This is a genomic window from Bradyrhizobium sp. WU425 (genome assembly GCF_021052305.1).
GTDB lineage: Bacteria > Pseudomonadota > Alphaproteobacteria > Rhizobiales > Xanthobacteraceae > Bradyrhizobium > Bradyrhizobium canariense_D.
Genome location: NZ_CP088089.1, coordinates 57,672 through 958,955, shown reverse-complemented (window position 1 = coordinate 958,955; position 901,284 = coordinate 57,672). Strand labels below are relative to the sequence as shown.

Below are 901,284 nucleotides of genomic sequence, written 5' to 3'. Positions count from 1 at the left end.
CGCTCGTCGGGGCCCAGTTCGACACGCGCGACGTCGCGCAGCAGCACCGGCGTCCCGTTGTTCGTCTTCAGCACGATGTCGCCGAGGTCGTTGATCGACTTGATGTAGCCCTTGCCGCGGATGACGTACTCGAACTCGGACAGTTCGACGGTCCGCCCCCCGACGTCGGCGTTGCTGGCGCGGATGGCATCGCGCATCTTCTGCATGGTGATGCCGCGGTCGCGCATGCGTTGCGGATCGAGGATCACGTTGTACTGCTTGACGAAGCCGCCGACGCTCGCAACCTCGGCGACACCCTCGGCCTTCGCCAGTGCGAACTTCAGATTCCAGTCCTGGATGGTGCGGGTATCGGCGAGGTTCAGTTCCTTCGATATGATCGCGTACTGGTAGACCCAGCCGACGCCGGTCGCGTCGGGGCCGATCGTGGGGCTCACGCCGGCAGGCAGGCGCGCGCTGGCGCCGTTGAGGAATTCCAGCACGCGCGAGCGCGCCCAGTAGATGTCGGTGCCGTCCTCGAAGATGACGTAGACGAAGGAGACGCCGAAGAAAGAGAAGCCGCGCACGACCTTCGATTTCGGCACGGTCAGCATCGCCGTCGTCAACGGATAGGTGACCTGGTCCTCGATCACCTGCGGCGCCTGGCCGGGGTACTCCGTGTAGACGATGACCTGGGTGTCCGAGAGATCCGGGATGGCATCGAGCGGCAGATGCAGCAGCGCGTACAGCCCCGCTGCGGCGGCGAAGCCGGTCCCGAACAGCACCAGCAGCAGGTTGCGGGCGGACCAGGCGATGAGACGCGCGATCATTGCTGCGCCCCCTCGGCAAAGCCCTTAAGCGCGGCCTTCAGGTTGCTTTCGGCATCGATCAGGAAGTTCGCCGAGACCACCACGGCGTCGCCGTCCGAGAGGCCCTGCCGAATTTCCACGAACCCGCCGCCCCGGTGGCCGAGCTGGACCTCGCGCGGCTCCAGCCGGCCCTGCCCCTTGTCGACGAAAACGGCCTGCCGGGCGCCGGTGTCCATCACGGCGCTGTCGGGCACCGTGAGGACCGCCTGCCCGCTGCCGGTGTCGATGTCGGCGTCGACGTACATGTCGTGCAGCAGGATCAGATCCGGATTCTGCAGCTCGATGCGCACCCGCGCCGTCCGGGTCTCCTTGTTGATGTCCGGGTAGATGACCTCGACCTTCCCCGTGAACTCCCGTCCTGGATAGCTTCGCGCCTTGACAGTGACCGGCTGGCCTTTGGCAATCATGCCGAGGTCGCGTTCGGCGACGTCGATCAGGGCCCACATGACCGAGTGGTCGGCGATCCGGAACAGGACGCCGCCAGGCTCCACGCGCATGCCCTCGATGGCGTTGCGCTCCAGCACGATGCCGTCGCGCGGCGAAGTCCATCCGATCGACGTCGGCACGGTCCGGCCCTTCTCGATGGCCGAGATCGCAGCATCCGGCACGTCCAGGTTTATCAGGCGCTGGCGCGATCCACGGCCATACTGGACGTCGCCTCTGGTCGTCTTCGAGGTGATGGTGGTGAGGTACTCGGCGGCGGCAGAGGACACGGATGGGCTATAGACCTCCATCAGCGGCTGCCCCCTGATCACGTGAGATCCGGTCGTGACGTCGGCCACCTTCAGGATGAAGCTTTCCGCCCGCATGGCGACGACAGAGATCCGCCGTTCGTCCAACGCGATCGTGCCCGGTGCCCTGACGACGGTCCGGACCACGCGCATCGCGGCGGGCTCCGACTTGACGCCGGTCCGCTGGATCTTGCCGGGCGAGAGTTTGATCGACCCGTCGTCGCTGTCGTCGCCCTCATAGACGGGGATGTAGTCCATCCCCATCGAATCCTTCTTCGGCGTCGGCGATGTGTCCGGCAGGCCCATGGGATTGCGGTAGTATTTGATCTTGCGCTCTCCGGAGCCGCCGGCCGCCGTTGTCGCCGGCGGCGGGGTTTCCGCCTGGTCATCGTCGAAGCTGATGTCGGCGCCTGCGGGCACCGGGCGGAAATCCCGGCCATCTGGGGTCTTTCTCGGCACCAGCGAGTACGACGGCTTGCCGTCCGGATCCTGGTAGTAGATCGGGGCGCCGCTCTCCTCGGCCGCAGCGGGGCCGATCACGGCGGCGGTTCGCGCCGTCGGCCACTGCGGGCCGGCGACGACGAACGCGATGCCCGCCGCCGCGATCAACGCGGCTGCCAGGCTTACTGCGATGGGGCGGGTCACTTCTGCGCCGTGATGACGAGCTTGTTCTCGACGGTGCCGGTCTCGCCCTGGACCTTGGCTCCGAGCGAAAGCTGCCATCGCCCCGCCATGCCGAAGGTCGCCTTGAAGCGGTACGTGCCCGGCTCCGTGCCCGGCATGGCCGTGACCTTGGTCGCCATCTCCTGCATGCCGTCCGGAGCCATGTCCAAACGGCTGGCGAAGATCACCGCATCCGGCACCGGTTTGCCGGTTTTGATGTTCACGAGCCGGACCGTGACGACCTTGTCGGGCCCGGCCTGGACCGACTGGTCGACGAGCTCGAACTTGTAGTCCTTGATGTCGGCCAATACGGCCGTGCTTGTGCCGCCGATGGCCGCAGCGATCAACGCGGCCTGGACGGCGCGCGCGAAGGTAGACGTCTTCATGTTGTATCCTCGATGTCCTGAATTTCGCCGCGGAGGCGGCGCGCGTCATCCGCGCGCGCGAGGCGCACGGACGCGATCGGCGTCAAGCGCCGTTCAGGCCAGGATTCGAGGGGGTTGGTCGGGAGGTGGACGGACCAAACCGTCGCCGACCGCGTCGTCCGCCACCGAGTGGCTGGTCCGGATCGCGTGTCGCAGCGGCAAAGCGAAGGCCTCGGAGGGTCCCGCCTGGGTCGTCTTCAGGACGCACATCGCAACCAGCGGGCAGTCCTGGCAGTCCTTGCTCTTGTGGTCGTCGGGGCAGCAGGGCATGTCGGCCGACATCGACATGTCGCTCATGCCGTCGAGACGAGCTTGCGCAGCGGTCGCCGGCGCCGCCAAGGGCGCCAACGTCAAACCGACGGTCACCGAGACCGCGAACGCAATTCTGAGCAATCGCCGCAGATTCATGGCCCGAACATCCCACGGGGGGCGGAACTTTGGAAGTCGGCGGCCTTCACATGTTCGCCACCCGGGATCCGCACCGACATAGCTGAGCCGGTCGTTTTGGCCTCGCCGGTGAGGATTCGATGCCCTGGATGGCCCCGGTACCGCATCTTGGCTCCAAGGCGCTCCTGGCCCGTTCAGACCGGGGCGGCCGCAGGGCCCCTGCCGCCGCAGGACAGGCACTTCGTCATTCAGCGGGCCTCGTCGCTGGCGCCTGGCCTGCACGGGCCCACATCAGCGCCAGCGGCTCCATCGAGATTCCGACCGCAAGGACCATGAACACCAGCAGCCATCCTGCCGGACTTTGTGGGCCGCCGGCAGAATCGAGAGCGACCCCGGTGCCCCAGGCGCCGGCGGCCGACAGTCCGAAGCGGACGGTGGAGTGAAGCGCGAGCGTCGCGCCGCGGTGTTCGCGCGTGGCCGCCGCCGACATTCCGGACGTCAGAGCGCCGGAATCGGCGCGAACGGTGAGACCATAGACGAGGAGCAGGACCGCGAGCGCCCATGCAGGTGCGCTCACGTTCAAGCCGATGATCACCGCCACCGCCGCCGAGGCGATCATCGCGGTTGTGATGACCCGATGGCGTGGGTCGCTGCGAGCCTCGGCGCCATCGTGGGAACCACGTTCGGCGTCTCGGGACTTCCGCGATGATCCTCAAGGCCCTGCGTAAAACATGGCGGGTTCAGCGCGCGGCAACCCGATGCTACACTGTTTTCGTGCGACCGTTTGGCCACGTGCCGAGCGGTCTAACCGGGTCTAGTCTACTGCCGCTATAATAGTTTCTTGAAGCGAGCTTAGGGGAATGTTGATGTCGCAAACGACTCCGGTCGACTCGAACAGCAATCGAGCCTCCCCTTTAAGCTGACCGGGCAAAGCCGTCTGAATAAAGCGGCTGCCAAAATTCTTTTTGGTTGGTTCAACAACCCGCGGTCCACCGCGTTCGCGCCATTCAAGATGAAAGCGTTGGTTTTCCGCGTCAATCGACCAAGTGATGGCGACCCGTCCCTCAGCAACTGAGAGCGCGCCATATTTCAACGCATTGGTGCTTAGCTCGTGAATTATCATAGACAACGCGACCGCAGGTCCGGAAGATACGGCGACGTTATTCCCCTCAATAGTGAATTGCTCGAAGCCTTTGGTCTGAAATGCTTTGATCGCGTTCTCGATCAGCGTTCGGCAACCCGCCCCAGTCCAGCTTTCTTGAATCAAGAGATCATGAGATACGCCGAGCGCGCTCATCCGCTCGGCGATGGTCTTGGCCGCCGCGTCAATAGATGAAGCGTCCCGTAAGCTTTGAGCCGCAATTGCGGATGCAATCGCGAGCATGTTCTTTACGCGATGGTGGAGTTCCCCGATGAGAACGGCCTGTAGTTTTGCCGCAGCCACTTGGGCGTTCGCTTCAACGCCTGCTTTCAAGAGGAGGTCGCGGAGCACGTCGTTTTCGTTCTCAACATCTCGCATGCGCTGATCGGCCTCGCTCAAAGCATTCATTTCATGTCACTCCAGCGAACGGTACTTGGACAACAGTATCCGACAACGTTCAACAAATCCAAGTTCGGTAGATATGGTCGGGAGGCGACGGAACCCTTCCATCATCAAGCGGTTAGGATGCATCATCGCATCATTGCAGGCATCCCGGTGATTGGAGCCCTCTAGAGGCTCACGCCATGGGAGGGGACATGCAGTCACGGCTCGTGGTGCTGGTAGTCGAAGACGAGCCATTGTTGATGATGGTGGCTGTTGAAATGATTGCCGAGTTGGGCTTCGAGGTCATCGAGGCGAGGCATGCTGACGAAGCAATCGCCGTTATGGAAAAGCGCCAGGACGTCCACGTTGTGTTTTCCGACGTTCACATGCCCGGTTCGATGGATGGTCTGAAGTTAGCGCATTACGTTCGCCACCGCTGGCCACCGACCAAAATCCTTACCACCTCGGGGAAGGCGCGGCTTGCCGTGGCCGAACTGCCAAGCGGTGGGCGGTTCATACAAAAACCCTACACCGCGACTGACCTTGGAATCGCTCTGCATGCAATCATCGCAGCGTAGCGGAACCACGTACCAACACAGCCGGTAGCCTCTCCTGGGGCGTGACATCGCCTCGAAAAACGTGAACTCCGACACACTCCACTCGTCGCGTATGCCGCCCCGTGTTTACTTGATATCGCGCCGCAATATTCAGGGACCTGAGAACGGTCGCGCCAGGCTGCCGGGTGTAGCTCCAACCATCCTTTCTCGATAGCTCTCCACGATTTCGAGCGGAAGGCTAAGTGGACCGGCGTTTCAAGCCGTCAAACACAAACGCCCGAGCGTCTTCGATTTCGGTCGGTGGCCTCTTTATGGGAATATGCAGCCGTTGTGGCCAGCTCGTTCTGTGATCGGGAACGATCGTCGATATCGACGCCCGTTTCTTCGTTCTGCCCTGAGGGCGATTGTTTTCTCTTCATGCGAAACAACGTGTGAACCGTGCTGCCGACATTGATGTAGTTTCCCCGCATGTTTGCCAGAATGATCACTGCGTCGCTCAACATCTTGATACTCCCCGTCAATGTTCCTTCACAGACAAGGAGATTCAAAAGGTATCGTTCCGACTTACCCTTCGCGATGGTTCAGGACGAGTTAACTCCCCGGTATGGGCCGTCCACCCTAGTGACTGGCACACGGCAATCAACACACCTGCGCGGATGTGCTCGCCAGGAGCCGCGCCGCGTTTAACAAGACTTCTCTTTTAGAGCTCTGCCTTGCTGCGATCAGCGGTTCTGCTACGCCATCCCCCTGGCTCCCTGACGCTATGAACTTGTAGCGCGCAATGCGCAGATCGATCTCGCCACAACTGTCACACGTAGCTCAGCGCGACTATTGAGCGCGGGAGGGTGCAGCGCTATTCAAAATCACCATCCATGGCCATTCGTCAACTGTATGCTCTTATTCTTCGGCAGACATAATCATGATTGTCGTTCATTAACTGGATCGGCGGAACAAGTGCAGCAGATCGAAACTAATGACCCTATCGAGGCACGGCGTAGCCGCTACGCCCAGTATCGAGGACTAGTCGCCACCCTGACCTTTGGTCGCGAGACGGTGGAAGGCATGGTGAGATCGGTCAAGGAAGACAGCTCCTGTACCCCAGTTCGATGGCTGATCACTATCGCCCCGAGATAGCAGCGGGCAATTCGCAAGGGTAATCGGCGTCCAACCGGACGGATATTCCACGCTTGATGGCCAGCTCATCATACTCGCGAAGTCCGCTGGGCTGCCGATCTCGTCTACGCCGGAAAGCTCGACCATGGATTAGAAAGAGCTCGACGAAGGAGCTTCGCACGGTGGGAGCCGCTCGTCGGAGGTCGCAGCCCTAGGCCAAGCGGATCTCTCACAGGGGATGGGTCGAGCCGAAGCTGCTCGCGGAGATGGAGTACCGGGCAAGTCTGCCGAACGTCCGACACTGTTCTTCAAGGGACTTCAAGACGACCTTCGATCGCGTGCCGGTTTCAGGTCAGGACGGTTGCGATCGGTCCGGATGCGAGATGATCGGCAGATCAATCAGGAAGCGACTTCCCTTCCAACCTTTGGCGATGGTCAGATGGCCCTGAAGCTGCCGCACCATGCCGGTGATTACCTTGAACCCCAAGCTGGCGCGCGGCTCATCGATGTCGAATCCTTCAGGCAGGCCCTTACCCTGATCCGACACCTCAACGCGAAGGTTTCCTTCGATCCCCCGTGCCGAGACCTCGATGACTCCTCTGCTGTCTGGATATGCATACTTTATGGCATTCGAAACGAGTTCGTTGATGAGCAAACCTAGCGGAACGACATGGTCGGCGGAGAGCAACAATGGGTCCGCTTGGCAATTTAGGGTATGTTTCCCGACGTTTCCCCTGAGCTTCTTGCAGAGTTCCGTCATGAAGTCCCGCAGCTCAATGAAGCCAACATGCGAACTCCGCCACAGGTGGTCGTGAACGTCAGCAATGGTGGACACTCGTAGACTTGCATCTTCCAGGGCGCTTTTGACGTCCTGAGACAGGGTGTTGCGCGCTTGGACCCGGAGCAACCCCACGACCGATGCGAGGCTGTTCTTGACGCGGTGGCTCATTTCGCGGGTCAGGAGCGCCTGGTGTTTGAGCGCCTCCTGAAGCTTGGCGTCGGCCTGTTGGCGTTCAATCGCAATGCCGAGCAGACCGGCGAAACCTGTGAGAAAATCGGCATCGGCCTGGTCGAACTGACCGGCGTCGGCGCTGTCGACTTCGAGAACGCCGAAGTAGGCCTCGTCTTCCGCGCCCTTTTCGATGAGCACGTTGATCGCACGCCTGACGCCATGATCCGTCAGGAGCTGCGGCGTACGGAAACGTGTTTCCGCCTCCAGGTGGTTCGATATGACCGATTCCCCGGTACGGTAGGCATAGCCCGCCGGAGATCCCACGTCGGCGGCAAGCGAGACGACGTCAATGGTATTCTCCTTCCAGCCTACACCGGCACGGACCATCAGACGTTCTTCGTCGGGCTCATACTCCAGAACCTTTGCGAACTGCGCCCGCAGTCCGATGGCGCAGAGTTCGGTCGCTTTCTGAAGGATCATCCGGAGATCCCGGGTCTGCATGGCGGCGCGGCCGAATTCTCCCAACAACGATTGCTGCCGGAGCCGGTAACCAAGTTCGTCCCGCCCCGTTGAATCTGTTGATGAAGCTGCAGGGCCATCGGCTGTATTGAAGGCCGTCATCGTGAACTTTTCCCCTAGCCCGCGACCGGCGGTTTCCTGCCCATCCGGGCGCCCGGCCCGGAAGATCATGAGAGGGGTATAGCAGTAATCGCCTCGTTGGCGTCCGCCGAAGCGAGCGGGCTCCGGTAAGAACCGTGCCCCCCCCGCGAGGAGGGAGTGCCTTGAGCCCGCTGCGGTGAGTCTGATAGGGGATTTCAGAGCGAAAGCGCCGGCCGGCCTCCCCGAAGCGGTGGCACCGATCGTGGCGGCGATCAGCCGGCGGTATCGATCACCATTTCGACCAGCTTGGCCATCTTTTCGCGCGTCAGGTCGCCCGAGTTGGAAATGTACGGCTCCACGTCCGGCCCGTACACGAACGGAACTCCTTTCGATGTGCCGCTATCGCCGATCCTCGTCACGACGATGTTTCCGAACGCCGTGGTGATCGTCGTGGGCGCGCCATCCCCGATCTTGAAGGATACGCCGACCGGGCGGTGGTCGTTCAGTTCGATCTGCGGCGCGAACGAGAATTGATTGTCGGCGAAGTGCTCTTTCAACTCCGCCAGAAAAGGCAGCACATGGCGCTCCATGGCGACCTTGCAATGCTCGACATCCGCGGTGCGTTTTTCCGAGTTGGTGGCAGCGATTTCGGTCTGCCGGTTCTTCTCCGCCGCTGCGACCGCGGTCTTTGCGCTGAACTTGGCTGCGAGTTCCTGGGCGTTCATTTTTGTTTGTTCCTTGGGATCTTCATGACCCGAGCAACAGGTACGCCGCGAGTGTGTTTTCTTGGCGGCTCTTTGCGAGATCGCAGAATGAAGTGGCTGAAGCGAAGTCCCGATAGTCGAGGCGATTATGCTATGTTCCCGATCATCCGCCGTGATGCGTCAAGCGTCGAAGCGTCGCCACGACCTCCGGGCCGCGATATGGCTTTGCCATAAACTCGCTCCCCGAAGGTAGATCGCCCGGCCCCACTCTCACGAAGCCGGACGTGGCGAGTATCTTGATGGGTGGCCACCGGTCCCGGACGAAGCTGGCGAGCTTCAGCCCATCCATCGAACCCGGCATCTGGACATCGGTGAAGACGACGTGGATATCGGAACGAGCCTCCAGGATCGCGATCGCCTGGTCGGCGTTGCCCGCCTGGACGACTTCAAAGCCTGCCTGCTCGATCATGTCGGCGGCATCCATCCGGAGCAGATATTCGTCTTCGACGATCAGGATCACGGGAACTAGATGCGCCATCTGAAAGCCTCCGGCCCATTCCTGCAGCCGAGCAGAAATTCGTTCGGTCCCCTTTATGCCCGAAAGCTTGTCGCGCCGTAATGCTCATGACGCGGCCGTTGCCAGCGGCATCTTGAAAGCGAACCTGGTCTCTTCCGCCGTGGACGTGACATCGATCCGGCCGCCGTGGGCCCGCGCTATCTGGGAGGCGATGTGAAGTCCAAGTCCGAGACCCTGCCGGCTGTCGCGGACGTCGCCCCGAAAGAACGGTTCGAACAGTCTTTCCATCGCGCTGGCCGGGATCGGTTCGCCGGCATTCGCGACCCAGAGGCTTAACTCACTGCGTCTCCGCTCCGACCCGGACTGGCCGATCCTTTCTTGATTGGATGTTCATTGATGATCACCGATTCCTGCTGGCGCGTTGACGCGACCCTCTAGGCATGGGGATCGGAAAAGGCAACAACCCTTGTTGCGAACTGTTCCAATGCCACAACCTGAATTTGTGAGTGCCGTCAGATTTGGTGCGGCACGGCACGTGAGCGCGCCTTGAAGCTAAACCGGATCAGAAGCCCTGACGCTACGTCTGCCGAGCACTTGTCAAAATCGGCGGGATCGAATCGCTTCCATGGGCGTCCGTAATGTGCACCCGCCAGTCCTTACCTGTGCAGGGCGCGTTGGCGGCCGTTGTGGTGGAGCTTACCGATGACAGACGTTTCGAAGATCAAGGAACACATGGACGTCATTTCGTCCGACAGGAAGATGGTCGGAAAAGTCGATCATCTGGACGGAACCGACAGGATCAAGCTGACCAAGCAGAGTTCGCCCGACGGTCAGCATCATCACTTCGTTCCGCTCTCATGGGTCGATCACGTCGATCAGCACGTGCATCTCAACAAGACCGGGGCCGACATCACCTCACACTGGCAGCACGCTCGAAACTGACAAAACGGCTGGTCAACTCCTGCATCGCTGCGGCAAAAGGTGTCCAGTTACGTACGTTGCCTTACCCTGGAGCGGTCCCGCCGCCCGCACGTTTCGACCGAAGCGAAGGAACAACAAACGGCGGATAAGGTGGCGCTGTGGTCTCGTTAGGAGCGGTCCTTGTGAAACCGTGGGTGCTGATACCATCCGGCTCTCTTTCCTCCTTGGCAGCGCTCTAGACGAAAGTACATGCTCGGGACCCCCTGAACGCGGAACTGGAGGGCGCAGCTTCCATTGACCATCAAGGTGTCCTGATGGCCCGGATCGAAGATTACGCGCTTATTGGCGATTGCGAGACCGGCGCACTGGTCGGGCGCGATGGCTCAATCGATTGGCTTTGTTTTCCGCGCTTCGATTCCGATAGCTGCTTCGGGAGTCTCCTGGGAGACGAGAAAAACGGCTACTGGAGCCTTCGCCCGGTCGAAGGATATACGACCGAGCGTCGCTACCGAAAAGGCACGCTGATCCTGGAGACCGTCTTCACCACGGAGAGAGGTCGTGCACGTCTCATCGACTTCATGCCGCCGAAGACGGGAGTCTCGAAGGTCGTCAGGATCGTTGAGGGCCTCGAGGGGTCCGTCGAGATGCGGAGCGAGCTGGTGGCACGGTTCGACTATGGGGTCAGTGTACCCTGGGTGAGCCGCCTGGGGGATGGTGCGGTCAGCTTGGTCGCGGGAGCGTCCATGCTGGTGCTAAGAACGGGGGTGCCGCTGCACGGGAAATCGATGAAGACAGTCGGCGCGTTCTCCGTCCAATCGGGCCAACGCGTTGCCTTTGTTCTCTCCTACCAAACATCATTTGAAGATCCAGCTTCTCCTGACGATCCATCGCTTCTCCTCGATCGTACAGAGAGTTTCTGGCGCGATTGGTCCAGCCGCTGTGAAGCGGCCGGGCCATATTCGGACCAGGTTCTGAGATCTCTCATAACTCTCAAGGCCCTGACGTTCGGACCAAGCGGCGGCATCGTCGCTGCGGCCACGACCTCACTTCCGGAGCAGATTGGCGGCTCTCGCAATTGGGATTATCGCTTCTGCTGGGTCCGCGATGCCACGCTAACCCTGTTGGCCCTTATGGGGGCCGGCTACTACGACGAGGCGCGCGCCTGGCGAGACTGGCTCATCCGGGCCGTGGCGGGAAGCCCGAACCAGTTGCAGATCATGTACGCCGTCACAGGCGAGCGCAGGCTAACCGAGTGGGAGGTGCCCTGGCTGTCGGGATACGAAAACTCAAAACCGGTGCGTATCGGCAACGCGGCGCACAACCAGCTCCAGCTTGATGTCTATGGCGAGCTGATGGACGCCTTATACCAGGCCCGTCGAGGCGGCCTCCCCGAGAACAAGCGAGCATGGGCGATCCAATGTGCCCTCCTCGATCATCTCAAAGGAATTTGGACAGAGCCTGATGAAGGTATTTGGGAAGTGCGAGGCGGCGCCAAGCATTTCACCTACTCGAAAATCATGGCATGGGTCGCTTTCGATCGGGCCATCAAATCGGCCGACGAGTTCGGGATGGATGGTCCGGTGGATGATTGGAAAGCGCAGCGCGCCGCCATTCAGAAAGATGTCTGCCAGAGCGGCTACGATGAACAGCGAAAGACATTCGTTCAGGTCTACGGCGAATCCCAACTCGACGCATCCCTGCTGCTGATCCCGGCGGTAGGTTTCTTGCCGCCCGAAGATCCGCGGGTGATATCGACCATCGAAGCTATCGAACGCGAGTTGCTCAAGGACGGCTTTGTGCAGCGATACGATACGAAGGCGACCAAGGACGGCCTGCCCCCTGGCGAAGGCATGTTTCTGGCCTGCAGCTTCTGGCTGGCAGATGCCTATCACTTGATCGGCCGCGATGCCGACGCCAAGGCATTGTTCGAGCGTCTTCTTGCTCTGCGCAATGACGTCGGTCTGCTGTCGGAAGAGTACGACACCGGGCGAAGTCGGTTGGTCGGCAACTTTCCCCAGGCCTTTTCTCACATCGCCCTGGTGAACACCGCTCACAATCTCACCCACCGCCAAAAGCCATCGGAGCATCGCGGCAGCAAGAAAGCGCTCCCGAGCAAGGCGCAGGAAAGTAAGGGCACCACGAGGAGACACGTATGACAGAGAGGCCGATCGATGCTGCTGCCTTAGCGGGTCCGGAGGCGCGACCTCAACGGCCGGTTCGCTTTCCCACCATACTGGAAGGGCAACCAGCGCTGGTGACGGGGGCAAACTCGGGAATCGGGCGCGCAGTGGCCCTTGGACTCGGGGCCTCTGGCGCTGACGTGGTCGTCAATTACGTAGTTGACCCAGAAGCGGCAGACGACGTGGCCCATCAAATCGAGGCACTTGGCCGGAAGGCGATCACGATCAAGGCCGACGTCAGCAATGAGCAGGACGTCCAGTCGATGTTCTCCAGCGCTATAGGTCGTTTTGGAACTCTGCACATCGTGGTGAACAATGCCGGATTGCAGCGTGATGCGCCGTTTCATGAGATGACGCTCGAACAGTGGAACAAAGTCATCGGCGTCAACCTCACCGGCCAATTTCTCTGCGCCAGAGAAGCGATCCGTGAGTTCAAGAGACGAGGTGTAGTGAAGAATGTCTCGGCGGCAGCAGGCAAGCTCGTCTGCATGAGCTCCGTCCATCAAGAGATCCCCTGGGCGGGTCATGCGAACTATGCGGCCTCAAAAGGCGGCGTCATGCAGATGATGCGAAGCTTGGCGCAAGAAGTTGCTCCGTTGGCGATCCGGGTCAATGGCGTGGCGCCTGGAGCGATCCGTACACCGATCAACCGACCCGCCTGGGAGACCAAGGAAGCTTACGACAGCCTGATGACACTGGTCCCCTATCGGCGCATCGGTGAGCCAAACGATATTGCGCAAGCGGTCGCTTGGCTGGTTTCAGATGCGGCCGACTACGTGGTTGGCACCACCTTGTTCATCGACGGGGGCATGATGCTTTTCCCGGGCTTTGCAAGCGGGGGATAGACGCAGTCGCACAACACCATCGCAACGAAAGTGTAAGCGGCCCATCGGAACGACTAAAGCATGCGGGTGTTGCGGCATGGGATCGTTCGGCAAGAGGAGGAGTGAGAATTGCCAAATGGCGCACGCGCAATGGGCGCAGGCAAGATCGCTCGCACGGTAGCGAGAGCTCTGGCGTCCGCTCTGAAGCGCCATTCCGTCATCTTTCCGAAGAAGGGCCATAGAAAAGAGGAAAAATCACCTCGCCAGACCTCGCCCTCGCTGCGCCCCGAAAAGTAGCGGTAGCTCACATGCCCATCTGGCTTACTGCGGGTCTTTGGGGGCTGCTTGGGGCGTCATCGTTGCTCCTGGGAGCAGCGGTCGCATTCGTCTTCAGGATGCCTCGCTACGTTACTGCAGGGATCATGTCTTTCGGCTGCGGCGTGCTGATTTCGGCAGTGGCCTATGACCTTCTGGAGGATGGATACCAGGAGGGCGGCATCTGGCCCATCGTTGCGGGTGCGATCGCAGGCTCTGCCGCCTATGCTCTTGCCGATTGGGCGGTCTCTCGAGAAGGCGCGCGCTCGCGCAAGCGGTCCGGGGACCAGCAGGTCAACGCCGGCGAAGGCGGAGGGCTGGCGATTGCCGTCGGCTCACTTCTAGACGGTATTCCGGAGAGCATTGTCCTGGGTCTGGGACTGTTGAGCGGAAAGGGGATCAGCATCGCGATGCTCGCCGCTATTTTTCTGTCCAATTTCCCGGAAGGGCTTTCGAGTGCGCTTGGCATGCGAGCCGCTGGGCGTTCCGCGACCTACATCTTTGGCCTTTGGACCGCGATCACCGTCCTTTCGGGAGTTGCCTCGGCCTTAGGAGCAGCTTTCCTGGGCGGTGCTGCTCCTCAGGTCGTTGCTACCGTGGGTGCCGTAGCTGCGGGCGCTCTTCTCACGATGGTAGTGAACACCATGTTTCCGGAAGCCGTGGAGGGCGAACAGAAGCTGGCCGGCGTGCTTGTTGTTGTCGGCTTGCTCGCCGCTTTCGCGCTTTCTAACGTCGGCGAAACGTGAAGGGGTTACGCGCCTCTCATTCCATGAGGTATTGTCGGCCAAACCAACGAAAAGAACGGCGCCTCGACTGTACGTGGGCGAGTGCGCTCGCATCTGGCCATCTCTCGTTCGATATTTCGGCGCCAGGGCCCCGACCAGTTGCAGGCGCATGATCTGCTCGCGCCTCTCTGCGGCTGGTTCACAGAAGGAATGAAGACCGGGGCGGTCGAGGACGCGAAACTGGTGCTCGCCGAGCTTCGCTGATGCTCGTCGCGACCTCCCGCTATCGAACGGGCAAGGCAACTGCCGACAACGATTGGCATGGTCCAACTCCATAGGGGGGTGCAGCGGGCCAATGTGCTCGTCCGAAGGCGATGACGGATGGGACTCGTCGTCAAGCGAGGCGCCGCTCGCCGGGCTGCCTAGACCGGACTGGGGCTGCCGCTCGGAACCAAATGGATGGTCAAGGATTGCATGTTCGACCAAATTCCGACGGGCCTCGGCTCGCTTGACGACCGGGGCAATCATGGGGACCTACTTGGAGACGGCGATATTTCCGGTGGGCAGCCGGATCGGGGCTCTTCTCAGCGACCTCGATTGGCAAGGATCGCCCTTGGGCAAGCCGCAGAATTGGTCCGCCCATCTCAAGACGACCGTGTCCCTGCTGCTTGGGGCAGAAGCCCAGATCGTGCTGTTCTGGGGTCCGGAGTTCGTGGCCCTGTACAATGATGCCTATGCTCCCACGATCGGCGACAAGCACCCTGGCGCTCTCGGTCGTCCGGCAAAGGAGAGTTGGAGCGAGCTGTGGGACGATCTGGAGCCACTGTTGCGCGGCGTACGGGAGACCGGACGGACATTTTCGGCCAAGGATCGGCCGTTCTACATCGAGCGGCACGGCTTCGGCGAGACCGTCTATTTCGACGTCTCCTACTCGGCCGTTCCGGACGCTGAGGGTCGGGTCGGCGGCGTTCTCTGCATCGTCTCGGAGACGACCGAGCGCGTGCGGGCCGAAGCGGCGCTGCGGGAAAGCGAAGCTCGCCTGCGCCAGCTGAACGAGACGCTCGAGCAGCGGATCCTGGAGCGGACCCGCGAACTGGAGTGCGCCCATGTCGCGTTGCGCCAGGCCCAGAAGATGGAGGCCGTCGGCCGATTGACCGGCGGGATAGCACACGACTTCAACAACCTTCTTCAAGGTATCACCGGTAGCCTCGATCTGATCCGGCGCAAGCCTGACGATGCAGGCCGTGTGAGCAGATGGGCGGAGGCGGGGCTGAAGTCGGCCGACCGCGGCGCGCGCCTCGCCGGACAGCTTCTCGCGTTCTCCCGTACTCAGAAAATGGATATCTCGTCGATCGACGTCTCGAGCGCGCTCACCGGCTTCGCCGATATGCTGCGCAGGACCATCGGACCGTCTATCGACCTGCGCATGGACCTCGACACGGACGGCGTCTTCGCCGAGGGGGATCGGACGCAGCTCGAACTGGCCGTGCTCAATCTCGCCCTGAACGCGCGTGATGCCATGCCGGGTGGAGGCGAACTCGTGGTCGCCGCCCGCCCCTGCCGCCTCACGGGAGATCCCGAACTCCAGGATGGCGATTACGTGGAGCTGTCGGTGAAGGATTCGGGGACCGGCATGACTGCAGACGTCGCGGAGCATGCCTTCGAACCGTTCTTCACGACGAAGGACGTCGGCAAAGGCACCGGCCTCGGCCTCAGTCAGGTCTACGGCACGCTTCATCAATCGGGAGGCGCAGTCAGGATCGAGAGTGCGCCAGGTATCGGAACGACCGTGCGGCTCTACCTGCGCAGGACGGAGGTCCAGCCGCGGCGAACCAAGGAGCATTCGGCCGAGGCCGAGCGCGCGCCTGCGGCCACGGTGCTGATCGTCGATGACGATCCAGACGTGCGTGCCTTCCTGACGGATTCGCTCGAGACCCTGGGGTACTCGTCCCTGGTCGCGGAGGACGGTGTCTCGGCGCTGAAGGCTCTCCAAAGAGCCGCTCCTGCAGCCATGATATTGGATTTCGCGATGCCCGGCATGAACGGTGCGGAAGTGGCGAAGCGGGCAAGACAGAGTCGTCCCGATCTGCCGATCATCTTCGCCAGCGGCTACTCGGAAACCGCAGCGCTCACTCCTGTGCAGGAAAGCGAACATTCGCGCATGCTGCACAAGCCATTCAAGGTAGGCGAACTACAATCTGCTTTGGCCGAATTGCTCGCCGGACCGGATTGAGCAAGTGGAGCCCAAACAGTGAGAGAGATGTCGAGGGGAACCCGAGACATCTTGCCACTGCTCGGCCAAATTAGGCATCTCCCCTGCACCCTTGGCACTCGCGTTTCTGCAGCGAGCATGGCTAAGGTCCGAAATCCCAAAACGGGTCAGGAGTGCCGATGGCAGGCGTGATCGAGCGCAACAACGTACACGTCCGGGGTTCCGGGGATCGGGCGATGATCTTCGCCCACGGCTTCGGTTGCGACCAGAACATGTGGCGCTCCGTGGCCCCGGCCTTCGAGAAGGACTTCAGGACGGTCTTGTTCGATCACGTCGGCGCCGGGGGCTCGGATCTTTCCGCGTACGATCGCACCAAGTATTCGAGCCTGGCGGGCTATGCCGAGGACGTGGTCGAAATCGGCCGGGAACTGGAGCTGAAGGATGCAGTGTTCGTAGGGCACTCGGTCAGCAGCATGATCGGTGTGCTCGCCGAGCGAAAGTCGGAGGGCATGTTCGGAAAGCTGGTGCTCATCGGCCCTTCGGCCCGTTACATCGATGACGACGGCTACGTGGGCGGCTTCAGCGCCAAGCAGATCGAGGAACTGCTGCAGTTCCTAGAATCCAACCACATGGGCTGGTCCACGCAGATGGCGCCCGCGATCATGGGCAATCCGGATCGGCCGGAGCTTGGCGAGGAGCTGACCAACAGCTTCTGCCGAACGGGTCCCGAGATCGCAAAGGCGTTCGCTCGCGTGACCTTCACCTCCGACGACCGCAAGGATCTCCCGGGTGTCGGCGTCCCGACCTTGGTCCTGCAGTGCAGCGAGGACATTATCGCGTCGCAGGAGGTCGGGGACTACGTCAACCGCAACATTACCAAGAGCCGGATGATCGTCCTGAAGGCGACCGGCCACTGTCCCAACCTCAGCGCGCCCGATGAAGTGGTCGAGGCGATGCGGACGTTCGTCTAGTGGACGTCTCCCGCCCCGATTTCGAGGACCTGGTCGAGAACGCACCGTGCGGGTACATCACCCTGCAAGCGAACGGCCGCGTCGATCAGGTGAACCGGACCGTCCTGTACTGGAGCGGACGTTCGGCGGAGCAGATGATCGGCAAGCGCTTCAGCGACTTCCTGACCATGCCGGGCCGCATCTACTACGAGACCCACGTCGCGCCCCTTTTACGTATGCAGGGCTTCTTTCAGGAGTTTGCCATCGACATGCTGGCGGCGGACGATACGCCGCTGCAGATGATCGCTAACGCGAATGAGCGCCGGGATGCTGATGGCAAGCTGCTGCTGATACGGCTCGCACTGATCAAGGCGACGGATCGGCGGCGGTACGAGCAGGAGCTGCTCGCGGCGCGCGAGCTGGCCAAAGCGGCCGAGAAAGCGATCGAGGAGCGGCTTCAGCGCGAGAACCAGGCCTCCGAGCTGCGCGAGCAGTTCATCGCGGTTCTCGGCCACGACCTTCGCAATCCCCTCGCCTCCATCAGCGCCGGCGCCCGCATCCTGGACCGCACCGTCCAGAGCGAGAAGGAGCGCCAGATCATCGCGATGATGCAGACGACCGTGATGCGGATGTCCGCGCTGATCGACGACGTGCTCGACTTCGCGCGCGGCCGGCTTGGCGGCGGAATATCTCTCGACCGCAACAAGAGCGAACCGCTGGAGCGCACTCTCGCCCAGGTAGTCGACGAGCTCAGGCTGGCCACGCCCGGCCGGGTGATCGAAGCTGAATTCGGGATCGATCGACCCGTGAATTGCGATCGCACCAGGATAGGTCAGCTTCTATCCAACCTGGTGGGCAATGCGCTGACGCACGGGTCCTCCAACAAACCGGTCGTGGTCCATGCCGAGACGAGCGCGACCACGTTCGAACTTTGGGTCTCCAATGCGGGGGATGCCATTCCGCCGGAGGCCATGGACAAGCTGTTCGAGCCGTTCTTTCGCGGAAAGGCCCGCGCCAGCCGTCAGGGTCTGGGACTGGGTCTCTATATCGCGTCCCAGATCGCAGAAGCTCACAAAGGAACGCTGACGGTGACGTCGACTCCGGAGGAGACCCGGTTCACGTTCTCGATGCCGCTGGACGCGTCTAACTGAGTTCGCGCCAGTTGATTATGAGCCCGCGTCTTCAGCCCACGCATTCACTTTGCCGCGCAAGATTCCGAGCAGGCTACGCACCCGCCGGAGGGGTTCGGCTGGTGCGACTGCTCGGCTCTGACGACGTTCAACCGAATGGCTGCTTGGGTACCGCCCCCGGAGCACGGTCCCACCTGGGACAAAATGGGGGATAGCGTGGGACCGTGCGGGACCAGCAATCGGGGCGGAAGGCTGGCCCGCCGATTCAATCAACACGTGGAGCGCACGTTCCTCTGTTTCGCTGCGCTAAAACTTTGAGCAGCAGAATTAACAATTCGATTCACTCATGATGCTGAACGATGTCCCACGTTGATGCAGATCGGCAGCAGCAGACAAGAGGGCGCGTCATGGACAGGGTTGAATATGGATTCGCGATCGCGACGGTGACTGGGTTTGTCGTCCTGATCGCTGGCATGTCTTTGCTGATGCTGTGACGCAGCCTCGTCACCTGGTTCTCGCGTGTCAGCCGCGCCACCGTCCGAGGGCCCTCCCGAGGTGAACTAACGAATTCGCGGTCCCTTGCGCTGACGCTGGCTCGCCGCGGCAAGACCGTCGCTAGGCGGACTTCCGTTGCCTCGCCGAAGGCTTCTTTGCCGCCGCTTCCTTCGCCGGCTTCTTGCCGGCGATCGGCATGAGCATCTCCTTTTGTCCGGCCGCAGCTTTCCGCGGCTTCTTGGCCGGCTTGCCGGCCTTCGCGGGCGCGGCCTCCTGACCCACGCTCCGGCGCAGCGCCTCCATCAAGTTGACCACGTTCGTCGCCGCCGGCTTGTCCTTGGGCGTGATCGGCTTGCCGGCCCGCTTCTGGTTGATTAGCTCGATCAGGGCCGTCTCGTAGTGGTCCTCGAACTTCTCCGGTTCGAAGCTGCCCGCTTTCTGGTTCACGATGTGCCTGGCGAGGTCGAGCATGTCCTTCGTGACCTTCACATCCTGGATCTCATCGAAATACTCCTGCTCGCTGCGCACCTCGTAGGGATAGCGCAGCAGCGTGCCGACGAGCCCCTTGTCCATGGGCTCGAGCGCGATGATGTGCTCGCGGTTGCTCAGCACGACACGCCCGATCGCGATCTTGTCCATCTCGCGGATGGTCTCCCGGATCACGGCGAAGGCGTCGTGGCCGACCTTGCCGTCGGGTCGGATGTAGTAGGGGCGGATCAGGTAGCGCGGGTCGATGTCGGACTTGTCGACGAACTCGTCGATCTCGATGGTGCGGGTGGATTCCAGCGCGATCTCCTCGAGCTCCTCCTTGGAGACCTCGATGTACTGGCCCTTCTCGAGCTCGTAGCCCTTGACGATGTCCTCGTTGGGCACCTCGTCGCCGGTATCGGCGTCGACCTTCAGGTACTTGATGCGATGGCCGGTCTGCCGGTTCAGCTGGTTGAACGAGATCTTCTCGCTCTCTGAGGTCGCCGGGTAGAGCGCCACCGGGCACGTCACCAGCGAGAGACGCAAAAAGCCTTTCCAGTTCGCTCGAGGGGCCATGGGTACGCAACGCTCCAGGTACGTGGACTCGGACTCAAGACGAACGGCGGGGCCCGGTTCCGACAACGAGCCGATCGCCCGCATCATTTCCCCGCTTTCCGACTTTGGGCGGACTCGACTCTGATGTTCTTGATATGTTCTAATGGCCCATGGCCGACCGAGCCCCGAGCTGGCGCATGCCGACACTCAAGCAGATGGAAAAGATGGCAGCTGCGGTCGGCAGAAAGGCCCCGCCCGCACGTGCGTTGGCCCCGAACGAGGATCTGCCGCCGGAATACTGGCAGGCTCTGCTGGAGGACCCTCGCGCCGAAGCGGTCAGGCCCGGCCCGGGCCCTTCCGGACGCCTGCTGCAGCTGAGGCAGATACCCGGCCACCTTCTTAGGGTCGGCTGCCGGCGCTGCGGCCGGATCGTCGAGATCCAGAAGGCGGACGCCACCCGGCTCTACGGTCCGGAGGCGGTCTGGAGGGATGTCGGTCAGCGGCTGCTCGACAATACCTGCAGCATCCGGACCGGGCGCCATGAGGAAGACGGCTGCTGGCCCACCTTCGACCTGGCCTAGGCGCCGCTCGATGGCGCCTAAGTATCACCCGACGCCCCTTTCCGGAGGCGACCGCAAGGCCCTCAAGAAAGAGCTCGGCAAGTCGCGGGCGATGGCCAACATCCTGGCTGCGCAGTCGACCGAGATGCGGGCCAAGGCCGAGATCATGCTGCAGCAGGCCGACAAGTTGCTGTGCGAAAGCTGGAACGAGCGGATGTGGTCGGACGGCGAGCCGATCGATCCCTCACCTACGATCGACCAAGCCATCAATGCGGGCTTTCCGTGGCTGGAAATCCGTTGCCCGCGATGCAAGACGCCGAGCGATGTCGATTTGGCCGCTATGAAGCACGTGCCGACCACGTTCATCCACGATCTGGCCAGTCGGCTGCGCTGCCGCAAATGCGCAACGGCGGGACGGCGGCCCGCAGCGACTCTGCTACAACTGGCCACCCAGCCGCGTCATTCCGGAACCGATCCCTGAACAATGTGCAACCTCTACTCGATCACGACCAACCAGGCCGCCATCAGCGAGCTGTTCCGGGTGGTCAACCGCTACGTCGGCAACCTGGCGCCGATGCCAGGCGTCTTTCCGGACTACAGGGCGCCGATCGTCCGAACGGGCGCCGAGGGGCGCGAACTCACGACCGCGCGCTGGGGCATGCCCTCGTCGTCAAAGGCTCTCATGGACGCCACCAAGAAGCGCGCCGAGAAACTGCAAGCCAAAGGAAAGAGCGTCGACTTCAAGGAATTGCTCCGGATGGAGCCGGACTCCGGCACGACCAACATCCGTAACGTGAAGAGCAAGCACTGGACCCGATGGCTCGGGGTCGAGAACCGTTGCGTGGTGCCGTTCAACTCGTTCAGCGAGTTCAACAAGGCCGAAGGCGGCGACATCTGGTTCGCGCTCGACGAGACCCGTCCGCTCGCATGCTTCGCCGGCATTTGGGCCAACTGGACCTCCGTCCGGAAGGTCAAGGAAGGCGAGATCACCAACGACCTCTACGCGTTCCTCACGACCGAGCCGAACGCCGAGGTCGGCGCCATCCACCCGAAGGCGATGCCCGTGATCCTGACGACGCCGGAAGAGGTCGAGACCTGGATGACCGCGCCTCTGGACGCGGCGCTGAAGCTGCAACGGCCGCTGCCGGACGGGGCGCTCAGAATCGTCGCCCGCGGCGTCAAGGAAGACCCGGCGCCAGCCGCAAAGTAGGTTCTGCACAGGCCCACGTCCGCTTTTCGCGCCGCAACGCCACTCGGCAAACTCCACGCAACGAACACGGGGCTTCGAGTCATTTGAGCCGGAATCGTTCCTCCGCAAGCCTGTGGCGCCGGTGGGAATGAATGGCGCGATGTGCAAGTCTACCTTGACAGTGTGTGGGTGACCCGAAACCCGTAGGTTAGTTGCACATTGTGAGAGGTTACGATGAACGATACACGAAAAGAGACAGCGCTTGTGACCGGGGCATCTTCCGGCATGGGCAAGGAAATCGCAAAGCGCCTGATCAAGGATGGCTTTTACGTATTTGTCGCGGCGCGACATATCGACAAAATGAACGATCTCGTCCAGCTCGGCGCCCGCGCCTTGCGCATGGATATTTCCAACAGGCTGAGATCAAGACGATGGTCGACACCATCCTGAATGAGGCTGGCGGCGTTGACGTGCTCGTCAACAATGCCGGGTTTGGACTCTATGGTCCCGTCGAGGAAGTCGGAATCGAGGAAGCGCGCTACCAGTTCGAAGTGAATCTGTTCTGCGCGGCGCGGTTGACGCAGCTCCTGCTCCCCGGCATGCGGGCCAAGCGTACCGGCACCATCGTCAACATCACCTCGATGGGCGGCAAGATTTATACGCCGCTGGGGGCCTGGTATCACGCGACCAAGCATGCACTCGAAGGATGGTCCGATTGTCTTCGACTCGAACTCGCTCCCTTCGGCATCAAGGTCGTGATCGTCGAGCCCGGCCTGATCGAGACGGGTTTCGGTAACGTGGTGGCCAATGGCCTTCTGAAACGTTCGGGCTCGGGACCGTATGCCAAGCAGATCGAAGCCGTCGCGAAATCGAACGCCGATGCCTATGGTCAGGGCCGCGGCACTGACCCCAGCGTCATCGCCGATGTCGTGTCCAGGGCCGTGAAGGCGCGCAAGCCCCGCACGCGTTATGCCGCCGGAAAATATGCCAAGCCCATGATTGCTATCCGCGCATGGTTCGGCGATCGCATGTTCGATCGCGTGATCATGAGTCAGATGCGTTAGGACGAACCATGAGCGCAGCGGCGGCTGATCGGTGCAGGGTGCCAAAAGCTTTCTGGCAGACCGTCGAGCGTATCGGCGTGGCTCCAGCCGCGCTGCTCAGGCAAGCGCGCCTTCCAGCCACCTTGCACTTGAACGAACACGCACAGGTAACTACGGCGCAATACTTTGCGCTGTGGCGGGCGCTGGAGGAACTGAAGCCGGAGCCGGGTCTTGGCCTCACGCTCGTCCAGCGAACGGATACGGCCGTACATCCGCCTTCAAGCCTAGCTGCGTTCTACGCACGAGACTACCGAGACGGGCTCCTCCGCATCGCGCGCTTCAAGCGTCTCTGCTCGCCCGAACTGGTCCGTGTGGCGCAGGGCAAGGAGGAATGCGCCGTCACGGTCGCATGGCCTTACGCGACAGCGCCCGAGCCCCCGATCTCCACGGACGTGACCTTTGCTTCACTCGTGGAACTTGGACGCCGGGGCACCGGGCAGCCTCTCGCTCCCTTGCGTGTCGAACTCGCCCGTGAGCGTCCCAAGAACGGCGTCTATCAGAAGTATTTCGATTGCCCGGTTCGCTTCGGCGCAGCGCAAAATCGCCTCATCCTAAAGCCATCCGACCTTGATCGCCCGTTTCCCGGACATAATCAGGAACTCCTCGAAATCCTCACTCCGGCGCTGGCTTCAGCGCTTGGCGAGCTGCAAGCGCGCAGCTCGATCAAGGAACAGGTCAAGGTTGTGCTCAAGAGAAGCCTTGCGAGCGGACGGCCGGAGCTGGCAGACGTGGCGCGCGATCTCGGCTTGAGCGAACGCACGCTGCAACGAAGGATCACCCAAGAAGGCGCGAGCTTCCGCGAGCTTCTTGCCGAAGCGCGGCAAGAACTCGGGCGGCAGCTTCTGTTAGACCCTTCCGCTGAGATCGACGAGGTGGCCTGTCTTCTGGGCTACCAAGATACGAGCTCTTTCTATCGCGCGTTCCGGGATCGGGAAGGCGTGACGCCCAGCCGCTGGCGGGAATTGAGGAGCGACAAACTCCACTAACTACAGGAAACGGCGCGTTGACCCGCCCGCTCCTCTGCTTCGCCGGCATCTGGACCAACTGGACGTCGGTCCGGAAGGTCAAGGAAGGCGAGACCACCAACGTTCCTCTACGCATTCCTGACCACGGAGCCGAACGCCGAGGTCGGCGCCATCCACCCGAAGGCGATGCCCGTGATCCTGACCACGCCCGACGAGGTCGAGACCTGGATGACCGCGCCTACCGAGGAAGCCCTGAAGCTGCAGCGGCCGCTTCCGGACGGAGCGCTCCGGATCGTGGCCCGGGGCGTCAAGGAAGATCCGGCGGGGCGAGCGATGTGAACGTTCGCAGCCCGACCCCGGTTAGGTGGCCGGAGTAGATCTGCGGCCGAACGCGCGTCGCGGGCCAGAAGTTTTAGGCCCGCAGATGCCGCCTACGCGTTCTCGAGCGCCGCCGTGCGATCACTTCTGGTCCGGTCGCTTGGCGGGCGGACCATTCTTGTTTCCAGGCAGGCCCTTGATATTCGAGGTGTCCTGCTGCTGCACCGTCGGATTTTGCTGGTTCATCGTCGAGCTGGAGCCGACAGTGTCGCCGGGCTTGACCGCCGGGCCGTTCTTGTTTCCGGGCTGTCCTGCTATGCCCGCGCCGGAATTCTGGGCGCTCGGTGCCGCCGATACGTCTGGCTTCGTCTGGGCGAGAGCCGCGGGAGCCGTTGCAGCCAGCGCAAGCGCGGCCAAGCTCAGAATCCATTTCATGAGACATCCCTCCTTGGGATCAGATTGCGCCGGAAAGGGCAATCGATCACCGCGAACGTGTGCCCGACACGCACGTTCCTCATGGAAGGGCAATAAAGGTAGCGGCGCCACGGATGGCTCAGGCGAGGGCGCGGTCTAACAAGCGTAGCCCCGCCTTGGGGGGCTTTTGGGGGGCTGAGGCGGAGCCACGCAGGCCTTCGGTTGGCCGAGGCCCACCAATTCAACCGGGTCTGGCCAAGCTCGTTCCCACAGCGCAGCGAGCTCGCAAGTGCCCGCGCGGGCTCGCGTTACTTCTCTGGTGGGCGGAGCGGGCCCTCCGCCCACTTGCGTGCGGTCGGGTCGCGCAGCGGGTCGCCGTCGCATTTGGCGCAGACGTAGCGTAGCCGCCCCTTCCGAGCTTCGTCCGGAAGAGCCGTCATCGGCCTGCCGCACTCCGGGCACGCCTTGAGCAGCGCCATCTGATTTTTCCCTGCAATCGCTAGTGTTAGGTCCCCGGACAAAACGGACTCAAGCAGGTCGCGGAAAGTTGTCCGGGCACGCCGGCGCTTCTTGACTCCGCGGTCGCATGCCATTCAACTCACGGCAGTGATGTTGCGGGGTGCGTCATGGAGCAGGAATTCTATCAGGGGCTCGCCCAACGGGTCCGGACCATCGCCGAGAAGGCCGACCCGTTCACCAGGCGGCGCCTGCTGGATCTAGCCAAACGATACGACGCCAAAGGCGGCTCGCGCCCCGCGCACTCGGTCGAGCGCCCGATTCCGCTGCCGCGCACGACATCGCCGGCGCCGATCCTCTCCGGACCTGGCGAGGCCTGACGCCCAGCTAATTCTGGCTATATCGCCCTCACAGCACGGACAGAGCCGGCCGCCCCCCAACGCCACATGCGCTGGAGACGTGGCGGCCTCAACGCGGCCGAATTGAAGTCGCTACGCCCGAAAACACCGTGAATTCCCTGTCTTCCCGGTACCGTGTGGGCCGGGATTGTGCAAAATCGGTACCCGGGACACTTCTTGAGAGCCGATGTTTCAAGACACCATCAGCCTGGCCGCCATGGCGGAGGCGTTGAGCCAGTCGGCGGACTACCGGGTGTTGCGGCGCCTGGTCCCTCGAGAGCCGTGCGACGCGACTGTCGGACAGGGGGCAAGGACTGGCATCCTGTTGGACACCGAGACCACCGGCCTCGATCACGCCAGAGACGAGATCATCGAACTGGGCATGGTCAAGTTCGACTACACGCCCGACGGCCGCATCATCGGCGTCCGGGACACGTTCTCCGCGTTCAACCACCCCTCCGCGCCGATCCCACCCGAGGTGACGGCGCTCACCGGCATCACGGACGACATGGTGGCTGGCCACAAGATCGAAGAGGCCGCGGTGAACGCCTTCGTCGACGGCGCGGTGATCTCGATCGCGCATAACGCGGGCTTCGATCGCAAATTCGCCGAGCGGTACTGGCCGGTGTTCGAAGGCATGGCCTGGGGTTGCAGCGCGACCGAGGTCGATTGGCGAAAGCACGGTTTCGCAGGTGCGCAACTCGCGTATCTTCTAAACGGCGCCGGATTTTTCCACCAGGCCCACCGGGCGGTGGACGATTGCCACGCTCTGCTGGAGATCTTGGACTTCACGCTTGCAATGACCGGAGCGCCGGCGCTCGCGCTCCTGCTGGAGACAGCCCGCAAGCCAACCGTGCGCGTCTGGGCCGAGCAGTCGCCGTTCGAGCTCAAGGATTCGCTGAAAAAACGCGGGTACCGATGGAACGACGGCAGCGATGGTCGTCCCAAGTCCTGGCACATCGACGTCTGCGAAACGGCGCTCGACGACGAGATCACGTTCCTGAGGTCCGAGATCTACCTACGGGACGTCGAGCCGCGTCTGCAGACGCTGACCGCCTTCACCCGCTTCTCGTGCAGGGTCTGAGCGCCGCAGGCCGTCAGCGGCCGAGGCGCTTCTCGACCTTCTTGCGCGAGTTGCCGACTTTCTTCGCGGCCTTCTTGACCGAGGCGGCGGAGCGGCCGGTCTTCTTCGCCTCATAGCCGACCTCGTACTTCTGCCCGCCTGCGACGCGCGCCCGGTCCTGCTTGCGTCCTCGCGCGGTCTTCTTCTTCGCGGCTGCCATCGCGCACCTCTTTCTGCGAATCTTGGCGGTGCAACGCCCCAAGGATTCCGGAGGTTCCCCAAGCTCCTCGCAGTTGCCATAAGCCCTCAGACCGTGAGCGACGCACCCGTCTCTGCTTCATCTTCAAACAGCGAGAGGCTATGCGATCTCTCCGCGAACGTTTGGCATCGCGCCCACGCACTAGGTTCCTAATGGACCAGCCGAACCGGCCTCCAGTCCCGACCGACCGAACCATCGGCCGTGGCCTGCGTTTACCGAGATCATGTCTGACGCGTTCGATTACTTCCGCGCCTGCGCCGTCCGGGCTCTTTGCAGAGCCCGATCGATGCCGCGCGGCAGAATGAAGCATCTGCAGCTGGTTGCTGGGCGAATTTACAATCTCCTCAAGAAGGAGGGCGCTTATAGCCCGAACACGCAGCACCTTGAGGACTTCCGGGCAGCGCAAAAACTTGAGGCATCTCTCGATCCCCGGCGCGATGACGGCTCACCCACTAAGGGAGCCTTTGCTCCGGTGAGGCGAGGCGCGGAACGGGAGGCTCGTTGAGTGGCCTCCGTGGACGTTCGCACGATCGTCAGTCTCCTGCGAGAATACGCACAGCGGACAGCGTTGCGTGGCGGCAATCCCTACAGGGCTAAAGCCTACACGCGGGCCGCAGACAGCTTGGCGGCCCTTGCCGTCCCTCTGGACGTGTTCATCGCCGAAGACCGACTGACCGAAATCCCCGGCGTCGGCGAGGCGATCGCCGACATTATCGCCAAGCTTCACAAGACGGGCTCTCATCCGACCCTGGAAAAGCTCCGGAAGGAGATACCCGAGGGCGTGCTCGAGATGCTTTCTGTGCCCGGTCTCCGCCCCGAGAAGGTGCTGCGGCTTTACAAGGATCTCGGTATCACCTCGCTCGCCGAGTTGGAGGCCGCCGCCAAGGACGATCGCATCAAGAAGGCCAAGGGACTGGGCGCCGCGCTGCAGACCAAGATCCTCCAGAACCTGGCCATCGCGAAAAGCGGAGAAGGTCGGCTCCACCTGCACCGTGCCGCCGTCCTGCTGGCACATGCCAAGGATTCGATCAGAAAGTCCCAGCCCGAGCTCAAGCGCGTCACGATCGCCGGCGACTTCCGTCGCGGCTGCGAACTCGTCGGCGATCTCACCATCGTTGCGGAAGCACCGGAGGCCGCCAAGGAACCGAAGCCGTCGGCGGCGGACGGACTGCAAATCCGCTTGTCCGACCGCAATCGCTTCGGCGCCGCCCTTCTTTTCGGCACCGGCTCAGCCGCTCACATCGAGAGGCTCCAGGCTTTGGCCGCGGAGAAAGGAATGCGGCTGGAGAGCGACGGGCTGCACAAGGGTCGCACCCTGATCGCCGGCGACGAGGCCCAGATCTATAGTGCCCTCGGCCTGCCGTTCATCGATCCTGAACTCCGTGAGGGCCGCGGCGAGGTCGAGCTGGCGCTGAAGGGCAAGTTGCCGAAGCTCGTCACTGACAAGGACCTGCGCGGAATCCTTCACTGCCACACCGATGCCTCCGACGGCACGGAGACCTTGGAGACGATGGCCAAGGCGACGCGCCAGCGCGGCTTCGAGTATTTCGGGGTCGCCGACCACTCCAAGTCCGCGCACTACGCAGGCGGTCTCTCGGAGGAAGAGATCGCGCAGCAGCACCGGGACGCGGACCGGTTGAACAAGCGCTTCGGCAAGGATTTCCGGATCCTGAAAGGCATCGAGTCCGACATTCTGGCCGACGGCTCGCTGGACTATGCGGACGAAGTGCTGCAGCGCTTCGACTTCGTGGTCGCGAGCATCCACGGCCGTTTCAAACTCGACCGCAAGGCGCAGACGCAGCGCCTGCTTCGGGCCATCTCCGATCCTCACACCACCATCATCGGCCACATGACCGGGCGCCAGCTGCAGCGGCGGCCAGGCTACGAGATCGATGTCGACAAGGTGCTGCGCGCCTGTGCCAAGCATGACGTCGTGGTGGAGATCAACGCCCATCCATGGCGCCTCGACCTGGATTGGCGCTGGCACCAGGCCGCCCTTGAGTTCGGCTGCTTGATGAGCATCAATCCGGACGCGCACTCGATCCCCGAGCTCGACCACATGCACTGGGGCGTCGAGATCGCTCGGAAGGGCGGTGTCCCCGCCGACCGGGTCCTGAACGCGATGGCTCTTCCGGAGATCACGCGCTACCTCCGCCAGAAGCGGCGCTCGTTCGCCCGGGCGGCCTGATGCAGCAAGGGCACGGCTTCTCGCTGGAGGGCACCGTAGTCGCAGTTGCCGCCGATCGCGATCACCACTTCAGCAAACCGCCGCAGGACCGGATCATGCTGGTGGAAGGCCATGGCGTCGAAGGCGACGCCCACGCCGGCGCGTTCGTCAAGCACCGGTATCTCGCCCGCCGGCAGCCGCGCCTACCCAATCTCCGGCAGGTGCACCTCATCCCGGCCGAGCTCTTTGCATCCCTTTCGGATGCCGGCTTCACGGTCGCAGCGGGGGACCTGGGCGAGAATATCACCACTGCCGGTCTGGACCTTGAGCGGATGCCTCTCCGGACGCTCATCGAGCTTGGACCAACGGCGATCGTGGAGCTGACCGGCCTCCGGACGCCTTGCGTTCTGATCGACCGCTTCCAGCCCGGCCTTAAGCAACAGGTGCTCTCGTCGGCGGAAACGGGCCCTCCGTTCAAAGCTGGGGTGCTGGGCGTGGTACGGGCCGGCGGGATGGTCGCGGCTGGTGATACCGCGCGGGCTCGCCCTCCGTCCTCCTCGTTTCGGCCTCTGCCGGCCGTGTAGAAAGAGCCTACCATGGCCCGCAAATCGACCCTGCCTTATCGCCTGCAGCCCATGTTGGCCACGCTCACGGATGCGCCGTTCGACGATCCCGATTGGGTCTTCGAGGACAAATTCGATGGTTTCCGCATGGTCGCGGAAATCCGGCGTGGTCGGGTCGCGCTCTACAGCCGCAACGGGAAGATCATCAGCCACTCCTATGTCGAGGTCGCGAAAGCACTTGAGGGAGTGAAGGCGGACGCCGTGATCGATGGCGAGCTCGTTGCGATCGGGAAGGACGGCGTATCCCATTTCCAGTTGCTTCAAAACGCCCTGCGTCACGAGGCCAAGCTTTTGTACTGCGCGTTCGACCTCATGTTCGCAGCCGGCGAGGACCTGCGTGCGCTGCCGCTTCTCGAGCGCAAGAAGCGGCTCAAGGCCCTCTTGCCGCGCCACAAGCTCATCGCGTTCAGCAACCACCGCAAAGGCAGCGGCACAAAGTTCTTTGCACAAGCCGAGCTGAGACATCTCGAAGGCATCATGGCCAAGCGCGCCGACAGCCCGTACGCGTCCGGACGCCGGACCGCCGATTGGCTGAAGGTGAAGACCGCGCAGCGGCAGGAGGTAGTGATCGCCGGCTTCACCGCGCCGAGGCGAACCCGGCCCTTCTTCGGCGCCCTCGTGCTGGCGGTACGCGACGACGATGCATGGCGGTACATCGGCCACGTCGGCACCGGCTTCAGCCACCAAGTTCTCGAAGAGCTCCACGGCAAGCTCGTGAGGCTCAAGACCGCCAAGTCGCCCTTCTCTGGCAAAGTGAAGGATGAGCGGGTTACGACTTGGGTGCGTCCTTCGTTGGTCGCGGAAGTGAAGTTCGCGGAGTGGACTAGCAAGGGCGAGCTGCGCCAGCCGGTCTATCTCGGCCTGCGGTCCGACAAAAACGCCAAGGACGTCGTTCGCGAAAAGAAATGGCCGCGAAAATAGTACGCCGAGACGAAACGTGGACCCAGGAGTTCAACCAGCGGTGCGCTCGGATGCCGAAGGCCACGGCGGCAGGGGCGGCAGTCCGAGGGCCTTGCGTACAGGTCCGAACGACCTCCGGTGAGCTGCGCATGCACCAAGCCTGGCGAGCGCCTCATAATGAGCCGGCACCGGGTAGCCCTTGTGATCCGCGAATCCGTAGCCGGGGTGACGCACGTCGAGCGTCCGCATGACCATATCGCGCTCGACTTTCGCGAGGATGGAGGCGGCCGCAATGCTGGCGGACTTGGCGTCACCTTTAATGATGGCCTGCTGAGGGATCTCGATTTCCTTCAACCGCCTCGCATCGATCAGCAAGTGCTGCGGTGTCAATCCTAGGCCCCGGACCGCGCGCTGCATCGCCTGGATGCCTGCCCAATAGATGTTGATTTCGTCGATCTCCTCGACCTCGACGAATGCTACACACCAACTCTCTGCCTTTTCCTTGATTTCCGTCGCGAGTTCTTCGCGAGCGGCGGCGTCGAGTTTTTTCGAGTCGTCAATTCCGATTATCCGCGTGCCGGGCTTCAGGATAACGGCGCCAGCAGAGACTGGCCCGGCGAGAGGGCTCATTCCCGCCTCGTCCACGCCTGCGACGGCATGATGGCCGCTTTCCCAGAGAGAGCTCTCGTAGCGGAGCATCTTTCGAAGGCGCTGCCCCTCGGACCTATTTTCGGAGCGCCGTTTATCGATTGACGCAAGGATGGCACGGGCTCCCGGGCGGGCGTCGGCCCGCAAGATCTGCTCGATGCTGGCCCCAAGTGGTCTTTTCTCGACGACATAGCGCTGACGCAATACGTTTAGTGAATACTGGGACATAGCGGCCATCGTGAATTGACTGTGGGGAGGTGTCGGCGAAATTTGTGGCGATTGTCTGAAGTTAGACCATGCCGTCATCGACTGCGCGCGCCTTATCAAAAGGAACCGGCCCGGCTCTCCATCTGAGGTCCCGCTGTTCTGAGGCCACTGATCCACACCTCGCGTCCACCGACCTCCGAGCGGAACCAACCGGTGTGTTCATCCCTTTAGAAAGAGTGGAGCCTCGATCCCAGGGTGCTTCCGAGGGGACCGGCCCATGCTCCGACAAACCAGCAACGAAGAAGAGGTTCTGGACCGCACCGCCGAGGTCGCGGCCACCATCGCGGAAGAAGGCCTCCGGTATGTCAGCGACTCCGCGCCGGGGTACACGCGCAAGCGGACTGGAACCACTTTCAGCTACTACGACAAGGACGGCAAGCGCATCACCGATGCCGCCGTCATCCGACGCATCAAATCAATCGGCATCCCGCCGGCCTACGAATCCGTGTGGATCTGCCCGTCTTCGAACGGCCACATCCAGGCAACCGGGCTCGATGCGCGGGGCCGCAAGCAGTACCGCTACCACGCAAAATGGCGCGAGTTGCGCGACCAGAACAAGTACGAGCACATCATCCAGTTCGCGGCCGCGCTGCCAGCGCTGCGGGAGCGGGTCGCCGCCGACATGAAGCGGGACGGACTGCCCCGCGAGAAGGTGCTGGCCACGATCGTCAGTCTTCTGGAGAAGACATTGATCCGGGTCGGCAACGCCGAGTATGCCGAGAAAAACAAGTCCTACGGGCTCACGACCATGCGCCGCAAGCACGTCGAGGTCGGGCGCGGCGTCCTTCGTTTCGACTTCACGGGCAAGTCGGGCAAACAGTGGAAGCTTCGCGTCGAGGACAAGCGGATAGCCGCGATCGTGAAGCGCTGCGCGGAGATCCCGGGACATGAGCTCTTCAAGTACCTGGACGACGACGGACAGCCCCGCACGATCGATTCCGGCGACGTCAACGCCTACATCAAGGACATCACGGACGAGGACTTCAGCGCCAAGGATTTTCGAACTTGGGCGGGAACCGTTCTGGCGGCGTTGGCGCTTGCCGAATTCAAGAAGTACGATAGCCAGGCCGAGGCGAAGCGCAACATCGTCGCCGCGATCGAAAGCGTCTCGAAGCAGCTCGGCAACACACCGGCCATCTGCCGCAAGTGCTACGTGCATCCGGAAGTCCTGAACGCCTACATGTCTGGTGACCTCGTGAAGATGATAGATGCCAAGATCGCGCAGAAGTTCAAGCGCCAGTACGCCAAGCTCACTCCCGACGAGATCGTGGTGCTGGCATTTCTCCGCAAGCGTCTCAATTCTCTGAAGGCGCCCGCCTAGCCTCGCGTACCAGTCTCCGAACGCCCGCGTCCTCCTCGATGCCTGCGCGCACGCCTCGGCAGGTGCTCTCGTCGGCAGAGCGGGAAGTGGCGTTTTGCGGGGCGCAGCGATCCGAGTTATATGCAACGCTGCGTGAACGGCGGAAAGGCGCTCGCATTCCGCACTCCAACAAGAGCGCACCTGCGGGTGCGCTCCTCCCTGCGACCAAGCGATTGCAACACCACTATCAGTGTGCAACCAGCGGACAGGCGGAGTCGGACAACTTCCCGAATGCTTCTTCGCCCGACATAGTGTGAACCAGTTTGTAGTAGTCCCAAGGCTGTTTGGATTCCTCGGGTTTCTTGACCTGCATGATATACATCTCATGCTCCATCAGGCCGTCGGCACGGATCTTGCCGTTGCTGGTGAACATGTCGTCGATCTTCATCTTCTTGAGCTCGGCCATCACCTTATCTGAATTGGTGGAGCCGACAGCCTTGACCGCGTTGAGATAGGTCATGGTCGCCGAATAATAGCCCGCCTGATTCATAGTGGGCTCGCGCTTCGTCTTCGCATAGTAGCGCTTGGCAAAGGTGCGGGTCTTGTCGTTGAGATCCCAATACCAGCCCGTGGTGAGGTAGAGGCCCTGTGCGGTCTTGAGACCGAGGCTGTGAATGTCGCTGATGAAGGCGAGCAATGCGGCGGGCTTCATTGTCCTGGCGATGCCGAACTCGTCGGCAGCCTTGATTGAGTTAGTGAAGTCGTTGCCGGCATTGGCCAGTCCAAGCACCTGCGCACCCGCGTTTTGCGCCTGTAGCAGATAGCTCGAGAAATCCGACGTGGAGAGCGGAACGCGCACGGCGCCAGTGACCTTGCCGCCATTGGCCTCGACGACCTTCGAGGCGGACTCCTGCAACTGGGTGCCAAAGGCGTAGTCGGCGGTGAGGAAGAACCAGGTTTTACCGCCCTGCTTCACTATGGTTTTGGCCGTACCGTTGCCGAGTGCCGTCGTGTCGTAGACGTAGTGCACCGTATAGGGTGTGCAGTCCTTGCCGGTCAGTGATGCGCCGGCTGCGCCGATAGCGATGAACGGAATTTTCTTCTCCTTGGCCACATTGTTCATCGCCAGGCTAACTCCCGTGTTCGATCCGCCGAGAATCATCGTAACGCCGTCGCGATCGGCCCATTCGCGAAATTTTTGCGCTCCGACGTCGGGCTTGTTCTGGTGATCGGAGACCATGATCTCGATCTTGTTACCTAGCACGCTGCCGCCAAAATCCTCGATCGCCATCTTGGCCGCCTCGACGCCGCCGGGGCCGATCACGTCGGCATAGAGGCCGGACATGTCGTCTATATCGCCGATCACAACCTTGTTTTCGGCCGCGTGTGCAGTCGTCACCGCCATTGACGCTGCAAGCAATAATTCAAACGTTCTTACCGCAATGTATTTCATTTTACGTTCCTCCTTTTTTGATTTCAGCGCGAGGTCTTAAGACTTCGCATCGTGGGGCGGTGCTCGGTGAAATCAACCAGACCATCGGACCGAATTCCGGCTCAACACTACTTGCCGAACGTGTCTACCTCCGCGAAGCGGCCTTTTGCGTTGGGCGCTGAAGCTGCTTTTGGGGCCTGTTCAATACAAAGAACAACCCGAGGGCGGCCCCTCCAAGTACCGTCGCAGCGTAGGGCACCCACCGACTGAGGGAGCCAGGTGCCAGAAGAGCCGTGGTCCCGGATTCCGCGCTGAAGCTGCCGCGCGTGCGGTGAAGCGAGTGCACGGGCTGGTAGAGATTGTCTATTCGGTCGGGACCGATCGGGTGCTCAGTCTGCTGTCCTCCGATGCAAACCTTCGCGAGATAGCTGTCCAGGAACTTGGGCATGATCATGTTACCCAAGATGAGCTTGAGGGTGCTCAAGCCTATCCAATATTCCCGCGCCGGCTTGTTCGCAGCCCCGAATACGACGTCCGCTATCAGTTCGGGCTCGACGACGGGAGCCACCGGCCGCGGCGACCGGCGCATATGGGCCCTAGCCCAGTCAAACTGCGGCGTGTTGACGGCCGGCAACTGCAGCATGGTCAAATTGATGGCGCTCCGATCATGGATAAGCTCGGCTCGCAGGGAATCGGTGAAGCCTCTGATGGCGTGCTTGGCTCCGCAATAGGCCGACTGCAGCGGAATGCCGCGATAGGCCAATGCCGAGCCGATCTGGATGATCGATCCTCGATTTGCCCGTCGCATGTGGCGAAGTGCGGCCATCGTGCCGTGCACGAATCCGAGATAGGTCACCTCGGTGACGCGGCGGAATTCATCAGGTGTCATTTCCCACGACGGCGAAAAGACGGTGACCATTGCGTCGTTCACCCATACATCGATGTGTCCGAAGGTTGCTGCGACGCGGTCAGCGGCCGCAAATACCGCCTCGGCATCCGCGACATCGAGAGGGAGAACGATGGCTCGGCCTCCCAGCTTTTCCACCTCGTCCCGAACTTCCTGGAGAGCTGTTCCATCCCGCGCAATGAGCCCGATCGAGAAACCCGCCTGCGCGAACCGATGGGCCGCCGCACGACCCACCCCTGCAGACGCACCGGTGATGACGACCACCTGACTTGGCTTGACTGGCAGATAATTCACGGCTTGGCTCCTGATGTTCATTGCACTGAAGCGAATGCACGCCTGGCTAGTTCGCCGGAAAGGCGACCGTGGTCAGCAAAGCCATTGCCGGCTGCCGCGAATCAAGCCTTGTATGCTGAACCACAATCGGTGCACTCGCCTCGATGAGCGAGGCGTAGCTGGTGTCACGTGGCACGGGCGCGGGGTCGGCAAGATCATTGAAGCGCATGTGCAGCGTTCGCCTGGCAGGTACGGTCAGGACGTAGGGACCGACGGGGTCGCGGTTTTCGAAGAACAACGTGATCCTGACCTCGGCATCGCGGTCTCCCGCGTTCAGGAAGCAAGCTGTTTCGTGCGAGACGAGATCGTGGGCCTCGCTAACGCCACCGCTTGGAATATACCCCTCCGGGATCGCCCAAATGGTGCAGCCGAGCTCTCGCATGTCAATCCTCCAACCTGATCAGCGCCAAGCCGGTTTCAGCATCCTTTCTCTTGCGCAAATGTGTCGGGCTCTCCGTAACGACGACCTCGAGTGTGGGACGGACCATCCCCGATCCCAAATGCCCGGCCAGCGCCGCCCCGTCGCGCTTGCCCACCACCAAATGAACGTGGATCGACGGCTCGCCCGAGGGCGCCAGAGCGACGTCGCCGACCAGAGATGCCACTTCCACCTGCTCGTTGAGGGGGTTCTCCAAATACTCCTTCTTTTCCCAATCGAAGTATTTCAGAACGACCTCGCTGAAGGCGCCGATCCCAGTTATTTGTGCAGCCGAGATACGTTGCTCCTTCGCCAGTGCAGCCAAGCAATGCATTGCTTCTTCACCCGTCTCCAGCACCACCGCGAAGGTTCGCTGGCCTGCGTTCTTGCTGAGAATTTTGTGCTTCATCGGGTTTCACCTATTTTTTGTTAAATACTCTCGTTCGCTCAGATTCTGATCTCTCCCTGACGCGCGAGAGTGCGAATGCGGTCGGCGGTACGGCACGCGATCGCTTGAATGGTCAAGGACGGATTGGCTCCCCCAACCGTCGGAAATACAGAACCGTCGCAGATCCACAGATTCTGGATGTCCCAGCTTCGGCAATCCGCGTTCACCACACTGGTTCCAGGATCGGTGCCCATTCGCGCAGTGCCATTCAAGTGGCAGGTATCATCCTCCTGGATCCAGATATCCTTGGCATCGACGGCTCGAAGTGCCTGGCTCATGAACCGGAGCGAATGATCGATCAAACGCTTGTCGTTTTCGCACCATGAGTAGGTCACGCGCGGAATTCGCAAACCGTATTGGTCGACCTCCTCGGTCAGGGTGACGCAGTTTCTTTCCTGGGGCAGCATTTCACCGACGATCTTCAGACCGACGACATGGTTGTAGTTCTTCATTTCGGCGATGAGCCTGGGCCCCCACAGGCCGTGCGCGCTCGCCTGCGTATTCGCCCAGAGTTGCGGCAGTGGCCCTTGGCTCATGTAGGCGTAACCGCCAAAAAAATCCTTGCCCCTATCCTCGTAGTTCCAGTGCTCGGTGATCGCGAGCGAGGGCGGCCCCTTGTAGGATCGTACTTCGTCGGCCATCACGCCCCACACTGCCTGATTGGACTGCGCCATCAGGTTCTTCCCGAGCAGACCCGAGCTGTTGGCAAGCCCCTCGGGAAACTTGTCCGTCGCGGAATTGAACAAGAGTCTCGGCGTTTCGATCGCATACCCGGCGACGACGACGTTGTGCGCACGCTGGAAATGCCAGCTGCCGTCACGATGATAGTGCACGCCCGAGGCGAGACCGGTCCTGCCCACCTCGACAAGGCCGACCATGGCAAGGTCCCTGATTTCCGCGCCTGACGCGAGCGCCCGCGGGATCCACGTCACCAGTGCGCTCTGCTTCGCGTTCGTCGAGCACCCCGCGACGCAGAAGCCGCGATAGACGCAAGGGTGCGCCAGACCTCGGGGAGCGGAAAGAGTGGCAAGTGGTGTTTCGGTCCACTTGATCCCCATCGCGTCGCAACCCTTGGCGAGTGCACGCGCGGCCGCGTTGAGCGGATGGGCTCGATAGGGGTACCGCGGTCGCGGCGGCCCCCAGGGATAGTTGATCGGTCCGGATATCTTCAGTGCCTGCTCGACCTCGGTGTAATAGTCCCACATCTCGCGCCAATCCAATGGCCAGTCGGCCCCGTAGCCAAGTAGCGTGCGCGCCTTGAACCACTCGGGTCGGAAGCGAAGCGACACCATGGCAAAATGCACCGTCGAGCCTCCGACGGCCTTGCCACAGTTATTGCTGCCCAGCTGCAGCGGATTAGCCCCGTCCACGATGCGATCGTCGGTCCAATAAAGCTTGGTTTGCTCGGACTCATCGGAGGCAAAGTCTTCGAGTGGCCGAAAATATGGCCCGGCATCGAGCGCAACGACCGAGAAGCCGTATTCGGCGAGCTTACACGCGAGCGTGCCGCCGCCCGCCCCCGTTCCCACGATGGCGAAGTCTACAACCTCGTTCTCGCGGTACTGCTTCATCGGCACCCAAGCGCCGGGTCGGAAGACATCCGGGGCGCGGCCGTTCCGGGCACGCGGACTTTGCAGGGGGTCATCGGACATGGCGATTGATCCTCGCTGCCTTGTCCTCAGCGCCCGGCTTTGCTTCAGCTGCCTCCCAGGGATCGCGCTCGTTGAAATCAAGACGCACATAGCCGCGCGGACTTGCCGGTCCACCCCAACCGATCTCGCTCCAGGCGGTCGGGTGTGCGTAATAAACAAGCACGATGTCGCGTAATAATCTGCGTTTGAAAAAGTCCGCAGAGCGCATCGTGCCCCACTCCGAGTCGGTGAGCGCACCAGCTTCAGCACGACGAAACAATTCATCTTGCTCCGCTTCGGTGATCTCGTTGAAACGTCGCTGGTAGGCCAGTTGCGCTTCGGCATCGATGGCCTTCAGCCCCTGCCGCCACGCTTCCCGGTCTCGCGGCATTCCGGCAACGCGATAGCCGTCGCAAGTACCTTCCTGCAGCTTGCTGTCGAGGAGCGCGGCAACTGGAACTCCCGGCCGATCGGCCGGCTGCGGGAGGATACGGGCGGCGATTGCCGAAACGGTCTCGAACTCGGGGACTGTGAAGAACCGCGGCTCCGATGCAATCGCCAAACGGCGCGCCACGACCGCCCGGGTCTGGTCATTCCATGATGGTCCGCTACACTTGTTCAGAACGTCGTAGTCGGGATAAGGCTCGCTTGAGGTAACAGGGCGCGTCCTGTCATGCATCAGGGTACTCCCTCATCAGATCGAGCGCCGCAAGACCGGCAACGGCGAGCCCGGCAAAGCTCGGCGGCGCCGGCAGCGGTGGCCCGCTGAGAAGATTCTGGCTCCAATTGCGCCAGCCACCCATATTCCGCGATACGCCATAGGCGTGAAAACCGACCCCTGCCACGCCCATCCCTACAAGCAGTCGCATCCACCAGCGCGCGAGCCGATGTGGGCGTCGTGCGCCGGCTGATGCCGCCAGAAGCAACCCGGCTCCGATCGGCGGCAGGGTGACCGGAACGGCCATCACCGGATTGTGGAATGCCCCACGGAAATGCAGCAATCCCACTTCCCCCGTCGTCCCCAGCAACCCAGCTGCGGTCACCGCCGCGATCGTCCGACCGGCTGGCAACGAGAGGACCTTGGGCCTTGTTTGTGACTTGCTCTCGCGCACGCGCTCCGAACAATATCCCAAAAGGCCAGAGAGCAGGATCGCCATAGGAGCGCCGACAGGCGCGCCATAAAATAGGTTCTGCCAGCTGAAGCCACCGACCTTCTTCGTCACGTTGTACAAATGAAAGCCGGTCCCAATCAGACCGGTCGCGGCGGCCAATAGATAAGTTGTATCACGCGCTCCATGAGCGAGCGGGCGCGTGTCCGCAGTGCCGTGGGCACTCATCGCAAGCGTCACGGCCGACACGACGAGCGGCACGAACATGGCCTTGTTCTTGAAGGAGCCGCGGTAGTGCTCGACCGCGCTATCGGCGAGCACCGAGGCTGCCAGGCCCCCGGCCGCGCGGTTCAATCGGCGCGCCGCGACTACGGACTTCTTCTGCGTCGATTTGTTCGGTCGCGAGAGAACTGCTGATCCTGTCGGGCTTGCCGGCCGGTGGGCCAGCGAACGCGAGACATCCGCAGCATACTGGAAAGCTGACTGTGTTGTTCGTGTCATGTGGTTTACTCAAACAGCATAATGCGCGGCATCCGCCTCTTTGAAGGCCAGCCCGTTTCCCGGTCGCGACAGATCGGGACGGATGACTCCGTTCTTCGGGACGGGAGCGCCTTCGAACAGCAAGTGTTCGATCCGGACATGGTCATGGAACCATTCCAGGTGACGCAAGCGCGGCGCAGCGCAGGCTGCGTGCAGATGCAGCGAAGGCGCACAATGGGCGGACAAATCGACGTGAAATGCGTCACACACGGCAGCGATCTGGAGGAAACCGGTGATCCCGCCACAGCGCGTCATATCCGCCTGCTGCACATCGACCGCACGCGCAGCGAGCATCCTCCGCACGTAGTCCACCGTGTAGGCGTATTCGCCCGCCGCGACCTCCATTCCAGCCGGGACGCGCGCGCGAACCGCTTGCAAACCATCGAGATCATCCGACGAGACGGGCTCCTCGAACCAGCTCACGCTTTCCTGGACGAAGGCGTTTGCAAGCTCGAGCGCTTGCTTGGGTGTATATGCTCCATTTGCATCGACAAAGAGACTGGCGCGTTCTCCAATCGCTTGCTTGGCGAGCCTCACTCGCTCGGGGTCGCGTTTCGGCTGCGAGCCGACCTTCATCTTGACGTAGGCGCACCCCTGTTCGGCGACCCAAGCTCCGAGCTGCTCTTGAAGTTCATCATCGGAATATGTGGTGAAGCCTCCGCTCCCGTAGATTGGGACGCGAAGCCGGTAGCTGCCCAGCATGCCGACTAATGGCATCTCCAGGAGCCGGGCCTTGAGGTCATAAAGCGCCGCATCCACCGCAGATATAGCGGTCGCCGCGAGTCCTTCTCGACCCAGATTGCGCACTGCACGGTGCATGGATGACCACGAGCTCTGAGGAGCCATCGAGTCCTGACCTTTGATCGACGGATACAATTCGGCGTCGATCAGGCCGACGATAGACGCACTCGAATAGGTGTAGCCTAGGCCTTTCTTGTTGCCGGCCCACGCCTCGACGACGACAAGAGTCGTCGAATCCCAGCTGAAGGTCCCATCTGCTTCCGGCCGATCGGTCGGAACGGAAAACGCTCGCGCGCGCAGGCGGTCGATGGGAATGTCGGGCTTCATCTATTCCTTCCCAGGCACGATACTGGTCAGCAGCTCCTTTGCGCTGTTCTTGAGCACGCTTCCGAGCTCAGGCTCTGACGGAATCATGCTGATGAAGTTCTTCGCGTCCTTCAGCGTGATGTGCGGTGGCAAGGGCGGCACGTTCGGATCGGTGTAGGCCTCCAGCACCACGGGACGGTCGGCTGCGAGGGCCTCATCCCAGGCGGCCCCGACCCTGTCCGGATTGTCGACAAATATTCCCTTCAGCCCGAGCAGCTCGGCGTACCGATGATATGGAAAATCCGGGATGCTCTGCGTGGATTCCGTCTTGCCGGAGCCGAGCTGGATGCGCTCTTCCCACGTGACTTGATTGAGATCGCGGTTGTTTAGCACGAGAACGATGAGTCGGGGATTCGACCATTCCTTCCAGTATTTGGAGATGGTGATCAGCACGTTGAGCCCGTTCATCTGCATGGCTCCATCCCCCATGCACGCGATCACGGTCCGGTCCGGATAGGCCATCTTGGCCGCAAGCGCGTAAGGAGTGCCCGCGCCTAGTGAAGCCAATCCGCCCGAGAGCGAGGCTTTCATGCCGCGGCGGATCTTCAGATCCCGAGCATACCAGTTCGCCACGGACCCGGAGTCGGCCGTGATGATCGCATCATCCGGAAGCCGCGGTGACAACTCCCAGAACACGCGCTGTGGATTGAGCGGATCGGCAGAGTTCATGGCACGTCGTTCCAACGTGCCCCACCATTCGCGCACACCGCTTTCGATGTCCCGCCGCCAAGCCGAGCCCTGCTTTCGGTCAAGAAGGGGGAGCAGCGCGTTCAATGTTGCCGCGCTGTCGCCAACGATGTTGACCTCCATGGGATAGCGGAGGCTGAGCCGCGAGCCGTCGATATCGATTTGCACGCCAGGCGCGTCTCCCGGCTTGGGCAGGAACTCGCTGTAGGGGAATGCGGACCCCACCATGAGGAATGTGTCGCAGTTCTTCATCAGATCCCAACTGGGCTTGGTTCCGAGTAAGCCGATAGAGCCGGTCACGAATGGCAGATCGTCGGGCAACGCGGCCTTTCCGAGCAGAGCCTTCGCGACGCCCGCTTGGAGACGCTCGGCCACAGCGATGACCTCGTCCGTTGCTTCGAGCGCGCCTGCGCCGACCAGGATGGCCACCTTGTCGCCCCTGTTGAGCACGTCAGCAGCGGCACGGAGCAAGGCCTCGCTTGGTATCTTGGCGGGCCCCGCATAGCCGAGCCCGGTGTGGGTCGCGCCATGTGCGAGCGGCGGATCGCTGTAGTCGAGCTCCTGCACGTCCTTCGGCAAGATCACGCACGTAACGGCGCGTCTGAAGTGCGCGATCCGAACAGCCCGGTCGATCAGGTGGCGAACCTGGTCGGGGACGCTCGCTTGCGCGACGTACTCCGTGACGTCCTGGAAGAGTGTTTGGAGATCGACCTCCTGCTGATAGCTGGCTCCGATCGCGCTTCGCGCCTGCTGCCCGACCAAAGCGACCACAGGAACATGGTCCATCTTGGCGTCATACAGGCCATTCAACAGGTGGATTGCACCCGGTCCGGACGTCGCGTAGCAAAGTCCCACCTGACCGGTGAACTTCGCGTGCGCCGAGGCCATGAAGGCGGCCATCTCTTCATGCCGGACCTGCACGTACTCCATTTTGTCCTTGGCGCCTTCTAAAGCGACGTCCAGACCTCCGACGCCGTCTCCGGGGTACCCATAAACCCGGCTCAAGCCCCATTCGGACAGCCGATGCCAAACAAAATCGCTAACGTTCATTGGAATTGCCTTCGGGGTGGCGCCGCCACAAGCGGACGATGTAAAGACCAACGTGAAAAACAGACTAACGTTTCGGTCTGCTGGTCACGGGCGCTACGCTGTCTGTACGGTCACGTACCGCTAAGCGTCGACGAAGTCCCCTAACGAGCTAAATCGGATTCGACAGGCGGGTTTTCGGACGTAGAGCCAACGAGGTGACGTCCTGCATATCTCGTCTCGCTTCTGTCACGTAAGGAAGCGCTGCGCTTGGCCCTTCACAAGATCGACTCCAGACTTGAGATCAGTGGCAGCTCAATGACAAATCGGGCGACAGGATCTGCCGACAGTCCTCCAAATTCACCTGCGACAAGCGATCCACCAGTCAAGGCGGCAGCGCCGCAGCCCGGGACAAGCCACGAACTCGGTACGGGAACGCACATTGGGTGTTCAAGTGCGAGCAGCACAGACGTAGAAGCAATGGTCGATATTGATCCGGCACCGGTAGTGCAAGCTGGCGGCGGTCTGTGACGCGATGGCTGACGAGGCGAGCTTCCGCTCTACATCTAGTGATCCAGATGGCGGATGGCAGTTTGCGAGCTCGCTCCGTCACCTGCGAGCTAAAAGGCCGTCATAGGGATGGGGGTCATTGTGTTGGCCTGCATCTGTTTATGCAGTCACCACCACTGCATCTAAGGTCTACCAACGTAGATACGAACCTTCAATCGACCAACGCATTCATGGGACAGGGCCCAGCCCTTGAACGAAACGAGGTGCTGGGAAGGAGCCCTTCATGGCAACGCTCGATATCGACGTCCTCTCTCCCGCAAAAGCCGAACGTGAAGTTCAGTGTCGCCGAAACCTGGTTACTTCCAGCCTTGGGAGTGCGACCGGATGGCATGATTGCTTCGATGCCCTCGGCACCCCCGCAGATTACTTCGTCGCCCGTCTAGCCGATGTAGCCATACTATGTAGCTGGGAGCGGCGCGTGGACGGTAGGGCAGCTCTGATCCCTACCCGCCCACCGACGGCATTCGCCACCTTAGCGAGAGCGCTGATACCCAAGCGTGAGAGCATCGGCATTGTGGTCCCAAAGCCGGTGCTCATGCTAGGCGGCGGCCCGAGGCACCTCACCCCACCGACAATCAACAGAGGAGGCACCGACGATGGACACAGGACGCAGATCGCGCGTCACGAGACGCCGTTTCGTGCAGCAGGCCGGCCTTGCGGTTGCTGCTGCCCCACTCATTTCCGCGCCATTCGTGACGCGGGCGTTAGCCGATACCAAGACGCTGACAATCGTGCAGTGGAGCCACTTCGTCCCCGAGTACGATAAATGGTTCGACGCATTTGCTAAAGATTGGGGCGACAAGAACAACGTTTCGGTCGCCGTCGACCACATTCCGGTGGGGAATATTGCGGCACGCGCAGCTGCCGAAGCCTCCGCTGGATCGGGTCACGACATCTTCGGATGGAACGGCTCCGGGGGAGCGCATCTATATCGTAAATTCCTCGTCGATCTGACAGGCCTCGTCGAGGCAACCGAGAAGAAGTACGGCAAGATTTCCACGATCGGCCGCCAGATCGGCTACAACCAGGACGACAAGACCTGGTCCGCCTTTCCCGATTTCTACATCAGCTTTCCCTCGATGTATCGCAAGAGCATGTGGGACGAGATCGGTATAACGCCGGACACTTGGGACAATGTGCGCAAAGGCGGGGCGAAGCTGAAGGCCAAAGGTCACCCGGTGGGCATTTCGCTCGGCCATAGTAACGACCCCAATACGACTTGGCGCGGGCTATTGTGGGCCTTCGGTGGCGCGCTTCAGGACGAAGCTGGCAAGAATGTCGTGCTCGATAAGAAGGAGACGGTCGAAGCCGTCAAGTTCGCAGCGGCACTCTATAACGATGCTATGACGCCCGAAGTGCTGTCGTGGGACGATTCCAGCAATAACCGCTACCTCGCCTCCGGTATCGGCTCGATGATCATCAACCCGATCTCGGCGTACCGGACATTCCAGAAAACTAATCCGAAAGGAGCCGACGACACGTTCGTGATGATGCCGCCAAAGGGACCGGCGCGCCAGATCATGGGCGGCTCGGCGGAGTACTACGGCATCTGGAATTTCGCCAAGAACCGGGAGGGCGCGATCGATTTTCTCAAGTACTACGCGGACCATTGGCCGGAGGCATTCAAGGCGAGCGAAGGCTACAACAATCCTTGCTTCGCCAACCTCGTGCCGAAGCCAATGCCTATCCTGTCGAGCGACCCGACCTCTACGCCAAACGACAAACTGATGGTGCTACAGGGCTCGGATGCCTGGTCGGCAGCTCCTGGCTATCCCGGGCCGTCGTGGCCTGCTGTGGACGAGGTCTATAACGACTTCGTCATCTGCGACATGATGGCGAAGGCGGCCGTTGGCCAGATGTCTGCCGAGGAATCGGTCAAATGGGCCGCCAAGCAAGCCGAAGCCGTCTTCAAAAAATGGCAGGGCAGCTAGGCTCGGCCGCGGATAGCGTGTGTGCGAGGTCGGAAACGAGAGGACGGACGAGGCTCAAGCCGAAGTCCGGATGTGCAATGGCCGCAGTACTTGCCAAAAACATTGTCAAATCGTTTGGGGGCGATGTACCTGCCGTCAATGGAATCAGTCTGACGGTCCCCGATGGGGAGTTCATGGTGCTGCTAGGCCCATCAGGCTGTGGCAAGACGACGCTCTTGCGGATCATCTGCGGCCTCGAAAGACAGACCAGCGGCGATCTTTTGATCGACGGCCGCATCGTAAACGAGATACCCCCACGCGCCCGTGGCGTGGCGATGATGTTCCAAAGCTATGGTCTCTATCCTCACTACACAGTGCGGAATAACATCTCGTTCCCGCTACGCACGCAGCGGGTCTCGAGGGCCGCAATCGGCAAGAAGGTCGAGTGGGCCTCTCAACTGCTCGGCATTGGCCATCTACTCGACCGGCGACCGCGCCAGTTGTCGGGGGGAGAACGTCAGCGTGTCGCGCTGGCGCGCGCGCTGGTGCGAGAACCGACCGCGCTGCTGCTCGATGAGCCGCTTTCCAACCTTGACGCCAAATTGCGCACGTCGGCCCGTCAGGAGATCAGGCAATTTCAGCAGCGCGTCGGCCTCACCACCATCTACGTGACCCATGACCAAGTTGAGGCCATGGGGATGGGCGACCGAATCGCCGTCATTGATAAGGGAAAGATTCGCCAGGTGGGGACACCGGTCGAAATCTATAACAACCCCGCCGACCTCTTCGTCGCAACCTTTGTCGGCGCACCACCCATGAACATCGTAACCCAAAATGGCGGCGAATACCTCGGCTTCCGCCCCGAGAACTTCCTACCCAAGGCCATGGTCGAAGATGAAAGTGCAGCCGAGTTTTCGTTCCGGGTTGATCGATCGGAATATCTCGGCTCGGAGCGGATCGTATACGGGGTGCTAGAAGGCTTTAGTTCGGAACAACTGATCACGGCAAAACTGCCTGGCGCGCACGTAGCCGAGGCAAGTATCCGCACCGGCGAGTGGCATGCGTTCGCGGTGAAGAGGAGCTCTCTTCGGCACTTCGACAGCAGCGGCAACCGAATGGCCCAACACTGAACGGAGCCGTACGCTATGGTCGTTGTCGCTGAAACACTCCCCAGACCGGCAACACGATTTCAATTTCTGCTCGATCGGCGCGATGCGCTGGAAGCGGTCCTGATTGCACCGGCCATCCTCTACGTCCTTTTGCTCGTCGGGTTGCCGCTGCTGCTGGCGATCTACTACTCGGTCAGCGCCTACACTCTCTACAATCCCACGTGGCACTTTGTCGGGCTGGCGAACTTCGAGCAGATCATCCAAGACCCGACCTTCACCCACACTTTGGCCAACACCTTCATCTTCACTTTTGGATCCCAGCTGCTTGGGCTGGTGCTCGGAAAGTTCGGAGCCTTCCTGTTGCTACGGCCATTTCCCGGACGCAAAATCGTCAGAGCGCTAATCATCCTGCCGTTCGCCGTGCCCGTTGCGCTCGCCACGATTGCCTGGCGGTGGATGTTCGATTCGCTCTACAGCGTCATCACGTGGACGTTGATCGCCATGGGGCTCGTGGAACGCGTAAACGCGCCGAACTGGCTTGGCGATCCCCATCTGGCAATGCTGTGCGTGATCATCATCAATGCCTGGCGTTTCTTTCCGTTTGCCATCGTGATTTTTCTCGCCGGGATTACCGCGGTTCCGCAGGACGTACTTGATGCGGCAACGATCGACGGCGCCGGCTTCTGGCGGCGCAACTACCAGATCATCCTGCCCATGATTTTGCCAATCGTGGCGATCGGATTGATTTTCGGCATCGTGTTCACGTTTACGGATCTATCCATTGTATTTCTGCTGACCCAGGGCGGCCCGGTGGGGGCGACCTCCGTGCTGGGTTTTGCGGGCTTCCAGACCGGCATCGTCTCAGGCGACATTTCGCATGGCGCGGCCATCTCTCTGTTCATGCTGCCGGTGCTCCTGGTCGTCGTTATATTCATGCTCCGTTTCATTCGGCGGCGGGAGATCTGAAATGCCCCGCACGATCACCCGCTCGCTCGGCCAGGTCGCGTTCTTTGTCGCCTTGGCGTTTTTCGTAATCCTTGCGACCTTCCCGTTCTACTGGATGGTGATCACCGCATTCAAGCCGAACAGCGACCTCTATAATCTCGGCAACAACCCGTTCTGGTTCAACCAACGACCGACGCTCGACCATGTGATCTACCTCTTCGATCAGACATTGTTCGCGCGCTGGCTATTGAACTCGCTGATCATCGGCCTCTGCGTCGTCATAATAACGGTCATTACTGCCGTGCCTGCAGGCTATGCCATGGCCCGCATGACGAGTCGAAAGGGAGAAGCGCTAGGCATCGCGATTTTCCTGACTTATCTCGTCCCGCCGACTCTGCTGTTTCTGCCGCTGTCCCGAATCATTGCCGAACTTGGCCTTCAAAATTCGATGTGGTCGTTGGTGCTGGTCTATCCGACGTTCACAATCCCGTTCTGCTCGTGGCTGCTGATGGGGTTCTTCAAGGCGCTTCCAATCGAAATCGAGGAAGCAGCGATCGTCGACGGCTGTAGCCTGTTTGGCGCGTTCATCAAGATGGCAGTCCCCCTGTCAGTCCCAGCAATCCTGACGGTGGTGATATTCACTTTCACCTTGACCCTGCAGGAGTTCGTCTACGCGTTGACCTTCATCTCGTCGTCTGACCAGAAGCCGATCACGCTGGGCGTGTCGACGGACCTCATTCGCGGCGATGTGTTTTTCTGGGGCGAGATCATGGCGGGTGCGCTGATCGCCGCCGCTCCGGTGGCGATCGCCTACAATCTGTTCCTAGATCGCTTCATTTCTGGCATCACCGGCGGCGCCGTCAAATAGTAACGGCCGCGACGAACATCTCGATCCCGGAGGATCGAGGAGTACAGGAGGCCAGAATTGCGCCTGCAAACGGGTGACGCGCCGCTGCTGCTGTGTCGGTCGTCGCGACCTCGCCTGCGTGCCCTCATAACGGGCAGGTGTCAGGTATTGTACGGTGGCGGACCGAGATCATCCGCCTACGTATCCTGGCGGGCCGCTGAGCAACAGCGCACCTGCGACCCTCTGACGCTTGGATCCCCAAAGGCTCATCGGAACGCAAGCTCGCGAGACATCGTTGCATTCGTACACAACCCAGCCACGAAGGCATGGATGAACTTGCGAAGTTTTCTTCTCGTCCTCACTACTGCTGGCGCGATTTCCTTTAACTCGACCTCTGCCTTGCTCGCGGCGCCGATGGTTGGAGCGACGGCATCCGTTCAGCCGGTGCAGTACCGGCCTTGGCATCGTGGCCTGAATCGGCCGCACTGGCGCGGACATTACGCACCCGGTGCCGCCATGGTCGGCGGCCTCGCCGCCGGAGCTCTGATCGGCAGCGCGATTAGCGATGCGAGAGCCGATGCCAATGACCTAGTGCGTGCAGCGCTATCAATCCTATGATCCCGCATCCGGCACATACCTCGGTTACGATGGCGTCCGGCATCCGTGCCCCTAACCGTTCGGGTAGACCGCTGCAGCGGGCTATTCCGATCTCAAGCCGGCCCGCCCCCGAAATGTGGCCTGCTCAAGGAACATACTGAATGGACTCGGGCGAGTTCACCAAACGCGTCGCGATCGCGGTGACGATCGCGACCGTTCCGTTCCTGCTCTGGTATCTCCGGTCGGTGCTGCTGGTGGCCCTTGGCGCGACGCTCCTCTCCGTCGTCCTGGACCTTCTGTCCCGGCCGCTGCGCTGGTGCCGAATCCCGAGAGCCGGTTCAGTTGGGCTTGCCGTGCTTCTTCTGTTCGGATCGCTCGGTGCCACCGCCTATATGTTCGGCACCACGCTATCGAGCGAGATGGAAGACGTGCTGAAGCGCGCGGATATCGCAGCCAAAACAATCGCCGACGCCTTGCAGAATTCCGCGTGGGGGGTCTCGCTCCTGCAGCACGTGGATGCCAGCCAGCTCTCGCTCACAAGTTGGGCCGGCAACATCGCCAGCGTGAGCAGCAGCGTCTTCGCGTCCTTGGTGGTCATGATCGCAATGGGCGCGTACATGGCGGCTCAGCCAGGGGTATATCGAAAGGAAGTCCGCAAGCTGCTTCCTCGCAGATGGGCAAGCCCGCTAGAAGCGGCAGCCAAGCACGTCGTCCACTCACTACAGCTCTGGAGTATCGGGCAGGCCATCCAGATGGTACTCGTGGGAGTGCTCACGACAGCGGCAGTCTGGCTTATCGGCCTGCCATCTCCGCTCGCTCTGGGTGTCATCGCCGCGCTTGCCGAATTCATCCCGTACGTCGGCCCCTTCATTGCCGCGGTGCCTGCGCTGCTCGTCGCGACCGCGCAGGGTTGGTCCACGCTGCTTTGGACCCTGCTGGCCTACATTGCCATTCAGCAAATCGAGGGAAACGTGCTGCTCCCGATCATCCAACGGCGGCTCATCGCCGTTCCGCCGGCTATGATCTTGTTCAGCATCTTGGCCGTAAGCAGCTTTTTCGGGATGGCGGGCGTAATTTTCGCCGCGCCTATCAGCGTCATGATCTATGCCGCGCTGGAGACAATGGCTCCAAAGGAGAGAACTGCGCACGCTGGTTCAGGGCAAACGCAAGCCACTTCTCGTCATCAAGCGCGGGACCATTTCTAGTGCGGGGGAAGATACACACCAGGAACTGCGCTGGCGGGCCATCGAGGGTGCTCCTCCTGCTGATGGCTGTGATCCCACTCTCACTCGGCACTGCCTACATGGCCGCGCCGCCGGCGCTGCGGTTTGTGACCAGCGCCGCGGCGATTGCTGTTCTGGCGGAGTGGATCCGACGCGGGACGGAGCAGCTCGCGCGGCACGCAGGACCTACCATCGGCGGCCTGATCATGGTTACGTTCGGCAGCGTCGCGGAACTGGTGTTGGCTCTATTCATACTTGCGAGCGGCGAAACGGCCGTCGTTCAGGCCCAGATCACCGGCTCGATCATCGGCACGAGCCTTTTTGGCTTGGGGATTGCGATCCTGATAGGCGGCCTGTCGCGGCAGCGGCAGACATTTAACCCAGCCAAGGCCGGGCTGCTTTCGACGTTGCTGATTCTATCAGTTATCGCACTGCTTTTGCCGGCGGTGTTCGACTATACGGGTCGGCAGGATCACTTGCACAACATCGGACTTACCGATGAGGAGCTGAGCCTAGGTGCATCGTTAGTCTTGCTTCTGCTCTATGCAGGAAACATCGCCTACACACTGATCACTCATCGAGACGCCTTCGCCGACGAAGAAGCTGAGGGCGATCCTGCGTGGGGTCTGGCATTATCGATCGGCATCATAGTTGGCTGCACCGCGATAATCGCGATCGAAGCCGAAATCCTCTCTGACGTGCTGACCCAGACGGCCACAGCGCTCAGCATCTCGCCGACTTTCCTTGGCGTGATCGTACTGGCCCTCGTCGGGACAAGCGCCGACATCTTCGCGGCGAGTTGGTTCGCTCACCGCGATAACATGACGGCCGCGTTGAACATCTGCGTTGGATCCGCCATCCAACTCGTGCTGGTGGTCGCGCCGCTGTTGGTCCTTATCTCGGCGTTCATGGCAAAGCCCATGAGCCTGGTGTTCGGCAATCCGCTCTATCTGTTTGCAATCGCGAGCACGGCATTCATCGTGAACGCGATCGCACGCGACGGCGAGACCACCTGGTTCGAGGGCCTGCTTCTGGTGGGCGTGTATTTGCTATTCGGGCTCGGTTTCTTCTTCATTGGTCCAGGGTGACCGCCCCTGCTGACGCCGAGAGGGAGAGGAGAAGGAGAGAAGGAGGAGGGGATCGGACCTCAAACCGAGCCCGGACGCGCGGTGCCTTGCACGCCTTCACCGTTGTGCGCTGCTCGGAGGCGCCGCAGACCGAAGCGCTCGGGAGCCCTGCGCTGCCTGGCTGACCCGAAGTTGCGCGGTCGCCGGCGAATCGACGCTGGCGGTCCTTCCGTCTCGACATGGTCGAGACAGTCCGTCCCGTCGTGGTCTCATCGGGTGAGGATATCACCATCGCGCCATCCGCGGTCATTGAGCGGGCAAGCTGGCAGATCTCTGGCGGCGAAACGCCTCCTTGGAAGTTAGTCGGCGAACAGGTCCGGGTGCGCCGGCGGGTCGGCCGGGTACACCAAAAGGCGGGTATCCTGCGGCCGAGCCGCCTCGGTAATGATCGCTCGTTCGATCTTTGCCGCTGAGAGGATATGAAACACCTGCTCACCGGCGGCGAGCAGGTAGTCGGTGATGATCCGCCGGTGGCACCGCCACCACACCGTTTCGGCGCACATTATGGCGCAGCGCTGGGTTGCGCCCAGCCGGCGCAAATGATCAAGCGCGCCACGGAAGCGCTCGCTCATGGCATAGTCGGCATAGTTGTGAAGACTCTTGTTCGTCCAAAACGCGTTCACCTCCGGCGCTACCTCGCGCACGCGACTGCGCAGCCCCCCGAGCGGGGCCATGTGCTCATATTGTATGCCATGCGGCCGCAGGGAATCCGGGAGTAGCTCCCGGTTGTACTGCGGGTTAGTGCTGGAACGCGGCATCGTGCGCACATCGCCAAGCAGAGTCACCTCGACGCTTCGCAGCAGGCCGACGAATTCATCGAGCGGCCGCGTGCCGTGACCGATAGTGTAGAAGGGGTGTGCCATTCCGAATCTTCCTCTCCACCTAGAATCCAATTTGGGGCTTGATCCGCCGCACGCCAGCGCCTCGGCGTCGGATTCGAGCGGAATGTCAGCAGCGGCCGATCCCTCCTTCGAGAGGAGGCTGATGAACCGAGAATTGGAACTTTGCGGCGGCATGATGGGTCCAATGCGCCGATCAGGATTCAAGGCTCTCCGGAATCCTTCAGTGCCGTCGCAGCGACTCGACGGTCGGCTTCATTGGTTCGCCCGGGAACGCCAAGCCCGTGATTGCCAGAAGAGCGCGGCCACGCTGGGGCCACCGGATAGGCGTACATGATCCCCGGGTCCACGGGAATCGAGAGCCGACGATCCCGCGAATAGCATCCACGTCTACCGCCGCGCTCCGGACGATGTCTGGAGAACGAAGCGTAGGGGAACCCGGGTCCCCGCCCAGTCCGTTGCCAGCTATGCAAGCGATTGTGCATCGCTTGCTGAACAGGCGATCGGATCTCCCGATCTGGCTCAGGTAGTTCTTACCCTATGGCTGGTCGCCATCGCTTTTTTCGCCAGGCTGCGCTCGGCGCGAACCTCGCAGGCAGCGTCCATCGGGCTCATCGTCGACGAACTCGTCACCGATGGCTTCAAATGCGTCTTTCCAGCGGTCGCTCCGTGCCGGTCAAGGTCGACGTGCCCGCCAAGGAGGATCGGACCCTGGTCTGCGTCCCGGCCGACGGCGTCGCTGCTCAAGCGAGGTGAAGAGCGGACCAGGAACTCGGTTTATCAAGCTGCTGACCACGCACATGGGAACGATGACGTGCGATCGACGCCTAGCCCGAACCGCACTTCGATTTTTCAGGGCCGGTGCAACCGAAATCCGGCATCGACGTAGAAGGACTCGGAGCTACTTGCATGACCTTCGAGAAAAAACAGAAGACAGTTGAAGAGCTGACCCGCCTCCGGGAGATGCGGGCCGGCACCACCGATCCCCTGGCGACGCGGCTGCTGCAGGACATCATTATGGAGCTCGAAATCGGCCTCGAGCTTGCATCACAGACGGGAGCATCGGATCAGGCGAGGCCAGCTCCTCCCGAGCCGCCACCTAAGTAGTCCGCTTTCACATCCGACCGGCCCGTCGAGCATCGTCGCAGACGCAGCGACAATTCGGCCGCACAATAGGCTTCAACGTCGGGAACGCTGCCGCGAGGGCTCTCGGCTTGCGAGCGACATCCTAATATAGCCGGCCCAAAAGGGCTCGGGGCCCTTCAGCCCGGGCGGTTAATCTATTGACGCGATAGGCTTCACTCCCAAGGCTCGAGGCAATGCTGGGAGCGAGGTACGCGGATTGCCGATCGTTCCCGGCACCATGCCGCAGGCCAAACGTGCAGCCTCATGAGTTCGACGTGCCTGTATTTCCTGGGGGCCGTCACACTCAAATGCAAAGGCCCCGAAAAACGACATTGCGCCGCGCTAGTGGCGGCAAACAAAAAGGAGCCCCGCCGAAGCGGGACCCCTCATTGGCCCTGCTCCAGGCGATCACTTCTTGCTCGTACCTGAGCCCGACGAACCAGGAGAGCTGCTCTCGTTCGCGCTCGGCTGGTTTGCGCTCGGCTGGTTGGCCGTCGACGAGCTTCCGCTTTGCGATGGCGACTGACCCGTCGTACCCGACGGACTGGGTGAGCTCTGCCCCGTCGTCGAAGACGGCTGGTTCTGCGCCTGACCCGAGTTCTGGCTCGGCGTCTGACCGGTCGCGTTCTGCTGGTTCGACGGCTGGCTGGTCTGGCCCTGAGCGGTACCGGTGCCGCTCTGGCCCTGACCTGTCGAGGTCTGAGTGCCCGTCAGAGTCTGGGTGCCGGTCGAGGTCTGAGCCCCGGTCGACGACTGCGACTGGATGCTCTGGCTCGCCTGCTGGCTCAGCCGGCCGGAGACGCCGAGCGACGACACAGTGCGCATGTCGATGCTGCCGGTCACCGCGATACCCTGCTGACGCTGATACACCGTGATTGCCTCACGGGTTTCCGGACCCCAGATGCCGTCGGCTTCACCATGCAGGATACCGCGCTCGATCAACACGCGCTGGATGACGCGGATGTCGTCCGGCGGAAGATCGACCACCGCCATCGTGCTGCCGCCGCTGCTCGCGCCGCCGCCGCCGTGACCGGCGCCGGCGAAGCGCGCCCGCGGACCGACCTGGACTACGTCAACGATGCGGCGATCACGGTCAACGATCACGACTTCGTCCTCCACGACGAAAAAGCTATCGTCGCGATAGGCGGGGAAGACGTCGATCAGCGCCGGATAAGTCGAGACAGACGCGATGGTCACGCTCGGCGGGACCGCGATGCCGGCACGAACCTGGAAGTTGATCGAGCTCGCGTTAACGCGCGGAGCGTTGCTGGCCTGCAGAACCGATTGCTGCAGTGTCGTGCGCTGCTGCGCCGACACGGTCTTGCCGCTCTCGGTCTGGATCTGGCTGTTGGCAGTGGTCTGGCTCTGGGTCTGACCCAGCGTGTTGGTGTGGCCCTGGGCGGCGTTCTGGTTGGTGCCGGAGTTCGGATCCCGCTCCTGCGCGCTCTGGCCGGATCCGCTCTGCGGGCTGGACTTGTTGTCAGCCTTGTTGGCCGCCTTTGCGTCGGCCTTGCCCTTGTCCTGCGAGCGGTCCTCCGTCCGCTGCGTGTTGTCGCGCTCGGACTTGTTCTGACCGGCCGCCTGATCCTTGTCCTTCTGGCCGTGCTGCTGCGCGCGCTCCTTGTTGCTGTCGCGCTGCTCCTTGCTGGAGTCCTGCGAGTGGCGCGCATTGTCACGCTCAGACTCTCGCCCTTGGCCCGCCGTCGGATCCTTGCTGCTGTCGCGCTGACCTCCGGCGTGGCCACGCTCCTGCGTGCCGGATTCATCGCGTTGCGCCCGGCTGGACTCGCCGCCTGGCGCGGATGGTCCTTCGGCTCGGCCGCTGTCGCGAGATTCGGACCCGCGGCCCTGCGATACTCCGTCGTTGTGGGAAGTACCTTCGCGGCTGGATGCGCCGCTGCCCATCCCGCCGCCGGAATGACCGCCCGCCGACATTCCCTTTTCGGTCGCCGCGCCGCCGGCGCTGCCCGCGCCACCGCCCACGCCTTGCGCAGACGCGAAGCCCACGCTCGCAAGCAGTACCGCCGTCGTGACCAGCAACCTACTCTTCACTCTCTTCAACATCAAAAACTCCTCCTCGATCGTGCGTATGTTCTCAGATGAAACAGGACACAACCGACGCCCTTTCGACGCGGGTGTCCGTCGCGGGCAACCGGGAGGAGATGCAATCGTTCCTTGGATCTCCTTGCACCTCGGTTACGTCCGGCGATCCAACCACGGAGTAGCCCAAGACCAGTGGCACGTTGCGGGACGATGCGCCTCGAGAAGCTCGGCTCGGCGCATGTGCGCTCGGAGCCGAGCCAAGGCTTTGAGGAGCCGTGATCACCAGTGGTGGCGATGCCAGCGATGGTGGTGGACGACGCGGCGCGCATAGGGACCATCGTAATAGGCGAACGCGGGCCGAATGACACGACGATAGCGAGGCCCGTAGTAAGCCGGCGCGTACCCGCTGCTGTAGTAGGCGGTGGTGTAGCCGCCCCACGGATAGGGATCGTATCCCCCATAGCAGGCCGCCGGCGTATAGCCTCCGTAATATCTATAGGCCGGATAGCCGTAGCCATAACCATAGCCTGGCCCGTAGCCGTACGCCGAAGAGGCAATGCCGCCGATCACTGCGCCGGCGATCAGTCCTCCGGCGATGCCGGGTCCGAACCCGCCACCACGCCAGCGGGCCTCGGCGCGACTCGGTGCGGCCACGGCGCTGACGCCGAGCACGGCGGCTGTTGACAGAACAAGTAGGTTTTCTTCACCTCAAGCTCCTCCTCAATTGAGTTCAATGAAGCTGTAACGAAAGCGCTTTTGGAAGGTTGCAGGCGTCAAACCAAAGAACAAGAACGCCGATGAACAGACATTTATCTAGATGAATAACCCTCATACCTCACTCACGGCCGGCCACGAATTCCACGGGCGTGCCTTTCGAAACACTCGCCGCCACACGTTCGGCGTCCCAATTCGTGAGCCGCACGCAGCCGTGCGATTCCGCGTTCGAGACCTTGCTTGGCTCGGGCGTGCCGTGGATCCCGTATCCTTCCGCCGACAGGCTGATCCATGTGGTGCCGACTGGATCGTTGGAGCCAGGCTTGATCGTGAACGGCTTGTCGGAGCGCACGCCCTTGAAGTGGTAGTTCGGATTGTAGCGGTAGGTCGGATTGCGGCTGACCTCGGTCACCTTCAGCGTGCCTGACGGCGACGGCTTCTCTTCGCTTCCGACGGTGGCCGGATAGAAGCCGATCAGTGTGTTCGATTTATCGAAGAGCTTGACGGTCTGCCGGGTCTTGTCCACCTCGACCCTGTCTGCCTTGGAGGCCTCGCCGTCCGTGCCGCCCGTGTCCACCACGACGATGGCTTCGCCCGCGCGTTCGAACTTCTTTCCGGAATTCAGGGCTGTCAGAAGCTGCTCGCTCATGTGAAACTTCTCGGCAATCGCCTCGCGGGGGCTGGTATAGCTCAGTTTCGGAATATCCTTCATGCCCTCCATCGTCGATGGAAGCTTCTCGAGGAATGGACCGGCCACCTCCTTCTCGGTGATCATGTAATCGGAAGTAATCGGCCGACTATCAACGCGCAGCGCCTTCAAGACATCGTCGGTCGGTTCATCGGCGCTCGGCAGTTGCTGGGCTTCAGCGTACCCACGCAAGGCCTTGCTCGCATTCTGTCCGAACTTGCCGTCGATCTCGCCCGGCGAAAAGTGTGCCCTGTCAAGCAGGACCTGCAATCGGACACCGGCGGGCCTCGCCTTGTCCCTGGACAGCGATTTCTTCGAAGGCTCAGCCGAATTGATCGCTTCGGGGCTCAGTTCGGCGCTCCAGGCCGGGCTCGCAGCGAGCATCAAGACCAACACCAGGATCGGGTATCCTCTCCGAGACCACATGCTGTGCCCTTTCATTGGTCCCGCCTTCTACCCGGCCTCTACGAAGAACGCTCGCACGACCCAGACAACGGCACCCGACATCAGATAGGACATCGCCAGGAGGGTCCATTCTGGAAACGCGTACGGGCGGCGAGTCGCTCCGCCAATCTCATCAGCGGCCTCAGCATTCGCCTTCAGGAAGACGCGCGAGGTACGCAAGTCCGAAGCTCGCGAGCTCCTCCATGTCCTCTCTGCGCGTTTCGCATCTCCTTTGGAGATGTCGCCCGGGCAAGCACCGGCGGCGGTCGGCGGCATCGACGCCGTCGTGGGTCGCGCAAAAGATCGACCAAGCCGTTTCTACGGCCGTGCGGACGCCCACGGCGTCGACCATTCTCAAGCTCCAAAGCGGAGATGTTAGTGTTGATCAACGTCCTCCGAGGTCAAAAAGTTTCCGCTTTTTCCCGATGGCGTCCGAGCATGCTGAGTTGAACTTTTGACGTAAGTGGAGCAAGTGCCGTTCGGCTAAATTAGGGCCATGCAGCAGGAAGCGAGACTCGAGAAGGAGAGTAGCCGTGTTGCGCGATCCGATAGATACCGAGGGTCGGCCCATTCGCACTTGAGATGCGTCAAGGCGAACATCGCCGCACCGGCGTAGAGATGATTGAACTCAGACTCCTACGCACTCCGGGCTCCGCGCCTCAATCCCGCTATATGGGGCCGGCTCGGAGAGCGGCTCCGCCGATCATGATCGGCGTTGCATTGCGGCCACTGCCGCCCGGCCGGTTACGTCCTGGGATCCAAGCGTAGCTTCCCACCGCGCCGCCTCAGTTCCAGTAAGCGGGACAAATCTCGCTACGTTGAGCCTAATCATTTGCGCAGCACTCGGTTTCTTCTTCATTCTTCCGGCTTGAGGACCCCCCGGTAAGTCTCGCAGCGCAGTCAACATAGCGCCATGAACCTGCGGAGGCACCGCCAGACCGGAGTGTTTGGAGAACCTTGAAAGCTGCTAACGAGAGGAAGTTGCGTGGCGGTCATGGTGCTCCCGTTTTTCCCGCTCGCTCCGAAGGATGTGCCGGGTGATTTTTCGATCACGCTTGAAGGCGCCTTTTGTAGCGTGGTATGCGGCCATTCCTGGCGTCTCCTTGGATTTGTCTCGCCCAGCGTAAGCCGGAGCTACCAGCACGAGCGTGAGGGCGCAGATCAGTACGCCGAACCAGTTCTTGGACTTCATGGGTTTTCTCCTCCGGAAGCAGAATACCTATCGGCCACTGAGCTCCTGGGGAGTTGAACGACGCAACTCTCCCACTTGGGATGCGGCTACTTGAGTTGCTGAATTGCCCCAAGCGTTCCTGACGTAAGTAGCGAGGTCTGCAATCTGCTGGTCCGAAAGCTTCCAGTCGAAGGCCGGCATCGATACCTGCGTCGGCCGGGCATCAGTCGTCGCCGCGTGCGCACCATTCAGGATCAACCTGATGATAGTGGTCGGGTCCCGGTCCTGTACGGCGCTGCTTCCCTGAAGCCGCGGAAACATAGCCGGCACGCCCTGGCCTTCGGCCTGGTGGCATCCCGAACAATTGTCGACATAGAGCGCTCCGCCGGCGGCCATAGCTTTCGGATCTGGCTCAGCAACCTTGTTGTCCTCGGTAGCTGCTGGAATATCCTTGAGGTAAGTCGCCATAGCCTTGAGATCGTCATCGTTCAGCTTCGAGGTCGAGAAGGTGATCACCTCCGACATGGGACCGTAAGCGACGGTTCGGTCGTTCCGGCCTGTCTTGAGAAACGTGACGATCTCGTCGATGCTCCATTGCCCCAACCCCGACCGAACGTCGGCCGTCAAATTCGGGGCGTACCAATCCTGCAGCTTGCCGCCGCGCAAGGCGGACTGCTTCTCTGCGGAGCCCAGAACATTGGTGGGCGTGTGGCAGGCGCCACAATGTCCCAAGCCTTCGACCAGATATGCTCCGCGATTCCATTCGGGCGACTTTTGGTCGTCCGGCTTGAATGTTCCTGCCCGGAAGAACAGCTCGTTCCACCCCCTCATGACGAACCGGTCATTCAGCGGCCAAATAAGATCGTTCGGCGGAAGGGACTTTGATGCCGGCTCAAGCGAGCTCAAGAAGGCGTGGAGCGCATCTGAATCCTCGCGCGTCACCTTGGTGTACCAGGGATATGGGAACGCGGGGTAGAGATAGCTTCCATCCGCAGCAATTCCCTGATGTAGCGCCCGATAGAACTGATCATCGGACCAAGTGCCGATCCCGGTCTTTCGGTCCGGCGTGATGTTCGCCGAGTAGATCGTGCCGAACGGGGTCGGAATCGCGCGGCCGCCCGCAAATGGCTTGCCTCCGGGTGCCGTGTGGCAGGCCTCGCAGTCTCCGGCCGCGGCCAGATAGCGTCCTCTTTCTACTTGGCCGAAGGACAACTGCTCGCAGCGAGCGGGCGAAGCGAAACAAGCAAAGGCGCAGGAAGAAGCAAGCAATACGAGTTTCAGAGCACTGGATGACATCTTCCCGATCTCCTTACGCCTGAACCAACGGGCCGGGATTCTTGAGGTACTGCGTTCTGATGGCCTGCGCGGACCACAGCGCCAGCGCGGCAACAGTACCTGTCGGATTGTAGCCGGGGTTCTGCGGGAAAGCGGACGACCCCATCACAAAAAGATTCGAAACGTCCCAATGTTGCAGGTAGCGGTTGAGAACGCTGTCCCGCGGGTTCGAACCCATGATCGCACCGCCGGTGTTGTGCGTCGTCTGGTATGGCGTGATGTCGTAATGTCCCTTACGGGGATTGCTCCTGATCTCCCGCGGCTTCATGGCCCGGGCGATCTGCTCTGCCTTGCCGGTCAGAAAATTCGACATTCTGTGCTCGTTGTCGGTGTAGTCGAAGGTCATCCGCATCAACGGCCTGCCCAGGAAATCGCGGTATGTCGGGTCGAGATCGAGGTAGTTTCCTCGATGGCTCATGACGGCGCCATGCGTGGCGACGGACATCGACCTGAGGTAGTCCCGGACGACCGCCCTCTTCCATTTGGCGCCCCATTTCGGCGTCCCGTCAGGCACCAAATGGGTCTCGATCGGCCGCCCGTTCGTGTTCCAGCAGGCGATATAGCCGCCTCCTAAAAACCCGAGATTGGAATGATCGAAGTTGTCTCCGTTGAATTCGTCAACGACCATTCCCAGCGCCCCGGCCCCGATGAACGGGTTCAGTATCTTGTCATCGTAGAATACGTCGACACTGGACACGATCTGGTAGGCGTAGTTCTTGCCGAGCGTACCTGCTCCAGTGCTCGGGTCGTACGGTGTGCCGATCCCCGATAGCAGCAGCAGATGCACGTTGTGCAGAACGAACGCGCTGAGAACGATCAGATCAGCTGGCTGCTCGTACTCTTCACCTTGGGTATCGACATATGTGACGCTGACCGCCCGTTTCCTGTCGCTGTCGAGGTTGATCTTGATGACCTCGCACTCCGTCTTGAGCGCAAAGTTCTTCTTGCGAAGCAGAACCGGCAGAATCGTCGTTTGCGGGCTTGCCTTGGAGTAATTCCCGCAGCCGAACTTCTCGCAGAACCCGCAATAGGTGCATGGGCCGAGTTGCACCCCGAGTGGATTGGTATAAGCGCGAGACATGTTGGCGGAGGGAGCCGGGAACGGCTTTAGGCCGATGTCATTCGCGGCCTGCGCGAAGAGTGTCGGGCCGTACGTCATCTCCATGGGAGGATTGGGATACTCTCTGGTCCGCGGGCCTTCGAACGGGTTTCCGCCGGGCTGGATTTGACCTTTGATGTTTCCGGCTTTGCCCGAGATGCCGCAGAGGTACTCCCATTTGTCGAAGTACGGCTCCAGGTCGTCATACGTGACGCCCCAATCCTGGATAGTCATGTCCTGTGGTATTGCTGCCGCGCCGTAGCGATCCGTGTTGTGGCTCCGGGCGAGGAAATCGCTCGGCAGGAAACGCCAGTTCTGTCCATTCCAATGAATTCCCGCCCCACCCACGCCCGTCCCTGGGAGAAAGGAGCCGAGTTGGCGCATTGGTAGAGCGGTCTCGCTCCTCGAGTTTCGGAAGCTCAGCGTCTCACGCGCAGGCTCTTGGAAGAGTGCATGGCGATAGTAATAGCGGAGCTCGTCTTGAATGAACGTTGTGGCAAAGTCGGTCGTTGTATCCCGCCAGCCACCGCGCTCAAGTGCCAAGACGTTCAGCCCGGCATCACTCAGTTCCTGGCCGAGCAGCGCGCCGGTCCAGCCGAACCCAACGAGGAGCGCATCCACGGGAGGGAGCTTGGTAGCCATCTTGAGGTCTCCCTATCCTTTTGGAGTCCAATCGGGACGGCCATAGAGTGACACCGGCGGTAATGGGTAGCGCTGGCCGTGCTTACTGACGAAGTCACGGTAATCGTATCGCGCGCCCGGAAAGCCGATCATCTTCCAGGCTGCCATGTTCTTGTTTCCGCCGTACAAGGGATCTGCGAAGAATCCTTCCTGGGTATTGAGGAGGAGCTGCTTGAAAAATGCCTTCGCATCGACCTGCTCGAGCTTTGCTTTTCCCTCTTCGAGGTCTCCGAGCACCTTGTCCTGCTGCTCCGCGCCAAGGTCCACGAAAGCCTTTCCGCCTAACTCGGTTCGACAATAGCCATCGACTGCTTTGATTGCGGCTCGATACAGCTGGGCTGGCGCCATCCGTGATTGATAACCCTGAGTTTCCGTGCCCTTTGCCCAAGGGCCCCCCATGTACCAGCGCTCGGCTCGGCCGTACGCTCCTGCAAGCTGCCGGTCGATAAAGACCGTGACGCCAATCTCCCGCGCGCCCGGTCCTAGCTCGTCCTTGGGGATCAATCGGGAAACAACTGCATCCACCCAGGCAACTTCGTCTTGAGTGAAAAACTGATAGCCGCCGGTGGCAACTGGCGCCGGGCTGTTGGCTTCGCCCGGCGCCCAGGGGACCTGCTGCGAGATGGTGTCGGCCTCCGCCGTCCGGGAAGAAATCGCCAGGGAGGATCCAGCGACAATTCCGGCGGTGAGTAGCTCGCGGCGGTTGACGCCAGGACTCGCCGATCGTTCAGTCGTCGCCATCGCGCGCCCCCTTTACTTTTGTGAAGGCATCAACAACTTACGAGAAGCCACCAACGGATTACGATAACCGCGGGTTCGCACCGTAGGCGGCGGCTTGACCGAAGGTTGGTACGGTCCCGCACCATCTGGTAAGCTCAAGATTGCCTTTGCAGCAAACGTACGAACGCCAACACGTTCTCCGCCTGAGCTGCCTTGAGACGACAGCTCTCCCGTTCGTCGCCGGGAGGCAGTTCAGCAGCCTCCCGTTTTGCGCGGTCCGCTAGTTGCTTCAACCGCTCCGGAAGCGAGGCGAGCTGTACGTCGCGACCGCGACGCCGGCGTTTTCCCGGACTATTTCGGACAGTTTGCCTCGCCAACCGCTGCATGTCGTGTTCCTTCCGACCGCGCACTCCGGCGTCTCGCCTCTATTTGGAAGTGCCCTGCCGGGACGAATTCGAGCCTGTGGTCCCTTGAGATGAGCTGCCCGACTTGGAATCGGGCGGATTCACGTTCATGGCTTCGAAAACCGACATTCCATGCGGGCCGATTGTCATCAGCACCGGATTGCCGTCCTTGCTTTTGGCCTGCACGACGAAGGATTCGGCTACGACCTTGACGTCGGTGAAGCCGGCCTTCTGCAGATCCTGCTGGATCTTTTGCGCCGCGGCAAGATTCTGGTTCGAGTTACTGGAAGGTTGTGATGAGGCCTGAGATCCGTTCGTGGCGTTCTGTGCGGCGGCGGGGTTCGCCAGCGCCATCAGCGCGACGGCCGACCCCGCAATGAGCATCCTGTTCATGTGATGACCTTTCCAACTTGGAGGATTTAACATCCATATAGCTAACGCGCGGCTACTACGTTCCGAGACTTAGGGCCGACGCCGAATAAAGGTCGGTACGTCAGCGAACACAGATGGTACGACCTCGCGCTCCCGACCCATGAGGCGGTTTGTACTCTGGCGCACAACCGTCCTGAGCGCCTCCCATCCGGGGAGGTGGGAGCTGCGATCAGACGCAGAGTATGGCTTCTTGTCGAGGGCACCTCTCTTGACGATTTTCGAGGGCCACCGAGTTTCGTCATGGAGCACGCTGCTGCGCGTGGGCCGAAGATAATCGCTTTTAGCAGCATGCCCCGGTGAATTAAGGGTCAGCTGACGTTGATACCCCAGCGGCCTCGGCTAGGCCACTACCGATGCCGCACTCACAGTCGGAGCCTTCACCCGCCGGCCGCACGTTCTTACTGACGAGGGAAAGCGCGATCAGATTGAACGTGATCAGGCGCGGGTTGAAAGTAGACGGATGCGCACGCGGCGCCACGCAGCAAAACTCTGGACGCGTCGATCACAAACACAGTGGCAAAGAACGGATACAAAGTGTCGCCCGTTTTAGCACGCTCGGGAGTTTCGTTTGGTTGGGAGCTGCGCTCTCGCGCAAAACCTATCCCCTAGGGCGGCTGCGCATCCTTTGACGAAGCAGCGCAGTTCTCACGGAAGGGTCGCATATGATGAACTCGAGCATAGCGAGAATGTCGTCCCTGGTACCATTGCAGCAAGGGCTCTCGTAAGCCGCAAGAAGCCTTTGTGCCTCTTCCAAGGCCCCAACCAGCACCTCGATATCGGTTCGGACTTTGATTTCTTGCGATGACATTTCCGTCTCTACGATCTCCTTCGCTCGGCAGCAGCGGCAATGCTGATGTTCCATGTCAATTCCCGATTCTAGACCGCAACAATGATTGCCTGTACGATGGGACGGATCGAGCGATGCTGGGAGTCGGGGCGTCCGTTAGTCCTGTCGGGAAAAACCTGACGCAGAAAACATCGAGGAAGTGCCAGCACGTGGGCGTTTTGCTGTCTTTGATACCCACCCGCAAGGAGGCCCCCACCTCAATCTCCCGGCGCGCAGCCCGCCGCCCCTTGATCCTCGTCTTCATCGCGGCAGCGATGCCTCTTGCGCTTTTTGCGGGTTGGGTCGTTTTCCTGAACGCGCAGCAGCAGCGCAGGGGCTCTCAGGCTGCCGCCGTGGAGACGCTCGATAGCGTCGTCAACCGGCTTGCCTCCGAGATCAGCCTCCAGCTCGAGATCGCCGAGACCGTCGCGGCTTCCGCAACACTCGACAAGCCGGACCTTGACGCGTTCTATCGCGAAGCGACGCGTGTCAACGAAGCACGTCCTCTTTGGCAGACGATTCAGCTCGTCGATCCCGACGGAAATCAGGTTCTGGATGTTAGCCGTCCGCTCGGAGATGGGATGCGCGCCACCGCCGACCGAGAGAACTTCGAACAAATTCTGAAAACGAGAAAGCCAGCAATCGGCGGAATTGGGCCACGTGGTCCCATCACCGGCAAACGCGTGGTGGCCGTCAGAGCCCCTGTAGAGCGCGATGAGCAATTGAAGTTTGTACTCACGGTGGCCCTGGTGCCTGATGCAATAAGCCAGATTTTGAAGAGCGCAGGAGCCCCGGCCGGCTGGGTGGGTTTCGTGGTCGATGCCAAGGGGAACATCGTCGCCCGCACCTTCGGTGAACAATCCGAACTGGGACAATCTGCCAGCGCTACGGTCCGCCAGGCGATAGCCTCAGCGCCAGAAGGAAGCTACGTCAAAACCACGCCTGCCGGCGAACAAGTCGACTCGATCTACAAAGTCATCCCCGGAACCAGCGGATGGTCGGTCCATTTCGGAATACCGACGCAGGAACTTAATGGTCCCGTCCAGCGCTCAGCCATTTTCCTTGCCGGGGGTGGGGTATTGAGCTTCGTCTTGGCTCTGACTTTGGCCTGGTACACCATACGCGACATTTCGCTTCGCCGGCGCGAGCAAGAGGCGCAGGCAGCATTGGCACTCAGCGCAAGTGAAGAGCGACGGAGGCTGACGATCGATGCCGCAGATCTCGGCGTGTTCAGCTGTGATTTCGCGAGCAGAGAAGCGATCGTGTCGCCCCGCGCCCGGGAGATGCTCCGGATAGACGGTTCGCGCTCCGAAGGAGATACGATCCTTCCGATGGATCGGATACTGAGCTGTATTGATCCCGCCGACCAGCGGAACTTTGAGGCTTCCTTGCTGAGTTGCCGTTCGGGAAACGTGGCGATTGCCGATTTCCGGACCGCCCCGCCTCAGAGCCGGTGGCTGCGGGCCAGCGGGCGGCTGTCTCGCATCGATGATAAGAACTTGGACGTCGTATATGGCGTCATTCTGGATATCGACGAGACCAAGCGAGCCGAGCTGGAGCGACAGCAACTGCTTCGACGTCTTTCCGAAGCGGAAGAAAATGAACGCCGTAGAATCGCAAGAGAGCTTCACGATCAGATCGGCCAGACGGTCACAGGTCTACTTCTCGGTCTGAAGAACCTGGAGCCGCTTCTCGGCACGAGCCCCAAACGCAAGCTCGGATTGGAGAGGCTCAATTGGTTGCAAGGACTCGCGAGAGGGATTGGGCGCGATATCCATCAAATCGCCTCTGACCTGCGCCCGACCGCCCTTGATGACCTGGGACTTTACAAGGCGCTGGAGGCATTCTGCGCGGAGATCCGGCGCCGGTTCGGGATCACCGTTGATTTTCAGCCTCTGGGAAGAAGAGATCGTCTCGGCCAGGACGTCGAAATCGCGGTTTACCGCGCCGTCCAGGAGGCCGTGAACAACGTGATCAAACACGCGCAAGCTCGAAACGTCAGCGTGGTTGTCGACCGACGCACAGCTGAGCTTAGGATCGTCGTCGAAGACGACGGGAACGGCTTCGACTTTCAGGAATTCTCGCAGGGTGCGAGCCGCCACGCAAAATTGGGCCTGTCCGTCATCGAGGAGCGCCTCACGCTGCTCGGTGGATCTTTGGCGATTGAATCTGAACCCGGGCACGGCACCTCTCTTTTCATGAGAATACCGGTGCCAATAGAGGAGATGGGCTATGTGCCCGATCCGGATCACGTTGACTGACGATCATCCGCTTGTTCTGGCCGGAATGAAGGCGTTGCTTCAGGACGTGCATGACATCGAGATCGTCGGGGAAGCAACGGATGGACAGGCAGCCCTAGACATCATTCGCCAGGCCACACCGGACATTGCCATCCTGGACATTTCACTTCCCGGTATCAGTGGCCTCGAAGTTGCTCGTACCCTAGCGACGCAGCTTCCTCAAGTTCGTCTTCTGGCGCTGACCGTGCACGAGGATCACGCCTACGTTCAGCCGATGCTGCAAGCGGGAGCTCGCGGCTATCTGCTGAAGCGCTCTGCGGCCGACGAACTCGAGCGCGCAGTTCGCGCGATCGCTGGAGGTGGTTTGTATCTGGATCCAGCAATAGCGGAGAAGGCACTTCCATCCGCGCAGGGCGCCCACTCGTCTTCCGGCGCTTCCACAGCCGGCGAGCTGACACCGCGCGAGAGTGAGGTCCTCAGGTTCATCGCACAAGGATTCAGCAACAAGGAAATTGCCACTCAGCTAAGCATCAGCATCAAGACCGTCGAAACTTACAAGGCCAGGGCGGTCGAAAAGCTCGGACTGTTCACGCGTGCCGACATAGTGCGCTACGGCGTGGCCCTTGGCTGGTTGAGCCATTCGGGAAAGAGTGCGGATCAAGTTTGAGCGGGAAGTAGGTGGGCCAAACGGCCGCGCGTGGCGTGCGGACGTCAGGATTATCCCGACAAGCCCCGCTCATCTCCTGACTGCCCCATAGGACGCCGTCCACTATCTTGCGTGAAGCGGACGAGAGAACCAACGCGGATCGCCGACCGGAACACCGTTCTTTCCGGCTTCTGCGCTCCGCACCTTGTTGGATCGGATCAGGTTTGTGTGGAGGTACACATGAGAAATGTACTTTTTCGAGGACGTGCCGGCCGCCAGCTCTTTGCACAGTATGAGAAACTGCCCGGGCTCGCCACTCGAACGAGCTCGCGGCTAGATGCCCGCACGGCGAGAACCGCTGGCATTTGCCTCGCTTGCATCTATCTCACCTGCCTTCTGTTCTCGGCATACGCGATTGCTTGACGGCAATAGGCGTGTGGCAACCGACATCGAGGAATGACGAAGTCAGATTCGTCGCCCCGATCCTTTGCAGGAACTCGCTCGATCATGGATACAGTCGTGGTGCTCCTGGTCCTCGGTATGTTGTTCACGGCTCTTTGTATCGCGGCGCTGGAGATCGCGGCACGTCGATTTTCCCGGACTCTTGAGCGTCAGCTTCCGATGTAACGTGCGGCGCACCCATCTCACTGCGCAAAGATTGCTCTTATGCAAGGTGAGGGCCGCCTCGATCGACGGCCCTCCAAGTTTGCGTTTATCGGCAGACACGCACGTGCTTGACGATACGCCGACCATGATAGCCGCGGGTGACTACGGTCCGCACGGTGCAGACCCTCCGATGATGATGATAGTGATAGCCAGCCTGCATCGTCTCGGATGTTGCCGCGGCGCCGACCGGTGGCGCCATCATCGCATTGGCAGGAACCAAGAACTGAGTGCCCGCAAGCATAGCAGCGGCCGCAAATCCATAGGCGATTTTCTTCATAGTTTTTCCTTGTCGTACGCCCCCTCCGCACTTCTAGGTCGGTCCAATGAATGCGGAGTGAACGACGATACTGACAATCGTCGTCGCGATCTTTCGCCGCAGATGCAGAATCGACGGCTGACTCGGTCGCGGAGACGGGTTGGGATTGAGGCGCATCCTAGTCCGCTTACATGTCCCGCAGGAACTGCGGAAGTTGCTTTTGATTATTAACGTTTCAAAAGTCGCCATCTCGAACGCACTGCCCTCAATGAGTAGAGCGAACAGCGGCCTTAATGGAAGGGAGTGAACAGGCACTCTCGCCAGAGCACAAGGGAGCCTGTCGTGCTTTCGCTGATGGATATCGCTGCCGTTCTGCTTACATTGTGTGCCGTCTTCGGCTGGCTCAATCACAAGTTCCTGCCGCTCTCCCGCAGCGTAGGTCTTCTCGTGATGAGCGTCCTGACGTCACTGCTCCTGATCGGCTTGGATGCGGCGTTTCCGACGATTCAACTACTAGACCAGCTTGCCAATGGGCTCCGGCAGATCGACTTTGCCGAAGTCGTGGTGAATGGGATGCTTGCATTTCTGCTGTTCGCCGGCGCGTTGCACGTAGATCTGGACACACTCAGAAGCCGCGCCATTCCGGTATTTATTCTGGCCGTCCTAGGCACCTCAATCTCAACCGTCCTCGTAGGCCTGATGTTCTGGTTCATCTGCGGCCTTTTGAACCTACCCGTATCGTTGGCTTGGGCATTCGTGTTCGGCGCACTGATCAGCCCGACTGACCCCGTTGCCGTCCTGAGTACGCTTCGCAACACCAAAGTGCCCAAAGAACTGCAGATCGAGACGGAAGGCGAGGCATTGTTCAACGACGGCGTCGGGATTGTTCTGTTCACGATCATGCTTCGCTTTGCGCGCACCGGAGACGGCGGTCAGGTTTCGGCCGCCGATGTCGCTGAGTTACTCGTTCGCGAAGCTGGTGGAGGAATAATGTTGGGCTTGTTGACTGGCTATGTTGCGTATCGCGCGATGCGGCTCATCGACGACTACGCCATCGAGGTGCTGATCTCGCTTGCCCTCGTCACTGGGACCTACGCACTTGCGCTGCATCTGCACGTCAGTGGCCCGCTCTCCATGGTCGCCGCGGGCCTACTCATCGGCGACCGAGGACCTCGATACGCAATGAGCGAGCGGACACAAGGATATCTGTTCGCGCTCTGGACTCTCGTCGACGAAATTCTCAACTCGGTCCTTTTTCTGCTCATCGGGCTCGAGACGTTGATACTGCGCTTCGATCCTCGCAGCCTCGGTCTGGCAGCAGCGACGGTGCCAATCGTTCTCTTCGCCCGCTTTGTTTCTGTTTCGGTTCAACCATTTCTGTTCGGATGGACTCGGCTGCTCTCCTTGCGCAACGCGCCTTTTCTCACCTGGGCCGGCGTCCGAGGCGGAATTTCAGTTGCACTCGCCCTGTCCATGCCGGATAACCCGGCCAAGGCCGCAATGCTCGCCTCAACCTATGGGGTGGTCCTGTTCAGCATCATCATCCAAGGCTCGACTCTAGGCTGGGTGGCAAAGCGGACGGTCGGACAATAAGTCTCGTCTCGAACTGTCGTTAAAGCGCGGGGCTAGACGCGCTCGCTCTACCCGGTTCAATCCTCGCAGCTGTCGATGCCAGCATCTGCGACCGCGCGTTTGGTTAGGACGCCGACTATATCGTTCAGGCGGGGCGAGGCAGAGCGGACCGCCATTGCCGCGCCGGCCCGATGGCGCTTCACCTGAAAACGGCGTGGCGACCTCGCGGCCGCGAAGTTGATGGAGAGCTCCGTGGCTACGCTTAAGCTCTGGTTTCTCGGACAACTGTCGACATGCTGATCGTGCGGCCTGCTCCTGGATGGGTCCTCCTCATCGGCTTGCCCCTGCCACTATCTGCGGCCCTGCTGAACTTGCATCGGGGCACTTGCAGGCGCGCAGCGCCGGCGATCCTTGTGGCTCTGGCACAGTCTCCAGCCCTTGCCGCTTGGATCGCTCTCTTGCTTTGACGATCTAGCTGTTGGATGAAAATGTCATCGCACGATGGATTCAGAAACCAACGGTCTCGCTGCCGCCCGCACTTAGGATACTCTCCCAAACCGGTTTGAGCACTCTCTTGATTGGGTTGATCGTTGCCGGGCCATGATCGGTGTCCTCTCAGTTGGTACGGTGTCGTACACTCGCGACTCTGGCCGGGCACTCGGCGCGACAAAGTGTCCTAAACTCTTGACGCGAGAAACCAAGATAGCAGGCTCAAGTTGAGACCGCATTCTGAAGCTACAGGAGCCACAGATGCGGAGATTTACAATTGCGCTTTCTCTCACCGGCCTCGTCGCGATTTCTCCGGTGGGCAGTAGCCAGGCTGCACCCTTGACCGCGCTCTCGGCTGCCGCGAGCCCGACGCAGCACACGTCCACAGTGCAGGATAATCTCACGCAGATTCGCTGGCGTGGCGGCTGGGGGATCGGCGCGGGACTACTTGCAGGAGCGTTGATAGGCTCCGCCATCGCGGCTCCCTACTATTATGAACCGCCGTACTACGGCTTCCGGTACAAGTACAGTTACGGTGGGTATTATCCAGCATACGCCTATACGCCTTACTGGGGAGGCTATGGCTGGGGACCGCGACCGTACGCTTGGGGGCCTCGGCCTTGGCGCTATAGCTACGGCTGGTCCGCGCCGCGGCCGTGGGGATATACCGTCCGGCACGCACACGCTTGGCGTCATAGCTACGGTTGGGCGCCAAGGTACCACCGGCATCATCATCATCACGGGGTCATCCGCGCGTATCATCGTTGGTGATGCACCGCGCTTCTAGCGAAGTGCCCGCACATTCACTCATCGGAGGAACGCGCCGGACAGGCACTTTGCTGGGAAGCTACTGTACGGCTAAATTTGCCTGTTGCTGGCACGCGCTCATCCGCGCTGCAATGGTCGCTGCGCTCTCGTGTTTGGTACTAATCATCCCGATCCGCGTCGTGGGTCAGGGCGCCCTGTGACGCCACCCTACCCGCAACGCAACGATGCGGATCTGGCGTGCTAAGAAGCAGGCGGGGCCCCTGGGCGAGCATCTGCCGAGATCCGCAAAGTTGGCATTCCAACGACGTCGTAGGTCGCAGAAGCCACGGAAATTCCTTCGCCATCGAGGCCCGACAAGATGTCCCGGCTGATCGCGTCCTTCAGCTCGCGAACACCGTGGATTGGAGCGAGAAAGCGAAGCGTCAACTCGAGCCAATTGTCGGTCAATCGCCAGTAAACGCGGGGATCAAAATCCGACATTGTGTGACCGTAGACGCGCTTCATTTCGTCCGAGAACTCTTCGGCCGTCGACTTAAAACCCGCGGTATGCGCCCGCGCGGCGTCGACCAGCAACTCCTCGACCCTTGATCGGTCATCCTGGTACCGTACCGGTATCTTAATCTCATCCCATATAAACGGGAATTCTCTGGTGTAGTTGTAGACCGGCTCGTCGAACACCTTGCTGTTCGACACAGTCACGATGCGTCCCGTATATTGACGGCTTCTAATCCACATTGCAGGCGAATCCGACTGAACGGGTGGAGGTTGCCCCATCTCAAGAATGGTAGTCTGCATGAAACTCAGCGCGATCACGTCTCCGCGGACGCCTCCCATCCATCACGATGCGATCACCGAGGTTGAATGTTCGGCCCCTTAGGATCACGAAGTATCCTGCCGTTGCTGTCATGACCTTCTGCAAAGCAAAAGCGAGCCCCGCCGACAGAAGGCCAGCGGCGGTACCGAGCCGCGCTGGATCATCAAACCAGATCGAGAGCACACCGAGGACGAGGGTCACAGCGAGCAGAAGGTTTATCGCCTGCCGCACCCAAAACAGGACTCTGTGCCAACTGACCAGTCTTTGCCCGGCGCGACGACTCTGCGCAGCCCCCACCCGAGCGCAAGCACGCATCCTAAGGCCGATCGTCAAGAGAAGCTTATGTGCGTTTTCGGGCGTCGCGCCGATCAGAGGGACACCGAAAAGCTTGAACCCGGGTGCGTGTGAGGGTTCCACCTCTGCTCTCATGCTGAATCAAAGATGCTGTGACGACGCCGCGGAGGCCACGGGGTTCCACTCGCCGCCACGCAACGATGCCGAGAAGACCGCTTCCCTGGCTCAGGCGGTGGCTCCGGCCACCCTATCCGTCCGGGACGTTCGCGCCCGAGGACCTGGACGCCTTCCTGGTCCGCCTGCTCGATGGCGCCATGCCCGTCGCGGCCGCCGGGCCCACCCAGGCTGTCCCGAGCGCCGCAGGCTGGCCTGGCTGCGGCTCGGTCGAGGTCACGCGGGCGGTCCTCGACAGCCGCCCGACGCGGATGGCCGGGTTCGCCTGCCAGCGCGGCTACATGGCCCTTCTTGCCGACCTGGAGGAGGTCCGTCCTCGTCCGCGGCGCCGACATCGGCGGCTCACCACCGAGGGGTGGGCAGACAGGCTGCGCGTCGCCGACAAGGTCACCCGCAAGCTGATCGCAGGCGGTCACCTGCGCGCCGTCACCGTGATCAACCCCGTGAGCCGCTGCCCGGTCACGATCGTCCCGACGGAGGATATCGAGCGGTTCAACGCCGAATTCGTCACCTGTTCGCGCTCGCTCGCCAGCAAGGCCGGCATCACATGGCGTCAAGAAGGAGCTCGAGGCCGCCGGCGTGAAGCCAGCGATGGATCCGGAGGAGACCGGGGCAACAATCTACCGCCGCCGTGATCACGAGTTCTGAAACTCCTTCATGTCGAGGCGCAGACCGGCTTTGTTTGCTTGATCTGCCGTGACGTAAGGCAGGCCGTAATAGCTTAGTGTCGGGCTCCAGTGCCCCGTCTGGCCCGGGTACGGGAAGGCATAGGTGCCTCCACCGGCAGACGCTTCCCGAGATATTACAATTGCCGCAAGCTTTCCGGCCCTATCGAATACTAAATCGGAGACATAGCCGTAACCCTGGCCTGCCTGCAAACGCGCGTAGTCTCCAATTATTTTCGAGATCGAGAACTCGTGTGACTCTTCTTGCGCCCGACCGGGATCAAAAAAGAGCCCATATTCTCGGGACCTCAAGTCGGAGAAGTCCGCCACGATAGCGCCTTCATGAAGCGGCCGTAGTACCCGCTTGAACGGAATTCGAGAGATGAACTCCGGTTCGTCTTTGGTTCTAAATCCCTCAACGACCAAGGAAACGATCTGCCCGTCGTCTGCAACAATCACGTTTCGGACGCTCCCCAAATACTCACCTTTCAGCGAAAACACCGCACTCCCGAGCAAGCGGGAGGCACGGTAGCCGCTATAAACCGTGTTTGCGAACTGCTGGGATTGGGCCGGCTGTTCCATCCCAACCGGCTTCGCCGTCTCGGCTCGTCCGATACCGGAAAGAGCTGAGTTTGCAATTGCACCAAGAAGAAGTGCGAGGGCGATCCTGCTCTTACCACGCATTCCAATACTCCTGCGACCTGAGATGCGACCGTTGCTCCTTACTCACAATCGCTTGCGGCGCTTCTAGTTCTACGCATCACCCAACAGATGGTCCGCTGCCGTGCCAAGCACAGGGAGCCCGCGTCCAACGATGAGCCCTCCCTGGAAAGCGCAGATGCGCCCACGAGCCAGCGAAGCGTTCAGCATGCTTTCGCTCACGATCCGTTTCGTTCCCGGTGCTTGAGCGCCTCAGGTAGACGAAGTCGCAAAGCCTGTGGGTCAGGTCCTGCTGATTGTCAGGTTTCTCCTGACCCACCTTCACTTCAGCCTGACTGTGACACGGAGAGCACCCTCCCCACATCTGGACAAACGGTTTTCGCACGGAGGCGATCATGTTGAGGGAAGAACTCGAAAGCGGGCTTGCGCCGTCAAGTCAGACGCGATCGCTCAAACCGGCACAGGAAGCGCCGCCTGCCCGCCGATCAAGCAACGATCTGATCCGTCGGCTATCATCTTCATCACGCAGCCTGCTGATTGAACGTTGCAGCGAGGTACGCCTGACCCCGAGACAAATGTTGCAAGAGCGGAATCTCCCGCTAAAGTATGCCTACTTCCTCGAAGACGGCGCAGCCTCCTTGACCGCCAGGGCCGGAGATTGCCTTCCAGTTGAAATCCAGACCATCGGAGCCAAGGACTTCATCGGCATTGCTTTGATCCTTGGAATGCGTGTCTCCTCTCACCGGTGCATCGTTCAGGTTCCGGGCAGAGCGCTGCAAATAGAAGCTGATGCACTGATTGAACTGGTGAGGACACGCACCGAAATCGAAAAATTGCTGTTGCGCTATGTTCAGGCTACTCTGATCCAAAGCTCGCAACTTGCAGCGTGCAACTCACGACACAGCTTGCAACAGCGGCTGGCTCGGTGGCTGTTGGTTGCACAGGACAAGTTAGCCTCTGACGAAATCCCGCTCACGCATCGATGCATGGCGCAGGCACTCGGAGTACGGCGCGCTGGCATCACAGCAACCATGGGCGAAATGGAAGGGCGAGGCATCGTCATGCAACGCCGTGCTCACATCGAGGTTGTGGATAAGGCGCGCCTGAAGGAGATGTCCTGCAACTGCTATCGTGTGATCTTGTCTGCCCATGAGAACTCCCTAAGTGCGACCGATACGCGAGAGATTTGTTCGTAATTGCAAGCTGGTCACACTGCGGCGGCGGCACTCCAGAGCGAATCTGTCTCCGGTGCCTTGACCGAAGCAGCCAAGCCGTCAGTGTGGATGCCTGTCACCTCAAAGCAGTTCTCTGAATCAAGCTGTGTTCGAAGTCACGAGTTCAGCTGAGCCATGGGTACATCGATCGTCACTTTTAGCCCGCTATTCCCCCAACTGCGTGTCAGGGATCCCCTCAAGGCAATGATGCTTTTCGCTGCGAGATGAGATCCGAAACCGCTGGTCTTTGGTTCACCCGTAAGCAGCGGGCCGCCACTCTCTTTCCACGTCAGGCGAACGCGATCACCTTCCTGCCAAACGACGTCGAGCCTTCCCCCGGGCAATGAGAACGCGCCGTATTTGGCGGCATTTGTGGCGAGTTCATGGAAGATGAGTGCGAGCACGTTGGCTGCGTTCGGGCCGATCGGGATGTCAGCACCTTCCAGCCAACTCGTGTGTCCTGAGTACGGTAGGAGTATAGTCTTAAGAAGACCCTTTAGAGTTGAGCGCGGCGCGTTTCGTTCATCCGAAGGAGTGCGCATTGTGTCATGCGCCGCTGAAAGCGCCTGCAACGTGCCGGCCATGGCTTGCGCTAACTCTTGAGCCGTACTTTCGCGATGCGCCGCCATATTTAGCAGCGACTGAACAACGGATAGTACGTTCTTCATTCGGTGCGACATTTCCCTAACAAGCATTTCCTGACGCTCGAGCGCCGCCGCCAATTTTCGGTCGTGGTCAGCCAGCCGGAGTGCCAAGCCTGCAAACGACGCCATCTCGGTTGCGATCTGGGCATGGTTAGCGTCGAAATGACCTTCATCTTTAGAGACAAGCCACAAGGTTCCAAGCGGCTCCTCTGCACCCCTGTAGAGAGGAACGAGCAGACATTCAGGCAAGGAGACGTTCGCGTCCTGAAGCCACTGGTAGACGCGCTCGGGCCTCTGCACCAAAATGGGCTTCCTCTGATCAAGGGTAACGCCACAGGGGCTGTAGAACCTTGGCGTCACCGCGCCATTGAACTGCTGCAGGTCCCCGCGAAGGTGATGCCATCTGAAAATGCCAGGTGCAGGCTCAGTCTCATAAAGGCTCATGCCGCCAGACACCGCTTCGCACTGATCCATAGCCGTATCAACGAGAACGGGGAGCAGTTGCTGCGGATTGTCAATCATAGCGCGGGCGAGATCCCGCATGGGCAGCCGCTCCTGAAGAAGTCGCGGACGCACCGCACCCCTGAGGGCAAGCTGATCAGTGATGAAAACGGATGCGACTTCGGGCTGCATTGCCTTGTACCCCGCTAAGCGTCTACCAACCGATCACTGAAGACAGCCTACTATTTTGATAACCAGAAACATCAGTCCGGAAAAATACGGAAAAAGGGATCAAAGGGAAACATCGTCGCCTCTCCGGCTAGGGCTCGTAGAACGTAGAGCATAGAACGAGCACAGCCTCTTGGCACGTTTCCTCAGGAGGAGCTATCGTGTCGGGCAAGCTGGCCCACGCCGCGGGTCTCGGCTTTGTCATGCGACGGGTCCCTCTTGCTCGGCGATTCGGTCAAACGGCACGGTGAGCAATACCCGTTGCCGCCCGTTCCTTGGCCATTGTCCACTTGGATGGTCCTGTCAGGATCTGCACCATGATGGTCCCGTCGTCCGGCTTCGCTTCGCGGGCGACCAGGACACCGCCCTGGCCTGAAGCAGGACAGGGCCCGTGTGGCTGCGGGGCAAGACTACGAATGTTGCGGGTGTACTTCTGATCATCGTCGGGCTGCTGGTCGCAACCGGCCGTACTTGTTCGCGCTTCGGCAGCAGCCAGATGGCCGACTCTTCCGCCAAGACACTGGTCGGCCCATCCTACTTGGCTTGGAGGTTCTCGTTGCCGCTGACATCATTAGAACAGTCGCAGTCACTCCGACGCCAACGAGTGTGGCCGTACTTGCTGGCGTTATGCTGATTAGAACCTTCCTGAGCTTCAGTTTGGAGGTCGCACCTGAAGCCCCCTTCCGTGGCAGGAAAGGACCGAGAGGGGCGCGCGCCAAGCACCAGCCGGGCCCTCCGCCGCCGGGAGGGCTAACACAGCCGCGTCGCAAAGGTCAGTTAATCGCCGCCAGCGGATAGCCGGACGCGAGGCGTGGCACTTTCTTGCAGAAACTTGAACTCGATTCGTCGCCGCACAAGCGGTTAGCTGCGGCGCCAACCTGCACTATACTGCGGAGCCGCTAATACCCTATAGTCGTGACTAACACGTCAGTTCTAGGTTCTAACCCAAAGCAAGGAAGCGAGAATACCAAGGCTCATCAAAACCGAAAATCCGATAAGCCACCATGCACTACCGAGGCCAGACCTGCGCTGTCGCTCCGCGCCAGGCCAAGCCCTCACCTCTTGCGCAGCAGCTAGGCGAACCTGAGCTGCACTATCCGGCGATCCGCCTGCTTCGTCGTCTGTCCCGAGCGGAGCCGCCGCAGGATCCGTGGCGTCGACCTTCTCCCGGCTCCCCCCCTGATCAATCGCGATACGCAACTGGTCGGTCGTCTCAATAGGTACATTCGCGTCGAGCACAGAACGGCGTGGTGGTGACGCAGCGGATGCATGGTTACTATGGACACTCGAAGCCATCAATGGGCCTTCCTTCGCCGCATGAATCTCACGTTTCCGTTGGCTCACCGTATGCCCGACAATCTCTGTTAAACTCTGATGCGTCATTCGAGCCAGCGTCTACTCGGGCTCGAGCGACTCGTCGGACTGGATCACTGGCTTTGGCTTTGGAGTTCGCTTCCGGAAAGGGGGGACCTAGCTGATCCGCTTCTTGCCGGCGGCGCTCGACTTGCCCGCTCACGTTCTCGTTGAGCCTGGCGATCCTATCTGCTCGCGTCATCTGCTTCGCCTTTTTCTGTTGCGGGGTTGTTTGTTTCGTCGCCATTTCAAAGAACTCGCCAACGCTGTCGTTTCACGGCAACCCGCCTTCGCTCTCTCCTCCCAAAACGCCTCCCGTCGGGAAAGGTTCGAGTGACGGAGTAGCGGGTTCGATACGGTCTTGTGCCTTCCGCTTATGGGCACGGTCTCCAAAGCAGCATCGCGTTGATCTCGGTTGCCGCAGCCCGCCGCCTTAGCTCCTGTTTTTCAGCCCGGCAAAGCGAAAGAGACCACCTGATCACTCACCTTCGGCAAAAGGATCGAATTGCCGCCCACCACAAATGTTACGTATTCTTTCCCGTTGTAGTTATAGATGGCCGGCATGGCGACAGCCGGCGCATCGACCAGGTTACTCCACAATTCCGTACCCGATTTCAGGTCCAAAGCGCGCACCCGCGAATCCATCGATGCGCCTATGAAGATCAGGCCTGATTGGGTAATCGCGGGTGCTCCGATCGTCACCGAGCCCCAGGATTTCGGCATGTAGAACCCGTATTTCTGCACTTGCCCAAAAGGCTCATTCCACAGACGCTTACCCGATTTCAGATCATAAGCTGCGATCATGCCATAAGGCGGATTCCAGCACGGCATACCGGCCCAGTTGAGGAAGGTCTCCAGTTTGAAGCCGTATGGAGACCCCTCCTGAGCGTAGTAGCCTGAGCTTTCGCCATTTTGCGCCTGTTGCTTGAAATCTTCGCGCTTGATCAGCCGATAGATCTGCACGACGCTGCTGGAGTTCACGACGAACACGCCCGTGCGCGGATCGATGGCGCCGCCGCCCCATTCGGTCCCGCCCGTTGTCGGAGGATATGTGATCGTGCCCTGCAGACTGGGAGGCGTAAAGCGACCGTCGTAACGCAGCTTCTTGGCTTCCCGGCTGCAACTGCCGAAGCCGATCCAGTCGGCGAGCGGAAACACGCCCGGCCATTTGTCGGGTATCGTGGGAGCTGGCGTCGCCACATACGGCTGTGTTGGCGAAGCCTCTTCGCCCGGGACGTCAGATTTCGGCGCCGGTCGTTCTTCGATAGGATAGATCGGCTCCCCGGTCTCGCGATTGAGGACGAACAGGAAGCCTTGCTTTGTCGTCTGCACTAGCGCAGGGACCTTCTTTCCGTCCTTCTCCAGGTCGACCAAGGTGGGCGCTGCGTTGGTATCGAGGTCCCAAATGTCGTGGTGCACGAGCTGCCGGCTCCAGACCATCTTGCCTGTCTCCGCATCGAGTGCCGTTACGGAGGTTGCCAGCGGGATCTTCTCCTTCCGATCCCCTCCGTAGAAGTTGGGGCTCGGGGAGCTCACCGGGATGTAAAGGAGTCCCCTTTCGGCGTCGATCGAGATTGATGCCCAGACGTTTGAGGTCCCACTGTGCTGAGCAATGGTGGGGTCGAGCGCGTGAAAGGTCCATTTCAATTTTCCGGTGCGGGCGTCGAGCGCAAATACGGTACCCGGGGGAGCCTGCTCGTCAGCCCAGTCCTTGCCTGCCCAGCCGAGATAGAGTGTGTCATGATAAACGGTCGGCGGCTGCAGAAGCGATAGCGGCCATTTCGCATTCACGGTGTTCCACTGGTTGACATCGACCATGCCATGCTGACCGAAATCGCTGCAAGACTTGCCGGTGTCGGCGTCGACGGCGTAGAGCTTGGCGTCCATCGTGCCGATGTAGACAATCTTCTGGCACTCCATTCCACCTTGCACATTCTCGGCCTGCCAGTAGGCTACGCCGCGGTTCTTCAGGTCCGGCTGCGTCAGCGCTTTGAGCACCGCGTGGGGGTCGAACTTCCATTTCTCTTTTCCGGTACCCGGATCGAGCGCTACGATCCGGTAGAACGGAGTGCCGACATACAGGGTTTTGTTGACAAACAGCGGCGTCGCGGACCAAACGCTCATTGGCTTCTCGCCAGTACCATCAGAGACGTCGCCCGTGTGGTATTCCCAGGCCTTCCGTAAGCCCTTAACGTTCTCGGGCGTGATCTGGTCGGCCGTCGAAAACTTCTGTGCGTTGAGGTCACCGTTGAATGTCGCCCACGTGTTCCGCGCGTTCATCCACTTGTCAGGTCCCTTGCGTGAGGGCTGTACCTGAGCAGTCGCCTCGGAGGAGCCTTCCTCTCCTCTCGGCAGTCGGTTGGCAGAGCCATTTGTTGCAACTCCATCCTGGCCGACAGACAATGGTTCGCCTGCAGTCTGCGCCGGGCCCTTTGATTGTCCGAATGCGAGGGAGGGGGCCGCAAGGAGCAGGAGGCACGCTGCCAAAGAGAACGAAATTCCGTGGGTTGTACTCATCTGTTGCTCCTTGAAGAGGCGAGTAAAAAATTATTCTGGCTCGGATTTGAGAGAATGTAGACAATCCATCCGACGAGCCCGAGTGCCATGGATCCGACGAGGATTGGCGTCTCCAGGAAGTAGGCGGCAAATGCGGTGCCGAGGAGATCGAACAAGACGAGGACGGCAAGAACGACCCTTAGCCATTTGCGTTTGTGTTGATAAAGCGCGAGGAACAGAGACGCCGCGGCGAGAAGGAGGGTGGTGACCAGCACGAGATAGGCTCCGCCGGAATGGGCGATTCCATTGCCCTGATCAAAAGTGGCGATCCCTGCCACGATGCAGCCAGCTAGAGAACTAGAGAGCAGCACCCAAAGCCCATAACTCGTGGGCCGAGCCGATGTTCTAACCATTCGTTTCCTCACGTTTCTCTTCTGTGGTCGCAGCCGGCCGAGGACGGAAGCGTCCAGTTTCAAATCGGCATTCGGTAGCCGTAGAATTCATGATCCTCGTTGTAACCGCCCTGTCCGGCGCCGAGATCGCTAAACTCGCGTACGAACTCTATGGCTTCGATCCATTTGACCATCTTGAAGCCCAGTTCGTTCTCACACCGGAGCCGCAGCGGCGCGCCGTGCAGCACACTGAGCGCATGACCGTTCATTTCGTAGGCCAGGATTGTCAGGCGGTGACGCATGTTGAACATCTCGTGGACGTCGTAGTAGCGGCCTCCGTCAGAGCCGTCCGCGAGCGAGTAGAAGACGGCGTAGCGAGCCTCTGGAAAGGGCTTCACCGCATCAAGGATATCGCTCATGCGCACGCCGCCCCACTCGGCCACGCCCGACCATCCTTGGATGCAGAAATGGGTGGTGATCTGTTTCTGCTTCGGCATCCGCTTGAGATCGGCCAGCGAGAATTCCCGGCTAGTCTCCACTAGCCCGCCGACCCGCAAGCGATAGTCGCGAAACTTGCCTTCGAGCAGACGTTCGTATTCGGCGGAGTTGGGCATAGTGCCGTTCGGCCAGAAATGCGGCGATATGTCAGATTTGCGCAACTCCGCGGTCGGTGCCCACCACTCCGCGACGGCCTTTATCCAGCCGACCATTAGACGCCCTGTCTTTTGCACCAGACGGGCGTGCTTGACCGTGAACGGCGAAGCGGCCCACCAAGCCAAGCCCACCAAAATGAGCGCCAGCAGGAACAGCGGAAATCCGACCCAGTGCTGGCTCTTCACCCCAGCGAACATGTGGTTGGTATTTTCCCGCAACCCAGTGATAAAAACCATTATCCCGTGCGCGAGGATGAAGAAGACAAACCAGGTGAATGAGATAAAATGTATCGAGCGGGCGACCTGCCGGTTGAGCACGGTCCCGAGCAAGCCTAGACGGTTGGAAATCGCAGGAGCCTGCAGGAGTCCTGTCGCAATGGAAACCGGCGCCGCTATGAAGACCGTCACGAAGTAGCTGAGCTGCTGCAGACCATTATAGCGGGTCCAGCTGGATTCCGTCGGAAAGTTCAGGGAGGCGTACTGGATGGCGGTCGAGAGGGCGTTCGGGAAGACGTCCCACGTCAGGGGCACAAGTCTCAGCCACTGATCCGTGGAGAACAGCATGATGTAGAAGACGACGCCGTTCAGCACCCAAAGAAGATCAACAGAGAAGTGCCACCACCTGGCGAGGCCAATGGTGTGGCGCAGCCCGGGAATGCCGAGCCAGCCCAGAAGGCTCACCGCATCGTCCTTTGCGGTCCAGATACGATCCTTGGGTACGGGGTGCTGAAACCGGAACCACTCTGTACCTGGCGTACAATCCCTGTTCCAATACAGGCGAGGATGATCGGCCAGTATCTGGATGCCCGCCCTCATGATCAACATCATGAAGAGCATGTTCAAGAAATGCTGGAGCTGGAGCCACCATGGAAAACCAGTATCGACGGAGGGTGCGTTTTGCGCGATTCCTGGATACCGTCTGATGAAGTCTTGGACGGTTGAGAGCTCTCGAAGATTTTGCGCCAAGGCTATCAGGAGGACTAATGCTGCAGCGCCGAGTGGGATGACCCACAAAACGTTGAACCATCGATTCCCGAGCCGGATGTGCGGAACGATGCCCTCACGGGGTGGCGTCCATTTCGAAAGCACGATCCGATCATCCGCCGAGCTCAACGTGTCGTTGATTGCTCCATCCCGCGCATGTTTGATTTCGACAGAGTCGTGCATTCTGCCTCTCGTCGCTCTGACGGCCCGCTCTGCGGATCTCGAACGCGAAGTGTTCTAGGGAGCTGCGTGCGTGGGAGCTCGCACCACAGTTTCGCGGCAGCGACAACAACGGTACCTAACAACATGAACGCAGGATCTTGCGTTCCGACTTATCGCTGTGCATTGTGCGGTAACGGACCAACCAAAGACTGCCGCCGGGGTTCAGCTCAGAACCCTTCTCTCTGGCTATCGTCTTAGCTCCTGCCGCCGCGCTTTGGCCTCTCTGGACCCGCACAGGCTGCTCGGCACCCTTTGCTGCGTCTTCAAGCATGGCGATTTAACCACAGTGCGGTCGTGCCCGTTTAGGGTGGGTCGCTGCGCGAGGGCTAGTAACAGGCACTCGATCGCATACGCCAACGCTCATCAGTCGGGTACCACGACAACAGCTTCACTCGGCTATCCGGGCGTAGATTTTCTTTGCGATCACCTTCAGGGCGCGCCTCTTTTGCTCCTCCGACAACGCCGCATTGTTTTTGATTAATGGACAGAACAAGCCGATCATGAAGTTTGTCAGCGCAGCGTCGGTCGCGTGAGGATAGCGGCTCTTCAGCCCATAAAGGATGGTAGGTATTGCTCGCCCCCCCTGCGCGGCAATGAGCTTAGAATAAGATCTGATCTCCGTTTGGGTTTGAGGTATTGCCAACTCCGAGTGGTTCGGATGAGGTGTGGGGCACTCCAGGGCTTTGGCTCGTTCCGAGCTCACTAACACAACGGACGCAGCAATTATCCCGGCCGCTACATTTCCGATTCGCTTAGTGGACACGGCATCTTCTCCAACGACGACTTATGAGCTCTCAACGAAGAGCCGCGTGCGAGCCTGCCAGAGTTCCGCACTGACAGACTCCTGAAACGCCACGTCTCTCGCACGTATCGCTATCGAGCCCCTCGGTTTGAACGTGTTCGTCGAACCTACGGATCGGCTTCGCCCGCCGTGGCGCTCCCTGACGAGAGCTAGAGAAGCACCTCACCTGCCGCGAAGGCTAAGACCAGGAATATCAAGAAAACCGCGACGGCCGCGAAAAATAGCCACTTGGCGATCGCAGATGCGCCAGCGGCGATTCCACTGAAGCCCAAGAATCCGGCCACAATTGACACTAGAAAAAATATCAACGCCCACTTCAGCATGCCACGCTCCTACTGGCTTCGTCACAGACAGGTATGCCAATTCCGTGACTGATAGATCGAGGCCGACGGTTCGCAAAGCGCTGTCGGCCTACCCCGCGACAATCGCCATGAGTTTTTGGCGTTCCGATCAAAACGCCTGCCACGGTACACGGTGGGTGCGCTAACGTACTCCTGACTAGCACTGCATTTGAGCAATTGCCTGGCCGAGAACTCCGCGCCACAATGAGATATGCCTTGGCCTCACGTTGGTGCAGGACTGTCACTGGTCGTCGCGGTGATCGAGCCGCGGCCGAGTCGTTTGCGCAAAGTTTGTCCGCTTCCGCAACGGCCGGGAGCTCGCTTCGTAGCTGAAGCTCGTTTTGCAGCTCAAGAGCTGCACTCAGCCGCCACCAGCGACTGCAGCCAGCACTGAGGTACACATCCGTACCGAGTGTCTCTGCAACGGCACCGCCGCTCGCGCATTTCCGTTGATGGAATGCAGCAAGGAGCAGAGCGCATGAAGACTTGTTATCACTCGAATAAATGGTGCGGCGCGGCCGCCGTGTTGGCTCTGGCGGTCCCGATTGGAGCCGCGCAGGCAGCGCCGATGCAGGCAGCGCCGATGCAGGCAGCGCCGATGATAACGGCGAGTGGAGCAGCCAAAAACGATGCCAATCTGGTGAAGGTTCAATGGAGGCATGACCGCCGCCATGGTTTGCACCATTGGCGGGACGGATACCGGCACCGCTATGGTCGGGGCTGGGGTCCAGCCGTAGGCGGCTTTGTGGCAGGTGCGGCGATTGGAAGCGCCCTCGCCAATAGCCGGGCGCAAGCCGCTGAGAACAACACGTATTGTTCCCAGCGGTACAAATCGTACGACCCGAGCTCCGGGACCTACATGGGCTACGACGGCATCAGGCACCCGTGTCCCTAGGCCGGAGGTGTCCCGCGGCACCCGGCCGTCCGGCATGTCAAAGATCCGAAACTGAGCAAAAGGAGATCTACCTATGAAGGCAACCTCATTCTTGGCTGCGGCATTTCTTGTTGGCGTATCATCCGTTGCAGTGGCGCAAAACGCACCGCGAGCTGCCGGCTCTGCGGATCATGGCGCTGTGCAGAACTCGCCTCCCAACCAGTCGGTGGACCACCGCGCCGATGGTGGCACCACCAACAACAAGGGAACAAACAAGGCCGACGCGATCCAGTCCGACAGCAGTGAGGCGGGCGTTCGGCAGCAGATGGTCAACGACTTGCAGCAGGCCGGTTTCTCCGACGTAAAGGTACGGCCGCAGTCATTCCTGGTGGAGGCTAGAGATCGGTCAGGAAATCCGGTGACGATGTTCGTTGGCCCCAACACTTTCGCCGAGGTGAAAACGATCGGGGCGAATGCGCAGAAGAACTCCTCAAACGCAAACTCATCCAGCGGCAGCGCCAACGCGACTTCGGATCGCCCGGGCGGAGCCTTCACGTCGGTGCCTCCCAAGGACGGCCTGAGCTCGCAGTTGATGGGTCTGCAGGTGTACAACAACTCGAAACAGGACATTGGCACGATCAAGGATGTTGCGCTGAATGAAAACGGCATCGACGGCTATATTCTTTCCGTGGGAGGGTTCCTGGGCATCGGTGACCACTACGTTGCAGTGCGACCTTCGGCGATCAATTTGAAGTTCGATCATGCGGCCAAGAAGTGGACCGCTACGATGGACACGACGGCCGACCAGTTGAAGTCGGCGCCTGAGTTCAAGTACCCAAGCAACGGGTAATTGTGTGAGGTGGAGCGGTTCAGCGGAACCGCTCCACCTTCCGGCTGTTGCTTCCAAGTGGATTCGGTCTTGCCGGCTCGATTATGCTTGCCCGCGCTGAACAATTGCTGGCTGATCTGGGCGAGACATTCTGGCTGCTGCCCATGCTCCTGGTGCTTCGCAGCCTGAGCGGCGCCTTCGCTCTCGTTCACATCGACCGGAGCAATGTCTCGCTCGCAGATCTGCAGGGTTGGCTGTACGATGGCGGCGCGACGGGCGCGCGTACCCTGCTCGGCACAGTCGCCGGCGCGACGATCGGCGTCGCGGGAACGGTGTTCTCTATTACCATCGCCGCCTTGTCTCTCGCTGCTGGTCAGATGGGGCCGCGGCTCCTGCGCAATCTCATCCGCGATCGCGGCAATCAAGCCACGCTCGGGATGCTGCTCGGCACATTCTGCTATACCCTCGTGGTGCTGAGAAGCATCCGGACGGAGGCCGAGGGCGGCTTCGTCCCTCATCTATCAATGAGCGTTCGAATTCTGCTCGCTTTGGCTTGTGTGGCGATGCTCGTGTATTTCGTCGGTCACGTTGCCGGCCGGATCAACGTGGAAACTGTCATCGAACTCGTCAGTGAAGACCTCGGCGGCGCTATGCGCCAGCTAACCGTCAAGGATCCGCAGCCGAAACCTCCTCCGGGCGAGTACTGGACCGGCTCCCTGCCCCTGAAGGACTCGCGGCGCGGTTATCTGCAACATCTTGACGAAGAGGGCCTCGCCACCTGGGCGGCCAAGCATAGAGTTACCATTCGGCTGTTGATCGGCCCCGGCGACTATGTTTTCCCGGGGGCGACCGTCGCTCTGGTTAACCCTCCCGTCGACGGTGCCGAAGCGGCTATCCGGGATGCGACGGCGCTCGGCGCAACAAGCAGCATTGCTTCCGATCTGCGCTTTGCCGTTCGCCAACTTGTCGAAGTCGCGGTGAGGGCTCTTTCCCCCGGCATCAATGATCCGCACACCGCCCTCTCGGTCCTGGATCGACTGGGCGCGGCGTTGTGCGATCTTGTGCCCCTGCATCTGCCATCAGGAGTGTCGATCCGAGGAAGTCAGCCGGTCCTGGTGGTGCCGCATGTGCAATACGATCAATTGCTCGGGACGATGTTCCATATGATCCGGCAAAGCGCAGGCGCACAACCTGCAGTGTCGATCCGGATGATCGAGGTGATGACCCAGGTCGCAAGCTGCGAGCGCGATCCCGCCCGGCTATCGGCGCTCTCCAGCCACGCCGACCTTGTCCTTGCGGACGCTCATCGCCTGATTGACGCTCGCAGCGATAGGGAGGATGTCGAAGGCCGATATCAGCTGTTTACTCTGATGGTCCGGGCAGGTCCGATGGGGCGATTCACCGAAGAGATCTTGCCTCTGCCGGATGATGATGCGCCAAAGCTTAACGCTGAGTCAGCCGCCTTCCGATCTCGGCGTTGAGCTCGGCGCCCGCCAGGATGAAGTAGGCTGCGACCCAGAGCCATGTCGTCAACACGGCAACTGCGCCGAGCGATCCGTAAGTCTTTTGGTAGGCTGCGAACGTGTTCACGTACGTTGAGAATGCATAAGAACCGGCAATCAATCCGGTAGTAGCGAGGAGCCCGCCGGCCGAAGCAAGGTCCCATGTCGGCTTCGACCTGTTGGGTGCGCAGCGGTAGAGCAGAGCGACAATCGCGATGATCATGCACACGAGCAGCGGCCAGCGTATCAACATTGCCGTAGTCCGCCACCCGGCTGGAATTGGGAGGTAGCTGAGCAGGAGGGGAATCAACGCTATTCGGATCACGGCGCCGCCTGCGAGGATGAAAAACGCCACGGTCAGCGGCAGAGCGACGGCATTGAAGACAACAAGCCCACGCTCCTCGGAAACCGCGTAAGTCACGTTCAAGGCGGTCATGAGCGTCCCGGTGGCGTAACGCGCACTCCAGATCGAGATCCCTACACTGACCATCAGCCCGAGGCCGAAGGGAGGATGCGTGCCTTGCTCGAGCACTTTCAATCATTCTGAAATGAGCGCAGTCGCCTCACCTGGCAGGATGATCTGGAGCGCATTGAGCTTTCGCACGATATCGTTGGGGTCGGCAAGGAGACCGTAGAATGACACCAGCGCGGCAATGGCGGGGAAAATCGAGAGAAAGGAATAGAAGGCGACGGCGGCAGACAAGATCGAAATGTTGTGATCGTCCAGCCTGGCCCAAACGGCGGCCGCGACGGAGATGAGCCTGCGCACAAGTCCGGGGCCACCGGCGCTTACCACCTCGACGTTGCAATTTGCCTTTCCGTTCAGGTTGATCCCGTAGCCAGCTTTCACGAAAGCACACAAAACCCCTCAGCTGCTGCTGGCGTTCCACGCCATCGTCGAGAGATGAATGGCCATCTCAACGGGCGCTGAGGGCCGCTCGAGGAAATGAATTTGCCGGGCCAAGAGAGCACCGCCACCGAAAGCGTACCCGCAAGTTTGGGAACCACAGCCTCGGACGCACTTTGGATCTGGAGCAACGCATTAAAGTCTCTACCCCGAATGGCCGAGCTTCCTCCGATCCGGATTCTCGTCTCCCCGCTTCCGGCCGACAGCCCGGGGAGGATGCGCCTGGCGCTCCGGTTGGACAGGACCCATTTGGGAGTCAACGTCGAGCATCTGAGCCGGTGCGGACGCAGCAGAACCTTCGACGGCTGGGCGCATCGAACCTCCGGCAGGCTGCAGAACCTTGCGAACGCCGCTGCTGCGGCTGCGCTTGCGGTCATTCTGCCAAAAGCGGTACTCCGCGCGGCGTCGCCCCGACCATCCACGAGCACGTAGGCACCTGGTACCTAGAAGCTCTGCGCCCAATTGCGAAGCGGTGGCAATAGCTAGGGGCCGTTCGCCCGCGATCTGGCGATGTACTCGGGATGTGTCATCGGAAGCAGCCGGGCAAGTTTCCGAATGGGCCGCGCCCGCGAACTCCGTTTGTACGCTACCGCGCAAAGATTCTGAGCGCCTCGCATTCCCCGGAGGCACAGAGCTGCGGTCAAATCGTTGAGCAGTCGCTTCGGCCGCAGGCCGCCGCAGGCTGAAGCGCGTTCGGGGGCCGGCTCATGCTGGAAGATGGATCCATCACACCTTTTCTTCGGCCACCTTGCGTACCGACAGTAAGCGCGCTCACGAACGCTCACGGCGACGTAAGCAGGCCGAGCGCAGAGTTCGGCACCAGCAGCCCTAAACCGAGATTGACCAATGAACGGGATTGGCGATGAGAAGCCGCCGACAGAGCCAGGTGCATGCAGATTTTCCGCCCAGGCGCTGACACGATCGCGAAGGTCCTCCTGGCCTCGTGCGGCGCCGCCCCGATCCTTTTGGTCGGGTTAGCCTACGGTGTCATGAGCTCGCCTTACGCGACTGGACAAGATGTGACGCGCAACCAGCCCATTCCGTTCAGCCATCAGCATCACGTCGGCGGCTTGGGGCTTGATTGCCGCTACTGTCACACCTCGGTCGAAAAGGCGCGCTTCGCCGGGCTGCCACCGACCGAGACGTGCATGACCTGCCACTCCCAGCTTTGGACAAACGCAGGCATGCTCGCCCCGGTGCGTGCGAGCCTGGCGAAGGATGAGCCAATCGCCTGGCAGCGGGTGAACAAACTCCCCGACTACGTCTACTTCGACCATTCAATACATGTCGCGAAAGGGGTTGGATGCACAACCTGCCACGGCGCGGTTGATCAGATGCCACTGATGCGCCAAGCGGCGCCCCTGACCATGCAATGGTGCATCGATTGCCACCGAGCGCCCGAGAAAGCACTGCGCCCGCGCGAGGCGGTGTTCGACACCGGATGGTCACCAGCAAAGAATCAGGAACAGCTCGGCCGCGAGCTGATGGCGAAGTACCACATTCGTGTTGATCATCTGACGGATTGCTCGGTATGTCACAGGTAGATGAGTTGCCCGTCAAACGGGTCTCACGCGTAGCCCGCCCCGAGCTGGACCGCCGGCAGGCATTGAGCTTCCTCGCAGCTGGCGTCGCGTCGGGACTGGCCGCTTGTAGCCGTCCGGACGAACAGATAATTCCTTACGTGAGAATGCCGGACCGCCTTGTGCCGGGCGAGCCCTTGAAATTTGCGACCACTCTGGCGCTCTCGGGCTACGGGCGTGGAGTGCTCGTTAGTTCCGTCGACGGGCGCCCGATCAAGCTCGAAGGCAACCCTAAGCATCCTGCGAGCCTCGGTGCGACCGACGTGTTCATGGAGGCCGCCGTTTTGTCCCTCTACGATCCGGACCGCTCGCGGACAACGCTTCACGAAGGGGCCATCGCTCCGGCTGAGGCATTCCGCGCAGCTGTGCTTGGCCAGAACCGACTGCTCAAGCAACGCAGTGGCGAGGGGCTACGACTTGTCACAGGTCGGGTGAGTTCGCCCACCCTGCTACGACAGATCGACGATCTGCTAGGGCAATTTCCGAAAGCCGCGTGGCATGCCTATGATCCCGCCGACGATGGCAGTGCCCGCGCCGGCGCAATGTTGGCCTACGGACGAGAGATCGAGACAGTGCCACACCTCGCGCGCGCGCGCGTGGTAATCGCGCTTGGTGCCGACCCGCTGGGCCATGGTCCGGATCAACTCCGAAGCGCAAGGGGATTTGCCGAGCGCCGTCAGCCGCAGAACGAGGGCTTCTCGCGTTTTTACTGCCTTGAGGCGGCCCCGACGCTAACCGGGGCGAAAGCTGATCATCGGCTCGCCCTCCGGCCGGCGATCATCGGCGAAGTGGCGCTCGCGATTGCCAAGTCGCTTGGCGCAGCTGTCCGGGACGCCGCGGTGCCCGATCATTTGAAAGAACTCGTGCGGAAAATTAGCTCCGATCTGAACTCCAGTCCCGGCAGCGCCATCGTTCTCGCGGGCCGAACGCTTTCCGCCGAAGCCCACGCGGTCGTGCACTGGATCAACGCTCGCCTCAATGCGCCAGTGGACCTCATTGATCCAGTGGGCCGCACACCTGCCGGGCGCCAGCCCCAAGCGCTCGATGAACTGGTTCGCGATCTGAAAGGGGGCGGCGTCGATCAGCTCGTCACGCTCGGCGTCAACCCTGCGTACGACGCTCCTGCCGATCTCAATTTCCCCGACGCTTCCAGAAAAGCGCCGTTTCGACTGCACGCGGGCTGCTATGCGGACGAGACCGCAGAGCTTTCAAACTGGCACGTTCCCCTGAGCCATCCACTCGAGGCCTGGTCTGATCTGCGTAGCATCGACGGGACAGCCAGTCTGGTTCAGCCGCTGATCCGACCGCTGTATCGCAGCCATACGGAGCACGAATACATTGCGCTTCTCACGAACGGCGATATGGCCTCGCCGCGCGATCTCGTTCGACGGACTTGGCAGGCGCAGGCCGGAGCTGACTTCGAGACCTGGTGGACACGCGCGCTTCACGATGGTGTCATCGCCGGCAGTGCGGCGGAGCCGTTGCGACCTGCAGAGCCCAAACTACCGCAGATGCCGGAACCTCGTGCCGCGTCCGAATTCCAGGTGGTGCTGCAGCCCGATCCAGGTCTCTGGGACGGCTCGTTCGCAAACAACGCCTGGCTGCAAGAATGTCCGAAGCCCCTGACGAAACAGGTCTGGGGAAACGCTCTCGCGCTCAACCCTGAAGACGCTCGGCAGCTCGGTGTCTCTGTCGGCGAGGTGATCTCGATCCGATCAGGCGGGGCCACGATCGAGGCCCCCGTGCTTGTAGAGCCGGGTGCTGCCCTGGGTGTCGGTAGTCTGACGCTCGGCTATGGCCGCAATCGCGCCGGCGCTATCGGAAATGGCATCGGATGCGATGCAAATCGGCTTCGGAACACAAAAAACCCATGGACCATCGCGGAAGCCGTCATCACAAGGACCGGCCGAAATCAAGAACCGCTCACAACCCAGAATATCGTCCGCGCTTCGGACTATGTTTCCGAGCTCTACCCGGTGCGCAAAGTCGCCGATGCTGCAAGGACGCTCACTGCTCCGGAAGCGGAGCGCCCCCCCAGTTTGCTGCCGGAAGCACCGCCTCGCAGCGGCGATGGAAACGCTTGGGCCATGGTCATCGACACCTCGCTGTGCATCGGCTGCAATGCATGCGTCGTCGCGTGTCAAGCCGAGAACAATGTGCCCGTGGTCGGCCCAGAAGAGGTCGCCCGTGGGCGAGACATGCATTGGTTGCGGGTTGACGCCTACGATCATGGAACAGCGGCCAGTCCGGTGCTCGGTTTCCAGCCGGTGCCGTGCATGCATTGCGAGCACGCCCCGTGCGAGCCCGTGTGCCCTGTCGCCGCTTCGGTTCACGATAGCGAAGGGCTCAACGCACAAGTCTACAACCGGTGCATCGGCACGCGGTTCTGCGAAGCCAATTGCCCCTACAAGGTACGTCGGTTCAATTTCCGGGGCTACGCCGACGGCCAGGAGTACGCCAACCTCGGCTTCGAATCCTATCTCGCTCAAAAGAATCCGGAGGTCACGGTGCGCGCTCGCGGCGTGATGGAGAAGTGTACTTACTGCGTCCAGCGGATCAGTTCGGCACGACGAGCGGCAGAGCGCGGTGATCGGACGATTGGCACGGACGAAGTCCGGACCGCGTGCCAGAACGCATGTCCCACCAGCGCGATCGTGTTTGGCGATCTCAATCAGGATGGATCCAGCGTCAATCGGCGCAAGTCTGATCCTCGACACTACGCCCTGCTTGGGCATCTGGACACGCGTCCCCGCACGACCTACCTCGCCGACGTCCGCAATCCTCCAGCCGAGGGGGACGGCACATGAGCGATGTCCTCGAACCGAATGCGGCCGCGCCGGCGCCTTGGGTTTCTGCGTACCGGGCCAGCGATGTCGAGATCACGCAAGCTGTGACGGCGCCTCTGTTCGCAAGCCCGGGAAAGTTCTGGTGGATTGCTCTCCTGGTCAGCGCGCCTTTCGTCGCGTGGCTTCTGGCAGCAGTCGTCTGGGTGTTTTACGAGGGCATCGGTGTCTGGGGCGTCAATTCCACCGTCGTGTGGGGCGTTGCGATTGCCGACTACGTGTGGTGGATCGGCATCGGCAATGCAGGCACGCTGATCTCGGCAATGCTGTTGCTGACGCGGCAGCGATGGCGCGCCTCGATCAACCGGTTCGCAGAGGCCATGACGCTGTTCGCGGTCGCCATTGCGGGGCTCATGCCTATCGTGCATCTCGGACGACCGATCTACGCCTACTGGTTGGCCCCCTACCCCAACACGATGTCGCTGTGGCCGCAGTGGCGGAGCGCGCTCGTTTGGGATTTTTGGGCGATCATCAGCTATTTGCTGTTCTCGATCCTGTTCTGGTACGTCAGCCTCATTCCGGATCTCGCAACCATGCGAGATCGGACGAGGTCGCGCACGGGTCAGCTGCTCTACGGGGCCTTTGCACTCGGGTGGAGCGGCTCGCTGCGACACTGGCGTGCCCTGAGGATCCTTCATACGACGATGGCAGCACTCGGGGTACCGCTGGTGTGCTCGGTCCATTCCATCGTCGGGCTGGATTTCGCCGCAAGCCTGATGCCGGGCTGGCAGGAGAGCATTTTTCCGCCCTACTTCGTTGTTGGCGCGATGTACTCGGGGTTCGCCATGGTCGTTGTGCTTGCCTTGGCGATCCGCTGGGGCTTCGGACTTCAGGCCATCATTACGCGCAAGCACTTTGACGTCATCGGTCGTGTCTTGCTGATGTCCTCGATTGTGATGGGCTATTCCTACGCAACGGAGTGGTTCATGAGCTGGTATGGCGGCGCGCGCAGCGAACGCAGTCTCGTGGCTTTCGAGTTTACCGGGGTCTATGCACCCCTGTTCTGGGCTTTACTGAGCTGCAACGTCATCCTGCCCCAGGCGCTCTGGTTTCCTCGCGTGCGAAGGTCCTTTGCTGCCCTATTTGCGATTGCGATCGCCATCAACATCGGGATGTGGCTTGAACGCATTTTGATCGTCTGGAACACACTCTCTCATGGATACATGCCGAGCCTTTGGCGGGTCTTTCACTTCACCATCTGGGACTTGGCGTTCGTCATTGCACCGCTGGGCTTCTTTGCGTTTCTGTTCCTGATCTTCGTACGCCTGATCCCTGCCGTTTCGATGTTCGACATGCGCGAACTCGCCCACCGGGAGAACGTGGCATGACTGGGCCTCTCCTGGCAGAATTTCCGGATCCCGCTACTCTGATCGCTGCCGCTCGGAGCCTCAAGGTCCGCTCGGAATTCAGCCTCCTGGATGCTTTCACCCCCTTCCCCGTCGAGGAGCTCGAGCAGATCATCCCCGCCAGGCGCTCCGGTATTCGGGCGACGATGCTCTTGGCCGGGTTCTCCACCGCAGCGTTTGCCTTTGCCCTGCAATGGTACAGCGCGGTCGTCGACTATCCTATCAACAGCGGCGGACGCCCCCTGAACTCATGGCCGGTGTTCCTCCTCGTGCCCTTTGAAGTTGGGGTCTTCGCAGCCGCCCTCGCCGGATTCATCGTTCTGCTGTGGTCTACGGGGCTCCCGCAGCTGCACAATCCATTGTTCGACATTACCGGCTTCGAGCGGGCTTCGCAGGACCATTATTTCCTGCTCGCGTGCGGAGAGAACGACGAGACCACGCGCGAGCTCCGCCACCTGCTTCGGACGACCGGCGCAACGAGAGTCACCGAAGTGCGTGCACCATGATCGGCCGCCTGGCAATCCCCCTGACCCTGGCCTTGCTGCTTTCCGGCTGCAACGACATCTCGATGACGCAGCAGCGGCGATATGGAACGTTTTCGCGCGCGGCCCTGTTCGAAGACCAGACCGAAGCACAGCCACTGCCGGAGGGCAGCGTGGCGCAAGGAGACATCGAACGTCAAAGGCAAACGCAGCAGCGCCCGCCGATCGACGCGAGGCTGCTCGCGCGTGGCCGCCAGCGCTACGACATCTATTGTTCTCCGTGCCACGGGCTGTCGGGAACAGGCAAGGGAATGATCGTGCAGCGCGGGTTTCCGGCGCCGCCGTCCTACCACGGTAGCCGGCTGCGGGCCGCGCCCGCCGAGCACTTCTTCGACGTGATCACCAACGGCTACGGGGTGATGTACTCGTACGCCGCCCGGGTCGATCCAAACGACCGGTGGGCGATCGTGGCCTACATACGGGCGCTCCAGGAATCTCAGGGCGCGAACGTAGCGGATGCTCCCGAGCTACGGAGCAGGTTGCCATGAGCTCCGATGCGACAATCGTTCGCTTCCATAATCTTCGCCGGTTTCGAGCGGTTTCCGGAATTCTGCTGCTGAGTGTCGCTGTGATTGTGACAGCGGGATACAGGACACCAGCCCTCTCTCAGGGGTGGCTGCTCGCGTTCGCCATTTTGAGCTGCGTGCCGATCGGCAGCATGATCTTGTTGCTGATCCATTCGCTAACCGGCGGCCGATGGGGCACTGCAACGGCCTCAGTGTTGAGACCGTCGGCCGCGCTCACCGCGGCGGTGGCCATCGCCTTCCTTCCAATACTGGCCACCTCCGGCCAACTCTATCCCTGGTCACAGGACGGCTCGCAGGTCGCCCAAGACGTTGGACGCTGGTACCTGAACTGGGGTTCGTTTGTTTTGCGCGCTGCCCTTGCCCTCGGCGGATGGAGCGTCCTCGGGATCACGTTTGCTTTGGGCAAGGGCGGTCGTCTGCTCGCGGGGCTGGGGCTTGCCTTCTACGGCGCCACCATCAGCCTCGTTGCGGTGGACTGGTTTCTCTCTGTCGAGCCGCACTACGTCGCGACTGCCTTTCCGGCGATGATTGCGATTCAGCAGCTCGCAGCGACGCTGGCCTTTGTTGCGTTCCTGACCGCACCCACCCTGGATGAGTCTGCGGCATCCGATGTCGGCGCGCTGCTGCTCGCGGTCTTGCTGGGCGTCGTCTACCTGGAATTCATGACCTATCTTGTCGCGTGGTACGGCGATCTGCCCGACAAGGCCGCATGGTACCTCAAGCGAAGCTCTCCAGGCTGGGCCATAACGATCGTGCTTGCGTTTGCCTTGGGCGCTGCTCTGCCATTCTGCATCTTGATCGTACGCAGGTGTCGGCGGAGCCGCTACGGCCTGCAATCGGCTGGGATATTGGTGCTGCTCGGCACCGTTCTCCACTTTTGCTGGCTGATCGTTCCTGTCTTTGATCAGCAAGACGCAGTGCTCACCTGTGGCATGGGTGCGCTGGTCGCCTTGGGCCTGAGTTCGTTTCTGATTGGAGCTGCCCTCAGTCCCGCTTTGGAGGCTCAGCATGCCGAATGAAGAGATGGAGCGCCGGGCGCTGCCGCAATCACCCGACGTTGCCACGAGCAAAATCCTCATTGCCGTCAGCGGCTACCTCGGTTTCGTCGGTCTGGCCATGGTGGCGATCTTTTTTTACGTTAAGGCAGATGCACCCGCCGCCTTCAAGCTGCCTATCGAACGACAATTCCCGCAGCCCGGCCTCCAAACTGCCCCGGACCAGGACCTCGCCAATGCATTGCAGAGCGAACGAAGTGCTCTGTCTCGGTACAGCTGGATCGACCGAGGCAGAGCTGTCGCAAGAATACCCATTGAGAAGGCCGTCGAGATCGTCATTGCCAGAGGCGACCGCGGTTACGATCCTCTCGACAAGTCAAAACCCCCGGAGGTCGAGAACATCAAGGGAGCGCAGCAATGAGAGTGCTTGCGCTAACGGTACTCATGGCCGTCTGGTCCTCGAGCGCCTTGTCGGCTTTGACGGAACAGCAGCTCAAAGATGTTGCACTGGCGCCACCTGAAGGAGCCAGGGCGCCGGCGACACTTGAGTTTCGGGACATGGATGGCAATGAAACGACCCTTGGCCACGCAATCGACGGCAGGCCGACCTTGCTGCTGCCGGCGGACTTCACGTGTACCCAAATCTGCGGCCCGGCGCTCACTATCGTTGCAAGCGCGCTACAGCAGACGGGATTGGTGGCCGGGCGCGACTACAGCCTCGTGGTGTTCGGGATCGATGCAGGGGATGATGCCGCCGCGGCTCGCAGATTCGCCGGCGGACAAGTCGGCGGCCCCGGGGTATCGGTTCTAGTCGGTAGCCAGGCAAGCATTGACCATCTCACCACGGCCATCGGTTATCGCCTCCAAACCGATGGCCAAAATAGCGCGGTCGCTCACCCAGCGGCGTTCGTCACGCTCACGCCTGACGGTCACGTTTCCCGCGCGTTTTCCAGCCTGGGTTTGCAACCATTCGATCTCAAACTCGGGATCCTGGAAGCCGGGCGGGGCAGTGTGGGCGGACTGAGGAGCCGTATCGCCCTCCTCTGCTACGGATTTGATCCGGTTCACGGCATCTACACCCGGCGGGTCGACTCCGCGCTGAAGCTCGGCTGCGCATTGACCGTCGCACTTCTTGGGTTTGCGATAGTCATCATGTGCCGTCGGTCGCGACGCACCGGGGTGATGACATGACCACCGTTTTTACCCTGCCGGAGGCAAGCACACACGCCGCTCGTGTCGATGGGATATTTGCCATTCTGGTGATCGTGTCGGCGCTCACGCTTGCGCTCGTGTTCGGCTTGCTCGTCACGTTCGCCATCCGGTATCGCCGGGGCTCCAACGCCAAGCGCGGCCGCTTGCCAGAGATCGTGAACCGCGAATTCGAGGTGAGCTGGACGGCCGCGACCGGGTTCCTGTTCGCATTTCTGTTCTGGTGGGCCGCCTCGGCGGATGTGGGCGCGCTCACCGCTCCGACGAACGCGCTGGAGGTGCACGTGCTCGCCAAACAATGGATGTGGAAAACACAGCACTCGAACGGAGCTCGTGAAATCGACGAGCTCCATGTTCCGCTCGGAAAGCCGGTTCGGCTGGTCATGACGTCCCAGGACGCCATTCACTCGTTCTTCGTGCCCGCGTTTCGCATCAAGCAGGACGTGCTGCCGGGGCGCAACACGGAGACCTGGTTCAAGGCGACCAAGCTTGGAGTTTTCCCGCTGCTGTGCGCCGAGTATTGCGGCACGGACCATTCAGCGATGCGCGGCCGGATCACGGTCATGGGTGAGGACGACTACGCTCGGTGGTTGAGCAGACAACCCGAAGGCGACGACCTCGCTCACCTCGGCGCCAAACTCTTCGTATCTCAAGGCTGCTCCGGGTGCCACGCAGCTTCTTCCAGCGTGCATGCCCCCAAGCTCAACGGCCTTTACGGCCGGACCGTTCAGTTGTCGGACGGTCGGCAACTGAAAGCAGACGATGCCTATCTCCGGGATTCGATCCTCCAGCCAAAGCGCGACATCGTCGCGGGGTTCGAACCACTCATGCCGAGCTTTGCGGGGCTGCTCGACGACGGGGAGGTACAAAGTCTGATCGCCTACATTCGCTCTCTCGGACAGGAGCAAGATCATGAGTGACGTGGTGCTCGCGGGCGAACTGCCGTTTCCGGCGCGTCCGGACTATCTGCGAGCGGGGAGCACGCTCGCATCTTGGCTCACCACCACCGATCACAAGCGCATCGCCATACTCTATGCGCTCACGATCACGGTCTTCTTCTTCATGGGCGGCGCAGCGATCACGGCGGTCCGCCTCGAGCTGTTCGTGCCGAACGGCTGGTTTCTGAGCTCCGATACCTACAATCGGCTGTTCTCGTTCCACGGCATCATCATGGTCTGGTTCTTCCTGGTGCCGTCGATCCCGAACACGTTCGGCAACTTCCTGATGCCGCTGATGATCGGAGCGCCCGATGTGGCCTTTCCGCGCCTCAACCTGTTCAGCTGGTACCTGACGCTGGTCGGCGGGGTGTTCGCGGTCTACACCCTGATAGCGGGAGGCGTCGATACTGGTTGGACCTTCTACACCCCGTTCTCGACGATGTTCTCCAACACGCACGTCCTCACGGCCGCTGCCGCCGTGTTCGTCGTGGGTTTCGCCAGCATCGCGACCGGGGTGAATTTCATCGCGACAACGCACATGTTGCGCGCGCCGGGAATGACCTGGTTCAGACTGCCGCTGTTCGTCTGGTCGATCTACGCCACCTCGATCGTCATGGTGCTCTCGACTCCCGTGCTCGCGATCTCGTTGATGCTGGTCGTCGCAGAGCGCTGGTTGGGGCTGCCGATCTTCGATCCGGCACGCGGCGGCGATCCCATTCTCTTCCAGCACCTGTTCTGGTTCTACTCGCATCCCGCGGTCTACATCATGGTCCTCCCGGCCATGGGAGTGGTTTCCGAGATCATTCCTTGCTTCGCCCGACGCCGCCTCTTCGGATACGACTTCATGGTCTATGCCATCATTGCCATCGCGGGGATCGGCTTCTTCGTTTGGGGACACCACATGTTCGTGTCCGGACAATCGCCCTATGCGAGCCTCATCTTCTCGTTCCTTTCCTTCGTCATCGCCGTACCTTCGGCAATCAAGGTCTTCAATTGGACCGCAACGCTCTATCGAGGACAGATCAGCTTCAACTCGCCAATGCTCTATGCCCTCGGATTCGTTGGATTGTTCACGACCGGCGGGTTGTCGGGGCTGTTTTTGGCGTCGATCCCGGTCGACGTGCACGTAACCGACACCTACTTCGTCGTAGCGCATTTCCACTACATCATGGTCGGCGGTTCGGTGTCCGCCTTCTTCGGTGCGCTGCACTTCTGGTGGCCAAAGATCACGGGGAAAATGTACCCGGAGTCCTGGGCGCAGTTTGCCGCCATCACGATGTATTTCGGCTTCAACATGACTTTCCTGCCGCAATTTTTCGCCGGGTACCTCGGAATGCCGCGGCGCTATCACACCTACCCGGCAGAGTTTCAAGTCTACAACGTCATGTCATCCGCTGGCGCGGCCGTTTTGGCCGCCGCTTATCTGCTTCCGCTGATGTACCTGACCTGGTCCCTTCTTCACGGCAAACGCGCCCCGAACAATCCTTGGGGCGCTACCGGGCTGGAGTGGACGACGACGTCGCCGCCGCCGCCGAACAACTTCGATATCCAGCCGCTTGTGGATCGTGGCCCTTACCAGTATCACGCCGAACGCGAGTCGGCCGGGACCGATGCCCCCGAAGTTCAGAACGCCAGGTCGCTACGATGACCGACGCAACCGCACTGCTTCGAGAACCGTGGGAGCGCTTCGAGCGCCAGCAACGAGCGGGAAAGTTCGGGATCTGGATCTTTCTTGCAAGCGAGACCCTGTTCTTCGGAGCACTTATGCTCACCTATGCCGTCTGCCGGGTCGAGCACCCGGACGCATTTGCGGCAGCTGGTCGCGCCACAAACATCTGGTTCGGCACGACCAACACCGCCATCCTGCTTACGAGCAGTCTCACCATTGCGGTCGCCTCCCAAGCTGCGGCCCAGAGCGAACGCTCCCGCACTCTCGTCCTCACCTGCCTAGGCCTGACTGCGGCGCTCGGATTCGCGTTCATCGTCGTGAAGGGCTTTGAATACAAGGAGGATATCGACAAACATCTGGTCCCCGGAGCCGGCTTTGCACTGTCAGAGGCGGCTGCGCAGCTTTTCTATGGTCTGTATTGGCTGGTTACCGGGGTGCATGCGATCCATCTCACGATCGGCATCGTGCTTGTCGTCAGGCTGATCGTGCTTGGAGCAACCAGGCGAATTCGCCTGCGCGAGAATCCCGAAATAGAAGTCACCGCGCTCTATTGGCATCTCGTCGATATCGTCTGGATCTTTCTGTATCCGCTCATTTATTTGCCAGGGAGAGCCTCATGACTGGAAATCGATCGCATCCAAGCAGTTCGTCAGCTCTGTGGGTCAAGAACGGGATCATCTGGGTCGCACTTCTCGCTTTGCTCTTATTGAGCATGTTCCTGGCTTACATTCCTATGGGCCCTGTCACCGTCGCGTCGGGAGTTATCGTTGCCGTCATCAAGTCGAGCTTGGTCGTGGTCTTTTTCATGGAGCTCATCCAAGCTCGCGCATTGGTCAGGCTTGCCGCCGTCTCCGGCTTGATCTTTCTCGCGGCCATGTTCTTGCTTACTTTTGCAGATGTGCTGACCAGGACAGGGAAGATCTAGCCCCACCAATCAAAGCCGGTGCTCCAGCGTACCATTCTGACGAACGGCTGGCCGCCGACCGCGTTTTATCTTGCCGAAGGCGAGCAGCGTTGATTCTCCGCCATGCAGCGCTATTTTTTCGATCAGTGCGAAGGGCTCAAGGTGAGATTGGATCGGGTGGGCATGGTACTCCCGAATGAGGATGCGGCCCGGAAGGAGGCCCTGTGTGAGCTGGCCGAGGCGTTCCGCGAGGCCGCCCTGACCGACACGGGGACCCGTCCCGCAATCCGCATCAGAAACGAGCAACGCGTTGTGGAAACGGTGACTAGCCTTCTCCAAAGGGGCTGAGCTTGACACCTGGGGGACGTCGTCTCCCCCGCTCTGGGGGGTAGTCCGGCTCCATTCGGCGGCCATGCGGAACTCCTCTGGTTGGACCGAAGCTAACGGCGACGAATGAATCGCCGTCGGAGGACCCAAGCAACCAGAACCGGCCGATGCGGCTGGGCATTCAGCTTCCGGCAGGCGGTTCAGGTCTGTGAACGCCTTTGCTCCCGCTACAGCGCTCCTAGCCACCACCCGCCTAGATCACCAGCTTGAGGCTGGGCCGACACAAAGAAAGCTTGCGCCGTCGGGCATCAGCTAGGCCAGCGGACCGACGCTTGTGAGCTGACGGGCGTACTCGCGATGAATCATTTGGAAGCAAGCACATGAGATCTGCCGAAGAAGGTCAGGATTAGTGATCTCGATGTGCCCGCGATGAGTGCTGATCACGCCCTGATCCTCGAGGTCGCTCAGGCATTCAGTCACGCTTGCGCGCCTCACGCCAAGTAACCTGCTGAGGACATCGTGGGTGAGCGGCAGGTTGTGATCATCCAAGCTTTGGCAGGCCACCAGCAGCCAGCGAGCCAGTCGCTGCTTGAGCGAATGGACTGCATTGCATACCCCAGATTGGGACGTCTGCACCACAACCACCGCAAGGTACCGGTGAAGGACCTGACGGAACGTGGGAAGACGGTTCGCCAACTCCAGGAAGTCGGGTGCGGAGAGCCGCAATGCCGAACCGCCCACCTGCACGATCCGCCGGTGCGGTGGAGCGTGAGCTTGGCCTGTCAGGAGAAGAAGCGCACCGACAGCGCCTTCGCTGCCAATGAGCCAAGCCTCCACATAGTCGTTCTCACCGACCTTCGCACTCACGGATACCAGCCCGTCCGTAATAAAATAGACATGTTCCAACGAGGAACGCCAGTGATGAAGGATTTGGCGAGGCCGAAGCCGCACTTCTTCTGCCCTGGACTTGATTGATTGGAATTCCTCTTTTGGAAGCAACCTGAGTAGCCGATTCCGTGAAACCGGCGCCGTCGCCTCGCTCCCCGTTGCTATATCGTTCAAGGCCGGGCTCCAGCACAACCGGGGGACTTTCCGGGATATGATTCCTCACATCAAACCCGAGCGCAAGCGGCGAAATTCCGCGCCGAACGGACACCTGGCTGGTATCGTTCAGCTTCTTGCGATCGTCGCTCTCCGTAGCCGAGCCTTGTTTGCATGGCAGTATTTGCTCTCCTAATGCACTACTTGGGACAGGAGCAGAGAGATAACTGATGGCAGGCGAGTTTCGCAAACCTTTGAGCGTCTCGGTCGATGCACAGCGGCTGCCGCTTGGAACGAAAGCTGCTACATCTCCCAACGACGGCGCCCTCGAACACCTCCCTGTATCCACTCTGCCAGACACGCCCGTGCAACATCCCATTGCTCCTGCGACACGTTGTATGCGCGGTGTCGTACCAAACTCGCACGAGCAGGCAGGACTTAGCTCCGCTTTCGGAAGTAACTTGTCGTCCAAACGAAGGGCAGCTGGCGGCGACCAGCCCTGCTGAATAGCGGACCGGGTTCACAGGGTCCAAAGCGAGGCCACGATGTTGATCGACACCCAAATGGCCAACCAGATGCAGGACGCAATAGATGAACCGTTTCGAACTCTGCCTGAGATCTATAAGACCGACGAAGTAAAGCTGGAGATCGCGCGCGCCGTTGCGTTCAGCACGTTTCCATACCAGGCGGCCGCACGACGGGCCATTATTCAGATGTTCGCGACGCTCGATCGCGCGGTGAGAAATCGCAGGAAGCTGGCCAACCATCGAAACTAGTTCGACGGTCATAGCCGACACGACCAGAGTGCCGGTCGAGGGTACAACATGTAGCGCGCGAACTGTGGTTCCGGCGAAGTATCGCTCGGTATTGTAGATCCCAAGCGCCTATCGAGAGGTGCCTTGATGCGACCCGCTGAACTAGCACACGCACGGGCTATTTTGGACGTGATCAGGCGAGCTCCAAAGAGGCGCGCTGCTTTTGTTGCCGCGGCGCCGCAATGCGCGCAGCGCACCGCGCAATTCAGGACACCGCGCAATTCAGGATCAGCTCAGGCGTGCAGTGTCGATGCTGATCTCAAACAGCGGGCCACGAGGGCCGCGCACGGAAAGGCGCCACTGCTGCCCAGGGTCCAGATTGCTTTCGAGCGTCTTCAGGGTCCGCAGCGCCTCGCGCCACGCTGCGTTATCGTCCGGCAGCTCTTCTCCATCGCGGTCGCTGAAGGATCTGTGATTGTGGATGTGGAAGAAGTATCGCGGCACTACGATGATCCTCGTCGGCGCATCGGCAGATATCATAGCTACAGATCCTGCTCCCGCAGAGGTTCAATGGCTCGATTTTCGGTACGCTTGCGCACAAAGCCGTGGGGCTCCCTCTGCTATTCGTTCCGCCCACGTCAATGGGCGCCATGGGCGGTGAAAATTTGTTACTCACGGGTACGATGGCTCGTGGAGCGCACGAGTTCTAACGAACGACTGGCGCCCCGCGGCGTTGTAGGTGCAACACCCACTTCCGCTCCCTCCTGTGCGAAAGTACCCGCATGAACGCGCGCACAACAAACGGCTCTCAATCGCGAAATGGCTCGCTCTGGAATCTTGCGGCCCTAGGCCAACTCCGAGGCGCGCTTACTGTTGACGACATTCGCAAGTCGCTTCCGATCGATCGGATGAGCGATGAAGACGTCGCGGCAACGATGGCCTATCTTGAAGAAAAAGGCGTTGAGGTCCGAGTGGACCCGAGCACGGCCAGACTCTCTCGCAGCCCTACATTGTGGCGCTGATGACTGAAGCGGCCGAACTGAAGCCCGCCCACAAGGTGCTCGAAGTTGGAACGGGCTCCGGCTATGCCGCGGCGGTGGCCTCACGCCTCGCCAGAACTGTTCACACCATCGAGCGGCATGGCCATTTGGCCAAGGTCGCGGCAGACCGTCTTTCGGCGCTCGGATACACAAACTGTATTGTCCATACGGCGGATGGCACACGAGGCCTGCCCGATGAGGCGCCATTCGATGCGATCCTGGTCGCTGCCGGCGGACCCACGCTACCGGAGCCGCTCAAGAAGCAGTTGGCAATCGGCGGGCGCCTCGTCATTCCCATCGGCGATTTCGAACATGAGCAATCATTGCTGCGGCTCACCCGCCGCAGCGACTTCAAGTACGAGGAAGAAACCTTCGGAGCAGTCCGTTTCGTGCCACTGATCGGGGAGCATGGATGGGCCGAGGATGGGACGCGCTCTGCCAGCAACCACGTCCCCGGACACACCCATTTCCGTTCGCTCCCTGATATGATCCGGTCCGCCCTCGAACCCTTGCCAGCTTTCGACGATTCGCATTCGGTGCGCTGTTCGATCGCTTCGCATCCTCTCGTGTCGTCCTGCTCGGCGAAGCCAGCCACGGCACGTCTGAATTCTACCAGGCGCGAGCCGCGATCACGCGTCACCTGATTGAGAAGAACGGCTTTACGGCCGTTGCGGTCGAAGCGGATTGGCCTGACGCCGCCGCGATCGACCGATACGTTCGTCAGCGAGCCTCCCGCAGCTCGGGCGGGAAGCCGTTCGAGCGCTTCCCGACTTGGATGTGGCGAAATACTGATGTCGCGGGTTTCGTCGAGTGGATGCGCGAACACAACGACAGCAAGCCTGCAGGCGAGCGCGCTGCATTCTTCGGCCTCGACATATACAACATGCGAAGCTCGATCGCGGCTGTCCTCGCCTATCTCGATAAGGTAGATCCTGCGGCAACGGCAATTGCGCGCGAGCGTTATGGGTGCCTGACCCCTTGGCAGCGCGAGCCATCGACCTATGGCCGCGCCGTCCTCACCGAAGGCTATCGGAAATGCGAGGCGGAGGTGGTCCGGCAGTGCCAGGACATCCTGGGAAAGGAACTCGATTACGCCACGAACGACGCGGACAGCTTCCTGGACGCCGCGCAGAATGCGCGTCTTGTCGCCTCCGCCGAGCGCTACTACCGAATCATGTATTACCGAGGCGCCGAATCCTGGAATCTGCGCGATACGCACATGTTCGAAACGTTGCAGCACATCCTCGAGGCCCAAGGTGCCGGATCAAAGGCGGTGGTCTGGGCGCACAATTCTCATATCGGCGATGCCCGCTTCACGGAGGTGGGCGTCGCCCGCGAGGAGCTCAACATCGGCCAGCTTTGTCGAGACAAGTTCGCAGGCGCAGCGAGCCTGGTTGGATTTGGCACCCATACCGGCACCGTGGCCGCCGCATCGGACTGGGACGGCAAGATGGAAGTGATGCAGGTGCGGGCCTCTCGGCCGGACAGCTACGAGCGCCAGTTTCATGAGGCGGGTGTGGCGCGCGGCCTGCTCGAGTTTCGCCGCGACGAAAGCCTTCGCCGTCGGCTGCTCGAGCCACGCCTCGAACGCTTTATCGGCGTCATCTACCGCCCGGACACCGAACTGCAAAGCCATTATGCGGAAGCCTCGTTGCCTCAGCAGTTTGATGCGTTCTTGTGGCTTGACGAGACTCACGCCGTGCGGCCGCTGGGACCGGAACATCGCCGTTCCGGCGTCCCCGACACCTACCCTTTCGGCCTGTGATGCGACGCCGCGGGCGGGCCATATCGAAGCTCCAGACGTTGTCCTGCTATACCGCGACGTTTGCGAGATAGCCTAGGGCGCGCGATCACAAGAAAGCCGCTATAGCGCAGCGGGACATCCCGGCCGTATCCAGCCATATTCGAACGCCCTCCCCGCCATCTGCGGCCGCGCGGCATTGACCGACAGCGCATCGGCAATTGCCGTCGTAGGAGCAAGAGCGGCCGCCTGAACCAGCGCGACGAGCAGCAACAGCAGGAATGTATCCGCCCGGAGCAAGGCAGCGGCGGCTGCAGCCGCCACGATCGCACAGCCTGCGAGCACAAGGCGCAACGATCCGAGCAGGTCGGCCAAGGCTGCGACCAATGGCAAGGAGACGAGACGCATCAGCATCGCAGCGGTGAGCAGCCAGCCAATCTGCTGAGCAGTCAGGCCCTTGGTTTCGAAGAACTTTGGCCAGAACGGTGATGCGACGCCGAATGCTGCGTAAAGCGCAACATACAACGCGACATAGGCTCCCGGTCCAGCTACGCGCACCGCTCGATCCCGTCCTCTTAATGGCATGGCCGGCGTGAGGCGGTGAGGTCAGTTACGCACGCCACTTGCGGCCAATAATTCGAACATTCTCGAACCGCTCGCCGGTATCCGCAATGGCTGGATTCGGCCTCGTCGATTCAAGACGCGAACCAGCATCTCGCGACCTCGTTATTCCGGCACCTGAGCAAACCGGCGAACGCCGGTCTTCGAAGCGGAACAGCCAGCATGCCGAACAATGAGGAACAGAGCTACCTGGAGTCGCTCGTCCGCGAGGAATTCGAGCGTTGCCATCCCGACGATACGTTCGAGGATCTCAAGCGGCGAGCGGCCTTTTGTAAGGAAGACAAGGGGCTGCTGCGGGACTGGATGGCCGTCGCGAGGGCCCGTGCCGCAGCGGAACGCGCCAAGCTGACGGCTATGGACCCGGCCGCATGAGCCAGGAGACCCGAGGCTACTCGGCGCCGGCACGAAACATGGCGCGCGCGACATCGAGCTCGCTGATTGCCCGGCGCAGTGCCTTGCGCGCAGCTGCTTTGTCGCCCTGGGCGGAGGCGTTACACACCTCGTCAAGATGGCGCATCGCTGCCTTGGCGTGCAGGACCAACTCTCCGGCACCTGCAAAGCCAGTTCGGCGTTTGGGGTCCTTCATCGAATCCGCTCCACCGCTGGTGCTGCGCTTGGGGCCAGCACTCTGCTCCGGCTCGCCCGACCTTGCGCCAAAAAAATGCCGCTGTGCGCCCATGCGGCCCTTTGAGCAGATGAGCTAGGAGTGCGCCTTCACGTTTCAAGGCTGCTACACGTGGCGGCCGAGCAGCGCCGGGCCGCTATGGGCTTGCCAGGCCTGGCAGTTCACTTCGAATGCCCGTCATAATAAAATTTACGCCGATCGCGGCGACGATGAGGGCCATCACGCGGGTCATGACACTGATGCCGGTACGACCCAGCACCCGCTGGATCGCCGCAGCCATCCATAACGTCAGCCCGATCAGGAAAGTAGCCAGGAGCGCGGCGGCCGCGAGGAATGCCTTTGCAAGCCACGCCGGATTGTCATTGGAAAGGGCGATCATGATGCCCATTTCGGCGGGTCCGACCAGCAGCGGAAAGGCAAAAGGGGTAATGGCGAGCCCGTGCACATCGAACTCGCTGCGGCTCGCCTCGTCTGAGCGTGGGATCAGCTTGCCATATTGCGCCTGAAACATTTCAAACGCGATGACCAGCGCGAGCAGCCCGCCCGCAATGCGGAAATAGTCCAGTCCGACATTGAAGAACTTCAGGATCTCCTTGCCAAGGAGCACCGAGCCGACGAAGAAGGTACCTACCGCTGTGCAGGCCAGGAGTATCACCCGATGGCTCATTCCGGCGCCCGCGTGTCGAGTGAGCGCCAAGAAAATCGGAATGGCGCCAACAGGGTTGCTCAGTGCGTACAGGAGCATGGTAATTCCGATAAATTGATTCCAGGCCATGGCTTGTCCCCACATGCCTTCTGCAATGACCGCAGCTACCGATTTTCCCTATATGGATGCAGGAGATCGGAATTTCAGCGATAAGCACCTGAGGACTCCTCTGCTACCGCGGGGCCTGCCGGGCACCGCCGGCCGCGGGCCTGACCCAATGATGCTCTTTCGCGAGGCCTTTCTGCATCAGACCGAGAAGACGGTCGCCGAACATGGCTCTCGGCTAATAGATGCCGATCGCCGCTCCATCGAGAACGCGATGGCCGATCTGCGGGAGGCGTTAAAGGGCAATAATGCACCAACGATAATCTCCAAAACTGCGACGTTGGAGCAAGCGTCGGCGAAGATCGGCGAGGCTATCTATTCCCGGCAGCAAGGAGAGGCCCAAAGAGCCGGCGATCGATCGACAACTGATGAAAACGTGGTGGATGCGGAATTCACTGAGATCGATGATGACGGACCCCACAAGAAATCGGCATAGACGAGATAACACTCGTGGGCGACTGCAAGGGAGTGGGTGAGACCGCAAGCGGTGCGGTGTAAAACCTGTACGGACCAACTGACGAACGGATCACCTTCGAAAGAAGCGTGGCCGCATGGCCGCAACCAAGGTAACTGCGATACGGTTACGGCTGGGGAAGGACTCAACACAAACCAGGAATTCCAGCCACGCGGCGATGTAGGCGGCTTCTTTTTTCGCGCAGAGGTGCACGAATTCTTCTCTCTAAACAAGGAGTTCGGCAAGGCTCGCGGTCATAACCAACATCCTGGCTGCGCAGTCGCTGGAGACCAGGACGGAAGGCGAAGTGTTGACTGGCGGCAAGACAATTGCTCTTCGCATGCTGAAACGAGCAGATGTGGGTGGAAGGCGATCCGATCGATCTGTCGCCGACGATCGAGCAAGCCATAAACGGGACGGCCGCTACCGCAGCGTGAGATCCTTCGCACGGCAACTGTCATGGCACCGACAAGGCTTCCGGTGGACGGTACATCACCGCGAGAAAACCGTCGGTCGCAATCCTGCGACCGTCGATATTCAAGCTCCGGCGCTGCATGCAATGCTCTCCCAAGTTTTATGGTCGCGCAAAGACGATCTCGCGTGGGCTCTCTTGGAAGAGGGCGGCTTCAATTGGACGAAAGCGCAACCTTAGTTGCGCACTACTTCGTGCTGCCGTTCAGGGGGCGGCTTCAACCGCTCGATCGAGCTGAAGTGCCCGGCTTGGCTTCCGATTCCGCAGAACTTGTGCTTATCTCGCAACGAACCCGAATTGAGGATCTCGACGACGCGATTCGGGAAAGGGTGGTCAATGACTGATCAGGCGCGAGAAGGTCTCGAGCTGCTGCTCAAGAACCGTCAATCGGACAATCGGCAATCCTATCTCGTACGCGGTCGCCGGTACGAACAACTCTCGGCCAAGGATCTTTGCAAGCTCTGGGCGGAGCAGATGAACCGCTGGGCCGACGACTCGATCGCGTTCGACCAGAGAGCGCTCAACGATCTTGGGGTCGAGATGGGATTGCGGGAGATCGCACCGCCCCTCGAGCAGATCGCGGAAGCGAGGCAGAAGATTCTCGCGAAATCGGGAAAAGCGTTGGCGACAGTTCTTGCAGACCATCCGGACACAGAATAGCGGTCGTCAACGGTCGCGTGAACGAGGCCCTCTAGCCAACAAGGTATCGTCAGCCCCTCTTTTCACATCCATAGAAATGCGACGCCGTCCCTGACGTGCATTGGCATAGGTGAGCCGGCTCCCTAATCTGAAATTAACAACGGAGGTCGGGATGAACGAGACGCTGCTGTTCTCACCACTACGTATCCGGGACGTCGAATTCAAAAACCGGATCGTGGTCCCGCCCATGCTTCAATACGTTGCGGACCGTGGCTTTCCGACGCCCTGGCACATTACCAACGCCGGCAAGTTCGCCGCAGGTGGCGCCGGTCTCGTGATCGTGGAGTCGACCAAGGTCGAACGCCGTGGCTGCGGGACAGTCGGAGACCTCGGTATCTGGGAAGACAAGTTCGTCGCCCCGCTTCGTGACATCGCGAGCTTCATCAGGTCGAACGGCGCAACCGCCGGCATCCAGCTCGGACATACCGGCCGGAAGGGCAAGGCCCGCCGTCCGTGGGAGGGAGACGGGACCCTCTCCGATCATGAGCTTGCGGCCGTCGACGACGTTGACGGCTGGGACCTGATCGGTCCGAGCGCACTTGCGTTCGGCAACGGCTATTTTACGCCCCGCGCGCTGGAACGCAGCGAGATTCCCGATGCGATCGACGCCTGGGGCAAAGCGGCGGCGCGCGCCGACCAGGCTGGCTTCGACGTCGTCGAGCTGCATGCCGCCCATGGCTATCTGATCCATTCGTTCCTGTCGCCTGAGGCGAACCAGCGAACGGACGACTATGGCGGCAGCGAAGCCAACCGGATGAGATTTGCCATCGAGGTAGCCGAGTCCGTGCGCGCCAACTGGCCGGGGTCAAAGCCGCTGTTCGTCCGTCTTTCGATCGAAGACGAGGCGGGCTGGGGTCCGGCGGAGAACGCCAGGCTGGTTCGCATCCTCAAGACGAAGGGCGTCGACGTCATCGACTGCAGCACCGGCGGCCTCAACAGCAAGGCCCCCAACTTCTTCCGCCTCAACGAGTACGGCTATCAGGTCCAGTTTGCGGACTATATCCGCCGCGAGGCAGACATCATGACCATGGCGGTCGGCCTCATCATTCACGGCGACCAGGCCGAAGCGATCCTTCAGGACAAGAAAGCCGATCTCGTCGCTGTCGGCCGAGAGTTCATCCACAACCCGAACTGGGCGATGGACGCGGCGCAGAAGCTCGGCGTCGATCCGACCTTCAGCGCGGTCCCGCCCCAAATGGGCTACTGGCTCGAAAAGCGGGCCCGCCGCGGCTTTGGCGGAAATCCCTCCACGTGGCAAAAGGGCATCGCGTCGGATAGCTGATCTCCGCCGGGCGCTGTTGTGTAGCGACATTGCCTGTGCTGATTGTTTGCGAGGCGTGCTGCGGCTCGCCTCGTGAACATCCAGCAATTGCGGGCGATCACCAGACATGTCGTACGAAGACTTTATCAAGCAGACCGAGGCGCGACGGCCGGCGGCGTGGGAGTTGCTCGGCGTCGGCGCCGTTTCCTACGATCAGACACGCGATCGTGTCGTGATCGAATGGCATGCCGAGCCTCGGCATTGCCATTCCACCGAAGGGCATCCCAAGGGCGGCATCGTACAGGGTGGAATCGTGACGGGCTGGCTCGATGCGGCTATGGCGACCGCGAGCCTGCTGCGCGGCGAATACCTGATTACAGTCGCGAGCCTCGAGATCAAGGTCGCATTCCTGCTGGCCGCACACCCGGGCCTGTATCGGGCTTACGGCAAGGTCGTCCGGCAAGGACGCAGCGTCGGCTTCCTGGAAGCCGAGCTGCGGGATTCAAACGACGTGCTCATCGCAACGGCGAGTTCGACGGCGGCTCTACGGTCCAAGACTCCCGCCGGGACCAGCCCGGCGTAATCCTTTCGCAGCTCTCGGGTCTCAGAAGCCGTAGAGTGTGGCCGGATTGTCGATCAGGATCTTTCTGCGGACGGCCTGGTCGGGCACGCAGCGCCTGAACAGATCCATCAGCACGGACTCCTTCGGGACGGCGTCGTCGGCGTGCCCTACATGCGGCCAGTCACTGCCCCAGACCAGCCGGTCGGGGTTGGCCGCGACCAGCGCCTTCATGAAGTCCTCGGTGTCCTTGTACGGGCTGCCGACTCGCGTGTTGCGATCCGCACCGGACAGCTTGCACCAATAGCGGCCGCTCTTGAGGCCGCGGTCGCAGAACCACTGGTAGCCACCGTAATTGACGGTCTTGTCTGCCATGGTGCGACCCTGATGGTCGATGACGAAGTCGAGCGGGAGCTTCTCGATTTCGGGCGCCAGTTGTTGCAAATCGCCGGTCTCGATCCAGAGCTGCGCGTGCCAACCGCGCTCGGCGATGCGCGGCGCCAAGGCCTTCAGGTCGTCCAGATTCATGCCGCCGCCCGACAACACGGGCTTGCCGTCCTGATACAGCAGATTGATACGAACACCCTTGAAGCCGGCATCGGTCAACTCGTCCAGCCGCTTGTCGGTGACGTCCTGATTGAGGATCGCGACCGCGCGCAGCAGGTCCGGAAAACGCTTCAAGGCTTCGAGCGTGACCTCATTGTCCGAGCCGGCATTGCCGGCATGGACGATGACGCCGCGCGAAATGCCGATCGACTTCCACACGTCGAACAGCATCTCGACCGGGAATTCCTGCTTTGGAGCGAATTTTCCGGAATAGTCGACCGGGAAGCGATTGAACGGCCCGTAGATATGGACGTGGCAATCAGTGCTGCCGTCCGGGAATTTTTCGAGCTTCTCCGTCATATTATCCCTCACTTACCGGTGAAATTGGCGGATCGGCGCTCCGCCGTGGATTTGACGCCTTCACGGAAATCGTCTGTCACGCGCAGACGGTTCTGCTCGGCGAGTTCATGGTCCGTCGCCTTCTCGACGCGGTTCGCCAGTCCGCCACGCATGGTTGCGCGGGTCGACAGCAGCCCGAGCGGCGAGCATTCGGCAATCTCCTGCGCGAGCGACAAGGCCGCCGCGCGGACCTGGTCCTGAGGGACCAAGACGCTCGCCAATCCCATCGCAAGTGCCTGCTCACCAGTGACGCGCCGGCTGGTATAGAACATCAGCTCGGCGTTTGACTTGCCGATGGCCTCCGGCAGCGTGACAGTCAGTCCGAAGCCGGGATGGAAGCCCAGGCGCGTGAAGTTCGCGGCAAACCGGGCCTCGGGACACGTCACGCGGAAATCCGCCGACATCGCCAGACCAAAGCCGCCGCCGATTGCGGCGCCCTGCACCGCTGCGACGATCGGCTTCTTGTTCCGGAAGATGCGCACGGCCTCGATATAGAGGTGACCCCCGTCTTGCCGATCATTGTTGGCCTGCGCGTCCCGGGCCGGCGTATTGAAATTCGCGCCGGCGCAAAACGCCTTGCCCTGCGCGGCAAGGACGACGGCGCGGATCTCGCCGTTCGCATCGATCTTCTCGAGTGCGTCGGCGATGTCCCGAATGAGCTGGAGATCGAAATAATTCAGCGGCGGCCGCTGGATCTCGATCATTGCAACGTGGCCTTGCGTGGTAACCGCGATATCAGTGCTCATGTAATGTCAGATACCTTTTTTCCTGATCAGCGAAGTCCAAGTCCGCGCGCGATGATGCCGCGCAGGACTTCCGTGGTGCCGCCCTGGATCGTGAGCTTCGGTGCGATCTTGAGCTCGAAATCCAGCTTGTTGCGGAAGCTGTCCTCTTCGTCGTCCTTTAGGTCGAGCAGCGAAGCGAGCTCGCGCACCCGGTGCGGCAGCGCCTGTTCCCAGACCGTGCCGAGATCCTTGACGATTGCGGCCTCGACGACGGGTTCGCGACCGGCCTCGAGCATGCCCGCCACTGAGACCGACATGCGGCGTAGCGTGTGCAATTGCGCGACCAGCTTCCCGATGCCGACCGTCACCCGGACGTCTGGCTTCGCGCCTGCCGCGTTGGTGAGCGCGAGCAGTGCGTCGTAGGTTTCGAGAAACCGCTCTGGCCCGGAGCGCTCATAGGCCAGCTCGCTCGTGGCCTGCTTCCAGGCGCCATCGACCTCGCCGATGACGTGATCGTCCGGAATGAAAGCGTCCTGGAACACGACCTCGTTGAAGTCGCGCTGGCCGCTCATCTGCCCGATCGGCCGGCAGGTGATTCCGGGCGTCTTCATGTCGACCAGGAACGAGGTCAGACCGTGCCGCCGGTTTTCCCTGGTCGAGCCGGAGGTTCGGAACAGGCCGATCATGTAGTCGGCAATGTGCGCGCTGCTGGTCCAGACTTTCGTTCCGTTGACCCGCCAGCCGCCGTCCGTCTTCGTCGCTTTGGTGCTCGCTGCGAACAGGTCCGAGCCTGAATTGGGCTCGCTCATGCCGATGCAGAAGAACAGCTCGCCGCGGATAATGCGCGGAAGCACGTCCTGCTTGATCTTCTCATGGGCGTAACGAATGAGGGTCGGGCCACTCTGCCGGTCCGCAACGAAGAAACGGCGCACGGGCGCATTGGCGACCCGCATCTCCTCGGTTACGACGTAGCGCTCGAGGAAGCTGCGCTCCTGACCACCATATTTCTTTGGCCAGGTCATGCCGATCCAGCCCTTCGCGCCAACGCGACGGGAGAATTCATCGGCATTCTTCGCGCCGACCTCGGGCCTATCGGGATCGAACGTTCCTGCGGCAATCTCGCTCTCCAGGAACGCCCGGACCTCCTTGCGCAGCTCCTGGCAATGAGCCGGCAGGCGCATGGCGTCGAAATGAATGAGGGACATCGTGGCTCCTTTCAGCGAGAGGCCAGCAGGGGCCAGAGCTCCCGGGGGCCTCTGGCGGTGATGAACTCGCCGAGCTTGAGGCTCCAGAACGTTTCGTCCCCGAACTCATCACGCCACGACAGCAGACGCAGCGTGAAGCGGTGCAGGATGTGCTCGTCGGTGAAGCCGATCGCGCCGTGCACCTGATGAGCAATTCCGGTTCCGACCTCAGCGGCTTCGCTGCAGCGAATCTTGGCCGCAGCAACCTCCAGCAGCGCGGCGGCGTCATCGAAGCCGGTGTTGGCGATGGCATCGGCAGCGGACGCCGCAGCGGATGCTGCAGCAGCGACTTCGCCGCCGAGCCGCGCGAGGCTATGCTGAATCGCCTGGAACTTCGAGATCGGCTTCTCGAACGCGACACGCTGCTGCGAGTAAAGAACCGAGAGTTCGAGAATCCTGTCCAGAGCGCCTGCAATCTGCTGCGCTCGCGCCGCTGCGCCCATCAGCAGGAGAGCGTCCTTGTCACGTGCTTCCGGATCCTCCAAGCGCGCACTGTGAACCGGCAGAACGTTCGCGAACTCCACGGTGTCGCGCGCGTCCCCCGCGAGGCTCTTGCCGGGCTTCAGCTTGCAATCGGCGGTTCGGACCAGAGCGACCAGCGGCCCCTCGTCCCCAGTTGCCAGCACGACGAGATGCTCGACATCGCTCGCGAAGGGCACCATGCGGGCCCGGCCGTTGACGCGGCCGGTCTTGTCGAGTGTGAGGTGATCTTTCGGCCGAACCGGCGCCACCGTCATCGGCCCGCCCGGCGCGGTCAGGCCCGCCCGGTCCAGCAGCCACCCGGCCAGAAGCGTTTCCGCGAGCGGCACTCCCAAGGCCGCGCGGCCGCCCTCGCGAATGATGCCGAAGCCATCGCCAAGCGACGCCCCTGCCCCACCGGCGGTCTCGGAAGCCCAGGCGAGGTCCAGTCCGATCTCCTGAAGCGACGACCAGAGCGGTGCCTTCCAGGCATCGTCGCGCTTCTGGACAATGGTCTGCGGATCGGCCAGATCCGCAAGGACACGCGCGGCTGTTTCGACGACGAGGGTTTCGGAAGCTGACATCGTCATTCTCTCACTATGTGGATAGGGGGCGCGGGCCGATCACGCCCTCGCTCCGCAGCGTAGCGATCTCGGGCTCTGACATGTCGAGCATCGACGACAGCACCTCATCGGTGTTCGCGCCCAATCTGGAGGAGACCGCGGCCGGCAGCCTGTCCGCGCCGTGAATGCGGATCGGGCTGTCCGGAATGACGATCCGCCCGAACTGCGGATGCTCGATCCATTCCAGCATGCCGCGTGAATGCATGTGCCGGTCGTTGCACACCTCTTCCAGGTCGCGGACCGGTGCGGACGGCACCTTGAATTTCGCCAGTGCGGCGCAGGCCTCCTCGCGGGTGATCTTCGAACTCCAGTCCGCGATCAACTGATCGGTTTCGTCCATGTTGCGAACGCGCGCGACCTTGTCGCGGAACCGCGGATCGTCCGCGAGTTCCGGGCGCCCGATAGCCTGAAGCAGGTTGCTCCAATGCTTGTCGTTGGTTGCGATGATCGCGATGTAGCCATCGCTCGCCGGATAGACGTTGTATGGCGCCGCGGAGAGCCCGCCGTGTCTATTGCCGGTGCGCGGCGGTGCCCTGCCGATGTCGTACATGTAGGCCAGGTTCGAGGCGAGCGCGGGAAACACGGCCTCCTGCATCGCCACTTCCACCAGCCGGCCGACGCCCGTCATCTGCCGCTCGTACAACGCCGTCATCACCCCGGCATAGAGGTGAATTCCGCTCATGAAATCGACCAGCGCCGGGCCGGCCTTGACGGGCGGGCTATCCGGAAAGCCGGTGACGCTCATCAGTCCCGACGCGGCCTGCACGGTCACGTCCATGGCCAGATTGTCCTTATCCGGGCCCGACAGCCCATAACCGGATCCCGACGCATAGACCAGCCGGGGATTGAGCTCGTGCAGCACGGACCAGCCGATCCCGAGCCGATCCATCACGCCCGGCGCGTAGTTTTCCAGCAGGACATCGGCGTCCGTGACCAGGCGCTTGAGGATCTCCTTGCCCTTCGCGGATTTCAGATCCAGCGTGATGCACTTCTTGTGACCGTTCAGCATCGCGAACGGTGCGCCCGACCCGCGACTGACGCTGTCGCGCTGACGAACCGGTTCTCCGGCAAGCGGCTCGATCTTGATCACCTGGGCCCCGGCCTTGGCCATCAGATAAGTTGCGTAAGGGCCCTGATAGACCTGACCAAGATCGATGACCGTAAGGCCATCGAGCGGAAGATTGCGTCGACCCTGCATGTGTCTGTCTCAAATCCCTTGCAACGAGCTATGTCCGCTAAGCGCCGAGATAGGCTTCCTGGATGTCGGGGGCATCAGCGATTTCGCCGGCCGTTCCTTCGCGCACGATCGAGCCCACTCTGAGCACATAGGCCCGGTCGGCAATCTTGAGCGCCGCGCGCATGTTCTGTTCGACCAGAAGCGCCGAGAGGCCCTTGGCCCGCAGCGCTCCGATCGCGCCGAGCACGAATTTGGAGAAGAACGGCGACAGACCGAGTGACGGCTCATCGAACAGGATGAGCCGCGGACGCGCCATCAAGCCGCGGCCGATCGCCAGCATCTGCTGCTCACCCCCGCTGAGATTTCCGGCGGCCTGTCCGAAGCGCTCGCGCAGGCGCGGAAACATGTTGAGCACGTCATCGACCGTAAACACGGGCCCGCTGCCGAATGCGTCGACGATCTTCAAATTCGCCTCGACCGTCATCGACGGAAATATCTCGCGCCCTTCGGGGACGTGGCTGATGCCGGCCCGGCTGAGCGTCCAGGGCTTGCGCCCGTCGATGCGCTGATCCGCGAACTCGATGCGGCCCGCAGTGATCGGCAGGACGCCGGAGATCGCGTTCAACAACGTGGTTTTACCCGCGCCGTTGGCGCCGAGGATGGCGACGATCTCGCCCCGGTTGACGGAGAGCGAGACGCCGCGGAGCGCGACGACCTTGCCGTAAGCCGCCGACACGTCCTTGACAGCAAGCAGCGTGCCATCACTCGTCATCGTCGGCCCCCAGATAAGCGGTCACGACTTCAGGATGACTGAGAACGTGATGCGGCGCGTCGACCACGACAGGCTTGCCGTCGACGACGACGAGCGCGCGGCCGCAGAGCTGCCGGATGACGGCCATGTCGTGCTCGACGATCAGGATGGTCCGCCCCGGTGCGATCGCACGGATCAGCGCGATGAAGTCGGCGGTCTCGCGCCCGTTCATGCCGGCCGCGGGCTCGTCGAGGAACATGATCTTCGGATCGGACATCAATGCGATTCCGACGGCCAGCCGGCGCTGCACGCCATATGCCAGCACACCGGCCTTCCGGTGCCGCTCTCCGTCGAGGCCGATCAGCGCAAGAACCTCCTCGACGCGGGCCTGGAAGGCCTGCTGATCCCGGACATAGGACTTGCTGCCGATAATGCGGCCAAGGACGCTGTGGTCAAAGCTCGCATGGCGCCCGAACAGGAGATTTTCCAGCACCGTGCTTTCGGCGAACACCGCAGTTCTCTGAAAGGTTCGGGCGAGGCCTGAGCGCGCGATGAGATGCGGCGGCATCCCCGAGATCTCGCTTCCCATGATGCGGATCGATCCGCTGGTCGGCACGGTGATGCCGCAGAGGATGTCGAACAGCGTCGACTTGCCCGCACCATTGGGGCCGATAATGCCAAAGATTTCGCCTTCCTCGACATCGAGGCTGACGCCGTTCAAGGCCGTCACGCCGCCATATCGTTTGACGATGTCCCGGGCCGAGACGACTGGACGCTCAGCGGCTGCGATCGTCATCTGTCCTCCTTCCGAGCCGGTCACGCAGAGCAACCCCCAGTTGATGCAGTCCGCCGGGGGCAAACATCATGATCAGGATGATGATCGTCGAGAACACCAGGATCCTCACGTTCGGATCGAGGTTCATAGCCTGCGGTATCAGCGTGAACATCGCAGCGCCGATCACCGGTCCGACCACCAGCTGCGCGCCGCCCAGCAGGACCATCAGGAGCCCGTCCACCGTGTTCGCGACGCTGAAGACCTCGGGCGTGACAATCTGCGTGTAGGGAACGGCGAGCGCACCAGCCAGCGCGGCAAACGGCGCGCTCAGCATGAAAGCCTTCAGCCGGACGCGCGCCACATCGACGCCGACCGAGCGCGCGAGATGAGGATTCTGCCGGACACTGTCCATGGCTGCGCCGAACGGAGACCGGCGCAGGGCCACCAGGAAGACGATCGCAAGCAGAAGAATGGTGGCGGTGACCGCGAAGTAGGTCTGCGGATCCGACAGCTGTAGCGAACCGATCTCGATCGGCGGAAAGCCGAAGAGGCCGAGCGGTCCCCCGGTGATCTCCTCGAGATTCGTCGCTGCGACCATGGCGACGCCGGTCAGGCCCCAGGACACGATTGAGAAATAGGCGCCGGTCAGACGCAGCGTGATGACGCCGATGATGGAGGCCAGCACCACGGAAAGCACGAGCGCGATCAGCACCGCGACCTCGAACGGCAGCCCAAGCTTGCCCATTCCGATCGCCGCGCCGTAAGCGCCGACGCCGAAAAACAGACATTGGCCGAGCGGCACCTCGCCGACACCGCCGAGGATGATGTTGATGCTCAGAGCAAACAGGGCGAACGCACAGGTGTAGCCGGCGAGGGTCACCACGAACGGATCGGTGAACGCGAAGGCGAACGCCGCGATGGTCACGACGGCGCAGGCGACGTAAATGGCCTCTCGCACGGCGCGCGCAGCCCTGTTGCCGTCCATGGCGCCGGCCTGCTTCCTGTCCATCATCGTGCCGAAATCCTGGATCGCCATCTCAGTGCCGATGCTGCTGGACTTGGCCAAGCAGTCCTTGCGGTCGGAACAGTAGCGTGGCGATGACGAGGCCCCAGCCCAGCGCGGGCGTCCACGAGACAGAGACGTAAGTTTCGCACAGCGCGTTAGCAACACCGATCAAAAGCGCACCCAGCATCGCGCCCGGAATACTGCCCATTCCGCCCAGGATGACGACCGTGAAGCCGACGATCAGGGCGCTGTATCCCATGGTCGGATAGATCGTCGAGATCGGCGCCAACAGCGCGCCTGCAAGACCAGCGGCGGCGACGCCTAGCACGAAGGCCAGCGCGCGGATCCAGGGAACATCGATGCCGGAATAGAGCGCGCCACGCGCGTTCTGGGCGACGGCCACGACCTGCTGGCCCTTTATGCTCAGACGGAGCCACAGACCGAGCGCACCGAGCACGAGAACTGAACAGACGAAGATGAACGCGCGTTGCGACGTCACGAAGATACCGAGAAATCGCATCGTGCTTTGTCCGAGCGGCGATGTCACCGGGAGCGGGTCCGGCCCGAAGATCAGGATCAATGCGGCCACCGCCGCCTGACCGAGCGCGAACGTGACGATCAGTGAGCCGTGATGTGAATCGCCATAGAGGCTGCGACGGATGACCACCCATTCTGTGGCGGCGCCGATGGCCACGACGATCAGCACCGACAGCGGAACAGCGGTGAAATAGTTCACGCCTCGCGACGTCAGCAGGTAGCAGGCATAGCCGCCCATGGCGAAGAACGCGCCATGGGCAAAGTTTGCAATGCCCACAATTCCGAAGATCAGCGTCAGGCCGACGGCGATGACGGCATAACCGGCGCCCAGCACCAATCCGTTGACGAGGGTTTGAACTAGAAGTTCCAAAGCCGTACGTGCCTTCTAAATTTGATCCGCGCGATGCTCAGTTCGACCTGACGCGCTCGACCTGGACGACAGCCCCGTTCTCGACTCGCTGGATGTAGAAGTACGGCGCTCGTGCCCTGCCCTTCTCGTCGAACTTGAGCAATCCCCTCGGGCTCGGCCAGGAGTTTTCGCGGATGACTTTCGAGATCTTGTCGTAGTCGCTGTCGGTACCGGCTTTGTCCATCGCGGCGGTGATAAGATTGATCGCCTCGAAGATCACAAGCTCACCTTTTCCCGGAAAGGAGTTGAACTTCTTCTGATAGTTCTCGACGAACTCCTTGCCTTCGGCGCCGGGATCTGATGCCATGAAGATCTCTCCCGTAATGACGCCGTTCATGGCGCCCTCCGATGGCTTGATCATGCCCGGCGTCACCACGCCTGGCGACATCACCTCGATCTTGAAGCCGCCGAGCTGGCGCACCTGCTTCCACAGTTGTGCGGCGCGCGCCGGATAGGCGTCGGCGACGTAGATCATGTCCGGATTGATCGCCTTGATCTTGGTGAGAATGGACGTGAAATCGTTAGTCTCGGCGTCATAAGTAGAGGTGCTCACCAGCTCAATGCCTGCGGACTGGAGGCTCGCCTTGAGCTTCTCGAGAACCGTCTTGTTGAACTCGGAATTCTCGCCCATGTAGGCGACCGTCTTCGGCTTTAGCGTCTTGACGATGTAGGCATTGAACGATTCGGAATTGAGCGACACCGTGTTGTTGACTTGAAACAGCCAGGGACTGCCCTGATCGGTGATCGCATCAGCCTGCGCGCCCGCGTTTACTTGCAGGATACGCTTCTTAGTGACCGAAGACTCGGCAAGCACGACCGAGCTGTTCGTCCCCCCGGTTATCGCTTTCACGCGTCCCACCGACATCAGCTTCTGGACCGCGGCGACGCCGCCTTGTGGCGTACCCTTCTCATCCTCGAAGACCAGTTCGATCTTCCGGCCGCCGAGAATGCCGCCGCGCTGGTTGACGAGGTCGGCTGCATATTCAGCGCCGCGCTGCAATTCCTGCCCATAAGTCGCCGCTGCGCCGCTCAGAGGCAGCGCAAGGCCGATCTTGACCGGGTCAGCCGCCATCGCGCCGGGCGCGTAAGCGAGCTGCACAGTCGCCGCCACGATGGCCCCCAAAGACAACATTACATTTCGGCGATCCGCACGCTTCATCGTTCTTCCCCTATGATTTGTCTCGCCAGCCCGCGGCAACGCGGCGGCTCCTTTGATTTCTGATGGACTCAGCGTCCGAGCTCAATTCAGATTGCGCTGAAAGAGATCGAACAGGCGCTCCCAATGCCGCTCGGTGCTGACCTTGTGGTAGAGGCGCCGGGTCGGAAAGGCGAAGCCGTGCTCGGCTTCCGGATAGTATTCCATCCGCCCGTTGATGCCGGTCGTCTTGATCGCCCGCGATACCTGCTCGAGCATCTCGGGAGGCGCGTAGTGATCATGCTCGGCCAGCGCAAAGTAGATCTCGCCCTCGATCTTCTCGGTGACGAGATGCGCGGAGTCCGGCTGGTCAGTGACGAGGCGCGCGCCGTAGACGGAGGCGCCGGCGGCCATGCGATCGGGAAACACGCCCATCGCGCGATAGACGTAGCGGCCGCTCATGCAATAGCCGACACATCCGGTCTTGCCCTGCCGCGCGGCCGGATCATTCGCGAGGAACTCGAATATGGCCTGGGTGTCTTCCATCACCATGGTGTTGGTGAGGTGGCGGTTGAGCTTCCACATGAACTCCAGCTTGTCCGCGCAGGCGGGGTCCCACAGCCGGTTCGCGTCGAGATCGACGCAGCGCACCATGCGGTAGTACATGTTGGGCATGATGACGTAATAGCCGACTGTCGCCAGACGACGGCACATGTCGGACAGCTCCTCGCGGACGCCGACCGAGTCCATATAGAAGATGACGACAGGGAATGGTCCTGGACGGTCCGGGTGAAACACGTACGTGTTCATCACCCCGTCCTTGGTTTTCAGATCGACGACCTTCTCCTGCACGACTCCACCCTTCTAACCATTTTGTACCCCCCGCGCGTTCGAGGCGTGGAGTGAGCGGAAGAATGTGCCGGGACGTAGCTGAAAGCCAGAGCATTACAGATATGCGTGCGTATTTACAGATATGTGAAAATGGATCTGTTCAGTTGCGGGCTTTTGTCGCGGATGCGCGATCCTCCCGCGTAACGAATTTGTCGATGCCTTCGCGCAGCGATCTCAGGATCTGCGTTCGCTTGGAGACCAGTCGTTCGACCGGACCGCCGACGCCGATCGCCAGGATGCGGCCGTGGCGCCGCTCGGGCAACAACATACCGATGACGCCCGCTCCGGCCGTTACAGTGTGAAGGGAGATAACGTAACCATCCTTGCGTATCTTGCGAAGCTTCTGCATCAACTCCTTCAGGTCGACCTTCTTCTTTCGGTCTTCCTCCTCGAAATTGATGCGGCGCACGAGCTTCTCGATGGTCTCGTCCGAACGCGCGCTCAGCAGCATCCATCCGAGGCCCGAACGCGCGAGCGGCCGGATCGTCCCCGGCTTGATCGAGAACTGGATCGTGCGCGGCGAAGGTTGGACATGGATATATTGCATGTACAGGTCGCTCTGGGTTGCGATGCTGACGGTCTCTTCGGTTTCCTTGTTGAGGTGGTTCACCAGCGCCGAAATTCCACGCTCGCCAAAAAGCGCACCCTGCACCCAGTGCCCTAGCTGCACGATCCGCATCGTCGGCATGTAGGTCCGCGAATAGCGGTCGAAGTCGACATAACCGAGCACCACCATGCTCTTGAGGACCGCGGACGCGCTTGAGACGGGGTAGCCGAAGCGCAGCGCGACCTCCGTGAGACTCAAGGGCCGCTGCACTTCATCGAAATATTCCAGGATCTCGAACAGCCGCTTAGCCGTCTTGATGACCTCTTTGGACATGCTTCCTCGCTTGGCTTTTCACATAGATAGAAAAGTTTTCCCACAGACGAAAGCCATTTCGCGGATTTCCAGCGTTTGCTAGAAGGCTTGCCAACGGAGGTCACCATGGTTTCTGCCGAGCAAATGAAGTTCGAAGTGTCCGATGGCGTCGCGACGATCACGTTCGACCGGCCGGACAAGATGAACGCCTGGACGCCGGTCATGGAGAGCGAGCTGCGCCGCCTGATGGCGATTGCGTCCGAGGACGACGGCGTGCGCGCGATCGTGATCACCGGCGCGGGCCGGGGCTTCTGCGCCGGCGCTGACATGGGCCGCCTCTCCGACGCGTCTTCGGGAAACGCAACCGTCGCAGCACCCGTCGTTCCCATAAGCGACGACGATCTGGCGCAGCGCTACAGCTACCTTCTCGCCGTTCCAAAACCGATCATTGCGGGCATCAATGGCGCGATCGCGGGCGTCGGTCTTTGCATCGCGCTGTATTGCGATCTCCGCTTCATGGCAGCTGGCGCAAAGCTGACCACGTCGTTTGCCCGGCGCGGCCTGATCGCAGAGCACGGCAGCGCCTGGATGTTGCGTCAGCTCATCGGACCGATGAACGCGGCGGACCTTCTTCTTTCGGGGCGCGTGGTCGAGACGGCGGAAGCCGAGCGGCTCGGCTTGGTCAGAATGCTGCCCGCGGATACTTTTCGCGAGACCGTGCAACAGACGGCCTCGGACTTCGCCAAACTCTGCTCCCCCCGCTCGATGCGGATCATCAAGCAGCAACTGACCGCGGCTCCCCGGCAAACACTGGCCGAAGCCACGCAGCTCGCGAACAGCGAAGTCGCGATCTGCCGTGGGACGGAAGACTTCAAAGAGGGCGTTGCTCATTTCGTCGAGAAGCGGGCGCCGCGCTTTACCGGCAGGTGAGAGCGAGGGCGCACGCGTCGTTCAACGAAACTGCGGTACGGGCCGAGTGCTTGCCCCCGTGATCGGGACGGCCGGGCCTGGCGCGGGCGCAATTTCGCGATGGACCGCGGCGGGCCGCTCGAAGATGACGAGAAAGCTGCGGCCTTCCTCGGTGATGCTCCAAGCCCGGTTCGCGCACCACCAGCTTGTGGCCGAAGATATCAAGATCCGGCGCACGTTCGGCGAACCGCTTCATCCGTCCGGTCCATCCCTGGCCACTCGTATAGAGGATGGCAAGGTGCTGCTTGATGACCTCGAGGCCGGCGCGTTGCCCGACATCGAGGCCGAGGGCGACCCGTGCTTGATCGGCAGGGTGCCGAGGCCGACCGGTTTCGCAGCGATGGGCCGTCCGGTATTGGGTCAAACGCATCGACTTTGCGTTGCAAACTCTCTCAATTCGGTCAGCGCGTTTATCTCTCGATTGAATTCCTTAACGTCGCCAATTCGAGGAACTCGTCTGCTTGCCGTCTCAGCTCTTCGGATGCCATCGCCGGTGTGGTCTGTACACTTGACACGACCGTGACTCTGACCCCCAAACGCTGAACCGCTTCGACGAGGGCACGAAAATCGCCGTCGCCAGAGAAAAGGAACAGTTCATCCAGTTGCGGAGCGATCTCGAGCGCATCAATGGCGAGGTCTATACCAATGCTGCGCCTCGACCTCCTACCCTCATCCTCATGGCGCCTGATCAACTTCGTACGAACGGTGAACCGATTGACCTCGAGCCAGTCAGTGAGACGCTGAACGTCGCCGGCCGCGCTTTCTCTTATCGCCAGGTAGAAGTAAGAACGGACAATGCTCCCGGATTTTTCGAATTCCAGCAACAATCTTTTGTAGTCGATCTCGAAGCCAAGGTTTCTGGCCGTCCGATCCAGATTGGCTCCATCGATGAAGAGCGCTCTTCGTCCTGTCATGCCTCTTGCTTCCGCGGCGATCTGAGCCGCCTGCTTCTTCGCGCCAACGTGCGCAGGGTCCCTAATGATCTCCCGAAATCCGAGGCAATACTTGGAATTGGTGGAACGGCGGCGGAGACGAAAGCGTCCACTCTAGCGTAGTCGCGCCGGGTCCCCACGGGTTGCTCGCTGCCCTCCCTTTCCGGACGAAGGCATACACCATGGTTACGAAGAACGTGATCAGACCGGCGGCGGAGAGATAGGATCCGATGGAGGCAATCTGATTCATGCCGCCGAATGCGTCCGGATAGTCTGCTATTCGTCGCGGCATTCCTGACAATCCGAGAAAATGCATAGGGAAAAACGCAATGTTGACGCCGACAAACGTCAGCCAGAAGTGCAGTTTGCTGAGGGTTTCCGAAAACATGTATCCGGTCATCTTCGGAAACCAATAATACCAGCCTGCAAAAATTGCGAACAAGGCGCCAAGCGACAGGACGTAATGGAAATGCGCAACGACGTAGTAGGTGTCCTGCAGTGATCGGTCGATGCCTGGATTGGCAAGGACAACGCCGGTAACTCCTCCGATCGTGAACACAAAGATGAATCCGATTGCCCACAGCATGGGCGTCCTAAAGGTTATCGATCCACCCCACATCGTCGCTATCCAGGAAAAGATCTTAATGCCCGTCGGCACAGCGATAACCATGCTGGCCAAGGCGAAATACGCCTGCGCGCTGCTGGACATGCCGACGGTGTACATATGATGGGCCCAGACGAGGAATCCGATGACCCCAATCGCAAGCAGCGCATAGACCATCCCGAGATAGCCGAAGATCGGCTTGCGGCTGAACGTGGAAACAACATGGCTCACGATGCCAAAACCCGGCAGGATCATGATGTAGACCTCGGGATGACCGAAGAACCAGAACAAATGCTGATACAGGATCGGGTCTCCGCCGCCTTCGGGTGCAAAGAACGTCGTTCTGAAATTACGGTCGGTGAGAAGCATGGTGATGGCGCCCGCCAGTACAGGAAGAGACAGCAGCAGCAGGAAGGCCGTAATGAGGACCGACCAGACGAACAGCGGCATCTTATGCATTGTCATGCCGGGCGCTCGCATATTGAAGATCGTCGTGATGAAGTTGATCGAGCCGAGAATCGACGACGCACCCGCGAGATGCATCGACAGGATCACGAAATCGACTGCCGGTCCCGGATGACCGGCGGTCGACAACGGGGCGTAGAGCGTCCACCCGGTGCCGGCGCCGTCTGATCCAGGCGCGCCCTCGACGAACATCGAAATGATGAGCAGAAAAAACGACACCGGCAGCAACCAGAATGAAATGTTGTTCATACGCGGAAACGCCATGTCCGGCGCTCCGATCATGAGCGGCACCATCCAGTTGCCGAATCCGCCCATCATCGCAGGCATGAGCGTGAAGAAGATCATGATTAGGCCGTGGCCTGTCACGAATACGTTGTAGATATGGGGGTCTGTGAAAATCTGCAGGCCGGGAAGCTGCAATTCCATCCGAATCAAAACCGAAAAGGTTCCGCCGATAAAACCGGCACATATGGCGAGCACGAAGTACATCGTGCCGATATCCTTGTGGTTAGTCGAATAAAGATAGCGACGCCAGCCGCCTGGGTGTCCCTGCCCCCCATCGTGCGCGTCACCGACTGTCGACATGGTTGTCATCGCCAATTCCGATCAAGCTTGGAACGCTAGACCTGCTTGCCTCACGACCTTCAAAGCAAGTGGTTGCATCTATCTTCCGTCAGAGCGCCCGAGCGGCAATCGATTTTAATTGCAGCTTAAATGCATGATTCTTGATCGTTGAAATTCGCGTCCTTCTTACAGGCCGACATCAGAGACGTTGCGGTCCACGCTCCATTTGGATGGCGCGATGTCACATGTGGCTCTCTGGCGATTGAAGACTTGGGCCAAAGGAGCGGGACCAGCCTCTTCGCCGGCACCGGAGCGCCATGTCCGCTTCAGACCAAGCGAGCCTTTGCGCCCGCTGCCCGCGTCATTCGCCTAAGATCGCCAGGAAGGCCTCGAGTATCTGGGAACCACCACCGGATACATCTCGCGGACCTTCCGAAATTCGCGTGCGATCTCTTCGTAGCCGACTGCGTCGAGGAAGTCGCAGATCACCGTTTCGGCGCTACCGTGCACGTTGCAGCCGTCGTTGCTCCGTTGCAGCGATTTCAGTTTAGCGATCGTGTCATGCTTGATGACAGTGTGCTCGAATTGCGGTTTGGGCAAAACCGGCATTTCAACGTACTCCCCTTTCCGGCACGGCACGAAACTGTCTTTCCACCACGCCTTCACGTCGAAAACGACGTCCCTCGATACGGTCGTTCCGTCGCAGGACGGGGTCTCAAAGCCCGAGATAAGCACGTCGGACTTCTGGATCTTCGATGAGCTGCTTGGCGGACCCGCTGCGAGCGATATGTCCGCTTTCCATGACATAACCTCGGTCGGCAACCGACAGAGCCAGATTGACGTCCTGTTCGACCAGCAGAACTGTCACGCCCTCGCTGCGGATCGCCACCAGCGCATCGATCAACTGCTCCACAACTACGGGTGCCAATCCCAAGCTCATCTCGTCGATCATCAAGAGGATCGGAGCGGCCATCAATCCGCGGGCCATCGCGCACATTTGCTGTTCGCCTCCCGACAAGCTGCCGGCAAGCTGACGCCGGCGCTCCGCCAGGCGCGGAAATAGAGAGTACATTCTGTTCAGGTCTCGGCTTATTCCAGTCTTGTCCGCGCGTACGAACGCGCCCATCAACAGATTGTCCCGTACGCTCATGCGGTCGAAGAGCTGACGACCTTCAGGAACCTGCACGAGGCCGGCTCTAAAGGCACCGTCGGACGTCATCGGCAAGAGATCCCGGGAATTCAAGGTCATGCTGCCCTGGCAGGGAAGCACGCGCGACAGCGCGCGCAGCAGAGTGGTCTTGCCCGCCCCGTTGCTGCCGACCAGCGCCACGACCTCGGCCGCGTAGATCTTCAGGGTTACGTCCTGCAAGACCGGCATTCCGCCGTAGCCCGCACTTACTCCGCGCACGTCAAGCAGCGGGACCACTTTGGCTGCCGGGTCCGGTTTCATGCCCGCCTCTTGCCGAGATAGGCCTCGACGACCGTTTGGTTTGACAGGACGCGGCCCGGATCGCCCTCGGCGATCTTCACGCCATGATTCAGCACCAGCAGCCGATCCGACAGACTCCTGATGGCCTTGATGACGTGCTCGATAACGAGGATGCTGATCCCCTCATTGCGAACCTTGCGGATCACTTCGATCACGTCTTCAATCTCGACCTGATTGAGACCCGCCATGACCTCATCGCACAGAAGAACCTTCGGCTTCATTGCCAACGCCTTCGCCAGTTCGAGCCGCTTGCGGCCGGCCCCCCCCAATTCGTCGGCGCGCTGATCGATATTTCTGGCCAGTCCGACGAACTCCAGCTGAGCGCGGGCCTGCTCGCGGGCTTTCGCCATTTGGGCCTGTCCGCCTCCCCGTCCGAACAGTGCGCCCACGGCGACGTTGTCCAGGACCGATAAACCGGGAAAGGGACGCATGATCTGGAAGGTGCGGCCTATGCCCAGTCTCGCACGGCGATATGCAGGCAAGTGGACAATGGACCTTCCTTCGAAGAGGATGTCGCCGGAGCTGGGAGCCAGCGTTCCGCTTATCAGGCTGACCAGCGTTGATTTGCCTGCACCGTTCGGACCGATCAGGCCGAAGATCTCGCCACGCAGCAGCATGAAGCTGACGTCGTCGACGGCGACCAGCCCCTCAAAGCGCCGGGTGACGTGGCTGATTTCGAGCATCGCCGTCATAGCTGATGGCTCCGAATATTTTCGGCGAAGTAACGCCAGCCCATGCTGCGAAAGCGCCGCAGCACGTCGGCCAGGCCGCGCGGCATCACGACGACCGCAACGACAACGACAACGCCGAAGAACAGGCCCGCGAGACTGGTGATCTCGCTCGACAGAAGCTCGGAGACCGCCGAAAGCGAAAGCGCCCCGACGACGGGGCCGAAAACCGTCCCGGGTCCGCCAAATACCGCCATGATGATCATCTTGACGTTCAAGCCGATATCGAATGCGCTTTCCGGGTCGATGAACGTAACCCAGTAGGCGTGAATGCCGCCCGCCAGCGCGCTGAATACGCCCGAGATGGCAAAAGCCACGGTTTTGTAGAGGGTCGTATTGACGCCCATCACCGCCGCGCCTTCCTCATTTTCGCGGATGGCGATCAATCCAAAGCCGAAGCGGCTGCGCGTCAGCCAGTAGACGGTCAGGGTCGCGAGCACGAGCAGCAGCAGCGACAACTCGTAAAACAGCGGGTCGTTGTTGAGGGGCGGCAAGACGAGTCCGATGTTCCGCCCGGCCAGTTTCACGTTGGAGACGATCGCGGCCATGACCTGGGCGAGCGCCAGCGTCGCGATCGCGAAGTAGTGCCCCCGCAGCCGCAGCACCGGTATCCCGATGAGCACGGCAAACACGGCCGCAAGCGCCGCGCCGAACAGGAGGCCGACCCCGAAAGGCAATTGCCACTGCACCATCGCGATGGCCACGCCGTAGCTACCGAGCCCGTAAAAAACCGAATTTCCGAAGGAGGCATAGCCCGCATAGCCCCCAATGACGTTCCAGCCTTGCGCCAGAACGGCCAGAAGCAGGGCATTGATGCCAAATTGGATGAGCACGTCCGAACCAAACCACGGTACCGCTGCCAGGACGGCAATCGCGGCCAGAAGTAGCATGGTGCGTGCCGCCTTCATGCCGCTTTCCCGAGCAGACCGTTGGGGCGAACGATCAGCACCAACACCAGCACGCCGAAGCTTGCCACGTCGGAGAAGGTCGATCCGATATAGAGTGCTGTCAGGGACTCCAGGATTCCCAGGAATAAGCCGCCGACGATCACACCGAGCGGATTGTCCAATCCGCCGATGATCGAGATGGCAAAGGATTTGGCCGTCAGCGCCGCGCCGATATAGGGATTGATTTGCGACACCGTTCCGTAGAGGCCTCCGGCGGCGCCAGCCAGCGCAATCCCGATTCCAAACGTCATGGCGTAGAGGGGCCGGGGCTCGACGCCGTACAGCCGGGCCGCGACCAGATTTTGCGCGGTGGCGCGGATCGCACGTCCGAGCCGTGTGCGCAGCAAGAATAGCCACATGCTGACCGTCAGCACGATTGCAATGCCGAACGCCAGAAGACGCGACACCGGCAGTACCACCGTTCCCAAGGCGATGCTGTCGCCGACATAGGACGGGTTGATGGTGCGAAAGTCGGCTGAAAACGCCAACTGAGCCAGGTAGGTGAGCACGACCTCGATCCCGAAGGTCACCAGCAGAGTGTTGAACATCGGGGCCCTGACGATCAGGTTCAAAAGGCCTCGCTGCACGCCGTATCCCACCGCAAACATCACCACGGCAGTCAGCGGCAGCCCCAGAAAAGGGTCGATGCCGACATAGGTGTAGAGGTACCAGGACACATAGCCGCCGAGCATGATGAACGCGCCATGCGCAAGGTTGACGATATTGAGGACGCCCCAGACCAGGGCGAGACCGAGCGCCATCACGGCGTACAGACCGCCGAGGAGCATTCCGTTGACAAGAACTTGCGCGAGCAGGTCCACATCTTCCTCTTCTCAGCCGAAGGCCCGTTCGCAGTCTGCCTAGCGCACGTCCCAGGCCGGCATGGGATATTTCGGCGGCGCGATCTTGCCCTTGCCGCCGAAAATCGCGACCAAGCGGTCACCCTGAACCTGAATGACCGTCTGGGGCAGATCGATCTGGCCGTTCTCATTGAATGCAACCAAACCATAAAGGCTGTCGAACTTCACTTTCGAGAGCGCGTCGCGGACCTTCGCGGGATCCGTCGAGCCTGCCATTTCCGCGGCCTGCACAAGAGCTTCCACGTCGGCGACGCCGGAAGCGGCATGGTAATCGGGATCGTAGCCGAACTTCGCCTTGTAGGCGGCCGCGAACTGCGCGGCATCGCCAAACCAGCGGTCCTTCAGGTCTGCCGAAGGCAGCCAGGCCGTCATGCCGAAGGCGTAATCGGCATCCTTGCCCAATGCCTTGCGGAAATCCTCGCTGGGAACACCCACAGTGAAGGAATACATCTTCGGAGCGACCGCCAGGCTCTTCGCCTGTCGCACGAAATTCAGGATCTCGGTTTCATGACCGGCGACCAGGACCGCATCAATGTTCTTGCTTTTGATCCGCGACAGAAGCGAACTGAAGTCCGTGGCGTTCGTGCTGTATCGCTCGTCCATGACCAAGGTCAGACCCGCCTTCTTCAATTTTGGTCGAGTCCCCTCCGCCACCGAAACGTCGAAGGCATCGTCCGCGTACAGCAGCGCGACCGATTTTGGCGCAGGATCGAGCCCCTTCAACATCTCGACCGTCGAGCCAAAATAGTTGCTGGCCGGCGCCAGCGTCCCGAAGATAAACTTGAAGCCACGCGAGAAGATCTGGTCTGACGCGCCGCCCCCCTGCACCATGGGAATTCTGTACTTTTCGGACACGGCCGAATCCGCCAGCGCGAAATTGCTCGCAAACGGCCCCAGCAGGAAATCGACCTTGTCCTGCGATACCAACTGCGTGTACTGACGCACACTCAAGTTCACATCGGACTGATTGTCGTAGAGCTTGAGCGCGAGCTTGTACGTTTCATTGCCGATCTTGACGCCGCCCGCGGCATTAACGCGATCGACCGCGAGTTGGTAAGCGTCGCGATAGTAGCGGCCGGTATTGGCGACCGGACCCGTCAGCTGTACCGACGCTCCTAAGACAATCTCCTTTGCAAGGACCTCGCCTGACGGCATTGAGACGGCTGCGGCAAACAACAGGAGAACCGACAGGCGGGAGATTCTGAACACGAAGTTCATGCTTTCCTCCTCGCCTTTGCTTGCTGCATCGGCGTGACGCTGCTCGCCGCCCGCTGGGGCTTTATGGCGATCAGAACGCTGCAGGGCGGCTGGTGTAAGATCGACTCGCCGACCGATCCGTTCAGCCACCGAGCAAGGGCCCCTTGATCGCGATGGCCCACGACAATCAACCTGGCGCCCATTTCCCGGGCACACAGCACTATCTGTTCGGCCGGCCTTCCATACCGGATCTCGCTGGTCGCGACGCATCCGGCGCGCTGAAAGCGCTTGACGCCCTCCTCGAGCACTCTCTGCATCACAAACTGCTGATTTTCGGGGATATAAGCCATCGCTTCCCCGATGAGCATGCTTTCGGCAGCATCGACGACCGCCAGAAGATGAACCGTCGCACCGCACCTTGATGCCAATGTCTCGGCCTGCGCCAGCGCCTCGCGGCCATCGGGCGACCCGTCGAAAGCCAACAAGATTTTCTTGTACATGTAGGGCTTCCTCTCCGTACCTCTGTGCGCGACCAGAACACCCCGGGCCGCCAACGCATCTGGCAATCTACGGCGAGAGCGGCAGGCTCCTTCATCGACACGTTCAAGATACCCATCGAGCCTTCAGGACAGTCTCTGCCCCACTGACCATTGAAGACCCGTCGAGGCGTTTTGAAAGACCACTTTCTGAAGTTCGCGTCATCTCAGCATTCCTCTGCAGCACGCGCTCGGCGCCAACGATCTTCACGATCAACCCGCCATCAACGTATGTCTGGGATCACGTTTGACAAACGAAAAGTATGAACACTTGATATCGGTTTTGTTGCTGCGAAGTATCGCATGGCAACACCGCACAATCCGAGAGTGCTTCAAGACGTGACAGGTTGACGAAGCGACAAGAGAGTCGACACTATCCGTTTGAACGGCGACCTGCATCGAACTTCCATTAAATCGGCAACGAATTTTCGTCTGCCTCGTTCAACCACGGATGAAGCCAGTTCTCTCAAGCACGCAATAACGCGGCGCAGGTCCGCCCAAGGAGGTTTCGATGCCGCGAGACGTAGTACGCCCGCTTGCCCATCGTCGTGAGCTTCTCACCGGCGGCGCCGCTATCGCCGGTCTTCTGCCTCTCTCCAACAGCGCGCTCGCGGCCGTCAGTCGCTCGCGCCTCAACAAGGGGAAGACCCGGACCGGCAAGACTTCCGAGACGGCGGCCACGCTTCGCGATTGTTGGATCGGACACATTTTCTGGGTAAGAGCCGTCTCGCTCGCGACCATCGAAAAGCAAGGAGCGATCGCAAACACGGCAGAACGACAAGCCGTTGCCAACGCTCAATCCATCGCGGCGACCATCGAGCCATTCTATGGCGCAACGGCCAAGGACGCCTTCTTCAAGCTCCTTGCAAGGCACTATGGTGCCGTAAACGCCTATCTTACAGCGACGGTCGCTGGCGACGCCACCAGGCACGGCGCGGCAACTCAGTCTCTGACTTCAAACGCAGAAGAGATTGCAGACTTTCTGAGCAAGGCAAACCCATATCTGCAGAAGGATGCAGTGAACGGCCTGCTCCAGGCCCACGGTAGTCATCACATCCAGCAGATCCAGCAAATGACCGATCACCAGTACGACGCCGAGGCTCAAACCTGGGAAGAGATGAAGAATCACATCTATCAGATCGCAGATGCCACCCCGACGCTCTGGCAAAGCAATTCGCCGACAAGTTCTCCTGACCTTCGACGCAGACAACGAGCACGGAGAAACGCTGCTCGCACACGACCCATTCTTGCCGGCACGAGGGGCAATGATATCAGAACTGGCAAAAAACACGGGCCGAGCCCCGCGAGCTCGGCCCGAACGAAACGACGTTCAATCGGATGTGAAGCGCGACCTCGACAGCACGGACGTCATGCGCGGCCATGCGACGCTGCAATTGTGTCGCACGGAACCGAACCCTTCATGAACGGGACTGACTGCGCGATACATGCCGATCGGCACGGGCTGGCGATCTTGCCGAACTCGCTGTCGACCGGAGGACAGTCACGCAGCATGGCTCGCCGCTTGCTGAACACCAGTCGACCGAGTGGCCTTCCGACAATCCTATCAAGGCTGCTCCCAGGGGACTCAACACCGAAACCGCGTTCGGTTGTATCGACGTTTCGTCGGGCATGACGAGGACGACCTGCCTTGTCGTGCCGGTAACATTATCGCGCACGTCCACATGCGAGTTGACTGCTACGACGTTCTTTGGAAGCTCGTCATCAGGGACGATTTTCGCCCGAGATATCTCCCGTAGTACGTTCGACGCGGACGACGCCATACGGCTGTTCGTCAGCGCGGAAATGGCGATGGCGTACAGCCTGTCCCGGTCCGCCTCAGAAAGCATGACTGGGGGAAGTGCAATCGGATCGTCGGGCGTATTCATTGCGGACTCCTGGCGGGTCGAACGTTGCTATTTTCGCTCACGGCTCGCTCAACACAAGCGAAAAACATTGCGCGTCACGATCAAGAAAATTGATCTATCCTCATGAATCTGACGCTTAAGCGTCGCCTCGATGTGTTCAACGTTTCAAGCGCCGCCACCGTGAACTCCGGCGCCCGGCGAGAGTTGACGACCGACCGCCCGATCAGGTCCTTCACCAGAGGTCCCCATGGAAAACGAACTGTTGTCTGAGAAAATTCTCGATCAAATTGCCGATGCCGTCATCTACGCAGACCGATCCGGTGACATCGCGCGATGGAATCGCGCTTCGGTGGCCATGTTCGGCTTCTCCTCGGAAGAGGCGCTCGGACAACGTCTCGATCTGATCATTCCAGAGCATCTGCGCGCTCCGCACTGGCGGGGCTTCGACGCAGCTATGTCAAGCGGCGTAATGAAGCTGCAAGGTCGTCCGACTTTGACCCGAGCCCTACATAAGAGCGGACGCAAGCTTTACGTCGAGATGACCTTTGCCCTCGTGAAGGGCGACGACGACGACGTGCTTGGCTCGGTGGCCATGGCCCGCGACGTCACCGAACGCATCGAGCGAGAGCGTTCTGCAGCACGCACGACCTGACTTCGGCCGTCGTAGCCGATCGCATCTTCGCTTCACAAGGTCAGGAATGAGCGACATGCGCTTGGTGCGAGCGCACCCTCGTGCACACACAAGCCAACAAGATTCTTGATGCAAACTTGCAATACTTTTCGCTTGTAGAACTCGGTCGAATGTCCGGTACTGATGTGCGGCAGCTCCCAGACATCGATGGCCCAATGAGCCAAGGACTGCAGACCCTTCTCGTTCTCGCAGGGAAACGACATCATGCGAAAAGCCCGGTTACCCCAACAGACAAACACAGACGTCACGATCCGGCAGTTTGCGCCCTCTTCTCTCAAGGCGAAAGCGCTCGACTCCAGCTACTTTGGCTATTGGTCCAAAGAGGAGATACTGAGCTTTCTCAAGCAGCTGCTTAGTGGAGAACACATCGGCCTGACCGCATACGCGGCGATCGGTCGTGCGGCCTGCACCGATCTTGCAGACCTGGCCTTGGAGGCCGAAATGGGCCGGGGAGCGATTTGCATCCTGCTCAGAAAGGAGATTGCCGCGAGAGGTGGGACCGGCATGCTTCGCGCAAAAGCGGCGGACTCCATTCCCGGTATCGATTGCAGCCTCCGAAGCCGGATAAGATTCGCAAGCCGCAATCAGGCCATGCTGGCCGACATGATCGAGGATGCCGTCGTGGACATCTTCGATTCCAAACTGAATGCGAAGCTCATCTACTTGCTGCTGCTACACCGCAAGCAAGTCGAGCAGCTTGAACGCATAGCCGCATAGCCCGCGTGGGGCCAGCAGTCCTTTCGTGTCGCGCGACACATGCAGAAACAAAGGGAGATTGTCGTGACCGCCAGAGAGTCTTTTGCACAGCGGGAGAAGAAAGAGATCGACCGTCAACTGAATCGGGAGCTGGAGGATACATTTCCGGCAAGCGATCCCCCCAAGATTACCCGCTATTGCGCGAACTCGCATGTCGCCACGGGCGATACATGGCGGGGCGCCCGTGTGCCCAAGTTGCGACTGAAGCACCGATCAATATTGTGATGCTCAATCAAATGCCGCCGACGGCGCGCAGGACGCCGCGGCGCCGATGAAGCAATGAGGTCATGGGAGGGTATCATGGCCGGACTATGCGGGCTCAACTCTCAATACGATGCGTTCCTGTTTGCCTCGATATGCGAGACAGACCAGAACAACTTGAGCGTCTTGTCACTACTCGCACGCCATGACGTCGATCCCTGGCAGGAGGCGGCTCGCCTAACCAACCTTTCAAAGGCTCAGGCGATACAAAGCTTTGCCGCGACGATTTCACAATCGAAGAGCGAGCAATGGTCTCCGTCGGAGGCACTCGTGCTGGCTGGTCGCCTGATCGATCTATTGCCGTCGCATGGCCCTCCCTCATCGGCCGCGCCCTGGGCAGAGGATGGGATCGGTGGATTGACGGTGTGGGTGGTCGTCGGGGCGCTATTCATCTCGATCGCCGTTTCGGGAAACAACGTGCGGAATTCGACCAGTGAACCCGGCGAGCCGATCAACGTCGTCAGCAAGACCGCACCGGCGAGTACGGTCGCACGATCATCGAGTAGAATCGGAACAGATTAGATCGTCGCTCGGAATCGAACGGACCGGTCGAGAAAAGGGAGAGGCATCGATGGGAAGCAGGATTGTCGCGGAGAACATCAAGTTGAAGCGCGCATACGATATTGTTCACTCCGGTGACGGCACGCGAATTCTGGTAGACCGTCTTTGGCCCCGCGGTGTCACGAAAGTGGACGCGGCGATCGACCTGTGGGCCAAGGATATTGCGCCTAGCACCGGGCTGCGGAAGTGGTTCGGGCACAATCCCGATCGTTGGCCCGAGTTCCGCCGCCGTTACTCGGAAGAGATGCGCCGGCACCGCGAGCGGCTTGACGAGCTACGCGCCCTTGCCCAACGCGGGCGTATTACGCTCGTTTTCGCAGCGCGTGATGCTGCTCACAACGATGCCGTCGTTCTTAGGGAGTTCTTGCTCGGCCGGAGCACCTCCGGAGCGTCTTAGTCTCGCTCGCATTCAAACGCCAACCGAGCGCGATGCGAGACTTGACTATCTCCTGATTAGGAAGGTTTTCTCGCGATCTCGATGGGTCAAAGCCGAGTTCGCGCGGGGGATATTTAGAAACACCGAATCGCAGGGCCCGCGCGCCTGGATCGGTGCGTTCAGTAGTCTCCGACGATCAAGAACCGCTATGACTGCGCCGTCCTCATGGCCCAGCGCCGCCGCCGGCAGTGGGAATTCAAAGAAGCCCGCTACAGTGATCCGCCGGGCGAGCCGCTTCCGAGTGGGACGCCCGTGGTGATGCGCGCGCGCCAATGCTGCCGCATAGTCACACCTTGTCACATCGGCCGGCGATTTGCTTTTCGCCGGAGCGCTGATTGTTCACCACATCGTCGGAAGCTAAAGCCTCGGCCGCGTGCTCGCATCCGGCGCCACGATCCGTTCGCACACGCTTCACAGACACGATACCGATCACATTCATCATCCTCGTTGGCGCCAGCCGCCTAGGCGGAGAGAATAGGGAAAGACCGTCAGGGCGCCAATGATCCGCGGCCGCGGAAGCGACATGGGCCGGACCGTTCTGCCCTACCTGCTTCCCCTAGCTGGAGCAGGGCGCGTGATTTTCGGCGGATCGCTCGCGGGGAATGTTTGTTCCAGCTGCCTGTCCAATTCCTCATCCAGTTCCCGCCACTCGCGCTGTTCTCGGGTCTCGATTTCTCTTGTCACGACTACTCTCTCCTATTTCGGCGGGCATCGAAGCCCGCTGACCTATTCTCCGCGACCGCGCTGATGCGCGGCTTGGGAATGGATACCTGCGGCTACCCTCTGCGAGGCAGCGTCCGATCAGCGTGCGGCGGGAAGGACCGCGAGGATGTCCACCTTGAGCGAACGCTGGGCCGCTCCTGTCACGCTGGCGACCAACGCCCGAGACTATCCGGACCGGTTGTTGGTCCCCATCACCAGCAGGTCCGACGTATGCGAGACGACGCTGCCGATCACTGCATGGGCAAGCCCTCGGTCCGCAGAGACCAGCGGCTGCTCCCGAGGTCGCGCGACACGATGCTCATCGGGTGGCGATCGACGAGTGTATCAAGGGCGAGAACGAAAGGGCGCTCGCCCGGCTTGTGCGAGCATGCCCGCCTGCCGCAAGGCACGACTCGAGCTGGTGAAGAGTTTGCCGCAACAACAATATTCATTTCAACATCCTCGGGGGCTGTAACCGCAAGACGAGGCCCTGCCTCACTGCGGAACCAGATTGGGGGCTTCGGACATCCGGGCGCGAGCAGGCGCACGCCGGTTCACGAGCGGATTTGTCGATACCCCCTAGCTGCGGGGAGAATGATTGGAAACTCGATCAAACATGATTGCTCTCATGTATGCTCTAAAGACGCGATCCCAAGGCAGCTGCGGACTTTTGCCGCACAGTCAAATTGCTGCGAACTCGATTCAGGCGAGCATCATCAGTCGGCGCCAGACCAGGAAGGGTTGGTGGTGCACCGGGGTTCGACAAAAGGAAAGACTGAGGCTGCGCGCTCGGTAGCCACGTTTGAGCCTCATGGGCGTTAAGCTGCTTGCGTGCTCTCAGACTTCGCCACTACAAGCACGCTGCATGGCAGTTGAGGCAAGGTCGATCCATCTGCCGGGCCATTCAAGTAGCTGGCGAGCGCTCCTTGATCTCGGCGACCGACGATAATCAGATCCGCGCCCATCTCAACGGCGGCGAGAATTATCTGTTCTGCCGGCTTCCCATAGTTCAGCTTGCCTGTTGCCGCGCATCCGGTGCCCGCGAGCTGCCTCACAGCCTCGTCGAGCAGTGCCCGCGTTTCAACTCCCTGATCCACGAAAAAAGATGCCCCTCCTTCGACGGTGAGCATTGGCTCGGGCGAGTCAACGATCGAAACGAGATGAACTGTCGAACCGCACGCGGCTGCCACATTCTGGGCATGAACGAGTGCGTCGCGGCCATCCGGTGATCCATCAAAAGCCAGGAGAATCCTTTTGTACATCAGAGTCCTTGGTTTGACATACGTTGAAGCTCGGAACATCGGCGGCCACGCAATGGTTCCTCGGGTGCATGGTCTGTCGGCATTTTTGCCGCTCCTGACGCGCGGACCACGTTGAGATCAACCTACACGTCGATCAACATTTGACAAACGAAAACCATCATCGGCTGATGCCGATTGGCCCAATGAAAATGGCAGGAGAATTCTTCAGTCTAACGACCATACGCGCACGGCTTGCCGGCTGTTGCACCCAGCATTCTTATCGATGAGAACTCGCAGCATTTTTCGTTTGCAAGACTCGCACAATGGACGACAACTCAGGAGGCCCCATGGGGACGCCGAACGCGGACGATCGCAACGGATGCAATGCCTCTGCCGCTCGAACATTTCGCTAAGCATGCGATCGGCATCCCCGCGCTCACAGCGCCCCAACTGACATTGCTCCTTTTGGCAATTATTGTCTGCCTGGGCATTGCCCTGGTGTGGACCCTTTGGGAGATCGAGCACGATGCGACTCCGCGACACAATCGACATCGGTCGGATTAGATATAGCAATTGCAACCCAGCAATGAGCTGATTGGATCAAAGTGGACGCGATGGCATCCATCGCGCCCACTTTCTCCCTTCGGCGCCCGGCTAGTCTTCGCGGCCGACCTTGAGCACGGTGAGCTCGCGCCTTTTGCCGGTTCTGGTACGGAACGAAATCGTCTGATTGACCGAAAGTCCTAGAAGTGCGGCGCCGACCGGCGTCAGCACGGACACAGTCGGCGTGCAATATCGGCATCAAGCGGATACACAAGAACTATTTCTTGAACCTTTCCGGTCTGTTCATCCCGAAATTTCACTTTACTGCCGAAACTGACGATATCGGGACGCAATTTATCTGCCGGGAGGACATGCGCCCGCTCGAGTTCCTCCCGAAGATATTCGCACACCTCGGCCATCGGCCCGCTTGCAATCGACGAGAGCGCCGATAGTCTAGCGAAATGATCAGCATCGATGGCAATTGGCGGTCTCATCTCAGCTACTTTGTCGCGCTCCATTTCCCAATCCTGAAATCTTATCGAGCTATCCAGCTCTGTGCCAACACAACCGCTCCTAAGCCGCCTGAGGGCCGTCGTCATCGGGCCCCGGAGAGTTAGTGGAAGTCCGACGGGCGCTGCGACGGGATTGTACCGGAAACAACACGGGTGCTCCCGCTGGTGCCAGGACGCTTTCGACAATCACGGAATGAAGCCCGCCCTCCAGACTGAAGAACTTCATGCGCTGCCCAACGCTCATTCCGAGAAGGGCGGCACCAAGCGGTGAGAGGACCGATAGTTCCATCAGCCCGTTTCTAAGATCGTGCGGGCACACCAGGATTTTGCTTTCGGGCTGCCGACCACCATCGACCCTGTAGGTCACCCGCTCGTTGAGACGCACAGTACCATCCGGTACCTGGTGCGTATCGAATACGACGGCCCGGCGAATCTCTGACATCAGGAATTTGCCTACCGGATGACGTTCTTTCACGGCATCATCGGCTAACCGTTCAAGCCGCGCATGGTCTTGTCGCGCTATGACGATCGAGGGCAATTGCTCGGTGGAATCGAATCGGATGTTTGACATCGCGCAATACTCCTCAGTTTTCACAAGCTAGTAGGACGCCTTCGTCCGCCTCTTGGCGTTCAGGGGGGGCTAGACATATGCTTTGCATCCTCCGGGTTAGGTCGATCAGATTGTTCGCGTGCTGCCCAGCCCATCTAGCTGATTTCGATAATACGCGTCTGAAACCTCGATAGCTTCCATTCCAGTTTTGGCGCCTGCAAGTCGGGCAAGATATGCAAATGACTGCAACGTGTTGTTACCGGCCAGTTGCACGGTTTTGCGACTATGGTCTGCAATGGTCGCAACTACATCGCTCGCGGCGTTCATGTACGATCGCCCGATCTCTCTCGCCTCTGTCATCGTTTGACTCCTTCGGTGTTAGCTCGATAGTGCGGCAAGTCGCCGGTCGCCAAATGACCGAGCTTCGTATCGCGCCGCACCCTTGCCGACAGGCTCATGTCATACGAGCGCAGCGCTTCTACGCACCTCGTGACAGAGCAGGAAAGATTATTGTAAAAATAGTTATCCCGGACAGCCATTAAGGCGATCCGGGTCACCTGCCAATTTGCAGGTGGCCCTCGACGCAATATTGTTGATCGATCGCAATGATAATCATGCCAACATACTTGGCGCGACGGTCAGCGAAATCAAGATACTCCGTTGGTCCGCGCCGTTTTGTCGCGAACTGCCCGCACGGTCGTGCGGTCAGGTTGGCCCTGTGGCAATTGCACAGCGCGGTTTGTAACTCTTCTCTGACTTTTGCCACGCTGCCGCATTGGATCTGTGTCGCTCAACCCAGCGTCTTCATTGCATTGAACTGTCAAATAAAATCGTTTGTCGTCGAGGGCGGCCGATGGGAAGGGTATGCTCTCCGGGACAAGAGTACCATGACCAACGCTGAACAGAGACGTCCTGACCGACCGTGCATAGTTCTAACGAGAATGGACCGACAAAAGCTGCTCAGGCTGCTTCAAGACTTTCCGACGAGGAGCGTCGATACCGATTGCCTTCTTCGAGAGGAGATTGATCGCGCCGATATGATTTCAGACACCACCGCATGGAGTTCGGCCGTCAGACTCGGGTGCGAGGTGAAGTTCGTCGAGATTGGAACCTCACATCTTCGTCGCGGTCGTCTCGTTCTTCCGGACGAAACCAGAACCGCTAACTGCATCTCGGTTCTAAGTCCGATTGGCACCGCCCTCCTTGGACTTGGACCTGGGCAGTCAATTCGTTGGACCGAGCGCGGTAGGGAACGAAGCCTCGCGGTACTTGAAGTGCGAGCGAGCGGAGTTTCACCACAGACCTAATCGGACCGTCGCCATTAGCGCTTCGCCAATGCTGACGCGATTGCACGTGTTCTTGAACGAGTCGCCACGCTTTCCTGTCGAGCTACTTCCCGACGCCTGCAGCCTTGCGCAGCGCGACGAGTGCCGCCTCCAAAGCTGCGGCATCAACATTTGTCGCGTGTGTGGCATAAACGGGGAATGAGAAGCGAGGCGCGCCAGGAACCAGGTGAAGTGCGCCCTCGGCAAGATATGACTGAACCGCGTGCATTCGGAAGTATCCGGAACCTCCCTCCATGAGGATATAGCTCAGCGCAAGCGGACCGAGATTTGTTACAAGGCTCGGCACCGCTTCCGGAAAGCTCACCGCATGACGAAGAGCGAACTCTGAACCCCATTCGACGTGAACATATCGAGGATCATTCTCGTGATACTTTGCGAGATCGGTTGTCACCAGAACGAGTTCTTCCTCCATGACCAGATCGACCTCCAACCCTGGTCGATGTTGGGGAGCGTACATGATCGCGATATCTACAAGCCCGGCAGCAACGTGCGTAACCAGATCCTGAGGAACGTCGACGTGAACGCGAAGTGCAATGTCCGGGTGTGATCGCCTCATCGCCCTCACCCACTCGATCAAAAGCGGTCGCCATAAGCTAACTTCGCTTCCAATCGTCAAGACAGCGCTGTGTCCTTCCGGCACTGCGACTTGCTGTTTTGCGCGCTGCCACAATTGCACGAAAGTCGGCGCGAAACGAAGGAACTGTTCACCAGCCGGGGTGAGGCTCGCACCGCCCTTGTTTCTAACGAACAGCGGCCGCCCGAGCTGCTGCTCAAGGAGGCGCACACGCGCGCTGACCGTAGTCTGCGCGACATGCAAGCGGTCGGCAGCTTTGATGAAACTACCGGTTGACACGATCTCGATGAACGTTCTGGCGAGTTCGATATCCATTGTCCCATAGCATAGTTGATGCAGCAAAATGTCAAACTGAATTCGTTTTTTTGCTTGTTCGTGCGATGACGGGGATTGACCTCCGGTCAGGCCGTCATTCCTCATGGCTTGCCCCGCCGACACAACGCAACGGGGAGACGACTGAGTTGGCGCGGCGGCGAATTGGCCAACGTTCCACAAGCGCGGCCCGCAGGGAAAGTTTCCGCCATCCCGATCCCAAGCAGATCAAGATCGAGTCCGACCGCATCTTCTTGCGCAAGACCGGCTGATCCCAATCGCGATTCATCGGCGGATCGCAAGATGAAGAACGTCACGTGTCGACCATCGCCGGCGCATGGTTCGTGTCGGCGCAAACGACGTTGGAGGCGATCATTCCGGCCACTCGGGCTTGCGGTCGGGATCGGCATCGGAGGCCCCCAGCCGGCCGTTCTCGCCGACGGGGCAGCGTTCGACATCCCGCGGCCTGCGCCAACCGAACCGCGCCTGCTGGAAGCGCCCCTCGGACCGTCCACCGCGCCAAGAACCACGGGTGATCGTCAACGAGGACGTGAACGAGCAGATGGCGAAGGCAGATCGCCGCAGAAGCTCCGGGATCGAGCCAGACGATCGGCCGGAAGCAGAAACGTCGGTTCACGTCGAAATCTCTGCAGGTAATCGAGGTAGTTTGCGCAAACAAAGGCGGTCGGTTCAGTTGTGGCGGAACGGCCCGGTTGTACTCCAGCCGTCTCATCGGGAGATGGCGAAGGGAAGCTCGATGGACGGGACGCTTCATGAAAATCAGCAAGTGGGCCGCAGCACCTCATCATCGGTTCGAACCCTCCTCCTCATCGTTACGCGAGCGACAGTCCACCGCACAACCCTGCAATCGCGTTGCATTGAAACGTCAACACAATTCGTTTGTGTGCTCTGAGCTTTCAGCGGATACATAACGCGATATGGTGACAGCGTTCGCGCGAGATCCCTCGATCGGTGGAGCAAGATTGCGATGAGCAGATCGCACAGAAGTATCGGGTTGCGGAGGCCGGCAGCAGGAATGTTGAAATTCTTCAGCCAGTCGAACCGCGATCGCTATCGCAAATTGGCAAGCGGTGCGATCAGTCACGATGAGCAACATCAGCTTTTGAACGATCTCGCGAAGGAAATGGACGAGTTTAAGCGTGAGGCGCGCTGCTGCCTATCGCCGACAGGCGAGAATGGCAGCACGGTCCGCGGCTCTCCTGACCGGACTTGACCGTCAGTAATTCTACCCCGCACCCCCCTTCATCGTGCTGCGCAGCCATCTTGCCCGGAGTACGACAAATCGTTCGGTACGTTCGCTGCGATGGCCTCGCTTGTCGTGCGGTCGACGGCTTCCCGGGCTGCTCGTTTTTGCGAGGCGGTTTTGCTCGTTGCCGATCTCAACGTCCTGATCGGGCGAAACGGCCGCGATTGCCGCTCGCGGACGCCTGCGTACCGAATGTCCAGAAGTACGGTAAGGTGGCTCTCGTCCCGTGTAAGACTGGGGCATCAAGGAGCGTGAGGGTACATTACCGGGTTCAGGACGAACTGCATGGATGGTGCCGATCATGCATTCCGCGCGCATGCTGAGGGTCGCGTCCCGATGAGGTGAACCGGCTACCTACTTTCTTGTTGCAGATTGTTGCAGCTCCATGAGCGCGGAACGTCGCATTGGTCAGCCCTGTGAATCAGATCTCAGGACTACGGTCGACTCGACGGGATGGGTTTGAATTCGTACGCTGCTCCTGCGCGGTAGACATCGCGAAAGGCCGAATCTTCGCTTTAGCTCGGACTCCTCTTGCGCACACCCTCACCCGACGTATCGGTGGAAAAGATGAACTCGATTCCTTTTCGTTCGAAGACGTCCCTTATCGCCTTGAGGGCGTCGCGCCTTCGCTTGTTCTTGACGTACAGTTCGTCTTCGCCTTCCAGCCTGGAAGTGGTGTTTTGCTTCAGCCTACCAATCGGCTTGCAAATTTGACTCATCATCGGCGTCCAATTTTGTCCCTTTTGCGCGGCGGGGTGGCTGGTAGCGCTCGTCTCGTTGGAGCTGGCCGGGATAGCGGAGGCGAGACGAGCGCGGGTGGCGTGATCGTCGTCTCGGCTTTTGAACCGCCAGCTATCGTTGCCGGTCTCGACGATGTCGCAGTGATGAGTCAACCGGTCGAGCAGCGCGGTCGTCATCTTGGCCTCGCCGAACACGGTTGGCCATTCGCCGAATGCGAGATTGGTGGTTACGATGACGGAGGCGCGCTCATAGAGCTGACGAGGTTGGAAGAGAAGCTGGCCCCGGACTGGGCGAAGAAGGGCAAGTAGCCGAGTTCATCCAGCACGATGAAGTCCATCCGGGTCAGATGCTCGGCGAGCCGACCTTGCCGTCCATTGCTGGTCTCGGTCTCGAGACCATTGCCGAGGTCGACTACGTTGAAGAAGAGGCCGCGGGCACCGGATCTGATGCAGCTTCTGGCGATGGCAATGGCCAAGTGGGGTTTGCCCGTGCCGGTGCCGCCAACCAGCACGACGTTGCGTTGTTGGGCGATGAAACCGCCGCCAGCGAGAGCATTGACGAGAGTCTGATTGATCCGCGTGCCGTCGAACTGGAAGTCAGCGATGTCCTTGGCGAGCGGCAGCTTGGCAATGGGTGAGCTGGTATTTGATCGACCTGGCTTGCCTCTCGTTGATCTCGGCGTTGAGCAGGTCGCCGACAATGCGCTGAGCTTCGTGCTGGCGCTTGACTGCAGTCGCCGTGATCTCGTCGAAGGCAACCTTCGTGCCGTAGAGCTTGAGTTCGCCCATGAGGTCGAACATTTGGGTTCGTTCCATCAGATGGTCGTCCGGAGGTCGTCTTAGCGCGCACATCGGCGGTCGGTGCATGATGGAGCGTCAGTGCGGCCGGCGTCATGATGTTGGCCGGTGGGCGGGTTCACGTTGACGGGCCAGAATGTTGAGAACGACAGCGCGGCGGAATGGACGCTGTGACTGAGCACTTCGGCACAGTCCGACCGCGAAGCATTCTTCACCAAACGTTAACCATAGCATCCGGAATCCACGTCGATTGAGCGAAGCCTATTGCGGGACCGTCGGTAATATGTGACATATCACAATGTGATTTATCCCTTAGAACGAAGGAGCGACCGTGAACTTCTACCGGAAGCACATCACCAGCTCGAAGTGGCGCCACGGCGCCGCGCGACTGGGTGAACTGCAAGCGTCGGGTCATCAGTGCCGGCTCTGCCCGAAGGAGGCGACGCCGGACGATCCCCTCGAAGTCCATCACCGCACCTACGCGAACCTCGGTGATGAGCGTGCCGAGGACCTGACGGCGCTCTGCCACGAATGCCATCGCGAAGTGACGAACTTCCTGCGCGCCCGCCAGTACGCCGAGATCGAGCCCAAGCGCGCCGACGTCGTCCGGCTCCGCGATCCGCGCTGTTGGGCGTCCGCAACCGGCAAGGTGGCGTGATGAATACGGAGAGCATCAAGCTCGGCATCACCGGCACGAAGCGCCTGCTGATGCACTCCGGCAGGCTCGCCGACCCGCTGGATCCGATCTCGCGGGACCTCGCGAGGCTCACCTCCAAGCGGCCGAAGACGGAAGCTGACCACCGCATGATCGCGAAGACCGAATGGTACGGCGGCCTGTGGCTGAGCGGTGGGGTGCCTTGCATCCCGTCGGAGGCGCTCATGGCGGTCTTCCGGCGGGCCGCCAAGACCGTGCGCCGGGGCCAGCTCGCCTCCGCCGGTCTCGTCGTCGAGGAGGACGCGCCGCTGATCTACGACGGTCCCCGGGACGTGGACGAACTCTGGGCCAGCGGCAAGTACGCCTTCCGCGCGGCGGTCAGGGTGGGCTCGAACAAGACCATGCGCACACGCCCCTGCTTCGATAGCTGGCGCATCGAGTTCGTCGCCCGCTTCCTTCCGACAGTGCTCGATCTGGATCAGGTGCTCGAGGTGTTCTCGATCGGCGGCGTGCTGCGCGGTCTCGGAGACTGGGTGCCCGAGAACGGCACCTTCTCAGTCGAGCGCCTGGAATAGAGGGTTTGTGGTGGGCTGTGGTCCGGTGAGTTAGGGCGTGGTCCGGTGTGGTTAGGGGGGAGGCGACCGGCTAGGCGCCGGCGTCTCCCAGCATTCAAGCAAATAGGCAGAGTTCGCACGTGGAGCTTCTCCGCGGAGGGCGGAGCATTGCCTGAGAGGAGAGCGAGCATGACGAAGAAGAACACGGCGGCACGCAGCTCGCGTGCCGATCGGGAGGGCAGGCCGCAGGCGGCACCGGGCGTCACCTGGTGGCGCACGAAGCCGGCGGAAGCCTTCGACGAATCCACCGCGCAACAGCTCCGCCGGACGCTGTCGACCATCGCCATCCTGGAGGTGCCGACGTGGCGCGCCGCTGCGGGCGGCGACGGCGCGGCCGCCGTCGGCCTCGCGCTGCGGCTGGATCCGCAGCGCGTGACGATCAACGGTCTCGACCTGGTCATGACGGCGCTGGCGGCCTGCGCAGCGGAAGGCGATGCGGCCGCGTGCCTGACGATGTCGCACTGCATGCGCCGGTTCTTCCCGACCAGCAAGCGCGAAGCGCGCCTGGCGACGAGCTGGCTGGTGCGTACCTTCGCCATGGCGATCAAGCGCGCCAAGCCGCGGAAGGGAGGTGTGTCGTGAGGCTCCAGATCATGTCCGATCTGCACCTCGACCCGAGCCGCGGCGTGCCGCCCCTGGCCGACGGCGTCGACGTCGTGGCCGTGGCCGGCGACACCTGCGAAGGGTTGGTCAAGGCGATCGATGCCCTGCGCCGCGCGTTCCCCGATCCGGTTCAGGTGGTCATGGTGGCCGGCAACCACGAATACTACGGCACCGCGCTCGGGGCCGAGTTGGCGGCGGGCCGCGCCCGGGCACGTGAAATCGGCGTCCACCTGCTCGAGAACGGCGTGGCCCGGTTCGGCTCCTTGCGCGTCCTCGGTGCCACGCTCTGGACCGACTACATGCTGTTCGGCCCGACATTGCGCACCGCCGCGATGCGCGCCGCCGGCGACCAGATGCGTGACCACAAGAAGATCAAGTGGTCCAGCGACCCGTGGCGCCGGTTCAGGCCGGAGGAGGCGCTGTCGCTGCACAACGACTCCAGGCGCTTCTTCGAAGCCGAGCTCGCCAACCAGCACTCCGGGCCGACGATGCTGCTGGCCCACCACGGAATGACATTCGAGGCCGTCGCCCCCCCGCACGAGCGCTCCCTGATCTCAGCGGCCTACACGTCCGAGCTGAGCTTTCTGGACCAGTTCGGCCCCGACTACGTCGTCACCGGGCACACGCACCGTCGGATGGATTTCCGGCGCGGCCGCACCCGCTTCATCAGCAACCCCCGCGGCTACGCCGACGAGGGCGTCGCGTTCGATCCCACGTTCGTCCTGGAGGTGCCCGATGCCTGATCTGCGCCAGCTCATCGCCAGAATTGCGTTCGGAAAGGTGCATCCGCCCTAGCTGCCGACTGAGACGAAAAACCCAGAGACGAGACCATGAACATGACGACGTCCATCACGACTCCGAGCTGCCATACCATCACTGTCTCCGGCGGCGGCGATCCGCCCCAAGTCGGCTCGTTGTCCAGCATGGGGCCTTTCGAGCTCGGGTATTATCGGCGCGGGTGGCGGGATTCCGTCCGCTTCCGGCTCCGTACCGAGCGGGCCGCCGCCGAAAGGGCGGTGCGGGCCGCAGCGACCGCACCGAGGGTGGGCTTCGCTTCGTTGCGCGCAGCGGCCGCGGAAGCGCAGCTCGAGGAGGATGATCGGCCCACCCCTCCCCGCAGCCTGCGTCCGGCCTACCCCGGCGCGCATGCCGTCGACCCGCTCCGCGTCGCGGCTGCGCTGAATTTCGCGCGCTTGTTCGACCAGACCCCCGGCCTGTTCCAGGCAATGCGGTCGCGCGCGCCCGTGGTGGTCGTCGACGTCCCCGACCCGCATATCATGCAGTACGTCTGCTCGGTCTGGCACCAGGCCCTGTCGATGGATCCGGACCGGCTGCTCGCGATCGACGGCGACCGGCACCGCCGGCGCGAGCAGCTCGACGCGCTCTACGTCGTCGTGAAGGAGCCGCCGAAAGGCTCCTCCAAGACCAGCATCGAGAAGGCTGCGTTCGGCGCTCTCGCTCTCGCGCTGCCATTGGTGGCGATCTCGCCGATGGCGAACACCCACTTGCCCGCGGTCCTGATCGCCGCGGCGACCGAGCGCGTCGAATTTCCGGCGCTCGACGCCTCGACCATCGCGAGCACGATCAGGATCGTGACCGGCCGCCGACTCCGAGATGAGCTCGAACCGGAACTGGTGGAGCGCGTCACCCCGACCGATCTCGCGATCGCCGTCCGCTTCGACCGCACGCCGGCGGATTGTATCCAGGAGCTGCGGCGCCAGATCGCCACCAGGACAGCGCAACCGCAGGGCGGCGATCTGCGCCTCCGCGATCTCCATGGCTTGGGCGAGGCCCGTACTTGGGCCGAATCGGCTATCGCCGACATCAAGGCCTGGAAGGCCGGCTCGATTCACTGGTCGGCGGTGGGGTCGGCCGTCGCCCTGAATGGCCCACCCGGCTGTGGCAAGACCACCTTCGCCGGCGCCTTCGCGCGCGAGGCAGGCTTGCACATCGTGTCGGCGACGTTGGCGCAATGGCAGTCGTCCGGCGACGGGCACCTCGGCCATCTGCTGCGTGCCATGCGCAGGGACTTCGAGGAGGCGCGCGCGAAGGCGCCCTCCTGCATCTTCATCGACGAGGTCGATTCGTTCCCGGTGCGGGCCGAACTCACTCACGCTCATCGGGACTATGTCGTGGAAGTCGTGAACGCGCTTCTGGCGGAGATCGACGGAATCAAGGGACGCGAGGGCGTCGTCGTGATCGGAGCCAGCAACGACGTCCGGCGCTGCGATCCGGCGCTGCTTCGCGCCGGCCGATTGGAGAAGATCGTCAACATCGGCCTGCCCGACCTCGACGAGCTCGAACGCATGTTCCGCGTGAGGCTGAAGCACGATCTGCTGGACCAGGACATCAGGCGTCTCGCCGAGTCGGCGCTCGGCATGGTCGGCGCCGACGTCGAGCGCGTCGTCAAGGACGCCTATCGGGCGGCACGCCAGGATGGGGGGCGCCCGATCACCGTTGACGACCTGAGCAAGGTCTTGGGCGGCGCCGACGGGCGCTCCGACGAGGAGCTCTGGAGGACCTGCGCGCACGAGGCCGGCCACATCCTTACGGATGTGCTCCACTTCGGATCGAAAGACGTGTTCGCCTCCGTCACCATGGCGGGGCGGCGCGGCGGCATCAGCTTCCGGACCGACATCAGTAATTTCAAGGGCACGCCTGAAGACTATCGTCGACGTCTGGAGGTCATACTCGCCGGGCGCGAAGGCGAGGAGATGCTCCTGGGCAACGTTTCGCACGGCGCCGGCGGAGAGGCCGGCTCGGACCTGGAGGCGGCGACGGCGCTGGCAGCCGCAATGATCGGATCGCTCGGTCTGACGGGCCGGTCGCGGTTGCTCTACCTCGGTTCGAAGCGCAACGCGCGAGAGTTCCTCCATTTCGCGGAGATCCGCAAGGAGGTCGCGGACGAGCTCGCGGCGGCGGCGGCAGCCAGCCGCGCGCTGCTCGAAGGCCACCGCGAGGCGCTTGAGGCGACGGCGCGCAAGCTCTACGAGAACGGGCGCATCGACGGCGCCGAAGTGGCCCACATCCTTACGGGATCTCGCGTCGCCTGCTTGCGTAACGCACCGTGAATGCCGGGACAATCGCTCTGACGAAGCCGCGGCTCAGGCCACGGCACCGTCTCCGGCATGATGGTGGCCGTCGGCGGGTCCTATGATCAAGGCGCGTCGGCCGGCCTAAGATTTCTGTGCTGGCGTTGCACTGGTAAGAAATTCGCCCCAGCCGTTCTCCTGGTGTCGTAACACGCGCGGACAATCCCTGCCGGGCCAATCGTGGTGCTGGTACACGCCGCTCTGAACGTGGATCCCAAGCCGGTAGGCCAACCACGCCGGAAGCGAGGCCGCCCGATCGTAGCAGGCCTTGACACTCCCGAGATCCATGGAGCGCATCGACACGCTGGTCGTCGACAAAGACGGGCACCCTCACCGAGTGTAAGCCGAAGGTCGTGGCGGTCGCGCCCATCGCCGGCTACTCGGAATCCGAGGTGCTGCGGCTGGCTGCGAGCGTCGAACGCTGGCTCTGATAGGGATCCACCTGGCTGCCGCGCTGGCGCACATCTTCGTTTACCGAGACCGCGTGATGCAGCGGATGTTTTCAGGGTGAGATGGAGCGACCCGCGAGGAAAGCCGCCCAGACGGCGAGTTTGAAGCCGAGCTCAGCAGATTTTCGCGTGCGGGGGACGACGAGGCGGGTCCTGTACGGCGGCTCGATCTGGACTGCGGGCCTGCCCGGAGTGTTCCGGTTTAGGAACAAATTGCCGTTCTTGTTGTTCCTTGCCGGCCTAATCGCCGGCGTTCGCAAGGAGGAAGATATGAAGCTCAGGCCGTTTGCTGCCGCAGGTCTCGTTTTAGCTTTCGTCGCTCCGGCCCTAGCGGCCAACGAATTCTACATCGCTCAGGATGTGAAGACGAAGAGGTGCACGATCATCGACAAGAAGCCGACCGATACCTCCATGACCGTCGTCAGCCCGTCTGACAACGTCTACAGGACACGCGCGGAAGCGGACACCGGCATGACGACGGTCAGGGTCTGTTCATCGTACTGATGGACCATCGTCCGGGCAGTCAGACCGGTACTGAATATCGACCGCCGGCTCCCGTGCCGCCGCCGACGCGGCTCGGGCTGATCGAGATTATCCAGACCCTGAGAAGGAACCCTCTCGAATGCTGGAGCGCCGAGTTCTTCCGTGAACCGATCGCGAAGATCAGACTGCCCTTAGCCCGGGCATTTCTGGTTCACGACCCGGCCGCGATCAAGCGCGTTCTTCTCGACAACGCGGACAATTATCGCAAGGACCCGATCCAGCGCCGCATCCTATCCTCCGGTCTCGCCGACGGCCTATTGAGCGTGGAAGGAAGCCGCTGGGAGGTGCAGCGCCGGACTTTGGCACCGCTATTCGCAAAGCGGACCGTCGCCTCCTTTAGCGAGGCGGTGCTAACCGCGGCTCACGAGCTCGCGGACAAATGGAGCCGCCTCGGTTACGGTACCGTGGTCGACGCTGCCGCCGAGATGACGTTGCTCACGCTCAAGGTCCTGGCCCTGACCATCTTCTCCGATGGGATAGGCGGAGACTTTGAAGAATTTCGCCTAGCCATGAACGCCTATTTCGGGGTCATCGGACGCATCGGCGCGCTCGATCTATTCGGCGTTCCGGAATTCGTGCCGCGCCCGGGGCGGGCGAGGCTGCGCCGGACAATGAGCTACTTCGAGCGCGTAATCGACGAGATCATCGAAGCGCGGCGCCGTCGACTTGCCTGCTCGGCCGGCAAGGACGATCCGAACGACATCCTGACACTGCTGCTCCGCGCGCTCGATCCTTCGACGGGACAGCCGATGAGCCTCGCCGAGGTGAGGTCGAACATCCTCACGTTCCTCTCCGCCGGCCATGAGACGACGGCCAATTCGCTGGCGTGGTCGATCTTTCTGCTCTCGCAGGCGCCTGCGTGGCGGACACGCGTTCGAGAGGAAGCGGTGCGCGAATTGAGCGGCCCGACGGCCGGGCTGGCCGATCGGCTCCTGGTGACGCGGGCGGTCGTGGAAGAGGCGCTGCGGCTCTATCCGCCGATCGCCGCGCTCAGCCGAATGTCCGAACGGCCGGACAATCTGGGATCTCATGAGGTCGGCGCCCGGTCCCTGATCGTTATCGCACCCTACGTGCTGCATCGGCACGAGCGCCTATGGGACCGCGGGGATATGTTTGACCCGTCGCGCTTCCTGCCACCGGCAAGAAGCGAAGTGCCTCGTTTCGCCTACCTGCCTTTCGGCGCAGGTCCCCGCACCTGCATCGGATCATCCTTTGCGCTGCAGGAGGCGACGATCGTGTTGGCGGTGCTTATGCGACGCTTCGATCTGGACCTTCTGCCGGACACCAAGGTCTGGCCGCTGCAGGGGATCACGTTAAGGCCAACGAACGCCCTACCTATGCGCCTCCGGAAGTGTCCGTGATGTAGAGTCGACGAGGAGCGCACTCCGTCGCCGCTCTGGACCGGCAGAACCGTAACCCTCGTCACGTTTGCTCATTTGCTTGCGACTTAATGAGCAAATCATCTCACGCTCGAACCCGATCCGGGAAGGCGGCCTCCACCGGAGGCTGACGGCGCTTTATTAGCTAACCGTACTCCAACGGCAGCGAATAGAAATGCGATGGTCGAATGCAGAGTGCCGAGGGCGGAAGTGACCAGCTGCTCGGCGCAATCAGGTTGCTGATCAAGCCAATCATGATAGAACGCCACTCCAGTTAATAGGAATCGACATGGCCAAAAAACCAAAGAAGACAGTCAGGCGGGAATACACCAAGGAAGACGTGAAGGAGTTGCGGGCTCATTCGAAAGCAAGAACGCCCGTGACTAGGATTTCAAAGCTGACGAAGAGGTCCGTAGGTTCCTTGCGCCAGAAAGCATTGAAGCTTGGTATCGGATTAGGCCATCAACGCTAGTAGCGCGCACTTTTCCTGTGAGACTTCGAACTGCGGCCTTCCTGAAAACAAAAGCTCGTGGATCCAGCTAACTCTCTTGAACCGCCGCAGGTGTAGCTATTGCGCTGGACCGCTTAACCCGCACCACCAACATGAGTGCGTTGATTAGGATCGAGAACATCGAGAGAAGCGCCAGCATAACCCACCAGAAGATGCTGTAACCCCTCATCCAGTTATCAAACACCGTAATGAGCAGCGTTCCTAAGCCGACCGACATGCCAATAACATTCAAAAGAAACCAGCGCATCTGAGATATTCCACTTTTGCGCGAATAGAAGTATTCAGGTCGGGGCACGTTCGGAACGTGTGGTGAGCCGATTGCGAATCAATCGGCTCACTCCTGAACAATATCAGGCATCCGGGTAACCATTCGCCCTGTTGCAAGCGCGACGATCGCGGTTGCAGGCGATCACACCGGCCGTATGACCGTAGAGCTGCGTAATTACCTGGCCGTGGCTGTAAGCCTGTTGCACGCAGGCAACATAGGGTTTGTTGCTCATCCAATCATATGGTCCTGCACTTGCAGTAGAGACCGAGCCTACGGTCGAAACGATTACGGCCGCAGCTGCGATAGCGAAGAGCCCTGTGCGAAAGCCTGTCATGTTCGTGGTCCCAAGTCAGACCGCACTATTGCGTGTCTGTGCCGTTACAATGGGAGCTCACCGAGTTCTTGTATCTTCACGACCGGCCAACTCTCCCGGTGGTCAGGATCGGGCCGGCCTATGCAGCGCCTGGCCGATAATCATTAGGGGAACGGCCAACAAGATAAAAAAGATGGACATCATAACGAGCTGGTCGTGGAAATTAGTGTTAGGCGACGTTCTCAGCAAGTTGGTGATGATGAACCCCAGCCCGGTCAAAGAGGATAGTATGCTGCTGGCTTTGGCAATCAGCCCAAGCCGACGCCATTCGATGTCCCGAGCCTTGGTTCCAGCAGCGTGAGCATCCAGCTCCGAACGCAGTGCGCGCAGCTCGGTTTCTATTTCAGACTGCATCATTTCTGTTTCTTTGCTTTCTGGTGAGCTGACTGTCCGTCAATTGTGACAGCACTCGACATCTCGGCTGTTCGGCCGATGATTCCCTCGGAGATGCTTTTGAGGTCCGGCCGCTCCGCTTGCGTGTTCGATCGGCAGGCGGAGCGGCCTTGGAGTGTGATCAGGAACCTCGCGCACCGCTCATGATCGGCCCGAACCTCTCCCAGCTTTCTCCCTTAAATCGCATCATCTGGAGCTGCTCGATCGGGGCGAAATCGTCAGGGCCTGTTTTGATGCGTGTGCCCGTAATGTAAATTCCAATCTCAAAATCGAGGTTGGCCGCCTGCTTCATTACATTCTCACGGGTCAGCGTGTCACCGCACTGACGGAGGACTTGCTCCAGGCCCTTAGCCACACCGTAGCCAAAGACAGTCGCAGAGTCGTCGAGATCACCTTCAGGGTACCACTTCGTCATGAAAGATCGCCACTCGTTCATCGATGCGTCGTTCTTCCACTCTGAATCCTTTGGGTCCTTGAGGTATGCGGTAGACAGGATGCCCTGGCTGGCATCAAAGCCCGCAGGTTTGATGACTCCGCCTATAGAACCAGAGACGTTGGTCAAGAACTGAACGGGATGCCAGCCCAGCTCGGCAACTTTCTTGATCGCCTGAGCGGCAAACTTGGGGGTTGCAATATTGACGAAGATGTCCGGGTTTGCTCCCTTGATTTGCACCACCTGAGAATCGACGGTAGGCGAGCTCGTCTCATACGCTGCCTCAACAACGATAAGCTTGCTCGCTTGTTCACCGAGGCCATCCTTCAAACCCGTGACGTAATCTTTGCCAAAGTCGTCGTTCTGATAAAGTATACCGACGGTCTTGCCCGGGTAATTCTGCAGGATGTACTTGCCGTAGATGCGAGCTTCGACCTGGTAGCTGGGCTGCCATCCCATAGTCCACGGAAAGTTCTTCGGGTCGTTCCATTTGGCTGCTCCCGTGGAGACGAAAAGTTGGGGCACCTTTTTGGAGTTCATGTACTTCTGGATTGCGGTGTTGCCAGGCGTACCCAACGGGTTGAAGATCAGCAGCACTTCATCGCTCTCTACCAGCTTGCGGGCTTGCTCGACGGTCTTTGGCGGGCTGTACGTATCATCATAGGAGACGAAGTTGATCTTGCGGCCGTTGATGCCACCTTCGGAGTTAATCTTGTTGAAGTAGGCCGCTTCGGTCTTTCCGATCGTTGCATATGCGGACGCGGGACCAGAGTACGGCATGATGTTGCCGACCTTGATTTCGGTGTCCGTCGCACCGGGATCGTATTTCTTTTGAGCACTTGCACTTGACGAGATCGCCGCGACAAGCACCGCTGTGATTGCAGTCGAATAGACAAAGTTGACGTAAGAACCACGCATCGTTGTCCTCCTTGAAGCACAAACTGTTTCAGCCATTCTGGTGAGCTGTTCAGCCGCGCATCAGTGAGTATGCATGATAAGCGTCTGCGGCAGCAACGAAACCTGCCTGCCATTTCACTTCAGCAGTCAGAAATCCAACCTTGGACGCAGCGCACAATTCCTTCCGCAGGAATTAGCGGGAGCAGGCGCGCTGCAAGTTGAGCTTGCGCAAAATTGAGCTTACGCCATCTGCCCGGCAGTCTTGCGCATCAGCCAACTTGGTGGCGGAGACGTTTCGGGAGGTGCTTTTTGTAGACTCCGCCTTTGGCTTCCTGGCGGTGACTCGGGTGTCATTAGGATCGTGCCAGTGGCGAGGAGTGAACCCCGGCGCGCTCGCCTTAGCTACTTCTTTTGGCTGAGGCTGAGCTGGTAGTCTCGGCTCGGAAGGTGGCGTGTAAGCGAGGGCAACCTGCTCCACCGTCGGCTGAATGCCTTGGAGGCTGATCAGCGATAGCCGATCAGCCTTGTTGCCGGTTACAGCAGGATAGGCAATTGAAGGTGTCGGCACCGGAGCAGACTTGGAGGTGGCCGCAGCAATAGCTCCGGCCCCACCAACACAAACTAATCCAACTACGATGACCTTGATCACAGCGATGCCCCACACCGAGGCGCCGAGCCTAGATGACATTTGGCCCGGATTAAGGCGACTTGATTTTTTGGTTAATTCTGCCGCGCAAGCAAAGCTGGCATGGTCCGGGCCAAGCGGTAACAGAGCGCAGTATCGTTATCTGGATGCGTGCCCAGGAACCAGCCCGTATGCAAGAAGGTGCGGATGCCTTTTCCTGGCGCAAAGGCTACAGCATCGATACGATTCGGCGGCGCGTTTAGCCGCTCCAACGCGTTTTTCGGTCTTCGCTGATGACGGGCCACTTTCAATTCGAGCAATGCTTTCCGGCGAGCCACTGCGATCGCCCGGGCCTGAACGCTTGTTTTCTGCCAATGAGCGCCACCGGCGCCGAGATGCAGGCCACGACCTGCCTGCCAACGTCAAGGTGAAAGTTGTCGATCACAAGCTTGGCGGATGTCATGACGCGCACCTTTCTGAATCGATCGGAACGAAATCGGCCATGTCCCTCCGGAGAGGGTCCGCTTGGTCGGGTTGAACGGCCCTTGTTCAACCGGCGTCAAACGACAGGTGCTCTCGTCCGCGAACGCGATCACCCGCAAGCCAGGAAACCTGTCGCCAACCATCGTGCCTGATTGATCTCTGATATTCAGGCGATCGACTTTACCGCACCTCTGACCGGCATTCCGTCCTGCGCGCCCTCGTTAAGGCACTTCAAAGCGGCAGCCTCGCACCCAATTTCCAAAGACTTTTGCAACGGCACTATCTCACTTACCATAGACGCGAACGCGCCTACGAAGGCATCGCCGGCTCCTGTGGTATCGATGGGGGTGATGCAGGGAGCAGGCGCGCGAAGACGGTTGCCATCGGCGGTGAAGCCGATTGCGCCTTGCGCCCCAGCGGTTACGATGCAGTTAAGGTTGCCGGCCTTGGCAAGTTCGGCGGCTGCGGCGTCGTAGTCGGGCGGCAGGGCGAAGCCGATGGCCCTGGCGGCATCCAGAGCCTCATGCTCGTTGACGAGGAGATAATCGGTCACGGAGAGAAGCTCGACCACCATCTCGCGGCTCATCAACTCCGGCACCGGTGCGAGATTCCAGATGACGGTACCGGAGGCGGATTTCGTCCTGCGTGCGGCCTCCAGCGCTTCCGCGAAAGGCACTTCCATCTGAAGCACCAGGATTGTGTCACGGCTGAATAGTGCGATGGGGAGGTCATCGGCGCTCGCGGTCATGTTGGCGCCGCTTGCCACCGTGATTGCATTCTCACCAGTCTGATCGACCGTGATGAAGGCACAGCCGGTCGGCTGGTCCGATCTGACGACGAGATCCGAATCGACGCCGTTTGCTCGGAGATTCTCTACCGCTCTGTCGCCGAATTCGTCGCGTCCGACACGGCCCGCCATTCGGACGCGTCCTGGCCTGGCAATGCGCGCGGCAGCCACGGCTTGATTGGCGCCCTTGCCGCCGAAATGGGTCCGATAAGAGGGCGCGAGCACGGTGCGGCCGGGGCCCGGAATGACCGGGACATGGGCGACCAGATCGATGTTAAGCGATCCGAACACTAGGATCATGGCGGAGAAACCGTCACCCTTGCTCGTCCATGACTCGCAGTTTCTCGACGCGGCGGCGGAAATCCTCGTCGGTGGAGAACTCGGCGGAGAGATAGGACGAGACGAGATCGACGGCAAGCCACGCGCCGACGATCTGCGCGCCGATGCACATCACGTTGACGTCGTCATGCTCAACGCTCTGATGGGCTGAATGGATGTCATGGCAGACCGCGGCCCGAATGCCCTTCATCTTGTTGGCGGCAATCGAGGCGCCGACGCCGGTGCCGCAGACCATGATGCCACGCGCGGCTTCGCCCGAGGTCACCTTCCGAGCCACGGCGCGGGCGATGTCGGGGAAATCCACCGGCTTGTCGTCATAGGAGCCGACATCGACGACGTCATGCCCGAGGCTGCGGATGTGGTCGATGACGGTTTGCTTGAGCGGCCAGCCGGCGTGGTCGGATCCGATGACGAGACGCATGTGATGCCCTTCTTGATTTTGCATGGGTCGTGGCAGCCGCGTGCGGCTGCCACGATTGTTTCCGGTCTTAGCTACGCATATCCGGCGGCAGCTCGACACCGTGGAATTTTTTGTAGATCGCATTGAGCTTGCCGTTCTTGACGTTCTCGGTGATCCAGGCGTTGAGCTTGTCCATCAGGCGCGGCTCACCCTTCTTCAGTCCGATGGCGAGGTCGAAGGTCGCCAACGGTATCCGTGACTCGAACACGCGCGAGGGGTTCTTCACGCCGATCTGGTTGATGATGGTCGCGGACGAGGCGACGCAGTCGACCTGACCGGACACGGCCGCCGTCACCATGGTGGCGTCATCATCGTAACGGGATATCTTGAGGTCCTTGTCCTTCATGTTGGATAGGGTCGTGTCCTGCGTGGTACCGCGCGAGACGCCGATCGACTTGTCCTTGAGGTCGGGCCAGTCCTTGACCGTCGACGATTTGAGGCAGCCAACGTCGGATTGCAATGTCGCATAACGCTTGGTGAAATCGATCACCTTGGCGCGATCCGGCGTCACCGAGAGCGTCGAAATGATGATGTCGGCCTTGCCGGTCAGGACGTTCGGGATACGGGTTGCCCCCGTGGTCTGGATGAACTCGAGCTCGAGTCCCCAGTCCTTGGCGAGCAGCTGCGCGACTTCGACGTCGGAGCCGGTCGGCTTCATGCTCGAGTCCATCATGCCCGAAGGCGGGATGGCGAGGTCGGTCGAGATGCGGATCTTCTTGGCCTGCGTGATATCGTCGAGCAAGTCGGCCGATGCCGGCGTCGCCGCCATCATGACGAGGCCACACAGCGCGGCGGCAGCTCCCAGCAATGTCTTGTTGGTCATTCCTAGTTCCTCCCTGTTATGATTTTAAGTTTCCCGTGCCCACGAATTGCGTGAGTTCGGGTGTCGTCGGCGACGTCAGGATCGAGGCAGGTCCGGTTTCGTGAACCTTGCCGCGATGCATGAAGACGATCCGGTCGGCGATGCCTTTGGCAAAGCCCATCTCGTGGGTGACCATCACCATGGTCATGCCATCAGCCGCCAGCTGCTCGATTACCTTCAGCACTTCGCCGGTGAGCTCCGGATCGAGCGCGGACGTGACCTCGTCGAACAGCATCACTTTCGGCTGCATGGCGAGCGAGCGGGCGATTGCGGCGCGCTGCTGCTGGCCCCCGGAAAGCTGCTCCGGGTAGGCGTGAAGCTTCTCCTCGAGCCCGACCTGCGCCAGCACTTTTCGCGCAAGGTCTTTGGCCTGCGACGCTGTCATGCCCTTCACGGCACAGGGCGCCAGCGTGATGTTCTGCTCGATCGTGAGATGCGGAAACAAATTGTAGCTCTGGAACACGATGCCGACGTCCTGGCGCAGCGCGCGCAGGTCGACGTCGGGACGGTCAACCCGATGTCCGCAGACGACGATCTCGCCGCCGTCGACTTTCTCGAAGCGGTCGATGCAGCGCAGCGCCGTGCTCTTGCCGGAGCCGGAGCGGCCGATCAGCGCCAGCACCTCGCCGCGCTCGACGGCAAAACTGACACCATCGAGCACCCGCAGCGAGCCAAAGCTCTTCTGCACGTCGCGGAGCAACACAATCGGTTCGGAGGCGGAGGCGTTCTGCTGCATGTTCAGGCCGGTGCAAGGTGAAACTTGCCACGCCCCATGCGACGTTCCAGCTTCTGGCTGAACAACGACAGGGGATAGCACATGGTGAAATAGGCGACGGCGATGATGGCGTAGATGACGAAAGGCTCAAAAAGCGAGTTGTTGACGATCTGGCCCGAGCGCATCAGCTCGACAAAGCCGACGACGGAAGCGAGCGAGGTGTTCTTGATGATCTGCACCATGAAGCCGACGGTGGGCGGCGTCGCGATGCGGATCGCCTGCGGCAGGATCACCTTCATCATGCGCTGAGTCCGGCTCAGCGCCAGGCCTTCGGCAGCCTCCCATTGCGGCTTCGGCACGGACTCAATGCAGCCACGCCAGATCTCGCCGAGATAAGCGGCGACATAGAGTGTCAGCGAGGCGCCGGCGGCCGTGAGCGAGGAGACCTTGAGGCCGATTGCGGCGAGGCCGAAGTAGCCCAGGAAAAGGATGACCAGCAGCGGTGTGCCCTGGATGAGCTGGACATAGACGCCGCTGGCGATCCGCACCGATTTGAGCGGCGAGATGCGTGCCAGCGCAATCACGAAGCCCACGATGCTGCCGCCGATCAGCGCGATCACGGATAGACCAATGGTCCACAGCGCGCCCTGGCCGAGGAACATCAAATGGTTAATGTTGAGATGTCCGCCCATGGTCATATCACAACGGTGTGCCGAGCCGGCGACGGCGCGGGAACAGCACGAGGCCGAGGCCCCAGAAGCCCGCTCGCATCACCAGCGACAGGATGATGTAGAGCACGGCGACAATGATGTAGGTCTCGAATGCGCGATAGGTGTCCGATTGGATGTAGTTGGCGACGGCGGTGAGCTCTTCGGCCGAGATCTGCGAGCAGACCGAAGAGGCCAGCATCAACAGCACGAACTGGCTGGTCAGCGCCGGATAGACCTTCTCGATCGCCGGCAGCAGGATGATGTGCCAGTAGATCTGGAGGCGTGACAGCGCCAGCCCTTCGGCGGCCTCGATTTGTCCGCGTGGAATCGCCTCGAATCCGGCGCGCATGATCTCGGCGGTATAGGCGCCGACATTGATGGTCAGCGCGGCTACCGCCACGGTAAAGGCCGAGAGTTTCAGTCCCAGGCTGGCGAGGCCGAAATAGACCAGGAAGATCTGCACCAGCAGGGGCGTGTTGCGGATCGATTCGACGTAGACCTTGCAGGCGCCGGCGATCAGCGCGCTGTGCGAGCCGCGGCCGACGGCTGCAAGCGTGCCGAACAGGGCGCCGAGCACGGTCGCGAAAACCGCCAACTCCAGCGTCAGCGCGGCGCCGGCGAGAAAGCTCGGCCAACGCTCCAGCACTGCGGGGAAGTCGAGTTGCACGCTCATTGTGTCAGGTTCAGCCGGTGGTCTGGTTGGTCATGCGGTCATAGACGCGGAATAGCGCCTGGTTGCCGTTGTTGCCTTCGCCATGCGCGCGCGCGTCCACATATTGGCTGGTGACGAGCGCCGTGCCCGGCAGCGGCACGCTCAGCGCCTGCGCGTGCTCCTGCACCAGCCGAAGGTCCTTGAGCTGCAGATCGATCCGGAAGCCGGCGGAAACGTCACCCGCGATCATCGCGGGGCCAAGCTTGTCGAGCATCCAGGAGGCTGCGGAGCCTCCGAGCAGCACCCGGCGCAGCAAATTAAGATCGAGGCCGGAAGCGCGCCCGAGCGCGAGGGCCTCGCAGATGGCCTGGATGTTGATGCCGCAGATCAGCTGATTGCAGAGTTTGACGGTCTGCCCGGCGCCGGACGCGCCGACATGCGTGATGGTGGTGCCCATCGCGCGGAAGATCGGCTCGGCCTGCGCGAAGGCTTTCGCATCGCCGCCGGCCATGATCGAGAGGGCGGCGTTCTTGGCGCCCACCGGGCCACCCGAGACCGGCGCGTCGATGAAGCTGACGCCAATTTGTTGCAGGTCGGCATGGATGCGGCGGACCGCGACCGGCGAGATCGTGCTCATGTCGACGATCAGCTTGCCGGGTGGCGGCGACTTCAGCAGCCCGTGCTCGCCGTAAACAGTCGCCTCGACATGGGGCGTGTCGGGCAGCATGGTGACGACGATGTCGGCGCCTTGCGCAGCATCGGCCGGGTTCTTGGCCCGGGTCGCGCCTTCCTTGACGATATCGGCTACGGCGACCTCGTTGAGATCGAACGCGTGCACCGCGTGCCCCGCCTTCAGAAGGTTGCGCACCATCTCGAGGCCCATCGTCCCGATGCCGATGAAGCCGACGCTGCCCTTATCGTTCCGTCCCATGTCATTCGTCCGTTTCTTGGTTAGTCCGCGATCAGCGTGAGGCGCTGGTCTTGTCGATGTCGCCGACGACGGCCCTCCTGCGGTATTCGTCGCCAATGGCAAAATGCTTGCGCAGCGTCGCATCCGCTCGCTCAGGGTCGCGCGCGATGATCGCGTCGAAGATGCGCCGGTGGTCGTCGATGAGGTACGTCTTCATCGACGGGAAGGCCTGCACCTGCATGCGGCGGCTGCGATGCGAATGCGTCAGCAGACCCGCCAGCGACCCGTGCAGTACGGTCAACGTCTCCGAATGCGCGGCCACGACGATGGTACGATGGAATTCGAAGTCGGCCATGCCGCCGGCGTCGGGCTCGTCGATGGTGTCCCCAATTTTCGCCAATGCACGCTGCAGCCGTTCGAAATCGGCAATGTTGGCGCGCTCGCAGGCGAGGCGGATCGCCTGGCATTCGATGGCGACGCGCGCCTGCATGACGTCGTCAAGCATGTCCGCCTGGTGAGCGAGGGCGAAGGTGAAGAAGTCGTTCAGTACCGAAACGTCCGGCCGGGTCACCACAGTACCGATGCGGTCGCGGATCTCGACGATGCCCAGCACCATCAGGGCACGCAGCGCCTCGCGGACAATCGGCCGGCTAACGCCGAGCAGGGCGGCGAGTTCGCGTTCCGAGACCAGGCGGTCGCCCGGCCTGAGCGAGCCCGCGAGCAGGCGTTCGCGCAGGAAGGCAAACACCTTCTCAAACCCTTTTTCGCCTTCCGACGCGCGCTTGAGCTCCATCCCGATCTCGTTTGGTCTGATCTTGGTCAGACCAGTATGACGACAGGCTCACCTCGTCAACTTTTTTGATGTGGGGCCATTATCCGTGGGATTCCGGTTTAGCTGGCGCCGTATAGCGCGCGGCCCCCGATCAGGCCTGCGTCTTGGAAACAGCGCCTCCTTGCGACTGTGCTGGACGGCTGAGACCGGGGAGCGTTCATCCAAACTCTTTCGATGGCCGTTGCTCCGCGGCATCGAGGCAAGGCCACGTGACAGCGGCGGGCCGCGTCGCCCGTAACCTCGATGGCAGCGTCTTTCCACTGAAAGGACGTCCGCCGGAAAGCCCCTCCATACAAGTGCAGGTGCTGAACGTGCTCAGGGCCGGCGGAGCGGTCGCGCCTATCGACAGGGCGCGGGTTCGGCTCCCGTCTCGTGCCTTGCCGGCTCTGTAGGACACTTTAGGAGACGTTCGTTCTCGCTAGGAGACGTTCGCTCTCGCTCGTTCGCGCGCCTCGCGCCGGCGTTCGCGGCGTTCGCGCCGCCGCTTGGCCCGGTCAGCGGGCTGCCGCAGCGGAGCAACCTGTGGCGCGGCGACTATCGCAGCGGGAGCTTCCTCGACCAAAGGCGCCTGGATCGGTTCGGGCGCAGCAGGGCGGGCTTCCATGAGCTCGAGCACCGCTCGTCCTTTGGACGTGATCTTCCACCCGCCGCCGATGCGTTCGACCAGCCTGTGCGAAAAGATGTCGAGGTCCGGCACCCGGGCGGCGAGGCGCTTGGTCCGATCCGCCCATTCCGGGCCACTGGTCGCTAGGATCGCCATGTCGCGTTTGAGGTCCTCCATGACGGCGAAACCGTCCGGATAGCTCACCAGGATCTTGAGGACCGTCACCTGGAAGTTCACGCCCCCTCCGGATCAATCAGCGCCACATCGTCGGCGCGCGCGAAAGGGCGTTGCGCCCAACCTGCCTGAGCCCTTCCGGAGAGACCTCGCCTTTAGTCGCAGCTTCCAGGATTTTCGATGCGACGTGAGTACGTGCACCGATCTCGCGGTGCGAGACACTTTCGCAGACTTCATCGAGGACCGAGCGCAAAAGCGCGGTCGTAGCAGGATCGAACATGGGAGACCCCATCGGAAAATTGGCTCACGACGTCAAATCAAGAGTGCTGTGAAATCCCGCGAATTCTTACCTTCCAGCCAACGCTTGGCAAGAGGGAGAGTGCGGCTCGGCAGCATTCGGCCGCGACGATGCGCCGTCCCATCCGTCGCCTGCCTTCGTTGACCGCGCAGGTCGCTTTCGGCAGAAGCCGCAAGACCGCCAGGCGGCCTTGGCCGTAGGATCCCGGAATCCAAGTTTCGGCTCGCTTGTGCTTAGAAGGGGAACTATCGAGCAGGAGCATTTCAGCAGCTACTCTTTTTCAGAAGTGATTAGAAGTGGGCCGCGGCTCCAGGTGGGCTGCGGCCTTTCCGATTCCGCTCGGGCGTCGCCTGGTCCGGCCACGACTGCATCACCGCCAGTCTGTCGTGCGAGGAGCTCGCACTGTGCTCCGATCGCGGGGTGCGCACGGCCGCGCCGAGACCGGCGAGCGCGCCAAGCGCTGCGCGAATTGGACCTGCTGGACAGGCTGAGTTCCTTCGCCAGTTCGCCTTGATCGGCGTTGGTGGCGGTAGCTTCCGACCCACGACCATGAACTGTCCTGTCGCGGCAGCCGTCGGGGCGCCCTGCGCACAGGCGCAATCGGCTGGTCATGTCGGGGCAGACGCCCCTGGCGAAGCGCGAAGAGCGCGTAGGCCGCGCAGGCTGCGGTGTCACCTGGCCGAGCGGCTGGGCCGCCGGCTGGACCGGCCCCTGTCGGGGGTACTCTCCGACAAAGGCACCGCGAACAGCAGCGCCTCGAACAGTGCCCGATTGGCCCGATATCTGGCTGTAGAGCGCTTGCCTTCCGTCCCGTGCCTAAGCCGCCGGCCGTCGGCCGTGCACAAGAACCACCACCACGTGCGGCCGCGCTTTCTCAGGTGGGTTTCGAAAACAGCGAATCGCATCGCACCGCCAACCCGCCAGGGGGACTTCCCCATTGTCCTTTGTCTGACTCATGCTGCCGCAGGTTCAACTCCTGGGGCTCCCAACTTGCTCACGGCGATCGGGGAATAGTCCTTCGTCGAAAGAAAAATGCTTTGAGGCGGGAAACATTGCGCGTAGCCTCCGACGTGTCGGAGCTCGGATTCCGCCGTAGAATGCGGGTGAGCAGAAGCGAGACCCTGCGACCCGACCTTACCTAAGCTTTTTGCCTCACTGACCTGGGGTCCGGATGGAAGCTCCTGTTTCCGTCCTGGACATCGATTTCCGGCAGCGTCCAAATGTCCGCACCGAGCAGGATCGCGCTCTTCATCGATGGCGCCAATCTCCACGCCACCGCAAGGACCTTGGGATTCGACATCGACTACAAGCGCCTGCTGAAGGCGTTCGAGGGCCGCGGCGTCCTGGTTCGCGCCTACTACTACACGGCCGTGATCGAGGAGCAGGAGTATTCGTCGATCCGCCCGCTGGTCGACTGGCTCGACTACAACGGCTACACCGTCGTCACCAAGCCGACCAAGGAGTTCGTCGACGCCGGCGGCCGCCGCAAGGTCAAGGGCAACATGGACATCGAGCTTGCGGTCCACGCGATGGAGCTCGCCGGACAGCTCGACCAGATGGTGCTGTTTTCCGGTGACGGCGACTTCCGCTCGCTGGTTGAGGCCGTGCAGCGCCGCGGCGTCCGGGTCACGGCGGTCTCCACCATGGCCAGCCGGCCACCGATGATCGCCGACGAACTCCGCCGCCAAGCCCACGTCTTCACCGACTTGGCCGAGCTGCAGTCCACGGTCGGCAGAGATCCCTCCGAGCGCGGCGAGATGCGCCAGAACGGCGCCCCGGCCAGGCGCGGCGGCTCAGGGCGCGGCGATTCGATCGCCGTCACGCGCGACCCCGGCGCCGGGCCGAGCGACGACTAGCCTGTGCACCCGCGAAGTCGATTACGTCACGCGTCGCATCGCATTGCGCGCCCGACGAGGCCAGCGACGTAACACTCGCGGCCACTTCGAGACGCTGTGGGAGTCCGCAGCCGGTAGCTCCCCTCCGCGATGAAACGTGAAGGAAAATCAGCCGGACAAGCCCCGCGGTACAGAGCCACCCTCCTAAGCGCGCGCAAGAGCAAGGAGACGTGTCGGAGGACGCCGGCCCCAGACACCTCTCCCACGAGAAATGCGATGTTAAGATCGTTCCGCTAGGAAAGATCGCGGTCAAGAGCGACCGCACTGGAATAGAGATGACCCGCCGACGCCCAGGCCGGCGGGTTTTTCTTGCAAGACCGACGGCTCACATTCCGCCGGAGTCGAAGGCGGCGTACCAAGGCGAGGCGTCGAGGAAATCGGCAGACAATCCTGAAGCGAGCGTCGCGGCCCCAAGTCCCCCAATCCGCCAGTTCGGTTTTCGGGTCCTTTCCGTCCGCTCCGCACCCGCGGTCTGCTCGCGGACGGCGCTGTACGTGCGTGGTGCGCTGGCGGTCGATTCACATGAATCCCGGATTCCGAGGCAGGTACTGGGCCCAACTGCCGAAATCGCGGGACGACATCAGCAGCATCGGAAACTTGATCCGCATGCGGTGCTCGAACGCCGTCGTCAGGGCGGCTTCGCTCGCGCCCGGCAAAAATGCCGATACTTGGGGTGCTCCACTCTCGACAGCCAAGCCTAGCGCCGTCCTGAAGGCTGTGGTTACGGCGCTGGACCGCAGGATCGCGAGCGGACCGATATGGCCGCGGTCGTCGACGTAAACATAGCCGGCCCAATCATCTGCGTCATACAGGCTGAAGCCCCGCGTCCGGCTGTCGTTGATGAGATAATGATGGTGCTTTTCACGGGATACACCAAGCACCCGCTCGTCCGCCTGCGCGAGGCGAGCCATGGTGGAAGCGGTTTCGTCGAGAGGAGCGCATTTGAATTGCGGGCCGTTCAGGCCGCCGATCAAATGCTCTCGGGGCACGCTGAGGGTATAGATCGGAAACCGCGGAAACAGTCCATGTCGGATGTAGAGCCCCTGCGAGACGGCGTTGAAGGCAAAGGTGATCAGAACCCTGGTGGAAGCGCCGGATTTCTTCGCGTGATCCAGGGTCCGTTCGATCAGCTCGTTGCCGACGCTCCCACCCTGGCGGTCAGGCGTTACGAAGAGTTGTGCCAGAAACCAGATGTCTCCGCAGACCCAACTCCACGCGAAGCCGAGGATCCGACCCTCGTCTTCCGCGACCCAGAGACCGTCGGGATCGTCCGCCAGAGAGAACGACTGAAAATTCGGGGGACTCGCTGCGGCCATGGCCCCAAAGCCATGACGGAGCGTGAGATCGTTGATGCTGGCGACGACAAGCGCATCGGCAAGCTCCAGGTCCTCCGCGCGCGCGGGCCGGCAAACCACTGTCATCGAACGGCTCCACGATCACACGGAAGCATCACTTTCCACGGCGTTAGAGTCGAGGAAACCGCACCCGAGGGGCCCGTCTCGCCTACGCCAATTGCCGGACGCCGCACTAAGCGCCTCGCCGGCAGTCAAGCCAGACGCGGCCAGACGCTAAGTCGAAGCGCTCAGCTCAGAACCATTCACCCGGCGTGTATTTGTCGACGATCAGAACGGAGAGGGACAGCAGCAGGCCCAAACCACTGAACATCGCCATCGAGAGCGCGGTGTCGATTTCGGCGATCGATTTCGCGGACGCGCGGGGCAGCAACCATGTAATCGCAGCATTCATGTCACTCTCCATTGAGGAAGGCGGGACCCGACGCCGACCACAACAGCAGGCGTTCGTTTCAGAATGACTTCGCGGGATTAACGAAACGGCTTCTCGACATGGCGAAAACGCGTCTCTTCCGTGCGGACGCTCCGCGTCCTGTTCTATTGCCTGACGAGGCCGCGCCAGGCTTTCCGTGTGTAGGGGCCGATGAAAATTCCGGCCTTCATGCAGGCCTGCCCCGCAGCGGCACACTTCGAATCCGCGTCCGAATGATTGGATCCGTCTTGTTTGCAATGCGCGATGGCTTCTGAGCACGTCGCTGCGGAGGCCGGCGAGGTGAACAGGCAGGCGACGAAAACAGAGGCTGTCAGTATTCGCATGGGAGCAAATCCCGGCTGGGGCACGATCGGCGCAAGACCGCCGGGGTCGCGGGCAAATCTCTTATTTCGCCGGCGGGCGCAGCGGGCCGTCGGCCCACCTGCGGGCGGCCGGGTCCTGCAGTGGGTCGTCGCCACAAGCGGTGCAGACGTACCGCAGCTTTCCGTTGACGATTTCGTGGCGCATAGCCTTCATCGGCCTGCCGCACGCCGGGCACGCCTTCAGGACTGGATAGGACACTGGCATCTGATTTCCCCTGCGACCGCCAGTCTACGTCCGGCGCCATAGCGATCTCAAGACGGTCGCGGAAAGTTGCAAGCGCGTGTCGACGCTTCTTGACTCAACGACTGTGGACCACTCAACTCGGGGCAGTGATGTTGTGGGGTGCCTCATGGAGCAGGAATTCTACCACGGTCTCGCTCAGCGGGTCCGAATTATCGCCGATAGGGCCGACCCGTTTACTCGCCGCCGTCTGCTGGATCTCGCCAAGCGATACGACGCCAAGGGCGATCCGGCCTCGCGACCGGGAGCGACCGAACGGCCGCTGCCGGCGCCGCGCATCACGCCGCCGAGTTCGATCTTCTCCGGACCGGCGAGGCCTGACCCGGAGGCAGTGGTTCTCGATGGTGCCCTAGCGCTTCCCGACCGAACCTAGCCGTCCTCCCTGCAGGGGCCTGCTGCCCGCCAGAAGCAAGCCCGCATATCCCAGCCGGTGCTCCGGGCCTCACCAGCGAGGATTTGATGCCATATACGGGTGCAGGACTGCGTTTCGCCCTGAAGGCCATCCCGGCGCCTTCTACTTCGACGGAGAAGAGATATTAGCCTGCAAACAGGCTGGCGTTGCAGTCACCTTGTCCAAGCCCATGACGTCGAACGCCAAGGCGGAGGGCCGGTTCGGCAAACAGGAATTCGCTTACCTGCCTGATGAGGACGTCTATCGCTCCCCATCCGGCGAGCTGCTGCCCTATCGCTACACCAACATCGAGCACGGAATGACGCTGCGCCGTTACTGGTCAACAGCAGCGTGCCAAGGCTGCACGATCAAGAGCCAATGCACGCCGTCAAAGGAGCGCCGCATAACGCGCTGGGAGCACGAGCATGTGGTCGAGGAGCTCCAGAGACGGCTCCATTGCAATCCCGACGCCATGCGGACGCGGCGCGAGACGGTCGAGCATCCCTTCGGCACGATCAAAGCCCATATGGGTGCGACACACTTCCTGATGAAGCGCCTACGGAATGTAGCCGCCAAGATGGCCTTGCACGTCCTGGCCTATAACCTCACCCGGGTGATGAACATCGTCGGCAAATCGAGCCTGATTTCAGCTATCCCACCCACCTGAAGGCGGGAAGTGCGTCCAAAAGCGACGCCGCGCTCGCAATAACCACCTTGGCCGGCTACGCAGTCGATCCGACGCGAAAACATCGGCGGCCTGCAACGATTGTCGACCACGGCCGCCTTTGAGCTATCCGTTTCCACACAACCAAGACCCACAGCGGACATATTGAGCTTTCCATAGCCGCATCGGTCGCTCATACTTTGCTTATCGGTTGTACTTTTGGCTTCGCGTGCTCCATTCTTTTGACGGCACGACCATTGTCGATTTCTGAGTTTTCCACGCCCTTAGTATCGCGCCATCGGAGCCGTGCAGAGCAATTTCATAGCGGAGGCTTTCATGAAACGTCGTGAATTTCTGGCGCGATCCGCAACGGCCGCATGCGCGAGTTTCCTTCTGGGAAACGGCTCCGACGGTTCTCGCCTCATTGGATCAGCGATTGCCGCTGACCAGGGGGACCGGCAGAAAGCGACGCTTGAGCAGAAATTTGCCGAATTCGCACTTTCGATTAAGTATGAAGCTCTGCCCGCCGATGTTATCGCTTCGGCCAAGCGCGTCCTTCTGGACACCCTCGGATGCGCATTCGGATCCGTGGGATCCGAGCCTTCGAATATTGCTGAAACTACAATTCGCCAGACTTTCGGACACGGCCAGACAGCCACAGTGATCGGCTATCCGCGGTCTGCTACCGTAGAAGGCGCGATATTCGTCAATGGCGTCCTCGTTCGATCCCTCGATCTGAACGATACCTATATTGGCACCGAACCACTTCATCCGAGCGAGGTGCTGCCGACGGCGATTGCTCTGTGCGAGGAGAATGGACGATCTGGCCGCGAGCTCATCGAAGCGATAGTCGTGGGCTATGAGGCCAGCATACGCGTTAATGACGCCATCTCCTTCATTGAGCGCGGCTTCCACCCCCTTTGCGCGGCCTCCTATGGCATCCCCCTGATTGCGGGCAAGATCTGGGGGCTTCCCAAAGGGGCCATCGCCAACGCGGTTGGAATTTCCGCCGCCCGCGGCTTCACGAGCTTCGTCGTCAATAGCGGCGCGATCAGCATGATGAAAGCCATGGGACTTGCCGCGACAGCCGCAGACGGCGTTTTCGCAACGCGCCTCGCTGCCCAAGGCTTCACCGGGCCTTCCGGCACGCTGGAATGGCTGGCGTCGAAGATGAAGCCGGTCAAGGAGGGGGTTGCCGTCGACCTCGAGCTCGCGCGATACCGGCTGCCGCAGGTGGCCTTCAAACGCTTTCCCATTCAAATCGAGCTACAGGCCGTAGCGGAGGCCGGCGCATCGCTTTCCACGAAGGTCAGGGATCGCATACAAGATATCCTAGCGATCAATGTTGAGACCTATCCCGGTATCATCGAGCGCGTCGCCGACCCTGCGAAGTTCAAGCCGCAGACAAAGGGCACCGCCGATCACAGCCTTCCAGTCTGCCTTGCCATGGCACTGCTCGATGGCGATGTGACGGTGACTCAATTCGAAAAGGACCGCTGGCGGGGCCGGGACGTGACGGCGTTGGTGGAAAAGACCACGGTTAAGCCTGGGGAAGCACTGATCGCCAAACTTCCCAAAGGACGCGGCACAAGCATCGAGATTGTATTCGCCGATGGCGCGTCCTTGCATGAAACCGTGGAAGTTCCTGAGGGCGACTCGAAACGCCCACTCTCTCGAGCGTCGCTTGAACACAAATTCATGAACTTCGCAGTTCCTGTCGTTGGCAAGGCAGGCGCAGAGCGGGTCATGTCGCTCGTCGATGGTCTCGACGAATTAAGGGATGTCCGAGAGTTGACCCGAAGCCTCAAGGGGACCGGAAAACAAAATCCAGCGTGAGCCTGAACTCGTTGTCCCCGCAACGGAAGGTTGATGTCGGCTGTTGAGCCCCTAACCGAACAGCGGTTCAACCGCCCCAATGTCGGTGGTCGCTGGTAAACCGGACGCCGAGCTGCACTTGCCTCGCCAGCCGCTTTTGTCCGAAGCCGCCAGCCGACGCGAAGTGGATTTCTGAACATCGGCTGGCCCAATCCATCAACCTTTCGGGCAGCCGGCAACTTAAAAGAACGCGAATGAGGTCATAGGCCCTGACCCAACCTGAAGTCGTGCAATTCTGCTATGGTAATTATTCGGGCGTATGGCCCCGTGCGGGAGGCAGCCGTGACAAATTGGGGGATGTCCAACGATCCATCTGGCAAGCCGCCATCCGATAATGGGCAGCCGGACAAAGCAGGATCCGATGAGCAGCGATCGGGGAAGCCGCCATCTGATCGCAGTTTAAGGATACGCTTGCGGGCACGATTGCAGTTGATGGGCGGCGCGCTCGCCTCGATTGCGGCGGTGGGTGCAATCGCGGGCGGCCTCGTCGGCTACTGGACTGTTTGGAAGACGCTGCGCACAGACGTGTTTCCGGAGAGCCAGAAAACGCAGAAAGAGGCTACGGCCCGGCCCGACATTGCTCCCCGTTTGTCTCTCGTTGTTCTGCCATTCGCAAACCTCAACAACGATGCAGAGCAGGACTATTTCGCCGACGGGATTACGACCGATCTGACGACCGACCTCGCGCAAATGCCCGATACATTCGTGATCGGACGCGGGACGGCTTTCACCTATAGGAATAAGCAGGTCGATCTCAAGACGCTCGGCAAGGACCTTGGTATCCGATGGGCGGTGCAGGGCGCCGTGCAACGGGCTGGAGATCGGGTTCGGATGAACGTGTCGCTTGCAGACCTTTCCACAGGTCGTGACGTCTGGTCGGATCGTTTTGATGGCGACCGGATGAATCTCGCCAGATTGCAGGACCAAGTCACGGCGCGGCTTGCCCGCTCTCTCAACGTTGAACTCATTCAGGCCGAAAGTCGGCGCAGTCTGATGGACCAGCCCGCGAATCCGGATGCCGTGGATTTCACCATGCGCGGGTGGGCAAAAGTCTATGGACCTCAGAGCAAGGTAACGATCACCGAGGCAAAGGACTTGTTTGAGGCCGCGCTGCATCTCGATCCGGACCACATTGATGCAATGCTCGGTAAAGCGTGGTGCATAGCCAGCGGCATACTCAGCGGGTGGTCAACGTCCGTGACGGAAGACAAAAAGATCGCCACCAGCTTAATTGATCAAGTTCTTTCAAAGCGGCCGACGAGCGCGAATGCGCACATAACCAAAGGAAACGTTTTACTCTATGGCGATCCCGAGGGAGCGTTACCTGAATTCGACGCCGCTTTAGAAGCCGACCCAAATTCGCCGCTTGCATACGCAACAAAGGGAATTGCACTTGTCACAGCGGGACGCGCGCGCGAATCCTTCGACCCCGTTCAGATTGCTTTACGCCTAAGCCCCAAAGATCCGGCGCGTAGCACCTGGCATTTCTTCCTGTGCCATGCTCACGTCCATGTGCAGCAATTTAACGAAGCCATTGAGGAATGCAGGCGCTCTATCAATCTGAACAAATTATACTGGATGCCGTATGTGGATCTGGTTTCAGCTTATGGAGCCACTGGCCAACTCGAAATGATCCCGCAAATGACGGCCGAATTGGATGCAATCCTGCCGGATTTCACGGTCCAATGGTTCCGTCAAATAGGCTACGCACGTTCGAGCAATGCGCAGTTTCGCCGTGAGTACGACAGCATCCTTGATGGACTTAGAAAGGCTGGCGTCCGCGAACAGTGAGAGTGGCCAGAATCTTCGTTGCTTGCTTACCAGCAGAGTGTTCTCTGGCCTGAGCCGAAAAGCACTGGAGCCGCGGTGACGTCCGCTGTCGCTGGTGAGTCAGACGCCGAGCAGCCTTAGCTCAACAAGCGCCTGTCCCCAAAACCGACACAGTGCCGCGCTCGACGGCATTCACCAATACCTTTTCCCCACTCGCGCCAGGGCTATGTGCAAGCTGGCGGGGGGCTGTCCGAGTGTGGTGCTTGCTCGCCGATAGCGTTCCCACATTGCCTTTCCGTCTAGATCTTCAACCAGCTCAAGTCCAACACAGGCGAGATCGTTGACGATGTCATCCGGATAGAATCCCGAAATCCAAGGCTCGCCGGTCTGCGCTACCAGGTTGGCATTCTCGTTGTGTGGTGATTGCGATGTGTTCTGGGCCAACTCGGCTTGATCCATATAGGTGAATACAAGTTCGCTTCCCCGAGCACCGCAAGTTGCCACTGCACGCAAGGTTGCCAGATTGGCTTGGCGTGTCAGGTACACCGAAACGCCGAGCCACGAGAAGAATGCTTTCTTATCTTTCCGGAAGCAAGAGCAAGCCAAAGCAGACACCAAATCCTCGTTTGCGAGGTCGGCAGCGATGAAATGCACCGACGGCGGAAGCGATATGCCGCATTCTTTAATACGCTGGATTTTCATCGTTTGGGTCGCCGGATGATCTATCTCGAAGATCGTCAGGGCATCCGAAAAAGCGGGGCGGCGAAGCACGAAGCTATCCAAGCCGGCACCGATAAGAACATACTGGCTTATGCCCCTGATTGTCGCCTCGCGCAGCGCGTCTTCCGCATAGCGAGAGCGGATTACCACTCCTGGGAGCGCGGTATTGGTCAGGAGGAAGTCGTCCAACACTGAAGCGGGTCCCTGCAGAGCACGGGCACGCGCGTCCTTATCCATGCGGGCCAATACCCGCTCAGTCATCCTTTCGCGTTCAGCTTCGGGAACGAGTCGATCGCCCCAGGGATCGTCAAAAAGGGGAGACGGTTCGAACCGCGAATGCAGCGCTCTCATGAGCGACGTCGCCAGTGCGGTGCGGCTGGGCAATGACTCCATCATCCCGATCCGTCTTGGGACGGCTTGTCTCGCTGAGTTAGGGCGATCTATCTCGTACGAACGATAGACTAGAATTGGCGATCATTAAAGCTGCCCATGAAAGGAGGCAACAACTTGCGCAGCAGCCGCACTGACACAAGGCTTCGGAAGGAAAGACGATTTAGAGCGCAGCATGAGTTGGGGAATGGTTCGTTTCGGACAAGGCTGGGCCGGTTCGATTATCTCCGCTGTTCGGGGTGGACCGGAAGTGACGGGTACCCGCGGCGCTTCCGGATCGCGCGGATGTCGCGCTGGTTAGCGAGGGTAGCCTCGACCCAAGCGCGCTCCGGTTCGGCTGCCCAGGTCAGAAGCAACTCTCGCGGGACGCCTCGAAATCGGCCGAGATTGATGGCCGAATCGGTCGAACAGGTGGTACACAGCGGTGGTCACAAAACTCGGCCGGACCTTTTTGGAATGCTCGTTTTCCGCGGGTTTTCGCGCATTCTCGGCATGGGGGAGAGATTCCCACTCTCCTAGGCTCTCGGCGGCTCAGTTAGTGACTTGGACCAGCGCTTCGCCTGCTCAGCGAGCGTTTGCGCGCAAGCGGGCAACGTCAGCTATGAGGCCGAATGAATGAGAGATGGCACCCTCGGCTTGGATCGACTTCCGACTGCCGCATCACGTTGCGGGCGCCCGATTAGGTAGCCTTGCATCTCATCGCAGCCCTCCTCGATGAGGAGCGACATCTGCACCATTGTTTCGATCCCTTCCGCAAGGACCGGGACGCCAAGACCGTGCGCGAGCCCGATGATCGCGCGAACGATGGCCAATGATCGCTCGCTTTGTCCTAGCGAGGCAACGAAAGACCGGTCGATCTTAATCCTGTCGAGAGGGAAAGCCTCGACATAGGACAAAGAAGAGTATCCCGTCCCGAAGTCATCGAGCGCAATCAGGATGCCGAGGCTTTTGAGCGATTGCATCGCCTTCTTGGCGCGCGAGACGTCCTCGATCAGGACGCCTTCCGTGATTTCGAGCTCCAGTCGCGAAGGCTCAAGGCCAGTTTCACGCAGTGCCATACGGACCTGTGCATCGAGGTTCTCCCTGCGGAATTGCGCGGCCGAGACATTGACGGCGATCCTGAAGGGCCGGTCCCACGAGGCGGCCTCCCGGCACGCCTCCACCAGCACCCAGTCATCGATCTGAGCAATCGAGCCACTCCGCTCTGCGACCGGGATGAACTCTCCGGGAGGGACGATTCCGCGGTCGGGATGGCGCCAACGGACCAGCGCCTCGTAGCCAATGATGCGGCCATCGCGGTGCTGCTGCGGCTGATAATCGAGATAGAGTTCCTCGCGCTCGACTGCGAACCGCAGATCGTGTTCGAGCGCGCGGCGCTCGCGGAGCTGCTGGTCCATGGCACTCGTGAACAGGCGGATCGCGCCTCTGCCCTCGTGCTTGGCCCGGTAGAGCGCCGCATCGGCGTTCGCGAGCAGAGAGGTGATCTTGTCCGCATCTCTGGGAAACAGCGCCGCGCCGACGCAGAGGTCCAGCTTGAGAGCATGACCGTCGACCTTGATCGGATCCTCGAATGCTGCCCGCATCTTGGTCGCCAGGAGTTCCGCGCTTGCCGACAGAGGCACCTGGTCCGTGACGCCGATGAACTCGTCGCCGCCCACCCGTGCCACGTAGCAGCCCTCCGCTGCTTCTTGAAGACGGCGGGAGGTTTCGCGCAGCACGGCATCCCCGACCGCATGCCCGAACAGGTCGTTGATCTCCTTGAAGTGGTCAAGGTCGATGCAGAGCACGGCAAACCCGGAGCCGGTGATCTCGGCCCGCTCAACGGCCGCCGAGAGGTGCTGATCCAAGGCGGTGCGGTTGGGCAGCTCGGTTAGAACATCGTGGGAGGCCAGATAGCTGATCCTCTCCTGGGCGCGATTGCGTTCGGTGATGTCGAACGCCACGCAAACTTGCGCTGCGCGCCCTTCGTAATGAAGCGGACGCGACTCGATCACGACCTGGATGGCATCCCCGCAAGCGGTTCTGTGCAGCTCGAACTCGGCGGTGCGATCCGATCCTTCGCACTCGAGCTGCGGCTCGCACATCAGAAGAAGGTCCTCGCGGCGGTAGCCGTAATGTCGGCACATCGCTGCGTTCGCGGCGAGCAATTGCCGCGTTGATGAATCGACCACCCACATCGGCAGCGGATTCTCTTCAAATAGGAGACGGAACGAGGCCTCCCGACGCTTCAGGTCGGTGATATCGATCCGGACCCCGATGCTGCCTCCATCGGCGGTGCGCCGCTCCTCCACTCGGATCCAGCGATCGTCGGGCAGATGCTGTTCGTGCGAATATCTTGGCAGAGCATGGCGTGCCAAGCGTTCCGCGAGCCATTCATCCTCCTGCCCAATCGCCTCCGGATATTGCAGCCGCGCCAATCCGGCCCGCAGGATGCTTTCGAACGGTGTTCCCGCCGCCAGGGTGTCCCGGCTGGCGGCATAGAAGTCCGCGTACTGCCTGTTCCAAAGGACCAGCCGATCATCCTTGTCGAATAGGGCCAGGCCTTCAGGAACGACCTCGAGCGCCTCGGTGAGATGGGTGTGAGCAGCGCGGGCGGCGGCTTCGGCCTGTTCAGCTGCCGTCTTGGTCTTGGCAAGGGTCATCTCGGTCCGATGACGCTCGGTGATGTCCTCGTGCGTGGCAACCCAGCCTCTGCCCTCCATGGGACGGTGCCGGATGCGCACGACACGTCCATTCGTCAATTCGACGGTTGTATCCGAACTTTTGGCGATCACGGCCGCGCTATTGCGCCAAGCCAGATAGTCCTGCTTCGACATCTTCGGCGCGCTGCCGGCTGAATACCGAAGATCGACGATGTCGTTCAGCTTCATGCCGGGCCGGACGACGTCCGGATCGAGATCGTAGATCTCCAGGTAGGTCCGATTGCAGACAATCAGGCGCTGATCCTCGTCGAAGAAGCAGAGGCCCTGGGACATGTTGTTGAGGGCCAGATCGAACCGCTCGGCGACGGCGGTCGCGGTCTGCTCCGCGGCCCTGGCGCGCTCCCCTTCTTGGGTCAAGCTGCTATGGGCCTGAATCAGTTGGACGAACGAACGAAAGTTGGTGTTGATCATCCGGCCGAGCAGCACGAGCAGCAACAGCAGATTGATCCCGAGCGAGATCATGATTCCGTCGCCAGAGAAGAGCAGTACAGTCCCGATCGGGGTCCCCGCAATCAGCATCGTCAGCAAGGATGCCGGCGGGAAGCTTCCGAGGCAGTAGGCCGTGCCGATGCACCCCATGAAGACGAGCAATGCGATCGGTGCGCGCAAACCGGGATCCACGGCTGCGAACAGCGCCAAAATCCAGAACACAAACCCTGCGTTGAGTACCACCGCGACGCCGCGCGTTCTCCTGAGCTCACGTTGCGCCTGCTCCGGCGTGACATCGACCGCTTTCAAGCGGATCCACTGAGTCAACCGAAGGAGGCAGAGGGCGAGGAGAGCGCCCGGCAGACCGAATCTGAGCCATGCGGATACTGTGAGCGGGAGGACCAGCGCCACACTGATGCTGTCGACCAGTAGCACGGCGTAGAGAACCGGAACCTGCTTGCGAAGAATTCGGAATTGCTCGATGACCAACGAGCGACCGAGCGGATCGGCGGTATCGCCCACCGCAAAAGCTGCACTTACTCGCGCGAACAAGTCCATCGAGATTGCCCCACCCTCTTCATAAAGTAGGATGGAGAGGCGAAGGACAGGTAAAGGCGGTTGGTATCCTGAGGCTTAACAGCCTTGCTGCAATCGTGGAGTTGCCGCAGCACCGCTCCCGGGTTAGCCGGGGCGCCGAACCGCGCGCCGCGAGCCGGCGCGTGCGCGTCCGACGGTTGTGTCCGACCAGTTTTCCTGCCGAGTTCTCGATCGATGCAGCAAAGAGCATGCTCGATACAGCACAGAAGCATCGGCTGCTCTTCCGGCGTTTGTCCTTCTAAGAAGGTGCTGCACGCTCGTGACGGTACGTGAGCACCTTAAGGCGGTCGATCGACGCATTGTATGTTGTGGCGCGACGGGCCGCACGACGAAACGCGGATACGTAGTTGCGCCTTAGCCACTGCGATCTGCTGAGCGTGACACCTGCCGGATCATCCATGCTGTGCCCGCTCAAGCGCTCAATCGACCTGAAGGCGCGCGGTTCGTCGTGAGCCTGATCAGACGATCGACCGCGTTCAGAACGGCCCGCTCGTCGATCAACCGCTCTTCGGCTTGCGACAGACCGATTCGTCCTTCGTCGCGTTCGGCGAATGTTTCTCCCGATTCCGCCTGTTCGGCGAAGGCAGCGACGCTCCTTTCGGTCTCAGCGATCTCGGTTCTCATCTCTTCGACGACACGTGGACCATCTGCCGCCATGCGCTTGATCCGGTCGATCTGTTCGGCTGTTTGAGCCTGCACTTCATCGGAGAGCAAGTGAGGGGGCAGCAGCGCGCATAGCTTCTCGAACTCGTTACTTTCGCTCTGAAGCACGATTGAGGAATAATCAGAGAATACTATGAGGGCCGCGACCATCTCGTCCGTCTCGTCGCCGCCGAAGCGGTAGTCCAGAAACGCCGCGCCGAGAGCGTTCTGGCGTCCGGTGAGAATCGCCGCGCCGATGCCGGTCAGGGCCGTCCGTCCCAGGGTACGCCCGACGCGCAGCTTCGTTTCAGCGGCGATTTTCGTGACGCATCTGATCTGGGTGGCAGCGTTGTAGCGCACCGAATCGGAGCCGGACGAGGCGGCACCGTTCCGCCAGATGCCGATGACCGGATTTTTGAAGAAGACCTTGATGGATTCCGCCGATTCCACCGGGGCTCCATCGCCCTCGAACGAGAATATCTCCGCCTGCAGCACCGGCACCTTCCATCCGGAGCGCAGGTCGTAGTCCGACATCGTCAGAGCGGGATCGCCGACGGAACTTTTCGCCAGGCCCAACGCCGAATGCTGCGGCATGGAGTCCAATGCCGACTTCCGCGGACCGATGAGCGCCCACACGAAGAAGCCGAGCCACCCGAGCACCGTGAATCCAAAGACGACGTTCAGGATCGCCAGCGCCCAGGCGTAGTGGTGCCGAACTTTGAAGGCGATGATGGTCGGCAGAAGGTACGCAGCGAGCGCCAGCGGTACTATTCCGACCGGTCCGATGGCCAGGCTCATGAATGCGGAGATCGCGACGAGCGCCGCGAGAAGTCCTATTCCAAAATGCCGGTGCTCCGTGAGGTTCAACGAGCGCCTGATCTCGCTCCCTTGCAGGGCGGGGGCAAGCGCGTTCGCGGACGCGTCCCAAGTCTCTTCCATCGCTGCCGCCACGGGCAGCGCCATCGGAAGCAATGTCGGCTCGCTCATCGTCGGCGGGGCGCGCTCAGGGTCGCCTTGCAGAGCTTTGTCCTCGGAAGGCGCAATGGACGGCGGCTCTACCGTCTCGACGTCCTTCGGGACCGGCACCGGTGCGGGTGCGAGGCTGGAGGTCGGCTTAATCTTCTTGCGCCGGTCGAAAAGAAGAAAACCGACCGCCGCCATGAGACCGAGGACGGCCGCGACAAGCGCCCACTGGAGGTAGTTCGTTTCTGACGTCTTCGCCGCGGCCTGGATCGCGATCGGCGGGCCCACCACGCGAGGTTCGACGGGTTCGCTCGCAGAGGGCGTCGGGGGAGCTTTCGAGGCGGGATCCGCCGGTGGCGCGACCGCCGGAGGGGTGACCGCCGCCGGGCGGACAGCGTCGGCTACGATGGGTTGCGGGATGGGGGAGACCTGAGCGCGGGCAGTCGGCGGGGCAGGAGCTGGCTCGGCAGGTTTCGCGGAGGTCTCGGATTTCGAGCTCTCAGGCGGCGCGAGGTGCTCCGGAGCTGCTGGCGGTGACACGGCTACGGTCGGCGGAAGCGACGGCTGGGAGGCCGGCTGCGCGGCCGGCGGACTTGCGGCTGACGGACTTGCGACGGGCGCCGGGCCTGCATTCGAGGATTCGGCCGTGGTCGGCAAGAGCTGCGGAGGAGCCGGATTGGCTGCGACCTCCTGCGCGCCCCCGAGGGCGCCGGGAGCAAGCCTGGACGGGTCGATCGTCAGAAACCGGAGGGTGCCACGGCCAGCCGGATCCCAACTCGCTGCCCAGACGTATCCGGCCCCCCCTGTCACTCGATAGACCGGCAGGCCGATGGAGGCGGAGCGCTGGTAGTTGCCGATGTGGTCGACCAGGATGCCGGCCCTGACGTCGCGGCCGGCTGCCAAATCCGCCAAACGAGCTCGATCGAGCGGCTGGAGGGAAACGTCGCCCCACGTGGCCATCAGCGTACGTGGCCCGACTGCGCTCGCCGGCGTTGCGATGAAGCGGGGCTCTCCGTATTTCATTGAGAGCCGGCGTACGTCGTCCATCGCCTCAGTGCCGGCGAAGAAGGCCGGCTCGAGGAAGCGATTCACGTAGAGAGCGGTCCCGTCTTCCGAATGGAGGATAGTCGTGCTCGATACGTATGCTCCCCGGGGAGAGGACTCCTGGCGCCGCCTTTGGCACCAGGTCAGACCTGCGAATTGGTCGCTCGGATTGCAGCGATACTCCAAGTATGACGGGCTGCCGACCGAAACGCGGCCGCCGAGGTGCAGACCATCGACCACGTATATGGATTCCGCCATCGCCGATCGCGCGACAGGAGCTGCGAGGAGGGTATCCACGTCTCCGATGGAGGCGCCCCGCTGCTGAAATTGCCTGATCGCGGAAAGCTGGGCGTTCCTGATGCAGCTCGCGTCGGCTCCGCAAGCGCGACGGTCAGCCAACAGCGGCGACGCAACGGCGCGCGCGATTCCTTCCCCGGATTGTGCAAGCAGATCTTGGTAGGCTCGAGCAATGAGACGATCGAGCCTTGCGAGCTCGGCATCTCCGCAGATAATGATTTCGTCGGCATATCTTGCCTTGTCGCAGTTGAAGCTGGGTCCCGAGGCGTTGGTCTGCCCGCGGCACTGGCTGCGAAACTGCGATATTCGTGGATCCGACGGCGACACGCCTTGCCGTATCATCGCGTTCACGGAAGAGCCGCCTTGGCGCAGGACGCCGTCGAGACATGCGACTTCCGATCCCGGCAAGCCTTCCCAGGCGCTCCGAGTAGCTGCAGCCACCCCGGACCTGATGATCCCGTCGAAGAGATCGAGGATCTCACGTTGTTGTCCGAAGGCCGTCTGGGGAAGACCGACGATCAAAACGAACAAAATGAATCGTACGAAACGGAACAAGCGACATCCCCCTGCGATCGAGCTCCGATTGTAACAACCAGCGATGCGTCCGGCAGGATAAAAACGAAATAGCGAACACGATTTTGCAGCTATCGTTACTCGCCCGTATTCCTCTCGCGCTGTCCAGATTCGTGAGCCACGAAATTGCTCCCGGCGCGACCACCCGCGCTGCGAGCGCTCCTCGCCGAAGAGAGCTTCGGCGCCCGAACCGCATTGACGACTGCGCCGCGCCGCCGGGGTTGGCATCGTGTCGGTCTAGCTCCGATATGATGATGAGGTCGAGGGCTTCGCGCACCCGGAATTTGCCTTTAGTCTCCCGACCGGATCCGGCAGTGCGAATTGAAGTGCGGGCACATAGCCAAGCGCGGCTACCTACGGGCGCGCTCCGGATGACTTTCCAACAGATCGACCAGACGTACTCCGAAGGTGCCCGCAAGCGACTCGAGCATGAGCACAGTCGGGTTAGAACGACCGTTCTCGATGAGGCTGATGGCGGCTTGATCGATGCCCGTTTGCGCGGACAGTTGTTGCTGGGTCAAGCCACGCTCCCGACGCAGGCGTTTCAGATTGGCCGCAAGTGCTTGAATCGCGTTCGAGTCCCTTAGTGGAAATCGTTCTTCGAAGCTGGATGACGTCATCTGATCATGATTGGTCGCTGGTAGAAACGTCGTCAAGCCGCCGCCGCGGCCGCCTTTCCCGGACCTTGGACTCTTCCACAGTTTGAGCGGGGCAGCGGACTTAATGGGCCCACCGACACGGGAATTGTTGACGATCCAATCAGGAACTGAGCGGGTGATTCGATCGCCAGCCCCGCCTCATGCACGTTGACGAATGCCAGTGGACTAACGTGATCGCCACAGCCCGCAATACCTCAGAAGAACGCGGTAGCGCCGTGGTTCAGGCCGCCGAAAACTTCGAGGCCGCGATCGCCAGACCGGCCCTGCTCTACAGGGTTGTCGATCGCGTCGAAACGTCGCTGACGCGTGCATCGGCGGACGGCCGGTGACGGCGCCGTCCGCCGATGGCCATCAACACCGCCGTCCCGTCGAACGACAGCGCGGCCGCGGTGTCCCGCAGCTGGCAGGGCACGACGTCGGCCTCGACCAGGTCGTCCAGGGAACACGAGACCGACTCGGGGATCAATAGAGACGCGCCGCGATTTCGCCGCGGAGCATGTCCGAACCGAAAAGGTGTCATCTCGCTTCCCAGTGACCGGTCCACGTTGTTTCCTCCTTCCGGCAAGCGATTGGAATGGGCGTTTGTGACGAGAAAAGGCGACCGTCACGGCCTACCACATTTACCTGAATCTTCGTGTTCGGCGGCTTTGGAGGGTGGCGGACCGCCGTCGTCGTCTGTCGCAATTAGCGACAATCGCGAAGATTCTACCGACTGTCCCTTTTGTGACAGTGGCTTATGATCGAGGACAGAAGAGATTCGCGGGGGCTACATGGAGGAGGACAGGCTACCGACGCCCCGGATGATCAGAGCCGCCCGCGGCCTGGTCGACCTGGACCAGGCCACGCTCGGTGAATTGGTCTCGGTCGACCGAAGGACCATCGTCCGCCTAGAGGCGGAGACCGTCGCTCCCACCAACCCGCGCCGCATCGCGGTCATCGTCGCCATCCGCGACCTGCTCGAAAGCAAATACGGCGTCCGGTTCATCTACGCGGACCGCAACACCGGCGAAGGCGTCGTTATGGAGCGCGGTCGCTGACCGGCCGCCCGGCGCACAGACCGGCTGCTACCTCCCGTGCCGATCCCCCTTCCCGCCCACCTGCGCCCGAGGCAAGGCCGGCTGGCGGCGTCGGGCGCCCCCTTAACGGTCCCACCCCGACTAGTAACGGTACGCCTGGCCAAGCCCTTCCGGCCGAACCGCCCAGCCTCCCTGCCCCTCCGCGTCCCGGATCCCGGGAGAGGTCGCCGGCGCCGCCGACCTTCCGGCGCATCCGTCCTCGGCGCGTGCGCCAGGTCGCCCCCGGCGGCGCCCCGCCACGACACGCTGCGCCGACGAGGACGATGCCCACGGCGAGGTATCGCGACCGGCGATGTCCGGTGGCCGCGCCCTTCTGCACCCGGCCGCCGCATTCCGCCGTTCCATCCCACGCCGCATCACCCGAAGCACCGGCCGGCGGACCAACGCGCCCCGAGAACCGCGCGGCTCCGTTAGCGACGGCTTCGACGGTCTTGCCCGGCGGCATTGGCAACCCGGACCCGCCGAGGGATCGTCGAGGTTCGGGAAGCCTACCGGGGATCATGAGTCCTCACCTAGCTCGGCCAGCCGGGCCGAAGCCCGAGTCCGTGCTCCGGGGTACGCGCCGGCCGCCGGGTGCTGAATATCGAGTCCTTGAAAACTCGAGACGCGAACAGGTGCCGCGCCTGCGCGCGCGGGAGATCCGCCAAGCGCGGGGCCATGCGGACGAATCCTTGAGAAAAAACAAGGTCCGCGCCGCGCGACCGAGCGCGGAGCGGAGGGAACGCGCGGCGCCAGAGCGGTCCGCGGATCTGCCGGACTACGGGACTCAAATTACCGTAACGTACCGTCTAGTGGCGTTTGTTCCCGATCTAGTCCTTTGCGGACGGGCGCCGGGGTATGTCCAACTCATTGCGCCGAAAGCCTATTTTCACAGAGCAAGGTTCGTCTGAACAAAGACGAACTCGTACTGGACTAGCACTCGCCCAAATGTCAGCAAGCTATTGATTTTCGTACTCAATTGCCTCACGAAAATCTCAACTACGGGATGTCTACGGGATACTCATCCCGTAGACACAACCAGAGCGGACAATTACGGAAAATACACCTCGTCGCTTAGGACGTCAAAAACGTTTCGCGCGCTATAGGGGTGCATCGTTCCGCATCGAGGGCTGGGGGAAGATTTCACCATGCGCAAATTACCGCCGACGGCCGCGAACGTGGCTTTCGTGGCGAACCAACTCGCGGGAAGCGGAGCCCGCCGGCTGGTGTCGCTCGCCGACATCCGCGGACTCATCGAAGGCACCGCGGAGGAGATATCGGACCTGCGCGATCTGTGGATCGATCGCCGCGACGACGGAGCGCCGACGGCCTCGCCGGCAAACTCGCGGGGCCAAATCGTCGAGGACCTCCAAGCTCAGATCGCGGCCCTGCGAGCCGCAGCCGCCGCCGGCCGTTCGTCCCGCTCTGAGGATCCGCCACAGCGCAATGCCGATGCCGACGAGCTCGACGCCGTGATGCGGGCCGGTCGGTCGGACGCGGAGCCCGACCGCCCGAAGTCCTTCATTAGGGACGTGTGGGAGGCCCGGACGCTGGCCGGACACGGGTCGCACACCCTGCCGGAAGGGGTCGCGCGAAGCACTGAGCGAAATCTCGCAGCCAAGCTCGCGGCCGAAGCCAAGGGAGAGCTCGTCACGCCGGAACCGAAGACCCGGCGGGTCGCCGCGCGGGATTGGAAAGGCGCGAGGAACGAGTTTCTCGCCCGCCACGTGGCCACGGTGCTGCGCCGTGCCGGGCGCCCGATGAACGCGACCGACATCAACCGTGCGGTCGCCGAACGGGACGGACCGACGTTGCTCAAGCCCGGCCTCGCCCTCGGGCCGCAGCTCGTCGGCGGGCGCATCGTGCCAATCGGGAAGCGTGGGCTCTACTGGTTCGAAGGAGAGAACCCGCCGATGCCTCTGCGGCGGTATCAGCGATCGGACAGTCCTAGAGCATTGTCGCGCATATCCGGCGCCAAACTGTTCGACCGTATCGTCGAGATTCTCCGCGCGGCGGCGCCGCGCGCAATCGCCTTCGCGGAGCTCAAGAAACTGCTCGGCAGGGAGATCGAAGACATGCATCCCGAGTGGTTAAGTGAGCGGCTATCGGACAGCGTCAACTCCGGCAGATTGGGCATCCGCAGGATGAAAGGTGGCTTCGCGTGGTTCGGTCCGGGGCCAGAAAGGGCATGAACTGCCCTCGAAAGAAAGGCTCCATTAACTATATAATGTCTCTTTTAGTGACATTCATAGTGTTCTGTGGCAGTGTCCCTGAGGCCGGCGATCGGCGCCAGCAACCGGAAGGAAGCGACCATGAGCGATGAATCTATCGGGGACGGCGACATCCGCGCCGGATTGCAGGCCCGCCTCGCGGGTCGCGCCACTGTCCGCATCGCGGAAGCCGCGAAACTCCTGAACATGACCGAGAAGACCCTCCGCCGCCACGTCGCCGATGGCGCCATCGCCTTCCGCGCGACCGGCACCGGCAGCGTCCGGGTAAGGCGTGAGTTCGCCCTTTCCGACCTGGTCGGCTTCTACGACGGCCGCCGCATGGTCGGGGTCGGCGACCAGGCGATCAGGGGTCGACCAGTCATACGGGCCGGCACCGGCATGATCGGGTTTCTGGCCGCAACCGCGGGCGACGACAAGCTGGCGTCCCGCGCCCGCAAGAGGATCTGACGATGTCGGTCTACAGCAGGACAAGCACGAAGTATCTCCAAATCGACTTCCGGATCGATGGCGTTCGCTATGCCTTCTCTTCCGGGACCGAAAGCCGGGCGAAAGCCGAGCAGATCGAGAGACGCGCGATGGCCGAAGCTCGCCGGCGCGCGCCCTCCAGCGGCAGACGCGACTGCACGGTGGACGAGGCCGCTTTCCTGTACTGGGACCTTCAGGCGTCGGGGTCACGCAGCGCAGACGAGCTTAAGCGCTGGATCCGTCGCGTGGTCCTCATGGCCGGCCCCGACACCATGTGCTCGACGATCGACCTGGAGAAGATGCTCGGCTATCGGCGCAGCTTGCGTAACGGCCTGCACGACGTGCCGGCCTTGCGAGGCGGGCCGAAGACGAAAGAGGAAGGCAAGTATAGCGCCGCCACCATCAATCGCTATCTGAGGCTCCTCTTCACGATCCTGCGTCATGCCGAACAGGTCCTGAAGACCAAATTCCCGGACCTTCCGAAACCGTCCGAGAGGGACGACGAGGACCAGCGCGTTTTGGAAGTCGTTCATCCGCGCAAGCGCTATCTCCGACCGGAGGAAGAGGATCGGCTCGAGGCAGCCAGCGAACCGGACTTGCTCGACATGTGGAAGTTCGATCTCGAGACCGGGCTGCGCGAGTCGAACCTGTGCGAACTGCGATGGAGCGAGGTAAGCCGCAGCCAGCGGAAGATCACGGTCAACCTGAAGGCACAAGGCAGCGATGAGTATTGGCATGAAGTCGACCTGTCCGACAAAGCCTTGGAGATCCTGAGGCGGCGCGAGGGCATCCATCCCGAGTTCGTATTCACCCTCCCGTGTCGGGTCGACTGCTGGTTCGAAGGAAACATGCGGAAGGCAGGCGAGCACATCCCGGTTTTGCGCGGGTTCTTCTACAAACGAATGTCCGAGGCATGGAAGAAGGCGAAGATCAAAAATCTGATCGTCCACGACTTCCGCAGGACGGCAGCAAGACGCAAGTGGCTCGAAAAGGACATTTACGCCGCTCAGCTCTTGCTGGGACATCGCGAATTGCAGACCACCGCGAATTACATCGGTCTCACGGCTGCGGAGATGGGACAGGCCCTTCGCGCAGCAAGGGGACGTGCGGCCTGAACTGCCGCATCGTCCTCCTCAAAAGGTGCCCGATCATCGAAGGATTCATCTGAAATCGGCGCCCAGATGATAAGCCTCGGCAACTCTCGTTTCCTTTTGCTTCCGGAGGCCCTTGAGGGATCAATCAGTTCGATCACGGTCCGCACCCTCATGCAACGCCAGTTCGTGTTCGGAAACGATTTCGGCTCGAAGGATGTCTACGAAATGCTCAACGACGAGCACGTGCGGCCGTTCGCGGAAAAGCTGTTTGAGGTATTCGGCTGGCGTTTGCAGTTCGAGACGTCGGGAAGCACCAAGATGGTCTGTCTGATGCCACCTCTTGCGGAATCCTCGGAAGTCCCGCGCGACAAGAGAGAGAGGCCCATCAGGCGCCTACATTGCGCGTCGATGAGGCAATCGCCATCCTCCTGCTGCGGGCCTTTTATGAAGGCCATACACGGTGCCGGCCTGATCGACGGGAATGCCGAATGTCATACCGACAGTCTCTTCGATTTCTGGAAGAAGGAGACGAAGAAGGAGCCTTCGCCCAAGGCCGCTCGGCCGGGAATACCTGCCGCTTCTCGATCGGCCGGAGGCGGATGCGCTGGAGCAGCTCAAGAAGCGCTTCGGCAAGGGAAGCGGCCTCTCGATGATCCGCAACAACTACGCCTCCGACGACGATTGCCGAACACACCGCGTTCCAGCTTACTGACGGAAACAGCCGGGTGTGCTTGATGCTGATCGCGGCCGTTGCCGCACCCGCGGTAGCACGGGATCAGCCGAAGTCTCTCAAGGTAAGAATACGCGAGCCACCCGGATCGACCAACCACTACATGATCGACGAAGACGGCACGGTGCGGATCGATTTGGCACGCCGTCGAGACGCTCGTGGCGTCGAACGCGGGTCGTACAGTCCTGCCCATCGAACAGTTGATGCTGGCGATCAGGGACGGCACCTTGAAGCCTGCGGGATAACGCGCCCAAAAGCCTCGGAACTGTCACATATCCCGGCGAGCCCAGCGGAGAGTAGGCCACATTCGGTGACCGGGGTGACGGGCGCTGATGTCGAACACCGGTCTCTGCGTTGGCGCGACGTGATCGGCTCTCCAAGCGGCGTTAACGTACGAGTTGCCAAGACACTTGTTTTCTCGTCTAGGGTAGAATGACTGATTCGCGGATTTCGCACTCGAGCACGATCACCGGGCGACGCGCGTCCTCCGGCATCACCTCAAAACCTTCCGGTTACGACAGGGAGCCCAGCATGAACGGGGAGCAACAGTCGCACGACGCGCAGAAGACGCTCACCGACTTGAGGGACCACCTGGCGCGGCACGACAAGCCGATAGCATTCTTTTTTGGTGCGGGCACCTCGTGCTCAGTCAGGGTGCCCACCGGCGACGGCGCACCAGCGCCGCCGCTGATACCCGCGGTCCCTGGCCTCACGGCTGCATGCAAGAAGGATGGTGCCGACCTGGGCGAAAAATACGCAAAGGCGTGGGCCTTGATGGAGGTCCAGTGCGTCGAAGCCAAGCAGGACCCGCACGTTGAGAACATTCTTTCGCGCTTGAGGATGATGCTCAACGCGATCGGTAAGAACGATACGCTGTCCGGCCTGAAGACAGATGAGCTGGAGAAGCTTGAGGAATCAGTGCGAAAAACGATCGCGAGGCTCGTCACGCCCGATCTAAAGGGGCTTCCCACAGACTTTCCGCATCGGAAATTCGCGCGGTGGCTTGCGAAGACGTCTCGCAAAGCCTGTGTCGAGATCTTTACCGTGAATTACGACGTTCTCATCGAGCACGGCCTCGAGTCCGAGCGTGTTCCCGTCTTCGACGGTTTCGTCGGAAGTTATCAGCCCTTCTTTCTCGCAGACAGCTTGCGCCGAGCCGAAACGGCACCAGGACCACATTGGACCCGCCTGTGGAAGATGCACGGCTCGGTCACGTGGCGACGCATCGAGCAGGATGGGCGCATCCGCGTCGTCCGCGGCGATCCCGACCTCGCCGGCGAAATGATCCTGCCCTCATCCCAGAAATACGACGAATCACGGCAGCAGCCGTATGCCGCTTTCGTGGACAGATTGACCCGCTTTCTCGAACAAGACGATGCGCTGCTGATCGTGGCTGGATTCAGCTTTGGCGACGAACACATTAACAACCTGATTTTCGGCGCCTTGGAAAATAGACCACGCACCCACGTCTATGCCTTGCAGTTCGAGGAGCTTTCGGAAGACAGCGTCCTGATTAAGCGCGCCTATCAGCGCTCGAACTTGATTGTGGTCGGGCCGAAAACCGGCGTGATCGGGGGACGCCGCGCGAAGTGGGCTCCCTCCGACACGCCCGCATTCATGGATGGCGTATTCGAACTCCAGGAGACACCCGCCGCCGCCGGAGTTCCGGAAACGCCTAAGACAGGGCTGATGAAAATAGGCGACTTCGCTCGCTTCTGTAACTTCCTCGATTCAATGGCGGGTTGACGACCTATGCCGCTCGGCGATCCCACGTACATCGGTCAGATCGCGTCCGTGACGGGCGCGATCATCCGTGTGCGCCTACGCGAGGACATGCCGTCGACTCTCGTCATGATCGGCGGCGAGTCGTATCGCGTCGGGCAAATCGGCGGGTTTTTCAGGGTGCCCCTGGGGTACACAAACCTTTATGCTGTATGTACGCAGATCGGTGCCGATGCCGCCCCGCCAGGCAGTGGGGAGAAAGCGTTCGGTGCCGCGCTCGAAGATGACAGGCAGCTTCATCTCTCCGGTTATCGCTGGATGACGATCGTGCTGTTCGGCGAAGCCCTCGGCGGCGAATTTGAACGTGGTGTGGGTCAATACCCGACTGTCGGAGATGAAGTGCACTTGGTGACCAACGATGACCTGAAGGTCATTTATGGCTGGGCTAAGGGCAAGAAAGGCACGATTTCGGTTGGGCGCATCGCGGCGGCGTCGGGAATATCGGCCGACATCAGCGTTGCCGGCCTTGTAAGCCGCCATAGCGCCATCGTCGGCTCAACCGGCGCCGGAAAATCCAATCTCGTCACCGTTCTCCTGGAGACCGTTTCTGACGGAAGTCTGCCGAATGCGCGCGCGATCGTCATCGATCCGCACGGCGAATATGCCACCGCGCTCGGCGATCGTGCGCGAGTGTTTCGCATTCGGCCGAATGAGGCGGCGGGTGAAAGGGCTCTTTGGGTGCCGTTCTGGGCACTTCCATTTGTCGAGCTTCAGCAATTGACACTGGGCGGCCTTCAGCCCAACCACGAGGCCACGATTCGCGACGAGGTGCTGGATATGAAGGTGGCCGCGGCCGCGCATCTCGCGGTGCCGCCGCCGCCCGAAACACTGACAGCGGACACCCCGGTGCCGTTCAGCATCAAGAAGCTGTGGTACGAACTAGACAGGTTCGAAAGGATGACGTTCCCCGTCAGCGCTAACCAGACCGACGCCAACGTTCATCCTCCGGAGCAAGTCGGAGACGCAATGTTGCTCCAGTCGGACCGGTATCCGGCAGCCAGTCCATACAATCAGGCGCCCTACAAGAATCAGAAAAAGCGCAACCTTGAGCGGCAACTCGACCTCATGCGAAGTCGCCTCAAGGACGCCCGTTTTTCTTTCCTTTTCTCGCCCGGCGGAGGCTACGAGCCCGACTTGAATGGAAAGGTCGCGAACGACCTCAACACACTTGTCAGGGACTGGGTCGGACACGACAAGCCGATAACGTTATTCGACGTCTCGGGACTACCGTCGGAGGTTCTTCCAACCATCGTCGGCACAATGCTCCGGATCGTCTACGACATGCTGTTTTGGGCGCAGGACCTCCCTATCGGCGGGCGACTGCAGCCGCTTCTTGTGGTGCTCGATGAGGCGCATCGCTTCGTTCCGGAAGGCGTTGACACGCCCGCCCATCGCACGTTGTCGATGATCGCAAAAGAAGGCCGGAAATACGGGACTGGCCTCATGCTGGTCACGCAGCGCCCATCCGAGATCGACAGCGCAATTCTAAGTCAATGTGGCTCCATGATTGCGCTGCGGCTTACCAATTCGGCGGACCGCGCCAAGGTCTCAGCAGCGGTCCCTGACGACCTGGGTGGACTGGTGGACCAGTTGCCTTCGCTGCGGACGGGCGAGGGGGTCTTCCTGGGCGAGGTGATGCCCATCCCGTCGCGCGTCAGAGTGCGCAAGGCCAAGCAGAAACCCGTCGGCGACGATCCAAAGCTACCCGACGTATGGCAAGTACCGGATCGTCCAGACGGCGACCTGTATACGCAAGCGCTGGCGAATTGGCGTGCTCAGTCAACATCTGTTGAAGTTGAGAATGACCAGGACGAAGATGGGGAGGGGCAGGCAAATGCCTGAAATGATTTTTATCGACTCCACTAACATCGAAGCATTTGGTTACGCCGTTGAGACACAGGAACTTCACGTGCGGTTTCTAAAGTCCGGTGAGACGTACGCATATTACGCTGTCGAAGAGTGGAGATATCAAGAGTTCCAGCACGCAGACTCAAAGGGCCAATACTTGAATGCCAATATTAAGCCCAATTATCAGTGCGCAAAACTTTGACGCTACGCCGACCGTTCTACACGCTCGCTGGGCGCCCTACCATGTCGCGAGGTCTATCTCGTTGTACCGAGGAGAAGTCGAATTCTAAGACGGCTGAAGGCGGACTGACCGATGGCCATCCGAAATGAGCCGTACAGGTACTGCATCGTCGAGAGCTACTACCCGGCCGACACCTCCGGACTGCACGGGCCGATGCACGTTCACCCTATCGCCAACCAGCCGTTTGCGACGCAGCTCCACGTGGAGTGCAACAAGGCTCTCTCGAATCCCGCCCTGTATAAGGTCGGTACGCTGTTCAGGATCAGAGCGAAATTGATCGATCGGCAAGGCAGGGGAGAATTTCTGTATTCGTATTTCGGAAGGCCCCTGGATGTCGTTGGTCCCGATGAGGTCTGATGCGCAAGATACTCGACCATCTGGATCGAATCGTTCGCCCGGCGCTGCGCGACTACGCCGCGTCCGAGCGAGCCTTGAACGCCGCACATGAATCGGGAGACCAGGCGGCGGTCGACGCTGAGCGCGATGACGTCATCCGCAAGGCGCGGTCTGCGGCGAACGAACTCCACCATCTGACGGACTCGTCCTCAACAACCCCGCGCCAGGCATGCCGTCATACCTGGACGTTGGACCCGTCCGGCTGCTGCTGCATCCGCACTGCGCCTTTCTCAGGAGGACCACATCGATCGAGGACGTGCAACTGCAGAGGGCGGTGTCGGAGGCGTTCAAGCATTTCCACCTCGATCGGCCGAGCGCCACGTCTTTGCCTGTCGAATATGATGGACGTACAACCACGTTTATGCCGCCACCTCTAAATTCCGCTTAGATAAATAAGCAGAGCGATAGCAACAAGGAAGCCGTCAGGGCCCCGGAAGGTTAATCGTGCGATCGAGGCTGCGAGGACACGAAGTCCGTCGTTGCTGCCTAATCCAAGCGTAGCGCAGTGCAGCGTCCATGCCGCCCGCAAAACTTGCCCTCACCAGGTCGCGCAAGTCCCGCTCCTTGCGGGGCTTGCCGAGCTGACCGACGGCGTTGGCACAAGCCGTACGCACTCGGAAGAGTCCCGTAGAGCCGTGAGACGGTCTGCATTGCGGACCATTGTTCTTGATCGGTTCCGATGAGTCAAATCCGAAGCTTAAGTTCGATTCCACACCGAAATCCGACAAGCCGAAACCATCCAGGCGGCGGCCACGTCTACCGGGAAGAAGCCGTACTTCTCGCCTTCCATCTTGAACGAGTGGCCCTGGATGTACAGGCGCACTTCGCGATCCATCGATATTCGGCGGCACTCGGTCCTGAAACGATGCCGCCACCCCTCTCGCTGGACTATGCCATCACCCTCCACAAGGCCTAGGGCTCGAGCTTCCGGAACGTCGTCATCCCGATTCAGAAGACCCGGCTGCTGGACCGGTCCCAGGTCTACACCGCGATCACGCGGGCCACCGACCTGGCCGTGATCTTCGGCGGCAGCGAGGTGCTGCGGCAGGCGATGGAGCGGGAAGCCCATGCCGAACGGCGGGAGACGGCGCTAGGCTTCTTGCTGGAGGCCAGGGCCCGTTCTTTAGGAGTGTTGCCCTTTTCCGCCGATAGCAGTCTTCTGGAGGAAACGGCGGAGACGAAGACTATGAAGGAAAGATACAAGGTAGAAGTCGGGTAGGCGCTCCTTAGCGGTGGCCGCCGCGAACAAAGACGGTCTGGAGTCGGTAAAGAACGAGCTTGCCGCGCTACGCGAGCCGGCACTACAGCAACGACCGGATCACGTCACGTACGTGGACAGCCCAGACAAGCACCGACGACCGGCTGGGCCGTAGTCGCGTGTCAAAGTTGACAAAACGACTCGCCGTGTCGGGTAAACGCCCAAAGTCAATGACTAACACACACAATTTGCCGTTCTAACGCTGGGATCGCCGGTGCGGCGTACGAGTGCGACGCTCAGCCGGACCGACCGCAAAGCCCTGCGCTTGCGCCACGTCTTCCCTGATCGCCTGATCCGCCAGGAGGCGCAGCACCTGAGCCGGCAGCCGCGGCGAACGCGCGAGATCGTCCCTCCCGTTGGCGAAGCCGTGCCTGTAGGACTGTGACCTGTTCGTTGAGGGCTCCGGGCTATCCGCCTTGAAGCCGTCCATGTAGCCCTCCACCATCTCGGCGGAAAACAGCTCCTCGAGTGGCCGATCCGTCTCGTTCACCATTTCATCATTCCTTCGATCTTGAGCACATCCTCGGAGGTCTCGAGCGTCAGCGCGCGAAATCCGAGGTCGGCCTCGTTTGCCGTCCGCCAGTACGGCTCGCAGATAGGGTCGACGATGTGCTCGAGATCGACGGTGTAGTCCTGGACGAGATCGAAGCCGTTCTCGCCGAAGATGAGGCGCAGCCAACCGCGCGAGTTTTCCTTGTGGACGTTCATCTCGACCCATTCGACCTGCAACATGTATTCGAGGATGCCGTAACGGTCGATGGACCTGACGAACTCGGGCTCCAGGTCCTGCAGGTCGCAGGTGATGGTGTAGCCATCCGCGATCAGGGCATCCACGAGCTTGGTCGCGATTTCCCTGTCGATGCGCCGGACCTCGCGCTTCTTCGCGATCCGCGCGAGCCGCCTGTCGTACTCCGCGTCGGCCACGACCCTGCCGGCCCAGTACGGCGTCTGACGCCGGAGGAATTGCGCCGCGATCATATCCAGCGCCGCCAGCCTTTCCAGCTCCGGCTGGCCGGCTCGGACGACGGTCGCCTGAAGAGACAGGGTCCAGGCGCGGCCCGCGTCCGCCGTCTTCGGATGCATGGTCCAGGTGTAGAGCACGAACGAGCCGAAATCGTCTTCGATCAGATGGGTGCTCCAGCGGTCCTGGTACCCCAAGGCGATCTTCATCGCCTCGACGGGCGAGAGCCGCCGCGCGATGACCAGATCGTCATCGTCCAGACTGTCTGCGGGAATGTACGCGGTGTGGGTCTCGTTCATTTTTTTCACCTGAGAGGATGATCGCGGAGATTGGTCGGGCTCGGTCAGCGCGGCGAAAGCGGGGGTGCCGACGCGAGGCCGGCCGCACTCTCCGCCGCGTCCCTCTTCGCACCCCGCAGCGCCCAAGCAGCTCGTCGCAGCGTCGTCCAGTCGATGGAATCGGCGAAAGCGAGGCCGGCCCGGCGTCGGGCGATCAGCCTGGGCGCCGCCGCGGCGATGTCGAGGAATTCCCCGAGCAGCTTGCCGAGGACCGAAGCATCGAGCCGCCGCAAGCCGTCCGCGGCGGCGTCGGTCGGGACGTCGCCCGGCACATGGTAGATCAGCGCTTCTTGGTCCTTCGGCGAAAGTCCGTCAGGGGTGCCGCCCCGCGTGGTTGCCCGGTATTCGAGGATCCAACGGACCGAATCAAGCGGCATGCTCGCCACGATCCGGTCGGCCTCGCCCTCGTACCGCACGAAGCAGAGGCCATGCGGGATGCCCAGCTTTTGCGCGAGCTTGATGGCGAACATATCGACGTAGACCCGGGCGATCTCCGAGCGCTGCGCGATGTGGTCGCCGAGCTCCTCGAACAGCTGCATGTAGTCGTCCTCGTCCAGCCAAGACCCTTCGGGCCGCATTTCGGAGTATTGGCGCGCTGCGCGGAGGCGCGGCTGCAACAGGAGCGCCTCCCATTCCGGAGAGGCAAATCCGGAGAAACCCGGCACGAAGACTTCGAGCTCGATCATGCTTAGACCCTTTCGCGGTTCGCCGGACGCCGGCGCGCCGCCCTTGGGGTACGGCGGTGGGCGAGCTTGGCATCGTTCTTCTTCCGGTTGACGGCGCCCTCGGACCCGGACATTGCGGCGCCGCCGGCGATCTCAGCGTAGATCTCGTCGTCGATATCGGGGTCGGTGAAGGCCTCGAGCAGGAGGCACAACTCGTTCTTGTCCCACCTATCGAGCCGCGTGCTGCCGGCCCAGGCGTGGATGAGCTTGCTGTGGTGCGGCATCGGCGTGAACCAATTCCGGAGCAATTTGGACAGACCGCGGTGGTCCTCCTGTTCACTCAGCTCGAACAGCCTCTGGGCCGTGCCGATCGGCACCGTGGCCACGATCCGGTCGGTCGTGAAGATGTAATCGCCGGGCTCGATCCTCTCGAACTTGAGCCTCGGCGCAAAACCCAGGCTCTCCGTTATCTTCCGTTCGAAGCACACGCACCAAGCCCTCGCGATCGAGGCGCGGTGTTTGGAAACGTCGTTGAACTGCGAGAGCATCTCCAGACCGTCCCCTCCGTCCCGGTCGGCGCCGTCCATGCGGGCGTAGAGCTGCTGCGACTTGTCGAGCAACCGCTCCCACTTGGTTTTGTGGAATCCGCCGAAACCTGGCAGGAACATTTGGCGTCGCTTCGTTACGCCCCGTTCGCCGTTCGCCTTGCGGATCGACCCCGAATTGAGAATGTTCTTCATGCTTCCTCGCTGTCTCCGAGCGGAGTGTTCAGATATGCCTGGGCCTCCCTGTGCTGAGCGGCTTCCGCCTCGAACGCGGCCCAGTCGACCGCGCTCGAAAAAGCCTCGCGGAGCTCGCCGTCCTTGGTCATTTCAGCGAACAGCAGCAGGTCGATATGAGCGGCGACGAACGCGTCCAGAAGGACGCAGAGACGGTTCTTGTCCCAGCCCTCGACCGGATCCTGCAGCCATTCGCGCAGTTCGCCGCCGTAGTCCGTTGCGCGGCGGCCCAGCGTCAGAATCCGATTGCCGACGGCCCTCTCGAGGCCAACGTGCTTCCGTAGCGCGCTCGCTTCGAACAGCGTGCGGACATCTTCCGCGGGCAAGGAGGCGACGATGCGGTCGTTCTCGGCCGGGTAATCGGCCGGTCGCTCGAGGCGCGTGAATTTCAGCCCGATCGCCAGCCCTCGGGTCACGTATAGATGCCTCTTGAAATGTCGGCAGAAACTTCGTGCGACGGCGACGCTGAAGGCCTTCTCATCGCACGTGAGCGTCGCGATCTGCCTGAAATGCGCGGCCTTCAGCGGCCCTCCTTCTTCCCTATGGTTCTGAGCGCAGAGCTCCTTCTGCACGCTGATCGCCTCCTCCCAGGAGGTCTGGAACGAGCCGCCGAACCTCGGCAGATATGTTTCGAGCTGTGTGATGGTGCTCCGGATCACGTTGCGGCTCCGATTACTTTGTTGCGGTTCGCACCGGGCGATTCCGGACCAGGCGTCCGTCGAAGAACACGCGCGTATCGTGCTCCATGATGTCCTCGAAAAGTTCGAGCGCGCGGACATGATCGGTCGCGACGTCGGCGGTGCGCGGAACCGCGCCCCGCAGGACGGGCTCGAACACGTCGGTGTCCCAGCGGCAGCGACCGATGACGTATTCGCGGAGGTCGCCCCGGTCGCGATAGAACATCGCCGCGCCGTGTTCCTTGCGATACTCCAGCGCAATGATGAGGGCCTGGGCTATCGTCGCGTGGGGCGCGATGATCTCTTCGCCCCCGTTGCGCTTCACGATCATCGCGAACCTCTTGCCGTCCAGGCTTCGTGGCGCTCGAATGTAGACCGAACGCCACGGCTGGCGGGCCGGCGGAACGCGATCGGCCGTCGGTGTCTCGTTCATGAGCTCGCTCCGTACGCGTGGTCAGGGCGGGCCAACGCGCGCGCTTCGATGGCGCGCTCGCCCCGGCCAGACGTCGGCGGCGCCCAGGCGGGCGACGAAAGGCCCGAGAAGTCGAGCAGGTAGGGAACGAGCAGCGTCTCTTGCGGCATCTTGCTTCTCCTCGTCGCCTTACGGTCGGGGTTGCGCCGGCATCCCGGCCACGACCGGCATCGGCGGCCTCCGGCGCGCGGCGGCGAGATCCGCGAACCGGGTCCAGTCGACGGAGTGCTCGAACGCCTCGCGGACGTCGCGGCCGGCCGTCATTTCGGCGTACAGCCGCTCGTCGATCTCGGGATCGACGAAGCCGGCGAGCAGATCGCAGAGCGCGGCCCGGCCCCAACGTTCGATCGGTGCGGCGAGCCACTGCTCGACCGCCTCGTCAGGATCGGGAACGACTACCTGCATCGCTCGGCCCGCGCCGAGATGCCCTCCAAAATTCTGGAGAGGGGCGATATCGCCGTGGACGATGGTGGCCCTGCTCCTGGCGTCGTCTTCCAGCGCCTGGACGAGTGCGCGCGGCAGCTTCACGCCGCGCGTCACGACATCGTCGGCGGCCGGACCGGCGGCCTTCGCGATGAATATGGTGTAGACGACTTTCGACATCGCGTTTCCTTCAAAACACGTAGCTTGGCAGCAACGATTGGTGTCCTGATTGCACTTGCTCACTCCCGCCCCTGCCGGTCGACTAGGCCAGCTTGCCATGGCGTGACGACTGCCTCGCCTTTTGGACCCGAGCGGAAATCTCGGGGGCACCGCGCATGTAGATTTTGCGCGTCGTCGTCTTGGTTGCGTGCGCGCCCGAACCTGCCAGATCGTCGTGCGACGCGCCGGCGCCGGCGGCTTCGGTGATCCCTCCCGCCTTAGAATCCATATTCCAGACCGACTTCGGGACGCCGGCCGCATCAGCGTACTCGCGCCAGAGCTTGCCGAAATCCATGTGCGTGGGCCAAGGAGAGCCGTCCTTTCGTCGGGCGACCGGCATCTCGGGATCCACGGGTCCAAGCAATTTGAGGCAGCGCGCCACGAGTTCGCATTTGTCGAGGTCGTGCACTACGTATTGACCGGTCTTCGACGTGCGCACGCGAAGGATCTTGTTGTCGGTGAGGATCATGCTCATGGTCATCCCCGACCAGACCTTCGCGCCGTGGTGCACTTCACCCGGGTTTGCGACGTAGCTGCCTTTGACCGTCCGCCATTTGCCGACAATATCGATCTGACGCAGGAAGCATTCGAATTGCAGCGCCTGGACCAGCGCCGAGGAAATGTCACCGGCTTCCAGTGCCCAGGTCACGATCGCGCTCGCATGCTCGTAGGTCAGCACCGAATCCCGGGGAGGATTCTTCGCGAACCTCATCTTCGAAAGGCCACTGAGAAGGCGCTCGCAATGGGTGTAGAAGAGGTTGGCCTGCATGCCGTAACCGAGCAGGATCTTGACCATCTGGATGCAGCCATAGGCTCGCCTCACGCGATGTTCTTCGCCTGGCGAGATCGGCTCTTTCCAGTGGCGGTAGCAGGTCCTGAAATACTTTGCGGTGAGCGCATCGATACGACGCGGGCCGATCGTCCCGCGGACGATCTTCAGCCAGTCGCGGTACGAGCTTTGGGTATTTTGCTGGACGTCAGCAAACCCGCTCTCGGGATCGGATTCGTACATGAGGCAGAGGCTCCCCATGGTGCCGTTGAACTTCGGCCTCAGGCGCTCCTTATCGTCGTTGCCCTTCTCGAGCCAGCGCATGAGACAATCGTGTTCGCGCTGGCAAACTTGCTCGATCGTTTCTTTCGACACCGGATCCGAGAGATCAACATGGATGCGAACGGTCGCGGGACGATAGTCAGCACACTCAGGGGTTTCATCCTTCGCCCAGTAGAGCTGGATTTTGCCCCTTCGCCGGACTTGCTTGAGGCCCGGCGCGTGGAGTTCCATGACCTCGCCGGCGATCCGCACCTTGGCGGCTCGATTGCGTTTGGTCATGGGCCGAACCTATCCGGACCATCTTCTGGATAGTCGGCTTCCAGACTGCCGGTGCCCTCGCGGTTATCGATGAATTTCAGTACGGCGGGCACATAATAGAGGTGCCGAATGGAAGGGCGCGCCGACGGCATACCGTCCCGTTCGAGCACGCGGCGGACTTCCCGCCAGTGGTCTGCGTACTCACCCAGCACGACATGCGCCATGAGCTGATCGTCGGCATAGAGCGGCGTCGGAATGATCACCCCTCGCCGTCCGATCGCGCGATATTCCAAGCCTTTCGCCATCATCCTCTCCAGTGGACCAAATATGGCACTGAAAATTCACTGGCACAATAGGTCCACAGAAGTTATAAGCTGTCGGTTAACGACCGATTCGGGGGGCTCCGTGGTCAGCTCAAGGGAACTGGCGGATGTCGTCGGGGACGCTCTCGGCATCTCCCGAGCGAGCGCCCAACTGCACCTGAAGACGATCCGAGCAGGCGGCCAAATCCTGTTCGCGGGATATGGACGTGCTGCCGCCGAAATGACTTCGCTCGAAGCGGCTCGATTGGTCTTGGCTTGTGCCGGAAGCACCTTCGCCAAAGATTCGATGGAGGTCCTGAAACGTTTCGCTCACTTAAGACCAGCGGGCACCAAAAAGTCTTCGATTGGTCTGGAGCAGTTTCTGTCCGCGAGGATCGCGGAACTTCCGATGTACGTGCAGCCGGAACAGCGGGAGCGCGGCCTCGGAAGATCGTTCGGCTCGCGTCGGCTCGCTCAGACTGCACTGCAGCTATACGAGCCGATCGGAGAAAAGGTGGAAGAACTGCCGCGCTTTGCGGTGGTAAGGTGGCTCGAGGAGAAGGGGCACTCCAAATTGAAAATTTTCGGACCCGCGATGCGCCTGGTCGCGCGAGGACGACATTCCGCAAATGCACCTGCAGATGAAGACGACCTGTCTGGAGCGGGCGAATTTCACCACGTACTCGGTCAATATTCCGACCATCGTCTTTTTCAGGTGCGGGCGGTCGGAAGGACCGCCCTGATCGAGATCGGCGCGGCGCTTAAAGGAGCGACGGCCGATTACGGTAACGGCACTGGGTAACACTCGGTAACGCCTTTGGGGCGCACCGGGAAAAATCAATGAAAACAGAGGTAAATGGCGCGCCCGGAACGATTCGAACGTCCGACCCTCAGATTCGTAGTCTGATGCTCTATCCAGCTGAGCTACGGGCGCGTTTTTCGCTGACATTGCGGGCGTGGCCCGCAGGCAGCCCCCGGCGACGCCGGAGGGGTGCGAAAGAGCGCCCTGACTAACCGCTCTTGCCCCAATTGGCAAGGTCCGGATTGAGGTGATTTTGCTGGGAAATGACGGTTTCCGCACTCAGCCGCCGGCCGACCTACGCCCGCGCCCGCTCGTTGCGGACGGAGAGCAGTTCCACGGGGCGGTCGGGGATGACGATCCGGAAGGTGGCACCGATGGTGCCTTCGACCAGATGGATGTCGCCGCCATGGGCGCGGACCAGCTCGGCGGCGATGGCAAGGCCGAGGCCGCTGCCGCCGGGGCGGCCGGAGGTCTGGAACGCCTCGAACAGGTGTTCGCGAGTCTTCTGCGGCACGCCAGGGCCGGTATCGGAGACCTCGAGGATGGCGACCGCGCCCTCGCGTTTTCCCGTGATCCGGATCTGCTGCGCGCCGCCCTCGGCGGACGCATGGCTTTCCAGCGCCTGGGCGGCGTTGCGGACGAGGTTGAGCAGCACGCGGAAGAGCTGGTCGGGATCGGCATCGACCGCGAGCCCGCGCTCGATTGCGGCGACCCAGGAGATCGAGGCGTCGGAGGCAAGGCCAGCGGTCTCGCGCACCTCAAGCACCACCGGCTCGATCATGATCATGCGCCGGTCGGGCGCGGCTTCCTGGGCGCGGCCGTAAGACAAGGTCGACTGACAGAAGGCGATGGCGCGCTCGAGCGAGCGGACGAGTTTTGGCGCAAAGCGCTGCACCCGCGGATCCGGCACGCTGGCGAGCTGGTCCGACAGGAGTTGTGCCGAGGCCAGCAGATTGCGCAGGTCGTGATTGATCTTGGAGACGGCGAGGCCGAGGGCGGCGAGCCGGCTCTTCTGATGCAGCATCGACATCAGGTCGCGCTGCATGTCCGATAATTCGCGCTCAGCAACGCCGATCTCGTCGCTGCGATGGCTCGGCACGATGATCCCCGCTGAACTCTCGGGATTTTCGTGGAAGCCGACCAGGCTCGCGGTCAGCCGCCGCATCGGGCGCACGAAGAGATAATGCATGGCGAGATAGACGAGGCCGGCGGTCAGCACCGCGATGATCAGCGCGACCACCACGACGTTGCGGGAGAATCGGTACATCGACTGCCGCAGCGGCAGCTCGTCGGTGACGATCTCCATGAACTGGGCGTTGCCGACGCCGGGCCCGACGATCCGGATGGCCTGGTTGCCGGTCTCCAGCATCATCCGGAACGAGCCGGTGATCGCCTCCCACGCCGTCATGTCGCGCAGGTCGATATCGTGCTCGATGGCGGCGGGCAGATTGTCGCTGGCGAGCAGGCGACGCTGCTGGCCCATCTTGATGGCGACGGCGCGCGCATTGATGCTTTTCAGGATCTCGCGCGAGAGCGAATCGGGGACCATGCCGAGCGGCGCCGCATCGAGCACCAGCGCTGCCGTGTTGGCCGCGGCGACGCGGTCGTTGAGCCGGTTGACCCAGAAGTTGGCGATGGCCGGCACGTAGAGCAGGATGGCCGCGATCATCACCAGGGGGACGGTGAGCAGCAGCAGCTTGCCGGACAGCCCAAGTCCGCGCGTCCCACGCGGCAGCCCCGCCGGCGGGTCCCGCTGATCCCCATCCTGGATCGGCTGGAGGTCTGTCGCTGCCACGAAATTCGCCCTCGCTGCCTTTACCGGGTTGAAGATTTGGCTGGTGAAGGGTTTGGCGCGTACGAAGATGCGGCCCGCCCCCAGCGCGGTCAAATTACAGATCGTCAATCTGCCAAGGTCGGATGTAAGCGCAGATTTGGCGAGTCGCTACCTCAAGGGTTAAAAACCCCGCACAAACAGCGATATTCGCCGGAATTGAGCTCTTGTGCGGCGTTGACGAAAAGAAGGCGCTCGCTTATAAGCCGCGCAATTGTCCGCGATGACCCGGTGTGACCGCCGGGAGCGGCTCTCTTGGGGCCGAAAAAGGCTCGTTTTGGGCAGCATCTTCCGGACTTTATCATCAATTCTACAGGCAAATTGCCCGGTCAGCGGAGAAAAACCCGTGAAGCGGACTTATCAACCCAGCAAACTGGTGCGCAAGCGCCGTCACGGCTTCCGTGCCCGTCTCGCCACGGCCGGCGGCCGAAAGGTGCTCGCCGCCCGCCGCGCTCGCGGCCGCAAGCGTCTGAGCGCCTGAGCCGGACCCCCTTTTTGGGATTTCATCATGGATCGGCTGAGGCAGCGAGCGGATTTCCTCGCCGTTGCCAATGGCGCGCGGGTGAATAGCCCCGCGTTCGTCCTGCAAAGCCGCGGTCGCGACGATAGCGGCCCGATCCGGATCGGCTTCACCGTCAGCAAAAAGAACGGCAACGCCCCCGAGCGCAATCGCATCCGGCGCCGGCTTCGCGAACTGGTGAAGCGGCTCGATCCGGTGTCGATGCAGCCCCATCATGATTATGTGCTGGTCGGCCGAAGGGACGCGCTCTCGCGCGGCTTCGCCACCATGCTCGACGATCTGCGCATAGCGTTCGCGAAGCCCGCGCGGCATACGCACAAGGGACGCGGCTCAAAAAGCAGCCCAACAACCGACGGCTTAAAGCCCGGCCCCGCTCCTGCGACCAGCCGCAAACCGGATTGATGACGAGAGAATGATGACCGACAACCGCAATACCATCCTCGCCGTCATTCTGTCGGGCTTCGTGCTGATCGCCTGGCAATATTTCTACAACATGCCGGCGATGGAGAAGCAGCGCGCCCAGCAACAGGCGCAGGCCGAGCTGCAGAAGACCACGCCGCAGCCGACGGCTTCCGCGACGCCGGGCGCCACGCCGCAGGCCGGCAGCACGGCCCAGCCGTCGACGCCGAGCGCGAACCAGCAAGCCCAGCCGGTTCAAAGCCGTGACACCGCCATTGCTGCCAGCCCGCGCGTGAAGATCGAGACGCCGCGGATCGCCGGCAGCATCTCGCTGAAGGGCGGACGCATCGACGATGTCGCGCTGGTGCAATTCCGCGAAACGGTCGATCCGAAGTCACCGCCGATTATTCTGTATTCGCCCTCGGGGACCGCGGAGCCGTATTACGCCGAGTTCGGCTGGGTACCGGCGACGGGCGTGACGGCGAAACTGCCGGACGCGCAGACCGTCTGGCAGCAGGACGGCAGCGGCAGCCTGACGCCGACGACCCCGGTGCTGCTGAAATGGGACAATGGCGAGGGCCTCAACTTCCGTCGCACCATCTCGGTCGACGACCACTACCTCTTCACCGTCAAGGACGAGGTGAGCAATGTCGGCAACGCGCCGGTCACGCTCTATCCGTTCGCACTGATCTCGCGCCACGGCACGCCGCAGGTCTCCGGCTACTACATCCTGCATGAAGGCCTGATCGGCTATCTCGATGGCTTGCAGGAATACGCCTACAAGAAAATCGACGAAGCCAGGACGGTGAACTTCAAGGCCACCAATGGCTGGCTCGGCATGACGGACAAATACTGGGCCTCGGCGCTGCTGCCGGACACCAGTGCGCAGATTCAGGCGCGCTTCTCGTCGAACCCGAGTGGCAACGTCCACACCTACCAGACCGATTATCTGCTCGATCCCGTCACCGTCGCGATCGGCGGCTCCGCGACCGCGAACGCGCGGCTGTTCGCCGGCGCCAAGGAAGCCAGCGTTGTCGGCATCAATTTCCCGCTCGCCGGCCATGGCGGCTACAACAAGGAACTCGGCCTCAACCATTTCGATCTGTTGATCGACTGGGGCTGGTTCTACTTCATCACCAAGCCGATGTTCCTCGGCCTCGACTTCTTCTACCGCTTCTTCGGCAATTTCGGCATCTCGATCCTGCTCGTGACCGTGATCGTGAAGCTCCTGTTCTTCCCGCTGGCGAACAAGTCCTACGCCTCGATGGCGAAGATGAAGTCGGTCCAACCGCAGCTTCAGGCGCTGAAGGAGCGCTACCCTGACGACAAGGTGAAGCAGCAGCAGGAGATGATGGAGATCTACCGCAAGGAGAAGATCAATCCGGTCGCCGGCTGTCTTCCCGTGGTGATCCAGATCCCGGTGTTCTTCTCGCTGTACAAGGTGCTGTTCGTCACCATCGAGATGCGGCACGCGCCGTTCTTCGGCTGGATCAAGGATCTTTCCGCGCCGGACCCGACCAACCTGTTCACTCTGTTCGGATTGATCCCGTTCGATCCGACCACTATCCCGGTGTTCGGCCACTACCTGGCGCTCGGCATCTGGCCGATCATCATGGGCATCACGATGTGGTTCCAGATGAAGCTGAATCCGACGCCGCCGGATCCGACGCAGCAGATGATCTTCAACTGGATGCCGCTGATCTTCACCTTCATGCTGGCGGGCTTCCCGGCGGGCCTTGTGATCTACTGGGCCTGGAACAACACGCTCTCGGTGCTCCAGCAGAGCTACATCATGCGCCGCAACGGCGTGAAGGTGGAGCTGTTCGACAACATTCGAAACTCCTTCAAAAAAAAACTGACGACTGAGGCGACGTAGCCGTCATTGCGAGGAGCGAAGCGACGAAGCAATCCAGAGTCCCTTCGCGGATGCATTTCTGGATTGCTTCGCTTCGCTCGCAATGACGCGGACAACAGAAAGCCTTCGCATGAATGACGACAAAGATGCGAAGCTGATCGAGGTCGGGCGAAAGCTGTTCACGCGCGATTGGCAGTTCATCTGGGCCTCGCCCTCGACTGAAACGCTGCCGCCGATGGCGGGGCTGGAGATCGCCTTTGCCGGCCGCTCCAATGTCGGCAAGTCCAGCCTGATCAACGCGCTGACCGGCCGCAACGCGCTCGCGCGCACCTCGCATACGCCGGGCCGCACCCAGGAGCTGATCTTCTTCGAGGTCCCCGGGAAAAGTGACCTGCGCCTGGTCGACATGCCCGGCTATGGCTATGCCAAGGCACCGAAGAGCCAGGTCGCGTCCTGGACCGAGCTGATCCACAAATTCCTGCTCGGACGCGCGAGCCTCGCGCGCGTCTACGTGCTGGTCGACGCGCGGCACGGCCTCAAGGACGTCGATCTCGAAGTCCTGAAGACACTCGATCGCTCCGCGGTCAGCTACCAGCTGGTTCTGACCAAGGCCGACCAGATCAAGGCCGCCGAGCTTCAATCGCGCATCGTCGAGACCGAGGCCGCGCTCGCCAAGCGTCCGGCCGCGTTCCCGAACGTGCTCGCGACCTCGTCGCGGAGCGCAACCGGGATGGCCGAGCTGCGCGCCGCGATCGCCAAGCTGCTGGAAGAGCGCACCTCGTAATGGCGGCGTTCCGCCTGTTGATCGGGCTTGCCGGTATGATGGGCGCCGCCGGCGTCGCGCTGGCCGCCGCTTCCGCGCATGGCGGCGATGCGAGCCGGCTCGCCGCCGCAAGCGCCATGCTGCTGTTTCATGCAACCGCCATACTCGCGACCGTCGCCCTGCTCGGGCGCGGCCTTCTGCACGGCGGAATTGGCATCATCGCCGCGTCCGGCTTCGCAGCCGGCGCCGCGCTGTTCGCGGGCGACCTCACCTTGCGGCAATATGCCGGCCATTCGCTGTTTCCATATGCGGCGCCGACGGGTGGATCGGTGATGATCTTGAGCTGGCTGGCAGTGACGCTCGCGGCGGTGGTGGGAAAGAAATAGTGGCTCTTTGTTCCTTCTCCCCTTGCGGGAGAAGGTGGCGCGAAGCGCCGGATGAGGGGTTCTCTCCACGAACTCACTATTGCGCGCGCGGAGAGAACCCCTCACCCGTCTCGCCGCTATCGCGGCGATCCACCCTCTCCCGCAAGGGGAGAGGGGAAGAACATCACTTTGCGCCCCGCCCGCCAATCGGATAGAACGCGGCCCGAGTATCCCGCCAGCGAGATCCGCCTCATGACCGAAATCTCCCCGCTCGACCAGGCCCGCATCCTGTCCGAAGCGCTGCCGCACATGCAGCAGTATGACGAGGAAACCATCGTCATCAAGTATGGCGGCCATGCCATGGGCGACGAGGAGACCGCGAAGAATTTTGCCCGCGACATCGTGCTGCTCGAGCAGACCGCGATCAATCCGGTGGTGGTGCATGGCGGCGGCCCGCAGATCGCGACCATGCTCAAGCGCCTCGGCATCGTCTCGGAATTCGCAGCCGGCCTGCGCATCACCGATGCCGCCACCATCGAGATCGTCGAGATGGTGCTCGCCGGCTCCGTCAACAAGCAGATCGTCGGCTACATCAACGAGGCCGGCGGCAAGGCCGTGGGCCTGTCCGGCAAGGACGCCAATATGGTGAAGGCGTCCAAGACGACGCGCACCATCATGGATCCGGACTCGCACATCGAGAAGGCGGTCGATCTCGGCTTCGTCGGCGATCCCGAGAAAGTCGATCTCACGCTGCTCAACCAGCTGATCGGCTACGAGCTGATCCCCGTGCTCGCGCCGCTCGCGACCTCGAAAGAGGGGCAGACGCTGAACGTCAACGCCGACACTTTCGCAGGTGCCGTGGCCGGCGCGCTTAAGGCAAAGCGGCTGCTGCTGCTCACCGACGTGCCGGGCGTGCTCGACAAGTCCAAGAAGCTGATCCCGCAGCTCTCGGTCAAGGACGCGCGAAAGCTGATCGCGGACGGCACCATATCGGGCGGCATGATCCCGAAGGTCGAGACCTGCATCTACGCGCTCGAACAGGGCGTGGAGGGCGTCGTCATCATCGACGGCAAGATGCAGCACGCGGTGCTGCTCGAGCTCTTCACCAACACCGGCACGGGCACGCTGATCCACAAGTGAGAGAAGAGCGGACAGGAACAGTGCTGGGAGAGCGGCGGCCTCGCCGCTCCGTCCTGACGCGCTTCCTGATGACGCTCCCTGCCGCGGCCATCTCGTTCGTGTTCTCCTCCGCACCGGCCTTCGCCGACCTGAAAATCTGCAACCGCATGTCCTATGTCGTCGAGGCCGCGATCGGCATCGACGACAAGGCGGCGACCGCGACGCGCGGCTGGTTCAGGATCGACCCCGCCACCTGCCGCGTGGTGGTGCAGGGCACGCTCTCCGCCGACCGCATCCTGCTCAACGCCCGCGCACTCGGCGTCTACGGCGCATCCCCGATCCCGCAGAACGGCAGCGACACGCTGTGCGTCGCGCAGGACAATTTCGTCATCGCGGCCGCGCGGCAGTGCCGCAGCGGCCAGACGCAGGCCGCCTTCACCCAGATCACCCCGACCCAAGGCGCGGACGGCAATTTCGTCGCCTATCTCGCCGAGGACTCCGAGTATGACGACGAGCAGGCCCGCCTGGCCGGCATCCAGCGGCTTTTGGTGATCGCAGGTTACGACGCCGCGCCGATCGACGGCGTCGACGGGCCGAAGACGCAAGGCGCGCTGGCCGCTTTCCTGAAGAGCCGCGGATTGTCGTCCGACATCCTGTCGTCGCCGAACTTCTTCAAGACCATGGTCGATGCCGTGCAGACGCCGTCTGCGACAGGCCTCACCTGGTGCAACGACACCGCGCACAAGGTGATGGCGGCGGTCGCCACCGACGACGGCAAATCGGTGACGAGCCGCGGCTGGTATCGCATCGACCCCAAGACCTGCCTGCACCCTGATGTGAGCGGCCAGCCGAAGCAGATCTTCAGCTTCGCGGAAGCCATCGACGCCGATAACCGAATCGTCAAGCTGAAGGACAAGCCGCTGAACTGGGGCGGCGACAAGCAGCTTTGCACGCGCGAGACCAAGTTCGAGACCAACGAGCAGACCGACTGCGGCGCGCGCGGTTTCGCGGCTACGGGCTTTAGCGCGGTGGACATGTCGAGCGGCGGCAAGACGCTGCGGTTTGCAATGCCGTGACGGGTGGTGTTGTGATGGTACCGGTGCCACGCACGCCGCTGTCGTCCTGGCGAAAGCCAGGACCCAGGATTGGGTTTGGCGAAGAACGACGACCGCAGTGCCCCAATGATCGGTCACGGCGTATGGGTCCTGGCTTTCGCCAGGACGACGATTGAGGGTGGGGCGCCGCCGCGGTCAACGGATAGAGAGTGAAAATGACCTCCTCCCGCGCCTTTGCCCATATCGACACCTGGGTGTTCGACCTCGACAACACGCTCTATCCGCACCACGTCAATCTGTGGCAGCAGGTCGATGCGCGGATCACCGAGTTCGTTTGCAACTGGCTCAATTTGACACCGGTGGAAGCGCGCAAGATCCAGAAGGATTATTACCAGCGCTTCGGCACCACCATGCGTGGCATGATGACCCTGCATGGTGTACGCGCCGACGACTATCTCGCCTATGTCCACAAGATCGACCATTCCCCGCTGGAGCCGAACCCGGCGCTGGGCGAGGCCATTGCAAAACTGCCGGGACGAAAGCTGATCCTGACCAACGGCTCGGTCGATCATGTCGATGCGGTGCTGGCGCGGCTCGGCTTTGCCACGCATTTCGACGGCGTGTTCGACATCATCGCCGCCGAATTCGAGCCGAAGCCGGCGCCGCAGACCTACCGGAAGTTTCTCGCCGACCATTCGGTCGATCCGACCCGCGCAGCGATGTTCGAGGACCTCGCCCGCAACCTCACCGTTCCGCACGAACTCGGCATGACCACGATACTCGTGGTGCCGGACGGCACCAAGCAAGTGGTGCGTGAAGATTGGGAACTGGCGGGCCGTGATGCGGCCCATGTCGACCACGTCACCGACGATCTGACTGGGTTTCTGCAGTCGCTCGCGATCGGCTGACCCCCGCAGCAACGCAGGAGCGACCGTGCCTCAGAAGCCGACAGACTTGGCTGCGATCGAATGGGAAGACCTGCGCTACTTCCTGCACCTGGCTCGCGAAAAAAGCCTCTCGGGTGCCGCACGAAAGCTGGGCACCACGCAACCGACAATGAGCCGGCGCCTCGAACTGTTCGAAAGCAAGCTCGGTGCGATCCTGTTCGACCGCCTTCCGTCCGGCCTTCGGCTCTCCGACACCGGACGGCAGATTCTCGATTATGCCGAGAGGATGGAGGACGCAGCACTGGCGGCGCAGCGGATCGCAGTCGGCAGCAGCGCTGGACTGACCGGAACGGTGCGCGTGACCTCGCCCGAATGGCTCGGGGCACGGATCCTCTCGCCTTTGCTGGCGAAGTTCTGCGCGGCGCATCCGACCGTCACCGTCGAGCTGGTTACTGACGCCGAGGCCCTGAGCCTCACGCGGCGGGAGATAGATGTCGCCCTGCGCTTCGGGCGCTTCCAGCAGGACGGACTGATGCAGCGGAAGATCGGCAGCATTCCGTTCGAGCTTTATGCTGCTGCTGCCTATCTCAAGGCAAAGGGACCGCCCGATTTTTCGGACGGTGGCGCCGACGCTGCGCTCATTACGATGAACGCGGCGCTCGCCGAAAGTGTTGCGGAGACGAAGTGGCTGCGTCGCTATTTGCCGCAGGCACATGTTGGATTCTGCAGCAATAGCCGCGATGGTCAGGCCGCTGCGGCCGCCGCCGGCGCGGGGCTGGTTTGCTTGCCGACTCGGCTGGCCTCGGCCTATCCCGCGCTTCGTTCGATCAAGACGCCGGCGCCCGTCCCGAGCCGCGAGCTGTGGCTGGGATTTCATCGCGACACCGGCAAGGTCCGGCGGGTTCGCGCCGTGGTGGACTTCATCGCGGGAGAATTCCGTCAATTCGCCTGACGCTTCGGCAAGCTGTATAGCGGCCATACGCCCATAGCTGATGGCTCCCGCGAGACCGCACGTCTATCTCTCGAGCTCGGCAACAACCCGCCGTTCGAGGAGAGAGACAATGATGATGGATTGGAGCGCCTATCGGAGCGACTTGCTGGCGCGGATCGGCGACATTGGTGCCCTAAGCCCGGCGACGCTGAAGGGCTATCGCGAACTTGGCGCGGCTGGCCCCCAGACAGGAAAGCTGGACGGAAAGACGCGCGAGTTGATCGCGCTGGCGGCGGCCGTGACCGCCCGCTGCGACGGGTGTATTGCGGTTCACGCCGCCGCCGCCGCACGTTTCGGCGCGAGCCGTGAGGAGCTCGCCGAGGCCCTCGGCGTGGCGATTGCGATCGGTGCGGGGGCGTCGTTGGTCTACTCGGCACGGACGCTCGAAGCGTTCGATGCGAGCCGGGCACCGAAGCCGGGCGAAGGCTGATCCGATGACGCAAACACCGCAACCTGTGGCCTTCTCCGGATGCGGTTCGGCCGCAAGCTCGTTTCAACGGTCGGTCACCTCTTCGTTGACCGTCGAAGAGGTGGTCACCCGCTTGAAGCAGGGAATCATTGCGGCAGACCTCTGGATCCTGCACGAGATCGACCCGCAAATGCTGCTCAGTCGTGGCGGCTTCGCCATCGGCCCCGCGCGTCAGGTCCTGTTTTTCCACCCACGCCTGATGTCGCGGCTGCTGACCGCCGATAGCGCGGCGCTGCTCGAGGCCCCCCTGAAGTTCGCCGTGATCGGCTTTCCAGACGGTCAAGCCGAACTGCGATGGCTTGATCCGGCTATGGCCTTCGCGCGCTACCGTTCACCGGCATTGACCGAACTCGGAAATGAGCTCGCCGGCCTCTGCGAGGGTATCGTGAACGGCATCGATCTCGCGGGCACATCAAAATAGCCGCCGGCCATGTCCCGGGCGCGTCCGAACGCGCCGGGACATGGCCGACTGCGTTCTTGACTCTCTCGCTCCAAGTCCCGAAAAAGCGATCCAAATTCCCCGCAAATGCTGCTCAAGGATCGCCAAATGTCCCTGTCCGTCCTCGAATCCACCATCAACGGCGCCTTCGAGGCGCGCGACGGCGTCTCGACCTCGACCAGGGGCGAGGTCCGCGAGGCCGTGGATCACGCGCTGGAGATTCTGGACAAGGGTGAGGCCCGCGTTGCCGAGCGCGGGGCCGACGGCAAGTGGAAGGTCAATCAATGGCTGAAGAAGGCGGTGCTGCTCTCGTTCCGCCTCAACGACATGGGCGCCATTTCCGGCGGCCCCGGCAAGGCGGCCTGGTGGGACAAGGTGCCCTCGAAGTTCGACGGCTGGGGCGAGAACCGCTTTCGCGATGCCGGTTTCCGTGCCGTCCCCGGCTCCATCGTGCGCCGCTCCGCCTTCATCGCCCGCAACGTCGTGCTGATGCCGTCCTTCGTCAATCTCGGCGCCTACGTCGATGAATCCACCATGATCGACACCTGGTCGACCGTCGGCTCCTGCGCGCAGATCGGCAAGCGCGTGCACATCTCCGGCGGCGTCGGCATCGGCGGCGTGCTCGAGCCGCTGCAGGCCGAGCCCGTGATCATCGAGGACGATTGCTTTATCGGCGCGCGCTCCGAGGTCGCCGAGGGCGTGATCGTGCGCAAGGGCGCGGTGCTGTCGATGGGCGTGTTCCTGGGGGCGTCGACCAAGATCGTCGATCGCGAGACCGGCGAGATCTTCATCGGCGAGGTGCCGGAATATTCGGTCGTCGTTCCCGGCGCGCTGCCCGGCAAGCCCATGAAGAACGGCCAGATCGGCCCGAGCACCGCCTGCGCCGTCATCGTCAAGCGCGTCGACGAGCGCACGCGCTCCAAAACCAGCATCAACGAGCTGCTGCGGGATTGATTCGCGGCACCAGCTGCCGTACGACACCGAGGGTCCATCGAACCCGCCCTCCCCCCATCGCGACCAACATCCGGGCGACCTTTCCCGCCCGGAGCCTTTGGCATGGACTGGATCTGGTATCTCTTCCGCTTCGACGGCCGCATCAACCGCGCGCTGCTGTGGCAGGCGCTGCTGATCGTCATGATGCTGGCCTGCATGCTCGGGATGATCGACCAGGCCCTCAAGGTGCTGAACGGGGCGGCAACTTTCGCCTTCAACTTCAATGTCGACTTCGATTTCGGTGTCGACGACATCTTCAACGTGGTCGATCCCAGGGCCTATCGTCAGCTGGCTACGGCCGATCGCGCGACCCTCATCCTCAAAGTGTTCGGCACTTTGCTATTCCTGTGGATCTATCTCGCAACCGCGACCAAGCGGCTGCACGATCGCGACCGGAGCGGCTGGTGGCTGGTTCCGTTCTTCGTCGTGCCTGCGTTGTTCGACCAGTTCTCGGACCTGCTGCCCACCAATTCAAACTGGGTTCTTGCCGTCGCCTGGACCGTGCACATTCCGTGGTTTTGGGGCCTCGTGGAAATATTCATTGTGCCCGGCACCTCGGGCGACAACCGGTTCGGCCCCGATCCACTGGCCGTCCTTGAAGATGGCTCCGCGCCCGCACCTTCGACGAAAAGCTGGGACCAGCAGAGCGAGATCGAATTTGTCCCGCCCAGTGCTAGCCCACCCGGCGGCATGCATGTTAAGCGGGGCGCATGACCGATGCTCTCTCGATTGCCCGCGATCTCATCCGCTGCCCCTCGGTAACCCCGGCCGATGCCGGTGCGCTGGGCGTGCTCGAACAGGCCCTCAATGCGGCAGGCTTCACATGCCACCGCGTGACCTTCAGCGAGCCCGGCACCGCCGACGTCGACAATCTCTATGCGCGGATCGGCACTGACGGGCCGCACATCACCTTTGCCGGCCACACCGACGTGGTGCCGCCTGGCGACGAGAGCGCCTGGAGCGTCGGCGCGTTCTCCGGCGAGGTGAAGGACGGCTTTCTGCACGGCCGCGGCGCGGTCGACATGAAGGGCGGCATCGCCTGCTCGGTCGCCGCGGTGCTGGAGCATCTTGCCGCGAACGACGGCAAGCCGCGCAGCGACGGCAAAGGTTCGATCTCCTTCCTGATCACCGGCGACGAGGAAGACGTCTCCATCAATGGCACCATCAAGCTGTTGAAGTGGGCGGCCGAGCGCGGCGAAAAATTCGACCATTGCGTGCTCGGCGAGCCCTCCAATGTCGAGACCCTCGGCGACACCATCAAGGTCGGCCGCCGCGGCTCGCAATCCGGCACGCTGTATGTCGACGGCGTGCAGGGCCATGTCGCCTATCCGCACCGCGCCGCCAATCCGGTGCCTGATATCGCGCGGCTGATCGTGGCCATCTCGGACGAGCCGCTCGACCATGGTAGCGCGCAGTTCCAGGCCTCCAACCTCGAATTCACCTCGGTCGACGTCGGCAACACCGCCAACAACGTCATCCCGGGCCAGGCCCGCGCAAAATTCAACATCCGCTACAACGACAACCACACCCAGGCGAGCCTGCGCGAGCTGGTCGAGACGCGGCTGACAAAAGCCTGCGGCAACCGCATTCGCGCCCGCATCGTCTGGGAGCCCTCGAACTCGAACGTGTTCGTGACCAAGCCCGGCCCGTTCACCGAACTCGCGGTGTCCGCGATCGAGGAAGTGACGGGCCGCAAGCCAGAGCTGTCGACCTCAGGCGGCACCTCGGATGCGCGCTTCATCTCAAGCTATTGCCCGGTGATCGAATTCGGCCTGGTCGGCCAGACCATGCACCAAATCGACGAACGCGTGCCAGTTCAGGATCTGGAGCGGTTGACCAAGGTGTATCGCGGGATTTTGGCGAGGTATTTTGGGTAGGCTCTTCCGCCTGCCCACTCCGCTGTCATCGCCCGACTTGATCGGGCGATCCAGTATTCCAGAGACGACAGTGACTGAGCCGAGAGGCCACGGCGTACTGGATGCCCCGGTCAAGCCGGGGCATGACAGTGGGGGATGTAGCGAGAGTACGCGCCCTCACCCCATCAGTAATCCACCTGCATCAGATACAGCCCGTCCGGCGGGGCGACGATGCCGCAGGCGGCGCGGTTGCGTGCGGCGAGCGCTGCGGAGAGATCATCGGCGGTCCAGCGGCCTTCGCCGACCCACATCAGCGACCCCACCATCGAACGCACCTGGCTGTGCAGGAATGAGCGCGCCGAGGTGACTATGGTGATCTCGCGCCCGTCGCGCAGCACGTCGAGCTGATCGAGCGTCTTCTCCGGCGACCTGGCCTGGCACTCGGTGTCGCGGAAGGTGGTGAAATCGTGCTTGCCGAGCAGGCGTTGTGCCGCCGCATGCATCGCATCGGCGTCGAGCCGGCGCGGCACGCGCCAGGCGTGGCCGGCATCGAGTGCGAGATTGGCGCGAGTGTTGACGATACGGTAGCGGTAGTGGCGCTTGATGGCCGAAAAGCGCGCCTCGAAACTATCAGGCACGATATCCGCTTCGAGCACCGCGACAGGATGCGGGCGCAGATGCGCATTCAAGCCGTCGCGAAAACGGCCTGGCGGAAACTGCTTCGCGACATCGACATGCGCGACCTGGCCGCGCGCATGCACGCCGGCATCGGTGCGCCCGGCGCCGTGCACGCGCGCATCCGCGCCGGTCATCGCCTTGACGGCAGCCTCCAGCGCCCCTTGCACCGAGGGCAGCGTCTCCTGCACCTGCCAGCCGAAGAACGGCGCGCCGTCATATTCGATGGTGAGCTTGTAGCGGGGCATCTTGTCCAGTTTCGCTGTCATCGCCCGGCTCGACCGGGCGATCCAGTACTCCGCAGCCTATCCGTTCGACCGAGACGCCTCGGCGTACTGGATACCCCGCCTTCGCGGGGTATGACAGCGTCAGGTGAATTTGGCGCCGGTCTTCAACGGCACGCCGCGCAGGAAGTCCGCGGCCTGCATGCGTGCCTTGCCTTCGCGCTGGAGCTCGATCAGACGGATTGCGCCCTCGCCGCAGGCGATGGTGAGGTGATCGTCGAGCACCTCACCGGGTGCGCCCGTGCCTTTCGCCAGCTCGCAGCGCAGGATCTTGACCCGCGCATTCTCAAGTTCGGCCCAGGCGCCGGGAAACGGCGACAGGCCGTGGATATGGCGCAGCACCTCGCGAGCGGGCCTGGTCCAGTCGATCCGCGCTTCGGCCTTGTCGATCTTGGCGGCATAGGTGACGCCGTCCTCGCTCTGCTGCTCGAGCTGGAGCCCGCCGCGCGCCAGCGCGGCCATGGCGCGCACCATCAGATCGGCACCGAGCCGCGACAGACGATCGTGCAGATCGAGCGCGGTCATGTTGTCCGTGATCGCGAGCCGTTCCGCCATGGCGACGTCGCCGGTGTCGAGGCCAACATCCATCTTCATCACCATCACGCCGCTCTCGGCATCGCCGGCCATGATGGCGCGGTTGATGGGAGCGGCACCGCGCCAGCGTGGCAGCAGCGAGGCGTGCAGGTTGTAGCAGCCGAGCTTCGGCGCATCGAGGATCGCCTGCGGCAGGATCATGCCATAGGCGACGACGACGGCCGCATCGGCGTCAAAGGCGCGAAATTCTTCCAGCGCCTCCGGCGTTTTCAAAGTCTTCGGCGTCAGCACGGGCACACCGAGCTTTCGCGCAGCCTCTTCCACCGGGGTCGGCTGCAATTGCAGCCCGCGCCGTCCGCCGGGCTTCGGCGCGCGCGTGTACACGGCCGCGATCTCGTGGCCATGCGCGACGAGCTCGAGCAGCGTCGGCACGGAGAAATCGGGCGTGCCCATGAAGATCAGGCGGAGGGGCATCGACAGAGAACCTCACTCCGCGCGCTTGGCGGCTTTCTCGAACTTCTTCAGCACGCGGTCGCGCTTAAGCTTTGACAGATAGTCGACGAACAGCACGCCGTTGAGATGGTCGATCTCGTGCTGGATGCAGGTGGCGTAGAGGCCTTCGGCGTCCTCCTCGTGCACCTTTCCATCGAGATCGGTATAGCGCACCCGCACCTTCGCAGGGCGCTCGACCTCCTCGTAATATTCGGGGATCGACAGGCAGCCTTCCTCGTAGACCGACAGGTCCTCCGAAGAGGCGATGATTTCCGGATTGATGAAGACGCGCGGCTCGGGCTTGGTCTCGCCGTCCTGGTCGGGCTTGGCGAGGTCCATGGTGATCAGCCGCAACGGCTGCGCGATCTGGATCGCCGCGAGCCCGATGCCGGGCGCGTCGTACATGGTCTCGAACATGTCGTCGGCAAGCTTGCGGATCTCCGGCGTGACCTTCTCGATCGGCTTGGAGACCAGACGCAGCTGCTTGTCGGGCAGGATGATGATTTCTCTGAGGGCCATGGCCGCGATTTAAGCCGCGCGTTCGATGCGGTCAATGCGGCCGGGAACCCCGTTAACCCTCCGCTAACCATAAAACTTCAGGTTTCGTTAACCATAAAAATTAACAGAGCATTTACCATAAATGTTCGCTATTCGTTCGTGTCTCGAAGCGAATCGGCTAGAAGCAGGGGCATGAACGAGGTCATTTTCATGCTTGGCGACTGGCCGGTGCGCACCGTGGACGCGCTGATCGGCTTCGGCGCCCTGGTCCTTATCCTGCTGCTCGTGATTGCCGTCGTGATCGCGCGGTCAGGGCGGCGCGGCGCGGAACTCGCGATGGCCAACGCCATCCGCGCCGACGAGCTCGAGGAGCGCATCAGCCAGATGCTGCACGCCCAGAGCGAGGCTGCGGGGCGAGTCGACGCCATGACCCAGACGCTGGCCGGCCGCCAGGCCGACATGGCGCGCGCGGTCAACGAGCGGCTGGATTCGGTGACCCACCGCGTCGGCCAGTCCATGGAGCACTCGACCCGCAACACCATGGAGAGCCTGCACGCGCTGCACGAGCGGCTCGGCATCATCGACAGCGCGCACAAGAACCTCACCGACCTCACCACGCAGGTGACGACCCTGCGCGACGTGCTCGCCAACAAGCAGTCGCGCGGCGCCTTCGGTCAGGCGCGGATGGAAGCGATCGTCCAGGACGGTCTGCCGAAGGGCGCCTACGAGTTCCAGTTCACGCTCTCGACCGGCAAGCGTCCGGACTGCGTCGTGTTCCTGCCCGACCAGCGTCCGCTCTGCATCGACGCGAAATTTCCGCTGGAGGCGATGACCGCGCTGCATGATGCGCGCACCGACGAGGAAAAGCGCATCGCCACGCAGCGGCTGCGCGGTGACGTGATGAAGCATGTCAGCGACATCGCCGAAAAATATCTCGTCGCCGGCGAGACCCAGGAAATGGCGTTGATGTTCGTGCCGTCGGAATCGGTCTACGCCGAGATCCACGACGGTTTCGACGACGTGATCCAGAAGGCGTATCGCGCCCGCGTCGTGCTGGTGTCGCCGTCGCTTTTGATGCTCGCAATCCAGGTGATGCAGCAGATCATGAAGGACGCGCGCATGCGCGATGCCGCCGACCAGATCCAGACCGAGGTGATCAAGCTCGGCGACGACCTCGGCCGCCTGCGCGATCGCGTGCTGAAATTGCAGAAGCACTTTGCCGACGCGAACGAAGACGTCCGCCAGATCCTGATCTCCGCCGACAAGATCGAGAAGCGCGCGGGGCGGATCGAAGAGCTCGATTTCAGCAAGAGCGATGCGCCCGAAGCCCCGCATCTCGTGGCCACCGGCGCTGCCGAGTTGTTCCCGAGGAAGCTCCAGGCGGGGGAGTAGAATATAGAACACACTGTCGTCGCCCGGCTTGACCGGGCGACCCAGTATCCCAGAGACGGCAGATGGGCGGGCGCTGCTACTACGTGTACATTCTCGCCAGCAAGATGGGCGACACGCTCTACATTGGCGTAACGAACGATCTCATCCGCCGCGTGGCCGAACACAAATTGTAGTTAGTCGAGAGCTTCACGAAGGAATAGGGCGTTGTGAAGCTAGTCTATTTCGAGCAATTCGATGATCCCGAGAATGCGATAAAACGCGAGAAGCGCCTGAAAAATGGACGCGCGCCTGGAAGATTGCGCTGATCGAGAAGGATAATCCCGATTGGAACGATCTCTATGCGGAGATCGCGGGCCCTCCATAACTCCGGCCTCTGGAATACTGGGTCGCCCGGTCAAGCCGGGCGACGACACCTCACTTGTGGCTCTCAGAATCTGCTAACACCCTGCCATGACCGCACCCGACGCGACCTCCCCTGCCGGCCCCGGCACGGCCCCCACCTCCTGGCGTGACAGCCTTGCCGTTTACCTGCAGCCGCGGGTGCTGATCGTGCTGTTCCTCGGTTTCTCGTCCGGGCTGCCGCTGGCGCTGTCGGGCTCGACGCTGCTGGTGTGGATGCGGGAATCCGGCGTCGATCTCAAGACCATCGGGCTGTTTGCGCTGGTCGGCACGCCCTACACGCTGAAATTCCTGTGGGCGCCGCTGGTCGATGCGATGCATGTGCCGCTGTTCACGCGCGCGTTCGGGCGGCGCCGCGGCTGGCTGCTGTTCTCGCAATTGCTGCTGATCGCAGCGATCCTGCTGCTGGCGCTGACCGATCCCGCGCGCTCGCCGTTCTACGTCGCGCTCGGCGCATTGCTGGTGGCGACGGCCTCGTCGACGCAGGACATCGTGGTCGACGCCTTCCGCGTCGAGAGCCTGCCGGAGAGCGAGCAGGCCGCCGGCATGGCGTCCTATGTCGCGGCCTATCGCATCGGCATGCTGGTCTCGACCGCCGGCGCGCTGTTCATCGTCTCCGGCTTCGAGAGCACCGGCATCACCCGCACGTCCGCCTGGATGTGGGGCTATGTGGTGATGGCGGCGATGGTGCTGATCGGGACGATGACGGCGCTGGTCGCGACCGAGCCCGAGCAGTCATTGCGGGCGGAAGCCGCGACGCAGACGCAGACCGCGCTCGCGCGCGTGCTGCACGCGGCAATCGGCGCCTTCTCGGAATTCCTGACGCGCAAGGACGCGCTTGCGGCACTCGCCTTCGTCGTGCTGTTCAAGTTCACCGACGCCTTCTCCGGCACGATGACCGCGCCGTTCGTGATCGACCTCGGCTTCTCCCGCAACGACTATGCGGCGATCGTGAAGGGCGTGGGCCTTGCTGCGACTCTGATCGGCGGCTTTGCCGGCGGCTTCGTCGCGCGGCGCTATTCGCTCGCGACCAGCCTCTGGATCGGCGGCGTGGTGCAGGCGCTCGCGAACCTCTCCTTCTCCTGGCTGGCCTTCGTCGGCACCAGCCAATGGGCGCTCGCCTTCGCCATCACCTGTGAGAACTTCACCAGCGCCATCGGCACGGTGATCTTCGTCGCCTATCTTTCGGCGCTCTGCCAGAACCCGCTGCACACGGCGACGCAATATGCGCTGCTCACCGCGCTTGCCGCGGTGGGGCGGACCTATCTCTCGTCAGGCGCCGGCTTCGTGGCTGATACCACCGGCTGGCCGCTGTTCTTCGTGATCTGCATGCTGGTGGCGATCCCGAGCCTGGTGCTGCTGGCCTGGTTGCAGAAGCGCGGGCATTTTGATGCGCTGGGGCCGGTGCGGGTTTAACGCAACGTCGTCATGGCCGGGCTTGTCCCGGCCATCCACGCCTTGCTACGCGGCGCCAAGAACGTGGATGCCCGGGACGAGCCCGGGCATGACGAAAAACAGATGCGCTTATATGTGTGGCGGGCAAACGGGGCGCCCCCTACTGCTTCTTGATCAGGCTCCATTTCGTGATCACGGCCTCGCTCATCTGGCCGGGATCGCTGGCGCAGGCGATCTCGTCGACCTTGACCGAGATCTCCTTGCCGGCGAACGTCTTCAGCTGTGCGGCCTGCGCATCGCCGCTGGGAACGAGCTGGAAGGTTTCGGGTCCGGTCTCGAGATTGCACAGCCCGCTCGGCGGCGGCAGCCGGCGCGGCTCGGAGGTGATCTGGTAGGTCGCAACCCGCTTGCCGACGTTCTTGACGTCGCGCACTTTCATCGTGTTCAGCTCGCCCGACAGCACCTCCCCGGCATTGATCGGCTTGCCGGGCTTCGACGGCGGCGGAGCCCCGTCGTCCTGTTGCGCGGAGATGGCCGGCGTCGCCAGCATCGTCAGCGTCGCGACCAAAGCCCATCGTGTGGCGAAAAGTTTCGTCATGTCGTCCGTTCCGTAAGTCTGGATGGCTAGAACAGGGTGCGCTGCCGCATCGCGGCCGATAGCGTACCTTCATCGAGATAATCAAGCTCGCCGCCGACCGGCACACCATGGGCGAGCCGGGTTACTTTTACGTTGGCGTCCTGAAGCAGGTCGGTGATGTAGTGTGCCGTGGTCTGGCCGTCGACGGTGGCATTCAGCGCCAGGATGACCTCATGCACCTGCGCCTCATGCGCGCGCGCGACCAGCGCCTCGATGGTGAGGTCCTGCGGGCCCACGCCGTCGAGCGGCGACAATGTCGCGCCCAGCACGTGATAGCGCCCTTGAGTGGCATTGGCCCGCTCCAGCGCCCAGAGATCGGCAACGTCGGCGACGACGACGATGATCGAGGGGTCGCGCCTCGGATCGGTGCAGACCGTGCAGGGACTTTGCGTGTCGATGTTGCCGCAGGTCTTACAGACCTGGACCTTCTCGAGTGCGACCTGCATGGCCGAGGACAGCGGTATCATCAGCGCTTCGCGCTTCTTGATCAGATGCAACGCGGCGCGCCGCGCCGAGCGCGGACCGAGGCCCGGCAGCCGCGCGAGAAGCTGGACCAGCCGCTCGATTTCAGGACCCGCAACAGCGCCCATCCTACTGGCCGAACAGCCCCGACAGCCCCGGCGGCAGGCCGAGCCCGCCGGTGAGCGACTGCATCTTCTCCTGCATGGCGGCTTCCGCCTTGCGGCGGGCCTCGCCGAACGCGGTGACGAGCAGATCCTCGAGCACCTCGCGCTCTTCCGCCTTCATCAGCGAAGGATCGATCTTGACGCCCTTGACGTCCATCTTCGCGGTCATGCGCACGGCGACGAGACCGCCGCCGGAGATGCCCTCGACCTCGACGTTGGCGAGCTGGTCCTGCATCTCCTGCATCTTGGATTGCAGCTGCTGCGCCTGCTTCATCATGCCGAAAATATCGACCATCGGTGTTGTCCTTGGAAAATTGGCTCTAGAGATCGTCGCCGTCGGAACCGTCGGGCGGATCGTCACTGCCATAGTCGGCGTTAATATCGGATTCCGGCGCCTCGGGGGCAAGCCTGCGGACCTCGACGACCTTCGCACCCGGAAACCGCGACAGCACCTCGCGCACGCGCGGATCGGCCTCGGCGGTGCGCGCACGTTCCTGCTTGGCCGCCTGGCTCACCGAGCGCAGCGTCGGCTGGCCCGGCTCGTTGGAGACGATCACGGTCCAGCGGCGCCCGGTCCAGAGCTCGAATTTTCGCGCGAGATCGGAAATCATGGTCTTGGAGGCGTTTGGCTCGAGCGCGACTTCCAGCCGGCCCTCCTCGAAACGAACGAGGCGCATGTCGCCTTCGAGCGCGCCCTTGGTCAGGAGGTCGCGCTTCTGCCCGGCCAGGGCAACGAGCTGGGTGAAGCTCGTGACGCGCAACACGGGCGCGGCAGCTTGCGGATCCGGCGCGGGCGTTGCCATCTGCGGACGGGCACCACCGCCGCCGAACGAGGACGGTGACGAATTCGGCATGCGAACGGGAGCCGCGGACGCCACCGGCCCGGCCGGCGCGTTGTGCGCGGCACTGCCGCCGCTCAGGACCGACGAGCCGACGCCGCCGTTCTGCTCCAGCATCTTGATCGCTTCGTCCGGCGTCGGCAGGTCGGCGACATAGGCGATGCGCACCAGCACCATCTCGGCGGCTGCGGCGGGCCGCGTCGCGGCCTGCACCTCGGTGATGCCCTTGAGCAGCATCTGCCACATCCGCGACAGCACGCGCATCGAGATCTTCGAGGCGAAATCGCGCGCGCGCACGCGCTCGGTCTCGCCATAGGCGACGTTGTCGGCGGTCGCCGGCACGATCTTCACGCGGGTGACGAAATTGACGAATTCGGCGAGATCCGAGAGCACGACGATCGGATCGGCGCCGACGTCGTACTGGTCGCGGAACTCCCTAAACGCGGACGCGATGTCGCCGCGCGCCAGAGAATCGAAAAGATCGATGACACGGGTGCGGTCGGCGAGCCCCAGCATCTGCCTGACGGCATCGGCCTTCACGGTGCCTGCCGCATGCGCGATCGCCTGATCGAGCAGCGAGAGCGAATCGCGCACCGAGCCTTCCGCGGCGCGCGCGATGATACCGAGTGCTTCGGGCTCGATCTCGACGTTTTCCTTGGCCGCGATATTGGCGAGATGCTTCATCAGCACGTCGGCCTCGACGCGGCGCAGGTCAAAACGCTGGCAGCGCGACAGCACCGTGACCGGAACCTTGCGGATCTCAGTCGTTGCGAACACGAACTTGGCGTGCTCCGGCGGTTCCTCCAGCGTCTTCAGGAAGGCGTTGAACGCCGCCGTCGACAGCATGTGGACTTCGTCGATGATGTAGACCTTGTAGCGGGCGCTGGCCGGCGCGTAGCGGACGCTGTCATTGATCTGACGGACGTCGTCGACGCCGGTGTGCGAGGCCGCGTCCATCTCCAGCACGTCCATGTGCCGGCTTTCCATGATGGCCTGGCAATGCACGCCGAGCGTCGGCATCTGGACCGTCGGGCCCTTCACCGAGCCATCCGGCATCTCGTAGTTGAGCGCGCGGGCAAGGATGCGCGCAGTGGTGGTCTTGCCGACCCCGCGGACGCCGGTGAGGATCCAGGCCTGCGGAATGCGACCGGTCTCGAATGCATTTGAGACGGTGCGGACCACGGCTTCCTGGCCGATCAGATCGTCGAATGAGGAAGGACGGTATTTCCGCGCCAGCACCCGGTAGGGCGTGCTGGCCCGGCCGGCGCTTTCAGGGTTGGGAGGGGCGCCAGCGTCGGTCATCGGTCGATCCGCAATGAAGTGTCTTTCGGCCGGCTTTGCGGAAAGGAGCGCGCTGGCGGCCCGAGCCGCCGGCGCAATTCGCTCGGAAAAAACAGGTAGGAGACTGACGAGCGACCCGATCCGGACCTCGTTAGGGCTGCTTCCTTCCGGACCTGACCCGGTTGGCGAGTGGCTCGTCCACCGCCAATCTCCCGGCCCCTATTTGGGGCCAAAAGGACCGGAAAGCAAGCGGGTATCGGCTTGAACAGGCGCGGCTTCATGGTGGCTTGCCCAGCATCCGGGCAATTCCTGGTCTGCCCAGCCGATAGGCTGTGCTTTCACTGCCGGAGGCGCCTTGGTAAGAACGCTGCCGGAACTTCTTCCAACAGAAAAGCGATTGATCCCAATGGTTACACGTCGTGATGTTGCATCGATTGTCGGACTTGGCGCGATTGGCGCGGCGACGCTGGCCTCCCCTGCCGTGGCGCAGACCGCCGATACCAACGAATCGACCTTCGCCCGCATCCGCCGCACCAAGAAGATGCGGATCGGCGCGGTCGGCGGCGGCGCGCCCTATTACATGAAGGATCTTTCGACCGGCCAGTGGAAAGGCTTTTACGTCGACATCGCCAAGGCGCTCGCCGAGGACATGGAGGCCGAGCTCGAGATCACCGAGACCACCTGGGGCAATTCGGTGCTCGACCTCCAGTCCAACAAGATCGACATCTTCTTCGGCCTCAACCCGACCCCGAAGCGCGCGCTGGTGGTCGACTTCTCGGTGCCGGTCTTCAACAACGCCTTCGGCATCCTCTGCAAGAAGGACTTCAAGCCGAAGAGCTGGGCCGAGCTGAACTCGCCCGACGTCAAGATCGCGGTCGACCAGGGCTCCTCGCACGACCAGGTCGTGAGCCGCCTGACGCCGAAGGCGCAGATCTCGCGGCTGAAGACCGCCGACGACGCCACCGCCGCGCTCCAGACCGGCCGCGTCGACGCGCAGTGCCTGATCACCATGCTGTCGCTCACGGTGCTGAAGAAAAATCCCTCGCTGGGCCAGTTCGTGCTGCCGACGCCGATCTTTGCTACCACGTCGAACGCCGGCTTCCGCCGCGAGACCGACAAGACCTGGCGCGACTACGTCAACACCTGGATCGACTTCAACAAAGGCCTCGGCTTCATTCGCAACGCCATCATCACCAACATGGAGCTGGTGGGCGTGACCGAGGCGGACATTCCGCCGGGCGTTTCGCTGTAGTCTTCCACTGTCATTCCGGGGCGCCCAAAGGGCGAACCCGGAATCTCGAGATTCCGGGCTCGATGCTTCGCATCGCTCCGGACGACAATGCCGGCGGTCAAGGCGTTCGACGAGTAACACACGCATGTATCAGTGGGACTTCGGCATCCTCTGGAGCTATCGCTGGCTCTTTCTCAACGGGCTCGGCGTCACCGTAGGCTTCACCGTGGTCATCGTCGTGCTTGGCCTCGTCTTCGGCCTGTTCGGCGCGTTCGGCACCCTGTCGCGCTTTCGCGCGGTGCGCCTGCTCGCGCTCACCTTCATCGAGGCGTTCCGCTGCACGCCGATCCTGGTGCAGCTGATCTGGTTCTATTACGCGCTGCCGATCCTGGCGGGTGTCGAGATGACCCCAATCACGGCGTCGGCGCTGGCGCTGTCGCTCTATGGCGGCTCGTTCTATTCGGAGATCATCCGCGGCGGCATCATCTCGATCGACCGCGGCCAGTCCGAAGCCGGTGCCGCGCTCGGTATGACCCCGGGACAGAGCATGCGGCGCATCGTGCTGCCGCAGGCGATCAAGCGCATGATCCCGGCGCTGATGAACCAGTCGATCATCCAGTTCAAGAACACCTCGCTGGTCTCGGTGCTGGCGGTGCCTGATCTGGTCTATCAGAGCCAGGTCGCCGCCCATGACAGCTACCGTCCGCTGGAAACCTACACCGCCGTCGCGGTCGCCTATGCGGCGATCCTGATCCCCCTGACCATCATGGTCCGGCGCGGCGAGAAGCGACTGGCGGTCGGCGAATGAGCGACACCTCTTCCAAGATCGAGATCCGGGCGCTGCGCAAAAGCTTTGGCAGCAACGAGGTTTTGAAGAGCATCAGCCTGGATGTCGCGAGGGGCGGCGTCGTGGCGCTGATCGGCCCGTCCGGCTCCGGCAAGTCGACGCTGCTCCGCTGCATCAACCTCCTGGTGACGCCCGACGGCGGCAGCGTTCGCGTCGGCGACACCCGCTTTTCGTTCGGCGAGGGTACGAAGCTCCCCGATGTGAAGACGCTGGCCAAATTCCGTACCACCACCGGCATGGTGTTCCAGCATTTCAATCTGTTCCCGCACATGACGACGCTGCAGAACGTGATGGAGGGACCGGTCACGGTGCGGCGCATGGCCAAAGCGGACGCCGAGAAGCTGGCGCGGGCCCAACTCACGAAGGTGGGCCTTGCAGAGAAGGCCGACCAATATCCGGCAACGCTCTCCGGCGGACAGAAGCAGCGCGTCGCGATTGCGCGGGCGCTCGCCATGGAGCCGGACGTGATGCTGTTCGACGAGGTCACCTCCGCGCTCGATCCCGAGCTTGTCGGCGAGGTCTTGAACGTCATGCAGCAGCTGGCGTCGGAGGGCATGACCATGGTGATCGTCACCCACGAGATCGCCTTTGCCCGCGAAGTCGCCGACCGTCTGATCTTCATGCGCGACGGCGTCGTGGTCGAGGAAGGCCCGGCGCGACAGGTGATCGACAATCCGCAGGAAGGAGCGACGCGCGCGTTCCTCAGCCATTTCCACCGCACCGGCGCGCTGCCGCCGGTTACAACGGCATCGTGATGTCCGAAATCGATCGCGTCTATCTTGTCACCGGCGCCGCCAGCGGCATCGGCCGCGCCACCGCAAAACTGCTCGCGGGGCCCGGCACTGCGCTGCTGCTGCACACGCGCTCCAACGCAGCCGGCCTCGACGCCACGGCGGCGGAAGCCGAAGCGCAAGGCGCGATCGTCGCAAAATGCCTCGGCGATCTCGCCGAGGAGACCGCGGCCACCGACACCGTCGCCGCTACGCAACGTGCCTTCGGCCGGCTCGACGGATTGATCCTGATCGGCGGCCATGCCCGGCGCGGCAGCGCCATCGGTACGCCGGCGGATCAGTTCCGCAAGGCAATGGACGAGTCGGCGCTGGCGTTCACACGGTTGGTGGACGCCGCGCTGCCGCTGCTGCGTGCAGGGCGAGATTCGCGGATCGTGGCGGTGTCGTCGTTCGTCGCTCACGCGATCCGGCCGGAGTTCGCGCCCTTTGCAGCGACGGCCGCGAGCCGCTCCGCGCTCGAAGCGCTGGTGCGGCTCACCGCAGTCGAGCTCGCCAGGGAGGGCATCACCGTCAACGCCGTCGCGCCGGGCCTGATCGTCAAGGACAAGCCCAGCGAAAGCCGGCTTACACCCGAGCAGATCGCCGCGACCGAGACGCTGATCCCGATGGGCCGCCGCGGGCGACCGGAGGAAGTCGCCGAGATCATCGCCTTCCTGGCATCCCCAAAAGCATCCTACGTCACCGGCCAGGTCTGGCACGTCAATGGAGGCCTGACATGACCGAAGCCACCATCGAACGTCTCAGGCTGTTCCTGATCGAGAGCCCGATCAAGATGGCGCGCCTCCAGGGCGTCGGCAACGTCAAGGGCACGGTGAAGCGCGTGCTGCTCGAGCTGACGTCGAACGATGGTGTGATCGGCTGGGGCGAGGCGGCACCGTGGGAAGTGTTCACGGGAACGCCGGAAGCGGCTTTCTCCGCGCTCGACATCTATTTGCGGCCAGTCGTGCTCGGCAAGCCGGTGCGGCGCATCCGCGCGCTGATGGCCGAGCTGGATCGCGCGCTGGTCGGGCATGCCGAAGCCAAGGTCGCGATCGAAATGGCGTTGCTCGACATCGTCGGCAAGTCGTCGGGGCTTTCGGTCGCCGACCTGCTCGGCGGCCGCGTACGCGACACGATCCCGCTGTCGTTCTCGATCGCCGATCCGGATTTCGCCGCCGACCTCGAACGCATGCGGAAGATGGTTCCGGACGGCAATTTGATCTACAAGATCAAGACCGGAGTGAAGCCGCATCGCGACGATCTCGATCATCTCGCGGCGATCCGCAAAGAATTCGGGGACAAGGTCGATCTACGCGTCGATTACAACCAGGCGCTGGCGCCGTTCGGCGCCATCAAGATCCTGCGCGACGTCGAGCAGTTCGCGCCGACCTTCATCGAACAGCCGGTGCCGCGCAAATATCTCGACGTGATGGCGCAGCTCACCGCAGCGCTGGAAACGCCGGTGCTGGCCGACGAAAGCTGCTTCGACCGCCGCGACATGATGGAGGTGGTGCGCCGCGAGGCGGCAGATGCCGTCTCGATCAAGCTGATGAAGGCCGGCGGCCTGTTCGAGGCGCAGGCGATCATGGCTATCGCCGACATCGCGGGCCTGCCCGGCTATGGCGGCACGCTGTGGGAGGGCGGCATCGGGCTTGCCGCCGGCACGCAGCTGATCGCCGCGACGCTGGGCATCTCGCTCGGTTGCGAATTCTACATGCCGCACCACGTGCTGACCGAGGACGTGCTGGAAGAGCGCGTCGCCAATCGCGGCGGCCACGTCGTCGTGCCCGACGGCCCCGGCCTCGGCATCCGCGTCAGCGAAGCCTCGGTCCGCGCCAATGCGCGGGTGCTTGCGGAGGGGTAGCCTCATAGTCGTCCTGGCGAAGGCCAGGACCTATTACCCCAAAGAGAAGTTGCGGCACGAAGTCGGTAACCCCGAATCTTCGCCAAACCCAATCCGATGGTAATGGGTCCTGGATCGGCGCTGCGCTTGTCCAGGACGACGATCGCGTATGCCGCCTCTGCGGAGCGCCATCCTTCCCCAATCAGATTCCGTATCGTATGGTCGCAGCAAATATTCAGGGGTTCCGCCCCGCCATGCCCGATCCCGTCGGGCCATCCGGAAACCTTCATGTCCGAACCCGCCTGGTCGCTGCACTCCCGCCTGAAAGAGGACACTATCGACATCGGCGATTTGCCGCTGTGCAAGGTCTTGGTCATCAAGGACGCGCATTATCCCTGGCTGCTGCTGGTGCCGCGACGCGCCGATGCAGTGGAGATCATCGACCTCGACGAGGTGCAGCAGGCGCAGTTGATGACCGAGATCTCCCGCGTCTCGCGCGCGCTGAAGGAGATCACCCAATGCGACAAGCTCAACATCGCGGCACTCGGCAACCTCGTGCCGCAGCTTCACGTCCACATCATCGCGCGCCGCACCAGTGACGCCGCCTGGCCGCGGCCGGTCTGGGGCGTGATGCAGCCCTTGGCGCACGACGCCACAGAGGTGCAGAGTTTCATCAGCGCGCTTCGCCGCAAGATCTGGTTGGGTTGAAAGAACAAGAAATGTCAGCATTCGACTCGTTTCCACTGGGACAACCCGCCTTCGTCACCAACATTCTCGACCGCGCCGCGCATCTGCGCCGCGACGACGAAAAGCTGTTCGCGATGGAGCAGAAGCCGTCGTCGCGCGCCTATGTGGTCTATCGCGACTCACTGCTGGTGAAGCGCGAGGGCGACACAGTGCGCGCGCTGCTCGGAATCGACGAGGCGCTGAAATGCGGCGCCAATCCCGGCACGATCTTCTTAGGCTTGCGCGACGGCGCCGCGATGTTCGGAATGGGCCTGTCGCAGGCCGCGTCCGAGAAGCTGATCGGGCGCGAAGACTACGCCCTCAGCGAGCTGCGCGGCATGGCGATGCAGGGCGCGGTGCCGCCGGAGGAGCTGTCGGCGATCGCGATGGCGAAGTCGATGGTGAGCTGGCATCAGCGCCACGGCTATTGCGCCAATTGCGGCACGCGTACCGCGATGAAGGAAGGCGGCTGGAAGCGGGAGTGCCCGAGTTGCAAGGCCGAGCATTTCCCGCGCACCGACCCTGTCGTGATCATGCACGTCGCCGCCGGCGACAAATGCCTGCTCGGCCGCCAGAAGCAGTTTCCGCCGGGCATGTATTCCTGCCTCGCCGGCTTCGTCGAGGCCGCCGAAACCATCGAGGACGCGGTACGCCGCGAGATTTTCGAAGAATCCGGGATTCGCTGCACCGAGGTGCAATATTACATGACCCAGCCCTGGCCCTATCCGTCGTCGCTGATGATCGGGTGCAGCGCGCGGGCGGTGAGCGAGGACATCGTCGTCGATCACTCCGAGTTGGAGGATGCGCGCTGGTTCACGCGCGAGGAGGCGGCCTTGATGCTGACGCGGACGCATCCTGACGGGCTCGCCGGCCCGCATCCGTTTGCGATTGCGCATCACCTGCTCGGCCGCTGGGTGCACGACAAGAGCTGAGACGGAGATGGCTGCACCAGGGATCGCGCCGCGCATCCTCTGCATCGGCATTCCCGTGCGCGACCTGACCTTTCGTGTCGAAACCGTGCCCGCGCGCGGCAGCAAGGCGAATGCCAGCCATCTCGCGGAGATTTGCGGCGGCAACGCACTCAATGCCGCGATCGCTATCGCTCGGCTTGGTGGCCGCGTCGCGTTCGCAGGTCCGATGGGCGATGCGCAGGAGACGTCGAGCGGCTTCATTCTCGACCGCATGACATCCGAAAATATCGACACAAGCCATATCGTGCGCATACCTGATGCGAGCACGCCCGTCTCTGCCATCATCATTGACGCGATGGGCGAGCGAACGCTCACGATCTATCGCGATCCGGCCCTGTGGACAGTCGAGCTGCCCGACGCCGACAAGCTGCTCGCCGATTGCCGGGCGGTTCTCGTCGAAAGCCGCTGCGCCGCGTTCGCAACTTCGCTCTGCACTGAGGCACGCCGGCGCGGCATTGCCGTCATCGTCGGCGTCGATCGCGCGATGGCGTTGCAGGACAGCCTGCTCACGACCGCGTCGCATCTGCTGTTCGCCAGTGACCAGGTGCAGGAGACAGCCGGCATCCCCGATGACGGCGCGGCATTGAAGCGCCTGGCCACGCTCACGCCCGCCTTCCTCGCCGCCACCCGCGGTCCGTATGGCACGATCTGGCTGAACGAGACCGGCGCATTGGAGCAGACGCCGGCCTTCCCGGTTCAGGCCGTCGATACGCTCGGCGCCGGCGACGTCTTCCATGGCGCCTTCACGCTTCGCTTCGCCGAAGGTGGCGGCGTGCGGCAGGCGCTGCGATTCGCCGCGGCCGCCGCGGCGCTGAAATGCACCCGTCATGGTGGCGGCCTGGCCGCCCCGCAACGCGTTGAAGTTGAAGAGCTTTTGAGCATGTCGCCGGCGGCGACGTTGGAGCGGGCGCCAAGATTATAGACTTGCTATAGAAAGATTTTCTCTATATCAGGGAAAACGTCCCTTGAAATGGAACAAAGTTCTTCAAATGACCGATCTCGCCGTCCCACTCCCCGAGACCAGCCGCCGCCTCGACGCCATCGACCGCAAGATTCTGATGGTGCTGCAGGACGATGCCTCCCTCTCCGTCGCCGAGATTGGCGACCGCGTCGGCCTGTCCTCGACCCCCTGCTGGAAGCGCATCCAGCGCTTGGAGGCCGACGGCGTGATTACCAAGCGGGTGGCACTGGTCGACCAGAACAAGATCGGGCTCGGCATCTCCGTGTTCGTGTCGGTCGAGAGCTCCGACCATTCCGACGCCTGGCTCAAGAGGTTCGCCGACGCCGTCAGCGCCATGCCTGAGGTGATGGAGTTCTATCGCATGGCCGGCGACGTCGATTACATGCTGCGCGTCGTCGTCGCGGACATGCAGGCCTATGACGTGTTCTACAAGAAACTGATCAGCGCCGTGCCGCTGAAGAACGTCACCTCGCGCTTCGCGATGGAGAAGATCAAGTCGGTCACCGCGCTGCCGATCCCGGCTGTGGTTGCGGCTTAAGGCTCACCACACGCAAACTGTCGTCGCCCGGCTTGACCGGGCGATCCAGTATTCCAGAGACGATGATGGGGTACGGATAAGCCGCGGCGTACTGGATGCCCCGGTCAAGCCGGGCATGACAGCAGGTGAGACTAGCCTCGCGCCTCAAATCTTCTGATTGTACTCGCCGACTTCGGGATGGGTGCGCAGCACGCTGTTCACCATCTCGAACATGTCGTGCATGCGCTGCTCGGAGACCGGGCTCTCGACCACGACAACGAGCTCGGGCTTGTTGGAGGAGGCCCGCACCAGGCCCCAGCTGCCGTCCTCGACCGTGACGCGGACGCCGTTGACGGTGACGAGATCGCGGATCGACTGGCCGCCGATCTTGGCGCCATTGGCCTGCAAGGCCTCGAAGTGCTTTACCACCTTGTCGATGACGCCGTATTTGGTCTCGTCGGCGCAATGCGGCGACATCGTCGGCGACGACCAGGTCTTCGGCAGCGCGTTCTTGAGATCGGCCATCGACTTGCCGGGGGCGCGGTCAAGCATATCGCAGATCGCCAGCGCCGAGACGAGACCGTCGTCATAGCCGCGTCCATAAGGCTTGTTGAAGAAGAAGTGGCCGGACTTCTCGAAGCCGGCGAGCGCACCCGTCTCATGGGTGCGGCGCTTCATGTAGGAATGGCCGGTCTTCCAGTAGGTGGTTTTTGCACCCTGCTTCTGCAGCACCGGATCGGTGATGAACAGGCCGGTCGACTTCACGTCGACGATGAACTGCGCGTCCTTGTGGATCGCGGACATGTCGCGCGCCAGCATCACGCCGACCTTGTCGGCAAAGATCTCCTCGCCGGTGTTGTCGACGACGCCGCAGCGATCGCCGTCGCCATCGAAGCCGAGACCCACATCGGCCTTGTGCTGCAGCACCGCGTCGCGGATCGCGTGCAGCATCTCCATGTCTTCGGGGTTCGGATTGTATTTCGGGAAGGTGTGGTCGAGCTCGGTGTCGAGCGGGATCACCTCGCAGCCGATCGCCTCCAGCACCTGCGGCGCGAATGCGCCGGCGGTACCGTTGCCGCAGGCCGCGACGACCTTGAGCTTGCGCTTGAGCTTCGGGCGGCTGGTGAGATCGGCGATGTAGCGCGCCGGATAATTCTCGTGGAATTGATAGGAGCCGCCGGCCTTGTTCTTGAACTCGGCGCCCAGCACGATCTCCTTCAGCCGCGTCATCTCGTCGGGACCGAAGGTCAGCGGGCGGTTGGCGCCCATCTTCACGCCGGTCCAGCCATTGTCGTTGTGTGAGGCCGTGACCATGGCGCAGCAGGGCACGTCGAGGTCGAACTGCGCGAAATAGGCCATCGGCGTCACCGCGAGCCCAATGTCGTGCACCTTGCAGCCTGCTGCCATCAGGCCGGAGATCAGCGCATATTTGATCGAGGCCGAATAGCCGCGGAAATCATGACCGGTGACGATCTCCTGGCTGACGCCGAGTTCTGCGATCAGCGCGCCCAGCCCCATGCCGAGCGCCTGGATTCCCATCAGGTTGATTTCCTTCTGGAACAGCCAGCGCGCGTCGTATTCGCGAAAGCCCGTGGCCTTCACCATCGGCTCGGATTCGAAGGCATAGGTGTTGGGCAGCAACACGGATTTCGGCTTGGGGAACATTGAGACGGTCTCGTGAAAAAGAGCCAGGATTTGATGCAGCCTTAGCGAATGCCGGGCTGCAGCGGAAGGCGGGAATGGCAGCTTATGGATGATAATTGCGGCAGTTTGGTAACGGGGAAATCTGTCCGCGAGAGCGATCGAAATAGAGATTTTCTTGAAATATGTGTCGCCGTCGCCTTTGGGAGGACCTTTACTGCTCCAGCACCATCTGACCGTTGGCGTATTCGAAGCGCCTGAGGCGGGAGAGGAAGGAGAGACCGAGCAGGTTCTCGGACAGTGCTTCGTCGGGCAGCACCATGGCATCGACGTCGCGCACGATTAGGCCGCCGACATCGAGCATGGCGATGCGAGTGCGCGCGGCCTTGATGGTGCCGTTGGCGGTGGAGACGGTGGCGTTGTAATCGCTGCGCGAGGGACGCAGGCCGAAGCGGGCGGCCGAGGTCTCGTTCAGCGCGACCACGGAGGCGCCGGTGTCGACCATGAAGCCGATGCGCTGGCCTTCGATCCGGCCCTCGGTTTGGAAGTGGCCGCGGCCGTCGCGGGGGATGTTGAGGCTGCGGCCGCCGGCCGGCGCGGTGGACGCGACTGCGACCGTACGCGGCACCGACGTCGCCGAGGCGGAGCTCATCCTGTCCGCCATCTGCGCCATGAAGGTGCCGAGGCCGATCATGATCGCCGCGAAGATCATTATGTTACGCATCACACCACTCGAAGCCGAAGCTCGATTTCACCACGCGGAAGGCCGCTCCGCGAGCGACGCTGCGGCCAGAGCGGTGCTATTTTGACGAAAAGGATGAGCGGACGGTTAATGCGCCGGTGTCGCGGATACGACATATCCTCATCCTGAGGTGCCCGCGAAGCGCGGGTCTCGAAGGGCCCGGCCACCAGCGGGGCCGTCATCCTTCGAGACGCTTGCTACGCAAGCTCGTCAGGATGAGGAATTGGCAACGGCGCCTGGGACTAGAACGGGCTCACCGAGAAATACCGCAGCCACAGATCGGTGTAGCGGCCCTTCTCCCAGACGCGGAACATCGCCCAGTTCAGGGCATGGCGCAGCACGTCGTTGCCCTTGCGTACGGCGATGCCAATGCCCTCGCCGAAGAAACGGCTCTCGACGAAGGGGCCGCCGGAGAAGGCGCAGCAATCGCCGGAATCCGTGCCGTTGATCCAGAACGCGAGCGCGATGGCGTCGCCGAAGATGAAATCGACCTCGCCCTTGCGCAAGGCGCCGCGCATAGCGTCGTCGTTGGGATAAGGGTGCAACTCGGCGTCGGTGAACAGGGCCTTGAGATAGGCCTCATGCGCGGAGCCGGCGATGACGCCGACCTTCTTGCCTTCGAGATATTCGGGCCGGATCTCCGGCATCACCGCGTCCTTGCGCGAAGCAAAGCGCGCAGGCACGCGGTAATAGGGATCGGTGAAGTCGACCCGGGCGCGGAGCTGCGGACTCACCGCCATCGAGGCGATGATGGCATCGCCCCGGTTGGAGGCGAGCGCATCGACCAGCGTCTCGAAGCGCCGCATCTGCACCGTGCAAGTGACCTTGATCTCCTCGCACAGCGCGCGCGCGAAGTCGACGTTGAAGCCGGCCGGATTACCGTCGGCGCCGGTGTAGTTGAACGGCGGATAGTCGGTCTCGGTCAGGAAACGGATCACGGTCAGGCGCGACAGGTCCGGCCGCTCCGGCCGCCGCCGCGGGTCCCAGAAACCCGGCACCGCCTGCGGGGCGGCTTGCGGCGCGACCTGAGGTGAGGCTTGCGGCGCCGTTGGGGGCTGCTTGGCCGGGGCCTGCGCCTGCGCGGACGGCGCAGCAGCGAGCGCGCAGACGCCGACGATCAGCCCGGTCAGCAAGCCACGGGCGGATTTGGACGATTTCGCCTGTTGCGATGGAGCCATCGGCTGAAATGAACGATTTTCGTTGGGATCGGAGGGCCTTATAGCCCATCCGGCCGGGAACGCGAGCGCGGATTGCGGTCAATAGGGGAGCCTACAGATACCGCTTCAACTCCCCTGCGGCTTCTTCCGGCGTGCGCTTCAGGTTGAACGGCGAGACGAAGCGGCCGTCGCGATCCATCAGATAGATCAGCGCCGTGTGGTCCATGGTGTAGTCGCCGTCCTTGGTCGGGACCTTCTTGGCATAGACCCGGTAGGAGGTGATCACCTTGGCGGTCTCGGCAGGATCGCCGCTCAGCCCTTCGAGGTGCGGGTCGAAGCTCGACAGATAATCCTTCATCGCGGCCGGCGTATCGCGCTCGGGATCGACCGAGATGAAGACGGCATTGACCTTGTCGGCGTCCTTGCCCATCGCGCGCAGCACTTCCGAGATCTCGAACAGCGAGGTTGGGCAGACGTCGGGACAATGGGTGTAGCCGAAGAAGATCAGGGTCGGCTTGCCCTTGAGGTTCTTGTCGGTGACGGTCTTGCCGTTCTGGTCGGTGAGCAGGAACGGGCCGCCGATCGCGGCCGGCTGCGCCACCTTGCCGACCCCGCCCATGGCCCAGAATACGATCAGCAGCCCGAGGACGAGGCTTGCGGCGAAGGCGGTCGCGATCACCAGCGGACGGGCGGTAGGGCTCATGAGCGGAAAACTTCCTGTCGCGTGTCAGAAGCAGGCGGCAAGACCGGTCCTGATCATTTCGAAGAACACCTGGCTGCCGTAGTGGAACCAGAGCGCGAGCGCGCCGAGCACGACCAGGCCGCCGACGCCAGCACCTGCCAACAGCAGCACGACCGGCGTCCGGCCGGCAGTGGGCGAATTGTCCGATACAGGATGGGTAGGGTGCAGTGGTTGAGCCATGACAACGATCGGGGTGAAGGGTTCCCTGCCTTTCAAATAGGCGCTGGGACGGGGCCGGGCAAGCGCGGCGGGGGGCTGGAGAACTTGTGATACGGAGGTTCTCCGTCATGCCCGGGCTTGCGCGGCCGAAGCCGCTTCCGCGAGGCGAAGGCCCGGGCATCCACGTGATTTCTCGCCCGGGCCAAAAACGTGGATGGCCGGGACATAGGCGAGCGAAAGCGACGCCCGGCTATGACGAGAATTCAGGGTTGAACGGAAGCAACGACGGCGCGGCCTACCGCGACGATGGCTTGTTGGCCGAGGCCTGCGCGTCGAGGTAGCAAGGCTTGTACATAGCCTGGAGCTGCCGGCCCTTCAGGAAGAGCATATGCGGGGTGAGGCCGCCGCGCTGATTGATCCAGCGCTTCACCTGCGAGGGATACATCGCATAGAGCATCTGGGTCGCTTCGGTATTGGTGACGGCGCGGCCGTTGCTGCCGAAATCCCACGCGGCGTGGAAGCCCAGTGTGGCGTGCGACGTCACGCAGATGCGGTCAGGCGGGATGGCGCCGAGGACGATGGTGCAGGCAGAGGCGCAGAGACCGTCGATGATGACGGTATCGCCCGACTGTCGCAGGTCCTGGTATTTGTCGACGTAGGTTCCGATCCGGCCGCCGCGGTCATCCGCGATCCGAACCACCGCGTGAGAAGCGCCCATGCTCGCGATCAGGAGAACCGCCGCAAGCAACCCCGTCAGAAACTTCATTGGCCCCCGCCCCAGTCGAATTCGAATCTGTGTGTCAGGTGGTGATGCCCTGCTAGGGTCCGTCGTAACCGCGGTTTTGTCTAGGCATGCCGGCTCGCTCAAAACAAATTCAAATCCAGTGTTGCGCCGGCGCTGCACTCAGCCGGTCTTTTTCCCGAAGTGGAACAAGTTAACGATGTCTTACGCGCCGTCCTCTTGATCTCAGTTGCAACCGCCGGCTTCAATCCGGGCAACTACAGGGAGGAACCTGTGGAGGGCGAAACACATGGAGGGGGAAACATATGGCCGAACAGATGGCTGAAGAGACTGACGTCATCGTTGTCGGCGCAGGACTGTCGGGCCTGGTGGCCGCAACCGAGATCGCGGACGCCGGCAAGCGCGTAATCGTGGTCGACCAGGAGGGCGAGCAGTCGCTCGGCGGCCAGGCGTTCTGGTCGTTCGGCGGATTGTTCCTGGTCGATTCGCCGGAGCAGCGCCGGCTCGGCATCAAGGACTCCTTCGACCTCGCGATGCAGGACTGGCTCGGCACCGCCGGCTTCGACCGCGACGAGGATTTCTGGCCGCGGCAATGGGCCGAGGCCTATGTGGCGTTCGCGGCCGGCGAGAAGCGTGCATGGCTGCGAGCGATGGGCCATCGCATTTTCCCCGTGGTCGGATGGGCCGAGCGCGGTGGTTATGACGCGATGGGCCACGGCAATTCGGTGCCGCGCTTTCATGTCACCTGGGGCACCGGGCCCGGCATCGTCGAGCCGTTCGAGCGCCGGGCGCGCGAGGCGGTCAGAAGCGGCCGGCTGAGCTTTCGGTTCCGCCATCGCGTCGATGCGCTCTCGATCACCAACGGTACGGTGGATGGCGTCGGCGGCGCCATTCTCGCCCCCGACAATGTCGAGCGCGGCAAGAGTTCGTCGCGCAATGTTGTCGGCGAGTTTGCGTTGAAGGCCCAAGCCGTGATCGTGGCGTCCGGCGGCATCGGCGGCAATCACGAGCTGGTGCGGCAGAACTGGCCGAAGCGACTCGGCGCGCCGCCGAAATTCATGATCTCCGGCGTGCCCGAGCATGTCGACGGCCGCATGATCGGCATCACCGAGAAAGCAGGCGCGCGGCTGATCAACCGCGACCGCATGTGGCATTATGTCGAAGGCATCCAGAACTGGTCACCGATCTGGCCGCGCCACGGCATCCGCATCCTGCCCGGCCCCTCCTCGATGTGGTTCGACGCCACCGGCACGCGCCTGCCGGCGCCGTTGTTTCCCGGCTCCGACACGCTCGGCCAGCTCCAATACATCATGTCCACCGGCTACGATTATTCCTGGTTCATCCTGACCCAGAGCATCATCAAGAAGGAGTTTGCGCTGTCGGGCTCGGAGCAGAATCCCGACCTCACCGGCAAGAGCTGGCGTATGACCATCAAGCGCGCCACCAACAAGGGCGCGCCGGCGCCGGTGGAAGCGTTCAAAAGCCATGGTGTCGACTTCATCGTGCGCGACAAGATCGAGGATCTCGTTGCGGCCATGAACAAGCTGGCCGGCAGCGACCTCCTCAAGCTCGAGCACATCAGGATGCAGATCGAGGCGCGCGACCGAGAGATCGCCAACCCTTACGTCAAGGATGCGCAGGTGATGAACATTCACAATGCGCGGCGCTATATCGGCGACAGACTGATCCGCACCGCCTCCCCTCACCGCATCCTCGATCCCGCGCAAGGGCCGCTGATCGCGGTCAAGCTCAACATCCTCACCCGCAAGACGCTCGGCGGTTTCGAGACCGACCTCTCTTCGCGCGTGTTCGGCGAGGAGGGCAGCGTCATCCCCGGCCTCTATGCAGCCGGCGAAGCCGCCGGCTTCGGCGGCGGCGGCGTGCACGGCTATCGTTCGCTGGAAGGCACGTTCCTCGGCGGCTGCCTGTTCTCGGGCCGCAATGCGGGCCGGGCCGCGGCGAAGGCCGTGGGCTAGATGATGCGGCCGCGGCTGCGCATCGGGGCGTTTGTTGCGGCATTAGCCGCTGCCTCGGCTGCGTCCGCGGATACGATCGATATTGACGGTGTGAAGCGGTCCTACACTGTGCAACTGCCGTCGAAGCGGCTCGTGCCGCTCGTCGTCGTGCTGCACGGCAAGACGCAGCGCGGAGCCGACATGATGACGCGGACGGCGTGGCCGCAGGTCGCAAAGCGCGAAGGGTTTGCGGTGGTCTTTCCTGATGGCCTCAACCACGCATGGGCCGATGCGAGGACCAAGGCGGGACCGGCGCTCCGTGGCCCGCCCGCGGGTACCGACGACGTCGCCTTCATCGCAAAGCTCGTCGAGAAGCTGGTGGCGAACGGCACCGCCGATCCTCGCCGCGTCTATGTCACCGGCATCTCCAATGGCGGCGCCATGGCAATGACGCTGGTCTGCGCCCGCGCCGATCTGTTTGCTGCCGGCGCGAGCGTGAGCATGAACCTCACTGATGAGACCGCTGTCACGTGCCATCCGTCGCGGCCGTTGCCGATGCTGCTGATGAACGGCACCGCCGATCCGCTGGTCCCCTACGAAGGCGGCCGCGGATCGAGCTATTATGCCGCAGACAGTTTTTGGTCCACCGACGAGACGCTTGCGTTCTGGCGCAAGCTCAACGGCTGCGAGACCGATAATGCCGACATGACCGATTTGCCCGACAGGGCGCCAGCAGACCAGTCCACGGTGACGCGGATCTCCTCGCGCTGTCCTGAAGGGCACGACGTCGTGCTTTATCGCATCAATCAAGGCGGTCATCGCATGCCCGGATTTTCTCCGGATGCCCGCTTCCCGAAGGTCGCCGCCAGCTTGCTCGGGTCGCAGAACGGCGACATCGACGCAGCCGAAACGATCTGGACGTTCTTCGGCCAGTTTCCCTGAAGTGCAACTCAGGCATCGCCGATGACGCATGCGTGCCTGGCAACGCATGCGTGCCCGGCAACGCATGCGTGCCTGGGGTGGCACAGGGCAAGCCGCTGCGCTAGACAGGGCCGCCATTCAAAGGAGACCCCCAATGAGCATTCAGCGTCTTGAAACCGGCCCGCGCATGAGCCAGGTCGTCGTGCACGGTAACACAGTCTATCTCGCCGGTGTCGTCGCCAACAACGCCGCCGGCGAAAGCGTGACGAAGCAGACCCAGGACATTCTGGCGACTATCGACAGCCATCTCGCCAAGGCCGGCACCGACAAGTCCAAACTTCTTTCGGCCACGATCTACATCACCGACATGAAGACGTTTGGCGAGATGAACGCGGTGTGGGACGCCTGGGTCTCGCCCGGCAACACGCCGGCACGCGCCACCGTCGAAGCCAAGCTCGCGGCGGCACAATACACCGTCGAAATCATGGTCACGGCGGCCAAGTAAGTTCGCGACAAACATTTGCGCGCGCTTGTCGGCGCATGATCCGATCGGGAAACCGCTTCACACTTTCCCGCATCATGCGCATGACCTCCGAGGTAATCGATCAGCGCGCGCAAACCTTCGATAATCATGTCAGCCGAACGACACGGCGCCATCGAAGGAGACGACAATGACCGATCCCATCACCATCGCCCGCCGCTACATCGATCTCTGGAACGAACGTGCAGCTGACCGCCGGCGCGAACTGCTGAGCCAGAACTGGACGGCGGATGCGAGCTATGTCGACCCCCTGATGAAGGGCGACGGCCATGACGGCGTCGATGCGCTGATCGCAGGCGTGCAGCAGCGCTTCCCCGATTTCAAGTTCAAGCTGATCGGCGAGCCCAACGGCTACGGCGACCATGTCCGCTTCAGTTGGGGCCTTGGTCCTGATGGCATCGACAGCCCGATCAAGGGGACGGATTTCGCCGTGCTGAAGGACGGCCGTATCAGGAGCATCACGGGATTTCTGGACCAGGTGCCCGCCGGCACGTGAGCGCGCGCTGCTCGTTGCTGCGCCCTCTCCCCCGGTAAGGGAGAGGCACACTTTCGTTCGTCGCACAGGCGCTAGTTATTCGCGCTCGCGGAATCGTCCATCGCCTTGAAGGCTTCCTCCAGCTGCAGCGAGATCGGCACGTTCAGCCGTTCGCCGGTCGGAAGCCGTGCGGTGAACCATTTGTTGTAGAGCGGGACGAGGTCGTGGTTGGAGCCGAGCTTGCGGAAAGTGCGATCGACCACCGCCGCCAGTTGCGGTTCGCCCTTGCGGAACATGATGCCGTAGGGGTCGTAGGACAGGTAATCGCCGGTGACGCGGAACTTGTCCTGCGCCTTGTGACGCACGATCAGGCTGGACAGCAGGATGTCGTCGGTCGCGAACGCATCGGCCTTGCCGTCGACGAGCATCTGGTATGACTGTTCGTGATCGGCACCGACAACGATGGTCAGTCCCAACGATGACTTCTTGTCGGCCGCCTGGATCGCCTGCTCGTTGGTGGTGCCCTTCGTCACCACGACGGTCTTGCCCTTCAGATCAGTCAGTGACTGGACGCTGGACGCCTTCGGCACCATCAGCTTGGTGCCGGCGACGAACATCAGCGGCGAGAAGGCGACGCGCTTGCCGCGCTCGGCATTGGCCGTGGTCGAGCCGCATTCCAGGTCGATCTTGTTCTGGAGCACGGCGTCGATGCGGTCATCGGAGGTGACCTTGACGTAGGCGATCTTCAGATTGGGATCGTCGACCTCGACGCCGATCTCCTCGACAATAGCCTCGCAAAGCTCGAGGCTGTAGCCGATCGGCCGGTTGGCCTGGTCGAGGAAGGAGAACGGCGGCGAGCTCTCGCGATAGCCGAGGCGCACGGTGTGCGCGGTCTTGATCGCCGACAGCGTCGGGCTAAGCCCTTCGCTGCCACCGGTCTGGGCGGAGGCACCCGTGGCCAGCAGGCACGCTGCCAGCAACAGGCCGCCCGATATCGCCATTGAAAGGCGCATGATGCACTCCGATCAATGGCCGGCCATCGCAGGCACTTCGCCGGGGATCATGTCCCCCGGCACGGCATCGCCAGGTTCAAGCTCGTGCTCGGGCCCGAGCTCGCCTTCCCACTTGGCCACGACCGAGGTCGCGAGCGTGTTGCCGATCACGTTGGTGGCGCTGCGGCCCATGTCGAGGAAGGTGTCGATGCCCATGATCATCAACAGCCCCGCCTCGGGGATGCCGAACTGCGAGAGCGTCGAGGCGATCACCACGAGGGAGGCGCGCGGCACGCCGGCCACGCCCTTCGAGGTGATCATCAGCGTTGCCAGCATCGCGAGCTGGGTGCCGAGCGGCATGTCGATGTGATAGCTCTGCGCGATGAAGACGCTCGCGAAGGTGCAGTACATCATCGTGCCATCGAGATTGAAGGAATAGCCGAGCGGCAGCACGAAGCTCGATATCCGCGACGAGGCGCCGAACTTGTTCAACCCCTCCAGAGTTTTCGGATACGCCGCTTCCGAGCTCGCGGTGGAGAACGCGATCATCAGCGGCTCGCGGATCAGCTTCAGCAGATGGGCGTAGCGCGGCCCGATCACGATGAAGCCCACGACCACGAGGATGCCCCACAGGAGCGCGAGCGAGAGATAGAAGCCACCCATGAAGACGATGAGCTTCCAGAGCACCAGCAGGCCGTTCTTGGCCACCGTCGCGGTGATGGCGGCCCAGACCGCGAACGGCGCGAACAGCATCACATAGCCCGTCACCTTGAGCATGATGTGGCCGATGTCGTCGATCAGCGCCAGGATCGGCTTGGAGCGCTCGGGCATCGAGCCCATCGCCACCGAGAAGAACACGGCGAAGATCACGATCTGCAGGATCTCGTTCTGCGCCATCGCATCCGCGATCGAGGTCGGGATCAGATGGGTCAGGAATTTTTCGATCGAGAAGGCGGAAACCGGCAGGCCGGTCGACTGCGCCTTGTCAGGCAGCGTACCCGGGAAATTCGCGCCGGGCTGGAGCAGATTGACCATCACGAGGCCGAGCATCAGCGAGACGAAAGAGGCGCTGACGAACCAGCCCATGGTCTTGGCGAAGATGCGGCCGAGCTTGGAGCCCGAGCCCATATGAGCAATGCCGCCGACCAGGGTCGCAAATACCAGCGGCGCGATGATCATCTTGATCAGGCGCAGGAAAATCACGGCGATCAGGTTGATGGACGAGGCCCAGTCGCCCCGCGTGTCGGGCAGGAAATTGTAGATCGCCGCGCCCATGATGATGCCGAGCACCATCGCCACCAGAATGAATTGCGTAAACCTGTTCGACATTGAACACCCCCGCTACACCGACCGCTTCATGATGTCGCAGATATGACGACTGCGCAACACGCTTGGCGTGCGATCGTCGGGCGGATGTTCCCGTTGCGAAACTGGCGCCCGCGATCTAGCCTTCATGCAGCGCACAACGAAAGCGGCTTGCACGTTTTTCTTGCGGCCGCTGCATCAATAATCGTCAAACGACCGAGGGGAAACATCATGAGCGGCAGCATCAATCGTCAGATTCTTTTGGTGGAAAAGCCCAGCGGCAAGCTCGGTCCCGAGCACTTCAAGCTGGTCGAAGGTGCGGTGCCCGAGCCGAAGGACGGCGAGGCCTTGCTGCGCGTGCGTTACATCTCGCTCGACGCCGCCAACCGCGCCTGGATGCACGGCGCGACCTATCGTTCAGCGGTGGAGGCCAACAGCGTGATGGCCGGCGGCGCCATCGCCGAGGTCATCAGCTCGAGGGCGCCGGAGCTTGCGCCGGGCGACATCGTGTTCGGCGACACCGGCTGGCAGGAGTTGGCGACAGTGCCCGCCAAGCATCTCACCAAGATGCCGAAGCTCGAGCCGATGACGCATCTGCTCAGCGTGTTCGGCATTGCCGGCCTCACCGCCTATTTCGGCCTGCTGGAGATCGGCAAGCCCAGAGAGGGCGAGACGGTCGTGGTCTCCGCGGCCGCGGGCTCGGTCGGCTCGATCGTCGGGCAAATCGCGAAGATCAAGGGATGCCGGGTCATCGGCATCGCCGGCGGCGCCGACAAGTGCAGCTGGCTGACCTCCGAACTCGGCTTCGATGCCGCCGTCGACTACAAGGACGGCGCGGTGTTCAAGGCGTTGCGCGCGGCGGCTCCGAAGGGCATCGATGTCTATTTCGACAATGTCGGCGGCGACATTCTCGAAGCCTGCCTGCCGCAGATGAACAATTACGGCCGCATCGCCTGCTGCGGTGCGATCTCGCAATATGACGGCGCGCCCTCGGCACACGGCCCGCGCGGTGTGCCCGGCCTGATCGTGGTGAAGCGGCTCGTCATGCAAGGCTTCATCGTGATGGACTACATGAAAGAGAGTCAGCGAGCGCTCGCCGACCTCCAGGCCTGGGTCACATCCGGCAAGCTGAAGGTGCAGGAGGACATCATCGACGGCCTCGAGAACACGCCGAAGGCGCTGATCGGATTGCTGGCGGGCGAGAACCGCGGCAAGCGGATGATCAAGCTCTGACGACGTAGTTACGTCGCAATTGCAAAGCCAATATCTACTTGCGGTAGAGGTCGCGGCGGCCAATGATGTCGCGCGCGGCATCACCCGCGACGATTGTTTGCATCACATTTGAAAAAATTGTCGGCGTTGCCGACAGGGCAGGAATTACTCGGATGTTCAACACGTTGAAACAGGCGTCGGCACGCGGGGCGTTGCTGGCGGCGGCTCTCTTCGCAACTGCAGCAGGCGCATTCGCACAAGCGCCGACCGAGGCGCAGAAGAGCGCGATCCGCTCCGCATGCCGCTCGGATTTCATGGCGCACTGCGCGAGCGTCACGCCCGGCGGCGTGGAAGCCTATCAATGCCTGCAGAAGAGCATGTCCAGCCTGTCCTCGGGATGCCAAACCGCGGTTCGCGCCGTCGAGCCTGCTGCGGCGCCGAAGACCGAGGCTGCACCCAAAGAGGCTCCACCCAAGGCGGAGGCCGCGCCTGCCGCGCCGAAGGCTGAAACCGCCCCCGCCGCAAAGCCGGCATCTGGAGCAGCGCCGAAGGCCGCGGCAGCCAAACAGCCGAGCAGCGCGCAGGTCGCTGCTGTCAAGAGCGCGTGCCGCGCCGATTATCCCAAGGTGTGCGCCAGCGTGCCGCCAGGCGGCGCGCCTGCGCTCGAATGCCTCGAGAAGAACAAGGCAAAGGTTTCGCCGGCCTGCGAGAAGGCCGTGAGCGCCGCGGCCGGCGGCGGTGGCACGGCAGCAACGGCGGCACCTCCGGGCGCGGCTCCCGCGGCGGCGGCAGCACCGGCAGCCGCGCCCGCCGTGATCGCGTTGCGCCCGCTGCGGCCGCGCGAAGAGCTGTTCATCGTCCGCTCCGCCTGCGGTGCCGACATCCGCACGCTGTGCGCCGGCGTAGCGCCTGGCGGCGGCCGCATCGTGCAGTGCATCGCCAGCAACGCCGCGTCGCTGTCACCTGCCTGCAAGGACGTGCTGGCGCCGTTCGCGGCACGCTAGAGAAGCGTGCCATCCGGCGGTCCGCTGCACCACCGTGCTCGTGGGCGGCGTACGGGTGAAGCGCTGCGTCTGACGGGGCGGATGGCCAAGCCGCCACGGTTTGGCTATGCTTCGCAAGGTCACTGCTTCGGACACGCGCCAAACGCGCGTCCGGACGTGAGCTGTGGTGTGCCGCGCGGCTTGCCGATAATTCCGCTGGCGCGGGTGGCCGGAGCACATTAGTCTACCCCTAGATAGTAAGTATACTGTCAATTAGGGAGGCAGACGTTGCGGATCGCCGTGATTGGCGGGGGGCCCGGTGGGCTCTACTTCGCCTATCTCTGGAAGAAGCGTCACCCCGAGGATCAAGTCGACCTGTTCGAACAGAACCCGGCCGACGCGACCTGGGGCTTTGGCGTGGTGTTTTCTGATCAGGCCCTGGAATTCCTGCGCGCCGACGACCCCGAGACGGTCGACGCGATCTCGCCGCACATGGAGAGCTGGGAGAACATCACGCTGAACCTGAGCGGCGACAGCGTGGCCATCGACGGCGTCGGCTTCTCCTCGATCGGCCGGCTCGAGCTCTTGCGATTCCTGCAGCAGCGCGCGATCAATGCCGGCGTCACCCCGCGCTTCGACACGCCGATTCATGCGATCGATCAGCTCAACGGGCACGATCTGATCGTCGCTGCCGACGGGCTGAACTCGCTGGTACGCCGCGCCTTCGAGGGCGATTTCGGCACCTCGCTGTCCTACTCCTCGAACAAGTTCGTCTGGTACGGCACCTCGAAGCGCTTCGAGACGCTGTCGCAGACCTTCGTCAAGACCGACCGCGGTGCCTTCAACGCCCATCACTACCGCTACTCGCCGACCATGAGCACCTTCCTGGTCGAATGCGACCATGCGACGTGGCAGGCCTACGGTTTCGCCTACAAGGACGTGGAGCAGTCCAAAGGTGTCTGCGAGGAGGTGTTCGCCGACACGCTCGGCGGCCGCTCGCTGGTCTCCAACAAATCGGTCTGGCGCAACTTCCCCTGGGTCTGGAACGAGCACTGGTCGTTCAAGAACATGGTGCTGCTCGGTGACGCCCTGCACTCGGCGCATTTTTCGATCGGCTCCGGCACGCGGCTTGCGATCGAGGACGCCATTGCACTGGTCAAGGCGCTGGAATCGGACGCCCATCTCTCGACCGCCCTGCATCGCTACCAGGCCGCGCGAAAGCCGGTGGTGCAGAAGCTCGTCAATGCCGCGCGGACCAGCGCTTTCTGGTACGAGCACTTTGCTCAGCACATGCAGCAGGGCCTGATGGACTTTGCCTATAGCTACATCACCCGCTCCGGCCGCATCGACGACTCCCGCCTGCGCGCGATGTCGCCGGCCTTCATGGCGCGCTACGAAGCCGCCAAGAACGGTGGGGACGAGGCATGAGCCGGCAGATTCACGACCAGGTGCCCGCCGACTGCGCGGGCGCGCGCGAGATCGGCTTTTCCTTTCCGCAGGTCTACAATGCCAGCCGCGTGCTGTTCGACAATGTCGGCAAAGGCCACGGTGACAAGCTCGCGCTCATTGGCCCCGCGGGCACGCGCACCTACGCGGAGCTCTGCGCGGAAGCCGGGCGCTGGGGCAACGGCTTTGCCTCGCTCGGCCTCAAGCGCGGCGATCGCGTGCTGTTGTTCCTCGATGACACTCCGGCCTACCCGGCCGCGTTCTTCGGCGCGGTGCGCGCCGGCTTCGTGCCATTGCTGATCAACACGCTGACACCGCCGGATCTGCTGCAATTCTATCTCGCCGATTCCGGCGCGACTGTTGCGGTGGCGGACGCCGAGTTCTGTGCGCGTTTCAACGCCGAGGCCTGCAAGGACACGAGCCTGCATACGCTGGTCGTCGTCAATGGCGCGGTGAGCGATCAGGCCGCACCGAACGCCGTTTCCGCCGCCGGCTGGCTCTTGCAATTTCCGACTGAGCTCGCGGAAGCCGACACGCATCGCAACGAGATGGCGTTCTGGATGTATTCGTCCGGGTCGACCGGTCGGCCCAAGGGCATCGTGCATCTCCAGCACGACATGGCCTATACCGAGCTCGCCTTCGCCCGGAACGTGCTGAAGCTGGCGCCCGGCGACATCTGCTTCTCGGTGCCAAAAATCTTCTTTGCCTATGGCTTTGGCAACGCGATCACCTTCCCGTTCTCGGCGGGCGCGACGACACTGCTGTTGCCCGGCCAGCCGAAGCCCGCGGCAATCTTTTCGGCGATCGAGCAGTACAGGCCGACGGTCTTCTTCGGCCTGCCGACGCTTTATACATCGCTGACCAAGGCCGAGGGTGCGAACAAGACCGACTTCTCCTCACTGCGCATGGCGCTCTCGGCCGCCGAGGTGCTCTCGGCCGACGTCTTCAACGGCTGGAAGACGCTCACCGGTCTCGAGATCGTGGAAGGCCTCGGCTCGACCGAGGTGCTGCACATCTATCTCTCCAACCGCCCCGAGCGGAAGAAGCTCGGCGCCGCCGGTCTGCGCGTGCCCGGCTATGAGGTCGCGCTGCGCGACAAGGACGGCCGCGATGTCGCCGACGACGAGGAAGGCATCTTGTGGGTGCGCGGCGATTCCAACACGCCGCTGTACTGGAACCGGCCGGACAAATCCGCCGAGACCATCCGCGAAGGCGGCTGGATCTACACCGCCGACCGCTTCGTCCGCGATGGCGATGGCTTTCACTTCTTCCGCGGCCGCGCCGACGATCTCATCAAGATCTCCGGCCAATGGGTCTACCCGCTCGAGGTTGAGCTTTGCCTCGCCGACCACCCGGACATCCGCGAATGCGCGGTGTTCGCCGCCGAGTTGCCGGACCGGCGCATGACGCTTAAGGCAGTGGTGGTGATGAACACCCGCGCGGCGGATCAAAGCGAAACGACCCGGCGGCTGCAGGATTACGTGAAGGGCAAACTGCTTCCTTACAAATATCCGCGCGAGGTGATCTTCATCGACGAGCTGCCGAAGACCGGCACGGGGAAGATCGACCGGCAGGCGTTGTTGCGGATGTGAACCTCCGCTGTCATCCAGGATTAAGGCGCCTTCCCCATATGCTCCAGCGCGTCCTCCGCCCGCAGCGGCACTCGTGACGCCTCGTTGTTGAGATCGACGAGCTGCGCCAGGAGCCCCATAAGCGCCTTGCGGTCCGCTGGCTTGAGCGGCTCGAGCATCCGCGCCTGGGCGCGTTCGACGGCGGGAATGATGTCGCGCAGGATCGCCGCGCCTGATTTGGTCAAATAGAGCAGCTTGATCCGCTTGTCTTCCGCCGCCGGCCTGCGCTCGACGAAATCCTTGGCCTGAAGCCGCTCGATCACGCTGCCGAGCGTGGAGCGATCGAAGGCGATCACCGCGGACAGCCGCGTCGCGTCGATGCCGGGGTGGGTGTGGATCGCGATCAGCGCCGCGTATTGCACCGGCGTGAGGTCGAACGCCTTGCACTCCTCCATGAAGATCGAGACCGCGATCTGCTGCATGCGCCGGAACAGATAGCCCGGCGCCGCATAGACCGCGTCTATCGTGATTGGAGGGGCAGGCTTACTCGGCATCGGGCTGCTTCTCCGGCGCGGCGTTGACGAACGCCGGCAGGGCCTTGGCCGCAGCTTCCGCTTCAAGCAGGCGCGGATAGGCGGAGACGTCGACGCCGAAGCGGCGCGCATTGGCGAGCTGCGGCACAAGACAGAGATCGGCGAGCGTCGGCACATCCCCGAAGCAGAACGGGCCCGGCTCGTTTCTGATCAGCGTCTCGCACGCCGCGAGCCCCTCGCGGTTGACCCAGGCCGCCCAGTCCTGAACCTTCTCCTCGGCAAGGCCGAGCTCGCGCAGCCGCGCCAGCACCTTCAAGTTCTGCACGGGGTGAGTGTCGCAGGCGATCGCCAGCGCGAACGCCCTCACCTTGGCGCGCTGCAACGCATCCCTCGGCAACAGGGGCGGGTTGGGATGGGTCTCGTCGAGCCATTCGATGATGGCGACCGATTGGGTCAGCACTGCGCCCGCATCGTTCTCCAGCGCCGGCACCAGGCCTTGCGGATTGATGGCGAGATAGGCTGGCGCACATTGCTCGCCCTTGCGAAGATGATGCGGCAGGTGCTCGGCACCGCGGCCTTTGAGGTTCAGCGCGATGCGTACCCGGTAGGCGGCGCTGGAGCGGAAATAGCCGTGCAGCTTCATCGGAACCCTCCCGTTTCGTTCTTGTTCGCACGTTGACGCTACCCAGATCGTAAGTATACTGTCAATCAACAAAGCGACGGGAGCCGCACCATGGAAGCCGTGACCAAGACGCCGGAACGCGAGGCGTTCTACAAGAAGATCGACGGCGAGAATCTCACCGCGCTCTGGACGGTCATGAGCGATTTGATCACGCCGGAGCCGAAGAGCGCCTGCCGGCCGCATCTGTGGAAGTTCGACATCATCCGCGACTACATGACCGAAGCCGGCAAGCTGATCACGGCGAAAGAGGCCGAGCGGCGCGTGCTGGTTCTGGAAAACCCCGGCCTGCGCGGACAGTCGAAAATCACCACGTCGCTCTATGCCGGCGTGCAGATGGTGGTGCCCGGCGACGTCGCGCCCGCGCACCGGCACAGCCAATCGGCACTGCGCTTCGTGCTCGAAGGCAAGGGCGCCCACACCGCCGTGGACGGCGAGCGCACCGCGATGGAGCCCGGCGACTTCATCATCACGCCGTCGATGACCTGGCACGATCATTCCAACGAGACCGACCAGCCGATGTTCTGGCTCGACGGTCTCGACATTCCGCTGGTGCAGTTCTTCGACTGCTCTTTCGCGGAAGGCTCCAACGAGGATCAGCAGAAGATTACAAGGCCGGCCGGCGACAGCTTTGCACGCTACGGCCACAATCTGCTGCCGGTCGACGTGAAGCGGAGCTCGAAGACTTCCCCGATCTTCAGCTATCCCTATGCCTACACGCGCGAGGCACTGGAGAAGGCTCGCGCGAGCCAGGAGTGGGATGCCTGTCACGGGCTGAAGCTGAAATTCAGCAACCCCGAGACCGGCGACTTCGCGATGCCGACCATCGGCACGTTCATCCAGCTGCTGCCGAAGGGCTTCAAGACCGCGCGCTATCGCGCGACGGACGCGACGGTGTTCTGTCCGATCGAGGGCCACGGCCGTACCCGCATCGGGGATGCGACGTTCGAATGGGGCCCGCGCGATTTGTTCGTGGTGCCGAGCTGGCAATGGGTCACGCACGAGGCTGATATGGATGCGGTGCTGTTCAGCTTCTCGGATCGCCCCGTGCAGCAGAAGCTGGATTTGTTCCGGGAGGATCGCGGGAATGCGTGAGGTACGCTGCTGGTAGCATCGTCATTGCGAGCGCAGCGAAGCAATCCAGAATCTTTCCGCGGCGACAGTCTGGATTGCTTCGCTGCGCTCGCAATGACGGAGTAAACCTCACCGCCAGTGCAACAGCCGCGTCTCCAGCCAGTTGATCACCCTCCCCACCATCAACCCAAACACCGACAAAATCACCACGCCCGCGAGCAGCTGATCCGTCTGCATCAAATTGCCAGCCTGCAGCACGAACGCGCCGATGCCGTACTGCGCGCCGATCATCTCGGCGCTCACGACGAGCAGCAGCGCCACCGACGAGGTGATGCGGAAGCCGGCGAGGATCGCGGGCAGCGCGCCCGGCCAGACCACCTTGCGCACGATGGTGGCGAACGGAACGTTGAAGCTCTGCGCCATGCGGATGAGGTTGCGCGGCACCGCGTCGACGCCGCTATAGACCGAGATCGCGGTCGAGAAGAACACCCCGAGCGCAATGGTCGCGATCTTCGGCTCTTCACCGATGCCGAGCCAGAGGATCAACAGCGGCAGCAGCGCGATCTTCGGGATCGGGAACAGCGCCGAGATGAAGGTGATGCCGACGCTGCGCGCCAGACGCGACAGGCCGATGGCAAAGCCAACCGCGACACCGGCCGCCGTGCCGAGCAGCCAGCCGACACCGATGCGCAGGAGCGACGCGGAAAGGTGCTGCCACAGCGCACCCGAGATCGCGAGCTGGTAGATCGCCCGCGCGATCGCCGATGGCGGTGGCAGGAATAGCGGATTGACCAGGCCGGTGCTGCCGGCGGCCTGCCAGATCGCAATGACCAGCGCGAGCGCGATCCAGCCGCCGAAACGGCTGCTCGCCGGCACGAAGCCGGCGCCGCGAAAGCGGACGCGCCGGACCGCTTCATCCTTCGTCGATGTTCCCGCCGGAGCGCGATCAAGCATGCTGGACCTCGCGCTCGGCATCGATCGCCTCGTTGCGGATCAGCGACCAGATCTGGTTCTGCAGCGCGAGCAGCTTTTCACGGGCTGCAATGTCACCGCGCTCGGTGCGCGTCATCGGCACGCTCACGACCTCGCGAATGCGGCCAGGGCGCCGCGACAGCACCACGATGCGGTCGGCAAGCCGCGCCGCCTCTTCGAGATTATGCGTGACATACACGGCGCCCATGCCGCCATCGGCGAGCAGCCGGACGAAATCCTCCATCAGCAGTTCGCGGGTCTGCGAATCCAACGCCGACAATGGCTCGTCCATCAGGAGAATGGCCGGCCTGACCGCGAGCGCGCGCGAAATGCCGACGCGCTGGCGCATGCCGCCGGAAAGCTGCTTTGGATAGGTTTTGCGAAAATCGGTCAGGCCGGTGCGGCGCAAGGCGTCCTCGACCAGCGCGCGGCGCTGCACGGCCGAGAGCTGGGTGTGCAGCAGCGGGAATTCGACGTTCTCCTCCACATTCGCCCAGGGCAGCAGCGCAAAGTCCTGGAACAGGAAGGTGAGCGGATTGAGGCTGTCCGCCGGCGGCGATCCACGCAGCTCGGGCGCGCCGGAGGTCGGCAGCAACAGCCCGCCGAGGATCGACAGCAACGTGCTCTTGCCGCAGCCCGACGGCCCCACGATCGCCACCACCTCGCCCGCGCTGACGGTGAACGAGACGTCGTCGAGCACGGCGAGATCGCCGAAGCGATGGGTGATGTGGTTGGCGATCAGGTCCATGGACTGCGTTCTACTCTCAATCCGCCTTCACGAACTCCTTGGCGATGATCGCATTCGCGTCGAAGCCCTTGTCGGCAAAACCCTGCTCCTGGAGCCATTTGATCTGGTTGTCGACGTTCTTCACATCCAGCTTGCCGTCGGGATCGATATAGGCGCAGTTGCCGACCACCTGCTCGACCGGGAGGTTCGTATATTTGGCGATGATCTCCAGCAGCGGCTTTGTCTTGTCATTGATCGGCGCGACACCGTCCTTCATCGCGGCGAGGATGACGTCGTGATATTCGCGGTCGGCCTTTGCCAAGGCGCCGAGCAGCTTCGTCACCAGCACCTTGTTGGTCAGCGTCTTCGGTGAGGCGAACACCGCGCCCAATTGCCAGGGTGTCTCGTCGCCGACCCAGCCGAGAAACTTCGCACCACCGTCGTCCATCAGCTTTCGCGCGGTGGAGATCGGCAGCAGCGCTGCATCCACGGTCTCGCCCTTCAGCGCGGCCGCCGCATTCGACAGCGATTGCAGCGGCACAATCTTCACGTCGGCGAGCTTGAAACCGTATTTGTCGGCAAGCAGGCCGAGCGAATAGTGAAAGGAGGAGCCAACCTGCGTCATCGCCACGCGCTTGCCCGCGAGGTCCTTCGGCGTCTTCAGGCCGCTCGCATAGGCGTTGTTGCTGGCGAAATAGCCGATCAGGGGATAGCCGGCCTTCTCGCGGCTCATGCCGCCGATCACCTTGAGCACGCCCTTGCCGGCGAGATTGTAAAGACCTGCGGTGAAGGCGGTCACGCCGAAATCGATGTCGCCGGAGGTGGTGGCCACCGCGATCGGCTGCGCCGCATCAAAGAATTTCAGCTCGACGTCGAGGCCGGCCTCGCGGAAATAGCCCTTGTCCTGCGCGATGAACACCGGCGCGGAGGAGGATAGCCTGAGCACGCCGATCCTGGCCTTCAGCGCGCCCTCGGCTCGGGCCGTGCCCATCGCTGTGATCGCCATCAGGCCAGCTAGCGCGAGCCGCACAATCCCGATCATTTCGTTTCCTCCGCCGTCGATATCTTGCAGTCGGTTACAGGCCTTCAGGCACGGGCTGGTCCCGTCCGATAAAGGCGCCCTGTTGTTTCAACGTTTCCTGCAGCTTTTCAACGGGGATGTCACGCGGGATCCGGTTTCCGGAGAGCGCCAGCGCTGCCGCGGAACCGGCCGCCTCCCCCATCACGAAACAGGCACCGGAGACCCGGGCCGCCGATTGGCCCTCATGGGTCATCGAGGCGCAGCGGCCGGCGACCAGCAGATTATCGACGCCTTCGGGCACCAGCATGCGGTAAGGCAGCTCGTTATAGCCGCGCGATTCCGGGATCGGCGGGAAGGTGAAGACGACGTCGCCGGGGACATGGGCCTCGATCGGCCAGCCATTGACCCCGATGGAATCCTCGAACGAAGCGCAGCCGAGCACGTCCTCGCCGCTGAGCTGATAGCCGCCCGTGATGCGGCGGGTTTCGCGGATGCCGAGCTGCGGCGGCAGGTCGACGATGTAGGATTTTTCAAAGCCCGGCACGGTGCGCAGGAATTCGAACGCAGCCAGCGCCTGCTTGCGGCCCTCGATCTCGCCGCGGGTGAGATCATCAGGCTCGATGCCGTTGATGGCATGGCCGTCCTCGCGCGCCACTTGCGTAAAATTCACCCGCCATTCGATCCCGGACTTCTGCGGCCGCACGATCGCGCTCTTGCGCGGGAATGTGTGGGTGCCGGCGGCGGTGGCCTGCTCCATCAATTGCGGAATGGTCCGCCAGGCTTCGCCTGCCCTCTCCGGGTCGATGTTGTTGAGACGGAGCATCATCGAGGGATACATCGGATGACCGTGCTCGTCGCCGAATTCGAACGGCGCGCCGGCCCAAACCGCGAGATCGCCGTCGCCGGAGCAATCGATGAAGATCTCCGATCGCACCGCCTGCCGGCCGGCCTTGGTCTCGACCATCAGCGCATCGATGCGGCGGTTATCGCCCATCACCACACCGGCACCAAGCGCGTGGAAAAGGATGTGCACCTTGTGACTGGCGAGCAGTTGGTCGGCCGCGATCTTGTAGGCGGCGGTGTCGTAGGCCTGGGCGAAGACCTTGCCGAGAATCAGATGCGGCGCGTTGAGGCCGTTCAAGCGATCGATCCGCGCCAGCAACTCCGACGCCATGCCCTGCACCAGCCGGTGGGCCTCGCCGTGGACATTGCCGTGCAGGCCGCAGAAATTGGTGACGCCTGCGGCGGTGCCCATGCCGCCAAGGAAGCCGTACCGCTCGATCAGCAGCGTCTTCCGTCCCGCGCGTGCGCTTGAGGCCGCCGCCACGATGCCGGCCGGACCGCCGCCGAGGACGACGACTTCATATTCGCCGTAAAGCGGCACCTGGCGCGCCGGTTCTTCGATCGTCATGGCCTGCATGGCGCGTCCTGTCCCTGAAATCCTTTGCTTGGGCCGGACTATGAATTAACCCGGATCGAGCTACAATCCGCCAAAATAGGCGATCACCTTTCTCGAATCGCGAAAGGCCGAAGATGGACATCCTGGTAAACCTTCAGGCGTTCCTCGCGACCGCCGACGCCACCGGCTTCTCCGCGGCCGCGCGAAAACTCGGCGTCTCGACGTCGGTGGTCGCCAAGCGCGTCACGCAGCTGGAGGCGCGGATCGGCACGCCACTGTTTCATCGCTCGACCCGGCAATTGCGGCTGACCGAGGCCGGCCAGCGCTACGTGCATCGCGCCCGCGGCGTCGTCACCGACGCCGCCGATCTGCTGTCGCGCATGGGCGAGAAGGGCCACGATCTCGTCGATCATCTGCGCATCAAGGCCCCGACCTCGCTGACGGTCGCGCGGCTTGCGGACGTCTTCACCGCCTTCCAGACCCAGAACCCGCGGCTCAAGCTCGAGATCGTGCTGTTCGACCGTCCGGTCGATCCCGTCACCGAAGGCTTTGACATCGCCATCGGCGCCTTCCCGCATTCCTTTGGCGGTGTCGTCGACGAACCCTTGTGCCCGCTGAAGCGGCTGCTCTGCGCCTCGCCTGCCTATTTGAAGAAACACGGCACGCCAAAACATCCGCGTGATCTGGTCGATCATCGCTGCCTCAGCTTTCTACCGACCGGCCCCGAATGGATCTTTGACGGGCCGCGCGGCCGCATCAGCGTCCAGGTCAGCCCGCTGCTGTCCTGCAACGAGGGCCAAGTGCTGGCGCGCAGCGCCATCGCCGGCAACGGCATTGTGTTGATATCGGACTATCTCGTCGCGAGCGCCTTGCGCGACGGCGCGCTCAAGCCGGTGCTGCGCGAGTTTCCGATTCCGGAATTGTGGGTGAAGGCTGCGATCCCTGAACGGCGGCGCAATGCCGCCGCGGTACAGGCGCTGCTCACTTTGCTGAAAAGGTCACTCGCGACGTCGCTGTAAAAGCCCGTAGCCCGGATGGAGCGAAGCGTAATCCGGGCTACTCGCGTTCAGCTTTTAGCACCTGCCCAATTCGCGGCGCGCTTTTCCGCGAACGACGCCAGCCCCTCCGCGGCTTCCGCGCTCTGTCGCTTCAGCGAATGCAGATGCACGAGCCGCTTGTAGGCGGCATCGTCCACCGCCATGCCGCCGAACGAACTTTCCAGCGCGAGCCGCTTGGTCTCGGCCATCGCCTCCGATCCGTTGGCAAGCAACTGCTCGACCACCTTGGCGCCGGCGGCGTCGAGATCGGCGAGCGGCACCACCTCGTGGACGAGGCCGATACGACGGGCGTCCTCGGCGCCGAAACGTTCACCTGTCAGCGCGTAGCGGCGGACTTGCCGTACACCAATGGCATCGCAGAGCTGCGGGATGATGATGGCCGCGGTCAGGCCCCAGCGCACTTCGGTGATCGAGAACAGCGCGTTGTCCGCCGCGATCACGACGTCGCAGGCCGCGATCACGCCGGTGCCGCCGCCAAAGCAGCCGCCCTGGACCAGCGCGACCGTCGGGATCGGCAGCGTGTTGAGCCGCTGCACAGCCTCGAACGTCGCACGCGACGCCGCCTCGTTCGCCTCGCTCGATTGCGGCCGCACGCCGTTGATCCATTTGAGGTCGGCGCCAGCCTGGAAATGCTTGCCATTGCCCTTGAGCACGACGACGCGAAGGTTGGGCTTGCTGCCGAGATCGTCCATGGCCGCGAGCACGCCTGCGATCAACGCGCCGTCATAGGCATTGTTAACCTCCGGCCGGTTCAACGTGACGGTCGCAACCCCACGCCCATCCAGGGTCCACAGGACGGGGCTGTCGGTCATCGGTGTTCCTCCGCTCGTTTGTTTGGCGCGCACTATGACCGAGGCTCCGCGCCCTGATCCATATCTTTCGAGCGTAGGGCAGCCGCGTCCATCGCATGGCGGCTTGTGTCATGCTGCCGCGGGGCGGCATCAAGGGATCAGGGACGGACATCACATGCGCATCTGCATTTTCGGCGCGGGCGCCGTCGGCAGCCATCTTGCAGTTCGGTTGGCCCGCGCCGGCCACGAGGTCTCGTGCGTGATGCGGGGCGCGCACCTGGAGGCGGTCCGGGCCAACGGCCTCAAGCTGCGCGTCGGCGATTCCGAGGTCTCCGCCAAGGTGAACGCCTCCGGCGATCCGGCCCAGCTCGGCCCGCAGGACGTCGTGATCAGCACCTTGAAGGCGACCGCGTTGACCGGGCTGGTCTCCAGTCTCAAGCCGCTGCTGCAGGACAACACCGCGATCGTGTTCGCGCAGAACGGCATTCCCTGGTGGTACCGGATCGGCCTGCCGCCGCGGCACCCGACCCCGCCGGACATTTCCTTCCTCGACCCGGGCGGACGCCTGCGCGCCTGCATTCCGAAAGAGCGGATCGTCGGCGGCGTAGTCTTCTCCTCCAACGAGGTGATCGCGCCCGGCGTGGTGCAGAACCTGACGCCGGACCGCAACCGCCTGCTGATCGGCGAATGTGACGACCGCAATTGCGAGCGCATCACGACGCTCCGCGGTGTCTTCAGCGACGCACGGCTGGAATCGCCGCCGGTCGCCGAGATCCGCGAGGCGATCTGGTCAAAGCTGCTGACCAACATGTCACTGTCGGTGCTGTGCCTGCTCACCGGCCAGACCGCGCGCGGCGTGCGCGATGACCCCGCCTTTGCGGATGTCATTCCGCGGATGCTGAACGAGGCCAACGAGATCGCTCAGCATTTTATCCCCGAGGTCAAGCGCGTATCACGCAGCGGCCCCGCCCCCAACCACAAGCCGTCGCTGCTGCAGGATTACGAGCTCGGCCGCGCCATGGAGATCGACGTCCTGGTAAAGGCGCCCCAAGCCTTCGCGCGCACCGCCGGCCTGTCGACGCCGACGCTCGACTTGATCGCCGCGCTCGCGATCCAGAAGGCGCGCGACAAGGGGCTATATTCGGCGTGAGATTTCAGGCGAGGCTGTCGATCCAGGCCGCGAGCGTATCAAGCACCTCTGTCAGCGCCTCTTCATTGGTGCGGCCGGACTTTTTCAGCACCGCGAAGGAGTGATCGCCGCCTTCGATCTCATGCAGCGTCGCCTTCGGGGCAAGAGCGGCGATGACCGGCTTGAGGAGGCCGAGATCGGCGAGCCCGTCGCGGGTGCCTTGCAGGAACAGCATCGGGATCTCGACATGGGCGAGATGCTCGGCGCGCTCCGTCGACGGCTTCTTGTCGGCGTGCAGGGGAAAACCGAGGAAGGCGAGCCCTTTGACATCAGGCAGCGGAGCCTTGGACTGCGCCTGCGAGGTCATGCGCCCGCCGAAGGATTTTCCACCCGCAACGAGCATCACACCCGGGCAGAGCCGCGCGGCTTCCTCGACTGCCACGCGGATCGTGGCGTGGGCGACCGCAGGCTGGTCGGGACGGCCCTGCTTGTTTTCCATGTAAGGAAAATTGAAGCGGAAGGTCGCGATGTCGCGAGCAGCGAGCCCCTCCGCAATCTTGTCCATCGATGCATGCCGCATCCCTGCACCGGCACCATGCGCCAGGACGTAGCAGGCGCGCGCCTTGTCCGGCTGCGTCAGGATCGCGGAGACCGTGCCGATGCGCGCGATGTCGAGCTTGAGCTCTTTGGTTTTGACGGTTTGGATTTTGACAGCCACAATCAACCATCCCGATAGACGCTGCTCCGGCCGCCTTGGTAGCGTCACCGGCACAGCCTGAAAACACAATAATTGCCGCCAAAGGCTGGCCTAACCAGGCCGGCAAGCCGCATTGACCGAGGTGACCATGTCCTACCGCTCCTCCTGGATGACCGAAGAGCTCGAAATCTTCCGCGACCAGTTCCGGAAGTATCTTGCCAAGGATCTGGCCCCGCATGCCGAAAAATGGCGCGAGCAGAAGATGGTCGACCGCTTTGCCTGGCGCGGGCTCGGCGAGATGGGCGCGCTGCTGGCAAGCGTGCCGGAGGAATATGGCGGCCTGGGCGCCACCTTCGCCTATGATGCCGCCGTGCTCGACGACCTCGAAAGCACGGTGCCGGAGCTGACGACCGGCGTCTCCGTGCACAGCGCCATCGTCGCGCACTACATCCTCAATTACGGCTCGGAGGAGCAGAAGAAGCGCTGGCTGCCGAAGATGGCTTCAGGCGAGATGGTCGGCGCCATCGCCATGACCGAGCCCGGCACCGGCTCGGATTTGCAGGCCGTCAAGACCACCGCCAGGAAGCAGGGCAATTCCTACGTCATCAACGGACAGAAGACCTTCATCACCAACGGCCAGGCTGCCGACCTCGTCATCGTGGTTGCGCGCACCGGCGATGTCGGCGCCAAGGGCATTTCGCTGATCGTGGTCGAAACCTCAAGCGCGGATGGATAAAAGCGCGGGCGCAACCTCGACAAGATCGGCCTGCATGCCTCCGACACGTCTGAGCTGTTCTTCGACAACGTCGCGGTGCCGCCGGACAATTTGCTCGGCGGCGAGGAAGGCCAGGGCTTCGTGCAGCTGATGCAGCAATTGCCGCAGGAGCGCCTCGCGCTCGCGGTCGGCGCGGTCGCGGCTATGGAGCGCGCGATAAAACTCACCGTCGACTACACCAAGGAGCGCAAGGCCTTCGGCAAGCCGCTGATGGATTTCCAGAACACCGCCTTCAAGCTCGCCGAGCGCAAGACCGAAGCGATGATCGCGCGCGTCTTCGTCGACTGGTGCATCGAGCGGCTGGTCGCAAAGGACCTCGACACCGTCACGGCGTCGATGGCGAAATATTGGTGCTCGGAGAAGCAGGTCGAGACCGCCGACGAATGCCTGCAGCTGTTCGGCGGCTACGGCTATATGCAGGAATATCCGATCTCGCGCATCTTCATCGATTCCCGCATCCAGAAGATCTATGGCGGGACGAACGAGATCATGAAGCTGTTGATCGCGAGGTCGTTGTAATCAAGCCGGCGTGAACGGCCTGCCGCTCAATTCGGATGCCACCACCGGCCGCCGATCACGACGCCTTCGGAGACGATCTTGCGGTCGCCGATCAGGTGCTCGCCGACGACGTCCTCATAGTCGAACTGGCCTTCCCTCACCGAGATCAGCGTGGCGTCGCCGACGCTGCCCGGCTTGAGGCTGCCGAGCTCGGGGCGCCGCAGCGCCATCGCGGCGTTGACGGTCGAGGTTGCGATGACGTCGGACAGCGGCATGCCCATGCACAGGAATTTCGACAGGGTCGTCACCTGATCGAAGGCCGGGCCGTCGATGCAGAGCTGATGAATGTCGGACGAGATGGTGTCGGGATAGAAGCCGTTGGCGAGCATCGCACGCGCGGTCTTGAATGCGAACGAGCCCTTGCCGTGGCCGATGTCGAACAGCACGCCGCGCTCGCGGGCGTCGAGCACCGCCCGCTTCACCGTGCCCTGCGCGGTCGCAGGCGTGTTGGGGAAGGGACGGAACGCATGGGTGAGCACGTCGCCGGGGCGCAGGCGCGCCAGCACCTCCTCGTAGCTCGGCGGCGGATGATCGATATGCGCCATCAGGGGCATGCCGACCTCGTTCGCGACCTCGAGCGCGATGTCGAGCGGCACGACGCCCGACGTGCCCGAGGAATGCAGCCCCACGCGCACCTTGATGCCGACGATGAGATCGCGGTTGGCGTCGGCCACCTTGGCCGCCTCGATCGGATTCATCAGCCGCAGCTCCTCGCTCTCGCCGACCATGATCCGGTGCGAGAAGCCGAAAATGCCGGCATGCGAGACATGCAGATAAGCGAGGATACGAACCTGGCTCGGCTCGATCACATGCTTGCGGAAGCCCGCGAAATTGCCCGGCCCCGCACTGCCGGTATCGACCGCGGTGGTGACGCCGGAAAGACGGCAGAACTCCTCGGCGTCGATGCCGAGCGACGTGCCGCCCCAATAGACATGGGTGTGGAGATCGATCAGTCCCGGCGTCACGATGTAGCGAGAGACGTCGCGCACCTCGGTGCCCGGATCCGCCTTGAGCCCACTGCCGATCGCCGCGACCTTGCCGCCGGAAAAGGCGACATCGGTCACGGCGTCGAGCTTCTGGGACGGGTCGACCACACGGCCGCCGCGCAGGATCAAATCGAAAGGCATTGTCGTCTCCGGATATGGCAGCGAGGCGGGGCGGCAGTCAGCCCGGGCCAGGAGGAAGCTTCGCGCTTCTAGCAATTTTTGCGCCGACGAGCGTATCAAACGCGACGATTGCTCACTGAAAAACTGGCGATCCCGGGAAGACTCGAACTTCCGACCTACGGTTTAGGAAACCGTCGCTCTATCCGGCTGAGCTACGGGACCGCGGAACCCGCAGAGCGGGTTACCGGGGCTTCATATCAAAGCGGAAGGGGGATCGGAAGCCCTCCGCGTTGCTCAATGCGGAGGGCTGCCGGTCATCTCATGCCCGGATATTGTTGTCCTTGACCACCTTGCCCCAAATGGCGACCTGCTTGTCGAAGAAGGTCTTGAAGGCGGGAGCGTCCTCGAGCAGCAGCGTCATCTGCTGCGTTTCCTTGAGCTGGGCGGCGGTCGCGGGCTCGCTCAGGATCTCCTTGGACGCCGTCGCGAGGCCTGCGACGATGTCCGGCGGCGTGCCGGTGGGCGCGAAGATGCCCCACCAGGCCAGCGTCTCGAAATCCGGAAAGCCCGCCTCGATCGCGGTCGGCGTATCCGGCAGGCCCGGCAGCCGCTCGCGGCCGAGCTGCAGGATCGGACGCAGCATGTTGGTGCCGAGCTGGGCTGCGACCAGCGCCGCAGATCCCGCGATCAGGTCGACATGGCCGCCGAGCACGTCGTTCATTGCGGGGCCTCCGCCGCGATAGGGCACGTGCATGATCTCGACGCCGGCCTTGTTGCCGAGCACGGTCATGGCGAGATGGCCGAGCGTGCCGATGCCGACGGAGGCATATTTCACCGCGCCGGGCGTCGCCTTGCAGGCCGCCACCACGTCGGCAAAGCTCTTGTAGGGGCGGCCTGCACCGGCAGCGATCACGTAAGGCGCGGTGCCGACCAGCAACACCGGCATTAGCTCGCGCTCGACATCGACGGGCGGCTTGTCGAGGATGGAGGGGATCACCGCATGGGAATCGAAGGTGACCAGGAACGTCGAGCCGTCAGGCGGGCTCTTGGCGACCTGCGCCGCGCCGAGCGCGCCTGCCGCGCCCGACTTGTTCTCGACAATGACGATGCGGTTGAGCTTGGTTTGCAGATGGCTCTGGAGCAGCCGCGCCATCGCATCGGTGGATCCGCCCGGCGGAAACGGCACCACCAGTGTGATTTTTGAAGCCTGCGCCAACGCCGGCGTCATCGCGAGAATAGCCGGCGCTGCCAGCAGCGTCCGTCGTGTGATCGTCATGGTATCCCTCCCCTGTTTTCTCGCGCCCGGCTTTTGCTCTTTGGCGCTTTAAGTGGTCCCGAAACCGGATCCCGCTTTTCTGTATTCTGGCCGCGGCGGACTGAAGATGTCCAGCACGCGGGCGCCGTCGGGGCCGGCGCGCATGGTGTGCGGCACATTACCCGGCGTGCGCCAGAAGTCGCCTTTCTTCACGGCAATCTCCTCATCACCCTGGACGCGGATGGCGGAGCCGTCGAGCAGCACGCCCCACTGCTCCTCGGGATGATGGTGCAGCGTGCCTTGCGCATGCGGCGCCAGCGTCACCACCGACAGCATCGCCTGCTCGCCGGAGAAGATGCGCGTGGTCACCCCTGCCGCGAGCTCGCGAAACAACCCGTCGCCGTTATCGTCGAGATTGTGGAATTCGTCCTGCTGGCTCACGCCGCCCTCCTCTTCATTCTCGCTGATCAGGATTTGCCATACGAGCCTTGATAACGGCCCTCGCGGATCGCCTTCAGCGTCTCCTCCTCGCGCGCGACCTGGGCTCGCACGGCGTCGAGCAGCGCCGCGGCACCGGCGGCGGCAAACGACACCACGCCGTCCTCGTCTCCGACGACGATGTCGCCGGGCGAGATCACGCTGCCGCCGATCGAAACAGGCACGTTGATCTCGCCGGGGCCGTTCTTGTAAGGGCCGCGGTGGATCACCGCGCGGGCATAGCAGGGAAAGTCATCGGCAGCGAACGCCGCGACGTCGCGGATCGCGCCGTCGATGACGTAGCCTTCGGCTTTGCGCCATTGCGCGATGTTCTTCATGATCTCACCGACCAGCGCGCGGGTCTCGTCGCCGCCGCCATCGACCACGATGACGTCGCCGGGGCCCACCAGCTCGAGCGCGCGGTGGATGGCGAGATTGTCACCGGGACGGGTGCGGACCGTGAAGGCCGTGCCCACCAGCTTGGCACCGCGATGATAGGGTTTGAGCCCCACGGCGCCCGGCAGCCGGCCGAGATTGTCCGAAATGACCGGGGTCGGCGCACCGCGAAAGCCCTCGATGATCGCGGCCGGCGGCTTCGGCACAGCGTTCGCGGCGATGGTGATGGTCATAATCTCGGTCCTTCCCATGAATTCTCTTAATCGGCGTCCGCCCGCGCCTTCGCCGGCCAAATCCGGAACGCGCGCCCCTCCTTCATCCACGCCGCGCGCTCGTCGCGCAACAGCGTGCGGCGAACTTTACCGGAATCGTCGCGTGGTGGGACGGTGACGATCTCGAAGCTCTCCGGGTGCTTGTAGCGGCTGAGCCTGTCTTTGAGGAAATCCGCCATTCCGTCGGCGATGGCTTGGCCGTCCGCATCGCTCTCCGGCTCGATGATGGCGTGCACGCGCTGGCCGAGTTCAGGATCGGGCAATCCCACCACAACGCAGGAGCGCACGCCAGGGCTCTCGGAGACGGCGGCTTCGACCTCGGCGGGATAGATGTTGGCGCCGCCGCGCAGCACCATGTCGGCGAGGCGGTCACCGAGATAAAGGTAGCCTTCCGCATCCAGCCTGCCGATATCGCCCAGCGATTCCCAGCCGTCGGCGCGGCGCTTCGGCTCGGCGCCGAGATAGTGATAGGTGGCGTCATTGCCGTCATTGTTGAGGAAGTAAATCTCGCCGGTCTCACCCGGCGCAACGTCGTTGCCGTCCTCGCCGATGATGCGCAAGCGCGCCGTCTCGCCGATCTTGCCGACCGAGCCCTGGTGCGTCAGCCATTCCTTGCCGGAGATGATGTAGGAGCCCTGTCGCTCGGTGCCGCCATAGAGCTCCCAGATCCGCTCAGGCCCGAGCCAGGCGATCCAGTTCTCCTTCAGCCAGGGTGGCATCGGAGCGGCCATGTGAAAGACGGTTTGCAGGCTCGACACATCGTAGGCGTTGCGCACGTGCTCCGGCAGCGCCCAGATCCGGTGCATCATGGTCGGCACGAAATTGACCCATTGCACGCGCTCGCGCGCGATTTGCCGCAGCGCCTCCTCGGCGTCGAACTTGACGAGGCCGGTGAGCTGGGCGCCGGTGAACAGCGCCTGGTGCGACACGATGAACGGCGCATTGTGGTAGAGCGGACCGGGATTGAGCAGCGAGACCCCGAAGGGGATGTTGAGCGGCGGCGTGGCGACCGTGTCGGTCACCGCCGGCTGGTGATCGAGGATCACCTTCGGGCGGCCGGTCGATCCGCCGCTGGTCATGGCTTTCCAATAGCGCGCCACCGGTGCGGTGAGCGGCTCGTCCGAAAATCCTTCCGGCTCGAAATCCGCTGGCAGACGGTTCGGCGCGTTCCAGTCGGCTTCGCCGCCCACCACCAGCGCCGGCTTCAGGATGTCGAGCACCGCGGCGGCTTCGCCGCGCGGCAGCCGCCATGACAGCGAGGTCGGCGTCGCTCCGCATTTCCACACCGCAAACGAGGTCTCGAAGAACGCATTGCCGTTCGGCAATCCGATAGCCACGAAGTCGCCGGGCTTGACGCCCTTGGCCATGAACGCCCGCGCGCGCCGGTTGGCGCCGCGTTCGAGCGCGTCCCATGTCAGCGTATCCCGCCCGTGACGAACGGCGATCGTGCCTTGCGGTTTGCGCTCGGCGTACCAGCGCGGCACGTCGGACAGGGGCAGCAGCATCAGGCGTTTCCACTTCGTTTTCTTGGCGTCGCCGATGAGGCGAGCGCAGGATGAAGTGACGCTGTGACTCATGCGCCACGTCAAGCAAAAAATGTCAGCATCGCAGCCATGAAATTCCCGGGTTCCATGGGTGACAAGCAGGCCATAAAGGGGCAAAAATCAGCCCGACTCAGTTCGGGTTGAGTTTTGCAAGGAATGCTCTCGTAGAATGTCGGACGTAGTTGCATCGCATCGTGCGGCGCTGGTCGTTGCCGCAGCAGGATTTTTCCTGCTGGCGCCGTCGCATGCCCAGGCACAATGGTGGAAGCGCGCGCCTGTTGACTTCGAGGCCTGCGCCGACGCCGCCGAGAAAGCTACGACCAAATCCGAGAAGACGGCTGCGCTTGCCGACTGCAACGCCAAATTCGCCGGCCGGCGCAAGGCGGGCGGCGGCTATTCCTATTACGATTTCCTCCAGGACCGCAGCTTCGACATCGCCGGGCCCAATCCGACGCCGGAGGAGCAGAAGAAGATCGACGAATCCTACACCGCCTATCTCGCCAATCAGCGCCGCAGCAATGAAGCCGCGCAGGCCACCGCGCGCCAGCAGCGCGAGCAGCAGGAACAACAGGTGCAGCAGCTCCAGCGGGTCGCGTTGCGAACCGAGGTCGAGCGCGTGCCCGTGCCGGTCGAGCGGCCGAAAGTCCAGCAGGCCGCCATCGGCGACGCGCGGCCGCGGCCGAAGGGCACACCCTGCACCAAGGGCTCGTTCTCCTGCGAATGGCCGCGGCTGTCGGATGGATTGAACGACATCAAGAAGCTGTTCAGCCCGACGCCGAGCAAGCCCGCGAAGAAGGGCTGAGCTGCGCCGCCGTCATTGCGAGCGCAGCGAAGCAATCCAGCATCTCTCCGCGGAGGCAGTCTGGATTGCTTCGCTACGCTCGCAATGACGAACTGGGCGGGGATCCGTCTCCTAGCCTCAGTTCGTGTGCTTCTTCTTGCTGCGCTTCGGTTGAGCAACCGGCGCATTCACCGGCGCCGTTGTTGTCGGTGAACTACCCAACTGCGAACGACTCTCCTTCAGGCGCGCGTCATAGCCGGGCGAATTCGTGACGGTCGGCGGCCTTGCCTGAGCAAACGTGGAAGCTGCACATAAGGCGGCGAGCACGACCCCGACCGTCAAACAACGTTTCATCGCACGTCTCCCGTCAGCCGGCGTGAACTCATGCAGCGCCGCGAACCTGCTGCGGCGTCAGCCGCGGCGGACCCTTGCCCGCGGCCTCAGCCTCGTTGATCAGCGCAACAATGCGGCGCGACAGCGGCACGTCGACACTGTTCTGTTCGGCGAGGGCGATGATCGCGCCCTGGAGATAGTCGATCTCGGTCTTGCGGCCCTGCTTCAAATCCTGCCACATCGAGGAACGCGCCTCGGGATCGATCTTCATGGTCCTTCCCAGGATCAGGTCGAAAATCGGATCAGGCAGTCTCAGCAAGGCGGGCGTCCAGGACGACGGGATCGGCGTCGCCGACACCGGTGTGATGCCGGCGGCCCTCATCGCAGCCAGCCCCTCCACCATCTGATCGGCGAACAGCCTTCGCCATTCGCGGTTCGCCAATTGCGCAGCGAGCGGCATATCGGACAAGGCGCTGAGCGCGTTGTTCAAATTGATGATCAGCTTGCCCCATTGCACGCCGGTGATGTCGCGGCTCGCGCGCATCGTGAGCCCCGGCACCGACAGCGCTGCGGCCGTGTTCGTATCATCTTGGCCAACATGAATGTCGCCGGAGGTCGAGCGGTGGAAGCGGCCCTCGCCCATCCCGACCACGTTGAAAGGCACCATGCCGGCGAGCACGCGGCGATCGCCGAGGCGCTCGCGCAACACCGCGACATTGCCGACACCGTTTTGCAGCGAGACGATGACAGCGTCCTGCGGCGCATGCTGCGCGATGTGCTCGGCGACAGCGGCCGTGTCGGCGCTCTTCACCGTGACCAGCACGATGCCGGCGCTGTGCAAGATCGCGGGATCTTCCGATAGCGCGAGTTGGCCCGGATCGAGCTTCTTCTCGGAGCCGTCGAAATCGGTCAGAAGCAGACCGAACCGCTCGATCTCGGCCTTCACCCGCGGTCGCACCAGGAACGCGACGCGGCGACCGGCAGCCGCCAGGGTGCCGCCGACGAAACATCCGATGGCGCCCGCGCCGGCCACCACGATCGGTCGATCCGTCATCATCTTGGCTTGCCCCCTCAACGATCCGCCCTCGATAGCAGAGGCTGTGTCTGCTGCCCATTCCCGGAGTTGCGGCGCAATCGCCTTGTAACCGTCATGACGGCCTCATATGTTTTCGAACGGGGCTTGTTACCGGCAACAAAGCGCCAAGGGAGAACGCCATGGGTTTGCTCGACGTCCTCAACGGCATGCAGAACGGCCCGCGCGGGCCAAGCACGCCGAGTTCACAATCCTCATCCAGCGGCGGCATGTCGCCCATGACCATGGCGCTGCTTGGCCTGCTCGCCTGGAAGGCATTCAAGCATATGAGCGGCAACCAGAGCGGCAGCGCGCCGCAGCCGTCCCCCGCACCGACGCCGACGCATCTCCCCCCGCCGGTGAATGCGGGCGCTGGCGGTGGCCTCGGCGACCTGTTGAAGGGCGACCTTGGCGGCCTGCTCGCGGGCGGCGCGGCCGGCAGCGTGCTCAGCGGCGGGCTCGGCGATCTCCTCAACCAGCTTCAGCAGAGCGGTCATGGCGATACTGCCAATACTTGGGTCGGCAAGGGCGAGAACAAGGCGATCGCTCCAGGCGATCTCGCCAATGCGCTCGGCGCCGACCAGATCGAGAGCCTGTCCGCCCAAAGCGGCCTGTCGCGTGACGAGTTGCTCTCGGGCCTCAGCCAATATCTGCCGCAGGTGGTCGACCATCTGACGCCGGACGGACGGCTGCCGACCGAGCAAGAGATCGCGGGCAGAGTCTGATTGGTTTAGTCAAACGAGGGGAGCACGGACATGAGCATGGGTGGCTTGTTGTGGATCATCGTCGTCGGCTTCGTCGCCGGCCTCATCGCGCGTTGGCTGGCGCCGGGACCGAACAATCCGAGCGGCTTCATCCTCACCACCATCCTCGGCATCGCCGGCGCGTTTCTCGCGACCTTCATCGGCCAGGCCATCGGTCATTACGGCCCCGACCAGGGTGCAGGATTCATCATGGCCACCATCGGCGCCGTGGTGGTGCTGTTCATCTGGCACCGGCTGGTGGCGAGCGGCGTGATCAAGGGGTGACGCTTCAAAACGCGGAAAGCGGCACACCGCCACCTCATCGTCATGCCCGGGCTTGACCCGGGCATCCACGTTTTTTGATCCGCGCGGCGACACGTGGATGGCCGGGTCAAGCCCGGCCATGACGTGGAGAGAGCGGAGGCCGGGTCAAGCCCGGCGACGACGTGGAGAGAATGTGCCGCGCGATCACGTCACCAAATGCATCCCCGCATCCATGCGCACGACTTCGCCGGTCATGTTGCTGGAGGCCGGCATCGCCAGGAAACAGACGAGCTGCGCGATGTGTTCCGCCGATGACGCGACCTTCAGCGGCACCTTCGCCACGACGCTGTCGCGCACCTGCTTGGCGCCCGCCTCGCCGCGGCCCTTGGTGAACCAGGGTGTATCGATATAGCCCGGGCATACCGTGTTGACGCGGATCAGCGGCGCCAGCGCGCGCGACAGCGACAGCGTCATGGTGTTGAGCGCGCCCTTGCTCGCGGCGTATGCGATCGACGATCCGACGCCGCTGATGCCGGCGACCGAGGAGATGTTGACCACGGCGGACGGCCGCCCAGAAGCTTTGGCGCCGGCCTCGAGCAGGCTGCGCGCCGCGCGCACCATCTGGAACGGGCCGATGGTGTTGACGCCGTACAGGCGCTGGAAATCTTCCGCCGACAATCCGTCGAGATCGGCATGGACGACATGCTTGGTGGTGCCGGCATTGTTGACGAGCACGTCGAGCCGGCCCCAGCCGCCAGCTGCCGCGACGATCTTGCGGCAATCGTCATCCTTCGAGACGTCGCCCTGCGCGACCAGAACTTCCGGTGAGCCCGCCTTGCGGCAATGCTCCGCGGTCGCCTCCGCTTCCTTCTGGCTCGAGGAATAGTTGATGACGAGCCGCGCCCCGCTCCGTGCGAGAATTTCCGCGGTCGCAGCACCCAGGCCGGAGGCGGACCCCGTCACGATTGCGCACAAACTGTCCTTTGCCATCCGGATTTCCTTCCCCTTGATTGAGTATCGACGTTCTGTTTAGCGAGTTTGCCGCGCCCTGCAAATCGAGCAAACTCCGCTAAGCGGAATTAGCTCATCGCCCATGCCCGCGCCGCAGGTTGACCTGCGATCAGCGCTTGTCAGGGCCATGGCTTTTTTGGATCATCGGGCGCAAGAAGAACCTGCGCGCCCGCCCCACTGGGGCCGGATGCGCCAATGGCAAAACACGGGGAACGCTGTGGCGGAGAGTGACAATATCGTCGTCGAGACCGCGGAGAAAATCTTCGCCGATCTCGCCGATCCGCAGACCGTCAACAACGACAAGAAGGATTCGTGGCAGGCGCCGCTGTGGCAGGCGCTGAGCGAGGCCGGCCTGCCGCTGGCCTGGGTGCCCGACGATCTCGGCGGCTCCGGCGCGAGTCTGGCCGACGGCTTTGCGCTGCTGAACGCGGCCGGCCGTTTCGCAGTCGCGGTTCCCCTGGCCGAGACCATGCTGGCCGGCTGGCTGCTGGCGCAGGCGAAGATCGCTTCCCCGGAGGGGGAGATGACGGTGCTGCCGGCGTCGCCCAAGGATCGCATCACCCGCGATGCCGATGGTGCGCTCTCCGGCCGCGCCCGCGGCGTGCCCTTCGCAAAGGCGGCAAAGCACTTCGCACTGCTGGCCCACGGCAAGGACGGCGTCGCGGTCGCGCTGGTCGATGCGAGCAAGGGTCGGATCGAGACCGGACTCAATGTCGGCTACGACCACAGCGACACCGTCACGCTCGACAAGGTCCAGCCCGTCACCATCAAGCCCGCCCCGAGCGGCTTTGACCAGACCACAATGATGCTGATGGGCGGCGTCGCGCGTAGCCTTCAGATCGCGGGCGCGCTGGAATCGATGCTCGACATCTCCGTGCGCTATTCCAACGAGCGCGTCGCCTTCGAGAAGAAAATCTCCAAATTCCAGGCGGTGCAGCACAATCTCGCCCGCCTCGCCGGCGAGTCGGCTGCTGCGCTTGCGGCTGCGACTTCCGCGGCCGACGCCATCGCCAACGCCAACGCAAAGTCGTTCGATGACGCGGTCTATCTCGAAGCCGCCTCCGCAAAGATCCGCTGCGCGGAAGCTGCGGAAAAGGGCGGCGCCATTGCGCACCAGGTCCATGGCGCGATCGGCTTCACCCTGGAGCACATCCTGCACCGCTATTCGCTGCGGGCGCTTGCCTGGCGCGACGATTTCGGTTCGGAAAGCCACTGGGCCGTCGAGCTCGGCAAGCTCATTGCCAACCGCGGCGCCGACGAATTGTGGCCGCTCGTGGCTTCGCGCTGATCAGGGACGAGACAACAATGACCGCTGCCCTCCGTTTCGATCCGATCCGCCTGCCCGAGAAATGCGAGCAATTGCGCAAGGAAGTACGCGCCTTCCTCGCGGAGGAAATCGCCGCCGGTACCTTCGATCCGCACAAGCCCAACCGCGAAGACACCGACGCGCCGGAATTCTCCCGCCGGGTCGGCGCCAAGGGTTGGCTCGGCATGACATGGCCGAAAAAATATGGCGGCCAGGAGCGCTCGTTCCTCGAACGTTACGTGGTGACGGAGGAGATGCGCGTCGCCAACGCGCCGACGCGGCGCTTCTTCGTCGCCGATCGCCAGAGCGGGCCGGTGCTGCTGAAATACGCCCCAGAGCACATCAAGATGGACATCCTGCCGCGCATCTGCCGCGGCGAGATCTGCTTCGCGATCGGCATGAGCGAACCGAACTCCGGCTCGGACCTGTTTGCCGCGAAGACCCGCGCGACCAAGACCGACGGCGGCTATCTCATCAATGGCACCAAGATCTGGACCTCGTCGGCGCATATCGCCGACTACATGATCGCGATCTTCCGGACGTCGCAGCCGACCAAGGAAAACCGACGTCACGGCCTGACCCAGTTTCTGGTCAAGATGAAGCAGCCGGGCATCCAGGTGAACCCGATCGGCCAGATCACCGGCCAGTACGAGTTCAACGAGGTCGTGTTCACCGACTTCTTCGTGCCCGACGATCACGTGCTCGGCGAAGTCGACGGCGCCTGGAAGCAGGCGACGAGCGAGCTTGCCTACGAGCGTTCGGGCCCCGAGCGCTTTCTGGAGACCTATTACGTGCTGACCGAGCTGGTTCGCGCCGTTGGTCCCAATCCGGATACGCGCAGTGCCGAAGGGATCGGCCGGCTGGTGGCGCAGCTCCACACCATGCGGCGCATGTCGGTCTCGGTCGCGGGCATGCTGCAAGCCGGCAAGGAGCCCGTCGTCGAAGCCTCCATCGTCAAGGACATCGGCACGGTGTGGGAGCAGCAGCTGCCGCACCGCGTGCGCGATCTCGCCGCCTTCGTCGAGGAGACCGCGACCAACCGCGAGACGCTGGAGCGGCAGCTCGACTTCGCCATCAAGACCGCACCGAAACTCACCATCCAGGGCGGCACCACCGAGGTGCTGCGCGGCATCATCGCCCGCGGGCTTGGCTTGCGCTAATCATTCGAGGACATCATGAGCACCTATAAAGATATCGGCGTCGAAACAGTTGGTCACGTCGGCACCATCGAGATCCGCCGCCCGCCGCTCAACTTCTTCGACATTTCGCTGATCAACCAGATCGCGGACGCACTCGACGAGTTCGATCGCGACATCGAGATTCGCGCCTCGGTGCTATCGGCCCAGGGCAAGGCGTTTTGCGCCGGCGCCAATTTCCAGGACCCGGCACGACAGGCGCAAGAGGCGCGCGAAGCCGATAAGACGGCCAAGGGCGATCCGGCCGACAGCCTCGGGGCGATCAATCATCTCTACATCCAGGCCGTGCGCATCTTCCGCGCCAAGAAGCCGATCGTCGCGGCCGTGCAGGGCGCCGCCATCGGCGGCGGACTGGGCCTCGCGGTCTCGGCGGACTTCCGGGTCACCTGCCCCGAAGCGCGCTTCTCCGCGAACTTTACAAAGCTCGGCTTTCATCCCGGCTTCGGCCTGACTGTGACGCTGCCCGAGCTGATCGGAAAGAACAACGCCGAGCTGATGTTCTACACCAGCCGCCGCGTCACCGGTGAAGAGGCCTTCAAATGGGGCCTCGCCAACGAGCTGGTGCCGCAGGACCAGGTCAAGGCGGCCGCACTGAAGCTCGCCGGTGAAATCGCCGAATGCTCCCCGCTCGGCCTCGTCTCCACCCGCGCCACGATGCGCGCTGGCCTCGCCGATCGCGTGATGGCCGCGACCAATCACGAGCTCGAGGAGCAGACCCGACTGCGCGCCACGGAAGACTTCAAGGAAGGCGTGAAGGCCACGGAAGAGCGGCGGGTCGCGAATTTCAGGGGGCGGTAGGTCCTTTCTTCCTTCTCCCCTTATGGGAGAAGGTGGCGCGAAGCGCCGGATGAGGGGTTGTCTCCGCAAGCCATTCTCTTGCGCTTGTGGAGAGAGACCCCTCACCCGTCTCGCCGCTTCGCGGCGAGCCACCCTCTCCCACAAGGGGAGAGGGATGATCTCCGCCCCACCACCAGCGCGTCCACGATCGTCACGCCCTGCCCTTCCGCGTGCACCAGCACCGGGTTGAGCTCGATCTCCGCGATCTCCTCTGCATGTTGCGCGGCAAGCACGGAAATGTCCGCGATCAACTGCGACACCGCCGCAACATCCGCCATCGCCGCCCCGCGAAATCCCGTCAGCAGCGGCGCGGCTTTCAAGCGCGCCAGCATCGTGCCGGCTTCTTCTGCGCTGACCGGCGCCGGGCGGTAGACGACGTCGCGGAACAATTCGGTCGTGATGCCGCCAAGGCCCACCATCACCATCGGCCCGAACGTCGCGTCTGTCATGGTGCCGACGATGATCTCGACACCCTGCTTCGCCATCGGGCAGACCAGCACGCCCTGAATGGCCGCCTCAGGCCTGTGCTGGCGCACATTGTTGAGCAGCGCCTCGAACGCCAGAAACGCTTCGCCCTTTGTGGTGATATTGACGCGCACGCCGCCGACCTCGCTCTTGTGCGCGATGTCCGGCGACTGGATCTTCAGCACCACCGGAAAGCCGACGCGGGCGACGGCATCATCGAGCTCGCCCTTGTCCTTCACCAGCACTTCATCCGGCAGCGCGATGCCGGCGGCGCGGAGCAATGTCTTGCTGTCGGCTTCCGAGAGCGCAGGCGATTTCAGCTGTGCTGAGATGTCCCGCGCGGGGACTTGCGCCCCGTCCGCGGGCCTCTGCAGCTCGAAGGTGGCATAATCGACGAGCTGCCGCATCGCGACGCCGACATAAGTGAGGCCGGAGAGCACCACGACGCCGGATTTGGCAAGCTCGCGCCGCGCGAAATCGGACGGTACCGTGTAGGAATAGAACACCACCGGCTTGTGCTGCGCGGCCAGCACCGGCGTCAGCTCGGCTTCCTTGAAGGGCTTCCGGACGTCGCTCGACAGCGACAGCACGATCAGGATTGCGTCGATCTCGTCCGACGCGGTGAGCACATCGACGCTCTTTTGCAAGCCGCCCGAGGTCACGCCCTGCGCCGTGACGTCGATCGGGTTGCGCGCGGTGCCGTAGGACGGCATCAGCGCGCTGATCTCCGCCTGGACTTTTTCGGAGAGCTCCGGCACCTGCAAGCCTTGCAGCGCCACGGCATCGGCGCCCCAGATGCCGGCGCCGCCGGAGACGGTGACCACGGCGACGCGATCGCCTTTCGGCAACGGATTGCTCGCAAGCACAGCTGCGATCGTCAGCGCCTCGTCGAGATCGTTGGAGACGATGAAGCCATATTTGGCGAACACCGCGTCGTAGGCCGCCGACCATCCGGCCATGCTCGCGGTGTGCGAGGCGGCCGCGCGCATCCCGGCGCCGGAGCGGCCGACCTTCGTGACGATGACAGGCTTTTTCAGTTCGGCGGCGCGCCGCGCTGCCGCGAGAAACTTGTCGACGTCGCGAATGCCTTCGATGAACAGCAGGATCACGTCCGTTGAAGCGTCCTGCACCATGTAATCCAGAAACTCGCCGGCCCCGAGATCGGATTCGTTGCCGGCACTGACGACATAGCTCACGGCAATGCCGAGCGCACTGGCGCGGTGATAATACGCAAAGCCGATGCCGCCGCTCTGCGCCACGATGCCGATCCGCTTCGTCGTGGCGACCAGCGGCACCACGCTCGGCTTGACGTCCACGGCGGGACTGAACGTCGCCGCCACGCGCTGCTTCTGGCTGAAAAAGCCTTCGGCATTCGGACCGGAAATCCGCATGCCGGTGCGCCTCGCCAGCCCCGCGATCGCGTCCTGCATCGCCGCGCTCTCCCCGCCCTCCTCGGCGAAGCCGGAGGAGATGATAACAGCGTTCTTCACGCCGGCGGCGGCGCATTGTTCGAGCGCGGCGAGCACCGCGCGGGCGGGGATGAGGATGATTGCGAGATCGACCGGCGCGCCGATGTCGGTGATCGATTTGTAGCAAATGAGGCCGTCGATCTCGGCGTAGTTCGGGTTCACCGGATAGATTTTTCCGGGATACTCGTTCTTGCGCAACATCGACAGCAGGCGCCCCGGAATCTTCTCGTGATCGCGCGAAGCACCGATCAGCGCGATGCTGGCGGGTGCAAAGAAGCTGTCGAGCGGATGCGGCATGTGCAGATTCCAATTGTCGGTCTGGCGCTACCCCCGTCATGGCCGGGCCTGTCTCGCCTGCGCGGCCGAAGCCGCTTCGGCCGCGCAGGCGGGACAGGCCTGGCCATGACGACACAACGAGAACTAGCGCAAGTGGTCAAGCAGCGAGCCGAAATGTCACGCCGCTCAGCAGAAACTCATTGCCCGCCACCGCGAGCCCCTTGGCCTTGGCGGCATGCAGCACCTGGGCCACATCTGTCACCTGAAACTCCAGCGCGCTCATGATTTCGCTGGCGCCCTTCACGAACCGGAAGGTCGCGTTGGTCAGCTTCAGTTCGACATCGCCACTCGGCGCCACGCCGATGAGCTTGCCCCAATGCTCGGCCAGCCCTTGCGGGTCCGGGCTCTGTATTTCCACGCTCGTCAACGCCTGCGTCACGTCCTTGCGGATGAATTTATGCCAGTCTGGCCCCGCTGGCGGATAAGGCCCCAAAATGTCGTCGCTGCCTTCGGTGTGGTTGAACTCGATGAAGGCGGCGCGACAGTCGCGGGGATGGAGCTGCACGCCGTGATAGGGCGCGTGGTCGATCACGTTGGCGGTGCGCACGCCCAGAGCGTTGGCGTTACGGCCGCGCTCGTCGGGATCGTTGCAGCAGAAGATCGCCATGTAGCCGCCGCGGCCGCCGCTCTTCTCGATGAAGCGGCCGGCCGTGGTGCCCTCCTTGAACGGCGCGACCACCTCCAGCAGGATCGTGTCGACCGGCAGCAGCGCGTTCTCCAGGCCGTATTTCGCGACGTTGCCGTCGCGGTAGCAGACAGCGAGGCCCATGATGTCAGCGATATCCGCGATCACGGGCGCGAGCTGCGGCGCGACCAGGCAGATCTGCCGCAACCGCATATAGGGCGCCATCGTCATGCGCCCTTGAAGGTCGGCTTGCGCTTCTCGACGAACGCCTTTGCGGCCTCCTTGTGATCCTCGGTATCGCTGCAGCGGGTGTGATGGATCGCCTCGCCGTCGAAGCAATCCTCCAGCGCGAGATGCTCGGCATTGTTGATGTTGCGCTTGATGAAGCCAAGCGCGATCGACGGGCCCTGCGCCAGCGACAGTGCGAGCTCGTGCGCGGCCGTATCGATCTCGGCGTCGGGAACAACCTTGGTCACCATGCCGATCGCATGTGCTTCCTTCGCGGTCAGCACCGGCGAGGTCAGATAGAGCTCGCGCGCCCGCGCACTGCCGAGCAGCTGGGTGAGGAAATAGGTGCCGCCGTAATCGCCGGAGAAGCCGACTTTTGCGAAGGCGGTGGTGATCTTGCAGGATTCGGAAGCGACGCGGAGGTCACACGACAGCGCCATCGACAGACCCGCGCCGGCGGCAGCTCCATCGAGCTGTGCCACCACGGGCTTTGGCATCTGGTGCAGGATACGCGACACTTCCATGCCGCGGCGCAGGTTCGCCATTTTCACTTCGAACGGCAGCGGCGCCCGGCCCTCCGCCATCGACTTGACGTCGCCGCCGACGCAGAAGGAGCCGCCCGCGCCCTTGAACAAGACCGCGCGCACCTCCGGATCATCCGCCGCGCGCCGTGCCGCCACGACCAGCCCGGCCACCATGTCCGGGTTGAGCGCGTTCTTGCGCTCGGGCCGGTTCATGGTGATGGTGAGCAGCCCGCCTTCGAGCTTCTGCAGGACCATGTCGTTGCTCATGGGACGTCTCCCTTGTTGTTGTTTGCTTCGGTCTATCGACGCTCGTCATTGCGAGCGAAGCGAAGCAATCCAGAGATGTTTCCGCGGAGACAGTCTGGATTGCTTCGTCGCTTCGTTCCTCGCAATGACGGTGTTTATTTCTTCACCAACGGGCAGCGCGACTGCTCCAGCGACTGGAACGCCTCGCTGCCGGGCACGGTGGCGAGCAGCTTGTAGTCGTCCCAGCGGCCCTTGGATTCCGACGGCTTCTTGACCTCGAACAGGTACATGTCGTGCAGCATGCGGCCGTCCTCGCGGATCTTGCCGTTCTTGGCGAAGAAGTCGTTGATCGGCGTCTCCTTCATCACTTTCATCACCGTCGCAGCGTCGGTCGTGCCGGCTGCCTTCACCGCTTTCAGATAGTGAGTCACGGACGAATAGACACCAGCTTGCGCCGAGGTCGGCGGCCGCTTCATACGCTCCTGGAAGCGCTTCGAGAACGCGCGGGTGTCATCGTTGAGATCCCAGTAGAAGGCTTCCGCCAGCAACAGGCCCTGCGCGGTCTCGAGTCCGATGGAGTCGATATCGGTCACGAAGGCGAGCAGCGGCGAGACCTTCTGGCCGCCCTTGGTGATGCCGAACTCGGCCGCCTGCTTGATGGCGTTGACGGTGTCGCCGCCGGCATTCGCAAGCCCGATCACCTTGGCTTTCGAGGCTTGGGCCTGGAGCAGGAACGACGAGAAATCCGACGTGTTGAGCGGATGGCGCACGCTGCCGAGCACCTTGCCGCCGGTCTTGGTCACGACGGCGCTGGTGTCCTTTTCCAGATCCTGGCCGAAGGCGTAGTCGGCGGTGAGGAAGTACCAAGTGTCGAGGCCCGACTTCACGGCCGCAAGGCCGGTCACATTGGCCTGACCGTAGGTGTCGAACACGTAGTGAATGGTATAGGGACCGCAGGCCTCGTTGGTGAGGCGGATCGAGCCCGGGCCGTTGAACATGATGATCTTGTTGCGCGCTTTCGCGATCTCGCCGGCGGCGAGCGCGGTCGCGGAGGCCGCGACGTCATAGATCATTTCGACGCCCTGATTGTCGAGCATGTCGCGGGCGATATTGGCGGAGAGATCGGCCTTGTTCTGATGGTCGGCAGCCAGCACCTGGATCTTGCGGCCGAGCACCTCACCGCCAAAGTCCTCCACGGCCATCTTGGCCGCGGTCTCGCTGCCGGGGCCGGTGATGTCGGCATAAAGGCTCGACATGTCGAGGATGCCGCCGATCTTCAGTGGCGGCTTGTCCTGGGCCTGCACGGCGCTCGCGCTCAGCGCCAACGCAGCGGCAAAAATGCCCGACAAAACATGCTTCATCGAAAAGACCTCCCTTATCGCGCCGTACTCTGATGGCGGCTTGGTTATTGCTGTTACCGCAATCATGCCGCATGCGCGACAGCGCAGCAAGCGCACGGGACGATGCAGATGAACGATCAACACGCGCTTTCCGCAAAGCGGAATGACGAGATGCGGAAGAGTGCCTCCGCCGTCATTGCGAGCGCAGCGAAGCAATCCAGGATCTTTCCTCGGAGGGACTCTGGATTGCTTCCCTGCGCTCGCAATGACGGAGTATGAACAAACAGTCTTCGCGCCCCACCGCGCTTGAGTTATGGTTGGAGCGCAACGCAACCTTTCCGGGCAACGTGACGCGACTGCTTCATCTCATCGTCGCATGTCTTCTGGTCGCGGCTCGCGGTGCGTCCGCCACGCCGTGCCAGTTCGAGTCCCAGGGCGAAGGCCGCGTCACCGCGATCGATGCGCGCAGTCTGCGTCTCGATGACGGCCGGGAAATCCGCTTGACCGGCATCGAGCCGACCGCAACCACGAAGCAGGCGCTGACGACGCTGCTCGTCGGTCGCGACGTTATTTTGCGCAGCGCCGACGACACGCCCGACCGCTATGGCCGCCAGGGCGCGCTGGTCTTTGTCGGCGAGAGCGACATCTCCGTGCAGGCGACGCTCCTCGCCGAGGGCGACGCCATCGTCTCCGCCGAGATCGCCGATAAGGACTGCGCGGCCGCCCTGATGGCGGCGGAGGCCGAGGCAAGGCGCCAAAAAAAGGGCAGCTGGGCTGACCTGTCGGCCATAAAAAACGCGGAAAGTCCGGACGATATTTTGGCGGGGATCGGGCGTTTTGTGGTGGTCGAGGGCAAAGTCCTGTCGGTCCGGCAAGCTGGGGCAATGACCTACCTCAACTTCGGACGAAACTGGACACGCGGCTTCGCCGTGACTATTTCAAAGCGCATGATACCCGCGTTCGAAAGCGCCGGGATCGCCCTTAAGTCTCTGGAAAATAAGCGTATTCGTGTCAGGGGCTGGGCTGAGGGGAATACGGGGCCGCGTATCGATGTACGCCTCGTGGGACAAATCGAGTTGCTGGGCGCAAACGAGCCGACAGGGGTAAGGCCCTAAAAAGGGCCAGGCACGGGTTAAGCGACGTGAATGGGGTGCTAGGACGGCACGGACGAGGTGAACGCCGCCGCCTGCGGGCAGCGCCGGCTGCGCTATGCCTCGTGCTGGGTTCAGCCCTCGCCGGTTGCGGCGATATGGGCCGGTTCCAGACCGCGGCGGCGCCCCCGACCGTCGCAATGCCCAAGCCGAAGCCGGCCGTCGCGCAGACCCCCGCCACCGAAAAGGAGCACGAGCGCATCCTGGCGAGCTACGGCGGCACATATGACGACCCCAGGCTCGAATCGCTCGTCACCAAGACCGTCGACCGCCTGGTCGCAGCGTCCGACCGCCCCGATCAGGGTTACAGGGTCACGATCCTCAATTCCGGCGCGGTGAACGCCTTCGCGCTGCCGAACGGCCAGCTCTATGTCACGCGCGGTCTTCTTGCGCTGGCGAGCGATACGTCGGAATTGTCCTCCGTGCTCAGCCACGAGATGGCGCATGTGCTGTCCAAGCACGCCGCGATGCGCGAGGACCAGGCCCGCCAGGCCGCGATCGTCACCCGCGTCGTCACCGACATGAGCAACGATCCCGATCTCACCGCGCTGGCGCTCGCCAAGACCAAGCTGACCATGGCGAGCTTTTCGCGCAATCAGGAGTTCGAGGCCGACGGCGTCGGCGTCGGCATCTCCGCCAAGGCCCATTTCGATCCTTATGGTGCTGCACGCTTTCTCTCGGCGATGGAGCGCAATGCCGAGCTGAAGGTCGGCAAGACCTCGCTCGATCCGCGGGCGCAGGATTTCACCTCGTCGCATCCGGCAACGCCCGAGCGCGTGCAGAACGCGCAGACCATCGCGCGGCAATACGCAGCGCCAGAGGGCGGCGAACGCGACCGCGAGACCTATCTCGCCGCGATCGACAATCTCGTCTACGGCGAAGACCCCAGCGAAGGTTTTGTCCGTGGCCGGCGCTTCCTGCATCCGAAGCTCGGTTTCACCTTCCAGGCGCCGGACAATTTTACGCTCGACAACACCGCGCAGGCCGTGATCGGCGTGCGCGACGGCGGCTCGCAGGCGATGCGCTTCGACGTCGTGCGGGTGCCGGCCGAACAGTCGCTGGGCGATTACCTGAATTCCGGCTGGATGGAGGGCGTCGAGAAGGCCTCCACCGAGGACATCACCATCAACGGTTTTCCGGCTGCGTCCGCCACCGCCAAGGGCGACCAGTGGCAGTTCAAGGTCTATGCGCTGCGCTTCGGCAGCGACGTCTACCGCTTCATCTTCGCGGCACGGCAGAAGTCGACCGAGAGCGAGCGCAATGCGCGCGAGACCGTCGGTTCATTCCGCCGCCTGACGCTCGACGAGATCCAGGCCGCGCGCCCGCTGCGCATCAAGGTCATCACCGTACAGCCTGGCGACACCGTGGAATCGCTCTCCCACCGCATGGCCGGCGTCGACCACCCGGCCGAGCGTTTTCGCGTGCTCAACGGGCTCGATCGCAACGCGCAGGTGAAGGTGCGCGATCGTGTGAAGGTCGTGGCGGATTGACGCGCGGTGGTTCCGCAAACTCCGCTGTCGTCCCGGCGTCGGCCGGGACCCATAACCCCAGGGAGCAATTTGGCGGGCGCTGGTCGTTCGGGATTAAGAACACCCGCGTTCGATAGATCACGCGGTATGGGTCCCGGCCCCCGTGCGCAATTGCGCACTAGGCCGGGACGACATTCGCTTGTAGCTGCAGCTCACGCCCTAACCGCCCGCGTCCATATCGCCGGCCTCGCGCTGGCCGCTGAGCCAGAGCGCGAGCAAGGTCCAGAACGCGCCTGACAGCAGGTACGCACCCGAGGCGATGACGCCGAGATTGGTCGCCAGCAACAGAGCGACCAGCGGTGCAAAGCCTGCGCCGAACAGCCAGGCCATGTCGGAGGTCAGCGCCGAGGCCGTGTAGCGATACGCCTGCTTGAAGTTCGAGGCGATCGCACCCGAGGACTGGCCGAACGAGAGGCCGAGCAGGATGAAGCCGATCACCATGTAGATGGTCTCGCCGAACGCGCCGGCATCGAGCAGCTGCGGGGCAAAGCCGCTGTAGATCGCGATCGCGATCGCCGATCCCATCAGCAGCGACTTGCGGCCGACGCGATCGGCGATGACGCCGGAGAGCACGATCGCGCCGACGCCGAACACGGCGGCGACGATCTCGATGATCAGGAAGCGCACCGGGCTTTCGCGGGTGAACAGGAACACCCAGGACAGCGGAAACACCGTGACCATGTGGAACAGCGCGAAGCTCGCCAGCGGCGCAAACGCACCGAGCATGATGTTCTGGCCTTCGCGCGCCACGGTCTCGGAGATGCGCGAGGGTTGCAATTCGCGGGTCTCGAACAGCGAGGCATATTCTTCCGTCGTCACCATGCGCAGGCGCGCGAACAGCGCCACGACGTTGATGGCGAAGGCGACGAAGAACGGATAGCGCCAGCCCCAATCGAAGAAATCGTCGGCCGACAGATTCCCGGCGAAATAGGCGAACAGCCCGCTCGCCACGATCAGACCAAGCGGCGCACCAAGCTGCGGCACCATCGCGTACCAGCCGCGCTTTGAAGGCGGCGCGTTCAGCGCCAGCAGCGAGGCCATGCCGTCCCAGGCGCCGCCCCAGGCCAGACCCTGTGCGATGCGCGCCAGCGCCAGCAGCCAGATCGCGGCAGCGCCGATCTCGTGATAGCCGGGCAGGAACGCGATCGCGACGGTGGCGGTGCCGAGCAGGAACAGCGCCGAGATCAGCTTGGCCGTCTTGCCGTACTCGCGGTCGACCGTCATGAAAATGACGGTGCCGATCGGCCGCGCCATGAAGGCCAGCGCGAAGATCATGAAAGAATAGAGGGTGCCGGTCAGTTCGCTCGTGAACGGGAAGACCAGGCGCGGGAACACGATCACCGAGGCGATCGCGAAAACGAAGAAGTCGAAGAATTCCGAGGTGCGGCCGATGATGACGCCGATGGCGATCTCGCCGGGACTGGCCTGGTCGTGGCCGTGCTCGCCCGAGTGGTCTGCCATTGCGGGGGTCTGTGCCATCGCCATTCGCGCGCCCTTAACGTTCTGAAACCAAAGCCGACTGCCCGGCGAGGCGCCAGGCAATCGAATCCTGTCTGGCGCAACATCCCGCACTGCAACATTGGACAAATTGTCCAATGTTGGGATTGCTGCGCCGCAGCTACCCCTTGGCCCCGCAAAAGAAACTCATTCTCATAAGGCTCGGCCCGTGTCCCGTTTCAAGATCCTGGCGATGCTACCCTTGGCGGTTATGCTAAGTGGCTGCAACTACGTCGTGCTGGCGCCGGCCGGCGATATCGCGGCGCAGCAGCGCGACCTTGTCATCATCTCCACCGTCCTGATGCTCCTGATTGTCGTCCCCGTGATGGCCCTGACGGTGCTGTTCGCCTGGCGCTACCGGCAGTCCAACACCGACGCCCGCTACGAGCCGGAATGGGACCACTCGACCAGCCTCGAGCTGGTGATCTGGTCGGCGCCGCTTCTGATCATTGTTTGCCTTGGCGCGCTGACCTGGATGGGCACGCACCTGCTCGACCCCTATCGCACGCTCGGCCGCATCCATGCCGACCGCGCAGTCGACCAGTCCAAGGCCCCGCTCGAGGTCGACGTCGTCGCGCTCGACTGGAAGTGGCTCTTTATCTATCCGGATTACGGCATCGCCACCGTCAACGATCTGGCAGCTCCCGTCGATCGTCCGATCAACTTCCGCATCACCGCGTCCTCGGTGATGAACTCGTTCTACATCCCCGCGCTGGCCGGCCAGATCTACGCAATGCCGGGCATGGAGACCAAGCTCCACGCCGTCGTGAACCACGCCGGCAGCTATCGGGGCTTTTCGGCGAACTACAGCGGGGCCGGCTTCTCCGGCATGCACTTCAACTTCCAGGGTCTCGACGACAAGGGCTTTGACGCCTGGATCGCCAGCGCCAAGTCCGGCGGCGGCTCGCTCGGCCGCGCCGAATATCTCCAGCTCGAAAAGCCCAGCCAGAACGAGCCGGTGCGGCGCTACGGTACCGTGGATTCCGATCTCTACCGCCTGATCCTCAACATGTGCGTCGAGACCGGCAAGATGTGCCAGAGCGAGATGATGGCGATCGACGCCAAGGGCGGCCTCGGCCATGAGGGCCTGAACAACACCCTGCCGCTGGCCTACGACAAGTACGCCCGCCGCGGCACCGCGCTTGGGCCGGAGCCGACTTTCGTCGCCGGCACCTGCACGCCCGATGCGCCGCAGGGCAGGACCACCGCTTCCATCACGGCACCTGTCGACACCGCGCCGCTGCTCGGCGCCGGCCTGAAGCGGCCGAGTTTCACGCCGCTGAAGTCCTCGTCCTTCTTCCTCGGACAACGTCCGAAGTCAGATTCGTAAAGAGATCCCGCATGTCTCCTGATCTTCTCAAGCTCATCTTCGGCCGGCTCACCTTCGAATCGCTGCCGCTGCACGAGCCGATCGTCGTCGGCACGTTTGCCGTGGTGGCGACCGGCGGCCTCATCATGCTCGCCGGCCTGACCTATTTCCGCGTCTGGGGTTATCTCTGGAGCGAGTGGTTCACCAGCGTCGACCACAAGCGCATCGGCATCATGTACATGATCCTCGGCATCGTGATGCTGCTGCGCGGCTTCGCCGACGCGCTGATGATGCGGTTGCAGCAGGCGCTCGCCTTCGGCGGCTCGGAGGGCTATCTCAACGCCCATCACTACGACCAGGTCTTCACCGCCCACGGCGTGATCATGATCTTCTTCGTGGCGATGCCGCTGGTCACCGGCCTGATGAACTTCGTCGTGCCGCTCCAGATCGGCGCGCGCGACGTGTCGTTCCCGTTCCTGAACAATTTCAGCTTCTGGATGACGGTCGGCGGCGCGGTGCTGGTGATGGCCTCGCTGTTCATCGGCGAATTCGCCCGCACCGGCTGGCTCGCTTATCCGCCGCTGTCGAACATCGGCTACAGTCCGGATGTCGGCGTCGACTATTACATATGGGGGCTACAGGTCGCGGGCGTCGGAACGACACTGTCCGGCATCAACCTGATCTGCACCATCGTCAAGCTGCGGTGCCCCGGCATGACCATGATGCGGATGCCGGTGTTCACCTGGACCGCGCTCTGCACCAACGTGCTGATCGTCGCTTCCTTCCCGGTTCTGACCGTCGTGCTCGCGCTGCTCTCGCTCGATCGCTACGTCGGCACCAACTTCTTCACGAACGATTTCGGCGGCAGCCCGATGATGTACGTGAACCTGATCTGGATCTGGGGTCATCCCGAGGTCTACATCCTGGTTCTCCCCGCCTTCGGCATCTTCTCGGAAGTGACCTCGACCTTCTCGGGCAAGCGGCTGTTCGGCTACACCTCGATGGTCTACGCCACGGTGGTCATCACCATCCTGTCGTACCTGGTCTGGCTGCACCACTTCTTCACGATGGGGTCGGGCGCCAGCGTCAACTCCTTCTTCGGCATCACCACGATGATCATCTCGATCCCGACGGGCGCGAAGATGTTCAACTGGCTATTCACGATGTATCGCGGCCGCATCCGCTTCGAGCTGCCGATGATGTGGACGATCGCGTTCATGCTGACCTTCGTGCTCGGCGGCATGACCGGCGTGCTGCTCGCGGTGCCGCCGGCCGACTTCGTCCTGCACAACAGCCTGTTCCTGATCGCGCACTTCCACAACGTAATCATCGGCGGCGTCGTGTTCGGCGCGTTCGCCGGTATCGGCTACTGGTTCCCGAAGGCGTTCGGCTTCAAGCTCGACCCGTTCTGGGGCAAGCTGTCGTTCTGGTTCTGGGTCACGGGCTTCTACCTCGCTTTCATGCCGCTCTATGTGCTCGGACTGATGGGCGTGACCCGCCGGCTCCGTGTGTTCGACGACCCGAGCCTGCAGATCTGGTTCATCGTCGCCGGCATTGGCGCCTTCCTGGTCTTCCTTGGCATCCTCTCGATGCTGATGCAGTTCGCCGTCAGCTTCCTCAGGCGCGAGCAGCTCAAGGACGTCACCGGCGATCCCTGGGACGCGCGCACGCTGGAATGGGCGACCTCCTCGCCGCCGCCGGCCTACAACTTCGCCTTCACCCCCGTCGCTCACGACAACGACGCGTGGTGGGACATGAAGAAGCGCGGTTATCAGCGCCCGCTCACCGGGTTCAAGCCGATCCACATGCCGAGCAGCACCGGCACCGGCATCATCCTCGCCGGCTTCGCCACCGCGATGGGATTCGGCCTGATCTGGTACATCTGGTGGCTGGCGGCCGCGAGCTTCATCGCGATGCTCGCCGTCGGCATCGGTCACACCTTCAACTATCACCGCGATTTCGATATTCCGGCCGAGGACGTCATCCGGGCCGAAGACGCGCGCACCAAGCTGCTCGCCGGAGCCAAGTAAATGACTGTCGCTGTCAATCCCACGCAAACCGGCGAGCCGGTCTTCTACCTCGCCGACGAACACCCGCATCCGGAAGGCTACAGCACCTCGCTCGGCTTCTGGATCTATCTGATGAGCGACTGTCTCATCTTCGCGATCCTGTTCGCCACTTTCGGCGTGCTCGGCGGCAATTACGCCGCCGGCCCGGCGCCGAAGGATCTGTTCGAGCTGCCGCTGGTCGCGGTCAACACCTCGATGCTACTGCTGTCGTCGATCACGTATGGTTTTGCCATGCTGACGATGCAGCAGAACAAGATCGCGCAGACCCAGATCTGGCTGGCGATCACCGGCCTGTTCGGAGCCGCATTCATCGGCATCGAGCTGTCCGAGTTCGCCCACATGATCCATGAGGGCGCGACGCCGCAGCGTAGTGCTTTCCTGTCCGCCTTCTTCACCCTGGTCGGCACCCATGGCCTGCACGTCAGCTGTGGCCTGATCTGGCTGGTGACCCTGATGGTGCAGGTCTGGAAGTTCGGCCTGATCGACGCCAATCGCCGCCGCCTGATGTGCCTGTCGATGTTCTGGCACTTCCTGGACGTGGTCTGGATCGGCGTCTTCACCTTCGTCTATCTCCTGGGAGTTCTGCGATGAACACCGATACTCACGCCGCCCACGCGGACGATCATCATCACGGCGACAGCCACGCCAATGCCCACGGCTCGTTCTCGACCTATATGCTCGGCTTCGTGCTCTCGGTCGTGCTCACCGCGATCCCGTTCTGGCTGGTGATGAGCGGCGCGCTTCCGAGCAAGCAGATCACCGCGCTGGTGATCATGGCCTTCGCGGTCGTGCAGATCGTCGTGCACATGATCTACTTCCTGCACATGAACACGACGTCAGAGAACGGCTGGAGCATGATGGCGCTGATCTTCACCATCGTCATGGTGGTGATCGCCCTGTCGGGTTCGCTGTGGGTGATGAACCACCTCAACAGCAACATGATGCCGATCCACCAGATGTCCGGAATGAAATGACAGAGACCGGGACCGTGGCCAGCAAGGCAACCGGGCGCGACGCTGCGCACCCGCCCTCATGGCTCGCGGTCCTCTCGCTCACGGCCATTGCACTTCTGATCGCGCTCGGCGGCTGGCAGATCGAGCGCCGCGCCTGGAAGCTGGCGCTGATCGATCGCGTCGAGCAGCGCGTTCATGCCCCGGCCCAGCCGATCCCCTCCCCGGCGGCATGGCCGACCGTCTCCGCCGCAAACGACGAATACAGACACGTCAGCGTCTCCGGCCGGTTCCTGCATGACCGCGAGACCCTGGCTCAGGCCGTCACCGAAGAAGGCCCGGGCTATTGGGTGCTGACACCGCTCAGGCGCGACGACGGCACGCTGGTCCTGGTCAACCGCGGCTTCGTGCCGTCCGACCGGCGCGATGCGTCGACGCGCTGGGACGGCAACCCGCAAGGCCAGGTCGAGATCACCGGCCTGTTGCGCGTGACGGAGCCAAAAGGCGGATTCCTCAGAAATAACGTGCCGGAGCACAATCGCTGGTACTCGCGGGATGTCGCAGCGATTGCGACGGCACGCGGCCTCGACCACGTCGCGCCCTTTTTCATCGATGCCGACGCTCGATCACAATCCGGCAGCGGCCCAATCGGCGGATTGACCGTGATCAGCTTTCCCAATAACCACCTGATCTACGCGCTGACGTGGTTTGCTCTGGCGTTCATGCTGGCCGGCAAACTTTTCGTCACATTCGGCGGCGGGCTGTTCCGCCGCAAGGAGCCCTGGAGCGGCTTCGCCCACGAAGCGGCCGGCGGCCTCGATGCTGTCGCCCGCAGGACGGGATCAGATGCTGGAACGATCGGCGAGCCCACCTGACAACGGAAGAACGCATGGCGCCGTCACGCTGCAATCGCAGGCGGACGCGCGCAGCGAGCTGATCGGCACAGCGCCAACCGACGACGAGACCAACCGCAAGAACATGGCGCTGCTGATCCAGCTACGCTGGACCGCAGTGGTCGGCCAGATCGTGACCATCGGCGGCGTGCATGTGTGGCTCGGCATTCCCCTGCCCCTCACCCGCATGGGCGCGGTAATCGGCGCCCTGATATTTCTCAACATCTCCAGCCTGGTCTGGGTGCGCCATCGCGCCGCGATCACCAACAATGAGTTGCTGGTCGCCCTGATGCTGGACGTCGCCGCGCTGACCGCGCAGCTTTACCTCAGCGGCGGCGCCACCAATCCCTTCACCTCGCTGTTCCTGCTCCAGGTGACGCTGGGCGCGGTGCTGCTCGATGGCCGCTCGACCTGGTCGCTGGTCGCCTTGACCTGCGCGAGCTTCGTCTGGCTGACCGTCGCCTACCGACCGCTCGATCTGCCGCCGAACCCGCTGAGCGAGACCTACACCCTCACGGTTGCCGGCATGCTGCTGGGCTTCGTGCTCAACGCCGTGCTGCTGGTGGTGTTCGTCACCCGCATCAACAGGAATTTGCGCGAGCGCGACGCGCATCTGGCGGCGCTGCGCCAGCATGCCGCCGAGCAGGATCATATCGTGCGCATGGGCCTGCTCGCCTCCGGCGCGGCTCACGAGCTCGGCACGCCGCTCGCCTCGCTCTCGGTCATCCTCGGCGACTGGCGCCGCATGCCCGACCTCGCCGCCGATCAGGAGCTGGCCGAGGACCTCGAGGAGATGGAGACCTCGCTGCAACGCTGCAAGTCGATCGTGACAGGCATTCTGGTGTCGGCGGGCGAAGCCCGCGGCGAGGGATCGTCGCCGACGACGGTGGCGGCTTTCGTCACCGCGCTCGTGGAAGAGTGGCGCGACGCGCGCTCGGCGCGCACGTTGTATTTCGTCAACACTTTCGGCGAAGACGTCGCAATCGTCTCGGACGTCGCGCTGAAGCAGGTGATCTTCAACGTGCTCGACAACGCCTACGAGGTCTCGCGCGACTGGGTCGAGCTCGTTGCCGGGCGCGAGGGCGATCATCTCGTGCTGTCGATCAGCGATCGCGGCCCCGGCTTTGCGCCGGAGATGCTGGCACAGCTCGGAAAGCCCTATCAATCGAGCAAGGGCCGCGCCGGCGGCGGGCTCGGCCTGTTCCTGGTGGTGAACGTGGTGCGCAAGTTAGGGGGCAGCGTGACCGCCGAGAACCACAGGAAGCGCGGCGCTACGGTCCGCCTCACGCTGCCGCTCGCAACGCTCGCGATCGGAGGCAGCTTTGACGCCTGATCGTTCGCTCGTGGTCGTCGAGGACGATGCCGGCTTCGCCCGCACCCTGAAGCGTTCGTTCGAGCGCCGCGACTACGAGGTCGTGCTCGCCGCCTCGATCGAGGACGTGCGGAAAGTCCTGGAGGAGCGATCGTTTGGCTATGCCGTCGTCGACCTCAAGCTCGGCGGCGCCTCGGGACTGGCCTGCGTGGAGCTCTTGCACACGCACGATCCAGAGATGCTGATCGTGGTGCTGACGGGCTTTGCCAGCATCTCCACCGCCGTCGAGGCCATCAAGCTCGGCGCATGCCACTATCTGGCAAAGCCGTCGAACACCGACGACATCGAGGCCGCCTTCAACAAGGCCGCAGGCAATGCCGAGGTCGCGCTCGACGCCCGGCCGACATCGATTAAGACGCTGGAGTGGGAACGCATCCACCAGACCCTGATCGAAACCGATTTCAACATCTCGGAAGCCGCAAGGCGGCTCGGGATGCATCGGCGGACGCTGGCGCGGAAGCTCGAGAAGCGGCCGGTGAAGTGAGGAGGAGCGGATCGAAGCCGCTCCTCCTCTCCACTGGTTAAGCTTGCTTGCCATATCGCGCGATGACGTCGGCCAGGGCGGTGTGGCCTGCGCAGGATCCTGTTCCCGGATCATTGCTGCCGCTCTCCACGGCGGTGGCGTAGATGACCCCGGGATCGGCCTCGAGTTGTTGGCGCAGCGCGGCCAGCTTTGGCCAGCGGCTCCTGTCCGCGACAGCGTGGAAGTCGAGCCAGCGCGCCACACCTGCCAGCAAGGCGTCCGCGAGGGTCGGCCGGTCGGCGAGCAGGAACCTTGCCGGCTCGATCATGCCTTCGAGCTTGTCGTGGCGTTCGATCACCTTTCTCCTTCCGAACTCCCGCAAGGCCGAACGCATGGCGTCGTCCATCGCCACGCCTTCCATTGCGACCCAAAGCGGCGCGAAGGCGCCGGTAAAGCCGGTATTCACGAACGCCATCAGCTGGTGCATGCGATCGGCTTGCGGCGACAACGGATCAAAGCTGATGCGCCGTTCGGTATCCCTGGCTTCGAGCCAAGCCGCGATCGCCATGGTTTCCGTCAGCACATCGCCCTGGTCCGTTATAAGTGCAGGCGTCTCGTGTCGCGGATTGATCCTGGCGTATGACGGGCTCAGCATCTCGCCCAGCATGTCGACGCGACACAGGCGATATGGCCTGCCAAGCCATTCAAGAGCTGCAACGAGTCCCATGGAGCTTCCCATCGGGAAGCCGTAGAGTAGGATTGGATCCATCGATCTATTCTCCGTGATTTCTGATGATCACGCTGCGCAGCGGTCCCGAACCCTAGTCGCTCGCTCCATCAAGTAAATTGCGAACATTTTTGTAACCTGGAGTCCGCCGATGAAAGACCTCGTTTCGAGATGTCCCATCGAGGAAGTGATGCAGATCCTGAGCGGCCGGTGGCCTACGCTTCTGATCTACTATTTGAAACAGGGCACCAAACGGTTCAGCGACTTGCGTCGGGACAATCCGACCATCTCGCACAGGATGCTCGCCCTCGAGCTTCGCAAGCTGGAGGACGCCGGTATCGTGAACCGCACGGAATTCGACGGATACCCGTTGAGGGTCGAGTACGATCTGACCGCCGCCGGCCACACCTTGGTGCCGTTGATCGATGCGTTGGGCGCCTGGTGGTCGACGGTTGCGACTGACGCGCGCGGAGACGACCGCGAGACCGGGCGCGGCGCTTCGGGAAGCGCATCGCGGGTTTAATCCTGTTCAGGACCGCATAGGCTCAAAGCAATTCCGCCCGCTGACGTCCCCGAACCGGGACGGTCAGCGTCTCCAAAACAAGAAGCCCGGCCGTAAGGCCGGGCTTTGATCTGTTGCGTTCGACGCGCGAGACGCTTACGCGGCCTCGTCGGCGACCGTGGCGCCGCCCTCGGTCTCGTCGCTATCGCCCTCGGCGTCCGCATCGGCCTCGCCTTCGGCGGCTTCGGACTTGGCGCCAGTGCGGCGCGGGCTCTTGGCGAGCTGGGCCTCGATCTCCTTGACCGCTTCGGTCTCGGTCGAGTGCTGCACCACCGCGATCTCGCGGGAGAGACGGTCGAGCGCTGCTTCATAGAGCTGGCGTTCGCTGTAGGACTGCTCCGGCTGCGACTCGGAGCGATAGAGGTCGCGCACGACTTCCGCGATCGCGACGATGTCGCCCGAATTGATCTTCGCTTCGTATTCCTGGGCGCGGCGCGACCACATGGTGCGCTTGACGCGGGCACGGCCCTTGAGGGTCTCGAGCGCACGCTTCACCAGCGCGGGGTCGGAGAGCTTGCGCATGCCGACATTGGCGACCTTGGCGGTCGGCACGCGCAGCGTCATCTTGTCCTTGATGAAGTTGATGACGAACAGCTCGAGCTTCGCGCCGGCAATCTCCTGCTCCTCGATGGCCAGAATTTGGCCGACGCCGTGAGCGGGATAGACGACGAATTCGTTGGCCTTGAAGCCCTGACGCTGGGTCACAACCTTCTTTTCCTCGACCTTCGGCGCAACAGCCGCGGGCTTCACGGCCGGCTTGGCGGCAGCAACAGGGGCCTTGGCAGGAGCAGCAGCAACAGGAGCCTTTGCGGCGGGCTTGGCAGCGGGAGCCTTGGCAACAGCGGGCTTGGCGGCAGGCTTGGCGGCAACAGGCTTGGCAACGGTCGCTTTCGCGGCCGGCTTGGCAGTCTTGTTAGGCATTGCGCTTCTTTTGTTCTTCGAGGACTTTGCAGCCGGCGCCTTCGTCGCGGTCCGACCCTTGGATGCGCTACGGCTGGCCGCGGCGACTTTCTTGGCGTCCTTATGGGAAGCCTTCGCTGAAGTACTCTTTTTACGCGTTTTCTGTGACACAGCCTGCGCGCGGAAACTGCCACGCCCCTGTTCGACATTTGGTTTCACGGGAACCCAACGGGGCCGACGGGGCTAACCAGGGTTCGGCTCAATGTGCCCAATATAGCACATTTCCCGCAAAAATCAATGATTTAGGGGTGTTAAGGCCTAGTTTTCGGCGGTAAGGCCGCTAATAGGGTTAAGTTTGGCCCGAATTAGTCGCCGGAGCCGGGGTTCGGCGAGAAATACTTGTCGAACTTGCCCTCCATGCCGTCGAAATCCTTGGCGTCGTCGGGTGATTCTTTCTTCTGGGTGATGTTCGGCCAGCTCTTGGCGTAGTCGGCGTTGACCGTGAGCCACTTTTCCAGGCCCGGTTCCGTGTCCGGCTTGATGGCATCGGCGGGGCATTCCGGCTCGCACACGCCGCAGTCGATGCACTCGTCAGGATGGATGACGAGCATGTTCTCGCCCTCGTAGAAACAGTCGACCGGGCAGACCTCGACGCAGTCGGTGTACTTGCACTTGATGCACGCTTCAGTGACGACGTAAGTCATCCAACGCTCCGAAAAGCTCTTTTAAAAGTCGCGGCTTGCGTAGCGCGGATGGCCCGGCGCCGCAAGCTCAGGAACGGCCGATCATGACGGCTTTATGCGCTTGATCGACCAAGAAATGAATTCGAAGCGCAATTAATTGCGCTGAGAACTTGGCGGGCCTTCACCGAGCTCTTCGTAGAGCACACGGGCCGAGGCGGCATCGCCACGGCGCTCGTTGAAGGCGATGACTTTCAAGACGCGCACGGTGCGATCGAGCGCGATGGTGAGCACGTCGCCGATCTTGATCGCATGCCCCGGCGATTTCTCGCGTGCGCCGTTGACGCGAACATGGCCGGACTCGACAAGCGCGGCCGCGGAGGTGCGCGCCTTCACCACCCGCGCGTGCCACAGCCATTTGTCGATGCGCTGCCGCTCGGTCGTGGGCTCACTCCTTACGCCCGGACAGCTGCTCCTTCAGCGCAGCGAGCTTCGCGAACGGCGAGTTCGGATCGACCGGACGATCGCGCTCGCGCGGGGTGGCGCTCGATGCGTAGGGGCGCAGCGACGGTCCGCCCTGGCGGTCGCGGCCCTTGTCGCGGTCACGGCCACGGTTATCGCGGCCCTTGTCGCGATCGCCGCCGAACTTGCCCTTGTTGCGGTCCTTGTTGTCGCGGTCCTTGCTGCCGCCATTCTTGCCCTCGAAGCGGCGGTTCTTGTCGTCGCGGCCCTCGGGACGCGGCGCAGCTTCGGCGCCACCTTCTCGCGGCTTGCGGAAGTCCCTGCCACCATCTCGACGATGACCGCCGCCATGGCGATGGCGCTCACCGCGCTTCTCGCCGTCGGCGGCAGGCTGGGCTTCGCCTTCGGCAGGCGCAGCGCCGGCTTCAGCGCCCGCCTGTGGACGCGGCTGGTGATGACGCTGGTTGCGATGGCGCTCGTGGCGCGGCTTGCGATCATCGTGACGGCCCGCGGGACGCCAGACCTCGATGAGCTCGGGCTCGGCAGGCGTCGCCGCGGCTTCCACGGGCGCTGCCGCATCGGCCGACGCAGCGGCTTCAGTTGCAGCGGTCTCTGCAGGCGCGGTTTCGGCAGGTGCGGTTTCGACAGCTTCAGCGGGGGCAACAGGCTCTTCCGCAGGTGGCGCGATGCCGGGAGCGTCTTCCGGCGTGACGGAAGCTTCGAGCGCCGGCTCGTCATGCGCGGGCTCGTCGTGCTGCTCCATCCCGGGCGCGTCTTCGACGGTCACAGGCTCGGCAGCGGCTTCGATCGCGGCATCCGCAGGGGTTGCGGCGTCCTCGACCGGCGTTTCGGTTGCGGGCGTCTCTTCGCTGGAGGCTTCAGCAACAGGCGCCTCAGCAATAGGCGTCTCGACAACAGCCGCGGCGGGCTTCGCCGGCAGCGGCGGGCGCTTGTCCATGCGATAGCCGAGCGCACGCAGCACGGAGGCAAAGTCTTCGCCGGCGGAGCCGGTGAGCGAGGTCATCGCCTGCGTCACCACAAAGCTGCGGCCGTCGAATGCCCCGGCGGGCTTTTCGCCAGACGCGTTCTCGCGCCAGGCCAGCGCCGGACGGATCAGATCGGCCAGGCGCTCGAGGATATCGACGCGCACGGCGCGCTCGCCGGCCTGCTTGTAGCCGAGCACGCGATAGGCATCGCGCGGCAGCTGCTTGTCGACCGGGAACGAGGTGCGGCCCGAGCTTGCCAGATGCTGCGCGCCAGACAGCGCGGAGGGATCGACATTGTCCTGCTTCAGCGCCCAGAGCAGCGCGGCCAGCGCACGCCCGGCCGGCTTGAGCAGGCCGGGGAAATAGAGGTGATAGGCGCCGAAGCGGACGCCGTATTTGCGCAAGGTCGCGCGCGAGGGCTGGTCGAGATCCTTCAGCTCGTTGGCGATCTTCGGGCGCTCCAGCACGCCGAGCGCCTCGACGAGCTGATAGGCGATGCCGCGGGCGATGCCGGTGACGTCCTCGGCCTTGCTGAGCTCGAACAGCGGCCCGAGCAGCTTTTCGATATGCGTCTTGAGCCAGAGCTCAAGCCGCGCCTGCACCTTGTCGCGGGGGGCGCCCGTGAGGCGTTCGTCGGAGATGATGCGGATGCGCGGATGCAGCGCTTCCTCTGCGGCAGACAGCCGCGCCACGGCGTCGCCGGTCCAGCGGATGATGCCTTCCGAGGTCAGCACGAACTGCTCGTCCGGCGCATTGCCCAGTTTTTCGGCGCGCGCGTTGATCTCGCCGGCGAGCACGGCCTGCGCTGCAGCCTGCAACGCTTTCGCATCGGAGCCGGCTTCCGCCGCATCCGGTGCAAAGGTGAAGCCATCGAGGCGGCCGATGACATGGCCTTCGACGATGACTTCGCCGGTCTTGCCGATTTCCGTATTCAAGCTCGTGTTCTCCCGCAGGCGGCGCATCAATACACTGGTCCGGCGATCAACGAAACGCTCAGTCAAGCGTTCATGGAGCGCATCCGATAATTTATTTTCGACCTCGCGGGCGATCCCCTGCCAGCGTTCGGGGTCTTTCAGCCAGTCGGGGCGGTTGGCGACGAAGGTCCAGGTGCGAATCTGCGCGATCCGGGCCGACAGCGTGTCGATATCGCCGTCAACGCGGTCGGCCTGGTCGATCTGGGTCCTGAACCAGGCGTCGGGGATGCATCCCTTCCGCATCAGGAAGCCGTACAGCGTCGTCACCAGCTCGGCATGGGCGGCCGGCGACAGCTTTCGATAATCCGGGACCTGGCAGGCCTCCCACAGCCGTTCCACCGCATCCTTGCCATGCGCGACATCGCGCACTTCGGCGTCGCGCGCGGCGTGGTCGAGCACGCGCATGTCCTCGGCGATCGGCGCACGCGTCAGCGCGTCGTGGCCGGGGGCCAGGTTCAGCGACACCTGGAGCGCGCCGAGGGACGCAAAATCCAGCTTCGAATTGCGCCATTGCAAAACCTTCACGGGATCGAAGGTGTGGTTCTGCAGCGCATTGACGAGCTCGGGCTCGAACGGCGCGCAGCGGCCGGTGGTGCCGAAGGTGCCGTTGCGGGTGGCGCGGCCGGCGCGGCCGGCGATCTGGGCGAATTCGGACGGCGTCAGGCGACGGAACTGGTAGCCGTCGTACTTGCGGTCGGAGGCAAAGGCGACGTGGTCGACGTCGAGATTGAGGCCCATGCCGACGGCGTCGGTGGCGACGAGGTAATCGACCTCGCCGTTCTGGAACATCGCGACCTGCGCGTTGCGGGTGCGCGGCGACAGCGAACCCAGCACCACGGCGGCGCCGCCATGCTGGCGGCGGATCAGCTCGGCGATGGCGTAGACCTCGTCGGCCGAGAAGGCGACGATGGCGGTGCGGCGCGGCTGCCGCGTGATCTTGCGATCGCCGGCGAATTCCAGCTGCGACAAACGCGGCCGCGTGATCATGGAGACGCCCGGCAGCAGCCGCTCGATGATCGGGCGCATGGTCGCAGCGCCGAGCAGCAGCGTCTCGTCGCGGCCGCGGCGATTGAGGATGCGATCGGTGAAGACGTGGCCGCGTTCGAGATCAGACGCGATCTGCACCTCGTCGACGGCAAGGAACGAGACGTCGAGATCCCGCGGCATCGCCTCGACGGTCGAGACCCAATAGCGCGGCGCTTTCGGCTTGATCTTCTCCTCGCCGGTCACGAGCGCGACGGCGTCGGGGCCGACCCTTGCTGCGATCTTGTTGTAGACCTCGCGCGCGAGCAGGCGCAGCGGCAGCCCGATCATGCCGGAGGGATGCGCGAGCATCCGCTCGATGGCGAGATGGGTCTTGCCGGTGTTGGTGGGCCCAAGCACCGCAGTGACGCCGGCGCCGGGAAGCCGCTCGGAAGCGAAGGGGGAGGAGGAAAAAGGCATCTGGGGGATTAGGTAATGGCGATTGGGGCGAATGTCAGTGCTGTTTTGGGGCGGGGGCGCGAAGGGCCGGCTCACACGCTGGTGTCATCGCCCGGCTCGACCGGGCGATCCAGTATTCCAGAGGCGGCGCAGATCAAACCGAGAGGGCGCGGCGTACTGGATGCCCCGGTCAAGCCGGGGCATGACGGCGGAGAATGCGGCGCCCCTTCCCAGATCCCGCGCAACTGTCTCACTTTGCGACGCTTTTCCCGTTGGCTTTAAGCTTCGGAACGAGTTGAGAACGAATCGCGGCCGAATCGCTGACTCCCCCTTGAGTCCTGTTCCGTTCACGCAAGATGTCGCGGGAGGCTTATTGGGTTCGCACTAGATGGAGTTTTGGCCCGCCGCACAAGCGACGTTTCGATGGCGGATTCGTTAAAGCTGGGGACGGCGCGGAGTCGAATCAGAATCGGGGAGGAGTCAAATGGATTCCTCCGCCCGACCCGCCCAAACAAAAAGCGCGAAAACAACCCCATGCACAGTAGGCATGTCGTTGAAATCGCTCGCATTTATTTTCACCAAAAAGGGGGATCAGCGCAGGGACGGCAGCCCTACTGCGTCTTCGCGACCTTGGGCGGCTGGGCGCTGGTGATGAAGGAGGTTGCTTCCAGCATGGCCGGCCCGAGCGGGGTCGGCACTTTCAGCCAGAACGGGACCAGGATGCGCGTGCCGGCGATCGGCGCGAACGCGACCTCGATGTTGCGCTGGGCGGCGAGATATTTGATCACCGGACGGTCGGGGATGTAGCCGGCGATGGGCACGAAATACAGCGAGCAGACCACGACCTGGCCGTGATAGCCCTTCTCCGCCTTGACGTTCTCCATGCGCTTGAAATCGAGCTTGAGCTCATAGCGCATGCGGCCGTCGAACACGGCGGCGCTGCCGTGGCAGGCGTCCGCCGACAGCACCTCGCCGCTGCCGGATACGCGCACCAGCGAGGCCGTCATCGGGTCCCAGACGCCGCGGCGATGCGCATCGGTGACGACGATGCGGTCGGGATCGACCGGCGGCTCCGGCACGATGGCAAAATCCTTCACATTGCCCTTGTCGAGCGTGATGCGGATCTCTTCAGTCTTCTTCGAGGTGGTGGTGGAGGCCTGGTAGCCGGTCGCGACCAGCGCGCCGTTGACCACGCGGCCCTGCGAGGCACCGGTGCCCGACCCGCCCGCGAACGATTTTAGAAGCCCCGAGGTGCCGCCGGAGGCCGCGGCCGCGAACACATCATCCTGGATGTCGATGTTCCAGGCGCCCTTGCCGACGGGAATGCCCGCCAGCGTCGCCTCATATTGCGCCTCGAGCTTGCCCTGCGCCGCCGCGGGCTCCGCCGCCCACGCCAACACCAGCCCGCCAAGGGCCGCCATGACCCAGCGGCCGGCAGCGCGCGGATGGCTTACGCGCGGATTCCTTGCGCGCCGCTCCGCTGAGCGCAGGCAGGGCGCAAGATGAGGCGTTGTGAGCACGAAATAATCCAATCGGGGCGCGAACGGTTGTTACTTAAGCCAAATACCGCGCCAAGCAATGCGTCCGGGCCCATTGGCGTCCGGAACTCCACCGGACTTTTCGGGCGCGAATACGCCGTTTATGTGATGGTAAGGCGTGATAATCATTGCCGTTTTGGTGATCGGGGTGGGACTGAAAAGCGCACCTCACCCCGCCACCTCCACCGGCGTCATGCCCCGGCTTGACCGGGGCATCCAGTACGCCGCGGCTCCTCTGGTCAGCCGTACCGGCGCGGAGTACTGGATCGCCCGGTCCCGGCTCCGCCAAGGCTACGTCGAGGCCCACACCGGTGCTCGGCCCGCCGAAGCTTCAGCGAAGGCGGCGAGCCGGGCGATGACGGCTACCTTGGAGCACGAAACCCGCCCCAAAACCTTGACGTCCCGCCGCTTCCCCCCTATACGTCCGCCCGCTCCCTGCAAGGACAGAGATTTGCCCGTGGCGCCCCGAATGGCGGCCGCACATCGTTGGGAAAGATTGAGGATTTTGCCATGTCTCGCCGCTGCGAATTGACGGCCAAGGGCCCCCAGGTCGGCCACACGGTCAGCCACTCCAACATCAAGACCAAGCGCCGCTTCCTGCCGAACCTGGTCAACGTGACCTTCATCAGCGAAGCGCTGGGCCGCAACGTGCGCCTGCGCGTCTCCACCAACGCGATCAAGAGCGTCGACCACAATGGCGGCCTCGACCCCTTCCTGCTCAAGGCCAAGGCCGCCGTGCTGTCGCCCCGCGCCCTCGAGCTGAAGCGCGCCATCCAGAAGAAGGTCGGCCCGACCCCCGCGCCGGAGAAGAAGGCGAGCTAAGAATTTTCGGATTGGGCGAGGGCTTGCGTCGCGAGGCGTAGGCTTAGCCGGATGGAGTTTAGCATTGCGGCCGGATCGGAAGATCCGGCCGTTTTTGTTTGTGAAAAGAGCGATGTCTCTTTGTGGTAGAGTTGTTGAGTCTTGGTGTCCGGCGGACTCATGCTCGAGATTAGCTCCGAAGATATAGCACAGCTGTCCGATGAGGATCTGCGCGCGCTCGTCGGTCGCCTTGCTGAATCCGAGCTCCGACACCTTGGTCTCCCTGCAAGCGCTGTGACATACGGAGGAAATCAGAACGCTCCGGATGGCGGCATCGACGTACGCGTAAGTCTTCCGCACACAGCCCAACTGGGCGATTTCCTGCCCTGCAGCGAAGTTGGATTTCAGGTCAAAAAGTCTCCGATCTTGCCATCTGACATCTCTCCGGAGATGTGCCCCGACGGCGGTTTGCGCCCCTCAATCTCCGGTCTCGCGCAGAATGCGGGCGCTTACATCATCGTCAGCGCAGGGACAGACGCTTCAGACACTGCACTCGAAGATAGACGGCGAGCGATGCGGGCCGCTGCGGCTCGCGATAGAAAGGCCGAAAAGTTATCTCTACATTTCTATGATCGATCGCGCATCGCAACGTGGCTCCGCAACCATCCGGCGCTAGTGCCATGGGTTAGACAACGAATTGGCCGCACGATTCAAGGTTGGCAATCTCACGGCGCTTGGTCCTATTCATCTTCCAAATCTGACGATCAGTATCTCAAAGATAGTACACTTCGCTTTCGAGAAGTTCGACAGAAAGGCGGCAGCATTTCGATCGATGACGGTATCCGATCGTTGCGCAACACCCTTGGAAGGACGGGAGGTGTTGCACGTCTTGCCGGACTATCAGGCGTCGGAAAGACGCGCCTAGCCCAGGCGCTCTTTGATGAAAGCGTCGGCGATGCAAGCCTCGACCCAAGCCAAGCGATTTATTGCGATCTCGGAGACGCCCCTAATCCACCGCCGATCCATATGGCGGAAAATCTGTCTGTCGGGAAACAGCGCATCATTCTTGTGGTGGACAATTGTCCAGGCGACCTCCATCGCCGTTTAACTACGGTTTGCCAACGACCGGGAAGTCCTCTGAGCCTCCTTACGATCGAGTATGACATCCAAGAGGACGAACCCGACAGCACCGACGTCTTCAAGCTAGAGCCGTCGTCGGACGACCTCATTGAGCATCTCATTCAACGGCGCTATCCTGCACTCTCACAAATAGACATCGCCAGTATCGCGCGATTCTCTGGAGGCAACGCACGTGCTGCCCTCGTTGTTGCAAACACCGTCGAACGCAACGAAACGGTCGCCAGCCTCTCTGATGATGAATTGTTGCAGCGCCTTTTTTATCAACGCAGAGGACCAGACGAGCGCTTAATGAAGGCCGCACAGGTCTGTGCGCTCGTTTATTCGTTCGAAGGTGAGAGCCTTTCCGGCCCCTCAGCTGAGCTCCCGCGTTTAGCTCAGCTGATTGGCATGCAGCCAGAAGAACTGTTTGGTTATGTGAACTCGCTCAAAGCTCGTGGCTTAATTCAGCAGCGGAGTGTCTGGCGCGCGCTTCTGCCTCATACGATCGCAAACAACGTTGCCAAATTGGCACTTCGAACATTCCCGCTTTCTATGATCGAGAATGCGGTAAGCACCAATCGCCTAAAGCGATCCTTTGCTCGCCGCCTCGGGTTTCTCCACGACAGCAGCGAAGCCAGAGAGATCGTGGGCCGATGGTTATCTCCAAAGGGCGAGCTTTCATCAGCCAGCGCATATGACGGACTGAACGATCAAATCCTTCAATATGTCGCGCCTGTGGATCCAAAAGCTACGCTAGGATGTCTTGAGCGGCTGATAGGAGCCGACAGCGACAATATTTCTGTTGAACGGTGGCGGCACTCTCAAATTGCTCGACTGCTTCGATCGATTGCATACGACCCCGAACATTTCGAGCGCTGCATCAATTTACTTCTCGTCCTTGCTGAAGCGGAAGATCGTCGTGATACACGCCCCCATCAGACCATAATTGACATTATCGAACGTCTTTTTCAGATTAGATTTTCCGGCACCCTTAGTCCCATTGGCCTCAGAATTGAGATAGCCAAGCGGCTGCTTCGCTCGGAGAAAGATCTGCATAGACAGTGCGGGGTAAGGGCGGTCGAGGCACTGTTACGGACCGGAAATTTTCGTCACGGCGACTCTTTCGAGTTTGGGGCACGCGCGCGCGGATATGGTCTTTGGCTCAAGAGCCGAGCGGATCTGGCCCATTGGTTCCGAACCAGCCTTGCACTCGCACAGGAGTTTGCATGCTCGGAAGAGTTTACTGCTTCGCAGCTGCGTTCCGTAATCGCTAGGTCGTTAGGGGGACTTTGGACCTGGGCTGGCGTTAATGACGAGTTGGAACGGCTTATACACGATCTCAAACCTTACGGATGGCACGAAGGGTGGATTGCACTCAATAAATTGCTGAAGAGTATTCGATCTGCGGAACGCGGCGAAGACTATAATCGGCTAATTCGCCTTGAGCGACTTTTGCGGCCGACTGATCTGCTCTCCCGGACACGAGCGGTGGTTCTTACCGAACCATGGGACCAAGTGGACTATGCCGAAACTGAAATTACGGAGGATGAGAATAGCGAAATTACTTCGTTCCACCGCGCAATGGATCTCGCAGAGGAGCTAGGCCAGGCAGTGGGCGCAGACGATGCAGCGCTTCGCACCTTGCTGCCCGACATCATTTCCGCGAGAGTTGGTCGCTTGACGCGGTTCGGGGTAGGCTTGGCCAAATCAGGCGGCAACCTAACGAGTCGATGGAATATCTTGATAGATGCCTTCCACTCCAATCCCAGCGAGCAACGAAATTACGGCGCGCTGTGCGGATTTCTTATGGGCGTACACGAGAGCAACGCCGACCTAGCGGATCGCCTCCTTGACGACCTAGTTGACGACGCGAACATCGCGCCGGCACTACCTGCATTGCAAACTGTGATACCCTTAACTGTCAAAGGCCTTGATCGCCTTAAACGGTTACTCGACTTAGACGTCGCACCGATCGAAAACTATCGTAGCTTGGCGACCGGCCGTTATATCGATGACATGGCCGCCAATGATCTTGCACTTCTGATCAACGTGATTCAGCAGAAAACTTGCGGATTTGCGGTCGCGTGTGAGATCTTATCCATGCGGCTTCATGGAAACCAAAGCGACCAACATCAGCCAGCACTAGCCGAAGCGGGACGATCGCTTCTCGCTGACGTTACATTCAGCAGAGACGATGGCATGATGGACTACCGCCTAGAGCAGATTGTTAAATATTCTCTTAGAGATCATGAAGGCGCTGAAGCGGCTTTTGCCGTATGCAAGAGACTCCGCATTGCGCTGGAGAATGGTGATATCTACCGCTTCAATGCAGAACGCTTTCTTTCCGCTATTTTTGCAACTCAGCCGGATGCGGCTTTGGACGCTTTCTTTGGGGACTACTCCGCCGTGGAGGAATTTGGACAACACTTCAATCGAAGCCTAGCTTCTAGTGACAGGAATCCGCTGGATAGTGCCCCTGATGACGCGGTCATTAGATGGTGTGAACGAGATCCGACAATTCGCTATCCTTTGATGTCGAGCGTCATTTCATATAGTTGCAATTCTGGTGAACTACCGCTGCAACAGTGGACACCGCTAGCGCTTCGCCTCCTGAGACACGCCCCGGACAAGTCCGCAGCATTATTACATTTCATTGAACGATTCTGTCCAACAAGCTGGGAGGGGTCTCGTGCTGCATATATCGAAAATCGATTACCACTACTTACGGATCCAAACCTCCACTTGGAGCGGTCTGATTTGGAACTGGCCCGTAGAAAGGTGACCGAACTACAAAGAGAAGTCGAAGACTGTCGTGCTAGTGAGGCGCAACACGAGCGTAGCAGGGGAGAAAGCTTCGAATAGCAACTGAGCGCATTTTCTTCCGGTATAGCCGATTTGCTATCTCGTCCGGGAGGAATTCAGCTATACTCATCCATACAGTGGAGCACTGGCACAACAGCGATCATAAATCGGAGTCTTAAGCTTCGTCGTTTGCTGTGACAGCCTCTCTGAGAGCCCCCTAACCCCGAAAATCAATGCTCCGCAGCACGATCCCCGGCGGCGTGCCTTCGAACTCCGTCGCCTGGTATTTGCGTCCGGTGCAGGCTTCGATGCGTTCGCGCAGGCGCGTGAACTGCTCTTCGCGCTCGCTGGGCCTGGCGCGCGGGCCGCGCTCGAGGTCGTCCATGGCGGAGGTCGAGATCGCGCAGGCGATCTCCTTTGCGCCGTCCTGCATCGAGAACTGGACGATGCCGCGGTCCTGGTCATGGGCGATGAAGCGGCTGGTGGTGAGCGTCATGGGGTACTCCTTTTGCGTCCGCGTCGTGCCGGACTTGCGCAATTGCGCACTGGGGGCGGCGCCGGTCAGCGTTATCGAAGCAGGCTGTGGCACGAGGGTGCACAACAACTGACTTCGGTGGTTATGGGTCCCGGCTCCGTGCGCAATTGCGCACTCGGCCGGGACGACGCCGGTGGTTGCGCGCGTTGCCTCGCCGTCAGCCGTCGCCGTTGAGCCTTGCGAAATCGTCGAACAGCGCGGCCACCAGCGCGCGGTGGCGGGTGTCCTCGGTGGGCAGGCTCGCAGCATAGAGGTTGAGCAGATGGCGGGCCTTCACGGCGGCCTCCGGCCAGGAGGTGGCGGGCACCGACATCATGCGGTTTTCGAGCTCGGCCTCGCGCTCGCGCAGCTCCCTGACCTGGGCCTCGACATCGGCCAGCGCGCGGCGCAGATCGGTTGCCTTCTGGGCGGCCATGCCGCGGTGGCTGTCGAGATCGACCGGAATTTCAGTCATTGGCGGCACTCGCGTCGATACGTTGGGCATCCGCCAGGTCGACCGAGCCGATCGACAGCATCTCCGTCGCACCGCGCACGCCTTCGGAGGGCACCGTGATCATGGTGGCGACGCGGCGATAGGACGCGAACGACAGGCCCTCGATCATCTCCTCGTCGGTGACGACCTCATAGGCGCCGGCCGGCAATTCGCGCTCGAGACCGCGGATGTGGAATGGATGCTTGAAGGTGATGGTTTCTCGCCGCGAGCGGATGGTCATGCGCGCCTGCCTTTCGCAAAGAAGGGGCCCCAACCGACACCAGCTAAGGCGAACCATGCGCTTGTTACCCGGCAATAGCCAGCATTATGTCAGCGTGGGCCGGGACTTAAGGCGCAAGCGCGGTGCTCGCACGCGGCGTTTTAGTCCTCGCAATCGGCAGGGCGCGGGCGTACGCTCGACCACGTCAGCGCAGCTCACGCAATTGCCGCGCGTCGATGTTGCGCTGCATCTTTCGCGCCTCGTGTGCGCAGCGGCGATCTTCATTGGTTCGGGCGGGTGCATCTCAGAGCCCTGCCCAGCGACCATTGCAACGCCGATCTCGCACGCGGACGAACTCGAAACCCAGGAGGAGACGACGTCATGGCCAAGGGACAGCAACGCAGCAACCGCGAGACCAAGAAGCCGAAAAAGGACAAGATCAAGACCAGCGCCGCAGCGCCGAGCCGCAAGGACGCGGCGTGGCAGCCGGAGATCGGCCAGAAGAAGAAGTAGAGGTGCGGGCGCTGTTTTCCCTTCTCCCCTTGTGGGAGAAGGTGGCATAGGCGGCCTTCGGCCGCCGTTCTTGAAAACGCCGATGCTTCGCATCGGCTATGGCGCCGGATGAGGGGTCTGTCTCCGGGAGTTCTGACGCGAGAGATTCGCACGCGGAGAGAGACCCCTCACCCGGCTCGCCGCTTCGCGGCGATCCACCCTCTCCCACAAGGGGAGAGGGGAAGAAGCGCCATCTCCCTCTCCCCACGCTTTTCCGCTATACTCGCCCGGGTAGCATCAGCGGGAGGGGCATCCTGTGGATCACGAGCGCAACGCCGAGCATACATCCGAGCCGAAGAACCTCGTCATCTGCTGTGACGGCACCGGCAACGAGATCTCGGAGAACATCTCCAACGTCCTGAAGCTCTATCGCTGCCTGCGCAAGACCGACAAGACGCGGCCGCGGCAGCTGGTGTTCTACGATCCCGGGGTCGGCACGGTGACGGAGCCGTCGACGTGGCACCGCTGGAAAGCCAACGTCAATCTGGTGCTGGGGCTCGCCACCGGCTACGGGCTCGATGACAACACGCTGTCGGCCTATTGCTTCCTGGTCCAGCACTACGCGCCCGGCGACAGGATCTATCTGTTCGGTTTTTCGCGCGGTGCCTACACGGTTCGCGTGCTGGCGGGGCTGATCCACAAGATCGGCCTGATCTCGCCGGAGCAGGCCAACCTCGCAGGCAGTGGCCTCGTCGCCTACAAGCAATATTCCGGCACCGGGCGCGGCAACGATGTCAGCGACCTCATCGATGAGGGGTTTGACGACAGCGGGCCGCTGCCGAAAAACAAGTTCGATCTCGCCGCGCAGTTCGCACGCATCACCTCGTCGCGCTGGCCGACCATCCACTTCATCGGCGTCTGGGACACGGTGGCGAGCGTGATCGTGCCGCGCGCCGACCGGGGCTATTTGCCGAGCTTCGAGGAGCTCGCCTTCACGCTGCGCAATCCCAGCGTCAACATCTTCCGCCAGGCGATCGCCATGGACGAGCGGCGCTGCATGTTCCGCCTCAAGGCGTATGAGGAGCCGCAGGAGTACTGGCGCAACCGCTTCGTGCCCGACGACAAGAAGGAGCCGCAGGACATTTTGCAGGTGTGGTTCGCCGGCGTGCATTGCGACGTCGGTGGCGGCTATCCGGAAATCGAGAGCGGCGAGTCCAAATATCCGCTGCTCTGGATGATCGAGGAGGCGACGAAGGCCGGGCTGAACTTCAACCCGCGCACGGTGAACCAGCTCGCCTGGGGCATCCAGCGCAAGAACTCGCCGTTCCAATACGTGCCGCCGGCTTACACCGGCAAGACCGGCGAGCTGCATGATTCGATGACGGCGCCCTGGCGCGTGCTGGAGTATCTGCCGAAGAGCGCGACCTACAAGGAATGGCCGGCGCGGAAGGTGTTTCTCGGGCTCTACATCCCCGATTGCGAGCCGCGCCTCATCCCCGAAGGCGCGCATGTGCATGAGAGCGTGGTGAAGCGGATGGCGGTGGAGCCGGGCTATCGGCCGGTGAATTTGCCGAAGGACTATGTGACGGTGCCGATGCCGCTGCCGCCGGGTGTGGGCATGGTGGCGGAGTCGGGGGAGATCGTGGTGGGGTGAGGGCCTTCCCTTCTCCCCCTGTGGGAGAAGGTGGCATAGGCGGTCTTCGGCCGCCGTTCTTGAAAACGCCGATGCTTCGCATCGGCTATGGCGCCGGATGAGGGGTTGTCGCCGCGAACGCGAAAGCTTCGTATGCCGTGCGAGACCCCTCACCCGTCTCGCCACTTCGTGGCGATCCACCCTCTCCCACAAGGGGAGAGGGGGAAGCCTTCCCACCCCGCTACCGCCGCTTTCTCCATTCGCCGACACTTTTCATTAAAATTCTCCAGCCCGCCTTAGCCGGATCGAATCAACTCCTTGGCATCATCTCCCGACCACCCGCGCCATCCGCGGAAATTGGAGGAGAGTGCCAATGCATCCGCGACGACACGCCCGCGTCAAACCCGCGGGCCTCGTGTCCCGCCAGGCCAAGATCATCACCGACCCGCGCGCGCCGGTGATCCCCTGCACGCTGATCGACTATTCGCCGGGCGGCGCCTGCGTCGATCTCGGCGGCCAGGTGAAGATTCCCGATCGCTTCGAGCTGCTGCATGTGAACACGAAAAAACGCTGCCGCGTGGCGTGGAAGCGCGGCACGAAGGTGGGCGTGGTGTTTTGACTCCTTCCAGCTGCTGAACAAGGCCGCGCTCCACACTCCGCTCGGCTCCCTCCCCCTTGTGGGGGAGGGTTGGGGAGAGGGGTGGCCCAGCAAAAGGTGTTAGTTACGTGCGAAGCGATGGCAACAGAGTGTCGCTTCATTCGACAGAGCACGCCGTGTGGCTACCCCTCTCCCTAGCCCTCCCCCACAAGGGGGGAGGGAACGCAGTGTACTTGCGGCGCGATCTCTCCCAACACAACAAATTCACGGCTTCCGCATCCGCGCCTTTGCGCCCGCGACGATCTGCATCGCGACGCCGGCGATCCAGCCGAACAGAGCGAACCAACTCCAGGCGATGTGCGGATCGAGGCGGAGCACGATGATGGCGACGGAGGCGAGCGCGGTGAGCGTGGCGCAGAGCGTGCCGGCGGCGCTCAACAGTTCCGCTGCATCGATGTCGCCGTGGGCCTCGTCGAACGGCAATTGCGGTGTGTCGATGCCGAGATAGAAGCCGACGAAGCCCAGCACCATCATCAGCAGCAGGAAGCCCTCGGTGGTGAGCGCGGGGATCGCGGATCCCACGTAAGCGCCGACGAACAGCCCGCACGCCGCGCCCGCCATCGCAAGCCCCACGCGCTCGATGACGTGGGCAGCTTTTCGAACACGAAATCGCATGGCGGGCCTCCGCGAGGCGTTGGACGCGCGCGAGGTTAGGCCAGATTTGGCGGAGGTGGAAGCTGAGAGGGTTTACGGATGCGTGAGGCGGGACGGCACGGGACCAAAAGGTACGCGGAGCAACGACCTTGGCGTGTGTCGCATGGCTGCCTCCCCATCCTCATGGCGAGCGCAGCGAAGCAATCCAGGCTCTTTCCGCGGACACAGCCTGGATTGCTTCGTCGCAAGGGCTCCTCGCAATGACGAGTTTGCGGCGCGGTCCTCGCGCCAGACTCGGCCCCTCACCGCGCCCCGAACGTGGTCTTGCCGAACAGCGCCTTCTGGGTCGAGGGCTGCGAGCGCCAGTATTGCGGCGGGGCTTCGACCTCGCCGCCGAGTTCGGCTGCGGCGTGCCAGGCCCAGCGCGGGTCGTAGAGCAAGCCGCGGGCGAGCGCGACCATGTCTGCCTTGCCGGAGGCGACGATCTCTTCGGCCTGCTTCGGCTCGGTGATCAGGCCGACCGCGATGGTGGGCAAACCCGTCTCGCGCTTGATGGCCTCTGCAAACTGCACCTGATAGCCGGGGCCGAGTGCGATCTTCTGCAGCGGCGAGACGCCGCCGGAGGAGGCATCGATCCAGTCGACGCCGCGCGCCTTCAGCGCGTTTGCGAATGCGATGGTCTGCGTCAGGTCCCAGCCGCCCTCGACCCAGTCGGTCGACGACACCCGCATGCCGACCGGCTTGTCGTGCGGGAATACGGCGCGGACCGCGTCGTAGACCTCCAGCGGGAAGCGCATGCGGTTCTCGAGCGAGCCGCCATATTCGTCGGTGCGCCTGTTCGAGATCGGCGACAGGAATTGATGCAGGAGATAGCCGTGCGCGCCGTGCAGCTCGATCGCGTCAATGCCGATGCGATCGGCGCGCTTGGCGGCATCGACGAAGGCCTCGCGGATGCGCTTGAGGCCCGCGGCATCGAGCGCCAGCGGCGCGGCCTCGCCCTCCTTGTGCGGCAGCGCCGACGGCGCCACGGTTTGCCAGCCGCCCGCGTCCTGCGGAATCAGCTGGCCGCCGTCCCAGGGCCGCGCGCTGCTGGCTTTCCGGCCGGCATGCGCGAGCTGCATCGCCACCGCGGTCGAGGAATGTTTCCGCACCGCGGTGAGGATCTGCTTCAGCGCGGCCTCGGCGGCATCGCTGTAGAGCCCGAGGCAGCCCGGCGTGATGCGGCCGATCGCCTCGACATGGGTCGCCTCGATGCAGAACATCGCGGCGCCCGACAGGCTGAGATTGTTGATGTGGGTGAAGTGCCAGTCGGTGGGGACGCCGTCCTCGGCCGAATATTGGCACATCGGCGACACCACGACGCGGTTCTTCAAAGTCAGGCCGCGCAGCTTGATCGGGGAAAACAGGGCGCTCATGCGGGGGAGTTCCGAAGGGATAGAGGGCGATGCAGGGGAGTGTAGTGGGCGATGCGCCGATTGCCAGCCGCGCGGGGGGCATGGCGGCTCGCGGGGGATGCATTGCGGCCGCGCCGCCCTACTCCACCAACGCGAACTGCAGCAGCAGGGTGCGCTGGAGCATCGAGAAATTGTCGTCCGACACCAGCGTCAGCACGGTCTCGCCGTCAGCCGTGACGTGGGCGTCGATGCCTTCCATGTTGTCGATCTCGTGGCCGAGATCGGCCTTGAACAGCACGGGGCCGTCGACCAATGCGCCGGGCGCGATCGATTTCAGGGGGATGGCGCGGATGCGGATATCGACGCCGGTGAACCAGGAGAATTTGCGTTCGAGGATCAGGAGATCGCCCGAGGGCAGCAGCACGGCGTCGCTGATGAGCTGCTGGTCGGTGCGGCGAATGCTGAACTGGCCCGGTGTGGGACCGCCGAGCAAAAATCCGATCAGATTGCCGTCGGCATCGAAGCCGCCTTCCGACAGCGCGATCAAGGTGCCCGCGAGCGGCTGCCCCTTCGGAACGAACACCAGCGCCTCGAGCCCCTTGTTGTAGGGCAGTTTGCGCACCGCCGGCGGGGTCGGCAGCACCTCGCCGCGCGCGCGTGTGCCGCCCTTCGCAAAATCGAACCGCATGATCTGGTTGACGCGCTCGAGCCCGACATAGACGAGGTCGCCGTCACGCGCGAGCGACTCAGTGTCGTACCACAGCCGCTTCTCCGTGATCGGCCGCCCCTCCGCATTGAGCACGGGCGCGGCCTCGACGTCGTCGAGACCCGTCATGCTCCGCCCGGAATAACGGATGCGACCGGTGAACCAGGTGCCCTGGTCGGAGATCGCGAGGAAGCGCTCGCCTTTGCTGTCGAGAAAGCGGAAGCCGGACAGGCCGCCGAAGCCGCGATGCGGCGAGGTCAGCACCAGGCCGCCGCGATAGTCCAGCGAACCGAACCGCGTGCGCGCGCGGTCGCGCGGCTCGAAATTGGGGATCGGCCGCGCGTTGACCTCGATGCCAACGGGCGCTGCGACGGCGTGCTCGATCAGCGCCGGCTTCGGCGCCGGCTGCGCCCGCGCCAGGCGAGACAGTGCGAAAGTGGAAAATCCCGCCGCCGCGTGGCCGATGAAGCTGCGGCGGGATCGATGGTTGCTCACGAATGCAGTTTGCGTCGCGGGCGGTTGGCCGGCTGCGTGGGCGCGGTGTTGGTCTCGCTGAACAGTTCGGCGAGTTTTTCGGTGATGGCGCCGCCGAGCTCTTCGGCGTCCACGATCGTCACCGCGCGGCGATAATAGCGCGTCACGTCATGGCCGATGCCGATCGCGATCAGCTCGACCGGCGAGCGGGTCTCGATCTCCTCGATGATGTGGCGCAGGTGCCGCTCGAGATAGTTGCCGGGATTGACCGACAGCGTGGAATCGTCGACCGGCGCGCCGTCCGAGATCATCATCAGGATCTTGCGCTGTTCGGGCCGGCCGAGCAGGCGCTTGTGCGCCCAGTCGAGCGCCTCGCCGTCGATGTTCTCCTTCAACAGCCCTTCGCGCATCATCAGGCCGAGGTTTTTCCGCGCACGACGCCAGGGGGCGTCCGCCGACTTGTAGATGATGTGGCGGAGATCGTTGAGGCGGCCGGGGCTGGCCGGCTTGCCGGCGGCAAGCCACGCCTCGCGCGATTGCCCGCCCTTCCAGGCGCGCGTGGTGAAGCCGAGAATCTCGACCTTGACGCCGCAACGCTCCAGCGTGCGGGCGAGGATGTCGGCGCAGGTCGCCGCGACCGTGATCGGCCGCCCGCGCATCGAGCCGGAATTGTCGAGCAGCAGCGTCACCACGGTATCGCGGAACGTCGCCTCCTTCTCGTGCATGAAGGACAGCGGGTGATAGGGATCCGTCACCACGCGCGACAGCCGCGCGGGGTCGAGAATGCCCTCTTCGAGATCGAACTCCCAGGCGCGGTTCTGCTGCGCCATCAAGCGCCTCTGCAGCCGGTTGGCGAGACGGGCGACGATGCCCTGCAGATGCGCGAGCTGCTTGTCGAGATAGGCGCGCAGCCGCTCCAGCTCGTCATGGTCGCAGAGGTCTTCGGCGGCGATGACCTCGTCGAACTTCGGCGCGAAGGCGTGATATTCCGGCCCGCGCGGCTCGTTCTTGCCGTGCGAATTCGGCCGCGTCGCCTCGCCCGGCGTCTCGTCGTCGCCGAGCTCGCCGTCGTCGAAGGTGTCGGAGGTCGAGGCCTGCGCGCTTTCCATCGCGCTCTCGCTCATCTCCTCGCTCGACGCCTGGGCCTGATCGGCGCTCATCTCCTGCGCGGCGTCGGAATCGGGCGAGCCCTCGGCGCCGGACTGATCGTTGTCGCCGTCCTGGTTCTCGTCGTTCTCGTCATTGTCTTCGCTGTCGGCGCTGCGCTCGTCGCCGATCTCGAGCGCCGTCAGCAGATCATGCACGGCATCGCCGAACCTGGTCTGGTCCTCGACCACGGTATCGAGCCGGTCGAGCCGCCTGCCGATCTTGTCTTCGAGAATAGGGCGCCAGAGATCGACCATCTTCTTGGCGGCCGTCGGCGGCGCCATGCCGGTCAGGCGCTCGCGCACCAGCATCGCCAGCGCGTCGGCGAGCGGCGCGTCGGCGCGATCGGTGATCTCGTCGAACTTGCCGCGATGGAAATGGTCGTCGAGCATCGCGGTGAGGTTTTTCGCAACGCCCGCCATGCGCCGCGCGCCGATCGCCTCGACACGGGCCTGCTCCACCGCCTCGAACACGCCGCGCGCCTGCGGATTGCCCGGCATCAGCTTGCGATGCACCTTCGGATCGTGACAGGCGAGCTTGAGCGCGATGGAATCGGCGTGGCCGCGCACGATGGCGGCATCACGCCTGGTCATCTTTCGCGCGGGCTCGGGCAGCCGCGCCTTGCCCGGCGCGAGCCCGGGACGCTCGGCGGCGAAGCTGACGTCGAGCTCGGGCGCCTTGGCGATCGCCTTCAGGCAGGAGGCCACCGAGCGCTTGAACGGCTCGGTCGGGGCTTCCTTGGTGTTGCGGAATTTGGAGTTGGAGGTGGTGCTCATCTCGCCCTTACCCGTCGTCCCCGGCGAAGGCCGGGACCCATAACCACCGGCAATCATTGCGTCAGGAGAAATTAGCAGCGTCGCTTCACCGTGAGACCTCGCGGTATGGGTCCCGGCTTTCGTCGGGACGACATATCGCAAGAGAGATCAGCTGAGCGCCACGTTCACCGACGATTCCGGCAGCTCCGCGTTGAAGCAGCGCTGGTAGAACTCGGCAACGAGAGGACGTTCGAGCTCGTCGCACTTGTTGAGGAAGGTGACCCGGAACGCAAAGCCGATGTCGCTGAAGATGTCGGCGTTCTCCGCCCAGGTGATCACCGTGCGCGGGCTCATCACCGTCGACAGATCGCCATTGGCGAAAGCGTTGCGGGTGAGGTCGGCAAGGCGAACCATCTTGTTGACGATGTCGCGGCCTTCCGTGGTGCGATAGTGCTTGGCCTTGGCCAGCACGATCTCCACTTCCTCGTCATGGCTGAGATAGTTCAACGTGGTGACGATCGACCAGCGGTCCATCTGACCCTGGTTGATCTGCTGGGTGCCGTGATAGAGGCCCGAGGTGTCGCCGAGGCCGACGGTGTTGGCGGTCGAGAACATGCGGAATGCCGGATGCGGCTTGATCACCTTGTTCTGGTCGAGCAGCGTCAGGCGGCCGGAGACTTCCAGCACGCGCTGGATCACGAACATCACGTCCGGGCGGCCGGCGTCGTATTCGTCGAACACCAGCGCGACGTTATGCTGGAGCGCCCAGGGCAGGATGCCGTCGCGGAATTCGGTGACCTGCTTGCCGTCGCGGACCACGATCGAGTCCTTGCCGACGAGGTCGATACGGCTGATGTGGCTGTCGAGGTTGACGCGCACGCAGGGCCAGTTCAGTCGCGCGGCGACCTGCTCGATATGGGTGGATTTGCCGGTGCCGTGATAGCCCGTGACCATGACGCGGCGGTTGTGGGCGAAGCCGGCGAGAATGGCGAGCGTGGTGGCACGATCGAAGCGGTAATCGGAATCGACTTCGGGGACGTGAGGATCGACTTCGGAATAAGCGGGGACTTCGAGATCGCTGTCGATCCCGAACACCTGGCGCACCGACACCTTCATGTCGGGCAAACCGGAAACTTCCTCAACTTTGGACATCGCGGCGGTCGTCATCAATCCTCCGAGGTCCCGGGCGATCCCGAGACCAGTTATTGCACGTTGGCTGCGGCTGGGTGCGATCGCGAACCTATCAGAGACAACGGGCGGGCAGAAGCCCGCCCCCCGATCAAAGTTCCGTTGTCTTTTCATCTAGATAGGCAAGGAACGCGATTTTTGGAAGGCTGCCCTGCGAATCACGCCTGAATTTCGTGCCGAAGGCACCGTCCTTGCTCCCGCGGGTGGCACTTTTACCGCCGCTCGTTACTTATGTAGGGTCTGGATATAGGGTTCGAACCCCAAGGCCCAATCCCACCACAGAGACGATGTGACGTCCTTTCTCGATCCCCTCATTTCATTCGTCTCGGCCCATGCGTGGCTGGCCTATCTGACCCTGTTCCTGGCGGCCCTGCTCGAGGCGGTTCCGGTGGTGGGGTCGGTCATCCCCGGCTCGACGATCATCCTGGCGCTGAGCGCCCTAGTCCCAGGCGGCGAGCTCAAGCTGCAATGGGTGTTGCTGGCGGCGGCGCTCGGCGCAGTGCTCGGCGATGGTTCGGCCTACTGGATCGGACACCGGCAACAACGGGAGATCCTCAACACCTGGCCGCTGACCAAGTATCCGCGTGTGGTCGAACAGAGCGAGAATTTCTTCCACCGCTTCGGCATCTGGGCGGTGTTCTTCGCCCGCTTCGTGCCGCCGATCCGTGCCTTCGTCCCGGTCACGGCGGGCGCGCTCGGCATGCCCCCGGCCCGCTTCTACGCCATCAACATCCCGGCGATCCTGGTCTGGGCGCCGGCGCATGTGCTGCCGGGCGTTTTGGCGGTGTCGGCCCTGCACGAATATGCCGGGCTGCCGCACCATGGGCATCCGTATAAGCATATGTGGATTTTGACCGTGGTCGGCGTGGCAATCGTCGTAGGCTTGGCGGTTTGGATCTATCGCCGCCGGAACGGCGGCGGCGTGGCGGTGGCGAAGCCGCGAGGGTGATAGCGTCGAGCGGCGCACTGCGGTTTGGGGACTTCGCAACGTGGCGGCCCTTGCCTCTAAGCCGTAACGCGTTACATTGTAACGCGTTACGTGGGATCGTTTCCAATGACTGCACCCGCTGAAAGAATGAAAATGATGCGCCAGCGGAGGCGGCTGCGGGGCTTGCGCGAACTGCGCCTGGTCGTAGCTGATGCTCGCTCGCGGTCAGTTCGACGACGGGTGGCGAAGCAAGTTGCCAGCCTCGACCCCGATCGCGAGCGCAACGCGCTGCAGTGGATCGAGTCGGTCTCCGAGTTTGATGCAGATGCAACGCGGTGACGTCGTGACCGTCGCTGCAACGGGCGACTATGGCAAACCCCGCCCGGCGGTCATCGTGCAGAGCGACGCTTTCCCTGAAACTCATGCCTCCGTCGTGATCTGCCAGTTGACTTCCGAACTGGCGCACGCCCCGGATTTTCGGGTGACTATCGAGCCAACCCGCGAAAATGGATTACGACTGAGATCGCAGGCGATGGCCGACAAGCCGATCACCGTGAGACGCGAACGGATCGGACAGAAGATCGGGCGCCTCGGCAGCCAGGATATTGCGCGGATCGGGATTGCTTTGGCGTTCGTGTTAGGGCTTGCGGATTGATCAGGTACCCGAGCACGGGCTTCCGCCAAGACGACCGCAGCAGCGATCCTAGCTAGCAGCGCCTCCCCTCCGCCCCGGCGCCGGTCCCACATACCTCGCCCGTGGCCTGATCAGCTTGCCGAACTGCAACTGCTCGCTCGCATGCGCGATCCAGCCGACGCTGCGGGCCATCGCGAACAGGGCGAGCTCGCTGCCGCCAGGCAGGCGCAGCGCGTGCACGAGCACCGCAAGCGCGTAGTCGATATTGACGAGTTCGCCGGTCGCCTCCGCGATCCGCTCGGGCACCTCCTTGGTGAATTTACGCGGTGCGCCTGCGCGAGAGAGCGCGTTGAGCAGCGATTGCGCGCGCCGATCGCCCCGCTTGTAGACGCCGTGACCGAAGCCGGCAAAGCGTTCGCCGAGCGCGACACGCTCGCGGACCATTGGCTCGACGTCACGATCGACCAGCGCCTTGACGAGCTGCGAGGCGAGCACGCCGGCACCGCCGTGCTTCGGTCCCTTCAGCGCGGCGAGGCCGGCGATGACGGAATCATAAAGATTAAGACCGGTCGAGGCTGCGCAACGCGCGGTGAAGGTGGACGCGTTCAACTCATGCTCGGCGAGCAGAACCAGCGCGCGGCGTATGAGATCGGCCGCGTGCTTGTTGTCGGGAGCCCAGGCACTGGCGATCTGCTGGTGCAGCGGCTCGGCGGACGGCTCCGTATTGAGCATGGTCGCGACCAGGAGCCGGACGATGCGCGCACCGACCATCGCACGTCCATCATGCGCGCGGGTGAAGGCGCGGGGATCGGCGCTCGATGCGAGCGCCAGCACGGCAATGGCGCGATCGATCGGCGCGGCGCGCCGCGCGGCCTGCGCGATCAGGCGCATCTCATCGGACACCGCGGGAAAATTGTCCGGCGCAAAGGGATCGACGCCGGAGACGTCCCACAGAAGCGTCGCCGTGTGCTCCAGCGTGTCGTTCTCCGCGAGATCGACGCAATTGACGCCGCGATAGATCGCGCCCTCCTCGGTGATGGTGGAGATCTCCGTGTCCATGACCGGCAGATCGGCATCGAAGCTGCGCAGGCCGCGCGGCTCCGGCGACGGCACCCGACGCTCCTTCAGCGCCCGGACGTCCTCGGCGCGATAGCGGTTCTTGCGCGAGTCGGGCGTCGGCTCGGAGCGGACCAGGCCGCGGCTGACATAGGCGTAGAGCGTGGCCGGCGAGATCGCGAGCTCGGCGGCGGCTTCCCGGGCGGAGAGGTAGAGACCTTCCGAATTTTTCATATTGATTGATGTAATCAAGATTGATCAATCTGTCGAGAGGCCTGATCTTTGGCTGGTGCAAAGGAGATTTGGGCCATGAACATCCACCTCACCAAGAGCCAGATCGGGCTGGACGGCGTTCCCGCGGCCGAAACCGTGCTGAGCCATGTCGACGGCGAGCGCGGCGAGTTGATCATCGCCGGCGAGCATGTTGGCCGACTGGCGAGCCAGTCGAGCTTTGAGGGCGTCACCGCCCGGCTCTGGAACGGCGCCAGCACGACCACGCTGAGCGAAGCCGATGTGCGCGCGAGCCTGGGCGCCGCACGCGAGCGCGCCTTCGCGCGGCTGGATGAGCTGCTGCCGGCAACGCGCGGCATGGGCATCATCGACGGATTTCGCGCGGCGGTCGCGGGAGTTCGCGCCGAGCACGGGCTCGCCCATGAGGCGACGATCGTCGGCGCATTCCCGGTGATTGCGGGCGCGCTCGTCCGCCGGGCTAGGGGTCTCGATCCCGTGGCGCCCGATCCGAACGTGAGCCAGGCTGCCGATACGCTTCGCATGCTGCACGGGCGCGCGCCCGAACCACGCGAGGTCAGGGCGCTGGACGCCTATCTCGTCACCGCCAGCGACCACGGCATGAACGCCTCGACCTTCACCGCGCGCGTGGTGGCCTCAACGCACGCAGATCTGTTTGCCGCCGTCACCGCCGGCTATTGCGCGCTGACGGGTCCGCTGCATGGCGGCGCGCCGGAACCGGTGCTGGAAATGCTCGACGCGATCGGCTCGCGCGAGCGCATCCAGCCCTGGGTGGACGCGGCACTCGCGCGCGGCGAGCGGATGATGGGTTTTGGTCACCGCGTCTATCGCGTGCGCGATCCGCGCGCCGACGTGCTCAAGACCGCGATCGAGGCGCTGGCTTCGGACGGCGCCGCCCTGCCCTTTGCCGGCGAGGTCGAGGCCTACATCCGCAGCGCGCTGCGCAAGAAGAATCCGGACCGGCCGCTGGAGACCAATGTGGAGTTCTTCACCGCGATCCTGCTCGATGCGCTGGCGATTCCGAGGCAGGCCTTCACGCCGATCTTCGCGGTGGCGCGCGCAGCCGGCTGGACGGCGCATGCGCGCGAGCAGCAGCGGACCGGGCGGCTGATCCGGCCGAGCTCATCATATGTGGGCGCGATGCCGAAGGCGTAGGGAATGCGTAGCCCGGAGCGCGTGCTTCCCCTCTCCCCTTGCGGGAGAGGGTGGCTCGCCGCAAAGCGGCGAGACGGGTGAGGGGTTGTCTCGACACCCTCATATCTTGCAGTTGAATTCGCCGAGAGAAACCCCTCATCCGGCGCTTCGCGCCACCTTCTCCCACAAGGGGAGAAGGGAAGACAGTGGCGCGGCCTCAGGCCTCGCGCACCACGGTCTTCAGATAATTATACGCCTTGATGATTTCGATCAGGCGATCCTCGGTGGAGCGGTCGCCACCGTTGGCATCGGGGTGGTGCTGCTTCACCAGCGCCTTGTACTTGGACTTGACGTCGGCGAGCGTGGACTCGGGGCCGAGGCCCATCACCTGGAGCGCCTTGCGCTCGGCGTTCATGATCTTGCGCGTCTCGGCCTTGGGCGCGGCCTGCGGCCCGGCGCGCCAGCCGGTACGGCCGTTCAGCTCCTGGAACATGCTGAACGGATCGAAGGCGCCGTCGATCTCGGCCTCGGCGCCCTTCTTGACGCCGCCATTGGCGCCCATCTTCCAGGTCGGACGATGACCGGTCAGCGCATCTTTCTGATAGCGCGCGACAGCGTCGGCATTCATGCCGGAGAAAAAATTGTAGTTCTGGTTGTACTCGCGCACGTGGTTCAGGCAGAAGTGCCAGTACTCACGCTGATTGTCGCGACCCTTGGGCGCACGATGCGCGCCCTTGTTCTGACACCCGGTCCATTCGCAATTGACCACGGCGTCGCGCGGCTTCACCTCCGGCTGCTTGCCTTTCGGCTTGATCCGGATGGAGTCGAAGAACTTTGATGAATCGATCGGCATGGCTGACTTTGACTACGCAATGCAAAAACCTTCAAGTCTTGACATTGCAATTAGCTGGAAAGCATAGCCGAAACTATGCTGAGGCGTCCTTGAACGGCCGCTAGAGGCGGCCTATGCAATACGGAGAGCGATCTCGCACCGTAATGACCCAGATGGCCATCAGAGACACTATCAGCAACAAGTTGCAGGAAGCTTTCACGCCGGAAAGCCTGCAAGTCGTCGACGAGTCACATTTACATGAGGGCCACGCCGGCCATCGGCCGAGCGGCGAGACGCACTTTCGGGTTTATATTGTGTCTTCCGCCTTCAAAGGGAAGAGCCGGGTCGATCGCCACCGCATGATAAATTCGGCGCTGGCCGCGGAACTCTCCGGCAGCGTGCACGCGCTGGCGATCCACGCGCAAGCGCCGGGAGAAGGCGGCAGCTAGCTCGCCGATGCGGCTGTCATGCCCGCGAAGGCGGGCATCCAGTACTCCGAGGCGGCGCGGCTAGAATCGAGCCGCTGCGGCTTACTGGGTCGTCCGCCCCAGTGCGCAAGCGCGCACAAGGCGGACGATGACAGCTACCGCTTCAAAACGACGTCCCCGCCCGCCGCCGCTTGGCTTCCTCCATTTCCGTCTCGCGCGGCACCGGTGAAATACGGAGCGCGGTGATGCGGTTGCGTTCGCGGCGGAGGACGCGGAAGCGGAAGCCGTGAAAGGTGAAACTCTGGCCGCGGTCGGGGATCGAGCGCGCCTCGTGAATGACGAGGCCGGCGACCGTCGTTGCCTCTTCGTCGGGCAGGTGCCAGTCCATGGCGCGGTTGAGATCGCGGATCGGGACCGAGCCGTCGACGACGACCGAGCCGTCCGGCTGGGCGCGCACGCCCGCGACCACGACGTCATGCTCGTCGGAGATGTCGCCGACGATCTCTTCCAGAATGTCTTCCAGCGTCACGAGACCTTCAACTTCGCCGTACTCGTCGACGACCAGGGCGAAATGAGTCTTGCGGCGGCGGAACGCCTTGAGCTGCTCGGAGACGGGCCGCATTTCCGGCACGAACCAGGGCGGCAGCGCGATGGTCGAGACGTCGATGCGCGAGGTATCGCCGTCGGACGCGCGGATCGCGCGCAGCAGATCCTTGGCGTGGAGCACGCCGATGATGTTTTCCGGTTTCTCCCGCCACAGCGGGATGCGGGTGTATTCGGCCGCCAGCACCTCGCGCACCAGATCCTCCGGCGGCAGGTCGGCGTTGATCATCGTCATCTCGGTGCGATGGATCATGACGTCGGAGACCTGGAGCTCGCGCAGATCGAGCAGCCCGCCGAGCATGTCGCGGTCGTGCTTCTCAAACTTGCCTTCATGATGCAGCAGGTCGACCGCGCCGCGGAGGCGCTCGGTCGGCGACAGGATCGCCTGGTGCTCGCCGGCAAGGCCAAACAGGCGCATCAACAGCCGCACGATGACTTCCACGATCCGCAGCAGCGGCCCCAGCACGTACATCGTCAGCCGCATCGGGCGCGCGACCGCGAGCGCCATACGGTCGGGCGCGTTGATCGCGATGGTCTTGGGCAGCACCTCGGCGAAGATCACGACCAGTGCGGTCATCAAGCCGGTGGCATAGAGCACGCCGACGTCGCCGAACCAGGCCGTGAAAATGCTGGTGGCCAGGGCGGATGCACTGATATTGGCGATGTTGTTGCCGAGCAGCAGGGCGCCGATCAGGCGCTCGCGCATGTCGAGCAGCTGCGAAACCACGTCGGCGTCGCGATTACCCTGCTTGGAGAGCCGCAGCATGCTGGCGCGCGAGGCGCCCGTCAGTGCGGTCTCGCTCGCGGCGAAGAAGCCGGAGACCAGCAGGCAGAGAATGACGATGGTGAATCCGAGCCAATCCATGAACCACTCTGGTTTCTTGTTTTGACGCGTTTCTTACGCGAACCGGTACCCACTTCGCGCGAAAACGCTGTAGCGCCGTTCAGCCTCGCGTCATGCCTTTTGCGCGAGCTTGTCCTTCAGGAAGTCGCGCACCGGAGCCGGCTCGACGTTCTTCACGGCGACGGCCCGCCCCACGGCCTCCAGCAGGATGAAGGTGAGCCTGCCGCGCTCGACCTTCTTGTCCTGCGCCATCAGCGTCATCAGCGCGTCGGCATCGGCAAGCCCCTCCTGCGCGAAGCCCGCGATGTCCTGCAAGCGCGTCGGCAAGCCGGCGTCAATGAGGTGACGCTCGACTCGCATCGCATCGGCTTCGCCGATCATGCCGAGCTTCGCGGAAAACTGCGCCGCCAGCGTCATGCCGATCGAAACGCCCTCGCCGTGAAACAGGCGGTCGGAGAAGCCGGTCGCGGCTTCCAACGCATGGCCGAACGTATGGCCGAGATTGAGCAGCGCACGCTCGCCGGTCTCGCGCTCGTCGCGCGAGACCACGCCGGCCTTGGCGCGGCAGGAGGTCGCGATCGCATGCTCGCGCGCCGAACCGCCTTTGGAGATGTCGGAATGGTTGTTCTCGAGCCAGGCGAAGAAGGCCTCGTCGCCGAGCACGCCGTATTTGGCGACCTCGGCGTAGCCGGCGCGGAATTGCCGAGCGGACAACGTGTCAAGCACGGCGGTGTCGGCGATCACCAGCACCGGCTGGTGGAAGGCGCCGAGCAGATTCTTGCCCTGCGGCGAGTTGATGCCGGTCTTGCCGCCGACGGAGGAATCGACCTGCGCCAGCAGCGAGGTTGGCACCTGCACGAAATCGACGCCGCGGCGCAGGATCGCCGCCGCAAAGCCGGCGAGATCGCCGACCACGCCGCCGCCAAGCGCGATGACGAGATCGTTGCGTTCGATTTTCGCGGCGATCAGGGCTTCGCTGACCTTTTCGAGACCGGCATAGGTCTTGGAGATCTCGCCTTCCTCGACGACGATGCGCGATGTCGGAATGCCCGCGGCTGCGAGCGAGGCCTCGGCGGGTTCGAACCAGTATTTCGCGACGGTGCGATCCGTCACGATCGCGGTGCGCACGCCGGGGCGCAGGCGCGCGACGCGTTCGCCGAGCGAGGCCAGCACGCCGCGGCCGATGACGATGTCATAGGCGCGATTCCCCAGCGCGACTTCGACATTGACAGGATCTGAATGTTTCAAAGGCGCGGTCATCGTGCGGCACTCGCGACGTCGGCTGGTGGCGGGGACGCCCGTTCGCCGCAAAGATGCGCGCGCAGCGTCTCTATCGTCTCATCGACGATCTTGTCGTGCGGCACGTCGCGCGAGGCGATGGTGAGGTCGGCATGGCCGTAGACCGGCTCGCGCTCGGTGAGCAGGCGCGTCACGGTTCCTTCGGGATCGGCGGTCTGGAGCAGCGGACGGTCGGCGCGCCGGCGCACGCGGCGCATGATGACATCATGATCGGCCTTGAGCCAGATCGATATCGCCTTCGCCGCGATCCGGGTCCGCGTCTCCTCGCGCATGAAGGCGCCGCCGCCGGTCGCCAGCACGATGGGACCGCCGTCAAGCAGACGCGCGATCACGCGGGCCTCGCCGTCGCGGAAATGCGGCTCGCCATGACGCTCGAAGATTTCCGGTATGGTCATGCCGGCCGCCGCCTCGATCTCGGTGTCGGCATCGACGAAGGGCAGCTTGAGCCGGAGAGCCATGCGGCGGCCGATGGTGGATTTGCCCACCCCCATCATGCCGACGAGCACGATCGAGCGCGTCCCCAGCGCCGACAGGATGTCGGCCTCGGGCGAGGCTTGGATCGGCAACGCGGCGTCGGGCATTTGTCTCGCTCGAATGGGTCTCGCTCGATCTGCCGCCAAAGGCGGCATCCTTTGGCCACCTATACGACCCCGCAGGGGCCCTCGCCAGAGGACTCTTGCCACGAAACGGCGAACGTGTTGGATGATTTCATTGGTTAATTTGCCCGCCAAGCCCCTGACCGAGACCCTCTCCGAGATCCTGCCGATGCCCAGCCTGTTCCGCTTCCTGACGGTCGTCGCCGTGATCGCCGGCATCGTCTATGGCGTGGTCTTCGCGCTGGCGAACTTCGTCAATCCCAAGCCGCGGGAAATGACGGTGACGATCCCGCCGGATAAGTTTCTCAAGAAATAGCAGCTAGGCTGCCGGCATGCGTGCCAGATCTTCCGATAACAAGTCCTCAGACGCCAAGCTCACCGGCCTGTTCCTCGACATGCTCGCGGCGGAACAGGGCGCCGGCCCCAATACGCTCGACGCCTATCGCCGCGACCTCACCGACTTCTCCGAGTTTCTTGGTCGCGCCGGCCATGCATTCGCGGACGCGGAAACACAGACGCTGCGCGACTATCTCGCCGATCTCGATACGCGGGGCTTCAAGTCCACCAGCGTCGCGCGACGGCTGTCGGCGATGCGGCATCTCTATCGCTTCCTCCTGAACGAACGCATCAGAACCGACGATCCCGCGGCGATCCTGTCCGGCCCCAAGCGCGGCCGCGGCCTGCCGAAGGTGCTGTCGATTGCGGATGTCGACCGCATGCTCCGCCGCGCCAAGGAATTGAGCGAGGCGGAGGATGCTTCGCTCTCGAAACGGCTGCGCGCCCTGAGACTCTATTGCCTGCTCGAGGTGCTCTACGCCACCGGCCTGCGCGTCTCCGAACTGGTGGCGCTGCCACGTACGGCCGCGAAGCGCGACGCCCGCATGATCGTGGTGCGCGGCAAGGGCAACAAGGAACGGCTGGTGCCGCTCAACGACGCCTCGCGCCAGGCGATGGCCGATTATCTCGCGGCGACCGAGGCGGCCAAGGACAACAACAAGACCGACAAGAAGAACAGCGTGGCGGCCTCGAAATGGTTGTTCCCCTCGTTCGGCGAGAGCGGACATCTGACGCGGCAGCATTTTGCCCGCGATTTGAAGGAGCTCGCGGTCACTTCGGGCCTCCAGGCCCGGCTGGTCTCCCCCCACGTGCTGCGCCACGCCTTCGCCAGCCACCTGCTGCACAACGGGGCCGATTTGCGCATCGTGCAGACGCTGCTCGGCCACACCGACATCTCGACGACCCAGATCTACACCCACGTGGTCGAGGAGCGGCTGAAGAGCCTGGTCCGCGACCTGCACCCGCTGGCGGAGAAATAGTTGCTGCCGTAGCTGCAGTAGCCCGGATGAGCGAAGCGACATCCGGGATTGACGATCGGGCGACCTGCCCCGGATATCGCTTCGCTCATCCGGGCTACGGTACTGGAACGATGAAACCGCCTTGACTTCGGCCACATCTCCGCAGAAAGAGCCGGGGCCTCACGATGATTTGGCCTGCGCTCGTTGCGAGCACACAAGCCAACTCATTGACGAACCTACACTTCTTTCCGCGACATCGAATCCGCTTCGCCGCCTCGCCCCGTCCTCCCTATATTGAGTTGATGCCAGACCAGATGCGCAGCTATCTCGATTTCGAAAAGCCCGTCGCCGAGCTCGATTCCAAGCTCGATGAATTGCGGACGCTTGCGGCCTCCGGCAGCGACATCGCCGAGGAGATCGGGCGGATCGAGGACAAGGCGGCGCAGGCGATGGCCGACCTCTATCTGAACCTGACGCCGTGGCAGAAAACGCTGGTCGCGCGGCATCCGCAGCGGCCGCATTTCAACGACTTCATCAAGGGCCTGATCACCGAGTTCACCCCGCTCGCCGGCGATCGCAAGTTCGGCGAGGACGAGGCGCTGGTGGCCGGCTTCGGCCGCTTCCGCGGCGAGGCCATCTGCGTGATGGGCCAGGAAAAGGGCGATTCCACCGAGAGCCGCATCAAGCATAATTTCGGCATGGCGCGGCCCGAGGGCTATCGCAAATGCGTGCGGCTGATGGAGATGGCGGAGCGGTTCGGCCTGCCGGTGCTGTCGCTCGCCGATTCCGCCGGCGCCTATCCCGGCATCGGCGCGGAAGAGCGCGGCCAGGCCGAGGCGATCGCGCGTTCGACTGATGCCTGCATGGCGCTGACCGTGCCGAACGTCGCCATCATCACCGGCGAGGGCATGTCGGGCGGCGCCATCGCCATCACCACCGCCAACAAGGTCCTGATGCTGGAGCACGCGATCTACAGCGTGATCTCGCCCGAGGCGGCGTCCTCGATCCTCTGGCGCGACGGCTCCAAGGCGCAGGAAGCCGCCAACAACATGAAGATCACGGCCCAGGACATGCTCCGCTTCGGCGTGATCGACAGCATCCTGAAGGAGCCGGTCGGCGGCGCCCATCGCGACCCCGCCGCCATGATCGCCACCACGGGCGACGCCATTGCCAAGGCCTTTGACGAACTCCGGGGTCTGGACGGGGACGCCATCCGCAAGCATCGGCGGCAGAAATTCCTCGATATTGGCCGGAAACTGGGCTGATTCGGGCGGGCTTTGGGGCCCGTTGGACGCGTCCCCCTCCGCCGTCGTCCTGGCTTTCGCCGAGACGACGCTGAATTTGAGGCCGGCCAAACCGTCCCGGAGGCCCCCGGTAACCCCGCGTTAACCCTTTTTTTGCCCAAATCAGCGATCTCAGTGCTGGTTTGGCCGAAAGGCCCAAGTTTCAGCCCAGTTTAAGTCTTCGTTGACCACGCCTTTGGGCCAACGGGCTCGTGATCCCCGTGCGGGTTGCGACCACATGACCCAGAGGTTAGAATTTTAATCAATGGCTTCAGGGCATAAGCGCTGGAGCGTGATTGCGAAAAAGCCCGTCGCGACGGGTCCCGGTCTCCGGTCGGATCATGCTTCAAGATTGGGGTTTGCGCGCGATGCCTTGGACGGTGTGGGGTCCATCTTGATTTCTCGTTCGCTTGCTCGCGCGTTTCTGGTTTCGGTGGCGCTTGCCGCCAGCTTCGTGCTGGCCGGCTGCGACACCGACCAGGTTTCGCTTGCGACCAATGCCAAGGCCAACCAGCCGGTGCCGCCAAAGCTTCTCGCCGCGATGGTCGAGAAGAACATGGATCTGCAATCACCGATCCTGGTGCGCCTGTTCAAGCAGGAGGCCGAGCTCGAGGTCTGGAAGCAGACCCGCAACGGCCAGTTCGCGCTGCTCAAGACCTATCCGATCTGTCGCTGGTCGGGCGATCTCGGCCCGAAGGTGCGCGAAGGCGATCGTCAGGCGCCGGAAGGATTCTACTCGATCAATCCGGGCCAGATGAATCCGCAATCGGCGTACTATTTGTCGTTCAACACGGGCTATCCGAACGCGTTCGACAAGGCTTTGGGCCGCAGCGGGTCGCAGCTGATGGTGCATGGCGATTGTTCGTCGCGCGGCTGCTACGCGATGACGGACGAGCAGATCGCCGAGATCTATTCGCTCGGGCGCGAGTCCTTCTTCGGCGGCCAGAAGGCGTTCCAGTTGCAGGCCTATCCGTTCAAGATGACGCCGGTGAACATGGCCAAGCACCGGAACAATCCGAACATGCCGTTCTGGAAGATGATCAAGGAAGGCTATGATCATTTCGAGGTGACGCGGCAGGAGCCGAAGGTCGATTTCTGCGAGAAGAAGTACGTGTTCGACGCGGCGAAGCCGCCCGACGCCAAGCGCGATCCGGTGTTCGACGCGTCCGCTAAGTGCCCGGCCTATGTGATCCCCGAGGAGATCGCCAGCGCCGTGCGCGAGAAGGATGCGCGCGACCAGGCGGAGTACAACAAGCTGGTTTCGCGCGGCACGCCCGTTGCGCGCATGAACACCGGCATCGACGGCGGCATGAACAAGATCTTTGCCGCGAAGATTCCGGAAGGCTCGACCGGCCTGTCGGAGGGCGCCGAAGGCACCACGCTCCAGATGTTGGCGATGGCGAAGGCGCCGGGCACCATCCCTGGACACGTCAATCCGCCGAAGCCGAATCTCGATGCAGCCGCGCCCTCGCCGCAGGAAGAGCCGGTCGTCGCCGTCAGCGCGCCCGCCGCCAGCGCCCGCGTCGCCACCGCAGCTCCGCCCGAGAAATCCGGCTTCTTCTCCAATCTCGGCCGCAAGATGGGTGTGGGCAATGCCGACGCCACGGCGACCACGCCGCCGCCGCAGGCCACGGCATCCGTCGCTCCGGCTGCAACGACGACCACGACGCCGCCCACCGCAGCGTCCCGGCTGAAGGCCGCGGTGACCCGGTTCGTACCGGGCCGCGACACGTCCAAGGACGCAGCGAAGGATGCACCGAAGCCGGCTGTTGCCGCTGCCAAACCCGCCGAAGCTGCGAAGCCCGACACCCGCCTCGCCGCAACCCGCCCGACGCTGAAGCCGTCGGTGTCGGATGGCGCGGGTGAAGCGACCCAGATCATGGGCGCCGCGCCGGTGGTGCAATCGAACTCGTTCGACAGCCGGTTTGGGGCGGTGAAGTAAAGCGGGCGCTCCGCTTAATCTCTTCGATCCATCCCAGCCTGACGCCGTCATTCCCCGCGAAGGCGGGGAATCCAGTATTCCAGAGGCACCCCTTATCGATCGAGAAGCTGCGGCGTACTGGATGCCCCGCCTTCGCGGGGCATGACAGCCGAGTTCGGTGTGAGAGCGACGCGCTTCACGCGCGCCCTACGGCGCCAGATACCGCAGCAGCTCCGGATTGCCCCTCACCTCGCCCGCTTCGCCTTGCAGCGCGACGCGGCCGCGGTCCAGCACGTAGGCGTAATCGGCGACGCGGAGCGCGAGGTCGAGGTGCTGCTCGACGATGATGACGGCGATGGTTTTCGCAAGCTCGATCAGGCGCTCGGTGATCTCCTCGATTACGCCGATCCAGACGCCTTCGGTCGGCTCGTCGAGCAGAAGAAGTTTTGGATCGCCCAGCATGGCGCGGCCGATGGCGAGCATCTTGCGCTCGCCGCCGGAAAGCGTGCCGGCGGGCTGGTCGAGGCGCTGGCCGAGCTTTGGGAAGATGGTCAGCACGTGCTCGACCGCGTCGGCTTTCCTGCTCGCGAGCGACCCGACCGCGAGATTGTCGCGCACCGACAGGCGCGCGAACACCGAATGCTCCTGCGGCACGTAGCCGATGCCGGCGCGCACCCGCTCCTGGGTCGCGCGGCGGCTGATGTCGCGGCCATCGAAGGCGACCTCGCCCTTCCACGCCGGCAGTTCGCCGACGATGGTCTTCATCAGCGTGGTCTTGCCGGCGCCGTTGCGGCCCAGCACGGCGACACCGCCGCGCCAGGGAATGCCGAGGTTGACGTCGAACAGGACCTGGCTGCGACCATAGCCGGCGTCGAGATGCTTGATGTCCAAAAATTCAGGCACGGCGCAAATAAATCTCCTGGACGGCCTTGTTGGCCTGGATCTCCGACACCGTGCCGGACGCCAGCACCTTGCCCTGGTCGAGCACGGTGAGACGATCGCAGATGTCGCGGATGAAATCGAGATCGTGCTCGACGATGACCAGCGAGCAATGCTTTTTGATCGGCTGCAGCAATTCACCGGTGACGCGGCGCTCCTCCAGGCTCATGCCGCCGGTCGGCTCGTCCAGCAGCAGAAGCTTCGGCTTGCAGGCCAGCGCCATCGCGATCTCCAGCCATTGCTGCTGGCCGTGCGACAGCGCCGCCGCCGCGTCGAAAGCGCGGTTGGCGAGGCGAAATTGCGTCAGCATGGTCATGACCTGATCGTGCAAGAGCCCGCGCGTGCGCGAGAACACGAGATCGAACAGCGAGGATTGCGCCTGCAGCGCGAGCAGAATGTTGTCGTAGAGCGTCAGCGTCGGCAGCACGGATGTGATCTGAAATTTCAAGCTCATACCGGCGCGGGCACGCTCGGTCGGCGTGAACGCGGTGATATCGGCGTTGACGAAGGAGACCTTGCCCTGTGTCGGCACCTCGGCGCCGGCGATGCACTTCATCAGCGTGCTCTTGCCGGAGCCGTTCGGGCCGATCAGGCCGTGAAACTCGTTCTCGCCGACGGTCAGCGCGGCGCCGTCGAGCGCGGTGAGCTTCCCGAAGATCTTCTTGACGCCGCTGGCTTCAAGGAGCGGCATCGCGCTTCTCCTTCCCGGTCTTCCTGGATTTGCCACCAAAGCTGCCGACCCGCTCGCGCTCGCCGAGCACGAAGCTGATCAGGCCGAGCGGCCGGAACAGAATCACCAGCAGGAGCAGCACGCCAAGGATGATCGGCCAGACCTCGCGGTAATTGTCCGAGAGCCAGAAGCTGACGCCCTCAACGATGACGGCACCGATGACGGCGCCGATCAGCGTGCCGGAGCCGCCGAACAGCACATAGAGCACCACTTGCGTCGAGACCACGACGCCGACCATGTTGGGCCAGACGAAACCTTCGTGGAAGGCATAGAGGCTGCCGGCGAGGCCGGCCACTGCGCCTCCGATCGCAAAAATGATCGCCTTCAGATGCTGCGCCTTGTAGCCGAAAAAGGCGATGCGCTGCTCGTTCTCGCGCAATCCCGCGAGCGCCAACCCGAACTGCGAGCGCACCAGAAAGCGGCAGAGGAGATAGACCACGACGAGCAGGCCAAGCACGAGATAATAGAACGGCGGCCCTTCCGAGAACTCGTAACTGCCGAGCGTCATCGAGGAGATCGAGGGGATGCCGTTCTGGCCACCGAGATAGTACCAGCCGCGCGCAAGCCGATCGGCGGCGTAGGATCCGGTCAGCGTGCCCAGCGAGACGAAGATCACGCTGGAGGGATGCCGTCCAAGCAGCAGGAAGCCGCCCAGCAGTAGCGCAAAGGTGAGCCCGATCATGGTGCCCGCGGGCAGCACCAGGAAGATGTTGGTAATGTTGAGATCGCGCGCGAGCAGCGCCACGCCATAGCCGGCCGAGCCGAAAAACAGCGCCTGGCCGAAGCTCATGATGCCGGCATAGCCCCACACCAGGTCGAATGACAGTGCGAACAGCGCGAGGATGATCACGCGCGTCGCGAACACCGTGAGGTAGTCCTGCAGCACCAGCGGGGCGAGCAGCGCCACGACGAGCACGACGCCCTCCACGATCGGCAGGATTTTCCGCACCGAACCGGCTTGCCCTGCTGATCCGTGTTCAACCATGGCAACGTTCTGCTCCCCGCCGATCTCGGCGGGGACTGCCTGCTTCGCTGCGCCCATCGCTTTCGGCATTCGACTCTAGCATTCCTTGGGATCGACGAGTCCGTCGCTGCGTCCGACGATCTCGTAGTTCCCGCCTTTGGCGACAGCGGTGTACATCTTCATCTTGCAGTGGCGCTTGCCCGGCACCATCTCGGCAGGTCCGCCGGGACCTTCGGCGATCTTGGCATGATCGAGCGCAGCGGCGACCGAGTCGCGATCGACCTTGCCGGCTTCCTTGACGGCGGCTTCCCACAGTTTCAGGCCGCGATAGGTGCCGGTGGCGGCGCTGCCGGCAGCGAACAGGAAGTTGCCCGGGAAATCCTTCTCGTAGGCCGCCTGGATTTTTGCGTCGAACGGGTTCTCCTTGGTGAGCACCTTGAAATAATCGAGACAGCTGGCGAGACCCTCGATCTCGGCCGCCTGATTGATGTTGAGCGTGTTCTCGTCATAGTAGACGCAGGCCAGCCGTCCGCCATTCTTGAGAAAGCCGGCCTCGTAGAGCTGCTTGAAGAACGGACCGACGCCGGGCGGGATGACGGTGTTGAAGACGACGTCGACTTTGTTGGAGATGATGCGGTTGACGGTCGAGGAGAAGTCGACCTGGTCAAGCGGATAGTATTCCTCGAACACGACCTCGCCGCCGTTGGCCTCGATCACCTTGCGGGCGTAGACGTTGAGTGTGTGCGGCCAGACATAGTTGGCGCTCGGCAGCGCGAACTTCTTGCCGCCGTTCTTGATCAGCCAGGGAATGAACTCGTCACACTGCTGCGCCGGCGTCGGCCCGGTACAGAACAGATAAGGCGTGCACTCCTTGCCTTCGTAGAGCTGCGGATAGATGTAGAGCGTCTTGCCGCGCGCGACGATCGGGTCCTTGATGGCGTTGCGCATCGACGAGGTGATGCCGCCCAATACCATGTCGACCTTGTCGCGCTGGATCAGCTTGCGGACGTTGCCGACCGCGACGGATTCGTTCGAGGCGGTGTCCTCGACAAAGAGCTCGAGCGGGCGGCCGAGCAGACCGCCGCCGGCGTTGATCTCCTTGATCACCATCTTGGCGACGTTGGCGTCGGCATTGCCGGCGTAGGCAATCGGCCCGGTGAGGTCGGTGGCGATGCCGACCTTGATCGGGGCTTCGGCCGCATTGGCCCAGGGCGCCGGGATCACCCAACTGCCGACGCCGGTTGCGACTGCACCGGAGGCAAAGGCGAGATTCGAAAGGAACCGGCGACGGGAGAGCTGAGAACGATCGGACATGTGACTAAACCCCTTTTCCAGCAATGAGGCCCTGCGGCCGGAATTTGATGAAGACGATGGCGAGAACGAAGACGAGGACATCGGCCACGACGGGCGCCATCACCCAGGGCAGCGCGGCGCTGAGCGTGCCGATGACGCCGGCGCCCGCGACCGGCCCGATGAAGGAGCCGACGCCGCCGACCATGACCGCGACAAAGCCCTGGATCAGGAAGCGCAGGCCGAGATCGGCGAACAGGCTGAACACCGGCACGATCAGTGCGCCGGCAAGGCCAGCAAGCGCCGCGCCGAACGCAAAGGTGGCGCCGTAGATCAGCGGCGTGGAGATTCCGGAGGCGCGGGCCAGCGAAGGATTTTCCAGGGTAGCGCGCACGCGCAGGCCGAAGCTGGTGCGCGCCAGCAGCAGATAGCAGCCGCCCATCACCAGCGCCGTGATGATGATGATGGTGAAGCGCCAGGCCGAGATGTGCATGGCACCGATATCGATCGAGCCGCCGATCGGCTCCGGCACGGTGAGATAGAAGCCGCCGATCAAGCCGCGCACGGATTCGCGGATGATCAGGCCGAGCGCATAGGTGCCGAGCATGGCGACGATGGGGGCTGCGTAGAAGCGTCGGATGATCAGCGCCTCCAGCACGAAGCCGAGCGCGCCGACAATGAATGGTGCGGCGACCATGCCGGCCCAGATCGGCAGGCCATTGGCGTAGGCAAGATAGGTGATGTAGGCCCCGAGCAGGACGAACTCGCCCTGCGCGAAGTTGAAGATGCCCATCATGCTGGCGATGATCCCGAGCCCCAGCACGATCAGGACGATGATCGCACCAAAGCTCAGGATCTCGAACGCCGCGACGAACGCGTTAGCCATGCGCCGGAGCCTTTCCCGTTCCGAAGGAATCGGAACGGGGCTCCGGCTTGATGTCTTGACGCGTCCGAAAACGCTTCCCTGTTACGTCCGTCTGCATGAGTCCCTCGCTCACATCTTCTTCCAGTCGCCGATCTGCTCGAAGGCGTGGGCGGCGCGGTAGATGGTGGATTCCTCGAACATGCGGCCGACCAGCATCAGGCCGACGGGCAGGCCGTCGACCATGCCGCAGGGCAGCGACATCGCCGGATGATGGGTGATGTCGAACGGCGCGGTGTTGGAGATCATCTCCAGCGCACGCGCGACATAGTCTTCGCGGCTGGCCGTGGGCTCCGGCAGCTTCGTCGCCTTCATCGGCGTCGTCGGCAGCAGCAGCAAATCGTAGTCTTTGAAGGCCTTGTCGTAAGCCGCGGTCAGGCGTCGGGAGATGTTGAGAGCCTTGCCGTAATAGCGCGGACCGAAGGTGTTGTTGATGTAGGTGCCGAGCAGCAGGAACAGCTTTGTGGTCTCGGACAGAGAATCCGCCTGCCGCCGCCAGCCGCGATGGAAGTCCATCAGCGTGGTCGAGTAGAGATCGGAGCGGGACAGACCATAGCCGTCGCCATACATCATGGTCTGGGTCATGCCCTCGGTGCCGATCGGCGTCCAGATCGCGGGACCCATGAGATGCATCGGGATCGAAACGGTCTCGACCGTGGCGCCCAAATCCTTGAATCGCTTTGCGGCCTCGCGCACGCTCTCGTTCACGGCGGCTTCGGCCGTCGCCTGCTCAAAGCCTTCCTTGAGGATGCCGATCCTCATGCCCTTGACGCCCTGGCCGAGCGCCTTGGTGTACTCCTCGACCTTGGGCGCCTTGATGCGGGGGTCGTAGCCGTCGTCGCCGGCCAGCACCTCCAGCAGCAGCGCGTTGTCGGCGACGGTCGCCGTCATCGGGCCGGTGTGGTCGACGAACACCTCGATCGGCATGATGCCGGTGTAGGGCACGAGGCCCCAGGTCGGCTTCATGCCATAGGTGCCGCAGAACGAGGACGGCATGCGGATCGAACCGCCCTGGTCGCCGCCGATCGCCATGTCGACTTCGCCGAGCGCGACGACGACGCCGCTGCCTGACGACGAGCCGCCGGCCGAATAGCCCATCTTGTGCGGATTGTGGACGGCGCCGACCGCATTGGTGTGGCTGCCGCCGGACATGCAGAAGGATTCGCAATGGACTTTTCCGGCGATCTCGGCGCCCGCATCGAGCATGCGGGTGACGATGGTGGCGTCGAAATCGGGCACGTAGCCTTCGAGCGTCGCCGAGCCGTTCATCATGGGAACACCGGCGAGCATGATGTTGTCTTTCAGGGCGACCGTCTTGCCCTTGAGCTTGCCACTCGCCGCCCCCTTCACGGTCGACTTGCGATACCAGGCGTTGCGCGGGTTCTCTTCCGGCGAGGGCCGATAGCCCGGCGTGCGCGGATATTTGACCTCCGGCACCTCGTCCGGCATGGCTCCGACGAGATTGTAGGCCTCGATCGAGCCCTGCATCAGACCGCGGAACGAGGCGACATCGTCGTCGGTCAGCGAAAGGCCGCACTGGTCGGCGACACTGCGCAATTGGGCTGGCGTGGGAAGGACAACTGTCACGGCGCTCTCCTCAAAGGCTTCTTGATCCCTGGAATTGGAATCCCTGGCATTGGAGCCTCATTGGCGCGCGTGTGCGGGCGCGCCCATCGGCTCTACCTTGATATTACAGACGGAAATATTTTCCTTTTCAAGTATTATTTTGGATTCGGGCGTTTGCAGATGGGGCGCCGGCGTCAGATCGGTTTGATCAGCTTGAAATCGAGGCCATCCGCGCCGGCGAGATACATTTGCATCCGGGTATGACCGTTCCTGACGGTGACGGGGCCGCGCGCGCCGCCATAGACGATGTTGCGGCCGGCCGCGAGCATGGGCCCCATCGCCAACGTGCCCGCCTTGTTTGCCACGGCCTCAAGGAAGCGCAGTCCCTCATAGCTGGATTGACCGAGCGAGCCGATCGGGGGGCCGTTCGGTCCGAACATCGCGCGATAGCGGCTCTGGAAGTCGTCGTTGGCCCGCGATCCGATGCCCGGGAAATAGCCGGAGGCACAGAACAGATTTTCGCTGTTGTCGGCGCCGATTCCGAGCAGCACGGTCTCGTCCATCGCCCCGGCCAGCCGCAGCGTCGTGGCGCCGAGGCCGCATTCGCCGAACGCGCGATTGAACGTGATGCTGTCGGTGCCGATCAACGAGATCAGGACGACGTCAGGCCTCGCGGCACGGATGCGCTCCAGATGCGGCTCGTGGTTGTCTTCGCCGAGGGGAACGAACTCTTCGCCGACGACATGGCCGCCGGCCTCCTTGATGTAGCGCTTCACCGCGCGGTGCGACTGCCAGGGCCAGACATAATCGCTGCCGATCAGGTACCAGCGCGCCGCCTTCTTGACGTCGGCAAGCCAGTGGATGGAGGGGCGGCTCTGCCAGCGCGGCGTCTCGCCGATCGCCATGACACCCGGCGTCTGCTCGCCGCCCTCGTAGACGGGCGTATAGATGTAGGGGATACGGTGGCGGGTCGTGACCTTGCGCAGCGCCACACGCACCGCGCTGGTATGCAGTCCCACGATGAGGTCGATCTCATCGGAAGCGATCGCCTGCTCGGCGCGGCTCAGAATCCCGTCGAGCGGCCCGCCGGCATCGTAGATCGAAAGCTCGATCTCGCGCCCGAGAATGCCGCCGCGCTTGTTGATCTCGGCGACCGCGAGCTGCGCGCTGCTTGTCGCGCACGGGCCCCAGACACCGGGCGAGCCGGTGCAGCAAATGAAGCCCCCGATGCGGAGCTTGTTGTGTGCGCCGCGGCGCTTCATGAAATGCGCATCAGCCGGCGACAGGTCGAAATCCGCTGCCGCGGGCGACAGATTCCTGAACAGCAAGGACGGCGGTAACGCCGGACCGCCGTGAGCCGGGAAGTTTACCGTCGCGCGCACGCCAACTCCTGTCTGATACCAGACTTGAAAGCTCATTCAGCAGGCGGCCGCGGCACCCGCCCTATTGTTGGGCAATATCCTATTTTGAAAATATTGAATATTCAAGAATTGAAGTGCATATAGATGCAGCATCGATTGCAAGACATTCACTCATTTGGGTCAAGACAAAGTCTTAGCCGTGGCAAAACCGAACACCCCGATCACCGAACACCTCGCGTACCTGCTCGCGCAAGCCAACCGGGAGATCAACCGGCAGCTCGAACTGCGGTTGAGCAAGGAAGGCGTGCCCGTCGAGCAGTGGCGCATTCTGAAAGTCCTGTCGGATGGCAACGGCCATTCGATGGGAGAGCTCGCGGATGCCGTGCTGCTCAACCATCCGACGCTGACCAAGATGATCGATCGCATGGTCTCGGACACGCTGGTCTACCGCGTGCAGGACCCGAACGACCGCCGCAAGGTCCTGATGTTCATCTCCGATCGCGGCAAGGTGCTGAGCAAGAAGCTCAACTCGCTCGCGGTCGACCAGGAAGAGCACATCCTCGAGAGCTACGGCGACAAATCGACGAGCGAATTGAAGCGGCTGCTGGAGAGCTTGATCGACAGCTCGAATTGAGCTGGCGTGTTTAGCAAGCTCTCTCCACACGGTCGTCCCGGCGAAGGAGATGGAGCCGCGCGCCCCATACTCGATGTCATCGCCCGATTTAATCGGGCGATCCAGTATTCCAGAGACTGACGTGATTGAACCGAGAAGCCGTGGCGTACTGGGTCGCCCGGCTAAACCGGGCGACGACAGTGGAATGTGAGGCGCCGACGTCGCACCTCACACCTGATCGCTAAGCGTACCGCCCGTGGCAGTGCTTGTACTTCTTGCCTGAGCCGCAGGGGCAATCCTCGTTGCGGCCGATCTTGCCCCAGCTTGCCGGGTTCTTGGGATCGCGCAACGCCGCGTCGGTGGCCTGCGCTCCGAGCGTGACGCTCGCGAGCGCCATTTCGTCCTCGCCGGTGTTCGGGTCGAACTTGTGCGCTTCCATCGGCGGCAGCACCGGGGCTTCCTGCTCCGGCGGCACGATCTCGACCCGCATCAGCTGCGCCGTGACGGCCTCGCGCAGATGCGCGCTCATCTCCTGGAAGAGGTTGAACGCCTCGGTCTTGTACTCCTGCAGCGGATCGCGCTGGCCGTAGCCGCGCAGGCCGATGACCTGGCGCAGATGGTCGAGCATGATCAGATGCTCGCGCCAGAGATGGTCGAGCGTCTGCAGCAGGATGGTCTTCTCGACGTAACGCATCACGTCGGGACCCCATTGCGCGACCTTTGCGGCCATGTGCTCGTCGGCGCGGGTCTCGATGCGCGTGAGCAGCTCCTCGTCGGCGATGCCCTCTTCCTTGGCCCAGTCCTCGACCGGCAGGTCGAGATCGAGCACGCGCTTGAGCTCTTCCTTCAGGCCCGCGACGTCCCACTGCTCGGCATAGGCATGCTCGGGCACGTGCTTGGCGACGAGGTCGTCGATGAAGGCGTGGCGCATGTCGGCGACGGTCTCGGCGACGCTGTCGTCCTTCATCAGGTCGACGCGCTGGTCGAAGATCACCTTGCGCTGGTCGTTCTGGACGTTGTCGAACTTGAGCAAGTTCTTGCGGATATCGAAGTTGCGCGCCTCGACCTTCTGCTGCGCCTTTTCGAGCGCCTTGTTGATCCAGGGATGGATGATGGCCTCGCCCTCCTGCAGGCCGAGACGCTGCAACATGCTGTCGAGGCGATCCGAGCCGAAGATGCGCATCAGATCGTCTTCCAGCGACAGGAAGAATTTCGAGCGGCCGGGATCGCCCTGACGGCCGGAGCGGCCGCGGAGCTGGTTGTCGATGCGGCGGGATTCGTGGCGCTCGGAGCCCATGATGTAGAGGCCGCCGGGCTTCTTCACGGTCTTGGCGGGCTTCGAACCCTTCGCGGGCTCGATCTCGACCTCTTCCTCGGCCTTCAGCACGATGTCGCGGAAGTGCTCGATGTCGGCCTTGATCTGCTCGATCTTCAAGGCCTTCTCGGCTTCGTCCTCGATCGAAGCGGCCTCCTGCTGGATGCGCATTTCCAGCGAGCCGCCGAGCTTGATGTCGGTGCCGCGGCCGGCCATGTTGGTCGCGATCGTGATCGCGCCGGGGACGCCGGCTTCCGCGACGATGTAGGCTTCCTGCTCGTGGAAGCGCGCGTTGAGCACCGCGAACAGCTTTGCCGGTTTGCCGGCGCGGGCCGCCGCGTACAGCTTCTGCATCGAATTTTCGTTACCGAAATCGATCTGCCGATAGCCGTGCTTCTTGAGATATTCGGCGATCACTTCCGATTTTTCGATCGAGGCGGTGCCGACCAGCACCGGCTGCAGCCGCGCATTGGCGCGCTCGATCTCGGCCAGAATCGCGGCGTATTTCTCGTTCTGGGTGCGATAGACCTCGTCGTCTTCGTCGAGACGGGCGACCGGCAAATTGGTCGGGATCTCCACGACCTCGAGCTTGTAGATGTCGAACAATTCGTCGGCTTCGGTCAGCGCCGTGCCGGTCATGCCCGCGAGCTTTTCGTACATCCGGAAATAGTTCTGGAAGGTGATCGAGGCCAGCGTCTGGTTTTCCGGCTGGACCTGCACGTGCTCCTTGGCTTCCAGGGCCTGATGCAGGCCTTCCGAATAGCGGCGGCCCTGCATCATGCGACCGGTGAACTCGTCGATGATGACGACCTCGTCGTCGCGGACGATGTAGTCCTTGTCGCGCGTGAACAGCGTGTGGGCGCGCAGCGCCTGATTGATGTGGTGCACGACGGAAACGTTCTCGACGTCGTAGAGCGATTCACCCTTGAGCTGGCCGGCATCGCGCAGCAGCGTCTCGATCTTCTCCATGCCGGCTTCGGTCAGCGTCACCGTGCGCTGCTTCTCGTCGACGTCGTAGTCGGACTTGTCGAGCTTGGGCAGGAAGCCGTCGATGGTGTTGTAGAAGTCGGAGCGGTCGTCGAGCGGGCCGGAGATGATCAGCGGCGTGCGCGCTTCGTCGATCAGGATGGAGTCGACTTCGTCGACGATCGCGTAGAAGTGCGGCCGCTGGACCATGTCCTCGAGCCGGTACTTCATGTTGTCGCGCAGATAGTCGAAGCCGTATTCGTTGTTGGTGCCGTAGGTGATGTCGCAGGCATAGGCCGTCTTGCGCTCGGAATCGTCGAGGCCGTGCACGATCACGCCGGTGGTCAGGCCGAGGAAGCCGTAGATCTGGCCCATCCAGGCGGAGTCGCGGCGGGCGAGGTAGTCGTTGACCGTGACGACGTGGACGCCCTTGCCGGCGAGCGCGTTGAGGTAGACCGCGAGCGTTGCGACCAGGGTCTTGCCTTCGCCGGTCTTCATCTCGGCGATGTCGCCCTCGTGCAGCACCATGCCGCCGATCAGCTGGACATCGAAATGGCGCTGGCCGAGCGTCCGCTTGGCGGCTTCACGGACCGTGGCGAAAGCGGGGACCAGCAGGTCGTCAAGGGTCTTGCCCTCGGCGAGCTGCTTCCTGAACTCGACGGTGCGGGCCTTGAGGGCCTCGTCGGAGAGTTTCGAGACCTCGGGCTCCAGCGCGTTGATCGCGTTGACGCGGGACTGATATCCCTTCACCCGCCGGTCGTTGGCGGAGCCGAAAAACTTGCGGGCGAGCGCGCCGATCATGCTTAGTTCCTGTGTTCGCGATTCAACCGCGTTCGCGTTGCAGCCAAGAGGTTGTCACCCGCCTGCCTATCAACTCACCGTGACGCCTGCTGGGCGCCAGAGCCCCGTCTGCGGGGGGTCCATCCGCCATATGGGTGGGAGTTGGGCAAGTCTGGGTTCAACGGCCAAAAACGCAGCAAAATAAACGCCATCGCATGGACGCGACCGGGCAGAGATATGGCCCGGTCAGGGCCTTGTCAACGGCGGGTGCATTGCGGCTAATTCATCATTTTGACAGACTTTTCGCGTTGCCAAGGCCCCCTGAATTGGGCGAGTGTCCGCCCCGCTCGAGCAGCCCCCTGCTTCAACAAAAGGATTTTCCATGACCACCTCGTTCCCGGTAACCAGAACCGGCCTGCGCTTCGGCCTCGCCACCGCCCTCGTGGGCTGCCTTGCGCTGGCGCTGATCGCGGGTCCCGGCCGGGCTGCCGACGATCCGGTGCTGGCGAAGGTCAATGGCGCGGAAATCAAGAAGAGCGACGTCGCCATGGCCGAAGAGGAACTCGGGCCGAGCCTCGCCCAGATGGACCCGGCGACCAAGGACGAGAACGTCCTGTCCTTCCTGATCGACATGAAGATCGTCGGCAAGGCCGCCGAGGACAAGAAGCTCGCCGAGGGCGAGGAGTTCAAGAAGCGGCTCGCGTTCGCCCGCAACCGCCTGCTGATGGACAGCCTGCTCGCCGGCGAGGGCAAGGCCGCCACCACCCCGGATGCCATGAAGAAGGTCTATGAGGAGGCCTCCAAGCAGATCACCGGCGAGCAGGAAGTGCACGCCCGCCACATCCTGGTCGAGACCGAGGACGAGGCCAAGGCGGTGAAGGCCGAACTCGACAAGGGCGCCGATTTCGCCGAACTCGCCAAGAAGAAGTCCAAGGATCCGGGCTCGGCCGACGGCGGCGACCTCGGCTTCTTCACCAAGGAGCAGATGGTGCCGGAATTCTCGGCGGTCGCCTTCGCGCTCGAGCCGGGCAAGATCTCCGACCCCGTGAAGTCGCAGTTCGGCTGGCACGTCATCAAGGTCGAGGAAAAGCGCAGCCGCAAGGCGCCGGACTTCGAGCAGGTCAAGGCGCAGATCGAGCAGTATGTCACCCGCAAGGCCCAGGCCGATTACGTCGCCAAGCTGCGCGCGGAAGCCAAGGTCGAGCGGCTGGACCAGCCGGCGGATGCGGCAAAGGACGCCAAGCCGGCCGATGCGGCCAAGCCGGCTGACGCCAAGCCGTCCGACAGCAAGATGGCGCCCCCGGCGAAGAAGTAAGAATTCGCTGTCACTTCGGTGACGTGAAGAGTATCTAAGCCTTTGTGATGCCCGGCCCCCGCGCCGGGCATCTGCATGTCCAGATCCCACCAAGGCGCCCCGATGTCCTCCTCCGTTTCCCCCCTCGCCCCGAAACACGTTCCCGACATGCCCGTGATCGCGGGGGTCCGTCTCGCGACGGCCGAAGCCGGCATTCGCTACAAGAACCGCACCGACGTGCTGCTGGCGGTGATGGACAAGGGCACCGCGGTCGCAGGCGTCTTCACCAAGTCGAAATGTCCCTCCGCGCCGGTGGAATGGTGCCGCGCCAAGCTGAAAGGCGGCAAGGCCCGCGCGTTGGTGGTCAATTCCGGCAACGCCAATGCCTTCACCGGCAAGACCGGCCGCAGCTCCACGGCACTGACCGCGAAGATCGCGGCCAAGGCCGTCGGATGCACCGAGGGTGAGATCTTCCTGGCCTCGACCGGCGTGATCGGCGAGCCGCTGGATGCGAGCAAGTTCGATGGCGTGCTCGGTCGGCTCGCGGAAACCGCCGAGGCCGGCGATTATCTGGCGGCCGCCAAGGCGATCATGACCACTGACACCTTCCCGAAGGTCGCGACCGCGACCGTGAAGCTCGGCAAAGCCAAGGTCACCATCAATGGCATGGCCAAGGGTGCCGGCATGATCGCGCCCGATATGGCGACGATGCTGTCCTTCATCTTCACCGACGCACCGATCGCGCCTGCCGCGCTGCAGGCGCTGCTCAAAAGCGGCGTCGAGGACACCTTCAACGCGGTCACGATCGACGGCGACACCTCGACCTCGGACACGCTGCTGGCCTTTGCCACCGGTGCTGCTGCGGAACACGGCGCGCCGAAGATCAGTCGCGCCACCGACCCGCGCCTGAAAGCCTTCGTCAAGGCCTTCAACCAGGTGCTCGCCAATCTTTCCGAGCAAGTGGCCCGCGACGGCGAAGGCGCGCGCAAGCTGGTCGAGATCACCGTCGAGGGCGCCAAGACCAAGGCCTCGGCGCGCAAGATCGCGATGTCGATCGCGAACTCGCCGCTGGTGAAGACCGCAATCGCCGGCGAGGACGCCAATTGGGGCCGCGTGGTGATGGCGGTCGGCAAGGCCGGCGAGCCGGCTGACCGCGACAAGCTCTCGATCTCCTTCAACGGCATCCGCGTCGCCAGGAGCGGCGCGCGAGATCCGTCCTATGACGAGGCGCAGGTGTCGGAAGCGATGAAGGCGCCGGAGATCGCGATCAAGGTCTCGCTCGGCCTCGGCAAGGGCCGCGACCGCGTGCTGACCTGCGACCTCACCAAGGAGTATGTCGCGATCAACGGGGATTACAGGTCGTAGCCGGACTCGCGGTGAGTCCGCTTGACCCGCAAGCGGGCGGGGTGATCAAAATCACCCCGAGATCCGCGCATCCGCGAGTGCCTTCTTGAACAGCGCGTTCATCGCTTCCGAAATGCCCTGGGTGGGGCTGACCTCGAAATAGAATCCCGGCGAAGCGCAGCTCTGCATGTTCTGCGCGATCTTGCTGTTCGGAGACGGCCCCCACGGCCCGGGGTTAAAGGGCGAGATCCAGGTGGTGTACCAGGTGTCGGTAGGTGGTTGATACGTCGTGTACAGCACCGCGATCTTGATACCGCGGTCCTTGATGGCCGTGCAGAGCGCCGGATTGATCGGCGACTGACAGCGATTCGATGACGCGAGAGGATACGAAGAAGACGAGACACTACACATCGTCGTGCCTGAGTTGGTTTCGTCAGCGACCCCATCGGATACAAAAAACAGATATTTCAGCGGTGACGCGGATGTGCCGGCTCCCGGCGAGGCGATTGCGCTATTGATCGCGGGAAAAATCGTGGTGAAGGGAGTATCTTTGTCTTTAGTATACGAGTCATTCTGACCGGCGACCGCCATCAGGTCGATGTTTCCCGCCGCAGTCTTGGCGGAGCTCAGGCTCGACGACAGCGCGAACAGATTTCTCAATCCGATCGTCGCTGACGAAGCGCCGAAATCGTAGATCGCCATTCTGAACTGGTTCGAATAGGTCTGCGTGTTCTGGGCTGTGTCCATCAGGTTCGCGCTCGCCTGGCGCACCACGTCAATTCGGGTCGTGATGCCGTTTGCTTTGGCGATGTCGTAGTTGCTTGTGCCGGCGGCCTTGGTGGTGTCGTGACACGCGAATGCACATCCACCCGTCTTTCCCTGCAATTTCGTTATGTCGGTCGGTGTCGCTGCGACGCCCATCGACGGAGAATTGTCCAGCAGGAGATAGAAGTCGACATAGAGCGGCATATTGGCCGTCGACGACGACGTGCCGCTCATGGTCAGTGTGGTCTTGCCGATCAGGCCGAGAAACATGGTGTTGATGGTGGCGGTGAAAGAGACGGTCGAGTTGATGGTCGAGCCGGTCTTGACGACGGTCGGGGTGACGCTGTCGAGCGTATAGCCGGTCAGGTTGGCGCGATTGGCATCGAAGATTTTCTGGGCGTCGTCGACGCCGGCCGTGATCGTGCCGTCCGTGGTCATCGAGCCCGCGGCGGCAAACCCCGGCGATGCCTTGGCGAGCGCACCGACGCTGGCCGCGTCAGCCGCGCCCTGAAGCTTGGCCCGGACCTGCGTCGCGCGGGAGTAGTCGATCGCGGTGCCGATGAACGTGATCAGGGGGACGCAGCAGATTGCGAAGATCACCGCGACATTGCCGCGCCGGTCGCGAAGGAACCGACGGAAGATGGTACGACACTCAGCGCGCATGGATCTGGCCCGAAATGGTTTCAGCGTTTCCACTCTAGGAACCGTGGATTAAATATGACTTATGGAGACCTCGGAAACACGGGCCGTAACAGGGTTAACGAACCGTTGCGGATGATCCTTCAGCGAGCGGAATTCCAGGCATGGCTGATCTCAAACTGACGCTCGTGGTGGCTTGCGCGCTGGTCGACGCCGACAAGCGCGTCCTGATCGCGCAGCGCCCCGAGGGCAAGACGCTGGCCGGCCTTTGGGAATTTCCCGGCGGCAAGTGCGAGCCCGGCGAGCGGCCGGAACAGAGCCTGATCCGCGAACTCCACGAGGAGCTCGGCATCACCGTCGCCGAACCCTGTCTGGCGCCGCTGACGTTCGCGAGCTACGGCTACGAGACCTTCCACCTCCTGATGCCGCTCTTCATTTGCCGGCGCTGGGAGGGACAGGTCACGCCGCGCGAAGGCCAGGCCCTGGCCTGGGTTCGCGCCAACAAGCTGCGCGACTATCCCATGCCGCCCGCGGACATTCCGCTGATCCCGCATTTGATTGATTTGTTGATGTGAATTCGAAGCGGGCACCACACTCTCGGCGTCATGCCCGGGCTTGTCCCGGGCATCCACGATCTTCGTGCTGAACCGAGAGGCGTGGATGGCCGGGACATAGGCGAGCGGAAGCGACGCCGTCCTTCGGACGGCATGCCGGCCATGACGGCGGAGAGAGCTTACGTCCCTCCGGCCTTCTTCACCGCTTCCGCCAGGCTCGCCTTCGCTGATCCAGGCTTGAGCGGCTGCTGCTGGCTCGCATGCGGCGCCCAGCCGGAAAGCCAGATGATGTCGAATGTCGCACGGATGCGGCCGTCGGCGTCGGCAAAGCGTTCCGCGTAGATTTCAGCCATCCGCAGCAGCGTCGATCGCCGGCTCGGCGTGCGTCGCCGCTCGATCAGCACATTGGCGGCGCCCATGCGCCTGATATCCTGCATCAGCGCGAACGCGTTGGCGTAGCGCACCACGACGCGGTCGACATCGGTGACCGGCAGCGCAAACCCCGCCCGCTGCAACAGCGCGCCAACGTCGCGCAGATCGGCGAACGGTGCGACTCGCGGCGATACGCCGCCCTCGCATTCGGCCTCCGCGGCGGCAAAGGCCTGGCGCAGCTCGGTCAGGCTGTCGCCGCCGATCATCGCCGCCAGCAGCAGCCCGTCCGGCCTCAGCGCGCGACGGATCTGCGCGAGCACACCCGGCAGATCGTTGGCGAATTGCAGCGCCAGCGCCGAGACCACGAGATCGAGGCTCTCCGGTACAAAGGGCAGCTTCTCCGCACCCGACGCATCGAGCTCAATGCGCTCGATCGAGGGCAATCGCGCGCGCAGCACCGCGAGACCCTCGCCGGGCGTCCAGAGATCGGCCGCTGTGTGAAACTCTCGCATCACCGCGGCCAGCCGGTCGGAGATGTCCTCGGCGACCCGATCCAGCAGGAAGCTCGCGGCACCTTGCGCCTGCGCGCGGCGCTGTCGCGCGCGCAGCAAAGCACGATCGAACAAAGCGGGCGGGGTTTGTGGGTCTTGAGCCATGCCGCTGGTTACGCCGATCATGCTGGTTCTGGCAATCCACTGCGCGCGGCGCTAGCCTTGCCTCATGGAGCCGACACCGGCCCCCGTGTTCCAAACTAGCAATCCGCACCAGGCCCGCGGCGCCGGAGCGTCAAACGATGATCACCTGTTATCTGCGATACGAGATCCCCCCGGACAAGCTCGCCGAATTCGAAGCCTATGGCAGGATGTGGCTGGAACTAGTGCCAAGATTCGGCGGCATCCACCACGGGTACTTCCTGCCATCGGAAGGCGCCAGCGACGTCGCCCTCGCGATGTTCAGCTTCCCGAGCTTCGCGGCGTACGAACAATATCGGAAGGACAGCGCCGAAGATCCGGACGTCCAGAAAGCGATCGAGTTCGCAAGGCAAACGCGCTGCTTTCGCCGTTATGAGCGATCGTTCTTCCGGCCCGTGCTGCCGAAAGAGCCGTAGGCCGGGCGCGGACGAGAACAGCCCATTGACTTGAGCGTGGCGCAGGACGGCGCTAGCCTTGCCCAATGGACGCCGAGGCATCACCACCACGCTCCATTTCCAGCCATTTGCGCGGCGCGCTTCAGGCCTGCCGAGGTGTGATGGCGCATCTGCCAAGGCTTGCACTCAACATCGCGCTGCCGACGCTGTGCGTGTCCTGCCGCGAGCCGGTCGACGGCGAGGGCGTGTGCGCGGCGTGCTGGGCGCGGCTGTCGTTCATCGAACGGCCCTACTGCCCGCGGCTCGGCATTCCTTTTGTGTACGATCCCGGGCCCGACATGCTGTCGATGGAGGCGATCGCGAGCCCGCCGGCCTACCAGCGGGCGCGCGCCGCGGTGCGTTATGACGACGTCGCGCGCACCCTGGTGCATGCGCTGAAATACCAGGATCGCACGGATTTGGCGCCCGCCATGGGCCGCTGGATGGCGCGCGCGGGCGGCGAACTGCTCACCGAGGCTGACATGCTGGTGCCCGTTCCCCTGCATTGGCGAAGGGCCTGGCGCCGCCGTTACAACCAGTCCGGGGCGCTGGCGCGGATCATCGAGCGGCAGAGCGGAGTGAAAGTGAAGGCTGAGGTGCTGCGCCGGGTACGCGCGACCGAGCAGCAGATCGGCCTGTCGCGGGCCCAGCGCGCCACCAATGTGCAGGGCGCATTCCAGGTATCCCCCGACCGCCAGGCGGACGTCCAGGGTCGGCGCATTGTCCTCATCGACGACGTCCTGACGTCGGGCGCGACGCTGGATGCGTGTGCGCGGGCCCTGCTCCGGGCCAAAGCGGCGCAAGTGGACGTGCTGGTGTTTGCCCGGGTTGTCGAGAGCCGGTGAAGTCCCATATAATTCAATGAATTCATGACATGAGAGCGCCAGACAAGATGACCGCTGCTGTCGAGATCTACACGAGGCCGGGCTGCGGCTATTGTTCCGCCGCCAAGTCGCTGCTGACCCGCAAGAAGGCGACGTTCACGGAGTTCGATATCGCCAAGAACCCGTCCTGGCGCCAGGAGATGTACGATCGCGCCGGCGAGGGCTCGACCTTCCCTCAGATCTGGATCGGCGGAGCCCATGTCGGGGGCTGCGACGAGCTCTACGCGCTCGATCGCGAAGGCAAGCTCGACGGCATGCTCGAAAGCGTCAAGGCGGAGTCATGAGCGACAACAGGACCTTCACGGCGGCTATGGTGCAGATGCGCACCGGCCTGATGCCCGAGCCCAGCCTCGCGCAGGCCACCAGGCTGATCCGCCAGGCTGTAGCCAATGGCGCCGACTACGTGCAGACGCCCGAAGTCAGCAACATGATGCAGCTCAACCGCAAGGCCCTGTTCGAGCACCTCCAGAGCCAAGACGACGACAGCTCGCTGAGGGCGTACCGGGCGCTCGCGGCGGAACTGAAGATCCACATCCATGTCGGCTCGCTGGCGCTGCGCTTTTCGGACGAGAAAGCGGTCAACCGCTCGTTCCTGATCGGGCCCGAGGGCAATGTGCTCGCGAGCTACGACAAGATCCACATGTTCGATATCGAGCTGCCTGACGGCGAGAGCTATCGCGAATCCGCCAATTACCAGCCGGGCGAGACGGCCGTGATCTCCGACCTGCCCTGGGGCCGCGTCGGCCTGACGATCTGTTATGACGTGCGCTTCCCCGCGCTCTACCGCGCGCTGGCCGAAAGCGGCGCGTACTTCATCACGGTGCCCTCGGCCTTTACCCGCAAGACCGGCGAGGCGCATTGGCACGTGCTGTTGCGTGCGCGCGCGATCGAGACCGGTTGCTTCATCTTCGCCGCGGCACAGGCAGGCCTGCACGAGAACAAGCGCGAGACTTATGGCCATTCGCTGATCATCGATCCCTGGGGCGAGATCCTCGCCGAAGGCGATGTCGAGCCCGGCATCATCATGGCAAAAATCGATCCGGCCAAGGTCGAGACCGCGCGCCGCGCGATACCCTCACTCCAGCACGGCCGCCGCTTCGGCGTCGCCGACCCCAAGGCGGGGCCGGATCATCTGCACCTGGTGCGGGGATCGGCATGATCCGCTACGCGCTCCGCTGCGACCGGAGCCACGACTTCGAGAGTTGGTTCCAGAGCTCGGCCGCGTACGACCAGCAGGTGAAGCGCAAGCTCGTGACCTGTCCGATTTGCGGCTCGGCCAAGGTCGACAAGGCGATCATGGCGCCGCGCATCGTCGGCAAGAAGGGCCGCGGACGCGCCACGCCCCCGCCTGAGCCCACCGCCACGATGACCGCGCCCGAAGCTGCGCAATCCGCACCGACCTCGCTGCTGATGGCGCAGGAGCGCGAGCTGCGCGCCAAGCTCAAAGAGCTGCGCGATCACATCGTGAAGAACGCCGACAATGTCGGCGAGCGATTCGCCACCGAAGCCCGCGCGATGCATTACGGCGACAAGGAGCACCGTCCGATCTATGGCGAGGCCTCGCCCGACGAGGCCAAGTCGCTGATCGACGAAGGCATCGAGGTGTCGCCGCTGCCGACGCTGCCGGAAGATCGGAATTAGACTCCCACCAACACCGCCACGCCGACCACGATCAGCACGATGCCAATAATCTCGCGCGGCGCGATCGGCTGCTTGAACGAATAGTACGCCACGCCTTGCGCGAACAGCACCTCGATCAAAGCGAGGGTGCGGACATTGGCGGCGGCCGTCAGCGCGAACGCCAGGAACCAGAACTGCGAGGCGAAGGCGCCCATGAAGCCGGCGAGCAGCGATGGCTTCCAAAGCCTCAGGATCGACTGAAGCACTTTTGGCGCCCGCCAGAGCAGATAGACCGTCAGGATCAGCGTCTGCACGAACAGGCCGAGCACCAGCGTGAACGATGCCGCAGTCACGAACGAGACATCAGGCACGTTGATGATGGCGCCGCGGAAGCCGACCGCAGAGAGCGCGAAGGCCGCGGCCGCGACGAGGCCGGTGATGGTCGGCTTCAATTCGGCAAAGCTCTTCTCGCCGCCGGGCCGCAGCGCGGTGATGACGACGCCGATTGTCGCGATCACGATCGCAAGCACCTTCAGCCATGTCAGATGATCGCCGAGGAAGACGAAGCCGAAGATGGCGGTCTGGATCGCCTCGGTTTTCAAATAGGCCGTCGTCACCACGAAGGAGCGGTCGTTCATGGCGAGCAGCATCAGGCCGGTCGCGACGATCTGGCTGAGCGCGCCGAGCAGGAGCCACGGCCAGAACACACCGGGCGGCATATCGAGATGATCGCCGGTGGCGACCAGCACCACCGCCAGGAAAAGCAGCGAGAACGGAAAGCCGAACAGGAAGCGGATATTGGTTGCGCCCCAGGTCCCCAGCGGCTTCGTCAGCGACCGCTGCATCGCATTGCGCGCGACCTGGCCGAGCGCGGCAATGACGGTGAAGGGAATCCAGAGGCTGGCGATGGTCAACATGGGTGGGACTGCGCTGGGAGCGAGAGGACGTTGAGTCAACGTGCCGCTCGCGCTCAAGCAGGTCAATCACGCGGATGTCATGGGTGCGATGCTTGCCTGACGAATTCGGTGTCGTCCTGGACAAGCGAAGCGCAGATCCAGGACCCATTACCCCAGGGAGTGGTTTGGCGAAGACTCGTAATTATCAGTTTTCGCCTAACTAAACCCTGGCTTTCGCCAGGACGACGCCGAATGTTTGGAAGCGGCAACGCCTCACACCATGCCTTCCGCCACCACCATGTAGTTCACGTCCATGTCTGACGAGAGGGTCCATTTGTCGGCGAAGGGGCTGTAGACGACGCCGGTCTGCTCGGTGATGACCAGGCGGTTGTCGAGCAGGTATTTCGTCAGCTCGTCGGGGGTGACGAACTTGTTCCACTCGTGGGTGCCGCGCGGCAGCCAGCGCAGGACATATTCAGCGCCGACGATGGCAAGCGCAAAGCTCTTCCAGTTCCTGTTCAGCGTCGAGACCACCATCAGGCCGTTCGGCTTCAGCATCGCGGCGCAGCGCTTCAGGAAAACGCCGACGTCGACGACGTGCTCGACCACCTCCATCGCCAGAACGATGTCGAAGCGCTCGCGCGGGTCGATCTCCTCAACCGTGGTGCAGCGATAGTCGATCGCGAGGTGCGCCTTGTCGGCATGCAGCTTGGCGGCCGCGATGTTGCTGACCGACGGATCGACGCCGATGACCTGCGCACCCAGGCGCGACAACGGCTCGCAGAGCAGGCCGGCGCCACAGCCGATGTCGAGCACGCGCAGACCGCCGAGGCAGTTGAGGCTGCGCGCGTTGCGCTCGAACTTGCGGCAGGCGGCATCGCGGATATACCCGAGCCGCAGCGGGTTGATCCGGTGCAGCGGTGCCATCTTGCCGTTGGGATCCCACCACTCGACCGAGAGCTTTGAGAATTTCGCGATCTCGGCGGCATCGACGGTCGAGCCCGGCGAGGTGCTTGCGGTTACGGGAGTATCTTGCTGCATGCTCATGGTTACGCGCGGTCCTACCGCGTGGTGATCGAACTACGGAAGGCGAGCGGCGAGGCGATGGTCTTGATCGTCTCGATCCCCTCGCCGACGCCGCGAATCGTCACGTCGCCGTAGTTGAGAATTCGTCCAAGAATGGTCTGATCGACATCGACGCTCTCGACCTTGTCCAGCGCCATCTCGAAGGTGCGGCGCTTGATGAAGCCGGTCTTGTGCACGACCCGCAAATTGGTCACGTCGGTCTCGGTGGTAAAGCGATGGAACCAGCCCTTCACAGTCCAGTACAGCGCCGCCAGAGCGACCAGGCCGGCCGCAACCAGACAGAGCATGACGAGCCCCTCGACGGTGGTTTGCCGGGACAGGACGAACAGGACCAGCGCCACGATCCAGGCCAGGATCGCCGGAAAATAGAAGATCCAGTGCGCATTGGTCGAATACAGCACCTTCTCGCCAGGCTGCAGGATCTCGTCGATATAGCGCGCCATGATCTCGGTTAACCCACTACCCCGCACCCTGCCCCGCAGGAACCCGCTTGCCCCCGGCCCCGCCGCTATGTATACGCGCGGTCGGTGTCCGCGAGGCCCGTCCAGTGCGGGCCACCATACTGATCCTTATGAAGGAATGCACGCGTCGTCATGAGCCGCCTCGTGATGAAATTCGGCGGCACGTCCGTCGCCAACATCGAACGTATCCGCAACGTCGCACGCCATGTGAAGCGTGAGGTCGACGCCGGCCATGAAGTGGCCGTGGTCGTCTCGGCGATGTCCGGTAAAACCAACGAGCTGGTGGCCTGGTGCACCGAGGCCTCGCCGATGCACGACGCGCGCGAATACGACGCCGTGGTCGCCTCGGGCGAACAGGTGACGTCCGGCCTGCTTGCCATCGTGCTTCAGGGCATGGGTATCCAGGCCCGCTCCTGGCAGGGCTGGCAGATCCCGATCACGACCAGCGACGCCCATGCTTCGGCCCGGATCGAGGGCATCGACGGCAGCGAGATCATCAAGCGCTTCAGGGAGCGCAAGGAAGTCGCCGTGATCGCCGGCTTCCAGGGCATCAACCCCGAGACTAACCGCATCACCACGCTCGGCCGCGGCGGCTCCGATACCTCGGCCGTGGCGATCGCCGCCGCCGTGAAGGCGGACCGCTGCGACATCTACACCGACGTCGACGGTGTCTACACCACCGATCCGCGAATCGTGCCGAAGGCGCGCCGGCTCGACAAGATCGCATTTGAAGACATGCTGGAGCTGGCCTCCCAGGGCGCCAAGGTGCTCCAGGTCCGCTCGGTGGAACTCGGCATGGTCCACAACATGCCAATTTTCGTCCGCTCGAGCTTCGAAAAGCCCGAGGATATCGACCCGCATGCCAACCAGCCGCCCGGCACGCTGATCTGCAGCGAGGAGGAGATCATGGAAAGCCACGTCGTCACCGGCATCGCCTTTTCGAAGGACGAGGCCCAGATCTCGGTACGCCAGATCGAGGACAAGCCCGGCGTGGCGGCGTCGATCTTCGGCCCGCTCGCCAATGCCAACATCAACGTCGACATGATCGTGCAGAACGTCTCCGAGGACGGGAAGACCACCGACCTCACCTTCACGGTCCCGGCCGCCGACTACACCAGGGCCAAGGAGACGATTACCGCGGCCAAGGGCCAGATCAATTATGCCCGGCTCGACACGGCTACCGATGTCGCCAAGATCTCGGTGATCGGCAGCGGCATGCGCAGCCATGCCGGCGTTGCCGCCCAGGCGTTCTCGGCCCTCGCAGGACGGAATATCAACATCCGGGCCATTACAACCTCCGAGATCAAATTCTCGGTTCTGATCGACACCGCCTATACCGAGCTTGCGGTGCGCACCCTGCACACGCTCTACGGTCTCGATCAGGCTTAGGCTAATTTTCTCTTAGCGGTCGCAGCAAACGCGAAGGTGTCCACACTTTCGCGTTTGGCAGGCGTTTTGCTTGGCAAAACAAGCCCCAATTCGCTATACGGCGAACTGGGTGGGCTGCCAGAAACTGTGCCCCAGTTGAGGCGGTGCTGATTCGGCCCAGGCAACCGCCGGGGCTGGCGCCGGACGAGCAAATTTGTTGTTTTTCTGGATTTCTGGGCGAGCCGCCGCGGGTCCTTTCGGCCCCGGCAGACGGAGGAGATTGACGGTTCATGCGGAGCGCGTCGGGAGGTCCCCGCGTCTTGTTGAGACGGCTCCGCGAAACCATGGCGGAGCAGGTCTCGGCCCAGGAGCGGCTGGACAAGATCGTGGTGCTGATCGCCGCCAACATGGTGGCCGAGGTGTGCTCGGTCTATGTGCTGCGCGTCGACAACACGCTCGAGCTCTATGCCACCGAAGGCCTCAACCGCGAGGCGGTGCACCACACCGTGCTCAGCGCCCATGAGGGCCTTGTCGGCCTGGTCGCGAGCGAGGCAACGCCTCTCAACCTGAGCGATGCGCAGAGCCATCCGGCCTTCTCGTTCCGCCCGGAGACCGGCGAAGAGATCTACCACTCCTTCCTCGGCGTGCCGATCCTGCGCGCCGGCAACACGCTCGGCGTGCTGGTGGTGCAGAACCGCGCCAAGCGCAACTATGTCGAGGAGGAGCTCGAGGCGCTTCAGACCACCGCGATGGTGCTGGCGGAGCTGATCGCCTCCGGCGAGCTGTCTGCGCTGGCCCAGCCGGGCCATGAGCCCGCGGCGCGCCATTCGGCGCAGAAGGTCGGCGCCATCCTGTCGGAAGGCATCGCACTCGGCCATGTCGTGCTGCACGAGCCGCGGGTGGTCATCAAGGACTACATCGCCGAGGACCTGCCGAAGGAGATCAAGCGGCTCGACACCGCGCTCGCCAAGCTGCGCGCCGATCTCGACCGCATGCTGGAGCGCGGCGACGTCGCCGAGGGCGGCGAGCATCGCGAGGTGCTGGAAGCCTACCGCATGTTCGCCAACGACCAGGGCTGGTCGCACAAGCTGCACGAGGCGGTCGCCACCGGCCTCACGGCGGAAGCCGCCGTCGAGCGTGTGCAATCCGACACCCGCGCGCGCATGCTGCGCTCGACAGATCCCTATTTGCGCGACCGGCTGCATGATCTCGAGGATCTCGGCTATCGCCTGATGCGACAGCTGGTCGGCCAGGATCACGCGCCGTCACGCGAACAATTGCCCGACAACGCCATCGTCATCGCGCGCGCGATGGGCCCGGCGGCGCTGCTCGACTATGACCGCAAGCGCCTGCGCGGCATCATATTGGAGGAAGGCACCGCCAATTCCCACGTCTCGATCGTGGCGCGCGCGCTCGGCATTCCCGCGGTCGGCGAAGTCCCGAACGCGCCTGGTATCGCCGATCCCGGCGACGCCGTCATCGTCGACGGCACCTCCGGCATGATCTATGTGCGCCCATCGCAGGAGGTCGAAGCGGCCTTCGCCGAGCGCGTGCGCTTCCGGGCCCGCCGCCAGGCGCAGTATCTGGCGCTGCGCGACCGGCCCTGCGTCACCAAGGACGGCCAGAAGGTCGAGCTGATGATCAATGCGGGTCTCGCGATCGACTTGCCGCACATCGAAGACACCGGCAGCGCCGGCATCGGCCTGTTCCGCACCGAGCTGCAATTCATGGTCGGCCAGAGCCTGCCGCGCACCAGCGACCAGCTCGCGCTCTATCGCACCGTGCTGGATGCCGCCGGCACCAAGCCCGTCACCTTCCGCACCCTCGACATCGGCGGCGACAAGGCGCTGCCTTATATGGAGGCGGTAATCGAGGAGAACCCCGCGCTCGGATGGCGCGCGATCCGGCTCGGGCTCGACCGTCCCGGCCTGTTGCGCGGCCAGATCCGCGCACTGCTGCGCGCCGGCGGCGGCCGCGCGCTGCGCATCATGTTCCCGATGATCTCGGAGGTGGGTGAATTCGATTCTGCGAAGGCGCTTGTCGAACGCGAACTGACCTATCTGCGCCAGCACGGCCACACGCTGCCGGAGCGGATCGACATCGGCACCATGGTCGAGGTGCCGGCGCTGCTTTATCAGCTCGACGAGCTCCTGAAGAAGGTCGACTTCATCTCGGTCGGCTCCAACGATCTGTTCCAGTTCCTGTTCGCGGTCGACCGCGGCAACGCGAAAGTCTCGGAGCGCTTCGACACCATGTCGGCGCCGATCCTGCGCGCGCTTCGCGACATCGCACGCAAGACGCAAGCCGCGAACAAATCGCTGTCGCTCTGCGGCGAGATGGCGTCGAAACCGATCGGCGCGCTGGCGCTGATCGGGATGGGCTATCGCTCGCTGTCGCTCTCGGCCACCGCGCTCGGCCCGGTCAAGGCCATGGTGCTCGATCTCGACGCCAAGAAGGCCGAGGCGATGCTCGGGCCGTTGCTGGACGCGCCCGCCGGCAGCGTCTCGATCCGGCAGAAGCTGACGGAATTTGCCGAGGCCGAAGGCCTGGCCTTGTAGCGGGCCTGTCGCCCCCTCCTGCCGCCTCGCCCTTTTCCGCATTTGAGACCGAACCGATGTCGTCACTCCCCGAAGCCAAACTGGACGTCCTGCTCGCGCATCACGCCTCACTCGAGGCCGAATCGCTCGGTCAGCTCGCCTCCGAACGCTATGTGCAGATCACGCGTGAGCTCGCCGAGCTCACGCCATTGATCGAAGCGGTCAAGACCTATCGTTCGGCCCTCAAGGAGCTCGCCGACACCGAGGCGCTGATCGCCGATCCCGCGACCGATGCCGAGATGCGCGCCATGGCGGAAGCCGAGCGCGGCGAGCTGACGCCGAAGATCGAGGAGTTGGTCCAGAAGATCCGCGTCGCGCTGCTGCCGAAGGACGCCATGGACGATCGCAACGTGGTGCTGGAAATCCGCGCCGGCACCGGCGGCGACGAGGCTTCGCTGTTTGCCGGCGACCTGTTCCGGATGTACGAGCGCTTCGCGGCCCTGCAGGGCTGGAAGGTCGAGGTGATCTCGGCCAGCGAAGGCAGCGTCGGCGGCTACAAGGAAATCATCGCCGAGGTGCAGGGCCGCGGCGCGTTCTCTAAGCTGAAGTTCGAGTCCGGCGTGCACCGGGTGCAGCGCGTGCCGGACACCGAGACGCAGGGGCGCATCCACACATCTGCCGCCACCGTCGCCGTGATGCCCGAGGTGGAGGAGGTCGACGTCGAGATCCGGAACGATGATTTGCGTATCGAGACGATGCGCGCCGGAGGCGCCGGCGGCCAGCACGTCAACAAGACCGAATCGGCGATCCGCATCACCCACATCCCGACCGGCATCGTGGTGATGATGCAGGATAGCCGCTCGCAGCACAAGAATCGCGCTTCCGCCATGAACATCCTGCGCTCGCGCATCTACGACGCCGAGCAGCAACGCCTCGACGCGGCGCGCTCGGCCGAGCGCAAGGAGAAGGTCGGCTCCGGCGACCGCAGCGAGCGCATCCGCACTTATAGTTTCCCGCAAGGACGCGTCACCGATCACCGCATCAATTTGACGCTCTATAAGCTGCCGCAGGTGATGGCGGGCGAAGCGCTGGGCGAACTGACCGACGCGCTGACCACCGAGCACCAGGCCGCGCAGCTCGCCGCTCAGGGCGCGGCGGCGTAGAGCTCGCGGCTTCGCGCTTTCTTCAGCGTGTCCTCAGCATCTCTTGGCTCGAAACGCTCGCAGGATCTTGCCCAAACCGGGCGCGGCGGCGCTGAGCTCGTCCAGATGGATGCGCGAGAGGGATCGCAGCTTCCGCTCGCCCTTCGCTGTCAGCTTGACCAGGACGCGCCGCGCATCATCGGGGTCGGCTTCCCGGCCAATCAGCTTCAGTTTCGCCATGCGATCCACCAGCTCCACCGCGGTGTGGTGCCGGATCAGCAGGAAGCGCGCGATGTCGCCGACGCTGGCGCCGTCAGGGGCGGCCAATCCCTTGATCGCCAGCAGCGCCTGGTGCTGCTGCGGCGTCAAGCCGGCGCTCTGGGCCGCGGCTTCGCTGAAGGCCAGGAAAGTTCGGAGCTGATAGCGAAACTGCGCAAGCGCCCCGTAGTCGGCCTCGCGCATCGCGCCACCCTTTGTGGGCACAGCACGCGCCGGGCGTGTCGTCTTCCGCTTCGATGGGGCCATTCCCTGCCTGCGACGTCGAGCCAGCCGGTGCAACGGGCGGCCTCACCGAGACTAGCAAGGAAGGCCAAGCCGAACCAACCGACCGGCGCCCCGGACACACAAATATCGCCACCTATTCGAAGCTGGACAGCAGGATCTTCACCAGGATGACCTGGAACGCGATCGGGATACGGACGCTCTTTCGCCGGATCGAGCGCTGCAGCGCGCCGGCAATCTCGGCGCTGGTCAAGGCACCCGCGGATGCATTGCTAATCAACTCGGCCCACATCTGCGACAGCGAGCCGCCGGGCGGGATCACCGGCTTGATCGTCACGCCACAGCCCTGCGCCCAGTCGATGATTTCCCTCATCGTGTGAGGACCGCAATTGCGCGCGGTCGCGAGGCGTTCGGCCGTCAGCGCAAGCAGCAATTCGCGCGAGGGCGACCAATTCCCCTTCGGCGGTTGCTCGGCAGTGAGCTCGACCGCGAGTTCCTTGAGGACGTTCTGGGCGCGCACGCTCAGCTTCTGCATCGGACCGGGCGCGCGCTTCGCCTGAACGGGGCCGACGGCGGGCCCGCGCCGGCCGGCCGGCCCGTTGCGCGGATCGGGCATGCGCGAGGCATCGCCGGACTGCGGTGTCGCCCGCTGCCCGCTCACCTCTTCCGGCCACGCCGCCTCCTGCCGCTCCGCACCTTGCGGCCACGACCGTCGCTTTCGGGTACCCGCCACTGTCGTCTGCCGCGCCATTTCTCTCGCCGAACCCGCCAGCCTCGTACTCACAAAGGCTAATATATATCGTGATGCGATATGTTTTCACGAGATAATTTTCGGCGTTCGACCAAAGACGAAATTGACAGAAGGCGTTCACAAGCAATGCTTGCGCCCAAGAGCTACACGCGGATGTGACGTGCCCGGCGCGGACAGGCCTTCGAGGCCGGCTGCCGTCGGACAGGTCGTGCTTTGCCTGCAAACAAGAACGACGTTAGGAGGAAACGATCATGACTGACAATCTCATCCGCCGCGGCCTTTCGCGCCGTGGCCTGCTTCAGACCACCGCGGGCCTCATCGGTGGCGCGGTTCTGCCGGGGATGCCGGCGTTTGCCGAGGACAAGCCGGCGATCGGCTCCTACCCCGCAGGGGTCTCGGGCTCCACCGCCTTCATCGGCATCTCGGTGCCGCGCACCGGCACCTATGCCGTGCAGGGTGAAGACGAGCTCAAGGGCTACCAGCTCGCGATCGAGCACATCAATGAAGGCCACGAGCTGATCAAGAAGATCTCGCCCAAGACCAGCAAGGGCGTGCTCGGCAAGGAGCTGAAGTTCGGCGTCGCCGATTCCGCGGCCAAGCCGAACGAGGCAGTGCAGGCGCAGCAGCGCTTCATCAGCGAGAACAAGGCGATCATGATCACCGGCGGCACGTCGAGCGCCGTTGCGGTGGCGCTGAACAAGCTCGCCCAGCGCGAACATGTGATTTTCGTATGCGGCATTTCCGGCTCGAACGACACCACCGGCAAGGATTGCGTCCGCTACGGCTTTCGCCAGAACTTCTACGGCCAGACTGCGGCCGCAGCGATCGGCCCGGTGATGGTACGTGAGTTCGGCAAGGGCAAGAAGGCGGCGTATCTGACGCCCGACTACACCTACGGCCACACCGTTACCAAATCGATGCAGGACTTCCTGGCGACCGCCGGCTGGACCACCGTGACCAACCAGGTCGCCCCGCTCGGCGCCCCCGACTATTCCTCATACCTGCTGAACGTCGCCAACTCCGGCGCCGACGTGCTGATCAACGTCAATTGGGGCCACGACGCGGTACTGTCGACACAACAGGCCAAGCAGTTTGGCGTGCTCGACAAGATGAAGCTGGTCGTGCCGTACCAGGTGCCTTTCATCGCGCGCGAGACCGGGGGCCTGATGCAGGGCGTCTACGCCGCCACCGACTATTGGTGGACCATCGAGGACAAGTTCCCGCTGGCGAAAATGTTCAACGAAGCGTTCGAGAAGAAGTACGGCTACAAGCCCGAATGGGGCGCCGAGAACGCCTATGTCAGCTTCGCGCATTGGGCGCACATGTGCGAGCAGGCCGGCAGCTTCAGTCCGCCTGACGTGATCAAGACCTACGAGAAGGGCGAGACGATCCCCTCCCTGGTCGGCGACGTCCATTACCGCCCGGAGGATCACCAATGCGTCCGCCCGGTGATCATCGTCAAGGGCAAGCAGCAGAAGGACATGAAGAACAAGGAAGACTGGTACGACGTCGTCGAGATCGTCCCGGGTGAAGGCCTGATGCAGAAGCCCGACGCCTTCGGCTGCCATCTCGGCGACTACAGCTGAGACCTCGCCAACCCCTGTGACGCCGCGGACTGCACTCCGGTCCCGCGGCGTCGCCTTTTTCTGACGCGCAACATCGCGCGCCACAACAGCGATTGTCGCATGATAAGTTGGCCCAACCTCGTTTCACAGCTTTTCAACGGGCTCGCGCTCGGCGCCCTGCTCGCGCTGATCAGCTCCGGCCTGACCATCATCTACGGCACGCTCGGCGTGCTCAACCTCGCACACGGCGCGATGTTCATGATCGGCGGCTATGCCGGCTTCGTCGCCTATCAGTACACGGAGTCGTTCATCCTTGCCGTGATCGCGGGCTCCCTGTTCGTGATGCTGCTCGGCGTTCTCATGGAACGCGTCATCATCCGTCATTTCTATCATCGTCCGCACGAGGATCAGCTGCTCGTGACCTTCGGGCTCGGCATCTGTTTCGTCGAGCTCGTGCGCCTGATCTTCTCGAGCCAGTCGCAGCTGGTGCCGCCGCCGGCGCTATTCCAGGGCATCACCAATCTCGGCTTCATGTTCTATCCGACCTACCGCCTCGCCGTCGTCGGCATCGTCGCGATCGCCCTCGGCGCATTGTTCATCGTGCTCTACCGGACCCGGCTGGGCATGATTGTGCGCGCCGGCATCGAGGATTCGATGATGGTGGATTCGCTTGGCATCAATGTCTATCGCGTCTTCATGGTGGTCTTCGGCATCGGCGCAATGGCCGCCGGCTTTGCCGGCATCGTCAACGCGCCGGTGGTGTCGCTGACACCGGGCATCGGTGACGACATCCTGGTCCAGACTTTCGTGGTGGTGGTGATCGGTGGCGTCGGTTCGTTCCCCGGCGCAATTCTCGGCGGCCTGATCGCCGGCGAGATCATCAGCGTCACCTCCATGTTCAACCCCGGCTATGCCTATGTGATGCTGTTTGCGGCGATGACGCTCGTACTCGTGGTACGACCGCATGGCCTGCTCGGCGTCCAGGGCCGCGAGTAAGCGATCACCTGATGCTCAAGCAACGCCCCTTCCTGATCGAAGCCCTGACTGCGATCGGCTTGATCGCAGCCCCCTTCGTGCTGCCTCATCTCGGCTTCGCGCCGAACACCGTGAACAGGATCCTGGTCTGGGGCCTGTTCGGGCTCGGCTTCGACATCCTGTTCGGCTTCACCGGCCTGCTCTCGTTCGGCCAGTCCGCCTTCTACGGCACCGGCGGCTTCGTCGCCGCCTACCTGCTGACCCGCGCGGGCTTCGGCAACGTGCTGGGCGCGCTGATCATCGGCATGATCGCGGCCGCAGCGACCGGCTACCTGATCGGCCTGATCGCATTGCGCCGCACCGGCATCTATTTCGCGATGATCACCGTGGCAATCGCGGAAGTGTTCTTCTTCGTCGAATTCAATCCACTTTCCGATTTCACCGGCGGCGAAAACGGCCTGCCCGGCGTGCCGACGCCGAGCTTCAATCTCGGCTTCACCTCCATCCACTTCACCAATGGCTGGTCGCTCTATCAGTTCATCGCGCTGTGCTATTTCGTCGGCGTCGTCATCGCCCTCAGGATCGTGCGCTCGCCGGTCGGCGCGGTTCTGAGTGCGATCCGCGACAATCCGCTGCGCGCCACGGCGGTCGGCCACAACATCCATGGCTACAAGCTGACCGCCTTCGTGATCGCAGCCGCTTACGCGGGCTTCGCCGGCGGACTGCTCGGCGTGCTCCAGGCCTTCATGCCGCCCGACGCCTTCACCTTCGACACCTCGGGCCAGCTCGTGATGCAGACGGCCATCGGCGGCAGGGGCACGCTGTTCGGACCGCTGGTCGGCGCAACCGTTTGGCTGTTCCTTCAGGACTTCCTGCAGTCCGCACTGGGCCTCGGCGCAGCCTGGAAGTTGGTGCTGGGTGTCGTGTTCGTGCTGCTGGTCTGCTTCCTGCGCGGCGGCATCATCGGCGGCCTTGCCGATCTCTACCGCCTCGTCTCGGGAAAGCGAAAGCAGGCGGATGCGGAGATGGAGCAGGACGCCGCTGACACCGAGACCAGGCTGCAACCTCCACCGGCGCCGATGCAGGCCAAGGAGGTCGAGCACCCCGCCTATTCCGGGCCGATCCTGAAAGCCACCGGCCTGACCAAGCGCTATGGCGGCCTCGTTGCCAACAGCGACATCGATTTCAGCGTCAATCGGGGCGAGCTGCGCGGGATCATCGGCCCCAACGGCGCCGGCAAATCAACCTTTTTCAAGATGCTGACCTGCGAGATCGCGCCGAGCTCCGGCCAGATCGTGTTCGAGGGCCGCGACATCACGGGATTGAAGGTCACCGAGGTTTGCCAGCTCGGACTGACCAAAAGCTACCAGGTCAACCAGCTCTTCACCGGGTTGACGGTGCGGGAGAACCTGACGATCGCAGCCCTTGCCGAACTGCGCGGAAAATTCCGGCTCGACCTGTTCCGCACGCTCGGCGGCGTCAAGGGCCTGACGGAGCAGGTGGCGCACACGCTCGCTTTGGTGAACCTGACCCGTCGTGCCGACACGCCCGTGTCCGAGCTCGCCTATGGCGAGAAGCGCAGGCTGGAAATCGGGCTTGCGCTCGCCACGTCGCCGCGCCTGTTGCTGCTTGACGAGCCGCTCGCCGGCATGAGCCCGCGAGAGCGTCTCGAGACCGTCAAGCTGCTCAAGTCGATCGCGCGCGGCCGTACCATGATCATCATCGACCACGACATGGATTCGCTGTTTGAGTTGGTCGAGCGCGTCACCGTGCTCCAGGAAGGCCGGGTGCTGGTCTCCGGCACGCCGGAGGAAATCAAGGCCAACGCCGCCGTCCAGGAAGCCTATCTCGGTGGCGTGCACGGAGAGATCGCGGCATGAGCCTGATCGAGGTCAACGGCCTGAACAGCTATTACGGGGACTCCCACATCCTGTTCGACGTCGCCATGCATGTCGAGCGTCACGAGGTGGTGGCGCTGCTCGGACGCAACGGCGCCGGCAAGAGCACCACGCTGAAGAGCCTTATGGGCGTCGTGACGCCGCGTAGCGGCAGCGTGAAATTCGACGGCATCGATATCGCCGGGCGCAAGAGCCACAGAATCGCGCAGGCCGGCATGCAGCTCGTGCACGAGGAACGCCGCATTTTCGGCAGCCTGTCGGTGGAGGAAAACATCGTCCTCGCCGGCATCACCGCGCCGAAACGCTGGCCGCTCGATCGCATCTACGAGATGTTTCCGCGGCTGAAGCAGCGGCGCAACAACCGCGGCACCGAGCTATCCGGGGGCGAACAGCAGATGCTCGCGATCGCACGGGCGCTCGTGCGTGATCCCAAGATCGTGCTGCTGGACGAGCCGTTCGAGGGACTCGCGCCCGTCATCGTCCACGATCTGGTCAAGGCCTGCCGCGAGCTCGCCGCCGCCGGCCAGACCATCGTGCTGGTCGAGCAGAACCTGGCGGCGACGCTGGCGCTGGCGACACGGATCTACATCATCAACAACGGACATATCGTGCACGAAGGGCCGGCGCGGGAGCTCAAGGCCCAGCCGGAGCTGCTCCAGCGCTATCTCGGCGTCTAGAGAGCGGCGATCATTCGCCTGGCGTGAGCGGCGAGCACCGCCGTGTCCTCCTTGCGCGTCTGCGCCGGCAGCAGCTCGATTCCGGCCCTGACCGGCATGACGTGCATGTGCAGGTGAAAGACCACCTGGCCGCTGGCCGGCTCGCTGAACTGCTGAAGGATGATGCCCTCGGCGTCGAACGCCTTCATCGCGGCAATCGCGATCCGCTTGGCGGTTCGGGCGACCGCGGCGAGGTCGTCATCCGCGATGTCGAGGATGCCGCGTGCCGGCGCCCGGGGAACGACCAGCGTGTGCCCGGGCGAACGCGGCATGATGTCGAGGAAGGCGAGGCTACGGTCGTCCCTGAAAACCTCGAAACAGGGGATCTCGCCACGCAGGATCTTTGTGAAGACGTTCTGATCGTCGTAGGGCGTCATGGACCCTCCTTGGTTGCGAGGCGCGATCTGACGCGCTCCTTTTCATTGACGCAAGCAAGCCAGCCGATCTATCCACGATGCTAGGCAGGATGGTTCCATTGGCGACAGATTTCGATCCCGGACACAGCATCGAGAGTGCGCGGCGCGTGCTTGCGGCACGGCTGCAATCGGCCGGCATCGAGCAGCCCGCCCTCGATGCGCGCCTGCTCGTCGGAGCTGCGCTGAGGCTTGATCTGACCGGGATGGTGACGCAGGCGGGCCGACAACTCGCGCCTGAAGAGGCTGCGCGGCTGGAAGCGTATGCGCAGCGCCGGCTCGCGCATGAGCCCGTCGCCCGCATTCTCGGCGCTCGGGAATTCTGGGGCCTGCCGTTCCAGCTATCCGAGGCGACGCTGGTCCCGCGGCCGGATACCGAGACCGTGGTCGAACTGGCGCTCGAGATCTTTCATGGGCTTACGAATTCGGGACGGCGCCCGTGCATCGCCGATATCGGCACCGGATCCGGCGCCATCCTGCTCGCGCTGCTGCACGAAATTCCCGGCGCCGTCGGCGTCGGCACCGATCTCAGTCTGACCGCGCTCAAGACCGCCAGAGACAACGCCGCGGCTCTTGGCCTCGCCGACCGCGCCAGCTTCGTCGGCTGCTCCTACGCAGCGGCGCTCCGCGGCCCGTTCGACCTCGTCGTGTCGAATCCGCCCTATATCCCGTCGGCCGAAATTCCGAAATTGAGCATCGAGGTGCGCGAGCACGATCCGCACCTGGCGCTCGACGGCGGCAATGACGGTTACGACGCCTATCGCGCCCTGATCCCGCAGGCGACTGAACGTCTCGCTCCCGGCGGAGCACTGATCGTCGAGGCCGGACAGGGCCAGGCCCGAAATATTGAAACCTTGATGACGGCTGCCGCGTTGGTCGTGGACAGGCCGCCCAAGGCCGATCTGGCGGGCATCCCACGGGCGGTTTCGGCCCGGAAAATGCCCCCATAAAAGCCGGATTGGGCTGCAAAAAACCTCTTGGAATATCCCTTGGGAACGACTACCTTCCTATCAACACATCGGTGCCGGCCCCGTAGACCTACGGGCGAAAGCCGGGCTCTCGGGCGAGAGCTTACTGATAATGGTTCCAAGCCGCAGGTCCTGTTGAGCGCGATGGCCATTTGAGCTGCGCTGCTTACCGACCGCAACGTGAACGAAAGCCTGATATTGCGCTTGAAGACTTACGCAACAAAGCAGGGCTTGTTTCGGCAGGCGATATGAATGGGTTCGCTGGCGATGGATGCTGGCGGTGGGGAACGCGTCTTTTGTTGAACGCGACGGTCGACGAACATCGGCAGGGATCAATCCGCTCTTGCGTGCGGTTGCGCGCAAGCGATGTGAACCGCTGTCATCAGGTCACTCTCGGCAATCAGTAATGCGTGCAACCTTTAGGGCTGGAATTAAAGGCAGGACATGAGAAACGGTCAGAACAAGCAGCGGATGCGCAACCGCAACAATAATAATAACAATAACAACAATAATAACCGGCGCGGCCAGAACCCGATGACCCGGGTCTACGAGTCCAACGGACCTGACATCAAGATCCGCGGCACGGCTTCGCATATTGCTGAAAAGTATCTCCAGCTCGCGCGCGACGCGCGCTCATCCGGAGACCCCGTTGCGGCCGAGAACTACTACCAGCATGCCGAGCATTATTTTCGTCTGATCGCGACGGCTCAGGAACAGTTCCGGCAGAACCAGCAACCGCGCGGCGACGAGCCCATCAGCAACAACAGCGGTGACGACGGCGAGGACGACGGCGAGAATTTCTCGAATTTCGGCCAGGAACCGGGTTTTGTCCCACAGCCGCCACCGCCGCCCTTCACCCGCGACCGCGACGGCCCGCGCGATCATCAGCCGCGTGATCATCAGCCCCGCGACAACCATGCTTATCAGCGCGACAACCAGCAGCCGCGCGAGCATCGCGAACGCGACCATCGTCCGCAGCCGCAATATCAGCCCCAGCCGCAACCGCTACCGCTGAACCAGCCTCAGCCCGTCGTCGCCGACGCCGTCAGCGTCGATCGTTTGCCTTCCTTCATCACCGGCCCGCAGCCGCAGGTGAGCGGTGGCGCGCCCGGCCAGGCCGGCTTCGAAGGTGGTGGTGGCGAGCGCTTTCCGCGGCGGCGCCGCCGCCCGAATGGCCCGCGCCCCGAGCGCGAAGCCGCTCCGGCCGCCTCAAGCGACGAAGTGGCTCCCGGCGAGTAAGCCTTTCGCCGGACATCTTGCCAGATGTCCTGACCCGAATCGTCCCGGCATGTCCGGGACGATTTGTTTTTAGCCGCGCGTCGCCGTCGTCGAGGATGGTACCAGCACCGGCTTCGCCAGTGATGGAATGAGCCGCGCCCGCTCGCGCTTGGCGGGGATCGCGCGGTAGACCTGCTTGGTCGCCTCGACGATGTGCACGCCGGCGAAGGGCAGCGACAGCGCCGCGCCGGCCCGCTCCCACATCTGTGCGGATTTCAGCACCCAGCCCCCGGCATAGGGCGGCATGAACAGCGCCTCGCCCCAGGCGGTCGGGGTGAACCAGGTCTGGCGCAACAGGTCCGTGATCTGCGAACGCGAATAGGGCCGGCCGTGACCGAACGGCGTGCTGTCGGTGCGGGTCCACACCCCGCGCCGGTTCGGGATGACCGCAATCACGCGACCGGACGGCGACAGCACGCGCCATGCCTCGCGCAGCAGCGCGGCCGGATCGTCCGACATTTCCAGTGCGTGGACCAGCAGGATGCGATCGACCGCGGCGTCGGGAAGCGGCAGCGAGAACTCGTCCACCAGCGAGGCAAGCGCCGGCCGTCCGGTGGGCCATTTCAGGACGCCCTGGGCCGAGGGCATGAAGGCGATGCAGCGCTCCGCGTCCTCGCGGAACAACCCGAGATAGGGCGTGGGATAGCCGAAGCCGAGCACCCGCTGGCCATCGACGCGCGGCCAGCGCTCCCGAATGCCGCGATTGATCATTTGCCGCGCCACAATCCCGAGGCGACGGGAGTAGAACTCGCGGAGGTCGACGACATCAATGGTCATGATCGCAATGTAACATGCACGAGGCGGCCCCCGTGCGCGGAATATTGCATTGCCTGCGCAACGTTAACGCCATATTTGTCTGACGGAGCTGAGCGCGATCGGAGATGACATGGCCGCCGAAATTCGTACTTTCACCTGTTTAAACGACAATTTCGGTTACCTCATCCACGATGTGGAAACCAAGGCGACGGCGTCGATCGACGCGCCGGAGGCCGGCCCCATCGTGAGGGCGCTCGAGCGCGAGGGGTGGCAGCTCACCGACATTCTGATCACCCATCATCATGGCGATCATGTCGGCGGGGTCGCCGAACTCAAGCAGAGATACAATTGCCGCGTCGTCGCGCCGCATGACAAGACGACGGAGATCGCAGACGTCGACCTGCGCGTCGCCAATGCCGAAATCGTCAGGGTCGGCAGCTTGCTGGGGCGCGTACTGGAGACGCCCGGCCACACGCTCGACCACATCTCCTATGTGTTCGACACCGACAAAGCGCTGTTCGCCGGCGACACGCTGTTCTCGATCGGCTGCGGCCGCGTGTTCGAGGGCACCTATCCGATGATGTGGGATTCGCTTCTGAAGCTGCGTGCCCTGCCCGACGACTTCAAGCTCTATTGCGGCCATGAATACACGGCCTCCAACGTCAAGTTCGCGCTGACCGTCGACCCCGACAATGCGGCGCTGCAGGCGCGCGCGGCGGAGGTGGCGAGGCTGCGGGCCGAGAACAAGCCGACCATTCCCGCGCTGCTTGGTGACGAGAAGCGGACAAACGTGTTCCTGCGCGCCGACGAACCCTCGATCGCAGCCAGGCTGCACATGAAGGGCGCGGATGCCACCGCGGTGTTCGGCGAGCTGCGCGAGCGCAAGAACAAGTCTTGAAGAACAGATCCTGACGGGAATCGATGCCGACCGCAGCCGAGATCATCGCGCGCCTCGAACTCCGCCCGCATCCCGAAGGCGGGCATTACCGAGAGACGTTTCGCGACCAGACCACCGACGCCAACGGCCGCGCGCGCTCGACCCTGATCTATTTTCTGCTGGCGCGCGGCGAGCGTTCGCACTGGCATCGCATCGATGCTGTCGAGAGCTGGCACTATTACGCCGGCAGCCCGCTGACCCTGCGGATAGCGCACGAAGGCTGCTCCCAGCACGAGGTACGGCTCGGTACGGACCTGTTGAACGGCGAGCGGCCACAGGCGATCGTGCCGGCCGATGCGTGGCAGACGGCAGAGACCACCGGCGAGTGGACCCTGGTCGGCTGCACCGTGGCGCCCGCCTTCGAGTTCGCGAAGTTCGAGCTCGCGCCGAAGGGCTGGGAGCCCTAAGGCCCTGTCGCTTCGGCTTGCGCCGGCAATGATGCTACCGCTTCCGCAGCAACATGTCCTTCGCCGCAATCAGGCCGCCGCCGGCGATCAGGATCGCGGCGATGGTGATGTTGGCGCTGGCATTGGCAAAGCCAGCGGCGAGGAGGAAGCCGGTCGAGAGCAGCGGCGTCGCATAGGAGGCGGCGCCGAGCACGCGGATGTCGCCACGCTTCATGCCGATGTCCCAGGCGTAGAACGCAGCACCGACGGGGCCGATGCCGAGCGCGATGACGGAGAGCCATTGCAGCGTCGTGTCCGGCCACACCGTGGTTTCAAGCAGTCCATGCATCAGCGCGGCGAGCACCGCGGTGGCGAGGCAGAATCCCGCGACCGCATCGGTCGGCACCGCCTTCAGTCGCCGCGACAACACCGAATAGATCGCCCACACGAACGCTGCGATGAAGGCCGCGGCCAAACCCGGCAATTGTCCCTGCGTGAAGCCCGAGGTGTTACCGGCGAACAGCAGCACGGTGCCGACGAGGCCGAGCAGGGCGCCAACGACGTGATGCACGGCAAGCCGCTCGCCCGGCAGAAACGACGAGAACAGCACGATCAGGAGCGGCCACAGATAATTCAGCAGGCCGGCTTCAGCCGGTGGCGCAAAGCGCAGCGCGAGGAAATACAGCGCGTGATAGCCGAACAGTCCGCCGACACCGACGATCCACACGACCAGCGGCTGACGCAGGCTTTTGGCCGCTGCGCCGCGGCCGATCCAGGTGAGCAGGCCGACGAGCCCGCCGATCGCGAACGTCATCGCGGCCAGCTGGAATGCCGGGATCTTTCCGGTCGCCACCGTCATCACTGACAGCAGCGACCACATCAGGATCGCGGTCAATCCGATCAGCGTTGCGGTGCGGGGAGTCATCGATCAAAGGCTCGGAGGACGTTTATGCCCGGCACAAGGCCGGGCATTTTCGTCTTCACTATCGCCTTGTCGCGACTGAAGCTACATATTTTGCCTCAGCGACGTTGCGCCAAGAGAATGGGCGCCATCAGGCCTGATATTGGCCGCCATTGATGGTCAGCGTCGAGCCGGTCATGAAGCCGGCCTCGTCCGCCGCCAGGAACACGACCGCACGTGCGATCTCTTCCGGTTCGCCGAGCCGGTTAACCGGGATCTGCGGGATCACGTTCTTTTCCAGGACGTCCTTTGGCACGGCCTGCACCATTTCGGTGTTGATGTAGCCGGGGCAGATCGCGTTGACGGTGATGCCGCCCTTGGCGTTCTCGAGCGCGAGTGCCTTGGTGAAGCCGATGTCACCGGCCTTCGCCGCGGAATAGTTGACCTGGCCAAACTGTCCCTTTTGACCGTTGATCGACGAGATCGAAATGATGCGGCCGAACTTGCGCGCACGCATGCCTTCAATGATGGGACGCGTCATGTTGAACAGCGAACCGAGATTGGTATTGATGACGGCGTTCCACTGATCGAGCGTCATCTTGTGGAAGGCGGTGTCGCGGGTGATGCCGGCATTGTTGACGAGCACGTCGATCGGGCCGACCTCGGCCTCGACCTTCTTCACACCCTCGGCGCAGGCATCGAAACTGCTGACGTCCCATTTGTAGACGGCGATGCCGGTCTCGGCCTTGAACTTCTCTGCCGCCGCGTCGTTGCCGGCATAGCTCGCCGCAACCTTGTAGCCGGCCGCCTTCAGCGCCTTGCTGATCGCAGCTCCGATGCCCCGCGTACCACCCGTCACCAATGCAACACGTGCCATATCGTATTTCCTTCCCTTGGACTCTTCGGACGTTTCTGAGTGATCGTTTTTAAGTGCGGATTATGGGGGACGTTTGACGGACATCAAGAACAAAACGCCCGGCATCGAGCCGGGCGTTTCTCTTTAGTCGAGGCTTGTACGGTTGCGAAGAATAATTGATTTGCAACCGCTGCCTTTTTAATCGCGTGCAACGCACTCAGTCACGTGTGCAGCGCACGCGCAAATGACGCGTCAACTATCTCAGTCGCGCGCCACACACATCGCGATACCCATGCCGCCACCGATGCACAGCGTGGCGAGGCCCTTCTTCGAATCGCGCTTCTGCATCTCGTGGAGCAGCGTCACCAGCACGCGGGCGCCGGAGGCACCGACCGGATGGCCGATCGCGATCGCGCCGCCGTTGACGTTGACCTTGGAGGTATCCCAGCCGAGGTCCTTGTTGACGGCACAGGCTTGCGCAGCGAAGGCTTCGTTGGCCTCGATCAGGTCGAGATCGCCGACGTTCCAGCCGGCCTTCTTCAGCGCGGCACGCGAGGCCGGGATCGGGCCCGAGCCCATGATCTTCGGATCGACGCCCGCCTGCGCCCAGGACACGATGCGCGCGAGCGGCTTCTTGCCTTCCTTGGCGGCCTGCTTGGCGGTCATCAGCACCACGGCAGCAGCGCCGTCGTTGATGCCGGACGCCGACCCCGCGGTGACCGTGCCGTCCTTCTCGAAGGCGGGACGAAGCTTCGCCATCGCGTCGACCGTTGCGCCATGGCGCGGATATTCGTCGGCGCTGACGACGACATCGCCCTTGCGTCCCTTGATGGTGACCGGAACGATTTCGTCGTTGAATTTACCGGCCTTCTGCGCGGCTTCGGCCTTCTGCTGCGAGGCGACCGCGAACTCGTCCTGCTGGGCGCGGGTGATCTGCCACTGCCGCGCGACGTTCTCGGCGGTGTTGCCCATGTGATAGCCGTTGAAGGCGTCCCACAGTCCGTCCTTGATCATGGTGTCGATGAATTCGACTGCACCCATCTTGACGCCGCCACGCAGGTACTGGGCGTGCGGAGCCATGCTCATGGATTCCTGGCCGCCGGCGACCACGATCTCGGAATCGCCGTTGAGCAGCGCCTGATAGCCGAGCGCAACGGTGCGCAGGCCCGAGCCGCAGAGCTGGTTGACACCCCAGGCCGGGCTCTCGACCGGAATGCCGGCATTGATCGAAGCCTGACGGGCCGGGTTCTGGCCCTGGGCGGCGGTCAGGATCTGGCCCATGATGACTTCGGAGACCCGGCCGGGCTCGATGCCGCCGCGCTCCAGCGCGGCCTTGATGGCAATGGCGCCGAGATCATGGGCGGGAAGGGTTGCGAACGCTCCGTTGAAGCTTCCGACCGGGGTGCGGGCGGCGCTGACGATGACGACATCGTCTGACATGGGCATCTCCTGGGTTGAATGGGGGCAGACGGGGCTGGGGAAACGGCTCGCCAGTCTCGGACGGCATCCTGTTAACGTCGTTGAGGCATGTCAATCGGCCGGCGGCCGAATTCATCCCGCAGCGCATTCAAAATAGCGTTCTTGGCGCTTTCGCAAGCACGTTTTTGCTGCCCGATTAACCGTGGCGCACAAAACGGTAGCGTGACCCCTTTGAAAATGCTTATTTTGTTGCGTTGCGTACTCTTCCCGCCCTGCGGCATAGCCCGTCAGGTTCCCGTTCTCCGCGTCTTGCAAGTGAGAGCCCATGGCGAAATCAGACCAACCCACCACCATCAAGAAATACGCGAACCGCCGGCTCTATAACACCGGGACGAGCACTTACGTGACGCTGGAAGACCTCGCCGCCATGGTCAAGGACGGCGAAGATTTCCTAGTTTACGACGCCAAGACCGGCGACGACATCACCCGCTCCGTGCTTGCCCAGATCATCTTCGAGCAGGAGAACAAGGCCGGCCAGAACCTGCTCCCGACCACCTTCCTGCGCCAGCTCATCCGCTTCTACGGCGACAGCATGCAGATGGTGGTGCCGAAATATCTGGAGCAGGCCATCGCCTCGCTCACGCAGGAGCAGGAGAAGTTCCGCAAGCAGATCGCCACCTCGCTGTCCGGAACCCCGTTTGCGCCGCTGGAGGAACAGGTCCGCCGCAACATGGAGCTGTTCCAGCAGACCTTCTCGATGTTCAAGCCTTTCGCGCCCGGCGCAGCCCGCCCCGCGGGCTCCGCGGAGCCGGCGCCCGAGCCGGCCGCCGAAGCCCCGAAGGACAGCAATATCGACGATCTGCGCCAGCAGATGAAGGATATGCAGGAACGCCTCGAGCGGATGTCGAAGAAGGACGAGTAGGGTTCCTGCCACGCGCTAACGCGCCTTGCTGCCACAACTCCGCCGTCGTACCGGCGAAGGTGGGGAAGCTACGCCGCCAGCTTCACTGCGTGGGCAAAGTCCCAATAGAGCTTGCGCGCGCGCGTGTAGAGCGGGCCCGGCTGCAGCTCGCGATCGTCGATGCGGATCACCGGCGCGACTTTTGCGAAATTGCCGGTCGAAAAGATCTCGTCGGCGGCGAGGAAGTCGGCGTAACGCAGCGTCTTCTCGACCACGTTGACGCCGTCGGCGCGAAGCAGGCTGATGACGCGCTGGCGGGTGATGCCGTTGAGGAAGGTGCCGTTCGGCACCGGCGTGTAGACCACGCCGTCCTTGGCCATGAACACGTTGGAATTGCCGAACTCCGCGACGTTGCCGAGCATGTCGAGCATCAGCGCGTTCTGGAAGCCGCGCGAGGCGGCCTCGGCAAGCGCGCGCGAATTGTTCGGATAGAGACAGGCGGCCTTGGCCTCAACCGGGGCGCATTCGGCGGTGGGCCTGCGGAACGGCGACAGCGTGATCGCGTTGCCGACCGGCTTTGGCATCGGCGCCTCGTAGATGCACAGGCACCAATCGGTGGTCTCGGGGTCGAACAGCACGCCGCCGCCCGCGCCGTTCCGCGCCCAGTACATCGGACGAACGTAGAGCTCGGCATTCGGCGCGAAGCGTGCGATGCCCTCGTTTGCGAGTGTCATCCAGGTTCCGGTATCGACCACCGGCTTCAGGCCAAAGTTGATCGCGGATTGATTGGCGCGGGCGACGTGGCGGTCGAGATCAGGCGCGACGCCTTCGAACGCCCGCGCGCCGTCAAACACGACCGAGCCGAGCCAGGCCGCATGCGTGCGCGGACCCATGATCGGCACATTGCCGTCGTGCCATTTGCCCTCGAAGAAGGTCCAGCTCGGCGAATATTCGATGGGCTTTTTGATCTCGGCCATGACCGGCCTCTCCCTTGGCGTGGTGCCGCATTATAGCGCCACTATTGGGCGCAATTTCTAAATGATTCCCTGCGGGAAAATGGTGAGTTACCCTCCCGTGAGGGGAAAGGAAGCACCATGCCGCTCGATCCGCTCGCAAAGCGCTTGTTGACCATGATGGCTGCGGCTGCGCCGCAGGCACGGAGCCGGCCGAGCGTGGAAGCACGGCGGCAATCATTGGCAAAGCTGATGCAGTTTGCGCGCGCCGATGCGCCTGACGTGACGACGTCCGACGGCGTGCTGCCTGGTCCCGGCGGCGCGCTGCCCTATCGTCTCTATTCACCCGCAGGCGCCGATGATCGCGCGCCCGGCTTCGTGTTCTTTCACGGCGGCGGGCTCGTTGCCGGCAGCATCGCCACGCATGACCGCATCGCGGCGGCGTTGGCACATGCGACCGGTTGCCGCCTCGTCTCGGTCGATTACCGGCTGGCGCCAGAGCACAAATTCCCCGCCGCCGTGGACGATGCGATTGCTGCCACCGAATGGGTGGCGCGCGAGGCCGCATCGCTCGGCATCGACGCCGGGCGTCTGGTGCTCGGCGGCGATTCCGCCGGTGCAACGCTCGCTGCGATCGTGTGTCAGGAGGCGGCGCAGACAGCTGGTCTTTCCATCGTCGCGCAATGCCTGATCTGCCCGGTGCTGGATTTCGAGGAGGCCTCGCCTTCGCGCGAGGCGTTCGCCGAGGGCCACCTGATCGACCGCGTCACGATCGAAGCCGATCTCGCCGACTATCTGCCCGAAGCCTTGGACGCTGCCGATCCCCGCATCTCGCCCTTGCGCGCGACACGGCTTGCGGGCTTGCCGACCGCCATCATTCACACCGCGGAGTTCGACCCGATGCGCGACGAGGGCAATGCCTATGCCCGCAAGCTGCTCGCTGCGGGCGTCACGGTCGAGCACGTCTGCCACGAGGGCATGGTCCACAATTTCCAAGCCATGGGCGCAATTCTGCCGCAGGCGCAGCTCGTGCTGTCGCAGATCGGTGAGCAGGTCAGGCGGGCGGTGGGGACGTGAAGCACCTCGTCTTGCCGTCTCCCGCAACGGGAGAGGAAAGAGAATGCCTCACGCTCTTGCCCCGATGACGGAACGCGCCGCCGCGACGTAGTTTGGCCAATGCGCATCCGCATAACGCTCGGCCTGTCGCGCGCAGGTGATTTCGGGCGCATGCGCAGCTGCGATCATGCGCGCAAAGCGCTCTTCGGCGACCGTCACATCATCGGCCGCGGTCGAGGGCGCGGCTCCAGCGGCGGTCGGCGCAACGGCGAGTCCCGCCAGTCCGGCGAGCAGGATGCGGCGTAACGTGTCCATGGCTGTCGTTCCCTCTTCATTGCACTTCGATCGTGACCGGCGAATGCATCGCCATGGCGGCGGCAGGGTACCGTGACGCTTCCGTCCAGTCCAGCAGCTGGGGCAGTGTGGTCAGTCCGGCACCGGCACGTCGAACGTGTTCAGCGTGACCGACACCATGCAGTAAATGCCGACGAGATAGGACAGTTCGGCCGCGCCGTGCTCGCCGAATTCCTTGACCGCGGCCCGATAAGTCAGTTCAGGCAGCACGCCGCCGCTGACCAATGCGGACGCCACGTCGTAGGCGACGGCCTCCTGCTTGGTGAGATCGACCGGCCGCTGCCCGGCGACGATGATCGCGAGCTTCTCGTCGGAGAGGCCGCGCTGCTCGGCGACCAGCACATGCGCATAGAGCTCGTAGCCGGAGCGGAAATGCGAACCGGTGACGAGGATCGCGACCTCACGCACCGGAGCCGGCAGCAGCGGGTTCGCCGCGATCGCCTTGACCAGCTCCCACACAGGCTTGCCGAAGCGCGGCTCGCGGATCCATGGATTCCAGGGCCCGAGCAGCGCGCCGTCGTCGCGCATGTTCACAAAGCCCTTGAAGTGGTCCTTGATGCCCGCTCGCATGTCGTCATAGAGCGGCTTCTGTTCGGCACTCAGGTCTTTCGGATCGAGAATGGGAAGGCGCACGGCAGGTCTCCTCGTTAAGAAGCCGCGAAGCTCGCCCGCACGCACGCGCAAGGCAAGTGAAGTTGCCGTGACATTCGGTTTGGGGCGAGCCGATGGCGTCGGTTACGATGCTTCCGGCCGCACCAGCGGCTCGCCCAGCGTATGCATCAGCCGGTTGGCCCAGCCGAAGATCGCGGCCGACAGCACCAGGTCGAGCTGCTCAAGCTCGCTCAGCCCGGCCTCGCCAAGTGCGTGCGCATCGTCTGCGCTCGCTTCGATCGGAGTCGTCGAGAGTTTTGTAGCGAAATTGAACAATGCCTGCTGGCGCGTCTCCAGCGTGGCATCGCGCTCGTCGGCAAAGATCTCCTCGACGACCTCTTTGCGCCCGGAGTAATTGATGAAGCGTGAGGCGTGCACGGCGGCGCAATAGATGCAGCGGTTGACGACCGAGGCACTCAGCGCGCCGAGCTCGCGCTCCGCCGGGGACAGGCCGTCCTTGCCATACATAATGAGGTTGAACAGCGGCGAGCGCACCGCGAGCGACTCCGGGTCATGCGCCAGCGTCAGCACGTAAGGCGAGACGCCCTTGTTGGAGGGGGTGACCTTCATCGCCGCGAGCTGCTCGGGCGTTGCCGAGGCGAGCTCGACTGGCGTGACATAAGGCGACCAGGTCGGGACCGTGGTGGTGAAGCTATGGACGACCTCGCTCATCAGGCTTCGACCTCTTTCAGGAGCCTGAGGCCGGCCAGGACCCGCAGCTGGTAGTTCACGAAGGCGCCAAGCTCGGACAGCCGCACGATATCGGCCTCGCTGACGCCGGCCACCTTCAGCGCCGCAATGTCCTGTCGCGTCGCCTCGCGCGGCGAAAGCGTCAGCAGATCGACGTGGCGGGCCATGGCATCGTGAAGGGGATCGCCGCACACACCGCCGGGCCGGGTGAGCACGGCCAAATCAAGATCGCTCGAATGCGCCAGGTAGGATTCGTAATGCGCGATCAGCGCCCCGTCGCCGACATGACGGCACATCCGCGCCGCGAGTGCCGCCCGCAAGCCGTGGCTCAGACCGCCGGGCTCGCGCGGCAGCAGCACCGCGTCATGGGCCGCTTCGCTGAGGCGCAAAATCTCGGTGCGGGCGTTCAGAGCGTGGCCGAGCCGCGACGCCGCGGGCACGCCGACAATGGTTTCGATCAGCGTGGTCAAGCATTGCTCCGCAAGCTCTGTGGATTGGCGACGTCCTCGACGGCGAGCGCCGGCGGCTGCGCCATATCGAGAAACGCCGACAGGGCAGCCTCGATCGGCATCGGATCAAGGCCGCGAGCTTTCAGCCACGTGGGATCATAATAGGTCTGCCGGTAGCGCTCGCCGGAATCGCAGATCAGCGTGACCAGCGATCCGGTTTGACCGGCGCTGCTCATCTCCGAGGCAATGCGGCACAGCGCCAGGAAATTGGTGCCGGTCGAGCCGCCGACTGGCCGGCGGAGCCGGCGCGACAGCACGTTCATCGCTGCGATCGTTGCGACATCCGGGATCTTCATCATGCGATCGACGACGCCCGGCACGAAGGAGGGTTCGCAGCGGGGCCGACCGACGCCTTCGATCAGCGAAGGCCGCTCGCAAACATGGGAGCGGTCCTGCGAGCGGAAGCAGTCGAAGAAGGCGGAATGCTCGACATCGGCAACGCAGAGCCGCGTCGGGTACTGGCGATAGCGCAAATAGCGTCCGAGCGTGGCCGAGGTGCCACCGGTGCCCGCCCCCATCACGATCCAGTCCGGCAACGGACGCGTCTCGCCCTTCAATTGCGTGAAGATCGATTCGGCGATGTTGTTGTTGCCGCGCCAGTCGGTGGCGCGCTCGGCGAAAGTGAACTGGTCCATATAGTGGCCGTTCAGGCGGGCGGCGAGCGCCGCCGCTTCCGCATAGAGTGCACGACCGTCATCGATCAGATGGCAGTTGCCGCCATAATGCTCGATCGCGGCGATCTTCTCCGCCGATGTCGTGCGCGGCATCACGGCATAGAAGGGCACGCCGATCATCTGTGCGAAATAGGCTTCCGACACCGCGGTCGATCCCGACGAGGCTTCCACCACGGGCGTGCCTTCGCGGATGTGGCCGTTGCAGAGCGCGTAGAGGAAGAGCGAGCGCGCGAGCCGGTGCTTCAGGCTGCCGGTCGGATGCGTGGACTCGTCCTTCAGATAGATGTCGATGCCTGATAGCGCCGGCACGATCAGCCGGATCAGATGCGTGTCGGCGGTGCGGCACTGGTCGGCCTCGATCGCCGCCACGGCCTCATCGACCCAGCCGCGCCGATAGGCCGGTCCGGCCGGATTGTGGTGGCGAAAGGGGTTCGGCTCCATCGACATGACCTCAACTTCTCATAATGCCTATTGCACATCAAGAAATATTGTTCATTCTATATTCGCATAATGCGGGCACCAGACCATGAACCAGGACGTTATCGACATTCGCCTTCTCGAGGCCTTTGCCGCCGTGATGTCGGCCGGCAGCATCACGGGTGCGGCACGGTTGCTCGGCCGTTCGCAGCCGGTCACGACGCGTCAGATCCAGGATCTCGAGGCTGACGTCGGCTATCTCCTGTTCACCCGGAATGGCCCGCGCATCAGCCCGACGCCGAAAGGCGTCTTGTTTCATGCCGAGGTCGAGCGGCTTCTGATGGGCCTGAAGCACATCCGCCAGCGCGCCAACGCGATCGGCGCGGGTGCGCTTCCCGTGCTCAGCCTGGCGGCGATCCCGGCGCTGGCGGCCGGCTTCGTCCCGGCTGCGCTCGCAGCGCTCGAACGCGAGTTGCTACCAAGCCAGATCCACGTGCAGGCGCTCTCGGCCGAGAATGTGGTGCAATCGGTGCTGTCGCAGTCGATCGATTTCGGTCTTGCGAGCCTGCCGATCCAGCATCCCGGGCTCGACGTGCAGTGGGTCTGCGAGGTGCCGTGCGTTGCGTGCCTCGCGTTGGATCACCCGCTGGCGAAGAAGAAGGTCATTCGCCTGAAGGACCTTGGTGGCGTCCGGCTGCTGACGATGGCCAACCCCTACCGGCTTCGCCGCCGCGTGGAGGAGGCGCTGGAGCGTGAAGGTGTCGTGCCCGCTGGGGTCATCGATACCAACGCTTCCCTGACGGCGATTGCCATGGCCAAGCAGTCGCTCGGCATCGCCGTGGTCGAGCCGGTGCTGACGTCCAGCCTGCCGGTTGAAGGCGTCGTCACCCGGCCGTTGGACGTGTCCATTTCGTTCCTGTTCGCCGCGATTGCGCCGACCGGGCGCGAGCCGACGCCAACGGTTGCCGCACTCAACGGCGCACTGCGCGCCGCGGTCGCGCTGATGCCGGGCGCAAGGCTGCATAGCGGCGCCACCGCGCTAGCCGAGGCCGGCGACGAAACCAGTCAATTCGAGAAAGCTTCCTCATGACGATGACACCTGGTGCGGCGGGCCTCGGGGCACTTGAAGCGCGCCTGAAGCAGGATCTGGCCTGGCTCGAACTGCCCGCCAAGTCATGGGTGCCCCGCCGCGTCGTCGATGGCGAGGGTGTCTTCGACGTCGTCATCGTCGGTGCCGGCATGGCCGGCCTTGTCGCCTCCGCCATGCTCAAGCGTCTCGGCGTCGACAACCAGCTCGTGCTCGACCGCGCGTGCGCAGGCGAGGAAGGTCCCTGGGTCACGTTCGCGCGGATGCGGACGCTGCGCTCGCCCAAGGAATTGACCGGCCCCGCGATGGGCATGCCGGCGCTGACCTTCCGCGCCTTCTACGAAGCGCAATATGGCGAGCAGGCGTGGCAGGCGCTCGACCGCGCGCCGCGCACGGTATGGATGGATTACTTGATATGGTACCGCAAAGTGCTGGGCCTGCCGGTCCGCAACGGGGTCTCGGTTGCGCGTATCCACGCGCGCCCCGATGAATTGTTCGCGCTCGACATCAGCGAGAGCGGCACGTCGCGACACATTCTCGCCCGGCATGTCGTGCTGGCGACGGGGCGCGACGGCCTCGGCGGCGCTTACGTGCCGCCGCTCGCCGACGGCATCGACCGGCGCTTCTGGGCGCATTCCGCCGATCCTATCGACTTCGAAAAGCTCCGCGGCAAGCGCGTCGCCGTCGTCGGCGCGGGCGCATCCGCGATGGACAACGCGGCGATGGCGCTGGAGTCGGGCGCCGCGCGCCTCGACCTCTTCATCCGGCGCGCGGACATCCCGCGCGTCAACAAGTTCACCGGTATCGGCAGCCAAGGGGTCGTGCACGGCTTTGCCGGCCTGACGGACGACTGGAAATGGCGCTTCCTCGATCACACGCTGAAAGCGCAGACGCCGCCGCCGCGGCAGAGCGTGCTGCGCGTCTCCGCCTATCCGCAGGCGCATTTCCATCTCGCAAGTCCGATCGATGATCTCGTCGTCAAAGAGGATCATCTCATGGTGACGACGCCGAAGGGCCGCTATGCGACCGACTTCATCATCTTCGGAACCGGCTTCAAGGTCGACCTCGCGTTGCGCGACGAGCTTGCCGCGTTTGCGCCGCATATCCGCTTCTGGAGCGACCGCTTCCCGACGCCTGACGGCATGGACAATGCGGAGCTGGAAAACTCGCCCGACCTCGGCGACAGCTTTCAGTTCCTGGAGAAGCAGTCAGGCGCCTGCCCGATGCTGGCACGGCTGCACTGTTTCAACTATCCGGCGACGCTGAGCCACGGAAAGCTTTCCGGCGATATTCCCGCGATCAGCGAGGGCGCCGACCGGCTCGCGCGTGGCATCGTCCGCCGCCTCTTCGTCGAGGATCGCGAGATTCATTTCGCCAACCTCAAGGCCTTCGCAACGCCGGAACTCGTTGGCGACGAATGGCAGGATGCCGACGCCACCCATCAACTCGCCGAATAGGCGCAACCGGACAGGCAAGCGAGAGATGCAGACGAACAGGAAAGCCATCGTGGCCGCGGTCGCCGGCAACGCAATGGAGTGGTACGACTTCACCGTGTTCGCGCTGATGACACCGGTCATCAAGAACCTGTTCTTTCCGGTCGACCCGAAAATTCCGGGCAGTGAGATCAACGCGCTACTGCTGACGACCGCGCTGTTCGGCACCGGCTTCTTCATGCGACCGATCGGCGGCCTCGTGCTCGGCTATTTCGGCGATCGCAAGGGGCGGAAAGCGGCGATGACGCTGGCATGGGCATCATGGCGCTGTCGGTCGCGCTGTTGGCATTGACGCCGACCTACGCCACGGCCGGCATTGGGGCACCCCTGATCGTGCTGCTGGCGCGGCTGTTACAGGGCTTTTCGGTCGGCGGCGAGTTCGGTACCTCGACCGCCTATCTGATCGAAGCGGCGCCTCCCGGCCGCACCGGCTTCTATGGCTCGTGGCAGATCGCCGGCCAGCTCATGGCCAACGTGCTCGGCGCAGTGCTGGGCGCCGCCCTGACGCTGACCTTCACGCAGGAGCAGCTTGCCGCCGGCGCCTGGCGTATTCCCTTCTTCGTCGGCCTCGTGATCGTTCCGATCCTGCTCTATATGCGCGCCAGCGTCATCGAGCCCGAAGCGTCCCGGCGCAGCATGGCGACGGTGCACAAGGAGGATTTCATCGCCGCGCTGAAGAATCCCGGCCGCAATTTCCTGATCGGCATGGGCATGGTGGTGGCGAGCGCCGTGTCGTTCTACGTCACCTTCGGCTACACCGTGACGTACGCCAAGGAGGTGCTGAAGCTGCCGCTGATGCAGAGCTTCCTGGTTCAGATGATCGCGGCGATCGTGATGGTGATCGTCGTCCCCATTGCCCGGCGCCATCTCCGACCGCTACCCGCGCAAGCCGCTGCTGCTGGTCTCGCTCATCGGCTATTTCGTCTCGCTCTATCCGCTCTATAGCTGGGTGATCTCCGAGCCGTCGATCGCAAAGCTCCTGGTCGCCCAGGTCGTCATCGGCTGCTTCAGCGCCTTCTTCCTCGGCGTCTACTGCACCACGCTGGTCGAGCTGTTCCCGATCCGGGTCCGCTCGACCGCGCTTGCCATCGTCAACAATGTCGCGGTGCTGGTATTCGGCGGCTTTGCCCAGTTCTTCGTGACATGGCTGATCGCGCTCACCGGCTCCCCGTTGGCGCCGATCTTCTATGTGATGATCGGCGTCGGCCTCGGGCTGATTGCGGTGATCGCGATGCGGCCGGAGGACGCCGGCCGGGAGCAGGTCGCGGACGGCATCGTCGAACAAGCGTTGTGAGGCCGCTCAAAACTCCAGCGGCGCGTTGTCGACGACTTCCTTCATCACGAAGAAGGTGCGGGTCTGGCGCACGCCGGGCAGCGCGATCAGTTGCTCGCCGTGGATACGGTTGAAGTCCTCCATGTCGCCGACGCGGATCTTGAGGAAATAGTCGAAGTCGCCGGCGACGAGGTGACAGTCGAGCACGAATTTCAGCCTGGTGATCGCCTGCTCGAAGATCGCAAAGCTCTCCGGCGTCGAACGGTCGAGCACGACCCCGACCATCACCAGCGTACCCTTTGCCACCTTCTTCGGCGCGACGATGGCGCGGACGGCGGCGATGAAGCCGTGCTCGAACAGGCGCTGGGTGCGGCGATGGCAGGTGGCGGGACTGATGGCGACGGTTTCGGCCAGCTCGGCGTTGCTGAGCCGGCCGTTATTTTGCAGCAATCGCAACATCTTAAGGTCGACACGATCAAGACGAGCGGACATGGAAGAAGCTTCCGTTCTTAGTACCTAGTCCGAAAGGAATACCACACATCTCGTCCATTATCGCAAGATCATCCGCAATAGAGGCGCACTATTTGAAAGCACCTTTTTGCAGAGCGATGCTAGCATTTTTGGAGACATTAACGCCAATCGGGATGACCTGACGATGCTCGAAAAATTCGCGCGCTATCCGCTGACCTTTGGTCCGACGCCCATCGAGAAGCTGGAGCGGCTGTCAAAGCATCTCGGCGGCAATGTCGAGGTCTATGCCAAGCGCGAGGACTGCAATTCCGGCCTCGCTTATGGCGGCAACAAGCTGCGCAAGCTCGAATACATCATCCCCGACGCGATCGCCTCGAACGCCGACACGCTGGTCTCGATCGGTGGCGTGCAGTCCAACCACACCCGCATGATCGCGGCCGTCGCGGCCAAGATCGGCATGAAGTGCCGCCTGGTGCAGGAGGCCTGGGTGCCGCACGAGGACGCCGTCTATGACCGCGTCGGCAACATCATGCTGTCGCGCATCATGGGCGCCGACGTGCGCCTGGTCGACGACGGCTTCGACATCGGCATCCGCAAGAGCTGGGAGGACGCGATCGAGGAGGTGAAGGCGGCGGGCGGCAAGCCCTATGCGATTCCCGCCGGCGCCTCCGTGCACAAATTCGGCGGCCTCGGCTATGTCGGCTTCGCCGAGGAAGTGCGCAAGCAGGAAGCCGAACTCGGCTTCAAGTTCGACTACATCGTGGTCTGCACCGTCACCGGCTCGACCCATGCCGGCATGCTGGTCGGCTTCGCCGCCGATGGCCGCGCGCGAAAGGTGATCGGCATCGACGCCTCCTTCACCCCGGCGCAGACCAAGGCGCAGGTGCTCTCGATCGCACAGAACACGGCCAAGCTCGTCGAGCTCGGCAAGGATCTCGTCGCCGACGACGTCGTGCTGATCGAGGATTATGCTTATCCCGCCTACGGCGTGCCGTCGGAAGAAACCAAGGAGGCAATCCGCCTCACCGCGCGTCTCGAAGCCATGATCACCGACCCCGTCTACGAGGGCAAGTCGATGCAGGGCCTGATCGATCTCACGCAGAAGGGCTATTTCGAGAAGGGCGCAAAGATCCTCTACGCCCATCTCGGCGGCGCGCCGGCGCTGAACGGCTATGGATATGCGTTCCGGAACGGCTAGCGCGTCGGTGATGTGAGGCGGCGCGCACCTCCCGACGAGTGTCGTCCTGGCGAAAGCCAGGACCGATTACCCCGACTGCCAATTGTTGAAACACGCTGAGGCAGTCAGCGTGCCTTTTCCTACGGCCCGTGGCTATGGATCCCGGATCGGCGCTCCGCTTCGCTGCGCTTGTCCGGGATGACGGCGGAGGTGTGCCCGCGCCCTACCGCGTCCTGACGATCTGCAGCAGCTCGTCGCCGTAATGCTCGAGCTTCTTGTCTCCGATGCCGGGCACATTGCGCAGTTCGTCCAGCGTGGTCGGCCATGCGCGAACGATGCCGTCGATGGTGGCGTCATGCAGCACGACGTAGGCCGGCACGCCACGTGCGCGGGCAATGTCCGAGCGCCACGCTCGTAGCCGCGCGCGCAATTCAGGATCGACATCGCCCTGCGGCGCGTCGGCTGCCGGGGCCAGATCACCGCGGCGGGACTTGGCGCGGCTCGAACGGATCCGGACGCCGGGCGCCTCTTCGCGCAGCCACACTTCCGTTTCGCCCCGCAGCACGCCGCGCGACGAATCCGTCAGCTTCAGCGCGCCGAACGATTCGCTGTCACTCAGCAAATGTCCCATCGCCACGAGCTGCCGCAGCACCGTACGCCACTGCTTCTCGTTGAGCTCGCGTCCGATGCCGAAAACGGTGAGCTTGTCGTGACCGAACTGCGTCACCTTCTCGGTCAGGCGTCCGATCAGCACGTCGATGAGGTGCATCGCGCCGAAACGCTGCCCGGTGCGATAGGCACAGGATAGCAGTTTTTGCGCCAGCACCCTGCCGTCGCGCATTTTCGGCGGCGTCAGGCAATTGTCGCAATTGCCGCAGCCCTCGCCCATCACGATCTCGCCGAAATAGGCGAGCAGCCGCCGGCGCCGGCAGTGCGGCGTTTCGGCGAGGCCAACGAGCGCATCGAGCTTGCCAATCGAGACCCGCTTGAATTCGTCGGAGCCGCTCGACTCGTCGATCATGCGGCGCTGCTGCACGATGTCCGAGAGACCGTAGGCCATCCAGGCCGCCGACGGCTTGCCGTCGCGGCCGGCGCGTCCTGTCTCCTGGTAATAGGCCTCGATGCTCTTGGGTAGATCGAGATGCGCGACGAAGCGCACGTCCGGCTTGTCGATGCCCATGCCGAAGGCAATGGTCGCGACGATGACGATGCCGTCCTCGTTGAGGAAGCGGTCCTGGTTGCGCGAGCGCACGCTGCTGTCGAGCCCGGCGTGATAGGGCAATGCGGCAATGCCGGCGTCGTCGAGCGCCGCGGCGACCTCCTCGACCCGTTTGCGGGAGAGACAATAAACGACGCCCGCATCACCTGCGTGACGCCCCCGGATGAAATCCTTGAGCTGCGACACCGCGTTGCGCTTGTCGACGATCTCATAACGGATGTTGGGACGATCGAAGCTGGAGACGAAGTGCGGACTGTCTGCAAGCTGAAGCCGCTCGACGATCTCCTTGCGGGTCAATTCGTCGGCAGTCGCGGTCAGCGCGATGCGCGGCACGTCGGGAAAGCGCTCGGCGATGATCGACAGGCCGACATATTCGGGGCGGAAATCATGGCCCCATTGCGAGACGCAATGCGCCTCGTCGATCGCGAACAGCGCCACCTTCGCCCGCGCCAGCAGCGCCAGGCAGCGCGGCGTCAGCAGCCGTTCCGGCGCGACATAGAGCAGGTCGAGATCACCCACGATCAGGCGCCGCTCGATGTCGGAGGCTTCCTGCGGGGTCAGCGACGAGTTCAGCGCGGCCGCGTTGACCCCGGCTTCGAGCATGGCGGCGACCTGGTCGCGCATCAGCGCAATCAAGGGCGACACCACGACACCGCAGCCTTCGCGCAGCAGCGCCGGCAATTGATAGCACAGCGACTTGCCGCCGCCGGTCGGCATCAACACCAGGCAATTGCCGCCGCCGGTGACGTGCCGGATGATCTCGCCCTGCGCGCCGCGGAACCCGGGCAGGCCGAACACCGAACGCAGCACCGACAGCGCATCGCGGCCCTGGGCCGGCGCAGGCAGCGGAGCGGTGGAAGGAGAGGACATGGGCATGTCGGGGTGAGGCCGTGAGATTCGTCACAAGGCCAGTCGCATGACCGCGCAGGCGTGGCAAGGCTGTTTGCTCCGCAGGACGCCGCCTTCCACCCTTCGTGGGAAGAAAACTTTCTTACGCCCCGATCCTCCGCAGCGCTTCCGCGACCGTCACGATCGGCATGTCGCGCCTCGCGGCGGCCTGCAGCGCATGGCGCATCAGGTCCGGCGTGCAGCCATACGGGCTCGGCGCGTTGGCGACGTCATGACCGTAGAAGATCAGCCATCCGCCGCTCTCGACCGCCTCGTCGAAATAGCCATCGACACCCGTCGTATTGATCTCGCGATCGACCAGGGGCGAGGCCCGCAGGAACTGGAGATCGATGACGTCGCGATTGACGCCGGGAAGGATGCCGCGCGCCGAGCGGAAGGTCTTGGCGAGCTGCGGCTTGCGCCACACCGACGCGATGCCATAGGGGTAAGCAAAATTTTCGAGCGTGATCGAGGAATCGATGCCGCGAAAATGGCTGCGGTTTCGCTCGATCTCGCGGGCCATGGCGGTCTCGTCGAGATTGACCGCACTCTGGTGCGAGAAGGTGTGGCACGCAATCTCGTGCCCCGCCCGGTGAAGCCGCACGATCGCGTCGTTCGACAGGCCGTGCCAATGGTCCGAGGGACGATCGACCAGGCTGCCCGCGAGATAGAAGGTACCGCGGCCGCCATGCTGCTCCAGAAGCTCGGCGCCCTCGCCTGCGGCGCTATCGGGGGCATCGTCGAAGGTGAAGCTCACCATGGGCGCATGCGCGGGCAGACGGTGCGGCGCGGCACGAAAGTGCCGGGCCAGCCGATTGCTCACGCGTCCCTGGAGTGCCGACCACACGACTCGCATTTCCTGTCTGCCCCGCCGTTACTGAAGCATTCGTGCGCCGCTCGAGGCAAGCTACACACTTCGTTAGTCCTAACGTCGATGCCGTCGTCCCGACCTAACGTGCAAGCACCGACGCGTCGGTCCCCGCGCCGAGATATTGCAGCCAGTTCCGGAACAATGCCGCCGCGGCGCTGCCCGCGGCAATATCGGCACGCAAATTCAGCGCGGGCAGCTCGTTGCTGAGCGCGGGGTGGCGCTGGTGCCTTGCCTGTTTCTCGAAGCGGACCAGCTTCTCTTCGGTCGAAGCGTCAAAATAGCTCACGGGCAGATGCGGATAATTGTCGCGCTCACGCGCGAGATAACGGCCGATGTCGCGCAGATATTCACGCTGAAGCGACAGCGCGTCATATTCCGGATGGCCCTGGAAGAACACGAATCGGCTGGCATATTGGCGGACGAAGGTATCGACGCCGGCCTTTGCCGAACGCGTCAGCACCTGGTAGCCGGCCTCAACGAGGTCGCTCTCGGCGATCTCGTTGAGACGCGAATGCGACACCTTGAGTGGAGCGGGCGCGGCCCGCGTCAGCGGATCCCTGGTCACGGCTTCGCAGTCGAAAATGCCGTGACATTTGGCCGGCAGCGGCCGCCGTTCGATGCGGTCGAGATGCAGCACCGCGGCATGCGCAGCGAGGCACGACCAGATCGTCGAGCGCGTGTTGACCTTGGCCCAGTCGATCAGCTCGGTGAGATCGCGCCAATACGGTTCCTGATCGAGCTCAGGCGCGATCGGCTCGGCGCCGGTCACGATCAGGCCGTCGAACCTGTGGCGTCTGAGCTCGGTGAGTTCCGAGTATTCGCTCTCGACATGCCATCTCGCTTCCGGCGAGCGCTTCACCGAAGGCAGCGAGAAGCAGTGAAAGCGGATGCGGCGCGGACCTGCTGCGGCTTGCAGCAGCTTCATGAATTGCCGCTCGGTCGCCTTCAGCGCCGGATCCGGCATGTTGTTGATCAACCCGATCGTGAGCTCGGTGCCGCCGGGCTCGCGCGCCAGATCGCCCGCTCCCGGCACCAGTGCCGGGCTCGATATAGCTTGATCCCTGTCGATCAGGATCGTCATCGGCGCAGCCGCCTACTCCGCGGCCTGGAGGCGCGCGGACGGGCAGGCCCTTTCCAGTGCCTGATCGAGGTCCTCGATGATGTCCTGGCAATGCTCGATGCCGATCGACAAGCGGATCGTTTCCGGCAAAACGCCGGCGACCCGCTGCTGCTCCGCCGACATCTGCCGGTGCGTGGTCGAGGCCGGATGGCAGGCCAGCGACTTGGCATCGCCGATATTGACGAGGCGCGTGATCAGCTTCAGCGCATCGTAGAAGGACTTGCCGGCTTCCATGCCGCCCTTGATGCCGAAGGTGAACAGCGACGAGGCGTTGCCGTCGAGATATTTCTGCACCAGCGGATAGTAGGGACTGTCCGGGAAGCCGGTGTAGTTGACCCAGGCCACGCGCGGATCCTTGCGCAGGAATTCGGCGACCTTGCGGGCGTTTTCGCAGTGGCGCTCCATGCGCAGCGCGACGGTTTCGATGCCCTGGAGCAGCAGGAAGGCGTTGAACGGCGACAGCACCGAACCCATGGTGCGCTGATAGATGCTGCGCGCGCGCTCGATATAGGCTGTGCGGCCGAAGCGCTCGGCATAAACGAGGCCGTGATAGGAGGCATCCGGCTTGTTGTAACCGGGGAAGCGGTCGGCGTGCTTGGCCCAGGGGAAATTTCCGGAGTCGACGATGGCGCCGCCGAGCGTGGTGCCGTGACCGCCCAGAAACTTGGTCAGCGAATGCACGGCGATGTCGGCGCCGTAATCGAACGGCTTGAGCAGGATGGGCGTTGCAACGGTATTGTCGACGATCAGCGGCACGCCGTGGGCGTGGGCGACCTTCGCCAGTGCTTCGATGTCGCAGACATTGCCGGCGGGATTGCCGATGGTTTCGGCGAACACGGCGCGGGTGTTCTCGTCGATCAGCCTTTCGATTGCCTCGGGCTTGTCGCTCTCGGCGAAGCGGCCGGTGATGCCCTGCCGCGGCAGGATGTGCGAGAGCAGCGTATGCGTGGTGCCATAGAGCTGCGGCACGGAAACGATGTTGCCGCCGTGATCGGCGACGTTGACGAAGGCGAAATGCAGCGCGGCCTGCCCGGTCGCGACCGCAAGCGCGCCGACGCCGCCCTCGAGCTCCGCGATACGCTTTTCCAGCACCGCGCTGGTCGGATTGGCGATGCGGCTGTAGCGATAGCCTTCGGTCTCGAGATTGAAGAGCGCCGCGCCGTGATCGGCGCTGTCGAAGGCGTAGGCCGCGGTCTGGTAGATCGGCACGGCAACCGCGTGCGTGGTGGCTTCGGGCTCGTAGCCGGCGTGAATAGCGATCGTCTCGTTGCGCATCGTGCCACCTCCGCGTGGAGCGGGCCGCACTTATTGGCCTGTATGAGGCATGTGCGTTGTCCGCCGTCCCTCTGTTAGAGGCGGGTGGTAAAGCGGACAATAATTCGTCTAGAGATCGAGGAAGTAACCCTAACGGTTGTTGGGGAATTGGCTAAAATTCAAGTCAAATTGGATTAATGAAGTTTTGCGGTTGGCGGCAGCGAACACGCTGCACTCCCTTCTCCCCTTGTGGGAGAAGGTGGCGCGAAGCGCCGGATGAGGGGTCTCTATCCATACGGCCAAGCTTGCGTTAGCGGGGAGAGACCCCTCACCCGTCTCGCCGCTGCGCGGCGAGCCACCCTCTCCCACAAGGGGAGAGGGAAACAACTTCGCTGCCCTATCAGTCCATCTGTTCCCACAGCCGATGGGCGAGCACGCCGGCGCGCTTCTCGATCGCGGCCGCTGCATCGAGCGCGAGATCCTCGCGATAGCGCCCGGCAATGAGCTGCACGCCGATCGGCTGGCCATCGTGCAGCGTCACCGGCACCACGGCGCCCGGCAGGCCCAGCACGTTGATCGCGGAGATGAAGCGGATCTCGCCCCAGAAAATCTCGCGCACGCGCTCGGGGCTGACAGTGTCCTCGCGCGGGCTAGGCGTCGGCTTCACCGTGGTCGGTGCCAGCACCACCGGATACTCCTCGAAGAACAATTGCCAGGCGCGAATGTGGCCGTTGCGCGCGGCGGTCGCCTGCATCCAGGCCTTGAGGTCGAGCACGTTGGCCTTGGCTTTCATGCCGCCCCACGCCTTGTGGAAGTCTTCCGACGTCACCTTCAGCATGCCGGCCTCCTGCATCACCATCGTCTCGTTGGTGATGATGTCGCACCAGGTCTGCCAGACGCCGTCGATGTCGGGCACATCGACCTCGCTGACGCGATAGCCGGAACGCTCCAGGTGATCGGCGGCCTGACGCAACGCCGCCGCGACGTGCGGATCGACGTCCATGTCTTCAGGAATCCTGGCGAGCGCGACCTTGATCGGCCCCTTCGGCTTCGGCCCGACCAGCGGCGCCGGTACCCACCAGGGATCGCGCGGATCGCGCTGGCTCATCACCTCCAGCGCGAGCCTGACGTCGGCGACGTGGCGGGCGAGCGGCCCCTGCGCCGACATCAGATGCGCCAGCATCGGCCGCTCGGCGGTTGCGCTTGCGTTGAAGGCCGGAATACGTCCCTGCGTCGGCTTGATGGTCGCAACGCCGTTGCAATGCGCCGGCCAGCGCAGCGAGCCGCCGATGTCGTTGCCGTGCGCGATGGTGCCTATGCCGGCGGCGACCGCCGAACCCGCACCGCCCGAGGAGCCGCCGCAGGTGATATTGGGATCCCAGGGATTGAGCGTCAGCCCGTGCAGGGGATTGTCGGTGAAGCCGCGGAAGGAGAATTCCGGCGTGTTGGTGAGGCCGATGATGATCGCGCCAGCCTTCTTCAGGTTGCGCACCACCGGCGAATCCGACGGCGCGATGAGGTCCTTGTTGGCGGGGACGCCATTGAAGTTCGGACGGCCCTCGTAGTCGACGTTCTCCTTGATCGTGATCGGTACGCCGTGCAGAAGGCCGAGCTCGCCGCCCTTCGCGCGCCGCTTGTCGGCCGCATGCGCCGCGGCCAGCGCCTCCTCAGAGAGATCGACGACAACCGCGTTCAGTCGCGGATTGACGGCCCGCATCCGCTCGAGATGCGCCTCGACGGTCTCGACCGCCGAGATGGCGCCGGAGCGGATTGCGGCTGCGGTCTCGACCGCCGACCATTGCCAGGCCGGGCCCTTGGGGCGGCGCGGTGCGGACAATTTTCGCGCGGCGGCCTTCTTGACCGGCTTGGTTGCAGCCTTCGCGACCTTGCCCTTGCGAACGGCGCTTGTCTTGCTGGAGGTCTTCGCTGCTTTCTTCGCAGCAGATTTCTTCCTGGTCGCCGTCTTCTTCGCCACGTCGCATCTCCTCACATTGCGCCGCGGAAGTTATGGAGGTCACGCCACCGTGTACAGGCGCGTTTCTGCATGGCGCGACTTCACGACGCGTTGTGGCGGCCGAAGGCGCGCGAGAGACGCTCATGAGCCTTGGGTCTTCTCTCATGACGCATGTACTGGTTGAATGATGGGATAAACTACCGCCGGATTGCCGCATCGCGACCGGGTTTTTTGATGCCGCCATTTGCCTGCAGCCGCCTGGCATCCGATGTCGTGGCGATCGGCGATGGAAGAGTGTCGTGGGCGGGCGCGACGGGACGGGACGAATGGGTTGGCCGGACAGTTGGGAGGGCACCGAGGCGCGGTTGTCCCGCGCAGCACGGAAGGCCGGGCGCGATGCTTAGACCGCACGCGCCAACCGTAGAGCGGAGGACCTCGCGGACATCATTCGCGACCTTGCGCGAACTGGAGTGGCATCTCTCAGCGGAGTGGCACGGGCCCTTACGCAGCGCCGCATTCCAACGCCCCGCGGCGGAAGGGAGTGGACGGCCACGCAAGTTGCTCGGGTGGCCGCGCGACTCAGGGTATAAGCCTCTCTCACGGTCCATCAGTGTTTTTGCAAGTCCAAAAAGCGCACCATCCACACAATGTGGGGATACGCCTTGGGACATAGCCACATCATCTTGTGGTTTGGAACCGACTCACCTATAAGGCGAACATCTTGTCCACTCGCTTCTGGGGGCCGGGCTCGATCTGAGCGTCGGTTGTTCCGGGGGTGAGGTCCGGGTGGCAGTTGCTACTTCGGATCAGGTCGCACCCGAGGGATGCACACTGCGCCTTCGGAGCCTTGGGGATCGGACTTCGCTCTCGGCGGGTTGGAAGCTGACCGTAGCCCTCACTGTTACGGGGACCTATCGGACGGTTGGCAGCTTTTCTTTCTCCGCCGGCGTGGAGGGTCGCGGGCAGTTCTTGACAGGCACCGCCAAAAAGGTAGGCGGACCCCGAAGGAGCGCGTCGAATGACCAGGACATGCAAAAAGGTGCCAAGCGATTGGCGCCGGCTATCGCTGCGATCTGCTCCGCAGCAACGATCCACTCGCTTCTGGGGGCCGGGCTCGATCTGAGCGTCGGTTGTTCAGGGGGTGAGGTCCGGGTGGCAGTTGCTACTTCGGATCAGGTCGCACCCGAGGGATGCACACTGCGCCTTCGGAGCCTTGGGGATCGGACTTGATCTTGGCCGAGGGCGGGCGAACCGATAGGGCCTCACACCACTGGCGCTTAGATGGTCAATGATCTCTGCAAAAGGCTCAGGTCGCGGGAGGTGCTTCATCGATCTTGGGCGGCAGTGAAGCAGAGCGGCCTTTTGTCCCCTAGCGAAACGACTGTTAGTGCCATCAAGAGTTACGACGAGAATTGGCTCAACAACGTCGAACAGATCAGCAAGCGCCTTCGCAACAGCACGTTCGCCTTCGATGGGGAAAAAGGGATCACCATCCCCAAGGGGAAGGGAAAGGGCTTTCGTCCATTAGTGATGGCCCCCATCGACAATCGCATCGTGCGTCGAGCGATCCTTGAAGTACTGCAAGGTTTTGGCTCTGATACGTCGCCGGCTCGAAAAAGATGGCCCGGCGTGCCCGCCGTGAAACAGGTCATGGAAACAAGAACGAGCGTGGGTGGTGTCAAGAGCCGCGGCGTGCCTCATGGACTGTCGTTGATCGACCATGCCGTTCGTAGCGGCAAGTCGTGGTTTGTGAGATCAGACATCAAAGACTTCTTCACTCGCATACCCCTGGCACGGGTGAATGAGTTCGTGTCCCATGCGGTTGCGGATGAAGAATTCACAGAACTCTTCAAGATCGCGCTTGCGACGAACCTGAGCAACAAGGCTGAGCTGGAGGAGCGCGATCAATTCGTCCTTTTTCCCGATGCAGACCTTGGTGTGGCCCAAGGCTCTGCCTTATCCGCACTCGCCGCAAACATCGCGCTCCGGGATTTTGACGAGCAGATGAACGGCCGAGGCATCGTATGCGTCCGGTACATCGACGACTTCATCATTCTGGGACCCACGAGAGCAAAGGTCATGGCTGCTTTTGCTTCGGCGCGGGATCGATTGGCCTTGATTGGTATGGATGTCTACGACGAAAACGACCGCGCCGCTCGACAGTCCGGCAAGTTCGATGAGGGCAACATCCATGACGGAACTGACGTGCTCGGCTACAGGGTTTCGGGGACCTCACGACAGCCCTCATCAGCCGCAACCACCGCTTTCTTGAGGAAGTGCGACGCACTAGTTGCCCAGGCGAAGAAGGAGATGAGGCTAGCGGCGTCGGGACAGTCAACATCGCACGTGCTGCGCTATCATCAGGCAATGGTGTTGCTGCACAAGACTGTCAGGGGCTGGTCACAAGCGTTCCGCCATACCACCGCAACCCATGTCTTCACGAACCTCGACGGAGAGATCGACCGCCGCATCCAAGAGCTGAGGAGGTTCGCCTACTCCCTTACACAGGGGGCTACTGAGGAAGTGCGACGGCGAGTGATGGGAGTGCACGTTCTGTCCGATACTTCGACCCTGCCTCTACCAGCGATGTAGAAGGCACTTGGGGGACAGATTGGGGGCCAGAATGGAGACACAAAGCCCCACCACCCTTGCAACGCACTGATTTGCTATGACAATGTGGCCACCAGCTGGGTGGCGGAGGGAGAGGCGCTGGGCTCGAACCTTCTCCGCCCATTGGGCAGATTATCGCTGGTACCGGCTGCTTTTGACCATGATGGCTAGGCGGCGCGGCCGGTCTGTCTTGTCTCGATCCTGCGCTGCAATTCCCTGGAGCCGGCCTCGAGCTTGTGCGAGCCAAGCTCGCGCGCCACGAGCTGAGCTGCATGAACTTCGGCCGCGGCGCCGCGAACGTCGTCGCATTCGAGCTGCATCGTCGCGATCCGCAGTCGCAGCCTCACGGCCTGGACCCGTCCCTCGATGCTCGACCAGAGCTGCCGGGCGAGGTGCAGGTGACGCAAGGCGGCCTCGAGGTCGCCACCGGCATGCGCGAGCACCGATTGCGCTTCGTTGGTGAGCGCACGGATTGACGGCATAGGCCAGCGGTCGGCACTGCCCGCGAGTTCCTCGATCAATTCCAGCGCCTGGTCGCGACGGCCGGTATGCGCGGCGACCAGCGCCAGATGCGCGAACAGGATGCCGCGCCGCTGCAGCGTCCACCAAGTCTTGCCAATCAGGCTGCGCTCGAGGCTCGCATGGGCCGCTTCCGCCTCGCCTCGCTCCAGCAGCAGCATGGCGCGACCTGGTTCCGGGCACCAGCCGAGTGAATATGCCCGATCATAGGCTTCGAGTGCAGGGTCGTCGTTGCCGATGGCGGACTGAATGTCGCCAAGGACGCGATTGGCATCGCCGATCGACCATGGCGCGTCGCTGTTGAGGCGCGAGTCCTCGATGCGGATGAGGGCCTCGCCGAGCGATCCCCTGACGCCGAGGACTTCGGAACGGTGGAGCTGGCACGAGCCGGTCAGTTCGACCCCGCTTTCGGAGCAGAAATTCTGGTAGCCTAGCGTCCACTGGTCGGCGCGAGCCCAGTCGCCAAACATCCGCGAGGCCCACAAGATGTTGCAGTAGAGGATTCCGCCCATGACGGGGTCGAGTTGGTTACTGGAGAGCGCCAGGGTCGCCGCATGATCCTGGTCGGCCAGACCGGCGCGCGTATCTCCAAGGCATAGCCGATAGAAGCCGCGATAGACGAGGCTCAGCGCCTCGATGCCGACGGCGTCCTTGTGGCGCACGACGCCATAGGCCTCATCGGCCAGCGAGAGCGCCAGATCCGGCTCGCCATCGAAGGCTGCGACCTTCGATTTCATCCAAAGGACCAGCGCCGCCGTCGCGGCATCCTCGACCTCGGCGGCCCAGTCTTCGGCACGGGCGAGCCAGCCCTTGGCGATCGCGGCCTGGCCGCGCTCGAAGTAAAGGCCCGACAGGGTGATTGCATCGAGGACGGCCGGCGGCACATTGCCGGCTTCGGTATGCGCCGCGACGGCACGAACCAGAACCGGCATGGCCGCATCGCTCCTGCCGGTGCATTGGAGAGCGAGGGCCCATTGATGCAAATCCGCGCCATCCAAAATCCCGGCTGCATCGGCCGCTTCGAACAAGGCCGCGGCTTTGGTCCACAGCTGTGCGGACGCTGCGCGCTGTGCCCCTGTCCGCACGCCCTGGGCCTGCTCGCCCGTCGTCGCGGGGATGTGAGGCTGTACCTCCGCCTCATCGTCGATGCAGAAACGATAGCCCTTGCTCGGGATGTTGCGAATGGCACCATCCATGCCGCCCTCGCGCAGGACCGTGCGGAGCAAGCTCACGGCGCGCTGCAGCGAATTGTCAGTGACAGTCACGTGCGGCCAGATCGCGTCCAGCAGCACGTCCTTTCCGATCACCCGCCCGCGGTTGCGCACCAGATAGGCCAGTAGATCGAACACCCTCGGCTGCAAGGCGACCTCGCGCCCAGCGCACAGAACGACGCGGCTCGCTTCGTCGAGCTCGAAGGGTCCGAACCTGAGGATCATCTCGGTGTGTCCGGGCAGGACGAGAAAGGTTCAGCCAGGCATCAGGAAATGATCAGGCCCCGGTAAGGACGGTCAGCGCCGCCTGCGCCTATAGCTCCCATGCGGTCGTTCGCCGCTGCTCTGTCAAACAACCCTGAGGAGATCTGACATGGAACTCTACGTCATTCGCCGCCCGAGCGCCTGGGCCAACCTCGCCGAGCTTGAGGCTGCAGGCGCGAAATCGGCCCGAATCGGAAACGAGCAGATGCCGGACCGCGTGCGCTGGGTCCGGAGCTACGTGGTGCACGAGGCTGACGGCCGTATCGGCACGTTCTGCATCTATGAGGCGGGCGACGGTGAGTCCATCCGTGAGCATGCGCGTCGGGTCGGCATGCCGGGCGAGGAATTCTACAAGGTCGCCGCCACCGTCGTCGTGCGCGCAGATCCCGTACAGCCGTCGGCTGCAGCGGAATAGCCTTCGGCGAGCGTCCACCAGTCAGGACAACCAACCCATCAATAAGGAGCAATACATGAACAAGTCCTTCTGGAAATCTCTCGTGCTGATCGCTGGTCTAGTGGCCGGCTCGGTTCTGAGTTCGGCCGGAACGGCCGATGCAGCCAAGATGAGCTGCATTCAGAAATACAGGCTCTGCAACCAGCGTTGCGCGGGCGCCGCAGGCAGGGGCGACTGGACTGCCTGCATCAATTGGACCTGCAACAGGCAATACGACAACTGCGCGTCCAGTTACTGACTGCAGCGCGGGCGCCGTCATTCTGCATTCATCGAAAGGAAATCTCATGTCCACGCTCTATCAGGCGCCCGCGCTGAGAACGTCGCACCGATACCTTGCTGCCGTGCTCCTGCGGCTACGCCGGTTCGTCAACCGGGCGGTTGCGGACATGCTGGCCAAGCGCGAACAGGCGGCCACGCAATTCCTGATTAACAAGCTCGGCGACCGGCAGAGCGACAATGCCCGCTGCCGCAGCGCACCCGGCGTCCGCGCCGCGATGCTCGTTCTCATCGTTGCCGGCTCACTTTCGCCCGCTGCCGCCAAGGCGGAGTATCCGGTCGTGCGCAATCATCGCGGCGGCCAGGCCAACCAGGCGCAGAGGACATTCTGCGACCCGCGCAACCACACCCACACGTCCGATGGCGGCTGCGTCACGGCGAGGGCGGAACCAAAGCTTCGCGACCATCGCACGCGCTGAGCGTAGCGCGTCTTCAACGATCCATGGCCGGCGCCGTCAGCGTCGTGCCTCACCAACTCCGACGACGAAGGCAGATCGGCGTTCGCCGTCCGAGTACGCACGTCCCTGCAACAACGCTTCCAACGTAGGAGAAAGCCATGAACTCGCCCTTCAAGTCCAAGCATTCATTCAACAGCAATGTCCTCAAGAATGCCGTTAAGACGACAGTCGCGCTGACGATCGGAATGGCTGGTGTGGTGATGACGCTCACCACGGCTTCCGCCGCGACGAATGTCCGCGACCATCGCGACAAGCCGGTGGTGCGTGACCATCGTGAGGGACAACCGGAGGTCCGGGATCATCGCAGCGCGGGGGGCGGAGGCGTGACCGTCCGCGACAGCCCGGCCAAGCGGAAGGCGGTCGACTGCCTCGGCAGCCTGTGCAACGTCAAGAAGGTCTGCATCGGGCTCACCTGCATCTGAGTCCACCGACGGCCACGGCGGTGGATCGGACTTCGCCGTGGCCCTCATCCCAATCAATCGCACATCAGGAGATCAGCAACATGTCCATCACCCTGCAGAACGGGCCGGTCCCGGCCCAGAGCTCGCTTGCCGCACGCAGCCTTGTGCTTAGCTACGGCGTACTCTCTTATTTCGTCTTCTTCGGCACATTTCTGTATGCCATCGGCTTTATCTCACGGCTCATCGTTCCGAAGACGATCGACAGCGGTGCGGCGCCTTCGTTCGCGTATGCACTCGTCGTCAATCTCGCGCTGATGTCGCTGTTCGCGGTCCAGCATAGCGGCATGGCGCGACAGGGCTTCAAGCGGCTGTTCGCCAGCGTCGCATCGCCGGCGCTCGAGCGCAGCACCTATGTGCTGTTGGCGAGCCTAAGCCTGATCCTGCTGTTCTGGCAGTGGCAGCCTATGCCGGCGGAGATCTGGTCGATCGAGACGCCGTCGCTCGGGTATGCCGCCGTCGCAGGCCACTTCATTGGTTGGCTCATCGTGCTCTACAGCACGTTCCTCATCAGCCATTTCGAGCTGTTCGGCCTGACGCAGGTTGTCTCGCATTTCCTAGGGCGGCTGGCCGCGCCCATAAAGTTCAGGACGCCCGGACTCTATGGCCTTATCCGGCATCCCATCTATCTGGGCTTCATCATCGCATTCTGGACGACGCCCACCATGACCGTCGGTCACCTGCTCTTCGCATCCGTGACGACCGCCTACATCTTTTTCGGCATCTGGCTCGAGGAACGCGATCTCGTGGCGCTGTTCGGCGATCAATACCGTCACTACAGGGAAAAGGTCGCGATGTTGATCCCGGGCGTGTTCTGACGTGCAGTCGGGCATCCGCAACGAAGCCGCGGGCATCTACTCGTCTCCGTCGCATTTTTGGACGATCCGGTGTCGCGCCGTCACAACACCGGATCGCTGAACGCGGGGCGGCGGTCATGCGTGCGTGCGGTGGCCTCCGACGGAGCAGGCGTGCTCTGCGGCGGGATACTGGGCAGCCTCCAGCGCAATTCCAATTGTCCTTCTACGTTCCCCTTCGGTCCTCTATGACCCCCATCGCACAGTCCCTGGTGTCAGAGCGCTAGTCGCCTCCAACGAGCTCGATAACAATTTCGAAAGAACCGAAATATGTCTTGCTCCGTCGGGCAAAACAGTGGTTCATAGGGTGCTGGTAGTCGATATAGGAGCCAGCATCGTGGCCGACGGATACGAAACGTCTTCGGAGCTATTCAAGATCGCCAAGCTCAACGGAGACTTTAGAAGGAACTACGGAACACTGCTCGGAGCGTTTCTCTATCTGCAATCCATCAACGCCGCGCGCGGCCGTTCTTGGTTTTGGGCCGGCTTGATTTCACTCGTTTGTTCGTTGGGATTGTCGTGGCTAACGCGGCGCGGCTGGCTGCCATTCTCTTTCTGACGGCATCGATAAGCTCGTCAAACCTCTCGAACCGCAGCGCGTGGAGGCGGGCTAAAGCCATATCCGAGACCCTGAGATAATGGCCGTCGCACCTTTTAGTGAGAGGAAGCAGCACATAGTCTCGAATGGCTCGATTGGCGCTGTCCAACCGCAGCACCACCAACAATCCGAGAGGAACCGGCCAGGTGTAGACTCTCCAGTGATCCACGTACTCCGGCCTGGGCTTCGCGCCCTGTCGAGCAACAAGAAAGGACAGGCTGAGACCGTTTATCTTCAGTCCGACCCCGGCCCCATTGGAGCTGATGCATATTCCGTCGTTGCCTTTGAGCGCCTCGGTCGCCCGGTCCTTGTGTTGCTCCAGAACTCCGGACCAGAGATCACGGCAATCAATCCAGTCGCAATCGCGCGACGCGGAATAGCCGATGAGCGCATAGGCCTTCCGAAGCGAGCCGAAGTGATCAACGTAAGAATCTGAGCAAGGAAGCCCGGGCGCGGAGTTGATAATCCGCGTGGTCAGCCGTCCCTTGCGCACAAGTGTCGTGCGCAACCGTTTCAACATCTCGTCTCCGGAGATTGTAATGTAGCGATCGGCCATGATGCGCTGGGCGCGTGCAAACTGTTCCTCATCAACGATGGGCTTTAAACCTCCGGCACTGCGGACCCACTGGTCGGGAGGGTTACGCTTTAGCTTTTGCCCGAGCTGCTTCGAGGTGCGGTTATAGACGACTTTCCCGATGTAATTCTCGTTCTTCAGAATGGTATGCACCATCCGGTAGCTCCACGGTCGCCCGTGCTGGTTCCCGACCCGCGCACGATTGAGGCCTCGGGCGATCGCCGCATCCGACTTTCCTTCAACCGCACACTGACGAAAGATCAATCGTACAATCTCGGCTTCTTCGTCGGACCCGGCTCGGACGCGCACCCGGTCGGTTTTGAGGGATTTGTATTCTCCCTTGCCCAGTCGCCCTTTCGATCGATGACTTTCGTCAATCAGCTCTCTCCGAAGACCGTAGGTGATAGGCGCCCCCGCGCGATATCCAAGGCTGGTCAACCTGCATAGCCCGGCATGGACCTTGACCGAGAGCTCTCGGCTGTACTCGGCCGCCATCACTCGCTTTATGTTTTTGACAATGCTCGACAGAAGGCTCCCGTTGTTGTCAAATTGCTCTGCGCAATAGGCGATCTGGACACCTTTCTGCTTGCAGACAAACTCGTAGTGCGCGCTTTCGTCGACATCCTGAAAACGGCCCCACCGGCTGACGTCGTAAACGAGGATGTGATCGAAATCCGCGTCCCCAGATTCGATGTCCTTAATCAGTTCGATAAGACCCGCCCGGCCTTTGATTCTTAAGCCGCTACGACCTTCGTCGATATAGTCACGAACAATCGTGAGGTTTTGTTGCTGGGCATACGCGGCTATGGCAGCAGCCTGGTTCTGCAGAGAATAGCGTTGAAGTTCGGTCGACATTCGCAGGTATTGCGCCGCGCGAAGGGCTCGGCTGCGCTTCTCTGGGTTTGTTCCCTTGCGTATGACGAGCGAGTTAGCCATCAGCGGGCGTCCCCGGGCCTGCATTTTAGCAGATCTATTTGGCTTAGTCGCCATCAGCGACCGCAAACACCTCGTAGAATTGTCCCGGGGTCGTTTGGGTGAACAATATTTCGAGCGCGACAATGTCAGCATAGCCGCTGCTAGCACGGCCGACGTTTATTAGGTCAACGACGGTCAAACCGTTGCCGTTGCCGGTGTCGAAGTTCGATGCTGGGGCACCCGGAATTCGGATCAGGCCCTGCATGCTAAGGCCCTTAGTGCGGATGGCGACTTTGATCTGTGCTGCGTTTGGCCGGGGCTGTCCCGAGGAGCGGAAATCGATCCGTTGCCACTGATCACGGTCGCCGGAGGCACGGCCCACATGCAGGGAGTCGGCCATGTGCTCGATTGCCGCAGTGGCTGGCGTGACGAGCGCAAACAGAGCGATGAGAACGAACCGCGATGTGGAACGCATACAGCGACCATCAGCCTGTCATCGAGTAGGGCAGCGAAGACACCAGCCTCTACTGCTTCATTCCAAGTTGCTCTGCACAAACGCTGCCAAGCTGGACGCCAGTAGGAATGGGTCCGTAATAAAGACTATTGTCCTTGTCTTCAGTGTCGAGACTTTTGATCGTGCCGCTCGGCGATGCAACGACGTTGACCTTGCAAGCGTATCCCTGCGAACTTCCCGATGCGCTGTCTCGACCGTCACGAGAGACCGAAAATGAGCTCCCACTCGCCAGCTGCCAGCTATGGGCGATTTCGCCGCTGTTCATTTTGAAACTACTGACGGGTGGACCCCAACGAACGACAAGAGCATCTACATTTTTTCCCACGTAGTCTTGGCCCAGTTTGGCACGAACATCTGCGCCTGTTGCGTAACATCCTCCAAGTCCCACACAGAGCAAAGCAATTCCCAGCGACCGCATTTCTTTCTCCCCCAAGCGGTCTATCCAAACGCAACTCTTGCGCGAGATCAAGGGCTGGCGCTAGTTTCCAAGAATGACCTTCAAGGGTTTTCGGCTCTCGCTGCCCGAGACAACGCGCCCTCCCAAGGGCTGGGAGTAAATGAGGGTGCGGCAGTTCACGAATAGCCCACTGCACGAAACGCGCCCATCTGAACTGGGGAGATCAATCACCTGATATTCTGAGCAGCTGACGCGGGCGTGACAGCCTAGGTCGCCCGGCAATCCGGGCAGGTGTCACCTATTGAGTCCAGGACTTCCCGGATCTGCACCACGGCTTGGTCTGGAGACAGGCCGGTGGGCGGATCTTCTCTCGCCATTTCCAGTGCTCGGTCGCGAGCGTGCGGGTCGGCACGTTCTTGCATCCACCCATGCTCCTCGCACTCCCGGATGGCGCCGGCCTCCTGTAGAAGCAAGGTTGCCCAGCCGCGCAGCGTCCGGATCGCCGGGCGTCTTTCCTTAGTGATCAGCATAAGAGATTGCTCCTGCCCGGACGAATCCCTCCGTCCCGCCGGCGTTCCGTGCGGTTAGCACGTAGCAGGGATTCCGAATCATCATGGCGAGGCCTTGTCCACCTGTTCCGCAGGCCTGTGCAGAACCTACGTGCTGGGCGTTGGGTCTTCCTTCTCTCCGGTGGCAACGATCTTGAGCGCCTCGTCCGGAAGCGGCCGCTGCAGCACCTTAGCCTCGTCCCAGGGGGCACGGAGCCAGACGCCGTATTCCTCAGTAGTCGTCAGGATGACGGGCATTGCTTTTGGGTGGACGCGTTTCACCTCGGCATTCGGCTCACAGGTCAGGAAACCGAAAACATCGGCGTTTACTTCGCCTTCCTTGACCTTCCGCACCGATGTCCAGCTCGTCCAGATGCCCGCGAAAGCGATAAGGGGCCGAGACTCGTCGAGGGCGAACCACACCGGCACCTTCTTGCCTTCAATCGTGTCGTACTCGGAAAACGACGTCAGAGGGACTAGGCAGCGATTGTCTGCTCCGAGCCACCGCTTCCAATGCGCGCTAGTTGCATTCCGGATGTTAGTTGTGCCGCTGTCCGGCTCCATGCGGAGCAAGTCCTTGAAATCCACCGTCTTGCCCTTGGCTTCCAGTTTCTCCGCGCGCTTCTTCGTCGCGTCCAGGAGTGCCTTTTGCGACGATGGCATTCCCCAGCGAGCCATGACGATCTCTCGTCCACCCGAAGCATTGCGGACGATAGGGGCCGGGTAGTCCGGGAAGATGCCCGGCATGCTGGGCAAGTTTCCGACGCTGCTGTTGAGCACTCCAAACAGGTGACGAATCGCGTCCACGTTCTTCGTCATGGAGTAGAGATTGCACATGTTCAGGTCTCCGGAGATGCCTGGCCAGGACCGGGTCTCAGTTGCAGGAGCGTGGCGGCCGGACGTCGGCCGGCCTTAGCACAGTTGCTGCAGCGAAGCCGGCTCGCAAGGTCGTGGACCAATGTGGTGGGCGGATGCCGCAGCGCGGCTAGGTCGACATCCCTCTTGGTCTTGCAGCGCGAGCATTGGATCTCAAGCGATGAGTAGCCGCCATTCACGGCTTGGTCGATCGTGGGGGACGGATCGATCGGTCCCCCATCTGCCCACAACTTCTCGTTCCAAGATTCGCACAGCAGCTTGTCGGCCCTACGGATGAGAGCTTCGCCCTTGGCACGGGCTTCAGCCGACTGCGCTCCCAGAATCGTGGTCATCGCGCGGGCTTTGCTGAGCTCTTTGCCGAGCGCCTTTCGATCGGTCCCGGAGAGGGGTGTCGGATGGTACTTCGGCGCCATCGACGGGCTTAGTCGAACGTCGGCCAGCAGCCATCCTCTTCGTAACGGCCAGTCCGCTGCGTGCAGGTGTTATCTAACAGACGCTGGCCGACCTCCTTCCAGACCGCATCCGCGCCGTAAAGGCGCGTGGCGTCGACCTTCTGGATTTCGACCAGCCTACCGCACCGGCTACAGCTAAGCCGCAGGATATGGTGCGAGATTTGGGATAGCCGCAAAGCCCCGGCGGAATGCCCAGGCTTCGTCTCCGCACGACTGTCGTCGAGAAGCGCCTGCCAGTATTCAGGCGGCAGGTCGTCGTCTGGAGCCAATCCAGGCGCGGGCGGCATGGTTCGGCGGACGGCACCAATCATCTTTTCCATCTGCTTCGGGGTCGGCATGCGCCAGCTCGCGGGTCGGTCGGTCATGCCCGATTAGAACATATCAGGAACAATGGAGTCGATCCCCCGTTAGAAAAAATCATCCTGTGGGCCCATTCGGGCGGTCGGAACCGGGCGCAATCGTTCGTCTTGACTCTGTGGGTCCCGAAACAGGAGTTCTGCGTAAATGGCACCGCGCGCCAACTGGAAAGGCTTCCTGCGATTGTCTCTGGTTACCTGCCCGGTGGCGCTTTACCCGGCCACATCTGAGGGCGAAAAGATCTCCTTCAACCAGCTCAACCGGCAGACCGGCCATCGCATCAAGTACTTGAAGGTGGACGCAGACACCGGCGACGAGGTGCCGAACGAGGACATCGTCAAGGGCTATGAGCTTGAGAAGGGCCAGTACATCGAGGTCTCGAAGGAGGAGCTCGAGGAGATCGCGTTGGAGTCTACGCGGACCATCGAGATCGATGAGTTCGTCGATCGTACCGACATTGACCCGCGCTACCTGATTCGTCCCTACTACATCCGTCCGGACGGCAAGGTTGGGCACGACGCTTTCGCGGTAATCCGTGAGACCATCCGCGAGATGGACAAGGTCGCAATCGGACGGGTGGTCCTGACGAACCGCGAGCACATTATCGCGCTCGAGCCGATGGATAAGGGTCTCGTCGGCACGCTGCTTCGCTACCCGTACGAGGTGCGCAGCGAGCAGGAGTACTTCGATGAGATTCAGGATGTAAAAGTCACGAAGGATATGCTGGATTTGGCCAGGCACATCGTCAATCAGAAGGCGGGGCGCTTCGAACCGGAGAAGTTCGAAGATCAATACGAAAGCGCTCTCATCGAGCTGATCAATCAAAAGCGAGCTGGCAAGACAATCACGCCGAAGGAACGCCCACGCGGTGAGAACGTGGTCGACCTGATGGAGGCGCTGCGTCGAAGCGTCTCCGGAGCTGCGTCAGAATCCAAAGCTACGAAGAAGTCGGCCAAGAAGCCGCCAAAAGCGGCGGCGGGTCAAAAGGAAATGCTAATGTCAATCCAAGGCAAAAAGCCTCCGAAGGCAACCGCGCCAAAAAAGCCGGCCAAATCGCAACGTAAGTCGGCGTGAGGCCTGTGCACTGGCGGGTCGGTACGTCGTCGTCCACTGCGCTCGGCGCGATCGGAGGAGCCGCTCTCGCGACTGCGAAGTACTTCACTTGTGCAGGTCGAATATAGAGTTCCGATGCTCGCCACTCCGGCGCAATTTGTCCCATTCAACGGCCAGCCGCAACAAGCGCTCATTGTCGTGTCTACTCAAGGCTCGTTCTGCTATAGAGCGGCATTTGCTCAGCGTGCGCCTGAAACGTTCCGCCTTCTGATGCAGCCACCGCACTTCCTCCGTCTTGCGACCTAGAACCAACGCAAGTCTACCGGCAACGCGCCAAGCAGCATCGGTAAGTTCGGAGGGAATTCTCCATGGAGACGAAGTGAGACCCTTTGCTGAGCGAACTGCAGCTCCCTGCCGCCCCAAGCTTCCGGCGATCGATTTGGGGTCTAGCTGTCCTGCATTTCGATAACTTCCGAGAGAAGATCAGCGGCAAACCCGTAGGCTGTTTCGTACTTTCTCAAGCCTTTGATTTGACGCCAATGGCAGGCCGCTGCGATGGCCTCAAGACGAACTCGAACCATCGACCCGAGTTGTGCATGAACCTCGCGCAACGCTCATCAGTGGGCAGGCTTCCTAATTAAACCCTACGAAATTGGGGCCGCGATGGCTGGAATCCCTGGGTCGTTTGCTGCTAGCCTGATCGTACAGCTGCAAGTTTGCATAGCTTCGGGGGAGCGGTAAGCGTGGCAGAAATCGACAATTCAAGCTCGCATCTGATCGTTACCGTTCACGGAATACAGACATTTGGTCAATGGCAAGAGCGGCTTGAGCAGCTTGTTTGCGGAAATCCGCCGGCGCAAGACGTTGAATTTATAAACTACAAATACGGCGTCTTCTCAATCATTGGCTTTGTCATTCCCTTCTTTAGATGGCTTGTCGTTCGACAGTTTCGCCGAGAGCTGATTAGACTTTGCAGCAGGAAGGCTTGGTCTCGGATCGATCTGGTTGGGCATAGCTTTGGAACACACATCATCGGCTGGAGCATTGCGGGGTTACCGCGCGAGGATCAAACCAGATTTCACACCATCATCTTGGCGGGAAGTGTGTTGAAAGCTGGATTTGCTTGGCGGGATCTAATCGGGTCCAGAGTGAAGCGCGTAGTCAATGACTGCGGAACAAAGGATTCGGTACTCCTGTTAAGCCAATTCTTTGTGCTCTTCACAGGCATGGCTGGAAGGATCGGATTCAGCGGTTCGACAAGCGCTGCATTCAGGAACCGATACTCTGAATTTGGTCATAGCGGCTATTTTCAAGATAGTCTTAAGAAACCCAACGACGCCTATATGCAGAGATGGTGGCTACCTGTCTTATCGGAAGACGCGCGCATCGCGGAGTTTGATAGCCGAGTACCCAAGCCGTTCGATGCCATATTGTCTATTCTTGCCAACAATGCAGAACCGATCAAACTGACAGTCTACGCTGCGCCACTCGTGATGGCCATTCTCTGGGTATCCGGCCTCTATTTGACTGCCGATCGCGAGCGTAGGATCGCGGAAGAGCAGCGCAACAAAGCGCTGACGACACAGTCTAGATACCTTGCAGACGTCTCCCGGCAAAATCTGGCTTCCGATCCGGTCACAGCGGCGCTCATTGCCATCGAGGCGCTGCCGAGCAAAACTGAAGAAGTCGAGCGGCCACTGGTACGCGAAGCTCAGCAGAGGTTGTTCGATGCGCTTGAGATGCAAAATGAAGCCGCTTTGTTCTCTCGTGCAGGCCCAGCTTCGCTAGTCCAATGGCTTGGGGACGGCAATAAGGTACTTATAATCTCAAAAGATAACTCCCTGGCCATCTGGGATTTTTCCAATGGGGGGCGCTCATTACTGCAAAGCGAGCTGGGGCAAGCCAGAAAGGTCGGTGTCAACAAGTCTCGAGATAGGATTGTAGCCGTTGCTTCCGCAGGCGTAGCTCGGATTTGGGATCGCGAAGGAGCCCGGATTGCTGAGATCCCCGATGTGGCGGAGGACAGTTCGATTTTGATTTCCGGAGACGGGAGGCGATTGGCCCTGACACTCAAATCCCATGTGGGGGAGATATGGGATCTCGCAACAGGAATCCGTCTTGCAAGCCTCGAAGGAGGTTCAATCCAAATCGGCAATATGGCCTTCAATCAAGACGGAAGCCTCATAACTGCATTGGATGTCGAGGGGCATGCGAGCCTTTGGAACGCGCAGAACGGCAAAAAGATATCTACATTAAGTTCTACTAGCGCCAACGCTGAACCACCCATAGTTGTCAGCGCTCGAAAGCAAATACTTGTCCGGGGCGAACAGGGTTTCGGAGTATGGGACGGTAGAACAAAAATCACGAAACTGGACCACGCACTATTCGACCGGATTGTGGGCGTTAGCGACGATGGGTCAAGGTTCATAGTCCAAGAAACTACGCACGCCAGCCGAGCGCATTATGCTGGCAGTTATTCCTTGTTCAGCGCGCTCAACCTTCATCAAATATCGACTCTCCATGAATTTGACGAGGTGCCTTCTACCCGGACATCCGACCTTGGTGATGTTCAGTTTGCGCCAGTGCAAAAGAGAATCGTTGCGTCTCTCGATCAATCGGGGGTCGCCCTCTATGACTGGGACGGAAAGCAGTTAAAGCGATATCAGGGGCGCAAGCCGATACTCAGCAGTAACAAAGAATGGATGGCTAGCATATCGCCTGACAACCATATCGAAATTCGTCGGATCGATGACGGTGAGTTGGCATTTTCCATCCCGACTGGGGAAGCGCCTGTTGAATGTTTCGACGTGGACGAAAACGCAGAGCAAGTCTTTACGGCGGGAGCCGACGGCACCGTACGAATGTGGAGCCGCTTCAATTTGAAAGCCCGCTCTACCTTAGACACTTCTCAATTCTTTGAATCGCACAGCGACGATCTTCCAGGCCCGCTTACAGGCATGAAAATCAGTCCCGATGGCCGCTACTTGGTGACGGCCAGCCCTCCCCGATACTCGATGCCGCCTGCCTACATGCGGGATGGTGTAGTTCGCATTTGGGATTTGGACTCCGGGAAACGGCTTGCCTTTCGGGCACGTTCGCCGAGGCCTGACGACTCAGAAGATGACATCGTGACGCCAACGTTTAGCGCAAATGGCAGTTGGGTGCGGATCGAAACCGCCCACGATCCCGTGATATTTTGGAATTGGCGAGAAAAACCTTCGGAATCATTCACGACAACTGAGTCGCAAGCGATCGACAGTGAGATTTCGCGTGCCGGGGACTTTCCGCCCGCGCCACGTACTGATTGGAAGGTTGAGGTTCAAGACGGTGGGATTTCGGCGGTGGCTGGCCGCGGCTTTAGATATTATTTCGGCACATGGAAGCCCACCGACAACATGAACCTCGTCGACGTTTCTTCCAAGGCAGACCGTCTGGTAGTGGCAGACACTGGCAGCGGAGTTCGGGTATTCACGGTCTTCGAAGACCACGAGGCTCTTCTTTTAGCCGCAAAGTCGAAGATGACGCGCTGCATGACACCGGGCCAACGCAAGCGTTTATTTCTCGAACCCATTCCACCGCGTTGGTGCATTACTGGCGTCGGGCGCGAGCAATCCCCGCCCGCCGCATGGATGGGCGTTTGGCCGTATGACGCCCCGCGCTTCAAGGCCTGGTTATCCGATGCCAACGCAGCTAAGACATCCGGACTAAAGCCCCCCGATTTTCCGCAATAGTCGGTGTTTGCTCCGCCGAGAATATTCATAGTATGTAGCTGGTTTGGCGCCGTTCCGTTGAAAACCAAGAGCCGGCTGACCATTGCTCGCGGTCTGGTACTCGCCCGCAGCCAAGAAGGTCTGTGCATCTGCGGATCACGACTCGCGTATGCGTTGTTATGTAAGAAAACCGCGTGATCGGAGAGCCACGCGCGCTGCCGCTCGCATACTAGACCTTATGAAAACCGGGGCTTATTTCTTTGCCACTGAACATTTTAAACAGATAGCGTTGATTTGGGATTTCGGAACGCCACGTTTTCAACCTCTGTGTGCGCTAGTTAGTGCGTTGCTCTCCATCTGCGACCACATCGCGTATTCTCGGGCGCAGGACGTTTACAAAGGTGTTCACCCGCTCCGCCAACCAATCAAAGGCTTCCTTTCGAATGGCGGCATCGCTCAAATCTCCTACTGACCTCGAGTCAATGATCCGCTTGCGGCTGTACGGGTCATCCGTGAGGCGAGCAGTACCGTTCAAAGCGAGTTTGATTTCGTCCCAATCGGCGACGATTTCGTTCATCGCTGTTTCACCGGGGCTGTTCTGACTAGCGGAAAGGAAGACGCCGACCTCCCCTTTGTGCAGGTCTCGGTAGACGGTGAGCCAGCTGCTGCCCTGAGGCGCTGGCAGCATGAATGCGAGATAGCCCTGACGTGCGGGTTTGGGAACGGCCTGGCTACGATCGTCCAGGCGCAAATAGGAGTCCAAAAACTCCTTCCAGAACGCCTGTTGCGCGGTGGCCAAGGCGGCGCGGTCGGGATCGACCCCTGCGTCTTCTTCAGCCGCGGCTTGGTTCGGATCCTGCAAGACAAAGCCTTCAGGTGCGGCCACGACATTTCGCAAAATGGTCGTTGTGCGGGCAAGGACGCGGGGAACGACTAAACGCTCACCACTGGGCAGACGGTAGATTGGAAACTCGACGAGACCAAAGGTGAAGTGCAATCCCGCATGGATCTGCAGATAACTTGCGATCGCCTCGACATCTTCGCGTACCCCATCACCGAGGATCAGCAACAAAAAGCGGCCGCGGCGCAGGTTGGCCGTGACAGCGTCCGTGAATTGGACCTCATTAACACTAGGGGCGAAGGCACGGACACGTTTTAGAAGAGCGTCCGGTCCCATGCCGGTGCGGCGCCCCACTTCTCGCTGAAGGTCGGAGAAAGACCATCGACTGAGCACCTTGGCATAGTCGAGGATCTGGCCGATCACCTCGCGCCGCGCTTCGGGATTGCGCCACAGCTTACATTCGACCAACACCGGCAGCCCGGAGGGGGTGATGAGGAAATTGTCGACACGCCCCGCCCGGTCGAGCGCCATCTCCCGACAAACGCTAATTGCACCGACAAACATCGGATCAATTTCGGCAATCGGCAGAGCCGCCGGGTGAGAATGGACCAACTCCTGTATTTCAGCCTCAAGCAAAGCGGCCGCGGGCCCTTGCTGCGGGAGAGGCTCAAGAGCAACCGAGGGTCCCTCTGCGGTGAGAAGAATAGGCGTGCTATGTTGTCGATCCAAAGTGTGCTCCGCGAAACAGCTCAAGCGCAGACAGTCTCCGAGCAAAGTACAAAATGCGCTCAAGGACTCTCGATCTGATCATGTGTCAATTCTGGTGAACCAATAGCAGAAATCATCTATCCTGATTTGTCGTCACATATTCGCTGTCATCGGACAAGTCGTCCAGCGGCTGAGCATTCCGGCCGTCTGACAGGAGCCTGCGCAAGACCCATTGCAATTCACAGATCAATCACCTCGATCAACTGCTCGTTCACCGAGCGCGCGAGATCGACTACGTGGCGGTGATGAGTGAACAAGATGATCTGTTGCTGCTGTCCAGCAGCCACTAGGAGCCGCAGCATTGCTGACGTGCGTTTCTCGTCGAAACTTGACAGTAGATCGTCGCCGATGAACGGGATCGGCTCTGAGGTACGGCGCTCCAGCAGCGCAAGGCGCAGCGCCAAGAACAATTGGTCGCGGGTACCTTCGCTAAGGCCGGCCACCGATACCTGTTCGCCAGTATGCCGTTTCGCGACCAGAACCGGCCGATCATCGTCGCCATAGTCGATCACGAGACCGGCAAAGGCCTCGTTGGTCGCCATGCTGAATAAAACGCTGGCGCGCGCGATCAACGGATCCTGCACCATGGCGCGATGCCTCTCGATCGCACGCAAAGCAAGCCGTGACGCCGCGGCTCGTACCAACCAGCGCTCGGCGACTGACTGCAATTCGGCGCCCGCCTCGGCTCGCTCGGCTGCCAAAGCCGGCGCATTGCGACCCTTTAGCAGCAACTCAAGCCGGTTCTTCCTTTCGTGATGGTTGGCGGATGCTTCAGCGATATCACGCAACAGCTGTGTTTGCCGCACTTCCTCGCGGGCGATGTTACCGGGAAGCAAATCGAGATCGATGCCCTCGCGCTCCTGCCGCAGCGTAGCTTCAGTGCGACCATCGGCGATCTCGTCCAGATCGCGTTCTAGGATCACGCGCTCGCCTTCGAGCAGGTGCCGGGCGGCCGTAAGTGCAATCGAAGCGGACAAGTCATCGCGACCGACGCCAATCGCCCTGCAGGCTTCGTCGAGCAAAGTACCCGCCGCCTGTCGCTGCGCGATTAGCGTATTGCGTATCGCCGCACGTTGACTCGCATTGCGCTGCAACCGCCGGTACGATTCACTGGCAGTGCGTGCCTCCGCCAATGCCGCCGACAGCCGAGCCAACGACTCTTGGGCGGACGTGCTCTTGTGACGCGGCGCGACGAGATCAATCATCCCAAACACATCGGCGTCGAAGGCCTTCAGATCGGCTTCAATCGTCTCAACGCGATGGCTTTCGCTCTCGTGGTTGGCTTTGGGCAGAGCTACCGATTGCCACACCGCAAGTGCAGCCTCAGCTTCCGGCGCGCCTGCCGTATCAGGAAGTCCGATACCATCCATGGCTGCAGGCCAGGCCTGACGCTGTGCTGTCAGCGTTGCATGTGCTTTGCCAACCGCCGCATCAGCTTCGGACAACTCGCGTGCGACACGCTGCAGGGCAGCAGCGTGAGCTTTGGCCTCGGCCCACACTGCCTGCAATTCCTCAACACGTGCTTTGGCTTCCCGAAACAGGTTGTCAATGGGCAGGCTGGCATCGGGGATCCGGCCAACGCTACCGAGAAAGGTCATGCAAGCGGCTTTGCCGGATTCGAGGCTGGCGGCCAGCGCGTCGAGATTCGTCCTCTGGGACTCCATCTTGCCGAGCCTGGCAAGAATATCCTCCACTTTACCCCGCCACAGTAACATCTCCGCGGGACTACGCGGAGCAAGGCCAGCAGGGGCCCAGAGCGCAGTCCAAGCGGTCGTGACTTCCGCCAGCCGCGCCTGCAACCCTTGCAACTTCCCAGCGTCACGGTCGCGCGTCGTGCGAAGTGCGGCGAGACGCTGCAGCGCATCCTCATGCCGCGTGGCTCGTTCGGTATCGGCAAGCAAGAGATCGGTGATGCCGTCGATCGCTTTTGAGGACTGTGAGACCTCGGAAAATCGCAGAAGCCGCCCCCGAGCATCGCTGTCCAGCACCGCGCCTAAAGCGCCAAGTTGGGCGTCGCGCTGCTGGCGTGCCTTGATTAGATCGGCCCGATTCGGAACCTCGCCTTCCCCGCGTAGGCGCGCAAGTTCGACTTCGGTGGACCCTAGTAATTCATCGGTCGTGGCCAGTGCGTCGCCGAGACGCTTGATCTCATTGTCACCGACATCGATGGCCTGGACGAATTTTGCAATTATGACGTGTTCGGGTAGCGGCAGCACGCGCAACTGATCCAGGGAAGCGAGTGCGGGATCAATTGCCGCCAGAGCCGACTCCAATCCCTGGGTGTCGGATTTTAATGCCGCCATGTCACGCCGGTGACGATCTGCCTGGGCGGGAATGTCGCCTAGCGCTTCAAAGCGCTGCTTTATGTATTGGACGTCGCCTATGGCTTGATGCCCGCCCTCCTCGACGGCCAACTCGTCATGTTCGCTTTGGGCTCGTGCCTGCCGTGTTTCAGCTTCCGCCAACGCTTGTGCCGCGCGATTGAGCTGGCCGATACAGTCGCGCACCCGGGCCAGCGCGGCATCGGTGGGAAGTCGCTCCAATAGGATGTCGTGCGAGCCCATTCCCAGTCTTCGTGCCGCATCTTCGAGCGATCGCACCGCGTCATCGCGCGATTGGCGGCGGCGCGGCAGATCGTCGATTGCCTTGCGCACTGCACCTAGTCGCTCGCGCAAAGCGTCGATCGCGATTGCTTCCGCCAGCACGCCATCATCGACCTTCATGGCCGCGATCTCCGCGGCCTCCAACGCGTCCGCAGAGTCGAGGGCCGTTATATCCTGCATCAGTCCGGCATCTGTATCGAGCGTGGCACGCCAATCCGCAAGGGTCTGCGGTGGAACCGCGGGCAGATCGGCGAGGTCGGCAAGTTCTGCCGCGATCCCGTCAAGCCGCGCTAGCTTTGAGCGCACGCGCAGCGTCCGCTGCCAGCGCGCCAATGTACTGCCGCTGTGGGCGTGCTCGGCATTGAGCGCCTCGAGATTGGCGCGCGCCTCCTCCACCGCTGTTTCAAGATCCTGTACCGACTCGCGGGTAACGATGGCATCGCGCAATGCCCTATCGGCACTGTCGCGGCGATCGGCTACCTGATAAAATAGCTTGCCTGCTGATTTCCGTGGCGTGAAAAGATCCTCGGCCTCACTCTGCAGCCTCTCCCTGACTCGCGACAAGGCGGTCATGCCTGCCGAACTGGCTGCGAGGGTCTCGGCGAGGCGCCCACCGGCGTTGAGCAGGTCTGCGCCGCCGTCCCGAAGCGCCTGAGCTGTCAGGCCGAACTCGCAACTGAAGGCATCGCGCGATAGATTCCCGAGCAAAGGCACTAGCGTGTCATCCGGCAATGCCTGATCGTCGTCGCCAATTAGCGTGTTCTTGTTACCCTTGCGACGTCGCGTCACGATCAGCCTGCCGTCGGAATGGCGGAAGGCGCCGCCGATCCGCAAGCTCTTGCTTTCGTGCCGGAAATCATAATCCGTGCGGGCGCTGAAGCCGAACAGCAGGTCGCCGATCGCCGACAGCGCCGAGGTCTTGCCGCCCTCGTTGGGGCCGAGCACCACGTGCAAAGCCGCCTCTGGACGGAATGCCAGGCTGCGGTCAGTAAAAATGCCATAACGTTCGAGATGGAGACGCTCGATTCTCACGATAACGCTCCGGTAAGCAGCGCACGAGCTTCGCTCGGCAGCGACTTAAGCAAATCCGCAGCCAGCAAGTCATCGTGCAGCTCTATCGGCAATCTGGCTTTGATCGTTTCGATCAGGTCGGCCAGCAATAGCGAAAATTCAGGATCTTCCGTCGCAGTGGCTAGCAACTGGTCGAGATCAAGGCTTTCAATCGATGATAATGCAGCGGCCGGCCGCGGCGGAGGAGCGGTCTTGATCTTGAGTTGCTCGATCCAGCAATCGTCGGCAAATTGAAGAGCACGAGCGCGAATATCGTCCTCGAGTGTTTCGCGTCGCGCAACTAGTTGATTGTGTAGCTGCGTGGCGCCGATCAATGTCACCCGCACCGCCAATGGACGGCCTTCGGCCTGATGATGCGCGCCGGCAAGCGTGGTTGTGATGCGCGCTACAACGTCTTCCTCGCGACCGGCGTCAGATATGTCGATCGCCAAGTGCGCCCAGCGCGCACCGTCCAGCGCAAATGGGCTGACATCGACAATACGGCCATCGTCAACGGTGACCCGCATCGCTCCCTTAGCACCGGTTTCGCGCACGTTGCGTCCCTGCAAATTGCCAGGAAATACAATCCATGGATCGCGGCTGATAATCTCCGCGGCATGGACGTGTCCTAACGCCCAATAGTCGTAACCAAAACGCCTAAGATCATCGATGGTACATGGTGCATATCCGTCGTGACCGCGAGTGCCGTCGAGCGACGTATGCAGCACGCCAACGTTTAACCAGCCGTCGTGCCGGGCGGGATAAGTCTCGACGAATTCCCCGGTAAGGCGATTTGGAAAGCTGCGACCATGCAACGCCACGCGATACGCATCTAGCGTCGCGCTCGTTGCCCTGTCGGACGGAAAGACATTCACCGAGTCGGGATAAGGGAGATCGCGCGACATCAGGCTATCAGCATCGTGATTGCCCTTAGCAATAAAGGTGGGAATACCCGCGCGATGCAAGGCGCTGATGGCGCGCACGAAAAACAATCCTGTAGTAACGTCTTTCCAGTCTCCGTCGAAAACGTCTCCAGCAATTATGAGAAAAGCCGCCTTGCTGGTGACCGCCTCCTCGACCAGGGCCAGGACCGCCCTGCGGCCAGCATCCGCGAAGCGTCGAGCGACGTCCTTATCCTTTAGTCGCAGACCTGCGAACGGGCTGTCGATGTGAAGATCGGCCGCGTGGATGAACGTGAAACGCATGGCTTAATTGCTCTGAAGACCTTATCAGCGGCCAGCGAATCCGATTTGTCACGCGGCGTGTGGTCGTTTCGCAAATACTTAAAGTAGAACGGCTCTTGCGAGCAAGGCCGCAATATCGGAATAACTGAGTTAGCAACCTTAATTTTGGACCGGGAAATGAGCGAGATCCAATCAGCAGACGAAGCCTCGCGGGCGCCGCACGACGGAAACGTCACCTTCGCCGTTGATCTTGCCTCTACATTCACCTTCGCATCGCACCAGAACTCCATTCCGGTGATCCGCTCCCTTCGAGTGGAGAACTCGACGGCAGTCTCACTCGAAAACGCGCGGTTAGAGCTTACCTCCAGCCCAGCTTTTCTAAGATCGAAGACGTGGGCCTTCGACCGCATTCTAGCGGGAGAGAGCCTCACCCTGTCTGATCGTCGCATCGACCTCGACGCCGCTTACCTTGCCGGACTGGACGAGGCAGAACGCGGTGACATTAAGCTGCGCCTTCTAAGGGGAAACGACGTCCTCGCCGAGACAACAGTGCCGGTCCGACTGTTGGCCCGGGATGAATGGGGCGGAGTGTCGGACATGGCCCAGTTGCTACCGGCCTTCGTCATGCCCAATGAGCCCGCAATCTACCGGATATTGCGCTCCGCCGCCGAGCGCCTATCCGAACACGGTCACTCATCGGCCCTTGACGGTTATCAGAGCAACAATCCTAAGCGGGCCTACATGCTGGCCGCCGCCGTTTATTCTGCCGTTGCTGGGCTCGGCCTTCACTACGCGCAGCCGCCTGCAAGCTTTGAAGCTCGTGGTCAGAAGATCCGCGGACCGAGCAAGATCCTCCAAGATTGCATTGCGACCTGCCTGGATACCACCCTACTTTTCGCGGCCGCACTGGAAGCGGCCGGCCTGAACGCGGTCGCCGTCCTTCTCGATGGCCATGCCTTGGCTGGCGTCTGGCTTTTAAAGCGGACGCTTCCAAAGACGGTTGAGACCGACATCATTGAAATCCGCAAGGCGATCGCCGCGCGCGAGCTGATTGTGTTCGAAACCACCAGCGTTACGCATCGACCGGCAATGCTGTTCGAGCAGGCAAAACAGGCGGCCGAGGCGAAGCTCGAGGAAAACGCCGCAGACCGTTTCGTTTCTGCAATAGATATCGCGCGCTCGCGGTCGTCAGGTATCACACCACTAGCCTCACATGAAGCTGCTGAAGCGGGCATCGATGCCAATGATGACGAGCCCACCGGCATCCCTCTGCCGGCCGAGCCGGATTTTCGAATGCCGGCCGATCACGTCGGTCAAAAGCCGAGCACGGCAGCCGGCCGCATAGAACGTTGGCAGACCCGGCTGCTCGACCTATCGCTGCGCAACCGGCTTTTGAACTTTTCGGACAGCAAGCGGGCCGTATCGTTCCTCTGCCCGGACGTCGCCTTTTTGGAAGATCGGCTTGCTGAAAACGCCGCGATCAAACTGATTTCGTTGCCCGAGCAAAATCCTCTGGGCGAGCGAGACGCAGAGCTTCACCGCGACCGGCGCGGGCAAGATCTGCAGCGCAGCTTTGCGGCAGAAGCCTTGCTTCGCGACGAACTCTCCTCGATGCTTGAGCCTAAGGAGCTTTTCGCACGCCTGACCGACCTATTTCGGCAAGCCAAAAGCGACATCACCGAAGGTGGAACCAATACGCTATACCTGGCCGTTGGCTCACTAAGATGGAAAAAATTGCCCACGGATGAGCGTGTCTATCGCGCGCCGATCTTGCTGCTGCCTGTCAAGCTCGAGCGGTCTGGTGTCTCCGATCGGTTTCGGCTTAGATTCCACGAGGACGAACCTAGGCTCAACGCGACGCTCCTACAGTTCGTAAAGCGCGAGTTCGATCTAAACCTACCGGATTTCCGGGAAGGTCTGCCAGTAGACGGCAAGGGTATCGACGTTCTGCAGGTGATGGAGTTGATGCGTCGTTCGGTGCGCGATGTACCCGGCTTTGAGGTTGCCGACGACCTCGCCCTATCGACGTTCTCCTTTGCCAAATATTTGATGTGGAAGGACCTGACGGACCGGACGGACAGCCTACGACGCAACCGAGTTGTCAAGCACCTGATCGATAGTCCGGAAAAGGCATTCGAAGGCGCAGACGAACCCTTCCCGGATGAAAACGACATCGACCGGAACTATGCCTCCGCAGATATAATTATGCCTTTACCAGCCGATTCCTCGCAGATCGCTGCCAGCCTAGCCGCAGTGCAAGGCCGCGATTTTGTCATCGTCGGACCACCCGGAACCGGCAAAAGCCAGACCATCGCTAACATGATCGCTACCTGCCTCGCAGCCAACAAGACCGTTTTGTTCGTTGCGGAAAAGACTGCGGCCCTAGACGTGGTGTACCGCCGCCTGCGTGAGCATGGCCTCGGCGACCATTGCCTGGAGCTTCATTCAAGCAAAGCGGATCGCAAGCACTTCTTTGGCCAACTGAAGCGCTCGTGGGAAACTCGTGCAAACCTTGGTGCGTCGCAATGGGCCAAGTTGAACGAGCGGCTGGAAATCCGCCGCGATGAGCTGAACGCCTATGTCGCGGCTCTGCATCACCCAGCACCTAACGGATTAACGCCCTATGTCGCTATGGGTATCGCGATGCAGGGCCACAACGAACACGCGCCTTTGCTGGCCTGGTCTCGACAAGACGAACACGACGCAGGTGGCTACGCTAACCTACAGCAACTCGCCGCGAAACTGGGCATGACTTATGCGGCGGTCAAGGTTCGCCCAGTACTGCGGCTCGTTCATGTGGAGGAGTGGTCCAGTGCTTGGCAGGAGAAACTGCTGGGCGCGGCACGCTCGCTCGGCCAAGCTGCTTCAGCCACGCAGATCGCACTTTCCGCCGTCAGTAGCCGGCTTGGTCTGGCCGGCGTGCAAGACTCGCGATGGGATGGATTGGGCTACTTTGCTGATCTGGCGCGGGATGTCGTCGCGACGTCTGGTTCGGACCATACGATTATTCTGCACAGAAATTTCGCAACGCTAACGCGCGCCGTGGCCGATTTAGAAACGGCTATCAGTGGCTACCGCCAAAGCGAAGCCGACCTCTCGGTGGCCTATCCGCCCGATGTCGTGCCGAGGATTCCACTCGATGACCTTGAGCACAAATGGCGCGAAGCTAATGCGGCGATATGGCCCAGATCATGGTTCGCGACGCGCCGGGTACGCCGGCTGCTCGGCTCATATGCCAATGCCAAGACCGCCGATCCAGCAACCGATCTGACCTTGTTGCGCAAGCTGCAGACAGCTTATAGCGCCATCGAGCACAATCCGATTGCGGCTGCGCCGCTTAGATTCCAAGGGCTCGATACCGATTGTCAGCAACTGTCCCAGCACCTGCAAACTGCGGAACGTTTGCGGACATCGTTAGTTCAGCTCGGCGAATTCGCCGGTAACGTACAAGCCGTCGCTGCCAGTATCGCAGTTGGCCTGAAGGGGCAGGTTAACCAACCCCAACTGGTAGCGGCAAAAGCTTATCTTGAGAAGCATCAGGCCTTGCAGTCCGCTATTGGCGCGTTTGAACAACTTGCAGGTCATTCGCTTGACAACCGGGAGGACGACAATTTTCTATCGTGCATTTCTCAGCAAATGGATGAACTTGAACACTCTCGCAACCTTTTTCGTGACTGGTCAACGTGGTGTGCGGTCCGCTCCCGCGCGATTGCCAAGGGTCTCGGTCCCCTCGTCACTGACTTGGAGGACGGCGCGGTGCCGCCCGAAAATTCTGCTCGCGCCTTTCTTCTTGGCTACGCTCGATGGTGGCTGCCGCTAGCGATCGATGCAACCCGCGAACTCCGCGACTTCCGGCGCTTCGAACACGAGCACGCAATATTGGACTTTAGGGAAGCCGACGATCTTGTTCGCGCTCATGCGACGAACAAGGTGATCGGCTCGCTTCTCCATGATTTGCCGCCGTCGGCATCGGTGCCCAGGCAATCCGAACTCGGTCTGCTGCGGCACCAGATGGGTCTGCAGCGACCAAGTCGTTCGATACGTGACATGATCGGCGCGATGCCCGAGAGCTTTGGTAAGCTTGCTCCGTGCGTGTTGATGTCTCCGCTTTCGATTGCGCAGTATCTGCCAACGAATCAGGCGCTATTCGATGTTGTGATCTTCGACGAGGCGTCGCAGATCGCGACTTGGGACGCGGTCGGCGCCATCGCCAGGGGACGCCAGACCATCATTGTCGGCGATCCGAAGCAATTGCCGCCAACGAATTTCTTCGGCCGCAATGACGTCGACGAAGACGATGTACCCGAATTCGATCGCGATCTAGAAAGCATTCTCGATGAGGCGAAGGCCTCTGGTATGCCGACGCGGCATCTGCGCTGGCACTATCGCAGCCGCCATGAATCGCTGATCGCGTTTTCGAATTGGCACTACTACGAAAATAACCTGATCACCTTCCCAAGTCCTGTGACGCAGGACCAGGCGGTCTCCCTCACTTTTGTGCCGACCGGCATCTATGATCGCGGCAAGAGCCGCACCAACAGAGAGGAAGCTCGCGCCATTGCCGCCGACATCCGCGGCAAACTAGAAACTTGGCTGGTGCTGCCAGAGTCACAAAGGCCGACCATTGGCGTGATTACCTTCAACGTCCAACAACAGACGCTGATCCAGGATCTTCTCGACGACGCGAGGCGCGCCAATCCGAGGCTCGAATGGTTCTTCTCGGACGATCGAACCGAGCCTGTGATCGTCAAGAATCTGGAGAACATTCAGGGCGACGAGCGGGATTTAATTTACTTCTCGATCACCTTCTGCCGCGACGCCGCCGGCAAGCTGCCGATGACGTTCGGCGCAATAAACAGGGACGGCGGCGAGCGACGCCTCAACGTCGCCGTGACTCGCGCACGCAGCGAACTAAAGGTATTCGCAGGCATCCGAGCTGAAGACATCAATCTCGATCGCACTAAGGCAGCAGGTGTTCGCCATCTCAAGGCATTCCTCGATTATGCGGTGCGCGGTGCTATTGCGCTCCCGGCGCAGAGCTCCGGCTCTCAAGGGGAGATGGAATCGCCATTCGAGGAGGCTGTCGCCGCACATTTGGAGAAGCGCGGATGGGAGGTCGTCCCCCAGGTCGGCGTGTCTGGCTACCGCGTAGATCTCGGAATCCGCCACCCGGACAAGGCCGGTCTGTATCTCGCGGGAGTTGAATGTGACGGCGCGACGTATCATAGTTCGGCCACCGCTCGAGATCGCGATAAAGTCCGCGAGCAGGTGCTGCGTGGGCTTGGTTGGAACATCTTACGAGTATGGTCGACGGACTGGTGGTTTGATGCCGAAGGGGCAATCGAGCGACTTCATCTATCTCTGAATGAGGCATTGACAGCGAGTCGAACCTCTATTGCAGGAGCGCGTGCGCCGGTCGAGGCGTTCGCGGCGGACGGAGAGAGATTCGCGGTCACGGAGCGTGATCGAATTCCAAGCGACGATGGCGTAGTTGACTCTGAATCTCCCGGGTTCCCAAAGGAGGATGGTGAGACCGGCGAGATCGAAACGCTAACGGTGGATGGGATTGACGAGGAACTGGCTCCTTTAGCCGGGGCGGTCACTAAAGTCGGTCGCCCACGGTTCGCGATGGCAAACCTTTCCGCGATCAAGGCCGACCCTGATTGCTTCTTTGAATTCTCTTATCGGCCTACACTACAGGCTATGGTCGACGCCGTAATGGAGGCAGAGGCGCCATTGCGCGAAGACGTTTTGTCCCAACGTATAGCAAGGGCGCACGGCTGGCTTCGCACAGGTGCACGGATACGCGAGCAAATCGGACTGCACCTGCGTGCGCTGGATCGAACGGAAGAGAGCTCCGGCGTATTCCTTTGGACGCCTGGCACAATTGCAAAGCGCGTGCCATTTCGCGAGCCGCAAAGCCAAGAGCACCGTCGAGGTTTGGCTGAAATCTCGATCGCTGAGTTAGCAGACTTTATTGCATCTCATCGAACGGCGCTTAGTGAAGACGACCCTCCCCTCGTGTATGCTCGATTGTTGCAGGTCGAGCGACTGACTTCCCCTTCGCGCGAGCGCTTGCGAGAGGCAATAATCTGCGCCGAGGAGCACACCCCTTAGCATCGTTCATATAACCATTATCGAACTTGTGCACGCGCAGCCTCGTGCCTTTGACCATGTTTTGAGCAGGTGCTCACGGTTATGATCCAAGCTCAAAGCGTGTCGGTGATTTTATTGATGTTTGAAGAATGGCCCGTGCAGCTCAAAAACATCGTGCTTCCGGAGCGCGCTTTCGGCGCGGCCTATCAGTTGTTGTGGAACAAGTGGGTCAAAGGGCCGAAGCTCTCAGTCATTTACTTTTGAGAAAGCAAATAACTAGCGGCATCCTTAAGTGAGATGATCCGTCCGGAGTGATCACCTTTAGCTTGCTTCCACAGTTGGTCGCCTACTGCCCTTATCACAGCCCTTTCCTTGGCCCCGAGGGTGTACGGGAATGCTTGCCTCGCGGGGCGAGCCAGCGTCACCCGATCGACCTCGCCATCATCAGACGGAACAATCCATGTCTTGTGTGTGTCAAAGGTTTTAAAGACTCGGGATGCCCGCCATCCTCTACGCGACGATTCAACATCTATCAGAAAAGCATCCGGGGGCAGGCCAGGCCAATTGAAATAGTATTCCAATCCTCGAAAGTCCGAATCTGAAATCTTAAGGGTCTCCGCAATCGTCTCTTTATTTTTGCGCACGACGGCCTTTGCTCTTGCGAGCTCTCGGGCGGTCAGCGGATCGTTGAAGAACGCAAAAAAGATTCTCTGCTGGTCAAATTCCAATCTGCCTCCGTCCCTCATTGCCTGGAATAACGGCTGCTTTCCCTTACGTGCGCCGATTTTCCCCTGACCATCCCAGATCCGCTTCTTGCGCGCGACCCGAGCGGCTTCAAGGTCTTGCTTCTTGATCGACCGAGCGCGGCGATAGCACCCGTCTATCCAGTCACCGATCGCTGTCAGTTCGTTACGATCATAAATCAATACACCAGCTTCGATCAGGCCGTTAGACGACGCTTCTTCCTCAGGCAGCCCATTCGACGATGCATTCGCGGAACTAACTATCGCGCCAGTACTCGTCCAAACAATTTTGGCATGCAATCTGTCGTCTTGCTTTGCGCGTCGGCCAAACTTCTTGATAACGTCTGGGTCCGACTTTCCGCCTGCGAGACAGCAGACGATCTTCAAATGCTTTCGTCTCGGATTGAGACCTAACAGGTCCAAGCCGGCAGACCCCCAATACGCTACTGCTATTTTCAGTTCGCCGTCTTTTCTGACTAGGCTTCTAAGCGCCTTCGTGAGCAGGTGCCCTTCCAAGAATCGCATTGTTGCCTCCCCAAAAACGATAAGAATTTTCACCGGCTTCCCCCGCCGACCTTTGACGGCTAAGAGCTAAAACTATTGATAGATGCGAGGAAAATTGCAACTTTCTGGTGGATTCCGCATAATGGGCGAGTTTTGCGCAGCGATTAGCCAAAAAGGCGCTGCTCAGGATCTCTAGGGGGAGACGTATATGGAAGCCAACAACCGGCTATTGCCACTTTGGTTTGTGCGAATTGAAACCGGCCAATTGAAATTACCGCGCTTCCAAAGGTTCGAAGCCTGGGGCGCGAAAGAGGTAAGAGACCTACTTCAAGCCATGTTCCGAAGCCTTCCAGCCGGCGCGCTACTCACGCTGGCCGTAGGCGACATAGAAAAGTTCGTCAGTCGTCCAATGCAAGGAGCCCCCGCCCCCGCCGAGAAAGTCAACGAGCATCTTCTGGATGGCCAACAGCGTCTAACAGCGCTTTGGAAGAGTCTGCAGGACCTATATGACGATCACACGTACTTTGTCAGATGGGAGACTGACGAAGAAGGACATCGCGTCCCAAATGTTATTGGTCAGGCGCGGTGGATGAAGAACGGCGTCCGCTACCCCCTCTGGGTTGATTCCCCGCTAGATCTGTATTCTCGCGGCCTTATTCCCCTGCACCTTTTGAGACCGACAGCGACTGGCCAGGAGATCAACCAATGGTGCTTGGCGGCAACTGAAGGTGATTATCAAAAGGGAATGACTCTCGCTCAGGACGTAAATGAGTTGAGGCAGAGGGTCGCCACGTACAACATTCCCTTCCTTGCGTTGCCTGTTACCACCCCGAAGGACGTGGCACTCGACGTATTCATCAAGTTGAACACCTCGGCAGTAAAGCTCACGACTTTTGATATCGTAGTTGCTCAGGTGGAGGAGGCGACTGGCGAGTCACTCCACGATATAATCCAAAAGGTCCGAGCAACCGCCCCTGGCGTGGACCGCTACATAGCGCCCGAAGACCTCCTTTTGTCCGTTGCGGCCCTCCGCGAAGATCGTTCGCCGAGCCAGGCAAGCTACCAGAAGCTTGATTTTAGCTTGTTGGCGAGGCAATGGAATGCGATAGCCGATGGCATTGCGTTCATGATTTCAGTGCTCGAGGAGGAGCATGTCTTTGATGATGCTCGCCTTCCGACTGTTGCCGTCCTTCCGGTCTTAGCGGCACTACACAGTGATATGCCGAAGTCGGGTGACGCTAAAGGAAACGCGAGAGCTCTTGTCAGGGCCTACTTATGGCGCGCGTTCTTCACCGACAGATATACAAACGCTGCTGCGACAGCGGCACTCAAGGACTTTCGCGGCCTGCGTTCCGCCCTACGGGATGGCGTCGACAGAACAAAGATTGAGATTTTCAACACAACCGAATTTCCGCTGCCGACAGCTGACGAACTTGTCCGCGCTCGATGGCCAAAATCAAAAGATATCCTTGCGAGGGGCATCCTCGCGGCCTCATTGAGAGCCGGCGCCTTCGACCTCGCGGATGGCGTTCCCGTTTCCATTGCTCACATAAAGCTTCGGGAGTATCACCACTTGTTTCCAGACTTTCTCCTCACCCAGGATGGGAGAATGGAAGAAAACGAAAGCTACCGAGCTCTCAATTGCGCGCTAGTTACCTGGAACACTAACAGAACAATCTCGGCTAAGGAGCCGCTCAAGTATCTGCGTGAGCGAAGTGAGCGTGGCACACTAGGGGAAGATTTCGTTCGTACCCGACTCCGTTCGCACCTTATTCCTTACAATGCAATAAATGTTGGGGGTTATGCGACGATTTCTAATCTCGATGCGCGAGAGGCAAGGGTGCGAAATGATTTTGGATTTTTTCTGGCCCAGCGCGCCGCTCGACTTTTGCCAGTCGTCCACGCGCTCTGCGATGGCCACGAGGATGCATCCAGTCAATTCAGTGATGTTTAGGTGGCACCACTAAGCCGCACCGTGTGTTAACCCATCGCTACTCGACAGGAAGCGTCGCATGCATGTCGATTTTCGCGAAGAGTTGTTATTGAAGAAGTGAGCGATTGACCGATTGCCGAAAAGGCTGCACGCCACAGTCGACCAGGTAATCAGCCAGCCGGTCCATCTCGAACGGCGATCTGGTCGGATCTTCCTCATCTCCTAGAGGCACCCAAATCACCATCCCCTCACGCGCCCTGGTCAGAAGAACACGATACTTGTTGATCGTGTACTCACGCTCTCTCGTCCGCCTCACGTTAGTCCAGTTGGTCCCGCGGAACGTCCTCGGCAGGAGTTCACCGTCGCCGACTGTTAGATCCCACCCCCAACAAACGGCCACCCTGTCCAACTCAAGGCCCTGGCACTCGAATTCCGTTGCCGCAGTCTCCAAAGCAAATGACGATCGCAAATCACCTCGCGGCGCGGTGAACCATTCAGCGTAGTCCAATTCCTTCCTGAACCCGGTCGAAACTTCGAGCCCATATGGCCTCAAGCGGGAACAGCCGGAACTTGCGACCAAGCCGAAGCGCCTGGAGCCCAGGGTCGTCTTGCGTAACCACGTCCTGGCATCATCCAGGCGCCTGACGAGGGCTATCGGGAAACCGGTATAATCTATGTGTCGGCGCGCATCTTTGGGTCGCCCCGTCAGTACAGCATCAACCCAGTCGGCATGCTCCAACGCACGATGACTGCGGATTGAGCTACTCAGATGCATACTTGGCCACACCTCCGCATTCACGCCTGCGCCGTCGACACCCGCTCGCTCGATTGCGGAAGGGCTACAAATGAGCCGCCAGTTGGCATAGGACTGATTTCGAGCGGCAATCCATTCTCCAACACCAGCTTCCCCATCATGAATCTCTTGCCCGCTTCCGCAGAGAGCCACGACCATGACGCCGCCCGCATGGCGGTTCATTACTTCCAGGATTTGAGCCGGTTCGGAAGTTGCCGCAACAGGTGAGGCCAATTCGGACACAGCACCGAAGCTACGCTGTCGCGCCGCCATCTTTTGCATCTTGGCTGCATCCCAGGCGCGCTGCGCTTCATCAAAAATTACAATGCTCTCTGACGGTGGCGACTGGGTCTTTTGCGCTTCGGCAAGGTATGCATGCACGCTATGAAGCAGTGATTCGGCGTGTCGCTGCGCGATAGCTTTAGTGCAGCCTTGATGATCTTTATAGTCTGCTGCCAAAGCGGCCTTTAAGACTTTCAACAGCGGACCGTTTCCAGACAGGAAGACGCTCCGCCACCCCGCCTGCAGAAAGGCCGGGCTATGCGCGACACGAAGTCCCGTCAGCGTCTTACCGGCACCAGGAACCCCTGTGAGAAGGCACAAGGTCTTTTGGCCCCGCTCCCGAGAATCTCGCGCGATAGCCTCGATGGCCTGCATGGAGCGATCGATCGTATCGCGGTCGGCCAGCGCGGCGTTGATATCGTCCGAGCCGTGCCTGTTAAACAAACTCACCGTAGTCTCGATGACTCCAGGAATCGGACGATAGGAACTCGAGCACCACCGTTCGTGCGAAATACCGTCCGAACTCCCCTTCCCGTCGTCGTTCGCGATGCGAATTAGCAGCGCGGCGAAATCGGCTTCACCGACGCACTGTGTGTCCTCGATTAACGTCGCATCGGATGTGGGCACCACATGGCTGGACTGGGCCTCCGTTGAGCACACGATGGGAACGATCTTCCGCCCTTGGCTTTCCGCGTGATAGTAGGCCAGATCGAGACAATAGTCGGCGACTTGAGCCAAAGCGTCGCTCGTCGCTGTGGAGCTCCCTGCTTTGAACTCGACAACGGCGATTGTTTCGCGAAACAGGAAAGCAGCATCCAATCGCTTTTCTCGACGAGGGATGCGGTATTCTAAAACGACGCCGACATCCGAGTATCGTGCGTTCGCGGCGATGAGCTGTTCGCAAGCCGATTTCATAAGTCGAACGGCTTCACCCCACGACCATCCTTGCTTATGAGAGAATTGGCTGAACCCAGAAACTGCATCACTTCGAACCAGGCGGGCGAAGATTGCGTCGTCCGGCGTAATGAGAAATTCTTGAGCCGTATAGCTCGCATATGCGACCATATCGAAGAAGGATCCCGTCTTATCTGCGCAAGCATTTCTAGATTACTGGCCACTAAAGGCTCAAATGTCCACAGGGGCGCTCAACTCTCTCCATCCTCCCCATCAAAAAGTGGTAGCTGATCTTTTGGGGGCAAGGATATCCGGCTCCGGCTTGCAGGCGTGAAACCGAACTCCGACGCAATGCGCATCATGATCTCGGCCTGTCGATTAGCGATCGCTAGGTAGGGTGACTGTATCGGATATCCTGTCGGCGATTTAACCATCGTACCGAACTTCTGGATCTGCTCCATCGCTTCTGCCCACATCGCATAGGCGCCGCAGTAGGTAGCAAGGGCGCCGCGATCCAGATGAGTTATGAGGCCCAGTTTTGAAAGCTCGCCGGTCAGCCGCGCCCATTCCCGTCTGGCAACCGAATTGAGTTCCATTGGGCACTCGGGTAACGCGGGTTCGGGTCGCGGCTCGTGCAGATTAAGGGGACGCTTCCCCGGGTTGCCCGTCAAAGCCTTTATCCTTGTTGGTTTTGGACGACGGCCACGCATGTCCGTTCTCGATCACGCCACTGAACCACGAGCGCCGTCCGGAGATAGCGTCTCCTGCTCCAGCGATTCAAAAAACGCGCCATCTTGCTCGCGAATTGCCTTCTCACCTGTGAAGGCTTGCCATCGGCGGATCGCAACGTCGACGAACAATGGATCGATCTCGGATGCCAAGCAGACACGCCCACAAGATTGCGCCGCGATCAGGGTCGTTCCGCTTCCAAGGAAGGGTTCATACACCGCCTCTCCGGGACTGGAATTATTCAGCATCGGCCGACGCATGCATTCGACGGGCTTTTGGGTCGAATGCTTGGTCTCGGCATCCTGCCCGCCGCTGCTGATACTCCAGACGGTCGTTTGCTTGCGATCGCCAGTCCAGTTGCCCTTCTTCCGGACCGCATACCAACAGGGCTCGTGCTGCCAGTGATAGTCTCCCTGGCTCATGACCAAGCGCTCCTTGGCCCAGATGATCTGCGCGCGAATCGAAAAGCCGCTCTTGAGAAGACTTTCCGCTACGATGGTCGACCGTAAAGCACCATGCCAAACATAAGCGATCTCGCCTGGATATATGCCCCAGGTAGGTGCCCAGTCGGCGATCTCGTCGTTGCGGATTTTGCCGGTCCTTTTCGACTTGTTGACGCCGCGGCGATGACGCCATTCCGGGTCGTACTCGACACCATAGGGCGGATCGGTGACCATCAATTGAGGCAAGGCACCAGCCAGCAGCGAATGGACGAAAGCTGCGTCTCGACTATCGCCGCACGCAACGCGATGCGGACCGAGCTGCCAGATGTCACCGGGTCGGGAAACCGCGACCTCGACGAGCGAGGGGGTATCGTTCTCGTCCGTTAAGCCGCTTTCGACCCGTGACAGCGCGGCCGCCAACTCTTTTTTGCTGAAGCCGATGGATGCGAGATCGGCACCCAACGCAGACAGGTCGGCTAGTTCGAGGCTTAGCATCTTGCTGTCCCAACCTGAATTTAGCGCAATCCTATTGTCGGCAAGCACCAACTGGCGGCGTTGCACCTCCGTCAATCCTCGGAGGACCACGACCGGCGCCTCTGTCAGACCAAGCTTGCGAGCAGCGGCCAGCCGGCCGTGTCCCGCGATGATATCTGCGCCTTCGCTGACGAGGATCGGGTTCGAAAAGCCAAAGGCGCGAATGCTGCCGGCGATCTCGGCGACCTGGGCCGGACTATGGGTGCGCGCATTGCGCGCGTAGGGGATTAGCCGATCAAGCGGCCAGTATTCGATTTGAAGTCGTGCATTCGCTTCTTCTGGGTACGCCGCGTGTGTCATGTCTTGCCTCGGCCTTTTGCACATTGCCATGTCATCGGCGCCCCTCCCCCTAGGGAATTTCGCGACAATTGTCCGAAACCAGCGCCATTGAATTGATTCACCTTTTTGAGCAGGGCCGCGCGTGACCATCCCGAGCCGGTCAAAGGAAAATAATGGTCGGTTTTGCCTGCTGCTTACTGCGTTGAGGTAGACGCGAAGGGCAACGGAACCACCCGCGCCGAAATTGTGCTGCGTCTTCAAAGTGTTGCAGTTGGTCGCCGCACGGCTAAATGCTTGGCAGGGTGAGGCGCCCGAAATGCATCCCTCCACAGGCCCGAAAATTCGCCTGCGCTGGAAAAAAATCCCTGAATGAGAGTGGGGCCGGTCCGCAGCGAAAGCCTTCCGGGACTTTCGACCCGCCCCCCCGCTGAACACGACCTTTCCAGCGATCATCTTAGGCATCCGCATTCGTGAACGCCTTGCGCCGATCCAGCTGAACCAAAAGGAATTCAACTCCGCGGCCCCGCCGCGTCATCTCAACTTCCGTGGTTGCGTTGCTGAGATCGCTATCAATGGCATCGATCACGCCCGCAAAGACGTCGGGTGCAGAAGCTAATTGTCTCGTGAGCGCTTCATTCCATCGGCGTTCAGCCGCGATGCGTGCAACTTCGCCGTAAGATTGTTTCCCGTGAAACCGCTCTTGTGCGTTCGAATCCTGTGGGCCACTTTCGCTTTGCTTGGAGAGACTCTTGACTGCTGTCACCTCCGTTGCAGACAAGGCCCGTTGGCTTTCCTGCTGCTGCGGCGCAGATGTTAAGTCAGATTGGTTGTTAGAACAGGTTTGGGTGGCGCTGCCGCCATCACCAATGTGACATCCTGGCCCCTGCAAAGGTGACAAGTTTTGCGCCGCAGATCGAAATTGCTTCGCAAGTCTCCGCCTTTCGGCCCAGCCGTTCTCCCACGCACGAAAGCGGGCCCATATCGGCTGGTAGCTATTCCGATGAAACTTTCCGCCGTGTCGGTCGATGCGGAAATAGCCAGATCTTTCGAGAGAGCCTGTCGCGCGAATGGCGGTGCGCCGATTGATCCCGAGTAGCGTGGCGATAGTGTTGAGCGCTGGGTCGCATTGGCCCGTGCATCGATTGTAATGATCAAGGAGTGTGGCAGCTACGCGTTTCTCTGTAACGGACATATCGTCGGTGAGGCTTATTGCTTTGAAAGCAATGAGGACGTCCGATTTATTTGGTCGCATACTGCCTCCGAGGAGATGGCTCTAAGCTCTGATGTCGAGCACGAAGTCACCGACCATCTGCCAAAAGCAAGCCTCAGATTTCGGGCGCGTATCTAGTCGCAAACAAACGTGAGCCATGCGTAGAATCCATAGATGTCTCGAAGACGAACAGGCGACGGGCGACCGGGCGACCTCATCACGAATCAGCGCGCAGACGTGACGGTGTTCACTTCGATCCAAGCGAGAAGATCGCGTCGGCGGTATCGAATGGCTCGCCCGACGCGAACATAGGCAGGCCCCGCGCCTCGGCAACGCCACGCCTGCAGCGTCCTAATAGAAATTTTTAGAAAATCCGCAGCTTGCACCTCGGCAATCAGGGCATCGGGATCAATGGGGCTCTGAGCGGCTAGCATCGGTATCATCCACTATCGGTTTCGATAGCGACGAAACTGACGGCAATTGTAGTTTGGAAATAGATGCCACGAATTATTGGTGCGGGGATTTATGGCTGCAGGGATTTAATGGGACGTCCCGGCGAGGACCACTTTTCCGCCGGAGCTTGATTGACCGCATCGGTCCAAACTCGATCAAACATGCGGCTGCTGAGTGATCCCCGCCATTTGTCAAGGGCTTGCTTCCGATACGCTTCTTTCGGAGCAGGTCTCTGATCGGGGCTCTGACGCATCTCCTCGATAAGCCATTTCCTGCAAGCATCTCTGCTGGTCGTCTTGGACGTGGGCACCACCGCGGTGTTGGACGTAGTCACCACTCCGGAGGGGCCCATGAACCGGTCTGACATGTGGCCTGAGATGTCGGGGTCGATTACGGTGGGAGCTAAGTAAATCGCACGCCACCGCCCGAGAAGTCTGCTCGTTCGGTGGACGGGATCGGAGCCGTCATTCCACTGCACAAGATCTCCGGCTTTGGCGTCGAGCAGGAAATCGTGATGTGACCAAATGGTTGGCAGTATCTCCTGGTTGTCGCCTTTTACCGGATCACCCCGGGCACGCAATTTTCCACTTTGAAGCAGCTTGAGCAGTGTACCGAAACGAAGTCGCAGCACATGCCGAAATTTTCGAACCTCGTCCGGAGTGTCTCGGCTCATCAACCGGCCTAATTCACTTTCGGTCCACTCATAAGAATCGTTCTCGTCCAAAATTCCGTCATTCACGGGCCATTCGGCCGCGCCGCGGGGCTGCCAGTTACCTTCGAGAACACGCACGGTGTCGGGATCAGCCCGAATCGCCTCAATACTGAGTTGCCGCACTTCGGGGTCGTCGAGAACATAGTTCTGAAAGATGTCTCTCAATGCACTGCCGCTGATGAGCGCACAAACGTCCGGTGAATGCAAAATTGGAAAAATGAGAACTTCCGAAAGTCGCTTTTCGTCATCAAGCCAGTCATCGCCGAAATCGGAACTCAACAGTCTGCTCCACCGAACGGTTTCACCGCAGTTGTAAGCAACCAGCTTCCCGACGGCCAACAGCGAAACGATTTCCGGACGCCCATTGGTCGAATTTGTCACCCGCCTGATCGCTTCATCCAGCGTCCATCCGTGACTCTGCAGTCCGTGCGTCATATCTGCTGGCCGAATCATTCGGTCTATTTTCGCACTTTGAGCACTTCGTGGCCGGGTCGCTCGCCGTTTTTGCACAGTGTTAGTGGCTCGACGGACCTCCACCATTTGCGCCTGAGCGCGTTTGTCTTCGGCGAGCGATGCTGGCGCTAGATTTTAGGATTTCTGCCGAACAGGTTGGTCACCAACATGATCAGCCAAACCCCAGACCACATCGTAGAAATCGCCCAGGTGCTCGCAACCGCCCTCTTGCGCCTTGAAGGCCGGAAGTCCAGTCGAAAACCCACCGATTGCGGAGAAAGTTCGCTTCACTTCTCCCCCGACCAGAGCGGTGGTGTCCTCCCTACTCCCCCTGAGGCTCTTCATGACTGATCCCGTTCTAGCCCAATTGGCCGCCCTCAAGAATGCGCCGGCGTCCGCCCTGAAGGCGAAATGGCGCACATTGTTCGACACAGAGCCGCCACCCTATAACCGGCGCTTCCTGGAGAGCCGGCTGGCCTACCGCATTCAAGAACTGGCCTATGGCGGACTGAAAAAGGAAACCGTCGAGCGGCTTCGGGTGCTTTCAAAGCAATATGACGGCAAGCCAAGCGAGAGGCCGAGCGGGCGGAGTCTACGCCTGCCGATCGCCGGGACCCGTCTGATCCGGGAGTGGCAGGGAATCGGGCATTCGGTCACCGTCCGCGCTGAGGATTTTGAGTACCAGGGACGCCCCTACAGGTCCCTCTCCGCCATTGCCCGGGAGATCACAGGCGTTCGCTGGAACGGCTGGGTGTTCTTTGGGCTAAAGAACCACCGCGGTGCTGCATGACCAGAAAGCCACAGCCCGCTACGCCGGCGCCGCTGCAAAAGCTCCGGTGCGCCGTCTACACCCGCAAGTCCAGCGAAGAAGGTCTCGAGATGGAGTTCAACTCGCTTGAGGCCCAACGGGACTCTTGTGAGGCTTACGTGTCCAGCCAGCGCGCCGAGGGCTGGCTCCTCGTGCCCGACCGATATGACGACGGCGGGTTCTCCGGTGGCACCCTGGACCGGCCTGCGCTGAAGCGACTGCTCGCGGATATCGAGGCCGGCAAGATCGACATCGTCGTAGTCTACAAGATCGATCGGCTGTCACGCTCACTGATGGATTTTTCCCGGCTGGTCGAGGTCTTCGATCAGCACAAGGTCACGTTTGTTTCAGTGACGCAGTCCTTCAATACCACCACGTCGATGGGCCGTCTGACGCTAAACATTCTGCTATCCTTTGCGCAATTCGAGCGCGAGGTAATCGGCGAGCGCATCCGGGACAAATTCGCCGCATCCCGTAAGCGAGGCATGTGGATGGGCGGGTGGGCTCCGCTGGGCTACGAGGTCAAAGACCGCAAGCTGATCGTCAATGACAAGGATGCCAAGCTCGTGCGCTCGATCTTCGACCGCTTCCTGAAGGTAGGGTCGGCCACCACGTTAGCGCAGCAGTTAGTCGCAGAAAATATTCGCAACAAATACGGCAAGCTGATCGACAAGGGCATGCTCTATAAGATGCTCAATAACCCCGTCTATGTCGGTGTGGCCCTGCACAAGGGCGTCTCATACGCCGGTGAGCACAGCGGCATCATCGATCGCGAGATCTGGGACAAGGTACAGGCAAAATTTCAGGAAAACCCTCGCAAACGAGCTGCTGGTACAAGGACACAGACGCCCGCCCTGCTGAAGGGGATCATCTTCGGTCCCACTGGCGTCGCGATGTCGCCGACGCATACGCGTAAGAATGGCAAGCTCTATCGCTATTATCTGAGCCAGGCCGTCTTAAAGCAGGGCGCCGGCGATTGTCCCGTCGCACGCGTTCCCGCCGCTGAGGTTGAGAGGATCGTGATCGATCAGGTCCGCCTTCTCCTTCTCTCCCCCGAAATCATCGTCCAGACTTGGCGCAGCGCTCGCAAATCCATAAAGGGCCTGACCGAGTCTGACGTCCGCAAGTCGCTGCTGGCCTTCGAACCGCTCTGGAATGAACTCTTTCCTGCTGAACAGTCTCGTATCATTGAACTCCTCGTCGAGCGGGTTGATATCCGGCCCGACCGCGTTGATATCAAGCTCCGGATCGCGGGCGTGACATCATTGATCGGCGAGCTAGCCGGCAATTCCGCCACCCAGCAGGATGCCGCATGACGACCAGCCATCGAGCCAGCAAAGCCCTCATCAGCCAGGATGGGCGCACCGCGATGGTCAGCATTGCGGTGAGTTTTCTTCAGCGGGCCGGTCGCAAGCAGATCCTGTCTCCTTCGGGAGCGGCTCCCTGGTCGCCCGCCCCACGTGTGGACAGCGCGCTAGTCAAGGCAGTCGTCCGCGCGCACCGGTGGCGCCAAATGATCGAGAGCGGCAAATACGCCTCGTCCGCAGAACTGGCCAAAGCGGAGAAGGTCAACGATTCTTATCTGAGCCGCATTTTGCGATTAACCCTGCTCGCGCCAGACGTCATCGAGGCGATCCTGACTGGACGCCAACCCACCACGCTTCAACTTGATGAGTTGCTTAAACCTCTGCCCGCGGCGTGGAGCCAACAGCGCTCCAAGCTACGCATTCCGCAGTAGCCGTTGCCACCCTCAGAGCGGGATTTCGCTGGTCCATCGTTATGGAATTTCTGTTGTTAATTCGAGAACGGACAGTCCGTCAGTCTCTGACCCAAAGCGCCATTGGAGCGAGGCGACGTAGTCGCATTTGCCTACGAAAGCTTATCGGCGGTGACGCACCTTAGCCGGGGAATATGGCGGTCACCTTCGCGAATGGCTGCCGCTTCTCACTGTGATGCCGTGCCTTCGCAGCGATAACACGGCGCAAATCGAGGCGGCGAGTAAGGGTGAAATAGATGTCGGCTCCATCCATCATGATCAAACGCCGCGCCGTGAACGCGTCGAAACTCTCCCCTGAGAAGCCGCCGTAGCTGACGTAAAGACCCCGCGTCCAATCCGGTCGCTCGAGCAGCTTTCCCTGGAAGCCGTGAAGCATGTTCGCGTCGGCCGGCTTGTTGTGCCACTTGGCCTCGACAAGATATGTTGCGCCGTCATGTTGGAATGAGCCATCGATCTGTTCGCCGACGGTCCGAAACGACGCGTGAGCGTCGAGACCCCAGGTGTCGAACCAGCGCTTAAGAAATCGCTCGAAAGCGTAACCGCGTTGCTGGCGCGCCTCTTCCATCTGGACCAGCCCCATGAACTCGTGCTGCAACGCGGCCTGTATGCTCTCGCTCGGTTCGTCCTGCTTTTCTCGTGCCGACGCCGGCGACGGTTCGACTGACTGTTCCGCAGCAAGCGGCCTGCCGCCCAGTTTCACGATGAGCGCGCTGAATCGGGTACGGGCTTGCGGTACTTTCTCCTCCTCGCCACGCTCCATCCGCTCGGCCTCGCGGATCTCCCACAGCGCGTGCAAGGCCTTAATCACAGCGTTGGTTTGGCCGATCTCCAAGAAGCCCCACAAGCGCTTGCCCTTCGAAGTGCCGTGGATGGCGTAAGCCTCGTCATAGATATCAATGCCGATGTCTCGCGAAAAGAACGAGGCGAATGTAGCGTTGCTGAAGTTGAGCACGTAACCCCCGTACATGCCGAACAAGCTGTCGATCAGCTTCATGTCCACGGTGGAAAGGGTAGCCATCGCATGGTCCTCGATAATTCCACGATCATCATAGATCACGTCATTTTCCACCAGACCAGTTTTCACTGCGAAGTCCCTTGACCCCTGCCTCTTCGAGCAGCTTGTAGATTTCGCTTATTTTGGCGGTGCCCTGACCTTGCCGGATGGTCATAAAGAGACGTTCGCGGGCTCGTGACGCCGCCACAAAGAAAGTCGAGTGTCCCTCGTCAGGATTGTTCTTGAAACTCCACCACTGCTGATCGTCCAGGCCGAGAAGCAGAACGACATCGTACTCAAGTCCCTTGCTTTTTGTGATGGTCATTAGTGGAGCCTGGCCTTCGCCCCGATAGCGCGACAGTGCTTCATGCCATGTGACATTTCCCGTCGCGCATTCTTGGAGAAATGCTTTGGTGGCCGCGCGCACCGAATTGAAAAAATCGCCCTGTTGATACTGGGGCGCACCTACTTTCAAAGCTGAGATCCCAAAGAATGACTCTACATCGGTCAATAACGTCCCAACTTCTGCGGGCGTAACTACACTCCCAGGTGATTTGACTCGGTTTTCTGCATGGAATGCATCCAGCTTCTCCGCAATTTCCTGAATGCGCTCAGGGTCCTCGTCGGAGACCAATCCTTCCATATCGGAAAATGCCTCGAGAACGCGCACCCATACTGCGCCGCCCCGTTCACGCAGTAAGAGTTCGAAACCGTCCATAACGGTTACCGCATACGGTTCGGTCATCAAATCCTGAATCGACGCGCCGCCAACATCGCGATCTTCGTTCCGCAAGATGACGCCATGTTTGGCAAGAACCGGCGCTAAAGAGGTTTCCCAATCAGCGGCTTTTTGTCGGACCAGCAGCCCAATATTTCGTGGTGACATTCCTGATTGCAGTTCTGCGGCCAGAAACGATCCAAGCGCTTCGGCTTCCGTTGCTACGTCGGGAGAAAGTATGACGGCACATATTTTCTCCGGTGGCAGCGCAGGTGCTGGCCGAGCTGCCCTGAAGTCGGGTTCCGTCGGCGCCAGGCGGCGCTTCAACGTGTTCAGAATTTCAACAATTCGCGCGTTGCTGCGATAGTTCAACGACAGAGTAATGTGCTTTTGCCCAGCAGAGCCCCCCTGCGCCAGAAAATCCATCTTGAACACGCCAAAGCTATCTTTTTGCGCGCCCGCCCACCCCATGATCTTTTGCTTGTCGTCGCCCACCGCCGTAATGACAGTTTCGGAGCCACCAAAAATTGACTTCATCAACCCATATTGAACGCCTGTCGTGTCCTGAAACTCATCCATAAACAGGTGGCCGTATGTCGCAAGAATTGCCGCTTTGATTTGCGGATTCGTCTCGACGATCAATTGAGCAAGGCGACCGATCATTGGAAATGTAAGCAAAACCGTATTGGCCGTGAATGCTGATCGCAGATACACAAGCTGAAGGAAGCTCCCGATGTTTGGTACCATCAACGGATGGAGGACCAACTCGTGGATCGCAAGATTGAATGAATCCAGCGAAACGCCATGCACTTGCGCGCTTGTCGGCAGTTTTCCGATCGCTGAAGCGGACCAGCCAGCAGGCTGCGTATTGTCTGAAAGCGTGCCAGCCGTCGTCCGCAAGAAATCCGAAAACTCATTTCTGTTTAGAAATCGCCCGATGCGATAAGGTTTCGTTGTATTCCACGGTTCGGGAAGAGCCCGCCAAAATCGGTCAAGCAGGAGTTTGGCGAAAGCATCGAATGTCATTGAGTCGAGAAGACCGGCTTGCTCGCGTTTACAACGTCGTTGAAACCGCTCGCGTAAGTTCCGTGCGGCATCTCGCTTGAAGCTGATCGCCAGCAATCTTCGTGGATAAGCGCACGCGCCAGTTTGCAGAAGGAACACTCCGCGCTGTCCGAGCAGTTCAGTTTTCCCAGCGCCGGGTCCGGCGGTGACCAGCGTATTGCCCGTCGCCCGTACCGCTTCCAGCGCGCCGTCCTCAAGTCCTTCGATACCCAAAGGGTGCCAATCCTCAGGCCGTATCAGGGCGAACCGGCTCATAGGATTGGGCCTTCGAGCGCTTTGGCGACGCGATCGATCAACCGTGCGATTACGGGAGGACAGGATTTGGCAATATCGGCCTCGCTCAGGTGAGCCAACGCACTGAGATGTATTGCCGGTTTACCCCTGTTTCCAAGAAACAAATACGCGTACCATGGGAACAACGATAGGTTCGGACTGGCGCCATAAGCGGCGGCTCCGAATCCGTCCGCACCCAACACGCGCGCTGCGGCTTCCTGTTGACGCGCAGCATCGTCCGGTTTTTGTGGTCCCCTAGCACCGGCCGGCAACGCCGTGTAGGCGGCCGTGAATGCTTCTAGCATCAGCATGTCCAGGTCGAGCGGCGCCGAGAAGAAGACTCCATATTGTTCGAAAGATTTTATCCACGCTTGGAGCGTGGTCTCAGTCCAGCCGGACTTACTCCATTCGGAGTTGCGGTCGAACGCCTGCGCGTTGATCAAATCCCCCTTTGCAGTCGGATCGGTCGGGGGGCTGAGTTCCAAAACGGCGTTTGCGACGGCCTTGAGTTGCGAGAGATCGCCGCTGCTTCGCCCCAGGTCGAAGTCCAACAAGGTCGTGTGGGGGATTCCCAACTGTGCAACAAGGCGCCAGAAATGACCGACATATCGCCCTCCCACTGGCACGATAGCGACAAATGAACGGTCGACCGGCACGCCGAGCGCTTCCGCCAATCGCGGAAGAACAATTTCTTCCGAGGCACCTTCACCAAAGATAGCGTGGCGCGCAAAATAGATCTCAGGGTGGGCGCGAACTGCCTCACGGACGAATTTAGCGGCCTCGTCACCGTCTTTCGGCAGGAGTAACGGTGACCCTAGCGACATTCCTGTCTTTGAATCGCGACGCATGTGTCGAAGCGCACGCGGTTCCAAACGCCCAATAATTGATGGCGAGTGACTTGTAACTACGGCCTGCACCCGCTGTGTCTGGGTGAGCTTTTGTAATTCTGTGATCAGCCTCGACAGAAAGTAAGGCGCGAGATGATTTTCTGGCTCTTCGAAGGCGAAGATAGTAAGCGCCGGCGCGCGCATGAATTCGGAAGAGAACGGTGGTTTCTTACCGCGAGCGACTTCCGCTTCGAGTTCGAGCTTGAACACTAACAACGACTTTACGAGAGCGAAGTGAAATAATGATCTTTGTCCGTCACTCAAATCTTCCACGCCAAGAGTACGCCCCGTTGCCGATGGACTTAGGACAACAGATGCAGCGCGCACGATTTGCTGAAAATCTGGTGGTAACACTGAGAGGCGCGCGGATGTCTCTGTGTCCGCTGCATTCAGCTCCATCCAACATGCATTGATGGCTCCATTTACCCGCTTAACAGCCTCTTCTTCGTCAAGCGCTGTTGCGGCTTGTTTCACCAGATCAAGGATTTTCGCTTCTTCCTTCCAATAGATAGACTGAAGCAAGCTTCGCCCTAGGCTGCGAACCGTTAGTTTCGTGAGAGCCGTCACGTCCCGTGAGGCTGGGATATATCGAACAGCTATGCATGCGCGATCGGCCGCGGTCATTTTACGCTTAACGGCCGCGTCAGTGGGTTCGCCGAACGGAACAGCATCCGACGTAAGTAGCCAGTAAGCGTTATCCTCAATTGCTCCATCGAGCGTTCCGGATGACTGCCATGTCGCCTCTAGGCGAACACGAGCTATAGGCGTTTTCCCAAGCCCATCTACAATCATATGGCGGAAGCCAACTGGGACGGTATGTTTACTAGCTGCTGCGCCTTTGGCCAACTCAGGAAAGCTGATCAGAATCTCGATAAACATTTCCCTTTTCGGCTCCTTGTCCAAGGTCTCGCCGGGTGGAACGAAGAAATCCTCTTGCCTTACGGTTCGCTCATCGCGAGTCTCCCCAAACAATCGCTGAAGCGCTTCCAGCAACGCTGACTTCCCTGAGCCATTGCGTCCAATCAGGCCAGTAATTTCAGCATCGAGATTCACACGAACCGGCTTGGGCTCAGGCTTTCCATCGGTGCTCGGATCATCTGATCCAAAACACCGGAACCGCCACATCTGGGACCTCGACAATATTCATGCGTCCCGCTCTTAACTTCTGATCCACAGCTGGTGAATTCATCTTATGAGTGTAAAGCCGCGTTGCAGCAATCTAATTGTGCTTGTGCGCGCCGGGTTGCACCGACCAGGCTCTATTCGCTAACGCTCGCCGAGCCAGCAGATTGCCGCGAGGATGCGGAACGTCTGCGATCCCTCGCGGCTCTCGCATCTACGAGAGGAGCCGCAAAACTCTTCTCGTTGAAGTTCATAGGTGCTTCGAAACGTTGGAATTTCGAGAACCGGACCGAATCCGCGAAGTCCAGAGCTTCGGAGATAAATGGGCCTCTCGGAGAAAAATGAGCACGCCCTGCCGAGAAGGAGTCTGGAATTCAAATGGGAGTTCGCCGCCGTTGTTCGGCTTAAGATGCCCAGAAACTTACGCGGAGAATATGTTGCTCCGGCCAAGGTGGCGGAGAGAGTGGGATTCGAACCCACGGTACGGTTTCCCGCACACACGCTTTCCAAGCGTGCGCCTTAAGCCACTCGGCCATCTCTCCGGAGCGCACTCTCTTGAAGGGGCGCCGGTGATTTTGCAAGGGATCGCGGGGAAATCGGATGATTTTTCCGTAAGATATTGTACTTTATAGACAATATCAGGCGCCACGGCGACGCTTGGAACCGGCCGCCCGCTGAACCGGCGGCGGGTTTGGCGCGACGATTCACTCAAGACCGTCAAACACGTCCGGGGGCACCATGACCATCCGCAACACCATTGCCGCGCTGAGCCTGATTTGGGCCCTTGCCGCTGCCTTCGCCGGACCGGCCGCCGCCCAGGTCTGCACCCGGCACGGGGTTGATGTCAGCTGTGACGACGGACGGCGCGGGATGCTTTCGGGCGATGCCATCCTCTGGCCGGACGGCACGCGCTCGAGCGCGACGCCGCATCAAAGCGTCATCATCGGCCACAAGAGCTCAGTGCATGTCGGGCCCGGCGTGTTCGTCGGCCAGGGCAAGGGCATGGTGCCGCTCGACGATCCGAACGCGCCGAACAAGCGGCAGTGTGCGATTCTGGAGGGCGTGTCGTACTGCTATTGAGGCTGTCGTCTTCGGCCCTGCCCTCGCTGTAAAGAACGGGGGAGAAGAAGACTAGATCAACCGCACGCCTGAGATCGCCGACTTGAGCCAGCGCAGCGCTTGCGGCGGCTGGTTGGCGAGCGGCGCGACTGCAGCCTTCTCCGTCCGGCACTTCTCCAGTTCAGCGACGAAATCCGCCGACCATTGCTGGATGGTGTGGCCGCGCAGCTTCTTCATCATCGCATCCCAGCGCATCTTGCGCTCGGTGAGCGGCATCGCCGCCGCGACGGCGATCGCGCGCGCCATGCCGTCGATGTCATGCGGATTGACCAGCAGCGCGGCGTCGAGCTCGTTGGCCGCGCCGGCGAATTTCGACAGCACCAGCACGCCGGGATCAGCCGGATTTTGCGCAGCGACGTATTCCTTGGCGACAAGGTTCATGCCGTCGTGCAGCGGGGTCACCACGCCGATCTGCGCGGTGCGATAGAGGCCCGCGAGCACGGCCTGGCTAAAGCCTTTGTTGAGATAGCGGATCGGTGTCCAGTCGGCCTCGCCGTGGCGGCCGTTGACGTCGGACACGAGCCGCGCGACCTCGTTCTGCAAATTGCCATAGGCTTCGATGGCACCGCGCGAGGGATTTGCGATCTGCAACAGCGAGATGCTGCGCGCAAAGTGCGGATGCTCGGTCCAGAGCCGATCGAACGCGCTGATGCGGTTGACGAGGCCCTTGGAATAGTCGAGCCGGTCGACGCCGATCGCGAGCCGTTCACCGTTGAGACTGCGGCGCAGCCGCGACACGTCCGGATGCGACGCCGATTTCGCCGCGTATTGCGCGAACTTCTCGGCGTCGATGCCGATCGGAAACACCTCGCAGCGCGTTCGGCCATGCTGCGAGATCGCAACGCCGTCTTCGACGGCGAGGCCGAGTTCGCCCGCGACATAGCCGAGAAAATTCTGGCAATCGTCATTGGTCTGGAAGCCGATCAGATCGTAGGCCAGCATCGCCGTGATCAGCTCACGATGATTGGGCACGCCCTGCATCACCGCGGCGACAGGCCATGGCGTATGGAGGAAGAAGCCGATCGGATCGTCGACGCCGAGATCCCGCAGCTCCGCGCCGAGCGCGAGGAAATGGTAATCCTGCACCCAGAACGCGGTTTGCGCTTTCCGGAAGCGCATCAAGGCGCGCGCCATGAAGGCGTTGACCTCGCGATAGCTGACATAGTCGTCGCGCGAGACGCGGATCAGATCGCTGCGCGAGTGCAGCGCCGGCCACAGCGCCGAATTGGCAAAGCCCTCGTAATAGCCGCCATAGTGCGCCGCCGGCAGGTCCAGCGTCGCAATCGCGCCCGAACCCAGTGCTTCGATCTCGGCGAACGGCTCCTTCTGATGACCGTCACGCACACGGCCCGAGGATCCCACCCAGATCGCGCCCGAATGTTCCACAACGGGTAGCAAGGCCGCCGCGAGACCACCCGTCATGGGCTCATTGGGCTTGCCGCGCGCGACGCGATTCGAAACGACGACTAAGTTCACAGGTCGTCCCCTCCTGTTTCATTCCACCCCATTTAACTGCCGTTCATCAATATGGTTCCTGATCATCCTTTGCACCAATTGAAACCAAAATCGGGCGTGCGCGTTGGAACCGGTTTACCTCCAGGCAACCTGACGATTTCGCTACACAAAGCCGGATTTGGAACCGTGGCGCGCGCAGCATGAAGCGACGCGCTGGAGGAATTACGCACGCGATATGTGGCTCCGAGATGTCGGTGCCTTATTCCAACCTTGAGTCGTCGAGCAGCCGCGCAAGGAACGTGCGCACATCGTTCGGGGCGTCGAAGTGCCCGTTGACCCCCATGGCGCGGCGACCAACCGAAAAGGCGAGCCCATTCATGTCGGGCATGATCGCGAACACGGTTTCGTCGGTGACGTCATCACCGATGAAGATCGGACGGCGCCCCTTGAAAGGCTCGTGCTTCATCAACTCGCGCACGCCGGTCGCCTTGGTAAAACCGGAATGCTTGATCTCGCAAACGAACTTTCCGGGCAGCACCTCGATCGGCGCATTGGGCAGGTCGGCGCTGATCAGCGAAACGGCTTCGTAGATCGCTTTCTCCGCATGCGGCGCAAGGCGGTAGTGCAGCGCCAGCGAATAGCCCTTGTCTTCGAGCAGAATGCCGGGACTGAGCTTGGCCACCGCCGCGAGCCGCCGCTTCAGCTCCTTATCCAGCGGCGGCGCGCTGACGGCATCGGCTTCGTTGTCAATGGAAAGCCGCATCTCGGCGCCGTGGCCGGCGACGGCGCGAAAGACATCGGGCGCGAAGATCAGGTCGATGTCGTTGAGCGAACGCCCGCTGACCATCGCCAGCGCGCCCGACGTGCGCTCCGTCAGCCGGTTCAGCGTTTCCGACAGGCCTGGCGGCACCCACACCTCACGCGGCGTCGGCATCAGGTCGAGCAGTGTCCCGTCGATGTCGAGCAGGATCGCTGTTTCATTGAGATGCGGCACGAGTGCGTGGGGCACCGGCACCGCATCGGGCGCTTCATCGTCGACCATGGTGCGCTTTAGATCCAATTCAGCCAGTTCCGATTTCATAGTCTACTCCATGGACGCAAGCGGCCGCGCGATTTCTTCGAGCGATCTGCGTTCCGCCGAGATGGCATAGCGCCACGCCACGATCGCGGCCGCGATCATCAGGAACGCCCCCAGCAAATAGCCTGCGAACACGCTCGTGCGTGATCCCGTGTCGATCAGCGCCCCGAACAATGCGGGGCCGATCACGCCGCCGATGCCGGTGCCCACCGCATAGAACACCGCGATCGCGAGCGCGCGGACTTCCAAGGGAAAAGTCTCGCTGACGGTGAGATAGGCGGCGCTCGCGGCGGGCGAGGCAAAGAAGAAGATCACCATCCAGGCGATGGTCTGCCCCTGCGCGCTCAAGGCGCCGATCGAGAACAGATAACCCGACAGCGCCAGCAACACGCCCGACGCGCCGTAGGTGAACATGATCATGGTCCGGCGGCCGAGCGTATCGAACAGGCGGCCGAGCAGCAGCGGACCAAGGAAATTGCCGGCGGCGAAGGGAAGCAGATACCAGCCGACATGATCGGCGCTGATCCCGTAAAAATCGGTCAACACCAGCGCAAAAGTGAAGAAGATGGCGTTGTAGAAGAAGGCCTGCGCGATCATCAGCACGAGACCGACCATCGCGCGCTGGCGATAGACCGAGAACAGCGTGTGCACCACCTCGCGGATCGGCGTGTGAGTCCGCATTTTCAGGCGGATCCTGGCGAAACGCGCGTCGCTCGTATCCTGGCCGTGTCCGAGCACCGAGCGCTCGACCTCGTCGACGATCGCGTGGGCCTGGTCGGGACGGCCGTGGATCATCAGCCAGCGCGGACTCTCCGGAATCCACATCCGCATCAAGAGCACGACGAGGCCGATGGCCGCGCCGATGAGATAAGCGAGGCGCCAGCCGAGATCGGGGCCGATCACCGCGGGATCGAGCAGCACGATGGCCGCCACGGCGCCCATGGCGGCACCGATCCAGAAGCTGCCGTTGATGACGAGATCGGTCCAGCCGCGATAGCGCGCCGGCACCAGTTCCTGGATGGTCGAATTGATCGCAGTATATTCGCCGCCGATGCCGGCGCCGGTGAGGAAGCGAAACAGCGCGTAGCTCGCGACATTCCACGACAGAGCGGTCGCGGCCGTCGCCGAGAGATAGAGCGCGAGGGTGATGAAGAACAGCTTCTTGCGACCGATGCGATCGGTCAGCCAGCCGAAGCCGAGCGCGCCGAGCACCGCGCCCGCGAGATAGGCGGAATTGGCGATGCCGAGATCGAGATTGGAGAAATGCAGGGAGGGGCTTTGCTTCAGCGCGCCGGAGAGCGCGCCGGCCAAGGTCACCTCGAGGCCATCCAGAATCCAGGTGATGCCGAGCGCAAGCACGACGCGGGTGTGAAATCCGCTCCACGGCAGCGCGTCAAGCCGTGCGGGAATGCTGGTTTCGATGATGCGATCGGCCGCAACCGCCGTGGAGACCACAGGTCCATCGTTCGGCGCTGGGCTTCGCTGCAATTCCATCGCGTTGTTGCATCTGACCAATGGACATGGCCCCGGTTCACATGGCGTGGACGGGGGCGGTCCGATCAAGGGGTGCGGCATTCCGCCTGCCACCAGCGACAACGTCTGCGGCGAGGGCAGGTTCCCCGTGGAACGACCGTTCGCGCTCCTGCTTTTCGCTGGAGCCGCAAGGAGTTGACGCATGGCTCATGCCAGAAAGACGAGACATTCTCGCAAAACAGCGGCGCGCAAGAGCACCAGACGCGCCGCACCGAAGCGCTGGTGACAGCGCGTGACGAAAGAGAGCGACGCGCTCGACCTCAAACAAGGCGTGTTCAAGCTGACCAGTGCGAAGAAGATCGCGGCTTCGTTGAAGCGCTCGGCCGAGCACAGCGCGCGTCGCAAGACCGGCGCCTACCGCTCGGCGCTGTCGATGCTGACGTTCTACATCAACCGCGCCGGCAAGACGCTGCCGCAGACGCAGCGCACGCGGCTGGAGCGGGCAAAGGTGGAGCTGAAGCGGGCGTTCGGGAGGGAGTGAGCGCCAGGTCGTCCTGGACAAGCGCAGCGCCGATCCAGGACCTATTACCCCAGGGAGCGGTTTGGCGATGACTCGGAGTTGGCAGTTCGCCCGGCAACTCCGCCTTGGGGTAATGGGTCCTGGCTTTCGCCAGGACGACGGCGGAGGCGTTGCGCGAAGGTCGAGCCCCTACGCCGCCCGGATATTCCCCATGAAGCGGTCGAGCTCGGCGCGCAGGCGGGTGCTTTCGGACGACAGCGTCTTGGCCGAATGCAGCACCTCTTCCGAGGCCGAGCCGGTTTCGGCGGCGCCGCGATTGACCTGGCCGATGTCAGTGGCGGCGGTCTGAGTGCCCTGCGCGACGGTCTGGACGCTGCGCGCGATTTCCTGCGTCGCCGCGCCCTGCTGCTCCACCGCGCTCGCAATCGAGGTTGAGATCGACGAGATCTGGCCGATGGTGGCGCCGATCTCCTTGATCGCCGCAACCGACTCGGCCGTGGCGCCTTGCATGCCCGTGATGTGCGAGGAGATCTCGTCGGTGGCCTTCGCGGTCTGGCTCGCGAGCGACTTCACTTCGCTGGCGACCACTGCAAAGCCGCGGCCGGCTTCGCCGGCGCGTGCCGCCTCGATCGTCGCGTTCAGCGCCAGAAGATTGGTCTGCTCGGCGATCGCCGTGATGAGCTTGACGACTTCGCCGATCTGCTGGGCGGCATGCGAGAGCTTGCCGATGCGATTATCGGTCTCCTTTGCCTGCACCACGGCAGCTTCGGCAATGCGGCTGGAATCGCGGACCTGACGGCCGATCTCCTCGACCGAGGCCGAGAGCTCTTCGGTCGCGGTCGCCACCGACTGCATGTTGCTGGAGGCCTGCTCGGAGACGTCGGCGACCTGGCTCGACAGGCTCTGGGTGGTCTCGGCGGTGCGGGTCAGCGTCGAGGCCGCCGATTCCAGCTGCACGGCGGAAGCCGAGACGTTGGAGACGATGGCACCAACCGCGCTCTCGAAATCATCGGCGAAACGAATCAGCTCGGAACGACGGCTTGCGGCCTGCTCCCTGTTCTGGAGTTCGTTGGCGGCGGCGTCGCGCTCGGCCTTGGCCACGGCCTGCACCTTGAATTCTTCGACCGCGCCGGCCATCTCGCCGATCTCGTCCCTGCGGCCGAGGCCCGGCAGCACGACGTCGAAATTGCCCGCGGCAAGCTCGCGCATCGCCTTGCACATCGCGATCATCGGACGCGAAATGCCATTGCCCAGCATCAGGGCGAGCGCAGCGCCGACGGCAAGGCCGCCCAGCGCCATCATCAGCATCAGCCGCTCGGTCTCGCCGATGGTGGCATTGGCGTTGACCTCGATGCGCTGCTGATCCGCCGTCAGCTCCGATCGCAGCTCACCCGAGAGCTTGAGAATGGACGCGGCCGTCTTGGTCATCTCGCCGTTCAGCTTGACGATGACCTTCACGTTCTCGGTCAGCTTTGAAAAGGAGGCGCGGTACTGCTTGAGGAGATTACTGATCTCGGTGACGCGGTCGGTGATCTTCTGGTCGTTGGCATAGATCGAGACCAGCAAGGTCTCCAGGAATTTGATGCGGGCGGTCACGCCGTCGGCGGTCTTCGGCTCCGGCTTGGCGACGAAGGCGCTGACCGAGGTGGAGACCGCCAGATATTGCGATGTGATATCCTTGGCCGTACCCTGAACCGAGTTCAGGCCCGCCAATGCCGCGGTATCGGCAAGATCGTCGAACTTGAACCGGATCTTGTTGCCGACGCTGTTGAGCTCATCGGTCGCGATCTTGCCGTTCTCGCGCGTCAACGTGATGATCTCGCCGAACACCTTGGTGAAGCTCTTGAAGTCGGCCTCGAGCCTGCCGACCTGCTCGCGGCGGGCTGCGCCCGTGGTGGCCGCCGCCGACTTGGCGATCGCGGCCCTCAAATTCTCTTCAGCTGCTTTGGCTGCGGTCTCATCATCCGCCGCGCCGGTCAGCGTGTAGGCCCGCGCCAAGCCCTGGTAAGCGATCAGCTCGCGATCGACCGTCCGCGCAAGGTCCGCTTCGGCGACGCTGGAGCGGTAGGAGGCCACGGCGGCCTGAATCCGCTCGAAGCCGAAATACGCGAAAGCCATGCTGACGGCGAGGATGGCGAGCACCGCCACGAAGCCGAGGATGATTTTTGCGCGAAAACGCAAGGTGAGCAGCTTCGATGTGGTCGGCTTCGACTTGACGGGCATTCCCCACCCCATTCCATTCGCGGAAAACCAGGCGCAGCCCGGAAGCAGCCCGCTTCCTGACGCGTGAGCACGGTAAATGGCAAAGGATAAGCTGCGGTAAATTTGTGGCGCCGCAACCGGCGGTTACGTGACGCAGGGTCTCGTCGTCCTGGACAAGCGGAGCGGAGTGCTGATCCCGGACCGATTACCCCGGAGAGCGGTTTGGCGAAGATTCGGGTTTACCGGCCCGCGCCGCAACTTCTCGCTGGGGTAATGGGTCCTGGCTTTCGCCAGGACGACATTGAGCGGAATGCCCCTACGCCGCCCGGATATTCCCCATGAAGCGGTCGAGCTCGGCGCGCAGGCGGGTGCTCTCGGACGACAGCGTCTTGGCCGAGTGCAGCACCTCTTCGGAGGCCGAGCCGGTTTCGGCGGCGCCGCGATTGACCTGGCCGATGTCAGTGGCGGCGGTCTGAGTGCCCTGCGCGACGGTCTGGACGCTGCGCGCGATTTCCTGCGTCGCCGCGCCCTGCTGCTCCACCGCGCTCGCAATCGAGGTCGAGATCGACGAGATCTGGCCGATGGTGGCGCCGATCTCCTTGATCGCCGCAACCGACTCGGCCGTGGCGCCTTGCATGCCCGTGATGTGCGAGGAGATCTCGTCGGTGGCCTTCGCGGTCTGGCTCGCCAGCGACTTCACTTCGCTGGCGACCACTGCAAAGCCGCGGCCGGCTTCGCCGGCGCGTGCCGCCTCGATGGTCGCGTTCAGAGCCAGAAGATTGGTCTGCTCGGCGATCGCCGTGATGAGCTTGACGACTTCGCCGATCTGCTGGGCGGCATGCGAGAGCTTGCCGATGCGATTATCGGTCTCCTTTGCCTGCACCACGGCAGCTTCGGCAATGCGGCTGGAATCGCGGACCTGGCGGCCGATCTCCTCGACCGAGGCCGAGAGCTCTTCGGTCGCGGTCGCCACCGACTGCATGTTGCTGGAGGCCTGCTCGGAGACGTCGGCGACCTGGCTCGACAGGCTCTGGGTGGTCTCGGCGGTGCGGGTCAGCGTCGAGGCCGCCGATTCCAGCTGCACGGCGGAAGCCGAGACGTTGGAGACGATGGCACCAACCGCGCTCTCGAAATCATCGGCGAAACGAATCAGCTCGGAACGGCGGCTTGCGGCCTGCTCCCTGTTCTGAAGTTCGTTGGCGGCGGCATCGCGCTCGGCCTTGGCCACGGCCTGCACCTTGAATTCTTCGACCGCGCCGGCCATCTCGCCGATCTCGTCCTTGCGGCCGAGGCCCGGCAGCACGACGTCGAAATTGCCCGAGGCGAGCTCGCGCATCGCCTTGCACATCGCAATCATCGGACGCGAAATGCCGGTGCCGAGCAGGAAAGCGAGGACCGCGCCGAGCAGCGTACCGCCGACGGCCAGCATCAGCACCAGTTGCTCGGTCTTCCCGATGGTCGCTTCCGATTCGGACTCCAACCGCTGCTGCTCGGCAACGAGGTCCGCCTTCATGGCGGTGGCACCCTGAAGGATCGCGCCGGCCGAGCCGCTCATCTCGGTGACGAGCTCGTCGATCATCTTGGCGTTGGCGATCAGTTTCTCCAGCGATTCCCGATAGGCACCGAGCAATCCCTTGGCGTCCTTCAGGCCGGCGACGATCTTGTCGTCCATGGAATAGACCGCGTTGAGCGAGTTCTCGACGAATTTCAACCGCGCCAGCGCGCTGGTCGCGATCGCCTGGTCGGACGTCAGCACGAAATTGGTCGCCGCCCCGCTCGCGGTCTGGAATTGGGCATTGACCTGCTTGGTCCCGAACTCGATCGCCTGCGCCTCGGAATCGGAGGCATTGTTGCCGATGTCGTCGAGCTTGTATTTCAGGAGGTTGGCGTTGCGCATGAGCTGGTTCTGCACCAGCAGCGCGCTGTCACGCTTGGCCTGGAGGACTTTCGCGAAGGTCGCGGAGAAGTTGGAAAACTCCTTGGCGAGCTTGTCCAGACTTTCCTGCCGCGCCGGCTTCTTGGCGCTCTTGACCGCCTGGTCGATGGCGCTCTTCAGGCCGGTCTCCGCGTCCAGCGCCGTCTTGGCGTCGTCCTCCTTGCCGGTGACGACGAAATATCTGACGGCCGAGCGATAGGCGAGCAGCTCCCGGTCGATGTTACGGGCGAGATCGGCCTCGGTGACACTGGTGCGGTAGGACCCGACCCCGGACGAGACCCGCTCGAAGCCAAAATAGGAGAAGGCCATACTGCCGGCGGAGATCACCAGCACCGCGGCAAAGCCCAGAATGATCTTGGCGCGGAACCTGAGGGTCGGCATTATTGTGCGCTTCGACGACGACGCGATACGCCCGGACATTCCCACCCCCATTTTCATTCAGCCGAGATCCGGTGGCGCCCCGCCCCCTGACCTGGCTGCGCAAAACTAAGGCAGAATCGATAAGGGGCGGTAAATTCGGTGCGTCCGCAGAGCTTCCGGCTCTATCGGCCAAGGCGGACTGCAAAGGCGAGCCGGATAGGGATATAGAGGCTGGCATCCCAGCTGGCGCCCCGGAGCCGCAACCCGATCCGGCCGACTCGCCCCCCAAACCAATGTTGGGCATTCTGGATCAATGACTTTTCCATGACGCGGGCGGCCAAAATCGTAGTTGCAAAGTTCCGGGTCGCTGTCTCTAATTAGAAACAATCAAAATCGATCCCGGGAGGACTTCAACCGTGTCTACAGTCAAACTGACGGTGAACGGCAAGGCCGTTGCTGTCGACGTCGAGGACCGCACGCTGCTGGTTCAGCTGCTGCGCGACCACCTCAACCTCACCGGAACCCATGTCGGCTGCGACACCAGCCAGTGCGGCGCCTGCGTCGTCCATATGGACGGCAAGGCGATCAAATCCTGCACCATGCTGGCAGGACAGGCCGACGGCGCCAGAATCACCACGATCGAAGGCATCGCCAAGGGCGACGAGCTGCACCCGATGCAGGCGGCCTTCCGCGACAATCACGGCCTGCAGTGCGGCTATTGCACGCCGGGCATGATCATGTCGGCGATCGACATCGTGCACCGCTATGGTGGCCAGCTCGACGAGGCCACCGTCCGCCACGAGCTCGAAGGCAATATCTGCCGCTGCACTGGGTACCACAACATCGTCAAAGCCGTGCTGGATGCGGCAGGCCGCATGAAGGTCTCGCAGGCGGCCGAGTAAGCGGCCCGCCTCGAAATAAGAACGATCGCCGCCGCTTTCGAGGGAAAGCGCGGTCAAGACAAATTCCGGTCGGGAGGACCAGACATGGGCGTTGAAGGCATTGGCGCGAGCGTCGTGCGCAAGGAAGACAAGCGTTTCATTACCGGCAAGGGCCGCTACGTCGACGACATCAAATTGCAGGGCATGACCCATGCCCATTTCATCCGCAGCCCGCACGCGCATGCCAAGGTGAAGGGGATCGATCCCGCCGAGGCGCTGAAGATGCCGGGCGTGGTCGCTGTGCTGACCGGTCAGCAAATCGTCGACGACAAGGTCGGTAACCTGATCTGCGGCTGGGCCATCACCTCCAAGGACGGCAGCCCGATGAAGATGGGCGCATGGCCGGCAATGGCGCCGGAGACCGTGCGCTTCGTCGGTCAGGCCGTCGCAGTCGTGATCGCCGAGACCAAGAATCTCGCACGCGACGCGGCCGAAGCCGTGGTCGTGAACTATGAAGAGCTGCCCGCGGTCGCCGACGTCCACGCCGCGATCAAGTCCGGCGCGCCGCAGCTGCATCCCGAAGCTCCCGGCAACCAGGTTTATGACTGGGTGATCGGCGACGAGGGCGCCACCGATGCCGCCTTCGCCAAGGCCGCCAACGTGGTGAAGCTCGACGTCACCAACAACCGTCTCGCGCCGAACGCGATGGAGCCGCGCGCGGCAATTGCCGATTACGATTCGGCGGAAGAGCATTTCACGCTCTACACCACGTCGCAGAATCCGCACGTCGCCCGCCTCGTGCTGTCGGCGTTCTACAACATCGCACCCGAGCACAAGCTGCGCGTGATCGCACCCGACGTCGGCGGCGGCTTCGGCTCCAAGATCTTCATCTATCCCGAAGAGATGGTGGCGCTGTGGGCCTCGAAGAAGGTCGGCCGTCCCGTGAAATGGACCGGCGACCGCACCGAAGCCTTCCTCACCGATGCGCATGGCCGCGACCACGTCACCCACGCCGAGATGGCGTTCGACGCCAACAACAAGATCACCGGATTGAAGGTGAAGACCTACGCCAATTTCGGCGCCTACATGTCGCTGTTCTCGTCGTCGGTGCCGACCTATCTCTACGCGACGCTGCTGTCGGGCCAGTACAACATCCCGGCGATCCATGCCGAGGTGGTCGGGGTCTACACCAACACCACGCCGGTCGACGCCTATCGCGGCGCCGGCCGCCCCGAGGCGAGCTATCTGATCGAACGTCTGATGGAGACGGCGGCGCGGCAGTTGAAGGTCGATCCGGCCGCGCTGCGCCGGACCAACTTCATCACCCATTTCCCGCACCAGACGCCGGTGATCATGGCCTATGACACCGGCGATTTTAACGCCTCGCTCGACGCCGCGATGAAAGCGATCGACTATGCCGGCTTTGCCGGGCGCAAGGCCAAGGCGAAGGCCGACGGCAAGCTGCGCGGCATCGGCGTGTCCTGCTACATCGAGGCCTGCGGCATCGCGCCGTCGAAGGCCGTCGGCAGCCTGGGCGCCGGCGTCGGTCTTTGGGAGTCCGCCGAAGTCCGCGTCAACCCGGTCGGCACCATCGAGGTCCTGACGGGATCACACAGCCACGGCCAGGGTCACGAGACCACGTTCTGCCAGCTCGTAGCCGAACGCCTCGGCGTTCCCATCAGTCAGGTCTCGATCGTCCATGGCGACACCGACAAGGTGCAGTTCGGCATGGGCACCTATGGCTCGCGCTCGGCCGCCGTCGGCCTCACCGCGATCCTGAAGGCCATGGAGAAGATGGAATCCAAGGCCAAGAAGATCGCCGCGCATGCGCTGGAAGCCTCGGAAGGCGACATCGTCATCGAGAACGGCGAGTTCAAGGTCGCCGGCACCGACAAGGCGATCGCCTTCCCGATGGTCGCACTCGCGGCCTATACCGCGCACAATCTGCCCGACGGGATGGAGCCGGGCCTGAAGGAGAGCGCCTTCTACGACCCGACCAACTTCACCTTTCCGGCCGGCACATACATCTGCGAGCTCGAGGTCGATCCCGGTACGGGCAAGACCTCCTTCGTCAACTTCGTCGCGGCCGACGATTTCGGCCGTTTGATCAACCCGATGATCGTCGAGGGCCAGGTCCATGGCGGTCTTGTGCAAGGCATCGGACAAGCGTTGCTCGAGCACGCGATCTACGACGCCAACGGGCAGCCGGTCACGGCCTCGTTCATGGACTACGCCATGCCGCGCGCCGACGACGTTCCCTCGTTCAACCTCTCCCACACCACGACGCTGTGCCCGGGCAATCCGCTCGGCATCAAGGGTTGCGGTGAGGCCGGTGCGATCGGGGCGTCAGCGGCCGTGATCAATGCGATCACGGATGCGATCGGCAAGAACAATCTGGAAATGCCCGCAACCCCGGACAGGGTGTGGCGCACGATCCACGCGGCTTAAGGGAGGAACGAAGATGTACCAGACCGTTTATCATCGCGCGTCCTCGGTTGACGAAGCCGTCAGCCTGTTCTCCAAGAGCAGCGAAGCCAAGTTCCTCGCCGGCGGCCAGACGCTGCTGCCGGTGATGAAGCAACGCCTCGCCAGTCCGTCCGACGTCATCGACCTCGGCAAGATCAAGGAGCTGCAGGGCGTCGAGCTCTCGGGCGACGTGCTGACCATCAAGGCCGGCACGACCTATTTCGACATCATGCAGAATGCCGACGTGAAGAAGGCGATTCCCGCAATTGCCTATCTCACTTCGGTGCTCGGCGACCCCGCCGTGCGCTATCGCGGCACGATCGGCGGCTCGATCGCCAACAACGATCCCGCCGCGGATTTTCCCGCCGCACTGCTCGCGCTCGGCGCCACCGTGAAGACCAACAGGCGGTCGATTACGGCGGATGACTTTTTCCAGGGCATGTTCACGACCGCGCTGGAGGACGGCGAGCTCATCACCGCCGTGTCGTTCCCGGTTCCGGCGAAGGCTGGCTACGAAAAGATGCGCCATCCTGCGTCTCGCTTTGCGCTGACCGGCGTGTTCGTCGCGCAGACGAAGTCGGGCGAGGTTCGGGTGGCCGCCACCGGCGCCTCGCAAAGCGGCGTGATGCGGGTCCCGGCCATCGAAACGGCGCTGAAGGCGAACTGGTCACCGTCGGCGATCGACGGCGTGAGCATTTCGGCGAGCAATCTGCTGGCCGACATCCACGGCACGGCGGAGTACCGCGCCAACCTGATCAAGGTGATGGCGCAGCGCGCGGTGGCTGCCGCTCGCTGACCATCGGGCCTTAGCGCCTCGACGCAATTTTCCACGGCGCGCACTTCGGTGCGCGCCGTTTTATTTTAGCCACGCGACATGAAAACCGCTTGCCTCACTGGCGTGAAGGCGAGAAAAGTTAATCGGCCAATTAACTCGCCCCGCAGAGGAACGCCTTGGCGCTTGCCGACCATCGGCAATATGCGCCTTGGATCCGAGGAAACAAACACGTGCTCGATCAATCAGCCCAAAACTCCTCCGTCCGCACCTCCGGCCCGCTGTCGGGCTTCCGCATCGTTGAATTCGCCGGCATTGGACCGGGCCCGTTTGCCTGCATGATGCTGGCCGACATGGGCGCCGAAATCGTCACGCTCGATCGGGTCGGCGCCAGGAAGAACATGAAGTCGGTCGCAGGCCGCGGCCGCAAGGTGGTCGAGCTCGACCTCAAGGACCAGGCGGCGATCGCGGAGGTACTCGATCTGCTTGCGAATGCCGACGCGCTGGTCGAGGGTTTCCGTCCCGGCGTGATGGAGCGGCTCGGTCTCGGGCCTGACGTGGTGCTCGCGCGCAATCCAAAGCTGGTCTACGGCCGCATGACCGGCTGGGGCCAGCAAGGCCCGCTCGCCAATGCCGCCGGCCACGACATCAACTACATCTCCATCACCGGCGCGCTCGCCGCGATCGGCACGAAGGAAGCGCCGGTGCCGCCGCTCAACCTCGTCGGCGATTTCGGCGGCGGCGCGCTCTATCTCGTGGTCGGCGTGCTCGCGGCGCTGCTGGAGGCCTCGCGGTCAGGCAAGGGCCAGGTCGTCGATGCCGCGATGTGCGACGGCGCGGCATCGCTGATGTCGTTCTTCTTCGACATGACCACGCTCGGCCGCTGGACCGAAGGCCGCAACGAGAACTTTCTCGACGGCGGCGCACATTTCTACGGCGTCTACGAATGCGCCTGCGGCCATTTCGTCTCGATCGGCTCGATCGAGCCGCAATTCTACGCGCTGCTGCGCGAGCACGCCGGCCTGACCGACCCCGATTTCGATGCGCAGATGGACCGCAAGGCTTGGCCCGCGCTGAAGGAAAAACTGAAGACGGTGTTCAAGAGCAAGACGCGCGAGGACTGGTGCAAGATTATGGAAGGCACCGACATCTGCTTCGCGCCGGTGCTGACCATGTCGGAAGCGACCGAGCATCCGCACATGGTCGCCCGCAACGTCTTCGTCGAGCGCCACGGCGTGAAGCAGCCGGCGCCGGCGCCGCGCTTTTCGCGGACTCCATCGGCGGTGCGCGAGCCGGAAGTGGCGGAGATCGGCGCGGTGACCAAAGCCTGGAAGGCGGAGCGTTAAGTCCTCCGCTGTCGCATCACACTCCGGGTCGTCCTGGCCTAGTGCGCAATTGCGCACGGGGGCCAAGACCCATAGCCACCAACGCGGTTTGACGAAGACTCGGAGTTACCAGTTCGCCCAATGACCGCTCCCTGGGGTAATTGGTCCTGGCTTTCGCCAGGACGACGGCGGCACTTAATGCCACCGCGTTCCAGACAACGGCCGCCTACGCCGCATCCACCTTCAGCACCCCGCGCCGGATCTGGTCCTCCTCGATCGATTCGAACAGCGCCTTGAAATTGCCTTCGCCGAAACCGTCGTCGCCCTTGCGCTGGATGAACTCGAAGAAGATCGGGCCGATCGCGTTGGCCGAGAAGATCTGCAGCAGCACCTTGGTCTGGCCGCCGTCGACCACGCCTTCGCCGTCGATCAGGATGCCGTTCTTCTGCAGCCGCGCGATGTCCTCGCCATGCTTCGGCAACCGCGCGTCGATCCGCTCGAAATAGGTCGCGGGCGGCGCTGGCATGAAGGGCAGACCGGCCTCGCGCAAGTCCTCGATGGTGCGGTAGATGTCGCGGCAGCCGCAGGCGATGTGCTGGATGCCCTCGCCGCGATAGATATTGAGATATTCCTCGATCTGCCCGGAATCGCCGGCGTCCTCGTTGATCGGAATCCGGATCTTGCCGTCGGGGCTGGTCAGCGCGCGCGAGAACAGGCCCGAGGCGCGGCCCTCGATGTCGAAGAAGCGGATCTGGCGGAAATTGAAGAGCTTCTCGTAGAAGCCCGTCCACACGTCCATGCGGCCGCGGTGGACGTTGTGGGTGAGGTGATCGAGATAGAACAGGCCGGCGCCGGCAGGACGCGGATCGCGCGCACCCAGCCATTCGAACTCGCTGTCATAGGCCGATCCCTTGGCGCCATAGCGATCAGCGAAATAGAGCAGGCTGCCGCCGATGCCCTTGATCGCGGGGACGTCGAGCGTCTTCTGCGCGGAGGACGCATCGGCAGGTTCGGCACCGAGCGAAATCGCGCGGTCATAGGCCTTCTTCGCATCGACGACGCGAAACGCCATCGACGGCGCACAGGGGCCGTGCGCGGCGACGAAATCGTGACCCTGGGTGCCGGGCTCCTCGTTGACGAGGTAATTGATGTCGCCCTGGCGATAAACCGTGATCTTCTTCGTTCTGTGCCGCGCGACGGGCACATAGCCCATCAGCTTGAACAAGGCGTGCAGCTCTTGCGGATTGGGATGCGCATATTCGACGAACTCGAACCCGTCGGTGCCCATCGGATTCTCGGCGCTGATCGTGGCCGGCGGTGCATCGTGCGGAAACGGACCCATGGTGTTCTCCCAAATTGCTGCTGAGAGGAACTATCCTTCATGGGACGCGCAAGGGGCGTGCAAATGAGACGGCTTTTGATTAACATATGCACAGTTTGTGCATGAAATGGGTGAAACGCGCATGACTTTGGTGGATGCCTTCGACCTCAAGATCCTGGGCGCGCTCCAGGACGACGGCCGTCTCACCAACCAGGAGCTCGCCGACCTCGCCGGGCTCTCGGCCTCGCAATGCTCGCGGCGACGGATGCGGCTGGAAGAGGAGAAGGTCATTGCGGGCTATCATGCCGATCTCTCCAGCGAGGCGCTCGGCTTCGGCGTGGTCGCCTTCATCCAGGTGACGCTGGCGACCCACTCGCCGGACAATTCCAAGCGGTTTCGGACTCTGGTCAACCGCATCGACGAGATCCAGGAGGCCTACTCGCTGACAGGCGACGCCGACTACGTGCTCAAGGCCGTGCTGCACGACCTCAAGGGCCTCTCCAACCTCGTCAACGACGTGCTGATGCCGCACCAGAGCGTCGCGCATGTGCGCTCCTCGATCGTGCTCGACAGGCTGAAGGAAAGCACGCGTCTGCCGCTGAAGGAAATCAAGCCCGGCTGAAATCGAGGGAAATCCGGCATTCGCGCTGCGCGCGCGATCTGCGATGATCCCGGCCAATCTGCGGAGATTGAGCCATGGCCCTCCAGCTTCGACCGAACTGCGAATATTGCGACCGCGATCTGCCCCCGAACGCAACCGATGCGCGGATCTGTTCCTATGAATGCACGTTCTGTGCGGACTGCGTGGAGACGGAACTCTCCAACGTCTGCCCGAACTGCGGCGGCGGTTTTGCGCCGCGCCCGATCAGGCCCACGCAGGAATGGCGACCGGGCGTGTGCACGACCAACCAGGCGCCGTCGGACAAGCGGGTGCATCTGAAGTACAGTCTGGAGGACGTCGCGACGCATTGCGCGCGGTTACGTGAGGTGCCGCCGGAGAAGCGGTAGACTCTCACCATGTCATTGCGAGGAGCCCTTGCGACGAAGCAATCCAGACTGCCACTGCGGAAAGACTCTGGATTGCTTCGCTACGCTCGCAATGACGGAGAATGTGGATAGAGGTCGCATCGCTTCCCAGCAATCACTCCGCCGGCAAAATCGTCCCCTCGACCTCGCCAAAACCAACGCGATAGCCTTCGCCCTGGCACCAGCCGCGCATGACGAGGCTGTCGCCGTCTTCCAGGAACGACCGCTTGGCGCCGCCGGGCAATTCGATCGGCTCGGTGCCGTTCCAGCTGATCTCCAGCAGGCTGCCGCGCTGGTTCTTCTCCGGACCGGAAATGGTGCCGCTGCCGAGGAGATCGCCGACATTCATGGCGCAGCCGGAGGAGGCGTGGTGCATCAGCTGCTGCACCGACGACCAGTACATGTATTTGAAATTGGTGCGGCTGATGCCGGCGGGCGCGTTGGCGCCGGCGGCGCGCAAGGAGACGTCGAGTTCGAGATCGTAGTTCTGCGGCTTGCCCTGCTTGAGGTAGTCGAGCGGCACCGGCTCCTGCTGCGGCCCGTTGAGGCGGAATGGCTCCAGCGCCTCGCGCGTCACCACCCACGGACTGATCGAGGTCGCGAACGCCTTGGCGAGGAACGGCCCGAGCGGCACATATTCCCATTGCTGGATATCGCGCGCGCTCCAGTCGTTGAGCAGCACGAAGCCGAAGATCATCTCCTCGGCTTGCGGCTCCGTGAGCATGCCGCCCATTGGCGACGGCTGGCCGACCACCACGCCCATCTCCAGCTCGAAATCGAGCCGCTTGCACGGTCCGAAGCTCGGCGCCTCCACATTCGGCGGCTTGAGCTGCCCGCGCGGGCGCTTCACCTTCGTGCCGGAGACCACGACAGTCGAGGCACGGCCGTTGTAAGCGATCGGCATATGCAGCCAATTCGGCTGCAGTGCATTGTCCTTGCCACGGAACATGACGCCGACATTGGTGGCGTGTTCTTTCGACGAATAGAAATCGGTGTAGCCGGAGACCGCAAACGGCAGATGCAATCTTGCGTCGCGTATCGGCACCAAGGCCTGCTTGCGCAACTCCTCGTTGTCGCGCAGCTCGGGATGATCGGCGCGCAGGAGTTCGCTGATCCGCGCCCGCGTCTTCGTCCAGACCTTTGGCCCCAAGGCCATGAAAGCATTGAGCGACGGCGTCGAGAACACGCCGAGCGGCCCCACGTCGAGCCCCGAGTCCTGCTCAAGCTCCCAGAGATCGAGCACATAGTCGCCGATCGCCACGCCGACGCGCGGCGTCGGATTGGCCGCGGTCGAGAACACACCATAAGGCAGGTTCTGGATCGGAAAATCGGAGGCGGGATCGACGCCGATGAAGGAGCGGAGGCTGGGGTCGTTGGGATGGGGCATCACTTGGCTCGGTCTTTCCCTTCTCCCCTTGTGGGAGAAGGTGGCGCGAAGCGCCGGATGAGGGGTATCTGTCCGCGAGTCCGAAGGAGAGGTTCACGCGCGGATAGAACCCCTCACCCGTCTCGCCGCTATGCGGCGAGCCACCCTCTCCCACAAGGGGAGAGGGTAAGAAGCTTACGGCTTGCTCGGATCGAACCGCTTCGCGAGGCCCTTCCAGCAATCCGCGTAGTCATGCTGCAACGTCGCGGAATTCGCGGCGTGCGCGGTGACGCGCTGCGCGTAGCGGGTCTCGAACATGAAGGCCATGGTGCCGGTCAGCTTGACCGGCTTCAGCTCGCCGTTGCTGGCGTGCTCGAAGGCATCGCGATCGGGGCCGTGCGGCAGCATGCAATTGTGCAAACTCATGCCGCCCGGCACAAAACCTTGCGGCTTGGCGTCGTAGACGCCGTAGATCAGGCCCATGAACTCGCTCATGATGTTCATGTGATACCACGGCGGGCGGAAGGTGTTGTCGGCGACCATCCAGCGCTCGGGGAAGATCACGAAGTCGATATTCGCCGTGCCCGCGGTCTCCGACGGCGAGGTCAGCACGGTGAAGATCGAGGGATCGGGATGATCGAAGCCGATCGCGCCGACCGGCGAGAAGGTGCGCAGATCATATTTATACGGCGCATAATTGCCGTGCCAGGCGACGACGTCGATCGGCGAGTGGGGCAACTGCGTCCTGAACAACGATCCGCCCCATTTCACGTAAAGCTCGGTCGGTGTGTCCTTGTCCTCGTAGTGCGCGACCGGCGTCAGGAAGTCGCGGGCATTGGCGAGGCAGTTGGCGCCGATCGGTCCGCGCTCCGGCAGCGTGAAGGCGCCGCCGTAGTTTTCGCAGAGATAGCCACGCGCCGGTCCGCTCGGAATCTCCACCCGGAACTTGACGCCGCGCGGGATCACCACGATCTCGCCGGGCTCGGCGTCGATGCGGCCGAACTCCGTGACGATGCGAAGATTGCCCTGCTGCAGCACGAACATCAGCTCGCCGTCGGCATTGTAGAAGTGCTGGTCCACCATCGATTTGGTGATGAGATAGACGTGGGCGGCCATGCCGGCCTGGGTGTTGACGTCACCGGCGGTGGTCATGGTCTGCACGCCCTGAAGGAAGGTCATGTCCTCCTTCGGGATCGGCGCCGGATCCCAGCGCAATTGCGCGATCGGCAGGTCGTTTTCGTGGCACGGTGCCGAACGCCACAGGCCGCCGTCGACCTTCTCGAAACGACCCGAGTGTTTCACCGACGGGCGAATGCGATAGAGCCATGAGCGCTCGTTGCTGCCGCGCGGCGCCGTGAAGGGCGAGCCGGAGAGCTGCTCGGCATAGAGGCCGTAGGCACAGCGCTGCGGCGAGTTGCGTCCGATCGGCAGCGCGCCCGGCAGCGCTTCGGTCTCGAAACTGTTGCCGAAGCCGGACATGTAGCCCGGCGTGACCTGGGCCGTGCTGCGAATGATCTGATCGGGCGAGGTGTTGATGTTCATGATGATCCTCCTCCTTGCAGGGCGGCCCACATCTCCTGGTCGCGCTTGTCGGTCCAGATCACGGGGTCGTCGATCCCCGACGCCTCGTCATAGGCGCGAGATACGTTGAACGGCAGACAGTGCTCGTAGATGGCGAAGCTCGAAAATTTCGGATCCATGACCTCGCGCGTCGCGGCCATCGATTCCTTCAGCGTGCGGCCCTTGGCGACCGAGATTTCGGCGGCGCCGTAGAGCGAGGTGACGAAGTCGCGCGTCATCGCGATGGCTTCGCGCACCGTGGCGACACCCTTCAACGCATCGCCGCGGCCCGGCGCGATCGCCTTGGGATTGAAGTTGCGGATCTCGTTCAGCGTCAGCGGCCATTCGCGCAGGTGTGCGTCGCCACAATAGCAGGCCGAGTGGTATTCGATCAGGTCACCGGAGAACATCACCTCGGCATCCGGCACCCAGGCGACGATGTCGCCCGAGGTATGGCCGGCGCCAAGCTGCATCAGGCGTACCTCGCGCTTGCCGAGATAGATCGACATCTCGCCTTCGAAGGTCAGCGTCGGCCAGGTCAGGCCGGGTATGCTCGATGCGTCCTGAAACAGGCGCGGGAAGCGGCCGTACTCGGAATCCCAATCCTGCTGGCCACGCTCCTCGATGAGGCGATAGGTCTCCTGCGAGGCGACGATGCCCTGCGCCTTGTAGGCGGAGGCGCCCAGCACGCGCACGGCGTGATAATGCGACAGCACGACATATTTGATCGGTTTGTCGGTGACGGCACGGACGCGCTCGATCACCTTGTTGGCCATCGCCGGCGTCGATTGCGCGTCGAACACCAGGCAGCCGTCGTCGCCGACGATGATCGCGGTGTTCGGATCGCCCTCCGCGGTGAAGGCGTAGAGATCGGTGCCAATCTCGGAGAAGGTGATCTTCTTCTCGGAGAGGTCGCCGGTGGATGCGAAGTTCTTCGCCATCAATTCATCCTTCAAGTCTTTGGGGCTATTGTTGTTGCTGTTGCTGCTGCTGGCCGTCGATCATGCGCCGCTTGGCGAGGAGAATCGCCTCCCGCAGCACGTCGATATCGCCGATATGGTTGGCGAGGATCAGTACCAGCGCCGCGTCGAAGTCCGCGCTCTGCTCGTCGGTGAAGCCACGATGCGCCTCCACAATGGCGCGAAAGGCGTCATCGGGTCGCGCGAAGTTGGAGCTGGTGGAGAGCGGCATGCGAGTCCTCAATTCAAGCAAATTCTTGATTCAAGCCCTGCGCCCGTGACAGCGCTGCCGCGACGCCAGCACGCGTGGGGTGGCGGAAGCGCGCCGCAACGTAACCGTCCGGCCTTAATAGGTAGGCTGAGCCTGGTTCCGCATCATAGCGCTTTGCAGTGAGCCCTGCCGGATCTGCGAGCCCGTCCTTCCCGCCGATGCAGATGTCCTTCACACCAACAGGCGCATCGATCGCCGCGCCATTGCCGAACGACAGCAAGGTGAAATCTGTTCCACCCTTGCGGAACGCATCCGTCAAATAGGCCTGCTCGCCCGCGCGCGTCGCAACGGGGGCATCGAGCATCGAACAACCCGGGAGCGGGCCACCGCGCCACGCATCCGCATCCGGCGATGACAGCGGCGAGTCATAGCTGCACGGCACCGACAGCCGCCCGCCATTGACCATGCGCTTGCCGAATTCCGTTTCCTTGGCCAGCGACAGCACCGCCTTGCGCAGCCGCGCTTCCTGATGCGAGTTCGGCGCCATGAAATCGGTCGAGCGGGTGGATTCGCGGATGTTCTCGTCGGCCGCCAGACTGCGCTCGACGTGATAGCTCTCGAGCAGGCTCGCGGGTGAGGCGCCGCGCAGCACGCGGTCGAGCTTCCAGGAGAGATTCTCGGCGTCCTCGAGTCCCGAATTGGCGCCGCGCGCGCCGAAGGGCGAGACCTGGTGCGCGGAATCGCCTGCAAAGATCACGCGGCCATGGACGAAGCGATCCATCCGCCGGCACTGGAATTTGTAAAGCGAGATCCACTCGAACTCGAACTTGTCGTGGCCGAGCATGCGCGCAATCCGCGGCCGCACGTTCTCGGGCTTCTTCTCGACGACGGGGTCGGCATAGCGATTGAGCTGAAGGTCGATGCGCCAGACATCGTCGGGCTGTCGGTGCAGCAGCGCCGAACGTCCCGCATGAAACGGCGGATCGAACCAGAACCAGCGCTCGGTCGGGAATTCCGCGGTCATCTTGACATCGGCGATCAGGAACTGGTCCTCGAACACCTGTCCGGCGAAGTCGGCGCCCACCATCTGCCGCAGCGACGAGCGCGCGCCGTCGCAGGCGACGACATATTGCGCGTGCAGGCGATAGGCGCCCTCCGGCGTCTCGATCGTCAGCGCGACGGAAGCGTTGCGGCTCTCCAGCGCCGTCACCTTGTTGCGCCAGCGCAGATTGATCTCGGGCAGCTCGCTGATGCGGTCGACCAGATAGGCTTCGGCGTAATATTGCTGGAGATTGATGAAGGCCGGCCGCTTGTGACCGTCCTCCGGCAGTAGATTGAACTGGTAGAGCTGCTGCTCGCCGTGGAAGATGCGGCCGACGCTCCAGACCACGCCCTTGTCGACCATGCGGTCGCCGACGCCGAGCCGGTCCCAATATTCCAGCGAGCGTTTCGAGAAGCAGATCGCGCGGGAGCCCTCTCCGATGCGGTCGGCGTCATCCAGAAGAACGACGCGCTGGCCGCGTTGGGCAAGGTCGATCGCAAGCGACAGCCCGACCGGGCCAGCGCCCACGATCACCACGGGATGCTCGGCCGAGCTCTGGCCGGGACGATCCTGATCGGGGTGGCGGCGATAGCCGAACTGGGTTTTGGCCTGATGCGTATTGGCCTTCGCCATGCGCTAACCTCGGCTCTGGTCAGGAGAGGCCTGATCTGCTAATAGTCTCACGTGCAACTATTTTGGACCGGAGCCGGCCGGCCGTCAACTGGAATTCGGAGCGCTCTCCTTGGCGAGGACATCCAGCGACATCGCGCTGAAGACACGCGAGGCCGATGAGGCTTCACCGCGGCCAAAAACACGGCTCGACCTGTTCAGGTTCGTGCCGTTCCGCCTCAACCGGCTCGCCGCGGAGGTGAGTTCCGCACTCGCCGTCGAATATCAGGAGCGTCACGGCCTCGACATCCCCGCCTGGCGCGTGATCGCGACGCTCGGCTTCCGCAACGATGCCTGCAGCGCGCAGTACGTCGCGCAATGCACCCGCACGCACAAATCCACGATCAGCCGCGCGGTGACCATGTTGCTGCATCAGGGTTTGATCGAGCGCGTCGAGAACGAAGCCGACCGCCGCGAATTCCGTCTGCGACTGACCAGGAAAGGCCGCACGCTCTACGAGGAGCTGTTTCCGCAATTGCTGCGGCGGGAAGACGAGATCCTCGCCTGCCTCACCGCGCAGGAGCGCAAACAGCTATCGACGCTGCTCGGCAAGATCGAACAGAGCCTCGATTTGATCCAGACCAGCGAAGAGGCCGACGCCAAGCAGGCGTATTGATCACTTCGCAAATGATCGCGACGGCGGCAAATGCAGCGCCCAGACATCGACCTTGTCGCTGGCGCGCGGATAGATCTCCGTCACGATCGGATCATGGCCGGGAATGAACCGGTCAGGATGGCCGGCGAGGCGCTCGATGGTCTCCCAGCCAACCGCCATGTCGCCGACATTGTAGACGATCGGGAATGGGCTTCTGCGCTGGAGATTGGCGTAATAATGCGCGGCATCGGACGCCAGCACCACCGGTCCGCGCGCGGTCTCGACTCTGACCACCTGCAAGCCGTCCGAATGGCCGCCGACGCGGTGCAAGGTGACGCCGGGCGCGACCTCGCCGTCGCCGGAATAGAAATTGACGCGCTCGCCATAGACATGGCGGACCATCTGGGTGACGTGCTCGACTGAGAACGGATGTCGCAGCAGTCCGTTGCACATGCAGCGCCCCGTCGCGTAGGCCATCTCGCGCTCCTGGAGATGGAAGCGGGCGTTCGGGAAGCGGTCGAGATTGCCGGCATGGTCGTAATGCAGATGCGTCACGATGATGTCGCGAATGCTCGCTGCCGCGACACCAAAGCGCTCCAGCGCGTCGACCGGATTGAGCGTCAGCTTGCGCGCCCGCGCGGACGCTTCCTCGGCATTGAAGCCGGTATCGACCAGGATGTCGCGGCCGTTGCCGCGGATCAGCCAGACGAAATAGTCGAGATCCTGCGCCGCGCTGTCATGCGGGTCGGGCGCGAGGAAGTTCATGTGGGGCGTGCGCGGCGACATCGTCGCATAGCGCAGTGCGTAGATTTCGTAGGCGTTTCCCATGGTTTTGATCTTGCTCTTTTTGTGGATGCACCTTCAGCGGCGATCGACCGCACCAAGCCATCGTCCACCGCAAAGGTCAAACACCGCAGGTTGAAGGAGGCCCGTCCGCAATGTGAGACCAATCACATTGTTGTCGCCATGGCTGCCCTAATTTGCAGCCGCAATGACAACCAGCATGACAACCAGAATGCATCGCGTGCGATCATGACCGCCCGTTTATTCCCCCGCAACATGCCCATGCGTCGCGGTCAATTGTCGCGATAGCGCCGAATCCGCAAGCGGTTGACGCCCCCCTCCCCCGGTTTGATAATGCACATTGCGTAAGTTAAGGTCGCCGCGGCGCAAGCTGGAAACGGCGCCTTTTTGGCTGGATCGCGCTAATTATGAAAATTCGCCTGCTTTTCGTTCTATCCTTGCTCGTGTCGCTCATCCCGACCGCTCCGTCACTTGCGGCCGGCGATCGCTTTGCGCTGGTCATCGGCAATGCCAAATATCCGGACGCCGACGCTCCCCTGAAGGAACCGCTCAACGACGCGCGCGACGTCGCCGACGAGCTCAAGCGCGACGGCTTTTCCGTCGAGATCGGTGAGAACCTGACCGGCGACGGCATGCGCCGCGCCTTCGACAAGCTCTACGGCAAGATCAAGCCGGGGTCGGTGGCACTGGTGTTCTTCAGCGGCTTCGGCATCCAGTCCGCGCGGCAGAGCTATTTGCTGCCGATCGATGCGCAGATCTGGACCGAATCCGACGTGCGGCGCGACGGCATCAGCCTCGAAACCGTGCTCGGCGAGCTCAACACCCGCGGCGCCGGCGTCAAGATCGCGCTGGTCGATGCCTCCAGGCGCAACCCGTTCGAGCGCCGGTTCCGCAGCTTCTCGGCCGGCCTCACGCCCGTCATCGCGCCGAACGGCACGCTGGTGATGTATTCGGCGGCACTGGCCTCGGTGGTCTCGGACGCCGGCGGCGAGCACAGCCTGTTCGTCCAGGAACTCCTCAAGGAAATCCGCGTCCCCGACCTGATGGCCGAGGAGACGCTGAACCGCACCAAGATGGGCGTCACCCGCGCCTCCCGGGGCGAGCAGGTGCCGTGGATATCCTCGTCGCTGGCCGAGGATTTCTCCTTCATTCCAGGGGCCGGCGGGTCGCGCCCGACCACCACGCCGCCACCTGCGCCTCCCCCGCCGCCGGTCGTCGCCAACAACCCGCCGCCGACTCCACCCGCACCTTCACCGCCTCCGCCGCCGAAACCGGCCGAGACGGTGGCTGCGCCCGCTCCGTCACCGAAGCCGCAGGTCGAGGCTGCCTTGCCGCCGGCACCGCCGCCGCCTCCGCCTGTGATTCCGGCCGATCCCGCCACCGCTCCGACCATGGAGAGCGGGCCGAGTGCGGCCGCCCTGGCCGAGGACCCCACCATCAAGGGGCTGACCGCCAAGATCGCGGCCAATCCGGATGACGTGAACGCGCTTTACCGGCGCGGTCAGGTCTATGCCAGCAAGGGCGCCTACAGCCTGGCCATCAAGGATTTTGACGAGACGCTCCGGATCAACCCGAAGGACGTCGAGGCGCTGAACAATCGCTGCTGGACCCGCACCGTGGTCGGCGACCTCCAGGGCGCGCTGAAGGATTGCAACGAGGCCCTGCGGCTGCGACCGAACTTCGTCGACGCGCTGGACAGCCGGGGGCTCGTCAATCTGAAATCGGGGGCGGTCAAGAACGCCATCGCCGATTTCGAGGCCGCCCTGAGGATCAATCCGCGCTTGACCTCCTCGCTGTTCGGACGCGGGATCGCCAAGCAGCGCAACGGCTCGGCCCAAGAGGGCGCGCTCGACATCGCCAATGCCAAGGCGATGGACCCGAACATTGTTCAGGAATTCGCAAGCTACGGAGTGCGTTGATATTTTTTTGAATCGGGGCCGATGTGCCTCGAACCCGCGACGGCCCGGCGAAGACTAATCGAACGGATGCCGCAGGCCGTCCTTTCGGGGGCTTATTGCAGGATTTTCGAACCGCACCAGCTGGCTGCGCAGGAGGGACTGGCTATGAGATTGGCTGCAAAGGGACTTACCGCAATCCTGTCCATCATCACCGTCGGCGCCGCGCTGTCGCTGACGATCCCGCTGGCATTCGCAGCCGACGACGGCAACAGCAAGAACGTCACCGAGGACGAGATCGTCCGCGCGCTGGCGCCGCCGCCGAAGAAGCCGCTGACCCGCGGCCTCTCGATCGCTCCGCAGGCCGATCCCGCACCGAGTGCCACGGAGACCAAGCTGATCCAGTCCGTGCGCGGCCGCTCGACACGGTCGCTGTCGTCGACCGAGCGTGAAGAAATCGCGTCGGCGGCCAAGGACAAGCCGAACATCGATCTGGAAATCACGTTCGACTACAACTCGGCCAATATCAGCGCCAAATCGCTTGCCTCGGTCCAGGCGCTCGGCCGCGCGCTGACCAGCCCCGACCTGAAAGGCTCGACCTTCGTGGTCGCCGGCCATACTGACGCCGCCGGAAGCGAGAGCTATAATCAGGATCTGTCGGAGCGCCGCGCGGATTCGATCAAGCGCTATTTGGTCGACAAATACAGCATCTCCGCGACCGACCTCGTCACGGTCGGCTACGGCAAGAGCAAGCTGAAGGACCCGGCCCAGCCGATGGCGGAAGTCAATCGTCGCGTGCAGGTCGTCAACATGGAAAACAAGACTACCGCATCGAAGTGACCACGACGTAATCCTTTGAAGTGACAAGTCGTGATGTGGTGTAAAGTCTCGCTTCCAGTGCGCGTCCCGCAGCCTTGCGGGACGCTGCTTTATTTCAGGGAAACGCTCTCCATGGGCCGCGCGCGGATGGCCGTGAGCCAGGCCAGGACGATCCGGCAATGAACCTCTCCCAATATCTCAAGCCAGCCGGAACGGTGATCTTCGTCGTCGCGCTCGGCGTCGGCTATTATCTGTTCGAGCACCGGCACCGCGCCGAGCCCAAGGAAACGCCGAGCGAGGCGCTGGTCATCGTGACCAAGTCGACCAATGCCTGCTTCTCCGACCTGGTCCGGGTGACCGGCTTCTTCGTGCCGCGCCGCGAAGCCGTGGTCGTCGCCGACCAGGAGGGATCCAGGGTCACCGACCTCTTCGTCACCGAAGGCACCCTCGTCACCGACAATCAGGAGCTGGCGCGCCTGACCGCACCGCCCCAGATTCCGGGCCAGCCGCCGCGGCCCGGCCCGCAAGGTCCGGTCTCGCTGAAGGCCTCTGCGCCGGGCCTCGTCACCGAGGTCCGCACCATCGTCGGCGCGCCGGCCTCGCCGCAGGCCGGCCCGATGTTCCGTATCGCCGTCAACAACGAGATCGAGCTGGACGCGCAGGTGCCCGCGGTGCACATGGCCAAGCTCAGCTCCGGCGCGACCGTGCGCATCAGCCGCGACGACGCGCCCGATTTGATCGGGCGGGTCAGGCTAGTCGCGCCCGAAATCGATCGCGCCACCCAGCTCGGCCGCGTGCGCATCAGCGTCACCAACAATCCCTCGCTGAAAGTCGGCGTGTTCGCCCGCGCCTCGATCGACGCCAAGCGAAGCTGCGGCGTCGCGGTTCCCAAGACCGCGATCGACCATCTCACCGTGCAGGTCGTCAAGAGCAACATTGTCGAGACGCGCAAGGTACGGGTCGGGCTGTCTTCGGACAGCGCGACGGAAATCCTGGAAGGCCTCAATGTCGGCGAGATCGTCGTCGCCGACGCCGGCTCTTCGCTGCATGACGGCGACCAGATCAAGACCATGTTCGCTGATGAACTCGATCGCACGCGGGTACGCTGATGGCTCTCAATATTTCGGCATGGTCGATCCGCAATCCGCTGCCGTCGGTCGTATTTTCCATCATCCTCCTGATCCTCGGCTGGGTGTCCTTCACCAAGCTCGCGGTGACGCGGCTACCCTCGGCCGACATTCCCGTGATCTCGGTCGCGGTATCGCAGTTCGGCGCGGCACCCGCCGAGCTCGAATCCCAGGTCACCAAGACGGTTGAAGACGCCGTCTCCGGTGTCGAAGGGGTCAGGCACATCACCTCGCAGATCACCGACGGCCTGTCGGTGACGACAATCCAGTTCGCGCTGGAAACCAACACCGACCGCGCGCTCAACGACGTCAAGGACGCGGTGACGCGCGTGCGCTCGAACCTGCCGCAGAACGTCACCGAGCCGCTGATCCAGCGCGTCGATGTCATCGGCCTGCCGATCGTCACCTATGCCGCGATCTCGCCCGGCAAGACGCCGGAGCAGCTCTCCTATTTCGTCGACGACGTGGTCAAGCGCGCGCTGCAAGGCGTGCGCGGCGTCGCCCAGGTCGAGCGCATCGGCGGTGTCGAGCGCGAGATCCTGGTCTCGCTCGATCCCGACCGCCTGCAGTCGATGGGGCTGACGGCCGTCAACGTCAGCCAGAGCCTGCGCGGCACCAATGTCGACGTCGCCGGCGGCCGCGCCGAGATCGGCAAGAACGACCAGGCGATCCGCACCCTCGCCGGCGCCAAGACACTGAGCGATCTCGCCGGCACCATGATTCCGCTGTTCGGCGGCGGCGAGGTCCGGCTCGACGATCTCGGCACCGTGACCGACACCATCGCAGACCGCCGCACCTTCGCCCGCTTCAACGGCGAGCCGATCGTCGCGCTCGGCATCAAGCGCTCCAAGGGTGCCAGCGACGTGAAGGTCGCCGAGGCCGTGCAGAAGCGCATCGACACGCTCAAGGCCACCTATCCCGACGTCGACCTGAAGGTGATCGACACCTCGGTCGAATATACCAATGGCAATTACCACGCGGCGATCTCGACCCTGTTCGAAGGCGCCATCCTCGCCGTCGTCATCGTGCTGTTGTTCCTGCGCGACCTGCGCGCCACCATCATCGCCGCGATCTCGCTGCCGTTGTCGATCTTCCCGGCATTCTGGGCGATGGACCTGCTCGGCTTCTCGCTCAACCTCGTCAGCTTCCTCGCCATCACGCTGTCGACGGGTATTCTGGTCGACGACGCCATCGTCGAGATCGAGAACATCGTCAGGCACATGAACATGGGCAAGTCGCCCTATCGTGCCGCCCTGGAAGCCGCCGACGAGATCGGCCTCGCGGTGATCGCGATCTCGCTGACGATCATCGCAATCTTCGCGCCCGCGAGCTTCATGTCGGGCATCGCCGGACAGTTCTTCAAGCAGTTCGGCATCACCGTCTCGGTACAGGTGTTCTTCTCGCTGCTCGCGGCGCGCTTCGTCACGCCGGTGCTCGCCGCCTACTTCCTCAAACATAGCAATCACCAAGAGCCGCCGCCCGGCCGCGTGCTGCGGTCCTATCACAGGCTCGTGGCCTGGTCGGTGAAGCACTATTTCATTACGGTGCTGGTCGGCTTCGGCGTCTTCGCCGCCTCGATCTGGAGCATTACGCTGCTGCCGCAGGGTTTCCTGCCGGCGCAGGACAGCTCGCGCTCGTTGGTTGCGCTCGAGCTGCCGCCGGGCACGCAGCTCGCCTACACCGAAAAAGTCACCGAAGACATCGTGGCGCGCCTGCGCAAGCGGCCCGAGGTGAAGAGCATCTTCGTCGACGGCGGCCGCGTTCCACCGGGGACCCAGGAAGTCCGGCGCGCCGCCTTGATCATCAATTACACGCCCAAGGACAGCCGCGACATCACCCAGCGCGAGCTCGAATTCTCGATCAGCCAGGAGCTGGAGAACATTCCAGACATCCGCTTCTGGTTCCTCGACGAGAACGGCCTGCGCGCCATCTCGCTGGTCGTGACCGGCGCAGACGCCAACATCGTCAACAACGTCGCCAGCGAACTCGCGACGCAGATGAAGCGGATTCCCACTATCTCCAACGTGATCTCGGAAACCACGCTGGAGCGGCCCGAGCTGCGCGTCGAACCGCGCGCCGATCTCGCCGCACGGCTCGGCGTCTCGACCGAAAGCCTATCGCAGACCATCCGCGTCGCCACCATCGGCGACGTCGGCCCCGCGCTTGCCAAGTTCGACGTTGGCGACCGTCTGGTGCCGATCCGAGTGCAGCTCGAGGATGCCGCGCGCGGCAATCTGAAGACGCTCGAACAGTTGCGCGTGCCGCTCGGCGAGCACGGCGAGAAGGGCGGCGTGCCGCTGTCCGTCATCGCCGACGTCAAGCTCGACCAGGGTCCGACCAGCATCAACCGTTACGATCGCGAGCGACAGGCGACCGTCGCGGCCGATCTCGTCGGCTCCGCCGCGCTCGGCGACGCCACCAAGAAGATCTACGATCTGCCGGTCATGAAGAGCCGACCGAAGGGCGTGAAGGTCTCCCCCTCCGGCGACGCCGAAAGCCTGAACGAACTGTCCGAAGGCTTTGCCACCGCGATCACGGCGGGCCTGATGATGGTCTACGCCGTTCTGGTGCTGCTGTTCGGCACCTTCCTGCAGCCGATCACCATTCTGTTCTCGCTGCCGCTCTCGATCGGCGGCGCGATCGCGGCCCTGCTGATCACCGGCAAGCAGCTCACGACACCGGTGTGGATCGGCATCCTGATGCTGATGGGTATCGTCACCAAGAACGCGATCATGCTGGTGGAATTCGCCATCGAATCCATTCACGCCGGCACACCGCGCGAAGAAGCCATGATCGACGCAGGCATGAAACGCGCTCGCCCGATCGTGATGACCACGATCGCGATGGCCGCGGGCATGATGCCCAGCGCGCTCGCGGTCGGCGCGGGCGGCGAGTTCCGCTCGCCGATGGCGCTCGCGGTGATCGGTGGCCTGATCTTCTCGACCATCCTGTCGCTGGTGTTCGTGCCCGCGATGTTCATGGTGATGGACGATCTCGGCGCCCTGATCTGGCGCTTCGCCAAGCGGCTGGTCGTGCACAGCGAAGATGCGGAGGGCGCAAGTCATCACGGAGCTGCGCCGGCCGAAGCGATGCCGCGGCCGAAGAACATCGTGCACCCTGCGGCGGAGTAGATGTGGCACCAGCGTCAAGCACACGAGGCAGTTCAGCGAGCGCCATCCGAGAACCCGACATAGCGGAGGATCGTCTTCGCTACTAGGCATTCAGACGTACCGGTCGTGCTGTGCCGATCGAGGTCGTTAAAGCGTGGGTCGCGAGTTGGGACTCTTCTGACGAACTCCTTCGCCCCGATAGCGACCCAGCCTAACGGCCCCCCTACTCGTTGCGCGCGATCGCCGTCAGCTTGGTCATGTTCCGCAGCAGGATGCGGCCGCGCTGGAGATCGAGGATCGCTTCCTTGCGCCAGGCCTGAAGCTGGCGGTTGACGCTCTCGCGGGCGGCGCCGACGAAGACGCCGAGTTGCTCCTGCGAGATGTGCACCTCCGAGCCGAAATCGGCGGCGAGCGCGCAGAGGCGCCGCGCGAGGCGAACCGGCAGCGGCTGGAGCATGGACTCTTCCATGCGCTCGCTCTGCCAGCGGATGCGCTGGCAGAGCAGCGCGATGATCTTGATCCCGACTTTCGGCTCGCGTTCGAGGAAGGCGAGAAAGTCTTCGCGCCGCAGCACGAACAGCTCGCTGGCTTCGCCCGCGGTGGCGTCCGCAGTGCGGCTCTGGCCATCCAGCACCGCAACCTCGCCGAACAGGTCGCCGGGCCCCATGAAGTTCAGCGTCAGGCGGCTGCCGTCGGAGGCGCCGGTCTCGATACGGACCTGGCCTCGGCGCACGCCGAACAGCGCATCGCCTGGGTCGCCCTTCTGGAACAGCACCTCGCCATTCCCCAGATGCTGGGTGTGGCAGAGATTCGCCAGCCGCTGGAGTTCGTCTGCGCCGAGATCGGCGAACATCGCATTCATCTTGAGGATGACCGCAAATTCGGCCTGCTTGCTCATTTCAATATCCTTGTGAATTTCGTTGGCAAATCGCTTGGAACCATCAACATCAAGATCGCGTAAAACCGCGCCCGGGAAGTGTGCCATAAGTCACATAACTTTGCAGCACCCCCAGACTATTTTTACGTGCTTGGAGCCGCTTCCCGTCCCGGGATAAACTCAGGAGCCAAGGACGGGTGCAAATGACGGTCATGTGCCGGATTCGACGCCGATCGGCCGCCGCTGGAAAGTCGATATGAGAGCCGTGAAATTCGCCGGCGCGGCGGTGGCCGCAATCGTCATCGTGATCGCACTCCTGCTGGTGGTCGGGATCCCCTCGGGCTTCCTGAGTTCGACGATTGCCTCGCGTGTCGAGAGCGCGACCGGCTATCGCCTGTCGGTCGACGGCACCACCAGAATCAGTTTGTGGCCGACGCTGAACGTGACGCTGAACGACCTCACGCTTGCCGACCCCAAGGACCGCAGCGGCATCACGCGCCTGTCCATCGACAGCGTGCAGGCCGACATGTCGCTTTCAAGCGTCTGGTCGGGCCGCCCGAAGATCAGCGAGCTCGTCGTCACCCATCCCGTGCTCTACCAGCCGCTGCTGCGTGAGCGCCTGCCGAATGCCGGCGGCACGTCGAAGCCGGTCGCGCTCGATCTCGACGGCGCCGCCATCGATCGCATCAAGGTCACCGATGGCGAGATCGCATTCGCGCGCGTGCGCGATCGCGTCGAGAGCCGCATCAGCGCCGTCAATGCCGATGCGATCGTCGGCCGCGACCGCAAGTTCAACATCACCGGCACCGCACGGGTCGGCGAGCATCCGACCAAATTCGACATCAAGGCGACCACGCCAGCGCCGCCGGCCGACCGACCGACCATTCCGGTGGATTTCGCCATCGACATGCCGGACGTGCTGAAGTCCCGGCTCGCGGGCCATGCCGAGATGCGGCTGAGCGGCGATGTCGTGATGATCAACGGCCTGAATGGCACGCTCGGCGATGGCGCGTTCAATGGCTGGGCCTCGGTCGATATCGCGAGCAAGCCTCTGGTCAAGCTCGATCTCGACTTCCAGCGGCTCGCGATCCCGCTGGCGAAATCGCCGGAAGGCGCGTCCGGGCAGCCCTGGAGCGATGCGCCGATCGACGTCTCCGGGCTCAACTATGTCGATGCGCAGATCAGGATCTCCGCGCATGAGGCGGTGATCGGCGAGGCACGCCTCGCGCCGCTGGCGGTCGATGCAAAACTCGCCGGCGGCGTGCTGAAGGCCGGCACCGCCAATCTCGGCGCCTATGGCGGCCAGGTTACGGGCGAATTGATCCTGGATGCGACCAGCGGCGCGCCGAGCTTTGCCATGCATTCCGACCTCGCCGGCGTGCGCGCGCTGCCGCTGCTGCAGGGCCTCGCCGAATTCGACCGGATCGACGGCAAGCTGCAGGCCAAGCTCGCGCTGCGCAGCGCCGGCAGCAGCCAGCGCGCGCTGATGGCGAACATGCAGGGCACGGCCTTCGTCAATTTCCAGGACGGCGCCATTCGCGGCATCAACGTCGCACAGATGATCCGCTCGCTGACATCGGGCACGCTGTCCGGCTGGCAGGAAAACGGAGACAGCAGTCGGGAGCAGAGCACGGATTTGTCGCAGCTCTCGGCGTCGTTCCGGATCGACAAGGGCCAGGCGGTGACCACCGATCTCAACTTGACCGGACCGCTCGTCCGCGTGACCGGTGCCGGCACGATCGCACTCGACACCAAGATGATGGGCTTTCGCGTCGAGCCGAAACTGGTGATGACGACCGAAGGCCAGGGCCGCGCCGCCGAGCCGGTCGGCTTCGGCATTCCCGTGATGATCCAGGGCACCTGGTCGCAGCCGCGAATCTATCCCGACATGGCCGGCATGCTGGACAATCCGGACGCCGCCTATGCCAAGCTGCGCGAGATGGGCAAGGGGCTGTTCGGCGCTGATGGGGCCGGGCTCGGCAATATTTTGGGCAGCCTTGGTCTCGGGGGAGCCACCGCGCCGGGTGGCGGTAATGCCGCCGGCACTGCCAATCCGCAAAGCCAGCAGCCCGCCGGACAGAACAATTTGCTCGGCGGCCCCCTGGGGGAGGCGCTCGGCAATCTGATCCAGCAGGGACTTTCCGGTGGCGCGGGAAACGGCACCGGGACCGGGACTGCCACCGGCCGCAGCCGCAGCCTGCCTGCAGCGCCATCCGCACTGATGCCGCAAGCCTCGCCGGCGTCCCCCGCCCTGGAGGACCCGCCGGCGGCGCAGCAGGACAGCCAGCCGATGAACGACGTGCTGCGGCAGCTCTTTAATCGATGATTGCAGGACCAAAGCGCTGGACTCCAGCCCTCCCTTGCCAAGGCGATCCCCTTACATCGGCGTCCCCGGCCGCGGCTTCCTCCAAACGGATGAGACTGCGACAATTCACCATGCTTCCGCCTGCCAGCATCCAAGGGAGTAACCGAGGCCGGTAACCACGCCGGGTGCTCGGCCGTCCGTTGACCAGTCCCTTCACAGTCCCCTGGGACCAAATTGTGCTAGAAGGCTCGCAGGGTCCGTGCGGCCCGTAGCGCCGGCGCCGATGGCGGCGCGAGAGGATCGGGATGGCAGGAGCGAACGACAAGACACGGTTTCTGCGCGAGGGTCTGTTCGCCAAATACGTCGTCTCTCTCGTCGGCCTCGTCGTGTTCGTGCTCGCCGTCAACGGCGCGATGGAGAGCTGGATCTCCTACCGCGCCACCAAGACACAGCTGACCGACGGTCTCGAGGACAAGGCGCAGGCTGCCGCGCGGCGGATCGAGCAGTCGATCTCGGAGCTCGAGCGCCAGATCAGCTGGGTAACCCGGGCGAGCCAGGACACACTCGAGAAGCGCCGCGCCGACTACGCCCAACTGCTGCACCAGGTCTCGGTCGTCACTCAGCTGTTCCAGCTCAACGGCGACGGCCGCGAGGTGCTGCGCGTCTCGCGCCAGTCGACCACGACCGGCAGCAATGCCGACCTCTCCCGCGACATGCGCTTCACCGACACCGTCGCCCGCGGCGTCAGCTACGCGCCGGCCTGGTTCTCCGACCGGACGCCGTTCATGTCGATCTCGGTGGCGCATTCCGGTTTCAACGCCGGCGTCACCGTGGCCGAGCTCGACCTCAGCTTTCTCTCCGAGTACCTCACCGACGCCCAGGTCGGCAAAGCCGCCTTCGCCTATGTGGTTGATCCGCGCGGCCGCGTGCTGGCGACGTCCTCGAAAGGCCCCGAGATCGGTAAGGATTTGTCGAAGCTGCCGCAGGTTGCGGCCGCGGTCGCACCGGGCCACGAGCCCGACAATTCGGGCACCGACTTCAACGGCCATGCGGTGATGAGCGCCGCGAGCACCGTGCCGAAGCTCGGCTGGAGCGTGATGTTCGAGCAGCCGGCCACGCAGGCCTTGATGCCGATCCGCGACCAGCTGGTGCGCATTGCGCTTTTGATCGGCATGGGCCTGCTGGTCGCAATCCTTGCCGGCACGCTTCTGGCGCGCCGCATGATCATCCCGATCACGGCGCTACGCGACGGCGCGCACAAGCTCGGCGAGGGCGATTTCAGCCATCGCATCGAGGTGCACACCGCGGACGAGCTGGAAGATCTCGCCGGCCAGTTCAACCGCATGGCCGACCAGATCCAGGAGACCTATTCGGACTTGGAGACCAAGGTCGAGGAGCGCACCCGCGATCTCGCGCAGTCGATCAACGAGCTCAAGGTGCTGGAAGAGGTCGGCCGCGCGGTCGCAGCCTCGCTCGATCTCAACGCCGTGCTGCCGACGATCGCCGCGCGCGCGATCGAGATCACCCATGCCGACGCGGTGCTGATCTACGGCTATGACGCGCAGGCGCGCCGCTTCAATCTGGTCGAGGCCAACGGCATCGACAAATCCGCCGACGGCGCCCATGTCACGATCGACGAAGGCCAGGATATCCTGAGCGATGCGGCCGGGAGCGGCGAACCGATCGCGCTACCCGATCTCGACCAGGCCTCCGAGCAGCCGCTGCGCGACGTCGCGATCGAAGCCGGCTTCCATTCGGTGCTGGTGGTGCCGCTGGTCGACCAGCAGGGCACGCTCGGCTCGCTGGTGGTGCTGCGCCGCGCCAGCGGCGAGTTCGCCGCCAGCATCATCGGCCTGATGCGCACGTTCGCCAACCAGGCCGTGCTGGCGATGCGCAATGCGCGGCTGTTCACCGAGGTCGACCACAAGGGCCGCGAACTCGCGGCTGCGCACGAAACCGTGCAGCAGCAGGCCGCAAAGCTCCAGGAGCAGACCGAGCAGCTGCGCAACTGGAATCGCTCCCTGGAAGAGCGGGTCGAGAAGCAGTTGGGGGAGATCGGCCGCATCAAGCGGCTCGAACGTTTCCTCGCGCCGCAAGTCGCGCAACTGATCGCCTCGTCCGACGGCCACGATGCGCTGCTCGACAGCCATCGCCGCGAGGTCACCGTCGTGTTCTGCGATTTGCGCGGCTTCACCTCGTTCACCGAGGCGACCGAGCCGGAAGAGGCGATGAACGTGCTGCGCGAATATCACGCCGCGCTCGGCGAGCTGATCCACCGCTATGAAGGCACGCTCGACCGCTTTGCCGGCGACGGCGTGATGATCCTGTTCAATGCGCCGATTCAGTTCGCCGACCATACCAAGCGCGCCGTGAAGATGGCGGTCGAGATGCGCGACACGATCGGCAAGCTGACCGAGAAATGGAAGAACCGCGGCCACTCGCTCGGCTTCGGCGTCGGCGTCGCCATGGGCTACGCCACGCTCGGCCAGATCGGCTTCGAGCAGCGGCTCGAATATGCCGCGATCGGCAGCGTCACCAATCTCTCCTCCCGCCTCTGCGACGAAGCCAAGGCCGGCCAGGTCGTCGTCAGCCGCCGCGTCTACGGCATGGTCGAGCCCTGGGTCGAAGCCCGCGCGCTCGACGATCTCGTGCTCAAGGGCTTCAACCACCCCGTGCTCGCGATGGAGATTCTGTCGTGGCGCGAGGAGGTGGAGAACGTGTTGGATGCCGCCGCGGCAAGGCGAAGAGGGTAGCCACGACAAAAAACTGCGAAAACAACCCCATGCACAGTAGCAGGGGCCTGCAAGATCAATGACTTACGCGGGCACGGAATTGGCTAGAAGCGGTGCGGTTGATCACACCCCGCGCTTCGGCCCGATCGCCTCGAAGCCGGCCTTCTGCTCGTCGCTTAAGTCAGCTTCGAAATCGTCGAGCGCGTCACTGACCCCGTTCACCGCTTGCAGCATCGTCTGCAGCCGCGCCTTCACGGCCGTGAGGCGTGCCTGCGGTGTCGCTGCTGCCTGTGACGGACAGGCGCTGAGCGTTTCCATGGTGCGCAGCGTGGTGTCCTGGAGCACGTCGAGGCGGGCGCGGCCGGTGTCGTCGAGCTTGAGCGTGGAGGCGATCTCGGCCGCGGGCCATTGCTGCTGCACGAGCTGCTCGTATTGGCGCTGCAGCTTCTCGTCGTAGCGGGGATCGCTGTCCGCCTGGCAGGCCGACGCCGCCTCGGGATTCTTTTGCTGGATCGACGCGAGCGCGGCGCGGCGCTCCTTGGCCAGGCCATCGAGCTTGGCCTTCTGGTCGTCGTCGAGGAGGTCGAGGAATTTTGCGAGCGAAGGTGCGACGGCGTCCGTTGCCTTGATCATGGCCTCGATGCGCTCGCGCATCAGGCCGAGGCGCTCGATGGCCGTCGCGGGGACCTGCGTCGGACAGGCGGCGCGGATAGTGTCGCGCGCGGATGCCCACGCGGTGGCGAGTTCGTCGAGCGCTGTGCGCTGCAATTCATTCGGCTGCACGATAGCGGCGATACGATCGACCGGCAGGCCGCCGGTGTCGCTGGCATCGCAGACCGTCTCCGCGGTCGGGACTCGCCGTCCGCGCCGGCCGTGCGGCGTGGTGTAGGCGGCAAGCTCGGTGGCCGCATAGGGCGCGAAGATCGCGGCATAGATGTCGCCATAGCCATAGAGCGAGAGGCTGGTCGTATCGCCGAGGATGATCGCGGTGGTGAGATCGTCATGCGCGAACGGCCAGAACACCGGACCAACCCAGCCGTAGCTGCCGTCAGGGTGGCGCCACCAGCCCTGCGGACGGCGGCCGCCGCGCCAGCCCGACAGCGCAGCTTGCGCCGTCATTGCGGCACGGAGGACGTGAGGATTCGCAGGCTGGCCGCGCTCTGCGCCGCGAGGATCTTGCGACCTCAACGCTGCGGAGCGGTATCGGCTGCCCCGCACCGCCATGCGGGCATGGCGCAAGCGAGACATGCCGATCATGTGGCCGACGGCAAAGCGCGCAACACCGAGCGGGCCGCCGCGGAAGCCGAACTGCGCCTCGGCGCGATTTGGCAACAGCACCGCCAGAATCACGAGGGTTACGCCTGATAGCGCCAGCCCCAGCCTTGGCCTGAGCCCCAAGCGTGATCTCGACATGACCACTGACCTGTCCACCTTGGCCCTCCTCCGGCGCCAAGCGCACATCGTGTCGCATCACCATGACGCGCGAGGGAACCAAATGTTCCGGAAGCGTACAGGGCAAAGCGTCGCAACGCGCACCGGTAGAGCCGATGCGGTGTTACTCCGCCTTTTGCGGCAGCACGAAGGTTTGGCCGGGATAGATCAAATTGGGATTGTGGATCTTGGCGCGGTTGGCGTTGTAGATCACCGCAAAGCGGGCGCCGTCGCCGTAAGCGAGCCGGCTGAGCGCCCACAGGCTGTCGCCGCGGGAGATCACCCGGCTGCCGCCTGTTTCCGCCGCTGCTCCGCTGACGGCGTCCGCCGGCGAGGCCGATGCAACGGTCGTGGCCGCGGGCGCCCGCGCCATGACCCCCGATCCGCCCTTCGGTTTCGGTGCGCCCATCAATCTCGGCCGGGCTGCGGGCCTGTCCGACACCGATGCCACGACATCCGACTTGTCGTCGGGCTTCTCGGCCTTCGCCTCTTGTTTCGCCTCTTGCCGCGCGACCGGTGCAGGGCGAGCGGGCGGCGGTGCGGCATCGGCGATGACGACCGGCATGCTGCGGCCGGATTGCGTGACGGTGCCGTCAGGCGATTTCGCCCGCAAGGTCAGCTCGTAGGAACCGGCGGGAAGCTGCGGCGGCGTCATCACGAATTGGCCCGACGCATCCGCCACCACACTGTCGAGCGGCTTGCCGTCGCGCAGCAGCTCGACCTTGGAGCCGGGCGTCGCCCGACCCGCGATCACCGCCGCCTCGCCGTGATCGTCGACGCGTGCAACGTCGAAGCGGGGGCCGGTATCCGCAATCGCCGGCGGCGGCTTGACCGGTGCAAGATCGGCAAGCGCGGCCGTGACCTGCTTTTGCGTCTCGGCCAGCGCACCCGCCTTCGTTTCAGCGGGGGACGCGGCCGGCACCGGCGGCGCGCTTGCGGCCAGCTTGGGCTCTTCCGGCTTGAGTTCCGGCTTGAGTTCGACCTTCTGTTCGACCTTGGCCTCCGGCTTGGCGGCGACCACGGAATCGGTCTTGGCCCCGATCGGCAGCATGCGACGCAGCTCGGTGGGGCCGATCACCAGCACGGTGCCGCCCACCGCGAGCAGACAGAATGCAATGAAGGCCTTGGTCGCGGTCACCATCGGAAACGAACCTTGATCAGGAAGAACCTAGCAAATCAATCGAGCCGGCAAGGTGCGCCGTTTTGGCCACGGCAGCAAGACGGTCGATGGGATGATGCGCCGGCACGCCGGGATGAACCGGCGCACCCCCGCCGGCGTCAAATGATCGAGGCCGCATCGCGGCATTTTTCTTGAGGAATTTTTTCCGTGACCGCATTTTGCCGTCCCGCACAATGGCTGGTGGTTGCCCTCATCCTGGCCGCAACTCCGGCGCTCGCCGCTTCCGGCCCGCCGTCTGGCTTCGCTCTCACTGACGATGCCGATCTAGCCTTCACCTCGCCCGACAAAGCCACCAAGATCGAGCAGTACATGAAGGACAGCGGAGATTTCGACGTCAAATGGCAGGCCTGGGCGAGGCGTGGCCACCAGATGACGGAGCTGAAGCCCGAGCAGGGCTACGGCGCCGGCTTCCGCTTCACCCCCGACTCGCAATGGCTGGTGCGGATGCAGAAGACCGGCTCCGGCGAGCAGGACCTCTATCTCTACCATGTCGACAAAGGCGCCTTCGTCAGCGCGACGAAGACCTCGTTCAGCGACCTGGCCTGGGCCTATTTCCACAGCCGGCCGGACACGGGGAAGATGAAGCTCGACTACCACATCTCGGCCAATCTCGTGAAAGGCACCGAAGAGGCCTATCGCGGGCTTGGCGTGCACTGGCCGGACAACCGTTACCTCGTGATCTCGCTGTCGGGCGAAATGGACAAGCACCCGAAGAACGTCGCCGTGAAGGGATTGGCCGACTGGCGCTGCCGCTATGATCTCAAGACCGGGACCTTCGACGTGCCGGCGATGTTCGCCAAGACCAATGCGGAAGCGTTGCGATGGGAAATCCGACGCTGAGGGAACCATGGCCCCGCACCTTCAGACAAGCGATGGAACCAACCCTCTGATTCCATTCCGATTCATGTTTTCCTAACCCTCACTGGTAACGTGGTCTTGTCGGTTTTGCCGCATCTTGCATCCCACGGGAGGGCTGGATGGGCACATCGATCCGATGGAGCGCGCGCATGCGCGCGTTGCTGCGCCGTTGGCGCGGCGCGCCGCTGACATGGCTGATCGCAGGGGGCTTCGTGCTGATGGCCGCAATGGCGATCGGCACCGCGCTCACCGTCGACCGCTTCCGGCAGAATGCGATCGAAAGCGGCCGCGACAGCGTGGAGAGCGCGGTCCGGTTGCTCGCGCGCCATTTCGACCGCGAGTTCGAGGACTTCGCGGTGCTGCAGAAGAGCATCATCGCCGAGCTCGAAAGCCATGGTATCGACTCCGCCGACGTCTTCCGCAGCGAGATGGGCACGCTCGCTGTGCACGAGGCGCTGCGCGCCAAAGCCAGCGGCTGGTCGGACGTCGCCGGCGCCAACGTGTTCGACGCCAAGGGCGTGCTGATCAACTCGTCGCGGCGCTGGCCGGTCGCCGATGTTTCGGTTGCCGACCGCGGCTATTTCAATCGCCTCAAGAACGATCCGGCGTCGCAGGAAGAGATCGAGGTCGTGCCGGGACGGTTGGGCAGCGGACCGGCGATCGTGTTCGCGCGCCGCGTCTCCGGTCCCCACGGCGAATTCCTTGGGCTGGTCTCGCGCGCGATCACGCCCGACCAGCTCGAATCCTTCTTCGCCTCGAGCGGGCTCGGCGAGGATTCCTCGATCGCGATGCACCACCAGAACGGCCAGCTGCTGGCGCGCATTCCGCATGTGGAGGCGATGATCGGGCAGAATTTCCGCAACGGCACGCGCGAGCAGATGGCGGTGTTCGAGCGCACCTTCGTCACGACCCAGCTCGCAAGCCCGATCGACGGCAAGGATCGCATCGTCGCCGCACGCCTCCTGACCGGCGAGCCGCTGGTGGTGGTTGCGACCAAGTCGCTGGATGCGACGCTGGCAACATGGCACACGCAGACCAAATTCTTCGTGACCGTCGCCGTGCTGTCGATCGGCCTGCTCGTGCTGACGCTTTATTCCATCTTCCGCCAGATGACGCGCCGGCTCGCCGTGGAGAAGCAGCAGCTCGATACCGCGATGAACACGATGACGCAGGGCTTGCTGATGTTCGACCAGGACCAGCGGCTGATCGTCTGCAACCGCCGCTACATCGAGATGTACGGGCTGTCGGCCGAATTGGTGAAGCCCGGCGCGTATTTCCGCGACGTGATTCAGCATCGCCATGACACCGGCTCGTTCGACGGCGACGTCGATTCCTATTGCGACGGCATTCTGGGCAGCGTCGGCCAGACCCACAGCGCGATAGTCGAGACCTCCGATGGCCGCCTGATCGAGATCAAGAACCAGCCCGGCGCCGGCGGCGGCTGGCTCGCGACCCATGACGACGTCACCGAGCGCATCCGGGCCGACGAGCGCATCGCGCATATGGCGCATTACGACGCCCTCACCGACCTGCCCAACCGCGTGCTGATGCGCGGCCATCTGGAGCGGCGCGTCGCCGAGCTTGCCCAGGGCAAGCCGTTCGCGATCCTCTATATCGACGTCGACGAGTTCAAGGGCGTCAACGATTCGCTGGGCCACGAGGTCGGCGACGAGCTGCTGCGCCAGGTCGCGAACCGCCTGCGCGCCTGCGTCAGCGGCAGCGACATGGTCGCACGGCTGGGCGGCGACGAATTCGCCATCGTCAAGGCCGGCAGCCGCGACGAGGCCGAACTGACGGCGCTGGCCGAGCAGATCCTGAAGGCGCTGCGCGCCCCCGTGGACTGCAACGGCCAGGAAATCCCGACCGATGCCAGCATCGGCATCGCGATCGCCCCCGACCACGGCGACAATCTCGACGATCTGCTCAAGCGCGCCGATCTCGCGATGTATGCGGCGAAATCCGAGGGCCGCCGCACGTTCCGTATCTTCGCGCCCGAATACGACGCCAAGGCGCGGCTGCGCCGCCAGCTCGAGTTCGATCTGCGGCAGGCGCTGGCCCGCGGCGAGTTCGAGGTGCACTACCAGCCGCTGGTCGATCTCGCGGCCAATGTCGTCACCGGCTGCGAAGCGCTGCTGCGCTGGCACCATCCGGAACGCGGCATGGTCTCGCCCGCCGACTTCATCCCGGTTGCGGAAGAGACCGGATTGATCGGCGAGATCGGCGAATGGGTGCTGAGGCAGGCCTGCCTCGAGGCGGCCTCCTGGCCCGGCGACATCCACATCGCGGTCAACGTCTCACCGGTGCAGTTCCGCTCGCGGACGCTGGCGCTGAAGGTCGCAGCCGCACTCGCCGAGTCGGGTCTCGCGCCCGGACGGCTCGAGCTCGAGATCACCGAGACGGTCCTGATCCGCGACGACCAGGAGGCGCTGACGATCCTGCAGCAGCTGCGCGAGCTCGGCGTGCGCATCGCGCTCGACGATTTCGGCACTGGTTATTCGTCGCTGAGCTATTTGCATCGTTTCCCGTTCGACAAGATCAAGATCGACCGCAGCTTCATCAGCGACATCGGTCAGTCGGAAGATTCCTCGCCGATCGTGCAGGCGGTGGTGCACATGGCCGCCGCCCGTCACATGGCGACGACCGCGGAAGGCGTCGAGACCGAAGCGCAGCGCGCGGTGCTGCTCCAGCTCGGATGCAGCCAGATGCAGGGCTGGCTGTTCAGCCCGGCCGTGCCGGCCGCGAAACTGAAGCAGCTGTTGTCGGCGCAGGCGGCCGCGGCCTAGCGGCGCACTGCCGCACGCTTTGTCATCAACATCTCTGTCCACTCCCGCCCGCCGTGCGTTCGCGAAAGCGCCGGCCGGCTTGGAGCAGGATCGGACAAAACATGGCGGGTTCAGGAAATACGCCCGGCAGCCACGGCGCCTAGAACACGCGCCGTTCCGTACAAATACGGACGACTGATCGAAAGCCCGAGCTGATCAGCAGGAGCCACATCATGACCGGGAACACTGCACTTATGCGCAATCCCTCGCACAAGGGCTTGCCGCCCGCACCCGACGTACAGCCTGACGATCGCTCGACGTCCGAGCGGCGCGCCGCCGACGCGGAGATGGCGCGCGTGCTCAGAACCGAGCCGTTTCGCACGGCCTTGGACTCCTCCGGCGCGGGGATCGCGCATTGGAAACATGATGCGCTGCACGACGTCGTCGAGCCCATGCGCCACCACGTGATCATGGCGCATAAAGGCGTGATGCAGCGCATGGAGCGGCGCTCGGGAAAATCGATCGCGATCGGCACGTTTCGTCCGGGGGTCGTGAACATCGTTCCGGAAGGGTCGAGCTCCCGATGGGACATTCCGAAGCCCGTCGACGTCGTGCAGCTTTACCTTCCCGACGCAACGCTGCAGCGCGTCGCTGGCGAGGCCGGGACCGCCGGGACCGCCGAATTGATTGAGCGAACGGCGCATCCCGACACCATCACGTCCCGACTGCTCCTGAGCGCCGCGGATTCGCTGGGGGGCCATGGCGTCCTTGATGCGCTGTTCCGGCATCAGCTCACGGATCTTCTGGCCACGCGCCTTTTGGCTGCGCATGCAGGCTCGCCAACCACGTTCCAGCCGACCATGGGCGGGCTGGCGCCGAAGGTCCTGCTCCGTGCGATCGAACGATTGCGCTGCGACAGCGAAGCGGACGTCTCGCTCGATGCGCTGGCGTCCGATGCCGGACTGTCGCGCTTCCATTTCTGCCGGTCCTTCAAGGAGAGCACCGGGCTATCGCCGCATGCCTGGCTGCGTCAGCACCGGCTCGAGCAGGCCATGAACATGTTGCGGGAGAGCGACGAATCGATCGTCTCGGTCGCCGCGGCGCTTGGTTACTCCTCGCAAACGGCCTTCGCCGCAGCATTCAAGAAGCTGACGGGCGAGACGCCGAGCGATTGGCGCAGGCGTATGCGTTAGCAGCAATCTCTCGACAGCGACGGCAATCGCGCTGGGGCAACGGCAAATCGGGTCAGCTACATCATCTCCATGTCCAGACCAATCGAGGGAGACCAAAGATGACCTGGAAAAACTTCGTCAGCCGACGGCTGATTGCCTCACGCCGCCGAAGCCTCGCGACCGCAACCCTGTACGGACTCTCGCTGGCCGTTCGCTTCACGTCGGCGACGGGCGAGGAAGTGGAAATTCCGGCTTACACCATGCACCCGGCACAACCGCCCGTTTCCATCATGATCCGAAATGGCGCCGGCCTTCCCTATCAGGACTGGAGTCGAAGTGAGCTTCAGCCCGTCGTCTTAGGTTACGGCCGGCCGCCGAATCTGCAGGCACGCTGCATCGCGCCCTGAGGCCAGCGATCCAACCCACCCCACGCGCCGACGCCGGACGCTGTTCTCAACGCAGCAGCGCGGTCGCGCGCGGTCTTTCGAACAGCAACCAAGGAGAAAACCCATGCGACTCGTCATCATCGGGGCCGGCTTCGCCGGCATGTACGCCGCGCTTTCCGCAGCCCGGCTGCGCGACATCCGGGGCGCCTCGCCGCAAGATCTGCAGATCGCGCTCGTTTCACCGGAGCCGACGCTGGTGGTCCGTCCGCGGCTCTACGAGTCGAAGCCGGAAACCGTGACGGCCCCGCTGCTCGACGTCCTCGAGGCGATCGACGTCGACTACATCCAGGGCAGCGCCGAGACGATCAACACCGAGGCCAGAACGGTGCAGATCACGCCCGCGAAGGGCCCGCGAAAGACGCTGTCCTACGACCGCCTCGTCGTGACCACCGGCAGCCGGCTATTCCGTCCGAACATTCCGGGCCTCGCCGAGCACGGCTTCAGCGTCGATTCGCTCGACGATGCCGTAGCGCTCGACAAGCATCTGCATGGCCTCGCGGAGCGGCCCGCCGCGAACGGACGCGACACGGTCGTCGTCGCTGGCGGCGGCTTCACCGGGATCGAGGCGGCCACCGAAATGCCGACGCGGCTGCGCGAAATCCTGGGCCCCGATGCCAAGACTCGCGTCGTCATCGTCGATCGCAACACTGCGATCGCACCCGACATGGGTGCAGGCGCACGCTCCGTCATCGAGGAAGCCTTGCGCAAGGTTGGCGTAGAGACACGGCTCGGCGCCGGCGTCGCCGCGCTTGACGACACCGGCGTCACCTTGTCCAGCGGTGAGCACATTGAAACCGAGACAGTGATTTGGGCAGCGGGCATTCGTGCAGCGCCGCTGACCGGGCAGATTCCCGCCGAGCGCGACAATTTCGGACGGTTGCTGGTCGATCGCTGCTTGCAGGTGCCAGGCGTTCAAGGTGTCTTCGCGGCCGGCGACGCGGCACGCGCCGCCTGCGACGACGAGGGCAATTACGCACTGATGTCGTGCCAGCACGCCACGCGGATGGGCGCCTTTGCCGGCAACAATGCCGCGGCCGAATTGCTCGGCGTTCCGACCAGACCCTACCACCAGAAGGCCTACGTCACCTGCCTCGACCTCGGCGAAGCCGGCGCGCTGTTCACACGCGGCTGGGAGCGCAAGGTCGAGATGGTCGGCGATGTCGCCAAGAAGACCAAGCGTGAGATCAACACCGTCTGGATCTATCCGCCGAAGGCGGAGCGCGCCCTGGCGCTCGCTTCGGCCGATCCGGAACGCGTGACCGAAGTCTAGCCGCCTCACGTGATGATGGCCGCGCTCCCGCGGGGCGCGCGGCCCGCCACTGCAGACCGACCATTCAGGAGCCCACAGCATGAACCAGCAGATCCGCAACGTCGCGTTCGCGATGCCGCTGACGAACCCGGCTTTCCCGCCCGGCCCGTATCGCTTCATCAACCGCGAATATTTCATCATCCAGTACCGGACCGACCCGGAGGCGTTGCGCCGGATCGTGCCGGAGCCGCTGGAGCTGACCGAGCCTGTGGTGAATTACGAATTCATTCGCATGCCTGATTCCACCGGCTTCGGCGACTACACGGAAAGCGGCCAGATCATCCCGGTGTCCTTCCGCGGCCAGACCGGCAGCTTCGTCCACCAGATGTTCCTCAACGATCATCCGCCGATCGCCGGCGGCCGCGAGCTGTGGGGCTTTCCCAAGAAGCTGGCTCAGCCGAAGCTGGCCGTCGAGACCGATACGCTGGTCGGCACGCTGGACTACGGCTCGGTGCGCATCGCCACCGGCACCATGGGCTACAAGCATCGCGCCCTCGATCTTTCCACCGAAGCACGAAAGCTCATCGCGCCCAATTTCCTGCTGAAGATCATTCCGCATGTCGACGGCACCGCGCGCATTTGCGAACTGGTGCGCTTCCATCTCGAGGACGTGACGGTGAAGGGCGCATGGACGGGGCCCGCCGCGCTCGATCTCTTCTCCCACGCGCTCGCACCGGTCGCCGAGCTGCCGGTTCTTCAGGTGCTCTCGGCCAAGCATATCGTTGCCGATCTGACGCTCGGATTGGGCACCGTGGTGCACGACTATCTGGAGCGGTCCGCGGCGGCGCGATCCCCTGGAGCCGGAGCTGAAATCCTGACCGAAACACACGCGGGCTGACCGAACAGGTCGCATTGCAAGGAGTAGTCACCATGTTCAACGTGACACGCGAACAAATCGATTCCGCACGACCGATCAATCCGCTGCCCTACGATGTCGTTGCGCTGGTGCTGCAGGGCGGCGGCGCGCTCGGGGCCTACCAGGCCGGCGTCTACGAAGGCTTGCACGAGGCCGGGATCCGGCCGAACTGGCTGGCGGGCATCTCGATCGGCGCGCTCAACGCCGCGATCATCGCGGGCTCCCCGGAAGACGAGCGCGTGGCACGGCTGCGCGAGTTCTGGGAGACGATCTGCGCAACCCCGGTGGAATGGCCTGCCGGCGAGGGACTGGCCGGTGCGCTACCGTTCGCGTTCGACTTCAACTCACTGCACAACACGCTTGCCGCGATGCGCGCGCTGTTCCAGGGCCAGCCCGGCTTCTTCAGGCCGCGCTTCCCCTCGCCCCTGTGGTCGCCCTTCTCCGGCGACGCGTCGACCAGCTTCTATGACACGGCGCCGTTGCAACGGACGCTGGAACAGCTCGTCGATTTCGACCGGCTGAACTCGGGCGAAGTGCGTGTCAGCGTCGGCGCGGTCAACGTCCGCACCGGCAATCTCACCTATTTCGACACAGCCGAGCGGCGGCTCGGTCCGAAACACTTCATGGCTTCGGGCGCGCTGCCGCCCGGATTTCCCGCCGTCGAAATCGACTCCGAGCACTACTGGGATGGTGGCGTGGTCTCCAACACGCCTCTCTCTCGCGTCCTGTCGGGCGATGCGAAAGACACGCTGACGTTCCAGATCGATCTCTGGTCGGCGCGGGGCCGCGTGCCGCACGACATGATGGAGGTGTCGAGCCGGCAGAAGGACATTCAGTATTCCAGTCGTACCCGCGCCGTCACCGACCAGGCGCTACGGATGCAGGAGATGCGGCAGGCGCTGCAGCGGACGATCGACAGATTGCCGGACGCCGCAAGAAACGATCCCGAAATGCGCGCCATCGCCGAGCTCGCCCGTCACCGCTCCCACAACATCATCCACCTGATCTACCAGTCCAAGCTCCACGAAGGTCACTCCAAGGATTACGAGTTCGGACCGAAAGCGATGCGCGCGCACTGGCAAAGTGGACGGGACGACATCCGCCGCACGTTGGCCGACGGACGGCGCCTCGAGCCGCCGCCTTCCGAACTCGGCATCGTCACCCACGACATTCACCGCCGCGATTGACCTCGCCGGCAACCATCATCGAAAGGAGTTTTTCATGTTGAAAGGCAAAGTAGCGATCGTCACCGGATCGACCAGCGGCATTGGCCTCGGGATCGCAAGAGAGCTGGCCAGGCTCGGCGCCGATATCGTCCTGAACGGTTTTGGAGATCCGGCGGAGATCGAGAAGATCCGCAGCGGCATCGAACGCGAGGACGGCGTCCGCGTCGCGTATGACGGCGCCGACATGTCTGATGGTGAGGCCGTGCGCGGAATGATCGCGGCAACCATCGAGAACTTTGGACGGCTCGACATCCTCGTCAACAATGCCGGCATCCAGTTCACCGCACCGGTCGAGGCGTTTCCGCCCGCCAAGTGGAAGGCCATTCTCGACATCAACCTGTCGGCCGCATTTCACGGCATCGCTTCGGCCGTGCCCCAGATGAAAAAGCAGCGATGGGGTCGCATCGTCAACATCGCTTCCACGCATGGTCTCGTCGCATCCACCCACAAGGCAGCCTATGTCGCGGCCAAGCATGGCCTCGTCGGCCTCACCAAGGTGGTAGGCCTCGAAACCGCCGGCAGCGGCGTCACTTGCAACGCGGTCTGTCCCGGCTGGGTGCGCACGCCGCTCGTGGAGAAACAGATTAGCGACATCGCGGCGGAGAAAGGCATCAGCCAGAAGCAAGCGGCCGAAGAGCTTCTCTCCGAAAAACAGCCATCGCTGGACTTCGCCTCCCCTAAGCAGATCGGTGGCACCGTCGCCTTCTTGTGCTCGGCCGCGGCCGACCAGATCACGGGGACGACGATCTCCGTCGATGGCGGCTGGACCGCGCAATGAGCGCGTGACGAACCTCTAACTCACCAAGCGATGACGGCCGCGCTCTCGCTGGCGGCGCGGCCTGCTCAACCAGGACCAGCCAGAGTCAACACCAACCAAGTGCCTCAACCTTGAAACAGGAGACCAACATGAATCTGCACAACACCTCATATCCCGTGTCATCGGGACCTGAAGAGCTCGTTCCGTCGCGCTACGCACTGAAGATCGGCGAGATCGACGTGCTGGTGGTCAGCGACGGCGTGCTGCCGCTGCCGACCAAGATGCTCGCACACAACGCCGACCCGGCGGTGCGGGCGACCTGGCTGCACGACATGTTCCTGCCGCAGGACGCTTTCGACTGGGCGCTGAACGCCGTCATGGTTCGCAGCGGCGGCAAGACCATCCTCATCGACGCCGGACTGGGTTCGGATCCGAACCTGAACTTGCCGCGCGCCGGGCAGTTGATCAGGCGACTGGCGGCCGCCGGCATCGATCTTTCGGCGGTGACCGATCTGGTGCTGACTCATCTGCACATGGACCACATTGGCGGCCTGCTGGTCGACGGCGTGAAGCAGCAGCTGCGCAAGGACCTGCGGATCCACGTCGCGGCCGCCGAGGTCAAGTTCTGGGAAAAGCCGGATTTCTCCCGCACTGCCATGCCGGAAGGCTTTCCGGACGCGCTTCGATCGACCGCCAAGCAGTTCCTGAAGGAGTACGGCAGTCAGCTGAGGCTGTTCGATGACGAGCACGAGATTGCACCTGGCGTCATCGCCCGTCGCACCGGCGGTCACACCCCCGGACATAGCGTGGTTCGCATGGCGTCCGGCGATGATGCGCTGACATTCGCCGGCGACGCCGTGTTTGCCGTCGGGTTCGAGCAACCCGACTGGTTTAATGGGTTCGAACACGACCCCGAGGAGGCAGCGCGCGTTCGCATCCGTCTGTTGCGACAGCTTGCCGAGACCGGGGAAATGCTGGTGGCCACGCACCTGCCGTTCCCGTCCGTGGGCCGGGTGGCAGCCGACGGCGACGCCTTCCGTTGGGTGCCGGTGTTCTGGGACTACTGACCGCTTGCCGGGTTGGAGCTGAAGCAGGGCGCGGACTCGATAAGTCCGCGCCCTTGAAAATAGGATCAAACATCGACCCTCGCGGTTATCGCCCCGCTGAGACGGCTGGAACCGGTCGGCGGCGCCAGCCAGCATTGCGTCCGTGCAGCGCAGGCGGCTCCTCGTCTGCGTTCGTGCGCGCGCGAGATCGAGCGAGGCGACATGGCGATCGCGGCATTCAGGATGATCACTCTCGTGGCGGTTGCCGCCATGATCGGCCCATCCGTGCAGGCCCGCGACGACGGTCGCTACGCGAACTCGCCCCTCAAGGGCTGGTTCGAGAGCCTGCGCAGCAAGGGCGGCGGTCCCTGCTGTGCCGATGCCGATGGCACGGCGCTGGACGATGTCGACTGGGACACCAGCAACGGACATTATCGCGTGAGACTCCTGGGCGACTGGATCGAGGTGCCCGACGACGCCGTGATCACCGAGCCAAACCGCGTCGGCCGCACCATGGTCTGGCCGTATTACGTCAACGGCCGCGCCATGATCCGCTGCTTCATGCCCGGCAGCATGATTTGAGGTCTCAACCTTCGTCCCGGCTCGGCGCAGCATGCGATCATGCGCCGTCAAACCGGCCGGTGCGGGCTCACTTGACCTGCTTGGCCGTGTGGATCTCGACGAACTCGGCATCGGGATGCGCGACGATGGTGGCGAACATGATGCCGCTGATAATGAGCGACCAGGCGGTGTCCCAATAAATCCAAAACACGTGCCAGCCTCCGTTTCGATCTGCTCCGCCGCGGGATCAGGGTAACGGCAAGACGAGGCTGCCGTTCCCGGTGCGAGTGCGGCGCGGGCGAGATGCTATTTTGGTTTGGTCGGCGCGGAGTTGGGATCGGTTTGGCCGGTGTGGCGCTTTGCCACGACGTCCTCATCGCGCTCGCCCTGACGCGGGCGCGGCGGCGACTTGGGCTGGCCGGCCTGACCGCCATGCTTGCCGCCCATGTCGGGCTTACCTTCGAGATCGTTTTCACGGGGCATGCCGGTTCAATGCGCTCGCGCGGCATTGGTTCGGTTCGCCTGTGAACGAGTTCATAGGATCGCCGCGATTTGCAGTGCACGATCGCCAGGCCCGCTCCCCGGGAGCATTCTCTTCATATGACTGACGGATTCGGCCTGATGCGGAAACGACTCGTCGCCTGGACGATCCTGACCTGCGCGCTGCTCGCGGTCACCGTGTGGACCGTGCTCGGGCCGCCCCCACCCCGCCCGGGCCCCATCTGCCCTCGCGCACAGCGGCCATATGGTAGACCTCCACCGATACCATTTCGGCATCGATCGATCCCCATTGGAGTTTGGCGCGGCGGGGCGGCTGCCGCTATCCTCGCCGGCAAAACGACAAATGCCGCACCGACATCCAGGAGGACCCCATGTTGAGATCGACCCGACGCATCAGATCCGGCGTACCCCGCGCCGCGATCGCCACCACGCTTGCTTTCCTCACTCTCATTTCTGGAGTCCGCGCCGGCATGGCCGAGACGTTCGCCTATGTCGGCAATGCCGACAGTAACGACATCAGCGTGTTCAAGATGGCCGAGAGCGGCGAGATGACGCCCGTGCAGACGGCCGGCTTCACCGGCGTCGAAAAGCCCGGCTCCTCGACGCCGCTCGCGATCACGCCCGACCATCGCGTGCTGATCGCCGGTGTCCGCTCGCAGCCGTTTCTCGCGGTGAGCTTTGCGATCGATCCGAAGACCGGCCAGCTCAGCCATATCGGCAACGGCCCGCTCGCCGACAGCATGGCCTACATCGCCATCGACCGCGGCGGCAAATTCCTGTTCAGCGCCTCCTATGGCGGCAACAAGGTCGCGCTGAATCCGCTGCTCGCCAACGGCGTCGCAGGCGAACCGAAGCAGGTGATCCCGACCGGGCTGAACGCGCACGCCTTCCTGCCCTCGCCCGACAACCGCTTCGCGTTCGCGACCAATCTCGGCTCCGACCAGATCCTGGCCTTCACGTTCGATGCCACGACCGGCACGCTCACGCCGAGCGATCCGCCGGCCCACAAGGTGCCGGAGAAATCGGGACCCCGGCATTTCGTGTTCCACCCCAACGGCAAGTTCGTCTATCTCCTGCACGAGCTAAACGGCGACGTCGCGGCGTTCGCCTATGAGGCCAAGGGCGGCGCATGGGACGAGATCCAGCGCACCAGCGCGCTGCCCGAAGGATTTACCGGAAAGCCCTGGGCAGCCGACATCCAAATCACCCCCGACGGCCGTTTCCTCTACGCCTCCGAGCGCACCACCAGCACGCTCACCGCCTACAAGGTCGATGCAACCACCGGCAAGCTGACCACCATCGGCAGCGTGCCGACCGAGAAGCAGCCACGCGGCTTCCATATCGATCCCGGCGGGCGGTACCTTGCCGCCGTGGGCGAGCTCTCCGACAGCATGACGGTCTATGCCATCGACCAGAGCAGCGGGGTGCTGACCAAGCTGAAATCCTACGCCACCGGCAAGAAGCCGAACTGGGTGGAGTTTTTGAGCCTGCCGTGAGCGGGCGCTGGTACCTCCTCGTCGTCATGGCCGGGCTTGTCCCGGCCATCCACGCCTAGCTACGCGGCACAAAGAACGTGGATGCCCGGACAAGCCCGGGCATGACGCGTTTGTTGGGCGGCCGACGAACCTCTTTGCTTGTGCGGCGACTAATTCAACGGGCGGCATCGCGCCGCCCGTGCTGCTGCGGCATTCTCATCCGGCCGGCCCTGATGTGCCCTTGGCTCGCAGCGATCGCTTCTGCTAACGATGAGGCCGTCAAGGCCCCAACCGGAATGACCCATGCGATCATTGCCTGCGCGTTCTGTTTCCAGACATCTCGTTGCGCTCGCCGGACTGCTGTTGCTGTCGGCCCAGCCCGCTGCCGCCGCCGATGACGACGCGCCCAAGGGGCCGGCGGTCACGGTGCTGAAGGTCGCAAAATCCTGTTTCTCCGACATCGTCGAGGGCACCGGCACCATCATCGCGCGCGAGGCAAGCTCGGTGCGGCCGGAGCGGCCCGGCCTGAAGGTGACAGAGGTGCTGGCGGAAGCCGGCGACACCACCACCGCAGGCCAGGTGCTGGCGCGGCTGGCACTGCCCGAGGGCGGCACGCTTCAGGTCACCGCCCCCGTGGCAGGCGTGATCGCGACGTCGACCGCGCAGATCGGCAACCTCGCCTCCGCCAAGGGCGAGGCGCTGTTCACGATCGTGGCGCGCAGCGAGTACGATCTCGTCGCCCTCGTCGCGACCAGCGATATGCGCAAGCTCGCGGTCAACCAGGTGGCGACCGTGCGCATCGCCGGCGCCGGCGATATCGACGGCAAGGTGCGCCGCATCGGCCCGACGGTCGAGCCGAACATCCAGCAGGGCATGGTCTATATCGGCATCTCCTCGCAGAAGCGGCTGTTGCTGAATGCGAGCGGGCGCGCACTGATCAAGTCGGGCCAGAGCTGCAACGTCGCGGTGCCGCTGACCTCGGTGCAGTATTCCTCCGCCGGCACCGTCGTGCAGGTGATCCGCCGCAACCGCGTCGAGACCAAGCGCGTCGAGGTCGGACTGATGTCGGGCGGCAATATCGAGATTCGCGACGGCCTCAACGAGGGCGATATCGTCGTCGCCCGCGCCGGCGCGCTGCTGCGCGAAGGAGATCCGGTGCGCACGGTGATGGCCACGGAAGCGGCGAAGTAGGATTGCTCGTGTCCCGGACGCGCTGCAGCGTGTGACGCTGCCGCGCAGAGCCGGACCCATCTCTCGTCCAAGCGATAAGCTTAAAAACTAGGCCCCGGCTCTGCGTCGCATCATTGCATGATGCGCCGCGTCCGGGGCACGAGACTTCGCAGAACCTAAGAAAAACTAGCCGCCGGCTTCGCCGAAATGGACGTCCTCGAGCAGCGAGGAGGAGACGGTCGGGACCTGGTCGCCTTCGCTGGCGCGGGAGATGGCAAGGCGGGTCTTGTTGAAGACGCTCTCGGCGCTGCCCTGCGTATTGAGGTTGTTGAGGAACTCGCTGACCAGCACGCTGTGCTCGCCCTTGCCGTCGTCGACGACCTTGCCCGGCGAAGCCGAGGAGAGGATCAGCGCATTGTCCGTCGCGCTGATCGGCGCGAGGCCGTGGCTGTAGGAGCGGAAGCGGCGCTCATAGGGATTGCGGCGGGAGGCGTCGACCACGACGAGCTTGGCCTTGGCGCCCTGCTCCTTCATCATGTCGAGCACGCCCTCGATGGAGACGCCGTGACGGCGGACATCGCTTTCCTTCCAGATCACGGCATCGACCGGCAGCATGTAGCTCTCGCGGCCGGCCTGCACGCCGTAGCCGCCGAAGAACAGCATGACGACGGTGTCGGGCTTGATCCGGGACTTCAGGCGATTGACGGCGCGGACCATGTCGTCCTTGGTCGCGTCTTCCACCATGTCGACGTCAAAACCGTTCTTGCGCAGCGACGAGGACAGCGCGCGGGCGTCGTTGATCGACTGCGTCAGCGGCGCGCTGGCGTCGGGGTAGTGCCCATTGCCGATGACGAGGGCGAGACGCGAGGCTTGGCCGATCGAGCCGGTGACCTGGTCGGTCGAGACGGCCTTGGCGGCATCGAGCGCCCGCATGTTGAGGGCAGCATGGGCGCCGATCACGAGCGAGACCGTGCCGATGAGGGCTGCGGCCACCGCGATCGTGCGTCGGGAAATGTCGAGCTGCGTTACATTCATCTCGCGTCATTCCTGTCAGTGCCAAAGACCAGCCAAACACGCGCACACTGTTTGAGTAGCGCGATAGCGTCTTTGGGTTTGAGGGATTGGCCGGGGGTGTGCCCCCGAATTGCGCGCAATTTGCGGCGCCGCACCAAACAAAGCCTTAACCGGATATCGCCTCCCCGGCAATAGATCGCCGAAAATTTGAGCTAAGCCTCTGGAAACATGAACTAATTTGTGCTGCCCAATGTGTGATTTTTTTGCGTCCCCGTAGCCTTCCGGAGCCTGATTATGCAGGCTTCGTGCCGGCTTTTTCTGTGACCCTCATCACATTTGTATTTCCTGCGAATCCGGGTAGCTTTTTCAACGACTTGCAGGGGGTGGCGCGCGGCTGGGAGCGCGCCGGCCGGCCCCCCGGCCAATTCCCGCGACCAGGTTATTTCATGAGCTTTCAATATTTTGCCGGCGCCGCCTGCCGGGCGCTGACGGCGCGGAAGGACGGCCCCTCGCTTTACGACGTCTGCGATCCAGTACTGTCTGTTGCGGCCAGCGGCGATCCGCATCTGCCCAAGTTCTACAAGACCGCGCTCGGCAATCCCGCACTGCGGGTACTGCTCCGCCGGGCCGGGCTGCCCGAGCTGCGCGACGAAGGCAAACTGGCCCGGCTGCGCCAGGCCCTGGTGCGCGCCCGCGACGAGGCCGAGCCCAATTGGGCGGCGGTCGGCCAGCCCGTCGCCGATCTCGTCGACAGCATCGCGCTGGATCATCCCAAGCCGCCGCCGGCCATGTTCACCGGCGCCATGCCGCAACAATCGCAGATCGACGGCGTGATCCGCGACTGCGCGCAGCATCTGCTGGGCTCGTACCGCAAAAATGGCTTTCTGCCGACCTACGCCGCGTTCAACCTGATCGGCGATCCCGATTTCCGCGGCCGAGAGCTGACCATGGCGCTCACGGGTCTCAACGCGCGCGGCTACAAGAACTCCTCGCTGCTGTTCAACCTCGCCCGTGTCTTCATCGCGCGATCGCCGGCGCGCGCGGTCGTCAATCCGCCCTGGCGAGGGGTTGCCGAACCGATGTGGGAGCCGGTGCAGATCCGCCACCGCTCGGCCTATTACGACGCGTTCTTCATCGAGGCGCTGTTGAGCTACGTTGAGACCGGTCTCGCCTCGCTCTCCGACAAGATGGCGGCGGAGCGCGCGGTTGCCGACATGGTCGATTTCTGCGTCAACATCAGCCGCGAAGAGGTCGAGGGCATCGACGGGGCGCGGTTCAACGTCATCACCGCGCTCGCGCCGGCACCGCATCCGCGCTTCTCACGCTACTTCGCCCAGATCAAGCAGGACCTCGGCTTCGGCGTCTACGTGCCGGATTGCGACACCACGGCGTGCTCGATCTCCGCGGCGACGCAGGCCGGCTGCACCGATCCGATCCTCGACCAGCCGCTGCTGGATTTCTATGCCGGCTATCAGGTGCGCGCCGGCGTCAACGAGCCGCGCGTGACCGTGCCGATCAACGACAATATCGATTACGAGGGCGGGGTTGCGACCTGGATCGACAATCTCAAGGGCGAGCGGCCCTATGGCAATGATCTCGATCCGACGCTCAATCTCGACATTCTCGAGGTCAGCTTTCGCAACCTCGCGCGCTGGAAAGTATTGGAGACGCCGGCGCGGCTCGCCACCGTGCATCGCATCCTCGGCTTCCAGAAGCGGCTGGCGGCGAGCGGCGCCTTCGCCAATCCGCGCTCGCATATCTACTATTTGCCTGAGCTTTACAGCGCCTATTTCGGTCGCTGCTATGCTGCCTTCCTGGCGCTGCCGCTGGCGGCGCAGGCGATCATCGATCCCGACGGCGATTTCGATTTCATCCGCCACCGCGTGCTCTCCTACGTCAAGGGCGAGTTGATGGCCGCCGAAATGAACGTGTTCGACGCAGCGCTCGCCCTGATCGCGCTCGGCCATCTCGGCGCCGACCCGCGCGCCTTTGCGCCGGCGCTGAACGTGATCGTCGCGAGCGTCGGCGAAGGCAGCCGCCGCGGCCCGTTCCGCGCCTATGAGTGGAACAAGATGAAGACGCCGACGCGGATCCTGGTGGGCGGTCCGGAGGTCACGTCGGCGTTCGTGCTGATGGCGCTGGCGGTGGCCAAGCGGGCGATGGCGCGGGGATGAGGTTGCGCAGGGTGGGTTAGCGAAGCGTAACCCACCACTTCTGCCGCCGTGGAGACGAAAGAGGTGGGTTACGCCTTCGGCTAACCCACCCTACTAAACTTCGCCCGATGACAGGAAGTTGAAAGCCCAATTGCCAGGCATATGCTGGCCGAGCGGACAAAAGCCGACCACAATTGCGAGGTCTATCGCAGTTTTCATCACACGCGGGCCGGCATGTTGCGAAAACCCCTGATTGCGCTGTCATTGCTTGGCTTCTCCTTGTCCGGCTTGCCATCGCCGGCGCGGGCCGCCGACATCACCGGCACAGCGAAGGTCCGCGCCGGCGACGCGGTGGTGATCGGCAACACGCGGATCAGGCTCGGCGGCATCGACGCCCCCGCGGTCGACCAGCTCTGCCTCAACAACAAGGGCGAGCGCTGGACCTGCGGCATAGCGGCCCGCGACGAGCTCGCCAAATACGCCGACGGCAAGACCTGGGTCTGCCATGCGCGGTCGATCGACCGGCGCGGCCGCACCGTGGCGCGCTGCGACGTCGGCGGCGAGGATATCCAGAAATGGCTGGTGCGCGCAGGCTGGGCGCTGGCCTACACCCGCGTCTCGCGCGACTACGAAGCCGATGATGCCGCCGCGCGGGAGGCAAAAGCCGGCATGTGGCAAGGCGCCTTCATCGCGCCCTGGGACTGGCGCGAGCGCAACAAGAAGACCACCATCCTCGGCGCCACCAAGCCGCCCGATGGCGCACATGCGATCCTGCTCGCTTCGGCTTCGGGCCCGGTCGCGCCCTCGCCGGACTGCACCATCAAGGGCAACGTCAACAGCGCCGGCGAGTGCATCTATCACCGGCCGACCAGCCGCTGGTATGCGCAGATCAAGATGAAGATCAGCAAGGGCACGCGCTGGTTCTGCTCGGTGGAGGAAGCCGAAGATGCGGGCTGCCGCGAGACTAAGAGATAACCCACGTCAGACCTGCGTTTTCCGGCCTTTTCTTGCACTGCGGCGCCGCGTAAAAGTGTGAATCAGCGACCTACCATCCTATTCTCAGGCAACAAGGACCAACAGCAATGACCGTTCGCGCGGGCCGGGAATTTCTGGCCATCCCCGGGCCCACCAATATGCCCGACGAGGTGCTGCGGGCGATGCATCGTCCGGCGATCGACATCTACTCCAAACAGATGACCGATCTGACCGAGAGCCTGCTCAGTGACATCTCGAAACTGTTTGCCACCAAGGGCAAGTCCTACATCTACATCGCCAACGGTCACGGCGCCTGGGAAGCAGCATTGAGCAACGTGCTGTCGCGCGGCGACAAGGTGCTGGTGCTCGAAAGCGGACGGTTCGCGATCGGCTGGGGCCATGCCGCGGCGCTGATGGGTGCCGAGGTCGAGGTGCTCAAGGGCGACTGGCGACGCGCGGTGCGGCCGCACGAGGTCGAGGAGCGCCTGCGCCGCGACAAGGAGCACACCATCAAGGCCGTCGTCGTCGTCCAGGTCGACACCGCCTCAGGCGTGCAGAACGACATCGAGGCGATTGGCAAGGCGATCAAGGCCAGCGGCCATCCGGCGCTGTACATGGTCGACACTGTGGCCTCGCTCGGCTGCATGCCGTTCGAGATGGACAAATGGGGCATCGACGTCGCGATGTCGGGCTCGCAAAAGGGCCTGATGACGCCGCCCGGCCTCGGCTTCGTCGCGGCCAACGCGCGCGCGCGCGAGGTGCAGAAGACCGCCAACATGAGCACGCCCTATTGGAGCTGGAGCGAGCGCGAGGGCAGCGAGCACTATCGCAAATATGCCGGCACCGCGCCGGTGCATCTGCTGTTCGCGCTGCGCCAGGCCATTGACCTGCTGCACGAGGAAGGACTGGAGAACGCCTTCCGACGTCACAGCCTGCTCGGCGAGGCCGCACGCCGCGCGGTCGGCGCGTGGTCGGAAGGCCAGGTGCTCGGCTTCAACGTCGCCGAAGCCAGCGAACGCTCCAACACCGTGACCACGGTGACCATGAGCAACGGCCACGATCCGGCAATCCTGCAACGCTATTGCAAGGAGAAGTGCGGCGTCGTGCTCGGCACCGGCATCGGCGATCTCTCGGGACAAGCCTTCCGCATCGCCCATATGGGCCACGTCAACGCCCCGATGCTGCTCGGCACGTTGGGCGTGATCGAGATCGGGCTGAACGCGCTGAAGATCCCGCACGGCAAAGGCGGGCTTGAGGCAGCGGTCGCGTATCTCGGCGAAGAGGTGGCGGTGTAGACGCCTTTTTCCTTCTCTTGTGGGAGCAATCTTGTAGCCCGGGTGAGCGAAGCGACACCCGGGATTCTTGCGCGAGTCCCCGCATGTCGCTTCGCTCATGCGGGCTACGGCAGCGGCGGCAAGCGATACGCCTCGACCTGCGCCTTCAACGCCTCCAGCGAGGCAAGTGGCGCCGTCGGATCGACCCGATACTCCCCACGCGCCAGCCACGACAGCACCTTCGCATCGATCACCGGCGAATGGTGGATGACGTCGCCGTAATTGTCGAGGTCGTGCGTCACGTCCTTGATCGCCCGGAAATCGTACAGACGCACATTGGGAAGCTGCGTCAGGCACTGCGCAATGACGGCCGTGAGGTCGGTGACGATTTTCAGCGTCGCAGGCGAAGCGTCGCGCATCGCGACGAATTGCAGGATCGAATAGGGCGGGAAGTAGATGTCGAAGGTCACGTCCGGATGGCGCGCGATCAGGCCGACGGCGTCACGCTCGAAATGCCGGACCATCGCATCGTAACGATAGCCTTCGCCGAGAAAACGGCTGCGCACGGGATCGGTGATATAGGCGAAAGCCGCGAGCGTCCTTTTCGCATTATAGGCGCGCGCGACGTCGATATCGCGCGGCAACGCATAAATGTCGTCGACGTCTTCAAGCGCAAACTTGACGGGCAGAAAAGGCGCCGCCCGGGTCAGCGGCTCCCGCAGCGGCGGAACCGACCGCAGCAATGCGAACAGGGATTCCTTCGCCATCGCCGCACTGAACAGATAGGACGCGATCCCCTTTGCCGTCCCGCGATAGAGATCGGCAGCGAGATAAGGATCGGTCTCGATGTCGGCAGCATCGACAAAGATAAAATCGTCCATCGCCCAGATCACGCGCTTCGCGCCGCGGTCGATGGCCTGCTCGAGTACAAAGCCCTGCTGACGCGAATTGGAGCCGGTCATCGCCAGCTTGAGCGAGTGCACGCCGAGGGCATGGTCGATGTCGCTCTGGCGGAAATGGATCGCGAGCGAGGTGCCCATGAACGCGGTATCGAACGATTGGCTGCGGATCAGCCCGGCATTCTGCACGCGCGTGTCATCGGAATAGAACGGCGCGACGAGACGCGAGGGCCGAAACAGTTGCAGGGGATCGATGACATAGGTGAGCGCAGCCGCGCCCAGCACGCACGCGATGCTCGCGAGGAGAAGACGCCCTGGATATGTGAACGCGCCGCGCATCAGAACCGGAAATAGATGAATTCGCTGTGGCTCTGGATACCCAAAATCCCGAACGCAAGCACCAGCGACGCACCATAGAGGACCAGCGGCCGCATCCGTCCGGACATCAGGCCGTCGCCGACCCTGCGATTGGCGTGGTCGTACCCCATGAGTCCTTGCGTGTTCGGCGCCAGCCACACCAGCGCGGCATAGATCGTGACCATCACCGACGCCGCAATCTCCTCGCGGCCGAACACGATGTTGGAGGGATCGGCCATCGCATTCACAATCCGCATTGCCCAATCGACCCGTTCGGCACGGAAGAAGACCCAGGCGACAACGACGGCGAGGAATGTCAGCACGGCTCCGGCGACACGCGTCGTGTGCGCGAGCCACTTCGGAACATTCGGCACCAGCGCGTTGAAAGCGTGATTGATACAGAGATAGGCGCCATGCAGGGCGCCCCAAATGACAAAAGTCCAGGCCGCGCCATGCCAGAGCCCGCCGAGCAGCATCGTGAGCAGCAAGTTGATGTAGCGCAGCACGCGCCCGCGCCTGTTGCCCCCGAGCGGGATGTAGAGATAGTCGCGCAGGAAGTGCGACAGCGTCATGTGCCAGCGGCGCCAGAACTCGACGATGCTGGTGGCCTTGTAGGGCGAGTTGAAATTGACCGGCAGGAAGATGCCGAACATCAGCGATATCCCGATCGCCATGTCGGAATAGCCGGAAAAGTCGAAATAGAGCTGGAACGTGTAGGCGAGTGCACCGAGCCAGGCCTGATCAAAACTCGGCGCGCGCGCATCGAAGGCGAGCGCGACCAGCGGCTGGATGCCATCGGCAAGGCAGGTCTTCTTGAACAGGCCGATTGCGAAGATGATGAGGCCGCACAGGATCAGATGCGCATGCGGATGCTTGGTTTCCTCCCGCTCGAATTGCGGGATCATGTCCTTGTGGTGAAGGATTGGCCCCGCGATCAGATGCGGAAAGTAGGTCACGAACAGCGCATAGTGTGGCAGCGCGTAGGCCGCGACCTGCCCGCGCCAGGCGTCAACCAGGAACGCGATCTGGGTGAACGTGTAGAAGGAGATGCCGACCGGCAGCAGGATGTGGACCGCAAAGTGCGTGCCGGCCAGCGCGTTGACGTTCTCGGTGACGAAGCCGGCATATTTGAAGATGCCAAGTACGAGAAGATCGCCGGCGACGCCGAGGGCCAGTGCCACCTTTCGTTGCGACGAAGTAAGCTTGGCCACGATGAGGAGGTGGCCTATGCCGTAGTTGAAGGCGATCGATAGCAGCAACAGGGCCACGAACTGCCAGTTGCCAATGGCATAGAAGGTGAGCGAGGCCGCCGCCAGCCAGATCACCGGGGCCAGATTGCTGCGCCGCCCGAGCCAGAAATAGCCAGCCAGCGCGACGGGCAGGAACAGCAGGATGAACGGGTAGGAATTGAACAACATCAGGCTGGACCGGCGGCAGGACTAAAGACCCGGCCCCTAAAGCATACAAGCGGCCCGTCAACAACCCGGCGACGACGCCCGCAGCGACGCTGGCAATTCACGGAAGCGGGACGATATAAGGTGAAACACGCATCTGAATGAGGATCGAGTGACACAAGCCAAAACACCTTCCCTGCCCCCCCTCGCGCCGCGCCGGCCGCATTCCTTCACGCGACACGGGATCACCGTGACCGACGACTATGCCTGGTTGAAGGACGAGAAATGGCAGGAGGTGCTGCGCGACCCCGCGGTGCTCGATCCCGACATCCGCAAATATCTCGACGCAGAAAATGGCTACACCGAGAGCCTGCTCGGCCATACCGCGGCGCTCCAGAAAACGCTGGTGCGCGAGATGCGGGGGCGGATCAAGGAGGACGATTCCAGCGTGCCGTCGCCGGATGGTCCTTTCGCCTATTTCCGCAAATTCCGCGAGGGCGGTCAGCACGAGCTGTTCGGCCGTATGCCGCGCGACGGCGGCGAGGGCCACATCGTGCTCGACGGCGATGCGCTCGCCAAGGACCATGAATACTTCAAGTTCGGCGGCAGCCGGCACTCGAACGACCACAGGCTGCAGGCCTGGAGCGCCGACACCAAGGGCTCGGAGTATTTCTCCATCCGCGTGCGCGACTGGGCGACCGGCAAGGACCTCGACGACGTCGTCGAGGAGACCGACGGCGGCGTGGTCTGGAGCAAGGATGCGACGTCGTTCTTCTACGTGAAGCTCGACGACAACCACCGCCCGATGCAGGTGTGGCGGCATAAGCTCGGCACTGGGCAAGCCGACGACACGCTGGTCTACGAGGAGCAGGATTCCGGCTGGTTCACCCATCTGCAAGAGAGCACCAGTGGCCGCTTCTGCGTGATCGCGGGCGGCGACCACGAGACCTCCGAGCAGCGGCTGATCGACCTCGCCCACCCCGACGCACCGCCGCGCCTGGTCGCGGCACGCAAGGAAGGCGTGCAATATTCGCTGGCCGACCGTGGCGACGAACTCTTCATCCTAACCAACGCCGACCATGCCATCGACTTCAAGATCGTCACCGCGCCGCTCGCCTCACCCGAGCGCAAGAACTGGCGCGATCTGATCCCGTATCGCCCGGGCATCTACATCATCGACCTCGATCTCTATGCCGGCCACATGGTGCGGCTGGAGCGCGCCAACGCGCTGCCGTCCATCGTGATCCGCGACCTCGCCTCGAACGAGGAGCACGCGATCGCGTTCGACGAAGCGGCCTATTCGCTGGATACGATGGGCTCCTACGAATTCGAGACGACCAATTTGCGCTTCGCCTATTCGTCGATGACGACGCCGTCGGAAGTCTACGATTACGACATGGTCAAGCGCACGCGCACCCTTCGCAAGCGGCAGGAGATCCCGTCCGGCCACAATGCGAGCGACTACGTCACCACCCGCATCATGGCGAAAGCGCATGACGGCGCCGAGGTGCCGGTCTCGATCCTCCATCGCCGCGGACTCACGCTCGACGGCGCGGCGTCGCTGCTGCTCTACGGCTACGGCTCCTACGGCATGGCGATGCCGGCTTCGTTCAGCGCCAACCGCCTGTCGCTGGTCGACCGTGGCTTCGTCTATGCCATCGCCCATATCCGCGGCGGCGCCGACAAGGGCTGGGGCTGGTACCTCGACGGCAAGCGCGAGAAGAAGACCAATTCGTTCGACGATTTTGCCGCCAGCGCACGCGCGCTGATCGATGCGAAGTACACCAGTGCAAAGCGCATTGTCGGCCACGGCGGTTCGGCCGGCGGCATGCTGATGGGCGCGGTGGCGAACCGCGCCGGCGAATTGTTCGCCGGCGTCGTCGCCGAAGTGCCGTTCGTCGACGTGCTCAACACGATGCTCGACGACACGCTGCCGCTGACGCCGCCGGAATGGCCGGAATGGGGCAACCCGATCGAGAGCGAGAAGGATTTCCGCACCATCCTGTCCTATTCGCCCTACGACAATGTCGCGGCGAAAGACTATCCCGCGATCCTGGCGATGGGCGGGTTGACCGATCCGCGCGTCACCTATTGGGAGCCCGCCAAATGGATCGCGCGCCTGCGCGCGACCATGAGCGGCGGCGGCCCGGTCCTGCTCCGCACCAACATGGGCGCCGGCCACGGCGGCGCATCGGGACGCTTCAACCGGCTCGATGAAGTCGCGATCGTCTATGCGTTCGCGCTGTGGGCGGCGGGGATGGCGGAGGCGTGACTTCGTAGCCCGGATGGAGCGCAGCGAAATCCGGGATTAGTGCAGACGACATCACAGCCCCGGATTGCGCTGCGCTCCATCCGGGCTACGGCCTCGAGAGAGGCGAAGCCTCACACGGCCCCATGCGCCTCCACATACAGCGCATACACCGAGTGGCTGCTTGCCATATACAGGCGATTGTTCTTCGGCCCGCCGAAGCAGAGATTGGCGCAGCGTTCGGGCAGCTTGATGAAGGCGAGCGGCTTGCCCTCTGCGTTGAACACCATCACGCCGTCGAGATCCTCCGACTTGGCCTTGAGCTGATAAACCTTGCGGCCGGCGATGTCGGTCGGCTCGGATTGCAGCGCACCGTTGGAGCCCCAGCCGCACCAGAGATTGCCGTCGCGGTCGACGCGAAAACCGTCGAGCGAGGCCTGGTCAGCCGCGTCGATCAGCTTGGTCTTGCCGCTGAGCGAACCGTCGTCACCGACATTATAGCTCCAGATGCTGCGGTTGGGCGTACCTTTCCACTCGACCACGTAGAGCTTCTTCTCGTCAGGCGAAAAGGCGAGGCCGTTCGGATTGACGAGGTCGGTCAGCATAGCGCTGAGCTTGCCGTCCTTAGCGATGCGGTAGACGTTGGTGGTGGCTTGCTCGGCCTTTTCCTTCTTGCCCTCCCACTCGCCGTTGATGCCGAACAGCGGGTCGGTGAACCAGATGCTGTCGTCGGACTTCACCACGATGTCGTTCGGCGCGTTCAGCCGCTTGCCCTCGAACTTCTCGGCCAGCACGGTGATCTTGCCGTCCTTCTCGGTGCGGGTGATGCGGCGGGTCACCGAGTGCTCGCAGCTGACGAGGCGACCCTGGCGGTCGCGCGCGTTGCCGTTGGCGTAGTTCGCGTTGGCGCGGAACACGCTGGTCTGCCCGGTCTTCTCGTCGAACTTCATGATCCGGTTGTTGGGAATGTCCGAGAACAGCAGATAGCCGCCTTCGGGAAAATAGGCGGGGCCTTCCGCCCAGCGCATGCCGGTTGCGACCTGCTCGAGCGTCGAGGAATAGAGCCGGTACTTTCCAAAACTGGGATCGAGGATTTGAACGGCGGGATCGGGGTAGCGCTGGTTCGGCGCGAACGGAAACGACTGGGCACCGGCGGCGTGGGCGAGGAGCGCGGAGGTGGCCGCAGCGCCGGCGCCGGCCAAGAGGTTGCGTCGCGTGAAATTCATGGAGTCCTCCCTGGGTGATTTAAGGCCGGCGCTTGCTGCGGCCGGCCTGTTTCTTGATATGCTTGGTGTCGGCGCGCGGCCTTTACCTTCCGTTCGCCTTCCGCCATGCGGCGAAGTCGGTCAGCGTCTGTGGGTCCGTTGCCGGATAGAGACCGAAAATGCCGCGGCCCTTGTTGACTTCCTCGGTGACGAAGTCCTCGAACGCGGTCATCTCGAAGGTCTCGTTGGCGATCTCCTCAGCGAGATGCGCAGGGATCACGATCACGCCGTCCCTGTCGCCGAGAATGACGTCGCCGGGAAACACCGGCGCATCCCCGCAGCCGATCGGCACGTTGATCTCGATGGCGTGATGCAGCGTCAGATTGGTCGGCGCGCTTGGGCGGTGGTGGTAGGCGGGGATACCGAGCTTGGCGATCTCGGCCGAGTCGCGAAAACCGCCATCGGTGACGACCCCGGCGACGCCGCGCTTCATCAAGCGCGTGACCAGGATTGCACCGGCGGACGCGGCGCGCGCGTCCTTGCGGCTGTCCATCACCAGCACGTGGCCCGCCGGGCAATCCTCGACTGCCTTGCGCTGCGGATGGGAGCGGTCCTTGAAAACCTCGATGGTGTTGAGATCCTCGCGCGCCGGCATATAACGCAGCGTGAAGGCTTCACCGACCATGGTCGGCTGGTCGGCACTGAGCGGGTGCACATCCTGGATCATCTGGATGCGCAGGCCCCGCTTGAACAACGCGGTTGCGACGGTGGCGGTGGAGACGGATTTGAGCTTGTTGCGGGTGGCCTCGGCAAGTTTGGTCATGTCACGCTCTCTAGTAAATCGAGGGCTCGCCGATCGGCGCGCCGAAATCGGTCTCGAGGAAGTCGAAGTCGCAGCCGTCATTGGCCTGCTTGATGTGCTTGGTGAACATCCAGCCATAGCCGCGCTCGAAGCGGCGCTCGGGCTGCTTCCAGGCGGCGCGACGCTTGTCGAGCTCGGCTTCCGACACGTCGAGATTGATGGTGCGGGTGGCGACGTCGAGCGTGATGCGGTCGCCGTTCCGCACCAGCGCGAGCGGTCCGCCGACATAGGATTCGGGGGCGACGTGCAGAATGCAGGCGCCGTAGCTGGTGCCGCTCATGCGCGCATCCGAGATTCGCACCATGTCGCGCACGCCCTGCTTCACGAGTTTTGTCGGGATCGGCAGCATGCCCCATTCCGGCATGCCCGGCCCGCCCTGCGGCCCGGCGTTGCGAAGGATGAGGATGTGGTCTTCGGTGACGTCGAGATCGGGATCGTCGACCGCCTTCTTCATCGAAGGGTAGTCGTCGAACACCAGCGCCGGCCCGGTGTGCTTGAGGAAGCGCGGCGCGCAGGCCGACGGCTTGATGACGCAGCCGTCGGGTGCGAGATTGCCCTTGAGCACCGCGAGGGCGCCTTCCTTGTAGATGGGATTGTCGATCGAGCGGATCACATCGTCATTGTGGACCTCGGCATGCGCGATATTCTCGCCCAGCGTCAGGCCGGTGACGGTGATGCAGTCGAGATGCAGATGCGGCTTGATCTGCCCCATCAGCGCCGGCAGGCCGCCGGCATAGAAGAAGTCCTCCATCAGATAGGCATCGCCGCTCGGCCGCACATTGGCGATGACGGGCACCTTGCGGCTCGCAATCTCGAAATCGTCGAGGCCGATGTCGAGACCGGCGCGGCGGGCCTGCGCGATCAGATGGATGATGGCGTTGGTCGAACAGCCCATCGCCATCGCCACTGCAATCGCGTTCTCGAACGCCTTGCGGGTCTGGATTGTCTTCGGCGTCAGATCTTCCCAGACCATCTCGACGATACGGCGCCCGCATTCCGAGGCCATGCGGATATGGTTGGCATCAGCGGCGGGAATCGAGGACGCGCCCGGCAGCGTCATGCCGATCGCCTCTGCAATCGCGGTCATGGTGGAAGCCGTGCCCATGGTCATGCAGGTGCCGTAGCTGCGCGCAATGCCGGCCTCGATGTCGAGCCAGTCCTTGTCGGAGATTTTTCCGGCGCGCCGCTCGTCCCAGTATTTCCAGCCGTCCGAGCCCGAGCCGAGCGTCTTGCCCTTCCAATTGCCGCGCAGCATCGGACCTGCCGGCAGATAGATCGCCGGGATGTTCATCGAGGTCGCACCCAGCAGCAGCGCCGGCGTGGTCTTGTCGCAGCCGCCCATCAGCACCACGCCGTCGACGGGATGGCTGCGCAACAGCTCCTCGGCGTCCATCGCCAGCAGATTGCGATAGAGCATGGTGGTCGGCTTGAGCAGCGATTCCGACAGCGACAGTGCCGGCAGCTCCAGCGGCAGGCCGCCGGCCATCAGGATGCCGCGCTTGACGTCGTCAACGCGCGACTTGAAGTGCATGTGGCAGGGCTGCGCGTCCGACCAGGTGTTGAGGATCGCGATGATCGGGCGGTCCTTCCACTCCTCCGGCGCGTAGCCCATCTGCATGGTGCGGGAGCGATGGCCGAACGAGCGGAGATCGTCGGGTGCGAACCAGCGCGCGCTGCGGAGCTGGTCGGGCGTTAGTTTCTTCTTGGTCATGATTGGGTGCCCCATTTCTGCACGGTGTTCCGCTCGATGGCGCGGAAGATCAGGTTTTCGACAAAAAGCCCGATGATGATCACCGTCAAGAGGCCGGCGAAGACCGCAGGTATGTCGAGCAGGTTGCGGTTTTCGAAGATGAACCAGCCGAGCCCGCCCTGCCCCGACGACACGCCGAACACCAGCTCGGCCGCGATCAGCGTGCGCCAGGCAAAGGCCCAGCCGATCTTGAGGCCGGTCAGGATCGAGCCGAACGCGGCGGGGATGAGGATTTTCGCCACGTACGGCAATCCCCGAAGGCCGTAATTGCGGCCGACCATGCGCAGCGTGTTGGACACGCTCTTGAAGCCCGAATGGGTGTTGAGCGCGACCGGCCACAGCACCGAATGGATCAGCACAAACACCAGACTGCCGTTGCCGAGACCGAACCAGATCAAAGCGAGCGGCAACAGCGCGATCGCCGGCAGCGGATTGAACATCGCCGTGACCGTCTCAAGGAAATCGGTGCCGATGCGGGTGGAGATCGCGAGCACGGTGAAGATCGCGGCGAGCGCGATGCCGGCTGAATAGCCCATGAACAGCACTTTTAGCGAAGCCCAGGCCCGCATGGGAATCGTGCCGTCCTTGACGCGATCGTAGAGCGTGAGGATCGTGTCGTGCAGCGTCGGAAACAGCAGGGGATTGTCGAGGGCGAGGCCGTAGGCCTCCCAGACCGCCGCGAGGAACAGGATGATGACGGTCTTGCGGACAAAGCCGTCGTTCCACAACAGCTCGGGCACGCTCAGCTTGCGCTCGACCTCGGCTGCGCTGCCGACGACCGGCGCGTCACGCAGCATTATTCTCGCTTCGCCCATGAGAGGCTCCCTCAATGCGCCGTTGCTTCGGAGGCGAACAGGAGATCGTGAATCTCCTTCTCCAGCCGGCCGGCACTGCCATCGTCATTGGAGACCTTGTCGACGTCGACCACCTCGGCCTTGACGCGGCCGGGATGCGGCGACAACAGCAGGATGCGGTTGCCGATGCGGATCGCTTCCGCGATCGAGTGGGTCACGAACAGCACGGTGAATTTGGTCTCGCTCCAGAGCTGGAGCAGCTCGTCCTGGCAGGTTCGCCGCGTCAGCGCGTCGAGCGCGGCGAACGGCTCGTCCATCAGTAGGATGTCGGGCTCCATTGCCATGCCGCGCGCGATCGCGACGCGCTGCTTCATGCCGCCGGAGAGCGTGTGCGGATAAGCGTCGACCACGCGGGTGAGGCCCACTTTCTCGATATAGGCCCGCGCCCGCGCATCGGCATCCTTGCGCGACAATTTTCGCGCGGTCAGCAGCGGAAACATCACGTTGGCCAGCACGCTTTTCCAAGGCAGCAGCTGGTCGAACTCTTGGAAGATCATCATGCGATCGGCGCCGGGACCGCGAATCTCGCGGTCGTTGATGGTCATGCGGCCTTCGCTCGGCGCCATGTAGCCGCCGACGGCCTTGAGCAGGGTCGACTTGCCGCAGCCGGACGGCCCGAGCAGCACGAAGCGGTCGGACCTGTCGACTGTGAAGCTGACCCGTTCGGTCGCCGTGACGACGGCGCTGGAGGTCTTGTAGCGCAGCGTCACGGAGCTGACGTCGAGCAGCGCCATCAGTTGCCCTTCAGATCGTGGGCGACGGGCAGATAATAATCAGTCCAGGCCTTGGGCTGAGTCTTCAGCGTGCCGGTCTTGAACAGATGGGCGGCGAATTTCATCGTGCCCTGCGGTTCGAGATTCCACTCCATCATGCCGGGCTCCTGGAGGAGATCGAGCAGCTCTTCCACCGAGGTCTTGTCGCCGGTGATCTCCTTGTAGATCTCGACCGCCTGTCTGGTGTCGCTGCGGATCAGATCCTGAGCTTCCTTGGTCGCATCGCGCACGGCCTGGATGATTTTCGGGTTGGCATCAGCGAACTTCGTGGTGGTGAAGAACTGCGCCTGGCTGAGCGGGCCGCCCATCACGTCAGGCGACGACAGCACGACATGCGCGCCCGGCACGTTCTTCAGCTCGAGGAAGGTGAACGGCGGAATCGAAAAATGGGTGTGCACCTCGTGCTTGGCGTTGGACAGCGCCGCATAGGCGTCGGGATGACCGAGCTGCACCGTGTTGACGTCCAGCTTCGACCATTGGTCGGGACCAAAGGCTTCGGCGGCGGCGATCTGGAGCACGATGGCCTGGGTCGAGACTTTTACGGTCGGCACGGCGATCTTGTCGTTGGGGCCGAAATCCTTGATCGACTTGATGTTGGCGTCGCGGCTGATCAGCGTCATCGGCTGCGCCGAGGTCGCGACGATGCCCTTGACGCCGCCGCGGGTGCGGTCCCACAGCAGCAGCAGATTGCCGGTGCCGGTGTTGAGGATGTCGACCCCGCCCGCGAGCAGCGCATCGGTCTGCGCACCGCCGCCGGAGAAGGTGACCCATTTGGTGGTGACGCCGGCCACCCCGAGCTGAGCGGCGTGCTTCTCGATCAGCTTCTGCTTTTCCATGATGTGGCTCGGCATGTAGAAAATGCCGGGCTGGCGAGACAGCGAGATCTCGGACTTCTGCTGCGCCTTTGCTGGCGAAGCCGTCAGCGCCGCTGCGGCGATCAGGGCGACGGCCGTGAGGCCACACTGAAATTGCTTGATCATTGTTGTTCGTTTCCTCCGGCCGCCATTGACGAGCGATCTTGCTAATGCACTAATGCATTAGTGTATCAAAGGCAAGCTGGCCGGAGCGCTTCGCATGGAACCAGCCGAACCCGCGCCCCGCGTAGCCCCCCGCCCCGGCGCGCGGCTCGACCGGGCCCGGCAGGCCGCACCGCAAGTATTCGAGCGGCTGCGCAATGCCATTCTCGCGCTCGAATTGCCGCCGGGCTCGCCGCTGTCGCGCACGGATCTCGCCGCACAATTCGGCGTCAGCTCGACGCCGATCCGCGACGCCTTGATGCGGCTCGAGGAAGAAGGGCTGGTCGACGTGTTTCCGCAGCACGCCACCGTCGTCAGCCGCGTCGACGTCGGTCGGGCCGAGCAGGCCCATTTCCTGCGCCAGGCGCTGGAGCTCGAAATCGTCCGGCTGCTCGCGCAGCAGCACGGCGAAGCCCTGGTCATACGCCTCGACCACACGATCGCGCTCCAGCAGCAATTCGCCAAGGCCGGAGACTTCGAGAGCTTCATCGCTGGCGACAATGATTTTCACGCGCAGCTTTATGCCGTGGCCGGCAAGCAGGAACTCTGGACGCTGGTGCGCAGCCGTAGCGGACATATCGACCGGCTGCGCCGGATGCATCTGCCCTCACCCGGCAAGGCCCAGAACATCGTCCGCCACCACAAGCTGATCACGCGCGCGATCGAGGCCGGCGACGCCGATGCTGCGCAACAGCATCTGCGCAAGCACCTGTCGGGCACGTTGAGCGAGCTCGACACGATCCGAAGCCACTATCCGGAATATTTGACCGACTAGGCATATGGCGCGCGGTTGTCGCGAGCGCTTGTGCACGTCACCGTGCATAAATTGACGCAACCGAGTTCGCCTTTTGCGAGCAATCTTGGGATCGATGGCGAAGTGCTTGCAGGCCAGATGCAATCCGCGCAACAATTTCAGAGTTGATGGTTTGATTTGCGGTCGCTGGGACACCCCATCCGGCCCGGGAGGATACCAGACGTGGCCAACATCCTGATCGTGGATGACGATCCGGCCGTGCAGATGACGATTCGGCTGCTCCTGGAGAGGGCCGGTCATCAAATCACCGTCGCCGGAGACGGCCGCAAGGGACTTGCGCTGTTCGAGGCCGGCCAGTTCGACCTTCTCTTTCTCGACATCTTCATGCCCGGCATGGACGGCCTGGAGACGATGCGCCACATCCGGGCGCTGCAGCCGGCGATTCCGATCGTCGTCATTTCCGGCCGTTCGTTCACGCCGGACGCCCATGCGGAGCCGGACTTCCTCAAGATGGCGACCAAGCTCGGCGCGGTGGCGAGCTTGCAGAAGCCGTTCCGGGCCGACGCGCTGCTCGCCGCGGTCGCTGGCTGCCTGGACGCGGCGCGGACGGCATCGGTGAGGAATCCGGATGTCAGCACCGGCCGCCGATGACAAGAACCTTCATTCTGTTCCAACCGAGCGCGGGCACGGCCATTCAGGAAGCGGTGCAGATTTCCCCATGACACTCGCTACGCGGCTCGCCATCGCGATGATCCTGCTGGTGGCGGTCACCGTGGCCGCAGTCGGCTGGCTCGGCTATCGCAATATCACCCAGGCCGTCATTCCGCGGGTCCTGGAACGGATTGAAGCCCAGTCGAGCCTGCTGGCCACCCATCTTGAATCCTACGTTGCCGGCGCGCGCGGCGATCTGCTCGGTTATCGCTCCGCCGCGGCCATCAACGGCCTGATCCGTGCCCACATCGGTGGAGGCCTCGACGATGTCGACGGCGTTTCCGAGCAAACCTGGCGCGAGCGCATCGCAGCCCGGCTCGCAGCCGAGATCGACGCGAAACCGAGCTACGGGCAATTTCGAATCATCGGCCTTGACGACGACCAGCGCGAGTTGGTCCGCGTCGATCGCGCCGGCCCGAACGGAACAGCACGGATCGTCCCCGACGGCGAACTGGAACGCAAGAGCGACCGAACCTACTTCCAGGAGACGATTCGATTGGCGCCGGGCGACATCTATGTTTCGCCCGTCGATCTCGCCACGCGGCAGGGAGGAACCACGGACCCTCACATTCCGACGTTGCGCGTCGCGACTCCGCTGTTCACGCCTGATAGCAAGCCGTTCGGCATCGTCATCGCCAATATCGACATGCGTCCTGCGCTCGACCGCGTCCGCTCGACCACGAGCGCAGGAGGAGAAATCTATGTCGTGAATTCGCGTGGCGACTATCTTGTCCACCCTGATCGTGCGCGGGAATTCGGTGCATTGCTTGGCAACGCCAACGATTGGCGCCGGGACTTTCCTTTCTTTGCAGCCCGGGCCGGCCTGCCGCAAGGATCCACGCAGCTTACGAGCGACCAAGCGGGCCGGCCGAGTGGAGCGGCGCTCGCACCGGCACTGCTGGCCGGCAAGGAGTGGTTGGCAGTCATCGAGACGGCCCCACCATCCGTGTTCAGTAGCGTTCCGGCGGCCATTCAAAAAGCCTCCTCACTGGTCGGCCTGCTTGCTGTCCTTGCCGCAGCTTTGCTTGCGGTACTGCTGGCGCGCTCATTGACGCGGCCGATCGGGCGTCTGACCGCGGCGGTGGAAGCGATCGGCAGCGGACGGCGCGCCGAGATTCCCGTCGATGCGAGCGGAGAGACAGGCGTGCTGGCGCGGGCATTCGCGCAAATGGTCGAAGAAACGAGAGCGAAGACGACCGCGCTTGAACGCGAGATCGAGGAGCATCGCCGCACCGAGGCCGCGCGAAGCCATCATGAAGCGCGCGAGCGCTTGTTCAGCGCCGCCGTCGAATCCTCCGACGAAGCGATCGTGATGCAATCGCTCGACGCCATCATCACCGGCTGGAATGCCGCCGCCGAGCGCCTCTACGGCTATTCGGCGAATGAGGCGATCGGGAAATCCACCTCGATCATCGTCCCACCCGACCGACGCGAGCAAGGCAAGGACTATTTGCGGCGGATCGCCGGAGGTGAACCGATGGAACGGTTCGAGACGGTGCGCCTGCGCAAGGATGGCACGCCGGTCGAAATCTCACTCAGCCTGTCGCCGATCAGGGGCCCATCGGGCGAGATCGTGGGCGCCTCCGGCACCGCGCGCAGCCTGACCGAGGCGCGACGGGCCGAGCGGGCGCTGCAGCAGCAGCTCGAGGAACGGCGACAGATCTTCGAGACCTCCCAGGATCTGATCATGGTGATGGACGCGCGCGGCCACATCGCGCAGATCAGTCCGAGCAGCGAGGCCATTCTCGGCTACCGGCCGGAGGAGATGATCGGCCGCAGCGGCGCCGATTTCATTCATTCCGGCCATCTCGACCAGTCGCGCGACGAGATGCGCGCGCTCAGGCGCGGCGAGCGGCTGAAGCTCGCGGACACCCGCTGCTTCCACAAGGACGGTCGTGAGGTCTGGCTGTCCTGGCTCGGCAGCTGGTCCGACCACGCCCAGCGCTACTTCTTTGTCGGGCGCGACATGACAGAAGCGAGGCTTGCACAGGAGTCCTTGCGGGAGAGCGAACAGCTTGCGCGCAACATCGTCGAGACCTCGCTCGATGCTTTCACCCAGACGGACCACACCGGGGCCATCCTGAGTTGGAACTCGCAGGCCGAGAAGCTCTTCGGATGGACCCGTGAGGAGGCGATCGGCAAGAATGCGATTGAGCTTTTCGTCGCCCCCAGTGAGCGCGAAAGCGTCAGGGCCAGACTGAAGCTCTTTCTCGAATCCGAGCAACAATCGCTGGCTAATCCACGGCGCGAACTTTTGGTGCGGCGACGCGACGGTAAGGAGTTCAGGGCCGAGCTCAGCGTCACGGCGCTCCAGCGACGCGAAGGCGTTCTCTTCAATTCGTTCTACCGCGACCTGACCGACAAGATCGCGGCCGACGAGCGCATCCGCCAGGCCGAGAAAATGGAGGCGGTCGGCCAGCTCACCGGCGGCGTGGCGCACGACTTCAACAACATTCTCACCGTCATCACCGGAACGATCGAGATCCTGGCCGACGCGGTGGCCAACGAGCCGGAGCTCGCGGCGATCACGAAGATGATCGACGAGGCCGCCGGGCGTGGCGCCGAGCTGACGCAGCACCTGCTGGCGTTTGCGCGCAAGCAGCCGCTCCAGCCGCGCGAGATCGACGTCAACGCGCTGATCATCGACACGGCGAAATTATTGCGGCCGACGCTGGGCGAGCAGATCCATATCGAATCGGTGTTCGAGGACGAGAACTGCGTCGCGATCGTCGATCCCAGCCAGCTCACCACCGCGATCCTCAACCTCGCGCTCAATGCCCGCGATGCCATGCCGGGCGGCGGCAAGCTGATCGTGGAGACGGGCGCGGCCTATCTCGACGAGGTCTATGCCAGCGTCAACGACGTCCCGCCGGGACACTACGTGCTGATCGCCGTGAGCGACACCGGCAGCGGAATTCCCGCCAACATGCTGGCCAGGGTGTTCGACCCCTTCTTCACCTCGAAGGGACCGGGCAAGGGCACCGGACTCGGGCTTTCGATGGTCTACGGCTTCATCAAGCAGTCGGCGGGCCATATCAAGATCTACAGCGAGGAAGGCCACGGCACCACGATCAAGATGTACCTGCCGCCCGGCAAGACGCCGACGGCGGTCGGCGAGGGCGTGACGCCGGCGACCATCGAGGGCGGACACGAGACGATCCTTGTGGTCGAGGACGACCGGCTGGTGCGCGACTACGTGCTGGCACAGCTGCATTCGCTCGGCTACGTCACCTTGCAGGCTGCGAACGCCGCGGAGGCGCTCGCAATCGTCGCCGCCGGAAAACCGTTCGACCTCCTGTTCACCGACGTCATCATGCCCGGCAAGATGAACGGAAGGCAGCTCGCCGACGAACTGCAGAGAACGCGTCCCGATCTCCGGGTGCTCTACACGTCCGGCTATACCGAGAACGCGATCATCCATCACGGCCGGCTGGATTCGGGCGTTCTGCTGCTAGCGAAGCCCTATCGCAAATCGGATCTGGCGCGGGCCATCCGCAAGGCGTTGAACAGTTGATGGCGCGTCGGGTGAGAGCCCGCAGCCCGGGTGAGCGAAGCGATACCCGGGAACACCACGAGCCAGGTCCCGGAAGTCGCTTCGCTCATCCGGGCTACGAAATGTCGCCCACGGAATTTACGACGCGCGCTGCGCCGCGGTCATCACGATCCGGATCAGATCGGCGGCATTGCGCGCACCGAGCTTCTTCATGATGTTGGCGCGATGGTCCTCGATGGTGCGCGGGCTGATGCCGAGCGTGCGGCCGGCCTCCTTGTTGGAAGCGCCGGCGGCGAACTGCTCAAGCACCTCGCGCTCCCTGCGCGTCAACGGCTCGCGCCCGGGGAAATGCAGCGAGCCGAACTTCGGCGCTGCGTTCTCCGACTGCCTGCGGGCATAGGCGTCGATCGCCTCGTCGAGCCGGCCGACGATCTCGCTGCCGCGGAACGGCTTCTCGATGAAGTCGAGCGCGCCGCTCTTGATGGCCCCGACCGCCATCGCGATATCGCCCTGTCCGGAGATCATGAAGATCGGTGCCGGATAGTCCTCGCCGTGCAGCTCATTGAGAATATCGAGCCCGGACTTGCCGGGAATGTGCACGTCGAGCAGGACCGCTGCAGGTGTGCGGCTTCGCGCGACGGAGAGCAATGCTGCGCCGTCCGCAAAACAGATCACCTCATAGCCCGCCGCCTTCAACACCATCGACAAGGTGTCGCGAACGGCAGCGTCGTCGTCGACCACGAAGATTTCACCGCGAGAGCTTTGTTCGGCCATGTGCCACACATCCGGTTGGCATGAAGGACTCGCGTCCGCCCCAACCGTTATGGCGTTCGGCGCGGATTCGGCCCACCGTATTTGTACGGGACATGAACTTGACGCACAAGTAGCGGCGAGGCGCCTAATTGCAGAGGACGGAGAATATCCATGCTAATTTTGGCCGCTACCGCCTTTCGTGGCAATGCCCGAAGTCGAGAGCCGTGAGCTGATTGCGGCCGACCTTCGCGTGCTGATCTCGCAGATCGAGAGCAGCATGCGCCGGACCGCCACAGCCATGGCTCAAGAACACGGGAGCGATCCGGAAAGTTCCGCCGACGTCTTCGTGCTCGACGATGTCACACCCCGGTATGCCAGGGCGATCGCCGCGCTCGACGCCTGCCGGGCGGGCCTTGGCCACGCCCTGGAATGCCTGTCGGAGGCCAGCGGTACGCTGTAGATCGCGATCGCTGCGACGCGGCGACCGCATTCTTTCATCGCATGGCCGGCCGCGGATCAGGCGCGGTGCCGCTCCACGATCGCGTCGGTGGCGACACCGCCCCAGGTGTGGATCGCCGGCAGGCCCATCGCGGTCTTGCCGAGATTGGCGAGGCTGATGCGCAACGCGGCCAGATCCAGCGGCTTGGGCAGGCTCTGGAGCTCGATCCCGACGGAACGGGCGAAGCTGCGGGCGGCGCTGCGGCGCTTGCCGTCCATGCCGCTGACGACGATCACGGCGCCGCCAAATTTCGCCTTGGCCATCTCGCCCAGCACGTCCATGCCGTCGCCATCCTCGAGCACGAGATCGAGTGTCACGCAGTCGAAGCGCGCGGTGCGGAGTTTCTCGATCGCTTCGGCCACGGACGGCGCCACGGTGACTTCGTGGCCGGCCTGCTTGGCCGCGACCGTGATCAGGCTGCGCTGTGTGCCGTCATCATCGACCACCAGAAGCTGAAGCGCGCGCCGCTCGGCGCCGTCGGGCAGGTTTGACGGGAGAGAGGAGAAAGAGCTTCTGGGCATTGCCGTATCCTGAGATTGAGACCGGCAATGGATACACCGTTCGCGCTTAGGCGACGTAAAGCCGCGACGGCAAATTCAGTCGGATGTTTCAGCAAATGCGAACCAACGTCGCGGAAAACGGCGACGCGACGCACGTGAAGATCACGCCGCCTCGTCACGGCCACCGACGGCCCGCTTCTTCCGGTTCTTGCCCCGCAGGAATTGAATGTCCATTTCGACGCCGTTGACGCGCACTAATTCGCAGCGGCGGTAGGCAAGGCCGGTGGACGACAGCAGCAGGAAGAACTCTTTGAGGTTCAGGCCCTGAATCGAGCCTTCCACCGTCAGGATGGCGTCGGTGTCGGAGATCGCGTTGAGCTTGCAGTCGCGGCGCCAAGTGCCGTCGATGGCCATGATGCAGACATCATAGCCGCGACTGAACGTCACGCGTTCCGCGCCTTTGCCATCCTCGGCCATGCCTATCGTCCCGCCATGACCGCTAGGCGCGGCGCTGCGCCGGCAAGAACCGGCTTGGCGGCCGCCGCGCGCGGGTCGTTCGGCTTGTAGAGACCGCGCTTCTCCGGAATCGGCCTGAACGTGTCGGTCAGTCCGACCACCGTTTCGGCCGCGCCCAGCACCAGGAAGCCGTCTCCCTCGATCTGGCGAGCCAGCCGGTTGAAGATGTTGATCTTGGTGTCCTGATCGAAATAGATCAGCACGTTGCGGCAGAAGATGACGTCGAAGGTGCCGAGCTGAGCGAAATCGTGCAGCAGATTGAGCTGCCGGTGCTGGATCATCGCCCGCAGCTCGGGATTGATCTGCCAGGTCTCGCCGATCTGCTTGAAATATTTCATCAGCATCTGGATCGGCAGTCCGCGCTGCACTTCGAACTGGCTGTAGATGCCGGCCTTGGCCTTCTCGAGCACCTCCTGCGACAGGTCGGTCGCGATGATCTCGACGCGCCAGCCAGTTAGGGCCGCACCCATCTCCTTTAGGCTCATCGCGAGCGAATAGGGCTCCTGCCCCGTGGAGCCGGCGGCGCACCAGATGCGGACGCTGCGGCGGCCGGCGCGGGCCTTGATGATCTCCGGCATGATGGTGTCGCGGAAATGATCGAACGGGACCTTGTCGCGAAAGAAGAAGGTCTCGTTGGTGGTCATCGCCTCGACCACGCTGGTGACGAGCGCGCCCGAGCCAGCGCCTTGCAGCTTCTGCACGAGCTCGCCGATGCCGGAGATCCCGGCCTTGCGCGCCAGCGGCAACAGCCGGCTTTCAATCAGATATTGCTTGTCTGCGGACAGATCGAGCCCGGAATGATCCCTCAGGAACTTACGCAGATACTCATACTCGGTCGGGGTCACGGATAGGCCTCTCGGAAGCTGTACTGGGAACACTCTGGCTGGAACACTCCGCCAGACACTCAGACCATGGCTTGTCCGACCGGAATCAAGCCGACTTCTGCGAATTTGTCGGCGATGATGTCTTTATCGAAGGGCTTCATGATGTACTCGTTGGCGCCGCCGCTGAGCGCCTGAGCGATATGAGCCACGTTATTTTCGGTGGTGCAGAATACAACCTTGGGCTGGTCGCCGCCCGGCAGGCGGCGCATGTGGCCCATGAACTCGAAGCCGTCCATCACCGGCATGTTCCAGTCCAGCAGCACCGCGTCGGGCAGCTTGCGCTGACAGACCTCGAGCGCCTTGGAGCCGTCCTCGGCCTCCGTGACTTCGAATTGCAGGCCTTCCAGGATCCGGCGTGCGATCTTGCGCACGACGCTGGAATCATCGACCACCAAGCACGTCTTCATTTGGGTTCTCCGGCTTCGATGTTTTTGGGGCTCACGCAGCCATTTGCACTTCGGTTTTGAGTTCGAGGACGCGATCGACGTCGAGGACGACCATGAGTTGGCCGTCGAGACGGTGGACACCGCCGGCGAGCTTGGCCATGCGGGGGTCGAGGTTGACGGGGTTTTCTTCCATGCCGTCCTCGGCGAGCCGCAGCACTTCGCCGATCTGGTCGATCAGCAGACCATAGGATTCACCGCGCAGGTCGACGCCGACCGCCATCGGGATCTTGCCGTCCTCGGGCTTGGGCAGGCCGAGCCGGGCGCGCATGTCGACCACGGTGACGATGCGGCCGCGCAGGTTCAGCACGCCCGCGATCTCGCGCGAGGACAGCGGCACGCGGGTGACGCGCTCGGGCATGAACACGTCCTGGACGCGGGAGATCGGCAGGCCGAACAGCTGGCCGCCGATCATCGCGGTGACGTATTCGACCATGGCGCCTTCGCCGGACTGGGTCTTCTTGGTCATGTGCGTATCTCCTGATCCATCCCGCTGGGGTTTAGGCGGCTGCGCGGCTCAGCTCGGAGGCGCCGGCGGCGCTCGCGGTCTGTTCCTTCAGCGCCGCGATCAGACCGGGACGGTCGAACTTGGCGACATAGTCGTGGAAGCCGGCCTGGCGGCCGCGCTCGATCGCCGCCGGCGACACCAGCGCGGACAGCCCGATGATCGGCATCGCGCCCAGATTGCTGTCGGAGCGAATGGTCTCGGCAAACTCGAACCCGTTCATGTCGGGCATCTCGATGTCGGTCAGGACCACGTCGAAGCTCTGCGCGCGCAGCGCCGCCAGGCCCTCCTGCGCGGTCGGCGCGGTGCGGACGCGGTAGCCGGCGGCCTTGAGCACCGGGGCCAGCATGTTGCGGAAGAACGCCGAATCGTCGACCAGCAGCACCGATTGCGAGTGCAGCGACGGCTTCATCTCCTTGCGGGTGAACCAGTCGGAGAACGCCATCGGCAGGAAGTGGCCGACGTCGATCACTTCGGTGGCCTGGCCCTTGATCACGGCCGAGCCGAGAATGCCGGAGGAGGATCCGCCGACCTCGATGTTGAGCCGTTCCTCGACGATGTCGATGATCTCGTCGACGACGAGGCCCATGGAGCGGCCGTCGTCGGAGAACACCAGGATCGGCTGGGCGCCCTGGCTCGCGATGGTGACGCTCTCCATGGCAACGAGCGGCATCAGCTGCTCACGGTACTGCACCATGTAGCGGCCGTTCGAGAACTCGATCTTGTCGGCCGGGAGCTCTTCCAGGCGCGTGACGAGCCCGAGCGGGACCGCCTTGGGCTGGGACGAGCCGGCGCGGAACACCAGCAGCGAGGTGGTCTGCTCGCCCGATCCGATGCTGTGCGTCCCGTTCTCGTTGTTCATGTCATGGGCCGAAGAGCCGGCGGCGCCGAGCGCCTTGGCAATGCCGTTGGGGTCGATGATCATGATGACCGCGCCGTCGCCCAGGATGGTATTGCCCGAGAACATGTCGATGTGGCGCAGCTTCGTCGACATCGGCTTGACCACGATTTCTTCGGTGTGGAACACGCCGTCGACGACGATGCCGAAGGTCTGGCTGCCGACCTGCGTCACCACGATGAAGCCGTTCTCGGGATCGGAGACGGCGCCGTCGTCGATCTTGAGCAGCTTCTTGAGATGGATCAGCGGCAGCAGCTTGTTGCGCAGCCTGAGAACCGCGGTGTCCTTGATGCGCTCGATGCGGTGCTCCGAGTTGGCGCGGGCTCGCACCAGCTCGACCACGGAGAGCTGCGGGATCGCAAAGCGGTCGCCGGCGGCTTCCACGATCAGCGCGGAGACGATGGCGAGCGTCAGCGGGATCTTGATGGTGACGGAGGAGCCTTCACCGGCGACCGACTTGATGTCGATGGTGCCGCCGATCTGGTCGATATTGGTGCGCACCACGTCCATGCCGACGCCGCGTCCCGACACCGAGGTGATGGCGGCCGCGGTCGAGAAGCCCGGCGCGAAGATGAACTTGTGGATCTGGGCTTCGCTCATCTTCTCGAGCTCGGCCTCGGTGACCAGACCTGAGGAGATCGCCTTGGCCTTGATCCTGTCGGTGTTCAGGCCACGGCCGTTGTCGGCGATGCAGATGATGATGTGGCCGCCCTCGTGATAGGCGGACAGGCGAATGGTGCCCTGCTCGCCCTTGCCGCCGGCGAGACGCTCGGCCGGGGTCTCCAGGCCATGGTCGGCGGAGTTGCGCACCATGTGGGTGAGCGGGTCCTTGATCAGGTCGAGCACCTGGCGGTCGAGCTCGGTGTCGGCGCCGTGCATCTCCAGCTCGATCTGCTTGCCGAGTTCGCTCGAGAGGTCGCGAACGATGCGGGGCAGCTTCTGCCAGGCATTGCCGATCGGCTGCATGCGCGTCTTCATGACGCCTTCCTGCAGCTCGGCGGTGACGTTGGACAGCCGCTGCAACGGCACCTTGAACTCGGTGTCCTCGTTGCGGCGGGAGATCTCCAACAGCTGGTTGCGGGTCAGCACCAGCTCCGAGACCATGGTCATCAGATGCTCAAGCGTATCCACGTTGACGCGGATCGACTGGTTGGCGATGCTGGCTCCCTCGGCGGCGCCCTCGTCGGCGATCGACTTCTTCGGCGCGGCCTTGTCCTTCGCCTTGGTCTCCTTCGCGGCTTCCTTGGCAACAGGCACCGGGGCTTCAGCGGCCGGCGGAGGCTCCGCCTTGACTTCGGCCTTGGCAACCGGGACCGGCACTTCGATCGCGGTCTCGCGGAAGGCACGCTCGAGCTCGTCGAGCGAGACTTCGCCCGGACGCAGCGGACGCTCCAGGCTCTGGTCGGCCAGCACGCCGGAGGTCGGCGCGGCTTCGACGGCGACAGGCGCGTCCGGCACCAGCGGCGGCGCTTCGGCAACGGCAGCAGCAGCGCCGGCCGGCATCGGCTGCGCCGAGCCTGACGCGATCGGCTGCGCCGACGCTGACATAGCCGCCATGCCCTGCTCGACCATCGCTTCCAGCTTGTCGATGAGATCGCGGTCGGTGCCCTCGGGCTCGGCTTCGGTCGCCTCCAGCCCGGCCAGAATTTCCTTGATGCGGTCGATCGAGGACAGGATCACCGTCACCGCCTGCCCCGTCACCGGCATGCCGTCACGGAATTTGCCCATCAGCGTCTCGCCGGCATGCGCCAGCGCTTCCAGTCGTGGCAATCCGAGGAAGCCGCACGTGCCCTTGATGGTGTGGACCAGCCGGAAGATGTTATCCAGGATCTTGGCGTTGTTCGGCTCCTGCTCGAACTTCACCAGCTGATTGTCCACGGTGTCCAGGCTCTCGCTGGTTTCCGTCAAAAACTCCCGCAACAGATCATCCATGAGCTACGCCTTACAGACCTGGATCTGGACCTCGACGCCCGAGCCGCGCTGGCATGAACGGAAGTCCCCACCTTGGATCGTTAGACATCCCCTTTCACGGTCCCGTTAATTTCATCCTCCGTGCTAATACGGATATTGAAGACAAGTTTGACGTTCGACTGCATGCGACAGCGTTTTTCGGCAAGACCGGCCCCACGCCGCAACGGCGAGGCGCGTTAGGTGAACGTGCCGATAACAGCGAGACCCGGCGCGCGGGAAAGCCCTGCTTGTGAAGGAGATATGCGCGGTCTTCGCGCAAATTGTATCGAGCTGCCTGCAGCCCGGGCCGGTCTCGCCACGTCGCCTGGTGCTTTGCCGGGATATGCATCACCCGCATTTGCGGTAAACGAACCGTTACCCGCGTCCGCTGCGGCCGGTGCCGCGCTAACCCAGGCGCGCGGCCGAGGCAAGCTCGCCCTGGGGACGGTGCTCCGCCAGGCAATCGTTGATGGCGGCGAGCAGCGCGTGCGGCGTGAACGGCTTGCGCAGACAGCGCGCCGCACCGAGCTCCAGCGCCATCCGGAGGAAATCCGGGGCCGGCGAATTCAGATTTGCGAACGCCTAGCCGGACATCGCTATCAGCGGAACGGCCGGCGCCCGCTCGTGAAAGACTCTGACCGATTCGAACCCGCATGTGCGGCATGAAGATATCGATGATCATCAGATCGAACCGTTCGTGTTCGAGCGCGCGAAGTCCGCCTTCCCCTCCTTCGGCGATCGTCACCCGAAAACTGTTGCGTTGGAGATAGACCTCGATGGCCATGCAGACCATCGGGTCGTCATCGACGACGAGAATATGGCGCAGATCTTCTGTCCCCGTTTGAGCTTCCCGATTTGGCGATTCAATAATTGAACCGTGGCGCACGCCATGCTCCTTTGCTCGAGAAATGGACTGTTGAGAGCGTCCTTGGCGGAGCCGGAAAGACGATTGACGCGGAATCTGCGGCCACGCGGCGCCAAGGCAACTCCATGACGACGACGCGGCGCGGATGACCTTGAAACGCGCCGGATCAACCATGACCGCGAACAAGCTCCAAACCGATGCTCCAGCCGCACCATCTGGATCTGCTGGTTCCCAGCTCGGTAGGAATTGGGTCAGGGAACCTGTCTTGGCGAGGCCGACGTGCAGCGGCACTGACTGCGATCGGACGTCAATTGCCAATATATCCCGACGGGAACATGATGGAACGTGGCCGAACGACAAGCAGTTTCCCGTGCTGGTCCGGGAGACGGGAGGCTACTTTGGAAACAATGGTACGTTCCTCCAACGGTTTCCTGTCCGCGCTGTCGGCGGACGATTATGAATTGATCCGCCCCCACCTGCGGACGGGCGATCTGCCGCACGACGCGGTGCTGGTCGCGACCGGCGAAACGCTCAAGCGCGCCTACTTTCCCCATCGCGGCGTCATCTCGCTGGTGGTGGAGCTCGCCAGGGGCGAGCACGTGCAAGTCGCCATGATCGGCCGCGACAGCCTGCTCGGAACGCTCTCTATCATGGGCGATGCCTGCGCGCTGAACACGGCCATCGTGCTGGTTCCAGGCTCCGCCTCGATGATGGACCTCGACCGGCTGCGCGTCGCGGCCGACCAGAGCTGCACCCTGCGGACGCTGCTCACGCGTCACGGACTGGCGGTCTACGCGCAGGTGCAGCAGACCGCGGGCTGCAACGCCGCTCATCCGGTGGAGTCGCGGCTGTCGCGCTGCCTGCTCCACACCCATGACCTCTCCGGCGACTACCGGCTGCTGCTGACCCAGGAGGCGATGGCGCAGATGATCGGCGCTCGGCGCAACAGCGTGTCGCTGGTCGCCAACACCTTGCAGCAGGCGAATTTCATTAACTACAGCCGCGGACACATCCAGATCCTTAACCTGGACGGCCTGCGCCAGACGGCGTGCGAATGCTACGCCACCGTGAAGGCGCAGTATGACCGGCTGCTCGGCCCGCGCTGACTGGCGCTTCGGCGTGGTAAACCGGCCGCTAATTCCGGCCCGCAAACACGGATTGTCCTGCTACCGGAACTGAAATCCAGATGCCGTAGACACGATGTGCCGCGCGCGCCTGTACGGGCCGGCGGCAAACGAACCGTGATCAAGGCAGGCCAAACCATGTTCGAAGTCACCGTCGCGCCTGCGCAAACAGCGCTTGATGCCGAACCCGCGCGCGAGCCGGGCGCGTACCAGGCGCTGGTGCGCGAGATCGGTGAGGATGGTGCTTGCGAAGTGCGCGACGTGTTCTGGAGCGAAACCTGCGCGCGTCTGCAATCGTTCCGCACGCTCTCGCTCGCGCAGCACCACGGCAGGATCGCCCGCGAAGCGCATTCGCTGAAGAGCGCGGCCGGAACGTTCGGCTATGTCAGGCTCGCGGTGCTGGCGCTGCGGCTGGAGAAGACCGCGGAGAGGCTCGGCGACGCCGGATTTTGCGACCTCCTGGACCTGATGGACGCCGCCTACGCTGCCGCGCGCGCGCAGGAGCCGGAGGGCTGACGCGCTCGCTCGAAACGCTCCAACCACTCACGCGTGCATGCCCGCCGTACTTCTACGGCTTGGGATTTTCACAGATGGCTAATCATAGGCAGCGATAGTCGCCGGAAACCAGGAGGGTTTCCATGTTCACCTACGAGACCGCGGACCAGAAAGAAGTTCGCCGCTTCCGCATCGCACAGTTCAACGGCCGGATGGCGACGGTGGCCGCTGGCGAGGCGACGGTGACCGGCTTCGTACGTTCGGTGCTGGAGCAGGAATCGAGCATGCCGCCCCGCTGGACCATCACGATCATTCCCAACGTGCCGAAGGACGAGCTCAAGCCGCTGCGGCCCTCGTCGCGCGCGCGTCCCTTCGCCGAAGATTATTTCTGAGCACGGTCGGAGCCGCGGGTCTTTTTCGAGAAATGCCTCACGCTTGGCCCTCGCCCGCTGCCGGGCGGCCCGACGCAAGGGCCTTCAGTCGATCGAATGCAGCAGCGCCGCACGGACGAGGTCCGCCGTGTTGCGCGCACCGAGCTTCCGCATCGCCTCGGCGCGATGGCTCTCGAAGGTGCGCGGGCTGATCTGCATCCGAAGCGCACCCTGCTTGTTCGAATAACCCTCGCTGATCAGCCTCAGCACCTCGCGCTCGCGCTTGGTCAGCCGCTTCTGGCCTGACAGGCCGAGGATTTCGGCGCTCGGCAGGCGCTGCGGCTGTGGTGCGCGCGCGAGCTTCGATTCGGCGTCCTCGGCCCTGGACGCGATCGGCAGGCCACCCGTGTGAGAACCGGCAAGCTGCTTGACGAGGCCACAAACCCGCTCGGTCTGCACCAGCGCATTCTCCACGACTCGCTGCAAATAGGCACGGTCGCCCGTCACCGGTGCGAGCTGATCGCTGTGACGCTTGATCTCGCCCATGTAGAGCAGGAGCGCCGTGAGGGGACCGTTGAGCTCGCGGGCGATGGCGGCGGCCATTTCGTCGGCCGCCTTGGCACGGGCGGCGTTCAGACGGACGACATCGAGCTCTTCAGTTGGAGCGGCGTTGCCTTCGTACCATTCCGACGGCCGCGAATCAGTGGCCGTATCATTCTGTGACCCCATGTCACTCGTTTAGCGGAACCCAACGCGGTCTGTAGGTAACTTTTTGCTCCGTAAGACTACGGTGAATTTGGCAGTTTTGTGCTGAAACCCAGGCACAGGCACACTTTATGCTTGAGTGGCAACGTCCCTCAACATTCTCAGGTTGCTGAACCTGCCCAATTGATAGGCGGGTCGCTCGACGCCTTCTTAACGATCAGATCCCCGCCGATTACCGGCGGCCTTGATTTTACGGATATATTAACGGCAGCTTGCTTCTCTATGTCGCAATTGAGAGCGCGCAAATGCCTCCATGCATGGGGTCGGTAGGCCTGCTGGAAACGTTGCGGAAGATTGCGTGCCATGAACGAGATCGACCAGCTATCGAACTTCCTGCAGAAGCTGACGCCGCTGTCGCGCAGCTGCCTGCTCAGCGAGCTCGAACGGCTTGAGCTGTGCGGCATCGACATGCCGGGCTCGTCCGACCTGCAGTCCCGGTTGCGCGCCGAATTTCGCAAGGACGGATCGAACCAGGCGCGCGCCACCAGTCCCTCGCGCCATTTCTTTGCGCCGCTCGAGCTGCTTCTGATCGACGGCGCGCCCGAGCATGCCAACATGGGGCGGATCTCGCGCAACACCCTCACCCCGATCTGGGAGTGGATCTGCCGCGACCTGCTGCCGACCATGGCACGCGACTACATCAAGGCGATCAACGACCAGGTCGCCGCCAACAACCAGAAGGAAGTGCTGAAGATCGCATCGACCTTCCAGACCAAGGTCGTCAAGGTTCTCGAAAGCACCCTCGCATCAGCGGAGAGCACCGAATTCGCGCGCGGCAAGCTCGCGCAATACACGGCATCGCGCACCGCCTTCGAGGACGTGAAGAAGATCCAACATGTGCTGCGCGCCGGCGCCGCGCTGCCGAAGTTCAACGAAAGGCTGCCCGAGAAGATCGCGAAGTTCGACGACGGCACGGTTGATCAGATCACCGCCCGATTGGACGCCTTCAAGAAGGCCCATCCCGAGGCGCTGCCGTTCGCGCTGACGCTGGTGGCGAGGCGGCTGAAGACGTTCTGGCAATTGGTGCGCCTTGCCACCAAGGCCGCAGCGAGCAAGAGCGCCGCCGATGTCGCCGCCGCGCCCTATGCCTGCGTCGTTCACATGGTGCTCGACCAGCTCGACGACAGGCGCCTCGCCTTGCGCATCGCGCTCCGGCACAACCGGGTGCTGATTGCGCGCGACCTGCTCGCCGAGATCTACGAGACCGAATATGCGCTCAAGGTGCAGATCGACGGCATCGAGCATTGCGAATGGGGCATTCGGCTCCAGCAATTGATGGACGCGATCGCGGCGCTGGTGTCCGCCGAGGTGAGCCGCTTCCCCTCCAATGTCGGCCACATTCTCGGTTCGCGCCGGTTGCGCAGCCACGACACGCTCGGTGGCAAGCTGTCCTATCTGGCCTGGAAGGGACGCGATGCGATTGAGGACGGCGCGGCCGCGTTGCGCAAGCTGATCGGCCAAACCTGATCCCGCGCTAATGCGCGCGCGGCAGGCACAGGAAGCGATCGAGAAATCGCCCTGACAGCACGAACCTGAACCACCAATACATTATTCGCCGCGACGTCATTGCTGCGATCCTCGACAGCCCACCACCGGCTGCCCAGAGCAATAGCGCACGTGCAGCAATCCGCTTGTGATGTGCTTCACATTGGCGCAAGCGCGCACCGACGCATTGTCGCAGAACCGTCACGAGCGAACCGGGAAAATGCGCGCGTCGCGCGAAATAGTGGCGCTCCATTATTCAATTGGACGAGGCGCGCGCGGCTTGGTCCAATTGCAGGACAGTGCGCGACCAGGCAGCCGCACGGCACGTCGCGGAAATCTCCAGTGATTGCCGCAACCCTGCGCCCGACGCGCGGGTAGACGTAAAAACTTCTCGACCGAGATCCAGACAATTTTAGACGTGATGGGCGCTTTAACGTTACCCAGATAATTCGACAATCGACTGAAGCCTTCCATATTTGAAACTGCTCACGTCGCTAACACACCGGCACGGAACGGGAGTGCTTGCGATGAACGACGAAATTGTAGAACTCGCCGTCCGAAGGCCGAAGACCTTCGGACGGCGAAAGGTGAAGCCGCGCGCATGCGTCGCCGACGGCAAGCGCCATCTTCGCGCGTTTCTCGCGGAAGTGCTGGAGGATCTCGGCTTCGTCACCACCGAATGCGCCAGTGCCGAGGAGCTGCAGAGCGTGCTGACAAGCGAATTGCCCGACCTGATCCTGCTCGGCATCGCCGCCGACGGCATCGAGCCCGGCAAATTTTTGGAGACGCTGGTGCGCGAGGCCTTCGACGGCAGGGTTCTGACTGTGGGCGCCCGCGAGTCGATCATCGTCAGGGCCGTGCAGCAGGTCGGCGAGGAATACGGCCTCAAGATGCTGCCGCCGCTGACAACGCCGTTTGCCGCGGAGACGCTGCGCGACCGTGTCGCGATGCTGTTGCCCGAGGAGCCGGCGCCGAGCCCCGCCGTGCATGTCGGCGAGGCCCTGCACGCCGGCTGGCTCGAGCTCTGGTACCAACCCAAGATCGACGCGCGCACGCTGATTCGCAATAGCGCCGAGGCGCTGGTGCGGATGCGGCATCCGACCTGGGGCGTGGTGCCGCCCGCCTATTTCATCCCCGAAGAGCACGACCCGAATATGCGCGACCTCTCCGAATTCGTGATCGAGCGCGCCATGCAGGACTGGCACTATCTGCTGGAGCAGCAGAGCCCGGTCGATCTCGCGATCAATTTGCCGGCGTCCTATCTGAAGGAGCCGCAAGCCGTGCGCGATCTCTGCCGGCGCATGCCGACGCATCCGGCGTTCGGCGGGCTGACGATCGAGATCGACAGCGAGGAGGCGATCCGCGATCTCGATCTCCTGGCCGAGGTCGCCCGCGAACTGCGTCTGCACAATATCGGCCTGTCGGTCGACAATCTCGGCGCCAACTGGCCGTCGCTGATGGACCTTGGAAAAATTCCATTCATCAAGCTGAAGGCCGACCGGCACTTCGTCACCGGCAGCGGCACTGATCGCCTCAAGCGCACGGTGTGCCGCCACATCGTCGAGCTTTCGCATGGCTATGGCGTGCGCGCCATCGCCGAGGGCGTCGAAAGCCGCGCCGACCTCGTCGCCGCCAACGAGCTCGGCTTCGACCTCGTGCAGGGTTTTCTGTTCGGCAAGCCGATGCCGCTGAAGAAGTTTGCGCGGAGCACGCTGACGCGGACGGTGATGGGGTGATTCAGTGCGCGAGCGGCGGATTACGCTGTTGCCGCGCACCCCTCAGCCGTCGAGCGCAGGGAGCTCGTTTCACCATTCGGGCTGTGTGCCTCGACCTGCTCGACGTGAAGCGCGAAGCCGGTCGCGCCGGAATGCCCAAGTCCCGCGCGGAGCCGCATGCTCGGAATCAGGTAATCGCCGCCATTCTGGCGCCGGTAGGGAATCGGCGGTGTGGTCGCAAGCGTTCGCATCCTCTCGCGCAAACGTTCGGCAGTCGCCTGGAAACCCGCTTCGTCCAGTTTGTCGGCCTTGTAGACGACGAACGGCGGAAGCACGTCATATCCGGGATAATAGAGGATGCCGTGATTGATCGGGAACAGCAGGTCGTCGATCGGCCCGTTGATCCCGCGCGCCGAATAATGCTCCTGCCAGCCGCCGGCGGTCACGATCAGCATCGCGCGTTTGCCCGCCAGCCTGCCTTCGCCGTAACGGTCGCCCCAGCGCTTGTCGCTGTGCTCGCCGACGCCATAGGCGAAACCGTAGGCGAACACGCGGTCGACCCAGCCCTTGAGGATGGCCGGCATGCTGAACCACCACAGCGGGAATTGCAGGATCAGAACGTCCGCCCACAGCAGCTTCTCGATCTCGGCCTTGACGTCCGCGGTGAGCGTGCCCGACTCGAACGCCTGCTTGGAGGCGGCGGCCGGCGCCAGCCGCGCGTCCGGCCGCAGCAGCGGAAAGTCGGCGCGGCCGATTTCGGATGTCCATCCCTGGGCATAAAGGTCTGACACCCGCACCTCGTGTCCCTCAGCCTCGAGTTCTCTGACGGCGACATCGCGGAGCGAGCCATTGAGGGAGCGCGGCTCGGGATGAGCGAAGACGATCAACGCTTTCATGATCAGCTCCTTGGTTGATGATTTCGAGCCACCAGGTAGCGTGCACGGCTGCAATTCGGTAGTTGTCGCCAATGGATAGGATCATGCCGAAATATGGATAGATCGGACGTTACGCTCGAACGCATGCGCAGCTTCGTGCGGGTCGCCGAGCGCGGAAGCCTGTCCGCGGTCGCGCGCGAGCTTGGTCTCGGCCAGTCGACAGTGACGCGGCACCTTCGGGAACTGGAGCAGGCCGTCGGCGTGCCGCTGCTCACGCGGACGACGCGCAGCGTGACGATGACCGAAGAGGGTCGCCGCTATTACGCCGACTGCGTGCAGATCCTGCGCCTGGTCGAACTCGCCGGCGACGAGGCGCTCAGCACACGCGGCGCGCCTGCCGGAACGGTGCGCGTCTCCTGCACCGCCGCCTTCGGCGTGCTCCACGTCAGCCGTCTGGTTTTCGCGTTCCAGGACCGCTATCCGGACGTGGCGGTGGATCTCAGCCTGACCGACGAGCGGATCGACCTGGTGCGGGAAGGTGTCGATATCGCCCTGCGTCTGGGGCCGCTCCCCGACAGCTCGATGAAGCTCAGGCTGCTTGGTCAGTCGCGGCGGGTGCTTGTGGCCGCACCGGACTATCTGGCGTCGCGCGGCAGGCCCGCGCGCCCGCAAGACCTCGCCAGCCACGAGGGTGTCAGGATGTCGAACATCGCCGGCAGCGACGTGCTCGTGCTGCACGGGCGCCGCGGCGGCCGCCATGTGGTCCCGTTCGCAGGGCGGCTGCGGGTGGATCACGGGCTTGCCGCACGCGAGGCGCTCGTGGCCGGGCGAGGCATTGCGCCGGCGCATCTTTGGCTCGTCGACGACCTTCTTGCCTCCGGCCAACTCGAGCGCGTGCTTCAAGACTACGCGCCGCCTTCCGTTCCGCTCAACATGCTGATCGTTCCGGAGCGGTCCGGCATCGCGCGGGTGCGGCTGCTGGTCGATTTTCTTGCCGAGGGAATCGCACAGCTGCCGGGGATTGAAAAGCCGCAACCGGGCAAGAGGTAAGGCCGCATCAATTCGGCCTCAGGCAAACCGCCGCGCGAAGAAGACGCAGGCGACCACCAGCGCGGTCGCGACGATCATGCTCCAGGCAACGGGTTCGTGCAGCAGCAGGCCGGCAAGCGCGAGGCCGAAGAACGGCTGGAGCTGCTGCAACTGGCCGACGCGGGCGATGCCGCCGATCGCGAGCCCGCGGTACCAGAAGATGAAACCGACGAACATGCTGAAGATCGAGACATAGGCGAGCCCGATCCAGGCGGGCACACCGACGCCGCTCCAGGTCGAGGGCCAGGTCCAAATCGCGACCGGCACCATCAGCGGCAGCGACAGCAGCAACGCCCAGGAGATCACCTGCCAGCCGCCGAGCCGGCGCGACAGCGCGGCGCCTTCGGCATAGCCGAGCCCGCACAGCACGATCGCCGCGACCATCAGGAGATCGCCGGTGAGCGAAGCGGTGCCGTCGTTGGACAGCGCAAAGCCCGCGACGGTGGCACTGCCGAGAGTAGAGAACAGCCAGAACATCGGCTGCGGCCGCTCGCCGCCGCGCAGCACGCCGAAGATCGCGGTCGACAGCGGCAACAGGCCGATGAAGACGATCGAATGCGCCGAGGTGATGTGCTGCAGCGCGAGCGCCGTCAGCAAGGGAAAGCCGACCACGACGCCGATGGCGACGATGGCGAGCGAGACGAGATCCTTGCGCTGCGGCCGCGCCTGACGGAGCAGGCCGAGCACGGCCACACCGATCAGCGCCGCGATGACCGCGCGCACCGAGGTCAGGAACAGCGCGGAAAATCCGCCGACCGCCACCCGCGTCGCCGGCAGCGAGCCGCTGAAGATGATGACGCCAAGAAGCCCGTTGCCCCAGCCGGTGCCGGAAGATTGCATGTCGGTCTCGTGTTGTGGGTGGTGATCCCAACTGGAGAGGCCAGCCGGTGTCGCGACGATTATCTGTAAGCCTTCCAAGGCCCAACAACAAAAAGCGCGAAAACAACCCCATGCACAGTAGACGGGGGCTGCAAGATCAATGACTTACGCGGGGGCGGAATCGTCGGACTAGGCGGGCAATCGTAGGGTCGGCGGATACGGGTGACGTCGCGCGTCGTTTGACTCGTCGGGCAAAACAGGAGCAGGATGCCACCATTGCGGCGTTGCCACCCCGTTCGGTTCGGATCAGGCAAGTATTCCGAAGCCGGCGTCACTCACGTAAGCAACAGGTGCTCGCGCGCCCAGTTTCAGCCGAAGTGAGAAAAGCCTCTTTCGGGCCCGTAGCTATCGTCTAACTCCGCCTCGTCCGCAGCATCGTCAATGCGCTCGTCGAGCGGCCCACGCCCTCCTCGCAAGCCATCGCGGATACCGCACGAATTTCCAACGCTTTGGCCAGGCTCATTTGAGCGATAACGATTTCGGCCGCACAATCCTTCAATCGCAGCCCGCGCACGCACGACCAGTTCCGGCGTCAGACAAACAATCCACTTTCATGAGCCGCAATTCCATTGTTGAACCAACCTTCGATAGACCCCTGGATCGCTTCTCCCCCTGCTGCAATGGTGTCGAAGGATCTACTTTCGAGCGCAACTCCACAGGGGGCGAAGCCTTCTCTGGCGGTCCATTCGCTCGACGGTCGAATAGGCATCAACCGACTGGAGCGACCACGCATGTTGAGTTGAAGGAAAGAACATGCGCCTGCGCCGGATGATTGACTTTTCGGGCGCCATTCTGAATTTCTCCTGCACAAACAACGGCGAGGGCTTGCCGACATCACGCTTGTCGAGCATGAGTACGCTCACAGTCAGGCGGTACGGAGTGTCGGAAGTTCGCGACTGCGGCAGCCGTTGTGAGGGGGGCGTCAAAGGGTGTCACGGTTAACTGACTTAATTGCACAAACGAAATCGAAAGACCCCGCTCTAGGGTTGGAACTTGAGCGGGAGTTTAAGGTACTCTCATCGCGCCGTTCCTTTGGCCTCAATTTTGAGAGGCACGTCCCGGAAAGCGTGGAGTTGCCGGGCAAGCCCGTGCGCAAGGGTGACAAGGTTCGCATTCTCTCGCCGAAAGGATCGACCGCCAAAGCCGATCAGCGTCTTTGGAAGGTCCTGAAGCTTGAGACAATTGAGGGAGAGAAGATCGCCCATGTCGAGCTGCCGGACACACCCGCGATTGAACGCCAAGAGGTCGCCGTCGCGAACCTCGTCGTCTTGGCGGAGTTCAAGGACTACATCTATCCGGGCCTTGTAAGCACTGGAAAGGTGCATCGCGGCGGCGAAAAGCCCTTTCATACTGTCATCAGCGGTGAAAACTTCCACGCCTTGGAGATGCTAACCTATACCCATCGCGGCAAGATCGATGTGATCTATATTGATCCCCCGTACAACTCTCGTGCGAAGGACTGGAAATACAACAACGATTACGTCGATCCAGACGACGACTATCGTCATTCGAAATGGTTGGCGATGATGGAGCGACGTCTGAAGCTTGCTGGAGAACTGTTGCACCCAGAGAGAGGGGTATTGATCGCAACAATTGATGACAAAGAGCTGCATCGACTAGGTCTCTTGCTGGAACAAGTTTTCCAAGACTCAGACCTTCAAATGATTACCACCATAATTAGTGCAAAGGGAGCGTTGCGAGCGGGGAAGTTCTCGCGAGTTGAGGAGCATATATTCGTCGTGAGCAGGGGAAAGCCGCAGATTACCCCTTGGTTTCGCAACATGCTTGATCCGGTGGTAGGCGACGGAGCCGATACTGCGGCACTTGAGTGGCTGGGGCTCAGAAGGCGCGAACCATCGAGTAAGCGTGGAGCGCGGCCCAACCAGTTTTACCCGATCTTCGTTCACGCAAATGATGGCTCCCTTCATTCTGTGGGAGCAGCACTCGAAGATGACGTTGACCGACATTCCGTCCAAGTGCCTAAGGATGCTGTAGCCCTATGGCCACTGAAACCGGACGGGTCGGAAATGCTTTGGGGACTTACTCCCGATGTTCTGCGGCGCAATTGGGCGAAGGGGTACGCGCGCGTAAATTCATGGAATAAGGACGAGGCACGCGGAACTGTTCAGTACCTTCCGGGAGGTACAATTTCGGACATCGAGAATGGTTCGATTCAGATAACAGGAAGACGTCGAGACGGATCGGTCATTGGCGTTGTTGCAGTCGATGAAGAAGCGCCTCCGCCGAAGCGCGTGTGGAATCTTCCATCCCACAACGCAGAAGCTGGAGGCACAAATCTCCTCTCGAAACTGATTCCCGGAAGGAGCTTCCCGTATCCGAAATCTCTTCATGCTGTTGAAGACTGCTTGCGATTCTTCATTGAGAAAAATGAAGATGCGATAGTGCTCGACTACTTCAGCGGGTCGGGAACCACCGCACACGCCGTGATGCGAATCAATCGCTTGTATGGCGGTCGCCGACAGTGCATCTCAATCACTAATAATGAGGTTTCCGCGGAGGAGGCCGCAAAGTATCGACAAAAGGGGCTGCGACCCGGCGATGCCGAATGGGAGAAATCGGGGATTTGCGATTATATTACGAAGCCAAGGATAGCGGCGGCAATCACTGGGAAAACTCCTGAGGGAAAACCTGTAGAAGGGGACTACAAATTCACCGACGAATTCCCTATGGCGGACGGTTTCGAGGAAAACGCCGAGTTCTTCACCCTTACGTACGAGACGCCCGTGGCCGTCAGCCACAACCGCGCGTTCGAACGGATTGCACCATTGTTGTGGATGCGGGCGGGAAGCGAAGGCGGGCGCATTCTGAAAATTCCCCCGCAAGGCTGGGAAGTGGCGGATTCCTATGGCCTCTTGATCGATCTCGATAAGGCGTCCGCATTTTGTCGGGCCATAAAACCCGCCTCGAAATTTCGCATTGCTTATATCGTTACAGATGATGAGCGCCGCTTTCAGTCGGTCGCGCGCCGTCTGCCTGAAAAGGTCGAGCCGATAAGGCTCTACGAATCTTATCTCACCAACTTCCGATTCTCGATGGGGCGGTAAGGCATGAAATTCACTCTAAAAGATTATCAGGAAGATGCTGTCAAAGAAGTTCTCGACAGGCTGAAAAAGGCGCGCAAGCGCTGGCACGAAGAGGGCGACAAGCACGCCTTCTCTCTCACGGCCACGACAGGTGCAGGCAAGACTGTCATGGCCGCTGCCGTGTTCGAGGCGCTGTTCTACGGAAATGATGACTTCAATTTTGAGGCCGATCCGGGCGCAGTGGTCATCTGGTTCAGCGACGACCCATCTTTGAACGTACAATCGCTTTGGCGACTGCAAGAGGCATCCGACAAGCTGACAATTTCTGATCTTGTGACGATTGAGAATGCTTTTAATAGAGACAGCCTTGAGCCAGGAAAGATCTACTTCCTCAACACCCAGAAGCTCGGTAAGAACAGCCTTCTGGTGCGTGGCCACGATACAAGCGAAAGCAAAGACGACGGCCAACTTCGCATCATGCCGGATATGCGTTCCTTCACCATCTGGGACATCATTCAGAACACAATCGAAAATCCGGATTTGACGCTCTACCTCGTGCTCGATGAAGCCCATCGGGGGATGAAGGAAAGCAGGGCGACGAACGGTGACAGCAAGCCCACCATCGTGAAGCAGCTCATCAACGGAACAGGCTCCGTTTCCGGCATCCCGATAGTCTGGGGCATCTCGGCCACCGTAGAGCGCTTCAATCAGGCAATGGCAGGGATGAAGGGGCGCGATACCCTTTCGAATGTCGTTATTGACGCGAAGAAGGTTCAGGATTCCGGCCTCCTGAAGGACGCGATCATTCTTGACGTGCCAGAGGAGACGGGCGACTTCTCAACTGTTCTCTTGCGCCGTGGCACCGACAAGCTGAAGGAAATCTCTGAGGCTTGGACGGAGTACGCCAGGCAGCAGGACGATGCAGAAACTGTGCTACCGCTCATGGTTTTGCAGGTCCCCAATTCGCCCGATCACCACCAGATTGGCCAAGCGCTCGACACGATATTAGAGCGGTGGCCCGATCTGCCTCAAGACTGCGTGGCAAACGTCTTTGGTGAACACAAGACGGAGACATTCGGTAGCCATTCCGTGCCTTACATCGAGCCGCAACGCGCTCAGGAATCGACATGGGTTCGTGTCCTGATCGCGAAAGACGCCATAAGCACAGGCTGGGATTGCCCACGCGCCGAAGTCATGGTGTCTTTCCGCGCTGCGACAGACAAGACACACATCACCCAGCTTCTTGGCCGTATGGTGAGAGCACCGCTTGCGCGCCGCATTCCCGGCAACGACCGGCTGAATTCCGTCGATTGTCTTTTGCCCCGGTTCGACAAGAAATCGGTGCAGGAGGTCGTCAAAGCCCTCACGTCGGGTGGCGAAAGCGGCGAAGATCTGCCGATCCGCCGTGTCCTCATCAATCCCCGCGAGATGAAGTCTAATCCAGCCGTTCCTCAGGCGGTGTGGACAAAGCTGCTCTCCTTGCCTTCGCAGACATTGCCAAAGCGACAGTCCCGACCGGTCAAGCGGCTCACGGCGCTGGCGCATGAATTGGCTGCGGACGGACTTCTTGCAGACGCGGGAAAGAAGGCTCACGCAGAACTGCATAAGGTACTAGACGGTGCACAGGCTCTGTATGCACAGGAGATCAAGAAGGCCCGCCAGGCGGTCCTTGAGGTCGAGGGCAAGTCCGTCAGAGCCGACCTGAAGACGCACGCCATGACATTCGATGACTTCTTGGAAGCCGCTGACTACGCCGTGATCGAAGATTCCTATAAGCGTGCTGGGCGAATGATCAGCCCTGATCTGGCAACAACCTACAGCGAACATTTGGCGGCGCAGGCTGATGGCGATGACGAAGAGGAGGCCCTTATTGAGGCCCATACCGTCGTTGCTGCGCTGGGATTAGTGCCAGCCATCAAGGACCTCCTTGAATCTGAAGCCGAAAAGCTAGCAAATGATTGGCTTACCAAGCTGAAGAGCTCAATCAAGAAACTGACGGACGAACGCCAAGAGGTTTATCGGCAAATCCGGGAAATGAGCGCGCACCCACTGGATGTTGACCTTGCTCGCCCCACCAGTTGGATGCAACCGACGACAGCGCGTGAGCCGAATGGGGCGGTGTTCGATCTTCCGCGCTTCGAGAAGCACCTCTTATGTGACAGGGATGGCTTATTCCCGGAGCATTTCAATTCATGGGAAGGTAGTGTGGTCGCAGCCGAATTGCAGCGAGAAGGCGTTATCGCTTGGTATCGCAACCCGGACCGAGCTAGTCAGGATTCTCTGGGAGTGACATACGAGGACGGCGACGAAATGAAAATCGTCCGGCCGGACTTCATTTTCTTCTCCGAACATGCCAACGGCACTGTCGTGGCGGACATCATTGATCCGCACGGAATTCATCTTGCAGACGCACTGCCGAAGCTGAAAGGCTTGGCAAAATATGCCGAAGCGAATTTGAGCACCTACCGCCGAATAGAGGCAGTGGCGAAGATTGATGATAGCTACCGTGCACTTGACCTTACCAAAGATAAAGTTCGCGCGGAGATTCAAGCGGCCACTTCCGCCAAATCGCTTTATACCGGCAAGATGGCGAACGACTATACTCCCGCCTAGCTGCGGAACTCGGCGCGAGCATTTTGAAGTAAGGAGAAGTGATGAGCGACCCTGTCACCCACCAAATAGCGGTTGAACGGCTGCGCGCCGCGGGGGCGGATCGAGTGGCCGACAGTTGGCCGCTTTCCGCAATGTGGACGGTGGGCTGGGCGGTTGGGACGGCTTCGTCCGGAAGCAATTTAGCCAGCGGATCGTTGCGGTCATTTGGCCCGAGGAAGAACTGGCACCGATGCTCCACCTAACACGACCAGCGCTTGGATGAACCGAGCGCCTCTCGCGAGCCCGCCCGCATGGGGGGCAGGTCGTGGGACCCGGAAAAGTCGCGAGGGATTAATTTTAAACCAGTTTGGCGGAGAGGGAGGGATTCGAACCCCCGATAGGCTTGCACCTATGCCGCATTTCGAGTGCGGTGCATTCGACCACTCTGCCACCTCTCCTGAAGGCGCCAAGTAAGGAGCTGGGCCCCTGTGGTTGGGGCGTTAATAGGCGAGGATGGCGGGCCAGACAAGGCTTGCGAGGGCGAAAATCGGGCCGGTTTTGCGGCTGGGCCCCATGATGTCACGGTGATGATGGGAGCGATCACGGATTTCGGCGGCGGTTTGCGCGGGAATGGGCCTGAGCCGTTCGCCGCTGACCCGGCGCGAGCCCGATGCGGCAGGTTGGTGCCCGAATCACCGGTCACCGCAAAAGGTGGGGTGGGACCGCCAGACGCGGTAAACACTGGCGGTCCCGTGCCGCTCATTGAAATACTGGCTGGGAAGGGCGGCTTCGCCGGCCAGGTGAGGCGACGGTTCCGACCGTAGCGTGCGGCCCGTGCACCGCAACGCAATCCGGTCCTTAACCTAACCAGTCAAGGTTACTCCTTGTCGCTCTTGGCTTTTTTCTTCCCGTTGCCCGTGGAATCCCCGTCTTTGCCGTTATCCTTGTCCTTACCGCTGTCCTTGCGGCGGTTGGTGAAGCGGGCATTGCCCAGCCCAGTGCCGATGGTGAGCACGCCCCAGCGATCGACGTCCTGCATGAACGGCACCTCGGAGAGGCCCTGAACCACGCCGTCATTGTGCATCAGGATCGCGGTGTCGTGCTCGCCGATGGAAGGGATGCCCTCGAGCAGGCTCGCCGGCAGGTTGAACTTGCTGCTCTCCCAATTGCCCGGCAGGTTCTGCGCGCCTTTCTCGATCGAGCCGTCCGCGTTGATCACGCCTGGACAGGCAATGCCGATGAACGGCGCCAGCTTGTAGCCTTCCTTTTCGGCCTCGGTGATCAGCCCCTTCAGCATCTTCGTGAGACGCTTCACCGCGCCTTCGCGCGTCGGCTCGTCATCGGCATGACGCCACAGCTCGGCCTTCACGACCTTGGCTTTCGACAGGTCTTTTGCCTTTTTCCAGCTGGTCTCCACCAGGCCGCAGCGAATGTTGGTGCCCCCGATATCGACGGCGAGGATGCTGTCATGGGCTTCGAAGATCCATGACGGCGCCAGATGCAGCGCGCCGATCAGGCCGGCTTCGTCGGGATGATGGCGGATCGGCAGCATGTCGATCTTGAAATCCTCGGCCATGAGGATGATCTCGGTGCGCGCGATCGCGAGCTCGCCAAGCCGGGAATCGCGAAAACCGCCGCCGACCACGATGCGCTCGGTCTTGGCCCAGGCCTTGGACTTGAGGAAGCGGCGGGTGACGTACGCAAGCTCCTGGGCGAAGTCCTCGATGGCGCTATGCACCACCGCCCAGGCCTCGGTGTCATCGCCGACCAGGATGGCGTCCAGCGTCTTCTTGCTGATCTCGTCCGACGGTTCCTTGCCGAACGGGTCCTCGCCGGACTTGCGCAGCGGCTTGCGCCAGCGCTCGAGGATCTCCCTGAACGCGCCCTTGCTGGCGCGGTCGCCGATGAAGCCGTCCTCGTCCTTCATCTCGATGTTGAAGCTGTCGATATCCACCGACGGCAGCCGCTCCGCGCCGTGATGGGCGATGCCCGTCGTCGTCTTGACCAGCTCGTCTGTTGCCATGGTAAGCCCCTTGCCCGTGTGACTGAATTCGCCGGGACAACGGCGGGGGAACCCGTTGGTTGCGGCGCGGGCCGAAATTCGCCTGCGGGCCGGATCGGGCCTAAATGCTTCAAATCCGGGGCGTTTTCACCGGCTTTTCCTTGACTCCGTGCTGTCAGCGGCTATAAATCCCGCAACCGGCGCGGGGCGTTTCTCGCGCCGCTTGTTTTTGCGTGGGTTTTCAAAGGGATAACTCCCGCCCGCACAAAACTCGCATAAACCCATAACGACTGACAAAAAGCCGGCCCCGACACTATGTCGCGAGGCCGGGAATGAACACGAAGGAAAACAACGATGTTCGCAGTCATCAAAACCGGCGGCCGGCAGTACCGCGTCGTTCCGGATGATGTCCTGGAAGTAGGCAAGATCGAAGGCGAAGTCGGCTCGATCGTGCAGCTCAATGAAGTTCTCCTGGTCGGCGGCGACACGCCGATCCTGGGTCTGCCCACGGTCGCAGGCGCCTCCGTCGCGGTCGAGGTGCTCGACCACAAGCGCGGTCCCAAGGTCATCGCTTTCAAGAAGCGCCGCCGCAAGAACTCGCGCCGCAAGCGCGGCTATCGCGACGAGATCACCGTGCTGCGCATCTCGGAGATCCTGACGGACGGCGCCAAGCCCACCAAGGGGCCGCGTCCGAAGCGGGAAAAGGTCGCCAAGCCAGAGACCACGACCGAAGAGGCCGCCGCATAATTTGATCACGCGCCATCACGAAGTGATGCGTGAGAAATTGTGAAATGATTCCGTCAAGGAATTGATCTAGAAATACGTAGAATTTCGGAGACGAGCCATGGCTCACAAAAAAGCAGGCGGTTCATCGCGCAACGGTCGCGATTCCAAGGGCAAGCGCCTCGGTATCAAGGCGTTCGGCGGGGAAGTTGTGATTCCCGGCAACATCATTGCGCGTCAGCGCGGCACCACCTGGCATCCCGGCCTTAATGTCGGCATGGGCACGGACCACACCTTGTTCGCCAAGATCGAGGGCCGCGTAACGTTCCAGGCCAAAGCCAACGGCCGCACCTTCATCTCGGTGCTCCCGCTCGCAGAGGCGGCTGAATAGACGGTGGATCAAATTTGGAGTCCGCCGGGTCCCAGACCGAACCGGCGGAGTCCTTGAGATCAAAATAGATCGAAGGCTCCAGGGGAGGCGGGAAACCGGCCTCCCCTTTCGTTTGCGTGCTCACTTTTCACTTGAGTGACTTCGACGGAGCCGGACATGTTGCAGGATTTTTCGAGCGTGACCTTGCGGGAGGCGAGACCGAGCGTCGTCGCCACCGAGCGGCTGACCTTGCGGCGGCCGACCCTCGCCGACGTCAGGACCATCGCCCTCCTCGCCAACGATCCTCGCGTCGCCGAAAACACAAGGCGCCTCCCGCATCCCTATTCACAGGACGACGCCGTCGCCTTCATCCGCGCCACCGCTGCGCCCGGCGGCGAGACCGTGTTCCTGATCGAGCATGACAGCGGCCCCATCGGGATGGTCGGCATCGACTGCTCGACGCCCGGCAATGCCGAGCTCGGCTATTGGCTCGGCGTCGAGCATTGGGGCCGGGGCTTTGCCACCGAGGCCGCGCGCGGCGCGATCGACTTCTTCTTCGAGGAGTTCGAGGACGATCATCTCTATGCCGGCGCGCGCGTCACCAACCCGGCCTCGCGCAACGTGCTGGAGAAGTGCGGCTTCCAGTGGAGCGGCGTCCAGCTGCATCGCTTCCTGGCGCTGGGCTCGTCGACGCCGGTCGACTGCTTCCGCCTGTCACGCGGCGTGTGGTCGTCGCTGAAGAGCTGGAGCAGTGCGCGGCGGGTGAGGTAGGGCGGAGGCGGCTACATTCACACTGTCGTCCCGGCGAAGGCCGGGACCCATAACCCCAGGGAGGAGTGTGGGGCGAAGTGCCCACTCCGAGTCTTCGCAAAACTGCACCCTGTGGGTATGGGTCCCGGCCTCCGCCGGGACGACACCGATGCCTGTGATTACGCCGGCGGATTCACATCCGCGTCGCCCCGCCCGAGATCGCGCTCACGCAAGTAAATATAGAACCCGGCGCCGATGATGATGGCGGCGCCGACGATGGTGGCGATTTCGGGCACGTCGCCGAACACGACGAAGCCGAAGATCACCGCCCAGACGATCATCGAATATTGATAGGGCACGACGACGCTGGCCGGCGCGAGCTTGAGCGAGCGGTTGACGCAGAACAGCGCGGTGACCGAGACGCATCCCGCCAGCGCGAAGATCACGAGGCTGCCAGGCGTCGGCGGCACCCAGTGGAATGCCGACAGCACAGCGCCCAGCGAGAACGTGCCGACGAATTGCGAGGACGCCATCACGATATCGGGCGTCTTGCGCAGGCTGCGGGTGATCAGCATCAGCGTTGCGAAGGACAGGCTGCCGCCAAGCGCAATCAGCGCCGGCAGGCTCACCGTCTGTGCCGACGGCCGCAGCGCGATCAGCACGCCGCAGAAGCCGATCAGGATCGCCGTCCAGCGCCGCCAGCCGACCTTCTCGCCGAGAAAGATCGCCGACATCGCCGTGACGAAAATGGGCCCGGCGAGATAATAGGTGATGACGTCGGCGAGCGGCAGGTAGACCGTCGCAAGGAAGAAGGCCGCCACTTCCAGCGTTGACAGCACCACACGAAAGAGCTGGAGGCCCGGCCGCTCCAGCTGCAGGAACTGGTGACGCTGCCGCCAGACCAGCGGCGACAGCAGCAGCAGCGCCGCGCAGGCGCGCAGGAACAGCAGCTGCCCCACCGAATAAGTCCCGACCAGGAACTTGCCCATGGCATCGCCGAACGAGAACATGAAGATCGACAGCACCATGAGCGCAATCCCGGCAAGGCGCGCCGAGCGTTCGTCATAGGCCGAGAGATTCTTGAACAGGGGCATTGAGCGCCGTTGTAATGACGCAGGCCGTCACGACAAGCCCGCGTTGGACGAATTGAACGGATTGTCGCACTCTCCGCGTCGCGGTAGCGACAGGTGTCTCACAAGAGAGCCAGGAAAGAGCTTAGCCATGACCGACTTCGACCCGGCCCGGCATCGCATGATCCCCGCGCAACGCTGGTTTGAGGATTTCGTGGTCGGCGAGCGCTTCGTGCTGCCGAGCCGCACGCAGACCACGGCCGTGTTCGCGGCGTTCCAGACCGCGAGCGGCGACACCCATCCGGTGCATTACGATGTGGAGTATTGCCGCTGCCGCGGCATGCCGCATCTGCTCGCCCACGGTTTCCAGACGCTGATCCACACCGCACCCGGCGCCGGCCTGTTTCCGTTCATGGTCGAGGACTCCCTGGTCGGCTTCCTCGAGCAATCCAGCCGGTTCCTCAAACCTGTCTTCGCCGACGACACAATCTATCCCGCGCTCGAGGTCATCGAGCTGGTGCCGGGACGCTCGACCGGCGCGGTGACGCTCAAAAGCACCGTGTTCAACCAGCGCAAGGAGCTGGTGCTGGAGGGCACGCAGAAATTCCTGATCCGGCGCCGGCCAGCTGGTTAAGCAAGGCCACAAATCGCCGGGTTTCGGCCGATTTGCGGGTCCATCCGGGTTGCCGCGCGGGACCGGCTGGCCTACCTATGGCCCATGAAATTCCTAGACGAAGCAAAGGTCTATATCCGCTCCGGCGACGGCGGAAACGGCTGCGTGGCGTTCCGCCGCGAAAAATTCATTGAATTCGGCGGCCCCTCCGGCGGCAATGGTGGCCGCGGCGGCAATGTCATCATCGAGGTCGCCGACGGGCTGAACACGCTGATCGACTATCGTTACCAGCAGCACTTCAAGGCCCAGAAGGGCGAGAACGGCTCGGGCTCGGACCGCCATGGCGCCAACGGCAAGTCGATCGTGCTGAAGGTCCCCATCGGCACGCAGATCTTCGATGAAGATCGCGAGACCATGATCCACGACTTCACCACTGTCGGCGAAAAGTTCGTGCTGGCCGAGGGCGGCAATGGCGGCTTCGGCAACGCCCATTTCAAGACCTCGACCAATCGCGCGCCGCGCAATGCCAATCCGGGCCAGCCCGGCGAGGAGCGCTGGATCTGGCTGCGGCTGAAGCTGATCGCGGATGCCGGCCTCGTCGGCCTGCCCAATGCCGGCAAATCGACCTTCCTCGCCAAGGTCAGCGCGGCCAAGCCGAAGATCGCCGACTATCCCTTCACCACGCTGCATCCGCAGCTCGGCGTCGTGAATGCCGACGGCCGCGAATTCGTGTTGGCGGACATCCCCGGCCTGATCGAAGGCGCGCATGAAGGCGTCGGTCTCGGCGACCGCTTCCTCGCCCATGTCGAGCGCTGCCGCGTGCTGCTTCATCTCATCGATGCGACCTGCGAACACGCCGGCAAGGCCTACAAGACGGTGCGAACGGAGCTGGACGCCTATGCCGGGCAGCTCACCGACAAGATCGAGATCGTCGCGCTGAACAAGATCGACGCGGTCGAGCCGGACGAGTTGAAGAAGCAGAAGGAGCGGCTGAAGCGCGCCGCCAAGAAGACGCCGCTGCTGCTCTCCGCCGTCACCGGTGACGGCGTGCAGGAAGCGTTGCGCGCTCTTGCGGATGTGATCGGCGAGAGCCCGGTGTCTGCGAAAGCGAAGAGCGCGGCCGAAGCGGAGCCGTGGTCGGTTTGATTTTTCGTCGTCCCGGCGAAGGCCGGGACGACGATGGAGTGTACGGCCGCAGACGCGTGCATCGCTGATAGCTTGTCTTCGCGCCCTCGATAGCGCAGCATCCCACAATCAAGAAACGGCAGGGATCACGCATGGCGCGCGCGAAGAACGTTCTCTGGATCATGTGCGACCAGCTTCGCTATGACTATCTCGGCTGCACCGGCCATCCCACGCTGAAGACACCGAACATCGACGCCATGGCGAAGCGCGGCGTGCTCTTCAGCAAGGCCTATGTGCAGTCGCCGATCTGCGGCCCCTCGCGGATGTCGTTCTACACCGGGCGCTACATGCGCTCGCACGGCTCGCACTGGAACGGCTGGCCGTTGCGGGTCGGCGAGCCCACCCTCGGCGATCACCTCAAGAAGCTCGGCGTGCGCAACGTGCTGGTCGGCAAGACCCACATGGCGCCCGATCTCGAAGGCATGAAGGCGCTCGGCATCCCGCCGGAATCGATGATCGGCGTGCACGTCGCCGAATGCGGGTTTGAGCCCTATGAGCGTGACGACGGCCTGCATCCCACGGGGCGGCCGCGTCCGAAATACGACGAATATCTGCGCCAGCAGGGCTTTGATGCGCCCAATCCCTGGGAGCATTGGGCCAATTCAGGCGCGGCCGAGGACGGCTCGCTCCAGAACGGCTGGCTGCTCGTGCATGCCGACAAGGCCGCGCGCGTGCCGGACGAGCATTCCGAGACGCCCTACATGACGCGACGCGCCATGGATTTCATCGGCGAGGCCGAGACCGACGGCAGGCCGTGGTGCCTGCATCTGTCCTACATCAAGCCGCACTGGCCCTACATCGCGCCCGAACCCTACGCCAGCATGTATTCGACATCGGACATGATCCCGGTGATCCGCTCCGAGCGCGAGCGGCAGAACCCGCATCCGGTGTTCGGCGCCTATATGGACATGCGCTACTCCCGCAACATGGCGCGCGACGATGCCCGCGAGAAGGTGATCCCGACCTATATGGGCCTGATCACCCAGATCGACGCCCAGATGGGCGTGCTGATGAAGTTCCTGGAGGAGCGCGACCTGCTGGACACCACCATGATCGTGTTCACCTCCGATCACGGCGACTATCTCGGCGATCACTGGATGGGCGAGAAGGATCTGTTCCACGAGCAGTCGGCGAAGATCCCGCTCATCATCATCGATCCCTCGAAGGAGGCGGATGCGACGCGTGGCACGCGCAACGATGCGCTGGTCGAAGCCATCGATCTCGCGCCGACCTTCGTCGACTATTTCGGCGGCAAGGTGCCGGGCCATATCCTCGAGGGACGCTCGCTGCTGCCGCTGCTGCGCGGCGAGAGTCCGCCGGATTGGCGCAAGGTGGCGTTCTCCGAATACGACTATGTCATGCAGGACGTGCGGCTGAAGCTGAATCAGCCGATCGAACGCTGTCGCCTGTTCATGGTGTTCGACGGCCGCTGGAAATACATCCACGCCTCAGGCTTCCGCCCGATGCTGTACGACCTCGAAACCGATCCGGAAGAGTTTCTGGATCGCGGCGACGATCCCGAGTGCGCCGGCGTCATCGCTCGACTGCAGGCCGAGCTGTTCGACTGGGCGCTGCATCCCAACGACCACATCACGACGCCGCGCGAGAAGATCGCCGCCTATGCCGACAACCAGCTCCAGGTGAAGGGCGGGATTTTGATCGGTGTTTGGGACGAAGCGGAGCTGGCGTCGATCAAGGACGGGATCGCGCAGCGCGCGAAGCTGTGAGTGAGCGGAAAGAGCCTCTCTCAGCTCGTCATGCCCGGGCTTGACCCGGGCATCCACGTCTTGCGTTAGGTGGCGGTGCACGTGGATGGCCGGGACAAGCCCGGCCATGACGGCGGAGAGCGGAGCGCAAACAGAAACTAATTCTCGATCTTGTACCCCGTCGCCTTCACGACCGGCTGCCAGAACGCGGTGTTGGCGGCGAGCTCCTTGGTCAGACCTTCCGCGCTGCTGCCCACCGGGATCAGACCGATCGCGGTGAGCTTCTCCTTCACCTCGGGCTTGGCGAGCGCGGCGCTTGCGGCCGCGCCGAGCTTGCTTGCGAATTCCGGCGAGCTGCCGGCGGGAAGCCACATGCCGTACCAGGCGTCGGCGACGAGATCGATGCCGCTCTCTTTCAAGGTCGGCACCTCTGAGGCAAAGGGCGAACGTTCCGCGCTGCTCACCGCGATGATCTTCACGCCCTTGGCGCGATGCTGCGCAAGCGCGTCGGCCAGCGTGGTGATCCCGAACGGAACATGGCCGCCGACGAGGTCGTTGAGGATAGCTGCGCTGCCGCGATAGGGCACGCGGCTCAAGGGAATGCCGAGGTCCTTCTCCAGCTTCGAGCCCATGAAATGCGGAATGGTGCCGCTGCTGGGTACGCCGAACGAGGTCCTATCCGGATGTGCCTTCAGCCAGGCCGCGAACGACTTGAAATCCACAGCGTCGACCGCCGGGCTGATCACCAGCGCAAATTCAAAGCGCGCCAGCAGCGAGACCGGGACGAAATCCTTTGCAGCATCGAAGCTCGGAATCGTCTCGACCATCGGCAGCAGGTACATCGTGGGTCCGGTCGTCACCAGCACCATGCTGCCGTCGGGGCTTCCCCCCTTCACCGCCTTGATGCCGATCAGGCCGTCACCGCCGGTGCGGTTCTCGACCACGATGGTCCGCTGCAGTGCCGGCGCCATCTCCTGCGCGATCAGCCGGCACAGCGTGTCGCCGCCCGCGCCGGCCGCGAACGGGAAGATGATCTTGGTGAGCCCAGCCTGTGCGCGCGTCGCTCCCACCTGCGCCAGCAGCGGCAGGCTCAGACACCGGACCATGAATTTGCGGCGATCCATGGGTTTCCTCCACCGTTATGGTTGGCAGCATGAGAGCCGGACGGCCGCCCGGGGCAACCCGGCGTTCATCCTTTAGCATGCCGGCGCCTTGCGCGGGCCATCGTCCTGCTGCAAAAGCAGGGCCTCATCGGCGCCGCTCTCGCTCCGCCGTGTCCGATGCAGAGCAATCCGTCACACGCGCCAGCACTTGCACACATGGCCAGCCCCGAACTCAGTCAATTCCGCCGCATCGTCGTCAAGGTCGGCTCCGCGCTGCTGGTCGATTCCGACAAGGGCGAGGTGCGCGCGTCCTGGCTTGCCGCGCTCGCCGACGACATGGCCAAGCTGCATCGCGAGGGGCGTGACGTGCTCGTCGTCTCCTCCGGCTCGATCGCGCTCGGCCGCAGCCGCCTGAAATTGCCGCGCGGCCCGCTGAAGCTGGAGGAGAGTCAGGCAGCCGCCGCCGTCGGTCAGATCGCGCTCGCCCGCATCTGGTCGGAGGTGCTTGGCGCCCACGGCATCGGCGCCGGCCAGATCCTGGTGACGCTGCAGGACACCGAGGAGCGCCGCCGCTATCTCAACGCGCGCTCCACTATCGGCAAGCTGCTGGAGTGGCGCGCGATCCCCGTGATCAACGAGAACGACACGGTCGCCACCAACGAGATCCGCTACGGCGACAACGACCGCCTCGCCGCGCGCGTCGCCACGATGGCGAGCGCCGACCTGCTGGTGCTGCTGTCCGACATCGACGGGCTCTACGACGCCCCGCCGAAGAACAACCCGAACGCCAAGCTCATTCCCGTCGTCGACAGCATCTCCTCCGAGATCGAGGCTGTGGCAGGCGACGCCGAGTCCGAGCTGTCGCGCGGCGGCATGCGCACCAAGGTCGAAGCCGCCAAGATCGCGACCACCGGCGGCACGCATATGCTGATCGCCTCGGGCAAGATCGAGCATCCGTTGCAGGCGATCGCCGATGGCGGCCGCTGCACCTGGTTCCTGACGCCGGCCAATCCCATCACCTCGCGAAAACGCTGGATCGCGGGCTCGCTTGAGCCGAAGGGTACGCTGACGATCGACGCCGGCGCGGTCGCGGCCCTGCGCGCCGGCGCCAGCCTGCTGCCGGCCGGCGTGATCAAGGTCGAGGGCCAGTTCGCCCGCGGCGACGCCGTGATCGTGCGCGGCCCCGACACCAGCGAGGTCGGCCGCGGCCTGATCGCCTACGACGCCGACGATGCCGAGCGGATCAAGGGCCGCTCCTCCCCGGATGTCATGGCCATCCTCGGCATCAGCGGGCGGTCCGAGATGATCCACCGGGATGATCTGGTGGTGGGCGGGTAAGGGCCGACAGACGCCCAAACCGTCATGCCCGGGCTTATCGCGAGCATCCACGTTCTTTCTTGCTGGCGGCAAGGCGTGGATGGCCGGGACAAGCCCGGCCATGACGTCGGAGCTGGGCCAGTGGCCGAGGTGGCACAACACCGGGAGACCAGCCATACCCGCCCCGCCCTTCGCAAAAGCGGGATTTCCGTGCTAGGACACTGCCTTAGCAGAAGGTTGAAACTCCCATGGCCGCCCCCCTCAAAGCCGTCGACGGCAATGCCGATCTTCAGGCGCTGATGACCGATCTCGGTACCCGTGCCCGCGCTGCCGCGCGCGTGCTGGCGCTGGCGCCGCCGGAGCAGAAGAACCGGGCGCTCGAGGCCATGGCGCGGGCGATCCGCAACAATTCAGCTGCGATCCTCGCCGCCAATGCCGAGGACGTCACCGAGGCCCGCGCCTCCGGCAACGCCACCTCGTCCTTCATCGACCGCCTGACGCTGACGCCGGCGCGGGTGGAGGGCATGGCCGAGGGCATCGGCATCGTGCGCGGCATTGCCGATCCCGTCGGCATCGTCACCGAGAGCTGGCAACGGCCGAACGGCATGACCATCGAGCGCGTGCGCGTGCCGCTCGGCGTCGTCGGCGTGATCTTCGAGAGCCGGCCGAACGTTGCGGCGGACGCCGGTGTGCTGTGCCTGAAGTCGGGCAATGCCGTGATCCTCCGCGGCGGCTCCGACAGTTTCCGCTCCTGCCGCGCGATCCATGACTGCCTGGTGCAGGGCCTGCGCGAAGCGGGCCTTCCCGAGGCTGCCATCACGCTGGTGCCGACGCGCGACCGCGCGGCGGTAGGCCAGATGCTGTCGGGATTGAATGGCGCCATCGACGTGATCGTGCCGCGCGGAGGCAAGAGCCTCGTCGCGCGCGTCGAGCAGGAAGCGCGCGTGCCGGTGTTCGCGCATCTCGAAGGCGTCAACCACATTTACGTCGACGGCAGCGCCGACCTCGCCATGGCGAAATCGATCGTGCTCAACGCCAAGATGCGCCGCACCGGCGTCTGCGGCGCCGCCGAGACGCTGCTGGTCGATCGCGCCGCAGCCGGTAAAAACCTCAAGCCGCTGGTTGAGATGCTAATCGAGGCCGGCTGCGAAGTGCGTGGCGACGACGCCGTGCAAAAGATCGATGCGCGCGTCAAACCCGCGAGCGCGGACGATTGGGACACCGAATATCTCGATGCGATCATCGCAGCGAAGGTGGTGAACGGCGTCGACGGCGCGATCGCGCATATTCAAAATCACGGTTCGCACCATACCGATGCGATCGTGAGCGCCGACGAGACCGCTGCGAAAAAATTCCTGAGCGAGGTCGATTCCGCGATCGTGCTGCACAACGCCTCGACGCAGTTCGCCGACGGCGGCGAGTTCGGCTTCGGTGCCGAGATCGGCATTGCCACCGGCAGATTCCACGCCCGCGGCCCGGTTGGCGCCGAGCAGCTGACGAGCTTCAAATATCGCGTTCACGGCACCGGGCAGACGCGGCCGTAGACGACGCAGGGCGCGGGGCATTGAGCAACAATTTCGTCGCGCCACGTTTCTTCGCGCAGGCCATACCGACCCATACCTCGGGCATGCGCATCGGCCTGCTCGGCGGCTCGTTCAACCCGCCGCACCAGGCCCATCGCGCGATCAGCCAGTTCGCGCTGAAACGACTCCAGCTCGATCGCGTGTGGTGGCTGGTGACGCCAGGCAATCCGCTGAAGGAGAACGGCGCGCTGCATGAGCTCGGCGCGCGCATGCAGGCGGCGCGCGAAATGGCCGACGATCCCAGGATCGAGGTGAGCTGTCTCGAATCCGTCATTCGCACGCGCTATACCATCGATACGATCAACACCTTGCGCCGCCGCCTCTCGGGCTTGCGCTTTGTCTGGATCATGGGCGCCGACAACCTCGCTCAATTCCATCGTTGGCAGCACTGGCGGCGCATCGCCGACCAGGTGCCGATCGCGGTCATCGACCGTCCGCCGCAGAGTTTTCGCGCCCTCGCCTCTCCCGCCGCCCAGGCGCTCAGGCGCTATCGGATGCCGGAGAATGAGGCCGCCTTGCTCGCGGACCGGCCCGCGCCAGCCTGGGTGTTCCTGACCGGAATGAAGCTGAATCTCTCGTCGACCGGCTTACGGAACCCGGACGGAAGCTGGAAAGGTACGAAGTGAGTCAGATTGTGCGAACGCCATGCGGTCTTCGGGCTCTCTGGCATATTGAAACCCTTAACCCCACATGATGTAGTGTAACCAGTGGGCGCCGGATTCGGCGTTCGCGATACAGTGAAAGGAATGGTCCCTGACCACATCTGTATTGTCCAAGACAGCCTCACCCAAGACGGCTTCACCGAAGTCTGTTTTACCCAAGGTTGCCAAGCCGACGCGTAAAACATCGACCAAAGCTGCGGCCTTGAAGGCGCAACCCGACGCCGACAAGACGCTGAGCCTGATCCTCTCCCGCCTCGACGACATGAAGGCGGAAGAGACTGTGACCATCGACCTTCGCGGCAAATCGGCCTACTCCGACTACATGATCGTCACCACCGGCCGGGTGAACCGGCACGTCGGCGCGATCGCGGAGAACGTCGCCAAAGGCCTCAAGGAAAACGGCATCAAGAACATCCACGTCGAGGGCTTGCCCAATTGCGACTGGGTGCTGATCGATTCCGGCGATGTGATCGTGCACGTGTTCAGACCCGAGGTCCGCGAGTTCTACAGTCTCGAGAGATTGTACACGCAGGGCCCAGGGGCGGCGAAGGCGATCTGAGAGGCTGCTGGCCGATTTCGAATCGGCTGACGCGCATGCTAGCGTCGTGCGCGCGCAGATCGCGCGCGGTCCAGAAAACGCGACCCTGAACATATCATGCGCATAGCCGTCATTGCGGTGGGCCGGCTGAAGCAGGGCCCCGAACGGGAGCTTGCCGAGCGCTATTTCGAGCGGTTCGACGAGGCCGGCCGCAAGCTCGGATTCCGCGAGCTCGCCATCCACGAATTGCCCGAAAGCCGCGCGCGCGATACGGCGACGCGGATGGCCGAAGAGGCCGCGGCGATCTCCGCCCATATTCCCGAAAAGTCGGTGCTGGTGGCGCTGGACGAGCGCGGCCAGAATCTGGATTCGACCGTATTCGCACGGCATCTCGGGCGCTGGCGCGACGAGGGTGCCGGTCATACTATCTTCATGATCGGAGGGGCGGACGGACTTTCGCCCGAATTGCGCCGTAAGGCCAAGCTCGTGATCGCGTTCGGCTCTGCGACCTGGCCGCATCAAATGGTCCGCGTCATGCTTCTGGAACAGCTTTATCGGGCCGCCACCATTCTGGCGGGCCACCCCTATCACCGCGCGTGATCCGCGCCACAACGAGCACCTTTGCTTAAAGCGATGCGAGCGCCGATTTTCAACCTGCTGCTGATCGCCGGCGTTGCCGGCGCAAGCCTCGCGCAAGCTCAGACGCCTGCACCGCAGACTGCGGCCGTAGCGCCCGATGCGATCAAGCAGCGCGAGCAGGAGCTCGAAGCCGCGCGCGCCAGCAAGAAGAGCGCTGAGGAAGCGCAGGCCAAGCTCAAGGCCGAGATCACCTCGCTCGGCCAGGACCGCACCCAGCTCAATCAACAGTTGATCGACACCGCCGCCAATGTGCGCACCGTCGAGACCAAGATCGACGAGGCCGAAGCGCGGCTGCGATCGCTGAACGGCCGCGAACAGGCGATGCGCAGCTCGCTCGATTCACGCCGCGCCGACATCGTCGAGGTGCTGGCGGCCTTGCAGCGCGCCGGAAGGCGGACGCCGCCGGCACTTCTGGTACGGCCCGAGGATGCCCTGCAATCGCTGCGCACGGCGATGCTGCTCGGTGCCGTGGTGCCGGAGTTGCGCGGCCGTGCCGAGAAGATCGCGGGCGAGCTCGGCGAGCTCGTGGCCTTGCGCAAGACCATCGCGACCGAGCGCGACCAGCTTGCCTCCGACCGCGACAAGGTGCGCAACGACCAGACCCGGCTCGCGGCTCTGGTCGACGAACGGCAGCGTCAGCAGGCGTCGCGCGAAAAGGACCTCGACGCCGAGAACGCGCGCGCCGTTGCGCTCTCAAGACAGGTCGGCGATCTCCAGGGGCTGATCGCCAAGATGGAGCAGGATCTGCAAAGCGCCGCCAAGGCGGCCGAGAAAGCAGCTGAGGCCGCCAAGCAGGCCGAGGCCAAGGCGGCTGCAAACGCGGCCGCCAGCGCCAAGACCGGCGCCGGCACATTCAAGGATCGTTCCCGCACCACCCCTGCGATGGCCTTCGCCGCGGCCAAGGGCCTCCTGCCTCTGCCGGTTAACGGTAACAAGATCAGGGATTTCGGCGGTTCGGACGGGCTCGGCGGGGTCCAGAAGGGCATTTCGCTGGCGACGCGGCCCGGCTCCCAGGTCACGACGCCGTGTGATGGCTGGGTGGTCTATGCCGGCCCGTTCCGCAGCTATGGACAACTCTTGATCCTCAATGCCGGGGGCGGGTATCATGTGCTGATCGCCGGGATGGAGCGCATTTCGGTCAACATCGGACAATTCGTGCTCACGGGGGAGCCTGTCGCGACCATGGGGTCGACCTCTCAAGTCGCCTCCATTCTCGCCACGAACGCGAGTCAACCTGTGCTCTATGTCGAGTTCCGCAAAGACGGCACTCCAATCGATCCAGGCCCATGGTGGGCCGCAAATGAAGGCGAGAAGGTTCGCGGATGATGCGCAAGACTTCAGTTATCCTCCTCAGCGCGGCCACCGGTGCGGCGCTGACGCTGTTCGTGACGCAACCGCGCGCGGTCTTCATGGGCTCCAGCGCGCGAGCCGCCACTGCGGACACCTATCGCCAGCTCAATTTGTTCGGCGACGTGTTCGAGCGCGTGCGCTCGGACTATGTCGAGAAGCCCGACGACACCAAGCTGATCGAATCCGCGATCAGCGGCATGCTTACCGGTCTCGATCCGCATTCGAGCTACATGGACGCCAAGAGCTTCCGCGACATGCAGGTGCAGACCCGCGGTGAGTTCGGCGGCCTCGGCATCGAAGTCACGATGGAAGACGGCCTGATCAAGGTGGTCTCGCCGATCGACGACACCCCGGCCTCGCGCGCCGGTGTCATGGCCAACGACATCATCACCAATCTCGACGACGAGGCGGTGCAGGGCCTGACCCTGAACCAGGCGGTCGAGAAGATGCGCGGCCCGGTCAACACCAAGATCAAGCTGAAGATCATCCGCAAGGGCCAGGACAATCCGATCGACGTCACGCTGGTGCGCGACAACATCCGCGTCCGTTCGGTGCGCGCCCGCGTCGAGGCCGACGACATCGCCTATATCCGCATCACCACCTTCAACGAGCAAACCACCGAAGGCCTGAAGCGCGAGGTCGCCAACCTCTCGAATCAGATCGGCGACAAGCTGAAGGGCTACGTCATCGACCTCCGCAACAACCCGGGCGGCCTGCTCGAGGAAGCGGTCACCGTCTCCGACTCCTTCCTGGAGAAGGGCGAGATCGTCTCGACCCGCGGCCGCAATGCCGAGGAGACCCAGCGCCGTACCGCGCATACGGGCGACCTCACCAAGGGCAAGCCGGTCATCGTGCTGGTCAACGGCGGCTCGGCTTCGGCGTCGGAGATCGTCGCCGGCGCGCTGCAGGACCACAAGCGTGCGACCATCGTCGGCACACGCTCGTTCGGCAAGGGCTCGGTGCAGACCATCATTCCGCTCGGCTCCGGCAACGGCGCGCTGCGTCTGACCACGGCGCGCTATTACACGCCGTCGGGCAAGTCGATCCAGGCCAAGGGCATCGTGCCCGACATCGAAGTGCTGCAGGACGTGCCGGACGAGCTGAAGTCGCGTACCGACACCAAGGGCGAAGCTTCGCTGCGCGGCCATCTCAAGAACGACGGCGACGAGAAGACCGGCTCGCAGTCCTACGTTCCGCCGGACGCCAAGGACGACAAGGCGCTCAAGCTCGCCGACGATCTGCTCCACGGCATCAAGAACAGCGCGTCCGCGGCGCCCACGCCGGGCGGCGACAAGGCCACGACCGACAAGCCCAAAGCGGCGAACTAGGTCGGCGCATCGCGATCTGACGAAAAGGGCGGCTCCCGGAGCCGCCCTTTTTGCTTGGAACTCCTGATATCCCCCGGCCTATCCCGGCCTGCCGCCGCTTGACCCCGGCGTGGTATCGTCATTGCTGAGTGATTCGGGATCGCGCATGACTGAAACGGCCGATGATCTGAGCGCCCCGCTCGGACGGGACAAGCCGCGCCGGAAACGTCGGCTGCGGCTGCCGTTCACGGCCATGCAGCTGCTCGCGGTCCTGCTCGGACTGTTCCTGGTCACCTTTGCCGGCTTCGCCATCTTCAACAAGGATCCGCTCGGCGGCGAGCCAATGACACGGCTCGCGATCCGCGAACCCAATGCCGCAGACAAGGCTGGCGACGACAAGCCGGCCGCGGCCGGCCATGGCCAGGACAGCAAGCAGGAAAGCAAGCAAGAGACCAAGGACGCACCGAAGCAGGCGGGCGAGCAGAAGACCGTCACCATGATCGACGGTTCCACCGGCATGCGCCACGACGTGGTGATCGGCGGCGATGCCGCCGGCAAAAGCGAGACGGCGGCGGCCTCCGCACCGCCGCCCGTCATGGCCGGGATCGACCCAAAACTTCTTGAGAAATCGCGCTATGGCATGATCCCCGCGGTTTCCGGGGATCTGAAGCCGTTCAACGTCTATGCGGCGGATGCCGACCGCGCCAAGGCCGCCAAGATGCCGGTGGTCGCGATCCTGATCGGCGGCCTCGGCGTCGGCGCCGCCAAGACCACCGATGCCATCATGCGGTTGCCAGCGGCGGTGACGCTGGCCTTCACGCCCTATGGGTCCGATCCAGGAAAACTCGCCGAGCGCGCCCGCGCCCAGCGCCACGAGATCTTCCTCCAGATCCCGATGGAGCCCTATGACTTCCCCGACAACGATCCGGGACCGCAGACGCTGCTGACCTCGCTGAGTGCCGACCAGAACATGGACCGCCTGTACTGGCATTTGAGCCGGATGCAGGGCTATGCCGGCCTCACCAATTTCATGGGCGCCCGCTTCATCGCGACGGAGCCGGCGATGCAGCCGATCATCCGCGAGGCGGCCAAGCGCGGGCTCGGCTTCTTCGACGACGGCTCCTCGCCGCGCAGCATCGCGCCGCAAGCGGCCGGCAGCCAGGCGATGCCGTTCGGCAAGGGCGATATCGCGATTGACGCGGTGCCGACCCCGGCCGAGATCGACCGCGCCCTGACCAAGCTCGAAGCGGCGGCGCGCGAGCGCGGCGTGGCCGTGGGCACCGCCTCCGCCCTCCCGGTCTCGATCGAGCGCATCGGCGCCTGGACCAAGACATTGGGCGACCGAGGTATCCTTTTGGTGCCATTGACAACCGCGATGCTGAAATCAAAATCCAGCTAAATCAACGGATTGGTATGGTACAGGCCCGCGGGGCCTGCTTAAGCCTTACCGACAGCATGCGAGAGGTCTGGCGGAATGGCGCGTTACGAGGATCTGCCCTACCGGACCTGCGTCGGCGTGATGTTGCTCAACAAGGACGGACTGGTGTTCATCGGCCGCCGCGCTGGCGGCATCGAGCATGTCGACGACACCCATGTCTGGCAGATGCCGCAGGGCGGCGTCGATCCCGGCGAGGACAATTGGGAGGCCGCCAAGCGCGAGCTCTATGAGGAGACCAGCGTGCGTTCGGTTGAGCGGCTCGGCGAAGTTCCGGACTGGCTCACTTACGACATTCCGCGCACGGTCGCCGGGCGCACCTGGAAGGGCCGCTACCGCGGTCAGCGCCAGAAATGGTTCGCGGTCCGCTTCACCGGCAAGGATAGCGAGATCAACGTCGAAAAGCCCGGCGGCGGTCACAAGGCCGAGTTCGTGAGCTGGCGCTGGGAGCCGATGAAGAACCTGACCGGGCTGATCGTCCCGTTCAAGCGCCCGGTCTACGAGCGCGTGGTGAAGGAATTTTCCGCGCTGGCGCAGGATTAGTTCAAGTCGCCATTCCAGGTTGATGCTAGAGCCAGTTCCGTTCCGATAGAATCGGGACGGGGCTCTAGTTTTTTATTTTGACGCGTTTTCTTGACGCGAACCGGTATCCACTTCGCTCGAAAACGCTCTAATGCACAGCCTGAAATGACGACGAGAGATCCACGCGTGAGCACTGAAAAACCCTACCGTCCCAATGTCGGAATCGCGCTGTTCAATGCCGATGGCCGCGTGCTGATCGGGCACCGCTTCAAGGGCGACGGACCCGAGATCATCCTGCCGGGTCTGGACTGGCAGATGCCGCAGGGCGGCGTCGACGAGGGCGAGGATTTGCGCGATGCCGCGCTGCGCGAGCTCTGGGAAGAGACCAGCGTCAAGAGCGCATCCTATCTCGGCGAGACCGACTGGTTGACTTACGAATTCCCGCCATATGACGGGCCGCAGACACATCGACTGGCGAAATTCCGCGGCCAGCGCCAGAAATGGTTCGCGTTACGCTTCACCGGCAAGGATGACGAGATCGATCCGCTGACGCCGCGCAACGGGCAGCCCGCCGAGTTCGACGCCTGGCGCTGGGAGCGGCTCGACCGCGTCCCCGATGTCGTGGTGCCGTTCCGCCGCCACGTCTACAGCGCAGTGGCGCAGCAGTTTGCGCCGTTCGCGAACTAAAAACGCGAAAAACAACCCCATGCACAGTAGAACGGGGTTGAAATCATTAGAGAACTTTGCCCGGAAATTTGCGTGAGCCTAGTTGATCGGTCCCACCGTGAACGGGCCGATTGCGATGAGGTGGCAGTCGCTGTCGCGCTTGGCGCAGTCGGCGAGCGCGGAATTGACGGCGGTCTGCTCGTCCGCGGCCTTGAGGCCGAGGCCCGGCCGGCCCGCGGTGCCGACCGCGACGGCGTTCCAGCCCATGCCGTCGGCGAGCTTGCGCACGACCTCGTCGCGCGCATCTGCGATGATCGAGGCGTTCGACGCCGCATGGAAGAAGCCGGTGATCCGGAGCAGGGTCGGGATCGGCACGACGAAATTCTCGTCGACCGCAACGACCAGGCAGGCGACGCCGGCGATCGCACCGCACGATTCCAGTGAACGCCGCGCGGCATCGTCGGTGGACGATGCGCCCATCACCATGAAATATTGGCCGCCGGGGCCGAGCGCGACCGCGCGGGATTTTGCCGCGGGCACGAACATGTTCTCGAGCCGGACCTTGGCGGGATCGCGCACCATCGGAAAGTCTTTCGAGGCGAAGGCGCGCTCGGTCATGGCATCATGCCGGACGAACGGTTGCGGCGGCATCGGCGGTTTGCCGTGCGTGTAGACCACATTGTTGCCGACTGCATAGAGCTCGCAACGCCGCGGCGACTGCGCGGCATCGGCGCGCTTCTGGCACTGATCGAGTGCGGCGTTGCGCGCGGCTTCCTCGTTCGGCTGATTCAACGACGCGCCGGTGAACCCGCCGACATTGAGTGCGAACGCCTTGTAGTCGCCGGCAGCGGAATAGTCGCCGGCCAGGTAGTTGCGGATGCGCTCGTTGATGAAGGGGACGCTGTCGGCAGGAAACTTGCCGGCCATCGGTGAAGCCGATGGTGCCGGCATGGGCATCGGCGCTTTCGCCGCCATGGTGGATGACGGGCTTGGCGCTGCTGCCGCAGCCGCGTTGGGCATCGGACTTGATGCTGGGCTTGGCGCGGTCACTGCAACCGCCGGCGCCCTGGTCGTCTCGAGCTTGGTGAAATAGAGGAAGCCGCCGACGCCGATGGCGACGACGGAGACGACACCGACCACCAGCGGCCACATCCAGTTCGGCGCGGCCTCAGCCTTCGTCACCTTCTTGATCTGCGGCGTCGCGTAGCTACCGTCCCCGCGCCGCATCGCCACCATGTAGGCGTGCACCGGCGTCGGGATGTTCTTGACCTCCTGCGCGCCGATATCGGCGAACTGCACCGACAGCTTGTTGGCGACCTGCTCGTGCACGGCGCGGGAGACGCAGATGCCCCCGACCTCGGCGAGGCCCTCGAGCCGGGCGGCGATATTGACGCCGTCACCGAGCAGATCGCCGTCGCGCTCGACCACGTCACCGATGGTGATACCGATGCGGAACGACATCTGCCGGCTCGGCGGATAGGCCATGTTGCGGGTTCGCAGGGATTCCTGAATGTCGATCGCGCAGCGCACCGCATCGACTGCGCTTGGAAATTCCGCAAGCACGGCATCGCCCGCGGTGTTGAAGATGCGTCCGCCCGCCCTGGCAATGAAATCATCGACGACCTCGCGATAGGCGGCGAGACGCCGCAGCGTCTCCTCTTCGTCTTCCGCAACCAGTCGCGAGTAACCGGCAATATCGGCCGCGAAAATCGCTGCGATCTTGCGTTTCATCTGCGGTCGGCCCCCGGAACAAAGTTCGCGGGCGCAGAATGGCGCTATCGGCGGCGCCGTGCAACAAAGTTTCAGCGCCCGCCACTCCCGTGACGAGCGCTGAACTTATTCAGGAATTTTCAGTTCGGGCCCCGGCGCAGTGCACCGGGGCTTAGTGCATCGCCGTGCTGCTGAGCTGCTGCTGGATGCTCTTGAAGTGGTCGAGCCGGGCGATGGCTTGATCGAGCTCGTTGCCTTCGTGCTCCTTCAAGCCCTCTTCCATCTCCGAGATGGTCGCGGCGAACTGCGCGCGGTCGAGCTCGGCCAGCGAGGTCGCGACGTCGGCGAGTACGGTCAGGCCCTTCTCGGAGACTTCGGCGATACCGCCGAGCACGATGATCTTCTCGTGCTTGCCGCCGGTGGTCACGGTGAGAATGCCGGGCCGGATCGCGGCCACGACCGGCGCGTGTCCCGCCAGCACGCCGAAGTCACCTTCGACGCCGGGGATATCGACCTGGTCGACCTCGCCCGAGAAGGCGAGCTTTTCCGGCGAGACGAGATCGAAGTGGAAGGTGGCCATTGGAAACCTGCGAATGGTGAGTAGCGAATTGCGAATGGAGCGGGAGCGGCGCGACTATTCGCTACTCCCTGCTCGCCCTTCGCAGCTTAGGCCGCCTCGGCCGCCAGCTTCTTGCCCTTCTCGATCGCCTCTTCGATGGTGCCGACCATGTAGAAGGCGGCTTCCGGCAGGTGGTCGTACTTGCCTTCGCAGAGGCCGCGGAAGCCCTTGATGGTGTCCGCGAGGTCGACGAACTTGCCGGGCGAGCCGGTGAAGATTTCGGCGACGTGAAACGGCTGCGACAGGAAGCGCTCAATCTTGCGGGCGCGGGCCACCGTCAGCTTGTCCTCTTCCGAAAGCTCGTCCATGCCGAGAATGGCGATGATGTCCTGCAGCGACTTGTAGCGCTGCAGCACCTGCTGGACCTGACGCGCGGTGTCGTAGTGCTCCTGGCCGACGACGAGCGGCGAGAGCATGCGCGAGGTCGAGTCGAGCGGGTCCACCGCCGGATAGATGCCCTTTTCCGAGATCGCGCGGTTCAACACCGTGGTGGCGTCCAAATGCGCGAACGAGGTCGCGGGCGCCGGGTCGGTCAAGTCGTCGGCCGGAACGTAAATGGCCTGCACCGAGGTGATCGAACCCTTCTGCGTGGTGGTGATGCGCTCCTGCAGCGCGCCCATGTCGGTGGCGAGCGTCGGCTGGTAACCCACGGCGCTCGGGATACGACCGAGCAGCGCCGACACTTCAGAGCCGGCCTGGGTGAAGCGGAAGATGTTGTCGACGAAGAACAGCACGTCCTGGCCCTGGTCGCGGAAGTGCTCGGCGACGGTCAGACCGGTGAGGCCGACGCGGGCGCGAGCGCCGGGCGGCTCGTTCATCTGGCCGAACACCAGCGCGCACTTCGACTTGACGCTCGGATCCGGATTATGCGGATCGGCGTTGACCTTGGACTCGATGAACTCGTGATAGAGGTCGTTGCCCTCGCGGGTACGCTCGCCGACGCCGGCGAACACGGAGTAACCACCGTGCGCCTTCGCGACGTTGTTGATCAGCTCCTGAATCAGCACGGTCTTGCCGACGCCGGCGCCGCCGAACAGGCCGATCTTGCCGCCCTTGGCGTAGGGCGCGAGCAAGTCGACGACCTTGATGCCGGTGACGAGAATTTCAGCTTCGGTCGACTGGTCGGTGTAGCTCGGCGCTTCCTGGTGGATGGCGCGCATGCCTTCGGACTGGATCGGACCGGCTTCGTCGATCGGCTCGCCGATCACGTTCATGATGCGCCCGAGCGTGCCTGCACCCACCGGAACCGAGATCGGCTGACCGGTGTCGGTCACTTCCTGGCCGCGGACCAGACCTTCGGTCACGTCCATCGCGATCGTGCGCACGGTGGACTCACCGAGATGCTGTGCAACTTCCAGCACGAGGCGGATGTTGCCGTTCCTGGTTTCCAACGAATTCAGAATGGCCGGCAGATGGCCTTCGAACTGAACGTCGACGACGGCGCCCATGACCTGGGTGACGCGACCGACCTGGGTAGCTGCTGTAGCCATGAAGCTCTCCTTCGAAATTCTTTACTTGAACGACCGTCGTTTGGTTCGTGCGTCAGACCGCCTCGGCGCCGGAGATGATCTCGATCAGCTCCTTGGTGATCTGGGCTTGACGGGTTCGGTTGTAGATCTGGGTTTGCTTGCGGATCATTTCGCCGGCGTTGCGGGTGGCGTTGTCCATGGAGCTCATCTGCGCGCCATAGAACGAGGCGTTGTTTTCCAGCAGCGCACGGAAAATCTGCACCGCGATGTTCCGCGGCAACAGGCCGGAGAGGAGTTCGTCTTCCTCCGGCTCATAGTCGTAGGACGTCGACGGCGCGGTCGCCGCCTTTTCTTCCACGGTCAGCGGAATGATCTGCTGCGCGGTCGGGACCTGGGCGATCACCGACTTGAACTGCGCGTAGAACAGCGTGCAGACGTCGAATTCGCCGTTATCGAAGCGGGCCAGCACCTTCTTGGCGATGTCGTCCGCGTTGACGAAGCCGAGCTGACGAACGCCGCGCAGGTCGAGATGCTCGACGATCTGCTTGTCGTACAGGCGGCGGAGCTGCTCGTAGCCCTTGCGGCCGACGCAGAAGAATTTGACTTCCTTGCCCTGCGCCAACAGCGCCTGGGCGCGCTCGCGCGCGAGGCGCACGATCGAGGAGTTGAACGCGCCGGACAGACCACGCTCGCCGGTGCAGACCAGCAGTAGGTGAACCTGATCCTTGCCGGTGCCGGCCAGCAGCACCGGGGCGCCGGGCGAACCGGCGGCAGCGCTGGCGATGTTGGAGATCACCGCGCTCATCTTGTCGGCATAGGGCCGCGCCGCCTCGGCCGCTTGCTGGGCGCGGCGCAACCGGGACGCCGCGACCATCTGCATGGCCTTGGTGATCTTCTGCGTCGCCTTGGTGGAGGCGATGCGGACGCGCATGTCTTTAAGTGACGCCATTCTTCGTTCACCCCGGCGGTTCGACCCCTTGGATCAAGCCGCTAGCCTATCCCAGTCGTCATGCCCGGGCGTGTCCCGGGCATCCACGTCTTCGTTTCCATGCAGTGAGGCACGGAAGGCCGGGACAAGAAGCCCGGCCTTGCGACCGTTCTCTTATGCGAAGCTCTTGGCGAAACCTTCGACCACCGACTTCAGCTTGGCGGCGGTGTCGTCGGAGAGATCGCGGCTGTCGCGGATCGCGTTGAGGATCTCGACGTTCTTGCCGCGCAGCAGCGACAACAGACCGTCCTCGAACGCGCGCACCTTGTTGACCGGCAGCGGGTCGAGATAGCCGTTGGTGCCGGCCCAGATCACGCAGACCTGCTCTTCCATCTTCAGCGGCGCGAACTGCGGCTGCTTCAGGAGCTCGGTCAGACGCGAGCCGCGATTGAGCAGGCGCTGGGTCGAGGCGTCGAGGTCGGAGCCGAACTGCGCGAACGCCGCCATTTCGCGGTACTGCGCGAGCTCGCCCTTGATCTTGCCGGCGACCTTCTTGGTGGCCTTCGTCTGTGCCGAGGAGCCGACGCGCGACACCGACAGACCGACGTTCACCGCGGGGCGAATGCCCTGGAAGAACAGGTCGGTTTCCAGGAAGATCTGGCCGTCGGTGATCGAGATGACGTTGGTCGGAATGTAGGCCGACACGTCGTTGGCCTGGGTTTCGATGACCGGCAGCGCCGTCAGCGAGCCCGAACCCTGGTCCTTGTTCAGCTTCGCCGCGCGCTCGAGCAGGCGGGAATGCAGATAGAATACGTCGCCCGGATAGGCTTCGCGGCCCGGCGGGCGGCGCAGCAGGAGCGACATCTGGCGGTAGGCGACGGCCTGCTTGGACAAATCGTCATAGATGATGACGGCGTGCATGCCGTTGTCGCGGAAGTACTCGCCCATGGTGCAGCCGGTGAACGGCGCGATGTACTGCATCGGTGCCGGATCCGACGCGGTGGCGGCGACGATGATCGAATATTCGAGCGCGCCCTGCTCTTCCAGCACCTTCACGAACTGGGCAACCGTCGAGCGCTTCTGGCCGATCGCGACGTAGACGCAATACAGCTTGATGTTCTCGTCCGGCTGCGCGTTGAGCGGCTTCTGGTTGAGGATGGTGTCGAGCGCGATCGCGGTCTTGCCGGTCTGACGGTCGCCGATGATCAGCTCGCGCTGGCCGCGGCCGATCGGGATCAGGGCATCGATCGCCTTGAGGCCGGTCGCCATCGGCTCGTTCACCGACTTGCGCGGAATGATGCCGGGCGCCTTGACGTCGACGCGCATGCGCTTGTCGGCCTGGATCGGGCCCTTGCCGTCGATGGGGTTGCCGAGCGCGTCGACGACGCGGCCGAGCAGGCCCTTGCCGACCGGCGCGTCCACGATGGCGCGGGTGCGCTTGACGGTCTGACCTTCCTTGATCTCGCGGTCAGCGCCGAAAATAACGATACCGACGTTGTCGGTTTCGAGGTTCAGCGCCATGCCGCGGGTGCCGTTCTCGAATTCGACCATTTCACCGGCCTGGACGTTATCCAGACCGAAAACGCGGGCGATACCGTCGCCGACGGACAGCACCTGTCCGACTTCGGAGACTTCAGCTTCCTGGCCGAAATTCTTGATCTGGTCCTTGAGGATCGCGGAAATTTCCGCGGCGCGGATGTCCATCAGCCTGCCTCTTTCATCGCGTGCTTGATCGAATTGAGTTTGGTGCGAAGCGAGCTATCGATCATTCGGCTGCCAAGCTTGACCACGAGGCCACCGATGATCGAGGGATCGACCTTCACGTTGAGCGCGACGTCCTTGCCGGTCACCGACTTCAGGGCAACCTTGAGGGCGTCGAGATTCTTGTCCGAGAGCGCCTCCGCCACGGTGACGTCGGCCGTGGCCTCGCCCTTGAACTTGGCGACCAGGGCGCGATAGGCGCGGATGACGTCAGCCACCGCGAACAGGCGGCGGTTGGCGGTCAGCACTTTCAGGAAATTGGCGGAGATGCCGGCGATGCCGGCCTTGTCCAGCACGGCCGAGAGGGCTCTGGACTGGGCATCGGCCGCGAACACGGGGCTCCGGACGAGGCGCTTCAAATCGGCGCTCTCGTTCAGCATGCCCTCGAATTTCTCGAGATCGGCCTTGACCTCGTCGACCACTTTCTGGTCGCGGGCCAGTTCAAACAAGGCCGTTGCATAACGGCCCGACACACCGGAAACGGACGTATCTTCTGCAGCCACAGACGTGCTCTTTTTGCTGTCAAACTCGCAAGGGAAAAACCGTCGCCACGAAGCGGCGCCTAGCGATCCAAGCCCTTGGAATTCAAGCGGGACTTCGATTTTCGACCCCGCACGGAAGTGCCGGGCTCGTTAAAATCGCGGCTTTGCTAACATAGCAGGCGCGCACGTGCAACATGACGCCAAATTAAAGGCATGACGTTCTGTCGCCAGTTCGTCGCACTCCACGACGACGCGACGACGACCTTGCATGCCGCGGAATTGCCACAGCGCTTAAGCCCACCCCTGAGCCGAGGCCGGCGATTGGTTCCTGCCCTCAGCGCATAGCGGCCATGAACACGGATCGCTGAGGCGTGATTCCGGCCCTCCCGGCTCCACTCGCCGAATACTTTCTGAATTCTAAATGCGGAAATCGATGACTTCGTTTTACAGTATTCGTAAGTAATATAGAGGTTAACAAATCGTTAAATTCCAATATTACGGAATGTCGGCCGAATATCCCTGCCGGTAACAAGATATTACAGGGCGACACAGAACGGATTTACTGCCCAATTCATGCCTCATTAGGAATCGAAACGCGATCCCGCTCGCAAACTTACGGGGGCTCCACTTGCCACATATGTGGCAATACTAGTTAGGGACCAATATATGCTTTGTTTGAAGACGCTGGGCTCAGTGACCCGGCCGCGTACGGCGATCGCCTTCGTTGCCGCAACTCTTCTCATCGGGGGAACTGCCACCGAAGCTTCCGCCAAATCCCGCCATCACCATCGCTATTCCCACCATCATCACCGCCACCACGCCCAGACCGATGCCAACACGACCTACGATTGGCGTAACGCCAATGCATCGATGACGCCGTCGCAGGGCACCGGACGTTCCTTCTCCGGCATGGCTTCCTTTTACGGGAACGAGTCCGGCAGCAGGACCGCCTCGGGCCAGCGCTTCAACCAGAACGCCATGACCGCGGCGCACCGTTCACTGCCGTTCGGCACCAAGCTGCGTGTCACCCATGGCGGCTCGAGCGTCATCGTCACCATCAACGACCGTGGCCCGTTTATCCGCGGCCGTGTCCTCGACCTCTCCACGGGCGCTGCCCGTGCCATCGGCCTCACCGGCGCCGGCGTCGGCCGCGTCACTGCCGAAGTCGTCTCCTAAAGCGCGACGCATGAAACAAGCTCGCCGTCTTGGGGGACGGCGGGCTTTTTGTTTGTTCTTCCGCCGTTATTGCGAGGAGCGGTGAGACGAAGCAATCCAGACTGCCTCCGTGGAGGGATTCTGGATTGCTTCGCTACGCTCGCAATGACGGGAGAGAGTTTTCGCAGCCCCCTACAAAAAGCTCTGCGGATCGACGTCGACTTCGAGCTTTTGATTGCCCTTCGGCTTCGGGCATACGGCAAGCCAGTTGCGCAAATAATCCGACAGGTCGAAGCCGCGCGCGGATTTCACCAGAATGCGGAAGCGGTAACGGCCCTTGATGACCGCGAGCGGGGCTTCCGCCGGGCCCAGCACCACCACGCGCTCGTCGCGCGGCGCGAGCGCGACGAGGTGGCGGCCAAAGCCTTCGGCGCTCGGCCGGTCGCCGGCGGAAATGATCAGGCTCGCGAGCCGCCCGAACGGCGGATAGAGCGTGCGTTCGCGCAAATCGATCTCGCTGTCGTAGAATGCTTCGCGGTCGCAGGCGATCAGCGCCTTCATCACCGGATGATCGGGCTGATGGGTCTGGAGATAGCCGACGCCGCGGCCCTGCTCGCGGCCGGCGCGGCCGATCACCTGGTTGAGCAATTGCCAGGTGCGTTCCGAGGCGCGCGGATCGCCATTGGACAGGCCGAGATCCGCATCGACCACGCCGACCAGATTGAGCCGCGGGAAATTGTGGCCCTTGGCGACGAGTTGGGTGCCGATGATGACGTCGACGCGGCCCTCCGCGATGTCATTCAGCTCGGAGCGCATCGTCTCGATCGAGGTGATGAGATCGCTCGACAGCACCATGGTGCGCGCCTCCGGGAAGAGCGCCGCCGCCTCCTCCTGCAAGCGCTCGACGCCGGGCCCGACCGCGACCAGCGATTCCTCCGCCGCGCAATGCGGACAGGTTTGCGGGCGCGGCATCGAGAAGCCGCAATGGTGACAGACGAGGCGCTGGCGGAAGCGGTGATCGACCAGCCAGGCATCGCAGATGGTGCAGGCGAAGCGATGGCCGCAGGCGCGGCACAGCGTCAACGGTGCATAACCGCGGCGATTGAGGAACAGTAGCGCCTGCTCGCGCCGCTCGATCGCGGTCCTGATCTCAGACGCCAGCCGCGGCGAGATGAAGCGGCCGCGCGCCGGCGGCTCGCGGCGCATGTCAATGGCCTCGATATGTGGCATGTGCTGGCCGCCGAAGCGCGACGGCAGAGCGATGCGCTGATAGCGGTTCTTGCGCGCATTGACCTCGGATTCGACCGACGGCGTCGCCGACGCCAGCACGATCGGAACCTTTGCGATATGCGCGCGCACCACCGCCATGTCACGGGCGTGATAATGCACGCCCTCGTCCTGCTTGTAGGCTTGGTCGTGCTCTTCATCGACCACGATGAGGCCGAGATTGGCGTAGGGCAGAAAGAGCGCTGAGCGCGCGCCGACCACAACCGGCGCGCTGCCCTCGGAGATCGCCGCCCAATTGCGCGCGCGGGTGCGCGGCGTCAGTTCGGAATGCCATTCCAGAGGGCGCACGCCAAAGCGCTGCGCGAAGCGATCGAGGAACTGGCCGGTGAGCCCGATCTCCGGCATCAGGATGAGCGACTGTTTTCCGCGGCGGATCGCCTCGGCGACGGCTTCGAAGTAAACCTCGGTCTTGCCCGAGCCGGTGACACCGTCGAGCAGCGCGACGTGAAAGCTGCCGTTGGCGGCGAGTGCGCGCATGGCATCGACCCCGGCGCGCTGAAGCGGCGAAAAATCCGGCCGGCTGAAATCCGGATCTGGGGCCGGCGGCGGCGGCGGCGGGGGCATCGGCTCGACCGAGAGCGTTCCTTCGTCGACGAGGCCGTCGATCACGCCGGCCGAAACCCCGGCCTCTCTGGCCGCCTCGGACTTGCCGTGCAGCAGCCGGTCCGACAGCACCTCGATCAGGCGCTGCCGCGCCGGCGTCAGACGTTTTGGCGGATCGCCGACCAGGCGCACGCCGGCGCGCACCCGCTCGGGGCCGAGGTTGTCGCCCATCCGCAGGCACATGCGCAGCACCATGCCGCGCGGGCTCAACGTGTAATTGGCGATCCAGTCCACGACCGCACGCAGCTCGGGCTTCAGCGGCGGGATGTCGAGCTTTTCGCTGACCTCCTTAAGGCGGTTGTGCAGGCGCGGATCAGGATTGGCGTTTTCGGCCCAGACCACGGCGAGCACCTCGCGCGGGCCGAGCGGCACGCCAATAATGTCGCCCGCCTTCAGCTCCATCCCGCGCGGCACCTTGTAGGAATAGGTCTGGTCGAGCGCGACCGGCACCAGCACGTCGACCATGCGGGTCGCGTTGGCGGAGACGGCGTTGCTGCGCGACGTGTGATCCATGGAGGGGAATCGGAACCCGAGGGCTTCAAGGCTAGCGCCCTGAGGCGGCCTTAGCGAACGATAAACGAGTGTGATGCGATATACTGAGTGGAATCACCACGTCCAGAGCGCATGAGCAAAGCGGCCGCCCCACAAATCGACCTCGCCAGCGCCGATCCTGATATCGCGCAGGAGATGACGCGCTGGCTGTCGCATCTCGGCGCGGAGCGGCGGCTGTCGCCGAAGACGCTGGAAGCCTATGCCCGCGATTTGCGGCAGTGCCTGATTTTCCTCTGCGGCCATTGGGGCGAGCGAGTGACGCTAAAGCGTTTCGCCGCGCTGGAGGCCACCGATATCAGAGCCTTCATGGCGATGCGCCGCGCCGACGATATTGCCGGCCGCAGCCTGATGCGCGCGCTCGCGGGCCTGCGCTCGTTCGGCCGCTTTCTCGAGCGCGAAGGCAAGGGCAAGGTCGGGGCGCTCTCGGCGATCCGCGCGCCGAAAGTCGCAAAGAGCCTGCCCAAGCCGCTGCCGATGGCGTCGGCCAAACGTCTTGCGGACGCCGACGAGCGCGCCGGCGAGGACCGCGAGACCTGGATTCTTGCGCGCGACGCCGCCGTGATGGCTCTCCTCTACGGCTCAGGCCTGCGCATCTCCGAAGCGCTGGGGCTGACGCGCCGCGAGGTCCCGCGTCCCGGTGAAGGCGACGTGCTGATCGTGACGGGCAAAGGCAACAAGACCCGCATGGTGCCGGTGCTCCAGAACGTGCTCGCACTGGTGCAAGAATACGTTTCCATGTGCCCGTATCCGCTGCCGGCGGAGGGGCCGATCTTCGTCGGCGCACGCGGCGGGCCCTTGAGCCCGCGCATCATCCAGCTCGCGATGGAGCGGCTGCGCGGCGCGCTCGGCCTGCCCGACAGCGCCACGCCGCACGCGCTCCGGCATTCCTTCGCCACGCACCTGTTGTCACGCGGCGGCGATTTGCGCGCGATCCAGGAATTGCTCGGCCATGCCTCGCTCTCGACCACGCAGATCTATACCGGCATCGATGCCGAGCGGCTGCTGGAAGTCTATGCCAGCGCGCATCCGCGCCGATAGCGGCTCAGTTGGCGAGATACTCGATATCGTAGACGTAGTTCGAGCCGCGCCCGACCTCGACGCGGACCATCGGCCTGAACGTCTCCAGCCGCTCGTACAGCGGCGCCGTGACCTTCACCGGTTGGCCCGCGATGCGAACGAGATAGTCCGCTTTGCGGCGGCTACCTGACCTCCACGCACGATCGACACGGCCTTCGATCACAAGGCGGGACGTCAGGTGATCGAGAAACAGCATTCGTCCGGCATACCATGCAAGACCGCTGCCGAGCAGCACGATCAGGATCATCGAGGCGAACGCCTTCGCCTGGTCACGCCATGAGCCGTACAGCGGAGGTTGTCGCAGCTGCGAGCCGACGATAATCAGGCCCAGAACAACGAGGCCGACATGGACGTCGTTGACTGCGATGATCGAGCTCTTGTCATAAAACCGCAACAGGCCGATGTAGGTCAGGCCAAGCGCGAGGACAATCTTGCCGACGAACGGAAAGGCCGCGGTGTTGCGGGCCTTCAGCAGCGCAAGCGCGGATGCGAGGATGGAAGGCCAGACGCAGGCTGCGATGAATTCCGCTGTGGTCATGGGACAGGACTAGATCAGCCCCGACGCGAAACCCTTAATTGCAACGGCCATCGCGGCTTGCCACTTGCGCCCGTCGCGCAGTTCGGTCAATCGTTGGTAAACAGGCAGGAGGGATTTATGAGCGCACATGAAAGCATGGAGCATGCCGAGCACGCCGAACACGCGTCCGGCTCGAACAAGAAGATCGCGCTCCTGATCGCGGTTCTGGCGCTGTTCCTGGCGATCTCCGAGACGCTCGGCAAGGGCGCCCAGACCGAATCGATCAGCAAGAACGTCGAGGCCTCCAACCTCTGGGCGTTCTTCCAGGCCAAGAGCATCCGCCGCACCGTGGTGCAGACCATGGCCGACCAGGGCAAGCTCATCCTCGGCGCGGCGAGCGACGAGGCCAACAAGGTGGCCGTGCAGAAGCAGATCGAGGACTGGCAGAAGACCGCGCAGCGCTACCGCTCCGAGCCGGAGACCGGCGAAGGCACCGAGCAGCTGGCCGAAAAGGCCAAGCACGCCGAGCATGAGCGCGACGAGGCGACTGCGAAATATCATCACTTCGAGCTGGCGTCCGCCGCCTTCCAGATCGGCATCGTGCTGGCCTCAGCCACCATCATCACCGGCATGCTGCCGCTCGCCTGGATCGCGGGCCTGCTGTCGCTTGCCGGACTTGGGATGACCATGCTCGGCGCATGGTCGCCGCATCTGCTGCATCTGCATTGAGGCTCGTAGCCCGCATGAGCGCAGCGACATGCGCGCTGTCATGCCCCGGCTTGACCGGGGCATCCAGTACGCCGCGGCTTCTCCGTAGCCATTGCCGTCTCTGGAATACTGGATCGCCCGGTCAAGCCGGGCGATGACAGCGAGTCTGCGGTGAGGCTTCACCGCGCTTCGTGCACGCTCTTGCGAAAGCGCTGGATCAGGCGGAGCGTGCGGGAGGACCAGCCTTCGCCGTTGCCGGCGATCAGCTCCTTGATGCGTCGCTTGACCGGATCGACCAGCTCGGCGGCCTTGGCACGCAGCTTCAGCACCAGATCATAGAGCCGCTCGAACCACGCCATCTCCATCAGCTTGTCGCGCGTCACGTCGAACACGAAGGCGGTGACGCCGACCCCGAGCAGCTTTGCGAACACGATGGTGAAGACCGCGCTGGTCCAGTATTCGTGCGTGAGCAGCCACAGGCCAACCAGCTTGAGCGGAAACAGCGGGACGATCGGTACAGCGAACACGATCAGCGTCATCGCTGGCGACAGCGCATCGACGCGGTCCGACAGCCATTGCTTGAACCGCGCAAGCGGGACGATTGCGACAACCCGCGCGACGATCGGTTCGAGATGGTCCCACAGCCAGGCTTCGATCAGGAAGATGATCGCAAGCAGGACCCAGACCGGTTGAAGCAGGCGGCGTAGCATGTGTTTCCCGCCCGATTCGGCGCTGGGCGCGACCTACATATGGATGGCCCGCTTGCCGACTGCAAGCGCGGCTTCCTTGATGGCCTCGGAGCGCGTCGGGTGCGCGTGGCACGTGCGCGCGAGATCCTCCGCGCTGCCGCCAAACTCCATGAGAACGGCTGCCTCATGGATCATTTCGCCGGCTTCGCGGCCGATAATGTGCACGCCGAGGACGCGATCGGTCTTCGCATCTGCGAGAATCTTCACAAAGCCGTCGGTGGTCTGGTTGACCTTGGAGCGCCCGTTGGCGGTAAAGGGAAACTTTCCGACCGTATAAGCCACGCCCGCCTGCTTCAGCTCCTCCTCGGTCTTGCCGACGGAGGATACTTCCGGCGTGGTATACACGACGCCTGGGATAACATCGTAGTTCACGTGGCCGGCCTGCCCGGCGATGATCTCGGCAACCGCGACGCCTTCATCCTCGGCCTTGTGCGCGAGCATCGGGCCCGCGACGACGTCGCCGATGGCATAGACGCCCTTCACGCTGGTGGCGAAATGCGGGTCGATCTGCACGCGGCCGCGATTGTCGAGTGCAACACCGGCTTCCTTCAGGCCGAGCCCCTCCGTGTACGGCACACGGCCGATACAGACGAGAACGACGTCGGCCTCCAGCGTCTCGGCAGCGCCCCCCGCGGCGGGCTCGATCGTCGCCTTCAGCGTCTTGCCGGAGGTGTCCACGCCCGTGACCTTGGCACTGAGCTTGAAGGCAAAGCCCTGCTTCTCCAGGATGCGCTGGAATTGCTTGGCGATCTCGCCGTCCATGCCGGGCAGGATGCGGTCGAGGAATTCGACGACGACCACTTCGGCGCCGAGACGGTGCCAGACCGAGCCGAGCTCGAGGCCGATCACGCCGGCGCCGACGATCAGCAACTTGCCGGGGACCTTGTCCAGCGACAGCGCACCGGTCGACGACACGATGCGGGTCTCGTCGATCTCGATGCCCTTGAGCCGCGCGATGTCCGAGCCGGTGGCGATCACGATGCTCTTGGTTTCGACGACCTGCGACTTGCCGTCGGCGGAGATCTCGACCTTGCCGGTGCCGAGAATCTTGCCGGCGCCCTTGAGCACGTCGATCTTGTTCTTCTTCATCAGGAACTCGACGCCCTTGACGTTGCCGTCGATGCCCTGCTGCTTGAAGTTCATCATCGCAGGCAAATCGAGCTTCGGCGCGGAGACGCTGACGCCCATCTTGGCGAAGGAATGCCCGGCCTCCTCGAACATTTCGGAGGCATGCAGCAGCGCCTTCGACGGCATGCAGCCGACATTGAGGCAGGTGCCGCCGAGCGTCGCGTTCTTTTCCACCACGGCGACTTTCATGCCGAGCTGCGCTGCACGCACCGCGCAGACATAACCGCCCGGTCCGGTGCCGATGACGACGAGATCGTAGGTAGCCATGAGAGAAAGTCCCGTAAGTTTAGCGTTGAAGGATGTGTCAGCGTCCGCGCGGCGCGTCAGCGTCCGCCGGACACATCGAGAATGGCTGAGGTAACGTAGGAGGCATCGTCCGACATCAGCCAGACGATGGCATTGGCGACTTCATCGGCCGTACCGACGCGCTTCATCGGCACCATATGGGCCAAGCGATGGGCGCGGTCGGGCTCACCGCCGGCAGCGTGGATTTCGGTGTCGATCAGGCCGGGGCGGATGCCCGCGACGCGAATGCCCTCGCCGGCAACCTCATAGCCGAGGCCGATGGTGAAGGAATCGATCGCGCCCTTGGACGCGGCATAGTCGACATAGGTGTTCGGCGCGCCGAGCTTGGCCGCAACCGACGACAGATTGACGATGACGCCGCCCTGGCCGCCATGCCTGGTCGACATCCGCTTCACGGCTTCGCGCGCGCAGAGGATGGAGCCGGTGACGTTGACCGCCATCACACGCTGGATGCGCTCGGCCGACATCTCGTCGACGCGCACGCCGCTGGTCCCGACAATACCGCCATTGTTGACGAGCGCGCCGAGCGTGCCGAACGCGTCCGCGGCCTTGAACAGCGCCAGGATGTCGCTTTCCTCGGCGACGTCGCATTTCACCGCGATGGCCTTGCCGTTGCTGGCCGCGATCTCGGCGACCACCTCATCGGCGGCCGTCTTGTTGCTGGCATAGCCGACAACGATCCGGAAGCCGCGTGCCGCGGCGGCAATTGCGGTCGCACGGCCGATGCCGCGGCTGCCGCCGGTGATGACAACGACTTTATCCGTCACGCGCGCCTCCGTAGTTCGACACGCGCCGTCGCGAAAGGCGACGGCGCTCGCAGAGCATCAGCGATCAGAGATCGAGCACCAGGCGCGCCGGATCTTCCAGGCTCTCCTTGACGCGGACAAGGAAGGTCACGGCTTCCTTGCCGTCGATGACGCGGTGATCGTAGGACAGCGCCAGATACATCATCGGGCGGACCTCGATCTTGCCGCCGACGACCATCGGCCGCTCCTGGATCTTGTGCATGCCGAGGATGCCGGACTGCGGCGCGTTCAGGATCGGGGTCGACATCAGCGAGCCGTAGATGCCGCCATTGGTGATGGTGAAGGTGCCGCCCTGCATCTCGTCGATCTTGAGCTGGCCGTCGCGGGCGCGGCGGCCGAAATCGGCGATGCCCTTCTCGATGTCGGCGATCGACTTGTTGTCGCAGTCGCGCACCACGGGCACGACGAGGCCCTTGTCGGTGCCGACGGCGACGCCGATGTGATAGTAGTTCTTGTAGATCAGATCGGTGCCGTCGATCTCGGCGTTGACGGCCGGGATGTCCTTCAGCCCCTGGACGACGGCCTTGGTGAAGAAGCCCATGAAGCCGAGCTTCGAGCCATGCTTCTTCTCGAACGCATCCTTGTAGTGGGCACGCAGCGCCATGACGTTGGTCATGTCGACCTCGTTGAAGGTCGTGAGCATCGCGGCGGTGTTCTGCACGTCCTTGAGGCGGCGCGCGATGGTCTGGCGCAGCCGGGTCATCTTGACGCGCTCTTCGCGGGCGGCGTCATCGGCCGGCGACGGTGCGCGGACCTGAACCGCTGCGGCCGGCTGGTTGACGGGGGTCGGCGCCGAGGCCGCACGCTCGATCGCGGCGAGCATGTCGCCCTTGGTGACGCGCCCGTCCTTGCCGGAGCCGGGAACGGTCGAGGCATCGACGCCGGTCTCGGCCGAGAGCTTTCGCACGGAGGGAGCGAGCGGCGCATCGGCCGGTGGCGCCTTCGCCGCGGCGGGAGCAGCAGCGGCCGCAGGAGCGGCAGCCGCGGGCTTCGCGGGCGCAGCTGCCGGCTTGGCAGCGCCGGCGGCGCCTTCGGTAATCTGGCCGAGCAGCGCGCCGACGGCGACGGTGGCACCATCGGCGGCGATGATCTCGCTCAGCGTGCCGGCTGAGGGCGCCGGGACTTCGATGGTGACCTTGTCGGTCTCGAGCTCCACCAAGGGCTCGTCGACGGCGACGGGATCGCCGGCCTTCTTGAACCAGCGGCCGATGGTGGCCTCGGTGACGGATTCGCCGAGGGTCGGCACACGAATTTCAGTCATGGTCTTTTCCTTAAGGAGATCGCCAATGCGGACATAGGTGCAGATGTCAGCGCCCGCGGATGCGGGCGATCCAGTACGCCGTGACAGTCGTGATAGAGACGGGCGGCGCGGAATACTGGATCCCCCGCCCCGGTGCGCAATTGCGCACAAGGCGGGGCATGACGAGGTGTAAAAACTTCTCAGCTCAATGCTTCGTCCAGGAACGCCTTCAGCTGCGCCTGATGCTTCGACATCAGACCCGTGGCGGTCGCAGCGGAGGCGGCGCGGCCGACATAACGCGGACGCCGGCTCGCACCGTTCACCTGGTTCAGCACCCACTCCAGATAGGGCTCGATGAAGTGCCAGGCACCCATGTTGCGCGGCTCTTCCTGGCACCACACCACTTCGGCCTTCTTGAAGCGCGACAGTTCGGCCACCAGCGCCTTGAGCGGCACCGGATAGAGCTGCTCGACGCGCATCAGATAGATGTCGTCCATGCCGCGCTTCTCGCGCTCCTCGTAGAGGTCGTAATAGACCTTGCCCGAGCAGAGCACGATGCGGCGGATCTTCTCGTCGGGAACGAGCTTGATCGCTTCGCTCGGCAGCATCTGGGCGTCGTCATAGAGGATGCGGTGGAAGGTCGTTCCCTTCGCGAGCTCCTCGAGACGCGACACCGCCCGCTTGTGACGCAGCAGGGACTTCGGCGTCATCACGATCAGCGGCTTGCGGATCTCGCGATGAAGCTGCCGGCGCAGCACGTGGAAGTAGTTCGCCGGCGTGGTCGGATAGACCACCTGCATGTTGTCTTCCGCGCACATCTGCAGATAGCGCTCCAGACGCGCCGAGGAGTGCTCCGGTCCCTGGCCTTCATAGCCGTGCGGCAGGAGGCAGACGAGGCCGGACATGCGCAGCCATTTGCGCTCACCCGAGGAGATGAACTGGTCGAACACGACCTGCGCGCCGTTGGCGAAGTCGCCGAACTGCGCTTCCCACAGGGTGAGCGTGTTCGGCTCGGCGAGCGAATAGCCGTATTCGAAGCCGAGCACGGCTTCTTCCGACAGCAGCGAGTTGATGACCTCGTAATGGCCCTGCTCGTGACCGAGATGGTTGAACGGCGTGTAGCGGCTCTCGTCTTCCTGGTCGATCAGGACCGAGTGGCGCTGCGAGAAAGTGCCGCGCTCCGAATCCTGTCCGGACAGGCGGACATGGTGGTTCTCGTTGAGCAGCGTGCAGAACGCCAGCGCTTCGCCGGTCGCCCAGTCGATGCCCGTGCCGCCGTCGATCGCCTTGGCGCGGTTTTCTAGGAAGCGCTGGATCGTGCGGTGGACGCGGAAACCGTCCGGCACCTTGGTGATCTTGCGACCGATGTCCTTCAGGGCGGCGATGTCGACGCCGGTGACGCCACGCCGCGCATCTTCTTCCTGATCGGCGATCTTGAAGCCGGCCCATTTGCCGTCGAGCCAATCGGCCTTGTTGGGCTTGTAGCCGGAGCCGGCTTCGAGTTCGGCATCGAGCCGCGCGCGCCAGTCGGCCTTGGCCTTCTCGACCTCGCCCTCGGTCAACACGCCTTCGCTGATGAGGCGGCGGGCGTAGAGTTCGAGCGTCGACGGATGGGCCGCGATCTTCTTGTACATCACCGGCTGGGTGAAAGCCGGCTCGTCGCCCTCGTTATGGCCATGCCTGCGGTAGCAGAACATGTCGATGACGACGGGCTTGTGGAATTTCTGCCGGAACTCGGTCGCAACCTTGGCCGCGAACACGACGGCTTCCGGATCGTCGCCGTTGACGTGGAAGATCGGCGCGTCGATCATCTTCGCCACGTCGGACGGGTAAGGCGACGAACGGGAATAACGCGGATAGGTGGTGAAGCCGATCTGGTTGTTGACGATGAAGTGCACGGAGCCGCCGGTGCGGTAGCCCTTCAGGTCCGACAGGCCGAAACATTCCGCGACCACGCCCTGGCCGGCGAACGCGGCGTCACCGTGCATCAGCAGCGGCATCACCGAGATGCGCATATCCGGCGGATCGCCGTGCTGATCCTGCTTGGCGCGGACTTTTCCGAGCACCACGGGATCGACGATCTCCAGATGCGAGGGGTTGGCGGTCAGCGACAGATGGATGCGGTTGCCGTCGAACTCGCGATCCGAAGACGCGCCGAGGTGATATTTGACGTCGCCCGAGCCTTCGACCGCATCAGGATTGGCCGAACCGCCCTTGAACTCGTGGAACAGCGCGCGATGCGGCTTGCCCATCACCTGGGTCAGGACGTTGAGGCGGCCGCGGTGCGGCATGCCCAGCACGACCTCCTTCACGCCGAGATTGCCGCCGCGCTTGATGATCTGCTCGAGCGCGGGGATCAGCGATTCAGCACCGTCCAGGCCGAAGCGCTTGGTGCCGGTGAACTTGGTGTCGCAGAATTTCTCGAAACCTTCGGCTTCGACCAACTTCATCAGGATGGCACGGCGACCTTCGCGGGTGAACGAGATTTCCTTGTCCGGCCCCTCGATCCGCTCCTGGATCCACGCCTTCTGCGCCGCGTTGGTGATGTGCATGAACTCGACGCCGAGCGTCTGGCAGTAGGTGCGCTCGCAGATCGCGGTGATTTCGCGCAAGCTGGCGTATTCGAGACCGAGCACATGGTCGAGGAAGATCTTGCGGTCGAAATCGGCTTCGCTGAAGCCGTAGGTCCGCGGGTCGAGCTCTTCGCGATTGCGCTGGGCTTCGATGCCGAGCGGATCGAGCTTGGCGTGGAAGTGACCGCGCATGCGGTAGGACCGGATCAGCATCAGGGCCCGGACCGAGTCGCGGGTGGCCTGGAGAAGGTCGGCGGAGGAGAGGCCGCCGCTCTTATCGCCACCCTTGGCCTGCGCCTTGGCAGCGATCTTGGCTCCGACCGTCTTCTCGACTTCCGCCCAATTGCCGTCGAGCGCGGAGGTCAGATCATCCTGCGGGGTCAGCGGCCAGTTGGCGCGCTCCCAGGACGGGCCTTGGGCGTTCTTGCTGATGTCACCCGGCTGGTCGTTGAGGCTCTTGAAGAAGTCCTGCCACTCGGCATCCACCGAGGACGGGTCCTTCTCGTAGCGGGCGTAGATTTCGTCGATGTAGGTGGCGTTGGTGCCCTGCAAAAAGGAGGAGAGGGCAAAGGCTGCGTTCGCGTCTTGGCGAGACATACTTGAGTTCCTGGCGATTTCGGTTCGCGCATAACAAACGGCGCTGGCGCTGGGCTCCCCGGCAGAGGACCAGCGCGACAGGCACCATTTACCCTATTTGCTGCGAAACTTCGCCCGGAAAATTACGAAGGTGTGAATCAAGATTTCAATTTTTCGGCAAGCGTGTGGCCGAGGCGCGCGGGAGATGGCGACACTGTAATTCCAGCCGATTTCATCGCGTCGGTCTTGGAACCGGCGTCGCCCTTGCCGCCCGAAATGATCGCACCGGCGTGGCCCATGCGACGGCCGGGAGGGGCCGTGACACCGGCGATGAAACCGACCATCGGCTTCTTGCGGCCGCGCTTGGCCTCGTCCTTGAGGAACTGGGCGGCGTCCTCCTCGGCGGAACCGCCGATCTCGCCGATCATGATGATCGACTCGGTCTTGGGGTCGCCGAGCAGCATTTCCAGCACGTCGATAAACTCGGTTCCCTTGACCGGGTCGCCGCCGATGCCGACCGCGGTGGTCTGGCCGAGGCCTTCCTGGGTGGTCTGGAACACGGCTTCGTAGGTCAGCGTGCCGGAGCGGGAGACGATGCCGACGCTGCCGGTCTTGAAGATGTTGGCTGGCATGATGCCGATCTTGCACTCGCCGGCGGTCATGACGCCCGGGCAGTTCGGCCCGATCAGGCGCGACTTGGAGCCGGCCAGCGAACGCTTCACCCTGACCATGTCGATGACCGGGATACCTTCCGTGATGCAGACGATCAGCGGGATCTCGGCGTCGATGGCTTCGCAGATCGCATCGGCCGCGCCCGGCGGCGGCACATAGATCACCGATGCATCGGCACCGGTCTTCTCACGCGCCTCGCGCACGGTGTCGAACACCGGCAGCCCCAGATGCGTCGCGCCGCCTTTGCCGGGCGAGGTGCCGCCGACCATCTTGGTGCCATAGGCAATCGCGGCCTCCGAATGGAAGGTGCCGTTCTTGCCGGTAAAGCCCTGGCAGATGACCTTGGTGTTCTTGTCGATCAGGATGGACATGAGGTCTGCTTTCGCGAAACTAACGAGTGAGAGGTCAGTGGATGCGGCGGTAGACGCCGGTGAGCACGTCGGCCCAGCCTTCTGCGTCCGGCGAGAACTGGATCTTCAACGAATAGGAATCGTCGTCGATGATTTCATAGACGTGGCGCGCATTGCCGCGGAGCGAGCCGCGCACCAGCGTCAGGGTCTTGCCGACCCACCCGCCGGAGGCGGGCGAAGGCGGCGTGTAGCCGAGCGAGTCGTACCAGAACAATTTGTAGGTCCGGTCTTCGCGGTCGAAGGTGAAGATGCCGTGGGTGGCGAAGCTCTGCTTGCCGTCGCGGGTCTGGACCGAGTCCTGGATCAGATAGAAGCCATTGAGATCCATGTGGGCCACGACGCGAGAAGTCGCCGTTCCACCCTCCGTCCAGCGCGACGGAAAGACCACCTCTTCGCCATTCCATTCACCGGCGAACGCGGCAAGACGCGCGTGCTCCGGCAGCGGGGATGATGCAGCGAGATGGTCCTGAGTCATGGCCTCAGCCTCCCTTGACGGCCTTCACGATCTTCTGCGCGGCGTCGTCGAGATTGTCGGCCGGCACCACGTTCAGGCCGGATTCACGAATGATCTTTTTGCCCAGCTCGACATTGGTGCCTTCGAGGCGAACCACCAGCGGCACGCTGAGGCCGACTTCACGCACGGCGGCCGTGACGCCCTCGGCGATCACGTCGCACTTCATGATGCCACCGAAGATGTTGACCAGGATGCCCTTCACGTTGGGATCCGCGGTGATGATCTTGAAGGCGGCCGCGACCTTTTCCTTGCTGGCGCTGCCGCCGACGTCGAGGAAGTTCGCCGGCGCCATGCCGTAGAGCTTGATGATGTCCATCGTCGCCATCGCGAGACCGGCGCCGTTGACCATGCAGCCGATATTGCCGTCGAGGGTGACGTAGTTGAGGTCGTATTTGGACGCCTCGATTTCCTTGGCGTCTTCCTCGGTCTCGTCGCGCAGCGCGAGCACCTCGGGGTGACGAAACAGGGCGTTGTCGTCGAACGACACCTTGGCGTCGAGCACGCGGAGCTGGCCCTGCTTGGTCACGACGAGCGGGTTGATCTCCAGCATCGACATGTCCTTCGCGACGAAGGCCGCGTAGAGCTGCGCGGTGAGCTTCTCGGCCTGCTTGGCGAGATCGCCGGAGAGTTTCAGCGCGTTCGCGACGGTGCGGCCGTGATGGCCCATGATGCCGGTCGCGGGATCGATCGAGAAGGTCACGATCTTCTCAGGCGTGTTGTGCGCGACGTCCTCGATGTTGACGCCGCCCTCAGTCGACACCACGAAGGAGACGCGGGAGGTCTCGCGGTCGACCAGGATCGAGAGGTAGAATTCCTTGTCGATGTCTGAGCCGTCCTCGATGTAGAGGCGGTTGACCTGCTTGCCGGCGGGTCCGGTCTGGATGGTGACGAGCGTTGCGCCGAGCATCTGCTTGGCGAATTCGGAAACTTCCGCGGCCGACTTGGCGATGCGGACGCCGCCCTTGTCGCCGGCCGACGCTTCCTTGAACTTGCCCTTGCCGCGGCCGCCGGCGTGGATCTGGCTCTTCACGACCCAGACCGGGCCCGGGAGTGCCTTTGCCGCCGCGTCCGCATCGGTTGCCTTCAGGACCGGAACGCCCTTCGAGATCGCGACACCGAACTCGTTCAGCAGCGCTTTGGCCTGATATTCATGGATATTCATTTAGTCGCTCCCTGAACCCGCGGGCGGTGACCTCGTAGGCCCACCTCAGTCTTGTGGCTGGCATACCATATACCACAGGAACTGCAACCCGGATTCTCTGACATCGATCTCTGGACTGCCGATCCGGAGCCCGCCCCGTCCTCTACAAGAGTTGCAGCGGGGGCCCGGAAGTGAAACCGCCGAAGACCGGTTTTTCGATCTTCGGCGGGGAATGTTGGGTTTAGCGGCCCAGAAGATCGGGCGCGATCTTCTTGCAGGCGTCAACCAGACCCTGCACTGCGCCGACCGACTTGTCGAAGGCTTCGCGGTCCTTGCCGACGAGCTCGATCTCGACGACGCGCTCGACGCCCTTGGAGCCGATCACGACGGGCACGCCGACATACATGTCCTTCACGCCGTATTCGCCGTTCAGGTAGGCGGCCGAGGCCAGCACGCGCTTCTTGTCACGCAGATAGCTCTCGGCCATCGCGATCGCGGAAGCCGCCGGAGCATAGAAGGCCGAGCCGGTCTTGAGCAGATTGACGATCTCGGCGCCGCCGTTGCGGGTGCGGTCGACGATCTCGTCGAGGCGCGCCTGCGAGGTCCAGCCCATCTTGACGAGATCGGGCAACGGGATGCCGGCGACGGTGGAGTATTTTACCAGCGGCACCATGGTGTCGCCATGGCCGCCCAGCACGAAGGCGGTGACGTCTTCGACCGAAACGTTGAACTCGTCGGCCAGGAAGTAGCGGAAGCGCGACGAATCCAGCACGCCGGCCATGCCGACGACCTTCTTGTGCGGCAGGCCGCTGGCCTTCTGCAGGGCCCAGACCATCGCGTCGAGCGGGTTGGTGATGCAGATGACGAAGGCGTCGGGAGCGTACTTCTTGATGCCGGCGCCGACCTGTTCCATGACCTTGAGGTTGATGGAGAGGAGGTCGTCGCGGCTCATGCCGGGCTTGCGCGGCACGCCGGCGGTGACGATGCAGACCTTTGCGTTGTCGAGCGCCTCGTAGGAGTTCGCGCCGGTGTAGTGCGCGTCAAAGCCGTCGACCGGCGAGGACTGCGCGATGTCGAGCGCCTTGCCCTGCGGCACGCCCTCGGCGATGTCGAACATCACCACGTCGCCCAGCTCTTTCAGGCCGATGAGATGAGCCAGCGTTCCGCCGATCTGACCGGAGCCAATCAAAGCAATCTTGTCGCGCGCCATGTGAGCCTGTCCTTTAGACACGTAAGGAGGGGAAAACTGAGACGGGTGGTTATCCCTTTCGCCTCCCCCGTTCAAGTCACGGGTTGCCCAATTGTCGGGCTTGCCGCGTATTCAAGCGCAACCTTGTCATTCCGGGGCTTGGGGAAGCGCCGAGTCCGGAATGACAGCGCTGGCAAATAGGACTTAAGTCTCGACCAAGCCCTTGGTCGAGCCGCTGGCGGTGGAATCCTTGCGGCCGTGAGGCAGCGCCAGATAGGATTCCGAGCTCATTTCGATCAGGCGCGACGCGGTGCGCTTGAACTCGTTGGCCTCGTTGCCCTCATTGGCAAGATAGAGCGAGATCGGGTTGGCATCGGCGGAGGCCATCAGCTTCACGGCATTGTCATACAGCGTGTCGATCAACGTAATGAAACGCTTGGCGGCGTTGCGCTGGGAGAAATCCATCACTGGAATATGGTCGACCAGGATGGTGTGATAGTCGTGCGCCAGCCTGAGATAGTCGGATGCCCCGAGCGGCTTGTCGCAGAGATCGGCGAACGTGAAGCGCGCCACGCCGTGGGCCGAGCACGGCACGTGCAGGATGCGGCCCTTGATCGAAATATCGCGCGACTTGCATTTGGCGCCGCCTGACATCTTCGACCAGGCGCGGTCGAGCGCGGCGTCCGCCTCGGTGTCTGCCGGCGTCAGCCACATCGGTACGCCCTGAAGTTTTTCCAGCCGGAAGTCGGTGCGCGCGTCGAGCCGCAGCACGTCCATGTGGTCGGTGATCTGCCTGATGAAGGGCAGAAACAGCGAACGGTTCAGGCCGCCCTTGTAGAGGTCGTCAGGCGCGACGTTGGAGGTCGCGACCACCACGGTGCCGAGCTCCAGCAGCTTTGCGAACAGGCGGCCCAAGATCATCGCGTCCGCGATGTCGGTGACGTGGAATTCGTCGAAACAGAGCAGCCAGCTCTCCTCGAAAATCGCATGCGCGGTCAGCGCGATGACGTCGCCGTCGCCAATCTCGCCGCGCGCGATGCCCTGGCGATAATCGTAGATGCGCTCGTGCACCTCGGCCATGAATTCGTGGAAATGGGCGCGCCTCTTGTGCTCGACTGTCGAGTGCTGGAAGAACAGATCCATCAGCATGGTCTTGCCGCGGCCGACCTCGCCATGGACGTAGAGCCCGTGCGGCGCCTCGTCCTTGTCGCTGCTGAACAGGCGGCTGAGCAGGCCCTGCTTGCGCGGCGGCTTGTAATCGGCGAGCCGCTGGTCGAGCGCGGCATAGGCGTCGGCGATTTCAGCCTGCGCAGCGTCGGGCTCGATCGCGCCGGACGCGATCTGGGCCTGATAGGCCTCGCGGAATGAGGAACTGGGGGTCGAGAGCATGCTCTTTACCGCCAGAGATGAGCGGAAATTGCAAGCCGTGAATTGGGGCGGGGCGCCATGCATTCCGTGTCCCGGACGCGCTGCGGCACGCAGTGACGCTGCGCAGAGCCGGGACCGACTGTTTCGTACAGGACCGTTCGTCTATCGCCGCGTAATGGGCCCCGGCTCTGCAGCGCACCGCTTCGCGCTGCGCAGCGTCCGGGGCACGAGAGCTTCGCTACTCACACAGCTCGTAGGCGTCCTCGACCACATACGGGCCGCCGCCGGTTGAGGCGCGGGACGAGAACAAAACAAAACGTTCGGCCGTGAATGCCTTGCTGGGAAAATAGCCACGCAGCGAGAGATAATCGGCGACGTCACGGTCGGTGGCGTCGTGCAGCCGGGCCAGCGTGACATGCGGGATGAACTTGCGGCCTTCCGGGTCGAGGCCGATCCGCTGCATCAGGCGCTCGAGCTCGGCCTGCAATTCCATCAGCGGCTTGCTCGGCACGATGGTGGCGACCACCGCGCGCGGCTTGCGTCCGCCGAAACTCTGCAAACCCTGCACCTTCACCTCGAACGGCTTACGGTCGACGCGAAACAGCATCGAGGCGATTTCGTTGGCGGACATGCCATCGATATTGCCGATGAAGCGCAGGGTGACATGGTAATTTTCGGGATCGATCCAGCGGGCGCCGGGAAGGCCGCCCCGCAAATTGGAAAGCGACTGGCCAATCTCGGCCGGAATTTCCAGACCAGTGAACAAACGCGGCATCGTTTCGCACTCCCGATGCTTGGGCATGATCCCAGGGCAAGATCATATCCAAATTTTAGAGCCGGCGACGAATCACCGGTACCCTAATTCCTATCGCAGTTGTGTGACCCTGCGAAGCATCGCGCGCCTTACTCCGGTAAAACCCTGGGAATTACGGTTAGCGCTGCCTGGTTTTCAACGCCGTTGCTCAGCGATGGTGCCAAGGAATGCCTCAACCGTAGGCAAGATATTCTTGACGATGATATCGACGCCGGCCGCGGTCGGATGAATGCCGTCGGCCTGGTTGAGCTTGGCATCGGCCGCGACACCATCGAGAAAAAACGGATAGAGCGGCACGCCGAATTTTTTCGCCAGATCCGGATAAATCGAATTGAAGCGCGCAGCATAATCCGCGCCGTAATTCGGCGGCGCCAGCATGCCGCACAGCATCACCGCGATCTTGCGCGCCTTGAGGCGCTGGACGATCTCGGTCAGCGCGGTGCGGGTCAAATCGGGATCGATGCCGCGCAACGCATCATTGGCGCCGAGCTCGATGATCACACCGTCGGTTCCGTCAGGGACCGACCAGTCGAGCCGGTCACGGCCCCCCGAGGAGGTGTCGCCGGATACCCCGGCATTGGTCATGCCGACCTCTATGCCTTTGTCTTGTAAAGCTTTTTGAAGCTTTGTGGGGAACGCTTCCTGGGCCGGGAGGCCAAGACCCGCGCTCAGGGAATCGCCGAGAACCACCAGCTTGATCGGTTTCGCCGCCTCAGCCCATGCCGGATTTGCGACGGTCATCAAAGCGAACATCAACACGGCTATGTGCATGAACAATCCGTAACGCCTCTCGACCGCGCGGGCGGAGTTGCCATATGACCGGACCATGGACACTCGCATCTCTTCCTCTTCGCTCGCCGACAGTTCGGCCGACACCATCGCCATCTCCAACGTCAATCTGTCATTGGGTACGGGCGCGGCACGCGTTCACATCCTCAAGGATATCAGCTTGCGCGTGGGCCGGAGCGAGACGATCGGCCTGATCGGCCCGTCAGGTTCGGGCAAATCCACGCTGCTGATGGTGATGGCGGGGCTGGAGCGTCCTGATAGCGGAGAGGTGGTGGTCAACGGCACGCCTTTCAATGCCCTCGACGAGGACGCACTGGCCCGCTTCCGCGGCCGCCAGGTCGGCATCGTCTTCCAGTCCTTCCATCTGATCCCGACCATGACCGCGCTGGAGAATGTCGCGGTGCCGCTCGAGCTTGCGGGCAATCCCGACGCCGCAAAGCGCGCGGCGCAGGAGCTGCAATCGGTCGGGCTCGGCGACCGTCTGCATCATTATCCGACCCAACTCTCCGGCGGCGAGCAGCAGCGCGTGGCGCTGGCCCGCGCACTGGCACCCGATCCAGCGATCCTCGTCGCCGACGAGCCGACCGGCAATCTCGACGAAGCCACGGGACAACAGATCGTCGACCTCCTGTTCAGCAAGCATGCCGAGCGCGGCATGACGCTGGTGCTGGTCACGCACGATTCTTCGCTCGCGCAGCGCTGCGATCGCGTGATCCGCCTCCGTTCGGGGCGCATCGACACGCAGTCGGCGCCGGCATGAGTGCTGCTGCCGCACCGTTTGCGAAGCCCAACGGCGTCGCGCTGTCGCTGCGTTACGCGCTGCGCGAATTGCGCGGCGGCCTGCGCGGCTTCTACGTCTTCATTGCCTGCATCGCGCTCGGCGTGATGGCCATCGCTGGCGTCGGCTCGGTCTCGGCGAGCCTGAGCGACGGCCTCGCCCGCGAAGGCCGTACGCTGCTCGGCGGCGACGTGTCGTTCGTCCTGTTTCAGCGCGAGGCGAAGCCGGAGGAAGTCGCCTTCCTGCGTTCGCGCGGCACCGTCTCGAGCGCCGCCACACTGCGCGGCATGGCGCGCTCGGCCGAGGGCAAGCTGGCCCTGGTCGAGATGAAGGCGGTCGACGACACCTATCCGATGCTGGGCCAGCTGACGCTGGCGCCGCCGCTGCCGATGTCCGAGTTGCTCGCGGAGCGCGACGGCGCGTTCGGCGCGGCCGCCGATCCGACACTGCTGGCGCGGCTGTTGCTCAAGACCGGCGATCGCGTCACCGTCGGGGCTGCGACGTTCCAGATCCGCAGCGCCGTCGAAGCCGAGCCCGACAAGCTCGCAGGCGGCATCGGCTTCGGCCCGCGCTTCCTGATCAGCGAAGCGGGCCTGCGCGCGACAGGGCTCGTCCAACCCGGCAGCCTGGTGCGCTGGGTCTATCGTGTGAAGCTGCCGGAGATCGCCAACAACGAGCGCGCCACCGACGCCTTCATCGCGGACGCCCGCAACGCCGCGCCGCAGGCCGGCTGGGAGGTCCGCAGCCGCTCCAATGCCTCGCCGCAGCTCGAGCGCAACATCAACCGCTTCACGCAGTTCCTGACGCTGGTCGGCCTCGCCGCGCTGCTGGTCGGCGGCGTCGGCGTTGCCAATGCCGTCAAGGCCCATATCGACCACAAGCTCGAGGTGATCGCGGCCTTCAAGGCCGTCGGCGCCACCGGGCGCGACGTGTTCGGCATCTATCTCGCCCAGGTTCTCCTGCTCGCCGCGATCGGCTCAGTGATCGGCCTCGCACTAGGCGCCGCCATGCCGTTCGCGATCGTCGGCCTATTCGGCAAGCTGCTGCCCCTGCCGGTGGTGCCGGCGGTGCATGCCGACGAGCTCGCGCTGTCGTTCGTCTACGGGCTGCTCACGGCGCTTGCCTTCGGCCTGTGGCCGCTCGGCCGGGTGCACGATGTGCCGGTGGCGGCGCTGTTCCGCGACACCATCAGCTCCGAATGGCATCGGCCACGCTGGAGCTATCTCGTCTTCATGGCCGTCGTGATCGCGCTGCTCATCGCGGTCGTGATCGGGCTGTCCTTCGACAAGCGCATCGCCGCGGTGTTCGTGGCCTCCTCCGTGGTCGTGTTCGCGCTGCTCCGCGGCGTTGCCGCCCTGCTGATGACCATCGCGCGGCGGCTGCCGCGCACGCGATGGCCGATGCTGCGACTTGCGATTGCCAACATCCACCGGCCGGGCGCGCTGACGCCCTCGGTCGTGCTGTCGCTCGGGCTCGGGCTCGCCGTGCTCGTCACCATCACCCAGATCGACGGCAATCTGCGCCGGCAGTTCCTGGCGGCGCTGCCCGAGCACGCGCCATCGTTCTTCTTCATCGACATTCCGAGCACGCAGGCCGAGCAGTTCGACACATACCTGCGCCAGATCGCCCCTGGCGCGAAAGTCGACGACGTGCCGATGCTGCGCGGACGGATCGTCGGAGCCCGTGGTGTCCGCGCCGAGGAGCTCAAGCCCAGCACCGATTCCGAGTGGGTGCTGCAGAGCGACCGCGGCCTGACCTATACCGCCGAGCTGCCGAAGGGCTCCAAGGTGGTCGAGGGCGAGTGGTGGAGCGCCGATTATTCCGGCCCGCCGCTGGTTTCGATGGAGAAGAAGATCGCGGACGGACTCGGCCTCAAGGTCGGCGACGAGGTCGTGGTCAATATCCTCGGCCGCGACATCCCCGCGAAGATCAGCAATCTGCGCAGCATCGACTGGCAGGGCCTCGGCATCAATTTCGTCCTCGTGTTCTCGCCGAACGCATTCAAGGGCGCGCCGCACACCCACATCGCGACGCTGACGGAAGCCGGCGGCGATGCGGCCGGCGACGGCAAGATCATCAAGGAGGTCGCTGACGCCTATCCGATGGTGACGAGCGTGCGCGTGCGCGAGGTGATGGAGACGGTCGGCTCGGTCGTGACCAACCTGGCGCTGGCGATCCGCGGCGCCAGCGCGGTGACCCTGATCTCGGCGATCCTGGTGCTCGGCGGCGCGCTCGCCGCCGGCCATCGCCACCGGGTCTACGATGCGGTGATCCTCAAGACCCTGGGCGCGACCCGGCTGCGGCTGCTCGGCGCCTATGCGCTCGAATACCTCCTGATCGGGCTTGCCACCGCGGTCTTCGGCGTTTTCGCCGGCAGCGTCGCGGCCTGGATGATCGTGACCCGGCTGATGACCCTCACTTTCGTCTGGCAGGGCGGCAGCGCAGCCGGCGTGGTCGCGGCTGCCTTGGTCGTCACGGTCGGCCTCGGGCTCGCCGGCACCCTGCTGGCGTTGAACAAAAAGCCCGCCACGGTGTTGCGGAATTTGTGACAAATGGTAGCGGGCGGCGGCACGGGAGCGAAATCGCACGATTCCAGCGATTAACCACGTCCGCTCGTCTGGATTGCAGGTAAGGGCGACATTCAGCCGCGCGTGGACGGTTGCAGCGAATGTGTTAGTTTCCCACATATCGAATGGGTTCGGAGCCCCGATTGTTAGCCAAAATTTAGTCGGCAGACATCGGTATCCGAGATAGAATTTGACGAACCGGCGGCATGGCGACCCTCATGCCGGACCGGACCAACCAACGGGAATTCGACCATGTCGGACCTAGACCGCAATTACGCTTCTCCTTTCGGCAGGGCCGCCGGGCGTGTTGACGCCGCGACGGTCGATGCCGGCCTGCGCGCCTACATGCTGCGCATCTACAACTACATGAGCATCGGCCTGGCCATCACCGGCCTTGCCGCCCTCGGCGTCTACATGGCCGCCGTGACGGACGTTCCGACCCCGGAAGCCGTGCGGGTCGGCAAGCTGTTCCTGACGCCGTTCGGCTACGCGATGTTCGTCAGCCCCCTGAAGTGGCTGTTCATGCTCGCGCCGCTCGCCATGGTGTTCGTGATCTCGGCAGGCATCAACCGGCTCGCTCCTTCGACCGCCCAGATCCTGTTCTGGGTGTTCGCGGCACTGATGGGCGTCTCGCTGTCCTCGATCTTCCTGGTGTTCACGCACACCTCGATCGTCCGGGTGTTCTTCATCACCGCGGCGACTTTCGGCGCGCTCAGCCTCTACGGTTACACCACCAAGCGTGACATGAGCGGAATGGGTTCGTTCCTGTTCATGGGCCTGATCGGCATCGTCATCGCGAGCCTGGTGAACCTGTTCCTGGCGAGCTCGGTGCTGCAGTTCGTCGTGTCGGTGGTCGGCGTGCTGGTGTTCGCGGGCCTCACCGCCTGGGATACCCAGCGGCTGAAGAACGACTACATCTACGGTTACGCTTCGGCCGGCGGTGACATCGCAGAGCGTGCGGCCATCACCGGCGCGCTGTCGCTGTACCTGAACTTCATCAACTTGTTCACGCTGCTCCTGCAGCTCCTCGGCCAGCGCGACTAAGCGCCAGCCCAGAGTGGACGACAGCAACCCCCGGCCGAGAGGCCGGGGTTTTTGTTTGGGGCGAGCCTCTCAACACCCACCGTCATTGCGAGCGCAGCGAAGCAATCCAGAGTCCCTCCGCTGGTGCATTTCTGGATTGCTTCGTCGCAAGGGCTCCTCGCAAGGACGGAGTATGAGGAAGCACGGTTGCCTCTTCCAGCCGCCCCGGGAAGGCTCTAATCTTGCGGCATGTCCGCACCCGATATCAGGCCCACCACCGAGGCCGACCTCCCCGCCATCACGGCCATCTATCGGCAGGCTGTCCGCGAGGGCACCGCGACGTTCGAGCTGGAGCCGCCCGACCTTGCCGAGATGACGCGCCGCTACCGCACGCTGATCGATGGCGGCTACCCCTATTTCGTCGCCATCCTCGACGGGCGCGTCGCCGGCTACGCCTATGCCGGTGCCTACCGGCCCCGCCCGGCCTACCGCTTCACGGTCGAGAACTCGATCTATCTCGATCCATCCTTCCACCGCCGCGGCATCGGGGCGCTCCTGCTGGAGCGGCTGATCGTCGAATGCGAGGCACGCGGCTTCCGTCAGATGATCGCGGTAATCGGGGATTCCACCAATGCCGGCTCGATCGGCGTGCACACCAGGGCCGGCTTCAAAATGATCGGCACGCATCCCAGCGTCGGGCTGAAATTCGGCCGCTGGCTGGACACGGTAATGATGCAGCGGAGCCTCGGCGAGGGCGCCAAGAGCGTGCCGGGGAAGTAAGGCCCGTAGCCCGGGTGAGCGAAGCGATACCCGGGAACGCTGCAAGCAAAGACCCGGATGTCGCTACGCTCGCCCGGGCTACTGGATCCCTGCTACACCACCGCCAATTTGCGATCGATCACCAGGAGCACGCGCTCCAGTTCGTGGCCGCGGCGCAGGATCAAGCCCGTCGCCGAGATCACGCTGTACATGCCCTGCTTGCGCGCGAGGCGCGGATCCTTCTCGATACGATAGATCGGCACTTCCGAGGCGCGGCGAAAGACCGAGAACACAGCGCGATCCCTGAGGAAGTCGATGGCATAGTCGCGCCACTCGCCTTCGGCAACCATCCGGCCGTAGAGATTGAGAATACGGTGCAGCTCGAGCCGGTTGAACGTCACGCGGCTCAGTTGCGCATTCGAAGCGGCGGGGCGCGCTGCCGCACGCTGTTCGCTCGGATCGGTGTCCTCCGACAGACTCATAGGCCGCCTCCTGTCGCATCAGCATGACCGCGTCCGCGAAGACCGTCCCTCGACCGCGGATCATGACGGTTGCATGATCGCGCCAACTGTTCCCCACCGCAAGGGCCCTTAGAAGGACCTTGGAATCGGAGCCAATCCGCCCACACGCAGCGGTGGAACTCTGTCGCGGCAAACCGTCACGGGATCGTTAGCAGGAATCATAGTGTCGCCGCTTTTCCGCCAAGCGACTGCCGCCCTGCGTTGCGAAAAGACCTATGTGCGTTGACCCGGTCCTTTCGGTTCCGGATTCCTCAGCCCCCAGCCCCCCGGGGCCGTCAGGATCGGGTCTGTTCGCACGACAAGGAGGGCCAACGCGAGTTGGTCCTTTTTTGTTTGAGTCGATTTGTTTGGGTCGGGATGTTTCTGCCTCGACGGATATCTCAGCATCTCAGCAAAAACCCTTTCCCCTCATCCTGAGGAGCCGCGAAGCGGCGTCTCGAAGGATCGAGGCCGAGCTGCCTCAGCAGGGCCTGCATGGTTCGAGACGGCGCTGACGCGCCTCCTCACCATGAGGATTGAGAGTGTGCTTGAGTCGGACGATTCGAAGTGCGCGTCAGTGCAGCGACGTGTACGCCGCGCCCAGCATCGGGCCCGGTCTCTCCCGGCTGCCGTCCTGGACATAGACCACGGCACCGTCGACGCCGTCACGCGTGAGGTTCTCGATCGGCACCGTCCAGCTTTCCGGGCGGCCGGTCCAGTCGCCGACCTTCAGCAGGTTGCGCACCACGTTGTGATAGATCACTTGCTGTCCGCGATTTTCGCCGCGGCTGATCGCGATCGGCACCGACTTCGCAATCGAGCAGATCCAGACCTCGCCGTGGGACGCCGTCGGCTCCTTGCTCGCGGCCACCGAGACGTTGATCTGCTTGCCCGCGAGCGACATCGTCACCGGCACGCTCATCACACCAGTGCCCGTCTCGGTTTTGCCGATGGCGCTTTCGATGCCGGTGCGGTCGCTGCCGACGACATGCGTGGAGCCGTTGACCACGACCTGCGGCGTGTAGACTTCGCGGTCGCCGCGCATGCGCGAATAGGCACGCTGCCGTGCAGAGAAGCGCGAATCGGCCAATGTGTCCTTCCAGCCGAGATAGTCCCAATAGTCGATCGGCATGCTCAGCGCGATGATCGAGGGATCGCGGGCGAGGTCGCCGATGATCTTGTCGGCCGGCGGGCAGGAGGAGCAGCCCTGCGAGGTAAACAATTCGACAACGGCGCGAGGATCAGCCTCGGCAGGGCGGATGACGGCGACGATTGCACAGAGACCAAGAGCTCCCGACCAGAGGGCACCGGACCAGCGTGAAACCAGATGAGAAGCCGTCATTGTTGTCATGTCGAACGCCGCACACCATTGCTCGTGAGAGGGAAATCTTACCGCCGGATGGTCACCGTAATCTTACGGGCCTCACACATTTGTTGTCCGTCCAAGAACCGTACAAGGGGAGGTTCTGTGCCGGGCGGGCCCATCTGAAGCCTGCCGCAAACGCGTGAAGGCGGCCTTGTGATAGGCCGCCTTCGTGTAACCTACTACTCACTTCGCAGTGAGCCACCGTTCACAAATCCGCGCTTACGCCGCGAGCTTGCGTAGCACGTAGTGCAGGATGCCGCCGTTGCGGTAGTATTCGAGTTCGTCCAGCGTATCGATGCGGCAGAGCAGCGAAACGCGCTGCAGCGAACCGTCGCCGGAGACAATCTCCGCGGTCAGCTTCTGGCGCGGCTTGAGGTCGCCAACGAGGCCGCGCAGCGTGACCTTCTCGTCGCCCTTCAGACCGAGCGACGACCAGGAGGTGCCGTCCTCGAAGGTCAGGGGCAGCACGCCCATACCGACCAAATTGGAGCGGTGGATGCGCTCGAAGCTCTGGCAGATCACGGCGCGCACGCCGAGCAGACGGGTGCCCTTCGCGGCCCAGTCGCGCGAGGAGCCGTTGCCGTATTCGGCGCCGGCGAACACCACCAGCGGCACCTGCTCCTGCTGGTATTTCATCGCGGCATCGTAGATCGACATCTGCTCGCCGTCGGGCCAGTGCTTGGTGAGACCGCCTTCCGGAATATTGCCGTCGGCGCCCTTCAGCATGAAGTTCTTGATGCGGATATTGGCGAAGGTGCCGCGCATCATGACTTCGTGGTTGCCGCGCCGCGTGCCGTACTGGTTGAAGTCGGCCGGACGCACCTGGTGCTCGCTGAGATATTTGCCGGCGGGCGAGGTGAGCTTGATCGAACCGGCCGGCGAGATGTGGTCGGTGGTGATCTTGTCGCCGAACATGGCGAGGATGCGGGCCTCGACGATGTCGGTGACCGGCTCCGGCTCCTTCTTCATGCCTTCGAAATAGGGCGGGTTCTGCACATAGGTCGAACTCATGTTCCAGCGATAGGTTTCGCTCTCGACCGTCTTGATCTTGCGCCAGTTGGTGTCGCCCTTGAACACGTCGGCATACTTCTTCTTGAAGATCGACGCGGTCACGAACTTCTTCATGAAGGCGTTGATCTCCTTGGTCGTCGGCCAGATGTCCTTGAGGTAAACCGGCTTGCCGTCCTTGCCTTCACCGAGCGGCTCGACGGCGAGGTTCTTGGTGACGGTGCCCGCGAGCGCGTGGGCGACCACGAGCGGCGGCGAAGCCAGATAGTTCGCCTGCACGTCCGGCGAGACGCGGCCTTCGAAGTTGCGATTGCCGGAGAGCACCGCAGCCGCGACGATGCCGTTGTCGTTGATCGACTTCGAGATCTCCTCGGGCAGCGGACCGGAATTACCGATGCAGGTGGTGCAGCCGAAACCGACCAGGTTGAAGCCGACCTTGTCGAGATCGGCCTGGAGACCGGAATCGGCGAGATAGGCCGCCACCACCTGGCTGCCCGGGGCGAGCGAGGTCTTCACCCACGGCTTTGCCTTGAGGCCCTTCGCGGCGGCGTTGCGCGCCAGAAGACCGGCGCCGATCAGCACGCTCGGGTTCGAGGTGTTGGTGCAGGAGGTGATCGCGGCGATCACGACGTCGCCATGGCCGATGTCGAAGTTCTTGCCGTCGACGGCGAAGCGCTTCCCCGGCTCCTCGGCCTTCTTGTATTCGCTGGCGAGCGCGAGCGAAAAGCCCTCGGCCACGGACGGCAGCGCAATGCGGCCTTCGGGGCGCTTCGGGCCGGCCATCGAGGGCACGACATCACCGAGGTCGAGCGTCAGCGTTTCCGTGAACACCGGATCGGGCGACTTGGCGGTACGGAACAGCCCTTGCGCCTTCGCATAGGCCTGCACCAGCGCGACGCGCGCCGAGGCGCGGCCGGAGGTCTTGAGATAATCCAGTGCGGCGGCATCGACCGGGAAGAAGCCGCAGGTCGCGCCATATTCGGGCGCCATGTTGGCGATGGTTGCCTTGTCTGCGACCGAGAGATGGTCGAGGCCGGGGCCGAAGAACTCCACGAACTTGCCGACGACGCCGAGCTTGCGCAGCATCTGCGTCACCGTCAGCACGAGGTCGGTCGCGGTGACGCCTTCCTTCATCGCGCCCTTCAGCTTGAAGCCGACGACGTTGGGCAGCAGCATCGACAGCGGCTGGCCGAGCATGCAGGCTTCCGCCTCGATGCCGCCGACACCCCAGCCGAGCACGGCAAGGCCGTTGACCATGGTGGTGTGGGAATCGGTGCCAACCAGCGAGTCGGGATACGCGACCTCGAAGGTGCCGGTCTTCTTGCCGACCGTCATCTTCTCCTTCTTGGTCCACACCGTCTGGGAGAGATATTCGAGATTGACCTGGTGGCAGATGCCGGTGCCGGGCGGCACGACGGAGAAGTTCGAGAACGCCTTCTGGCCCCATTTCAGGAACTCGTAGCGCTCCTGGTTCTGCTTGTATTCCTCGGTGACGTTCTTGCCGAAGGCCTTGTTGTCCCCGAAGAAGTTCACGATCACGGAGTGGTCGATGACGAGATCGACCGGCACCAGCGGATTGATCTTCTCGGCGTCGCCCCCGAGCTTCTGCATCGCGTTGCGCATCGCGGCGAGATCGACCACGGCGGGCACGCCGGTGAAGTCCTGCATCAGCACGCGCGCGGGGCGGAAGGCGATCTCATGCTCCAGCGACTTCTTGCGCAGCCACTTCGACACCGCGACGATGTCTTCCTTCTTGACCGAGCGGCCGTCCTCGTTGCGGAGCAGGTTCTCGAGCAAAACCTTCATCGAGTAGGGGAGTTTCGAAATTCCCTTCAGACCATTCTTCTCGGCCGTGGGCAGGCTGTAATAGACATAGGTCTTGGCGCCGACCTTGAGGGTCTTTTTGCATTTGAAGCTGTCGAGCGAGGTCATGTAGGAAATCCCAATTGTCAGTTATACCCGGCAGGGTATTTTAACACCGTCGGCGTAGGCAGGCTGAGTCACTTGCAGGGGCAGGTTGAGTTGCTGCATCAAGTAGTTCCGGGCTTATAGAAGCTTTCTAACCGCGCCGCCACAGCCACAATCGTGCCGCGGCAATCCGCGAGCCAAAAATTCCCATACGCTACCCCAAGTTTTCCTGAGGCCCGGCTTTGAGCGGATCGATACGAGGCAAGATGCAGCTTTCCGGACGCGGGGTCAGTTGCGTGCGGGGCGAGCGCGAGGTGTTTTCCGGGCTCGATTTCGAGGCCGGCTCCGGCGAAGCCGTGGCGGTCGTCGGCCGCAACGGATCGGGCAAGACCTCGCTGCTGCGGCTGATCGCGGGCCTGCTCATTCCGGCGGGCGGCACGATCGCGCTGGACGGGGGTGACGCCGAGCTGACGTTGCCGGAGCAATGCCACTATCTGGGTCATCGCGACGCCCTGAAGCCAGCCCTGAGCGTGGCGGAGAATCTGACGTTCTGGGCCGATTTTCTCGGCGGCGAGCGTTTCGACACCGGCAAGGGACTCGCGACCGTCGGGCTCGACCATGCCGCCGATCTGCCCGCCGCCTTCCTGTCCGCCGGCCAGCGCCGCCGGCTGTCGCTGGCCCGCCTGCTCACCGTCCGCCGCCCCGTCTGGCTGTTGGACGAGCCGACCACGGCGCTCGATGTCGCGGGACAGGACATGTTTTCCGGATTGATGCGCGGGCACTTGGCCCGCGGCGGCCTGATCGTCGCCGCCACCCATGCCCCGCTCGGGATCGATTCGCGGGAGCTGCGGATCGGGGGTGCGGCGTGATTCGGGTCGACCCTCAGGTTTCCAAGCGGCCGAACTCCGCCCTCTCCGTTCCCTCCCCCCTTGTGGGGGAGGGTCAGGGAGGGGGGTGCCACACGGCGCACTCTCTCGGTTCTCGCGTTCGGCAGGCGGGCGCTCCGTTGCTAGCGGCCCGCACCCAAGAACCATCTTCCTCGGGGCTACCCCCTCCCCCGCCCTCCCCCACAAGGGGGGAGGGAGCGCAGCTCGCCCGGGGCAACCGGCCGACGCTGCCTCCTCACCTCTGGGAGCAGTGGCATGACCGCCCTGACTGCCCTCATCCGCCGGGATATCCGGATCGCGCTCCGCGTCGGGGGCGGGGCGTTGATTGGCGTGCTGTTCTTTCTGACCGTGGTGGTGCTGATGCCGTTTGCTGTGGGGCCGGACCTGGCACTGCTGTCGCGGCTCGGACCCGCCATCCTGTGGCTGGGGGCGCTGCTGGCGAGCCTGCTCACGCTGGACCGGCTGTTCATGGCCGACCACGAGGACGGCTCGCTCGACCTGATCACGATGAGCCGGACCCCGCTGGAACTCGCCTGCGCGTCGAAAGCGCTGGCGCATTGGCTGGCCGCCGGCCTGCCGCTGATCGTCGCAACCCCCGTGCTCGGCCTGCTGCTCAACCTCGACATGGTCGCAACCGGTGCTGTGGCGCTGACACTGCTCGCTGGCACCCCGGCGCTGACGTTTACGGGAATGATCGGTGCGGCGCTGGCGGTGACGCTGCATCGTGGCGGCTTGCTGATGGCCGTCCTGGTGCTGCCGCTGTCGATACCGGTGCTGATCTTCGGCGTCGCGGCCTCACAGGCGGCGATCGTCGGACCCATGACGTTCGGCGCGCCGTTCTCGATCCTGTGCGCACTATCGCTGGTCAGTCTCGTGATCGGCCCGTTCGCGGCTGCGGCGAGCCTGAAGCATGGATTGGATTGACCTTGACCCCGATCAACTTTCGCTGCGGACTTTCGTGCTGATTGCGTGAGCGCTTACCTGTGATTATCACGATACCATGACGCTGATCGACCTCGCCAACCCCACACGGTTCCTCGCGCTGACGGCGCGGCTGCTGCCATGGCTTGCGGCCGCGACCATCATCCTGCTCGCGATCGGGCTCTATCAGTCTGCCACCGCACCCGACGACTATCAGCAGGGCGCGACGGTAAAGATCATGTTCATCCACGTGCCTAATGCCTGGCTGTCGATGTTCGTATGGGGCGTGATGAGCATTGCCTCGCTCGGCACGCTGGTGTGGCGGCATCCGCTTGCCGACGTCGCCGCCAAAGCGGCCGCCCCGATCGGCGCCAGCTTCACCTTCCTTGCGCTGCTCACGGGCTCGCTGTGGGGCCGGCCGATGTGGGGCACCTATTGGGAATGGGACGCGCGGCTGACCTCGGTGCTGATCCTGTTCCTGATGTATCTCGGCCTGATGGCGCTGTGGCGCGCGGTCGACGAGCCCTCCCGCGCGGCGCGCGCCGCCGCCGTGCTGACCCTAGTCGGCGCCATCAACCTGCCCATCATCAAGTTCTCGGTCGACTGGTGGAACACGCTGCACCAGCCGGCCTCGGTGATGCGGATGGGCGGCTCGTCGCTCGACAGATCGTTCCTGATTCCGTTGCTGGTGATGGCGGTCGCGTTTACCTTGCTGTTCGTCACGCTGCATCTGGCTGCGATGCGCAACGAGATTTTGCGACGGCGCGTGCGGTCCCTGCAGATGATGCAGGCGAGCCGTGTGGCGTTTGCAGAAGTCGGCACCGGCTCGCGTGAAGGCAGCACGTCAAAAGAAGCTGGGGCTGCATGATCATGTCGCTCGGTCCCTATGCGTCTTTCATCGTGACATCCTATGCCGCGGCGGCCCTTGTGGTCGTGATCCTGATCGGCTGGATCGTGCTCGATCATCGGAGTCAGACACAGCGCCTGCGCGAGCTCGAGCGCAGCGGCGTGACCCGCCGCTCCGGCCGTAGCGCGACGGATCGGCCATGAGAGATCGAGCATGAGAGATCAATCATGAGCGAGCAATCGACGTCCGCTCCGCCGCAGCGCCGCACCTTCCTGATGGTGCTGCCGCTGATCGCCTTCATCGGCTTGGCGTTGCTGTTCTGGTTCCGGCTCGGCAGCGGCGATCCCTCGCGAATCCCTTCCGCGCTGATCGGGCGCCCCGCGCCGCAGACCACGCTGCCGCCGCTCGAGGGATTGCAGGCCGACAACGCGCAGATCCCCGGCCTTGATCCCGCTGCGTTCAAGGGCAAGGTCAGCCTCGTCAATGTCTGGGCGTCCTGGTGCGTGCCGTGCCACGACGAGGCGCCGCTCCTGACCGAATTGGCAAAAGACAAACGCTTCCAGCTCGTCGGCATCAACTACAAGGATGCCGCCGACAATGCGCGGCGCTTCCTGGGGCGCTACGGCAACCCGTTCGGCCACGTCGGCGTCGATGCCAACGGCCGCGCCTCGATCGAATGGGGCGTCTATGGCGTGCCGGAGACCTTTGTCGTCGGTCGCGAAGGCACCATCGTCTACAAGCTGGTGGGACCGATCACGCCGGAGAATTTGCGGACGGTGCTGTTGCCGCAGATGGAGAAGGCGTTGAAGGCGGCGGGGAGCTAGCTCTGTCGTCAGTGTGAGCGAAGGACCCAACCCCAAACACCGCTGTCATGCCCCGGCTTGACCGGGGCATCCAGTACGCCGCGGCCTCTCCGTATCTCACAACCGTCTCTGGAATACTGGATCGCCCGGTCAAGCCGGGCGATGACAGTTGAGTGTGTGGCTGCAACCAGCAATGATGAGTTGAGAGCTCAACCCTTCCTCACGTCCCCCGCCTCGGCCTCGCTCGCTTCCAGCGACGCCGGCTCGAGGTGATAACGCTTGGTCAGCGGCATCTGGGCGATGGCGAAGATCATGGTGATCGGCGTGACGCCGAACACCTTGAAGTTGACCCAGAAGTCGGTGCTCTGGGTGCGCCAGACGATCTCGTTCAACACCGCCATGCCGGCGAAGAACAGCGCCCAGCGTAGCGTCAGGATGCGCCAGCCCTGCGGCGTCAAATTGAACATCTGGTCGAACATGACGGCAATGAAGGAGCGGCCGAACAACAGGCCGCCGCCGAGGATCGCAGCGAACAACGCGTAGATGATGGTCGGCTTGAGCTTGATGAAGGTCTCGTCATGCAGCACCAGGGTCAGCGTGCCGAACACCAGCACGATGACGCCTGTCACGATCGCCATGATCGGGATGTGGCGCGTCACCACATAGGAGGCGATCATCGCCGCAACGATCGCGACCATGAACGCGCCGGTCGCGGCGAACAGATTGAACTTCGCATTGACGAAGAAGAACACGAGCAGCGGGCCAAGCTCGGTGGCAAGCTTGAACAGCGGATGCGGCTGGGTCTTGTCCATTCTTCAGCTTTCGATTCCGGCAATGGCGCGGGCGAAATCACGCGCGGTGAACGGCGCGAGATCGTCGACGCCTTCGCCGACGCCGATGAAATGCACCGGCAGTTTGAATTTCTCCGCGAGCGCCACCAGGATGCCGCCGCGGGCGGTGCCGTCGAGCTTCGTCATCACGAGACCGGTGACCCCGGCGGTGCGATGGAAGGCCTCGACCTGCGACAGCGCGTTCTGGCCGACAGTGGCGTCCAGCACAAGCAGCACCGCATGCGGTGCAGTCGCGTCCACCTTGCGGATGACGCGCACGACCTTTTCGAGCTCGTTCATCAGCTCGGCCTTGTTCTGAAGCCGCCCGGCGGTGTCGATCAGGAGCACGTCGACGGCCTGCTCCTTCGCGGCCGTCAGCGCGTTGAAGGCGAGGCTCGCCGAATCCGAACCTTGCGCACCTGATATGACGGGCGTCCTGGTGCGCTCGCCCCAGACCTTGAGCTGTTCGATCGCCGCTGCGCGAAAGGTGTCGCCGGCCGCCAGCATCACCTTGCGGCCTTCGGATGCGAATTTTTGCGAGAGTTTCCCAATGGTGGTGGTCTTGCCGGAGCCGTTGACGCCGACCACGAGGATAACGAACGGCTTCTTGCCAGCGTCGATCTCCAGCGGCTTTGCCACCGCCGCCAGTACCTTCTCGACCTCGGTCGCGACGACGTCCTTGACCTCGTCCGCTGAGATAGCCTTGTCGTAGCGCCCGGTGCCGACCGCATCCGCGATCCGCACCGCGACGGAGGTGCCGAGGTCGGCGCGGAGCAGCACGTCCTCGATGTCGTCGAGCATGGCGCGGTCGAGCTTGCGCTTGGTGACGAGGTCGGCGACCGCGGTCCCGAGCGAGGACGAGGTGCGCTTCAGCCCGTCGGACAGGCGGCGCCACCAGCTCAGCTTGGGGGTCTCGGGGGTGGTATCGTTCATGGTGGCGGTGTGTTAGCCGTTCCGGCTCGCAAACGAAAGTCTTGACCGAAAGTCCTGCAATTGCTCGATGTTCCCGAATTGACGGCCGACGAAATCCTGGCGCGCGTGCTCCATCGCGACGGATTGATGCTGGTCATCGACAAGCCGGCCGGCCTGCCGGTGCATCGCGGACCCAAGGGCGGTGCCAATCTGGAAACCTCCTTTGAGGCGCTTCGTTTCGGCCTGCCGCGGCCGCCGGTGCTGGCCCACCGGCTGGACAAGGACACCTCCGGTTGCCTGGTGCTCGGCCGCCATCGCAAGGCGACGGCCTCGCTCGGCCTGCTGTTCAAGCATGGCAAGATCGGCAAGACCTACTGGACCATCGTCGAGGGCGGCCCCACCGAGGACGAAGGCACCATCGACATGCCCCTCGGCCGGCTCAATGCCGAGCGCGGCTGGTGGCAGAAGCCCGATCCCGAGGGCCAGAAGGCCATCACCAACTGGAAGGTGATGGGCCGGGGCGACGGCCTGACCTGGCTCGCCATGGAACCAGTGACCGGGCGGACCCATCAATTGCGGGTACATTCGTCCGCGACCGGCTGGCCGATCTTCGGCGATAACATCTACGGCAACGGCCCGCGCTTCGGCGAGCCGAAGCTGCACCTGCATTCCCGCGAGATCGTGGTACCGATCTCCCGCAACAAGGAGCCGGTCCGCGTGGTGGCGCCGGCCCCACCCCACATGCACGAGCGCCTCCGCGCCTGCGGGTGGAACGGGGAGTAGTGCTGTCAGCCCCTCATGGTGAGGAGCGCGAAGCGCTCCCTATAGTTTACGAAACGTTCAGTGCTCGTCTCTAATGATAGCGGTTGCTTAGAACAAGCTTCCGTCAATCTGCTCAGGACGAGCTGCGCGTCATGTCCACGGCCGAGTTATCGATCATCGACGAGGTCGAGTCCGCGCTTCGGACAGGCTCGGCGGAAAAGGGCCTGGCAACCGCCCGCCGCGTCACCGACCTGTTCCTGTCATCCGCCGGCAGTTTCGACAACGAGCAGATCGCACTGTTTGACGACGTGCTCGATCGCCTGATCGGCACCATCGAGCTCCGCGCCATCGGCGACATGGGCGCGCGCGTAGCGCTCGCCGAGATCAGCGCGCAGCTCGCGCCGATCGCGCAGGCGCCGCCATCGGTCATTCGCCGCCTCGCCAACAATGACGAAATCCGCATCGCTGGTCCCGTGCTGCAGGAATCCGCGCGCCTCGACGACGGCGCGCTGGTGCAGATCGCATCATCCAAGTCCGAGCCGCATCTGCTCGCGGTCGCCGGACGCTGGTGGCTGAAGGAGATCGTCACCGATGCATTGCTGGCGCGACGTTATCCCAGCGTCAGCCGGCGGCTCGCCGCCAATCCCGGCGCGCGCGTCTCCGGAAGCGGATTTGCCGTCATCGTCGGACAGGCGGAGGCGGATCCCGAGCTCGCTGTCAGCGTCGGCGTCCGCGTCGATTTGCCGTCAGACCTGCGCCGTCAATTGCTGCGCTCGGCGAGCGAGGCCGTGCGGACCCGCCTGTTGTCGCGCGCGCCGCCGCATCTGTTCGAGGAGATCCAGAGCGCGATCGCCGCAGTCACCGTCGGTGTCGAGCGCGAGATGTCGGGTGTCCGCGATTTCGAAGGCGCCAAGCGCGCCGTCGCAGGTCTCAGGGCGACCGGCCAGCTCAGCGAAGCGACGCTGCTCGGCTTCGCAACACAGCGCCGTTATGAAGAAGCGGTGGCCGCATTGGCGGCATTGTCGGGATCGACTGTCGAAGTCATCCGCCCGCTGATGCAAAGCCTGCGCGAGGACGGCCTGCTGGTGCCGTGCAAGGCGGCGCAGCTCAGCTGGGAAACCACCGCCGCCGTGCTCGAAAGCCGCTTTGCGAGCGGCGCGATGAAGCCGGCCGATATCGCAAGGGCTCAAAGCCATTACGCGCGCATGACCCCGGAGAATGCGCGGCGGACGCTGCGGTTCTGGCAGGTGCGGGCGTTGTAGTTTTTCCCTCTCCCCTTGTGGGAGAGGGTGGCTCGCCGCGCAGCGGCGAGACGGGTGAGGGGTCTCTCTCCGCGAGTCCACATTGAGTTGAGTACGCGGAAGCAACCCCTCATCCGGCGCTTCGCGCCACCTTCTCCCACAAGGGGAGAAGGGAAGGAAGCATCACACCGTCAGCCGCGCGCCATCACGACCGGCGATCCGCAGCGGCACGATGCGGCCCACACGCTCGCCCGCAATCGCCACCGGCAGATAATGCTCCGTCCGTCCCTGACCGTCGCTCTCGATCAGCACCTCACGCGTGGCGCCGATCTCGGCTTGCAGCCGCTGCAGGAGCGCGGTCTCACCGGCCGAGCGCAGCCGCTTCGCACGCTCCTTGATTGCACCGCCCGCCACCTGTGGCATCCGCGCGGCCGGCGTGCCGGGACGCGGCGAATAGGGGAAGACGTGGAGGAACGTCAGGCCGCATTGCTCGACCAGATCGAGCGAGCGCGAGAACATCTCCTCGGTCTCGGTCGGAAAGCCCGCGATGATGTCGGCCCCCAGCGCGATATCCGGCCGCAGCCGGCGGACCTGGTCGCAGAACGCGATGGCGTCGCCGCGCGTATGCCGCCGCTTCATGCGCTTCAAGATCATGTCGTCGCCGGACTGCAGCGACAGGTGCAGATGCGGCATCAGCCGCGAATCCTCAGCAATGGCATCTAACAGATCGCTGTCCGCCTCGATCGAATCGATAGAGGAGATGCGCAGGCGCCTCAGCTCCGGCACATGCCGCAAGATCTGCTTCGTCAGCATGCCGAGTTTTGGCGTGCCCGGCAGGTCAGTGCCGTAGCTGGTGAGGTCGACGCCGGTCAGCACGATCTCGGCATGGCCGCGCTCGGCCAATGCCCGGACCTGATCGACCACGGCGCCCATCGGCACCGAGCGCGAATTGCCGCGCCCGAACGGAATGATGCAGAAAGTGCAGCGATGGTCGCAGCCGTTTTGCACCTGCACGAACACGCGCGGCAGGCCGCTCGCAAAGCCGTCGATGAGATGCGGAGCCATCTCCTTCACCGCCATGATGTCGCTGACGGCGATTTTTTCGCTCGTACCGAGATCAAACGCCGCACGCGCCTCGCGCCATGCGGACGACCGCATCTTATCGTCATTGCCGACGACGCGATCGACCTCGGCCATCTCGGCGAACATGCCGCTTTGCGTCTGCGCCGCGCAACCGGTGACGACGATGCGCGCTCCCGGCCGCTCGCGCTTCAATTTGCGGATCGACTGCCTCGCCTGCGCCACCGCTTCGTTGGTGACGGCGCAGCTGTTGATGACGATGGCATCTGAAAGGCCCGCGCCCTCGGCCTCGCGGCGGATCACCTCGGCCTCGAAAGCATTGAGGCGGCATCCGAAGGTGACGATGTCGACGCTCATCACCCGACCGGCGCGAACAGCGCCGGATCGAAACGGCCTTCATATTCGAAGGTCGCCGTGCCCGTCATCAGCACGTGATCGTCGCGCTCGCGCCATTCGATCCCGAGCTTGCCGCCGGGCAGCGTGATCTCGACATTGCGCTCGGCGCGCTTCAGCCGCGCCGCCGCGACCGCCGTGGCACATGCGGCCGAGCCGCAGGCCCTGGTCAGGCCGGCGCCGCGCTCCCAGGTGCGGATCGTGATGTGCTGGGGATCGACGATATGGGCTAGCGTGATGTTGGCGCGCTCCGGGAAGATCGGATGGTTCTCCAGCAGCGGACCGAAACGCTCGAGGTCGTAGGCGTTGACGTCATCGACCCAGAAGATCGCATGCGGATTGCCCATGCTGACCACCGACGGCGAATGCAGGACCGGATTGTCGATCGGGCCGATCTGCAATTCGATGTAGCGGGTGTCACGAAATTCCTGGTCGAGCGGAATGTCCTGCCAGCCGAACTTCGGCGCGCCCATGTCCACCGTATAAAGATCCGGCGCCGGACCCTGCCAGGCATTGAGCAGGCCCGCGGCCGTCTCGAACGTTGCATTGGTCTGGCCGGTCTTTTCGAAGATGCGCCGCACGACGCAGCGCATGCCGTTGCCGCAGGCGCCGGCCTCGGAGCCGTCACTGTTGTAGATGCTGATGAACGCTTCGGTGCCGTCGAAGCGCGGCTTCTGCAGCACCATGAGTTGGTCGTAGGGCACGCCGCCTCGCGGCGATGCCACCGCGCGGGCATCGTCCGGGGTGACCTTTGAGGTGGAATCGCGCATGTCGACAACGACGATCTCGTTGCCGATGCCGTTCATCTTGGCAAATGCGTGGTTGGCCAGCGCGCTCATGAAAATTCCCGAATTTCGCCTGCCTTATATGGCGATCCTTGGCCCTCTTGGCCAGTGATTTGCCGACAAGAGCCAGGACGCTGCCATGACGCATCTGTCATGGGACGAATTCGGCGCTCGCGTGTTAGAACGGCGCAATTCGCGCGATCCGGGACATGCGGCCGGGCTAAGGCTTCGGGGACGTAAGGCCTTGGCGGATAAGCTATTGGGGAGAATAAAAATGTTCAGGTTTCGTCGTCTCGTTTTGGCCGCGCTGATCCCGGCAGCGGCCTTGTCGTTTAGTCTGTCCGCCACGCTGGCCCAAACGCCGAGCCCGGCACCGGCCGCATCAGCTAGCCCCTCGCCGGCCCCGTCGGCTTCGCCCGCCCCGGCCGCGAGCGCTGCCCCCGTGGCCACGCCCTCGCCGGCGGCCAGCGCCTCGCCAAGCCCTGCCACTTCCCCTGCAACCTCGCCCTCGCCCGCCGCAAGTGCCTCACCCAGCCCCGCCGCCCCGCCGCCCGCTGCGGCCGCGACGCCGGCTCCCGTGCAGACGGCCGATCCCTTCGGCCAGGAGACCACGCTCGAGCCCAAGAAGGTCGTGATGGTCAAGGGCACTGCCAATTGGGACTCGGCCTTCGACACGCTGATTGACGCCTTCAAGGCGCTGAACACGCTGTTGGACAAGCAGGGCATCAAGCACGCCGGCAATTCGATGATCGTCTACACCTCGACGGACGATACCGGCTTCACCTTCCTTGCCGAGATCCCGGTCGATCAGGACCCGAAGAACCTGCCCAAGGACATGAGCGTCGGCAAATCGCCGGAGGGCAAGGCGCTGAAATTCGTTCATCGCGGCTCCTACGACAACATGGACAACACCTATGAGGCGATCACCAATCACCTCGACGACAAGAAGCTGGAAGCCAAGGACACCTTCATCGAGGAATACCTCACCGATCCCCTGAAGACGGCGGAGGACAAGCTCGTGATCAATGTTTTCGTGCCGCTGAAGTGAGACCGATGAAAAAGCCTGCCATCCTTTTGACCTCCCTTGTTACGTCCTTTGCCGCCGCGCTGCTGGCAACGCCTGCGCTCGCCGACGATTTTCCGTCCGCGATTTCGGTGAGCGGCGAAGCCACGATCTCCGCCGCGCCTGATCTGGCGCAGATCGACGCCGGCGTCGCCAACGACGCCAAGTCTGCGAAGGAAGCCTCCGACGCCAACAACGCCGCGATGGGCAAGGTGCTGCTGGCCCTGAAGGGTGCAGGCATTGACGAGAAGGACTACCAGACCTCGCGGCTTTCGCTGCAGCCGCAATACGGCCAGAACAAATCCACCGGCGCCTCGCCCGTTGTCGGCTTCCGCGCCTCAAACCGCGTCACCGTGAAGATCCGCGACGTGACCAAGGTCGCCGCCATCATCGACACGCTGGTCGGCGCCGGCGCCAATGATATCGGCAACATCTCCTTCGAGGTTACGCAGGCCTCGAAACTGCTCGACGATGCCCGCGAGAAAGCTGTCGCAGACGCCCGCCGCAAAGCGGAGATCTACGCCACGGCGACCGGCGTCACGCTGGGTGCACCGCTCAGCGTCTCCGAAGGCGGCGCCCCGATGCCGCTGTTCAAGGGACGCATGGCCGCAGCTCCCATGGCCGTACCGCAGGCCGCGGTCGCGCCGGGCGAGGAAACGCTAGCGGTGACGGTGAATGTGAGCTGGGCGATCAAGGCGAAAGAGCAGTAGGGGCAGCTGCCGCTACAGACTCCATTGTCGTCCCGGCCGCAATTGCGCACTAGGCCGGGACGACAGCGGGTTCGAAGCGACGGCGAAGCTAGATCTCCACCACCTGCCCCGGCTTCATCGCCACAAATCTTTCCTGCGGAACCTTCGCGGCATCGAGCGCCTCGACCAGCGCTTTCGCCGGCGCATCGATTGCTTCATCGGTCAGCTGAAACGTGCCGTGGTGATGCCCGAGTGCGGCTTGCGCGCCGCAATCCGCGAGCGCCTTCACCGCGTCTTCCGGGTTCATGTGCTGGTCGTGCATGAACCAGCGCGGCTCATAGGCGCCGATCGGGAGGATCGCCAGGCGGAGCGGCCCGTGCCTCTCGGCGACGCGGCGGAAATGCCCGCCATCGCCGTAGCCGGAATCGCAGACGACGTAGATTTTCCCCGCAGGCGTCTCCAGCACGAAACTCGCCCACAGCGCCTTGTTGCGATCGAACATGCCGCGCGCCGACCAGTGCCGGGTCGGCACCAGGGTCACGGCGATACCGCCGCCGAGCTCGACGCGATCATGCCAGTCGAACGCTTCCACCTTGATCGTCGCATCGGTGCTGCGCATCGTGACGTCATTGCCGAGCGGGGTCACCACACGCGGCGCAAAATTCTTGGCGAGCCGCGACAGCGTCGCCATGTCGAGATGATCGTAATGGCCGTGCGAGACCAGCACGACATCGATCTTCGGCAGCTTGTCGAACGCAATGCCGGGATCGTTGTGCCGTTTCGGCCCGGCGAAGCTGACGGGCGAGACCCGCGTCGACCAGACGGGATCGACGAGAATATTGAGGCCGCCGGTCTGGATCAGCCAGCTGGCGTGGCCGACGAAAGAGAGCCGCACCTTGTCGCCGTGGACGCGGTCGGGCGGGGCGTCGGCATGGGGGCTCGGCGCCCAATCCGGCCAAGTCGCGCGCTGCCGCTTGCCGCCGAATTGCCAGCGCAGGACCTCACGAAGCGATTTCGGCGGCACGCCGTCCGGATCGAAGAAGTTCAGGCCGTCGAAATGGTCGGAGACCGGGCCGTCATAGGTTTTCATGCGGGACATCCAAAGGGAGGGCACGCCGACCAATGCGCCGGCACCGGCGAGCAGTCCGAAAAGGCGGCGGCGGGTGATCGGCACGGAACTGGCTTCAAAGATGGTCGGAGGGGGAGGACATCACCGCTATATGGGCGGGGTCTGCGGAAAAGGAACCCGCCGCCGGAAAGTTCATCTTTTCAAGGCTTTGCCTTCCAAAGCAGCCCCGGCCACCCTAACTTTCCTTGACTTTCGGGCGTCAGCGGCGTTTAACCCCGGCACTTCTCGGAAAGGCTTTCTTTTCGACCCGCCGACTGGTCCCAGAGGCCAGAGGCCAACGCCCGACAGCGCGATGCGCCCTCGGGCGTGAAGGTGTTTGGATTTCTGCTCCCTCGCCCCGCGCTTGCGGGGAGAGGTGAAAAAAGGACAACGGCATTGTTCGACAATCTGTCGGAACGGCTTGGCGGCATTCTCGATCGTCTGACGGGGCGCGGTGCGCTGACCGAAAAGGACGTCGACGCCGCGATGCGCGAAGTGCGCCGCGCACTGCTGGAAGCCGACGTCGCGTTAGAGGTGGTGCGCAGCTTCACCGAGCGGGTCCGCGAGCAGGCGATCGGCGCCACCGTCGTCAAGTCGGTGACGCCAGGCCAGATGGTGGTCAAGATCGTCCATGACGAGCTGATCAACACGCTCGGCGCCGAAAGCCAGACCATCGACATCAATTCCGTGCCGCCGGTGCCGATCATGATGGTCGGTCTGCAAGGCTCCGGCAAGACCACCACCACCGCAAAGCTCGCCCGTCGCATGGTCCAGCGCGACAAGCGCAAGGTGCTGATGGCGTCGCTCGACATCTACCGTCCCGCGGCGATGGAGCAGCTGGCCGTCCTGGGCCGCGATCTCGACATTCCGACGCTGCCGATCGTCGCCGGCCAGCAGCCGGCGCAGATCGCGAAGCGCGCGCTCGAGGCCGGCAAGCTCGGCGGCTACGACGTCGTGCTGCTCGACACTGCCGGCCGTACCACGCTCGACGAAGAGATGATGGCGGAAGCGGCAGCGATCAAAGCCGCCGCCAATCCGCATGAAGTGCTGCTGGTGGCGGACAGCCTCACCGGCCAGGACGCCGTCAATCTCGCTCGCGCCTTCGACGAGCGCGTCGGCCTCACCGGTATCGTGCTGACGCGCGTGGACGGCGACGGCCGCGGCGGCGCCGCGCTGTCGATGCGCGCGGTCACCGGCAAGCCGATCAAGCTGCTCGGCACCGGCGAAAAGACCGATGCGCTGGAGGATTTCCATCCTGATCGTATCGCCGGCCGCATCCTCGGCATGGGCGACGTGGTCTCGCTGGTCGAACGCGCTGCCGCCAACATCGATGCCGAAAAGGCCGCGCGCACCGCCGAGCGCATGCGCAAGGGTCAGTTCGACCTCAACGACATGCGCGAGCAGCTGTTGCAGATGGCCAATATGGGCGGCATCAGCGGCCTGATGGGCATGATGCCCGGCATCGCCAAGATGAAGAACCAGATCGCGGCCGCCGGCATCGACGACAAGATTTTGAAGCGCCAGGTCGCGGTGATTGATTCGATGACGCGCGACGAGCGCCGTCATCCCGATTTGCTCAAGGCCAGCCGCAAGAAGCGCATCGCCGCAGGTTCCGGCCAGAGCGTCGAGCAGGTCAACAAGCTGCTCAAGATGCACCGGAACATGGCCGATATGATGAAGGCCATGGGCTCCGGCAAGCGCGGTCCGCTCGCGGGCATAGCGCAGGCGATGGGCTTTGGCGGCGGCATGAAGCCGCCTTCGCCGGAAGAGATGAAGGCGCTGCAGGAGAAGATGCAGGGTGGCGGCGGACAGGGTCTGCCCAGCCTGCCGAAGGATCTACCTGCCGGGCTGCGCCAGGGTCTGCCGAACGTTCCGGGCCTGACCGGGCTGAGCGGCAAGCCGATGCTGCCGGGTCTCGGCGGTTTCCCTGGCAAGAAGAAATGAGGAATTCGTCGCGGGAGATCGCAGCGGTCTCGCGCAACGCGGAATACCAATCAACCGAACAAAACGTACTTTGAAGGAGAACTTAGATGTCCGTCGTTATCCGTCTCGCCCGCGCTGGCACCAAGAAGCGTCCCGTCTATCACGTCGTCGTCGCCGATTCGCGCTTTCCGCGCGATGGCCGCTTCATCGAGCGTCTCGGCTATTTCAACCCGCTGCTGCCGAAGGACAACGAGACCCGGCTGAAGCTCGACATGGACAAGGTGAAGGCCTGGCTCGCCAAGGGCGCGCAGCCGTCGGACCGTGTATCGCGCTTCCTCGACGCCGCCGGCGTCAAGAAGCGCGAAGTGCGCAACAACCCCGAGAAGGCCGTGCCGCGCAAGGAGCGCAAGGCGCAGGCCGAAGCCGCCGCGAAGGGTTAAGGCCAGATCATGCCGGCGCTGGTCTGCGTCGCGCGGATCGGCGCCGCGCATGGTGTGCGCGGCGCGGTCAAACTGTGGACCTTCACGGAAGATCCGTTTGCCGTGCGGAGCTACGGTCTGCTTTCGTCCAAGGACGGCAAGCGCCAGTTCGAGGTCGCAACGGCGCGCGCGGCCAAGGATCATCTGGTTGCAACGTTCAAGGGCGTCACGACTCGCGATGAGGCCGAGCGCCTCAACGGCATCGAGCTCTACGTCGCGCGCGAAAAGCTGCCCGCGACGGACGAGGGCGAATATTACCACACCGATCTGATCGGGCTCGCCGCCGTCACCATGGCCGGCGATGCGCTCGGCCGCGTGCTCGCGATCCACAATTTCGGCGCCGGTGACATCATCGAGATTGCGCCGCCCACAGGCACCACGATGCTGCTGCCGTTCACCGATGCGGTGGTGCCGGAGGTCGACATCGCCGGCGGCCGCGTCGTGATCGCGCTGCCGCAGGAGATCGCGGGCGAGGATCCCTCCCCGGGTCGTCCCGGCGAAGGCCGAGACCCATAACCACAGTGCCAGAATTTTTAGCTAAGCTGATCGCGCCAGCCGTCGCCAAACGAAGTGCGGTGGTTCTGGGTCCCGGATCTGCGCTCCGCTTGTCCGGGACGACAATAACTGAGATCCGATGACCAACCCCTCACCCTGGCGCGCGACGGTGCTGACGCTGTTTCCGGAGATGTTTCCGGGGCCGCTGGGCGTGAGCCTGGCCGGCCGGGCGCTGGCTGGCGGGCTCTGGGAGCTGGAGGCGCGGGACATCCGGGCCTCGGCCACCGACCGCCACCGCAGTGTCGATGACACCCCGGCCGGCGGCGGACCGGGCATGGTGCTTCGGGCCGATGTTCTGGCGGCCGCGATCGATGCCGCCGGGATCGGGCCGGACCGGCCGAAACTGCTGATGAGCCCGAGGGGTCGGCCATTGACCCAGGCCCGGGTTCTCGAACTCGCCAAGGGCCCGGGTCCTCTGATCGTCTGCGGGCGGTTCGAGGGGGTGGACCAGCGCGTGATCGACGGGCGGGGCCTGGAGGAGGTCTCGATTGGGGATTACGTCCTCTCCGGCGGCGAAATCGCGGCCTTGGCCCTGATCGACGCCTGTGTTCGGCTGCTTCCGGGCGTGATGGGCAAGGAGGCCTCGGGAACCGAGGAAAGCTTCTCGGACGGCCTGCTCGAATACCCCCAATACACCCGGCCGCAGCGGTTCGAGGGAACCCCGATTCCGGAGATCCTGACCTCCGGTGACCATGCCAAGGTCGCCAGCTGGCGGCGGGAGGAATCCGAGGCCCTGACCGCGGCCCGGCGACCGGATTTGTGGGCCCGGATCCCGAGCAAAGTCCCGAATCGGGGCGGACGCCAAAAAACGCCAAAAAACAAGACAGACGGGTGACAAACGCTCCGGCTTGCCTTATAGCAGCGGCCACATCCGCAATGGCTGGATAAACGAATTTCGCGCAGCCCCCGTTTTCCAAGGCTGGGCGCGCCGATGGAGATTTACCCATGAACCTGATCCAACAGCTCGAAAAAGAGCAATTCGACAAGCTCTCCGCCAACAAGGAGATTCCGGAATTCGGCCCCGGCGATACCGTGATCGTCAACGTGAAGGTCGTCGAAGGCGACCGCACCCGCGTGCAGGCCTATGAAGGCGTTTGCATCGGCCGTTCCGGCGGCGGTCTCAACGAGAGCTTCACGGTGCGCAAGATTTCGTACGGCGAAGGCGTGGAGCGCGTGTTCCCGGTGATGTCGCCGATGATCGACTCGATCAAGGTGGTGCGCCGCGGCAAGGTGCGTCGCGCCAAGCTCTATTATCTCCGCAACCTTCGCGGCAAGTCGGCCCGCATCGTCGAGAAGAAGCAGGACCGTCCGGCTGCCGTCAACGAGTAAGCTCCGCTTACAGGCGAGTTTCCAAAAGCGCGGGGCCAACCCCGCGCTTTTTTGTTGCGTCAGCCGTGCGCGTCAAAGCCCTCGCGATTCCGGTTCGGCCTGCTATATATTCTTGGAATGTTTCCAGATTTGACCAGCCTCTCGCCCGTCAAGCGCGTCGTCATCGACGATCGCTCGCGGCTGCCTGGCCGGTTCTTCGGACGCTTCGCGACCTCGGCAACGTCAGAGCTTACGCGCGCAGCCTAAAAGCTGCGCTGACGATTTTGTTGCCCGCGCGCTATCCGCGCAACCCGCTCTACACAACATTCCTGGAGCTGACGCTCATGTCCAAGCCGACCACATTGTACGACAAGATCTGGAACGACCATCTGGTGCACGAAGCCGAGGACGGCACCTGCCTGCTCTATATCGATCGCCATCTGGTGCACGAGGTCACTTCACCGCAGGCGTTCGAAGGCTTGCGCGCCACCGGACGCAAGGTGCGCGCGCCGGAGAAGACGCTGGCCGTCGTCGACCACAACGTGCCGACCACCGACCGCACCAAGCCGAACCCCGACCCTGAAAGCATCGAGCAGATCAAGGCACTGGCCGACAACGCCCGGGAATTCGGCATCGAATATTACGACGAGTTCGACAAGCGTCAGGGCGTCGTCCATGTCATCGGCCCCGAGCAGGGCTTTACGCTGCCCGGCACCACCATCGTCTGCGGTGACAGCCACACCTCGACGCATGGTGCGTTCGGCGCGCTCGCGCACGGCATCGGCACGTCGGAAGTCGAACATGTGCTGGCGACGCAGACGCTGATCCAGAAGAAGGCGAAGAACATGCGCGTCACTGTCGACGGCAAATTGCCGGATGGCGTAACGGGCAAGGACATCATCCTCGCCATCATCGGCGAGATCGGCACCGCGGGCGGTACCGGCTACGTGCTCGAATACGCCGGCGACGCGATCCGTGCGCTCAGCATGGAAGGCCGCATGACGGTCTGCAACATGTCGATCGAAGGCGGTGCACGCGCCGGACTGGTCGCGCCGGACCAGAAGGCGTTCGACTTCCTGCGCGGCCGCCCGAAGGCACCGAAGGGCGCCGACTGGGACGCGGCGATGCGTTACTGGGAGAAGCTGCGCTCGGACGAGGGCGCGCATTTCGACCACGAGCTGCGGCTCGATGCCGCGAAGCTGCCGCCGATCGTGACCTGGGGCACGAGCCCTGAAGACGTGATCTCGGTCACCGGCAGCGTGCCCGATCCCGACAAGATCGCGGACGAGGCCAAGCGCCTGTCGAAGCACCGCGCGCTGAAATACATGGGCCTGACCGCGGGGACGAAGATCACCGACATCAAGCTCGACCGCATCTTCATCGGCTCCTGCACCAACGGCCGGATCGAGGATCTGCGCGCCGCCGCCAAGATCGCGGAAGGCAAGCAGGTCGCAGGCGGCGTCAACGCCATGGTCGTGCCGGGCTCCGGCCTCGTGAAGGAGCAGGCCGAGGCTGAAGGTCTGGACAAGATCTTCATCAAGGCCGGCTTCGAATGGCGCGAGCCCGGTTGCTCGATGTGCCTCGCGATGAACCCCGACAAGCTGGCTCCGGAAGAGCGCTGCGCCTCGACCTCGAACCGCAACTTCGAGGGCCGCCAGGGCTTCAAGGGCCGCACCCATCTGGTGTCGCCGGCGATGGCCGCAGCCGCTGCGATCGCGGGTCACTTCGTCGACATCAGGGAGTGGCGGTAAGCTGCTCCCTGCAATTTGAGTGATTGCGGCAAACCGCCGTTAATCGGCAGCGCCGACACTGCGTCCTCGCGAGCGTTTCGCGAGGACACCAGCTCATGGCCAGCAAGCCTGAATATGTCGATCTGATCAGCGCGGCGACGCCCCAGCATCGGCGGCGCGCCGCACCGCTGCGCATGGTCGCCAAGCCCGAGGTCGAGGAGACCTCGAAGCTCAGCCGCTGGCCGCCGGCGATGTTCAAGCAATGGAAGATCGAGAACCTGACGCGCTGGACGTCGGCGACGTGGAAACTGAAGGATTGGCTTTAAGCCACCGGATGAACAAAGGGCGCCGTCGAGGCGCCCTTTTCATTTCGATCGTGCTTACCAATAGCGGTACGGATGGTGCCAGCGATGCCAGCGGCAGACGCGGCGCGGGCCGTAATAGGTCCAGATGACCCGGCAGCGGCGCGGATGGTGGTAATAGGGATAGTAGCCGCCATAGTAGCGCCGATGGAAATGGCGATAGCCGTAATGCGGGCGATAGATGCCGTAGCGATGGAATCCGCCTCCGCCATAGTGGCGAACTCCGCCGTAGCGATAGCCGCCGCCATGAAACGCGGGCGCGGCGCGGAAGCCACCCGCGTGGAAGCCACCGCCGCGGAAGCCACCGATATGTCCTCCGCCACCGTGGAAGCCGCCGCCGCCATGGAAGCCGCCGCCATGGCCGCCACCACCATGTCCACCGCCGCCGCCGCCGTGGCGAACCGGGATCACATCGTCACTTGCGGCCTTCGCCGCAGGCAACGCCGTCGGATTGATTGGAGTCATCGCTTCAGCAGGACGCGTGGTTCCGGCCGACAGCATCAGCGTCGCGGCGGTCGCAATTCCGAGCAAGCGCATCGGGCTTGCCCTGAGACCCAATATTCTCAGCATGGACTTCTCCCTGAATCTGGACAGCGGAGTTGCGACGCTCGCTCCCGGCTCGCGTCATCCGTGTTCATTGGCGGTCGCTCCCGAGATTAAATTACGGACAGCGACGTGAACCCATCATGAATGAACGGCATTCCGCGGAAGCGCCTGCAGGCTAGTGCATCACCGCCACGGTCCATAGCCGAACACGAATGGCGCCGGCACGGCATAGGGATAGGGGCGGTAGAAGACCGGCCGCGCGTAATAATGCGGATCAGGACGCGGAGCGTAATGCATGATGTCGGGCCGCACATGTCGCCCTCCGTCGAACGCCGCGCGCCCTGCCGAGGCATCCGGCAGCTTCGTCACCCTATGCGCTGCAAAAGCGTGAGGCAGGCCTGCGGCAAGTCCGGCAGCGACGGCCAACGCGATCCATCTCATCATGACGGCCTCTGCCTGCAACATGGCGCTCATCGGCGCGCGACGGCATCGCGCTCGTATCAGCCCCGGCGCCAGTAGCAGCTCATATGCGGCACGATCACCGTGCCGCTCGGGCGATATTCCTGCACATAGGTGGCGTTGCACTCGCGGACCGCATCGGGACCGGGATTGTAGCGGGGATAGACGCCATCCGGACTGTAATAGGGCGTGACGCGCAGGCGCGCCGGGGGCCGCTTGCGCGGCGGCGGCAGATCGTCTCGCGAGGCCGCTTGGGCCAGCCTGATCCCGGGAGCCGCGGTCTGGGCCTCCGCGCCAACGCAAAACTGCGAAAACAACCCCATGCACAGTAGCGTCAGCGCTGTTTTCGCTCGCATTTTTCTGCCCACCTGAACGTCCACTTCGAGGCCTACGCTCCCCGTTTTGACGGCGCTCGTCAACCTCGCCGCGCTTATAAAGCCGGATGCATCGCCGCGAAACCCACGCTATGAGAAGCCCATGTGGACGGAATTGAAAGCGCCCTCGCTGGCCGAGATGGAAGCGATGGCGCATGAAGTGTTCGAACGCCTGCCGGCGGAGTTTCGTAGGCTGTGCGAGGGCGTGATCATCCGCGTCGACGACTTCCCCACCGAGGAAGTCCTGGACGAGATGGCATGCGAGAGCGAGTTCGACCTGCTCGGCCTGTTCCAGGGCGTCGGCCTGCCGCAGCAGAGTTTTGCCGACGTGGCGCGGCTGCCCAACATGGTCTGGCTCTACCGCCGGCCGATCCTGGATTACTGGGCCGAGCACGACGAAAGCCTCGGCCATATCGTTCGCCACGTCCTGATCCACGAGATTGGCCATCATTTCGGCCTGTCGGACGACGATATGTCCGCGATCGAGGCTCAAGAGCCGGGTTGAGCAGAGAGCCCGGTTAGGCAGACGAGATCTGCCGAATTCGGCCTAGGATTTCCGCCCCGATCGCGATAAATACCGGTTCCCTAGACCATCCCGGGAAAGCGCAACCATGGACAAGTTCACCACGCTGGAAGGCGTCGCGGCGCCGCTGAAGATCATCAATGTCGATACCGACATGATCATTCCGAAGCAGTACCTCAAGACCATCAAGCGCACCGGCCTTGGCAAGGGGCTCTTCTCCGAGCAGCGCTACAAGGACGACGGCAGCGAGAACCCCGATTTCGTCCTCAACCAGCCCGCCTATCGCAACGCGAAGGTGCTGGTCGCCGGCGACAATTTCGGCTGCGGCTCGAGCCGCGAGCACGCGCCCTGGGCGCTGCTCGACTTCGGCATCCGCTGCGTGATCTCGACCTCGTTCGGCGACATCTTCTACAACAACTGCTTCAAGAACGGCATTCTGCCGATCCGCGTGGCCCAGGAAGACCTCGACAAGCTGTTCGACGACGCCGAGCGCGGCGCCAACGCGACGCTGACGATCGACCTGCCGAACCAGGAGATCCGCGGTCCCGACGGCGGCAAGGTCAAGTTCGAGATCGACCCGTTCCGCAAGCACTGCCTGATCAACGGCCTCGACGACATCGGCCTGACGATGGAGAAGAAGGCCTCGATCGACACCTATGAGGACAAGCTCAAGCGCGAACGCGCCTGGGCCTGATCTCAAGTTTTTGTTCAAGCCCCGGTGCTACAAGCGCCGGGGCTTTTTCTTTGTTCTGATTATCGCTTATAGCTTCGCCCATGCTGCCCGACATCGTCACCTTCTGGCATGGCCCGATGGACGCCCTGCGCCAGACCTGTCTGCGCTCGCAGCTGGCGGCCGGCCACAAGGTCACGGTCTACAGTTTCGACACCATTCCCGGCCTGCCCGCCGGTGTCGGCAACGCGGATGCCGAGGCGATCCTGCCGCATGCGTTCTCCGAACGATTGCGGCCGCCGCAGCCAGATGGAAGCTGGCGCGACTGGACCACGCTACAGTTCAGCGACTTCTTCCGCATGAAGCTGATGGCGAAGGACCTCGGCCTCTGGCTCGACGCCGACGTGCTGCTGCTCAGGCCCGTCGAGATCGATCCGGCAAAGCCCTATTTCGCGTGGGAGCGGCCGCGCCAGCTCGGCAACTCCGTGATTTACCTTCCACCTGAACACGGCATCGTTGCCGCTTTCGAAGAGCTGATGGAGCAGGAGGAGCTGACGCCGAACTGGCTGTCGCTGCGCCATCGCGTCACGTTTGCGATGCGCCGCCTGCGCGGCGGCTCGAACCGCCTCTCCGACATCCGCGTCGCGATCTTCGGGCCGGCGGCACTCACCGCGCTCGCGCGCCGCACCGGCGAGCTGCACTGCGCCTTGCCGAAGGAATCGTTCTACGCCGTGCATGCCGAGCCAAAACTGTTCTTCGATCCCTCGAGCTATCTCGGCCTCGTCACCGACCGCGACATCATCGGCCTGCATATCTCGCCCAAGGGCCGCGGCGGTGAGAAGCCGATCCCGGGCAGCCTGTATGCGTGGGCGGCGGAGCGGTTCGGCTAACTGCCGCGAAAGAGGTGCGCTCCCTCTCCCGCAAGCGGGAGAGGTGCACCGGCGGCCGCGGTCCCGTCATCGCGCTATTTGATCCAGCTCAACGCGCATCTGCACCATTGTGCCTAATCTCGCTCCCATTCCGCCGTTCGAATGGAGCTTCGCATGAGCACCGCAACCAGGCCCTATCCCATTGTCCAGGACCTCATCGAGTCCTTTGCGAGCTGGCTGAAGCATCGCCGCGAGCTGAACGAGATCCGGCAGCTCGACCGCGCCGATTTCGACCGGATCGCGCAAGACCTGCGGATCGCGCCTGACGATCTGGAGGAGCTGGTCCGCCACGGCAAGCACGCCGCCGACGAATTGCCGAAGATGCTGGAACAGCTCGGCATCAGCGCCGAAGGGCTTGGCCGCGGGCATCCGCTGCTGCTGCGCGACATGGAGCGGGTCTGCGCACTTTGCAACCACAAGGGCCAGTGCGATCGCGAGCTAGCCGACGGCACCGCCGTGGAGAACTACCACGGCTTCTGCGCCAATGCGTCAACGCTGGAGTCGCTCGATCGTGCGGATCACGCGTCGCGTTGAGCTAGCATTCGTTGCTAAGCGACCGGCGACCGCTCTCTACGATGTGACTCGTGAGCCAGAATGTTGACCAGCCGTCCGAAGGGGTCGCGCACGTAAAACCTGCGCACGCCCCACGGCTCCGTCGCTGGTCCGTACTCCAATGCGATGCCGGCTCGCTCCATTCTGCGTAGCGCTTCATCCAGGTCATCGACCTCGATCGAAAGATCCGGCACGGGAGTGCCTGAACCGCCTTCGCTTGCGATGCTCAGTTGAGGCAGCATTTGCGATGAAGCAGCGAATGTCGCGATCCACCCCTGGTCCATGACGACCTCCAGCCCGAGGACGTCCTGATAGAAACGGCGCGCCAGCGATACATCGGCCGCGGCAATGTTCGTGACGATGCGCTTCACTTCCATGAGGCGGCCACCCGCTTTCGACTGCGCCTAACCCTTCCCCATCGCCGCAATCGCGTCCGCGATCTCGATCGTGCGCCGCGCCATGTCGGCGTGCAGCCGCTCCACCATGGCGCCGTCGAGACGGATCGCGCCGCGCGAGACGTTCTCCGGCAGCTCGAACGCGGCGATGATCTTTCGCGCGCGCGCGACTTCCTCCTCCGGCGGGGTGAAGATCGCGTTGCAGGCTTCGATCTGCGAGGGGTGAATCAGCGTCTTGCCGTCGAAACCGAGATCGCGGCCTTGCGCGCATTCGGTGGCGAAACCATCGGAGTTGGCGATGTCGCTATAGGGGCCGTCGAGGATTTCGAGGCCATGGGCGCGCGTCGCCAGGATGCAATGGGAGATCATCGGGATCATCGCCGCGCGGCCCGGCAGCATCTTGATGCGCGTCTCGCGCGAGATGTCGTTGGGCCCGAACACGAAGCCTGACAGGCGCCGCGCTGGATCGCGCCCGGCGGCAGCGAGTTCTTCGGCATGCAGTACCGCGCGCGCGGTCTCGATCATGGCCCAGACCTTTACGGTCGGCGCCGCGCCGAGTTCGGCGAGACGGCGGCCGATCGTGTCGAGCTCCTCCACGCGTGAAACCTTTGGAACCAGGATGCCGTCGGGCGAGGCATTCGCCGCCATCGCGACATCGTCGGCCCACCAGGGCGTGTCGAGGCCGTTGGTCCGGATCAGGATCTCGCGCTTGCCGAACCCTTTGGCCGCGATCGCGGCCGCGATGCCATCGCGTGCCACTGCCTTGGCGTCGGGCGCGACGGAGTCTTCCAGGTCGAGGATCAGGCCGTCGGCGGCGAGATTGCGCGCCTTTTCCAGCGCGCGGGGGTTGGAGCCGGGCATGAACAGATGGCTGCGGCGCGGGCGGGTCATGCAAGCGTTCCTTCCGGTTTCCTCATCTCATTCCGACCGAAGCCGATAGCATCTGGCCTGCCTATTCGAAAGGCTTGTTCGTCCCAGCGGTATATGATTAGGCATAGGCCATGACCACATTCCCAGAGCATTTGCTGGAAGGCTACAAGGCCTTCGCCACCCAGCGGCTGCCGACCGAGCAGACCCGCTACCGCGAGCTGTCGGTGAAGGGGCAGTTCCCTGAAGTGATGGTGATCGGCTGCTGCGACAGCCGCGTCTCGCCCGAAGTGATCTTCGACGTCGGGCCGGGCGAACTCTTCGTCGTCCGCAACATCGCCAATCTGGTGCCGGTGTATCAGCCCGACGGCAACGCGCATGGCGTCTCGGCGGCGCTGGAATATGCCGTGACGGTGCTGAAGGTGAAGCACATCGTGGTGCTCGGGCACGCCCAGTGCGGCGGCATCCGCGCCTTCGTCGACAAGATCGAGCCGCTCACGCCGGGCGACTTCATCGGCAAATGGATGCAGATGTTCATCAAGCCGGGCGAAGTGGTGGAGCAGCGCGACCACGAGACCATGGCGCAATTCGTCGAGCGCATCGAGAAGGCCGCGGTGTTCCGCAGCCTGGAAAACCTGATGACCTTCCCGTTCGTGCAGAAGGCGGTCGAGAGCGGCCAGATGCAGACCCACGGCGCCTATTTCGGCGTCGCGGAGGGATCACTGTTCGTGCTGGACAAGGCGGCGAAGGAATTCAGGAACGCGCGCGAGATGGCGTAGGTCCGCAGCTCTTGTGGGGTGGGCAAAGCGAAGCGTGCCCACCACTTTTCTAGCAATTGTGGAAAGATGGTGGGCACGGCGCTTCGCGTCTTTGCCCACCCTACGGCAGCACGGCTTACGCCGCCTTCTTCTTCGCGCTGATCAGCTTGCGGTTGATCAGGACTTCCGCGATCTGGATCGCGTTGAGCGCGGCGCCCTTGCGTAGATTATCCGAGACGCACCACAGCACGAGACCGTTCTCCACCGTCGCGTCCTCGCGGATACGGCTGATATAGGTGGCGTCCTCGCCGGCGGCTTCATACGGCGTGGCGTAGCCGCCGGGCTCATGCTTGTCGATGACGAGACAACCCGGCGCCTTGCGCAGGATGTCGCGTGCTTCGTCCGCGCTGATCGGGTTCTCGAACTCGATGTTGACGGCCTCGGAATGGCCGACGAAAACTGGCACGCGCACGCAGGTCGCGGAGAGCTTGATCTTGGGATCAAGAATCTTCTTGGTCTCCGCCATCATCTTCCACTCTTCCTTGGTGTAGCCGTCCTCCATGAAGACGTCGATCTGGGGGATGACGTTGAAGGCGATGCGCGCCGGAAACTTGTTATTGATCAGCTCCTGGTTGGTGTAGACGGCCTTGGTCTGCGAGAACAGTTCGTCCATCGCGTCCTTGCCGGCGCCCGACACCGATTGATAGGTCGAGACCACGACGCGCTTGATCGTCGCCTTGTCGTGCAGGGGCTTGAGCGCGACCACGAGCTGCGCGGTCGAGCAGTTCGGGTTGGCGATGATGTTCTTCTTCTTGAAGCCCGCAGTCGCGTCCGCATTCACTTCCGGCACGATCAACGGCACGTCCGGGTCCATGCGCCAGGCCGAGGAATTGTCGATCACGACCGTGCCGGCGGCGCCGATCTTCGGCGACCATTCCTTCGACACCTCTCCGCCGGCCGACATCAGGCAGATGTCGACGTCGGAGAAGTCGTAATGCTCCAGCGCTTTGACCTTCAGCGTGCGGTCGCCGTAGGAGACCTCGACGCCCATGCTGCGGCGTGACGCCAGGGCCACCACCTCGTCCGCAGGGAATTTGCGCTCGTCGAGGATGTTGAGCATTTCCCGTCCGACATTGCCGGTCGCGCCGACGACTGCGACTTTGTAACCCATCGTTCACTCTCCGACGAAAAAGCTCTTTCCTGAAGCTGAGGCTTAAACAGGAAGAGCAGCGCTTCTATGCGAGAACCGGCCTCAAGACAACGTTGGACCATGCCTTAGGGACGTGGATGCAGTCGCCCGAGGCCAGCACGGCCGCAAACCCCACCCAGATCCATCTGGCGCTTGCAGCCTTCGCCGACGAGGTCGTCGGCACGCTGGCGCGCCTGTTCGCCTATGTGGGGATTTTGGTACTGTTTGCCATCCTCGGCCTTGCCGCACTCGGCCAGCTGCCCAACTTGCGCGACGATGATCCGGCGCTGAAGCCCGATTGGAGCGTGGCCGACCGGTCGCCTCCGGCCTTCGCCCTCAGCCGGCTGGATTCGTCAGAAAAAACAGCTTCTTACGCGATCTTCAGGCATCCCGAAGGCGGCCGCAGGGACGTGATGCGCTGGGCCAGCGAGGCAGACAGGACCGTGGCCGAGCTCGAGATTTACCGGGAAGGCGGCGAATTCGACGTGACGCGTCCGGCAACAATGGATCTGGCCGTCCGGATGGGACTGGGCACCGCGACCCTTCTGGAGCAAGCCGGCCTGATCGCCACGAAATTCGGCCCCGTCGCCCTATTCCAGCCGACCGGCACGGCGGAGGGCGCGCGGGCCTGCCTCGGCTACCTCAAGCGCAGCGAGGAGCCGGCGCTCCAGATCTCCGGATTCTCCTGCCAGGGCGACAGCCTGCCTGCGCGGCGCGCCGCGATCGCCTGCACGCTGAACCGGCTAACGCTGCTGACCTCGGGCAACGAGCCGAAGCTGGCCGAATTGTTCGCCCATGCGGAGCTGAAGCGCCGCCCCTGCGCGCCCCCGGGCGCGTCGGACTGGCTGCTCGGCGCCGCCAATGCGCAATTGCGCGGCGCGCTCTGATCGGCATCAAGCTCAAGTGGCTGTATCCATGCAACTTTTGCCGGCGCGCACGATTATTCAGCGCTGGTGTGACCCAATAGACCTAGTTGCATCCGCCCCGGCCGGGTTAGTATGAGCGTGAAATTGATTGGCGGCTTGCCGCCTGAAGGGGACGTGATGAGCTCGAATTTCTCTGCCGCGAACAAACTGGCGATGTGGCTTGCGGCCGGCGCCGTGATTGCCATGTCCTCAGCCTTCGCGACACCCGCCTCGGCCGACACCAAGAAGCAGCGCTATGACAGCGGCCGTCACTATTACGGCCCGAGCGGCCCCAATTCGAGCTATCAGCAGGGCCGCACCCGCATCTATGTGAGCAAGCGCTCCTGGCTCGACGGCGGCACCGAGGTCAATCCGGGCGACCGCAAGTTCTCCGACTACGCCTTCCCGCCGGCGGTGGGCTATCCGACCTTCGCGCGCGAAAATCTCAACCGCCCGATCGATCGCCAGCCGCTGAGCACGCCGCAGGATGTTGGCGGCTATCCGCAGAATTTCCCGCTGTACTGAGGCGGACATATCGACCGAATCAAAATGGCCGGGCTCGCGCCCGGCCATTTTTGTTTGTCGTGTAGCCCGGGAGGAGCGAAGCGCAATCCGGGATTTTCGACACGCGGGAAGAACGCCGGATTTCGCTTCGCTCCATCCGGGCTACGGCTCTAAGCGTGCAGCTTCTGCAATTCCTTCAAGATCGCTTCGCCCATCTGCGTGGTCGAGGCGGCAGTGGTGCCTTCCGACTTGATGTCGGCGGTGCGCAGGCCGCTGGCCAGCACCGCGGCGATCGCGGCGTCGACCTTGTCGGCGAGCGCGCCCATGTCGAAGGAGTAGCGCAACGCCATGCCGAAGGACGAGATCATCGCGATCGGATTGGCGAGGCCCTGGCCTGCGATATCAGGCGCCGAGCCGTGCACGGGCTCGTACAGCGCCTTGCGCTTCTTGCTCTTGACGTCGACCTCGCCGAGCGAGGCCGAGGGCAGCATGCCGAGCGATCCCGTCAACATCGCAGCAATGTCGGACAGCATGTCGCCGAACAGATTGTCGGTGACGATGACGTCGAACTGCTTCGGCCATTTCACCAGCATCATGCCGCCGGAATCGGCGAGCTGATGCTCGAGCGTGACGTCGGGATATTCGCGCTTGTGGACCTGGGTCATGACCTCATTCCAGAGCACGCCCGACTTCATGACGTTGCGCTTCTCCATCGACGTCACCTTGTTCTTGCGCTTCTTCGCAAGCTCGAAGGCGACGCGGCCGATGCGCTCGATCTCATAGGTGTCGTAGACCTGGGTATCGATGGCGCGCTTCTGGCCGTTGCCGAGATCGGTGATGGTCTTGGGCTCGCCGAAATAGACGCCGCCGGTGAGTTCGCGCACGATCATGATGTCGAGGCCCTCGACCGCCTCGCGCTTCAGGCTGGAGGCCTCCGCCAGCGCCGGGTAGCAGACCGCGGGACGGAGGTTGGCGAACAGACCGAGATCCTTGCGCAGGCGCAGCAGGCCGGCTTCGGGGCGCACCTCGTAGGGCACCGCGTCCCATTTGGGACCGCCGACCGCACCGAAGATGATGGCGTCGGCGTCCTTGGCCTTGGCCATGTCGCGTTCCGAGATCGACACCTTGTGCGCGTCATAGGCCGAACCGCCGACGAGGCCGGTGTCGGTCTCGAACTTGGCGATGCCCGCCGAATTGAGCCAGTCGATCAGCCGCTTCACCTCGCCCATCACCTCGGGGCCGATACCGTCGCCGGGAAGCAGCAGCAGTTTGTGGGTCGCCATGGTCGTTTCCTCTGAGGTCGATTTCGGCCGGAGTGCTAGAGCGGCGTTGCGTACTTGGCAAGACACCATTGCCGCTTCGGTTCTGTGCAAGGCGGGCAGGGCCTGCCACACTGCGCATGCCGGAGTACCCATTTGCACGCCCCTGAACGTCCCCCGCCCGACGCCCATCCCGCGCGGCTGATCCTGACCCTGTCGCTGGCTGCGACGGTCGGGCTGGGTATCGGCCGCTTCGCCTATTCGCTGGTGCTGCCCGACATGCGGGAGGACCTCGGCTGGTCCTACTCGGCGGCCGGTTTCATGAACACCATCAACGCCGTCGGCTACCTCGCGGGCGCGCTAGTGGCGTCCCGGCTGATCCAGCGGGTCGGCTGGTCGGCCGCGATCCGCGGCGGAACCCTGGCCTGCGTCGCGGCGCTCGCGACTTGCGCGCTGACCGGGAATTTCGTTGCGCTGAGCCTGGCCCGTCTCGTGCTGGGCGTTGGCGCCGCGGCCGGTTTCGTCGCCGGAGGCGCGCTGGCCGCTTCCATTGCGCAGTCACGCCCGGAGCGGGCCAATTTCCTGCTCAGCCTGTTCTATGCCGGGCCCGGCATTGGCATTCTCTCATCAGGACTGATCGCCCCGTTCACGCTGCAATATTTCGGGCCGGGCTCGTGGTGGATCGTGTGGTGGGCGATGACGCTGCTGTCCGTTGTCATGACCGTGCCGCTGTTCCTGGTCCGCATCGAGAGCGGCGTGCGTTTCTCGCAAGGCGGCCACGGCGCCTTCGCCATTTTTCCGGTGCTGATCTATCTCGCCGGCTACTTCCTGTTTGGCGCGGGCTACATCGCCTACATGACCTTCATGATCGCCTATGTGCGCGACGGCGGCGGCGGGGCCGCAGCGCAGGCCGCGTTCTGGAGCCTGATTGGCTTGAGCGCCTTCGTCACGCCGTGGGCCTGGCGCCGCGTGCTCGCGCTCGATCGCGGTGGTCTTGCCACCGCCATCATCCTCGGCACCAACGCGCTCGGCGCCGCCCTGCCGATGCTCGGGCATTCGCCGGCATGGCTCGCGGTCTCGGCGATCGTGTTCGGCGTCGCCTTCTTCGCCGTAGTCGGCTCGACCACCGCCTTCGTGCGCTTCAACTATCCGCCCGAGGTGTGGCCGACCGCGATCGCGGCGATGACGATCTCGTTCGGCGTCGGCCAGACGCTGGGCCCGATCGTGGTCGGCGCGATCACGGACGCGCTGGGGAGCTTGAGTTACGCGCTGAATGTGTCGGCGGCGCTGCTGGCGCTGGGCGCGGTTGCCGCGCTGTGCCAGCGGAAAGTGGAGCCGGCCTCATAACAAGTGTCGTCCCGGCGAAGGCCGGGACCCATAACCACAGGGAGCATTTTGGGGAAGACTGGTCGTTCGGGATTGGCATCTAGCGAAAATCGATAGACCTCGCGGTATGGGCCCTGGCCTTCGCCGGGACGACAACAGCTAGCTTCCGCTGAACGAATTGTACCCCTGGTCTTCCCAATAGCCGCCCTTGTAGTCGTTGGTGACTTCCATCGACACCACGTATTTCGGGTTCTTGAAGCCGAGCTTGGTCGGCACGCGGATCTTCATCGGGAAGCCGTAGGCGCGCGGCAGGATTTCGCCCGCATATTTGAACGTCATCTGGGTCTGCGGATGCAGCGCGGTGCGCATGTCGAGCGGAGAATTGTAGCCGTCCTTGTCGGCGCACTGGAACCAGACATACTTTGCGCGGGTGTCGGCGCCGATCAGCTTAAGGAAGTCGCGCATGGGTGTACCGGTCCAGCTGCCGATCGCGCTCCAGCCCTCGACGCAGATGTGACGGGTGATCTGCGTAGCCTGCGGCAGCTTGTACAGCTCGGGAAGCGTCCACGACTTCTTGTTCTCGACGAGACCGCGGACTTCGAGCTTCCAGTCGGCACCGTCGACATCGGGCGCGTCGTCGAGATCGTAATAGGCGTTGAACGGAAACGGTTTTGTGATCGCGCTCTCGGGAAACGTCGGCGCCAGCGCGTCGGGATTGAAGATGAAATCCTGCACGGCATCGTTGAATTTCGAAACCGACTTCAGCATCTCCTCCGCGGAGGACGAGTCGATCACGTCGCAGCCGGTGAGCAGCGTCAGCGCCCCGAGGCTGGCGCCGCCCGCGATGAAGCGGCGGCGGCTGACCTCTGGCATCGTCTTGATGGAATCCTTGATCAGCAGCCGCTTGTCGACGCCCGGGATCAGGAATGAGCGCTTCGCCATGACTCTCTCTCCACTCAACGGCCGATGATCATCGCGCGCAGGCTCTTCGGCACCAGCAGCGCGAGTAAAACATGAATGACCAGGAAGGCGCAGATCGCGGCCATGCAGAAGAAATGGATGTAGCGCGCGGTCGGATAGTCGCCGAACAGGGACACGAGCCAGTGCAGTTGCACCGGTTTCCACATTCCCAGCCCCGACAGCACGATGATCACGCCGATCAATATGATGCCGGCATAGAGCACGCGCTGGACGTAATTGTAGACGGAGAGATCGGCATGGCCGAGCTTGAAGGTCAGCGCAGCCCTGACGTCGTGGAGCACGCCGGATGGGGTGATCGGCAGCAGTTTTTTCCGGAAGCGGCCGGTGGCAAAACCGGTGACGAGATAAGCAAGGCCGTTGATCATCAAGAGCCACATCGCCGCAAAGTGCCAGAGCAGGCCGCCACCGAGCCAGCCGCCGAGCGTGTACTCGCGCGGAAAGCTGAAACCGAACAGCGGCGAGGCGTTGTAGATCTGCCAACCCGACAGGATCATCAGGATCATGGCGAAAGCGTTGATCCAGTGCATGACCCGGACCCAGGCCGGCTGGATCACTTTGGCCGGGGTGGCGCTGACCTGCTCGTCGGTCACGGTAAGGCTCGACATGGCGGTTCCGTCCTGAACATCGTCTGACAGCAATTATACGCCGATGCTTCCGCTTTCGTTACGCCCTGTCCGGCATCGAATCGATACCGGCGGGCTATCGTGGTCACAATAAAGCGAGCCGGGTGCCCCCGGCTCGCCATTTCGTCGCATCCGGTTCGGGGGTGAAGCCGGACGGCGCGGTATTTACGTCGCCGGCATCAGCACGGTGTCGACCACATGGATTACACCGTTGGACTGGTTGACGTTGGAGATCGTCACCATCGAGGTACCGCCCTTGGCGTCGACGATCCAGACCTTGCCGTCCTGCTTCTTCACCGTCAGCTCCTCGCCTTCGGCGGTCTTCATCTTCTTGCCGTCGGTGAGGTCGGACGCCTCGAGCTTGCCGGGCACGACATGGTAGGTGAGGATCTTGGTCAGCGTCGCCTTGTTCTCGGGCTTCACCAGAGTGTCGACGGTGCCGGCCGGCAGCTTGCCGAAGGCGGCGTTGGTCGGCGCGAACACCGTGAACGGACCCTTGCCTTCCAGCGTCGGCACTAGGCCGGCCGCCTTCACCGCCGCCACCAGCGTGGTGTGGTCCTTCGAGTTGACCGCGTTCTGGACGATGTTCTTGGACGGGAACATCGCGGCGCCGCCGACCATGACGGTCTTTTCCTCGGCGCGGACGGGCGCGACGACGGCCGCGGTGATGGCCAGGGTGCTGAACGCGGCGGCAGCGAGATAGGCAATACGCTTCGACATGGAGGGTCTCCCGATTGGATTGTGACCGGCGATTGCCGGCGTTCGAGTTGGGCAACAACAGTGGCTGCGACCTGTGAGCGTGAAGCAGCGCGCCGTCGTTGGCTCGAACTACGGGAGCGTTTGCGAAGCGGTTTCGAACAAAACTTCTTTGTGATGGGTGAAACTAAGTGCGTGGTTCTCCGTGGGGGGCGTCATTGCGAGGAGCGAAGCGACGAAGCGATCCAGGCTGCCACCGCGGATGCACCGCTGGATTGCTTCGCTTCGCTCGCAATGACGCGCCTCGACGATCTACCTGCCGCTCAATCCCTGTTGTGCGGCGTCTGGATAAACCCGCGATTATGCGTCGGGCTGATCAGCAGTTCATTGATGCACACCCGCGCCGGCATGCTCGCGATGAACGCGATGGTGCGGCCGAGATCTTCGGATTGCAGCATCCTGGCCTGCTCCTCCTCGCTCGGTACCACCGGGCGCAGCTTCAGGATCGGGGTCGCCACCTCGCCCGGCATCAGGCAGCAGGCGCGCAAGCCGTTGACGCATTCGTCCATGTTGAAGGAATGCGTCAGCGCCAGCACCGCATGCTTGGTCGTGGTGTAGGCCGGGCCCGGCATTTTCGAGACGTGGCGGCCGGCCCAGGACGAGACGTTGATGATGGAGCCGTCCTGCTGCTTGCGCATCGTCGGCAGCACCGCGCGCATGCAATAGAGCACGCCGTTGAGATTGACCTGGACCAGCTGGTCCCAGCCCGCCAGTTCCATGTCCTTCCAGCTCCGCTTAGGGACATTGATGCCGGCATTGTTCACCAGCAGGTCGATCCGGCCGTGCTTCGCAACGATTTGATCAGCCGCCTTCTGGGCCGCGGCGGCGACCGACACGTCCAGCGCGACGGCCTCGGCGGCCCCGCCCGCCCCGGTGATCTTCTCGACTACGGTATCCAGGGCGTCCTTGCGCCGGCCCGAGACCACCACCGTCCAGCCGTCGGCCGCTAGCGCCTCGGCGCCGGCCTCCCCGATCCCGCTGCCCCCGCCTGTCACCCAGGCCACGCGTTTCCCGTTTTTGGTCATGCAAACTGTCTCCGTTGCTTCATCGGGGCGGTTTTTGCTAATCCAGCCCTCGGTTTTGACCGGCCTCTGACGATCGTTGCGGTCAAGCCTTGCGGTCGAGGAAATCTTGCATGAACCAAGCTGCCAACGCCAATCTGTTTTCCCGCCTGTTCGACGGCCTCGACGATCCGAAGCGCCTCGCGATCGAGACGCATGACGGGGTCCGCATCAGCTATGGTGATCTGATCGCCCGGGCCGGACAGATGGCCAATGTGCTGGTCGCGCGCGGCGTGAAGCCCGGCGACCGCGTTGCGGTGCAGGTCGAGAAGTCCGTGACCAACATCGTGCTGTATTTGGCCACGGTGCGGGCCGGCGCAGTCTATCTGCCGCTCAACACCGCCTATACGCTCAACGAGCTCGACTACTTCATCGGCGATGCCGAGCCCTCGCTGGTGGTCTGCGATCCCGCCAAGGCGGAGGGCCTCGCCCCCATCGCCGCCAAGGTGAAGGCCAAAGTCGAGACGCTCGGGCCTGACGGCAAGGGCTCGCTGACGGACGCCGCCGACAAGACGAGCAGCGAATTCACCACGGTGGCGCGCGCAAACGACGATCTCGCCGCGATCCTCTACACGTCCGGCACCACCGGCCGCTCCAAGGGCGCGATGTTGACCCACGACAATCTGGCGTCGAACTCGCTCTCGCTCGTCGGCTTCTGGCGCTTCACCGACAAGGACGTGCTGATCCACGCACTGCCGATCTACCACACCCACGGCCTGTTCGTGGCGACCAACGTGACGCTGTTTGCGCGGGCATCGATGATCTTCCTGCCGAAGCTCGACCCGGATTTGATCATCAAGCTGATGGCGCGTGCCACGGTGCTGATGGGCGTGCCGACGTTCTATACCCGTCTGCTCCAGAACGCTGCGCTGTCGCGCGAAACCACAAAGCACATGCGGCTGTTCGTCTCGGGCTCGGCGCCGCTGCTCGCCGAAACCCATCGCGAATGGTCGGCGCGCACGGGGCACGCGGTGCTCGAGCGCTACGGCATGACCGAGACCAACATGAACACGTCGAATCCCTATGACGGCGAGCGCGTGCCCGGCGCGGTCGGCTTTCCGCTCCCCGGCGTGTCCGTACGCGTCACCGATCCCGAGACCGGCAAGGAGCTGCCCCGTGACGAAATCGGCATGATCGAGGTCAAGGGCCCGAACGTGTTCAAGGGCTATTGGCGCATGCCGGAGAAGACCAAGGCGGAATTCCGCGACGACGGCTTCTTCATCACCGGCGACCTCGGCAAGATCGACGCCAAGGGTTACGTCCATATTCTCGGCCGCGGCAAGGATCTCGTGATCTCCGGCGGCTTCAATGTCTACCCGAAGGAAATCGAGAGCGAGATCGACGCCATGCCCGGCGTGATCGAATCCGCCGTGATCGGCGTGCCCCACGCTGATTTCGGCGAGGGCGTCACGGCGGTGCTGGTCTGCAACAAGGGCGCCGATGTGACCGAGGCCGCGGTGCTGAAGGCGCTCGACGGCCGGCTGGCCAAGTTCAAGATGCCCAAGCGGGTCTTCGTGGTCGACGAGCTGCCGCGCAACACCATGGGCAAGGTGCAGAAGAACGTGCTGCGGGATACGTACAAGGATCTTTACGCGAAGAAATAGGGGCGCAACTGCTCCGGGCTGGGGGGACATGAACCGAGAGCAAGCTAAGAAGATACACAAGCACCTGCTCGATGCCGCCGCAGCATTCCGGCGAGCGGAGGCCGCGATCGTCGATGTTGGCGATGACGGCCGAAAGCTGTTTGCAGATCCGCTCGTAACGGCGGTTTTCCATTTGCAATTCAAGCTTCTGCGATTGATCTACAAGCGATTTCCGGATCTTGAACCGCCGGGACGGCCTGCCACCATCGACAGCACACTCCGGTGGGAAGACGTTTCACTTCCGTCCTCTGTGCTGGAGACCGATTTGGATCGCGTCATTTTCTCTGTCATGAAGTCGCGATGGCAGAAGTTCGCAATGGTCCTGTACTGCGCGGTTGAGAGGGTCGAAAAGGAAGAAGCGCTAGCGGCTCCCGTCGATTTTGAGGTCTTTGCGGCCCGCATTCAGGCGTTGGTTGAGGCCGACCTCCTGGAGGCGCAAGGCAATCTTCAAATGTGGGGCCACAGCGAAGTGAGATTGAAGGACCGGTCCGTCAATTAGTGCCCACCCACCAGGCTCATCACAAACCTGCTGCCGACGATGAACAGATAGCACCCGAACGCGACTTCCAGCGTCCGCTTCGACATTGCATGCGCAGCCTTCACACCGAGCGGTGCCGTCACAAGGCTCATTGGCATCACCAGGACCGCGCCGATCAGCGAGACGTAACCGAGCGCGAACGGGACCTGCAGGGCTGCAACGGCCGGGTAGCTCACCGCCGCAGGCCAACCGGCATAGATGTAGCCGAGCGCGCCGGGGATCGAGATCAAGACCGCGAGCGCCGACGATGTCGCCACTGCCTGGTGGATCGGGCGGCCGTAGAACGTCATCAGCAGGTTCGAGAAGAGGCCACCGCCGATGCCCATCAACGTCGACAAAATGCCGACGCAGAAGCCGTAGATTCGCATCAAGGGGCCCTTCGGCAGATCATCGCCGAGCTTCCAGCTCTCGCGCGCGAAGATCAGCCGTACCGCGGCCGACCAAGCGACGGCGACGAACACGATCTTGAACAGTCGCTCCGGCGCGTAACGCGCGACCACGCTGCCGGCGACGACGCCGATCAGGATCGGCAGCCACCAGACCCGGAGGATCGCAAGATCGACGGCGCCGCGCCTGTAGTGCGCCTGGAACGAACGGATCGAGGTCGGAATGATGACAGCGAGCGAAGTGCCGATGCAGAGCGGCATGCGCACCTCGAGCGGCACACCGGCGATGCGGAAGCACTCGTAGAACACCGGCACCAGAATCGCGCCGCCGCCGATGCCGAACACGCCGGCCAAAAATCCGGAGAGCGCGCCGGTTGCGATCAGCAGCAGCGCGAGTTCGGCGATCTCCTTGATATCAAGTCCTGCAATCACCCCTGACCTGCCCCGGCGATGGGTCGCAACTTCTCCGATGCATCGCTCGGAAACGGCTGCCCGCAATGCTCTAGGCGATCTGATTTGTCGGGTCGACCGCCGCATCTCCGGTCCGGGGTGGGATGCGGACTGCGCATATCCGCCCGTCTCGCGAAAAATCGGCGCGCTTCGCGGAACTTGGAGATTGCTTGCCGACCATCCCTACCGGTTCGAACGTCATGAACTGACTGGCTCGAACCCTGGCCGGCCCGCAGCGGCTTGGAGCCGTTCCAATAGTAATTTCAATGCGTCTCGGGTCTCATTACAAGAGGTGAATTTATATTCTATCTTTAGCCGGTGCGCCACCCCTCTGGTATACCAAGTCTCCGATTGGCCTTGTTACATCAAGGGCCTAGAGCTGAACTCAAGTTCGGTTTATGGCGATTTGGTGATTGCGCAGGTGAAATCGACTCCGTAAATAGAGCCGACCTTTCGCGATCCCCGCGCGCCCCATGCTGGGCCGCAATAAAGCAATTGAAGCCCATGACCGCACGGATCGAACGACCGCTTTCGCCGCACATTCAGACCTACCGCTGGACCCTGACGATGGCGCTTTCCATCGTCCATCGCGCCACCGGAATTGCCCTCTACGCCGGAACGCTGCTGCTGGCCTGGTGGCTGATTGCGGCGGCCTCCGGCCCCGCCGCCTATAGCCACGTCCAAGCCTTCACCGGCAGCATCATCGGCCGCCTGATCGTGTTCGGCTACACCTGGGCGCTGATGCACCACATGCTCAGCGGCATCCGGCATTTCGTCTGGGACCTCGGCTACGGCTTCAAGGCCAATGAGCGCGAAGCGTTGACCTGGGGCGCCCTGATCGGCGGCATCGTGCTCACGGTCCTCATTTGGATCATCGCCTACGCGATCGGAGGCGGACGATGAGTTTCGACGAATCCCACGGCGCCCCGAAGGGCTCCTCCATGCGCACCCCGCTCGGCCGCGTGCGCAATCTCGGCGCGGCGCATTCGGGCACCTCCGATTTCTGGCGCCAGCGCATCACCGGCGTCGCCATGACGCTGCTGATGATCCCCGTGATCGTGATCGTGATGATGCTGCTCGGCCGCAACCAGGCCGGCGCCGCACAGATTCTCGGCTCGCTGCCGATCGCGGTGATCCTGCTGCTCTTCATCTTCGCCAGCGCCTGGCACATGAAGATCGGCATGCAGGTCGTGATCGAGGACTACATCCATAACGAGAAGCTGAAGCTCATCTCGATCATGCTCAACAACTTCTTCTCGTTCGCCGTGGCGCTCGCCTCGACCTACGCGATCCTGAAACTTTCCTCCGGAGTCTAAACCCATGGCCACAGAGACCAATGGCAAGGGCAACGGCGCTCCCGCCACCAACGGCAAAGCCTATCCGATCGAAGATCACACCTATGATGTCGTCGTGGTCGGCGCCGGCGGCGCAGGCCTGCGCGCCGTGGTCGGCTGCAGCGAAGCCGGTCTTCGTACCGCCTGCATCACCAAAGTGTTTCCGACCCGCTCGCACACCGTCGCGGCGCAGGGCGGCATCTCGGCGTCCCTCGGCAACATGCACAAGGACGACTGGCGCTGGCACATGTACGACACCGTGAAGGGGTCGGACTGGCTGGGCGACCAGGACGCGATCGAATACATGGTGCGCAACGCGCCCGAGGCGGTCTACGAGCTCGAGCATTGGGGCGTGCCGTTCTCGCGCACCGAAGACGGCAAGATCTACCAGCGCCCGTTCGGCGGCATGACCATGGACTACGGCAAGGGCCAGGCGCAGCGCACCTGCGCCGCCGCCGACCGCACCGGCCACGCCATGCTGCACACGATGTACGGCCAGTCGCTGCGTCACGCGGCCGAGTTCTTCATCGAGTTCTTTGCCATCGACCTGATCATGGACGACCAGGGCACCTGCCGCGGCGTTATCGCGCTCAAGCTCGATGACGGCACGCTGCACCGCTTCCGCGCCCAGACCGTGATCCTCGCCACCGGCGGCTATGGCCGCGCCTATGCATCCTGCACCTCGGCGCACACCTGCACCGGCGACGGCGGCGGCATGGTGCTGCGCGCCGGTCTGCCGATGCAGGACATGGAGTTCGTGCAGTTCCACCCGACCGGCATCTACGGTTCGGGCTGTCTCGTCACCGAAGGCGCGCGCGGCGAAGGCGGCTATCTCGTCAACTCCGAGGGCGAGCGCTTCATGGAGCGCTATGCGCCCTCCGCCAAGGATCTGGCCTCGCGTGACGTCGTCTCGCGCGCGATGACCATCGAGATTCGCGAAGGTCGCGGTGTCGGCAAGAAGAAGGACCACATCTTCCTTCATCTCGACCATCTCGATCCCGCGGTGCTGGCCGAACGCCTGCCGGGCATCTCGGAATCCGCAAAGATCTTCGCCAATGTCGACGTGACGCGCGAGCCGATCCCAATTGTGCCGACCGTGCATTACAACATGGGCGGCATCCCGACGAACTATCACGGCGAAGTCCTGACCAAGAAGGACGGCGACGACAACGCCATCATCCCCGGCCTGATGGCGATCGGCGAGGCCGCCTGCGTCTCCGTGCACGGCGCCAACCGCCTCGGCTCCAACTCGCTGATCGACCTCGTCGTGTTCGGACGCGCCGCGGCGCTGCGCCTCGCCGAGAAGCTCACGCCGAACGCCAGCCAGCCGGAATTGCCGGCGAATTCGTCCGACCTGGCGCTCGGCCGGCTCGACCACTACCGCTACGCCTCCGGCGGCACGCCGACCGCGAAGCTGCGCGAAGGCATGCAGCACGTGATGCAGAACAATTGCGCGGTGTTCCGCACCGGCGACATCCTGAGCGAAGGCCAGAACCTGATCGAGAAGGTCCATAGCGGCATCATCGACATCGCCGTATCCGACCGCTCGCTGGTGTGGAATTCCGACCTGATCGAGACGCTCGAATTCGACAATCTGATCTCGCAGGCGGTGGTGACGATGAACTCGGCCGCCAACCGCACCGAGAGCCGTGGCGCGCATGCCCGCGAGGACTTCTCCGAGCGCGACGACAAGAACTGGATGAAGCACACGCTGGCCTGGCTGGAAGATTCCGGCAAGGTCAAGATCGAGTACCGCCCCGTTCACGACTACACCATGACCAACGACGTCCAGTACATCCCGCCCAAAGCTCGCGTTTACTAAACGGCGCGCGTGTACTGAGCGAACAGCGAAAGCTTTATCGAAATGGTTGAATTCGCACTTCCGAAGAACTCCAAGATATCAGGCGGCAAGACCTGGCCGAAGCCCGCGGGCGCGACTGAGGTCCGTGAATTCCGCGTCTATCGCTGGAATCCGGACGACGGCAAGACTCCAAGCGTCGACACCTATTACGTCGACACCCATGATTGCGGGCCGATGGTGCTGGACGGCCTGATCTGGATCAAGAACAACATCGACCCGTCGCTGACCTTCCGCCGCTCCTGCCGCGAAGGCGTCTGCGGCTCCTGCGCGATGAACATCGACGGCCAGAACACCCTGGCCTGTACCCGCTCGATGCACGACGTGAAGGACGGCGCGGTGAAGATCAATCCGCTGCCGCACCAGCCTGTCGTGAAGGACCTCATCCCCGACCTCACCAATTTCTATGCACAATACGCTTCGGTCGAGCCGTGGCTAAAGACGACCTCGCCGACGCCGCAGAAGGAATGGAAGCAGAGCCACGAAGACCGCGAGAAGCTCGACGGCCTCTATGAATGCATCCTCTGCGCCTGCTGCTCGACCTCTTGCCCGAGCTATTGGTGGAACAGCGAGCGCTACCTCGGTCCCGCCGCGCTGCTCCAGGCCAACCGCTGGGTATCGGATTCGCGGGATGAGGCGACCGGCGAGCGGCTCGACAATCTCGAGGACCCGTTCCGCCTCTATCGCTGCCACACCATCATGAACTGCGCCAAGGCCTGCCCGAAGGGCCTCAACCCGGCGGAAGCCATCGCCGAGCTCAAGCTCAAGATGGTCGAGCGCCAGATCTAGGCGTCATTCATGCTGCGATCCCCGGCCGGAACGGCCGGGGCATTCTACGACGGGCAGGTGTTCGAGTAGATTTTGCCTGCACCCCTGCGCGCGCAAGCAGGCGGGTTGCAACCTCTGGTTCCCGCCACAAGCCGCTTCCTTCCCGGCGCGAAATTCAAGTAAGCTCTCCGGCGTGGGACCGGAGCGACCGTGCAGGGCGCACAACGCAATTCGCTGAGATTGCTGCAGTGGATGATGGCTGCGTCCCTGGCGCTGCCGATTGCGCTGTTCGCGATCGCCGCCTCGATCTCCTACACCTCGACGAAAGATATCGCCGACCGCGAGATCGAGCGCACCCTCGATGTCGCGCATGAGCATGCGCTCAAGGTGTTCGAGACCATCGACCGCAGCCTCGCCGAGATCAACGAGGTGGTGCGCGGCATGCCCGACGACATCATCCGCTCGCGCGAGCCGGCCCTGCACCGCCGCCTGAAGCAACTCTCCGATTCGCTGCCGCAGCTCAAATCGGCATGGATCTTCGATGCGGACGGAAAGTCGCTGGTCAACAGCCTGGCCTCGCCGCCGCCGGCGCAGAGCTTTGCGGACCGCGACTACTTTGCCGCCCATGTCGACCAGACCATCGGCAGCTACATCGGTGTTCCCCTGACGCCGCGCCAGCCCTATCAGGGCGCGCGCTTCTTCGGGGTCAGCCGCCGCCGCGGCTCCGACGACGGCAGCTTCATCGGCGTGATCCAGGCCTCTGTCCTCCCGGAATATTTCGAGAGCTTTTATGCCCGGATCGGCTCCGACCCTGGCAGCTTCCTCGCCATGGGACGCACCGACGGCGTGGTGCTGGCGCATCTTCCGCGGCTGGATCGCGACCTCAGGCTCGATCCTAACGGGCCGGTCGGCCGCAGCATCGCAGCTCACCCCGAGCATGGCCTCATCACCATTGCCTGGCCATGGGACGAGGTCGAGCGCCGCATCGGCTACCGACGCATCGCCGAATACCCGATCTATGTCAGCGCGGGGTTGGAGACCTCGGCGATCCGCGCGCGCTGGTTCGCCACCATGGGCCAGCATCTGGTGTTCGGCATTCCCGCCACCGCGCTGCTGTTTCTGCTGCTGGCGTTCGCGTTCCGGCGCACCCAGCATCTCCAGGCCGAGGCCGCCGCGCGGCGCGAAGCCGAGGAGGCGCTCAAGCACAGCCAGCGCCTTGAGGCGCTCGGCCAGCTCACCGGCGGCGTCGCGCACGACTTCAACAACCTCCTGACCGTGATTCGCGCCTCCGTTGACCTGCTGAACCGGCCGCAGCTGAGCGAGGAGCGGCGCCAGCGCTACATCACCGCCATCGCAGACGCGGTCGGGCGCGCAGCCAAGCTGACATCGCAGCTGCTCGCCTTCGCGCGCCGCCAGACCTTGAAGCCGGAGGTGTTCGACGTCGGCGCGCGGTTGCAGTCGCTGCACGACATGCTCGCGACGCTGCTCGGACCCGCGATCGAAATCGCGATGCGGCTGCCGGCCGAGCCCTGCCTCGTCAATGCCGATGCAAGCCAGTTCGAGACGGCGTTGATCAACATGGCGACCAATGCGCGCGATGCCATGCACGGCAAGGGCAGGATCGTCTTCAACGTCGAGGCCGCAGCGACCATTGCGGACACGCGGGCTCCCGTCTCGGGCAGCCCTGATCTTTCAGGCGGCCATGACCTTGCTGGCAAACACGGTTTCGTCGGCATTGCCGTCAGCGACACCGGCATCGGCATTCCGGCTACGCGGCTCGAGCGCATCTTCGAACCGTTCTTCACCACCAAGCAGATCGGCCACGGCACCGGTCTCGGCCTGTCGCAGGTGTTCGGCTTTGCCCGGCAGTCCGGCGGCGAGGTGACAGTCACCAGCGAGGTCGGCCACGGCAGCACCTTCTCGCTCTACCTGCCGCGCGTGGCGCCGGATTTGCTGCCGCAGCGGCAGGCACCGAATACGGCCCCGGCCGTGGCCGGCAGCGGCATGTCGGTGCTGCTGGTCGAGGACAATATCGAACTCGCCAATTTCGCGGCCGACGGCCTCACCGAGCTCGGCTACAGCGTCACGCTGATCGACAACGCAACCGATGCACTCGCCGAGCTGGTCATGGATGCCGATCGCTTCGATGTCGTTTTCTCGGACATCGTGATGCCCGGCATGACCGGGCTCGATCTCGCGCAGGCGGTCCGCGACCGCGGCATCGGCGTGCCGGTCGTGCTGACCACCGGCTACAGCGAGGCGCTGTCCCAGGACGGCAAGGTCGATTTCGAGCTCGTGCAGAAGCCCTACGCGATCGATCAGCTATCGCGCGTGCTGCACCGGGTCGCGCGGCGCAGGGTGCGCGACGGCGCCGCCGAGTGAGCTGACGCCCGGAACCTACGGGAACCTTTTGATTTAGCTTGCGTTATCCGGCCATGCAAAAGCCGGTCAGAAAACGCGAATCGGGCAAGAAGCCGCCCATCGTCGAAATCATCGGCGAGACCGGCGGGGAAGTGGCTCCGCCGCCGCCCGAGCTGGTCGAGCCCGACCCGGAGCTGTCGCCTGAAGAGGCCGAGCAGGCCCGCAAGGACTATCTCCTCACCCGCTTCTGGATCAGCGCGCGCGGCTTCTGGGGCGGCAACGGCGACCGGCTTGCGTGGCTCTACTCCGTCGGCCTCGGCCTGCTGATCGTCCTCACCGTCGGCTTCCAATACGGCATCAATGTCTGGAATCGGGCGATCTTCGACGCGATCGAGAAGCGCGAGGCGTCCACCGTCTTCCATCTCACCGCGGTATTCTTCCCGCTCGCGATCGGCAGCATCGTGCTCGGTGTGGCACAAGTGTTCGCGCGCATGGGCATCCAGCGGCGCTGGCGGGCGTGGCTGACGGCAAGCGTGCTGACGCGCTGGCTTGGCAACGGCCGCTATTACCAGCTCAATCTCGTCAGCGGCGACCACAAGAATCCGGAATACCGGATCGCGGAGGATCTGCGCGTCGCGACCGATTCTCCGGTGGATTTTCTCGCCGGCGTGACGTCCGCGCTGCTGTCGGCCGTGACCTTCATCGTCGTGCTCTGGACCATCGGCGGCGCGCTCACCGTCACCCTTGCGGGATCGTCGGTGACCATTCCCGGCTTCCTGGTGATCGCCGCGATGCTCTATGCGGGAATCGCATCGGGCTCGATCCTGGTGATCGGCCGCCAATTCGTGCAGGTCTCCGAGGACAAGAACCAGGCTGAGGCCGATTTCCGCTACACGCTGACGCGCGTGCGCGAGAACGGCGAGAGCATCGCGCTGCTCGGCGGCGAGGAGGAGGAGCGCGACGGCATCGACCGCAATTTCACCAACGTGCTGCGGCAATGGGCGCGGCTCGCGGGTCAGCACATGCGCACCACGCTGGTGTCGCAGGGATCGAGCCTCGTTGCGCCGGTCGTGCCGCTTCTGCTGTGCGCGCCGAAATTCCTCGACGGCAGCATGACGCTGGGTCAGGTGATGCAGGCGGCTTCCGCCTTCACCATCGTGCAGAGCGCGTTCGGCTGGTTGGTCGACAATTATCCGCGGCTCGCCGACTGGAATGCCTGCGCTCGCCGCATCGCCTCGCTGATGATGTCGCTCGACGGCCTCGAGCGCGCCGAGCTGGGCGACGGCTTCGGCCGCATCAAGCGCGGCGAGACCAGCAATGACGCCATGCTGGAGCTGAAGGATCTCTCCGTCACGCTCGATGACGGCACCGCCGTGGTCGGCGAGACCGAGGTGGTGATCGAGCGTGGCGAGCGGCTGCTGGTGGCCGGCGAATCCGGCACCGGCAAGAGCACGCTGGTGCGCGCCATCGCCGGGCTCTGGCCATGGGGTGGCGGCAGCGTCAATTTCCATCCCGACCGGCGGCTGTTCATGCTGCCACAGCGACCCTACGTGCCGTCGGGCTCCTTGCGTCGTGCCGTCGCCTATCCCGGCGCGGAAGACGACTGGACGGTCGAGGAGATCGGCGAGGCCCTGCACAAGGTCGGCCTCGACCATCTCAAGGAGAAGATCGAGGAAGAAGCACCCTGGGACCAGACGCTGTCCGGCGGCGAGAAGCAGCGCCTCGCCTTCGCGCGGTTGTTGCTGCACAACCCGGATATCGTCGTGCTCGACGAGGCGACCTCGGCGCTCGACGAGAAGAGCCAGGACAAGATGATGAAGATGATCACCGACGAACTGCCGAAGGCCACCATCGTCAGCGTCGCGCATCGTGTCGAGCTGGAAGCCTTCCACAGCCGCAAGATCGTGCTGGAGCGCCGCAAGGGCGGCGCAAAACTCGTCAGCGATATCGACCTGATCCCGCGCAAGGGCAAGCGCAAGCTGCTCGGCCGCTTCCTGCGCCAGCGCAAGGCGCCGAAAAAGGCGGCGTGAGGGGCGGTCTCTTTTCTTCGTCGTCCCGGCGAAGGCCGGGACGACCCAGAGATTGTTGCCCGGATCGAGCGTTGGAGTCCCCGGCAAAACCGGCTATGCATGCGCCGCTTGCAACGAGGACTTTGACTTGGCGACCGATAATGCCCCTTCGTCCGCGCCGTTCGGCGCGTTTGCGCCGAACGCGGCGCAGGCCGCGATCATTCGCCTCGCGACACAATCGGGGCTGAAGCGCGGCGCGTTCCGGCCCTGGCTGTCGCGATTGGTGAACCTGCTGCGCGGTGGCCCCATCGACATGCAATACCAGGGCGCATCGTTCCGCTTCTATCACCAGGGCAGCGCCACCGAGCGCGGCGCGCTGTTCAATCCCGATTACAATCTCGACGAGCTCGACTTCCTGCGCCAGCACACCCCGGAGGGCGGCGTGTTCGTCGACGTCGGCGCCAATGTCGGCACCTTCGCGCTGGTGATGGCGCGACAGGTCGGGCCATCAGGCAAAGTGATCGCCATCGAGCCGCATCCGATGACGTTTGGACGGCTGTCGTTCAACCAGGCCGCGTCGAAAGCGACGCAGGTGCGCCTGGTGCAGGCGGCCGCCGGCGACAGCGACGGCGAGCTGATGATCGAGAGCGGCGGCGGCAATCTCGGTGCCACGCATGTCGTCACTGGCACGGCCAGCGCGGAGGCCATCAAGGTGCCCTCGCTGCGGTTGACGCGCATTCTCGGCGACGCCGGCGTCACCAAGGTGGACGCGCTGAAGATCGACGTCGAGGGCTTCGAGGATCGCGTTTTGATCGGCTTCTTCCGCGACGCGCCGCAATTGCTATGGCCGCGCGCGGTGGTAATCGAGCATTTGTCGCAAAAGGAATGGCGGGACGATTGTATCGCCGACATGGTCGCGCGCGGTTTCGTGGTTGCGCGCAAGACGCGGAGCAATACGTTCCTGTCGCGCTGACGACGAACAACGGAGGTTACGAATGATCGACCATATGGGCTTCCCGGTCTCCGACTATGAGCGCGCCAAGGCGTTCTACGCCAAGGCATTGGCGCCGCTCGGCTACAGCCTGATCATGGAGGTCACGCAGGAGCAGACCGGACACGATCCAGCCGCCGGCTTCGGCGCCGACGGCAAGCCGGATTTCTGGATCGGCGGCGAGGGCGCGCTGAACAAGCCGGTGCATGTCGCGATTCTGGCGAAGGACCGCGCCACGGTAGACGCGTTCTACAAGGCGGCGATTGCAGCGGGCGGGCGCGACAACGGGCCGCCGGGCATCCGGGCGCATTACCATCCGACCTATTACGGCGCCTTCGTGCTCGACCCTGATGGACACAACATCGAGGCGGTTTGCCACGCGCCGGAATAGATAAGTTCCATCCTTCGGCCGGAACCTCGTTCCGCGCGCGCCGTTGTCGTCCCTTGCAAGAAGGAGCACGACATGGCCAACGACAATGCCCGCGACGTCGACCGCGTATGGGATCTGATGAAGACGATCGGATTCGCGATGCTGGTGACGCGCGATGGCGACAAGCTCCGCGCGCGGCCGATGAGCGCCTATCTCGACCGCAACGCGAACACGATTTATTTCCTCACCGACGCGCGGCGTCACAAGGACGAGGAGATCGCGCGCAATCCGTCCATCAACCTGTCGTTCGCAGATGCCGGCAGCCAGAAATACGTGTCGCTGACGGGCACCGCAATGATCTCCAATGACCGTGCCAAGATCAAGGAGCTGTTCTCGACGCCGGCCAAGGCGTGGTGGGACTCTGCGGAAGATCCGAACATCCGCGTGCTCAAGGTCACGCCTGACGATGCCGAGTTCTGGGACTCGCCCGGCACCGTGATTTCCTATGTGAAGATGGCGGCCGCGGCGGTGACGAACACGCGCCCCGATCTCGGCGACAACCGCAAGGTCTCTATGTAATGCCGATCGAGCCGCCCGAGATACCGCCGTCGACGCCCGGTACGCCCACCGAACCGCCGCCGGGGATTCCGCCGAGCAATCCGCAGCCTGAAATCGCACCGCCGGTGCGCGAGCCCGGCTCGCCAGCGCCGCCCGACGAATTGCCGGGCCGCATGCCTGAAGAGATTCCATCACGCGGACCGAACGGACCGCTCACGCCGAATCCCGCGACGGATGCAAGTCCGCCGCGGGATCGCGCATGAGGCGACGCATCACATCCGAGGCAATTGCAACCTGCGTCTGAATGCGCAATGAACGTCACCATAGTGAGGTGATTTGCGTGCAGAAATAAATCGGGCCGCGTCCGCTTCGTCCGCCACAATCCGGCCTAACGCGTAGCTGTTCATCCGAACACTTCGTCAAAGAACCTTCCGGGGAAGTTCACCACATGACCAACCTTCGTTTCGTGCTGCTTGCCACCACGGCTCTGACCGCGATGCAATTCGCAAGCTCCGCATCGCATGCACAAGGCGCGCCGCCGCTTGTCGTCGCGCAGGCGCAGCCACAAGAGACCGGCCCTGACGGAAAACCGAAGCAGCCGCCGAAGGGACCACCAGCGGCCGCGCCGCCTGCGGCGCCCGCGCGCCCGGCCGCACCGCCGCCCGCAGCTGCACCTCCCCATCCGCCGGCAGCGCCTCCGCCGGCTGCGGCACCGCCGCGCCCAGCAGCGCCGCCACCGCCCCCGCCACCACCTGCGGCCCGTCCGGCACCGCCGCCGCCCCCACCGCCGCCCGCCGCCCCGAAGCAACCTGCGCCGCCCCCGGCTGCGGCTCCGCAACAGCACGCGCCGACACCGCCGCCTCCGGCACCGCCTGCCGCGCGCCCGGCGCCCACGCCGCCAGCGCCGCCACCCGCCGCGGCTCCGCAGCAGCACGCACCCACGCCTCCGCCGCCCGCGGCTCACCCGACACCACCGCCGCCGCCTGCAGCAACTCCTCAGGGACGCCCAGCGCCGGCGCCCACGGCAACACCGTCGCCTGCGCCGGCCGCTCCGACCGCGCGACCGGGTGCACCCGCTCCGGCTGCACCTTCAGCCACACCGTCACCGACGGCGACTCCTGCGCCGACCGCGACGCCGGCTCCAGGCAGCACGCCGGGCACGCCGCCGACTGGCCGCCCCGGTACGCCGCCCCCCGGCGGACGTCCTGGTGCGCCCCCGGCTGCAGGGTCACCTGCTCCAGGCGCCACGCCCGCGCCGACGGCCACGCCGACCCCCGGTGGCACTCCGACGCCGCCGCCCGGCCGTCCAGGTTCGCCTCCTGCGCCTGGTGCAACTCCGGCTCCGACAACGACGCCGGCCCCCGGTGGCGCCGTGACACCGCCCCCTGGACGCCAGGGTGGTGCGCCTCCTGCTGGCGCACCCGCTGCTGGTGCGCCCGCTGCCGGAGCTCCGCCGACCCAGCCGCAGGCAGGCGCCCCGCCCCGGCCGCCGGCTCCCCCCGCCGGCGCCGCTGCACCGAGCACCGTGCCGGGCTCTGCGGCTGCGACCCCGCCGCCCAACAGGGCGCAATACGCGGCGCCCACGGTTGCGCCGGCGTTCCGCGCCGCGCCCACGACGACCACGCCCCTGCCGCCACCGCCGCGTCCGCCGCAGCGTGACCTGACGCCGCTCGCGATCGGTGCAGGTGTCGTCGCCGGTGCCGTGATCGGCGCCACCATCGCCGACTACCGCAACCAGCGCCGCGAGTCGGTCGAAGGCGGCCGCACCGTCTACACCGAGCCGGACCGCATCATCATCCGCGATCCGGGTGGGCAGACCTACGTCCGCGGCAACGATCTCTATCGCTTCCGCTATGGCGCCCGCGACATCCGCACCGAAACTGTCGGCGCCGATACCCGCACCGTGGTGATCCGTCCCGACGGCAGCGAGATCATTACCGTTGTAGGTCAGGACGGTCGGCTGCTGCGGCGAATCCGCAGGGACCCGGCCGGGCGCGAGCTCGTCATCATCGACAACAGCTACCGCGATCCTCAGTCGGTCGGCGGTTTCTATGTCGACGCGCCGCCGCCCGTCGTCAACATGCCCTACGATCGCTATATCGTCGACGCCCAGGAGGCCTCGCCGGACGTGATCTACGAGACGATGGTGGCGCCGCCGGTGCAGCGGATCAACCGTCGCTACACGCTCGACGAGATCCGCTACAGCCCGAATGTTCGCATGCAAATGCCGAGCATCGACCTCAACACGATCAACTTCGAGACCGGATCGTGGACCATCCCACCGGACCAGGCGGCGAAGCTGCAGTCGATCGCGGACGGTCTCAACCGTGCGATCCAGGCCAACCCGCGCGTGGTGTTCCTGATCGAAGGTCACACCGACGCGGTCGGCAACGACGTCGACAATTTGTCATTGTCGGACCGTCGTGCGCAGTCCGCGGCCGAATTGCTGACCCAGCAATTCGGTGTGCCGTCTGAAAACCTGACGTCGCAAGGCTATGGCGAGCAGTACCTGAAGGAGCAGACGCAAGGACCGAGCGCGATCAACCGGCGCGTCACCGTCCGCAACATCACGCCGTTGCTCAACGGCGGCCAGGCCTCGCTGCCGCCGCCCCCGCCCGGCACCGCGCCGCCGCGCTGAGGCGACACACAAATGCAAAATGGCCGGGAGCAATCCCGGCCATTTTTGTTTCGTAGCCCGATGGAGCGAAGCGTAATCCGGGTTCTATCGGCTTAGTTAGAGAATCCCGGATTTCGCTGCGCTCCATTCGGGCTACGGGCGCGTCAGCCCTTGTCGCTCTCCAGCCGGAAGATCTGCGAGCCTTCACTGCCCGACAACAGACCCGTGTCGCTGTAGAGCTTGAGCTTGGCGCGGGTATCGTTGATGTCGAGGTTGCGCATGGTGAGCTGACCAATGCGATCGGCCGGCGTGAACGCCGCGTCCTCGACCTTCTCCATGCTGAGCCGCTCCGGCGCATAGGTGAGGTTCGGGCTTTCGGTGTTGAGGATCGAGTAGTCGTTGCCACGGCGCAGCTCGAGCGAGACCTCGCCGGTGACGGCGCGCGCGACCCAGCGCTGCGCGGTCTCGCGCAACATCAGGGCCTGCGAATCGAACCAGCGGCCCTGGTAGAGCAGGCGTCCGAGGCGCATGCCGCTGATGCGGTACTGCTCGATGGTGTCTTCGTTGTGGATGCCGGTGACGAGGCGCTCATAGGCGATGTGCAGCAGCGCCATGCCGGGCGCTTCATAGATGCCGCGGCTCTTGGCCTCGATGATGCGGTTCTCGATCTGGTCGCTCATGCCGAGGCCGTGGCGGCCGCCGATGGCGTTAGCTTCGAGGAACAGCGCGACGGGATCAGAGAAGGTCTGGCCGTTCAGCGCGACCGGCTGGCCTTCCTCGAAACGCACCACAACCTTCTCGGCCTTGACGTTGCAGTCGTCACGCCAGAACGGCACGCCCATGATCGGGTTGACGATCTTGATGCCGCTGTCGAGACTTTCAAGATCCTTGGCCTCGTGCGTCGCGCCGAGCAGATTGCTGTCGGTCGAATACGCCTTCTCGGCGCTCATCTTGTAGGCAAAGCCCTGCGCCGTCATGAACGCCGACATCTCGGCGCGGCCGCCGAGCTCGTCAATGAACTGCTGGTCGAGCCAGGGCTTGTAGATGCGCAGGCCCGGATTGGTCAGGAGGCCGTAGCGATAGAAGCGCTCGATGTCGTTGCCCTTGAAGGTCGAGCCGTCGCCCCAGATGTTGACGCCGTCCTCCTTCATCGCCGCGACCAGCATCGTGCCGGTGACGGCGCGCCCGAGCGGCGTGGTGTTGAAATAGGTGATGCCGCCGGTCGAGATATGAAAGGCGCCGGACTGGATCGCGGCGATGCCTTCGTGGACGAGCTGCTTGCGGCAATCGACCAGCAGCGCTTTCTCCGCGCCGAACTCCATCGCCTTGCGCGGGATCTCGTTGTAATCGGCCTCATCCGGCTGGCCGAGATTGGCGGTATAGGCGTAGCAGCGCGCGCCCTTCTGCTTCATCCAGAGCAGCGCCGCGCTGGTATCGAGGCCGCCCGAAAAAGCGATGCCGACTTTCTCCCCCTTGGGCAGGCTTTTCAGGATCGTGGTCATGGGGCTTCCAATCGGTCTCGAAGGGCTGATGTCGTTTCACGGGTTGACCGCGCGAATATCAAATTTCGCGGGGCTCGGCACCCCTTTAATGGCTCAAACTGACGGCTCGGCACCCGTCTTGCGTCCGAACAGGCGCTGGCGGAGCCGGTAAGCGGGCATGTTCAGCCGAGTCAGGGCGGCATCGACCGCCTCGTCGGAAAACCGGGTCCGCGGCCAGCGGTAAATCAGCGCGTAGGCAAACCAGATCACGACGAAGGTGACGAGGCCGGCGATCGACACGTCGGTGAAGAAATGGCCACCAAAGGCCATCCGCAGCCCGCTGGTCACGAGGCCGAACACCACGGCTCCGGCATAAGCGAGCGGTCGCCACGCCGGCGGTGCCAGTGCGGCCGGCGCCAGCGTCCAGAACGCGGTCGCGCCCTCGCCCGAGAAGAACGAGCAGTTGCGCGCGCAGCCCCCGCGCGGATCCCACCACGGCACGAATTGCTGGTCGCCGGCGAACTGCGTCACCACCACCGGGCGCGGCCGGCCCCAATAGGACTTGAAGGCGAGATTGGTGAGGATGCCGGCCGACATGATGATCGTGACCAGCAGGAAGACGATCGCGCGACCGGATACCATCAGCGGGCGGTCGGGCCGGACCATCTTGACCACGAGCGCGATCAGCGCAGGCAGCACGAACGCCCAGGCGACCCACATCGCGGCGTCGCGCGCGAAGCCGGCCCAACCGTTCAGCTTGAGCGGAAACGTTTTCGTCTCAGGGTCGAAGAACAGCGCGGCGAGCTTGAGATCAAGCTCGGGATAGAGGCCGAAAACGACGCCGATCACGAGCCACAGCGCCAGGGCGATGAAGAGTCCAGTCCGGTTCATGGCGCGCGGTTTAGCCCAGTGGGAAAGGGATGAAAACCCCGTGACAAGTCAGAAAGTCACCGCGCATCCGGCCGCGAATTCGACGGCAGCGGCGGAGGCGGCTGGCGCGCAGGCGGCGGATTGCGCCAAGCGCCGGCATTGCGGCCGGCGATCAGCCAGTAGACGACGCCGGCGACGATGCCCGCGCCGGTCATGATCTCCAGATGCCGCCGCACAATGCCTTCGAATTGCAGCGTGTCGGAATGAAACGGGACCAGGCCGAGATAGCAGGCGAGCCCCACGACGCCTCCGCCCACGGCATAGGCGAGCGCGCTGCGGATGTAGAGCGCCTCGGTGATCGCCACGATCACCGCCGCCGGCACCAGCGCAAAGCCCGAGACGAAGATGAAGCCGAACCCGAGCAGGATATCGATCGTGCCCTGATCGACGGGACCGGCGCCGAGATCGGCGAACTCCGGAAACAACAGCGCGACGACAACGATCATGCCGCCGACGAAACAGGCGGCGAGGAAGCCGATGAAGATGACGACGAGGCGGCCGATCAGGGACATGATGGGAACGAATTGGTGACTGACGGCGTCGCCACATCCACAATCGTCATGCCCGGGCTTGACCCGGGCATCCACGACTTGCTCTCTCGTGGCTCGACGTGGATGGCCGGGTCAAGCCCGGCCATGACGGGCGTTGAGAGCGTCGCCATCATCAATATCAATCCGTCATCGCCATGGCCCGCAGCGTCTGGCGTTCACGGGCCGAGAGCTTTTCCGTCTCCGACTTGAGCTGGCCGCAGGCGGCGAGGATGTCGCGGCCGCGCGGAGTGCGCACCGGCGAGGAATAGCCGGCGTTGAAGACGTATTCGGAGAATTTTTCGATCTGGTCCCAGTCCGAGCACTCATAGGCGGTGCCGGGCCAGGGGTTGAACGGGATCAGATTGATCTTGGCGTGAATGCCCTTGAGCATCTTCACCAGCAGCTTGGCATCGTCGAGCGAATCGTTGACGCCCTTGAGCATCACATATTCGAAGGTGATGCGGCGCGCGTTCGAGGCGCCGGGATAGTCGCGGCAGGCCTGCAGCAATTCCTTGATCGGATATTTGCGGTTGAGCGGCACCAGCTCGTTACGCAGCTCGTCGCGCACCGCATGCAGCGAGATCGCGAGCATCACTCCAATCTCCTCGCCCGCGCGCACGATATTCGGGACCACACCCGAGGTCGACAGCGTGATGCGGCGGCGGGAGATGCCGATGCCTTCGTTGTCGCCGACGATCAGCAGCGCGTCGCGCACCGCGTCGAAATTGTAGAGCGGCTCGCCCATGCCCATCATCACGATGTTGGTGACGCGGCGCGTACCGTCTTCGCGATCGGCCCAATCATTCAGACGATCGCGCGCCACCATCACCTGTCCGACGATCTCCCCGGCGGTGAGATTGCGCACCAGGCGCTGCGTGCCGGTGTGGCAGAACGAGCAGTTCAGCGTGCAGCCGACCTGGGAGGACACACACAACGTGCCGCGATCGGTTTCGGGGATGTAGACGCACTCGACTTCATGCGCCCGCTCGACATTGTCGCCGCTCGGCAGCCGCAGCAGCCATTTGCGGGTGCCGTCGTTGGAGATCTGCTCGGCCACGACTTCGGGCCGGTCGACGGTAAAATGTTGCGCGAGCTCGGCACGAATGCCCTTCGAGACCGACGTCATCTCTTCGAAATTCTGGGCGCCACGGAAATACATCCAGTGCCACAGCTGCTGCACGCGCATCTTGCGCTGCGCCGGTGCAACGCCGATCTCGCCGAGGCGATCGGCAAGCTCGGTGCGCGACAGGCCGATCAGCGAGGGCCTCGCCGGCGGCACATAGGTCTCGAGCGGAGTCTTCTCCACCAGTGTTGCGTTGTGCGGCTCGGTCGTCGGTTGCATGGAATGGCCTGATTTAGGTGGTCGTTCTGGGATGGTCCAAAGGACTAAACCCGGAACCTCGAGATTCCGAGTTCGATGCTACGCATCGCCCCGGAATGACGGGAGAAAATCTGGAACGCGCCCTATATAGCAACCGGAACGGCCGATTGCGACCTTATCGACCGCAGGCTTAACGCCTGCAATCCTGCGCGATCTTGTCGAGCGCCTGGGCAAGGCCCTTCAGCGAAAAGGTGTCGGTGGTCTCGGTTCCCTTGGACGACATGCCCTTGACCACGAGATCGGCGGATTTGCGCATGGCCTCGACCATCCGCTCTTCCTCGGCCGCGTTCTTGATCCAGAGACCGTCGCCCTGCGAGTACATGGCGAAAGCGGCGCCGCCCACCTCGACCGAGGATTCAGAGCCCGGCTTCAGCGCATAGCCGATCATGACCGAGACTTCGTTGTTGACCTTCTCCGCCGGGCGGGTGGAGACGAAGGCATAGGCAGGATCGCGCGGCCGATTCGGCGGGTTGGTCTTCGACGACGACGGCTTGGCCAGCGCGAAGCAGACCTTTTTGCCGTTGGGCGCGGCCGAATAGGCGCCCCAGGTGCCGAACTGACCGATCAGGGTTGGCTCCGCGCCGCCGGCAACCGCCGCGTGCGGGGCCGCCGGCTTGCTCTCGGGCTTTGCAGCCGTCTTTCCGGTCGTATTGGCCGCCGGCGCGGCCGGTTTCGGCGCGGCCTCTTTCGGTGCAGTCTTGGGCGCAGGCTGCGCCGTCTGCGCCCGCGCGGAATCGATGATTCCACAGGCCGCCACGCCCGTCATCAAAGCTAAAATCAGCACCCGCCACATGCTGGAGTGGTTCCCTCAATATTGTGACTGGAAGATGGCCCGGTCGCGCATTGTCCCCGGGGCAGGGATAGCCGGGAAAGTCCAATTTGGGAAGGCAGTTAGCGAAGGTCGCGGCGACTAGGCCCTGGATCGCGCCGCGCGTTGTTCCGCCCATTGCGCATCGGTCCAGCGCAACAAATCCTCGGCGCCGGAGCTGCGCAAATGCGCGCCACCGTCGATCACCACCATCTCGCCGTTGATGTAGCCGGCACGGTCGGAGACCAGGAAGCTGGCGAGGTCGGCAAGCTCGGGGTGCTCGCCGGCGCGTCCCATCGGGTTGCGCGCGGCCCACCCTTCGTCGCGACCCTCGGGGCGGAGCTGGCCCGAGGCGCCGGCGGTCGGGAACGGTCCCGGCGCGATCGCGACGGTGCGGATTCCCTTCGGGCCCCATTCCACGGCGAGACTTTTGGTCATCGCCAACACGGCCGACTTCGCCATCGCCGACGGCACGGTGAAGGCGCGACCGGTGATGGTCGAGGTCGAGAGGATCGAGAGCACGACGCCGCCATGCTTGCCGTCGATCCAGCGCTTGCCGGCGGCAAGCGTGCAATACATCGCACCATGCAGGGTCGGCGCGAGAATCGCATCCGCGGCGCGGAATGAGAGATGCTCACTCTGCGCGATGAAAGTCGCAGCCGCATTGTTGACGAGAATATCGAGCGGCGCCCCGCGCCAGATCGCGTCCATCATGCTCTCGACGGCGGTGCCGTCGCGGATATCGCAGGCGATCGTGGTGACCTTGCCGCCGGTCTCTTCGCGCATCTTGCTCGCCGCCGCCTCGAGCCGATCGAGCTTGCGGCCGCAGATCACGAGCTCGGCGCCGAGCGCGAGGAAACGGTGCGCCATTGCAGCACCGAGGCCCGAACCGCCGCCGGTGACGAGGATGCGCTTGTCCTTGAGCAGGCCTGTTTCAAACATGGTTTGAATCCTTCTTGTTTCGTCGTTGCGCGCGCAGCGGGAAACCGTACCGCGGAAATAGGCTTCGCTACGCTCCCAATGACGGGAGGATAGGCTCCTGCGTTCCAACTGACAAAGAAACCGGATTGTCGCCCGCACCTAAATCCGGCAGAAACGGGCAAACTATAAATCTACTCGAAACGCCCAGTACTTCACTTCTCAAGAAGGTGCCGCCATGAAAGCCATCCTCTGCTCGCAATATTGCCAGCCCGACGATCTCGTTCTGGCCGACGTGCCGGATCCGGTGGCCGGTCCCGGCGAAGCCGTGATCGCGATCAAGGCTGCGGCGCTGAACTTCTTCGACATCCTGATGATTCAAGGCAAGTACCAGATCAAGCCGCCATTCCCGTTCTCGCCGGCCGCCGAAGTGGCTGGGGTGATCGAGAGCATCGGTCCCGGCGTGACTGATCTGAAGATCGGCGATCGCGTCGTCGCCTCCTGCGGCCACAACGGCGCGCGCGAAAAGATCGCGCTGCCGGCGGCATCGATCGTGAAGATCCCCGACAATCTCGATTATGACCGCGCGGCCGGCATCATCATCATCTACGGCACCGCGCTGCATGCGCTGGAAGATCGCGCGAGCCCGAAGCCGGGCGAGACGCTCGCGGTGCTCGGCGCCGCCGGCGGCACCGGACTTGCCGCGTGCGAGCTCGGCAAGCTGATGGGCCTGAAGGTGATCGCCTGCGCCTCGTCGGACGAGAAGCTCGAATTCGCGAAGGCGCACGGCGCAGAACTCGCGCTCAATTACGGCAAGGAAGATTTGAAGGAAGGCCTGCGAAAGCTTACGGGCGGCAAGGGCGTCGACATCATCTTCGATCCGGTTGGTGGCACCTATGCCGAGCAGGCCCTGCGCTCGATTGCCTGGGAAGGCCGCTTCCTCGTGATCGGCTTCGCCGCCGGCGACATTCCGAAGATGCCGCTGAACCTCGCGCTGCTGAAAGGCTGCGACATCCGCGGCGTGTTCTGGGGCGCATGGACCCGACTCAACCCGGAAAAGAACCGCGCCAATCTCGAGAAGCTCGTGAAGTGGACAGCGGAAGGAAAGATCTCCTCGCATGTCGATCGCGTCTTCCCGCTGGCGCAGACGGCGGATGCGCTCAAGGTGCTCGCCGGACGCCAGGCGATGGGCAAAGTGATCCTGCATCCGTGAGGCTATGCGGCGCGACGTGTGTCGGTACGGCCGCTCGCCACGAGCTCAACTGTCATCGCCCGGCTTGACCGGGCGACCAGTACTCCGAGACGTCAGTCATTGAATCGAGAAGCCGCGGCGTACTGGTTTCCCGCCTTCGCGGGGAATGACCGCGAGCGCGGGACAGGCAGTGTCCGCGCCGCCGCCGGGTCAATCCCCGTCAACCATTGTCGACAAAATTGCGGGGCATTCCTCCGCCTCGCCTCAATCAAACCCAAATATCTCCCGATTCGCGCAAGCCGCCGACGTTTTTTGGGCTGATTCAGACGGCGATTTACCGGCTCCAGTTTGCGGGGCATTTCTGGACAACAACAAAAAGACTGAAGCCGGGATGCCCCAGCGTTGCGTTAGTAGTGGGGAGCATCACCATGGAGACGACGGCGTACCGCCCGTCCACGGAATCGAGATCGTTCGATTCCGATCAAGCTGCATCACATCCGGCCGTCGCGTCCTATATCCGTGCGCGCGCCGCGCGGCTCGATCTGTCACCGGAAGATCCAATTCCACTGTTCCTGTCCGATCCGCTCGGTGTGCCGGAGTCAGGCGAATATACGGCGCGGGCGTTGGGTCCCCGGCTCAGAATTGTCCCGCGTGTTCTCGCGGCGGTTCTCATCGCATCCACGCTGGCCGTTGCGGCCGCGCTGTATCAGCCCAGTCTCCGCAATCTCTTCGCCGCCGACGCTGCCGGCCCGACGGGTGCCGAGCTGGACCAGGCCATGGCGTCGGCCAACGTGCCGGACAGGCCTCAGACCGCGTACAAGGACCCGGCGCGCTTGAGCAACACAAGGCTGGCGAGCGCTGACGCGCAGGATCTCCCCGCAGCCTCAGCTCCGAGCCGCGAAGCGATTGCGACTGCCTATCAAACCGCGCTGCAAGCCCAGGCGCCCGGGCCAGTCGCGGCGCCGCCTGCGCCCCCGCCGCCCGCTAAGACGCTCGATGCCGACACACTGGCTGGGCTGATGGCGCGCGCGAACGGTCTGTTGGCGGTCGGCGACATTGCCGCGGCGCGCCTGCTGCTCGAACGGGCCGCCAATGCACAGGATGCAACGGCTGCATTTCTGCTCGCGCAAACCTATGACCCGGCGGTGCTGGGCACGAGCGACGCGCGGCGCGTTGCTGCCGACGCGACCGCCGCGCGCGACTGGTACCAAAAGGCCGCAGGCCTTGGATCGGCGGAGGCGCGGCAACGCCTCGCCCAGCTTCAGAACTAGAACTCTTTAGGGGATATCATGCGTAACGCTTTGAGAATGGCGCTTGCCGCCATCATGATGATCTATGCTTTCGCGGCACGCGCGGAGCAGACCGAATATGATCCGGCCAAGGTCTCTGACAGCCTGAAAGCCATCTTCCAGTTCGGTTCGACCTCGACCAAGCAGTCGCTGAACGCCAACACCGTGACGTTGATCACCGGCACGATCGGCGGCACCTATGTGCAATTCGGCGCCGACCTCGCCTCCGTGCTCGACGACGGCAACAGGATTCGTGTGTTGCCAATCGTCGGCCGAGGTTCGGTGCAGAGCGTTGCCGACATCCTGTTCCTGCAAGGCGTCGATCTCGGAATCGTCCGCGCGGATACGCTCGACTATCTCGAGCGCAAAGGTTTTGCCAAGGACATCAAGAAGCAATTCACCTATGTGACGAAGCTCTACAACGAAGAGATGCAGGTGATCGCGCCAAAATCGGTCGCGACACTCAAGGATCTGGAAGGCAAAACTGTAAGCGTCGATCTGCCCAACGGCGGCACCTTCGTCACCGCGCTCACCGTGTTCGAGCGGCTCGGGATCAAGGCGAAATTCGTTTATGTCGAGCAGCGCATCGCGATGGAGAAACTGAAGGCCGGCGAGATCGACGCCGTCATCGTGGTCGGCGGCAAACCGTACAAGTCCGTTTCGACCTTCGGCAATGACGGCCGCTTCCACCTTGCGACCGTGGATTATGCAAAGCCCCTCCAGAGCGACTATCTGCCGGCGACGCTGACCGCCAAGGACTATCCGAACCTGGTCAAGGAGGGCGAGAGCGTGGACACCATCGCGGTGCCGGCGGTGCTCGCGGCCTACAACTGGGCGCCCAACACCGAGCGCTACCGCAAGCTTGCACTGTACGTGGACGCGTTCTTCACGAAATTCCCGACGCTGCAGAACCCGCCCTTCCATCCCAAGTGGAAGGAGGTCTCGCTCGCGGCGCCCCTGGCGGGCTGGAACAGATTGCCGGTGGCGCAGCAATGGCTCGACCGCCACGGCGTCGAACCGGTGACGCGGCAACGCTTCGAGGCGTTCCTGCGACAGAGCCCCTCGGCCGCAAAAGTGTCCGACGCGGACAAGGAAACGCTGTTCAAGCAATTCCAGGCGTGGGACGCCGAAAAGGCCCAGGCCCAGGCCCAGGCGCAGGCGGAGAAGAAGTAGCGAGCAGTCATCCACACATACAGCTGTCATCGCCCGCGAAGGCGGCGATCCAGCATTCCGAGACGGTTATGGTTCAATCGGTGGGCCGCGGCGTGCTGGATTCCGCACCTTCGCGAGGAATGACAGCGGAGTATGCGACGACAGCTATTGCGCGGCTTCCGGCTCCACCTCATCCACCCCGCGCTTCAGCGCGGCGCGGGCGGCTTCGCGATGCTCGTTCGTGATGTGGCTGGCAACCATGCGGATCGCGGTGGCGAGTACGGCGGCGTCATCGGTGAAGCCGAGGATCGGCATCACGTCGGGAACGAAATCAAACGGCAGGATGAAATAGGCGATCGCCCCGAGCAGCGAGGCCTGGACATGGCGCGGCGTCTGTCGGTCGAAGGCGCAGTAATAGGCGGCGAGCAGATCCTCCGCGAACGGCAGATGCGCGGCGACACGCTTCAGCTTGCGCCAGAAGCGGCGGCGCACGCTCTCACGATCTTCCGCGAGCCGGTCGGCGGGCTCGAAACCGACGCTGTGTTCGGCAGCCATGTTCGACAAACTCCCCGTTCCAGCCTGGGGTGGCAGATCGCCGCATCCCGTGCTGATCACAAGATGGGGACGCGGCCTTCCCCTGCAAGACGTCAGCCTGGTGTCAGCTTGGCGATGGCGTTCATCGCCTTGGCGAGCTCGATGTCGAGCGCGGTGACGCCGCCGGCGTCATGGGTCGACAGCACCACCTCCACCGTCTTGTAGACATTGCGCCATTCGGGGTGGTGGTCCATCTTCTCGGCGACCAGTGCCGCGCGGGTCATGAAGCCGAACGCCTCGTTGAAATCCTTGAAGACAAAGGTTTTCCTGATCGCCTCGCGTCCTTGAGCCTCGGTCCAGCCAGGTAGTTCGCCCAGCGCCTGCCTGCGTGCCTCCGCCGAGAGCCGTTCTGTCATCCTCGCCTCCGTCCCTTTCAGGGGAACTTTACCCTAACACCGCACTGACGCCCCGGGTTCATACGGGATTGGACCCCATCCGCTAACCATGACGGAGATGTAACCCTGCCGGACAAGAAATTTGCTACACTTGCAGGCGTAAACCGCCGGCCAAGACCAAACTGAGCCTCAAGCGAATGTTCGGGAGATCGATGACCGGGGGATTGGACCTGGCCGAAGCGCCCACCCCGCCCTCGCCGCGATCATCGGCGCGGAAGACGGCGCTCGTGACTCTCGCGCTGGTGCTCGCGATCGTTGGCGCGCTCGCCGGCGGCTATTACTTTGCCATGCGGCCGGTGACGCTGAAGATCGCGGTCGGCCCCGCCAACAGCGATGACGTCAAGGTCGTGCAGGCACTGACCCAGGCCTTCGCGCAGCATAAGAGTTCTGTGCGATTGCGCCCGATCCAGACCGACGGCGCCACCGCCAGCGCCAATCTGCTCGCGGAAGGCAAGGCCGATCTTGCCATTGTGCGCGGCGACGTCGACGTACCGAAGAACGCGCAAGCGGTTGCGACCCTGCGCAAGAACGTCGTGGCGCTATGGTCCGTGTCCGGCAAGGGCAAGAAGAAGGGCGCGAAGATCACCAAGATCGCGCAGCTCGCCGGACATCGGGTCGGCGTGGTCGGCCGCACCCAGGCCAACGTCAATTTGCTCAAGGTGATCCTGCAGCAATACGGTGTCGATCCCGCCAAGGTCGAGATCGTGCAATACCCGGCAACCGAAGCCGTCGAAGCGATCAAGGCGCAGAGGGCTGATGCCTATCTCGCGGCCGGTCCCGTCAACAGCAAGATCACGGCGGAGGCGATCGCCGCTTCCACCAAGGATTTCGGCACGCCGACCTTTCTCGCGATCGATTCCGCGGATGCGATCGCCCAGAACCATCCGGTCTATGAAGCGGCCGAGATTCCCGCGGGCACTTACGGCGGCTCGCCCGATCGTCCCGATGACGAGGTCAAGACCATCAGCTTCTCGCACCACATCGTGGCGCGCAAAGCAGTGTCCGAAACCACCATCGCGGCGTTCACGCGCCAGCTTTTCTCCGTACGCCAGCAATTGGTGACGGAATTCCCGCTGGCGGCGAAGATCGAAACGCCCGACACCGACAAGGATGCGGTGATTCCCGTGCATCCCGGCGCCGCCGCTTTCGTCGACGGCGAAGAAAAGACCTTCCTCGACAGATACAGCGATTACATCTGGTGGACCCTGATGGCGCTCTCGGCCATGGGCTCGATCGGCGCCTGGTTTGCGGGCTATCTGAAGAAGGACGAGCGCGACAACAACAGCCATCTGCGCGAGCGGCTGCTCGACATGATCACCGCCGCTCGAAAGAGCGAAACGACCGAAGATCTCGATCAGATGCAGACCGAGGCCGACGAGATCCTGCGCGACACGCTGCGCTGCTACGACCACGGCGCGATCGAGGAAGGTGCGCTCACCGCCTTCAACATCGCGCTCGACCAGTTCCATGCGGCGGTTGCCGACCGCAAGGCGGTGCTGTTCAGCCTGCCGCAGAACCTGCAGCGCGCCGGTGCCCAATTCCGGGCCGCTGGCAACGCGTAAGCGCTCGCGCGTTATCGCCGCGTCACATTGTCTCAATATAGCGTCTGCTTCACCATGGCGACCGCCCTGGGCGATCGCCTCACGCGATATCGAGACCGTCTTCATGAACATCAAATTCTCCCGCCGCCGTTTCCTGACGACCAGCGCCGGCGCGCTCGGCGCGGTCGGAATGCCCCATCTCTCCCGCGCGGCCGACCGGCCGGCGGTGACCCATGGCGTGCAGTCGGGCGACGTCACCGTCGACAGCGGCGTGGTCTGGGCGCGCACCGACCGGCCCGCACAGATGCTGGTCGAGGTGGCGACGACGGAGTCGTTCAGGGATGCCCGCGCGCTGCCGCCGATCGCGGCGCTGCCCGACAGCGACTTCACCGCGAAGATGCTGATCGAAAACCTGCCGGGCGGACAGGACATTTTTTACCGCGTCCGCTTCCGCGATCTTTCGCACACCGCGGTGGAGGGCGAGCCGGTGACCGGCCGCTTCCGCACCGCACCCGCCGACCGTCGCGACGTCAGCTTCGTCTGGGGCGGCGACGTCGCAGGACAAGGCTGGGGCATCAACCCTGATGACGGCGGCATGTTCACCTTCTCGGCGATGCGCAAGCACCGTCCGGATTTCTTCCTGCACTCCGGTGACACCATCTATGCCGACGGCCCTATCCAGTCCGAGGTGAAGCTCGCGGACGGCAAGATCTGGAAGAACGTCACGATTCCCGAGAAGGCCAAGGTCGCCGAGACGCTGGACGAGTACCGCGCCGCGCACAAATACAATTTCACCGACGACAATCTTCGCGCCTTCAATGCCGAAGTGCCGATCTTCGTGCAGTGGGACGACCATGAGGTGACCAACAACTGGTCGCTGTCGAAGGAGCTGCCGGCGACCTACAAGGAGCGCGACATCGCACTGCTTGCGGCCCGCGCAAGCCGTGCCTTCCACGAGATGTATCCGATGCGCGAGAGCATCGTCGAGCCCGGCCGCGTCTATCGCCAGATCTCCTATGGTCCCCATCTCGAGGTGTTCGTGCTCGACGAGCGCAGCTATCGCGGCCCGAACGGCCCCAACCTCGAAACCGTTTACGACCCGGCCAGCTATTTCCTCGGCCCGGACCAGATCGCCTGGCTCAAGCGCGGCCTGTTGAATTCTCGCGCGACCTGGAAAGTGATCGCCTCCGACATGCCGCTCAGCCTCGTCGTGTCAGACACGCCGAAGGGGGGATCGGAAGCCATTGCGCAGGGCGACGGCCCGGTGCGCGGCCGCGAGTTCGAGATCGCCGACATCCTGCGTTTCATCAAGATGGCGCCGGTCAGCAACACCGTGTGGCTAACGGCGGACGTGCATTACGCGGCCGCGCATTATTACGATCCGAACAAGGCGCAATTCCAGGATTTCGAGCCGTTCTGGGAGTTCGTGTCGGGCCCGCTTCACGCGGGCACATTCGGCCCGAACGCGCTCGACAATACGTTTGGGCCGGAGGTGCGTTTCGTCAAGGCGCCCGGGAAAGACAACCAGAACCTGCCGCCATCCGCCGGCATGCAGTTCTTCGGTCACGTCAAGATCGACGGCGCTTCCGGCCAGATGACGGTGACCTTGCGCGACCGCGCCGACGTCGCGCTGTGGTCGACCACACTCGATCCGAAGCCGGCCTGACGCCGTATCGCTAGTTCGCCGCGCGGACCTGGAGCGCCGCCTCCAGCGCGTCGCTCGAACACGGCTTCTGCAATCGCGGCTGGCCGGCGAATTCGGGCGGGATGCGCGCGTCAGCGCCGTAGCCGGTGACGAACACAAAGGGAATTTTCAGCGCCGCGAGCCGTTCGGCGACCGCAAAGCTGTTCTCGCGACTCAAACCGACGTCGAGCAAGGCGAATTCGGGGGCGTGCGCCGCGATTGCGGCCAGCGCCTGCGCGACTGAACCTACCGTGCGCACGCTCTTCACGCCAAATCCGAGCAGGCGATCCTCGAAGTCGATCGCGATGATCGGATCGTCCTCGACGATGAGGACATCGGCGGGACAGTTCGAATCATCGGAAACGGCGGGTGCCATCATCGTAACTTGGAGCATGAGGTTTCTCTGACTGGGATACCGCGTCACGACGCCTGTACCCGGCGCGGAGGTTCCCGGAACGAAACCACCACATCACAGTTGTTAGGTCTGTCTACTTGTGCACACAGGACCTCGTCGGAACTCGCTAATGTGGAGGCGGATGGGAGTTTAGGATGGACGCGCGGACCAGCAACGCCACCGAGATCGATAGCCGGCCGACCAACAATCTGCTGCGGCGCTTGAGCCCGGCCGACTTCGCCCTGCTTGCGCCGCATGTCATGCTCGAAAGCGCCGCAGCGAATGAGCTGCTCTACAACCCCGGCGACGACGTCCAGGTCGTACACTTCCCCTGCGGACCGTCGCTTGCAACCTTCCTCGTTCCCAATGAGGACGGCCGCGATGTCGAGACCATCCTGGTCGGCCGCGAAGGCGCGGTGGGCGGCATCGTCAGCGAGGGTTATCTGCCGGCCTATACCCGGATCTGCGTGAAATTCGGCGGGCCGTTTGCGCGAATTCACGTCAGCAAGCTGGAGGCCGCCAAGCAGCGCTCGCCCTCGTTGCGCCATGTCTTCGCTCGTTACGCCGACTGCATGCTGGCTCAGATCTTCCAGTCCACCGCCTGCAACGCCATTCACTCGATCGAGCAGCGCACCGCCAAATGGATGCTGGCCGCTATGGAGCGGACCGGCGACGAGAGCAGCGTGCCTCTGACGCACGAGCAGCTCGCGACACTGCTCGGCGTCGGCCGCAGCTATGCCAGCCGCGTGCTCCAGTCGTTCAAGGCGGAGGGCGTGCTCGACACGCGACGCGGATCGATCCTGGTCCGCAACCGCGAGGGCCTGCGCCTGCGCTCCTGCCTGTGCAACGAGGCCGTGAAGATGCACTTCGAGGAGGTGCTGCGCGGCGTCTATCCGACCGAGGAGAGGCAGGCCGGCTAGCCGCCTGACTCGCTCCTCTTGGGGGATAAGAAGCGGCCGCACTATCCCGCCGCGGGGGAACCTGGGTAATGTCCCCGCATGAGCGGGGCTTTCCTTCACACTCTCTTCGACATCGCGGCGTGGCTGGCTGCGGCCGTGGCGCTCTACTGGCTGTCGCGACAGGGCTTGCGGTTTCCGGCGCAATCCTTCGAGCGGTCCTACCTCGCCGCTTTGGTGTTCGGTGCGGGCCTTGGCGCCTATCTGTTCGGCTCCGCGAATCTGTGGCTGTCCGGCCAGAGCGGCATCGCGCGCTCCGTGGAAGGAGCGCTGGTCGGCGGCATCGCGGCGATCGAGCTCTACAAAAGGTCCGCAGGGATCACGGTCCGAACCGGCGCCCGTTTTGCGCTGCCGCTGGCGCTCGGCATCGCGATCGGCCGGCTCGGCTGCTATTTCGCGGGCCTCGACGATTTCACCTACGGCACGCCGACGGCATGGCCCTGGGGTCATGATTTCGGCGACGGCATCCCGCGCCATCCCGTGCAGCTCTACGAAAGCGCCGCGATGGGGGTGTTCGCGCTGCTCTACGTGGTGGCGGTCTTGAACCGGAGCGCGTTTGTGATCACCAATGGTTTCTACCTCGTCCTCGTCTATTATGGCGCACAGCGCTTCCTGTGGGAATTCCTCAAGCCCTACGGCACGCTGCTCGGCCCCTTCACGCTGTTTCACCTGCTGTCCCTGTCCATTCTGCTCTACGCCGTCGTCATGCTGGCGAGGGCGCCCAAAGCGAGACCCATGCATGAACGCGCCGTTGCGTAAGTCGCGCCCCTATATCTTCTGGGGCCAGACCCAATCTCTCTGCGAGACCTGCCTGAAGCTGGTGCCGGCCAAGATCCAGATCCTCGACAACGAGGTTTGGTACCAGAAGCGCTGCAAGGAGCATGGCGTCCAGTCCACGCTTGTGTCGACGGACGCCGCCTATTGGCGCCTTTGCAAGGATTTCATCAAGCCGGGCGACCGGCCGCTGGCCTTTCAGCGACATACCGAATTCGGCTGCCCCTACGATTGCGGCATGTGCCCCGACCACGAGCAGCATTCCTGCCTGGCGCTGATCGAGATCACCGAGCATTGCAATCTGACCTGTCCGGTGTGCTTTGCCGATTCCTCGCCGGCGCGGACCAGCTTCACGCCGCTGGCCAAGATCGAGCGAATGCTGGACGCGCTGGTCGCGAGCGAAGGCGAGCCTGATTTGGTGCAGATCTCCGGCGGGGAGCCGACGCTGCATCCCGATTTCTTCGCGATCCTCGATGCGGTGCGCGCCCGCCCGATCCGCCATGTCATGATCAACACCAACGGCCTGCGTATCGCCCGCGAAAAGGATTTCGTGGCGCGGCTCGCCGAGAACAAGCGCGGGCTCGAGGTCTATCTCCAGTTCGACTCGCTCGAACGCGACGCGCTGATCAATCTGCGCGGCGCGGACTTGCGAAAGATCCGTCAGCAGGCGCTGGAAAATCTCGAGCATTACGGCGTATCGACCACGCTGGTGGCGACCATCAAGCGCGGTGTCAACGATGCCGAGATCGGCGACATCGTCCGCCACGCGCTGACCTGGAAGTGCGTTCGCGGCGTCACGCTGCAGCCGGTGCAGGACGCCGGCCGCAACGAAAATTTCGACAAGAACACCGATCGCATCATGCTGTCGGAGATCCGCAAGCGCGTGGTCGAAACCGGCGTGTTCGGCGACAAGGACATGATCCCGCTGCCCTGCAATCCCGAAAGCATCTCGATCGGTTACGGCCTGCGCAACGGCAAGAAAGTGCTGCCGCTGACCTCGCTGATCCCGCAGGAGCAACTCGTCGCATTGTTGCCCAATACGATAAGCCCGGAGAAGCATCCGGCGCTGAGGGAGAAATTCATCGATCTGTTCTCGCTGTCCTCGGGACCGCTGAACACGAGCGAGCGCGTCTGCGAATTGCTGTGCTGCCTGCCGAGCTTCGAGGTGCCGCAGGGAATCACGTACGAGAACGTATTCCGCGTCACCATCGTGCAGTTTCTCGATCGCTTCAATTTCTGCGTCGGCAACGTCAAGCGCAGCTGCATCCATTTCGTCACCGAGAACGGCGCGATCATCCCGTTCGACACCTACAATCTGTTCTACCGAAACGGAAAGATCGACGGCATCCGCGCCGAACTGGCGGCGCAGTCAACCGCAGGAGTCCTGCAGGCATGAGCATCAGCGACACGCCGCCGCCAGCCCCTCCGGGACCGCCTCCTGCCCCGCCGAACAAGCGCGGCGGCTGCCTGACCGCGATCATGGCGATCTTCGGGATCCTCATGCTGCTACCCGGTGCCTGCGCATTGCTGTTCGGCGGAATGTCGGTGATCGAGGGCGGCCGGATGGGTTCCGACGTGGCACCGCTGGTGTTCGTAGGCCTGGTCGTGGGGCTGGGCGGGGTCGCCCTGATCTGGGCCGCGATCAAGGGCCGGCGCGGCTGAGCCCGGCTTTTCGCCTAACCCCCGGGAATTCCCGGACAAAATTCAATCAACCAACGGCCAAAGAACACATTGTTTTTTGGCGGTTTTTGCCTATATTGCGCCGCAACGCGTAGGGTGCCCGGTCGATATGCCGGGCTTTCCCTTTTGGGCGGAAAGCGCCCCGTTTCCAGTCTTCAAGCGTTGTTTCGAGAAGAGGTCCCGGTCTGACCGGCGAGATCGCGCTTAACCCATTGTCCGACCGCAAAGAAGCCCACTCATGAATCTTCGCAACATCGCCATCATCGCCCACGTCGACCACGGCAAGACGACCCTGGTCGACCGCCTCCTCCAGCAATCCGGCACCTATCGCGAGAACCAGAAGGTGACTGAGCGCGCCATGGACTCCAACGATCTGGAGCGCGAGCGCGGCATCACCATTCTGGCCAAGGCGGCCTCGGTGCAGTGGAAGGACACCCGCATCAACATCGTCGACACCCCAGGCCACGCCGATTTCGGCGGCGAGGTCGAGCGCATCCTCAACATGGTGGACGGCGCGCTGGTGCTGGTCGACGCCGCCGAGGGGCCGCTGCCGCAGACCAAATTCGTAGTCTCCAAGGCGCTCAAGGTCGGTTTGAAGCCGATCGTCGTGATCAACAAGGTTGACCGTCCCGACGCGCGGGCAACCGAAGTCATCAACGAGGTGTTCGACCTGTTCGCGGCGCTCGACGCCAGCGAGGAGCAGCTCGACTTCCCGATCCTCTACGGGTCGGCCAAGCAAGGCTGGATGGCCGAGAGCCCGGACGGGTCGCAGGAAGCCGGCATGCAGCCGCTGTTCGACCTGATCGTTCGCCATGTCGCGCCGCCGACCGTCGAGGAAGGCCCGTTCCGCATGATCGGCACCATTCTGGAAGCCAACCCCTATCTCGGCCGCATCATCACCGGCCGTATTTCCTCGGGCTCGATCAAGCCGAACCAGGCCGTGAAGGTGCTGGGCGCCGACGGCAAGATGATCGAGCAGGGCCGCATCACCAAGATCCTCGCCTTCCGCGGCATCGAGCGCACTCCTCTCGACGAAGCCGAGGCAGGCGACATCGTCGCCATCGCCGGCCTGACCAAGGGCACCGTCGCCGACACCTTCTGCGATCCGTCGGTCGACACCCCGCTGGTGGCGCAGCCGATCGACCCCCCGACCGTGTCGATGTCCTTCATCGTCAACAACTCGCCGCTCGCCGGCACCGAAGGCGACAAGGTCACCAGCCGCATGATCCGCGACCGCCTGCTGCGCGAGTCCGAGGGCAACGTTGCGCTGCGGGTCGTCGAAGCCTCCGACAAGGACGCGATGGAAGTTTCAGGCCGTGGCGAATTGCAGCTCGCGATCCTGATCGAGACCATGCGCCGCGAGGGCTTCGAGCTTTCGGTGTCGCGTCCGCGTGTCGTATTTCAGAAGGACGAGGCCACCGGCGCCACCCTCGAGCCGATCGAGGAAGTCGTCATCGACGTCGACGAGGAGCATTCCGGTGTCGTCGTGCAGAAGATGAGCGAGCGCAAGTCCGAGCTGATCGAGATGAAGCCGTCCGGCGGCAACCGTCTGCGGCTGGTGTTCTACGCGCCGACCCGCGGCCTGATCGGCTACCAGGGCGAGCTGCTCACCGATACCCGCGGCACCGCGATCATGAACCGTCTGTTCCACGGCTACGCGCCGTACAAGGGCGAGATCCAGGGCCGCCGCAACGGCGTGCTGATCTCCAACGACCAGGGCGAAGCGGTGGCTTACGCCATGTTCAAGCTGGAAGATCGCGGCCCGATGATGATCGAGCCGGGCTGGAAGGTCTACAAGGGCATGATCGTCGGCGAGCATACCCGCGACAACGACCTCGAGATCAACGTGCTCAAGGGCAAGCAGCTCACCAACATCCGAACCACGTCGAAGGACGAAGCGGTGCGCCTGACCCCGCCGATCCGCATGACGCTGGAAAAGGCGCTGGCCTATATCGAGGACGACGAGCTGGTGGAGATCACGCCGAAGTCGATCCGCCTGCGCAAGCGGCACCTCGACCCGAACGAGCGCAAGCGCGCGGAAAAATCCAAGGAAGCGGTGGCTTAAGGCCACTCGGACACACGACGAATGCGTCATGGCCGGGCTTGTCCCGGCCATCCACGTCTTCGATACTGGTGTCAATGACGTGGATGCCCGGGACAAGCCCGGGCATGACGATGAAATTGACCGCTATGTCCCTCCCCTCCTCCGTCGACGTCGCGATCATCGGTGCGGGCGCCGCCGGCCTCGGCGCGGCGCATGCGCTGGCAGGCTCCGGCCTCTCCGTGATCGTGCTCGAGGCGCGTAACCGGCTCGGTGGCCGGGCCTGGACGGTGCAGGCCTCGCCCGAAGTCACCTTCGACGTCGGCTGCGGTTGGCTGCATTCGGCGGACAACAACTCCTTCGTCGCGATTGCAAAGCAGCTCGATTTCGAGGTCAACAAGGACCTCCCGCCCTGGCTCGAGCGCGCCTATGGCGACGCGTTTCCGAAAGCCGAGCGCGATGATTTCATGCACGCCATGGACGCCTTCTATCAGCGGCTGTGGGAGACCGCCCAGAAGGGCCAGGATGTCCCCGCGAGCTTCAGCCTGGAGCCCGGCAATCGCTGGAATCCCATGATCGACGCGATCTCGACCTACATTAACGGCTGCGAACTGAAGGACATGTCGACGCTGGACTGGGACGCCTACGAGGACAGCGACCTCAACTGGCGCGTCCGCCGCGGCTACGGCGCGCTGATCGCGGCCTATGGCGCGCCCTGCCTGGTGGCGCTGAACTGCAACGTCACGCTGATCGATCATTCCGGCCAGCGCATCCGCATCGAGACATCGCAGGGCACGCTGACCGCGGACAAGGTGATCGTCACCGTGCCGACCAATCTGATCGCCAATGAGGCGATCCGCTTCTCGCCACCTCTCCCCGCCAAGGTCGACGCCGCGGCCGGCCTGCCGCTCGGTGTCGATGACAAGGTGACGCTGGCGCTCGACGATGCCGAAGCCTTCCCGAAGGAAGGTAATTTGCGCGGCGCCACGATGCGCACTGACATGGGCACCTATCATATCCGCCCGTTCGGCCAGCCCTGCATCGAAGGCTTTTTCGGCGGCAGCTTTGCACGCGAACTGGAAGACGCGGGCGACGGCGCCATTGCCGCCCAAAGCATCGAGGAGATCGCAGGCTTCCTCGGCAACGACATCAGGCGAAAGCTGAAGCCGCTCTACGAGTCGCGCTGGGCCCACGACCCCTTCGCGAGAGGCTCCTACTCGCACGCCCTGCCCGGCCACGCCGGTGACCGCGCCGTGCTGGCGGCACCGACCGATGGGCGGCTGTTCTTTGCGGGAGAAGCGACGTCGCCGAACTTTTTCTCGACGGCGCATGGGGCGCGGGACTCAGGGGAGCGGGCGGCGAGGGAAGTGCTGGGCGTTCTGGGCAAACCGTAACCGCACGCTCGTCATTGCGAGCGCAGCGAAGCAATCCAGAATCTTTCCGCAGCGACACGGATCGCTTCGCTGCGCTCGCAATGACGAATTACTCGATCACCCGTGCTCGCAAATCGGCGTCAGGCACGAAGCACGCATCGTACTTGCCAAATATGCGGTAACGGTTGCGCGCAATGAGGCTATACACCGGGTCGCGCAACGCTTTCGGGACGGCAAACAACGCACGCACCCAGCCCCAGCCGGGGAGCTGCGACAGCACCGTCAGCGCAGCGTCCGACTTCATGAACACCTCGCCGCCGTGAATGACGGCATTGGTGTCGGGATCAGCGGGATCGATGCCGAACGTGCGCGCGAGCCTTGCGCCATAGTCGGACTGGATCGGCGTGAAGCGAAACCTCTTCCCCGTGTCGCGCGCGGCGACGAAGCGCACCCAGCGCGAGCAAAAAATGCAGACGCCGTCGAACAGGATCACGTCGTCGTCAGGCCATTTTGGCATCAGCGATTGTCCAATATCAGGTGCGTGACCAGGAAATACGGCGTCATGGCTTTTTGCCAACCGCCGGCTTCAGCGCACGATCGAGTTCGCCGCTCGCGGCTTTGACACCGGCCTCGCTCTCAATCATCCAGTGGCCCTCGCTACCGACGGCCGGCGTCGTGCGGAAGTCGACCTTGCCACCGCGGCCGCGAAACGCATCGACCAACGCAAGCGAAAATGCCGGTGCAAAGTAGCTGTCATTGGCGGCAACGAGCCATGTGATGGGGATGCGCGCGGCCTTGCCGAATTCAGCCGCCGCGGCGAGAAGCGTATGCGGCGCGCAGATCCGGTTCGGCTCGTCATTGGCATGGCCGCCGCGGCCCGGCGCAATGGCGATGATGGCGGAGATCGCCTTCGGATCGGCATTCGCGAGCGCCAGCGCGCCCCAACCGCCGGCGGAATGGCCGATCACGATCGCGGCGTCCTTGCGGATAAAATCCTGCTTTCGCAAATAGTCCAGCGCGAGCGCGATTTCGTCGGCCGTTGCGCGGCCCGAGCGCGCGTAGTCCGCCTCGTCGCAGCCGCCCTGGTCCTCGACATAGCGGCCACCGGTCGCACCATGGCCGAGCCGTTCCGGCACCAGCACGGCGAAGCCGCGCGCAATGAGGAATGCCGTGAGTGCGCGATATTCCGGCTGTGGCGTTTGCGCGCGCCGCAAGCCATTTTGCGTCGAAGCATGCGCGATCACCGCAAGCCGGAACGGGCCGGCACCCGGCGGGCGAAACAGCAGGGCATGAGCGGCGATGTCGGTATCCGGCGACGGCACGCGCCATTGCTGGCGGCGAAACGGATCGCCCTCCGCTCCGGACGAACCAAAAATGACCTGAGCGCACACCGGCGGCGCAGCCAGCAAGGCCAGCAGAGCCAAAGGCACGAGGATGTTGGGGATCCGCATGAATTGCCGGAGGCGAGAACAGCGACAGTTAGACTAGTAGGAACGAATCAATATCGGCAGACTTTCTGCGTTGCCGTTGCCGTTCATTCGTTGCCGCAAAGCAGTTTTGCACCGGCGCAGAGCACCCCGGTGCCATTCGAATCGGCGTCTTGTCTTTTTTCGGTACAACATGGTTCAAATACTGATGCAGAAAGTCCACACGTTAACCGATAATTAACGATAGGTCTTGCCGCCGGCGCGGCGACTTGGTTTGATCACGTCCATGAGCACAACCCTGATCGAGGTCCGGCCGGCCAAAGCCGCAGATGCAACTGCGGTGGCGTCCACCCATGACGAAGCCTGGCGCTCCGCCTATCAGGGCATCATTCCCGGCGCCGAACTGGAGAAGTTGATCAACCGCCGCGGTCCGCAATGGTGGGACAGCGCGATCCGCAAGGGCAGCCGCGTCAGCGTGCTGGTGTTCGGCGACAAGATCGCAGGCTACGCCAATTACGGCCGCAACCGCGCCCGCAGCCTGCATTTCGACGGTGAGGTCTACGAGCTCTATCTGCGTCCCGAATTCCAGGGCCTGGGCTTTGGTCGCCGCCTGTTCACCGCGGCCCGCCGCGACCTGATGCAGAGCGGCCTGAAGAGCATGGTGGTGTGGGCGCTCTCGGACAACGATCCGGCCACCGAGTTCTACCGCGCCTTGGGCGGCCGCATGGTGGCGCGGTCCTCGGAGCGTTTCGGGCCGAAGTCGCTCGACAAGGTTGCCTTCGCTTGGACCAATTGAGCTGCTGAAGTCCCGCCGGCAGCGTTTTCCTTCCGTCGATACCGCTGCCTTGAGCCGGTGATCGCCGGATTCATTATTTCACAAAAACGCGATGGATCAGCGGGCCAAGCCCGCGTATGACAGCGCCAAAATCGCTGCCGGGTGCGATTTAACCTCGGCAACAACGGAGCCTTGAATGCGTATCGATGCGGTCTCGATCGGGAAAAACGTCCCTCACGACGTCAACGTCATCATCGAAGTCCCCGTGGGCGGCGAACCGATCAAGTACGAGATGGACAAGGAAGCCGGCACGCTGGTGGTTGACCGCTTCCTCTACACGCCGATGCGTTACCCCGGGAACTACGGCTTCATTCCGCACACGCTGTCCGACGACGGCGATCCCTGCGACGTCCTCATCATCAACACCCGCGCCATCATTCCCGGCGCGGTCATGAGCGTGCGCCCGGTCGGCGTGCTGTTCATGGAAGACGAAGCCGGCGGCGACGAGAAGATTCTTGCGGTGCCGTCGTCGAAGCTGACGCAGCGCTATGACAAGGTGAAGTCGTATTCCGACCTGCCGGACATCACGCTCCAGCAGATCCAGCACTTCTTCGAGCACTACAAGGATCTCGAACCCGGCAAGTGGGTGAAGATCCTGCGCTGGGGCGGCCCCGAAGATGCGCACAAGCTGATCCTCGAAGGCATCGATCGCGAGAAAAAGAAGAAGGCCTGAGCTCTGCTCCCTCGCCCCGCTTGCGGGGCGAGGTGAACTACACCGCCGGCTTCGGCAGCCCTGCAATCGCGCAGGCCGCGCGCAACGTGTTCACGAGCAGGCAGGCGACTGTCATCTGACCGACGCCGCCCGGTACCGGCGTGATGGCGCCAGCCACGGCGAGCGCTTCCTGATAGGCAACATCGCCGACGAGACGCGTCTTGCCGTCGTCCCTCGGAATCCGGTTGATGCCGACGTCGATCACGGTCGCCCCCGGCTTCAGCCAGTCGCCGCGCACCATCTCGCACTTTCCGACGGCGGCATAGACGAGGTCTGCGCGCCTCACGAGCCCGGGCAGGTCACGCGAGCGCGAATGCGCGATGGTCACCGTGGCGTTCTCGTTCAGCAACAGCTGCACCAGCGGTCGGCCGACGAGGTTGGAGCGGCCGATGACGATGGCGTTCATGCCTTCAAGCGAAGCATGCACGCTCTTGGTCAAAATGATGCAGCCGAGCGGCGTGCAGGGCGACAGCGCCTCGAAACCGCCGGCGAGGCGGCCGGCATTGTTCGGATGCAGCCCGTCGACATCCTTGGCGGGGTCGATGGCATTGACGACCGCCTCGGTATTGAGGCCCTTGGGCAGCGGTAGTTGCACCAGAATACCGTGCACGGCGGGATCGCGGTTGAGTTTTGCGACCTGCGCCAGGAGATCTGCTTGCGAGACGTCGGCCGGCAGCTTGTGCTCGAACGAGGCCATGCCAGCGGCCTGGGTCTGGGTGTGTTTCGACCGGACATAGACCTCGCTCGCCGGGTCGCTTCCGACCAGGACCACCGCAAGGCCCGGAACCAGATTGTGCTCGCGCTTGACGCGTGCGACCTCGTCGGCGACGCGGGCGCGAAGTTCTGCGGCGATGACTTTTCCGTCGATGATCTTGGCGGTCATGTCAGTTCCCTCAGTCTGTCGATTTGGCTGATGCGAGCTGGCGCAGGGCTTCGCCGAGCCGCGCCGGATCGCCGTCGACCGCGATCTGCTTCAGCCGCGAGGTCGCTCCCGACAGGAGTTTGACGCTGGCCTTGGGCACGCCCAACGATTTCGCCAGCAGCACCAGAACGGCCTTGTTGGCCTCGCCGCCATCTGCGATAGCGCGCACCCGCACCTTGAGCACGCTGCGGCCATCGGAGAGCTGCTCGATCCCGTCGATGTCGTCGCGGACGCCGCGCGGCGTCACCCGCAGCGCGATGCTGATACCTGCGGCCCCGTAACGCCAAGGTTCCTTGATGACAAGGTTCTTTGGCAACCCAGGGCGCTCCAGCTTGCTTAGATCACGTTCGGGTAGATGTAATACAGGATCACCCGCTCGATGAACATGATGAGCAGGATCAGGATGATCGGCGAGATGTCGAGGCCGCCGAGGCTGGGCAGGAAATTGCGAATCGGAGCCAGGACCGGCTCGGTGATTCGGTACAGGAACTCCGCCACCGCCGAAACGAACTGGTTGCGGGTGTTCACGACGTTGAAGGCGATCAGCCAGGACAGGATCGCGGACGCGATCAGCAGCCAGACGTAGAGGTCGAGCACGATGATGACGATGTCGAGAACGGCACGCATGGCTTTTGAAGACTCTGACTTTTGAAAATTCTGGCTGCGGTCGGGATTGACGCCTGCTGCTAGATATCGGTTCCCCCCGGTCCAAACAAGGGAAGTCGGTGCCGGGATGGCTAAAACCGGGTTACACCCGTCCTTGACTTGACCTTGGCGGGGACTTAAATGGCGCCCGGTTGTCGGCCGCATTGACCAGAGCGGCCTACAAAAGGGGCCATAGCTCAGCTGGGAGAGCGCGTCGTTCGCAATGACGAGGTCGGCGGTTCGATCCCGCCTGGCTCCACCACGCTTCGCCCTTCGGGCTACGCGTGGCGCAGCCGCGCGGAGCTCGAGGGGCGAAGCGTAGTGTCCGGCGTAGCCCGCAGGACGAAGACGGACTGCCCCTTAAGCTTCCCTACTTCCCCGTAAACCTTGGCGGCCGCTTCTCCATGAAGCTCGCGACTCCCTCCCGGAAATCGCTGCCGTTCAGCGCCACCATCATGTCCCGATTGGCTTCGATCGTCGCCTCCGCCAGCGTCTGGAACGGCACCTCGTAGAGCTGCCGCTTGATCACGGCCACCGCGCTCGGCGAGACGAAATCGGCGAGGTCGCGCGCATAGGCATAGGTCTCCTCGCGCAGCTTCTCGGGCGAGCAGAGCCGATTCACCAGCCCCATCCGCAGCGCCTCGTCACTCGAAACGCGGCGCGCCGAGAGCAACAGATCCATCGCGTTGGCGTGGCCGACGATTCGCGGCAGCATCCAGCTGATGCCGTGCTCGGCGATCAGACCACGCCGGGCGAAGGCGGTGGTGAACACGGTGTTGTCGGCGGCAAAGCGCAGGTCGCAATAGAGCGCGTGGACGAGGCCGATGCCGGCGGTCGCTCCATTGAGCATGGCGATGACAGGCTTTCCGATCGACGGGTAGAAGCCATAGCGCGTCTGCCAGTCCGGCCGCCGGTTCATGTCGAAGGGCGGCAGGTTCGACGCACGCCTGACATCATCGGGGTCGAGCCCCTTCAATGCGTCCATGTCGGCACCGGCGCAGAAGGCGCGGCCCGCGCCGGTGATCACGATGACGCGGACATTGTCATCGGCGCTCGATGCTTCCATCGCATGGCGCACGTCGCGCTCCATGATCGGCGTCCACGCATTCATGCGATCGGGACGGTTGAGCGTGATGGTCGCGACCTTGTCGCTGACCTCATAGAGAATGTGTTCGTAAGCCATGGTGCTCTCCCTTTGTCTGCCGGCGCAGTTTCGCGCGCGCTCGTTGACATGAGCCTAGCATATCAAGGGATGAGACAAGGGCTTGTGCCAACGGCCTGGGAGGGCGCGATCACTCGGCGGCTTGCGCCAGCAACGGCCGACGCGCCAGCCAGCCGTCGATGAATTGATCAAGCCAGGCGCGTTCCGCGGCATCGTAGACGGCACGGTCCGCGAAATGATGATGCCGCTGCCGCGCGCCGGGCGCGCTGAGACCGTCATAGCCGCGCGTGGTCCAGCAATGCATCATGGCGTAGGTCACGTCAGGATGAAACTGCACGCCGAAAGCGTTGCCGGTGCGGAACGCCTGCACCGGAAAATCATCGCCTTCGGCAAGCAGTTCAGCGCCAACCGGCAGCTCGAAGCCTTCGCGATGCCAGTGATAGACCCGTGCCGGCCAATTCGGGCAGAGCCCGTGTCCCGCGGGTGTCGGGCGGATCGGGTAGTAGCCGATCTGGGTCAGCGCATCGGCATGCGGCGCGACGCGGGCCCCTAACTGCTTCGCGAGCATCTGCGCGCCGAGGCAGATGCCGAGGAACGGCCGCTGTTCGCGGAGCGGAATTTCGATCCAGTCGATCTCGCGGCGGATGTAGTCGTCGGGATCATTGGCGCTCATGGGACCGCCGAAGACCACAGCGCCGGCATGCTGGTCGAGGGTCTCAGGCAGCGGATCGCCGAGGCGGGGACGGCGGATGTCGAGGCGGTGGCCAAGGGCGCGCAGCGCATTGCCGACGCGGCCGGGCGTCGAGGATTCCTGATGCAGGATGATCAGAACCGGCAACCGGGTTTCGAAGGCGGCGACATCAGGCGTCCTTCTGGGGAAGGGCACCACATCTGCGCCACCAAATCTGTCCGTCCGGAACGACATGGTCTCTGCGACTGCTATCGGTTCTGACCGCCAGCATAACTAAGCGATCGTTAATTTCGTGTGAGTTTGCGCACACACACTCCCGATAGAAAGCAAGCTCCGGGCCACGACCGACCGAGAGCTCCCTCTAGCGTCTTTGTCTCTGAAACCGGCTGGTGGCGGACAGGATGAAGCCGCGCGGGAAGAAGCGCAGCGCGAATGGCACAATCTTGATGCCCAGACCGGGGAGCACGGCCCGCTTGTTGGCCATCAGGCCGCGATAGGCCTGTCGTGCGACCTCAGCGGCAGGAACATTGAGAAGGGCCGTATCATGTCCGGACCCAACGCCGGCGCGCGCCTGGAATTCGGTGGGCACCGGGCCCGGGCAAAGTACGGTGACGCGAACGCCGTGCGGTGCAAGCTCCGCCCGCAAGGCCTCGGTGAAGGAAATGACATAGGCCTTGGACGCGTAATAGACCGCCATGCCGGGGCCGGGCAGATAGCCGGCGACCGATCCGACGTTGAGGAGGCCACCCTTGTTCCTGATCAGCTGATCGGCAAAGCGCAGCGACAGATCCGTCAGAGCCCGGACATTGACATCCACTATGCCGACCTGCTCGACGCGGTCGCGCTCAATTGCGTCGCCGAACACGCCGAAGCCGGCATTGTTGACGAGATGATCGAGCTCGACGCCTTCGGCAGCGAGTGCGGCGGCGATCTTCTCGCCGGCATCCGCATCCTCAAGATCGCAGGCGATCACGATCGGCTTTTTGCCACCCTTGGCAGCGAGCTCGTTTGCGAGCGCCTCGAGCCGGTCCGCGCGTCGCGCCGTCAGCGCAAGACGGTGTCCGTTCGCGGCGAACACACGCGCTAGCTCCGTGCCGATGCCCGCCGAGGCACCGGTGATCAACGTTACCCGCTCAGTCACGATCAAGATCTCTTGAATTGAAGTTTTTTTGGCGCCGCAATGCTGGAACGAGAGCATAGGCCGTGCGCGACAGGCAAGCGGCGTCCACCGCATAGCCACCTGAGCGGGAAACGGGGGAAGCAGGAAAACCCCGTTTTTACAGGGGAAAACCGGAACCCGGGCAGCCCCGAGGCTACATTAAAGTTTCGTCATGTGGTCCGCACAACCGCCAATTGGCGGTATTGGCAATGATCACCCACCGACCGCGCTGTTCTTGACCTGACCACCGGCACGATCTGCGACCGCGTGCTTCAGGTCGATCCGGTCGCGTTGCGAAATCCCGAGCAGGTCGGAGGCACGCCAGACCACATTATCCTCGAACTCGGTAACCTGGCCATCGGCATAGACCAGCTCCCACATCATCTGGACGACCCGCTTGCGGCCCTCTTCGTCGAGCGAGCGCATCATGATGCTGGTGAAGTGATAGAGGTCGACCGCCTCGCCCTCGACCTCCGTCGCATCCGCGATCAGACGATCCGCGGTGCCGCGATCGAGCCCAAAGTGGCTTTCGATCAGGCTGTGCAATTTGCGCTGCTCGGCAGCCGTCGGCTGGCCGTCCAGCGAGATCACGTGAACCAGCAGCGCGGTCGCCGCCAGCCGGTAATCACTGTCACCGAAAGCACGGTCCTGGGCATGGGGAGCAACAATGTCGGCGATGAATTGGCGCAGGCCGTCGAGCATAAGATCCTACCGAAATCGATGAAGCCGCGGAGCGCGACCGCTACCAGCATTATATGAGTAGGAAATTCAACCGGCGCAACGTGCGTCAGTTCCGCGCGTCGCATTACGTTTCGGCAATCTGAGTCTGTGATTTTGGAGTAGGGCAAGGCAAGTGCGCACATGTGGTCCCGGCGAAGGCCGGGACCCATAACCACAGGCTGCGGTTTGGCGAAGGCTTTGGCAACGACCATCCAGCCTGTTTCGGAAATCACGCGGTATGGTCCCGGCCTTCGCCGGGACGACACCAGTCACGGTATCTCGTACACCACCATCTTGTCGGCGATGCCGCGCAGTGCGGCCTGCTTCTGGATCGGCCTGATTTCGCGCTGCTTGAGGACTTCGGCAACCGCCGGCGCATCCAGCACCGGGCCGGTGATGTGAATCTCCTGCGCGGTCGAGAGGCTCTGCACGCGGGCGGCGATGTTGACGGTCTGGCCGAAATAATCCTGCCGCTCGTTCAGCATCACCGCGAGGCACGGACCTTCGTGGATGCCGATCTTGACGATGAGATCGGCAGTACCGCGCTTTTTGTTGAGCTCGTCCATCGCCGCGCGCATCCGCAAACCCGCTGCGATCGCATGCTCGGGACGGACGAAGGTCGCCATCACGGCGTCGCCGATGGTCTTCACCACCGCGCCTTTCTCGGAGGAGATGATCTCGAGCAGCGCATGGAAATGCGCGCGCACGAGGTCGAAGGCGGCAAGATCGCCGACGCGCTCATAGAGCGCGGTCGATCCCTTCAGATCGGTGAACAGGAAGGTCAGCGAGGTGATCTGGAGCCGCTGGTCGAGACTGAGATTGTCCGCCTTGAACACATCACGAAACGTCTGGTTCGACAGCATCCGCTTGGCGGTCAGGAACGGCTTGCGCTTGCCGATGAGGTGATGGAGCGCCTCGGCCGCGATGAACACCGACGGCAGCACGCGTACGCCGGCCTGGTTCTCCAGCGACAGCCGCAGCGGGCCCGGCCGCATGGTCGTGGTTCCCGTCGGCGCCTGCACCCTGTTGTACATGATGGCGAGCTGCTGACGGTCCTTGGTGGGCTCGCCCTGCACGTCGATGAAATGCGCCGCGTGCGTCACCGGTTCGAAGATGATGATGAAATCGTCCGGCAGTTGCAGCGACATGGTCGCCTTCTCGCCGGCCGGGAGCTCCATCGTGTCCAGCGTCACCTCGTTGGCGAGCGTCGCAAACGATTCCTTGTTGAAGTCGACGCCGGAACTCCAGAACACCTGCTTGAAGTACTCCCACACCGGAAGCGTATCGGGATCATGCGCCGCAATGCGCCGGACACGTGAATTGACGGTGAAGGAGACTTCGACCTGATCATCGACGGAGGCCTTGTAGCCGCAGGCGCACAGCGCACAATGATAATCGTCTGGCTTGAGCGCCTTCAGGGTCGAGTGCGCACCCAACACGCCGCCGCAGCCCGGGCACAGCACATTCCAGCCCAGATCGAACAGGCCGAGCCGCGCCGAATGCAGGAATGCCGAGATCGCGTGCTCTTCATCGAGACCGTGCTGCTTCGCGAAATCGAGTACATTGACGCGGTTGAGCTCGTGATCTTCGCCGTCCTCGATGAGGCGCGCGATCGCGTCGACCACTTTCGCATCGGCGGTCTGCTTCAGAACGGAAAACTGGGCCTGGATATCGCTCATGGCGCAACTCTATCTGGAGTGGATCACGCCGTCGGCCAGGCGAACGCCTGTCACCGACGCGTGATGCGGAACAGCGGCGACCGGTCCGGCTGGGTCGTGACGACGCCGAGCGGAATGACAGGGCTGGTATCGGCAAGCTCGACACGGAACGCACCGATCAGCCGGGCCAGCGCCAGCACGGATTCGGCTTGCGCGAAGGGGGCGCCGACGCAGACGCGCGGACCCGCGCCAAAGGGCAGATACGCGAATCGATCGGGCGCTTCCGTGGACATGAAGCGTTTTGGAATGAACGCGTTCGGCTGATCCCACAGCTTCTCGTGCCGGTGCAGCAGCCACGGTGCGATCATGATGATGTCGCCCTTGCCGATGGCGACGCCGGCCGCGTTGTCCTTCTCGCGCGCGGCCCGGGCGATCAGGAAGGCCGGCGGATAAAGCCGCATGGTCTCCTCGATCACGGCGCGGGTGAACTTCTGCCGATCGATGTCGGCCATGCTGTCGAGGTGCTCGCCGCGGGTCTCGGAGGCGATCTCCTCCTGCGTATCGGGATCGAGCGCGAGCAGATAGAGCGCCCAGAACAGCGCGGTCGCCGTGGTCTCGTGACCCGCGAGGATCATAGTCGCGACTTCGTCGACCAGTTGTTCGTCCGAAAAGCCCTTGCCGGTTTCAGGGTCACGCGCCTCGTCCATGAGATCGAAAAGATCGCGCGGCGGCGCGCCGTCTTTCTTGCCCATCTCACGCCGCTCGGCGATCAGCATCGCGACGAATTCGGTCCAGCGCTTGCGGAAACGGGCGCGGGCAAAATCCATCGGACTCGGCCAGGACAGCGGCAGCACCATGTCGAGCAAGTACGGCCGTCCGAGTCGGGCTCCATACTCCATGACGAAGTTGCGCAAGGTCAGACCATGCCGGTCCATGCCGAACGAGAACATGGTGCGGCCGGCGATCTCCAGCGTCATGCGCTGCATGATCTCGCGCAGATCGACCGGCTCGCTCGTTCGCCCGTCGAGCTTTGCGATGGTCTCGTCGAGCACCGCCGTCATGTGCGGAACGAGATTTGCTGTCGCACGCGGCGTGAACGCCGGCGCGAGGGTGCGGCGCTGAAACGTCCACGAATGGCCCTCCGCAATCAGAAGACCGTCGCCGAGCACGGGACGAAGCATGCGGATGCCCGCCGGAGTACGCGAATAATTCTCGTAATTGCTGAGCAGGACATGCCGGATCGCATCCGGCCGGTTCAGGATGAAGCTGTTGCGGAAGAAGAAGCGGCCTTCAATGACGTCTTCCTCATAGGCGCGCTGCCCCCAGGTCGCGATCATATTCCGCTTGATCACGGCAAGCCGGCCGAGGAACGACATGTCGTCGGGCGCTCGCGGCGGCGTCGGAGGGACGATGGGCCGACGCACGCTGGCGATGTTCATGGCTCTCTCCCGGAGGGGTGGCGCAGGCAGTTAGCTAGTAAGTCAGCTCGGCAATCGCAATCCTGTTCTCGGAGGCAGGCCAGGCGCGTGCCACAATTCGTTCTTCGTTGAATTCGGCCACGATGTTACGCCCGACCTCGCCGGCCGGAAGGCGCAGTGTTGCTGTCGAATCCGTGGGCACACCCGATTTGACGTCCGCCGGCTCCTTGCCGTCGAGCAGCACCACGTCCCGCGGCAGGCCGAAATAGCCGCGCGGACGCGACATGATCACGACGGCCCCGGCGTCCTTGTCCGCGGGACCGAGCGGGCGCGCGGCGCGCAGGTGAACGACGTCGGACGAGCGCGGGAAGGGCGAGCGGTAGATGTGCGTCGTCGGCGCATCCGGCGCTGCGAGGGCGAATTCGAGCGACCAGGAAGGTTCGACCTGCGCCGGTCCCCAGCGGCCGTCGGCACCGGTCTTCGCGCTGTGCACGGCGCTGCCCTTGCGCTCACCGGTTTCAGGATCAACCCGAAAGATATCGACGGTTGCACCGGCCACCGGCCGATTGGTCGGCGCACCGCCCGGTGTGCCCGTCACGAGGCCGCTCAGCCTGACGCTCTGCTCCGGCACAATCGAGATTCGCGCGGGCTCGCGGCCGGCAATGAACTTATAGATCTCGCGGAAGGCTCGGGGGTGAAACGCCACCTCGCGATGATCGAGTGCGCCCAGCACGAGGTTGGTGGCCCCCTTCAACTCCGGACCTTCGACGCTGACGCCGGTCGGCGTGCCGGGCTTGCCGATGAAGCGGCCATCGGCCTGCGCGTATTTGTCCATGCCGTCGCTGCGCAAGGTCAGGAAGGCAACACCCGGCGTCACCTCACTCTCGCCCTCGTTCAGGCCGAGCAGGAACGCGCCGCGGCCGTTGAACTCGCTGTTGGGCTGGTCGTCAGTCGCGAACACGCCGTGATTGGGCGTGCCGCACAGCACGGCGTGGCTGACATCGCCGGCGCCGCCGTTCTTGATGACGTTGCGGATGGCATAGCCGCCGCGCGAGCTGCCGACCAGCGCCACGCGGGCGGCGCCGGTGCTGCGCTTCAATTCGGCTATGGCGGCGGCGAGCTCGCGGCGCTGGTCCTCGGTCGAGGAGCGGCCCGCCTGCTCGACCTTGTCGTCACTTCGCGCATTGGGATCGTTGAAATTGATCGCATGCATGCGATCGCGCGCAATGCCGTTGGATTCCATCCGCCACAAGGTCGTCATCCAGAGCGCGTCGTAGTCGCCATTGCCGTGGACGAACAGGATTGGCGGCACCTCGCTCGGCGCAGTGGGTGCGGATTGAGCCAATGCGCCCGTGCGCAAGCTCGCAATTGCGAAGGGCAAGCTGCCGGCACCTTGCAAGATCATCCGTCGTGACAGCTTCATCTGTTCCTCCCCGGCAAAAGCATCTCTGTGCACCGCTTATACCGGCCTAACCACTGGACAGCGAAGGACTTTCGCGGGCATCACTGAACTTGCCGAAATCGCCCAAAGACCACGCCGACGCCACTTCTGCCAGCCCATTTGGAAGGGGATATGACCGAGCAGACGAACCGTCAGAAAATTGACGCCGACGGCATCATGGCGCCGCTACGGTACACCGTGTTCCGGCGCATCTGGCTCGCCAGCCTGCTCTCCAATCTCGGCCTGCTGATCCAGGGCGTGGGCGCCGCCTGGGCGATGACGCAGATGGCGGCCTCGGCGGACAAGGTGGCGCTGGTACAGACCGCCCTGATGCTGCCGATCATGCTGATCTCGATGCCGGCGGGCGCCATCGCCGACATGTATGACCGCCGTATCGTCACCCTGATCGCGCTCATGATCGCGCTGACTGGCGCGACCGCACTCACGGTCCTGGCCTGGCTCAACTTCATTTCCCCGGAAACGCTGCTCGCCTTCTGCTTCGTGGTCGGCAGCGGCAACGCACTGTTCGGTCCGGCCTGGCAGTCCTCGGTCAGCGAGCAGGTGCCGCCCGATGCACTGCCGTCAGCCGTCGCGCTGAACGGCATCAGCTACAACATCGCCCGCAGCTTCGGCCCTGCGGTCGGCGGTGTCATCGTCGCCGCACTCGGTGCTGTCGCGGCGTTCGCGTGTAACGCGATCCTCTATTTGCCGCTGTTGGTGGTGCTGCTGCTCTGGCGGCGCAACACCGAACCCTCGCGCCTGCCGCGGGAGAAGCTCAACCGCGCCATGGTATCGGGCTTCCGCTACATCACCAATTCGCCGCCGATCAAGATCGTGCTGTTGCGCACGCTGGTGATGGGCCTGATTGGCGGTGCCATCATGGCGTTGATGCCGCTGGTTGCACGTGATCTGCTGCATGGCGGCGCGCAAACCTACGGCATCATGCTCGGCGCCTTCGGAATGGGCGCTGTGATCGGCGCGCTCAACATCCACGAATTGCGCAAGCGCATGAGCGGCGAAGCCGCGATCCGCGCCTGCACCATCTCGATGGCGTTTGCGATGGCCGCTCTCGCCGTGAGCACCGAGCCGGTGCTGACCGCGGCTGCGCTGGTGCTCGCCGGCGCGGTCTGGATGGCCGCCATCGCGCTGTTCAATATCGGCGTGCAGCTCTCGGCGCCGCGCTGGGTCGCCGGCCGCTCGCTCGCGGCGTTTCAGGCTTCGATTTCCGGCGGCATCGCGATCGGCGCCTGGGGTTGGGGCCATCTCACCGACTATGCCGGCGTCGAGGTAGCGCTGCTGACGGCCGCCGGCCTGATGCTGATCTCGCCGGTGCTCGGGATCTGGCTCACGATGCCGCGCGTCGGCGCCCGCAACGAAGACGCCGATCTGCTGGCCGATCCGGAAGTCAAACTGTCGCTCACGGCGCGCAGCGGGCCGCTGGTGGTCGAGATCGAATACCGCGTCGCCCAAGAGAACGCCCGCGCCTTTCACAACGTGATGCAGGACGTGCAGCTCTCTCGCCAGCGCAACGGCGCCTATGGCTGGTCGATCGCGCGCGACATCGCCGATCCCGAATTGTGGACCGAGCGCTATCATTGCCCGACCTGGCTCGACTATCTGCGCCAGCGCAACCGCTCGACCCAGTCCGAACGCGCGCTGCATCAGGAGGCGATCGATTTCCACATCGGCCCGGATCCGGTGCGGATCCGCCGCATGCTCGAGCGTCCGTTCGGCTCAGTGCGCTGGAAAGAGGAGACGCCGGACCAGGCAGCAAGTGAGGTGCTGCCCGTGGTCGCCACTGCGGCGGGAAGCAGCACTTAGGTTTTGCGAGTCCGTAGCGACGTCTTACTGCCCGTGATCCGTCAGCACCTTGTCGCAGCCCTTGGTGAGCCGCGTACGGTTCTGCTTGAGGCAGGCGAGCACGGCGCCATCGCCATTGTTCATCACCGGACGGCAGAAGCGCGTGACGTCGCGCGCGCAGGCGTCGTGACCGGGCTGCTGCGCTGACGCAGCCGATGCAAACAGGATCAATGGAATGATGCAAAGAAATCTGGTCATCGCGTAATGCCTCTTACCCGGAAGATGTGCGGGCGAAGCTAGAGCGACGATCCCGAAGCCGCAACGGCTTTATTGGCAGACGGGCTTGCGCCGCCGCGGCGCTCCGGCATCACGCCGGGGCACATCGCGAGGGGAGCTAACCGACGCAACGACGCTATCGTTGCTGTTACTGATCGACTCTTATTGACTGTCCTGGGCGTCAGCGACCTTGCGTGACGCGCCGCCCTTGGCGAGATCCTTGTCCATCACCGCACGGCAACCGGCGCTCAGATCCGAACGATGCTTCATCATGCACGCCGTGATCTTCGGGATGTTCGGGATTTCCGACGAGCACAGGCGGAAAGCGTCGCCGGTGCACTGCTGCTGCGCTTCGGACGAGAAGGCGAAGCTCGAGCCGGTCGAGGCGATCGAGAGGATGGCGGCAAAGCCCAGAGCCAGGCTGACGTCGCGGATCTTGCTACTTAAGGACTTGATGTTCAGCGAGTTGGTCATTTGAAGCTCCCATTGGCACCGCGGAAGCGGGCCCGCCGTTGTTGATGGGATTGACCATGCTCCAGCAAAACAGTTCCGACTGTGATGACGGTCACGGGAGGCTCACCCTCTGTGACCTCGGTCACGCTGGCGCACCTCGCTGAAATTCCTCCATATCCGCTGTCGTGTTGGTGTCACGTTAACTGTTCCTTCGCATTAATGGCTCGTCGAGCGGGAAATTCCGCCGGTTTGGTTGCGTAATTGGAAAGAATGGCGATGCGTAATGCGTTGGGCCTGATGCTGGCCAGTGTAGTTGCGGCGGTCGTGATTGCCGCCGGCGGTTGGTTTTATTATTCCTCGCGCGCCGACCAGGCCGCTCCCAAGACGATTGCCGCCCGTGCCGCCGATCCATTGCCGGCACAGGCGAAGCTCGCCGCCAAGGACGACGTCGCGATCACGGCCGCGATTGCGGCCAAGCCGGCGGCAGCCGCCCCGGCGCCCGCACCCGCGCCGATGCCGGTTCAGCAGAAATCGACCTGCGCCAATCCCAACGCGCTCGGCGTCTCCCGCGTGGTCGAGATCGACACCACCGGCGGTCCGGGCTTCGGCTTCGATCATTTCAAGCAGTTCGACTTCCTCACCGACAAGGAGGTCGTGCTGACGTTCGACGACGGCCCCTGGCCGGTCAACACGCCCGCCGTACTGAAGGCGCTCGCGGACGAATGCGCCAAGGGCCTGTTCTTCTCGGTCGGCAAGCATGCGACCTACCACCCGGAGATCCTGCGCCAGGTGCTGGCCCAGGGCCATACGGTCGGCACGCACACCTGGTCGCACGTCAATCTGAACGGCAAGAAGATGACCGAGCAGATGGCCAAGGACGAGGTCGAAAAGGGCATTAGCGCGGTGAAATACGCGCTCGGCACCAACCCGGCGCCGTTCTTCCGCTTCCCGCAGCTCCAGCACAATCCGGCGATCGTGAGCTATTTCGGCACCCGAAACGTCGCGATGTTCTCGACCGATATCGACTCCTTCGATTTCAGGAAGGGCGCCACGCCGGAGAAGATCATCGAGACCGTGATGACCAGGCTCGACAAGCTCGGCAAGGGCATCATCCTGATGCACGACTTCCAGAAGCACACCGGCGAAGCCATGCCCGCGCTGCTCGCGCGGCTGAAGGCCGGCGGCTACAAGATCGTGCAGATGAAGGCCAAGACGACCCTCCAGTCGCTGCCGGAATATGACGAGGCGCTGCTGAAGGACCTAAAGGTGCCGACCTCGAGCGCGCGTCCGATCGGGAGCGTGGTGCAGACGGTTTCGCAGTAACGCGCCCGATCAGATTCAAAACTCTCGCGTGATGGCCGGGCTTGTCCCGGCCATATCCTTTTGAGAGCGGGCATCTTACCAGTAGATGCCATGGCGATGCAGCTCGCTGATGATGCGGCCTTCGGTCCAGCTGCGCTTGTGCTTCGGCTTGTCTGCCTTGGCCGTTGTCTTCGCGGCGGGTTGCGTCGTCGTCGCGGGCGCTGAGGCCGTCGTGGTCGTGGGTGTGGCAACCGCCGCGGGCGCATTGAGCGACACCGCCGGCGGGCGATCGAGATATTTCGGAGCTTCGGCGGCAGGCGCTGCTTCGCTCACCTGCGTCGGCGCGGCGGCAAGCGCCGGCGCCGTTTGCTGAACCGAAGCCGGCTCGCTCACCGCGGACAGCGACAGGCTGCGCGGGCCTCCGGCCTGGGCAGAGGCAGAGACCAGCACCATGGCGGTCACCAGAATGATCTTGCGCATATGAAATCTCCCCGTGTTTGGCGTGAGCTGGACACTGGGGGAGCCGCGCTCGGGGTAATGTGACGCGAATCACGCCGGCGGCATCCCTCGCATCTGTTGATTGGCTAGCGGCGAACACTCAGCTCCCGGATCGCAAAACCGAGGTCGCGGGGATCGCCCGGAAAATGCGTGACGGCATTGGTGTCCAGCTCGACCACGAGCGTTTCGTCGCCTGCAAACTGATCCAGCGGAAATGACAACGGGCCCGCAGGCACGACGCCTTTGTAGATCTCACGCCCATTGATCTTGACCAGGAACTCGTTTCCGCAGATCGGCATGGGCCACAATTCGAGCTTCAACGTGCGCGCCGGCATCACAGGCTTGTTCGGAATCTCGAGACGCGCGCTCGGTGATGCCCATTGCAGCGCACCCCCTGGGGTGATTTCCTTGCCGAAAAGACCGCGCGTTGCGATCCCCGGCGGGGCTTCCGTGCCGACCTCAAGCTCATTGCGCTGCCCATCCATGAATTCGCGCGAAGACCGGTCTGTGGCCACGGATATCAGCCGCTGCCCCGGATTGGCAGTGAGCCGCCCGGACGCCACCAGACAGTCGAACTTTTCAAAACCTTCGGGAAAATACGGCCGCCCCGCCGTGTCGGGCCAGGACATGATTCGCGGCGCCGCCCAGGGCACCCGAAGCTCCGCTGCGAGCCGGCGCAACAAATTGTGCATCATCGGATTCGCAACATCGATGACGAGTGCGTTGCAGCTCTTGATGTCCGCCGACAAGCGATTGTAGTCCCAGTCGAGAGACGTCGCCTTTTGCGCGTTGACCTGCGCGGCGGCGGTCGGAAGCCCCGGAAGACTCGCGCCCACCGCTTGCATCACCAGCAGCGGCCGCAACATGCCAAGGCCGAGGTGAACAGCTACGACGACGACAACGGCGGCGACGGCGCCCGGATTCCACCGATTCGCAGCCAAGGGAACCAAGCGCGCCAAGGGAGCAATGACAAGCGTGAAGAGCATCGGCGTCGCCATGGCCAGGCCCTTGCCCGCGGCCCAACCATGACCGGCCGCGAGAATGGCAATCGGCATGAGGCATCCGGCAAGGCTGCCTGCCAGGAGCCGCGCGACGCTTCCGTCCGGCTCGGCGCGCCAGATCGTCCACGCGGTTCTTGCGATGCCCCTCAACAGCACGAACAGAAAGCCATAGAGCAGCAATTTCCACGCAACCGCCACCGCGGCGGGCCAACCCGCCGACGGCAGCACCGCATAGAGGCCGAGACCCGCAAGCGCGGATTCGACGGGCAATGAGAACCAGGCGTTCGCCAGTTCTCCGATACGATTGTCGGGGCTGCCGATGACATCGAGAAAGTTCGCGTCACTGCCGAACAGGTAGCGCTGATAGTATTTCCACCAGTCGGGCGGGTTGATCGCTGCATGACTCAGCTGGCGGACGACATAGGCAACCGTGCCGGACCAGAGCGGGATGCACGCGAACAGCGATATTCCCACACCTGCCGCCAGGCCTGACGCAGCCACGGGCAAGGCCTTGCGCGAGGCGCGATGCCAGCAGCCCATCGCGGCCGCAACCGCCGCGGCGAGACCGTAGATCGTCAGCGATTCCGGATAGAGAAAGAACGCGCCTGTCATCAACGCCGCAAAGACCGCTCCCAACCGCATGATCGAGCTGGGCATTTGCCCAAAGCGATTGCGATCGAAGGCGAACGCCACGAATGCGAGCAGAAGCAGGAAGATCGGCTGCGTCGCAAGTTGAGACCAGGCGTTGATATCGAAGACGTACTGTTCGAAGAAGCCGATCGTGAGCGCGACGGCGCACGCAAACGCCAGCCAGCGCCGCATCGAGAGCGCGTTGACAAAGACGAACAGCGCGGCAAACAGCATGTTGAGCTGCATGCCGACCATATACGGATAGGCGCAATCGACGACATCGCCGCGACTGATAGCGGCGATTGCCGCATGGATCATCGACACGGCGCCGCGATAGTCGACGAACTTCAGTGCCATCACTGAAATTGGATTGGAGTTCGACTCGTCCGCGCCCTGGATGGCCAGGGTTGCGTAGTCGAGCACGCGATACGAGACCGACGATCCCACGTACAACATATGATCGTAGACGTTGGCCTGGAAAACGCGGAAGCGCGCGCCTCCGGTCCAGCCGGGAGCAAGACACACCATCGCAATAGCCGCGATCGCTATCGCCATCGCGAGCCATCGTCCGGGCGATGGCTCAGGCCGCCGACGCAGCGCCGGGAAGCGTATTGCAGCGGCAATGACAAGACCGGCGATTGCCATCGCAGGCAACGTCACCCACGGAGCGACGCCGGAGAGATACAGGACCGCGGTTCCTGCGGCGAGGAGGCCGAAGCCAAGCGGCGGCGCGAGCGCCCAGCGCACAGCAAACTGGTCCGACGGCAGAAGCAGGGAGAACGGAAGACCAATGGCGCCGGACGTCAGCGCGACGAGCCCAACCACCAGGATATCATGCATGCTGCCTCGCGCCGCCGCGTTGCCTGTAGTTTCGGCCGTCCGGACGCGCTGTCAATCCAAGGCAAATGACCAAAGCGCGCGACACGCGGGCCGCGAAGCATTTGGCTCGTCAGCTTCATGCACTATGATCTGGGATATTTCGACCTGGAGCAGAAAACCCTGCAACGTCTCGACAACGAGGCTGTCACCCATGTCTTAGGTACGTTCCGTTCTTGGGTACGTTCCGTTACCCATGTCTTCGGGCCGGACAATCAAGGCGCTGGTGCCGCAAGAGGGATTCGAACCCCCGACCCCGTCATTACGAATGACGTGCTCTACCAACTGAGCTATTGCGGCGAACCATGCCGGGGCCCGCGCGAGGCCGGTCCCGTTACGCGCGCTCCTGATATCGGGCATGGCCCGAATTGGCAAGGTGGAGCCGGCTCCCATATGCCGCTCACCCGCCCCAGCGAGACCAGAATCCGCGCCAGCCGCCGGCCTGGGCCTTTGCGTGGTCCCTGGGCGTGCCGATTTGTTCCGTAAATTCATCGCTCGGGCCCTCGTCGTCGATACCGGGATCATCCGGGGCGCGGACGATCGGGATGACGGCGGGAATAGGTGCTTGTCCAGGTTTGCCGAGGTCGGCGCGGGTCCGGAACACCGGCGTTGCCGCCGCGGACGATGATTCGGCGATCTCAGGGGCCGGTTTGAGCGGCTCGGCAGGCGTGACGACCGGCTCTTCCTTGACGGTTTCTTTGGCGGTCTCCTCGACGGCTTCCTTTAAGATTTCCTGGGCTTCAAGGGGCGGCGAATTGTCCTGCGGAGCGGGCACCGGATCCGGCGCCATGACAGCCGGTTCCACCGGGCTCTCGCTCGGGGCCGTCGTCACCCGCTTCGGCGGCGGAGCCGCCAGCATCGCCTCCTCGAAGGCCGAGGATTCGATCATGGCGCCTTTGTCGGAAGGAAGACTCGCGACTGGCGTTTGCCACTGGAAGGCGTCAAGACGGCCGGTGACCGGGGAAACCGGACGCCAGCGGTCGCTGACATAACCGTCCGCAGTCCAGGCCGGATCATGGCGGGCGCGCACCGCGCGCAAGGTCCAGGCGCGGGCCCGGCCGCCGTCACCATGCTCGGTCCGCTCGATCTCGGCCATCAGCAACGCCACGCGCTGGGTGGGATCGTTGACGTAAGGCGCCAGCACCGCGCGCGCACGGGCAAACTCGGACGCATCGATCGCGGCGCGCGCGATCGCCAGCTGGCCCTCGATATAGCCAGCCTTGTCGGCAGAAATCTTGGCCGCAAGCGTCTCGACCCGCTGCAGGCGCTGCCGCGCGGAATCGCCGAGCTTCACATGCGCATAGGCATCCGCAAGATCAGGATGCGGATTGGCGAGCCAGGCGGTTTCCACCAGCTTCATGGCGCGGCGCACCTGATGCGCCTCGCTCTCGAATTTTGCAGCGAGCACTGCGGCCGGAACCAGGGTCGGCGCGAGCTTGACCGCCTGCATCACGCTCTCGCGCGCGACGTCGCGGTCCATTGTTTCCAATTCCAGCGCGCGGGCGGCGAGCAGCACGCCGCGCTGGCGGCGATAGGCCTGCTTGTCGATCAGGCCCGCGGACAGATTCGAATCGAGGATCGCGAGCGCGCCGCTCCAGTCGCCGCGCGCGCAGCGGAAGCCGAGCACCGCATGCGAGGCCCAGGTCGAGGACGGCGACAGCTTGATCGCTTCCTCGGCGATCATCACGGCGCCGACCGCATCGTCGGCGCGCTGCGCCTCGATGAACAGGCCGCGCAGGCCGAGCAGGCGCGTGTCCTCGCGCTCGGCCATGGCACGGAAGACGCGCTGGGCCTCGTCGCGATTGCCCTCGAGCTGCGCCGATTGCGCATGCAAGAGAAGCGCGAGCGGATCGTTTGCAGCCAGCCGCCGCGCGGTATCGGCGTGGCGACGGGCAAGCGCGGTGTCGCCATGGCCGATCGCAAGCAGGCCGTGGGTGATGGCGTGGCGGCCGCGAGCATGGCGCTTTTCGTGACGACGGCGGCGCAGACGCCCCGGAGCGCGCCAGGCCATCGTCAGCAGGCTCCAGACCAGCACGACTGCCGCGGCAAAGAGACCAAGCAAGAACACGAAGCGGGGAAGCGTCGTTGTGGCGCGGAAAGCGCCCGCAGTCAGGACGAGGTCGCCGGGCTGATCGGCAACCCAGGCCGCGCCGGCCGCCGCCAGTGCGATCAGAACGAGGAAGAGGACGATGCGAAGCATGACGATCCCTATACGCGCTGATTGTTGCGCGAACCTTTATTGACCAGGCTTGACGAGATCCGCCATGGCGGCGTCGGCGAATTTGCGTGACGCGGCGAGCGCGGCGTCACGGGCATCGGTCTTGTCGAGCCAGGCTTGCGCCGGTGCACGATCGGCCTCGGGCAGCGTCTTCAACTCGCGCCGCGCCTCGCCGAAATCGTTGCGCAACGCAGCCGCCGTCACCCGCGCGACGATCGCGCCGCGATCGTTGCCGACCCCGTCGGTACGCTCGATGCGGACGAGTTTCGACGCCCCCGCCTGAAGGCGCTCGACGATTCCGGTGCCGCTGGCCGGAGCTTCCGCCCGCGGCGACAATTTTGGCACGATGTTGAGGAGCTCGCGACTCAAGGCGACCGGCGTCGGAATGCCTGACGACGCAAAGGTGTCGAGCGGCTTCAGCATCTCCGGCTTTGCTGCCAGCGACCGCGCGGCGGCGAGCTGCGACTCGTAGGCATCGCCGTGGCGAACGGCGACGTCGAGCAGGGCCGCCGCCACCACATGGCGCAGCGGCTTGTCGTCCATCGTCTTCGCGTCGGCGATCTTCTCGCTTTGCTGTGCGAGTTCCGCACGTTCGGTCTTGCTTGCACGCTCGAGCTGAGCGAGGCGGTCGTTGAGAGCGGCAAGATCGGGCGCGGCAGCGCGCGGCGCCGATGTCGCGTCGTTCAGGGCGCTGGCAGTCTTGTCGGATTGTGCGCGCAGATTGGCGATCTCGCTGCGCAGGCTCGTTGCGGATTTCTCCAGCGCATCGATCCGCGCCACCATGGCCGGATCGGCGGCCGGCTTGCCCGCCTTGGCTTCGACCGCGGCCACGCGCCCGCTCAGCGCCTCGACGGTTGCGCCCGTCACTTGCGGAGCAGCCGGCGGCGCCTGCACGGCAGGCCAGCCCAGCATCCAGCCGACCGCGATCACGATTGCGGCTGCGACGGCGCCGGAGAACGGAGCGATAACCCAGGGTGAAATCGACGGCGATACCGACGCGGACGCAACGGAAGACTCTTCTTCGGCAGGTTCGGGCTGCGGCGCGGCAATAGCTTCTTCGGACCTTACCTCTTGAGACTTTTCCTCTTGAGACTTTTCCTCTTGAGACTTTTCCTCTTCAGATTTGGCTTGCTCATGCGCGGCCTGTTCGGTCGCTGCCCCAGCCTCAGGCTCGCCCGTCACCTGCTGCGGCTGGGTCGAGACTTCCGTCGCCTCGAGGTCGATGGTGGGCGGGATGCGCTTGGCGCGGCCGGACTCGGGAGCCAATCCTGCGTCTTCAGGCTTGTCGTCGGCCATCGTGACGGTTCCTCACACTTACCTGCCCTGAACGAACGGACCCGATTGCGTCGGATTCGGCCCGACCTCTTACGCCAAACGGGTGCGCAAAGCACGCTCCAAGGTGTCAAATAAGGCATTTTCGTCCGGCGTCGCCGCAACCAGAACCTGCGAGGCACCGGCCTCGCGCAGTACGCCGGCGACCGGCTCGGACAGGCAGCACTGCGGGATCGCCAGAGCCGAGATTTCGACACCTTCCGCCCGCGCGGCCTCCAGGAAAGCCCGCGCGCTGCGCCGGGAGTAGTGCAGCACCGCCTCGATCCCATGGGCGGCAAAGCCTTCACAGACATCGCGCGGCAACAGCTTGACTGGCGCCATGCGATAGGTCGTCTGCGTGATGACGATGAAGCCTTCGGCGCCCAGCTCCCCGCCGAGGTCGCGCGACAGATCCGCGCCCGCGAGATAGAGCAACGTGCTCTTTTTCTTCAGCCGCTTGTCGCGCGCGCTCTGCATCACCTTGTCGCGCAGGGCAGCGGCATCGCCACCGGCGACGATCACCTCGGCAAAACCGGCATCGCGCCCGGCGGCAGCCGTGTGCTCGCCGACCGCGAACAGCGGCAGCTGCAGGAGACCAAGGTCCGGTAATTGCGATGCGACGCCACGGATCGCATTGGCCGATGTGACAATGACGGCGCTGTAGCTCGTTTCACTCTCGTCATGGAAGGCGACCGGCTCGAACTTGAGCACCGGCGCGAGCAGCACCACATGACCCCGTGCACGCAGATTTTCCGACGTCGCCTCATTGTCGGGATGCGGCCGTGTGACAAGAATGGACATCGCTTGTGTTCCCGAACCACGTGGCGGTGGCGCTTTCACGAGGAACGGCAGCGCGTGACGATTGCGTTGGCCGACCCCGGAATGCTACCGGACGTACCAGAACTCTGCTTTGCGGATGAGCGCAAGGGGCGGGAAGGGCGCAAATTGGATAACAATTCGCCAATGCTGGTACTGGGCATCGAAACCACCTGCGACGAGACCGCCGCGGCGGTGATCGAGCGTGCGCCTGACGGCAGCGGCAAGATCCTGTCCAATATCGTGTGGTCGCAGGTCGAGGAGCATGCCCGTTTCGGCGGCGTGGTACCGGAGATCGCGGCCCGCGCCCATGTCGACCTGCTCGACGGCATCATCGACCGCGCCATGACTGAGGCCGGCATCGACTTCGCCCAGCTCGACGGTGTCGCGGCCGCCGCGGGCCCGGGACTGATCGGCGGCGTCATCGTCGGGCTCACCACCGCGAAGGCGATCGCGATGGTGCACGACACGCCGCTGGTCGCGGTGAACCATCTGGAAGCGCATGCGCTGACACCGCGCCTGACCGACGCACTCGAATTTCCCTATTGCCTGTTTCTCGCCTCGGGCGGCCATACCCAGATCGTTGCCGTCACCGGCGTCGGACAGTATGTGCGGCTCGGCACCACCGTCGACGATGCGATCGGCGAAGCCTTCGACAAGGTGGCGAAGATGCTGGGGCTGCCCTATCCGGGCGGCCCGCAGGTCGAGCGCGCGGCAGCCAACGGCGATGCCGCGCGATTTGCGTTTCCGCGGCCGCTGCAGGGACGCCCCGACGCCAACTTCTCACTCTCGGGATTGAAGACAGCGGTGCGCAACGAAGCAAGCCGGTTGGCCGAGATCACACCGCAGGACGTCAACGATCTCTGCGCGAGCTTCCAGGCCGCCGTGCTCGACTCCACCGCCGACCGGCTGAGCGTCGGCCTGAAACTCTTCCGCGAGCAGTTCGGTGCACCGCGTGCGCTGGTGGCGGCCGGCGGTGTCGCCGCCAATCAGGCGATCCGCGGCGCGCTGCATGACGTTGCGAGGAAAGCCGGAACACAATTGATCATGCCGCCGCCGGCGCTCTGCACCGACAATGGTGCAATGATCGCCTGGGCCGGCGCGGAACGTCTCGCGCTCGGCATGACCGACACGATGGAAGCACAGCCTCGCGCGCGCTGGCTGCTCGATGCGAACGCGACGGCACCGGCCGGATACGGCAAGACACGCGCGGGATTCTAGCAATGACAGCGTTCCGATCTGTCGCGGTGATCGGCGCGGGCGCCTGGGGCACGGCGCTGGCGATGGTGGCGGCGCGGGCCGGACGGAACGTGACGCTGTGTGCGCGCAATTCCGAGCACGCGACGCGAATCGCATCGAGCCGCGACAATCCGCGGCTGCCGGGCGTGCGGCTTGCGCCGGAGATCATCGTCACGAGCGACCTGGCCCTCGCCGCACGCGCGGACATGCTGCTGATCGCAGTGCCCGCGCAGCATCTGCGCGGTGCTGTCAACATGCTCGCCTCGCACCTGGAAAAGCCGGTGCCGATCATTGCCTGCGCCAAGGGCATCGAGCACGGCACCCATAAATTCATGACCGACGTGATCGCCGAGGCCGCGCCTCACGCGCAGCCGGCGATCCTGTCGGGCCCGAGCTTTGCCGACGATGTCGCGCGTGGCCTGCCGACGGCGGTGACGCTGGCCGCAAAGGACGACGCCTTGGCGAGCCACCTGGTGCAGGCGCTGGGCTCGCCGACGTTCCGGCCCTATCACTCCACCGATGTCCGCGGCGTCGAGATCGGCGGCGCCGCCAAGAACGTGCTGGCGATCGCGGTCGGCATCGCGGTCGGGCGCAAGCTCGGCGCTTCCGCCCAGGCCGCACTTACCACCCGCGCCTTTGCCGAGCTGACACGCCTCGGCCGCGCGCTCGGCGCACGCAGCGAAACACTCACGGGCTTGTCTGGCCTCGGCGATCTGATCCTGACCTGCTCGAGCCCACAATCGCGCAATTTTGCGCTCGGCCTGTCGCTTGGCCGCAGCGAGCAGCCGCCCGCCGGCAAGCTTGCCGAAGGCGAATTCACCGCGCCGGTACTGATCGAGCTCGCGGCTTCGCAAAAAATCGAAATGCCAGTATCGGAAGCCGTCGCATCGATCCTGACCGGCAGAAGCACGATCGACGCCGCGATCTCGGGGCTCATGACGCGACCTTTCAAGGCGGAGGAATGAACATGGCGTACTGGCTGGTGAAATCCGAACCATCGGTGTGGTCCTGGGACCAGCAGGTGGCGAAAGGCGCCAAGGGCGAAGCCTGGACCGGCGTGCGCAATTACACCGCGCGCCAGAACCTCGTCGCCATGAAGAAGGGCGACAAGGCGTTCTTCTATCATTCCAACGAGGGCAAGGAGATCGTCGGCATCGCGGAGATTATCAAGGAAGCCTACCCCGATCCGACCGACAAGACCGAGAAATTCGTCTGCGTCGACATCAAGGCCGACAAGCCCTTGAAGACACCGGTGTCGATGGCCGCGATCAAGGCCGAGAAGAAGCTCGCCGACATGGCCCTGGTGAAATATTCGCGCCTCTCGGTGCAGCCGGTGACGGCCGAGGAATGGAAGCTCGTCTGCAAGATGGGCGGGATGTAGGCTTAGGTGCTGTAGCCCGGATGAGCGAAGCGATATCCAGGACTACTGCTGCTATCCCGCATGTCGCTACGCTCATGCGGGCTACGACATCGGAGCTTGTTTCTCCGGCAGCGCAAACACCTCGCATGGCGAGGCGATGCCCCGCAGCGAATGCGATCCGAGCGCGATCAGAGGCATGTCGGTCTCGGCGGCGAGCGCGCCCGACACCAGCACGGTTCTGCCGAGCGGCTTGCACAATCCTTCGAGCCGGCTGGCGAGATTGACGGCGGGACCGATCGCGGTGAAATCCAGCCGATTGGCGGCACCGATATTACCCCATAGCATCTCGCCGAGATGCAGCGCCGCGCCGAACGCGAGCGGCGGCAGACCTTGAGCACGGCGCTCCGCGTTGAGATACACCATCCCGGCTTCGGCTGCGCGCGCGGCACGCAGAGTTGCATCGGACGCTTGGCGCGGTGACGGCCCGACCACCGGAAAGATCGCGAGCACACCGTCGCCGATGAATTTCAGCACCTCGCCGCCGAAGGCGTGGACCGCGCCGGCGATGCGATCGAACCAGGCATCGAGCGCCGCGATGACCTCGGCAGGCGGATTGGTTTCCGATAGGAGCGTGAAGTTGCGCAAATCGGCATAGAGCAGCGCGGCCTGTATGGTCTCGCCGAGGTCGCGCCGCAGGGGTGCCGCCAGCACCCGCTCCGCACTGCGCTTGCCGAGATAGGCATCCAGCGTCGCGCGCAACGTTGCACGCGCGGCAAGTACGGCAAGGGGTGTAGCGGCAAAGCGCGCGGCCTGGCGCAATTGCTCGGTCTCGTCCGCGGTGAACGGACGCGGCCCGATCCAGCCGAGCAACGGCCCGTCGGGCCGTCCGACCAAATCTTCGTGCACTTCACCCTCCGCGATGTCGCGCAGCCAGCGGCGGCCGGCATCGTTGGGCGGGTCGGGCGCGAGGCCGCCTGGTGCGAAGCCGAGCGCTTCGATCACCCGGCCGTTCTCCGCGCGCCACAACCAGGTCCGTTTCGCGATCAGCGGATGTGGCACCTCCAGCGTCAGGCTGCCCGCCGCAAGCGGCACGCCATCGGCGACCAGATGTGCGCCAAGGTCCGCGAGCAGGCGGTCGGCGCCGGCGCTATCGGCGGCGGCATCGACAAGCCAGGCGAGTGTCGGCGAGAGGTGCATGGCCCGATCATGACGAAGGCAGGCGGTCTTTGTCACGGGCAATCCTTGACGGGCCGCTCGAGCGCCGCCATGTCCCAGTGTCAGCCCAGGGGTGATCGTCGATGACCGAACCGTTCATAGTGCGACGCGAGACCCAGATCGCGGCCCCACGCGCCACCGTTTTCGCCTACCTGACCGACCCCGAGAAGATTTTGAGCTGGATGGGTTCCGACGCGACCACGGAGCCACATCCCGGCGGGCTGTATCTGCTCAAAGGCATCGGCCCCCGCGGCGGCGTTGCCCGCGGCGCATTCCGCGAAGTCGTGCCGGTGCATCGGCTCGCCTACACGTTTGGATGGGAGGGCGGCCAGGAAGTGCCGCCCGGCTCAAGCCTGATCGAGATCGACCTGATCGAACGCGACGGCGGCACATTGCTGCGCATGACCCATAGCGGGCTGCCGACCGAGGAACAGGCGGCCGCCCACGCGACGGGATGGGCGCACTATCTGGGACGGCTCACGGCGGCAGCCGCGGGCGGCGATCCCGGTCCCGACAACGGCGTTTCCAACAACGCGTAACGACGCCGAGGTCAGACCGCCGCGGTCGCCACCACCTGCTGCAAAAGCTGCTCGCGCCTGGCCTGCGAGCGCTGGCCCTTCATGGTCGCGGCGAAGCGTTCCAGGATGCCGTCCTCGAACGCGGTGACGATGGTATCGTGAACATAGCTCTTGCGGCAGATCGCCGGCGTGTTGGAGAGCTGGTCGGCAGCGCCGCGGATCGCCTCCAGCACCTGCTTCTTGCGGCCGCGCTGGCTGGTCGCCGGCGTGATCCGCGACAGCGATTCCACGACGACGGCAGAGGCCATCAGCGTGCGGAAATCCTTCAGCGAGATCTTGATGCCGGCGATCTCGCGCAGAAACGCGTTCACCTGCGTGGTGCTGACCGCGCGCACGATGCCATAGGGATCGCGATACTGGAACATGCGCTTGCCGGGAACGCCCTGCAAGATCCCGATGGCGCGCACGAGCTTGGCCGCGTCGCACTCCTTGCGCACCGCCTTGCCGCCCTTCGCCTTGAAGGTCAGCACGAAGCTGTCGTCTTCCAGCGAGACGTTGGACTTCAGCAGCGTGGTGGCGCCGCGGGTGCCGTTGAGACGGGCATAGGATTCGTTGCCGGGGCGGATCGCGGTGCGCGCGATCAATTCGATGACGGCGGAGAGCGCGAACTCGCGGGTCGGCTCGTCGCCCGACAGGAACGCCGAGACCTTGCGCCGGATCTTGGGCAGCGCGCCGACGAGCTTTTCCAGGCGATGCGCCTTGCGTTGCTCGCGGACCTTCTCCCAATCGGCGTGATAGCGATATTGCAGCCGGCCCGCGGCATCGCGTCCCACTGCCTGGAGATGCGTGCTCGGATCGGCCGAGTAGCGCACCTCGCGATAGGCCGGCGGCACCGCCATCGAATGCAGCCGCCGAATGGTGCGGGCATCGCGGATGTGGACGCCGTTAGGCCGCACGAACGAATAGCCCTTGCCGCGCCTGACGCGGCGGATGGTCAGCTCGTTCTGGTCGCCGAGCCGCAGGCCCAGTTCCTTGGCGAGGGCCTCGACCGTCGTCGACGGCGCCGCGTCGAACACTTTCTTCGGGCTGGGACGGCCGGAACCGGCCGGTTTCGGCCATTGTCCGAGGGCTTTGGCCAGCGCGATGGCTGCAGGATCGGCTGAAGCGGGCCGTATCGTCCCGAGATTCTGCTGATCCATCATAGTCTTATGCCTTAGCCCTGTCTGTTGTCGGTCAATGCCGCTGTTCTGATTTTTGTTCCAAGGGGTCTCGTTGGACCCGGGTTGGCCATTTAGGGTGTTCCGAACCGCATTGCGAGTCCCGAATCAGTGAGAGGCGGTTTCTAAATACCTCTGCTGAATGCATGGCGCTCTGCGCGGGCCCATTCCGAGCATCTGGGTGAAGACCCCAAAGCCGCCCGTCGCCCTGTTTCAAAACTGCGACAGTCGCACGAAACGGCTTGATCCTCCGCATGGCAGGCTGCTCGCCGAAGGTCCAGCTTGTGCACCTTGTCGGGTCCGGTTAGCCCGACGCATAATCGGTTCAACGATCAAGTCGGCTCGCCAGTGGTCCGTGCTCGGCTCGCCGTATGTGGAGGGAAACATGTCCGAGAAGATCTACGACGTCCCCGCAGAATGGGCGAAGCGCGCCTGGGTCGACCAGGCCAAGTACAAGGACATGTACGCCCGCTCGATCTCGGACCCGAACGGTTTCTGGGCGGAGCAGGCCAAGCGCATCGACTGGATGCACGCGCCGACCAGGATCGAGAACGTCTCCTTCGCGCCCGGCAACATCTCCATCAAATGGTTCGAGGACGGCGTTCTCAACGTCGCCCATAATTGCATCGACCGGCATCTCCACAATCGCGCCAACCAGACCGCGATCATCTGGGAAGGCGACGATCCCTCCCAATCCCGGCACATCACCTACAAGGAGCTGCACGACGAGGTCTGCCGGATGGCCAACATCCTGCGCACCCGGAACGTCAAGAAGGGCGACCGCGTCACCATCTACCTGCCGATGATTCCGGAGGCGGCCTACGCGATGCTGGCCTGCGCGCGGATCGGCGCGATTCACTCCGTGGTGTTCGCCGGCTTCTCGCCCGACAGCCTCGCCCAGCGCATCAACGACTGCCAGTCCAAGGTGATCATCACCGCCGATGAGGGCCTGCGCGGCGGCAAGAAGGTGCCGCTGAAGGCCAATGTCGACGCGGCGCTCGCCAAGGCAGACGGCGTCGACTGGGTCGTCGTGGTCAAGCGCACCGGCGGCGCGGTCGAAATGAATCCCTCGCGCGACCTCTGGTACCACGACGCCGCCAAGATGGTGACGACCGAGTGCCCGGTCGAGCACATGCACGCCGAGGATCCGCTGTTCATCCTCTACACCTCGGGCTCGACCGGCCAACCCAAGGGCGTGCTGCACACCTCCGCCGGCTATCTCGTGTTCGCCGCGATGACGCATCAATACGTCTTCGACTATCACGACGGCGACATCTACTGGTGCACCGCCGACGTCGGCTGGGTCACCGGCCACAGCTACATTCTCTACGGACCGCTCGCCAACGGCGCGACCACGCTGATGTTCGAAGGCGTGCCGAATTACCCGGATAATTCGCGATTCTGGAACGTCATCGACAAGCACAAGGTCAACATCTTCTACACCGCGCCGACCGCGATCCGCGCGCTGATGCAGAGCGGCGACGCGCCCGTGAAGAAGACCTCGCGCGCCAGCCTGCGCCTGCTCGGCTCGGTAGGCGAGCCGATCAATCCGGAAGCCTGGGAGTGGTATCACCGCGTCGTCGGCGACGACCGCTGCCCGATCGTCGATACGTGGTGGCAGACCGAGACCGGCGGCATTTTGATCACGCCGCTGCCCGGCGCCACGAAGCTCAAGCCGGGCTCGGCGACGCAGCCGTTCTTCGGCGTGGTGCCTGAGATCGTCGACGCCGACGGCAACGTGCTGGACGGCGAGACATCAGGCAATCTGTGCCTGACGCGGTCATGGCCGGGCCAGATGCGCACGGTCTATGGCGACCACGCCCGCTTCGAGCAGACTTATTTCTCGACCTACAAGGGCAAGTACTTCACCGGCGACGGCTGCCGGCGCGATGCGGACGGTTATTACTGGATCACCGGCCGCGTCGACGACGTCATCAACGTCTCCGGCCACCGCATGGGTACCGCCGAAGTCGAAAGCGCGCTGGTGGCGCATGAGAAGGTCTCGGAAGCCGCCGTGGTCGGTTACCCGCACGACATCAAGGGTCAGGGCATTTACGCATATGTGACCCTGATGGCCGGCATCGAGCCAACCGAGGATCTACGCAAGGAGCTCGTCACCTGGGTGCGCAAGGAGATCGGCCCGATCGCTGCGCCCGACCAGATCCAGTTCTCGCCCGGCCTGCCCAAGACCCGATCCGGCAAGATCATGCGCCGCATCCTACGCAAGATCGCCGAGGACGAACCGGGCAGCCTGGGCGACACCTCGACCCTGGCCGATCCCGGCGTGGTCGACGACCTCGTCAAGAACCGTCAGAACAAAAAGGCGGTCTGAGCCACATCGTCCTGTGCCCCGGACGCAGCGTAGCGCGCACTTCGCGGTGCGCTGCAGAGTCGGGGCCGATGCAACGGCAGACTCTGTGGCCTTCTAGATCCCGGCTCTGCGTCGCACCGCTTCGCGCTGCGCCGCGTCCGGGACACGAGATCGCATCCCCGCGTTAGCGCTCCCTCGAACAACGGCCGTTCACATCCTCACGCACTTGTCAGGCCGCGCCCCGGCGCCCGGGCATCTTTCCCGCCAAGTGTTGTTTTCAGGTCATTTACTTTGTTTCGAACATTTCCTTTGTTCCCCCTGCTGGCTGGCCCTTGGCGGCCGTGCGTGGAAACCATCCGGTTAACAGGCGCGGTTAAGAATGTCCCCTAACAAGGACTTGGCGAGCCGGCGATTGCCGGTTTTGCGTAATCTTGGACGGTCCGTTCGGGGCAAGGGGAAAATCGATGTCGATGAGGATTGCTGTGGCGCTGGCCGCCACCGTCGTGACTGGGGTCTTGACGTTGACGGCGGCGCAGGCGCGGCCGGAAATGGTGGGGACGAACCTGGCTGACTATTCGCCGGGCACCATCGTGGTCAAAACCAACGAGCGTCGGCTCTATCTCGTCCTCGATAGCGGCCACGCCGTGCGCTACCCGGTCGGCGTCGGCAAGTCCGGCAAGCAGTGGGCCGGCACCACCCGCATCGACGGCAAGTACCGCAATCCGGCCTGGGCGCCGCCCGCCGAGGTGAAGCGCGACAAGCCCAGCATCCCGGACGTCATCCCGGGCGGCTCGCCCCGCAATCCGATGGGCGTCGCGGCGATGACGCTGTCCGGCGGTGAATACGCGATCCACGGCACCAACGTGCCGGGCTCGATCGGCGGCTTCGTCTCCTATGGCTGCATCCGCATGCTCAACGACGACATCACCGATCTCTACAGCCGCGTCTCGGTCGGCACGACGGTGGTCGTGACGCGCTGATCGCCGGCATCAGGACGACACGGCAATAGCCGCGTCGTTCGACGCGGCTTTTTGTCACCAGAAGCGCCAGCTCCGCGCGCACCAGCCGTCGCGATGGCCGCCATTGTAGCTCCGCGCGTAACCGCCCGCGAGCAACGCCGCCGAGACATTGGTCGTGCGTTTGGTCGCGACGTCGGCGAGAACGCGACCATATTTGTCGGCACCGAGGTTGGTGATCGTCACGCCACCCTGCGCGAGCAGATCGCGCAATGCGCGGGCCGCGGCTTCGGCCTTGTCCAGTTCCTCCTGGCAGGATGCTTTCATCTCGGGTGCGTCGATGCCGCGCAGGCGAACGCGCACGATGAGATCGCGGCCGTCGCGCTGACGAACGCGTGCGAGAAAGGTGTCGCCGTCAATGGTGCGAACGACATCGACCGGCTCGCGACGATCGGGATGGCCGCCTTGCTGGAGCACAATCTCGGCGTCTCGTGATTGACCGTCGGTCACGTGAGGGAACTGCCAGTTCATCCCATGCCGGGACGTGAACACCACGGCCACGACGATTCCAACCACGAACATCCACGGCAACAGCCCTGAGAACCGGCGACCAAATGGCGAGCCGCTGTATGAAGGCCGATATGGATGGCTTGGATCGAAACGCGACATCCGCGCACGCTAGGGCTGAGTCGGGCAGTCCGGCAAGCGAGCCTCAAAAGACAAGCTTCAGAAGTCGGAAGCGATGCCCTTGCGCTCCCAATCGCCATAGCGGGTCGGTTCGGGTCCTTTTGGGCCCTGCAACTCCTTTGGCGCCGCCTGGCCGTCGTTTTTAGTTCCGACTGCCGCAGCCTGACGGCGCGCTTCGGCCTCGGCCAGCGCGCGCTGGGCGGCCGGCGTAAGCTGCTTGCGGTCGGGAACGGGAGGCTGGTCGCTCATCGCCGGCTTTCTAGCGCGGGATGGCCCGCGACGCGACGCCCAATAACGCATTCCTGAAATGGCTCCGAAAGGGCTGAAAAACCCGGAAGCGATTCTTACATTTGGCATATTCGCGTGCCAGAGATCGCCTTCTCAAGGCATGCGCCCATTACGGCGAACTGCCGCTGCTCAGAACCTTGTTTCCGCATGCCTTCTCAACGTTTCGCTCCTCCATCCGAAGTGCCCGGTCTCGCGGCGCGGCGGATTGCCGCCGACATCGTCGACGGCGTGCTGCAAAAGCACCGCACACTTGACGAGCAGCTCGACGGCAGCGGCGCCCATCCCGGACTGAAGACGCTCCCCGACCGCGACCGCGCGCTGATGCGCCGCCTGGTCGCCACCGTGCTGCGCCGGCTCGGCACGCTCGGCCATGTGCTGTCCCGCCTGCTCGACAAGGGCATTCCCTCCGACGCGCCGCGCGCGCAGAGCGCGCTGTTGATCGGCGCCGCCCAGATCCTCTGGATGGACGTGCCCGATCACGCGGCCGTCGATCTCTCCGTTCGCCTCGTGCAATCCGACCGGCGCGCCGCGCGCTATGCCGGCCTCGTCAACGCCGTGCTGCGCCGCTGCGCCCGCGAGGGCAAGGCGCTGGTGGACGAGGTTGCCGCGCAGTCGCTGGACCTGCCGCCCTGGATGGTCGCGCGCTGGAGCGCGCATTATGGCGAGACGGTCGCAAGGGACATGGCGCTCGCGCTCAGCCATGATCCGTCGCTGGATCTGACCGTGAAGTCGGACGCCGCGCAATGGGCGAGCCGGCTCCATGGCGAAGTGCTACCGACCGGATCGGTGCGCACGGTGCTGCACGGCGCGGTGACCATGCTTCCCGGCTTCGCCGAAGGACAATGGTGGGTGCAGGACGCCGCCGCTGCGTTGCCAGCCCGGCTGTTCGGCGACATCAAGGGCAAATCCATCGCCGATCTCTGCGCCGCTCCCGGCGGCAAGACCGCGCAACTGGCGCAGGCCGGCGCGCACGTCACCGCCATCGACCGCTCGCCTGCCCGGGTGGCACGGCTGCGCGAGAATCTGACGCGGTTGTCGCTGCAGGCCGAGACCGTCGTCGCCGACGCCGCGGAATGGGCCGGCCCTGCCGATGGCTTCGACGGCATCCTCATTGATGCGCCTTGCACATCGACCGGGACGATCCGCCGCCACCCCGATGTATCCTGGCTCCGGCAGGAATCCGACATCGCCGCAATGACCGCGCTCCAGCGGCGGCTGCTGCAAAAATCGGTCTCGCTACTCAAGCCCGGTGGGACGCTAGTTTATTGCACCTGTTCGCTGGAACCTGAAGAGGGCGAGCATGCGGTCGCCGCGCTGCTGACCGCGGAGCCCGGTCTCCGCCGGGTTCCGATCGATGCGTCCGAGGTGTCTGGGCACAGCGAGATCATTACCGCCGAGGGCGATCTGCGCACCCTGCCCAGCCATCTGCCGAACGCCGATCCCAAGCTCGGCGGCCTCGACGGATTTTTCGCGGCCCGGCTCGTTAAATCCTGATTTTGCACTGGATTTTGCAAACACGGCACTGATTCGCGTCGTTCAAGGTGGTGTCGGCCGTCCGATTTTGGGATTAATAAGGATTCGTCGGAATCCTCTCCCCCATCAAGGCAAGGCGTGTCGGTCGCTCAACGCAGACGTATCTCGACGCTGGTGATGAACCGCTTCGCGCGGAACATGCTCGCGCGCGCGAGCGGCGGTTCCGTCGCCCTGTCGCGGGTTTGGCCCGGCCGCGCCGACCGGCTGATCATCGCGCCGCATGATCTACGCACCGCGGATGCGACCCGCGCCGCCGAGATCTATGCCGGCCGCTTCGTCTTCGCCGGCAAGATCGTCAATTGCCACGGCCGCTCGATCTTCGATCTCGAGCCGCCGTCGGAAGATTGGGAAGTTGCGCTGCTCGGCTTCGGCTGGCTGCGCCATTTGCGCGCCGCCGACACCGCGCTGACGCGCGCGAATGCGCGCTCGCTGATCGAGGACTGGATCGGCAACCCCGCCAGCAAGCGCCGTCCCGTCGCGCGACGCGCCGACGTGCTGGCGCGCCGCGTGATCTCCCTGCTGTCGCAGGCGCCGCTGGTGCTGAACGATACCGACAACAAATTCTATCGTCGGTATCTGCGCGCGCTGGCGCGCGAAATCCGCTTGCTGCGCTACACCATGGTCAACATCCCCGACGGAGTGCCGAAGCTCCAGGTGCTGATCGCGCTGTGCTATGCGGCGTTGTGCCTTGCCAACCAGGCAAGTCACATCCGCAGCACCTCGAAAAAGCTCTCGGATGAATTGCAGCGGCAGATCCTGCCCGACGGCGGGCATGTCTCGCGCAACCCGGGCGCGCTGATCGAGCTCTTGATCGACCTGTTGCCGCTGCGGCAGACCTTTGCCGCGCGCAACATCGCGCCGCCGCCCGCGCTGCTCAACGCGATCGACCGCATGATGCCGATGCTGCGCTTCTTCCGCCACGGCGACGGCAATTTCGCGCTTTTCAACGGCATGAGCGCGACCCCGTCGGACCTGCTCGCGACGCTGCTTGCCTATGACGACACCCACGGCGCGCCGATGTCGAACATGCCGCATACCGGTTTCCAGCGCCTCGATGCCGGCCAGACCACTTTGATCATCGACACGGGCCCGCCGCCGGCGGCCAGCGTCAGCCACGACGCCCATGCCGGCTGCCTGTCGTTCGAACTCTCCTCCGGCATCAGCCGCATCGTCACCAATTGCGGCATGCCGGCCACGGGCCGCGACAATTGGCGGCCGTTCGCACGCGGCACGGCGGCGCATTCGACGCTGACCTATCACGACACCTCGTCATGCCAGTTCGTGGAGATGTCGGCGATGAAGCGGCTCTTGCACGGTGCTCCGGTCACCAGCGGCCCGGTCGAGGTCGAGAGCTATCGCGAAATCGTGCAGAACGGCACCCTGCTCACGACGTCGCATGACGGTTACCTGACAAAATTCGGCGCGATCCACCGCCGCGTACTGATGATCGCCAATGACGGCGCGCGCATCGACGGCGAGGACACGTTGTCGCCGCCGCAAGGCGGGCGCTTCAAGGGTCCGGACGCCGATTTCGCGCTGCGATTCCATCTGCACCCGGCGGTGAAGGCGAGCCGGCTGTCCGACGCCCGCGGCGTCATGCTGGTGCTCCCGAATCGCGACGTCTGGACCTTCGAGGCGCTCGACGACAAGGTGGAACTCGAGGACAGCGTGTCCCTGGCCGGCAATGACGGCCCGCGCCGCACCGCGCAGATCGTGATCCGTCAGGATGCGCGGCAGGCGCCCTCGATCCGCTGGAGTTTTGTCCGCTCCACCGCCTCGCCGGCGGTCACGAATGCCCGCAGAAATGCACGGCGGGAGCCGGAACTTCCGCTGTAGACGCATGCGATTCGGCACCATCTGGTCGTTGTGATAGCGACCGAAAACTGCTATCGAGCCCTCGCTCGCGCGACTGGCGACCTTGGATGGAGCACCATCGGGAAGCGCGGGACACAGCTGCCGCGCGCCTGGGCATTACTCCTTCAGACAGAGGATCTTGCTCATGACTGACCATCCCCGCCGCGTCACCCGCGCACTTCTCTCCGTTTCCGACAAGACCGGCCTGATCGACTTCGCAAAGGCGCTTGCCGCGCACGATGTCGAACTAATCTCGACCGGCGGCACCGCAAAGGCGATCGCCGCGGCCGGCCTCGAGGTGAAGGACGTGTCCGAGCTGACCGGCTTCCCCGAGATGATGGATGGCCGCGTGAAGACGCTGCATCCGAAGGTGCACGGCGGTCTGCTCGCGATCCGCGACAACAAGGACCATGCGGATGCGATGACGGCGCATGGGATCGCGCCGATCGATCTCCTCGTCGTCAATCTCTATCCGTTCGAGGCGACCGTCGACAAAGGCGCGGGCTTCGAGGATTGCATCGAGAACATCGACATCGGCGGCCCCGCGATGATCCGCGCCGCCGCGAAGAATCATGACGACGTCGCCGTCGTGGTCGAGGCGCAGGACTATCAGGCCGTGCTCGATGAGCTCGCCGCCAACAGCGGTGCAACCACGCTGAAGTTGCGCCGGCGCCTTGCCGTCAAGGCTTACGCGCGCACTGCCGCCTATGACGCCGCGATCTCGAACTGGTTCAATCGCCAGCTCGAGATCGACGCGCCCGATTTCCGTGCCTTCGGCGGCCGGCTGATCCAGTCACTGCGCTATGGCGAGAATCCGCACCAGACCGCGGCGTTCTATGCGACGCCCGACAAGCGGCCGGGTGTCTCGACCGCGCGGCAGCTCCAGGGCAAGGAGCTCTCCTACAACAACATCAACGACACGGATGCGGCCTATGAATGCATCGGCGAGTTCGACGCCAAGCGCACCGCAGCCTGCGTCATCGTCAAGCATGCCAATCCCTGCGGCGTCGCGGAGGGCTCCGACCTCGTCGGCGCCTACCGCAAGGCGCTGGCCTGCGATTCCACCTCGGCGTTCGGCGGCATCATCGCGATGAACCGCGCACTCGATGCTGACACCGCGCGCGAGATCACGAAAATCTTCACCGAGGTGATCATCGCGCCTGACGCTAGCGAGGAAGCGATCGCCATCATCGGCGCGCGCAAGAACCTTCGGCTTCTGCTCGCCGGCAGCCTGCCCGACCCGCGCGCGCCGGGCCTCACCGCCAAGACGGTGGCGGGCGGTCTCCTCGTGCAGAGCCGCGACAACGCCGTCGTCGACGACATGACCTTCAAGGTTGTCACGAAGCGCGCGCCCACTGATGCCGAGATGCGCGACCTGAAGTTTGCTTTCCGTGTCGCAAAACACGTCAAGTCCAACACCATCATCTACGCCAAGGATCTCGCGACCGTCGGCATCGGCGCCGGCCAGATGAGCCGGGTCGATTCAGCGCGGATCGCGGCACGCAAGGCTCAGGATGCGGCCGCCGAGCTGAAGCTCGCCGAACCGCTCACCAAGGGCTCGGTGGTGGCGTCGGATGCGTTCTTCCCGTTCGCCGACGGCATGCTCGCCTGCATCGAGGCCGGCGCCACCGCCGTGGTGCAGCCCGGCGGCTCCATGCGCGACGACGAAGTGATCAAGGCCGCCGACGAGCATGGCATCGCCATGGTGTTCACGGGCACGCGGCACTTCAGGCACTAGATCTGTCGTGTACTAAACTCTCGACGGGTCGTCCCGGCGAAGGTCGGGACCCATAGCCCAGGAAGTAGTTTGGTGTGCGGTACTGGCCGTGTCGCGGCAACGAGCAATCACGCGGTATGGGTCCCGGTCCCCATGCGCAATTGCGCACTAGGCCGGGACGACGCTAATTTTCCCGCACCCGCATCAACAGCGCCAGACCCGCGACGAAGAACACCACCAGCACGGCCATGCCGGCCTTCTGGCTCGCCGTCACCGCGGTGATCACGCCGATCAGCAGCGGGCCGATGAAGGAGGTCACTTTCCCCGTCAGTGCGAACAGACCGAAATACTGCGCGATGCGGTCCTTCGGTGCGAGACGGATCAGAAGCGTACGTGAGGCCGCTTGCAGCGGACCACCGGCCGCACCGATCAGGCAGCCCAGCACCAGATACGCGCGCTCTGACGCAGCCGCGAACAATGCACCGCCGGGCGTGGGCGGCGCGACCTTGATGAAGAGGATCGAATCCTTGTCGACCAGCAGGATCGCCGCCAGCGCCAGCAGCAGGATCAGCATGCTGCCGGCGATCACGCGCTTCGGCCCGAAGCGATCGTCCAGCTTGCCGCCGGACCACGCGCCAAACGCGCCGGCGATCGCGAGCATGATGCCGAAGGTGCCGATCTGGATCGTGTGCCAGCCGAACGTGCCCGCGGCATAGATGCCGCCGAAGGCAAACAGCGACACCAGACCGTCGGTGTAGATCATGTTGGCGAGTAGAAACGCCGCAAGCGATTTCTGCTGCGGCAGCCCCTTGATCGATTGCTTCAGCTCCGACAGGCCTTCGTGCAGCGCCTCACGCACCGGACGCTTCGCGGGATAGTCCGGCGTGAACAGGAACATCGGCGTCACGAAAATGATGAACCAAAGTCCGGTCAACGGTCCGGCGGCACGATCGCCCTGACGGCTGATCGGATCGAGCCCGAACAGAGGCGTGAAGCCGAGCAACGTGCGGCCGGTCTCGGGATTCGCGGCGAGCAGGCCGAGCACGATGACCAGGCTGACGATGCCGCCGACATAACCCGTCGCCCAGCCGGTGCCGGAGAGCCGCCCGATGCGCTCCGGCGGCACCAGCGTCGGCATCATCGCATTGTTGAAGAGAGTGGCGAATTCCGCGCCAACGCTGGCGAGCGCGACCGCGGTGAGCAGCGGCGGAATGATCGAGGGATCGCCGGGCTTGCCGATCCACAGCGTGCAGGATGCCAGCACCAGCACTGCGCCGAATCCGGCGATCCACGGCTTCCTGCGGCCCGACGCATCGGCGATAGCCCCCAGCACCGGCGACATCAAGGCAATCGCGAGGCCCGCGGCAGCCATCGCAAAGCCCCACAACGATTGCCCGGTGGCGGGATTCGGCGCAATGCCGGTGGCGAAATAGGGCGCGAACACGAAGGTCGTGATCAGCGTAAAATAAGGCTGCGCGGCCCAGTCGAAGAAGATCCAGCTGACGACGGCGCTGCGCGGCGGATAGGTCCGCTGCGCGCCGGCGATCCGCGCATCCCGGGCGATCGTCGTCACTCCATAATCCTCATCACGAACAGTTTTGCCTCTGTCGGGGCAAACCGTATAGCATTGCAGCGCTGCATGTGAACTGCCCATGGCCATTGCGGAAGTTTGATGATGTCGTCTTTTTCGACACGGCGGACATTTTTCGCCTTCCTTGCCACTCTGGCGTTCGGACTTCCGACCGCGACCGCGCAGGATGCGCGGCGGGCCTATGTGCCGCCCGCGCTCGACACCGTGCACGCCGTTCCCGCCGAACACGGCATGGTAGTAGCGCAGGAGAAAATCTCCGCGCAGGTCGGCGCCTATATCTTGCGGCGCGGCGGCAATGCCGTCGATGCCGCGGTCGCGACCGGCTTTGCGATGGCCGTGACCTATCCGCGCGCCGGCAATATCGGCGGCGGCGGCTTCATGGTGATTCATTCCACCGAGCGCAACGAAGACATCACGATCGATTATCGCGAGACCGCGCCGGCTGCGACGACGCCGCAGATTTTCCTCGGCGCCGACGGCAAGCCCGATGCGGCGAAGTCGCGGGATTCCGCGCTCGGCGTCGGCGTGCCTGGCACCGTCGCGGGTCTTGCGCTGGCCCTGGAAAAATATGGCTCGGGCCGGTTCACGCTGGCGCAACTGCTCGAGCCCGCGATCGTGCTCGCCCGCGACGGCTTCCTCGTCGGCGACGACATTGCCGACACGCTGCCGGGCTGGCACAAGCGGCTGGTGCGCTGGCCCTCCTCGGCCCAGATCTTCTCGCGGCCTGATGGCACGCCGCTTGGCGAAGGCGACAAGCTGGTGCAGAGCGATCTCGCCGAAACGCTGTCGGCTGTCGCCGCACAGGGCCCGCGCGGTTTCTATGAGGGGCCGGTCGCGGAAAAACTTGCCAAGGCCGTGACTGACGCGGGCGGCATCATGACGTCGGCCGATTTGAAATCGTATCAGGCTGTGATCCGCGCGCCGGTGCGCGGCACCTATCGCGGCTATGACATCGTGTCGATGCCGCTGCCGTCGTCGGGCGGCGTGGTGCTGGTGGAGACGCTCAATATCCTCGAAGGTTTTCAGCTCGCCGATCTGAAGCAGGGATCGCCGGCCTCGCTGCATCTGTTGATCGAGGCCATGAAGCGCGCCTATGCGGACCGGGCGCGCTATCTCGGCGATCCCGCCTTCGTCAACGCGCCGATCGGGACGCTCACCGCCAAAGATTACGCCGCCAAGCTGCGGGCAACCATCTCCGCGGATCGCGCCACGCCGTCGAAACAGCTCGTTTCCACCGCGGCCTCACCGCATGAGGGCAGCAACACCACGCATTTTTCCGTCGTCGACGGCGGCGGCAACGCCGTCAGCAACACCTATACGCTGAACTTCAGCTACGGCGTCGGCCTCGTCGCCGACGGCACCGGCGTGCTGCTCAACAACGAGCTCGACGATTTCACCGCAGCGGTCGGCGCTTCCAATGCCTATGGCCTCGTCGGGTTCGAGCCCAATTTGCCCGGGCCGGGCAAGCGGCCGCTGTCCTCGATGTCGCCGACCATCGTCCTGAAGGACGGCAAGCCGGTGCTGGTGACGGGCTCGCCGGGCGGCAGCCGCATCATCTCGACAGTGCTCCAGGTGATCGTCAACGTCCTCGATTACAACATGGAGGTCGCCGCCGCCGTGGCCGCACCGCGACTGCATCACCAATGGCTGCCCGACGAGGTCCGGGTCGAGAGCGGCTTTCCCGATAATGTGCTGCTCGAGCTGAAGGCGATGGATCATCACATCGTCGCGCCGATGGGGCAGACATCGGCGAATTCGATCGCGGTGACCGCCAACGGGCCGCTCGGCGCGCCCGATCCACGCACCCGGGGCGCGGAAGCAGCGGGGCAGTAACTCTGTCCTTGCATGGCGCGAAGGCCGGCGGCCGGCTTACGCGCGCCGCCGCGCGTGCTACCATCGCGAGGCCAGAGAAACAGCCAAAGAAAACACCGTCGGGAAACGCGCATGACCACCGTTGATCCGAACCAGCGCATCGAACGCGCCGAGATCGAGGACACCAGCCTTCTTGCCTTCTATCGCGACATGAACGCGCCGGAGCGGCGGACATTCTGGGCGTGCGCCGCGGGCTGGGCGCTCGACGGCATGGACTTCATGATCTACCCGCTGGTGATCGGCACCATCATCGCGCTGTGGAAGGTCGATGCGGGATCGGCTGGCCTCGCCGGCACCGTGACGCTGCTGGCCTCCGCCATCGGCGGCTGGCTCGGCGGCTATCTCTCCGACCATATCGGCCGGGTCAGAACGCTCCAGATCACCATCATCTGGTTCTCGTTCTTCTCGCTGATCTGCGCGGTCGTGCAGAATTTCGAACAGCTCCTGATCGCACGCGCGGTGCTGGGCCTCGGCTTCGGCGGGGAGTGGGCGGCGGGCGCCGTGCTGATGGGTGAAGCGATCCGGCCGCAATATCGCGGGCGAGCGGTCGGCTCGGTACAGTCAGGCTGGGCGGTCGGCTGGGGCCTCGCGGTGCTGTCGCAGGCGATCCTGTTCTCGGCCTTGCCGGCGGAGACGGCGTGGCGCTGGATGTTCGTGATCGGCGCGCTACCGGCGCTGCTGGTGTTCTACATCCGCCGCTCCGTGACCGAACCGGAGATCGCGGCCGAGGCCCGCGCCAAGCAGGCCGCGAGCGGCAATCGTCCGGCGCTCTGGGAAATTTTCTCGGGCCCGGTCCTGAAGACCACGATCCTGGCGTCGCTGATGGCGACGGGCTGCCAGGGCGGCTATTACGCCGTCACCTTCTGGGTGCCGCAGTTCTTGACCAAGGAGCGGCACCTGTCGATCGTCGGCTCGACCGGCTATCTCTCGACCCTGATCATCGGCTCCTTCATCGGCTATCTCACCGGCGCCTGGCTCGCCGACCGGATCGGACGGCGCAATCTGTTCCTGACCTTCTCGATCGGCGCGATGGCGGTTGTGCTGCTTTACACGCAGCTGCCGCTCACCAACGAAATCCTGTGGGTGCTCGGCTTCCCGCTCGGCTTTTTCGCCTCGGGCTATTTCTCCGGCGTCGGCGCATTCCTGACCGAGCTTTATCCAACGCGGCTGCGCGGCTCGGGCCAGGGGTTCTGCTACAATTTCGGCCGCGGCATTGGCGCGTTGTTTCCGTTCCTGGTCGGAGCGCTGTCGGCGACGACGTCGCTTGCGAATGCGATCGCGATCTTCGCAGTGGTGGCTTACGCGCTGTTCTTCATCGCCGCCTTCGCGCTGCCGGAGACGCGCGGGCGCGTGCTGCACGCGGACTGATGCAGGCTAACTATCGCCCCACCTGATACGGCCCGCCCTTTTCGAGGGCGCGGCTGTAAGCCGGCCGTGCATGAATGCGCTCCAGGAACGCCATCGCCTTGGGGTGGCCGAGCTCGAGCCCGCCGCGCGCCTGGGCCGCTTCGAGCGGAAAGCTCATCTGGATGTCGGCGGCGGTAAACTCGTTGCCGGCGAACCACTCGGTCTTGCCGAGCTCGCCTTCCCAGTAATCCATGTGCTGCTTGAGCTGCGGATTGACCAGCGCAGTCAGCGCCTGGTTCGAGACCTTGCGCACCAGCGGGCGGAGCAACGCCGGCGCGCGCTTCGGCATCAGCGTGAACAGCAGCTTGAGCAGCAGCGGCTGCATCGCCGAGCCTTCCGCATAGTGCAGCCAGTAGGTGAAGCGCAGCCGCTCCGGCGTGTTCGGCGGCGGGACCAGCCGGCCGTTGCCATAGGTGGCGATGAGATATTCGATGATCGCGCCGGATTCGGCGATGGTGTTGCCGTTGTCCGTGATAACGGGCGACTTGCCGAGTGGATGGATGGCGCGGAGCTCCTTCGGCGCGCGCATGTCCGGCTGGCGCTGATAGCGCACGATCTCGTAAGGCACGCCCAACTCTTCGAGCAGCCACAGCACGCGCTGCGAGCGGGAATTGTTGAGGTGATGAACGGTCAGCATCGCGTGGTCCCCGGGGCTAGGCATGGTTCGATCAGCCGCGCTTCGTGCCAGCCCGGGAACGCAATGTCGAGCCATCCGGTCGGGTATTTTAACCCGGATATATTGACCTTAGCAATTTACCCGGGTATTAAAGCTGCCATCGCGACCAATATGGCAATGATTCCAATGCAGAAGACTTTCACCGCTTTCCAAGGGCATCGCCGTCTGGTCTCCGGGCCGGCAGGAGAGGTCGCGCTGGTCATCAAGAGGATGACGGAGCGGCCGGACGAGCCCATCATCATCTTCGAGGACGCCACGGGCAGATCGATCGACTTCGATCTGCGCGGCGGAGACCGCGAGGTGCTGGCGCGACTGGCGAAGCTGGTCCCGCCCCCGGTTGAGGAGACCCCATCGCCGAGCGAGCCGCGCGGTCGCGGCCGGCCGAAGCTCGGCGTGGTCGCGCGCGAGGTGACGCTGCTGCCGCGGCACTGGGAGTGGCTCAGCGCGCAAGCAGGCGGCGCCTCGGTCGCACTACGGAAACTTGTCGAAGAGGCGCGGCGTGCCAGCGGCGACAAAGACCGCGAGCGGCAGGCGCGCGATGCGGCCTATCACTTCATGTCGACCATGGCCGGCAATCTGCCGCAGTTCGAGGAAGCATCGCGCGCGCTGTTTGCGGATGATCGGCGGCGTTTCACCGGACTGATCGCAGATTGGCCCGCCGACATCCGCGACCACATTGTCAAGCTCGCCTACAGCGACCGCGCTTAGGTGCGCGCCTTCTCACAACCCCATCGACGGCCAGGCCACGCGCATTGCGCGTGGCGACGGTTTCGCAGGCCCTGATGAAAGGCCAATCCATGTCCGCAGCCAAGCCGCTCTGGAAAAGTTTTCTGCGCTTCCTCGCACCGTTGATGCTGAGCAACGCGCTGCAATCACTGTTCGGCACCGTCAGCAACGTCTATCTCGGCCAGATGATCGGGATTGACGCGCTTGCATCGGTCTCGGTGTTCTTTCCGGTGATGTTCTTCCTTTTCGCCTTCGTCATGGGGCTGAGCACCGGCGCCACGGTGCTGATCGGCCAGGCCTATGGTGCGGGCGAGCAGGGCCGGATCAAGCTCATCGTCGGCACGACGCTCGCAATCGGCCTGCTGCTCTCGATTGCAATTGCACTGATCGGCGGCATCTTCAGCCGGCAATTGATGATGATGCTCGCAACGCCCGCAGACATTCTCGACCAGGCTAGCGCCTATGCCCGCGTCATGCTGCTCACCATGCCGCTCGGCTTCGTCTTCCTGCTGATGACGGCGATGATCCGCGGCGTCGGTGACGCGCTGACGCCTTTGCTGGCGCTGGCCTTGTCGACCGCGATCGGCTTGATCCTGACGCCGATTCTGATCCGCGGGTCGTTCGGATTACCCGCGGCCGGCATCACCAGCCCGGCCTGGGCAGCGGCGATCGCCAACGCGCTGACGCTGGTCGCGCTGGCGGCCTATCTGCTGCGAAGAAAACATGGGTTGGCACCGGATGCTGCACTGCTGCGCCATCTGCGGCTCAATCGTGTGGTGCTGGGACAGATCCTCGGCATTGGACTGCCGAGCGCGATCGGCATGGTGGTGATGGCGATCGCCGAGCTGGTGCTGCTCGGCCTCGTCAACGGCTTCGGCTCGAACGCAACCGCGGCCTATGGCGCGGTCAATCAGGTGATGGGCTACACGCAGTTCACGGCGATATCGATTTCAATCGCGGTCTCGATCCTCGGCGCGCAGGCGGTCGGCCGCGGCGACAGAGCGGGGCTCGACGGCATCGTGCGCACCGGACTTGCGTTCAACATCGTCCTGACGGGCGGGCTGGTGGCGCTGATCTATCTCGCGCCGCGCGCCGTGCTCGGCATCTTCATCACGGATGACGCCGTGCTCGAGCTGGCCAAGAGCTTGCTCAACATCGCACTGTGGAGCTCGGTGCCGTTCGGCCTGGCGACGGTGTTTTCCGGCGCGATGCGCGCTGCCGGCGTGGCACTGACGCCAATGCTGCTCGCGATCTTCGCCATCGGAGCAATCGAACTGCCGTCCGCGGTGATCCTGAGCCGCACGATCGGCCTTGAGGGTGTGTGGGCCGCCTATCCGATCGTGTTCTGCGCCATGTTCCTTTTGCAGATGGGCTATTACCTTCTGTTGTGGCGCAAGGGGACGATCCGGCGCCTGACCTGACCAAATCATCAAGAGATTATGACCGTCATTAAACGGTAGACCCGCGGCGCGCGCTGCGCCACAATGCGAAAAAAGCGACGTCAGGGAGCATGATTTTGACCGGCACAGCCCCGCAATTCCTGTTCGATTTCGGCAGTCCGAACGCCTATCTCAGCCATCTCGCGATCCCCGCCATCGAGCAGCGCATCGGCGTCAAATTCGAATATGTGCCGATCCTGCTCGGCGGCATCTTCAAATCGACCAACAACAAGTCCCCCGCCGAGACGCTTGCCGGCATCAAGAACAAGCGCGAATTCCACGCGGTCGAGACCGAGCGCTTCGTCAAGCGCTTCCAGGTGCAGCCCTATGTCATGAATCCGTTCTTCCCCGTCAACACGCTGAACCTGATGCGCGCAGCGATCGCGGCGCAGCTCGAGGGCGTGTTCGAAACATACGTCGAAGCCGCCTTCCACCACATGTGGCGCGAGCCGAAGAAGATGGACGATCCGGAAATCGCCGCGAAGGCGCTGGCGTCCTCCGGCCTCGACGCGCAAAAGCTGTTCGCTCGCGCCGGGGAACCGGAGGTGAAGGGCAGACTGATCAAGAACACCGAGGAGGCTGTCGCGCGGGGCGCGTTCGGCTCGCCGACCTTCTTCGTCGGCAACGAGATGTTCTTCGGCAAGGAGCAGTTGCGCGAGGTCGAGGAGATGGTGTCGGGGAAGTGATTTTCTCGAAGCAGGGAAACCGAACAATGTCCTTGACGTCATCCTGGCGAAAGCCAGGACCCATAACCACCGGATCGCATTTGGCGATAGGCGGGGGCTCCGACTTGTCCGACAAGAGGCAGTCGGGGTAATGGGTCCTGGCTTTCGCCAAGACGACGAAAAAGAACCAACAACAAGGACAATCCCATGCGTATCCTCGTGGTCGGCGCTGGCGCCATCGGCGGCTATTTTGGTGGCAGGCTGTTGCAGGCCGGCCGCGACGTCACCTTCCTGGTCCGGCCGCGGCGCGCCAGCGAGCTCGCGAGCGCCGGCCTCGTCATCAAAAGCCCGAACGGCGACGTGACCTTGAAAAATCCGCCGACCATTCAGGCCGACGCGCTCAAGGACAAGTTCGACGTCGTGCTGCTGAGCTGCAAGGCCTTCGACCTCGACGACGCCATCGAGTCGTTCGCGGCAGCAGTCGGGCCCAATACGGCGATCATCCCGATGCTCAACGGCATGAAGCATCTCGATATCCTCGACGACAAGTTCGGCAAGGAGCGCGTGCTCGGTGGCCTCTGCGCCATCGCCGCGACGCTCAACGAGAAGCGCGAGGTGGTGCAGCTCCAGCCGATGCAGTCGATCAATTACGGCGAGCGCGACGGCGAGCTGTCGGATCGCGTCAAGGCGATCGACGAGGCCTTCAAGAGCGGCATCGCTGGGGCCACCGCCAGCCAGAACATCATGCAAGACATGTGGGAAAAGTGGGTGTTCCTGTCCTCGCTGGCCGCGTCCACCAGCCTGATGCGCACCTCCGTCGGCAATATTCTCGCCGCTCCCGGCGGCAGGGATTTCCTGCTCGGCATGCTGGACGAGACCAGCGCGATCGCCACCGCGTCGGGCTACACGCCGGGCGGGCCGTTCTTCGAGCGCGTGAAGGGCAACCTCACCACCGAGGGTTCACCGATGACGGCCTCGATGTTCCGCGACGTCAAGGCGGGCCTGCCGGTCGAGGCCGATCACGTCATCGGCGACCTCATCGCTCGCGCCGATGCCGCCAAGGTGCCGGTGCCGAAGCTGCGCATCGCCTACACGCATTTGAAAGCGTATGAGAAGCAGCGGGTGGGGTAGCCGCAGCTTCCGCTATTTGAAATACGCGAGATAGTGCGAGACGGCGGTGATTTCCTCATCGCTCATGTGATAGGCGACATCGGCCATCGCAGCGCCACCGCCGCCGACGCGCTGGCTGCTCTTGTAGTCGTGCAGCGCCTTGACCAGGTATTCCTCGCGCTGGCCCGCCAGCCGCGCGACGGCCTTGGTGCCGGCAAAGCTATCCGTATGACATGAGGCGCAGCGGCGGCCGGCGGCAACTTGGGCGCCCTTTTTCGACAGGTCCGGATCCTTGTCCTCCGCCGCTGTGGGCGGCGTCAGCGCGGCGAAATAGGCGCCGAGATTGCGGACGTCCTCGTTGGTGATTTCCTCGGCGATGGGTTGCATCTGGTCGTTCTTGCGCGAGCCGGCGCGGAAAAACACGAGCTGCCATTGCAGAAATTGATCGGGCTGGCCCGCGAGCGAAGGAATGTTCTCGGTCTGCGAGATGCCGTTCTCGCCGTGACAGCCGGCGCAGACGACGGCCTTCTCCTTGATCGCGGCATTGTCGGCGGCGCTTGTGGGGAGAGAACCGAGCGCGAGGAGCGCGACCGCGCTGATTGCGTGCGAGATGAACTGCCGGCGCATGATTGGAATTCCGATCTATCGAACGCGTCATTCCGGGGCGAAGAAGCGCGAGCTATGATGCGCAATGACGCATCTGAGAATTCGATAACCCGCGTTCGTGGCCAAGGGTTCCGGACTTGCGCGCAAGCGGTGCGCGATCGGAAACGACAGCGTGCGAAATTGAAATGAGAAAGGCTGCGGCGCCCTCTCGGCACCGCAGCCTCGCGTCGTCTTACGCTACTTCTTGCTGTAGCTGATGCGGTAGATCGCGCCGGCCCAGTCGTCGGCGACCAGGATCGAGCCGTCCTTGGCGAGAATGATGTCGTCGGGACGGCCGAGATAGCCTTGGTCGCCCTCGATCCAGCCGGAGGCGAACACCTCCTGCTTGGCGTTCTTGCCATCGGGACCGACGATCACGCGCATGATGCGGCCGCCCTGGTACTTGTGACGATTCCAGGAGCCGTGCTCGGCGATCAGGATGTTGTTCTTGTACTCGGCCGGGAATTGGTCGCCGGTATAGAACTTCATGCCCAGCGGAGCGACGTGAGCGCCGAGGTTCAGCACGGGCGGCGTGAACTCGGAGCATTTGTGGCCCATCGCGAACTTGGTATCCGGCAGATCACCCTGGTGACAGTAGGGATAACCGAAGTGCTCGCCGATCTTGCTGATCATGTTCAGCTTGTCTGAGGGCAGATCGTCGCTGATCCAGTCGCGGGCATTCTCGGTGAACCAGAACTTGCCGGTGCGCGGATCGACGTCGCCCCCGACCGAGTTGCGAACGCCGAGCGCATAGATTTCCGCATTGCCGGTCTTGGGATCGACGCGGCGGATCTGCGACACGCTGGTCGGGGGAATGCCGATGTTGAAGGGCGGTCCGAACGGAATGTAGAACCAGCCTTCCTTGTCGACCGCGATGTATTTCCAGCCATGCGCGGCATAGGACGGCATGTCGTCATAGACGACCTTGCCCTCGCCGGGATTGTCGAGCTTGTTTTCGATGTCGTCGTAGCGGATCAGCTTGTCGACCGCGATGACGTAGAGGGCACCGTCCTTGACGGCCAGACCCGTGGGCATGTTCAGGCCCTTGAGGATCGTCTTGACCTCTTTCTTTCCGTTGTTGTCCTTAATCGCATAGACGTTGCCGAGGCCGAATGAGCCGACGAACAGCGTGCCCTTGTCACCCCAGGCCATCTGCCGCGCGGCCAGCACGCCGGAGGCGTAGACCTCCATCTTGAAGCCCGGCGGCAGCTTGACCTTCTTGACGATATTGGCGAGCTCGGCGTCGGACGCGCCGGTGGGCGGACCCGACGGCGGCGCCAGGCCCTTCTGCGCCTCGGTCTCGTCGCCGAGGAACCAGTCGTCCGGCGGATGGGTCCAGAACTCCTTGGTGCCGGATTCGTATTTCTTCAGCGGCTTGTTCTTGTCCTGCTGCTGCGCGTGACCGACGCTTGTCCCCGCGAGAAGGGCAACCGCTGCAAGCGCCAGGACGGATTGAAAGACGGATCGATGGAATTTCATCGCGTCACTCCCCTAAGGCAGCCATCAGGGCTGCACATTTATTTTATTTTGCTATCGAGAGGCGAAGTTCGGACTCTGTCGAGAGGACAGACGCAGAAGGTTAGCACATCTGCGAGCGGTGAGAAGCGCGCCGCGTGCGCTGCGATAGCCCTCAGTAAAAATTGAGACGGAAAGGCAATGATCGCGAATGCCGCTACGACAACGCTCTCGCTGCAGCGCGGAATCGAGATCATGCGCGGCTAATTTGCAGGCAGCAGGAGGTCTGGAACAAAAAAAGCGAAAACAACCCCATGCAAAGTAGAACGGCTCCGGCCATCTTGCTGCCGGGTGACTCCGGGTAGACATCTGACGGATCGAGCGAATTAGCAAAGGTGGCGGCTACGGGGCGACGGGGTAAGGACCATCGTCGAAAATCGTCTCATGATAGCCTTTCGACCCGACATCGCGCGCCAGCGTGCTGCGAAAATCGCGGTCATCGCGAAGGCATTTCAGGACATGCGCAAAGTCGAATTCGGGCCGCCAGCCGAGTTCGTGCCGCACGCGCTCGTTGACATAGACGCGGTCGATCGCGGGGAACAACCGCCAGCCTCGCGCCGCATAGAGCTCCGCACAATCCGGATAGAGCTCGTGCACCACACCGGCCGCGTCGCGCGCCAGTGCGGCGAGATGGCGCTGCTCGAACGGGCTCGTGGCCGACAGGATGTAGCGGGCAAACCCGATGTCCGGCGCGCGCTCGGCGGCGAGCAGATGGGCGCTCACCGCGTCCGCGATATCCAGCCGGCGATAGAGCAGCTCGTTGGCCTGCGCATTCTCCGGCGCGTAAGCCGACCGCATCGCCGGATCGTCATCGTCTTCCGGGAAGAAGCGCGAGGTCCTCAAGACCACGACAGGCAGGCCGCGCTCGCGACAGAACAGCTCGCAGAGAGTCTCAGCCATCAGCTTGGTCGTGCCGTAGATGTTCTTCGGAATCGGCGGCAGGTCCTCGGTGACCCACACCGCGGCTTGGCCCGCCTCGGGGCGAAGCTGCGAGCCAAACGCGCTGGTGGTACTGGTAAAGACAAAACTGCGCACGCCGGCGGCCACGGCCGCTTCAAGCAGGTTGAGCGTGCCGGTGACGTTGGTGTCGACAAAGTCTTGCTTGCTGTGGGTCGCCACATGCGGCTTGTGCAGGGTCGCGGTGTGGATCACCGCGGTGACGCCGTCCATCTGGGCTCGGACGAAGTCGGAATCGACGATCGAGCCCACGGCATCGGTGAAGGGCGATGGCTTCAGGTCAATCCCACGCACAGACGAATCGCGCCCGCGGAGCGTGCGGAGAAGACCCTCGCCGAGATGGCCCGCGCTGCCTGTGACCAGAATTGTCATTCGAGACCCAAACGGCCGCCAGAGGCGTGGAAAACCACGTGCCCATCCGGCTCACTGGATGCTTTGGGAGAAAATTGGAGCGGGCGAAGGGGCTCGAACCCTCGACCCCGACCTTGGCAAGGTCGTGCTCTACCACTGAGCTACACCCGCATCCTGTGTCGGTCGCATGACTGCGCCGGCAACGGCTGTCGTATGCCAAAAGCGGGAGGGGAATGCAACAGCTACCGGCGGCATAGATGCGCAATCGGAGGCCCGATATGGACCCGAACGCGGCCAAATGCCCCAAAAAAGGCTCCGGAACCGGCGAATCGGCCCACACGGATTGAAATTCGGCCGTCCCGGCCCAATTTAGGGCCAACAGCGAAGCATATGAATTGGCGACGTGCTAAAGACCCGCCAATTCCAGACATCAGACGAGGGGATCCCGTGACGATCATCGACCAGGGTAACGGAGCAGCGGGCCCGGCTGCCGCCGATCTGATCAAGGACACGACTACCCAGACCTTCGTGAAGGACGTCATCGAGGAATCGAAGCGCCAGCCGGTGCTGATCGACTTCTGGGCGGAGTGGTGTGGCCCCTGCAAGCAGCTCACGCCCTTGCTGGAAAAAGCGGTCAAGGCCGCCAAGGGCAAGGTCAAGCTGGTCAAGATGAACATCGACCAGCACCCGGCGATCCCGGGCCAGATGGGCATCCAGTCGATTCCGGCGGTGATCGCCTTCGTCAACGGCCAGCCGGCCGACGGCTTCATGGGTGCGGTCCCGGAGAGCCAGCTCAACGCCTTCATCGAGAAGCTGACCAAGGGCGTGACCGCGCCGGGTGAGCCGAATATCGCGGAGATCCTCCAGGAAGCCGAGGCCGTGCTCGCAGAGGGCGATGCCGCCGCGGCCGCCCAGATCTACGCGGAGGTGTTGCAGCTCGAATCGACCAACATTGCGGCCCTCGCCGGGCTCGCGAAATGCTACGCCGTCTCCGGCGCGATGGAGCAGGCCAAGCAGACGCTCGCCATGGTCCCGGAATCCAAGCGCAACGACCCGGCTGTGAAAGCCGTGCAGACCGCGATCGATCTGGCCGAGCAGGCGGAGCAGCTCGGGCCCGTCGCCGAGCTGGAACAGAAAGTCGCCGCAAACCCGCTCGATCATCAGGCCCGATTCGACCTCGCGATCGCGCTCAACGCGCAAGGCAACCGGGCAGCGGCCACCGAGCAGCTGCTCGCGATCGTCAAGCGCGACCGCAAATGGAACGACGACGGCGCCCGCAAGCAGCTGGTACAGTTCTTCGAGGCCTGGGGCGGCACGGACGATGCAACCGTCGAGGGACGCAAGCGCTTGTCGATCATCCTGTTTTCCTGACGCGCGCTGGCAAGGCCAGGGGACCCGGCAGATGCCGATCAACATCGAATATCGCGGGCCGGCCGACCTTCCGGAGATCCTTCCGGTGTTTCCGCTGCCGGGCGCGCTGCTGCTGCCGCGCGGGCAGATGCCGCTCAACATCTTCGAGCCGCGCTACCTCGCGATGATCGACGATGCCTTTCGCGACGGCCATCGCTTGATCGGCATGATCCAGCCCGACATCGCGCATTCGCCCAAGAATTCCGACAAGCCGGCGCTGTTCCGTGTCGGCTGTGTCGGCCGCATCACCCAGCTCGCGGAATCCGGCGACGGCCGCTACATCCTCGAGCTCACCGGTGTCTCGCGCTTCAAGGTCGTCGAGGAGCTTGAGGTTCTCACCGCCTACCGGCAGTGCAAGGTGGATTTCTTTGCCTTCGTCGACGACTTCACGCCGCGCATGGGCGAGGAGGAGGTCGATCGCGAAGCACTGCTGACGGTGCTGGCGGACTTTCTGAAGGCCAACAACCTCAAGGTTGACTGGGAGGGCGTCGAGACCGCTCCCAACGAAGCACTCGTCAACGCGCTGGCGATGATGTCGCCCTATGGCGTGGCCGAGAAGCAGGCGATGCTGGAAGCGCCCGACCTGAAGACCCGCGCCGAAATTTTGATCGCGGTGACCGAGATGGACCTCGCGAAGAAGCGCACCAGCGGCGATCCGCCGCTGCAGTGAGGGTAGGAATGCTCATGCAGCGTGGTAGGCCGCTTCGGCACCTCGCCGCAGCATGCTGGTGATGCTGGATGCAGGCATCGGCCGGCTGAAATAGTAGCCTTGTGTTTCGACGCAGCCTTCCTCACGGAGGATGTCCAGCTGCTCTTTCGTTTCGACGCCTTCGGCGGTCGTTATCTTGCCGAGGCTGACAGCAAAACGAACCACTGCCCGCGCAAGATGGTGCGCCTCTGCGCTCGGGCTGGATAGTTCGCTGACGAAACTGCGGTCGATCTTGATTTTGTCGAACGGGAATCTCTGCAGAAAGCTCAGAGACGAATAGCCGGTGCCGAAATCGTCCAGGGCAACTCGCACGCCAAGCTCGCGCAATTGTCCGAGCACCGCGAAAGCAGCCTCGCTATCGTGCATGATCACCGTCTCGGTGACCTCGAGCTCGAGCCTGTGTGGCGCCACTCCCGAACTCGCCAGCGCGCCGACAATGACAGCAACGAGTTCCTTGCTCCTGAATTGAGCGGGAGATAGGTTGATAGCGATCCTGACATGCGCAGGCCAATTGGCGGCTTCCGCACAGGCGGTCCGCAAGACCCATTCTCCCAGCGGCACGATAAGGCCTGTCTCCTCCGCAAGCGGGATGAATTCGCTCGGCGTGACCAGTCCTCGCTGTGGGTGATGCCAGCGGAGCAGGGCCTCGAAGCCGCGGGTCTCGCCGGTAGCGGCGCTGACGAACGGCTGATAGTGGAGCTCGAACTGACGATCGGCAAGGGCATCCCGCATATCGTGCTCCAGGTTGCGTCGCGCGTGCATGAGCTCGTCGAGTTCCGGCTCGAAGAAGCGGTATGCGCCACGTCCGCCACTTTTGGCGGAGTAGAGGGCGAGATCCGCGCTCTTCATGATCACGTCGGAATCGCTGCCATCGCGCGGCGCGATGGCGATTCCGATGCTGGTGCCGACCGTGACCCGGTGATCGCCGAGATCGAAGGGCTCGCAAAGCGCCCTTCCGATGCTCTCGGCCAGGCCGGCAGCCTCCACGGCTGGATTGGTGACGTAATCGATCACTGCGAACTCGTCGCCGCCCAGTCGAGCGATCAACGCGGTTTCGGTGGTGCATTCGCGCAGGCGCGCGGCGACGGCGCGGAGCAGGGAATCCCCCGCCGGATGTCCAAGCGTGTCGTTGACTTCCTTGAAGCGGTCGAGGTCGAGCATGAGCACGGCCAAGTCGACGCCACCGTTGCGAGTAACTGCGATGGCATGCTCCATCCGCTCCCTGAGCAGCACGCGGTTGGGCAGATCGGTCAACGCGTCATGTTGCGCCATATGAGTGATTTTGGCCTCAGACCGGCGCTGCTCGGTCACATCGAGATGTGTGGCAACCCATCCGCCACCGGCCATTGGCTGCCGCGTCACGCAGATCAACCGACCGTCGGCAAACTCGTCGATCCTGCTTGAGACCGCATCGAACGGCAGCGCGGCCAGCTTCGAGATGAATTGCTCGGCAGCCCCCTCGCTGAGATCGCCCTTGAGGATTCCGTTCACGATGCGATGCCTGATGATGTCGGTGTGCGACGTCCCCGTCCGCAGCAGTTCCGGCGGCAGCCGATAGAGTCGGGCGTAGCGCTCGTTGCAGACGACAAGCCGCTTCTTGGCGTCAAACATGCAAAGGCCCTCAACCATGTGGTTGATCGCGGTGTCCAGCCTGAGCGTCTGATCCTGCAACTCTCTCTGCGAGCCTTCGAGCTGCTGCCGGGCGATCGAAAGCTGGCTGATGATCTCCTCGAATTTGCTGGTTCTACTTGCCAGGCGGCGGTCGGCGAGTACGCCGATCAGGCTCATCCCAAGTACAGATAGTGCCACGCCGGCGATGGCGAGAGCGAGGAAAGTCGGCGAAAGCGACAGACTGTCGGTTGAACGCGTCGGATCTGGAACGATCTGCACGGCACCCATCGCCGTGAAGTGATGCGAGACGATAGCAAGGGTCAGCAGGACTGCCGCCAACAGTGCGCCCCAGGAGTTCTTGTACCTGACTGCAACAACGAGGGCGGCACAGCCGAGGCACATGCCCAGAATGACCGAGGCAAACACCAGATCCAGCGACCAGGTGACGCGGCCCGGCACTTCAAGTGCCCACATTCCGAGATAGTGCATGCTGGCGATGCCGCCGCCAATGACGACACCGCCTGCCGCGGCGCGCCACCGGCCGGAATAGCCGGCCGCAATGCCGAAGCCGCCCGACGTCAACAGCATTGCCGTAGCAAGCGAAAGCGCCGTCAGTACGATGCCGTAACCGGTCGTAACGCCGGGTTCGTAGGCGAGCATCGCGACGAAATGCGTTGCCCAGATCCCATATCCGATGGCAGCGCCGGCAATCCCGATCCAGATCAACCGCGTTCTTGCGGGCGCCACGATCGCACGATGAAAGATACTGACCGCGACGCTACTCGCGAGCAAGCAGACCAGACCGGCGAGCAGGACAAGCCGCCAATCGTGCTCGACGGCAAGGCAAGCGAAAACCCGAAACATCCCAGCCGCTCCATCGTGGATATTGCCGATAGTGTCCGTGCTAATCCGCCTTCGCGTTAATTTTGTGCAACGCCTGATTGCATGCTTATTGGTTGCTTAACGTGGTCAGTGCAATTTGAAATCTGGCGGGCGCCCGCGCAGGACAATGCGCGCCACCGGTCGTAGAGCCAACCGAGAGCACTCTGGAACCGGCAGCGAGGCCTGGAGCGGAGGAAGGCGACACCGATTGGCGGGGGAGGAGACGCGCCGAACCGAAGCTTCGGTTCTGACACAATCAGAACCAATAGTGCTCTAGAGGTGATGACGGATGCGCTTACGTCCAGTGATCATCGCGCTGATCAGATTCTCGCGCTGAAGACGCCCCATCATCAGCACGCCCAAGACGTGCAGCACGATCAGGACGATGACCGCGTCGGATGAATAATGGTGAGTGTCCTCGACCCACCAGACACCGAAAAAGGTCACGGTCACCGACATCGCGCCCGTGATCGTCGAGACCGCCAGCGAGACCAGCAGCGCCACCAGCATCAACGTGCCGGCTGGATTGAGACCGATATAGCGGCCGGTGATGCCGCGGCGCAGATTCCAGAGATAACCCGGCGCGGCCCGAAGCCTGACGCCGACCATGCGAAAGCGCGAATAGCGGCTTCCCCAAAAACCCCAGACCAGACGGAACGCAAGAAGGCCGAGTACGGCATAACCGACGATGCGGTGAAGTCGGTCATAGACGGTCGGCGTGAACCACGCGGCCAGAACGCAAGCCGCGAGCGCCCAGTGCCAGAGCCGCAGCGGGAGGTCCCAGACCGCGACTGTCCGCGCGGCGGTTCGATCCGCGGGGGTCCGGTCGGACCCCCCGCGAGCGTGCGGCACCGTTTCTTCGATCAAGCGAGGACCACTCAGGCGTAGCATTGCGCAGACACTTCGCGCGGTCTACTTCGCAATCGTGTGCTTCAGGCTGAGATCTTCTGGGCTGTAGAACAGCTCGTAAAGCTTGCCTTCCTTGACGCCGTAGACCTCGTAGCACGAGCCTTCGATCTTGGAGCGCCGCACCTCGTAGCCGAGCGCCTTGGCCTTGGCTTCGGCGTCGCTCGCCGGCTTCCACGACGCCTTGTCGAGCTTGGTGCAGTCCTTGAAACCATCGGCCAAGGCTGCCGATCCCATGCCAATCCCGATCGTCAATGCAACGGCAACAACACGAATAACCTTCACGAACGTCTCCTCTTCTGTCGTGGGCGCTGCGCCGGCAGGCGAAGCGGGACCGAAGGAAGCAAAGCACATGATGAAGTCAATGCGGTTCGCGGCCAGTTCGCTTTAGAGTTATTCTAACGATCCGAAAAAGTTCAGCGCTCTCCGTATGCAGCGCGCATTTGAGACGACACTGCGGCCTTACGTCTCACGGTTTGACAGCAGGCTGATCCCGACGCGCAAGCTCAGTAGCCAGCAACCGCCATGACGACGACGGCGGTGAGCGCCATCCATCCAAAATGCCGGCCGCTTGTGGCCCATGCGTTGGCGAGAGCGGAGAAGCCGAACACACCGGCCATGGTGACGACGATCCAGTGACGCGCTGGCTCCGATTGCATCCAGGGCGCCGCGATCAGGAGCACACCGCCGCCGATCCAGGCGACGGTCGAGGCCTGCCAGACCAGGCGGATCAGGGTGCGGAGCCGCTCCGGCTCGATGCGGGCGCGGGCAAAGACCTTGGTCTCGCCGAGAATGCCATGAATGAGGGCCACGGCAATGGTCAAGACCCCGGCGCACTGGAGCAAGAGATCACGCATCGTCAAAGCTCCCTGCAAATATGGTCCATACAGTTATGTATGGTGGGATAGGCGCTGGCCTGCCGGCTGTCAATACACTAGTGTATGTTTGCATCCGGAACCCGACATGGCCGAACAGCTGACCGCCGACGACTGGATCAAACAGGGACTGAAGGCGCTCGCGCGAGACGGCTTCACCGCGCTGAAGGCCGATCCGCTGGCAAAAGCCATGGGGGTCTCGCGCGGCAGCTTCTATTGGCATTTCGCCGATCTCGGCGCATTCCATGCTGCTCTCTTGAAGCGCTGGCGCGAGATCGCGGCCGAGCAGATCATCGCCGATGTCGAGGCGGACAGCGACGAGCCGCTGAAAGCGCTGCTGCGCAGGACTTTTGGCGCGCGGCTCGACCTCGAGCGCGCGGTGCGGAACTGGGCGGCCTTCGATGCGGCGGCACAAACGGCGGTGCGTGCCATCGACCGGCGCAGGCTCGACTATATCGAGGAGCTGCTGAGGAAGCGTGGGTTCGAGGCGGCGACAGCGCGAGCCCGCGCGCAAATCCTGTACTGGACGTTTCTCGGCTTCGCCCTGTCGGGCCCGCCAGCGCCGGCCGCGCGGCTTGAGGGCCTGCTCGACGAGATTCTGCGGATGGTTGCCGCTTGAGGCGACGCGATGGGCTGCTACGATTTTTTATGCTAGAGGCAACCGACCGTCGGAGACCCCCATGAACGCGCCCACCGAACGCCCCGAAGCCAGCGTCGATCCCAAATTGCTGGAGATTCTGGTCTGCCCGCTGACCAAGGGTCCGCTGGAGTTCGATGCTGCAAAGCAGGAGCTGATTTCGCGCAGCGCCAAGCTCGCCTATCCGATCCGCGATGGCATCCCGATCATGCTGCCGGAAGAGGCCCGCAAGATCGATTGAGGGACTTGTGGCCCGATGAGAGACTTGTAGCCCGGATGGAGCGCAGCGAAATCCGGGGTTCCTCGTATGACGCAGCGGCCCCGGAATACGCTGCGCTCCATCCGGGCTACCGAAAATCCTACAGCGCCTCGCCCTTCAACAGCCGCGGTATCTCACCGGTCAAACCCGCGGCTTGGCGGATAAAAAGATTCTTCAGCGGCGGGGCGCGATCGACGAGGCCGAGGCCGATGTCGCGGACGGTGCGCAGCAAGGTGGACTGGTTGGAGAACAGGAAGTTCAGCGAGTTGGTGGCAACGCCCATGGCCATGGTGTCGAAGCGGCGCCAGCGCTGATAACGTTCGAGCACGTCGACGCCGCCGATATCCATGCCGAGCCGCGCGGCATCGACCACGACCTCGGCCAGCGCGGCGACGTCCTTCAGCCCCATGTTGAGACCCTGGCCCGCGATTGGGTGGATGACGTGGGCGGAATCGCCGACCAGCGCGAGGCGCTGGGCAATGAAGGAGCGTGCGACGAAATAGGACAGCGGAAACGCGCGCGGCTTGTCGAGCGCCTTCACCTCGCCGAGATGCAGGCCGAAGCGCTGCTCGAGCTCGCCGTGAAATTCCCCATCGCTCAACGCAACGATACGCGCGGCTTCGCTGCGGCGCTCGGTCCATACCAGCGAGGAGCGCTTGCCCGAAAGCGGCAGGATAGCAAACGGACCCGCCGGCAGAAAATGCTCTTCGGCGCGGCCTTCGTGATCGCGCTCATGGCCGACAGTGACGACGATGCCGGATTGATCATATTCCCAGCCGTGGGTGGCGATGCCGGCGCGCTCGCGCAGTTTCGACTTCGCACCGTCGGCCGCAACCAGGAGGCTCGCTGCAATCACGCTGCCATCACCGAGCGTCACGTCGATACCTTCGGCCCGCGCGTCGTAAGACGACACTGTGGTCGCGCGGAGATCGATGCCCTCGGCCTCGGCGCGCACCACCAGCGCATCAATGAGGCGGCGGTTCTCGACCATATGCGCGAAGGGCTCACCCGGCGCGACGTCGCCGGCAAAGTTGAGGAACGCCGGACGGGTGGCGTCTTCCAGCTTGGAATCGGTGACAATCATGTCGAGGATCGGCTGCGCCTCGCCCCTGACGTCGTCCCAGGCGCCGATCGCCTCGAACAGGCGGCGGCAGGCGGCCACGATCGCGGTCGCGCGCGGGTCCCGGCTCGGACGTGTGGAGAGCGCGGGGTCGGCGACGATGACGGGGATCTCGGGGCCGAGCCCCTGGCGCAGCGCCAGGGCCAGCGCCAGGCCCGCAAACGCGCCGCCACCGATGACAATGCTACCCTGTACCGACATACCCAATTCCCGGCTAAATCCTGGCCTTGCTAGCAGACTTGAGGTGGGCGAAACAGTGCGGTGAAACAAGGGCGGATAGCCCCCATTGTGTCGATCCGGAGCAGCGAACCCCGGGGCGGCAAGGCGAAAGCTGAAATCCATGTCCAAGAGCCTGATCGACCTCATCTCGATCCTCGACCTCGAACAACTCGAGGTGAATCTGTTCCGCGGCAACAGTCCGAAGACCAGCTGGCAGCGGGTGTTCGGCGGCCAGGTGATCGGACAGGCGATGGTTGCAGCGTGCCGCACCGTCGAGGGCAGGCTGCCGCATTCGCTGCATTGCTATTTCATCCTGCCGGGCGATCCGCAGATCCCGATCATCTATCAGGTCGAGCGCCTGCGCGACGGCAAGAGCTACTCGACGCGACGCGTCACCGCGATCCAGCATGGCAACGCGATCTTCTCGATCATGGTGTCGTTCCACGCGGAGGAAGAGAGCGCGTTCGATCATCAGGACAAGATGCCCGACGTGCCGCCGCCGGAAAAGCTGACGGCGGAGGAAGTCGCGAAGCAGCCGATGTTCAAGGAGATGCCGGAGTTCATCCGCCGCTATTATGAATCCGACCGTCCGATCGAGCTGCGCCCGGTCGAGCTCGGCCGTTATTTCGGTGAGAGGATCGAGGACGGCCGCATCCATGTCTGGATCAAGACCGCGGCAACGCTGCCGGACGATCCGGCGCTGCACATGTGCGCGCTGGCCTATGCGTCGGACTTCTCGCTGCTCGATGCGATTATGGCGCGCTACGGCCGCACCCTGTTCGACAAGCGCATGATGCCCGCGAGCCTCGACCACGCGATGTGGTTTCACCGTCCGTTCCGCGCCGACGAATGGCTGCTCTACGCACAGGATTCGCCGAGCGCGCGAAGCGGCCGCGGCTTGACCCGCGGCTCGATCTTCAAGCCTGACGGCACGCTGGTGGCCTCCGTCGCGCAGGAAGGCTCGGTGCGCGAACGGAGAGCCTAAGAGGCACAAGCACGATCGATCGCGCTTGTGCCTTTCGAGGTCAGGCCCGGAGCGATCCCCGCGGAGCCAGAACCGTCTCCGACGCGAACCAGTTCATGATCCAGCGATAGACCCACGGGATCGGGATGATGAAGCCGCACAGGAATGCGGCCACGATGCCCCGCCAGAGAATCCCGAGACCGCTGCCGTTGAACACGATCTCGCGCCGCGTGCCTTCGATGCTGCGGCAGAACCAGCGCATCTGAGCCGCGGCGACCCAGGCCCAGCCGATGATGGTGATGATGGAAATCGCGAACAGCAGGCTCCAGCCGACATAGGCCCAAACCGTGCCGGTGAAGCTCAGGCCGAGCGGCTGCCCATTGGAGGCGAGATTCGCGACCATCCATTTGATCAGGAGCCAGTACAGAACGAGCTGGGCGATGAACAGCAAATTGCTCAGCAAGGGAACGCCGATGTAGCCGATCACGACCGCCAGAACGATGAAGCCGAAATACCAGGGCACCAGCGCCATCGCATTGCCGGTGAAGCTGAGATTGGGCCGCCCGGGGACCTTCACGCAGGACACGATCCATTTCGTGTACCAGACGAACACCCACGGCACCGGGATGATGAAGCACATGCCGATCAGCATCACGATGCTGCGCCAGGTGAACTCGAGGATGCCGAAATCGACCGCCAGCGATCCTCCGGCGCCACCGCCGCCGTAGCCCCCGGAGCCCATCATCGGCGGGCCGCCAGCCGGCATCATCGGGGGCGCACCGCCCCCGCCGATCAGGCCGGGGATTTCGGCCGCCTTCTGCCAGCCGGCCATGCCGTCCGACCACACCAGCGTATCCGGACGCACGACTCCCTGGGCGACGAGGTCACGGAATTGCCCTTCCGGATAGGGCCCCTGCTGCTTGCCCTCGGATGCGTAGAACCAACTCGCCATGAAGCGTCCCCCTCGAACATAGTTTTGTACCGGCCGCGACGCTTGGGTTTCATCGCATCCATGCCAAAAACGCATTGTGGAGGATGAACGGCTGCCCTGTACAGAGGCGGCCGTTCACATGGCCCAACGATTTTCCGCTTCAATCTGCAAGTTTTTTATGCCATTTGCCCGGAAAGATGCCAGATTGACGCTGCGCCGGGGACATACGGCGCGGCGCATCCCGGGGAATAGGCCTGACCATGAAACTCGTCGTCGCGATCATCAAACCCTTCAAGCTCGATGAGGTCCGTCAGGCCCTGACGGCGATCGGCGTCCACGGCATGACCGTGACCGAAGTGAAGGGCTATGGCCGCCAAAAGGGCCACACCGAGATCTATCGCGGCGCCGAATATGTCGTGAATTTCCTGCCGAAGCTGCGGATCGAGATCGCGGTTGCCTCCGATATCGCCGAGAAGGCCGTCGCGGTCATCACCGCGACCGCGCGCACCGGCCAGATCGGCGACGGCAAGATCTTCGTCACGCCGATCGATCACGCGACCCGCATTCGCACCGGCGAGACCGACAGCGACGCGCTCTAGATTTTTGCTTTGACGCGTTTTCTTTTCGCGAACCGGTAACCGCTTCGCTCGACAACGCTCTTCTTCGATCGCACCGGGCAACGGCGCCACGGCGTGCGACACAATCAATAGCTGGGGGAAACGACATGGCGGGATTGTTGCGCCGCGCGGCTGCTATCGCCGCGCCGATCGGGCTTGGGTCGATCATGGCTTCGCCGGCGCGTGCCGCGGGCTCCGAGATCAACACTGCCGACACCGCCTGGATGATCGTCGCCACCGCGCTGGTGCTGATGATGACGATCCCGGGGCTCGCGCTGTTCTATTCCGGCATGGTGCGCAAGAAGAACGTCCTCGCCACCATGGCGCAGAGCCTCGCCGCAGTGACGATCATCTCCATTCTCTGGGTCGCGTTCGGCTATTCGTTGTGCTTCGTCGGCGACGGCCCGTGGATCGGCACGCTCGACCGCTGGTTTCTCTCCGGTATGACCATGGACAGCGTCAACCCGGCGGCGAAGACGATCCCGGAAGCGCTGTTCATGCTGTACCAGATGACGTTTGCGATCATCACGGTGGCGCTGGTCGCGGGCGCGGTGGCCGACCGGATGCGGTTCTCCGCTTATCTCCTCTTTTCCGTGGCCTGGTTCATCTTCGTCTACATTCCACTCGCGCATTGGGTGTGGGGCGGCGGCTTCCTCGCCGGAATGGGCGTGCTGGATTTCGCCGGCGGCCTCGTGGTGCATCTGTCGGCCGGCACCGCCGGCCTCGTCGCGGCGAAGGTGATGGGACGCCGTCATGGCTACGGCACGGAAAATCTCTCGCCATTCGATCTGTCGCTCGCGGTGATGGGCACCGGCCTGTTGTGGGTCGGCTGGTTCGGCTTCAACGGCGGCTCGGCGGGCGCAGCCAATTCTCGCGCGGTGATGGCGATCATCGCGACCCATCTCGCAGCCTGCTCCGGCGCGCTGACCTGGGGCGCGATCGAATGGTCGACGCGGCGCAAGCCGTCCGTGCTCGGCATGATCTCCGGCGCGGTGGCCGGCCTCGGCACCATCACGCCGGCCTCGGGATTCGTGGCGCCCTGGCACGGCATCGTCATCGGCGTGATCGCAGGCCTCGTCTGCTACTGGGCCTGCACCTGGCTGAAGCACCGCTTCGACTATGACGATTCGCTCGACGTGTTCGGCGTCCACGGCATCGGCGGGATGACCGGGACCCTGCTGGCCGGCGTGTTCGCAACGAGCGCGATCGGCGGCACCGCCGGCCTGCTCGAAGGCCATCCGCAGCAGCTTCTTATCCAGCTCTACGGGGTCGCCGTCACCTTCGTCTGGTCGGCAGGCATGAGCTTCGTCCTGCTCAAGCTGGTCGGTCTGTTCGTGCCGTTGCGGGTCTCCCGCGAGCACGAACTCGAGGGGCTGGATATTTCGCAGCACGGCGAGGCGCTGCAGTAATTGGGCTTGCGCAACACATAAGCGTATGCTTATGTGTCGCCATGATCGAAGCCGACATCTTCAAAGCGCTGGCCGACCCGACCCGCCGCAAGGTCTTTGAGAAGCTTGCCGGCGGAAGCCTGAATGCCAGCGCCTTGCGCGACGGATTGGAGATCAGCCAACCGGCGATGTCGCAGCATCTCGCGGTGCTGCGCGGCGCGGGCCTGGTGCGCGAACAGCGGCAGGGCCGCTTTGTGAATTACGAAGTCGATCCCGAAGGAATCTCCGCGATCGGGGCCTGGCTTGCGCGCTACCGCGCCTATTGGCCGAAACGCATGGATGCCCTCGCCGATCTCTTGAAGGAGATGGATCAATGAGCGACGCCGTGAAGCCTGATCCCTCCGACGCAGACTTGGCGCTCAAAACAGACCTGGTGCTCGAATATGAATTCGATGCGCCGCCGGCCAAGGTCTGGCGCGCGGTGACCATTCCGGCTTTGCGCGAGCGCTGGTTGCCGGATTGCGATCTTGCGGGCGCCGAGCCGGAATCAGCGATCCCGGGCCAGGAGGTGCGCTACCGGCTGCGCGATTCCGAACCGCCGTTTCGCGAAAGCCATGTCATCTTCCGGATCGAGCCGAACGAGGATGGCGGCACCCGCTTTCGCATCATCCAGCAAGCCTGCGAGATCCGTATGAAGCTGCCGCAGCCGGCCAACAGCAATGGCTGCCTGATGCGCGCGGCCGCCTGACACCAACACCACTTCATCACCCGCAGAAAATGGAGGTCGCCGATGCGCGACATGCTTCAGCTCGTCCCTATGGTCGTCGAACAATCCGCCCGCGGCGAGCGATCCTTCGACATCTATTCGCGCCTGTTGCGCGAGCGCATCATCTTCCTCAATGGCGAGGTCAATGATGCGATGTCCGGACTGGTCTGCGCGCAGCTCCTGTTTCTGGAGGCGGAGAATCCGAACAAGCCGATCAATCTCTACATCAATTCCTATGGCGGCGTGGTCACCAGCGGCCTTGCGATGTACGACACCATGCAATTCATCAAGGCGCCGGTGCATACGCTGTGCATGGGCACCGCGCGCTCGATGGGCTCGTTTCTGCTGATGGCCGGCGAGCCCGGTCACCGCGCCGCCCTGCCCAATGCGAGCCTTCACGTGCATCAGCCGCTCGGCGGCTTTCAGGGCCAGGCGTCCGACATCCTGATCCACGCCACCGAAATGCAGGAAACCAAGCGGCGCATCATCCGGCTCTATGCCCAGCATTGCGGGCGCCCCGAACCGGACGTGGAACGGACCTTGGACCGCGACCATTTCATGACCGCGCAGCAGGCGGTCAACTGGGGCCTGATCGACCGGGTCTTCGCGGAACGCAGCGCCGCCTGACGGTCCCTGCCGGGGACCCGTCCGGCAAGCCTCGCCCGCTCAAGCAGGTTGGCCGGTTGCGCGCATTCCGTGAGCACAAGTGCGACGGGCCCGATATTTCGCGGCACGACAAGCCCTGCAATAGGCGCGCGCCTTACGGAAATACCTTTCTGCTGCCCTACGTGTGAGCACCAATGTGTCGACAGCCTGTCGTGCCTGTATTTTAATCAGGCATGGTCAGGTATTGAGCGCGGCGTAATGGCGCACTGCACGGCACTACGCGTCAAACGCGAAAACACCCGTTTTCATAGTCCGTTAGGCAACACGCCCGATCTGGCACGGCATTTGATTCTAAGGGTCCTGGCTGTGCCCGCGTAGTGAACTTTCTCCCTCGTGGCGAACCAGTCGAGAAGCGCCCGGCCACGTCCGGACCGGGCCCAAGCGGGGATAGGACCCATGAAAATTGTTATGGCGATTATTAAGCCATTCAAGCTGGAAGAAGTCCGTGACGCCCTGACCGCCATCGGCGTTCACGGTCTCACGGTGACGGAAGTCAAGGGATATGGCCGCCAGAAGGGCCATACGGAAATCTATCGCGGCGCCGAATATGCCGTGAGCTTCCTGCCCAAGATCAAGATCGAGGTCGCTGTCGCCTCCGACCAGGTCGACAAGACCATCGACGCCATCACGACCGCCGCGAAAACCGGACAGATCGGCGACGGCAAGATCTTCGTCATCAATCTCGACCATGCGGTTCGCATCCGCACCGGCGAGGCCGATGCTGCGGCCCTTTGATTTCGCGCTCAATCAAAATTCAATCAGGAGTAAATGAAATGACGTTTAAGCGTCCCTATGGCGCGGGATTGGCGGCTCTCGCAGTCGGCCTGTTCGCTGCGACCGCAGCCTACGCCGAGCCAACGGTCAACAAGGGAGACAACGCCTGGATGCTGACATCGACAGTGCTCGTGCTGTTGATGACGATCCCCGGCCTCGCGCTGTTCTACGGCGGCCTCGTCCGTTCCAAGAACATGCTCTCCGTCCTGATGCAGGTGTTCTACACCGTCTGCGTCGTCACCGTGATCTGGGCCGTGTACGGCTACAGCCTCACCTTCACCGGCGGTTCCGACTTCATCGGCGGCTTCTCCAAGGCCTTCATGATGGGCGTCACCACCGACTCGAAGGCCGCGACCTTCTCGGTCGACGCCAACATCTCGGAGCTCATCTATATGTGCTTCCAGATGACCTTCGCGGCGATCACGCCCGCCCTCATCGTCGGCGCCTTCGCCGAACGCATGAAGTTCGCGGCGCTCGCGCTCTTCGTCCCGCTCTGGGTCACGCTGATCTACTTCCCGATCGCGCACATGGTCTGGTACTGGCCCGGCCCGGACATGATCCAGGACGCAGCCAAGGCTCTGGCTGCTGCGGCTGATGGCGCGGCGAAGACCGCAGCGCAGGCCAAGCTCGATGAGATCAACGCCGACGCAGGCTGGATCTTCAAGAAGGGCGCGATCGACTTTGCGGGCGGCACCGTGGTGCACATCAACGCCGGCATCGCAGGCCTCGTCGGCGCCCTGCTGATCGGCAAGCGCGTCGGCTACGGCAAGGAGCTGATGGCTCCGCACTCGCTGACGATGTCGATGATCGGCGCCTCGCTGCTCTGGGTCGGCTGGTTCGGCTTCAACGCCGGCTCCAACCTCGAAGCCAACGGCGGCGCAGCCCTCGCCATGACCAACTCCTTCGTCGCCACCGCAGCCGCCGCGCTGTCGTGGATGTTCGCGGAGTGGATCATCAAGGGTCACCCGTCGGTGCTCGGCGTCATCTCCGGCGCTGTCGCGGGCCTCGTGGCCGTCACGCCTGCCGCCGGCTTCTCCGGCGTGATGGGTGCGATCGTCCTCGGCCTCGTGGTCGGCGTGGTCTGCCTGTTCTTCTGCACCGTCGTGAAGAACGCGCTCGGCTACGACGACTCCCTCGATGTGTTCGGCGTGCACTGCGTCGGCGGCATCATCGGCGCCCTCGGCACCGGCATCCTCGTCAATCCGGCGCTGGGTGGTGCGGGCATCATCGACTACACCGCGATCCCGCCGAAGGTTGCCGATTACGACTTCGCGGCGCAGATGATCTCCCAGGTCTGGGGCGTCGGCACCACGCTGGTGTGGTCGGGCATCGGTTCGGCGATTCTCTACAAGGTCGTCGATGTGATCGTTGGCCTCCGCGCCAATGTCGAGAGCGAGCGTGAAGGCCTCGACATCACCGAGCACACAGAGCGCGCCTACAACATGTAAGTCTCCTCCCGGGCGCGGCCTCCTCGGAGGTCGCGCTCACAACTACGGTTTGGGGCACATACCCGGCAATGTCCCGACCGTTGAGGGGCTCCAGCGCAAGTTGGAGCCCCTTTCTTTTTGGTCCCGTGCCGCTGGGCCGTCATAAGTTAAATTGCATTGCTGCGAGCTTGCTGAATATCATGCTCCCCGTTTGGAGCAGGATTTCATGCGTCTGCCCTATTGCCTAGTCTGGTGTTTCCTGTTGCTCGCTTTGTCGAGCCTCGATGCCCGCGCGGACAAGCGCGTCGCGCTGGTGATTGGCAACGGCGCTTACCGAAACGTTCCCCCGCTCGCCAATCCGACCAACGATGCGGCCGATGTCGGCGCGGCCCTCAAGCGATCGGGGTTCGATCCTGTTGTCACGACCGACCTCGACCAGTCCGCCATGCAGGACACCATTCTTCGCTTCGCGCGTGAGGCCCGCGGCGCCGATGTCGCCCTGTTCTATTACAGTGGGCACGCGCTCCAGTTCGCCGGCGTCAACTATCTGGTGCCTGTCGATGCCGTCGTTCGCGACGAGGTCGATCTGCGCCGTCTGGTGCGCGCCGACGAGATCCTGGCGGATCTGCAGCAGGCCAAGAACCTGCGCATCCTCGTGCTCGACGCCTGCCGCGACAATCCATTTGCCGACGAGTTGCGGCGAAACGTCGGACAGGGCCGTGGCGTCACCGTCTCACGCGGCCTTGCCAAGATGGAAAGTCCCGAGGGCACCATCATTTCCTACGCGACACAGGCCGGCCGGACCGCCGACGACGGCAGCGGCCGCAACAGCCCCTACACCAGCGCGTTCCTGGAGCACATCGGCGACAAGGGCAACGTCAACACGGTATTTCAGACGATCAGCGCCGGCGTCTACCAGCGCTCCAAAGGCTCGCAAGTACCGGAGCTGTCGCTGTCGTTCTTCGGCGAGTTCTACCTGAACGGCAAGCCCGAGACGGCGGCGTTGTCGCCTGCGACGCCTCAGGTCGATCCCTGCGCGGAGGCCGGAGACCATTGGCGTAGCGCGGAAGCGCTGGGAACGCTCGCGGCATTCAAGGATCACCTCGCACGCTTCCCGGCCTGCGCGTTCGCAGATCTGGCGAAATCGCGCGTCGAGACCTTGGCGAAACCATCAGACACCGCCAAGCGCGTAACCGCATTCGATGGAACCTGGATCGCGAAGGAGACTTGCGAGAACAAGCCCCCATTTCCCGAGGCCTATTTCCAGTATGCCCTGCGCGTCAAGGATGGCGTGCTGCACACTCTCTCCGGGGAAGAGGGCAAGCCCGGTGCCACAATCTATGACGGGAAGATTGAAGCGGATGGCAGCGCGACTGTCACCGTCAACGGGCTGATTGGCGAGAAGGATCCGCTGCGCCGCACAGCCGGCGCGCCCTATCAGTACAAGCTCGCACTCGAGCTGAAAGGAACCACCGGCGCCGGCGTCCGCACCGATACCAGCCGACCGTGTCGGATGGAACTCTCCAAGCTGACGACACAGAGCCCCGCTGCAAGTCCGGGCCAACCTGATTCGAAGCGGGCGCCCAAGCGCGAGGACAAGACGGCCGTGCTGCCGCCAGATCAGGCCGGAGCAGGGCAACCGCGGCAGACCGGAAGCGGCATGAGCTGTTCGTTCATGCGAAGCAGGTGCGCCACGGCATGCGTCGGTATGGGTGGCCGCGCGGATTGCGCTTCAACCGCTTGTCCCCGGCTGGAAGCCGAGTGCATGAGCAGCGGGTGCTGGCGCGGCCGGGGATTCAACGGCTGCGGACTTGCCAAGAGATAGATGCACGAACCGGCTGCAGGAGGTCTGTCTTGGTCCGTCCAGGCGAAAGAAAAAGATTGCCATTCCACACCGCCCGCGCAGAAATATCGACCACAAGAAACAACAATCGGGAGGTCGTCATGCGTTTGGAAGGCGGATGCTATTGCGGCGAAGTGCGCTATGTCGCCGAGGGCGACCCGATGATGCAGGCGCAGTGTCATTGCCGCGAGTGCCAGTACATCTCGGGCGGCGCGCCCAACACCTTCATCGCGATGCCGGCGGCTGGCTTCAGCTACATCGCCGGGCAACCCAAGCAATTCGCGCGCAAGGACCTCGAACGCGCCGTCACGCGCGAATTCTGCGCTCGATGCGGGACCCATCTGGTGACCAAGGTTCCCGGCCTGCCGGCGGCGATCCTGAAGGCCGGCACGCTGGACGAGCCTGCGCAGTTCCATCCGCAGATGGCGATCTACACCTGCGACAAGCAGGACTTCCACGCGATCCCCGCGGGCATGGCGACATTCGAGAAGCTGCCGGGGCATTAGGGCGCCTATCCGCCAAAGCCGTCATAAGCCGTCATGCCCGGGCTTGTCCCGGCATCCACGTTCTTGGACGCCGTCGGAAAGGCCGTGGGTGGCCGGGACAGGCCCGGCCATGACATCGCCAAGACGTCCACCCTCTCGCAATGGCATGACCAGCTCCGAGAGCCGCCCGTGGCCTCATTATTCCTGCTCTGGACCGAGGCGGCGACCGATGGTTAATCGCGTCTTAACCTCGCCCTATCTATGGTGAACTGAACCGCTTCCCGTCGGCGCCGTGCTGCGACCGGCTGTTCCAAGAGTGCTGGCGTCCAGAATGGCTATGACCGCTTCATCCCGTGCGCCGCAGGACAGTGGAAGCTCCGATAGCGAACGCTCTCCCTTCGTCCGGCTGAACGAGCTGCTGGCACCGCATCAGCCCGGCAAGCCTTTGATTTCGCTTGCCGTCGGCGAGCCGCAGCATCCGGTGCCTGATTTCGTCGGCCCGGTACTGGCCAAGCACATCGCCGATTTCGGCCGTTACCCCGCGAACAAGGGCACCGACCCGTTCCGCTTGGCCGCGGGCGCCTGGCTGTCGTCGCGCTTCAGGCTGCCGCGACCGCTCAATCCCGAGAGCGAGATTCTCGTCCTCAATGGCAGCCGCGAGGGGCTGTTCCTCGCCGCCATCGCGGCTGCGCGCTATGTCGGCCCGCGTCCCGGCAAGCCCGCGATCCTGATGCCGAACCCGTTCTATCCGGTCTATGGCGCCGGCGCCCGCGCCGCTGCTTGCGAGCCGGTCTACCTGCCGACCACCGCCGAGAACGGCTTCCTGCCCGATCTCGACGCCATCGACGAGGCGACGCTGGCGCGCACGGTGGCGTTCTATCTGGCCTCGCCCGCCAACCCGCAGGGATCGGTGGCCTCGCGCGATTATTTCATTCGCCTGAAGCAGCTCGCCGACCGCTACGGCTTCGTGATCCTCAGCGACGAGTGCTATTCGGAGATCTACACCCGCGAAGCGCCCGGCAGCGCGCTCGAATGCGCTGGCCCTGATTTCACCCGCGTGGTCGCGTTCCAGTCGCTGTCCAAGCGCTCGAACCTGCCGGGCCTGCGCGTCGGCTTCGCCGCCGGCGACAAAAAACTCATCGGCATGTTCCTCGAATTGCGCAACATCGCGGCGCCGCAGGTGCCGGTCCCGTTGCAGCATGTCGCGACCGTTGCTTACGGCGACGAGGCGCATGTCGAGGAGAACCGCAGGCTCTACCGCATCAAGTTCGATCTCGCCGACCAGATCATCGGCAATCGTTACGGCTATCGCCGGCCCGATGCCGGCTTCTGCGTCTGGCTCAACACGTCCGAAATCGGCGACGATGTGTCTGTGTGCCTGAAACTCTTCAAGGAAGCAGGCGTGCGCGTGGTGCCCGGCAGCTATCTGGCGCGGCTCCAGCCCGACGGCTTCAATCCCGGCGCAGGCTACATTCGCCTTGCGCTGGTGCAGGATGGCGAGACCACGGCGCAGGCGCTGCACCGCCTGGTCGAGACTCTGGGTTAGGCGGGGCCCATGAGCATGTCGACAATCGAACGTGTCATTCCCTTGGTCAGCCATCTGCCGCCCTCGATCCGCGAGGGGCTGGCGCGGCGCGTGCGCGAGCTCAGCGGTCTCGGCCTGATCGCATTGTCGGGCGTCGCCTCGGCGGCGCTGATGACCTGGTCAGTGCAGGATCCCAGCCTCAGCCACGCAACGTCGCGGCCGATCCGCAATATTCTCGGCTATGCCGGCGCGATCGGCGCCGACCTTGCGATGCAGATCCTCGGGCTCGGCGCGATCATGCTGGTCCTGACCGTCGCGGTCTGGGGCTGGCGCATGCTGACCCATCGCCCGTTCGACCGCGAGGCGCTGCGGCTCGGCTGCTGGATTCTCTGCACGGTGATCGCGGCGGGCTTCGTCAGCTGCTGGCCACATGGCGGCGCATGGCCGCTGCCGACAGGCCTCGGCGGCGTGGTCGGCGATGCCCTGGTTCGCGCGCCCGCGGTGATCTTCGGACCGCCGGGCATGATCTATCGCATCGTGCTCGGCACGATCCTGTTCGCCGCGATGGCGGCGACCTTCCTGATCGCCTGCGGCCTCGGCGCACGCGAGCATGACGACGAACTCGCTGAGATCGAGGACGATGACAAGCCGCTCGACCTGGACGAGGAGAGCGATCGCGGTTCGGTATCGCTGGGCTGGCTGTTCCACGCCTTGATGAGCACGAAGGCACGGCTGATCTGGTTGCTTGGCGCGGCCTACCGCTCGCTGGTCTCGAGCGGACCGAAGACCAAGGCCGTTGCCTTCAGCCGTCAGGAGCCGAAGCTCGGTGGCGGCCGCGCCGCGCCGCCGATCTCGCCGCAGTCCGAAGACGAGCACGACGAGGACGAGCACGAAGAAGACCACGAGGAGGAAGAGGAGGAGGAGCCCGCCGCGCGCGCGCCGCGCAAGAAGGCTGCTCCAAAGGCTGCTTCCAAGAAATCTTCCGACAAGTTCGAGCTTCCGTCCGTGTCGGTGCTGGCCGCGCCCAAGGCCGGCGATCGCCAGCCGCTCAGCAAGGCCGAGCTGGAAACCAATTCGCGCGCGCTCGAAGGCGTGCTGCAGGATTTCGGCGTTCGCGGCGAGATCGTGAAGGCCCATCCGGGTCCCGTGGTCACGCTGTACGAGCTGGAGCCGGCGCCGGGGATCAAATCGTCGCGCGTGATCGGACTTTCCGACGACATCGCCCGTTCGATGAGCGCGCTGTCGGCGCGCGTCGCCGTCGTGCCGGGCCGCAACGCCATCGGCATCGAGCTGCCGAACGCGCATCGCGAAAAGGTCTATCTGCGCGAGCTGCTGGTCGCCAAGGAGACTGTCGATTCGGTTGCGAAACTGCCGCTCTGCCTCGGCAAGACCATCGGCGGTGATCCCGTCATCATCGACCTCGCACGCACGCCGCACATGCTGATCGCCGGTACCACCGGCTCCGGCAAGTCGGTCGCCATCAACACCATGATCCTCAGCCTGGTCTACCGGCTGCGCCCGGACCAGTGCCGCCTGATCATGGTCGATCCGAAGATGCTCGAACTCTCCGTCTATGACGGCATTCCCCATCTGCTCACGCCCGTCGTGACCGACCCGAAGAAGGCGGTGGTCGCGCTGAAATGGGCCGTGCGCGAGATGGAAGAGCGCTACAAGAACATGGCCAAGCTCGGTGTGCGCAACATCGACGGTTACAACACGCGCTTGCTCGAATTGAAGGCCAAGGGCGAAGAGCCGACGCGCACGGTGCACACCGGCTTCGACAAGGAAACCGGCAAGGCGATCTACGAGGAAGAGAAGCTCTCGCTCGACCCGCTGCCCTACATCGTCATCATCGTCGACGAAATGGCCGACCTGATGATGGTTGCCGGCAAGGACATCGAAGGCGCGGTGCAGCGCCTCGCGCAGATGGCGCGCGCCGCCGGCCTGCACGTGATCCTCGCAACGCAGCGTCCATCGGTCGACGTCATCACCGGTACCATCAAGGCGAACTTCCCAACCCGCATCGCCTTCCAGGTGACGTCCAAGATCGACAGCCGCACGATTCTCGGCGAGATGGGTGCCGAGCAGCTGCTCGGCCAGGGCGACATGCTCTACATGGCCGGGGGCGGTCGCATCAGCCGCGTGCACGGACCTTTCGCGTCGGACGAGGAAGTCGAGAAGGTGGTGCGCCACCTCAAGACGCAGGGACAGCCGGAATATCTCGAAGCCGTCACGGCCGAAGAACCCAGCGAAGACGAGGACGGCGCGGTGTTCGACGCGTCCGCCATGGGCGCGGATGGCGGCGGCGATTTGTTCTCGCAGGCTGTTGCGATCGTCAAACGCGACCGTAAGGCCTCTACCAGCTACATCCAGCGCCGCCTGCAGATCGGCTATAACCGCGCCGCATCGCTGATGGAGCGCATGGAACTGGAGGGCATCGTCGGACCCGCCAACCACGCCGGCAAGCGCGAGATTCTGGTCGAGGAAGAAGACAGCCATATGTGAGGCGAGCCGCCTCAAACCATCATTCACGCAAAAACGTTATCTGCTTTTGGCCGAAATCACGCTAAAAGGGCGCCCAGCCACACAGGACGACGCGTTGATCAGACATCCGGACATTCGATTCGCTGCCATTGTCGCCGCGCGGAGCGCGCGCATGGCCGGCGTAATTCTCGTCACCGCCGCGATGGTGATCACGGCGTCGTTCGCGCAGACCGTTCCCGTGCCGAAGCCTGCACCGAAGGGCCGCGACGGCGGTCCGGCCGTTGGAGGGCCCGCGGTCACCGGCGCGACCCAGACGCCGCCCAATCCGGTGATTCCGGATCCACGCCGCAACGTGCCGAGCAGCATCTTCCAGACCTTCGATGCGAACCAGAAGGCCCAGGCCGCCAAGGTCAGCGCCTATTTGTCGTCATTGTCGACGCTGGTCGGGAATTTCGTCCAGGTCGGCCCCGACGGCAGCAAGACGCAAGGCGACTTCTACATCCAGAAGCCGGGCAAGGTGCGCTTCGAATATGACGCGCCGAGCCCGATCGACATCGTCGCCGACGGATCGTCGCTGGTGGTGCGCGACCGCAAGCTCGCGACGCAGGACGTCTATCCGCTGTCACAGACACCGCTGCGTTTCCTGCTGTCCGACCGCATCGACCTGATGAAGGACACCAACGTCGTCAACGTCTCGGCCGACGACGTCTTCGTCAGCGTCACCATCGAGGAGAAGCAGGCGCTGGTCGGCACCAGTCGCCTCTTGCTGATGTTCGGCGCCAAGGACGGCCAGTTGAAGCAGTGGACCGTCACCGACCCGCAGGGCTACGACACCACGATCGCGGTCTATAATCTGGATACGAGCAAGAAGCTCGATCCCGGCATGTTCAAGATCGATTTTACCAATTACGGCCCGTCGCCGGGCTGAGACTTACTCGCTGCTGCGACGATCGTCATGCCCGGGCTTGTCCCGGGCATCCACGTTCTGGACCTACAATCTGGACCTACAAAAGGCGTGGATGGCCGGGTCAAGCCCGGCCATGACGGATGGAGTTTGTTAGATCAATCTCATGCGTTTTTCCCTGACAACCTGGAACATCAATTCGGTGCGGCTGCGCATCGATCTGGTCGCAAAATTTCTCAAGAGCGCGCGGCCGGACGTGCTGTGTCTCCAGGAGACCAAGTGCATCGACGACGCTTTTCCGCTGAAGCGCTTCAAGCGGCTCGGCTACGAGCATGTCGCGTTGAACGGACAGAAGGGCTATCACGGCGTCGCCATCGTCTCGAAGATTCCGTTCGACTCGAAGGACATCCGCACCTTCTGCGACAAGGTGGATTCACGCCACATCTCGGTGTCGTTCGGTGAGAGGGCCGGGATCGCGAAACCCCTGGTGGTGCATAATTTCTACGTGCCCGCCGGCGGCGACATTCCCGATCCCGCGCTGAACGAGAAATTCGATCACAAGCTCCGCTTCCTCGACGAGATGAAGGCGTGCGAGCCGTTGCATCCGCGCGGCGAGGATCGCCACATCCTGGTCGGCGATCTCAACGTTGCCCCGCATGAGAATGACGTCTGGTCGCACAAGCAGCTTCTGAAAGTGGTGTCGCACACGCCCATCGAAACCGAGAAGCTGCAAGCCGCGCTCGCCGCCGGCGAATGGGTCGATGTCGCGCGCGATCGCATTCCGATGTCGGAAAAGGTCTACACGTGGTGGAGCTACCGCTCCGCCGATTGGACTGTCGGCGACCGCGGCCGCAGGCTCGACCACATCTGGGTCTCGCGCGCGCTGAAAGATGCGGTGAGTGATTTCAAGATTTTGCGCGATGCGCGGAGCTGGGAGCGTCCGTCGGATCATGTGCCGGTGACGGTGACGCTCGAGGTTTAATGTCGCTCTGGCGAAAGCCAGGCCCATTACACCAATCTTCGTTGTTGCGCGAGGACATCGGCAATCGCACCAAGCCAGAAACATTTGGGATGACGGGTCCTGGCCTTCGCCAGGACGACATCACGACGTCAGCTTCGCACCCGCCATCAATATATCGCTGGCGATCTGGCTGGAGCGCACCGCGAATTCGTCGCGCAGGCGGACGGCGGCGGCGGGGTCGCTTTCGAGCACACGCTGAAACAGGCTGCGCGCGACGCGGATGACGGAGGCGTGCTCGATCGCGATCGCGCTCGACGGCCGCTTCATCGGCACGATCAGCGCGAGCTCGCCGATCAACGCACCGGGACTTGCGATCATCTCCGCACCGGCGCCGTCGTCGACCCGGAAGGCGCCGCGCTGGACCACGAAGCCGGCATCGGCATCGTCGCCGAGATTGAACAAGACGTCGCCGCGGACGAAGTCACGCTGCTCGGAGCCGATCGCCAGCATGCGCAACGAAGCGTCTCCCAACAGGCGCAGTGTCGGGACACGCTCGAGAAGCGCTACATCATCGTCGATTGACATTCAGGTCCGGGGCTCAAGGGCACGCAATCTAAAACGATTCGCACGCCCCTGAAGCGTATCACGGCACCAGCTTGTAGCCACCGGCTTCCGTGACCAGGATTTCCGGGTTCGCGGCGTCCTTCTCGATCTTCTGGCGAAGCCGGTAAATGTGGGTTTCCAGCGTGTGGGTGGTGACGCCGGAATTGTAGCCCCAGACCTCCTGGAGCAGGGTCTCGCGCGAGACCGGCATCTGGCCGGCCCGGTAGAGGAAGCGGAGGATGGCGGTTTCCTTCTCCGTCAGCCGGACCTTGCGCGCATTGGCGGCGGTCAGCATCTTGGAGCCGGGCCGGAAAGAGTAGGGGCCGACCGAGAACACTGCGTCCTCGCTGGCTTCGTGCTGCCGGAGCTGGGCGCGGATGCGCGCCAGCAGTACGGCGAAGCGGAAGGGTTTTGCGACATAGTCGTTGGCGCCGGATTCCAGCCCCAAAATCGTGTCGGAATCGGTGTCATGCCCGGTGAGCATGATGATCGGAGCCTTGAACCCGCCCTTGCGTAAGGAACGGACCACTTCGCGGCCATCGGTGTCGGGCAGGCCAACATCCATCAGGACGAGATCGGGGGCATTGGCCTTCGCGGCGCTCGCGCCCTTGGCGCCGGTATCGACCGCGGAGGCTTCAAATTCTTCGTGCAGCGACAATTGCTCCACCAACGTATCGCGCAGATCGGTATCGTCATCCACGATCAGGATCTTGCGGGCATTGGCCATAGGGGGTCATCCTTTTGGGGTCCGGCGCGGCGCGCATCCATGCTGCACCCAGCCGAGAGGGAAGTTTAGGGGTCGCCGTTATTATTGTTGTTCGTCTTGAAGTAGTGGGCTGTTACCGATTCACAAGCCAGAACCACTCTAACCTAGAATAGCAGGCCGTTTTGATGAATGTCCTGTAATGAATTCGACATCGCACGTTCACATGAAAAATAAAGCTGCTTCAGCTAGTTACACCATGAACCGGAGCGCCGGGCCGCTCTCGGTGATCCGCGTTAAGCCTGCCGCCGGGAAGCCGCGCCGGGGCTGGCTGACCGCCGGAGCGCTGACGATTCCGGTGGCGCTCGGACGCGGCGGCATTCTGGCGAACAAGCGCGAGGGCGATGGCGGCACCCCGCGGGGCAGCTTCCGTCCGAGGCGATTGTGGTGGCGGGGCGACCGGCACAGCCGCCCGCAGACCTTCCTGCCGGCCCGGATCATCACCGGCGAGGACGCCTGGTGCGAGGATCCCAAGGACCGTCATTACAATCAGGGAATCCGCCTCCGCGAGGGGCAGGGCGGCGACCGGCTCAAGCGGGCCGACCATCTCTATGACTTCATCATCGAAATCGACCACAATACGAGGCCGCGGATCGCCGGCCGGGGCAGCGCGGTGTTCTTGCATCTGGCCCGCGACAATTTCGTCCCCACCGCAGGCTGCGTCTCGATGACCGAAGCGGCGATGCGACAATTGCTGCGGCGGCTTGGACCAAAAACAAAAATCATCATCGGATGAGGACACATGCTCGACAAGGATCAGATCGCCGCCGCTTCGCAGGTCCTGGTTAAACATTGGCGCGACGGCACCAAGCTTGACGCGCTGGAGCCAGAGTTGCGGCCTCAGAACCGCACCGAGGCTTACGCCGTGCAGGCTGCGCTCAGCGGGACTTTGTTCGGCTGGAAGATCGCGGCAACGAGCGAGTCCGGACAGAAGCACATCAATGTCGCGGGACCGTTGGCCGGTCGGATCATGAGCGACACCGTGATCGCCGATGGCGGCACCGCCTCGATGAAGGGCAACGCGATGCGCGTCGGCGAACCGGAGTTCGCTTTCGGCATGGGGCGCGATCTGCCGCCGCGCGCGGCGCCATATACTGTCGACGAGGTGCTCGCCGCCGTGGACAGCTTGCATCCCGCGATCGAGATTCCCGATTCGCGCTTTGCCGATTTCGCCAGCGCCGGCGAGGCGCAGCTCATCGCCGACAACGCCTGTGCGCATCTGTTCGTGCTGGGCGCAGCGACGAATGCGAACTGGCGTGCCATGGATCTCGTCGAAGAGCGGCCGCAGATCACGCTACGCGGCCAGCGCTATCTCGGCCACGGCAAGAACGTGCTCGGCGATCCCCGCATTGCCCTGGCCTGGCTGGCCAACGAGCTGCGTGGCCTCGGCATCACCTTGCGGGCAGGGGAGGTAGTGACCACGGGCACGTGCCATCCGCCGCTTCCGATCCAGGCGGGTGATCGGTTTGTCGCGGACTTTGGCGCGCTGGGGAAGGTGGCAGTGGGGTTTGAATAGGCCCCACATACACCACCGTCATTGCGAGCGCAGCGAAGCAATCCAGAATCTTTCCGCGGAGGGACTCTGGATTGCTTCGCTGTGCTCGCAATGACGAAATCGAGAGTTCGTATGGCGCTCTGCCGTCGCTAACGGCTCTCACCGGCGCCCGAAGATCGCACTGCCCACGCGCACATGGGTGGCGCCGAGCATGATCGCGGTCGCATAATCCGCGCTCATGCCCATCGAGAGCTTCTTCAATCCATTGCGCGCGGCGACCTTGGCGGTCAGCGCGAAATGCGCCGCCGGCGGCTCGTCTACCGGCGGGATGCACATCAACCCCGAGATCGTCAGCCCGTAGGTGTCGCGGCAGCTCGCGATGAAAGCATCGGCCTCGCCGGGCGCGATGCCCGCCTTCTGCGGCTCCTCACCGATATTGATCTGCACGAACAATTCCGGGTGCTTGTTCTGGGATTCGATTTCCTTGGCTAACGCCTGGCAAATGCTCGGGCGATCGACCGAATGGATGGCATCGAACAGCGCGACTGCCTCTTTCGCCTTGTTGGATTGCAGCGGGCCGATCAGATGCAGCGCGATATCGGGGTAAACAGAAGTTAACGCGGGCCACTTGCCTTTGGCCTCCTGCACGCGATTCTCCCCGAATACGCGCTGCCCGGCGCCGATGACCGGGGTAATTGCATCCGCGGCGAAAGTTTTCGATACCGCGATCAGCGTCACGGAGGCACGCTCGCGCCGCGCATCCTTGCAGGCGCGCGCGATTTCGGCTTCGACCGCGGCGAGCGCGTTTGGTGAATGGCCGGTTAGCGGCGCGGCGTTGGCTTCAGTCATGATGTCGCATCGGAGCTGGTTGTTGCGGAGCTAGTTCTAATTTTACCGAGTTCAAGAAAGAGTTTTTGAACCCCTCGCTTTACCTTAGCCGCGGGGTGGGCAGCGAAGATGTCAAACGTCAGTTTCAACCGCAAACGAGCGAAACTCAAGCAGGTTCTCGGAATCCGGGCGCGGCTTGCGTTGCTCGCGGTGATTCTGGTGACGCCTTTGATGTTCGAACGCATCCGATCGCTGGAAGACACGCGCACACGGCAGATCGCACAGGCCACAGCCGAATTCACCACCGTTGCAAGACACAGCGCCGATGCGCAGCGCGAGGTGATCTCGTCGGTCGAGACCATCCTGAAATCGGAAGCTTTCATCCGCGCCTCCGCCGGCGGCATCAGCAAGAGCTGTGACGTGCTGCGCGCGAGCCTGCCGTCGAACCTTCCCTGGATCCGCACGCTTCTGATCGCCGGCCAGGACGGGCGCATCCAGTGCGCCACCAACAACATGTATGTCGGCCTGGACCTCAGTGACCGGCCGTATTTCCAGCAGGCGCAGGAAACCGGCCGCTTCGTCCTGAGCGACTTCATCCTATCGCGCCCGGTGCTGACACCGACCGTCATGGCGGTTTACCCGGTGTCCGCCTTCAGCGGCGTAGCGGATGCCGTCGTGCTCGCCACCGTCAACCTCGACTGGATGTCGAAGGTCATGAGCAATTTGGGGGGGCGCGCCGGCATCACGGCCGTGCTGGTCGACAGCACCGGCACCGTGCTGGCGGCACCGGCCGACCAGCATAGTGCGATCGGCCGTCCGCTCGACAACATGCCGCTGATGTCCGCGATCGCCGACAAGGCGCTGAGGTCTGACCAGGACGAAGGTTCACTCTCTTTCCTCGCTGCCGACGGCTCCCGCCGCGCGGTCAGCTATATCCGCATCGCCGGAACCAATGCCCGCCTGATCGCCAGCATCGACGAGGACAAGGTGTCCGCGGCCGTGAGCCGCGACATCCGCACCGCCTATCTCCAGCTCGGTTTCGTCGTCGTATTCGTGCTGCTCGGCGCGCTGATCGCAGCCGAGAAACTGGTGATCAAGCCGATCAGGATGCTCGCCGACATGGCCAAGCGTCTGGGCGAGGGCGATCTGTCGGCGCGTGCCGCGCGCAATCGCCTGCCGGCCGAGTTCGTGCCGCTCGCCCGCGCGTTCAACGCGATGGCCGCACAGCTCAGCCAGCGCGAACGCGAGCTGATGGCGAGCAATGACCGACTCACGGTGATGGCCTCGATCGACATGTTGTCGGGGCTTGCCAACCGCCGCGGCTTCCAGAGCCGCCTCGATTTCGAATGGATGCGCGCGCAGCAATATGGCAGCGACCTCGCGCTGTTGATGATCGACGTCGACCATTTCAAGCTGTTCAACGACACCTACGGCCACCTCGAAGGCGATTCTTGCCTGACCAGGCTCGGCGAATCGCTGTCCGGCATCGCCGCCGACACGATGGGCTTCGCGGCCCGCTACGGCGGCGAGGAATTCTGCCTGTTGCTGCCGAACACCGACGTGGCGCGCGCCGTCGAAATCGGCGAACAGGCGCGTGCGGCCGTGCTGAAGCTGGGCCTGCCGCACATCACCTCCGACCACATGATCGTCACCGTCTCGATCGGCGTTGCCGCGACCAAGCCCACCGAGAGCTTGCGTCCGGGCGATTTGATCGAAGCCGCCGACGCCGCGCTCTACGCCGCCAAGCACCGCGGTCGCAACAACGTCGTCGAGCATGGCATCACGGTGATCGACAACGGCGCGGCGGAAATGATGATGGCGGGCTGAGGGCTAACCCGCAGCCCGGACGCGATCGACCTCGCTCTCGGTGACCAGGCCCGGCGAGCCGAACAGGACTCTCCGTATTTTTGCGGAGCAGCCTTGCGGCGCCGCGCCGCCAGCGGCAACCCATTGACCCCCCGAGGACTTCTATGGCCTAGTCCGCCGTCTTTAGACGGCCAGATCCACGAAAACCCAACGATTCCATGACCTCCGAACGCTACAACGCCCGCGACGCCGAACCGCGCTGGCAAGCCGCCTGGGACCAACAGGCGATCTTCGTCTCCAAAAACGACGATCCGCGGCCGAAATACTATGTGCTGGAGATGTTCCCCTACCCGTCGGGGCGCATCCATATCGGCCATGTCCGCAATTACACGCTGGGCGACGTACTGGCCCGCTTCATGCGCGCCAAGGGTTTCAACGTGCTGCACCCGATGGGCTGGGACGCTTTCGGCCTGCCGGCCGAGAACGCCGCGATCGAGCGCAAGGTCGCACCGAAGGCCTGGACCTACGCCAACATCGCCGCGATGAAGAAGCAGCTCCGTTCGATCGGACTGTCGCTGGACTGGAGCCGCGAGATCGCGACCTGCGATCCCTCCTATTACAAGCACCAGCAGAAGATGTTTCTGGACTTCCTGCGCGAAGGCCTCGCCGAGCGCGAGAAGCGCAAGGTGAACTGGGACCCCGTCGACATGACCGTGCTCGCCAACGAGCAGGTGATCGACGGGAAGGGCTGGCGTTCGGGTGCCGTTGTCGAGCAACGGGAAATGAACCAGTGGGTCTTCAAGATCACGAAGTACTCGCAGGAGCTGCTGTCTGCACTGGATACGCTGGACCGCTGGCCCGACAAGGTGCGGCTGATGCAGCGCAACTGGATCGGCCGGTCCGAGGGCCTGCTGATCCGCTTCGCGCTCGACGCGGCGACGACGCCGGCCGGCGAGAGCGAGCTGAAGATTTTTACGACACGCCCCGACACGCTGTTCGGCGCGAAGTTCATGGCGATCTCGGCCGATCATCCGCTGGCGCAGGCAGCCGCGGCTAAGAATCCGAAGCTTGCCGAGTTCATCGGCGAGATCAAGCGGATGGGCACGGCGCAGGAGATCATCGACACCGCCGAGAAGCAGGGATTCGATACCGGCATCCGCGCGGTCCACCCGTTCGATCCGAGCTGGAAGCTGCCGGTCTATGTCGCCAACTTCGTGCTGATGGAATACGGCACCGGCGCCATTTTCGGCTGTCCCGCACACGACCAGCGCGACCTCGACTTCGTCAACAAGTACGCTCTCGGCAACACGCCGGTGGTGTGCCCCGAGGGCCAGGATCCGAAATCATTCGTCATCACCGATACCGCCTATGACGGTGACGGCCGCATGATCAATTCGCGTTTCCTTGACGGCATGACCATCGATCAGGCCAAGGACGAGGTGGCGAAGCGTCTCGAGACCGAGCTGCGCGGCAACGCGCCGGTCGGCGAGCGCCAGGTCAATTTCCGCCTGCGCGACTGGGGCATTTCGCGCCAGCGCTATTGGGGCTGTCCGATCCCCGTCATCCATTGCCCGAAATGCGACGTCGTGCCGGTGCCGGATGCCGATCTGCCCGTCGAACTGCCGGACGATGCGACCTTCGACAAGCCGGGCAACGCGCTCGATCATCATCCGACCTGGAAGCACGTCACCTGTCCGCAATGCGGCGGCAAGGCTAGCCGCGAAACTGACACCATGGACACCTTCGTCGATTCGTCCTGGTACTTTGCGCGTTTCACCGATCCCTGGAACGAGAACGCGCCGACGACGCCAGAGGTCGCCAACCGGATGCTGCCGGTCGACCAGTATATCGGCGGCGTCGAGCACGCGATCCTGCATCTGCTCTACAGCCGCTTCTTCACCCGCGCGATGAAGGCGACCGGGCACATCGCCCTGGACGAGCCGTTCGCGGGCATGTTCACGCAGGGCATGGTAGTGCACGAGACCTACCAGAAGGCCGACGGCACCTACGTCCAGCCGGTCGAGGTGAAGGTCGAGACCGGCGCCAACGGCCGCCGCGCCACGCTGCTAACGTCAGGCGAAGACATCCAGATCGGCCCGATCGAGAAGATGTCGAAGTCGAAGAAGAACACGGTCGATCCCGACGACATCATCGAGACCTATGGCGCCGACGTCGCCCGCTGGTTCATGCTGTCGGACTCCCCGCCCGAGCGCGACGTGATCTGGAGCGACGAGCGCGTCCAGGGCGCCTCGCGCTTCGTGCAGCGGCTGTGGCGGCTGGTGAACGATTCTGTGGAACCCGGCAAGGGCGCGCCGACGGCCCGGCCGGCCAGCTTCGGCCCGGACGCCACCGCCTTGCGCAAGGCTGCCCATGGCGCGCTGGACAAGGTCACCACCGGAATCGAGCGACTGCACTTCAACGTCTGCCTCGCCCATATCCGCGAATTCACCAATGCGTTTGCGGAGATCTTGCAACGTCCCGGCCAGCCGGCTCCAGATTTGGCCTGGGCGATCCGGGAGGCCAGCCAGATCCTGGTCCAGCTGTTCTCCCCGATGATGCCGCATTTGGCCGAGGAGTGTTGGCAGGTTCTGGGCCATAGCGGGCTGGTTTCCGAGGCCAATTGGCCCCAAATCGAACGCGATTTGCTGGTTGAAGACAGTGTGACCCTGGTGGTCCAGGTCAACGGTAAGAAGCGGGGCGAGGTCACAGTTGCAACAGCGGCCGAGAATCCGGAAATCGAGGCTGCCGTTTTGGCCCTCGATGCGGTAAAACTGGCCTTGGATGGCAAACCCGTCCGCAAGGTGATTATCGTCCCCAAGAGGATCGTGAATGTTGTCGGCTAGGATCCGCATCGCAGCCCGCTTGCTGGCGGTCGCCGCACTGGCGGCCATGACGGCCGGCTGCTTCCACCCGATGTATGCCGAGCACACCGACGGCACCCCCGGTCTGCGCGAGAAGCTGATGGGGGTCGATCTACCCCCGATCGCCAAAGCCAATGCCTCACGCGAGGCCCGGGTCGGCGTCGAGGTCCGCAACGCGCTGGCCTTCAAGCTCTATGGCAGCGCCACTGGCATGCCGCCAACCCACCGCCTCGAGATCCGCTTCGCAAGCAGCAAGACGTCGCTGATCGTCGATCCCAACACCGGCCTGCCCAGCAGCGAAAACTACGGCCTCGACGCCCAGTACAATCTGATCGAGGTCGTCAGCGGCAAGTCGGTGATGACAGGCACCACGTTCTCCCGCGTGTCCTACGACATGCCCGGCTCCTATCAGCGTTTCAGCCGCAACCGCGCGGTACGTGATGCCGAGGATCGTGCTGCCAACGAGATCGCCGAGAACATCACGACTCGACTCGCCTCGTTCTTCACCGCGGGCACTTAATTCATCCCGTCACCCCGGTTCGCCCGGAATGACGAGTCCCAGGCAACATGGTCGCGCTGCGCGGAAAAGAGATCGACGCCTTTCTCGCCCGCCCCGATGCGGGCCGTCCGATCATCCTGCTCTATGGTCCCGACGCCGGCCTGGTCCGCGAACGCGCGGATGCGCTGATCGCCTCGTCCGTCGACGATCCCAATGATCCCTTCTCGCTGGTCAAGGTCGATGGCGACGAGCTCTCCGCCGAGCCGTCGCGCCTCGTCGACGAGGCCATGACGGTGCCGCTGTTCGGCGGCCGCCGCGCCATCCGCGTGCGCGCCGGCTCGCGCAGCTTTGCCAGTGCTATCGACACGCTGGCGGAAATGGGCGTCAGGGATTGCCGCATCGTGATCGAGGCCGGCGAGCTGCGTCCGGAATCGCCACTGCGCAAGGCCTGCGAACGCGCCAAGACGGCCGTCGCGATCGCCTGCTATCCCGATACCGAGCGCGATCTCGCCAAGCTCATGGAAGACGAGCTCCGCATCGCCAATTTGCGCATCGCGCAAGATGCCCGCGCGGCGCTGATGTCGTTCCTCGGCGGCGATCGCCAGGCCTCCCGCAACGAGCTGCGCAAGCTCACGCTCTATGCCCATGGCAAGGGCGAGATCACGCTGGATGACGTGATGGCTGTCGTCGCCGATGCGTCGGAACTGAAACTCGATCCGATCGTCGATGGCGCCTTCGCCGGCCGGCCCGAGATCGTCGAGAACGAGTTTGCCAAAGCCATGATCGCCGGCACCTACCCCGGCGTGATCATCTCCGCGGCGCAGCGTCAGGCGGCGTGGCTGCACAAATGGGCGCTCTCAATCGCCGACGGCACGCCCGCATCCGCGGTGCTCGACAGCGGCTATCCGCGCCTGCATTTTTCGCGGAAGCCCGCGGTCGAAACCGCATTGCGCAATTTCAGCGTGGCGCGGCTCGCCGTCATCATCGAGCAGCTCGCGACCGCCGCGCTCGATACCCGCAAGCAATCCACCCTCGCCGCCGCCATCGCCCAGCGCACGCTGATGGCGATCGCCGCAAACGCGAAGCGGCGGAGCTGAGCTTCCCGCACTGTCCCCTCGTCATTGCGAGGAGCCCTTGCGACGAAGCAATCCAGAATCTCTCCGCGGAAAGATTCTGGATGGCTTCGCTGCGCTCGCAATGACGTGTGGATCGGCATGAGGTCCTGGCTTTCGCCAGGACGACACCAAGCGGCTACAGCGCGCCCTTCGCCAGCCGCCGCATCACCTCGTCGAGCTGATCGAGGTTGCGGTAGTTTATCTGGACCGAGCCGCCGGGGTCTCGGTGGCTCACCGTGACCTTGAGCCCGAGCGCGTCGCTGACGCGCTTTTCGAGGTCGACCGTGTCAGGGTCTTTTTCCTTCGCCCCCGAGCGCGCCTTCTGCGGCTTGCGCTCCGGCACGCCCTCTTCATGCGCCAGCGCCTCGGCCTGGCGGACGTTGAGGCCCTCCTCGACGATGCGCTTGGCGGCCGCGAGCGGATCAGGCACGCCGATCAGCGCGCGGGCATGACCTGCGGTCAGCTCGCCGCTCGTGATCAGGGTTTGCACCTCGGCGGGAAGCTTCGTCAGCCGCATCATGTTGGCGATGTGGCTGCGGCTCTTGCCGACGACTTTGGCGATGTCGTCCTGGCTGCGTTTGAACTCGTTGGCGAGCGCGTGATAGCCGAGCGCCTCTTCCATCGGATTGAGGTCTTCGCGCTGCACGTTCTCGACGATCGCGAACTCCAGCGCATCGCTGTCGCTGATGTCGACGGGGACGATCGGCACTTCGTGCAGGCCGGCCATTTGCGAGGCGCGCCAGCGCCGTTCGCCGGCGATGATCTCGAAGCGGTCCTGCGCACCCTTCACCGGGCGCACCACGATCGGCTGGATCACGCCATGCTGCCTGATCGAATCGCTGAGCTCCCTGAGCTCGCTCTCCGAAAAGGTGCGGCGCGGGTTGCGCGGATTGGGCTTGATGAACTCGATCGGCACCTTGCGTTGCGCGCGCGGCCGATCGACATGCTGAGCCTCGCCGCCGACGTCACCGATCAGACTCGCAAGACCCCGGCCCAGTCGCGAACGCGCTTCGTCGGCCATCGCCAGCTCCCTTGGATTCACGATGCAGCACTCCAGAACTGAATTGTCGAAACTCGTAACTCGTAGGATCAACGCCGCTTCAATGCGTCGTCCGAAGCTCGCGCTCGCGCTGGATCACTTCGGTGGCGAGCCGCAAGTAGGCTTCGCTGCCGACGCATTTGAGATCGTAGACCAGCACCGGCTTGCCGTAGGACGGCGCCTCCGAGATGCGCACGTTGCGCGGGATCATGGTCTTGTAGACCTTCTCGCCCATGAACTGCCGGACGTCGGCAACGACCTGGTTCGAGAGATTGTTGCGCGAGTCGAACATGGTCAGCACGATGCCGTGGATCGACAAGTTCGGATTGAGCGTCGAGCGCACCTGCTCCACCGTCTGCAGCAATTGCGACAGACCTTCGAGCGCGAAGAACTCGCACTGCAGCGGCACCAGGATCGCGTCGGAAGCCGCCATCGCGTTCACGGTGATCAAGTTGAGCGAGGGCGGACAGTCGATCAGCACATAGGTGTAATCGGCGTCGGGCGAAACGTTGTTGTTGAGCGCGCTGATCGCGTCGCGCAGCTTGTACGCACGACCAGGCGTGGTGCCGAGCTCAAGCTCGAGGCCGGAGAGATCCATGGTCGAGGGCGCGATATGCAGCCGCGGCACTGCCGTCGACACCACCGCTTCCCGCAGGCTCGCCTCGCCGATCAGAACGTCATAGGTCGAGCAGGAGCGGTTGCGGCGATCGATGCCGAGTCCGGTCGAGGCATTGCCCTGCGGATCGAGATCGACGATCAGGACGCGTTCGCCGATCGCAGCGAGCGCCGTGCCGAGATTGATCGCCGTGGTTGTTTTTCCCACGCCGCCCTTCTGATTCGCCAGCGCCAGGATGCGCGGATGGCCCTGCGGGACGGCGGCGGTCTGTTCTTGCTGCGGTTCGTCAATCACGCTCATCGCAAATTCCCCACTCGGCCCCTGACGCCTCACCCGCGCCGTTCGACGGAAGCCAGCTCGACGATCCAACCGTCGCCTGTACGGCTGTGGTGGAGCTGCGGCTGAATATTCCAATATTTAGTGGCTTCGGTCAATTCAGACTCTACATCTTGACCCTTGAGAAACAACGCTTTTGCGCCCCGGCGCATCAGCGGCTCCGCAAAGCCGATGAGTTGATGTAGCGGAGCCAGCGCACGCGCGGTGACGCAATCGACCGGGCCGGTGATTCTATCCACATTATCCCCGATCTCAGCGAGATGTACGACTCCCGGAGATGTCGTGACGCGCACGGCTTCGCGCAGGAAGGCTGCCTTCTTGGCGATTCGCTCGACCAGATGGACGCTCGCCCCGGCCGTCCCGGCCATGGCGCAGGCCAGGACGATCCCGGGAAAGCCGCCACCGCTGCCGAGGTCGGCCCAACGTTTGGCCGATGGGGCGAGAGCGACGAGCTGAAGCGAGTCGGCGATGTGCCGGGTCCAGAGGTACGGCAATGTCGAGGGCGCGACGAGGTTGGTCTTGGCCTGCCACTCCCGTAGCAGTGCAATGTAGCGATCGAGCCGGGCTTCCGTTTCATGTGAAACAGGCGCGAGGTTGAGCGCCGCAACCTTGTCGGCTGCAATGACGACGTCCCACGATCGATCGTTGGCGCTGGCCTTGTCGATCTTTGGCCGGGCAGGCGCCGGTTCGGAGCGAACACCGGCACCCTCACCCGCCGAGGGTTTTCCTGATGACGATCTGCCGCCGCCGGTCCCGCGCTGTTTCACGTGAAACCTATGCGATTGCTTTGGAAGTCTTCCGCGCTTCGCGGCGGAGATAGGCCGCAAGAATGCCGAGCGCGGCAGGCGTCATGCCGTCGATTCGGCCGGCCTGGCCAACGGTGAACGGCCGCGCGTTCTCCAGCTTGGCCCGCACCTCATTGGAGAGACCGGGGACCTGCTGGTAATCGACGTCCGACAACACCATCCCCTCGTCCCGCCTGAAGGCTTCGACGTCCGCGCTCTGGCGCTCCAGATAGACGTCGTACTTCGCGTCGATCTCGAGATGGGTCGCAGTGACGGGATCAATGGCAGCGAGCTCAGGCCAGATCGCACGGACCTGGCTCCAGCCGATGTCAGGATAGGCCATCAGCTCGAAGGCCGAGCGACGCTGGCCGTCCCGGTTCAGGGACAGACCATGTTTGATCGCTTCGTTCGGAGTGATCGTCAGCGACTTCGAGAGCGCTCGTGCCGCATTCAGGGCGTCCATCTTGGCGCGATGATGCACCGTCCGGGCGCTGCCAACGCAGCCCAGAGCGACGCCCTTCTCGGTCAAACGCTGATCGGCATTGTCAGCCCGCAGTGTCAGGCGGTACTCGGCCCTGGAGGTGAACATCCGATAGGGTTCGCTGATGCCGCGGGTGACGAGGTCGTCGACCATGACGCCAAGATAGCCGTCAGCTCGGTCGAACACTGTCAGCGCGGCGCCGCTCGCAGCCAATGCCGCGTTCAGCCCGGCCACGATGCCTTGGCCGGCAGCTTCCTCGTACCCCGTGGTGCCATTGATCTGGCCGGCCAGGAACAGACCGCGCAGGCGCTTGGTCTCGAGGGTCGGATCGAGCTCACGCGGATCGATGTGGTCGTATTCGATGGCATAGCCCGGCCGGACCATCTTCACCCGCTCCAGGCCGGGAATGGTTGCGAGGATGGCGAGCTGAACCTCCTCCGGCAGCGAGGTCGAGATGCCGTTGGGATAGACAGTGTTGTCGTCGAGCCCTTCCGGCTCCAGGAAGATCTGGTGACCGTCGCGATCGCCGAAGCGAACGATCTTGTCCTCGATCGAGGGGCAATAACGCGGTCCGGAGCTCTTGATCTGGCCGGAGTACATCGGAGAGCGATGAACATTGGCCCGGATCACCTCGTGAGTCGCGGAATTGGTCCGGGTGATCCCGCACTGGATCTGTGGCGTCGTGATCCGCTCGGTCATCACGGAAAACGGCTCCGGAGGCTCGTCCCCCGGCTGCATCTCGACCGCCGACCAGTCGATCGTCGTCCCATCCAGACGCGGCGGGGTCCCCGTCTTGAGCCGTCCGAGGGTGAACCCCGCGCGCTCGAACGAGGTCGAAAGGCCCATCGCTGGCGCCTCGCCGACCCTGCCGGCGGGCCAAATCTTCTCTCCGAGATGGATCAGACCGCGGAGGAAGGTGCCGGTGGTGACGACGACAGCCCCTGCCCGAAGCTCGCGGCCATCTGCCAGGCGCAGGCCGATCACCCGTCCCTCGACCACGATCAGCTCGTCCGCTTCGCCTTCGACCACGGAAAGACCCTCGGTCTCCCGGATCGCCGCCTGCATCGCGGCCGCATAGAGCTTCCGGTCGGCCTGCGCGCGCGGACCACGGACCGCTGGGCCCTTACGGCGATTGAGAACGCGAAACTGAATACCGCCGGCGTCGCCGACCCGGCCCATCAGACCATCGAGCGCGTCGACCTCGCGAACCAGATGGCCCTTGCCGAGACCGCCAATGGCGGGATTGCAGGACATCGCGCCGACCGTGGAGAAGCGGTGCGTGACCAGAGCGGTCGCCGCGCCCATCCGGGCAGAGGCAGAAGCGGCCTCACAGCCGGCATGGCCGCCGCCAATCACGATGACGTCGAAGCTCTCTCGCTCTGTTCGCATGGACGGACTTCTAGCTCAGAGGCGGGGAAGCCGGAAGCGGAAACTGGAAAGGCGGTTGTTTCACGTGAAACGGTGCAAGCGGAGCCCAGATGTTTTTCGCGAAAACAACCCCATGCACAGTAGAACCGCCCTTGGAAAGATTATAATTTTCAGCGGGAGAAAACGGAGCTCCCGAAGCATAATGTGTCTACTGAAGGGCCGTAACGTCTAGATGCGGCCCGGTCTCCGAAGCTCGATGGCAGCGGCATACTCCCATCATCGCGAGCGGAGTGATCCGGGATCTCTCCGCTCACCCGCTCCCTTAGCTGCCACGTTTGCCAGCAAATATGGGTAATGGAGCCACGTTTCACGTGAAACGTCTCCGAACCGCGACCGCTGTGTTTCACGTGAAACGAAGAAGCGGAACAAAGGCTAGTTCTACAATGAAGACTAGGGCTACTTCCCAACGCAGAACTTCTGAAAAATCGCCCCTAGGACGTCCTCGACATCCACCCGACCCAGCAGCCGGCCCAAGGCATAGGCCGCAGCGCGCAGCTCTTCGGCGGCAAGCTCCTCGCCGTCTTCTACAAGCTCCAGACTCCGCCGCAAGCTGTCCGACGCTCGGCGCAGCAAATCCCGCTGCCGGGCCCGGGTCACCAACGCGCCCTCAGTCGTTCCGAAGAAGTCGGCGGCGAATTTCACCATAGCATCGACCAGCTCGGGAATGCCGTCCCCCCGGCTGGCGGCGATTCCGAACTCACCGTGCAGGCCGACGTCCTCGACCCCGCCGAGATCGATCTTGTTGCGCACGATCCAGACCGAACCGCCGGAGCGGCTGCCTGCGTTGCCGGACTTCCCCAGCAACGGCATTGCGGCCGGATCGACCGCGCGCCCCGCCTCCACCAGCCACAACACGAGGTCGGCGTCTTCGGCTCGGGCTCGCGCCCGGCGAACACCCTCCTGCTCCACCGGATCGTCGGTCTCGCGAATGCCGGCCGTGTCGATCACCGTGACGGGATAGCCATCAAGATCGAGCTGCACCTCGATCACATCGCGTGTCGTGCCGGCATGCGGCGAGACGATCGCGACGTCGCGGCGCGCGAGCTGGTTGATCAGCGTCGACTTGCCGACATTCGGCTCGCCCGCGATCGCAACCACCAGGCCGTCGCGCAAGCGTTCAGCTTGTCCCTGTGCCGCAAGAACTTCTGCGATTTCGTCATGCAGCGCACTGATCGCCTTGACCGCAGGCGCTCTCAACTCGGCGGGCACATCGCCCTCGTCGGAGAAATCGATGCCGGCCTCGATCAAGGCCGAAGCCTCGATGATGCGCTCGCGCCAGTCGCGCGCGCGATTGCCGAGGAGACCCTGCAACTGCCGCAACGCCTGGCGGCGCTGGCGGTCGGTGTCGGCATGAATGAGATCGTCGAGGCCCTCCGCCTCGGTCAGGTCGAGCTTGCCGTTCTCGAAGGCGCGCCGGCTGAATTCGCCCGGTTCGGCAGCTCGCATATTCGGAATTACGGAAATTGCGGTAAACAGTGCGGCCAGCACCGCGCGGCCGCCATGGACGTGAAATTCGGCGACGTCCTCGCCGGTCGCGCTGCCGGGCCCCGGAAACCACAACACCACCGAATCGTCGATCGGCTGGCCCACGCCGTCATGAAGGAGCCGGCGGCTGGCCTGCCTCGGCGCCGGCAGCTTGCCCGCCAGCGTCGTCAGCACCAGGCTCGCGCCTGGCCCGGAGACACGCACCGCCGCAAGCGCACTTGGCGGACGGCCAGACGACAGTGCAAAGATGGTGTGGTCTCGCGGATACATAGCCTATTTGTCCGGCTGAAAGGGAAAAGGCAAACATCCGTTTCGGCTGACAAATCGAGCGATTATGCTGCATGGATTCTCGCAGCAAAACCTATGGTGCGATGCAGTAAACTCCCGAGCGTCTCCTGCAAGACCCACTTCCAATGGAATTAGCGGCATCCCTCGATCCCGCTATTCATAAATTATATCAACATCTTAGACGACGCCTACTCCAGACAACAACGCCAGCCATGCTGCAGCTCCGCTGCAACAAAGCCGCACAAAGAAAAAGGGCGCCCAAAGGCGCCCTTTAATCATGTTGCATTGCAATCAGGTGTTCATCGAATCGAAGAACTCGGAATTGCTCTTGGTCGAGCGGAGCTTGTCGAGCAGGAAGTCGATTCCGTCCATCGTCCCCATCGGATTCAGGATGCGGCGGAGCACGTACATCTTCTTCAAGACCACCGGATCGGTGATCAGCTCTTCCTTACGGGTGCCGGAGCGCGAAATGTCGATCGCCGGGAAGGTCCGCTTGTCCGACACCTTGCGATCGAGGATCAGCTCGGAGTTGCCGGTGCCCTTGAACTCTTCGAAGATGACTTCGTCCATGCGGCTGCCGGTATCAACCAGCGCAGTCGCGATGATCGTCAGCGAGCCGCCCTCTTCGATGTTGCGGGCGGCGCCGAAGAACCGCTTCGGCCGCTGCAGCGCGTTGGCATCGACACCGCCGGTCAGCACCTTGCCCGATGACGGCACCACGGTGTTGTAGGCGCGGCCGAGGCGCGTGATGGAGTCCAGCAGGATCACGACGTCGCGGCCATGCTCGACCAGACGCTTGGCCTTCTCGATCACCATTTCGGCGACCTGGACATGGCGCACCGCCGGCTCGTCGAAGGTCGAGGAGACGACCTCGCCCTTCACCGAGCGCTGCATGTCCGTGACTTCTTCCGGACGTTCGTCGATCAGGAGCACGATCAGATAGCACTCGGGATGATTATGCGCGATCGAGTGCGCGATGTTCTGCATCAGCACGGTCTTGCCCGTGCGCGGCGGCGCGACGATCAGCGCGCGCTGACCCTTGCCGATCGGCGCGACGATGTCGATCACCCTTGCAGACAGGTCTTTCCGCGTCGGATCGTCGATTTCCATGCGGAAGCGCTGATTCGGAAACAGCGGCGTGAGGTTGTCGAAATTGACCTTGTGCTTGGCCTTTTCCGGGTCCTCGAAATTGAGCGTGTTGACCTTCAGCAACGCGAAATAACGCTCGCCCTCCTTCGGGCTGCGGATGTGGCCTTCGATGGTGTCGCCGGTGCGCAGGCCAAAACGGCGGATCTGCGAGGGCGAAACGTAGATGTCATCCGGGCCCGGCAGATAATTCGCATCGGGCGAGCGGAGGAAGCCGAAGCCGTCGGAGAGAACCTCGACGACACCTTCGCCGACGATGTCGGTCTCGGCGAGCGCAAGCTGCTTGAGGATGGCGAACAGCAGCTCCTGCTTGCGCATGGTGCTGGCATTCTCGACCCCATTCTCTTCCGCGAACGAGACGAGCTCGGCCGGCGTCTTCGACTTGAGGTCCTGGAGTTTGATTTCCCGCATTGGGGTGGTCCTGTGGGGTAACCTGGGAGGGGGGTGCGAGGAGGCTCTGAAATGCGGACGCGAAAAGGTAAGGTCCGCAGGTCTGGCAAGGAGAGCGCCGGTGAGGCTTCAAACCTGATGGGGTGTCCGGCCTCTGGAAAGCTCAGACACGACCACATCCGCCTGCGTTGGGTGGGATATCGCTAATATAGAAAATCGCCTCACACTCCGCAAGCAGAAGCACTGAGCGATTGTTCGCGACCGCTGCCTAGAACGGCTTCACGATCACCATGATGACGATCAGAATCATCAAGGCAGTTGGTACCTCGTTGATAATCCGATAGAATTTCTGGCTCCGGAGGCGCCGATCCGCTGCGAAATCCTTCAGCCAGCGCGAAAAAAAGCCGTGGACCGCGGACATCGCTAGGACCAGTGCCAGTTTTACGTGCAGCCAGCCGAAAGTGAACCAGTGGCCAGCCCAGGCGAGATAGAGCCCGGCGAGCCAGGTCACGATCATGGCGGGGTTGATGATCGCCTTGAACAGCCGCCGTTCCATGATCTTGAACGTTTCCGACTGCTTCGAGCCGATTTCGGCCTCACAATGATAAACGAACAGTCGCGGCAAATAGAGCATGCCCGCCATCCAGGAGATGACGGCGATCACATGCAGCGCCTTGATCCAGAGATAGACGTCTTCAAACATGTCTCGGGTCCGGATTGCCGCCTGGCCGAAGGGAACGCTGGGGATAGTAAGAACTCGTTAAGGTCTTACCTGCACACATATCCGTCCGTAGCGCCCTTCTCCAATAAGAATCTTAGATTCTTAAGGTTTGAGTCTATGTGACGGTGAATTGGACTCACACATTTCCGTCCGCCCATTCACACGCGCTTGTTCACATCCATCAACATATCCTCTGACAGCTCCGGCCGCTTTCGATAAGGCGGTCAGCTTCAAAGGCTTGCGCGTTTCTGTCGGCAGCTTATCAAGAGGGTTATCGACGCAATCCCGTTTCCTTTTCGGGAGGGCGTCGAAGTTGTTCTCAGGGGCAGTGGTGTGAAGAAATTGGCACTTGTCCCGCCCCCGGTGTCGCACATCCCTTTCCGGGGGGTTAAGCTCCACAGAAATCCACAAACCACACCGACTCCATACAAAGGGCTTTTGTGCCGACTTCGAACAATTATTTCCATCTGCACCTCGTCTCCGACTCCACCGGTGAGACGCTGATCACGGTCGCGCGCGCCGTTGCCGCCCAGTACGCCAACGTGACCCCGGTCGAGCACGTCTATCCCCTGGTGCGCAGCCAGAAACAGCTCGATCGCGTGCTCGACGAGATCGAGGAAGCGCCGGGAATCGTGCTGTTCACGCTGCTCGAGAAGGATCTGGTTTCGAGGCTCGAGGATAAGTGCAAGGGGATCAATGTTCCGAGCCTGTCGATCATCGGGCCGGTGATGCAGTTGTTCGAGGCCTATCTCGGAGCTGCCACGACCGGCCGGGTCGGCGCCCAGCACGTGCTCAATGCCGAATACTTCAAGCGTATCGACGCGTTGAACTACACGATGATCCACGATGACGGCCAGCATGTCGAAGGGCTCGACGACGCGGACGTGGTGCTCGTCGGCGTTTCCCGCACCTCCAAGACCCCGACGTCGATCTACCTTGCCAACCGAGGCATCCGCACTGCCAACGTGCCGCTGGTTCCAGGCATTCCGGTGCCCTCGCAACTGGAGACGTTGACGCGACCGCTGGTGGTGAGCTTGCATGCGACGCCGGAACGATTGATCCAGGTGCGCACGAACCGCCTGCTCTCCATGGGGGCCGATTCCAGCAGCGACACTTATACCGACAAGCAATCGGTCGCCGAGGAGGTCGCATTTGCCCGCAAGCTGAGCGCCAAGCACGATTGGCCGCTGCTCGACGTCACGCGGCGCTCGATCGAGGAAACCGCCGCGGCGATCATGAAACTTTACAGCGATCGTCAGCGTAACCGGCCTTCTGAATAGCTTTGGGATAGTTTCGCGATGGGTCTCTGGCTCGGCAAATCTTCGTTGATCCTGGCCTCGCAGAGCAGCGCGAGAAAGATGCTCCTGGCGAATGCCGGGCTCGAGTTCAAGGCGATCACGGCTGATATCGACGAGCGCGGCATCCAGGCCGCCTCCGGGCTTTCTGGTCCGCGCGAGATTGCCCTGCTGCTGGCGCGCGAAAAAGCCAAGGCAGTCTCGGCCCATCACGTTGGAAGCACCGTCATTGGTGCTGATCAAACGCTGGCGCTTGGCGATCGCCTCTTCAACAAGCCAGCGGGCCGCGCCCAGGCGCTGGCGCAGCTGCGCGATCTCTCCGGCCATAGCCATGAGCTGAATTCCGCCGTGGCGATCGCACGCGATGGCGAGATCATCTTCGAGGACGTCTCGGTTGCCCGCCTCACGATGCGGCAGATGACCGAGGCCGAGCTTTCGGCCTATCTCGACATCGCCGGCGGCGCCGTCAGCACCAGCGTCGGCGGCTATCAGCTCGAAAGCCTGGGGATCCATTTGTTCGAGCGTATCGAGGGCGACCACTTCACCATTCTCGGCTTGCCGCTGCTGCCGCTGCTTGCGTTCCTGCGGCGCGAGCGGCTAGTTGCGGTGTGACTGGCAGATATGGTTGGGCGCTGATGCGGATCCTGGGACTGACAGGCTCGATCGGGATGGGCAAATCCACCACCGCGAAATTATTCGCGGAGGCTGGCGTGCCTGTCTACGATGCCGATGCGGCCGTCCATCAGCTCTATGAGGGCGAGGCCGCACCCGCGATCGAGGCCGCCTTCCCCGGCACTACCGCGAACGGCAAGGTTGATCGGCCAAAACTCTCGGCGCGTGTGGTGCACGATCCTGCGGCCATCAAGCAGCTCGAGCAGATCGTCCATCCGATGCTCGGCGCTTCCCGGAAAAAATTCTTCGCCGACGCAAAAGCCGCCAACGCGCCGGTCGTGGTGCTGGACATTCCGCTGCTGTTCGAGACGGGTGGCGAGACGCGGGTCGATGCCGTAGTCGTCGTCACCACGTCTCCGGAACTGCAGCGCGAGCGGGTGCTGGCGCGCGGCACGATGGACGAGGCCAAGCTCGACGCCATCATCGCCAAGCAGACACCCGATGCGGAAAAGCGCAGGCGTGCCGATTTCGTGGTGGATACATCCCACGGACTCGAACCGGTGCGCGCCCAAATCGCGCACATCCTCGCCGACGTCGTTAAGATGCCGCAGCGGCGCGCCTGATTCGCCGCCTGACACGGCTTCCCAGATCATGCGCGAAATCGTTCTCGACACAGAAACCACCGGCCTTGACCCGTTGCGGGGAGATCGCCTGGTCGAAATCGGCTGCGTCGAGATGCTCAATCGCATGCCGACGGGGCAGAGTTTCCACGTCTACATCAATCCCGAAAGGGACATGCCGGCAGAAGCCTTTGCGGTGCACGGGCTGTCGGCCGAATTCCTGGCGACGAAGCAGCTGTTTCACGAGGTCGTCGACGATTTTCTGGAGTTCATCGGCGACGCGCCGCTGGTGATCCACAATGCCTCGTTCGACATCAGCTTCATCAATGCCGAGCTCGACCGGATCAAGCGCCCGGCGATCCCGCGCGAGCGGCTGGTCGATACGCTGCTGCTGGCTCGGCGCAAGCATCCCGGCGTGTCGAACCGGCTCGACGATCTCTGCTCACGCTATGCGATCGACAATTCACGCCGCACCAAGCACGGCGCATTGCTCGACGCCGAGCTGCTTGCGGAAGTCTATGTGGATCTGGTCGGGGCGCGGCAGTCGCAGCTGCTGCTTGCTTCGGAATCCGAAGAGACTCGCGCCAATGGGGCTGCCGATGCGCCTCGGCGGCAACGGCTGGCGCCGCTCACCCCGCGCATTTCGGACGCCGAGCGCGAGGCCCACCGGGCCTTCATCGCAACGCTCGGCGACAAGGCGATCTGGAACGAGTTCTTGCCCGCTCCAGCCGCCCCTTTGGCTGGTTAAGCCTGGCCGCTCGGCTGAGCGGCCATTTGCCGCTCCATGTTCTGGCGATAGAGGCCGACGAAGTCGACCGGATCCAGCATCAAAGGCGGGAACCCGCCGTCGCGCACGGCAGTGGCGATGATCTCACGGGCAAACGGGAACAGCAGGCGCGGGCATTCGATCATGACCAGCGGATGCAAATTGTCCTTCGGCACGTTGGAGATGCGGAAGACGCCGGCATAAGCGAGCTCGAACGAGAACATGATCTTGCCGGCGGTCTCGGCCTTGCCCTCGACCGACAGCGTCACCTCGAACTCCTGTTCGCTGAGATTGTTGGCGCTGACATTGATCTGGATGTTGATCTGGGGCGGCTGGCTCTGCTGCTGGAGCGAGCTGGGCGCATTCGGATTTTCGAACGAGAGGTCCTTGGTATATTGCGCCAGGACGTTGAGCTGGGGAGCCTGGGCCGCCTCGGGAGGGGTGCCGTTACCGTTGGTCATAAGAGTGTCTCCTTACCCGATTGGGCTGAATTTCGCGGCGGTTGGCTAACATAGGGCTACCTCGTTCCACAAGGACGAACGGTCCCGGATGGGGAATTCCGGCCACGCCCACAACTGTGGCGTTCACCCCGGCGATCCAGCGCAACTGCGCCTTAAACGATTGAAGATGCGCGATTTCCGGGCAGGATCGGGTTTCCCCTTAAGCATAAAACGCGCTACACTCGGTGCTGTGCCAAAAGGCGCCATTGGCCGGGCAAGATTTCGTGCCTACATCCCACGGACCTGACGCGCGGACCCAAAATGGTGATGTAGACTTGCCGTTCCGGTATGGAACGGTCTACTGGCCGGATCGATTTTCCCGGCACGATCCTTTCGAGACGGCCCCTTCTACAGACGACCAGAAAGCGAATACGACGTGGACATCTACACCATCATCTTCCTGGCGCTGGCGGTCTTCATCTTTCTGAGGCTGCGCAGCGTGCTGGGGCAGCGCACGGGCAACGAGCGGCCGCCGTTCGACCGCAACGCGCTCCAGGGCGCCCAGGACAAGAACGTCGTCACCATGCCGGGCAAGGTCATCGACCAGGCTCCCTTGGCGCCGACGGCCGAGCCGACCCCGCCCTCCGACCGTTGGAAGGGCCTGACCGAGCCGGGCACCGTGCTCGCCCAGGGTCTCGACGCCATCGTCGAAAAGGATTCCACCTTCGATCCGCGGCATTTCATCTCCGGCGCCCGCGGCGCCTATGAGATGATCGTGCTGGCCTTTGCCAATGGCGACCGCCGCGCGCTGCGCGACCTGCTGTCGTCGGAGGTCTATGAAAGCTTCGATGCCGCGATCAAGGAGCGCGAGAAGAACGAGCAGAAGACCGAGACGCGTTTTGTCTCGATCGACAAGGCCGAGCTCGTCGGCGCCGAACTGCGCGACCGCACCGCCCAGCTCACGATCCGCTTCGTCTCGCAGATGATCTCGGCCACCCGGGACAAGGCCGGCAACATCGTCGACGGAAGCGCCGACACGGTCGCCGACATCACCGACATCTGGACTTTCGCCCGCGACATCACTTCTCGCGATCCGAACTGGAAGCTGGTTGGCACCGGAAGCGCGAATTAAGGTTTTCCTGAAGACCAGCGCGACGGCGCTTTGCGCAGGTGCCGTCGCGCTGTCGTCGTTTTCACTCGGCGCTGAGGCGGCGCGGCGCCACTATCGCAGCCATCACCATCATCTCCCGGAATTGCCTGCCGCGCCGCCGCGCGCCTTGCCATATCCGCAGCTTCCCCTGCCGCTCGAAATTCCCGGCGCCCAATATCTGCCGCTGGCCTGGGCCGACGTGAAGGGCTGGGGCGACGACAATCATCTCGCCGCCTACAAGACCTTTCGCGCGAGCTGCCGTCCGATCAACGCGCAGACCGGCGCTCCCGAACCGAAGGCTTTGGGCGCCTCGCTGGGCGAACCCTGCCGGGTCGCCAAATCGCTCGAGCTTACCGACGACGCTCGGGCCAAAACCTTCTTCGAGGAGAATTTTGCGCCGCTGCGGATCTCGCGCCTCGGCGAGCCCGATGGTTTCGTCACCGGCTATTACGAACCGGTGCTGGAGGGATCGCGCACGCAGACCGACGTCTACAATGTCCCGGTCTATCGCCGCCCCTCGAATCTCTTTGTGCGCGGTTACAAGCAGGATTCGGTCAGCCTGCCCAACAAGGGCCCGGTCTATCGCAAGATCGGCCGCCGCAAGCTCGTGCCTTATTACGACCGCGCCGAGATCGAGGACGGCAAGATCGCCGGCCGCGGACTCGAGATTGCCTGGCTGAAGGACCCGACCGATCTGCTGTTCGCCCAGATCCAGGGTTCGGCGCGGATCAAGTTCGACGACGGCGGCACGGTCCGGCTCAACTACGACGCCTATAACGGCTATCCCTATACGGCGGTCGGTCGCATCCTGATCGAGCGCGGCATCATTCCAAAGGAAGAGATGTCGATGCAGAAGATCAGGGAGTGGATGGCGCAGACCCCTGACGGTGCCAAGGAGCTGCGCCGCCAGAACCGCTCCTACATCTTCTTTCGCGAGGTCAATCTATCCGACAAGGAGGAGGCGGTCGGCGCGCAAGGCATTCCGTTGACGGCCGGCCGCTCGATCGCGGTCGACAAATCGCTCCACGTCTACGGCACCCCGTTTTTCATCGAAGGCGAGCTGCCGATCGATTCCGAACGCGCGAAGACGCCGTTCCATCGCTTGATGATCGCGCAGGACACGGGCTCGGCCATCATCGGTCCGGCGCGCGCCGATCTCTATTTCGGCGCGGGTCAGGATGCCGGCCGGGTCTCCGGACGGCTGCGCCATGCCATGCATTTCGTGATGCTGGTGCCGAAGAGCCTCGATCCCACAACGCGCGGCGCGCGGCTCCCGGTGCCGGACCCGCGGCCCTCGGAGAAGATCGCAAAGCTGTTTCCGCAAACGGAGCCTGCGAAGGACAAGCCGCCTGCCGAGCTGCAAAGCAAGAGCGAGACGGTCGCTGTCGCCGGTCCAGTCCCGCTGCCGGTGCCGCGTCCCGTGATCGAGCCAGTTCAGGAGCCGCGGCGGCCGGTGAAAAATCGCTCCCATCGGCAACAATGAAGCGATCGTCCCGTCCGCCCGTGCTGGAGCCTCGTCCCTCGCCGCGCCGTCGCGCGCTGAGTGAGGAAGAGCGCGCGCTGTGGGATACGGTCGCAAAGCAGGTCAAGCCGCTGAGAAAGCATCGTGCGGCGAAGGCGCAAGCTGCACCACGCACCGAGTCTTCGCCTGCAGCGCCCGCCCCCCGGATTGCGCCGTCGCCACGTCCGATTGCCGCTGCCCCGGCACCGCGCGCAGCGAAGCCGGCGGTGCCGCCGCTGGCGCCGCTCGGCAAGCGCGAGCGCACAAAGCTGTCGCGCGGGCGCAGCGAGATCGAGGCGCGGCTCGATCTGCACGGCATGACCCAGATGCGTGCCCACCGCGCGCTGAGCGGCTTCCTGCACCGCGCCCATCATGACGGCCTGACCTTCGTGCTGGTCATCACCGGCAAGGGCCGAAGCGGCGGCGAAAGCGGCGTGCTGCGCCGTCAGGTGCCGGAATGGCTGAGCCTGCCGGAATTCCGGGCCTTCGTCGTCGGATTCGAAGAGGCCGGTATCGGCCATGGCGGCGAGGGCGCGCTCTACGTGCGGATCAGGCGGGCGAGATATTAGAACGGCCGCACGATTCCGACGCGCGGGATCAATGTGACAATCAGGCCGAAGATATTTGTCGTCTGATCTTCCGCCGAAATCAGCGGCGTCTCGCGTGCGGCGGGCAGCATCTTCACCGCGTGCAGGATCAGGAACATGCAGACTGCCCAGTTCGAGATCCAGCGCGAATAGTCGAATACCATCGCGAACATCACGACATAGGCGAGGCTGACGCCGATCAGCGCCGCAATGACGAGGCGGCGATGCGTGTCGCTTGCGAGCGCGCCGATCAAATTCGCAAAATAGCGCCACAGCGGTGTGTGCAGCCAGATCAGCAGCGCGAACACGGGCACGCCGAGGATGTTGTGCGGCAGGCGGCCCCAGGTGTCGGAAATCTCCTTCGCCAACGGCTGATACCAGATGTAGGCAAACTGCAGCAGGTCGGTCCGCGACGGATCGGCCATCCGGCTCTTCAGATCGGCGACGAAATCCGCCTCCGGGACCGGCATCGTTCCCCAAAACTGCGCGGCGAAGAACAGCGCGGAGACGGCCAGCAGGGCCATGATGCCGAACGCGACATTGGTGCGATCGCAGCCATGCGCTAGATAATGCCTGATCACGACGATGGTGATGATGGTCGGCACATACATCAAGAGATGGATGTGGTGGATCAGGACGAGAACGATCGAGAACAGCGCAGCCAGCGCCACGAACAGCAGCGAGCCGGCCGGCACCAGCAGCAGGACGATCGCCAGCGCGCAGCCATAGATGTCGAAATGGCCGAGCGTGTGCATGAAGTTCTTGAGGAAGAACGGCGAGCCCGCGATGAAGACGAACGTCGGCAATGTCTTCGCGGTGAAGCCGAACGTTGTCTGGAATAGTCTTGCGTACAGCCCGAGCGTCACCAGCCATGTAGCGCCGCCGAGCGCGAACACCAGCCATAGCGGCACCTTGTCGGTGAACAGCGCGACGATCGTCCCGATCAGCGCGCGCTTGATGAAGCCAAAATGGTAATCGACGAGGAGGTGGATGTAGGGGACGTAAGGCGGCAGCTGGATCTTGTGAACGAAGACGCCAACGATGATTGCCGCGTTGATCGCGAGCAGCAGGCGCCAGGGGTTTTGCAGGAAGCGTGCGGTCACGCCGCATCCATAGCGCGACCGTCCGGAATTACAAAATGAACCGGCTCAAATCCGCGTTCTTGGCGAGGTCGCCGACGTGCTTCTGCACGAAATCGGCGTCGACCCTGACGGTCTCGCCGCTGCGATCTGGGGCGGTGAAGGAGATCTCGTCCAGCACCCGCTCCATCACGGTCTGCAGCCGCCGCGCGCCGATGTTCTCGACGGTGGAATTCACGGCCACCGCGACGTCCGCAAGCGCGTCGATGGCGTTGTCGGTGATGTCGAGCGTGACGCCTTCGGTCTGCATCAGCGCGACATATTGCTTGATCAGCGAAGCCTCCGGCTCGGTCAGGATGCGGCGCATGTCGTCACGGGTCAGCGCCTGCAGCTCGACGCGGATCGGCAGGCGGCCCTGCAATTCCGGCAGCAAATCGGACGGTTTTGCGACGTGGAAGGCGCCTGAGGCAATGAACAGGATGTGGTCGGTCTTCACCGCGCCGTGCTTGGTCGAGACGGTGGTGCCCTCGATCAGCGGCAGCAGGTCGCGCTGCACGCCCTCGCGCGAGACGTCGCCGCCGGCGCGGCCTTCGCGGGCGCAGATCTTGTCGATCTCGTCCAGGAACACGATGCCGTTGTTCTCGACCGCACTGATCGCCTCCATCGTCAACTGATCGCTGTCGAGCAGCTTGTCGGATTCCTCGTTGATGAGGATCTCGTGCGAGCTCTCCACCGTCAGCCGCCGCGTCTTGCTGCGTCCGCCGAGCTTGCCGAAGATGTCGCCGATCGAAACCGCGCCCATCTGCGCGCCAGGCATGCCCGGGATCTCGAACATCGGAAAGCCGCTGCCGCCGCCTTGCGTCTCGATCTCGATTTCCTTGTCGTTGAGCTCGCCCGCGCGCAGCTTCTTGCGGAAGGAGTCCCGCGTCGCGGCGCTGGAATTGGCGCCGACCAGGGCATCAAGTACGCGCTCCTCAGCGGCGAGCTGCGCACGTGCCTGCACGTCTTTGCGCTTGCGCTCGCGGACCTGAGAAATCGCGACCTCGACGAGATCGCGCACGATCTGCTCGACGTCGCGGCCGACATAGCCGACCTCGGTGAATTTCGTCGCCTCGACCTTCAGGAACGGCGCGTTGGCAAGCTTGGCGAGCCGCCGCGCGATCTCGGTCTTGCCGACCCCGGTCGGGCCGATCATCAGGATGTTCTTCGGCAGCACCTCTTCGCGCAAGGAGCCTTCGAGCTGCTGCCGCCGCCAGCGGTTGCGCAGCGCGATCGAGACGGCGCGCTTGGCATCGGCCTGGCCGACGATGAAACGGTCGAGTTCGGAAACGATTTCGCGGGGGGAGAAGTCTGTCATGGGACCTTAGCTAGGATCAGATGCGGGGCGGGACAAGCCGCTTTTTTTGGCCGTCAGATGATCGGCGGACCCGATTGCCATAGTTTCACGGCCTCGATCGGATGGATCAGCATCAGGATATTGAGCGTCAGATTGTCGCGAATATGCAGCGCCAGCATGATTTCGAAGGCGAGCCCAAGCAGGATGGTCACTGATACAGGCAGCAGGCGCGCTACGAGGAAGCCCAGCATCATGGACAAATTGTCAGAGATCGAATTGACGATGCTGTCGCCGAAATAATCCAGCGAGATCGTGCCGGCGCGGTAGCGTTCGATGATGAAGGGCGAGTTCTCGACGATCTCCCAGGCACCTTCGATCAGAATGGCGATGATCAGGCGGGCGGGCCAGGACAGAGACACGAACGGCAGCCGCGCGAACAGCAGCCAGGTCAGCCCGTAAAACAGGAAGCCGTGCAGGATGTGCGAGAAGGTGTACCAGTCGGCGATGTGCTGCGAATTCTCCGAGCTGTTCACCACGCCATGCCACAGCTTGACATAGCCGCAGGTGCAGATCGGCACCCGGCCCATCGCAAGCAGGATCGAGGCCTGCATCGCCAGCAGCAGCAGCGCGATGCCGACCCAGGCGAGCGGCGGAAACGCGGCCTTGCTCTCATGCGTGGTTGCCAGCGTCATGGCTCGCGCACCATCAGGAGTGCGGGCCCGTCGGGCGTCTCGACCATGCGGTCGCGGACAAAGCCGGCCTTCTCATAGGCGCGCACGGCGCGCGCGTTGAGCGGATCAGGATCAGTGACGATGCGCGGCAGGCCCTGCCGCAACTGCGCGTCGGCGAATTGCCGGATGAATGCCGAACCGTGCCCGCGCGCGATCATGTCGCTTTCGCCGATGAACTGATCGATGCCAGGGGTGGCCTCCGGTTGCGGCCCAACACCCGTATTCCAGGCGGTCAGGCGGTAGCATTGAAGATAGCCGAACGGCTTGCCTTCGGCCAACACGATGAACTGGTCCATTGCCGGCTCGCCGAGATCGCCGCTCACGAGCGCGAACTGCTCGTCCGGATCGCCCCACCATTCCCGCACATGCGCTTCGCCCAGCCATCGCCGAATCAGCGGCAGAACGGCCGCGGTCATCGGGCGGAAGGTGTAGGCGAGGGCCATGGCCTACCCGGCCGACAGCGCTTCGATGGTCACATTGCGGTTGGTGTAGACGCAGATATCGGCGGCGATGTCGAGGGAGCGGCGGACGATGGTCTCGGCGTCCTTGTCGGTGTCGAGTAGGGCGCGGGCGGCCGCCAGCGCGTAATTCCCGCCGGAGCCGATCGCCATGACGCCGGCTTCGGGCTCCAACACGTCGCCGGTGCCTGTCAGCACCAGGGAGACGTCCTTGTCGGCGACGATCATCATGGCCTCCAGCCGCCGCAAATAACGGTCGGTGCGCCAGTCCTTGGCGAGCTCGACGGCGGCCCGGGTCAATTGCCCCGGATATTGCTCGAGTTTGGCTTCCAGACGCTCGAACAGCGTGAAGGCGTCGGCGGTGGCGCCGGCAAAGCCGCCGATGACGTCGCCCTTGCCGAGTTTCCGGACCTTCCTGGCGTTGTGCTTGATCACGGTCTGGCCGATCGAGACCTGGCCGTCGCCGCCGACCACCACCTTGCCGCCCTTGCGGACCGTCAAAATAGTGGTGCCGTGCCAGCCCGGCGAGCTGTTTGGGGAGTCCTGCATGAATGATCCTCGTTGACCGGGCTGATTTAGGCGGTCGGGAGCGGGGGCACAACGGGCCGCTCCGGGCCCAATTTGCTCACCATAGGCAGAAGTAGAGGCCCGGCCAGCCGTTGCCGCAGTAGCGAAGGCGTCATTTGGCTGTTAAAAGACCGGCGTTTTCGGCCCGAACTAGGATGGAAGCGTGTTTTGATGCGCACCGCGACGATCAAGCGCAAGACCAAGGAAACCGACATCGAGGTCACCGTGAACCTCGATGGCTCCGGCGTGTCCAATATCGCGACCGGCATCGGCTTTTTCGACCATATGCTCGATCTCCTCGCCCGCCATTCCCGCATTGACCTCACGGTCAAGGCGGTCGGCGATTTGCACATCGATCATCACCATACCACCGAAGACACCGGCATCGCGCTCGGCCAGGCCGTCAAGCAGGCGCTCGGCAACATGGCGGGCATCACCCGCTATGCCGGCGTGCACATGCCCATGGACGAGACGCTGTCACGCGTGGTCATCGACATCTCGGGCCGCCCGGTCCTGGTGTTCAAGGTCGACTTCCCCCGCGACAAGATCGGCGAGTTCGACACCGAATTGGTGCGCGAGTGGTTCCAGGCCTTCGCCATGAACGCCGGCGTGACTCTTCACGTCGAGACCCTATATGGCGATAACAGCCACCATATCGCCGAGTCCTGCTTCAAGGGTCTGGCACGGGCGCTGCGCACCGCCGTCGCGATCGATCCGAAGGCGGTGGGCGAAATCCCGTCCACCAAGGGCTCGCTCGGCGGCTGACATCTTTCGGCCCGCGGCCCGCGCCGTTTGCGGTATCACTGAATTCCTAGGGAACGGGGCATCGCCATGTCCGTCTACACAGTTCATGCTCCCTCCCCCGCAGGATCCGATCTGCGCGCGACCGACAAGTTCGTCTTCGTGCGCGACGGCTTCCATTTCTGGGCGATGATCTTCGGACCGCTCTGGCTGCTGTGGAATCGGCTGTGGCTGGCGCTGATCGGCTGGGTGATCTTCGTTGCCGCCTTCAACGTCGGGCTGTCCAGCCTCGGTGTCGGCCGTTCGTCGATCTTTTTCGCCGACATCATCGTCGCGCTGCTGATGGGATTCGAGGCCTCCAGCCTGCGCCGCTGGACGCTCTCGCGCGGTAAATGGCGACAGCTCGACGTGGTGATTTCCGACGACGAGGACACCGCCGAGCGCCGCTTCTTCGAGCGCTGGAGCCAGAAGCAGCGCGGCATCGTCAACGATCAATGGGCCGTCGATCGCGGTGGCCCGCCGCCGACCCGCAACGTGCCGGGTCAGCAATTCTCCAACCCGCCGCCAATGCCGGCAGGTGGCATCATTGGTTTGTTTCCAGAACCGGGAGGGTCAAGATGAGCGTCGCCATCATCGATTACGGTTCCGGCAATCTGCATTCGGCCGCCAAGGCGTTCGAGCGCGCCGCGCGCGGCATGGACAACCCGCAAAAGGTGTTCGTCACCAGCGATCCAGACCAGGCCTACAGCGCCGACCGTCTGGTACTGCCGGGCGTCGGTGCCTTCGCTGATTGCCGGCGCGGGCTCGATGCCGTCAACGGCATGGTCGAGGCGATCACCGAAGCGGTGCGCGTCAAGGCGCGGCCGATGTTCGGCATCTGCGTCGGCATGCAGCTGTTCGCCACCCGCGGCAAGGAGCATGTGATCACGCAAGGGCTGAACTGGATCGGCGGCGACGTCGAGAAGATCACGCCGAACGACGAGAGGCTGAAGATCCCGCACATGGGATGGAATACGCTCGATGTGCTGCGCGAGCATCCGGTGCTGGACAGGCTGCCGCTCGGCCCCAAGGGCCAGCACGCTTATTTCGTGCACTCCTACCACCTCAACGCCACCAACGAGGCGGACGTGCTCGCGCGCGCCGATTACGGCGGGCCCGTCACCGCGATCGTCGGCAAGGACACCGCGATCGGGACGCAGTTTCACCCCGAGAAGAGCCAGCGCTTCGGCCTCGCCCTGATCTCGAATTTTTTGCGATGGAAACCGTGATTCTCTTTCCCGCGATCGACCTCAAGAACGGCCAATGCGTGCGCCTCGAACAGGGCGACATGGCGCGCGCGACCGTGTTCAACCTCAATCCCGCTGCGCAGGCGGCGAGCTTCGTCGCGCAAGGCTTTGAGTATCTCCACGTCGTCGACCTCGACGGCGCGTTTGCCGGGAAGCCTGTGAACGCGCAGGCCGTCGAGGCGATGCTGAAGACGATCACGATTCCGGTGCAGCTCGGTGGCGGCATTCGCGATCTCGCGACTGTCGAAGCCTGGCTCGAAAAGGGCATCACCCGCGTCATCATCGGCACCGCCGCGGTGCGCGACCCCGAATTGGTGAAGGCTGCCGCCAGGAAATTCCCCGGCCGCGTCGCGGTCGGGCTCGATGCACGTGACGGCAAGGTCGCGGTCGAAGGCTGGGCCGAGACCTCGCAGGTGACGGTGCTGGAGATCGCACGGCGTTTCGAGGATGCCGGCGTTGCCGCCATCATCTTCACCGACATCGCGCGCGACGGCCTGCTCAAAGGCTTGAATCTCGATGCGACCATTGCGCTGGCGGATGCGATCTCGATTCCCGTGATCGCCTCCGGCGGCCTCGCCTCGATCGAGGACGTCAAGGCGATGCTGACGCCGCGCGCGAAAAAGCTCGCCGGCGCGATCGCCGGCCGCGCGCTCTATGACGGCCGACTCGATCCCGCTTCCGCCCTCGCCCTGATCCGCAACGCAGGCGCTGCCTAGGAGACCTCCGATGTTCAAGGTGCGCGTGATCCCCTGCCTCGACGTCAAGGACGGCCGGGTCGTCAAGGGCGTCAACTTCGTCGATTTGCGCGATGCCGGTGACCCCGTCGAAGCGGCGATCGCCTATGACGCCGCCGGCGCCGACGAGCTCACCTTCCTCGACATCACCGCGACCCATGAGAATCGCGGCATCATGCTGGACGTGGTCCGGCGCACTGCGGAAGCCTGCTTCATGCCCCTCACCGTCGGCGGCGGCGTGCGCGAGGTGAACGACATCAAGACCCTGCTGCGCGCGGGCGCCGACAAGGTCTCGATCAACAGCGCCGCGGTGTCACGGCGCGAGTTCGTCAAGGAAGCCGCCGAGAAATTCGGCGGGCAGTGCGTGGTGGTCGCGATCGACGCAAAGCGGGTCAAGCGCGCCGGTGGCGGAGAGCGCTGGGAGATCTTCACCCATGGCGGCCGCAACTCGACCGGCATCGATGCCGTCGAATATGCCCAGGAGGTGGTCTCGCTCGGCGCCGGTGAAATCCTGCTCACCTCGATGGACCGCGACGGCACACGGCAGGGTTTTGACATCCCGCTGACCCGGGCGATCGCCGACAGCATTCCCGTTCCTGTGATCGCCTCGGGCGGCGTCGGCAATCTCGACCACCTCGTCGACGGTATTCGCGACGGCCACGCCACCGCCGTGCTGGCCGCCTCGATCTTCCATTTCGGGGAATTCACCATCCGCGAAGCCAAGGAGCACATGTCCCGGCGCGGGCTGCCCATGCGCCTCGATGCCTGACGACTCCCGTTCCTAAAAATGCTAAATCATCGGCGGGAACCGGCTTATCCCGTCAGAAACCGGCCAATCATCGGCCAAGGCGCGTTTTCCGAGTATTTGTATGCCGCGTTTCACCATCCACGATCTGGCCGAGACCATCGACGCCCGCGCGGCAGCGGGTGGCGAGGCGTCCTATACCCGCAAGCTCCTCGACAAGGGCGCCGAACATTGCGCCAAAAAGTTCGGTGAGGAGGCAGTCGAAACCGTAATCGCAGCAGTCGAAAACGATCGCGCGCATCTGATCGCCGAAGGCGCCGACCTGCTCTATCATTTCCTTGTGCTGCTCAAGGCCCGCGGCGTAAAGCTGGAAGAGGTCGAGGCCGCATTGGACAAGCGGACCAATATGTCAGGGTTGGAAGAAAAGGCGTCGCGTAAGGGCGGCAGCTAGCCGAGGTGGAGAGTCGCGTCATGGATATCCGCGCACCCGAGCAGCAGTATAATCCGTACCGCGTCTATACGCGCGAGGAGTGGTCGCGACTGCGCGACGACACGCCGATGACGCTGGAGCCGGGCGAGTTCGACCGGCTACGCTCGCTGCACGACCGCCTCGACTTGCAGGAGGTCGAGGACATCTACCTGCCACTGTCGCGCCTGCTGTCGATCTATGTCGATGCGATGCAGCGGCTCTATTACGCGGAGCGCCAGTTTCTCAATATCCGCGACCGCAAGATGCCCTACATCATCGGCGTCGCCGGTTCGGTCGCGGTTGGAAAATCCACCACGGCCCGCGTGCTTCAGGCGCTGCTGGCGCGCTGGTCGCCGCGTCCCAAGGTCGAGCTGATCACCACCGACGGATTTCTGTATCCCAACGCCGTGCTGGAGCGGCAGGGCATCATGCAGAAGAAGGGTTTTCCGGAGAGCTACGACCTGCCGCTGCTGCTCAGCTTCCTCTCGGACATCAAGGCCGGCCGCCGCCATGTGCGCGCGCCGGTCTATTCGCATTTGACCTACGACATTGTGCCGAACCAGTGGGCCGAGATCGACCAGCCCGACATCCTGATCGTCGAGGGCGTCAACGTGCTGCAGACCGGCAAGCTGCCGCGTGACGGCAAGGCCGTGCCCGTGGTCTCCGACTTCTTCGATTTCTCGGTCTATATCGACGCCGACGAGGCCGCGCTGCGGCAGTGGTACATCAGGCGCTTCCTGTCGCTGCGCGACACCGCGTTCACCAATCCAAAATCCTACTTCAACCGCTACGCGCTGTTGTCGGACGAGGAAGCCACCGCCACCGCGATCGCGATCTGGGAACGCACCAACCTCGCCAATCTCGAGGACAACATCCTGCCGACCCGTCCCCGCGCGACCCTGATCCTGAAGAAGGGCGCCGATCACACGGTGGCGAGCGTGGCGCTCAGGCGGCTGTAGCAGCCTTGATGGACGGCGCCCTTTGTCAAATTTCGGGCTGAGTATCTTTTGTTGCAGACCGGCGAGGGGTATTTGGTTATGGCTTTCGGAAACGCAAACGGGCCCCATGGTTGATCGTCTCAGAAGCGCCGCCGAGCATCTCGAAGCACCGACCTGCCCGGACTGCCATATCGAGATGAAGTGGTTCCGCTCCGAACTGCTCGCGGACGAGCCGACCCCGATCATCGCGCATCTCTTCGTGTGTCCGCATTGCAAGCGCGCCGCCCAGGTAGACACCATGTTCAGGGGAGGCCAGGCGCCGCATGACAAGCTGTCTGCGCCGCGGTTTATGGCTTATGCCGCATAACGGTTCATCCCGTCGGAGCGCGCAGTGATGCCGAGCGCCCGGCCTGCTCCGCACCCAAGCTGACGTGCGTCGCCGGCAGGTGGCTCACTTGCCTGCCTTCGCGATCCAATCCGCAGGCTTGATGCGTCCTGCGAAAGCCGCCGCACCGGTGGTGCTTGCCCGGTAGACGAAAGCTTCGCCTTCCTGAGCGTCCCCGGCATCCTTGCCGAAGGCATCGGCGATGTTGGTCTTGTGGGTGACCAGGAAGGTTGGTGCCGGCCTTGGGCGGCGCATCGACGAGCTGCCGCACGGCCTGGCCCGCCTTTGCATTTGCACCGGTCGGATTTGCCATGCCCGACGCACTCGCGTTACTGCTGTCCGTCAATGCGTCGACCGGCTTGATCTCGCGGCCGGAGATCAGTCTGCCGGCCTCGATCGCGCGGTTCAGCCGGCTGGTGTAGACGTCGCCGATCGGGATCGCGAGTTCCTTGATGGCCGTCCCGATCTGGCGCGCCATGTCCCGGCCCTTTTCACTGAGCTGACGCTGGGCGCTCATGTCGTCGAATTTGAAAGGGTAGACATCCTTTTGGCTGTCGTCGGTAGCGGTGTGGCGAAACACCAGCACGTAGCCGCCTTGCTTGAGCGAGGCGATCAGTTGCGAGCTATCGGCCGCGGCGGCTTGAGTGGAACCACAGAGAAGAATCACGAAAGCGAGGCGGCAAAGCACGTTCATGCGAAATCCTCTGTTTAAATGCCCCAGAGGATGGTGACGTGCGACGCGGTCGATTTCAATTGTCGATTACCGGCCGAGATCAGGTTCCTATGAAATCCGAATCAAACCGCGAGCTGCCGCGCCGCCGCCAGTCCGGCCAGCGCCTCTTCCAGCTTCTCGCGATCGAGCGGCTTGATCAGAAACCCGTTCATGCCCGCTTCAAAGCAGGCGTAGCGATCTTCCACCAGCGTATTGGCGGTGAGCGCGAGGATCGGCGTGTGATGGCCGCCTCTAGCTGCCTCATGCGCACGGATTCGTTTTGTCGTTTCGATGCCGTCAAGCTGCGGCATCTGGATGTCCATCAGCACGAGATCATAGGGCGTGCCGGCCGATGCCGCGCCGAGCCAGGATTCCAGCGCGGCCTCGCCATTGATCGCGATGACGACGCGGTGGCCGAGTTTCGTCAGCAGCGAGCGCATCAACAGCGCGTTGATCTCGTTGTCCTCGGCGACGAGAACCGACAGGCCTTTCGCCGGTACCGCGGCGGTGGATGGGGCCGAGGGCTCCGGCGCGAGATCGGGCGAGGCGACCTCCGGGGGTAGCGTGAGGCGTGCGGCGAGCGAGGCCGCGCGCAGCGGCTTCACCAGGAAGCCCGTGAAGGCCGGCGAAAGTTTCTCGTGGCGCGAGCCGGACGTCAGCAGCACGAGGCGTTGCGTCGCATGACTGCGTGCGGCTTCGCCGAGGCGGTCGGCGGTGGCAGCGCCGAGCGCGCGATCGATCAGGACCGAATGCCATGAGCGTTCCGGCAGCAGCGCTTCCGCCACGGCGACGTCCGTCACCATGCAGGTCTGGCCGCCCCAGCGCTCCAGCCGGCGCGCGATCAAGGAGGCCTCGATGCCGTCGGCGATCAGCAGGATCGACTTGCCGGTGAGATCGGGACCGGGGAACGCCGTCTGTTCTGCGCCAGCGTGCGCTGGCGCGAGCGGAATCGCGACCTCGAAGGTCGAACCCTTGCCCGGCTCGCTCGTGAGCGTGATGCGGCCGCCCATGCGCTTGACGATGCGCTCGCTAATGGCGAGACCGAGGCCGGTGCCGCCATAGGTGCGGGCGACGCGTTCGTCGGCCTGCTCGAATTCGCGGAAGATGCGCTGTTGCGCGTCGGCTGCGATGCCGATGCCGGTGTCGCGCACCAGAAAACTGATCTCGTTCGGCCAGATGCCGGGCTCGACGATCAGCGCGACGCCGCCGCTCGCAGTGAACTTGATGCCGTTGCCGGCGAGGTTGAGCAGCACCTGGCGCAGCCGCGCGGCGTCGCCGACCACTTCGAGCGGCAGCCGCTCGTCGACATAGGCGGCGATCTCGAGCTGCTTCGCCTGCGCGCGCGGCGCGAGCAGCTCGGTGATGTCCTCGATCAGGGCCGAGAGCGCGAAGGGTCGCTGCTCGAGGTCGAGCTTGCCGGCTTCGATCTTGGAATAGTCGAGCAGCTCCTCGATCAGCGCCATCAGCGCTTCGCCGGAGGTCTTCACGGCCCTGGCGTAGGTCGACTGCTCCGGCGTTAGCGTGGTGTCGAGCAGCAGCCCGCCCATGCCGATGATGCCGTTCAGCGGCGTGCGGATCTCGTGCGAGGCCATCGCCAGGAAGCGCGATTTGGCCCGGTTGGCGGCGTCGGCCTGATCGCGGGCGTCGGACAGCGCGCGCTCGGTCTCGGTGCGGTCGGTGACGTCGCGTCCGACGCTCTGCAATTCGGCGGGCTGGCCGGCGTCGAGGCGGACATAGCCTTCGCGCCAGGCGATCCAGCGCGCGCCGAGCGGGGTTGCGATCTTCTGGTCGTGAATCCGCGTGCCGTTGCTCTCGCGAGCGCTGTCGCCCTGCTCCAGCACGGCGAAATCAAAGCGCGTGCCGACCAGCGCGCCGCGCGCCTGTCCGGCAAGCGCGCAATAGGCGTCGTTGGCGAAGGTGATGCAGCCATTTGTGTCGCGCAGCACGATCAGATCGCCCTGCTGTTCGAACAGGTTGCGGGCGCGTTCTTCCGCTTCCTTCAGCTCCCAATTGCGGTCGATCAGCGTTTCGTTGTGGGCAGCCAGCGCCCGCATCCGCTTGTTGACGAAGCGCAGGCGCATGCTGAGCGTGGCGAGGCCGAGGCAGGCGAGCGCGAACAGGAAGCTGACGCCGATCGCAAACGCATTGGGATCGTAGCCGGACGTCTCGGACCGGCTGCCGGAGACAAACCCATAGGCGCCGCCGAAGGTCGCCGAGAAGATCATGAAGGAGCGGATCGCAAAGGCGATTCGGGGGTGCTGTCGCCTGAAGCGGCGCATGCGCACCTTGATCCGGAACGTCCGACCCATCGCCACCGACCCGACTGTTTTCATAAAACGCTACGCTCGCTGTAAACGACGATGTGCCGCCGACCTTGCGAACAGTTTGAGGCCCTGCGACCGCCTCCAAACAGGGTTGACGAGGCGTTAACGGCGCAAAGCGACGCGGCTCAAAGCGAGGCGGCCTGGAGACGGCGGTGGCCGCCGCGGGCGCCGACGATCAGCGCCGCCGCCTCGCGCTGCGAGAAGGTTTTCGAGCGCACATAGACACGGTAATCCGCCGGCCCCTCGGTGGAGAGATAGATCACCTGACCGCCGTCGACGGGCTGCGCGGCAATCGAGATCAGGCGAGTCGAGGGGTTGGCCTGGCAGGACTCCGATTCCGAGCCGAGGCCGTCGTCGACGACGGCGAAGTCGGCCGCGTCCGCATCCCCGGTGATCTGAACCCGCACCGTGGCGCGCGCGGGATCATCGGTGAAGGCGACATGCACGCCGGCGGTCCAGAACAGCGACGTCAGCTCGACCGAGGTGTCGCCGAGGGCGATGCAGGGATGCGAGACCGATCCGATCTCGCTTCGGGTAAACACCGCGGCCGCCAACAGGGGAACAACCGACGCCAGGATCTTGAAACGCAACATGGCACGCTACTCGCCGGGCCCGGTACGGGGAACTGATGGGCCTTATGGTTTGCAGAGCGTAAAGGAAACTCGTTACCGCCGGGTTGATGCCGGTGTCCGGGGATGAGGATCTCAGTCGGTTAGGCGCTTCTGTTCGTTTTTCGCTCAACTTCAGTGAGAACCAAATAGCTGTTCTTGCCGAAGCTGATCGCCCACAGCGCCGCCCAGGCACCCCACCTGTTCCTGACCTCGATCTCGACGGTTTGGCCGGGAGTGGTGCGAACGACGAGCGGCTGGCTCCTGCCCCAATCAATGCTCGCCTCGATCGTGCAGGCGCCGGCCGGCAGCGTGATCTCCAACACGCCGTTGCGCGCAAGCTTCCCAACGCTGGTCCCGTTGACCCACAGCTCGTATGACCTCAGCCAATCAGCATATTGGGACGCACGAACAAATCTGATGGTGCAGGCATTGGCGTCGGTCATAGCTTCACTCTCGGGGAACGTGCTGTTCGTCAGGAAGATGCCGCGGGCGTATCGGTCAGGCGATCTGGCGCACATCCTCCGCGAGTGCGCGGTAGGACAAGGCCTCGGCGAGATGCAGCCGGCCGATCCTGTCGGCATGATCGAGATCGGCCAGCGTGCGCGCCACCCGCAGCACGCGGTGATAGCCGCGCGCCGACAGCCGCATGGTCTCGGCGGCGTCGCGCAGCAGCTTCTGGCCTTGCGCATCCGGCTTGGCGATCTCCTCCAGCACCGAGGCCGGCGCTTCGGCATTGGTGCGAACCTTCGGCAGGCCGGCATTCGCGTACCGTGCCAGCTGGATGTCGCGCGCGGCGGCCACGCGCGCGGCGACTTCGGCCGAGCCCTCTGCGGGCGGCGGCAGGATCAAATCGGCCGCGGTCACTGCGGGAACCTCGATGCGCAAATCGATGCGGTCCATCAGCGGCCCCGAGATGCGGGCCTGGTAGTCGCCCGTGCAGCGATCGATGCGGCCGCGCTTGCAGGCATAGCCGGGCTCGAACGCATTGCCGCAGCGGCAGGGATTCATCGCCGCGACCAGCATGAAGCGTGCGGGATAGGTGACGCGGTGATTGGCGCGGGACACCGAGACCTCGCCGTTCTCCAGCGGCTGGCGCAGCGAATCCAGCACGCGCGGATCGAATTCGGGGAGCTCGTCGAGGAACAGCACGCCCTGATGCGCGAGCGAGATCTCGCCGGGCCGGGCGCGCATGCCGCCGCCGGTGAGCGCAGCCATGCTGGCGGAATGATGCGGCGAGCGAAACGGCCGCCGCGCCGTCAGTGCGCCGCCCTCGATCTCGCCGGCAACAGAGGCGATCATCGAGACCTCGAGCAACTCGCCCGGTGACAGCGGCGGCAGGATCGAGGGCAGGCGTGCCGCCAGCATCGATTTGCCGGCGCCGGGCGCGCCGATCATCAGCAGGTGATGGCCGCCGGCGGCCGCGATCTCCAGCGCCCGCTTGGCGCTCTCCTGGCCCTTGATGTCGCGCAGGTCGAGCGGCGAGCTTGCTGCTTCATGCACCTTCGGCACAGGCCGCGACAGCACCTGCGTTCCCTTGAAATGGTTGGCTATCTGGATCAGCGAACTTGCGGCGATGATCTGGATGTCCGGGCTCGCCCATGCCGCTTCCGAGCCGCAAGCCGCCGGACAGATCAGCCCCTCCTCCCGCACATTGGCCCCAATCGCCGCGGGAAGAACACCGGCCACCGGCGCGATCGATCCGTCGAGGCCAAGCTCGCCCAGAACGGTGAAGCCGGTCAGCGCATCCGGAGGGATCGCGCCGATCGCCCCCATCAGGCCGAGCGCGATCGGCAGGTCATAATGGCTGCCCTCCTTGGGCAAATCGGCGGGCGCGAGATTGACGGTGATCCGCCGCGCCGGCAGCGCCAGCCCCGAGGCGATCAGCGCCGAGCGGACCCGCTCGCGCGCCTCCGACACCGCCTTGTCCGGGAGACCGACGATCGCGAAGGCCGGCAGACCGGGCGCGACCTGCACCTGCACGTCGACCGCGCGGGCCTCGATCCCCTCAAAGGCGACGGTAGAAACCCGCTGAACCATGCCCGAACCAGCCTGCCCTTTTGCACAATTAGGGGTAGCAGAGCGGGCCAATTCTTGCAAGAACAATACAGGAACGCGTCGAGGGGCGCCGGAAGGTCCTAACCAATCGTAAACACGACGAAGACACTACGCCTCGAATGCAAGCTGCTCTGCTCAGCACATTCCAACGAATGTCCGCTACTCTTAGGGGTGCGGGATGGGCCGTGGTCTAACGGGTGAACAATTCAAATGCTTGCAAATCGCCGGAGAAGCGAACGACGGATGTGCACGCGGCTCGCCAAGATTCATTTTGGCGCGGGTTCGCTGCCGCGGGACTGCACGATCACGGATATTTCGGATGGCGGCGTGAAAGTCGTGGCGGAATTTCTGGAAGTGCCGCCGCAATTCACCATCATCTTCGCGCCCGACTATTCCCGGCAGTGCCGCCTGCGCTGGCGCATCGGCTGCGAGTTCGGCGCTGAATTCACCGACTGAGCTTTCGGAAGCGCCCCGCCTTAACGGGACTTTAGCGTTAATCGGTAAGCATCTCTGATCAGTCGCCGAGTGATCAGAGTATGTCCAAGCGTTTGTCCGTCGCCTCTCTTCCGGCGAGATATCTGTTTTCCGCGCTTCTGATCCTGGCCCTCGGCGGCTGTCAGACAACCGGCATCGAGGACATCACCGGCGCGCTCGGCGGAAAGTCGGACACGGCTGGCAGGGCCGAGGCCAAGCCGGACGTGAAGCCGGACATGGATGCGCTGCGCGAGCGCTATCGCGCCAAGCCTGGCGATCCCAACGTCGCGCTCGAATACGGCAAGGCGTTGCGCCAGACCGGCCAGCGCGCGCAGGCGCTCGCGGTGCTGGAGCAGGCCGTGCTCGCCCATTCCAGCAACAAGGCGCTGCTCGCCGGCTACGGCCGTGCGCTCGCCGACAGCGGCAGTTTCCAGCAGGCGTTCGACGTCCTCGGCCGCGCGCATTCGCCCGAGGATCCCGACTGGCATATCCTGTCGGCGCAAGGCGCCGCGCTCGATCAGCTCGGTCGCAACGAGGAGGCGCAGCAATATTACGCCGCCGCGCTGAAGATCGTGCCGGACGAGCCGTCGGTGCTGTCCAATCTCGGACTGTCCTACATGCTGCAGAACAATCTGCCGCGGGCAGAGGAAACGATGCGCCGGGCGCACGAGCGCAATCCCGCCGATCTCCGGGTGCGCGCCAATCTCGCGCTCGTGCTGGGACTCGAAGGAAAGCAGGCCGAGGCCGAAGCCATCGTGAAGGCGGACCTGCCGCCGGATCAGGCGGCGGCCAAGGTCACGGCGCTGCGGCAGTTGCTGGTGAAGAAGCAGCAGCGGGCGGAGAAGTAACTCGCTCGCGCGCGTCAGGATGCCGTGTCAGGAAGCCTTGGTCCGAACGCCTTGCTCAGAACGCCTTGCTCAGGATGCCTTGCGATGCGGGGCTGACCCGCGACCCGACCTGCCCTTCAGCTTCTTCAGCAGCGGCCCGAGCAGCGAGCGCTTCGGCTTCTTCACTTCGCCCCGCCCGGCGAGGCGGTTCGCCATGTTCTGGAACAGCTCGGTGGTGCGGTGGCTCTTGGAGACCTCCGCGATCATCTGGCCGTTGTTGGCCGCGGTCGAGAACAGCTTCGAATCGAACGGGATCACCGCGATCGGCTGGCTCTCCATGGTCTTGGCGAAGGCCTTGACCTCGATCTCCGCCCGCTTGGGCATGCCGACCTGGTTGATGCAGTAGAGCGGCGGCCGGTCGTTCGGCCGCGCCGCCTTCAAGACGTTCAGCATGTTCTTGGTGTTGCGCAGGTTCGCAAGATCGGGCTCGGCCACGATGACGATGTCGTCCGCGTTGACCAGCGCGCGACGGGTCCAGCCCGACCATTGATGGGGAACATCGAGCACGATGCAGGGCGTGGTCATGCGCAGCGTGTCGAACACCGCGTCAAAGGCCTCCGCGCCGAAATCGTAGACGCGGTCAAGGGTGGCGGGCGCAGCAAGCAGGCTGAGACGCTCGGTGCATTTGGAGAGCAGACGCTCTATCAGGGCCGTGTCCGGCCGATCCTGCGACAGCACCGCATTGGCGATGCCTTGCACCGGGTCCTGGTTGTAGTCGAGACCCGCGGTGCCGAAGGCGAGGTCGAGATCGATCACGACGGAATCGAGCGCGAGGTCGCGGGCGATGGTCCAGGCCACATTGTGCGCGACGGTGGAGGCACCGACACCGCCCTTGGCCCCGACCACCGCGATGACGCGGCCGGTGATGATGGTTTCGGACGCCGAGAACAGGCTGCAGATCGAGCGGACGACGTCGAGCGTTTCGACCGGTCCCACCACATAGTCGTTGACGCCGCGGCGGACCAACTCGCGATAGGGCGCGGTGTCGTTGGGATTGCCGATCACGACCACACGGGTGCCGGGATCGCAGACGCCGGCGAGGTCGTCGAGGCCCTCGAGGATGTCGCGGGTGCCGTCGGATTCGATCACGATGACGTTCGGCGTCGGCATCGTTTCATAGACTTCGATTGCCGCCGCGAGGCCACCGTCCTTGGCCGTGAGATGCGCCTTGGCGAGACGGCGATCCTGCCCGGCCGCGGTCACCGCGGCGAGCGTCTGCTCGGTCTCGCAAAAGGCTTGCACGGAGATGCGAGGAACCGGCGCAATGTGTTCCTCGGGGTGCTGCGGATCGTCCGCTTCTTCGTCGTGGACGCGTGTCATCTGCCTGTATCGCTGAGTTTGGCCTTGTCGGCGTCTGGATTGCTGCTCGCGATCGGCGTGCCCTTGCGATAGCGCTCGAAGGCCATGTCACGCCGTGCGTTATAGACCGGCGTCTCGGACCGCGGCTGCTCCAGGTCGGCCGGATTGTCGATCATGGCCGCGAGGTTGCGCTGGCTGGCGCAGCCCAGATTGAAATAGGGCCGGTTCTCGTTGTAGCCGGGGTCGAGGATGGAGGGGCCGATATCTTCCGGCCACAGCCCGCAGGGGCCGGCGACCGCGGCGATCCGGGAATAGCTCAGGCGGATGGTGGGCAGCAGCCCTGGATCCTCGGGCTGATAGGGATGCTGGACGATGGCACGCGATGGCACGCCGACGGATGCGAGCACGGAACGGATCTCGTGATAGGTCGCCGCCGCCGCGCGCGAATTCGCCGCGTTGACCGGGACGTCGACCACGACCGAGCCGGTGCCTTCGCGCACCCAGTCCCGGGCAATGCCGGCGACGTCCGCGTGCTGCGCGGCCGAGAGGCCGCCGCGAGCCTTGCCGACGAATATCACGATCGACTTCTTGGCTTCCTCGACCGCGATCGGGTGACGCTGGCGATAGTCGGTCGGCACCGTCTGGGTGACGATCTCGCCGGTGGTGTTGCAGGCGCCCAGCATGACGGAGAGCCCCGTCAGTGCCAGCGCGACGCTCAACCCGCGACGTCGATCGGCCATGGTCTTCGTCATCGCTTCATCCCCTCGTGCCCCGTCTCTTGCCCCGTTCCTCAGGCTGTCCGTTCGTCGTCAGTCGATGATGAAGCCGAAATCGCCGGGCGTGCCCGCGATCGGATCGACGCGGCGCGCGACGCCATAGAGGCGGTTCATGCGACCGAGCAGCGCCGTCTGGGCGTCAGACGCCGGGGCGAAGCCGTCGTCGGGCCGGGACAGTTCCTTCTGAGCCACCGCGCGCACCACATAAGGCGTCACGATCACCATCAGCTCGGTCTCGTTGTTGACGAAGTCCTGGCTGCGGAACAGCGCGCCGATGATCGGTACCTGGTCGACGCCGGGCAGGCCGTTGATCGCCTGTTTGGTCTGCTGCTGGATCAGGCCGGCCATGGCCATCGAACCGCCCGAGGGAATTTCCAGCGTCGTTTCGGCGCGACGGGTCTGGATCGAGGGGATGGTGATCGAGTTGGTCGAGCTCGACGACAGCGCCTGGGTCACCGTGATGGCGCTTTGGTTCGACAGCTCGGACACCTCGGTCATCACCCGCAGGCTGATCCGTCCCTCGCTCAGCACGACCGGGGTGAAGTTCAGGGAGATGCCGAACTTCTTGTAGGTGATCTGGGTGGTGCAAACGTGGGTGACGGGATCGCAGGCATAGCCCGAGGGAATGGGGAATTCGCCGCCGGCGATGAAGGTGGCGGATTCGCCGGAGATCGCGGTCAGGCTCGGCTCGGCGAGCGTGCGCATGACACCGGCACTTTCCATCGCGCGCATCGTGGCGCTGACGGTCGCGAAGCCTTTGGTGAGACCGGCGACACCTAATCCGTTGTTGCTGACGATCGGTCCGCCGCTGACCGAGAACGGGTTGGAATTGTTGAAGTTCACCACCGCGGTGCCGGCGTTCAGACTGGCGCTGAGATCGACGCCCAACTGCTTGACGATATCGCGGCGCACTTCGCCGACGACGACCTTGAGCATCACCTGGTCGCGGCCGCGCACGATGATGTTATTGACCACCTTGTCGGAGCCGCCGACCAGTTTCGCGGCGACGTCGCCGGCCTGCTGGGCCTCGACCGGGCTCGACACCGAGCCTGTCAGCATCACGCTGTCGCCGACGCCTTCGATCTGCACGCCCGGCAGCGACTGGCGCAGCGCCGTGCGCATGCCGTTGAGATCGCGCTTCACCGCGATATCGTAGGCGGCGACCTGCTGGCCGTCGGCGGCGAAGAACACGACGTTGGTCTGGCCGACCTGTCCGCCGATGATATAGGCGCGTTGGGCCGAGCGGATCACGGCATTGGCGATCTTGGGATCGGCGACCAGCACGTCCTTGACGTCGCGCGGCAGGTCGATGACGGCGGACTTGCCGACGCCGAGCGACAGGAAGCGCGTCTTCGCCGGCGCGATCGTCCCGACCGGCGAAACATCGAGATCGGCTGCCTGCATCGGCGCCTGGTCGCCGACCGGCGCATCTGCGGCGCTGACGACATCGGGGGCTGCGAGGAGCCCCAGGGTCAGCATCGTCCCCGTCCAGAACGAGCGCGCGCGATTCCCCCGAATGCGCATGCCCGTCCGATCATCCCCGTAGTTCATCATGTCCCCATCACTTCTGTGACGTCAGTTGCCGCGCCTGTACGCCGTAGCGGATCACGTTGACCCCGCCGGACCGCTTGCTCGCCTGGTCCTCGGGCGTGCTGTCGACCGAGTTGGCATCGACGATGCTGCGCAGCGCGAGTGTCAGCGTGCCGCCCTGGCGCGCTGCCGATAGCGCGGCGACCTGGTCGGGTTTAAGCTCGAGCGTGACGGTCCTGCCGACCACGGCGTTCTGGCCGTCCTTTTCCTTCGGCGCCTGGTCGATCGCGAGCACGCGGATATTGGTCAGGATCGCTTCGGATAGGATGAGGTCGTTACCGGCGGCCCCGTCAGGATTCTTCAGGCGGCGGGTCAGCATGATGTCGACGCGGTCATTCGGCAGGATGAAGCCGCCGGCGGCAGTCTCGGCTGAAATCTCGGTGGAGACGGCGCGCATGCCCGACGGCAGGATCGCGGCCATGAAGCCGGAGCCGTCGGCCCTGACCAGCTTCTGCTCGCGGATTGGCTCGCCCTGCATCAACGGCACGCGTGCGATCGAGCCTGCAATCTGGATCTGCGCCTCGGGCCTGTTGTCGCGGCGGATGAAGGCGCTGCTCGCGGTCGCGGCCGGCCAGAGCTGCCATTGCAGGTCCTCGGGCTTCACGGCTTGACCGAGCTGAATGTCGTTCTTGGCGACCAGGACCTCGACCGTCGGCAGCTTCTCGGCGACGGGGAGAACGGGCGCGGGCTTATTGTCATAGCCGCTCGCCAGATACGCAGCGACGCCGCCGGCGCCCAGCGCGATGACGAGAACGATAATGCGTGCGGTGTTCATACGCTTCTACTCTTACGCAGGGTACTCGAACCGCACCTGGCGGGTCCCCGTGTCGATGAGTAGGCAGCAAAAGTATAAGCGGTGTTGCGAGGCCGAATGTGATCGACGGCCGCGCTGTGGTCTTTCGGCAGATGGTGAACGTCGCGTTAGCCGGTCGGCCACCGGCCCCGTAGTTTCACGCAGTGCGGCCACTGCGTTCGAATGATGCGCGCGGCGTCATGGTGAATGGGTGGTTAGTGGTGTGTGGGGTGATGCCGCGCATGCATTACGTAGCCTGGATGGAGCGAAGCGCAATCCGGGGCCGCTGAACATGATGTGGCATCCCGGATTTCGCTGCGCTCCATCCGGGCTACGGGCCGGCGGCTACTTCGCGCGCTTTTGCTCGATCACGTCCCAGAGCTTTGCGGCAACGTCCGGTCCGCCGAGCCGCGCGATGGCGCGGATGCCGGTCGGCGAGGTCACGTTGATCTCGGTGAGGTTGCCGTTGATGACGTCGATGCCGACGAACAACAGCCCGCGCTCGCGGAGCGCCGGGCCGACGGTAGCGCAGATCTCGCGCTCGCGCGGCGTGAGCTCGGTCTCCTGCGCTGCGCCGCCGCGCACCATGTTGGAGCGGAGGTCGTCCGTGGCCGGCACGCGATTCACCGCGCCGGCGAACTCGCCATTGATCAGGATGATGCGCTTGTCGCCGTGCTTTACCTCGGGGATGAACTGCTGGATTACCCAGGCTTCCTTGAACGTCACGGAGAACATGTCGAACAGCGAGCCGAAATTCATGTCCTGCGGCATCACGCGGAACACCGCAGCGCCGCCATGGCCGTGCAGCGGCTTCATGACGACGGCGCCGTGCCTGTCGCGAAACGCGTTGATCTCGTCGAGATCGCGCGAGATCAGCGTCGGCGGCATCAGCTGCGGGAAGTTCATCACGAACAGCTTTTCCGGCGCGTTGCGCACCGATGCGGGGTCATTGACGACGAGTGTCTTCGGATGGATGCGTTCGAGAAGGTGCGTCGAGGTGATGTAGGCGAGGTCGAACGGCGGATCCTGGCGCAGCAACACCACGTCGAAGCTGTTGAGCGCCTCGCGCCTGGGTTCGCCCAGGGTGAAATGATTGCCGGGCTCGTCGCGCACGGTGAGCAGCTGAACCGGAGCGACGATCTCCTCGCCGACCATCGAGAGCTTGTCGGGCGTGTAATAGGACAGACCATGGCCGCGCTTCTGCGCCTCCAGGAGCAGCGCAAAGGTGGAATCGCCCTTGATGTTGATGCGGGCGATGGGGTCCATCTGGACGGCGACGTTCAGTTTCATGGTCTGCCTTTCAGGTCGAGGCGTCGAATGCCGCCAACACATGGCGTGGAAGTCGTTTCGGCGCAATCAGCATGGCATCGAATCGCATCTCAAATTCCGCATGCTCGGGATGCGCGACGAGCCAGCCTTGCGCGGCATCGATGATGCGCTGCTGCTGGCGCGGCGTCACGGCGAAGGCGGCGTCGTCCAGCGTCGCGCGCGCCTTGACCTCGACGAAGGCGATCAAATTGCGGCGGCGCGCCACGATGTCGATCTCGCCATGCGGCGTGCGGTAACGTTTGGCGAGGATGCGGTAGCCCTTGGCCATGAGATAGGCCGCGGCGCGGCTTTCCGCGGAGATGCCGGTGCGAAACGCGGCGACGCGCTCGGGCGAGGCGATTTTCGGTTCCGCCGGGGCCTCATTCTTCGCCATCGCCGCCCCGCAGATCTTTGGCAAGCTCGAGCGCGCGGGCATAGACCTCGCGGCGCGGCCGGCCCGAGAGCGCGACCGCATGCGCCACCGCATCCTTGACGCTGTTCGCGGCGAGCTGCTCGCGCAGAAGGTCGTCGAGCGCGTCCGATGTCAGCATCCCGGCATCCGCCGCAGGTGGAGCGATCACCAGCACGAATTCGCCGCGCGTCTCCAGCGTATCGGCATCGCGCGCCAGCTCACGCAGCGTCGCGCGCGAAATCTGCTCGTGCAGTTTGGTCAGCTCGCGGCAGATCGCGGCTTCCCGGGTCCCCATGATCTCGGCGAGCTCGGCGAGCGTGTCCTGCACGCGGTTGCCGGAATCGAACATCACCAGCGTCGCATCGATGCGCGCAAGCTCGGCCAGGCGCGACTTTCGCGCGGCGGATTTCGAAGGCAGAAAGCCTTCGAAGAAGAAGCGGTCGGTCGGCAGCGCTGCGACCGATAGCGCCGCCAGCACCGAGGACGGGCCGGGCAGCGCGTAGACCGCGTGGCCGGCGGCGCAGACCTCGCGCACCAGCTTGTAGCCGGGGTCCGAGATCAACGGCGTGCCGGCATCCGACACCAGCGCGATCGAACCACCCTGCGAAAGCCGCTCCAGGATCTTCGGACGGGCCGCTTCCGCGTTGTGCTCGTGGTATTGCTTGAGCTGCGCGGAGATGTCGTAGCGCTCGGTCAGACGCCGCGTGATGCGGGTGTCCTCGCAGGCGATGACATCGACCCCGGCGAGGGTCTGCAGCGCCCGCAGCGTGATGTCACCGAGATTGCCGATGGGGGTCGCGACCAGGTGCAGGCCAGGCGCGGCCTTCGGCGCGACAAGGCGATGGGCGTCGACGGAGAAACCGCGCGAGGCGGCCTCCGTCGTCTCAGGTGTGTTTGTCGGGGACGGCTTTGCGCGCATAATCAGACGAACTTAGGCATGATCCCCGGGGCTGGGAACCGGTCCCCGGAAAAAGATCGTGCCTGGGCGAGGCAAGGGGCGAGGCAGGACTGGAATGTGATCCATTCGGCATCACATTCCCCAGGGAATGAAGCGTCAGCGCCATATTCGCGGCGGAAACGCCGCCTTGATGCTGGGTGACGGACGGCGGACAGCTAGCCAGAACTTGAGAGGAAGCCGCGTTAAGCGGGCATTATCCTTTTGTTTGAGTTAACTATTTGCCGACAATATGCCTGAATCCATGGCCGGTGTCGTGGAAAGAATGTCGTGACCGGCTGGCGACGGTCGGTCGGAAGAGAAACTGTCATGACGGGCCCACGTGATCCCAGATCCTCCTTTTCGGAGGAGTCTCCCGTTCAGGGGCCCCTGATGTCAGGGGCGACGCGGCGAAGCGCGCTCGGTCTGTTGCTCGGCGCGCCGCTGCTGTCGGCCTGCGCCGGCGTGCAGCAGAGCCTGAGCCAGTTCTCCAATCCGTTCAGCAGTTCCTCCCCGCCTCCGGCCCAGCCGGCCGGCCCGCCGCAACAGGCGACGACCGCCGGCACCGGCGGGGTGAAGGTTGCCGTGATCCTGCCGTTGTCGGCATCTGGCAATGCCGGCCTTGCCGCGCAGTCGATGCGCAACGCCGCCGAGATGGCGCTGGCCGAGTTCCAGAATCCCAACATCCAGCTCCTGATCAAGGACGACAATGGCAGCCCGCAGGGCGCGCAGGCCAGTGCGCAGCAGGCGGTCGATGAGGGCGCCGAGATCATCCTGGGGCCGCTATTCGCGCAGTCGGTGCCTGCGGTGGCGCAGATCGCGCGCACGCGCGGCATCCCGGTGATGGCGTTCTCGACCGATTCCAGCATCGCCGGCCGCGGTGTCTATCTGCTGAGCTTCCTGCCGGAGTCCGACGTCAACCGCATCGTCGAATATTCCGCCAGCATCGGGAAGCGCTCCGTCGCCGTGCTCGTGCCCGACAATGCCTATGGCAATGTGGTCGAGGCCGCGGTGAAGGCGGCGGTGCCGCGCCGCGGAGGGCGCATCGTCGCGTTCGAGAAATACGGCGCCGATCGCGCCACGCCGGCCCGGACCGTGGCGCAGCAGCTCGGCAGCGCCGATGCGCTGTTCATCGCCGATGATGGCGACGCCGTCGTCTCGGTCGCCGATGCGATGAGCGCGGCGGGTGCGAATCTGCGCAATATCCAGCTGCTCGGCACCGGCCTGTGGGACAGTCCGCGCGTCTATGCCAGCTCCAACTTGCAAGGCGGCCTCTACGCCGCGCCGGACCCGGCCGGCTTCCGCGCCTTCTCCGGCCGCTATCGCACCAAATATGGCGCCGAGCCCGTGCGCACCGCCACGCTTGCCTATGATGCGGTCGCCCTGGTGGCCGCGCTGGCGCGTACGCAGGGCACGACGCGCTTTTCGTCGGACGTGCTCACCAATCCCTCCGGCTTTGCCGGCATCGACGGCCTGTTCCGCTTTCGCGCCGACGGCACCAATGAGCGGGGCTTGGCGGTGATGAAGGTCACGACCGGCGGCGGCGTTGCGGTCGCGGGCTCGCCGAAGAGCTTTGGGGCGTAGCTGTTTCCTCGACGTCGTCCTGGCTTTCGCCAGGACGACGATGGAGAGACTTTACGCCGCGAGATCCGCGACCACCGCGTCCAGCACCGGAAAACCGCTGCTCGTCACGCGCAGCCGTCCCGTTGCATCCACCGTGATTGCACCTTCTTCGCTCAGCAGCGTGATGCGCTTGGGATCGAGTGAGCGGCCGGAGAGCGCTTTGTAACGCTCGGGGTCGATGCCCTCGGCGAGGCGCAATCCCATAAGCAGGAATTCGTCGGCGCGCTCTTCGCTGTTGAGGAGATCGTCGGTGACGACGCCGTGGCCGTTGGTCTCGACCCGCATCAGCCAGGCTTCGGGGCGCTTCTCGGTGGCGGTCGCGTGCCTGATACCGTCGATGTCGAGGCGGCCATGGGCGCCGGGGCCGATGCCGGCATATTCTTCGCCGCGCCAGTAGACCAGATTGTGCCGGCACTCGGCGCCGCGCCGCGCGTGATTTGAAATCTCGTAGGCGGGCAGGCCGAGCCTGTCGCAGGTCTCCTGCGTGACGTCGTAGAGCGCGCGTGCGACCGCTTCATCCGGCGTCTTCAGCTTGCCGGCTTGATGTAGGCCGAAGAACGGCGTGCCTTCTTCGATCGTCAATTGATAGAGCGACAGATGCTCGGCCGCCTCGCCGATCGCGAGACGCAATTCATCGGCCCACATCGCGGGCGTCTGGTCGGGACGGGCGTAGATCAGGTCGAACGAATAGCGATCGAACGAGCGGCGCGCGATAGCGACGGCATCGAGGGCCTCGCGCGCGCTGTGCATGCGGCCGAGCGCTTTCAGCGAGGCATCGTCGAGCGCCTGCACGCCGAGCGAGACGCGGTTGACGCCGGCGGCGCGATAGCCGGCGAAGCGCGTAGCCTCGACGCTGGTCGGGTTTGCCTCCAGCGTGACTTCGACGTCTTTCGCCACGGTCCAGTGCTTGCCGATGGCGTCGAGCACAGCGCCGACGGTTGCAGGCTGCATGAGCGAGGGCGTACCGCCGCCGAGAAAGATCGAGGTGACTTCGCGTCCGGGCGCGCGCTCGGCGGTCGCAGCGATTTCGCGCGCGAATGCTGACGCAAACCGCGGCTCGTCGATCGGGGCGTGGCGAACGTGGCTGTTGAAGTCGCAATAGGGGCACTTCGACAGGCAGAACGGCCAGTGCACGTAGACGCCGAAGGCTTCCTTAGCGCGGCTCAAGGCAGATCTCCGCCAGTTTCACGAAGGCGCGGGCACGATGCGACAGGCCGAGACCGAGCGGCGGCAGGCCGTGCTTCTCGATGCTCTCCATCTCGCCGAAGGTGCGGCTATGGCCGTCGGGCAAAAACATCGGGTCGTAGCCGAAGCCGGCGGTGCCGCGCGGCGGCCACACCAGCGTGCCGTCGACGCGCCCCTCGACCTCTTCGAGATGATCGTCGGGCCATGCAACGCAGAGCGCGGAAACGAAGTGCGCCTTGCGTTTGGCCGGCGTGGTCGCGCCGCGCTCCTGCAACAGACGCTCGATCTGCGCCATCGCTGCGGCAAAATCCTTGTTCGGGCCGGCCCAGCGCGCCGAGTAGATGCCGGGCGCGCCGTCGAGCGCGTCGACCACGATGCCGGAATCATCGGCGAAAGACGGCAGCTTCGTTGCCTGCGCCGCCGCGATCGCCTTGATCGCGGCATTGCTGCGGAAATCGTTTCCGGTTTCTTCCGGCTCGGGAAGGCCGAGCTCGCCGGCCGACACTGCTTCGATGCCGTAAGGCGCGAGTAGCTCCTTCATCTCGGCGAGCTTGCCGGGATTATGGGTCGCGATAACCAGCTTTCCGGTGATTCGGCGGTGCATCGGGCTATTGACTACGCTACCGCCAGTTTCTGCAAGTCCACGAGACGCGCGACGCCCTTGCGCGCCAGCGCCATCAACGCCAGGAACTCGGCTTCCGTGAATGGCTCGCGTTCCGCGGTGCCCTGGACCTCGATGATGCGGCCATCGCCGGTCATGACGAAATTGGCGTCGGTGTCGGCTTCGGAGTCCTCGGCATAGTCGAGGTCGAGCACGGGCGTGCCCTTGTAGATGCCGCAGGAGATCGCGGCGACGTTGTCGCGCAACACATTGGCCTTGACCATGTTGCGCGCCTTCATCCAGCTGACGCAATCGGCGAGCGCGACCCAGGCACCGGTGATCGAGGCGGTGCGGGTGCCGCCGTCGGCCTGGAGCACGTCGCAATCGACCGTGATCTGGCGCTCACCGAGCGCTTCGAGATTGATGATGGTGCGAAGCGAGCGGCCGATCAGGCGCTGGATTTCGACGGTGCGGCCGCTCTGCTTTCCGGCGGAGGCCTCGCGGCGGGTGCGTTCCGAGGTCGCGCGCGGCAGCATGCCGTATTCGGCGGTGACCCAGCCGCGGCCCTGGCCCTTCAGCCATGGCGGCAGGCGGTCTTCCAGCGTGGCGGTGACCAGCACGTGGGTGTCGCCGAATTTCACCAGGCACGAGCCTTCCGCATATTTGACCACGCCGCGCTCCAGCGTCACGGGGCGCAATTCGTCGGGCGCACGGCGGCTTGGCCGCATGGGAAATCCTCCAAAACTCTCGGAAAAGGGCTGTTGGCGGTGCTTGTAGGGGGGTGAGGGTGGGCGGCAAGGGGGAAGATCGAGGCCTTCTTCACCCCCGATTTCCAATCCGCCAACGCCACGCTTGTCAGAAGCATCCGGGATAGACAAATTACCTGTGTCTTAGAGGAGTTACCGTCTGTGGCCCATCACGATCCGATCCATCTGATCGCGCCGCGCGCGGGCCTCGCCCAGCTCAACGAGCGTTCCCGCGACATCTTTCGTCAAATCGTCGAAAGCTATCTCGCGACCGGGGAGCCGGTGGGCTCGCGCAATATTTCGCGCCTGATTGCCATGCCGCTGTCGCCCGCCTCGGTCCGCAACGTCATGGCCGATCTGGAACAGCTCGGCCTGATCTACGCCCCGCACACCTCCGCCGGCCGATTGCCGACGGAACTCGGCCTGCGGTTCTTCGTCGATGCCCTGATGCAGGTCGGCGACCTCAATGACAGTGAACGGCAGGCGATCCAGAGCCAGTTGACCTCCGTCGGCCACGCGCAATCGGTGGAGGCTGCGCTCGAGGAGGCATTGACGCGGCTCTCCGGCCTGACCCGCGCGGCCGCGGTCGTGCTGACGCCGAAATCCAATGCGCGGCTGAAACATATCGAATTCGTCCGCTTGGAACCGGAAAAGGCATTGGTGATCCTGGTCGGCGAGGACGGGCAGGTCGAAAATCGCGTGTTGACGCTGCCGCCGGGAGTTCCATCCTCGGCGTTGACCGAAGCCGGCAACTTCCTCAATGCCCGCATTCGGGGCCGGACCCTGGCCGAGGCGCGGCTGGAGCTCGAGACCGCGCTCGGAGAGGCGCGCACCGAGCTCGATCAGCTGACGCACAAGGTGATCTCGGCCGGCATCGCCAGCTGGTCCGGCGGCGAGAACGAGGATCGCCAGCTCATCGTCCGCGGCCACGCCAATCTGCTCGAGGATTTGCATGCGCTGGAGGATCTCGAGCGCGTTCGCCTGCTGTTCGACGATCTCGAGACCAAGCGCGGCGTGATCGACCTGCTCGGCCGGGCCGAAACCGCGGAAGGCGTGCGGATCTTCATCGGCAGTGAGAACAAGCTGTTCTCGCTGTCGGGTTCGTCCACCATCATCTCGCCCTATCGGGACGCCGCCGGCCATATCGTCGGCGTTTTGGGCGTGATCGGGCCGACGCGGCTGAATTATGCCCGCGTGATCCCCACCGTGGACTACGCTGCCCGCATCGTCAGCCGGCTCCTGGGGGGCTGACCGGCGGCCGGGCCGATCACGGGCGCTTGATTTTCGCCGCCCGAAGCACGATATCCGGGCCAGAAATCCCCTGAGACGAATGCGAAAAGAGAGCCGATGACCGATCGAGACCGGCAACCCGAAGACACGAGTGCTGCGGCCGGCGAGCCCGTGGTGTCAAAACCCTACATCATGCCCGACGATCCCGAGCCCGGCTCCGTCGAGCTTCTGCAGAAGGAAGTCGCCGAGGCGCGCGACCGCATGCTGCGGACGCTGGCCGAAATGGAGAATTTGCGCAAGCGGACCACCAAGGAGGTCGCGGATGCCCGCCTCTACGGCATCACCGGCTTTGCCCGCGACGTGCTCGACATCGCCGACAACCTGCAGCGCGCGCTCGATGCCGTTCCGGCCGAAGCCCGTGCGGCGGCCGATGCAGGCCTCGCCTCGCTGATCGAGGGCGTCGAGCTGACTGAGCGCTCGCTGCTCAGCGCGCTGGAAAAACACGGCGTGAAGAAGTTCGACCCCTCGGGCCAGAAGTTCGACCCGAACTTCCAGCAGGCGATGTTCGAGGTGCCCGATGCGTCGGTGCCCGCAGGCACGGTCGTCCAGGTCATGCAGGCCGGCTACACCATCGGCGAGCGCGTGCTGCGTCCCGCCTTGGTCGGTGTCGCCAAGGGCGGCGCCAAGGCTGCGCCCGCTGCCAACAGCAACGAGCCGAACGGCGCGGCCAACTAAGTCGATCCTCATGGCGAGGAGGCGCGTCAGCGCCGTCTCGAACCATGCAGGCCGCGCTGCTGCAGCGCGGCCTGCATCCTTCGAGACGCGCGCGAAGAAGCGCGCTCCTCAGGCTGAGGGTCTTGCAGTTTTTTGACCGGGCCTACGCGCTCGCCGCGATATCCGCGGACTGAATCCGCTTCACGCCGGCCTTGGCCATGTCGGCCCAGGCTTTTGCCAGCGAACCCTGATTGTCGATGCCGCGGCAGGCGTCTTCCACCACATAGACCTCGAAGCCCGCCTTGCGCGCGTCGAGCGCGGTCCAGGCGACGCAGAAATCCGTCGCCAGCCCCGCGACGAAGACGCGCTTGATCTTGCGCGCCTTCAGATAGCCGGCGAGACCCGTCGAGGTCTTGCCGTCGGCTTCGAGGAAGGCCGAATAGCTGTCGACGTCCTTGTGAAAACCCTTGCGGATGATGAGCTCGGCGTGCGGGATCGCAAGGTCTTTCGACAGCGCGGCGCCGTCGGTGCCCTGCACGCAATGGTCGGGCCACAGCACCTGCTTGCCGTAGGGAAGATCGACGGTCTCGAACGGCTTCTTGCCGGCGTGGACTGACGCAAAGGAAATATGGCCTTGCGTGTGCCAGTCCTGCGTCATCACCACATTCGAAAATGCTTTCGAGATCTTGTTGATGACGGGCACCACCTGCTCGCCTTCCTTCACGGCAAGGCTGCCGCCGGGCAGGAAGCAGTTCTGCACGTCGATCACGAGCAGCGCGGATGCATCGTCCGGCTTGATCGATGCCGCTGCCAGAATTGCCGTGGGCGCGAGCGCCACGAGCGCGCTCGTCCCGAGCGCCGCCAAGACTTGTCGCCGATCCAGCATCATTCGCCTCCCTCCAGGATGAACTCAACGGAAGGGGAGCCTAGTTCCGTTCGTATACGAACAGAAGCCCGAAAATGCAGCCGGCTTTGGTGAGTGGTTGGGCTTGAGCCGCGGGTTCGGTGCACCTCTCCCGCTTGCGGATGCTGCTAGCCCTTCGGCTGGATGCCGTCGCGGACCGCGCGGAAGCGGGTGAAGGCGGCCGGCCATTGCTCGCGCGGGGCGCTGGCGATGATGCGCAGCGAGGCGCCGCCGCTGCTGAAGCGGATCCACTGCACCACGGTCACCGGCGTCTTGTCCTTGCCGCTGACGCCGTCGATCCGGGTCTCGAAACCCTGCTGGCCGCTGATGCGGATCGGCTCGGACATGGTGACGCGCGACTCGCGCACGCCGGGAATCTGGAGCGCCGCCTCCTGGGCGAAGCGGGCGCGGTCGTCGGCGGCTTGCGGGGTGGCGCCAATCACGCCGAGGATGATAAACGGCTTCGATTCATAGCCGGAGCTCTCGTCGCCGTCGGCCAGGATGATACTCGAGCCCGGCGCCAGCGTGCGGACGTCCTTGAAGTCGGCGAGATCGGTGATCTTGAACGGCATCAGTGCGATCTGCTCTTCGGCCGAGACCTGCTTCCGGGTGACGACGCTCGCGAACATCTGCCGCACCGCCTCGTCGGTGTAGATCTTGATCGCATTCTCCGGAATCTGCACCGCGACGTAGCCGGAGAAGCCGGCGCCCGGCACGATCATCGAATAGCGCCGCACTGGCGTCTCGCCCGCCTTGCCGCTCTCCGTGGTGAAATAGGCCACGCCCGCGGGCGTCTCGATCTTGTCCTGCTTGACGCCGTTGGTGCCGGCCGGGTTGGAGTTGAAGGCGCTCACGACCTCGCCATAGGCGGCCGGCGGCAGCTCCGTGATCAGCACCTTGACGTTGCCGTCCTCGCTCTCGAAGCCGGGAAAGGTCTTGGCCGTGCTGAGGCCGACCAATGGCACCATGCCGAGGCGCAAGCCGGGTGGGAAAACGGCGTCGGCGGCCAGAGCCGGAAGCGTAGAGGCGACGAGGAGGGCGAGCGCGGCGAGGGGGCGGATCAGCTTCATGGGCACTCTGATTGGTTCACATTGAGGCCGTTCGATGGTGGCCAGCCGGCCGCTTTGTCGCGCGAGGCAGCCCGAGGACGAGCCCGGCCGGCTGCCCGCCTTTTAACGGTTTTGGTCTGGCCGCAACAGGGCGGGGCGGGATGCGGTAGCGGATGCCGGCCAATCGCGGACCTGTTAATAATTCCTCACCCGCAAGGGCGGTGCAGCCCGGATATGTTCTTCCAAAACCCAATGTTTTCACGGCCGAAACTTGCGTTCGGTCCTTGCAGGCACCTCCCCCCCTCCTATATGACCCCCAACCATCGCAATATCGCGAATGTTTGATCTTAGGGGGTTTCGGTTCGGGTGCCTTCTGGGCCCAGCCAGCCTGCCGCAAAAACAAGGATACAGGACCATGGGAAAGGTCATCGGGATCGACCTCGGCACCACGAATTCGTGCGTCGCCGTAATGGATGGCAAGAACGCCAAAGTCATCGAGAATTCCGAAGGCATGCGCACGACGCCTTCGATCGTCGCCGTGACGGACGACGGTGAGCGCCTCGTCGGCCAGCCGGCCAAGCGCCAGGCCGTCACCAATCCCGAGCGCACGTTCTTCGCAGTGAAGCGCCTGATCGGCCGCCGCTACGACGACCCGATGGTCGAGAAGGACAAGAAGCTCGTTCCGTACAAGATCGTGAAGGCTTCCAACGGCGACGCCTGGGTCGAGGCCGACGGCCAGACCTACTCGCCCTCGCAGGTCTCGGCGTTCATCTTGCAGAAGATGAAGGAGACCGCGGAAGCCCATCTCGGCCAGAAGGTCGACCAGGCCGTCATCACCGTGCCCGCCTACTTCAACGACGCCCAGCGCCAGGCGACCAAGGACGCCGGCAAGATCGCGGGCCTTGAAGTGCTGCGCATCATCAACGAGCCGACCGCGGCCGCGCTCGCCTACGGCCTCGACAAGACAAAGGCCGGTACGATCGCCGTGTACGATCTCGGCGGCGGCACGTTCGATATCTCGATTCTAGAAATCGGCGACGGCGTGTTCGAGGTGAAGTCGACCAACGGCGACACCTTCCTCGGCGGCGAAGACTTCGACATGCGCCTGGTCGGCTATCTCGCCGACGAATTCCAGAAGGAGCAGGGCATCAACCTGCGCAACGACAAGCTCGCGTTGCAGCGCCTGAAGGAAGCCGCCGAAAAGGCCAAGATCGAGCTGTCGTCGACGACGCAGACCGAGATCAACCTGCCCTTCATCACCGCGGACCAGACCGGCCCGAAGCATCTGACGATGAAGCTCACCCGCGCCAAGTTCGAGGCGCTGGTCGATGATCTCGTTCAGAAGACCGTCGAGCCCTGCCGCAAGGCGCTGAAGGATGCCGGCCTCACCGCCGCCGAGATCGGCGAAGTGGTGCTGGTCGGCGGCATGTCGCGCATGCCGAAAGTCCAGGAAGTCGTGAAGCAGCTGTTCGGCAAGGAGCCGCATAAGGGCGTCAACCCGGACGAAGTCGTGGCGATCGGCGCCGCGATCCAGGCCGGCGTGCTTCAGGGCGACGTCAAGGACGTGCTGCTGCTCGACGTGACCCCGCTGTCGCTGGGCATCGAGACTCTGGGCGGCGTGTTCACCCGCATCATCGACCGCAACACCACGATCCCGACCAAGAAGAGCCAGGTGTTCTCGACCGCCGAGGACAGTCAGAACGCGGTCACCATCCGCGTCTTCCAGGGCGAGCGTGAAATGGCGGCCGACAACAAGATGCTCGGCCAGTTCGACCTGATGGGCATTCCGCCGGCCCCGCGCGGCATGCCGCAGATCGAGGTGACGTTCGACATCGACGCCAACGGCATCGTCAACGTCTCGGCCAAGGACAAGGCCACGTCCAAGGAGCAGCAGATCCGCATCCAGGCCTCCGGCGGTCTATCGGAAGCCGACATCGAGAAGATGGTCAAGGACGCCGAGGCCAATGCCGAGGCGGACAAGAAGCGCCGCGAGGCCGTGACTGCCAAGAACGACGCGGATGGACTGGTGCATTCGACCGAGAAGGCACTGGCCGAGCACGGTTCGAAGGTCGCCGAGACCGAGCGCCGCGCCATCGAGGATTCCGTCAGCGACCTCAAGGAAGCGCTGAAGGGCGACGATGCCGAAGCGATCAAGGCCAAGACCCAAACGCTGGCCCAGGCTTCGATGAAGCTCGGCGAGGCCATGTACAAGCAGCAGGCCGAAGCCGACGCCAAGAAGGATGCGGCCAAGGACGACGTCGTCGACGCGGAATTCACCGAAGTCGACGACGACAAGACCAACAAGAAGTCCGCCTGAACCCCGCGAGGGTGATGATGCGGACGGCTTGGACCCCACACGCGCCAACGGCCTCCTCCCTCGCGGGGGAGGCCATCGTGTCGGGCTCGACGGGCCAAGACTCTTTGAAAATCGGCTCTGTTAAATTCGGGCCCGTTGCGATCGATCAATTCCCAGCCGTTATTCTGAACACTGCCGTGCAATCCTCTGCCGCGAGGCCGAAGGCTGCCTATATCGTTGCATGGCGACGTTGCGTCGCTCCGACTTGAATCGCGATCGGATAGACTGAGCTCATCATGTCCACGTCCACCAAGCGCTGCTACTACGAAACCCTCGAAGTCGAACGCGATGCCGACGATTCCGCGCTGAAATCGTCGTTCCGCAAGCTGGCGATGAAGTTTCACCCCGACCGCAATCCGGGGGACAACACCAGCGAAGTCAAGTTCAAGGAAATCAACGAGGCCTACGAGGTCCTGAAAGACAAGGACAAGCGCGCTGCCTATGACCGTTACGGCCATGCCGCCTTCGAGCAGGGCGGGGGCGGTGGTGCCGGTTTCGGTGCGGGCTTCGCCTCCTCCTTTTCCGACATTTTCGAAGATCTGTTCGGCATGGCCGGACAGCGCGGGGGCCGTGGCGGCCGCGAGCGCGGCGCCGACCTGCGCTACAACATGGAAATCACGCTCGAGGAAGCTTTTGGCGGCAAGACCGCGCAGATCGAGATCCCGGTCTCGGTCACTTGCGAGGCCTGTTCGGGCATCGGGGCCAGGGCCGGCACCAAGCCGAAGACCTGCTCGACCTGCGGCGGCGCCGGACGCGTACGGCAGTCGCAGGGCTTCTTCACGCTGGAGCGCACCTGTCCGGGCTGCCAGGGCCGCGGCCAGATGATCGAGGACGCCTGCCCGTCCTGCTCGGGTCAGGGGCGCGTCACCCGCGAGCGGACGCTGTCGGTCAACATTCCCCCCGGCGTGGAGGACGGCACCAGGATCAGACTCGCCGGCGAGGGCGAGGCCGGGGTCCGCGGCGGTCCGCCTGGGGACCTCTACATCTTCCTGTCGCTGGCCCAGCACCAGTTCTTCCAGCGCGACGGCGCCGATCTGCATTGTCGTGTGCCGATCTCGATGGTGACGGCGGCGCTTGGCGGCGAGTTCGAGGTGCCGACCATCGACAAGGGCAAGACCAAGGTGAAGGTCCCCGCGGGGACCCAGTCTAGCCGCCGATTCCGCATCGCATCAAAAGGCATGCCGGTGCTGCGCTCGCGCCAGATGGGCGACATGTACGTTCAGGTCGTGGTCGAAACCCCGCAAAATCTCACCAAGAAACAGCAGGAATTGCTGGCCGAGTTCGAAAAACTCTCCTCCGGCAACACCCAGCCGGAATCCGAGGGTTTCTTCACCAAGGTCAAGGATTTCTTCGGTAATCGCGCGAGTTGACGCGTCTTGACCGTGCCGCCTTCGGCCTATACGTCTTTATGACCATTTTCTGACACGCCGCGGTCACGCGGTCCCGGCCGGTCCCGACATGCCATTGCCATCGTCCGCGCGTGCGTTGAAGAAGCCCCGTCTCGATGACGAGGTGCGTTTTCTCCGGTCATGGATCGAAAAGCCTCTCCACATGGGCGCAGTGATGCCGTCGGGCAAGCTGCTGGCCCGGACAATGGCCCATTACGTCGACGTCAATTCGGACTCACCGGTGGTCGAGCTCGGGCCCGGCACCGGCGCCATCACCTCGGCCCTGGTCGAGCGCGGCGTCGACCAGAAGCGTCTCGTCCTCGTCGAATACAATCCAGGCTTCTGCGCCCTGCTGCGCGACCGCTATCCGCAGGCCAAGGTGGTGCAGGGCGATGCCTATCGTCTGCGCGACACCCTGTGGAACGTGCTGAGCGCGCCGGCCTCCGCGGTCGTCTCCGGCCTGCCGCTGGTCACAAAACCGATGCTGACGCGGCTGCGGCTCATCCGCGACGCCTTCACGGCCCTGGCGCCCGGTGCGCCCTTCGTCCAGTTCACCTATGCGGTGGTGCCGCCGATTCCGAAATCGCTGCCCGGCGTGTCCACAGAGGCCTCCGAACGGATCTGGATGAACCTTCCGCCGGCCCGCGTCTGGGTGTATCGCAAGGACTAATTCCGCCGGCATTCCTGTTTGCGTGGCGGTCTCGTTTCGCCGAACGCATGGAAGCGGATGTCCGCACCGAAAATTCTGATCATTCCCGGCTCCCTGCGCACCGGCTCGCAAAATGCGAAGCTGGCAGCGGTCGCTGCCTATGCATTCGATCAGGCCGGTGTCGACGTCACCCGGATCTCGCTCGCCGATTTTCCGCTGCCGATTTATGACGGCGACCTGCAGGCCAAATCCGGTGTGCCGAAGCACGCGATCAATCTCAAGCGCATGATCGGCGCGCATCATGGCGTGTTGATCGTCTCGCCCGAATACAACGCCTCGGTGCCGCCGCTGCTGAAGAACGCGATCGACTGGGTCAGCCGCGTGCATGAGCTGCACGAGCCGCGCGGCGAGGTGTTCCGCAACCGCGTCTTCGCGCTCGCCGGCGCCTCGCAGAGCCGGCTTGGCGCGGCTCGCGCGCTGCAGGCGTTGCGGCTGATCCTGACCTCCTGCCACGCCAATGTGATTGCCAGCCAGCTGACGCTCGCCTTTGCCGACCAGGCCTATGACGATATGGACAGGCTGAAGCACGAGGGCGATATCGCCGCGTTGAAGGAACTGGTGCGGCAGTTGATCGACGTTTCCCAACGCATGATGTGAGGTGACATGACGCCAGCCGAGATTGCCCCGAAAGACCGCCTGATCGTCGCGCTCGATCTGCCCAGCGTTGATGCCGCGGAAGCTATGGTCAACCGGCTCGGCGACAGCGTCACCTTCTACAAGATCGGCTATCGGCTCGCTTATGCCGGCGGCTTGCCGCTGGTCGGCAAGCTCGCCGACCAGGGCAAGAAGGTCTTTCTCGATCTCAAGCTGCACGACATCGGCAACACCGTGGCGCAGGGCGTCGACAGCATCACAAGGCTCGGCGCGACCTTCCTCACCGTGCACGCTTATCCGCAGACCATGAAGGGTGCCGTCGAAGGTCGCGGCAGCTCGAACCTGAAGATCCTCGCCGTCACTGTTCTGACGTCCTACAACGAGGACGATCTGCACGCGGCAGGCTTCCGGCTCGGCGTCTCCGAGCTCGTCGAAGCGCGCGCGCAGCAGGCGCAGGTGCTCGGCATCGACGGGCTGGTATCGTCGCCCGAGGAAGTCGGAGCCTTGCGCAAGATCGTCGGCCACCAGATGAGCCTCGTCACCCCCGGCATCCGGCCGGCGGGCGCCGCGAGCGGCGACCAGAAACGCATCATGACGCCGGGCCGCGCGATTGCGGCCGGCGCGGATTATCTCGTGGTCGGGCGGCCGGTGGTGGAAGCCACGGACTCCAGGGCGATCGCCGAGGCCATCCAGGCCGAGATCGCGCAAGCGCTCGGCTAACTACCAACACAGGGAGAAGAACAATGGCAAAAGGCTACTGGATCGGACGCGTCGACGTGAGCAGTGACGAGGGCTACAAGCCCTATGCCGTCGCCAATGGTCCGATCTTCAAGAAATGGGGTGGCCGCTTCGTCGTCCGCGCCGGCAAGTTCACCACCGTCGAAGGCGCCAGCCGCACCCGCAATGTCGTGATCGAATTCCCGGACTACGAGACCGCGATCGCCTGCTACAACTCGCCGGAATACCAGGCCAACATCAAGGTGCGCCAGCCGCACTCCGTCGCCGACCTCATCGTCATCGAGGGCTATGACGGCCCGCAACCGTCAGACGGCTGAGGCGCGAACTCCTCTTATTACTCTTGCCGAAATGCTCGGCCTGCATGGTTCGCCCGGCGATGCAGAGCATCGTCCGGAACGCCCGCCTTGCGGGCTCCTCACCATGAGGGTCTGATATCTTGCCGCAAGACGCGACCTCATCCTGAGGGCCGCCACAGGCGGGCGTCTCGAAGGATGGCCGCAGGCGACCTGCCCCTAATCCCCCTCGGTTGCCGGAACTGCATCCCCCCGCTACAACGGCCGTGAGAGGATCGCACCATGTCCGATATGCGCTTGATCGTTGCTGGAGCCGGCGGCCGGATGGGCCGGGCGCTGACGCGGGCGATTGCCGAGACCAAAGGCGCGGTGCTGGCCGGCGCGCTGGAGGCGCCGGGCTCGGAGCTGCTCGGCAAGGATGCCGGCGTGCTGGCAGGTCTGCCGGCCAATGGCATCAAACTCTCCGGCGATCTCTGGGCGATGTCGAAGGACGCCGACGGCATTCTGGATTTCACCGTGCCCGCGGCGACCCTCGCCAATGTCGCGATCGCCGCCGAGCGCGGCCTCGTGCACGTGGTCGGAACGACCGGCCTGTCGGGCTCCGACAACGCCGTGATCAAGAGCGTCACCAACCGCGCCGTCGTGGTGCAGTCCGGCAATATGAGCCTGGGTGTCAATCTGCTTGCCGCTGTGGTCAAGCGAGTCGCCAAGGCGCTCGACGAGAGCTTCGACATCGAGATCGTCGAGACCCATCACCGCATGAAGATCGACGCGCCCTCGGGCACGGCACTGATGCTGGGCCAGGCCGCAGCTAGCGGCCGCGGCATCGCGCTCGACGAGCATGCAGACCGCGGCCGCGACGGCATCACCGGCGCACGCAAGCCCGGCGACATCGGCTTTGCGTCGTTGCGCGGCGGCACCGCGGCCGGCGATCACAGCGTGAGCTTCCTCGGCGCGTTCGAGCGCCTGACGCTGTCGCATCACGCGGAGGATCGCATGCTGTTCGCCCACGGCGCGCTGAAAGCCGCGCTCTGGGCGCATGGCAAGAAGCCGGGGCACTACTCCATGGCCGACGTACTCGGCCTGTCCGACATCTGAACGAAGCATGATCCGGAAAAGTGTGAAGCGGTTTTCCGACAAGATCATGCTTAAACAACGAACGAAACGGAAAAGCAGTCGATGAGCGAACGTCTTCTCGTGCTGGTGCGGCACGGCCAGAGCGAATGGAATCTGAAGAACCTCTTCACGGGCTGGAAGGATCCTGATCTCACCGAGCTCGGCGTCAAGGAAGCCTCGGAAGCCGGCCGCAAGCTGAAGGCGCAGGGTCTCGTGTTCGACGTTGCATACACCTCGGTCTTGACGCGCGCACAGCACACGCTCGATCTCATTCTCGGCGAGCTCGACCAGAAGGGCCTGTCGACGACGAAGAACCTCGCGCTGAACGAGCGCGACTATGGCGATCTCTCCGGTCTCAACAAGGATGACGCCCGCAAGAAATGGGGCGAGGACCAGGTGCTGATCTGGCGCCGCTCCTACGACGTGCCGCCGCCCGGTGGCGAAAGCCTGAAGGACACGCTGGCGCGCGCGCTGCCGTATTACGTGCAGGAGATCCTGCCCGGCGTGCTCAACGGCAAGCGCACATTGGTCGCGGCTCACGGCAATTCGCTGCGCGCGCTGATCATGGTGCTGGAAAAGCTCTCGCCCGAAGGCATTTTGAAGCGCGAGCTCGCCACCGGCGTGCCGATCATCTACCGGCTCAATGCGGATTCGACGGTGGCATCGAAGCTGGATCTGGCGGGATAAAGACGTTCGCGCGCGACTGAGTCCCGCCAAGCACTCGGTGTCGTCCTGGCTTTCGCCAGGACGACTAAGTGGGGCAGTTTACGCGTGGCAACTCTTACTGCAGCCCCAGCTGCCCGGCCTCCCAGCCCAGCATCGCCTGCTTGCGAGTGATGCCCCAGTGGTAGCCGGTGAGCGTGCCGCTCTTGCCGAGCGCGCGGTGGCAGGGCACGACGAAGGACACCGGGTTCTTGCCGACGGCGGCGCCGACGGCGCGTGACGCTTTCGGGCTGTTGATGTTGCAGGCGATGTCCGAATAGGACACCGCGCGGCCCATCGGGATCTTCAGCAAGGTCTCCCACACCCGCACCTCGAAATCGGTACCGATCATCACCACGCGCAGCGGCTGGTCCGGCCGCCAGAGTTTTGTGTCGAAGATGCGCTGCGCCAATGGTGCGGTACCTTCGTGATCCTCGACGTAAGTTGCGTTCCGCCATCGCCGCGTCATATCGGCAAGCGCCACCTGTTCCTCACCGGGATCGGCGAAAGCGAGTCCCGACAATCCGCGATCGGTCGCGATCACGATCGCGGTGCCGAACGGTGAGTGATGGAAGCCGTAGCGCAAGGTGAGGCCGGCGCCGCCGTTCTTCCATTCGCCCGGCGACATCGCCTCATGGGTGACGAAGAGATCGTGCAGCCGGCCCGGACCCGACAAACCGGAGTCAAGCGCGGCGTCGAGGATACTCGCCGAATCCCTGAGCAAGCCCTTGGCGTGATCGAGCGTGAGCGCCTGCATAAAAGCCTTCGGCGTGATCGAGGCCCAGCGGCGGAACAGATGGTGCAGCTCGTCCGGGGTGACGCCGGCCGCATCCGCCATCGCCTCGATGGTCGGCTGCGTGCGCCATTTTTCGGAGATGAAGGCGATCGCCCGGCGCACGGAATCATAGTCGCGCATCGCGGCGTTCTGGGAGCCCGGCCCGGCCAGGCGCTGGTCATGTATCGCGAGTGTCATCATGCCTGGAAATGTAGGAGGGGGCGGGGTACGAAACCACCCGATTTCCGATCCGCAAATCAGGTCACCGGATTGTAGGTCGGACCGCGCCTGGCGGCATTTAAGGCCTCAACCAAACCCTTGTAGAAACTTGCCTTTTCGTCCGGCCCCAGGAAGCGGGCGATCTGGATCTGGTGACCTCGCGAGATCAGATAGAGGTGCTCGATGCCAAAATCCTCGTCGATTTCCATGTCGAGTCGAACCCAGAGCGGATTGAAGGTCCATTCGACGACCTGGCCATGCTGGCTGACGCGCCGCACGCGCAATTCAGATGGCGTGACCACGATCTCCTCGCTGGCCCGCGCCGCACGGAAATTGGCCTTGAAAGCCCACCAGATCACCAGCACGTCGAGGCCGAAAAAGCCGAACACCGGCCAGGCGCCCATCATCAGGAAGACGAGGCCGGTGACGAAGCTGACGGCGCTCAGGAACAGCATCACGGCGAGGAAGCCGGTGCGGTTCAGCGAGCGGTGCGGCGTCAGGCGCGCGGAAAAGATCTGAGGCTCAGCCTCGCTTGCAGATCGTTCGCGCTCAATTTCATTGCCTGTGCTCATCGTCCCTCAGTATATCCCGATCATGGCGAAAATCACCCGCACGCCGGCCCCCCGCAAAACGTCCGTGCCGAAGAAAAAGGCGAAGGTGGCCGCCGCGAAGCCCAAGGCCCCCGGCAAGAAATCTCTCAAAGCCATGAAACCCTGGACGCCGCCCGAAGTCCGCGAGGCCTTCAGCCGTTTCCGCAAGGCTAACCCGGAGCCAAAGGGGGAGCTCGAGCACGTCAATCCGTTCACGCTGCTGGTTGCCGTGGTGCTGTCGGCACAGGCGACTGACGCCGGCGTCAACAAGGCGACGCGCGCGCTGTTTGCGGTCGCCGACACGCCCCAGAAGATGCTTGACCTCGGCGAGGAACGCCTGCGCGAGTACATCAAGACCATCGGGCTCTATCGCACCAAGGCCAGAAACGTCATCGCGCTGTCGGCGAAGCTGCTCAGCGAGTTCGGCGGCGAGGTGCCGCGCACGCGCGTCGGGATCGAGTCGTTGCCCGGCGCCGGGCGCAAGACCGCCAATGTCGTGCTCAACATGGCCTTCGGCGAGCACACCATGGCGGTCGATACGCATGTCTTCCGCGTCGGCAACCGGACCGGACTTGCGCCCGGCAAGACGCCGCTGGAGGTCGAGCTCGGTCTCGAAAAGGTGATCCCGGCCGAGTTCATGCTGCATGCCCATCATTGGCTGATCCTGCATGGCCGCTATACTTGCCTCGCGCGCAAGCCGCGCTGCGAGGTTTGCCTGATCAACGATCTCTGCCGGTGGCCGGAAAAGACGGTCTGAAAATAGCGTTCGGGAAAGTGGTTTGGAGTCTAGCGTGAGTCAGCAGGAACAAATCTCGCCATCGCCACCTCCTGCTACACCGCCGCCGCCACCGAAGCCAACGCAGCCACCGGCGAGTTCGCTCTGGAGCCGGCTCGCGATTCCGCTGTTCGCGGTGATCGTCGCGCTCGGCTTCGTCGCGCTTGCAACGCAGCGCTTCGACGAATGGGTCGGCAATTCGGTGGTCCAGACCACCAACGACGCCTATGTGCGCGCCGAGCTGACGCGGCTCGCCAGTCGCGTCTCCGGCGAAGTGCTGACCGTCGGGGTCACCGACTTCCAGCGCGTCAAGGCCGGCGATCTCCTGATCCAGATCGATCCTGCCGACTATGAGACGCAAGTCGCGCAGGCCGAAGCGGCGGTCGCCGCTGCGCAGGCCGTGCTCGACAATCTGGCGAACCAGATCGAGCTGCAATATGCGACGATCGCGCAGGCGCAAGCCGCGCGGCTCTCGGCCGAAGCCGTGGAGGTCGAGGCGCGGCAGGAGCAGGAGCGTCAGCAGTCGCTGTCGCAGACCGAATCCGGTACGCGGCAGCGCTTCGAACAGGCGGTCGCAGGCTATGCCAAGGCGCAGGCCGACGTGCGCGCGAGCCGCGCCGTGATCGCGGCCCAGCAGCATCAGCTCGAAGTCCTGCAAGGCACCAGGAAGCAGCGCGCGGCCGATCTCGAAGCGACCAAGGCGACGCTGGCGAGCGCGAAGCTAAAGCTCGGCTACACCAAGATATCCGCGCCGTTCGATGGCGTCGTCGGCGAGCGACAGGTCCAGCCCGGCGACTACGTCAACATCGGCACCAACCTCATCAACGTCGTGCCGTTGCCGAAGGTCTATGTGATCGCGAATTACAAGGAGACCCAGCTTACCCACGTCGCACCGGGTCAGCCGGTCGAGATCACCGTCGACAGTTTCCCGCGCGAGAAGCTGCGCGGCCGGGTCGAGCGCATTGCGCCCGCGACCGGCGCGCAGGTCGCGCTGCTGCCACCGGACAACGCAACCGGCAACTTCACCAAAGTCGTGCAGCGCATTCCCGTGCGCATCCAGTTCGACGACAACCAGCCGCTGCTGGCGCGGCTGGTGCCGGGCATGTCGGTCGTCACCAGCATCGACACCAAGGCCGGCAATGGCGGAAAATGACGATTCCAGTCGCGGACCGCTCTCGCGCGGCGGCGTCGCCCCGCAGCCGCTGTTTGCGGTGGCGGCGGTGCTGCTCGGCTCGTTCCTCGCCAATTTTGACAGCCGGCTGACCACGATTGGCCTGCCGGACCTGCGCGGCGCGTTCTCGCTCTCGTTCGACGAAGGCGCATGGCTCTCCACGGCGGGCATCGGCTCGCAGATCTTCATCGCGCCCGCGGTGGCCTGGCTTGCCACCGTATTCGGCCTGCGTCGCGTGCTGGGTATCCCCAGCCTCGTCTATGCCGCGGTCTCGCTGATCATCCCGTTCGTGCACGACTATCCGACATTGCTCGCGCTCAGCGTCGTGCATGGCCTCCTGCTCGGCACCTTCGTGCCGGCGACGCTGATGATCGTGTTCCGCAATTTACCGATCCGCTGGTGGCTTCCGGCGATCTCGATCTATTCGATCCGCGTCGGCTTCGCGCTCGATACATCGAGCTCGCTGGTCGGCTTCTATGTCGACCATCTCGGCTGGCAATGGCTGTACTGGCAGAGCGTCCTGATCGCGCCGCTGATGGGCCTGATGGTCTATTGGGGCACGCCGAACGAGCCGGTGAATCGCGCTTTGCTGCGCGACGCCGATTGGGGCGGCATGCTGCTGCTCGGCGCCGGCGTCTCGATGATCTATGCCGGGCTCGACCAGGGCAACCGTCTGGACTGGCTGGGGTCGGGGACTGTGATGGCGTTGATCATTGCCGGCGCGGTGCTGGTCGCGGGCTTCCTCGTCAACGAGTCCCTGGTGCGGCAGCCCTGGGCGCATGTGAACGTCTTGTTCTCGCGCAATATCGGCCTGGGGCTGGTCCTGATCCTGCTCTACACGCTGACCAGCCTCTCCAACGCGTCGCTGGTGCCGAATTTCCTCGCCACCATCGCCCTGCTCAGGCCGGAGCAGAGTGGCTTGCTGCTGCTCACCTATGGCGCCTTGCCAATGTTCGTGCTGGTGCCGCTCTCGATCTGGCTGCTGCGGCATTTCGATACGCGCACGGTGGTGGTCGTGGGATTTGCCTGTTTCGCCGCCGCCAATCTCTGGGGCACGCAGCTCAGCCATGATTGGGCGCGCGAGGATTTCGCGGGCATCGTGCTGCTCCAGGCGATCGGGCAGTCGCTGACCTTGCTGCCGCTGATCATCACGCTGCTGTCCAACTCCGATCCGAGCCGTGCGACCTCGTTTGCCGCCTATATCCAGATCATGCGGCTCGGTGGCGCCGAGATCGGCGTCGCGTTGATGGGGACGTGGCTGCGCGTCCGCGAGCAGATCCATTCCTTCTATCTCGGCCAGAATCTCGGTGTCGGCGACGTCGACGTGGTCCGCATGCTGAAACAGCTCGCCGACCATTTTGCGGCCCATGGTGCCGGCTCGGCACAGGCACGCGCGGTCGGTACGCTCGCCGGCCTCGTCCAGCGCGAGGCCAATGTGCTCGCCTATATCGACGGCTTCTGGCTGTGCTTCTGGGTCGCGATGGCGGCGCTCGGCGTCGTCGCCCTAGTCACCCGTGCCCCGCCCGGCCCGTTCACGCCGGCGCCGTTCGGCTTCGCCAGGATGCTGTTGCGCAGATGCGGAGTGCCCCTGACGTAGGTTCAGGATCCAGACGACCCACGCGCCGAGCGACGGTCCGGGTTGGCTCTGACTATAACGTCAGACCACAAGCCCGACGGATGGCGATCTGAACCGGCGAGGGTGGCAACGCCGGGTCGAACTCGCCTGTTGGCAGCAGCGGCGGCTGTGCCATGAAACGCGGGCGCTTCCCCCGGTGAGGTTGCGCGGCGTGAACCAGGAATGGATGGCAGAGATAAACGGTCCCTGCCGCACCGATTGCCAGTTCAACGTCGCAATCTTCCGTAGAAGCGTAACCGTTGGCAGAGATCTGCTCCAGCGTTGCGCCTGCATCGCCATAGGGCAGCAGCTCCCGGGCGATGGTGGCGTGCGAACCTTTCCGTATCTTCGTTGGCGCATCCTCAGGGCCTACGCCCGAGAACAGGAAGAGCATTAGCAATGCGCGTCCGCTGCTCTTCACATTGACGCGCCACTGCATGAAATCCGGATTATCGAAGCCGAAACTCATGTCCACATGCCAGCCATCATCACCAGGGGATTCCGGTGAGGGAAAGCGGACCGGAAAAGTTCCGAGCGCATTGGGCGCGATCCAGCGGCGGTCACCCGCGAGTTGGTCATAGGCTTCGTGCAGGATCGGCGTGTTGGCGGCTTCAATGAATGGTGGCGAGGTCTTGGATCCCACCCGAATGACCGGCTGGGTCCAGCTTTCGGGCTCGTGTGGCGATAGACCAATATCCGCCCACAATTCGTCCCTGCATTGTTCCGCAAGGTGCGTGCTGAAGGCGTTCTCGATCTTGATGAAACCGTCGTCGATGAAGTTTAGGACCCGATGAGAGGTCACGCCGATGCGCTCGGTTTTGGGCATTGCACATTTCTCCGTTCGGCCACCGCGTCAGCGCAGCCGTCTTGATCTGATTGGCGCGATACGCCGGAACGACTTGGTCGCTCAGATCAGCGGGAAGAATGTGGACATGAAAATCATGCTGCGTACCTTACGGCGGCGGAGAGCAAAATCAAGACAAGCGGGACGCAGAGCGCCTCTACGAGGGGGCGTCGTACGAGCGCGCCGCCAAGTCCGCTTGACCTACCGCATCTGCCGCGCCGGCTCGATCAGCTCGGGCCGCGGACCTGACAGCCGCTTGTGCATGTGAACCATGAAGGCCATGGCGAAGATCGGCGTCGCCAGATTGACGATCGGGATCGAGACGAAGGCTGCGATGAACAGGCCCGCGGTGAAGATGGTGGCGGCGTTGTCGCGCCGCATCGCCTTGGCTTCCTCCGGCGAGCGAAACCGCATCGCCGCGAGCTCGAAATATTCGCGGCCGAGCAGCCATGCCGTGGCGAGGAAGAAGACCAGGAAGCCGGCGCCGGCGAAAAGCACCAGCGGCAGCGCGATCAGGTAGACCAGGATCGTCAGCAGCGCGGTCTTGACGCCCTCGTAGATCGCCTGGCTGAACGGCAGCGCGACGCCCGGCCGCTCCGCCGGATAATGCTCGCGCTCGACGATGTCGGCGACGTCGTCGACGAACACGCTCGCAACCAGCGAGGTGATCGCGGGCATCAGGAACACAGCCCCGAACACGACGCCGAGGCCCGCGGCGATCGAAATGATCCAGGACAACACCTCGAGCGATGAGTGCCAACCCGGACCGAGCAGGCCTTCCAGCCACGCCTCGCCATAGGTCGCAAACCAGCTCAGCAGCCGCTGCAAGCCGATCGCCAGCACGATGATCAGCACCAGTGCGACGCCGATCGACCGCCACAGGATCGAGCGCATCGGCGGCGAGATCATTTGTGACAGCGCCTTGACGGCGGCATCCAGCATGGGAGTTCCTCTCACGAAATCACCCGCGAGAGGTAGACACCCCGGGCCACTTCGGCAAGGGAGATCGGCGGCACCGCTTATGGCCGGATTGACCGCTGGCATCAACGAAGCCACGATGAATTCGGCAAGACCGTTGCTCCACCAACCCGCTTGACAACAAGCGGAACCAGCGCGGCAAAGGAACAGGCGCATATGGCGATGGAAGAATCGGCGGACGGATTGCCGCTTGCAGGCGTGCGCGTGGTCGAGATGACCCACATGGTCATGGGCCCGACCTGCGGCATGATCCTGGCGCAGCTCGGAGCCGACGTGATCAAGGTCGAGCCGCCTGCGGGCGACAAGACCCGGAGCTTGGGGGGCATGGGGACCGCCTTTTTCCCATTGTTCAACCGCGGCAAGCGCAGCGTGGTGCTGGATTTCGAGAAGACTGAGGATCGCGACACCATGCACCGGCTGCTGGCGACCGCCGACGTGTTCCTTGAGAATTTTCGCGACGGCCAGCTCGGTAAGCAGGGGCTTGGCGCGGACGAATTGCGCCGCCGGCATCCGGGTCTGATCATTGCCGGCCACAAGGGATTCCTCTCCGGTCCCTACGAGCACCGCCCCGCGCTCGACGAGGTGGTGCAGATGATGGCGGGCCTTGCCGCCATGACCGGCACCAGCGAAAAGCCCCAGCGCGTCGGCTCGTCCGCCAACGACATCATGGGCGGCATGTTCGGTGTGATCGCGATCCTCGCGGCGCTCTATCAGAAGCGCGGAGGAAAACGCGACGGCGCCGACATCCGCATCGGCCTGTTCGAGAACTGCCTGTTTCTGGTTGCCCAGCACATGGTCGAATACGAGATGACCGGGAACAAGCCGCGCTCGATGCCGGAGCGCGAGCATGCCTGGCCAATCTATGACATCTTCGAGACCGCCGGCGGCGAGCGCATCTTCATCGGCGTCGTCACCGAAGGCCATTGGCAGAGCTTTTGCCGCGAGTTCGGCCTGACTGAATTCCTCGATGATCCCGCCTTGCGCACCACGACCGATCGCATCCTGGCGCGCGGGCGGATCATTCCGCGCGCGGCCGGGATCATCAGGCAGTGGGACGTGGCAAAACTGTCGCAGAGGCTGGATGCGCTCAACATCTGCTTTTCGCCGATCAACCGGCCCGAGGATCTCTTCACCGATCCGCATGTGCTGCGGCCGGGCGGGCTCGTCAACAATGTCACCGCCGACGGCAAGCCGTTCCGGGTGCCGGCGCTGCCGATCGAATGGAACGGCAGCCATATCGGCGAAGGCCTGAGGGTCGCGCCGCTCGGCGCCGACACTGCGGCCGTTCGCGCCGAGATCGACAATGAAAATGAAGATGTCACGTCAAAAACAACAGGGAGGCGCGGATGAGCCGGATTCAGGAGATTTACCCCGCAGAACGCGTCAGCCTGCGCGAAGTCGGCCTGCGCGACGGGCTCCAGCTCGTGAAGAAAATTCCGTCCACCGACGCCAAGCAACGCTGGGTGCGCGAGGAATATGCCGCTGGCGTGCGGCATTTCGAGGTCGGCTCGTTCCTGCCGGCGAAGACTTTTCCGCAATTCGTCGATGTTCGTGATGTCGTCGCGACCGTCGCTTCATTGTCCGGCGCGCATGGCATCGCGCTTGCGCTCAACGAACGCGGCGTGAACGAGGCGCTGGAATCCGGCGTCGGCGAAATCGCCTCCGTGGTCTCTGCGACGGAAGAGCACAGCCAGGCCAATGCGCACCGCTCGCGCGAGTCCGCCATCGCCAATCTGAAACGCCTGTGCGAGATGCGCGATGCCACCAGCCACAAGCCGCTCGTCAACGCGGCGATCTCGATGGCGCTGGGCTGCTCGATCACCGGGGCGGTCGACCCTGCAGAAGTGCTGCGGCTGGTCGACAAATGCCTCGAAGCCGGTGTCGATTTCGTCGGCATCGCCGACACCGTGGGCTATGCCGGGCCGAAGCAGGTGGCGGAGCTGACGCGCGCCGCGGTGAAGCTCGCAGGGTCGAAGCCGATCTGCATCCATCTACACGATACCCGCGGCATGGGCATCGCGAACGCGGCCGCGGCGCTCGACGAAGGCGCGCGGATCCTCGACGGCTCGCTCGGCGGCCTCGGTGGCTGCCCCTTTGCCCCCGGTGCGACCGGCAATGTCGTGTTCGAGGATCTCGTGTTCCTGTGCGAGAGCAAGGGCTTTGCGACCGGCATCGATTTGGAGAAGCTGATCACGGTGCGCAGGATCCTGCGCGAGGAGATGCCGAACGAGCAGCTCTACGGCGGCCTCGCTCAGGCGGGATTGCCGGGTGGGAGCGCGGCGAAGGCGGCTTAAATCCGCAAGCGGAACGCCCTTCCCTTCTCCCCCTTGCGGGAGAAGGTGGCGCGAAGCGCCGGATGAGGGGTCTCTCTCCGCAAGCTCGAAGGAAAGTAGTCGCGGAGACATACCCCCTCACCCGTCTCGCCGCTTCGCGGCGAGCCACCCTTTCTCACAAGGGGAGAGGGGAACGCACCGCCTGCGCGGCAAATCTACTCATGCCGGTGCGCGTGCTGGCGTGCCTTCGTCGGCTCCGCTTCGTCCAGGCTACGCGCATCTTACCGCGTTTCGTGAACGGTGCGAGAGAGAAGGCGCTCGCTCACAGCCGCGTTGCCCGTAGCCGCAGCGCGTTTCCAACGACGCTGACCGAGGACAGCGCCATCGCGGCCGCGGCGATGATCGGCGACAGCAGCACGCCGAACGTTGGATAAAGGATTCCGGCCGCGATCGGAATGCCTGCGGCGTTGTAGATGAAGGCAAAGAACAGGTTTTGCCGGATGTTGCTCATCGTCGCCTGCGACAGTTTTCGCGCACGCACGATGCCGGTCAGATCGCCCTTCAGCAAGGTGACGCCGGCGCTCTCCATCGCCACGTCCGTGCCGGTGCCCATGGCGATGCCGACTTCGGCTGCGGCCAGCGCTGGCGCGTCGTTGACGCCGTCGCCAGCCATCGCGACGCTGCGGCCGGCCTTCTGCAGCTTTGTCACCACCGCGCTCTTCTGATCCGGCAGCACCTCGGCCTCGACATCGGCGATGCCGAGCCTGCGCGCGACAGCCTCCGCCGTGGTGCGGTTGTCGCCGGTCAGCATGATGACCTTGATGCCTTCGGCCGCGAGTGCCTTCAGCGCCTCCGGCGTGGAAGCCTTGACCGGATCGGCGATCGCGAACAGGCCGGCGAGCCGGCCGTCGACGGCCATGTTGATCACGGTCGCGCCATCGCCGCGCAGCCGTTCGGCCTCGCCATCGAGCGTTTTGGTGTCGATGCCGATCGACATCAGATATTTGGCATTGCCGAGCACGATGGTTTTGGCGTCGACCTTGCCGGTGGCGCCCTTGCCTGTCGGCGAATCGAATTGCTCGACCTGGCCCAGCGCGAGCTGCTTCTCCTTCGCCGCGAGCATGATCGCGTCGGCCAGAGGATGCTCGCTGGCGCGCTCCACGCTGGCGGCTAAGCGGAGGATGTCATCTTCCGCGAAGCCGGCCGCCGGCACGATCGCGACCACCTTCGGCTTGCCCTCGGTCAGCGTGCCGGTCTTGTCGACCACCAGTGTGTCGATCTTCTCCATCCGTTCCAACGCCTCGGCGTTCTTGATCAGCACGCCTGCCTGCGCGCCGCGGCCGACGCCGACCATGATCGACATCGGAGTCGCCAGGCCAAGCGCACAGGGGCAGGCGATGATCAGCACGCTGACGGCGGCGACGAGGCCGAAGGCCAGCCGCGGCTCCGGTCCGAACCAGGCCCAGGCTGCGAACGCGATGACGGCAACGGCGATCACCGCCGGCACGAACCAGCCCGCGACCTGGTCGGCGAGACGCTGGATCGGCGCGCGCGAGCGCTGCGCGTCCGCGACCATCTGCACGATCTGCGACAGCAGCGTCTCACGCCCGACCTTGTCGGCGCGCATGATGAAGCTGCCGGACTGGTTGAGCGTGCCCGCGATGACCTTCGCGCCCGTCTCCTTGGTGACCGGCATGGACTCGCCTGTTACCAGCGACTCGTCGAGCGAGGAACGGCCCTCCAGAATGACGCCGTCGACCGGCACTTTTTCGCCCGGACGCACGCGCAAGCGGTCACCGGCATGAAGGGCGTCGATCTCGACCTCGTGCTCGCCGCCGTCGGTATCGATGCGGCGCGCGGTCTTCGGGGCGAGCTGCAGCAGCGCCTTGATCGCACCCGACGTCGCATCGCGGGCGCGCAGCTCCAGCACCTGACCGAGCAGCACCAGCACGGTGATGACGGCCGCTGCCTCGAAATAAACCGCGACCGCGCCTTCGTGGCCGCGGAAGGTGGCAGGGAAAATCTGCGGCGTGATGGTGCCGATCAGGCTGTAGACATAGGCGACGCCCGTGCCCATCGCGATCAGCGTGAACATGTTGAGGTTGCGCGTCAGCAGCGACTGCCAGCCGCGGACGAAGAACGGCCAGCCGGCCCACAGCACCACTGGCGTTGCAAAGACGAGCTGGATCCGATTCGACAGCGTCGCATCGATCCAATTGTGCGGGCCCGCGAGATGGCCGCCCATCTCCAGCACGACGGCCGGCAGCGCCAGCGCGCCGCCGATCCAGAACCGCCGCGTCATGTCGGCAAGCTCGGGATTGGGACCGGTCTCCAGGCTCGCCACTTCCGGCTCCAGCGCCATGCCGCAGATCGGGCAGGTGCCAGGTCCGGCCTGGCGGATCTGCGGATGCATCGGGCAGGTGTAGATCGTGCCTGCGGGCATCTCGGGTTGGGGTGTCTTCTCCTTGGCGAGATATTTTGCGGGGTCGGCAGCGAATTTGGTGCGGCAGCCGGCCGAGCAGAAATGGAAGGTCTCGCCGTGATGGTCGAACCGGTGTTTTGAGGTCGCAGGATCGAAGGTCATGCCGCAGACGGGATCGCGGACTGTTGCCGCGGCGCCGTGGTCATGCGCGTGATCGCCGTGCCCGCCGCAGCAGGAGGAGGCCGCGGGCTTGGCGACCGGCGGAGCTTTGCTGCCACAGCCGCATCCGGAACGTGTTTCCGCGTTGTGACGGTGCTCGTGTTCGGCGTCGTTCATTGCCACGCTCCGGCCTTGCAAGTCATACCCTGGGGGGGTATATAGTCGGCATGCGCAAGGACATCAAGGCATCTGTCGGAAAACGTCTCGGCCGGATCGAGGGGCAGGTTCGCGGCCTTTCGAAAATGGTCGAGGAGGACCGCTATTGCATCGACATCGTCACGCAGATCTCGGCGGTGCGCGCCGCCTTGCGCCGGGTCGAGGAAGAGGTTCTGAAAGATCACGTCGCCCATTGCGTCGAGCATGCGATCGCGAGCGGCGACAGGGCGGACCAGCGCGAGAAGATCGCGGAGTTGATGGCGGTGATTGGGCGGGCGGAGCGGTAGATCGCCGTCATTGTGAGGAGCGTAGCGACGAAGCAACCCAGACTGCTCAGGCAGAGACCTGGATTGCTTCGCTGCGCTCGCAATGACGATAGTGGAGCGACGGCTACGCCGCCCGTTCGCGCGCCCGACCGCGCCGCCTTGGGCGGTCCATGGCCAGCTTCTTCAGCCGCCGGAAGCGCTCCGAGACGGTGACGCGATCGACCGTCTCCGCTGGGTGCGCGCTCACTTCTTCAGCCGGAATCGGCGCCTCTTCGTCAATCGTTTCAGGAACGAGCGGCGGCGCACGGAACGTTTCTGGAAACACACCGAAGGTGCCGGCTACCTCCTCGAGCGGCTTCTGCTTGTCGGCCCAGTGCAAGGCGGTGTAGTCGAAGCCGTGCACGATGGTGGGTTTGACGACTTCGAAATAGGGCGAGATGTCGAAGTCGCGGGGCATGTAGAGCGAGGAATCGCGGATGTGCAGGATCTCGCGGCGGGCAGCACGGCTGCCGGCCTTGGTGATCTTGGGCAGGATCGGGTAACGCACGGCGTCGAACGCTTGCGCGATCAGGGCCGAGCAGATGATCTTGGTGGGATCGCCCGAGCCGATCGAGATCATGCGCCGCCGCCAGCGCTGCGGGATCGGCAGCGGAAACAGAAAGCGCATCAGGTCGACGATGTTCTTGGTGTCGTAGCCGAAGCCGATGCGGTTGATCGCATAGCGGCAGACCGTGGTGCGGTCCTCATAGGACAGCCCGACCGGCCGGCAGACGCGGGTGTGATAGGGGAAATATTTCGACAGCGGCGCGGAGGTGACACCTTCGCCGATATTGGCCTCGATCAGCACGTGCGGCTCGCCGTCGGGCTCTTCCGCACCCTCGATCGGGCCGACATAGAGTGCGCCGTGGGACCAGGTCGACTGCGTCAGATATTTGATGATGCCCGAGATGCGGTTGTTGCCCTCGACCAGCAGCACGTCGCCGGGCTCGATGACGCCGCGCAGATGCTCGGGGTCGCTCGGCGTGAACGGCTCATAGCCCGGCACCTCCTTCGAGAGGTACGCGGCAATCAGCTTGCCGACTGAGTCCAGGACCGTCCCCATTTCAAAACTCCCCCACGGCCTTTTCCGACCGTCTTTTTCTCTTCTCTACCATGGTCGGAACGTGTTGCAATTCGGTTCATCGATTTGTGACATCAAGCACGATTGATTCACCATGATGGTTGCCGCGCAACATCAGATACGGCAAGGTTCGCTAGCTGTTCCCGTTTGCCGCAAGTCTCCGGAAACCATGACATGACAATCACGCGCCGCAGCTTCCTATCGGCGTCGGCGGGCCTTGCCGCGATGCCGGTCCTGCGCGCGACCGCCGCGACCCTGCCGCGCGAGGCTGACATTGTCGTGATCGGCGCGGGCGCGGCGGGAATTGCCGCGGCGCGGCGTATCATGGCGGCCAATCGCAAGGTCGTGGTGGTGGAGGCTGCGTCGCAGATCGGCGGCCGCTGCATCACGGATACGACCACCTTCGACGCGCCGTTCGATCGCGGCGCGCGCTGGATGCACAATCCCGACACCAATCCGATGATCCGGCTGGCGCGCAGTGCCGGGCTCGACGTTCTGCCGGCGCCCTCAGGCCAGAAGATGCGCATCGGCCGCCGCAACGCACGGGCCGGCGAGACCGAGGAGTTCCTGGCGGCGTTGGTCCGGGCCAACCGCGCCATCGACGAGGCCGCGCGCGGCAAGCTCGATACCGCCTGCGCCTCGGTGCTGCCGAAGGATCTCGGCGACTGGGCCGGGGCGGCCGAGTTCATGCTGGGTGCGAGCTTCGCCGGCAAGGACCTGAAGGAGCTGTCTGCGATCGACAAGGCGCGTGCACAGGATCGCAACGCCGCGATCGCCTGCCGCCAGGGCCTGGGGACCCTGATCACCAAACTGGGTGAGCAGGCGCCGGTCGCGCTGTCGACACCGGCGAGCCGGATCGTCTGGAGCAATCGCGACGTCAGCGTGGAGACACAGGCCGGCAGGATCGCCGCCCGCGCGGCCATCATTACGGTCTCGACTAATGTCCTGACCTCGGGCGCGATCAAGTTCGGGCCTGACATTCCGAAGCGCACGCTCGATGCCGCATCAAAGCTCACGCTCGGGAGCTACGATCACATCGTGCTGCAGCTACCGGGCAATCCGCTCGGCCTGTCGCGCGACGACATCCTGATCGAGCAGAGCAACTCGACGCGCACGGCGCTGATGTTCGCCAATATCGGCGGCTCCTCGCTGTGCTCGATCGATGTCGGCGGCTCGTTCGGCCGTGATCTCACCCAGCAAGGCGAGAAGGCGATGACGGCCTTCGCCAGAGAATGGATCACGAAGCTGTTCGGCAGCGAAGTCGCCGCAGCCGTGCAGAAAGCCAGCGTGACGCGCTGGAATGCCTCGCCGTTCGTGATGGGTGCGATGTCGGCGGCCTCGCCCGGCGGTCAGTTCTCGCGAAAAATCCTGACCGAGCCGATCGGCAACATGTTCCTCGCCGGCGAAGCCACGCACGAGACGCTCTGGGGCACCGTCGACGGCGCCTGGGAAAGCGGCGAGCGCGCCGCGGACGCGGCCTTGCGCAAGATCGGCGCGCTCAAGGACGAGCCGGCCGATGTCCCGACGCAGTCCACGAAGAAGCGGCGAGCGCCGCGGCAATAGGCAATTGACCTGGACAAGCGCAGCGCAGATCCAGGACCCATGACCCCAGAAGTCGTTTGGCGAAGACTTTTGGTGGCCAGCTCGCGGTACAAACGCTGGGGTAATGGGTCCTGGCTTTCGCCAGGACGACTCGCGGAGAGACTTACCGTAACACCCCGTCCAGCAGCGGCAGTCCCGCGATCACCGCGAGCGCGATCAGCGCGTAGCAGATGGCGCGAAACACTTTCTCGCTGGCACGGCCGAACAGCGACGCACCGAAGGCGACGCCGATCGCATAGACCGGCCCGACGATGAGCGATAGCACAAGCGACTCGCGTGAGATCAGGCCTGTGGTCGCGTAACTGATCATCGAGAAGAAATCCGACGCGCCGAAGAACAGCAAGATGTTGGCGCGCGCGACGATCGATGCGACCGGGCGGCCGAGCCAGTAGCCGACGATCGGCGGGCCGCCGGTCTGGGCGAGGCCGCTACAGAAGCCGGAGAGGCTGCCGATGCCGACCGAGAGCCACGCGTGGTCCTTGCCGCGATAGCGCCAGCCCGACAGCAGCAAGAGCAACAGCGCGGCGACGAAGCAGGAGATGATCCACCGCGTCGTAACGGGTTCGAGCACGCTGAGGAAATAGGTGCCGACGGGCACGCCGACCAGCGCGCCCAGCACGATCACGGCGGTGGCCTTGCGGTCGGCCTTGCGCCAGGCGTCAGGCAGCAGCGGCGCGGCCGCGACGAAATCGATCACGAGGAGCAGCGCGGCAACCAGACGCGGCGCCGCGATGCTGCTCGCCAACGGCATGAAGATCAGCGCCGAGCCGAAGCCGGAGAAGCCGCGCGCGGTGCCCGAAACGAAAGCGACGGCGCAGAGCGCCATCGCAATGGTGAGGCTGACGTCCTTTGGAAGAAAGTCAGTGAGATTCATGCTCTATGATTCTCGAGCATGATCATGCTCTCAAAGTGCCGCCGGTCTTCTTCGTCACCTCCGCCACGATTTTCGCGGCGACGGCCTCGATCTCCTGGTCGGTCAGGGTCTTTTCGCGCGGCTGAATCGTCACCGCGATCGCGATCGACTTCTTGCCGTCGTCGATGCCCTTACCTTCGTAGACGTCGAACACGTTCACAGCGGTGATCAGCTTCTTGTCGACGCTCTGAGCCGCGCGCACGATGTCGCCGCCCTTCACGGTGCGGTCGACGATGAAGGCGAAGTCACGCGACACAGGCTGGAATGCCGACAGCTCGATCACGGGCTTGGCACGGGTCGGCTTTTTCTTCGCCTCGGGGATGCGGTCGAGGATCACCTCGAACACCATCAGCGGGCCGCCGGCACCGAGCGCCTCGAGCGCGCGCGGATTCATCTCGCCGAAATAGCCGAGCACGTTTTGCGGCCCGATCTGGATCGTACCGGAGCGCCCGGGATGCAGCCAGGACGGGCCGCCCGCGACGATCTGAAGGGCCTGCATTGGTGCGCCGGCGGCGGCGAGTACCGCGAGCGCATCGGCCTTGGCATCGAACACGTCAGCCTGCGCCGAACCCGACCAGTGTCGTCCCAGACCTTGCGACGACGCAAAGCCGCGGCGGAGGCCGCTTGCCGCCATGAACTGATCCTGCGGGCGATCGCCCTTGAACACCTGCCCTACCTCGAATAGCGCGACATCGCTCAAGCCGCGATCGGCATTGGCCTGCGCCGCCGCGATCAGGCCGGCCAACAGGGTCGGGCGCATGTCGGACAAATCCGACGCGATCGGGTTGGCGACCTCGAGTTCGCGCTGGCCGCCGCCGAACAGCTCTGCGGCTGACTTGGTGATGAAGGACCAGGTCACCGCTTCGATGATGCCGCGGCTCGCCAGCGCGCGCCTGGCGCGGCGGGTGCGGAGCTGGAGCGGGGTCAGCACGGATTTGCGTGCGTCCTCGCCGCGCTCGAACGGCGTCATCGGCACCTTGTCGACGCCGTAGATGCGGACGACTTCCTCGACGATGTCGGCCTTGCCGTGCACGTCGGTCCGCCATGACGGCACCGCGACCTTCACGACGGGCCCCGGGCCCGCCATCATGAAGCCGAGATGAGTCAGGATGCGCTTGATCTCCGGCATCGGTACCTCGATGCCCGAGAGGCGCTTGACCTCGGTCACCGGAAAATCGATCACGCGGTCGTCGCCGAAGCTCTTGCCGACCACGACGTTCTCGGACGGCGTGCCGCCGCACATCTCCAGCACGAGTTTTGTCGCGAGCTCCAGCCCCGGCACCATGAAAGCCGGATCGACACCGCGCTCGAAGCGGTAGCGCGCGTCCGAATTGATGCCGAGCTTGCGGCCGGTCTGGGCGATGTTGATCTCGTTCCAAAGCGCCGATTCGATCAGCACGTCGGTGGTAGTCTCGTCGCAGCCCGAGGCCTCGCCGCCCATGATGCCGGCGAGCGATTCGACGCCGTGCTCGTCCGCGATGACGCAAATCGCGGGATCGAGATTGTAGCTGCGGCCGTCAAGCGCGAGCAGCGTCTCGCCGTCGCGGGCGCGGCGCACCACGAGATTGCCCTTCACTTTCTTCGCGTCGAACACGTGCAATGGCCGTGCGCGGTCGTAGGTCATGAAGTTGGTGATGTCGACCAGCGCGTTGATCGGGCGCAGCCCGATGGCGGTCAGTCGCTTCTGCAGCCATTCCGGCGACGGCCCGTTCTTCACGCCACGCACGAGCCGCAGCGCGAAGCCTGGGCACAGCGCCGCGTCCTCGACCGTGACCTTCACCGGGCAGGGGAATTCGCCCTTGATCGGCTTGATTGTGGGGTCCTTGAACTTGCCCATGTCGGCGGCGGCAAGCTCGCGCGCGATGCCGTGCACGCCGGTGCAGTCCTGCCGGTTCGGCGTCAGGTTGATCTCGACTACGGGATCGCCGAGGCCGGCCCATGCGGCGTAGGCAGCGCCGATCGGCGCATCCGCGGGCAATTCCATGATGCCGTCATGGTCGTTGGAAATCTGCAACTCAGCCGCCGAGCACAGCATGCCGCGGCTCTCGACGCCGCGGATGGTGCCGACACCGAGCGTGATGTCCTTGCCGGGAATATAGGTGCCGGGCGGGGAGAACACGCTGACGAGACCCGCACGCGCATTCGGCGCGCCGCACACCACCTGCACGGGTGCGCCGCCATCACCGGTGTCGACCATGCAGACGCGCAGCCGATCCGCATTCGGATGCTGCTCGGCGGATATCACCTTCGCGATGGTGAAAGGCTTCAGCGCCTTCGCCTTGTCCTCGATGTTCTCGACCTCGAGCCCGATCATGGTGAGCTTCTCGGCGAGCTTGTCCAAGGGCTCGTCGGTGTCGAGATGTTCCTTCAGCCAGGAGAGAGTGAATTTCACGAGCTCAGCCCTCCCGCGAGGGTCGGTACTTCGAGCGGCTTGAAGCCGTAATGGGACAGCCAGCGGACGTCGCTGTCGAACAGCTGGCGCAAATCGGCGATGCCGTATTTCAGCATGGCGATGCGGTCGATGCCCATGCCCCAGGCAAAGCCCTGGTACTCGTCGGGATCGATGCCGCAGGCGCGCAGCACGTTCGGATGCACCATGCCGCAGCCGAGAATCTCGAGCCAGTCCTCGCCCTCGCCGAAGCGGATCTCGCCCTTGTCGCGGCGGCACTGGATGTCGACTTCCAGCGACGGCTCCGTGAACGGGAAGAACGAGGGCCGAAAGCGCATGTTGATGTGGTCCACCTCGAAGAACGCCTTGCAGAACTCGTGCAGGATCCATTTGAGATGGCCGAGATGGGAGTGCTTGTCGATGACGAGGCCTTCGACCTGGTGGAATTGCGGCGTGTGGGTCGCGTCCGAATCGATGCGATAGGTGCGGCCCGGGCAGATCACGCGGATCGGCGGCTTCTGGCTCAGCATGGTGCGCACCTGCACCGGCGAGGTGTGGGTGCGCAACAGCATGCGGGAGCCGTCCTCCTTCGGGTGGAAGAAGAACGTGTCGTGCATCTCGCGCGCGGGATGGCCTTCCGGAAAATTCAGCTTGGTGAAGTTGTAGTCGTCGGTTTCGATATCGGGGCCTTCGGCAACCGAGAATCCCATGTCGGCGAAGATCGTGGTCAGCTCGTCCCAGACCTGGCTCAGCGGATGGATGCGGCCGGCCTCGGCGGGCGCATCGCGCAGCGGCAGGGTGACGTCGATGGTTTCCGACGCAAGCCGCGCGTCGAGCGCCGCCGATTTCAAGACGTCGCGCCGCGCGGCGAGCGCCTCGGTGACCTTGTCCTTGGCCTGGTTGATCGCGGCGCCTTGCGTCTTGCGCTCGTCCGCGGACATTTTTCCGAGCGTGGCAAGCAGCGCCGAGATCGAACCCTTCTTGCCGAGGGCTGCGACGCGCACCGCTTCGAGGGCGGCCTCGTCGCCGGCGGCGGCGATCTGGTCGAGGATGGATGTTTCGAGCATTGCGAGGTCGGACACGGTCAAATCCCTGCTGCCAAATTCGGCTGGGTTGTCGCCGCCCGAAGGCCGTAACGTCAAGCGAAAAGCCGGTCATTCGGGCTGACGAGCGGCTGGGTTGAACCTCGCGCGGGAGGCTGGCACCAAGGAGGATACGAGGAGACTTTCGCGATGCTCTCAAGATCCGGTCTGGCTGCTCTCGCCGTCGTTCTCTTGGTCGCGAGCACCCCGGCGCGCGCCATGGTCTGCATGGAGAAGTCCATGACGCTGGACGAGGTCGTCGACACCATCGGTGCCCAAGAGGGCTGCGAAAGCGCGATGAAGGTGTTTCAGGATTGCCAATTGACCGCGAGCGGCGATGTCCAGCTCGGCGCCGCCGTCGAGAAGAAATGCGAGGCGGACTTCATGCCCGGCCTCAACACGGTGCGGAAACAGGCTTACCAACGCGAGATGCGCGTGTGCGACCGGAAGTACCGGAATAAATCCGGCACCATGTATCTGTCGTTCACGGCATTCTGCCGGGCGGAGGTCGCCCAGCGCTACTCGCAACGCGCGCTGAAGGCCGGCGGAGCCGGCCGCTAGCTCAGGCCGCCAGAGCGGCCTTGGCCTTCTCGGCGATCGCCTGGAACGACGCGGGCTCGTTGATCGCGAGATCCGACAGCACCTTGCGGTCCACGGTGATCCCGGACTTGGCCATGCCATCGATAAAGCGGCTGTAGGTCAGGCCGAACGGACGCACGGCGGCGTTGATGCGCTGGATCCAGAGCGCGCGGAACGTCCGCTTCTTGCGCTTGCGATCACGGAAGGCATAGACGAGAGCCTTCTCGACCGCCGGCTTGGCGGTGCGGATCGTGTTCTTGCGGCGGCCGCGGAAACCCTTGGCGGCCTTGTAGACTTTCTTGTGCTTGGCGTGGGCGGTCACACCGCGTTTGACGCGAGCCATGACAAAAATCCTTCGAAAGATGACTTGATGTTCGGATCGCCGCGAAAGCCGCGGCGCGGGTGGCAATGATCGTGGACGCGATCAGGCGTTCGGCAAGAAGTACTTCTTGACGTTGTCGCCGTCGGTCTTGAACAGCACGGCGGTGCCGCGCAGCTGCCGGATCTGCTTCTTCGTCCGCTTGATCATGCCGTGACGCTTGCTACGATGCGCGAACATCACTTTGCCGGTGGCAGTCACCTTGAAGCGCTTTTTAGCGCCCGATTTGGTCTTCAGCTTGGGCATTTGGCTCTCCTAATGGCCATAGCAATCCGCCCGCAAAGGCGGCTGGCCGTCAAAATGCTCGTTAGAGCGTTGATTGTGCTCAGGTTTTACGAACAAGCGCGAAACCCGCACGGACACCGCCACGGCAGCCCTTAATCAGCCGGGCAATGAAGGCTGGGCTTATGACAGAGGACGGGCGAATTGGCAACGATGAACCGGTGGAACCTAGCCGGCGACTATCCGGAATTGCTAACCTCATGTCCGAGCCGTGTGACCCGGAGCAGGACCAGAATGCCCCCTTTTTCCCAAACGCTGTCGTCCTTGACTGATGTCGCTCGCCCGCGCTGCCTGGCGCTGTTGGCCGTGCTCGCCATGGCCGCGTTTCCGTCGAGTGCCAATGCGCGCATCCGCGGCTATGACGGCGTCTGGAACGTCACCTTCGCCACCACCCGCGGCAATTGCAGCTCGGGCTACAGCGTCCCCTTCACCGTCACCGGCAGCCGGGTGTCGTCCGCCGGCGGCGGTCGGGTCTCCGGCAGGGTCAATCGCAGCGGTACCGTCGCGGTCCAGGTCTCGGTCGGGGCCTCACATGCCAGCGGCGGCGGCCGCCTCGCTGGCGTGAACGGCGCCGGTTCGTGGAGGGGTATCATCTCCGGCGATCAGTGCAGCGGCACCTGGCATGCGACGAGGACGTAATTATCGCCTCCAGAGGACGGTGCGCTCTCTCTTGCGCAAGCGGGAGAGGCAAAAAAACAAAACGGCCCGCCGGAGATCCGGACGGGCCGTTGAATTCTTCAGCCTAAAGAACCAGCGTCAGCGCGGCGCCAGCACCATGACGACCTGACGGCCCTCGAACCGCGCGTCCTGCTCCACCTTGGCGAGCTCGGCGACGTCGGTCTTGATCTTGTCGAGCAGCTTGGTGCCGATCTCCTGGTGCGCCATTTCGCGGCCACGATAGCGCAGGGTGATCTTGACCTTGTCGCCTTCTTCGAAGAACCGCTGCATGGCGCGCATCTTCACTTCGTAATCGTGGTCGTCGATCATCGGGCGGAGCTTGATCTCCTTGATCTCGACGATCTTCTGCCGCTTGCGGGCTTCGGCGGCTTTTTTCTGCGCGGAATACTTATACTTCCCGTAGTCCATGATCTTGCAGACGGGAGGGCTGACGTTCGGCGAGATCTCGACCAAATCCATGCCGGCTTCCTGGGCCAAGCGGATAGCCGCGACGGTCTCGATGGTGCCCTTGTTGTCACCGGTCTGATCGATCAGCTGGATCTGCGCATTGCGAATATCGTCATTGATGCGCGGCCCGTCTTTGGCGGCAGTGGGCGGGGCTTTATTTGGACGGCGAATGGGTGGTTCTCCAAAGTTATGAAAAGAGGCGGCTATTTTGCAGGAAGATACGGTTGCCGGCAAGCAATCGCTCGTGCGGCGGTCGAAAAAGCCTCAAATGCGAGGCATTTTGGCCACGGCGGGGCACGCAGAGGGACATAGACACCTTGCTTCTGTTCCGCAAGCGTCCCAAAGGGCCAATGCCGACGTCCGGCTGCGCTGCGGAGCACGTCCGGACAGCTCAAACCGCACAGCCAGAGTAAACGTTCCATGAATCACCCAATTCCCGATGCCGTGCTCGACTTCATCGATGTGGGCGAAGGCCCGTCCACACGCCGGATCGCGGTGCGCCGCCGCGCGGCCCAAGAATCAAGTCAAGGACCTGGGCTGGTCTGGCTCGGCGGTTTCAAGTCGGACATGCAGGGCAGCAAGGCCGTGGCGCTGGACGAATGGGCCCGGGATCACGGCCGCGCCGTGGTCCGGTTCGATTATTCCGGCCACGGCGAATCCGGTGGCGATTTCGTCGACGGAACCATCGGGCGCTGGCTCGAGGAAAGCGTCGCGGTATTCGAGCGGTTCTGCGACGGCCCGCAAATCCTGATCGGCTCGTCCATGGGCGGCTGGATGGCGCTGCTGCTCGCGCGCGAGATCAAAAAGCGGCAAAAGAAACTGCAAGCCAAAGCCTCGCTGGCGGGCCTGGTGCTGATCGCGCCGGCGCCCGATTTCACCGAGGAGCTGATGTGGAAGAATTTTCCGGCCGCGGTGAAGAAAGAAATCGAGACCAAAGGCGTCTGGCTGAGACCGTCGAACTATGGCGACGGCTTGCCCTATCCGATCACGCGGAATCTAATCGAGGAGGGACGCAACCACCTCCTGCTCGGCAGCGCCATCGATCTCGGCTGTCCCGTCCGCATCCTGCAAGGTGCGCAGGATCCTGACGTGCCCTGGCAGCACGCGTTCGCCCTGACCCATCGCCTGCCGGCCGACGACGTCGTGCTGACCATGATCCAGGACGGCGATCACCGCCTCTCGCGCCCGCAGGACATCGCCCGCATTCTTGCCGCCGTGGCCGAGATCGGGTGAAATCGTCACCTAGCACTCGGTGTCATCGCCCGACTTGATCGGGCGATGCAGTATTCCAGAGGCGCTCGTGCTCAAGCCGAGAAGCCGCGGCGTACTGGATGCCCCGGTCGGGGCATGACTGAGAATGGGAGGGGAGAATCGCCGATGACCACCACCGCCATGCTGCGCGCCTTCTGCGACGCCGTCGAACAACGCAACGGAAAAGCCTTTGCGGATCTCTTCACCGAGGACGGCGTCTATCACGACGTGTTCTATGGCGCCTTCGCCGGCCGCGAGAAGATCGCCGCGATGATCGACGACTGGTTCTATCGCACGGCGACCGACTTTCGCTGGGACATGCACGACCCGGTGTCGAACGGCACCACGCTCTATGCGCGCTACACGTTCAGCTATCGCTCGATCTTGCCGGAGGCTGATGGCGCGCGGGCGATGTTCGAGGGCGTGGCGATCATGACGCTCCGGGACGGAAGGATCGTCAGCTATCACGAGGTCGCCAACACCGCGCCGGCGTTTGTCGATTTGAAGTTTGCGCCGGAACGGATTGCGAAGATCGTCGCCAGACAGGGCGCGGAGCTCAAGGCGCGGCCGGAGATGAAGCGACATTTGGGTTAGCCGTCGTTCTTGCGCACCTACCGCTTCGACGGATTTACCATCGGCTTGCGCTGCGCCAGCGCCGCGACAGTGGCGGTGCCGATCGGGCCCTGCTCGTCATAGAGCCAGCATTCGCCGATCGCCACACCGTCGGTGGCCTGGTGGTTCACCACCTCGAAGCCGATCCAGTTCGTCACCGGCAGGCGGTGCAGATAGATCGTGACGTCGCTGTTGATGTAGCCGAGCCCCTTGTCGCCGGCGTTCGCGAACGGACTGGCGAAGTCCGCGCCGATGGCGACATGGACGAACGGCGTCATCGGCACGCCCGCGACCAGCTCGCGCACCTCGCTCATCCAGAGCTTTCGTGGCCCGAGCGAGCCCATGTGACCGACGATCGGTCGCGTGGTCCATTTGCCGTTCATGCCGAGCCTGGGATCGGTCGGCTTGGGAATGTCGGCCGGCTTCGGCACGTCCCAGTTCGGCGGCGACCAGACATTGCCGTCGGGATTCTGCGTTCGCCGTAACAGCTGGCACGAGGCGCGCGCCATGCCGATGCCGCCGGAAAAGAACTCTGCTTCCACGACGCGGATGCGCATCCCGTCGCGCACCAGCCGTGTCGTCACCTCGATCGGCTTGTCGATGGTGGGCAGCCGAAACATATCGACGGTCAGCCGCGCCGGCACGAATTCAGGACCGGAATGGCGCTCCTCGATGGCGAAGCCGAGCAGGCCGACGATGACGCGTCCGTGCAGCGATGTCGGATCCCACGGCCCATTGGCGACTTCCGTCGGGTGGAATGTGTCGCCGTCGCGGGTGAAGAAAGGCATGTTTGTCATGACGCGCGAGCTTGGAGGAACGTGCGGGGAAATCAAGATGCTCAATCCTCGTGGTGAGGAGGCGCGAAGCGCTCTTACCACAACAACGGTGTCATCGTCCGGCTTGACCGGGCGATCCAGTACTCCGCGGCGCTCGTGATTGAATCGATAGGCCGCGGCGTACTGGATGCCCCGGTCAAGCCGGGGCATGACACCGAGGATTAGGAAGCGAGCTCCCACTCCTCGCGCACGCCGTCATCACGCTCGCGCGCTATGGCGGTTGCTCTCATCGTTTCGAACTCATCCCGCGGCACCAACTGCCCCAGCGCCCATACCGCAGCCCCGCGTACCAGCGCGCTCTCATCCTCCAGCAATCGCCGCGCCTCGTCCGCCAGTGCCGCATCACCGGAGTTGCCGATCGCGATCAGCACGTTGCGCAAAAAGCGGTCGCGGCCGATGCGTTTCACCGGCGATTTGGTGAACAGCGCGCGAAACGCAGCGTCGTCGAGCCGTGCGAGCTCGGCAAGACCTGGCGCGCGCAAAGCGTCACGTGCGGCGAGCTTGGCCTCACGGCCCTCCTGCGCGAACTTGTTCCAGGGACAGGCGGCGAGGCAATCGTCGCAACCATAGATGCGGTTGCCGATGCTTTTACGAAATTCGCGCGGGATCGGGCCCTTGTTCTCGATGGTGAGATACGAGATGCAGCGCCGCGCATCGAGCCTGTAGGGCGCGGGAAAGGCCGCGGTCGGGCAGATGTCGAGGCACGCCCGGCACGAGCCGCAATGATCGATCTCGGCGTCGTCGCGCGGCAGTTCCAGCGTGGTGTAGATCGCGCCGAGAAACAGCCATGAGCCGAATTCGCGCGAGACCAGATTGGTATGCTTGCCCTGCCAGCCCAGATGCGCGGCTTGCGCCAGCGGTTTCTCCATCACGGCCGCAGTGTCGACGAATACTTTCACTTCGCAAGGCTTCACCTCACAAGTTGCGGTCGCGACCAGCCATCGCGCCAGTGCCTTCAGGCGCTTCTTGATGAGGTCGTGATAGTCGTCGCCCTGCGCATAGACCGAGATCGCCGCGCGCGTGCGCTGTTGCAGGATCGCGAGCGGATCCTGGTCGGGGCCGTAATTGACGCCGAGCATGATGACGCTGCGCACGTCCTGCCACAGCCCGCGGGGATCGACCCGGCGCTCCGGCTGCGCGGCGAGCCAGTCCATGTCGCCATGGCCGCCGGATGCGATGAATTCGAGAAAGTGTTTTCCGGCGCTTTCGATCGTGCCGGGCTCCGTAATGCCGATGCAGTCGAAGCCGAGCGCACGTGCTTCGTTTGCCAGCGCCGTCTTCAGTTCGGTCGGATCGGAGTTCAGAAGTCCAGGTCCACGTAGGTCCGCGACGCCGGCACGCCCGCCAGCCATTCGCTCAACAGCGGACGGAACGACGGGCGGGATTTCACCCGTGCGTACCAGGCCTTTGCCGCGTCGTCCTCGCTCCATGGCACGTCGCCCAGATAGTCGATCGCCGAGAGGTGCGCCGCGGCGGCGAGATCCGCGTAGGTGAGCCGGTCGCCGGCGAGGAAATTACGCGTCTGCGCCAGCCAGCCGATATAGGCCAGATGATAGCGCACGTTTGCCTTGGCGGCGCGCATCACGTCGGCCGAGGGCGGGCCCCCGCCGTTGTCCTCGCTCATGAAGCGCTTGTAGATGCGCTCGGTGACGAGCGGGTGGGAGACTTCCTCGAAAAACTTTTCGTTGAACCAGGCCATCAGCCGGCGGACCTCGACGCGCTCGCCGATCGTGTCCGGCATCAGGCGCTTAAGTCCCATCTCAGAGCCATAGGCCTCGTCGACATATTCGGCGACGATCGCCGCGCCCGGGATCGGCGGCTGCTCGTCGTCCACCAGGACGGGCGTCGTGCCCGCCGCATTGAGCAGCAGAAATGCTTCGCGCCGCTCCCAGCTGCGCTCTTCGATCAGCTTCAGCTCAAGCCCGTATTCTCCCGCGATCAGGCGGATGAACCGCGAATGCGGACAGAACGGATGATGAAACAGCGTAAACATGAAGCCTTTGACTATGTGATGGTGCTTAAGAATCCATCAATGTTTTGTGCGGCGCCACACTAGTCATTCAAAACCGCGAAGCAAGGGCGCGACGCCGCATTTTGCGATTGCAGCAAGGGAGCGGATGGGCGAGAAGAGCCCCGCTTTTCCAGCCGAAATGGACCGTAAATATGTCAGATGCAATACGGGCAGTGATCCTCGGCATCATCGAGGGTGTGACCGAGTTCCTTCCCGTGTCCTCGACCGGCCATTTGCTGCTTGCTGAGCGCTTTTTCCATCTCGGCGAAGGCGCGTTCTGGGATTCGTTTACGGTCCTGATCCAGCTCGGCGCGATCCTCGCGATCGTCGTGTTGTACTTCAAGAAATTGTGGGACGTCGCGATCGGGATGTTCACGGGTGACGTCTATGCACGCCGCTTCGTGATCGGCGTGCTGGTGGCGTTCCTTCCCGCCGTCATCGTCGGTCTCGTCGGCGGCAAATACATCAAGAGTCTGCTGTTCAATCCCTGGGTGGTGTGCTTCTCGCTGATCGTCGGCGGCGCCATCCTGCTCTGGGTCGACAAGCTCGATCTCAAGGCGCGCGAGCATGACGCCACCCGGTTTCCGCTGCTGATGTATCTTTACATCGGTATCGCGCAGTGTCTGGCGATGATCCCGGGCGTGTCGCGCTCCGGCGCAACCATTGTCTCCGCCATGCTGCTCGGGGCCGATAAGCGCGCGGCGGCGGAGTTCTCGTTCTTCCTCGCCATTCCCACCATGATCGGCGCGTTCGCCTACGATTTCTACAAGAACCGCTCCGAGATGACGATGGACCACATGGGCATCGTCGCGATCGGCTTCGTGGTGTCGTTCGTCACCGCCATCATCGTGGTGAAGACGTTCCTGGAATACGTCACCCGCCACGGCTTCGTGGTGTTCGCCTGGTGGCGCGTGATCGTCGGCACCCTCGGCCTGATCGCGCTGGCACTGGGGCGGTAACCCCGAACTTCAAACAATTGACTGCGGGGATGGTTACGCGCTCTTGCGCTGGAATTGCCCGGCGGCGCGGAAACGCCAGAGATATTGCGGGGCGATCGCTTCAAGCGAGTCGGGCGCGATGCCGAGGCCTTCCAGCGTTAGCCCAGCGGCCTTCGCCGCGTCCGACACGACATTGTCGCGCGCGAGCAGCGTGACCTGGTCCGGCGTCAGCTTCAGCGCGCCCGGCGCGAATTGCAGGAAGTTGGCCTTGAAGCGGGCGAGGCCAAACGGCAGCGGCATCAGCATCGGCTTGCGATCGGCAATCGCGAGAATGGCCTCGATGATCTCGCGCATGGTCAGGACTTCCGGGCCGCCGAGCTCGTAGGTCGCGCCCGCCTTGGCCTTGCCGTCGACGGCATCCGCGACCGCGGTGGCGACGTCGCCGACATAGACCGGCTGCATCTTCGTGTCGCCGCCGATCAGCGGCAGCACCGGCGACATCCGCGCCAGCGCCGCGAAGCGGTTGGTGAATTGGTCCTCGGGGCCGAACATCACGGAGGGGCGGAAGATCGTCGCCGACGGCACCGCGGCCAGGACCGCGGCTTCTCCGGCCGCCTTGGCCCTGGCATAGCGCGAGGGCGATTCCGCGTCGGCGCCGATCGCCGAGACATGGATCAGCTGTGCCCCCGCGGCCGCGGCCGCCTTGGCGATGGTCTCGGCGCCCTTGGCCTGGACGGCGTCAAAACTCTGCGCGCCACCCTCGGCGAGGATGCCGACCAGATTGATCACGATCTGCGAATCACGCAGTGCCGCCTCAATCGAGGCCGGATAACGGACATTCGCCTGCACGGTGTGGACCTGCCCGACCTTGCCGGAGGGCTGGAGGTACCCGGCCAGCTCCGGCCGCCGCACCGCGACCCGGACCCGGTAGTCGCGCCGGCACAGCGCGCGGACGACATTCCGGCCCAAAAACCCCGATCCGCCGAAAACCGTGACGAGCGTGTCCAGATTCGATGCCATGGGATCCATTCCTGGGGTCCATATCCTGCGGGAAGAGTGCGTCTCGTCAGGCTTGTATCGGGCCGGTTTGCGATGCGCAATCCGCATCCCGAAGCGGGGTTCAAGCATGAATTGACAACCGCGTCACCGAACCGTAGTAACCGCCTCCGTGCCTAACCGGCATGCCCAGGTGGTGGAATTGGTAGACGCGCTGGCTTCAGGTGCCAGTGGCTTAACGGCCGTGAAGGTTCGAGTCCTTTCCTGGGCACCATCTCCTACTCAAGCGATTGAAATCGCTTTTGCAGGGAATTTGAGCTGCTGACCGGTACTCAAAACCGAGGCACGGCGCTCATGGCGTACCGAATGGCCTACATCGCTCGTCGGGTCGGCTCGGATCGCAGGCGATCTGGAGGCGGCTGGCTTCAGTCGCTCAGGGAAGCGCTACGCGCCGACAGCCGTTGCCCGGATACCAGGTGAGCTATGAACGACGTCCACCGCGCTCGCGGCCGAAGCCGTCATCGCTATGTGGGAAAAGGTCGGCAAAGCTGATGACCCCAAGCGCCTAAGAGGTCTCAATGCTCGTTGACCGCGGCGCCGAGCTTGATCAGGCTCAGCGAGCGGTTCGCGGTCTCGCGCAGGCGGCAGTAGCTCGCGCTGCCCCGGTACATGCCGGGATCGACCTTGTCGAAGACCGCGCAGAAGCCATCACGCGACGCGGCGAAAGTTTTCTGCGAGTCATTGACCGCCTTGATCGCGTCGGCGAACCCGCCGGCCTGAACCTTCTTTAGCGCCTCATTGGTTTTCTGCGTCCAAATGGCGAGTTCGCGCGCCGCGCAGGCTTTCCATTTGGCGACATCGTCATTCGCGCCCTCTGCCGCTTTGATGCAGGGGTCGGCGACGAGCCCAACGCACGCGCCGCCGAAACCGCCGGTTTTCTCCGCGGTCTTCAGGCAGCCATCGATCACCGCAAGTTCGGCTGGCGCGATGCCTTGGGCGAAAGCCATCGATGCGATCGGGAGGCTTGCTGCGAGCATCGCGACGGCAAGTTTGAGCTTCATTGGAGATCTCCGTTCGACGCATCGAAAATATGGAACAGAACACCACTGCGAGCGCATGAAGCTCAGCGAGACGGTAGACCGGCGGCTGTGGCGGAAGGGCCGGGCGTCGAGGGCGAAGGGAAAACGAGGGGGTATGCGGCTTCGCCTACGCCTCTCCAATCAATGCCTTTGATGTGCCTTGACCTGACTTACGGGATTTTCGACCAATAGGTGATACATGCAACTTTGGTCATCGAAGGCCCAGCGTTGGTTCACCTGAATGTGGAACAGGAGCTACGCTGACGAATGCTGACGGCGGGACCGCTTAAGGCACGCACTGGCGATCTCCACGCTGCGCGGTCGCGGTCTCGCGGGCCTCCATTTGGACAACTGAAGGTGACGATCGAGTCTTTTCCTGGGCACCACACCCAACCGAAGTCGTTGAATCGCTCCCGCCGGTGACACCACCTCCGCCCCCGAAGCCGGTGACTGCGGCCGCCGCCGCCGCCGAAACCGGTAGCTGAAGCGATTTCGGGCATTTTCCGGCAATGCGATTAATAACAGCTCGGGGATGAGACGATGCAGGTTCGCTTCGAAGATTTCCAAGTGTAAACAGCTGCTTGGGAGGCCTCGGAAGCCCGCCGTTGAGCGGAATTTCATTCCGCCAATCCCCCCCTCGGTTGCATCGTCCGAATTTACCCCGCTTTAGACAAACTAGCTCTAAGTCAGCGGGCAGGCTCGCATCCGGCCGTCGGCGAGCGCGGAGCCATCGGGCTCGCTTTGTCGTGGGGGAAGCGGTGGATCAGCATCAGGTCTGGCACGAGCCGGCATTCGACAAGGCTGCGAACGCGATCAGCCCGTTTCTCCTGAGATCGGGAATTTATCTGTTCCTGATCTCGTTCATCTGCCTGTTCTACGTCTTGAACGCGCCGCTTCTGCTCGGCCATTACGATCTGGGCTGGCATCTGGCGGCCGGAGATATCATCCGGGAACGCAACGCCATCCCGCTCCGCGACCCCTGGTCGTTCACCCACGGCGACAAGCCATGGCTCAACCTGTCCTGGCTCTGGGACGCGCTTGCCAGTGCGACGTTTCAATACGCAGGCTTTGGCGGCCTCGTCCTGCTGACGGTGGCCTGCGGCGCAGCGATCGTCGGCATCCTGACCGCGATCTCTCTCGGCTACGGCGCGTCGGCGATCGCGGTCTGCGTCTCGGTCTTCTTGGCCTGCCTGCTCTATCCCGCTTACGAAGCTTCGCCGAACATGTATCTCGCGGTCTCGCCGAATGCTTGCACGATGTTGTTCTGCGTCGTCTTCTATCGTGAATGCCTGCGACGAACGCGATGGTTCGTGCTTCCCGTGTTGATGGTGCTCTGGGCCAATCTGCACGGCGGTTTTCTGCTCGGCTTCTTCGTGATCGGCGTCTTCTGCGGCGGCGCCGTGCTCAGAGCGGCCTGGGCCGACCTCAGGATTCTTGCTCTCGCGGGGATCGGGTGCCTTGCCGCGACCTTCGTCAATCCGCTTGGCTGGAATATCTATGCCGGTGCCGCCGCGACTATGGGGCACTTCGTCCAGGGCAATATTGGCGAATGGCTGTCCTACTATCACAACATGGAAATGCCGGGCAGCATTCCCGGCATCCTGTACATGTTGGCCTTCGTCGCGCTCGAGCTTCGCTACAGAAACTCCAGACCGATCCCGCTCGAGCCGAGATTGATGTCCTGGCTGTTCCTGATTCTGGGGCTGTATCAGTTCAGGTACATCGCTTTTTTCTTCATCTTCTCGACCGCGCCGATGGCGCTTCACCTCAGCCGCTTGCTGCCTGAGCGTCTCACCGGTCGAGACGTGAGGGGAGCGTTGCTGGCCGCCGGCATCGTCGGTCTCGGCACCCTGCCGATGGCCTATTTGAACGTTGCGCCGGCGCTCGCACTTCCGCCGATGCTGTCGAGCGAAGATGCCGGCTATCTGCAAAAGCATCTCGCAGGTCGGCGGGTCCTGAACAATTGGAACGTCGGTGGCTACCTGATCTTCGCGACGCACGGCACCGTCCCCCCATTCGTCGATGGTCGCGCCGCGACCGCCTATCCGGACGATTTGCTGCGCGACTATTTCAAGCTGGTGAGCTGGGAGATCGACGAAGCCGCGTGGGACATGGTGCTCGACAAATACCGGATCGACGCCGTGCTGTGGGTCAAGGCGCACGAACAGCTGCGGCGATTTCTGGTGGAGCGGCGAGGCTGGCGCGAGCAATACACCGGCGCTTACGAGACCGTTTACGTCAGGCCGCAATCCGGTTTGGCCGGCGAAGCCAAAAGACAATGACAACTGGCGCCGCGGCTCTGTATGACCAGCCGCGCCTGATGCTTGCGCCGGCGGCTGCCAGCGGATACATCGCGGCCGGCCCTCGCCAGCATCTGTCCCGGGGATTAGCCTGCAAAGCGCACCGATTCGATTGAGGTTTGAAACGCCATGACCGTACGCCTGCACCGCGGCGACCTGCCCGATCTGTCCCGCTATACCGGAGCGGTGGCGATCGACACCGAAACCATGGGCCTGAACCCGCATCGCGACCGGCTCTGCGTGGTGCAGCTCTCGCCCGGCGACGGCAGCGCGGACGTGGTGCAGATCCCCAAAGGTCATACCGACGCGCCGAACTTGAAGGCGCTTTTGGCCAATCCCGCGAACACGAAAATCTTCCATTTTGCGCGGTTCGACGTCGCGGTGCTGTACCAGACGTTTGGTGTCATGACCGGGCCGATCTACTGCACCAAGATCGCCTCCCGCCTGATCCGCACCTATACCGACCGCCATGGCCTCAAGGACCTCGTGCGCGAGGTACTCAATGTCGACCTCTCCAAGCAGCAGCAATCGAGCGATTGGGGTTCCGACAGCCTGACCGAGCCGCAGCTCGCCTACGCCGCCTCCGATGTGCTGCATCTGCACGGCTTGCGCGAGCGGCTCGATGCCATGCTGGCGCGGGAAGGCCGCACGGCGCTGGCCAAAGCCTGTTTCGACTTCCTGCCGACCCGCGCTTTGCTCGATCTCCAGGGCTGGGCCGAAGAGGACATTTTCGCGCATTCCTAGAGTTTAGCGCGGCGGCAAGCTGGGCGGTCGCCCCGTTTCAGACACTTTCGTAACGGCCTGTCGCGGGCTGCATATTTTGGCGTTGCCGGCTACAATGGGGCGCCCGCCAGCCGGACAAGGCGAGCGACACCTCAGGAGCCCAGGTGAATTCGGCCCACAATGTCACCTACGACGCCGCGCTCGCGGCGAAGTTCGCCAGCGCGGCGCGCCACAGCCGCCTAGTGCGGATTCTGCGCATCGCGGTGCCGACGACAGTGGCCGCGGCCATGGGTCTGCTCGTCCTCATCTCGACCATTTTCAACCCGTTCCAGATCCCCGTGAAGCTCGACTCCGGAAATCTCGTGGTCACTGGCACGAAGATCACGATGGAATCGCCGCACATGTCCGGCTTCACGCCGGACCAGCGGCCGTACGAGCTCTGGGCCAAGACCGCGACCCAGGACATCACCGATCCCGATCATGTCGATCTCCATGATTTGCGCGCGAAGGTGCTGATGGAAGACCAATCGACCCTGTTCCTCGATGCCCGCACTGGACGGTTCGACAACAAGCAGCAGCAGCTCGACCTGCACAAGGACATCTTCCTGCGCACCTCGACCGGCTACGAGGCGCGGCTGAACTCGGCCTTCGTCGACATGGGCAAGGGCACGGTCTCCTCGGACGAGCATGTCGACGTCAAGCTGACCAACGGAACGCTGACGGCCGATCGGCTGCGGATCACGGAAGGCGGCGACGTCATCCGCTTCGAAGGCAATGTGGTGATGCACCTCGACAAGCTGGACGATCCTGCCGCCGCTCAGCCCGCGCCGACTGAATCCGCGCCGGCTGCGAAGACACGTACGCCCCAGAACAAGTCCGCCAATTCAAAGTGATTTTCATGATCAGGTTTTTTCCGCGCAACGACGGCAAGCGGCGCGTCATCCCGGGTGCGGCCGCGCTCGCCGTCGGCATCGCACTGGTCGCAACGGGTGCGGCGATCGCGCAGAGCACGATGCAAGGCGTGCCCAACGCGATGCAGGGCTTCTCGCAGAACCGCGATCAGCCGATCCAGATCGAGGCCGCCTCGCTCGAGATGCGCGACAAGAAGAAGGAAGCGACGTTTTCCGGCAATGTGAAGGTCATTCAGGGCGACACCACCATGACCTCGAAGACGCTGGTGGTGTTTTACGATTCGGGCGGCGACAAGCCGGCCGCGCCGCAGCCTGCGGCAAAGGCGGCAAAGGGGGCGCCGATGCAGTCGGCGACGCCGGGACCGGGCGGCAACTCCTCGATCAAGCGACTGGAGGCGCGCGGCAATGTCGTCGTCACCCAGAAGGACCAGGTGGTCACGGGCGAGACCGCCGTGTTCGACACCCGCACCAACCTCATCACCATGCTCGGGGGCGTCGTCTTGACGCAGTGCAAGAACGTGCTGCGCGGCGACCGGCTGGCGGTCGACATGACCACGGGCGTGTCGCGTGTGGAATCCGATAGCGGCCGGGTGCAGGCGCTGCTGCCGCAGGGCGGCGGCAATGATTGCGGATCCGGAGGCGCGGGCAAGCCCGGCGCGGGACCTCTGCAATTGCCTGGCGCAACTAAACCCAAATAAGTCAGCGTAGACCCAAGCCCGTCAAAGTAAATTTGAAGAATGATTTCAGACGCTTGGGTCGATCATCGCCGATCCGAGGTTGAAGCTTGCGCGCCGAGACTGTATCTAGCGCGAAGGGCTTTCGAAGCGGGCTTCGCCGCTTTTCGGGCGTGTTTCACTGGGCATGAGACATCCCTTCATTCATGCTGCGTCGGCGAATCCTGAAGCCGGCGCGGCAGATCGCGCGAAGACCGCGCAGGATCGTCGCGAAAGGCTAGAAGGCGGGGATGGTCGATCTCTTCAGCATGTTCCGTCGGCGCCCCGCCAAACGCGGCCGGCCAGGATTTGCGCGCCAGGACATCACCGCGCTCGCTGACAGCGTCGGCGGCCTCGTGGCCAGCCCTGTCAGGGACGCGCCGCCGATCGCCCGTAACCAGCCGATGCACGCACCCGATCAGTTCCAAGGGGACTATCAAGCCGAGCAGCCCCGGGCCCAGGCGGTTCATCCCGTGAGGGCTGCCGGCAGGCCCAACGGTTCCGGCGGGCCTCAGCTCTTGAAGCGGCCGGGCTTCCTGGCTGTGCATAGCGTGGAAAAGAGTTTTGGCAGCCGCCAGGTCGTGCGCGGCGTCAGCATCTATGTGCGCCGTGGCGAAGCGGTCGGCCTGCTCGGCCCCAACGGCGCCGGCAAGACCACCGTGTTCTACATGATCACCGGCCTGATCAAGGCCGATCGCGGCGCGATCGAGCTCGACGGCCACGACGTCACCAAGCTGCCGATGTATCAGCGCGCGCGGCTCGGGATCGGCTATCTGCCGCAGGAGGCCTCGATCTTCCGCGGTCTCACCGTCGAGCAGAACATCCGCGCCGTGCTCGAAGTGGTCGAGCCGTCGCGCAAGAAGCGCGAGCAGCAGCTCGACTCGCTGCTCGACGAATTCAACATCACGCGCCTAAGGAAATCGCCGTCGATTGCGTTGTCCGGCGGTGAGCGGCGCCGCGTCGAGATCGCGCGCGCACTGGCGACGCGTCCGAACTACATGCTGCTCGACGAGCCCTTTGCCGGCATCGATCCGATCGCGGTCGGCGACATCCAGGACCTCGTCCGCCATCTCACCAACCGCGGCATCGGCGTGCTGATCACCGACCACAATGTGCGCGAGACGCTCGGCCTCACCGATCGCGCCTACATCGTCTATGCCGGTGAGATCCTGACCGAGGGGAGCCCGGATGAGATCGTCGCCGATCCGGACGTGCGCCGCCTTTACCTTGGCGAGGAATTCCGCCTCTAGCCCGTTTTTCCAATTCGTCAAGACGTGTACATCGGGCTTGGACTAGGATAAGCAAAAATCGGACCAACTTTTGGGATCGGTTCTTGCTTCATGGCGCTTTCGCAGAGATTAGAGTTCCGGCAATCGCAGTCGCTGGTCATGACGCCGCAGTTGATGCAGGCGATCAAGCTGCTGCAATTGTCCAATCTCGATCTCACGACGTTCGTCGAAGAGGAACTCGAGCGTAATCCCCTGCTGGAACGGGCCAATGACGAGCCGCCCGCGGGCGAGGGCCCGGCCGAGACCGGCCAGTTCAATGACAGCGACGGCGGCCACAACGACGAGCCGGGCGGCGGCCCGGGCGAAGCCTTCGAGCCCGGCCAGGAAGAGTGGATGAGCAAGGATCTCGGCACCCGCGCCGAGATCGAGCAGACCATGGACACCGGGCTGGACAACGTCTTCTCCGAGGAACCGGCCGAGGCGGCCGCGCGCAACGCCCAGGATGCGGCGCCGACCACCTACACCGAATGGGGCGGCGGCGCCTCCGGTGACGAGGACTACAATCTCGAAGCCTTTGTCGCCGCGGAGACCACGCTCGGCGACCATCTCGCCGAGCAGCTCTCGGTTGCCTTCACCGGGGCCGCGCAGCGCATGATCGGCCAGTATCTGATCGACCTCGTCGACGAAGCCGGCTACCTGCCGCCGGATCTCGGCCAGGCCGCCGAACGGCTGGGCGCATCGCAACAGGACGTCGAGAACGTTCTTGCCGTACTGCAGAAATTCGATCCGCCCGGCGTCTGCGCGCGCAATTTGAGCGAATGCCTGGCGATCCAGCTCCGCGAGCTCGACCGTTACGATCCCGCGATGCAGGCCCTGGTCGAGCATCTCGACCTCCTCGCCAAGCGCGACATCGGAGCCTTGCGCAAGGTTTGCGGCGTCGACGATGAGGACATCGCCGACATGATCGGCGAGATCCGCCGGCTCAATCCCAAGCCCGGCATGAAGTTCGGCACGGCCCGGCTCCAGACCATGGTGCCCGATGTCTATGTCCGCCCGGGACCCGATGGCGGCTGGCATGTCGAGCTCAACAGCGACACCTTGCCGCGCGTGCTGGTCAACCAGACCTACTATTCGCAGCTCTCGAAGAAGATCGGCAAGGACGGCGACAAATCGTATTTCACCGATGCGCTTCAGAACGCGACCTGGCTGGTGCGTGCGCTCGACCAGCGCGCCCGCACCATCCTGAAAGTCGCAACCGAAATCGTGCGCCAGCAGGACGGCTTCTTCACCCATGGTGTGGCGCATCTGCGACCGCTGAATCTGAAGGCCGTCGCCGACGCCATTCAGATGCATGAATCCACGGTGTCGCGCGTCACCGCCAACAAATACATGGCGACCAATCGCGGCACGTTTGAGCTGAAATATTTCTTCACGGCCTCGATTGCCTCGGCCGATGGCGGCGAGGCTCATTCGGCCGAAGCCGTGCGCCACCACATCAAGCAGCTGATCGATGCGGAGGCGCCCTCCGCGATCCTGTCCGACGACACCATCGTGGAACGCTTGCGCGGCTCGGGCATTGATATCGCCCGCCGCACGGTCGCGAAGTACCGCGAAGCCATGCGCATTCCTTCCTCGGTGCAACGCCGTCGCGACAAGCAGAGCGCTCTTGGTAACGTCGTCTCCACCGCCATGGCCGATCGCTCCCGCAATCCCGAACCGGCCTGATTGCGCCGGCGCGAAATCGCGCTACTCTCGATCTGCTATCGGGCCCAAATCCAGGCCAGGCACGAACCAAGTGAGGTTCACATGACTCTCCGCATCTCGGGAAAGAGCGTCAACGTCGGCGAGGCCCTGCGCGGCCGCGTCAACGACCGGACTGAAGAGGTCCTGCGCAAATATTTCGACGGCAATTACTCTGGTCACATCACGCTGAGCAAGGACGGCTTCGGCTTCCGCACCGACTGTGCGCTGCATCTTGATTCGGGAATCACGCTCGAGGCCGATTCCAACGCACCGGACGCCTATGCCAGTGCCGACCAGGCGCTGGTGATGATCGAGAAGCGGCTCAAGCGCTACAAGAGCCGGCTCAAGGATCGCTCCGCCCGCAAGGCCCATGTCGCCTCCGCGGCGCTGGCCGCGATGGATGCCACCAGCTACGTGCTGGAGGCACCGGGCGAGGGTGAGGATGAGGACGAGATCACCGGCTACAGCCCCGTCATCATCGCCGAGGCCACCACCTCGCTGAAGCCGCTGTCCGTGAGCGAAGCGGTCATGGAACTCGACCTCAGCGGGGCGCCCTGCCTGGTGTTTCAGCACGGCTCCTCCGGCCGGGTGAACATCATTTACCGCCGGGCCGACGGCAATGTCGGCTGGATAGACCCCCCGGGGGTCAAGACGGACGGCAAGGTGGGTGGCAAGGCGTGAGGCCGTCGGGCGACGCTCTGGGGGCCCCGCGCCGGGGCCCCTTTCCGCCTTAACAATGACCGGGGCAAAGCTGCACGCGGGAGTTGGCACCGGGATTGCGTTGGAGTAGAAGCCCCCCACATCGGGGGCGAGCTAAGTCCGCCTCCTGCTTCATCTTGTTGACGTCGGCCCGCCTGGTTCTTTGTCCAGGCTGGCCAATTCGGAACCTGACGTTTTCATTCACCTCGGAAAACTTCCATGCCGATTACCGATCTGGTCGCGCCCGAGGCGATTCTCCCGGCATTGAAGGTCAACAGCAAGAAGCAGGCGCTTCAGGAACTCGCGGCCAAGGCCGCCGAGTTGACCGGGCAGAACGAGCGTTCCGTGTTCGAGGTACTCCTGCAACGCGAGAAGCTCGGCACCACTGCGGTCGGCTACGGCGTCGCCATTCCCCACGGCAAGCTGCCCAAGCTGGAAAAGATCTTCGGCATGTTCGCCCGCCTCGATCGCCCGATCGATTTCGAATCGATGGACGGCCAGCCGGTCGATCTCGTCTTCCTGCTGCTCGCCCCCGAAGGCGCCGGTGCCGATCACCTCAAGGCGCTGGCCCGCATCGCCCGCCTGCTCCGCGACCAGGACATCGCCAAGAAGCTCCGCGCCTCGCGCGATGCCCAGGCGATCTATTCGGTGCTCGCGCTGCCGCCGGCGACCGCGGCGTAACTCCCCTCCTTCTTGCAGGATAAGGCCCGATCGATTCTGGCACCTGGATTACGCGGCGCGCAGCAATCTCGTCATGCTCATCTTGAGCTCGAAGGTAGAAGACGCGAATATCTTCCCGTATGAGACGTAGGGCATAGGGGGCGGCCCTCACATCGTTAAGGGCCGTTCGCCGTTATGGACTGAGTGCACGTGACAGGGAATGGAAGGGCGCCGCTGCACATCGGTGCCGGGGCGGAAGAGCGGCCCGCGGCCGTGCTTCAGGGCGGTCAGCTTGGCGCCGGACTGCATACCGCAGCGGACTCCGATGCATATGAAAGCGCGATCTGGAAAGCGCCAAGCGCCGGCGTGGAACGGCTGGCCAGAAACGTGATCCGCAGCTCGATCACCCTCAACGTGATCGCATCAATGGGTGTTCTTCACCCCGCATTACTACCTTCAGAGTGGAGCTATGTGCAGCAGGCGGTCGCGCTGCTGATGTGGATCGTCTCGATCTATGCCAGTGTCTTCGTACGGCCGCGGGTCCGGATCCAGCCCAATCCAGATCTCATCGCGTTGGTCACATTTTATGCCCTCGCGGCCATTTCCGTTCTCTGGACCACGCTTTCCATCGCAGCGATCATGAAGAGCGTTGCACTTGTGGTGACGACTTTCGGTGCGTATTGCCTCATCACGCGTATCGACATCGACGAGATCGTCGGATCCACGGCGCTCGGGCTGTTCGTTCTGGTCGCCGCCTCGGCGTTGTGCGCCGTCTTCGTGCCCGAGATCGGCGTCGACCAGAGCTGGATGCACAACGGCCAGTGGCAAGGAATCTACGAATCGAAGCAGACGCTCGGCTTTATCAGCGCATATCTGATGTTCTTTGCCTGTTATCAGAAGATCACGGGGCAGGGATGGATTGCATTCCTCGTGTCGCTTGTTCTGGCATCGACCTGCGTCATCGCCTCGGAGTCGCGTGGTGCCGGCGCTGTCGCATTCGCGGCGGGCGGGCTGCTCGTGACTTCCATGTGGTCGATCCGCTGCATGAAAATCTATGCGGTGTTGCCATTCATCATGTGCATCCTGGCCGCTCTGCTGATGCTGTATTTTTACGTGACGGGGTACGATTCCATCCATCTCGGCGAGGCGACCGTCGATTTGACCGAGCGGACCTTCATTTGGCAGTACGCCATCGGCCATTTCAACGATGCGCCGCTGCTGGGCTTCGGCATCAACGGATTCTGGACGCGCCCGGCGATCTACGACTATTTCAACCAGAATCATGGCTGGGTGCTCGACAATTATCATAGCGGTTACATCGCGGTCGCGATTGAAACTGGATTTCTGGGATATTTGCTGTTCGTCACGAGCGTTTATCTGTTCTCGGAAAAGGTCCTCTATTTGATCGCCACCCGGTCGATCGATCGGTATCACTGCGCGCTGATCATCGGCTTCGTCGTCCTGAGCTTTCAATCGAACTTCACGGAGACGATGTTTCTTCGCTCGACAATGTTCACGTCGGTGCTGCTCGTCGCATTCTTCTTCGCAGTGTGCAGGCCGGTGCCCCAGCAGGGGCCTGCAGCAATGACGGGGCAAACAGGATGAATGCCATCCGCGTCCGCTGGACGATAGCCTTTCGTCTTGTCTTGGCACTATCCGTGCTTCCGATCTGCTTCCGGACCGAGGCAGCCGGACAGGCCAACACGCCCCCTGCTCCAAAATTGGGGCGCGGCATCAACATCCTCGGCTACGACGGCGTCTGGGAGGGAGGCCGAAACGCGCCATTTCGTCTGGACAACCTCACTGCGATCAGACGCGCCGGGTTCTCGCACGTTCGGATCAATTTCTTCGGCTTTAAATTCATGAATCCGGAGAAGGTAATGGATGAAGTCGTCTTGAGGCGGCTCGATGGCGTCATCGAGGAAGTGCTCGCCCGAAATCTCATCCCCATCCTGGACGAGCACGATACCCATGTTTGTCAGCGCGACATCTCCGAGTGCACAGACAAGCTGAAATCGTTCTGGACCCAAATCGCCGCGCGCTATGCCGGGAAATATCCAGCACTTGTCTTCGAGGTCCTCAACGAGCCGGGCGGGCAGATGTCGTCCACCGGCTGGAACGGCCTTCTGAACGAGTGCCTCAGCATCATCCGCGCCACCAATCCCCGGCGGACGGTCATCGCTTCGGTTCTCAACGTCGACGAGATGCCGGTCGAGGACCTGGTCCTGCCGTCGGATGACCGGAATCTGATCGTCACGTTTCACTATTACGCGCCGATCCGTTTCACCCATCAGGGCGCACCGTGGTCGCCCACATTCTCGCGAATCGGCCCGCTCGACTGGGGTACCCCGGAGGATAAACAGAAGGCCCGCGCCGATTTCGAGAAGATTCGGTCCTGGTCCCAAAGAGAAAAGCGCCCGATCTATCTCGGCGAGTTCGGCGTGTACGAGGCCGCTCCAGCCGAAGCACGGACCAGATATCTGTCATTCGTGGCGCGGAGCGCAGAGCGGCTTGGCTGGGCTTGGGCCTATTGGCAGTTCGATCATGATTTCGCGGCCTTCGACAGCGCGCGTCAAGCCTGGAAGCCGGACATCCTGCGGGCACTGCTTCCGGCCGGGCGTTGAGGTGCATCCGGGACGCGAGCCATCGCCGCACACTGCGTCATTGCGAGCGAGCGAAGCAATCCAAAATCTTGCCACGGAAAGATTCTGGATCCCCCAAAGCAAACGGGCACGCCTTCCTGCGAAGGCATGCCCGCTTGAAACCCTATTCGTGCGACGCGCGCGTGCTCAGTGCACGCTCACCGCTTGCAGCTCGTTGCTCCAGGCGTTGGCGATTGCGGCTTCGCGGCTGTCGGTCAGCATGATCGGCGTGCCGTCGGCGGCGTGGAGCGCGAAGAGCTTGAGGCCCGGCGCGATCTTCGGCGCTTCGGGAAACAGGCCCGGCACATCCTCAGAGCGGATCTGCTTCACATAGGCGATATGGCCTTCGCCGAGGGTTGCCAGCGTCTCCGGCGAGACGTTCTTGGCTTCGTATTCGAACGCAACGTGACCTTCACTCATGGTCTCGACTCCTCTCTCGAAACTAAGCGGTCGAGTCCGCTACTCGTTCCATTATTCGTGCTCATTGATAGCGATTGTCTTAACGATCCTCTCCGGTTCCGGCCGGGCAAGATCGATCGCCAGCAATCCGTTCTTCAGATCCGCACCCAGCACCAGCATCCCCTCCGCCAGCACGAAAGTGCGCTGGAAGTGGCGCGCGGCGATGCCGCGATGGATGTATTGCCGGGACTTGTCGTCCTGCTGCCGCCCGCGAATGACGAGCTGGTTTTCCTCAATGGTTACATCGAGTTGGTCGCGGGTGAATCCGGCGACCGCCAGCGTGATTCGCAGACGCTCGGGCTGGCCCTCCGACCGGTCGCACCTCTCGATATTGTAGGGAGGGTAACCGTCGGCGCCTTTGACGACCCGATCGAGCACGCGCTCGATCTCGTCGAAGCCCAGAAGGAAGGGACTGGAAAGCGTGGGAACACGAGACATAGTTTACAAAGTCCTCTCGAAGCGACTTTGGTGCATCAGGGCCCGTACAGGCACCCCTTGATCAGCAATATGGGCATATCCGCGTGTGGGTTCAAGGACGTAGCCGGGGCTGTGGACTGGCAGCTCACCCGCTCTGCCATGCACAAAAGCTGACTTGTCGCCATGGCGCGAAACGCCTGCCACAAGCCGGCCCGACGAAATTGCGGTGTGATTTTTCTCAACAAAAACAAACCCCCTTCTACTGTGCGTGGGGTTGTTTTCGCGTTTTTTAATCGACGGCCCAGCGGAACCCGGTCAGGCCTCGATCCGCGTCCGCCCATCGCCGCTGAACAGATGCAGCTTTTGGCGCATTGCTGCGACGCGGATCTTCTCGCCGATCGGCGGCGCCTCTGAGCCGGGAATGCGGACGATGACCTCGCCGGGCGGCAGTTCGCCGGGGTTGGCGGCGATGCGCTGCTCGTCCTGGGCCCGCGTGCCGTAAACGAAGGTTTCGGCGCCGACGCGCTCGATCGCTTCCACGGTGAGCGGAAGGGCGACGCCGCCGGCCGGGGTCTGGTCGGTGATGACGAAATCCTCCGGGCGAATGCCGAGGATGCCGGCGTCGGTGCTGCCGAGCTGCGACTTGATCTCGTCGGCGCGAATCGACATCAGATTCATCGGTGGCGCGCCGATGAAGGAGGCGACGAAAGTCGTCGCCGGCTTCTCGTAGATCGCCAAGGGATTGCCGACCTGCTCGACCTGGCCGCCATTCATCACCACGAGAATGTCGGCGAGCGTCATCGCCTCGAGCTGGTCGTGGGTGACGTAGATCGACGTGGTGTTGAGCCGGCGCTGCAATTTGCGGATCTCGACCCGCATCGCGATGCGGAGTTTGGCGTCAAGATTGGAGAGCGGCTCGTCGAACAGAAACACCTTCGGCTGGCGCACGATGGCGCGGCCCATGGCGACGCGCTGGCGCTGGCCGCCGGAGAGCTGGCGCGGCTTGCGCTCCAGCATCGAGGTGAGCTCGAGCACGCGCGCGGCTTCGTCGACGCGGGTCTTGACCTCAGCCTCCTTCATGCCGCGGTTACGCAGGCCGTAGGCCATGTTGTTGAACACGCTCATATGCGGATAGAGCGCGTAGTTCTGGAACACCATCGCGATGTCGCGGTCGGCGGGCTCGATCTGGTTGACGATGCGGCCGCCGATGTCGATCTCGCCGCCGGTGACGGTTTCGAGGCCCGCGACCATGCGCAGCAATGTCGACTTGCCGCAGCCGGAGGGCCCGACCAGCACGCAGAACTGACCGTCGCCGACATCGACGTTGACGCCCTTGATGGCCTCGAAGCCGCCGGGATAGGTTTTGCGGACGTTGCGCAGAGTGACGTTAGCCATGGGATTTACTTTTCCGTCTCCACGAGTCCGCGCACGAACAGTTTCTGCATCACGACGACGACGAACACCGGCGGCAGCATCGCAAGCACGGCCGTGGCCATCACGATCGGCCATTCGGTCAGCGCGTCGGTGGTGGTGATCATCTTGCGGATGCCGACCTGGATGGTCTGCATGTCGTCGCGGGTGGTGATCAGCAGCGGCCAGAGATATTGATTCCAGCCGAGGATGAAGAGGATCACGAACAGCGCCGCCATGTTGGTGCGCGACAGCGGCAGCAGCGTATCCCAGAAGAAGCGCAAGGGACCGGCGCCGTCGATGCGCGAGGCTTCCAGCAGCTCGTCCGGGACGGTCATGAAGAACTGGCGGAACAGCAGCGTCGCGGTGGCCGAGGCGATCAGCGGCAGTGACAGGCCCGCATAGCTGTCGAGCATGTGCAGATCTGCGACGATCTTGTAGGTCGGATAGATGCGCACCTCGACCGGCAGCATCAGGGTGATGAAGATGATCCAGAAGATCGGCATCCGGAAGGGAAAGCGGAAATAGACGATTGCATAGGCCGAGATGATCGAGATCGCGATCTTACCGACGGCGATCAGCAGCGCCATCACCAGCGAGTTCAGCATCATGTTGCCGACGGGCTCGCGGGTCGAGCCGCTCGTGCCGACGAAGATGGTCTGGTAGTAGACTTCGAAGAAATGACCGCCCGGCAGCAGCGACATCTGCCCGTTGGCGATCAGCGCGTTGTCCTGGGTCGAGGCGACGAACGCGATGTAGACGGGGAAGGCGACGATCGCGATCCCGATCCAGAGGATGATGTGGGCGATGTAGCGCCGGAAGCCCTCTTCCTCGACCATCAGTAGGTCACCTTGCGTTCGACGAAGCGGAACTGGATTCCGGTGAGCACGATGACCATGACCATCAGGATCACCGACTGCGCCGCCGAGCTGCCGAGATTGCCGCCCAGCAGGCCGTCGGAATAGACCTTGTAGACCAGCGTGACCGTCGACGTTCCGGGGCCGCCGCGGGTCATCGTGTCGATGATGCCGAACGTGTCGAAGAAGGCGTAGACGATGTTGACCACCAGCAGGAAGAAGATGGTCGGCGACAGCAACGGGAAGGTCACGGTCCAGAACCGCCGCATCGGACGGGCGCCGTCGATCGCGGCGGCCTCGAACACGCTCTTTGGGATCGCTTGCAGGCCGGCGAGGAAGAACAGGAAATTATAGGAGATCTGCTTCCACGCGGCGGCGAGGATGATCAGCGCCGCGGCCTGGTCGCCGTCGAGCAGCGGATTCCAGTCGACGCCCATATTGCGCAGATAGCGCGAGAGCACGCCGAGCGAGGGATGCAGCATGAAGATCCAGAGCACGCCGACCACGGGCGGTGCCACCGCATAGGGCCAGATCAGGAGCGTGCGGTAGAGCATCGAGCCACGCAGCGGCTTGTCCGCCATCACGGCGAGCAGCAGCGCAAAGGACAGCGACGAGACGGCGATGGCGAACGAGAACAAGAAGGTCCGGACGATCGCCTCGAAATAGGCTGCGTCCTTGAACAGCTCGACGTAATTCTCGAACCAGACAAAGGTGGTCGACAGACCGAACGCATCCTGGAGCAGGAAGGACTGGATCACCGCCTGCAGGGCCGGCCAATAGAAGAAAATCAGGACGATCGCGAGCTGCGGCGCAACCAGCGCGTACGGTAACAGTCTTGACTGGAAGATGGCTTGCTTTTGCATGATGCCAGCAGAGCGGCAGGCCGGGTCGCGGCCTGCCGCTCATTGCCTCACTTGACGGCGGTCTTTTCGAACTGCCGCAGCATCGTGTTGCCGCGCTCGACGGCGGCATCGAGCGCCTGCTTGGCGGTCTTCTTGCCGGCCAGCGCCTGCTCAATCTCTTCCGACCAGACGTCACGCAGCTGCACCATGTTGCCGAGGCGCAGACCGCGCGAATTCTCGGTCGGCTCCTTGTTGGTCAGCTCGAGCAGCGGGGTCTCGAGATAGGGCTGATCCTTGTAGAAGCCTTCTTCCTTCGCCTTGGCGTAGGCCGCCTTGGTGATCGGCAGGTAGCCGGAGGCCTTGTGGATGTAGACCTGGCGATCGGTGTCGGAGAGGAAGGTCAGGAATTTCGCGACGCCCTTGTATTCCTCGGCCGACTTGCCGCCCATCACCCACAGCGAAGCGCCGCCGATGATCGAGTTCTGCGGCGCGCCCTTGACGTCCGGATAATACGGCATCGGCACGGCGGTGAAGTTGAACTTGGCCTGTGCCTTGACGTTGCCGAAGAACGCCGACGAGGTCAGGTAGATCGGGCATTCGCCGGAGGTGAAGCGACCCTCGCCGGTGTTGGTGCGGCCGGCGTAGTCATAGGTCTTGGTCTTCTGCAGCTCGACCAGGGTTTCGAGATGCTTGACCTGAAGCGGTCCGTTGAACTCGAGCACGGTGTCGAAGCCGTCGAGGCCGTTGGCCTTGCTGGCGAGCGGCACGTTGTGCCACGCCGAGAGCTGCTCGAGATTGACCCAGGTGATCCAGGAGCCCGAGAAGCCGCAGGTGTCATGACCGGCAGCCTTCAGCTTCTTGGCGGCCTCGAACGTTTCGGGCCAGGTCTTCGGGATCTCTACGTTCGCCTTCTTCAGCTCGTCGAGGTTCACCCACATCACGGTCGAGGACGAGTTGAAAGGGAAGGACAGCATCTCGCCCTTCGACGTCGAATAATAGCCGGTGATGGCGGGCAGGTAGATCTTGGGGTCGAACTTCTCGCCGGCGTCGGCCATCAGCTTGTAGACGGGCTTCACGGCGCCGGTCGCGGCCATCATGGTCGCGGTGCCGACTTCGAACACCTGCATGATGTGCGGGGCGTTGCCGGCGCGGAACGCCGCGATGCCGGCGTTCATCGTATCGGGATAGTTGCCCTTGTAGGTCGGGATCACCTTGTAGTCGCTCTGCGACGCGTTGAAGTCGGTGGCGAGCTTGACGATGACGTCGTTGTTGGCGCCGGTCATCGCGTGCCACCACTGGATTTCGGTCACGGCCAAGGCCGGCGAGGCCGATAGTCCAACCGTGAGTGCAATAGCGGCAGCCGCTCCAAAATGTCGAAGAGCCATCAAGTAAACCTCCCTTGGGCCGTCAAAAATGATCGCTTGCGCTAGCAGCGCCATATGACGTTCACATGACTGTGTAAGCGGCCGAAACGAAAGCGGCAAGCGCTGGAAAAGGGAAGCCGTCAAATAGGCGAATGCCGCGCGCGCAGCGTCCTCCGTTCGCGGTGCACAGAGCGCCCGCACCGCACTGCGGCATTGCCGTGGGATGTGGAAGGCGAGGGCGCTAGCGCTTGCGCTCGGGGCCGCAGACAGTGCCCTGCTCGACCATCGCGTCGATCTCGGACCTGGAGTAGCCGAATTCGCCCAGGACCTCGGCGGCGTGCTCGCTGAATTTCGGCGGCAGGCGCCGCAGGCTCGGCTTGCTGCGGTCGAGCCGGATCGGCGACGCCACGCCCTTGTACCAATCCTTCTCGATAATGTCGCCGCGCGCGATCGTGTGCGGGTTGGTCAATGCCTGGTCGATCTTCTGCACGGGGCCGGCGGGCAGGCCCGCGGCGAGCAGGCGATTGCACAGCGGCTCGGCCTCCTGCTGGCTGAACACGGCGGCAAGCTCGGCCCGCAGCGCCTCGCGATTGCCGATGCGATCCTTGTTGCGCGCAAAGCGCGGATCGGTGCCGAGCTCGGGCTTGCCGATCTCCTTGGCGAGCTTGCGGAAGGTGCCGTCATTGCCGACGCCGATGAAGATGTCGTCGGTCTTGGTCGGGAAGATCGCATAGGGCACGAGGTTGGGATGCTCGTTGCCGGTGAGCGACGGCGGCTTGCCATGCATGAAATAATTCGCGGTGTGCGGATGCATGATGGCGAGACCGGTCTCGTACAGCGTGGTCTCCAGGAACTGGCCCTGGCCCGAGCGCTGCCGCTCCGACAGCGCCATCAAGATGCCGATCGCCGCATAGAGGCCGGTGCCGATGTCGACCAGCGGCACGCCGATCCGCATCGGTCCGCTCTCGGGCGAGCCGGTCGCCGCGATCATGCCGGTCATGGCCTGGATGATGGCGTCATAGCCGGGATTGCCGCCGCGCGGGCCGTCGGCGCCGAAGCCGCAGATCCGGCAATGCACGAGGCGCGGGAATTTTTCCCGCAACACCTCGTTGCCGATGCCCCATTTCTCCAGCGTGCCCGGCTTGAAGTTCTCGATCAGGACGTCGGCGCTCTCCAGCATCTTGAGCAGCACGGTCCGGCCGCCCTCGGAGGCGAGGTCGAGGCCGATCGAGCGCTTGTTGCGGTTGACGCCGATGAAATAGGCCGCGTCTTCCTCGTGGAAGGGAGGGCCCCAGTCGCGTACCTCGTCGCCTGCGGGCGGCTCGACCTTGATCACGTCGGCGCCATGGTCGGCGAGGATCTGGGTGCAATAGGGGCCGCCGAGCACGCGCGTCAGATCGATGACGCGCAGGCCGCTCATTGCACCCATGGCAGCTCCAGAACTGGCGGCTTCAGTCATGCCTTCGCGTCCCCTGTGTCGATGTGATCACAGGCCTAACGAGGTTCGTCCGAGCCGGCAATGGCTTCGCGCGTAGGGCGTCATGCAGGCCGCTTGCCGCAATCCCGCGAGATGGCAAATAAAGGGAAGCGGCCGGCCCGGGGGTATCCCGGGCCAGCCGCTTCACCGAAACCGGTCAGACCACCGTCAGGCGGACGTCGACATTGCCGCGCGTCGCGTTGGAATACGGGCACACCTGGTGCGCCTTCTCGACCAGCGCCTCGGCTTCCGCGCGGGCGAGGCCTGGCAGCGAGACGGCAAGGTCGATGTCGAGACCGAAGCCGCCGGCCGCGCGCGGGCCGATGCCGACGGTCGAAGTCACGGAGGCGTCGGCCGGAACCTTGGGGCCGCCCTGCGAGGACACGAACTTCATCGCGCCGATGAAGCAGGCGGCATAGCCCGCAGCAAACAGCTGCTCGGGATTGTTGCCGGCGCCGCCTCCGCCGCCGAGCTCCTTCGGCGTGGTGAGCTTGACGTCGAGCGCGCCGTCGAGGGTCGCGGCATGGCCGTCGCGGCCGCCGGTGGCCTTTGCGCTGGTCTTGTAGAGGACGTTCACTGACATTTTTGTCTCCCTGTGTTTTCGGGGTGGGGGCGCCATCTTTATCGCAGGCAATTAGATTGCGCGCAATTGAAATTATAGCGTCTCACATTTAATTGTTCGCAATTGAATGTAGCGACGGCCGGCCCCAGAATGGAGCAAGTCCTGTGAGATTCTCGATGCCCCGGAAACATTCGGCAGCGGACGCGCCGCTGCGCCTCGACAACCAGATCTGCTTCGCGGTCTATTCCGCCGCGCATGCGTTCAACCGCGTCTACAAGCCGCTGCTGGACCGGCTCGGCCTGACCTATCCGCAATATCTGGTGATGCTGGTGCTGTGGGAGCGCGACGACGTGCCGGTCAAGAGCATCGGCGAAAAGCTGCACCTGGATTCGGGCACGCTGACACCGCTGCTCAAGCGGCTCGAGGCGGCCCACCTCGTCAAGCGCACGCGCTCGAGCGAGGACGAGCGTCAGGTGCTGATCGCGTTGACGCCGCAGGGCCAGGCCTTGAAGGACAAGGCGCGGGCCGTGCCGCAATCGATTCTGGCGGCATCGGACTGCTCGGTCTCGGAGCTTGTCGCGATGAAGGACGAGATTGTGGCGTTGCGCGATCGGTTGAATGCGGTGATCGGGGAGTAGGGTTAGAGGTGCGCTCTTAGGACAGCCGCTTCTTTGTGAAGGCTCGGCCGGAGTGAGACTTCAGGTAGGCTTCAAAAGCGAGCGCTTTGTGCTTGTCAGGGGAAGGCGCAGTACCAGATCAGCTTCCAAGGCTTGAACTTGGCAGTGTGGGTGGATTTGCCAGCATTGTGCTCTGGAAACCGGCGCTTCAGATCTTCCGTAGCCCCAACGTATTCCTGCTCGGGAAATTCGATGCTGCGGAGGATGTAGACGTACCACATTGACGATTATCGCCCGGGCAGCCGCTGCGTGGGAGTCTCACCAGTCCGTCTTCGCCCTTCGGGCTTCGCCGGACACCACGCTTCGCCCTTCGAGCTCCGCGCGGCTGCGCCACGCGTAGCCCGAAGGGCGAAGCGTGGTGGAGCCAGGCGGGATCGAACCGCCGACCTCTTGCATGCCATGCAAGCGCTCTCCCAGCTGAGCTATGGCCCCTTAACCGTCCGACGCGCCTTGGGCGACGCGTCGGGAAAGACCCAGAACCACAGTTCTGGAATTATCTCAAGTCTCTTCGTCACCGCCGACATCACCAATGATGTCGGTGACGTCCTCATCGCCTTCTTCGTCGTCGGCGATAAAGGTCGAATCATCGTCGTCATCGTCCTCGATAGTTTCATCGACTTCGATGTCGTCCTCGGATTCGGGCACGACGGCCTTGACCTTGCCGGTGTTCTCCTCGGCATCGGCCTCCTCGAGCGAGACCTCCTCGACCTCCGCCGGCTCTGGCGTGGCGTCGGCGGCAGCGGCTGCGTGACGGGCTTCGGCACCGCGGGGTGCGCGAGCCGGCGCGATGGGCGCGATCGGCACGACTTCACCGGTATAGGGCGAGATCACCGGATTCTTGTTGAGGTCATAGAACTTTTTGCCCGTGGTCGGGCAAATACGTTTAGTTCCGAGTTCGGACTTGGCCACGGCAGAGGAATCCTGGAAATGTCTGAAAAGCGGTGCTTCACTTGGCTAGTTGGCGGCCCGCTGTCAATAGCGCATTGCGGGAGAACGACATGCCCGTGACGGCGGGGAGACCATGTGGTACCTGCCCCGCGAGTCCCACAGGGACGTTTCGGGCCTACCCAAGGACACAAACTTGACCGATTCCGACAAGCCGACGCCGCTCCAGTCGCGCGCCAGCGGTCCCCTGACCGGGAAAGTAAGGGTGCCCGGAGACAAGTCGATCTCCCACCGTGCCCTCATCCTCGGCGCGCTCGCGGTCGGAGAGACGCGGATTTCGGGCCTCCTGGAGGGCGAGGACGTCCTTAACACCGCCAAATCCATGCAGGCGCTCGGCGCCGGGGTCGAGCGTACCGGAGATTTCGCCTGGAAGGTGAACGGCGTGGGTGTCGCAGGCTTCGCGGAGCCCAAAGCGCCGCTGGATTTCGGCAACTCCGGCACCGGCTGCCGGCTCGTCATGGGCGCCGTCGCCGGCTGTCCGATCTCCGCGGTTTTCGACGGCGATGCCTCACTGCGCAGCCGGCCCATGCGCCGGATCCTGGATCCCCTGGAAAAGATGGGCGCGAAGGTCGTCTCCGGCGGCGCGGGCGGCCGTCTGCCGCTGACCGTCCAGGGTGCGCGCGATCCGCTGCCGATCACCTACAAGACGCCTGTGGCCTCGGCCCAGATCAAATCCGCCGTGCTGCTCGCGGGCCTGGCCGCGCCGGGCGCCACGACCGTCATCGAGACCGAGGCCAGTCGCGACCACACCGAACTGATGCTCAAGCATTTCGGCGCCGAGATCACCTCAGTGCAAGAAGGTCAGCACGGCCGCCGTATCACGCTCGTGGGGCAGCCGGAGCTGCATGGCGCCAATGTCGTCGTGCCCGCCGATCCCTCGTCGGCGGCGTTCCCTATCGTTGCTGCGCTGATCGTCGAAGGCTCCGAAATCGTCCTGTCCGACGTCATGACCAATCCGCTGCGCACCGGTCTTTTCACCACGCTGCGCGAAATGGGTGCCTCGATCGAGGAAAGCGAAGTTCGTGGCGACGCTGGCGAGCCGATGGCAAAGCTGCGGGTACGCGCCTCGAAATTGCGCGGTGTCGAGGTGCCGCCGGAGCGTGCACCGTCGATGATCGACGAATATCTGGTGCTGGCGGTGGCGGCCGCCTTTGCCGAGGGCACGACCATCATGCGCGGCCTCCAGGAGCTGCGCGTGAAGGAATCCGACCGTTTGGAGGCCACCGCCGCCATGCTCCGCGTCAACGGTGTCAAGGTCGAGGTCTGCGGCGACGATTTGATCGTCGAAGGCCGCGGCCACGTTCCCGGCGGCGGCGTGGTGGCCACCCACATGGATCATCGCATCGCGATGTCCGCGCTGGTGATGGGCTGCGCCTCCGATCAGCCGGTAACCGTCGATGACACCGCCTTCATCGCCACCAGTTTTCCGGATTTCATCCCGATGATGCGTTCGCTTGGGGCCGATTTTTCATGATCATTGCCATCGACGGGCCCGCGGCGTCGGGCAAGGGCACCCTCGGCAAGCGCCTTGCCCACCATTACGGCTACCGTCACCTTGATACCGGCGTGATCTATCGCGCGGTGGCCTATTCCCTGATGCAGTCCGGTCATGATCTCCGGGACGAGGCGGCGGCGGTCGCTGCGGCGCTGGAACTCGATCCCGAAAAGTTCGGCAATCCCGCCCTGAAGACCCAGAAGGCCGGCGAGGGCGCCTCGATCGTCTCGGCGATCCCCAAGGTGCGCGAGGCCCTCATCAACTTTCAGCGGCAATTCGCCGCCGATCCGCCCGGCGCCGTGCTCGATGGGCGCGATATTGGAACCGTGATCTGCCCCCATGCCGACGTGAAGATCTTCGTCGTCGCCGACCCCAAGGTCCGTGCCCGCCGCCGGACCATGGAGGCCAAGGCGCGGGGCGAGGAGGCGGACGAGGCGGCCGTGCTCGCCGATATCATCCAGCGCGACGAGCGCGACAAGAACCGGGCGATCGCCCCCCTGAAGCCGGCTCCGGATGCTTACTTGCTAGATAACTCCCAACTGGATATAGAAGGCGGCGTCCGGGCCGCCATCGACATTATCGAGGCCGTCCGAGCGGGCCGGTCGCGGGGTTAAGCCGCTGCCGTCATTGGAGGAAGCGCCCGCTCCCGCTCTTTGAGGTCGATACTCTCGGTCCCTGCTCGGGGCCGACGCGATCCAGGTTCCGGACAAAAGATTTCCACGTATCGAACGCGCGGGCCTCAGCCGGCCCGCTTCCGCTGTTCCGCCCTCCAGGTCGGAGCAGCGAGCGGTCGCTCGAAGGTTCTGCGGACCTTCCGACACTGCGCGTACGGTGCGCCCAAGAACCCAACGGCCGGCATGACATCCGCAACTGGAGAACAAATGGCTTCGACTTCTGCTGATACCTATAGCCCGTCGCGCGACGATTTCGCCGCGATGCTCGACGAGTCCTTCGCAGGCGGCAACCTGCAGGAAAGCTCAGTCATCAAGGGCAAGGTTGTTGCAATCGAAAAGGACATGGCCGTCATCGACGTCGGCCTGAAGACGGAGGGCCGCGTTGCCCTGCGCGAATTTTCCGGCCCCGGCCGTGACAGCGAGCTCAAGGTCGGCGACGAGGTGGAAGTGTTCCTCGATCGGATCGAGAACGCCCTCGGCGAAGCCGTGCTGTCGCGTGACAAGGCGCGCCGCGAAGAGAGCTGGGGCAAGCTCGAGAAGGCCTTCCAGAACAACGAGAAGGTCAACGGCGTCATCTTCAACCAGGTCAAGGGCGGCTTCACCGTCGACCTCGACGGTGCCGTGGCCTTCCTGCCGCGTTCGCAGGTCGACATCCGTCCGATCCGCGACGTTGCGCCGCTGATGAACAACTCGCAGCCGTTCCAGATCCTCAAGATGGACCGCCGCCGCGGCAACATCGTCGTGTCCCGCCGCACGGTTCTCGAAGAGACCCGCGCCGAGCAGCGTCAGGAGCTGGTGCAGAACCTCGAAGAGGGTCAGGTCATCGACGGCGTGGTCAAGAACATCACCGATTACGGTGCGTTCGTTGATCTCGGCGGCATCGACGGTCTGCTGCACGTCACCGACATCGCGTGGCGCCGCGTCAACCACCCGACCGAGGTGCTCTCGATCGGCCAGACCGTGAAGGTCAAGATCATCAAGATCAACCACGAGACGCACCGCATCTCGCTGGGCATGAAGCAGCTGTTGGACGATCCGTGGCAGGGCATCGAAGCCAAGTACCCGCTGGGTGCCCGCTTCACCGGTCGCGTCACCAACATCACCGACTACGGCGCGTTCGTCGAGCTCGAGCCGGGCATCGAAGGCCTGATCCACGTCTCCGAGATGTCGTGGACCAAGAAGAACATGCACCCCGGCAAGATCGTTTCGACCTCGCAGGAAGTCGAAGTGCAGGTGCTGGAAGTCGATTCCGTCAAGCGCCGCATCTCGCTCGGCCTCAAGCAGACCATGCGCAACCCGTGGGAGGTCTTCGTCGAAGGTCACCCGACCGGTTCGACGGTCGAGGGCGAGGTCAAGAACAAGACCGAATTCGGTTTGTTCCTGGGCCTCGAGGGCGACGTCGACGGCATGGTCCATCTCTCCGACCTCGACTGGAAGCAGCCGGGCGAGCAGGTGATCGACAACTACAAGAAGGGCGACATGGTGAAGGCCGTGGTGCTCGATGTGGACGTCGAGAAGGAGCGCATTTCTCTTGGAATCAAACAGCTTGAAGGCGACCCCTTCGCCGAGCCGGGCGATGTCAAGAAGGGCGCGGTCGTGACCTGCGAAGTGATCGAAGTGAAGGAGAGCGGCATCGAGGTGAAGATCACCGGTACCGACTTCACCACGTTCGTGAAGCGCTCGGAGCTCGCTCGTGACCGCAACGATCAGCGCGCCGAACGCTTCGCCGTCGGCGAGAAGGTCGATGCCCGCGTGATCCAGTTCGACAAGAAGGCCCGCAAGGTCCAGGTGTCGATCAAGGCGCTCGAAGTCGCCGAAGAGAAGGAAGCCATCGCGCAGTACGGCTCTTCCGATTCGGGAGCAACGCTCGGCGACATCCTCGGCACCGCGCTCAAGAACCGCGACACCAAGTAAGCGAAACGCAGGTTTCACTGCATCAAAGCCCCGGCGCGAGCCGGGGCTTTTTTGTAGTGAGGTCGTCGCCCGGATGGGGCGAAGTGAAATCCGGGAAAGCCTCTCCGTGAGGCGAGAACCCCGGATTACGCTTGCGCTCCATCCGGGCTACGCGGCAGCCGGCCTTGTTTTCTTCTAATTGCGCCGCAATTGATGTATCCAGATAAGCCAATGGCGACGCTGCGACGGCACAACGCGCCTGGCCTTTCATTTGGAGATATTGAGATGTCACTCGATTCGGACATCATCGTCGATCGCCGCAGGATCCGCCGCAAGCTGACGTTCTGGCGCGTATTGGCCGCGCTGATCGCGATCGCGGCGATCGCAGGCTTCGCGCTGGTCGCGACGCCTGGTGCGCGCGGCACGTTCGCGTCCGCCGGCTCGATCGCGCGGGTCCAGATCGAGGGCCTGATCCGCAGCGATTCCGATCGCACCCAGGCGCTCGAGCGGCTGGAGAATTCGCAGGCCGCCGCCGTCATCGTTCACATCAATTCGCCGGGCGGCACCACCGCCGGCTCCGAGCAGCTCTATGATTCGCTTGTACGGTTGAAGGCAAAGAAGCCGCTCGTTGTCGTCGTCGAAGGCCTCGCCGCCTCCGGCGGCTACATCACCGCGATCGCCAGCGATCACATCATCGCCCAGCAGAGCTCGCTGGTCGGCTCGATCGGCGTGCTGTTCCAGTTTCCGAACGTCTCGGAGCTGTTGAAGACCGTCGGCGTCAAGGTCGAGGAGGTAAAGTCCACGCCGCTGAAGGCCGCGCCCAACGGTTTCGAGCCAACCAGCCCTGAGGCACGGGCGGCGCTCGATGCGTTGGTGAAGGATTCCTATGCCTGGTTCAAGGGATTGGTGAAGGAACGGCGTGGCATGGATGACACGCAGCTCGAGAAAGTGGTTGATGGCCGTGTCTTCACCGGACGCCAGGCCATCGATCTCAAGCTGATCGATCAGATCGGCGACGAGAAGACCGCCGTGACCTGGCTGGTCGAGCAGAAGGGCGTCAAGAAGGGGCTCTCCGTGCGCGATTACAAGCTGCAGCCGCGCTTCAGCGATCTGCCGTTCCTCAAGACGGCGGCCGCAGTAACGCTGGAAGCACTGGGTTTAGGCTCGATTGCGCATCAAATCGGACAAACCGGCGTCGCACAGGCGGTCGATCGGCTCGGAATGGATGGAATGCTCGCCTTGTGGCAGCCGGCGGCGTCGAACTGACCGGAACCGGGCGAGCCACAGAGGTTTTTCCCGTTCGGCGCGTGTAGGTCCAGCCCGCTTTTTCGGCATTTGTCACGTGTTTTCACGACGCTCAACCCTCATTTAGCGTCTTGACAGATCACGGTATTTTCACGGAAATGGTCGTCCGCACGCTCCCGGGTCCTATCTCTCGATGATCAAATCCGAACTTGTTCAGCGTATCGCCGAGCACAACCCGCATCTGTACCAGCGGGATGTCGAGAACATTGTGAATGCGATTCTCGAAGAGATCGTAGCGGCTCTCGCGCGCGGTGATCGCGTCGAGTTGCGCGGCTTCGGTGCCTTCTCGGTCAAGCATCGCCCTGCGCGCGCAGGGCGCAATCCGCGCACCGGCGCCCATGTGCCTGTCGATCAGAAGAGCGTTCCGTTCTTCAAGACCGGCAAGGAAATGCGCGAACGGCTGAATCGCGACCATCCGGATCCAGGCGCGCCAGACTGAGGTCCACCTCAGGGTTTCCCGCGGTCGCCAGTGATGCGGCCGCAACCTTGATTCAAGGCGAGCGAGCCGAGATGCGAAAATTCCTGAGCGCGCTGGTCGTGATTCCGCTGGGCCTGGTCCTGATGGTCTTTGCCGTCGCCAACCGGCATTTCGTCACGGTCTCGTTCGATCCCTTCGTTTCCAACGACCCGTCATTCTCGGCAACGCTGCCGCTGTTCCTGCTCCTGATCGTGGTGGCTGCGCTCGGGGTCCTCGTGGGCGGGTGTGCCGTCTGGTTCGGCCAGCGGCACTGGCGGCGTGCGGCGCGCCGGCATGACGCGGATGCCCGGGCCGCGCGAGGCGAGCTGGCTGATCTGCGGGCCCAGTCTGCCGCAGCAAGGCCTGAGTCCCAGCGCCTCCCCGTTCCCTCCGGTGTGGGGCTTTACGGGCCCGTCGGGCGAGACAAGCAGCGCGCGACGTTGTAGAAGCGGCCGCAACCGAAAAGCCCGTTTTCCGGCCGCGGACCCGCGGCCCTCCATTTGCTTTGAGCCCATATCCGTCGAGAACATGTCCTTGCTCGTCAAAATCTGCGGCCTGTCCACGCCCGAGACGCTCGAAACGGCGCTCGAGGCGGGTGCCGACATGGTGGGCTTTGTGTTCTTCCCGCCGTCGCCGCGGCATTTGTCGCTGGAAGCCGGCCGGGAGCTCGGCCGGCAGGTGAAGCGGCGCGCGCTCAAGGTCGCGCTCACCGTCGATGCCGACGATGCCACGCTCGACAACATCATGGACGCGCTGTCGCCGGACATTTTCCAGCTTCATGGCACGGAGAGCGTGGCCCGGCTGCGCGACATCAGGCAACGGGTCGGTCGTCCGGTGATGAAGGTCGTGCCGGTCGCAACGTCAGCCGATCTCGCCGTGCTGCCCGGTTACGCCGAGATAGCCGAACGCATCCTGTTCGATGCGCGCGCACCGAAGGACGCAACGCGGCCAGGCGGCCTCGGCGCACCATTCGATTGGCATCTGCTCGGAAACCTGGAGCTCGCGTTGCCGTATATGGTCTCGGGCGGCCTCAGCGCCGACAACGTCGCCGAAGCCGTTCGCGTCACCCGGGCCGGTGGCGTCGACGTCTCCTCTGGTGTCGAGAGCGCCCCGGGCGTGAAGGACCCCGAGATGATCAAGGCCTTCATTCGCGCCGCGCGCGCAAGCCAAGATGCAAGTCAAGAGTTGAGCGTCCGATGAATGTTGCAAAACCCAATTCCTATCGCAGCGGCCCCGACGAGCGCGGCCATTTCGGCATTTTCGGCGGACGCTTCGTTGCCGAAACCCTGATGCCGCTGATCCTCGATCTGGAGAAAGCCTACACCGAGGCCAAGGTCGACCCGGCCTTCCAGATCGAGATGAACGGCTATCTCAAGAATTATGTCGGCCGGCCCTCGCCGCTCTATTTCGCCGAGCGTCTGACCGAGCATCTGGGCGGCGCCAAGATCTACCTCAAGCGCGAAGAGCTCAACCACACCGGCTCGCACAAGGTGAACAACGTGCTCGGCCAGATCATGCTGGCGCGACGCATGGGCAAGAAGCGCATCATCGCCGAGACCGGCGCCGGCCAGCACGGTGTCGCCACCGCGACGCTGTGTGCGCGCTTCGGCCTGGAATGCATCGTCTATATGGGCGCCGTCGACGTCGAGCGGCAGCAGCCCAACGTCATCCGCATGGAGATGTTGGGCGCAACGGTCATTCCAGTGCAGTCGGGCACGCGCACGCTGAAGGATGCCATGAACGAGGCGCTGCGCGACTGGGTCACCAACGTGCACAACACCTTCTACTGCATCGGCACGGTCGCGGGTCCGCATCCCTATCCGACGCTGGTCCGCGACTTCCAGTCGATCATCGGCAACGAGACCAAGGTGCAGATGCAGGAGATCGAAGGCCGCCTGCCGGATTCGCTGGTCGCCTGTATCGGCGGCGGCTCCAACGCGATGGGCCTGTTTCATCCGTTCCTCGACGATTCCACCGTCGAGATCTTCGGCGTCGAAGCTGCGGGCCACGGGCTGACGCAACTGCATGCGGCGTCGATCGCGGGCGGTCGTCCCGGCGTGCTGCACGGCAACCGCACCTATCTCCTGATGGACGCCGACGGCCAGATCCAGGACGCGCATTCGATCTCCGCCGGGCTCGACTATCCCGGCATCGGCCCCGAGCACTCCTGGCTGCACGAGATCGGCCGCGTGAACTATCTCTCCGCGACCGACGACGAGGCCCTCGCAGCGTTCCAGTTGCTGTCAAAGCTGGAAGGCATCATCCCCGCGCTCGAGCCGGCACATGCCATCGCCAAAGTGATGGAGCTCGCGCCGAAGCGGACCAAAGATCACCTGATGGTCGTCAACCTCTCCGGCCGCGGCGATAAGGACGTCCCGCAGGTCGGCGACATCCTGAGGGGCAAGAGCAAGTGACCACGCGTATCGACACCCGTTTCGCCGAGCTGAAGAAAGCCGGCCGCGCGGCCTTCGTCACTTTCGTGATGGCCGGCGATCCCGATCCGGCCACCTCGCTCGAGATCATCAAGGCGCTGCCGAAGGCGGGCGCCGATGTGATCGAGCTCGGTATGCCCTTCACCGATCCGATGGCCGACGGGCCGTCGATCCAGGCGGCAGGCCTGCGCGCGCTTAAGGCCGGCATGACGCTGAAGAAGACGCTCGATCTCGTGCGCGGCTTCCGCAAGGACGACAATGCCACGCCGATCGTGCTGATGGGCTACTACAACCCGATCTACATCTATGGCGTCGACAAGTTCTTAGGTGATGCCAAGAGTGCCGGCATCGACGGCCTCATCATCGTCGACCTGCCGCCGGAAGAGGACGACGAGCTCTGCCTGCCCGCGATGAAGGCCGGCCTCAATTTCATCCGCCTGGCGACGCCGACCACCGACGACAAGCGCCTGCCGGCCGTGCTCGCGAACACGTCAGGCTTTGTCTACTATGTCTCTATCGCCGGCATCACCGGTGCAGCGGAGGCGGACGCCAATGCCGTCGGCGACGCGGTCGCGCGCATCAAGCGGCATACCAAGCTCCCGATATGCGTCGGTTTCGGCATCCGCACGCCGGAGGCGGCGCGCGCCATTGCCGAAAAGGCCAATGGCTCGGTAGTCGGCACCGCGCTGGTCGATGCGCTCAAGAACAGCCTCGATGCGGAAGGGCGCGCGACGGCCAAAACCGTCAACGCCGTCGCCGAGCTGACGGCGGCACTGGCCCAGGGCGTCAAGGGCGCGCAACAGGCGGCGGAATAGGCCTTAATTCCGCTGCCAAGTCCGACGAGCAAGGCGGACGATACGGCGGCTTGCCGGGCCGGGTCCCGGCCGCCATATATCCCTTCAGGTGGTCCCCAGGCGGGATCGCACATCGGAGCAAACCATGAACTGGCTTACCAATGTGGTCCGGCCGAAGATCCGCAACATGCTGCGGCGGGAGACGCCGGAGAATCTGTGGATCAAGTGCCCGGATTCCGGACAGCTCGTGTTCTACAAGGACGTCGAGGCCAACCAGTTCGTCATCCCCGGCTCGAACTATCATATGCGCATGAATGCGGTGGCGCGTCTGAAGTCGATTTTCGACAATGAGACCTGGTACGACGTCGCGCTGCCTGACGTCACGCCCGATCCGCTCAAGTTCCGTGACGAGAAGAAGTACGTCGATCGCATCAAGGATGCCCGCGCGCGGACCAATCTGAACGACGCGATCAAGGTCGGCTACGGCAAGCTCGAAGGTGCCGCCGTCGTCGTCGCGGTGCAGGATTTCGACTTCATGGGCGGCTCGCTCGGCATGGCGGCGGGCGAAGCCATCGTGCGCGGGCTCGAGCTCGCGGTCGAGAAGAAGTCACCCTTCATCGTGTTCGCCGCCAGTGGTGGCGCGCGCATGCAGGAAGGCATCTTGTCGCTGATGCAGATGCCGCGCACCACGGTCGCGGTGCAGATGCTGCGTGAAGCAAAACAGCCCTACATCGTCGTGCTGACCAACCCGACCACCGGCGGCGTCACTGCGTCCTATGCGATGCTCGGCGACGTGCAGATTGCCGAGCCCGGTGCGCTGATCGGTTTTGCCGGCGCGCGCGTGATCGAGCAGACCATCCGCGAAAAACTCCCCGAGGGGTTTCAGCGCGCCGAATACCTCAAGGAGCACGGCATGATCGACATGGTCGTGCATCGCCACGAATTGCGCCCGACCCTGGCGCGGCTCTGCCGACTGTTGACCAGGGCGCCGGCGCTTGAGACCGCGTCAAAGCCGGTGCAGCCGGTCGTCAGTCCGGCGCAGATTGTATCGGCTCCCGAAACGGCGCCGGCCGCGCCGCACGCGTGAACGCTTCCTCCGACCGCGCAAAGCCGCCGCTCGACGAATTGATCGGGCGGCTGTCGGCCCTGCACCAGAAACGCATCGATCTCGGGCTGGAGCGGATGCACCGCCTGTTCGAGCGGCTCGGTCATCCCGAGCGCAAGCTGCCGCCGGTGATCCACATCGCCGGTACCAACGGCAAGGGCTCGACGCTCGCATATCTGCGCGCGACGCTGGAGGCAGCTAACCTGCGCGTCCACGCTTACACTTCACCCTATCTCGTTCGCATCAACGAATGCTTCCGGCTCGGCCGCGTCGGGGGCGGCGTGCTGGTCGGCGACGACGAGTTGCGCGCGGCACTGGAAGAGGTCGAGCGTGTCAATGCCGGCGAGCCGGCCACCGTGTTCGAGCTCAAGACGGCGGCTGCATTTCATCTGTTCGCGCGGAACCCGGCCGATGTGGTTCTGCTGGAGGTCGGCCTTGGCGGTCGGCTTGATTCAACCAATGTGGTTGACGCGCCGGCGGCCTGCGTGATCACGCCTGTCAGCATGGACCACATGGATTTCCTCGGTGACACCTTGACGTCGATCGCGGGCGAAAAGGCTGGGATCATCAAGCGTGGCGTGCCCGTGGTTTGCGCCGAGCAGCCGGCTGAGGCGATGGCCGTGATCGAGGCGCAGGCCAGGCGCATGCGCGCGCCGTTGTTTGCCGCGGGCGAGAGCTGGCATGTCAATGTCGAGAACGGGCGGCTGGTTTATTCCGATGAGCGCGGCTTGATGGATCTCACAGCGCCGCGCCTGTTCGGCCGGCACCAGTTCGACAATGCCGGTCTCGCCATCGCGACGTTGCGGGCCACCAACGCCTTCAAGATCAACCAGGCGGCGTTCGAGGCGGGGATCGTCGGTGCGGAATGGCCGGCGCGGATGCAGCGCATCGCTTCGGGCGAGCTGCTCGCTCTCGGCCCGCAGGGCTCGGAGATCTGGCTCGACGGCGGCCACAATGCGGAAGGCGGCCGCGTCGCGGCGGCCGCGCTCGGCGATCTCGAAGAGCGGGTGTCGCGGCCGCTGGTCGTGATCGTGGGCATGATGGCCAACAAGGACGCGAAAGGCTTTCTCGCCAATTTCGCCGGTCTGACCCGTCACATCATCGCAGTGCCGATTCCCGACACCGACAACGCGATGCCGGTCGACCGCCTTACGGATGCCGCCCGCAGCCTCGGCATGCGCGTCGAGCCCGCGCCCGGCGTGGAGGCCGCACTGCGCGCCTTGGCGAAGCTCGCCTACGAAGTGCCGCCGCGCATTCTGATCACCGGCTCGCTCTATCTCGCCGGCCACGTGCTCGCCATCAACGGCACGCCTCCTGTATAGTCTTCGCTCCATCCGAGCTACGGGAAGACCCATGCGTTTTGCCGCGATTGCCGACGTCCACGGAAATTACCTGGCGCTGGAAGCTGTGCTCGCCGACATCCGCGCGCAAGGCGTCTCCGAGATCGTCAATCTCGGCGACATGCTGAGCGGCCCGCTCGATGCGCGCCGGACCATCGAAATCCTGATGCAGCTCGATGCCGTGCACGTGCTCGGCAATCATGACCGCTATCTGCTCGACCGTCCGCCCGAGAAGATGGGCTCGTGGGATCGCCCGGCCCATGCCGCTCTCAATGCCGCGCAACTCGACTGGCTGCGCGCGCAGCCGATGACGCGCGTCTTTCGCGATCAGGTGTTCCTCTGCCACGCGACGCCCGACAATGACGAAGTCTATTGGCTCGATACCGTGCATCCCGACGGCGCGGTGGCGCTGTCGCCGCTCGATCGCATCGAGAAATTTGCGCAAGGCATCACGCAATCGCTGATCCTGTGCGCCCACACCCATCTCGCCCGTGCCGTGCGACTTCGCGACGGAAGGCTGATCGTCAATCCCGGCAGCGTGGGCGGCCCGGGCTTCCGTGACAAGCATCCGTTCCCGCATGTCGTCGAGGCCGGCACGCCGCACGCGCGCTATGCGATCCTTGAGCTAACCGATGGTGCCTGGCAGGTCACGTTCCGCCATGTGGTCTATGATCACGAGGCGATGGCCACGCTCGCTCGCCGCAACGGCCAGCCGGAGTTGGCGAACGCGCTGGCGACGGGATGGCTTGCCTAGCGGCTACGGCTACGGCTGTTTTAGCAGCTTCATCGGATCCACCGCCTTCTGCTTCAGCTGCTCGAAGCTGCATTGCCGCGGGGCCTTGTCGAGGCGCCAGCGCAGGATCGAGGTGCCGTGGCGAAAGCGCTCGCCGCTGAAATGGTCATAGCAGACCTCGATCACCAGCTTCGGCTTGAGCGGACACCACTTCGCCGAGCGCTCGGTGGACCAGCGGCTGGGGCCGCCCGGCGCGTTGCCGGTGAAGCCGGGCTCGCCGATCAATGCCTCAAGCCGATCGGTCAGGTCAGGCTTTTCCGCCGCTTTGATCGCCGAGGTGAAGCCGACATGGTGCAGGAGACCATCGTCATCGTAAAGCCCGAGCAGCAGCGAACCGACCACGCTCCGGCCGGCGATCTTGTTGGTCGCATAGCGGAAACCGCCGACCACGCAATCGGCGCTGCGGAATTTCTTGATCTTCTGCATGCCGTCGCGATTTCCCGCCTGGTAGGGCAGGTCGACGCGCTTGGCGATGACGCCGTCCGAGCCGCCGCCGGATTGCGCCAGCCACTTTTTCGCAAGGGCGTAGCTCGTCGTCGCCGGTGAGAGGCGGAAGATGCTGCTTTTCAGATTCGCCTTGGCAAACGCTTCCAGCGCCGGTCGCCGCTCCCTCAGCGGTTGCCCGGCAAGCTGCTTCTCCCTGGTCGTCGCAAGCAGATCGAAGGCGAGATAGAGCGCCGGCGTCTCCTCCGAGAGTTTCTTCACGCGGCTCGCCGCAGGGTGAATGCGTTGCAGCAGCGCGTCGAAGGAAAACCCCTTGCCGTGCGGCACGACGATCTCGCCGTCGAGGGTGAAGCGATCCGCCTTCAGCTTCAGCGCCGCGGCGACGATCTCGGGGAAATAACGCGCAAGGTCTTCACCGCATTTCGAGCGCAGATCAATGCTGCCGCCGTTGCGCGAGAGCAGGCAACGAAAGCCATCCCATTTCGGCTCGTATTGCCACTCCTTGCCGCGCGGGATCGCGTCGACCGAGCGCGCCTCCATCGCCACGAGGGGGTCCGACTTTCGCGCGCGTTTTGCGGGAGGAGGAGGCAACAGGCGGGACTCATCATACGCTGGACATGTCCCATCAACGCGAAACGGCCGACTTTCGCCGGCCGTTTCCAAAAATAATCTTGCGCGCGGCGGATCAGACCGCGGAAGTGATCCACTGCTGCAGCTTCGCCTTCGGCGCCGCGCCGACCTGGCGGGAGGCCATCTCGCCGCCCTTGAAGATCATCAGGGTCGGGATCGACATCACGCCATATTTCGACGCGGTCTTCGGGCTCTCGTCGACGTTGAGCTTCACGATCTTGACCTTGTCGCCCATCGCGCCGGCGATCTCGTCGAGCGCGGGTGCGATCATGCGGCAGGGGCCGCACCATTCGGCCCAGAAATCGACGACCACGGGGCCGTTTGCCTTGAGCACTTCGGCTTCGAAATCGGTGTCAGAAACCTTACCAACGGCCATGGGAGTACCTCGTACCTGAGAGAACGGCGCGACGGGAATCGCGCCAAGATCATGGCGTCAACCTATGAATGGCTCCTTGCCGGGTCAAGGACGCTCACACCGAGATGAAGAGATGCCAGCGCCGCGTCCAGCGCGGGAGCCGAAATCTCCATATATTCAAGGGCCTCGGTCCAAAGCAGGACGGCGCGGACAGGCTTTTGGGGATAAAGCCGCGATAGCACCGCCCGATAGAGCGCAAGCTGCCGGACATAGGCGGCGGGCGCCGCATCGGCGCTCCTGGGAGCCGCCTGATTGGTCTTGAAATCGACGATCAGGACCTCATCCGGCCGAACGACCAACCGGTCGATCTGCCCCGACACCAGCGCCCGGGCGTGGCCCGGCCGTTCCAGCCGGCCGACGATCGCGACCTCCGCCCGGCTGCCGGCCGCAAACACGGGCGCAAACCGTGGCTCGGCGATCAAGCTGAGCACCTTGTCGGCCAGCGCGGTCCGGTCGGCCTCCGCCCAATCCGCCGCGTTGCGCGCCATGAAGCCGAGCGCGGCCTCGCGTCGGCGCTCAGTGGCGATGTCGGGGAGCGATTGCAATAGCCGGTGCACCAGCGTGCCGCGTTGCAGCGCGAGCGCGCGGGACTGCACTGATTCGCCCGACTGCACGGCGCGGCCGTCCCCGGACGGCTGGCCGGAGGGGCGCACCGGATCGTCGTCGATGGTGTCGCGCGGTGCCGGCGTCCGCAGCCAGTCCGGGAGCGCGGTCGCCTGGTCCAACGAGGCCGCGGGCGTGCCCAGCGCCACGACATCCTCCGGTCGGGAGAAGCGCGTCGCCTTTCCCAGCGGCGTCTCGATCGTCTCTTTCGTCAGGCCCGAGCCGGCGAGCCCGGTGTCGACCAGATCGTACCAGCTCAGCTTGCGAACCGTCTTCATGTTGCCGGGCATGCAGCCGCCGACGATGAGCCGGTCGGCGGCGCGCGTCATCGCGACGTAGAGCAGGCGGCGATATTCGTCCTCGGTCTCCTCGAGCATCGCCTTGCGCGCCTCGACGACGGGTTTGGGATCATCCGCCTTGCGTCCGGCCCAGACCACCACCTCGCCGCCATTGCCGCGCGGGACATGGATCAGCCGCAGCCGCTGCGAATCCGCTGGCGACGATGTAGTGTCGACCATGAACACGACCGAGGCCTCCAGGCCCTTGGCGCCGTGCACGGTCATCACCCGCACCTCATCGCGGGAGATCTCCATGTCGCGCTTCACCTCGGTATCGGCCGAGCGCAGCCAGGCCATGAAACCCTGCAGCGAGGCGGGCGCCTTGCGCTCGTAGTTCAGCGCCAGCTCCAGGAACTCATCGAGCGCGTCATTGGCCTCATGACCGAGCCGGCGCAGCATGCGCGCGCGTCCGCCGTCTCGCCCGAGCAACCAGGCGTAAAAGGCGAACGGCGTCTCCTCGCGCGCCCGCGTTTCGCAGGCTTCGAGGCCTCGCAACGCCGCAGCGAATGTCTCGCTTGTCGTGGCATGCTCGCCAAGCGCGCGGCGCAGCGATCCCTTGCGGTCATGGGCCAGCTGGAACAGATCGTCGTCATCGAGCCCGAACAGCGGGCTCTTCAGCGCGACCGCGAGCGCGAGATCGTCCTGCGGCAGCAGCAGCGCATCGGCAAGGTTCATCAGGTCGATGATTCCGATGTGCTCGGTGAGCTTGAGCCGATCGGCGCCCGCGACCGGAACGTTGGCATGCTTCAGCGCCTGGATCACGGCATCGAACGCATTGCCGCGCCGGCGCACCAGGATCAGCATGTCGCCATAGCGCAAGGGACGCCGCTCGCCTTCGTGCCCGGTCAGCGTGCCGCTCTCGACCAGCCGCTTGATCTCGGTTTGGATCCGGCGCGCGAGCTTCACCTCGGGGCTGGTGGCGGCGACGCCGTCGAACGGCGCGCGCCAGCCCTCGATTTCCTGCCTGTCGTCGGCTTCCGCAAGGTCCCACAGCTCGATCACGCTGGGGCCGGCATCGCCGAGTGCATTGTGCAGGGGATGACCGGTCTCGAGCGAATGGATGCTCTTGTAGATCGCGGGCTCGCGGAAGACGTGGTCGACCGAATGCAGGATCGCGGCGCCGGAGCGGAACGAATAGGTGAAGGCGACCGGATCGAATTTCAGTCCGGCCGCCGTGAACTTGCGGTGCAGTTCGCGCCGGCGTGCATCGAATTCCCGGGGCTGGGCGCCCTGGAACGAGAAGATCGACTGCTTCTCGTCGCCGACAGCGAAGACGGTGCGGTTCAGGCCCTCGCGCGCACCTTCGCCGGCGGTGAACTCCGAGATGATGTGCGCGACGATGTCCCACTGCCGCGGACTTGTGTCCTGGGCTTCGTCGATCAGCACGTGATCGACGCCGCGGTCGAGCTTGTAATGCACCCAGCCCGAGGAAACGCGATCGAGCATCGCCAGCGTCTTGTCGATGAGGTCGTCATAGTCAAGCAGCCCGCGCTCCTGCTTCTCGCGGCGGTAGTTTGCGCCAGCCGCGGTCGCCATATGCAGCAGGGCCGCGGTGCGGTCGCGCATGGTCACCGCACGGCGCGTCTCGACCAATCCGGCGACGCGCTGCGCCTCGTTCTCGAACAGGCGGGCGACGGACGGGTTGTGATCGCAAAACTTCTTGGTCAGCACCGCCTTGCGCGGCAGCTTTTCGTCGGTGAGGAAAACGCTGAGATAGGCATCGACCTGCGCGGCGCCGGAAAAGACCTTTGCCTCGCGAAGCCGGCAGGCCTGGTCGTTGTCGGACTTGCTGCCGTCCTCCAGCGCAAAGGCGATCTCGTTCCAGCGCGATCGCGGCAGGAACGGACCGTCGACAATCTCCGTCTCGACGTCCTCGATGCGATCGTTCGCGTCCACCCCCAGCGCCGCTGCCATCTGCACGGCAGCCAGCTCCGCGCTGCCGGCTTCATCGGTCCAGGCCATGAAGTGATCGCGGCTCAGGCAAGCCTCGCGCACCACCTCCTTGAAGGTGACATCGGCGGCGCTCGCCATCGCGGTCAGCAGCGCGCGGCCGGTCACGCTGTCTGGGTCGCGCGCGGCCTCCAGCAGCACCTTCAGATTGGCGCGTTCCATCATGTCGGTCTGGTCGCGCTCGTCGATCACGGCGAAGCGCGCGGGGACATTGGCCTCGAACGGAAACTGCTGGAGCAAACGCGTGCACAGCGCGTGGATGGTCTGCACCTTGAGCCCGCCCGGCGTCTCCAGCGCACAGGCGAACAGCTTTCGTGCGTCGCGCCGCAATTTTGCAGTGGGATGCGGGATGCCGACCGCGCGGATCGCCGCATCGAGTGCCGTGTCGTCGAGCGTCACCCAATGCCCGAGCGTGGTGAACACGCGCTCGGCCATGTTGGCGGCAGCCGCCTTGGTGAAGGTAATGCAGAGGATCTTTTCCGGCGGCACGCCCGCGAGCAGCAGGCGGATCACGCGCTGCACCAGCACATGCGTCTTGCCCGAGCCGGCATTGGCCGACACGAAGGCCGACGCGGACGGGTCCGATGCGCGCGCTTGCCTGGCGCGCACCTCATCCGGGATGGGGCGCGGTGCCTTCACCATTCCTCGATCCCCAATCCACCGGCCGCGGACCATTCCTTGATCCGGGCGAGATCGTCATAGGCGCCGTAGCGATTGGTCCACATCGGCAGGTTCAACGAGGTATAGGGCTGGTTCTCGTCCTCGAAGGCGCGGATCAGCGCCTCGAGCTTGGCCCTGGCCTCGGCAGCCGCGGTGTCCGGCGGCTGCGGCTCGTCGCCCTGCTTGAACTTGAGTTCGAGAATGCGTTCTTCGCCCGGCGGATTGTTGCCGCTCAGGCGAACATAGACGAGCTGGCTCACGGACGCGCCGGCATCGATGTCGGGAAAACCACCCTCGCGCAGGATCGCGGCTTCCAGCGTGAGCTGCGGCGACAGGCCCATGCGGACCTGCTTGCCGGTCGGTGGCTGGCCGGTCTTGTAGTCGAGGATGGCGTAGCCGCCGCCCCGGCGCCGTTCGATGCGGTCGGCGCGCGCGGAGAGACGGAAGCTGCGCCCATGGTCGAGCGGGATCGAGATCTCGCCGCGAGTTTCCGCGGCGATCGCCTCGATCGCGTCGCGCCGCGCCGTCTCCCATTCGCCGAACCAGCGTGCGATGCGCTGGAAGCGCGGCCACCACAGCGCCCGCGCCTCGGGTCGCTCCATCAGCGGCTCAAAGTATTTTTCGCCGATCGCGCGCAGCACGCGCGCCGGATCGTCGGGCAGATCGGTGGCGTAGCGTTCCGTGAACTCTCCGAGCGCATCGTGGATCGCCGAGCCGCGGTCGGCGGCCGACAGCGGCATGTCGACGGGATCGAGCGCGTCGAGCCGCAAAATGTGTTTTGCGTAGATCGTATAGGGATCGCGCAGCCAGTCCTCGATCCCAGTCACAGACATCCTGAGCGGCCGGGTCGCGCGTGGCGGTCGCGGCTCGGGCTGCTTGATCGGCCTCACCTCGTCGGGCTGGTCCAGCGCGGCTGCGAACTGCACGTATTTCTCGCCCGCGCGAATCGCGGCCTTCCAGTGCGCATCGCCCGCGACCGCCTCCAACCGGTGCAGGAAGCGCGAGGCAACCGCCGGGGCACCGCCAGCCTTGGCGGAGTGGGTGAGGATGACCTCGTCGCCGCCCAGCAGTTGCGCAAAATCATGCGCGGAGAGGCCGATACGGCGTTCCGGCAGATCGAGGCCCAGCTGGTGCCGCATCGGCCGGCTCAGCCACGGATCGATGCGCGGCGCCGGTGGCCAGACCCCCTCGATCAGCCCGCCGACGATGATGCGGTCGGCCTGCATCAGGCGTGATTCCAGCGGTCCGTAGATCTGGAGCCGCGCGCCTGGCCTGTCCCGCCGCCGCACCGCGCGATCGCTGAACGCGGTCTGGAACACGTCTGCGTAGTCGGGCAGCGTGACCATCAGTCCGCTGGTCGTGCCGCCGCGCAGGAGATCGTCGAAGGCGCTCGCGAGCGCGAGGCCCTCGCGGTCCTCGAAGGCCACGGAAATGCCCTGCTCGTCGCGCGACAGCTCGATCATGATCTCGCGATGCCGATGCGCGAGTTCGGCGAAGTCATACGGTTTTGATGACGCAAGACTCTCGATCGGCGCCAAGGCTTGTCGTAAGGCATCGATCAGCGCCTGGATGCGATCGAGGTCTTCCGCCTTGAGACGTGCGCGCGGCTCGGCCTTATGCAGCGCGGAGACTTCGCTGCGCCACAGCTTGGCCAGCTCCTCGCGAAAGCGATTGAATTCGCGCAAGAGGCCGGCGGTGCCTGCAGGCGGGCGCGTGCCGCGCAACAAGGCGAGCTCCAGGCCTTCGATCGCAGCCTTCCATGCGCCAGGGGCCCGGCCGAGCCGGCATAGCGGATGCTTCAACATTGCGAGCAGCGTCGGCGGCTCCAGTCCCTTGGTCGCAGCCTCAGCTGTCAGTCGGGCAAAGACGCCGGCGGAGGTTTCCATCAGGACGTCGCCGCCGGAATCGTCGAATGCGAGATCCCACCGGGTCAGCGCGGCCATCACCCGCCGCGCCAGGGCGCGATCGGGCGTGACAAGTGCGGCGGATTTGTCGAGGTGCCGCGCCTCGCGCATCGCAATGGCGATGGCGAGCGCTTCCATTTCAGGGTTGGGAGCTTCGACAACCGCGAGGTTCTTCATGCCGCCGGTGATCTTTAAGGCCACATCCGGCTGCTTCAACCGGTCGTGCCAGATCTCGGTCTTGGCCGATGGCCGCATCGATTCGGAGGCGAGCAGATCGCGACCGCCTTCTGCCGGAGGCTTGAGAATATCGACGTCGCTGCGCTTGATGCCAAAGCGATCCAGCAGCGCGTGCATGGCATATTGCGGATGGTTCGAGACCGGATGCTCCGCGAACTTGCCGAGCGAGTCGCGGACGCCGCCGATGCTGCGCCAGGCATCGTCATCGAGATCAGTGTCGAGGCCGGGCAGCACCACGGCGCCATGCGGCAGCGAAGCGACTGCGTGGAGAAATCTTGCCGTGGCCGGCATCGAGCCGGTCGAGCCGGCCGCGATCACGGGACCATGGGGATGCGCGGTCAGCCGCCTGGCTTCGGCATCGATCAGGAGGTCGCGGCGGGCAGCGGGCTCGATGCGTTTGATCTCGGCGAGATGACCGGGCCAGGCGATGCGGGCGATGCGCAGAAATTCGAGCGAGTGCTGCCAGTAGCGGTCGAGCATATCGGGCACGAGGCCATCGAGCGCGCTCCAGTCGACGCCGCGCGTGACCATGTCGTCGATCAGGCGCGCGAGATCGGACGCGAGCGCCAGCGTCGAGGCGGGGCCGCCGACGACCAGCGGAGACAGCACCGGGCCCTTGGCCCAGGCCGCGACGAGTTGCGCCAGTGTCAGCCGCCGCTCGAGCTCGCCGAGCCGCGGCGGAATGTCGAGCGGCGTTGCGCCGGAAAACTGTTCGCCCTCATCGGCGAAAGCGAGCTCATCCTCGTCGATGTCGCCGAGCGCGACGATGCGCGGCAGCACGACGGCATCCGCCTTCATCTCGTCGAGGAAGATCTCGCGGACGACGCGCATGGCGCGCCGTGTCGGCAGGTACAGTGTGGTATCCGCCAGCCGTGCCGGCTCCTTGCGTGCCTCAAAGCCCTCGACCAGCCGGCCGTCGAGCAAGCCTGAGACGACGGTGCGCAGGAACGGAACTGAGATGGGAACGCTGAAAACGCGCATGAGCTGCCTGATTCGGGAATCAGGCGCCAATATAGGGAGGCGGAGTCAAATGGTCATGGGCGGAGGTGGGATAGTCCCCGCTGTTTGCCGGACCAGAACAGGTGCCGTAGGGGACAATGGCGCAGCCCTACGCCACGCTCTCCAGAAACGCCTCTTCCGCCGCGTGCACGGCATCAGGCGTGCCGACATGCATCCAGACGCCGTCGAGGCGAAGGCCGAACAGCCGCTCCTGCTCGTTGGCACGATCGAACATCTTGGTCAGCGAGAACTCGCCCGCGGGGGCATCGGCGAAGATCGACGGCGACAAAATCGCAGCGCCGGCATAGACGAACGGAACGACCTCTTTTTCCTTGCGCTTGCGCAGGGCACCGTCGGCCAGCATGCCGTAATCGCCGCGGCCGCTATAGCCGATGCTGGTCGCCGTCGGCGCCATCAGCAGCAAAATGTCCATCCGCGCGGGATCAAAGTTTTCGGCGAGCCGCGTCAGGTTGGAGCGTACGCCGTCGATCCACAGCGTGTCGGAATTGACGTGAAAGAACGGTGCGTCCCCGAGCAGCGGCAGTGCCTTGACCACGCCGCCGCCGGTGCCGAGCACCTGGTCGCGCTCGTCCGAGATGGTCACGCGCGGATGCTGGCGGGATGCGGTGTGATCGATGATCTGGTCCGGCAGGTAATGCACGTTGACCACCGCCTCGCTCACGCCGGCCCGACCGAGCTTGTCGAGCACATGGTCGAGCAGCGGCTGGCCGGCCACCGGAACCATCGGTTTCGGCATCTTGTCCGTCAACGGACGCATGCGCAGGCCGAACCCTGCGGCGAGCACCATGGCTTTGGTCGGTTTGACGGGCATCCTTCGCTTTCTCAGACCTACTGATCTCGCGTTCGCAGCAATCCTAACATGAGGTTCGACCGACCGCACCGCGTCTTAACCGCCTTAACCACCTGCCGTGACGCTTGTACGACAGGTGTTGCCGTTACGCCCCGATGGACGTTGACCGCGTCTTTTTCTTCTTGTCGCCGAGCTTGAGAAAGTTGACGCCGATCTGGTCGCCATTGACCCAGGCGAGCTCGCAGCGTCGGTATGCAAGTCCGGTGGACGATAGCAGCAGAAAAAACTCCTTCAGATGCAGGCCTTCGACTGAGCCGTCGATGGTCAATTTGGCGCCGCTGTCGGAGACGTCCTCCATGGTGCAGTCGCGCCGCCAGGTGCCGTCGATACCCATCATCTGGGCCGCGATCCCGCGCTCGAAAACAACCCGGCTGTTGCCGCGCTGGTCCGTCTTCACCGCCATCTGCCCTGCTCCAGCCCCGTAATCATCCGGCTGCTCCGCCGCCAGATTACCGGCGTCTTGGCTAACAGCCGGTAAATCGAGCCCTGAATCAGCCTTTTCAGCCCCTACTAGCCTTTTCAGCCTTGGGCCTCAGCCTTGGACCTCAGCCTTGGGCCTGCCTTTGGGGCGGCGGGACGTTGGCGAGATACCAGTCGCGCAGATGGGCGAGCGCGGGATGCGCCAGGGAGCGCTGGAGATAGGTCCAGATCCGCGGCTGGTGACGCAGATAATGCGGCTTGCCGTCGCGGCGGTTGAGGCGGGCAAAGGTGCCGAGCAGACGCGTGTTCCGCTGCGCCGACATGATGGCGTAGAGCTCGGCGAAGCCGGCCGCATCGAAGCTCGCCTCGCTGGCGCGGCGCGCCTTGATGTAGCGCGACAGCAGCGTCAGCTCGATCGTCTCGGGCACGTCGATGCGGGCATCCTGGAGCAGCGACACCACGTCGTAGGATTGCGGCCCCAGCACGGTGTCCTGGAAATCGATCAGGCCGACGCGTTCGATGCCGGTGCGATTGCCGAGCCAGATCAGGTTCGGCGAGTGATAATCGCGGATGATCCAGGTCTTCGGCGCGGCCTGCGCCTTCTGCAGCAACTCGCGCCACATGGCGAAAAATTCGGCGCGCTTCGCGTCGTCCAGCGGCGCGTTGCGATCAGGCAGGTACCATTCCGGCATCAAGCCGATTTCGATCAGCAGCGCCTCGATATCGAAGACGGGAATGGCGTAGGTCTGCCGCCCGAGCGGCAGCGTTTGCGGCAGCGTCTTGCCGTGCAGCACGGCCAGCAGATCGGCCGCGGCTTCGTAGCGTTCGGCGATCGGGCGCGGCGGATCGCCCTCGATCACGCCTTCGGTGCCGAAGTCTTCGCTAATCAGGAACCCGTGGTCGAGGTCGGAATGATGGATCGCGGGCGCAGAGATTCCTCGCGCGCGCAGGCCCTCGTCGATGGCGACGAAGGGTTTGATGTTTTCGGCGAGATGCACCGCGGCGCTGTAGGATTTTCCGTTGTACATGGCAGCACCATCGGGGCGCTGCGGCGAATTCATGAGGATGACGATCTCGTCGTCGCGCAGCAGCCGCGCATAGGAGCGGGTCGAGGCGTCGCCCGCCATGCGTTTGCGCGTTGCCTCCATGTAGCCGGATGAATCGAGGAATTCGCGCAGCGCCTGCAGCCGCGCGACGATGGCGGCAGCCTTGCCATGGCCGGTGATGTCGGCGGCGCGTGCATTCGAGCCCAGTGCCGGCCGGTGCGTCAGCGCGATGTCGATGCGGTCTTGAGGCATCGCCGACGGTGCGCGCTCCGGCCATTCGATCAGGACGAGAGTTGCTTCCGGCAGCGGCGACAACCCGATCTCTTCGAGCTCGCTCTCGTCCTCGACGCGGTAGAGGTCGGCATGCATCACCGGGAACGGTGGCAGCTCGTAGCCCTGCACCAGCGTGAAGGTCGGGCTCGGCACTTCCAGTGCATCGTCACCGGCGAGGTAGCGGATCATGGCCCGCGCCGCCGCGGTCTTGCCGGCCCCGAGATCGCCGGTGAGCGTGATGACATCGCCGGGGCCGACCAGCAGCGCGAGGTCGGCCATCAGTTGCGCAGTGGCCGTCTCGTTGCGGAGCGCGACGGCGAATGTGGTTGGCGCAGTCATTCGGCGGCGTCGCGATGCGCCGCCTGGTCGGTCGGGAAGTCACAGATCACGACCGTGCCCCTGCCCACGATCGAATCCACGCGGATATTGCCGCCATGCAACTCGACGAAGGAGCGCACCAGCGACAGGCCGAGCCCGGCGCCGCGATGACGCGAGCCTTGCGAGCGGCTCTCGAACCAGTTGAACACCTTGTCCTTCATGTCGGCAGGTATTCCAGGCCCGGAATCTGTCACGGTGAAGACCACACTGCGTTCGGTGCGGCGGGCGCTGATGCCGACGGTGGAATCCGGTGGAGAAAACCCGACGGCGTTGGCGAGGAGGTTATAGAGCACCTGCACCACGCGCTTCTCGTCGCCGGTGAAGCTGCCGACATCGGGCGCGATCTCGACCTTGAGGCGGATGCGGTCGGTGGCGAGCCGGTCCTGGAGACCCTCGGCGGCGAGCTCGATGGTCTTGCTGACGTCGACCGGGCCGAGTTCCAGCTTCATGGCGCCGGCGTCGATGGTGGCGAGATCCAGGATGTTGTTGGTCAGCGCCAGCAGCGCATTGGTCGATTTGGTGACGTAGTCGAGATATTCGGCCTGTTTCGGGGTCAGCGGCCCGGTCGAGGGATCGCTGAGGAAATGCGCAAAGCCAATGATGGTGGTGAGCGGCGAGCGCAGCTCGTAGGAGACGTGGTGGACGAAATCCACCTTCATCTGGTCGGCCGCCTCCAGCGCCTCGTTGCGCTCGCGCAGAGCGCGCTCGACGTTCTCGGTGTCGGTGATGTCCTGGAAGGTCAGCATCGTGGCGCCGTCGTGCAGCGGCCGGATCATGCCGTCGAGCACGCTGCCGTCCTTGCGCTCAAGCTTCAGCGGAATGTCGGCGCGGCTCTCGATCGAGGTGACGGCCTCGCGGATCTGCCGCCAAACGATCGCGTCGTCGAACAGCTGATGGCACCAGCCCTCGACCGTCTGGATGTGCGGCTCGTCGCGCATGGCGTCAGCGGACAGCTTCCACATCCGGACGAACGCCGGGTTGAACAGCTGCGCCCTGCCATTGCTGCCGAACACCGCAACGCCCTCGGCGAGGCTATCCAGCGTCTCACGCTGGACCCGGATCATGCCGTCGAAGCGGCGGGCGAGCTCCAGGCTCTCGGTGACGTCGTCGAACAGATAGGTGACGCCGCCTTCGGGATTCGGCGTGGTGACGACGGAGAGCGCGCGCCCATCGGGCAGGTACCAGGTGTCCTTGGCGGCCTCGACCGCGCGATAGGCCTCGTGCAGCTTGGCCTTCCAGGCGCGGAAGTCCGGCTGCTCCGGCAATTTGCGCGCGGCGCGAAGCTTGTCGAGCACGCTGGAATCATCGGGGTTGGCATCGAGAAAGGTGCGGTCGAGGTCCCACAGCTGGCGGTAAGAATCATTGTAGAAGGCAAGCCGGCGCTGGCCGTCGAACACGGCAACGCCGGAGGAGAGCTGGTCGAGTGTGCGGCGATGCGCTTCCGCCATCCGCACCAGCGCCGAGCTCAAGGCATCCGCCTCGCTGGCATCGATGGCAACGCCGACATTGCCGCTGCCGACATTGACGGCGCGCACGTCATAGATGCGCCGCTCGCCGCCGATCACGATCGGCAGCCGCGAGGTGAAATTGGCCGTTTCCTTTAGTCCCCGCTCCATCGCGCTCCGGTCGGCGCTGTCGAGCAGCTCGAGCTTGCGCTCCTGGGCATCGGTGATGCTGGCCGCCTCGGTCGCACGGACATAGGCCGGGTTGGCGTAAGCCAGCGCGCCGTTCTCGCCCTTGGCCCAGATCGGCCAGGGGGCGGCGGTCGCGAAGCCGCGCAACATCTCCGTCTCGTCGGAAAGTGCCTTGTAACGCAGATTGGTCTCGGCCAGATCGCGGCGGAGCCCCGAGAGTTCGCGAATCCTGACGATGGCTTGGCCACCGATGGCGCGGCCGATGGCCTCCAGCGTGTGGCCATGCGCGGTGGTGAGCGTCAGCTGGAACCCGTCGCCGCGGTCGCGCAGCGCATCGACGGCGTGATCCATCTGCAGCGCCGGTTCCGGCGGCAACCAGGTTCCAAACGCGAGCACGCGCTGGGGAGAGGAGTCGCGCGGCAGCACCATGGAGATGTCACCGGAGATCTGCGCGCGATTGTCGCCAGCCGGCCAGGAGATCAGGATCTGCGGCTCGGCAAACAGCAATGCGCCGAAGCGGTCGGCCTGGAGCTGGAGTTCCCCGATCCGGGCGCGCAGCCGCGCCTCGTTCTTCGCCGTGCGCACGCGCGTGCGCATCAGGAGGATCGCGGCGACCACCGAGAAGCCGAGCAAGGCCAGCGCGGTGGCCAGCACCGCGAGCTCCTGCCGGTTGAAATCCAGCAACGTTGAGAGTGTGTCGACGAGGTCGGCGGCCTCAGCCGGCGCAGCCGGCAGCAGCGCTGCGAGAGCGCTTCCCAACAAGCCGTTGCGCACCAGCGATGTGCACGACAGCAGCGTCCGACGCATCGACACGATCACGCCTGACATAGTTGCCCCAAGATCGCACGAATTTGCGCGCGGCGACCCCCGTCGCGCGCGAATCAAACGACAATACCCTCACCGTGACTCCACCGGTAAGAGTCCAGATCGTGAACGCAACGGCGGTCCCAAAAAAATGCCGGAGGCGGTGTTCCAATTCGCGTAATTCCTCGGGTGATTCGGTGTGTTAGCGGCCGGTCGAGCCGAATCCGCCGGTCCCGCGATCGGTCGCGGACAATGTCGACACGGGAACCAGCGCGGCCTGCACCATTGGCGCAATCACCATCTGCGCGATGCGCTCGCCGCGCTTGACCACGAAGGCGGTCTGGCCGTGGTTGATCAGGATCACCTTGATCTCGCCGCGATAGTCCGCGTCGATCGTGCCCGGTGAGTTCAGCACGGTGACGCCGTGCTTGGCCGCAAGCCCGGAGCGCGGCCGCACCTGCGCCTCGTAGCCGGGCGGCAATGCGATCGCGAGTCCCGTCGGCACCAGCGCGTATTGGCCGGACGCGAGCGTCAGCGGCTCGTTCTCGGGCACCGCCGCCATCAGGTCGAGACCGGCGGCATCATTGGTCTGATAGGCCGGCAGCGGCAGCCCCTCCGCATGGGGCAGGCGTTGCAGTTCAACGGTGACTTTGGTGCTCAAGATGCGGGCTCCCGGGATTTGCCGGTCACGCTCTTTGCGATATGCGCGACCAATCGAATGGCGACCTGTTCCTTGGTCATCGCCGGCCAGGAATCAACTGCAATCTCGCCATCCTTCTCATCGTTCTTCTCACCGCTCTTGCTGATGAGGTGCACGGTGTTGCGGTCTCCGCCCATCACCCCGGTTGCGGGGGAGACGTCGTTGGCGACAATCCAGTCGCAGCCCTTGCGGGCAAGCTTCGACTTGGCGTTGTCGATGAGGTGCTCGGTCTCGGCGGCAAAGCCGATCACCAGTGGCGGCCGCTGGTCGGTCAGCTTGGAGATCGTCGCGAGGATGTCGGGGTTTTCGACCAGCTGGAGCGGCGGCATGCCGGCCGAAGTCTTCTTCAGCTTCTGCTCGCCTTCATTGGCGACCCGCCAGTCGGCGACGGCGGCGGCGAAGATCGCGATGTCAGCGGGGAGCGCGGCCTGCACCTGCTCCAGCATCTGCCGTGCCGATTCCACATGCTTGACTGTCACGCCCTGGGGATCGCTGAGATCGACCGGGCCGCTGACCAGGATTACCTCGGCGCCCGCGGCCTGTGCCGCGGCGGCGATCGCAAAGCCCTGCTTACCGGAGGATCGGTTGGCGATGTAGCGCACCGGATCGATCGGCTCGTGGGTCGGACCAGCCGTGATCAGCACGCGCTTGCCGGCGAGGGGGCGAGACACCGGCGGCCGCAGCAGTCGCTCGGTGGCAGCCGCAATTTCGATCGCCTCGGACATGCGACCGATGCCGGCTTCACCGGCTTCCGCCATCTCGCCGGAATTCGGCCCGATCAGCATCACGCCGTCGCGTTGAAGTTGCGCGACGTTGCGCCGCGTCGCCGCGTTGTTCCACATCAGCGGGTTCATCGCCGGCGCGAGCAGGACCTTGCGGTTGGTCGCAAGCAGGATGGCGCTGGCGAGATCGTCGGCATGGCCGTTGGCCATCTTGGCCATCAAATCCGCGGTCGCAGGCGCCACCACGATCAGGTCGCACTCGCGCGCCAGCCGGATATGACCGGCGTCGAACTCGCTCTCGGGATCGAACAGGTCGGTGTGGACGCGCTCATGCGAGAGCGCGCTCACGGCCAATGCCGTGACGAATTGTTGCGCCGCCTTGGTCAGCACGCAGCGGACCTCGATCCGCCGCTCCTTGAGCCTGCGGATCAGGTCGAGCGATTTGTAGGCCGCGATCCCGCCGCCGATGATCAGGGTGACGTTGGCCTCGGGGAGGGCGCCGCTGCGCTGGGGCGTGGGGGTGGCGGAAGCCGCGGGCGGCGCCGTGAACGGCGTCAGGGGCTCCTCGCGGCCCTCGATCAGCTCGCCGAGGATGACCCGGACCTCTTCCTCGACCGACCTGCGGTTCCTGGCCGAGCGCAGCCTAAGGTAAGTTTTGATGCCTTCATCGAGCTTGCGAATGGTCAGGCTCGCCATGACGCCCCTCCAGCACAAATGATGGCGATGCTATCATTCGCATGATTGCACTGCAATCAAAGATTCCGGACGGCGATCAGGATGCCGATGAAGGTCGCGGCGATGATCCAGAGCGCCACGGTGCGCCAACGGTTCTTGCGGCCTTCGCTGCGGCCCATCGCCGCGATGCTCTCCGGCGACAGCCGGATGCCCTCCCGGGTCATGGTCTCCAGCTGTTCGAGCACCGTAATCGAGCGCGCGGCGATATCAGGCAGGCGCATCAGGATGCGCGCGAGATCGCCGGTGCCGGAGATCGCGCCCTGGACCCGGCCGATCGGACCGAGATTGCGCTCGATCCATTCCCGCACCACGGGGTCGGCGACCTTCCAGATGTCGAGCTTGGGATCGAAGCCGCGTGCCACGCCCTCGACCACCACCATTGTTTTCTGGAGCAGGATCAGCTCGGGCCGCGTGGTCATGTCGAACAGGCCGGTGACCTCGAGCAGCAGCGTCAGCAGCCGCGCCATCGAGATCTCTTCCGCCGTGCGGTTATGAATGGGCTCGCCGATGGCGCGGATCGCTTGCGCGAAGTTCTCGACCGAGTGATGCGCCGGGACGTAGCCTGCCTCGAAATGCACTTCCGCGACACGACGATAGTCGCGGGTGATGAAGCCGAGCAGGATTTCGGCAAGGAAGCGCCGCTCCTTCATGCCGAGCCGGCCCATGATGCCGAAATCAACCGCGACGAGGCGACCGGCGTCATCCAGGAACAGATTGCCCGGATGCATGTCGGCGTGGAAGAAGCCGTCGCGCAGCGCGTGGCGCAGGAAACTCTGAATCACCTTGCGGCCGAGATCGGGCAGGTCGACCTGCGACTCGGCCAGGCGCTTGTGATCGTTCAGCGCGATGCCGTCGATCCACTCCATCGTCAGCACGTTGTGCGTGGTGCGGTCCCAGTCCACGGTCGGTACGCGGAAATCAGGATCGTCGCGCGTGTTCTCCGCCATCTCCGACAGCGCCGCGGCCTCGAGGCGCAGGTCCATCTCCATCGCGACCGAGCGCGACATGGTGTTGATGACCTCGATGAGACGCAGGCGCCGCGCTTCGGACGAATAGGACTCGGCCTTGTATGCGACGAAGAAGAAGTCGGAGAGGTCGCGGCGGAAGCGTGCGGCCACGTTGGGGCGCAGCACTTTCACGGCGACTGCCTTGCGGATGCCATCGCGCAAGACTTCGCCGCGATGCACCTGTGCGATCGAGGCCGCTGCGACCGGCGCACTGAGGCTCGCGAATACGTCCGTCAGCGGACGCTCCAGCGACGTCGCGATCACGGCTTCCGCTTCGACTTGCGAAAACGGCGGCAGGCGATCCTGCAGGCTTTCCAGATCACGCGCCATGGCAACGCCGACCACATCGGGGCGCGTCGCCAGAAATTGCCCGAGCTTGAGATAGGCCGGGCCCATCCGGGTCAGCGCGCGCGACAGCCGAGGCCCGTCCTTAGGGCCGCCCCGTTCGACGATGCGCGCAAGCTTCAGCGCGAGCTGTCCGGGCGGCGGCACCAGGCTGGGATCGACGGCGCCGAACACGCCCTCGCGCGCGAATACGAACGCGGCGCGCATCAGGCGCGCACTATGGGTTATGGCAGAGATCACAAACGCCAGCCCGAATGCAGTGCGACGATGCCGCCGGACAATATCTGCCAGTTCACGCGGGCGAAGCCGGCATTACGGATCATATCGGCGAAGGCGTTGGGTCTTGGGAACTTGCGGATCGACTCGACCAAATATTGGTAGGACTCGGCGTCACCCGTGATCATGCGGCCGAGCGGCGGGATGACCTTGAACGAGAACAGGTCATAAAGACGATCGAGTCCGGGCATCTCGACGGTGGAGAATTCCAGACAGAGGAAGCGGCTGCCTGGCTTGAGCACGCGATAGGCCTCGGCCAGCGCGAGATCGATCCGAGGCACGTTGCGAATGCCGAAAGCGATCGTATATGCGTCGAAGCTGCGGTCGGCGAAGGCGAGCGCTTCCGCATTGCCCTCGACGAAATCGACCTGGGTCTTGAGATGCCGCTTTGCGGCGCGCTCGCGGCCTACCTCCAGCATCCCGGAATTGATGTCGCAGACGGTGGCATGGAAGCCGGGGCCTGCGGCCTTGGCGGCGCGGAACGAGATGTCGCCGGTGCCGCCGGCAACGTCGAGCAGCGCGAACCGCCGGTCGCCTCGCGGCGGGTCGAGCGCGGTGATCATGATGTCCTTCCAGACCCGATGCAGGCCACCGGACATCAAATCGTTCATCAAATCATAGCGCGACGCCACGCTGTGAAACACATCGTTCACCAGCGTCTGCTTGTCGCCCAGGGGGACGTCCCTGAAGCCAAAATGCGTGGTTTCGCCCGGCCGATCCATTACTCTACTCCACGAGGCGGACCATAGCGCGCCCGCCGCAATGGCGCTATCACACCGCCCTCATAAGGTGAATGCCTGACCATGCCCGAATTGCCCGAAGTCGAGACCGTCCGCCGCGGCCTTCAGCCTGTCATGGAGGGTGCGAAAATCCTGGTCGCGGAGACCCGCAGGCCCGATTTGCGCTTTCCTTTCCAGCCGGATTTCGTGGCCCGACTGAAGGGGCAGGTCGTCACGGGGCTCGGCCGCCGTGCAAAATATCTCATGGCCGATCTCGCCTCCGGCGACGTGCTGTTGATGCATCTGGGCATGTCGGGTTCGTTTCGCGTCATCAAGCCGGACAACGAGGCTCAGCCGGGCGAGTTTCACTATCCGCGAGCCAAGGACTCCGCGCACGATCACGTGCTGTTTCGGATGTCCTCCGGCGCCGACATCATCTTCAACGATCCGCGCCGCTTCGGTTACATGAAAGTGATCGCGCGCAGCGCGCTCGACGAGGAGCCGCTGCTGCGCGGGCTCGGGCCCGAGCCGCTTGGCAACGAATTTGACGCCGCGATGCTGGCGCGATCCTGCGCCGGCAAGACCACGAGCCTGAAAGCCGCGCTGCTCGATCAGCGCGTGGTCGCCGGGCTCGGCAATATCTATGTCTGCGAAGCCCTGCATCGCTCGCATCTGTCGCCGCGCCGGATCGCCGCGACGTTGTCGACCAAGGCCGGACAACGCAAGGGCGTTGCCGGGGGCGAGCCGACCGACCATGCAAAGCGACTGGTCGGCGCGATCCACACCGTGCTGAACGACGCCATCAAAGCCGGCGGCTCCAGCTTGCGCGACCATCGCCAGACCTCGGGTGAGCTCGGCTATTTCCAGCACTCCTTCAAGGTCTACGACCGTGAAGGCGAGAAATGCACCACGCCGCGCTGCGGCGGCACCGTGAAGCGTTTTACGCAGAACGGCCGATCGACGTTCTGGTGTCCGAAATGTCAGAAGTGAGCGTCATTGCGAGGAGCCCTTGCGACGAAGCAACCCAGAATTCCTCTGCGGAAAGATTCTGGATTGCTTCGCTACGCTCGCAATGACGGCGGGGATAGCGCCTTCACAAAAAAACGCGAAGCGAAGCAATCCGGCCGGGCTGGTGGCCGGATTGCTTCGTCGCTAAGGCCCTTCCGGATGGTGAAGGGCCGGCTGCCATCCGAGCGATCGCCCCGCTCAGGACGCCAGTGTCGTGGTTTCATCGGCGGCCAGCTCGGCGGCGACGTGCAACATTCCGTCCGCGGCCGCGATAACCTGGTCGATCAAGACATTGGTGGCGGCGAGCTCGAGCCGGGTCTCGATCCAGTGCCAGAGGCCGCGAATCTCATCTGCCGACTTGCCGTTCGGCGCGAATTCGCTCACCGCAAGGCCGCTGGCGAGCGAGTCCTGATGGTCGTTGCGCATCACGATCAGGGGACGCGCGAGCACCTCGGCGAGATCAAGCGCTGCTTCCTCGGCGAGCGTGTTGGCGGCGTTGTCGATGCGCTGGCCGCGGATCGGGGTTTGGTTCAGCACGAAGCTGTAAGGCCGCTTCCAGGCGCGCGCGACGCTCAGCGTCGAAACGGTCGCTTCGATGTCGGCGACGCTCGGGCGTGCCGGGATCAGGCAGAGGTCGGAATGGCGGATCGCGGCGGTGGTCGCGGCGCTGAGGCCGGCGGCGGTATCGACGATCGCAATCTGGAGACCGCCGTCGGCGAGCATCTTCAGGCGCGGCTCGATATCGGCGGCGTGATAGATCGGCTCGACGACGAGATCATCGGTGGTGCGGCGGCGCTGCCAGTTCGACAGTGTGCCCTGCGGGTCGGTTTCGATCAGACGAACGGTGAAGCCAGCCTGCTTGGCTGCCAGCGCGAGGCCGATGGCGAGCGTGCTCTTGCCGCTGCCACCCTTTTGGGTGGCCAGCGCGATCGTGTGCATTGAAGATCAATCCTTTGGAGTGCTTGGGTCTCGGGAAACGCCACGCGAACGTGCATCGATCTCGATGCTGAGCTCTTCTCGCTCAGGACGTGCCGGCCCGATCCAAAGGGGATCGCTGAGGTCCGAATCAGCAGTCACGATGATGGCGGAATCGGGAATGCCAACGAATCCGTACCATTACTGGACCCGTACTCGTACGTGTGCTGTGCTTGCAGCCGTGAATAATAAGGACAAGCGGCATGGGCGGAAACTGGCGCGACCGGACGGCGACGAATTTCGAATGCCAGAAGATGCCCGCGGTATCGAGCCGCGGCATGGTGGTCAGCAACCATCCACTGGCCTCCAGCGCCGGCGCGGAGATGCTGGCCGCCGGCGGCAACGCCATCGACGCCGCGATAGCGACCCTGTTCACGCTGACCGTGGTCGAGCCGATGATGGTGGGCATCATCGGCGGTGGCATGGCGCACATCCGGCTCGCCGACGGCAGCCACCGTTTCATCGACGGACAGAGCACCGTGCCCGCGGCGGTGCTTGACACCAGCTACACCCCCACGCCGGGTTCCGCGCATGATGTGTTCGACACCGTCGGCAATGAAAATCTCAACGGACCAAAGGCGGTCGCCACGCCGGGCTCGCTGAAAGCCTGGTGCGAGACGCTGCGCCGCTTCGGCACCATGAGCCTTGCCGACGTCATGCAGCCCGCGATCAAGCACGCCGCGCGCGGCTATGCGACGACACCCTATCTGCACGAATGCATCACCGAGAGCGCCGCCGAGATGCGCAAGGACAAGCCGATCGCGGCGATCTATCTGCCAGACGGCGAGCCGCTCAAGGTCGGCGAGCGCGTGGTACAGGCCGAGTATGCCGAGACGTTGCGGCATATCGCCGACCACGGCGAAAAGGCGCTCTATGAGGGGCCGCTTGGCGATATCCTGGTCGACTATATGGAAAAGGCCGGCGGCTTTATCCGGCGCAACGATCTCACCAGCTACAAGACTGTTGAACGGCAGCCGATCCGCGCCGATTACCGCGGCTGGACTATCTTTGGCCCGCCGCCGCCTGCGGCTTCCGGCGTGCACATCGCGCAGATGCTGAACATTCTGGAGGGCTACGACATCGAGGGCCTCGGCTTCGGCACGCCCGAGACCATCCACTATCTCGCCGAAGTCCTGAAGATCGCATTCGCCGATCGCGCTGCGGCAAGCGGTGATCCTGATTATGTCGGCGTCCCCGTGGAGCGGCTGACCTCGAAGGCCTATGCCGAGGAGCGCCGCGCTGCGATCGATCCGGCACGGGCGCAGAGCTGGGGCGCCGGCGTGTCGCAGCTTGAAGGCGCTCACACCACGCACATGACGGCGGCGGATGCGTTCGGCAACGTGGTTGCGACCACGCAGACCATCAACAATCTGTTCGGCGCCAAGATCATGATCCCGGGCCTGGGCGCCATCGCCAACAACTACATGAACCTGTTCGATCCGCGTCCAGGCCACGCCCTGTCGCTGGCGCCGGGCAAGCGGGTGACGACCTCGATGTCGCCGATGATGGCACTCCGTGATGGAAAGTTGCGCTATGCGCTCGGCTTGCCCGGCGGAAAACGAATCTTCCCGAGCGCGATGCAGGCGCTGCTCAATCTGATCGACCACGGTATGAGCTTGCAGGAAGCAGTCGAGGCGCCGCGGGTCTGGACCGAAGGCAATGCGCTTGAGGTCGAGCAGAAGGTGCCGGAGAGCGTGCGCGCGAAGCTCGCGGAGCTCGGCCACAAGGTGCAGCCTGTCGCGGCAGTCGCCGGCGGCATGAATGGTATCGCCTTCCACGACGACGGCACCATGAGTGGCGCCGCTTGCTGGCGTGCGGACGGCACGCCGGTCGGGATCTCGGGTGGTCTTGCGAAGGCCGGGATCAGGTTCAGGCTGAGCTAGGTCTCATGCCCCGGACGCAGCGCAGCGCTTCTTCAGCGGCGCGCATTTCATGCCGCACCGCGCCCGGGACACGAGAGCTACTTGCGCACGCAGATCACGCGCACGACAGCGGCTTTCGCATCTGTGGACGTTCCGTTCGCCGCGACACCGTTCGCCTTCAGGAAATCGCGCACCGTCTCCGCGGAGACCATCACCGCCTGCGACGCCGGCACCGACGTCGCGGGGCCCGCAACCATCGCCGGCTTCAACAGTGCGATGCCGGCGAACTTGCCGTCGCCGTCGATGGCGGGGCTGCCGGACAAGCCGACAGACGGTGGCGGTGAGAGTGGGGAATCGCCACCACCGACGGATGCCAGCGTAGCCTTGAGGCTCGACACACCCGCGGCTCCGCCCTGGCTCTGCGGATCCGCGATACCGATGACATCGACACTCGTCTTCGCCGCGCCGGCGGCGAGGCTGAGGGGCTGCAGGCCGCGGGCGCCGTAAATATGCAGCAGCGCGAGATCGTGTTCCCGGTCCTCCGCGAGACGGTCGGCGCTGCCATAGCCGGCGATCGTGATCGCGAGGCAGCTATCAGTGACGAGGCGGTCCGTGAGGATCGCGCCATCGTCGCTGACGACAATGCCGGTGCCATATTCGACGGTCTTGCGTGGCGGCGGCCCCGCCTGTGGCCCCGACGGAAACGCGTTGAAGGCGCTCGACATCGCGATCACGACCGGCTCGACCGTGTTCTCGGTCGCCTGATCGTAGAGGATCGTCATGATGCGGACCTCGTCACCCCTGGAGGTGCCGCGCAAATAGAATTTCTTCAGGCCCTGCAGACCCGACAGCACGAAGAAGTCGGGCTTTACCACGGTGTAGTCGACCTTGCGACCCGGCTCTTTCTTCTCCGCTTCGGCAAGCTTGGCTGTGGTCGGGTTCGCCTCCTTGCGGCGGCTGAGCAGAACCTGCACCGTGCCAGTGGGCGAGGTCCATTTCGAGCCGCTGGCGTCGGTCGCCTGCTGCGGCACCAGCTTTGAGGGAATGCCGAGCCGCGCGCCGCTGGTCATTTCCGTCACGATCTTCCAGCCGACGCTGTCCTGTTTGCGGCGCGCGGTCTCGGCGAGCGCTGCGCGTTCCTGCGGATTGAGCACGCCGGTCGCCTTGCCGCCCTTGGCCTTCTGATACTCCTTGATGGCCTCGACCAGGCGCGCGCTGACGTCGCCGGTGATGGCGCCGTTATACTGGCCGACCCAGGCGAGGTCGGACTGCAGCGACAGCCGCTCCGCCTGCGCCATGGCATCGGCCGTCGCAGCCGGCGTCTGCAATGCAGGAGGCCGGATCGGAACGGTCTGGACCGGCTTCGGCTTGGTGCCGGGAAGCTGCGGTGTCGTCATCTGGGCGTTCGCGCCTGTCGCAGCCGCAAACATCAGTGTTGCCGCAAGCATCGATCTCATGACAAATCCAGCCCGCCCATTGAACGCAATGCCATTGAAGCACATCTCGTTGGTCGCGAACAATGTTGCGGTGGTTCAGACCGGCAGGAGAGGTCTAGCTCCTCATCCTGAGGAGCCGCGTAAGCGGCGTCTCGAAGGATGAAGGCCGTGCAGCCGCAGCGGGGCCTGCATGGTTCGAGACGGCGCTTCGCGCCTCCTCACCATGAGGAGAGGATCTGGAAGGATAACGATGCTGAGCCCGGACGAACTCGAACGTTATGCCCGCCATATCGTGCTGCGCGATGTCGGTGGCCCCGGCCAGGCTGCGCTGAAGCGGGCCTCCGTGCTGGTGATCGGCGCCGGCGGGCTCGGTGCGCCCGCTTTGATGTATCTGGCGGCCGCCGGCATCGGTACGCTCGGCGTGGTCGATGACGACGTGGTGTCGCTGTCGAACCTCCAGCGCCAGGTCATTCACACCACGCCCGATATCGGCCGGCACAAGGTCGAGAGCGCGGCCGAACGGATCTCGGCGCTCAACCCGCATGTCCGCTTCGTCGGTCACGCCACCTGGCTCAATGCCCACAATGCGCTGTCGCTGATCGGGGACTATGACCTCGTGCTCGACGGCTCCGACAATTTCTCGACCCGCTATCTGGCCTCGGACGCCTGCTTCTTCGCCAAGAGGCCGCTGATCACGGCGGCGCTCGGCACCTTCGATGGCTCGCTGACCACCATCCGCGCGCATGAGACAAACGAGCAGGGCGAATTCAATCCGACCTATCGCTGCCTATTCCCGGAAGCGCCGCCGCCCGGGACCGTGCCGGCGTGCGCGGAAGCCGGCGTCATGGGCGCGCTCGCGGGCGTGATGGGCTCGATGATGGCGCTGGAGGCGATCCGCGAGATCGTCGGCTTTGGCGACGGCCTCGTCGGCCGCCTCCTGATGATCGATGCGCGCGCGATGCGCTTCGAGACGCTGCGTTACGCGCGCGATCCCGCCAATCCGCTCAATGGCGATGGGCCTGTGATCACCGATCTCAGCGCCCATCGCACTTGATTGCAGACGTTATGCTGTGGCCGGCTTCTCGCTGTCGAGATGCGCCATCTGCTCAGCGGCGTAACGCGTGCCGGCAGCGACATCGGGCGGGAAGGCCGTTGCCAGCACGGCGAGATGAGCCGGCGTCAGCGTGACCTTGGCCGCGCCGAGTGCTTCGGTGAGGCGGTTGCGGGTGCGGGCGCCGACCAGCGGCACGATCTGCTTGCCTTGCGCCGCCACCCAGGCGATCGCGACCTGTGCCGGCGTCGCGCCAATCTCAGCGGAGATGGCGCGCAGCTGCTCCACCAATGCGAGATTGGCATCGAGATTCGATCCCTGGAAGCGCGGCGTCATCAGCCGGTAGTCCTTGCCTGTCTTGCCGGAGTCCTTCGACCAATGGCCGCTGATGAGGCCGCGCGCCAACACGCCGTAAGCCGTGATGCCGATGCCGAGCTCGCGGCAGGTCGTCAGGATGTCGCGTTCGATGCCACGCTCGATCAGCGAATATTCGATCTGGAGATCGGCGATCGGGTGCACGGCATGCGCGCGGCGGATGGTGGCGGAGCCGACCTCGGACAGGCCGATATGTTTGATGTAGCCGGCCTTCACGAGATCGGCGATGCCGCCGATGGTCTCCTCGATCGGAATGTTGGGATCGAGCCGCGCCGGACGGTAGACGTCGATGTAGTCGGTGCCGAGCCGCTGCAGCGAATAGGCTAGGAAGTTCCTCGTTGCGGCCGGCCTCGTGTCCATGCCGGTGAATTCGCCGGCAGGACCGCGCAGCGCACCGAACTTGACACTGATCTGCACCTTGTCGCGCGGCACCTCCTTGAGCGCTTCGCGCACCAGCATTTCATTGTGGCCCATGGCGTAGAAATCGCCGGTGTCGACCAGGGTAATGCCGGCATCCAGTGCGGCGTGGATCGTGGCGATGCTCTCGCCGCGATCGGCGGGGCCGTAGACCTCGGACATGCCCATGCACCCGAGACCGAGAGCGGAGACGGTGGGACCGGTCGAACCGAGTTTGCGCTGTTCCATGATGGCTCTCCTCGAAAAGGCGCTGACTGCGCCGCGTGACGAGGCCTGATATGCGCTTGATCGATTGCGCCGATAAGCTGGACAATCGAGAATGGCTTGTTCACATTGGCGAACAATGGCTGAGCCCGACCTGCGTGATCTCGACGTCTTCATGGCGGTCGCCCGCACCCGCAATTTCCGGCGCGCGGCGATCGATATTCGCGTGTCGGTGTCGAGCCTTAGCCAGCGATTGCGGGACCTGGAGGAGCGCCTCGGCGTCCGCCTGATGAACCGCACCACCCGCAGCGTCGCCCTGACCGAGGCGGGCGATCTGCTGCTGTCGCGCTTGGCGCCGGCGCTGCGCGATGTCGGCGATGCCCTCGATCAGGTCCGGGGCCTGCGCGAAGTGGCCTCGGGCCTGCTGCGCATCAACGCACCGCCGCCCGCGGTCGATCTCGTGCTGGCCCCCATGATCGGGCCGTTCCTTAAGGCCTATCCGCAGGTCGACCTCGAGATCGTTTCCGAGAGCGGGTTCGTCGATATCGTCAGCGCGGGCTTCGATGCCGGCGTACGTTATGGCGAGCATCTCGCGCAGGACATGGTCGCGATCTCGCTCAGCGGTCCGCAGAGCTATGTCGTGGTCGCTTCGCCCGATTACCTCGCGCGCCGCGGCAAGCCTGAGCATCCGAAGGATCTGCTCGACCACGATTGCATCCGCGCCCGCTACTCCAGCGGTGTCATGCACGATTGGGAGTTCGAGAAGGCCGGCCAGCTGGTGAAGGTCGATCCGCCGGCAAAGCTGATCTCGACCAACATGGGCCTTTCCATGCGCGCCGCGCTCGACGGCGCCGGCATCTGGGCGACGCTTGATGGTTATGTCGGCGAAGCCCTGAAGTCCGGCGCGCTCGTCAGTCTGATTCAGGATTGGTGCGAGCCGTTTCCCGGGCCGTTCCTGTACTATCCAAGCCGGCGACAAACGCCGCCGGCGCTGCGGGCCTTTATCGATTTCGTTGCCGACTAGCGCAAGCGCGAAACACGCAGCAAATAGACCTCACAGCATGCTCGGCAGCACGCGATCCGGCGGCTTGTGCGCATCGAGGAAGGTTCGGATGTTGATGATCACCTTCTCGCCCATCTCGACGCGGCCCTCGATCGTGGCCGAGCCCATATGCGGCAGCAACGTCACCTTGCCGGCCTTGGCGAGCCGCACCAGCTTCGGGTTCACCGCGGGCTCGTGCTCATAGACATCGAGGCCGGCGCCGCCGATCTCGCCGCCTTCGATCAGCTTGATCAGCGTGTCTTCGTCGGTGACCCCGCCGCGCGCGGTGTTGACGATGTAGGCGTCCTTGCGAATAAGCTTCAGCCGGCGCGCCGACAGCAGATGGTAGGTCGCCGGCGTGTGCGGACAGTTCACCGAGATGATGTCCATCCGTGCCAGCATCTGGTCGAGGCTTTCCCAATAGGTCGCGCCCAGCTCTTCGGCGATCTTCGGCGCCACCGGCCGACGATTGTGGTAGTGGATCTGCAAGCCGAAGGCGCGGGCGCGGCGTGCGACCGCCTGGCCGATGCGGCCCATGCCGATGATGCCAAGGCGCTTTCCGCCGATGCGATGGCCGAGCATCCAGGTCGGCGACCAGCCCGGCCAGGGTTTTCCTTCCGTCAGGATCGAGGCGCCTTCGATCATCCGCCTGGGCACGGCGAGGATCAGCGCCATGGTCATGTCGGCGGTGTCTTCGGTCAGAACTTTCGGCGTGTTGGTGACGGTGATGCCGCGGGCATGCGCGGCCTCGACATCGATGTTGTCGACGCCGTTGCCGAAATTCGCGATCAGTTTCAACCTGCAGTCGGGCTGGTTGACGATGTCGGCGGAGATGTGGTCGGTCACGGTTGGGACCAGCACGTCGGCGGTACGGGCGGCTTCCGCGATCTGCTCGGGCGACATCGGCGTGTCGTCGAGATTGATCCGCGCGTCGAACAGCTCGCGCATCCGGGTCTCGATCGAGTCCGGAAGCTTGCGCGTCACCACGACGAGGGGCTTTTTCTTCACCGACATGTCCTGCCCTCATGAGGCGTTGCGAGCCGCCTCTGTCGCCAAAGGCCGGCCGTTGAGGCCTCATTAACCCGGTTGTTCGACACTGCGCTTGCCGTGTCGTCCCCGGCGTTTCCTTCAAGCTCTCCCGACATTTCCGGCCGGAAAATCGGGACAAACCGGTTGTTCAGATGTCCGTCCTCTCTAGCAGAAGGCCGGGCCAAGACAAGAACCACGGGTAAAGGGCTCGGGAACACCCGCGTGGGGCGGGGTCAGGGGCGACAGCGGCCTGGTTTGGGAATTTAGGGCGAGGGACCGGCTCGGCCGGACCTTCGACAGGAGACGGGTTGATGGCGTTGGGGCGTTTTTGTTCGGTGATGGCGCTCGTTTGCACCTGGTTGAGCGCTTCGGTCAGTCCCGGGCATTCGGCAAAGGACAACACCCCTCAGACGGCCTCAGGCCTCCCGGTGCCGCGCTACGTCAGCCTGAAATCGGATCACGTCAACGTCCGCGCCGGCCCGACCAAGGACAACGACGTCGCCTGGGTCTACACCCGTTCCGGCCTGCCGGTCGAAATCACCGCCGAGTTCGAGAACTGGCGCCGGATCCGCGATTCCGAGGGCGCCGAGGGTTGGGTCTATCACTCGCTGCTGTCGGGCCGCCGTACTGCTGTCGTCACCATGAAGCACAAGGACGAGCTCGCGCCGATCTACGACCGCGCCGATCCCGAGAGCGCGGTTGCGGCCAGGCTCCAGGCCGGTGTCGTCACCCAGGTGAAGAAGTGCACTGCAAACTGGTGCCGCGTCAGCGGTAACGGCTTTGACGGCTGGATCCAGCAGGAGCGCCTCTGGGGCGTCTACTCGGACGAGCAGGTGAATTGATCTGGGCGGGAGCGGAACTGTTGCTCCACCGTCATGCCCGGGCATCCACGCATTTTTCGACGCCTGACCGAATAACGTGGATAGCCGGGACAAGCCCGGCCATGACGATCAAATCAGCAGTTCAGGATAGATCTCAGCGCTTCTTGCGCAACCGTACGACCATGTCGATGCGGGCGATCTCGTAACCCGCGGGCACCTCAGGCATCTTGGACAGCGCCAGATGCGGATCCTCGATGTCGACCAGCTCATGGCTGTTCTCGAGGTAGTAGTGATGGTGGGTCGTGACGTTGGTGTCGAAATAGGTCTTGGTGCCGTCGACGCTGACCTGACGCAGCAGACCGGCATCGGTGAGCTGGTTCAGCGTGTTGTAGACGGTCGCCAGCGAGACCGGCACCTTGGCCAGCGTCGCTTCCTCGTAAAGCATTTCAGCCGTGAGGTGACGTGCACCCTTGCCGAACAGGAGCCAGCCGAGCGCCATGCGCTGGCGCGTGGGGCGAAGCCCTGCGGACTGGAGCATTTCGTTGACGTCGTGCCACGGGCAGCCGGTCAACGCCGGCTGGCGGCCGGACATAAGAGCCGCCGCATGGGCCTCTTCGTCGCGATGGGGCGCGTTATTTTCGTTCATTTCCAGCTTCGGGCACGCGTGAACACTGTCGTTGCCCAACATATATGGAGAGATAGATGCAGATGCAAGTTTCTCGCAACTAGAGTGGTTCTAATCAGGCAGGGAACCGGGTGGCGGCCCGCTCATTTTACCTTCATGAGAGCGCTTTGCTACCCGAAATGGCCTGTGTTAGAGAGCCCGCGGTTCCGCTTAATCGATTTTGGCGCGACCCGGCATTGAAGCCGCTCGCTATCCATCCGGGGTCCTTCGGTATTCTCGTCTGACAATGGCAACAGATGTTGCTTTTCGAACAGGATGGGGCCCATTTTCGCCGGAAACGCCGCTCAATCGGGGTTTGAACACAAAGGCTTCCGCATGCTGAACAGGCGCAACGGTTACGAATATGAAGATCTGCTGGCATGTGCCCGCGGTGAGATGTTCGGCCCTGGCAATGCGCAATTGCCGCTGCCGCCGATGCTGATGTTCGACCGCATCACGGACATCAGCGAGACCGGCGGCGAATTCGGCAAGGGGGTGGTGCGCGCCGAGCTCGACGTGAAGCCCGACCTCTGGTTCTTCGGCTGCCACTTCAAGAACGATCCGGTGATGCCCGGCTGCCTCGGGCTCGATGCGCTGTGGCAAATGGTCGGCTTTTATCTGGGCTGGAGCGGCGGTGAAGGTCGCGGTCGCGCGCTTGGCCTGAACGAGCTGAAGTTCAGCGGCCAGGTGCTGCCGGAGGCCCGCAAGGTTGTGTACAACATCGATATCAAGCGCGTGATGCGTTCAAAGCTGGTGCTCGGTATCGCCGACGGATGGCTTTCGGTCGATGACCAGATTATCTATCGCGCAAAGGATTTGAAGGTCGGCCTGTTCAAGCAGGGCACGAGCCTGGGCTGAGCGCATCACCACGAAGACAACGATTGAGGCGAGGCTGTCATGAGGCGGGTTGTGGTCACCGGGATGGGCATTGTCTCCTCCATCGGAAACAACACCCAGGAAGTGCTCGCGAGCCTTCACGAGGCGAAGTCGGGCATTTCGCGGGCTGAGAAATATGCCGAGCTCGGCTTCCGCTCCCAGGTGCAGGGTGCGCCAACGCTCGATCCTTCGACGGTAGTCGACCGCCGCGCCATGCGTTTCCTCGGTCAGGGCGCGGCGTGGAATCACGTCGCGATGGAACAGGCGATCCAGGATTCCGGTCTTTCGCCCGACGAAATTTCCAATATTCGCACCGGCATCATCATGGGCTCCGGCGGTCCGTCGGCGCGCACCATCGTCGAAGCCGCCGACATCACCCGCACCAAGGGACCGAAGCGTGTCGGGCCGTTTGCAGTGCCGAAGGCGATGTCCTCCACGGCCTCCGCAACGCTTGCGACCTGGTTCAAGATCAAGGGCGTGAACTATTCGATCTCGTCGGCCTGCGCGACGTCGAACCATTGCGTCGGCAATGCCTATGAAACGATCCAGATCGGCAAGCAGGACGTCATCTTCGCCGGCGGCTGCGAGGAGCTGGACTGGTCGCTGTCGGTGCTGTTCGACGCCATGGGCGCGATGTCCTCGAAGTACAACGACACGCCTGCGACGGCCTCCCGTCCCTACGACGTCAACCGCGACGGCTTCGTGATTGCCGGCGGAGCCGGCGTGCTGGTGCTGGAAGAGCTCGAGCATGCCAAGGCGCGTGGCGCGCGCATTTACGGCGAGATCGTCGGCTATGGCGCGACGTCCGACGGCTACGACATGGTCGCACCATCAGGCGAGGGCGCCGAACGCTGCATGCGCATGGCGATGTCGACCGTGAAGACCAAGGTCGACTACATCAATCCGCACGCGACATCGACCCCGGCCGGCGATCCGCCGGAGATCGACGCACTCCGCAAGGTGTTCGGAAGCGGCGAGAAGTGCCCGCCGATCTCGGCGACCAAGGCGCTGACCGGTCACTCCCTGGGCGCAACCGGCGTGCAGGAAGCGATCTATTCGCTGCTGATGATGAACAATGGGTTCATCTGCGAGAGCGCCCACATCCAGGAGCTCGACCCCGTGTTCGCCGACATGCCGATCGTGCGCAAGCGCATTGACAACGTCAAAATCGGCACCGTGCTGTCGAACTCCTTCGGCTTCGGCGGCACCAACGCCACGCTGGTGTTCAGCCGGCTGGATGCGTAATTTTGGCACGCTGTCATGCCCCGCGAAGGCGGGCATCCAGCACGCCGCAACTTCTCGATTTGCAGTAATCGCCTCGAAATACTGGATCGCCTGCCCCAGTGCGCAAGTGCGCACAAGGCGGGCGATGACGCCGGAATAATGGGAGCTATCAGGCAATGGAAGGTTTAATGAAAGGCAAGCGCGGTCTGATCATGGGCATCGCCAATGATCATTCGATCGCCTGGGGCATGGCGAAGACGCTGCATGCCCACGGCGCCGAGCTTGCCTTCACCTTCCAGGGCGAGGCGCTGGGCAAGCGTGTTAAGCCGCTGGCGGAGCAGCTTGGCGTCGACATGGTGCTGCCCTGCGACGTCGAGGACATCGCCAGCGTCGACGCCACATTCACGGCCTTGCGCGAAAAGTGGGGTCGGCTGGATTTCGTGATCCACGCGATCGGCTTCGCCGACAAGAACGAGCTCAAGGGTCGCTACGCCGACACCAGCCGCGAGAATTTTTCGCGCACCATGGTGATCTCCTGCTTCTCCTTCACGGAAGTGGCAAAACGCGCCGCCGAGCTGATGACGGAGGGCGGCAGCATGATCACGCTGACCTTCGGCGCCTCGGAACGCGCGATGCCGAACTACAACGTGATGGGCGTGGCCAAGGCGGCGCTGGAAGCCTCGGTGCGCTATCTCGCCTCGGATTTCGGACCGCGCGGCATCCGCGTCAACGCGATCTCCGCCGGCCCGATCCGCACGCTCGCCGGCTCCGGCATCGGCGAGGCGCGCGCCATGTTCGCCTTCATGCAAAAACATTCGCCGCTCCGCCGGGGCGTGACGCTCGACGAGCTCGGCGGCTCGGCGCTGTATCTGTTGTCGGATCTCTCCGGCGGCGTGACCGGCGAGATCCACTATGTCGATTCCGGCTACAACACCGTCCTGATGCCGCGGCCGGACGATTTGAAGGCGCAGGATTAGCTCTCGTAGAGTGGGCAAAGGCGCGCAAGCGACGTGCCCACGATTTCTCAATAATCGAGACCAGTTCCTGCTGCGAAGGACGTGTCGATCAGCGCGCGTCGCTGTTGCGCGCCGCTCGTTGAACCCCGATCAGCAGCGGCAGCGTCTTGTCGAGGCTTTCCGTCAGCATGGCACGCACGTCGTCGCGCAGTGCGGGATTGTCGGCGGCATCTTCAGGGCGGGTTGGAAACGATTCTGCGGGTAGTTCGCGATAGGGGCCGCCGATTTGCACGCCCAGGAGCCTCTGCACCATAAGGGAATGATGCGTGTTGATCAGCGCAGAACTCTGTCTGACAACGGAGAAGTCGCGCCCATCGAAGATGCGGACAAACGCCAGGGCGTAGAGATAGATGCGACGCCCGAGCACCACCTCATGGTTGAGGATGCCGAAGCCGCGGACCGTATAGTTGGATGACCCGAAAGGGCTGATTGAATTGAGGATCTGGATGTAGTGCCGGCAATTCGTTCCTTTCACGACGTCGCGCATGTATTGGGCCAGCTCCGCATTGAGATCGCGGAACAACCTGTCCTTCAATGTGTCCTTGGACTCATCGCGGGGAGGAAATTTCGCCGGGTTGTAGGGGATTCTCAGAACGGACACGCCGGCAGGGATCGTGGCGCGAATCCGCGCGAAGATCAGATCATTGAGTCCCCAGCCCGGGATCGGGACGACCGTCTTCTTGTGCTGAAATACGGTCAGGCCGGTCGTCAGCACGGTGAACTCATCGCCGGTGGTGACGACGACACCGAAGTCGCACGGGCCGCCGACCACGGGAGCGGGTTTGCCCGTCGCTTCACGCCGCGTGGTCGTCTTGTTGTTGCTTTGCTTGACGGCTGATCCTGCCGTTTCCGCCCCTGGTGGTACCAATTTGGTCTGCGCCCAAGCAGATGTCGAAAAGCACCACGCGACGGCCGCAAGGACGACGAGCCGGGCCAAAACGTCAAATGCAGCCCAGCCGCAGGAAGCGGACGAGCGATAGTCTTTGTCGCGTCCCCTCGGCGAAGGCGCTTACTCGCCCTTGATATACGCGGGTAGATACCTGTCCAGCTGGGCCGTGAGCAGGCTGCGTGTGCTGTCACGCAGCAATGCACTGCTGGTCACCTGTTCAGGGGTCTTGGGAAATTCGAGATTGTTGAGGATTTGCATATTGTCGTTCTTGTTGGAGAAACTCGAAGCAATCACATCGCCGAAGCTGCGGGTAGGCGCCCGATGGATGTCGAAAGTCCGTCCGTCAAAAACGTTTATGCGGAAATAGGAAACCACGACGCCGCGCCCGGAAGGGCTCGCCCAATTCTTGTAGACCCCGAGGCCCTCGATTGATTGATTGGTGCCATCCACCGAAACGCGGGCTTTCGTGGCTACGACGTAGCGTTCGCAATTTGCAGCTCCGGCGATCTGCCGCACCAGCGCCGTCAGGTCGTCGCGGTCATTGCGGAACAGTTTCGCTTCCGGATGATAGTACGGCCTGAAGGCTCCGCTTGCGTAAGCGACCTTTCGGACAGCCGTGCCGGGAGCCGTGGCGCGAACCCTCGCGACGAACAGATCATCGATACCCCACGTCTCGATCGGCGCCTCCATATACTCGTTGCCGAACATCGTGAGGCCGACATGTTGCACCGAGAACTGGTCTCCGATCGCGGAAATGACGCCGATCTGACAGGGGCCGCTCTCCGCCGCAACTGGCTGTTGTGCAGCCGGTTTGGCCTTCGGCGCCGCCTTCTTGACTGCCTTCTTGGCTGGCGCCGCCGTCTGAGCGGGAGGCGCGGTGGTTGCGGGAGGGGTTTGCGCGGCTGCCGTGGTGAGCAGGGACAGCAACGCGATCAGCGAGACAGCAATTCGAAGCATCGATTCCGGGAGATCAGGGGGCAGGAGGACGGCGGATACGCCACAGTAAATTGGAACCGTGACAACCGCAAGCTGCACCAGGCGACCACTGCCTATCCGGCGGGTCGCTGCCGCCGCCACCGATAATACTTCATCATGAATCCGTTCGACGGCTCGACCTCTTCTTTCTCGAACACAAAGCCCTCGCGCTCGTACCAGCGCCAGGCTTTTTCGTTCTCGCGGATGCAGCGCAGAGACATCTCGTCGGGCATTTGTGTGCGCGTGAAGCCAAGCAATTGGCGGCCGAGCGATTGGCCCTGATAGGCGGGCGCGACGAACAGCATGTCGAGATAGAGTTTTGGCAAATGCAGCGCCAGCATCGCGGCGATCGTGCCGTCGTCGTCGGCGACGAACAGGCTCCAGCCGTCCTCGGTCTCGCGCCGGATCCGTGCACGCAGGTTTGCCAGCAGGAAGTCGCTCGTCTCGCCGAGGCCGGTCGAGACCCAGCTCTCCATCCAGATACGGCCGATCTCGTCGTATTCGTCCGCGCGGGCTGGGCGAATGATGGGATGCGACATCGAGGCCTCAGGTTGGCTTGCTGCGCACGGATGGACGTGCGCGCACCTTGCCCGCCGACAGGCACACCACCTCGGAGATTTGCAGGAGTTGCCGCGCCAGCGGGCTGGTCTTGCGCCAGACCATGCCGATGGTGCGCGACGGCTGCGGGTCGCGGAAGCGCGCGAGCGAGACCGAGGCCGATCGCGTCTCAACTGACACCGCCATCTCGGGGATCAACGTGACGCCGATGCCGGCGCTGACCATCTGGACCAGCGTCGACAGCGAATTGGCATCCAGCATCTCGCGTGGCGGCGCCGATTGCATGTTGCAGAATGACAGCGCCTGATCGCGGAAGCAGTGCCCCTCTTCGAGCAACAGCAGCCGCATCTCGCGCATCATCTCCCGCGACGGTGCCGGCGTTCCCTCATCCGCACTCGGCCGCACCAGCAGGAATTTTTCCTCGAACAGGGCGACCTCGGTGAGCGAGGGCTCGGACACCGGCAGCGCCACGATGGCGGTATCGAGCCGACCCTCCACCAGTTCCTGAATCAGCCGCGGCGTCATCGTCTCGCGCACGCGGATGTCGAGCTCCGGATGCATGCGCGTCAGATTCTTGGTGATCGTCGGCAGCAGATAGGGCGCGATCGTCGGAATCATGCCGATGCGCAGCCGTCCGGAGAACCGGTCCTGCGAGGCGCGGGCGAAATCGCCGAGCTCGTCGACCGAGCGCAAGATGTCGCGGACGCGCTGCGCGAGCTCCTCGCCAAATCGGGTCAGCGCCACCTGCCGGGCGCTGCGCTCCAGCAGCAGACCGCCGAGCGCCTCCTCCAGCTCCTTGATCTGCATCGACAGGGCAGGCTGCGAGATCGAGCAGGACTCAGCCGCGCGGCCGAAATGACTGTGACGGGCCAGGGCGTCGAAATACCGGAGCTGGCGCAGCGTGAGGTTTAGCATCAGAAAATCTTATCGCTGCGATCATTAAAGTCAACTTCCCCTGATCGAACGTGAAGCTTAGAGTGTTTCTATCTGGTCAAAGGCGCGAGTTCGACGCCACCAGAGGAGGTATTCATGGACGACACTTCAAAGTGCCCGTTTTCGGGTGGAAAACGTGTGCCGGCGAACCGCGATTGGTGGCCGACCCAGCTCAGCATCGAGATGCTGCACAAGAATTCCGCCAAGTCCGACCCGATGGACAAGGACTTCGACTACGCCAAGGAATTCAAGTCGCTCGACCTGAACGCGGTCATCAAGGACCTGACCGCTCTGATGACGGAATCGCAGGAATGGTGGCCCGCCGACTTCGGTCACTACGGCGGCCTCATGATCCGCATGGCCTGGCACAGCGCGGGCACCTACCGCACCACCGACGGTCGCGGTGGCGCCGGCGCCGGACAGCAGCGTTTCGCGCCGCTCAACAGCTGGCCCGATAACGCAAATCTCGACAAGGCACGCCGTCTGCTCTGGCCGATCAAGCAGAAATACGGCCGCAAGATTTCCTGGGCCGATCTGATGGTGCTGGCGGGCAACGTCGCGCTGGAGTCGATGGGCTTCAAGACCTTTGGCTTTGCCGGCGGCCGCGTCGACGTCTGGGAGCCGGAAGAGCTCTATTGGGGTCCGGAAGGCACCTGGCTGGGCGATGAGCGCTACAGCGGCGAACGCCAGCTCGCCGAGCCGCTCGGCGCGGTGCAGATGGGCCTCATCTACGTCAATCCGGAAGGCCCGAACGGCAAGCCGGATCCGATCGCCGCGGCCAAGGACATTCGCGAGACCTTTTTCCGCATGGCGATGAACGACGAGGAAACCGTCGCACTGATCGCCGGCGGCCACACCTTCGGCAAGACCCACGGCGCCGGCGATCCGTCGCTGGTCGGACCGGAGCCGGAAGCGGGCGCGCTCGAAGATCAGGGCCTCGGCTGGAAGAGCAAGCACGCGTCGGGCATTGGCGGCGATTCCATCACCAGCGGTCTCGAGGTGACCTGGACCACGACGCCGACGAAGTGGAGCAACAACTTCTTCGAGAACCTGTTCAAGTACGAATGGGAGCTGACTAAGAGCCCGGGCGGTGCGCAGCAGTGGACGGCCAAGGGCGCCGAGGCGATCATTCCCGATGCCTTCGACAAGTCCAAGAAGCATCGGCCGACGATGCTGACGACCGACCTCTCGCTGCGTATGGATCCGGCCTATGAGAAGATCTCGCGCCGCTTCCTCGAGAATCCCGATCAGTTCGCGGACGCCTTCGCCCGTGCCTGGTTCAAGCTCACCCATCGCGACATGGGTCCGGTGGTGCGCTATCTCGGTCCGCTGGTGCCGAAGGAAACCCTGATCTGGCAGGATCCGATCCCTGCTGTGAATCACGAGCTGGCCAGCGAGCAGGATATCGCCTCGCTGAAGACCAAGATCCTGGCCTCGGGTCTGTCGGTCTCGGAGCTGGTCTCGACCGCCTGGGCGTCGGCCTCGACGTTCCGCGGCTCGGACAAGCGCGGCGGCGCCAACGGCGCGCGTATCCGCCTCGCCCCGCAGAAGGATTGGGAAGTGAACGAGCCGGCTCAGCTCTCGAAGGTCCTGGGCAAGCTCGAAGCGATCCAGAAGGACTTCAACGCGTCATCCGGTGCGAAGAAGGTCTCGCTGGCGGACCTCATCGTGCTCGGCGGCACCGCCGCGGTCGAGAAGGCCGCCAAGGATGCCGGCGTCGACGTCAAGGTCGGCTTCACGCCGGGCCGCATGGATGCCTCGCAGGAGCAGACCGACGCCGCTTCGTTTGCTCCGCTGGAGCCGCGGGCCGATGGCTTCCGCAACTTCATCGGCAAGCGGCAGCAGTTCATGATGCCCGAGGAGGCTCTGGTCGATCGTGCGCAGCTGCTCCGGCTTACCGGCCCGGAGATGACGGTGCTCGTCGGCGGTCTGCGCGTGCTCGGTGCCAATGCGAACGGTTCGAAGAACGGCGTCCTCACCTCGAAGGTGGGAACGCTGAGCAACGACTTCTTCGTCAACCTGCTCGACATGAGCACGCAGTGGACGCCGGCCGGCACCGACGGCACCTATGAGGCCCGCGACCGCAAGACCAACGCGGTCAAGTGGACCGGCACGCGCGTCGACCTGATCTTCGGCGCACACTCGCAGCTTCGCGCCTACGCAGAGGTCTATGCCACGTCGGATTCCAAGGAGCAGTTCGTCAAGGACTTCGCCAAGGCCTGGACCAAGGTGATGAACCTCGATCGCTACGACATCGCGGCCTGATTCCAAAGTTCGGCAAGCGACAAACAAAAAGGGCGGCCGCGAGGCCGCCCTTCGTGTTTCTGGCAGGTAGCGAGATTTACTCGCCGGCCGCTTCGCGCGCGGGCTGCTGGCTCTCGCCCTTGCCCTCGAGGTCTTCGCCGGTCTCCTGGTCGACCACCTTCATCGACAGGCGGGTCTTGCCGCGGTCGTCGAAGCCGAGCAGCTTGACCTTGACCTTGTCGCCTTCCTTGACGACGTCGGAGGTCTTCTGCACGCGCGCCGAGGCGAGCTGGCTGATGTGGACAAGGCCGTCCTTGGAGCCGAAGAAGTTCACGAAAGCGCCGAACTCCATCACCTTGACGACGGTGCCGTCATAGATCTGGCCGACTTCCGGATCGGAGGCGATCGACTTGATCCACTTGATCGCGGCCTTCATCGCCTCGCCGTCGCTGGAGGCGACCTTCACGGTGCCGTCATCCTCGATGTTGACCTTGGCGCCGGTCTTCTCGACGATCTCGCGGATCACCTTGCCGCCGGTGCCGATCACTTCGCGGATCTTGTCGGTGGCGATCTTGAAGGTCTCGATGCGCGGCGCGTATTCGCCGAGCTCGGCGCGGGCGTTGGTGAGCGCCTTCGACATCTCGCCGAGGATGTAGATACGCCCATCCTTGGCCTGACCGAGCGCGACCTTCATGATCTCCTCGGTGATGCCCTCGATCTTGATGTCCATCTGGAGCGAGGTGATGCCCTGCTCGGTACCGGCGACCTTGAAGTCCATGTCGCCGAGATGGTCCTCGTCACCGAGGATGTCCGAGAGAACCGCGAAGCGCTTGTCTTCGAGGATCAGGCCCATTGCGATGCCCGCGGTCGGCCGCTTCAACGGCACGCCGGCGTCCATCAGCGCGAGCGAGGCGCCGCAGACCGATGCCATCGACGAGGAGCCGTTGGATTCGGTGATCTCCGACACCACGCGCGTGGTGTAGGGGAATTCGTGGTGCGGCGGCAGCACCGGGTGGATCGCACGCCAGGCGAGCTTGCCGTGGCCGATCTCGCGGCGCTTGGTACCGCCGAGGCGGCCGGTCTCACCGACCGAGTAGGGAGGGAAATTGTAGTGCAGCAGGAACGTCTCTTTGTACGTTCCCGACAGCGCGTCGATGTACTGCTCGTCCTCGCCGGTGCCGAGCGTGGTCACGACCAGCGCCTGGGTCTCGCCGCGGGTGAACAGCGCCGAACCGTGGGCGCGGGGCAGCACGCCGACTTCGGCGACGATGTTGCGCACGGTCTTGGAATCGCGGCCGTCGATGCGCTTGCCGGTGTCGAGAATGTTCCAGCGAACGATCTTGGCTTCGAGCTCCTTGAACACGCCGCCGATGCGCAGCTTGTCGTATTTCGGCTCTTGGCCTTCCGGGAAGTAGTGCGCGATCACCTTTTCCTTGACTTTGCCGACCGCGGCGTAGCGATCCTGCTTGACCGGAATGGCGTAGGCGGCGCGCAGTTCCTGCTCGACCATGCCGAGCATTTCCTTTTCGAGCGCCGAATTGTCGATCGCGGTGACCTCGCGCGGCTCCTTCGCGGCCTTTTCGGCGAGCTCGATGATCGCGTTGATCACCGGCTGGAAGTGGCGGTGACCGAACATCACGGCGCCGAGCATGATCTCTTCGTTCAGCTCCTTGGCTTCCGATTCCACCATCAGCACGGCGTCCGCAGTGCCGGCGACGACGAGGTCGAGCTGAGTGTCGACCATCTCGTCGAGCGTCGGGTTGAGGATGAACTCGTCATTGGCGAAGCCGACGCGCGCGGCGCCGATCGGGCCCTTGAAGGGAGCGCCCGACAGGGTCAGCGCAGCCGATGAGGCCACCAGCGCGACGATATCGGGATCGTTCTCCATATCGTGCGAGAGCACGGTCACGATCACCTGGGTCTCGTTGCGCCAGCCGTCGACGAACAGCGGACGGATCGGACGGTCGATCAGGCGGGAGACCAGCGTTTCCTTCTCGGTCGGACGACCCTCGCGCTTGAAATAGCCACCGGGAATGCGGCCGGCTGCGTAGGTCTTCTCCTGGTAGTCGACGGTCAGCGGCAGGAAGTCGACGCCTTCACGCGGTGACTTCGCGGCAACGACGGTGGCGAGCACCACGGTCTCGCCGTAGGTCGCGACGACGGCGCCGTCGGCCTGGCGGGCGATCTTGCCGGTTTCAAGCTTGAGAGGGCGTCCACCCCAGTCGATCTCGACTGAATGCTTATTGAACATAGAGGTCTTCTTTCATGGGTTCTCGAAAGAAGGACGGGTCGAAAAACAAAAACCATGCGCAAGATTGCGGGACGTTGATCGAAGCGGGCGATCAGCGTCCTGCGATCCTGCCATGGTTTTTGGATTTCGGATGGCGTCCATCCCTTCGGGTCATACGGGCGCCTTGCCCGTTGTGCCCAGCCGCCGGATTGCTGCTGGACTGTCAGTCGGCACGAACGCGAACACCGAAGCGCGGTGTTCGCCCATCATGCCCGGATGCTCGCCGTCAACGGCTCGCATCCGACGCGCACGCAGCCTCGACGAAAAACCTTTAAACAAACGCTTTCGTTCGAAATCACGCGCGAAAACGCGCGCCGGTTGGCGCGCGCAAGAACTCTTAACGACGAATGTTGTGCTTCTCGAGCAGCGCCTTGTAGCGCGCCTCGTCCTTCTTCTTCACATAGTCGAGGAGCGAGCGGCGGGTCGAGACCAGCTTCAAGAGACCGCGACGCGAATGATTGTCCTTCACGTGGGTCTTGAAATGGTTGGTGAGGTTGGCGATGCGTTCCGACAGGATCGCGACCTGAACCTCTGGCGAGCCGGTATCGCCGGCCTTGTTGGCATTCGTCTTGATGACTTCCGCTTTGCGTTCTGCGGCAATCGACATCGTCAATTTCTCTCGTTGCGATCGGCGCTGGCAGTCAGGCCGGTCAGGTTGAACACACGCTTGGGGATGATTTCGCCATTGCCGACTTCGGCAAGCGCGAGAAGCCGGCCTGCCACCGTGACATAGACTGTGCCGCTACAAGTGGGCGCATCCCGTCCGCGCAACAAAACGGCCTGGCCCCGATGGAGCCTTGCCGCATCAGCCCGAGTGACGGCCAGTGCCGGGATGTCGTCCAGCGCGGTCTCAACGGGCATAAGCGCGTCGGCGAGGCTACCCTCGCCGGACGCGGCTCTATCGCACAAAGCCTCCAGCTGATCCAGCGGAATCATGTCGTTCTCGCCAAATGGGCCGACCAGGGTCCGCCGCAGTGCGCAGATATGGCCGTAAGTGCCGAGAATCCGGCCCATATCGCGGGCCAGCGCGCGGACATAGGTGCCCTTGCCGCACTCGGCCTCGAACACGGCCCGGTCGCTATCCGGTTGATCTACAAGGCTTAATCGGTGAATCTCGACCGGACGGGGGGCCAGTTCCACGATCTCGCCGTCGCGGGCGAGGTCGTAGGCGCGCTCACCCTGGACCTTGATCGCGGAATAGCGCGGCGGGATCTGCTGGATCACCCCGGTGAAACGGGGCAGCAGGGCCTCGATGGCCTCCCGGGTCGGGCGCTGGTCCGAGGTTGCGGTCGCACGGCCCTCGATGTCGTCGGTGTCGCGCTCCTCGCCCCAGCATACCGTGAACCGGTAGCGCTTGCGGCCGTCCATGACGAAGGGGACGGTCTTGGTGGCCTCGCCGAGCGCGATCGGCAGGCCGCCGGAGGCCAGCGGATCGAGCGTGCCGGCATGGCCGGCGCGTTTGGCGTTGAACAGGCGCTTGAGCACGGCAACCGCCTGCGTCGAGGTCATGCCGATCGGCTTGTCGAGCACGACCCAGCCGTGGACGTCGCGGCGGTCGCGGCGCGGCTGGTTGCCCTTCTGCTTGTTGGCGCGCGGATCGTTGTTGACGCGGCGCGGCTCCTGAGCCGGCTGAGAATTGCCGCCCATGTCCGCAAAATTATTTTTCTGCACGTCGAGCTGATCGGCCTCTTCGCCGCCGATCGTGCCGTGAGCCGGGTCCATCGTCATCGTTCTTCTTCCCGATCCGAATCCGGATCCTGTTCCAGGTCCTTCTGCACCGCGGGTGTTCGCAAAAGCTTCTCGATCCGTTCCGCTTCGTCGAATCGTTCGTCGACGCGGAAACGAAGGTCAGGTGCAAATTTCAGGTTAACGCGCCGCGCGACCTCGCCGCGCAGGAATTTCTTGTTGCGCTCGAGCGCAGCGAGGACGATCTCGGTGTCGCGGCCACCGAGCGGCATCACATAGACTGTTGCGAGCTTCAGGTCTGGCGACATCCGCACCTCCGGCACGGTGATAATGTGACCTTCGAGGTCAGCATCATGCACGCTGCCTTGCGCCAGAATCTCGGCTATCGCATGGCGAACCTGCTCGCCGACCCGCAACTGA

Annotated in this window: 842 protein-coding genes, 9 tRNA genes, 1 other RNA gene, 14 pseudogenes and 1 riboswitch (2 of these 867 running past the window's edge); of the genes and pseudogenes, 431 read left to right on the top strand and 435 right to left on the bottom strand. The window is 63.4% G+C overall.

The features are described from left to right. The 6 genes and pseudogenes from BcanWU425_RS04545 to BcanWU425_RS04520 form a co-directional block, all read right to left on the bottom strand. Window positions 1-806 carry the 5' end (the start) of an efflux RND transporter permease subunit gene (locus BcanWU425_RS04545; protein WP_231190185.1) on the bottom strand. 2,383 nt of this gene lie to the left of the window's left edge, so only the first 806 of its 3,189 coding nucleotides appear in the window; the start codon lies at window positions 804-806; its stop codon lies off the left edge, out of view. Next, on the bottom strand, window positions 803-2,221 hold the full coding sequence (locus tag BcanWU425_RS04540; RefSeq protein ID WP_231190184.1) for an efflux RND transporter periplasmic adaptor subunit: 1,419 nt from the start codon (window positions 2,219-2,221) through the stop codon (window positions 803-805). The genes BcanWU425_RS04545 and BcanWU425_RS04540 overlap by 4 nt, the downstream gene beginning before the upstream one ends. Continuing rightward, window positions 2,218-2,625, bottom strand: a complete 408-nt coding sequence (locus BcanWU425_RS04535; RefSeq protein WP_231190182.1) for a FixH family protein — start codon at window positions 2,623-2,625, stop codon at window positions 2,218-2,220. The genes BcanWU425_RS04540 and BcanWU425_RS04535 overlap by 4 nt, the downstream gene beginning before the upstream one ends. Window positions 2,626-2,718: 93 nt before the next feature. Beyond that, on the bottom strand, window positions 2,719-3,072 hold the full coding sequence (locus tag BcanWU425_RS04530) for a hypothetical protein (RefSeq protein WP_231190180.1): 354 nt from the start codon (window positions 3,070-3,072) through the stop codon (window positions 2,719-2,721). Between the two features lie 223 nt (window positions 3,073-3,295). After that, window positions 3,296-3,694, bottom strand: a pseudogene (locus tag BcanWU425_RS04525) (MFS transporter); the annotation flags it as partial. 171 nt (window positions 3,695-3,865) lie between these two features. After that, entirely contained in the window at window positions 3,866-4,600 is a 735-nt protein-coding gene (locus tag BcanWU425_RS04520; protein WP_231190178.1) for a sensor histidine kinase, read from the bottom strand. 188 nt (window positions 4,601-4,788) lie between these two features. Here BcanWU425_RS04520 and BcanWU425_RS04515 point away from each other — a divergent pair, with 188 nt between their 5' ends. Beyond that, window positions 4,789-5,154 carry a response regulator gene (locus tag BcanWU425_RS04515; RefSeq protein ID WP_231190172.1) on the top strand — a complete coding sequence of 122 codons (366 nt, stop codon included), beginning with the start codon at window positions 4,789-4,791 and terminating at the stop codon, window positions 5,152-5,154. Between the two features lie 242 nt (window positions 5,155-5,396). On the opposite strand, the gene BcanWU425_RS04510 is transcribed toward BcanWU425_RS04515, so the two are convergent. The 5 genes and pseudogenes from BcanWU425_RS04510 to BcanWU425_RS37525 all read right to left on the bottom strand — a co-directional run. Next, a complete protein-coding gene (locus BcanWU425_RS04510) occupies window positions 5,397-5,636 on the bottom strand; it encodes a hypothetical protein (protein WP_231190164.1) in 240 nt (79 codons plus the stop codon). Window positions 5,637-6,598: 962 nt separating this feature from the next. Further along, window positions 6,599-7,819: a sensor histidine kinase gene (locus BcanWU425_RS04505; protein ID WP_231190161.1), complete on the bottom strand. Its 1,221-nt coding sequence runs from the start codon at window positions 7,817-7,819 to the stop codon at window positions 6,599-6,601. Between the two features lie 251 nt (window positions 7,820-8,070). Continuing rightward, window positions 8,071-8,523: a hypothetical protein gene (locus BcanWU425_RS04500; protein ID WP_231190157.1), complete on the bottom strand. Its 453-nt coding sequence runs from the start codon at window positions 8,521-8,523 to the stop codon at window positions 8,071-8,073. Between the two features lie 142 nt (window positions 8,524-8,665). Then, entirely contained in the window at window positions 8,666-9,040 is a 375-nt protein-coding gene (locus BcanWU425_RS04495) for a response regulator (RefSeq protein ID WP_231190153.1), read from the bottom strand. 84 nt (window positions 9,041-9,124) lie between these two features. Beyond that, a pseudogene (locus tag BcanWU425_RS37525) lies at window positions 9,125-9,355 on the bottom strand (sensor histidine kinase); the annotation flags it as partial. 366 nt (window positions 9,356-9,721) lie between these two features. Between BcanWU425_RS37525 and BcanWU425_RS04485 the strand changes: the two are divergent. The 7 genes from BcanWU425_RS04485 to BcanWU425_RS04455 all read left to right on the top strand — a co-directional run bounded on the left by BcanWU425_RS04485 (window position 9,722) and on the right by BcanWU425_RS04455 (window position 18,297). Further along, on the top strand, window positions 9,722-9,961 hold the full coding sequence (locus BcanWU425_RS04485) for a DUF2171 domain-containing protein (protein ID WP_231190150.1): 240 nt from the start codon (window positions 9,722-9,724) through the stop codon (window positions 9,959-9,961). A gap of 290 nt (window positions 9,962-10,251) precedes the next feature. Beyond that, on the top strand, window positions 10,252-12,096 hold the full coding sequence (locus BcanWU425_RS04480) for a glycoside hydrolase family 15 protein (RefSeq protein WP_231190859.1): 1,845 nt from the start codon (window positions 10,252-10,254) through the stop codon (window positions 12,094-12,096). Beyond that, entirely contained in the window at window positions 12,093-12,965 is an 873-nt protein-coding gene (locus BcanWU425_RS04475; protein ID WP_231190147.1) for an SDR family oxidoreductase, read from the top strand. The genes BcanWU425_RS04480 and BcanWU425_RS04475 overlap by 4 nt, the downstream gene beginning before the upstream one ends. 401 nt (window positions 12,966-13,366) lie before the next feature. Further along, window positions 13,367-14,005: a ZIP family metal transporter gene (locus BcanWU425_RS04470; RefSeq protein WP_326953700.1), complete on the top strand. Its 639-nt coding sequence runs from the start codon at window positions 13,367-13,369 to the stop codon at window positions 14,003-14,005. Window positions 14,006-14,510: 505 nt separating this feature from the next. Then, window positions 14,511-16,217: a response regulator gene (locus tag BcanWU425_RS04465; RefSeq protein WP_231190141.1), complete on the top strand. Its 1,707-nt coding sequence runs from the start codon at window positions 14,511-14,513 to the stop codon at window positions 16,215-16,217. 158 nt (window positions 16,218-16,375) lie between these two features. Then, entirely contained in the window at window positions 16,376-17,167 is a 792-nt protein-coding gene (locus BcanWU425_RS04460) for an alpha/beta fold hydrolase (RefSeq protein WP_231190138.1), read from the top strand. After that, entirely contained in the window at window positions 17,167-18,297 is a 1,131-nt protein-coding gene (locus BcanWU425_RS04455) for a PAS domain-containing sensor histidine kinase (RefSeq protein WP_231190135.1), read from the top strand. The genes BcanWU425_RS04460 and BcanWU425_RS04455 overlap by 1 nt, the downstream gene beginning before the upstream one ends. A 594-nt stretch (window positions 18,298-18,891) precedes the next feature. On the opposite strand, the gene ku (BcanWU425_RS04450) is transcribed toward BcanWU425_RS04455, so the two are convergent. Continuing rightward, on the bottom strand, window positions 18,892-19,815 hold the full coding sequence (gene ku, locus BcanWU425_RS04450) for a non-homologous end joining protein Ku (protein ID WP_231190132.1): 924 nt from the start codon (window positions 19,813-19,815) through the stop codon (window positions 18,892-18,894). A gap of 176 nt (window positions 19,816-19,991) precedes the next feature. Here ku (BcanWU425_RS04450) and BcanWU425_RS04445 point away from each other — a divergent pair, with 176 nt between their 5' ends. From BcanWU425_RS04445 to BcanWU425_RS04420, 7 genes and pseudogenes are all read left to right on the top strand, one after another. After that, entirely contained in the window at window positions 19,992-20,375 is a 384-nt protein-coding gene (locus BcanWU425_RS04445; protein WP_231190129.1) for a hypothetical protein, read from the top strand. Between the two features lie 10 nt (window positions 20,376-20,385). Continuing rightward, the gene (locus BcanWU425_RS04440; RefSeq protein WP_231190126.1) at window positions 20,386-20,835 is read left to right on the top strand and encodes a hypothetical protein; all 450 of its coding nucleotides are present in this window, start codon (window positions 20,386-20,388) and stop codon (window positions 20,833-20,835) included. 3 nt (window positions 20,836-20,838) lie between these two features. Next, window positions 20,839-21,564, top strand: a complete 726-nt coding sequence (locus tag BcanWU425_RS04435; RefSeq protein WP_231190125.1) for an SOS response-associated peptidase — start codon at window positions 20,839-20,841, stop codon at window positions 21,562-21,564. Window positions 21,565-21,777: 213 nt separating this feature from the next. Continuing rightward, the gene (locus BcanWU425_RS37520) at window positions 21,778-21,993 is read left to right on the top strand and encodes an SDR family NAD(P)-dependent oxidoreductase (RefSeq protein WP_326953696.1); all 216 of its coding nucleotides are present in this window, start codon (window positions 21,778-21,780) and stop codon (window positions 21,991-21,993) included. Continuing rightward, window positions 21,975-22,607, top strand: coding sequence for an oxidoreductase (locus BcanWU425_RS04430; protein ID WP_326953694.1), 633 nt, complete (start codon window positions 21,975-21,977; stop codon window positions 22,605-22,607). Before BcanWU425_RS37520 ends, BcanWU425_RS04430 begins: the two co-directional genes overlap by 19 nt. An 8-nt stretch (window positions 22,608-22,615) precedes the next feature. Then, window positions 22,616-23,632 (top strand): AraC family transcriptional regulator, encoded by a 1,017-nt coding sequence (locus BcanWU425_RS04425; RefSeq protein ID WP_231190124.1) that lies wholly within the window; start codon window positions 22,616-22,618, stop codon window positions 23,630-23,632. A gap of 20 nt (window positions 23,633-23,652) precedes the next feature. Continuing rightward, window positions 23,653-23,950, top strand: a pseudogene (locus BcanWU425_RS04420) (SOS response-associated peptidase family protein); the annotation flags it as partial. 120 nt (window positions 23,951-24,070) lie between these two features. Here BcanWU425_RS04420 and BcanWU425_RS04415 read toward each other — a convergent pair. Beyond that, complete coding sequence (locus BcanWU425_RS04415) at window positions 24,071-24,364, bottom strand: hypothetical protein (RefSeq protein WP_231190123.1); 294 nt, start codon at window positions 24,362-24,364, stop codon at window positions 24,071-24,073. Window positions 24,365-24,969: 605 nt separating this feature from the next. Between BcanWU425_RS04415 and BcanWU425_RS04410 the strand changes: the two genes are divergently transcribed. Both BcanWU425_RS04410 and BcanWU425_RS04405 read left to right on the top strand, forming a co-directional pair. Beyond that, entirely contained in the window at window positions 24,970-25,179 is a 210-nt protein-coding gene (locus BcanWU425_RS04410) for a hypothetical protein (RefSeq protein ID WP_231190122.1), read from the top strand. A gap of 235 nt (window positions 25,180-25,414) precedes the next feature. Continuing rightward, window positions 25,415-26,281: a 3'-5' exonuclease gene (locus tag BcanWU425_RS04405; protein WP_231190121.1), complete on the top strand. Its 867-nt coding sequence runs from the start codon at window positions 25,415-25,417 to the stop codon at window positions 26,279-26,281. A gap of 13 nt (window positions 26,282-26,294) precedes the next feature. Here the strand turns inward: BcanWU425_RS04405 and BcanWU425_RS04400 are convergent, their stop codons facing one another. Next, complete coding sequence (locus BcanWU425_RS04400) at window positions 26,295-26,480, bottom strand: DUF3606 domain-containing protein (RefSeq protein WP_204512610.1); 186 nt, start codon at window positions 26,478-26,480, stop codon at window positions 26,295-26,297. Between the two features lie 544 nt (window positions 26,481-27,024). Here BcanWU425_RS04400 and BcanWU425_RS04395 point away from each other — a divergent pair. Genes BcanWU425_RS04395 through ligD form a run of 3 tightly spaced genes read left to right on the top strand, consistent with a single transcriptional unit; the run spans window position 27,025 to window position 30,230 of the window. Next, window positions 27,025-28,707: a DNA polymerase/3'-5' exonuclease PolX gene (locus tag BcanWU425_RS04395; protein ID WP_231190120.1), complete on the top strand. Its 1,683-nt coding sequence runs from the start codon at window positions 27,025-27,027 to the stop codon at window positions 28,705-28,707. Then, complete coding sequence (locus tag BcanWU425_RS04390; RefSeq protein WP_231190119.1) at window positions 28,707-29,270, top strand: MOSC domain-containing protein; 564 nt, start codon at window positions 28,707-28,709, stop codon at window positions 29,268-29,270. Before BcanWU425_RS04395 ends, BcanWU425_RS04390 begins: the two co-directional genes overlap by 1 nt. A 12-nt stretch (window positions 29,271-29,282) precedes the next feature. Further along, entirely contained in the window at window positions 29,283-30,230 is a 948-nt protein-coding gene (ligD, locus tag BcanWU425_RS04385; RefSeq protein WP_231190118.1) for a non-homologous end-joining DNA ligase, read from the top strand. Window positions 30,231-30,260: 30 nt separating this feature from the next. Here the strand turns inward: ligD and BcanWU425_RS04380 are convergent, their stop codons facing one another. After that, entirely contained in the window at window positions 30,261-31,085 is an 825-nt protein-coding gene (locus BcanWU425_RS04380; RefSeq protein WP_231190115.1) for a ribonuclease HII, read from the bottom strand. Window positions 31,086-31,341: 256 nt separating this feature from the next. Here BcanWU425_RS04380 and BcanWU425_RS04375 point away from each other — a divergent pair, with 256 nt between their 5' ends. Beyond that, entirely contained in the window at window positions 31,342-32,445 is a 1,104-nt protein-coding gene (locus tag BcanWU425_RS04375; RefSeq protein WP_231190112.1) for a DNA topoisomerase IB, read from the top strand. Between the two features lie 226 nt (window positions 32,446-32,671). On the opposite strand, the gene BcanWU425_RS04370 is transcribed toward BcanWU425_RS04375, so the two are convergent. From BcanWU425_RS04370 to BcanWU425_RS04330, 9 genes are all read right to left on the bottom strand, one after another. Then, window positions 32,672-33,877, bottom strand: a complete 1,206-nt coding sequence (locus tag BcanWU425_RS04370) for an ABC transporter substrate-binding protein (RefSeq protein ID WP_377791183.1) — start codon at window positions 33,875-33,877, stop codon at window positions 32,672-32,674. A gap of 124 nt (window positions 33,878-34,001) precedes the next feature. Beyond that, on the bottom strand, window positions 34,002-35,048 hold the full coding sequence (locus BcanWU425_RS04365) for an SDR family oxidoreductase (RefSeq protein ID WP_204514017.1): 1,047 nt from the start codon (window positions 35,046-35,048) through the stop codon (window positions 34,002-34,004). 55 nt (window positions 35,049-35,103) lie between these two features. Further along, the gene (locus tag BcanWU425_RS04360) at window positions 35,104-35,478 is read right to left on the bottom strand and encodes a sensory rhodopsin transducer (RefSeq protein ID WP_231190092.1); all 375 of its coding nucleotides are present in this window, start codon (window positions 35,476-35,478) and stop codon (window positions 35,104-35,106) included. Window position 35,479: 1 nt separating this feature from the next. After that, window positions 35,480-35,923, bottom strand: a complete 444-nt coding sequence (locus BcanWU425_RS04355; RefSeq protein ID WP_204512617.1) for a PPC domain-containing DNA-binding protein — start codon at window positions 35,921-35,923, stop codon at window positions 35,480-35,482. Window positions 35,924-35,961: 38 nt separating this feature from the next. Next, a complete protein-coding gene (locus BcanWU425_RS04350; RefSeq protein ID WP_204512618.1) occupies window positions 35,962-37,614 on the bottom strand; it encodes a GMC family oxidoreductase in 1,653 nt (550 codons plus the stop codon). Then, window positions 37,604-38,272 carry a gluconate 2-dehydrogenase subunit 3 family protein gene (locus BcanWU425_RS04345; protein WP_231190089.1) on the bottom strand — a complete coding sequence of 223 codons (669 nt, stop codon included), beginning with the start codon at window positions 38,270-38,272 and terminating at the stop codon, window positions 37,604-37,606. The genes BcanWU425_RS04350 and BcanWU425_RS04345 overlap by 11 nt, the downstream gene beginning before the upstream one ends. Beyond that, window positions 38,265-39,056, bottom strand: a complete 792-nt coding sequence (locus BcanWU425_RS04340; RefSeq protein WP_231190086.1) for a hypothetical protein — start codon at window positions 39,054-39,056, stop codon at window positions 38,265-38,267. The genes BcanWU425_RS04345 and BcanWU425_RS04340 overlap by 8 nt, the downstream gene beginning before the upstream one ends. Before the next feature lie 156 nt (window positions 39,057-39,212). Further along, window positions 39,213-40,310 (bottom strand): enolase C-terminal domain-like protein, encoded by a 1,098-nt coding sequence (locus BcanWU425_RS04335; protein ID WP_204512620.1) that lies wholly within the window; start codon window positions 40,308-40,310, stop codon window positions 39,213-39,215. Then, entirely contained in the window at window positions 40,311-42,086 is a 1,776-nt protein-coding gene (locus tag BcanWU425_RS04330; protein ID WP_231190083.1) for a thiamine pyrophosphate-requiring protein, read from the bottom strand. 1,184 nt (window positions 42,087-43,270) lie between these two features. Between BcanWU425_RS04330 and BcanWU425_RS04325 the strand changes: the two genes are divergently transcribed. The 7 genes and pseudogenes from BcanWU425_RS04325 to cax all read left to right on the top strand — a co-directional run bounded on the left by BcanWU425_RS04325 (window position 43,271) and on the right by cax (window position 50,351). Beyond that, complete coding sequence (locus BcanWU425_RS04325; RefSeq protein WP_204512622.1) at window positions 43,271-44,563, top strand: ABC transporter substrate-binding protein; 1,293 nt, start codon at window positions 43,271-43,273, stop codon at window positions 44,561-44,563. Window positions 44,564-44,640: 77 nt separating this feature from the next. After that, window positions 44,641-45,672 carry an ABC transporter ATP-binding protein gene (locus BcanWU425_RS04320; protein WP_231190013.1) on the top strand — a complete coding sequence of 344 codons (1,032 nt, stop codon included), beginning with the start codon at window positions 44,641-44,643 and terminating at the stop codon, window positions 45,670-45,672. Between the two features lie 15 nt (window positions 45,673-45,687). Further along, a complete protein-coding gene (locus BcanWU425_RS04315; protein ID WP_204512624.1) occupies window positions 45,688-46,617 on the top strand; it encodes a carbohydrate ABC transporter permease in 930 nt (309 codons plus the stop codon). 94 nt (window positions 46,618-46,711) lie between these two features. Further along, window positions 46,712-47,464: a carbohydrate ABC transporter permease gene (locus tag BcanWU425_RS04310; protein WP_231190011.1), complete on the top strand. Its 753-nt coding sequence runs from the start codon at window positions 46,712-46,714 to the stop codon at window positions 47,462-47,464. A gap of 571 nt (window positions 47,465-48,035) precedes the next feature. Then, window positions 48,036-48,116: pseudogene (locus tag BcanWU425_RS37515) on the top strand (BA14K family protein); the annotation flags it as partial. A gap of 85 nt (window positions 48,117-48,201) precedes the next feature. Then, a complete protein-coding gene (locus BcanWU425_RS04300; RefSeq protein WP_231190009.1) occupies window positions 48,202-49,245 on the top strand; it encodes an AI-2E family transporter in 1,044 nt (347 codons plus the stop codon). 47 nt (window positions 49,246-49,292) lie between these two features. Further along, a complete protein-coding gene (gene cax, locus BcanWU425_RS04295; protein ID WP_231190006.1) occupies window positions 49,293-50,351 on the top strand; it encodes a calcium/proton exchanger in 1,059 nt (352 codons plus the stop codon). Window positions 50,352-50,689: 338 nt separating this feature from the next. On the opposite strand, the gene BcanWU425_RS04290 is transcribed toward cax, so the two are convergent. Then, window positions 50,690-51,253: a DUF488 domain-containing protein gene (locus BcanWU425_RS04290; protein WP_231190003.1), complete on the bottom strand. Its 564-nt coding sequence runs from the start codon at window positions 51,251-51,253 to the stop codon at window positions 50,690-50,692. 885 nt (window positions 51,254-52,138) lie between these two features. Between BcanWU425_RS04290 and BcanWU425_RS04285 the strand changes: the two genes are divergently transcribed. Continuing rightward, window positions 52,139-52,336, top strand: a complete 198-nt coding sequence (locus tag BcanWU425_RS04285) for a hypothetical protein (RefSeq protein ID WP_204512627.1) — start codon at window positions 52,139-52,141, stop codon at window positions 52,334-52,336. 426 nt (window positions 52,337-52,762) lie between these two features. Here BcanWU425_RS04285 and BcanWU425_RS04280 read toward each other — a convergent pair whose 3' ends face one another. The 8 genes from BcanWU425_RS04280 to BcanWU425_RS04245 form a co-directional block, all read right to left on the bottom strand. Continuing rightward, a complete protein-coding gene (locus tag BcanWU425_RS04280; protein ID WP_231190000.1) occupies window positions 52,763-54,418 on the bottom strand; it encodes a peptidoglycan-binding domain-containing protein in 1,656 nt (551 codons plus the stop codon). Window positions 54,419-54,676: 258 nt separating this feature from the next. Beyond that, complete coding sequence (locus BcanWU425_RS04275; RefSeq protein WP_231189997.1) at window positions 54,677-55,069, bottom strand: hypothetical protein; 393 nt, start codon at window positions 55,067-55,069, stop codon at window positions 54,677-54,679. A gap of 163 nt (window positions 55,070-55,232) precedes the next feature. After that, entirely contained in the window at window positions 55,233-56,225 is a 993-nt protein-coding gene (locus tag BcanWU425_RS04270; RefSeq protein ID WP_231189994.1) for a L,D-transpeptidase family protein, read from the bottom strand. Window positions 56,226-57,210: 985 nt separating this feature from the next. After that, complete coding sequence (locus BcanWU425_RS04265) at window positions 57,211-57,435, bottom strand: hypothetical protein (RefSeq protein WP_204512631.1); 225 nt, start codon at window positions 57,433-57,435, stop codon at window positions 57,211-57,213. Between the two features lie 27 nt (window positions 57,436-57,462). After that, a complete protein-coding gene (locus BcanWU425_RS04260; RefSeq protein WP_231189991.1) occupies window positions 57,463-58,710 on the bottom strand; it encodes a c-type cytochrome in 1,248 nt (415 codons plus the stop codon). A 13-nt stretch (window positions 58,711-58,723) separates the two neighbouring features. Further along, window positions 58,724-60,490 carry a GMC family oxidoreductase gene (locus tag BcanWU425_RS04255; protein WP_231189988.1) on the bottom strand — a complete coding sequence of 589 codons (1,767 nt, stop codon included), beginning with the start codon at window positions 60,488-60,490 and terminating at the stop codon, window positions 58,724-58,726. 12 nt (window positions 60,491-60,502) lie between these two features. Continuing rightward, window positions 60,503-61,270 carry a gluconate 2-dehydrogenase subunit 3 family protein gene (locus BcanWU425_RS04250; RefSeq protein ID WP_231189986.1) on the bottom strand — a complete coding sequence of 256 codons (768 nt, stop codon included), beginning with the start codon at window positions 61,268-61,270 and terminating at the stop codon, window positions 60,503-60,505. A gap of 404 nt (window positions 61,271-61,674) precedes the next feature. Next, window positions 61,675-62,046, bottom strand: coding sequence for a hypothetical protein (locus BcanWU425_RS04245; protein ID WP_231189984.1), 372 nt, complete (start codon window positions 62,044-62,046; stop codon window positions 61,675-61,677). Window positions 62,047-63,159: 1,113 nt separating this feature from the next. Here BcanWU425_RS04245 and BcanWU425_RS04240 point away from each other — a divergent pair. Together BcanWU425_RS04240 and BcanWU425_RS04235 are read left to right on the top strand one after the other, a co-directional pair. Then, the gene (locus BcanWU425_RS04240; RefSeq protein WP_231189981.1) at window positions 63,160-65,172 is read left to right on the top strand and encodes a sensor histidine kinase; all 2,013 of its coding nucleotides are present in this window, start codon (window positions 63,160-63,162) and stop codon (window positions 65,170-65,172) included. After that, window positions 65,144-65,818, top strand: coding sequence for a response regulator (locus BcanWU425_RS04235; protein ID WP_085402319.1), 675 nt, complete (start codon window positions 65,144-65,146; stop codon window positions 65,816-65,818). The genes BcanWU425_RS04240 and BcanWU425_RS04235 overlap by 29 nt, the downstream gene beginning before the upstream one ends. Window positions 65,819-66,509: 691 nt before the next feature. Here the strand turns inward: BcanWU425_RS04235 and BcanWU425_RS04230 are convergent. Further along, window positions 66,510-66,740, bottom strand: a complete 231-nt coding sequence (locus tag BcanWU425_RS04230; RefSeq protein ID WP_204514109.1) for a hypothetical protein — start codon at window positions 66,738-66,740, stop codon at window positions 66,510-66,512. Between the two features lie 321 nt (window positions 66,741-67,061). Between BcanWU425_RS04230 and BcanWU425_RS04225 the strand changes: the two genes are divergently transcribed. Continuing rightward, a complete protein-coding gene (locus BcanWU425_RS04225; protein ID WP_204512637.1) occupies window positions 67,062-68,312 on the top strand; it encodes a cation:proton antiporter in 1,251 nt (416 codons plus the stop codon). Between the two features lie 1,476 nt (window positions 68,313-69,788). Here BcanWU425_RS04225 and BcanWU425_RS37385 read toward each other — a convergent pair. Then, a complete protein-coding gene (locus BcanWU425_RS37385) occupies window positions 69,789-70,361 on the bottom strand; it encodes a mechanosensitive ion channel family protein (protein ID WP_268738924.1) in 573 nt (190 codons plus the stop codon). 609 nt (window positions 70,362-70,970) lie between these two features. On the opposite strand from BcanWU425_RS37385, the gene BcanWU425_RS04210 reads away from it, so the two are divergent. Then, a complete protein-coding gene (locus tag BcanWU425_RS04210; RefSeq protein ID WP_231189975.1) occupies window positions 70,971-71,465 on the top strand; it encodes a hypothetical protein in 495 nt (164 codons plus the stop codon). Here BcanWU425_RS04210 and BcanWU425_RS04205 read toward each other — a convergent pair whose 3' ends face one another. Next, on the bottom strand, window positions 71,466-72,179 hold the full coding sequence (locus BcanWU425_RS04205) for a PRC-barrel domain-containing protein (protein WP_204512639.1): 714 nt from the start codon (window positions 72,177-72,179) through the stop codon (window positions 71,466-71,468). It abuts the gene before it with no gap. Window positions 72,180-72,550: 371 nt separating this feature from the next. Between BcanWU425_RS04205 and BcanWU425_RS04200 the strand changes: the two genes are divergently transcribed. Then, the gene (locus BcanWU425_RS04200) at window positions 72,551-73,351 is read left to right on the top strand and encodes a Crp/Fnr family transcriptional regulator (RefSeq protein ID WP_231189973.1); all 801 of its coding nucleotides are present in this window, start codon (window positions 72,551-72,553) and stop codon (window positions 73,349-73,351) included. 134 nt (window positions 73,352-73,485) lie between these two features. On the opposite strand, the gene BcanWU425_RS04195 is transcribed toward BcanWU425_RS04200, so the two are convergent. Beyond that, window positions 73,486-74,646 (bottom strand): sensor histidine kinase, encoded by a 1,161-nt coding sequence (locus tag BcanWU425_RS04195; protein WP_231189971.1) that lies wholly within the window; start codon window positions 74,644-74,646, stop codon window positions 73,486-73,488. Window positions 74,647-75,075: 429 nt separating this feature from the next. Here BcanWU425_RS04195 and BcanWU425_RS04190 point away from each other — a divergent pair, with 429 nt between their 5' ends. Beyond that, a complete protein-coding gene (locus BcanWU425_RS04190) occupies window positions 75,076-75,480 on the top strand; it encodes a DUF1622 domain-containing protein (protein WP_231189959.1) in 405 nt (134 codons plus the stop codon). A gap of 1,002 nt (window positions 75,481-76,482) precedes the next feature. Here BcanWU425_RS04190 and BcanWU425_RS04185 read toward each other — a convergent pair. The 4 genes from BcanWU425_RS04185 to BcanWU425_RS04170 all read right to left on the bottom strand — a co-directional run bounded on the left by BcanWU425_RS04185 (window position 76,483) and on the right by BcanWU425_RS04170 (window position 81,907). Then, on the bottom strand, window positions 76,483-78,315 hold the full coding sequence (locus BcanWU425_RS04185) for an outer membrane protein assembly factor BamB family protein (protein ID WP_231189956.1): 1,833 nt from the start codon (window positions 78,313-78,315) through the stop codon (window positions 76,483-76,485). Between the two features lie 233 nt (window positions 78,316-78,548). Continuing rightward, a complete protein-coding gene (locus BcanWU425_RS04180) occupies window positions 78,549-78,869 on the bottom strand; it encodes a hypothetical protein (RefSeq protein WP_204512645.1) in 321 nt (106 codons plus the stop codon). A gap of 134 nt (window positions 78,870-79,003) precedes the next feature. Further along, complete coding sequence (locus BcanWU425_RS04175; RefSeq protein ID WP_231189954.1) at window positions 79,004-80,743, bottom strand: molybdopterin-dependent oxidoreductase; 1,740 nt, start codon at window positions 80,741-80,743, stop codon at window positions 79,004-79,006. Window positions 80,744-81,733: 990 nt separating this feature from the next. Beyond that, window positions 81,734-81,907, bottom strand: coding sequence for a DUF1328 domain-containing protein (locus tag BcanWU425_RS04170; RefSeq protein WP_204512647.1), 174 nt, complete (start codon window positions 81,905-81,907; stop codon window positions 81,734-81,736). A 475-nt stretch (window positions 81,908-82,382) separates the two neighbouring features. Between BcanWU425_RS04170 and BcanWU425_RS37665 the strand changes: the two genes are divergently transcribed. The 3 genes from BcanWU425_RS37665 to BcanWU425_RS04155 all read left to right on the top strand — a co-directional run bounded on the left by BcanWU425_RS37665 (window position 82,383) and on the right by BcanWU425_RS04155 (window position 85,109). Further along, window positions 82,383-82,820 carry a BA14K family protein gene (locus tag BcanWU425_RS37665; RefSeq protein ID WP_445818650.1) on the top strand — a complete coding sequence of 146 codons (438 nt, stop codon included), beginning with the start codon at window positions 82,383-82,385 and terminating at the stop codon, window positions 82,818-82,820. A gap of 73 nt (window positions 82,821-82,893) precedes the next feature. After that, window positions 82,894-83,649 (top strand): PRC-barrel domain-containing protein, encoded by a 756-nt coding sequence (locus tag BcanWU425_RS04160; protein WP_204512648.1) that lies wholly within the window; start codon window positions 82,894-82,896, stop codon window positions 83,647-83,649. Window positions 83,650-83,732: 83 nt separating this feature from the next. Continuing rightward, window positions 83,733-85,109: a DUF2254 domain-containing protein gene (locus tag BcanWU425_RS04155; protein WP_231189953.1), complete on the top strand. Its 1,377-nt coding sequence runs from the start codon at window positions 83,733-83,735 to the stop codon at window positions 85,107-85,109. On the opposite strand, the pseudogene BcanWU425_RS04150 reads toward BcanWU425_RS04155, so the two are convergent. After that, window positions 85,072-85,899: pseudogene (locus BcanWU425_RS04150) on the bottom strand (YihY/virulence factor BrkB family protein). The gene BcanWU425_RS04155 and the pseudogene BcanWU425_RS04150 overlap by 38 nt on opposite strands. 1,028 nt (window positions 85,900-86,927) lie before the next feature. Here BcanWU425_RS04150 and BcanWU425_RS04145 point away from each other — a divergent pair. The 13 genes from BcanWU425_RS04145 to BcanWU425_RS04085 all read left to right on the top strand — a co-directional run bounded on the left by BcanWU425_RS04145 (window position 86,928) and on the right by BcanWU425_RS04085 (window position 98,938). Next, window positions 86,928-87,581 carry a cytochrome c3 family protein gene (locus tag BcanWU425_RS04145; RefSeq protein WP_204512652.1) on the top strand — a complete coding sequence of 218 codons (654 nt, stop codon included), beginning with the start codon at window positions 86,928-86,930 and terminating at the stop codon, window positions 87,579-87,581. Then, window positions 87,569-90,424: a 4Fe-4S dicluster domain-containing protein gene (locus BcanWU425_RS04140; protein WP_231189952.1), complete on the top strand. Its 2,856-nt coding sequence runs from the start codon at window positions 87,569-87,571 to the stop codon at window positions 90,422-90,424. The genes BcanWU425_RS04145 and BcanWU425_RS04140 overlap by 13 nt, the downstream gene beginning before the upstream one ends. Beyond that, window positions 90,421-91,788, top strand: a complete 1,368-nt coding sequence (nrfD, locus tag BcanWU425_RS04135) for an NrfD/PsrC family molybdoenzyme membrane anchor subunit (RefSeq protein WP_231189951.1) — start codon at window positions 90,421-90,423, stop codon at window positions 91,786-91,788. The genes BcanWU425_RS04140 and nrfD overlap by 4 nt, the downstream gene beginning before the upstream one ends. Further along, on the top strand, window positions 91,785-92,312 hold the full coding sequence (locus BcanWU425_RS04130; protein WP_204512655.1) for a DUF3341 domain-containing protein: 528 nt from the start codon (window positions 91,785-91,787) through the stop codon (window positions 92,310-92,312). The genes nrfD and BcanWU425_RS04130 overlap by 4 nt, the downstream gene beginning before the upstream one ends. After that, on the top strand, window positions 92,309-92,836 hold the full coding sequence (locus BcanWU425_RS04125; RefSeq protein ID WP_204512656.1) for a c-type cytochrome: 528 nt from the start codon (window positions 92,309-92,311) through the stop codon (window positions 92,834-92,836). Before BcanWU425_RS04130 ends, BcanWU425_RS04125 begins: the two co-directional genes overlap by 4 nt. Next, window positions 92,833-93,894, top strand: a complete 1,062-nt coding sequence (locus BcanWU425_RS04120) for a hypothetical protein (protein ID WP_204512657.1) — start codon at window positions 92,833-92,835, stop codon at window positions 93,892-93,894. The genes BcanWU425_RS04125 and BcanWU425_RS04120 overlap by 4 nt, the downstream gene beginning before the upstream one ends. Beyond that, the gene (locus BcanWU425_RS04115; RefSeq protein WP_204512658.1) at window positions 93,884-94,291 is read left to right on the top strand and encodes a hypothetical protein; all 408 of its coding nucleotides are present in this window, start codon (window positions 93,884-93,886) and stop codon (window positions 94,289-94,291) included. Before BcanWU425_RS04120 ends, BcanWU425_RS04115 begins: the two co-directional genes overlap by 11 nt. After that, a complete protein-coding gene (locus BcanWU425_RS04110) occupies window positions 94,288-95,061 on the top strand; it encodes an SCO family protein (protein WP_204512659.1) in 774 nt (257 codons plus the stop codon). Before BcanWU425_RS04115 ends, BcanWU425_RS04110 begins: the two co-directional genes overlap by 4 nt. Next, a complete protein-coding gene (coxB, locus tag BcanWU425_RS04105) occupies window positions 95,058-95,999 on the top strand; it encodes a cytochrome c oxidase subunit II (protein WP_204512660.1) in 942 nt (313 codons plus the stop codon). The genes BcanWU425_RS04110 and coxB overlap by 4 nt, the downstream gene beginning before the upstream one ends. Then, on the top strand, window positions 95,992-97,665 hold the full coding sequence (locus BcanWU425_RS04100; protein ID WP_231189950.1) for a cytochrome c oxidase subunit I: 1,674 nt from the start codon (window positions 95,992-95,994) through the stop codon (window positions 97,663-97,665). The genes coxB and BcanWU425_RS04100 overlap by 8 nt, the downstream gene beginning before the upstream one ends. Beyond that, window positions 97,662-98,306: a cytochrome c oxidase subunit 3 gene (locus tag BcanWU425_RS04095; protein WP_204512662.1), complete on the top strand. Its 645-nt coding sequence runs from the start codon at window positions 97,662-97,664 to the stop codon at window positions 98,304-98,306. Before BcanWU425_RS04100 ends, BcanWU425_RS04095 begins: the two co-directional genes overlap by 4 nt. Continuing rightward, window positions 98,303-98,611 (top strand): cytochrome C oxidase subunit IV family protein, encoded by a 309-nt coding sequence (locus BcanWU425_RS04090; protein ID WP_204512663.1) that lies wholly within the window; start codon window positions 98,303-98,305, stop codon window positions 98,609-98,611. The genes BcanWU425_RS04095 and BcanWU425_RS04090 overlap by 4 nt, the downstream gene beginning before the upstream one ends. Window positions 98,612-98,713: 102 nt before the next feature. Next, window positions 98,714-98,938, top strand: a complete 225-nt coding sequence (locus BcanWU425_RS04085) for a DUF6894 family protein (protein WP_204512664.1) — start codon at window positions 98,714-98,716, stop codon at window positions 98,936-98,938. A 291-nt stretch (window positions 98,939-99,229) separates the two neighbouring features. Here the strand turns inward: BcanWU425_RS04085 and BcanWU425_RS04080 are convergent, their stop codons facing one another. Next, window positions 99,230-99,823, bottom strand: a complete 594-nt coding sequence (locus BcanWU425_RS04080) for a Crp/Fnr family transcriptional regulator (protein WP_204512665.1) — start codon at window positions 99,821-99,823, stop codon at window positions 99,230-99,232. 680 nt (window positions 99,824-100,503) lie between these two features. On the opposite strand from BcanWU425_RS04080, the gene BcanWU425_RS04075 reads away from it, so the two are divergent. Then, window positions 100,504-100,734, top strand: a complete 231-nt coding sequence (locus tag BcanWU425_RS04075) for a hypothetical protein (protein ID WP_231189948.1) — start codon at window positions 100,504-100,506, stop codon at window positions 100,732-100,734. A gap of 267 nt (window positions 100,735-101,001) precedes the next feature. Here the strand turns inward: BcanWU425_RS04075 and BcanWU425_RS04070 are convergent, their stop codons facing one another. Next, entirely contained in the window at window positions 101,002-101,253 is a 252-nt protein-coding gene (locus BcanWU425_RS04070; RefSeq protein WP_210350923.1) for a DUF6894 family protein, read from the bottom strand. A gap of 242 nt (window positions 101,254-101,495) precedes the next feature. On the opposite strand from BcanWU425_RS04070, the gene BcanWU425_RS37660 reads away from it, so the two are divergent. Then, a complete protein-coding gene (locus BcanWU425_RS37660; protein ID WP_204512667.1) occupies window positions 101,496-101,735 on the top strand; it encodes an RNA polymerase sigma factor region1.1 domain-containing protein in 240 nt (79 codons plus the stop codon). Then, window positions 101,696-103,518, top strand: a pseudogene (locus BcanWU425_RS04065) (erythromycin esterase family protein); the annotation flags it as partial. The gene BcanWU425_RS37660 and the pseudogene BcanWU425_RS04065, both read left to right, overlap by 40 nt. Before the next feature lie 99 nt (window positions 103,519-103,617). On the opposite strand, the gene BcanWU425_RS04060 reads toward BcanWU425_RS04065, so the two are convergent. Then, window positions 103,618-104,052, bottom strand: coding sequence for an MFS transporter (locus tag BcanWU425_RS04060; protein ID WP_231189945.1), 435 nt, complete (start codon window positions 104,050-104,052; stop codon window positions 103,618-103,620). A 225-nt stretch (window positions 104,053-104,277) separates the two neighbouring features. Between BcanWU425_RS04060 and BcanWU425_RS04055 the strand changes: the two genes are divergently transcribed. Continuing rightward, the gene (locus BcanWU425_RS04055; RefSeq protein WP_231189941.1) at window positions 104,278-104,487 is read left to right on the top strand and encodes a hypothetical protein; all 210 of its coding nucleotides are present in this window, start codon (window positions 104,278-104,280) and stop codon (window positions 104,485-104,487) included. A 16-nt stretch (window positions 104,488-104,503) separates the two neighbouring features. Here the strand turns inward: BcanWU425_RS04055 and BcanWU425_RS04050 are convergent, their stop codons facing one another. Both BcanWU425_RS04050 and BcanWU425_RS04045 read right to left on the bottom strand, forming a co-directional pair. Then, window positions 104,504-104,701 (bottom strand): hypothetical protein, encoded by a 198-nt coding sequence (locus tag BcanWU425_RS04050; protein ID WP_085351032.1) that lies wholly within the window; start codon window positions 104,699-104,701, stop codon window positions 104,504-104,506. A 175-nt stretch (window positions 104,702-104,876) separates the two neighbouring features. Beyond that, on the bottom strand, window positions 104,877-105,515 hold the full coding sequence (locus tag BcanWU425_RS04045) for a MarC family protein (protein WP_231189939.1): 639 nt from the start codon (window positions 105,513-105,515) through the stop codon (window positions 104,877-104,879). A 25-nt stretch (window positions 105,516-105,540) separates the two neighbouring features. Here BcanWU425_RS04045 and BcanWU425_RS04040 point away from each other — a divergent pair, with 25 nt between their 5' ends. The 4 genes from BcanWU425_RS04040 (at window position 105,541) to BcanWU425_RS04025 (ending at window position 109,020) form a co-directional block, all read left to right on the top strand. After that, window positions 105,541-105,987, top strand: coding sequence for a hypothetical protein (locus BcanWU425_RS04040; protein WP_231189937.1), 447 nt, complete (start codon window positions 105,541-105,543; stop codon window positions 105,985-105,987). An 826-nt stretch (window positions 105,988-106,813) separates the two neighbouring features. Next, complete coding sequence (locus BcanWU425_RS04035; protein WP_231189929.1) at window positions 106,814-107,137, top strand: hypothetical protein; 324 nt, start codon at window positions 106,814-106,816, stop codon at window positions 107,135-107,137. 151 nt (window positions 107,138-107,288) lie between these two features. Beyond that, window positions 107,289-108,458: an NADH:flavin oxidoreductase/NADH oxidase gene (locus tag BcanWU425_RS04030; RefSeq protein ID WP_231189926.1), complete on the top strand. Its 1,170-nt coding sequence runs from the start codon at window positions 107,289-107,291 to the stop codon at window positions 108,456-108,458. 106 nt (window positions 108,459-108,564) lie between these two features. Next, complete coding sequence (locus BcanWU425_RS04025; RefSeq protein ID WP_231189924.1) at window positions 108,565-109,020, top strand: PaaI family thioesterase; 456 nt, start codon at window positions 108,565-108,567, stop codon at window positions 109,018-109,020. A 21-nt stretch (window positions 109,021-109,041) separates the two neighbouring features. Here the strand turns inward: BcanWU425_RS04025 and BcanWU425_RS04020 are convergent, their stop codons facing one another. The 12 genes from BcanWU425_RS04020 to BcanWU425_RS03965 form a co-directional block, all read right to left on the bottom strand. After that, window positions 109,042-109,902 (bottom strand): amidohydrolase family protein, encoded by an 861-nt coding sequence (locus BcanWU425_RS04020; RefSeq protein WP_231189921.1) that lies wholly within the window; start codon window positions 109,900-109,902, stop codon window positions 109,042-109,044. An 8-nt stretch (window positions 109,903-109,910) separates the two neighbouring features. Next, window positions 109,911-110,687 carry an enoyl-CoA hydratase/isomerase family protein gene (locus BcanWU425_RS04015; protein ID WP_231189918.1) on the bottom strand — a complete coding sequence of 259 codons (777 nt, stop codon included), beginning with the start codon at window positions 110,685-110,687 and terminating at the stop codon, window positions 109,911-109,913. Window positions 110,688-110,713: 26 nt separating this feature from the next. Continuing rightward, the gene (locus BcanWU425_RS04010) at window positions 110,714-111,871 is read right to left on the bottom strand and encodes an acyl-CoA dehydrogenase family protein (protein WP_231189915.1); all 1,158 of its coding nucleotides are present in this window, start codon (window positions 111,869-111,871) and stop codon (window positions 110,714-110,716) included. 11 nt (window positions 111,872-111,882) lie between these two features. After that, window positions 111,883-112,953, bottom strand: a complete 1,071-nt coding sequence (locus BcanWU425_RS04005) for an acyl-CoA dehydrogenase family protein (protein WP_231189911.1) — start codon at window positions 112,951-112,953, stop codon at window positions 111,883-111,885. 13 nt (window positions 112,954-112,966) lie between these two features. Further along, the gene (locus BcanWU425_RS04000; protein WP_231189908.1) at window positions 112,967-114,190 is read right to left on the bottom strand and encodes a CaiB/BaiF CoA transferase family protein; all 1,224 of its coding nucleotides are present in this window, start codon (window positions 114,188-114,190) and stop codon (window positions 112,967-112,969) included. Between the two features lie 37 nt (window positions 114,191-114,227). Continuing rightward, window positions 114,228-114,941 carry an ABC transporter ATP-binding protein gene (locus tag BcanWU425_RS03995; protein WP_231189906.1) on the bottom strand — a complete coding sequence of 238 codons (714 nt, stop codon included), beginning with the start codon at window positions 114,939-114,941 and terminating at the stop codon, window positions 114,228-114,230. After that, window positions 114,931-115,716, bottom strand: coding sequence for an ABC transporter ATP-binding protein (locus BcanWU425_RS03990; RefSeq protein WP_231189904.1), 786 nt, complete (start codon window positions 115,714-115,716; stop codon window positions 114,931-114,933). The genes BcanWU425_RS03995 and BcanWU425_RS03990 overlap by 11 nt, the downstream gene beginning before the upstream one ends. Beyond that, window positions 115,697-116,761: a branched-chain amino acid ABC transporter permease gene (locus BcanWU425_RS03985; protein ID WP_231189902.1), complete on the bottom strand. Its 1,065-nt coding sequence runs from the start codon at window positions 116,759-116,761 to the stop codon at window positions 115,697-115,699. The genes BcanWU425_RS03990 and BcanWU425_RS03985 overlap by 20 nt, the downstream gene beginning before the upstream one ends. Next, window positions 116,733-117,572 carry a branched-chain amino acid ABC transporter permease gene (locus tag BcanWU425_RS03980; protein WP_231190856.1) on the bottom strand — a complete coding sequence of 280 codons (840 nt, stop codon included), beginning with the start codon at window positions 117,570-117,572 and terminating at the stop codon, window positions 116,733-116,735. Before BcanWU425_RS03980 ends, BcanWU425_RS03985 begins: the two co-directional genes overlap by 29 nt. Window positions 117,573-117,645: 73 nt before the next feature. Further along, a complete protein-coding gene (locus BcanWU425_RS03975; RefSeq protein ID WP_231189900.1) occupies window positions 117,646-118,779 on the bottom strand; it encodes an ABC transporter substrate-binding protein in 1,134 nt (377 codons plus the stop codon). A 108-nt stretch (window positions 118,780-118,887) separates the two neighbouring features. After that, window positions 118,888-119,634 (bottom strand): dienelactone hydrolase family protein, encoded by a 747-nt coding sequence (locus BcanWU425_RS03970; protein ID WP_231189898.1) that lies wholly within the window; start codon window positions 119,632-119,634, stop codon window positions 118,888-118,890. Between the two features lie 139 nt (window positions 119,635-119,773). Continuing rightward, on the bottom strand, window positions 119,774-120,553 hold the full coding sequence (locus tag BcanWU425_RS03965; protein ID WP_231189896.1) for an IclR family transcriptional regulator: 780 nt from the start codon (window positions 120,551-120,553) through the stop codon (window positions 119,774-119,776). A 105-nt stretch (window positions 120,554-120,658) separates the two neighbouring features. On the opposite strand from BcanWU425_RS03965, the gene BcanWU425_RS03960 reads away from it, so the two are divergent. Further along, window positions 120,659-121,462: an enoyl-CoA hydratase-related protein gene (locus tag BcanWU425_RS03960; protein WP_204512668.1), complete on the top strand. Its 804-nt coding sequence runs from the start codon at window positions 120,659-120,661 to the stop codon at window positions 121,460-121,462. A 449-nt stretch (window positions 121,463-121,911) separates the two neighbouring features. Here the strand turns inward: BcanWU425_RS03960 and BcanWU425_RS03955 are convergent, their stop codons facing one another. The 10 genes from BcanWU425_RS03955 to BcanWU425_RS37655 form a co-directional block, all read right to left on the bottom strand. Continuing rightward, complete coding sequence (locus BcanWU425_RS03955) at window positions 121,912-122,415, bottom strand: LabA-like NYN domain-containing protein (protein ID WP_231189893.1); 504 nt, start codon at window positions 122,413-122,415, stop codon at window positions 121,912-121,914. Window positions 122,416-122,476: 61 nt separating this feature from the next. Then, a complete protein-coding gene (ctaD, locus tag BcanWU425_RS03950; RefSeq protein WP_204512670.1) occupies window positions 122,477-124,096 on the bottom strand; it encodes a cytochrome c oxidase subunit I in 1,620 nt (539 codons plus the stop codon). 339 nt (window positions 124,097-124,435) lie between these two features. Continuing rightward, window positions 124,436-124,801 carry a hypothetical protein gene (locus BcanWU425_RS03945; RefSeq protein WP_231189890.1) on the bottom strand — a complete coding sequence of 122 codons (366 nt, stop codon included), beginning with the start codon at window positions 124,799-124,801 and terminating at the stop codon, window positions 124,436-124,438. Further along, window positions 124,782-125,516, bottom strand: coding sequence for an ABC transporter ATP-binding protein (locus tag BcanWU425_RS03940; protein ID WP_231189887.1), 735 nt, complete (start codon window positions 125,514-125,516; stop codon window positions 124,782-124,784). Before BcanWU425_RS03940 ends, BcanWU425_RS03945 begins: the two co-directional genes overlap by 20 nt. Beyond that, window positions 125,513-126,247 carry an ABC transporter ATP-binding protein gene (locus BcanWU425_RS03935; RefSeq protein ID WP_231189884.1) on the bottom strand — a complete coding sequence of 245 codons (735 nt, stop codon included), beginning with the start codon at window positions 126,245-126,247 and terminating at the stop codon, window positions 125,513-125,515. Before BcanWU425_RS03935 ends, BcanWU425_RS03940 begins: the two co-directional genes overlap by 4 nt. Then, window positions 126,244-127,191 carry a branched-chain amino acid ABC transporter permease gene (locus BcanWU425_RS03930; RefSeq protein ID WP_204512674.1) on the bottom strand — a complete coding sequence of 316 codons (948 nt, stop codon included), beginning with the start codon at window positions 127,189-127,191 and terminating at the stop codon, window positions 126,244-126,246. Before BcanWU425_RS03930 ends, BcanWU425_RS03935 begins: the two co-directional genes overlap by 4 nt. Then, complete coding sequence (locus tag BcanWU425_RS03925; protein WP_231189881.1) at window positions 127,188-128,051, bottom strand: branched-chain amino acid ABC transporter permease; 864 nt, start codon at window positions 128,049-128,051, stop codon at window positions 127,188-127,190. Before BcanWU425_RS03925 ends, BcanWU425_RS03930 begins: the two co-directional genes overlap by 4 nt. Before the next feature lie 39 nt (window positions 128,052-128,090). Next, window positions 128,091-129,245, bottom strand: a complete 1,155-nt coding sequence (locus tag BcanWU425_RS03920; protein WP_231190854.1) for an amino acid ABC transporter substrate-binding protein — start codon at window positions 129,243-129,245, stop codon at window positions 128,091-128,093. A 59-nt stretch (window positions 129,246-129,304) separates the two neighbouring features. Beyond that, entirely contained in the window at window positions 129,305-129,787 is a 483-nt protein-coding gene (locus BcanWU425_RS03915; RefSeq protein ID WP_231189878.1) for a universal stress protein, read from the bottom strand. A 1,454-nt stretch (window positions 129,788-131,241) separates the two neighbouring features. Beyond that, complete coding sequence (locus tag BcanWU425_RS37655; protein ID WP_377791185.1) at window positions 131,242-131,604, bottom strand: GreA/GreB family elongation factor; 363 nt, start codon at window positions 131,602-131,604, stop codon at window positions 131,242-131,244. Window positions 131,605-131,935: 331 nt separating this feature from the next. Here BcanWU425_RS37655 and BcanWU425_RS03905 point away from each other — a divergent pair, with 331 nt between their 5' ends. The 4 genes from BcanWU425_RS03905 (at window position 131,936) to BcanWU425_RS03890 (ending at window position 134,354) form a co-directional block, all read left to right on the top strand. After that, entirely contained in the window at window positions 131,936-132,340 is a 405-nt protein-coding gene (locus BcanWU425_RS03905) for a PAS domain-containing protein (protein WP_204512679.1), read from the top strand. Window positions 132,341-132,583: 243 nt separating this feature from the next. Continuing rightward, window positions 132,584-133,096, top strand: coding sequence for a hypothetical protein (locus tag BcanWU425_RS03900; RefSeq protein ID WP_231189866.1), 513 nt, complete (start codon window positions 132,584-132,586; stop codon window positions 133,094-133,096). A 339-nt stretch (window positions 133,097-133,435) separates the two neighbouring features. Further along, on the top strand, window positions 133,436-133,918 hold the full coding sequence (locus BcanWU425_RS03895; protein ID WP_204512681.1) for a hypothetical protein: 483 nt from the start codon (window positions 133,436-133,438) through the stop codon (window positions 133,916-133,918). 49 nt (window positions 133,919-133,967) lie between these two features. Then, window positions 133,968-134,354 (top strand): DUF488 domain-containing protein, encoded by a 387-nt coding sequence (locus tag BcanWU425_RS03890; protein WP_204512682.1) that lies wholly within the window; start codon window positions 133,968-133,970, stop codon window positions 134,352-134,354. Window positions 134,355-134,679: 325 nt separating this feature from the next. Here BcanWU425_RS03890 and BcanWU425_RS03885 read toward each other — a convergent pair whose 3' ends face one another. The 6 genes from BcanWU425_RS03885 to BcanWU425_RS03860 all read right to left on the bottom strand — a co-directional run bounded on the left by BcanWU425_RS03885 (window position 134,680) and on the right by BcanWU425_RS03860 (window position 138,301). Further along, window positions 134,680-134,835 carry a hypothetical protein gene (locus BcanWU425_RS03885; protein ID WP_204512683.1) on the bottom strand — a complete coding sequence of 52 codons (156 nt, stop codon included), beginning with the start codon at window positions 134,833-134,835 and terminating at the stop codon, window positions 134,680-134,682. Between the two features lie 1,078 nt (window positions 134,836-135,913). Then, complete coding sequence (locus tag BcanWU425_RS03880) at window positions 135,914-136,357, bottom strand: universal stress protein (RefSeq protein ID WP_204512684.1); 444 nt, start codon at window positions 136,355-136,357, stop codon at window positions 135,914-135,916. Window positions 136,358-136,990: 633 nt separating this feature from the next. Next, window positions 136,991-137,110 carry a GreA/GreB family elongation factor gene (locus BcanWU425_RS03875; RefSeq protein WP_231189863.1) on the bottom strand — a complete coding sequence of 40 codons (120 nt, stop codon included), beginning with the start codon at window positions 137,108-137,110 and terminating at the stop codon, window positions 136,991-136,993. Continuing rightward, window positions 137,104-137,397, bottom strand: a complete 294-nt coding sequence (locus tag BcanWU425_RS03870) for a hypothetical protein (protein ID WP_231189861.1) — start codon at window positions 137,395-137,397, stop codon at window positions 137,104-137,106. The genes BcanWU425_RS03875 and BcanWU425_RS03870 overlap by 7 nt, the downstream gene beginning before the upstream one ends. Window positions 137,398-137,452: 55 nt before the next feature. Beyond that, on the bottom strand, window positions 137,453-137,962 hold the full coding sequence (locus BcanWU425_RS03865; RefSeq protein ID WP_204512685.1) for a GreA/GreB family elongation factor: 510 nt from the start codon (window positions 137,960-137,962) through the stop codon (window positions 137,453-137,455). 105 nt (window positions 137,963-138,067) lie between these two features. After that, window positions 138,068-138,301 carry a hypothetical protein gene (locus tag BcanWU425_RS03860; RefSeq protein WP_204512686.1) on the bottom strand — a complete coding sequence of 78 codons (234 nt, stop codon included), beginning with the start codon at window positions 138,299-138,301 and terminating at the stop codon, window positions 138,068-138,070. 245 nt (window positions 138,302-138,546) lie between these two features. On the opposite strand from BcanWU425_RS03860, the gene BcanWU425_RS37650 reads away from it, so the two are divergent. Further along, window positions 138,547-139,248 (top strand): GreA/GreB family elongation factor, encoded by a 702-nt coding sequence (locus tag BcanWU425_RS37650; RefSeq protein WP_445818649.1) that lies wholly within the window; start codon window positions 138,547-138,549, stop codon window positions 139,246-139,248. An 82-nt stretch (window positions 139,249-139,330) separates the two neighbouring features. On the opposite strand, the gene BcanWU425_RS03855 is transcribed toward BcanWU425_RS37650, so the two are convergent. After that, the gene (locus BcanWU425_RS03855) at window positions 139,331-140,281 is read right to left on the bottom strand and encodes a LysR family transcriptional regulator (protein ID WP_231189858.1); all 951 of its coding nucleotides are present in this window, start codon (window positions 140,279-140,281) and stop codon (window positions 139,331-139,333) included. 928 nt (window positions 140,282-141,209) lie between these two features. Here BcanWU425_RS03855 and BcanWU425_RS03850 point away from each other — a divergent pair. Further along, the gene (locus BcanWU425_RS03850) at window positions 141,210-141,407 is read left to right on the top strand and encodes a hypothetical protein (RefSeq protein WP_231189856.1); all 198 of its coding nucleotides are present in this window, start codon (window positions 141,210-141,212) and stop codon (window positions 141,405-141,407) included. An 866-nt stretch (window positions 141,408-142,273) separates the two neighbouring features. Here BcanWU425_RS03850 and istB read toward each other — a convergent pair. Next, a pseudogene (istB, locus tag BcanWU425_RS03845) lies at window positions 142,274-142,996 on the bottom strand (IS21-like element helper ATPase IstB); the annotation flags it as partial. A 313-nt stretch (window positions 142,997-143,309) separates the two neighbouring features. Between istB and BcanWU425_RS03840 the strand changes: the two are divergent. The 7 genes from BcanWU425_RS03840 to BcanWU425_RS03810 all read left to right on the top strand — a co-directional run bounded on the left by BcanWU425_RS03840 (window position 143,310) and on the right by BcanWU425_RS03810 (window position 150,295). Further along, the gene (locus tag BcanWU425_RS03840) at window positions 143,310-143,636 is read left to right on the top strand and encodes an HNH endonuclease (RefSeq protein WP_204512691.1); all 327 of its coding nucleotides are present in this window, start codon (window positions 143,310-143,312) and stop codon (window positions 143,634-143,636) included. Continuing rightward, window positions 143,636-144,208 (top strand): hypothetical protein, encoded by a 573-nt coding sequence (locus BcanWU425_RS03835; RefSeq protein WP_204512692.1) that lies wholly within the window; start codon window positions 143,636-143,638, stop codon window positions 144,206-144,208. Before BcanWU425_RS03840 ends, BcanWU425_RS03835 begins: the two co-directional genes overlap by 1 nt. A gap of 168 nt (window positions 144,209-144,376) precedes the next feature. Next, complete coding sequence (locus BcanWU425_RS03830) at window positions 144,377-144,829, top strand: hypothetical protein (protein WP_204512693.1); 453 nt, start codon at window positions 144,377-144,379, stop codon at window positions 144,827-144,829. Next, entirely contained in the window at window positions 144,826-145,593 is a 768-nt protein-coding gene (locus BcanWU425_RS03825) for a metallophosphoesterase (protein ID WP_204512694.1), read from the top strand. Before BcanWU425_RS03830 ends, BcanWU425_RS03825 begins: the two co-directional genes overlap by 4 nt. 93 nt (window positions 145,594-145,686) lie before the next feature. Then, entirely contained in the window at window positions 145,687-147,921 is a 2,235-nt protein-coding gene (locus BcanWU425_RS03820) for an ATP-binding protein (RefSeq protein WP_231189854.1), read from the top strand. 740 nt (window positions 147,922-148,661) lie between these two features. Further along, a complete protein-coding gene (locus tag BcanWU425_RS03815) occupies window positions 148,662-148,895 on the top strand; it encodes a hypothetical protein (RefSeq protein WP_204512696.1) in 234 nt (77 codons plus the stop codon). Between the two features lie 53 nt (window positions 148,896-148,948). Beyond that, window positions 148,949-150,295: a cytochrome P450 gene (locus BcanWU425_RS03810; RefSeq protein ID WP_231189852.1), complete on the top strand. Its 1,347-nt coding sequence runs from the start codon at window positions 148,949-148,951 to the stop codon at window positions 150,293-150,295. 557 nt (window positions 150,296-150,852) lie between these two features. Here BcanWU425_RS03810 and BcanWU425_RS03805 read toward each other — a convergent pair. From BcanWU425_RS03805 to BcanWU425_RS03745, 13 genes are all read right to left on the bottom strand, one after another. Then, the gene (locus BcanWU425_RS03805; protein WP_204512698.1) at window positions 150,853-151,071 is read right to left on the bottom strand and encodes a hypothetical protein; all 219 of its coding nucleotides are present in this window, start codon (window positions 151,069-151,071) and stop codon (window positions 150,853-150,855) included. Window positions 151,072-151,528: 457 nt separating this feature from the next. Then, window positions 151,529-151,822, bottom strand: coding sequence for a hypothetical protein (locus tag BcanWU425_RS03800; RefSeq protein WP_204512700.1), 294 nt, complete (start codon window positions 151,820-151,822; stop codon window positions 151,529-151,531). A gap of 157 nt (window positions 151,823-151,979) precedes the next feature. Continuing rightward, window positions 151,980-153,209, bottom strand: a complete 1,230-nt coding sequence (locus tag BcanWU425_RS03795) for an ABC transporter substrate-binding protein (protein WP_231189850.1) — start codon at window positions 153,207-153,209, stop codon at window positions 151,980-151,982. A gap of 1,253 nt (window positions 153,210-154,462) precedes the next feature. After that, window positions 154,463-155,383, bottom strand: a complete 921-nt coding sequence (locus BcanWU425_RS03790) for a ribokinase (RefSeq protein ID WP_231189847.1) — start codon at window positions 155,381-155,383, stop codon at window positions 154,463-154,465. Window positions 155,384-155,396: 13 nt separating this feature from the next. Further along, complete coding sequence (rpiB, locus tag BcanWU425_RS03785) at window positions 155,397-155,843, bottom strand: ribose 5-phosphate isomerase B (protein ID WP_204512703.1); 447 nt, start codon at window positions 155,841-155,843, stop codon at window positions 155,397-155,399. A gap of 67 nt (window positions 155,844-155,910) precedes the next feature. Beyond that, the gene (locus BcanWU425_RS03780) at window positions 155,911-156,705 is read right to left on the bottom strand and encodes a transporter substrate-binding domain-containing protein (RefSeq protein WP_204512704.1); all 795 of its coding nucleotides are present in this window, start codon (window positions 156,703-156,705) and stop codon (window positions 155,911-155,913) included. 16 nt (window positions 156,706-156,721) lie between these two features. Then, on the bottom strand, window positions 156,722-157,480 hold the full coding sequence (locus tag BcanWU425_RS03775; RefSeq protein ID WP_204512705.1) for an amino acid ABC transporter ATP-binding protein: 759 nt from the start codon (window positions 157,478-157,480) through the stop codon (window positions 156,722-156,724). Between the two features lie 2 nt (window positions 157,481-157,482). Continuing rightward, window positions 157,483-158,151 (bottom strand): amino acid ABC transporter permease, encoded by a 669-nt coding sequence (locus tag BcanWU425_RS03770; RefSeq protein ID WP_204512706.1) that lies wholly within the window; start codon window positions 158,149-158,151, stop codon window positions 157,483-157,485. 7 nt (window positions 158,152-158,158) lie between these two features. Then, complete coding sequence (locus BcanWU425_RS03765; protein WP_231189845.1) at window positions 158,159-158,842, bottom strand: amino acid ABC transporter permease; 684 nt, start codon at window positions 158,840-158,842, stop codon at window positions 158,159-158,161. 10 nt (window positions 158,843-158,852) lie between these two features. Continuing rightward, window positions 158,853-159,752, bottom strand: coding sequence for an NAD(P)-dependent oxidoreductase (locus BcanWU425_RS03760; RefSeq protein WP_204512708.1), 900 nt, complete (start codon window positions 159,750-159,752; stop codon window positions 158,853-158,855). 31 nt (window positions 159,753-159,783) lie between these two features. Next, window positions 159,784-160,524 (bottom strand): FadR/GntR family transcriptional regulator, encoded by a 741-nt coding sequence (locus BcanWU425_RS03755; RefSeq protein WP_204512709.1) that lies wholly within the window; start codon window positions 160,522-160,524, stop codon window positions 159,784-159,786. 457 nt (window positions 160,525-160,981) lie between these two features. Then, window positions 160,982-161,404, bottom strand: coding sequence for a hypothetical protein (locus BcanWU425_RS03750; RefSeq protein ID WP_204512710.1), 423 nt, complete (start codon window positions 161,402-161,404; stop codon window positions 160,982-160,984). Window positions 161,405-161,420: 16 nt separating this feature from the next. After that, window positions 161,421-161,621, bottom strand: coding sequence for a hypothetical protein (locus BcanWU425_RS03745; RefSeq protein ID WP_204512711.1), 201 nt, complete (start codon window positions 161,619-161,621; stop codon window positions 161,421-161,423). Window positions 161,622-162,859: 1,238 nt separating this feature from the next. Between BcanWU425_RS03745 and BcanWU425_RS03740 the strand changes: the two genes are divergently transcribed. Further along, complete coding sequence (locus BcanWU425_RS03740) at window positions 162,860-163,495, top strand: LabA-like NYN domain-containing protein (RefSeq protein WP_204512712.1); 636 nt, start codon at window positions 162,860-162,862, stop codon at window positions 163,493-163,495. 557 nt (window positions 163,496-164,052) lie between these two features. Here BcanWU425_RS03740 and BcanWU425_RS03735 read toward each other — a convergent pair. After that, the gene (locus BcanWU425_RS03735; protein WP_231189843.1) at window positions 164,053-164,955 is read right to left on the bottom strand and encodes a GNAT family N-acetyltransferase; all 903 of its coding nucleotides are present in this window, start codon (window positions 164,953-164,955) and stop codon (window positions 164,053-164,055) included. Window positions 164,956-165,121: 166 nt separating this feature from the next. Further along, window positions 165,122-165,280: a hypothetical protein gene (locus tag BcanWU425_RS03730; RefSeq protein WP_204512714.1), complete on the bottom strand. Its 159-nt coding sequence runs from the start codon at window positions 165,278-165,280 to the stop codon at window positions 165,122-165,124. 751 nt (window positions 165,281-166,031) lie between these two features. Here BcanWU425_RS03730 and BcanWU425_RS03725 point away from each other — a divergent pair. From BcanWU425_RS03725 to BcanWU425_RS03710, 4 genes and pseudogenes are all read left to right on the top strand, one after another. Next, window positions 166,032-166,232: pseudogene (locus BcanWU425_RS03725) on the top strand (hypothetical protein); the annotation flags it as partial. Window positions 166,233-166,353: 121 nt separating this feature from the next. Beyond that, window positions 166,354-166,980 (top strand): annotated as a pseudogene (locus BcanWU425_RS03720) (transposase); the annotation flags it as partial. A 333-nt stretch (window positions 166,981-167,313) separates the two neighbouring features. Continuing rightward, complete coding sequence (locus tag BcanWU425_RS03715; protein ID WP_204512717.1) at window positions 167,314-168,813, top strand: MmgE/PrpD family protein; 1,500 nt, start codon at window positions 167,314-167,316, stop codon at window positions 168,811-168,813. A gap of 336 nt (window positions 168,814-169,149) precedes the next feature. Then, window positions 169,150-170,643 carry a tetratricopeptide repeat protein gene (locus BcanWU425_RS03710; RefSeq protein WP_210350924.1) on the top strand — a complete coding sequence of 498 codons (1,494 nt, stop codon included), beginning with the start codon at window positions 169,150-169,152 and terminating at the stop codon, window positions 170,641-170,643. 171 nt (window positions 170,644-170,814) lie between these two features. On the opposite strand, the gene BcanWU425_RS03705 is transcribed toward BcanWU425_RS03710, so the two are convergent. The 5 genes from BcanWU425_RS03705 to BcanWU425_RS03685 all read right to left on the bottom strand — a co-directional run bounded on the left by BcanWU425_RS03705 (window position 170,815) and on the right by BcanWU425_RS03685 (window position 180,158). Further along, on the bottom strand, window positions 170,815-171,738 hold the full coding sequence (locus tag BcanWU425_RS03705) for a class I SAM-dependent methyltransferase (protein ID WP_204512719.1): 924 nt from the start codon (window positions 171,736-171,738) through the stop codon (window positions 170,815-170,817). Between the two features lie 593 nt (window positions 171,739-172,331). Beyond that, on the bottom strand, window positions 172,332-175,421 hold the full coding sequence (locus BcanWU425_RS03700) for an EAL domain-containing protein (protein ID WP_231189839.1): 3,090 nt from the start codon (window positions 175,419-175,421) through the stop codon (window positions 172,332-172,334). 450 nt (window positions 175,422-175,871) lie between these two features. Further along, window positions 175,872-178,928, bottom strand: coding sequence for a superinfection immunity protein (locus BcanWU425_RS03695; protein WP_231189836.1), 3,057 nt, complete (start codon window positions 178,926-178,928; stop codon window positions 175,872-175,874). 401 nt (window positions 178,929-179,329) lie between these two features. Next, complete coding sequence (locus BcanWU425_RS03690; protein ID WP_231189833.1) at window positions 179,330-179,635, bottom strand: helix-turn-helix domain-containing protein; 306 nt, start codon at window positions 179,633-179,635, stop codon at window positions 179,330-179,332. A gap of 271 nt (window positions 179,636-179,906) precedes the next feature. After that, entirely contained in the window at window positions 179,907-180,158 is a 252-nt protein-coding gene (locus BcanWU425_RS03685) for a hypothetical protein (RefSeq protein ID WP_231189831.1), read from the bottom strand. A gap of 280 nt (window positions 180,159-180,438) precedes the next feature. Between BcanWU425_RS03685 and BcanWU425_RS03680 the strand changes: the two genes are divergently transcribed. The 9 genes from BcanWU425_RS03680 to BcanWU425_RS03645 all read left to right on the top strand — a co-directional run bounded on the left by BcanWU425_RS03680 (window position 180,439) and on the right by BcanWU425_RS03645 (window position 189,441). Continuing rightward, window positions 180,439-180,675 (top strand): hypothetical protein, encoded by a 237-nt coding sequence (locus tag BcanWU425_RS03680; protein WP_231189829.1) that lies wholly within the window; start codon window positions 180,439-180,441, stop codon window positions 180,673-180,675. A gap of 1,166 nt (window positions 180,676-181,841) precedes the next feature. Then, on the top strand, window positions 181,842-182,885 hold the full coding sequence (locus tag BcanWU425_RS03675; RefSeq protein ID WP_231189826.1) for a hypothetical protein: 1,044 nt from the start codon (window positions 181,842-181,844) through the stop codon (window positions 182,883-182,885). A gap of 120 nt (window positions 182,886-183,005) precedes the next feature. Beyond that, window positions 183,006-183,371, top strand: a complete 366-nt coding sequence (locus BcanWU425_RS03670) for a helix-turn-helix domain-containing protein (protein WP_231189823.1) — start codon at window positions 183,006-183,008, stop codon at window positions 183,369-183,371. A 2-nt stretch (window positions 183,372-183,373) separates the two neighbouring features. After that, a complete protein-coding gene (locus tag BcanWU425_RS03665; RefSeq protein ID WP_231189820.1) occupies window positions 183,374-184,504 on the top strand; it encodes a tyrosine-type recombinase/integrase in 1,131 nt (376 codons plus the stop codon). Window positions 184,505-184,654: 150 nt separating this feature from the next. Next, window positions 184,655-185,218 (top strand): hypothetical protein, encoded by a 564-nt coding sequence (locus BcanWU425_RS03660; protein WP_231189818.1) that lies wholly within the window; start codon window positions 184,655-184,657, stop codon window positions 185,216-185,218. Window positions 185,219-185,744: 526 nt separating this feature from the next. Further along, complete coding sequence (locus tag BcanWU425_RS03655) at window positions 185,745-186,959, top strand: SIR2 family protein (RefSeq protein ID WP_231189815.1); 1,215 nt, start codon at window positions 185,745-185,747, stop codon at window positions 186,957-186,959. 6 nt (window positions 186,960-186,965) lie between these two features. Then, window positions 186,966-188,837, top strand: a complete 1,872-nt coding sequence (locus tag BcanWU425_RS03650) for an ATP-binding protein (protein WP_231189812.1) — start codon at window positions 186,966-186,968, stop codon at window positions 188,835-188,837. Further along, the gene (locus BcanWU425_RS37645; RefSeq protein WP_445818648.1) at window positions 188,797-189,045 is read left to right on the top strand and encodes a KTSC domain-containing protein; all 249 of its coding nucleotides are present in this window, start codon (window positions 188,797-188,799) and stop codon (window positions 189,043-189,045) included. Before BcanWU425_RS03650 ends, BcanWU425_RS37645 begins: the two co-directional genes overlap by 41 nt. Window positions 189,046-189,156: 111 nt before the next feature. Further along, on the top strand, window positions 189,157-189,441 hold the full coding sequence (locus BcanWU425_RS03645) for a hypothetical protein (protein WP_231189806.1): 285 nt from the start codon (window positions 189,157-189,159) through the stop codon (window positions 189,439-189,441). 736 nt (window positions 189,442-190,177) lie between these two features. Here BcanWU425_RS03645 and BcanWU425_RS03640 read toward each other — a convergent pair. Next, entirely contained in the window at window positions 190,178-190,315 is a 138-nt protein-coding gene (locus BcanWU425_RS03640) for a hypothetical protein (RefSeq protein ID WP_231189804.1), read from the bottom strand. 180 nt (window positions 190,316-190,495) lie between these two features. Here BcanWU425_RS03640 and BcanWU425_RS03635 point away from each other — a divergent pair, with 180 nt between their 5' ends. After that, window positions 190,496-190,699 (top strand): hypothetical protein, encoded by a 204-nt coding sequence (locus BcanWU425_RS03635; RefSeq protein ID WP_231189802.1) that lies wholly within the window; start codon window positions 190,496-190,498, stop codon window positions 190,697-190,699. Between the two features lie 235 nt (window positions 190,700-190,934). Here the strand turns inward: BcanWU425_RS03635 and BcanWU425_RS03630 are convergent, their stop codons facing one another. The 10 genes from BcanWU425_RS03630 to BcanWU425_RS03585 all read right to left on the bottom strand — a co-directional run bounded on the left by BcanWU425_RS03630 (window position 190,935) and on the right by BcanWU425_RS03585 (window position 196,886). Then, window positions 190,935-191,231, bottom strand: a complete 297-nt coding sequence (locus BcanWU425_RS03630; RefSeq protein ID WP_231189800.1) for a hypothetical protein — start codon at window positions 191,229-191,231, stop codon at window positions 190,935-190,937. Beyond that, window positions 191,225-191,998 carry a hypothetical protein gene (locus BcanWU425_RS03625; protein WP_231189798.1) on the bottom strand — a complete coding sequence of 258 codons (774 nt, stop codon included), beginning with the start codon at window positions 191,996-191,998 and terminating at the stop codon, window positions 191,225-191,227. Before BcanWU425_RS03625 ends, BcanWU425_RS03630 begins: the two co-directional genes overlap by 7 nt. A 44-nt stretch (window positions 191,999-192,042) precedes the next feature. Then, a complete protein-coding gene (locus BcanWU425_RS03620) occupies window positions 192,043-192,723 on the bottom strand; it encodes a hypothetical protein (RefSeq protein WP_231189795.1) in 681 nt (226 codons plus the stop codon). A gap of 2 nt (window positions 192,724-192,725) precedes the next feature. Next, entirely contained in the window at window positions 192,726-193,442 is a 717-nt protein-coding gene (locus BcanWU425_RS03615; protein WP_231189791.1) for a hypothetical protein, read from the bottom strand. Further along, window positions 193,439-194,053 (bottom strand): hypothetical protein, encoded by a 615-nt coding sequence (locus BcanWU425_RS03610; RefSeq protein WP_231189789.1) that lies wholly within the window; start codon window positions 194,051-194,053, stop codon window positions 193,439-193,441. Before BcanWU425_RS03610 ends, BcanWU425_RS03615 begins: the two co-directional genes overlap by 4 nt. A gap of 100 nt (window positions 194,054-194,153) precedes the next feature. Then, on the bottom strand, window positions 194,154-194,591 hold the full coding sequence (locus BcanWU425_RS03605; protein ID WP_231189787.1) for a hypothetical protein: 438 nt from the start codon (window positions 194,589-194,591) through the stop codon (window positions 194,154-194,156). Beyond that, the gene (locus BcanWU425_RS03600; RefSeq protein ID WP_231189784.1) at window positions 194,588-194,740 is read right to left on the bottom strand and encodes a hypothetical protein; all 153 of its coding nucleotides are present in this window, start codon (window positions 194,738-194,740) and stop codon (window positions 194,588-194,590) included. The genes BcanWU425_RS03605 and BcanWU425_RS03600 overlap by 4 nt, the downstream gene beginning before the upstream one ends. 19 nt (window positions 194,741-194,759) lie before the next feature. Then, the gene (locus BcanWU425_RS03595; protein ID WP_231189782.1) at window positions 194,760-195,233 is read right to left on the bottom strand and encodes a hypothetical protein; all 474 of its coding nucleotides are present in this window, start codon (window positions 195,231-195,233) and stop codon (window positions 194,760-194,762) included. An 82-nt stretch (window positions 195,234-195,315) separates the two neighbouring features. Further along, window positions 195,316-196,602: a hypothetical protein gene (locus BcanWU425_RS03590; RefSeq protein WP_231189780.1), complete on the bottom strand. Its 1,287-nt coding sequence runs from the start codon at window positions 196,600-196,602 to the stop codon at window positions 195,316-195,318. Then, entirely contained in the window at window positions 196,599-196,886 is a 288-nt protein-coding gene (locus BcanWU425_RS03585) for a hypothetical protein (protein ID WP_204512747.1), read from the bottom strand. Before BcanWU425_RS03585 ends, BcanWU425_RS03590 begins: the two co-directional genes overlap by 4 nt. A 22-nt stretch (window positions 196,887-196,908) precedes the next feature. Here BcanWU425_RS03585 and BcanWU425_RS03580 point away from each other — a divergent pair, with 22 nt between their 5' ends. After that, complete coding sequence (locus BcanWU425_RS03580) at window positions 196,909-197,685, top strand: hypothetical protein (RefSeq protein ID WP_231189778.1); 777 nt, start codon at window positions 196,909-196,911, stop codon at window positions 197,683-197,685. A gap of 55 nt (window positions 197,686-197,740) precedes the next feature. Here BcanWU425_RS03580 and BcanWU425_RS03575 read toward each other — a convergent pair. Both BcanWU425_RS03575 and BcanWU425_RS03570 read right to left on the bottom strand, forming a co-directional pair. Next, window positions 197,741-197,817: transfer RNA gene (locus tag BcanWU425_RS03575), tRNA-Arg, on the bottom strand. 163 nt (window positions 197,818-197,980) lie between these two features. Next, window positions 197,981-199,480 carry an ATP-binding protein gene (locus BcanWU425_RS03570; protein ID WP_204512749.1) on the bottom strand — a complete coding sequence of 500 codons (1,500 nt, stop codon included), beginning with the start codon at window positions 199,478-199,480 and terminating at the stop codon, window positions 197,981-197,983. Window positions 199,481-199,862: 382 nt separating this feature from the next. On the opposite strand from BcanWU425_RS03570, the gene rpmH reads away from it, so the two are divergent. The 14 genes from rpmH to dapE all read left to right on the top strand — a co-directional run bounded on the left by rpmH (window position 199,863) and on the right by dapE (window position 211,248). Beyond that, on the top strand, window positions 199,863-199,997 hold the full coding sequence (gene rpmH / locus BcanWU425_RS03565) for a 50S ribosomal protein L34 (protein ID WP_008542748.1): 135 nt from the start codon (window positions 199,863-199,865) through the stop codon (window positions 199,995-199,997). 27 nt (window positions 199,998-200,024) lie between these two features. After that, on the top strand, window positions 200,025-200,438 hold the full coding sequence (gene rnpA / locus BcanWU425_RS03560; protein ID WP_204512750.1) for a ribonuclease P protein component: 414 nt from the start codon (window positions 200,025-200,027) through the stop codon (window positions 200,436-200,438). A 13-nt stretch (window positions 200,439-200,451) separates the two neighbouring features. Next, the gene (gene yidC, locus BcanWU425_RS03555; RefSeq protein ID WP_204512751.1) at window positions 200,452-202,311 is read left to right on the top strand and encodes a membrane protein insertase YidC; all 1,860 of its coding nucleotides are present in this window, start codon (window positions 200,452-200,454) and stop codon (window positions 202,309-202,311) included. 109 nt (window positions 202,312-202,420) lie between these two features. After that, on the top strand, window positions 202,421-203,074 hold the full coding sequence (yihA, locus tag BcanWU425_RS03550; RefSeq protein WP_085351580.1) for a ribosome biogenesis GTP-binding protein YihA/YsxC: 654 nt from the start codon (window positions 202,421-202,423) through the stop codon (window positions 203,072-203,074). Next, entirely contained in the window at window positions 203,074-203,439 is a 366-nt protein-coding gene (locus BcanWU425_RS03545) for a DUF423 domain-containing protein (protein WP_018453033.1), read from the top strand. Before yihA ends, BcanWU425_RS03545 begins: the two co-directional genes overlap by 1 nt. A gap of 231 nt (window positions 203,440-203,670) precedes the next feature. Beyond that, on the top strand, window positions 203,671-204,558 hold the full coding sequence (argB, locus tag BcanWU425_RS03540) for an acetylglutamate kinase (protein WP_007597683.1): 888 nt from the start codon (window positions 203,671-203,673) through the stop codon (window positions 204,556-204,558). Window positions 204,559-204,626: 68 nt separating this feature from the next. After that, on the top strand, window positions 204,627-205,613 hold the full coding sequence (locus tag BcanWU425_RS03535) for a DUF1036 domain-containing protein (RefSeq protein ID WP_018453032.1): 987 nt from the start codon (window positions 204,627-204,629) through the stop codon (window positions 205,611-205,613). Between the two features lie 194 nt (window positions 205,614-205,807). Next, window positions 205,808-206,500, top strand: a complete 693-nt coding sequence (locus tag BcanWU425_RS03530) for a pyrimidine 5'-nucleotidase (RefSeq protein ID WP_085351583.1) — start codon at window positions 205,808-205,810, stop codon at window positions 206,498-206,500. A gap of 25 nt (window positions 206,501-206,525) precedes the next feature. Further along, the gene (locus tag BcanWU425_RS03525; RefSeq protein ID WP_085351584.1) at window positions 206,526-207,431 is read left to right on the top strand and encodes a LysR family transcriptional regulator; all 906 of its coding nucleotides are present in this window, start codon (window positions 206,526-206,528) and stop codon (window positions 207,429-207,431) included. A gap of 109 nt (window positions 207,432-207,540) precedes the next feature. Continuing rightward, window positions 207,541-207,900 (top strand): carboxymuconolactone decarboxylase family protein, encoded by a 360-nt coding sequence (locus BcanWU425_RS03520; protein WP_018453029.1) that lies wholly within the window; start codon window positions 207,541-207,543, stop codon window positions 207,898-207,900. 4 nt (window positions 207,901-207,904) lie between these two features. Beyond that, window positions 207,905-208,360 carry a DUF302 domain-containing protein gene (locus tag BcanWU425_RS03515; RefSeq protein ID WP_231189775.1) on the top strand — a complete coding sequence of 152 codons (456 nt, stop codon included), beginning with the start codon at window positions 207,905-207,907 and terminating at the stop codon, window positions 208,358-208,360. Between the two features lie 126 nt (window positions 208,361-208,486). Next, entirely contained in the window at window positions 208,487-209,332 is an 846-nt protein-coding gene (gene dapD / locus BcanWU425_RS03510; protein WP_026232441.1) for a 2,3,4,5-tetrahydropyridine-2,6-dicarboxylate N-succinyltransferase, read from the top strand. 102 nt (window positions 209,333-209,434) lie between these two features. Further along, window positions 209,435-210,085 (top strand): DUF805 domain-containing protein, encoded by a 651-nt coding sequence (locus BcanWU425_RS03505; RefSeq protein WP_204512753.1) that lies wholly within the window; start codon window positions 209,435-209,437, stop codon window positions 210,083-210,085. Continuing rightward, a complete protein-coding gene (gene dapE, locus BcanWU425_RS03500) occupies window positions 210,082-211,248 on the top strand; it encodes a succinyl-diaminopimelate desuccinylase (RefSeq protein ID WP_204512754.1) in 1,167 nt (388 codons plus the stop codon). The genes BcanWU425_RS03505 and dapE overlap by 4 nt, the downstream gene beginning before the upstream one ends. A 164-nt stretch (window positions 211,249-211,412) precedes the next feature. Here the strand turns inward: dapE and truA are convergent, their stop codons facing one another. The 3 genes from truA to def all read right to left on the bottom strand — a co-directional run bounded on the left by truA (window position 211,413) and on the right by def (window position 213,731). After that, window positions 211,413-212,150, bottom strand: coding sequence for a tRNA pseudouridine(38-40) synthase TruA (gene truA, locus BcanWU425_RS03495; RefSeq protein WP_204514024.1), 738 nt, complete (start codon window positions 212,148-212,150; stop codon window positions 211,413-211,415). Between the two features lie 120 nt (window positions 212,151-212,270). Next, complete coding sequence (fmt, locus tag BcanWU425_RS03490; RefSeq protein ID WP_204512755.1) at window positions 212,271-213,194, bottom strand: methionyl-tRNA formyltransferase; 924 nt, start codon at window positions 213,192-213,194, stop codon at window positions 212,271-212,273. A gap of 12 nt (window positions 213,195-213,206) precedes the next feature. Then, entirely contained in the window at window positions 213,207-213,731 is a 525-nt protein-coding gene (gene def, locus BcanWU425_RS03485; protein ID WP_007597693.1) for a peptide deformylase, read from the bottom strand. Window positions 213,732-213,902: 171 nt separating this feature from the next. Between def and BcanWU425_RS03480 the strand changes: the two genes are divergently transcribed. The 3 genes and pseudogenes from BcanWU425_RS03480 to BcanWU425_RS03470 all read left to right on the top strand — a co-directional run bounded on the left by BcanWU425_RS03480 (window position 213,903) and on the right by BcanWU425_RS03470 (window position 216,917). Continuing rightward, complete coding sequence (locus BcanWU425_RS03480) at window positions 213,903-215,102, top strand: DNA recombination protein RmuC (protein ID WP_085383584.1); 1,200 nt, start codon at window positions 213,903-213,905, stop codon at window positions 215,100-215,102. 62 nt (window positions 215,103-215,164) lie between these two features. Continuing rightward, window positions 215,165-215,466 (top strand): annotated as a pseudogene (locus BcanWU425_RS03475) (GIY-YIG nuclease family protein). An 86-nt stretch (window positions 215,467-215,552) separates the two neighbouring features. Next, complete coding sequence (locus BcanWU425_RS03470) at window positions 215,553-216,917, top strand: AmpG family muropeptide MFS transporter (RefSeq protein ID WP_204512756.1); 1,365 nt, start codon at window positions 215,553-215,555, stop codon at window positions 216,915-216,917. A gap of 139 nt (window positions 216,918-217,056) precedes the next feature. Here the strand turns inward: BcanWU425_RS03470 and BcanWU425_RS03465 are convergent, their stop codons facing one another. From BcanWU425_RS03465 to ffs, 5 genes are all read right to left on the bottom strand, one after another. After that, entirely contained in the window at window positions 217,057-217,494 is a 438-nt protein-coding gene (locus BcanWU425_RS03465) for a hypothetical protein (protein WP_007597700.1), read from the bottom strand. A 26-nt stretch (window positions 217,495-217,520) separates the two neighbouring features. Continuing rightward, on the bottom strand, window positions 217,521-218,123 hold the full coding sequence (recR, locus tag BcanWU425_RS03460) for a recombination mediator RecR (RefSeq protein WP_018453017.1): 603 nt from the start codon (window positions 218,121-218,123) through the stop codon (window positions 217,521-217,523). Between the two features lies 1 nt (window position 218,124). After that, window positions 218,125-218,454 (bottom strand): YbaB/EbfC family nucleoid-associated protein, encoded by a 330-nt coding sequence (locus BcanWU425_RS03455; protein ID WP_007597704.1) that lies wholly within the window; start codon window positions 218,452-218,454, stop codon window positions 218,125-218,127. A 25-nt stretch (window positions 218,455-218,479) separates the two neighbouring features. Continuing rightward, entirely contained in the window at window positions 218,480-220,300 is a 1,821-nt protein-coding gene (locus BcanWU425_RS03450; RefSeq protein ID WP_085354356.1) for a DNA polymerase III subunit gamma/tau, read from the bottom strand. 95 nt (window positions 220,301-220,395) lie between these two features. Beyond that, window positions 220,396-220,492: signal recognition particle sRNA small type (gene ffs, locus BcanWU425_RS03445), an RNA gene on the bottom strand. A gap of 193 nt (window positions 220,493-220,685) precedes the next feature. Here ffs and BcanWU425_RS03440 point away from each other — a divergent pair. From BcanWU425_RS03440 to BcanWU425_RS03400, 9 genes are all read left to right on the top strand, one after another. Continuing rightward, a complete protein-coding gene (locus BcanWU425_RS03440; protein ID WP_204512757.1) occupies window positions 220,686-221,531 on the top strand; it encodes a transporter substrate-binding domain-containing protein in 846 nt (281 codons plus the stop codon). A gap of 124 nt (window positions 221,532-221,655) precedes the next feature. Beyond that, window positions 221,656-222,318, top strand: a complete 663-nt coding sequence (locus BcanWU425_RS03435; protein WP_018453014.1) for an amino acid ABC transporter permease — start codon at window positions 221,656-221,658, stop codon at window positions 222,316-222,318. Then, the gene (locus tag BcanWU425_RS03430) at window positions 222,315-223,112 is read left to right on the top strand and encodes an amino acid ABC transporter ATP-binding protein (protein ID WP_231189773.1); all 798 of its coding nucleotides are present in this window, start codon (window positions 222,315-222,317) and stop codon (window positions 223,110-223,112) included. The genes BcanWU425_RS03435 and BcanWU425_RS03430 overlap by 4 nt, the downstream gene beginning before the upstream one ends. Then, window positions 223,112-223,867 (top strand): SDR family NAD(P)-dependent oxidoreductase, encoded by a 756-nt coding sequence (locus tag BcanWU425_RS03425; protein ID WP_018453012.1) that lies wholly within the window; start codon window positions 223,112-223,114, stop codon window positions 223,865-223,867. Before BcanWU425_RS03430 ends, BcanWU425_RS03425 begins: the two co-directional genes overlap by 1 nt. Beyond that, window positions 223,864-224,991 carry a muconate cycloisomerase family protein gene (locus BcanWU425_RS03420; protein WP_204512759.1) on the top strand — a complete coding sequence of 376 codons (1,128 nt, stop codon included), beginning with the start codon at window positions 223,864-223,866 and terminating at the stop codon, window positions 224,989-224,991. The genes BcanWU425_RS03425 and BcanWU425_RS03420 overlap by 4 nt, the downstream gene beginning before the upstream one ends. Window positions 224,992-225,258: 267 nt before the next feature. Beyond that, entirely contained in the window at window positions 225,259-225,678 is a 420-nt protein-coding gene (locus BcanWU425_RS03415) for an HIT domain-containing protein (protein WP_018453010.1), read from the top strand. A gap of 11 nt (window positions 225,679-225,689) precedes the next feature. Then, window positions 225,690-226,628, top strand: coding sequence for an NAD(+) diphosphatase (nudC, locus tag BcanWU425_RS03410; RefSeq protein WP_204512760.1), 939 nt, complete (start codon window positions 225,690-225,692; stop codon window positions 226,626-226,628). A gap of 7 nt (window positions 226,629-226,635) precedes the next feature. Then, window positions 226,636-227,589 carry a sugar kinase gene (locus tag BcanWU425_RS03405; protein ID WP_204512761.1) on the top strand — a complete coding sequence of 318 codons (954 nt, stop codon included), beginning with the start codon at window positions 226,636-226,638 and terminating at the stop codon, window positions 227,587-227,589. A gap of 67 nt (window positions 227,590-227,656) precedes the next feature. After that, on the top strand, window positions 227,657-228,166 hold the full coding sequence (locus BcanWU425_RS03400) for an Lrp/AsnC family transcriptional regulator (protein WP_018453007.1): 510 nt from the start codon (window positions 227,657-227,659) through the stop codon (window positions 228,164-228,166). 144 nt (window positions 228,167-228,310) lie between these two features. Here BcanWU425_RS03400 and BcanWU425_RS03395 read toward each other — a convergent pair whose 3' ends face one another. The 6 genes from BcanWU425_RS03395 to BcanWU425_RS03370 all read right to left on the bottom strand — a co-directional run bounded on the left by BcanWU425_RS03395 (window position 228,311) and on the right by BcanWU425_RS03370 (window position 233,352). Continuing rightward, on the bottom strand, window positions 228,311-229,810 hold the full coding sequence (locus BcanWU425_RS03395) for a phosphomannomutase/phosphoglucomutase (RefSeq protein ID WP_204512762.1): 1,500 nt from the start codon (window positions 229,808-229,810) through the stop codon (window positions 228,311-228,313). 190 nt (window positions 229,811-230,000) lie between these two features. Further along, window positions 230,001-230,510: a TIGR02281 family clan AA aspartic protease gene (locus BcanWU425_RS03390; RefSeq protein ID WP_204512763.1), complete on the bottom strand. Its 510-nt coding sequence runs from the start codon at window positions 230,508-230,510 to the stop codon at window positions 230,001-230,003. Between the two features lie 260 nt (window positions 230,511-230,770). Then, complete coding sequence (locus tag BcanWU425_RS03385) at window positions 230,771-231,706, bottom strand: transporter substrate-binding domain-containing protein (protein ID WP_204512764.1); 936 nt, start codon at window positions 231,704-231,706, stop codon at window positions 230,771-230,773. 91 nt (window positions 231,707-231,797) lie between these two features. Further along, complete coding sequence (locus BcanWU425_RS03380) at window positions 231,798-232,388, bottom strand: SCO family protein (RefSeq protein WP_204512765.1); 591 nt, start codon at window positions 232,386-232,388, stop codon at window positions 231,798-231,800. 24 nt (window positions 232,389-232,412) lie between these two features. Beyond that, a complete protein-coding gene (locus BcanWU425_RS03375) occupies window positions 232,413-232,607 on the bottom strand; it encodes a hypothetical protein (protein WP_026232437.1) in 195 nt (64 codons plus the stop codon). A 274-nt stretch (window positions 232,608-232,881) separates the two neighbouring features. Next, entirely contained in the window at window positions 232,882-233,352 is a 471-nt protein-coding gene (locus BcanWU425_RS03370) for a hypothetical protein (protein WP_018453000.1), read from the bottom strand. Window positions 233,353-233,645: 293 nt separating this feature from the next. On the opposite strand from BcanWU425_RS03370, the gene BcanWU425_RS03365 reads away from it, so the two are divergent. The 4 genes from BcanWU425_RS03365 to BcanWU425_RS03350 all read left to right on the top strand — a co-directional run bounded on the left by BcanWU425_RS03365 (window position 233,646) and on the right by BcanWU425_RS03350 (window position 237,241). Beyond that, window positions 233,646-235,304 carry an FAD-binding dehydrogenase gene (locus BcanWU425_RS03365; RefSeq protein ID WP_204514025.1) on the top strand — a complete coding sequence of 553 codons (1,659 nt, stop codon included), beginning with the start codon at window positions 233,646-233,648 and terminating at the stop codon, window positions 235,302-235,304. Beyond that, window positions 235,305-236,225 (top strand): extracellular catalytic domain type 1 short-chain-length polyhydroxyalkanoate depolymerase, encoded by a 921-nt coding sequence (locus BcanWU425_RS03360; protein ID WP_204512766.1) that lies wholly within the window; start codon window positions 235,305-235,307, stop codon window positions 236,223-236,225. 133 nt (window positions 236,226-236,358) lie between these two features. After that, window positions 236,359-236,709, top strand: coding sequence for a RidA family protein (locus BcanWU425_RS03355; RefSeq protein WP_007599359.1), 351 nt, complete (start codon window positions 236,359-236,361; stop codon window positions 236,707-236,709). Window positions 236,710-236,875: 166 nt separating this feature from the next. Next, window positions 236,876-237,241, top strand: coding sequence for a nuclear transport factor 2 family protein (locus tag BcanWU425_RS03350; RefSeq protein WP_018452997.1), 366 nt, complete (start codon window positions 236,876-236,878; stop codon window positions 237,239-237,241). A gap of 71 nt (window positions 237,242-237,312) precedes the next feature. Here the strand turns inward: BcanWU425_RS03350 and BcanWU425_RS03345 are convergent, their stop codons facing one another. Continuing rightward, window positions 237,313-238,233, bottom strand: a complete 921-nt coding sequence (locus BcanWU425_RS03345; protein ID WP_026232434.1) for an amino acid ABC transporter substrate-binding protein — start codon at window positions 238,231-238,233, stop codon at window positions 237,313-237,315. 12 nt (window positions 238,234-238,245) lie between these two features. Next, the gene (locus BcanWU425_RS03340) at window positions 238,246-239,541 is read right to left on the bottom strand and encodes a dicarboxylate/amino acid:cation symporter (protein ID WP_027569994.1); all 1,296 of its coding nucleotides are present in this window, start codon (window positions 239,539-239,541) and stop codon (window positions 238,246-238,248) included. A gap of 207 nt (window positions 239,542-239,748) precedes the next feature. On the opposite strand from BcanWU425_RS03340, the gene BcanWU425_RS03335 reads away from it, so the two are divergent. Continuing rightward, window positions 239,749-240,750: an NADP-dependent oxidoreductase gene (locus BcanWU425_RS03335; protein ID WP_204512767.1), complete on the top strand. Its 1,002-nt coding sequence runs from the start codon at window positions 239,749-239,751 to the stop codon at window positions 240,748-240,750. A 34-nt stretch (window positions 240,751-240,784) separates the two neighbouring features. Here BcanWU425_RS03335 and BcanWU425_RS03330 read toward each other — a convergent pair whose 3' ends face one another. Then, a complete protein-coding gene (locus tag BcanWU425_RS03330; protein WP_231189770.1) occupies window positions 240,785-241,045 on the bottom strand; it encodes a hypothetical protein in 261 nt (86 codons plus the stop codon). Between BcanWU425_RS03330 and BcanWU425_RS03325 the strand changes: the two genes are divergently transcribed. From BcanWU425_RS03325 to BcanWU425_RS03315, 3 genes are all read left to right on the top strand, one after another. Beyond that, window positions 241,044-241,733: a cysteine rich repeat-containing protein gene (locus BcanWU425_RS03325; RefSeq protein WP_231189768.1), complete on the top strand. Its 690-nt coding sequence runs from the start codon at window positions 241,044-241,046 to the stop codon at window positions 241,731-241,733. The genes BcanWU425_RS03330 and BcanWU425_RS03325 overlap by 2 nt on opposite strands. 267 nt (window positions 241,734-242,000) lie before the next feature. Next, window positions 242,001-243,140 (top strand): FAD-dependent monooxygenase, encoded by a 1,140-nt coding sequence (locus tag BcanWU425_RS03320; protein ID WP_085383582.1) that lies wholly within the window; start codon window positions 242,001-242,003, stop codon window positions 243,138-243,140. After that, complete coding sequence (locus tag BcanWU425_RS03315; RefSeq protein ID WP_204512769.1) at window positions 243,137-244,750, top strand: benzoate-CoA ligase family protein; 1,614 nt, start codon at window positions 243,137-243,139, stop codon at window positions 244,748-244,750. Before BcanWU425_RS03320 ends, BcanWU425_RS03315 begins: the two co-directional genes overlap by 4 nt. A 20-nt stretch (window positions 244,751-244,770) precedes the next feature. Here BcanWU425_RS03315 and BcanWU425_RS03310 read toward each other — a convergent pair whose 3' ends face one another. Continuing rightward, a complete protein-coding gene (locus tag BcanWU425_RS03310; RefSeq protein ID WP_204512770.1) occupies window positions 244,771-245,283 on the bottom strand; it encodes a MarR family winged helix-turn-helix transcriptional regulator in 513 nt (170 codons plus the stop codon). Then, on the bottom strand, window positions 245,273-245,905 hold the full coding sequence (maiA, locus tag BcanWU425_RS03305) for a maleylacetoacetate isomerase (RefSeq protein WP_018452989.1): 633 nt from the start codon (window positions 245,903-245,905) through the stop codon (window positions 245,273-245,275). Before maiA ends, BcanWU425_RS03310 begins: the two co-directional genes overlap by 11 nt. A gap of 90 nt (window positions 245,906-245,995) precedes the next feature. Between maiA and gtdA the strand changes: the two genes are divergently transcribed. Then, window positions 245,996-247,036, top strand: a complete 1,041-nt coding sequence (gene gtdA, locus BcanWU425_RS03300; RefSeq protein WP_018452988.1) for a gentisate 1,2-dioxygenase — start codon at window positions 245,996-245,998, stop codon at window positions 247,034-247,036. A gap of 108 nt (window positions 247,037-247,144) precedes the next feature. Here gtdA and BcanWU425_RS03295 read toward each other — a convergent pair whose 3' ends face one another. From BcanWU425_RS03295 to BcanWU425_RS03280, 4 genes are read right to left on the bottom strand one after another with little or no spacing between them, the layout of a single operon-like run. Beyond that, window positions 247,145-247,969 carry an ABC transporter permease gene (locus BcanWU425_RS03295; RefSeq protein ID WP_018452987.1) on the bottom strand — a complete coding sequence of 275 codons (825 nt, stop codon included), beginning with the start codon at window positions 247,967-247,969 and terminating at the stop codon, window positions 247,145-247,147. Continuing rightward, window positions 247,962-248,735, bottom strand: coding sequence for an ABC transporter ATP-binding protein (locus tag BcanWU425_RS03290; RefSeq protein WP_204512771.1), 774 nt, complete (start codon window positions 248,733-248,735; stop codon window positions 247,962-247,964). The genes BcanWU425_RS03295 and BcanWU425_RS03290 overlap by 8 nt, the downstream gene beginning before the upstream one ends. Window positions 248,736-248,751: 16 nt before the next feature. Then, the gene (locus BcanWU425_RS03285; RefSeq protein WP_085351609.1) at window positions 248,752-249,756 is read right to left on the bottom strand and encodes an ABC transporter substrate-binding protein; all 1,005 of its coding nucleotides are present in this window, start codon (window positions 249,754-249,756) and stop codon (window positions 248,752-248,754) included. 34 nt (window positions 249,757-249,790) lie between these two features. Then, window positions 249,791-251,155 carry an FAD-dependent oxidoreductase gene (locus BcanWU425_RS03280; protein WP_204512772.1) on the bottom strand — a complete coding sequence of 455 codons (1,365 nt, stop codon included), beginning with the start codon at window positions 251,153-251,155 and terminating at the stop codon, window positions 249,791-249,793. 113 nt (window positions 251,156-251,268) lie between these two features. Between BcanWU425_RS03280 and BcanWU425_RS03275 the strand changes: the two genes are divergently transcribed. Continuing rightward, window positions 251,269-252,153, top strand: coding sequence for a LysR family transcriptional regulator (locus tag BcanWU425_RS03275; RefSeq protein WP_204512773.1), 885 nt, complete (start codon window positions 251,269-251,271; stop codon window positions 252,151-252,153). 47 nt (window positions 252,154-252,200) lie between these two features. On the opposite strand, the gene BcanWU425_RS03270 is transcribed toward BcanWU425_RS03275, so the two are convergent. After that, window positions 252,201-253,004 (bottom strand): enoyl-CoA hydratase-related protein, encoded by an 804-nt coding sequence (locus tag BcanWU425_RS03270; RefSeq protein WP_204512774.1) that lies wholly within the window; start codon window positions 253,002-253,004, stop codon window positions 252,201-252,203. A gap of 154 nt (window positions 253,005-253,158) precedes the next feature. On the opposite strand from BcanWU425_RS03270, the gene BcanWU425_RS03265 reads away from it, so the two are divergent. After that, window positions 253,159-254,133 (top strand): ketopantoate reductase family protein, encoded by a 975-nt coding sequence (locus BcanWU425_RS03265; RefSeq protein ID WP_018452981.1) that lies wholly within the window; start codon window positions 253,159-253,161, stop codon window positions 254,131-254,133. A 4-nt stretch (window positions 254,134-254,137) separates the two neighbouring features. Here the strand turns inward: BcanWU425_RS03265 and BcanWU425_RS03260 are convergent, their stop codons facing one another. Further along, window positions 254,138-254,836: an alpha/beta hydrolase family protein gene (locus BcanWU425_RS03260; RefSeq protein WP_018452980.1), complete on the bottom strand. Its 699-nt coding sequence runs from the start codon at window positions 254,834-254,836 to the stop codon at window positions 254,138-254,140. 121 nt (window positions 254,837-254,957) lie between these two features. On the opposite strand from BcanWU425_RS03260, the pseudogene BcanWU425_RS03255 reads away from it, so the two are divergent. Then, window positions 254,958-256,103 (top strand): annotated as a pseudogene (locus tag BcanWU425_RS03255) (acyl-CoA dehydrogenase family protein). 26 nt (window positions 256,104-256,129) lie between these two features. Here BcanWU425_RS03255 and BcanWU425_RS03250 read toward each other — a convergent pair. The 6 genes from BcanWU425_RS03250 to BcanWU425_RS03225 form a co-directional block, all read right to left on the bottom strand. After that, a complete protein-coding gene (locus tag BcanWU425_RS03250) occupies window positions 256,130-257,269 on the bottom strand; it encodes an amidohydrolase/deacetylase family metallohydrolase (RefSeq protein WP_018452978.1) in 1,140 nt (379 codons plus the stop codon). A 124-nt stretch (window positions 257,270-257,393) separates the two neighbouring features. After that, a tRNA-Arg gene (locus tag BcanWU425_RS03245) sits at window positions 257,394-257,470 on the bottom strand. A gap of 97 nt (window positions 257,471-257,567) precedes the next feature. Then, complete coding sequence (locus BcanWU425_RS03240; RefSeq protein ID WP_018452977.1) at window positions 257,568-258,524, bottom strand: tripartite tricarboxylate transporter substrate-binding protein; 957 nt, start codon at window positions 258,522-258,524, stop codon at window positions 257,568-257,570. Between the two features lie 48 nt (window positions 258,525-258,572). Then, a complete protein-coding gene (locus BcanWU425_RS03235; RefSeq protein WP_018452976.1) occupies window positions 258,573-258,944 on the bottom strand; it encodes a cupin domain-containing protein in 372 nt (123 codons plus the stop codon). 26 nt (window positions 258,945-258,970) lie between these two features. After that, window positions 258,971-259,609 (bottom strand): RraA family protein, encoded by a 639-nt coding sequence (locus tag BcanWU425_RS03230; RefSeq protein WP_204514026.1) that lies wholly within the window; start codon window positions 259,607-259,609, stop codon window positions 258,971-258,973. Between the two features lie 26 nt (window positions 259,610-259,635). Further along, on the bottom strand, window positions 259,636-261,153 hold the full coding sequence (locus BcanWU425_RS03225) for an AMP-binding protein (RefSeq protein WP_231189764.1): 1,518 nt from the start codon (window positions 261,151-261,153) through the stop codon (window positions 259,636-259,638). A gap of 208 nt (window positions 261,154-261,361) precedes the next feature. Between BcanWU425_RS03225 and BcanWU425_RS03220 the strand changes: the two genes are divergently transcribed. Continuing rightward, window positions 261,362-261,994 (top strand): hypothetical protein, encoded by a 633-nt coding sequence (locus BcanWU425_RS03220; RefSeq protein ID WP_085384088.1) that lies wholly within the window; start codon window positions 261,362-261,364, stop codon window positions 261,992-261,994. A gap of 117 nt (window positions 261,995-262,111) precedes the next feature. Here BcanWU425_RS03220 and BcanWU425_RS03215 read toward each other — a convergent pair whose 3' ends face one another. Both BcanWU425_RS03215 and BcanWU425_RS03210 read right to left on the bottom strand, forming a co-directional pair. Next, on the bottom strand, window positions 262,112-262,327 hold the full coding sequence (locus tag BcanWU425_RS03215) for a hypothetical protein (protein ID WP_085358825.1): 216 nt from the start codon (window positions 262,325-262,327) through the stop codon (window positions 262,112-262,114). A 28-nt stretch (window positions 262,328-262,355) separates the two neighbouring features. After that, on the bottom strand, window positions 262,356-263,363 hold the full coding sequence (locus BcanWU425_RS03210) for a 2-dehydropantoate 2-reductase (protein WP_085351619.1): 1,008 nt from the start codon (window positions 263,361-263,363) through the stop codon (window positions 262,356-262,358). Window positions 263,364-263,521: 158 nt separating this feature from the next. Here BcanWU425_RS03210 and BcanWU425_RS03205 point away from each other — a divergent pair, with 158 nt between their 5' ends. Then, a complete protein-coding gene (locus BcanWU425_RS03205) occupies window positions 263,522-264,103 on the top strand; it encodes a YidB family protein (protein ID WP_231189762.1) in 582 nt (193 codons plus the stop codon). Window positions 264,104-264,133: 30 nt separating this feature from the next. Then, a complete protein-coding gene (locus BcanWU425_RS03200; protein WP_085384090.1) occupies window positions 264,134-264,406 on the top strand; it encodes a GlsB/YeaQ/YmgE family stress response membrane protein in 273 nt (90 codons plus the stop codon). Between the two features lie 183 nt (window positions 264,407-264,589). Here BcanWU425_RS03200 and BcanWU425_RS03195 read toward each other — a convergent pair whose 3' ends face one another. Beyond that, a complete protein-coding gene (locus BcanWU425_RS03195) occupies window positions 264,590-265,375 on the bottom strand; it encodes an SDR family NAD(P)-dependent oxidoreductase (protein ID WP_204512776.1) in 786 nt (261 codons plus the stop codon). 238 nt (window positions 265,376-265,613) lie between these two features. On the opposite strand from BcanWU425_RS03195, the gene BcanWU425_RS03190 reads away from it, so the two are divergent. Genes BcanWU425_RS03190 through BcanWU425_RS03180 form a run of 3 tightly spaced genes read left to right on the top strand, consistent with a single transcriptional unit; the run spans window position 265,614 to window position 268,696 of the window. Beyond that, window positions 265,614-266,684 carry an acyl-CoA dehydrogenase family protein gene (locus tag BcanWU425_RS03190; RefSeq protein WP_085358868.1) on the top strand — a complete coding sequence of 357 codons (1,071 nt, stop codon included), beginning with the start codon at window positions 265,614-265,616 and terminating at the stop codon, window positions 266,682-266,684. Window positions 266,685-266,701: 17 nt separating this feature from the next. Continuing rightward, on the top strand, window positions 266,702-267,862 hold the full coding sequence (locus BcanWU425_RS03185) for an acyl-CoA dehydrogenase family protein (protein ID WP_085351673.1): 1,161 nt from the start codon (window positions 266,702-266,704) through the stop codon (window positions 267,860-267,862). Window positions 267,863-267,877: 15 nt separating this feature from the next. Then, window positions 267,878-268,696 (top strand): enoyl-CoA hydratase/isomerase family protein, encoded by an 819-nt coding sequence (locus BcanWU425_RS03180; RefSeq protein WP_204512777.1) that lies wholly within the window; start codon window positions 267,878-267,880, stop codon window positions 268,694-268,696. 101 nt (window positions 268,697-268,797) lie between these two features. On the opposite strand, the gene BcanWU425_RS03175 is transcribed toward BcanWU425_RS03180, so the two are convergent. The 4 genes from BcanWU425_RS03175 to BcanWU425_RS03160 all read right to left on the bottom strand — a co-directional run bounded on the left by BcanWU425_RS03175 (window position 268,798) and on the right by BcanWU425_RS03160 (window position 273,989). Further along, the gene (locus BcanWU425_RS03175; RefSeq protein WP_204512778.1) at window positions 268,798-270,966 is read right to left on the bottom strand and encodes an acetate--CoA ligase family protein; all 2,169 of its coding nucleotides are present in this window, start codon (window positions 270,964-270,966) and stop codon (window positions 268,798-268,800) included. 136 nt (window positions 270,967-271,102) lie between these two features. After that, a complete protein-coding gene (locus BcanWU425_RS03170; RefSeq protein ID WP_026232430.1) occupies window positions 271,103-271,855 on the bottom strand; it encodes a hypothetical protein in 753 nt (250 codons plus the stop codon). A gap of 2 nt (window positions 271,856-271,857) precedes the next feature. Next, window positions 271,858-272,649, bottom strand: coding sequence for an enoyl-CoA hydratase (locus tag BcanWU425_RS03165; RefSeq protein ID WP_085351625.1), 792 nt, complete (start codon window positions 272,647-272,649; stop codon window positions 271,858-271,860). 134 nt (window positions 272,650-272,783) lie between these two features. Continuing rightward, window positions 272,784-273,989: an ABC transporter substrate-binding protein gene (locus BcanWU425_RS03160; protein ID WP_018452962.1), complete on the bottom strand. Its 1,206-nt coding sequence runs from the start codon at window positions 273,987-273,989 to the stop codon at window positions 272,784-272,786. Between the two features lie 254 nt (window positions 273,990-274,243). Between BcanWU425_RS03160 and BcanWU425_RS03155 the strand changes: the two genes are divergently transcribed. Both BcanWU425_RS03155 and BcanWU425_RS03150 read left to right on the top strand, forming a co-directional pair. After that, the gene (locus BcanWU425_RS03155) at window positions 274,244-275,083 is read left to right on the top strand and encodes a thermonuclease family protein (RefSeq protein WP_018452961.1); all 840 of its coding nucleotides are present in this window, start codon (window positions 274,244-274,246) and stop codon (window positions 275,081-275,083) included. A gap of 134 nt (window positions 275,084-275,217) precedes the next feature. Beyond that, entirely contained in the window at window positions 275,218-276,609 is a 1,392-nt protein-coding gene (locus tag BcanWU425_RS03150; RefSeq protein WP_018452960.1) for a M48 family metalloprotease, read from the top strand. Window positions 276,610-276,807: 198 nt separating this feature from the next. Here BcanWU425_RS03150 and BcanWU425_RS03145 read toward each other — a convergent pair whose 3' ends face one another. After that, window positions 276,808-278,133: an MFS transporter gene (locus tag BcanWU425_RS03145; RefSeq protein WP_007604615.1), complete on the bottom strand. Its 1,326-nt coding sequence runs from the start codon at window positions 278,131-278,133 to the stop codon at window positions 276,808-276,810. 181 nt (window positions 278,134-278,314) lie between these two features. Between BcanWU425_RS03145 and cyoA the strand changes: the two genes are divergently transcribed. From cyoA to BcanWU425_RS03110, 7 genes are read left to right on the top strand one after another with little or no spacing between them, the layout of a single operon-like run. Next, complete coding sequence (gene cyoA, locus BcanWU425_RS03140; RefSeq protein ID WP_026232429.1) at window positions 278,315-279,475, top strand: ubiquinol oxidase subunit II; 1,161 nt, start codon at window positions 278,315-278,317, stop codon at window positions 279,473-279,475. An 11-nt stretch (window positions 279,476-279,486) separates the two neighbouring features. Continuing rightward, window positions 279,487-281,484 (top strand): cytochrome o ubiquinol oxidase subunit I, encoded by a 1,998-nt coding sequence (gene cyoB, locus BcanWU425_RS03135; RefSeq protein WP_018452957.1) that lies wholly within the window; start codon window positions 279,487-279,489, stop codon window positions 281,482-281,484. Further along, window positions 281,485-282,114: a cytochrome o ubiquinol oxidase subunit III gene (cyoC, locus tag BcanWU425_RS03130; RefSeq protein WP_085358837.1), complete on the top strand. Its 630-nt coding sequence runs from the start codon at window positions 281,485-281,487 to the stop codon at window positions 282,112-282,114. Next, window positions 282,111-282,497, top strand: coding sequence for a cytochrome o ubiquinol oxidase subunit IV (cyoD, locus tag BcanWU425_RS03125; RefSeq protein WP_204512779.1), 387 nt, complete (start codon window positions 282,111-282,113; stop codon window positions 282,495-282,497). Before cyoC ends, cyoD begins: the two co-directional genes overlap by 4 nt. After that, window positions 282,494-283,348: an SURF1 family protein gene (locus BcanWU425_RS03120; protein WP_204512780.1), complete on the top strand. Its 855-nt coding sequence runs from the start codon at window positions 282,494-282,496 to the stop codon at window positions 283,346-283,348. Before cyoD ends, BcanWU425_RS03120 begins: the two co-directional genes overlap by 4 nt. Beyond that, complete coding sequence (locus BcanWU425_RS03115; protein WP_204512781.1) at window positions 283,320-284,699, top strand: ATP-binding protein; 1,380 nt, start codon at window positions 283,320-283,322, stop codon at window positions 284,697-284,699. Before BcanWU425_RS03120 ends, BcanWU425_RS03115 begins: the two co-directional genes overlap by 29 nt. Then, window positions 284,689-285,222, top strand: coding sequence for a response regulator transcription factor (locus tag BcanWU425_RS03110; RefSeq protein WP_018452952.1), 534 nt, complete (start codon window positions 284,689-284,691; stop codon window positions 285,220-285,222). The genes BcanWU425_RS03115 and BcanWU425_RS03110 overlap by 11 nt, the downstream gene beginning before the upstream one ends. Before the next feature lie 37 nt (window positions 285,223-285,259). On the opposite strand, the gene BcanWU425_RS03105 is transcribed toward BcanWU425_RS03110, so the two are convergent. Further along, the gene (locus BcanWU425_RS03105; RefSeq protein WP_204512782.1) at window positions 285,260-285,970 is read right to left on the bottom strand and encodes a glutathione S-transferase family protein; all 711 of its coding nucleotides are present in this window, start codon (window positions 285,968-285,970) and stop codon (window positions 285,260-285,262) included. 109 nt (window positions 285,971-286,079) lie between these two features. Between BcanWU425_RS03105 and BcanWU425_RS03100 the strand changes: the two genes are divergently transcribed. Further along, window positions 286,080-286,451, top strand: a complete 372-nt coding sequence (locus BcanWU425_RS03100) for a winged helix-turn-helix transcriptional regulator (protein WP_204512783.1) — start codon at window positions 286,080-286,082, stop codon at window positions 286,449-286,451. A 135-nt stretch (window positions 286,452-286,586) separates the two neighbouring features. Here BcanWU425_RS03100 and BcanWU425_RS03095 read toward each other — a convergent pair whose 3' ends face one another. The 5 genes from BcanWU425_RS03095 to BcanWU425_RS03075 all read right to left on the bottom strand — a co-directional run bounded on the left by BcanWU425_RS03095 (window position 286,587) and on the right by BcanWU425_RS03075 (window position 293,335). After that, a complete protein-coding gene (locus BcanWU425_RS03095) occupies window positions 286,587-287,411 on the bottom strand; it encodes a CarD family transcriptional regulator (RefSeq protein WP_018452949.1) in 825 nt (274 codons plus the stop codon). A gap of 344 nt (window positions 287,412-287,755) precedes the next feature. Beyond that, window positions 287,756-288,094 (bottom strand): ferredoxin FdxA, encoded by a 339-nt coding sequence (gene fdxA, locus BcanWU425_RS03090; RefSeq protein WP_018452948.1) that lies wholly within the window; start codon window positions 288,092-288,094, stop codon window positions 287,756-287,758. Window positions 288,095-288,226: 132 nt separating this feature from the next. After that, on the bottom strand, window positions 288,227-288,469 hold the full coding sequence (locus BcanWU425_RS03085) for a S4 domain-containing protein (protein WP_018452947.1): 243 nt from the start codon (window positions 288,467-288,469) through the stop codon (window positions 288,227-288,229). Between the two features lie 49 nt (window positions 288,470-288,518). Further along, window positions 288,519-291,935, bottom strand: coding sequence for a helicase-related protein (locus BcanWU425_RS03080; protein ID WP_204512784.1), 3,417 nt, complete (start codon window positions 291,933-291,935; stop codon window positions 288,519-288,521). Between the two features lie 590 nt (window positions 291,936-292,525). After that, a complete protein-coding gene (locus BcanWU425_RS03075; RefSeq protein WP_204512785.1) occupies window positions 292,526-293,335 on the bottom strand; it encodes a DUF3108 domain-containing protein in 810 nt (269 codons plus the stop codon). A 627-nt stretch (window positions 293,336-293,962) separates the two neighbouring features. On the opposite strand from BcanWU425_RS03075, the gene rpmB reads away from it, so the two are divergent. Both rpmB and BcanWU425_RS03065 read left to right on the top strand, forming a co-directional pair. After that, window positions 293,963-294,274 carry a 50S ribosomal protein L28 gene (gene rpmB, locus BcanWU425_RS03070; RefSeq protein WP_026232426.1) on the top strand — a complete coding sequence of 104 codons (312 nt, stop codon included), beginning with the start codon at window positions 293,963-293,965 and terminating at the stop codon, window positions 294,272-294,274. Window positions 294,275-294,433: 159 nt separating this feature from the next. Next, complete coding sequence (locus BcanWU425_RS03065; protein WP_204512786.1) at window positions 294,434-298,234, top strand: hypothetical protein; 3,801 nt, start codon at window positions 294,434-294,436, stop codon at window positions 298,232-298,234. 157 nt (window positions 298,235-298,391) lie between these two features. On the opposite strand, the gene BcanWU425_RS03060 is transcribed toward BcanWU425_RS03065, so the two are convergent. From BcanWU425_RS03060 to BcanWU425_RS03050, 3 genes are all read right to left on the bottom strand, one after another. Beyond that, a complete protein-coding gene (locus BcanWU425_RS03060) occupies window positions 298,392-298,670 on the bottom strand; it encodes a DUF1488 family protein (protein WP_085351675.1) in 279 nt (92 codons plus the stop codon). Between the two features lie 196 nt (window positions 298,671-298,866). Beyond that, window positions 298,867-299,163 (bottom strand): hypothetical protein, encoded by a 297-nt coding sequence (locus tag BcanWU425_RS03055; protein ID WP_204512787.1) that lies wholly within the window; start codon window positions 299,161-299,163, stop codon window positions 298,867-298,869. Next, window positions 299,156-299,422: a hypothetical protein gene (locus BcanWU425_RS03050; RefSeq protein ID WP_085351640.1), complete on the bottom strand. Its 267-nt coding sequence runs from the start codon at window positions 299,420-299,422 to the stop codon at window positions 299,156-299,158. The genes BcanWU425_RS03055 and BcanWU425_RS03050 overlap by 8 nt, the downstream gene beginning before the upstream one ends. A gap of 360 nt (window positions 299,423-299,782) precedes the next feature. On the opposite strand from BcanWU425_RS03050, the gene BcanWU425_RS37375 reads away from it, so the two are divergent. The 3 genes from BcanWU425_RS37375 (at window position 299,783) to BcanWU425_RS03040 (ending at window position 302,145) form a co-directional block, all read left to right on the top strand. After that, window positions 299,783-299,914: a hypothetical protein gene (locus BcanWU425_RS37375; protein WP_007599247.1), complete on the top strand. Its 132-nt coding sequence runs from the start codon at window positions 299,783-299,785 to the stop codon at window positions 299,912-299,914. Between the two features lie 295 nt (window positions 299,915-300,209). Next, complete coding sequence (locus BcanWU425_RS03045) at window positions 300,210-301,547, top strand: DUF2235 domain-containing protein (protein WP_204512788.1); 1,338 nt, start codon at window positions 300,210-300,212, stop codon at window positions 301,545-301,547. A 352-nt stretch (window positions 301,548-301,899) separates the two neighbouring features. Continuing rightward, a complete protein-coding gene (locus BcanWU425_RS03040) occupies window positions 301,900-302,145 on the top strand; it encodes a PilZ domain-containing protein (RefSeq protein WP_007599245.1) in 246 nt (81 codons plus the stop codon). Window positions 302,146-302,388: 243 nt separating this feature from the next. On the opposite strand, the gene BcanWU425_RS03035 is transcribed toward BcanWU425_RS03040, so the two are convergent. The 5 genes from BcanWU425_RS03035 to cobS all read right to left on the bottom strand — a co-directional run bounded on the left by BcanWU425_RS03035 (window position 302,389) and on the right by cobS (window position 308,420). Then, the gene (locus BcanWU425_RS03035) at window positions 302,389-302,799 is read right to left on the bottom strand and encodes a hypothetical protein (protein ID WP_026232425.1); all 411 of its coding nucleotides are present in this window, start codon (window positions 302,797-302,799) and stop codon (window positions 302,389-302,391) included. 281 nt (window positions 302,800-303,080) lie between these two features. Beyond that, window positions 303,081-304,193: an NADH:flavin oxidoreductase/NADH oxidase gene (locus BcanWU425_RS03030; RefSeq protein WP_204512789.1), complete on the bottom strand. Its 1,113-nt coding sequence runs from the start codon at window positions 304,191-304,193 to the stop codon at window positions 303,081-303,083. A 118-nt stretch (window positions 304,194-304,311) separates the two neighbouring features. Continuing rightward, complete coding sequence (locus BcanWU425_RS03025) at window positions 304,312-305,373, bottom strand: esterase-like activity of phytase family protein (RefSeq protein WP_204512790.1); 1,062 nt, start codon at window positions 305,371-305,373, stop codon at window positions 304,312-304,314. Then, window positions 305,370-307,274 (bottom strand): cobaltochelatase subunit CobT, encoded by a 1,905-nt coding sequence (cobT, locus tag BcanWU425_RS03020; protein ID WP_018452934.1) that lies wholly within the window; start codon window positions 307,272-307,274, stop codon window positions 305,370-305,372. Before cobT ends, BcanWU425_RS03025 begins: the two co-directional genes overlap by 4 nt. A 147-nt stretch (window positions 307,275-307,421) precedes the next feature. After that, the gene (gene cobS, locus BcanWU425_RS03015) at window positions 307,422-308,420 is read right to left on the bottom strand and encodes a cobaltochelatase subunit CobS (RefSeq protein ID WP_018452933.1); all 999 of its coding nucleotides are present in this window, start codon (window positions 308,418-308,420) and stop codon (window positions 307,422-307,424) included. A gap of 310 nt (window positions 308,421-308,730) precedes the next feature. On the opposite strand from cobS, the gene BcanWU425_RS03010 reads away from it, so the two are divergent. From BcanWU425_RS03010 to BcanWU425_RS03000, 3 genes are all read left to right on the top strand, one after another. Beyond that, window positions 308,731-309,390, top strand: coding sequence for a DedA family protein (locus BcanWU425_RS03010; protein ID WP_085358849.1), 660 nt, complete (start codon window positions 308,731-308,733; stop codon window positions 309,388-309,390). 105 nt (window positions 309,391-309,495) lie between these two features. Next, window positions 309,496-309,708: an antitoxin MazE-like protein gene (locus BcanWU425_RS03005; protein WP_143273843.1), complete on the top strand. Its 213-nt coding sequence runs from the start codon at window positions 309,496-309,498 to the stop codon at window positions 309,706-309,708. Next, entirely contained in the window at window positions 309,689-310,024 is a 336-nt protein-coding gene (locus BcanWU425_RS03000) for a type II toxin-antitoxin system PemK/MazF family toxin (protein ID WP_445818647.1), read from the top strand. Before BcanWU425_RS03005 ends, BcanWU425_RS03000 begins: the two co-directional genes overlap by 20 nt. A 48-nt stretch (window positions 310,025-310,072) precedes the next feature. Here the strand turns inward: BcanWU425_RS03000 and BcanWU425_RS02995 are convergent, their stop codons facing one another. Further along, the gene (locus tag BcanWU425_RS02995) at window positions 310,073-311,293 is read right to left on the bottom strand and encodes a citrate/2-methylcitrate synthase (protein WP_085358851.1); all 1,221 of its coding nucleotides are present in this window, start codon (window positions 311,291-311,293) and stop codon (window positions 310,073-310,075) included. Window positions 311,294-311,368: 75 nt separating this feature from the next. Here BcanWU425_RS02995 and BcanWU425_RS02990 point away from each other — a divergent pair, with 75 nt between their 5' ends. Then, window positions 311,369-312,463, top strand: a complete 1,095-nt coding sequence (locus BcanWU425_RS02990; RefSeq protein ID WP_085358853.1) for a citrate synthase/methylcitrate synthase — start codon at window positions 311,369-311,371, stop codon at window positions 312,461-312,463. Between the two features lie 196 nt (window positions 312,464-312,659). On the opposite strand, the gene BcanWU425_RS02985 is transcribed toward BcanWU425_RS02990, so the two are convergent. Next, entirely contained in the window at window positions 312,660-313,295 is a 636-nt protein-coding gene (locus BcanWU425_RS02985; protein ID WP_027515160.1) for a J domain-containing protein, read from the bottom strand. A 152-nt stretch (window positions 313,296-313,447) separates the two neighbouring features. On the opposite strand from BcanWU425_RS02985, the gene BcanWU425_RS02980 reads away from it, so the two are divergent. Then, complete coding sequence (locus BcanWU425_RS02980) at window positions 313,448-313,723, top strand: BolA family protein (RefSeq protein WP_026232423.1); 276 nt, start codon at window positions 313,448-313,450, stop codon at window positions 313,721-313,723. 142 nt (window positions 313,724-313,865) lie between these two features. Here BcanWU425_RS02980 and BcanWU425_RS02975 read toward each other — a convergent pair whose 3' ends face one another. From BcanWU425_RS02975 to BcanWU425_RS02965, 3 genes are all read right to left on the bottom strand, one after another. Then, a complete protein-coding gene (locus BcanWU425_RS02975) occupies window positions 313,866-315,170 on the bottom strand; it encodes an HlyC/CorC family transporter (RefSeq protein ID WP_018452925.1) in 1,305 nt (434 codons plus the stop codon). Window positions 315,171-315,260: 90 nt separating this feature from the next. Continuing rightward, entirely contained in the window at window positions 315,261-316,409 is a 1,149-nt protein-coding gene (aroB, locus tag BcanWU425_RS02970; protein WP_204512791.1) for a 3-dehydroquinate synthase, read from the bottom strand. Then, window positions 316,406-317,029, bottom strand: coding sequence for a shikimate kinase (locus BcanWU425_RS02965; RefSeq protein ID WP_085384097.1), 624 nt, complete (start codon window positions 317,027-317,029; stop codon window positions 316,406-316,408). Before BcanWU425_RS02965 ends, aroB begins: the two co-directional genes overlap by 4 nt. Before the next feature lie 184 nt (window positions 317,030-317,213). On the opposite strand from BcanWU425_RS02965, the gene BcanWU425_RS02960 reads away from it, so the two are divergent. The 4 genes from BcanWU425_RS02960 to BcanWU425_RS02945 all read left to right on the top strand — a co-directional run bounded on the left by BcanWU425_RS02960 (window position 317,214) and on the right by BcanWU425_RS02945 (window position 321,564). Next, the gene (locus tag BcanWU425_RS02960; protein WP_035669499.1) at window positions 317,214-317,360 is read left to right on the top strand and encodes a hypothetical protein; all 147 of its coding nucleotides are present in this window, start codon (window positions 317,214-317,216) and stop codon (window positions 317,358-317,360) included. Window positions 317,361-317,376: 16 nt separating this feature from the next. After that, window positions 317,377-318,360, top strand: a complete 984-nt coding sequence (gene xerD, locus BcanWU425_RS02955) for a site-specific tyrosine recombinase XerD (RefSeq protein WP_204512792.1) — start codon at window positions 317,377-317,379, stop codon at window positions 318,358-318,360. A 281-nt stretch (window positions 318,361-318,641) separates the two neighbouring features. Beyond that, complete coding sequence (locus BcanWU425_RS02950; protein WP_007599220.1) at window positions 318,642-319,604, top strand: acetyl-CoA carboxylase carboxyltransferase subunit alpha; 963 nt, start codon at window positions 318,642-318,644, stop codon at window positions 319,602-319,604. Window positions 319,605-320,016: 412 nt separating this feature from the next. Continuing rightward, a complete protein-coding gene (locus BcanWU425_RS02945; protein WP_231189755.1) occupies window positions 320,017-321,564 on the top strand; it encodes a L,D-transpeptidase family protein in 1,548 nt (515 codons plus the stop codon). Between the two features lie 186 nt (window positions 321,565-321,750). On the opposite strand, the gene BcanWU425_RS02940 is transcribed toward BcanWU425_RS02945, so the two are convergent. From BcanWU425_RS02940 to BcanWU425_RS02910, 7 genes are all read right to left on the bottom strand, one after another. Then, window positions 321,751-322,446, bottom strand: coding sequence for a branched-chain amino acid ABC transporter ATP-binding protein (locus BcanWU425_RS02940; protein ID WP_026232421.1), 696 nt, complete (start codon window positions 322,444-322,446; stop codon window positions 321,751-321,753). Further along, window positions 322,439-323,173 carry an ABC transporter ATP-binding protein gene (locus BcanWU425_RS02935; RefSeq protein WP_018452918.1) on the bottom strand — a complete coding sequence of 245 codons (735 nt, stop codon included), beginning with the start codon at window positions 323,171-323,173 and terminating at the stop codon, window positions 322,439-322,441. Before BcanWU425_RS02935 ends, BcanWU425_RS02940 begins: the two co-directional genes overlap by 8 nt. Then, complete coding sequence (locus BcanWU425_RS02930; RefSeq protein ID WP_018452917.1) at window positions 323,160-324,266, bottom strand: branched-chain amino acid ABC transporter permease; 1,107 nt, start codon at window positions 324,264-324,266, stop codon at window positions 323,160-323,162. The genes BcanWU425_RS02935 and BcanWU425_RS02930 overlap by 14 nt, the downstream gene beginning before the upstream one ends. Window positions 324,267-324,272: 6 nt before the next feature. Further along, window positions 324,273-325,490 carry a substrate-binding protein gene (locus BcanWU425_RS02925; RefSeq protein WP_018452916.1) on the bottom strand — a complete coding sequence of 406 codons (1,218 nt, stop codon included), beginning with the start codon at window positions 325,488-325,490 and terminating at the stop codon, window positions 324,273-324,275. A 4-nt stretch (window positions 325,491-325,494) separates the two neighbouring features. Then, complete coding sequence (locus BcanWU425_RS02920; RefSeq protein WP_018452915.1) at window positions 325,495-326,352, bottom strand: branched-chain amino acid ABC transporter permease; 858 nt, start codon at window positions 326,350-326,352, stop codon at window positions 325,495-325,497. A 108-nt stretch (window positions 326,353-326,460) separates the two neighbouring features. Beyond that, complete coding sequence (locus tag BcanWU425_RS02915) at window positions 326,461-327,975, bottom strand: amidase (RefSeq protein WP_026232420.1); 1,515 nt, start codon at window positions 327,973-327,975, stop codon at window positions 326,461-326,463. A 173-nt stretch (window positions 327,976-328,148) separates the two neighbouring features. Then, window positions 328,149-329,336 carry a substrate-binding domain-containing protein gene (locus BcanWU425_RS02910; RefSeq protein ID WP_085384113.1) on the bottom strand — a complete coding sequence of 396 codons (1,188 nt, stop codon included), beginning with the start codon at window positions 329,334-329,336 and terminating at the stop codon, window positions 328,149-328,151. Window positions 329,337-329,514: 178 nt separating this feature from the next. Between BcanWU425_RS02910 and BcanWU425_RS02905 the strand changes: the two genes are divergently transcribed. Next, window positions 329,515-329,949: a MarR family winged helix-turn-helix transcriptional regulator gene (locus BcanWU425_RS02905; protein ID WP_007599198.1), complete on the top strand. Its 435-nt coding sequence runs from the start codon at window positions 329,515-329,517 to the stop codon at window positions 329,947-329,949. Window positions 329,950-330,169: 220 nt separating this feature from the next. Here the strand turns inward: BcanWU425_RS02905 and secA are convergent, their stop codons facing one another. Further along, window positions 330,170-333,010, bottom strand: coding sequence for a preprotein translocase subunit SecA (gene secA, locus BcanWU425_RS02900; protein ID WP_204512793.1), 2,841 nt, complete (start codon window positions 333,008-333,010; stop codon window positions 330,170-330,172). A gap of 361 nt (window positions 333,011-333,371) precedes the next feature. Here secA and BcanWU425_RS02895 point away from each other — a divergent pair, with 361 nt between their 5' ends. Further along, window positions 333,372-334,304, top strand: a complete 933-nt coding sequence (locus BcanWU425_RS02895; RefSeq protein ID WP_018452911.1) for a peptidylprolyl isomerase — start codon at window positions 333,372-333,374, stop codon at window positions 334,302-334,304. Window positions 334,305-334,406: 102 nt separating this feature from the next. Then, a complete protein-coding gene (argJ, locus tag BcanWU425_RS02890) occupies window positions 334,407-335,648 on the top strand; it encodes a bifunctional glutamate N-acetyltransferase/amino-acid acetyltransferase ArgJ (RefSeq protein ID WP_204512794.1) in 1,242 nt (413 codons plus the stop codon). Between the two features lie 51 nt (window positions 335,649-335,699). On the opposite strand, the gene BcanWU425_RS02885 is transcribed toward argJ, so the two are convergent. Continuing rightward, window positions 335,700-337,055: a TadE/TadG family type IV pilus assembly protein gene (locus BcanWU425_RS02885; protein ID WP_085357815.1), complete on the bottom strand. Its 1,356-nt coding sequence runs from the start codon at window positions 337,053-337,055 to the stop codon at window positions 335,700-335,702. Window positions 337,056-337,195: 140 nt separating this feature from the next. Between BcanWU425_RS02885 and BcanWU425_RS02880 the strand changes: the two genes are divergently transcribed. After that, window positions 337,196-337,606, top strand: a complete 411-nt coding sequence (locus tag BcanWU425_RS02880) for a (deoxy)nucleoside triphosphate pyrophosphohydrolase (protein WP_085348366.1) — start codon at window positions 337,196-337,198, stop codon at window positions 337,604-337,606. Window positions 337,607-337,764: 158 nt separating this feature from the next. Here the strand turns inward: BcanWU425_RS02880 and BcanWU425_RS02875 are convergent, their stop codons facing one another. Then, on the bottom strand, window positions 337,765-338,634 hold the full coding sequence (locus BcanWU425_RS02875; protein ID WP_085357817.1) for a methyltransferase domain-containing protein: 870 nt from the start codon (window positions 338,632-338,634) through the stop codon (window positions 337,765-337,767). A gap of 116 nt (window positions 338,635-338,750) precedes the next feature. Between BcanWU425_RS02875 and BcanWU425_RS02870 the strand changes: the two genes are divergently transcribed. From BcanWU425_RS02870 to BcanWU425_RS02850, 5 genes are all read left to right on the top strand, one after another. Further along, window positions 338,751-339,065 (top strand): NIPSNAP family protein, encoded by a 315-nt coding sequence (locus BcanWU425_RS02870; protein WP_007599187.1) that lies wholly within the window; start codon window positions 338,751-338,753, stop codon window positions 339,063-339,065. Between the two features lie 65 nt (window positions 339,066-339,130). Then, on the top strand, window positions 339,131-339,928 hold the full coding sequence (locus BcanWU425_RS02865) for a ComF family protein (protein WP_204512795.1): 798 nt from the start codon (window positions 339,131-339,133) through the stop codon (window positions 339,926-339,928). A gap of 47 nt (window positions 339,929-339,975) precedes the next feature. Next, window positions 339,976-340,251: a glutaredoxin 3 gene (gene grxC, locus BcanWU425_RS02860; RefSeq protein WP_018452902.1), complete on the top strand. Its 276-nt coding sequence runs from the start codon at window positions 339,976-339,978 to the stop codon at window positions 340,249-340,251. Then, window positions 340,248-341,126, top strand: coding sequence for a carbon-nitrogen hydrolase family protein (locus BcanWU425_RS02855; protein WP_018452901.1), 879 nt, complete (start codon window positions 340,248-340,250; stop codon window positions 341,124-341,126). Before grxC ends, BcanWU425_RS02855 begins: the two co-directional genes overlap by 4 nt. Next, window positions 341,123-341,608, top strand: a complete 486-nt coding sequence (locus BcanWU425_RS02850) for a DUF1178 family protein (protein WP_018452900.1) — start codon at window positions 341,123-341,125, stop codon at window positions 341,606-341,608. Before BcanWU425_RS02855 ends, BcanWU425_RS02850 begins: the two co-directional genes overlap by 4 nt. Here the strand turns inward: BcanWU425_RS02850 and BcanWU425_RS02845 are convergent. From BcanWU425_RS02845 to BcanWU425_RS02835, 3 genes are all read right to left on the bottom strand, one after another. Further along, on the bottom strand, window positions 341,605-342,504 hold the full coding sequence (locus tag BcanWU425_RS02845; RefSeq protein WP_018452899.1) for an EamA family transporter: 900 nt from the start codon (window positions 342,502-342,504) through the stop codon (window positions 341,605-341,607). The two genes, BcanWU425_RS02850 and BcanWU425_RS02845, sit on opposite strands and share 4 nt — an antisense overlap. A 252-nt stretch (window positions 342,505-342,756) precedes the next feature. Beyond that, window positions 342,757-343,530 (bottom strand): bifunctional 2-polyprenyl-6-hydroxyphenol methylase/3-demethylubiquinol 3-O-methyltransferase UbiG, encoded by a 774-nt coding sequence (gene ubiG / locus BcanWU425_RS02840; RefSeq protein WP_204512796.1) that lies wholly within the window; start codon window positions 343,528-343,530, stop codon window positions 342,757-342,759. 14 nt (window positions 343,531-343,544) lie between these two features. Then, window positions 343,545-344,012 (bottom strand): PH domain-containing protein, encoded by a 468-nt coding sequence (locus tag BcanWU425_RS02835; protein ID WP_018452897.1) that lies wholly within the window; start codon window positions 344,010-344,012, stop codon window positions 343,545-343,547. 150 nt (window positions 344,013-344,162) lie between these two features. On the opposite strand from BcanWU425_RS02835, the gene BcanWU425_RS02830 reads away from it, so the two are divergent. From BcanWU425_RS02830 to prfA, 3 genes are all read left to right on the top strand, one after another. Next, window positions 344,163-345,419: an aspartate kinase gene (locus tag BcanWU425_RS02830; protein ID WP_204512797.1), complete on the top strand. Its 1,257-nt coding sequence runs from the start codon at window positions 344,163-344,165 to the stop codon at window positions 345,417-345,419. Window positions 345,420-345,688: 269 nt separating this feature from the next. Beyond that, window positions 345,689-347,956: a phosphoenolpyruvate--protein phosphotransferase gene (gene ptsP, locus BcanWU425_RS02825; protein ID WP_026232414.1), complete on the top strand. Its 2,268-nt coding sequence runs from the start codon at window positions 345,689-345,691 to the stop codon at window positions 347,954-347,956. 56 nt (window positions 347,957-348,012) lie between these two features. Continuing rightward, window positions 348,013-349,098, top strand: coding sequence for a peptide chain release factor 1 (gene prfA, locus BcanWU425_RS02820; RefSeq protein ID WP_204512798.1), 1,086 nt, complete (start codon window positions 348,013-348,015; stop codon window positions 349,096-349,098). 33 nt (window positions 349,099-349,131) lie between these two features. Here prfA and BcanWU425_RS02815 read toward each other — a convergent pair whose 3' ends face one another. Beyond that, window positions 349,132-349,602: a MarR family winged helix-turn-helix transcriptional regulator gene (locus BcanWU425_RS02815; protein WP_085348399.1), complete on the bottom strand. Its 471-nt coding sequence runs from the start codon at window positions 349,600-349,602 to the stop codon at window positions 349,132-349,134. 112 nt (window positions 349,603-349,714) lie between these two features. Beyond that, complete coding sequence (locus tag BcanWU425_RS02810; protein WP_231189752.1) at window positions 349,715-350,311, bottom strand: hypothetical protein; 597 nt, start codon at window positions 350,309-350,311, stop codon at window positions 349,715-349,717. A gap of 269 nt (window positions 350,312-350,580) precedes the next feature. On the opposite strand from BcanWU425_RS02810, the gene BcanWU425_RS02805 reads away from it, so the two are divergent. The 4 genes from BcanWU425_RS02805 to BcanWU425_RS02790 all read left to right on the top strand — a co-directional run bounded on the left by BcanWU425_RS02805 (window position 350,581) and on the right by BcanWU425_RS02790 (window position 355,444). After that, the gene (locus BcanWU425_RS02805) at window positions 350,581-351,915 is read left to right on the top strand and encodes a substrate-binding protein (protein WP_018452891.1); all 1,335 of its coding nucleotides are present in this window, start codon (window positions 350,581-350,583) and stop codon (window positions 351,913-351,915) included. A gap of 99 nt (window positions 351,916-352,014) precedes the next feature. Further along, window positions 352,015-352,890 (top strand): branched-chain amino acid ABC transporter permease, encoded by an 876-nt coding sequence (locus BcanWU425_RS02800; RefSeq protein WP_231189749.1) that lies wholly within the window; start codon window positions 352,015-352,017, stop codon window positions 352,888-352,890. 11 nt (window positions 352,891-352,901) lie between these two features. Then, window positions 352,902-354,749: a branched-chain amino acid ABC transporter ATP-binding protein/permease gene (locus tag BcanWU425_RS02795; protein ID WP_204512800.1), complete on the top strand. Its 1,848-nt coding sequence runs from the start codon at window positions 352,902-352,904 to the stop codon at window positions 354,747-354,749. Further along, window positions 354,746-355,444, top strand: coding sequence for an ABC transporter ATP-binding protein (locus BcanWU425_RS02790; RefSeq protein WP_018452888.1), 699 nt, complete (start codon window positions 354,746-354,748; stop codon window positions 355,442-355,444). The genes BcanWU425_RS02795 and BcanWU425_RS02790 overlap by 4 nt, the downstream gene beginning before the upstream one ends. Here the strand turns inward: BcanWU425_RS02790 and BcanWU425_RS02785 are convergent. Beyond that, window positions 355,441-355,860, bottom strand: a complete 420-nt coding sequence (locus tag BcanWU425_RS02785) for an HIT family protein (RefSeq protein ID WP_204512801.1) — start codon at window positions 355,858-355,860, stop codon at window positions 355,441-355,443. The genes BcanWU425_RS02790 and BcanWU425_RS02785 overlap by 4 nt on opposite strands. Before the next feature lie 89 nt (window positions 355,861-355,949). On the opposite strand from BcanWU425_RS02785, the gene prmC reads away from it, so the two are divergent. Together prmC and BcanWU425_RS02775 are read left to right on the top strand one after the other, a co-directional pair. Next, the gene (prmC, locus tag BcanWU425_RS02780) at window positions 355,950-356,846 is read left to right on the top strand and encodes a peptide chain release factor N(5)-glutamine methyltransferase (protein ID WP_085348402.1); all 897 of its coding nucleotides are present in this window, start codon (window positions 355,950-355,952) and stop codon (window positions 356,844-356,846) included. Window positions 356,847-357,308: 462 nt separating this feature from the next. Then, the gene (locus tag BcanWU425_RS02775; protein ID WP_018452885.1) at window positions 357,309-358,103 is read left to right on the top strand and encodes a DUF4167 domain-containing protein; all 795 of its coding nucleotides are present in this window, start codon (window positions 357,309-357,311) and stop codon (window positions 358,101-358,103) included. 69 nt (window positions 358,104-358,172) lie between these two features. Here the strand turns inward: BcanWU425_RS02775 and BcanWU425_RS02770 are convergent, their stop codons facing one another. Continuing rightward, on the bottom strand, window positions 358,173-358,919 hold the full coding sequence (locus tag BcanWU425_RS02770; RefSeq protein ID WP_007599158.1) for a class I SAM-dependent methyltransferase: 747 nt from the start codon (window positions 358,917-358,919) through the stop codon (window positions 358,173-358,175). A gap of 109 nt (window positions 358,920-359,028) precedes the next feature. Between BcanWU425_RS02770 and gloB the strand changes: the two genes are divergently transcribed. Continuing rightward, window positions 359,029-359,796, top strand: coding sequence for a hydroxyacylglutathione hydrolase (gloB, locus tag BcanWU425_RS02765; protein ID WP_085348403.1), 768 nt, complete (start codon window positions 359,029-359,031; stop codon window positions 359,794-359,796). A 23-nt stretch (window positions 359,797-359,819) separates the two neighbouring features. Continuing rightward, complete coding sequence (locus BcanWU425_RS02760; RefSeq protein WP_018452883.1) at window positions 359,820-360,242, top strand: cupin domain-containing protein; 423 nt, start codon at window positions 359,820-359,822, stop codon at window positions 360,240-360,242. A 34-nt stretch (window positions 360,243-360,276) separates the two neighbouring features. Here the strand turns inward: BcanWU425_RS02760 and yddG are convergent, their stop codons facing one another. From yddG to BcanWU425_RS02745, 3 genes are all read right to left on the bottom strand, one after another. Continuing rightward, the gene (gene yddG / locus BcanWU425_RS02755; protein WP_204512802.1) at window positions 360,277-361,146 is read right to left on the bottom strand and encodes an aromatic amino acid exporter YddG; all 870 of its coding nucleotides are present in this window, start codon (window positions 361,144-361,146) and stop codon (window positions 360,277-360,279) included. Window positions 361,147-361,273: 127 nt separating this feature from the next. Beyond that, entirely contained in the window at window positions 361,274-361,999 is a 726-nt protein-coding gene (phbB, locus tag BcanWU425_RS02750) for an acetoacetyl-CoA reductase (RefSeq protein ID WP_085348404.1), read from the bottom strand. A gap of 240 nt (window positions 362,000-362,239) precedes the next feature. After that, window positions 362,240-363,418 (bottom strand): acetyl-CoA C-acetyltransferase, encoded by a 1,179-nt coding sequence (locus BcanWU425_RS02745; RefSeq protein WP_018452880.1) that lies wholly within the window; start codon window positions 363,416-363,418, stop codon window positions 362,240-362,242. Window positions 363,419-363,722: 304 nt separating this feature from the next. On the opposite strand from BcanWU425_RS02745, the gene phaR reads away from it, so the two are divergent. Further along, window positions 363,723-364,319, top strand: coding sequence for a polyhydroxyalkanoate synthesis repressor PhaR (phaR, locus tag BcanWU425_RS02740; RefSeq protein WP_018452879.1), 597 nt, complete (start codon window positions 363,723-363,725; stop codon window positions 364,317-364,319). Window positions 364,320-364,387: 68 nt separating this feature from the next. On the opposite strand, the gene BcanWU425_RS02735 is transcribed toward phaR, so the two are convergent. Next, window positions 364,388-365,275 carry a branched-chain amino acid aminotransferase gene (locus BcanWU425_RS02735; RefSeq protein WP_204512803.1) on the bottom strand — a complete coding sequence of 296 codons (888 nt, stop codon included), beginning with the start codon at window positions 365,273-365,275 and terminating at the stop codon, window positions 364,388-364,390. 117 nt (window positions 365,276-365,392) lie between these two features. Between BcanWU425_RS02735 and BcanWU425_RS02730 the strand changes: the two genes are divergently transcribed. After that, window positions 365,393-366,328: an alpha/beta hydrolase gene (locus BcanWU425_RS02730; protein ID WP_204512804.1), complete on the top strand. Its 936-nt coding sequence runs from the start codon at window positions 365,393-365,395 to the stop codon at window positions 366,326-366,328. A gap of 48 nt (window positions 366,329-366,376) precedes the next feature. On the opposite strand, the gene BcanWU425_RS02725 is transcribed toward BcanWU425_RS02730, so the two are convergent. The 5 genes from BcanWU425_RS02725 to BcanWU425_RS02705 form a co-directional block, all read right to left on the bottom strand. Next, a complete protein-coding gene (locus BcanWU425_RS02725) occupies window positions 366,377-366,622 on the bottom strand; it encodes a hypothetical protein (RefSeq protein ID WP_204512805.1) in 246 nt (81 codons plus the stop codon). Between the two features lie 111 nt (window positions 366,623-366,733). Beyond that, window positions 366,734-367,294, bottom strand: coding sequence for a carboxymuconolactone decarboxylase family protein (locus tag BcanWU425_RS02720; protein ID WP_204512806.1), 561 nt, complete (start codon window positions 367,292-367,294; stop codon window positions 366,734-366,736). A gap of 102 nt (window positions 367,295-367,396) precedes the next feature. Next, entirely contained in the window at window positions 367,397-367,984 is a 588-nt protein-coding gene (locus tag BcanWU425_RS02715; protein ID WP_018452874.1) for a peroxidase-related enzyme, read from the bottom strand. Further along, on the bottom strand, window positions 367,984-368,472 hold the full coding sequence (locus BcanWU425_RS02710) for a CMD domain-containing protein (RefSeq protein ID WP_018452873.1): 489 nt from the start codon (window positions 368,470-368,472) through the stop codon (window positions 367,984-367,986). The genes BcanWU425_RS02715 and BcanWU425_RS02710 overlap by 1 nt, the downstream gene beginning before the upstream one ends. Further along, on the bottom strand, window positions 368,469-369,626 hold the full coding sequence (locus BcanWU425_RS02705) for a PLP-dependent cysteine synthase family protein (protein ID WP_231190994.1): 1,158 nt from the start codon (window positions 369,624-369,626) through the stop codon (window positions 368,469-368,471). The genes BcanWU425_RS02710 and BcanWU425_RS02705 overlap by 4 nt, the downstream gene beginning before the upstream one ends. An 85-nt stretch (window positions 369,627-369,711) precedes the next feature. On the opposite strand from BcanWU425_RS02705, the gene BcanWU425_RS02700 reads away from it, so the two are divergent. From BcanWU425_RS02700 to BcanWU425_RS02685, 5 genes are read left to right on the top strand one after another with little or no spacing between them, the layout of a single operon-like run. Further along, a complete protein-coding gene (locus tag BcanWU425_RS02700) occupies window positions 369,712-370,692 on the top strand; it encodes a LysR family transcriptional regulator (protein ID WP_204512807.1) in 981 nt (326 codons plus the stop codon). Next, window positions 370,689-372,146: an NAD(P)-binding domain-containing protein gene (locus tag BcanWU425_RS02695; protein ID WP_018452870.1), complete on the top strand. Its 1,458-nt coding sequence runs from the start codon at window positions 370,689-370,691 to the stop codon at window positions 372,144-372,146. Before BcanWU425_RS02700 ends, BcanWU425_RS02695 begins: the two co-directional genes overlap by 4 nt. A gap of 25 nt (window positions 372,147-372,171) precedes the next feature. Next, window positions 372,172-372,474 (top strand): MFS transporter, encoded by a 303-nt coding sequence (locus BcanWU425_RS37370; RefSeq protein ID WP_268738923.1) that lies wholly within the window; start codon window positions 372,172-372,174, stop codon window positions 372,472-372,474. Then, window positions 372,435-373,127, top strand: coding sequence for an MFS transporter (locus BcanWU425_RS02690; protein ID WP_268738922.1), 693 nt, complete (start codon window positions 372,435-372,437; stop codon window positions 373,125-373,127). Before BcanWU425_RS37370 ends, BcanWU425_RS02690 begins: the two co-directional genes overlap by 40 nt. Continuing rightward, window positions 373,036-373,476, top strand: a complete 441-nt coding sequence (locus BcanWU425_RS02685; protein WP_231189746.1) for an MFS transporter — start codon at window positions 373,036-373,038, stop codon at window positions 373,474-373,476. Before BcanWU425_RS02690 ends, BcanWU425_RS02685 begins: the two co-directional genes overlap by 92 nt. Before the next feature lie 6 nt (window positions 373,477-373,482). Here BcanWU425_RS02685 and BcanWU425_RS02680 read toward each other — a convergent pair whose 3' ends face one another. After that, a complete protein-coding gene (locus tag BcanWU425_RS02680) occupies window positions 373,483-373,947 on the bottom strand; it encodes an Lrp/AsnC family transcriptional regulator (protein ID WP_026232411.1) in 465 nt (154 codons plus the stop codon). Window positions 373,948-374,110: 163 nt separating this feature from the next. On the opposite strand from BcanWU425_RS02680, the gene BcanWU425_RS02675 reads away from it, so the two are divergent. Next, window positions 374,111-375,124 (top strand): 1-aminocyclopropane-1-carboxylate deaminase, encoded by a 1,014-nt coding sequence (locus tag BcanWU425_RS02675; RefSeq protein ID WP_085348408.1) that lies wholly within the window; start codon window positions 374,111-374,113, stop codon window positions 375,122-375,124. Between the two features lie 202 nt (window positions 375,125-375,326). Here BcanWU425_RS02675 and recQ read toward each other — a convergent pair whose 3' ends face one another. The 5 genes from recQ to BcanWU425_RS02650 form a co-directional block, all read right to left on the bottom strand. Beyond that, the gene (gene recQ, locus BcanWU425_RS02670; protein ID WP_018452866.1) at window positions 375,327-377,192 is read right to left on the bottom strand and encodes a DNA helicase RecQ; all 1,866 of its coding nucleotides are present in this window, start codon (window positions 377,190-377,192) and stop codon (window positions 375,327-375,329) included. A 121-nt stretch (window positions 377,193-377,313) separates the two neighbouring features. Next, a complete protein-coding gene (locus tag BcanWU425_RS02665; protein ID WP_026232410.1) occupies window positions 377,314-378,057 on the bottom strand; it encodes a polysaccharide deacetylase family protein in 744 nt (247 codons plus the stop codon). Window positions 378,058-378,160: 103 nt separating this feature from the next. Next, the gene (gene metA / locus BcanWU425_RS02660) at window positions 378,161-379,162 is read right to left on the bottom strand and encodes a homoserine O-succinyltransferase MetA (protein WP_018452864.1); all 1,002 of its coding nucleotides are present in this window, start codon (window positions 379,160-379,162) and stop codon (window positions 378,161-378,163) included. Between the two features lie 12 nt (window positions 379,163-379,174). After that, window positions 379,175-380,476 carry an O-acetylhomoserine aminocarboxypropyltransferase/cysteine synthase family protein gene (locus BcanWU425_RS02655; protein ID WP_204512808.1) on the bottom strand — a complete coding sequence of 434 codons (1,302 nt, stop codon included), beginning with the start codon at window positions 380,474-380,476 and terminating at the stop codon, window positions 379,175-379,177. A gap of 379 nt (window positions 380,477-380,855) precedes the next feature. Further along, a complete protein-coding gene (locus BcanWU425_RS02650; RefSeq protein ID WP_204512809.1) occupies window positions 380,856-382,430 on the bottom strand; it encodes an amidase family protein in 1,575 nt (524 codons plus the stop codon). A gap of 1,260 nt (window positions 382,431-383,690) precedes the next feature. Here BcanWU425_RS02650 and BcanWU425_RS02645 point away from each other — a divergent pair. Next, window positions 383,691-385,001, top strand: a complete 1,311-nt coding sequence (locus BcanWU425_RS02645; protein WP_204512811.1) for a reverse transcriptase domain-containing protein — start codon at window positions 383,691-383,693, stop codon at window positions 384,999-385,001. A 185-nt stretch (window positions 385,002-385,186) separates the two neighbouring features. Here BcanWU425_RS02645 and BcanWU425_RS02640 read toward each other — a convergent pair whose 3' ends face one another. After that, a complete protein-coding gene (locus BcanWU425_RS02640) occupies window positions 385,187-386,974 on the bottom strand; it encodes a winged helix-turn-helix domain-containing protein (protein ID WP_231189744.1) in 1,788 nt (595 codons plus the stop codon). Window positions 386,975-387,122: 148 nt separating this feature from the next. Between BcanWU425_RS02640 and BcanWU425_RS02635 the strand changes: the two genes are divergently transcribed. From BcanWU425_RS02635 to mddA, 5 genes are all read left to right on the top strand, one after another. Further along, complete coding sequence (locus tag BcanWU425_RS02635) at window positions 387,123-387,428, top strand: nickel-binding protein (protein WP_231189741.1); 306 nt, start codon at window positions 387,123-387,125, stop codon at window positions 387,426-387,428. Between the two features lie 55 nt (window positions 387,429-387,483). Next, the gene (locus tag BcanWU425_RS02630; protein WP_231189738.1) at window positions 387,484-387,705 is read left to right on the top strand and encodes a hypothetical protein; all 222 of its coding nucleotides are present in this window, start codon (window positions 387,484-387,486) and stop codon (window positions 387,703-387,705) included. A gap of 46 nt (window positions 387,706-387,751) precedes the next feature. After that, complete coding sequence (locus BcanWU425_RS02625) at window positions 387,752-388,162, top strand: hypothetical protein (RefSeq protein WP_231189735.1); 411 nt, start codon at window positions 387,752-387,754, stop codon at window positions 388,160-388,162. Between the two features lie 137 nt (window positions 388,163-388,299). Continuing rightward, on the top strand, window positions 388,300-388,623 hold the full coding sequence (locus BcanWU425_RS02620) for a hypothetical protein (protein WP_231189733.1): 324 nt from the start codon (window positions 388,300-388,302) through the stop codon (window positions 388,621-388,623). 80 nt (window positions 388,624-388,703) lie between these two features. After that, complete coding sequence (gene mddA / locus BcanWU425_RS02615) at window positions 388,704-389,477, top strand: methanethiol S-methyltransferase (RefSeq protein ID WP_231189731.1); 774 nt, start codon at window positions 388,704-388,706, stop codon at window positions 389,475-389,477. 485 nt (window positions 389,478-389,962) lie between these two features. On the opposite strand, the gene BcanWU425_RS02610 is transcribed toward mddA, so the two are convergent. The 7 genes from BcanWU425_RS02610 to BcanWU425_RS02580 form a co-directional block, all read right to left on the bottom strand. Continuing rightward, on the bottom strand, window positions 389,963-391,621 hold the full coding sequence (locus BcanWU425_RS02610; RefSeq protein ID WP_231189729.1) for a recombinase family protein: 1,659 nt from the start codon (window positions 391,619-391,621) through the stop codon (window positions 389,963-389,965). 43 nt (window positions 391,622-391,664) lie between these two features. After that, window positions 391,665-392,075, bottom strand: coding sequence for a hypothetical protein (locus BcanWU425_RS02605; RefSeq protein ID WP_231189727.1), 411 nt, complete (start codon window positions 392,073-392,075; stop codon window positions 391,665-391,667). Window positions 392,076-392,124: 49 nt separating this feature from the next. Then, on the bottom strand, window positions 392,125-392,532 hold the full coding sequence (locus BcanWU425_RS02600) for a hypothetical protein (RefSeq protein ID WP_231189725.1): 408 nt from the start codon (window positions 392,530-392,532) through the stop codon (window positions 392,125-392,127). A 245-nt stretch (window positions 392,533-392,777) separates the two neighbouring features. Beyond that, window positions 392,778-393,041 carry a hypothetical protein gene (locus tag BcanWU425_RS02595; protein WP_231189723.1) on the bottom strand — a complete coding sequence of 88 codons (264 nt, stop codon included), beginning with the start codon at window positions 393,039-393,041 and terminating at the stop codon, window positions 392,778-392,780. A 126-nt stretch (window positions 393,042-393,167) separates the two neighbouring features. Beyond that, window positions 393,168-393,896, bottom strand: a complete 729-nt coding sequence (locus tag BcanWU425_RS02590; RefSeq protein ID WP_231189721.1) for an SOS response-associated peptidase — start codon at window positions 393,894-393,896, stop codon at window positions 393,168-393,170. 2 nt (window positions 393,897-393,898) lie between these two features. Then, entirely contained in the window at window positions 393,899-394,348 is a 450-nt protein-coding gene (locus BcanWU425_RS02585) for a hypothetical protein (RefSeq protein WP_231189718.1), read from the bottom strand. A gap of 8 nt (window positions 394,349-394,356) precedes the next feature. Next, on the bottom strand, window positions 394,357-394,752 hold the full coding sequence (locus BcanWU425_RS02580) for a hypothetical protein (RefSeq protein ID WP_231189715.1): 396 nt from the start codon (window positions 394,750-394,752) through the stop codon (window positions 394,357-394,359). A 139-nt stretch (window positions 394,753-394,891) separates the two neighbouring features. Here BcanWU425_RS02580 and ku (BcanWU425_RS02575) point away from each other — a divergent pair, with 139 nt between their 5' ends. Next, a complete protein-coding gene (gene ku, locus BcanWU425_RS02575; protein WP_231189712.1) occupies window positions 394,892-395,818 on the top strand; it encodes a non-homologous end joining protein Ku in 927 nt (308 codons plus the stop codon). 722 nt (window positions 395,819-396,540) lie between these two features. After that, on the top strand, window positions 396,541-399,528 hold the full coding sequence (locus BcanWU425_RS02570; protein WP_231189709.1) for a WD40 repeat domain-containing protein: 2,988 nt from the start codon (window positions 396,541-396,543) through the stop codon (window positions 399,526-399,528). Window positions 399,529-399,841: 313 nt separating this feature from the next. Here BcanWU425_RS02570 and BcanWU425_RS02565 read toward each other — a convergent pair whose 3' ends face one another. The 3 genes from BcanWU425_RS02565 to BcanWU425_RS02555 form a co-directional block, all read right to left on the bottom strand. Then, window positions 399,842-400,984 carry a DUF4268 domain-containing protein gene (locus BcanWU425_RS02565; RefSeq protein ID WP_231189706.1) on the bottom strand — a complete coding sequence of 381 codons (1,143 nt, stop codon included), beginning with the start codon at window positions 400,982-400,984 and terminating at the stop codon, window positions 399,842-399,844. A gap of 311 nt (window positions 400,985-401,295) precedes the next feature. Further along, window positions 401,296-404,751: a YhaN family protein gene (locus BcanWU425_RS02560; RefSeq protein WP_231189703.1), complete on the bottom strand. Its 3,456-nt coding sequence runs from the start codon at window positions 404,749-404,751 to the stop codon at window positions 401,296-401,298. After that, entirely contained in the window at window positions 404,748-405,974 is a 1,227-nt protein-coding gene (locus BcanWU425_RS02555; protein WP_231189699.1) for a metallophosphoesterase family protein, read from the bottom strand. The genes BcanWU425_RS02560 and BcanWU425_RS02555 overlap by 4 nt, the downstream gene beginning before the upstream one ends. A gap of 156 nt (window positions 405,975-406,130) precedes the next feature. On the opposite strand from BcanWU425_RS02555, the gene BcanWU425_RS02550 reads away from it, so the two are divergent. Then, window positions 406,131-412,070, top strand: coding sequence for a DUF3320 domain-containing protein (locus tag BcanWU425_RS02550; protein ID WP_231189697.1), 5,940 nt, complete (start codon window positions 406,131-406,133; stop codon window positions 412,068-412,070). 81 nt (window positions 412,071-412,151) lie between these two features. After that, window positions 412,152-412,313, top strand: a complete 162-nt coding sequence (locus tag BcanWU425_RS02545) for a hypothetical protein (protein WP_231189694.1) — start codon at window positions 412,152-412,154, stop codon at window positions 412,311-412,313. Here the strand turns inward: BcanWU425_RS02545 and BcanWU425_RS02540 are convergent. Further along, on the bottom strand, window positions 412,304-413,350 hold the full coding sequence (locus BcanWU425_RS02540) for a phospholipase D family protein (protein WP_231189691.1): 1,047 nt from the start codon (window positions 413,348-413,350) through the stop codon (window positions 412,304-412,306). The two genes, BcanWU425_RS02545 and BcanWU425_RS02540, sit on opposite strands and share 10 nt — an antisense overlap. Before the next feature lie 154 nt (window positions 413,351-413,504). Here BcanWU425_RS02540 and BcanWU425_RS02535 point away from each other — a divergent pair, with 154 nt between their 5' ends. Beyond that, window positions 413,505-415,250, top strand: coding sequence for a DUF262 domain-containing protein (locus tag BcanWU425_RS02535; protein ID WP_231189689.1), 1,746 nt, complete (start codon window positions 413,505-413,507; stop codon window positions 415,248-415,250). An 85-nt stretch (window positions 415,251-415,335) separates the two neighbouring features. Here BcanWU425_RS02535 and BcanWU425_RS02530 read toward each other — a convergent pair whose 3' ends face one another. The 6 genes from BcanWU425_RS02530 to BcanWU425_RS02505 form a co-directional block, all read right to left on the bottom strand. Next, window positions 415,336-417,369, bottom strand: a complete 2,034-nt coding sequence (locus BcanWU425_RS02530; protein ID WP_231189688.1) for a DNA/RNA helicase domain-containing protein — start codon at window positions 417,367-417,369, stop codon at window positions 415,336-415,338. An 80-nt stretch (window positions 417,370-417,449) separates the two neighbouring features. After that, window positions 417,450-417,794, bottom strand: a complete 345-nt coding sequence (locus BcanWU425_RS02525; RefSeq protein ID WP_231189687.1) for a phage terminase small subunit P27 family — start codon at window positions 417,792-417,794, stop codon at window positions 417,450-417,452. A 126-nt stretch (window positions 417,795-417,920) separates the two neighbouring features. Continuing rightward, on the bottom strand, window positions 417,921-419,636 hold the full coding sequence (locus BcanWU425_RS02520) for a site-specific DNA-methyltransferase (protein ID WP_326953395.1): 1,716 nt from the start codon (window positions 419,634-419,636) through the stop codon (window positions 417,921-417,923). A 1-nt stretch (window position 419,637) separates the two neighbouring features. Then, entirely contained in the window at window positions 419,638-420,435 is a 798-nt protein-coding gene (locus BcanWU425_RS02515) for a helix-turn-helix domain-containing protein (protein WP_231189686.1), read from the bottom strand. Window positions 420,436-420,617: 182 nt separating this feature from the next. Beyond that, entirely contained in the window at window positions 420,618-420,827 is a 210-nt protein-coding gene (locus BcanWU425_RS02510; protein WP_231189685.1) for a helix-turn-helix domain-containing protein, read from the bottom strand. An 89-nt stretch (window positions 420,828-420,916) separates the two neighbouring features. Continuing rightward, window positions 420,917-421,993 carry a hypothetical protein gene (locus BcanWU425_RS02505; protein WP_231189684.1) on the bottom strand — a complete coding sequence of 359 codons (1,077 nt, stop codon included), beginning with the start codon at window positions 421,991-421,993 and terminating at the stop codon, window positions 420,917-420,919. Between the two features lie 361 nt (window positions 421,994-422,354). Here BcanWU425_RS02505 and BcanWU425_RS02500 point away from each other — a divergent pair, with 361 nt between their 5' ends. Genes BcanWU425_RS02500 through BcanWU425_RS02490 form a run of 3 tightly spaced genes read left to right on the top strand, consistent with a single transcriptional unit; the run spans window position 422,355 to window position 424,557 of the window. Beyond that, the gene (locus BcanWU425_RS02500; protein WP_231189683.1) at window positions 422,355-422,801 is read left to right on the top strand and encodes a DUF2924 domain-containing protein; all 447 of its coding nucleotides are present in this window, start codon (window positions 422,355-422,357) and stop codon (window positions 422,799-422,801) included. Then, window positions 422,798-424,135, top strand: a complete 1,338-nt coding sequence (locus BcanWU425_RS02495) for a recombinase family protein (protein WP_231189682.1) — start codon at window positions 422,798-422,800, stop codon at window positions 424,133-424,135. Before BcanWU425_RS02500 ends, BcanWU425_RS02495 begins: the two co-directional genes overlap by 4 nt. Continuing rightward, window positions 424,132-424,557, top strand: a complete 426-nt coding sequence (locus BcanWU425_RS02490; protein ID WP_231189657.1) for a hypothetical protein — start codon at window positions 424,132-424,134, stop codon at window positions 424,555-424,557. The genes BcanWU425_RS02495 and BcanWU425_RS02490 overlap by 4 nt, the downstream gene beginning before the upstream one ends. A 160-nt stretch (window positions 424,558-424,717) precedes the next feature. Here BcanWU425_RS02490 and BcanWU425_RS02485 read toward each other — a convergent pair whose 3' ends face one another. From BcanWU425_RS02485 to BcanWU425_RS02470, 4 genes are all read right to left on the bottom strand, one after another. After that, a complete protein-coding gene (locus BcanWU425_RS02485) occupies window positions 424,718-425,680 on the bottom strand; it encodes a restriction endonuclease (RefSeq protein WP_231189654.1) in 963 nt (320 codons plus the stop codon). Further along, on the bottom strand, window positions 425,655-427,586 hold the full coding sequence (locus BcanWU425_RS02480; protein WP_231189651.1) for a UvrD-helicase domain-containing protein: 1,932 nt from the start codon (window positions 427,584-427,586) through the stop codon (window positions 425,655-425,657). The genes BcanWU425_RS02485 and BcanWU425_RS02480 overlap by 26 nt, the downstream gene beginning before the upstream one ends. 38 nt (window positions 427,587-427,624) lie before the next feature. After that, complete coding sequence (locus BcanWU425_RS02475; protein WP_231189648.1) at window positions 427,625-429,658, bottom strand: ATP-dependent nuclease; 2,034 nt, start codon at window positions 429,656-429,658, stop codon at window positions 427,625-427,627. A 449-nt stretch (window positions 429,659-430,107) separates the two neighbouring features. Continuing rightward, window positions 430,108-430,197 (bottom strand) — tRNA-Ser (locus tag BcanWU425_RS02470). A gap of 196 nt (window positions 430,198-430,393) precedes the next feature. Here BcanWU425_RS02470 and BcanWU425_RS02465 point away from each other — a divergent pair. Further along, complete coding sequence (locus BcanWU425_RS02465; protein ID WP_018452861.1) at window positions 430,394-430,735, top strand: hypothetical protein; 342 nt, start codon at window positions 430,394-430,396, stop codon at window positions 430,733-430,735. A 51-nt stretch (window positions 430,736-430,786) separates the two neighbouring features. On the opposite strand, the gene BcanWU425_RS02460 is transcribed toward BcanWU425_RS02465, so the two are convergent. From BcanWU425_RS02460 to BcanWU425_RS02450, 3 genes are all read right to left on the bottom strand, one after another. Next, window positions 430,787-432,250, bottom strand: a complete 1,464-nt coding sequence (locus BcanWU425_RS02460) for a trehalose-6-phosphate synthase (protein WP_085348221.1) — start codon at window positions 432,248-432,250, stop codon at window positions 430,787-430,789. Between the two features lie 238 nt (window positions 432,251-432,488). Then, on the bottom strand, window positions 432,489-433,310 hold the full coding sequence (otsB, locus tag BcanWU425_RS02455) for a trehalose-phosphatase (protein ID WP_204512812.1): 822 nt from the start codon (window positions 433,308-433,310) through the stop codon (window positions 432,489-432,491). Between the two features lie 3 nt (window positions 433,311-433,313). Continuing rightward, the gene (locus tag BcanWU425_RS02450) at window positions 433,314-434,801 is read right to left on the bottom strand and encodes an MFS transporter (protein WP_204512813.1); all 1,488 of its coding nucleotides are present in this window, start codon (window positions 434,799-434,801) and stop codon (window positions 433,314-433,316) included. Between the two features lie 271 nt (window positions 434,802-435,072). Here BcanWU425_RS02450 and BcanWU425_RS02445 point away from each other — a divergent pair, with 271 nt between their 5' ends. After that, complete coding sequence (locus tag BcanWU425_RS02445; RefSeq protein WP_035995391.1) at window positions 435,073-435,321, top strand: DUF3175 domain-containing protein; 249 nt, start codon at window positions 435,073-435,075, stop codon at window positions 435,319-435,321. 168 nt (window positions 435,322-435,489) lie between these two features. Here the strand turns inward: BcanWU425_RS02445 and BcanWU425_RS02440 are convergent, their stop codons facing one another. Together BcanWU425_RS02440 and BcanWU425_RS02435 are read right to left on the bottom strand one after the other, a co-directional pair. Next, the gene (locus BcanWU425_RS02440) at window positions 435,490-437,523 is read right to left on the bottom strand and encodes a methyl-accepting chemotaxis protein (RefSeq protein ID WP_204512814.1); all 2,034 of its coding nucleotides are present in this window, start codon (window positions 437,521-437,523) and stop codon (window positions 435,490-435,492) included. Window positions 437,524-437,818: 295 nt separating this feature from the next. Continuing rightward, window positions 437,819-439,858, bottom strand: coding sequence for a methyl-accepting chemotaxis protein (locus BcanWU425_RS02435; RefSeq protein WP_204512815.1), 2,040 nt, complete (start codon window positions 439,856-439,858; stop codon window positions 437,819-437,821). A gap of 356 nt (window positions 439,859-440,214) precedes the next feature. Between BcanWU425_RS02435 and BcanWU425_RS02430 the strand changes: the two genes are divergently transcribed. The 4 genes from BcanWU425_RS02430 (at window position 440,215) to BcanWU425_RS02415 (ending at window position 445,263) form a co-directional block, all read left to right on the top strand. Next, on the top strand, window positions 440,215-440,700 hold the full coding sequence (locus BcanWU425_RS02430) for a (2Fe-2S)-binding protein (RefSeq protein ID WP_085348891.1): 486 nt from the start codon (window positions 440,215-440,217) through the stop codon (window positions 440,698-440,700). A gap of 84 nt (window positions 440,701-440,784) precedes the next feature. After that, window positions 440,785-443,127: a xanthine dehydrogenase family protein molybdopterin-binding subunit gene (locus BcanWU425_RS02425; RefSeq protein WP_204512816.1), complete on the top strand. Its 2,343-nt coding sequence runs from the start codon at window positions 440,785-440,787 to the stop codon at window positions 443,125-443,127. A gap of 13 nt (window positions 443,128-443,140) precedes the next feature. Then, entirely contained in the window at window positions 443,141-443,941 is an 801-nt protein-coding gene (locus BcanWU425_RS02420) for an FAD binding domain-containing protein (RefSeq protein WP_204512817.1), read from the top strand. Window positions 443,942-444,150: 209 nt separating this feature from the next. Then, window positions 444,151-445,263, top strand: a complete 1,113-nt coding sequence (locus BcanWU425_RS02415) for a CaiB/BaiF CoA transferase family protein (protein WP_026233200.1) — start codon at window positions 444,151-444,153, stop codon at window positions 445,261-445,263. A 205-nt stretch (window positions 445,264-445,468) separates the two neighbouring features. Here the strand turns inward: BcanWU425_RS02415 and hppD are convergent, their stop codons facing one another. Further along, window positions 445,469-446,584 (bottom strand): 4-hydroxyphenylpyruvate dioxygenase, encoded by a 1,116-nt coding sequence (hppD, locus tag BcanWU425_RS02410; protein WP_018456583.1) that lies wholly within the window; start codon window positions 446,582-446,584, stop codon window positions 445,469-445,471. 121 nt (window positions 446,585-446,705) lie between these two features. On the opposite strand from hppD, the gene BcanWU425_RS02405 reads away from it, so the two are divergent. Continuing rightward, window positions 446,706-447,185 carry an Lrp/AsnC family transcriptional regulator gene (locus BcanWU425_RS02405; RefSeq protein ID WP_018456584.1) on the top strand — a complete coding sequence of 160 codons (480 nt, stop codon included), beginning with the start codon at window positions 446,706-446,708 and terminating at the stop codon, window positions 447,183-447,185. 74 nt (window positions 447,186-447,259) lie between these two features. After that, on the top strand, window positions 447,260-447,571 hold the full coding sequence (locus tag BcanWU425_RS02400) for a DUF1272 domain-containing protein (protein WP_204512818.1): 312 nt from the start codon (window positions 447,260-447,262) through the stop codon (window positions 447,569-447,571). Between the two features lie 133 nt (window positions 447,572-447,704). On the opposite strand, the gene fahA is transcribed toward BcanWU425_RS02400, so the two are convergent. The 5 genes from fahA to BcanWU425_RS02375 form a co-directional block, all read right to left on the bottom strand. Then, entirely contained in the window at window positions 447,705-448,976 is a 1,272-nt protein-coding gene (gene fahA / locus BcanWU425_RS02395; protein WP_231189645.1) for a fumarylacetoacetase, read from the bottom strand. Between the two features lie 174 nt (window positions 448,977-449,150). Beyond that, the gene (gene hmgA / locus BcanWU425_RS02390; RefSeq protein ID WP_018456587.1) at window positions 449,151-450,497 is read right to left on the bottom strand and encodes a homogentisate 1,2-dioxygenase; all 1,347 of its coding nucleotides are present in this window, start codon (window positions 450,495-450,497) and stop codon (window positions 449,151-449,153) included. Then, window positions 450,494-451,456 (bottom strand): MBL fold metallo-hydrolase, encoded by a 963-nt coding sequence (locus BcanWU425_RS02385; protein ID WP_018456588.1) that lies wholly within the window; start codon window positions 451,454-451,456, stop codon window positions 450,494-450,496. The genes hmgA and BcanWU425_RS02385 overlap by 4 nt, the downstream gene beginning before the upstream one ends. A gap of 25 nt (window positions 451,457-451,481) precedes the next feature. Next, window positions 451,482-451,706, bottom strand: a complete 225-nt coding sequence (locus BcanWU425_RS02380; protein ID WP_204512819.1) for a DUF2783 domain-containing protein — start codon at window positions 451,704-451,706, stop codon at window positions 451,482-451,484. 13 nt (window positions 451,707-451,719) lie between these two features. Continuing rightward, a complete protein-coding gene (locus tag BcanWU425_RS02375) occupies window positions 451,720-453,360 on the bottom strand; it encodes an FAD-dependent oxidoreductase (RefSeq protein ID WP_204512820.1) in 1,641 nt (546 codons plus the stop codon). Window positions 453,361-453,469: 109 nt separating this feature from the next. Here BcanWU425_RS02375 and BcanWU425_RS02370 point away from each other — a divergent pair, with 109 nt between their 5' ends. Next, on the top strand, window positions 453,470-454,012 hold the full coding sequence (locus BcanWU425_RS02370) for a MarR family winged helix-turn-helix transcriptional regulator (protein ID WP_018456591.1): 543 nt from the start codon (window positions 453,470-453,472) through the stop codon (window positions 454,010-454,012). Here the strand turns inward: BcanWU425_RS02370 and BcanWU425_RS02365 are convergent, their stop codons facing one another. Further along, window positions 454,013-454,819, bottom strand: a complete 807-nt coding sequence (locus tag BcanWU425_RS02365; RefSeq protein WP_085348882.1) for an N-acyl homoserine lactonase family protein — start codon at window positions 454,817-454,819, stop codon at window positions 454,013-454,015. It lies immediately after the preceding gene. Window positions 454,820-455,202: 383 nt separating this feature from the next. On the opposite strand from BcanWU425_RS02365, the gene BcanWU425_RS02360 reads away from it, so the two are divergent. From BcanWU425_RS02360 to BcanWU425_RS02345, 4 genes are all read left to right on the top strand, one after another. Then, window positions 455,203-456,714, top strand: a complete 1,512-nt coding sequence (locus BcanWU425_RS02360) for a caspase family protein (RefSeq protein ID WP_018456593.1) — start codon at window positions 455,203-455,205, stop codon at window positions 456,712-456,714. Between the two features lie 144 nt (window positions 456,715-456,858). Then, complete coding sequence (locus BcanWU425_RS02355) at window positions 456,859-457,530, top strand: OmpA family protein (RefSeq protein WP_026233202.1); 672 nt, start codon at window positions 456,859-456,861, stop codon at window positions 457,528-457,530. Between the two features lie 158 nt (window positions 457,531-457,688). After that, the gene (locus BcanWU425_RS02350; RefSeq protein WP_018456595.1) at window positions 457,689-458,618 is read left to right on the top strand and encodes an efflux RND transporter periplasmic adaptor subunit; all 930 of its coding nucleotides are present in this window, start codon (window positions 457,689-457,691) and stop codon (window positions 458,616-458,618) included. After that, a complete protein-coding gene (locus tag BcanWU425_RS02345; RefSeq protein ID WP_085348880.1) occupies window positions 458,618-461,767 on the top strand; it encodes an efflux RND transporter permease subunit in 3,150 nt (1,049 codons plus the stop codon). The genes BcanWU425_RS02350 and BcanWU425_RS02345 overlap by 1 nt, the downstream gene beginning before the upstream one ends. A 202-nt stretch (window positions 461,768-461,969) precedes the next feature. On the opposite strand, the gene BcanWU425_RS02340 is transcribed toward BcanWU425_RS02345, so the two are convergent. Next, window positions 461,970-462,644 carry a Crp/Fnr family transcriptional regulator gene (locus BcanWU425_RS02340; protein ID WP_018456597.1) on the bottom strand — a complete coding sequence of 225 codons (675 nt, stop codon included), beginning with the start codon at window positions 462,642-462,644 and terminating at the stop codon, window positions 461,970-461,972. Window positions 462,645-462,879: 235 nt separating this feature from the next. On the opposite strand from BcanWU425_RS02340, the gene BcanWU425_RS02335 reads away from it, so the two are divergent. Together BcanWU425_RS02335 and BcanWU425_RS02330 are read left to right on the top strand one after the other, a co-directional pair. Beyond that, window positions 462,880-464,949, top strand: coding sequence for an AsmA family protein (locus BcanWU425_RS02335; protein WP_204512821.1), 2,070 nt, complete (start codon window positions 462,880-462,882; stop codon window positions 464,947-464,949). 284 nt (window positions 464,950-465,233) lie between these two features. Then, window positions 465,234-467,681, top strand: coding sequence for an adenylate/guanylate cyclase domain-containing protein (locus tag BcanWU425_RS02330; protein WP_204512822.1), 2,448 nt, complete (start codon window positions 465,234-465,236; stop codon window positions 467,679-467,681). 102 nt (window positions 467,682-467,783) lie between these two features. Here the strand turns inward: BcanWU425_RS02330 and BcanWU425_RS02325 are convergent, their stop codons facing one another. Beyond that, on the bottom strand, window positions 467,784-469,073 hold the full coding sequence (locus BcanWU425_RS02325; RefSeq protein WP_231189642.1) for a Spy/CpxP family protein refolding chaperone: 1,290 nt from the start codon (window positions 469,071-469,073) through the stop codon (window positions 467,784-467,786). Window positions 469,074-469,215: 142 nt separating this feature from the next. Further along, the gene (locus BcanWU425_RS02320) at window positions 469,216-470,232 is read right to left on the bottom strand and encodes a LysM peptidoglycan-binding domain-containing protein (RefSeq protein WP_204512824.1); all 1,017 of its coding nucleotides are present in this window, start codon (window positions 470,230-470,232) and stop codon (window positions 469,216-469,218) included. A 186-nt stretch (window positions 470,233-470,418) separates the two neighbouring features. On the opposite strand from BcanWU425_RS02320, the gene BcanWU425_RS02315 reads away from it, so the two are divergent. The 10 genes from BcanWU425_RS02315 to BcanWU425_RS02270 all read left to right on the top strand — a co-directional run bounded on the left by BcanWU425_RS02315 (window position 470,419) and on the right by BcanWU425_RS02270 (window position 481,285). Beyond that, entirely contained in the window at window positions 470,419-471,111 is a 693-nt protein-coding gene (locus BcanWU425_RS02315; RefSeq protein WP_204512826.1) for a hypothetical protein, read from the top strand. 137 nt (window positions 471,112-471,248) lie between these two features. Then, complete coding sequence (locus BcanWU425_RS02310; protein ID WP_204512827.1) at window positions 471,249-473,912, top strand: bifunctional diguanylate cyclase/phosphodiesterase; 2,664 nt, start codon at window positions 471,249-471,251, stop codon at window positions 473,910-473,912. Between the two features lie 212 nt (window positions 473,913-474,124). Continuing rightward, window positions 474,125-475,084: a helix-turn-helix domain-containing protein gene (locus tag BcanWU425_RS02305; protein ID WP_204512828.1), complete on the top strand. Its 960-nt coding sequence runs from the start codon at window positions 474,125-474,127 to the stop codon at window positions 475,082-475,084. A gap of 98 nt (window positions 475,085-475,182) precedes the next feature. Continuing rightward, window positions 475,183-475,470 carry a hypothetical protein gene (locus BcanWU425_RS02300; protein ID WP_018456605.1) on the top strand — a complete coding sequence of 96 codons (288 nt, stop codon included), beginning with the start codon at window positions 475,183-475,185 and terminating at the stop codon, window positions 475,468-475,470. A gap of 103 nt (window positions 475,471-475,573) precedes the next feature. Continuing rightward, window positions 475,574-476,779, top strand: a complete 1,206-nt coding sequence (locus BcanWU425_RS02295) for an NAD(P)/FAD-dependent oxidoreductase (protein WP_204512829.1) — start codon at window positions 475,574-475,576, stop codon at window positions 476,777-476,779. Window positions 476,780-476,858: 79 nt separating this feature from the next. After that, a complete protein-coding gene (locus BcanWU425_RS02290; protein ID WP_204512830.1) occupies window positions 476,859-477,656 on the top strand; it encodes an acetoacetate decarboxylase in 798 nt (265 codons plus the stop codon). Between the two features lie 32 nt (window positions 477,657-477,688). Then, window positions 477,689-478,861 carry a patatin-like phospholipase family protein gene (locus tag BcanWU425_RS02285; protein ID WP_204512831.1) on the top strand — a complete coding sequence of 391 codons (1,173 nt, stop codon included), beginning with the start codon at window positions 477,689-477,691 and terminating at the stop codon, window positions 478,859-478,861. A gap of 34 nt (window positions 478,862-478,895) precedes the next feature. Further along, complete coding sequence (locus BcanWU425_RS02280) at window positions 478,896-479,678, top strand: 3-hydroxybutyrate dehydrogenase (RefSeq protein ID WP_204512832.1); 783 nt, start codon at window positions 478,896-478,898, stop codon at window positions 479,676-479,678. A gap of 128 nt (window positions 479,679-479,806) precedes the next feature. After that, entirely contained in the window at window positions 479,807-480,724 is a 918-nt protein-coding gene (locus tag BcanWU425_RS02275; RefSeq protein ID WP_204512833.1) for an MBL fold metallo-hydrolase, read from the top strand. A gap of 201 nt (window positions 480,725-480,925) precedes the next feature. Beyond that, entirely contained in the window at window positions 480,926-481,285 is a 360-nt protein-coding gene (locus tag BcanWU425_RS02270) for a hypothetical protein (protein ID WP_018456611.1), read from the top strand. Between the two features lie 67 nt (window positions 481,286-481,352). Here the strand turns inward: BcanWU425_RS02270 and BcanWU425_RS37365 are convergent, their stop codons facing one another. Further along, the gene (locus tag BcanWU425_RS37365) at window positions 481,353-481,475 is read right to left on the bottom strand and encodes a hypothetical protein (protein WP_268738921.1); all 123 of its coding nucleotides are present in this window, start codon (window positions 481,473-481,475) and stop codon (window positions 481,353-481,355) included. 95 nt (window positions 481,476-481,570) lie between these two features. Further along, window positions 481,571-481,747, bottom strand: a complete 177-nt coding sequence (locus BcanWU425_RS02265; RefSeq protein ID WP_157642977.1) for a hypothetical protein — start codon at window positions 481,745-481,747, stop codon at window positions 481,571-481,573. A gap of 389 nt (window positions 481,748-482,136) precedes the next feature. On the opposite strand from BcanWU425_RS02265, the gene BcanWU425_RS02260 reads away from it, so the two are divergent. Further along, window positions 482,137-483,261, top strand: a complete 1,125-nt coding sequence (locus BcanWU425_RS02260) for a lactonase family protein (RefSeq protein ID WP_026233209.1) — start codon at window positions 482,137-482,139, stop codon at window positions 483,259-483,261. A gap of 282 nt (window positions 483,262-483,543) precedes the next feature. Further along, on the top strand, window positions 483,544-484,431 hold the full coding sequence (locus BcanWU425_RS02255; protein WP_026233210.1) for an efflux RND transporter periplasmic adaptor subunit: 888 nt from the start codon (window positions 483,544-483,546) through the stop codon (window positions 484,429-484,431). A 165-nt stretch (window positions 484,432-484,596) separates the two neighbouring features. Here BcanWU425_RS02255 and BcanWU425_RS02250 read toward each other — a convergent pair whose 3' ends face one another. Beyond that, on the bottom strand, window positions 484,597-485,445 hold the full coding sequence (locus BcanWU425_RS02250; RefSeq protein ID WP_018456617.1) for a caspase family protein: 849 nt from the start codon (window positions 485,443-485,445) through the stop codon (window positions 484,597-484,599). A gap of 425 nt (window positions 485,446-485,870) precedes the next feature. Between BcanWU425_RS02250 and BcanWU425_RS02245 the strand changes: the two genes are divergently transcribed. The 3 genes from BcanWU425_RS02245 to BcanWU425_RS02235 all read left to right on the top strand — a co-directional run bounded on the left by BcanWU425_RS02245 (window position 485,871) and on the right by BcanWU425_RS02235 (window position 489,847). After that, the gene (locus BcanWU425_RS02245; protein ID WP_204512834.1) at window positions 485,871-487,598 is read left to right on the top strand and encodes a hypothetical protein; all 1,728 of its coding nucleotides are present in this window, start codon (window positions 485,871-485,873) and stop codon (window positions 487,596-487,598) included. 213 nt (window positions 487,599-487,811) lie between these two features. After that, window positions 487,812-488,552, top strand: coding sequence for a thermonuclease family protein (locus BcanWU425_RS02240; protein ID WP_026233211.1), 741 nt, complete (start codon window positions 487,812-487,814; stop codon window positions 488,550-488,552). A 107-nt stretch (window positions 488,553-488,659) separates the two neighbouring features. Beyond that, window positions 488,660-489,847: a pyridoxal-phosphate-dependent aminotransferase family protein gene (locus tag BcanWU425_RS02235; RefSeq protein ID WP_018456620.1), complete on the top strand. Its 1,188-nt coding sequence runs from the start codon at window positions 488,660-488,662 to the stop codon at window positions 489,845-489,847. A 104-nt stretch (window positions 489,848-489,951) separates the two neighbouring features. On the opposite strand, the gene BcanWU425_RS02230 is transcribed toward BcanWU425_RS02235, so the two are convergent. Both BcanWU425_RS02230 and BcanWU425_RS02225 read right to left on the bottom strand, forming a co-directional pair. Beyond that, a complete protein-coding gene (locus BcanWU425_RS02230; protein WP_231189630.1) occupies window positions 489,952-491,064 on the bottom strand; it encodes a hypothetical protein in 1,113 nt (370 codons plus the stop codon). Next, window positions 491,064-492,500 carry an MBOAT family O-acyltransferase gene (locus BcanWU425_RS02225; protein WP_231189627.1) on the bottom strand — a complete coding sequence of 479 codons (1,437 nt, stop codon included), beginning with the start codon at window positions 492,498-492,500 and terminating at the stop codon, window positions 491,064-491,066. The genes BcanWU425_RS02230 and BcanWU425_RS02225 overlap by 1 nt, the downstream gene beginning before the upstream one ends. 148 nt (window positions 492,501-492,648) lie before the next feature. Between BcanWU425_RS02225 and BcanWU425_RS02220 the strand changes: the two genes are divergently transcribed. Further along, window positions 492,649-494,748 (top strand): S9 family peptidase, encoded by a 2,100-nt coding sequence (locus BcanWU425_RS02220; protein ID WP_231189625.1) that lies wholly within the window; start codon window positions 492,649-492,651, stop codon window positions 494,746-494,748. A gap of 110 nt (window positions 494,749-494,858) precedes the next feature. On the opposite strand, the gene BcanWU425_RS02215 is transcribed toward BcanWU425_RS02220, so the two are convergent. The 6 genes from BcanWU425_RS02215 to BcanWU425_RS02190 all read right to left on the bottom strand — a co-directional run bounded on the left by BcanWU425_RS02215 (window position 494,859) and on the right by BcanWU425_RS02190 (window position 501,148). Continuing rightward, entirely contained in the window at window positions 494,859-495,950 is a 1,092-nt protein-coding gene (locus BcanWU425_RS02215; RefSeq protein ID WP_204512838.1) for an SMP-30/gluconolactonase/LRE family protein, read from the bottom strand. A gap of 82 nt (window positions 495,951-496,032) precedes the next feature. Beyond that, window positions 496,033-496,752 carry a ribonuclease activity regulator RraA gene (locus BcanWU425_RS02210; protein ID WP_018456625.1) on the bottom strand — a complete coding sequence of 240 codons (720 nt, stop codon included), beginning with the start codon at window positions 496,750-496,752 and terminating at the stop codon, window positions 496,033-496,035. Window positions 496,753-496,762: 10 nt separating this feature from the next. Beyond that, entirely contained in the window at window positions 496,763-498,502 is a 1,740-nt protein-coding gene (araD, locus tag BcanWU425_RS02205) for an L-arabinonate dehydratase (protein ID WP_018456626.1), read from the bottom strand. Then, a complete protein-coding gene (locus BcanWU425_RS02200) occupies window positions 498,499-499,356 on the bottom strand; it encodes an ABC transporter permease (RefSeq protein WP_085348860.1) in 858 nt (285 codons plus the stop codon). Before BcanWU425_RS02200 ends, araD begins: the two co-directional genes overlap by 4 nt. Window positions 499,357-499,367: 11 nt before the next feature. Next, a complete protein-coding gene (locus tag BcanWU425_RS02195; RefSeq protein ID WP_018456628.1) occupies window positions 499,368-500,129 on the bottom strand; it encodes an ABC transporter ATP-binding protein in 762 nt (253 codons plus the stop codon). Next, window positions 500,129-501,148 (bottom strand): ABC transporter substrate-binding protein, encoded by a 1,020-nt coding sequence (locus BcanWU425_RS02190; protein ID WP_018456629.1) that lies wholly within the window; start codon window positions 501,146-501,148, stop codon window positions 500,129-500,131. The genes BcanWU425_RS02195 and BcanWU425_RS02190 overlap by 1 nt, the downstream gene beginning before the upstream one ends. Before the next feature lie 94 nt (window positions 501,149-501,242). On the opposite strand from BcanWU425_RS02190, the gene BcanWU425_RS02185 reads away from it, so the two are divergent. The 3 genes from BcanWU425_RS02185 to BcanWU425_RS02175 all read left to right on the top strand — a co-directional run bounded on the left by BcanWU425_RS02185 (window position 501,243) and on the right by BcanWU425_RS02175 (window position 506,163). Continuing rightward, window positions 501,243-501,959: a GntR family transcriptional regulator gene (locus BcanWU425_RS02185; RefSeq protein ID WP_204512839.1), complete on the top strand. Its 717-nt coding sequence runs from the start codon at window positions 501,243-501,245 to the stop codon at window positions 501,957-501,959. A 201-nt stretch (window positions 501,960-502,160) separates the two neighbouring features. Then, on the top strand, window positions 502,161-502,589 hold the full coding sequence (locus BcanWU425_RS02180; protein WP_018456631.1) for a response regulator: 429 nt from the start codon (window positions 502,161-502,163) through the stop codon (window positions 502,587-502,589). Then, the gene (locus tag BcanWU425_RS02175; RefSeq protein WP_026233214.1) at window positions 502,567-506,163 is read left to right on the top strand and encodes a PAS domain S-box protein; all 3,597 of its coding nucleotides are present in this window, start codon (window positions 502,567-502,569) and stop codon (window positions 506,161-506,163) included. The genes BcanWU425_RS02180 and BcanWU425_RS02175 overlap by 23 nt, the downstream gene beginning before the upstream one ends. Before the next feature lie 117 nt (window positions 506,164-506,280). Here the strand turns inward: BcanWU425_RS02175 and BcanWU425_RS02170 are convergent, their stop codons facing one another. After that, a complete protein-coding gene (locus BcanWU425_RS02170; RefSeq protein ID WP_018456633.1) occupies window positions 506,281-506,916 on the bottom strand; it encodes a response regulator transcription factor in 636 nt (211 codons plus the stop codon). A 184-nt stretch (window positions 506,917-507,100) separates the two neighbouring features. Here BcanWU425_RS02170 and BcanWU425_RS02165 point away from each other — a divergent pair, with 184 nt between their 5' ends. After that, window positions 507,101-507,355: a hypothetical protein gene (locus BcanWU425_RS02165; protein WP_018456634.1), complete on the top strand. Its 255-nt coding sequence runs from the start codon at window positions 507,101-507,103 to the stop codon at window positions 507,353-507,355. A gap of 56 nt (window positions 507,356-507,411) precedes the next feature. On the opposite strand, the gene BcanWU425_RS02160 is transcribed toward BcanWU425_RS02165, so the two are convergent. The 7 genes and pseudogenes from BcanWU425_RS02160 to BcanWU425_RS02130 all read right to left on the bottom strand — a co-directional run bounded on the left by BcanWU425_RS02160 (window position 507,412) and on the right by BcanWU425_RS02130 (window position 513,916). Next, the gene (locus tag BcanWU425_RS02160) at window positions 507,412-507,915 is read right to left on the bottom strand and encodes a response regulator (protein WP_085348855.1); all 504 of its coding nucleotides are present in this window, start codon (window positions 507,913-507,915) and stop codon (window positions 507,412-507,414) included. 141 nt (window positions 507,916-508,056) lie between these two features. After that, window positions 508,057-508,371: a hypothetical protein gene (locus BcanWU425_RS02155; protein WP_018456636.1), complete on the bottom strand. Its 315-nt coding sequence runs from the start codon at window positions 508,369-508,371 to the stop codon at window positions 508,057-508,059. A gap of 2 nt (window positions 508,372-508,373) precedes the next feature. Beyond that, the gene (locus BcanWU425_RS02150) at window positions 508,374-509,255 is read right to left on the bottom strand and encodes a CheR family methyltransferase (RefSeq protein ID WP_085358468.1); all 882 of its coding nucleotides are present in this window, start codon (window positions 509,253-509,255) and stop codon (window positions 508,374-508,376) included. 59 nt (window positions 509,256-509,314) lie between these two features. Beyond that, a complete protein-coding gene (locus tag BcanWU425_RS02145) occupies window positions 509,315-509,701 on the bottom strand; it encodes a response regulator (protein WP_018456638.1) in 387 nt (128 codons plus the stop codon). A gap of 31 nt (window positions 509,702-509,732) precedes the next feature. Then, window positions 509,733-510,206 carry a chemotaxis protein CheW gene (locus BcanWU425_RS02140; RefSeq protein WP_007598954.1) on the bottom strand — a complete coding sequence of 158 codons (474 nt, stop codon included), beginning with the start codon at window positions 510,204-510,206 and terminating at the stop codon, window positions 509,733-509,735. A 31-nt stretch (window positions 510,207-510,237) separates the two neighbouring features. Next, window positions 510,238-513,072 carry a hybrid sensor histidine kinase/response regulator gene (locus tag BcanWU425_RS02135; RefSeq protein WP_204512841.1) on the bottom strand — a complete coding sequence of 945 codons (2,835 nt, stop codon included), beginning with the start codon at window positions 513,070-513,072 and terminating at the stop codon, window positions 510,238-510,240. A gap of 423 nt (window positions 513,073-513,495) precedes the next feature. Continuing rightward, window positions 513,496-513,916: pseudogene (locus tag BcanWU425_RS02130) on the bottom strand (response regulator). Window positions 513,917-514,362: 446 nt separating this feature from the next. On the opposite strand from BcanWU425_RS02130, the gene BcanWU425_RS02125 reads away from it, so the two are divergent. From BcanWU425_RS02125 to BcanWU425_RS02115, 3 genes are all read left to right on the top strand, one after another. After that, window positions 514,363-515,061 (top strand): Crp/Fnr family transcriptional regulator, encoded by a 699-nt coding sequence (locus BcanWU425_RS02125; protein ID WP_018459877.1) that lies wholly within the window; start codon window positions 514,363-514,365, stop codon window positions 515,059-515,061. Between the two features lie 156 nt (window positions 515,062-515,217). Further along, window positions 515,218-515,595, top strand: a complete 378-nt coding sequence (locus tag BcanWU425_RS02120) for an Hpt domain-containing protein (RefSeq protein ID WP_204512842.1) — start codon at window positions 515,218-515,220, stop codon at window positions 515,593-515,595. A gap of 122 nt (window positions 515,596-515,717) precedes the next feature. Next, a complete protein-coding gene (locus BcanWU425_RS02115) occupies window positions 515,718-515,966 on the top strand; it encodes a hypothetical protein (RefSeq protein ID WP_018459875.1) in 249 nt (82 codons plus the stop codon). 84 nt (window positions 515,967-516,050) lie between these two features. Here BcanWU425_RS02115 and BcanWU425_RS02110 read toward each other — a convergent pair whose 3' ends face one another. Further along, window positions 516,051-516,674 (bottom strand): helix-turn-helix domain-containing protein, encoded by a 624-nt coding sequence (locus BcanWU425_RS02110; protein ID WP_204512843.1) that lies wholly within the window; start codon window positions 516,672-516,674, stop codon window positions 516,051-516,053. 339 nt (window positions 516,675-517,013) lie between these two features. Here BcanWU425_RS02110 and BcanWU425_RS02105 point away from each other — a divergent pair, with 339 nt between their 5' ends. Beyond that, window positions 517,014-518,177, top strand: coding sequence for a hypothetical protein (locus BcanWU425_RS02105; RefSeq protein ID WP_204512844.1), 1,164 nt, complete (start codon window positions 517,014-517,016; stop codon window positions 518,175-518,177). Window positions 518,178-518,722: 545 nt separating this feature from the next. Continuing rightward, window positions 518,723-519,931 carry an EAL domain-containing response regulator gene (locus BcanWU425_RS02100; RefSeq protein WP_085348260.1) on the top strand — a complete coding sequence of 403 codons (1,209 nt, stop codon included), beginning with the start codon at window positions 518,723-518,725 and terminating at the stop codon, window positions 519,929-519,931. A gap of 20 nt (window positions 519,932-519,951) precedes the next feature. On the opposite strand, the gene BcanWU425_RS02095 is transcribed toward BcanWU425_RS02100, so the two are convergent. Next, a complete protein-coding gene (locus BcanWU425_RS02095) occupies window positions 519,952-520,806 on the bottom strand; it encodes an NAD(P)H-dependent oxidoreductase (RefSeq protein WP_204512845.1) in 855 nt (284 codons plus the stop codon). Window positions 520,807-520,899: 93 nt separating this feature from the next. On the opposite strand from BcanWU425_RS02095, the gene BcanWU425_RS02090 reads away from it, so the two are divergent. After that, complete coding sequence (locus BcanWU425_RS02090) at window positions 520,900-521,835, top strand: LysR family transcriptional regulator (protein WP_204512846.1); 936 nt, start codon at window positions 520,900-520,902, stop codon at window positions 521,833-521,835. Window positions 521,836-521,853: 18 nt separating this feature from the next. On the opposite strand, the gene BcanWU425_RS02085 is transcribed toward BcanWU425_RS02090, so the two are convergent. Then, window positions 521,854-522,714: a DMT family transporter gene (locus BcanWU425_RS02085; RefSeq protein WP_231189623.1), complete on the bottom strand. Its 861-nt coding sequence runs from the start codon at window positions 522,712-522,714 to the stop codon at window positions 521,854-521,856. 674 nt (window positions 522,715-523,388) lie between these two features. Next, entirely contained in the window at window positions 523,389-523,604 is a 216-nt protein-coding gene (locus BcanWU425_RS02080; RefSeq protein WP_204512848.1) for a hypothetical protein, read from the bottom strand. Window positions 523,605-523,826: 222 nt separating this feature from the next. On the opposite strand from BcanWU425_RS02080, the gene BcanWU425_RS02075 reads away from it, so the two are divergent. Further along, entirely contained in the window at window positions 523,827-525,818 is a 1,992-nt protein-coding gene (locus BcanWU425_RS02075; protein WP_231189619.1) for a site-specific DNA-methyltransferase, read from the top strand. Window positions 525,819-525,821: 3 nt separating this feature from the next. Beyond that, complete coding sequence (locus BcanWU425_RS02070) at window positions 525,822-528,410, top strand: DEAD/DEAH box helicase (RefSeq protein WP_204512851.1); 2,589 nt, start codon at window positions 525,822-525,824, stop codon at window positions 528,408-528,410. Between the two features lie 347 nt (window positions 528,411-528,757). Here BcanWU425_RS02070 and BcanWU425_RS02065 read toward each other — a convergent pair. Beyond that, a tRNA-Ser gene (locus BcanWU425_RS02065) sits at window positions 528,758-528,847 on the bottom strand. Window positions 528,848-529,266: 419 nt separating this feature from the next. Next, window positions 529,267-530,412, bottom strand: a complete 1,146-nt coding sequence (locus BcanWU425_RS02060) for an ROK family protein (protein WP_204512852.1) — start codon at window positions 530,410-530,412, stop codon at window positions 529,267-529,269. Between the two features lie 333 nt (window positions 530,413-530,745). On the opposite strand from BcanWU425_RS02060, the gene rplU reads away from it, so the two are divergent. From rplU to BcanWU425_RS02045, 3 genes are all read left to right on the top strand, one after another. Beyond that, window positions 530,746-531,138 carry a 50S ribosomal protein L21 gene (gene rplU, locus BcanWU425_RS02055; RefSeq protein ID WP_007604396.1) on the top strand — a complete coding sequence of 131 codons (393 nt, stop codon included), beginning with the start codon at window positions 530,746-530,748 and terminating at the stop codon, window positions 531,136-531,138. A 97-nt stretch (window positions 531,139-531,235) separates the two neighbouring features. Continuing rightward, window positions 531,236-531,505 carry a 50S ribosomal protein L27 gene (gene rpmA, locus BcanWU425_RS02050; protein ID WP_018459863.1) on the top strand — a complete coding sequence of 90 codons (270 nt, stop codon included), beginning with the start codon at window positions 531,236-531,238 and terminating at the stop codon, window positions 531,503-531,505. A gap of 156 nt (window positions 531,506-531,661) precedes the next feature. Then, window positions 531,662-532,255: a GNAT family N-acetyltransferase gene (locus BcanWU425_RS02045; protein ID WP_204512853.1), complete on the top strand. Its 594-nt coding sequence runs from the start codon at window positions 531,662-531,664 to the stop codon at window positions 532,253-532,255. Between the two features lie 158 nt (window positions 532,256-532,413). Here BcanWU425_RS02045 and BcanWU425_RS02040 read toward each other — a convergent pair whose 3' ends face one another. Next, window positions 532,414-533,328 (bottom strand): DMT family transporter, encoded by a 915-nt coding sequence (locus BcanWU425_RS02040; RefSeq protein WP_204512854.1) that lies wholly within the window; start codon window positions 533,326-533,328, stop codon window positions 532,414-532,416. A 127-nt stretch (window positions 533,329-533,455) separates the two neighbouring features. Between BcanWU425_RS02040 and BcanWU425_RS02035 the strand changes: the two genes are divergently transcribed. The 3 genes from BcanWU425_RS02035 (at window position 533,456) to BcanWU425_RS02025 (ending at window position 536,829) form a co-directional block, all read left to right on the top strand. Then, window positions 533,456-533,938 carry a MaoC family dehydratase gene (locus BcanWU425_RS02035; protein ID WP_204512855.1) on the top strand — a complete coding sequence of 161 codons (483 nt, stop codon included), beginning with the start codon at window positions 533,456-533,458 and terminating at the stop codon, window positions 533,936-533,938. An 84-nt stretch (window positions 533,939-534,022) separates the two neighbouring features. Then, window positions 534,023-535,063 carry a GTPase ObgE gene (gene obgE, locus BcanWU425_RS02030; protein ID WP_085348676.1) on the top strand — a complete coding sequence of 347 codons (1,041 nt, stop codon included), beginning with the start codon at window positions 534,023-534,025 and terminating at the stop codon, window positions 535,061-535,063. A 131-nt stretch (window positions 535,064-535,194) separates the two neighbouring features. After that, complete coding sequence (locus tag BcanWU425_RS02025) at window positions 535,195-536,829, top strand: alkaline phosphatase family protein (protein ID WP_085348677.1); 1,635 nt, start codon at window positions 535,195-535,197, stop codon at window positions 536,827-536,829. A gap of 137 nt (window positions 536,830-536,966) precedes the next feature. Here the strand turns inward: BcanWU425_RS02025 and BcanWU425_RS02020 are convergent, their stop codons facing one another. Beyond that, the gene (locus BcanWU425_RS02020; protein ID WP_018459857.1) at window positions 536,967-537,932 is read right to left on the bottom strand and encodes a Bug family tripartite tricarboxylate transporter substrate binding protein; all 966 of its coding nucleotides are present in this window, start codon (window positions 537,930-537,932) and stop codon (window positions 536,967-536,969) included. Window positions 537,933-538,127: 195 nt separating this feature from the next. Here BcanWU425_RS02020 and proB point away from each other — a divergent pair, with 195 nt between their 5' ends. The 10 genes from proB (at window position 538,128) to BcanWU425_RS01970 (ending at window position 547,951) form a co-directional block, all read left to right on the top strand. Continuing rightward, window positions 538,128-539,249, top strand: coding sequence for a glutamate 5-kinase (proB, locus tag BcanWU425_RS02015; protein ID WP_085348678.1), 1,122 nt, complete (start codon window positions 538,128-538,130; stop codon window positions 539,247-539,249). A gap of 227 nt (window positions 539,250-539,476) precedes the next feature. After that, window positions 539,477-540,772, top strand: a complete 1,296-nt coding sequence (locus BcanWU425_RS02010; protein WP_204512856.1) for a glutamate-5-semialdehyde dehydrogenase — start codon at window positions 539,477-539,479, stop codon at window positions 540,770-540,772. 20 nt (window positions 540,773-540,792) lie between these two features. After that, a complete protein-coding gene (locus BcanWU425_RS02005) occupies window positions 540,793-541,437 on the top strand; it encodes a nicotinate-nucleotide adenylyltransferase (protein ID WP_026233892.1) in 645 nt (214 codons plus the stop codon). A gap of 238 nt (window positions 541,438-541,675) precedes the next feature. After that, window positions 541,676-542,032, top strand: a complete 357-nt coding sequence (gene rsfS / locus BcanWU425_RS02000) for a ribosome silencing factor (protein ID WP_007598906.1) — start codon at window positions 541,676-541,678, stop codon at window positions 542,030-542,032. A gap of 96 nt (window positions 542,033-542,128) precedes the next feature. Further along, window positions 542,129-542,611 (top strand): 23S rRNA (pseudouridine(1915)-N(3))-methyltransferase RlmH, encoded by a 483-nt coding sequence (gene rlmH / locus BcanWU425_RS01995; RefSeq protein WP_018459852.1) that lies wholly within the window; start codon window positions 542,129-542,131, stop codon window positions 542,609-542,611. A gap of 33 nt (window positions 542,612-542,644) precedes the next feature. Next, window positions 542,645-543,976 (top strand): murein hydrolase activator EnvC family protein, encoded by a 1,332-nt coding sequence (locus tag BcanWU425_RS01990; RefSeq protein WP_204512857.1) that lies wholly within the window; start codon window positions 542,645-542,647, stop codon window positions 543,974-543,976. Beyond that, window positions 543,973-545,328: a S41 family peptidase gene (locus tag BcanWU425_RS01985; protein WP_018459850.1), complete on the top strand. Its 1,356-nt coding sequence runs from the start codon at window positions 543,973-543,975 to the stop codon at window positions 545,326-545,328. The genes BcanWU425_RS01990 and BcanWU425_RS01985 overlap by 4 nt, the downstream gene beginning before the upstream one ends. A 145-nt stretch (window positions 545,329-545,473) precedes the next feature. Further along, entirely contained in the window at window positions 545,474-546,706 is a 1,233-nt protein-coding gene (locus BcanWU425_RS01980; RefSeq protein WP_018459849.1) for a divergent polysaccharide deacetylase family protein, read from the top strand. Between the two features lie 75 nt (window positions 546,707-546,781). After that, window positions 546,782-547,285 carry an RNA pyrophosphohydrolase gene (locus tag BcanWU425_RS01975; protein ID WP_018459848.1) on the top strand — a complete coding sequence of 168 codons (504 nt, stop codon included), beginning with the start codon at window positions 546,782-546,784 and terminating at the stop codon, window positions 547,283-547,285. 165 nt (window positions 547,286-547,450) lie between these two features. Then, window positions 547,451-547,951 carry an RNA pyrophosphohydrolase gene (locus BcanWU425_RS01970; RefSeq protein ID WP_018459847.1) on the top strand — a complete coding sequence of 167 codons (501 nt, stop codon included), beginning with the start codon at window positions 547,451-547,453 and terminating at the stop codon, window positions 547,949-547,951. Window positions 547,952-548,029: 78 nt separating this feature from the next. On the opposite strand, the gene BcanWU425_RS01965 is transcribed toward BcanWU425_RS01970, so the two are convergent. From BcanWU425_RS01965 to BcanWU425_RS01940, 6 genes are all read right to left on the bottom strand, one after another. Beyond that, window positions 548,030-549,661, bottom strand: a complete 1,632-nt coding sequence (locus tag BcanWU425_RS01965) for an adenylate/guanylate cyclase domain-containing protein (protein ID WP_018459846.1) — start codon at window positions 549,659-549,661, stop codon at window positions 548,030-548,032. Window positions 549,662-549,812: 151 nt separating this feature from the next. Further along, window positions 549,813-550,220, bottom strand: a complete 408-nt coding sequence (locus BcanWU425_RS01960; protein ID WP_018459845.1) for a F0F1 ATP synthase subunit epsilon — start codon at window positions 550,218-550,220, stop codon at window positions 549,813-549,815. Window positions 550,221-550,306: 86 nt separating this feature from the next. Further along, window positions 550,307-551,749 carry a F0F1 ATP synthase subunit beta gene (gene atpD, locus BcanWU425_RS01955; protein ID WP_007598896.1) on the bottom strand — a complete coding sequence of 481 codons (1,443 nt, stop codon included), beginning with the start codon at window positions 551,747-551,749 and terminating at the stop codon, window positions 550,307-550,309. Between the two features lie 52 nt (window positions 551,750-551,801). Then, complete coding sequence (locus BcanWU425_RS01950) at window positions 551,802-552,677, bottom strand: F0F1 ATP synthase subunit gamma (RefSeq protein ID WP_026233891.1); 876 nt, start codon at window positions 552,675-552,677, stop codon at window positions 551,802-551,804. Window positions 552,678-552,830: 153 nt separating this feature from the next. Continuing rightward, window positions 552,831-554,360, bottom strand: a complete 1,530-nt coding sequence (gene atpA / locus BcanWU425_RS01945; protein ID WP_018459843.1) for a F0F1 ATP synthase subunit alpha — start codon at window positions 554,358-554,360, stop codon at window positions 552,831-552,833. Next, window positions 554,360-554,920 (bottom strand): F0F1 ATP synthase subunit delta, encoded by a 561-nt coding sequence (locus BcanWU425_RS01940; protein WP_027566412.1) that lies wholly within the window; start codon window positions 554,918-554,920, stop codon window positions 554,360-554,362. The genes atpA and BcanWU425_RS01940 overlap by 1 nt, the downstream gene beginning before the upstream one ends. Window positions 554,921-555,565: 645 nt before the next feature. Between BcanWU425_RS01940 and BcanWU425_RS01935 the strand changes: the two genes are divergently transcribed. Further along, window positions 555,566-556,075: a septal ring lytic transglycosylase RlpA family protein gene (locus BcanWU425_RS01935; RefSeq protein ID WP_204512858.1), complete on the top strand. Its 510-nt coding sequence runs from the start codon at window positions 555,566-555,568 to the stop codon at window positions 556,073-556,075. A gap of 171 nt (window positions 556,076-556,246) precedes the next feature. On the opposite strand, the gene BcanWU425_RS01930 is transcribed toward BcanWU425_RS01935, so the two are convergent. After that, on the bottom strand, window positions 556,247-558,457 hold the full coding sequence (locus BcanWU425_RS01930; RefSeq protein ID WP_204512859.1) for a primosomal protein N': 2,211 nt from the start codon (window positions 558,455-558,457) through the stop codon (window positions 556,247-556,249). Window positions 558,458-558,568: 111 nt separating this feature from the next. Here BcanWU425_RS01930 and BcanWU425_RS01925 point away from each other — a divergent pair, with 111 nt between their 5' ends. After that, entirely contained in the window at window positions 558,569-559,534 is a 966-nt protein-coding gene (locus BcanWU425_RS01925) for a tyrosine recombinase XerC (protein WP_204512860.1), read from the top strand. A 4-nt stretch (window positions 559,535-559,538) separates the two neighbouring features. On the opposite strand, the gene BcanWU425_RS01920 is transcribed toward BcanWU425_RS01925, so the two are convergent. Beyond that, on the bottom strand, window positions 559,539-560,111 hold the full coding sequence (locus tag BcanWU425_RS01920) for a hypothetical protein (RefSeq protein ID WP_018459838.1): 573 nt from the start codon (window positions 560,109-560,111) through the stop codon (window positions 559,539-559,541). A 117-nt stretch (window positions 560,112-560,228) separates the two neighbouring features. Here BcanWU425_RS01920 and BcanWU425_RS01915 point away from each other — a divergent pair, with 117 nt between their 5' ends. Continuing rightward, window positions 560,229-560,819, top strand: coding sequence for a DUF4337 domain-containing protein (locus BcanWU425_RS01915; protein ID WP_026233888.1), 591 nt, complete (start codon window positions 560,229-560,231; stop codon window positions 560,817-560,819). Window positions 560,820-560,977: 158 nt separating this feature from the next. Here the strand turns inward: BcanWU425_RS01915 and BcanWU425_RS01910 are convergent, their stop codons facing one another. From BcanWU425_RS01910 to BcanWU425_RS01855, 12 genes are all read right to left on the bottom strand, one after another. Then, window positions 560,978-561,508 carry a hypothetical protein gene (locus BcanWU425_RS01910; RefSeq protein ID WP_018459836.1) on the bottom strand — a complete coding sequence of 177 codons (531 nt, stop codon included), beginning with the start codon at window positions 561,506-561,508 and terminating at the stop codon, window positions 560,978-560,980. 33 nt (window positions 561,509-561,541) lie between these two features. Then, on the bottom strand, window positions 561,542-562,942 hold the full coding sequence (gene lpdA, locus BcanWU425_RS01905) for a dihydrolipoyl dehydrogenase (protein ID WP_018459835.1): 1,401 nt from the start codon (window positions 562,940-562,942) through the stop codon (window positions 561,542-561,544). Window positions 562,943-562,998: 56 nt separating this feature from the next. Further along, the gene (locus tag BcanWU425_RS01900) at window positions 562,999-563,748 is read right to left on the bottom strand and encodes an SDR family oxidoreductase (RefSeq protein WP_026233887.1); all 750 of its coding nucleotides are present in this window, start codon (window positions 563,746-563,748) and stop codon (window positions 562,999-563,001) included. A 64-nt stretch (window positions 563,749-563,812) separates the two neighbouring features. Further along, window positions 563,813-565,048 (bottom strand): 2-oxoglutarate dehydrogenase complex dihydrolipoyllysine-residue succinyltransferase, encoded by a 1,236-nt coding sequence (odhB, locus tag BcanWU425_RS01895; protein ID WP_026233886.1) that lies wholly within the window; start codon window positions 565,046-565,048, stop codon window positions 563,813-563,815. Between the two features lie 179 nt (window positions 565,049-565,227). After that, window positions 565,228-568,197: a 2-oxoglutarate dehydrogenase E1 component gene (locus BcanWU425_RS01890; protein WP_018459832.1), complete on the bottom strand. Its 2,970-nt coding sequence runs from the start codon at window positions 568,195-568,197 to the stop codon at window positions 565,228-565,230. A gap of 137 nt (window positions 568,198-568,334) precedes the next feature. Further along, the gene (gene sucD, locus BcanWU425_RS01885) at window positions 568,335-569,219 is read right to left on the bottom strand and encodes a succinate--CoA ligase subunit alpha (protein WP_018459831.1); all 885 of its coding nucleotides are present in this window, start codon (window positions 569,217-569,219) and stop codon (window positions 568,335-568,337) included. Between the two features lie 34 nt (window positions 569,220-569,253). Then, complete coding sequence (locus tag BcanWU425_RS01880) at window positions 569,254-569,733, bottom strand: DUF1579 family protein (RefSeq protein ID WP_007604324.1); 480 nt, start codon at window positions 569,731-569,733, stop codon at window positions 569,254-569,256. Window positions 569,734-569,737: 4 nt separating this feature from the next. Beyond that, window positions 569,738-570,934 (bottom strand): ADP-forming succinate--CoA ligase subunit beta, encoded by a 1,197-nt coding sequence (sucC, locus tag BcanWU425_RS01875; RefSeq protein WP_018459829.1) that lies wholly within the window; start codon window positions 570,932-570,934, stop codon window positions 569,738-569,740. A 220-nt stretch (window positions 570,935-571,154) separates the two neighbouring features. Then, window positions 571,155-572,123 carry a malate dehydrogenase gene (gene mdh, locus BcanWU425_RS01870; protein WP_007598869.1) on the bottom strand — a complete coding sequence of 323 codons (969 nt, stop codon included), beginning with the start codon at window positions 572,121-572,123 and terminating at the stop codon, window positions 571,155-571,157. A 183-nt stretch (window positions 572,124-572,306) separates the two neighbouring features. Beyond that, window positions 572,307-573,491, bottom strand: coding sequence for a cell division protein ZapE (gene zapE, locus BcanWU425_RS01865; protein ID WP_085348694.1), 1,185 nt, complete (start codon window positions 573,489-573,491; stop codon window positions 572,307-572,309). Window positions 573,492-573,708: 217 nt separating this feature from the next. Continuing rightward, a complete protein-coding gene (thpR, locus tag BcanWU425_RS01860) occupies window positions 573,709-574,245 on the bottom strand; it encodes an RNA 2',3'-cyclic phosphodiesterase (RefSeq protein ID WP_007598862.1) in 537 nt (178 codons plus the stop codon). A 174-nt stretch (window positions 574,246-574,419) separates the two neighbouring features. Further along, the gene (locus tag BcanWU425_RS01855) at window positions 574,420-575,055 is read right to left on the bottom strand and encodes an arylesterase (protein ID WP_026233885.1); all 636 of its coding nucleotides are present in this window, start codon (window positions 575,053-575,055) and stop codon (window positions 574,420-574,422) included. Window positions 575,056-575,110: 55 nt separating this feature from the next. Here BcanWU425_RS01855 and BcanWU425_RS01850 point away from each other — a divergent pair, with 55 nt between their 5' ends. The 4 genes from BcanWU425_RS01850 to BcanWU425_RS01835 all read left to right on the top strand — a co-directional run bounded on the left by BcanWU425_RS01850 (window position 575,111) and on the right by BcanWU425_RS01835 (window position 580,221). Then, window positions 575,111-575,833 carry an ABC transporter ATP-binding protein gene (locus BcanWU425_RS01850; RefSeq protein ID WP_018459825.1) on the top strand — a complete coding sequence of 241 codons (723 nt, stop codon included), beginning with the start codon at window positions 575,111-575,113 and terminating at the stop codon, window positions 575,831-575,833. Beyond that, on the top strand, window positions 575,830-578,400 hold the full coding sequence (locus BcanWU425_RS01845; RefSeq protein ID WP_204512861.1) for an ABC transporter permease: 2,571 nt from the start codon (window positions 575,830-575,832) through the stop codon (window positions 578,398-578,400). Before BcanWU425_RS01850 ends, BcanWU425_RS01845 begins: the two co-directional genes overlap by 4 nt. A 270-nt stretch (window positions 578,401-578,670) precedes the next feature. Then, window positions 578,671-579,462, top strand: coding sequence for a Bax inhibitor-1/YccA family protein (locus BcanWU425_RS01840; RefSeq protein WP_007598855.1), 792 nt, complete (start codon window positions 578,671-578,673; stop codon window positions 579,460-579,462). Window positions 579,463-579,690: 228 nt separating this feature from the next. Beyond that, window positions 579,691-580,221 carry a GNAT family N-acetyltransferase gene (locus tag BcanWU425_RS01835; RefSeq protein ID WP_018459823.1) on the top strand — a complete coding sequence of 177 codons (531 nt, stop codon included), beginning with the start codon at window positions 579,691-579,693 and terminating at the stop codon, window positions 580,219-580,221. A 92-nt stretch (window positions 580,222-580,313) separates the two neighbouring features. Here BcanWU425_RS01835 and BcanWU425_RS01830 read toward each other — a convergent pair whose 3' ends face one another. From BcanWU425_RS01830 to acnA, 3 genes are all read right to left on the bottom strand, one after another. Beyond that, a complete protein-coding gene (locus BcanWU425_RS01830) occupies window positions 580,314-580,682 on the bottom strand; it encodes a DUF2794 domain-containing protein (protein WP_018459822.1) in 369 nt (122 codons plus the stop codon). 592 nt (window positions 580,683-581,274) lie between these two features. After that, window positions 581,275-582,051 carry a DUF1223 domain-containing protein gene (locus BcanWU425_RS01825; protein WP_085348698.1) on the bottom strand — a complete coding sequence of 259 codons (777 nt, stop codon included), beginning with the start codon at window positions 582,049-582,051 and terminating at the stop codon, window positions 581,275-581,277. Window positions 582,052-582,285: 234 nt separating this feature from the next. Next, window positions 582,286-585,006: an aconitate hydratase AcnA gene (gene acnA / locus BcanWU425_RS01820; RefSeq protein ID WP_018459820.1), complete on the bottom strand. Its 2,721-nt coding sequence runs from the start codon at window positions 585,004-585,006 to the stop codon at window positions 582,286-582,288. Window positions 585,007-585,248: 242 nt separating this feature from the next. Here acnA and ccmA point away from each other — a divergent pair, with 242 nt between their 5' ends. From ccmA to BcanWU425_RS01795, 5 genes are all read left to right on the top strand, one after another. Then, window positions 585,249-585,851 carry a heme ABC exporter ATP-binding protein CcmA gene (gene ccmA, locus BcanWU425_RS01815; protein ID WP_204512862.1) on the top strand — a complete coding sequence of 201 codons (603 nt, stop codon included), beginning with the start codon at window positions 585,249-585,251 and terminating at the stop codon, window positions 585,849-585,851. Between the two features lie 273 nt (window positions 585,852-586,124). Continuing rightward, complete coding sequence (gene ccmB, locus BcanWU425_RS01810) at window positions 586,125-586,793, top strand: heme exporter protein CcmB (protein WP_204512863.1); 669 nt, start codon at window positions 586,125-586,127, stop codon at window positions 586,791-586,793. Between the two features lie 76 nt (window positions 586,794-586,869). Further along, window positions 586,870-587,658 (top strand): heme ABC transporter permease, encoded by a 789-nt coding sequence (locus BcanWU425_RS01805; protein WP_018459817.1) that lies wholly within the window; start codon window positions 586,870-586,872, stop codon window positions 587,656-587,658. Next, entirely contained in the window at window positions 587,655-587,840 is a 186-nt protein-coding gene (gene ccmD / locus BcanWU425_RS01800) for a heme exporter protein CcmD (RefSeq protein WP_018459816.1), read from the top strand. The genes BcanWU425_RS01805 and ccmD overlap by 4 nt, the downstream gene beginning before the upstream one ends. Window positions 587,841-587,864: 24 nt before the next feature. Further along, entirely contained in the window at window positions 587,865-588,461 is a 597-nt protein-coding gene (locus BcanWU425_RS01795; protein WP_204512864.1) for a DsbE family thiol:disulfide interchange protein, read from the top strand. A 188-nt stretch (window positions 588,462-588,649) separates the two neighbouring features. Here the strand turns inward: BcanWU425_RS01795 and BcanWU425_RS01790 are convergent, their stop codons facing one another. Both BcanWU425_RS01790 and ftsY read right to left on the bottom strand, forming a co-directional pair. Next, complete coding sequence (locus BcanWU425_RS01790; protein WP_007598838.1) at window positions 588,650-589,252, bottom strand: septation protein A; 603 nt, start codon at window positions 589,250-589,252, stop codon at window positions 588,650-588,652. Between the two features lie 3 nt (window positions 589,253-589,255). Further along, window positions 589,256-590,203 carry a signal recognition particle-docking protein FtsY gene (gene ftsY / locus BcanWU425_RS01785; RefSeq protein ID WP_204512865.1) on the bottom strand — a complete coding sequence of 316 codons (948 nt, stop codon included), beginning with the start codon at window positions 590,201-590,203 and terminating at the stop codon, window positions 589,256-589,258. Between the two features lie 60 nt (window positions 590,204-590,263). Between ftsY and BcanWU425_RS01780 the strand changes: the two genes are divergently transcribed. Then, window positions 590,264-590,965, top strand: coding sequence for an RluA family pseudouridine synthase (locus tag BcanWU425_RS01780; protein ID WP_204512866.1), 702 nt, complete (start codon window positions 590,264-590,266; stop codon window positions 590,963-590,965). A 131-nt stretch (window positions 590,966-591,096) separates the two neighbouring features. Then, window positions 591,097-592,206 carry a DUF2336 domain-containing protein gene (locus BcanWU425_RS01775; RefSeq protein WP_204512867.1) on the top strand — a complete coding sequence of 370 codons (1,110 nt, stop codon included), beginning with the start codon at window positions 591,097-591,099 and terminating at the stop codon, window positions 592,204-592,206. A 162-nt stretch (window positions 592,207-592,368) separates the two neighbouring features. Here the strand turns inward: BcanWU425_RS01775 and mtaB are convergent, their stop codons facing one another. Both mtaB and dapF read right to left on the bottom strand, forming a co-directional pair. Continuing rightward, window positions 592,369-593,622 (bottom strand): tRNA (N(6)-L-threonylcarbamoyladenosine(37)-C(2))-methylthiotransferase MtaB, encoded by a 1,254-nt coding sequence (gene mtaB, locus BcanWU425_RS01770; RefSeq protein ID WP_204512868.1) that lies wholly within the window; start codon window positions 593,620-593,622, stop codon window positions 592,369-592,371. Next, window positions 593,622-594,497, bottom strand: a complete 876-nt coding sequence (gene dapF / locus BcanWU425_RS01765; RefSeq protein WP_204512869.1) for a diaminopimelate epimerase — start codon at window positions 594,495-594,497, stop codon at window positions 593,622-593,624. The genes mtaB and dapF overlap by 1 nt, the downstream gene beginning before the upstream one ends. Before the next feature lie 220 nt (window positions 594,498-594,717). Here dapF and BcanWU425_RS01760 point away from each other — a divergent pair, with 220 nt between their 5' ends. Both BcanWU425_RS01760 and BcanWU425_RS01755 read left to right on the top strand, forming a co-directional pair. Next, window positions 594,718-595,491, top strand: a complete 774-nt coding sequence (locus tag BcanWU425_RS01760) for a GyrI-like domain-containing protein (protein ID WP_085354312.1) — start codon at window positions 594,718-594,720, stop codon at window positions 595,489-595,491. A gap of 5 nt (window positions 595,492-595,496) precedes the next feature. Continuing rightward, the gene (locus BcanWU425_RS01755; RefSeq protein WP_204512870.1) at window positions 595,497-596,216 is read left to right on the top strand and encodes an SIMPL domain-containing protein; all 720 of its coding nucleotides are present in this window, start codon (window positions 595,497-595,499) and stop codon (window positions 596,214-596,216) included. An 88-nt stretch (window positions 596,217-596,304) separates the two neighbouring features. On the opposite strand, the gene BcanWU425_RS01750 is transcribed toward BcanWU425_RS01755, so the two are convergent. Next, window positions 596,305-597,369: an MBL fold metallo-hydrolase gene (locus BcanWU425_RS01750; RefSeq protein WP_018459807.1), complete on the bottom strand. Its 1,065-nt coding sequence runs from the start codon at window positions 597,367-597,369 to the stop codon at window positions 596,305-596,307. Window positions 597,370-597,699: 330 nt separating this feature from the next. Here BcanWU425_RS01750 and ffh point away from each other — a divergent pair, with 330 nt between their 5' ends. From ffh to BcanWU425_RS01715, 7 genes are all read left to right on the top strand, one after another. Beyond that, window positions 597,700-599,247, top strand: a complete 1,548-nt coding sequence (gene ffh, locus BcanWU425_RS01745; RefSeq protein ID WP_018459806.1) for a signal recognition particle protein — start codon at window positions 597,700-597,702, stop codon at window positions 599,245-599,247. Between the two features lie 86 nt (window positions 599,248-599,333). Next, window positions 599,334-599,666 (top strand): 30S ribosomal protein S16, encoded by a 333-nt coding sequence (gene rpsP / locus BcanWU425_RS01740; RefSeq protein ID WP_007598827.1) that lies wholly within the window; start codon window positions 599,334-599,336, stop codon window positions 599,664-599,666. Window positions 599,667-599,675: 9 nt separating this feature from the next. Continuing rightward, the gene (rimM, locus tag BcanWU425_RS01735; RefSeq protein ID WP_018459805.1) at window positions 599,676-600,221 is read left to right on the top strand and encodes a ribosome maturation factor RimM; all 546 of its coding nucleotides are present in this window, start codon (window positions 599,676-599,678) and stop codon (window positions 600,219-600,221) included. Window positions 600,222-600,339: 118 nt separating this feature from the next. Next, window positions 600,340-601,095, top strand: coding sequence for a tRNA (guanosine(37)-N1)-methyltransferase TrmD (gene trmD / locus BcanWU425_RS01730; RefSeq protein ID WP_018459804.1), 756 nt, complete (start codon window positions 600,340-600,342; stop codon window positions 601,093-601,095). Window positions 601,096-601,205: 110 nt separating this feature from the next. Then, complete coding sequence (gene rplS / locus BcanWU425_RS01725; protein ID WP_018459803.1) at window positions 601,206-601,589, top strand: 50S ribosomal protein L19; 384 nt, start codon at window positions 601,206-601,208, stop codon at window positions 601,587-601,589. 323 nt (window positions 601,590-601,912) lie between these two features. Continuing rightward, window positions 601,913-603,319 carry a 3-isopropylmalate dehydratase large subunit gene (gene leuC / locus BcanWU425_RS01720; RefSeq protein WP_026233880.1) on the top strand — a complete coding sequence of 469 codons (1,407 nt, stop codon included), beginning with the start codon at window positions 601,913-601,915 and terminating at the stop codon, window positions 603,317-603,319. A gap of 95 nt (window positions 603,320-603,414) precedes the next feature. Continuing rightward, complete coding sequence (locus BcanWU425_RS01715) at window positions 603,415-603,624, top strand: hypothetical protein (protein ID WP_007604263.1); 210 nt, start codon at window positions 603,415-603,417, stop codon at window positions 603,622-603,624. Window positions 603,625-603,678: 54 nt separating this feature from the next. Here the strand turns inward: BcanWU425_RS01715 and BcanWU425_RS01710 are convergent, their stop codons facing one another. The 3 genes from BcanWU425_RS01710 to BcanWU425_RS01700 form a co-directional block, all read right to left on the bottom strand. Continuing rightward, a complete protein-coding gene (locus BcanWU425_RS01710; RefSeq protein ID WP_085348441.1) occupies window positions 603,679-604,230 on the bottom strand; it encodes a hypothetical protein in 552 nt (183 codons plus the stop codon). A gap of 159 nt (window positions 604,231-604,389) precedes the next feature. Then, window positions 604,390-604,650, bottom strand: a complete 261-nt coding sequence (locus BcanWU425_RS01705) for a hypothetical protein (RefSeq protein WP_026233878.1) — start codon at window positions 604,648-604,650, stop codon at window positions 604,390-604,392. A gap of 56 nt (window positions 604,651-604,706) precedes the next feature. Further along, a complete protein-coding gene (locus BcanWU425_RS01700) occupies window positions 604,707-604,988 on the bottom strand; it encodes a hypothetical protein (protein WP_035973483.1) in 282 nt (93 codons plus the stop codon). 154 nt (window positions 604,989-605,142) lie between these two features. Here BcanWU425_RS01700 and BcanWU425_RS01695 point away from each other — a divergent pair, with 154 nt between their 5' ends. From BcanWU425_RS01695 to BcanWU425_RS01680, 4 genes are all read left to right on the top strand, one after another. Next, window positions 605,143-605,544 (top strand): metallopeptidase family protein, encoded by a 402-nt coding sequence (locus BcanWU425_RS01695; protein ID WP_026233877.1) that lies wholly within the window; start codon window positions 605,143-605,145, stop codon window positions 605,542-605,544. A gap of 106 nt (window positions 605,545-605,650) precedes the next feature. Then, on the top strand, window positions 605,651-606,256 hold the full coding sequence (gene leuD, locus BcanWU425_RS01690) for a 3-isopropylmalate dehydratase small subunit (protein ID WP_018459795.1): 606 nt from the start codon (window positions 605,651-605,653) through the stop codon (window positions 606,254-606,256). A gap of 80 nt (window positions 606,257-606,336) precedes the next feature. Continuing rightward, a complete protein-coding gene (locus BcanWU425_RS01685) occupies window positions 606,337-607,122 on the top strand; it encodes a hypothetical protein (RefSeq protein WP_204512871.1) in 786 nt (261 codons plus the stop codon). Between the two features lie 153 nt (window positions 607,123-607,275). Next, window positions 607,276-607,695, top strand: coding sequence for a hypothetical protein (locus BcanWU425_RS01680; protein WP_204512872.1), 420 nt, complete (start codon window positions 607,276-607,278; stop codon window positions 607,693-607,695). 14 nt (window positions 607,696-607,709) lie between these two features. Here the strand turns inward: BcanWU425_RS01680 and BcanWU425_RS01675 are convergent, their stop codons facing one another. Both BcanWU425_RS01675 and BcanWU425_RS01670 read right to left on the bottom strand, forming a co-directional pair. Continuing rightward, window positions 607,710-608,090: a VOC family protein gene (locus BcanWU425_RS01675; RefSeq protein ID WP_204512873.1), complete on the bottom strand. Its 381-nt coding sequence runs from the start codon at window positions 608,088-608,090 to the stop codon at window positions 607,710-607,712. A 27-nt stretch (window positions 608,091-608,117) separates the two neighbouring features. Then, a complete protein-coding gene (locus BcanWU425_RS01670; protein WP_018459792.1) occupies window positions 608,118-608,999 on the bottom strand; it encodes an HpcH/HpaI aldolase/citrate lyase family protein in 882 nt (293 codons plus the stop codon). A 110-nt stretch (window positions 609,000-609,109) separates the two neighbouring features. On the opposite strand from BcanWU425_RS01670, the gene BcanWU425_RS01665 reads away from it, so the two are divergent. Beyond that, window positions 609,110-609,754 carry a carbonic anhydrase gene (locus tag BcanWU425_RS01665; protein WP_018459791.1) on the top strand — a complete coding sequence of 215 codons (645 nt, stop codon included), beginning with the start codon at window positions 609,110-609,112 and terminating at the stop codon, window positions 609,752-609,754. A 115-nt stretch (window positions 609,755-609,869) separates the two neighbouring features. On the opposite strand, the gene BcanWU425_RS01660 is transcribed toward BcanWU425_RS01665, so the two are convergent. Beyond that, window positions 609,870-610,904 carry an aspartate-semialdehyde dehydrogenase gene (locus BcanWU425_RS01660; protein ID WP_018459790.1) on the bottom strand — a complete coding sequence of 345 codons (1,035 nt, stop codon included), beginning with the start codon at window positions 610,902-610,904 and terminating at the stop codon, window positions 609,870-609,872. A 116-nt stretch (window positions 610,905-611,020) separates the two neighbouring features. Between BcanWU425_RS01660 and BcanWU425_RS01655 the strand changes: the two genes are divergently transcribed. Then, entirely contained in the window at window positions 611,021-611,809 is a 789-nt protein-coding gene (locus BcanWU425_RS01655) for a hypothetical protein (protein ID WP_085348445.1), read from the top strand. A 156-nt stretch (window positions 611,810-611,965) separates the two neighbouring features. Continuing rightward, window positions 611,966-612,352 (top strand): hypothetical protein, encoded by a 387-nt coding sequence (locus BcanWU425_RS01650; protein WP_027514960.1) that lies wholly within the window; start codon window positions 611,966-611,968, stop codon window positions 612,350-612,352. 149 nt (window positions 612,353-612,501) lie between these two features. Here the strand turns inward: BcanWU425_RS01650 and leuB are convergent, their stop codons facing one another. After that, on the bottom strand, window positions 612,502-613,614 hold the full coding sequence (gene leuB / locus BcanWU425_RS01645; protein ID WP_204512874.1) for a 3-isopropylmalate dehydrogenase: 1,113 nt from the start codon (window positions 613,612-613,614) through the stop codon (window positions 612,502-612,504). Window positions 613,615-613,746: 132 nt separating this feature from the next. On the opposite strand from leuB, the gene BcanWU425_RS01640 reads away from it, so the two are divergent. Beyond that, window positions 613,747-614,937, top strand: coding sequence for a YbfB/YjiJ family MFS transporter (locus BcanWU425_RS01640; RefSeq protein WP_204512875.1), 1,191 nt, complete (start codon window positions 613,747-613,749; stop codon window positions 614,935-614,937). A gap of 138 nt (window positions 614,938-615,075) precedes the next feature. On the opposite strand, the gene BcanWU425_RS01635 is transcribed toward BcanWU425_RS01640, so the two are convergent. From BcanWU425_RS01635 to BcanWU425_RS01620, 4 genes are all read right to left on the bottom strand, one after another. Continuing rightward, entirely contained in the window at window positions 615,076-615,858 is a 783-nt protein-coding gene (locus tag BcanWU425_RS01635; protein WP_204512876.1) for a molybdopterin-dependent oxidoreductase, read from the bottom strand. A gap of 14 nt (window positions 615,859-615,872) precedes the next feature. Further along, on the bottom strand, window positions 615,873-616,502 hold the full coding sequence (locus tag BcanWU425_RS01630; protein WP_204512877.1) for a cytochrome b/b6 domain-containing protein: 630 nt from the start codon (window positions 616,500-616,502) through the stop codon (window positions 615,873-615,875). Between the two features lie 183 nt (window positions 616,503-616,685). After that, on the bottom strand, window positions 616,686-617,240 hold the full coding sequence (locus tag BcanWU425_RS01625; RefSeq protein WP_204512878.1) for a fasciclin domain-containing protein: 555 nt from the start codon (window positions 617,238-617,240) through the stop codon (window positions 616,686-616,688). Window positions 617,241-617,539: 299 nt separating this feature from the next. Then, window positions 617,540-618,301, bottom strand: coding sequence for an SDR family oxidoreductase (locus BcanWU425_RS01620; RefSeq protein ID WP_204512879.1), 762 nt, complete (start codon window positions 618,299-618,301; stop codon window positions 617,540-617,542). 110 nt (window positions 618,302-618,411) lie between these two features. Between BcanWU425_RS01620 and BcanWU425_RS01615 the strand changes: the two genes are divergently transcribed. Together BcanWU425_RS01615 and BcanWU425_RS01610 are read left to right on the top strand one after the other, a co-directional pair. Next, window positions 618,412-619,941, top strand: coding sequence for a malonate--CoA ligase (locus BcanWU425_RS01615; RefSeq protein WP_018459781.1), 1,530 nt, complete (start codon window positions 618,412-618,414; stop codon window positions 619,939-619,941). 28 nt (window positions 619,942-619,969) lie between these two features. After that, a complete protein-coding gene (locus BcanWU425_RS01610; protein WP_204512880.1) occupies window positions 619,970-620,479 on the top strand; it encodes a hypothetical protein in 510 nt (169 codons plus the stop codon). On the opposite strand, the gene BcanWU425_RS01605 is transcribed toward BcanWU425_RS01610, so the two are convergent. Next, entirely contained in the window at window positions 620,476-621,336 is an 861-nt protein-coding gene (locus tag BcanWU425_RS01605; RefSeq protein ID WP_018459779.1) for a sulfite exporter TauE/SafE family protein, read from the bottom strand. The genes BcanWU425_RS01610 and BcanWU425_RS01605 overlap by 4 nt on opposite strands. 522 nt (window positions 621,337-621,858) lie before the next feature. On the opposite strand from BcanWU425_RS01605, the gene sdhC reads away from it, so the two are divergent. From sdhC to BcanWU425_RS37360, 11 genes are all read left to right on the top strand, one after another. Then, window positions 621,859-622,257 (top strand): succinate dehydrogenase, cytochrome b556 subunit, encoded by a 399-nt coding sequence (sdhC, locus tag BcanWU425_RS01600; protein WP_018459778.1) that lies wholly within the window; start codon window positions 621,859-621,861, stop codon window positions 622,255-622,257. After that, the gene (gene sdhD, locus BcanWU425_RS01595) at window positions 622,254-622,670 is read left to right on the top strand and encodes a succinate dehydrogenase, hydrophobic membrane anchor protein (RefSeq protein WP_007598776.1); all 417 of its coding nucleotides are present in this window, start codon (window positions 622,254-622,256) and stop codon (window positions 622,668-622,670) included. Before sdhC ends, sdhD begins: the two co-directional genes overlap by 4 nt. A gap of 4 nt (window positions 622,671-622,674) precedes the next feature. After that, complete coding sequence (gene sdhA / locus BcanWU425_RS01590; protein ID WP_018459777.1) at window positions 622,675-624,510, top strand: succinate dehydrogenase flavoprotein subunit; 1,836 nt, start codon at window positions 622,675-622,677, stop codon at window positions 624,508-624,510. A gap of 42 nt (window positions 624,511-624,552) precedes the next feature. Then, complete coding sequence (locus BcanWU425_RS01585) at window positions 624,553-625,335, top strand: succinate dehydrogenase iron-sulfur subunit (protein ID WP_018459776.1); 783 nt, start codon at window positions 624,553-624,555, stop codon at window positions 625,333-625,335. 189 nt (window positions 625,336-625,524) lie between these two features. Further along, window positions 625,525-627,696, top strand: coding sequence for a hybrid sensor histidine kinase/response regulator (locus tag BcanWU425_RS01580; RefSeq protein ID WP_204512881.1), 2,172 nt, complete (start codon window positions 625,525-625,527; stop codon window positions 627,694-627,696). 53 nt (window positions 627,697-627,749) lie between these two features. Beyond that, on the top strand, window positions 627,750-629,705 hold the full coding sequence (locus BcanWU425_RS01575) for an ABC transporter ATP-binding protein/permease (protein WP_026233875.1): 1,956 nt from the start codon (window positions 627,750-627,752) through the stop codon (window positions 629,703-629,705). A 127-nt stretch (window positions 629,706-629,832) separates the two neighbouring features. Further along, on the top strand, window positions 629,833-630,657 hold the full coding sequence (locus BcanWU425_RS01570; RefSeq protein WP_204512882.1) for an FkbM family methyltransferase: 825 nt from the start codon (window positions 629,833-629,835) through the stop codon (window positions 630,655-630,657). 22 nt (window positions 630,658-630,679) lie between these two features. Then, the gene (locus BcanWU425_RS01565; RefSeq protein WP_007598770.1) at window positions 630,680-631,066 is read left to right on the top strand and encodes a VOC family protein; all 387 of its coding nucleotides are present in this window, start codon (window positions 630,680-630,682) and stop codon (window positions 631,064-631,066) included. 72 nt (window positions 631,067-631,138) lie between these two features. Further along, on the top strand, window positions 631,139-631,624 hold the full coding sequence (locus BcanWU425_RS01560) for a pyridoxamine 5'-phosphate oxidase family protein (RefSeq protein WP_018459773.1): 486 nt from the start codon (window positions 631,139-631,141) through the stop codon (window positions 631,622-631,624). Then, window positions 631,624-631,866 (top strand): hypothetical protein, encoded by a 243-nt coding sequence (locus BcanWU425_RS01555; RefSeq protein ID WP_018459772.1) that lies wholly within the window; start codon window positions 631,624-631,626, stop codon window positions 631,864-631,866. The genes BcanWU425_RS01560 and BcanWU425_RS01555 overlap by 1 nt, the downstream gene beginning before the upstream one ends. A 185-nt stretch (window positions 631,867-632,051) precedes the next feature. After that, window positions 632,052-634,241 carry an OmpA family protein gene (locus BcanWU425_RS37360; RefSeq protein ID WP_204512883.1) on the top strand — a complete coding sequence of 730 codons (2,190 nt, stop codon included), beginning with the start codon at window positions 632,052-632,054 and terminating at the stop codon, window positions 634,239-634,241. A gap of 143 nt (window positions 634,242-634,384) precedes the next feature. On the opposite strand, the gene argG is transcribed toward BcanWU425_RS37360, so the two are convergent. From argG to BcanWU425_RS01515, 6 genes are all read right to left on the bottom strand, one after another. After that, the gene (gene argG / locus BcanWU425_RS01540) at window positions 634,385-635,722 is read right to left on the bottom strand and encodes an argininosuccinate synthase (RefSeq protein ID WP_085348510.1); all 1,338 of its coding nucleotides are present in this window, start codon (window positions 635,720-635,722) and stop codon (window positions 634,385-634,387) included. A gap of 93 nt (window positions 635,723-635,815) precedes the next feature. Further along, window positions 635,816-636,592: a phosphatase PAP2 family protein gene (locus tag BcanWU425_RS01535; protein WP_018459768.1), complete on the bottom strand. Its 777-nt coding sequence runs from the start codon at window positions 636,590-636,592 to the stop codon at window positions 635,816-635,818. A gap of 56 nt (window positions 636,593-636,648) precedes the next feature. Next, window positions 636,649-637,143, bottom strand: a complete 495-nt coding sequence (locus BcanWU425_RS01530; protein WP_018459767.1) for a hypothetical protein — start codon at window positions 637,141-637,143, stop codon at window positions 636,649-636,651. A gap of 157 nt (window positions 637,144-637,300) precedes the next feature. After that, window positions 637,301-638,503 (bottom strand): 23S rRNA (adenine(2503)-C(2))-methyltransferase RlmN, encoded by a 1,203-nt coding sequence (gene rlmN, locus BcanWU425_RS01525; RefSeq protein ID WP_018459766.1) that lies wholly within the window; start codon window positions 638,501-638,503, stop codon window positions 637,301-637,303. 169 nt (window positions 638,504-638,672) lie between these two features. Then, a complete protein-coding gene (locus BcanWU425_RS01520) occupies window positions 638,673-639,335 on the bottom strand; it encodes an invasion associated locus B family protein (protein ID WP_018459765.1) in 663 nt (220 codons plus the stop codon). A 117-nt stretch (window positions 639,336-639,452) separates the two neighbouring features. Next, window positions 639,453-640,292: an SDR family oxidoreductase gene (locus tag BcanWU425_RS01515; RefSeq protein ID WP_085354310.1), complete on the bottom strand. Its 840-nt coding sequence runs from the start codon at window positions 640,290-640,292 to the stop codon at window positions 639,453-639,455. Between the two features lie 214 nt (window positions 640,293-640,506). Here BcanWU425_RS01515 and BcanWU425_RS01510 point away from each other — a divergent pair, with 214 nt between their 5' ends. From BcanWU425_RS01510 to BcanWU425_RS01500, 3 genes are all read left to right on the top strand, one after another. Next, a complete protein-coding gene (locus tag BcanWU425_RS01510; protein WP_018459762.1) occupies window positions 640,507-641,481 on the top strand; it encodes an NADPH:quinone oxidoreductase family protein in 975 nt (324 codons plus the stop codon). 407 nt (window positions 641,482-641,888) lie between these two features. Then, on the top strand, window positions 641,889-642,731 hold the full coding sequence (locus BcanWU425_RS01505) for a hypothetical protein (RefSeq protein WP_085348513.1): 843 nt from the start codon (window positions 641,889-641,891) through the stop codon (window positions 642,729-642,731). Window positions 642,732-642,749: 18 nt separating this feature from the next. Then, entirely contained in the window at window positions 642,750-643,922 is a 1,173-nt protein-coding gene (locus BcanWU425_RS01500) for a TAXI family TRAP transporter solute-binding subunit (protein ID WP_204512884.1), read from the top strand. Window positions 643,923-644,066: 144 nt separating this feature from the next. Here the strand turns inward: BcanWU425_RS01500 and BcanWU425_RS01495 are convergent, their stop codons facing one another. Both BcanWU425_RS01495 and BcanWU425_RS01490 read right to left on the bottom strand, forming a co-directional pair. Then, a complete protein-coding gene (locus BcanWU425_RS01495; RefSeq protein WP_018459760.1) occupies window positions 644,067-644,456 on the bottom strand; it encodes a YkvA family protein in 390 nt (129 codons plus the stop codon). Between the two features lie 92 nt (window positions 644,457-644,548). Then, a complete protein-coding gene (locus tag BcanWU425_RS01490; RefSeq protein ID WP_204512885.1) occupies window positions 644,549-644,851 on the bottom strand; it encodes a 4a-hydroxytetrahydrobiopterin dehydratase in 303 nt (100 codons plus the stop codon). A gap of 191 nt (window positions 644,852-645,042) precedes the next feature. Between BcanWU425_RS01490 and BcanWU425_RS01485 the strand changes: the two genes are divergently transcribed. Both BcanWU425_RS01485 and BcanWU425_RS01480 read left to right on the top strand, forming a co-directional pair. Further along, window positions 645,043-646,452 carry a TAXI family TRAP transporter solute-binding subunit gene (locus BcanWU425_RS01485; RefSeq protein ID WP_204512886.1) on the top strand — a complete coding sequence of 470 codons (1,410 nt, stop codon included), beginning with the start codon at window positions 645,043-645,045 and terminating at the stop codon, window positions 646,450-646,452. 103 nt (window positions 646,453-646,555) lie between these two features. Continuing rightward, complete coding sequence (locus BcanWU425_RS01480) at window positions 646,556-648,097, top strand: alkaline phosphatase D family protein (protein WP_204512887.1); 1,542 nt, start codon at window positions 646,556-646,558, stop codon at window positions 648,095-648,097. A gap of 10 nt (window positions 648,098-648,107) precedes the next feature. Here the strand turns inward: BcanWU425_RS01480 and BcanWU425_RS01475 are convergent, their stop codons facing one another. Next, the gene (locus BcanWU425_RS01475) at window positions 648,108-648,509 is read right to left on the bottom strand and encodes a response regulator (RefSeq protein ID WP_085359643.1); all 402 of its coding nucleotides are present in this window, start codon (window positions 648,507-648,509) and stop codon (window positions 648,108-648,110) included. A 155-nt stretch (window positions 648,510-648,664) separates the two neighbouring features. Between BcanWU425_RS01475 and BcanWU425_RS01470 the strand changes: the two genes are divergently transcribed. The 6 genes from BcanWU425_RS01470 to BcanWU425_RS01445 all read left to right on the top strand — a co-directional run bounded on the left by BcanWU425_RS01470 (window position 648,665) and on the right by BcanWU425_RS01445 (window position 655,354). Beyond that, window positions 648,665-649,429, top strand: a complete 765-nt coding sequence (locus tag BcanWU425_RS01470) for a Crp/Fnr family transcriptional regulator (RefSeq protein ID WP_018459755.1) — start codon at window positions 648,665-648,667, stop codon at window positions 649,427-649,429. A 78-nt stretch (window positions 649,430-649,507) separates the two neighbouring features. Further along, window positions 649,508-650,224, top strand: a complete 717-nt coding sequence (locus BcanWU425_RS01465; protein WP_204512888.1) for a prolipoprotein diacylglyceryl transferase — start codon at window positions 649,508-649,510, stop codon at window positions 650,222-650,224. Beyond that, window positions 650,205-651,635 carry a radical SAM protein gene (locus tag BcanWU425_RS01460; protein ID WP_204512889.1) on the top strand — a complete coding sequence of 477 codons (1,431 nt, stop codon included), beginning with the start codon at window positions 650,205-650,207 and terminating at the stop codon, window positions 651,633-651,635. Before BcanWU425_RS01465 ends, BcanWU425_RS01460 begins: the two co-directional genes overlap by 20 nt. Continuing rightward, complete coding sequence (locus tag BcanWU425_RS01455; protein WP_018459752.1) at window positions 651,632-651,901, top strand: hypothetical protein; 270 nt, start codon at window positions 651,632-651,634, stop codon at window positions 651,899-651,901. Before BcanWU425_RS01460 ends, BcanWU425_RS01455 begins: the two co-directional genes overlap by 4 nt. A 256-nt stretch (window positions 651,902-652,157) precedes the next feature. Beyond that, a complete protein-coding gene (typA, locus tag BcanWU425_RS01450) occupies window positions 652,158-653,984 on the top strand; it encodes a translational GTPase TypA (RefSeq protein WP_085348520.1) in 1,827 nt (608 codons plus the stop codon). 125 nt (window positions 653,985-654,109) lie between these two features. Next, window positions 654,110-655,354 carry a flavin monoamine oxidase family protein gene (locus tag BcanWU425_RS01445; protein ID WP_204514028.1) on the top strand — a complete coding sequence of 415 codons (1,245 nt, stop codon included), beginning with the start codon at window positions 654,110-654,112 and terminating at the stop codon, window positions 655,352-655,354. 88 nt (window positions 655,355-655,442) lie between these two features. On the opposite strand, the gene BcanWU425_RS01440 is transcribed toward BcanWU425_RS01445, so the two are convergent. Both BcanWU425_RS01440 and BcanWU425_RS01435 read right to left on the bottom strand, forming a co-directional pair. Then, a complete protein-coding gene (locus BcanWU425_RS01440; protein WP_085348521.1) occupies window positions 655,443-655,850 on the bottom strand; it encodes a thiol-disulfide oxidoreductase DCC family protein in 408 nt (135 codons plus the stop codon). Window positions 655,851-655,893: 43 nt separating this feature from the next. Further along, a complete protein-coding gene (locus tag BcanWU425_RS01435; protein WP_204512890.1) occupies window positions 655,894-656,784 on the bottom strand; it encodes a dienelactone hydrolase family protein in 891 nt (296 codons plus the stop codon). A gap of 262 nt (window positions 656,785-657,046) precedes the next feature. On the opposite strand from BcanWU425_RS01435, the gene BcanWU425_RS01430 reads away from it, so the two are divergent. Next, window positions 657,047-657,556, top strand: a complete 510-nt coding sequence (locus BcanWU425_RS01430; RefSeq protein ID WP_007598725.1) for a GNAT family N-acetyltransferase — start codon at window positions 657,047-657,049, stop codon at window positions 657,554-657,556. A gap of 175 nt (window positions 657,557-657,731) precedes the next feature. Continuing rightward, on the top strand, window positions 657,732-658,268 hold the full coding sequence (gene ppa, locus BcanWU425_RS01425; protein WP_007604168.1) for an inorganic diphosphatase: 537 nt from the start codon (window positions 657,732-657,734) through the stop codon (window positions 658,266-658,268). Between the two features lie 37 nt (window positions 658,269-658,305). Here the strand turns inward: ppa and BcanWU425_RS01420 are convergent, their stop codons facing one another. The 3 genes from BcanWU425_RS01420 to BcanWU425_RS01410 are packed head-to-tail and all read right to left on the bottom strand — an operon-like array spanning window position 658,306 to window position 659,856. Continuing rightward, window positions 658,306-659,190, bottom strand: a complete 885-nt coding sequence (locus BcanWU425_RS01420) for a bifunctional methylenetetrahydrofolate dehydrogenase/methenyltetrahydrofolate cyclohydrolase (protein WP_204512891.1) — start codon at window positions 659,188-659,190, stop codon at window positions 658,306-658,308. 10 nt (window positions 659,191-659,200) lie between these two features. Continuing rightward, complete coding sequence (locus BcanWU425_RS01415; protein WP_018459744.1) at window positions 659,201-659,545, bottom strand: DUF167 domain-containing protein; 345 nt, start codon at window positions 659,543-659,545, stop codon at window positions 659,201-659,203. A gap of 20 nt (window positions 659,546-659,565) precedes the next feature. After that, window positions 659,566-659,856 carry a YggT family protein gene (locus BcanWU425_RS01410; protein ID WP_007598721.1) on the bottom strand — a complete coding sequence of 97 codons (291 nt, stop codon included), beginning with the start codon at window positions 659,854-659,856 and terminating at the stop codon, window positions 659,566-659,568. Window positions 659,857-660,060: 204 nt separating this feature from the next. Here BcanWU425_RS01410 and BcanWU425_RS01405 point away from each other — a divergent pair. Next, window positions 660,061-660,136, top strand: a tRNA-Ala gene (locus BcanWU425_RS01405). Between the two features lie 108 nt (window positions 660,137-660,244). Here BcanWU425_RS01405 and BcanWU425_RS01400 read toward each other — a convergent pair. The 7 genes from BcanWU425_RS01400 to BcanWU425_RS01370 form a co-directional block, all read right to left on the bottom strand. Then, complete coding sequence (locus BcanWU425_RS01400; RefSeq protein WP_204512892.1) at window positions 660,245-661,057, bottom strand: enoyl-CoA hydratase; 813 nt, start codon at window positions 661,055-661,057, stop codon at window positions 660,245-660,247. A gap of 109 nt (window positions 661,058-661,166) precedes the next feature. Continuing rightward, window positions 661,167-661,961 (bottom strand): glutamine amidotransferase, encoded by a 795-nt coding sequence (locus BcanWU425_RS01395; protein ID WP_026233871.1) that lies wholly within the window; start codon window positions 661,959-661,961, stop codon window positions 661,167-661,169. 127 nt (window positions 661,962-662,088) lie between these two features. Further along, a complete protein-coding gene (locus BcanWU425_RS01390) occupies window positions 662,089-662,868 on the bottom strand; it encodes an SDR family NAD(P)-dependent oxidoreductase (RefSeq protein WP_026233870.1) in 780 nt (259 codons plus the stop codon). 231 nt (window positions 662,869-663,099) lie between these two features. Continuing rightward, a complete protein-coding gene (locus BcanWU425_RS01385) occupies window positions 663,100-663,588 on the bottom strand; it encodes a tellurite resistance TerB family protein (RefSeq protein ID WP_204512893.1) in 489 nt (162 codons plus the stop codon). Between the two features lie 287 nt (window positions 663,589-663,875). Continuing rightward, on the bottom strand, window positions 663,876-665,285 hold the full coding sequence (locus tag BcanWU425_RS01380; protein ID WP_204512894.1) for an adenylate/guanylate cyclase domain-containing protein: 1,410 nt from the start codon (window positions 665,283-665,285) through the stop codon (window positions 663,876-663,878). A 50-nt stretch (window positions 665,286-665,335) separates the two neighbouring features. Further along, window positions 665,336-666,703: a cytochrome P450 gene (locus tag BcanWU425_RS01375; protein ID WP_018459738.1), complete on the bottom strand. Its 1,368-nt coding sequence runs from the start codon at window positions 666,701-666,703 to the stop codon at window positions 665,336-665,338. A gap of 34 nt (window positions 666,704-666,737) precedes the next feature. Beyond that, on the bottom strand, window positions 666,738-668,105 hold the full coding sequence (locus BcanWU425_RS01370; RefSeq protein WP_018459737.1) for a twin-arginine translocation pathway signal: 1,368 nt from the start codon (window positions 668,103-668,105) through the stop codon (window positions 666,738-666,740). Window positions 668,106-668,255: 150 nt separating this feature from the next. On the opposite strand from BcanWU425_RS01370, the gene BcanWU425_RS01365 reads away from it, so the two are divergent. Beyond that, complete coding sequence (locus BcanWU425_RS01365; RefSeq protein WP_018459736.1) at window positions 668,256-669,944, top strand: MFS transporter; 1,689 nt, start codon at window positions 668,256-668,258, stop codon at window positions 669,942-669,944. Window positions 669,945-669,968: 24 nt separating this feature from the next. Here BcanWU425_RS01365 and BcanWU425_RS01360 read toward each other — a convergent pair whose 3' ends face one another. Both BcanWU425_RS01360 and BcanWU425_RS01355 read right to left on the bottom strand, forming a co-directional pair. Further along, window positions 669,969-670,181 (bottom strand): hypothetical protein, encoded by a 213-nt coding sequence (locus BcanWU425_RS01360; RefSeq protein ID WP_085348531.1) that lies wholly within the window; start codon window positions 670,179-670,181, stop codon window positions 669,969-669,971. Window positions 670,182-670,361: 180 nt separating this feature from the next. Beyond that, entirely contained in the window at window positions 670,362-670,673 is a 312-nt protein-coding gene (locus tag BcanWU425_RS01355) for a hypothetical protein (RefSeq protein ID WP_018459734.1), read from the bottom strand. Between the two features lie 255 nt (window positions 670,674-670,928). On the opposite strand from BcanWU425_RS01355, the gene BcanWU425_RS01350 reads away from it, so the two are divergent. Then, window positions 670,929-671,975, top strand: coding sequence for a polysaccharide deacetylase family protein (locus BcanWU425_RS01350; protein WP_085348538.1), 1,047 nt, complete (start codon window positions 670,929-670,931; stop codon window positions 671,973-671,975). 75 nt (window positions 671,976-672,050) lie between these two features. Here BcanWU425_RS01350 and BcanWU425_RS01345 read toward each other — a convergent pair whose 3' ends face one another. The 6 genes from BcanWU425_RS01345 to BcanWU425_RS01320 form a co-directional block, all read right to left on the bottom strand. Next, complete coding sequence (locus tag BcanWU425_RS01345) at window positions 672,051-672,434, bottom strand: hypothetical protein (RefSeq protein WP_085348532.1); 384 nt, start codon at window positions 672,432-672,434, stop codon at window positions 672,051-672,053. A gap of 104 nt (window positions 672,435-672,538) precedes the next feature. Continuing rightward, window positions 672,539-674,923 carry a hypothetical protein gene (locus tag BcanWU425_RS01340; RefSeq protein WP_204512896.1) on the bottom strand — a complete coding sequence of 795 codons (2,385 nt, stop codon included), beginning with the start codon at window positions 674,921-674,923 and terminating at the stop codon, window positions 672,539-672,541. A gap of 260 nt (window positions 674,924-675,183) precedes the next feature. Next, window positions 675,184-675,259 (bottom strand) — tRNA-Thr (locus tag BcanWU425_RS01335). A gap of 100 nt (window positions 675,260-675,359) precedes the next feature. Beyond that, window positions 675,360-677,159, bottom strand: a complete 1,800-nt coding sequence (locus tag BcanWU425_RS01330; protein WP_204512897.1) for a heme biosynthesis HemY N-terminal domain-containing protein — start codon at window positions 677,157-677,159, stop codon at window positions 675,360-675,362. A gap of 36 nt (window positions 677,160-677,195) precedes the next feature. Further along, window positions 677,196-678,473 (bottom strand): COG4223 family protein, encoded by a 1,278-nt coding sequence (locus BcanWU425_RS01325; protein ID WP_204512898.1) that lies wholly within the window; start codon window positions 678,471-678,473, stop codon window positions 677,196-677,198. A 69-nt stretch (window positions 678,474-678,542) separates the two neighbouring features. After that, the gene (locus BcanWU425_RS01320) at window positions 678,543-679,289 is read right to left on the bottom strand and encodes a uroporphyrinogen-III synthase (protein ID WP_018459701.1); all 747 of its coding nucleotides are present in this window, start codon (window positions 679,287-679,289) and stop codon (window positions 678,543-678,545) included. A gap of 162 nt (window positions 679,290-679,451) precedes the next feature. Between BcanWU425_RS01320 and tsaD the strand changes: the two genes are divergently transcribed. From tsaD to BcanWU425_RS01305, 3 genes are read left to right on the top strand one after another with little or no spacing between them, the layout of a single operon-like run. Next, the gene (gene tsaD, locus BcanWU425_RS01315; RefSeq protein ID WP_018459700.1) at window positions 679,452-680,525 is read left to right on the top strand and encodes a tRNA (adenosine(37)-N6)-threonylcarbamoyltransferase complex transferase subunit TsaD; all 1,074 of its coding nucleotides are present in this window, start codon (window positions 679,452-679,454) and stop codon (window positions 680,523-680,525) included. A gap of 2 nt (window positions 680,526-680,527) precedes the next feature. Continuing rightward, the gene (locus BcanWU425_RS01310; protein WP_204512899.1) at window positions 680,528-681,508 is read left to right on the top strand and encodes an NAD(P)H-dependent glycerol-3-phosphate dehydrogenase; all 981 of its coding nucleotides are present in this window, start codon (window positions 680,528-680,530) and stop codon (window positions 681,506-681,508) included. 2 nt (window positions 681,509-681,510) lie between these two features. Beyond that, window positions 681,511-681,924, top strand: a complete 414-nt coding sequence (locus tag BcanWU425_RS01305) for an EVE domain-containing protein (RefSeq protein ID WP_204512900.1) — start codon at window positions 681,511-681,513, stop codon at window positions 681,922-681,924. 81 nt (window positions 681,925-682,005) lie between these two features. Here the strand turns inward: BcanWU425_RS01305 and BcanWU425_RS01300 are convergent, their stop codons facing one another. Continuing rightward, window positions 682,006-683,100 (bottom strand): adenylate/guanylate cyclase domain-containing protein, encoded by a 1,095-nt coding sequence (locus tag BcanWU425_RS01300; protein WP_204514029.1) that lies wholly within the window; start codon window positions 683,098-683,100, stop codon window positions 682,006-682,008. A gap of 101 nt (window positions 683,101-683,201) precedes the next feature. Between BcanWU425_RS01300 and BcanWU425_RS01295 the strand changes: the two genes are divergently transcribed. Further along, the gene (locus BcanWU425_RS01295) at window positions 683,202-683,657 is read left to right on the top strand and encodes an SRPBCC family protein (protein WP_204512901.1); all 456 of its coding nucleotides are present in this window, start codon (window positions 683,202-683,204) and stop codon (window positions 683,655-683,657) included. An 11-nt stretch (window positions 683,658-683,668) separates the two neighbouring features. Here BcanWU425_RS01295 and BcanWU425_RS01290 read toward each other — a convergent pair whose 3' ends face one another. Beyond that, window positions 683,669-684,838, bottom strand: coding sequence for a DNA topoisomerase IB (locus BcanWU425_RS01290; RefSeq protein WP_018459695.1), 1,170 nt, complete (start codon window positions 684,836-684,838; stop codon window positions 683,669-683,671). A gap of 400 nt (window positions 684,839-685,238) precedes the next feature. Here BcanWU425_RS01290 and acs point away from each other — a divergent pair, with 400 nt between their 5' ends. After that, complete coding sequence (gene acs, locus BcanWU425_RS01285) at window positions 685,239-687,185, top strand: acetate--CoA ligase (RefSeq protein ID WP_204512902.1); 1,947 nt, start codon at window positions 685,239-685,241, stop codon at window positions 687,183-687,185. 443 nt (window positions 687,186-687,628) lie between these two features. Beyond that, a complete protein-coding gene (locus BcanWU425_RS01280) occupies window positions 687,629-688,144 on the top strand; it encodes a L,D-transpeptidase (protein WP_018459693.1) in 516 nt (171 codons plus the stop codon). A 54-nt stretch (window positions 688,145-688,198) separates the two neighbouring features. On the opposite strand, the gene BcanWU425_RS01275 is transcribed toward BcanWU425_RS01280, so the two are convergent. Both BcanWU425_RS01275 and BcanWU425_RS01270 read right to left on the bottom strand, forming a co-directional pair. Then, a complete protein-coding gene (locus BcanWU425_RS01275; RefSeq protein ID WP_026233862.1) occupies window positions 688,199-688,789 on the bottom strand; it encodes a thermonuclease family protein in 591 nt (196 codons plus the stop codon). Window positions 688,790-688,846: 57 nt separating this feature from the next. Next, window positions 688,847-689,056: a DUF1674 domain-containing protein gene (locus BcanWU425_RS01270; protein WP_085359609.1), complete on the bottom strand. Its 210-nt coding sequence runs from the start codon at window positions 689,054-689,056 to the stop codon at window positions 688,847-688,849. Between the two features lie 186 nt (window positions 689,057-689,242). Between BcanWU425_RS01270 and BcanWU425_RS01265 the strand changes: the two genes are divergently transcribed. The 3 genes from BcanWU425_RS01265 to purH all read left to right on the top strand — a co-directional run bounded on the left by BcanWU425_RS01265 (window position 689,243) and on the right by purH (window position 694,220). Continuing rightward, on the top strand, window positions 689,243-690,589 hold the full coding sequence (locus tag BcanWU425_RS01265) for an RsmB/NOP family class I SAM-dependent RNA methyltransferase (protein WP_204512903.1): 1,347 nt from the start codon (window positions 689,243-689,245) through the stop codon (window positions 690,587-690,589). 156 nt (window positions 690,590-690,745) lie between these two features. Beyond that, window positions 690,746-692,464, top strand: a complete 1,719-nt coding sequence (locus BcanWU425_RS01260) for a heparinase II/III family protein (RefSeq protein ID WP_026233860.1) — start codon at window positions 690,746-690,748, stop codon at window positions 692,462-692,464. A gap of 59 nt (window positions 692,465-692,523) precedes the next feature. After that, a riboswitch (ZMP/ZTP riboswitch) is annotated at window positions 692,524-692,605 on the top strand. Between the two features lie 22 nt (window positions 692,606-692,627). Next, window positions 692,628-694,220 carry a bifunctional phosphoribosylaminoimidazolecarboxamide formyltransferase/IMP cyclohydrolase gene (gene purH / locus BcanWU425_RS01255; RefSeq protein WP_204512904.1) on the top strand — a complete coding sequence of 531 codons (1,593 nt, stop codon included), beginning with the start codon at window positions 692,628-692,630 and terminating at the stop codon, window positions 694,218-694,220. Between the two features lie 163 nt (window positions 694,221-694,383). Here the strand turns inward: purH and BcanWU425_RS01250 are convergent, their stop codons facing one another. Then, window positions 694,384-695,772: an MFS transporter gene (locus tag BcanWU425_RS01250; RefSeq protein WP_085359603.1), complete on the bottom strand. Its 1,389-nt coding sequence runs from the start codon at window positions 695,770-695,772 to the stop codon at window positions 694,384-694,386. Between the two features lie 99 nt (window positions 695,773-695,871). Here BcanWU425_RS01250 and ggt (BcanWU425_RS01245) point away from each other — a divergent pair, with 99 nt between their 5' ends. Further along, window positions 695,872-697,623, top strand: a complete 1,752-nt coding sequence (gene ggt / locus BcanWU425_RS01245) for a gamma-glutamyltransferase (protein WP_204512905.1) — start codon at window positions 695,872-695,874, stop codon at window positions 697,621-697,623. A gap of 111 nt (window positions 697,624-697,734) precedes the next feature. Next, window positions 697,735-699,030, top strand: a complete 1,296-nt coding sequence (locus BcanWU425_RS01240) for an MFS transporter (protein ID WP_085349215.1) — start codon at window positions 697,735-697,737, stop codon at window positions 699,028-699,030. A 10-nt stretch (window positions 699,031-699,040) separates the two neighbouring features. Here the strand turns inward: BcanWU425_RS01240 and BcanWU425_RS01235 are convergent, their stop codons facing one another. Continuing rightward, a complete protein-coding gene (locus BcanWU425_RS01235) occupies window positions 699,041-699,706 on the bottom strand; it encodes a glutathione S-transferase family protein (RefSeq protein WP_085349216.1) in 666 nt (221 codons plus the stop codon). Between the two features lie 150 nt (window positions 699,707-699,856). On the opposite strand from BcanWU425_RS01235, the gene BcanWU425_RS01230 reads away from it, so the two are divergent. From BcanWU425_RS01230 to panE, 4 genes are all read left to right on the top strand, one after another. After that, window positions 699,857-700,453, top strand: a complete 597-nt coding sequence (locus BcanWU425_RS01230; protein WP_085349217.1) for a DUF2239 family protein — start codon at window positions 699,857-699,859, stop codon at window positions 700,451-700,453. A gap of 74 nt (window positions 700,454-700,527) precedes the next feature. Continuing rightward, complete coding sequence (locus BcanWU425_RS01225; protein WP_231189604.1) at window positions 700,528-701,892, top strand: MATE family efflux transporter; 1,365 nt, start codon at window positions 700,528-700,530, stop codon at window positions 701,890-701,892. Window positions 701,893-701,981: 89 nt separating this feature from the next. Beyond that, window positions 701,982-702,596 (top strand): 2-hydroxychromene-2-carboxylate isomerase, encoded by a 615-nt coding sequence (locus tag BcanWU425_RS01220; RefSeq protein ID WP_204512907.1) that lies wholly within the window; start codon window positions 701,982-701,984, stop codon window positions 702,594-702,596. Between the two features lie 186 nt (window positions 702,597-702,782). Next, on the top strand, window positions 702,783-703,706 hold the full coding sequence (gene panE, locus BcanWU425_RS01215; RefSeq protein ID WP_204512908.1) for a 2-dehydropantoate 2-reductase: 924 nt from the start codon (window positions 702,783-702,785) through the stop codon (window positions 703,704-703,706). 12 nt (window positions 703,707-703,718) lie between these two features. Here panE and BcanWU425_RS01210 read toward each other — a convergent pair whose 3' ends face one another. From BcanWU425_RS01210 to BcanWU425_RS01195, 4 genes are all read right to left on the bottom strand, one after another. Next, a complete protein-coding gene (locus BcanWU425_RS01210; protein ID WP_204512909.1) occupies window positions 703,719-704,312 on the bottom strand; it encodes a c-type cytochrome in 594 nt (197 codons plus the stop codon). A 216-nt stretch (window positions 704,313-704,528) separates the two neighbouring features. After that, window positions 704,529-705,809 carry a PQQ-dependent sugar dehydrogenase gene (locus BcanWU425_RS01205; protein ID WP_085349220.1) on the bottom strand — a complete coding sequence of 427 codons (1,281 nt, stop codon included), beginning with the start codon at window positions 705,807-705,809 and terminating at the stop codon, window positions 704,529-704,531. Window positions 705,810-706,187: 378 nt separating this feature from the next. Further along, the gene (locus BcanWU425_RS01200; RefSeq protein ID WP_204512910.1) at window positions 706,188-707,174 is read right to left on the bottom strand and encodes an NAD-dependent epimerase/dehydratase family protein; all 987 of its coding nucleotides are present in this window, start codon (window positions 707,172-707,174) and stop codon (window positions 706,188-706,190) included. A 75-nt stretch (window positions 707,175-707,249) separates the two neighbouring features. Then, window positions 707,250-707,324, bottom strand: a tRNA-Gly gene (locus BcanWU425_RS01195). Between the two features lie 276 nt (window positions 707,325-707,600). Here BcanWU425_RS01195 and trxA (BcanWU425_RS01190) point away from each other — a divergent pair. Next, window positions 707,601-708,524, top strand: a complete 924-nt coding sequence (gene trxA, locus BcanWU425_RS01190; protein ID WP_007598659.1) for a thioredoxin — start codon at window positions 707,601-707,603, stop codon at window positions 708,522-708,524. 31 nt (window positions 708,525-708,555) lie between these two features. Continuing rightward, the gene (locus tag BcanWU425_RS01185; protein WP_018459676.1) at window positions 708,556-709,233 is read left to right on the top strand and encodes an LON peptidase substrate-binding domain-containing protein; all 678 of its coding nucleotides are present in this window, start codon (window positions 708,556-708,558) and stop codon (window positions 709,231-709,233) included. 12 nt (window positions 709,234-709,245) lie between these two features. Here BcanWU425_RS01185 and BcanWU425_RS01180 read toward each other — a convergent pair whose 3' ends face one another. Beyond that, the gene (locus BcanWU425_RS01180; protein WP_246776217.1) at window positions 709,246-711,675 is read right to left on the bottom strand and encodes an EAL domain-containing protein; all 2,430 of its coding nucleotides are present in this window, start codon (window positions 711,673-711,675) and stop codon (window positions 709,246-709,248) included. Between BcanWU425_RS01180 and BcanWU425_RS01175 the strand changes: the two genes are divergently transcribed. Further along, entirely contained in the window at window positions 711,640-711,807 is a 168-nt protein-coding gene (locus BcanWU425_RS01175) for a hypothetical protein (RefSeq protein WP_231191005.1), read from the top strand. The two genes, BcanWU425_RS01180 and BcanWU425_RS01175, sit on opposite strands and share 36 nt — an antisense overlap. Window positions 711,808-712,038: 231 nt before the next feature. Here BcanWU425_RS01175 and BcanWU425_RS01170 read toward each other — a convergent pair whose 3' ends face one another. The 3 genes from BcanWU425_RS01170 to BcanWU425_RS01160 form a co-directional block, all read right to left on the bottom strand. Further along, entirely contained in the window at window positions 712,039-712,632 is a 594-nt protein-coding gene (locus BcanWU425_RS01170) for a cytochrome b/b6 domain-containing protein (RefSeq protein ID WP_018459674.1), read from the bottom strand. Window positions 712,633-712,677: 45 nt separating this feature from the next. After that, a complete protein-coding gene (locus BcanWU425_RS01165) occupies window positions 712,678-712,956 on the bottom strand; it encodes a PepSY domain-containing protein (protein WP_007598654.1) in 279 nt (92 codons plus the stop codon). A 221-nt stretch (window positions 712,957-713,177) separates the two neighbouring features. Further along, entirely contained in the window at window positions 713,178-713,528 is a 351-nt protein-coding gene (locus BcanWU425_RS01160; protein WP_018459672.1) for a hypothetical protein, read from the bottom strand. Between the two features lie 106 nt (window positions 713,529-713,634). On the opposite strand from BcanWU425_RS01160, the gene BcanWU425_RS01155 reads away from it, so the two are divergent. Together BcanWU425_RS01155 and BcanWU425_RS01150 are read left to right on the top strand one after the other, a co-directional pair. Continuing rightward, entirely contained in the window at window positions 713,635-714,165 is a 531-nt protein-coding gene (locus BcanWU425_RS01155) for a TetR/AcrR family transcriptional regulator (protein ID WP_018459671.1), read from the top strand. A gap of 61 nt (window positions 714,166-714,226) precedes the next feature. Continuing rightward, on the top strand, window positions 714,227-714,424 hold the full coding sequence (locus tag BcanWU425_RS01150; RefSeq protein ID WP_018459670.1) for a Trm112 family protein: 198 nt from the start codon (window positions 714,227-714,229) through the stop codon (window positions 714,422-714,424). Between the two features lie 118 nt (window positions 714,425-714,542). Here the strand turns inward: BcanWU425_RS01150 and BcanWU425_RS01145 are convergent, their stop codons facing one another. Then, window positions 714,543-715,763, bottom strand: coding sequence for a ubiquinone biosynthesis hydroxylase (locus BcanWU425_RS01145; RefSeq protein WP_018459669.1), 1,221 nt, complete (start codon window positions 715,761-715,763; stop codon window positions 714,543-714,545). Between the two features lie 139 nt (window positions 715,764-715,902). On the opposite strand from BcanWU425_RS01145, the gene tesB reads away from it, so the two are divergent. Continuing rightward, on the top strand, window positions 715,903-716,766 hold the full coding sequence (tesB, locus tag BcanWU425_RS01140) for an acyl-CoA thioesterase II (protein ID WP_018459668.1): 864 nt from the start codon (window positions 715,903-715,905) through the stop codon (window positions 716,764-716,766). 40 nt (window positions 716,767-716,806) lie between these two features. Here tesB and BcanWU425_RS01135 read toward each other — a convergent pair whose 3' ends face one another. Next, window positions 716,807-717,697: a DUF4339 domain-containing protein gene (locus BcanWU425_RS01135; protein ID WP_018459667.1), complete on the bottom strand. Its 891-nt coding sequence runs from the start codon at window positions 717,695-717,697 to the stop codon at window positions 716,807-716,809. Between the two features lie 239 nt (window positions 717,698-717,936). Here BcanWU425_RS01135 and BcanWU425_RS01130 point away from each other — a divergent pair, with 239 nt between their 5' ends. The 13 genes from BcanWU425_RS01130 to xth all read left to right on the top strand — a co-directional run bounded on the left by BcanWU425_RS01130 (window position 717,937) and on the right by xth (window position 731,537). Further along, complete coding sequence (locus BcanWU425_RS01130; protein WP_007598647.1) at window positions 717,937-718,275, top strand: P-II family nitrogen regulator; 339 nt, start codon at window positions 717,937-717,939, stop codon at window positions 718,273-718,275. 125 nt (window positions 718,276-718,400) lie between these two features. Then, the gene (locus tag BcanWU425_RS01125) at window positions 718,401-719,702 is read left to right on the top strand and encodes an ammonium transporter (protein ID WP_018459666.1); all 1,302 of its coding nucleotides are present in this window, start codon (window positions 718,401-718,403) and stop codon (window positions 719,700-719,702) included. 41 nt (window positions 719,703-719,743) lie between these two features. Then, window positions 719,744-720,058 (top strand): ArsR/SmtB family transcription factor, encoded by a 315-nt coding sequence (locus tag BcanWU425_RS01120; protein ID WP_018459665.1) that lies wholly within the window; start codon window positions 719,744-719,746, stop codon window positions 720,056-720,058. After that, window positions 720,055-720,429, top strand: coding sequence for an SRPBCC family protein (locus tag BcanWU425_RS01115; protein ID WP_018459664.1), 375 nt, complete (start codon window positions 720,055-720,057; stop codon window positions 720,427-720,429). The genes BcanWU425_RS01120 and BcanWU425_RS01115 overlap by 4 nt, the downstream gene beginning before the upstream one ends. Window positions 720,430-720,471: 42 nt before the next feature. Next, a complete protein-coding gene (locus BcanWU425_RS01110) occupies window positions 720,472-721,074 on the top strand; it encodes an ATP-dependent Clp protease proteolytic subunit (RefSeq protein WP_204512911.1) in 603 nt (200 codons plus the stop codon). Between the two features lie 435 nt (window positions 721,075-721,509). After that, on the top strand, window positions 721,510-721,848 hold the full coding sequence (locus BcanWU425_RS01105) for a P-II family nitrogen regulator (RefSeq protein ID WP_007598642.1): 339 nt from the start codon (window positions 721,510-721,512) through the stop codon (window positions 721,846-721,848). A 38-nt stretch (window positions 721,849-721,886) separates the two neighbouring features. After that, on the top strand, window positions 721,887-723,335 hold the full coding sequence (locus BcanWU425_RS01100; protein ID WP_018459661.1) for an ammonium transporter: 1,449 nt from the start codon (window positions 721,887-721,889) through the stop codon (window positions 723,333-723,335). Window positions 723,336-723,540: 205 nt separating this feature from the next. Further along, window positions 723,541-725,139, top strand: coding sequence for a caspase family protein (locus BcanWU425_RS01095; protein WP_039801002.1), 1,599 nt, complete (start codon window positions 723,541-723,543; stop codon window positions 725,137-725,139). Window positions 725,140-725,258: 119 nt separating this feature from the next. Then, entirely contained in the window at window positions 725,259-725,663 is a 405-nt protein-coding gene (locus tag BcanWU425_RS01090; protein ID WP_204512912.1) for a GFA family protein, read from the top strand. 310 nt (window positions 725,664-725,973) lie between these two features. Continuing rightward, on the top strand, window positions 725,974-727,188 hold the full coding sequence (locus BcanWU425_RS01085) for an aminotransferase class I/II-fold pyridoxal phosphate-dependent enzyme (protein WP_204512913.1): 1,215 nt from the start codon (window positions 725,974-725,976) through the stop codon (window positions 727,186-727,188). Between the two features lie 9 nt (window positions 727,189-727,197). Beyond that, entirely contained in the window at window positions 727,198-729,672 is a 2,475-nt protein-coding gene (locus BcanWU425_RS01080) for a DNA translocase FtsK (RefSeq protein ID WP_204512914.1), read from the top strand. A gap of 151 nt (window positions 729,673-729,823) precedes the next feature. Next, entirely contained in the window at window positions 729,824-730,579 is a 756-nt protein-coding gene (locus BcanWU425_RS01075) for an outer membrane lipoprotein carrier protein LolA (protein ID WP_018459655.1), read from the top strand. A gap of 142 nt (window positions 730,580-730,721) precedes the next feature. After that, window positions 730,722-731,537, top strand: a complete 816-nt coding sequence (xth, locus tag BcanWU425_RS01070; protein ID WP_231189601.1) for an exodeoxyribonuclease III — start codon at window positions 730,722-730,724, stop codon at window positions 731,535-731,537. A gap of 120 nt (window positions 731,538-731,657) precedes the next feature. Here the strand turns inward: xth and BcanWU425_RS01065 are convergent, their stop codons facing one another. Further along, complete coding sequence (locus tag BcanWU425_RS01065; protein WP_007598631.1) at window positions 731,658-732,101, bottom strand: cyclic nucleotide-binding domain-containing protein; 444 nt, start codon at window positions 732,099-732,101, stop codon at window positions 731,658-731,660. 58 nt (window positions 732,102-732,159) lie between these two features. Next, entirely contained in the window at window positions 732,160-732,846 is a 687-nt protein-coding gene (locus tag BcanWU425_RS01060; protein ID WP_007598630.1) for a response regulator transcription factor, read from the bottom strand. Window positions 732,847-733,081: 235 nt separating this feature from the next. Between BcanWU425_RS01060 and BcanWU425_RS01055 the strand changes: the two genes are divergently transcribed. Together BcanWU425_RS01055 and BcanWU425_RS01050 are read left to right on the top strand one after the other, a co-directional pair. Continuing rightward, window positions 733,082-733,618, top strand: coding sequence for a L,D-transpeptidase family protein (locus tag BcanWU425_RS01055; protein ID WP_231189599.1), 537 nt, complete (start codon window positions 733,082-733,084; stop codon window positions 733,616-733,618). A gap of 6 nt (window positions 733,619-733,624) precedes the next feature. Next, window positions 733,625-734,398, top strand: coding sequence for a 2-keto-4-pentenoate hydratase (locus BcanWU425_RS01050; protein WP_204512915.1), 774 nt, complete (start codon window positions 733,625-733,627; stop codon window positions 734,396-734,398). Window positions 734,399-734,536: 138 nt separating this feature from the next. Here BcanWU425_RS01050 and BcanWU425_RS01045 read toward each other — a convergent pair whose 3' ends face one another. Beyond that, window positions 734,537-735,226: a YggS family pyridoxal phosphate-dependent enzyme gene (locus BcanWU425_RS01045; RefSeq protein ID WP_018459651.1), complete on the bottom strand. Its 690-nt coding sequence runs from the start codon at window positions 735,224-735,226 to the stop codon at window positions 734,537-734,539. A 108-nt stretch (window positions 735,227-735,334) separates the two neighbouring features. Between BcanWU425_RS01045 and BcanWU425_RS01040 the strand changes: the two genes are divergently transcribed. From BcanWU425_RS01040 to holA, 4 genes are all read left to right on the top strand, one after another. Further along, a complete protein-coding gene (locus tag BcanWU425_RS01040; RefSeq protein ID WP_204512916.1) occupies window positions 735,335-737,032 on the top strand; it encodes a diguanylate cyclase domain-containing protein in 1,698 nt (565 codons plus the stop codon). A gap of 197 nt (window positions 737,033-737,229) precedes the next feature. Next, window positions 737,230-739,854 carry a leucine--tRNA ligase gene (leuS, locus tag BcanWU425_RS01035; protein ID WP_204512917.1) on the top strand — a complete coding sequence of 875 codons (2,625 nt, stop codon included), beginning with the start codon at window positions 737,230-737,232 and terminating at the stop codon, window positions 739,852-739,854. Continuing rightward, a complete protein-coding gene (gene lptE / locus BcanWU425_RS01030; RefSeq protein WP_018459648.1) occupies window positions 739,841-740,392 on the top strand; it encodes an LPS assembly lipoprotein LptE in 552 nt (183 codons plus the stop codon). The genes leuS and lptE overlap by 14 nt, the downstream gene beginning before the upstream one ends. Before the next feature lie 47 nt (window positions 740,393-740,439). Then, on the top strand, window positions 740,440-741,468 hold the full coding sequence (gene holA / locus BcanWU425_RS01025; RefSeq protein ID WP_204512918.1) for a DNA polymerase III subunit delta: 1,029 nt from the start codon (window positions 740,440-740,442) through the stop codon (window positions 741,466-741,468). A gap of 154 nt (window positions 741,469-741,622) precedes the next feature. On the opposite strand, the gene BcanWU425_RS01020 is transcribed toward holA, so the two are convergent. From BcanWU425_RS01020 to hemJ, 7 genes are all read right to left on the bottom strand, one after another. Further along, window positions 741,623-742,507: a ParB/RepB/Spo0J family partition protein gene (locus BcanWU425_RS01020; protein ID WP_085384736.1), complete on the bottom strand. Its 885-nt coding sequence runs from the start codon at window positions 742,505-742,507 to the stop codon at window positions 741,623-741,625. A gap of 79 nt (window positions 742,508-742,586) precedes the next feature. Next, complete coding sequence (locus BcanWU425_RS01015) at window positions 742,587-743,441, bottom strand: ParA family protein (RefSeq protein ID WP_027514828.1); 855 nt, start codon at window positions 743,439-743,441, stop codon at window positions 742,587-742,589. A 29-nt stretch (window positions 743,442-743,470) separates the two neighbouring features. Beyond that, on the bottom strand, window positions 743,471-744,244 hold the full coding sequence (gene rsmG, locus BcanWU425_RS01010) for a 16S rRNA (guanine(527)-N(7))-methyltransferase RsmG (RefSeq protein ID WP_085359575.1): 774 nt from the start codon (window positions 744,242-744,244) through the stop codon (window positions 743,471-743,473). A 7-nt stretch (window positions 744,245-744,251) separates the two neighbouring features. Beyond that, on the bottom strand, window positions 744,252-746,132 hold the full coding sequence (gene mnmG / locus BcanWU425_RS01005; protein ID WP_204512919.1) for a tRNA uridine-5-carboxymethylaminomethyl(34) synthesis enzyme MnmG: 1,881 nt from the start codon (window positions 746,130-746,132) through the stop codon (window positions 744,252-744,254). 435 nt (window positions 746,133-746,567) lie between these two features. Next, entirely contained in the window at window positions 746,568-747,926 is a 1,359-nt protein-coding gene (gene mnmE / locus BcanWU425_RS01000; RefSeq protein WP_204512920.1) for a tRNA uridine-5-carboxymethylaminomethyl(34) synthesis GTPase MnmE, read from the bottom strand. A gap of 309 nt (window positions 747,927-748,235) precedes the next feature. Then, window positions 748,236-749,501 carry a transcription termination factor Rho gene (gene rho / locus BcanWU425_RS00995; protein WP_007598612.1) on the bottom strand — a complete coding sequence of 422 codons (1,266 nt, stop codon included), beginning with the start codon at window positions 749,499-749,501 and terminating at the stop codon, window positions 748,236-748,238. A 247-nt stretch (window positions 749,502-749,748) separates the two neighbouring features. Further along, window positions 749,749-750,183 carry a protoporphyrinogen oxidase HemJ gene (hemJ, locus tag BcanWU425_RS00990; RefSeq protein ID WP_204512921.1) on the bottom strand — a complete coding sequence of 145 codons (435 nt, stop codon included), beginning with the start codon at window positions 750,181-750,183 and terminating at the stop codon, window positions 749,749-749,751. A gap of 458 nt (window positions 750,184-750,641) precedes the next feature. Between hemJ and BcanWU425_RS00985 the strand changes: the two genes are divergently transcribed. The 4 genes from BcanWU425_RS00985 to dnaQ are packed head-to-tail and all read left to right on the top strand — an operon-like array spanning window position 750,642 to window position 753,476. Then, window positions 750,642-751,481: a pyruvate, water dikinase regulatory protein gene (locus BcanWU425_RS00985; RefSeq protein WP_018459640.1), complete on the top strand. Its 840-nt coding sequence runs from the start codon at window positions 750,642-750,644 to the stop codon at window positions 751,479-751,481. Between the two features lie 18 nt (window positions 751,482-751,499). Next, entirely contained in the window at window positions 751,500-752,108 is a 609-nt protein-coding gene (locus BcanWU425_RS00980) for a Maf family protein (protein ID WP_204512922.1), read from the top strand. Window positions 752,109-752,131: 23 nt separating this feature from the next. Next, complete coding sequence (coaE, locus tag BcanWU425_RS00975; RefSeq protein ID WP_204512923.1) at window positions 752,132-752,731, top strand: dephospho-CoA kinase; 600 nt, start codon at window positions 752,132-752,134, stop codon at window positions 752,729-752,731. Window positions 752,732-752,759: 28 nt separating this feature from the next. Next, complete coding sequence (dnaQ, locus tag BcanWU425_RS00970) at window positions 752,760-753,476, top strand: DNA polymerase III subunit epsilon (protein WP_204512924.1); 717 nt, start codon at window positions 752,760-752,762, stop codon at window positions 753,474-753,476. On the opposite strand, the gene secB is transcribed toward dnaQ, so the two are convergent. Next, a complete protein-coding gene (secB, locus tag BcanWU425_RS00965; RefSeq protein WP_007598595.1) occupies window positions 753,473-753,955 on the bottom strand; it encodes a protein-export chaperone SecB in 483 nt (160 codons plus the stop codon). The genes dnaQ and secB overlap by 4 nt on opposite strands. A gap of 415 nt (window positions 753,956-754,370) precedes the next feature. Here secB and BcanWU425_RS00960 point away from each other — a divergent pair, with 415 nt between their 5' ends. Genes BcanWU425_RS00960 through BcanWU425_RS00950 form a run of 3 tightly spaced genes read left to right on the top strand, consistent with a single transcriptional unit; the run spans window position 754,371 to window position 757,154 of the window. Next, window positions 754,371-755,066: a Tim44/TimA family putative adaptor protein gene (locus BcanWU425_RS00960; RefSeq protein WP_007604067.1), complete on the top strand. Its 696-nt coding sequence runs from the start codon at window positions 754,371-754,373 to the stop codon at window positions 755,064-755,066. Next, window positions 755,044-756,567, top strand: a complete 1,524-nt coding sequence (gene mltA / locus BcanWU425_RS00955; RefSeq protein WP_018459636.1) for a murein transglycosylase A — start codon at window positions 755,044-755,046, stop codon at window positions 756,565-756,567. Before BcanWU425_RS00960 ends, mltA begins: the two co-directional genes overlap by 23 nt. Next, window positions 756,564-757,154: a Smr/MutS family protein gene (locus BcanWU425_RS00950; RefSeq protein WP_018459635.1), complete on the top strand. Its 591-nt coding sequence runs from the start codon at window positions 756,564-756,566 to the stop codon at window positions 757,152-757,154. Before mltA ends, BcanWU425_RS00950 begins: the two co-directional genes overlap by 4 nt. Here BcanWU425_RS00950 and BcanWU425_RS00945 read toward each other — a convergent pair. From BcanWU425_RS00945 to hslV, 5 genes are read right to left on the bottom strand one after another with little or no spacing between them, the layout of a single operon-like run. Next, on the bottom strand, window positions 757,151-758,275 hold the full coding sequence (locus tag BcanWU425_RS00945; RefSeq protein ID WP_018459634.1) for a hypothetical protein: 1,125 nt from the start codon (window positions 758,273-758,275) through the stop codon (window positions 757,151-757,153). The two genes, BcanWU425_RS00950 and BcanWU425_RS00945, sit on opposite strands and share 4 nt — an antisense overlap. A 28-nt stretch (window positions 758,276-758,303) precedes the next feature. Beyond that, window positions 758,304-759,608 (bottom strand): ATP-dependent protease ATPase subunit HslU, encoded by a 1,305-nt coding sequence (gene hslU / locus BcanWU425_RS00940; RefSeq protein ID WP_018459633.1) that lies wholly within the window; start codon window positions 759,606-759,608, stop codon window positions 758,304-758,306. A gap of 53 nt (window positions 759,609-759,661) precedes the next feature. After that, window positions 759,662-760,279: a DUF2585 domain-containing protein gene (locus tag BcanWU425_RS00935; protein ID WP_018459632.1), complete on the bottom strand. Its 618-nt coding sequence runs from the start codon at window positions 760,277-760,279 to the stop codon at window positions 759,662-759,664. Further along, on the bottom strand, window positions 760,276-760,761 hold the full coding sequence (locus tag BcanWU425_RS00930; RefSeq protein ID WP_204512925.1) for a GNAT family N-acetyltransferase: 486 nt from the start codon (window positions 760,759-760,761) through the stop codon (window positions 760,276-760,278). The genes BcanWU425_RS00935 and BcanWU425_RS00930 overlap by 4 nt, the downstream gene beginning before the upstream one ends. A gap of 3 nt (window positions 760,762-760,764) precedes the next feature. Continuing rightward, the gene (hslV, locus tag BcanWU425_RS00925; RefSeq protein WP_018459630.1) at window positions 760,765-761,325 is read right to left on the bottom strand and encodes an ATP-dependent protease subunit HslV; all 561 of its coding nucleotides are present in this window, start codon (window positions 761,323-761,325) and stop codon (window positions 760,765-760,767) included. A gap of 189 nt (window positions 761,326-761,514) precedes the next feature. Between hslV and hisB the strand changes: the two genes are divergently transcribed. From hisB to BcanWU425_RS00885, 8 genes are all read left to right on the top strand, one after another. Continuing rightward, window positions 761,515-762,108 (top strand): imidazoleglycerol-phosphate dehydratase HisB, encoded by a 594-nt coding sequence (gene hisB / locus BcanWU425_RS00920; RefSeq protein ID WP_007604059.1) that lies wholly within the window; start codon window positions 761,515-761,517, stop codon window positions 762,106-762,108. A 66-nt stretch (window positions 762,109-762,174) separates the two neighbouring features. After that, window positions 762,175-762,705, top strand: a complete 531-nt coding sequence (locus BcanWU425_RS00915) for a DUF2628 domain-containing protein (protein WP_018459629.1) — start codon at window positions 762,175-762,177, stop codon at window positions 762,703-762,705. Then, window positions 762,702-763,352 carry an imidazole glycerol phosphate synthase subunit HisH gene (gene hisH, locus BcanWU425_RS00910; protein ID WP_018459628.1) on the top strand — a complete coding sequence of 217 codons (651 nt, stop codon included), beginning with the start codon at window positions 762,702-762,704 and terminating at the stop codon, window positions 763,350-763,352. Before BcanWU425_RS00915 ends, hisH begins: the two co-directional genes overlap by 4 nt. Next, window positions 763,340-764,086, top strand: coding sequence for a 1-(5-phosphoribosyl)-5-[(5-phosphoribosylamino)methylideneamino]imidazole-4-carboxamide isomerase (gene hisA / locus BcanWU425_RS00905; protein WP_166517632.1), 747 nt, complete (start codon window positions 763,340-763,342; stop codon window positions 764,084-764,086). Before hisH ends, hisA begins: the two co-directional genes overlap by 13 nt. Window positions 764,087-764,096: 10 nt before the next feature. Continuing rightward, window positions 764,097-764,873, top strand: coding sequence for an imidazole glycerol phosphate synthase subunit HisF (gene hisF, locus BcanWU425_RS00900; RefSeq protein WP_204512926.1), 777 nt, complete (start codon window positions 764,097-764,099; stop codon window positions 764,871-764,873). A 100-nt stretch (window positions 764,874-764,973) separates the two neighbouring features. Further along, window positions 764,974-765,300: a phosphoribosyl-ATP diphosphatase gene (locus BcanWU425_RS00895; RefSeq protein ID WP_007598445.1), complete on the top strand. Its 327-nt coding sequence runs from the start codon at window positions 764,974-764,976 to the stop codon at window positions 765,298-765,300. Window positions 765,301-765,320: 20 nt separating this feature from the next. Continuing rightward, complete coding sequence (gene coaA, locus BcanWU425_RS00890; protein WP_007598451.1) at window positions 765,321-766,277, top strand: type I pantothenate kinase; 957 nt, start codon at window positions 765,321-765,323, stop codon at window positions 766,275-766,277. A 106-nt stretch (window positions 766,278-766,383) separates the two neighbouring features. After that, entirely contained in the window at window positions 766,384-766,623 is a 240-nt protein-coding gene (locus tag BcanWU425_RS00885) for a hypothetical protein (RefSeq protein ID WP_018459625.1), read from the top strand. 84 nt (window positions 766,624-766,707) lie between these two features. Here the strand turns inward: BcanWU425_RS00885 and BcanWU425_RS00880 are convergent. The 5 genes and pseudogenes from BcanWU425_RS00880 to BcanWU425_RS00860 form a co-directional block, all read right to left on the bottom strand. Continuing rightward, window positions 766,708-767,335 (bottom strand): annotated as a pseudogene (locus BcanWU425_RS00880) (histidine phosphatase family protein). A 101-nt stretch (window positions 767,336-767,436) separates the two neighbouring features. Beyond that, the gene (locus tag BcanWU425_RS00875) at window positions 767,437-769,662 is read right to left on the bottom strand and encodes a PAS domain-containing hybrid sensor histidine kinase/response regulator (RefSeq protein WP_204514031.1); all 2,226 of its coding nucleotides are present in this window, start codon (window positions 769,660-769,662) and stop codon (window positions 767,437-767,439) included. Window positions 769,663-769,802: 140 nt separating this feature from the next. Beyond that, window positions 769,803-770,270 carry a hypothetical protein gene (locus BcanWU425_RS00870; protein ID WP_204512927.1) on the bottom strand — a complete coding sequence of 156 codons (468 nt, stop codon included), beginning with the start codon at window positions 770,268-770,270 and terminating at the stop codon, window positions 769,803-769,805. Between the two features lie 119 nt (window positions 770,271-770,389). Next, entirely contained in the window at window positions 770,390-770,731 is a 342-nt protein-coding gene (locus BcanWU425_RS00865; RefSeq protein ID WP_204512928.1) for a hypothetical protein, read from the bottom strand. Window positions 770,732-770,786: 55 nt separating this feature from the next. After that, window positions 770,787-772,325 (bottom strand): YifB family Mg chelatase-like AAA ATPase, encoded by a 1,539-nt coding sequence (locus BcanWU425_RS00860; protein ID WP_204512929.1) that lies wholly within the window; start codon window positions 772,323-772,325, stop codon window positions 770,787-770,789. Between the two features lie 228 nt (window positions 772,326-772,553). On the opposite strand from BcanWU425_RS00860, the gene BcanWU425_RS00855 reads away from it, so the two are divergent. Both BcanWU425_RS00855 and BcanWU425_RS00850 read left to right on the top strand, forming a co-directional pair. Next, window positions 772,554-772,799, top strand: coding sequence for a PilZ domain-containing protein (locus BcanWU425_RS00855; protein WP_007598461.1), 246 nt, complete (start codon window positions 772,554-772,556; stop codon window positions 772,797-772,799). Window positions 772,800-772,879: 80 nt separating this feature from the next. Continuing rightward, window positions 772,880-773,665: a tetratricopeptide repeat protein gene (locus BcanWU425_RS00850; protein WP_204512930.1), complete on the top strand. Its 786-nt coding sequence runs from the start codon at window positions 772,880-772,882 to the stop codon at window positions 773,663-773,665. A gap of 69 nt (window positions 773,666-773,734) precedes the next feature. Here the strand turns inward: BcanWU425_RS00850 and BcanWU425_RS00845 are convergent, their stop codons facing one another. From BcanWU425_RS00845 to rsmI, 7 genes are all read right to left on the bottom strand, one after another. Beyond that, window positions 773,735-775,024: an AAA family ATPase gene (locus tag BcanWU425_RS00845; RefSeq protein WP_085349264.1), complete on the bottom strand. Its 1,290-nt coding sequence runs from the start codon at window positions 775,022-775,024 to the stop codon at window positions 773,735-773,737. Beyond that, complete coding sequence (locus tag BcanWU425_RS00840; RefSeq protein ID WP_204512931.1) at window positions 775,021-775,755, bottom strand: CpaD family pilus assembly protein; 735 nt, start codon at window positions 775,753-775,755, stop codon at window positions 775,021-775,023. The genes BcanWU425_RS00845 and BcanWU425_RS00840 overlap by 4 nt, the downstream gene beginning before the upstream one ends. 57 nt (window positions 775,756-775,812) lie before the next feature. After that, the gene (locus BcanWU425_RS00835; protein WP_026233853.1) at window positions 775,813-777,330 is read right to left on the bottom strand and encodes a type II and III secretion system protein family protein; all 1,518 of its coding nucleotides are present in this window, start codon (window positions 777,328-777,330) and stop codon (window positions 775,813-775,815) included. Between the two features lie 10 nt (window positions 777,331-777,340). Next, window positions 777,341-778,144: a Flp pilus assembly protein CpaB gene (gene cpaB / locus BcanWU425_RS00830; protein ID WP_085349267.1), complete on the bottom strand. Its 804-nt coding sequence runs from the start codon at window positions 778,142-778,144 to the stop codon at window positions 777,341-777,343. A gap of 363 nt (window positions 778,145-778,507) precedes the next feature. Then, entirely contained in the window at window positions 778,508-779,452 is a 945-nt protein-coding gene (gene gshB / locus BcanWU425_RS00825; protein ID WP_204512932.1) for a glutathione synthase, read from the bottom strand. Between the two features lie 10 nt (window positions 779,453-779,462). Next, window positions 779,463-779,864, bottom strand: a complete 402-nt coding sequence (locus BcanWU425_RS00820) for a YraN family protein (RefSeq protein ID WP_085349269.1) — start codon at window positions 779,862-779,864, stop codon at window positions 779,463-779,465. Beyond that, window positions 779,851-780,801 carry a 16S rRNA (cytidine(1402)-2'-O)-methyltransferase gene (gene rsmI / locus BcanWU425_RS00815; protein WP_085359543.1) on the bottom strand — a complete coding sequence of 317 codons (951 nt, stop codon included), beginning with the start codon at window positions 780,799-780,801 and terminating at the stop codon, window positions 779,851-779,853. The genes BcanWU425_RS00820 and rsmI overlap by 14 nt, the downstream gene beginning before the upstream one ends. Window positions 780,802-781,146: 345 nt before the next feature. Here rsmI and BcanWU425_RS00810 point away from each other — a divergent pair, with 345 nt between their 5' ends. Then, window positions 781,147-782,400, top strand: a complete 1,254-nt coding sequence (locus BcanWU425_RS00810) for a penicillin-binding protein activator (protein ID WP_026233852.1) — start codon at window positions 781,147-781,149, stop codon at window positions 782,398-782,400. A gap of 51 nt (window positions 782,401-782,451) precedes the next feature. On the opposite strand, the gene hemW is transcribed toward BcanWU425_RS00810, so the two are convergent. From hemW to rph, 3 genes are read right to left on the bottom strand one after another with little or no spacing between them, the layout of a single operon-like run. Beyond that, entirely contained in the window at window positions 782,452-783,606 is a 1,155-nt protein-coding gene (gene hemW / locus BcanWU425_RS00805) for a radical SAM family heme chaperone HemW (RefSeq protein ID WP_018459610.1), read from the bottom strand. Continuing rightward, on the bottom strand, window positions 783,593-784,228 hold the full coding sequence (rdgB, locus tag BcanWU425_RS00800; RefSeq protein WP_018459609.1) for an RdgB/HAM1 family non-canonical purine NTP pyrophosphatase: 636 nt from the start codon (window positions 784,226-784,228) through the stop codon (window positions 783,593-783,595). The genes hemW and rdgB overlap by 14 nt, the downstream gene beginning before the upstream one ends. 11 nt (window positions 784,229-784,239) lie before the next feature. Next, a complete protein-coding gene (rph, locus tag BcanWU425_RS00795) occupies window positions 784,240-784,953 on the bottom strand; it encodes a ribonuclease PH (protein WP_007598482.1) in 714 nt (237 codons plus the stop codon). 180 nt (window positions 784,954-785,133) lie between these two features. On the opposite strand from rph, the gene hrcA reads away from it, so the two are divergent. Continuing rightward, window positions 785,134-786,222, top strand: coding sequence for a heat-inducible transcriptional repressor HrcA (gene hrcA, locus BcanWU425_RS00790; protein ID WP_007598483.1), 1,089 nt, complete (start codon window positions 785,134-785,136; stop codon window positions 786,220-786,222). A 96-nt stretch (window positions 786,223-786,318) separates the two neighbouring features. Beyond that, window positions 786,319-786,936 carry a nucleotide exchange factor GrpE gene (grpE, locus tag BcanWU425_RS00785; protein WP_085349936.1) on the top strand — a complete coding sequence of 206 codons (618 nt, stop codon included), beginning with the start codon at window positions 786,319-786,321 and terminating at the stop codon, window positions 786,934-786,936. Window positions 786,937-787,078: 142 nt separating this feature from the next. Here the strand turns inward: grpE and pncA are convergent, their stop codons facing one another. Both pncA and BcanWU425_RS00775 read right to left on the bottom strand, forming a co-directional pair. After that, window positions 787,079-787,801 carry a bifunctional nicotinamidase/pyrazinamidase gene (pncA, locus tag BcanWU425_RS00780; protein ID WP_026233851.1) on the bottom strand — a complete coding sequence of 241 codons (723 nt, stop codon included), beginning with the start codon at window positions 787,799-787,801 and terminating at the stop codon, window positions 787,079-787,081. A 146-nt stretch (window positions 787,802-787,947) separates the two neighbouring features. After that, on the bottom strand, window positions 787,948-788,889 hold the full coding sequence (locus BcanWU425_RS00775) for a hypothetical protein (RefSeq protein WP_018459606.1): 942 nt from the start codon (window positions 788,887-788,889) through the stop codon (window positions 787,948-787,950). Window positions 788,890-789,283: 394 nt separating this feature from the next. Here BcanWU425_RS00775 and dnaK point away from each other — a divergent pair, with 394 nt between their 5' ends. From dnaK to BcanWU425_RS00735, 8 genes are all read left to right on the top strand, one after another. Then, window positions 789,284-791,185, top strand: a complete 1,902-nt coding sequence (gene dnaK / locus BcanWU425_RS00770; RefSeq protein WP_204512933.1) for a molecular chaperone DnaK — start codon at window positions 789,284-789,286, stop codon at window positions 791,183-791,185. A gap of 275 nt (window positions 791,186-791,460) precedes the next feature. Next, window positions 791,461-792,594: a molecular chaperone DnaJ gene (gene dnaJ / locus BcanWU425_RS00765; protein WP_085349934.1), complete on the top strand. Its 1,134-nt coding sequence runs from the start codon at window positions 791,461-791,463 to the stop codon at window positions 792,592-792,594. Window positions 792,595-792,682: 88 nt separating this feature from the next. After that, a complete protein-coding gene (locus BcanWU425_RS00760; protein WP_085349933.1) occupies window positions 792,683-793,282 on the top strand; it encodes a class I SAM-dependent methyltransferase in 600 nt (199 codons plus the stop codon). A 57-nt stretch (window positions 793,283-793,339) separates the two neighbouring features. Further along, window positions 793,340-793,918, top strand: a complete 579-nt coding sequence (locus tag BcanWU425_RS00755; RefSeq protein WP_026233850.1) for an NADPH-dependent FMN reductase — start codon at window positions 793,340-793,342, stop codon at window positions 793,916-793,918. Between the two features lie 6 nt (window positions 793,919-793,924). After that, on the top strand, window positions 793,925-794,635 hold the full coding sequence (pyrF, locus tag BcanWU425_RS00750; RefSeq protein WP_018459602.1) for an orotidine-5'-phosphate decarboxylase: 711 nt from the start codon (window positions 793,925-793,927) through the stop codon (window positions 794,633-794,635). Window positions 794,636-794,658: 23 nt separating this feature from the next. Then, window positions 794,659-794,970, top strand: coding sequence for a DUF1330 domain-containing protein (locus tag BcanWU425_RS00745; protein ID WP_018459601.1), 312 nt, complete (start codon window positions 794,659-794,661; stop codon window positions 794,968-794,970). Between the two features lie 258 nt (window positions 794,971-795,228). Further along, window positions 795,229-796,044 (top strand): 4-hydroxy-tetrahydrodipicolinate reductase, encoded by an 816-nt coding sequence (gene dapB, locus BcanWU425_RS00740; RefSeq protein ID WP_018459600.1) that lies wholly within the window; start codon window positions 795,229-795,231, stop codon window positions 796,042-796,044. Window positions 796,045-796,125: 81 nt separating this feature from the next. Further along, a complete protein-coding gene (locus BcanWU425_RS00735) occupies window positions 796,126-796,749 on the top strand; it encodes a 2,3-bisphosphoglycerate-dependent phosphoglycerate mutase (protein WP_018459599.1) in 624 nt (207 codons plus the stop codon). A 94-nt stretch (window positions 796,750-796,843) separates the two neighbouring features. Here the strand turns inward: BcanWU425_RS00735 and BcanWU425_RS00730 are convergent, their stop codons facing one another. Continuing rightward, window positions 796,844-797,740 (bottom strand): methylated-DNA--[protein]-cysteine S-methyltransferase, encoded by an 897-nt coding sequence (locus BcanWU425_RS00730; protein WP_018459598.1) that lies wholly within the window; start codon window positions 797,738-797,740, stop codon window positions 796,844-796,846. A gap of 56 nt (window positions 797,741-797,796) precedes the next feature. Beyond that, complete coding sequence (locus BcanWU425_RS00725; RefSeq protein ID WP_018459597.1) at window positions 797,797-798,330, bottom strand: DUF2244 domain-containing protein; 534 nt, start codon at window positions 798,328-798,330, stop codon at window positions 797,797-797,799. 22 nt (window positions 798,331-798,352) lie between these two features. Between BcanWU425_RS00725 and nth the strand changes: the two genes are divergently transcribed. Genes nth through BcanWU425_RS00710 form a run of 3 tightly spaced genes read left to right on the top strand, consistent with a single transcriptional unit; the run spans window position 798,353 to window position 801,891 of the window. Then, window positions 798,353-799,105, top strand: coding sequence for an endonuclease III (nth, locus tag BcanWU425_RS00720; RefSeq protein ID WP_026233849.1), 753 nt, complete (start codon window positions 798,353-798,355; stop codon window positions 799,103-799,105). 34 nt (window positions 799,106-799,139) lie between these two features. Continuing rightward, window positions 799,140-800,276, top strand: a complete 1,137-nt coding sequence (locus BcanWU425_RS00715; protein ID WP_026233848.1) for an HlyD family secretion protein — start codon at window positions 799,140-799,142, stop codon at window positions 800,274-800,276. Beyond that, complete coding sequence (locus BcanWU425_RS00710; protein WP_018459593.1) at window positions 800,263-801,891, top strand: MFS transporter; 1,629 nt, start codon at window positions 800,263-800,265, stop codon at window positions 801,889-801,891. The genes BcanWU425_RS00715 and BcanWU425_RS00710 overlap by 14 nt, the downstream gene beginning before the upstream one ends. Window positions 801,892-801,943: 52 nt before the next feature. Here BcanWU425_RS00710 and BcanWU425_RS00705 read toward each other — a convergent pair whose 3' ends face one another. Together BcanWU425_RS00705 and BcanWU425_RS00700 are read right to left on the bottom strand one after the other, a co-directional pair. Next, window positions 801,944-802,735 carry a phytanoyl-CoA dioxygenase family protein gene (locus tag BcanWU425_RS00705; protein ID WP_018459592.1) on the bottom strand — a complete coding sequence of 264 codons (792 nt, stop codon included), beginning with the start codon at window positions 802,733-802,735 and terminating at the stop codon, window positions 801,944-801,946. A 219-nt stretch (window positions 802,736-802,954) separates the two neighbouring features. After that, window positions 802,955-803,695 carry a sulfate transporter family protein gene (locus BcanWU425_RS00700; protein ID WP_204512934.1) on the bottom strand — a complete coding sequence of 247 codons (741 nt, stop codon included), beginning with the start codon at window positions 803,693-803,695 and terminating at the stop codon, window positions 802,955-802,957. 192 nt (window positions 803,696-803,887) lie between these two features. On the opposite strand from BcanWU425_RS00700, the gene BcanWU425_RS00695 reads away from it, so the two are divergent. Both BcanWU425_RS00695 and BcanWU425_RS00690 read left to right on the top strand, forming a co-directional pair. After that, entirely contained in the window at window positions 803,888-805,081 is a 1,194-nt protein-coding gene (locus BcanWU425_RS00695; protein ID WP_204512935.1) for a CoA transferase, read from the top strand. Then, window positions 805,078-806,025 (top strand): hydroxymethylglutaryl-CoA lyase, encoded by a 948-nt coding sequence (locus BcanWU425_RS00690; protein WP_204512936.1) that lies wholly within the window; start codon window positions 805,078-805,080, stop codon window positions 806,023-806,025. Before BcanWU425_RS00695 ends, BcanWU425_RS00690 begins: the two co-directional genes overlap by 4 nt. Window positions 806,026-806,326: 301 nt before the next feature. Here the strand turns inward: BcanWU425_RS00690 and BcanWU425_RS00685 are convergent, their stop codons facing one another. Further along, window positions 806,327-808,762: a heavy metal translocating P-type ATPase gene (locus BcanWU425_RS00685; protein WP_204512937.1), complete on the bottom strand. Its 2,436-nt coding sequence runs from the start codon at window positions 808,760-808,762 to the stop codon at window positions 806,327-806,329. A gap of 50 nt (window positions 808,763-808,812) precedes the next feature. On the opposite strand from BcanWU425_RS00685, the gene BcanWU425_RS00680 reads away from it, so the two are divergent. After that, the gene (locus BcanWU425_RS00680) at window positions 808,813-809,088 is read left to right on the top strand and encodes a metal-sensitive transcriptional regulator (RefSeq protein WP_085359525.1); all 276 of its coding nucleotides are present in this window, start codon (window positions 808,813-808,815) and stop codon (window positions 809,086-809,088) included. A 103-nt stretch (window positions 809,089-809,191) separates the two neighbouring features. Here BcanWU425_RS00680 and BcanWU425_RS00675 read toward each other — a convergent pair whose 3' ends face one another. Continuing rightward, window positions 809,192-810,169 carry a YiiX/YebB-like N1pC/P60 family cysteine hydrolase gene (locus BcanWU425_RS00675; protein WP_018459587.1) on the bottom strand — a complete coding sequence of 326 codons (978 nt, stop codon included), beginning with the start codon at window positions 810,167-810,169 and terminating at the stop codon, window positions 809,192-809,194. A gap of 192 nt (window positions 810,170-810,361) precedes the next feature. Here BcanWU425_RS00675 and BcanWU425_RS00670 point away from each other — a divergent pair, with 192 nt between their 5' ends. Further along, on the top strand, window positions 810,362-811,750 hold the full coding sequence (locus tag BcanWU425_RS00670) for a flavin monoamine oxidase family protein (protein WP_085385564.1): 1,389 nt from the start codon (window positions 810,362-810,364) through the stop codon (window positions 811,748-811,750). A gap of 142 nt (window positions 811,751-811,892) precedes the next feature. Here the strand turns inward: BcanWU425_RS00670 and BcanWU425_RS00665 are convergent, their stop codons facing one another. From BcanWU425_RS00665 to pheS, 3 genes are read right to left on the bottom strand one after another with little or no spacing between them, the layout of a single operon-like run. Continuing rightward, the gene (locus tag BcanWU425_RS00665; protein ID WP_018455726.1) at window positions 811,893-812,663 is read right to left on the bottom strand and encodes a sulfite exporter TauE/SafE family protein; all 771 of its coding nucleotides are present in this window, start codon (window positions 812,661-812,663) and stop codon (window positions 811,893-811,895) included. A 22-nt stretch (window positions 812,664-812,685) separates the two neighbouring features. After that, window positions 812,686-815,094 carry a phenylalanine--tRNA ligase subunit beta gene (gene pheT, locus BcanWU425_RS00660; protein ID WP_204512938.1) on the bottom strand — a complete coding sequence of 803 codons (2,409 nt, stop codon included), beginning with the start codon at window positions 815,092-815,094 and terminating at the stop codon, window positions 812,686-812,688. Continuing rightward, window positions 815,091-816,173, bottom strand: a complete 1,083-nt coding sequence (gene pheS, locus BcanWU425_RS00655; protein WP_231189594.1) for a phenylalanine--tRNA ligase subunit alpha — start codon at window positions 816,171-816,173, stop codon at window positions 815,091-815,093. The genes pheT and pheS overlap by 4 nt, the downstream gene beginning before the upstream one ends. Before the next feature lie 150 nt (window positions 816,174-816,323). Between pheS and BcanWU425_RS00650 the strand changes: the two genes are divergently transcribed. Next, entirely contained in the window at window positions 816,324-816,734 is a 411-nt protein-coding gene (locus tag BcanWU425_RS00650) for a hypothetical protein (RefSeq protein WP_204512939.1), read from the top strand. Window position 816,735: 1 nt separating this feature from the next. Here the strand turns inward: BcanWU425_RS00650 and rplT are convergent, their stop codons facing one another. Continuing rightward, window positions 816,736-817,095 carry a 50S ribosomal protein L20 gene (rplT, locus tag BcanWU425_RS00645; protein WP_007598538.1) on the bottom strand — a complete coding sequence of 120 codons (360 nt, stop codon included), beginning with the start codon at window positions 817,093-817,095 and terminating at the stop codon, window positions 816,736-816,738. 81 nt (window positions 817,096-817,176) lie between these two features. After that, entirely contained in the window at window positions 817,177-817,377 is a 201-nt protein-coding gene (gene rpmI / locus BcanWU425_RS00640; RefSeq protein ID WP_007598540.1) for a 50S ribosomal protein L35, read from the bottom strand. Window positions 817,378-817,647: 270 nt separating this feature from the next. Between rpmI and BcanWU425_RS00635 the strand changes: the two genes are divergently transcribed. Then, window positions 817,648-818,052 (top strand): hypothetical protein, encoded by a 405-nt coding sequence (locus BcanWU425_RS00635; RefSeq protein ID WP_026233012.1) that lies wholly within the window; start codon window positions 817,648-817,650, stop codon window positions 818,050-818,052. Window positions 818,053-818,169: 117 nt separating this feature from the next. On the opposite strand, the gene infC is transcribed toward BcanWU425_RS00635, so the two are convergent. Beyond that, a complete protein-coding gene (gene infC, locus BcanWU425_RS00630; protein WP_085349942.1) occupies window positions 818,170-818,709 on the bottom strand; it encodes a translation initiation factor IF-3 in 540 nt (179 codons plus the stop codon). Between the two features lie 249 nt (window positions 818,710-818,958). On the opposite strand from infC, the gene BcanWU425_RS00625 reads away from it, so the two are divergent. Beyond that, entirely contained in the window at window positions 818,959-819,771 is an 813-nt protein-coding gene (locus tag BcanWU425_RS00625; protein ID WP_018455731.1) for an alpha/beta hydrolase, read from the top strand. 144 nt (window positions 819,772-819,915) lie between these two features. Then, window positions 819,916-820,383 (top strand): nuclear transport factor 2 family protein, encoded by a 468-nt coding sequence (locus BcanWU425_RS00620; protein WP_018455732.1) that lies wholly within the window; start codon window positions 819,916-819,918, stop codon window positions 820,381-820,383. A gap of 17 nt (window positions 820,384-820,400) precedes the next feature. Here the strand turns inward: BcanWU425_RS00620 and BcanWU425_RS00615 are convergent, their stop codons facing one another. The 3 genes from BcanWU425_RS00615 to BcanWU425_RS00605 form a co-directional block, all read right to left on the bottom strand. Continuing rightward, entirely contained in the window at window positions 820,401-821,198 is a 798-nt protein-coding gene (locus BcanWU425_RS00615) for an acyl-CoA thioesterase domain-containing protein (protein WP_018455733.1), read from the bottom strand. 200 nt (window positions 821,199-821,398) lie between these two features. Beyond that, window positions 821,399-822,589, bottom strand: a complete 1,191-nt coding sequence (queG, locus tag BcanWU425_RS00610) for a tRNA epoxyqueuosine(34) reductase QueG (protein WP_018455734.1) — start codon at window positions 822,587-822,589, stop codon at window positions 821,399-821,401. Continuing rightward, window positions 822,538-823,230 carry a glutathione S-transferase family protein gene (locus BcanWU425_RS00605; protein ID WP_018455735.1) on the bottom strand — a complete coding sequence of 231 codons (693 nt, stop codon included), beginning with the start codon at window positions 823,228-823,230 and terminating at the stop codon, window positions 822,538-822,540. The genes queG and BcanWU425_RS00605 overlap by 52 nt, the downstream gene beginning before the upstream one ends. Window positions 823,231-823,400: 170 nt before the next feature. On the opposite strand from BcanWU425_RS00605, the gene BcanWU425_RS00600 reads away from it, so the two are divergent. Further along, window positions 823,401-824,207, top strand: a complete 807-nt coding sequence (locus tag BcanWU425_RS00600; RefSeq protein ID WP_026233013.1) for an undecaprenyl-diphosphate phosphatase — start codon at window positions 823,401-823,403, stop codon at window positions 824,205-824,207. A gap of 33 nt (window positions 824,208-824,240) precedes the next feature. On the opposite strand, the gene BcanWU425_RS00595 is transcribed toward BcanWU425_RS00600, so the two are convergent. Then, entirely contained in the window at window positions 824,241-825,206 is a 966-nt protein-coding gene (locus BcanWU425_RS00595) for a complex I NDUFA9 subunit family protein (RefSeq protein ID WP_018455737.1), read from the bottom strand. A gap of 163 nt (window positions 825,207-825,369) precedes the next feature. Between BcanWU425_RS00595 and BcanWU425_RS00590 the strand changes: the two genes are divergently transcribed. Further along, window positions 825,370-825,456 (top strand) — tRNA-Leu (locus tag BcanWU425_RS00590). A 301-nt stretch (window positions 825,457-825,757) separates the two neighbouring features. Here the strand turns inward: BcanWU425_RS00590 and BcanWU425_RS00585 are convergent. Beyond that, window positions 825,758-826,243 carry a lysozyme inhibitor LprI family protein gene (locus tag BcanWU425_RS00585; protein WP_018455738.1) on the bottom strand — a complete coding sequence of 162 codons (486 nt, stop codon included), beginning with the start codon at window positions 826,241-826,243 and terminating at the stop codon, window positions 825,758-825,760. A 776-nt stretch (window positions 826,244-827,019) separates the two neighbouring features. Between BcanWU425_RS00585 and BcanWU425_RS00580 the strand changes: the two genes are divergently transcribed. From BcanWU425_RS00580 to BcanWU425_RS00535, 10 genes are all read left to right on the top strand, one after another. Then, complete coding sequence (locus BcanWU425_RS00580) at window positions 827,020-828,543, top strand: hypothetical protein (protein ID WP_085349912.1); 1,524 nt, start codon at window positions 827,020-827,022, stop codon at window positions 828,541-828,543. A gap of 147 nt (window positions 828,544-828,690) precedes the next feature. Then, window positions 828,691-829,305 (top strand): ribonuclease D, encoded by a 615-nt coding sequence (locus tag BcanWU425_RS00575; RefSeq protein WP_007598566.1) that lies wholly within the window; start codon window positions 828,691-828,693, stop codon window positions 829,303-829,305. Window positions 829,306-829,448: 143 nt separating this feature from the next. Continuing rightward, window positions 829,449-830,177: an LPS export ABC transporter periplasmic protein LptC gene (lptC, locus tag BcanWU425_RS00570; RefSeq protein ID WP_204513025.1), complete on the top strand. Its 729-nt coding sequence runs from the start codon at window positions 829,449-829,451 to the stop codon at window positions 830,175-830,177. A gap of 5 nt (window positions 830,178-830,182) precedes the next feature. After that, window positions 830,183-830,893, top strand: coding sequence for an LptA/OstA family protein (locus BcanWU425_RS00565; protein ID WP_085385578.1), 711 nt, complete (start codon window positions 830,183-830,185; stop codon window positions 830,891-830,893). Window positions 830,894-831,159: 266 nt separating this feature from the next. Continuing rightward, a complete protein-coding gene (gene lptB / locus BcanWU425_RS00560) occupies window positions 831,160-832,158 on the top strand; it encodes an LPS export ABC transporter ATP-binding protein (protein WP_018455742.1) in 999 nt (332 codons plus the stop codon). Window positions 832,159-832,248: 90 nt separating this feature from the next. Then, on the top strand, window positions 832,249-833,862 hold the full coding sequence (gene rpoN, locus BcanWU425_RS00555; RefSeq protein WP_085349908.1) for an RNA polymerase factor sigma-54: 1,614 nt from the start codon (window positions 832,249-832,251) through the stop codon (window positions 833,860-833,862). An 81-nt stretch (window positions 833,863-833,943) separates the two neighbouring features. After that, window positions 833,944-834,561, top strand: a complete 618-nt coding sequence (hpf, locus tag BcanWU425_RS00550; protein ID WP_026233016.1) for a ribosome hibernation-promoting factor, HPF/YfiA family — start codon at window positions 833,944-833,946, stop codon at window positions 834,559-834,561. 237 nt (window positions 834,562-834,798) lie between these two features. After that, window positions 834,799-835,260: a PTS IIA-like nitrogen regulatory protein PtsN gene (gene ptsN, locus BcanWU425_RS00545; RefSeq protein WP_018455745.1), complete on the top strand. Its 462-nt coding sequence runs from the start codon at window positions 834,799-834,801 to the stop codon at window positions 835,258-835,260. A 183-nt stretch (window positions 835,261-835,443) separates the two neighbouring features. Further along, entirely contained in the window at window positions 835,444-836,844 is a 1,401-nt protein-coding gene (locus tag BcanWU425_RS00540) for an O-antigen ligase family protein (RefSeq protein ID WP_231189592.1), read from the top strand. Then, on the top strand, window positions 836,841-837,863 hold the full coding sequence (locus BcanWU425_RS00535) for a glycoside hydrolase family 5 protein (RefSeq protein ID WP_085349906.1): 1,023 nt from the start codon (window positions 836,841-836,843) through the stop codon (window positions 837,861-837,863). The genes BcanWU425_RS00540 and BcanWU425_RS00535 overlap by 4 nt, the downstream gene beginning before the upstream one ends. A gap of 165 nt (window positions 837,864-838,028) precedes the next feature. Here BcanWU425_RS00535 and BcanWU425_RS00530 read toward each other — a convergent pair whose 3' ends face one another. The 8 genes from BcanWU425_RS00530 to BcanWU425_RS00495 all read right to left on the bottom strand — a co-directional run bounded on the left by BcanWU425_RS00530 (window position 838,029) and on the right by BcanWU425_RS00495 (window position 845,290). Next, window positions 838,029-838,301 carry a BQ00720 family protein gene (locus tag BcanWU425_RS00530; protein WP_007598581.1) on the bottom strand — a complete coding sequence of 91 codons (273 nt, stop codon included), beginning with the start codon at window positions 838,299-838,301 and terminating at the stop codon, window positions 838,029-838,031. A 51-nt stretch (window positions 838,302-838,352) separates the two neighbouring features. Beyond that, window positions 838,353-838,778 carry an Hsp20 family protein gene (locus BcanWU425_RS00525; protein WP_027566176.1) on the bottom strand — a complete coding sequence of 142 codons (426 nt, stop codon included), beginning with the start codon at window positions 838,776-838,778 and terminating at the stop codon, window positions 838,353-838,355. Window positions 838,779-839,072: 294 nt separating this feature from the next. After that, the gene (locus BcanWU425_RS00520) at window positions 839,073-840,152 is read right to left on the bottom strand and encodes a sn-glycerol-3-phosphate import ATP-binding protein UgpC (RefSeq protein WP_204513026.1); all 1,080 of its coding nucleotides are present in this window, start codon (window positions 840,150-840,152) and stop codon (window positions 839,073-839,075) included. Between the two features lie 5 nt (window positions 840,153-840,157). Next, the gene (gene ugpE / locus BcanWU425_RS00515) at window positions 840,158-841,006 is read right to left on the bottom strand and encodes a sn-glycerol-3-phosphate ABC transporter permease UgpE (RefSeq protein WP_007598587.1); all 849 of its coding nucleotides are present in this window, start codon (window positions 841,004-841,006) and stop codon (window positions 840,158-840,160) included. Continuing rightward, window positions 841,006-841,887 carry a sn-glycerol-3-phosphate ABC transporter permease UgpA gene (gene ugpA, locus BcanWU425_RS00510; RefSeq protein ID WP_018455751.1) on the bottom strand — a complete coding sequence of 294 codons (882 nt, stop codon included), beginning with the start codon at window positions 841,885-841,887 and terminating at the stop codon, window positions 841,006-841,008. The genes ugpE and ugpA overlap by 1 nt, the downstream gene beginning before the upstream one ends. A 47-nt stretch (window positions 841,888-841,934) precedes the next feature. Next, the gene (ugpB, locus tag BcanWU425_RS00505) at window positions 841,935-843,251 is read right to left on the bottom strand and encodes a sn-glycerol-3-phosphate ABC transporter substrate-binding protein UgpB (protein WP_026233019.1); all 1,317 of its coding nucleotides are present in this window, start codon (window positions 843,249-843,251) and stop codon (window positions 841,935-841,937) included. Window positions 843,252-843,471: 220 nt separating this feature from the next. After that, window positions 843,472-844,689, bottom strand: a complete 1,218-nt coding sequence (locus BcanWU425_RS00500; RefSeq protein ID WP_204513027.1) for a CaiB/BaiF CoA transferase family protein — start codon at window positions 844,687-844,689, stop codon at window positions 843,472-843,474. 175 nt (window positions 844,690-844,864) lie between these two features. Further along, window positions 844,865-845,290, bottom strand: a complete 426-nt coding sequence (locus tag BcanWU425_RS00495) for an organic hydroperoxide resistance protein (protein WP_007598424.1) — start codon at window positions 845,288-845,290, stop codon at window positions 844,865-844,867. Between the two features lie 155 nt (window positions 845,291-845,445). Between BcanWU425_RS00495 and BcanWU425_RS00490 the strand changes: the two genes are divergently transcribed. Continuing rightward, window positions 845,446-845,907, top strand: a complete 462-nt coding sequence (locus tag BcanWU425_RS00490) for a MarR family winged helix-turn-helix transcriptional regulator (protein WP_018455754.1) — start codon at window positions 845,446-845,448, stop codon at window positions 845,905-845,907. Window positions 845,908-845,923: 16 nt separating this feature from the next. On the opposite strand, the pseudogene BcanWU425_RS00485 reads toward BcanWU425_RS00490, so the two are convergent. The 3 genes and pseudogenes from BcanWU425_RS00485 to BcanWU425_RS00475 all read right to left on the bottom strand — a co-directional run bounded on the left by BcanWU425_RS00485 (window position 845,924) and on the right by BcanWU425_RS00475 (window position 846,855). Further along, window positions 845,924-846,167: pseudogene (locus BcanWU425_RS00485) on the bottom strand (GIY-YIG nuclease family protein). Between the two features lie 135 nt (window positions 846,168-846,302). Beyond that, a tRNA-Ala gene (locus BcanWU425_RS00480) sits at window positions 846,303-846,378 on the bottom strand. Window positions 846,379-846,444: 66 nt separating this feature from the next. Next, window positions 846,445-846,855 (bottom strand): TIGR02300 family protein, encoded by a 411-nt coding sequence (locus BcanWU425_RS00475; RefSeq protein WP_007598417.1) that lies wholly within the window; start codon window positions 846,853-846,855, stop codon window positions 846,445-846,447. A 112-nt stretch (window positions 846,856-846,967) separates the two neighbouring features. Here BcanWU425_RS00475 and aroA point away from each other — a divergent pair, with 112 nt between their 5' ends. From aroA to BcanWU425_RS00415, 12 genes are all read left to right on the top strand, one after another. After that, entirely contained in the window at window positions 846,968-848,365 is a 1,398-nt protein-coding gene (gene aroA, locus BcanWU425_RS00470; RefSeq protein ID WP_143273208.1) for a 3-phosphoshikimate 1-carboxyvinyltransferase, read from the top strand. Beyond that, the gene (gene cmk, locus BcanWU425_RS00465) at window positions 848,362-849,000 is read left to right on the top strand and encodes a (d)CMP kinase (RefSeq protein WP_018455758.1); all 639 of its coding nucleotides are present in this window, start codon (window positions 848,362-848,364) and stop codon (window positions 848,998-849,000) included. Before aroA ends, cmk begins: the two co-directional genes overlap by 4 nt. Before the next feature lie 267 nt (window positions 849,001-849,267). Beyond that, a complete protein-coding gene (gene rpsA, locus BcanWU425_RS00460; protein WP_027566167.1) occupies window positions 849,268-850,974 on the top strand; it encodes a 30S ribosomal protein S1 in 1,707 nt (568 codons plus the stop codon). 264 nt (window positions 850,975-851,238) lie between these two features. Beyond that, window positions 851,239-852,219: a signal peptide peptidase SppA gene (gene sppA / locus BcanWU425_RS00455; RefSeq protein ID WP_018455760.1), complete on the top strand. Its 981-nt coding sequence runs from the start codon at window positions 851,239-851,241 to the stop codon at window positions 852,217-852,219. 172 nt (window positions 852,220-852,391) lie between these two features. Next, window positions 852,392-852,697 (top strand): integration host factor subunit beta, encoded by a 306-nt coding sequence (locus BcanWU425_RS00450; protein WP_007598410.1) that lies wholly within the window; start codon window positions 852,392-852,394, stop codon window positions 852,695-852,697. Between the two features lie 71 nt (window positions 852,698-852,768). Continuing rightward, window positions 852,769-853,161: a lipopolysaccharide assembly protein LapA domain-containing protein gene (locus BcanWU425_RS00445; protein ID WP_204513028.1), complete on the top strand. Its 393-nt coding sequence runs from the start codon at window positions 852,769-852,771 to the stop codon at window positions 853,159-853,161. An 82-nt stretch (window positions 853,162-853,243) separates the two neighbouring features. Continuing rightward, entirely contained in the window at window positions 853,244-853,915 is a 672-nt protein-coding gene (locus BcanWU425_RS00440) for a phosphoribosylanthranilate isomerase (protein ID WP_018455762.1), read from the top strand. Further along, entirely contained in the window at window positions 853,912-855,129 is a 1,218-nt protein-coding gene (gene trpB, locus BcanWU425_RS00435; RefSeq protein WP_018455763.1) for a tryptophan synthase subunit beta, read from the top strand. Before BcanWU425_RS00440 ends, trpB begins: the two co-directional genes overlap by 4 nt. Further along, a complete protein-coding gene (gene trpA / locus BcanWU425_RS00430; RefSeq protein WP_085349901.1) occupies window positions 855,126-855,962 on the top strand; it encodes a tryptophan synthase subunit alpha in 837 nt (278 codons plus the stop codon). Before trpB ends, trpA begins: the two co-directional genes overlap by 4 nt. 124 nt (window positions 855,963-856,086) lie before the next feature. Beyond that, complete coding sequence (gene accD, locus BcanWU425_RS00425; RefSeq protein WP_018455765.1) at window positions 856,087-857,028, top strand: acetyl-CoA carboxylase, carboxyltransferase subunit beta; 942 nt, start codon at window positions 856,087-856,089, stop codon at window positions 857,026-857,028. Beyond that, window positions 857,025-858,368, top strand: coding sequence for a bifunctional folylpolyglutamate synthase/dihydrofolate synthase (locus BcanWU425_RS00420; RefSeq protein WP_204513029.1), 1,344 nt, complete (start codon window positions 857,025-857,027; stop codon window positions 858,366-858,368). Before accD ends, BcanWU425_RS00420 begins: the two co-directional genes overlap by 4 nt. Window positions 858,369-858,399: 31 nt before the next feature. Next, the gene (locus tag BcanWU425_RS00415; RefSeq protein WP_083926409.1) at window positions 858,400-859,140 is read left to right on the top strand and encodes a metallophosphoesterase family protein; all 741 of its coding nucleotides are present in this window, start codon (window positions 858,400-858,402) and stop codon (window positions 859,138-859,140) included. A gap of 9 nt (window positions 859,141-859,149) precedes the next feature. On the opposite strand, the gene BcanWU425_RS00410 is transcribed toward BcanWU425_RS00415, so the two are convergent. From BcanWU425_RS00410 to ubiE, 12 genes are all read right to left on the bottom strand, one after another. Beyond that, the gene (locus BcanWU425_RS00410; protein ID WP_231190989.1) at window positions 859,150-860,163 is read right to left on the bottom strand and encodes an ATP-dependent DNA ligase; all 1,014 of its coding nucleotides are present in this window, start codon (window positions 860,161-860,163) and stop codon (window positions 859,150-859,152) included. Window positions 860,164-860,308: 145 nt separating this feature from the next. Beyond that, window positions 860,309-860,629 carry a thioredoxin gene (gene trxA / locus BcanWU425_RS00405; RefSeq protein ID WP_007598398.1) on the bottom strand — a complete coding sequence of 107 codons (321 nt, stop codon included), beginning with the start codon at window positions 860,627-860,629 and terminating at the stop codon, window positions 860,309-860,311. A gap of 62 nt (window positions 860,630-860,691) precedes the next feature. Beyond that, window positions 860,692-864,201, bottom strand: a complete 3,510-nt coding sequence (gene addA, locus BcanWU425_RS00400; RefSeq protein WP_231189589.1) for a double-strand break repair helicase AddA — start codon at window positions 864,199-864,201, stop codon at window positions 860,692-860,694. Further along, window positions 864,195-867,341, bottom strand: a complete 3,147-nt coding sequence (gene addB / locus BcanWU425_RS00395; RefSeq protein WP_204513031.1) for a double-strand break repair protein AddB — start codon at window positions 867,339-867,341, stop codon at window positions 864,195-864,197. Before addB ends, addA begins: the two co-directional genes overlap by 7 nt. 127 nt (window positions 867,342-867,468) lie before the next feature. Next, window positions 867,469-868,191 carry a nucleotidyltransferase family protein gene (locus BcanWU425_RS00390; RefSeq protein ID WP_018455770.1) on the bottom strand — a complete coding sequence of 241 codons (723 nt, stop codon included), beginning with the start codon at window positions 868,189-868,191 and terminating at the stop codon, window positions 867,469-867,471. Between the two features lie 124 nt (window positions 868,192-868,315). Continuing rightward, a complete protein-coding gene (locus BcanWU425_RS00385; RefSeq protein ID WP_007598394.1) occupies window positions 868,316-868,633 on the bottom strand; it encodes a PilZ domain-containing protein in 318 nt (105 codons plus the stop codon). Window positions 868,634-868,775: 142 nt separating this feature from the next. Then, window positions 868,776-870,308, bottom strand: a complete 1,533-nt coding sequence (gene tsaE, locus BcanWU425_RS00380) for a tRNA (adenosine(37)-N6)-threonylcarbamoyltransferase complex ATPase subunit type 1 TsaE (RefSeq protein ID WP_204513032.1) — start codon at window positions 870,306-870,308, stop codon at window positions 868,776-868,778. Then, the gene (locus BcanWU425_RS00375; protein ID WP_204513033.1) at window positions 870,305-872,809 is read right to left on the bottom strand and encodes a PAS domain-containing sensor histidine kinase; all 2,505 of its coding nucleotides are present in this window, start codon (window positions 872,807-872,809) and stop codon (window positions 870,305-870,307) included. Before BcanWU425_RS00375 ends, tsaE begins: the two co-directional genes overlap by 4 nt. A 178-nt stretch (window positions 872,810-872,987) precedes the next feature. Then, entirely contained in the window at window positions 872,988-873,446 is a 459-nt protein-coding gene (dut, locus tag BcanWU425_RS00370; protein ID WP_085362020.1) for a dUTP diphosphatase, read from the bottom strand. Beyond that, on the bottom strand, window positions 873,443-874,903 hold the full coding sequence (gene coaBC / locus BcanWU425_RS00365) for a bifunctional phosphopantothenoylcysteine decarboxylase/phosphopantothenate--cysteine ligase CoaBC (protein WP_204513034.1): 1,461 nt from the start codon (window positions 874,901-874,903) through the stop codon (window positions 873,443-873,445). Before coaBC ends, dut begins: the two co-directional genes overlap by 4 nt. Before the next feature lie 56 nt (window positions 874,904-874,959). Further along, entirely contained in the window at window positions 874,960-876,534 is a 1,575-nt protein-coding gene (gene ubiB / locus BcanWU425_RS00360; RefSeq protein WP_085349892.1) for a 2-polyprenylphenol 6-hydroxylase, read from the bottom strand. Then, on the bottom strand, window positions 876,531-877,292 hold the full coding sequence (ubiE, locus tag BcanWU425_RS00355; protein ID WP_085362017.1) for a bifunctional demethylmenaquinone methyltransferase/2-methoxy-6-polyprenyl-1,4-benzoquinol methylase UbiE: 762 nt from the start codon (window positions 877,290-877,292) through the stop codon (window positions 876,531-876,533). The genes ubiB and ubiE overlap by 4 nt, the downstream gene beginning before the upstream one ends. Before the next feature lie 81 nt (window positions 877,293-877,373). Between ubiE and mutM the strand changes: the two genes are divergently transcribed. Continuing rightward, a complete protein-coding gene (gene mutM / locus BcanWU425_RS00350) occupies window positions 877,374-878,279 on the top strand; it encodes a bifunctional DNA-formamidopyrimidine glycosylase/DNA-(apurinic or apyrimidinic site) lyase (protein WP_204513035.1) in 906 nt (301 codons plus the stop codon). 216 nt (window positions 878,280-878,495) lie between these two features. Here the strand turns inward: mutM and BcanWU425_RS00345 are convergent, their stop codons facing one another. Continuing rightward, complete coding sequence (locus BcanWU425_RS00345) at window positions 878,496-879,236, bottom strand: ParA family protein (RefSeq protein WP_204513036.1); 741 nt, start codon at window positions 879,234-879,236, stop codon at window positions 878,496-878,498. Window positions 879,237-879,475: 239 nt separating this feature from the next. Between BcanWU425_RS00345 and ggt (BcanWU425_RS00340) the strand changes: the two genes are divergently transcribed. Beyond that, on the top strand, window positions 879,476-881,155 hold the full coding sequence (gene ggt, locus BcanWU425_RS00340; RefSeq protein ID WP_204513037.1) for a gamma-glutamyltransferase: 1,680 nt from the start codon (window positions 879,476-879,478) through the stop codon (window positions 881,153-881,155). 77 nt (window positions 881,156-881,232) lie between these two features. On the opposite strand, the gene BcanWU425_RS00335 is transcribed toward ggt (BcanWU425_RS00340), so the two are convergent. Continuing rightward, on the bottom strand, window positions 881,233-882,591 hold the full coding sequence (locus BcanWU425_RS00335) for a serine protease (protein ID WP_204513038.1): 1,359 nt from the start codon (window positions 882,589-882,591) through the stop codon (window positions 881,233-881,235). Between the two features lie 229 nt (window positions 882,592-882,820). On the opposite strand from BcanWU425_RS00335, the gene BcanWU425_RS00330 reads away from it, so the two are divergent. Next, entirely contained in the window at window positions 882,821-883,624 is an 804-nt protein-coding gene (locus BcanWU425_RS00330; protein ID WP_204513039.1) for a HesA/MoeB/ThiF family protein, read from the top strand. A 9-nt stretch (window positions 883,625-883,633) separates the two neighbouring features. On the opposite strand, the gene BcanWU425_RS00325 is transcribed toward BcanWU425_RS00330, so the two are convergent. Next, complete coding sequence (locus BcanWU425_RS00325; protein WP_018455783.1) at window positions 883,634-884,641, bottom strand: aldo/keto reductase; 1,008 nt, start codon at window positions 884,639-884,641, stop codon at window positions 883,634-883,636. Window positions 884,642-884,756: 115 nt separating this feature from the next. Here BcanWU425_RS00325 and BcanWU425_RS00320 point away from each other — a divergent pair, with 115 nt between their 5' ends. Beyond that, complete coding sequence (locus tag BcanWU425_RS00320) at window positions 884,757-885,641, top strand: LysR family transcriptional regulator (protein ID WP_231189586.1); 885 nt, start codon at window positions 884,757-884,759, stop codon at window positions 885,639-885,641. Window positions 885,642-885,671: 30 nt separating this feature from the next. Here the strand turns inward: BcanWU425_RS00320 and BcanWU425_RS00315 are convergent, their stop codons facing one another. After that, a complete protein-coding gene (locus BcanWU425_RS00315; RefSeq protein ID WP_018455785.1) occupies window positions 885,672-886,673 on the bottom strand; it encodes a 2-hydroxyacid dehydrogenase in 1,002 nt (333 codons plus the stop codon). 326 nt (window positions 886,674-886,999) lie between these two features. On the opposite strand from BcanWU425_RS00315, the gene BcanWU425_RS00310 reads away from it, so the two are divergent. After that, window positions 887,000-887,530 carry an SH3 domain-containing protein gene (locus tag BcanWU425_RS00310; RefSeq protein WP_204513041.1) on the top strand — a complete coding sequence of 177 codons (531 nt, stop codon included), beginning with the start codon at window positions 887,000-887,002 and terminating at the stop codon, window positions 887,528-887,530. A gap of 133 nt (window positions 887,531-887,663) precedes the next feature. Here the strand turns inward: BcanWU425_RS00310 and irrA are convergent, their stop codons facing one another. Further along, window positions 887,664-888,155, bottom strand: coding sequence for an iron response transcriptional regulator IrrA (gene irrA / locus BcanWU425_RS00305; protein WP_018455787.1), 492 nt, complete (start codon window positions 888,153-888,155; stop codon window positions 887,664-887,666). 354 nt (window positions 888,156-888,509) lie between these two features. Here irrA and fabA point away from each other — a divergent pair, with 354 nt between their 5' ends. The 3 genes from fabA to fabI all read left to right on the top strand — a co-directional run bounded on the left by fabA (window position 888,510) and on the right by fabI (window position 891,250). After that, a complete protein-coding gene (fabA, locus tag BcanWU425_RS00300; RefSeq protein ID WP_007603915.1) occupies window positions 888,510-889,031 on the top strand; it encodes a bifunctional 3-hydroxydecanoyl-ACP dehydratase/trans-2-decenoyl-ACP isomerase in 522 nt (173 codons plus the stop codon). A gap of 39 nt (window positions 889,032-889,070) precedes the next feature. Then, a complete protein-coding gene (gene fabB, locus BcanWU425_RS00295; protein WP_204513042.1) occupies window positions 889,071-890,294 on the top strand; it encodes a beta-ketoacyl-ACP synthase I in 1,224 nt (407 codons plus the stop codon). A 155-nt stretch (window positions 890,295-890,449) separates the two neighbouring features. Beyond that, the gene (gene fabI, locus BcanWU425_RS00290; protein WP_026233026.1) at window positions 890,450-891,250 is read left to right on the top strand and encodes an enoyl-ACP reductase FabI; all 801 of its coding nucleotides are present in this window, start codon (window positions 890,450-890,452) and stop codon (window positions 891,248-891,250) included. An 88-nt stretch (window positions 891,251-891,338) separates the two neighbouring features. Here the strand turns inward: fabI and BcanWU425_RS00285 are convergent, their stop codons facing one another. The 4 genes from BcanWU425_RS00285 to BcanWU425_RS00270 form a co-directional block, all read right to left on the bottom strand. Then, window positions 891,339-892,226, bottom strand: a complete 888-nt coding sequence (locus BcanWU425_RS00285) for a hypothetical protein (protein ID WP_231189583.1) — start codon at window positions 892,224-892,226, stop codon at window positions 891,339-891,341. A gap of 72 nt (window positions 892,227-892,298) precedes the next feature. Next, window positions 892,299-893,255 (bottom strand): hypothetical protein, encoded by a 957-nt coding sequence (locus tag BcanWU425_RS00280; protein ID WP_231189580.1) that lies wholly within the window; start codon window positions 893,253-893,255, stop codon window positions 892,299-892,301. After that, complete coding sequence (locus BcanWU425_RS00275; protein ID WP_018455792.1) at window positions 893,228-893,692, bottom strand: GNAT family N-acetyltransferase; 465 nt, start codon at window positions 893,690-893,692, stop codon at window positions 893,228-893,230. Before BcanWU425_RS00275 ends, BcanWU425_RS00280 begins: the two co-directional genes overlap by 28 nt. 7 nt (window positions 893,693-893,699) lie before the next feature. Beyond that, entirely contained in the window at window positions 893,700-894,626 is a 927-nt protein-coding gene (locus BcanWU425_RS00270; RefSeq protein WP_018455793.1) for a hydrogen peroxide-inducible genes activator, read from the bottom strand. A 114-nt stretch (window positions 894,627-894,740) separates the two neighbouring features. On the opposite strand from BcanWU425_RS00270, the gene katG reads away from it, so the two are divergent. Then, window positions 894,741-896,909, top strand: a complete 2,169-nt coding sequence (gene katG, locus BcanWU425_RS00265) for a catalase/peroxidase HPI (RefSeq protein WP_026233027.1) — start codon at window positions 894,741-894,743, stop codon at window positions 896,907-896,909. Window positions 896,910-896,985: 76 nt separating this feature from the next. Here the strand turns inward: katG and pnp are convergent, their stop codons facing one another. The 4 genes from pnp to rbfA all read right to left on the bottom strand — a co-directional run. Continuing rightward, window positions 896,986-899,139, bottom strand: a complete 2,154-nt coding sequence (pnp, locus tag BcanWU425_RS00260; RefSeq protein ID WP_018455795.1) for a polyribonucleotide nucleotidyltransferase — start codon at window positions 899,137-899,139, stop codon at window positions 896,986-896,988. Between the two features lie 376 nt (window positions 899,140-899,515). Further along, the gene (rpsO, locus tag BcanWU425_RS00255) at window positions 899,516-899,785 is read right to left on the bottom strand and encodes a 30S ribosomal protein S15 (protein ID WP_007598346.1); all 270 of its coding nucleotides are present in this window, start codon (window positions 899,783-899,785) and stop codon (window positions 899,516-899,518) included. Between the two features lie 2 nt (window positions 899,786-899,787). Continuing rightward, entirely contained in the window at window positions 899,788-900,906 is a 1,119-nt protein-coding gene (gene truB, locus BcanWU425_RS00250) for a tRNA pseudouridine(55) synthase TruB (RefSeq protein ID WP_204513044.1), read from the bottom strand. Next, window positions 900,903-901,284: the 3' portion of a 30S ribosome-binding factor RbfA gene (gene rbfA / locus BcanWU425_RS00245; protein WP_027514691.1), read on the bottom strand. Its footprint extends 50 nt past the window's final position; the window shows 382 of its 432 coding nt (coding positions 51-432); its start codon lies off the right edge, out of view; it ends in the stop codon at window positions 900,903-900,905. The genes truB and rbfA overlap by 4 nt, the downstream gene beginning before the upstream one ends.

What these genes read in the sequence shown, in the direction of transcription:
- BcanWU425_RS04535 (WP_231190182.1), bottom strand. Translation starts at nt 2,625, where the DNA reads ATGAAGACGTCTACCTTCGCGCGCGCCGTCCAGGCCGCGTTGATCGCT.
- BcanWU425_RS04530 (WP_231190180.1), bottom strand. Translation starts at nt 3,072, where the DNA reads ATGAATCTGCGGCGATTGCTCAGAATTGCGTTCGCGGTCTCGGTGACC.
- BcanWU425_RS04520 (WP_231190178.1), bottom strand. Translation starts at nt 4,600, where the DNA reads ATGAATGCTTTGAGCGAGGCCGATCAGCGCATGCGAGATGTTGAGAAC.
- BcanWU425_RS04515 (WP_231190172.1), top strand. Translation starts at nt 4,789, where the DNA reads ATGCAGTCACGGCTCGTGGTGCTGGTAGTCGAAGACGAGCCATTGTTG.
- BcanWU425_RS04510 (WP_231190164.1), bottom strand. Translation starts at nt 5,636, where the DNA reads ATGTTGAGCGACGCAGTGATCATTCTGGCAAACATGCGGGGAAACTAC.
- BcanWU425_RS04505 (WP_231190161.1), bottom strand. Translation starts at nt 7,819, where the DNA reads ATGACGGCCTTCAATACAGCCGATGGCCCTGCAGCTTCATCAACAGAT.
- BcanWU425_RS04500 (WP_231190157.1), bottom strand. Translation starts at nt 8,523, where the DNA reads ATGAACGCCCAGGAACTCGCAGCCAAGTTCAGCGCAAAGACCGCGGTC.
- BcanWU425_RS04495 (WP_231190153.1), bottom strand. Translation starts at nt 9,040, where the DNA reads ATGGCGCATCTAGTTCCCGTGATCCTGATCGTCGAAGACGAATATCTG.
- BcanWU425_RS04485 (WP_231190150.1), top strand. Translation starts at nt 9,722, where the DNA reads ATGACAGACGTTTCGAAGATCAAGGAACACATGGACGTCATTTCGTCC.
- BcanWU425_RS04475 (WP_231190147.1), top strand. Translation starts at nt 12,093, where the DNA reads ATGACAGAGAGGCCGATCGATGCTGCTGCCTTAGCGGGTCCGGAGGCG.
- BcanWU425_RS04470 (WP_326953700.1), top strand. Translation starts at nt 13,367, where the DNA reads ATGTCTTTCGGCTGCGGCGTGCTGATTTCGGCAGTGGCCTATGACCTT.
- BcanWU425_RS04465 (WP_231190141.1), top strand. Translation starts at nt 14,511, where the DNA reads ATGGGGACCTACTTGGAGACGGCGATATTTCCGGTGGGCAGCCGGATC.
- BcanWU425_RS04460 (WP_231190138.1), top strand. Translation starts at nt 16,376, where the DNA reads ATGGCAGGCGTGATCGAGCGCAACAACGTACACGTCCGGGGTTCCGGG.
- ku (WP_231190132.1), bottom strand. Translation starts at nt 19,815, where the DNA reads ATGGCCCCTCGAGCGAACTGGAAAGGCTTTTTGCGTCTCTCGCTGGTG.
- BcanWU425_RS04445 (WP_231190129.1), top strand. Translation starts at nt 19,992, where the DNA reads ATGCCGACACTCAAGCAGATGGAAAAGATGGCAGCTGCGGTCGGCAGA.
- BcanWU425_RS04440 (WP_231190126.1), top strand. Translation starts at nt 20,386, where the DNA reads ATGGCGCCTAAGTATCACCCGACGCCCCTTTCCGGAGGCGACCGCAAG.
- BcanWU425_RS04435 (WP_231190125.1), top strand. Translation starts at nt 20,839, where the DNA reads ATGTGCAACCTCTACTCGATCACGACCAACCAGGCCGCCATCAGCGAG.
- BcanWU425_RS37520 (WP_326953696.1), top strand. Translation starts at nt 21,778, where the DNA reads ATGAACGATACACGAAAAGAGACAGCGCTTGTGACCGGGGCATCTTCC.
- BcanWU425_RS04430 (WP_326953694.1), top strand. Translation starts at nt 21,975, where the DNA reads ATGGTCGACACCATCCTGAATGAGGCTGGCGGCGTTGACGTGCTCGTC.
- BcanWU425_RS04425 (WP_231190124.1), top strand. Translation starts at nt 22,616, where the DNA reads ATGAGCGCAGCGGCGGCTGATCGGTGCAGGGTGCCAAAAGCTTTCTGG.
- BcanWU425_RS04415 (WP_231190123.1), bottom strand. Translation starts at nt 24,364, where the DNA reads ATGAAATGGATTCTGAGCTTGGCCGCGCTTGCGCTGGCTGCAACGGCT.
- BcanWU425_RS04410 (WP_231190122.1), top strand. Translation starts at nt 24,970, where the DNA reads ATGGAGCAGGAATTCTATCAGGGGCTCGCCCAACGGGTCCGGACCATC.
- BcanWU425_RS04405 (WP_231190121.1), top strand. Translation starts at nt 25,415, where the DNA reads ATGGCGGAGGCGTTGAGCCAGTCGGCGGACTACCGGGTGTTGCGGCGC.
- BcanWU425_RS04400 (WP_204512610.1), bottom strand. Translation starts at nt 26,480, where the DNA reads ATGGCAGCCGCGAAGAAGAAGACCGCGCGAGGACGCAAGCAGGACCGG.
- BcanWU425_RS04390 (WP_231190119.1), top strand. Translation starts at nt 28,707, where the DNA reads ATGCAGCAAGGGCACGGCTTCTCGCTGGAGGGCACCGTAGTCGCAGTT.
- ligD (WP_231190118.1), top strand. Translation starts at nt 29,283, where the DNA reads ATGGCCCGCAAATCGACCCTGCCTTATCGCCTGCAGCCCATGTTGGCC.
- BcanWU425_RS04380 (WP_231190115.1), bottom strand. Translation starts at nt 31,085, where the DNA reads ATGTCCCAGTATTCACTAAACGTATTGCGTCAGCGCTATGTCGTCGAG.
- BcanWU425_RS04375 (WP_231190112.1), top strand. Translation starts at nt 31,342, where the DNA reads ATGCTCCGACAAACCAGCAACGAAGAAGAGGTTCTGGACCGCACCGCC.
- BcanWU425_RS04370 (WP_377791183.1), bottom strand. Translation starts at nt 33,877, where the DNA reads ATGAAATACATTGCGGTAAGAACGTTTGAATTATTGCTTGCAGCGTCA.
- BcanWU425_RS04360 (WP_231190092.1), bottom strand. Translation starts at nt 35,478, where the DNA reads ATGCGAGAGCTCGGCTGCACCATTTGGGCGATCCCGGAGGGGTATATT.
- BcanWU425_RS04355 (WP_204512617.1), bottom strand. Translation starts at nt 35,923, where the DNA reads ATGAAGCACAAAATTCTCAGCAAGAACGCAGGCCAGCGAACCTTCGCG.
- BcanWU425_RS04350 (WP_204512618.1), bottom strand. Translation starts at nt 37,614, where the DNA reads ATGTCCGATGACCCCCTGCAAAGTCCGCGTGCCCGGAACGGCCGCGCC.
- BcanWU425_RS04345 (WP_231190089.1), bottom strand. Translation starts at nt 38,272, where the DNA reads ATGCATGACAGGACGCGCCCTGTTACCTCAAGCGAGCCTTATCCCGAC.
- BcanWU425_RS04335 (WP_204512620.1), bottom strand. Translation starts at nt 40,310, where the DNA reads ATGAAGCCCGACATTCCCATCGACCGCCTGCGCGCGCGAGCGTTTTCC.
- BcanWU425_RS04330 (WP_231190083.1), bottom strand. Translation starts at nt 42,086, where the DNA reads ATGAACGTTAGCGATTTTGTTTGGCATCGGCTGTCCGAATGGGGCTTG.
- BcanWU425_RS04320 (WP_231190013.1), top strand. Translation starts at nt 44,641, where the DNA reads ATGGCCGCAGTACTTGCCAAAAACATTGTCAAATCGTTTGGGGGCGAT.
- BcanWU425_RS04315 (WP_204512624.1), top strand. Translation starts at nt 45,688, where the DNA reads ATGGTCGTTGTCGCTGAAACACTCCCCAGACCGGCAACACGATTTCAA.
- BcanWU425_RS04310 (WP_231190011.1), top strand. Translation starts at nt 46,712, where the DNA reads ATGGTGATCACCGCATTCAAGCCGAACAGCGACCTCTATAATCTCGGC.
- BcanWU425_RS04300 (WP_231190009.1), top strand. Translation starts at nt 48,202, where the DNA reads ATGGACTCGGGCGAGTTCACCAAACGCGTCGCGATCGCGGTGACGATC.
- BcanWU425_RS04290 (WP_231190003.1), bottom strand. Translation starts at nt 51,253, where the DNA reads ATGGCACACCCCTTCTACACTATCGGTCACGGCACGCGGCCGCTCGAT.
- BcanWU425_RS04285 (WP_204512627.1), top strand. Translation starts at nt 52,139, where the DNA reads ATGACCTTCGAGAAAAAACAGAAGACAGTTGAAGAGCTGACCCGCCTC.
- BcanWU425_RS04280 (WP_231190000.1), bottom strand. Translation starts at nt 54,418, where the DNA reads ATGTTGAAGAGAGTGAAGAGTAGGTTGCTGGTCACGACGGCGGTACTG.
- BcanWU425_RS04270 (WP_231189994.1), bottom strand. Translation starts at nt 56,225, where the DNA reads ATGTGGTCTCGGAGAGGATACCCGATCCTGGTGTTGGTCTTGATGCTC.
- BcanWU425_RS04265 (WP_204512631.1), bottom strand. Translation starts at nt 57,435, where the DNA reads ATGAAGTCCAAGAACTGGTTCGGCGTACTGATCTGCGCCCTCACGCTC.
- BcanWU425_RS04260 (WP_231189991.1), bottom strand. Translation starts at nt 58,710, where the DNA reads ATGTCATCCAGTGCTCTGAAACTCGTATTGCTTGCTTCTTCCTGCGCC.
- BcanWU425_RS04255 (WP_231189988.1), bottom strand. Translation starts at nt 60,490, where the DNA reads ATGGCTACCAAGCTCCCTCCCGTGGATGCGCTCCTCGTTGGGTTCGGC.
- BcanWU425_RS04250 (WP_231189986.1), bottom strand. Translation starts at nt 61,270, where the DNA reads ATGGCGACGACTGAACGATCGGCGAGTCCTGGCGTCAACCGCCGCGAG.
- BcanWU425_RS04245 (WP_231189984.1), bottom strand. Translation starts at nt 62,046, where the DNA reads ATGAACAGGATGCTCATTGCGGGGTCGGCCGTCGCGCTGATGGCGCTG.
- BcanWU425_RS04235 (WP_085402319.1), top strand. Translation starts at nt 65,144, where the DNA reads ATGTGCCCGATCCGGATCACGTTGACTGACGATCATCCGCTTGTTCTG.
- BcanWU425_RS04230 (WP_204514109.1), bottom strand. Translation starts at nt 66,740, where the DNA reads ATGAAGAAAATCGCCTATGGATTTGCGGCCGCTGCTATGCTTGCGGGC.
- BcanWU425_RS04210 (WP_231189975.1), top strand. Translation starts at nt 70,971, where the DNA reads ATGCCCGTCGCGGCCGCCGGGCCCACCCAGGCTGTCCCGAGCGCCGCA.
- BcanWU425_RS04205 (WP_204512639.1), bottom strand. Translation starts at nt 72,179, where the DNA reads ATGCGTGGTAAGAGCAGGATCGCCCTCGCACTTCTTCTTGGTGCAATT.
- BcanWU425_RS04200 (WP_231189973.1), top strand. Translation starts at nt 72,551, where the DNA reads ATGTTGAGGGAAGAACTCGAAAGCGGGCTTGCGCCGTCAAGTCAGACG.
- BcanWU425_RS04195 (WP_231189971.1), bottom strand. Translation starts at nt 74,646, where the DNA reads ATGCAGCCCGAAGTCGCATCCGTTTTCATCACTGATCAGCTTGCCCTC.
- BcanWU425_RS04185 (WP_231189956.1), bottom strand. Translation starts at nt 78,315, where the DNA reads ATGAACGCGCGGAACACGTGGGCGACATTCAACGGTGACCTCAACGCA.
- BcanWU425_RS04175 (WP_231189954.1), bottom strand. Translation starts at nt 80,743, where the DNA reads ATGCACGACTCTGTCGAAATCAAACATGCGCGGGATGGAGCAATCAAC.
- BcanWU425_RS04170 (WP_204512647.1), bottom strand. Translation starts at nt 81,907, where the DNA reads ATGCTGAAGTGGGCGTTGATATTTTTTCTAGTGTCAATTGTGGCCGGA.
- BcanWU425_RS37665 (WP_445818650.1), top strand. Translation starts at nt 82,383, where the DNA reads ATGCAGCAAGGAGCAGAGCGCATGAAGACTTGTTATCACTCGAATAAA.
- BcanWU425_RS04160 (WP_204512648.1), top strand. Translation starts at nt 82,894, where the DNA reads ATGAAGGCAACCTCATTCTTGGCTGCGGCATTTCTTGTTGGCGTATCA.
- BcanWU425_RS04155 (WP_231189953.1), top strand. Translation starts at nt 83,733, where the DNA reads ATGCTTGCCCGCGCTGAACAATTGCTGGCTGATCTGGGCGAGACATTC.
- BcanWU425_RS04145 (WP_204512652.1), top strand. Translation starts at nt 86,928, where the DNA reads ATGCAGATTTTCCGCCCAGGCGCTGACACGATCGCGAAGGTCCTCCTG.
- BcanWU425_RS04140 (WP_231189952.1), top strand. Translation starts at nt 87,569, where the DNA reads ATGTCACAGGTAGATGAGTTGCCCGTCAAACGGGTCTCACGCGTAGCC.
- nrfD (WP_231189951.1), top strand. Translation starts at nt 90,421, where the DNA reads ATGAGCGATGTCCTCGAACCGAATGCGGCCGCGCCGGCGCCTTGGGTT.
- BcanWU425_RS04130 (WP_204512655.1), top strand. Translation starts at nt 91,785, where the DNA reads ATGACTGGGCCTCTCCTGGCAGAATTTCCGGATCCCGCTACTCTGATC.
- BcanWU425_RS04125 (WP_204512656.1), top strand. Translation starts at nt 92,309, where the DNA reads ATGATCGGCCGCCTGGCAATCCCCCTGACCCTGGCCTTGCTGCTTTCC.
- BcanWU425_RS04120 (WP_204512657.1), top strand. Translation starts at nt 92,833, where the DNA reads ATGAGCTCCGATGCGACAATCGTTCGCTTCCATAATCTTCGCCGGTTT.
- BcanWU425_RS04115 (WP_204512658.1), top strand. Translation starts at nt 93,884, where the DNA reads ATGCCGAATGAAGAGATGGAGCGCCGGGCGCTGCCGCAATCACCCGAC.
- BcanWU425_RS04110 (WP_204512659.1), top strand. Translation starts at nt 94,288, where the DNA reads ATGAGAGTGCTTGCGCTAACGGTACTCATGGCCGTCTGGTCCTCGAGC.
- coxB (WP_204512660.1), top strand. Translation starts at nt 95,058, where the DNA reads ATGACCACCGTTTTTACCCTGCCGGAGGCAAGCACACACGCCGCTCGT.
- BcanWU425_RS04100 (WP_231189950.1), top strand. Translation starts at nt 95,992, where the DNA reads ATGAGTGACGTGGTGCTCGCGGGCGAACTGCCGTTTCCGGCGCGTCCG.
- BcanWU425_RS04095 (WP_204512662.1), top strand. Translation starts at nt 97,662, where the DNA reads ATGACCGACGCAACCGCACTGCTTCGAGAACCGTGGGAGCGCTTCGAG.
- BcanWU425_RS04090 (WP_204512663.1), top strand. Translation starts at nt 98,303, where the DNA reads ATGACTGGAAATCGATCGCATCCAAGCAGTTCGTCAGCTCTGTGGGTC.
- BcanWU425_RS04085 (WP_204512664.1), top strand. Translation starts at nt 98,714, where the DNA reads ATGCAGCGCTATTTTTTCGATCAGTGCGAAGGGCTCAAGGTGAGATTG.
- BcanWU425_RS04075 (WP_231189948.1), top strand. Translation starts at nt 100,504, where the DNA reads ATGTTGATCGACACCCAAATGGCCAACCAGATGCAGGACGCAATAGAT.
- BcanWU425_RS04070 (WP_210350923.1), bottom strand. Translation starts at nt 101,253, where the DNA reads ATGATATCTGCCGATGCGCCGACGAGGATCATCGTAGTGCCGCGATAC.
- BcanWU425_RS37660 (WP_204512667.1), top strand. Translation starts at nt 101,496, where the DNA reads ATGAACGCGCGCACAACAAACGGCTCTCAATCGCGAAATGGCTCGCTC.
- BcanWU425_RS04055 (WP_231189941.1), top strand. Translation starts at nt 104,278, where the DNA reads ATGCCGAACAATGAGGAACAGAGCTACCTGGAGTCGCTCGTCCGCGAG.
- BcanWU425_RS04050 (WP_085351032.1), bottom strand. Translation starts at nt 104,701, where the DNA reads ATGAAGGACCCCAAACGCCGAACTGGCTTTGCAGGTGCCGGAGAGTTG.
- BcanWU425_RS04045 (WP_231189939.1), bottom strand. Translation starts at nt 105,515, where the DNA reads ATGGCCTGGAATCAATTTATCGGAATTACCATGCTCCTGTACGCACTG.
- BcanWU425_RS04040 (WP_231189937.1), top strand. Translation starts at nt 105,541, where the DNA reads ATGACCGCAGCTACCGATTTTCCCTATATGGATGCAGGAGATCGGAAT.
- BcanWU425_RS04035 (WP_231189929.1), top strand. Translation starts at nt 106,814, where the DNA reads ATGACTGATCAGGCGCGAGAAGGTCTCGAGCTGCTGCTCAAGAACCGT.
- BcanWU425_RS04030 (WP_231189926.1), top strand. Translation starts at nt 107,289, where the DNA reads ATGAACGAGACGCTGCTGTTCTCACCACTACGTATCCGGGACGTCGAA.
- BcanWU425_RS04025 (WP_231189924.1), top strand. Translation starts at nt 108,565, where the DNA reads ATGTCGTACGAAGACTTTATCAAGCAGACCGAGGCGCGACGGCCGGCG.
- BcanWU425_RS04020 (WP_231189921.1), bottom strand. Translation starts at nt 109,902, where the DNA reads ATGACGGAGAAGCTCGAAAAATTCCCGGACGGCAGCACTGATTGCCAC.
- BcanWU425_RS04015 (WP_231189918.1), bottom strand. Translation starts at nt 110,687, where the DNA reads ATGAGCACTGATATCGCGGTTACCACGCAAGGCCACGTTGCAATGATC.
- BcanWU425_RS04010 (WP_231189915.1), bottom strand. Translation starts at nt 111,871, where the DNA reads ATGTCCCTCATTCATTTCGACGCCATGCGCCTGCCGGCTCATTGCCAG.
- BcanWU425_RS04005 (WP_231189911.1), bottom strand. Translation starts at nt 112,953, where the DNA reads ATGTCAGCTTCCGAAACCCTCGTCGTCGAAACAGCCGCGCGTGTCCTT.
- BcanWU425_RS04000 (WP_231189908.1), bottom strand. Translation starts at nt 114,190, where the DNA reads ATGCAGGGTCGACGCAATCTTCCGCTCGATGGCCTTACGGTCATCGAT.
- BcanWU425_RS03995 (WP_231189906.1), bottom strand. Translation starts at nt 114,941, where the DNA reads ATGACGAGTGATGGCACGCTGCTTGCTGTCAAGGACGTGTCGGCGGCT.
- BcanWU425_RS03990 (WP_231189904.1), bottom strand. Translation starts at nt 115,716, where the DNA reads ATGACGATCGCAGCCGCTGAGCGTCCAGTCGTCTCGGCCCGGGACATC.
- BcanWU425_RS03975 (WP_231189900.1), bottom strand. Translation starts at nt 118,779, where the DNA reads ATGTTGTCTTTGGGGGCCATCGTGGCGGCGACTGTGCAGCTCGCTTAC.
- BcanWU425_RS03965 (WP_231189896.1), bottom strand. Translation starts at nt 120,553, where the DNA reads ATGTCCAAAGAGGTCATCAAGACGGCTAAGCGGCTGTTCGAGATCCTG.
- BcanWU425_RS03960 (WP_204512668.1), top strand. Translation starts at nt 120,659, where the DNA reads ATGGTTTCTGCCGAGCAAATGAAGTTCGAAGTGTCCGATGGCGTCGCG.
- BcanWU425_RS03955 (WP_231189893.1), bottom strand. Translation starts at nt 122,415, where the DNA reads ATGACAGGACGAAGAGCGCTCTTCATCGATGGAGCCAATCTGGATCGG.
- ctaD (WP_204512670.1), bottom strand. Translation starts at nt 124,096, where the DNA reads ATGACAACCATGTCGACAGTCGGTGACGCGCACGATGGGGGGCAGGGA.
- BcanWU425_RS03940 (WP_231189887.1), bottom strand. Translation starts at nt 125,516, where the DNA reads ATGAAACCGGACCCGGCAGCCAAAGTGGTCCCGCTGCTTGACGTGCGC.
- BcanWU425_RS03935 (WP_231189884.1), bottom strand. Translation starts at nt 126,247, where the DNA reads ATGACGGCGATGCTCGAAATCAGCCACGTCACCCGGCGCTTTGAGGGG.
- BcanWU425_RS03930 (WP_204512674.1), bottom strand. Translation starts at nt 127,191, where the DNA reads ATGAAGGCGGCACGCACCATGCTACTTCTGGCCGCGATTGCCGTCCTG.
- BcanWU425_RS03920 (WP_231190854.1), bottom strand. Translation starts at nt 129,245, where the DNA reads ATGCCGTCAGGCGAGGTCCTTGCAAAGGAGATTGTCTTAGGAGCGTCG.
- BcanWU425_RS03915 (WP_231189878.1), bottom strand. Translation starts at nt 129,787, where the DNA reads ATGTACAAGAAAATCTTGTTGGCTTTCGACGGGTCGCCCGATGGCCGC.
- BcanWU425_RS37655 (WP_377791185.1), bottom strand. Translation starts at nt 131,604, where the DNA reads ATGGCGTCGTCCGCGTCGAACGTACTACGGGAGATATCTCGGGCGAAA.
- BcanWU425_RS03905 (WP_204512679.1), top strand. Translation starts at nt 131,936, where the DNA reads ATGGAAAACGAACTGTTGTCTGAGAAAATTCTCGATCAAATTGCCGAT.
- BcanWU425_RS03900 (WP_231189866.1), top strand. Translation starts at nt 132,584, where the DNA reads ATGCGAAAAGCCCGGTTACCCCAACAGACAAACACAGACGTCACGATC.
- BcanWU425_RS03895 (WP_204512681.1), top strand. Translation starts at nt 133,436, where the DNA reads ATGGCCGGACTATGCGGGCTCAACTCTCAATACGATGCGTTCCTGTTT.
- BcanWU425_RS03890 (WP_204512682.1), top strand. Translation starts at nt 133,968, where the DNA reads ATGGGAAGCAGGATTGTCGCGGAGAACATCAAGTTGAAGCGCGCATAC.
- BcanWU425_RS03885 (WP_204512683.1), bottom strand. Translation starts at nt 134,835, where the DNA reads ATGATGAATGTGATCGGTATCGTGTCTGTGAAGCGTGTGCGAACGGAT.
- BcanWU425_RS03880 (WP_204512684.1), bottom strand. Translation starts at nt 136,357, where the DNA reads ATGTACAAAAGGATTCTCCTGGCTTTTGATGGATCACCGGATGGCCGC.
- BcanWU425_RS03870 (WP_231189861.1), bottom strand. Translation starts at nt 137,397, where the DNA reads ATGGAGCGCGACAAAGTAGCTGAGATGAGACCGCCAATTGCCATCGAT.
- BcanWU425_RS03865 (WP_204512685.1), bottom strand. Translation starts at nt 137,962, where the DNA reads ATGTCAAACATCCGATTCGATTCCACCGAGCAATTGCCCTCGATCGTC.
- BcanWU425_RS03860 (WP_204512686.1), bottom strand. Translation starts at nt 138,301, where the DNA reads ATGACAGAGGCGAGAGAGATCGGGCGATCGTACATGAACGCCGCGAGC.
- BcanWU425_RS37650 (WP_445818649.1), top strand. Translation starts at nt 138,547, where the DNA reads ATGATAATCATGCCAACATACTTGGCGCGACGGTCAGCGAAATCAAGA.
- BcanWU425_RS03855 (WP_231189858.1), bottom strand. Translation starts at nt 140,281, where the DNA reads ATGAGGAATGACGGCCTGACCGGAGGTCAATCCCCGTCATCGCACGAA.
- BcanWU425_RS03850 (WP_231189856.1), top strand. Translation starts at nt 141,210, where the DNA reads ATGTTGAAATTCTTCAGCCAGTCGAACCGCGATCGCTATCGCAAATTG.
- BcanWU425_RS03835 (WP_204512692.1), top strand. Translation starts at nt 143,636, where the DNA reads ATGAATACGGAGAGCATCAAGCTCGGCATCACCGGCACGAAGCGCCTG.
- BcanWU425_RS03830 (WP_204512693.1), top strand. Translation starts at nt 144,377, where the DNA reads ATGACGAAGAAGAACACGGCGGCACGCAGCTCGCGTGCCGATCGGGAG.
- BcanWU425_RS03820 (WP_231189854.1), top strand. Translation starts at nt 145,687, where the DNA reads ATGACGACGTCCATCACGACTCCGAGCTGCCATACCATCACTGTCTCC.
- BcanWU425_RS03815 (WP_204512696.1), top strand. Translation starts at nt 148,662, where the DNA reads ATGAAGCTCAGGCCGTTTGCTGCCGCAGGTCTCGTTTTAGCTTTCGTC.
- BcanWU425_RS03805 (WP_204512698.1), bottom strand. Translation starts at nt 151,071, where the DNA reads ATGCGCTGGTTTCTTTTGAATGTTATTGGCATGTCGGTCGGCTTAGGA.
- BcanWU425_RS03800 (WP_204512700.1), bottom strand. Translation starts at nt 151,822, where the DNA reads ATGATGCAGTCTGAAATAGAAACCGAGCTGCGCGCACTGCGTTCGGAG.
- BcanWU425_RS03795 (WP_231189850.1), bottom strand. Translation starts at nt 153,209, where the DNA reads ATGCGTGGTTCTTACGTCAACTTTGTCTATTCGACTGCAATCACAGCG.
- BcanWU425_RS03790 (WP_231189847.1), bottom strand. Translation starts at nt 155,383, where the DNA reads ATGATCCTAGTGTTCGGATCGCTTAACATCGATCTGGTCGCCCATGTC.
- rpiB (WP_204512703.1), bottom strand. Translation starts at nt 155,843, where the DNA reads ATGCGTCTCGTCATCGGATCCGACCACGCCGGCTGGCCGCTCAAGCAA.
- BcanWU425_RS03780 (WP_204512704.1), bottom strand. Translation starts at nt 156,705, where the DNA reads ATGACCAACAAGACATTGCTGGGAGCTGCCGCCGCGCTGTGTGGCCTC.
- BcanWU425_RS03775 (WP_204512705.1), bottom strand. Translation starts at nt 157,480, where the DNA reads ATGCAGCAGAACGCCTCCGCCTCCGAACCGATTGTGTTGCTCCGCGAC.
- BcanWU425_RS03770 (WP_204512706.1), bottom strand. Translation starts at nt 158,151, where the DNA reads ATGGGCGGACATCTCAACATTAACCATTTGATGTTCCTCGGCCAGGGC.
- BcanWU425_RS03765 (WP_231189845.1), bottom strand. Translation starts at nt 158,842, where the DNA reads ATGAGCGTGCAACTCGACTTCCCCGCAGTGCTGGAGCGTTGGCCGAGC.
- BcanWU425_RS03760 (WP_204512708.1), bottom strand. Translation starts at nt 159,752, where the DNA reads ATGGGACGGAACGATAAGGGCAGCGTCGGCTTCATCGGCATCGGGACG.
- BcanWU425_RS03755 (WP_204512709.1), bottom strand. Translation starts at nt 160,524, where the DNA reads ATGGAGCTCAAGCGCGCGTCGGAAGGCGAAAAAGGGTTTGAGAAGGTG.
- BcanWU425_RS03745 (WP_204512711.1), bottom strand. Translation starts at nt 161,621, where the DNA reads ATGTTCGATCCTGCTACGACCGCGCTTTTGCGCTCGGTCCTCGATGAA.
- BcanWU425_RS03740 (WP_204512712.1), top strand. Translation starts at nt 162,860, where the DNA reads ATGTCCGCACCGAGCAGGATCGCGCTCTTCATCGATGGCGCCAATCTC.
- BcanWU425_RS03735 (WP_231189843.1), bottom strand. Translation starts at nt 164,955, where the DNA reads ATGACAGTGGTTTGCCGGCCCGCGCGCGCGGAGGACCTGGAGCTTGCC.
- BcanWU425_RS03730 (WP_204512714.1), bottom strand. Translation starts at nt 165,280, where the DNA reads ATGAATGCTGCGATTACATGGTTGCTGCCCCGCGCGTCCGCGAAATCG.
- BcanWU425_RS03715 (WP_204512717.1), top strand. Translation starts at nt 167,314, where the DNA reads ATGAAACGTCGTGAATTTCTGGCGCGATCCGCAACGGCCGCATGCGCG.
- BcanWU425_RS03710 (WP_210350924.1), top strand. Translation starts at nt 169,150, where the DNA reads ATGTCCAACGATCCATCTGGCAAGCCGCCATCCGATAATGGGCAGCCG.
- BcanWU425_RS03705 (WP_204512719.1), bottom strand. Translation starts at nt 171,738, where the DNA reads ATGATGGAGTCATTGCCCAGCCGCACCGCACTGGCGACGTCGCTCATG.
- BcanWU425_RS03700 (WP_231189839.1), bottom strand. Translation starts at nt 175,421, where the DNA reads ATGGACTTGTTCGCGCGAGTAAGTGCAGCTTTTGCGGTGGGCGATACC.
- BcanWU425_RS03685 (WP_231189831.1), bottom strand. Translation starts at nt 180,158, where the DNA reads ATGACACCTTTTCGGTTCGGACATGCTCCGCGGCGAAATCGCGGCGCG.
- BcanWU425_RS03680 (WP_231189829.1), top strand. Translation starts at nt 180,439, where the DNA reads ATGATCAGAGCCGCCCGCGGCCTGGTCGACCTGGACCAGGCCACGCTC.
- BcanWU425_RS03675 (WP_231189826.1), top strand. Translation starts at nt 181,842, where the DNA reads ATGCGCAAATTACCGCCGACGGCCGCGAACGTGGCTTTCGTGGCGAAC.
- BcanWU425_RS03670 (WP_231189823.1), top strand. Translation starts at nt 183,006, where the DNA reads ATGAGCGATGAATCTATCGGGGACGGCGACATCCGCGCCGGATTGCAG.
- BcanWU425_RS03665 (WP_231189820.1), top strand. Translation starts at nt 183,374, where the DNA reads ATGTCGGTCTACAGCAGGACAAGCACGAAGTATCTCCAAATCGACTTC.
- BcanWU425_RS03660 (WP_231189818.1), top strand. Translation starts at nt 184,655, where the DNA reads ATGCAACGCCAGTTCGTGTTCGGAAACGATTTCGGCTCGAAGGATGTC.
- BcanWU425_RS03655 (WP_231189815.1), top strand. Translation starts at nt 185,745, where the DNA reads ATGAACGGGGAGCAACAGTCGCACGACGCGCAGAAGACGCTCACCGAC.
- BcanWU425_RS03650 (WP_231189812.1), top strand. Translation starts at nt 186,966, where the DNA reads ATGCCGCTCGGCGATCCCACGTACATCGGTCAGATCGCGTCCGTGACG.
- BcanWU425_RS37645 (WP_445818648.1), top strand. Translation starts at nt 188,797, where the DNA reads ATGACCAGGACGAAGATGGGGAGGGGCAGGCAAATGCCTGAAATGATT.
- BcanWU425_RS03645 (WP_231189806.1), top strand. Translation starts at nt 189,157, where the DNA reads ATGGCCATCCGAAATGAGCCGTACAGGTACTGCATCGTCGAGAGCTAC.
- BcanWU425_RS03640 (WP_231189804.1), bottom strand. Translation starts at nt 190,315, where the DNA reads ATGGATCGCGAAGTGCGCCTGTACATCCAGGGCCACTCGTTCAAGATG.
- BcanWU425_RS03630 (WP_231189800.1), bottom strand. Translation starts at nt 191,231, where the DNA reads ATGGTGAACGAGACGGATCGGCCACTCGAGGAGCTGTTTTCCGCCGAG.
- BcanWU425_RS03625 (WP_231189798.1), bottom strand. Translation starts at nt 191,998, where the DNA reads ATGAACGAGACCCACACCGCGTACATTCCCGCAGACAGTCTGGACGAT.
- BcanWU425_RS03620 (WP_231189795.1), bottom strand. Translation starts at nt 192,723, where the DNA reads ATGATCGAGCTCGAAGTCTTCGTGCCGGGTTTCTCCGGATTTGCCTCT.
- BcanWU425_RS03615 (WP_231189791.1), bottom strand. Translation starts at nt 193,442, where the DNA reads ATGAAGAACATTCTCAATTCGGGGTCGATCCGCAAGGCGAACGGCGAA.
- BcanWU425_RS03605 (WP_231189787.1), bottom strand. Translation starts at nt 194,591, where the DNA reads ATGAACGAGACACCGACGGCCGATCGCGTTCCGCCGGCCCGCCAGCCG.
- BcanWU425_RS03600 (WP_231189784.1), bottom strand. Translation starts at nt 194,740, where the DNA reads ATGCCGCAAGAGACGCTGCTCGTTCCCTACCTGCTCGACTTCTCGGGC.
- BcanWU425_RS03595 (WP_231189782.1), bottom strand. Translation starts at nt 195,233, where the DNA reads ATGTCGAAAGTCGTCTACACCATATTCATCGCGAAGGCCGCCGGTCCG.
- BcanWU425_RS03590 (WP_231189780.1), bottom strand. Translation starts at nt 196,602, where the DNA reads ATGACCAAACGCAATCGAGCCGCCAAGGTGCGGATCGCCGGCGAGGTC.
- BcanWU425_RS03585 (WP_204512747.1), bottom strand. Translation starts at nt 196,886, where the DNA reads ATGGCGAAAGGCTTGGAATATCGCGCGATCGGACGGCGAGGGGTGATC.
- BcanWU425_RS03580 (WP_231189778.1), top strand. Translation starts at nt 196,909, where the DNA reads ATGGCACTGAAAATTCACTGGCACAATAGGTCCACAGAAGTTATAAGC.
- rnpA (WP_204512750.1), top strand. Translation starts at nt 200,025, where the DNA reads ATGGATCGGCTGAGGCAGCGAGCGGATTTCCTCGCCGTTGCCAATGGC.
- yidC (WP_204512751.1), top strand. Translation starts at nt 200,452, where the DNA reads ATGACCGACAACCGCAATACCATCCTCGCCGTCATTCTGTCGGGCTTC.
- yihA (WP_085351580.1), top strand. Translation starts at nt 202,421, where the DNA reads ATGAATGACGACAAAGATGCGAAGCTGATCGAGGTCGGGCGAAAGCTG.
- BcanWU425_RS03545 (WP_018453033.1), top strand. Translation starts at nt 203,074, where the DNA reads ATGGCGGCGTTCCGCCTGTTGATCGGGCTTGCCGGTATGATGGGCGCC.
- argB (WP_007597683.1), top strand. Translation starts at nt 203,671, where the DNA reads ATGACCGAAATCTCCCCGCTCGACCAGGCCCGCATCCTGTCCGAAGCG.
- BcanWU425_RS03535 (WP_018453032.1), top strand. Translation starts at nt 204,627, where the DNA reads ATGACGCTCCCTGCCGCGGCCATCTCGTTCGTGTTCTCCTCCGCACCG.
- BcanWU425_RS03530 (WP_085351583.1), top strand. Translation starts at nt 205,808, where the DNA reads ATGACCTCCTCCCGCGCCTTTGCCCATATCGACACCTGGGTGTTCGAC.
- BcanWU425_RS03520 (WP_018453029.1), top strand. Translation starts at nt 207,541, where the DNA reads ATGATGATGGATTGGAGCGCCTATCGGAGCGACTTGCTGGCGCGGATC.
- BcanWU425_RS03515 (WP_231189775.1), top strand. Translation starts at nt 207,905, where the DNA reads ATGACGCAAACACCGCAACCTGTGGCCTTCTCCGGATGCGGTTCGGCC.
- dapD (WP_026232441.1), top strand. Translation starts at nt 208,487, where the DNA reads ATGTCCCTGTCCGTCCTCGAATCCACCATCAACGGCGCCTTCGAGGCG.
- BcanWU425_RS03505 (WP_204512753.1), top strand. Translation starts at nt 209,435, where the DNA reads ATGGACTGGATCTGGTATCTCTTCCGCTTCGACGGCCGCATCAACCGC.
- dapE (WP_204512754.1), top strand. Translation starts at nt 210,082, where the DNA reads ATGACCGATGCTCTCTCGATTGCCCGCGATCTCATCCGCTGCCCCTCG.
- truA (WP_204514024.1), bottom strand. Translation starts at nt 212,150, where the DNA reads ATGCCCCGCTACAAGCTCACCATCGAATATGACGGCGCGCCGTTCTTC.
- fmt (WP_204512755.1), bottom strand. Translation starts at nt 213,194, where the DNA reads ATGCCCCTCCGCCTGATCTTCATGGGCACGCCCGATTTCTCCGTGCCG.
- def (WP_007597693.1), bottom strand. Translation starts at nt 213,731, where the DNA reads ATGGCCCTCAGAGAAATCATCATCCTGCCCGACAAGCAGCTGCGTCTG.
- BcanWU425_RS03480 (WP_085383584.1), top strand. Translation starts at nt 213,903, where the DNA reads ATGAACGAGGTCATTTTCATGCTTGGCGACTGGCCGGTGCGCACCGTG.
- BcanWU425_RS03470 (WP_204512756.1), top strand. Translation starts at nt 215,553, where the DNA reads ATGACCGCACCCGACGCGACCTCCCCTGCCGGCCCCGGCACGGCCCCC.
- BcanWU425_RS03465 (WP_007597700.1), bottom strand. Translation starts at nt 217,494, where the DNA reads ATGACGAAACTTTTCGCCACACGATGGGCTTTGGTCGCGACGCTGACG.
- recR (WP_018453017.1), bottom strand. Translation starts at nt 218,123, where the DNA reads ATGGGCGCTGTTGCGGGTCCTGAAATCGAGCGGCTGGTCCAGCTTCTC.
- BcanWU425_RS03455 (WP_007597704.1), bottom strand. Translation starts at nt 218,454, where the DNA reads ATGGTCGATATTTTCGGCATGATGAAGCAGGCGCAGCAGCTGCAATCC.
- BcanWU425_RS03450 (WP_085354356.1), bottom strand. Translation starts at nt 220,300, where the DNA reads ATGACCGACGCTGGCGCCCCTCCCAACCCTGAAAGCGCCGGCCGGGCC.
- BcanWU425_RS03440 (WP_204512757.1), top strand. Translation starts at nt 220,686, where the DNA reads ATGGTTACACGTCGTGATGTTGCATCGATTGTCGGACTTGGCGCGATT.
- BcanWU425_RS03435 (WP_018453014.1), top strand. Translation starts at nt 221,656, where the DNA reads ATGTATCAGTGGGACTTCGGCATCCTCTGGAGCTATCGCTGGCTCTTT.
- BcanWU425_RS03430 (WP_231189773.1), top strand. Translation starts at nt 222,315, where the DNA reads ATGAGCGACACCTCTTCCAAGATCGAGATCCGGGCGCTGCGCAAAAGC.
- BcanWU425_RS03425 (WP_018453012.1), top strand. Translation starts at nt 223,112, where the DNA reads ATGTCCGAAATCGATCGCGTCTATCTTGTCACCGGCGCCGCCAGCGGC.
- BcanWU425_RS03420 (WP_204512759.1), top strand. Translation starts at nt 223,864, where the DNA reads ATGACCGAAGCCACCATCGAACGTCTCAGGCTGTTCCTGATCGAGAGC.
- BcanWU425_RS03415 (WP_018453010.1), top strand. Translation starts at nt 225,259, where the DNA reads ATGTCCGAACCCGCCTGGTCGCTGCACTCCCGCCTGAAAGAGGACACT.
- nudC (WP_204512760.1), top strand. Translation starts at nt 225,690, where the DNA reads ATGTCAGCATTCGACTCGTTTCCACTGGGACAACCCGCCTTCGTCACC.
- BcanWU425_RS03405 (WP_204512761.1), top strand. Translation starts at nt 226,636, where the DNA reads ATGGCTGCACCAGGGATCGCGCCGCGCATCCTCTGCATCGGCATTCCC.
- BcanWU425_RS03400 (WP_018453007.1), top strand. Translation starts at nt 227,657, where the DNA reads ATGACCGATCTCGCCGTCCCACTCCCCGAGACCAGCCGCCGCCTCGAC.
- BcanWU425_RS03395 (WP_204512762.1), bottom strand. Translation starts at nt 229,810, where the DNA reads ATGTTCCCCAAGCCGAAATCCGTGTTGCTGCCCAACACCTATGCCTTC.
- BcanWU425_RS03390 (WP_204512763.1), bottom strand. Translation starts at nt 230,510, where the DNA reads ATGCGTAACATAATGATCTTCGCGGCGATCATGATCGGCCTCGGCACC.
- BcanWU425_RS03385 (WP_204512764.1), bottom strand. Translation starts at nt 231,706, where the DNA reads ATGGCTCCATCGCAACAGGCGAAATCGTCCAAATCCGCCCGTGGCTTG.
- BcanWU425_RS03380 (WP_204512765.1), bottom strand. Translation starts at nt 232,388, where the DNA reads ATGAGCCCTACCGCCCGTCCGCTGGTGATCGCGACCGCCTTCGCCGCA.
- BcanWU425_RS03375 (WP_026232437.1), bottom strand. Translation starts at nt 232,607, where the DNA reads ATGGCTCAACCACTGCACCCTACCCATCCTGTATCGGACAATTCGCCC.
- BcanWU425_RS03370 (WP_018453000.1), bottom strand. Translation starts at nt 233,352, where the DNA reads ATGAAGTTTCTGACGGGGTTGCTTGCGGCGGTTCTCCTGATCGCGAGC.
- BcanWU425_RS03365 (WP_204514025.1), top strand. Translation starts at nt 233,646, where the DNA reads ATGGCTGAAGAGACTGACGTCATCGTTGTCGGCGCAGGACTGTCGGGC.
- BcanWU425_RS03360 (WP_204512766.1), top strand. Translation starts at nt 235,305, where the DNA reads ATGATGCGGCCGCGGCTGCGCATCGGGGCGTTTGTTGCGGCATTAGCC.
- BcanWU425_RS03355 (WP_007599359.1), top strand. Translation starts at nt 236,359, where the DNA reads ATGAGCATTCAGCGTCTTGAAACCGGCCCGCGCATGAGCCAGGTCGTC.
- BcanWU425_RS03350 (WP_018452997.1), top strand. Translation starts at nt 236,876, where the DNA reads ATGACCGATCCCATCACCATCGCCCGCCGCTACATCGATCTCTGGAAC.
- BcanWU425_RS03345 (WP_026232434.1), bottom strand. Translation starts at nt 238,233, where the DNA reads ATGCGCCTTTCAATGGCGATATCGGGCGGCCTGTTGCTGGCAGCGTGC.
- BcanWU425_RS03340 (WP_027569994.1), bottom strand. Translation starts at nt 239,541, where the DNA reads ATGTCGAACAGGTTTACGCAATTCATTCTGGTGGCGATGGTGCTCGGC.
- BcanWU425_RS03335 (WP_204512767.1), top strand. Translation starts at nt 239,749, where the DNA reads ATGAGCGGCAGCATCAATCGTCAGATTCTTTTGGTGGAAAAGCCCAGC.
- BcanWU425_RS03325 (WP_231189768.1), top strand. Translation starts at nt 241,044, where the DNA reads ATGGCGCACTGCGCGAGCGTCACGCCCGGCGGCGTGGAAGCCTATCAA.
- BcanWU425_RS03330 (WP_231189770.1), bottom strand. Translation starts at nt 241,045, where the DNA reads ATGAAATCCGAGCGGCATGCGGAGCGGATCGCGCTCTTCTGCGCCTCG.
- BcanWU425_RS03315 (WP_204512769.1), top strand. Translation starts at nt 243,137, where the DNA reads ATGAGCCGGCAGATTCACGACCAGGTGCCCGCCGACTGCGCGGGCGCG.
- BcanWU425_RS03310 (WP_204512770.1), bottom strand. Translation starts at nt 245,283, where the DNA reads ATGCCGAGTAAGCCTGCCCCTCCAATCACGATAGACGCGGTCTATGCG.
- maiA (WP_018452989.1), bottom strand. Translation starts at nt 245,905, where the DNA reads ATGAAGCTGCACGGCTATTTCCGCTCCAGCGCCGCCTACCGGGTACGC.
- gtdA (WP_018452988.1), top strand. Translation starts at nt 245,996, where the DNA reads ATGGAAGCCGTGACCAAGACGCCGGAACGCGAGGCGTTCTACAAGAAG.
- BcanWU425_RS03295 (WP_018452987.1), bottom strand. Translation starts at nt 247,969, where the DNA reads ATGCTTGATCGCGCTCCGGCGGGAACATCGACGAAGGATGAAGCGGTC.
- BcanWU425_RS03290 (WP_204512771.1), bottom strand. Translation starts at nt 248,735, where the DNA reads ATGGACCTGATCGCCAACCACATCACCCATCGCTTCGGCGATCTCGCC.
- BcanWU425_RS03285 (WP_085351609.1), bottom strand. Translation starts at nt 249,756, where the DNA reads ATGATCGGGATTGTGCGGCTCGCGCTAGCTGGCCTGATGGCGATCACA.
- BcanWU425_RS03280 (WP_204512772.1), bottom strand. Translation starts at nt 251,155, where the DNA reads ATGCAGGCCATGACGATCGAAGAACCGGCGCGCCAGGTGCCGCTTTAC.
- BcanWU425_RS03275 (WP_204512773.1), top strand. Translation starts at nt 251,269, where the DNA reads ATGGACATCCTGGTAAACCTTCAGGCGTTCCTCGCGACCGCCGACGCC.
- BcanWU425_RS03270 (WP_204512774.1), bottom strand. Translation starts at nt 253,004, where the DNA reads ATGACCGACAGCCCCGTCCTGTGGACCCTGGATGGGCGTGGGGTTGCG.
- BcanWU425_RS03265 (WP_018452981.1), top strand. Translation starts at nt 253,159, where the DNA reads ATGCGCATCTGCATTTTCGGCGCGGGCGCCGTCGGCAGCCATCTTGCA.
- BcanWU425_RS03250 (WP_018452978.1), bottom strand. Translation starts at nt 257,269, where the DNA reads ATGCCTTTCGATTTGATCCTGCGCGGCGGCCGTGTGGTCGACCCGTCC.
- BcanWU425_RS03240 (WP_018452977.1), bottom strand. Translation starts at nt 258,524, where the DNA reads ATGACGATCACACGACGGACGCTGCTGGCAGCGCCGGCTATTCTCGCG.
- BcanWU425_RS03230 (WP_204514026.1), bottom strand. Translation starts at nt 259,609, where the DNA reads ATGACCATCACCATCGCCGCGAACGCTGTGCCGAAGCCGCCGGCCGCG.
- BcanWU425_RS03225 (WP_231189764.1), bottom strand. Translation starts at nt 261,153, where the DNA reads ATGCTGCTGCCCCTGTCCGACGTGCCGCGCTGGTACGCCGAGCGCAAA.
- BcanWU425_RS03220 (WP_085384088.1), top strand. Translation starts at nt 261,362, where the DNA reads ATGTCGGACGTAGTTGCATCGCATCGTGCGGCGCTGGTCGTTGCCGCA.
- BcanWU425_RS03215 (WP_085358825.1), bottom strand. Translation starts at nt 262,327, where the DNA reads ATGAAACGTTGTTTGACGGTCGGGGTCGTGCTCGCCGCCTTATGTGCA.
- BcanWU425_RS03210 (WP_085351619.1), bottom strand. Translation starts at nt 263,363, where the DNA reads ATGATGACGGATCGACCGATCGTGGTGGCCGGCGCGGGCGCCATCGGA.
- BcanWU425_RS03205 (WP_231189762.1), top strand. Translation starts at nt 263,522, where the DNA reads ATGGGTTTGCTCGACGTCCTCAACGGCATGCAGAACGGCCCGCGCGGG.
- BcanWU425_RS03200 (WP_085384090.1), top strand. Translation starts at nt 264,134, where the DNA reads ATGAGCATGGGTGGCTTGTTGTGGATCATCGTCGTCGGCTTCGTCGCC.
- BcanWU425_RS03195 (WP_204512776.1), bottom strand. Translation starts at nt 265,375, where the DNA reads ATGGCAAAGGACAGTTTGTGCGCAATCGTGACGGGGTCCGCCTCCGGC.
- BcanWU425_RS03185 (WP_085351673.1), top strand. Translation starts at nt 266,702, where the DNA reads ATGACCGCTGCCCTCCGTTTCGATCCGATCCGCCTGCCCGAGAAATGC.
- BcanWU425_RS03180 (WP_204512777.1), top strand. Translation starts at nt 267,878, where the DNA reads ATGAGCACCTATAAAGATATCGGCGTCGAAACAGTTGGTCACGTCGGC.
- BcanWU425_RS03175 (WP_204512778.1), bottom strand. Translation starts at nt 270,966, where the DNA reads ATGCCGCATCCGCTCGACAGCTTCTTTGCACCCGCCAGCATCGCGCTG.
- BcanWU425_RS03170 (WP_026232430.1), bottom strand. Translation starts at nt 271,855, where the DNA reads ATGGCGCCCTATATGCGGTTGCGGCAGATCTGCCTGGTCGCGCCGCAG.
- BcanWU425_RS03165 (WP_085351625.1), bottom strand. Translation starts at nt 272,649, where the DNA reads ATGAGCAACGACATGGTCCTGCAGAAGCTCGAAGGCGGGCTGCTCACC.
- BcanWU425_RS03160 (WP_018452962.1), bottom strand. Translation starts at nt 273,989, where the DNA reads ATGAAGCATGTTTTGTCGGGCATTTTTGCCGCTGCGTTGGCGCTGAGC.
- BcanWU425_RS03155 (WP_018452961.1), top strand. Translation starts at nt 274,244, where the DNA reads ATGAACAAACAGTCTTCGCGCCCCACCGCGCTTGAGTTATGGTTGGAG.
- BcanWU425_RS03150 (WP_018452960.1), top strand. Translation starts at nt 275,218, where the DNA reads ATGGGCCGGTTCCAGACCGCGGCGGCGCCCCCGACCGTCGCAATGCCC.
- BcanWU425_RS03145 (WP_007604615.1), bottom strand. Translation starts at nt 278,133, where the DNA reads ATGGCGATGGCACAGACCCCCGCAATGGCAGACCACTCGGGCGAGCAC.
- cyoB (WP_018452957.1), top strand. Translation starts at nt 279,487, where the DNA reads ATGTCTCCTGATCTTCTCAAGCTCATCTTCGGCCGGCTCACCTTCGAA.
- cyoC (WP_085358837.1), top strand. Translation starts at nt 281,485, where the DNA reads ATGACTGTCGCTGTCAATCCCACGCAAACCGGCGAGCCGGTCTTCTAC.
- cyoD (WP_204512779.1), top strand. Translation starts at nt 282,111, where the DNA reads ATGAACACCGATACTCACGCCGCCCACGCGGACGATCATCATCACGGC.
- BcanWU425_RS03120 (WP_204512780.1), top strand. Translation starts at nt 282,494, where the DNA reads ATGACAGAGACCGGGACCGTGGCCAGCAAGGCAACCGGGCGCGACGCT.
- BcanWU425_RS03115 (WP_204512781.1), top strand. Translation starts at nt 283,320, where the DNA reads ATGCTGGAACGATCGGCGAGCCCACCTGACAACGGAAGAACGCATGGC.
- BcanWU425_RS03105 (WP_204512782.1), bottom strand. Translation starts at nt 285,970, where the DNA reads ATGGATCCAATCCTACTCTACGGCTTCCCGATGGGAAGCTCCATGGGA.
- BcanWU425_RS03100 (WP_204512783.1), top strand. Translation starts at nt 286,080, where the DNA reads ATGAAAGACCTCGTTTCGAGATGTCCCATCGAGGAAGTGATGCAGATC.
- BcanWU425_RS03095 (WP_018452949.1), bottom strand. Translation starts at nt 287,411, where the DNA reads ATGCCTAACAAGACTGCCAAGCCGGCCGCGAAAGCGACCGTTGCCAAG.
- fdxA (WP_018452948.1), bottom strand. Translation starts at nt 288,094, where the DNA reads ATGACTTACGTCGTCACTGAAGCGTGCATCAAGTGCAAGTACACCGAC.
- BcanWU425_RS03080 (WP_204512784.1), bottom strand. Translation starts at nt 291,935, where the DNA reads ATGCCTTTTTCCTCCTCCCCCTTCGCTTCCGAGCGGCTTCCCGGCGCC.
- BcanWU425_RS03075 (WP_204512785.1), bottom strand. Translation starts at nt 293,335, where the DNA reads ATGGCGGCCCTTGGCGGGCTGGTGTTGGCGTGGGCGGCGGAGCCCGCG.
- rpmB (WP_026232426.1), top strand. Translation starts at nt 293,963, where the DNA reads ATGTCTCGCCGCTGCGAATTGACGGCCAAGGGCCCCCAGGTCGGCCAC.
- BcanWU425_RS03065 (WP_204512786.1), top strand. Translation starts at nt 294,434, where the DNA reads ATGCTCGAGATTAGCTCCGAAGATATAGCACAGCTGTCCGATGAGGAT.
- BcanWU425_RS03060 (WP_085351675.1), bottom strand. Translation starts at nt 298,670, where the DNA reads ATGACGCTCACCACCAGCCGCTTCATCGCCCATGACCAGGACCGCGGC.
- BcanWU425_RS03055 (WP_204512787.1), bottom strand. Translation starts at nt 299,163, where the DNA reads ATGACTGAAATTCCGGTCGATCTCGACAGCCACCGCGGCATGGCCGCC.
- BcanWU425_RS03050 (WP_085351640.1), bottom strand. Translation starts at nt 299,422, where the DNA reads ATGACCATCCGCTCGCGGCGAGAAACCATCACCTTCAAGCATCCATTC.
- BcanWU425_RS37375 (WP_007599247.1), top strand. Translation starts at nt 299,783, where the DNA reads ATGGCCAAGGGACAGCAACGCAGCAACCGCGAGACCAAGAAGCCGAAA.
- BcanWU425_RS03040 (WP_007599245.1), top strand. Translation starts at nt 301,900, where the DNA reads ATGCATCCGCGACGACACGCCCGCGTCAAACCCGCGGGCCTCGTGTCC.
- BcanWU425_RS03035 (WP_026232425.1), bottom strand. Translation starts at nt 302,799, where the DNA reads ATGCGATTTCGTGTTCGAAAAGCTGCCCACGTCATCGAGCGCGTGGGG.
- BcanWU425_RS03030 (WP_204512789.1), bottom strand. Translation starts at nt 304,193, where the DNA reads ATGAGCGCCCTGTTTTCCCCGATCAAGCTGCGCGGCCTGACTTTGAAG.
- cobT (WP_018452934.1), bottom strand. Translation starts at nt 307,274, where the DNA reads ATGAGCACCACCTCCAACTCCAAATTCCGCAACACCAAGGAAGCCCCG.
- cobS (WP_018452933.1), bottom strand. Translation starts at nt 308,420, where the DNA reads ATGACGACCGCCGCGATGTCCAAAGTTGAGGAAGTTTCCGGTTTGCCC.
- BcanWU425_RS03005 (WP_143273843.1), top strand. Translation starts at nt 309,496, where the DNA reads ATGACTGCACCCGCTGAAAGAATGAAAATGATGCGCCAGCGGAGGCGG.
- BcanWU425_RS03000 (WP_445818647.1), top strand. Translation starts at nt 309,689, where the DNA reads ATGCAGATGCAACGCGGTGACGTCGTGACCGTCGCTGCAACGGGCGAC.
- BcanWU425_RS02995 (WP_085358851.1), bottom strand. Translation starts at nt 311,293, where the DNA reads ATGAAAAATTCGGAAGGTCTCTACCTCTCCGCCCGGGAAGCCGCCGCC.
- BcanWU425_RS02990 (WP_085358853.1), top strand. Translation starts at nt 311,369, where the DNA reads ATGAACATCCACCTCACCAAGAGCCAGATCGGGCTGGACGGCGTTCCC.
- BcanWU425_RS02985 (WP_027515160.1), bottom strand. Translation starts at nt 313,295, where the DNA reads ATGCCGATCGATTCATCAAAGTTCTTCGACTCCATCCGGATCAAGCCG.
- BcanWU425_RS02980 (WP_026232423.1), top strand. Translation starts at nt 313,448, where the DNA reads ATGGCCATCAGAGACACTATCAGCAACAAGTTGCAGGAAGCTTTCACG.
- BcanWU425_RS02975 (WP_018452925.1), bottom strand. Translation starts at nt 315,170, where the DNA reads ATGGATTGGCTCGGATTCACCATCGTCATTCTCTGCCTGCTGGTCTCC.
- aroB (WP_204512791.1), bottom strand. Translation starts at nt 316,409, where the DNA reads ATGACCGCGCCTTTGAAACATTCAGATCCTGTCAATGTCGAAGTCGCG.
- BcanWU425_RS02965 (WP_085384097.1), bottom strand. Translation starts at nt 317,029, where the DNA reads ATGCCCGACGCCGCGTTGCCGATCCAAGCCTCGCCCGAGGCCGACATC.
- BcanWU425_RS02960 (WP_035669499.1), top strand. Translation starts at nt 317,214, where the DNA reads ATGCCCAGCCTGTTCCGCTTCCTGACGGTCGTCGCCGTGATCGCCGGC.
- xerD (WP_204512792.1), top strand. Translation starts at nt 317,377, where the DNA reads ATGCGTGCCAGATCTTCCGATAACAAGTCCTCAGACGCCAAGCTCACC.
- BcanWU425_RS02950 (WP_007599220.1), top strand. Translation starts at nt 318,642, where the DNA reads ATGCCAGACCAGATGCGCAGCTATCTCGATTTCGAAAAGCCCGTCGCC.
- BcanWU425_RS02935 (WP_018452918.1), bottom strand. Translation starts at nt 323,173, where the DNA reads ATGCCGCTCCTTGAAGCCAGCGGCGTCAAGAAGATCTTCGGGAAGCTC.
- BcanWU425_RS02930 (WP_018452917.1), bottom strand. Translation starts at nt 324,266, where the DNA reads ATGCCGAAAGCGATGGGCGCAGCGAAGCAGGCAGTCCCCGCCGAGATC.
- BcanWU425_RS02925 (WP_018452916.1), bottom strand. Translation starts at nt 325,490, where the DNA reads ATGTCCGATCGTTCTCAGCTCTCCCGTCGCCGGTTCCTTTCGAATCTC.
- BcanWU425_RS02920 (WP_018452915.1), bottom strand. Translation starts at nt 326,352, where the DNA reads ATGGCTAACGCGTTCGTCGCGGCGTTCGAGATCCTGAGCTTTGGTGCG.
- secA (WP_204512793.1), bottom strand. Translation starts at nt 333,010, where the DNA reads ATGATCGGCGCGCTCGCCCGCAAGTTTTTCGGCTCCGCCAACGACCGG.
- BcanWU425_RS02895 (WP_018452911.1), top strand. Translation starts at nt 333,372, where the DNA reads ATGACCACCTCGTTCCCGGTAACCAGAACCGGCCTGCGCTTCGGCCTC.
- argJ (WP_204512794.1), top strand. Translation starts at nt 334,407, where the DNA reads ATGTCCTCCTCCGTTTCCCCCCTCGCCCCGAAACACGTTCCCGACATG.
- BcanWU425_RS02885 (WP_085357815.1), bottom strand. Translation starts at nt 337,055, where the DNA reads ATGCGCGCTGAGTGTCGTACCATCTTCCGTCGGTTCCTTCGCGACCGG.
- BcanWU425_RS02880 (WP_085348366.1), top strand. Translation starts at nt 337,196, where the DNA reads ATGGCTGATCTCAAACTGACGCTCGTGGTGGCTTGCGCGCTGGTCGAC.
- BcanWU425_RS02875 (WP_085357817.1), bottom strand. Translation starts at nt 338,634, where the DNA reads ATGATCGGCGTAACCAGCGGCATGGCTCAAGACCCACAAACCCCGCCC.
- BcanWU425_RS02870 (WP_007599187.1), top strand. Translation starts at nt 338,751, where the DNA reads ATGATCACCTGTTATCTGCGATACGAGATCCCCCCGGACAAGCTCGCC.
- BcanWU425_RS02865 (WP_204512795.1), top strand. Translation starts at nt 339,131, where the DNA reads ATGGACGCCGAGGCATCACCACCACGCTCCATTTCCAGCCATTTGCGC.
- grxC (WP_018452902.1), top strand. Translation starts at nt 339,976, where the DNA reads ATGACCGCTGCTGTCGAGATCTACACGAGGCCGGGCTGCGGCTATTGT.
- BcanWU425_RS02855 (WP_018452901.1), top strand. Translation starts at nt 340,248, where the DNA reads ATGAGCGACAACAGGACCTTCACGGCGGCTATGGTGCAGATGCGCACC.
- BcanWU425_RS02850 (WP_018452900.1), top strand. Translation starts at nt 341,123, where the DNA reads ATGATCCGCTACGCGCTCCGCTGCGACCGGAGCCACGACTTCGAGAGT.
- BcanWU425_RS02845 (WP_018452899.1), bottom strand. Translation starts at nt 342,504, where the DNA reads ATGTTGACCATCGCCAGCCTCTGGATTCCCTTCACCGTCATTGCCGCG.
- ubiG (WP_204512796.1), bottom strand. Translation starts at nt 343,530, where the DNA reads ATGAGCATGCAGCAAGATACTCCCGTAACCGCAAGCACCTCGCCGGGC.
- BcanWU425_RS02835 (WP_018452897.1), bottom strand. Translation starts at nt 344,012, where the DNA reads ATGGCGCGCTATATCGACGAGATCCTGCAGCCTGGCGAGAAGGTGCTG.
- BcanWU425_RS02830 (WP_204512797.1), top strand. Translation starts at nt 344,163, where the DNA reads ATGAGCCGCCTCGTGATGAAATTCGGCGGCACGTCCGTCGCCAACATC.
- ptsP (WP_026232414.1), top strand. Translation starts at nt 345,689, where the DNA reads ATGCGGAGCGCGTCGGGAGGTCCCCGCGTCTTGTTGAGACGGCTCCGC.
- prfA (WP_204512798.1), top strand. Translation starts at nt 348,013, where the DNA reads ATGTCGTCACTCCCCGAAGCCAAACTGGACGTCCTGCTCGCGCATCAC.
- BcanWU425_RS02815 (WP_085348399.1), bottom strand. Translation starts at nt 349,602, where the DNA reads ATGGCCCCATCGAAGCGGAAGACGACACGCCCGGCGCGTGCTGTGCCC.
- BcanWU425_RS02805 (WP_018452891.1), top strand. Translation starts at nt 350,581, where the DNA reads ATGACTGACAATCTCATCCGCCGCGGCCTTTCGCGCCGTGGCCTGCTT.
- BcanWU425_RS02800 (WP_231189749.1), top strand. Translation starts at nt 352,015, where the DNA reads ATGATAAGTTGGCCCAACCTCGTTTCACAGCTTTTCAACGGGCTCGCG.
- BcanWU425_RS02795 (WP_204512800.1), top strand. Translation starts at nt 352,902, where the DNA reads ATGCTCAAGCAACGCCCCTTCCTGATCGAAGCCCTGACTGCGATCGGC.
- BcanWU425_RS02790 (WP_018452888.1), top strand. Translation starts at nt 354,746, where the DNA reads ATGAGCCTGATCGAGGTCAACGGCCTGAACAGCTATTACGGGGACTCC.
- BcanWU425_RS02785 (WP_204512801.1), bottom strand. Translation starts at nt 355,860, where the DNA reads ATGACGCCCTACGACGATCAGAACGTCTTCACAAAGATCCTGCGTGGC.
- prmC (WP_085348402.1), top strand. Translation starts at nt 355,950, where the DNA reads ATGGTTCCATTGGCGACAGATTTCGATCCCGGACACAGCATCGAGAGT.
- BcanWU425_RS02775 (WP_018452885.1), top strand. Translation starts at nt 357,309, where the DNA reads ATGAGAAACGGTCAGAACAAGCAGCGGATGCGCAACCGCAACAATAAT.
- BcanWU425_RS02770 (WP_007599158.1), bottom strand. Translation starts at nt 358,919, where the DNA reads ATGACCATTGATGTCGTCGACCTCCGCGAGTTCTACTCCCGTCGCCTC.
- gloB (WP_085348403.1), top strand. Translation starts at nt 359,029, where the DNA reads ATGGCCGCCGAAATTCGTACTTTCACCTGTTTAAACGACAATTTCGGT.
- BcanWU425_RS02760 (WP_018452883.1), top strand. Translation starts at nt 359,820, where the DNA reads ATGCCGACCGCAGCCGAGATCATCGCGCGCCTCGAACTCCGCCCGCAT.
- yddG (WP_204512802.1), bottom strand. Translation starts at nt 361,146, where the DNA reads ATGACTCCCCGCACCGCAACGCTGATCGGATTGACCGCGATCCTGATG.
- phbB (WP_085348404.1), bottom strand. Translation starts at nt 361,999, where the DNA reads ATGGCACGTGTTGCATTGGTGACGGGTGGTACGCGGGGCATCGGAGCT.
- BcanWU425_RS02745 (WP_018452880.1), bottom strand. Translation starts at nt 363,418, where the DNA reads ATGTCAGACGATGTCGTCATCGTCAGCGCCGCCCGCACCCCGGTCGGA.
- phaR (WP_018452879.1), top strand. Translation starts at nt 363,723, where the DNA reads ATGGCGAAATCAGACCAACCCACCACCATCAAGAAATACGCGAACCGC.
- BcanWU425_RS02735 (WP_204512803.1), bottom strand. Translation starts at nt 365,275, where the DNA reads ATGGCCGAGATCAAAAAGCCCATCGAATATTCGCCGAGCTGGACCTTC.
- BcanWU425_RS02730 (WP_204512804.1), top strand. Translation starts at nt 365,393, where the DNA reads ATGCCGCTCGATCCGCTCGCAAAGCGCTTGTTGACCATGATGGCTGCG.
- BcanWU425_RS02725 (WP_204512805.1), bottom strand. Translation starts at nt 366,622, where the DNA reads ATGGACACGTTACGCCGCATCCTGCTCGCCGGACTGGCGGGACTCGCC.
- BcanWU425_RS02715 (WP_018452874.1), bottom strand. Translation starts at nt 367,984, where the DNA reads ATGAGCGAGGTCGTCCATAGCTTCACCACCACGGTCCCGACCTGGTCG.
- BcanWU425_RS02705 (WP_231190994.1), bottom strand. Translation starts at nt 369,626, where the DNA reads ATGGAGCCGAACCCCTTTCGCCACCACAATCCGGCCGGACCGGCCTAT.
- BcanWU425_RS02700 (WP_204512807.1), top strand. Translation starts at nt 369,712, where the DNA reads ATGAACCAGGACGTTATCGACATTCGCCTTCTCGAGGCCTTTGCCGCC.
- BcanWU425_RS02695 (WP_018452870.1), top strand. Translation starts at nt 370,689, where the DNA reads ATGACGATGACACCTGGTGCGGCGGGCCTCGGGGCACTTGAAGCGCGC.
- BcanWU425_RS37370 (WP_268738923.1), top strand. Translation starts at nt 372,172, where the DNA reads ATGCAGACGAACAGGAAAGCCATCGTGGCCGCGGTCGCCGGCAACGCA.
- BcanWU425_RS02690 (WP_268738922.1), top strand. Translation starts at nt 372,435, where the DNA reads ATGGGCATCATGGCGCTGTCGGTCGCGCTGTTGGCATTGACGCCGACC.
- BcanWU425_RS02680 (WP_026232411.1), bottom strand. Translation starts at nt 373,947, where the DNA reads ATGTCCGCTCGTCTTGATCGTGTCGACCTTAAGATGTTGCGATTGCTG.
- BcanWU425_RS02675 (WP_085348408.1), top strand. Translation starts at nt 374,111, where the DNA reads ATGCTCGAAAAATTCGCGCGCTATCCGCTGACCTTTGGTCCGACGCCC.
- recQ (WP_018452866.1), bottom strand. Translation starts at nt 377,192, where the DNA reads ATGTCCTCTCCTTCCACCGCTCCGCTGCCTGCGCCGGCCCAGGGCCGC.
- metA (WP_018452864.1), bottom strand. Translation starts at nt 379,162, where the DNA reads ATGACGATCCTGATCGACAGGGATCAAGCTATATCGAGCCCGGCACTG.
- BcanWU425_RS02655 (WP_204512808.1), bottom strand. Translation starts at nt 380,476, where the DNA reads ATGCGCAACGAGACGATCGCTATTCACGCCGGCTACGAGCCCGAAGCC.
- BcanWU425_RS02645 (WP_204512811.1), top strand. Translation starts at nt 383,691, where the DNA reads ATGGTCAATGATCTCTGCAAAAGGCTCAGGTCGCGGGAGGTGCTTCAT.
- BcanWU425_RS02640 (WP_231189744.1), bottom strand. Translation starts at nt 386,974, where the DNA reads ATGATCCTCAGGTTCGGACCCTTCGAGCTCGACGAAGCGAGCCGCGTC.
- BcanWU425_RS02635 (WP_231189741.1), top strand. Translation starts at nt 387,123, where the DNA reads ATGGAACTCTACGTCATTCGCCGCCCGAGCGCCTGGGCCAACCTCGCC.
- BcanWU425_RS02630 (WP_231189738.1), top strand. Translation starts at nt 387,484, where the DNA reads ATGAACAAGTCCTTCTGGAAATCTCTCGTGCTGATCGCTGGTCTAGTG.
- BcanWU425_RS02625 (WP_231189735.1), top strand. Translation starts at nt 387,752, where the DNA reads ATGTCCACGCTCTATCAGGCGCCCGCGCTGAGAACGTCGCACCGATAC.
- BcanWU425_RS02620 (WP_231189733.1), top strand. Translation starts at nt 388,300, where the DNA reads ATGAACTCGCCCTTCAAGTCCAAGCATTCATTCAACAGCAATGTCCTC.
- mddA (WP_231189731.1), top strand. Translation starts at nt 388,704, where the DNA reads ATGTCCATCACCCTGCAGAACGGGCCGGTCCCGGCCCAGAGCTCGCTT.
- BcanWU425_RS02610 (WP_231189729.1), bottom strand. Translation starts at nt 391,621, where the DNA reads ATGGCTAACTCGCTCGTCATACGCAAGGGAACAAACCCAGAGAAGCGC.
- BcanWU425_RS02605 (WP_231189727.1), bottom strand. Translation starts at nt 392,075, where the DNA reads ATGCGTTCCACATCGCGGTTCGTTCTCATCGCTCTGTTTGCGCTCGTC.
- BcanWU425_RS02600 (WP_231189725.1), bottom strand. Translation starts at nt 392,532, where the DNA reads ATGCGGTCGCTGGGAATTGCTTTGCTCTGTGTGGGACTTGGAGGATGT.
- BcanWU425_RS02595 (WP_231189723.1), bottom strand. Translation starts at nt 393,041, where the DNA reads ATGCTGATCACTAAGGAAAGACGCCCGGCGATCCGGACGCTGCGCGGC.
- BcanWU425_RS02590 (WP_231189721.1), bottom strand. Translation starts at nt 393,896, where the DNA reads ATGTGCAATCTCTACTCCATGACGAAGAACGTGGACGCGATTCGTCAC.
- BcanWU425_RS02585 (WP_231189718.1), bottom strand. Translation starts at nt 394,348, where the DNA reads ATGGCGCCGAAGTACCATCCGACACCCCTCTCCGGGACCGATCGAAAG.
- BcanWU425_RS02580 (WP_231189715.1), bottom strand. Translation starts at nt 394,752, where the DNA reads ATGACCGACCGACCCGCGAGCTGGCGCATGCCGACCCCGAAGCAGATG.
- ku (WP_231189712.1), top strand. Translation starts at nt 394,892, where the DNA reads ATGGCACCGCGCGCCAACTGGAAAGGCTTCCTGCGATTGTCTCTGGTT.
- BcanWU425_RS02555 (WP_231189699.1), bottom strand. Translation starts at nt 405,974, where the DNA reads ATGCGTTTCACGTTCATCCACGCGGCCGATCTTCACATCGACAGCCCG.
- BcanWU425_RS02550 (WP_231189697.1), top strand. Translation starts at nt 406,131, where the DNA reads ATGAGCGAGATCCAATCAGCAGACGAAGCCTCGCGGGCGCCGCACGAC.
- BcanWU425_RS02545 (WP_231189694.1), top strand. Translation starts at nt 412,152, where the DNA reads ATGATCCAAGCTCAAAGCGTGTCGGTGATTTTATTGATGTTTGAAGAA.
- BcanWU425_RS02535 (WP_231189689.1), top strand. Translation starts at nt 413,505, where the DNA reads ATGGAAGCCAACAACCGGCTATTGCCACTTTGGTTTGTGCGAATTGAA.
- BcanWU425_RS02530 (WP_231189688.1), bottom strand. Translation starts at nt 417,369, where the DNA reads ATGGTCGCATATGCGAGCTATACGGCTCAAGAATTTCTCATTACGCCG.
- BcanWU425_RS02525 (WP_231189687.1), bottom strand. Translation starts at nt 417,794, where the DNA reads ATGGAACTCAATTCGGTTGCCAGACGGGAATGGGCGCGGCTGACCGGC.
- BcanWU425_RS02520 (WP_326953395.1), bottom strand. Translation starts at nt 419,636, where the DNA reads ATGATCGCTGGAAAGGTCGTGTTCAGCGGGGGGGCGGGTCGAAAGTCC.
- BcanWU425_RS02515 (WP_231189686.1), bottom strand. Translation starts at nt 420,435, where the DNA reads ATGCGACCAAATAAATCGGACGTCCTCATTGCTTTCAAAGCAATAAGC.
- BcanWU425_RS02510 (WP_231189685.1), bottom strand. Translation starts at nt 420,827, where the DNA reads ATGCTAGCCGCTCAGAGCCCCATTGATCCCGATGCCCTGATTGCCGAG.
- BcanWU425_RS02505 (WP_231189684.1), bottom strand. Translation starts at nt 421,993, where the DNA reads ATGACGCACGGACTGCAGAGTCACGGATGGACGCTGGATGAAGCGATC.
- BcanWU425_RS02500 (WP_231189683.1), top strand. Translation starts at nt 422,355, where the DNA reads ATGACTGATCCCGTTCTAGCCCAATTGGCCGCCCTCAAGAATGCGCCG.
- BcanWU425_RS02495 (WP_231189682.1), top strand. Translation starts at nt 422,798, where the DNA reads ATGACCAGAAAGCCACAGCCCGCTACGCCGGCGCCGCTGCAAAAGCTC.
- BcanWU425_RS02490 (WP_231189657.1), top strand. Translation starts at nt 424,132, where the DNA reads ATGACGACCAGCCATCGAGCCAGCAAAGCCCTCATCAGCCAGGATGGG.
- BcanWU425_RS02475 (WP_231189648.1), bottom strand. Translation starts at nt 429,658, where the DNA reads ATGTGGCGGTTCCGGTGTTTTGGATCAGATGATCCGAGCACCGATGGA.
- BcanWU425_RS02465 (WP_018452861.1), top strand. Translation starts at nt 430,394, where the DNA reads ATGACCATCCGCAACACCATTGCCGCGCTGAGCCTGATTTGGGCCCTT.
- otsB (WP_204512812.1), bottom strand. Translation starts at nt 433,310, where the DNA reads ATGAAATCGGAACTGGCTGAATTGGATCTAAAGCGCACCATGGTCGAC.
- BcanWU425_RS02450 (WP_204512813.1), bottom strand. Translation starts at nt 434,801, where the DNA reads ATGGAATTGCAGCGAAGCCCAGCGCCGAACGATGGACCTGTGGTCTCC.
- BcanWU425_RS02440 (WP_204512814.1), bottom strand. Translation starts at nt 437,523, where the DNA reads ATGCCCGTCAAGTCGAAGCCGACCACATCGAAGCTGCTCACCTTGCGT.
- BcanWU425_RS02435 (WP_204512815.1), bottom strand. Translation starts at nt 439,858, where the DNA reads ATGTCCGGGCGTATCGCGTCGTCGTCGAAGCGCACAATAATGCCGACC.
- BcanWU425_RS02425 (WP_204512816.1), top strand. Translation starts at nt 440,785, where the DNA reads ATGGGCGTTGAAGGCATTGGCGCGAGCGTCGTGCGCAAGGAAGACAAG.
- BcanWU425_RS02420 (WP_204512817.1), top strand. Translation starts at nt 443,141, where the DNA reads ATGTACCAGACCGTTTATCATCGCGCGTCCTCGGTTGACGAAGCCGTC.
- hppD (WP_018456583.1), bottom strand. Translation starts at nt 446,584, where the DNA reads ATGGGTCCGTTTCCGCACGATGCACCGCCGGCCACGATCAGCGCCGAG.
- BcanWU425_RS02405 (WP_018456584.1), top strand. Translation starts at nt 446,706, where the DNA reads ATGACTTTGGTGGATGCCTTCGACCTCAAGATCCTGGGCGCGCTCCAG.
- BcanWU425_RS02400 (WP_204512818.1), top strand. Translation starts at nt 447,260, where the DNA reads ATGGCCCTCCAGCTTCGACCGAACTGCGAATATTGCGACCGCGATCTG.
- fahA (WP_231189645.1), bottom strand. Translation starts at nt 448,976, where the DNA reads ATGCCCCATCCCAACGACCCCAGCCTCCGCTCCTTCATCGGCGTCGAT.
- hmgA (WP_018456587.1), bottom strand. Translation starts at nt 450,497, where the DNA reads ATGAACATCAACACCTCGCCCGATCAGATCATTCGCAGCACGGCCCAG.
- BcanWU425_RS02385 (WP_018456588.1), bottom strand. Translation starts at nt 451,456, where the DNA reads ATGGCGAAGAACTTCGCATCCACCGGCGACCTCTCCGAGAAGAAGATC.
- BcanWU425_RS02380 (WP_204512819.1), bottom strand. Translation starts at nt 451,706, where the DNA reads ATGCCGCTCTCCACCAGCTCCAACTTCGCGCGACCCGATGACGCCTTT.
- BcanWU425_RS02375 (WP_204512820.1), bottom strand. Translation starts at nt 453,360, where the DNA reads ATGGCGAAGGCCAATACGCATCAGGCCAAAACCCAGTTCGGCTATCGC.
- BcanWU425_RS02365 (WP_085348882.1), bottom strand. Translation starts at nt 454,819, where the DNA reads ATGGGAAACGCCTACGAAATCTACGCACTGCGCTATGCGACGATGTCG.
- BcanWU425_RS02360 (WP_018456593.1), top strand. Translation starts at nt 455,203, where the DNA reads ATGAAAATTCGCCTGCTTTTCGTTCTATCCTTGCTCGTGTCGCTCATC.
- BcanWU425_RS02355 (WP_026233202.1), top strand. Translation starts at nt 456,859, where the DNA reads ATGAGATTGGCTGCAAAGGGACTTACCGCAATCCTGTCCATCATCACC.
- BcanWU425_RS02350 (WP_018456595.1), top strand. Translation starts at nt 457,689, where the DNA reads ATGAACCTCTCCCAATATCTCAAGCCAGCCGGAACGGTGATCTTCGTC.
- BcanWU425_RS02345 (WP_085348880.1), top strand. Translation starts at nt 458,618, where the DNA reads ATGGCTCTCAATATTTCGGCATGGTCGATCCGCAATCCGCTGCCGTCG.
- BcanWU425_RS02340 (WP_018456597.1), bottom strand. Translation starts at nt 462,644, where the DNA reads ATGAGCAAGCAGGCCGAATTTGCGGTCATCCTCAAGATGAATGCGATG.
- BcanWU425_RS02335 (WP_204512821.1), top strand. Translation starts at nt 462,880, where the DNA reads ATGAGAGCCGTGAAATTCGCCGGCGCGGCGGTGGCCGCAATCGTCATC.
- BcanWU425_RS02330 (WP_204512822.1), top strand. Translation starts at nt 465,234, where the DNA reads ATGGCAGGAGCGAACGACAAGACACGGTTTCTGCGCGAGGGTCTGTTC.
- BcanWU425_RS02325 (WP_231189642.1), bottom strand. Translation starts at nt 469,073, where the DNA reads ATGTCGAGATCACGCTTGGGGCTCAGGCCAAGGCTGGGGCTGGCGCTA.
- BcanWU425_RS02320 (WP_204512824.1), bottom strand. Translation starts at nt 470,232, where the DNA reads ATGGTGACCGCGACCAAGGCCTTCATTGCATTCTGTCTGCTCGCGGTG.
- BcanWU425_RS02310 (WP_204512827.1), top strand. Translation starts at nt 471,249, where the DNA reads ATGGGCACATCGATCCGATGGAGCGCGCGCATGCGCGCGTTGCTGCGC.
- BcanWU425_RS02305 (WP_204512828.1), top strand. Translation starts at nt 474,125, where the DNA reads ATGACCGGGAACACTGCACTTATGCGCAATCCCTCGCACAAGGGCTTG.
- BcanWU425_RS02300 (WP_018456605.1), top strand. Translation starts at nt 475,183, where the DNA reads ATGACCTGGAAAAACTTCGTCAGCCGACGGCTGATTGCCTCACGCCGC.
- BcanWU425_RS02295 (WP_204512829.1), top strand. Translation starts at nt 475,574, where the DNA reads ATGCGACTCGTCATCATCGGGGCCGGCTTCGCCGGCATGTACGCCGCG.
- BcanWU425_RS02290 (WP_204512830.1), top strand. Translation starts at nt 476,859, where the DNA reads ATGAACCAGCAGATCCGCAACGTCGCGTTCGCGATGCCGCTGACGAAC.
- BcanWU425_RS02285 (WP_204512831.1), top strand. Translation starts at nt 477,689, where the DNA reads ATGTTCAACGTGACACGCGAACAAATCGATTCCGCACGACCGATCAAT.
- BcanWU425_RS02280 (WP_204512832.1), top strand. Translation starts at nt 478,896, where the DNA reads ATGTTGAAAGGCAAAGTAGCGATCGTCACCGGATCGACCAGCGGCATT.
- BcanWU425_RS02275 (WP_204512833.1), top strand. Translation starts at nt 479,807, where the DNA reads ATGAATCTGCACAACACCTCATATCCCGTGTCATCGGGACCTGAAGAG.
- BcanWU425_RS02270 (WP_018456611.1), top strand. Translation starts at nt 480,926, where the DNA reads ATGGCGATCGCGGCATTCAGGATGATCACTCTCGTGGCGGTTGCCGCC.
- BcanWU425_RS02265 (WP_157642977.1), bottom strand. Translation starts at nt 481,747, where the DNA reads ATGCCCCGTGAAAACGATCTCGAAGGTAAGCCCGACATGGGCGGCAAG.
- BcanWU425_RS02260 (WP_026233209.1), top strand. Translation starts at nt 482,137, where the DNA reads ATGTTGAGATCGACCCGACGCATCAGATCCGGCGTACCCCGCGCCGCG.
- BcanWU425_RS02255 (WP_026233210.1), top strand. Translation starts at nt 483,544, where the DNA reads ATGCGATCATTGCCTGCGCGTTCTGTTTCCAGACATCTCGTTGCGCTC.
- BcanWU425_RS02250 (WP_018456617.1), bottom strand. Translation starts at nt 485,445, where the DNA reads ATGAATGTAACGCAGCTCGACATTTCCCGACGCACGATCGCGGTGGCC.
- BcanWU425_RS02245 (WP_204512834.1), top strand. Translation starts at nt 485,871, where the DNA reads ATGAGCTTTCAATATTTTGCCGGCGCCGCCTGCCGGGCGCTGACGGCG.
- BcanWU425_RS02240 (WP_026233211.1), top strand. Translation starts at nt 487,812, where the DNA reads ATGTTGCGAAAACCCCTGATTGCGCTGTCATTGCTTGGCTTCTCCTTG.
- BcanWU425_RS02235 (WP_018456620.1), top strand. Translation starts at nt 488,660, where the DNA reads ATGACCGTTCGCGCGGGCCGGGAATTTCTGGCCATCCCCGGGCCCACC.
- BcanWU425_RS02230 (WP_231189630.1), bottom strand. Translation starts at nt 491,064, where the DNA reads ATGCGCGGCGCGTTCACATATCCAGGGCGTCTTCTCCTCGCGAGCATC.
- BcanWU425_RS02225 (WP_231189627.1), bottom strand. Translation starts at nt 492,500, where the DNA reads ATGTTGTTCAATTCCTACCCGTTCATCCTGCTGTTCCTGCCCGTCGCG.
- BcanWU425_RS02215 (WP_204512838.1), bottom strand. Translation starts at nt 495,950, where the DNA reads ATGAATTTCACGCGACGCAACCTCTTGGCCGGCGCCGGCGCTGCGGCC.
- BcanWU425_RS02210 (WP_018456625.1), bottom strand. Translation starts at nt 496,752, where the DNA reads ATGACCAAACTTGCCGAGGCCACCCGCAACAAGCTCAAATCCGTCTCC.
- araD (WP_018456626.1), bottom strand. Translation starts at nt 498,502, where the DNA reads ATGACCAAGAAGAAACTAACGCCCGACCAGCTCCGCAGCGCGCGCTGG.
- BcanWU425_RS02200 (WP_085348860.1), bottom strand. Translation starts at nt 499,356, where the DNA reads ATGGGCGAAGCGAGAATAATGCTGCGTGACGCGCCGGTCGTCGGCAGC.
- BcanWU425_RS02195 (WP_018456628.1), bottom strand. Translation starts at nt 500,129, where the DNA reads ATGGCGCTGCTCGACGTCAGCTCCGTGACGCTGCGCTACAAGACCTCC.
- BcanWU425_RS02190 (WP_018456629.1), bottom strand. Translation starts at nt 501,148, where the DNA reads ATGATCAAGCAATTTCAGTGTGGCCTCACGGCCGTCGCCCTGATCGCC.
- BcanWU425_RS02185 (WP_204512839.1), top strand. Translation starts at nt 501,243, where the DNA reads ATGGAACCAGCCGAACCCGCGCCCCGCGTAGCCCCCCGCCCCGGCGCG.
- BcanWU425_RS02175 (WP_026233214.1), top strand. Translation starts at nt 502,567, where the DNA reads ATGTCAGCACCGGCCGCCGATGACAAGAACCTTCATTCTGTTCCAACC.
- BcanWU425_RS02170 (WP_018456633.1), bottom strand. Translation starts at nt 506,916, where the DNA reads ATGGCCGAACAAAGCTCTCGCGGTGAAATCTTCGTGGTCGACGACGAC.
- BcanWU425_RS02165 (WP_018456634.1), top strand. Translation starts at nt 507,101, where the DNA reads ATGCCCGAAGTCGAGAGCCGTGAGCTGATTGCGGCCGACCTTCGCGTG.
- BcanWU425_RS02160 (WP_085348855.1), bottom strand. Translation starts at nt 507,915, where the DNA reads ATGCCCAGAAGCTCTTTCTCCTCTCTCCCGTCAAACCTGCCCGACGGC.
- BcanWU425_RS02155 (WP_018456636.1), bottom strand. Translation starts at nt 508,371, where the DNA reads ATGGCCGAGGATGGCAAAGGCGCGGAACGCGTGACGTTCAGTCGCGGC.
- BcanWU425_RS02145 (WP_018456638.1), bottom strand. Translation starts at nt 509,701, where the DNA reads ATGAAGACGTGCTTGGTGGTCGATGATTCCAGCGTCGTGCGCAAGATC.
- BcanWU425_RS02140 (WP_007598954.1), bottom strand. Translation starts at nt 510,206, where the DNA reads ATGACCAAGAAGACCCAGTCCGGCGAAGGCGCCATGGTCGAATACGTC.
- BcanWU425_RS02135 (WP_204512841.1), bottom strand. Translation starts at nt 513,072, where the DNA reads ATGGATGATCTGTTGCGGGAGTTTTTGACGGAAACCAGCGAGAGCCTG.
- BcanWU425_RS02125 (WP_018459877.1), top strand. Translation starts at nt 514,363, where the DNA reads ATGGTACGTTCCTCCAACGGTTTCCTGTCCGCGCTGTCGGCGGACGAT.
- BcanWU425_RS02120 (WP_204512842.1), top strand. Translation starts at nt 515,218, where the DNA reads ATGTTCGAAGTCACCGTCGCGCCTGCGCAAACAGCGCTTGATGCCGAA.
- BcanWU425_RS02115 (WP_018459875.1), top strand. Translation starts at nt 515,718, where the DNA reads ATGTTCACCTACGAGACCGCGGACCAGAAAGAAGTTCGCCGCTTCCGC.
- BcanWU425_RS02110 (WP_204512843.1), bottom strand. Translation starts at nt 516,674, where the DNA reads ATGGGGTCACAGAATGATACGGCCACTGATTCGCGGCCGTCGGAATGG.
- BcanWU425_RS02105 (WP_204512844.1), top strand. Translation starts at nt 517,014, where the DNA reads ATGAACGAGATCGACCAGCTATCGAACTTCCTGCAGAAGCTGACGCCG.
- BcanWU425_RS02100 (WP_085348260.1), top strand. Translation starts at nt 518,723, where the DNA reads ATGAACGACGAAATTGTAGAACTCGCCGTCCGAAGGCCGAAGACCTTC.
- BcanWU425_RS02095 (WP_204512845.1), bottom strand. Translation starts at nt 520,806, where the DNA reads ATGAAAGCGTTGATCGTCTTCGCTCATCCCGAGCCGCGCTCCCTCAAT.
- BcanWU425_RS02090 (WP_204512846.1), top strand. Translation starts at nt 520,900, where the DNA reads ATGGATAGATCGGACGTTACGCTCGAACGCATGCGCAGCTTCGTGCGG.
- BcanWU425_RS02085 (WP_231189623.1), bottom strand. Translation starts at nt 522,714, where the DNA reads ATGCAATCTTCCGGCACCGGCTGGGGCAACGGGCTTCTTGGCGTCATC.
- BcanWU425_RS02080 (WP_204512848.1), bottom strand. Translation starts at nt 523,604, where the DNA reads ATGCTCGACAAGCGTGATGTCGGCAAGCCCTCGCCGTTGTTTGTGCAG.
- BcanWU425_RS02070 (WP_204512851.1), top strand. Translation starts at nt 525,822, where the DNA reads ATGAAATTCACTCTAAAAGATTATCAGGAAGATGCTGTCAAAGAAGTT.
- BcanWU425_RS02060 (WP_204512852.1), bottom strand. Translation starts at nt 530,412, where the DNA reads ATGGCAACAGACGAGCTGGTCAAGACGACGACGGGCATCGCCCATCAC.
- rplU (WP_007604396.1), top strand. Translation starts at nt 530,746, where the DNA reads ATGTTCGCAGTCATCAAAACCGGCGGCCGGCAGTACCGCGTCGTTCCG.
- rpmA (WP_018459863.1), top strand. Translation starts at nt 531,236, where the DNA reads ATGGCTCACAAAAAAGCAGGCGGTTCATCGCGCAACGGTCGCGATTCC.
- BcanWU425_RS02045 (WP_204512853.1), top strand. Translation starts at nt 531,662, where the DNA reads ATGTTGCAGGATTTTTCGAGCGTGACCTTGCGGGAGGCGAGACCGAGC.
- BcanWU425_RS02040 (WP_204512854.1), bottom strand. Translation starts at nt 533,328, where the DNA reads ATGCCCCTGTTCAAGAATCTCTCGGCCTATGACGAACGCTCGGCGCGC.
- BcanWU425_RS02035 (WP_204512855.1), top strand. Translation starts at nt 533,456, where the DNA reads ATGACCGACTTCGACCCGGCCCGGCATCGCATGATCCCCGCGCAACGC.
- obgE (WP_085348676.1), top strand. Translation starts at nt 534,023, where the DNA reads ATGAAATTCCTAGACGAAGCAAAGGTCTATATCCGCTCCGGCGACGGC.
- BcanWU425_RS02025 (WP_085348677.1), top strand. Translation starts at nt 535,195, where the DNA reads ATGGCGCGCGCGAAGAACGTTCTCTGGATCATGTGCGACCAGCTTCGC.
- BcanWU425_RS02020 (WP_018459857.1), bottom strand. Translation starts at nt 537,932, where the DNA reads ATGGATCGCCGCAAATTCATGGTCCGGTGTCTGAGCCTGCCGCTGCTG.
- proB (WP_085348678.1), top strand. Translation starts at nt 538,128, where the DNA reads ATGGCCAGCCCCGAACTCAGTCAATTCCGCCGCATCGTCGTCAAGGTC.
- BcanWU425_RS02010 (WP_204512856.1), top strand. Translation starts at nt 539,477, where the DNA reads ATGGCCGCCCCCCTCAAAGCCGTCGACGGCAATGCCGATCTTCAGGCG.
- rlmH (WP_018459852.1), top strand. Translation starts at nt 542,129, where the DNA reads ATGCGCATAGCCGTCATTGCGGTGGGCCGGCTGAAGCAGGGCCCCGAA.
- BcanWU425_RS01990 (WP_204512857.1), top strand. Translation starts at nt 542,645, where the DNA reads ATGCGAGCGCCGATTTTCAACCTGCTGCTGATCGCCGGCGTTGCCGGC.
- BcanWU425_RS01985 (WP_018459850.1), top strand. Translation starts at nt 543,973, where the DNA reads ATGATGCGCAAGACTTCAGTTATCCTCCTCAGCGCGGCCACCGGTGCG.
- BcanWU425_RS01980 (WP_018459849.1), top strand. Translation starts at nt 545,474, where the DNA reads ATGACTGAAACGGCCGATGATCTGAGCGCCCCGCTCGGACGGGACAAG.
- BcanWU425_RS01975 (WP_018459848.1), top strand. Translation starts at nt 546,782, where the DNA reads ATGGCGCGTTACGAGGATCTGCCCTACCGGACCTGCGTCGGCGTGATG.
- BcanWU425_RS01965 (WP_018459846.1), bottom strand. Translation starts at nt 549,661, where the DNA reads ATGAAACGCAAGATCGCAGCGATTTTCGCGGCCGATATTGCCGGTTAC.
- BcanWU425_RS01960 (WP_018459845.1), bottom strand. Translation starts at nt 550,220, where the DNA reads ATGGCCACCTTCCACTTCGATCTCGTCTCGCCGGAAAAGCTCGCCTTC.
- atpD (WP_007598896.1), bottom strand. Translation starts at nt 551,749, where the DNA reads ATGGCTACAGCAGCTACCCAGGTCGGTCGCGTCACCCAGGTCATGGGC.
- BcanWU425_RS01950 (WP_026233891.1), bottom strand. Translation starts at nt 552,677, where the DNA reads ATGGCGTCACTTAAAGACATGCGCGTCCGCATCGCCTCCACCAAGGCG.
- atpA (WP_018459843.1), bottom strand. Translation starts at nt 554,360, where the DNA reads ATGGACATCCGCGCCGCGGAAATTTCCGCGATCCTCAAGGACCAGATC.
- BcanWU425_RS01935 (WP_204512858.1), top strand. Translation starts at nt 555,566, where the DNA reads ATGCTTTGTTTGAAGACGCTGGGCTCAGTGACCCGGCCGCGTACGGCG.
- BcanWU425_RS01930 (WP_204512859.1), bottom strand. Translation starts at nt 558,457, where the DNA reads ATGGATCACACGTCGCGCAGCAACGCCGTCTCCGCCAACGCGACCCGC.
- BcanWU425_RS01925 (WP_204512860.1), top strand. Translation starts at nt 558,569, where the DNA reads ATGAGCAAAGCGGCCGCCCCACAAATCGACCTCGCCAGCGCCGATCCT.
- BcanWU425_RS01920 (WP_018459838.1), bottom strand. Translation starts at nt 560,111, where the DNA reads ATGACCACAGCGGAATTCATCGCAGCCTGCGTCTGGCCTTCCATCCTC.
- BcanWU425_RS01915 (WP_026233888.1), top strand. Translation starts at nt 560,229, where the DNA reads ATGAGCGCACATGAAAGCATGGAGCATGCCGAGCACGCCGAACACGCG.
- BcanWU425_RS01910 (WP_018459836.1), bottom strand. Translation starts at nt 561,508, where the DNA reads ATGCTACGCCGCCTGCTTCAACCGGTCTGGGTCCTGCTTGCGATCATC.
- lpdA (WP_018459835.1), bottom strand. Translation starts at nt 562,942, where the DNA reads ATGGCTACCTACGATCTCGTCGTCATCGGCACCGGACCGGGCGGTTAT.
- odhB (WP_026233886.1), bottom strand. Translation starts at nt 565,048, where the DNA reads ATGACTGAAATTCGTGTGCCGACCCTCGGCGAATCCGTCACCGAGGCC.
- BcanWU425_RS01890 (WP_018459832.1), bottom strand. Translation starts at nt 568,197, where the DNA reads ATGTCTCGCCAAGACGCGAACGCAGCCTTTGCCCTCTCCTCCTTTTTG.
- sucD (WP_018459831.1), bottom strand. Translation starts at nt 569,219, where the DNA reads ATGTCCATCCTGATCGACAAGAACACCAAGGTCATCTGCCAGGGCTTT.
- BcanWU425_RS01880 (WP_007604324.1), bottom strand. Translation starts at nt 569,733, where the DNA reads ATGACTCAGGACCATCTCGCTGCATCATCCCCGCTGCCGGAGCACGCG.
- sucC (WP_018459829.1), bottom strand. Translation starts at nt 570,934, where the DNA reads ATGAATATCCATGAATATCAGGCCAAAGCGCTGCTGAACGAGTTCGGT.
- mdh (WP_007598869.1), bottom strand. Translation starts at nt 572,123, where the DNA reads ATGGCGCGCGACAAGATTGCTTTGATTGGCTCCGGTCAGATCGGCGGA.
- zapE (WP_085348694.1), bottom strand. Translation starts at nt 573,491, where the DNA reads ATGCTCTCGACCCCCAGTTCCTCATTCCGCGAGGCCTATCAGGCCCAG.
- thpR (WP_007598862.1), bottom strand. Translation starts at nt 574,245, where the DNA reads ATGCCGCGTTTGTTCACTGGTCTGGAAATTCCGGCCGAGATTGGCCAG.
- BcanWU425_RS01855 (WP_026233885.1), bottom strand. Translation starts at nt 575,055, where the DNA reads ATGCACATAGCCGTGTTGATGTTCGCTTTGATGACCGTCGCAAATCCG.
- BcanWU425_RS01850 (WP_018459825.1), top strand. Translation starts at nt 575,111, where the DNA reads ATGGACACTCGCATCTCTTCCTCTTCGCTCGCCGACAGTTCGGCCGAC.
- BcanWU425_RS01845 (WP_204512861.1), top strand. Translation starts at nt 575,830, where the DNA reads ATGAGTGCTGCTGCCGCACCGTTTGCGAAGCCCAACGGCGTCGCGCTG.
- BcanWU425_RS01840 (WP_007598855.1), top strand. Translation starts at nt 578,671, where the DNA reads ATGTCGGACCTAGACCGCAATTACGCTTCTCCTTTCGGCAGGGCCGCC.
- BcanWU425_RS01835 (WP_018459823.1), top strand. Translation starts at nt 579,691, where the DNA reads ATGTCCGCACCCGATATCAGGCCCACCACCGAGGCCGACCTCCCCGCC.
- BcanWU425_RS01830 (WP_018459822.1), bottom strand. Translation starts at nt 580,682, where the DNA reads ATGAGTCTGTCGGAGGACACCGATCCGAGCGAACAGCGTGCGGCAGCG.
- BcanWU425_RS01825 (WP_085348698.1), bottom strand. Translation starts at nt 582,051, where the DNA reads ATGACAACAATGACGGCTTCTCATCTGGTTTCACGCTGGTCCGGTGCC.
- acnA (WP_018459820.1), bottom strand. Translation starts at nt 585,006, where the DNA reads ATGACCTCGCTCGACAGCTTCAAATGCAAAAAGACCCTCAAGGTCGGC.
- ccmA (WP_204512862.1), top strand. Translation starts at nt 585,249, where the DNA reads ATGCAGCTTTCCGGACGCGGGGTCAGTTGCGTGCGGGGCGAGCGCGAG.
- ccmB (WP_204512863.1), top strand. Translation starts at nt 586,125, where the DNA reads ATGACCGCCCTGACTGCCCTCATCCGCCGGGATATCCGGATCGCGCTC.
- BcanWU425_RS01805 (WP_018459817.1), top strand. Translation starts at nt 586,870, where the DNA reads ATGACGCTGATCGACCTCGCCAACCCCACACGGTTCCTCGCGCTGACG.
- ccmD (WP_018459816.1), top strand. Translation starts at nt 587,655, where the DNA reads ATGATCATGTCGCTCGGTCCCTATGCGTCTTTCATCGTGACATCCTAT.
- BcanWU425_RS01795 (WP_204512864.1), top strand. Translation starts at nt 587,865, where the DNA reads ATGAGCGAGCAATCGACGTCCGCTCCGCCGCAGCGCCGCACCTTCCTG.
- BcanWU425_RS01790 (WP_007598838.1), bottom strand. Translation starts at nt 589,252, where the DNA reads ATGGACAAGACCCAGCCGCATCCGCTGTTCAAGCTTGCCACCGAGCTT.
- ftsY (WP_204512865.1), bottom strand. Translation starts at nt 590,203, where the DNA reads ATGAACGATACCACCCCCGAGACCCCCAAGCTGAGCTGGTGGCGCCGC.
- BcanWU425_RS01775 (WP_204512867.1), top strand. Translation starts at nt 591,097, where the DNA reads ATGTCCACGGCCGAGTTATCGATCATCGACGAGGTCGAGTCCGCGCTT.
- mtaB (WP_204512868.1), bottom strand. Translation starts at nt 593,622, where the DNA reads ATGAGCGTCGACATCGTCACCTTCGGATGCCGCCTCAATGCTTTCGAG.
- dapF (WP_204512869.1), bottom strand. Translation starts at nt 594,497, where the DNA reads ATGAGCGCGCTGGCCAACCACGCATTTGCCAAGATGAACGGCATCGGC.
- BcanWU425_RS01760 (WP_085354312.1), top strand. Translation starts at nt 594,718, where the DNA reads ATGTTCAGGTTTCGTCGTCTCGTTTTGGCCGCGCTGATCCCGGCAGCG.
- BcanWU425_RS01755 (WP_204512870.1), top strand. Translation starts at nt 595,497, where the DNA reads ATGAAAAAGCCTGCCATCCTTTTGACCTCCCTTGTTACGTCCTTTGCC.
- rpsP (WP_007598827.1), top strand. Translation starts at nt 599,334, where the DNA reads ATGTCCGTCGTTATCCGTCTCGCCCGCGCTGGCACCAAGAAGCGTCCC.
- rimM (WP_018459805.1), top strand. Translation starts at nt 599,676, where the DNA reads ATGCCGGCGCTGGTCTGCGTCGCGCGGATCGGCGCCGCGCATGGTGTG.
- trmD (WP_018459804.1), top strand. Translation starts at nt 600,340, where the DNA reads ATGACCAACCCCTCACCCTGGCGCGCGACGGTGCTGACGCTGTTTCCG.
- rplS (WP_018459803.1), top strand. Translation starts at nt 601,206, where the DNA reads ATGAACCTGATCCAACAGCTCGAAAAAGAGCAATTCGACAAGCTCTCC.
- leuC (WP_026233880.1), top strand. Translation starts at nt 601,913, where the DNA reads ATGTCCAAGCCGACCACATTGTACGACAAGATCTGGAACGACCATCTG.
- BcanWU425_RS01715 (WP_007604263.1), top strand. Translation starts at nt 603,415, where the DNA reads ATGGCCAGCAAGCCTGAATATGTCGATCTGATCAGCGCGGCGACGCCC.
- BcanWU425_RS01710 (WP_085348441.1), bottom strand. Translation starts at nt 604,230, where the DNA reads ATGCTGAGAATATTGGGTCTCAGGGCAAGCCCGATGCGCTTGCTCGGA.
- BcanWU425_RS01705 (WP_026233878.1), bottom strand. Translation starts at nt 604,650, where the DNA reads ATGATGAGATGGATCGCGTTGGCCGTCGCTGCCGGACTTGCCGCAGGC.
- BcanWU425_RS01700 (WP_035973483.1), bottom strand. Translation starts at nt 604,988, where the DNA reads ATGGGGTTGTTTTCGCAGTTTTGCGTTGGCGCGGAGGCCCAGACCGCG.
- BcanWU425_RS01695 (WP_026233877.1), top strand. Translation starts at nt 605,143, where the DNA reads ATGTGGACGGAATTGAAAGCGCCCTCGCTGGCCGAGATGGAAGCGATG.
- leuD (WP_018459795.1), top strand. Translation starts at nt 605,651, where the DNA reads ATGGACAAGTTCACCACGCTGGAAGGCGTCGCGGCGCCGCTGAAGATC.
- BcanWU425_RS01685 (WP_204512871.1), top strand. Translation starts at nt 606,337, where the DNA reads ATGCTGCCCGACATCGTCACCTTCTGGCATGGCCCGATGGACGCCCTG.
- BcanWU425_RS01680 (WP_204512872.1), top strand. Translation starts at nt 607,276, where the DNA reads ATGAGCACCGCAACCAGGCCCTATCCCATTGTCCAGGACCTCATCGAG.
- BcanWU425_RS01675 (WP_204512873.1), bottom strand. Translation starts at nt 608,090, where the DNA reads ATGGAAGTGAAGCGCATCGTCACGAACATTGCCGCGGCCGATGTATCG.
- BcanWU425_RS01670 (WP_018459792.1), bottom strand. Translation starts at nt 608,999, where the DNA reads ATGACCCGCCCGCGCCGCAGCCATCTGTTCATGCCCGGCTCCAACCCC.
- BcanWU425_RS01665 (WP_018459791.1), top strand. Translation starts at nt 609,110, where the DNA reads ATGACCACATTCCCAGAGCATTTGCTGGAAGGCTACAAGGCCTTCGCC.
- BcanWU425_RS01660 (WP_018459790.1), bottom strand. Translation starts at nt 610,904, where the DNA reads ATGGGTTACAAAGTCGCAGTCGTCGGCGCGACCGGCAATGTCGGACGG.
- BcanWU425_RS01655 (WP_085348445.1), top strand. Translation starts at nt 611,021, where the DNA reads ATGCAGTCGCCCGAGGCCAGCACGGCCGCAAACCCCACCCAGATCCAT.
- BcanWU425_RS01650 (WP_027514960.1), top strand. Translation starts at nt 611,966, where the DNA reads ATGAGCTCGAATTTCTCTGCCGCGAACAAACTGGCGATGTGGCTTGCG.
- leuB (WP_204512874.1), bottom strand. Translation starts at nt 613,614, where the DNA reads ATGGCGACCCACAAACTGCTGCTGCTTCCCGGCGACGGTATCGGCCCC.
- BcanWU425_RS01635 (WP_204512876.1), bottom strand. Translation starts at nt 615,858, where the DNA reads ATGGCGAAGCGCTCATTCCTGATCCCGGGCGTCGACAAGCGGCTGCTG.
- BcanWU425_RS01630 (WP_204512877.1), bottom strand. Translation starts at nt 616,502, where the DNA reads ATGTCGAGCCTTACCGTGACCGACGAGCAGGTCAGCGCCACCCCGGCC.
- BcanWU425_RS01625 (WP_204512878.1), bottom strand. Translation starts at nt 617,240, where the DNA reads ATGTCGAAGCGTATTGCCTATCTCGCTGCCGCCGCGTTCAGCACCCTG.
- BcanWU425_RS01620 (WP_204512879.1), bottom strand. Translation starts at nt 618,301, where the DNA reads ATGACCAAAAACGGGAAACGCGTGGCCTGGGTGACAGGCGGGGGCAGC.
- BcanWU425_RS01615 (WP_018459781.1), top strand. Translation starts at nt 618,412, where the DNA reads ATGAACCAAGCTGCCAACGCCAATCTGTTTTCCCGCCTGTTCGACGGC.
- BcanWU425_RS01610 (WP_204512880.1), top strand. Translation starts at nt 619,970, where the DNA reads ATGAACCGAGAGCAAGCTAAGAAGATACACAAGCACCTGCTCGATGCC.
- sdhC (WP_018459778.1), top strand. Translation starts at nt 621,859, where the DNA reads ATGACCGCACGGATCGAACGACCGCTTTCGCCGCACATTCAGACCTAC.
- sdhD (WP_007598776.1), top strand. Translation starts at nt 622,254, where the DNA reads ATGAGTTTCGACGAATCCCACGGCGCCCCGAAGGGCTCCTCCATGCGC.
- sdhA (WP_018459777.1), top strand. Translation starts at nt 622,675, where the DNA reads ATGGCCACAGAGACCAATGGCAAGGGCAACGGCGCTCCCGCCACCAAC.
- BcanWU425_RS01585 (WP_018459776.1), top strand. Translation starts at nt 624,553, where the DNA reads ATGGTTGAATTCGCACTTCCGAAGAACTCCAAGATATCAGGCGGCAAG.
- BcanWU425_RS01575 (WP_026233875.1), top strand. Translation starts at nt 627,750, where the DNA reads ATGCAAAAGCCGGTCAGAAAACGCGAATCGGGCAAGAAGCCGCCCATC.
- BcanWU425_RS01565 (WP_007598770.1), top strand. Translation starts at nt 630,680, where the DNA reads ATGATCGACCATATGGGCTTCCCGGTCTCCGACTATGAGCGCGCCAAG.
- BcanWU425_RS01560 (WP_018459773.1), top strand. Translation starts at nt 631,139, where the DNA reads ATGGCCAACGACAATGCCCGCGACGTCGACCGCGTATGGGATCTGATG.
- BcanWU425_RS01555 (WP_018459772.1), top strand. Translation starts at nt 631,624, where the DNA reads ATGCCGATCGAGCCGCCCGAGATACCGCCGTCGACGCCCGGTACGCCC.
- BcanWU425_RS37360 (WP_204512883.1), top strand. Translation starts at nt 632,052, where the DNA reads ATGACCAACCTTCGTTTCGTGCTGCTTGCCACCACGGCTCTGACCGCG.
- argG (WP_085348510.1), bottom strand. Translation starts at nt 635,722, where the DNA reads ATGACCACGATCCTGAAAAGCCTGCCCAAGGGGGAGAAAGTCGGCATC.
- BcanWU425_RS01535 (WP_018459768.1), bottom strand. Translation starts at nt 636,592, where the DNA reads ATGAACCGGACTGGACTCTTCATCGCCCTGGCGCTGTGGCTCGTGATC.
- BcanWU425_RS01530 (WP_018459767.1), bottom strand. Translation starts at nt 637,143, where the DNA reads ATGTCCCTGATCGGCCGCCTCGTCGTCATCTTCATCGGCTTCCTCGCC.
- rlmN (WP_018459766.1), bottom strand. Translation starts at nt 638,503, where the DNA reads ATGCAACCGACGACCGAGCCGCACAACGCAACACTGGTGGAGAAGACT.
- BcanWU425_RS01520 (WP_018459765.1), bottom strand. Translation starts at nt 639,335, where the DNA reads ATGTGGCGGGTGCTGATTTTAGCTTTGATGACGGGCGTGGCGGCCTGT.
- BcanWU425_RS01515 (WP_085354310.1), bottom strand. Translation starts at nt 640,292, where the DNA reads ATGTTTGAAACAGGCCTGCTCAAGGACAAGCGCATCCTCGTCACCGGC.
- BcanWU425_RS01510 (WP_018459762.1), top strand. Translation starts at nt 640,507, where the DNA reads ATGAAAGCCATCCTCTGCTCGCAATATTGCCAGCCCGACGATCTCGTT.
- BcanWU425_RS01505 (WP_085348513.1), top strand. Translation starts at nt 641,889, where the DNA reads ATGGAGACGACGGCGTACCGCCCGTCCACGGAATCGAGATCGTTCGAT.
- BcanWU425_RS01500 (WP_204512884.1), top strand. Translation starts at nt 642,750, where the DNA reads ATGCGTAACGCTTTGAGAATGGCGCTTGCCGCCATCATGATGATCTAT.
- BcanWU425_RS01495 (WP_018459760.1), bottom strand. Translation starts at nt 644,456, where the DNA reads ATGGCTGCCGAACACAGCGTCGGTTTCGAGCCCGCCGACCGGCTCGCG.
- BcanWU425_RS01490 (WP_204512885.1), bottom strand. Translation starts at nt 644,851, where the DNA reads ATGACAGAACGGCTCTCGGCGGAGGCACGCAGGCAGGCGCTGGGCGAA.
- BcanWU425_RS01485 (WP_204512886.1), top strand. Translation starts at nt 645,043, where the DNA reads ATGACCGGGGGATTGGACCTGGCCGAAGCGCCCACCCCGCCCTCGCCG.
- BcanWU425_RS01480 (WP_204512887.1), top strand. Translation starts at nt 646,556, where the DNA reads ATGAACATCAAATTCTCCCGCCGCCGTTTCCTGACGACCAGCGCCGGC.
- BcanWU425_RS01475 (WP_085359643.1), bottom strand. Translation starts at nt 648,509, where the DNA reads ATGCTCCAAGTTACGATGATGGCACCCGCCGTTTCCGATGATTCGAAC.
- BcanWU425_RS01470 (WP_018459755.1), top strand. Translation starts at nt 648,665, where the DNA reads ATGGACGCGCGGACCAGCAACGCCACCGAGATCGATAGCCGGCCGACC.
- BcanWU425_RS01465 (WP_204512888.1), top strand. Translation starts at nt 649,508, where the DNA reads ATGAGCGGGGCTTTCCTTCACACTCTCTTCGACATCGCGGCGTGGCTG.
- BcanWU425_RS01460 (WP_204512889.1), top strand. Translation starts at nt 650,205, where the DNA reads ATGAACGCGCCGTTGCGTAAGTCGCGCCCCTATATCTTCTGGGGCCAG.
- BcanWU425_RS01455 (WP_018459752.1), top strand. Translation starts at nt 651,632, where the DNA reads ATGAGCATCAGCGACACGCCGCCGCCAGCCCCTCCGGGACCGCCTCCT.
- typA (WP_085348520.1), top strand. Translation starts at nt 652,158, where the DNA reads ATGAATCTTCGCAACATCGCCATCATCGCCCACGTCGACCACGGCAAG.
- BcanWU425_RS01445 (WP_204514028.1), top strand. Translation starts at nt 654,110, where the DNA reads ATGTCCCTCCCCTCCTCCGTCGACGTCGCGATCATCGGTGCGGGCGCC.
- BcanWU425_RS01440 (WP_085348521.1), bottom strand. Translation starts at nt 655,850, where the DNA reads ATGCCAAAATGGCCTGACGACGACGTGATCCTGTTCGACGGCGTCTGC.
- BcanWU425_RS01435 (WP_204512890.1), bottom strand. Translation starts at nt 656,784, where the DNA reads ATGCGGATCCCCAACATCCTCGTGCCTTTGGCTCTGCTGGCCTTGCTG.
- BcanWU425_RS01430 (WP_007598725.1), top strand. Translation starts at nt 657,047, where the DNA reads ATGAGCACAACCCTGATCGAGGTCCGGCCGGCCAAAGCCGCAGATGCA.
- ppa (WP_007604168.1), top strand. Translation starts at nt 657,732, where the DNA reads ATGCGTATCGATGCGGTCTCGATCGGGAAAAACGTCCCTCACGACGTC.
- BcanWU425_RS01420 (WP_204512891.1), bottom strand. Translation starts at nt 659,190, where the DNA reads ATGACCGCCAAGATCATCGACGGAAAAGTCATCGCCGCAGAACTTCGC.
- BcanWU425_RS01410 (WP_007598721.1), bottom strand. Translation starts at nt 659,856, where the DNA reads ATGCGTGCCGTTCTCGACATCGTCATCATCGTGCTCGACCTCTACGTC.
- BcanWU425_RS01400 (WP_204512892.1), bottom strand. Translation starts at nt 661,057, where the DNA reads ATGGCTTACGAACACATTCTCTATGAGGTCAGCGACAAGGTCGCGACC.
- BcanWU425_RS01395 (WP_026233871.1), bottom strand. Translation starts at nt 661,961, where the DNA reads ATGTCGTTCCGGACGGACAGATTTGGTGGCGCAGATGTGGTGCCCTTC.
- BcanWU425_RS01385 (WP_204512893.1), bottom strand. Translation starts at nt 663,588, where the DNA reads ATGCTCGACGGCCTGCGCCAATTCATCGCCGACATTGTTGCTCCCCAT.
- BcanWU425_RS01380 (WP_204512894.1), bottom strand. Translation starts at nt 665,285, where the DNA reads ATGAGCGATATCCAGGCCCAGTTTTCCGTTCTGAAGCAGACCGCCGAT.
- BcanWU425_RS01375 (WP_018459738.1), bottom strand. Translation starts at nt 666,703, where the DNA reads ATGAACATCGCCAGCGTGCGTCGGCCCATCGTCCCTCCGACGCCGCCG.
- BcanWU425_RS01370 (WP_018459737.1), bottom strand. Translation starts at nt 668,105, where the DNA reads ATGAAGCTGTCACGACGGATGATCTTGCAAGGTGCCGGCAGCTTGCCC.
- BcanWU425_RS01365 (WP_018459736.1), top strand. Translation starts at nt 668,256, where the DNA reads ATGACCGAGCAGACGAACCGTCAGAAAATTGACGCCGACGGCATCATG.
- BcanWU425_RS01360 (WP_085348531.1), bottom strand. Translation starts at nt 670,181, where the DNA reads ATGACCAGATTTCTTTGCATCATTCCATTGATCCTGTTTGCATCGGCT.
- BcanWU425_RS01355 (WP_018459734.1), bottom strand. Translation starts at nt 670,673, where the DNA reads ATGACCAACTCGCTGAACATCAAGTCCTTAAGTAGCAAGATCCGCGAC.
- BcanWU425_RS01350 (WP_085348538.1), top strand. Translation starts at nt 670,929, where the DNA reads ATGCGTAATGCGTTGGGCCTGATGCTGGCCAGTGTAGTTGCGGCGGTC.
- BcanWU425_RS01345 (WP_085348532.1), bottom strand. Translation starts at nt 672,434, where the DNA reads ATGCGCAAGATCATTCTGGTGACCGCCATGGTGCTGGTCTCTGCCTCT.
- BcanWU425_RS01340 (WP_204512896.1), bottom strand. Translation starts at nt 674,923, where the DNA reads ATGCATGATATCCTGGTGGTTGGGCTCGTCGCGCTGACGTCCGGCGCC.
- BcanWU425_RS01330 (WP_204512897.1), bottom strand. Translation starts at nt 677,159, where the DNA reads ATGCTTCGCATCGTCCTCTTCCTCGTTCTGATCGCACTGGCGGCGGCC.
- BcanWU425_RS01325 (WP_204512898.1), bottom strand. Translation starts at nt 678,473, where the DNA reads ATGGCCGACGACAAGCCTGAAGACGCAGGATTGGCTCCCGAGTCCGGC.
- BcanWU425_RS01320 (WP_018459701.1), bottom strand. Translation starts at nt 679,289, where the DNA reads ATGTCCATTCTTGTCACACGGCCGCATCCCGACAATGAGGCGACGTCG.
- tsaD (WP_018459700.1), top strand. Translation starts at nt 679,452, where the DNA reads ATGCTGGTACTGGGCATCGAAACCACCTGCGACGAGACCGCCGCGGCG.
- BcanWU425_RS01310 (WP_204512899.1), top strand. Translation starts at nt 680,528, where the DNA reads ATGACAGCGTTCCGATCTGTCGCGGTGATCGGCGCGGGCGCCTGGGGC.
- BcanWU425_RS01305 (WP_204512900.1), top strand. Translation starts at nt 681,511, where the DNA reads ATGGCGTACTGGCTGGTGAAATCCGAACCATCGGTGTGGTCCTGGGAC.
- BcanWU425_RS01300 (WP_204514029.1), bottom strand. Translation starts at nt 683,100, where the DNA reads ATGCACCTCTCGCCGACACTCGCCTGGCTTGTCGATGCCGCCGCCGAT.
- BcanWU425_RS01295 (WP_204512901.1), top strand. Translation starts at nt 683,202, where the DNA reads ATGACCGAACCGTTCATAGTGCGACGCGAGACCCAGATCGCGGCCCCA.
- BcanWU425_RS01290 (WP_018459695.1), bottom strand. Translation starts at nt 684,838, where the DNA reads ATGATGGATCAGCAGAATCTCGGGACGATACGGCCCGCTTCAGCCGAT.
- acs (WP_204512902.1), top strand. Translation starts at nt 685,239, where the DNA reads ATGTCCGAGAAGATCTACGACGTCCCCGCAGAATGGGCGAAGCGCGCC.
- BcanWU425_RS01280 (WP_018459693.1), top strand. Translation starts at nt 687,629, where the DNA reads ATGTCGATGAGGATTGCTGTGGCGCTGGCCGCCACCGTCGTGACTGGG.
- BcanWU425_RS01275 (WP_026233862.1), bottom strand. Translation starts at nt 688,789, where the DNA reads ATGTCGCGTTTCGATCCAAGCCATCCATATCGGCCTTCATACAGCGGC.
- BcanWU425_RS01270 (WP_085359609.1), bottom strand. Translation starts at nt 689,056, where the DNA reads ATGAGCGACCAGCCTCCCGTTCCCGACCGCAAGCAGCTTACGCCGGCC.
- BcanWU425_RS01265 (WP_204512903.1), top strand. Translation starts at nt 689,243, where the DNA reads ATGCCTTCTCAACGTTTCGCTCCTCCATCCGAAGTGCCCGGTCTCGCG.
- BcanWU425_RS01260 (WP_026233860.1), top strand. Translation starts at nt 690,746, where the DNA reads ATGAACCGCTTCGCGCGGAACATGCTCGCGCGCGCGAGCGGCGGTTCC.
- purH (WP_204512904.1), top strand. Translation starts at nt 692,628, where the DNA reads ATGACTGACCATCCCCGCCGCGTCACCCGCGCACTTCTCTCCGTTTCC.
- ggt (WP_204512905.1), top strand. Translation starts at nt 695,872, where the DNA reads ATGATGTCGTCTTTTTCGACACGGCGGACATTTTTCGCCTTCCTTGCC.
- BcanWU425_RS01240 (WP_085349215.1), top strand. Translation starts at nt 697,735, where the DNA reads ATGACCACCGTTGATCCGAACCAGCGCATCGAACGCGCCGAGATCGAG.
- BcanWU425_RS01235 (WP_085349216.1), bottom strand. Translation starts at nt 699,706, where the DNA reads ATGCTGACCGTTCATCACCTCAACAATTCCCGCTCGCAGCGCGTGCTG.
- BcanWU425_RS01230 (WP_085349217.1), top strand. Translation starts at nt 699,857, where the DNA reads ATGGCAATGATTCCAATGCAGAAGACTTTCACCGCTTTCCAAGGGCAT.
- BcanWU425_RS01225 (WP_231189604.1), top strand. Translation starts at nt 700,528, where the DNA reads ATGAAAGGCCAATCCATGTCCGCAGCCAAGCCGCTCTGGAAAAGTTTT.
- BcanWU425_RS01220 (WP_204512907.1), top strand. Translation starts at nt 701,982, where the DNA reads ATGATTTTGACCGGCACAGCCCCGCAATTCCTGTTCGATTTCGGCAGT.
- panE (WP_204512908.1), top strand. Translation starts at nt 702,783, where the DNA reads ATGCGTATCCTCGTGGTCGGCGCTGGCGCCATCGGCGGCTATTTTGGT.
- BcanWU425_RS01210 (WP_204512909.1), bottom strand. Translation starts at nt 704,312, where the DNA reads ATGCGCCGGCAGTTCATCTCGCACGCAATCAGCGCGGTCGCGCTCCTC.
- BcanWU425_RS01205 (WP_085349220.1), bottom strand. Translation starts at nt 705,809, where the DNA reads ATGAAATTCCATCGATCCGTCTTTCAATCCGTCCTGGCGCTTGCAGCG.
- BcanWU425_RS01200 (WP_204512910.1), bottom strand. Translation starts at nt 707,174, where the DNA reads ATGACAATTCTGGTCACAGGCAGCGCGGGCCATCTCGGCGAGGGTCTT.
- BcanWU425_RS01185 (WP_018459676.1), top strand. Translation starts at nt 708,556, where the DNA reads ATGCCGATCAACATCGAATATCGCGGGCCGGCCGACCTTCCGGAGATC.
- BcanWU425_RS01175 (WP_231191005.1), top strand. Translation starts at nt 711,640, where the DNA reads ATGAAAGATACTGACCGCGACGCTACTCGCGAGCAAGCAGACCAGACC.
- BcanWU425_RS01160 (WP_018459672.1), bottom strand. Translation starts at nt 713,528, where the DNA reads ATGCGTGATCTCTTGCTCCAGTGCGCCGGGGTCTTGACCATTGCCGTG.
- BcanWU425_RS01155 (WP_018459671.1), top strand. Translation starts at nt 713,635, where the DNA reads ATGGCCGAACAGCTGACCGCCGACGACTGGATCAAACAGGGACTGAAG.
- BcanWU425_RS01150 (WP_018459670.1), top strand. Translation starts at nt 714,227, where the DNA reads ATGAACGCGCCCACCGAACGCCCCGAAGCCAGCGTCGATCCCAAATTG.
- BcanWU425_RS01145 (WP_018459669.1), bottom strand. Translation starts at nt 715,763, where the DNA reads ATGTCGGTACAGGGTAGCATTGTCATCGGTGGCGGCGCGTTTGCGGGC.
- tesB (WP_018459668.1), top strand. Translation starts at nt 715,903, where the DNA reads ATGTCCAAGAGCCTGATCGACCTCATCTCGATCCTCGACCTCGAACAA.
- BcanWU425_RS01135 (WP_018459667.1), bottom strand. Translation starts at nt 717,697, where the DNA reads ATGGCGAGTTGGTTCTACGCATCCGAGGGCAAGCAGCAGGGGCCCTAT.
- BcanWU425_RS01130 (WP_007598647.1), top strand. Translation starts at nt 717,937, where the DNA reads ATGAAACTCGTCGTCGCGATCATCAAACCCTTCAAGCTCGATGAGGTC.
- BcanWU425_RS01125 (WP_018459666.1), top strand. Translation starts at nt 718,401, where the DNA reads ATGGCGGGATTGTTGCGCCGCGCGGCTGCTATCGCCGCGCCGATCGGG.
- BcanWU425_RS01120 (WP_018459665.1), top strand. Translation starts at nt 719,744, where the DNA reads ATGATCGAAGCCGACATCTTCAAAGCGCTGGCCGACCCGACCCGCCGC.
- BcanWU425_RS01115 (WP_018459664.1), top strand. Translation starts at nt 720,055, where the DNA reads ATGAGCGACGCCGTGAAGCCTGATCCCTCCGACGCAGACTTGGCGCTC.
- BcanWU425_RS01110 (WP_204512911.1), top strand. Translation starts at nt 720,472, where the DNA reads ATGCGCGACATGCTTCAGCTCGTCCCTATGGTCGTCGAACAATCCGCC.
- BcanWU425_RS01105 (WP_007598642.1), top strand. Translation starts at nt 721,510, where the DNA reads ATGAAAATTGTTATGGCGATTATTAAGCCATTCAAGCTGGAAGAAGTC.
- BcanWU425_RS01100 (WP_018459661.1), top strand. Translation starts at nt 721,887, where the DNA reads ATGACGTTTAAGCGTCCCTATGGCGCGGGATTGGCGGCTCTCGCAGTC.
- BcanWU425_RS01095 (WP_039801002.1), top strand. Translation starts at nt 723,541, where the DNA reads ATGCGTCTGCCCTATTGCCTAGTCTGGTGTTTCCTGTTGCTCGCTTTG.
- BcanWU425_RS01090 (WP_204512912.1), top strand. Translation starts at nt 725,259, where the DNA reads ATGCGTTTGGAAGGCGGATGCTATTGCGGCGAAGTGCGCTATGTCGCC.
- BcanWU425_RS01085 (WP_204512913.1), top strand. Translation starts at nt 725,974, where the DNA reads ATGGCTATGACCGCTTCATCCCGTGCGCCGCAGGACAGTGGAAGCTCC.
- BcanWU425_RS01080 (WP_204512914.1), top strand. Translation starts at nt 727,198, where the DNA reads ATGAGCATGTCGACAATCGAACGTGTCATTCCCTTGGTCAGCCATCTG.
- BcanWU425_RS01075 (WP_018459655.1), top strand. Translation starts at nt 729,824, where the DNA reads ATGGCCGGCGTAATTCTCGTCACCGCCGCGATGGTGATCACGGCGTCG.
- xth (WP_231189601.1), top strand. Translation starts at nt 730,722, where the DNA reads ATGCGTTTTTCCCTGACAACCTGGAACATCAATTCGGTGCGGCTGCGC.
- BcanWU425_RS01065 (WP_007598631.1), bottom strand. Translation starts at nt 732,101, where the DNA reads ATGTCAATCGACGATGATGTAGCGCTTCTCGAGCGTGTCCCGACACTG.
- BcanWU425_RS01060 (WP_007598630.1), bottom strand. Translation starts at nt 732,846, where the DNA reads ATGGCCAATGCCCGCAAGATCCTGATCGTGGATGACGATACCGATCTG.
- BcanWU425_RS01055 (WP_231189599.1), top strand. Translation starts at nt 733,082, where the DNA reads ATGAACCGGAGCGCCGGGCCGCTCTCGGTGATCCGCGTTAAGCCTGCC.
- BcanWU425_RS01050 (WP_204512915.1), top strand. Translation starts at nt 733,625, where the DNA reads ATGCTCGACAAGGATCAGATCGCCGCCGCTTCGCAGGTCCTGGTTAAA.
- BcanWU425_RS01045 (WP_018459651.1), bottom strand. Translation starts at nt 735,226, where the DNA reads ATGACTGAAGCCAACGCCGCGCCGCTAACCGGCCATTCACCAAACGCG.
- BcanWU425_RS01040 (WP_204512916.1), top strand. Translation starts at nt 735,335, where the DNA reads ATGTCAAACGTCAGTTTCAACCGCAAACGAGCGAAACTCAAGCAGGTT.
- leuS (WP_204512917.1), top strand. Translation starts at nt 737,230, where the DNA reads ATGACCTCCGAACGCTACAACGCCCGCGACGCCGAACCGCGCTGGCAA.
- lptE (WP_018459648.1), top strand. Translation starts at nt 739,841, where the DNA reads ATGTTGTCGGCTAGGATCCGCATCGCAGCCCGCTTGCTGGCGGTCGCC.
- holA (WP_204512918.1), top strand. Translation starts at nt 740,440, where the DNA reads ATGGTCGCGCTGCGCGGAAAAGAGATCGACGCCTTTCTCGCCCGCCCC.
- BcanWU425_RS01020 (WP_085384736.1), bottom strand. Translation starts at nt 742,507, where the DNA reads ATGGCCGACGAAGCGCGTTCGCGACTGGGCCGGGGTCTTGCGAGTCTG.
- BcanWU425_RS01015 (WP_027514828.1), bottom strand. Translation starts at nt 743,441, where the DNA reads ATGAGCGTGATTGACGAACCGCAGCAAGAACAGACCGCCGCCGTCCCG.
- mnmG (WP_204512919.1), bottom strand. Translation starts at nt 746,132, where the DNA reads ATGCGAACAGAGCGAGAGAGCTTCGACGTCATCGTGATTGGCGGCGGC.
- mnmE (WP_204512920.1), bottom strand. Translation starts at nt 747,926, where the DNA reads ATGTATCCGCGAGACCACACCATCTTTGCACTGTCGTCTGGCCGTCCG.
- rho (WP_007598612.1), bottom strand. Translation starts at nt 749,501, where the DNA reads ATGCGGGAAATCAAACTCCAGGACCTCAAGTCGAAGACGCCGGCCGAG.
- hemJ (WP_204512921.1), bottom strand. Translation starts at nt 750,183, where the DNA reads ATGTTTGAAGACGTCTATCTCTGGATCAAGGCGCTGCATGTGATCGCC.
- BcanWU425_RS00980 (WP_204512922.1), top strand. Translation starts at nt 751,500, where the DNA reads ATGGGTCTCTGGCTCGGCAAATCTTCGTTGATCCTGGCCTCGCAGAGC.
- coaE (WP_204512923.1), top strand. Translation starts at nt 752,132, where the DNA reads ATGCGGATCCTGGGACTGACAGGCTCGATCGGGATGGGCAAATCCACC.
- dnaQ (WP_204512924.1), top strand. Translation starts at nt 752,760, where the DNA reads ATGCGCGAAATCGTTCTCGACACAGAAACCACCGGCCTTGACCCGTTG.
- secB (WP_007598595.1), bottom strand. Translation starts at nt 753,955, where the DNA reads ATGACCAACGGTAACGGCACCCCTCCCGAGGCGGCCCAGGCTCCCCAG.
- BcanWU425_RS00950 (WP_018459635.1), top strand. Translation starts at nt 756,564, where the DNA reads ATGAAGCGATCGTCCCGTCCGCCCGTGCTGGAGCCTCGTCCCTCGCCG.
- hslU (WP_018459633.1), bottom strand. Translation starts at nt 759,608, where the DNA reads ATGACAGACTTCTCCCCCCGCGAAATCGTTTCCGAACTCGACCGTTTC.
- BcanWU425_RS00935 (WP_018459632.1), bottom strand. Translation starts at nt 760,279, where the DNA reads ATGACGCTGGCAACCACGCATGAGAGCAAGGCCGCGTTTCCGCCGCTC.
- BcanWU425_RS00930 (WP_204512925.1), bottom strand. Translation starts at nt 760,761, where the DNA reads ATGGCCCTCGCCTACACCTTCCGCCCGATGACCGCGGCCGTTCTGCCG.
- hslV (WP_018459630.1), bottom strand. Translation starts at nt 761,325, where the DNA reads ATGCAGGACTCCCCAAACAGCTCGCCGGGCTGGCACGGCACCACTATT.
- hisB (WP_007604059.1), top strand. Translation starts at nt 761,515, where the DNA reads ATGCGCACCGCGACGATCAAGCGCAAGACCAAGGAAACCGACATCGAG.
- BcanWU425_RS00915 (WP_018459629.1), top strand. Translation starts at nt 762,175, where the DNA reads ATGTCCGTCTACACAGTTCATGCTCCCTCCCCCGCAGGATCCGATCTG.
- hisH (WP_018459628.1), top strand. Translation starts at nt 762,702, where the DNA reads ATGAGCGTCGCCATCATCGATTACGGTTCCGGCAATCTGCATTCGGCC.
- hisA (WP_166517632.1), top strand. Translation starts at nt 763,340, where the DNA reads ATGGAAACCGTGATTCTCTTTCCCGCGATCGACCTCAAGAACGGCCAA.
- hisF (WP_204512926.1), top strand. Translation starts at nt 764,097, where the DNA reads ATGTTCAAGGTGCGCGTGATCCCCTGCCTCGACGTCAAGGACGGCCGG.
- BcanWU425_RS00895 (WP_007598445.1), top strand. Translation starts at nt 764,974, where the DNA reads ATGCCGCGTTTCACCATCCACGATCTGGCCGAGACCATCGACGCCCGC.
- coaA (WP_007598451.1), top strand. Translation starts at nt 765,321, where the DNA reads ATGGATATCCGCGCACCCGAGCAGCAGTATAATCCGTACCGCGTCTAT.
- BcanWU425_RS00885 (WP_018459625.1), top strand. Translation starts at nt 766,384, where the DNA reads ATGGTTGATCGTCTCAGAAGCGCCGCCGAGCATCTCGAAGCACCGACC.
- BcanWU425_RS00875 (WP_204514031.1), bottom strand. Translation starts at nt 769,662, where the DNA reads ATGGGTCGGACGTTCCGGATCAAGGTGCGCATGCGCCGCTTCAGGCGA.
- BcanWU425_RS00870 (WP_204512927.1), bottom strand. Translation starts at nt 770,270, where the DNA reads ATGTTGCGTTTCAAGATCCTGGCGTCGGTTGTTCCCCTGTTGGCGGCC.
- BcanWU425_RS00865 (WP_204512928.1), bottom strand. Translation starts at nt 770,731, where the DNA reads ATGACCGACGCCAATGCCTGCACCATCAGATTTGTTCGTGCGTCCCAA.
- BcanWU425_RS00860 (WP_204512929.1), bottom strand. Translation starts at nt 772,325, where the DNA reads ATGGTTCAGCGGGTTTCTACCGTCGCCTTTGAGGGGATCGAGGCCCGC.
- BcanWU425_RS00855 (WP_007598461.1), top strand. Translation starts at nt 772,554, where the DNA reads ATGCTTGCAAATCGCCGGAGAAGCGAACGACGGATGTGCACGCGGCTC.
- BcanWU425_RS00850 (WP_204512930.1), top strand. Translation starts at nt 772,880, where the DNA reads ATGTCCAAGCGTTTGTCCGTCGCCTCTCTTCCGGCGAGATATCTGTTT.
- BcanWU425_RS00845 (WP_085349264.1), bottom strand. Translation starts at nt 775,024, where the DNA reads ATGACACGCGTCCACGACGAAGAAGCGGACGATCCGCAGCACCCCGAG.
- BcanWU425_RS00840 (WP_204512931.1), bottom strand. Translation starts at nt 775,755, where the DNA reads ATGACGAAGACCATGGCCGATCGACGTCGCGGGTTGAGCGTCGCGCTG.
- BcanWU425_RS00835 (WP_026233853.1), bottom strand. Translation starts at nt 777,330, where the DNA reads ATGAACTACGGGGATGATCGGACGGGCATGCGCATTCGGGGGAATCGC.
- cpaB (WP_085349267.1), bottom strand. Translation starts at nt 778,144, where the DNA reads ATGAACACCGCACGCATTATCGTTCTCGTCATCGCGCTGGGCGCCGGC.
- gshB (WP_204512932.1), bottom strand. Translation starts at nt 779,452, where the DNA reads ATGAAACTGAACGTCGCCGTCCAGATGGACCCCATCGCCCGCATCAAC.
- BcanWU425_RS00820 (WP_085349269.1), bottom strand. Translation starts at nt 779,864, where the DNA reads ATGGCGAAGAATGAGGCCCCGGCGGAACCGAAAATCGCCTCGCCCGAG.
- rsmI (WP_085359543.1), bottom strand. Translation starts at nt 780,801, where the DNA reads ATGCGCGCAAAGCCGTCCCCGACAAACACACCTGAGACGACGGAGGCC.
- BcanWU425_RS00810 (WP_026233852.1), top strand. Translation starts at nt 781,147, where the DNA reads ATGACGGGCCCACGTGATCCCAGATCCTCCTTTTCGGAGGAGTCTCCC.
- rdgB (WP_018459609.1), bottom strand. Translation starts at nt 784,228, where the DNA reads ATGCACCGCCGAATCACCGGAAAGCTGGTTATCGCGACCCATAATCCC.
- rph (WP_007598482.1), bottom strand. Translation starts at nt 784,953, where the DNA reads ATGCGGCCAAGCCGCCGTGCGCCCGACGAATTGCGCCCCGTGACGCTG.
- grpE (WP_085349936.1), top strand. Translation starts at nt 786,319, where the DNA reads ATGACCGATCGAGACCGGCAACCCGAAGACACGAGTGCTGCGGCCGGC.
- pncA (WP_026233851.1), bottom strand. Translation starts at nt 787,801, where the DNA reads ATGCTGGATCGGCGACAAGTCTTGGCGGCGCTCGGGACGAGCGCGCTC.
- BcanWU425_RS00775 (WP_018459606.1), bottom strand. Translation starts at nt 788,889, where the DNA reads ATGAAGCTGATCCGCCCCCTCGCCGCGCTCGCCCTCCTCGTCGCCTCT.
- dnaK (WP_204512933.1), top strand. Translation starts at nt 789,284, where the DNA reads ATGGGAAAGGTCATCGGGATCGACCTCGGCACCACGAATTCGTGCGTC.
- dnaJ (WP_085349934.1), top strand. Translation starts at nt 791,461, where the DNA reads ATGTCCACGTCCACCAAGCGCTGCTACTACGAAACCCTCGAAGTCGAA.
- BcanWU425_RS00760 (WP_085349933.1), top strand. Translation starts at nt 792,683, where the DNA reads ATGCCATTGCCATCGTCCGCGCGTGCGTTGAAGAAGCCCCGTCTCGAT.
- BcanWU425_RS00755 (WP_026233850.1), top strand. Translation starts at nt 793,340, where the DNA reads ATGTCCGCACCGAAAATTCTGATCATTCCCGGCTCCCTGCGCACCGGC.
- pyrF (WP_018459602.1), top strand. Translation starts at nt 793,925, where the DNA reads ATGACGCCAGCCGAGATTGCCCCGAAAGACCGCCTGATCGTCGCGCTC.
- BcanWU425_RS00745 (WP_018459601.1), top strand. Translation starts at nt 794,659, where the DNA reads ATGGCAAAAGGCTACTGGATCGGACGCGTCGACGTGAGCAGTGACGAG.
- dapB (WP_018459600.1), top strand. Translation starts at nt 795,229, where the DNA reads ATGTCCGATATGCGCTTGATCGTTGCTGGAGCCGGCGGCCGGATGGGC.
- BcanWU425_RS00735 (WP_018459599.1), top strand. Translation starts at nt 796,126, where the DNA reads ATGAGCGAACGTCTTCTCGTGCTGGTGCGGCACGGCCAGAGCGAATGG.
- BcanWU425_RS00730 (WP_018459598.1), bottom strand. Translation starts at nt 797,740, where the DNA reads ATGATGACACTCGCGATACATGACCAGCGCCTGGCCGGGCCGGGCTCC.
- BcanWU425_RS00725 (WP_018459597.1), bottom strand. Translation starts at nt 798,330, where the DNA reads ATGAGCACAGGCAATGAAATTGAGCGCGAACGATCTGCAAGCGAGGCT.
- nth (WP_026233849.1), top strand. Translation starts at nt 798,353, where the DNA reads ATGGCGAAAATCACCCGCACGCCGGCCCCCCGCAAAACGTCCGTGCCG.
- BcanWU425_RS00710 (WP_018459593.1), top strand. Translation starts at nt 800,263, where the DNA reads ATGGCGGAAAATGACGATTCCAGTCGCGGACCGCTCTCGCGCGGCGGC.
- BcanWU425_RS00705 (WP_018459592.1), bottom strand. Translation starts at nt 802,735, where the DNA reads ATGCCCAAAACCGAGCGCATCGGCGTGACCTCTCATCGGGTCCTAAAC.
- BcanWU425_RS00700 (WP_204512934.1), bottom strand. Translation starts at nt 803,695, where the DNA reads ATGCTGGATGCCGCCGTCAAGGCGCTGTCACAAATGATCTCGCCGCCG.
- BcanWU425_RS00695 (WP_204512935.1), top strand. Translation starts at nt 803,888, where the DNA reads ATGGCGATGGAAGAATCGGCGGACGGATTGCCGCTTGCAGGCGTGCGC.
- BcanWU425_RS00690 (WP_204512936.1), top strand. Translation starts at nt 805,078, where the DNA reads ATGAGCCGGATTCAGGAGATTTACCCCGCAGAACGCGTCAGCCTGCGC.
- BcanWU425_RS00685 (WP_204512937.1), bottom strand. Translation starts at nt 808,762, where the DNA reads ATGAACGACGCCGAACACGAGCACCGTCACAACGCGGAAACACGTTCC.
- BcanWU425_RS00680 (WP_085359525.1), top strand. Translation starts at nt 808,813, where the DNA reads ATGCGCAAGGACATCAAGGCATCTGTCGGAAAACGTCTCGGCCGGATC.
- BcanWU425_RS00675 (WP_018459587.1), bottom strand. Translation starts at nt 810,169, where the DNA reads ATGGGGACGGTCCTGGACTCAGTCGGCAAGCTGATTGCCGCGTACCTC.
- BcanWU425_RS00670 (WP_085385564.1), top strand. Translation starts at nt 810,362, where the DNA reads ATGACAATCACGCGCCGCAGCTTCCTATCGGCGTCGGCGGGCCTTGCC.
- BcanWU425_RS00665 (WP_018455726.1), bottom strand. Translation starts at nt 812,663, where the DNA reads ATGAATCTCACTGACTTTCTTCCAAAGGACGTCAGCCTCACCATTGCG.
- BcanWU425_RS00650 (WP_204512939.1), top strand. Translation starts at nt 816,324, where the DNA reads ATGCTCTCAAGATCCGGTCTGGCTGCTCTCGCCGTCGTTCTCTTGGTC.
- rplT (WP_007598538.1), bottom strand. Translation starts at nt 817,095, where the DNA reads ATGGCTCGCGTCAAACGCGGTGTGACCGCCCACGCCAAGCACAAGAAA.
- rpmI (WP_007598540.1), bottom strand. Translation starts at nt 817,377, where the DNA reads ATGCCCAAGCTGAAGACCAAATCGGGCGCTAAAAAGCGCTTCAAGGTG.
- BcanWU425_RS00635 (WP_026233012.1), top strand. Translation starts at nt 817,648, where the DNA reads ATGCCCCCTTTTTCCCAAACGCTGTCGTCCTTGACTGATGTCGCTCGC.
- BcanWU425_RS00625 (WP_018455731.1), top strand. Translation starts at nt 818,959, where the DNA reads ATGAATCACCCAATTCCCGATGCCGTGCTCGACTTCATCGATGTGGGC.
- BcanWU425_RS00620 (WP_018455732.1), top strand. Translation starts at nt 819,916, where the DNA reads ATGACCACCACCGCCATGCTGCGCGCCTTCTGCGACGCCGTCGAACAA.
- BcanWU425_RS00615 (WP_018455733.1), bottom strand. Translation starts at nt 821,198, where the DNA reads ATGACAAACATGCCTTTCTTCACCCGCGACGGCGACACATTCCACCCG.
- queG (WP_018455734.1), bottom strand. Translation starts at nt 822,589, where the DNA reads ATGGCTGGCGGGCGTGCCGGCGTCGCGGACCTACGTGGACCTGGACTT.
- BcanWU425_RS00605 (WP_018455735.1), bottom strand. Translation starts at nt 823,230, where the DNA reads ATGTTTACGCTGTTTCATCATCCGTTCTGTCCGCATTCGCGGTTCATC.
- BcanWU425_RS00600 (WP_026233013.1), top strand. Translation starts at nt 823,401, where the DNA reads ATGTCAGATGCAATACGGGCAGTGATCCTCGGCATCATCGAGGGTGTG.
- BcanWU425_RS00595 (WP_018455737.1), bottom strand. Translation starts at nt 825,206, where the DNA reads ATGGCATCGAATCTGGACACGCTCGTCACGGTTTTCGGCGGATCGGGG.
- BcanWU425_RS00585 (WP_018455738.1), bottom strand. Translation starts at nt 826,243, where the DNA reads ATGAAGCTCAAACTTGCCGTCGCGATGCTCGCAGCAAGCCTCCCGATC.
- BcanWU425_RS00575 (WP_007598566.1), top strand. Translation starts at nt 828,691, where the DNA reads ATGACCGTACGCCTGCACCGCGGCGACCTGCCCGATCTGTCCCGCTAT.
- BcanWU425_RS00565 (WP_085385578.1), top strand. Translation starts at nt 830,183, where the DNA reads ATGATCAGGTTTTTTCCGCGCAACGACGGCAAGCGGCGCGTCATCCCG.
- lptB (WP_018455742.1), top strand. Translation starts at nt 831,160, where the DNA reads ATGGTCGATCTCTTCAGCATGTTCCGTCGGCGCCCCGCCAAACGCGGC.
- rpoN (WP_085349908.1), top strand. Translation starts at nt 832,249, where the DNA reads ATGGCGCTTTCGCAGAGATTAGAGTTCCGGCAATCGCAGTCGCTGGTC.
- hpf (WP_026233016.1), top strand. Translation starts at nt 833,944, where the DNA reads ATGACTCTCCGCATCTCGGGAAAGAGCGTCAACGTCGGCGAGGCCCTG.
- ptsN (WP_018455745.1), top strand. Translation starts at nt 834,799, where the DNA reads ATGCCGATTACCGATCTGGTCGCGCCCGAGGCGATTCTCCCGGCATTG.
- BcanWU425_RS00535 (WP_085349906.1), top strand. Translation starts at nt 836,841, where the DNA reads ATGAATGCCATCCGCGTCCGCTGGACGATAGCCTTTCGTCTTGTCTTG.
- BcanWU425_RS00530 (WP_007598581.1), bottom strand. Translation starts at nt 838,301, where the DNA reads ATGAGTGAAGGTCACGTTGCGTTCGAATACGAAGCCAAGAACGTCTCG.
- BcanWU425_RS00525 (WP_027566176.1), bottom strand. Translation starts at nt 838,778, where the DNA reads ATGTCTCGTGTTCCCACGCTTTCCAGTCCCTTCCTTCTGGGCTTCGAC.
- BcanWU425_RS00520 (WP_204513026.1), bottom strand. Translation starts at nt 840,152, where the DNA reads ATGGCTAACGTCACTCTGCGCAACGTCCGCAAAACCTATCCCGGCGGC.
- ugpE (WP_007598587.1), bottom strand. Translation starts at nt 841,006, where the DNA reads ATGGTCGAGGAAGAGGGCTTCCGGCGCTACATCGCCCACATCATCCTC.
- ugpA (WP_018455751.1), bottom strand. Translation starts at nt 841,887, where the DNA reads ATGCAAAAGCAAGCCATCTTCCAGTCAAGACTGTTACCGTACGCGCTG.
- ugpB (WP_026233019.1), bottom strand. Translation starts at nt 843,251, where the DNA reads ATGGCTCTTCGACATTTTGGAGCGGCTGCCGCTATTGCACTCACGGTT.
- BcanWU425_RS00500 (WP_204513027.1), bottom strand. Translation starts at nt 844,689, where the DNA reads ATGACTGAAGCCGCCAGTTCTGGAGCTGCCATGGGTGCAATGAGCGGC.
- BcanWU425_RS00495 (WP_007598424.1), bottom strand. Translation starts at nt 845,290, where the DNA reads ATGTCAGTGAACGTCCTCTACAAGACCAGCGCAAAGGCCACCGGCGGC.
- BcanWU425_RS00490 (WP_018455754.1), top strand. Translation starts at nt 845,446, where the DNA reads ATGCCCCGGAAACATTCGGCAGCGGACGCGCCGCTGCGCCTCGACAAC.
- aroA (WP_143273208.1), top strand. Translation starts at nt 846,968, where the DNA reads ATGTGGTACCTGCCCCGCGAGTCCCACAGGGACGTTTCGGGCCTACCC.
- cmk (WP_018455758.1), top strand. Translation starts at nt 848,362, where the DNA reads ATGATCATTGCCATCGACGGGCCCGCGGCGTCGGGCAAGGGCACCCTC.
- rpsA (WP_027566167.1), top strand. Translation starts at nt 849,268, where the DNA reads ATGGCTTCGACTTCTGCTGATACCTATAGCCCGTCGCGCGACGATTTC.
- sppA (WP_018455760.1), top strand. Translation starts at nt 851,239, where the DNA reads ATGTCACTCGATTCGGACATCATCGTCGATCGCCGCAGGATCCGCCGC.
- BcanWU425_RS00450 (WP_007598410.1), top strand. Translation starts at nt 852,392, where the DNA reads ATGATCAAATCCGAACTTGTTCAGCGTATCGCCGAGCACAACCCGCAT.
- BcanWU425_RS00445 (WP_204513028.1), top strand. Translation starts at nt 852,769, where the DNA reads ATGCGAAAATTCCTGAGCGCGCTGGTCGTGATTCCGCTGGGCCTGGTC.
- BcanWU425_RS00440 (WP_018455762.1), top strand. Translation starts at nt 853,244, where the DNA reads ATGTCCTTGCTCGTCAAAATCTGCGGCCTGTCCACGCCCGAGACGCTC.
- trpB (WP_018455763.1), top strand. Translation starts at nt 853,912, where the DNA reads ATGAATGTTGCAAAACCCAATTCCTATCGCAGCGGCCCCGACGAGCGC.
- accD (WP_018455765.1), top strand. Translation starts at nt 856,087, where the DNA reads ATGAACTGGCTTACCAATGTGGTCCGGCCGAAGATCCGCAACATGCTG.
- BcanWU425_RS00415 (WP_083926409.1), top strand. Translation starts at nt 858,400, where the DNA reads ATGCGTTTTGCCGCGATTGCCGACGTCCACGGAAATTACCTGGCGCTG.
- BcanWU425_RS00410 (WP_231190989.1), bottom strand. Translation starts at nt 860,163, where the DNA reads ATGGAGGCGCGCTCGGTCGACGCGATCCCGCGCGGCAAGGAGTGGCAA.
- trxA (WP_007598398.1), bottom strand. Translation starts at nt 860,629, where the DNA reads ATGGCCGTTGGTAAGGTTTCTGACACCGATTTCGAAGCCGAAGTGCTC.
- addA (WP_231189589.1), bottom strand. Translation starts at nt 864,201, where the DNA reads ATGGTGAAGGCACCGCGCCCCATCCCGGATGAGGTGCGCGCCAGGCAA.
- addB (WP_204513031.1), bottom strand. Translation starts at nt 867,341, where the DNA reads ATGCGCGTTTTCAGCGTTCCCATCTCAGTTCCGTTCCTGCGCACCGTC.
- BcanWU425_RS00390 (WP_018455770.1), bottom strand. Translation starts at nt 868,191, where the DNA reads ATGCCCGTCAAACCGACCAAAGCCATGGTGCTCGCCGCAGGGTTCGGC.
- BcanWU425_RS00385 (WP_007598394.1), bottom strand. Translation starts at nt 868,633, where the DNA reads ATGGCGGTGAAGACGGACCAGCGCGGCAACAGCCGGGTTGTTTTCGAG.
- tsaE (WP_204513032.1), bottom strand. Translation starts at nt 870,308, where the DNA reads ATGACTGCGCCAACCACATTCGCCGTCGCGCTCCGCAACGAGACGGCC.
- BcanWU425_RS00375 (WP_204513033.1), bottom strand. Translation starts at nt 872,809, where the DNA reads ATGTCAGGCGTGATCGTGTCGATGCGTCGGACGCTGCTGTCGTGCACA.
- coaBC (WP_204513034.1), bottom strand. Translation starts at nt 874,903, where the DNA reads ATGGCGAGCCTGACCATTCGCAAGCTCGATGAAGGCATCAAAACTTAC.
- ubiE (WP_085362017.1), bottom strand. Translation starts at nt 877,292, where the DNA reads ATGGATCGGCCGGGCGAAACCACGCATTTTGGCTTCAGGGACGTCCCC.
- mutM (WP_204513035.1), top strand. Translation starts at nt 877,374, where the DNA reads ATGCCCGAATTGCCCGAAGTCGAGACCGTCCGCCGCGGCCTTCAGCCT.
- BcanWU425_RS00345 (WP_204513036.1), bottom strand. Translation starts at nt 879,236, where the DNA reads ATGCACACGATCGCGCTGGCCACCCAAAAGGGTGGCAGCGGCAAGAGC.
- ggt (WP_204513037.1), top strand. Translation starts at nt 879,476, where the DNA reads ATGGGCGGAAACTGGCGCGACCGGACGGCGACGAATTTCGAATGCCAG.
- BcanWU425_RS00335 (WP_204513038.1), bottom strand. Translation starts at nt 882,591, where the DNA reads ATGAGATCGATGCTTGCGGCAACACTGATGTTTGCGGCTGCGACAGGC.
- BcanWU425_RS00330 (WP_204513039.1), top strand. Translation starts at nt 882,821, where the DNA reads ATGCTGAGCCCGGACGAACTCGAACGTTATGCCCGCCATATCGTGCTG.
- BcanWU425_RS00325 (WP_018455783.1), bottom strand. Translation starts at nt 884,641, where the DNA reads ATGGAACAGCGCAAACTCGGTTCGACCGGTCCCACCGTCTCCGCTCTC.
- BcanWU425_RS00320 (WP_231189586.1), top strand. Translation starts at nt 884,757, where the DNA reads ATGGCTGAGCCCGACCTGCGTGATCTCGACGTCTTCATGGCGGTCGCC.
- BcanWU425_RS00315 (WP_018455785.1), bottom strand. Translation starts at nt 886,673, where the DNA reads ATGTCGGTGAAGAAAAAGCCCCTCGTCGTGGTGACGCGCAAGCTTCCG.
- BcanWU425_RS00310 (WP_204513041.1), top strand. Translation starts at nt 887,000, where the DNA reads ATGGCGTTGGGGCGTTTTTGTTCGGTGATGGCGCTCGTTTGCACCTGG.
- irrA (WP_018455787.1), bottom strand. Translation starts at nt 888,155, where the DNA reads ATGAACGAAAATAACGCGCCCCATCGCGACGAAGAGGCCCATGCGGCG.
- fabA (WP_007603915.1), top strand. Translation starts at nt 888,510, where the DNA reads ATGCTGAACAGGCGCAACGGTTACGAATATGAAGATCTGCTGGCATGT.
- fabB (WP_204513042.1), top strand. Translation starts at nt 889,071, where the DNA reads ATGAGGCGGGTTGTGGTCACCGGGATGGGCATTGTCTCCTCCATCGGA.
- fabI (WP_026233026.1), top strand. Translation starts at nt 890,450, where the DNA reads ATGGAAGGTTTAATGAAAGGCAAGCGCGGTCTGATCATGGGCATCGCC.
- BcanWU425_RS00275 (WP_018455792.1), bottom strand. Translation starts at nt 893,692, where the DNA reads ATGTCGCATCCCATCATTCGCCCAGCCCGCGCGGACGAATACGACGAG.
- BcanWU425_RS00270 (WP_018455793.1), bottom strand. Translation starts at nt 894,626, where the DNA reads ATGCTAAACCTCACGCTGCGCCAGCTCCGGTATTTCGACGCCCTGGCC.
- katG (WP_026233027.1), top strand. Translation starts at nt 894,741, where the DNA reads ATGGACGACACTTCAAAGTGCCCGTTTTCGGGTGGAAAACGTGTGCCG.
- pnp (WP_018455795.1), bottom strand. Translation starts at nt 899,139, where the DNA reads ATGTTCAATAAGCATTCAGTCGAGATCGACTGGGGTGGACGCCCTCTC.
- rpsO (WP_007598346.1), bottom strand. Translation starts at nt 899,785, where the DNA reads ATGTCGATTGCCGCAGAACGCAAAGCGGAAGTCATCAAGACGAATGCC.
- truB (WP_204513044.1), bottom strand. Translation starts at nt 900,906, where the DNA reads ATGACGATGGACCCGGCTCACGGCACGATCGGCGGCGAAGAGGCCGAT.